The sequence below is a fragment of the Gammaproteobacteria bacterium genome (assembly GCA_034522055.1).
GTDB lineage: Bacteria > Pseudomonadota > Gammaproteobacteria > JAABTG01 > JAABTG01 > JAABTG01.
In genome coordinates, this window is sequence record JAXHLS010000006.1 from 568,578 (window position 1) to 1,299,740 (window position 731,163).

The window sequence follows — 731,163 nt, forward strand, 5'->3', positions numbered from 1 at the left end:
AAGGTGATGAGGATCTGGGGGATGGAGCCCGGCTCAGCCATTACGGCGCTCCTGGTACGCCTGACACGAGGGGGCGAAACCACACACGATGCCATGCCCCGGAGGGTGGTGCTGCAGGCTCTCCCGGTAACACGTGATGGTGGAAATGTGTGGGTATTCGCCGGGGTCGACGGTCATAGCTGGGTTCGGTTCGTGGAGAGGGGATGGCTGGATGGAAACAGTATGGCTACGTGTGGCGGCAGGGCGCCTTGAACCAGGGGCTTACGGTGACGGCCCCATGGTCTCATTTTGGCGGATCTCAATGCCACCCGCGTCCCGATCGCATCTAATGGAAACATGAATCCCCGGTTTGGGAAATACCGCAGGCGGGGCCCTTCCATACCGTTCATTACGGTAGGACGAGAAGAGGTGGAACGATGATGGCATATACGACCTGGGTCGTGAGCACGGATGGCGAGCGGGCCCGCATATTCGAACTCAAGGAGCGCTCGGATGCCCTGCGGGAGCTGGCGGCGCTGGAGGACGACCATACGCCAACAGGCGGGCCCGATGGCCAACCGCCGGCCTCGACGGGTCTCAGGGACGGGGGAGGGGGCAGGCGGGATGTGCGCATTGCCGCTGGCGGCAGGGGCCGAAGGCTGGCCGAGAGCCTCGGCAGCCACCTCGAACGTCAGCAGCGAAAGGGCGGCTACGACCGGCTGGTGATGATCGCCCCCCATGACGTGATGCCCAAGGTCATCGGCAGCCTGAGTCCCGAGGTGCGCGGGGTCATGGTGGCGGAGATGGAGGCCGACATCATCGACGGCAGCATCAACGGCATTCGAGCAATTCTGCCGTTTTGATTTTTCTGTAGGCCGGGCTTCAGCCCGACACCCAACGTTGGCGGGTGGTACCCACCCGGCGCGAGGTATGCGCGGCGGGCTTGAATGTCGGGATGAATCCCGACCTACATCCGTGCCGCTGGAACGGGCGGTGGTGGGGTTTCCGTCCGCTGCCAGGACCAGCCGACCTCCGCCTCTGTCCTTCTCCCCCCGGGGAAATGGGAAAGGGGAAATGGGAAAGGGGTAAGGGGAAAAGATTACTACCCGTGCGTCCGCTCTGCTGACGCCGAAACAGTGGATCCGCTGCGCCTTTTCAAACTGCCACTCTCTCTGACCTTCCCCCTTTTCGCGTCATTTCGTGTCTTTCGTGGTTACGCTTTTAGTAGGTCGGGCTTCAGCCCGACAGCCTGCTTCGCCCGTGATTCCCGTGGCAGCGGCATGGGCTACGGCGAGTGAGGCGGCGTCTCAGACGGGCACCAGCAGGGCGGCCGGGAAGGTGGCGAACAGTTCGGCGGCGGCCAATCCGGCTCCGTCCGGAGTCTGCCGCACCCCTATCTTCTCGCCGCTGAGCACGTTGCGGTATGCACTGACCGCCGCCTCCGGGCAGGCCACGGTGGTGTCGCGCCAGGCCCTCGTTCCCAGACAGCCCTTCTCCGTGCCGCCGTCGAGCCGTGCCAGCCAGCGCGGGACGGCCACCACCACGTGGTCGTCCTGGCGGTGGCGGGCGAAGGCGGCCAGGTGGGTGGCGGCGGTTCCCCACGTCGCCAGGCCGGCATAGCCGCCGTCGCGGAAGAGTTCGGGCAGGCCCTGGCGCAGGCGCAGGGCCTGGCGTATGACGTGGAGCTTGGCGCGCCCATCCTCGAGGGCGGCCATCAGCTCGCGCGCCAGGGCAGGGGTGGCGTCGCCCTCGGCGGAAAGAGTCTCCAGCAGCCTACGGCGTCGCTCGTAGTCCACCGGGCGGCGGTTGTCGGGGTCCACGAGGCTGAAGTTCCACAGCTCGGTGCCCTGGTAGATGTCCGGTACGCCGGGCACGGTCAGCTTGAGCAGGGTCTGGGACAGGCTGTTCAGCAGCCCGTAACGCAGGATGCTCTGCTGGAAGGGGATGAAGTCCGCCAGAAAGGGATTGCGTTCCGGGTCGTCGAGCAGTGCCGTCACGAAGGCCCGGGTGGCCTCCAGGTACTCGTCGTCGGGGTTGATCCATGAGCTGTGGGTCTTGGCCTCGTTCACCACCTTCTCCATGTACGTGGCGGTGCGCTCGCGGAAGGCAGCGAGGGCCTCGTGGGTGGAGCACTCCATCGGCCAGGCACCTGCCAGGGTCTGGTACAGAAGGTACTCGTCCTCCGGCGACGGGGCGGGTGTGTCGTGCACCTGCCGTTTCCTGATGCGGTTGAGCTGCCGCCAACGGGCGAGGTGCCGGCCCCAGGCGCGAGGGGCCTCCGACAGTACCGCGGTGCGCGCCCGCACGTCCTCACTGCGCTTGCTGTCATGGGTCGAGGTGGTTACGAGACCGTGGGGATGGTGTTCCACACGTTGCCCCATGCCGTGGTGAAAGGCCTTGACGGAGACGCCGAAGACCCGCGGATCGAAGCCCACGTCGTTGAGTGCCGTCAGGCGGTTGTAGACGTAGAAGGCGGTATCCTCCATGCCCTTGGCCATCACCGGCGCGGTGTACTGCTGGAAGCGCAGGGCGAGGCGCACCACCAGGCGGCGGGCGGCGGCGTCGCGGCGGTTCTGGTTTGCCAGGCCGAGCAGTCCTTCCAGGAAGTCGTAGACCTGGAGGTCGGCGGCGGGATTGCGGCGCTTGGCCTGGGCAATGGCCCAGCGGATATGGCGGTGGTCGGCCTCGGCGGCACGGACGGCGGTGAGGTAGGTGCGGTAGACCGGGAAGCATGCCGCGGTCTCCGCCAGGGCGTCCCGCAGGCGGTGATAGGTGAAGTCGCGGGTGTGGCGGTCGGTGCGGGCGATGGCGCTCGCCATGTTGGCCAGTACCGCCAGCTCGCTGGCCAGGACGCTGTTGATGATGAGTTTCCTGCTGTGGTAGAGGATCTCGTCGAATTGCTCACGGCGGCCGGTGAAGCCTTGGTAGAGGCGGGTCAGATCGCGCTCTGCGCTCGGATCCACCAACAGGCCGTTGATCAAGTGGGCGGTTTCGTAGCCGGTGGTGCCGGCCACCGCCCAGTCGGCCGGCAGGTGCTCGTGGTCGGCCAGCACCTTTTCCGCCAGCAGGTAGAAGCCTTCACCCGCAGCGCCGGCCGCGGCGGAGGTCAGGGTCTGAAGGTTGCCGAAGTAGCCCTGGGGGTCCCACAGGCCGTCCGGGTGATCGACGCGCAGGCCCTGGACGTGCCCATCGGCCACCAGCCGAAGCACCAGCCGGTGGGTAGCCGTGAACACATCGGCGTCTTCCACGCGGATGCCGGCGAGGTCGTTGATGTCGAAGAAGCGCCTATAGTTGATCTCGTCGGCGGCCACCAGCCAGTAAGCGAGGCGGTAGGCCTGGGCCTCCAGCAGGCGGTGGAGACGGTCGAAGCTGGCCGACTCGCCGGGGGTGCCATTGAGGGCCGTGGCGGCCGCGTGGAGGCGCTTCTCTACCGCGGGGTGATCACGGCACAGGGCGGCCAGGCGCTCCTTGCAGCCGGCGCCGGCGCGGCGGCGTTCCCGGCGCCGGGCGGCACCGGTCGCGGAGCGCCGCGGCAGGGCGCGGCAGGCCGCCGCTACGGCCTCCAGCCCGTCGCGGGCGGCGCTGTCCAGGGTGGGCTCGCCGGCGGGGTCGAGGGCGTGCCCCAGGACGGCGGGATAGCTGCGCGGATCGATGGGGAACAGGTGCTCGTAGTAGCGCACGTCGAAGGCGCCGCGCGTGGCATCGAAGCCGAGCACCAGGCCGCCGTCCTCGAGCACGGCGCCGTAGTGGTCCCCCAGGAAGGGCAGCAGCACCTTGTGGCGCAGTGCCGGGCTCGCCGGGCGCCAGTCGATGTCGAAGTAGTCGGCGTAGGGCGAGGCCTCGCCGTGCTCCAGCACATCGAGCCACCAGCCGTTGTCGCCACCTCCCACCCCCATGTGGTTGGGGACGATGTCCATCACCAGGCCCATGCCGTGGCGGTGCAGGCTGTCGGTGAAGGCGGTGAGGTCGGCCTCGTTGCCGATCTCCGGGTTGAGGGCGTCGTGATCCACGATGTCGTAGCCGTGGCTGCTGCCGGCCCGGGCCTTCAAAAAGGGTGAGGCGTAGACGTGACTGATGCCGAGTGCCTGCAAGTAGGGGACGATGCCGCGGGCGTCGGCGAAGGTGAAGTCGCGGTTGAGTTGCAGCCGGTAGGTGGCGATAGGGACGCCGTCGGCGCTCATGGCCCATGCCCCGCGCCGTCATCCAGATACCGATACCACCGACCACGGCGGCAAACGGATGGCAGCGGCTGCCGTATCCGCCGGGTGGGTGGTGTACAGCACGCGTCCCCCGGGCAGGCTGACTCCGTCGACGGGGGCCTCCCCGAGGTTGGCCGTCACTGCCAGCCGGGAACCGTCGCCGAGGGTCCATGCGGCGGTGAGGGCGGTGGCGCCGTGCAGCTGTCCGCCCCTGTCGTGCACCGGGCCGCGCAGCCGTGGCACCAGCTCGCGGTGGCGCAGGGCCAGCAGCTGGCGGTGGATGTTCAGCCAGCGCGAGTGTGCGGGACGCGCCGGGGCGTCCCAGTCCAGCACGGCGGCGGCGAAGGTGGCATCAGCCATGGGGTCGGGGATGCGTTCCCGTGCCGCGGGGTCGCGGAATTCGGGAAAGTCCGCGAATTCCTCGCGCCGCCCCGCCACCACCCGCTCCGCGAGATCGGGACCGAAATCGCAGAAAAAGGGGAAGGGGCGGGCGCAGCCCCATTCCTGGCCCATGAACAGCAGGGGCGGTTCCGGTGCCAGCAGCAGCAGGGCGGTGGCGGCATGCACCGCCTCGTCCGCGGCCAGGGCGGCGATGCGCTCGCCGAAGGCGCGGTTGCCCACCTGGTCGTGGTTCTGCAAAAAACCCACGAAGGCGGTGGGTGGCAGGTGCCCGCTGGGCTCACCAGGGGGGTGCCGCCGCGATAGGGGGAGGGTTCGCCCTGGTAGGCGAAGCCCTCCGTGAGGCAGCGCAGCAGGTGGCCGGCCGGTGCCGGCGCGTAGTCCTGGTAGTAGCCCGCCGTCTCACCGGTGAGCAGCACGTGTAATGCGTGGTGGAGATCGTCGTTCCACTGGGCGCGGTAGCCATTGGGGCGCGCCTGCCCCCGGGCGTCCAGATAGCGGGCGGCGTTGTGGTCGTTCTCCAGCACCAGGTGAACGGTGCGGCCCTCGCCGATGCGGTCCCGCACCTCGCGGGCCAGCGAGGTCAGGATGTGGGGCTCGGAGTCGTCGAGAATGGCGTGCACGGCATCGAGGCGCAGGCCGTCCAGGTGGTACTCGGTGAGCCAGTACAGGGCGTTTTCGATGAAGAAGCGACGCACCCAGGCATTGCGATGGCCGTCGAAGTTGATGCCGTCGCCCCAGGGTGTCGGATGACGGTCGGTGAAGAAGTCGGGGGCATAGAGGTGGAGATAATTGCCCTCGGGGCCGAAGTGGTTGTAGACCACGTCCAGGAATACCATCAGGCCGTGCTCGTGGGCGGCCTCCACCAGTGCCTTGAGGTCCTCGGGGCGGCCGTAGGTGCTGTCAGGGGCGAAGGGGTAGGCGCCGTCGTAGCCCCAGTTGCGGCTACCGGGAAAGTCGGCCACCGGCATCAGCTCCAGGGCGGTGATGCCGAGTCCGGCGAGGTGGTCGAGGCGCCGGCCATGGCGGCGAAGTCGCCGCCCGCGGTGAAGGTGCCTACGTGGGCCTCGTAGATGACCGCCTCCTCCCAGGGCCGGCCGGTCCAGCCGTCGTCCCGCCATTGCCAGGCCGCCGGGTCGATGACCTCGCTGGGTGCATGGACGTCGGCGGGCTGGAAGCGCGACGCCGGGTCCGGCACCGCGGTGCCGCCGTCGATGCGAAAGCGGTAGTGGCTGCCGGGGCCGGCCAGCTCGGTGGTGCAGGCGAACTCAGCCCTCCGGCTCTGCGGTCATGGGTAGGATGGCGTCCGGTGCACCGCCGCCATCCTCCGTCGCGTACAGGCACAGATCCACGCGCCCGGCCGCCGGTGCCCATAGCCGGAAGAGCACGCCGCCGCCTGCCAGTACCGTGGCGCCGAAGGGCATCACGTGGCACCGCGAGGCCCCTTCTGTCACGGCTGGCCGAGCTCGATGCGGTCGGTGGCACCGTGGAGCAGGGCCACCATCAGGGTGAGATACTCCCTCAGGTGGCGGGTGAGAAGAAAATTCTCGCGCACGAAGCGGCGTGCCTTGTCGCCCATCTCCCGCCTCCTGTCCGGCTGGTGGAGGAGATAGCGGATGCGCAGGGCCGCTCCCTCCGGGGTGCTGACCAGGAAGCCGGTGTGGTGGTTCACCACCTGCAGGCGGATGCCGCCCACGTCACCGCCGATCACCGGCTTGCCCTTCCACAGGCCTTCGGTGACGGTGAGGCCGAAGCCCTCGCGCAGGGATTTCTGCAGCACGATGTCCGCGGCCCGCTGCAGGGCGTTGATCTCCGTGTGGGCGTCGTTGGGCAGCAGTAGGGTGTGGATGTTGGGGTCGTCACCTGCGGCGGCCTCCACCTCCTGCAGTACCACCTCGCCTTCGGGGTCGTCGGTGGCCCCGCCGCCGGCCAGCACCAGTTGCAGGTGGGGTGTGAAGCGCCGCGCCAGCTGGTAGGCGCGGATGACACCGACGGGATCCTTGAAGCGATCGAAACGCGACACCTGGATGACCATGGGCAGCGCCGGGTCGAGGCCATGGTGCTCGCACACCCGGGCGATCTCCGTTTCTTGCAGTTCCATGTTCTTGTCGCTCAGGGGATCGATGCTGGGTGGCACCAGGTACTGGGGATGGGGCAGGTCCTGGGCGAAGGCCGCCAGGGAGAAGATGCTGGCGTCGTAGGGTGCCACCATGGGATAGAGATACTTCCACACCGGGCGGTAGGGGTGGCTGGCGTCGATGTGGCAGCGCCAGATCCACTTGCCCCTGCGTTCGGGGAAGTGTCCGAGCAGCGGCGCCGGCTGGGGGTCGTGGATGAATACGAAGTCGGCGTCCGCCAGCACCGGCCTCAGCTCCTCGGCCTTGGCGGCATTGGTCTCCTCGTAGACCCGCAGCAGGTGAGAGCCGAGGGCCACGCGGTTGCCCTGGAGGGCGTTGTGCATGCCCTTGGTGCACTCATAGAACTCGCTCTCGCCGGAGATGACCTCCCAGTGAGTCTCCAGCCCCAGTTCTTCCATGAAGGGCACCAGCTTGGTGAGGAGTCTGGCGACGCCGCCGCCCACCCGGGTGGAGTTGACGTGTACCACGCGGGCCCCGGCCAGGGGCGCGGCCAGCTGCCTGAGGTGGGCGATGACCTCGGGCCCGGCGACCTGGGCGTAGTCCTCCAGGGTGCTCATGGTGAAACCTCCGGGAAGTGGATGGCGAACAGCCCGGCCAGTTCGTCGCGCAGGGCATGGAGGCCGCCGAAGTAAGGGTCCACGGCCGCCAGCTGCTCCCGCAGGGGTTCCACCTCGGACCCGAAGATCGCCAGCCAGTCGCTGAAGTCGTCCCGCCCGTCGGCAGTGCGCCGGCGGGCATCCACGAAGTGGTAGAAGATACTGCCGGTGGTGAGGTCGGGGATGCTGGCGGTGAGTTCGCGGGGATGCGCCAGGCGCCGGCCGGTATCGAATACCACGATCTGAGAGCGAGCGAGTTCGAACTGGATGGTGGCCGGCGCGAAGGCGTGGTGGCCGGCCTCGTCGAGGCGCGTGTCGATGAGTTCTACCATCTCCCGGCGCAGGGCCTCCAGGTCGGGATAGTTGGTGGGGGAGAGGGCGGCCAGGCGTTCGGCCAGGGTGGGGTCGTGGACGCCATGGCGCACCCATTCGGCGAAGTCGTTATTGTACTCGCGCTCCTCGAGGCGAGGCTGGAGCAGGCTGCCCCAGAAGTGGTGGTAGATGCTGGCGGTGTCGGCGTGGCTGACTTCGCTGCGTAACTCCTGGAGCAGGCGCGCCTTGCGGCCGGTGGCCAGTACCACCAGGGCGCAATCCTTGATGCCGAATGCGGTGCTCTTTGCGTCGGCCTGCGGGACGGCATCGGCCATGGCGTGACTCCTCTGGTTTTAACGTGAAAGTCGCGAAGCACGAACTCCCCTCTTCCTTCGGGACAAATCCGTCGGGAACGGATTCGAACGCGCCTTGGCGCGGCCCGCAGGGCGAAGGGCAGGACGCCCTGGAGTATAGGGATGGGGTGAGGGAACGAACATGGCGATACGCGCTCTTCTTTCATCATCTCGGGCGGCGTGTATCGCCATGAGAGTTAGGGCCGGACCGTGTCCAACGAGATTCATAAATAGCATGGAGTTACGTCATGCCCATTGAGATACATCAATGGGACCGTGCCCGGCCGCCGGTGCCGGTGTGTTCACGGGCAAGCGCGCGCAGGGCATAATCCCGCCCACCACACCGAGGGCATCAAGCGTCACCCGGTGCCGGCTTGGGCGGCGGGTTTGGATGTCGGGATGAATCCCGACAGGGGGAGGGTGAGGCCGTGGGGAATGTTTCAGACCCCCATGTTGGACCGGGCATAATCACCGGACCGATGGGGGCCATTGTCCCCCCAGGCCGACCCATCCCACAGGCAGAAGACGTTGAATACCGAATTCCCCCAGACCTCAGGCTCAAGCTGCGCAACCTCACCGCCGGGGACATCCCCGAACTCGAGGCCCTCATGGAACGGGTCTATCCGGACATCGGGGGGGCGTGGCCGCGGGATTCCCTGCTGGCGCTGTTCAAGGACTTCCCCGAGGGGCAAATCGCCATCGAGGACAATGGCCGCGTGATCGCGGTGGCCCTGACGGTGCGTTGCAGCTACGAGCGCTTCAGCCGCGCTCATACCTATGATGACCTCATCGGCCGCCGCGAGCGCATCCGCCACGACCCCAAGGGAGATGCCCTCTACGGCATGGACCTGTTCGTGGACCCGGACTACCGCGGCCTGCGCCTGGGACGGCGCCTCTATGACGCCCGTAAGGAATTGTGTCGCAACCTCAACCTGCGCGCCATCCTGGCGGGCGGGCGCATCGTGCGCTATCACGAGTACGCCGGGGATCTGGCTCCGGAGGATTACATCGACGGGGTGCGACGCAAGGCGATCCACGACCCCATCCTTAGCTTCCAGCTCGCCAACGACTTCGAGGTCAAGCGCATCATGAAGGGCTATCTGCCCGAGGATGCCAAGTCCCGGGGCTTCGCCACCCTGCTGGAATGGAGCAACATCCTCTACGAGCCCGAGGGCATCGCGGTGGACTTGATCCGCAAGGTGGTGGTACGGGTGGGCATCGTGCAGTGGCAGATGCGACCTTCCAACTCCTTCCAGAGCTGGCTGGACCAGGTGGAGTACTTCGTGGACTCCATGGCCGACTACCAGGCCGATTTCGTCATGTTCCCCGAGTTCTTCAACGCCCCTCTGATGGGCCTGGGGGAGCAGGAGACTCAGTACGAGGCGGTGCGCTTCCTGGCCGGCTTCGCCGAACGTACCCTGGAGGCCCTGACGCATTTTGCCGTCACCTACAACATCAACATCATCGCCGGCAGCCTGCCGGTGATGGAGGGCGACGTGCTGTTCAACTACGCTTACCTGTGCCGCCGGGACGGCACGGTGGAGACTCAGCCCAAGCTCCACATCACGCCCCACGAGCGCCGCGACTGGGTGATCCAGGGTGGTGATTCTCTGCGGGTGTTCGACACCGATGCCGGGCGCATCGGCATCCTCATCTGCTACGACGTGGAGTTCCCGGAGTTGGCGCGGCTGCTGGCGGAGCAGGGCATGGACATCCTCTTCGTGCCCTTCTGGACCGACACCAAGAACGGCTTCCTGCGGGTGCAGCGCTGCGCCCAGGCGCGGGCCATCGAGAACGAATGCTACGTGGCCATCGGCGGCAGTGTGGGTAACCTGCCCCAGGTGGACAACGTGGACATCCAGTACGCCCAATCGGCAGTCTATTCACCCTCGGACTTCGCTTTTCCCCACGACGCCATCATGGCGGAGAGCACTCCGAACACGGAGATGGCGCTGATCGCCGATCTGGACCTCGACCGCCTGGCCCAGATCCGCCACGAGGGCTCCGTCACCAACCGCAAGGATCGGCGCCGGGATCTCTATACGGTGGAATGGCTCGGCGGCGATGGGGCTTGAACGGCGCCCTGTCGGTTGCTCCCGGCAATCGAACGCCGCTCAGACCTCCACCATCTCGAACATGGCCTTCTCCACCTGGCATTCGGGGCATTGCCAGTCCTCGGGGATGTCTTCCCACGGCGTGCCGGGGGGGATGCCCTCGTCGGGCAGGCCCTCGGCCTCGTCGTAGATGAATCCGCAAATGGTGCATTGCCAGGTCTTCATGGTTTACCTCGGGTATCTTGGGAAAAGCTGAACGAGCCGCCCTGGCCTTGTTCGGCCACGGCGACGCGGGTCTCGTGGGGACGCGTGGCAAGCGCGCCTCGTCCAGCGCTTGGCCTAGTGTTTGCCCACGCTTGAGCCGTCCACCCCCAGGCGCTCGTGCATGGCGGGGCTGGTGGTGGTGTATTGGAGGAACTGCTTTTTCTCCGGGTCGATGAAGTGCTGAACGGCGAAGGCGGCCAGGGCGGCCTCGTGGAAGCCGCTCAGGATGAGCTTCTTCTTGCCCGGATAGAAATTGATGTCGCCCACGGCGAAAATGCCGGGCACACTGGTCTGGAACATGGCGGTGTCCACCACGATCTGGTTCTTGTTGAGCTTGAGGCCCCATTCCTTGATGGGCCCGAGGTTGGGGGACAGGCCGTAGAACACCAGGACCTCGTCGCCTTCCACCGTGCGTACCTCGCCGTGGGCATCCTTTACCTCGAGACCGGCCAGGCGGCCGTCCCTCTCCACCAGGGCGGCGGTCTTGCCGGTGACCAGGTCCATGCGCCCCTGCTCCACCAGCTCCTTCATGTGATTGACGGAGGCGGGGGCGGCGCGGAAGCCTTCGCGCCGGTGCACCAGGGTGAGGCGGTCGGCCACGTTCACCAGGTCCAGGGTCCAGTCCAGGGCCGAGTCGCCGCCGCCCAGGATGATCAGGTGCTTGCCCGCGTACCTGTCGCGGTCCCGGACGGCGTAGTTGATGGTGTCCCCGGCGTATCTCTCCGCTCCTTCCACCCGCAGGGGGCGCGGCTGGAAGGAGCCGACGCCGCCGGCGATGATGACGGTGCGGGCATGAAACTCGGTACCCCTGGAGGTCGCCACGTGGAAGCGTCCGTCCTCCATGAGGGCGCACTGGACCACCTCCTGGGCCAGGTGAAAGGTGGGGCTGAAGGGGGCGATCTGCTTCTCCAGCCGTTCCACCAGCTCCCGAGCCCCGCACACGGGCAGGGCGGGGATGTCGTAGATGGGCTTGTCGGGATACAGATGGGTGCACTGGCCGCCGGTGTAGGGCAGGGAGTCCACCACGTTGGCATGGATGCCGAGCAGACCCAGTTCGAACACCTGGAACAGGCCGCAGGGCCCGGCGCCGACGATGACACAGTCAGTTTCAGTACTCATGGCAGAAGGTCCGTTTTTTCAACCGCTTAGTATGGTGAAGGTGGCAAGGATTAACACCCCGTCGATGAAAGTGTTTGGGAATCGTCGGCAAGGCATTGTTTTTGTTGCTCGTCGCGGTCGAGATTGCCACGCTCGTTCCCTCACCCCATCCCTGTACGCCGGGCATCCTGTCCTTCGCCCTTCGCCCTTCGCCCTTCGCCCTTCGCCCTGGGGACCGCGCCAAGGCGCGTTCGAATCCGTTCCCGACGGATTTGTCCCAGAGGGAGAGGGGGAGTTCGTGCTTCGCGACTTTCACGTTCACGAGTATCGCAGCAGGAGCCCATTGTATCGTGAATCGAGGATCTTTCAGGCCGGCATGGTGGTTGCCTTCGCCCCATCTGCAGACCCTGTGGCCGAGTTTTTTCCGGACCCGGTTGGCTCTTGAGGGCCGGTGGGAGCGAGTGGAACTGGCGGACGGGGATTTCATCGACCTGGTGTGGTATAGACAGGGGGATCGGCCCCTGGTGCTGGTCATCCATGGTCTCGAGGGCTCCCTGAGGTCCCACTACGTCACGCCTACCCTGGCCGCCCTCGACCGTCACGGCTTCGATACGGTGTTCATGCACCTGAGGGGCTGCAGCGGCGAGCCCAACCGGCTGGCCCGCGGCTATCACTCCGGCGCCACCGAGGACTTGGCGGAGGTCCTCGGACACTTGGACAGCCACGGCCGTCGCCCGGCCGCCGCCGTGGGGTTCTCACTGGGCGGCAACCTGTTACTGAAATACCTGGGGGAGGAAGGGGAAGGGGCCTTGCTTAGGGCGGCGGTGGCGGTATCGGTGCCCTTTCGCCTGTGGCGCGCGGCGGCGCGGCTGGAGCAGGGCGCGTCGCGCCTCTATGGCCGCCACCTGCTGGTTGGGCTCAAGCGCTCCTACCGCCGCAAGGCTGCCGTGGTGGAGATGCCGTTCACGGTGGACCTTCACCGGCTGACCACCCTATACGAGTTCGATGATGCCATCACCGCCCCGCTGCACGGCTTCGCCGGTGCCGACGACTACTACCATCGCTGTAGCAGTTGCCACTTTATCCCGCGGGTCGTGATACCCACCCGCATCATCCACGCCCTGGACGACCCCTTCATGTACCCCGAGGACGTGCCCGGTGAAAAGGATCTCGGGCCGGGGGTGGGGCTCGAGCTGGCCCGCCACGGCGGCCACGTGGGCTTCGTAACCGGCTCCGCATCCGGCGCCGCGCGCTACTGGCTGGACGCGGCCATTCCGCGGGCGGTGACCGACCTGCTCGCTGCCGGCGGGAACGAACCTTTCCGGTCAGGCTGATGGCCGCCTGACAACGGGCCTTGCCGATCCGGATCAGGTCTCGAAATCGTGGTTACGCATCGTTCCATCCCAACAACTACACTCCTGACCATTCACCATTCACCATTCACCATTCACCATTCACCATTCACCATTCACCATTCACCATTCACCATTCACCATGTTTGTGGATTACCGTGTTCGGGCCCGGTATTTCCCGGTCCCCCATTGGGCCACCATGGTGATATGAACGAGACCCTGAATCACTATCACGAACTTTCAAAACATCACCCCCAACGTATGGCGCCGGGACCGGGGCGCCTCGACTGGGTCAACCAGCCCGACCCCTTCCGTCACTACGAGGGCGCGCCCCGGGTGGAACTGCCGCTGCTCGCAGGCGAGCTGCCGGTGGCCTATGACGATCTGTTCCGGCCGCAGACCGTGGCGGCACGACCCTTCACCCGCGACAACCTGGCCCACCTGCTGGAGTTGGCCTTGGGCCTCGCCGACTGGAAGTCCTTCCGCGGCAACCGCTGGGCCCTGCGCTGCAATCCGTCCAGCGGCAATCTCCATCCTACGGAAGGATATCTCATCACTTCCGCCGTGGCCGGCCTGGACGCCGGGGTATACCACTATCGGCCCCACGACCATGGCCTGGAACGGCGCGCCGGTGCCCCGTTTTCCTGGCCGGATGGGGTATTGGTGGCCCTCACCGGCATCCATTGGCGCGAGGCCTGGAAGTACGGCATGCGGGCCTTCCGTTACTGCCAGCACGACTGCGGCCATGCCCTGGCCGCTCTCGGTTATGGGGCCGCCGCCCTGGGTTGGCCGACGCGCCTGCTGGACCATTGGGGAGACGAGGCCATCGCCGCTCTCACGGGTGTGGACCGGGCGGGAGATTCCCCCCCGGGGGACCACGAGACCCCTGAGGCCTTGCTGTGGATAGGAGCGGGCGAACCTCCCGCGATGGACGAGGTGCTGGGCGCTCTGGCGGGGGTGCCGTGGCAGGGCCGGGCCAACGCACTGAGCCGCGAACACCGCGAGTGGCGGGATATCCCGGCGGTGGCGGCGGCTACGGTCAAGCCTGCGGAGCGGGCCGCCACCCCGGCACCATGGCCAGCCCTGCCGCCCCTTCCGCCCGTGTCGTCCCTGGCCGTGTCCCACCTGGTGCGCCGCCGGCGCTCGGCCCAGGCCTTCGATGGCGTGAGCGGCATCGATGCTCGGGCCTTTTTCCGCATGGTGGATGCCCTGATGCCGCGGCCCGTGCCGCCCTGGACTCTCACCCGGGACGCCCCCGCGGTGCATCCGGTGTTCTTCGTGCACCGGGTGGCGGGGTTGGAGCCCGGGGTGTATGGCCTGGTGCGGGATGCCGGCGAACGTGACCGCCTCGCGGCTGCCATGGCTCCCGACTGGCAGTGGTCTGCGGTGCCCGGTTGTCCGGCCCATTTGCCCCTGTTTCTGCTGGGGCTTGGGGATACCCGCGGTTTCGCGGCCACGGTGTCCTGCCAGCAGGACATCGCCGCCGATTCCGCCTTCTCCCTGGCCATGCTGGCCCGCTTCGATGACATCCAGGGTCAGCCCTGGCGCTACCGGCGACGCTTCTGGGAGGCAGGCCTCATGGGTCAGGTCCTTTACCTCGAGGCCGAGGCCGCCGGCGTCCAGGGCACCGGCATCGGCTGCTACTTCGATGACCTGGTGCACGAGGCCCTCGGGCTCGATACGACACGCTATCAGGATCTGTACCACTTCACCGTAGGCACGGCGGTGCTGGACTCCCGGCTGGAGAGCGAGCCGCCCTATGGCCATCTCGCGGATCGGCCGCGGGTACCCGCTGTTCCCGAGGGGCCCAGGGACGCGGCGGGGATTGAAGGGGCCACGGCGCGAGACCCGGATGGCCGCCGGTGACGGGCGCATAAACCCACCGGGCCGGGTGCCTTATTAGCAAAACGTGGTGAAGTGGAGCCCACGGCGGGCCGGGTTTAGACTCCGGGGCATCCCTTGAACCCCAGCCGCCGGTCCGAACTAGCACTATAATGCGTCCTCACCATCCCCTCCTGGCCATGGCCGTGCTGCTGCTGATCCTGGTGGGCATGAAGGGCCCGATGGCCGAGGATACCGAGGCTGCCGGTGGCGCGTCCCGGGGTGAGGACCTGCCGCATATCATGGACCGCGGGCGGTTGCGCATCCTCGTGCCCCCCAACTACGAGGGCAATCGCTATCTGCCCCGGGCCGGCTCTCCAGTGGACGCGCAGGAGCGGCTCGCCGCCACCTTCGCGGCCACCCTCGGGCTGGAAGCGGAGGTGGTGCCCGTCGCCGGCATTGCCAACCTGCTGGAGGCCCTGGAGGCTGGGGAAGGCGACGTCATCGCCGCCAACCTGACGGTCACCGAGGCCCGCAAGGAGCGCATCGGCTTCTCCGTACCCGTGGACCACGTGGTGGAGCAGTTGGTGGTGAGCAGCCGCAACAACACCATCAAGGGCCCTGCCGATCTGGTGGGCCGGACCGTGCTGGTGGAGCGCGGCAGCAGCTTCTGGGACACCATGACCGCCCTCAAGGACGAATACCCGGGTATCGTCCTCACCGCCGCCCCCCAGGGTCTGCGGGACGAGGATGTCATCGACCTGGTGGCCGGCGGCCGGGTCGCCGCAACGGTGCGCGACAGCAACGTGGTACAGATGTATCTGGGCTACCGCGATGATATCCGGGCCGCCTTCGACCTCTCCGAGGAGCGTGCCATCGCCTGGGGGATCCGCAAGGATGCCGAGGAACTGCGCCGGGCGCTGGATGATTTCCTTCATACCAAGGCCCTCACCCATTTCGGCTACGACGAGTACAAGGAGGACCTGCCGGGCCTCAAGAAACGCCGCCGCATCCGCGTCCTGCTGCGTAACAATGCGGCCTCCTATTTCCTGTGGCGGGGCGAACTCGTGGGCTTCGAGTACGAGATGGCCCGAGCCTTCGCCAAGGATCTGGGAGTGCGCCTGGAGGTGGTGGTGCCGCCCTCTCACGAGGCCATGTATCGGTGGTTGAAGGAGGGGCGCGGCGACATGGCGGCGGGATTCCTGGTGCCCCAGGAACGTCATGAGCACGACGGCCTGGCCTACACGCGGCCCTACCACTACGCCCCCCTGCACGTGGTCAAGCGGGCGGACGACCCGCTGTCCGATGTGACGGGACTGGATGGCCGGACCTTCGTGGTGCGGCAATCCAGTGGCCAATGGAACCAGCTCATGGGGCTGCGCCGACTGGGCGTGGAGATCACACTGCATCCCGCTCCAGAGGACATGGAGACCGAGGAAATCATCGGCCGCGTGGCCAGTGGTGACTACGACCTCACCCTGGCCGACGCGCACCTGCTGGATATCGAGCTGGCCAACGGCGTGCACGTGGCCTCCGCCTTCACCCTCGGCCTGGAGCGCCCCCACGCGGTGGCGGTGCGGGCGGAGGACGAGGAACTGCTGGCCGCCCTCAACGCCTTCATCAAGAAATCCTTCAAGGGCGTGCTCTACAACGTCCTCTACAAGAAGTACTTCACCAACGAAAAGCAGGTCCGGCGCCTGGCCCTCGGCCGGGTGGAACTGCTGGAGCAGGGCCGGCTCTCCCCCTACGACGACTTCATCAAAAAATACGCCCGCCAGTATGGCTTCGACTGGCGGCTGGTGGTGGCCCAGATGTACCAGGAGAGCCGCTTCAGACCCGACGCCGAGTCCCTGGCGGGGGCGCGGGGGCTGATGCAGATCGTACCGCGCACCGCCGAGCAGTTGGGCTTCAAGGATCTGGATGATCCCGAGGCCTCTATCCACGCCGGTATCAAGTACCTGGACTGGCTGCGGGAACGCTTCGATGCCGAGCTGCCGGTGGCGGATCGCACCTGGTTCGCCCTGGCCTCCTACAATGCCGGTCACGGCCACGTCTATGACGCCCGCCGCCTGGCGGCGGAGAAGGGCTGGGACCCCAACCGCTGGTTCGACAACGTCGAGCAGGCCATACGCCTGCTGTCCAAGGAGAAGTATGCGGGGAAGGCCCGCCATGGCTGGGTGCGGGGCGGCGAGACCGCCCATTACGTGCGCAGCATCAAGCAGCGCTTCGAGGCCTACGTGACGGCCACCGAGGCGGGCCCGCCCGATGCGGAGACCCTGTCCCTGCTGCTGGGCGGAGCAAGCGGTTCGGCGGTGGACCGAGGCCGGGCACAGGGATTGTCCCGAAATCCCGAGGTGTTTCAGGACGTCCAAGGCGGCTAGGATCCGGCCCCATCATTGGAGCAGAGCGGCACAGGACCCGAGGACATGAAGGCATTGCTACTGGTGGCCCACGGCAGTCGGCGTAAGGCCTCCAACGAGGAGGTGACGGCCCTGGCCCGGCGCCTCGACGAGGCTCTCGGCGAGAGCTTCGATATCATCGAGACCGCCTTCCTGGAACTGACGGCGCCCTCCATTCCCGACGGCATCCGCTGCTGCATCAACCAGGGTGCGCGCTCGGTGGTGGTGGTGCCTTATTTCCTGGCCGCGGGTACCCACGTGGTGAACGACATCCCGCGGCTGGTGGAGGAGGCGGGCCGGGCCCATCCCGAGGCGGATATCAGCGTCACCCCCCACATCGGGGCCTCGCCCCTGATGGCGGACCTCATCCGCGGTTGCGCCGCGGTCTGAGGCCAGGGCGGCGGGCCAGAGCGGCGGGCCATGGCGGCCCGGCCCCAGGCCTCAGTCGCCCCGCGCCGCTTCCCGTCCCAACTCGCGGATGGCGTGCTCCCGGCGGGCGTCCTCGATGGACAGGCGCACGCCGGCGACGTCGGCCACGTGTTCATCGAAGTGGAAGCGGCCCGTGAGGATGGTCTCGGGCACCAGGGTGCCCTTTTCATAGAGGGCCCACATCTCCTCGCCGTATTGAGTGTCGCCAAGCTCCGGCGCGAAGCGGGCGAGGCTGTCGCGCAGGTTGTGGACGTCCCGTAGTAACATTTCCCGGGCCGCGTTGTTGCCCGAGGCGCTGACCATCTGGGGCAGGTCGATGATCACTGGCCCGTCGCCGCTCATCAGCACGTTGTATTCCGACAGGTCGCCGTGGATCAGCCCCAGGCATAGCATGGCCACCACATCCCGCACCAGACAATCATAAGCCGCCACGGCCTCCCCGGGGCTGAGATGGCAATCCACCAGGCGCGGTGCCGGATTGATGGTGCCCGTCTCGCCGGTGATCAGGGCCATCAGCAACACACCCTGGAAATAGCCATGGGGCTCGGGTACCCGCACCCCGGCCGCGGCCAGACGATAGAGGGCATCGGCCTCGGTGGTCTTCCACTCGGCCTCCTGCTGGCGCCGGCCGTAGCGGGTGGCGTGTTCCATGGCCCGGGCCTGGCGACTGCCGCGGGACTTGCGCCCCTCCTGGTAGCGGGACCGCGCCTGGAAGCTGCGCTGCTCCATGTCCTTGTAGACCTTGGCGCACAGCACTCGCTGGCCTGCGCGCACGGTATACACGGAGGCCTCCTTGCCGCTCTTGAGGGCACACAGCACCTCATCGATGATGCCATCCTCGATGAGGGGTAAAAGTTCCTTGGGTATCTTCATCTGTATCGTGTAGGTCAGGCCTTGGAGAATTCACTATTGTGCCTGATCCCGGCCGCCACGGCTCCCGCGGGGACCGGGCGGCTGCCGGGGATATGGGTGTTGGCGGGATGTCGGTTGCCGGGAGCAACCGACCAGCGCGCCGATCGATCCGAATAGCAGGGCAGGCCAGGTGCTCTCGGCAGCCGACGGGGCGCTTCAGCTTTATCTTCCCTCTACCGTTAAGAGAGGCAGCGATCCCGCTGCCCTCGTCATGGGGTTCGCGGCGACTCGCTGCGGCGGCCGACCGGCCGACCGGTCGTTGGCGCGACACGGCCCCTGGATCGGAGCGGACTGTCAAATAACCGACGGCCGACCCGAGCGGATAGCGTTACCTTATGATTCTTATGTGGTTTTTTTGCTGGCACATGCCTTGCTATTGATGTTCTAACTCGTTGGAGATTGCCATGGCTGAAGTACCGGAACAGGAAGAAGAACTGGAACTGGCGGAGAGCGGCGGCGGTGGCCGTAAGCGACTCGTCATCGTCATTGGCATCGTACTGGTGCTGGTGCTCGCCGGTGGTGGGGCGGGCATCTACTTCAGCGGCATGCTGTCCGGCGGTGACGAAACGGCGGCGACGGGCGAGGAGGGTGCGACGGCCAAGCCGCCCAGACCCGCCATCTACGTGACTCTCGACCCGCCGTTCACGGTGAATCTCAAGGGCGAGAGCCGGGCCAAGTACCTGCAGATCGCCATGCAGGTGTTGACCCGGGACCCGGCGGTGGAGCAGGCCATCAAGAACCATGGGCCGGTGATCCGCAACAATCTGGTGTTGTTGCTGGGGGATAAGACTTCCCAGGACCTCGCGGACCGTAAGGGCAAGGAACGCCTGCAACAGGAAATAGTGAACAGCATCCGCGGTGTGGTGGAGGAGGCCACCGGCAAGGCCGGGGTCGAAGACGTGCTCTTCACCACTTTCGTCATGCAGTAAAGGGCCGGGAGATGAGTACCACCGACATCCTGTCCCAGGCCGAGATCGACGCCCTGCTCTACGGCGTCGACGATGGCGACGTGGATACCGAAGGCGACGAGGCCGCCGAGGGGGAGGCCCAGTCCTACAACTTCACCAGCCAGGATCGCATCGTCCGGGGACGGTTGCCTACCCTGGAGATGATCAACGAGCGCTTCGCGCGCCTGTTCCGGGTGAGTCTGTTCAACTTCCTGCGCCGTTCGCCCGAGATCTCCGTGGGCACCATGCAAATGCTGAAGTTCGGCGAGTATGTCCACAGTCTGTTCATGCCCGCCCATATGAATCTGGTGAAAATCAGGCCGCTGCGGGGCACTTCACTGTTCGTGTTCGATCCCAAGCTGGTGTTCCTGCTGGTGGAGAATTTCTTCGGTGGTACGGGGCGCTTCCATACCAAGATCGAGGGACGGGATTTCACACCCACCGAGCGCCGCGTCGTGCAGATGGTGTTGGACCTGGTGTTCAAGGATCTGACCAATGCCTGGTCACCGGTGCTGGCCATCGACCTCGACTATCAGAACTCCGAGGTGAACCCGCTGTTCGCCAATATCGTTAGTCCCAGCGAAGTAGTGGTGACCTCGTCCTTTCACGTCGAGCTGGATGGTGGAGGCGGCGACCTCCATATCACCATCCCTTACTCGACCATCGAGCCCATCAAGGACCAGCTCGACACCGGCGTGCAGAGTGACCGCAGCGATCAGGATGCGCGCTGGGCCAATGCCCTGAAAGAGGAGATATTCACCGCCAATGTCGACCTCAAGGCCTCCCTGGCGGAAGCGCAACTGACTCTGCGTCAGGTGGCCGATCTCAGGAAGGGCGACATCATCCCCATCGATTTTCCCGATACGGTGCTCGCCAGCGTGGAGGACATCCCCATATTCCGTGCCCGTCCGGGGGTCCACAACGGCAGCCTGGCGTTGCAGGTGGAGACGGCCCTGCACTTGCCCAAGGAGGTCTCGTCGCCGGAGGTCTCCGCCGCCACCGCCAGAGGTAACAGACCATGAGCGAGCAGGACAAGAAAACCGACGACGAGGATCTGGCGGCCGAATGGGAGAGCGCCCTGGATGAGCAGGGCACCAATGGGGCCGGCAAGAGCAAGTCGGAGGATCTGGACCGGGCGGCGCATGCGGGATTCTCCGATCTGCAAGAGCCGGCCAAGCCCGGCCAGGCGGCGAGCGAGATCAACCTGGAGTCGGTGCTCGACATTCCGGTGACTCTGTCCATGGAGATCGGGCGCACCCGCTTGAGCATCCGCAATCTGCTGCAACTCAATCAGGGCTCGGTGGTGGAACTGGATCGCCTCGCGGGCGAGCCCATGGACGTGATGGTGAACGGTACCCTCATCGCCCATGGCGAGGTGGTGGTGGTGAACGACAAGTTCGGCGTACGGCTCACGGATGTCATGAGCGCCCAGGAACGGATCAAGAAACTGCGCTAGAGGCTGCCATGGGAATCCATCACCTGACATCATCCCGGATCATGGCCTGCGGCCTGTCCGCGTCCTGGCCGCTGCTGGCGGGCGCCGCCGAGGTCCCCCAGGCCGGGGCGGGCTTGCCCGGCCACATGGTGCAAACGGTGATGGGTCTCGCGGCCATCGTGCTGCTGATCTTCGGCCTGGCCTGGCTGTTGCGCCAGGTGTTCCGGCTGCAACCCACCATGAACGGCCGCATGAGGGTCCTCGGGGGGCTCTCCCTCGGGCCGCGGGAACGCATCGTGTTAATCAAGGTGGGAGACACCCAGCTGGTAGTGGGCACGACGCCCGGCCGCATCCAGACCCTGCACGTGCTCGACAAACCCCTGCCCGAGGACGAGGCGCCGTCCGCCCCCGGTCGGGGACCCTTTGCGCACCAACTGGCCGAGGCCCTCGGGCGCCGCAAGACACGGGAGAAGGGTGGTGTATAGCAGGCTGCTGGTGGCGGGGGTATTGCTGGCCCTACCGGTGGTGGCCGCGGCCCAGCCCGGGCTGCCCGCTCTCGCGGTGACCAGCAGCGGCGACGGCGGGCAGACCTACTCCATCAGCATCCAGATCCTGCTCTTGATGACGGTGCTGACCCTGTTGCCGGCCGCCGTCATCATGATGACGTCGTTCACCCGCATCGTCGTGGTGCTGGCCATCCTGCGCCAGGCCCTGGGTACCGCCCAGACCCCGTCCAGTCAGGTGCTGGTGGGGCTGGCCCTGTTCCTCACCCTGTTCATCATGATGCCGGTGTTCGAGGCCATCCACGACGACGCCTTCCAGCCCTACATGGCCGAGGAGATCGGGTTCCAGGAGGCAGCTCAGCGGGCCGCCGGCCCCCTGCGCCGGTTCATGCTGGCCCAGACCCGGGAGACGGATCTGAAACTGTTCGCCGACATCGCGGGCCATGAGCCACTGTTGGACCGGGACGACGTGCCTTTCTCCCTGCTCATGCCGGCTTTCGTCACCAGCGAACTCAAGACCGCGTTCCAGATCGGTTTTCTGATGTTCCTGCCGTTCCTGGTCATCGATCTGGTGGTGGCCAGTGTCCTCATGTCCATGGGCATGGTGATGCTGTCGCCCCTCATCATCTCGTTTCCGTTCAAGATCATGCTTTTCGTGCTGGTGGACGGCTGGGCCCTGGTGATGGGGACCCTGGCAACCAGTTTCTACGTATGAGTCGCCCGTGCTCAGGAGGAAGCCCATGACCCCGGAACTGGTAATGGAGGCGGGCCAGCAGACCCTGTTGGTGACCTCGGTGCTCATCCTCATCGTACTGGTGCCCTCGTTGATGGTAGGGCTGCTGATCAGCATGTTTCAGGCCGCCACCCAGATCAACGAACAGACCCTGAGCTTTCTTCCCAAGCTGCTGATAGCGCTGGCGGTAATGGCGACGGCGGGCCCGTGGATGCTGGACTATGTCATGGATTTCACCCTGCGCCAGTACCACAGCATACCCTACGTGATCGGTTGAGCGGGCAGACGACATCACGGTCGGAGAGGCGATATGCCGATGCAGTTCTCCCTCGCGGAGCTGACGCCCCTCATCATGGGTTTCATGTGGCCCCTGGTGAGGATCAGCGCCATGTTCGCCGTGATGCCGGTGATCAGCGCCGTTCATGTGCCCCCACGGGTGCGGGCGGGGCTCGCCCTGGTGCTGACCCTGCTGGTGGCGCCGCTGCTGCCGCCCCCTCCGGACGTGTCGGCCGTTTCCGCGGCGGGGCTGGTGATCACCTTTCATCAGGTGGTGGTGGGGCTCGCCATGGGTTTCGCCATCCGCCTCATATTCGTGGTGTTCGAGCTGGTGGGGCAGGTCATCGCCCAGCACATGGCACTCCACTTCGCCTCCCTGGTGGACCCCAACAGCGGGGTGCAGATGCCCATGCTGGGGCAGTTCTACATCATCCTGGCCACCCTGGTGTTCCTGGCCATCAACGGCCACCTGGTGGCCATCGAGATCCTGGTGGAGAGTTTCCGGGTGTTGCCGGTGGGGCAGCAGGGGCTGGGGGCCGACGGCCTGTGGGCCCTGGTGGCCCAGATGGGCTGGGTGTTCACTTCGGCGGTGATGTTCGCCCTGCCGGCCATCGCCGCGCTCCTGGTGGTGAATCTGTCCTTCGGCGTCATGACCCGGGCCGCCCCCCAGCTCAATATCTTCTCCGTGGGCTTTCCCATCACCCTGATGATGGGCCTGGGTGTCGTTTTCTTTACTTTGCCGCTCTTCGTGAGACAGATGGAACCCTTGATTGAGAGCGCCCTCGAGTTCCTCGATGCCCTGATTGGAGCCGGTTGATCATGGCGGAACAGGAGGACTCACAGGAAAAGACCGAAGAACCCACGCCGCGGCAATTATTAAAGGCCCGCGAGAAGGGCCAGGTGGCGCGCTCGAAGGAACTGGACACCACCGGTGTGCTGATGGCGGGGGCGGCCATGCTGTTCCTCGCCGGCGGCGGTATTGTGGAGGGGCTCGCCGATGTCATGAGTGGTGGGCTCGCCCTGGAGCGCGCCGATACCCGGGACGTGAGTCGCCTCGGCGTCTATCTGGGGGCCAGCGTGAGGGTTGCCATCGAAGTCATGGCACCCCTGATGCTGGCCGTCCTGGTGGCGGCCCTGTTGTTACCGTCCATGTTGGGCGGCATCGCCTTTTCCCTGGATCCCTTGAGCTGGAAGTGGTCGAAGATGGATCCGGCCAAGGGGCTGGCTCGCATGTTTGGCCCCAAGGGCCTCATGGAACTGGTCAAGGCCCTCGCGAAGTTCGTGGTGGTGCTGGTGGTGGCCGTCGCCCTCCTGTGGTCTGAGGTGTGGGAATTCATGGCTCTCGGCCAACTGGATGACAAAGCGGCCATGGCCGACGCGGTCGGGCTCATCGGCTGGAATCTGCTGGTGCTCAGCGCCGCCATGATCATCATCGCGGCGGTGGACGTGCCGTTCCAGATCTGGAACCACAATCGTGAACTACGCATGACCAAACAGCAGGTGAAGGACGAGAACAAGGACACGGAAGGCAAGCCCGAGATCAAGCAGAAGATCCGCCAGTTGCAGTTGGAGGCGGCCACGCGGCGCATGATGGGCGAGGTGCCCAAGGCGGACGTCATCGTCACCAATCCCACCCATTATGCAGTGGCCCTGCGCTACGACGCCGAACGTATGGCCGCCCCCCGCCTGGTAGCCAAGGGTCAGGACCTCATGGCCATGAGGATACGGGAGGTGGCCGTGGAGCACGGCATCCCGCTGGTGAGCGCGCCTTCCCTGGCCCGTGCCATCTACCACACCACGGAGCTAGAGCAGGAGATCCCGGCGCGTTTGTACAAGGCGGTGGCCCAGGTGCTGGCCTACGTCTTCCAGTTGCGCCGTTATCGAAAACAGGGCGGACCGCCGCCGGCGCCGTTGAATCCTGCGGACCTGCCGCTGCCGGATGATAACAGTGGCGGTCGCGGCGGCGCCCGCGGAAGAAGAGACTGAGGAGGACCGAGGTCCCATGAATCCGGAACAGTGGTTGGGCCAACTGCGTCATCTGCTCGGCAACGGGCTGGGTACGCCGATCCTCATCGTGGTCATGCTGTCCATGATGGTGGTGCCCCTGGCTCCCGTGATGCTGGATGCCTTGTTCACCTTCAACATCTCCCTGGCCCTGCTGGTGCTGCTGGCGGCGGTATACAACAGACGTCCCCTGGACTTCTCCTCCTTTCCCACCCTGCTGCTGGTAGCCACCCTGTTGCGGTTGTCCCTCAACGTGGCCTCCACCCGCATCGTCCTCCTCGACGGTCACACCGGCCCCGGCGCGGCGGGCACGGTCATCGAGTCCTTCGGCGGCTTCGTCATCGGCGGCAACTACGCCGTGGGCTTCGTCGTGTTCATCATCCTCATCATCATCAACTTCATGGTCGTGACCAAGGGCGCGGGGCGCGTCTCTGAGGTGAGCGCCCGTTTCACCCTGGATGCCATGCCGGGCAAGCAGATGGCCATCGACGCCGATCTCAATGCCGGCATCCTCGACCAGGAGGAGGCGCGATTACGGCGCGCCGAGGTGGCCCAGGAGGCCGATTTCTACGGTTCCATGGATGGCGCCAGCAAATTCGTCCGCGGCGACGCCATCGCGGGTATCCTGATCCTCATCATCAATCTGATCGGCGGCGTGGTCATCGGCACCATGCGCCATGACCTGTCCATTGGCGAGGCCTTCCAGGTCTATGGCCTGCTGACCATCGGCGATGGCCTGGCGGCCCAGATCCCGTCCCTGTTGTTGGCCTCGTCGGCGGCCATCATGGTTACCCGGGTCTCTACCACCCACGACGTCAGCCACCAGATCATCGAAAACCTGTTCCAGAATCCGCGGGGGCTGGCGGTCACGGCCACGGTCCTGGGGGCCATGGGCGTGGTGCCGGGCATGCCCAACGTGGCCTTCCTCAGTCTCGCCATACTCGCCGGCTACGGGGCCTGGCGTATCACCGAGCGCAACAAGGCGGCCGAACAGGCCGAGGCGGTACCGCCGGCCGCGGTGGAGGAACCCTCATCCCGGGACCTGGGCTGGGAAGACGTGGGGGCGGTGGACCCCTTGGGACTGGAGATCGGTTACCGGCTGATCCCCCTGGTGGACAAGAAGCAGGGCGGCGAATTGATGGGGCGCATCAAGGGGGTGCGCAAGAAGCTCTCGCAGGACCTCGGCTTTCTCATCCCGCCGGTGCATATCCGCGATAATCTCGACCTGGCGCCCAACGCCTACCGTATCACCCTGATGGGTGTCACCGTGGGCCAGGCCGAAGTACTGCCCGACCGCGAGATGGCCATCAATCCGGGCCAGGTGTTCGGCAGCCTGGAAGGGCAGAAGACGACGGATCCGGTGTTCGGCCTGGAGGCGGTGTGGATCACCGGGGAACAGCGGGACCAGGCCCAGACCTACGGCTATACGGTTGTGGATGCCGCCACGGTCATCGCCACCCACATCAACCAGATCCTGCTCGACCAGTCCCAGGAACTGCTGGGCTATGACGAGACCCAGCAACTGCTGGATCGACTGGCCAAAGCGGCGCCCAAGCTGGTGGAGGACCTGGTGCCCAAGACCCTGCCCCTGGGGGTGGTGGTGAAGGTGCTGAAGAACCTCCTGGCGGAGAACATCCCCATCCGCGATATCCGCACCATCGCCGAGACTCTGGCGGCCGTGGGAGCGAAGAGTCAGGATCCGGGCGAACTCACCGCCACTGTACGGCAAGCGCTCGGCAGGATGATAGTGAGTGAGATCAGTGGCATAAGCGATGAACTTGATGTCATTACTATAAATCCATCCTTGGAACAATTGTTGCAACAAGCAGTGCAGAACGCCAATCAGAACGGCGTGGGCCTGGAGCCGGGGCTGACGGAGAACCTCCAGCAGGCCATCGGCCAGGTGGTGAGCCAGCAGGAGGCCCAGGGCCGCACCCCGGTGCTGCTGGTGGCCCAGGCCCTGCGACCGCTGCTGGCGGGTTTTGCGCGCCAGATCGCGCCGGCCCTGAAGGTGCTGTCCTACAACGAGGTGCCGGATGATCGGCGGGTGAAGATCGTCGCCACCATCGGCGGTGAAGCGGCACTGACGGCCTGAGGGCGTGAGTGACCAGCAGCGGAGTCCGGGATTGATACGCCAATGAAGATTAGACGCTACTTCGCCGAGGATATGCGCCAGGCCATCCGCAAGGTGCGCGAGGCCCAGGGTCCCGATGCGGTGATCCTGTCCAACCGCAAGGTGGACGGGGGCATCGAGGTGGTGGCCGCAGTGGACTACGACGAGGCGCTGCTGTGGCACGAAGACAAGGCCCCGCGGGCGGAAGACGCCGCGGAATCGCCGTCGCTCGAGCAGGCCCCGGCACGGCAGGAATCGGCCGGGCGGGAGACGGCTGCCGCGGCCGTGGAATGGAGCCAGGACCCGTCCATATCCGCTCTGCGCGAAGAGGTGCACTCCATCCGCGACATGTTGCAGAATCAACTGGCGGCCCTGGCCTGGGGCGACCTGGGGCGGCGCCGGCCCAGCCGCGCGGCGTTGCTGCGGCGGCTGTTGCAGATGGACTTGAGCCCCGAGCTCGCGCGCCGCGTGGCGGTGGAGACCGGGGAGGAGGATGGGGACGCGTCGCGACAGTGGAAGCGCGCCCTGGCCCTCATCGCCCAGCGCATTCGTACCAGCGGCGACAGCCTCGTGGACCGCGGCGGGGTGGCCGCCCTCATCGGTCCCACCGGCGTGGGCAAGACCACCACCGTGGCCAAGCTGGCGGCCCGTTACGCGCTCGCCAACGGACCGGACCAGGTGGGCCTCATCACCATGGACACCCACCGCGTGGGGGCCGCCGAACAACTGCGCAGCTATGGGCGCCTCATGGGTATCCCGGTGCGGGTGGCGCGTAATCGGGAAGAACTGGAGACCGCCATCAACGATCTCTACGAACGCCGTCTGGTGCTCATCGACACCGCCGGCATGGGCCAGCGTGATGCCCGGGTACGGGATCAACTGGCGGCACATTTCGAGGGTCTGGGTATGGTGCAGACATTGATGGTGCTGGCCGCCAGCAGCCAGTTGGCCGCCCTCAGGGAGAGCGTGAAGGCCTTCGGCGTGGCGCACCCCGAGGCCTGTATCGTGACCAAGCTGGACGAGGCCGTGTCCCTCGGGCCGGTGATCTCGACGCTGGCGGAGTACCAGCTGCCGGTGGCCTATTTCAGCGACGGCCAGCGTGTCCCCGAGGACATCCAGCCGGCCCGGGCCCACAATCTGGTGACGCGGGCGGTGGTGAGGATGAAGCAGTCCCTGCCCGCCTTTTCCGACGAGATGGCGGAGCTGGCCATGGCCGGGGGGACCGTCGATGGACGCGCCTGAGTTGGTCGCCGGCCAAGCGGCGGGCCTCGAGGGCTTCGGTGAACGGCGGCCGGTACGGGTTATCGCCGTCACCGGCGCCAAGGGCGGTGTGGGCAAGACCAACGTGTCGGTGAACCTGGCGGTGGCCATGGCGCGGGCCGGCAAGCGGGTCATGCTCATGGATGCCGACCTCGGCCTGGCCAACGTGGATGTGCTGCTGGGTCTGCAGGTGAGGCGCAACCTGTCCCATGTGATGGACGGCGAGTGCACCCTCGAGGAGATCATGGTGGAGGGGCCGGCCGGGGTGCAGATCCTGCCGGCGGCCTCGGGGGTGAAACGGATGGTGTCCCTGTCCACCCTCGAACATGCCGGGCTCATCAACGCCTTCAGCACGCTGCCCGCGGTACCCGACGTGTTCATCGTGGATACCGCGGCCGGTATCTCCGACAGCGTCATCCGCTTCACCGTGGCCGCCCAGGATGTGCTGGTGGTGGTGTGTGACGAGCCGGCCTCCATTACCGACGCCTACGCCCTGATCAAGGTGTTGAACCGCGACCATGGCCAGGACCACTTCCATATCCTCGCCAACATGGTGCGCTCCAATCAGGAGGGCCTGCAGCTGTTCCAGAAGCTGGTGCGGGTGACGGAACGCTTTCTCGACGTGACCCTGGATTTCGCCGGCAGCGTTCCCTATGACGACAACCTGCGCCGGGCGGTACAGAAACAGCTCGCCGTGATGGAGGCCTTCCCCCGTAGCCCTGCCGCCAAGGCCTTCGAGCAGGTGGCGGGCACCGTCGAACGCTGGCGGCGGCCCCAGCGATCTCAGGGACACCTGGAATTCTTCGTGGAACGCCTCGTACAATCAGGGGGATTTTAATTCACCGAGGCGGGCGGCATGAGCGGTTTGGCTATGTACACGGAGGCCCAGGCGGGTTCCCATGATGAGCTGGTAACCAAGTACGCGCCTCTGGTGAAGCGCATCGCCTATCACCTCATGAGCCGGCTGCCGCCCAGCGTCCAGGCGGATGATCTCATCCAGGCCGGCATGATCGGCCTGCTCGAGGCCTCCCGTAATTACGATGCCACCCAGGGGGCGAGTTTCGAGACCTATGCCGGCATTCGGATCCGCGGCAGCATGCTCGACGAGATCCGCAAGAGCGACTGGACCCCCCGCTCCCTGCACCGCAAGGTGCGTCAGGTCAGCGAGGCCATTCGCAGCATCGAGGGCGAGGCGGGGCGGGACGCCCGGGACACGGAGGTAGCCGAGCGCCTCGGCATCTCCATCAGCGATTACCATCACATCCTGCAGGACGCCTCGGGCCACAAGATATTCAGCTTCGAGGATCTCACCGTGGGCGAAGAGTCCATCACCGAGGGCCTGGGGAGTCGGACCGTGGGCCCGGCGGAGTCGGTGGAAATGGACAGTTTCAAGGAATGCCTGGCGGATAACATCTCCTCCCTGCCGGAACGCGAACGCCTGGTGATGTCCATGTACTACGACGAAGAACTCAACCTGCGGGAGATCGGCGCGGTGCTGGGGGTCAGCGAATCCCGGGTGTGTCAGATCCACGGCCAGGCCCTGATGCGCCTCAAGGCCCGCATGAGCGACTGGCGGGAGGCCTGACGTCGCCGGCGGGCGGTTGGATGGTCGTGACGGGGAGGCGCCGGGGGGCCGAACCGTGTCCACCGTCCGCACCCCATCCCTGTCCTTCAGGGCCGCCTTCCCGTTCCTGGCCGCGCGCCCATACATCGGTGGCCCATGCCACTGCCAGTTAACGTGAAAGACGCGAAGCACGAACTCCCCCTCTCCCTCTGGGACAAATCCGTCGGGAACGGATTTGAACGCGCCTCGGCGCGGCCCCGAAGGGGCGAAGGGCAGGATGCCCGAAGTACAGGGATGGGGTGAGGGAACGAACATGGCGATACGCGCTCCTCTTTCATCATCTTGGGTGGCGCGTATCGCCATGAGAGTTAACCGCAGTCACAACCCTTGCCTTCAGTTTCGGCGATTGCCGCCGTTCTCCTGGTTAGCTTCGTGGTCTTGCGGGGACGGTTTTTTGACGGTCTGCGGGAACACCCCGGTGCCGGGGCGCCCCCGATCTCTCTCATCCGTGCCAAAGGCGGCGGGAAATCACCAGGTCGCTTCTGGGAAGCTTATGTGAATCAGAGGCATAGCATAAAATCGGCGGTCAAGGCGGGCGCGGCGCCGGCGCCGTGGGCGAAGGACATGAACGACACTGGCGCAGATTTTGCCCTGATTCTGCCAGTTTTCCCCTCGGGGGTGGCGGGCGTTGCATCGCGCGGCCTGCGGCGCTCCCGCCGGCGACCCGGCAAGCAGACGAAAGACAAGGGATAAGGTGGACTTTTTAAGCATATTCGGGCTGGCGCTCGGCATCGGGGCCATCATTTTCGGCCAGGCCCTGGAGGGCGGGCATCTCCATACCCTGCTCAACGGCCCCGCCCTGGTCATCGTCTTCGGCGGCACCTTCGGCGCCATCATGCTGCAGGCGCCGGCGCCCACCTTCATGCGCGCCCTCAAGATCCTGCCGTGGGTGTTCAAACCGCCGGCGGTGGCGGCCCAGGAGACCATCGAGAAGATCGTCTCCTGGAGCCAGGTGGCCAGAAAGGAGGGACTGCTCGGCCTCGAGGGCATGAGCGAGGACGAGCCGGACATCTTCGCCCGCAAGGCGCTGCAACTCATGGTGGATGGCAACGAGCCGGATACCATCCGAGCCACCATGGAGGTCGAGATGTATACCACCGAGGACCGGGATATCGCCGCCGCCAAGCTCTACGAGGGTATGGGTGGTTACAGCCCCACCATCGGCATCATCGGTGCCGTGGTGGGCCTCATTCACGTGATGGGCAATCTCGCCGATCCGAGCGCCCTGGGGTCGGGGATCGCGGCGGCCTTCGTGGCCACCATCTACGGCGTGGGGCTCGCGAATCTGCTATTTCTCCCCATCGGCAGCAAGCTCAAGAGTTACATCCAGAAACAGAGCCAATATCGCCAGATGATTATCGAGGGGGTGATCGCCATCGCCGAGGGTGAGAACCCCATGAATATCGAACTCAGGCTGCGGAGTTACATGATATGAAGGGCCGCGGACGACGCCCGGAGGAGCACGAGAACCACGAACGGTGGCTGGTCTCCTATGCGGACTTCATCACCCTGCTGTTCGCCTTCTTCGTGGTGATGTATGCCACATCGTCCGTTAACGAGGGCAAGTACCGGGTGCTGTCCGATTCCCTCATTGCAGCATTCTCCGGCGATACCCGTTCCCTGTCCCCCATCCAGATCGGTGAGGAGGTGCGGGTGCCGGTATCCGAGGGTCAGGCACCGCCCACCGCGGTGGTCAGCCTCGATGCCTCGGTCTCGAATGTCGCGGGCCACGGTCCCGCGGAGGATGGCAACGAGCGGTTCAAGCGCGATGGGGATCAGGTGGATGAGAGTGTGGATCCCCAGGGCCCCGGGGCCGAGATGGAGGCCGTGGAGGATCTAGGTGAACGCATGCGGGAGGCGTTGTCGCCCCTCATCGACGATGATCTGGTCATCGTCCGCGAGATGGACGACTGGCTTGAGTTGGAGATCAAGACCAGCATCCTGTTCGACAGCGGCAGCGCCCGTCTCAAGGGCGAGGCGGTGGACGTGCTGGGCGAGGTGGCGACCCTGCTGAAGCAGTTTCCCAATCCCATCCAGGTGGAAGGGTTCACCGACGATGTGCCCATCAACACACCGGCCTATCCTTCCAACTGGGAACTCTCGGCGGCCCGCGCCGCCAGCGTGGTGCACCTGTTCATGAAATACGACGTGAGGCCGGACCGCATGATGGCCATCGGCTATGGTGAGTATCGGCCCATCGCCGATAATGAGACCGCCGATGGACGGGCCAGGAACCGGCGCGTGGTGATCGTCATCCCCGCCGACGAGGACACCCGCAAGGCCCTCGATCTGCGGCGACTGGAGAATCTGCGCCAGGGCGGCGATGGCGGTCCGGCACCAGGCGCTCCGCCCGCCGCCCCGGGATGACGGGCAACGGGGGCTGCCGCCAAGAACCGTCGTCGCCACGAATCCCTGTCTAATGAGCCGCTCCAGTCGCTGCCCCTGGCATGTTCTATGCTTTGACCATAGGGTAAAGCGAGGGTCGCCAGAATGTTGGCGTTGCGGGAGAGGGCCAAGGGGATTGCGTGCCACGGGATGATCGTGGGGTGGGTCCGGTTGATGGCCAGGGTGCGGGCAACCGTTGCCGGCGGGACCCGTGGCTGAATCCCGGGACATCCATCCCCTGGGCACGGTTTATCCGGTGGTGCCCATCCACAAGGATACGGACCGTTCCCGCGGCGTACCGGAGGAGGGGCGGCGCCGGAGGCATCGACGCCCGCCGGCTCACCGGCAGGCACCGCCGCCCCCCGATGACGGCCATGACGATGACGGCGACAAGGGCGGTCATGTGGACGAGTACGCCTGAGGAGAGAAGACGCATGGTGATTGATCTGCCCGATGCGGTAGCACTGACAGGATTGCTGGTGATGGTCATCGCCCTGCTCGTCACCGCTCACCGCTTGCGCCGTCTGACGCGCAGGGTGGCGGAGCAGGGCCGTCATATCCGGGATCAGGAACGCACCCTGCAGGCCCTGTGTGCCGGAGCGCGGGGATTGGGGGACAGCCTGCGGGCCATGGAGCAGCGTATGAGGGGGGCCCAGCATCGCCTGGATGATCTCGACGGCGTCGAACCCCAGGGCCGGCTCTATCGCCAGGCCATCGAGAGAGCCCGTAACGGCGCGGATCAGAAGGAACTGGTCGATACCTTCGGCCTCGAGCCCGGGGAGGCGGAGCTGTTGAGGCGCCTTCACACCCCCGCGGGACGACATCTCAACTGACCCTTGATCGCGCGGCGCTGACGGCCGCCGCCCCGGCCAAGGGTCCGCCGGCTCCGGCCGTATGAAACCCCCAGAGAATAACCGCCCGCCGGCCCCGGCACCGCTGGTAGAATACGGCGGTTATGGCGAAGTCCCGGACAAAAAGACGCTCCCCTCGCAAGGGTCGGCGGCCCGCGGCCCGGCGTTTTCCCTGGATCAAGCTCACCAGCGCCGTGACGGTGCTGGTGGGCGTCGGCCTGATGCTCCAGCTGGCCTGGCTGGACAGCCGCATACGCAGTGAATTCGAGGGCCGGCGCTGGGCCCTGCCGGCGCGCATCTATGCCCAGCCGGTGGAACTCTATGCCGGCCGGGCCATGGCCCCGGCCCATATGGAGCGACTGTTGCGCGATCTGGGCTATCAGGACGTGTCCCGGGCACGGCGGCCGGGTCAGTTCGAGCGTAGCGGCAGCCGCTTCACCATCTACACCCGGGAGTTCGATTTCTGGGACGGCCGCCAGGCGCCAGGCCGCCTCACCCTGGAGCTGGACGGCGACCGTATAGCCCGCCTCACCGGCGACGGGGGGCGCCCGGTGGCGGTGGCCCGCCTCGAGCCGCGGGAGATCGGGCGTATCTATCCGGCCCATCACGAGGACCGGGTGCTGGTGCGTCTCGAGGAGGTGCCCGAGATACTGGTGGCGGGGATCCAGGCGGTGGAGGACCGCAAGTTCGCCCGCCATCACGGCATCGACCCCTTTGGCATCGCCCGCGCCCTGTGGGCCAACCTGCGTGCCGGCCGCACGGTACAGGGTGGCAGCACCCTGACCCAGCAGCTGGTGAAGAACTATTTTCTCAGCCGCGAGCGCACCCTGACGCGCAAGGTCAACGAGATGTTCATGGCCCTGTTGCTGGAGCTGCGCTACGACAAGGACGAGATCCTCGAGGCCTATTTTAACGAGGTGTTCCTGGGCCAGCAGGGGCGGCGTGCCATCCACGGCTTCGGCCTGGCGGCGCGTTTCTATTTCGGTCGTCCTCTTGAGGAACTGGAGCTGGCCCACCATGCCTTGCTCATCGGCATGGTGCGCGGGCCCAGTTACTACGACCCGCGACGCCATCCCGAGCGGGCCCGGGACAAGCGCGATCAGATCCTGGGCATCCTGGCGCGCGAGGGCGTGGTGGAGGCGACTGCTGCCGCACGGGCGGCCGCACGTCCCCTGGGGCTTGCCGATGGCAGCCGCCTCCAGGATTCGCCCCATCCCGCCTTCATCGACCTGGTGCGCCGCCAGTTGCGCCGCGACTACCGCGACGAGGACCTCAAGAGCGCGGGCCTGCGCATCTTCACGACCCTGGATACCACGGTACAGGCGCGGGCGGAGGAGGCGTTGAGCCGGGGCCTGCCGCGTCTGGAGCAGGCCTACGGGCTGGCGGACGAGGTCTTGCAGGGTGCGGTGGTGGTCACCCATCCGGGCAGCGGCGAGGTGCTGGCGATGGTGGGGGGGCGGGATCCGGAGATGGCGGCCTTCAACCGCGCCCTGGATGCCCGGCGCCCCATCGGCTCCCTGGTCAAGCCGGGCGTCTATCTCGCTGCTCTCGAGCGCAACGGCGGCTATCATGTCCTGAGCCCCCTGGACGACACGCGGGTGGAGATCACGGCCCCCCGGGGCGAGGTGTGGCAGCCTCGCAACTACGACCAGAAGGAACACGGCACCGTGGCGCTCGCCGAGGCCCTCATCCACTCTTACAACCTCGCCACCGTGAACCTGGGCATGGCCCTGGGCCTGCCCAAGGTGGCGCGGGCCCTGGAGCGCCTGGGCCTGGAGCAGGAGATCCCCCTGTACCCTTCGCTGTTGCTGGGGGCGGTGGACATGGCGCCGGTGGATGTGGCTCACCTCTACCATACCCTGGCCAGCGGCGGTTTCCGCATGCCCCTGCGGGCGATCCGAGAGATCACGGACGCCGAGGGCCGGGCCCTTAACCGTTATCGGCTGTCCGTGGAAAAGGCCTTCGAGCCGGGCCCCGTGTATATCGTGAATAGTCTCCTGGCGGCGGTGGTGGAACGCGGCACGGCCCATTCCGCCGCGGCGCGCCTCGGCCCCGGCCGGCGTCTGGTGGGCAAGACGGGAACCACCAACGACCTGCGGGACGGCTGGTTCGCCGGTTTCGGCGACGACCTCCAGGCGGTGGTGTGGGTGGGACGGGACGACAACAAGCCGGCCCGCCTCACCGGCGCCCAGGGGGCGTTGTGGATCTGGAGTGGGCTCATGGCCCGCCTGGATGCCGCCTCCTGGCCGGGGGCGACGCCGGAGGATGTGGCCTGGCACGCCGTTGACATGGACCGGCGGGTCCGGCTTCCGGCAGCGTGTGGCGGTGATGAACGCTTGCCGTTTCTCGCCGCATTGCGCCCGCCGGCCGCGCCCTGCCCGGGCGGGGAGGAGGACTCATGGTGGCCGTGAACCCTCCGATACGAACCTGGTAATTTAAATGAGATAAACGAAATAAGACCATGTATATAAAACAAAATAAAGGTTTGGTCGCAGGCCTCGGTTGCGGCATTCTGATGGCCGTGTTGGGGATGGGGGGGTGCGGCGTGACGCCTACGGCCCCCGTGCCGGTGGAGGACCGCGGCGGCGGTGGCCGTCCCTCGACAGCCACCGGCGCAGCCGAGCCCGCGCCACCGGCGGAGGTGGAGGAGCGGGGCATGCCGGCCGAGCGGACGGGCGCCGCTGGAGACCGCTTCCCCGCCCCCCAGCCGGCGGCACCCACCTCACCGGCGGTGGTCGCCCTGCTGGAGCAGGCCCGTGACGCCGAGGGTCAGGGACGGCTCGACCTGTCGGAGGCCAATCTGGAGCGCGCCGTGCGCATCGAGTCCAGGAACCCCATGATCTGGCACCGCCTGGCCCTCATCAAGCTGTTCCGCCAGCAATACCCCGAGGCGGTGGCCATGGCCCAGCGCTCCAACGCCCTGGCGGCGGGACGGCCCGGGCTGCAGCGGGACAACTGGCGCCTCATCGCCCAGGCGGAGGAGGCGCGGGGCAGGATCCCCCAGGCCGAGGAGGCCGCGGCGCGGGCCCGGCGAGTCGCGCCCTGAAACCGGGGTTTCCCGGGGAGGGCGCCATTACCTCTATGACCCCTGTCGACACTCTCGTGCCGGGAGACCACTCGGCAACGGAGCCTTCGTAGGACATTTGTAATCTGTCATAAATCAGTTACTGGCGCCGAATCGCCCCGGGTGTGAAGCACGTCAAAAGCCGGAACAGATGTACTATGCTCGGACGCACGGAAACATTGGAGCCAGCAATGCTGCAAACCATCGAAGTCGAAATCGACAGCACAGGGCATATTCAACCGGTCGAGCCGATGTCGCGCCTTCCGGTTGGGCGGGCATTGCTAACCTTGCTGACGCCTCCCACCGACGAAACGGCCTTGCTGGCCGAAGCCGCGTTGGCCGAGGATTGGCTCAAATCGGAAGAGGAAGAAGCATGGATGCATTTGCAGCCGGACAAGTAGTCGTTCTGCCATTTCCCTTTTCGGATCTCAGTCGCAGCAAATTTCGCCCGGCACTCCTGATCGCCGATGCCGTCAGTTGTCGGCACGCGGCGGCGGCTCCCGGCCCGACAGGCGATAGGCGAAGGCGATGACCTGGGCCACGGCCACATACAGCTCCCGGGGCACCTCGTCACCCAGTTCCACCTGGGCCAGGAGCAGCGTCAACTCGGGGTCCTCCTGCACGGGGACGCCGGCCTCGGCCGCCAACTCCAGGATATGCTCCGCCACCTTGCCACGGCCCTTGGCCGTGACCCGCGGCGCCGCCCGGCCGTCGTACTGAAGGGCGACGGCCGACGGCAGTCCCTTGCGCTTTTCGGTCATGCGGTGATGCTCAGCAGGCGGGCGGGGCCGTGACCGCCATCGGGGGTGGTCCCGGGAGGACGGCCGGCGAAGATGCCGAGGCGGGCCACATCCAGGCCGGCGCCTTCCAGTTCCGCCTGCAACTCGCCGAGGTGGGACTGGATGGTGCCGGCGGTGGTGGCTTCTTCCGCCCACAGGACGGCGGAGAGGCGCCCCCCCCGCAGGGTCAGGCGCGCGCTGAGGGCACCGAGTTCCTCCAGTTCGAAGCCGATCTCCACCGTCCAGGCTTCGGTGTCGCCATCATCCCCCGCTCCGGCCTGGTCGCGGCCGATGCGCAGGGAGAAGATGTCGGTGCCGTCATCACGGCGCACGGGCACTTCCATGGACCAGTTGAGGCGCGCCCCATCCTCTGCCGGCAGACTGTTCAGCTGATGGATCTGCAGCCGGTGGATGGCGCTCTCCGTCTGTTGGCGTAGCTCGCTGGTTACCCGCTCGGACGTCGAGTTCGCCGTGAGGGAGGGCTGGGCAGGGGGCTGGGGTGGCGGAGTCTGGCCTCGCATGGGAGGCGGGCCCGGATCGGTTCGGGTAGGCGTAGGGGCTGCAGTTTCCGGGCGGCCGCGCGGCGTGCCCTCGGGCCGTGGCGGCTGCGGTTCCGCCGCCGTCCGGGTGGTGGGCGGTGTGCCCTGGGCCGCCGGGCGCCCCTCCGTCCCCCCTCGGGCCGGGGGCGTTGCCGGCTGGGCGGCACGGGTGAGGATGGCCAGCAGGCGCAACAGCTGTCCCTTGAGGTCCCGCTGGGTAGCCGGTGGTACGCCCTCTGCGGCATGGCGCAGCCCGGCCTCGAAGAAGGTGCCGCTGTGTCGCAAGGCCTCCCGGACGCCCTCGGCGCTGGTCATCTGGCGCGGCCCGGGCAGGGATTGGAGTAACTGGCTGGCGGCATCGGCCACCAGGGGATTGGCCGGTGGGCGAGGGATCCCCGGTGTCGCAGTGGCCACGGTCTGAAGGTTGGCCAGCAACGGGGCCATGGCCGCTTGGCGGGGCAGCGAGCTACGTAAGGCACGGCGTTCCACCTCGGCCTGGCCCCGGGCCTCGGGCAGCACCTTGAGCACTACCGGATTGCGGGCCCGTTCCACCTGGAGTTCGATGGCCTGGCCCTGGCGCAGGGCAACGTCGGTGGCGGCCCCGAGGCGCTGGCCGTTGAGATCCAGGACGGCCCGGCCGCCACCTGCAGACACCACCATGGCCTGGAGGATCTGTCCTACCTGGAAGCGCTGGACGACCGCCCGGGCGGACGCCAGGAGGATGGCGTTGCCTCTATTGACTGGATTGGCGATATCCACCCGAGGCTAGCCCAAGATCGAGGGTTTAGGGGAAGGGTCGACCAGCGGCATAGGGGGCTCCTGCGGGGCATCCCGGGACGTTGCCGTGAAGTGCGGGCGGCGCGATGATGGAGCCCGCGCGTCGTTTACGGCCCATACTAACATTGGGAGAGAGATCACTTGGCAGTTTCATTACATACCTCAACCATTACCCTGACTACGCTATCGTCAATGCGCCCCCATGGCTGAATCGAATTCCAACCCGGCTACCCTCTGGTACGTGCGCCGCGGTACCACCGTGAAGGGACCGTTTCCCGCCTCCCAGATTGCCAAATATGTCGTGCTCGGTCGCGTCCACCCGAGCGACGAGGTAAGCCAGGACCAGCAGAAGTGGCACAAGGTGGCAGAATTTCCGAGCCTGGTGCCCCCGGCGGTGAAGGAGAGTGCCACCAGCACAGAGCAGCGCATGCTGCGCCAGCGCGAGGACGAGCGCAGCGGCCACGACCGGCGGCATATCGAAGAGTCCCTCGCCGAGGGCGTGGAGCAGCGCCGGCCCGGCCGGCCGGAGCGCCGCGGCGAGGAGCCCGAGACGGTGATCCGCCACCGGCGCCAGAAGGCCGCCCTGCTGGATACCCTGCGGTCGGGCTCGGAGATGGAGCGCAGGAGTTGGCGCTGGATCGCGCCCGCCGCCGTGATCCTGGTCGCCGGCCTGGTGGCCCTGGGCTTCCTGCTGGGCCCTGCGACCGTCAAGGATACGCCCGACTGCGGCGCGCCACCCGCACCCGGGGTCAACTGGAACAACTGCACCATGGACGGGCTCGAGGCCCGTGATGCGGAACTGGAGGGCGCCCGTATCCGCAACGCCAGGCTGCGCGACGCGGACCTCCTCAACGCGAATCTGCGGGCCGCCGATCTGGCGTACACCGATTTCGCCAAGGCCAACCTGAGTTATGCGGACCTCAGCCACGCGGATCTCAAAGGGGCTACCGTCACGGCTGCGGATCTCACCAATGCCGATCTCACGGGGGCCGATCTGAGTTATGCGAACCTCAGGGACGCACGGCTCGGCGGCGCCGTGATCACGGGCACCCTTCTGTCCGGCGCCGTATGGCCCGATGGGCGTACCTGTGGCCGGGATTCGGTGGGAGAGTGCCGTGTGGTGGCCCCCGCCGGGGAATGAGCCGTGGCCCGATATCCTGTGGTGGGGTCGTGTCAGGCCTCACGGTGGCTGCCGAAACCCTCGGTATGGTAGCGCCAGGCCTTCAGGGGGGCCGTATCGCCGTTCCGTATCCCGGCCTTGGCCTTGAGATGGGCGACGAAGTCCTGTGGTGCGGGCAGGGAAGACCACACCGAAGGCAGGAAGGTGGCCCGGCGCCCCCCCTGCTCGATGATGAGGCCGTCCACCTCCGGCTGCAGTTGCGCCACGAGATCCGCCTCGTCCCGGATGTCCATGGGCACCGGCGGGCTCAGGATGGAGATGTGATAGTCCAGACTGGCCGCCTCGTGCGGCGCCAGGGGCGGGAAGCGCGGATCCTCGAAGGCGGCGGCATAGGCGTGGCGGGCGATGTCCTCCACCAGGGGCAGGCGCGCCTCCAGGGTCCCGATGCAGCCTCGCAGGCGGCCGTCCGATTCCAGGGTGACGAAGGTGGCCCGCGGTGCCCGCAGGGCCTCCTCGAAGTCGGCAGCACTCAGCGCCAGGAGCGCGTGGTGCACCAGGCCATGGGACACCGCATCCCGGGCCACCCCCAGCAGGGTCTCCCGCTGTGCCGTTGTGAGCCCTTCAGGCGAATCCATAGGCACCATAGCCCACCACCTGGTCCCGCGGGCCGGCGGTATCCCCGGAGTTCCTGAGGTCCACGATCTCTCCCTTGAGGCCCTTCTCCCGGGCCGTGAGGATGAGGCCGTTGAGGGGCCGGCAGCCGCAGGCGTGCTCGCCGTCGATGTGGGTGGAGCCCAGCGAGGCGATGAGTTCCGAGGTCTCACCGTCCATGGCGCGGGCCGTGGCGTAGTCATGGAAATGGCTGAGGTCGGAACTCACCACGATGAGGGTCTCCGGCCCGCCCCACAGGCGTTTGAGCACCTCGGATACCTGCTCCGCCGAGGCCTCCCCCACCACCAGCGGTACCAGGGTGAAGTCCTCCAGGAGGGTCTGCAGGAAGGGCAGATGAACCTCCAGGCTGTGTTCCTGGGCGTGGGCCTCGTCGAGGACGCCCACCCAGGGCAGATCCGCGAGTTCGTCCATGGCCGCCCGGTCCAGCGCCACGGCCCCCAGGGGTGTCACGAATTCGTCGGCGCTCGACAGGGCGATGCCCCGGAAGGGCACGCGGTGGCTCGGTCCCAGCAGCACTACCCGCCGGATGGTCTTGCCCAGGGGGGCGATGCGGGCATAGATGCGGGCGGCCACGGGGCCTGAATAGACATAACCCGCGTGGGGCGCCACCAGGGCCTTGGGGGGCGTGCCGTCGGCCCCGGCCGCGGCCAGATAGCCCTCCACGGTGCGGCGCAGCTCATCGGGATCTGCGGTGTAGAAGGTGCCGGCCACGGCCGGCTGTCGTTGGATTGTCATAACGCAATTCCCATCTTGTACATGCCTACTAAAATTATAGATAGAGACAACCACTTCGCAGGAGTGTTGCGTAGGAGCAGGAAGAATGACCACAGAGGCAGCCGAGATCAGATTGAATGATCCGGGGGTGGTGCCCACCCGGTTCTGGCACGAACTCGAGGACGGGCGGATCCAGTGTGATGTCTGCCCCCGCTACTGCAAGCTGCACGAGGGCCAGCGCGGCCTGTGCTTCGTGCGCGCCCGGGTGGAGAACCAGGTGGTGCTCACCAGCTACGGGCGCTCCAGCGGCTTCTGCGTCGACCCCATCGAGAAGAAACCCCTCAATCATTTCCTGCCCGGCACGCCGGTGCTGTCCTTCGGCACCGCCGGCTGCAACCTGGCCTGCAAGTTCTGTCAGAACTGGGACATGAGCAAGTCCCGCGAGCTGGACACCCTGATGGACCAGGCAGAACCCGAGACCCTGGCCAGCGCCGCGCGGGCCCTCGGGTGTCGCAGCATCGCCTTCACCTACAACGACCCGGTGATCTTCCTCGAATACGCCGTGGATACCGCCCGGGCCTGCCATGAGGTCGGCATCAAGTCCGTGGCCGTCACCGCAGGCTACGTGGCCGAAGAGGTGCGACGGGAGTTCTTCCAGCACATGGACGCCGCCAACGTGGACCTCAAAGCCTTCACGGACCGCTTCTATCACCGGGTGTGCGGCGGCCGCCTCGAGCCGGTGCTGGACACCCTGCGCTACCTCAGGCACGACACCGACGTGTGGATGGAACTCACCACCCTGCTCATCCCGGGCGAGAACGACTCCCCGGAGGAACTCGACCAGATGACGCGCTGGGTAGTCGAGGAACTGGGGCCGGACGTGCCCATGCATTTCACCGCCTTCCATCCCGACTGGAAGATGATGGACATACCCCCGACCCCGTTGTCCACCCTGGAGCAGGCCCGCGAGATCGCCCTCGCCAACGGCGTACGCTACGCCTATACGGGTAATGTCCACGACAAGGCCGGCGAGAGCACCTATTGTCACGGCTGCGGCCAGCGTCTCATCGGCCGGGACTGGTACGAGTTGTCTGAATGGAACCTCACGGCGGACGGCCGCTGTAAGCGCTGCGGCACGCCCTGCGCCGGCGTCTTCGAGGCCGAGCCCGGCCAGTGGGGCTCCCGGCGCCAACCCGTGCGGCTGGCGGACTTCCGGCCATGAGGTCCAGCCCGGGGTGTTCTGCCATGAAATGAAAGGTTGAGCATGGTTGATGGCGAAAGTTAATCGGAGTATTCTTATGGACTTCAGGTGCGGGGTGGAGCAGTCTGGCAGCTCGTCGGGCTCATAACCCGAAGGTCGCAGGTTCAAATCCTGCCCCCGCTACCACCTTCCAAAGACGCCCCTGGGCCACGCCGGCCCAGGGGCGTTTTGCTTTGTCTCCGGGCTCAGGCTTGGCAACCCCGGCGAAGGTCGCAGGTTCAAATCCTGCCCCGGCACCCAGACCTCACGGGCAAAGTAGTGCAGCAGATCGAGATGGCGGCTGCGGGTGAGGAAAATCAGCGGGGAGGCGTCGATGATCGCGGCAGCTGCCGTCTGCGGTTCAGCCACGCGCCAGCTCGCGGTCCAAATCCTCGAAATCCACGCTGAACGAGTCCTTGCCCAAGCGTGCCAGCGCCAGCAGGAAATCGGTGCGATCCAAGCCGGCGATCTCGGCCGCTGCCTCCTGAGAGATACGGCCCTGGCTGTACCATTGCACGGCGGCCGGCGCCAGGGGCGGGGCATCGTCTCCAGGCCGCCCCAAGCTTGTGATGATCGGCCCGGCGGCGAAGCCTTGCTATATTGCGAGCCGTGGAACGCGGGTCAACTAGAGCCTGCGCCGTCACCTCGAGCCTGCCGCGACACCCTATCTGATCGAGAGGTTCGGCCTTCGCCGGGACTGCGCCCATGGGCTCGGCCTGCCGCCCACCGCCCTGGGGTGGGGCAGACCATTGCCCGCCGCGGCCGGCCTGTGGCCCGCGGCGGCGGCCCGTCGATGATGGCGTGGCGGATTCGGCCCGGCAGCTCCCCCAATCCCGTCCGGCGAGGGCTGGCCGTTTGGCGGTATGAGAATCGTTCACCCTCTAGAAGACGAATCGCCGAGGGGGCTCGGCTCCATGGATGAATCGCCGAGGGGGCTCGGTTCCTACCGGGGGGGTACGATTTGCGATGTAGGAGGCCAGCCCTCTGGCCAATCTCATCCCGGTCCTGATGGAGCGACCGGACCATGTCTATCTGGTGTGCTCGGCGGACAGGTGAGTGGTTTCTGTTGGCTCGGCCTCCCTGCGGCTTGACCCTCCCCCTAACCGGCAGCCGGCTGGCATTGGGCACCTGGCAGGGCATCTACCTGCGCGAGCACCGGGACGGGGCTGATGGCGCGCGCGTTGTGGCTACCTTGCAGGGGCAGTGGTAGTGGTTGTATTGCCGGCGGTGAACCAAGCTGGCAGGATAAGCAAAAGTAAGCGAATTTTTGCATGCGCACATAAACACTCACTAGCTTGAAAACAGTAGCTTTGTCCCCACCTAACTCTCATGGCGATACGCGCCGTCCAAGATGATGAAGGAAGAGCGCGTATCGCCTTGTTCGTTCCCTCTCCCAAAGGGAGAGGGTGAGTTCGTGCTTCGCGACTTTCACGTTAAGCGTAGTTCGATGCTTCCGCCTACGGGCCGGGCATCTCCCCTTCTTCATGCAACCACCTACGGCACAGAGCACTATGGGAATCCTTCACAAACCCTTTCAACAACGGACGTTCTGGCAGTTGACGTCGCTGATGGCGCTGGTTTTGTTACTCAGTGGCTGTGGGATCAATAACATTCCCACGTATGATGAGAGAGTCACCGCCGCCTGGGCCCAGGTGGAAAACCAATACCAGCGCCGCGCCGACCTGATTCCCAACCTGGTGGAAACCGTCAAGGGTTTCGCGGCCCAGGAGCAGGAAACCCTGACGGCGGTCATTGAGGCGCGCTCCAGGGCCACGTCGATCCAGGTGGACGAGAGCATTCTCAATAATCCCGAGAAGCTGCAGCAGTTCCAGCAGGCCCAGGGTGAGCTGAGCAGCGCCCTGAGCCGCCTGATGGCGGTGTCCGAGCGTTACCCGGACCTGAAGTCGAACCAGAACTTTCTGGTCTTGCAGTCACAGCTTGAAGGCACGGAGAACCGAATTGCCGTGGCGCGGCGGGATTTCATTCAGGCGGTGGAGCGCTACAACACCGAACTGCGTACCTTCCCGGGGAAAATCTGGCACAGCCTCCTGTATAGCGATCTAGAGCCTCGCGCCAACTTTGAAGCCACCACGGAAAATGCGGAAGACGCACCGGCAGTGCAATTCTGATGGCTGCGTTGCTCCGCCGAAGTCTGCTGCTGGCGTTACTGCTGCTGCTCCCGGCCACCGTTTGGGCCCAGTCTACACCGGAGTTTCCCGAACTGACTGGTCGCGTGGTGGACCAGGCGGAGATGCTTTCTCCGGAAGTGGAAGCGCGCCTGAGCCAGATGCTTCAGGTTCACGAGCAGGCCAGTACCGAACAGGTTGTGGTGGTCACCTTGCCGAACCTGCAGGGTTTTCCGATAGAGGATTTTGGCTATCAGCTGGGCAGGCACTGGGGTATCGGTCAGGAGGGCGAGGATAACGGCGCCCTGCTGATCGTGGCGCGGGATGAACGCGAGGTTCGCATAGAAGTGGGCTATGGCCTTGAAGGCCGGCTCACCGATGCCGACTCCTCTGTCATCATCAATCGCGTGATCACCCCGGCTTTCCGTCAGGGGGATTTTCAGGCCGGTATCGTCAACGGCGCCGCCGCCATGATCCAGGTGCTTGGCGGCAAGCCCATGGCGGTTCCCCAGGGTCAGCAGCCCCGTGCAGCCCAGGAAAAGCCCGATGCCGGCTTGGTGGGGCTGATGTTTATCGGCATGCTGGCGGTGGTGTTCTTTATTGGCAGTCGCGGTGGCCGTGGTGGGCGCGGGGGCGCTGCCCTGGTCGGCGCGGCTCTGCTTGGTGCCGCCATGGGCGGTCGTGGCGGTGGCGGCTTCGGTGGTGGTGGTTTTGGCGGCGGCGGTGGCGGCTTTGGCGGTGGCGGTGCCTCCGGTGGCTGGTAACTCCGCATTGGTATTCGCGGGCGCTGAACTCCCTTAGCTGACAATGAGAACCACAGAATCATGACATTACTAAGCAAAAGGGATCAGGAAGCCGTTACCGCTGCCATCAACGAGGTGGAACGGCAAACCGACGCCGAACTGGTCACCGTGTTGACGGCCCAGTCCGACAACTACGCCTATATCCCCTTACTCTGGGCCGGCATCCTGGCGTTGCTGATGCCGGGTATTGGCAATTACTTCGGCGGCTGGTTCGGTGCCGACATGCTGTTGCTGGTGCAGTGGGGTACTTTCATTCTGCTCAGCTTGCTGTTCCGAGTGCCCGGCATCAACACCCGCCTGATTCCCCGGCAGGTGCGTTACTGGCGGGCCTCCAACCTGGCGCGGCGGCAGTTCCTGGAGCAGAACCTGCATCATACCGATGGCGCCACCGGCATGCTGATCTTCGTCTCTGAGGCGGAGCGCTATGTGGAGATCCTGGTGGACCAGGGCATTGCTGACGTCCTGGACGACTCGGTATGGGAAGACATAGTGGCGGACTTTACTGCCAGGGTGCGCCAGGGCCAGACCCGGCAGGGATTTCTCGACTGCATTGCTGCCTGCGGCAAGCTCCTGAAAGAGCACGTACCCGCCACCCACGAACGCAACGAACTGCCCAATCACCTGGTGATCCTGCCATAACCACGACGGCGGCCAGATGGCTGCCTCGTGGTCTTTACTCGACACCCTGATAACCGATGAGTGGCTGACCCAGGCGTTTACGCACCTGGTGCTCATAAGCGCGGCGTACAATCTCAACAGAACCCTCGGGGGTTAGCTTGCGTCCGGTGGCCGACCAAACCGGAGCTGCCGCAAACATAGAGAAGAGGATCCAGCAGTAGCGAGGAGAAGAACGGCATGAAGAACTACGACGTCATTTTGATCGGAACGGGACAGGCGACGGGAACTATGCTTTCGGTCTTTCTCGAGATGGGTAAGTCCGTTGCGACCGTGGAAAAGGAGCGAGTCGGAGGCACCTGCGTCAATTGGGGATGCACACCCACGAAGACCCTTGTCGCCGGGGCCCGGGTGGCGCATATGGTTGGCCGGGCGGGAGATTTCGGCATCGAAGTTTCCGAGTTCAGAATCAACTTCGCTAAGGTGATGGAGCGGCAGAAGAAGAACCGGGAGAGTTCCAGCACCGGCTTCGAGCAGTGGCTCAGGGAGGCCACCGACTTCTACAAAGGCGAGGCGAAGTTTACGGGCGCTCATGAAGTACAGGTGGGGGACGAGACGATTTGGGGAGAGACGATCTACATCCATACCGGTGCCACCGCCCGAATTCCCCCGATCCCTGGTATCGAAAGCGTGGACTACCTCGACAACAAGGGCATTCTCAGTCTCGACGAATTGCCGGAACATCTCATCGTCGTGGGCGGCAGCTACGTGGGTCTCGAGTTCAGCCAAATCTTCCGTCGTTTCGGTAGCAAGGTTACCGTTCTCGAGCGCGGTCCCCGAATCATGTCTCGGGAGGACGAGGACGTCGCGGCGGAAGCGAGCCGGATCCTCACCGGCGAAGGGATAGAGATTCTGCACAACGTGCAGGTGGAGTCGGTTTCCCCGGAGGGCGGAGTGACGGTGAGTGCAACGGTGGGCGGCAAGAAGAGAGCAATCACCGGCTCCCATATTCTCCTTGCTACCGGGCGGGTTCCCCTAACAGAGGCGCTCAATTTACCCGCCGCCGGCGTTGAGGTAAACGAGCCGGGCTTTATCAGGGTAAACGAGTATCTCCAGACGACCACCCCCCACATTTACGCGGTGGGCGATGTCAACGGCGGTGGCGCCTTTACCCACACGTCCGTTCACGACGGGCAGATTATCGTTAAGAATCTCAAAGGAGAGAACTGGCGTCAGAGTGACCGCATCCCGGTCTACTCCATGTTTATCGATCCTCCCATGGGCCGAGTCGGCATGAGTGAAATCCAGGCGAAGCAGAGTGGCCGGGAGATACTCAAGGGTACCATGGCGATGAGCAGCATCAATCGCGCCCGGGAAAAGGACGAGACCGGCGGACTGGTTAAGGTGCTTGTGGACGCGAAGACCGGGCAACTTCTGGGAGCGACCGTCTTCGGAACCGGCGGAGACGAAGTGATCAACATGTTCGCCTCCTGGATGTACACTCACCTCCCCTACACGGAGTTTCAAAAGGCGGTTCTGGTCCATCCAACCGTCTCGGAACTGATGCCATACGTATTCGAAAACCTGGAGCCCATCGGGTAGTTAAAGTTTTTACTCTCATCCTGCGTCTAGGCGGCGACGGTCGCGCCGCGGTGGTCCACGCCGTGAACTACGAGCCCCCATGCCGGACCTAGAGGCCATTTCCAGGTCTGGCCGCTGCCGTCTGGTGCTCATCAGCCTCGGCATCTTTCCGGGCGGCTGGCGGGGTTTTTCCGCAACGAATAACAGGCTCTCGCCAAGAACGCGAAGAACGCCAAGAAAGCTTCAGCTTATCGTTTTTCGTTGTATTCGTGGCCTGTTCGCTGTTGATCAAAAAGTACTATCTCTCACGGAGGCACTTCAGGCACAGAGCACTGAGATTATGGGCCTTACCAAGCCTGTCTTGTGTCGAGGGTGCTCAATATCCCGCGGCCCCGGGGGCAAGACGAACGGCATTCAGTGTCAAGCATTCAGTGTCAAGGATGATCCTAACTTGGCGCTCTTGGCGACTTGGCGAGAGGAAATTCTCCTCTCTACACCCACGAATTCTGCTAACGAGCCAGATCAAGAACTAAGGAGGCAGCACGGTGACGTATTCACCGTCGGAGGATTTCCACCCTTCGCCGGTGGCGGTCTGCCCCACACCACTTCTGCCGGAGGCCTCGACAAGGCTGAGGCAGGCAGCTCACATCCGAACGACAATAAGCGGTTGTCTCTTTCGCGCAATTTCGGTCTTTCGCGGTTACCGGTTTTTTGCCGTATCGCCTCAGGCGTTCGCCCGCTTGGCCATGATCTCTGCCAAGGCAGGGGCACAGACCTCGGCGGTGCGGCGGATGTGTTGCTCGTTGGCCGCCAGGGCCGCCTTGGCATCTCTTTTCAGGGCGGCCTCTTTGATGGCGATGTGCTCGCCGTGGATGTCCCGCGGCACGTTATGGGCCAGCCGGGCCATGTTGCGGTAGCGCTTGTGCTGGTCATAGAGCACGTCGTAGAAGCGGCGCAGCCAGCTCGAGGTACAGGCCGAGATGAGGGCCAGGTGGAACTCGGCATTGCGGGCCTCCCAGTCGATGAGGTCCGGCTCCGGGGCCAGCTCCACCTTGGTCAGCCGGTGGAAGGCCGCCACCACGTTGGATTCCCACGCATCGTCACCCTTGATCATGCTCTGGGCGAGGGCCATGCCCTCCAGGGTGATGCGCATGTTCGTGATGTCCATGAGATCAGCCATGGAGACCTCGGTGACCCGGAAACCGCGCTGGCCCTCGGAGGTGACGAAGCCCTCGCTGGTGAGGCGGCTCAGGGCCTCCCGCAGGGGTGTCGCCCCCACCTCGTACTGCTGGCGCAGGGCTTCGATGCGCAGTTTGCTGCCGGGCTCCAGGCGGCCGTGGATGATGTCGTTCCGGAGCCGGCGATAGACGGCATCGGTGAGGGTGCGGGCCGGCGAGCGGCCGTTGACATCGGCCCGGTTTGAGACTGCTTCCATCTTCTGCGTTCCTTCCGCTAGGCGATTTAAATCGAGTATAGTAAAAAATATCGACAAAAGTATTGATTATCGAGCATTACCCGTTATGCTTGGTTTTATGACTCTGGTGCAGGGCGCAGTCCGAGGGGCGACCTGCCATCGCTCGGGAGAAGGTACACCACATGAAAGAGATTAAGAACTTCATCAACGGAGAGTATGTCGCTGCGACGTCGGGCAAGACCTTTCCCAATGTGTGCCCCGCCGACGGGCGCACCCTGTCCATGGTTCACGAGGCCGGTCGCCATGAGGTGGACGCGGCCGTGACCGCCGCCCGCGGCGCGTTGAAGGGGGAGTGGGGGCGGATGTCCGTGAACGAGCGGGTGGCCATCCTCTACAAGGTGGCCGATGGCATCAACGCCCGCTTCGACGAGTTCCTGGAGGCCGAGTGCCTGGACACCGGCAAGCCCAAGTCCCTGGCCAGCCACATCGATATCCCTCGCGGCGCCGCCAACTTCAAGATCTTCGCCGACACCATCAAGAACGCCGGCACCGAGACCTTCGTCATGGATACCCCCGACGGCACGGGTGCCATCAACTACGCCCTGCGCCAGCCCAAGGGGGTCATCGCCGTCGTATGTCCCTGGAACCTGCCCCTGCTGCTCATGACGTGGAAGGTGGGCCCGGCCCTGGCGTGCGGCGACACCGTGGTGGTGAAGCCTTCCGAGGAGACGCCTTCCACCGCCACCCTGCTGGGGGAGGTGATGAACGAGGCCGGGGTGCCGCCGGGTGTCTACAACGTGGTGAACGGCTTCGGTCCCGATTCCGCCGGCGCCTTCCTCACCAGCCACCCGGGGGTGGATGCCATTACCTTCACCGGCGAGACGGTGACGGGCGAGCACATCATGCAGGCCGCCGCCGTGGGCCTGCGGGACATCTCCCTGGAGTGCGGGGGCAAGAACGCCGGCATCGTGTTCGCCGATGCCGACCTGGACAAGGCCGTGGAGGGCACCCTGCGCTCGGCCTTCGCCAACTGCGGCCAGGTGTGCCTGGGCACCGAGCGGGTCTACGTGGAACGGCCCATCTTCGACGAGTTCGTGGCGCGCCTGAAGCGCGGTGCGGAGAACATGAGCCTCGGTGCCTGGGACGACCCCGCCACCACCATGGGCCCCCTCATCAGCGAGGAGCACCGCAACAAGGTGCTGTCGTACTACAGGAAGGCCGAGGAACTGGGCGCCACCGTGGTTACCGGGGGCGGCGTGCCCGACATGCCCGACATGCCCGACATGCCCGGCAACCTGGCCGCCGGCTGGTGGATCCAACCCACCATCTGGACCGGTCTCACCGAGGACTCGGCCATCGTCAAGGAGGAGATCTTCGGCCCCTGTTGCCATGTCGCCCCCTTCGATGACGAGGACGAGGTCATCGCCATGGCCAACGACACCCAGTACGGCCTCGCCTCGGCCCTGTGGACCGAGAACGTCACCCGCCTGCACCGCGTGGCTGCCCAAATCGACGCCGGCATCGTGTGGACCAACAGCTGGTTCCTGCGCGACCTGCGCACCCCCTTCGGTGGCATGAAGATGTCGGGGATCGGGCGCGAGGGCGGGCATTACTCCCTCGAGTTCTATACCGAACTCAAGAACGTGTGCGTGAAGCTGTAGTGAGTACCCCGACTACCGACGACCCGGAGATCGGCCGCACCGTCAGGGCCGACGGGCTGGCCACCAACTATCACGACATGGGCCAGGGTTTCCCCGCCGTGTTCATCCACGGCTCGGGACCGGGAGTGGGTGCCTGGGCCAACTGGCGGCTCAACCTGCCAGTGATTTCCAAGGGGCTGCGGGCCATCGCCCCGGACATGGCCGGCTTCGGTTTCACCGAGCGCCCGGCCGACAACGCCTACGACATGGATCTGTGGATCGGGCATCTGCTGGCTTTCCTCGATGCCCTGGACCTGCCCCGGGTGGACCTGGTGGGCAATTCCTACGGTGGCTCCCTGGCCCTGCAGTTCGCCATCCGCCATCCCCGGCGGGTGCGGCGGATGGTCCTCATGGGCGCGGTGAGCCTGCCCTTCGACCTCACCAACGGCCTGGATGCCACCTGGGGTTACGAGCCGTCCATCGAGAACATGCGCCGTCTCCTCGACCTGTTCGCCTATGACCGCTCCCTGGTCAGCGACGAGCTGGCGGAGCTGCGCTTTCGGGCGGCCTCCAGGGAGGGCGTGCAGGAGGCCTTCAGTGCCATGTTTCCGGCCCCGCGCCAGCGCTGGGTGGACCACCTGGCCAGCGCCGAGGAGGACATCCGGGCCCTGGACCACGAGATGCTCATCATCCACGGCCGGGAGGACCTCATCATCCCGGTGGGGGTCTCCCAGGCCCTGTTTGCCATCACCGATCGCTCCCAGCTTCACCTGTTCGGGCGCTGCGGCCATTGGACCCAGATCGAGCATGCGGGGCGTTTCAATCGCCTGGTAAGCGATTTCCTGACCGCGGACGAGGGGAGATAACGAGTTGGAACAGCAACGGATAAAAGAGCTGGGCGATGAACTCTACGGCGCCCTGCGGGCGCGCCGCATGGTGGAACCACTCACCGAGCGCGAGAGTGCCATCACCATCGAGGACGCCTATTACATCTCCCTGCGCCTGGTGGAGCGCCGCCAGGCCGATGGCGAGACCATCATCGGCAAGAAGATCGGCGTCACCTCCAAGGCGGTGCAGAACATGCTGAATGTGCACCAGCCCGACTTCGGTTACCTGACGGACCGCATGGTCTACAGCAATGGCGACGAGGTGCCCATCGGCTCCGAACTCATTCAGCCCCGGGCGGAGGGCGAGATCGCCTTCATCCTCAAGCGCGATCTCGCCGGCCCCGGCGTCACCAACGCCGATGTGCTGCGGGCCACGGAGGCGGTCATGCCGTGCTTCGAGATCGTGGATTCACGTATCCGCGACTGGAAGATCCGCATCCAGGACACGGTGGCGGATAACGCCTCCTGCGGGCTGTTCGTGCTGGGGGATCGGGCCGTGGATCCGCGGCGGGTGGATCTCGCCACCTGCGGCATGGTGGTGGAGAAGAACGGTGATCTCCTGTCCACCGGCGCCGGCGCGGCGGCGCTGGGCTCGCCGGTGAACTGTGTCAGCTGGCTGGCCAACACCCTGGGTCGCTTCGGCATCGCCCTGAAGGCCGGTGAGGTGATCCTGTCGGGCTCCCTGGTGCCCCTGGAGCCGGTGAAGCCCGGGGACCACATGCGGGTGGCCATCGGCGGTATCGGATCGGCCTCGGTACGCTTCACCTGACATCGGATTCGAGCGAGGAAGTTCTCATGAAAGTGAATGCAGCATTGATTGGTTCCGGCAACATCGGCACGGATCTGCTCTACAAGGCGTTGCGCAGCGACCGGGTCAATCCCGTGTGGATGGTGGGCATCGACGCGAAGTCGGATGGCCTGTCACGGGCCCGCAAGCTCGGGCTCAAGACCACCCATGAAGGGGTGGACGGCCTGGTGCCCCACATGCGTGACGACAACATCCAGATCTGCTTCGACGCCACCTCGGCCTATGTCCACAAAGACAACTCCGAAAAGGTCATCGCCCAGGGCGCCATGATGATCGACCTCACGCCTGCGGCCATTGGTCCCTACTGCGTACCGCCCGTGAACCTCAAGGAGCACGTGGGCAAGCGGGAACTCAACGTCAACATGGTGACCTGCGGCGGCCAGGCCACCATTCCCATGGTGGCGGCGGTGTCGCGGGTGCAGCCGGTGGCTTACGGGGAGATCGTGGCCACCGTGGCCTCCAAGTCCGCCGGCCCCGGCACCCGCAAGAATATCGACGAGTTCACCCAGACCACCGCGCGGGCGGTCTCCGGCGTGGGCGGTGCCGAGCGCGGCAAGGCCATCATCATCCTCAACCCCGCCGAGCCGCCCCTCATCATGCGGGACACCATCCACTGCCTGACCCAGGACGAGCCCGACCAGCAGGCCATCACCGATTCCATCCACGAGATGGTGAAGGAGGTGCAGAAGTACGTGCCGGGCTACACCCTGCGTAACGGCCCCGTGTTCGAGGGCAACCGGGTATCGGTGTTCATGGAGGTGAGCGGGTTGGGGGATTACCTGCCCAAGTACGCGGGCAACCTGGACATCATGACGGCGGCGGCCCTGCGTACCGCGGAGATGTTCGCCGAGGAAATCATCGACGGCTCGCTGGTGCTCGAGCCCCAAGTCGCCTGAGGAGCAGAGCTATGGACCTGAAGGGTAAGAAAGTAACGCTGCACGACATGAGCCTGCGCGACGGCATGCACGCCAAGCGCCACCAGTTCTCCATCGACGACATGGTGCGGGTGGCCACGGGCCTGGACGAGGCCGGCGTGCCCCTCATCGAGGTGACCCACGGTGACGGCCTCGCCGGGGCCTCCCTGAATTACGGCTTCCCCGCCCATACCGACGAGGAATACCTGCGCGCCGTCATCCCGCGGATGAAGAACGCCAGGGTATCGGCCCTGCTGTTGCCCGGTATCGGCACCGTGGAGGAACTGAAGATGGCCCGGGACTGCGGTGTGGCCACCATCCGCGTGGCCACCCACTGCACCGAGGCCGACGTGTCCGAGCAACACATCGGCTACGCCGCCAGCATGGGCATGGACACGGTGGGCTTCCTCATGATGTCCCACATGGTGGGCCCGGAGAAGATCCTGGAGCAGGCGCAACTCATGGTGGGTTACGGCGCCAACTGTGTCTACATGACGGACTCCGCCGGCTACATGCTGCCCGATGACGTCACCGCCCGCATCGGGCTGCTGCGCGCGGAAATCGATCCGGCGGTGGAGATCGGTTTCCACGGCCATCACAACCTCGCCATGGGGGTGGCCAACTCCATGGCGGCCATCGACGCCGGGGCCAGCCGCATCGACGGCTCGGTGGCAGGCATGGGGGCCGGCGCCGGCAACACGCCCCTGGAGGTGTTCGCCGCCGTGCTGGACCGCATGGGGGTGGAGCACGGTATCGATCTCTTCAAGATCATGGACGTGGCCGAAGACCTCATGGTGCCCCTCATGGAGCACCAGGTGCGGGTGGACAGGGATTCCCTGATCCTGGGCTACGCCGGGGTTTATTCATCGTTCCTGCTCCATGCCAAGCGGGCCGAGAAGCGCTACGGCATCCAGGCCCGTGACGTGCTCGTGGCCCTCGGCGAACGCGGCATGATCGGCGGCCAGGAGGACATGATTGAAGACGTGGCCCTGGAACTGTCCCGGGCCCGCAACGAGGCCATGGCCGAGGTGGAGCCGGGGGACATGGCATGACCACGGTGTCTCCGGAGGTGGTGGCGGAACTGGCGGCGTACCTGGAGAGTGCCGAGCTGGAGGCCCGGGACGTGGTGAAGATCACCGACAACTATCCGGACCTCGATTTCGAGGACGCCTACGATATCCAGTGGGCGATCCGGCGCCGCAAGCTCGAACGGGGTACCCACCTGGCGGGCCTCAAGGCCGGTCTCACCTCCCGCGCCAAGATGAAGCAGATGGGCGTCGAGACCCCCATCTACGGCTTCCTGGCGGATTATTTCGAGCGCCCCGAGGGCGGCGAGATCGCCACCTCCGATCTCATCCATCCCAAGGTGGAGGCCGAGATCGCCGTGGTGACTAAGTACGAGCTGCGGGGGCCCTGCCACATGGGGCAGGCCCTGGCCGCCATAGATTTCGTGTTGCCGGCGGTGGAGATCATCGACTCCCGCTACGAGAACTTCCGCTTCGACCTGGTGAGCGTCATCGCCGACAACGCCTCGTCGTCCCGCTTCGTGCTGGGGGGACGCATGGCGGGGCTGGGGGACGTGGACCTGCCCACCCTCGGCGTGGTGATGGAGAAGAACGGCGAGATCGTGCAGCTGGGCGCCGGGGCGGCGGTGCTCAACCATCCGGTGAACAGCGTGGTGCTGCTGGCCAACATGCTGGCCGAGCGCGACGAGGTGATCCCGGAGGGCGCCCTGATCCTGACGGGCGGCATCACCGCCGCGGTGGCGGTGGCGGCGGGGGATGCCATCAACGTCCGCTACCAGGGCCTCGGCAGCGTATCCATGCGCTTCGTTTGACGACGGGGGTCAGGCAGTGACATTCATGACGACGTTACGCAGGCGAGGAAGGCAGGGCGCCGCGCTCTTGTTGCTGGGGGCGCTGGTGCTGCTGGCCGGCTGCGAGGCCCCGCTGGAACTCGAGCGGGTCGAAGCGGAGCGCGAGCGCCCCATCCACCGTTACGACCAGTTCAAGGCTCTGGCCCGCAACGACGACGTCATCATGGCGGTTGGCGACTACGGGGTGGTGGTCACCAGCACCGATAACGGCGCCAGTTGGCGGCGCCATGTCCTGCCGGGGCGGCGCGCCATGCTGTCCGTCGGCAGCTGCCCGGACGGCAGCTTCGCCGCCCTCGACAGCCGCCGCGGGGTGTGGCTTGCCAGCGCGCGGGGCGGGGACTTCGAGCGCCGGGAGGCGGATACCCGGGAAGTGCTGTCCAGCGTCACCTGCGCCCCCGACGGCACCCTCTGGCTCACCGGCAGCTTCAGCACCCTGGTGTACAGCCGGGACCGGGGCCGGACCTGGGAATCCGTAACCCAGGACGAGGACCTGCAGTTCTCGGTGCTGCAGTTCTTCGACGAGGACAATGGCGTGGTAGTGGGTGAGTTCGGTGGCTTCATGTTCACCGAAGACGGCGGCGCCACCTGGGAGCGGGGGGCGGACATCCCCAGGGAGTTCTATCCCCTGGGCATGTATTTTCGGGACCGCGATAACGGCTGGGTGGCGGGCCTCGGTGGGGTCGTCCTGGCCACCATGGACGGCGGCGAGAGCTGGCAGGAGCAGGAGACGTCCACCCGGGTGCCCCTGTACCGCGTGGTGCCGGTCAATGGCCATGTCTACGTCCTGGGGGACAGTGGCACCCTGCTGGCCCTGGACGACGGCGGTCGCTGGGCCCCGGTGCCCGACGCCCCGCGGTTGCTCTCCTATCTCATCGACGCCGTGGTGCTGGACGACGACACCTTCGTCGTGGCCGGGGGCAACGGCATGCTGAGCGACGTGCAATACGGAACCCATTGAACGCGACCCCGGAAGCAGGGCGGAGACCATGACCAGACAGCATCGTTTCACTCACTTTCTGCACAACATCGATGATGCCGTCTTCAGGCATCCGAAGACGTTGCTGGCCGTCATTCTCGCGGTCACGGTGTTCTTCGCCCTGCAGATCCCCAAGGTGCAGATGTACTCGGACTTCGCCGATCTGCTGCCCCAGGAACATCCTTATATCCAGCTTCACAACAGCATTCGCGACACCTTCGGCGGTGCCAACAACGTGGTGATGTCCGTGGTGGTGGAGGAGGGGGATATCTTCACCAACGACACCCTGGCGCGCATCCATCGCCTCACCCAGAAGGTGGATGAGTCCCCCGGCGTCAATCACAACCTGGTGTCGAGCCTGACCCATCGCACCACCCGCAAGGTCTGGCTCACCGAGACTGGGGACATCAACTCCCAGCCCTACTACGACCCCACCGCCGACGCCCTGGACGGCCGCCAGCTCGAGGCCCTGCGCAAGGATGTCATGGCCAACCCGCGGGTCTTCGGCCTGCTGGTATCGCCGGACCTCAAGGCCGCTCTCATCAAGGCCCAGTTCAACGAGGGGCAGCTGGACTACCCGGCCATATTCGAACACCTGGAGGAGGTGAGGGCCGAGGAGGCGGCCCCGGGGCTCTCCATCTATGCCACCGGGCAGCCCATGTTGTGGGGCTGGGTCTACAGCTACCTGGACCAGATCCTGCTGATCTTCAGCACCACCCTGGCCATCATGTTCCTGTTGCTGGTGCTCTATTTCCGCCGCGCCTACGGCATCCTGCTGCCCCTGGTGGGCATCGCCATCTCCGCCACCTGGGGCCTCGGCATCGTGTCGCTGCTGGGCTATAACCTCGACCCCCTGACCCTGGTCATCCCCTTCCTCATCTCAGCCCGCGCCATGTCCCACGGCATCCAGCTGGTGGAGCGCTACTACACCGAGCTGGAGGCCGTCCATGACGCTCGCATGGCGGCCCAGGAGACCTTCGATTCCCTGTTCCGGCCGGGTTCTCTCGGCATCGTGTCCGACGCCATCGGGCTGCTGCTCATCGCCCTCGGCTCGGTACCCATCAACGTCAAGCTCGGCATCTACGCCTCCCTGTGGGCGGCCTGCGTGGTCATCACCGTCCTCGTCGCCGTGCCCCTGATGCTGTCCCTGCTGCCGAAGCCGCAGCACGGCAAGCCCCGGCGCCGTGCCGAGGACGCGGTGTTCGGGCGTTTCGCGGCGATACTGGCCAACCCACAGGGCAGTCGCCGCATGCTGTGGGCGGCCCTGGCCGTGCTCGTGGGCTCCATGTATCTCAGCTCCCATGTGGAGATCGGGGAATCGGAGCCCGGTTCACCCATCCTCTATCCCGGCCACGACTACAACGTCTCGTCCAAGATTATCAACGAGAAGTTTCCCGGCTCCGAAGAGCTGTACGTGGTGGCGCGCACGGATGAGAAGGGGGGCATGAAACGCCCGGAGGTGCTGCAGGCCATCGCCGAATTCCAGATCCACATGCTCACCGACCCGGAACTCGGCGGGGCCAAGTCCCTGCCCGACCTGGTGAAGCAGGTGAACCGCATCTTTCATCAGGACGACCCGCGCTGGGCCATCATTCCGGACACCCAGGCCTACGTCGGTGGCCTGATGTTCGCCTACATGGCCTCCAGCCCCATACCGGGGGCCCTCAAGGAGTTCGTGGATACGGATGACCAGACGGCCAACATCGTGCTGTTCTACAAGGACCACCAGGCCACCACCATCCGCCGCGCCATCCACATGGCCAAGCAGTGGATAGAGAACCCGGCCAACCAAGTGCCGGGGCTTACTTTCGAGCTGGCCGGCGGCCTCGTCGGGGTCACGGCGGCCATGAACGAGTCGGCCTTCCAGAGCAATATGCTCATCATCCCCCTGGTGCTGGCCCTTATCTTCTTCTTCGTGACGTGGTTCTACTGGTCCTTTCACGCCGGCGGCATCATGTTCCTCACCATGGCCTTCTGCACCACCGCCACCTATGCCTACATGGGCCTGGCGGGGATCGGCATCAACGTCAACACGGTGCCCATCATCGCGGTGGGCATCGGCGTGGGCATCGACTACTCCATCTACATGATGGACCGCATCCGCGAGGAGACGGCCAACGCCAACGGCGTGCTGGAGCGGGCGGTACTGCGGGCCATGTCCACCACCGGCAAGGCCGTGGGCTTCACCGCCACCTGCCTCATCGGCGGCGTCATCATGTGGGTGTTCATCTCCGACCTGCGCTTCCAGGCCGATGCGGCCCTGCTGCTGGTGGTGATGCTGATCCTCAATGCCCTGGCTGCCATGTTCCTGGTGCCGTCCTGGATCATGACCTTCAAGCCCCGCTTCATCACCCGGGTTCACTACGACGAGAACGGGGTGCTGCAAACGGACGAGGCCGACCCGATGTTGCAGAAACGCAGCGCCTGAGGCCGGGAGGCGCGGCCTCAGGCGGAAGGAGAAATGATGAAGGCTTCACGAAAACATCAACCATGATGACGAAATCATCGATATTTTTGCTGAGGGAATAGTGATAGACCGGCAGGGCGGCCAAAAAACAACATGTTGCAGCGTGGTACTTTTTTTGCAGCCGTTCACCAACCTGTGACTTGACTGTTCACATTCGTTTGGGATGTTGGGAGGAGACGAACAATGAATCATTCGCCGTTCAGGGCCCCGCTGGTCGCGTCGGCCGTCATCGCTTTACTGGGAGGGGGCTTCGGGGCGACCGGGGCCGTGGCCGCAGATGCCGAGTGGGCGGGGTTCGTGGAGAACGCCAGCTTTTATCGCCAGCGCACCGGGCTCTCCAAATCGCGCAACACCCTGCAAATGGAGATGGGTAAGGAGATCGGCCAGGTGGGGGCGTTTCGCCGCGTCTTTATCGGCGGCACCTTCCGCGGCACCTACGATGCCGTCTATGACCTCAACGACAACGACTTCGGGGACGATGCGGGTGGGGCGTTGACCTTTGAGTCAACGTTTCTACCGGGTGGTGGTAATACGCTGTGGGGACAGTCCCCGGTTTCGACGGGCGCGTTTGGCTTCGGCTTCGATACGAATAATAACCCCAATGAAGGCATGAAGCTGTTGGGCAGCGAACTCCATGGCCCTGATGGTGGTGTCGGCCTGGGCGTGCCCGTCAGGCCCTGTGACAAAGACTCCCGCGGCTGCATCGACGGTTATCTCGATTTCGACGAGAACGACCTCAGATATCCGGAATTCAACTCCCGCCTCGACTTCCTGCGCGAGCTTTACGTGGATGCCATCCTGCCCCAGGACGACGGATCCGAGTGGGCCTTCCGCCTCGGGCGCCAGCAGGTGGTGTGGGGGCGCACGGATCTGTTCCGGGTGCTGGACGTGTTGAACCCCGTGGACTTCTCCCGTCACAACATCTATGACGAGTTGGAGGACATCCGCATCCCCATGTGGATGCTTACCGCCGAGAAGCGCTGGGGGCCCACCGGCGTCTTCGGCGACCTGAACTTCCAGGTGGTGTGGAACTTCGACAAGTTTCGCCCTCACAGCCTGGGCCAGGGCGGTACCCCCTATGCCATCCTCCAGGCCGGCGACTTCTTCCGCGCCATGAACAACTGCTGGGATAACGGTTGCACGGTGTCCAACTTTGCCTTCGGTAATCTGGCCACGGACTTCCCGCGTCACACCATCGGCATCCGCAAGGCCAACCTGCCGTCGTGGTCCCTGGACAACGGCCAACTGGGCCTCAAGCTGGAGGGGACCTACGAGAGCGTCGGCTTTTCCCTCAACTACCTTCACTACCGCAGCCAGCTGCCGTCCCTTCGTGGAGGTATCCCCGCTCGAAATCCTTTTATAGCTGATAACGTAACAGGACCTGGAGGTGAAGTCGGTGGTCAGGAGTTGCCAAGGGATTACCTCATCGCCTTCGATATCGACTTCCCCCGCATCAACCTCTACGGCGGTTCCCTGGACTTCTACGTCGATGCCATCAAGTCGGTGTTCCGCGTGGAGGCGGCCTATACCAGCGGCGAGGAATTCGCCAATACCCTGGAGCCCAGGCTGTTCTCCGAGTCCGACGTGGCCCGCTGGGTGGTGGGCTGGGACCGTCCCACCTTCATCCCGTTCCTCAACAAGCGCCGTGCCTTCCTCATCTCCGCCCAGTTGTTCGGCCAGCACCTGCTGGACCACGAGCAGAAGACTCTGACGGACCCCAGCGGAAATACGTTCAAGGTGGGCATGCCCGACCACGAGGACAACTACATCATGACCCTGTTGCTGAAGGGCTGGTATAAGGCCGACACCATCAGTCCCCAGATCATCGTCGCCCACGACTTCGAGGGCCAGGCCACAACCGTGGCCCCCTCGGTGGACTGGCTCATCAGCAACAACTGGCGCCTCGTGGCGGGGGCCAACTTCAAGTTCGCCAACCAGGTGGATGACTTCGACGACTGCCGCCAGTGCAACCCTTTCCCGCCCTTCACAGGACCTGTCGGTGCCGAGGGGGACTTGGGTGTTCGCGCGGCTTCAGGTGCGATGGCCGCCAGTGGCATCGAGCCCCTGGGTCGCTTCACGTCCGGCCCCATCGGCATGGCCCGGGACGAGGACGAGTTCCAGGTCACCCTGCGCTATCGATTTTAATACGATTCAATCAGGAGGAGATTTTTCATGAAGCGCATTGCGAGAAGCATGGTATCGATGGCGGCCGTCGCCGCCTTCACCGCCGGGGGCGTGGTCCAGGCCGCGACCCTGGAGGACGTGGAGCGATCCTTCTATCCGTACAAGGACGGTGTTCCCAGCTATCCGGGGCTGCAGGTGGGGACGGTGATCAACCAGTCCAATGTGGATCAGTTCAAGGAGGTACTGGTGTCCGCGGATTATGACTTCATCAAGAAGGGCTGGACCGAGATGGAGGTGGGCGAGACCACCTCCTTCGATCTGCATCCCAACTACGTGGAGGCCACCCGCAAGTATCTCAACGAGCCCAAGCTGGGGGAGAGTCTCGGGCAGCTCGAGAATTTCATCGCCGGCCGGCCCTTCCCGGAAGAACCCGACGCCAATGACCCCCGGGCCGGCGAGAAGATGGCCTGGAACTACAAGTACGGCTACAACTGGGGCGACAACGCGGCCATCGACCCCTTCTACTGGAAGTTCAGGGACCTCAACAGCGGCAAGCTGGAGCGGACCATCATGTTCGACTTCCATTTTCTTAACTTCATGCACCGGGTCAATCAGGAGCCGCTGCCCGAGTTCGAGAACAATCCCCAGCAGGTGTTCCGGGGCATCTATGTCAACGTGAACGAGCCCTTCGATGTCAAGAACACCCAGCTCCTGATTCACCGTTACGAGGACGATCTCCGGCGCGATGACGCGTGGCTGTATCTCGGCTTCCAGCGGCGGGTGCGGCGCCTCGCCACGGGCCAGATCACCGACTCCTTCCTGGGGTCCGACCTCATGATCGAGGACTTCGAGGGCTACAACGGCCGGGTATCCGATATGAACTGGACCTACAAGGGTACGGTGAACGTGATGCTGCCCTTCTACAATCACAACGATCTGGAACTCTCCGACGAGCATCCCACGGACGATGGCTACCAGTTCGTGGCCATGGGCGGCCAGGGCGGCTGCTTCCCCCAGATCACCTGGCAGCTCCGCAAGGCCTATGTTCTCGAGTCGGACCCGGTGGACGACAACCACCCCATCAGCAAGCGGGTCCATTATATCGATGCCCAGACCTACACCATCCCGCGCACCCTGATCTACGACCGCAAGGGGGACCTGTGGAAGTCCTTCATCATCGGCCAGGCCCATCCGGACCATCATCTGGAGAAGAACAAGGGTTCCGGCGTGTCCCTGGATGACTCCTTCCACATGCTGGATGTGCAGGCGGCCCACTGCACCACCGGCCAGTTCAAGGGGCAGATAGACCCCTCCATGAACCCCGAGCGCCTGTTTACCGTGCAGCACATGCGCTCGGGCCGCTAAGTCCGGGAAACAGGCTCTCCCGGCGAGGATTGCCGGGAGAGCTTTTTTTTCTTTACGAGTTTCCTTTGCGAGCTTTGCGCCTTGACGAGAGAATGGCGCTAATCTACTCAACAACGGGGAAAATCCATGGTCGAGCCTGCCGACGTCTATTTGTACTTCAACTTCCGCAGCCCCTACTGTTACCTCGCCAGCAAGACCATGTTTGACGTGCTGGACGACTTCCACGTGAACGTCCTGTGGCGGCCCCTGGGGGGCTGGGAGGGCCGCTCGCCTCCCGATGTGGCCAAGGTGAAAGTGCCGGTGGCACGCCAGGACGTGGCACGCATAGCCCGGCGCATGGGGATTCCGGTGAACCCCCCCCCCATCACCACCGATCCCACCCTGGCGGGGGCCGCCTCCCTGCTGGCGGAGCAGCAGGGGGTCCTGCGGGAATACGTGGTGGAGATGATGCGCCGGGAATGGGCCGACGGCGCCGATATCGGTGATCTCGACGTGCTCCTGGAAGTGGGGGAGGGGGTCGGTCTTCATCGTGGAGCCCTTGAAGCCGCGGTCAAAGACGAGAACAATCTGCATCGGCTCGAGGCCAACTGGACCGAGGCCCAGGCCAAGGGCGTCATCGGCGTGCCCACCTTCGTGGTGGGGGACGAGATCTTCTGGGGTCAGGACCGCATCGATTATCTCGAGGAGCACCTGACCGAACTGAGACTGGCAAGACTTTAGAGGGATTATGATCAAACTCTACGACAAGGCGGAGTGCCCCTTCTGTTGGAAGGTGCGGCTCGCCCTGAAGCACTGTGGCGTGGAATTCGCCGCCCTGGCTTTCGACGACCCGACCAACAAGGCGGCGTGGGAGAAGCTCACCCCCTTCGGCACCGTACCCGTGATGGAGGCGGGAGACATCGTCATCGACCAGTCGGGCATCATGCTCGATTTCCTCGAGGACCGTTACCATTGCCTGCTGCCCCAGGAGGAGGCCCCGCGGGTGAGGGCCCGGACCCTGGTCTACTACTCCGACAACGTCATCGGACGGGGCACCAAGGACGTGGTGTTCGAGAAGCGCGGGAGACCGGAAGGGGAGTGGGACCTGGACGTCATCGAGAAGGGCCGGCGGCAGTGGGAGGAGGACCTGCCCTACGTGGCGGATGCCCTCGGGGACCAGCCCTACATGGCAGGGGAGTACTCCATGGCCGATTGTGCCCTGGCGGCCCGCTTCGGCATGGCCGGTGCCTACGGCCTCGCGATCCCGGAACGCCACGCCAACCTGCGGCAATGGTTCGCCCGAGTAGTGGACGGCGACCACGGTTTCCGGGAGACGGCCCCGCCGGTGGTCCTCGAGTGGCTGGCCAGGGCCTGATGGTCGAGGAAGGGGGGCGGGGCAGTCCGGCGGCGGACGACGATCCGCCGGTAACCGTCCTGGTCACCCGTTCCCCCAAGCCCGGCATGGAGAAGGAGTTCGAGGAATACCTGTCGGGCATCACCGAGGCGGCGATGCGCCAGCCCGGCCACAAGGGCACCACCATCTTCCGGCCCTCGTCGCCCGGGGATCGCAGCTACCAGATCATTTTTAAGTTCGACCGCGAGAGCCAGTTGAAGGGCTGGGAGTCCTCGGCGGAGCGCGCCCGCTGGCGCGAACTGGCGGAAAAGGTGAGCGAACCGCCCGAGCGCAAGGTGGTTACCGGCCTCGAGGGTTGGTTCAGTCTGCCCGCCCGTCCCCTCAACGTGCCGCCGCCGCGCTACAAGATGACCGTCATCATCTGGCTCGGGATCCTCGGCCTGTCCGCGGCCACCCAGTACGTCGTCGGGCCCCATATCGAGCACTTCCCCCTGATGGCCCGGGTGCTGGTGACCACCACCATCGTGGTGCCTCTCATGACCATGGTGGTGATGCCCCTGCTCACCCGCCTCTTCGCCTGGTGGTTGTACCCCCGGCGCGGGGAGGTGCCGGACTGACGCGGCCGAATGTCTGCTGCCGGCGGTGCCCGACAGGACACCGTGGGTGGCCGGCGTGCCGGGCCCCACGGCCATCATGGAACCCATCCTCCTTTTCTACTATGCCCTCATCGGGGTGGTGGCCGGCGTGGCCGCCGGCCTGCTGGGTATCGGCGGGGGCCTCATCATCATCGCGCCCCTTGCCGCCCTCTACCGCCTGCAGGGTTTTCCGGAGGAGATCCTGATGCAACTGGCCGTGGGCACATCCCTGGCCACCATCGTCGTGACCTCCCTGGCCTCGGCCCGCGCCCATCACCGGCGGGGGGCGGTGCTGTGGCCGCTGCTCGGGCGCTTCATCCCGGGCGTCATGGTCGGTTGTCTCCTGGGTGCCCTGGCGGCGGACCGGGTGTCGAGCCGGGGACTGGAGATCTTCGTGGGGAGCTTCGCCGCCGTGGCGGGCCTGCGCATGCTGGTGCGCGTCAACCCGCCGCCCCATCGGACACTGCCCGGCACGGTGGTATTGCTCATGGCCGGCGTGGTCATCGGCGCCGTATCCACCCTGGTGGGGATCGGCGGCGGCCTCATGACGGTGCCCCTGCTGGTGTGGGGCAGCGTGCCCGTGCGCCACGCCATCGGCACCTCGTCGGCCCTGGGCTTCCCTATCGCCCTGTTCGGCGCTGCCGGCATGATGGCGGTGGGCCATGGCCATCCCGACTTGCCGCCCCTGGCCACCGGCTACGTCTACTGGCCGGCGGTCCTGTCCATCGTCGCCGCCACCGTGTTGTTCGCCCCCGTGGGGGCCCATCTCACCCATGTGTTGCCCACCCGCCTGGTGGCGGTATTCTTCGCCTTCGTGCTGTTCGCGGTGGCCGCACGCCTCGTCAGCGGCGGGCAATGGCCATCCCTTTGACGGATGGCCTTTGAAGGGATGGGCTTTGACGGGCTGGCTTTTTGATGGGGTGGCGGGCCTGACCGCCCGCGTCCGCCGCGTCCCAGTGGAATCGGCAGGAGGACCGCGAGCGTTATGCAGAAACGACCGGTATTCATCGTCTCCGATCGCACCGGCATCACCGCCGAGACCCTGGGCCACAGCCTCTTGACCCAGTTCCCGAAGATCAGCTTCGAGACCACCATCCTGCCGTTCGTGGATACGGAGGAGAAGATCTTCAGTGCGGTGTTGCAGATCGACCGCGCCGCCGAGGTTTACGGGGTGAGGCCCCTGGTGTTCACCACCTTCGCCAGCCCCGAACACAACAACCGGCTGTTCGCCGCCAACGGCATCTTCTTCGACCTCTTCGATACCTTTCTCGACCGTCTCGAGAAGGAGCTGGGACAGGAGTCGGCCCACAGCGCCGGCATGTCCCACGGCATCCGCGACCACGACAGCTATACCGCCCGCATCAGCGCCGTGAATTTCTCGGTGCACTGCGACGACGGCCTCCATCCCGAGGCCTACAGCCAGGCGGAACTTATCCTTATGGGGGTGTCCCGCTCGGGCAAGACCCCCACCTCCCTATACATGGCCATGCATTTCGGCCTGTTCTGCGCCAACTACCCCCTCACCGAGGAAGACCTGGAGGCCGGTGTCATGCCCAAGGCCATGAAGCCCCATCGTGACCGTATCTTCGGGCTCACCATCGATCCTGTCCGCCTCCAGGTGATCCGCCAGGAGCGCCGCAGCCGCGGGCAGTACGCCGACCTCAAGCAGTGCCGCTTCGAGGTGCGCCAGGCCGAGGCCGTGTTCCACGACGGCAAGGTGCCCTACGTCGATACCAGCGCCGCCTCCATCGAGGAGATCGCCACCACCATCATCGCCCAGAAGCAGCTGCGCCGCGGGTATCGCTGAATCTCATCTCCACCGTCATGCCGGCGCACGCCGGTATTCGACGCTGGGTACCCGGCAAGCCGACGTTTTCGCTCCGGCCTTGGGATGTCTCGTGGACCTGGGGTCGGGTAAGCAGGGTAGAGCGGCGTTTACCGATACCAGTCTTCAAGCCGTAGGGTATCGATGCGGGCAAATTCCCGTGTGTTCCGGCTGACCAGAATGGCGCCGTGGGCCAGTGCGGTTCCGGCGATGAGGGTGTCGTAAGGGCCAATGGAGGTGCCCTGTTTTTCCAGTGTCGCACGGATATCCGCAGCAGCTTTGGCCTCCTGCTGGTGGAAGGGCAGCACCTGAACCACCGACGTCAACTCGGCAAGCTGGTTTGTCCGCTTCTCAGGCGAGGAAGACTTGGCGATGCCCACTTCCAGCTCATAGAGCACAATGGCGGGGATACCGATATCCGCGGGTGCTTTGCGGAGTAGCGATTCGGCCACCATGCCCTCGCCCTTGAAAAAGTAGATCAGGGTATTGGTGTCCAGCACCCACATTACAGGGATTCCCGTTCGACGTCTGTCTCGCCTGATGCGCGAAGCTCATCCAATGACGGGAAATCCCGCCAGCTTCCCGGTAGCTCCCGAATCGTCGCCGGCCACTCATCCACCAGTTTTTCCCGGATCAGATTGGCTATCCATTTGCTTTTCGAGAGCTTCATGGCCTTGGCATTGGCAACCATTTTCTGCTCGGTTTCATCGTCCAGATAAATCGTGACCTGGCCCATGGCATTGACCTCAAAAAAAGCATATATGTGGAAGTATATGTTAATCTATTTGAGCGTCGAGCGCTGTCCATGCAATTTCGCCCGCTTCGCTACTCACCGTTGGTCGGCTGCTCCCGGCAGCCGACGTTACACTCCGGCGCCATAACGGGCGCTGACATAACAGCTGCGGCCCATGGGGAACCAGCGGGCCTCCATGACCACGGGGCCGACGCGCAGCCGGTGCTCCGTGGATACCGGCTTGGTGACGGTCCAGGCCTCGCCGGCGGGGCCGAAGCGGGCCAGGAATGGGCGCGCGAAATCGTCCCGCAGGGTGAGGCAGGCGGCCTCGTCGGCGGCGCGGGTGGGGGTGTCCAGCATGAAGTCAATCTCTGCCAGGCTGCCCCCGTGGGCCATCCCCATCACGCTGACGGGTGACTCCCTCAGACGGGCGCGGTAACGGACTTCGTCCAGTCCGTTGCAGCCCACGCCCGCGAAGGCGGAGTCCGGTGCCACGCGCCGTGCGGCGGCCACGGCCGCTGGATAGTCGTCACCGAGGCGAAGCGGCCCGATGCCCTGGGCCGCCACGGCGACGGGATTCATTTCACCGGGCGCTTCCACCGGCCACAGGGTACCCGCCGCGAACCCCGCGGCGAGGCCTCCCAGGAGGACCAGGGGTAGCTGCGGCGTCACGGGCCTATTTTGTTATCACGCCACAGCCGATGCGGGGCCCCGCGCCGCCGATGGGCTGGGTGATGTGGTCATCGCGGTTCTGGTGGATGACGAAGGCCGCGCCGTCCTCGTCGAGGATCTGCGGCCGCCCGCCGTGGCCGCCCAGGGAGGCCAGGGCGGTGAAAAACTCGGCCTCGAAGGTGCCGTCTTCCCGCACGTAGAGGTTGGGCAGGTCGCCGCCGTCGGGGCCATCCGGGTTCATCAGGCCGTGCTTCTTACCGTCGGGATTGAGGTGCCCGGTGGAGGCCTTGAAGCCCGCCTCGGGATCATCGCAGGTACCCACGCTATGGATGTGGATGGCCTTCGGGCCCGGGGGCAGGCCGTGGAGGTCGAGATGGATCAGCACCCCGTGGGGGCTTTCGGCCAGGGTGGCGGTGCCGATGGGGTTCTTCTCCCGATCGATGAACTCGGCGCTGGCCCGCTCTGCACCGGCATGGGTCGCCTGGGCGGCCAGGGCGGTCAATGCAGCGGCGGCGAGAACGGATAGGGTGGGTGTCGTCTTCATGGCATGACTCCTTTGGGTGGTGGATTTGTCGCGGCTATACGGCGCGGACCGCGCCGGTCACACGCGGTTGTGACCGAGTATAGTTCGATCGTGGCGAAACGGGCGGGGCCAGGCAACAGCGGTATCAGGACCACGCTTCCAGGCCATCCATGGAGACCCCCGCCTGCGATGGTGCCCGGGCCGCTTGTGGCCCGCTCGCCACCGGTGCTATGAATAGGGAAACATGAAATCCTTCCCCGGGGCATTGATAAATGACCATGCGATTGATCATCGGCATGTCCGGTGCCAGCGGACTGCCCTACGGCATCCGGCTGCTGGAGATCCTGCGCGGGCTGCCGGACGTGGAGACCCACCTGGTGCTCTCCGAGGCGGCGCGGCTCAACATCACCATCGAGACGGCCTACACCGTGGAGGCGGTTAAGGAGATGGCCCATGAAGTGCACAGTGTCCGGAACATCGGCGCCAGCATCGCCAGCGGTTCCTACCGCACCGACGGCATGATCGTGGCGCCCTGCTCCATGAAGACCCTGTCGGCCATCGCCAACTCCTACGCCGACAATCTCCTCACCCGGGCGGCCGATGTGGTGCTGAAGGAGCGCCGCAGACTGGTGCTCATGCCCCGGGAGACGCCCCTGCACGCGGGTCACTGCAAGCTTATGTACGAGGCCTCCCTGATGGGGGCCATCCTGTGCCCCCCCATTCCCGCCTTCTACAACCACCCCCGCACCATCGACGATATCGTCACCGCCTCGGTGGCCCGGGTGCTCGAACTTTTCGACGTGGATACCGGCCTCATACGTCCCTGGACCGGAACCATGGAGCGTCACGGGGACTGATTCCGGCTGTCAAAAGCGATTTATCTCGCGGCGACGCAGCGGCGCAGCTGGTCCTATGGCGGGCCAGGGCGTTAGTTCGCCCGGTCGGTTACCGGAACCAGCGCCGCAGGCGTCCCGCCAGATGGTCGCTGTTGATGACCACGATGAACACCTTGCGCAGGGCGTCCTGCGGACAGTGGATCGGCTTGACGCCATGCCACGAGTTGCCCTGGCGCCGAAACAGCAGGGACTGGTTGCCGAGGGTGGGGGCCGAGTAGCTGTGGTCGAAGGCATCGAAAGCGGGCGCGCTGTTGCGGCTGAAGCGCCCGCCATCGTCGAGGATCAGGGTCTCGCCGCCCCAGCCGGGGTCCCAGTCATCCGCGGTGTTGAAGTAGAAGATGTGGGAACCGAGCTTGTGGCGGGCATCGCAGTGGGGCGATACGGAACAGCCGTTGGGGGTGTAGTGCCAGTGGTAGCCGAGGCGGAGCCTGGAGGTGCCGAACAGTCGCGCCAGCCAGTCCCGGTAGGATGGGGCCTCCAGTTCGGCGATGAACTGGTGCCAGGACGCCGCCACCGGCAGATCCCGATGGTACTCCAGCACGTAGCGGTCATGGGGCTGCTGGCCGTGGGCCCGTTTGCGCCCGAAGCTCTGGTCCATCATGGATACCGGCGGCAAATCGCTGCGTAACTGCTCGAAGGCGGCGGGCGTCAGCATGCCCTCCAGCCCCAGCCAGGGGTAGGGATGGGCATCGCAGAAGCGGGCCGTCTCCACGGCCGCCAGTCGTTGCGGGTCCAACAGCCCATGCTGCGTGGTCGCGGGCAGGGTCATCTCATGGTAATCAGGGTGCGGGCCAGCGCGAATGATAGGGGCAGAGGACGGGGAGGGTCCAATCCCGGCTGCAAGGGAGCGGGCGTTCATCGGAGAGGGCGGCGGTACGGGTTCGTGGGCATCAACCGTCGCCCCGGCGCAGGGTGAGGAGTGGCATCTCGCTCGGGCAGTTGAAGCGCAGGGGCACGCCGGAGGCGCCGGCGCCGCGGCTGGTGTAGCCGGTCATGCCGGCATGGCGCCATGGGCCCGCGGCCGTGAAGCGGGGCGCGCTGCTGTGGGTGAATACCGGGCCCACCCCCGGCAGGCAGATCTGGCCGCCGTGGGTGTGGCCGCACAGGTAGAGGCGGATGCCATGCTGCACCGCCTGGTCGTAGATCTCCGGCGAGTGGGCCAGCAGGATGCGGAACCCCGTGGCGGGGACATCCCGGCAGGCGTATTCCAGGTCGTCGCAACGATAGAAGTGAGGGTCATCCACCCCCACCACCCACAGTTCCTCGCCGTCGCGCCGGATGCACGAGGCATCGTTCACCAGCATGTGGACCCCCGCCGCCTCCAGGTCAGGCAGCATCTCGATGCAATCGTGATTGCCCAGTACTCCGAGGGTGCCGTCCGCGGTCTGCACCTGCTCCACCACCCGGCGCAGCAGGCGCACCGAAGGGGCGATAGGGCCGTAGACCTCCATGCGGATATCGCCGCCCACCAGGCAGAGGTCCACCGGCTGCCGGCGCACGCGCTCTATCAGGACATCGGTGAGGGGCTCCAGGCCATCCAGGTGCAGATCCGTGAGCAGCAGAATGCGGTAGCCATCGAAGGCCTCGGGGAGATCGGGGAACCACAGGGTGTGCTCCGGCAGTTCCACCGCCAGCACGTTGCGTACCCCCTGCTCATAACGACCGACGAGGCGGAAGAACCAGTGCAGCACCACCCGGTAGTAGACGAAGTTCTCGAAGTTGAACCAGCGGTGCCAGCGTGCCGAGGGCATATGGCAGGCCCGCCACTCGCGGATCCGGGAGGGGGCACGGATGATCCGCGGCTGTGCCTGCATGGAAGGGTGGTAGAGCAGATACTGCCAGAGGCGGGAGCCCAGGTACCCGAGCGGCACGAAGGTGGCCAGGGCCAGCGCGCCGATCCCGGCTGTCAGGCCCATGGCCGGCACCAGCAGGACCAGGGGCAGCAGGCCCTCCAGGCCGTGGTCCAGGGCGAACACGGGGCTGCCGCTGGGACGGTCCATGCGGCGCTTGACGAAGCTGGTGGCAAGGTCCCCTACCATGGCGAGGGCCGCCGCCCCCACCGCAGTGCCGAAACCGATGCCCAGTATGGGCGCCAGCACCACCCCACCGGCGAGGGCGGCGAGGATGCCGCGCAAGGTCTTGTGGGGGCCGAACAGGGGTCTGCCGTCCCGCCACCGCAGACCACCATCCACCGCCCAACGGAACCTGTCGTGGAATATAAGGTGGGCCGCCAGGGGCAGAAAGTTCACCCCGATGAGAAAGAGCACCAGGGCACCGGCCTGGGTGGACGGATTCTCCATCATGGTCGTGAGCGCTCTCCTCCGGCGGGGACGCCCCTACCTTAAACCCGTCGGCCCGAGGGCTGAAGCCAGCCGCCCGTGCGCGGGAATGCGGGCAAAAAAAAACGAGGCTTGCGCCTCGTTCTTTTCGTTCGCGTCGTCGGGATCAATCCGTCACTGCCGGCATGTGTCCCGCGATACGCTTACTGACCCTGGGTGGGAGCGGCCTGGGGGGCGACCATGCCCTGGGGCGCCATGCCGTAGGGGGCGGCGCCGTAGGGGGCACCATAGGGGGCGGCGCCGTAAGGGGCACCATAGGGCGCGTAACCGTAGTAGGGGGCGTTGTAGCCGTAACCGTTGCCGTAGGCGCGGGTGGAGGCGCTGGTGTTCATGTTGAAGCTCATGTTGCCGTCGCCGTAGCCGTCACCCAGGCCGTTGCCGAAGAAGGGGCCGCCCCAGAAGGCGTTGGCGGAGGTGGTGGCGAGGACCAGCGCGGAAGCTATGATGAATTTTTTCATGGTGTTCTCCAGGTTGTGGGTTGAGTCGATGGGTTGGAAATGTTTGCGTGAATGCCGTCCAACGAGAGGCATAGTATTAGTAGATAGGAATATTGTCAATTACTTATTTACCATGTGGCGCCCGTGGCACATGTTCTACCCCTGCGGAATGCCCCGCGTACTTTTGCCCCGATACCTCGCTCATCCTCCGTCGCCACAGCCATGGCACGTTATTTGTAACCGGCAGCCGTCATGACCGACCGAGACCCCAAGGATCTACTCCGCGTCATGCTGGTGGACGACAAGATCCACCGGCGTGAGATGCTCCATGTGGCCCTCGACGAGGTGGGATGTGTGCTGGTCAACTGCGTGGCGGGCGATGGCGATCTCCTGTCCGCCGTGGAGGCATCCAATCCGGATGTCATCCTCATAGACATCGAGACCCCGGGTCGCGATACCCTGGAGAGCCTCCAGACCGTCACCGACAAAGTGCCGCGGCCCATGGTGATGTTTTCCCAGGACGACGACAACCGCACCATAAGGCAGGCCACGGAGGTGGGGGTCAGTGCCTACGTGGTGGATGGCCTGAGGCTCGAGCGTATCCGGCCCATCATCGACGCCGCGGTGGCGCGTTTTCAGTACTTCCAGCGCCTCGAGTCGGAACTCCAGAAGGCCCGTCGCCAGTTGTCGGAACGCAAGACCGTGGAGAAGGCCAAGGGCATCGTCATGCGCGAGCGTGGCCTGTCCGAAGAGGAGGCCTATAAGGCCCTGCGTCGTTTGGCCATGGACACGAACCGCAAGTTGTCGGACGTGGCCCAGAGCATCATCGAGGCCGCCAGCATACTGTCACGCCAGTCCTTCCCTGCCATCCCTTGCCGGTGCACGTGCCTTTGCCTCGAGCGCGCCCTGTCCCCGGCGGGTTACGGCATTCCAGCGCCGCGGTGGGGGAAGGAATGGGGCGCTGCCGGCCCCGGCTGTCGAGTCGCGGACGACCTCAGACGAGGGCGCTCGCGGTGCACCAATAAGGTACAAGGATCATCATCCCTGCCCCTGATCCGCCCCCTGACGGTGCGTCGGCGGGCCTCATGGCGAGGGGGCAAGGGGGATGCCGGCGCACGCGGGTAATGTCTGCTGCGGCCATAATCACCCTCTGAACAGTCTCTTGAAGCATTTTCTCCGTCCTGGCGGTGGCATGCCGTCGCTATTGGCGCGTGGCTTGCGTTCCTTGCGGGCATTGCAACCCATCCCCGAGGGGACAGGCCCAACGGCGGGCCGAGGGTGACAGGATAGACGGGCGGCCATCGCGGGCCGCAATCGGACAACGGCGTCCATTCTCCAACGAGCCTCCAGGCTCCACGGAGGGTGGGCGTTTTTTTTGCCTGGCGGCAGCAGTTCTGCCGCCGCGACGTGGAAAGGACAGATCACATGGCTGAGGAAATGAGTAGGGGACGAGGAGTGGGGCGTGGATATATCCGCCGCTGGGCGCATGTCGCCGTGTTGGGCATCACCCTCGGCGCGGCGCCGGCGGGCGGGGCTGCCGGGCCGGGGTTCCCGGAAAAGGAGGACCTCAAGTTCGGTTTCATCAAATTGACGGACATGGCGCCGCTGGCCATCGCCTATGAGAAGGGCTATTTCGAGGACGAAGGCCTGTACGTCCAGCTCGAGGCCCAGGCCAACTGGAAGGTGCTGCTGGACGGGGTCATCAACGGCCAGTTGGACGGCGCCCACATGCTGGCGGGACAACCCCTGGCCGGCACCTTCGAGTACGAGAAGGGCGACCGCCGCGCGGTGCCGGACTTCAATGTCTTCTTTCGTCACCACGCCACCTATCCCTACTACTCCGATGCCATGTGGTACCTCACCCAGATGCGGCGCTGGGGTCAGATCGCCGATGCCAAGTCCGATGACTGGTACCGGGACACGGCCCGCGAGGTCTACCGGCCGGACATCTACCGCCGGGCGGCCGAGGCCCTCATCGCCGATAGCCTTTTCACGGCGGACGAGTTTCCCGATTTCGATGCCGAGAGCGGTTATCGCCCGCCCCAGTCCGAGTTCATCGACGGCGTGACCTTCGATGGCCGGGCGCCCAACGCCTACCTCGAAGCCTTCGACTTCGGCCTCAAGGGCGACGACCGGTTATAGGGCCCGCGAGCGACAAACCCACATGGACCCCCATGGAGGAATCGAGAATGACGAGTGGCCACTTGAGCGGTATCCGACGCACCGCGTCCCTGCAAAGCCTGGTGGCACTGCTGCCACCCATGGACCCCCGCTGGCTCGGCACCCGGGTGCTGGTGCCCCTGGCGGCCTTGCTGGTGTTCCTGCTGCTATGGAGTGCCGGGGCACGGAACGTGGAAACCTCCCTGGGGGTACTGCCGGGGCCGGCCCAGGTGTGGGAGCAGTCGGTGAGCCTGTATCAGGAGCACACCGCCGAACGCGTCCGGGCGGACGAGTTCGACCAGCGCATGGAGGAACGGGTCGTGCGCGCCGTCGCCGATGGCTGGCCCGAGGACCGCATCCAGCGTATACAGGAGCGCCGCTACAGCGGCCCGCCCACCTTCCTCGATCAGATCCTGACGAGCATCGTGACCGTGATGGCGGGCTTCATGGTGGCGTCCCTCATCGCCATCCCCGTGGGGGTCGCGTGCGGCATGAGCCCCACCCTCTACAACGCGGTGAATCCGTTGATCCAGATCTTCAGGCCCGTGTCTCCCCTGGCCTGGCTGCCCCTGGTGACCATCGTGGTATCCGCCCTTTACGTCACCGATGATCCCGCCTTCTCGAAGTCCTTCCTCACCTCGGCCATCACCGTCACCCTGTGCTGCCTGTGGCCCACCATCATCAATACCACGGTGGGCGTGGCGGCCGTGGACCAGGACCTCATCAACGTCAGCCGGGTGCTGCGCCTCAATGCCTTCACCAAGACCATGAAGGTCATCCTGCCCTCGGCGGTGCCCATGATCTTCACCGGCCTGCGCCTGTCCCTCGGCATCGGCTGGATGGTGCTCATCGCGGCGGAGATGCTGGCCCAGAATCCGGGGCTGGGGAAGTTCGTGTGGGATGAATTCCAGAACGGCAGCTCCGACTCCCTGGCCCGCATCATGGTGGCGGTGCTGGTGATCGGCTTCATCGGTTTTCTTCTGGACCGCGCCATGCTGGTGTTGCAGCGCGCCTTCAGTTGGGACAAGGACGCGGTCCTGCGCTAGGTCCGCCGGGGCGGGGCCATCGTCCACCAAGCACCGCTCCGGAGCACCGGGGCACACAGGGATTAAATATGAACAGTTATCTCGACATCGATCACATCGGCATCACCTTCCCCTCGGACCAGGGACCCATCAGGGTGCTCGAAGACTTCGACCTGCGGGTGGCCGAGGGCGAGTTCGTCTCCCTCATCGGCCATTCGGGATGCGGCAAGTCCACCGTGCTCAATATCGTGGCAGGCCTGCTCAAGGCCACGGAGGGCGGGGTGTTGCTGCAGAACCGGGAGGTGGACGAGCCCGGCCCCGACCGTGCCGTGGTGTTCCAGCACCATGCCCTGATGCCCTGGCTCACGGTTTACGGCAACGTGCGCCTCGCCGTGGACCGAGTGTTCAGGCGCACCAAGACCCGCGCGGAGCGCCATCTCTGGACCCTCCAGAACCTGGAGCTGGTACATATGGATCACGCCCTGGATCGCAAGCCGGGGGAGATCTCCGGGGGCATGAAGCAGCGCGTGGGGATCGCTCGCGCCCTGGCCATGGAGCCCAAGGTACTGCTGATGGACGAGCCCTTCGGGGCCCGGGATTCGTTGACCCGCAGCCACATGCAGGATTCCCTCATCGAGATCCAGGGTCGGCTGCAGAACACCATCATCATGATCACCCATGACGTGGACGAGGCGGTGTTGCTGTCCGATCGCATCGTCATGATGACCAATGGCCCGGCGGCCACCATCGGCGAGATCCTCGAGGTGGACCTGCCGAAGCCCCGCAGCCGCCTGGCCCTGGCCGAGAATCCCGTCTACAACCACTATCGCGCCGAGGTGGTGCGTTTTCTCCATCGCAACCATCAGGCCCCGGCGCGGTCCGGCGACGGTGCCAGCGTGGTGGACTTGTCGGCCTGGATCCGCTCCACCCAGGCGGCCGGTGTGCGGCGCCTGGAGCGGCCGGAGCTGCGGCTGGGTTTCGTTCCCCTGACGGACTGCGCGCCCCTGGTGGTGGCCAAGGAGAAGGGTTTCTTCCTGGAACAGGGCCTGAACGTGGAATTGTCCCGGGAGAACTCCTGGGCCAACATCCGGGACAAGGTCGCGGTGGGTCTGCTGGACGGTGCCCAGATGCTGGCGGCCATGCCGCTGGCCAGCAACCTGGGTCTGGCGGGCTCGACACCCACGGTGGCCGCCATGAGCCTCGATCTCAACGGCAACGGCATCACCGTGTCCAGCTCGCTCTACAAGCGCATGGCGGCCACCGGGGAGCCGGCCCTGGATACGCCCCTCGGCAGCGGGCGCGCCCTCAGGCGAGTCATCGACGCGCGCCGCGAGGCGGGCGAGGGGCCTCTCACCTTCGCCATGGTGTTTCCCTATTCCTCCCACAATTACCTGCTGCGTTACTGGCTCGCCGCCGCCGGCATCGATCCGGATCGTGATCTGGAAATCATCGTGGTGCCGCCACCCCAGATGGTGAGTCACCTGGAAGCGGGCCTGATCTCCGGTTTTTCCGTGGGAGAACCCTGGAACACCATGGCGGTGTGCAACGGCCTCGGCCGCATCCTCGCCACCAGCCATGACATCTGGAACAACCATCCGGAGAAGGTGTTCGGTGTCTCCAGCGCCTGGGCCGCCGCCAACCCCAACACCCTGCGGGCTGTGGTCACGGCGCTGGCGCGGGCCTGCGCGTGGATCGACGAGACGGAGAACCGCCCCGAGGTCTGCCAGCTCCTGGCCAAGGGGCGGTACGTCAATGCGCCCCGCGAGGTCCTCGAGAATTCGCTCCTCGGCACCTTCCGCTTCGCCCACGACGAGGCCCCCGTGGCCCGTCCGGACTTCAACGTCTTCAGCCGCCATGCCGCCACCTTTCCCTGGCGTTCCCACGCGGTGTGGTTTCTCACTCAGATGGTGCGCTGGGGCCAGGTGGATCGGCCCGTGGATCTTCACCGGGTGGCGGCCATGGCCTACCGCCCCGAGTTCTACCGCCTGGCGGCACAGGATGGAGATATGTTGGTGCCGGAGGCGGACGTCAAGGACGAGGGCGTCCATGACGGACCCTGGGCCATGGAGGTACCCGGCGGTGTCCTGGACATGGGCCCGGACCGGTTCTTCGACGGCATGAGCTTCCACCCGGGTGACCCCGTGGGTTATCTGGAGGCGATGCCGATCAGACATCTGGCCATGGGCATGGCGGAACTGGCGGCCCTCAACCCGCCGCGGGACTTCGCCGCCCGGGCCATGGAGGCGCAAACACGGGTCAAAGGGGGGGCAAGACAATGACGAGGCAGAAGCTGGTGGTGGTGGGTAATGGCATGGCGGGGATCCGTACCCTGGAGGAGATGTTGAAGCTGGCCCCGGCGATGTATGACATCACCGTCATCGGTGCCGAGCCCCATCCCAACTACAATCGCATCCTGCTCTCGCCGGTGCTGTCGGGAGACAAAGGGCTGGAAGATATCGTCCTCAACGGCCGCGAGTGGTACGAGGACCATGGCATCCGGCTCCTGACCGGCGATCCCGTGGTGGCCATCGATCGGGGGTCGCGCTACGTCGTTACCGCATCGGGGCACCGGGAACCCTATGATCGACTGTTGCTGGCCACCGGCTCCAAACCCTTCATGGTGCCCGTGCCGGGGGTCGAGCTGCCCGGGGTCATGGGTTTTCGCGATATCGCGGACGTGGCGGCCATGCTGGCCGCCGCCCGCAGCGGCGGCCGCGCCGTCGTCATCGGCGGCGGCCTGCTTGGCCTGGAGGCGGAGGCCGACCTGGTGGTGATGGCGGTGGGGATCCGTCCCAGCATCGAACTCGCCCGGGAGGCGGGCCTGTACTGCGACCGGGGCATCGTGGTCCATGACACCCTGCAGACCTTCGATCCGCGCATCTATGCCGTCGGGGAGTGCGTCCAGCATCGCGGCACCTGTTATGGCCTCGTGGCCCCCCTGTTCGAGCAGGCGCGGGTGTGCGCCAGTCACCTGGCCCGTCTCGGCCACCAGCGTTACGAGGGCTCCGTCACCTCCACCAAGCTCAAGGTGACGGGCATCGATCTGTTCTCCGCCGGTGAGTTCAACGAGGAGGAGGGAGACGAGACCCTGGTGCTCCAGGACCCGGCCCAGGGCGTTTACAAGAAGCTCGTGCTGCGGGACAACCAGGTCAAGGGCGCGGTGCTGTTCGGCGACACCCTGGACGGCAGCTGGTATTTCCAGTTACTGCGGGAGGGCACCGATGTCTCCGGTTTCCGCGGCACCCTGCTGTTCGGCCGCCACGACCTCGGCGATGCGGGCCACGGCGACGAGACACGGGTGGCGGCGCTGCCGGATGACGCAGAGATATGCGGCTGCAACGGCGTATGCAAGGGGGCGATCACCACCGCCATCGCCGCCAAGGGCCTGTTCACCGTGGACGACGTGCGCGCCCATACCAAGGCCTCCAGCTCCTGTGGCTCTTGCACCGGCCTGGTGGAGGCCCTGCTGGCCGCCACCGTGGGCCAGGGCTACGATCCGGCCCCCAGCCGCAAGCCCCTGTGCAAGTGCACCGAGCACAGCCACGACGACGTGATCCGTACCATCCGCGAGCACGGGCTGAAGACCATGCCGGCGGTGTTTGACTTCATGGAGTGGCAGACCCCCGACGGCTGCCACGTGTGCCGGCCGGCCCTCAACTACTATCTGCTGGCCGCCTGGCCGGGCGAGTACGTGGACGACGCCCAGTCGCGCTTCATCAACGAGCGGGCCCACGGCAACATCCAGAAGGACGGCAGCTATTCCGTGGTGCCCCGCTTCTTCGGCGGCCTCGTCAGGCCCGACGAGCTGCGGGCCATCGCCGATGTGGCGGAGAAGTTCAAGGCCCGGGAGGTGAAGGTCACGGGCGGCCAGCGCATCGACCTCTTCGGCATCGCCAAGGAGGACCTGCCCGCGGTATGGGCGGACCTGGGCCAGGCGGGCCTGGTCTCCGGCCATGCCTATGGCAAGGCCCTGCGCACCTGCAAGACCTGCGTCGGTTCCGAGTGGTGCCGCTTCGGCACCCAGGACTCCACTGCCCTGGGGGTGAGGCTGGAGGAGATGACGTGGGGTTCGTGGATGCCCCACAAGTTCAAGATGGCCGTCTCCGGCTGTCCGCGCAACTGCGCCGAGGCCACCATCAAGGACTTCGCCGTGGTGTGCGTGGAGTCGGGTTACGAGCTACACATCGGTGGCAACGGCGGCATCAAGGTGCGCACCACGGACATCCTGTGCAAGGTGGACAGCGAGGAAAAGGTGCTGGAGTACTGTGCCGCCTTCATCCAGCTCTACCGCGAGGAGGCCCATTATCTGGAGCGCACGGCGCCGTGGGTGGAGCGGGTGGGGCTCGCCTATGTGAAGCAGCGGGTCCTGGAGGACACGGCGGGACGCTCGGCCCTGGTGGAGCGTTTCACCCTCAGCCAGCGCCATGCCCAGGTGGACCCCTGGGCGGAGCGGGTCCGCGGCGCCGCGGCCGGCGAGTTCACCCCCTGCGCATCGCCAACTGATGGCCGTAGCGCCATGGGCCGCGCGGCCATCAACCCGGAGTTTAAAACCATGAACGACTGGATCGTCATCGCCCGGCTGGAGGATATCCCACGCCTGGGGTCCCGCACCGTGGTCACCGACACCCTGGCCATCGCCCTGTTCCGCACCCGCGACGACCGGGTCTTCGCCCTGCGGGACAGCTGTCCCCATCGCGGCGGCCCCCTGTCCCAGGGCATCGTCCACGGCACCACCGTCACCTGTCCGCTGCACAACTGGCAGATCGACCTCGCCAGCGGCCAGGTGCTGGGGCCGGACGAGGGCTGCGTCCACGCCTACGGAGTGAAGGTGGAAGAGGGGCTGGTGCACCTCAGCCTGACGGCCGGCCGGACGGCCGCCTGACGGCCCACGGCCCATGGCCAACGTACGCACCACCTGCCCGTACTGCGGCGTCGGCTGTGGCCTGCTGGTGTCCCGCGATGGCACGGCGGGCTGGCAGGTCAGGGGCGACCCGGACCATCCCTCCAATCGCGGCCGGCTGTGCTCCAAAGGAGCGGCCCTCGCCCAGACCGTGGGGGACGACGGGCGCCTGAATACGCCGCAGGTGGCGGGCGTCCCGGTGTCCTGGGAACGCGCCCTCGATACCGTGGCGGATGGTTTCCGGCGCGTCATTGATACCCATGGCCCCGATGCCGTGGCCTTCTACGTCTCGGGGCAGTTGCTCACCGAGGACTACTACGTCGCCAACAAGCTCATGAAGGGCTTCATGGGCTCCGCCAACATCGACACCAACTCGCGGCTGTGCATGGCCTCCTCGGTGGCCGGCCACCGCCGGGCCTTCGGCAGCGACACCGTGCCCGGCTGTTACGAGGACTTCGAGCAGGCGGAACTCATCGTGCTGGTGGGCTCCAACACCGCGTGGTGCCATCCGGTGCTCTACCGGCGCATCGTGGCCGCGAAGCAGGACAATCCCGACCTGCGGGTGGTGGTGGTGGACCCCCGGACCACCGCCACCTGCGAGGCCGCCGATCTGCACCTGGCCCTGCGGTCCGGTACGGACGGCATCCTGTTCAGTGGCCTCCTTGCCTGGCTGCATGGCGCAGGGTGCATGGACGGTGCCTTCGTGGAGAACCATACTGAAGGGCTGGACCAGGCCCTGCAGCAGGCCCGCTGGTATGCCCCCTCCATCACCGCCGTGGCGACTCACTGCGGTCTCGACGAGGCCGATGTGGAGCGCCTCACGCACCATTTCCCGCCAGCGCCCCTTCCTGGAACACAAGGGTGCCGGCCGGCCCGATTGGTGGATCCTGTGCCAGGTGGCCGGGCGGCTGGGTTACGAGGGCTTCGATTACGGCCATCCGCGGGAGATCTTCGCCGAGCACGCCCGCCTGTCGGGCCTCAACAACGAGGGTACCCGGGGCTTCGATATCTCCGGCCTGGCCGCCCTGGAAGAACACCAATACGACGGCCTCGAGCCCGTGCAATGGTCGGTGCCGGCGGGGCGTCGCGACGGCACCCGCCGCGTGTTCGGCGACGGCCGCTTTCATACTCCCAGCGGGCGTGCCTGCTTCGTCGCCGTGACGCCCCGCCCGCCGGGGCACGGGGTGAGCGCGGCCTATCCCCTGGTACTCAACACCGGGCGCCTGCGGGACCAATGGCACACCATGACCCGCACCGGCATGGCGCCCCGCCTGTGGGCTCACCACCCCGAACCCTTCCTCGCCATCCATCCCGACGATGCCGCGGCCCGGGGAGTGGAGGAGGGCGGCCTGGTGCGGGTGGCGAGCGCCTGGGGCGAGGCGGTGGTGCGCTGCCGCCCGACCCGGGAGCAGCGCCCAGGCGAGGTCTTCATGCCCATGCACTGGAACCGGCAGTTCGCCAGTGCCGCCGGCGCCGGGGCGCTGGTGAATCCGGTCACGGATCCCGTGTCGGGCCAGCCGGAGTTCAAGCATACGCCCGTCGCCGTGGCCCCCTACCGGCCGGCGTGGCATGGATTCCTCTTGACCCGGGAGGCCGTCGCGGCACCCGCGGGCGCCAGTTACTGGAGCCGGGCACGGCGGGAAGGTCTGTGGCATTACGAGCTGGCGGGGGATGACCATGGGGACGACTGGTCTGAGGTGGCACGCTGCCTGGACCGCGGCCGGGAGGGGCAGTGGGCGGAGCTGATGGACCGCGCGGGGGGCCACTACCGGGGAGTCAGCGTCGTCGCCGACCGCCTCCAGATGTGTCTCTTCATCGGCCCCGATCACCGCCTGCCGGCCCGCGACTGGCTGGTGGGCCTGTTCACCCGCGATACCCTCGGCGCCCGGGAGCGCATGGACCTGCTGGCCGGGGTGCCCCGCGATGCCGCGGCCGATGCCGGCGCCGTCGTCTGCGCCTGTTTCGGAGTGGGCGCCCGCACCCTGGAGAAGGCCATCCGGCAAGACGGCATGACCACCCCCGAGGCCATCGGTCACGCCCTGGGTGCCGGCACCAACTGCGGTTCCTGCCTGGCGGAGATCGGCGCGCTAATCGCCCGCCACCACGGCCACGCCGGCGTGGGCGACCAGGCGCAGGTAGTCGATGAAATGATCTGATGACTATGCCAGTGTACGCGTCATGCCGGGCTTGCCCCGGCATCCAGGGACCAGCGCCACCGGGGCCCGATTCCGCGCATCGACCTCCTTACCGTCGTGCCGGGCTTGCCCCGGCATCCAGGGAAGGCGGTACCACGGCCAGCCCCACCCGCGAGCCCCGCCGTGCCATCAGCCCGGAATCACACACTGCATTCACTATATGCCCCCCGTAAACGTTCGGACCACTACGCCCCCAGGCAGCACCACTTGCAAATCCCGACCCAATGCGCAGGCCATTTGCACCGCCCCCCTGGGGCGCTATTTTTAACCGACATTGCCCTGGGAAGACCCACCATGCAGGCATCCGCCCCCACCGTTTCAATGACCTGCTGCTTTGCCACAATGACGTCAAGACCACGCTGATCCCTACCCATGTCCTCAACCGAAAGCCGGTTAGTTAGCTTGAATGAGGTAAACATGGATGAATTAACAAAGCTTGTTAGCATCTATTCAGGCGGGGCATGGTTCGGGGTCAGGCCGTCAGGGTGGGAGTCTCGGGGGTGCGAAAGCGCAGCATGGACTTATGGCCGGCGCCCAGGGCGGCGAGGCTCTCGTGGTTGAGGGGCGCGATGTCCTTGCCATCAAGGTTCCAGCTTACGCGCTGCCAGTCCACCCGGGGCCAGTGGGGATGGCCGGCGTAGGCAGGGGACAGAGCGTCGTCCCGGAACTCGCCGAAGGGGGTGTTCGGTGACACCTGGAGGGTGCCCGGGGCGCCGTAGAGCAAGTCGCCGTCCCACAACACGTAGAGCAGTATATTGCCATTGAAGTTGACCACGGCATCCACCACCTCGCCGTGGTGGCCGTCGTAGATTGCCTTGACGGTCATCTTGCGTCCCCTCCCATCATCGGTCGAGCTTTGCATGTCCTGGGTGTCATTCAGGCCGCCTCTCCATCCTTCTTACCGCCCCCCGTCCATTCGTTCCAGTGGCGCTGGTCCTCGGAGCCCTCGTAATCCATGCCGTCCCGCTGGCCGTCGATGTGGTACCAGGCCAGCACCTCGTCGATGGTGGTGCCGCCACAGTGGCCCATGTTGACCTGGTGGGTGGGCATCCAGGCCTGGACGTATTTCTCGGGCTCGTGGTCGAAAATGTCCTTGCAGCCATCGGAGCAGAAGGTGTAGCGCTCGTCGCGGTAGAGGCTGGTGCGCACGCAGATGGTGGTGGGATCACCGGGCTCGGTGAAGATGGTGAAGATCATGGGCACCTGGCAGATCTGGCACAGGGTGAACAGCACCGGGTTGATGAAGCGCTTGCCCTGCTCGAAGCACATCTCCCAGGCCTCGGTCCAGGACATCACCCGCTTGGGTAGCATGTAATCCATCATGGCCGCCACCAGGGTCAGGACCCGGTAGCCGCGCCAGAACCACTTGTCGATCCAGCCCTGGATGATGGGCACGTTGTCCGGGTGCTGCTCCAGCAGGAACTTGATGACCTCGAGGCCCAGGGTCATGTGGCGGGCCTCGTCCGACTGGGCGGAGAAGCCGAAAGTGACGGTGGCCATGTCGCCGTTGTAGGCGGCGCGCGACATGAAGGGCATGAGAATGAGGTTGGTGAGGACGTATTCGAAGGAGAAGCAGATGGCCACCACGTACTCGAAGGGCCCGGCGCTGAGGACGTCCTGGAAGAAGGATTTGGGCACCGACAGGTACCAGATGCGCTCGTTGCTGAAGGCGGCGCCGGCGGCCGCCATCATGGCCGGAGCATGGTCGGCGAAGGCGGCTGCGGTCAAGGGGCGAGGGCGTCGTGGCAGCGAGGATGCCAGTGGTCGAGCCAGCTACCGATGAGGGTCGCATTATCGGGGGACTCCGCCACGGGGCCCTCTTCATGACCGCACCGGTCCAGCGGCCGTGCTCCTGGGCCCATTGCCGCATGAAGGCGGTGAGCAGGGTGAGAACCGGACCGCTGGCGGGGGCCAGGCGGTGGTCGAACTCGCGGTAGACCAGGGGATACATGAGGCCGTCCAGCACCACGTCCTGGGCCACGAACAGCTCGAACCAGTCCTTCACCACTCTGGCGGACCGCGACGGCCTGATCCACCGCGGCGCCTGTTCCCCGCCACCGACATCTCCCTGCCCCTGCACTTCCCGGCGGCGGGCCGGGAGCCCCGGGACACCGAGGGCCTGGTGGCGGAACTGCTGGATGCCGGCGAGGGCTTCGAGGCCGTGGAAGCGGCCATGTTCCGGGAGGCCGTACGCCGCTGCGGCGGCAACCACAGCGAAGCCGCCAAACGCCTTGGCCTGACCCGGGACACCCTCTGATCCCTCTGCCGTCCGATCCCTCTGCCGTCTGGCACCTCCGTCTCTGCACCCTCCACCGTCATGCCGGGCTTGAACCGGCATCCTCGGAAGGCGGCACCACGGCCAGCCTCACCCGAGAGTCCCGCCGTGCCGTCTGCCCGGAATTGCTCGCTGTACTCGCTACACGCTCCCCCGCGGGCGTTCGATGCGCTACACGCTCAACTTGTACTTCCTCCGAATCGAGAACCCGCCGCGGGCCATTTGCACCGTCACCGCCAGGACGCTATTTTCAGCCGATATTGTCCAGGGAAGACCCCCTATGCAGGCATTTGCGACCGCTGCTTCAACGAACCACGCTTCGCAACGGGCAGTGACTGCGGCAGTATTGTCGATGCGGTAGTTTCGATCGCTGCGAGGAAGCTCTTCGGGGCGGGCTCACCGTGGTATCGGATTGCATTGGAAGGCGAGTGAAGTGCGGCGACCGTCAAACAACCGGCTGAACCCCCCGGTCGATCCCGTCACCGCCGTTGCAAGGGACGCAACGGCCACACCGGTCTCGCTCGCGGGTTTGCCGGGCGTTATGATTCATGAAAATCGGAGGTAAAGACAATGAGCACGAAGGAGCTGTTAGATGAGGCAATGAAACTGAAACCAGAGGAGCGGTTCACCTTGGTTGAAGGTCTGATAAAGAGCCTAGATGAACCGGACAAAAGGCTCGATGAAATATGGGCTGAAGAAGTGGAAAAGAGACTCAAGGCTTATCGGGAAGGAAAGCTCAAAGGTGTCCCGATGGAGGAAATATTTAACGAAAAATGATGCGCGTCATATTCACCAGGATAGCGAGGCAGGAGCTGGAAGATGCGACCCGTTACTATGAGCTCGAATATTCAGGGCTTGGGCGCAGATTCAAGGAAGAAGTGAGAAAGGCCGCATTACGAATTGCCGAGTATCCTAAAGCGTGGTCCATAGAGCGGGGTGAAGCACGGAAGTGCCTCCTGCACAAGTTTCCGTATAAATTGATGTACTCCGTGGAAGAAGACCATATTCTTGTTATCGCGGTAGCCCACCAGCACCGGAAGCCGGACTACTGGGTTGGTCGAGATGAAACATAGCGAATAAGGATAGATCGCGCGTAGCCGCGATCTTATCCCGGTGTTGTCGGCCACCCACTTTGCGGGCAGCCGCGTCGGGATTGGCAGGGCCTCGGCATTGATGGCAGCGAGAAAGCGGGCCCGGAATACCCAGGCCAGGGCGAATTCATTGAACAGGCAGTTGCCCTTGAGCTTTTTCCACTGTTTGCGCCTGCGGTCGATGGCGCCGCCGGGCACGACGACATGGCAGTGGGGGTGATAGTCGAGCTTTCGTGAGTGGTTTGCCCAGTGTGATGCAAAAGCGTGGAGCCAGAAACTGGAACAAGATGTTGAGGCCGGCAAATTGGACGCGCTTGCCGAATGTGGACTACGTGATCACAAGGCAGGAAAAAGCCACGAACTATGAAACACTTTGCTTCGCCGCAGTTAAAGCAAACCAGTACACGAGGAGGATGTGCAATGAACTATTCAACGCAGGACGCCCGTGAAGAACGGCACATGCCTTACGTTGTCGATGGCATTCGATTGGACATTGTCGTTACTAAGATGGGAAACGACGAATGGTCTCTAGCAGTCTTTAATGAACGAGGAATCTTCTCGACGTGGTGTGAATATTTTCAAAGCCCAGACATCGCCATAAGAACGGCGATCAAAGCGATGCGCGAAGAAGGCATTGAAGAGTTTACAAGTATCGAGGGCTTCGAGTATCTGGAGGAAAATCACGAAGACGTATGGCGAGATAAGTACTGAGGAACTTAGCAACAAGCTACTCCAACCCGTTAAAGAAATGTTTTCGGCTTACGCAAAGCATTTTAATTGGAATGTATGCTTGCGCAAATTCGCGGCAATGTATTCGCAGGAAACGCCGAGTGTTGGACCATCGGCCAACTGGTGGAAAGCATCGTCCATCCCTTTGAAGTATTGCTTACGCTGTTCCCGTCCCCATCGTTCTTCCGTAAACCTTGCGATATTTTTCAAGTCAGCCTTGGCGGCGTTCGATACCGAAAAAGAAGCCCCTAGCCAAACTCTTTGTCCAGTTCCGCCATGAAGTTCTCATAGCTGTACTCGGCTGTCCCGCTCTTGCGGCCTTCGTCAATCAATCTGCGCAACGCGTCCAATTTCACTTCTTCGGTTTCGAGCAAACGCAAGCCGGCGCGCACTACCTCGGTAGCAGAGCCATATCGCCCTTTTTCAAGCTGGGCGGCAATAAACTGATCGAAGTGCTCACCCAAGCTTACGCTGGTGTTCTTGGCCATAAGGAAAACCTCGTCTGCACTAATAAATACCAAATTATGGTAGCGGCACATAACCAAGGACTCAAGGGGACGCTGGTAAATCCGCGCCGCGCAAAACACCCCACACCTGGCGGTGCGAGGGTCCCTCTCAGGTAAGGGTTGCCCAACCCGGGCGTTTACCGGGTCGGGTGGCGCGGTTTAATCGTCGATCCGGGGCGGGATGGATTAAACCGGTGTTTCCGCGGGGAGCCGCCTGTTCAGGCGCTGGCGGCCTGCTGCTCCGGCCGGGACGCGGCCGGCGCGGCGGGACGTACGCGGATGGCGCAGTATTTGAACTCGGGGATCTTGCCGTAGGGGTCGAGGGCCTCGTTGGTCAGGAGATTGGCGGCAGCCTCGTGGTAGCAGAACGGCATGAACACCGAGCGCCGGGCCATGCCGCGGTCGGCGCGCGCGGTGGCCGTGATCTCGCCGCGCCGTGAGGTGATGGTCACCCGCTCGCCGGGGCGGATCCCCAGTTCCTGCATGTCCTGGGGGTGGAGGCTGGCCACCGCCTCGGGCTCTATGGCGTCCAGCACCGTGGCATGGCGGGTCATGCTGCCGGTGTGCCAGTGCTCCAACTGGCGGCCGGTGGTGAACACGAAGGGATAGTCGGTGTCCGGCACCTCGTCGGCATGGATGTGCTGGGCGGGGACGAAGCGGGCGCGGCCGCTGGCGGTGGGGAAGCCCTGCTGGAAGATGATGGGTTCGCCGGGGTCGCCTTCGTGGGTCAGGGGATAGGTGAGGGTGTCTTCCGCACTGAGGCGCTCCCAGGTCATGCCCGCGAGGCTGGGGGTCGCGTGGCGCATCTCCTCGAACACGTCGCTCACGGACTCATAGGACCACTGCAGCCCCAGACCCTTGGCCATCTGCTGGATGATCCACAGGTCCTGGCGGGCGTCGCCGGGGGGATCGATGGCCTGGCGGCCGAGCTGGACGCGGCGGTCGGTGTTGGTGAAGGTGCCGGTCTTCTCGGGGAAGGCGGAGGCGGGCAGGATGACATCGGCGAAGCCCGCGGTCTCGGTGAAGAAGATGTCCTGCACCACCAGGTGATCGAGGCGCGCCAGGGCCTCCCGGGCGTGGTTCAGGTTGGGGTCCGACATGGCGGGGTTCTCCCCCATGATGTACATGCCGTGGAGCCGGTCCTCGTGGATGGCGTTCATGATCTCCACCACCGTGAGCCCCGGCTTGGGGTCCAGGGGTGTGTCCCACAGCTGCTCGAACTTCTTCTGGATCACCGGGTCGTCCACCCGCTGGTAGTCGGGGTAGACCATAGGGATGAGGCCCACGTCCGAGGCCCCCTGGACGTTGTTCTGGCCGCGCAGGGGATGCAGGCCGGTGCCGGGGCGGCCGATCTGGCCCGTGAGCAGAGCCAGGGCGATGAGACAGCGGGCGTTGTCGGTGCCGTGGATGTGCTGGGAGATCCCCATGCCCCAGAAGATCATGGCCCCCTTGGCGGTGGCATAGAGACGGGCCACCTCGCGGATGGTCTGGGCCGGGATGCCGGTGATGGCCGCCACCTGCTCCGGCGGGTAGTCCATGACGTTCTGCTTCAGGGCCTCGTAACCCTCGGTATGGTCGCGGATGTAGGCGTCGTTCTGCAGGCCCTCCTCGATGATGGTGTACATCATGGCGTTCAACAGGGGTACGTCGGTGTCGGCGTTGAACTGCAGGGAATAGCTGGCATGGCGGGCCAACTCGGAGCGGTAGGGGTCCATGAGGACGAGCTTCTTGCCGCTCTTGGCCGCGTTCTTCATGAAGGTGGCGGCCACCGGGTGATTCACCGTGGGCCGGGCGCCGATGATGATGATGACCTCGGCCTCGGCCACGTCGGCCACCTGGTTGGAGACGGAGCCCGAGCCGATGGTCTCCAGCATGGCGGCCACGGAGGAGGCGTGGCACAGACGGGTGCAGTGGTCGACGTTGTTGGTATGGAAGCCGGTGCGCACCAGCTTCTGGAACAGGTAGGCCTCCTCGTTGCTGCCTTTGGCGGAGCCGAAGCCGGCCAGGGCCTGGCCGCCCTTGTCGTCACGGATGCGCGTGAGGCCACCCGTGGCCACCGCCAGGGCCTCTTCCCAACTCGCCTCGCGGAAATACTCGTGCAGCCGGTCATGCCCCAGTATCTCGGGGGTCTTGGGCATGCCTTCGCGGCGGATGAGGGGGGTGGTCAGGCGGTTGGCGTGATGGACATAGTCGAAGCCGTAGCGGCCCTTGACGCACAGGCGGCTGTGGTTGGAGGGGCCGTCGCGGCCGTTCGTATAGAGAATTGTGTCGTCCTTCACATGATAGGTGAGCAGGCAGCCCACGCCACAGTAGGGGCACACGGACTTCACCTGCCTGTCCGACGCCACTTGGCCCACCTCATGGGCGGGCATCAGGGCACCCGTGGGGCAGGCCTGGACGCACTCGCCGCAGGTGACGCAGGTGCTGTCTCCCATGGGGTCATCGAGGTCGAAGACGATCTTGGAATGCTCGCCGCGGAAGGCATAGCCGATGACATCGTTGACCTGTTCCTCACGGCAGGCGCGCACGCAACGGGTACACTGGATACAGGTATCCAGGTTCACGGCGATGGCGGCGTTGCTGAGGTCGGGGGTGGGCTGGGGGCGCTGCCCGAAGCGGGGCCGGCCCACGCCGAGCTTGCCGGCCCAGTGGTCGAGCTCGGAGTTCGGTGTATGGGGAGAGGTCGTCTGTTCGGGCATGTCCGCCAGCAGCAGTTCGAGCACCATGCGCTGGGACAGCCGGGCGCGATCGCTGTCGCTGCGCACGGTCATGCCGTCCCTGGGCGCCCGGCAGCAGGAAGGTGCCAGGACCCGCTCGCCGTCGATCTCCACCATGCAGGAGCGGCAGTTGCCGACCTCGCGATAGCCCTCCTTGAAGCACAGGCTGGGGATCTCGACGCCGATGCGCCGGGCGGCCTGGAGGATGGTCTCGCCCTCCAGGGCCTCCACGGGCTGGCCGTTGAGGTCGAATCGGATGGTGCTCGCGGCGACGGTTTGGGGGTTGGCAGCCATTAGCGGTCGAACTCCTGGGGAAAATATTTGAGGGCACAGCGCAGCGGGTTCGGGGCCGCCTGACCCAGGCCGCAGATGGAGGCGTCTACCATGGCGGTGGACAGCTCCTCGAGCAACGCCTCGTCCCAGGTCTCCTGCTCCATCAGGGCCACGGCCTTGACCGTCCCCACGCGGCACGGTGTGCACTGTCCGCAGGATTCGTGGGCGAAGAAGCGCATGGCATTGAGGGCGGCCTGGCGGGCGCTGTCGTGGTCGGACAGCACGATGATGGCGGCCGAACCGATGAAGCAGCTGGAATCCACCTCCTGGAGGGTGTCGAAGTCCAGGGGCACGTCGGCCTTGGATGCGGGGAGGATGCCGCCGGAGGCGCCGCCGGGGAAATAACCGTACAGGGTGTGGCCGTCCAGCATGCCGCCACAGTACTCATCGATGAGTTCCCGCAGGGTGATACCGGCGGGGGCCAGGTGGACGCCCGGACGTTTCACCCGGCCGCTGACGGAGAAGGAGCGCAGGCCGTGGCGGCCGTGGCGACCCTGGCCGGCGAACCACTCCGGGCCCTTTTCCAGGACATCCCGCACCCAGTACATGGTCTCCAGGTTTTGTTCCAGGGTGGGTCGCCCGAAGACGCCCACCTGGGCCACCAGGGGCGGGCGCAGGCGGGGCATGCCGCGTTTGCCTTCGATGGACTCCACCATGGCCGATTCTTCGCCACAGATATAGGCGCCGGCGCCCCGCCGGATATGGACCCGGGGCAGGGGACAGGGCGGATTAGCTTCCAGGTCTGCCACCGCCTGGTGGAGGATACCCTCGGCGGTGGCGTATTCGTCCCGCAGGTAGAGATAGACATCGGGGGCGTTGACGGCCCAGGCGCCGATGAGGCTGCCCTCCAGGAAACGGTGGGGGTCACGCTCCAGATAATGGCCATCCTTGAAGGTCCCGGGCTCGCCCTCGTCGATGTTGATGGTGACATAGCGGGGCTCGGGCTCGTCGCGCAATGCACGCCACTTGCGCCCTGCCGGAAAGCCGGCGCCCCCCAGGCCCCGCAGCTTGGCGTTCTCCAGGGTGGTGATGATGTCCTCCACGTCGCGCCGGCCCGCCACACACTCGGCCAGCAACTCATAGCCCCCCTCCTGGCGGTAGGCGGCGTAATGGGTGACTCCCGCGGGCGCCGGAGGCTTCACCGACCCGGCATCGACGGCGGCGGCCACCGTCTCCGGCGTGGCGTGGCCGATGGGGTTGCGCCCCAGCACGACCACGGGGGCCTCGTGGCAGCGGCCCACGCAGGGCACGGGCTGGATGCGCACGCCGGGTCCCAGCTTCGCTTTCAGGGTGGCCATGAGTTCGTCGCAACCGTACATCTCACAGGTCACGGAGTCGCACACGCGCACGGTCAGCGGCGGCGGCGGGGTGTCCCCCGGTTTGATGACATCGAAATGATGATAGAAGGTGGCGACCTCGTAGACCTCGGTCATGGCGAGGCCGAGTTCGTGGGCCAGGGCCACCATGTGGGCGGCGGAGATATGCCTGTAGCCGTCCTGGATGAGGTGCAGGTACTCGATGAGCAGGTCGCGGCGGCGGGGGCCGTCCCCCAGCAAGACCCTTACTTCGGCCAGGGCCTGTTCTTGCGGCTGCCGGCCTTTCAGATGTCCGCGTTTCTTGCCACTTCCTTTGCGAGGAAGAGTCTTCGATTGAGCGACGTTCGTCATGTGCGGTGCTGCGACCTCCACCATGGTACGGACGCAGGGGTACGTCCGATGCTTCGTACTGCCCAGCAAAGGGTATGCCAGAGGAGCCGATAGCGGGGCGTGTGTGCGCTCTCCCTTGGCGCCAACCGACCCCACGGTATCGGCAAAACAACGACAGCGCCCCGGGTTAGGGTCGGCCATGGCCAAGGCCAAGGCGGCGCAAGGGCGGCATGGCTTCCCGTCGCGCGTGGACCCGGTGTGACGCCCGTGGAGCGACCCCGTGGCTATTGTGCCACCACCGTTACATGCTTCTGCGCCATTGGCTCGTGGCGTGGCCGCCTGGTCGGAATCCGCAGCCCTTATGGGCCGTGCCCCGAGCCTCGGGGGTACTCGGCGCCGGGAAGCGAGCGCCTGTCCGGAACCCGTCTTGACGCGCGTGTTCCCTCAGGAACAGGCGTGGCCATCCTCGGTGGCGTCTTCACGCGCACGTTCCAGGGAGGCCTCGTAGGTGTCCCTGGAGAGGTCCAGGCGTGCCAGATAGCGGCCTACGGTGGTCTCGGGTTCGAGGCGGTCGGCATGGAAGCGCGCCGCAAGGGCCTCGTTGTCGTTGAGATAGGCCGCCACCGCGGCGAAGCTCAGGCCCAGGCGAAAGTCGAAATTGCGGAATGCGTTGCTGTCCGGGTCCGGCGCCGGCATGGCGGCCGCCATTTCCTCGAAGGTCTGCGCGAAGCTCAGAAGGTGCTGGCGGGTGGCCGCCTCCAGGTCGTACTCCGCCACGATCTGGCGCAACATGGCGGCCACTTCGAGTCGGGTGTGGTTGTACGCATCGAGGTGTTGCTCCAGGGATTGCCTGCGGGTGAGCCATGAACCCTTGTCACACTCGCCGGCCAGCCGGTGGCTGGGGTAATCGGCGGGGAGTCTGGGGGCCACATCGGCCCATACGAGGCCGGTGGTCGCTCCGGCCAGCAGAGCGGCCAGCAGGGTATGTGCATATCTCATATCACGGAGTTCCCGTTGTTTGGCGTCGGTGAGTTTTCCAGGAAGAAGGCCATGGAATCATGTCGCGGGCGCCGGGGCGCCTGCAATCATGAGTCCATGGCTCCATTCATTCCTCGATGGTCAGGGCGCCCGACGGACACATGGCCACGACTTCGCGCAGGCGCCCTTCATCGGCGGCCTCCGGATAGATGGCCAGGGTATCGTTCTCGATCTTGAATACCTCGGGCAGGTTGCCCACGCACTTGCCGGCGTGAATACAGACATTGGAATCCCAATTGACTTTCATGGTGTGGTTGCTCCTCTAGGGTGATGTCGACCCGGCACGGTTGAGTGCGTGGTCGAGGGTGTTGACCAGGACCTCGGAAGGCAGGCCGTCGGGAATCATGCGCATCAGCCGTCCATCGGTCCCGATGACGTAGATGCTGCTGCCATGGTCGACGGTGTAGTCCTCTGACGCGCCCGTGTCGTTGACGCTGAATTGCACCCGATACTGACGGGCCACCTGCAGGAGGGCCTCGGGTGAGCCCGTCAGGCCCTTGATGGCGGGGTGGAACCAGCGGACATACTCCCGCAGCCGCTCGGGGGTGTCACGGGCCGGGTCGACGGACACGAACACGGGTACCACCTGCTCCGCCCGCGGCCCCAGGGCCCTGAGGGCCTCGGCCATCCTGGCCAGCATCATGGGGCAGACGTCGGGACAGTGGGTGTAACCGAAGGCCATCACGACTACCTTGCCTCGGGCGTCCTCCAGCGCGAAGGTGGTACCGTCATGGGCTGTCAGGCGGAAGTCTCCGCCCAGGGCCCAACCTGTGGTGGCGGGCCCGATGACGAGCCAGAAAGCCAGAAGTATCGAGCGCATGGACAATCTTGTTAGCACTATTCGTTCCAGGCTGCCCTGATCCTCCATGACGGGCCCAACGGCGTGCAGTTCGGCGCCTGGATGCAGGGGGATGTTCCTTCAATACGTGCCGCACGTTGCACATCTTGAGAGGACTGTGTCACTGCCGCGGCACACTCGAATCACCAAGGCGACTGACGAGCGTAGTGAAATCGCGGGGTAGCCGTTGCGCCAATGATTGGCACCCTAGTTGCACGCAATTTCCAGTGAATCTGCCGATCCCTGGCTGGTATGGCAGATACCTTTTTGCATTTGCACCCTTAAGAAATCGGCCGATGGTGGAATGCCAGCCGATTCAAAGATGTACCAAAAGCACAATTGGAGGAGTCTATGAAAACACCTATCACCCCACGGCATGGCCTGCGTCGGTCTCTTACCGCGCTCGCCCTGGCGACCTCTTCGGCCCTGGCTATCGGGATGCTCCCGGTTACGGCCAGCGCCGACGAGACGTGCGTCTCACCTTATTCGCCGAAGATCACGGGCCAGGAGCAGTTTGTGCACGTCTGGACCCTGGGCGTGAAGGGCGTAGGCGATGAGCAGGACAAGCTCGTGACCATCGATACGGATCCCAAGTCGGACACCTTCGGCGAGGTCATCCATACCGTCTCGGTGGGCGGGCGCAACGAGGCCCATCACTCGGGCTACAGCGATGATCGGCGCTACCTGTGGGCCGGCACCCTGGATACCAACAAGATCTTCATCTTCGACGTCCATACGGATCCGAGCAAACCGAAACTGCACAAGGTCATAGACGACTTCGTCAAGGCCAGCGGTGGCGTGGTGGGCCCCCACAGCTTCTTCGCCCTGCCCGGGCGCATGATGATCAGCGCCCTGTCCAACAACAAGGACCACGGCGGCCGCACGGCGATGGTGGAATACACCAACGAAGGCGAGTTCGTGGAAACCTACTGGATGCCCACGGACGACAACCTGCGGGGTGCCGAGAAGACCGGCAAGTACGCCGATGGCTACGGCTACGACGTACGCTTCCTGCCGGCCAAGAACATCATGGTGACCAGTTCCTTCACCGGCTGGTCCAACTACATGATGGACTTCGGCAAGATGCTGAACGATCCCGAGGCCATGAAGCGCTTCGGCAACACCGCCATGGTATGGGACCTTCACAAGCGCAAGCCCCTGAAGGTCTTCGACATCCCCGGTGCCCCCCTGGAGATCCGCTGTGCCTGGGGCAGCAACTACTGCTTCACCACCACGGCCCTGACCTCCAAGATCTGGCTGATCTATGAGGACAAGGAAAAGGGCTGGACCACCAAGGAGATCGGGACCATCGGCGACCCCTCCAAGGTGCCGCTGCCCGTGGCCTTCTCCATCACGGCAGACGACAGCCAACTGTGGGTCAATACCTTCATGGATGGCACGACCCGGCGGTTCGATGTCTCGGATCCATTCAATGCCAAGCTGATGAGCGAGCACAAGATCGGTTCCCAGGTGAACATGGTCTCCCAGAGTTGGGACGGTGAGCGCCTGTACTTCACGTCTTCCCTGCTGGGTAACTGGGACAAGAAGGGCGAAGCCGACGAGCAATACCTCAAGATGTACAACTGGGACGGGGAAAACCTGACCAAGGTGTTCGAGGTGGACTTCTACAAGGAAAAGCTGGGGCGTGCCCATCTCATGACCTTCAACTCCAATGAGCTGTTCGAGACCAATATCGCCGAAAAGCAGGAGCTGAAAGATAAGCTGGGTGATGCCGTGGCTGCGGTGGATCCGGCCGACTGAGATCGTTGGCCGTGTCGTAACAGACACCAACGGGACTGAAGTGTCCCTGGCAGGATGACCGCCCGGCCACAGTGTGGTCGGGCGGTTTCTGTTTACAGCCCGTGACCGGGCGTGCCGGCCGAGGAGTCCGATACTTTAATGTTTTTGAGCAAACCCAGTTATCCAACCGCGTTCGCCTTCCTCTTGAGTTGCGCCTTGGGTCCCATCTCATCCGCCCCGGCGGTCGAGACCAAGAGTGAGATAAAGGGCGCCATCGATCGTCCTCAGGTCCTGGCGCCGGGGTATACGGCCCTGCGTTTCGATCCACCGGATGCCGGCACCTACCGCCTGCCCCCCATCGCCAAGGCGCCCGATGGGACCGTCCTCAAGACCGACGGCACCGAGGGTCGTCTCCATGATTTGTTCGATGGCAAATACGTGGTGCTGAGCTTCATTTACAGCACCTGCGACGACGTCAATGGCTGTCCCCTGGCGACCTATGTCCTGTATCGCCTGTACCAGACCATGCAGAAGAATCCCGAGTTGGCAGAGAACATGCGCCTGCTCAGCCTCAGTTTCGATCCGCAGAATGACACCCCGGAGGTGATGCGCCTGTATGCCGAGAACTTCAGCGGCAAGGGGGCGGACTGGCTGTTCCTCACCGCCGAATCCAACGATGTCCTCGACCCCATCCTCGCGGACTACGGCCAGGGCGTGAACAGGGTCTATAACGAAAAAGGCGAAAATACCGGGCAGATCTCCCACGTGCTGCGGGTGTTCCTCATCGATCCCGAGCGCCGGATTCGCAACATCTACAGCGTTTCCTTCCTGCACCCCGATCTCGTGCTGGCGGACGTGCGCACCCTGATGCAGGAGGCCGCAGCCGGCGGCTGGCAGGCGGCGGCCGCGAAGGCGAAGCCGCCCCTGCGGACCCGGGAACTGGTGGCCCAGGCCAGCCACAGCCCCCTGGGGCTGCCGCCCATGGCGGTGCCCGAGGGGCAGGAGATCACCGCGGCCCGGGTGGACCTGGGGCGCAAACTGTTCTTCGACCGGCGCCTGTCGGGCAACGAGACCCTGTCTTGCGCCATGTGTCACATCCCGGACCAGGGTTTCACCAACAACGCCATGTCCAGGGCCGTGGGCATGGAGGGCCAATCCCTGCGGCGTAACGCCGCAAGCCTCTATAACCTGGCCTGGACGGATCCCCTGTTCGTGGATGGCCGTGAGCGCCATCTCCATACCCTCACCTGGAGTGAGTTGCTGGATCTCAAGCGCATGGGCAACCGTGCCGTGGGGGTCGTGCTGGACAAGCTGCGTGGCCTGCCAGACTACGAAGGCCTCTTCGAGGAGGCCTTCGATGGCCGGGGTGCAGACATGATGACCACGGGTACGGCCATGGCCAGCTATCTGCGTACCCTCGTATCCGGCAATTCTACCTTCGATCGCTGGCGCTTCGGCGGCGAGGAAGGGGCCATGACCCCGGCCGCCGCCCGCGGCTTCGAATTGTTCACCGGCCGCGCCGGCTGTGCCTCGTGCCATGAGGTGAACGAGGACCATGCCCTGTTCACCGACAACGAACCGCACGACACGGGCATCGGCTGGCATCATTCCATGGGCAAGGCGCCCGACCAGCGGATCATGGACCTGGGTGGCGGCATCCGCATCGAGCTCGACATGGCCGCGGTGGCGGATACCGCCGAACGCGCCTACAACGATCTGGGATTGTACGAGGCCACCCAGGATCCGGCGGACCGCTGGAAATTCCGCACCCCCGGCCTGCGCAACGTGACCAAGACGGCGCCCTATATGCATGACGGTTCCCTGCCTACGTTGGAAACGGTGGTGGACTTCTACGACCAGGGTGGATTCGAGCATCCGGAGCAGGACGAGCGCATACGCCCCCTCGGCCTCTCCGATGGCGACAAGGCGGATCTGGTGGCCTTCCTGCGGTCTCTGACGGGTGACAATCTGGACCTTTTCGAGGCGGATGCCGAGGCGGCCCCCGTCGGCGTGCCGGCGGGGGACGGATCATGAAAATTCGGAATTTCTCGTGCCGGGATGCACACCGGATGGCTCGCGCCTGCGGGGGGAGCCTGACGCTCATTTTCGGCCTTGCAGTGGGGGCGGCCGAACCGGTGACGGATGGTCCCGGGGACTACAAGGGTAATTACGATAGCCCGGACTACGTCACCCGCTCCGTCTCCCTGGAGGCGCGGGTGGGCCGGAAGGCCGATCTGCTGGCCATCGCCCGCCATCCCCCCCTCGGCCTGCCTCCGCAGCCGGTACCGGAGGACAACCCCTTGACGCGGGAGAAGGTGGAGCTGGGACGCAAGCTGTTCTTCGACCGCCGCCTGTCCCTCAACGGCACCCAGTCCTGCGCCATGTGCCATATACCCGAGCAGGGCTTCACCAACAACGAACTGGCCACGGCCGTGGGGCTTGAGGGCAGGGACGTGGGACGCAACGCGCCCACCCTCTACAACGTGGGCTACAAGACCCGCATGTTCCACGACGCCCGGGAATCCAGCCTGGAGCAGCAGGCGTGGCAGCCCATAGTCAATCCCCTGGAAATGGCCAGCCCGTCCATCGGCTGGACGTTGGAACGGATCCGCAATCTGAAGGATTATGACGGCCTGTTCGAAGCCGCCTTCGATGGCAGCGGCCCCGATATGAACACGGTTGCCGATGCCCTGGCCAGTTATCAGCGCACCCTGCTGGCGGCCGATTCCCCCTTCGACCGCTGGTATTACGGTGACGAAGAGAACGCCCTCGATGCTTCGGCGCAGCGGGGTTTCGAGTTGTTCACCGGCCGCGGAAACTGCAGCAGTTGCCATCTCATCGGTGAGGACCATGCCCTGTTCACCGACGACGTCGTTCACAACACCGGGACCGGCTATAGGCGGGCCATGGAAGCGGCACCCGGGCCGCGGCGGGTGGCCCTGGCTCCGGGTGTCTTCGTGGATGTGGCCCCGGAAATCGTAGCGGGGGTATCCGGCCCCGGCGCGGGCAACGACCTGGGGCGTTACGAGGTGACCGGGGACCCCGCAGACCGCTGGCACTACAAGACCCCCACCCTGCGCAACGTGGCCCTCACTGCGCCCTACATGCATGACGGGTCGTTGCTCACCCTGGCGGACGTGGTGGACTTTTACGATCGGGGAGGCGTACCCAATCCGCTGCTAGATCCACGCATTCGTCCCCTCGGTCTCAGTGAGAGGGAAAGAGCCGATCTCCTGGCCTTCCTCGAGGCCCTGACGGGCGACTATCGCCCCCTGGTACTCGACGCCTTCGTGGCCCCGGTAGGGGACGTGGGCAGCCGCTATGAAGACACCACCTCACCCTGAAACAGGAGTTCCCATGATTCCATTGAAGACCGCATTACCCGGCGCGCTCCTGGCGTGCCTCCTCCTGGTAACGGCCCAGGCCACGGCGGCCGAGCGCACCATGGACCCTGAATCCGGACGCCCAATGGCCGGCGACTTCGTCCTCGGGAGCGTGAGCGGAGATGACTATCGCCTCGAGGATCTACGGGGACAGTGGGTGCTGGTGAGCTTCTGGGCCACCTGGTGCTCGCCCTGCCTGAAGGAGATGCCCACCATGGAGCGGTTGTACCAGGATATGGCCGATGAGGGCCTGGAGATCCTGGCGGTACACGCCGGTCCCGGCGGTGCCAAGGTGGGAGAATTCCTGGAACAGGTCCCCGTCAGTTTTCCTATCCTGCTGGACGAGGACCTGTCCCTCGGTGGCTGGGAGGTCATGGCCCTGCCCACCGCCGTCCTCGTGGACCCCACCGGCCGCCAGGTGTATCGGGCCGTGGGTCCGCGGGATTGGGACACTCCGGCCATGAAGGCCTTCCTGCGCGACCTGATGGCCGCCCCTGACGCCGGCTGATGCCGTCCATCCGGGGCCTCCTTCCCGAAGGAGGCCCGACGCCCAGTCCCCAGGACACCCATAATCTTGCCATTCACCATTCACCATTCACCATTCACCATTCACCATTCACTATGTGCATGGAGCCGTGACGCCGATATCCACGCGGGTGACTCGATTCATTTTTTCACCTGTGGAGCAAACCGAGTCTTTCGGGAATCAGTAGTTTTACAAACCCACTCCGTAGTCCTGCGAATATTCGCACAGCTCACATCGATCTATTGTCTGGCTCGGTGGCGTACGCCGAAGCCCTGCAGGAGGCCGCGGAAAACGCCCTCGGGCAGGCTCTACACAACCCACGTACCCAACAGGAGGGCAGGCATGAGCCAGCCATCAGCATGTAGGTTTCATGAGAACCATCTGTGGTGTAGGCCACGGGGCGACGGGGCCTTCGTCGTCGGCATGAGCGATTACTCTCAGGAGAACCTCGGCGACATCATGTGCTTCGAACTTCCGGGGCCCGGGACCTCCATCACCACCGGCGAATCCTTCGGTACGGTGGAATCGGTCAAGGTGGTCAATGATCTGATCGCGCCTTTGGGGGGCGAAGTGGTGGAGACCAATCCGGCCATTGAAGACGATCCGACACTGGCCAACACCGACCCCTACGGTGACGGCTGGCTCCTGGTGGTTCGCGCCGACAGCGACCAGCCCGATGGATTGATGGATGAAGACGCCTACAGAGACTACCTCCAGCGCGAGGCATGATTACTCTTTCTCTCTCGTCATTGCGGCGCAGGCCGTACAAAAGCGCAGCGTTGAACACCCGCAGGGCGGCCCGAAGGGCGAGCGCAGCGAGTAATCCAGGGCCGCAGGAGCCACCTGGACCAGGGGCACCGTCCCGGCCGCCACGCTTGCCGCCCTGGATACCGGGTCAGGCCCGGCATGACGGTGGAACACCGGTGGATGCATGCTGTAATCCTCGTGTAACACTCTGGGATCTGGCTGAAGAAGGCTGATCAATAAATTCAATGATCTGAGATCCAGCGCATCGGCTGGCATGGCAATTGCCGTATATCTAGGGTGACCCTCCAGAGGTGAAGACAGGTCCGGCGAGTCGGCGGTTTTTTGTTTTCCCGCCCCGCGAGGGGCGGGCTTTTTTTGGCTTGTCAGCAGAATTCGTGAGTGTAGATGAGGAGAATCTCCTCTCGCCAAGTCGCCAAGAACGCCAAGTTAGCCCGGGTTAGAAAACATCCTTGGTACCCCCTCAATCAGGGTAGACGCCGTTCGTCCTGCCCCCCGGGGCCACGGGATATTGAACAGGGCACGAATACATCGAAAAACATAAGCTGAAGCTTTCCTGGCGTTCTTCGCGTTCTTGGCGAGAGCCTGTTGTTCGTTTTTTATCCATATACATCACTGCTTGGCGCTAGCCGCGAGCGAGCCATTCACTCACCGATTCTGCGGACGGGCCTTCTTTTCTAACATTCCACCCGTTCGTCAATGGCGAGCCATCCGGTGTCGCCGAACATGCCGGCATCGCGCCATCCTTCTGCGGCACGGTGGCCGCCCCTAGCCGGGCATCATAGCGGGTGTATCGTGAGGCGCCGTTAAGCCGGCGCGGGGGGAGGCAGGGGGCCGCCTGCGGGCGCCGGCAGGGGACAGCCCATGCCGGTGCCACACAGGCGGGGTTTACATCAGGTCACTTGAAATTCCAGGTGAGGGCGGCGCCCAGGTGCTTGGACCAGGTGTCGGCTTCGGTGTGGCCACCGAAGGTCCGGCTCTCCGCGAATTCCCAGCCGAGGCCGACATCCACGTCCAGACCGGGCATCAGGAAGTTCCGGTAGCCGAAGCCGAGACCGGCCCGCCACTCGTAGATGATGACGGTCTGCGTGGCCTGCAGGAACGGTACGGTGACCGTATTGATGGGTACGACATTGGCCAGAAGTGGGTTACCGCCGCCGGCAGGCCCCGCCACCACCTGGGTCAGATCGCCGAGCTTACTGGCGTCGCTGCGGTTCGGGTCCTCCGCGAAACCCACGCCGGCCCGCCACACCCAGTTGCGCTTGCCCGGGTTCCACTGCAGGCCAAGGCTGAATACATCCTGGTCCTCCCACACATCCTGCCAGAAGGCGGCGTCGCCGTAGGCCTTGTGGATGTAATCGAAGGCCACGAGCAGGTCCCCGTTCAGGAGGTCGGAATTGGCGATGCTGATGCCGACGTTCCAGGGCTGCTCGATCTTCTGATTGGAAAAGGTGGGAAATCCATCACCATCAACGCCGGTCTGGAACAGGTTGTCGAAATTATGCTTCTGTTCTGTCTGCCCCCACAGGCCGATGGTGGTGTTGCCGATGTCGTAGGTGAGCCCGGCGGTCAGGCGTAGGCCGAGGTCATGGGTCTCCTTGGAGGTGGAGGACAGGCCGGCATCGATCTGAGCGAAGCTGATGGTGGCCATGGCCCCCAGGGAGAGATTCTCGGTGATGGGAAAACCCGCGCCGGCGTTGACACCGAAGACGATGAACTCTGCCCCCGCGCCGAGGGACTTCGGATCGTCGACGAATGTCGCGCCCACGCCGGAGGTGGCCGTGACCCCCAGTCCCAGCACCGCCGGTATACCCAGCCCCTGCAGGTCCTGGGCGACGCCCACGATGGGCACCGGAAAGACGTCGGTGCCCGATTTCTCACGGAAGGGAAAGCCACCATTAACCGTGCCATCATGATCAATCACCACCTGGGGCATGTAGAAGGACGCACCGAAGGTGAAGCGGGTGCCGCCGTCATACTGGGTCAGGGTGGCCGGATTGCCGAAGATGGCCGACGGCAGGTCCTGGGGCCGGGCATGGCTGGTGCCCGCCATGGCCTGGGAGGCCGGCATGATGGTGTTGTGCAGGTCAAAACCGTGGGGCCCCGCCCAGGCGTTGGATGTCACCGACATCGCACTGATCATGGCTAACACCAGTGGTTGTTTTTTCATTACGTATCCCCCTTTGTCGGGCCGCTCAGGCCGCGTTCTTGTCGAGTGTGACGAGTTGCTTCCCATTGGCCCTGGCGGTGCCCGTGACCTGTTGCGCGGTACTCAGGATATCGAGGACGGGGCAATGGCTCTCCACCATCTCGATTAACTTCGTCAACTCTTCGTCGCTCGCCGGACTCTGGATCTCGGTCTCGAACTTGATGCGCTTGTAGCCTGCGGGGATGCTGTCATCCATGCCGAGAAGGCCCTTCAGATCCAGGTAGCCGCGGACATTCACCTTCACCGCATCGAGCTTGATGCCCATCACGGATGCATAGGCGGCATACATGATCTCCTGGCAGGTGCCCAGGGCCACCAACACCAGTTCCACGGGATTGACGGCCGCATCCTGGCCTCCCAACTCCGGCGGCTCATCGATGGTCATGGGGGCGAAATTCCGCACCGTGGCACTGCATCGCACGTCTTCGACCCACTGAGTCTCGGCGCGGAATACCACGCTCGAGCTGGCGGGGTTTTGCTTGATTGAATCGATGGTCGTTACCAGAGCCGCTTGGACGCTTTCCTGGGACATGTTTCACTCCTTTTCTCTTTGGTGGTAGGTCGTATGGCGGGCGATCTGTGCCGCCCTGCGCTTCCTGAACAATAGGCAGATGTGGAGTGAACGAGTATTCGCGAGACTACGGCGTGGTTACGTAAAACTACCGATGTTTTGAGTGATTCATGTCATATCCGGGAGGGACATGAGCGTTCTGGCGAGGGCCACGGCCGATGTGACCTCCATCTTGCGCAGGACATTGGCGCGATGGGCCTCCACGGTGCGTGGGCTGATCTTGAGCCGGGCGGCGATGACCTTGTTGGGCTCACCCTCAGCCAGCATTGCCGCGATCTCTTTCTCCCGAGTCGTCAGTTCGGCATAACGTTCGCGGATGGCCGCGTGGGCATGGTGGCGGGCGCGCCACTCGGCATCGATCTCGAGGGCTTCACGAACGAGCCGAAGCATCACATGGTTACGGAAGGGTTTCTCGAGAAAATCCAGGGCCCCCTCCCGGACCATGTGCACGGACATTGGGATATCCCCATGGCCGGATATGACGATGATGGGCAGGGTTGAATTCCTTTCCTTCAGTATCCGTTGCAGGGCCATGCCGTCGATTCCCGCCAGACAGACGTCGGTTATCAGGCAACCGGGCTGGTCTTTGTCGTAGGCGGCGAGAAAGGCATCGGCGGATTCGAAACCCCGGGAATGAAGATTCATGGAGCTTAGCAGTACCGCGAGTGCATCCCGCACCGCCGGGTCGTCATCCACGATGAAGACACAGGGCTCGGTACTCATGCCTTTGATGCGGGCAGGTGGAAATAGAAACAGGCCCCGCCATCGGGTGCATCCCGGTAGCCGATGATGCCGCCATGGGCCTCGATGATCGAGCGACTGATGGCCAGGCCCATTCCCATGCCTCGTTCCTTGGTGGTGAAGAACGGCAGGAAAAGGCCCTGGACGACATGGGCGGGGATTGGCTCGCCGTGATTACATAATGAGAACTCTACGGTCTTGCCGGGGATTTTGGAGACGGCGAGTGAGAGCCGGCGTTGGTCATAAGGCAGGTTTCCCATGGCCTGTATGGCATTGGTGACGAGATTGACCAGGACCTGTTCGATCTGGATGCGATCGGCCAGCAACTGGGGCAGGTCATCTTCGAGCCATAAATCGAGTTCGATGTGCTGGTGGCGCCGTTCCGCCTCCACCAGCTGCATGGTCTCTTCCACCAGGGTGGCGGGTGCCGTGGGCTGTGGCCGTGGTCCCTGCTTGCGGACGAATTCCCTTGCGCGATGAATGATCTGGCTGGCACGCTCCGACTGGAAGACGATCTTGTCCAGCAGCCCCCGGAGTTCCAGATGCTCTTCGCCGCATAACAACTGTGCTGATTCGGCATAACTGGAGATGGCACAAAGGGGTTGATTGAGCTCGTGGGCAAGGCCCGAAGCCATTTCCCCCATGGTGCTCAAACGACAGACATGCGCCAGTTCCGTCTGTTGCCGGCGTAATTGTTCCTCGTAATGCTTGCGTTCATTGATGTCGCGGGTGACCGCCAGCAGCGCCGACACCCCGCCTTCGCTGTCGAGAAGCGGAGCGGCGTGGGTCTCCAGCCAACGCCGTTCCCCGTGAAGGCTCAATACCTCGAATTCCATCGTGGCCCGTTGTCCACGGAAGACCTGGTCACTCAGGGCACGATAGCCATCCTGGTATTCAGGAATGAGAAAGTCGTAGATCGTTCTGCCGATCACCTCACCCGGTGCGGAGGCATCCAGCAGGTTCAGACCGGCGGGATTCATCTCCAGGATGACGCCGTCGCGATCCTGGAGTTTCACGCATTCGGGCTCGGATTCGATAATCGTACGCAGGCGGTTGTGCTGTTGCTCTATGAGCCGGCCGTATTTTCCCTTTGCCGCCGCCATTTCCGCGATCCACCGGGCCCGGTTGAAGCGGGCCACCGTCCAACCCACTCCGAGGCCCAACAACAGACCGAGAACGAGATAAATGCCGAATAACGGATGGGTCATGTACCTTCCATTCAGACCGCTATCAACACCTCCCCCATCCCTTCTTCCGCCAGGTCGCCGAGGAAGCGACTGAAGGGGTCGGCGTCGTTAGCCATGAGGGGAGCCCATGCGCTACCGAGCAGGGGGCGAAAGAGGGCAAGGAAGCCGGGGGGACGGGGGCCGTTGGCGTTGAAGGTGGCGGGCATGGATGCGGGTTGCCGGGCCAGGATCAGAGTGCCCCGGCGCATCCCCGAGCCGCACCAGGTGCCGGCGCGTCCGGCCACCGCGATGGTGCCGGCGATCATGTTCGCCCCGAGATAATCTCCGGCATCGCCGTCGATGACCACGAGCCCGCGGCGCAGGCGCTCGCCGGCGCGGTGGCCGGCGCTGCCGCCTACCCGGATCATGCCACCGGCCATGCCGTGGGTAGTGCCGATGAGGGGGCCGCCCAGGCAATCACCGCAGCTCCCCGTGATCTCGAGGTTGCCGGCGACCATGCCGGCGCCGGCACGACCGCCGGCGTCGCCCTGGACCCGGACATGGCCGCCGGCCAGGCCGCTGGCCGCCAGGGCTCCCGCATCGCCCTCCACCAGGAGTCGACCCCGGGTCATGCCGGCGCCGAGCTTGTCCAGGTTGGCGGCCGCCGGCACGATGGTCAGGGTCTCGCCTGGGTTACCCTCCAGGCGGAACAGCTCTCCCGCCTCCACCCTCCGATTGCCCACCGCCAGGGGATACGGGCGATGTCCCCCGGAGTCATGCCCGCCAGCCGTTCGGGGGTGAAAGGGGTCATGTCGAGGCGCTGGCGGGTGGGGGCCAGCTGGGTGAGAACCAGGTCGCTCATGCCATGATCTCGTGGAGGTGGAAATGGAACTCGCCGAGATTGCCGCCGTAGTTGCCGGCGGAGATGCGCAGGATGTCGTCGCCATAGTCGATCACGGCCTCGATGCCCGCACGCATGGCGCCGCTCACATCCTCCGGCGTCAGGCCGTTGACCACGATTTCCATTACCGCACGCACCTCCGGACCGAGCTGCGAATCCACCAGCCCCCGCAGGGTGGGGCAATAGGCATCGTTGGTGGACGCCATCAGGGCCTTGTACTTGGAGCCCACCTTGGAGCCGGAACGGACGATGCCGCCGGGGAAAGGCATGATGACGTTGGGCAGCCGGCGCATGGCGGTCACGGCCGCCTCGCAGGCCCGCAGGGCGGCCTCCTGGGAACGGGCCAGCACCAGGAAGTTGCCGCCGCCCACCGCCTTGCATCGGCCGGTGGTTTCCTCGGCGATGAACTCGCCGTCCATCACCGGCACCCGCCAGTAGCGTCTGTCCGCCACCACCTTGGAGATCTGCCAGCCGTCTCCGAAGTAGCGCAGATTCTTGCCCAGCGCCAGTTGTTCGTCGCCGTCCATGCCCGCGAACACGGCGGTAGTGGGGCAGGTGAGGATACATTGACCCACGCGCCTCTCCAGTTGTTTGGCCAGTTCGGTGCCCGACACGCCAAACAACAGAATGGCCACGCCGGGGCGCCCATCGGGGGTCTCATGGGGCGCCATGTCCCGCTCCACTCCCGCCTCCACGCCGCAACCGATCACCGAAGTGGCGAAGCCGGTCATGGTCGCGCCGGCGCGGCGCGCCCAGTGTTCGTCCAGGGCCGTGACGATGATCCGCGTGGCCTTCATACCGAAGGCCTCCGCGAAGGTATCGTCGATGGCAATATGATTCGTTTCCTTGACCATGGGGTCGCCGCGGTTCTCCGTAAGTGATTTCTGGCCCTTCCGACTCGTATTGCGGTCTGCAGAGGGCCATTGAGGGATGTTAGAAACACCCAAGCAATAGCTGTGCCGTTCACGTTTCCCCCGGACTTTACGTCTTGTCCCGGACCGGCTGTCATTCGCGTGATGCCTCAAAGTGACACAGTGCGTCATCACCCGCCCATGGACGCCGGGTAATCACTCCTCGCACCCTGAAATTGCGAGTGTTTTGCAGGGCCTTGGGCCTTCCGGCACGCGAGTTGCAACCGCTCGCTGCATGACGCGAGACCGATACAGCAATGATGAAAACCTGGCGGTCACCGTGGAGGCGGGCGCGCGGCTGCATCTCGGCTTTCTCGACCTCAACGGTGGCCTGGGCCGCCGTTTCGGCAGCATGGGTCTGGCCATCGATGGCTTCCAGACGCGACTCACCGCCACCCTGGCGGACACCGTAGGCGCCAGCGGGCCCTCGGCCCATCGCGCCCGGGGCCATGCCATCCAAGTGGTGAATGCCCTCGGTTTGGAATCCGGGGTCCATATCGCGGTCCATGAGGCCATTCCCGGGCACCTGGGACTGGGGTCGGGGACGCAACTCGGCCTCGCGGTGGGCATCGCCGTCACTCGGCTCCATGGCGTGGAGCTGGCACCCGCCACCGTCGCCGGCATCGCCGACCGTGGGGCCCGTTCGGGTATCGGCATCGGCAGTTTCGATCAGGGTGGCTTCATCCTCGACGGCGGGCGCGGGCCCGACGACGGCACCCCGCCGGTGATCTCGCGCTTGCCCTATCCGGAGGACTGGCGCGTGGTGCTGGTGCTCGATGCCAGGGGCGAGGGCATCCACGGCAGCGAGGAAAAGGCCGCGTTCCATCGCCTGCCGCCTTTTCCCGGCGACCACGCGGCCCACCTGTGCCGGCTCGCCCTCATGCAGATCCTGCCGGCCGTGGCCGAAGGCCGGCTGGAGCCCTTCGCCCGCGGCGTGGCGGAAGTACAGCGCGTGGTGGGGGACCATTTCGCCGCCGCCCAGGGCGGGCGCTACACCAGTCCCGCGGTGTCCGATGTCCTGACTTGGGCCGAGGCCCAGGGCTTCGCGGGGGTGGGGCAGAGTTCCTGGGGGCCCACGGGCTTCGTGCTCACCGCCACGCCCGCCGCCGCCGATGACTTGGTGCGGGCGGCCCGGTGGCGCTTCGGCGACCTCTCGGCGGTGCGTTTTTGCGTCGTTCGGGGATGCAACCACGGCAGTCGCATCTCCATCACATCTCCCATGCAAACCCTTAAGCGAGCCCCATGAGCACATCCAAGACCACCATTCTTCACCTGTTCACACCGGCGCCGAATCTGAGTCCCTTCGACGTCAACATGGCCATCGATGCCGGTTGGGATCACTGCATCCCGTACACGGGGATCTCCGCGGACGACGTGGAGGCTCTGACCCAGGACGCCATCTTCTCCCGCGGTCCCACGGGCGTGAAGGCCACCGGCATATTCATCGGCGGCAGGGATATCTATATGGCCATGGACATGCTCGCCCTGGCCCGGAAATCCATGGTGCCTCCCTTCGAGGTCGCGGTGTTCGCCGATCCCAGCGGGGCCTTCACCACCGCCGCCGCCATGGTGGCTTGTGCGGAGAAAGAGCTGGTGGATCGCCATGCTGGTGGCCTCGAGGGGCGCCGGGTCCTGGTCTTCGGCGGCACGGGACCGGTGGGTGCCACCTGTGCCGTGCTGGCGGCCCGCGCCGGCGCCCGTACCGTCATCGTCAGCCATACGGGCAAGGACACGGCCGACGAGACGGTCACGGCTTGTGGCGCACGTTTTACCGTGGACCTCGAGGGTGCCGACGGCAGCAGCGACAGCGCCATAAAGGCCCTCCTGGAGGACGCTGAGGTGGTGTTCGGGGCGGCCAAGGCCGGCGTGCAGGTGCTGAATGCGGACCACCTGGCGAAGGCCCGCAGACTCTTGGTGGCCTGCGATGTCAACGCCGTGCCGCCCGAAGGTATCGAGGGGGTGGACGTGGGGGCCAAGGGCACCGCCCTGGAGAGCGCATCGGGGGAGGCCGTGGGCATCGGGGCCATGGCCGTGGGCAACGTCAAGTACAAGGTCCAGCATGCCCTGTTGAAGGAAATGGTGGAGGCCCCCGAAGCCCGTTACCTGGATTTCGCCGATGCCTGGCGCTTGGCCCGTGACCTTGCCTGAGCGTCCCTACATGGTGGTGGCGGGTACCGGCGTCCGTGCCCTCGCCGAGTTTGGCGTCCGCGCCGGCTTCAGGATGGGGGCGGCGGACTGCTTCGGCGACGACGACACCCGGGCCGCCGCACGGATGGTGGCCCTGGCATCCATGAATGAAGGCTCCACCCTGGCCGCCGCCGCCTTCTCCCTGCACCCGTGGAGCACCCGGCAGCCACGCCTGGTGTGGGGGGCGGGTTTCGAAGGGGGCGGCTATATGTTGCGCAAATTGCAACGCAGCTTCCGCCTGTGTGGCAACACCCCCTTCGTGATGGACCTGGCCGGCGAGCCCCGTCGTTTCTTCGAGTTGCTGGATACCTTGGATATACCCTATCCCGAGGTCAGTTTCGTTCCCGTAAGCGAACCCCGTGGCTGGCTGCTGAAGCACGGTGCAGGTTACGGGGGCATGCGGGTCTTCGACGCCGCGTATCCGCGCAGCGGCACGCAGCGCGCCGATGCCTACTGGCAACGACGCATAGCGGGTGAGGCCTTCTCCGTGACCTTCGCCGCGGATGGTGGGAAGGCCTCGGTGATGGGCTTCAATACCCAGTTGAACCGGCGCCACGGACCGCGTCCCTGTGTCTACCATGGTGCCATCACCGGTTGTGACCTGGATGGGCGGCAGCGGGGGCTGGTGGAGGATTACGTCGCCCGGCTGACTCGCAGCCTGGGCCTGCGCGGCATAAACGGCATGGATTTCATCATGAACGATGGCGACCCCCTGTTCCTGGAACTCAACGCACGGCCACCAGCCACCCTGGAACTCTACGACCCGGACCTCCCCGACGGTGGCGCCATGGCGCTTCATCTGGAGGCCTGTGAGGGACGCCTGGTCCTGGCGGGGCCGGTAGGTGGGGCCATGAGTCGCGGCCATCGTATCCTCTATGCCGAGGAAGATATGGCGGTGCCTGCCGTCCATTGGCCGGCATGGGTCAAGGATCGACCTGCGCCCGGCACGCGGGTGGCGGCCGGTGAGCCCATCTGTTCCATTCATGGGGAGGGGACGTCAAAGGCGGCGGTGGCAGATGTGCTGGCACGGCGGACCCGCGAGTGGGCGGTCCTGCTGGACGCCACCCGGAGGAACGCCGCATGAGCCAAGGAACCATGACCACGGGGATGGGACTCAATGCCACGGGGATGGGACTCAATGATCGGGCCGCCGGGCTGGTGGAGGCCCTGGAGCGGGATGCGGCGGCGCTGCGGCTCGAGTGCACCCGTCTTACCAATCGGGTACGCATCATCGATGCCGGCATCGACGCCGAAGGGGGCCTCGAAGCGGGGCGACGTATCGCCGAGATCTGCCTGGCGGGTCTCGGCACCGTCGGCTTGTCCGGGGCAGGGCCCGTGGCCGGTTGGCCCCTGGCGGTCCACGTCCATACCGAAAACCCCGTGCTCGCCTGCCTGGGCAGTCAGTACGCCGGATGGAGCCTCGCCCACGGCGAGGGCAAGGGTGCCTTCCATGCCCTGGGGTCCGGTCCCGGGCGGGTGCTTGCGCAGAAAGAGCCGCTGCTGCGGGAAATGGGCCTCGCCGACCATGCCGACCGCACCTGCCTGGTGCTGGAGGTGGATGGCCAACCGCCCCTGGAACTGACCGCCCGGATCGCCGCCGACTGTGGAGTCGATCCCGCTGGCCTCACCCTGATCCTGACCCCCACCCGGAGCCTCGCCGGCACGGTGCAGATCGTGGCGCGGGTGCTGGAAGTGGCCATGCACAAGGCCCACGAGCTGGGCTTCCCCCTCGAGCATCTGGTGGACGGCCTGGGCAGCGCGCCGTTGCCACCCCCGGCCCCCGATTTCCTCACGGCCATGGGTCGCACCAATGATGCCATTTTGTTCGGAGGCCAGGTCCAACTCTTCGTCAAGGGCACCGACGAGGCGGCCGAGGATCTGTGCCGGCGCCTGCCCAGCAGTGCCTCCGGCGACTACGGTCGCCCCTTCGCCGAGGTGTTCAAGGCCAGTGGCTACGATTTCTTCAAGATCGATCCCATGCTCTTCAGCCCGGCCCGGGTGGTGGTGTCGTGCCTGGATTCCGGCGCCACCTTCACCGCCGGTGCCGTGGACCTCGGTCCCCTGGCGGATTCCTTCGGTACTCCGTTGTCATGACAGGGGGTGGCATGACGGCGGTAGCCATTTTCACCGACGATCCCGGCTGGCACGGGGCGCACCTGCGCGCCGCATTCGCGGGGCATGGCTGCGAATCCCGCTTCGTGACCCTGAACGACTGCAGCATCGTGCTCCGGACCGGCATGCCCGAGGTGCGTATACCGGGGTTCCGTGGCGCGCCTGCCGCTGCCTTCGTGCGTGGGGTGGCCGGGGGCACCCTCGAGGAGGTGGTGTTCCGTCTCAATGTGCTCCACGCCCTCAAGGCCGCCGGGACACGGGTCTACAACGACGGCCGGGCCATCGAGCGCTCCGTGGATAAGGGGCTGACCAGTTTCCTGCTGGCCGGGGCGGGGATCCCCACACCCCATACTCGAGTGACCGCGGATCCCGCGACCGCCACCGCCTTCGTGGAGGACGAACTCCGCGCCGGCCACACCGTGGTATCCAAGCCCCTGTTCGGTTCCCAGGGCAAGGGCGTGGTGCGCATCGGCCGGGTGGCGGACCTGCCGGACGCCGAAGCCGCCAATGGTGTGTGGTATCTACAGCGCTTCGTGGCCAGCGCCGGGCCCGAACCGGAGGACTGGCGCCTGTTCATCATCGGCGGGCGTACCGTGGCCGCCATGCGCCGCAGCAGTGGCAGTTGGCCCACCAATGTGGCCTGCGGCGCCCAATGTCATGCCGCCGTGCCGGCGGTCGAGGCGGCGGAGCTTGCGGAAAGGGCCACCCGTGTCCTGGACATGGACTACGCCGGGGTGGACCTGCTACGGGATCGAAGGGGTGCGTGGTGGCTGATCGAGGTCAACAGCATCCCCGCCTGGCGCGGCCTGGAGGAGGCCACCGGCATCGACGTGGCCGGCCTGCTGGCCGCCGATCTCCTCGACCGCATCCGGCAGCAGCAACGACCGCTGGAGGTGGTATGACGACCTCGTGGAACGCCCCGGACGAGATCCAGCGGGCCTATCGCGCGGCGTGCTGGCTGGAGGTTTCGGCCCTCAAGCCGGGTAACGTCTCCGAGACCTCGCCGGGCCACGGCATGACCGCCGCCGATTTCCATCTCAGCGCGTCCGTCACCGCCGGGATCCTGACCCAGCCGGGGTTGAGTCTGGGGGAGGCCATATGTCGTGCGGTGGCCATGACCAGGCGGCGGGTGGGATTCAACACCAACCTCGGGATCGTCCTGCTGTGCGCGCCACTGGCCCGTGCCGCCGCGGCCTGTGACGAGCCGCGGGAACTTCATGAGCGGCTGAAACAGGTGCTCGCAGAAACCTCCCGGGGCGACAGCGCCCGGGTCTTCGAGGCCATTCGGCTGGCCAATCCGGGCGGGCTGGGCAGCAGTGACAAGTACGACGTCCACAGCCCGCCCCGCGTGGGACTGCGACGGGTCATGGCCGCGGCCGCTCATCGCGACCTCATCGCCCGCCAGTATGTTACTGATTTCGAGGATGTGTTCGCCATCGCGTTGCCGCGTTTCCGGGCCCTGCGGACGAGCCGCAAGACCGAATGCTGCGCCGTGACGGAATTGTTCCTGTATCTGCTGGCGCAATACCCAGACAGTCACATCACCCGCAAACATGGGCCGAAAAAGGCGGCCGAAGTGACGCGGCGGGCCGTCGAGGCCCACGCATTACTCGCGACCTGTTCCGGGGTGCGGGCGAGACGGCATCTCGAGCAACTGGATGCCCGTCTCAAGGCCGAGGATATCAATCCCGGCACCACGGCAGACCTTACCGTCGCCACCCTGTTCCTGGACCGGCTGCTCAAGCAGCAGGATGTGGACATGGCGGCACGGTCTGTCCGGCGAGCGGATACCGAACGGATGCCCGTTCGGGAGGCCGCGTTCATTAGTTCCGAAAACGACGAAAGGAGTTACCAAAGATGGCAGTGATAAACAAAACGATGGTGGGCGAATCCCTGGTGGGCGATGGCAACGAGGTCGCGCACATCGACCTGATCATGGGGCCGCGCGGTTCTGCCGCCGAGACGGCGTTCTGCAATGCCCTGACCAACAACAAGGACGGCTTCACGAGCCTGCTGGCAGTGGTGGCTCCCAACCTGCCCACCAAGCCCAATACCATGATGTTCAACAAGGTGACCATCAAGGGTGCCAAGCAGGCCGTCCAGATGTTCGGTCCGGCCCAGCGGGGCGTGGCCATGGCGGTGGCGGATTGCGTGGAGAACGGCACCATCCCGGCCGATGAGGCCGATGATGTGTTCATCTGCGTGGGCGTCTTCATCCACTGGGAAGCAGAGGACGACAACAAGATCCAGGACTACAACTACCAGGCCACCAAGGAGTCCATCGAGCGTGCCGTTGCCGGCACACCGACGGCCGCCGAGGTGGTGGCAGGCAAGAAAGAGCAGGCTCATCCGTTCGCGGCCCATACCTGATCCGGAGGTCGGGGCTTCCACCACGGGTGGAAGCCCCAATACTCCCCGAGCCGAGGGGGAGACACAGACATGCGATGCGAAGAATGCACACAACAGGTGGAGATGCTGACCAACGAGCATCTGCGGGCGTGCAGTGGGCTGACGGTTCACGAGTACGCCATCCGGCACCATCTGCCCCTGGAGACGCTGCTGGCGCCCGGGCAGATCAACGCCGTGGACGATACGATTTATCCCCAGGCGACGGGGTTGCCGGGAGAGCAGGCGCGGGCGGTTTTACTGGGCCTGCGATGGGCGGGGCTGGTGCGGGAACGGGGCACCCTGGTAGAGGTGCCGGGAGAGATCAGACGTCTCGATTTGCTTTTTTGGCTCGAACAGCGGTTGCAGGATTACGGGTTTCGGTTCCGCCAGGAATACCGCTACGCCGACGCCACTCACCGCGTGGTGGCCAGCAACTGCCTGCGCGCGCGGGCGGCGAACCTGGGGCGGGCTCTGGGGACGCCCGTGGCAGTGGAGCCGCCTCCGGATTTTCTCCAGGCCCTGGCCGTGTTCGTCGCCCACGTGGCGGAATACCAGGCCGGCTACATCTTCATGCCCTTCGCCCGGGCGCTCGACGGTCGTGAAACGGCGTCCCGTCTGCGGCGGGAGTACGGCATCAACTGCGTGGAACTGGATGCCGCCGACACCCCCGAGGGGGGGCTGTTGCGCACCGACACCCTCGCCGACGCCCAGGCCCTGCTGCATCTCCTGGACGCCTCCCTGGGCACCATGCCGGGGGCATGGGAGCGTTTCGCTGCCTCCATGCCGGAGGCCACGGTATCCAAGGAACTGGTGTTCGATGCTGCCCATTTCATCACCGATCATCCCGCCAAGTGCTCCAACCTCCATGGCGGTCGCTACCTGCTCCACGTCCAGGTGTCGGGTCGTGTCGACCCGGTGACCGGCTGCGTGGTGGACTACGGCTATCTAAAGCGGGTAGTGAACCGCCTGGTGGTGGAGCGTTTCGATCACCACACCCTCAACTATGCCGCGCCGGAGTTGGCGTGGCGGTCCAGCACCGAGATGATCTGCGTCCACGTGTGGGAGTGTCTGGTGGACTATCTGCCGGGTCTTTCGGCCCTGCGGCTATACGAGACCAGCCAGTCATGGTGCGATTACCGTGGTCCTGGCCTCGCGGAGTACCAGGCCCGCGGCACCAGTCCCCTGCTCGATCATTTTCGACGCCTCGAGCGCCCGCGCAGCCGGGTGGCTGGCAGCGCAGTGCCGGAGCGTCCCCTGCGGGCGGTGGCCACCGGCTAAGCGGGTGGGCGGTGGTCACGCGGGCTGATGGTGCCGGCATGGAGGGCACTGGCCACCAGCACGCCGGCGGCGCCGGCAGCCTTCAGAGCGGCCAAGTCCCCGGGGTCGCGTACGCCTCCGGCGCTGTGGAAGCGGACATGGGGGGCACGCCGGCGGAAGGTTCGCAGGCGTTCCACGTCGGGACCGCGCTGGCTGCCCACGCGCGACAGGGACATGAGAATCACGTCCGGGGGCCAGGAGGCAGGCGCCCGCGCCATCTCCCGGGGACCCCGCAGTTGGGCACCATGGAAGTCCAGGGACAGGACGGCGCCACGGGCCTCGGGCCGGTGGAGCAGGGCGGGGTCCGTGAGGCTCTCCGAACCCAGTACGGGACGGCCGGCGCTCCGGTCGGTGAAGCGGCATAGGTCATCGGCGTCTGCGATGCCCGCATCGACCCACAGGGTCACCCCGTCGAGGCCCGCCGCGATGGCGGCGATGACGGCCTGATTGTGGCCCTGGCCCATGATGGCATCGAGATCCGCCACATAGAGGATGCGCACGGCAAAGGTGTCCACGTAGCGATGTGCGAGCCCGACTGGATCACCTGTGGGGCACAGGCGACTGCTGAGGGGGTGATAGTTGGCGCGGTCCCCCCGGCGGGCATGCACCGCGCGTCCATGCAGCAGATCGATGACCGGTATCAGGTGCAAGGCAAGGCTATGCGGATCTTCGCTTTCGAATACATTTCTGGGGGAGGTTTGGCCGGGCAGCCGATGATAGCCGGATTGGCGGAAGAGGGCGATATGATGCTGCGCGCCCTGGTCCGCGATCTGGTGCAGGTGCCGGGGGTGGAGGTGGTGATCACCCGAGACGCGCGGCTCGGCGATCCGGGCCTGCCGGTCATCACCCACATGGTGTGGAGTGCCGGCGACCTGGCGCGTTGCTGGGCCCGTTGTGTCCAGGAGGTGGAATGGGTGTGGCCCATCGCGCCGGAGACCGATGGGATCCTGGAATACCTGTCCGGGGCCGTGCTGGATGCCGGTCGCGGGCTCCTCAACAGCCGCCCCGAGGCGGTGCGGGTGGCCGCCAGCAAGGTGGATACGGCGGCCTGCCTGAAGGCCGCCGGGCTGCCTGCGATCGAGACCTGGCGGGCGGATGCGTTACCCTTGCTGGACGGCGGTGGCTGGGTGCTCAAGCCGGAACGGGGCGTGGGCTGTCAGGAGGCCCGCCTGTTCTGCGATAGGGCCGCCCTGGCAGCCGCCATCGCGGACAAGGAGCAGGGCGCCGGCGCGTGGGCGGTACAACCCTTCACCCCGGGGAGGCCGCCAGCCTGTCCCTGCTGGTGGCAGACGACAAGGTGACCCTGCTCGGCTGCAACCGCCAGCGGGTGGCCGTGGCGGATGATGGTTTCGTGTTGCTGGGCTGTGAGGTGAACGCGTTGGAGGGTGACCGCGGGCGTTACGAGGAGATTGCCCGGGGTGTGGTGGCGGCCATGCCCGGACTGTGGGGCTATGTGGGGGTGGACTTGATGATCACGGACGAGGGCCCGATGATCCTCGAGGTCAATCCCCGCCTCACTACGTCCTACGTGGGCCTCAGCCGCTCCCTGGAGGCCAACGTGGCCCATATGGTGTTGACCCTGGCGGGGCACGGCGCGCCGCCGGTGGGCGCGAGTTTCCCCGGACGCCGGGTGGAAGTGGATCTGGAGATGAATCATGTGGCCTGAGTCGTACAGCGTCGGTTGGGACGTGGGCGGTGCCCATCTCAAGATGGCGTGGGTGGATGATGCCGGACGGGTACGGGACGTGGCCCAGTTCACTACCCCGCTATGGCGCGGGCTGGACTGCCTGCGGGCCGCCATGGGCCGTGCCGTGGAGCGGCTGCCGCCGGCCGGCGGCCGCCACGGCATCACCATGACCGGAGAACTGGTGGACCTGTTCGGCAGCCGTCGCGAAGGGGTGGCGGCCCTCGCCGCCCTCATGGGAGGTGCCCTGTCCTCCCCACCCCTCCGTTTCTATGCCGGACCGCGGGGATTCGTCGCCGCCGAGGCCGCGGTCTCCCTCCACCCCTGGGTCGCGTCCGCCAACTGGCATGCCACCGCCGCCCTGGCCGCGGAATGCCTGGAGGCGGGGCTGCTGGTGGACGTGGGCAGCACCACGGCGGATGTGGTGCCCTTTGCGGCGGGACGCGTGACGGCGCGCGGTTACAGCGACGGCGAGCGCCTGGCCTTGGAAGAGTTGCTGTACACCGGCGTGTCCCGTACCCCCCTCATGGCCCTGGGAGAGGCGGTGCCGTTCAAAGGGGAGTGGGTAGGCGTGGTGGCTGAGCAGTTCGCCCACACGGCGGACGTCTACCGCCTGCTGGGCCGGCTGCCCGCCCTTGCCGACGTGGATGATACCGCCGACGGCCGCGGCCGGACGAGGGACGAGACCATGGCGCGCATCGCCCGCATGGTGGGCATGGATGTCGGAGAGGCCCCGCCCCAGGCATGGCACGGACTGGCCGCCTATTTCGCCGGCCGCCAGCTCGACCGCCTGCAACGGGCCTGCGCGCGCCACCTGTCCGCCGGCCTGCCGGCCCATGCGCCCCTGGTGGGGGCGGGCGTGGGCCGTTTCCTGGTGCGCGACCTGGCGGCGCTCCTCGACCGCCCCTTCGTCGACATCGCGGAACTCATGGAGCACACGGGCGCCGGCGCCGAGGCCGCCGACTGTGCGTCGGCGGTGGCCGTCGCCATGCTGATGGCGCGGGAGCCGGTAGCGTGTCCCGCCTGACCGAAATCCCCTACCGGGAGGACAGCGCGCCGCTGTTCGAGGCCCTCGTGGACCGCGCCTGGCCGGTGTTTCTGGACAGCGGGCGGCCCCGCATCACCAGCGGCCGCTACGATGTGCTGGCGGCCGATCCCTACGCCACCCTGGTGACCCGGGGCGGCGTCACCGAGATCCGGGACGCCGACGGGGTGACCCTGTCGCCGGCGGATCCCTTCGAGTTGCTGGCCCAACATCTGGCTCCCTCCGGGGACTCCGTGGGTGGGTTGCCTTTCTCCGGCGGTGCCCTGGGCTGGTTCGCCTATGATCTCGGCCGGCGCATCGAGACCCTGCCCAGCCGGGCCGTCGACGGAGAGCATATCCCCGACATGGCCGTGGGCCTATACGACTGGGCCCTGGTAGTGGACCACCAGGAGCGGCGCAGCTGGCTGGTGGGGCAGGGCCGGGATCCGCGCACCGCCGCATCCTGGAGCGACCTCAGTGCCATGTTCCGCGTCCCGCCCGTCGCCGCTCGGCGCCCGGACCTGCGATTGACCGGCCCCCTGGCGAGCAACATGAGCCGCCATCAGTACGGGACCGCCTTCGCGCGCATCCAGGACTATATCCGGGCCGGAGACTGCTACCAGGTGAACCTGGCCCAGCGTTTCGCCGCTCCGGCGCGGGGCCACGCCTGGCCCGCCTACCGCCGCCTGCGGGCCCTCAATCCGGCACCTTTCGCCGCCTACATGGGCACGCCCTATGGGGAGGTCTTGAGTTCATCTCCCGAACGGTTCCTGAGTCTTCGGGAGGGCCGCGTGGAGAGCCGCCCCATCAAGGGTACGCGGCCGCGGGGCGGTGGCCCGGAGGCGGATGCGGCCCTGGCCCGGGAACTGGCCATCAGCCCCAAGGACCGGGCCGAGAACCTGATGATCGTGGATCTGCTGCGCAACGATCTGGGGCGGGTGTGCCGGCCCGGCTCGGTCCGCGTGCCCGGCCTGTTCGAGGTGGAGAGCTACGCCACCGTGCATCATCTGGTGAGCACCGTGACGGGAGAGCTGGCCGCCGGTCATGATGCCACCACCCTGCTGCGGGCCTGCTTCCCGGGGGGCTCCATCACCGGTGCCCCCAAGATCAGGGCCATGGAGATCATCGAGGAACTGGAGCCCCAGCGCCGCGGCGTCTATTGCGGATCCGTGGGTTACATCGGTTTCGACGGCGCCATGGATACCAATATCGCCATCCGCACCCTGGTCTACAACCGCGATACCATCCGCCTGTGGGCGGGTGGCGGCATCGTCCATGATTCCACCATGGCCGCGGAGTACCAGGAAACCCTGGACAAGGCGGCCGCCCTGCTGCGGCTGCTGGAACCCGACGAGATGGCCCATGTGGGTGGTTAAGCTGGGCGGCAGCCTGTGGCGGGGCGGCTGGCTGGCTCCCTGGTGCCACGTACTGGCGGACCTCCCGGGGCCCCTGCTGGTGGTGCCGGGAGGGGGCTTCTTCGCAGATCGGGTACGGGCGGCCCAGGGTCGCCAGGGCTTCTCCGACCTCACCGCCCATCGTCTGGCCCTCAAGGCCATGGACCGCATGGCGGCCCTGCTGTGCCGCCTGGAACCGCGCCTCCAGCCGACCCGCAGTCTCCATGGGACGGAGGCGCCCCATCGCGTATGGATGCCATTCGCCGACCTCTCGCGGGATACCTCCGTGACCGCCGACTGGACCGTCACCTCCGACAGCCTGGCGGCTCTGGCGGCCCGCCGTACCGGGGCCCGGGGCCTGGTGGTGGTCAAGTCGGCACGCCTCAAGGGGCGCACGGCCGAGGCATCGCGGCTGGCGGCGGCGGGGGTGGTGGATGCCGCCTTTCCGAGCCTGGCTGCCGATTGCGGCTGTCCGGTGTGGCTGGTCCATCGCAGCCAGGGGCGGGCCATGGCCGGCCTGGCCCGCGGTGGCCCGGAAGACGGCCTGCGGCTATGCTTTCCCCATACCCCCTGACGGCCCGCCCCGGCGGCGGCGTCGAGGCAGCGTTGGGTAGTTCTACGTATTTACAACTGTTTAGTGGCGTCGCTAACTGGGGCCTATCCGCGGGCATGATCACCGTGGGACGGGGCCGGAGGAGTGGATGGAAGAGCCGAATCAACGGAATCATGAGGAACTGGTACTGACTGCGGTGAATGGCGGTGCCACGTCCTGTCGTATCGAACCCTGCGTGCTGGAGTCCTGGCGGCGTTGCGTGGACGCCTTCGAGCTGGATCCGGAGGCCCGGCGCGAGCCCACCTTCGTGGAGCGGGCGGATCTGGAACTGCGCCGGGAGAAGTACTGCAACCTGACCAAGATCGCCAAGCTGGAGATGACCAATCTGTTCCAGCAGATCGCCGGCTCCGGCTGCTCCATCCTCCTCACGGACGACGATGGCGTGGTGCTCAATTACGTAGGGGATCCGTTGTTCACCACCGCCGCCGCCAGCACCGGACTCAATCCCGGGGCGGTATGGTCGGAGGAGACCCAGGGTACCAACGGCATGGGTACCTGCCTGGTGGAGAAGCGGCCCCTGGTGATCCACCGCAATGAGCATTTCCTCACCAAGAACATCGGACTGACCTGTTCCGCGGCCCCCATATTCGATCCCTCCGGCCGCGTGGCGGGCGTGTTGGATGCCTCCAGCGAATCCCGGATGGCCCAGCAGCACACCATGGTGCTGGTGAACATGTCGGCCCAACTCATCGAGAACCGGCTGTTCGTGTGCGAGATGCGGGACCAGTTCCTGCTGCGTTTCCACAGTCGCCCGGAATTCGTCAGCACCCTGGGGGAGGGGGTCATCGCCTTCTCACCCTCCGGGGAGATCAAGGCCGCCAATCGCAGCGCCCTGTTCCAACTGGGCTTCGATGATCTTGAGGCGGTACGGGGCCGCACCCTCGAGGATCTCTTCAATGTCCGCCTCGACGAGGCCCTGAACCAGGCCCGCACCACCGGTGGACATCCCCAGACCCTGCACGAGACCCGCCATCGCCGGCGATTCTACGGCACCTTCCAGACCCCCATGGACGAGGCCGGGCGCACCGTTCACACGCCGTCTATCGTCGCCCGCACGACTCAGGGATCGCCCCTGGAGCAGCTCGAATTCGGCGATGCGCGCATGCGCCGCAATATCCACCGCGCCACCAAGCTCCTGGAACGGGACATCCCGCTGCTCATCCTGGGAGAGACGGGTACCGGCAAGGACGTGTTCGCCAAGGCCGCCCACCAAGCCAGCAGCCGCCGCCACAAGCCCTACGTGGCGGTGAACTGTGCCTCCATACCCGAGACGCTTATCGAAAGCGAACTCTTCGGCTACCAGCCCGGCGCCTTCACGGGTGCCAGCCGTGAGGGCAGCCGCGGCAAGATCGCGCAGGCCCATGGCGGCACCCTGTTCCTGGACGAGATCGGCGACATGCCCCTGCAGTTACAGGCGCGGCTGTTGCGGGTGCTGGAGGAACGGGAGGTAATCCCCCTGGGGGGCGAGACCCCGGTGAGCGTGGACATCCGGCTCATCAGCGCCACCCATCAGGACCTCCAGACTCGGGTTGCCGAGGGCAGCTTCAGGGAGGACCTCTTCTACCGACTTCATGGCATCAGCCTGGTGATGCCGCCGTTACGCGAACGGGAGGACCGCCTGCCCCTCATACATCATCTGCTGGAAGAGGAAGCCGGTGGCCCGGGGCGGGTGCGGGTGGATGATGACGCCCTGGCGCTCCTGGACCGCTTCGAATGGCCGGGCAACATCCGTCAACTGCGCAACGTGCTGCGTACCCTGGTGGGCCTGTCGGAGAATGGTGTCATCGGTCTGGGCGACCTGCCCGATGAGATGTTCAGCGCAGAAGGGGCCGAGCCGGGTGAGGCCACTCGGCCCAGCAGTCCTTTGGATATCGCCGAGCGCGACGCCATCATCAGAGAGATGGAGGCGGCCCACTGGAACGTGACACGGGTTGCGTCAAAACTGGATATCAGCCGCAACACCCTGTACCGCAAGATGAAACGCTTCGGGATACGCCCGCCGCGTTAGGGACATGCTGATTGTTGGCCATCCCCGGCCAAAATCAGCCTGGTATGGCGAAACGCCGATTCCGTCTTCCTGGCGCGGCTTTTGCTTCGTACCCCACGTGAACGCCCCCGTCAGGAACCATCCCAGGATCACCCCAGGATCACCCCCAGGATCACCCCCAGGATCACCCCCATGATCACCCATGAACGTTTCGCCGTCCGGGTGAGCCCGGGCGAGCTGCATTTCAATGCCGCCCATTTCATCACCTTCGACGGCACCTGCGAGAACCTCCACGGCCACAATTTCCACGTCCTGCTGGAGGCCCGGGGCGACAACGCGCCCGATGCCTACGTCATCGATTTCGTACGTCTCACCCGCATGGCGGTGGCCATCTGCCGGGAACTCCATGACGGTGTGCTGTTGCCCGGCGCCAGCAGCGAGGTCCACCTCCGGGAGGAGGAGTGCATGGTGCACGTCACGAGCTATGACAAGCGCTTCGCCCTGCCGGCGGCCAGCTGCATCATCCTGCCCCTGCCCAATACCACGGCCGAGATGCTGGCGGCCCACGTGGCCAATCGCCTGCTGCAGGAACTGGCCGCCGCCGGTGCCCTGGCCAACCTGCACACCCTCGAGGTGGCGGTGGAGGAGGCCGACGACCAATGGGGGGTGTGTATCCGCGAGCTGAGGGGCAACGACTGAGGCGGTGCCCCAAAGGCAAAGGCATGTCAGCCGGGACCCCGCCCTCGCGCTGTGGTGTGATGACTCGGCCGGCCGGCGTTTTCGCATACACTCTGGGGTCGACCCCGTGGAGGATCCGAGCGGCGCCCCGGGCCCGTTGACGACATGGCCGAACATATCCTGTTTCTAACCGGCAGCCTCGCCGAGCAGAGCCTGAGACGCGTCCTCGAGGGGCTGGACCTGCCGGACGCCACCTGGGAGGTGCGCTCCCTGGGTCTCAAGGTGGCCGGCCTCATGACCGCCGACATGGTGGCGCGCCGCCTCAAGGACACGGGCGGCGCCCAGCGGGTGATGCTTCCCGGGCGCTGCCGGGGCGAACTCGGCCCCCTCGAGGCACACTTCGGGATCCCCTTCGAGCGGGGGCCGGAAGAGTTACGGGACCTGCCCGAGTTCTTCGGCCGCCACGGCGGCCCCCCGGACCTTTCCCGCCACGCCGTGACCCTGTTCGCGGAGTTGGTGGATGCCCCCCACCTGTCCCTGGAGGCCATCCTCGAACGCGCCACGGCCTACCGGGACGACGGCGCGGATGTCATCGACCTCGGTTGCCTGCCCGACGTGCCCTTCCCCCACCTGGGCGAGGCGGTGCGGGCCCTCAAGGCGGCCGGCCATCGGGTCAGCGTGGATTCCCTGCGCCCGCAGGACCTGCTGGAAGGGGGCCGGGCGGGGGCCGATTTCCTCCTCAGCCTGACCCGGGAAACCCTGTGGATCGCGGATGAGGTGGCGGCGACCCCTGTCGTCATCCCCGCCGACCACGGCGACCTCGATGCCCTGGTAGAGGCCGCCGCGCTCCTGGAGGCGCGCGGGCGGGCCTGTATCCTCGACCCGGTCCTCGATCCCATCCACTTCGGCTTCACCGACGCCCTGGTACGCTACCACACCCTGCGTCGCCTGCTGCCGGAGGCGGAGATCATGATGGGGATCGGCAACCTGTCGGAACTCACGGAGGCCGATACCACCGGCATCAACGGCTTGCTCATGGGGGTGGTGTCGGAACTGGGGATCGGCCATGTCCTCACCACCCAGGTGAGCCCCCACTGTCGCAGCGTGGTGAGGGAGGTGGACCTGGCGCGGCGCCTGATGTTCAGGGCCCGGGAAGATGGGTCTTTGCCCAAGCTCATCCACGGCGGCCTGTCGCCGCTGCACGAACGCCGGCCCTTTCCCTATACGGCGGCGGAGGTCCACGAGATGGCGGGGGCCGTGCGCGATCCCAGCTACCGTATCCAGGTGAGCGCCGAGGGCATTCATATCTACAATCGTGACGGCTTCCACAGCGCCGCCGACCCCTTCGACCTCTACCCGGCATTGGATGTGGCCGGGGATGGTGGACACGCTTTCTATCTGGGGGTGGAACTGGGGCGCGCCCAGATCGCCCACCAACTGGGCAAGCGCTACACCCAGGACCAGCCCCTGACCTGGGGCTGCGCGGTGGCGCCTGCGGCGGACGAGGACGATTCGGACTACGCGACCCCCGGCACCACCCTTCGTCCCCGCCGCAGCGCAAACCACAAAAAAAACAGATGAAATGCAACCACGAAATACGCGAAAGACACGAAAGAGAAAGCTGTAGGTCGGGCTTCAGCCCGACAGCCTGGTGGTGGTACCGACCCGGCCCGAGGTGTGCGCGGCGGGGTCTGGGTGTCGGGATGAATCCCGACCTACATTCGTGCCGCCGGAACAGGCGGTGTCTTGTCTTCGTGGGTCGGGCTGTAGGTCGGGTTGTTGGTCGGGCTGTAGGTCGGGCTTCAGCCCGACAGCCTGCGGGTGGTACCGACCCGGCCCGTGGCATGCGCGGCGGGCTCTAATGTCGGGATGAATCCCGACCTACATTCGTGCCGCCGGAACAGGCGGGGTCTTGTATTCGTGGGTCGGGCTGTAGGTCGGGCTTCAGCCCGACAGCCTGCGGGTGATCCCGGCCTGAGAGTCAGGGCCTGGTGGGCAGTTGGTCCGCGAATTGCTGTGCACTGGGACATGACCCAACAACCCTGCGGTGAAACCCCCATCTCATGACACAACAGGCTATGGCAACCAATGACGCTGCGGTCCCCTGTCCATTCTGCGGGCTGGGCTGTGACGATCTGTCACTCACCGGGGGCAGTGACTCACCCCGTTTGGAGGCCGCGGGATGTCCCAAGGCGGAGGAAGGGTTCAGCCTCGCCCTCGGGGCTCCGGCGGCGACCCCGGCCATCGCCGGGCGGCGCTGCACCCTGGATGAGGCCGTGGAGCACGCGGGCCGCCTGCTGGCGGAGGCCCGCCTGCCCCTGTTCGCTGGGCTGGCCGGCGACCTTCTGGATATCCAGGCCGCCCTGCGTCTCGCCGAGGCCGCGGGTGGGGTGGTGGACCACCGCAACGGCGCCGGTCTGACCGCCGCGGCGGCGGCACTGCAGGCCGGCGGTCTCATGACCACCAGTCTCGGGGATGCCCGCAACCGGGCGGATCTGTGGTTGCTGGTGGGGGATGTGCCCCGGCGTTTCCCCCGCATCACTGAGCGCCTGCTGGAGCCGCGGGAACGCCTCCACATGGATGACATGCCAGAGGCCCTGGTGATTGGCGAGGCGCCGCCTGCGGGAACCTCGGGCGGCGCCTTCGAGCACCTGCCCGTGCCTGCGGGAGGCCTCCATGACTTCATCCAGGTGCTGCGGGCACGCCTGGCGGGCCGTCACCTTGATGGCGAACCTGATGCCGGCATCGAGGCCCTGGTGCAGCGACTCGGGAACGCCCGCTTCCCGGTCATCGTCTATGCCCCCGCCGCCCTGGGCGACCACGGGGACCTGGTGATCCGGGCCCTGGGCGGCCTGGTGCGCACCCTCAACGACAGCGGCCGGGCGGCCCTGCTGCCCCTGGGGGGCGGCGACGGCGATGTCTCTGCCCATCAGGCGGCCGCCTGGCACAGTGGCTTCGGCATGGGCACCAGTTTCCACAGCGGCGTCCCCGAGTACGATCCGGCCCTGTGGTCCACGGGGCGCCTGCTGGCCTCGGGGGAGGCCGACCTGCTGGTGTGGGTGAGCTCCCTCGATGCCGCGCCGCCGCCCGCGACTGCCGTCCCCACCCTGGTATTCGGTCATCCGGCCAGCCGTTTCGACGCGACCCCGGAGCTGTTCGTGCCCCTGGCCGTGCCCGGCGTCCATCGTCACGGCGTCGTCCATCGCGGCGACGGTCCGGCCCTGCTGCCCCTCAAGGCCCTCACGGCCAGCGAGCTGCCGGCCGGGGCAGAGGTCTTCGAACGCCTGGCGGCCGGGCTGGGGACGGAGGTGCAATCATGACGACGGTACGGCTGACCGGCGGGCGGGTCTACGACCCGGCCCATGGCGTGAAAGGCGAGGTGCGTGATCTGTGGATGCGCGACGGCCACATCATCGCCCCTCCCGCGGAGCCGGGCGAGGCCCAGACGGTGGACGTGTCCGGCAAGGTGGTGATGGCCGGCGCCATCGACATCCACAGCCACATCGCCGGCGGCAACGTGAACACCGCGCGGGTCCTGATGCCCGAGCAGCACCTGGCGGAACAGGCCCGCTATCCCCACTACCCGTTCTCGGGGGCCAAGTGGTCGGCCTTCGACACCGGTTATCGTTACGCCGAGATGGGCTTCACCACGGTGGTGGAGCCGGCGGTGCTGCCCCTCAACGCGGTGCAGGCCCACGCCGAGCTGGCCGCCATTCCCATCATCGATACCGCCGGCCTCGCCATCCTCGGCAACGACGATTTCCTGCTGCGCCTGTTGCGGGACGGCGCCGAGCAGCAGACCGTCAACGACTACGTGGCCTGGACCCTGCGCGCCACCCGCTGCCTGGGCCTCAAGGTGATCAACGCCGGCGGCGCCACCGCCTTCAAGCACAATGCCCGCAGCTTCGGCCTGGACGACGTGGTGCCCATGTACGGCGTCACCTCCCGCGAGATCCTGCAGAAATTGCAACGGGCGGTGGTGGAACTGGGCATCGGCCACCCGGTGCACGTGCACTGCAACAACCTCGGGGTGGCGGGCAACGTGGAGACCGCCCTGGCCACCATCGAGGCGGCGGGGGGCATGCCCATGCATCTGGCCCACATCCAGTTCTACGGCTACGGCGACGAGGGGCGGCGCCACTTCTCCAGCGGCGCGGCGCGCCTCACCGACGCCATCAACCGTAATCCCAACATCACGGTGGACGTGGGGCAGGTGCTGTTCGGCCAGACCGTCACCATCTCGGGGGACGTACTGCGTCAGTTCGATGCCCGGAGCATTGCCAGCCCTAAGAAGTGGGCGGTATGGGAGGCCGAGGACGGCGGCGGCGGCATCGTGCCCTTTAAGTATCGCGAGAACAACTACGTCAACGCCCTGCAGTGGGCCATCGGCCTGGAGATATTCCTCCTGGTGGACGATCCCTGGCGGGTGTTCTTCACTACCGACCATCCCAACGGCGCCCCCTTCACCCGCTATCCGGAGCTGTTCCACCTACTCATGGATCGCGATTACCGGAATTCCTGGCTGGCGCGCATCCACGCCGGCGCCGCCGATGCCTCCCTGCTGCGCCACCTGGATCGGGAATACGGCCTCGACGACATCGCCGTCATGACGCGCGCGGCGCCCGCCCGTCTGCTCGGCCTGCCGGATCGCGGTCACCTCGGACCGGGAGCGGTGGCCGACGTGGCGGTTTATTCCGAGCAGGAGGACAAGGCGGCCATGTTCCGGCGCGCCCATCTGGTGTACAAGGATGGCCGGAAGGTGGTGGAGGAGGGCCGGGTGGTGAACGTGGTGAAGGGACGCACCCACGCGGTGGCCCCCGCCTTCGATCCCGGCATCGCCGATCCCCTGGGAGATTATTTCCATCGCTACCACCTGGTGCGCATGGAAAACTATGCCCTGTTGCCGGAGTGGCTGCCCCGCACCCTAGGCAGCGAGCTGGTGGTTCACTGACGGAGACCCCATGAGCGAGTATATCCGCGAAGTCATTCTCACCACCCGCCGGGCCGACGGCAGCCCCCACATCGCCCCCATGGGGGTGCGGGATCGGGATGGCGAGGTGCTCATCGCGCCCTTCAAGCCCTCGGGTACCCTGGACAACCTGCTGCGAGAGGGCCGTGCCGTCATCAACCTCACGGACGACGTGCGCGTCTACGCGGGCTGTCTGACGGGCCACCACGGATGGCCGGTGACGGCGGCGGAGCACATCGACGGCATACGCCTCGCCGGGGCCCTGGCCCACGAGGAACTGGTGGTGGAACGGGTTGAGGAGGACGAGGTGCGCCCGCGCCTGTATTGCCGGGTGGCCCACCGCGGCATCCACGGGCCCTTCCGCGGCTTCAATCGCGCCCAGGCGGCGGTGCTGGAACTGGCCATCCTGGTGAGCCGGCTGCACATGCTGCCCCGTTCCCGAGTCGAGGGGGAGATGGAATACCTGCGTAACGCCCTGGACAAGACGGCAGGGGAACGCGAACGCACGGCCTGGGAATGGTTGGAGGAACGTGTGGAGCAGCACCGGCGGCAGTGCGCATGACCCACATGCTGGCCAGCGTGACCCATCCCGCGGAGGCCCTGCTGGCCCTGGCGGGCGGTGCGGACATTATCGACTGCAAGGACCCCGGCAACGGCGCCCTGGGGGCCCTGCCGGCCGCCACGGTGGAGGCCATCATCGCCGCGGTGGCGGGACGTGTGCCGGTGAGTGCCACGGTCGGGGATCTGCCGGGGCGGCCCGAACTCCTGGCCCCGGCCATCCGCTACATGGGGGCCACCGGCGTTGACCTGGTCAAGGTGGGGCTGTTCAAGACCCGGGGCATCGATTCCCTGTTGAACGCCCTCGCACCCTTGGCCCGGCGTCACGCCCTGGTGGCGGTGCTGTTCGCCGACTGCCGTCCCCAGCTCAAGGTGATCCCGACTCTGGCGCGGGCCGGCTTCGAAGGGGTGATGCTGGATACCGCGGACAAGGCGTCCGGGGGGCTGCTGGAAGCCTCCGGCATGGGCCTGCTGGAAGCCTTCGTGGCCGCGGCCCGGGAGGCAGAGCTGCGCTGTGGTCTGGCGGGCGGCATCGGCGCCGGCGCCATTGCGGGGCTGTTGCCCCTGGGGGTGGACTACCTGGGCTTCCGCGGCGCCCTGTGCGAAGAGGGGCGCACCACCCGTCTCTCCGCCGCCGCCGTGAAGCGGGTGCGCAGTCGCATCCCGCGGTGGGTGGCGCCATCGTCCATGACGCCGCCCGCGGAGCCCGCGCCCATCCGTCCATGAGCGCCCCCCTGCTGTGCCCGGAGATCCTGCGCCAGCGCCTGATCATCGAGGGGCTGTACCGTATACCTCCCCCCGACCCCGCTTTCATCCGCGCCTTCCTGCTGGACCTCGGTGCGGCCCTGGGCATGCATCCCTTGTGCGACGTACTGGTGTTCTCTCCCGACGAGGTGAGCGAACTCCACCACGGCATCGCCGGATTTCTGCCCTGGGCGGAGTCGGGCTGCTCCCTCTACACCTGGTCCGAGCGGCGTTTCTTCGTGGTGGAGGTCTTCTCCTGCAAGGCCTTCGATGCCGATGCCTGCCGTGATTACGCGGCTGGACGCTTCGCCACCGACACCATAGAGATGCGGTTGGTCTGAAGAAAGCTCGTCAGCAGAATTCGTGGATGTAAAGAGAAGAATTTCCTCTCGCCAAGCCGCCAAGAACACCAAGTTAGGGATCATCCCTGGTACTGGATGCCGTACTCCATGGCACCTCTTCTCGGCCACTCCATTGAGCCGGCGCAAAAAGAACACGGGCCGCCGAACGGGTGATTTATACTGCCTGTAGGCCAACATCCGCGACGACGGCGACCATGAAGAAGAACGCGAAACGAATCCTGCCGCTCTTGGTGGTGGTGGCCGTGGCGGGCGCTGCGGGGGCGGTCTGGTACGGCCTCTCGAAACAGGACGCCGAATCATCGCTGCAGGGCTCGGCGAAGCAGCCCAAGCCGTTGCAGGTGGAAGTCCAGCCGGTGCGACGGGGCGAGATCGTCCAGCGGTTGAAGCTCAGTGGCGAAGTGGTGGCCACCGACTCGGTGGTGATTGCCGCGACCAAGGAAGGGCCGATCGAATATTGTCCCTGGCGGGAAGGCGACAGCGTAAGCGGCGGCGAGAAACTCGTCGAGATCGACCGCGAGGTCCATCGCGCCGAAGTCCAGACGGCAGAGGCGACCCTGGCGGTCGCCCGCGCGCGGCTGGCCGACCTGAAGGCCGGCACCCGGCCCGAGGAGATAGACAAGGCCGAAGCCAACGTCCGGCGGTGGGAGGCGACGCTCGCCGAGGCGCGCAGGAGCCACGCGCGTCAGCAGCGACTGATCGCCGACGACTCCACCTCTCAGCAGAGCGTCGACCAGGCCCGCGAGCAAATGGAAGTCGCCGAGGCCGAGTTCGCCGCCGCCCGGGGGGAACTTCGCATGCTCGAGGCCGGGCCCACCGCGACCGAGATCGCCGTGCAGGAGGCGTCCGTGACAGAGGCCGCCGCTCGCCTGGCCCTGGCAAAGGCGCACCTGTCGGAATGTATCGTCAGGGCACCATTCGCTGGCGTGATTACCGCCGTCCATGCACGACCCGGCGACCTGGCGACCCCACGAGCCCCCCTATTGGAAATGTATGACCGGGACTCGCTGGTCATCCGCTTCGCCGTGGCCGAGGCGCAGGCCGCCGCCGTCCGGCCGGGCCTTCGGCTCGACGTGTCGCTCGACGCCCTGAGTGGCCGGTCATTCGACGCCGAGATCACGCGCGTCTATCCCCAACTGGACGCGGCCATGCGCACGCGCACCGTCGAGGCCAAGCTGACCGAACCGGCCGAGATCGTTCCCCACATGTTCGCCCGGCTGAAGCTCGAGCTGAGACGCGCCGCTGAGGCCCTGCTCGTGCCCGCCGCAGCCGTCCTGACCGCGCCGACGGGCGAGCGATATGTCTTCGTGGTCAACCAGGGCAAGGCGCACCGGCAGGTGGTGGACGTCGGTATTGAGCAGGACAAGACGATCCAGGCCCTCAGCGGACTGGAACCGGGCCAGCGCGTGGTGGTGGCCGGTCAGGCGGCGCTGCGCCACGGCCAGGGCGTCCGCGTGCTCGGCGAGCAAACCCAGGGCGGTGGTGGTGGAGTCCCCGACGGCAACCGACAAGCGACCGATGGTCCGCGTCCGGATGCGGGGCATGACCAATGAAAATCACGCAATACGCCGTCCATCGTCGTCTGGCCACCGGCGCCATCGCGCTGGCGGCGGTCGTGCTCGGGCTCTATGGCCTATGGCGACTGCCGGTGGATTACCTGCCCGAGGTGACCTATCCGTTGGTCAAAGTCCAAATCCGCTGGCCCGGTGCGACGGCCGAGGAGATCGACAAGGACATCGCCGACCCGGTCGAACGACTGATGGCCACGGTGGACTACCTCGATGACCTGGAATCCACCAGCCGCGAGGGCGTCTATGCGCTGGATGTGAACTTCGAATACGGGGCCGACGTGGATGTGGCATTTCAGGACGTGCTGGCCGCGCTGACCCGCGCCGAGCAGGATCTGCCGGAGGACATCGAACCGCCGTATGTCTTCAAGGCAGACCCGTCACAATTGCCGGTGATGCAACTGACCATCCGCTCGGACCGTTGGGGGCCGGTCGATCTGCGGGAATGGACCGACAACTGGTTGCAGGACCGCATCCTGGCCGTGCGTGGCGTGGCCGGCACGGAGATCGTGGGAGGACTGGAGCGAGAGATCCGCATCCTGCTCGACCCCTTGCTGATGGAGAAGCACGGGGTGCCGCTGCAGACGGTCATGGACCGGCTGGCCCAGGAGAACGTGGACCAGACCGGCGGGCGCGTCACCGTCGGCCAGCGCGAGATCATCGCCCGCACCATGGGTGAGTTCGACGACCTGGAGCAGATCCGCTCGGTTGTCATCGAGCGGCGCGGCGGCAATAAGCTCTACCTGAGGGATGTCGCCCGGGTCGTCGATTCCCACGAGGACGTGCGGGTCATCACGCGATTCAACGGCCATCCCGCCGTGAAGCTCTCGGTCCTCAAGGAAGCCGAGGCCAACACCGTCGTGGTCGCCCGCGCGGTCCAGGCCCAACTGGACGAGCTGCGAGGGGCGCTTCCGGAGGGGATCGAACTCGGCTTCGTCGAGAACCAGGCCGAGTATGTGGACCGGGCGCTGGCGGGCGTCCGCGACGCGGCCATCGGGGCGTTCATCCTGCTGGTGGTCGTGGTCTACCTGTTTCTCGGCAGCATGCGCCAGGTACTCGTGATGGCCGCAGTCCTGCCGCTGACGCTGATCATCAACTTCGGCCTGATGAAGGTTGCCGGGTTCTCGCTGAACATCTTCTCCCTCGGCGGCCTGGTGGTCGCCATCGGCGTGGTGCTGGACAACTCCATCGTCGTGGTCGAGAACATCAGCCGACTGCGGCACGAGCAGCCCGACGAGGCCCTCGACGAGCAGGCCGTGGTCGGCACGGCCGAGGTCGGTCCGGCCATCGTCGCCGCCACCGTATCCTTCCTGGCCCTGTTTCTGCCATTCCTGCTGGTGTCTGGCCTGACCAGCCTGCTGTTCCGCGAACTGATCCTCGTCATCGCGGGCATCGTGATCGTCAGTCTCGTGGCGGCGATCACCATGACCCCGATGTTGACAACGCTCCTGTTCGGCAAGCAGGCTCGGCGCCGTCCGCCCACTCGCTTCGAGCGGTTCTTTGACCGGATGACCGCAGGATACGGCTGGCTGCTCCAACACGCCCTGCGGGCTCCCTGGGCCGTGGCCGGGGCGTTCGCCGCCATCCTGGGCGTGGCCGTCTGGATGGCGGGCAGCGTCGGGGGAGAGTTCTTTCCCCCCGTCGATGACGGGCGCATCATGGTCAAGGTTCGCATGCCCACGGGCACCTCGGTTCAGGAAACCGACCGCGTTCTGCGGCAGATCGAACAACGCATCGCCGACGATCCGCTCATCGACAGTACCTTCGTGTTGGCCGGCGGTCAGGTCCGCGGGCTCACCACCTACGAGGTCGCCAACGAGGGCGAGGTCGATATCCAACTCATCCCCAAGGCGAGCCGGGATATCAGCACCACCGAATACGTTGCGCGGCTCCAGCCGGTGGTCGGTCGAGTCCCGGCCGCCGGCGGCCGGATCATGGCCCGCCAGATGCCCATCAAGGGCGTCAAGGGACTGCGCGCGGCCGACGTGATCGTCGAGGTGCGCGGCCACGATATGGACGTCCTCGACGATCTGGCCCAGCGCACCGCCGAGAAGATGGCAGGGCTGGGACCGTTCCGTAACATCTCCGTGTCAATGGATATCACCAAGCCCGAATACCAGGTGCGGGTGGACCGCGTCAAAGCCGCCGAGTTGGGAATCTCCGTGGCCGACGTCTCCGGTACGCTGCGTTCGCTGATCACCGGCGCGGTGGTCAGCCGCTACCGCGAGGCCGGCGAGTACTACGCTATGCGCGTGCTCGTGCCCGAGGCCGGTATCACCTCCCGCGCCGATGTCGCGAACCTCGTCATCTCCGGCAGCGGCGGCGACGCCATTCGTGTTCGTGACCTGGCCCATGTCCGTGAAGCGGTCGGGCCGGTGGAGATCGTCCGCCGAAACCAGGTCAAGCAAATCAAGGTGGAGGCCAGCACCGCCGGTGTCGATCTGGCCGCCGCCATGGCCGCGCTGCGCCCGGCACTCGGCAGCATCGAGCGCCCGGCGGGCTACGAGTTCGGCTTCAGCGGGCAGGCCGAGCTGATGGATGACATGGGCCAGGCCGTCATGGCCGTCGTCGCCTTCGCGGTGTTCTTCTCCTTCATCGTGCTGACGGTGCAGTTCAACAGCGTCCAGCTCCCGGCCCTGATCCTGGGCAGCGCGCCGTTCTGCCTCACCGGCCTGGTGTTCGGACTGTACCTCTCCGGCCTGGCCTTCGGGGCAACGGTCCTGATCGGCATCCTGGTGGTCATCGCGCTGACCGTCAACGACGGCGTGCTGCTGATGACCTTCGCCGAGCAGCTCCGCGCGCAACAGGGTTTGGCCGGCCGCGATGCCGTCTTGCAGGCGGCGAAGATTCGCCTGCGGCCCCGGTTGATGACCACGATCACCACCATGGTCGGCTTCACCCCCTTGGCCCTGAACCTCGGAGAAGGCGCGGACATGCTCCAGCCGATGGCCATCGGCGCCATCGGTGGCCTGGCCACCGAGGCCGTTGTCGCACTGTTCTTCATGCCGGCCCTCTACGCGCTGGTGACACGGTGAGCTTTTAGCGCCTTCTTGCCATATCGCGCATAAATTATTGAGCCCGCCTCACCCAAGGCGGTGCGCCCCTGATACGGCGTCTCTGTAGGTCGGGCTTCAGCCCGACAGCCTGTGGGTGGTTCCGGCCCAACCTGTGGTATGCGCGGCGGGGTTTGGATGTCGGGATGAATCCCGACCTACATCCGAGCCCCGGGAACGAGCGGTGGTGGTGTATCTGGCCGGGATGTCGGGATGAATCCCGACCTACATTCGTGCCGCAGGAAGATGCGGTGTCTTGTCTTTGTAGGTCGGGCTTCAGCCCGACAGGCGGGGCCTATAGTTGGGGTGAGCTTGCGAACCCCGACGAGTTGATGAACTTGCACCGCACTGTCAACCATCGGCCTCCCCATCGCGTCTTCCGTCATCCCCCCCCATCCCTTGTTCTTGGCGAGAGCCTATGGTTCGTTGCGGAAAAACCAACCCGAAGGTGTGCCGCGCCGCCACCCTTTGTCTATGCAGATCATAGAGTTGGCGCTCGTCGCGAGCGAGACATTCACCCACGGATCCGCGGCCGAGCCTAAAGGGTGAAGGTCATGCCGTTCACGAGGGCGCCCGGCAGCAGGTGACTGTGGCTGGAGCGCCCGCCGTAGGTGCCGGCGTCCAGCAGCAGTTCGCGCTCCCGGGTGAGCCCCTCCAGCCGCGGCCCCAGGAGGTCGAACAGGGTGTCGTCGAAACGCATGACGTTGAGGGGCGCCTGGCTCCGCCCGTCCTCCACCCAGAAGCAGGCGAAGCGGGTCATGCCCGTGACCCGCGCCCGACTGCGGTCCGAGAAATTGAGATACCACAGGTCATTGAGATAGAGACCGGTGCCCAAGGTAGCCAGCACGTCGGCCGCTGGCAGCTCGCCCGCCGCCATGTCCAGGGAGCCGGGAAACTCCGCGGCGGCGTTGACGGGCAGGCCGTATTCCATGGCGCTGCGCGGTCCCACCAGGCTCTCGCCGTACCGGCCGCCGTCGATGAGGGGTACCCGGGGTGGGATGGCGAAGCCCTCGGGGGAGAAGGGCGGTTCGAGGCCCCGCCCGTTGTGCTCCGCCAGGTGGACCGTGGAGGCGAAACGGGCCCCTGCCGCGCTCATGGGCAGCAGGGGGCTCTGGCCCGTGCGCTGGCTCTTAAGGCCGAAGCCGCCCCAGGCCATCATGGACAACAGCTCCCGCATCGCCCGGGGCGCCAGATAGGCGCGGTAGCGCCCGGGCTCGATGGTGCGGGGCGGGCCCGCCATGAGCCCGAGTTCCCGGCGCGCGGTGGCCATGCGCGCCTCCAGCATCGCCGGGTTCCACTCCAGCCCGGCATAGTTGGCCTTCACGGCCTTGTCGGCCGTGTGGTGGCAGCTCCAGTCGAGGTTGAAGCTGGCCCGGGTGTGCCAGTTGCGCTGGCCCAGGGAGCTGGCGAAGCCGCTGTGGAGGGTGCCGGCGGCCCAGATTCCCGCCAGGTCCAGGCCCGCCGCGGCGCCGCGGATGGCCTCCAGGGCTTCCCCCCGCGGTGGCAGGGCCGCGGCCACCTCATGGTCCCCCGAGGGGCCGCCGGTGGCGTAGTGGATATAAGGGTCTTCCGGCAGATGGTGGCGCTGGTGGCGCAGTTCGGCCAGCAGCCCCATCAGCAGGGGCTGGTCCTGGGCGGCATCGCCGGACAGCTCCACGCGCCCGCCGGCGTGGCGCGCGCCTTCTATCAGGTCGATCTCGAGGCTGCGACGGACGACGCTGCCCGCCTGGCGGACTCGGGCCTGATTGAAGCGTACGAAATCCGACTCCTCGCCGTCGAAGGCCAGCAGCAGCACCTCCCCGTCCTCCAGGCCCGCCGTGAGGACATCACCCAGGTGATAGAAATAATCCTTCATCAGCCAGCGCCTCCGAACACCTCGACGTCCCTGAACACACAGGGGGGCGAGGCATGGCCGACGTGGATCATCTGGTTGGGTTCTCCCTTGCCGCAGTTGTTTACGCCGTGCACCTCGAGGCCGCTGCCCACGGCGGCGAGGTTGCGCCAGAAGGTGGCGGAGATGCCGCGATAGTTGGGGTTGCGCACCACCCCGCCGAGGGCGCCGTCTTCTATGAGGCGACCGTACTCGCAGCCGAACTGGAACTTGTTGCGGCTGTCGTCGATGGACCAGGAGCGGTTGGTGTCCATCAGCACGCCCCGTTCCACCCCGGCCATGAGGTCGGCCAGGGCGCCATGGCCCGGCTCCACGTTGAGATTGGCCATGCGGTCGATGGGCGGCCGGTCCCAGGAGCAGGCACGGGCGTTGGCGGTGCCCGGCAGGCCGGCGCGGGCCTGGGATGTGGCGCCGCCGAGGGGGCGCTCGAGGATCCCCTCCCGGATGAGATGCACCCGCTCGGCAGGCAGGCCCTCGTCATCGAAGGCGTAGGCGGCGGACTCGCCGGCCACCGTGGGGTCGAAGGTGACGTTGAGCAGCGGCGAGCCGTAGCGGTAATGGCCGAACATGTCCGGGGTGACGAAGCTGGTGCCCGCGTAGTTGCGCTCGTCACCGAGGATGCGGTCCAGCTCCAGGGGATGGCCGATGCTCTCGTGGATCTGCAGGGTCATCTGGCTCGGCATGAGCAGGATGTCGGTGGGCCCGGAGGGGCACTCGGGGGCCGCCAGCAGCGCCAGGGCCTCCTCCGCCACCCGCGGGGCGGCGGCGGGGAAATCCAGCAGTTCCAGTTGCTCCAGGCCGCCCTGGCGGGAGCCCCGGGCGCCGCCGCCGGTGCGCACCTGGGTCAGGGCGCCGGCATGGGCTACCGCCCGCAGACCCGGGTCGATGAAATGGAAGCGCTGCAGAATATGGGCACCGTCGCCGCTCACCAGCAGGGTGCTCACCTGGCGGCCCACCAGCCAGGCCAGCCAGTCGACGATGCGTTCATCGACCTTGAGGGCGCGGCTGGCGTCCTGGAGCAGGGCGATCCGCGCGTCCTGGGAGAGGTCGTCCCAGGGCCGCGCCACGGTCGTCTCGTAGCGCCCCCGGTGGGCGCTGCGGGCCTGCTCCGCCGGCGCCACCAGGCCGTGGCCGGCGGTGAGATCCGCCCATGTCCGGGCATCGGCCGCCGCCGCCGCGAGCCCCGCCGGGCTCAAGTCACTGGTGGCGGCGTAACCCGTGCCACCGGATCGGGTCAGGGTGACGAAGGCCCCCGTGGTGACGGCGGTGGAGGGCGGCAGCACCACGTCCTGGCGCACCGCCAGGGCGCTGCGGCGTTCCGCCACCAGGCGCAGGGACCAGTAGTCGGCGGCGGGCGCCAGGTTGGCAAAGCGCCGGGCGCTCTCTTCGAGCAGGGCTTCCATGGATGGTCGTCGTCTCGGGGTGAGGGTATGGGGTAACGATAGGGATTCGACGCCGCGTGAGGTGGAAGGTTTCCCCTCAGTCGTCGTTCTTCAGCCGGCGTTTTTTGGGCACCCCTTTAGTGGCGGCATCCACCGCCAGGGCCCGCATCAGGCCCGCCATGGCGACCAGCAGCAACAGGGACATGGGCAGGCCGACAGTGAGGGACGCGGCGCGCAGGGCCTGCAGGCCGCCGAAGGTCAGCAGCACGGCAGCCACCATGCCCTCGGACACGGCCCAGAATACCCGCTGGGCCCTGGGGGGGTTGGGGTGGCCGCCCGAGGTCACCATGTCGTCCACCAGGGAGCCGGAATCCGAGGAAGTCACGAAATAGGTGAGGATCAGCAGGGTGACCAATACCGAGAGGATGCTGGTCAGGGGCAGTTGCTCCAGGAGGGCATAGAAGGCCAGGGCGCTGTCGTTCGCGGCCGTGTCGGCCAGCGCCTTGTGGCCTTGCTCGTAGAGCCGTATGGCCGTGCCGCCCATGACCGAGAACCAGAAGAAGACCACCACCGTGGGCACCAGCATGGCGGCGGCGATGAACTCCCGGATGGTACGGCCCTTGGAGATGCGCGAGATGAAGACCCCCACGAAGGGGGACCAGGAGATCCACCAGCTCCAGTAGAACAGGGTCCAGTCGGTCTGCCAGCCGCCCTGCTCGCCGGGCTCGACCCACAGGCTGGTCAGGGGTAGCTTCTGCAGGTAATAGCCGATGCTGGTGACGAAGAAATCGAGTATGTACAGGGTCGGGCCCGCCACGAAGACGAATGTCAGGATCAGCAGGGACAGGCCCACGTTGAACTCGCTGAGGAAGCGCATACCCAGATGGAGCCCGCTCACCACGGATACCGTGGCCACGGCGGTGATGCCGAGGATGAGGGCGATCTGCACCGACTGGCTCTGCTCCACGCCAGCGATGTGATGGAGCCCGGCATTGATCTGCAGGGCCCCCAGGCCGAGGGAGGTGGCCACCCCGAACAGGGTGCCCACGGTGCAGAGGATATCCACCCCATGACCTATGGGCCCGTGGATGCGCTCGCCGATGAGGGGATAGAGCAGGGAACGCGGTGCCAGGGGCAGGTCGTGGCGAAAATGGAAATAGGCCAGGGGTAGGGCGATGGCGCAGTAGATGGCCCAGGGGTGGAGCCCCCAGTGGAAGAAGGTGAAGCGCATGGCCTCGCGCCGCGCGGCATCGGTGGCGCCTTCGCCCATGGGGGGTGACACGAAGTGCTGCAGGGGTTCGGCCACGCCGAAGAAGACGATGCCGATGCCCATGCCCGCCGAGAGCATCATGGAAAACCAGGTCAGGTAACCGAACTCGGGCCTGGAGTCCTCGCCGCCGAGACGGATGCGCCCGTAGGGCCCCACCATCAGCCACAGCACCGCCACCAGCAGGGTGCTGGCGGTCAGCACGTAGAACCAGCCGAAGCGTTCCACGATGAATCCCTGCATCGAGTGGAACAGGTCCGAGGCGGTTTCGGGCCACAGGCTACCGAAGGTGACGAAGCTCACCACGGCGAGGGCTGAGCCGATGAAGACCGCCGGCTCCATGGCCTCGAGGATGCGGGCAACGAAGGGCATCGTCAGGATATCGGGAAGGGCGGGTTACTCGAGGCGGAAGCCGATGTTCAAGCGCACCTGGTAGTGGCCCACCTTGCCGTCCATGATGTGCCCGCGGGTCTCCTTCACCTCGAACCACTCGAGATTCTTGAGGGTGGAAGCCGCCCGCGCGATGGCCTGCTGGATGGCGTCGTCGGTGCCGATCGTGGATGAACCGACGATCTCGATGATCTTGTATACGTTGTCGCTCATGTTGGTCTCTCCTCCGTCGTTATACGCGTGGGGTGGGCTGCGCCGGAAAGGCGTGGCGCCCACGAGAAAGTTATCACCGCTACGCCCGGATTGTTACCGTCCGCCTTCTCGACTCGGCCGGCATTGACGGATGTTGCTGCGGCGACGGCAGAAACGGCCGGTTCATGAGGACCGGTTACCCATCAGGGAACCAGTTTGCTGAGCAGCCGGGTGAGTTCCCGGATCTCGGCGCCATCGAGGGGCGCCAGAAAGCGTTCCTCGTGGGCGATGACATCATCCAGGGCCTCCTGCAGGAAACGCTCGCCCTGGGGGCTCAGCCGCACCAGCCGGCTGCGCCGGTCGGTGGGGTTGGGCGGGCGGGTCACCAACTCCCTCGCCTCGAGGCGATGCAGGATCTTGGTGAGGCCACCGGAACTCAGGAGCAGGGAGCGATAAAGCACCGTGGGTGTCAGGGTGCGGGGAGGGGGCTGGGTGCGCAGGGCGGCGAGGACGTCGAAGTCCGCCGGCAGCAGATCGAAGGGGGCGAGGACGGTGGCGAGGTCGTCGTAAAGATAATCCCGGGCCCGATACAGCCACAGCACAACGGGATGGACACGCCGCGCCGCGTCGGGCCATTCGCTGGCGAGGCCGGCGAGCATCTGGGCGATGGAGGTCTTGTCGGTCACCGTTGCAACCATAGCAGAACTGCTATCTTGCCAGAAAGATATCGCGCGATATCCGGCTCGTCCGGTTTCTCGGCGCGATTGGCCGGTGACACCCCGTGCCCGTCATTGAGCAAGGTCATTTTTCGGTGGCCGGCGTGCGGTTATAAAATGGGAGCCTGCGGTCTGGAAGGATCATTGCGCCACGTGCCCCTGGAATGGACCACACATCGGTAACCCGCACCATCCTCGACTCCCCGGTCGTCGGCCGGCGACTGGGCCACCTGCTCGCCGTGGTCTTCCTGCTGTTTGGCCTGCTGGCCGTCAATGGCGCGTACCTGGGGGGGATCACGGCGCTGGAGGCCGCCACGGAAAAGGTCTACCAGGACCGACTGTACCTCTTCATGTTCCTTGCCCATCTGGTGCTCGGGCTGGCTCTGCTGCCGCCGTTCCTGGTCTTCGGCGCGCTCCACTTCCGCCGCGCCCGCCACCGCCCCAACCGTTACGCCATCGGCGCAGGCACGTTGTTGTTCCTCACGGGGCTGGTACTGCTGGGGTCGGGACTGGTGCTCACCCGCTTCGGCTTCTTCGAGGTCAACGACCCGGCGCTACGGAGCACGGCCTACTGGGTGCACGTGGTGACGCCCGTCGCTGCGATATGGCTGTTCGTGGTCCACCGTCTGGCGGGACCGCCGCTGCGCTGGCGGGCGGGCGCCGCATGGGCCGTTGCCGGTCTGGCCGCCGCGGCGATCCTCGCCGGGGGACAGGCGGCCAGCCGCTCCCAGCCGCCGGTCATGACGGCGGCCCACGAGCCGGCCCTGGTGCGTACCGCCGGGGCCCGAATCCCGGCCCGGCACCTCATGCAGGACGCGGTGTGCGCCGAATGCCACGCAGACATCGCCAAGCGGGCCGCCATGGGCATGCATCGCTTCAGCTCCTTCAACAATCCGGCCTACCGTTTCAGCGTCGACCTCACCCGCGAGGAACTCATGGCCCGGGATGGCGATGTGGAGGGCGCGCGGTTGTGCGCAGTCTGCCACGACCAGGTGCCGCTGTTCTCGGGGCGTTTCGACAATCCGGACTATGACCCGGACGCCGATCCGGGGGCCGCGGTGGGGATCGGCTGCCTCGGCTGTCATGCCATCACGGCGGTGAACAGTCCGCGGGGCAACGGCGCCTACGACTTCGCCGATCCGCCCCGTTATCCGTTCGCCGCCAGCGACAATCCGCTGCTCCAGGCCGTCAACCGCCAACTCATCAAGGCCAAGCCGGCCTTTCACAAGGCGACGCTCCTCAAGCCGGCCCACCGCACGGCGGAGTTCTGCTCCACCTGCCACAAGGTGCACCTGCCCTACGCTCTCAACCACTACAAGTGGTTGCGCGGCCAGAACCACTACGACAGCTTTCTGCTCTCCGGCGTCTCGGGCCACCGCGTGGACAGTTTCTACTACCCCGAGCAGGCGGTGCCCAATTGCGCCCATTGCCACATGCGGCCGCTGCCCTCCGACGACCCCGCCGCCCGGGACTTCGCGGGTGACGGTCGCCGCACGGTTCACGACCACCTGTTCGGCGCCGCCAACACCGGCGTGCCGCACATGCTCGGCCATCCCGAGTGGACGCTGGAGGCGCGACGGCAGTTCCTGGAGGGGGTGGCGCGCCTCGACCTGTTCGGGATCCGCGACGACGGCGACATCGACGGCGAACTCCACGCCCCGCTGCGCCCGCGCCTGCCCGTACTCGAGCCCGGCCGGCGCTATCTGCTCGAGGCGGTGGTGCGGACCCTCGCCATCGGCCACCAGCTCACTCAGGGCACCACCGACTCCAATGAGTTGTGGCTCGACGTGACCGTCAGCAGCGGCGGCCGCGTCATCGGGCGCAGCGGCGCCCTCGACCCGCAGGGTGAGGTGGACCCATGGTCCTACTTCATCAACAGCTATCTGGTGGACCGCCACGGCAACCGGATAGAGCGCCGCGATGCCCACAACATCTTCGCCGCCCTCTATGACCATCAGGTCCCACCCGGCGCGGCGGCCACGGTGCATTACGGCTTCGAGGTGCCGCCCGACGTCAGCGCGCCCGTCACCATCGAGGCGCGGCTCCGGTACCGCAAGTTCGACAGCCGTTTCATGGGTCACATGGACGGAGAGGGGATCACGGGCAACCCCTTGCCCATCACCACCCTGGCCACCGACCGAGTGACCCTGCCGATGGCCGGCGTCGCCCCCGGGGTCCCCGAGCAGTCCCGTGAGGTGGCGGCCTGGGAACGCTGGAACGACTACGGTATCGGCCTGCTGAGCAAGGGGCGCCGCGAACTGCGCCAGGCCGAGGCGGCCTTCCGCGAGGTGGAGGCCCTGGACCCCGCTCACGGGGCCACCAACCTGGCGCGGGTCCACTATCGCGAGGGCCGCCTGGAGGAGGCTGCCGCCGATCTCGGGCACGCCGCCGCGGCCGGGGCGCCGCCGTGGGTGGTGGCGTGGCTGTCGGCCCGCGTGGAACGGGAGTTCGGCGATCTGGATAGTGCCATAGCCCGCCTCGAGGCGCTGGTGGCGACCCGCTTCGAGGAGGCCCGCCGGCGCGGCTTCGACTTCTCCCGCGACTACCGCGTGTGGAACGAGTTGGGACGCACCCTGTTCGAGCGGGCCCGCCGGGAACGGGGTGCCGAGCATCGGACACGGCGTGCCGCCTTCCTGGCGCGGGCACGGGACGCCCTGGAACAGGCCCTCGCCATGGAGCCGGAGAACGCCGGCACCCACCACAACCTCGCTTTGGTGTACAGCGCCCTGGACGACTCCGCGACGGCCGCCCGCCACCGCGAGCTGCACGACCGCTATCGCCCGAACGACCACGCCGTTGCGGCGGCGGTGGCCGCCCATCGTCGCCGCAACCCCGCCGCCGACCACGCCGCGGAGGCGACCGCCGTCTATGATCTGCAGCGTCCCGGGGCGCACGGGCTGGCCGCCCCCGCCCGCCTGGCGCGCCGTGCGGAGTGATCGGATGGTGACGGAGCGCAGACGGGGCAGCGGGCCTACGGTGGCCGAGAGGAAGGTCCGCAACGCGCTGCTGGTATCGCTGCTGGCGGCGGCGGTCATCGCGGGGCTGGTGGCGACGGCGGTGCTGTGGCAGCGCATGCGGGCACCCGCACCGGAGCCGGTGATAGAGGCCGAGGTCGCTCCCCCCGAGGCGCCCCCGGCGCCCGTCACCGGCGAGGTGCCGGCCATTCCCTTCACCGACGTCACCGAGGCCGCCGGCATCGCCTTCCACCACGTCAACGGCGCCTACGGCGAGCGCCTGATGCCCGAGACCATCGGCAGCGGCGTGGCCTTCCTGGACTACGACGGCGACGGCGATCAGGACCTCCTGCTGGTGAACTCGCGCCACTGGCCGGACCGCCCGGCGCAGGGCACCCCGCGCCATGCCCTCTACGCCAACGACGGTCACGGACGCTTCACCGACGTCACCGAGGAGGCCGGACTGGCCTTCTCCGACTATGGCATGGGCGTCGCGGTGGGGGATTACGACGGCGACGGCCGGCCGGATATCTACATCACCTGCCTCGGCCCCAATCGTCTCCTGCGTAATCGTGGTGACGGCACCTTCGAGGACGTGACCGGCGCCGCCGGCGTCGCGGGAGGCGAGAGCGAGTGGGGCACCAGCGCCGTCTTCTTCGACTACGATGGCGACGGCGACCTCGACCTCTTTGTCAACAACTACGTGCGCTGGTCGCGGGCCGACGATCTCGCCATCGGCTTCCGGCTCACCGGGCTGGGGCGGGCCTACGGTGCCCCTAACCACTTTGTGGGCGCCGACAACCGTCTGTTCCGTAACGAGGGTGACGGGACCTTTCGGGATGTGTCCCGGGAAGCCGGCATCGAGGTGAAGGATCGGGTTTCAGGCACCCCGGTGGGCAAGGGCCTGGGGGTGGTGGTGGTGGACTACGACGGTGACGGCCGGCCGGACCTGGCGGTGGCCAACGACACCGTGCGCAATTTTCTCTACCGCAACCGCGGCGACGGTACCTTCGAGGAGGTGGGCGAGTTCGAGGGCATCGCCTATGACCGTAACGGCCGCTCCACCGGTGCCATGGGAATCGATGCCGCGCATTTCCGTAACGACGGCGAGCTGGGGATCGTCATCGGCAACTTCGCCAACGAGATGAGTTCCCTGTTCGTCACCGCGGACGGTCGCGCACCCTTCGCCGACGAGGCCATGCTGGAGGGGCTGGGAGCGGATACCCGGCTGGCACTCACCTTCGGGGTGTTTTTCTTCGATGCCGATCTCGACGGCCGCCTGGATCTGTTCCAGGCCAACGGCCACCTGGAGCACGAGATCAACAAGGTCCAGCCGAGCCAGCACTACGCCCAACCGCCCCAGCTGTTCTGGAACTGCGGCGCGGCCTGCGACAACCGCTTTCGGCCAGTGGCCGAGGCCGGTGACCTGGCGCGGCCCCTGGTAGGGCGCGGGGCCGCCTACGGCGATATCGATGGCGATGGCGACCTGGACCTGGTGGTGGTCCAGAACGGCCGCGCGGCCCGCCTGTTCCGCAATGTTCAGGACCGCGGTCATCACTGGCTGCGGGTGCGGCTGGAGGATGGCGGCGCCAACCGCGCCGCCATCGGCGCCCGCCTGGAACTCACCACGGCCGGCACTACCCAGTACCGCCGGGTGACGCGCACCCGCAGCTTCATGTCCCAGGTGGAGTTACCCGTCACCTTCGGCCTCGGCACCAGCCGGCAGGTGGACCGCCTGGTGGTGATCTGGCCCGACGGCGCTCGCCAGGAGGTGTCCGTACCGGCAGTGGATACCACCCTGGTGGTCCGGCGCCGCTCGGATCCCGGCGGCGCGGTCGCCGCCCAGCCACGGTCGGAGGCCGACTAGGTTGGCCGCCGGGCGCACCTTTGGGAACGACCGACGGGTGGCCGCCGTCGCCGGCAGGGGCCTGCCGCCGTGGCAGGCCATGCTCCTGCTGTGCTGGCTGCCCATGGCGGCCCTCGCCGACGCCCTGTCGGAACTGCCGTCCCCCTGGGGTGAGCGCCTGGAACCAGTGGCCGAGAGCGATCTCTCGGGGGCCGAGCCCACGGCCCGCGAGGCCATGGACAACCAGCGCGAGGCGACGGCCCGCCTGCTGGATGACGCGAACGCCGCGGCCCATGCCCTGGGGGAGGCCTATGGCCGCCTCGGGGCCCTCTACCACGTCCACGGCCTCACCACCACGGCGGAGGCCTGCTACGGGAACGCCATGACCCTCGAGCCCGAGCGCTTCCGCTGGGCCTACTACGCGGCCCGCCTGGCGGCGACCGCAGGCCGTCATGCCACGGCATTGGAGCGCCTGGAAAAGGCCCGCGCGCTGCGCCCCGACTATCCGCCCCTGAGTCTGCGTCGCGGCGAGAGCCTGCTGGAGCTGGGCCGCCTCGATGAGGCGGCGGCCGCCCTGGAGCGCGCGGGGGCTGTGGAAGGGCTGCGGCCCCGGGCCCTCCTCCACCTGGCTCAGATCGACCTCCTGCGGCGCCGCCCCGAGGTCGCCATACCGCGGTTGCGAGAGGTGCTGGAGCTGGCACCGGAGGCCGACGCGGCCCACTACCCCCTGGCCCGCGCCCTGCGGGCGACGGGCGCGGATGCGGCGGCACGCGCTCACATGGCCCGCCGGGGCGGGCACCTGCCGCCGGCCGAGGACCCCCTGGCAGAACAACTGGCGGCCCTCGATCAGGGTGCGCGACGCCACTTCGCGGAGGGCCTGCGGGCCGGCCGGGAGCGGGATTTCACGGCCGCGGCCGCGGCCTTCGCCCGGGGCCTCGAGATCCAGCCGGACAACATCGATGCCCGCGTGAGCCATGCCCGGGCGCTGTTCCTTGCCGGCGATCCGGATAGTGCTCGGGCCCAGCTGGAGAGCGCACTCACCGCCGCCCCTGACCATACCCTGGCGTTATTCCTCAGCGCGCTGGTGCGCGAGCATGGCGGCGAGACGGAACGGGCGGTCGCGCGCTACCGGCGGGTGCTGGCACTCGATCCCGCCCATTACGGTGCCCACTTCTGTCTCGCGAACCGGCTCTATACCGCCGGCGACTACGCGGCCGCCGCCCGCCACTACGCCGCCGCCCTGGAGGCCAACCCCGACATCCCGCCCGCCCGGCTCTACGGGCTGCTGGCCCGCAAGCGTGCCGGCATGATCGACGCCGCGGCCCTGGCCCGGCTGGAGGCCATGGTGGATGCCCATCCCGAGGACCAGGCCCTGCGCTATGCCCTCATCCGCCTGCTGGTGCTCGCCGAGCCCCCCACGCTGCGGGACTCGGAGCGGGCGCGCCGCCTGGTCAACGCGCTGGTGCAGGAGGCCTTCGTTCCACCCCACGTGGAACTCCAGGCCCTGGTGGCTGCCGCGGTGGGCGCCTTTGCGCAGGCGCTGGAGTTGCAGGAGCAGGCGTTGCCCGCCCTGCTGTGGACGGCCCCGTCCCTGGCCGGGCCGGTCGAGGCGGCACGGGAGGCATACCGGCAGGAGCGTCTGCCCGCGGCCAGCTGGTACGACGAGACGGCGGTGCTGCAACCGCCCCGTACCGACGTGAGGCTGATGATGATGGAATACCCGGCGCCGGTGCCCTATTAGTCACCCGACCCTGGTCATGGGTGGGAGAGCCACCTCTCCCGCGCGGGTAAGACGGCGGGCATAAAAACGGCGGCACGAGGCCGCCGTCTTATCGCCTTGGACCCTACGGCTTACTTCTGGGCTTACTTCTGGGATTCCGTGGCCTGCTGCTGCGGCTGCACCACGGTGGGCGCGTAGCCATAGGGAGCGCCCCAGGCCGGGTAGCCCCCGCCTCCATAGGGATGGCCCCATCCCCCATAGGGGTAGCCATAGCCACCGTGGGGATAGCCGTAGCCACCATAGGGATAGCCGTAACCATGGTAGGGATAACCGTACCAGGGCCCACCGCCCCACGGGCCGCCCCAACCATTGCCCCACCATGCGCTGGCGGGGGCTGCGGTCAAGGCCAGCGCGGCGGCGAGGGCGATTCCACTTAGTATGCCTGCAAACTTCTTCATGACGATTACCTCCCTTTTCGAGTGATCTCGAGGGCAGGCCCGCGCGCCCGCTATGCCTGCCGCGGGCCGCGACCCGGCACTGGGTCATGCCCGAGCGTGCCCTCCCTGTTCATTCGAGACGCCGGGTATCGGCGTCACGCCATCATGTTGAGCATCGAGGGCGCCCCAGACATTGAGTTCCGTCAACATGCCAAAGCCGCCTGCCCATGCTCAGGCACCGCTTCACTACGGTCCTAGCTTAACCCCTTTGCATAGTCGGGTTAATATTCGCTCATTGAGTTGGATCAATAACATTGCAGTCACGCCCGCCCCGCCATACGCACCGACCAGGGGCCCCATATTGCAATCACTGATGGGGCGTCATCGGTTGCTTCGTGAAGCGGTGCAATATCCGCGTAATGCCACGATCTTACTATCTTGCTAGAAAGATAGAATGTTGCTAGCGTGGAGAAATCATCCCGGTCCATAGGGCGACGCCGGCACGTGGCGCTGGCAATTGGAGCCGCAGGACATGGACCGTCAGGAGACGGAAATCAACGGCCCGTCGCCGGTCGGCGGCGTCCTCTCTCAAGGTGTAACCCATGTTCGTTCGTTTGTTGCTGGTCCTCGCACTCCTCGCTGCGATATTCGGAGGCATCTTCGGTTGGAAGCATTACCAGCAGCAGCAGGCTGCGGCCCAGCAACAGGGCCCGCCCCCCGCTACTGTGGCCGTGCACACCGTGGGACGCTCCCCATGGCAGCCGGAGCTGAACGCCATCGGCACCCTGGTGTCCGCCAACGGCATCGACGTCACCGCGGAGTTGGCGGGGGTGGTGCGCGACATCGCCTTCGAATCCGGTGAGGCGGTGGAGGAGGGCGACGTGCTCCTGACCCAGGACGATAGCGTCGAGCGAGCGGAGCTCGAGGGCCTGTTGGCCGAGCAGCGGCTGTCTCGCATTCGCTACCGGCGCGTCAGCCGTCTGGTGACGGACCAGTCCGTGTCCGAGGCCGATGTGGACGAGGCCAAGGCGGAGCTGGACAACACCACCGCCCAGGTGGCGGTCAAGCGCGCCCAGATCGCCAAGAAGCAGGTGCGGGCGCCCTTTTCCGGCCGCCTCGGCATCCGTCTGGTGGATGTGGGCCAGTTCCTGGAACCGGGGGTCGCCATCGTGCCCTTGGAAGACTTCGACCCGATCTACGTGGACTTCGCCCTGCCCGAGCGGCATCTGGGCCTGGTCGCGGTGGGCCGGCAAGTGGCGGTGACCGCCGAGGCCCTGGGGGGAGAGCGCTTTGTCGGGCAGATCAGTGCCATCAATCCGGGCGTGGACGTGGCCACCCGCACCCTGCGGTTGCGAGCCACCGTGGACAACCCCGAGGGACGCCTGCGCTCCGGCATGTTCGTCCAGACTGCCGTGCTGCTGGAGGCGCGGCCGGACGTGGTCACCATTCCCCGGGGCGCGGTGAGTTACGCCCCCTATGGCGATTCGGTGTTCGTGGTCGAGGAACAGGACAGCCAGCTCACGGCCGAGCGCCGCCAGATCACCACGGGGGCGGTGCGGCCCAAGGAGGTGGAGGTGGTGGAGGGCCTGGAGGCCGGAGAGCGCATCGTGGTGGCCGGCCACGTCAAGCTGCGTAACGGCCAGGCCGTGGAGATAGACAACGAGGTGATGCCGGGCGGGGAGCCCCTGGGCAAATGAGATTCACCGATCTGTTCATCCACCGTCCGGTGCTCGCCAGCGTCCTGAGCCTGCTCATCCTGGTGCTCGGGCTGCGCTCCCTGACCATGCTGGAGATCCGCCAGTATCCGGAGACCAGCGACACCGTCATCACCGTCACCACCGCCTATCCCGGCGCCGACGGCGCCCTGGTCAAGGGCTTCGTGACCACGCCCCTGCAACAGGCCATCGCCGAGGCCGACGGCATCGACTACCTGTCGGCCACCAGCGTCCAGGGGCGCTCCACCATCGAGGCCCAGATGCGCCTCAATTACGACCCCAACGCCGCGGTGGCGGAGATCCAGGCCAAGGTGGCGAGCCAGCTCAACACCCTGCCGGCGGAGGCCGAGGACCCGGTGATCGACGTCTCCACCGGCGATCCGACGGCCCTGATGTACATGGCCTTCTACAGCGAGACCATGACCCTGTCCCAGATCACCGATTATCTGTTGCGGGTGGCCCAGCCCAAACTCCAGGCCCTGCAGGGGGTGGCCAAGGCGGAACTCATCGGCAACAAGACCTTCGCCATGCGGGTGTGGCTGGACCCCGAGCGCATGGCGGCCCTGAATGTCAGCGGCCCCGAGGTGGCCGAGGTGCTGCGCAGCAATAACTTCCTGGCCGCGGTGGGCAAGGTCAAGGACTACAACGTGGCCATCGACCTGTCGGCTACCACCGACGTGGGCAACGTCGAGGACTTCCAGAACCTGGTGGTGGCCACCCGCGGCGACACCCTGGTGCGGTTGCGGGACATCGCCGAGGTGGAGCTGGGGGCCGAGGACTACGACACCACCACCATGTACAAGGGCATCCCGGCCATCTTCCTGGGCATCGAGCAGGCCCCGGGGGCCAATCCCCTGAACGTGGCCGACCGGGTGCGGGGCCTGCTGCCGGACCTCAGGAGCCAGCTCCCCACGGGCCTCGAGGTGCATATCCCGTACGACGCCAGCGTCTTCATCAGCGACTCCATCAAGGAGGTGTTCAAGACCCTGGGCGAGGCGGTGCTCATCGTGCTGGCGGTGATCTTCCTGTCCCTCGGCACCGTGCGGGCGGCCATCATCCCGGCGGTGGCGGTGCCCCTGTCCCTCATCGGCGCCGCCTTTCTCATGTTGATGCTGGGGTACTCCATCAACCTGCTGACCCTGCTGGCACTGGTGCTCGCCATCGGTCTGGTGGTGGATGATGCCATCGTGGTGGTGGAGAACGTCCATCGCCACATCGAGGAGGGCCGCAGCGGCTTCGATGCCGCCATCATGGGCGCGCGGGAACTCGCCCTGCCCATCATCGCCATGACCACCACCCTGGTGGCGGTGTACGCGCCCATCGGCTTCATGGGTGGCCTGGTGGGTACCCTGTTCAGCGAGTTCGCCTTCAGCCTCGCCGGGGCGGTGCTCATCTCCGGCGTGGTGGCCCTGACCCTGTCGCCCATGCTGAGCTCCATGACCCTCAAGGCCCACGGCAACGCCGGGCGCTTCGAGAGGTTGGTGGAACGTTTCTTCACCTGGCTGGCGGACCGCTATCAGGGCGCCCTCCACAGTGCCCTGGAGACCCCGTCGGTGATCCTGCTGTTCGGTGCCGTGGTGCTGGTGAGCATTTATTTCATGTTCGTCACCACCCCCAACGAGCTGGCCCCCACGGAGGATCAGAGCATCCTGTTCTTCCAGGCCGTGGCGCCCCAGACCGCCACCACCGAGTACAACGCGGTCTATGCCCGGGAGACCCTGAAGCTCTTCGAGTCCGTGCCCGAGTACCACGAGAGCTTCCTGCTGGTGGGCTTCGGCGGCGATCCCACGGTGACCTTCGGCGGCTTCAAGATGGAGCAGCCCTCCAAGCGCGAGCGCTCCCAGATGGAGGTGCAGCCGGAGATCCAGGGCAAGCTGCAATCGGTGGCGGGCTTCCAGATGGCGGTGTTCCCACGCCCCAGCCTGCCGGGAGCGGGACGGGGGCTGCCGTTCCAGTTCGTGCTGGTGTCCGACGCCGACTACGAGGAGTTGCAGGGCTTGGCGGACCAGCTCATCGGCCGCGGCATGGGCAGCGGCAACTTCATCTTCCTCAAGAAGAGCATCGAGTTGAGCCGCCCCCGCACCACCCTGGTGGTGGACCGCGACCGCGCCGGGGCCCTGGGCATCGATATGGCGCATATAGGGCAGGCCCTGTCCACCATGGTGGGGGATGGCTATATCAACCGCTTCAGCCTGGCGGAGCGCAGCTACAAGGTCATACCCCAGGTGGCCCGCGAAGAGCGCCTGACCCCCCAGCAGCTGGATGACTACTACGTGCGCTCGGCCGCCGGGGAACTGGTGTCCCTGGGTAACATCGTCTCCCTGAAGCACACGGTGGAGCCCAGCAAGCGCACCCAGTTCCAGCAGCTCAACTCCATCATCGTGGAGGGCGTGATGGCGCCGGGGGTATCCATGGGCGATGCCCTTGGCTACCTGGAGGGCGAGGCCCGCCAGATCCTGCCCCCCAATGTGACCTGGGACTACACCGGCCAGTCCCGCCAGTACACCCAGCAGGGCAGCGCCCTCGTCGTCACCTTCTTCATGTCCCTGCTGGTGATCTACCTGGTGCTCGCCGCCCAGTTCGAGAGCTGGCGTGACCCCTTCATCATCCTGGTGTCGGTGCCCATGTCCATTGCGGGGGCCATGGCCTTCCTGACGCTCGGCTTCGCCACCATCAACATCTATACCCAGGTGGGGATGATTACCCTCATCGGCGTCATCGCCAAGAACGGTATTCTTATCGTGGAGTTCGCCAACCAGTTGCAGTTGAAGGAGAATCTGGACCGGCGTGCGGCGGTGGAGCGGGCCGCGGCCATCCGCTTGCGTCCCATCCTCATGACCACCGCGGCCCTGGTAATGGCCATGGTGCCCCTGCTGCTGGCCTCGGGCCCGGGGGCGGTGAGTCGCTTTCACATCGGTCTCGTGATTGCCACGGGCCTCAGCATCGGCACCCTGTTCACCCTGTTCGTCGTGCCTGCCGTCTATGTGAAGCTGGCGCGGGTGCGTAACGCCGACGCCGGAGGGGACGAGTCCGTGGCAGACGCCGCACCCCAGGAGGCCCGTTGATGCCCATGGCACTCAAGTCTGTGCTGCTGGCCCTTGGGGTGCTGCTGCTCGGTGGATGCGTGGATGTAGACACCCTGATCCAGGTGCGGACCGACGGCTCCGGCACCGTGACCCAGAAAGTCATGGTGAGCGAGCGCCTCGTCGCGCCCCTGCGGGCCCTCACCGAGGGGCTGGGGGGCGATGGAAAACGGCGTAGTCTCGTGATGCCCGATGAGGAGGATATGGCGGCGCGGGCCGAGGCCATGGGCCCGGGGGTGCGGCTGGTGGACATGCAGGAGCGGCGCCGGGACGATGCCGAAGGCTACGTGGCCCGTTACGCCTTCGATGATGTGAGGGCCCTGCGCATCAACCAGAATCCCGGCAATCTGGCTCCCGGAGCCGGCGCCGGCACGCGAAGGCTGAGCGGCGCCGAGCACATCACCTTCGACTTCTCGCCGGGCCCGCCGGCGGAGTTGACGGTGATGTTCCCGGATCGCGGCGGCAGGGAAGTCGAGCCCCGGCCGCCCGAAGACAGGCCCGGTGGCCCCGGTCCCGAGGCCCTGCGGGCCGAGTTAGGGGAGCTGTTCAAGGGGCTGCGGGTGGCCATGGCGGTGCAGGTGGAGGGCACGGTACTGGAGACCGACGCCACCCACCGGGACGGCCCCCGCATCACCCTCATGGCCATCGACTTCGAGGAACTGCTGGCGGCCCCCGAGTATCTCGATGAGCTGGCGGAACGCCGGCCCCGTTCCCTGGAAGAGGCCAAGGAGCTGCTGCGGGACTTCCCGGGCATCAAGTTGGAGCTGGCACCCGCCATTCACATCCGTTTCGTGGACTACGGCCTGCGGGCCATCTGAGGCCCTTTAACGTGAAAGTCGCGAAGCACGAACTCCCCCTCTCCCTCTGGGACAAATCCGTCGGGAACGGATTTGAACGCGCCTTGGCGCGGCCCGCAGGGCGAAGGGCAGGATGCCCGGAGTACAGGGATGGGGTGAGGGAACGAACATGGCGATACGCGCTCCTCTTTCATCATCTCGGGCGGCGCGTATCGCCATGAGAGTCAACGGGGCGAGCTCACTTCGAGCCGCGCCGGCGGTTGCCCCGGCGCGGGCGCCCCTTGATGCGGTCCAGCAGGGGGATGCGGTAGGGCTCCATGGCGCCGAGGAAGGCGGGGAAGTCGAGCCCCAGTTGTTCCTTTAGGCCGGCGGCCCGCCGGGCGGCTTCGGGGGCCGTGGGATCCAGGGTGGCCCGGGTGGTGGCGATGACGATCTCGTTGCCCTTATCGCGTACCGGCAGGCGCAGCACATCGCCGCCGAAGGTTTCCCGTATGGCCCTGAGGCTGCCCCGCAGGAGGGGGCGTTGCAGTTGTGACAGATTGCCCGCCAGGATGCCGTGCGCGGACATGCGGCCAACCAAATGGCCGAGGAAGGTCCGGTCCTCCACCAGGGGGACGATGCCCCGGTCGTCGTAGATATCCATCAATACCAGGTCGTAGTCTCCGTAGCCGGCCTCGGCGTCGGCGAGGAAGCGTGCACAGTCGTCGTGGTGCACGGTGATGCGGGGCGAGTCGGGCAGGCCGAAGAAACGCCGGGCGGCCACGATGACATCGTCCCGCAGTTCCACCACGTCCATGATGACCGCAGGGAACCGATGAGCGAAGAAGCGGGGCAGGGAGGCGCCCCCCAGGCCCAGCAGCAGCACCCGGCGTGGTTGGGGGTCGAAGAGCAGGGTCGCCAGCATGTACTGAGTATAGGGCAGCACCAGCACCGCGGGGTGGGCATGCAGCATGCTGCTCTGGCGCGTGGGATCGCCGAAGTGCAGGGAACGAATGAGCTGCTCGTCCACGATCTCCAGGAGACCGTGGGGACCATCAGTCCTGAAGACCACCTCGCCGCCGTATTTCATCATGGCCCGGCTACCATCCCGTACCGCCCTGGAGAGGGCAGGGTGATCCCGGTATAGTCCCGTCCCCTCATCCACACCGCCCATGGGTACTCAGACATCGTGGTTCCCGCCCTCAAACTCGCCGGACTGAAGAAGATCTACCGCAACCGCGTGGAGGCGGTGCGGGGTATCGATCTGGAAGTGGCCGAGGGCGACTTCTTCGCCCTGTTGGGCCCCAACGGGGCGGGCAAGTCCACGGCCATCGGCATCATCTGCTCCCTGGTCAACAGGACATCGGGTACGGTGGAGGTCTTCGGTCACGATATCGAGAAGGAATGGGCGGCGGCGCGGGCCTGCATCGGGCTGGTGCCCCAGGAGTTCAATTTTAATGTGTGGGAGCCGGTAGAGGAAATCCTCATCAATCAGGCGGGCTACTACGGTATCCCCCGGCGCGAGGCGCGGGCACGAGCGGAGGAGGCCCTGGTGGAACTCGGCCTGTGGGACAAGCGGCGCGCGGTGGCGCGCACCCTGTCCGGTGGCATGAAGCGCCGGCTCATGATCGCGCGGTCCCTGGTCCATCGACCGCGGCTGCTCATCCTCGACGAGCCCACCGCCGGCGTGGATATCGAGATCCGGCGATCCATGTGGCGCTTCATGCGCGAGACTAATCGCCAGGGCGCCACCATCATCCTCACCACCCACTATCTGGAAGAGGCGGAGAACCTGTGCCGGCGCGTCGCCATCATCGACAACGGCGTGATCATCGAGCACGGTGACATGGCGACCCTGCTGCGCAAGCTGCACCGGGAGACCTTCGTCCTCAGCGTGGATCAGGCCCTGGGCATGGCTCCTGAGCTGGAGGGCTATGCCACGCGCCTGGTGGATACCCACACCCTGGAGGTGGACGTGGAAAACGAACGCGATATCAACGGTGTGTTCCGCGGCCTGGACGCCATGGGGATCCGGGTGCAGACCCTGCGCAACAAGGCCAACCGCCTGGAAGAGCTGTTCATGGGGCTGGTGGGAAAATAGCCATGGCGCACCGGCGTTCACTCCTGCCCATGGATACCGAAGTGGTCGCCTTCAGGACCATCTTCATCAAGGAGATCGTCCGCTTCATGCGCATCTGGATCCAGACCCTGGTGCCCCCGGCCATCACCATGGGCCTGTATTTCATCATCTTCGGCGAGTTGCTGGGCAAGAACCTGCCTCCGGTGAACGGGATCTCCTTCATGGACTACATCGTCCCCGGCATCATCCTCATGGCGGTGATCACCAACGCCTACGGCAACGTGGTGGCCTCCTTCTTCAGCACCAAGCACCAGCATTACGTGGAAGAGATGATCATCGCCCCCATCCGGCCGTGGATCATCGTCGCCGGCTACGTGAGCGGCGGCATCGCGCGGGGCATCGTCGTGGCCTTCATCGTCGGCGCGGTAGCCATGGCCTTCACCGAGGTGCGGGTGGAGCAACCCTGGCTGGCCGCCCTGGTGCTGCTGCTCACCGCCAGCCTGTTCTCCCTCGGCGGGTTTATCAACGCGGTGTTCTCCAAGACCTTCGACGACATCTCCATCATCCCCACCTTCGTCCTCACACCCCTGACCTACCTGGGGGGCGTGTTCTACTCGGTGGAGATCCTGCCGGCGTTGTGGCGGGACGTGTCCGCCCTGAACCCCATCCTCTATATGGTGAACGCCTTCCGTTACGCGCTGTTGGGTACGAGCGACGTGGATGTGGGTTTTTCCCTGGCCGTCATCATCGCCTTCAACGGGGTGTTCGCCTTCATCGCGGTGTGGCTGTTGCGCAGGGGGGTGGGCATCAAGGCCTGAAGCGGGCTCAGGATCCGGCCCGTTTGCCATGGGCGGCGAAGGCGAAGACGATCCAGCCGGCCAGGAAGGCGACACCGCCCACCGGCGTCACCATGCCCAGTTGGCGCACGCCCGAAACGGCCAGCACATAGAGACTGCCGGAGAACACCACGATGCCGGCGAGGAACAAGGCCCCTGCCCAGCGTGCCGCACTCGAGGGGGTGTGGCGCTGGAGCAGACCCACGGCCACCAGGCCGAGGCTGTGGAACATGTGGTAATCGACGGCGGTGTGGTAGACCTCCAGCAGATCCGCGTCGATGCGTTGGGACAAGCCGTGGGCGCCGAAGGCGCCCAGGGCCACGGCCAGGAAGGCGCAGATGGCGCCGGCCAGCAGATGGTTCATGGCCGGCGCCTTCAGGCGGCGTGGTATTCCGGCTCGTTGCCGGCCCGCCACTTGATGTTGCAGCCCATGCTGGGGATCTGTCCTTCGGGTACCGGCCGGCCCGCCAATACGGCGTCGGCGGCGGCCCGCAGGTCGGCCCCGGTCACGGGACGGCCGTTGCCGGGGCGACTGTCGTCGAACTGGCCGCGGTACACCAGGCGGTGATCGCCGTCGAACAGGAAGAAGTCGGGGGTGCAGGCGGCGTGATAGGCCTGAGCCACGGCCTGGGTCTCGTCATAGAGATAGGGAAAGGTGTAGCCGGCGGCGGCGGCCTCTTCCGCCATTTTCTCTGGACTGTCGTCCGGGTGAGTGGTGATATCATTGGCGGAGATGGCCACGATGCCCAGGCCTTTCTCCTGATATTCCCGGCCGAAAGCCGCGAGCCCGTCCCGCAGATGCTTCACGTAGGGGCAGTGGTTGCAGATGAACATCACCAGCAGCGCCGGACGATCCGCGAAGTCGGCCAAGGATACGGTATCGCCCCTGGTGTCGGGCAGCTTGAAATCCGGGGCGGGAGTGCCCAATTCCAGCATTGTGGAATACGTACGTGCCATGTCGTTCTCCGGTATTGGATAATGACGCTATTCTAATGGCAGCGAGCGGGGCGCGAAAGAAAGGGCCCCGGAGAATGAGTCACACTGACGCTGCCACCCCATGAACCCAATCCGATGGACTTTCTATGGTTGACGACAACGGCGCACCCCGCAGGCCGGTACTGCTGATCATTCTGGACGGCTTCGGCGTCAACCCGTCCAAGACCAACAACGCGGTGGCGGAGGCCAATACGCCTCGCTTCGACGAGTATTTCTGCCGCTATCCCCACACCCTGTTGCAGGCGTCGGGGCGCGCGGCCGGGCTGCCCGACGGCCAGATGGGGAACTCCGAGGTGGGCCACATGGCCATCGGCTCGGGCATGGTGATCCGCCAGGACCTGGTGCGCATCGACGACGCCATCGCCGACGGCTCATTCCATGGCAACCCCGTGCTGGTGGAGCCCATGAAGCGTGCCGCCGCCGCCGGGCGTCCCCTGCATCTCGTCGGCATGGTGTCGGATGGCGGGGTCCACAGCCATGTGCGCCATCTCACCACCCTCATCGACATGTGTAATCGCTACGGCGTGCGGCCGGTGGTGCACATGATCACCGACGGCCGCGACACGCCCCCCAAGGCCGCCCTGGAATACCTCGAGTCGGTGGACAAGGCCCTCGAGGTGTGCGGCGGCAGCATCGCCACGGTGAGCGGGCGCTATTACGCCATGGACCGTGACCATCGCTGGGAGCGCACGGCCCTGGCGTGGCGGGCCATCGTACGCGGCGAGGGCGGCGCCGCCGGATCGGCCCGGGAGGCCATCGAACAGTCCTACGAGTCGGGTGTGAACGATGAATTCATCTCGCCGGCGGTCATCGACGGCGGCTCCCCCTTCACCGGGGACGACGAGGTCATACTCTTCAACTTCCGCAAGGACCGCCCGCGGCAGTTGGTCTCCGCCCTGTTCGATCCGAAGTTCGGGGAATTCCCGCGGGGAGCTTACGAGCCCGTGCCGGTGACCTGCATGACCGAATACGACAAGTGGTTCGGCTTGCCTTATGCCTTCGAGCAGGAGAAACCCGCCGTCACCCTGGGGCAGATCATCAGCGGTACCGGTCTCAAGCAGTTCCATTGTGCAGAGACGGAGAAATACGCCCATGTGACCTATTTCTTCAACGGTGGGCGCGGCGATCCCTACCCCGGGGAGGACCGTCTCATCGTCCCTTCACCCAAGGTATCCACCTATGATCTGGCCCCCGACATGAGCGCCCGCGAGGTCGCGGACGCGGTCATCGAGGCCATCCGTGAGGACGAATATGCCTTCCTGGTGGTGAACTTCGCCAACGGCGACATGGTAGGTCATACGGCGGTGCGCAGTGCCATCCTGCAGGCAGTGGAGACCATGGACCGCGAGGTGGGCCGGCTCATGGACGTGGCGCGGGAGCACGGCTACTCCATCATCCTGACGGCCGATCATGGCAACTGCGACGAGATGGTGGACCCCATCAGCGGCGAGCCCCAGACCCAGCATTCCGTCTATCCCGTGCCCTGCCTCATCGTGGACGAGGTGGCGTGGCGACTGGCCATCGGCTGTGGCCTCGCCAACATCACCCCGACGATTCTGCACCTCATGGGCCTGCCCCGGCCCTCGGAGATCAAGGCCAAGTCGCTGCTCCTCGGTCCCATCCGCAGCTGATACGGCGCCCTCAACCGTCCCGTCCCATGGCCTCCAGGCGCGCCGCCTCGTCCCGGGACAGGCGGCGCCAGGGGCGCGGCACCAGGCCCGGCACCCGGCGCATGAACTCCTCGTAGGCCCGTCCGTGGTAGACCCGCAGTTTGCGCTCCTCCAGCCGCGAGCCCACCACGAAATAGGCGGTGATGACGACCGCGCCGAGGAGCATGGCGGCGTCCATGTCCCGGGTCCACAGGATCACCAGACCCAGGGTATACCAGGGATGGCGCACGTAGCGGTGCAGAGGGGAGATCTTCAAGGACTCCTGGTCCTCGATCCCTTCGGCCCCGTCTCGCAGCTGGCGGGTGCCCAGGAACTCGGCACCATCGTAGTAACGCAGGGACCACAGGAACAGGCCGGCGGCGGCGGCGGCGAGACCGTTGGCCCCATAGAAGGCCCAGCCCTCCCAGCGCCACAGCCAGGGTCCCGGCCAGGTCAGGGTCAGCCATAACGGCGGCAGCAGCAACAGCACCGCCACGACGTTGAAGCCCAGCCTGTAGATGCCCATGGCGCGAGGCCAGCGGGTGGCCACCCCCCCCTTCATCCACAGGGAGGCGAGGAGGGAATGGATGGCGAAGTAGACGAGCCATGACAGGGCCAGCAGGATGAGTTGATAAGGGTGTTCCATGGACCTTGGCAAAGTGGAAAGCGGCTCTTGGGTTGTGTGCTAGTATCTGCCCGATGCTGAGTTCACCCACCAAGATCAAACTGACGGGCTGCCAGCCGCGCACCCTGGCCAGCCTGCTCGATCTTCAGGAAACGAGCTATCTGCGGCTGCAGCGGCTGGTGCCTGATCTGGATGGTCTGCCGGACCATGCCGTGTCTTCGGTGGCCGGGGCCCTGGACCTTCATCTACATGTGGAGCATCGCCACCGTTTCACCACGGACCTGGTATTGACCTACGCCTTGGCGGACGAGGAGGGCGCTCCCCTCTACGAGCCCAATCTCCATATTCGTCTCTATCGGGATGCAAGGGTCGCGGAGGCCACCAGCGGGCGTCTGCGGCGTCATGTGCATCACCGGTGCTGGCGTCGCCCGGATCCCAGCCCCCTCGAGGTCAAATGGGAACTCAACCGGTTTTTGCAGCGTTGGTTGGGCTATTGCCTGCATCAGGGGCATCTCTTCCTGCCCTTGGAGCGTTAAGCGCCGCGCCGTTCCCCCGGGTCGCCGAACCCCCGGCAACGATACAGGGCCACGAGGGTCTTGGCATCCCGGATCTCACCACTGTCGGCGAGGGCCAAGGCCTGGTCCAGCCCCATCCAGTGGGTCTCGATGTACTCGTCGTCCTCGGTGTCGGCAGCCACCAGGGTCAGGTCCCGGGCCAGGTAGAGATGGAGCACCTCATCGCAAAAACCGGGGGCCGTGACGACCTCGCCCAGCTTGCGCCACGACCGCGCTACCAGGCCCGCTTCTTCCGCTAGTTCCCGGCGCGCGGTGTCCTCGGGAGACTCGCCGGGATCGAGCTTGCCGGCGGGCAGTTCCCACAGCCAGGTGCCGATGCAGGGACGGTACTGCCGGAGCAGAAGAACACGGCCGCCATCGTCCCCGCCATCATCAAAGGGCAGGGCGACGGCGCCTCCCGGATGCCGCACCACCTCGGTGGCGACGAGGCGGCCATCGGGGACTTCGAGCCATTCACGGGCGAGCCTGACGACTCCACCCTCGAAGAGTATTTCCGGGGCGGATGTCATGGACATGCTGCGCCAGGCACGAACAGCTGTAAAGACCGGTCCGGCTCTCGGCTGACGGGGTTGCTCAGGCGTCGTTGCTGGCAGCCTGCTGCTTCGCGATCTCCTCCCGCACCTGATCCATGTCCAGATCCTTGGCCTTCTGGATGATCTCATCCAGGGCCGCTGCCGGCAGCATGCCGGGCTGGGAGAAGATGACGATCTGGTCGCGAAAAATCATGAGGGTAGGAATGGAACGCACCTGAAACATAGCCGCGAGCTGCTGCTGCTCTTCGGTATTGACCTTGCCGAAGACCACGTCGGTATACTTGTCCGAGGCCTCTTCGAAGATGGGCTCGAACATCTTGCAGGGACCACACCACGATGCCCAGAAATCGACCAGGACGATGCCATTGTTATCGATGGTGTCCCTGAAATTCTCTTCTGTAAGTGCAACAGTTGCCACGTTTTCACTCCTGATGGCCCGGCACGTTGGGGATAGTGGGTATCCCTGAATCAGAAATTTATCAGGAACAACGTATTCCCCGGCTTGACCGGGACGGTGGATGGGGGATTGATGAGACTGGCTTTCAAGAGGCTATAAGGATCCGCCCAAGCGGTCAAGTAATCACTAATAAACCAGTGGGATTATGGTCGCACCCCGGCGCGTACCCTAGCCTCGAAGGCTTGACCGCACGGGCGGCCGGAGGCGTGGCTGCCATTGCATTCACCGCCCCGACCCTCATATCACGAGACACGGACCGGTCCCGGGGGAAGGCTGTTGCGCTCCGGACCTGCAACACACCAAGACACCAGGAAGCCACCCATGAATGACGACGTCGAAGTGATCCCGGAAGAAGAGGAAGCCACCCAGCACCCGCCATCCCGCTCGGAGCTGGCGGTGGCCACCGAGATCCTTCCCGAAACCCTTATCATCCTGCCCCTGTCGGACCGCCCCTTCTTTCCACCCCAGACCCTGCCCATCATCCTCGATGCCGAGCCTTGGCTCGAGAGCATGCGTCGGGTAGGCGACACCGCGCACCACCTGGCGGGGCTGGTGATGGGGGATCGCAACGAGAACAAGCACCACGACCCGCAGGAATTCGCCGAGGTGGGCACCGCGGTGCGGGTTCATGAACCCATGCAGCACGGTGGGCAGCTGCAGTTCGTGGCGGAAGGCATCAAGCGCTATCGCATCGTCGAATGGTTGTCCCGGGAACGGCCCTACGTGGCCCGCGTGGAGTATCTCGATGACGAGGAGAGTGGGAACAAGGACGAGATGCGGGCCTATGGTATGGCCATCATCAACACCATCAAGGAGTTGTTGCCCCTGAATCCCCTCTACAGCGAGGAACTCAAGTTCTTCCTGAACCGCTTCAAGCCCACCGACTCTTCGCCCCTGACGGATTTCGCGGCGACCCTGACCACCGCCTCCCGCGACGAGTTGCAGGACGTGCTGGAGACCCGCAACCTGCACCGGCGCATGGAAAAGGTACTCCTGCTCTTGAAAAAAGAGGTGGAGGTGGCCCGGGTGCAGACGGAGATCCGCGAACAGGTGGAGGAGAAGGTGTCCCGCCAGCAGCGGGAGTTCTTCCTGCGCGAACAGCTCAAGGCCATCCAACAGGAACTCGGCATGGCCAAGGACGACAAGACGGCCGAACTCGACCGTTTCCGCGAGCGCCTTGAGGAGTTGGATATACCCGCCCCGGTGGAGGAACGGATCACGGAGGAGATGAACAAGCTGTCCGTGCTGGAGGCCGGCTCGCCGGAGTACGGCGTGACCCGCAACTACCTGGACAGTCTGACCAGCCTGCCCTGGGGCGTTTACACCAAGGATCGCGTCGATCTCAAGCGGGCCCGGGGGATCCTGGACCGTGACCATGATGGTCTTAGCGATGTGAAGGATCGCATCATCGAGTTCCTGGCGGTGGGCGTGCTGAAGGGCACCGTGGCGGGCTCCATCCTGCTGCTGGTGGGGCCGCCGGGTGTGGGCAAGACCTCCATCGGGCATTCCATCGCCGATGCCCTGGGCCGCAAGTTCTATCGCTTCTCCGTCGGCGGCATGCGCGACGAGGCGGAGATCAAAGGTCACCGGCGCACCTACATCGGTGCCATGCCGGGCAAGGTCATCCAGGCCCTCAAGGAGACGCGGACCAGCAATCCGGTGATCATGCTGGACGAGATTGACAAGATCGGCGCCTCCTTCCAGGGGGACCCGGCATCGGCCCTCCTGGAGGTGCTGGATCCGGAGCAGAACGACAACTTCCTGGACCACTACCTGGACGTGCGCTATGACCTGTCCAAGGTGCTGTTCATCTGTACCGCCAACCAGCTGGACACCATCCCCAAGGCTTTGCTGGATCGTATGGAGACCATCCGCCTGTCGGGCTACATCACCGCGGAGAAGCTGGACATCGCCAAACATCATCTGTGGCCCCGCCAGCTGGAGCGGGTGGGCCTGAAACGCGCCCAATTGAAGATCACCGATGCCGCCATCCGCCGGGTCATCGAGGGCTACGCCCGCGAAGCGGGGGTGCGGGGGCTGGAGAAACAACTGGGCCGCATCGTGCGTAAGGCGGTGGTGAAACTGGTGGACAGCCGCGGCAAGGCCAAGGTGAAGGCGCTCAGCGTGAGCGAGCGGGACATCCCCGATTATCTCGGGCAGCCGGTGTTCCAGAAGGAGGAGGCCATGTATGGGGTGGGCGTCATCACCGGCCTGGCCTGGACCCCCATGGGGGGCGCCACCCTCAACGTGGAGGCGACCCGGGTGCACTCCAAGAACCGCGCCTTCAAGCTCACGGGCCAGTTGGGGGACGTGATGCGGGAGTCGGCGGAGATCGCCTACAGTTACGTGGCCTCCCATGTAAAGGCCTTCGGCGGTCAGGAGACCTTCTTCGATGACGCCTTCATTCACCTCCACGTGCCCGAGGGCGCGACGCCCAAGGACGGACCCAGCGCCGGCATCACCATGGCCAGCGCCCTGTTGTCCCTGGCCCTCGGCCGCCGTCCCCGGCGTTCCCTGGCCATGACCGGCGAACTCACCCTCACCGGCAAGGTGCTGCCTGTGGGGGGGATCCGGGAGAAGGTCATCGCGGCCCGCCGCTCTGGTACCAAACATCTCATTCTGCCCAAGGCGAATGAAAGTGATTTCAATGAATTACCGGATTATCTTAAAGTCGGGCTGACGGTTAATTTCGCGGCCCATTACCGTGACGTCGCGGCCTTGGTGTTCGTCTGAGATCCGTTCACTGTGACAGCGGGGGCTATCCTATGCGTTCTGTCGGTGGTGGGTATCAGCGCGCCGTCCCGGACGGTGGCACCGGGGGCATGCGGGCGCTCAGGCGCGTGGGGGTGGCATCCAGAAAGGTCTGGTAGATGGCGGTGTAGCTGAAGACCCGCTTGACGTATTTACGGGTCTCGTAGAAGGGGATGTCCTCCACCCAGATGTCGGCCGCCAACGGCTGTGCCTCGGGCAGCCAGGACCGGACCCGATGGGGGCCCGCGTTGTATGCCGCCGTGGCCAGTACGGCATGGTCGTCGAAGCGTTCCATCAGACCGCGCAGGTAGGCCGCGCCCAGGGCGATGTTGTTGTCCACGTCGAAGAGGTCACGGCTGCTCGCCCGGCTCTTCAGGTCTCGGGCCACGCTGCGGGCGGTGCCGGGCAGCAGTTGCATGAGGCCGAGGGCCCCCTTGGGGGAACGGGCCTCGGGCGCGAAGGCACTCTCCTGGCGCGCCACGGCAAAGACCCACGCCGGATCGAGCCCCTGGGCCTCGGCCCTGGCCATCACCACGTCGCGATGGGGCAGGGGAAAGCGCACGTCCAGGTAATCCCAGGACTCGCTGCGGCCGAGGGCGAGAATGGCGTGAAAATGGCGCCCCTGCTCGTGGGCCACCGCCGCCAGGGCCTCCAGTTCATCCCGGTCGAGATGGGTGCGCAGATGGTGCCACTCCCGCCGGGCATCAAGATCCCGGCCGAGGGCATAGAGTTCGCGGATACGGGCCAGGGCCGGCAGGGCACGCACGCGGGCGGCGGTTGCCGCGGCGGGCTCGAGTCCACGATGGTTGAGGCGGTATGGTTGCTCCAGCCGGTCGGCGGCCAGAAAACCATAAAAACTGCGCAGTCGGGCGATCTCGCTATAGAGTTCGCGAGCGGCCTCGCCATTCCCCGTGGCCTCGAGGGCTCGGGCCCGCCAGTAGCGCCAGCGACCGCTGGCCTCCTCGCCGGGGCCGCGGGCGTCCAGCCACTCGAGGACGCCTTGCCAGTCATCCAGTTTGGCGTGGCCCATGGTGCGGGCCCGGTGCACCTGCTCGTCGGCGGTCTCCTCCGTCACCCGCGCCAGCCATTCCATGGCCTCATGGGGATGTCGGCGATAGAGATACAGACCCAGGGTCCTCGCTACCGCCGACCCCTGGGCCGGGGAAAACGCATGCCGGTCACGGATCTGTAACCAGGCCCGTGCCGCCGCCGAGGGGGAGCGCCGGACCCAACGGCCGATTCCATAGACGACGATCTCGCGGGCCTGTTCATGATCGGCGTGGAGTCGGCGGTCCTCGAGGATGGTCTCCGGCCGCCGCCGGACCGCGATCCACAGGTCCACCCAGGGCTGATCCGCCGCGGGCAGGAAACGTTTCAGATAGGTGGCCAGGCTCGGTCTTCCCGCCTCCATGGCGAGGCCGATACGCCGCCACACCAGTTCAGGGGTGAGGTGTCCGCGGCCTTCCATCAGGGCGAACACCGGGTCGCATTCGTCCGGCTGGGACTGCCCCGCCAACCATACCTCGGGGGCCCGGGCCAGGGCCGCGTCCTCGTCACCACTCTCCGCCAGGGCGTGGAGGTGGCGACAGGCCATGGCCGTATAACCGGTGGGTTCGAAGAACTCGAGAAAGGTCTCCCACGCCCCGCGCCGATAGAGCCATCTCAACCACTGCGAGCGCAGCCTCGAGGCCAGGGGCGTGTCGGCATGGTCCGCAAGGAAGGTTGCCACCGCGGGGGCATCGGCGAGCCGCGGGCGTCGCGTCAGTGCCTCGTATACCAGATAGGGATAGAGGGGATGGTCCCGCAGGGATTCCACCTCTTGGGTAGTAGCCACGCCCATTTTTACCCTGGCCTCCACCTCCTCGAAGGCCTGACGGCGCCCCGCCTCATCACTGCTCGCCCCCGCGCCCCACGTCCCGAGGAGGAGGGCGATGACGACCACCATAACCATTCCCAGACGGTTTGGGATATCGCGCCTCCCCAAGTTCCACATGCCGTTTTTCATCAAAAGTCTGGGGTCGAAGGCCCCGGGGCGATGCATTATCCTCGACGTGTTTTCGCTTTGAAACCACCTTGGCCGACACCGGCTGACGCCGCCCTGCAGGCCGCGCAACCACGAGGAGAGGAATGGAAAGACCACAGATAAACACGGCGCTTCCCGAACGGCGTTATCACATCGGCACCTTTCAGGCCGTCATCCTGGGGGACATCGAGAGCCCCGATGAGAACAGCTATTTCTTCATTCTCGCCCTCGTCCCGGAGGGTGTGGAGGACCCGGTACTCTATGTCATCTCTGAAGAGGTGGTCACCGAGGACGATATGAAGGCCACTGTCATCACCGTCAGGTCGGAGGACGGGGAAAAGGTTCTCGGCCCCAACCCCGAGTGGCGGGATATCGAGGGGTTCGCCCGTGACGCGTTGGCCATCGTCCAGCGCGTCATGAGGCTCACCGATGAAGCCCCCAACAGGTTGATGTAGGGATGAGCAAGGGTGACGGCCGGACGGTGAACCCGCCCGAGATGTCGGTCAGGAGCGCAACAGGGTCGCCTCAGGGGCTCATGGGTGCCGCGGCGGGGGTGACGTCCTCGTAGTCGTAGTCGTAGTCGTTCTGTTCGGGCGGGTCGCCGTCGTAAATGAGGAATTGGCGCCGTTGCAGGTAGGCGTCACGAATGAAGGCATACTGGTCCAGGGCCGCGGTCTCCACGATATTGGTGGTGCGCATCAGGTCGGCGCGCATGTCGACGAGTTCCAGTGCAAGCAGTGCCCGGCGGGTATCCCGGTCCTTGAACTCCCAATAGTCGTCCACCTCGAAACCGACATACCATCCTACGGCGTCCCGGACCGTGTGAGGACCGAGGAAGGGCAGGACCACATAAGGCCCGGGCTCTATACCCCACACGCCGAAGGTCTGGCCGAAATCCTCGTTGTGGGCCTCGAGGCCCACGCTGCTCGCCACGTCGATGAACCCCAGGATGCCGAACGTGGTATTCATCAGTACCCGCCCGCCGTCCGAGGCCGCGTCTCCCGGCTTGCCCTGGAGGAGGTTGTTTATCAGAACCAGCAGGTCGCCGATGTTGCCGAAGAAGTTGGTGACCGCCGTGTCAACGGGCTCGGGGGTCACGAGCTTGTAGGTCTCGGCCAGAGGCTTGCCGATGCCGCGGTCGAAGTCGGTGTTGAAGGCGTGTACCGAGCGGTTGAACCCTTCCCAGGGATCACGGGGGTCGACGTGTTCCGGGGCGGTGGCGCATCCCGTGACCAGGAGGGCCAACAGGGCGGTGCCGAGCAGGGCGCCGACGTCCGACAGGGATCTGGGAATGGCCCTCATGAGATGAAATCCTTATGTGCTGATGGCAATGCGGGCAAGGCAGGCCTGCCGCGAGATTGAATGATTATAGCGGGCGGCTTGAGCAACATGAATTACAACTGTAACCTAGAGGGATGACAACGACAAGGAAATCAGCGCCTTTCCGAATTTGTTTAATCGCAGACTCATCAGCACCCGGCTGATACCCCCTGGCGTGCCGGCGTCTTTGTGGGAGACCCTTCGCGCTTCGACGCTCAACGAACGAAAAACTCTTGCTATGCATGTGATTCGAGCCCAAAGCTCAAGCCCTTAAACTATTTTTCGCACCAGACGCTAAGGTTAGGAAAGGGATTCCATTTCGCCGGCGCCATCAGGGTCATGGTCTCGATTCCCTGCGTGGCGTACCACTCACACGATTGACGGTACTTTTTGGTGATGACAGCGGTCGATGACAGTGAGCTGCAGCGCTTTCCGGCCCTCCGAAGTCTCTCGGCGGAGGCATTGCACGAACTCAAACGTAACGCGACGGTGATCACCGGAGCCGCACGGGGCAAGCCGCTGTTCACCCTGCGCGATACGCGACCGGAGACCTTCTTCCTGCTCGCCGGCTCCCTGCGCTTGGAACGTCCCGACGGCACCGGCTTCAACCTGCGGGCCGGCGAAGCCGCCGCCCTGCAACCATTGGGCGCCGGCCACCCCGGCAGGCTCTCGGCGACGTCGTTGTCGCCCGTACGCTGCCTCAAGGTGGATGCGGACCTCCTGAGCGTGCTCCAGCGCGCCGATGAACCGGAGGATTACGCCATAGACGAACTCCACGCGGATGACGAGGAGCCGGATAACCGCCTGTTGTTCCGCATCTATCAGGATTACATCGACGACAAACTGGATATCCCTCAGATCCCCGAGATCAGCCTGCGTGTGCGCAAGGCCGTGGAGCAGCCCGAGGTGGATATTCCCATGGTGGCGCGCATCATCCAGGCGGATCCTGCGCTCGTAGCGCGCCTGGTACGGGTGGCCAACAGCGCCCTCTATGCCGGAGCCTCACCGGTGGGCAATATTCGGGATGCCCTGGTGCGCCTCGGCCTCAGTGTGACACGGGATCTGGTCACCAGCTTCACCCTTCAGCATCTGTTCAATACCGAGCACGCCATGGTCAAGCAGCGCATCCTCAAGGTGTGGCAGCACAGCACCATGGTGGCCGCCGTGAGTTTCATCCTCGCGCGCCTGACCCGGCTCTACGAGCCGGAACACGCGCTGCTCGCGGGCCTGCTGCATGACATCGGCACCGCGACTCTCCTGCAACAGGCGGATACCTGCGAGGCCCTGGCCGGGAACGCCAAGGGGCTGGAGGAGGTGGTGGTGAAGCTGAGGGGGCAGGTGGGGGCCATGGTGCTGGAGAAGTGGGGCTTCAGTACCGACCTGGTGAACGTCGCCCGCGAGGCCTATGTCTGGTACCGGGACGACAGCCCCGAACATGACTTGTGCGACCTCGTGATCGTGGCGAACCTGCACTGCATGGGCGGCGATGCCGAGGCCCTCGGGGCGCCACCCATGGAACTGGTCCCAGCCTACAGGAAACTGAGCCTCGGTGACCTCACCGAGAGTCAGCAGCTCAAGATCCTCGAGGATGCCAAGAAGGAGATCAGCGAGATGCGGCGCCTGCTGCTGGGATGACTCCGGGTGAGTCCGTGAGCCCATGTCCAGGGCACATGGTCAGGGCAACATAGAGGGGCGCGATAGGAACTGCCGCAGCTTGCGGCAAGCTGGAACCCATGGCGGAACCCATGGCCGCGGGAGTACGCTGGAATGGCTATTATTTAACATAATATACATTATGCGCAATAAAGTAAGGGGCGCGGTCGGCCGCTGTAAGTGGTTTCCGGGTGCCGGGAATGTCCTGGCCCCTTCCATGTCGGGGATCCGCCCTTGAAAGAATTCGACGAGCACGTGGGACGCGCCCTGTTGCAGGCCATGCACGGCATGTCCAAGGCCATCGCCTTTCGTGACGCCTATACGGCCAATCACCAGGCCCATGTCTCGGCCCTGGCGCGCAGCATCGGCCAGCAGATCGGGTTGTCCAGTCACGAACTCGAGGGGATCCGGGTGGCGGGCAACCTCCATGACATCGGCAAGATCGGCATCCCAGGCTCCATCCTCAACAAGACCTCGGCCCTCAGCGACGAGGAATACGAGCTCATAAAAACTCACGCGAGGATCGGTGCGCAAATACTTGATGATATTGAGTTTCCATGGCCCGTTCGGGATATGGTCTTTCAGCATCACGAACGCATCGATGGCTCCGGTTATCCCCAGGGACTGCGCGGTGACGCCATCGCCCTGGGGGCCCAGATCCTGGGCATCGCGGATACCCTGAACGCCATCGTATCTCACAGGCCCTATTGTCCGGCACGCTCCCTGGAATCCGCCCTCGCCATCATCAGCGATGCCCGGGGCGTGCTCTTCGATGACCGTCTGGTGGTCGCCTGTATCGAGGTGGCCCCGCGCTTCCGCGACCAGCGCCCCTGAGAGACCGCGGTGCGGTTCTTGGTTCCGGGCTTTGCGTCCCCCGGGTCCACCCTGATAGTTTGCCCCCGAAACGCTGTCCAACCCCCAGGAGCCGCCGGTGTGGCATGACCAGTTTCCCCTTCGTCCCGGCCTCGTTCATCTGAACCACGCCGGTGTCTCCCCGTGGCCCCGGTGCGCCCATGACGCGGTGGTGGATTTCGCCGCGGAGAATCTGAGCCAGGGCTCTCGCGACTATCCCCGCTGGCTGCAGACGGAGACCCACCTGCGCGAGTCTCTGGCCCGGCTCATCAACGCCGGCTCGGCGGACGACATCGCCCTGGTGAAGAGCACCTCCGAGGCCCTCTCCTTCGTGGCCTACGGGTACCCCTGGCGGGCCGGCGACAACGTGGTCCATCCCCTGCACGAGTTCCCGTCCAATCGAGTCGTCTGGGGATCCCTGGTATCCCGCGGCGTGGAGGCCCGGGCCGTGGATATCCGGCGCGCCGAGGATGCGGAAGGTGCCCTGATCGAGGCCTGCGATGACCACACTCGCATCCTCGCCGTCAGCGCGGTGCAGTATGCCGATGGGTTCCGGATGGATCTGCCCCGTCTGGCGGCGGCCTGCCGCCGGCGCCAGATCCTGCTGTGCGTGGATGCCATCCAGCAACTCGGTGCCCTGCCCCTGGATGTGCGGGACATGGGGCTGGATTTCCTCGCCGCCGACGGCCACAAGTGGCTGCTCGGCCCCGAGGGCCTGGGGGTCTTCTATTGCCGCCCCGAGTTGCGGGAACGCCTGGACCTGACCCAGTTCGGCTGGCACATGTTGGAGGATATGGGTGACTTCGACCGTCTCGACTGGCGGCCAGCCACCACGGCCCGACGCTTCGAGTGTGGCAGCCCCAACATGACGGCGGTGCACGCCCTGGCGGCGAGCGTGGACCTGATCCTGGAGACCGGGCTTGCCGTCATTTCCGAGAACATTTCGAGAAAGGTTAATTATCTGATTGAAAAAATTAATGAAATCCCAGGAGGATTCCTGGTGACGCGAACGGATCCCGGGCGCCTCGCCGGTATCGTGACCTTCGGCATCGCGGCCGTGGACGCCCCCTGTCTGTACCGGCGCCTCATGGCCGCCGACGTGTTGTGTGCCCAACGCGCCGGGGGCGTGCGCTTGTCACCCCATTTCTACACCCCGGAGAGTGCCATGGAGGAGGCCATGGAACGGGTGGCCCGCTTGTCCCGCGACTGTGGCGCCCGATGAACGCCAAAGCATTTATCTCTCACGGAGGCACGGAGGCACGGAGAACCAAGACAAGAGCGTATTGCTTTCCGTATGGTGATGCGGAACGGGGGTCTCTCGCCGAGGCCGCCATTCAGGCCCAGGCATCTGTCTTTCTCAGTGCCTCCGTGCCTCCGTGAGAGACTATATTGCAGATCTAATTAAGATCCGGTGTGGTCCAGGGGGCAAGAGGATGGCTTTCTCAGGGTTTTGGGAAGAGCCGGAAGAAGTTGTCCGTGGTGGCCGCCGCGAGTTCGTCCAGCCCGATGCCCCGCAGGGACGCCACCGTTTCCGCGACGTGGCGGGTATAGGCGGGCTGGTTGGTCTTGCCGCGATGGGGCGTGGGAGCGAGCCACGGCGAATCCGTTTCCACCAGCATGGCGTCGAGGGGCACCTCTTGGGCGACCGCCTGCAGTTCCCGGGCATTCTTGAAGGTGACGATGCCCGAGAAGGATATCATGAAGCCCAGGTCCATGGACTGCTTCGCAGTATCCAAATCCTCGGCAAAACAATGCATTACGCCGCCTACCTCATAAGCATTTTCTTCTTTGAGCAGGCGCAGGGTGTCCGCGGCCGCCTGGCGGCAGTGGATGATCAGGGGCTTGCCCGTCTCCCGGGCCGCGCGGATATGGCGGCGGAAGCGGTCACGCTGCCATTCCAGGTCACCTTCGCTGCGGAAGTAATCCAGCCCCGTCTCACCGATGGCCACCACCTCCGGGTGGTCCGCCCAGGCCAGGAGATCATCCACGGACACGTCATCGGGACCGCTCTCTTCGTTGGGATGGATGCCGGCACTGGCGGATACCTGGGGATAGCGTTCGGCGATAGCGCGCACGGTGGCCACGTTGCCGCGGTTGACCGAGATACACAGCAAGTGTTCGATGCCGGCCGCGCTGGCGTTTTCCAGCACGGCGTCCAGGGAACCGCCGCACTGTTCCAGGTCCAGCAGGTCGAGATGACAGTGGGAATCTACCAGCATTTAACCTTCACATGGTGTGGGTCTGGCGGTCGGACTTGAGGGCCGCGGCGAGGTGATTCTCGATCTTGTTCTTGGTGGCGCCGTTGTCAAGTTCGCTGAATTGCACGCCGATGCCCGAAGTACGATTACCCTGGGCCCCGCGAGGTGTCACCCACACGATACGGCCCGCCACCGGCAGTTTGTCCTTCTCGTCCATGAGGGTGAGCAGCATGAACACCTCGTCGCCGATGTGATAGGCCTTGCTGGTGGGGATGAAAAGGCCGCCGTTCTTGATGAAGGGCATGTAGGCGGCGTAGAGCGCGCTTTTGTCCTTGATGGTGAGGGACAGGATCCCCTGTTTTGGTCCGGCCACTGGCTACCTCCTCCCGATCTGAATTACCACGGCTCATTTACCACGGCCGCCCGCCTGGTAGAGCGGAATGGCGATCTGCTCCGCGAGACTGTTGTGGCTGAGGCTGTGACGCTGGGCCAGGGCCTCGGCGAGGCGGTTCAGGCGGGCGTCGATGGCGAATAATAGCGCCAATTCATGGCCCAACGACAGGTGGGCGGGGCTCTCGTCCGTCACGACGTGGCGCAGGCTCGCCCCGGAGGGATCGCAGGCTCCACGTATGGCGTCCTGGATGAGGCCCTGCAGCCACGGCAGCACCACCTCCAGTCCGATCTTGGACCAGCGTTGCGCCACCGTCACGGGGTCCGCCCGGCCGTGGGCGAGGTCCCGGACCTCGGCGGCCACCCTGCCCCCCTCTTCCAGCGCCCCCTCCCCCGCCAGGGCCAGGGCGCGCAAAGGGGTGCCACCCGTGATGCCCAGCAGGTTGGTGGCGGCCGCCTCATCGAGGCCTTGGGCCTGCAGCCAGCCGCTGGCCGGCTCGCCATAACAGGGGGCAAGCCTGACGGCCTGACAGCGACTGCGGATGGTGGCCGACAACTGGCTCGCGCGATGACTGACCAGCAGCAGCACCGTCAGGGGCGGCGGTTCCTCCAGCGTCTTCAGGAGGCTGTCCGCCGCGGCGGGCGTCATGGCATCCGCCGGATTGACCACACAGACCTTGTAGGGCCCGCGGCTGCGGGTCAGAAAGATGGTTTGATTCATCTCCCGGATCTGGTGGATCTTGAGGGCCACCGCGTCCTCCTCGGGCTCCCACAGGCCGTAATCCGGATGGGCGCCGCCGGCGAACTGAAGACAGCCCGGGCAGCGGCCGCACGCGGCGCCTGCGCTTTCCTCACACAACAGGGCGCCGGCCAGGGCCGCCGCGAAGGCCCTCTTGCCAATGCCGGCGGGGCCACCGATGAGCAGGGCGTGGGGGAAGCGTCCCGCGGCCTTGCGTGCCATCAGCTGGCGCCAGGGTTCCTGCTGCCAGGGCAGCACTCGATCCATCCCCAGGGCCATCAGGGCAGGGCCTCCAACACGGCGGTCAGGCGCGCCTGCACGGTGGCCAGGTCGGCCCCGCCATCGATGACGCGGTAGCGCCCCGGGTGGCGGGCGGCGCGCTCCAGATAGGCCTCTCTGATACGCTCGAAGAATTCGGTTCCCTCGCGCTCGATGCGGTCCTGGTGGCCGCGCGGGCCTATTCGCGCCATCCCGGTGGCCGGCGATACATCGAGTATGAGGGTCAGGTCCGGCCTCAGATCACCCTGCACCCAGTCCTCCAGGGCCTCGATACGCGCCGCCTCGATACCCCGGCCGCCGCCTTGATAGGCGAAGGTGGCATCGGTGAAGCGATCGCACAGCACCCAGGAGCCGGCATCCAGGGCCGGCCTGATGACCCGCCCCACATGCTCGGCGCGGGCGGCGAACATCAAAAGCAGTTCCGTATCCACCGCCATGCCCTCTGCCGTGGGCTGGAGCAGAAGCTCCCGGATGCGCTCGCCCACGGGCGTGCCTCCGGGTTCGCGGGTCATCAGCACGCGATGGCCGCGGGCCTCGAGAACGCGCCGGATCGCGGGCATGTGGGTGGACTTGCCCGCGCCCTCGATGCCTTCCACGGTGATGAATCGCCCGCGCCCGGTCACGGCGACCGCCTCCCGCGCTGGTACTCGTTGACGGCGTTCTGGTGTTCCCGCAGGGTCGCGGAGAAGTGGTGGGTGCCGTCCCCGCGGGATACGAAATACAGGGCCTCACCGCCGGCCGGATGGAGGGTGGCGTGGATGGCGGCGCGGCCGGGCATGGCGATGGGGGTGGGAGGCAGGCCGTGGCGGGTATAGGTGTTATACGGTGTGTCCGTGCGCAGATCCACCCGCCTCAGGTTGCCGTCGAAGTCCGCCCCGAGGCCGTAGATCAGCGTGGGGTCCGTCTGCAGGCGCATGCCGCGGCGCAAACGGCGCACGAATACGCCGGCCACCTCGGATCGCTCGCCGGCCTGGCCCGTCTCTTTCTCCACGATGGACGCCATGATGAGCGCCTCGTAGGGCGTCTCATAGGGGAGATCCACCTCCCGCTGCGACCATTCCTCCGCCAGCACCCGTTCCATGGCCCGGTAGGCCTGGGCGAGGAAGGCCACGTCGGTGGTGCCCTTGGGGAAATGATAGGTCTCGGGGAGAAAGCGGCCTTCCGGATGCTCGCCCGCGCGTCCCAGGGCCGCCATCACGGCCTCGGGATCGGACTCCGAGAGGCGTGCCTGTAGTTTGTCATGGCCGGCCACCGCGGCCATCATCTCGGGGAACGTCCATCCTTCCACCAGGGTCAGGGTGTGCTGGATGACCTCTCCCCGCACCAACTCATCGAGCAACTGGCGGTGGGTCAGCCCCGGATTCAGCAGGTATTCACCGGCCTTGATGCGGCCGGCATCGCCGCTGTAACGAGCCTCGACGCGCAGATAGAATGGCTTTGCGACAATCCCCCGGCGGGCCAGGTCCTGCATGATGGTCCTGAAACTCACGCCCTGCGGGATCTCGTAGATCAGGCCTTCGTCCGGCACCCGGATGGGGGTCTCCATGGCAGCCTTCCAGCCGTACCACAGGACCCCCACCGCGAGGCTGGAAGAGAGCACCAGCAGGCCCGCGAGGCGAAACAACACCCGGGCCAGCCAGCCGCCGCCTCCGGAGGCAGGGTTGCCGCCGTCTCCGTGCGCACCGGGACTGCTGGGTCGGATCATGGGTCTCAGGCCTCCAGCGGGTAGGCCAATGCGTCTTTTGCCGCCAGGATCCCCTGCAACCTGCGGGTCAGGGGGCCCTGTGGCATGGCGGTACCATCGAACCAGACGACGGGCCAGATCCCGGCCACGCTGTTGCAGACGAAGACCTCGGAGGCCTGCTTGAGCTGTGCCACGGGAATGGCCGTCACGGCCACCGGGATGCCGGCCTCCGCCGCCCCTTCCAGGAGTACCTCGCGGACGATCCCCGCCACGCCGCTCCGTTCCAAGGACGGCGTATAGAGCATATCGTCCTTCACCATGAAGACGTTGGAAGCGGTGCCCTCCACTACCTCGCCTTCCAGATTCAGCATCAGGCCTTCGGCAGGATCGTCGGCGGACCATTCGGCACGGGCCAGGACGTTCTCCAGCCGCGAGGTGTGCTTGATGCGCGCCAGAGCCGGGTTGGCCGACGACGGGGTGATGCAGCGCCTTACGCTGATACCCCGGCGCGCCCGTTCCTCCACCTGTTGCGGCCAGGGATGGATGCTGACGATGCGCAGGGGCTCCGCCTTGGCCGGAGGCCGGTAACCGCGCCCGCCGGATCCTCGTGTCAGCAGCACCTTCACTACGGCCTGCTGTTGATCCCGGCACAGCGCCGTGACCTCGTCGTCGAGGGTCGCCGCGGCGGGTGGGGGGATCCTGAGTTGGCGACAGCCGCGGTGGAGACGTTCCCGATGGCGCTCCCACAGCAAGGGCCGACCATCCCTCACGGCACAGGTCTCGAACAGGCCATCGCCGTAATTGAGACCACGGTCGTCAGGAGACACCGTTCCCTGGGGTGTACCGTTGATCATGAGCACGGGAGGCGAACCCGGAAACCAGGCGGCTGTGAATCAGGTGACGTGTTTGAAAATCAGGGTGCCGTTGGTGCCGCCGAAGCCGAAGGAGTTGGACATGGCCACGTCCAGCTTCATCTGTCGGGCCTCCTTGGGGACATAATCCAGGTCGCACTGGGGATCCGGCTCTTCCAGGTTGATGGTGGGTGGCGCCACCTGGTCACGCAGGGCGAGGATGCAGAACACCGCCTCGACGCCGCCGGCGGCCCCCAGCAGATGACCGATCATGGACTTGGTGGAACTCACGGCCACCTTGTATGCGTGGTCGCCGAAGGTATGCTTGATGGCATCGGTCTCGGCGATGTCACCTGCCGGGGTGGAGGTGCCGTGGGCGTTGATGTAATCCACCGCCTCCGGCGTCATACCGGCATCGGCGAGGGCAATCTCCATGCAGCGGCTGGCGCCCTCGCCGCCGGGGGACGGCGCGGTCATGTGGTAGGCGTCGCTGCTCATACCGAAGCCCGCCAGTTCACAGTAGATGCGGGCGCCCCTCGCCTTTGCATGCTCGTATTCCTCCAGCACCACGACACCGGCGCCGTCCGCCAGCACGAAGCCGTCCCGGCCCACGTCCCAGGGACGGCTCGCGCGCTCCGGCTCGTCGTTGCGGGTGGACAGAGCCCGGGCAGATGCGAAACCGGCCACCCCGAGGGGGCATGTGGCCATCTCGGCGCCGCCGGCCACCATGACATCCACGTCGCCCCGCTCGATCATGCGTCCGGCGTCACCGATGTTGTGGGTGCCCGTGGAACAGGCCGTGACGATGCCGTAGTTGGGCCCCTTGATGCCGTACTCGATGGACAGGTTGCCGGCGATCATGTTGATGATGTTGCTGGGCACGAAGAAGGGTGAGACCTTGCGCGCGCCTCCCCGGACCAGGGCATCACAACCTTTTTCGATGCCCGGCAGACCACCGATGCCTGATCCGATGGCAATGCCGATGCGCTCGGCATTGGCCTCGGTGACCGCTATACCCGAATCCTGTATGGCCTGCATCCCGGCGGCGATGCCGTAGTGGATGAAGGGGTCCATCTTCTTGGCCTCTTTGGGCTTGATGTACTGCGAGACGTCGAAGTCCTTCACCGTAGCCGCGAAGCGCACGCTGAAGTCCGAGACATCGAAGTGGGTAATGGGGGCCATACCACTCTTGCCGGCAACGATGTTCCGCCAGGTATCTTCGACCGTATTCCCCACGGGCGACACCATGCCCAGGCCCGTTACGACAACCCGTCTTCTCAACTCTTCATCCTCCAAGGCCCTCCACGGAACCACGTCATGCCCGGAACACGGTGCAAAAAACGCCAAGGGCCGCCACCGTAGCGACTACGGTCGGCGGCCCTTGGCATCACGCCGGACGACGAATCAGTCCAGGTGCTGATTGACGTAATCGACGGCCTGCTTGACCGTGGTGATCTTCTCCGCCTCTTCGTCCGGAATCTCACAGTTGAACTCTTCCTCGAGGGCCATCACCAGTTCAACGGTGTCCAGGGAATCCGCGCCGAGATCATCCACGAATGAGGCTTCACCATTGACCTCATCTTCTTTTACGCCGAGCTGTTCCACGACAATCTTCTTGACGCGTTCTTCAATGCTGCTCATAAGCTGATAACCCTCCCGGTAAACTGGCCGCGCTAAGCGCGCCGGCATAGTTTAGTTTAAACAATTCAACATGCAATAACGGGTAGATCCCCCGCCTCCCCCGGAAACGGCATCCGCCGTCGCCAAAAAATTTCGTCAAGACATATACATACCGCCGTTCACGTGGAGCGTCTCGCCGGTGATGTAGGCCCCCGCCGGGGAGGCCAGAAAGACCACGGCCTGCGCCACGTCCTCCGCCGAACCCAGTCGGCCCAGGGGGATCTGGTCCTTCAGGGTCTCGCGGTGCTCTGCGGACAGCCCCCGGGTCATGTCCGTCTCGATGAAACCCGGTGCAACCGCGTTCACCGTGATGCCCCTGGGGGCAAGTTCCCGAGCCAATGCCCGGGTCATGCCCTCGACGCCGGATTTGGCGGCACAGTAATTGACTTGCCCGGCGTTGCCAAGCCTTGCAACCACCGAAGAAATGTTGATGATGCGGCCGCGGCGGGCCTTCATCATGCCCTTGGTGACGCCCTTGGTGACCCGGTAGACACCGGTCAGGTTAGTGCCCACCACATCGTCCCACTCGTCTTCTTTCATGCGCAGCACGAGATTGTCGCGGGTGATGCCGGCGTTGTTCACGAGGATGGATGGTGCGCCAAAACGGGTCTCGATGTCTCCCAACACCGCCATGACGGCCCCACCGTCGGTGACATCGAGGCAGAAGCCCCGCCCCATGACACCCTGTTCAGCCAGCATTCGGGTGATCATCTCCGCCCCGTCTTCCGTGGTGGCGGTGCCGCAGACCGTGGCACCCTCGGCCCCCAGGGTCAGGGCCACGGCCCGGCCGATACCCCGGCTCGCCCCCGTCACCACTGCGATCTCGTTTTCAAGCCGCACCTGTTTCTCCTATGGCTCGACGGCTGAGAGCGCCTTGTCGAGGCTCTCGGCGTCATGGATGGGCAGACACGGCATGTCGCGTTCGATGCGTTTGTTAAGCCCTGCGAGCACCTTGCCCGGACCGCATTCCACCGCGCTCCCGACACCCTCCCGGTACAGCCTGCGTATGGTGTCCACCCATCTTACGGGATGGTGCAGTTGGGCGGCGAGGGCCTGCCTGATGTCATCGGCAACGTCGTGGGTCGCCACGTCTACATTGTGAATGACGGGGATGGCCGGGGGGTCAATGGTCACTTCGGAAAGACGTAAGTGGAGCCTTTCTGCCGCCGGTTTCATTAGGCTGCAGTGTGAGGGAACACTGACCGGCAGGGTAAGCGCCCGCTTCGCGCCCCGCTCCTTGGCCGATGCCACGGCGCGATGAACGGCTGCGGCATGGCCGGCGATCACCACCTGCCCCGGGGCATTGTAGTTCACCGGCGCCACCACCTGGTCGCCGGCCACGCCCTCGCACACCGCGGCCACCGTGTCGTCATCCAGGCCCAGAATGGCCGCCATGGCGCCGCTGCCTTCGGCTACGGCCTCCTGCATGAAGCGCCCTCGATCGGCCACCAGGGCCACGGTGGCAGCGAAATCGAGGGCGCCGGCGCACACCAGGGCGGTGTATTCGCCGAGGCTATGGCCCGCCATGGACTGGGGCACCGGCCCGCCGGCGGCCCGCCACAGCCGCCATACGGCGACGCCGGCGGTCAACATCAGGGGTTGGGTGCGATCGGTACGGTTGAGTTCGGACTCGGGGCCCTCCTGGGCGAGCCGCCACAGATCGAGACCCAATACATCGCCCGCCTCCTCGAAGGTCTCCCGGACGGCCGCCTGATGGCTGCCGAAGGCAGACATCATCTTCAGGGACTGGGAGCCCTGGCCTGGAAAGATACATGCCATCGTCATTGGAGATACCGCCTGATCAATACCTGATGAGGGCCGAGCCCCACGTGAAGCCACCACCGAAGGCCTCCAGCAACAGTAGCTCGCCGCGCTTGATGCGACCGTCCTTGACCGCGGTATCCAGGGCCAGGGGAACGGAGGCCCCGGAGGTATTGCCGTGGGTATCCACGGTGACTACCACGTTGTCCATGGACATCTTCAGCTTGCGTGCGGTGGCGGCGATGATACGGATATTGGCCTGGTGAGGTACCAGCCAGTCCACGTCGCTCTTCGCCAGCCCGTTGGCCTCCAGGGTCTCGTCCACGATCCTGCCCAGGGTATTCACCGCCACCCGGAACACCTCGTTGCCCTGCATGCGCAGATAGGCCTTGCCCTCGGCCGTGTGGTCGTAGCCCTCGGAAATCCCGCCGTCCACCGTCAGCAAATGCTCATACGCGCCGTCGGCGTGGATATGGGTGGACATGATTCCGGGCTCTTCGCTCGCCTCCAGCACCACCGCCCCCGCGCCGTCGGCGAACAGCACGCAGGTGCCCCGATCCGTCCAGTCGATGATGCGGGACATGGTCTCCGCCCCCACCACCAGGGCGTTCCTGACGTGACCGGAGCGTATGAACTGATCGGCTACCGACAATGCATAGATGAATCCCGTGCACACCGCCTGGACGTCGAAGGCCGGGCAGCCGCTGATGCCGAGTCGGCCCTGGAGCAGACACGCGGTACTGGGGAACACCTTGTCCGCCGTGGTGGTGGCAACGATGATGAGTTCCACCGCGTCGAGATTCAGCCCACTGTGATCCAGGGCCCGGCGCGCCGCCCGCTCGGCCAGATCGCAGGTGGTTTCGCCGTCACGGGCGATACGGCGCTCACGGATCCCCGTGCGCTCCACGATCCAGCTGTCGCTGGTGTCCACCATCTTCTCGAGATCGGCGTTCGTCAGCACCTTCTCGGGCAGATAACTGCCGGTACCCATGATGCGGGAATGGGTCACGATGCGGCCCTGGCCTCCAGGCGCTGCTGCATATGGTTCCGGATACGGGCGGGTACGTCGTTGGCCACCTCGTTCACCGCCTCGTCGATGGCGTGGGTGAAGGCGAGCCGATCCGCCCCACCGTGACTCTTGATGACGATGCCCTGGAGGCCGAGCAGGCTGGCGCCGTTGTAGCGGCGTGGATCGAGGCGCAGTTTCAGGGATCGCAATACGGGCAGAGCCACCAGCCCCGCCATGCGGGTGACGAGGTTGCGGCCGAATTCGAGTTTCAGATAATGGCTGATCATCTTGGCCACGCCCTCCGAGGTCTTGAGGGCGACGTTGCCCACGAAACCGTCACACACCACCACATCCGCCTCACCCGTGAAGATGCCGTCTCCCTCCACGTAGCCGATATAGTTGAGTCCGGTATCGGCCATCAGGGCCGAGGCCTGTTTGACGGTCTCGTTGCCCTTGATGGCTTCGGCCCCGATGTTGAGCAGCGCCACCCGTGGCGCGGCCTTGTGCTCCACCGCGCTGGTGAGATCGGACCCCATGATGGCGAACTGCACCAGCTGTGCCGGGGTGACGTCCACATTGGCCCCCAGGTCGAGCACATGCACGTGCCCTTTCATGGTAGGGAGCGCCGTGGCGATGGCCGGCCTGTCGATGCCCGGCAGGGTGTGCAGCACGAACTTCGCCATGGCCATCAACGCCCCCGTGTTGCCCGCACTGACACAGGCCGCCGCGGTACCCTGTTTCACCAGGTCGATGGCCACCCGCATGGACGAGTCGCGCTTCCCGCGCAGAGCCGCCGCGGGGGATTCATCCATGCCGACCATCTGGCTGGCGTGGCGGATGGTCAGCCGGTGGCGCGCCTCCTCGCCCGCCGAGGCCGCCAGGGGAGCCAGGATCTGCTCGTTCCCCACCAGCACGAGCCGCAGCCCGGGATGTCGATCGAGGGCGTCGATGGCGGCAGGAACCACCACCTCGGGGCCGTGATCACCCCCCATGGCGTCGAGGGCGATGGCAAAGGATTCCAAGCCTTATTCTTCCGGGGTGGTGTATACCTTGCGACCACGGTAATAGCCGTCGGGCGTGATGTGGTGCCGCAGATGGACCTCGCCGGTGGTCGGGTCGGTAGACAGTGCGGGGCTCGACAGCTTGTCATGGGCGCGCCGCATGCCGCGTTTGGAAGGTGTCTTTCTGTTTTTCTGAACAGCCATTGCTAGAGTTTCTCCAAGTAACTGAATCTATTGGGGCGAATGCGTGCCCCTGCATCCACCAGACCACCATGGGATGGATGCCCGGTGCCTGTGGCCAGTGTCTAGCCCAGTACCCAGCCCATTGCCCAGCCCAGTGGCTAGGGAAAAGGGCTCTCACCGAACCGCGCGGTGTACATTACACGCCGCTAACCAGCCCGGAAAGCGCGGCTTCCGAACTCCTTGCGGGCAGCGTCCGGAGACCGCTGCCGCGCTTACCGCCGCGCCTCCGGCGGGGCGCTAATCCCCTTTGTCGAGCAGCTTTCTGAGGTCCCGGAACGGCTGGCGCGCGCCTCGCGTCGGCGCTTCCGAATCCGCCGCCGGCACTTCCCTGCAGGACCGGGCATGACGCGCCACGATGGGGAGCGCAAGCAGTATTTCGTCTTCCACCAGTTTCCGAATACTCAACGGGGCGTCCCCCACTATCAGCGGCTCGAGTTCCTCCGGGAGCCTCTCGGCTTCCGCCTCCGAGGAGCAGAGACCGAGGTGCGGCCTGATCTCCAGTTTGACGGCCATGGGCTCGAGGCAGCGCTGGCACTGCAGGGTCACCGTACCAACCAGGTGCCCCCCGATCACGGCGTGATTCGCGGCGTCACGACCGAATTCGAGCCGGACCGCGAACTCTCCACTGCTGTCGATGACGGCGGACAGGACGCGCGCAAGCGCGGCGACGGCGTAGGAATCCTCCATAACCGCTCGCCTTTCAACGAGTTGAAACGGCTCTATCAGTTCTGGGAGGCGGCCCGGCATAAACGAGGAATGGTACAAAACAGCCCGCCGACAAGTCAAAGTAATTCGCGCCATCCCGGTTCAGGGCGAATCGTCGCGGGATAGGCCCAAGACTGATCTACTGCCACCGCCCGTTCTTGCGGTACGGCTGTCGGGATTCATCCCGACAGTCAGACCCCACCCACGCGCACCCGCCGCTATAGATGTTCCAACTATTCCCACGCCAGTGCTGGCCACGACGTCGCCGGGGAGCAGCCATTTCGTGTCATCTTGGCGAACCGTTTAAAACTCATTCATACTCCCGCCCCTTCAACGGGATCCGCCCCGCCACGCCGCCGCCTCGAGACAACCTCGCATAGGGATGAACACCCACGGACAAGAAGGCCCCGAAGTGCTGCTTGCAGCCCGCGATCTGGCCTGCGAAAGGGACGACCGACTGCTGTTTTCCGGCCTCGATTTTCAACTCGCGGCCCGGGAGATCCTTCAAGTCGAGGGCCGCAATGGCAGCGGCAAGACCAGTCTCCTGCGCATCATCTGCGGACTGGCGCTGGCCAGCGCAGGCGGGATCTACTGGCGGAACCAACCGGTGGAACGGGTGCGCCCGGATTATCTCAGCCAAATCAATTATCTGGGCCATCATGCCGGGGTCAAGGCCGAGCTGACTCCGCTGGAAAACCTGCGTTTCGCCCAGGCCCTCGCTACCCCGCGTGGCGATGTCGACCTCTACGGGGTGTTGGACCGCCTGTCTCTGCGCGGCTTCGAGGACGTGCCCTGCCGGATGCTGTCGGCGGGCCAGAACCGGCGGGTCGGGCTGGCACGCCTGCTGGTCAGCGATGCCTTGCTATGGGTGCTCGACGAGCCCTTCACCGCCCTCGACCGCAGGGGGATAGCCGATGTCGAGGCCATCTTGCTGGAGCATGTTCGAAGCGGAGGCATCGTGGTGCTCACCACTCACCACACCACCCGCCTCGACGGCTGCACGGTCAAGGTCATCGACCTCAGCGCCGGGGTATCCGATTCGTGACGGAGGCGGATGGACGAATGGGCCACGTCTTCGTCAGGGTCCTGATGCGGGACCTGACCCTGGCGTTCCGGCACCGCGGCGAACTGGCCAATCCCCTGGTGTTTTTCGTCATGGTGGTCAGCCTGTTCCCTCTGGGTATAGGTCCGGCGCCTTCCACCCTGGCGGAGATCGCGCCGGGGATCATCTGGGTGGCCGCGCTGCTGGCTTCCATGCTCGCCCTGGATGCCATGTTCCGTACGGATTTCGAGGACGGCTCCCTTGAACAGATGGCCTTGAGCCACCACCCCCTGTCGGTGATCGTCCTGGCCAAGGTACTGGCCCATTGGCTGATCACCGGCCTGCCCCTGATTATCATCGCGCCGTTGTTGGGGGTGCTGCTGTATCTGCCGGGTGACGCCATGTGGGTGCTGGTGGCCAGCCTCGCCCTCGGCACCCCCGTACTGAGTCTCATCGGTGCCATCGGCACGGGGCTCACGGTGGGGCTGAAGCGCGGTGGCGTGCTGTTGTCCCTGCTGGTGCTCCCCCTCTATGTGCCGGTGCTGATCTTCGGCGCCCTGGCCGTCAACGATGCCACCGCCGGGCTCAGCGTAGCGGGTCATCTCTATCTCATGGGGGCGTTGCTGGTCCTCTCCATCGCCCTATCCCCTCTGGCAACCGCTGCCGCCATCCGGGTCAGCATCGGCTAGAATCCCATTCCCATGCGTATACCACGATTCCTTCACCGTTTCTCCTCGCCCCGCATTTACTACGGCATCGCCGGCTGGCTGTCCCAATGGACCCTGGCAGTGGCCCTCGGCCTGATGGTAGTCGGCCTCTATATCGGCCTGGTGCTGGCGCCCACCCATTCCGAGCAGGGGGAGAGTTACCGCATCATCTTCATCCACGTGCCGGCCGCTTCCAATTCCATGATGGTGTATGTGGTCATGGCGGTGGCGAGCCTCATCTTTTTAGTTTGGCGCATCAAGCTGGCGGACGTAGTGGCGGCCGCCAGCGCGCCCATCGGGGCCTCTTTCACCTTTCTGGCTCTCGTGACCGGCTCCATCTGGGGCAAGCCCACTTGGGGGACCTGGTGGCAATGGGATGCGCGGCTGACCTCGGAACTGATCCTGCTGTTCCTGTATCTCGGTTACATGGCCCTGCGGGCGGCCATCGAGAATCGCCAGAATGCGGGACGGGCCGCCGCGGTGCTGGCCCTCGTGGGGGTCATCAACATCCCCATCATCCACTACTCGGTGCAGTGGTGGAACACCCTCCATCAGGGCGCCACCATCAGCAAGTTCTCCCAGCCCTCCATCCAGGGCACCATGCTCGCGGCGCTGCTGCTGATGATGGCCATGTTCGTATTCTTCTACGCCACTGCCTTGCTGGTGCGGGGGCGCTGCATGGTGTTGCAGAACGAGGTCCGGGCATCCTGGGTCCGGGAGCCGCCCGTGACCCGGCCGCAATACGTCGCCTGGACCATCCCGTTGATCGCGATCATATTCACGGCATGGTTGCACCTGTCATCGGAGCGTGAAGCCGTTTACAGTCCCGGTGAACTGGCACAGGTCTCCGCAGTCGAACACGAGGCGATCACCGTGCAGGGGGTCGTGCGGGACGTCGAGGACCACGGGGCCATCAAGCGTTTTCGTCTGGCAGTGGACGACGCGGCCGTGGATATACGCTTCCCGGGCAATCTCCCGGCACAGTTCAGGGCCGGCTGGGGTGCCCGGGTGACCGGCACGTACGCCGCGGAGACGGGGCGCATCGAGGCCCGTTCCGTGGCCGCCCTCAATGTACGGGACCACAGCAGTTACGTCATAATCGCCTACCTGATTGCCCTGGTGACGCTGCTGATCAACGCGCTGGCGCCTTATCGTTGTCTGGCAACGAGCAAGGCCGTCATTGCGCGCAGACACAGGCGCGAGGAACTCGATAGATGAATCCGAAAAGAAAACAACGACTGGCGCTGATCGGCGCCTTGGTGACCCTGGTGGCCGTCGCCGTGGGTCTGATGCTCATGGCCCTCAACGAGAACATTAATCTGTTTTTCAGCCCCACCCAGGTGGCGGCGGGCGAGGTCCCGGACAACCATGTATTCCGCCTCGGCGGCCTGGTGGAGAACGGCAGCGTCAAGCGCCGTCAGGACTCCCTGGAGGTGGAATTCAAGGTCACCGATACCGCGCACAACATACCCGTGGTTTATACCGGCATCCTGCCCGATCTGTTCCGTGAGGGTCAGGGGATCATCGCCCTCGGGCGGCTGAACGGCAACGGCCAGTTCGTGGCCGACGAGGTACTGGCCAAGCACGACGAGAACTACATGCCGCCGGAGGTGGCCGAGGCCCTGAAGGCGGTGGAAACCAGTCCGGGCAACAACCCGCTCTCCCACCCCGGGCAAGGCTCATGATCCCCGAAATCGGGCATTTCGCCCTCATCATCGCCCTGTCCATCGCGATCATCCAGGGTACTCTGCCATTGCTGGGGGTGTGGCTGGACCGACCCGCATGGATAGGTGTGGCGGTTCCTGCGGCCCGGGCCCAGGTGCTGTTCCTGGCCATCTCCTTCATCTGTCTGACCTATGCCTTCCTGGTGGATGATTTCTCGGTGGCCTACGTCGCCACCAACTCAAACACCGCCCAGCCCCTGATGTACAAGATCTCCGCCGTGTGGGGGGCCCACGAGGGCTCGCTGTTGCTTTGGGTGCTGATGCTGGGGATCTGGGGCCTGGCCATCACCCTGTTCAGCCGCTCCGTGCCGGAGGTCTTCACGGCGCGGGTGCTGGCGGTCATCGGTCTGGTGGGTGTGGGCTTCCTGCTGTTCACCCTGGGCACCTCCAACCCCTTCGAACGCCTGTTCCCGGCACCGCTGCAGGGGCGCGAGCTGAACCCGTTGCTCCAGGACCCCGGGCTCGCCATCCACCCGCCCATGTTGTACCTGGGTTATGTGGGCATGGTAGTGCCCTTCGCCTTTGCCATCGCCGCCCTGCTGGAGGGCCGACTGGATTCCGCATGGGTGCGCTGGACGCGGCCCTGGACCAACGTGGCCTGGATGTTCCTGACCTTCGGCATCGCCCTCGGTAGCTGGTGGGCCTACTATGAACTGGGTTGGGGCGGCTGGTGGTTCTGGGACCCGGTGGAGAACGCCTCGTTCATGCCGTGGCTGGTGGCCACCGCCCTCATCCACTCCCTCGCCGTCACCGAGAAGCGGGGCTCCTTTCGCAGCTGGACGGTCCTGCTGTCCATCTTCGCCTTCTCCCTCAGTCTGTTGGGGACCTTCCTGGTGCGTTCCGGGGTGCTGGTATCCGTCCACGCCTTCGCCACCGATCCGGCGCGCGGGATGTACATACTCATCTTCCTGTGCGTGGTCATCGGCTCTTCCCTGCTGCTGTTCGCCTGGCGTGCCGCCGCGGTGAGTGCCAGCGCCAGGTTCGAGTGGGTATCCAAGGATACCTTTCTGCTGCTGAACAACATCCTGCTCACGGTGGCCGCGGCCAGTGTGCTCATCGGCACCCTCTACCCGCTGTTTCTGGACGCCCTGGGGCTCGGCAAGATCTCGGTGGGACCACCCTACTTCAACACGGTTTTCGTGCCCCTCATGCTGCCCCTGCTGTTGCTCATGGGCATCGGCCCGCTGGCGCGCTGGAAGAAGGACACGCCGGCGCGGCTCGCGCGGCTGAACCGCTTCACCCTGCCCGCGGCCATCGTGCTCGCCTCGGTGACCCTCGGACTGGTGGGTAAGCTGTCGGACATCATGGTATGGCTGGGTCTGTTCGCGGCCTTCTGGATCGTGGTCACGGCCCTCTATGGCGTCCGCCGCCAGATGGGTGGCAAGGGCATGCGGGGCCTGTCTCTCGGCTTCGGCGGCATGACCGTCGCCCACACGGGTATGGCGGTGTTCGTGGTCGGGGTGACCCTCACCTCGGCCTACAGCATCGAGCAGGACGTGCGCATGGCCCCCGGCGACAGCCTCGAAGTGAAGGATTATCGCTTCCAGTTCGAGGGTGTGGCGCCCCATCGGGGGGCCAATTACCGTTCCACCATGGGGACCATGGATGTCTATGAGGGTGGTGAACGCGTTACCACGCTCTATCCCGAGAAACGATACTATGCCTCCCAGGAGAACCCCATGACCGAGGCCGCCATCGACGCCGGGGTGACCCGGGACCTCTACGTCGCCCTCGGTGAGCCGGTGGGCAGTGGTGCCTGGGCGGTGCGCGTCTACCACAAGCCCTTCATACAGTGGATCTGGTTCGGTTGCCTGATGATGGGCATAGGCGGCCTCTTGGCCTCCTTCGACCGGCGCTACCGTCTGGCTCGCCGGGTGGTGAGGGCGGGTGGTGCCGGCGCGACGCCACGGCCGATGGCCGGCATAGCAGAGGGTGCCGGGGGATGATGCGACTGCTGATTCCCTTCGGAATCTTCATCGTCCTGATCGTTTTCCTGGGTATCGGGCTCGGCCTTAACCCCCGCGAGGTACCCTCCCCTCTCATCAACAAGGCGGCTCCGGCGTTCGAGTTGCCCACCCTGGCGGATGCCGAAAGGTCCATCGGTCTGGAAGACCTCAAGGCCGATGGTGTCGTGTTGTTCAATGTGTGGGCGAGCTGGTGCGTGGCCTGTCGTCACGAACATCCCTTGCTGGTGTCCCTCGCGCGCCAGAACGTCATCCCCATCTATGGTCTGAACTACAAGGATGAACGACCGGCGGCGCTGCAGTGGCTGCGACAACTCGGCAACCCCTACAAGGCGAGCGTCTATGACGAGGATGGTCGGGTCGGTATCGACTGGGGGGTCTACGGCGTCCCCGAAACCTTCGTGGTGGATGGTGATGGCATCATTCGCCACAAACACACCGGACCACTGACGGTAGAGGCCTGGGAGACGGAAGTGCTGCCGCGGATCCGGCGGCTACAGGAGGGCGAAGGATGAAAATGACGCGGCTGCTGCTGATTCTCCTGGCCTGCGGTCTGGCCGCCGGTGCCTGGGGATCGGTGGAACCACTGTCCTTCTCCTCCCCCGAGGCGGAGAGACGCTACAAGAACCTCATCGAGGAACTCCGCTGCCTGGTGTGTCAGAACCAGAACCTCGCCGCCTCCGATGCCGATCTGGCGAAGGATCTGCGACGTGAGACCTACAACATGGTGGAGGAAGGCAAGACCGAGGGTGAGGTCATCGACTTCATGGTGGACCGCTACGGCGATTTCGTCCTCTACCGGCCACCCGTCAAGAGTACCACCCTGCTATTGTGGCTGACGCCGCTGCTTCTGGCACTGGCCGGCCTGACGGTTCTGTTCCTGCAGATCAGGAAACGCAAGGCAGCCAGTGCATCCAGCGACGAGGCCCTGAGCGCCGAGGAACAGGCTCGCCTCGACAATCTGCTCGACCATTCTCCCTCCGACTCCCGGGATAACTGATGCTTTTCTGGATACTCGCCACCCTCATGGTGCTGGCCGCGCTCGCCATGCTCCTGCCCAGTCTGTTCGGTTGGCGTCGCGGCAGTGCCGTGGACCGTGCCTCCCTCAACATGGAAATCTTCAATGATCGCCTCGCCCAACTCGACCAGGACAAGGCCGACGGGGTCATGAGCGCGGAGGATTATGCCGCCGCCCGCCACGAACTGGAGCGGGAGCTGCTACGTGATGCCGGTGGTGAACAACCCCAGACCGGGACGACGGGTACAGTCACGGCCAGTCGCGGGAGCGCCCTCGTCGTCGGGCTGTTCGTTCCGTTGCTCACCCTTGGTCTCTATTTCAGCATCGGCGAGCGGGAACTGGCGACCAATGCCATTCAGACGGCCGGCCAAAGCGGCGGCCAGAGCGGCGGCCAGGGCGGCCGGCAACCCTCCATAGCTGAGATGGTGGACGGGCTGGCCAGCAAAATGGAAAAGGAGCCCCGCAACCTGGAGGGGTGGACCATGCTGGGCCGTTCCTATCAGATGCTCGAGCGCTACGATGAGGCCCTCGCGGCCTTCGCCCATGCCCGGGAGCTGGCGCCCCAGGATCCGGACCTCCTGGTGTTCCACGGGGAGACCCTGGCCCTGGCACGGGGCGGCAATCTGGAAGGAGAGCCGGCGCGTTTCGTGTCCCGGGCCCTGGCCATCGAGCCGAACCACCCTAACGGCCTGTGGCTGAAGGGGGTCGCCGCCCGCCAGCAGGGTGACGCCGGTACCGCGTTGGCAAGCTGGCGGCGGCTGCGCGGGCTCCTCGAAGAAGATGAGCGGGCGATGCTGGATGAACATATCGCCGATCTCGAAGCCGATAGGGGGAACGAGACGCCAACATCCGCCGGCGCGGCCGTGACGGCCGCCGAGCCCACGCCGTCACCGGCAACCCTCGATGAGGCGGCGGAGATCAAGGTGAAGGTGAGCCTGGATAGCGTTACGGCAGCCGAGGCCCGCGACTCCGATACCGTGTTCGTCTTCGCCCGCGCCGCCGCCGGGCCTCGCATGCCCCTGGCCATCGTGCGCAAGACCGTCGCCGATCTGCCCTTCGAGGTGGTTCTGGACGACGATATGGCCATGACGCCGGCCTTCCGCCTGTCGAACTTCGACGAGGTGGTCATCGGCGCACGCATCTCTCGCAGCGGCAATGCCATGCCCCAGGCCGGCGATCTCCAGGGGCTCAGCAAACCCGTGCCGTGGCGTCGCGCGCCGGCGGTGGACGTGGTCATCGACAGCCGCGTCGAGGGCTGATCCGCCCGCCCCGCCGGACCCACGGCTGGACAAGCACGCCGCCAAGTAACAATAATGCGGCGCTTCCGGGCCTTCGGGTGGCAGGCCCGGCAGATCATCGGTCCGCTCACGCCCGGCGTTCGCTCGCGCTGGAAATCCTCTATTTTTTACAACGAGTTACCGGATGATTAGAAAGATCCTCATCGCCAATCGTGGTGAAATCGCGGTCCGTATCGTGCGCGCCTGCAATGAGATGGGGATCACCGCGGTGGCGGTGTACACGGACGCGGACCGCCATGCCCTGCACGTCAAGAAGGCGGATGAGGCCTATAACATCGGCCCCGAGTCGGTAGCCGGCTATCTCAACGTCCACCGACTGGTGAATCTCGCCGTCGCCACGGGCTGTGACGCCCTGCACCCGGGCTATGGCTTCCTGTCGGAGAATCCCACCCTGGCGGAGATCTGTCGGGCCCGGGGCGTGAAGTTCATCGGCCCCACCGCCCATGTCATCCGCCGCATGGGGGACAAGATCAGGGCCCGCGAGGCCATGATCGAGGCCGGCATACCGGTGGTCCCGGGCAGCGACGGCAATCTCGATTCCCTGGACGACGCCCGCCGTGTGGCCGGAAAAATAGGCTATCCGGTGATGCTCAAGGCCACTTCCGGCGGCGGCGGCCGGGGCATCAGGCGCTGCGACTCCGAGCGTGAACTCGAGAACAACTTCGCCCGTGTCACCTCCGAGGCCATCAAGGCCTTCGGCAGCGCCAACGTGTTCCTGGAGAAGGCCATCGTCAACCCCCGGCACATCGAGGTGCAGATACTGGCGGACGAACACGGCAACGTTATCCACCTGTTCGAGCGCGACTGCTCCATCCAGCGCCGCCACCAGAAGCTCATCGAGATCGCGCCGTCGCCGCAACTGGACGAGGGGCTGCGCGAAACCATCGGTGAGTATGCCGCCCGGGCCGCCGATGCCGTGGGCTACACCAACGCCGGCACGGTGGAGTTCCTGCTGGCGGATGACGGCAACGTGTACTTCATGGAAATGAACACCCGGCTACAGGTGGAACATACGGTCACCGAGCAGATCACCGGCATCGACATCGTCAAGCGGCAGATCCATATCGCCAACGGCGAGCCCCTGGGCATCACCCAGGAAGACGTGAGTCGCCGGGGGTTCGCCATGCAGTTCCGCATCAATGCCGAGGACCCCAAGAACGACTTCCTGCCGAGTTTCGGCGTGGTCACGCGCTACTATGCCCCTGGCGGTCCCGGGGTGCGTACCGATGGGGCCATCTACACGGGATACGAGATCCCCCCCTATTACGACTCCCTGTGCGTCAAGCTGACTGTGTGGGCCCTGACCTGGCCGGAGGTGCTGGATCGGGCGGCGCGGGCCTTGAGTGATATCGGCGTCTACGGGGTGCGCACCACCATCCCCTATTATCGGCAGATCCTGACCACCGAGGAGTTCCGCAGTGGCAACTTCAACACCGGGTTCGTGGAGTCCCATCCCGAGCTTCTCGAGTACTCCAGCAAGCGCCGGCCCCAGGAACTCAGCGCCGCCATCGCCGCCGCCATCGCCGGTCATCTGGGCTTCTGAAGGGGCCCGGGGTTCGGGATCCGTGTACCGCACATCTAACTGAGGAACGTCAACTATGTCCCGGGTTTCCATCACAGACACCATTCTGCGAGACGCGCATCAGTGCCTGATCGCCACGCGGATGCGTACCGAGGACATGTTGCCCATCTGCCCGAAGCTGGACACGGTGGGCTTCTGGTCCCTCGAGGTATGGGGTGGAGCCACCTTCGACACCTGCATGCGGTTCCTCAAGGAGGACCCCTGGGAGCGGCTGAAGGCACTGCGCAAGGCCCTGCCCAACACGCCCCTGCAGATGCTGTTGCGTGGCCAGAATCTCTTGGGATACCGCCACTACTCCGACGACGTGGTGCGGGCCTTCATCCATCTGGCCGCCGTCAACGGCGTCGATATCTTCCGTATCTTCGACGCCCTCAACGATACCCGCAACCTGGAGACGGCCATAGCCGCGGTACGCAAGGAGGGCAAGCATGCCCAGGGGGCCATCTCCTACACCGTGAGCCCGGTGCATTCCATCCCCCGTTTCGTGGAAATGGCGGAAAAGCTGGAGACCATGGGCTGCGACTCCGTGGCCATCAAGGACATGGCAGGCCTGCTCACGCCCCTGACCACCCATGATCTGGTATCCCGGCTCAAAGAGGCCGTGAGCATCCCCATTCATGTCCACTCCCACGCCACCTCCGGGTTATCGGAGATGTGCATGCTCAAGGCGGTGGAGGCCGGGTGCGACAACATCAACACCGCCATCTCCGCGTTCTCCGGGGGGGCCAGTCACCCGCCCACGGAGAGTATGGTGGCGGCCTTCAAGGACACTCCCTACGACACCGGCCTCGACCTGGAACTGCTCCAGGAGATCGGCTTCTATTTCTATGGCGTGCGCAAGAAGTACCATCACTTCGAGAGCGAGTACACCGGTCTGGATACCCGGGTCCAGGTGTCCCAGGTGCCGGGGGGGATGGTGTCGAACCTGGTCAACCAGCTCCGGGAGCAGGGTGCCCTGGACAAGATGAGCGCGGTGATGGCCGAGATCCCCAAGGTACGGCAGGACCTGGGCTACCCGCCCCTGGTGACTCCCACCTCCCAGATCGTGGGCACCCAGGCGGTGATCAACGTGTTGAACGGTGAGCGTTACAAGACCGTGACCAACGAGGTGAAGCTCTATCTCAAGGGACGCTATGGCCAGCCCCTCGGCGAGGTGAACTCGGTGGTGCGCAAGCTGGCCATCGGCGACGACGAGGTCATCACCTGTCGCCCTGCCGATCTGCTGCCCGATGAGATGGACGAATTGCGCCACAACGTGGGCGACCTGGCCGAGTCCGAGGAGGACGTGCTCTCCTATGCCATGTTCCCCGAGGTGGCGAAGGACTTCCTGGAGGACCGCAAGGCGGGCACCCTGGTGCCCGAGCCCCTCGAGCCCATCGATCCGAGCCAGTCCTCCCGCGGCCCCGCACCGACGGAGTTCAACCTCACGGTGCATGGCGAGACCTATCACATCCAGCTCAAGGGTACGGGCCACAAGACCCAGGAGAAGCGCCCCTTCTATCTCACCGTCGACGGCATGCCCGAGGAGGTGATGGTGGAATCCCTCCACGAGATCCCCCTGGATCCCGGTGGTTCCCAGAGCACCATCCACAAGGGCAGCCGGCGCCCACCGGCCCGCGACAAGGGGGACGTCACCACGTCGATGCCCGGCACCATCGTGGAGATCCTGGTGAAGGAAGGCGACCGGGTATCGGCGGGTGACCCCGTCATCGTGACGGAGGCCATGAAGATGGAGACGGAGATCCAGGCTCCCATCACGGGCACGGTCAAGGTCGTCCATGTGAACAAGGGCGATACGGTCAATCCGGACGAGGCCCTCATCGAGATCCGCGCCGACTGAAGGCCCATGCCCTCCTCCCCTCTTCCGCAGCTCGTCCTCGCCTCCACCTCACCCTACCGCCGTGCGCTGCTGGAGCGCCTCGGCGTGCCTTTCGAGACCACGGATCCGGCGGTAGACGAGAGCCCCCTGCCTCATGAGGCACCCGAGGCACTGGTACGGCGTCTTTCCGAGGCCAAGGCGCGCCAGGGCGGCCGCGGGCGTGACCATGCCCTGGTGGTCGGCTCCGATCAGATGGCGATGGTGGATGGTGAATTGCTGGGCAAGCCCGGCGATCACGACCATGCTGTCAGGCAACTGGAACGTTCCAGCGACCGGATGGTGACCTTCCTCACCGGCCTGTGCGTCCTCGACACCCGCAGCGGCCGGGCCGCCACCGACATGGTGCCCTTCCGGGTGGTATTCCGCCCCTTGAGCCGCGCCCAGATCGAGAGCTATCTGGCCCGCGAGCGGCCCTATAATGCTGCCGGCAGCTTCAAGTCGGAGGGCCTGGGCGTGGCCTTATTCCAACGCATGGAGGGGGACGATCCCACGGCCCTGGTGGGGTTGCCCCTCATTCGCCTCGTGGAACTGCTGCGCGAGGGCGGCCTGGATGTGCTGGACGTTCGCGCACCAGAGGCATCCTGAGGAAATGCGATGGCATATCGCGCCCCTCTCTTCTCAGGGGCCCCGTAACAGCCCGCGAGTGCCCAGGGTATCCGTGAACTGGCGTCCCAGCATCACGGCGAAGCGGTCGGCCAAGCGCTCCAGATAAGCCGGGCGGCGGGTGAAATCGACCACTTCCTCCTCCCCTATCACCTCGCGAGCCACATAACCGGGGCTGCCGAGGCCGTCCACCAGACCGAGATTGAGACTCTCCTCCCCCGTCCATATGAGGCCCGAGAAGAGCTTCTCATTTTCTACCAGGCGCTCGCCCCGCCCGTCCCGCACCGCGGCGATGAACTGCTGGTGGATCCGCTCCAGCAGGCCTTCGATATGAGCCACCTCCGTGTCTTCCAGGGGTGAGAAGGGGTCCATCAGGGCCTTGTGCTCACCCGCCGTCAGCAGGCGCCGCTCCACCCCCAGCTTGTCCATCGCATCCACGAAGCCGAAACTCCCCATCAGCACGCCGATGGAGCCCACCAGACTGGCCTTGTTCACGTATATCTTGTCGGCGGCGGCGGCCACATAGTAGCCGCCGGAGGCACACAGGTCCGTGACCACCGCATAGAGGGGTATATCCTCGTGCTTGGCCCGCAGGCGCTTGATCTCATCGTGGATATAGGCCGACTGCACGGCACTGCCGCCCGGGCTGTTGATGCGCAGTACGATGCCCTTGGTGTTCTCATCCTCGAAGGCCTTCCGCAGGCCGCTGATGACGGAGTCGGCGCTGGCCTCCGAGGCATCCGAGATGACACCGTCCAGGTCCACCAGGGCGGTATGGGAGCCGCCGTTCAGCCCCATGAGTTCCAGATCCGTGGGCAGGTAGAGCACCAGCAGCAGTGCCAGGTAGACGGCCAGCAGGAGCTTGAAGAAGATTCCCCAGCGCCGGGCCCGCCGCTGCTCCCGCAGGGCCGCCACCGAGAGTTCGCGTACCAGCTTGCGTTCCCAGGACTCCGGCTGGTCGTTCAGCCCATCCAGTTTCATATCGTCTAGGTCTGACATCGATCTGTTGTTCTCAGCTTACGGATAAGGATTCGACCACACGGCGCTGGCTACTTACAACGGCGCATTCCAGGGTCGGTAGTCAGAAGTTCAGGTCCCGCAGTACGCCCGGCAGGGCCGGGAATTCCTCGATCAGGGCCCAGGGAGACAGGTGCTGCAGGCGATCCCGATGCTGCACGCCGTAGGTGACGCCGATTGCGCCGATGCCGGCGTTGGCCGCCATGTTCAGATCGAACTCCGTGTCGCCCACCATCACCGCCGCGGCGGGCTCCACGCCGGTGAACTCCAGGATCTCCTCCACCATCCGGGGATGGGGCTTGGAACAGCTCTCGTCGGCGCAACGGCTGGTGACGAATAGGGGACCGAGACCGGTGTCCCGCAGGGCCCGATCGAGGCCGGCGCGTCCCTTGCCCGTGGCCACCGCCAGCAGATACCCGGACTCCGAGAGCGCCGCCAGGGTGGTGTCCACACCGGGAAACAGGGGCATGGGGTCGCCATCCTCAGCCAGGAAGTGGCTGCGGTAACGCTCGATGAAACTCAGGCAAAACGCCTCCGGCTCCTCGGGGAACAGGGTACGCACCGCCTCCATGAGTCCCAGACCGATGATGTCCCGCACCCGGTGTTGCTCCAGATCCGGCCGCTCAAGATCCTGGGCCGCGGCCATGGCCGAGGCCACGATGCGGGCCTCCGAATCCATCAACGTACCGTCCCAATCCAGAATGATGAGGCGGGTCATGACAGGGCACACTCGAGTTCGAGGACCTTCAGGATCTCCGTCAGATCCGCGGGCAGGGGTGCCGTCACCTCGACCTCGCCGCCGAGGCGGGTAGGGATCCGCAGGCGCCAGGCGTGGAGAAACAACCGCTTGAGGCCGTGCTCCCGAATCATCTCGTTGAAGGCATGGTCACCGTATTTTTCATCCCCGGCCAGGGGATGGCCGAGATGCGCCCCATGGACGCGGATCTGGTGGGTGCGGCCGGTAAGCAGGGTGACACGCACCAGGGAGGCGGCGGAGCCGGCTGCGAGACCCTCGAACACGCTCCTGGATGCCTTGCCCGCCGCATCCACTCGCACCATGCGCTCACCGGAGCGCAGCTGATTCTTGAGCAGAGGCGCATCCACCATCGTACGGCCGGGCGCAAAGCGGCCCTTCACCAGGGCCACATAGGTCTTGTCCATGCCCCCGGCACGCAGGGTGTCATGGAGGAACTTCAGGGCACTGCGGCGTTTGGCCAGGATCAGGCAGCCCGAGGTATCCCTGTCCAGGCGATGGACCAGCTCCAGGTAGGGAAGTTCCGGTCGCATCATGCGCGCCGACTCGATGACGCCGAGGCTCTGTCCACTGCCGCCATGCACCGCCATGCCCGCCGGCTTGTCCAGCACCCAGATATCGTCGTCCTCCAACAGGGTGCGGGTGGCCAGGCGACGCCCGTGAGCACGTCCGAGGCCCTCGTCCTTTTCGCTGGGTGTCGCCTGGCGGACGGGGGGAATGCGGATCACATCGCCGGCCTGGAGGCGGTAATCGGGTTTGATGCGGCCGCGATTGACCCTGACCTCACCCTTGCGCAGGATGCGGTAGATGCGGCTCTTGGGAACGCCCTTCAGTTCGTTACGCAGGAAGTTATCCACACGCTGCCCCGCGAAGGCCGGATCCACCACCACTTCCCGCACCGCCGGCCGGGGTGTCGGCTGATTCTGGTTCATGGCCGGCATGATAACAGGACGGGTCCATAAAAATGCTTTTTAAACTAATCACCTAAGTGGGCAACAGTCCTTTACCGGGGGTGCCCAAGATTGTTATATTTCATCTTCCCAAAAAGGGTGGTGCGGTCGACGTGCTTCCGGCGGGCGCCAGAGTCTGCGCCGCAAGGATCGGGCCGTACCAGGTACTAGAACTGATGATTTTCACCGTCGTGTTGACTGGCGGTATGGGCGGCCGGTTTGATTCATCCGGCTGTCGCAAGGGTAAAGATATCCGGCACGGGACGGCGGCCTATCGGTCATGCCGTCGCCCTGCCCGATGTGGATTTAGTGCTGCACGGTCGGCGTCCCCCAACGGGTGTGCCAGGCCGCCCGAACCGGCGACGGAGCCCGGCTGCGGGACAGCCCGGTGATCCCTGATTGTTTTTGATTGCAATGAGTTAGGGGTTGTTTCTGACGCTGATGCCAAAGCGCGCGGCGACGTGCGCCAAGCCTAACCCTCCCCGCCCTGACATACCTGCTGCCCAGCCGAGTGATGGTGACTGTCGTTCTTCCTTCGAAGAGCGCCAAGCCAAGGGGCAGAACCTGAAATGAAACGTATGCTTTTTAATGCGACTCAGCCGGAAGAGTTGCGCGTGGCCATGGTGGACGGCCAACGTCTCTACGATCTCGATATAGAGACGCCCTCGCGCGAGAAGCGCAAATCCAACATCTATAAGGGGCGTATCACCCGCGTCGAGCCCAGCCTGGAGGCCGCGTTCATAGACTATGGTGCGGAACGCCACGGCTTCCTGCCTTTGAAGGACGTCGCCCGCAGCTACTTTCGCGACACCGGCAAGAAGGAAGGTGGCAAGGTCACCATCTCGGAGGCCCTGAAGGAAGGCCAGGAACTCCTGGTCCAGGTGGAAAAGGAGGAGCGCGGCAACAAGGGGGCGGCGCTGACCACCTTCATCAGCCTCGCCGGCCGCTACCTGGTGCTCATGCCCAACAATCCCCGGGCGGGTGGAGTCTCCCGCCGTGTCGAGGGCGATGACCGAGCCGAGCTGCGGGAAACCCTGAGCGCCCTCGCCCTCCCCGAGGGCATGGGGCTCATCGTGCGCACCGCGGGCGTCGGCCGCAATCAGGAAGAACTCCAATGGGACCTGGATTACCTGCTCCACCTGTGGTCGGCCATCGAGGCGGCCGCCAGCGATCGCAAGGCGCCGATGCTGGTGCATCAGGAAAGCAACATCATCATCCGTGCCATCCGGGACTACTTCCGCCAGGAGATCCACGAAATCCTCATCGACAGTGAGGATGTGTTCCGTCAGGCCACCAATTTCGTCACGCAGGTCATGCCGGGCGAACTGGGCAAGTTGAAGTTCTACGACGACCCGGTGCCCCTGTTCAGCCGTTATCAGATCGAGAGCCAGATCGAAACGGCCTTCCAGCGCGAGGTGCGCCTGCCCTCCGGCGGCGCCCTGGTCATCGACCATACCGAGGCCCTGGTGTCGATAGACATCAACTCCGCCCGCGCCACCAAGGGCCAGGACATCGAGGAAACGGCCTTCAACACCAACCTGGAGGCCGCGGACGAGGTGGCCCGACAGCTACGGCTACGCGACCTCGGGGGGCTGATCGTCATCGATTTCATCGACATGACCCCGACCCGCCACCAGCGAGAGGTGGAAAACCGCCTGCGCGAGGCCCTCAAGCTAGACCGCGCCCGGGTGCAGATCGGTCGCATATCCCGCTTCGGCTTGCTGGAGATGTCCCGCCAGCGCCTGCGCCCCTCCCTGGGTGAATCCAGTCAGGTGGTGTGCCCCCGCTGCAAGGGCCACGGCACCATCCTGAGTCCGGAATCCCTCGCCCTGCGTACCCTGCGGCTGGTGGAAGAGGAGGCCATGAAGGAGAAGACAGGCAAGGTGGTGGCCCAACTTCCCGTGAACGTCGCCACCTTCCTGCTCAACGAGAAGCGCCACATGATCCAGGCCTTCGAGAGTCGCGAAGGCGTGCAGATCATCCTCGTGCCCAACCCCGACTTCGAGACCCCCCACTACGATATCCAGCGGGTTCGCGAAGACGAACTGACCCACGATGCCTTCCAGAAGAACAGCTCTGATCTGGCCACCAAACCCTCCTTGGATGAGGAAATCGTACAGTTGACGCCGCCGGCCCGGACCGAAGAGCCGGCAGTGAAGCCCATACCGCCCGCGGCACCGGCGCCTGCCGCCCCGGCGCAGGCGAAGCCCGAGGAGCGCGGCAATGCCGGTGATGCCGGCCTCATCCGGCGGCTGTGGGGCAGCCTCTTCGGCGGCACGGAAAACGCTATGGAGGCGCCGGCCAAGGGTCAGCAGAAGGAGGAGGAGGCGACCGCTGCGCCCCCGGCAACGGATGGGAACGGTGCGTCCAGGGAGTCATCCCGGCGCCGCCCCGCGCGACGCTCCACCAGCCAGAACAAGGCATCCGAGGCGGGTGAAGACCAGGCTGCGAGCACCCAGCAAGGGAATGAGGCAGCCTCCGGCACCTCGGAACGTGGTGCCGAGCCGGGTGCGAACCGGAGCCGCGGCGAGCAAGGCTCGCGGCGCGGTGGGCGCCGGCGCGGAGGACGTCGCAGCCGCTCCAGTGGCGACTCCCAGGCGGCGGACGCCAGCCAACGCAAGTCGGAGGACGCGGCGGCGGAAGGCGAACAGCCCACCGCGGCCGTAACCGAGGGCTCGCCCCCAGCAGCTGATGCCTCGCCGCCGCCCCCGGCAGCCGCCAAGAAGAGCAGCAGGCGGCGCCGGCGGTCACCCCGCAAACCGGCCCCCGGCGGCGATGGGACCACCACCGAGGAACAGCGGGCGGAGGCCCGGAGTGATAACCCCGCTGGCAACCCATCGCCATCGGCCTCAGAGGGCGTGGCCCCCAGGTCTCCCGTCCCTCCTCCCCCACCGGCACCCGGCGTCCCAGCCTCAGGCCCCCCATCGGGGGGTGAGGGAGGCCCTACGGCGGCGCCCCTGCCCGCAAAGGCCGACAGTTCCACAACGCCGGTACCGCCTCCCGAGCCGCGGCCAGCGACGGCAGATAAATCCCCCCCAGTGGTGACGGCGACGCCGGCCGAGGTCGACAAGCCCAGGACCGATAAGTCCCAGGGTGAAAAGCCCCAGGCCGAGAAGCCCCAGGGTGAGAAGTCCCAGAGTGAGAAGTCCCAGAGTGAGAAGCTCCAGGGTGAGAAGCCCCTGGTGGAGAAGCCCCAGGCCGAGAAGCCCCAGACCGAGAAGCCCCAAGCCAAGAAGTCCGAGGTGGAAAAGCCCCAGTCCGAGAAGACGAAGAGCAGTGATGGGGGGACGAGTCAGGTGGTGGAGGCGACCACGAAGCCGGAGAGCGACAGCCCTGGGGTGGCCGGCAAGGACAAGGAGCAAGCGCGGGAAAAGACGGGCAGCACCAGCGGCGCGAGAGCGGACGCCGACAAGCGCCCTGACCGGGAGCCCTCGACGAGCGACTGAGTACAGGTCTATGTCGCGCTTGGTCGCCGCCCCGGCCGGGCTTGCGCGAACCAGGCCCTACGACAAGGTTCGTGGATCCAGGAGATCGGTGCCGTTTCCCTTCGTAAGCGCGTCGCATCCAGGGATGGGCTAGAACCCGGGGATCGCTTAAGAGGGGCTGTTCAGGTGGCGGCCTCGAGCACCACCACGGCGGCCGCGAATTGACGCTCATCGGTGATGCTGAGGTGGGCGGCGACAATACCCCGTCGCCGGAGCAGGGCCAGGGCCTCGCCATGGAACTCGAGCAATGGTTTCCCCAGGTGGTCGTGACCGACGGAGATGGAGCGAAAGGACACGCCGTCCCGCATGCCGGTACCGAGGGCCTTGCTGGCCGCTTCCTTGGCGGCGAAACGCCGTGCCAGCAGGCGATCCGGTTGGGGGTGGCATTGCCACTCGGGCAGTTCGATATCCGTCAGCAGGCGCAGTGCGAAACGCAGCCCCCAGCGGTCATGAGCCGTGGTGATTCTGGCCACCTCCACCAGGTCCATCCCTACCCCATAGATCACCCGCCTCGGGCCTCCGCCATGAGACGTTTCATCTCCCGTACCGCTTCTTCGATACCGCCGAACAGGGCCCGCGCGATGATGGCATGACCAATGTTGAGTTCCCGCACCTGGGGGATGCGCGCCACGGCCCCCACGTTCTGATAATTGAGGCCATGGCCGGCATTGACCTGCAGGCCCAGTCCGGCACCCAGGTCCACCGCCGCTTCGATACGCCGAAGTTCCTCCATGCGTGTGGCATTATCTGGGGCGTCGGCGTAGCGGCCGGTATGCAATTCCACCACGGGCGCCCCGGCCGTGCGGGCCGCCTCCACCTGGCGTGGCTCCGGATCGATGAACAGCGACACCCGGATCCCGGCCGCCGCGAGACGCGCGCAGGCCCCGGCGATACGCTCCGGATCACCAGCCACGTCCAGGCCACCCTCGGTAGTGAGTTCCGCGCGGCGTTCGGGCACGAGGCAGCAATCTTCGGGACGGATACGCTCGGCCACCCCCATCACCCCCTCATCGACGGCCATCTCCAGATTCATGCGTGTCAGCAGCGTCTGCCTGATGATCTCCACATCCCTCTCCTGGATGTGCCGGCGGTCTTCCCGCAGATGCAGGGTGATGGCATCGGCGCCACCGTGCTCGGCCAGGTGGGTAGCCATGACCGGATCGGGGTAACGGGTTCCCCGGGCCTCACGCAGGGTGGCTACGTGGTCGATGTTGACGCCGAGGAGGATGGGGTGGGTCTGTGTGCTCAAGCTGACTCCTGCATGTGGTTAGATGGGTTCTGGATACAAGCCGTGAACCTCGTACTCGTCGAAGTTGTCAGAGTCTATTGCTTCGGGGCCGGTGGTTCATCCCATGGAGCGGAACAGCTGCCGTGTCTCCAAAGGACGACCTTCGAGATGGGCGTTGACCACGAAGCGCATCAACCGTTTCGCCTCACGGAGTTCCGGGGCGGCCGTCAGTTCCTCGCGGTGGAGGGCGAGCAGGGTGCGGCCGGTCACTTTCGGTTCGTCCAGGGCCGCCGTGCCCGTCGTGCCCGTCGTGCGCACCGGTCCGTGATCGAGGCGATAGTGATAATCCGTATCGGACTCGATGGCAGTATCACTGTTCGCTTCATGGGTCAGGATGAGTCCGTATCCCAGGGCCTCGAGGAGGCGTTTCTCGAACACGCGGAACAGGGCCTCCGTGCCCGTGGGCGCGGCGAGGCGCTCGAGGGCCTCGCCATAGGCTGCGTAGATTTCGGGATGGGGATCGCTGCGATGGAGCAGTCGTAGGATCAGTTCATTGAGATAGAGGGCCCCGGCGATCCGGGGACCCCGAAAAATGAAGGGTGCACCGGCCGCCTCCACGCCGGTCACCGTCGGCAACTCGCCGGCACCCGACCATGACACCAGCAAAGGCTGAAAGGGCTGGAACGGCCGCCCGCGCTTGCCGCCTCCCCGGCTACCGCGGGCCACTACGCCGAGACGTCCGTGGTCCCGGGTGAGCAGTTCCAGTATCTGGCTGGTCTCACGAAACGGCCGGCCATGGAGTACGAAGCAAGGTGCCAGAACCACGCGGGCCATGGTCACGCCCCGTCGTAACCCATGCGCCGCAGCAGGCGTTCATCGTCGCTCCAGTTCTCTTTCACCTTGACCCAAGTGCGCAGGAACACCTTGCCCTCCAGCATGGACTCCAGGTCCCGCCTGGCATCGGCGCCCGCCTTTTTCAATATTCGTCCCCCATGGCCGATGACCATCCCCTTCTGACTCTCCCTTTCCACCCAGATCACCGCGTCGATGTGGAACACGCCATTTCGGGTCTTGAAGCGTTCGATCTCCACCGTGAGACGGTAGGGCAGTTCTTCACCCAGGGCGCGAGTGAGCTTCTCGCGAACCAGTTCGGCAGCCAGGAATCGCTCACTGCGATCGGTCACTTGTTCCTCGGGGAACAGGGGAGGGCCGACGGGCAGACGGGCGGCGATCTGCAGTTCCAACACCTCGATGTTCTCGCCGTGGGTGGCCGAGACAGGGATGATCTCGCCACCGGGAAGATGTTGCTGCACGGTGGCGAGGAAGGGTAGTAGTTGGTCCTTTTGCTTGACACGGTCCACCTGGCTTACCAGGAGCAGCACCGGTTTGGAGATGGCGGCGATCCGCTGCAGCACCAGGTCATCCTCATCCGTCCATTGCAGGGCGCGGACCATGAACAGCACGACATCCACCTGCTCCAGGGCCCCGTCGGCGGCCCGATTCATGTAGCGATTGATGGCCCGCCGCGCATGGCGGTGAATGCCCGGGGTGTCGAGATACACCACTTGGTGACGGGCGGTGGTCTGGATGCCCAGCACCTGGTGACGCGTGGTCTGGGGTTTGCGGCTGGTGATGCTGACCTTCTGGCCCACCAGACGATTGAGCAGCGTGGACTTGCCCACGTTGGGTCGGCCCACGATGGCCGCGTAGCCACAACGGAACTCGTCAGGGACACCCTCGTCTTGGTCGAAATCCGCGGGCATCATGGGTCGCCCAACTCCGCCAGGGCGCGCGCCGCGGCCACCTGTTCGGCCTTGCGTCGCGACCCCGCGGAACCGCGGGTGGCGAGACCGAGTTCCTTCAATTCGCACAGGACATGAAAAGACTGATCGTGCCCCTCGCCCTCGATATCGGTCACGGCATAGTCGGGCAAGGGCAGTTGGCGGGCCTGGAGGTGCTCCTGAAGCCTGGTCTTGGCGTCCTTGGCGGCATCGCGCGGGTCCATGGCGTCCAGGCGTTTCCCCAGCAGCTCCGCGATGAGGGCACGTGTGGCCGCCATGCCGGCATCCAGGTAGACCGCCCCGAGGAGGGCCTCGAGACAGTCCGCGAGGATGGACTTACGGTTCCTTCCTCCGCTCTTGAGTTCGCCCTCCCCCAGCACCAGGCTGGGGCCGAGGTCCAGCTCCCGGGCGATCTCCGCCAGGGTTTCGCGCCTCACCAGGGCCGCCCGCATCCGTGTCAATTCGCCTTCGGTGGCGGTGGGGAAACGCTGATAGAGCAATTCGGCGGTCACGAAGCCGAGTACGGCGTCGCCCAGAAATTCCAGGCGCTCGTTGTTGTTGCGCCCGGAACTGCGGTGGGTCAGGGCCTGGCGCAGCAGGGCCTCATCGGCAAACTCGTGATCCAGGCGCCCGACCGTTGCGGCCATGGGGTTAAATGCTGTATTCCTTGTGCCAGTCCGCGAGGATGGACAGGTTGCCCACCAGTTCGCGCTGGGCCTGGTACTTGACGGTTATGGTCACGGAGCCATCCTCTCCACGCTTGATCTTCAGGGCATCTTTGAGATTCTTTTGGTTGAATCTGCGGATGCCATTGATCTCCATGTGACGCAGAAACTTGTCGTGTATCTCGTGGTTCGAGAGCTTGCGGGCATCCGGCTGGCTGGCGATGTTCTTGAGTGCCGTATCCACCTGGAAGGATTCCAGATACAAGGGCGTCACCTTGAGCCCGAACAGTATGAGGCTCCCCGCGACGGCCAGGACGATCAACAATCCGAAAAAACCCAGACCGCGTTGTTGGTTGATTCCCCTCATGATTAACCCCCCGTATACAAGCTAGTCAATTGAATCGCCGAGACGGCCCCAGGCGATGCCGCCACTGCTCCAGTCCCAATTCATCCAGATGAAGAAGGCCTTGCCGATGAGGTTCTCATCGGGCACGGTGCCCCAGTAGCGACTGTCGCGGCTGTTGTCCCGGTTGTCGCCCAGCACGAAATAATGGCCCTCGGGCACGGTCATTTCACCGGAGCGCGACGGCGCCTGTTGCTGGATCAGAATGGTATGCTCCGTGCCGTTCAAGGTCTCCACCCGGATATCAGCGCCCGTCATGTCGCTGCCCGCCCCGGTGTCGCTGTAGGTGCCGACGCTGCGCTGGGGGATCGGCCTGCCATTGATATGCAGAACCTTGTCGTAGTAGCCGACGCGATCCCCCGGGAGTCCCACCACCCGCTTGATGAAGGGGATGGAGGGATCCTCAGGGTAACGGAACACCACCACGTCACCCCGTTCGGGATCCCTGATATCGATGACTTCCGTGTTCAGCACCGGCAGGCGGATCCCGTATACGAACTTGTTGACGAGGATGAAATCTCCCACCAGCAGGGTGGGCATCATGGAGCCCGACGGGATCCGAAAAGGCTCCACCAGAAACGAACGGAGTATCAGGACGATGAGAAATATGGGGAACAGGGAGCGGGCGAACTCCACCAGCTTGGGCTGGGGTGGGGACTCCACCTGGGCCCCCTCCACGCCGTTGCCGCTCGTGCCGCCACGGCGTTTCGGTGCCAGCACCAGGGAATCGAAGGCCCAGATCCCACCGCTGACCACCACCAGCAACACCATGAAGGCGGAGAAGTCCATGTTCATTACTTCTTACCCACCTGCAGGACCGCCAGGAAGGCCTCCTGCGGTATCTCGATCTTGCCAAACTGTTTCATGCGTTTTTTTCCAGCCTTCTGTTTTTCGAGCAGCTTCCGCTTGCGGGTGATGTCGCCGCCGTAGCATTTCGCGGTTACGTTCTTGCGCAGCGCCTTGACCGTCTGGCGCGAGACGATATGGTTACCGATGGCGGCCTGAATGGCCACATCGTACATCTGGCGGGGAATGAGCTCACGCATGTTCTCGCACAGATCCCGGCCGCGGCTGAAACTCTGGTCCCGGTGCACGATGATGGACAGGGCATCCACCCGCTCGCCGTTGATGAGGATATCCAGCTTCACCAGATCGGCCGCCTGAAACCTGGAGATATGGTATTCCAGGGAGGCGTAACCGCGGCTCACGGATTTCAGCCGGTCGAAGAAGTCCAGCACCACCTCGCTCAGGGGCAGGTCGTAGGCCAGAGAGACCTGCTTGCCCAGGTACTGCATGTGCTTTTGCATGCCCCGTTTCTCCTCGCACAGGCCGATGACCGTGCCGAGGTATTCCTGGGGCAGCAGGATGGTGGCGCTGATGATGGGTTCCCTTATCTCGGCGATGGTGTTCGGTGATGGCAGGGCCACCGGATTGTCCACCTCGATGATCTGACCATCCGTCTTCAGGACCTCGTAGATCACCGTAGGGGCAGTGGTGATGAGTTCCAGTCCGTATTCCCGTTCCAGCCGCTCCTGGACGATCTCCATGTGCAACATGCCGAGGAAGCCGCAGCGGAAGCCGAAACCGAGGGCCTGGGATGTCTCAGGCTCGTAATGCAGGGATGAATCATTGAGACGCAGCTTGCCGAGGGCGTCGCGGAAGGACTCGTAATCCGACGTATCCACCGGGTAGACGCCGGCGAAGACCTGGGGCTTGACCTCCTGGAAACCGGGCAGCCGGCTTGCCGCGGGATTACGTGCATCGGTGATGGTGTCACCCACGGGCGCGGCGTCTATGTCCTTGATACCCGCCACCAGGTAGCCCACCTCACCCGTGTTGAGGCCGCCGGTCTTGCGGCGCTTGGGGGTGAATATACCCACCTCATCCGCATCCACCACCACCTGGGTGGACATGATGGTGAGCCGCTGCCCCTGCTTGAGGGTGCCGTCCATGATGCGTATGAGGGACACCACGCCCAGGTAGTTGTCGAACCAGGAATCCACGATCAGGGCCTTAAGGGGCGCGTCGGGATCGCCCTGGGGAGGGGGAATGCGTCTGACCAGCATCTCCAGCAGTTCGTCGACCCCCTGGCCCGTCTTGGCGCTGATGAGACAGGCGTCATGGGCATCGATGCCGATGATCTCCTCTATCTCGTCCACCACCGCCTCCGGATCCGCCGATGGCAGGTCTATCTTGTTGAGTACCGGCACCACCTCGAGTCCCTGCTCGATGGCTGTATAGCAGTTGGCCACGCTCTGGGCCTCCACGCCCTGGGCGGCATCCACCACCAGGAGTGCGCCCTCACAGGCGGCGAGGGAGCGGGACACCTCGTAGGAAAAATCCACATGCCCGGGGGTGTCGATGAAGTTGAGCTGATAGCGTTGGCCGTCCCGGGCATGGTAGTCCAGGGTGACGCTCTGGGCCTTGATGGTGATGCCCCGTTCCCGTTCCAGATCCATGGAATCGAGGACCTGTTCGGCCATCTCGCGGTCGCTGAGTCCCCCGCAGCGATGAATGAAGCGGTCCGCCAGGGTGGACTTGCCGTGATCGATGTGAGCGATGATCGAAAAATTACGTATATATTTCATGGGCATGAAAAAGGGGCGTTGTTTACGCCCCTGTCAGGACCCCGACGGGGGGGCCGGCGAACAATGGAGTAGTTTAATCGAACATCCCTGTCCGGTGCATGCCCGTGTTGGCGCCCCGAGCCGGTGATTATTCCTCTGTACGTAGGGCCAGGAACAGCGGACTGCCCTGGCGGTGTATCAACAGCGGCACGGTCTTTCCTGCGGGGAGCCCGTCGACCATGTCCTTCAAGGCCTTGGCATCGGACACCTGGAGATTGTTCATCATGAGAATGACGTCCCCCTGTCGGATACCGGCGCGGGATGCCGGCCCATCCTCCACCTCCGTGACGAGTACGCCGTTCTCGGGTACCTGAAGTTCTTCCCGCTGTTCCGGGGAGAGTTCTTCGATGGTCAGACCGATGCGCTCTATCCTCCGGCCATCCTGCAACTGCCCCGATGCCTTCTGCAGGGTCTCGTCATCGGGGAGCTCGTCGATGGTCACCTTCAGGGCCTGAACACGACCATCCCGCAACACCTCCACCGCCACCTTACTGCCGGCCCGGGTGCGTCCCACGATGGGCGGTAGATCAGAGGAGTGCTCGACGTTCTCGCCATCGAAGCCGAGGATGACGTCCCCCACCCTGATGCCGGCTTCCGCCGCCGGGCTGTCCGGCAGTACCTGGGCCACCAGGGCACCGCGTGGCCGATCCATGCCGAAGGACTCGGCCAGTTCCTGGCTGACGTCCTGGATCAGTACCCCGAGCCAGCCCCGTGACACCCGGCCGGAGGTTTTGATCTGCTCCACCACATCCATGGCCATATCGATAGGTATGGCGAATGACAGGCCCATGAAACCACCGGTGCGGCTGTAGATCTGGGAATTCACTCCCACGACCTCGCCGTCGAGATTGAACAGAGGACCCCCGGAGTTGCCCGGATTGATGGCTACATCGGTCTGGATGAAGGGCACATAGTTGTCCGATGGCAGACTGCGGCCCTTGGCGCTGACGATACCCGCGGTGGCGGAATGCTCGAAACCGAAGGGGGAACCGATGGCCAGCACCCATTCACCTACCTTGAGGTCCTCCGAGCGGCCGATACGCACCACCGGGAGGTTGGCTGCCTCGATCCTGAGCAGGGCCAGATCGCTGCGGGGGTCGCTGCCCACCACCTCGGCCACGAATTCGCGCCGGTCACTGAGGCGCACGATGACCTTGTCGGCGTCCTGGATCACGTGATGGTTGGTGACGACGTAGCCGTCTCCGGAGATGATGAGGCCTGAACCGAGAGACTCGCTGCGATATTCCTCCGGCAACTGTTGCTGAGGTATCTCACCCTTCTCCCCGAAGAAACGCTCGAAGAATTCGTAGAACGGACTGTCCTTCGGAATGTCCGGGATCTGCAGGCCGTGGGGCATGGCAGATCCCTTGCCGCGCTTTTGGGTCGTGCTGATGTTCACGACTGCCGGCCCATACTGTTCCACCAATCTGGTGAAGTCCGGCAGGCCTTTGGCGGCCTGCGTCACAGGGGCGAGGCCAAACAAGACCAAAGCGCAAATGGCGAGAAGGGAAAATGGACTGCGGGTTCGGGAATTCGTCATATATAACTTTCCAAAGATCGGTTTCTTGAACTGGCTTGAGAAGGACTTCCCGGCTGCCGTGCCGGATCAGGTCGGAGGTGGTGGGACGGCGATGCTCCCGGGCGTCGTCCGTTGCAGGACCACCGGCCGGAACGCGGGGTCACTGTCCCGAGTGCGGGTGTGGGCCGCCGCCCAGACGAAGCCAGCGAGACCGCCCAGGATGGCGCCCACAACCGCCAGCAGTTCGCCGCCTCCGGTATTGATGGCCACCGTGCGCCCCACCAGGCTGCCGGCGATGAACAACAGCAGGGGCACGAGGTAGAGCCAAAGCGAGCCCAGCAACAGGGCATCCTCCGGCACGCCGATGACTACTTCGTCCCCGGGTTGCACGGCCATGTCGGCCGTCACCTCGATGCGGCTGGAGCGATTGCCGAAGAGACGGCCCAGCACCCCGATACCACAGCCACCACCCGAGGCACAGGTGCCGCAGGCGGTGGCCCGTTGGGATTCCACCGTGATATGGCCTTGGTTCACCGTCACGACGGTGGCTGCTTGTTCAATCATGGGGTTCAATCATGGCTTGCCTCTGCTCATGGGGCGGAAACCGAATCTCCCACCCGGGTCACCGTCGCAGTGGGCACCTCCCCCACCACCACGAGTTGATTGATACCCGCCACGCGGCCGAAGGCGCTCAACCCACCCATGGTCGACAGACCCTCGTAGGGTTCAGTCCCCGGGGCGAGGGGTTCGACATAGACGGAAAACGTGGCGATGCCGTCGGAATACAAATGATGTTCACTCCACCCTTCCGTTTGCTCGGTGGCGATCACCTGATGGCTCTTGAAACCCTCGGGAACCCACTGAATCCGCCACTGGGGCTCCCGCCTGATCCCGGGCCTCGCCGCGCCGTCGCCGACCGGCTCATGCACCGTATAACCATCCGTCAGCAGAGGGCTGTCCAGCAGATGATCGGGTATCGCGTCCGCGAAGCGCAGCTGCGTGTAGAGCATCTGCTCCAACACTTCCCCATCTTCTCCCATCAAGTCTGAGCGTAACAGGAGCCCACTTTCCTGGTCTATCCACAGGGCGTAGCCATAGCGGAATACGTCCCGGGGGGTGATCACCAGCCGCGTGGTCTTGCGTCCCGCCACCCGTTCACCGGGACCGACCGAGAACTGGTAATGATCATCGATATCCTGATGTGCGGAAATGGATAGTCCGCTCAACGGCGGCTGCAGCGGGAGTGCCTCCACAAATACGGAACGGCGCCTGGAGTTGACGCAGGTGACATGGATATCCGTGCGCACCACCTCCCTGGGGGCCCCGGTAAGGGAGATCAAACGTTCTCTTTCACCCCGTTCGTCGGCCCGATGGATGATGCGTACGGTCTCGATGTCGTCACCCTGACGGTAGATGAAAACGCCGTCGTAGGTGAGTTTGCGAGCGGACTCCCCGATGCCCTCCAACAGTTTCATGGCCTCCGACTGCTGGTCGGCAAGGCAATCGGCCAGCGGTATCCAGCAGGAAAGGAGGACCGCGCTGACCCAGGCATACTTCATATGGTTATGGGCCGGCACTGGTTGCCTAGGGCGCGCCATGATAGCTGATGACGCGGGCATAGGGGCGTATCGGGCTCATGCTGTCTGCGTAGGTGCTGTGGCTCACGAGAAAGCCGTTGAGCCGTGTCTCGACACCGGGTTCCACTCGATCCCAGTGCATCCCCGTCCCCGCCACCATCGATCGCGGCTCGCCGGGGGGGGCGCCAACCGCGGATGCGCTGTTCTCTGTGGTGATCCGGGCCACCGTCGTTCCCGCACCGAAGCCATCACCGCCCTTCAGCCACTGGCCACCGATTACCGCGACCCCCACCAGGGAGGCCGCCAGGCCGACCCCGGCAGCCATCCGGCCCACTCGCGTCCAGGGACGCCGCTGGGCGCCAAGGTAATGAGGCTCGCCGTCTATCGCTGCCCGCACCCGGGCCTGGAGCTCACGCCCCAGGTAGGGGGTCAAATGGTTGCTCAGGGTATCGCTGATGAGGTGATAGCGTTCCCATTGTCTGATCATTGCCGCATCCCGGCCTAACCTGCTCAGCGCCTCCCGGGCCTCGTCGCCCTCGAGTGCATCGTCCATCAGTTCGGATACGTAGTGTTTCTTCATATGCGCCACAGTCTAATGTTGTATTGGATCGTCTTCAGGACAGGAGCGGTTCGAGCCGCTGATTGATGGCTTCGCGGGCCCGAAAGATGCGGGAACGAACCGTGCCGATGGGGCAATCCATGGCCTGGGCAATGTCCTCGTAGCTCATTCCTTCCAACTCCCGGAGTGTGATGGCGGTACGAAGTTCCTCGGGCAACTGTTCTATGGCCTCTATCACCGTCTGCTCTATCTCGTCCCGCAATAACAGCCGCTCCGGCGTCGCCTGATCCTTGAGTTCCGACTCGCCAAAGTACTGCTCGGCGTCGCCCGAGTCGATATCGTCACCCGGCGGCCGCCGTCCCTGGGCCACCAGATGGTTCTTCGCCGTGTTGATGGCTATCCGATAGAGCCACGTGTAGAACGCACTGTCGCCCCGGAATCGGGGTAGCGCCCTGTACGCCTTCAGGAAGGACTCCTGGGCCACGTCGAGGACCTCGGAGGGGTCCTTGATGTAGCGGGATATCAGCTTTATCAACTTGTGCTGATACTTCAATACCAGCACATCGAAAGCCGCCTTGTCGCCCTGCTGAACACGCTCTACAAGCGCCTTGTCAACGCTATGCTCGACCACCCGGGCCACCTGTCTCCCCGGGAGTCCATCCGCGATTAATCACCTAGACCCCTCCTCCCTCTATAAGTTCGCGCCACAACCTCGTGTATGATTATATTCCACTTGGACGTTTCATCCGACCGCCCAGAGTTTTAGACGGCGCCAATCTTGCTTCTCCCAGGGACTTATGCCCGACCAGAACAGTTGCGATGTGCTCATCATCGGCAGTGGCGCCGCCGGTCTGACCACCGCCTTGCGCCTGTCGCCACGCCTCAAAGTCCACCTAATATCCAAGGGACGGCTGTTTGAAGGCAGCACCCGCTATGCCCAGGGAGGCGTGTCGGCGGTGTTGGACCCCCGGGACTCCACCGCATCCCATGCCGAGGACACCATCAAGGCGGGCGCCGGCCTGTGCGACCCGGAGGTCGTACGGATGACGGTGGAACGGGCGCCCGAGGCCATCCAGTGGCTCATCGATGAGGGCGTCCAGTTTACCCGTGATGACGTCCAAAAGAGTAGTTCGGGTTACCACCTCACGCGTGAGGGTGGACATTCCCATCGCCGCGTCATTCATGCCGCCGATGCCACCGGGCGTGCCATCGAGGACACCCTCATCGCCCGTCTCGAGGAAACCCGCCGCATCGAGTTCTTCGAGGACCACTTGGCCCTCGACATCATTCGGGAATCCGACAAGCCCAATGGCAGGTGTGTAGGCGCCTACGTCTTCGACCGCCGCGAGCACCGGGTCAAGGTCTTTCGTGCCAAGGTGGTGGTGCTCGCCACCGGTGGTGCCGGCAAGGTGTATCTGTACACGAGCAATCCCGACGTGTCTACGGGCGACGGCATCGCCATGGCCTGGCGGGCCGGGTGCCGGGTGGGCAATATGGAGTTCATCCAGTTCCACCCCACCTGCCTCTACCACCCCAAGGCCAAGTCGTTCCTCATCACCGAGGCCGTGCGCGGCGAGGGCGGCCGGCTGCTGCTGCCCGACGGTTCCCGTTTCATGCACGATTTCGACGCCCGCGGCGAACTCGCCCCCAGGGATATCGTGGCCCGCGCCATCGATCACGAGATGAAGCGCCTGGGCGCCGAATGCGTCTACCTGGATATCAGCTACAAATCCCCGGATTTCATACGCCAGCACTTCCCCACCGTGTACGAACGCTGTCTGGAGTTCGGTTACGACATGACCAGGGAGCCCATTCCGGTGGTGCCCGCGGTGCACTACCTCTGTGGTGGTGTGGTCACGGACACCTCGGCACGCACCGATGTGGAGGGCCTCTATGCCGTGGGCGAGATGGCCTTCACCGGCCTCCATGGGGCAAACCGCATGGCCAGCAACTCGCTGCTCGAATGCCTGGTGTTCGGAGAGGCGGCGGTCGACCACATCAACGCCACCATCGACGGGATCCCCCCCCCACCGGAACTCGCGGAGTGGGACGAGAGCCGCGTCACGGATTCCGACGAGGAGGTGGTGGTCGCCCATAACTGGGACGAACTGCGGCGCTTCATGTGGGATTACGTGGGCATCGTCCGCACCACCAAACGCTTGCAGCGGGCCCAGCACCGGGTGGAATTGCTGCAACGGGAGATAAGCGAGTACTACAGCAACTTCCGGGTTACCAACGACCTCATCGAATTGCGCAACCTGGTGCTGGTGGCGGCTCTCATCATCGAGTCCGCCCTGAGCCGCAAGGAGAGCCGCGGGCTGCATTTCACCACCGACTATCCCGAGCCCGACACCGGCCACCCGCCGCGCAACACCATCCTCGGCCACGCACCGGACGGCGACTGGCCCGCGGGCGCGGCGCTGCGTCAGGCCCGTTCGTAAGGAAAGGCCAGGACGCGGCGGATATCCGACTCGCCGCTGCGCAGCATCACCAGCCGATCGAAGCCCAGGGCCACGCCGGCGCACTCGGGCAATCCCGCTTCGAGGGCGGCGAGCAGGCGTTCGTCCGGCGCGCAGTCGGGGAGCCCGAGGACGCGGCGGCGCGAGCGATCCAGTTTCATGCGCATGCGCTGTTCGCCCGGGTCGGCCAGTTCATGGTAGCCGTTGGCCAGTTCAAGGCCTTCGTGGAACAGCTCGAAACGCTCGGCGACCGGCCCGCTGCCATCATCGACGATGCGGGCCAGGGCCGCCTGAGTCGGGGGATAGCGGTCCACGACATCCAGCCGGTCATGACCCAACCGGGGCTGCACCGCGGTGCTGAAGAGAAAATCCAGCAGCTCATCCCGGTCCATGTCTGCCCGCGTGGACGGATGCAGACCCAGTTCCACCGCCCGGGCCCCGAGCTCGATGAGGGAGGCTCCACGGGGATCCAGGCCGGCGAACTCATGAAGCACCTCGTCGTAGCCCCGGCGTGCCCAGGAGAGGGGCCGCTGCAGCAACATCGCCACCACTTCGGCCACCTCCGCCATGAGCCTCAGGTGATCGAAACCCGTGCGGTACCACTCCACCAGGGTGAACTCGGGATTATGGCGGCTCCCCGCCTCGCCACGGCGAAAGGCCTTGCAGATCTGGTAGATGTCGCCGCTGCCCGCCGCCAGGAGGCGCTTCATGGCGAACTCCGGCGATGTCTGCAGGTGACGCACCGCAGTGGCCCCGGGGGTGTCATGGTCCACCGGCACGAGGTAGCTGGCGATATGGGGGTCGGTGACGGTGTGGCGGCCGAGCAACGGGGTCTCCACCTCCAACACGTCCCGCGCGGCGAAGAAGCCGCGGATGTCGGCGAGCATTCGGGCCCGCAGTCTCAGCAGCGGGTGACCCGCAGCCGGGCGCCAGTCATGCCCGGGCCGCCCCCTCATGAGTACCGCAGCTGGTGCTCAGTCCTTGACGCGACCGACGTATTCCCCGGTACGGGTGTCCACCCGGATGATCTCCTCCTGCTCCAGGAACAAGGGTACCTTGACCGTGGCACCGGTCTCCAACGCCGCCGGCTTGGTGCCACCGCTGGCGGTATCGCCCCGCACGCCCGGATCCGTCTCCACTACCCGGAGTTCGACGAAATTGGGGGGGGTCACCATCAGGGGCGTGCCGTTCCACAGGGTGACGGTGCACATGTCCTGCTCCTTGAGCCACTGGGCCGCATCCCCCACGGCCGCCCCATCCGCGCCCACCTGCTCATAGGAGGACGGGTCCATGAAATAGAAGTGCTCGCCGTCGTTGTAGAGATACTGCATCTCCGTATCCACCACGTCCGCCTCCTGGGCCGAGTCACTGGCCTTGAAAGTGCGCTCCAGGACCCGGCCGGTCTTGAAATTGCGGTACTTGATACGAGTGAACGCCTGCCCCTTGCCCGGTTTCACCAGATCGGCCTCCACCACCACACAGGGATCGTTGTCGAGCAGGATCTTGGAGCCTACCCGGATGTCATTCATGCCTAAACTCGCCATTATCGACCTCTTGTATAAACTATGCCCCTCCGCAATGACGTCGGGCTATATGCCGAGATCGGAGGAAGTGCGATTGAGCCAGAGTGCGGACGGATGTTGAGACGACGGCCCGACTTTGCGCGTAGCCCATTATGATAACCGTAGATGAGCCCCACTGGCAGTCGGAATTGGCGGCGGCCTATACCGATCCCCAGCGCCTGCTGGCGCGCCTCGGCATCGCGGCGGCAGCCGTTCCATTGGCCGCGGCACCCAGCCCGTTCCCCATGCGCGTGCCGGAGAGCTTCGTCAGGCGCATGCGCGTGGGCGATCCCTCCGATCCCCTGCTGCTGCAGGTGCTCCACAGCCCCCTGGAGGATCTGCCGGCGCCTGGTTATGGTACCGATCCCGTGGGTGATCTACAGGCCCGGGCCAGCGGGAGCACCCTGCACAAATACCATGGGCGTATCCTGGTCATCGCCACCGGCGCCTGCGCCATTCATTGTCGCTACTGTTTTCGGCGCCACTTCCCCTACGGCGACTTCGCCCTCAGACAGCCCGGCCTGGAGGACATCCTCGCCTACCTGTCCAGCCATCCCGACATCGACGAGGTCATCCTCAGCGGCGGCGACCCCCTGAGCCTCAGCGATGAACGCCTAGCTCCCCTGCTGGAGACCCTGGGGGCCATGCCCCAGGTGCGGCGCCTGCGCCTGCATACCCGCCTGCCGGTGGTGGTGGGCCAACGGGTGACGGGCGCCCTGCTGGGTCTTATCCGCCGGGTGGATGCCGCCGTGGTGGTGGTGATCCATGCCAACCATCCCAACGAGTTGGATGGGGGCATCGTGACCCACCTGCGGCGTCTGGCCGGCGCCACGGCGCTGCTGCTCAACCAGAGCGTGCTGCTGCGTGGGGTCAACGACAGCACTGGCGCCCTCACGGAACTCAGTCATCGGTTGTTCGAGGCCCGCGTCATGCCCTATTACCTGCATCAACTCGACCCCGTGGCCGGCGCCGCCCATTTTCAGGTGGACGACGCGACTGCCCTGCGACTCATGGAGGCGCTGCGTGCGCGCCTGCCGGGCTATCTCGTGCCCCGCCTGGTGCGGGAACGGCCGGGGGCACCATTCAAGATTCCGCTGGAGGAGTCGATCCGTGATTGATAGGGCTCCATCGCTCAATCCGGGCCGCCAGCGCCGGGTGTCGGGCTGAAGCCCGACCTACAGCCCGACCTACACAACACCCACAGCGCCCATTCCTTCGGCATGGATGTAGGTCGGGATTCATCCCGACATTCAAGCTCACGACAGCAGGTGGGACACCAGTCCGTCGGCGAGCTTGGGCTCGAACCAAGTCGACTTGGGCGGCATCACCTGCTCCGCATCGGCCACCGCCATGAGGTCGTCGAGGCCGGTGGGGTGGAGGCTGAAGGCCACCTTCATGTCGCCGCTGTCCACTCGTTGCTCGAGGGCTCCGAGGCCACGGATCCCACCCACGAAATCGATGCGCCGGTCGCGCCTCGGATCCGTGATACCGAGCACGGGCTCGATGAGGTTGGCGGCCAGCAGGCTCACGTCCAGCCTGCCCACGGGGTCGCTCTGGGGGATGTGTTCGGCGCCCAGGGCCAGGTGGTACCACTGCCCGTCCAGATACATGCCGAAGGTGGCGGGTGCCCCGGGACGCGCCGGCCCATCTGCAGGCGTCACTTCGAAGCGCTCCTCCAGCCGTCGCATGAACTCCGCCGCCGACAGCCCGTTGAGATCCTTCACCACCCGATTGTAGTCCAGGATCTTCATCTGATCGTCGGGGAAAATGACCGCCAGGAAGTAGTTATAGGGCTCCGTCCCCGTGTGCTCCGGATTGGCCTCCCGGCGCATGGCCGCCACCCGCGAGGCGGCGGCCGAGCGGTGATGGCCGTCGGCGATGTAAAGGTTATCAAGGGCATCGAAGGCCGCAGTGAGGGCGTCCCGCAAAGCGCCGTCGGCGACAGACCACAGGCGGTGGATGACACCATCGTCGGCGGTCACGTCCACCTCCGGCGCGCCCGCCATGGCCCGCGCCATCAGTCCGTCGATGGTGTCGTTGTGGCGGAAAGTGAGGAATACGGGGCCGGTCTGGGCGTTCAGGGCATCCACCTGACGCACCCGGTCATCCTCCTTGTCGGGGCGCGTGAATTCATGCTTGCGAATGCGATTGGAGTCGTAGTCCGCCACCGAGGCCACCGCCACCAGCCCGCTCTGGGTGTGGTCACCCATGGTGAGGCTGTAGAGGTAATAGCGGTCTTCGGGGTCCACCGCCAACACGCCTTCGGCCATCATGTGGCGCAGATTCTCGGCCCCCTTCTCGTAGACCTCGGGGGCGTAGGCGTCCGTATCCTTCGGCAGGTCGATCTCCGGTTTGGAGATATGCAGGAAGCTGAAGGGGCGCCCCTCGGCGCGGTGCCGTGCCTCGGTGGTATTGAGGACGTCGTAGGGGGGCGCGATGACATCGGCGGCGCGCCCGGCGACCGGCCGCAGGCCGGGGAAGGGTCGTATCAGGGACATGGCTGGTTATCCGGTTGGGGCAGCGTCGGGCCGCCGGTGGGGGGCGGGGCGGCACGCGGCCGCCAGGCCCGGCAAAGCCCCATATGATAACAAGCCCGGCTCAGCCCATCGACCGCAGGGCCGCGATGCGCTCATCCAGGGGCGGATGGGACATGAACAGCCTGGACAGGCCCTGGCCGATGCGCCCGGACACCCCGAAGGCCGCCAACTGGTCCGGCAGATGGGGTTGCCCGGCGGTGCTCTTGAGGCGCTCCAGGGCCGCCGCCATGCGTCCCGGACTGGTGAGGCGGGCACCCCCGGCGTCGGCACGGAATTCCCGCCGGCGGCTGAACCACATGACGATGGTGCTGGCCAGTACCCCCAGCACCAGTTCCGCGATGATGGCGGTGATCCAGAAGGCCGGGCCGTGGCCCCGTTCCACCTTGAATACCAGACGGTCCACCAGATGACCGATGACCCGGGACAGGAAGATCACGAACGTGTTCACCACGCCCTGGATCAGTGCCAGGGTCACCATGTCGCCGTTGGACACGTGGGTCACCTCATGGGCCAGCACCGCCTCCACCTCGTCCCGGGACATGCCCCGCAGCAGCCCCGTGCTGACTGCCACCAGGGCCTTGTTGCGGTTCATGCCGGTGGCGAAGGCGTTGAGGTCGGGGGCGTCGTAGATGGCCACCTCCGGCATGCCGATGCCGGCGGCCCGGGCCTGGCGGGTCACGGTGTCCACCAGCCAGCGCTCCGCTTCCGAGGAGGGACTCTCGATCACCCGAGCCCCCGTGAGTCGCTTGGCGGTCCATTTCGAGATGGCCAGGGAGATGAAGGCCCCGCCCATGCCGAACACCGCGGAGAACAGGGCCAGGGCGTTGATGTCCAGACCGACGCCCTGCTCGTCTAGGATGCGCTCGAAACCGAGCAGGCGCAGGGTAATACTGAGCACCACCACGATGGCGAGGTTGGTGGCCAGGAACAGGAATACTCTTTTCATTCTCTTTGTGCCTCAGTGGGGTAATCGAGCATCACGTTTGGCAGATAGGGTCCGCGCCCACCAATTCAAGGTTCGTCAGCGGAATTCGTGGGTGTAGCAAGAAGAATTGTAGGTCAGGCTGTAGGTCGGGCTGTAGGTCGGGCTTCAGCCCGACACCTAACACTGGCGGATGGTACCGACCCGGCGCGGGGTATGCGCGGCGGGTTCGAATGTCGGGATGAATCCCGACCTACATCCTTGCCAGAGGAATGGGCGGTGAAGGTGTTGTGTAGGTCGGGCTGTAGGTCGGGCTGTAGGTCGGGCTTCAGCCCGACAGCCTGCGGATGGTACCGACCCGGCGCAAGGATGTTCCACCCGGGGCGGTGGCATCAGCCCCGCGGGAGGCGGAAACCTCGGGGCATCCCTCCAGAGGGTTACCCGGACCGGCCCCGGGGCATGGTGTCGGAGGGTTAAAGTTTTGCACCGGCCGTCCGAATATGAATCATGAACGGAGACCCCTTCCTCCTGATTTCCGTTCCCCTGTACCGGGGCCTCGTGCCCCGGTTTTTTTTGCTCGTCAGCGGAATTCGTGGGCGTAGCGAGAAGAATTTGCTCTCGCCAAGAACGCCAAGAACGCCAAGTTTGGGATCATCCTTGGTACGAGATGCGCTCGTCTTGCCCCGGGGCCACGGGATATTGAACAAGCCTGCAATATAGTCTCTCACAGAGGCACGGAGGCACGGAGAAAGACAGATGGCTGGACCCGTATGGCGGCCTTGGTGAGAGATCCTCGTTCCGCATAAGCCTACGGAAAGCAATACGCTCTTATCTTGGTTCTCCGTGCCTCCGTGAGCGATGAATGTTTTTCTTCCACCTTCTGCCTTCTGCCTTCAGCCCCCATCGGTTTCCAGGCTGTCCACCCGCTGGAAGCCCCGGGGCAGCTTGAAGCCGCGCTTGCCGCGGTTCTGCAGGAAATTTTCCAGGTCCGAGACCCGCAGGTTGAGGTGGCGCTTGCCCGAGTACACCTTGAGACCCGCACCCGTCGGCAGGATCACCACGTCCTGGATGAACTCCTCGCGGCTGTCCAGCTTGGCCTTGGGGACGTTGAACATCTTCACACCCTTGCCCTTGGGCAGGTGCGGCAGTTCCGCCAGGGGGTGCACCAGCAGGCGGCCGGTGTTGGTGGCCAGGGCCACTCGGTCGCTGTCGTAATCGCTCACCCGTCTGGGTTTCAACACCCGGGCACCCGGCGGCACCGTCAGGATCAGCTTGCCCGCCCGGTTCTTGCTCACCAGGTCGCCGAAACGCGTCACGAAACCATACCCGGCATCCGTGGACAGCAGATACAGGCTGTCCTCGCCATCCACCAGCACCGAACGGAAATGGGCACCATCCGGCGGGGCGAGACGTCCCGTGAGAGGCTCGCCGTGCCCTCGCGCCGAAGGCAGGGTGTGGGCCGGCAGGGCATAGGCCCGGCCGGTGGAGTCGATAAATACCGCCGATTGATTGGTGCGCCCCCGGGCCGCCGCCTCGAAGGCGTCCCCGGAACGATAGGCGATGCCCGCGGCGTCCACGTCATGGCCCTTGGCGGCGCGCACCCAGCCCTTCTGGGAGAGGATGACTGTGGTGGGCTCGGCCGGCGTCAGCTCGGTCTCCACCAGGGCCTGGGCCTGTTCCCGCCGCACGATGGGCGAGCGGCGTTCGTCGCCATATTTTTCGGCGTCGGCCCGCAGCTCCTTCTTGATGAGGCTGCGGATGCGTCGCGTGGAGCCCAGGGTCTTTTCCAGGTCGTCGCGTTCCGCCGCCAGTTCCGCCTGCTCGGCGCGGATCTTCACCTCTTCCAGGCGCGCCAGCTGGCGCAGCTTGGTGTCCAGCACGTATTCGGCCTGGACGTCGCTCAAGGCGAAGGTGGCGATGAGCACCGGCTTGGGCTCGTCCTCGGTGCGGATGATGCGGATCACCTCGTCGATATTGAGGAAGGCGATGAGCAGGCCTTCCAACAGGTGCAGGCGGTCGCGCACCTTGGCCAGGCGGTGTTCGAGGCGCCGGATGACGGTGCGTTCGCGGAACGTCAGCCACTCCTGTAGCAGGGTCTTGAGGTCCATCACCCGCGGGCGGCCGTCCAGCGCGATGACGTTCATGTTCACCCGGTAGCCGCGCTCCAGATCGGTGGAGGCAAAGAGGTGGGACATGAGGCGCTCCACATCCACCCGCCGGGAGCGCGGCACCACCACGATGCGTACCGGGTTCTCGTGGTCCGACTCGTCCCGCAGGTCCTCCACCATGGGCAGCTTCTTGGCCTGCATCTGGGCGGCGATCTGTTCCTGGATGCGGCTGTTTGAGACTTGGTAGGGCAGTGCGTGGATGGCAATCACGCCTTCCTCCTGCTCATATTCATAACGCGCCCGGGCGCGCACGCTGCCCATGCCCAGTTGGTATAGATTGAGCAGATCTTCCCGGGACGAGACGATCTCCGCCTGGGTGGGGAAGTCGGGGCCCTTGATGAACTCCATCAAGGTGCCGATGCCGGCCTCCGGATGATCCAGCAGGTGGATGCAGGCTTCCACCACCTCCCGCAGGTTGTGGGGTGGCACGTCCGTGGCCATGCCCACGGCGATGCCGGAGGCGCCGTTGAGCAGCACGTTGGGCACCCGGGCCGGCAGCAGCCGGGGTTCTTCCAGGGTGCCGTCGAAATTGGGTACCCAGTCGGCGGTGCCCTGCCCCAGTTCCTCCAGCAGCAGCTGGGCGTAGGGTGCCAGGCGGGCCTCGGTGTAGCGCATGGCGGCGAAGGACTTGGGGTCGTCCATGGAGCCCCAGTTGCCCTGGCCGTCCACCAGGGTGTAACGGTAGGAGAAGGGCTGGGCCATGAGCACCATGGCCTCGTAGCAGGCGGAATCGCCATGGGGATGATACTTGCCCAGGACGTCGCCCACGGTGCGCGCCGACTTCTTGTATTTGGCCCCGGCGCGCAGCCCCAACTCGGACATGGCGTAGACGATGCGCCGTTGCACCGGCTTGAGTCCGTCCTCCACGTGGGGCAGTGCCCGGTCGAGGATGACGTACATGGAGTAGTCCAGGTAGGCGCGCTCGGTGAAGGCCTTGAGGGGCAGGCGTTCCACGCCCTCGTAGTCGATGGTGTCGTCATCGCTCATGGCTGTTTCTTCGGATTCATCAAAGCCGCTTCACAGGGTGGCCATGTCGCCCTTGGCCTCCAGCCACTCCCGCCGCTCCCGGGCCCGTTTCTTGGCCAGCAGCTTGTCCATGAGGTCCAGGGTATCGTCGCCGTCGTCCACCGTCAGTTGCAGCAGGCGGCGGGTTTCGGGCGCCATGGTGGTCTCCCGCAACTGCAGGGGGTTCATCTCACCCAGGCCCTTGAACCGCTGGACGTTGATCTTGCCCTTTTTTTTCTCCGCCGTGACGCGGTCCACCACCCCCTTCTTCTCATGCTCGTCCAGGGCATAGAACACCTCCTTGCCCACGTCGATGCGATACAGGGGCGGCATGGCCACGTAGACATGGCCGTGGGTCACCAGGGGCCGGAAATGGCGCAGAAACAGGGCGCACAGCAGGGTGGCGATATGAGCGCCATCGGAGTCGGCATCCGCCAGGACACAGACCTTGCCATAGCGCAGGCCGCCGAGGTCCTCGGTGCCTGGGTCCACGCCGAGGGCCACGGCGATGTCGTGGACCTCCTGGGAACCCAGCACCTGGGCGGGGTCCACCTCCCAGGTATTGAGGATCTTGCCGCGCAGGGGCATCACGGCCTGGAATTCACGGTCCCGAGCCTGCTTGGCCGAGCCACCGGCGGAGTCGCCTTCCACCAGGAAGAGTTCTGAGCGTTCCGGGTCCTGGGTGCTGCAGTCCGCCAGTTTGCCGGGCAGCGCGGGACCGGCGGAGATCTTCTTGCGTACCACCTTCTTGGCGGCCCGCAGGCGCTTCTGGGCATTGGTGATGGCCAGTTCGGCGATCTGCTCACCGGCCTCCGGATGCTGATTGAGCCACAGGCTGAAGGCATCCTTGACTACCCCGGAGACGAAGGGTGCGCACTCCCGGGAGGACAGCCGTTCCTTGGTCTGGCCCGAGAACTGGGGATCCGCGAGCTTGACGGACAGCACATAGGTGAGGCGGTCCCATACATCGTCGGGGGTCAGCTTGACACCCCGGGGCAGCAGGTTGCGAAACTCGCAGAACTCACGCATGGCCTCCAGCAGACCCGCCCGCAGGCCGTTCACGTGGGTGCCCCCCAGGGGCGTGGGAATGAGGTTGACGTAACTCTCCTGGAGGGCCTCGCCGCCGTCGGGCAGCCACGCGAGGGCCCATTGGGCCGCCTCGGTGTTGCCCGCCAACTCGCCGGTGAACAGCCCCGCCGGCAGCAGCTCCCGGTCCTGGCACTCGTGCTGCAGGTAGGCCGCCACCCCATCCTCATAGCACCACTCGTCGCGCTGGCCGGACTGTTCATCCTCCAGCACCACCTGCAGCCCCGGGCACAGCACCGCCTTGGCCTTGAGGGCATGGCGCAGCCGCGCGAGGGAGAACTTCACGGAGTCGAAGAACTGGGGGTCGGGCCAGAAACGCAGCGTCGTGCCGGTGTTGCGGCGCCCCACCTGGCCCACCTCTTCGAGGTCGGAGACCTTGACGCCGCTCTGGAAAGCCATGTTGTACTCGATGCCGTTGCGGCGCACCCAGATCTCGAGGTGACTCGACAGGGCATTCACCACCGACACGCCCACGCCGTGGAGGCCGCCGGAGAACTGATAATTCTTGTTGGAGAACTTGCCGCCGGCGTGGAGCCGGGTGAGGATGACCTCCACCCCCGGCAGGCCCTCGTCGGGATGAATGTCCACCGGCATGCCCCGGCCGTCGTCCACCACCGCCACCGAGCCGTCGCCGTGGACGGTGACCGAAATGCGGCTGGCATGGCCGGCGATGGCCTCATCCACGCTGTTGTCCACCACCTCCAGGGCCAGATGATTGGGACGGGTGGTGTCGGTGTACATACCCGGGCGCTTGCGCACGGGGTCGAGGCCGGTCAGGACCTCGATGGAGGCCGCATCGTAATTGCTCATGGGTGAAGGGGGCTCATGGCTGGAATGGTTCGTGTCTCGAACTATAAATCCAGCGTGAAGTCGCCGCGCAGGTGGCGGATGATCTCGTGCCGTGGCCGTACGTTCCCGAAACGATCACAGAACTGTGAGCGCCGGAGATCGTCCCGGAATGCCTGACTGCCACGACGGGGTATGGGTTGCCACTGCGGATCCTGACGCCTCCTGAAGGAGTCGCCCCCGTGACCATAGGCGTAGATCTTGTAAGTACGTTCGCTACACCTTAGGCCCTCGAAAAACACGCTGCGCGCCCCGGAAGACGAGGAGACGACCACCGTGTAGCGGACCACACCATCATCCCCAACCGATAGGTTCTCGGCGTCGATGGCATAGCGAAGGCGACCGCTCACCTGGGGCACGTTCAACTCCATCAGGTGACGCGTCTGAGGGAAGGGCGGCAAAGAGGTTTCTTCCTCCCGCCACGGCTCCCTGGAGTAATCACGGTGATCCTCCGGTCCCTGCAGGAAGTCGTCACCGACTGCCGCAAGCGATAGGCTAAGTAATAGTCCGAGTGACAGGCCGCGGATCAGGGTTCGAGGGGTGCAGAAGGCTTTCACGGCCCGTAGTGTAACCGTGCGACGCTGCGGCACAAGCACCCTGATTCCTGAGAAAGCGCTTCAAGATTAGGTCAATGCCTGACTATCTTCAATCGGTTAATGGCGCTTTCTATTGTTAATAATTAAGAGTGCGACTGTTCTTTGCAGCCGGGAAACACCCAAAAAAGAGGCCGGTCCACAGACCGGCCTCCTGGGAGTACCCGCCCTGGGCGGGTACCGTCGGGTCCTGAGCGCGACTCAGGCGTCCAGGGTGTCCAGGGCCTTCTTGAAGCGGTTGGCGTGGGAGCGCTCCGCCTTGGCCAGGGTCTCGAACCAGTCGGCGATCTCGTCGAAGCCCTCGTCCCGGGCAGCCTTGGCCATGCCGGGGTACATGTCGGTGTACTCGTGGGTCTCGCCGGCGATGGCCGCCTTCAGGTTGAGATCGGTGCCGCCGATGGGCTCGCCGGTAGCCGGGTCACCCACGGCCTCCAGGTATTCCAGATGCCCGTGGGCATGGCCGGTCTCGCCCTCGGCGGTGGAACGGAACACCGCGGCCACGTCATTGTAGCCTTCCACGTCCGCCTTGGCGGCGAAGTACAGGTAGCGGCGGTTGGCCTGGGATTCCCCGGAAAATGCGTCTTTGAGATTGTTCTCGGTCTTGCTGCCTTTGAGTTCCATGCTGATTGTCCTCCTGAGTGATTTAACGGATCCGGCCCGCACCGGCGACGCCATGGTGCCCGCCGGTGATACCCGGGCACCCGCCGCCATCGGTCGGCCGGCTACAAATTTAGACTAGGTCTAAAAACATATCGAGAAGTTAGTTCACCCTTCAGGGCTTGTCAACAGCCCGCCACGGGTCAAATCCTACACCGCCACCATTTGACCCGTATGGGAGGGTGGTTTAGTTTACTTCGTTTGCCCCGAATGGAAGAAACAGTGCCCAAAGGTCGCGCCAAGCCGGGCTTCGAAGCCGCGTTACGGGAGTTCGAACAGCTGGTGGAACGCATGGAGAGCGGCGAACTCCCCCTGGAGGAATCCCTGAAACTCTACGCTCGCGGCATGGAACTCAGCCGTACCTGCCGCGAGGCCCTGGATGACGCCGAGCGGCGCGTGGAGGTCCTTTCCGGTCAAGGTACCATCCAGGCCCTCGACATCCCCACCGACGATCATGACTCCGACTGATTTCGGCGCCCTCGAGGCCTATGCCACCGAGTGCCGTAGCCGCGTGGAAGCACGCCTGGACGCCCTGCTGCCCGCCTCCACCCTCCTGCCCACGCGCCTCCACGAGGCCATGCGCTACGCGGTGCTGGGGGCGGGCAAGCGGGTGCGGCCGCTGCTGGTATACGCCACCGGCCATGCCCTGGGGGTGCCGATGGATACCCTGGATGCCGGGGCCTGTGCGGTGGAACTCATCCATGCCTATTCGCTGGTCCACGACGATCTCCCCGCCATGGACGATGACGACCTGCGACGCGGCCGGCCCACCTGCCACAAGGCCTTCGACGAAGGCACGGCGGTACTCGTGGGCGACGCGCTTCAGTCCCTCGCCTTCCAGATACTGGCCGGTAACGGCAACGGCCAGGCCGCCCTGCCCTCCCAGACGCGCCTGGAAATGGTATCCCGTCTCGCCATCGCCGCCGGTTCCCGCGGCATGGCCGGAGGCCAGGCCATCGACCTCGATGCGGTGGGTCAAGACCTGAATCTCGCCGAGCTGGAGATCATGCACATCCACAAAACGGGAGCACTGATTCGCACCGCGGTGCTGCTCGGTGCCCTGGCGGCGGGGGACGGGGCCGATGCCGCCCTCGAGGACAGGCTGGATCATTACGGCAAGTGTATCGGTCTCGCCTTTCAGATCCGGGATGACATCCTCGACGTAGAACTCAGTACCGAGGATCTCGGCAAGCCCCAGGGCGCGGACGTCCAGCGCAACAAGCCCACCTATCCCGCCATCGTGGGACTGTCGGAGGCGAAGCGCATCGCCGAGGAACTGCACGAGGCCGCATTGGAGAGCCTTTCCGGCCTGGACGAGCGCGCGGATCACCTGCGGGGCCTGTCGGCCTTCATCGTCCGCCGCGGCAACTGAGGCGCCTGCCGGGGGCGGTTGCCCTTATACTTCGTTGTTTATCCTGACCCATTCCTGACGAATCCGCCGATGCCCACTCCCTCGCCCTTTCCATTGTTGGAATCCATCGATGTCCCGGCGGATCTGCGAACCCTTGCCGAAGGCGATCTGCCGCGTCTGGCCGGCGAGTTGCGGGAGTTCCTCATCGAGTCCGTGGGCAGGACGGGGGGGCACCTCGCCGCCGGCCTCGGCACGGTGGAACTATCCATCGCGCTGCACTATGTCTTCGATACTCCCGAAGACCGCCTGGTGTGGGACGTGGGGCACCAGAGCTACCCCCACAAGATCCTCACGGGCCGGCGCAGGCGTATGGACACCATGCGCCTCAAGGACGGCCTGTCGGGCTTTCCGCGGCGTGCCGAGAGCCCCTATGACACCTTCGGTGTGGGGCATTCCAGCACCTCCGTGAGCGCCGCCCTGGGCATGGCCCTGGCCGCCCGCCAGGCCGGCAGCGACCGCCGGGTAGTGGCCATCATCGGCGACGGCGCCCTCACTGCGGGCATGGCCTTCGAGGGCCTCAATCACGCCGGCAGCCTCGATGTGGACATGCTGGTCATCCTCAACGACAACGAAATGTCCATCTCTCCCAACGTGGGGGGGATGTCGAACTATCTGGCCCGGGTGCTCTCCGGCCCCATATTCTCCACCTTCCGCGAGGGCAGCAAGAAGGCCCTGCGCAACATGCCTTCGGTATGGGAACTGGCGCGGCGGGCGGAAGAACACATGAAGGGCATGATCGTCCCCGGCACCCTGTTCGAGGAACTCGGGTTCAACTACATCGGCCCCGTGGACGGGCACGACCTGCCCAACCTGGTGAAGACCCTGCGCAACCTGCGCGCCCTGCCCGGCCCCCAGTTCCTGCACATCGTGACCCGCAAGGGCAAGGGCTTCGCGCCGGCGGAAGATCAGCCCGTGGCCTACCATGGCGTATCGGCCTTCGACCCCCAGACCGGCGAGTTCAAGAAGGCAGAGGCCAAAGGTGGGCCCACCTATACCCAGGTGTTCAGCGACTGGCTGTGCGACGCCGCGGCGCGGGAACCCCGGCTGGTGGGTATCACCCCGGCGATGCGGGAGGGTTCCGGTCTAGTGCGTTTCGCCGAGCGCTTTCCGGACCGCTATTACGACGTGGGCATCGCCGAGCAGCATGCCGTGACCCTGGGTGCGGGGCTCGCCTGCGAGGGTCTGGCACCGGTGGTGGCCATCTATTCGACTTTCCTGCAACGGGGCTACGACCAGCTCATCCACGATGTGGCGATCCAGAACCTGCCGGTGATGTTCGCCATCGACCGCGCGGGCCTGGTGGGGGCGGATGGCGCCACCCATGCCGGCAGCTTCGACCTGTCCTACCTGAGATGCCTGCCGAACCTGCTGGTGATGGCCCCGGCCGACGAGAACGAATGCCGACGCATGCTCGACACGGCCCTGATCCACGACGGCCCCGCGGCCGTAAGGTATCCCCGGGGTTCGGGACCCGGCGTGGTTGTAAGCCAGGCCGTGGCGCCCCTGGACATCGGGATCGCCGAGTTGCGTCGAAGGGGGCGGGATGTCGCCATACTCGCCTTCGGCAGCATGGTGGCACCGGCCCTGGAGGCTGCCGAGGACCTGAACGCCACGGTGGTCAACATGCGCTTCGTCAAGCCCCTGGACGAGGCCCTGATTCTCGACATGGCGGGGCGCCACAGGCTGCTGGTCACCGTCGAGGAGAACGTCGTGGCCGGGGGTGCCGGCAGCGGCGTCGGCGAGGTGCTGGCGCGGGCCGGCGTGGCGTGTCCCTTGCTGCATCTGGGCTTGCCGGACCGCTTCGTGGAGCATGGCAAACCGTCTGAACTGTTGGCGGAATGCGGGCTCGACGCGACGGGGATCGGGAACGCCATAGCGGCGCGTCTGGCCGTCCGGGAACAGACGGCCGGCCGTAGCATCGCCGGCAATACTTGAGTATTATTGTCAATTAATGGCACGCTATGCACTCAAGGTTCTGACCGAGTTTGCCTCGGCCCACACCCTCCGGGGCTATCCCGGAGCGTGCAGTCGGATGCATGGTCACAACTGGAAGCTCGAGGTGGAGGTGGATGCCGAACACCTGGATGACGTGGGCATGGCCCTGGATTTCAAGGTCATTCGCACCAAGGCCAAGGAAATAGCCGGCGTATTGGACCACCGCTATCTAAACGAGATCGCGCCTTTTGACGAGGTCAATCCCACTGCGGAAAACATCGCAGCCTATCTGTTCGACAGACTTGCCACGGCATTGAACGACGGCAACGTGGCGGTAAAGGCCGTCACCCTGTGGGAGACCGACCGGGCCTGCGTACGATATACCGAGGAACACTATCCATGAATCAAGCCGTAGAGAGCATCGCCGATATCCAGAGCAGCGCGGATACCCGCCGCATCCCCATCGACAAGGTGGGGATCAAGGACATCAAGCACCCGGTGGTGGTGAAGGATCGGCGTGGAGGCGTGCAACACACCATCGCCAATTTCAACATGTACGTGAGTCTGCCCCAGGATTTTAAGGGCACCCACATGTCACGCTTCGTGGAGATCCTCAATCATCACGAGTACGAGATCTCCGTGGAGTCCTTCAAGGTGATGCTGGGCGAGATGACCGAACTCCTGGGGGCCCCGACGGGCCACATCGAGATGTCTTTCCCCTACTTCGTCAACAAGAAGGCCCCCATCAGCGGCGTCATGAGTCTCATCGACTACCAGGTGACGTTCATCGGCGAGATCGAGAACGAGGCCCCGTGCATGATGCTCAAGGTGATCGTGCCCGTCACCAGCCTGTGTCCCTGTTCCAAGCAGATCTCGGAGCGTGGCGCCCACAACCAGCGCTCCCATGTGACGGTCACGGTGCGCACCAGCGGCTTCGTCTGGATCGAGGACATCATCGACCTGGTGGAAGGGCAGGCCTCCAGCCAGCTCTACGGGCTGCTCAAACGCCCCGACGAGAAGTTCGTCACCGAGCACGCCTACGACAACCCCAAGTTCGTGGAAGACATGGTGCGGGACGTGGCCAGCGCCCTCAACCGCGACGACCGCATCTCCGCCTACGTGGTGGAGTCGGAAAACTTCGAGTCCATTCACAACCACTCGGCCTACGCCCTGGTCAAGAAGGACAAGAAGGACGCCATCAGCGATTCCCGCTTCACCTGAGACCCGCCGCCCACCCCCGCGGTATCGCGGATTCGAGGCCGTATACAAGGCCGCCCTTCAGAGTTGGCTGGCAAGGTTCTCCAGGAGCCGGTCCCGGTCCCGCAAGGCGTCGGAGACCCGCCGGGCGTCCGCCATAAGGGCCTCTATCCCGCCCACGGAGTAGACCCCCAGGGGGTGACGGTCTTCCAGAGGGACGAGGGCAACGACCTGCCTCGATTCACCCTCCCCCTCGGCCTCTTGTTCTCCTCCCCGCCACAACCGCAATGGCACGGCCCGGGCATGGGGCGGAGCCAGCTCGGCCACGGTGGAGACGTGGATGGTGCCTCGCCCATCGCGCCAGCGATAAAGGTGGACTGCCGCTGCTGGAACCGTTGCCCGCGGCCCCTGCCCCAGGGCCTTCCCGGGCATGGGGGCTGGCCGTTCCGCGGGGTAGGGGCTGCCTGCCAGGGCGCGCCCGCCGGCCTCATGGTGACCGAGACCCGCCATCATCAGCAGGATACTGCTGGCGCTAACGGACAGGGCCAGGCGTGCGAAAGGAATGGTCACAGGGAGGCATCCTCCTTCGTTGTATGCCCCTTCTCGGCGAGATAACGCTCGGCGCGGTCCTGCCAGAATTCCTTGAGGGTCTCATCCACCCTGTTGTCGCCGCCTATCTCGAGACGTCGATACTCCGCCATGCGCCGACGATTCCCGTTCCAGGTCATCAGCAGATCGAGTAGGGCACAGGTCGTCGCGGCCCCCAAGCCGGCGGGGAGCAGGCCGACCTGGAAACGATACCCCGCCGCCAGTTCAGCCACCGTGGGCAGACCGCCACCTTGGCTCAGCAGGCCCGCCAGAGGCCACGCCAAAACCACCAGGACGGCCGCCACCAGCCAGCGCAGCACGGCCGCGAAGCGCCGGTCCACGCGGGCCGGGAAAGGCCCCAGCAGGACGCCGACCACGGCCCCCAACAGGGCGTGACGATGAAGCTCCATGACCTCCAGCACGAGGCTCGCCGGATCCAGACCGAGGGGATCGGCGCCGGCCTCGCGCAGCAGCAGCAACTGCACGACGAAGGCCGTGAGGGCGGCCCCGCAGGCGCCCGCAAAGGCCAGCAGCAGTACGCGAATGATTACCATCGAATCCTTGGCTCCAGTCGGTCCATGAGCCCATGCGCCGGCTCATCCCGGGCCGTGCCCATCGGCGACTTTAGTTTAGATCGCGGTGGCCAATCACGCTACACGCCCGTCATCCGCGGTTATGATGGCAGTCCGACCCACAAGAGCCCCTTTCATGGCCGATCCAGCCCCCTATACCTTCATCGATACTGCCGCCACCCTCGCCGAGTATGCCCCGGAACTGGCTGCGGCAGATCCCATCGCCCTCGATACGGAATTCCTGCGGGAACGCACCTACTATCCCAAGCTTTGTCTGCTCCAATTCGCCACCGCCTCCGGTATCGCCCTGGTCGACACCATCGCCCTCGAGACCCTCGGGCCGATCATGGACCTTCTCTACGCGGACCAGCGGGTCAAGGTGCTCCATTCCGGCAGCCAGGACCTCGAACTCTTCGTGCACATGCGCGGCGCCACCCCATCCAGCCTGTTCGACACCCAGATCGCGGCGGCCTATCTCGGATATCCGGATCAGATCGGCTACGCCGGCCTGGTGGAGAAGGTGCTGGGCGTGACCCTGGACAAGAGCCATACGCGTTCCGACTGGAGCCGCCGTCCCCTGTCCGCCGCCCAACTGGGTTATGCCGTCGATGACGTCCGCTATCTGCTGGTGATGTATCCCCTGCTCTACCAGGGACTGGAACAGGCGGGGCGCCTGACCTGGGCCCTCGAGGACATGGTGCGCCTGGAGGACCCGGAGCGTTATCGTGTCAGTCCGGCCCTGGCGTGGATGAAGATCAAGGGCGGCCAGCGACTTTCCGGCCGGGCATTCACCGCGCTGCAGCACCTGGCCGCCTGGCGCGAGGAGGAGGCTCAGCGCCGTGACCTGCCGCGCGGCTGGGTGGTGCCCAATGACACCTTGCTGGTCCTCGCCGAGCAACGACCCGCCTCGCCCGCGGCGCTGGCGGCCCTCGAGGGACAGGGCACCACGGTGCCGAAGACCTTCGCGGAACCCGTTCTCACCGCCATCGCCGCCGCCGGACAGGATCCGGGCGACGCGCAGGCGGGCGACGGCCCCCTGACGGACGTACAGAAGGGCCTGTTGAAGACCCTCGGCGCGCACGTCACCCGGCGGGCCGGAGAATTGGGGCTATCCACCGCACTCATGGCCACCCGGGCCGAACTCGAGGCCATCGTGCGTGGCGGCCACGACGCACGGGTATTGACAGGGTGGCGCCGGGAGGCGGTCGGTCGGGAACTGCTGACCCTGCGGGACGCCGGCTGAGGGCGCAAGGACTGCCCTCTGGAGCCTGCATCGCGAGGCGGCGCAGGGCATCCCCCGAACATGGGTGGCGCTGGGTCAAACCTGGGTTGGGCGCCCTTTCAGCGTATGTTCTCGTCCAGATTGGCGTGGCACAGCACTTGGCGCATGTTGCCTATGAGCAGTAGCAACTGGTCATTGCGTATGCGGTAATAGACCCGGTTGGCCTCCTTCCTGGAGGTCACGATGTTCTTGTCCCGCAATTGCTCCAGGTGCTGGGAGATATTGCTCTGGGAGGTGCCGATCCTGTCGACGATCTCCCCCACCGACAGCTCGGTGTCGCCGAGGGTGCAGATGATGCGCCAGCGCAGCGGGTGGGCCATGGCCTTCAGGGCATTGGCCGTGAGGACGGCATCCTCCCCCGGGGATCCTGTCTGAGGCGTGTCGTCGTCTGCCATCGGCTACTCCAAAGCGTGCATGAGGCCGGCTGTGCCAGCGGTCCGGCAACGGCGCCGCTGATGGGGCACGGCCATGATCTTCATCGTGCTGCCGCCTGAACCATCTTACTCCGGCTCTTCGTCCACCCGCACGTAGCCGCTCATGTCTTTTGCGATACAGATGATATCGGTCACGTTTTCGTCGCCGTCCGTCATGGCCGTTCGGGAAAACAGGATGGGCACCCGCCGCTCATCCCGGGCGATGAAGCGGGCCTCGATGTTTTGAATGGTTCCCACCCGGATGAGGGCCTCCAGCCACGTGCCCATGAAGGCCCGCGCCTGCTCTTCACCTTCCTCCTCGAAGACGTCGCCGATCCCCATGTCCACGAGTTCGTCCTCGCCGTAGCCCAGCATGCGACAGGCCGCCGGATTGACGCGCCGGATGGTGCCGTCGGGCGCCAGCACCAGCAGGGCCTCACCCATGGTCTTGAAGATGTTCTCCATATACTGGCGGGCCTGTTCCAGTTCGGCGGTACGCTCGGCCACCTTCTGCTCCAGCACCTGATTGAGTTCCCGTTCCTTCTGGATGAGACGGAAATAGGTGCTGATCTTGTTGATGAGCAGGTTGTCGTCGATGGGCTTGAGCAGATAGTCCACCGCGCCGATGGCATAGCCTTTCTGCTGGAACTCGTCGGTCTTGTAGGCGGCGGTGAGGAATATGATGGGAATATCCCGGGTCTTCTTGCGCTTCTTCAGCATGTTGGCGGTCTGAAAGCCATCCATCTCCGGCATCTGGACATCGAGGATGATGAGATCGATGTCGCTCTCCACCATGGTGATCTCCAGGGCCTCCTTGCCGGACAGGGCCTGGCGGATGCCGACGTCCATGTGTTGTTCGATGAGTGTCCTCAGGGTAAAGAGGTTGTTCTCGTTGTCATCGACAATCAGCAGTTTGAAGCCGGCATACAAGGTCATTACTTCATCCCGGTTGACAGTCGTCGGCCACGGCCTGACGCCGCGGCCCTTGGTGCAGGGTGCCTACAGGCCCCATTATAGGGCCTCGACCGCCGTGGTGGGGCGGGGTGGGACATCATTCCCAGCACCCGCGCAGGAGTTGCTCCAGGCGAACGGGATCCACGGGGTGGCCGGTGAACTCCATCAGGCGTCCGCGTTCCCCCTCCAGCGCATCCCCCGACGCATCCCCCACCACCAGCACCCCGAGCCCCGCGGGCAGCAGGCCCTCCCCGAGCAGAGCACGCAGTCTGCCCCGCCCCCCATCCAGCACCCGGGGGTTGATGATCATCAGGTCGAAGGCGGTGGACTCGTCCAGTTCCTCCAGCAGTTCCTCCTCGCTGCCCGCGGCGGTGACGTCCACGTTCCACGATTCCAGCACCGGGGTCAGGGCGAGCAGCGTCTGCACCTCGTGATCCGCGAGCAACACCCGCCGGCCCGAGAAATCCGCTCGCACCGGAGGTTCCGCCTCCGGCCCGTTATCCGCGGTGACCACACGCTCCACCTGGATCTCCTCTCCCGGTTCGAAGTCCAGGGGTAGCACCAGACTGAATTCCGCGCCCTGCCCCGCCGCGCTCTCGAGGGCGATGCGACCACCGAGGAGGCCGGCCAGCTCGTTGCTGATGGTCAACCCCAGGCCGGTACCGCCATAGCGCCGGCTGGTGGAGCCGTCGGCCTGTTTGAAGGCCTCGAAGATGACGGCGTGCTTGTGGGCGGGAATGCCGATACCCGTGTCGCGCACGCCGATGCGCACCGGCCGCTGGTGGCGGTCATCGTCGTCATTGGCCGCCAGAATCAGTTCCACACCGCCACTGTGGGTGAATTTGATGGCATTGGCGATGAAATTCTTGATAATGCGCCGGATCATCTCCGTGTCACTGACGATGCGGTGGGGCACGCCCTCTTCCACTTTCAGGGAGAGGGCGAGGCCCTTCTGCTGCGCCTGGGCGTGGACCAGTTCGATGAGTTCCTCCAGCAACCCAGGCAGATCCACGTCGCCCAGTTGCAGCACCGTCTGGCGCGCCTCGATGCGACTGAGGTCGAGAATATCGTCGATGAGGTTGCGCAGATCCGTCCCCGCGGAGTTGATGACCTTGGCCTGCTTGCGATGGGCCGCGGAGAATTCGCCATCGTCGGCATTGGCGAGCAGCTTGGACAGCAGCAGAATGGAATTCAGGGGCGTGCGCAATTCGTGGCTGACGTTGGCCAGGAACTCCGACTTGTGGGTGTTGAGGGACTCCAACTCCCTGGCGTGCTGGCGCAGGGCCGAGATGTTCTGCACGTGGCCCTCCGACAGGCGATTGAGCTTGTCGGCGAGTTCTCTCACCTCTCTGGGACCCTTCCAATCGAAGACCACTCCCTGTTCCTGGGCCAGGATCTGCCCCAGCCCCTCGGTGAGGCGCTCGCGGAAAAGCTCCATGCGCCCGGCCAGCCAGTGGGCGATGACGAGCACCATCGCGATGAGCAGCAGCACCACGACCCCGATGCGCCAGCGCAGCTCGCTCATGATGCGGAAGATGGGCGATGGGTCCACCTCGCGACCGGCCCACAGGGGGCCGTCCCGCTCGGTGGCCAGTAACGGCACCCAGATGATCTGCTCGCCGCGCCGGCCCTTCCACAGGCTGAGTTCGCCCTCGGAGAAGATCTCGTGCAAGCCCGGGAAGTCCTCCAATGCGGAGCCCTCCCGTCCGATGTAGCGGCCATCCGCCTGGGCCCAGTAGGTATTGCGATAGGCGCGGGCCAGGCCGCCGATGTCGAGACTCACCATCACCGCCCCCACCGCGTCCCCCGGCGCCGGCGACCGGCCATCGAACACCGGGCTCACCAACTGCAGGATGAGATAGCGGGACGGCAGCCCGATATCCGCCTCCGGGTTGATGCGCACCGGCCCGGTGACGACCCCTCCGGGCCCCAAAGTCAGGGCGGTGGATACCTGCTTTTCCAGAGGCTGCATGGCGAGGCTATCCCTGCGTTCCAGCTCCCTGGTGAAGAAATCCCGTTCGAAGGAGGCCACGGGTTCACCGAGGCGGTCCAGGAACATCACGCTGATGATATCCACCTGGTCCCGCAGGATGCTCCCCAGCCAATGCCCGTCGGCCCCCACGACGGCGGGCTCCGCGCCCTTTCCCGCGTTCACCAGGTTGCGGGTGGTGGCCAGCTTGGCCAGCAGTCGTACCGTTTCGTGGCGACTGGCCAGGTGCTGATCGAGATCGCGAAAGTCCGCCCGCAGGTTCAGCAGGTGGGCGCGATGGTAGAACCCTTCGAGCTTCTCGAAGATGAAAGGCACGGTGCTGGCCACTGCCACCAGCAGTGGCGCCATACCGAACAGCAACAGGACGATGAGGATCTGGGTTCTGAGCCGCACCGGCGTTACACGGCCATGATGAGGAGCACCACGAAGGCGGCCACCAGGGCGATGGGGATCAACGCCCCGGCCCAGTCCTTGTTCTCGGCCTCGCGGGATTTCTGCATCGCGGCCTTGAGACCCGGCATGAACAGAAAGAGGGCCAAAATGGCCACCGCCCCCCACATCAGTTGTCCGAAGATGCCCATTTCCATATCACTTGCCCCTCATTTCCCAGCACTGATGGATCCGGGGACGGCGTTTGAAGTCCTCGGGCAGGCTGGCCTTGGTGAATTCCCGGCAGACCATATCCCGGGTCAGGGAAGGACTCAATCGGAAACGCCGCGCGTTGGTGCTGAATACGAGAACGCCGGCAGGGCTCAACAGCCCCGCGGCGAGACGCAGCAGCGCCTCATGATCGCGCTGGACGTCCCAGTGACCCGCCATCTTCTTGGAATTGGAGAAGGTGGGCGGGTCCACGTAGATGACATCGTAGCGCGCGCCTTCCTCACGGGCCTGTTCCAGCCAAGCCCCACAGTCCGCCGCCACGAAGCGGTGGCGGTCATCCCAGAAACCGTTCAGTTCCATGTTGTGCCGCGCCCACTCCAGGTAGCGGGTGGACAGATCCACGCTGGTGGTCTCCACGGCCCCATTGCCTGCGGCATAGACGGTGGCCGAGCCGGTGTAGGCGAACAGATTGAGAAAACGCCCGCCCGCCGCCAGTGCCCCCACCCGCGCCCGCACCAGGCGGTGGTCCAGGAACAACCCGGTGTCCAGGTAGTCGGTGAAATTGACCAGGAAACGGTAGCCGCCCTCCCAGACCTCGTGGAGCCGCTCCTGGCGATCCAGACGGCCGTACTGGTCGCGGCCCTTCTGGCGCTCGCGGAACTTGAAAAAGACGTGATCGCGGGGAAATTCCAGCACCTCGGCGATGACCTGTCCGGCCTCCCGCCGGCGACGCCGGGCCTGGTTGGCGTCCACCGACTCCGGCGGCAGATATTCCTGTACGTGGGCCCAGCGCTCGCGGCCCCCATAGATATCCACCGCGAAGGCATACTCCGGCAGGTCACCGTCATAGACGCGATAGCAGTGGATGTCGTTGCGGGCCGCCCACCTCGCGAGATGGCGGGCATTCTTGCGCAGGCGATTGGCGAACATGGTGGCGCCCTCGCCCAGGGTCTCGGGTGGCGCGGCCGCGACGGGCCCACAACTGCGGAGCCGGCATGGCAGGGCACCGTTGTACACGGGCCAGTCGCGGCAGCGGCGGCCGAGTTCCAGGGTGGCCGGCACCTCATCGGGGTACAGCACCGCCAGCCGCCAGTCGGCGAAGCGTTGTCCCAGGCGGCGTTCCAGTTCACCGTAGACGGCCCGCGCATCGCCCCCATGGAGACGGTGCCCGTAGGGCGGATTGGTCACCAGCAGGCCCGGTCCGACACCGGCGGGTGCGAAGTCCGCCACGGCCACGGTGCTCACGGAAATATCATCCCCAAACCCGGCCCGCCCGGCGTTGATCCGGGTCGCTTCCACCGCTGCGGCGTCGCTGTCCCCGCCATGGAGCCCGGGAACCCGCCCGGCCCCCGCGGCGCGCCTGTCCGCCGCCTCCGCGCACAGCCGCGACCAGACCTCCGGGTCATGTCCGAGCCAGCCCTCGAAGCCGAAGCGCTCCCGGCCCAGGCCGGGCGCCACGTCTGCCGCCATCATGGCGCCCTCAATGAGGAAGGTGCCGGAGCCGCACATGGGGTCCGCCAGGGGCGCGCCCTCGGCAGCCAGGCGCGGCCAGTCCGCCAGCAGCAGCAGGGCGGCCGCCAGATTCTCCTTGAGGGGGGCCGGCACCAGGCGTTCCCGGTAGCCCCGCCGGTGCAGGGGCCGGCCCACCAGATCGAGGCCGATGGACAGGCGCTCCCCTTTGAGCACCGCGCTCAACTGCACGTCGGGCCGCTCCAGATCCACCGTGGGCCGGGCACCCGTCAGTTCCCGCAGGTGGTCCACCACGCCGTCCTTGACCCGCTGGGCCCCGAAATGGGTATGCCGGATGCCGCTCCCCATGCCCTTGAAGCTCACCGCCAGGGTGCCTTCGGCACGCAGATGGTCCTGCCACGGCATGCTCTTCACCGCTTCGTATATCTCATCAGCGTCCCGTACCCGGAAGTCCTCCAGGTTGAGATAGACCCGGCTGGCCACCCGGGACCACAAACACACACGATAGGCGGTGGACAGATCCCCCGTGAACAGAGCCCCGGCGGCGACCCGCCTGGCCCCCACCACTCCCAACTGCTCCAGTTCCCGCATCACAGCGGGCTCCACCCCCTTCGGCGTGGAAACAAAGAGACTAAACTTGCTCATGTCCGCACCGCGGATGGGAGACACCCACCACCGTCGCAACAGGCTATCCCACTACCCCATCCAAGATGCCCGAATGACACACTCCACCCTCCACTGTTGGATATACAAAGGCCATCGCCATGACGGTGCCTACCTGTACCTCGGGCGCGAGTCCGATTTCGCCGCCGTGCCGGAGGCCTTGTTGCATACCCTGGGTACACTTCGACTGGTGATGGAACTGGAATTGTCCGCCGAACGCAGGCTCGCCCGCGAAGACGTGGGCCTGGTGATGCATAACCTGCGGGCCCAGGGCTACCACCTGCAACTGCCCCCGGATTGGCGCCCCCGTTTCTATGCCGCCGAGGACGGACAATCACGGCACGGAACCGACCCCGACTGATGGGCCCCCTGCCGGAAGGAAGCGTGGCGGCCCCATGGGTACCGGTTAACGGGGGGGATCCCACTCTCCCGAGGGCTCCACTCCGGTATCGCCCGTGGTCTCTTCGAGTCCCGGATCGAGGAACAGAGGTCCGGGACCCGCCGCAGCCCCATGGGTTGGTTCCGGCACGGCTTCGGGCTCGGGGTCCGGCGCCCCGCTGGCTGCATCCCCGGACTCGTCCTGAAACCATGGATCCCAGGGAATGAGGCCGCCCCGGCCATCGCCTGCCGTGCCTTGGCGCCCAGGACCCGGGCCATCCGGCGCCCGGGTGCGCGGTGCGGTACCCCGGCCCGGCGTGGTCTCGCGCGGGAATCTCAGGGGGGGCGCATCGAAGCCCTGTCCGGCACGCCCCCAGCCCGGGGCGGCCTGCTCCCAGGGGGCGCCGGGGGCGTCCATCATTCTCCCGCGACCCCATTGCATATAGTCCGACCCCCAGGGCATATAGTCCGACCCCCAGGGCATATAGTCCGACCCCCAGGGATAGCCCGCTTCAGTACGCCACGGACTGCCTTCACCCGGTAGTCCCGCGGGCGCCGCCGGCACACGGAGGCCGCCCCCCGTATAGGGCGAAAGGTAGACCGCATCGGGCCGCCCATGTCTCCCCACGCCGGAGGCCCGGGGGGCGCCGCGGGTCCAGCCCTCCGATGGGGGCGGCCAACCCGGCGCGCAGGCGCCCTTGCTCAATTGATAGCCGTAACTGGCGCACTCATAATATGGATCTCCGTCCATCACGGGAGAGATGTCCCTGACGGCCGGAGGTTGAGACGAGAAACCCTCTCCGCCCGCCACCGGCGCGGCGACGGCGCAGACGAGTATGATGGTTGCAAGAACTGGAAACCGCTTCATATGTCCACCGCAGCCGTTGATGTCGCCCTGAGTGAGTGCCGGGCCGGCATGACGGCCCTCCTTGCCGGACCATGCCGCAGGCCCGGTATTTTACCCTCAACACGCGAACAACCATACATGAATACATCTTCCGTTCCGCAGCGTGGCCTCCTCGCCAGCATCGGCTTCCTGCGCACCATGCTGGGTCTCGTCGTCCTGGTCATCGCGGCCCTGTCATGGTTCGCCGGCAGCGAGCCCACGGGGTGGTACGTGCTGCCGGTGTATGTCGCGCCGGTACTCGCCATCCTTCTGCTGTGGGGGCTGATCCTCGACCTCATCATGACCCGGGTATACATGTCCGAGCCCGCCACCGAAGACGGGCCCTCCTACGGTCTGGTGATGCGCTTCGACCTGGCGCTGTTCGCCATTCTGCTGGTCTCCTGGGGACCGTTCTTCTACAAGCTCGTCGCTTGAACAGCCCTTTCGAATCCTTCGACATGCATTGTCGCAGGTGACCGGAAGGTGGCCCGGGGCGGGCATTCTACCCGCGACGGAGGCGCCGTGGCGCGACGCGGGCACCGTTCAGCCTGGGTTCAGCTCGTATCTCCTATGCTCTCATCACAAGGCCGGAAAGTGTGTTCCGCGCCTGTTGGTCGTTGAACATGAAATCGACAGGAGAGCAGCGATGACGAACAGACTTCGAATAATGGTGGCCCTCGCGCTCGGTGTGAGCCTGGCCTGCCCGGTGGCGGCCTACGACGAGCGCTCCGAGGGGGCATACTATGATTACGCGAAGGTGATGCGGGTGGAGCCCGTCAGCCGCATCGTCAGGGTATCCGAGCCGCGTCGTGACTGCTGGGAAGAGCCCGTGACGCGCTATCGGCGGCATGCCGGTCACGGCGGTGACTCCTATACACCCTCCATTCTGGGTGGCATCCTCGGCGGCGTGGTGGGCAACCAGTTCGGGTCCGGCTCGGGGCGTGACGTGATGACCGTGGCGGGTACGGTGCTCGGTGCCTCCATCGGCCGTGACACCCAGCGTGCCGGGCGCTATCGCAGCGAGTCCTACACCACCACGGAAGTCCATTGCGAGACACGAAATGACTATCGAGAAGTGGAGCGGCCCGACGGCTATCGGGTCACCTATCGCTACCGCGACGAGGTGTTCGTTCGCCACATGGACCATGACCCGGGGGAGCGGATACGGGTGCGTATCTCGGTCCAACCCGCGGATTACTGATCCGCTGCGCCGCGCCTGTCTCAAGGTATTATCGGTGGTGGTATTGACGGTCGTCCTCGCCCCCGCAGCCGTCGCCCTGGACGCGGATCGCGACCGCAACGGTCCCAGGCAGACCATGGACAGGGACGCGGCGGCGGCCGCCGCCCGTCACGCCACCGGGGGACGGGTACTGGGGGTGGAACGTCGCCGCGGCAATGGCGATGAGTACCGGGTGCGGGTCCTCACCCCGGACGGCACCGTCCGCACCCTGGAGATCGATGAGCGTTCGGGCCGCCCCCGGCGCTGATGGGTCGTCATGAGGATCCTCGTCATCGAAGACGAACCCTTGCTGCGCCGGCGCCTCGAGGGCGAACTGCGCGCGGCGGGCCATGTGGTGGATGGCGCGGACAGCGGTGAGGAGGGCCTGTTCCTCGGTGGCGAGTACCCCGTCGACGTGGCCGTCGTGGACCTCGGACTGCCCGATGTGGACGGCGTGGAGGTGATCCGGCGCTGGCGGCGGGACGGCTTGGCTTTCCCCATCATCATCCTCACCGCCCGGGGTCGGTGGCAGGACAAAGTGGCAGGACTCGAGGCGGGTGCCGACGACTACGTGGTCAAGCCCTTCCAGATGGAGGAGTTGATGGCGCGCCTGAAGGCCCTGGCGCGGCGGGCGTCCGGTTGGACCGAGGCGCGCTTGCGTTGCGGGCCCATCGAGGTGGATACCGCATCCCAGGGGGTCTCCGTCCACGGTGCGCCGGTCGGTCTCACCGCCTATGAATACCGCCTGCTGGAATATATCGTCCTCCATGCCGGCGAGGTGTTGTCCAAGAGCGTCCTCACGGAGCACTTGTACGCCGAGGACGACGACCGCGACAGCAATGTGCTCGAGGTATTGGTGGGCCGGTTGCGCCGCAAGCTGGACCCGGACGGCAGTCTGGCCCCCATCGAGACCCTGCGAGGCCGCGGCTACCGCCTGCGCCTGACGCGGGACACGGCCGGCGGAGGCTGAAGGCATGGGCCATCGGCCCGGGTCTCTGATCACCCGGCTGGTGATCTCCACCGCCGTCATGCTCACCGTGGCCCTGGGGCTGGCGGGTCTCAGCCTGGACCGGGGCTTCCGGGACTCGGCGCGGACCGCGCTGCAGGACCGCCTGGAGGCCCACCTGTACGGCCTCATGGGGTTGGTGCAGATCGACGAGCAGGGTGCCATCTCGGTCCCCGACAGTCTCGCCGAACCGGGCCTCACAGGAAGCGAGAGCGACCTCTATGCCGCCATCTGGAATGGCGACGGCCGACTCCTGTGGCAATCCCCTTCCGCCTCGGCGCGGGATCTGCCACGGCCGGCGGCGACGTCTCGACCCGCTTACAAGGACTTCGGCCATGATGCCGTCCACGGCACTTATAGTACCTCCCTGACCGTACGCTGGGAAATGGCGCCGGACGAACATCGCCTGCTCACCTTCACCGTGGTCGAGGCGGAGACCCGTTTCAAGGACGAAATCGCCGCCTTCCGTCGCTCGCTGTGGGGCGGTTTGGCGGCCTCGGCGCTCTTTCTCGTGGCGGCCCACCTCGCGCTGTTGCGCCTCAGCATGAAACCCCTGCTGCGTCTCATTCGGGAAGTGAAGGCGATCGAGGCCGGCCACGAGGAACGCTTTACCCCCGACTATCCGGTGGAAATCCTGCCCCTGACCCGGAACATGAACGCCCTGCTCGATCAGGATCGAGCCCGCCTCGCCCGTTACCGCGACAGCCTCGCCGATCTGGCCCACAGCCTGAAGACCCCCTTGAGCATCCTTCATGGCATCAAGGAAGACCTCGAACCCGGGGGCGCCGCCCGCCGCCAGATGGACGAGCAACTGGAACGCATGCAGGGCGCGGTGGACTATCATCTCCAGCGCGCCGCCGTGGCGGGCCGGGTACCCCTGTCGGGCACGGTGGAGATGGCCCCGCTGGTGGCGGAATTGCGACGCAGCCTCGACAAGGTCTACGACGACAGACGGGTCGAGTTCACCGCCGACCTCCAGGCAGGACTCCGTTTCCGCGGCGACCGCGGCGACCTCATGGAGATCCTGGGCAATCTCATGGACAACGCCTGGAAATGGTGCCGTGGCCGGGTGCGCCTGACACTGCGGAGGACCGCCGGCCCGGACGATGCCTTATTGGTACGGGTGGAGGACGACGGTCCCGGCGTCGCCGACATCCATTGGGGGCGCCTGGGGGAACGGGGTTTCCGGCCCTGCCCGGGCGTCCCCGGGCACGGCATCGGCCTGGCCGTGGTCAGGGATCTGGCGGCGGAATACGGCGGTGTGCCCGAATTCGGACGGAGCCCCCTGGGCGGGCTCCAGGTGAGCCTGCGGCTGGCGCCGTGACGGCGCGGTCCGGCACCCCCCGGTTCTTCAAGTTTTACCCGACTTCAGCCGCAACAGTTTGAGTTGTTCATCCCAGGGGACCATGGCGACGCCATCCCGAGCCTGCGCGACGGTACCGGTACCGGCCCGTGCCCGGGTCAGATGACATAGCCTGCGGCGTGCCCCCGGGATGGCCCGGAAATCCACGCCCTCGGGTCCACGGAGACTGCCGTTGCACCGATGCATCGCCCAACAGGCCTTTATCTTTCCTCATGCGGGGACATGCCGTGCATAGGCTGCTCAGCGCACAACTGGAGGACCTCGGGCTCGCTACGGTAACACCGCCCGACGCCGCCGGCTGGCGGCGCCTGCTCGCTGCCGTGGACGCCGTCTATGGCACCATTCATGACCACGCTGCCGCCGGCGGTAGCGCGTCGCTGCTGCTGCGGGACGTGACGGAGAAACGCCGGGCCGAGGAGCGGGCCTTGCTCCTCGACTCGGTGTTCAAGGCCGCCGCCGAAGGCGTGCTGGTGATGGACCGCGATCGCCGGCCGTTGTTCGGCAACCCGGCCTTTCACGACATCACCGGGCTACAGCTGGACGCGCCCCTCGGCGACGTGCTCGGCTTCCTCTCCCTCGACCACCGCAGTCCCATTCAGGCCTCCATATGGGACCATCTGGAACGCTATAGCGCGTGGCAGGGCGAGTTCAGCGGCCGCCGTGCCGACGGCACCGTGCTGCCCCTGTGGCTGACCCTGAATACCGTTCGTGATGCCGCGGGTGACATCACCCACTACGTGATGGTGTTTGCCGACATCTCCCAGCTGAAGAAGTCCCAGGGTGAGTTGGAATACATCGCCACCCACGATGCCCTGACCCAGTTGCCGAATCGCATGCTCTTCCAGGACCGTCTCGTTCAGGCCATCCGGCGGGCCGAGCGCCGCGGTACCTCGGGGGCCGTGATGTTTCTGGATCTCGATCGGTTCAAGGTGATCAACGACAGCCTAGGCCACCACGCCGGCGACGAGCTGCTACGCCAGGTGGCCGAGCGCCTGCAGGGGGTCTGCCGGGCCCAGGACACCTTCGCCCGACTGGGCGGCGACGAGTTCACCCTCATCGCCGAGGATATCGACAACGCCACCAACGCCATGCGTACCGCCGACAAACTCATCCACGAGCTGCATCGGGGCTTCGTGGTCAACGGGCAACCACTCATGGTGACGGGAAGCATCGGCATCAGCATGTTTCCGGATGACGGCACCGATATCGAAATGCTGCTCCGGCAGGCCGACACCGCCATGTACCTGGCCAAAGAAAGGGGGCGCAACAACTACCAGCTGTTCAACAAGGAGTTCAGTTCCATAACCCTGGAGCGATTCTCCCTCGAACTGGAACTGCGCAGCGCCCTGGAGCGGGACGAATTCTTCCTCGAATACCAGCCCCAGTACGACATCTTGAAGGGTACCATGCCCGCCGCCGAGGCCCTCATTCGCTGGAACCACCCCCTGAAGGGCCTGGTGTCACCCGGCAGCTTCATACCGGTGGCGGAGATCTCGGGGCTCATCGAGGCCATCGGCTACTGGGTCATCCGCACGGCGTGCCGCCAGCTGCGGGCCTGGGACGAGATGGGCATTCCCCCCTTCGTGGTGGCCGTCAACGTGTCCCGCCGTCAACTCGTCACGCCGTGGTTCAAGGACCATGTGCGCGAGATCCTGCTGGAAGAGGGCGTGGCGGGCAGCCGCCTGGAGGTGGAGATCACGGAGAGTGCCATCCTGGACCAGGAGGAGATCGCCCAGCGCAACATCTATGCCCTCCACGAGATGGGCATCCAGTTGGCCATCGACGACTTCGGCACCGGCCACTCGTCCCTGGTGAATCTCAAGCGCTATCCCCTGGACCGCCTCAAGATCGACCGCACCTTCGTCCAGGACGTGGAACATGACACCGATGATCTGGCCATCGTCAAGGCCACCCTGGCGCTGGCGCACAACCTGGACTTGAAGGTCATCGCAGAAGGCGTGGAGACCCAGTCCCAGTTGGATATCCTGTGTGCCGAGGGCTGTACCGAGGTCCAGGGCTTTCTGCTCAGCCGTCCCGTATCGGCGCAGCGCCTGATGGAACGGCTGCGACCCGCTGCCGCATCCCATGTCGCGAGTCAACAATAGGCCGCGGAAAAGGCCTCCACGAAACGATCGTATTCCTCTTCTGCCAGATGGTTGATGCCGGCGGCCGCCTCGCGCCCGCCGCCGCTGGCGAACTGCCGGCACAGGGTATCGGCACCGCTCCGCTTCGCCAGCGGGGCCCGCACACTCACGACGTACCCTCCCCCGTCGAGCTGCGTCAGTAAGGCGTGGGCCCGTTCCGGGGCGCCGCTGGCCAACTGGTTGGCCAGTACCCCCGAGACCCGCCGCGCCCATGGTGCGGCCGGTAACACGTAGAGGGCGCAGGCCCCGCCGTCCAGGGCCGGCGAGAGATCGGCGGCGCGCGCCATATCGTTGCGATAGCCGCTCTCCAGACGCTTGAAGGCCTCGTCCCGCTCGATGAATTCCAGCGGATCGGCGTAAGGCCGCATCCTGAGAAACAGCGCGTCGGGTGGGATATGAAGGTCTGTCACGGCGGCGCCATAGCCGTTGTAATTGAGGTAGACACCCAGCCACCGCAGCCGCTCCAGGTCTTCACTCGACAGATGGAGGGCCTGCCCCGCCTTCCGGGCCTGGTCGTCGAAGTTATCCCCGAAGGTACCCACCACGGCCCAGGCCCGGAAGCGCCCCCCCAGGTAATCGTCCACGATGAGACTGGTTCCCCTGTCCGACGTAACATCGAGATGGGTTTCCAGATGGGGGTGTCGGGGAATCTCCCCATGGTAATGGTGGTCAAAGTACTGAACATGGGCACCGGCCTCCAGCAGGTTCAGAAGGCCGGCACGGTTCTTGTCCAGGGATACATCGAGGACCGTTACGCGGGTGCCGGCGGTGCAGGATACTCGTTCCAGGAGGGCAATATCCCGTTTGACACCCGTTATGAGGGTCGAGTCGACAGGATGGGCCAGTCTGAGCTGCTGTAGGGCACAAAGGCCGTCCGCATCACCGTTGAAAACGTCTATATAAGTCACTTTTATGGGCTTCCTGTCGGAATTTCGTGATCCAGAGGGTATTCATGCGCGTATTTAACCTCAGATTGGCCCGGAACCACAAAGCGCACTTGACTTACCGGTGGCCACTCTGCCAAACTCAATTCCCGAGTAAGGCACTAGGTTTTTTAGCCCCAAGATTTCTGGCTATAAACGTAACGGAGAAAATTTCATGAGAATTTCCGCGAAAAGCCGTCATGCTGTTGCCGCGATGATCGACCTGGGCCTCAAGTCCCAGCAGCGTCCGGTGGCGCTGGTGGATGTCCTGGATGACCACGACATATCCCTGTCCTACCTGGAGCAGATCTTCAGCCGTTTGAAGGAGAGTAAACTGGTCGAGGGCATACGGGGACCGCGCGGAGGTTACCGGCTCGCCCGGCCGGCGGAGGAGATCACCGTTGCGGATATCATCGGCGCCGTGGAGGACACCAGCGCGCGGGGCCGCAAGGGCCGCGTGACCGGCCGGCAGTCCGTGGCCCACGAGTTGTGGGATGACCTCAGCCAGCAGATCAACGATTTCCTCGACGGCATCAAGTTGTCGGAGATGCTGGGGCGTACCAACATTACCGAGTTTGCGCGTCGCCATCCCCGGCACTTTCAGACAGACAAGAGGCGTGCCGCCTGACAGACGCTCCGCCCCGACGGCATCGCGGAAGGCGCCGGGGCAACAGAACCATGAGAATTGAGCCGCCCTCAAGGGCGGCCCTTTTTTAAACACCTGCCCGCCGGTTCCGGTATCATCCCTTACCGTGCTTCGAATCGGCCCTGTCTAACCATGATTCCACACGCCGTGGGCATCCCCCGGGACCCGCAGGGCGTCAGCCTGGGCGACCAGTCCCCGGGGCGCCGTCTCAAGGTGCTCAGCTACAACATCCAGACCGGCATTGCCACCACCCGTTATCGGGACTACGTTACCCACGGCTGGCGCCATCTCGTCCCCCATACGCGTCGCTGGCAAAACCTGGACCTGATGGTGGAATCGGGCCTGCGCGCCTTCGATATCGTAGGCCTGCAGGAGATGGACGGCGGCAGCATGCGCACCGGTTACGTCAACCAGGCCCGCTATCTGGCGGAACGCGCCGATTTCCCGTTCTGGTACAACCAGGTCAATCGGCGCATGGGCCGGCTCGCCCGCCACAGCAACGGGCTGTTGTCGCGTATCGAGCCCACCGAGACCTTCGATTACAAGCTCCCCGGGCTGCCGGGGCGCGGGGCGCTGCTGTCACGCTTCGGACATCATCCCCACTGGATCACGGTGATCGTCGTCCACCTGGCCCTGAGCCAGCGGGCGCGCAGCCGCCAGATGCTGTTCCTGAGCCAACTGGTCAACGCCCATCCCCATGCCGTGGTGATGGGCGATTTCAACTGCGACAGTAACGCACCGGAGGTCAAGCTGCTGTTGGACTCCACGGATCTGGTACTGCCCGACACCGAGGAGAACACCTTTCCCACCTGGCGCCCAAGCCGGCGCATCGACCATATCCTGGTGACCCGTGAGATCGTGGTGGAAAAGGCCTACGTACCTCAGTGGGCCTACTCGGATCACCTGCCGGTGGCCCTGGAACTGCGGATCCCGCCGGACGTGTTGCCCTGAACCGAGGCAGCACATGGGACGGGTCCGGAGCACCTTGCCCGCTTCCCCGGAAACGGTTACTTTTCGCTCGCACTCGCTCCCGATTCGACGGAGCGGACACCGCGATACCAGAACCGGGGCCCGCCATGCCGACCATCCTGCTCGTCGAAGATTCGCCCACCGAGGCCTACGTCATCGCCGATATCCTGGCCCGCCATGGCTATCAGACCCTGACCGCCGCCACCGGCGAGGAGGGCATCGACATGGCCCGCAACCACAGGCCCGATCTCATTCTGATGGACGTGGTCATGCCGGGGCTGAACGGCTTCCAGACCACCCGCAAGCTGGCCAAGGATGAGCAGACCGCCCATATACCGGTCATCGTGGTGTCCTCCAAGGATCAGGATACGGACCGCATCTGGGCCATCCGCCAGGGGGCCCGGGATTACATCGTCAAGCCGGTCAAGGAAGACCTGCTCATCGACCGCGTCCAGGCCCATCTTGCCCAGATCTAGAAGCCTGTCCGGCTTGACACTGTTCAACCGCGGAGAATCCGGACCCGGCCCACGATGTAATACTTCCCCATGACCCTCACCGAACTCAGGTATATCGTGGCCGTAGGGCGGGAGCGTCACTTCGGGCGGGCGGCGGAGAGCTGCTTCGTCAGCCAACCCACCCTGAGCGTGGCCATCCGCAAGGTCGAAGAGGAGCTGGGCGTCGTCCTGTTCGAACGGGGCCGGGGCGAGGTGCTGGTGACCGCCACAGGCGAGACCATCATCACCCGGGCCGAGCAGGTGCTGCGGGAGGTCGAGGGGATCCGGGAGGCCGCGGCGCATCACGAGGGGGATCTGGCCATGCCCCTGCGCCTGGGGGCCATCTTCACCGTCGCCCCCTATCTGTTGCCGGAGATCATCCCGCTCCTGCGGGACAGCGCACCCGACATGCCCCTGCTCATCGAGGAAAACTATACTCACGTCCTGAGCGAACATCTGCGCAAGGGTGAGCTGGACGTCATCGTCATCTCCCTGCCCTTTCATGAGCCGGGCATCGAGACGGAACCCCTCTACGAAGAGCCCTTCGTGATCCTCATGCCGGCCTCCCATCCCTGGACCCAGCAGGACACCATTCCGGCCGCCCAGATGGCGGACGAGAACATCCTGCTCCTGGGGCCGGGACACTGTTTTCGCGACCAAGTGGTGGAGGCATGTCCGGAATGCGTTCAGCCCGGCGGCAGCAATGCCCTGCGCGGCATGGTAGGCAGCTCCCTGGAGACCATCCGCCACATGGTGGCCTCGGGTCTCGGCGTCACCGTGCTGCCCTGCTCCTCGGCGGGGGCGGAGAAGTACTCACGGCGTCTGGTGGCCATCCGGCGTTTCGTCGATCCGGAGCCCCAACGCGTGGTGGCCCTGGCCTGGCGTCGCGGCTTCACCCGTCCCGGGGCCGTAGATGCCGTCAAGCAGGCGATCCGGCATTCCGGTCTCACCTGCGTACGCATGCTCGGTGATGCCGGCTGAGACAGGGGGCCGTCACAGGAGCACGACGGCGCCGCCCGCCACGGCCGCCAGGACCAACACCCCGCCCACGTAACGCCCCATGGCCATGCCGCCGATGGCGCCCGCCATCCCGGCCTTCACCAGGGTGTTGCTGATGGCGGCGATGGTCACCGTGGTAGCCGCGACGGCGGTCGCCACGTCCCCGGCACGGCTCATGGTGGCGGTGGAGAGATTGATGGCGTCCACATCGTTCAAGCCCGACACCGCCGCCAGCACGTAGAGGCCTGCATCCCCCAGCCATTCCCGCAGGCCATGGGCAAACAGCAGGATGACCACCAGCAGCAGTCCGAACTGCAATGCGGTACGCAGATCGAAGGGGTTCTTCAGCCCCTGGGGCTCCTCTTCCTGGGCGTCGTCGCCGCTGCGGCGCCACAGCCACAGCGCGCCACCGTAGGTCACGGCCCCCATGACGGCCATGGCCGGCACCAGGGCCATGCCCATCGGTGGATGGAGCAACCACGCCAGCAGCAGGACGCGGGGAAACATGGTGCCGGAGGCCAGCAGGATCCCCGCCGACAGTAACCGCCGCAGGGACGGGCTGGAACGCCCCAGGCGGGAGAAGTTGAGGGTCACCGCGGTGGAGGCGGCGAGGCCCCCGAAAAGGGCCGTGGCACCCAGGCCGAGGCGTGGACCGATGAGCTTGACGGCGAAGTAGCCGACGAAGGAGATGCCACCGATGAGTACCACCATCCACCAGATGGCATAGGGATTGAGGGCATTCCATGGCCCGTAGCCCTCGTTCGGTAGCACCGGCAGCACCACCACCGTGATGAGCAGGAGCTTGAAGATGGCGTAGAGTTCCTGTTGCTCGAGCCTCGCCACCGCCTCGCGAAACATGGGCTTGGTGCCCAGCAGCACCATGGTGACCACGCCCAGGGCCGCCGACACCGCCAGGTAACCGTGCATCACGGTCGCCCCCAGGCCGAAGGTCACGAGGCCCGCAACCGCGGTGGTGATACCGGGGTCACCGTCCTTGGCCGCCTCGACGCGGTGGGCGAAGAACAGCACGAGGGCCATCGCCGCGAACACCATGCCCAGCAGCAGCCCGCCATAGGCCTGCGCCAGCAGTCCCGACAGGGCACCCAGGAGTGCGGTGAGGGCGAAAGTACGGGTGCCGGCCACGGCCCCGAACTCCCGTCCCCGCTTGTGCCAGCCCCGCTCCAGGCCCACCAGCAGGCCGATGGCCAGGGCGAGACCGAAGCGGGTGAACAGTTCAACAGCGCCGAGTTCCGTCATGGCCGTGGCTCCCCATGCCTGCAACGCCTCGACGGGCGTCGCTTACAGGGACCTTCCCGGCCCCGCTCGTGGTCCCAGGCAGACGTAAATTTTTCTTTCCTGATCATTTGGTTACTCTTATCATCTCATTCCAAGTCTAGCACCGGAGTCGAGCCCGGGCCCCAGCCCTGGATTGCCCATTCCCAACGAGTTCATACATCATCCCGGTCATGGCCCGAAACATCCCCCCCTTGAGGTTGCTGGTGGCTGCCGGCCTCAGCCTGGCGCTGGCCCTGCTGCTGCTGGTGCTGCTCTACATCACGGACATGGCCCTGACGGTGTGGCAGAAGCTGGTGCAGGCGCCGCCGGTCTTCGTCATAGGTTACGCCTTGTTTTTGGTGGCGGTGGCGGCCGGCGGCACCTACATCATCTGGCGTCTCGCGCGCCCGCGGCGGACTATTCCTGATACCGTCGCTGCCCCGCCGCCGCCCACCGAGGATGAAGTCCGCAGGGAGGTGGCCTCGGCCCAGGAACGGGGCGTGGATGCCTCCGCTTCGGTGGCCGAGATCTCCGATCTGGAGCAACGCCGGGCCTCCGGCGAGGTCCACGTCGCCCTGTTCGGTGAGGTAAGCACCGGCAAGAGCGCGCTGGTCAACGCCCTAGTCCCCGCCGCCTCGACCCGGGTCGATCCCCGGTCGGGCACCACGCGGCGCATCGAGCGCCATACCTGGCAGAGCCCCGCCGGGGATCGCCTGGTGTTGGTGGACATGCCTGGAGTCAACGAGCCCGATGGTACCCTGACGGAACTCTCCACCGATGAGGCCCTGCGGGCCCACGTGGTGGTCTATGTGTGCGACGGCGACCTGAGCCGGGACCAATACGGAGAACTGCGAAATCTCGCCGCCTTCGGCAAGCCCCTCATCGTCGCCCTGAACAAGGTGGACCGCTACAGCCCCGAGGACCTCGAGCGCATCACCGCACGCATCCGTGAACGCACCGGCAGCCATGCCGGTGTAGAAGTGGTACAGGTGAGCGCGGGCTCCGAGCAGGAAGTGACGGTGGTGCATGCCGATGGCCGCGAGGAAATCCGGCGCCGCCGCCTGCCCGCCAACGTGGATACCCTGCGGGACGCCCTGCAACGGCGTATCGATCACGATGGGGAGGTCCTGGACGAACTGCGGGACGCCGCGGTGTTCGTGCTCGCCAAACGCAAGCTGGACCAGACCCTCAAGACCCACCGGGACGAGGCCTCACGCCGGGTGGTGACCAGCTATACCCGCAAGGCGGTGGTGGGCGCCATGGCCGCGGTGAGTCCCGGCATGGACATCATAATCCAGGGTTACCTCGGCGTCGGCATGGTCAAGGAGCTGTGCAAGATATACGACGTGCCGGTGCGCGAGGTGGAGATCGACCGGGTACTGAAGAACGCCACCGGCCGCGCCGGCAAGGCCCTGCCGGTGGCCCTGGCCATCGCCGGCAATTCCCTCAAGGCCTTCCCCGGCGCGGGTACGCTGGCAGGCGGCGTGACCCATGCCGTAGCCTATGGCCTCATGTTCGACAGTCTGGGGCAGGCCATCTCCCGCACCCTCGAAACCCGGGGCGCGTTGCCACCGGCCGTGGTCAGCCGAACCCTGGAGGAAGTGCTTGGTGAAGAACTGGAAACCCGTGCGCGACGCCTGGCAAAGGTTGCGCTTCAGAAGACCGAGAGAACAGACAAGGCCGCCGGCAACGGCTGATCGAGGAGGCCAGGGGCATCTGGACGATGCCCGCCTTTCCCTCACCGCTCTGCTGGAGGACAGCCATATCCCGCCCCAGGTACGGGCGGGCCTGGCGGGAGAGATGGAGCAGGTCCAGGAGATGCTGGATAAGCTCGAGCAGGGCCATCTCCATATCGCCGTCTTCGGGCGCGTGGGCGTCGGCAAGTCCGCCCTCCTCAACGCCCTGCTGGGCGAACGCCGTTTCAGTTGCAGCCCCCTCCATGGCGAGACCACCACCACCGCCATGGCGCCGTGGCGGGAGGTCGAGAAGGACGGCGTATTTCTCGTAGACACCCCCGGCATCAACGAGGTGGACGGCGAGACCCGGGAGCGCATGGCCCACGAGGTGGCCGGGCGCTCGGATCTGGTGCTTTTCGTGGTGGAGGGTGACATCTCGGATACCGAACTGGCGGCCCTGCGCACCCTGCTGGAGGCCTCCCGCCCCATCATCCTGGTGTTCAACAAGATCGACCACTATCGCGGTGAGGACCGGGAGGTGGTCCTGGCGTCCCTGCGCAACCGCACCCGCGATCTCATTCCGGAGCGCAACATCGTGGGCGTCAGCGCCGATCCGGCGGAGCGTGTCTACATCCAGGTGGCCGAGGACGGCAGCGAGCAGGAGACCGTGCGCCGGCCCGCTCCCGAGGTCCAGCAACTGGTGGACCGATTATGGCAGATCCTGGAACGTGAAGGTAAATCCCTCATGGCCCTCAACGCCACCCTGTTCGCCGGTCGCCTGTCGGACGACCTCGCGCGACGGGTGGTGGAACTCAAGACGGAACTGGCCCAACGTCTGGTACGCAACTACTGCATCACCAAGGGCGTGCTGGTGGGGGTGAACCCCGTGCCGGTGGCGGATCTCGCCGCGGCTGCCGCGGTGGACGTCAGCCTGGTGGTCCACCTGTCCCGCGTCTACGGCCTGCCCCTGACCCGGTCGGAGGCGGGCGGGCTGATCCGCACCATATTTGCCCAGATGGCGGTGCTCATGGGCACCGTATGGGCCATCCACCTCCTGTCCTCCGCCCTCAAGGTGGGCACCCTGGGTTTGTCCACCGCACTGACGGCGGCGGCCCAGGGCGCGGTGGCCTACTACGCCACCTACATCGTCGGTGAGGCGGCGCGGGAGTACCTGCAGATGGGCAAGTCATGGGGTAGCGCCGGTCCCAAGCGGGTGGTACGCGACATCCTCGACTCGGTGGATCGCGACTCCCTGCTGGCCGGCGCACGAGAGGAGATCCTGGGCCGCATCAAGACGGGCTGACGGCACCCGTGGACGGAAGCCTCCGATGCCCGCTGATATAATCGGTGCCGACCAACTCCCGCGGCATTACGCGCCACCCGAGAAGACGAAAACCGTGCTTCGCGACTCTTACGTTAATTTCCCACACAGGAACCCCCGCCATGGCCGACGACAACCTTTACGCCCCGCCCACCGCCGATCTCAACCGCCCGGCGGATGACGAGGACTTCGCCATCACCGGTCCTCATGTGCGCAGCGCGGGAGACGGCGCGCGGTGGCTGACCCAGGCCTTCGCCTTCTTTCGCGACGGTTGGCTGCAATGGCTGGCGGCCACCGTCATCCTGCTGGTGATCTACGTGGTGGTGCAACTGATCCCCTTCATCGGCGCCATCGCCATGATGTTCCTCGGACCGGTGTTTTCCGGAGGGCTGATGATAGGGGCGAGGGCCCAGGAACAGGGGGAGGATTTCCAGGTGGGCCACTTGTTCGCGGGGTTCTCCACCAACTCCGGCGGCCTGCTGACCCTGGGCGCGCTGTATCTGGCCCTGCAGATCGTCGCCTGGGCGGTGGGGCTCGGCATCATGTTCCTGTTCATGGGCAGTGCCGGCATGTTCGGCGCCATGGTGTCCGGCGACCCAGGTGCCGCGGCCGCGGTATCCCCGCTGGCGGCCACCCTCGGCGTGCTCGTCATCATGGCGGTGCTGATCCCCACCGCGGCCGCCATCTGGCTCGCCCCGCCCCTGGTGGCCCTCCACGGCATGCCCGCCCTTCAGGCCATGAAGATGAGCCTGGTGGGTTGCCTGAAGAACATCCTCGCCTTCCTGATCTACGGCCTCCTCGGTCTGGTGCTGGCCGTCCTTGCCACCCTCCCGCTGATGCTGGGCTGGCTGATATTGGTGCCCGTGATCATCATCAGCGTGTACACGGCCTATCGGGATATCTTCTCCGATACCCCGGCGACCCTGGGACGCTGATGACTGGTACGGGAGGGGGCATGGAGAGGCGGTGGCCGGGGCGCTTCGCTCCACGCTGACGCGCCACGACGGCCAGGAAGATTTCAGCATCACCACCCAGGACCAGATGCTGGAAGTGCTGGGTTCTATCCTCGGGATCCTGACCCTCGCGGTGGGCGCCCCGGGATCAGCCCTCCGGCTTGGCGCCCTGCTCCTCATCCCCCTCCTGCGAAGAGGCATCCTTGGCCTGGGCCTGATCCTGATCCTGGGCCTGGGCCTGGGCCTGGGCCTGACGGGCAGTGTACTCCCGGCGCTGCTCCGCTATGCGCTGCTGGATGGCGTTGCGCTGGGCCTCATAGGCCTGGCGCCAGGCCTCCCTGTCCTGTTCGAACAGCCTGCGCCGCCTCTCGCGCTCGGCCTCCAGTTCGGCACGACGGCGCTCGCGTTGCGCCGCCAGCTCCTGCCAGCGGGCCTCGTTGTACTGCCGGGCCTCGGCCTTGCGGGCCTCGTGAGCCGCCCGGGCGGATGGTTCGGCTGCCGTGGCAGCCGCGAAGCCCCAGAAGAGGCAGAACAGGAGAACTAAATCTTTTGCTTTCATGGATGGACCTTGGCTTTATCGAGTTCCATTCGGGGTGCGCAATCGCGCAGGACAACAACGAACCCATGCGATACACACACAAGCCCTCTGTTCCTCGGGAAACGGGGGCGTCGGGGACACGTCAGGCCATGACTTTAACATAGGCTGGCCGCAGGCCGTCCATGGGCCCGATCCCGAGCATCACGCCATGCCCGCCTATGGCTTCGCGGCCGTCACCAGGAACACCGGATAATCGCGGGCATCACCCTTCACCGTATGGGCCGTGGTGAAATGCACGCCATCGAATCCCACCTCCTCCAGCAGTTCCGCCAGGAGGGCGCGCTCGAATCCGTGGTGGAAAACGCCTTCGGCATCCGCCGGGTGAAAGGTGCCATCCTCCTTGTCCAGGTCCGCCAGGGCGATCCGGGCACCCGGCTTCAGATGTTCCGCGAAGCGCAGCAGCAGGGTACGGGTATCCGGCACGTGGTGCAGGGCCATGGCGCTCATGATGAGGTCGAAGCGCTCACGGATAGGCTCGGTAGTGATATCCCGGCACACGGGTTTCACCTTGCCCGCGAGTTCCGGTTTGGCCATCAGGTGCTCCAGCATGGCTTCCGAGGTGTCCACTGCCACGATGCGTTCCACCAGCGGGGCCACCTGACTGGTGATGAGGCCCGTGCCGGCACCGAAGTCCATGACCTCCATGCCCTCTTGGAAATCGATACTCCTCAGGATGGCCGCGCCGATGTCCCGGGATAAGGCCTTGACCCGCTCCCGCTTGTCCCAATCCCCGGCCTTGTCCGCGAACAAATCCGCCATGTCTGTCTCCTGCCGAAGGCAAATGCCCGGGCAATTCAGGTTTCAATTCACCGGCGCCACCGCCTGGCGCGCCACCCGTCGTTCCGTGAGAAACACATACAGCCCGGAGGCAATGATGATAAGCGCCCCGAGCGCGGTAATCCTGTCCGGGAGATCACCGAACACGGCCCAGCCGAGGGCAGTGGCACTGATGATCTCTAGATACTGGAAGGGTGCCATGACGCTGGCGTCGGCCCGCTTGAGGGCCGCCGCGATCATGACATGAATGACGGCCGATAACAGGCCGATGGCCACCACCAGGGCGACCCCCGTCCCATCGGGACGGGAGAAGCTGAATACGGGCAGGCCCACATGCCAGCCGGCGGCCATCAACACGCTGAGGATCCCCGCAGCCACCAAGCCGGTCCAGAACTGCAACAGAATGATGTCCTCGTGGACCGCCCGAGTCCGCGTGAGGGCCATATAGATGGCGTAGCAGGTGCCCGCGAGAAACGGAAATATCGTCGCCACGCCGTAGGCCGCCCAGTTGGGTCGAATGACCACCAGGGCCCCCACCAACCCGACCAATACCGCCAGCCAGCGGCTCCAGCCGATACGTTCCCCCAAAAACACCCCCGAGATGGCGGTCAGTATCAGCGGTTGCACGAAGAAAATGGCGGTGTTGTTGGCGATGGGCAGGTGATGAAGCCCCCACACCAGGAATATTACCGCGCCGGCCAGCACCACCCCCATCCAGAAGTGGCGCGCCGCCAGAGTGCCGGCGATGGGCGTGCCACGTACCAGCAGCAACGGCAGCAATACCAGGCACTGGACCATAAACCGTCCCCACGCGATCTGCCCCACGGCCTGGGACATGGACGCCCACTTCGCCAGGGCATCGATTACCGGCACCGACAGCATGGCGGCGGAGATGATGAGAATACCCACTTCGGTGGCTGATATAGGGATTCTGGTGCGGGGCAAGGGAGATCCTTTGCGGGGGGCTTGGTGAGATCTTAACGCGATATGGTCCGGCCTTCAGGCTCGCGTTTCACCGCATCGCCGCAGACGGTATTGGCGCCGTCCATTCCTGCCCCGTCCCTGGAAGGGATAGGACCGCACGAATGAATCAAAGGCGGGGACCATCGGGAATAGATTGAACCTACTATCGTATATACATTCATTTTGTTTTGATGCATTATTTTTATGCTTCGATTTATCGGGGAGCGAAGATTAAACCACACGCCCCTGACAGCACTAAACCAATAAACGGGAATAAGCAATGGCAAAAGTACCGAATGTTTCCAATCTGACACTCGAACAGATCCAAAAACTGAAAACCGATCTGAATAAGGAAGAAACAAGAAAAAAACGCTCCCAGAAATCCCGCCTGGTGACCCAACTGGCCGGAGAGATCCGGAAAAGCGGCTTCACGGTCGAAGAGATAGCCAATGACCTGCTTCAAAAGAAAAGCAAGGCCCCGGTTGCCAAGCGCGCCGGCACCAGGCGGGGGTCAGTCAATGTGGCCTATATCGATCCGGAGGACCCGAACAATACCTGGACCTTCAAGGGGCGGGCGCCGAAATGGGTCGAGGAGCGCATGCAGGCGGCAGGCCTCGACATCAAGAACCGCGAGCACAAGGAACAATTCAGGAAAAAGCTGAAGAAGGCCTGATCCGGTCCGGCGGCGGGCTCAAGGGACGGTAAGGACCCCCTGTCGCTCCTTCCCCTGGCAGCCGTGACGCCAAGCGGTGCCTCCGCGCAACTGACGGGTCTTTTCCACCATGCGATAGGTGGAGCGATTGTTGTTGAATCTGGACACGGCGGATAACGGAATCCACAGGATGTCATGGGATTCGTCGTTGCCCGGGATGGGAACGACGTTGTCTATCTCGACCAGAAAACGGATATCGAAATGTTCGTGCCGCGGACCGCGCGCACTGGCCGGTATGGTGTGCACGTCGACGTCGAACAGGTCCTGATCCACCAGATGGATATGGGAGGCGTCCAGCCCGGTCTCCTCCGCAGTCTCACGTAACGCGACGCGGAGGATATCGGCATCCCCATCGGCGTGTCCGCCGGGCTGGAACCATTGATCATGCTTGCGGTGATGAAGCATCAGCACATGGTCCCGGCACGGGCTCACCACCCAGGCGGAGCCCGTGACATGGCCGGGCCACAGGTCGCAATGGAAGCAATCCTCGTGGGCCTCGACGAAGGCCCGGGCACGCTGCACGTGGGCGGCCTCATCCATGAACCGGGTGCGATGGCGGGCCAGCAGTCTCAGCAACTCCCGGCGATGCACGGTCCCTGCCCTTCATGGGGTGGTCGCAATGAAACGTTGATGCCCCCATCCGGCGCGCTGCCCGAGGGCACCGAGGTGGCGATACGCAGTAAACCGGGTTCCGTGGGATTCATGCGGGCAGCCACCAGCGGTTCACGTGCCGGAGGGGCGTCCGATGGCCGCGATAGCCGCGCCCGCCGCCTCGTCCACATTGCCCTCGCTTCCCGACAGCACGAGGCGGCCATAGGCGCCCACGGCCCGCACGTCCACCAGCGTGATGGTGGCGGCCTTCTCCGCCTGATTGGCGGCGTAGATCACGTAGCCCGCGGGCTCCGTCTCCAGAATGAACATACTCTCGCCGGCCAGGATCATGGAACCCCTGCGGTTCTGGCGATTGATGAGCACCGTGTGGTCCGGCGTCATGCCGCGGATGGTCTCCTGCCAGGTGATGCGGGGTAGCTGGCGATCGTCGAGCCGCGCGCCCATGTTGCCAAGCACCAGCTCTCCCGCCTGGCGCACGTCGCTCTGATCCCGCTGATGGAGCACCATGGAACCGAACTCCCGTTCTACCACCTGCTGGGACAGATGCACCCGGGTGGCTTTCAGGGCCATGTCCGTGAGGCGGTGGACGGCCATGCCCGGCGACACCTCCACCCACAGGCAGGCGTCCCCCGGCACCGGCAGGAAACCCTGGGACACGGTAGCGATATACTCGGCGAGTTGGGGCTGCAACGAGTCGATATAGACGTAGGTCCGCAGGGATATCATCGCCGTGCCGGGACATGACAAAGTTGCCGCGGCGCAGTGGCCGGAGATGTGCTGGAATGGGGCTTCACGACGGGGCCTGTCAGTTTTGGCAATGGCAAGATGATTTCCCTGCAGAATTGTCCCGAATCGACAAACCATAAATCAAATAGCATATTTAACGCCGACTCATAGAGTCACAGTTATGTATGCACCCCTCGGTCATCGTCCCGCCCGACTATTTGCGCAGCCCTCCCGATCATGATAATCAATACCTTGCAAAGTAAAACAAAAGCGGTAGCTACGAAAGACGCTAATTACGAGGGGCGGGGAGGGCGAAGGCACGATAGACCCCGGGACGTTGGACATCCACCTCGGCGCTCCTGAGATCGCCGCTTTGACTTTCGCGCCTTTCGCGTGTTTCGTGGTTACACTTCGAAGTATCTCTTGCGAGGATCGTCGACCATGAAGCCTCTCATTTACGCGCTGCTCGGGAGTTTCACTCTGTCCGCGGCGGCAGACAGCATAGACGGGACCATCCGCATCCCCGTAGGTCAACAGGAAGGGACGGTGCAGTCCGCTGCCCTCCCCGTGCGCGGCATGAACCGCGACCGGGTGCTGGCGCGATACGGGCGGCCCGGGGCCCAGACGGTGCCCGTGGGGGACCCACCCATCAGCCGCTGGCATTACGACGGCTTCACGGTTTACTTCGAAGGCGATGTGGTGCTGCATAGCGTCGTGGCCCACGTCCCCAGGCACCCCCTGTCTCCATCGCCGGGACCTTAGCAGCATCACGGCGCGAGACGTCGTTGAGGCAGGGCCAAGGCGTGGTGCGCCCTGTACAGGGCCTCCTCGTTCGTGTTGGCCTGATTTGGTATGCTTTTGCTTTAAGCGTTTTCTGTAACCGTAGAGGCCGTATGCTCCCGGGCGAGCGGAGAATCGACGGCGCTATCGCAGATCGGATGGGCCCTCGAGGTCGCGGCGCACAGACTCGGCAAAGGGTCGTTCATTCATTGATAATAATGCCGTGATACGCGGCACCAGTCGAACCACCACCAAAGACGACGAGGTCAGTAATGTTTATCACTAAATCAGAACTCTGTACCGGCCGTCCGAAGCGCGGACAAATCTCCGTCACCGTAATGGCCGTCGCAGCGGCGCTGTGGGTCTTGTCCCCGACCCAGGCCATGGCTGAGGCCGGTGAACCGGCCGATACGGCAGCCGCGGATACCCCCACCAAGACCGATGAAGGGCATGGCGAAGCCGAGAGGGAGACGGCAGATCTCAAGGCTCAATTGGAACTCGTCCGGGCCCGGGCGGATGTCCTCGCCGATCAGAAAAGCACCCTGGAGCGCCAACTGGCCAGTACGGAGGAAACCGTGGCCGGACTGAAGGCCCGGTCAGCGGTGTTCGAGCAGACGGAAAAGGCCATGACGGAGCAACTGGCCGCGGCCCGGGCCGCTCATGAGAAGCTCGAGCAACGCAACGACGCCCTTGCCGATGACCTGGCTGCCACCAAGGCGCACGCCGCCGATCGTATCGCGACCCTGGAGTCGGACGTGGAGCGCCTGCGGGCCGCGGGCACCGCCGCGGAACAACGCGTGGAGAAACTGAACCAGGAATTGGCTGCCAATAGCGAGGCCCTGGATACGGCCACCAAACGCATGACTCGGCTGCAATCCGCCCTGGATGCGGTCACGGTGAAGAGCAACGCGTTGCAGCTGAAAAAGGCCGCCATGGCCGATGAACTGATGGCCGGACGCCAAGCCTATGAGGCGGCCCAGGCCGAGATCAAGGAACTGCATGGCGCCCTGGAGGCCGCCAAGGCCCAAGTCGCGAAGCTCGAAGGCGCCGTGGACACTGTCACCGCTTCAAGAAATGAGCTGAAAGAGCAGAACAAGAACCTGGTGGCCGATTTGGCAGTGCGCGAGAAGGCCCTGAAGCAGGCCGAGGCTCATGGGGCGGAGCTTAGCTCGCAGCTGGAGGCCGCCAGCGCCCAGCGCCGGGAGCTCGAGGTCAGGAATGCCGCGCTGGCGGCCGCTGTGGCGAGTGGCGAGGAGGCCCTGAAGGAGGCCAAGGCCCGTGGGGCGGAGCTTAGCTCGAAGCTGGAGGCCACCACCGCCCAGCGCCGGGAACTCGAGGCCAGGAATGCCTCGCTGGCGGCCGCTGTGGCGACTGGCGAGGAGGCGCTGACGGAGGCCAAGGCCCATGGGGCGGAGATTGCTGCCGCCCTGGAGGCCACCACCGCCGAACGAGACCACGCTCGCCAGCGCGCGGCGGAGCTGGAATCGACACTGGAAGCCAGCCGTGCGTCCCTCGCCACGGCAGAGGACAAGTCGGCCGAGTTGACCGCCGACCTCGAGCAGGCCATCGCCGACAAGGCGCGCCTGAATGAGCACGTGGCGGCCCTGGAGGGTGAACTGGCCGCCAGGAGCGACGCCCTGGCGGCGGCTGAGGCCCGGGCGGCCGAGACGCAAGCCCGGCTGGAAGAGACCATCGTCGCCCGGGATGAGTTGAAGAAGGACAAGGCCGCCACCGAGGCCCTGCTGGCGGAGGCGGGTGAAGAACTTGCGGCCACCCGTGAGATCCTTACCAAGGCGCGGCAGGCCAACAACAGGCTGGCGGCCAAGCTGGTGGAGGCTGATGGTGGCACTGCCACCCTGGACAGCACGCGCCGCGCCGCCGAATATGCCAGTGATGACTTCCGCACCGCCCTCCTCGAATCCTATGGTGCGACCGAGAATGGCGAGGCCCGGGTGGCGCTGCATGAGGCATCCGTGGCCTTGCGCGACGAACAGTTCATGGTGGCACGGGCACTGGATGCGCGGGGGCTGTATATGGTACGCCCGGGTGATTCCCTGGCCCGCATCGCCAGTTTCTTCTATGGTGATGGCAACCTGTGGGCTGCCCTCTACGATGCCAACAGCCACGTCCTGCCGGATCCCAATGATCTGCAGCCCGGCATGACCCTGGTGGTGCCCTAGGGATCCTCCCCATCGGGCCAGGGATGGCCTATGATGCGCGCGGTCTTTACAACAGCCCTCCCATGGAGACCGCAGCCTTTTGAGGCTGGTTACGTACCGCCACTCCACGACCTGGACGCAGAGGCCTTTAAGATTGGGCGCCAACCCGTTCGCTACGGGCCGATGCCTAAACCATGAATGATCACGACGACAAGATCCGACGTCTCGACCCTTCCCGTCTTTCCGACCTGTTTCACCGGGCCATCTGGAACGTGGACATGGCGAGCTTGCCGTGGTGGCGCGCGGTGCTCACCCGCGCCGTACGCACCCTATATGCCGTAGGCAGGGACCTGACCCAGGGCCAGCTTAACCTCCAGGCCATGAGCCTGGTCTACACCACCCTGCTGTCCCTGGTGCCCCTGCTGGCGGTGAGTTTCTCCGTGCTCAAGGGCTTCGGAGTGCACAACCAGGTGGAGCCGGTGTTGCTGAGCGTACTCGAGCCCCTGGGTGAAAAGGGCGAGGAGATCGCCCGTCAGGTCATCGGTTTCGTGGAGAACGTGCGTATCGGCGTACTCGGTGCCCTGGGCCTCGGCCTGCTGCTGTACACGGTGATCTCCCTCATCCAGAAGGTGGAACGCGCCTTCAACTTCACCTGGCGGGTGGAGCACCATCGCCGCTTCGCCCAGCGCTTCAGCGATTACCTGAGCGTCATTCTCATCGGCCCGGTGCTGGTGTTCTCGGCCCTCGGGGCCACCGCCTCCATCATGAGCACCTCCATCGTCCAATCCCTGTCGGCCATCGAACCCTTCGGTAGCCTCATCGAGTTTGGCGCCCGGCTGATACCCTATTTCTTCATCATCGCCGCCTTCAGCTTCGTCTATATCTTCGTGCCCAACACTCGGGTGCGCGTGTCCTCCGCCCTCACGGGAGCCCTGGTGGCCGGTGTCCTGTGGCAGACCGTAGGCTGGGCATTCGCCGCCTTCGTGGTGACCTCCACCAAGTACACGGCCATCTATTCGGGCTTCGCCATCCTCATCCTGTTCATGATCTGGCTGTATCTGGCGTGGCTGATCCTGCTGGTGGGGGCGAGCATCGCCTTCTACCATCAACATCCGGAATACCTCAGCTCCCGCCATCGCGTCCTGCAACTCAGTGGCCGCCTGCGTGAACGCCTGGCCCTGTTGGGTACGGCCCTCATCGGCAAGGCCCACTATGGGGGTGAGCGAACCCCGAGCGTCGAGGGGTTGGCCCGGCGCCTTCGCGTACCCACTCAGGCCATGCAGGAGGTGCTCGCGCCCCTGGAGGATGAAGGCCTGCTCACTGTCGCCGCCGCCGAACGCCTGACTTACGTACCTGCCAAGGCGCCGGAGACGGTGCCGGTGAAGAGCCTGCTCGATGCCGTACGCTGTGCCGGCGAGGACCCCTATCTGAACCTGCGGCGCCTGCCCCTGCACACCGTGGTGGAGGCCGCCATGGGCGCCGCGGATGATGCCACCGAGCAGGCTCTGGGGCACCTTAGCTGGAAAGACCTGGCCCTCGGGGAAACGAGCCCTGCGCCGAGCCCGGAGCCAGGGACGACCGCGGGCACAGAAGGAGAAATCCCTGAGGAAGATGGAGAGCCGGCCCTCCCCGCGAGGGGCGATGAGCCCAACGGGTAGGTCTAGCCGTGCCTGTCGGGGATCCCCGAGGCACCACCCGAGGGGCACACTGATGACATTTGTTCCGGTTCCGATCAGGCCATACGGGATACCCCGAAGGAGATGAAAAAATGAGCAGTTCCCTGCAGGACCAGTTACTGAAGACCGGCGTGGCCAACGAACAGCAAGCGAAGAAGGCGCACAAGGCCAAGGTCGAGCGCCGCAAGCACCAGGAGAAGGCACGCAAGGGGGCGCCGCCCGCCAGCGCAGAGGAACGGGAACAGCTGCGCCGGGCCCAAACTGAAAAGGCGGCGCGGGACCGCACCCTAAACCTGCAACGTCAGGAGGCGGCGGCGCGCCGGGCCCGGGTGGCCGAGATCCGCCAGCTCGTCGAGGCCCACCGCCAGCCCCGGGAAGGCGGAGACGTCCCTTATCATTTCGTGGACGACACCGTGGTGCGCAGGATCCATGTGACGAAGGCCATGCACGAGCGGCTCGGCCGCGACCAACTGGCCGTCGTCAGGTACGGTGACGGTTACGAGGTGGTGCCCGTGGCGGTGGCGGAGAAGATAAAGACGCGGGATCCCGCAGCGGTGATCCCACCGAATCTATCGGACAAGCCCCTTGAAGAAGACGACCCCTATGCCGGCTACGAGGTGCCGGACGATCTCATGTGGTGACCGGATCCATGGGGCCCCGCCCCGAGGGACCGCTCCGGACCGACACAGGCATCGCCGTCGTGGGCCGCACCCACCCGGAAGACGCGGTCTGAATATGCGTAGGGGGCCTCCAGGGTGAGGCCATCCCCGCCCTGCCATGCCATCCCGGTGAGCCTGCCATAGGCGCGTAGCACCGGGCTCGGGGGACTCGCCAGACGGGCATCCTCCCACACCAGAATGATGCCGCAACGCCCGGCGAGCAGATGGTCGGGGGCCGGCCGGTCACGGTTCGCGTCCACGACCACGGTACCGGGAAGATGGAGTTGCAGGGTCCCGGCCAGATAATTCTCGTCCGTGATCAACACGCCCCCGTTCCAGCCCCGTAGGCTCAGCTGCGCCGCGATGTCCGCAACCGGCGCATTGATCTCATCCGGGGCGTCCAGGATATCGTAGAGCAGAATACGTGCGGGCATGGCCACCAGGACCAGGAGGGCGAACCCTGCGGCGATACGCGCAAAGGCCTCGAGACGATGGGGCGTGAGACGCTGGTGCAACAGCAGCAGGAATACGATGGGCGCGAGATAGGCGTAGGGCAGCATCCAGCGGGTCTTGAAGTAGGCGCTCTCCGTGAAAAGTATCAGCAGCGTCATGCCCAGCAGGACGAGCAGCCCGTAGCGCACCATGAGCCGCCGCCAGAGGTCGTCCGGCGGGGGCGCGCATCCGGCCCCCCGGGGACGCCGCCACAGCACCAGACCGTAGACCAGCCACAGGGGGGTCAGGAACTGGAACAGGGCCCACAGCAGGCTGCCCCACCCCACGCCCAGACGCATGGGCACCGACAGTGGCTCCTTGCCGTCCAGATCATGGATCACCGAGAGAGTGACTTCGTCCAGGTGGTGCAGCAACCAGAGGGAATGGGGCAGCACCACCGCAGCCGCGATGGCAACGGTAATACCGAGACTCGGGCGCAACAGCCGGGCACGGGTCTCCGGAAGCCAGGCCGCGGCCCCCAGCAGGGCCACGGCATACAACGCGAAGCTGTACTTCGCCACGAGGCCGGCACCCAGGAACAGGCCGAGGGCGGCGAAGGCGCCTGGGCGGCCGTCGCGGATGGTCTTCACCAGAGCATACAGCAGGCCGGCGGCACAGGCGGTCACCAGCACCGAGTGGGACAGATCACGCTGGGCCTCCCAGGCCACCTGATGCAGAAACAACAACGATGCGGCTGCCACCAGGGCCATGTCCCGCCGCCCCAGCATGGTGCGTGCGGCGGCGTAGGTGAAAGCATAGGTCGCAGCCAGCAACAGGTTCTTGAGCAGGGCCAGGCCGAAGATGGTCGGTCCCGTGAAACGGAAAACGAACCACTGCAACCAGGTGTAGAGGGGGGGCTGGACGCCATAGCCCGCTTCCAACTCCCGGGCAAACAGCAACTGCTCGGCCTCGTCGAGGCCGAGGGTGGACGTGACCAGCATCCGCGTCACCACATGGATACCGAAATAAGCGGCGAGCAGCAGGCCCCCATGGCGAAGGAGAAGCCCCAGTGCAGGAAGTTCATTCTTGGGCATGGTGCGGTGGGAAGGTTGGGTTCGGCGGGTTGAACGGGCGCACGCATGATACCCCAATCCCCCGTCAGGCGAGGGCTCCGAATGGCAGCCCCCGCCCACCCCTTAATCACTATCCAAGCCCCGATCGTTCCGCTTCAAACTCCGACGGCGATATCGCGGCCATTAAGGGGCGATCCCGGCCTATACTTGGGAACAACCAGACGAACCGGAGAATACCCCCATGTTTGATGCCGCCGAGGTGGGCCGTCGCATCGACAAGAAGGACTTCAAGGCGCGGGAGCCCGAGTTGCGCACCCGTCTCCTGGACGCCCAGCGGCGCCTGAGGAACGCGGACTTCCCGGTCATCGTCGTAGTATCCGGTGTGGAGGGGGCCGGCAAAAGCGAAGTGGTGAACCGCCTCCACGAGTGGCTGGATACGCGCGGCCTGCAGACCATCGCCTTCTGGGACGAGACCGACGAGGAGCGCCAGCGACCGCGATGGTGGCGCTTCTGGCGGGCCCTGCCACCCAACGGGAACATCGGCGTGCTGTTCGGCTCCTGGTATACGACTCCCATCGTGCGCCGGGCCACCGGCGAGACCACCGAGGCGGAACTGGACGAGGAACTGGCTCACATCGCCGAGTTCGAGCGCATGCTCACGGACGACGGCGCCCTCATCGTGAAATTCTGGTTCCATCTGTCCGAGGAGGCCCAGGCCAAGCGTTTCAAGGCCATGAAGAAGGGTGACCGGCGCCGTAAGCTGGCGCCCAAGCAGAAGGAGTTCGCCAAGCTCTACAAGCAGTTCATCGAGGTGAGCGAGGGTGCCCTGCGGGCCACCGACAGTGGCGTCGCCCCCTGGTATGTCATCGAGGCCGCGGATCCCCGCTATCGCGACTTTACCGCCGGTGAGACCCTGCTGGCGGCCCTCGAACGACGTCTCGCCCTGGCCGCAGCACCGCCCTCCGAGGTCGCCGCCGTCCTCCCCGAACCCATGTCCATCGACACCCCCGAGGCCCAGATCACCATTCTCGACCACGTGGACCTCTCCCCCGCCCTGGAGCGCACGGACTACAAGAGCCAGTTGAAGAAATACCAGAGCCGCTTGAACACCTTGTCCTGGGCGGCATGGAACGCCAAGGTATCCACCGTGGCGGTATTCGAGGGCTGGGACGCCGCCGGCAAGGGTGGTGCCATCCGCCGCGTCACCGGCGCCATGGACGCCCGGCTCTACCGGGTCATCCCCATCGCCGCGCCCACCGATGAGGAACGCGCTCATCACTATCTATGGCGGTTCTGGCGCCATATACCGCGGGCAGGCTACTTGGCCCTGTTCGACCGCTCCTGGTATGGCCGGGTGCTGGTGGAGCGGGTGGAAGGCTTCGCCGCCCAGGCCGAGTGGATGCGGGCCTTCGGTGAGATCAACGTCTTCGAGGAGCAACTCGCCGAGGCCGGTATCGCCATGGCCAAGTTCTGGATCCACATCAGCAAGGAAGAGCAGCTTGCCCGCTTCGAGGCCCGCGTCGAGGTGCCCTACAAGGAGCACAAGATCACCGACGAGGACTGGCGTAACCGCGAGCGCTGGGACGCCTACAAGGACGCCGTCAACGACATGGTGGCACGCACCTCCACCGCCCACGCACCGTGGACGGTGGTGGCGGGCAATGACAAGTTGTATGGACGCATCGAAGTGCTCAGAACCTTCTGCGACACCCTGGAACGGGCCCTGGATCGCGTCTGAGCCCGTCCCGCGCGTCGCTTGCTCCCGGCGACGGAAACCCGGCCCCGCACCCCACCGGCTGCCGGATCAGCCGATGCTCACTTCAAACCGCGAGTCGAAATTCATCCTGCCTATCATCTCCACCATGGCATCCCATTCCGTTGTCTCTATGCCGGAAATATCCACCTCATAACGCCGCCTCGAGGTAGTAATGCGAGCCACCTCCCTGTCGACGCTTATGGCCATGAGCATATCATCTTCTTCATCCGCATCCCCCTCCATGGACACCCTGACGCCACGTGCCTCCTCCTCAAGCAGCATCTCGAACGCCGGTGTCCTTATGAGCCCCAGGGTTTTTATGTCCATCTCCCCGTCGTCCAGGGCGAAGGACAACACCAGGTCCGGGCCTTCGTCATAGATGCCTAAGAATTGTGCCGTATCCATTGCCCTTCGAACGTCATAGTCGAATCCCCTTGGCTGCCGTCCAAACCACCCCTTCATTACAGAATAGTTCATGGATACGACGCCGCCACCCGGCAGAACCGGAATCGCACTCGATGCCGGCGCTGTTGCCGGGGCGACGCCGGAAGGGACTTTGGCGCCCGGGGACGAGCCTGCGGATGGCCCCTCGGGATCAGTAGCCCTTGGGATCAGTAGATGTTGGCCTGACGTTGCAGCCAGCGAACGTAGCTGATGATCTCGCCCACCTGTTCCCGATTGACGTGGGGTAGCGGAGGCATGTCGCCGTAGTCCCACAGGTGCTGTTGGGCGCCGTTGGCCACGGCGTTATAGAAGTAGTCGTCGCCGTGGAGGTTGGGGTCATAGTAGGGGTGGAGCAGGGGCGGGGCGTTATCGCTGCCCGTACCGCGGTCGCCGTGGCAGGACTCGCAGTGGGCCTGATAGAGATTCCTGCCGGGGTGATACTTCTCAGGCGCCGGATACACGGGTGGATCGATGCGCAGGTGGCTGAGGTCGGTATGCCGGCCGGCCTTCATCTTCGCCACATGCCTGGAATGGTCCTCCGGGGCGGACTCGCCGCCGCCAGGCGCCGTGTCGTGATCGTGTTCGATGCCTTCCTTATGCTGGTGTTGGTGGCGTTCCCGTGGTGCGGCGGGGACGCCGTCGTCCATGGAGGCGGCGAGCCTCGCGGTTAAGGACGGCGGCGGGCTCTGGGTTTCCCCGGCGCCGCGCATGATGCGCCGGGTCACGGGGGAACCGTCGTCCAGGCTGGAGGCCAGCAGCGGGCCGCCGCCGGTGGAGCGCCGGCTCTGCTCTGTGGCGGTCCCGGCCTTATCCTGCGGCGGGATGGCACGGTCCGCACGTACGGTCTCGAGGGTGGCGCCCTCGTTCACCCCACCGGTGGGTACGGATGGGCGCGCAGGGGCAACCGCCCGGGCAGGTGGTCCCTTGAGGCAGGGGTTGGCTCCCCGGGTGGGGGGCGACACCCTCGCCGATTCCCCTGGAGGCGCCGGGGTCGCTTCGTCTGCCCGCGGGGCCGGGGTGTGGAGCGGTGCCGTGGCGGTATGGGCGACCGGTGGACCCTTGGCACCGGGGTTGGTCAACCTGGCGTAGGGCATCACGCTCACCGATTCCTTGGGCGCCGTTCGGGTGTCTGCCGGGACCTCGAGCGCGCGGGATTGCCTGGGCCTGGCAGGGGCCACCGGCTCCCTCTCGCCGGCCTCATCAGACGGCGCCGGGGAAGGTGCCACGGGGGAAGATGCCACGGGCGTGGGGCTCTGCCTGATGCGGGGGCTGCCCCCCGTTTTATAGGGCATTACGCTCACGGATCTTTTGGGCGTCGCTGGAGTCTTTGCCGGGGCCTCGGCCACCCGGGGCTGCCCGGCCGTAGCCGCCTCCGGCGAACTCTTATCGCCGGCCTGCTCCGCAGGCGCCGGGACAGATGCCACGGGCGTGGGGCTCTGCTTGATGCATGGCTTGCTCCCCTTGGCGTAGTGCCTCCCGCCTGCGGATCCTTTGAGCATCGCGCGGGTTTCTGCAGGTGCCACGGTCGCCGGGGGGGGGGCGGCCGTAGCAGGGGCCGCCGGTTCCCTCTCGCCGGCCTCCTCAGCCGGCGTGGGGAACGATGCCATGGGCGCGGGGGCGGGACTCTGCTTGATGCACGGGTTGAACCGGATGGCAGCCTTGGTCTTCTGCGGTGCGAGTTCCGGAGCGGCGGCAGACGGTTCCACCGGGGCCGCCAGGGGAGCCTCCGGGATCCGTTCTTCGGCGGGCAACTCCGACTCGTGGTCGCCATCGCAGCCGCGGGCGACGAGGGTCAGGACCAGGGCGATGAGGACGATGAGGGCGATATGTACGGCGGGGTGTCTCATCATGGCTGGTAGGCCTCCTCCAGCAGGCGATCCTCACTCTTCAGGGCGTCCCGGTCACGCTGCCCCATGAGGTGGAACCAGGCGGGCACCACCACCAGGTTGAGCAGTGTGGATGTGGTCAGCCCGCCCAGCAACACCCAGGCCAGGGGCTGCTCCATCTCCTTGCCGACGGGGGAGCCGAACAGCAGGGGCAGCACCGCCAGGGCCGCGGTGCCGGCGGTCATGAGGATGGGCGCCATGCGTTCCACGGCGCCGTCGGTGACTATCCTGTCCATGGCCATGTCGGGGTGTTCTCTCAGCATGCGCTGGTAGCGCGATACCAACAGGATACCGTTACGGGTGGCGATACCGAACAGGGCGATGAAGCCCACCATGGAGGAAACGTTCAGGTCCACCCGCGCCAGCGCCAGGACCAGCACCCCGCCGATGAGGGCGAGGGGCAGGTTGCTGAACACCATGAGGGCCAGGGGCAGGCTGCGGAACACCTGCACCAGCAGGGCGAACACCAGCATCACCGCGAGCCCACCGAACAGCAGCAGGGTGCGGGAGGAGCGCTGTTGGCCCTCGTATTCCCCGCCCAGCTGCCAGGTGTAGCCCGTGGGCATGTCGAGATCGGCGAGGGCCCGCTGGACGTCCGTGGCCACGCCATCGAGGTCCCGGCCCTCCACATTCCAGGCCACGGTGGCCCGGCGGTTGCCGCCCTCACGCTCCACGAAGAAGGGTTGCTGCACCTGGACCACCGCCGCAACGTCCGCCAGCCGCACCCGGGCACCATCGGGGGTGCGCAGGGGCAGGTCCTCGAGATCCGCCACGTGGTCACGGCTGTACTCGTCCATGCGCACCAGGATATCGAAGCTGCGCCCACCCTCCTCCAGTACCTGGCCTACCACCACGCCGTTGATGGCGTTCTCCACGTAGCGTGAGATGTCCGCCGGCTTGAGGCCGTGGCGGGCGGCGGCGGCGCGATCCACGCGGATGTCGATGCCGGGCACGGTCACCCGCTGCTCCGTCTGCAGATCCACCACCCCCGCCACCCCATCGATGCGCCCCCGCACCTCCCGGGCCAGTTCCAGCAGGGTGTCCAGATCGCTGCCGTAGATCTTGACCGCAAGCTGGGAGCGTACGCCCGAGAGCAGTTCGTACATGCGGTGGGCGATGAACTGACCCACGTTCACCGTGATGCCGGGCACCGAGGCGAGGTCCTCCCGCAGGGCGGCCATGAACTCGGGACTGTTCTCGTGACCCGGTTTCAGGGTGATGTCGAACTCGCTGAAGTTCACCGGCATGGCGTCCTCGTCCAGGCGCGAGCGGCCGGCCCGTTGCACCACGGTGCGGATCTGCGGGTGGCGTTCCCGCAGCATGGCCTGGATGTAGTCGCCGGTGCGCACGTTCTCCTTCAGGGAGGTGCCCGGCAGGTGGGTCACGGCGATGACGATGTTGCCCTCGTGGAAGGCCGGCAGGAAGGAGCGCCCGAGGAAGGGCAGCACCACCAGGGCCAGGACCAGCAACCCGCCGGCCCCCATGAATACGACACGGGGCCGGGCGAGGGCCTTCCCGAGCAGCGGCCGGTAATGGCGCTCCAGCCACACCAGTACGGGGCTCGGATCCAGGGCGATGCGATTGGCCTTGCAGCACAGCAGCAGATAGCACAGCACCGGCGTCACGGTCACCGCCACCACCAGGGAGGAGACGATGGCGGCGATGTAGGCCCCGGCCAGGGGGGCGAATATGCGCCCCTCGATACCCTGGAGGAAGAACACCGGCAGGAACACCACCACGATGATGAGGGTGGCGTAGACCACGGCCGAGCGGATCTCGATGGACGCGGCCATCACCACTTTGAACTGGGCCAGGGGCTGGCCGGCGAGGATATTCTCCCGCAGCCGGCGGTAGACGTTCTCCACGTCGATGACGGCGTCGTCCACCACCTCGCCGATGGCGATCACCAGCCCCCCCAGCACCAGGGCGTTGAGCCCCACGCCGAACAGCCACAGCACCACGATGGCGGCGAGCAGGGACAACGGGATGGCGATGAAGCTGATGATGGTGGGGGTCCAGCGGAACAGGAACAGCAGCAGCACCGTGGCCACCACCGCCGCCGCCTGCATCATGGCATCGCTCATGTTGCCGATGGCGGCATGGATGAAGCTGGCCTGGCTGAAGGTGTCGGGCACCAGCCGCGCCCCCTCCGGCAACGCCTGGCGCAGGTTGGCGAGAGTCTCTTCCACGCCCTCGGTGGTACGCACGGTATCGGCGCCGTAGAGCTTGGACACCGTGCCCACCACCGCCGGCCGGCCATTGAAACGGGCATCGCCGCGCTTGATGGCGGGACCCACCTTCACCTTGGCCACGTCCCCCACGGTGATGGGGGTGCCGTCCCGCAGGGTCACGGGGACCTGGGCGATGTCCGTGGTGTCATCCACCTGGGCGTCGCCGCGCACCGTGAGTTCCTGCTGGCCCCCCGGATAGATGAAGGCGCCGGGCCGGATGTCGCTGGCACCGGCGGCCGCCGCCACCACATCCGTCAGTGCGACGTCGAACTGGTTCAGCTTCAGGGGATCCACCAGCACCTGATACTGCTTCACGTCGCCGCCCTGGCTCACCACCGAGGCCACCCCCTCCTGGGCCAGCAGGCGATAGCGGAACACCCAGTCCGCCAAGGTGCGCAGTTCGAGGCCGCGGAAGTCAGGCCGGCCGTCGATGAGGGCGAACTTCTGGAGCCAGGAGATGGCCGAGGTGGCGGGCATGGCCTCGGGGGCCTGGACCCCCGGCGGCAGGCGGTCCTGGATGAGGGCGAGGCGCTGGCCCACGATCTGGCGGGCGTCGTAGATGTCGGTGCCCCACTGAAACACCACGATGACGCGGGACAGGCCGATGGAGGATTCGGAGCGCACGGCATCGATGCCGGGGGCACCCAGCACCAGGCTCTCGATGGGCACCGTCACCAGCTGCTCCACGTCCTCGGGGGAGAAGCCGGGGGCCTCGGTCTGGATCACCACCTGGGTGGGGGCGAACTCCGGGAACACGTCCAGGGCCATGCGACTGGCCGCAAACAGCGCCAGTCCCGTCACCACCAGGGCGGCCACCATGACCGTGACACGGTTGTTCAGGGACCAGCGGATGATCGCGTTAACCATCGAATACCTCGTTATTTGTTATTCGTCCCTGGTCATTTGTTCCCGGTACGGCGCTCATGGGGCTCCTGCATTCAACAAACAACTAAAGAACGAAAAACCAACAACCAGAGATCAGTGATGATCGTCCCCACCGCCCGGGCCGCCCGGGCCGCCCCCAAGGAGGCGCTTGCCTTCCAGCAACTGGGAGCCCCCGGTGACCACGGCCTCACCGGCCGCCACACCCTCCCTCACCTGCACCCAGCCCTGGTCCCGGGCCCCCAGGTCCACGTAGCGGCGTTCGTATATATCGACATCCTTCTGGACGTAGACGTAGTGGGCACCGTCCACGGTGATGACGGCCTCGCCCGGCACCCACACCCCATCCGCCTCCGGGGTCTCCACCAGCATCTCCAGGGGGGCGCCGAGGCCGTAGGCGGGAGGGAAGTGGTCCAATGTGACATAGAACCGGCCCCGCCCATCGTCGGGGTCCACCATGGGGTCCACCAGCACCACCTCGCCGCCGTACCACCTGATGGTCCTGCCCACCCGCATGCGGACCTTCTGGCCCACGGTGATCTCATGGAGGCGTTCGGGGGCGACCCGTCCCTCGGCCCACAGGCCGTCATCGAGCACCACCCGGGCCACCGGCGCGCCGGTGATGACGAAGGTGCTCATGCCGCGATCGCCGGCATTGATGAGGGCACCGGGCTCCACCAGCACCGCCGTGACGATGCCCGAGATGGGAGTCGTGGCCGTGAGGGTCTCCTTCACCGTGCCATCCTCCACCAGGGCCTCCACCTCGCCTTCCGTCATGCCCCACCACAGCAGGTTCTCCCGCGCGTCCTCCAGGTAGTCCGGCAGATTGCCCAAGGTGCGGATCTGCTCCAGGCGCACTTCATCCTCCATCATGGCCAGATAGCCCCGCTGGGTGAGCATGAAGTCGGGGCTGAAGACCCTCACCATGGGCTCTCCTTCCGCCACCCGCTGGCCGCGGCGGATGAACACCTCGCGCACGGCGCCGCCGGTGTTGATGGTCACCTCCTGTTCACGATCGGGGCGCGCCGCCACCCGGCCGTCGGTGCGCAGGGTGGTGATACGATCCTGGGCGATGGCCTGCTCGGTGGTGATGAGACCGGGGTGGCCTGCCATGGCCTGGGGCAGGCCCACGTGGATGGTGCGGCGGCCCTCGCCTCCCTCGCTGCCGAAGGCACTGAGTTCGCCGTGGCCGTGGGCGGCACCGGCGACCAACAGTGCGACGACGGCCGCCAGTTGGGGGACGATGGAATGATGGATGAATTTCTTCATGGCCTGATGGATACGGGGCATAGGCGTGTCGCCGTCAGTGGTGGTGTCCGGCATGGTCATCCTCCCGGGTGGACGCGGGCAGCGGCCGGGAGGGGGTATCCCCCGGCAGGCGCACCAGCACGCGCATGCCGGGATGCAGGCCGGCTCGGTCCACCGGCCGCACCACCACCCGCTGGCGGGGCACGCCGGCGTCCGCCAGGGGCAGCACCTGTTCCACCTGGCCATCCAGCCTCCCCGCCCGGGTTTCTATGACGAGGGGCATGCCGGCGCGAAAATGCACGGCGTCGGCGGGGGGCACCCGGGCCTCCACGAGCATCCGCCGATCATCGGCGATGCGCAGCACCGGCACCCCCACGGCGGCGAACTGGCCACTCTGCACCCCCGCGTTCACCACCTGGCCGACGCGGATGTCCACGCGGGTGATGACGCCGTCGACCGGGGCCTTCACGGGTACCGCATCCAGGGGCTCGGCGGTCTCCTCGATGCGTTCGATATCCTCTTCGCTCATGCCCCGCCACAACAGGGCCAGCTTGTTCTGGGTGACGTTCTCCTTCACCCGCGGCGTGATATCGCCGATATCCCCCAGGTTGCGATGGGTGGTGAGATAGCTCTTCTGCAGGGTGCGCAGTTCGGCACTCTCGAAGGTGAACAGGGTGTCCCCCGCCGCCACCCGGCGCCCGGGATTGAGGTCCTCCATGTCCACGATGCGGGCGTTGGTGCGCAGGGTGACGGTGTGGATGGCCCGCGGGTCCACCACCACCTCGGCGGGGTATCGGCCCGGCTCGGCGCCGGCGCCGGCAGTGACGAGCAGCAGCCCGATCGCCAACAGCAGGCCCAGGTTGCGTCGAACATCAGGGATCTTCATGGGTCGCTCCTGGCTGCACCGGGGCCGCGCCCAGACGCCTCTGTTCGATCCAGCTGTATACCGCCGGGATGATCAGCAGCACCAGCACCAGGGAACTGGCCACGCCCCCCACCATGGGGGCGGCGATGCGCCGCATCACGTCGGCTCCCACCCCATCGGACAGCATGAGGGGCATGAGGGACAGGCCGATGGTGGCCACGGTCATGATCTTGGGCCGCAGGCGCAGCACCGCCCCTTCGTGGATGGCGTCGAACAGGTCCTGCCTGGTCCTCAGCGTGCCCTCCTGCCGGCGCCGTTTCACCGCCGTCTCGAGGTAGATGATCATCACCACCGCGGTCTCCGCCGCCACTCCCAGGAGGGCCAGCAAGCCCACCACCACCGCCACGCTCAGGTGATAATCCAGCAGGGCCAGCAGCCACACGGCGCCGATGAGGGAGAAGGGAATGGCCACCATCACCAGCAGGGCCTTGGTCAGGCTCTGGAACACCAGATAATAGAGCACCAGGATCACCAGCAGGGTGAGGGGGATGACGTAGGCGAAGGTGTCCCATGCCCGTTCCAGGTTTCGGTAGCTGCCGCTCCATTCGTAGTAGACCCCCTCCGGCAGCGCCACCCCATCCGAGATGGCGGCCTCGGCCGCCGCCACATAGCTGCCGGCATCCCGGCCGGCGAGGTCGATGTAGACGTAGTTCACCAGCAGGCCGTTCTCGCTCTTAACCTCGGTGGCCGCCTGGGTGACGCGGATGTCCGTCACCACCCCCAGGGGGATGTAGTCGCCGTCGCCGAAGGGCACCATCACTTCGCGCCGCAGGGCGTCGATATCGTCCCGGTGGTCGGCCTGGTAACGCACGTTGATGGGGTAGCGCTCCCTGCCCTCCACCGTCCAGCCCAGATTCGCCCCGCCCACGGCGGTGCGCAGCACCTCCTGCACGTCCGCCACGTTGAGGCCGTAGCGGGCGGCCTGCCGGCGGTCTACGGTCACGTCCACGTAGTAGCCCCGGGTGGTGCGGTCGGCGTAGACATTCTCGCTGCCGGGCAGGTTCGCCAGAACCCCCTCCATCTGGCCGGCCACACGGTCCAGCACCTCCAGGTCGCTGCCGTACACCTTGATGCCCAGGGGCGTGCGAATACCGGTGGTGAGCATGTCAATGCGCCCGCGGATGGGCATGGTCCAGCCGCTCACCAGGCCCGGGATGCTCACCGCGGCGTCCATCTCCCGCACCAGTTCGTTCGCCGTGAGGCCGGGGCGCCACTGGTCCCGGGGCTTCAGGGTGATGACGGTCTCGATCATGGACAGGGGCGCCGGGTCGGTGGCGGAATCGGCACGCCCGGCCTTCCCGAACACCGTCTCCACCTCGGGGATCCTCTTGAGTTCCCGGTCCTGGTTCTGCATCACCCGGCCGATCTCGCTCACGGACACCCCGGGCAGGGTGGTGGGCATGTACATCAACGAGCCCTCGTAGAGTGGCGGCATGAACTCCTTGCCGAGGCCGTTGAACACCGGCACCGTCACCAGCCCGAGGGCCACGAAGAGGCCCACCGTGGCCAGCCGCAGGCGCAGGGTAACCTCGAGGATGGGCCGGTAGAGGCCGATGAGCGCGGTGCTGACGGGGTTGGACTGTTCGTTGAAGATGCGGCCACGGACGAAGTACATCATCAGGGCCGGTATGAGGGTGATGGACAGCAGGGCCGCCGCACCCATGGCGAAGGTCTTGGTCCACACCAGAGGCGTGAACAGGCGGCCCTCCTCCCCCGTCAGCATGAGCAGGGGCAGGAAGGACAGGGTGAGCACCACCAGGGAGACGAAGATAGGGGTGGCCACCTCCTTCATGCCGGCCATCACCGCCGCCGCGTGCTCGGCGGGGTCCGGGTCCCGGCCCAGGCGCTCCACATGCTTGTGGGCGTTCTCCACCATGACGATGGCGGCGTCCACCATGGCCCCGATGGCGATGGCGATGCCACCCAGGGACATGATGTTCATGGTGATGCCCATCCAGCGGGTGAAGATGAAGGCGATGAGGATGGCCACCGGCAGGGTGAGGATGATCACCAGGGTGCTGCGCAGATGCCACAGGAACAGCAGCACGATGGCCGCCACCACCAGGGATTCGTACCACAGGGCATGGACCAGGGTGGCGACGCTGGCGTCGATGAGGGGTGCGCGGTCGTAGACGGGCACCACCCCCACCCCCGCCGGCAGCCCCTTCTTCGCCTCGCCGAGAGCCGCCTTGACGTCCCGGATGACCCGGGAGGCGTTGGCGCCGTGCTGCATCACCACGATGCCGCCCGCCACCTGGCCCTCGCCGTTCAGTTCCGCGATGCCTCGCCGCACGTCGGTGCCGAAGTGGACGCGCCCGAGTTGACCGATGGTCACCGGCACCCCCTGTTCCCCCATCTTCACCGGCACCTGCTCCAGGTCGGCCACGCTGGTGACGTAGCCGAGACCGCGGATCAGGTATTCGGCGCCGCTGTGCTCGATGAGCCGGCCACCCTCGTCGCGGTTGCTGCGCTCCACCGCCGCCACCACGTCATCGAAGGGGATGCGGTAGGCCCGTAGTCGGGCGGGGTCCACCTCCACCTGGTACTGGCGCACGTATCCCCCCACGGAGGCCACCTCGGACACCCCCGGCACGGCCTCCAGGGCGTAGCGCAGATACCAGTCCTGGAGGCTGCGCAGTTCCGCCAGGTCATGGCGCGCCGAGCGCAGGGCATACTGATACACCCAGCCGACACCGGTGGCGTCCGGCCCCAGGCTGACGTCTGCCGCCGCCGGCAGCTTGCCGCGCACCTGGTCCAGGTATTCCAGCACCCGGCTGCGAGCCCAATAGATATCCGTGCCCTCCTCGAACAGGACGTAGATGAGGGAATAGCCGAAGGCGGAGTAGCCCCGAACATCGGCGGCCCCGGGCACGTGGAGCATGGTGGTCAGCAGGGGATAGGTGATCTGGTCCTCGATGACCCGGGGCGACTGGCCGTCCCACTTGGAATAGATGATCACCTGGGTGTCCGAGACGTCGGGCACCGCATCCAGGGCCGTGTGCTTGACCGACCAGTAGCCCGCGCCCGCCAGCACCAGGGCCACCAGGATCACCAGCACGCGCTGGCGGGCACAGTATTCGAGGATGGCATTCATCAGTGGTCATGCCCCCCTCGGGCGCCGCCACCGCGGCTGGTGCGCAGGGCCACCTCGGCCTGGAGGAAGAACTGCCCCTGCACCACCACCTCCTCGCCCGGATGCAGGCCGCCGTAGACCGGCACCTCGCGGCCTGCCGGGGCCCCCAACTCCACCGGCCGCGCGGTATAGGCATCATCCGCCGACTTCACGAACACGAACTGGCCATCGCCGTCGTCGATGACGGCGCTGGCCGGGATGGCCAGCACCGTGTCCACCTGCGGGGCGCCTCCGCCACCCGTCTCATCGCCGTCCCCCGCATCGAGGGTCCCCACCAGGTCGCGGTGGGGTGGTGCCGGCGTACCGGGCACCGGCAGCATGAAGATCACGTCGGCATACATGCCCGGCACCATGGCCAGGTCCTCGTTGGGCAGCACGATGCGGGCGATGCGGGTGCGACGCCCCTCGTCCACCACCGGGTAGACGAAACTCACCGGGGCCTCGAACATCCGGGCCGGTCGGCCGTGGACGCGCACGCGGGCCATGTCCCCGACTTTCACCCGGTCCAGGTCCGGGCCCAGCAGCTCCGCCTGCACCCACACCGTGGACAGCTCGGCCACCTTGACGATGGTCTCGCCGATGGCCGTGAACTGACCGCCTTGCACCCCGGCGTTCACCAGGGTGCCATGGTTGACGTTCTGCTCCACCACCAGGCCGCTCACCGGGGTGCGGATGGCGAAGTGCTTCATGAGTTCGCCGCTGCTGGCGACGCGCTTGATATCGTCTTCGCCGAGGCCGCGCCACAGCAGGGTCACGGTGGAGGTGGCATTGATGTGGGGCATGTCGCTGCCCAGGCGCTCCACCCAGCCCTGGGACCGCATGGCCTGTGCATAGTCCTGCACCACTCGCATGAGTTCGGGGCTCTTGAGGTCGATGAGCACGTCCCCCGCCTCCACCAGGTCACCCTCGAAGAAGTGGTAGTAGTTCTCCACTTCGCCGTTGACCCGGGCGGTCACCTCCACCAGATTGCGCTCGTCGTAGGTAATCTCCGCCACCGTCTTGAGGCGCCACAGCAGTGGCTTCTCCCGGGCCGTCACGGTACGCACGTCCAGCACTCGCTGCTGCTGGGGCGAGAGCCTGACACGTCCCGCCTCGCCCACGTGGCGCTCCATGGGGATAAGGCCCATGCCGCAGATGGGACAGTTGCCGGGCTTGTCGCTGCGCACGTGGGGGTGCATGGGACAGGTGTAGGTGGGGTCCATGTGTTTGCGGGCATGCTCCAGGGCGCTCTCCGCCCAGGCCCCGGGCACCGTCAGGACGAGAATCGCCAGCAGCCAGGCCACCGCGCCTGCGGCCACGTGCATCCTGTGGGCCACGAGGATCATTGGTCACCTCCGGCCTCGGCCCACAGCAGTTCACGATCCGGATCCACCATCATGCGGGCGCGCTCCACCACCCGGTCGCCGGCGGCGAGGCCCGCCAGCACGGCCACCCGGCCATGGGCGCGCGCCCCCGTCACCACCCGGGTCAGCCGATAGCTCCCGGCACCGGCCTCCACCAGCACATAGCTGTGGCCCTCGGCATACAGCAGGGCGGAACGGGGTACCCGCAGCATCTCCGGCAGCGCCACGGTGAGGGACAGGGCGGCGTACATGCCGGGCAGCAGCCGCAGGTCCGGGTTGTCCAGCACCACCCGCAGCCGCGCGCGCCGGGTATCAGGACGGATCTGCGCGAACACATGGTCCACCCGCCCCACGAAGCGCGGATCCCCTGCCAGTTCGCGGATCACCACCTCTACCGGCTGTCCCTTCTCCAGGGCACCGAAGGGCAAGAGAAAGGGCACCTCCTCCAGGGGCAGTTCCACCGTCACCCACACCCGGGACAGGTCCGCCACCCGCGCCACCGTCTCCCCCACCAGGGCCCAGTTCTCCATCTCCCGGGCCCCGGCGTTGATGAGGGAGCCGCGGTCGGCACGCCGCGCCAGCACGTAGCCACTGCGGGGGGCGGTAATGACGTAGTCGTCCAGTACCACCTTCGACCGTTCCAGCAGTTCGATATCGTCCGCGTCCATGCCCCACCAACGCAGATTGGATCGGCTGTCCTCCATGAACTGGCCCGGCGCGAAAGAATAGGTGAGGCGGTCCTCGTTGCTGATGTTGGCGAGATGGTTGAACTGGGCCAGCAGGCGCTCCGGGGCGAACATGTTCATGAGGGGCTGGCCTTTCTCGATGATCATGCCCTCGAAGAAATAGAGGTCCCGCACGAGACCGCTGGCGGTGATGTTCACGTCATGGACCGCGGTGGGGTCGTAGTCCACGGTGCCCACCCCCTCCAGCACGACGTTGCCCCCCGCCGCTTCGACGGTGACGGTGGGCGTGCCCCCGTGGTGGCGGATGACGAGGCGCTCGGCGGACTCCGCCGCCAGCAGGTCCGCGGGCGCCAGCAGCCGCGTGCGGTCGGCCACGTAATCGGGGTCCCGCTCCCGGGAGCGGGCCTGATCCACGCGCTCGGCCCGTGCCTCCAGGCGAGCCTTGATCTCCGGAGAAAGCTCTTCGCTGACCGTAGGGTCCACCACCGCCGTGGATGTGGGGGAGCGCACCGCCGGCTTATCCGCCCGGGCATAGGGCTCCGGGCCCTGTTCTGCCGGGACAGCCGCGGCGTGATGGAGCGGTTCGTCGCCAGCGGCTTCACCGGAGGAGGTAATCGCGGCCGCTTTCGGTTCGGCGCGGGTGACGGCCGCTCCGCCATCCGGCGGGAGCGGCCGCCGCGGGCGCCCATCAGCCACGGCTGATGAGGGGCGGCGCTCCATGGCCGCCGAGTCATGGCCCGGCACCAGGATGGTGGGAGGGACGTTGAGCCGGATGGTCCCGCGATCCGCGCGACGACCATCTCCTGCGGGGCGGAACGTCTCTATGGGATCGGTACCCGTATCCGAACCGTCCGCAGCCGGCGTCGTGGGCGCTACGGCGGCAGGCGGGTCCATCCTCGCGGGACCTTGGTCGTCGCGCCCGCACAAGGTCAACAACGCGGCCACGGAGACCACGACGATGAGAGGAAAGATGAACCCGCGCATGGTCTGTAGGATGTGAGCGGCTCCCTGGGATCGTGATGGCTTGTGATAGTCCGTGAGTCACGGCTCACGGAGGGGCGTCCCTGAACGAGGGGGCCGCCGGCGCACCGGCGGTCCGCCATGTCAATGCCCCGATATCACACCGAAATGGAGCGACTCGCCTTGGCCATCTGCCAGTCGGCGGGTATGACCACGTGGTCGTGATGGCCGTTGGGCGACGGCATACGGGCCACGATCTCCAGGGAGTCCGCGTTGATGATCACCAGGCCGGACTGGCCGCCCTGGTGCCCGCTGTACACCGCGGAGATGTGCTCGTCGTCATGGAGCACGTCGACGGTATGGGGATCGGGGCCGATGTCAATCTTGGCATCCAGGGTCCAGTTGCCGGGGGTGCAGCGCACGATATAGCCGCGGTTGGGACGGCGCGCCCAGGCGGTGAAGAAGATGTAACGGGAGTCCTGCATGTTGCCGGTGTGGAACGGCAGGTGGGTCCGTCCGAAGCCCTCGATGTAGGCGATCTTCTTCCACCTCCTGGGGTCGTGGTGGGAACTGTCCACCACGCCCACGTTGTTCTGCAGCACGTTGTTGCAGCAGAACAGGTACTTGCCGTTGGTGAGGAAGCCGGCCTCGTGCATGGGCGACAGCACGCTCGGCACCGAGAAGGCCCAGGTGTAGCCCGTCTGGCGCACCAGGGGGAAATGGTCCGGGGCACCCTTGGGCGTGGCGATGACGGTGATGGGCTCCCATGTCTCGGTATCCACGATGACCACCAGGCCGAGGCGGCGGATGAGAATGGTGGCCAGGGGCAACTCGGGATGCCACACCAGGGTATCGATGAAGCAGGCGGTGGGATCGGCGGGCATGAGCTCTTCCCCCATGAGGGCTTCATGGGTGATCTTCATGCCCCGCAGGCCCTGGTAGTCGAACTTGCCGGTAGCCGGGTCCGGGAAGACGCGGCTGCAGTTCAGGGTCTTGGCCACCGGGTCGTAATCGAACTTGTAGGACACGACGATCTTCGGCTGGTCGTCGGTGGTGGTCACCAGCACCAGGTCCTTCTGGCCGTCGGCGAAGGACACCAGACCCTGGTTGGGCCCGACTCCCAGGGCGGCGTGGACCCCCAGCCCCATGCCCGTGGTGTCGGCGATGTCGTTCACCAGGATGATGCGGTTCTGCTCGCCGCGCCCGTCGTAGCGTGCCTTCCACATGCCCATGTGGCCGCGCTCGCGCCACTCGGGGGAGTTCTCGTTGATGTACGGCGACCCCGGGCGCTGCATGGTGAAGAAGAAATCGAAGGTCTGCCGGGGGTTCTTCGACGGCATCGCGCAGATGTGATGGGGTATCGGGGCGTCGATACCCGTGAGCATCATGGGCAGCCACGCCAGGGTCTCGGAGGTCCCCAGGTCCACCACCTGCACCAGGCCGGAATACTTGCCGGGTTTCACTACCACGTTGCCGGCGAAGCGCGCGAGATTGGAATTGTTATAGGATTCGGCGGGGGCCAGATTGGCCGCCGATACGTGGCGGGGCACGGCCCCCATGCCGGCCATGGAGGCGGCACCCGCCATGCCGGCCGCGCCCGCGCCCTTCAGGAACCTGCGTCGATCGATGTTCATCATTTCACTCCCCGGGTATCTGTGTTTTATGAGTCAGTCCACCGCCGCGAAGGGTTACTTCGATTCCTCGATGATCTCCTGGATATCCCGCAACCGCTCCTGGGATGTCCATAACTGAGGCCCCGCGTAGACCCGTTTCACCACCCCTCTCTTGTCCAGCAAGAAGGTGGTGGGGGCGTTGCGCAGCCCGAAGGTCTGGACGGTGTAACTGTGGGTATCCGAGTAGATGGGATAGTTGGCACCGGCCTCCCGGGCCACCAGCCGCAGATTGCGCAGCACGTCGGACTCCGCACTTTCCGGGTTGAGCTTGCCACCGACGTTGCCGATATTGATGCCTATGACCTGCACGTTGGCATTGGTCTTGGACAGTTCCTGCAGGCTCTTCATCTCGTCCACCGAGCGGGGGCTGAACAACAGAAAAAAATTGAGGACCACCGGACGGTCGCCATCGAGGATGCGGCCGGTAGTAGTGGGCTTGCCATCCAGGGTCTCGATGGGGATATCCTTGGGGATCATCGCGCCCTTGCCCAGGGGGGCGATGAACACGTCGCCTCCCACCTCGTCCGCGGTGGGGAACTCCCCTCCTTTTTTTTCGTGGGGCGCGGAATAGCCGCCCCCCCCTTGGCCGGAGGCAGGGCGTTCCTTCAGGCAGGGATTCTGGGCGCCAAGGGCCGTGCCCGCGAGACCGAATACCGCAACCGCAGCCACGACCACGGAAAGAGGCTTATAGCTCCACATCTCGACATTCCTCCTGTAGAAAATCAGTAATTATTAAAATTAACTGGCCACCGGGATGGTCTCGAACCAGTGGTCACCCCCGTGCATGCGCACCGGGTAAGAATTTCGTCAAATCCGCACGTATCACCGGCCGCAGGGTTGATCCCCCACGTTATGTTTTTAGCAGGCACGCCCGCGAAAACCGGCAAACGTCTCCTGAATATACGGTTTAAAATCAGCGCGAAACAAGCAGACCCACCGTGGTGCGGGCTCCGATGTGGATGCACCGCCCCGACTCCGCGTGGGCGGGCGCAGACTGTGGAGCGTGCCGGTGATGATGGGCACGGTGCCGTGCGCTGAACTCTCTGTTCACTGAAGCCTTGTAATGGCGGCTTCTTGCTCAAAAGACTATCCCGGATTGCATTCCGAACTCAATGCTTTTTGCCGGCGAAACAGAGCCGGGAAAAGATTACCACCCGTGCGTCCGCTCTGCTGAAGCCGAAACGGTGGATCCGCTGCGCCTTTTCGAACTGCCACTCCTCCCTGACCTTCTCCCTTTTCGCGTCACTCGCGTCTTTCGCGGTTACGCTTTTTGTAGGGCGGGATTCATCCCGACATCCTCCCCGCCCCGCGCACCCGCGCCGGGCCGGGCCGGGCCGGAATCGGAGTGGTCTCAGACGAGCACTCCGGACAACCACACGTCGTGCTCGTTGCACATACTGAGGGCATAGAGGGGACCGCCGTATTCGGTCACCTTAAAATCCGAGACCGGCGCCTCGTCCCGCTCGGGATCGAACATGTGCTCGTCCATGACCTCGAAGGCCCAGTTGAGCAACTGGTGTTTGATGATGTAATGCTCGTATCCCCGCATCTCATGGGCCGTCAGCACCCGCACGTCGAAATCGTTGCCGTTCGTGCGACGGACATCGATCATGGGCACATGCCCACCGGCCTTATCGGGGAAACGCCCCGGCGATTCCCGGGTGAGATACACACCGCCCGCCATGCGGGATTGCAGATTGACCGTACAGGGATCGGCGGCTCTGGCGAGCCTTGGCGCCACGAGCCCGGCCGGCAGGGCAAACCCCGCCAGGCGCACCAGATCACGTCGTTTCATCGTTCTTCTCCGGATTCAAGGGCAAAAATGCAACCACGAAACACGCGAAAGGTGCGAAAAGAAAGCAGCGACGTACTATCGGGCCTACGCGGTTGCAACTTTCAGGCCTGTCGCGTTTTTCATGGTTCAAAAAAGAAAATGCAACCGCGAAAGACGCGAAATACGCGAAGAGAATCACCGGGGATCCCTTGAATCTGTTTGGTTGCAATTTTCGCGCATTTCGCGTCTTTCGTAGTTTAAAAAAATAAAATGCAACCGCGAAAGACGCGAAATACGCGAAAAGAGAATCACCGGAGATCCCCCCGAACCGGCCTGGTTTAAGCTTTAGCGACTCTCGCATTTTTCGTGGTTTAAGAAAAAAATCTAACCGCGAAAAACGCGAAATGCGCGAAAAATGAAATAACCGGGGCTTCCCTGAACCTAACTGGTTGAAACTTTCCCGTATTTCGCGTCTTTCAGGGTAAGAAAATAACAATATAACCGCGAAAGTTGCAAAGAGGGAACTGCCCACTAAACCCCCAAGTGTTTCCTGAAAGTTTCGCGCATTTCGCGTCTTTCGTAGTTAATATGCTCTTTCACCCCTCGAATAATTCCCCCGGGCGGTTATCCCACGATCCGGGGCACGGCGGCTGGCAGGTATTCTGTCGTGTCTCAGTCTCCCGCCACCACGTCCACCGCCCCCAGCCTTGCGAAGTGTGCGCCCCTCGCCTGCTCGCCCTTGAGCCCGACGGCACCCGTGGCGAGATAGCCTCCGGGCACGCGATACTCGGTGGTCAGCGCCAGGGCACCGTTGATGGAAAGGCTGTGGAAGGGATTCACGTGGCGCAGATAGACATAGAGCCACTCGCCGGAGGGCAGGACGACTTCCTCCGTCGCCAGTACCTCCCGCATACCGTCCTTCACCTTCACCAGGGATACGCTGCCCGCAGCGGGGTCCATCTCCATGCACAGGTAATCCCCCTTCTTCGACGCGCGGTACACGAGGCCGGCCACGCCGGTACCGAGGCGCACGCTGGAGGCCGCCACGACGTTGGCGAAGCGCTGTCCGCTGAAGCGCAACACGCACCCGGACTCGGGCTCGCCGCGATCCCCGGGAGGATCGATAGCGGATGCCCCACCCTCGTCGACGGCTCCAGCCATGGAACCATCTCCGGAGTCGTAGACCGCGCCGCCCAGGGCCTGTTCGGCATCCATATCCTTTCCGTCCATATCTTCTGGCACCGGCTCGATATTCAGGGTCAGGGCCACGACGTCGTCCGTACACGCCTCGATACACCACGCGCCACCGCCGAGGGGCGTGGCGAGAGCGGCCAGCCTCTCGTCATCGAGCAGGGCGAACTCGCATTCGATACGCGCCCACTGGATACCCCCGGTGTCGGCATCCGCCTGGGGAGACATATCCACCGTCACTTGCGGGAACTCGGTCCGTTCAGGGGCACGCCGTTACTCATGAAGGTCATGAAGTATTCCAGATTACGGAAGGTCTCGGACTGCTCGTCGAGTACCCGTCCACGCAACATCTCCAGGCACCCGGCGAAACGCCGGTGCAGCGTGCCCATCTCTCCCCAGTCGCCGCGGTAGACCGGCCAGTGGCTCGTGTGGCCCAGGCCGGGACTCAGGACATCGGTTCGCAGCTTCGAACCCGTATAAGCCTTGTGGCAATGGGCGCAGGAGAACTGATACTGGCCCTGGCGCTTATACCAGTATTCCTTGCCCGCTTCGTAGGCAGCGAGGGCATTCGGGTCGCATGTAGGCGATACGACATCGGTCAGCTCGCCCCGGGATTCGAAGGCCATATAGGCCATGATGTGAGTGATCTCACCCTTGCCGTAGGGCAGCGCGGGTTCACCGATCTTCGCCCGGCATTCGTTGATGGCCAGGGGCAGGGTGATTACCATTTTCTTGTCGGTGTCGTAATAGGGGAAGTACTGCACCACGCCCGGGTTGCCGTCGAAACAGTCGGCGTAGGTGTTGCCATTGGCGAAGGGGGTATTCCACGCCTCCCTGCCCTCGTCGACCATGGGCTCATAGGGTGGGAACTCCTCGGTGGCCAGCCAGTTCTCGCGCATGTCGTCGTTGATGGCATAGGCGCCGTTGCCGAACTCCGCCATGGACACATCGGGAAAACGACTCTTGAAGAAGGCCTGGAACTCCTTCAGATCCTCCTGGGGGCCCGCCAGCGCAGGACCCGCGGCCGCCATCGATGCGGCCAGGAAAAGAAACCTGATACGGTCGGTGAGGTCACTCATGTCTAATCTCCAATGGCGATCTGGTCCAATGGCGAGCTGGTCCAATGGCGAGCCGGCGTGGTACGCGTCCGGGCTCGCGGATGCGCCGTGGACCTTGGGCCTCGTCATTCGGCGTGTCCCGTGGTCCAGGGATGTACCGTCATTTCCGGCCACATAAGTGGCTGATGAGGAAGCAAAGCGGATTCACATCTTTCGCTCCGCGTGCGTTGAGAGAGCCGGGGTGGCTATGTCAGCGCCTGCTTAAAGGGACCAGATGAATTCGGTGACCTTGTCTATCTCGCTCTCCTGGAGCAGGTAGGTGCGGCCATAGGGGGGCATGATGGAGTCCGGGTTCTTCTCGTGGGCGTCCCAGATCTGGGCGCGGAGTTCGGACTTGTCGGGATAGCGGGCCTGCATCATCACCAGGGGTGGCCCGATGTTGCCGGGGCTCTCGCCCCCTTCGATTACGTGGCAGGCCAGGCAGTTGCCCTTTGACCTTTCGAAGGAGAGTTGCTTGCCCTGTTCCAGGACGACGGCGCGGTCTTGGGCCACTGCGGGCAGGGCCGGCAGCAACGGCAGAAGTGCGACCGGTCCCACGACCAGTCTGGTGAGGTATCTGAATTTCATAAACTCCTCTCTGGAAGTGTCATTACGGTGTGGACCACCGTTTATCAACCGTCGGTCTCGACCCGCTGCGGGCCGGACCCCTGACTTATGGTTATTATTGGTTATGACATATCGGGTTATGGCATATGGGGCTATGGCATCCGGAAACCGTTCCTGGCCCATCCGCTATCGCTGCCGCCATAATCGGTGAGAACCTTCGGCCTCGAGGCCCTCTCATCAATCCGCCGGGCGCCCGCCCGACACGGAGCCGGAGTCCCTTCACCGGCTCCCCGTGGCCGGCGAATCCTCCGATCCCGTGACATCAACTATGACAATACCGCCGTCCCCTGGCAAGCGCCTCCTGGCGGGCCCGCCATGGCATGGGCGCTACTACCATTCCCTATTCACCATTCACTATTCACTATTCACCGATCCCATCGCCGCCACCCCGCCCCCCTCAGCGTTCCACGATGAGGTAGAACTCCTCGCCTTTCCTGATCATGCCGAGATCATAGCGGGCCCTTTCCTCGATGGCGGCGTTGCCTTCCTTGAGATCCTCCACCTCCGCCGCCAGTTCCGCGTTGCGTCGCCTCAGTTGGGCATTCTCTGCCTCTTGCATGGCGATGGCGGCCTCCAGACGCCACACATCCCGGATTCCGCCATCGCCCAGCCACAAGCGCCCCTGCAATGCCACCGTGCCCACCACCAATACGGAGAGCAGCAGGTGATACATGTCTCAAGCCAGGTTGTAGAAGGCCTTACGACCCGGATAGATCACGTCCTCTCCGGCCAGAGTGAGTTCCTCTTCGATACGCAGTAGGCGATTGTACTTGGCGATGCGATCGGAACGGGACAGGGAACCGGTCTTGATCTGGCCGGTGCCCATGGCCACGGCGAGATCGGCGATGGTGGTGTCCTCGGTCTCGCCCGAGCGATGGGAGACCACGGCGGTATAGCCGGCATCTTTAGCCATGCGGATGGCGTTCAGGGTCTCGCTCAGGGTACCGATCTGGTTGACCTTGATGAGAATGGAATTGGCGATGCCCTTGTCTATACCCTCCTGAAAAATACGGGCATTGGTGACAAAGACATCGTCACCCACCAGCTGGATACGCCTGCCCAGGCTGTCGGTATGGAGCTTCCAGCCCGCCCAGTCATCCTCCGCCATGCCGTCCTCCATGGAGAGGAGAGGGTAGTTGTCCACCCAGCCGGCCAGGTAATCGACGAACTCCGCGGAATCCAGACTGCGCTGCTCCGACGCCAGTTCATAACGCCCCTCGCGATAGAATTCCGAACTCGCCACGTCCACCGCCAGGAAGATATCCTCACCGGCCCGATAGCCCGCCTTCTCCACCGCCTCGAGCACGACCTCGATGGCGGCCTGGTTGGAGGGCAAATCCGGCGCAAAACCGCCCTCGTCGCCCACCGCAGTATTGAGGCCGCGGTCATGCAATACCTTCTTGAGGGCATGAAAGACCTCGGCGCCGTAGCGCAGGGCCTCCCGGAAGGTGGGGGCGCCCACCGGCATCACCATGAATTCCTGGACGTCCACGTTGTTGTCCGCGTGGGCACCACCGTTGAGGATGTTCATCATGGGCACGGGCAGGCTGTAGGGACCCTGGGGGTTGATGTGACGAAACAGAGACGTACCCTGCTCCACCGCCATGGCCTTGGCCGCCGCGAGGGATACCGCCAGTATCGCGTTGGCCCCCAACCGACCCTTGTTGTCGGTGCCGTCGAGGTCGATGAGAATGCGGTCCACCGCCTCCTGATCGTCGGCGCCATGCCCCTTGAGGGCCTCAAGGATCTCGCCGTTGATGTTGGCCACCGCCTTGAGCACGCCCTTGCCCGAGTAGCGTGCCGGATCGTTGTCCCGCAGTTCCACGGCCTCCCGCGCGCCGGTCGAGGCTCCCGAGGGCACGGTGGCCGTGCCGATGGCGGTGGATTCCAGCATGACATCGGCCTCCACCGTGGGATTGCCGCGGGAGTCGATGACCTCGCGCCCCCGTATCCCGATGATTCTAGACATGGTCTCTCCTTAAACTCGTTGCAAAGAAAAAGCTCGTTCGGGTCCACCGGTAAACCGCTACGCGGTGGGGCCCTTGAACCGTCGACGCCCGTCGCCTATTGAGGCGTAGCGGGAAGATCTCAGGGCATGACCAAAGGCCACCCCGGCCCGGGACTGCTACTCCTCCACCAAAGCACCCGACTTCACCTGCTCGTCGATACGGGCCAGCACCCCCAGCAGGGGTTCCAGCCGCTGCAGGGGCCACGCATTGGGGCCGTCGCTCAAGGCGTGGTCCGGGTCCGGATGGGTCTCCATGAAGAGCCCTGCGATCCCGGCCGCGACGGCGGCACGCGCCAGTACCGGCACGAACTGGCGCTGGCCGCCGGATCGGCCGCCCTCGCCTCCCGGCATCTGCACCGAGTGGGTGGCATCGAACACCACGGGGCATTGGGTCTCGCGCATGATGACCAGGGCGCGCATGTCTGATATCAGATAGTTATAGCCGAAGGATACGCCGCGCTCGCACACCATGATCCGATCATTGCCCACCGTCCGGGCCTTCTCCACTACGTTGCTCATGTCGCCGGGGGCCATGAACTGGCCCTTCTTGATGTTGACGGGCCGCCCCTGGCGGGCCACCGCCTGGATGAAATTGGTCTGGCGGCACAGGAAGGCCGGGGTCTGGAGCACATCCACCACCCCGGCAACTGTCTCCAGTGGGGTGTCCTCGTGGACGTCCGTGAGCACGGGCACGCCGGTCTCGGCCTTGACATCCTGGAGGATCCGCAGCCCCTCTTCGAGGCCGGGGCCGCGGTAGCTCTCATGGGAGGTGCGGTTGGCCTTGTCGAAGGACGACTTGTAGATGAAGGGGATGCCGAGCCGGTTGGTGATGTCCCGCAGGGCCCCGGCGGTGCTCAGGGCCATGTCCCGGGATTCGATGACACAGGGCCCGGCAATGAGAAAAAACGGCTGATCCAGACCCGCCTCGAAGCCGCACAGCTTCACTGGGAACGCGCCGTGTGGTAGCCGAGGGCGGCGCCTATGAAGCCCTCGAAAAGAGGATGCCCGTAGCGCGGCGTGGAAGTGAACTCGGGGTGAAACTGGCAGCCGATGAACCACGGATGGCCCGGCAGTTCCACCATTTCCACCAGGCTGTCGTCCCTGGAACGCCCCGCCACCACCAGCCCGGCATCCTGCAGGCGATTGAGGTAGTTGTTGTTGAACTCGAAACGATGGCGATGGCGCTCGGCGATGATGGGCTGGCCGTAGATACGCCGGCACAGGGTGCCCGGCACCAGGCGGCAGTCCTGGGCCCCGAGGCGCATGGTACCCCCCTTGTCGGAGGTCTCGTTACGGGTCTGTACGGTACCGCCGACACCCACCCACTCGGTGATGAGGGCGATCACCGGATGGGGCGTGGCGGGGTCGAACTCCGTGCTGTGGGCCCCTTCCAACCCCGCCACGTTGCGGGCGTATTCGATGACGGCCACCTGCATGCCGAGACAAATACCGAGGAAGGGCACGCCCTGCTCGCGGGCATGATTGACGGCCATCAGCTTGCCCTCGATGCCGCGGTTGCCGAAACCGCCGGGGATGAGTATGGCATCCACGTCGGCGAGACAGCCGGTGCCCTCCTTCTCGATGACCTCGGAATCCACGTAGCTGATGTTGACGCGGCTCCGGGTGCGGATGCCGGCGTGGATCAGGGCCTCCGTGAGGGATTTGTAGGACTCGGTGAGATCCACGTATTTGCCCACCATGGCCACGCTGACCTCGCCCACGGGGTGCTCGAGACCCTCCACCACCTTGTCCCATTCGGAGAGGTCCGCGGGCCCGGCATCGAGGCCGAGCTTCCTCGCCACGTAGTCATCCAGGCCCTGCTCGGTGAAGCCGCGGGGGATCTTATAGATGCTGTCCACGTCCACCGCGGAGATCACCGCTTGCTCCTCCACGTTGGTGAACAGGGCGATCTTGCGGCGCTCGTTGGGGGGCAGGGGTCGATCCGCCCGGCACAGCAGCACGTCCGGCTGAATGCCGATGGAGCGCAGTTCCTTGACCGAGTGCTGGGTGGGCTTGGTCTTGATCTCCCCCGCGGACGGGATGTAGGGCACCAGGGTGAGGTGGATGAACAGGGCGCGGTCGTGGCCTTCCTCGATACCCATCTGGCGGATGGCCTCCAGGAAGGGCAGGGATTCGATGTCGCCCACGGTACCGCCGATCTCCACCATCAGCACGTCTACACCCTCCCCCGCACCCTTGATGCACTCCTTGATGGCGTCGGTGATATGGGGAATGACCTGCACCGTGGCGCCGAGGTAGTCGCCTCGGCGCTCGCGGCGGATCACGTCCTCGTAGATCTGCCCCGTGGTGTAGTTGTTCCTGCGCCCCATGGTGGTGGAGACAAAGCGCTCGTAGTGCCCGAGGTCCAGATCCGTCTCGGTACCGTCCGCGGTGACGAATACCTCGCCGTGCTGGAAGGGGCTCATGGTCCCGGGATCGACGTTGATGTAGGGGTCGAGCTTGATGAGCGAGACCTTGGCCCCCCGCGATTCCAGCAGGGCGCCCAGAGACGCCGCGGCGATGCCTTTGCCCAGAGAGGACACCACGCCACCGGTAACGAATATGTATCGAGTCATGCTTCCCGATCGGTATCACCGCCTACCCCAAGCCACGGCAGGCGATCGGTAAATGGGTGCACGCCACGCGGCGGGACGGCAGGGCGCCTTCCCCCGTGAAACGTGCGGACGGGTCCTGGTGGTGAACGGTGGACTGAATCGACGCGTGCCGTCCCTCTCAAGACGGGGTTGCAGATTACCAGAGCGCCCCCCGCGGCTCAACGCGCAGTGACGGCCGAGCCGTGGCCGGGCGTGTCCCAGACTCCATCGCCCCGGATGCTTGTATTTACCCATCGGCTGCGCGTAGCTTCGTGGATGGCTGTTCCGAATCCTGGGTAACCCGCCCCGAGACCCGCGGCGATCTGCAGTCGGAACAGCGACTTGGCCCCATCCTAACCATGACGATCCCGAGCCCCGCAATGACCGACAGGAAACAGAACTCTCCCCGCCTCATCAGGCGCGTCGACTACACCCCACCCGCTTTCCTCGTAGAACGCGTGGACCTGCGCTTCGAACTGGACCCCGACGAGACCCGGGTCTCCAATGTCCTGCGCATGGCCCGCAATCCCGCGGCGGAGTCCCGGGACGGCCCCCTGACGCTGGACGGCCAGGATCTGACCCTGGACGGCCTGGTGCTGGACGGCGAGGAACTGGGGGCCGGGGATTTCGACGTCGTGGACGACACCCTCACCATCCAGCGGGTCCCCGATCGCTTCTCCCTGGAGGTGAGCAACCGCATCTCACCCCGTGCCAACACCGCCCTCGAAGGGCTCTACCTGTCCAACGACATGCTGTGCACCCAGTGCGAGGCCGAGGGCTTCCGCCGCATCACCTATTACCCCGATCGCCCCGATGTCATGGCGGTGTTCACCACCACCCTGGTGGCCGACCCGGCCCGCTTTCCCGTGCTGCTGTCCAACGGCAACCGCGACGAGGCGGGCACCCTGGACGACGGCCGCCACTGGGTGCGCTGGCACGACCCCCATCCCAAACCCAGCTACCTGTTCGCCCTGGTGGCAGGCGATCTGCGGGCGGTGACGGATCGTTTCGTCACCCGCGGCGGCCGCGACGTCAAGATCAGCTTCTACGTGGAGCCCGGCGAGGAGGATAAATGCGGCCATGCCGTCCAGTCCCTCAAGGAGGCCATGGCCTGGGACGAGACCCGGTTCGGCCTGGAGTGCGACCTGGACGACTACATGGTGGTGGCCGTCAGCCACTTCAACATGGGCGCCATGGAGAACAAGGGTCTCAACATATTCAATTCCAAGTACGTCCTCGCCCGTCCCGACACCGCCACGGACGACGATTACCTGAACATCCAGGCCGTCATCGGCCACGAGTATTTTCACAACTGGACCGGCAACCGGGTCACCTGCCGCGACTGGTTCCAGCTCTCCCTGAAAGAGGGGCTGACGGTATTCCGCGACCAGGAGTTCACCTCCGACCTCAACTCCAGGGGAGTCAAGCGTATCCAGGACGTGCGCTACCTGCGCACCGCCCAGTTCGCCGAAGACGCCGGACCCATGGCCCACCCCGTGCGTCCCGACAGCTACATGGAGATCAACAACTTCTACACCCTGACGGTGTACGAGAAGGGGGCGGAGGTGATTCGCATGCTGCATACCCTGCTGGGGGAGGCGGGTTTCCAGCGCGGCATGGCCACCTATTTCGAGCGCCACGACGGCCAGGCCGTCACCTGCGACGATTTCGTCGCCGCCATGGAGGACGCCAACGGCGTGGACCTCCGGCAGTTCCGCCTGTGGTACGGCCAGGCGGGCACCCCCGTGGTGGAGGCGGAAGACGACTTCGACGCCGGCGCCGGGGTCTACACCCTGCGCTTGCGCCAGTCCTGCCCCCCCACTCCGGACCAGCCCGAGAAGGCCCCTCAGCACATCCCGATGGCCCTGGGCCTGTTGGACCCGCGGGGTCATGACCTGCCCCTGGTGCTGGAGGACGAGGATCCCGCGGCGGCCCCGACCGAACGCGTCCTGGAACTGCGGCAAGAGTCCGCCACATTTCGCTTCACCGGGCTTCGCGAGCGCCCGATACCCTCCCTGCTGCGGGGCTTCTCCGCCCCCGTGAAGCTCGAGGCCCGGCAGGATGACGCGGAACTGGCCTTTCTCATGGCCCATGACAGCGACCCCTTCAACCGCTGGGACGCCGGCTACCGCCTGGCCACCAATGGCCTGCTGGCGGCCATCGCCGCCCATACCCAGGGCATCGAATCGCCACCGCCCGACGCCCTCATGAACGCCATGGAGCGGGTGCTGGAACGGGCCCTGGAGGATCCGGCCTTCACCGGCGAGGTGATCGCCCTGCCCACCGAGGGTTATCTCTCTGAACAGGTGGAGGAACTGGACGTGGACGCGGTCCACGGGGCCCGGGGTCGGATCAAGGCCACCCTGGCGGAGGCCCTCGAGGCGCCCATGCTGGACCTCTACGAGGCCCTCGCCGCCCGGTCTTCGCCGAGCCGCGACCCCGAGGCCGTGGGCCGGCGGCGGCTGAAGAACACCCTCCTGGACTACCTCACTGCCCTGCCCGGCGGGACGCACCACGACAGGGCCCTTGCACAATATCAGGGCGCGCGGGACATGACGGACGCCATGGGTGCCCTCAATGCCCTGAATCACACCGCATCGCCCCAGCGGGAGGCGGCCATGGATGATTTCCTCGCGCGCTGGCGCGGCGATCCACTGGTGCTGGACAAGTGGTTCGGGCTCCAGGCCTCATCCACCGTGGGCGACAGCCTCGCCCGGGTCACCGCGCTGCTGGAACACCCCGACTTCGACCGCCGCAACCCCAACCGGGTGCGTGCCCTCATCGGCGTCTTCTGCCATGGCAACGCCGTGGGTTTCCACCGCGCCGACGGCGCCGGATACCGCTTCCTGGCGGAGCAGATCCGGCAGTTGGATCCACGCAACCCCCAACTCACGGCCCGTCTGACCACGGTATTCCGGCGCTGGCGTCACCACGAGCCGCGGCGCCGCGCCCTCATGGAAGCCACCCTGAGGGAACTCGCCGAGACCCCCGCCCTGTCCCCCGATCTCTACGAGGTGATCTCGAGGAGTCTCGCGTGAAAAGCCGATGTAAAACTAGAAGTTTCCATTCTAAGGTACTAAATTTACTAAGCGAGTAAATATTGAGAAGTCACATGAAGTCGTGACAATTCCCAGGCCCGGGGCAACCCGGATCCGGACGTGACATCGATGGCCCGTTTTTTGCATACCGAGACTACAATCCTAACCACGCCGGATGGACCATCAGGATCTCGCCCATGGGGGAACACAGCATGCCAGCCAGCCACCCGGTCGCGGCCAGAACCTGGCGCGGCCGGTTTCTTTTGCCCGTCATCGCCGCCGCGCCATTGCTCCTCGGCGGCTGTGCCGGCCTCATTCAGTTGGCGTCCCATCCCGTGATGACCGGCATGGGCCTGGTGTCCGTGGCGGTCTCCGGCAAGGGCCTCGCCGACCACGCCCTGGACATGGTGACCCGCCGCGATTGCCGGCTCCTCGAGGGGCTCGTCAAGGAGGAACGGGCGCTATGCGAGGAACCCGGGTCCCTTGCCACCCTCGATGATTTCCGCGGTCTCGGCTGGTTCGCGCGTGACGGAGGCGGCCGCGATATCGCCCTGGCTTTGGATACCCGCCTCGACGGTAGCAATGGACCACCCTCGTTTACCACCAGCGGGCGCGAGGCTCCCGACGCCGGGATACGGCTCGCCCTCAGCATGACGCCGATCCGCGGAACGGAAATCCGCCCCGCCCAGCGCCCGGCCGGCGCGCCCGCGCCCGAAGACGTGGCATTACTACAGTAGTCATGCCTCACCCGACGCTGGTTCTGGATTTTTCGGCCACCACAGCCTGAGAGTTTGAGGGTCCCGGGGAGAGCATATTCGTCGCTTCGCCCTTCCTGTGGCGAGGGCGGATCATAGGCTTCGAGACGGTATGGCTCGGGGCGTGGTGGACCTGACATATGCGCGGGTCGGTGTGGCGGTGCGCTATGTGCGGGACATCCGCGATCGCTACCAGGCCTGCGCCCGCCTCACGGATCCCCGCGCGCCGCTGCCCATCAGGCAGCAGAGGATCCTGGCGAAACGCTTCATGCCTGGGAGACCCTAAAGCCTGCTTGCAGGGTATGGCGACGGCGGGGCTTGGGATGACCGGCCATGGCCTCATGCCGGGGATCGGAAGGCAAATGGGGCAGACCCATTGTTGCGCAAAAGCGACGCAACTTACATGGATTATAGCGAAAATATAACAACAATTCTTTTTAACATCCTGTTTTTTTGAGCTATTTTCTTGATCTTCCCGGGGTCCATGGTTTAAGTTAGAAGACGAGGATTAGGGGTATTCACGCATATCCGGCATTGCATGGGCCCTCGTGGAGAGCCGTTGGTGGCACTCTGAACGCCCACCCGGCACCCATCGTCCGAGGCGATGGTGGGAAACCGGGGCGCCGGGCGGCGGCTTCTCGGGGCTTATTTCCGAGATACCGCGACCCTTGATGTCCAAGTATCAATCAAGAAGAGTCCCGTTGCGCCGGCTCTCCGGTTCAGGCGCGAAAAGGACCGATAAAACCAAGCGGGGAATTTATGCGAAAAATCGATCTCGATGCCGCCGAACGTGAATGGCGTTCCCGCCGGATGTTCGGTCGAGAAGAGAGAAAGACCGCCGGTTGGGGAACCTTCGTGTTGGCCCTGGCAGCGGTCGTTACCATCACCTTCGTGGCCATGGAACTCGGCAACCTTGACGTCTGGGCCCTGGTGACGCGCTAGCCCAGCGGGCTCACTATTGTCCAGGTTCACGACCGCCCCTCCTTTTCCACGGAGGCCAGGCGGTGAGCGGCCCGTGTGGTCTCCGGCAAGCGAAAGCGTGTAGTGCATGACATCACCAGAGCCACTGCGGTCTCCAGGGAAACGCGATGACCGATGGAGACGTAGACAGGCTTGACGCCCTGACGGGTGCGTAGCACCGCGCCGATGACCTGGCCATCGTCCTCGAGGGAACACCACCCGCCACGTTCCTGCGGCACCGGCCCGTGGCTGCCCACCAAGCGCTTCTTGGCCACGCCCACGGCTGGAAGATCCGTGAGGACCCCCAAGTGAGCGGCAAGGCCGAAACGGCGCGGATGGGCGATACCCTGGCCGTCGCAGAGCAGCACCTGGGGTGGCGTGGTGAGACCGTCCAGGGCCGCGAGGATGGCGGGGATCTCCCGGAACGACAACAGGCCGGGGACATAGGGAAAGGCGGTCGGACGCCGCACCAACGACCGCTCCACCACTTCCAAGGTGTCGCTATCCAGCACCACCACGGCCGCCCGGGTCACGGCGCCCGCCTCCTCGAACCCCACGTCCACCCCGGCCAGGCGCTCGGTGCCGGCAAGCCGGTCACGGGTCACCACACGCTCCCGCAGCCGCTCCTGAATGGCCCGTGCCTCGCGGGGGCCGACTCCCCAGGGGTGATGAAGATCATCGGACTCGGGCATGGCTCAGCCTCATCGAAGCCCCCCCCCCAGGCAGGGGGGTGCATAGCAACGCCGTCTCTCGCCAAGGCCAAGCAGGCTGTCGGGCTGAAGCCCGACCTACAGCCCGACCTACAGATACATCGCCACCGCCCGTTCCGGCGGCACGGATGTAGGTCGGGATTCATCCCGACATTAAAGCCCGCCGCGCACGCCACAGGCCGGGCCGGAATCACCACCGTCGGGTGTCGGGCTGAAGCCCGACCTACAGCCCGACCTATAGCCCAACTTACAATCTGTTTGAGAACCGAGTCATTGTCGAACTGTTCCCTTGGCGTTCCTGGCGTCTTGGCGAGAGGAAATTCTTCTCCCTACACCCACGAATTCTGCTGACGAGCCAGAATCCTTTTCTCCGTGTCTTGGTATCTCTGTGAGAGGGGCTCTGTTTCTGCCTTTTTGTCTCTCACGGAGGCACGGAGTCGCCGGGAGCATCGCTTGCAAGCCCCTCAATAGGCCCGCATCTGGCCCACCAGGACCCCCTGGACGCGCACACTGGCGGCCGGGTACTCCATGGAACTCATGGCGGAGTTGGCCGGATGCAGCACCACCCGGTCACCCCGGTGCTCCAAGCGCTTCAGGGTGGCCTCGCCGTCGTCGATGAGGGCCACTACGATGTCGCCGTTGCGGGCCTGGTCCCGGCGCTCGATGACCACCCAGTCGCCGTCCAGGATCCCCTCGTCCACCATGGAATCACCCCTTACCTGCAGGACATAGGTCTCGCCCCGGCCCCGCAGGAACTGTGGCACCTCCATGGGCTCGGGATTGGGGATGGCCTCGATGGGACGGCCGGCGGCGATATAGCCCAGGAACGGCACCTCGTCTTCGTCAAGAAGGCCCTCACAGGCCCCTTCGTTGACCCGCACCCCCCGCTGCTTGCGGTCCATCGGTTCCACCAGACCCGCTACCACCAGGGCCTGGATATGCTTGTGCAGCGAACCCCGGGAACTCAGATGCAATGCCGTGCACAGCTCATCGAGGGTGGGGGGATGGGCAAACTGGCAGCGGTGACGACACAGGAATTCATGGATCGCCTGTTGCTTGCGGGTAAGGGGCTCCGGCATGGTGGGCCTCCACGGTATGGGGATGCCTGTAGTCTAGGAAACAAATAGAGAACATACAAGACGAATTCGGACCCACGACCCCCACCGCCGCGGACCCCTTCACGGCGCCAGGATCACCTCCGGCAGCCGTCCATCCAGGAACCAGCGCCGGGCATCGGCGTCATACCACCAGCGCTGGCTATCCTCCACCGCGGTGATGCGGCCCGTCTGATTCGACATGTACTCCAGGCGGGCCTCGACCTGGACGTGGGTCTCGTCCACCGGCGCCTGACTCAGGACCTTGTAGGCCGTGACCCGGATATCGTCGCGAAAGGCCTCGGCTCCCGCCAGCGGCGTGCCGTCCGGCGCCCGCCGGTAGCTGTTGGCGGTGTTGATGTGGCCCCAGCGCATGGCCGACGCATACTGGAACAACGCATCGTTGAGCAACAGCGCCCGATCCTTCGACTTCATGGAGGTGCAGCCACCCAGCAACACGGCACCCAACGCCATCACCATACATCTGCGGGCGAGCCGGCTATTCATCCGTCACGCAGCCTTCGGAGGCGTTCTTCACCACCTTGATGTACTTGAACAGGGTGCCGCGCTCGGCCTTGTAGGGTGGCATGCGCCACGCCTCGCGCCGCCGCGCCATCTCCTCGTCATCTACATCCACGGCCAACAGCCGGCTCTCGGCGTCGATGGTGATCACGTCGCCGTCCCGCACCAGGGCGAGGGGCCCACCCTCCTGGGCCTCGGGCACGATATGGCCGATGATGAAGCCGTGAGACCCCCCCGAGAACCGGCCGTCCGTGAGCAGGGCCACGCTGTCCCCCAGCCCGGCCCCCATGATGGCGGAGGTGGGCGTGAGCATCTCCGGCATCCCCGGGCCGCCCTTCGGGCCCTCATAGCGGATCACCACCACGTCCCCTCTGCCGATGCCGCCCGCCTCCAGGGCCGCCAGCATGTCTTCCTCGGAGTCGAAGACCCGGGCCGGGCCGGTGAAACGTAGTCCCTCCTTGCCGGTGATCTTGGCCACCGAGCCGCCGGGGGCGAGATTGCCTTTGAGGATCTGGATATGCCCCGTGGCCTTGATGGGGGCGTCCATGTCGTGAATAACATCCTGCCCCGCCTGCAGGCCGGGCAGGCCCTCCAGGTTCTCGGCCACCGTCCGGCCCGTCACCGTGAGGCAGTCCCCCGTGAGCAGCCCCTGTTCCAGCAGGTATTTCATTACCGCCGGGGTGCCGCCGACGTTGTGCAGATCCTCCATGACGTAACGGCCACTGGGTTTCAGATCCGCGAGAAAGGGCACCCGGTCGCTGATGGCCTGGACGTCGTCGATGGTGAAGGGCACTCCCACCGAGCGGGCCATGGCAATGAGGTGGAGCACCGCGTTGGTGGAGCCTCCCAGGGCCACCACCATCACCATGGCATTCTCGAAGGCGGCCCGGGTCATGATGTCCCGGGGTCTGATGTCCCGCTCCAGCAGATGGCGCACAGCCGCCCCCGCCTGCCGGCACTCCTCGAGCTTGCCGGGGTCCACCGCAGGGGTGGAAGAGCTGTAGGGCAGGGACATGCCCATGGCCTCGATGGCCGAGGCCATGGTGTTGGCGGTATACATGCCGCCGCAGGCCCCGGCCCCGGGGCAGGCGTGACGAACGATGTCCCGGCGCTCCTCCTCGTCGATGACATGGGCCAGGTACTGGCCGTAGCTCTGGAAGGCGGAGACGATGTCAATGGACTCGTGACCGTGGTCGGTATAGCCGGGCTTGATGGTGCCGCCATAGACCATGAGGGACGGCCGGTTGACCCGCCCCATGGCCATCAGCACCCCCGGCATGTTCTTGTCACAGCCGGGCAGAGAGATGTTGGCATCATACCACTGGGCCCGCATGACCGTCTCCACCGAATCGGCGATGAGGTCCCGCGACTGCAGGGAATAGCTCATGCCATCGGTGCCCATGGAGATGCCGTCCGACACGCCGATGGTATTGAAACGCATGCCCACCAGGCCCGCCTCCTCCACCCCCGCCTTCACCTGGGTGGCGAGATCCATGAGGTGCATGTTGCAGGTGTTACCGTCGTACCACACACTGGAGATCCCCACCTGCGCCTTGGCCATATCCTTGTCCGTGAGGCCGGTGCCGTAGAGCATGGCCTGGGAGGCGCCCTGGGCCTTGGGCTCGGTGATGCGGGCACTGACCCGGTTCAGCTTGTCGGTCATCCGGTTCTCCGTGGGTGGTTGCATGAGGGAAACCCGGTGATTGTACGCGGCCCGCCGCCCCCGCCAAAGCCCGGGCTGCAGGTCGTGGTTTCGAACGCGAACGAGGGGGGCAGAGATGCGGGAAACGGTGACGCGGGGCTCCGCGAACAGCGAGTACTGGTTCCACGAGGGTTGCCACATCCTGGAGTTCTCCAACCGACCGGAGGATCCGGCGGTCTCCATCACCCGCGCCCGCGTGGCACCCGGCGGGACCACCCGCTGGCATCGCCTCCACGGCATCACCGAACGCTACCTGGTACTGGAGGGCGCGGGCCTGGTGGAGGTGGGTGAGGGGCTGAGGGAGGCCGTGGGCCCCGGGGACACGGTCCATATCCCGCCCCTGGTACGCCAGCGCATCACCAACACCGGTGATACCGATCTGGTGTTCCTGGCCATCTGCACGCCCCGTTTCGAGGAGACCGCCTACGAGGCCTTGTGAATCGCTGGCCGGCTGCCGGGAGCAACCGACCTGCGGGCAGGTCGCCGCCGCAAGCCACTTGCGGTCGGCCGCGCCCTGTCCGCAGAATGCGGCAATGAACACCCTTCTTCCCCCCTTCAGGGAGCTGCTGGAACGGCTCATCGCCCTGCCCTCGGTGAGCAGTGCCGACGGGCGCCTGGACATGTCCAACCGGCGGGTGATCCACTTGCTGGCGGGGTGGCTGGGGGACCTGGGCTTCCGGGTGGAGGAGAAAGCCCTGGCGGGAGACAAGGCGAACTTGGTGGCGGTACTGGGCGGCGGCCCCGGTGGGCTGGTGCTGGCGGGTCATACGGACACCGTGCCCTGGGACGATGCCCTGTGGACCAGCGACCCCTTTCGTCTGGCCGAACGCAATGGGCGTTTCTATGGCCTCGGCACCAGCGACATGAAGGCCTTCTTCGCGGTGGCGCTGGAGGCGCTGCGGGATGTGCGGGAGCAGGACCTCACCCACCCCGTCATCGTGCTGGCCACTGCCGACGAGGAGACCTCCATGGCGGGGGCCAAGGCCCTGACCGGCTATCCGCTGCTTCATAACCGCGCGGCGGTGATCGGAGAGCCTACGGCCTTGAAACCGGTGCGCATGCACAAGGGCATGATGATGGAGGCCATCCGGGTCGTCGGCCGCTCCGGCCACTCCAGCGACCCAGCCCTGGGCAACAATGCCCTGGAGGGCATGCAGCGGGTGATGGGAGCCCTGCTGCGGTGGCGTGGCGAACTCCAGGCCGCCCATCGTGAGCCCCTGTTCAAGGTGCCCCACCCCACATTGAACCTCGGGCACATCCATGGCGGTGACAACCCCAACCGCATCTGCGGCCAGTGCGAACTGCACATCGACCTGCGTCCCACCCCCGGCCTGGGGGTGGACGCGCTGCGCCGGGAGATGCAGCAGCGGGTAGCGGACGCGCTGGCGGGCAGCGGCCTGGAGCTGGTCTTCGAGCCCCTGTTCGATGGCATCCCCGCCTTTGCCACCGACGGCGCCGCGGCTATCGTCAAGGCCGCCGAGGAATTCAGCAGGGCCCCCGCCGAGGCGGCGGCCTTCGCCACCGAGGCGCCCTACCTGAGCGCCCTCGGCACCCCTACCGTGGTCCTCGGACCCGGCGACATCCGTCAGGCCCACCAGCCCGACGAGTACCTGGCGATGGAGAACGTCACCCCCATGGTGGACATCCTGCGCGGTCTCGTACGCTGCTTCTGCATGACCTGACCACCCCCTCATGACACGATGATATGCTTCGTTCAGCGTGACTAGTCGACCATGACGAACAACGGTACGGGACCCTCATGACGGATCAGTTCACAGCGTGGTTCAGGGGCGCATCCCCCTACATCAATGCCCACCGCGGCCGCATCATCGTCCTCCACGTCGGTGGCGAGTTGGTGGAGCACGCGGGCTTCCCCCATCTCATTCACGACATCTCCCTGCTCAACAGTCTCGGCATCCGCCTGGTGCTGGTGCACGGCATCCGCCCCCAGGTGGAGCGGCGCACCACCGAACTCGGTATCGCGACGCGGCTGCACAAGGGCCTGCGGGTCACCGGCGACGCGGAGCTGGCGGTGGTCAAGGAGGCGGCAGGCGCCGTGCGGGTGGAGATCGAGGCCCTGCTCTCGATGGGGCTGGCCAACTCGCCGATGGCGGGGGCGCGCATCCGCGTCACCTCGGGCAACTTCATCGTGGCCCGCCCTCTGGGCGTCATCGAGGGGGTGGACTTTCGCCATACCGGCGAGATCCGCCGGGTGGATGTGGGGGGTATCCAGGACCAGCTGAACCAGGGGGCCGTGGTGGTGGTCTCGCCCATCGGCTACTCGCCCACGGGTGAGGCCTTCAACCTGTCCGGCGAGGCCGTGGCCACCGCCCTCTCCCTGTGCCTGGGGGCTGCCAAGCTGATGCTCCTGGGTAGCGGCGAGGCCCTGACGGACGGCATCGGCCGGCCCCTGCGGCAACTCAGCCTGGAGCAGGCGCGGGCCCTGCTGGACGCCGACATCCCCGGCCTCGGGCCCACGGAGCGCCACCACCTGGAAAACGCCATCCATGCCGGCGAATTCGGTGTGGAACGGGTGCATCTGCTGGATGGCAGGACCGACGGCGCACTGTTGAAGGAGCTGTTCACCCGCGACGGTGTGGGCACCCTGGTGAGCGCGGACCGTTACGAATCCCTGCGCCCGGCCACCATCGAGGACATCGGCGGACTGCTGGAGCTGCTGGAACCCCTGGAACAGGACGGCACCCTGGTGCGGCGCCCGCGGGAGAAGCTGGAACAGGAGATCGACCACTTCGTGGTCATGGAGCGGGACGGCACCATCATCGGCTGTGCCGCCCGTTATCCCAGCGACAGCGTGGAGGCCCAGGAGCTGGCCTGCCTGGTAGTCCATCCGGACTACCGCCGCGGCGGCCTGGGGGAGACCCTGCTGGATCGGGTGGAGTCCGACGCCGCGGCGGCGGGGGCCGGCCGCATGTTCGTGCTCACCACCCGCACCGCCCACTGGTTTAGGGAACGGGGCTACGAGAGCGGCGAGGTGGACGACCTGCCGCTGGCCCGCCGTCAGGGCTATAACCAGCAGCGGAATTCGAAGGTGCTGATCAAAGCGCTGGGTTAGGCCCCGCCGCCGGCGGTAGGACAGGGCACCGTGGTTCCAACAAGCGCCGGTGGGATCAGTGAATAGGGAATGGTGAATAGTGAATAGTGAATAGTGAATAGTTAAGAGCAAAACCGGCTCGGTTGGTCAGTGCGCTTCTAACTGGGCGCTTTTACCATTCACTATTCACTATTCACCATTCACTCATTTTTCCTATTCCCTGATCACTATTCACTTTCTTTTCCACCCATCTCCCCCTCAATCGCCGCCAGGGCCGCCATGGGATCCCGGGCGGCCGTTATCGGCCGGCCGATCACCAGGTAGGAACTGCCGGCGGCCATGGCCTCGGACGGCGTCATGACCCGGTGCTGATCGTCATGGGCGGTAGCGGCCGGACGGATCCCGGGGGTTACGAGTTGGAAATCCCGGCCCCGCTCCCGGCGCAGCTCGGCGAGTTCCCGGGGTGAGCACACCACACCGTCGAGGCCCGCCGCCTCGGCCAGCGCCGCCAGCCGCAGCACCATATCGCCGGGCGAATCCATCATGCCCAGATCCACCAGATCCTCGGTGCCCAGGCTGGTGAGTACCGTGACCGCCACGAGCGTGGGACCCCGATCCCCCACGGCCTCGCGGGCGGCCTCCATCATGCGCCGCCCGCCCTGGGCGTGAACATTCAGCATCCACACCCCGAGGTCCATGGCGGCGCGACAGGCGCTGGCCACGGTGTTCGGTATATCGTGGAACTTGAGGTCCAGAAACACCTCGAAGCCGCGCTCCAGCAGGGTGGTCACCGCCGCCGGGCCACTGCGGGTGAACAGCTGCTTGCCCACCTTGAGGCGGCAGCGTGCCGGATCGATGCGGTCCACCAACCCGAGGGCCTCATCGAGGCCGTCATAATCCAGCGCCACGATGATGCGCGTCTCACTCACCTTCCACCCCCTGGATGGGCTTGACGGCGCCCCAGGCCTTGCAGCTCGGACACTGCCAATGCAGGGTCTTGCCGCTGAATCCACAATGATGACATTTATACACGGGCCTGTCCTCCAGGAGATTGCCGGTGAGGTCCTTGAGTATGGACAGATACTCCTCGGCCTGACCGTCCACATGCTGGCGTGCCAGCGCGATGAGATGGTCGAGGCCGCGCACCGAGGGGCGGCGGCGCATCTGCTCCGTAAGAAAGTCGATGGCGGCTACATCGCCCTCCTCCCGTGCCTTGAGATTCGCCAGGGTCAGGGTCGCCGTTATGCCGCCATAGCGCTCCAGGACGTATTCCAAATAGGCGCTCATCTCCGCCGGCTGATCCAGGGCCTTGAAGCATTCGTTCATGGGCCCGATGACCTCGGGGAGATAATCGGCGCATTGGCGTTCCACCCGTTTGTAGGCCCGTAAGGCGGCCTTCGGATCTCCCTTCTCGCAGTAGATGCGGCCCTCTACCAGGCTCGCACGCACACACTGGCTGCTGATGTCTACGGCCCGGCCGATGCATTCGAGGGCATCATCCAGGGCACCGCGACGTGCCGCCTCCTCGGCCTTCTCGCAAAAATAGTGGGCAATAACGTGATTGTAGGAACGTCCGGTGGCCAACTCCAGCTCGCGGGTGGATTCCACGGCGCGGTCCCAGTCCTTTTCCTGCTGGTAGATCTCCGTCAGACGCTGGAGGGCGCGTTCCCGCACGGGGAATTCCTGGATGAGTTCCCGGAACAGTGCCTCCGCCCGATCGAGGAGTCCGGCGCGCATGTAGTCATCGCCGAGTTCCAGCAGGGCCTCACCGCGCTCCTGCGGTGACAGGCCGTCGCGGGCCACCACATTCTGATGAATACGAATGGCGCGGTCCACTTCCCCCCGGCGGCGGAACAGACTGCCGAGTGCCATATGGGTCTCGACGGTGTCCGAATCCACCTCCAGCATCTCAACGAAGACCTCTATGGCCTTGTCCGGCTGCTCGTTGAGAAGAAGATTCAGCCCTCGGAAATATTCCGCCCGCGAGAGGTTGCCATCATCCTCATCCGCGAGCCTGTTGCGGGCGCTACGACTGGCAGCGAGCCATCCAGAGGCGGCCGCTACCGGCAGTAACAACCATACCAACTCATAGAACATCGGCATTCACCCCACGGGTCGCCATGTTCATTTCCTCACCCCATCCCTGTACTCCGGGCATCCTACCCCTCGCCCTGCGGGCCGCGCCAAGGCGCGTTCAAATCCGTTCCCGACGGATTTGTCCCAGAGGGAGAGGGGGAGTTCGTGCTTCGCGACTTTCACGTTAACGTGAGTCCCTGACGGCATCCTCGCCATTTCAATAAGGGACCGCCGCCTCCGGGCTGGGGCTCAGTCCTCGTCGGCCGATGTCCCGGCGACGCGTTCACTGTCCACGCGCTCCCGCAGCTGCTTGCCCGGCTTGAAGTGGGGCACGTACTTCCCAGGCAGGGATACCGGCTCGCCGGTCTTGGGGTTGCGACCCACGCGGGCCGGCCGGTGGTGCAGGGAAAAGCTCCCGAAGCCCCTGATCTCGATGCGTTTCCCGGTGGCGAGTGTGAGCGCCATCTGCTCGAGAATACTCTTAACGGCCAGTTCCACGTCCTTATAAGCAAGCTGGGACTGCCGTTGGGCAATCCGCTCGATGAGTTCAGACTTGGTGACCGTTCCCTTCTTTTCAGAGGACGACATGGTGACAGTTCACCCCCCAACCGTCAGCATCGTAATTGAATGTACCCTGGCACGACGAACCATCGACGTCTCCTGCCAGAGCACCCCATCAAGGCCTGAACGACGCGGGTCGTCCATCGACGCACGGCTAAAACCCGCGGCCTGCCACCGCCCCGGGGGGCGGCATCTATCCATATATCCCCGCCGGGGAGACACCAACCCGCGAAGGGCTTCTCCCAACGGCCCATGAAAGGGCCGCCGCATCGACCATCCGAAGGGTCGAGATGCGAGACCCCGGCCGGCTGCAACGGACTGGATGTCGACGATTCGAGCCGTTGAAGACCTGTGGCAACCGTTCCCTAGTTATTCTCGTTATCCAGTTGCTCCTTCAGCAGATCACCCAGCGTGGTGCCGCCCGATGTAGAGGTGGCACTGTAATCCTGCAGCACCGCCGCCTCCTCGTCGGACTCCTTCGCCTTGATAGAGAGAGAGATCACGCGCTTCTTGCGGTCCACGCCGACGAACTTGGCCTCCATCTCGTCCCCGACGTTGATCACTGTGCGGGCGTCGTCGACACGGTCCCGGGCGATCTCCGATGCCCGCAGGTAACCTTCCACGCCATCCTCGGTGAGTTCCAGCACGGCGCCCTTGGCATCCACCTCGACCACCTTGCCCTGCACCAGGCTGCCCTTGGAATACTCGGCGAGGAAGCGCGAAAAAGGATCGTCCGCCAGTTGCTTCAGGCCCAGGGAGATGCGCTCACGCTCGGCATCCACCGCCAGTACGACGGCCTCGATTTCCTCACCCTTGGAGAATTCCCGCAGGGCTTCTTCGCCGGCGGCGCTCCAGGAGATATCGGATAGATGAATGAGACCATCGATACCGCCGTCCAAGCCGATGAAGACGCCGAAATCGGTGATGGACTTGATGGCACCAACCACCTTGTCACCCTTGTTGTGGGTGGCGGCGAACTCCTCCCACGGATTGGGTACGCACTGCTTGATGCCCAGGGAGATGCGGCGGCGGTCCTCGTCGATGTCGAGCACCATGACCTCCACCTCATCCCCCACCTGGACCACCTTGCTGGGATGCACGTTCTTGTTGGTCCAATCCATCTCGGACACGTGAACGAGGCCTTCGACGCCCTCCTCGATCTCCACGAAGCAACCGTAATCGGTGAGGTTGGAGACCTTGCCGAATAGTCGGGTACTCACCGGATAGCGGCGGCTGATGTCCACCCACGGGTCCTCGCCCAACTGTTTGAGGCCGAGGGAGACACGGTTGCGTTCGCGATCGAAGCGCAGCACCTTGACCTCGATCTCGTCGCCCACGTTCACCACTTCGCTGGGATGCTTGACGCGCTTCCAGGCCATGTCCGTGATGTGCAGCAGGCCGTCGATGCCGCCGAGATCCACGAAGGCCCCATAATCCGTGAGGTTCTTGACCACGCCCTTGAGGACGACGCCTTCCTGGAGTGACTCCAGCAGGGCCTCCCGTTCGGCGCTGGTCTCCGCCTCCACCACCGCACGCCGGGACACCACCACGTTGTTGCGCCGCTGATCGAGCTTGATGACGGCGAATTCGAGGGGCTTGCCTTCCAGGTAGGTGGTATCGCGCACGGGGCGCACATCCACCAGGGAGCCGGGGAGAAAGGCGCGGATGTCGTTCAGATCCACGGTGAAGCCGCCCTTGACCTTGCCGTTGATGATGCCGGTCACGTGGCGCTTCTCTTCGTAGGCCTTTTCCAGTTCCGTCCACACCTGGGCGCGCTTCGCCTTCTCGCGGGAGAGGATGGTCTCGCCATACCCGTCCTCGAAGGCGTCCAGTGCCACATCCACTTCGTCACCGACATTGACCTCGATATCGCCGCTCTCGCCCCTGAACTGGGACGAGGGGATCATGCCTTCGGACTTCAATCCGGCATTGACCACCACGAAATCGGGCCTGACCTCCAGTACGGTGCCCTTGACAATGGAGCCGGGACGCATGTTCAGTGCGGCCTGGCTCTCCTCAAACATTTCAGCAAAGCTTTCGCCCATCATTCGGTTACCTTGCCCCGGCCGTCGCCGGGACCCCAAAAATAAAAAGCACGCCCTACGATCACGCTGCGCGCCATCATGTGTATGTATGGTCCCCACCGACCCTGCGGTGTCGGACCCCCAAGTTGTCCGGGGAAAGGCCCCTGGCTTCCTCTCCCCGATCCCGCCCTGGGGCGGGCCCTGCTCTATGTCGCATCGTCCGTGACGCCTTTCGCCGCCATCAGGGATACCACCTTTTCCAGTACCTCGCCGATGCTCATGCGGGTGGAATCCAGCCGGTAGGCATCGGCGGCCGGTACCAGTGGGGAGGCGGCCCGATTGCGATCGCGCTCGTCCCTGGCTTCGATTTCTGCCACGAGGGCCGGAAGGCTAGCACCAATTCCTTTTTCCCTCAACTGCTTATGACGCCTTTGGGCCCTTTCTTCCGGCGCGGCATCGAGAAAGATCTTCAACGTGGCATCGGGGAAGACCGTGGTACCCATATCCCGGCCGTCCGCCACCAGTCCCGGGGGGCGGCGAAAACTCCGTTGCATGTCCAACAAGGCCGCCCGGACCTCGGGCAGGGCGGCCACCCGGGACGCCGCCGCGGCGCAGTCTTCCGTCCGGAGGTCCATCGAGACGTCCTCACCGTCCAGCAGGGTCACCACCTCCGCGCGTCGCGGATGAAGCCGGAAATCCACATCCATCGAGCCCACCAGGGCGGCCACGGCGGCCTCGTCCGCGAGATCCGTGTCGGCACGCAGCGCGGCCAGGGCCGCCAGCCGGTAGAGGGCGCCGGAATCCAGCAGGTGCCAGCCCAGGCGCTCCATGATCAGCCGGCTGATGGTGCCCTTGCCGGAACCGCTGGGGCCGTCGATGGTAAGCACCGGTGCCGGGTTGGTGTCCTGTGCCATGAGCTAGGTTACCTCCGCGATGGCCAGTCCCGCCCTCGCGGCGAGGCCGACGAAGCCAGGAAAGGATGTCGCCACGTTGGCGACGTCATGAACGGTGATGGCCTCCCGCGCCCGCAATGCGGCCATGGCGAAGGCCATGGCGATACGATGATCGCCGTGGCTCTCCACCACGCCCCCGCCAGGCTCGCCACCCTCGATGACCATGCCGTCCGCCGTCGCCTCGGCGGTGATGCCCAGCACCGCCAGGCCGTCGGCCATCACCTGGATGCGGTCGCTCTCCTTGACCCGCAACTCCGCGGCCCCGGTGAGCACCGTGGTGCCCCGGGCACAGGCGGCGGCGATGAACAACGCGGGAAACTCGTCGATGGCCAGGGGTACCTGATCGGCGGGGATGACGATACCGTGGAGGGGGCGGTATCTGACGCGCACCGCACCCACCGGCTCGCCACCCACCAGTCGCGGCTCACCGGTCTCGATATCCGCCCCCATGGCGCGCAGGATATTGATGACGCCGGTGCGGGTGGGATTCAGGCCCACATGCTCGAGGGTCACGTCCGAACCGGGGGCAATGGCCGCCCCCACCAGGAAGAAGGCGGCGGAGGAGATGTCACCGGGCACCTCCACCGGGCAGGCCCGCAGCCGGCCGCCGCCCCGCAGGCAACGGCGACCGCCCTCCTGACGCACCGCGTAGCCGAAACCCACCAGCATACGCTCGGTGTGGTCCCGGGTGGGCGCAGGCTCGGTCACACAGGTCTCACCCTCGGCCCACAGACCGGCCAGCAGCAGCGCGGACTTCACCTGGGCCGAGGCCACGGGCATGTCGTAGTAAATGCCGGTGAGGGTTCCGGCGGGATGGATGCGCAGGGGCGCGGTGCCCTCGGGCGATGCCTCGATACGGCCCCCCATGGCGGCGAGCGGATCCATGACGCGCCTCATGGGGCGGCCCGACAGGGAGACGTCTCCGGTGAGGGTCGCCTCCACCCCCGCGCCGGCCAGGAGTCCCGCCAACAGGCGCATGGAGGTGCCGGAATTGCCGACATACAGGGGCCCGTCGGGCGACTCGAGACCGTCCACGCCGACCCCGTTCACTACCACCCGCCCCTCCTCCGGTCCCGCGATATGCACCCCCATGCGCCGGAAGGCCGCCAGGGTGGCCAGGCTGTCCTCGCCCTCGAGGAAACCGCTGATGCGGGTCACGCCGTCGGCCAGCGCCCCCAGCATGATGGCCCGATGGGATATGGATTTATCCCCCGGCACTCGCAGGCATCCTGTCAGGGCGCCGCCGGGATCGATGCGAAACGATGGGCGGGGTGAGGTCATGGGGTGCGTGGATGATCCATGGCGGGATACAACGACCGGTCACTCGGGCCTGTTCGGGATGCCGCTTACATAATGGTCACGGGCCTTCTTGGCGCGCTGGAATATGGCGAGCAGCCGTTCACCGTCACCCCGGCGGATCACCTCGGCCAGGGCCACCATCTCCGAGGAAAAACGCTCCAGCATGGTCACCAGGGCATCCTGGTTGGCGATGCAGATATCCCGCCACATCTCGGGATTGCTGGAGGCAATGCGGGTGAAGTCCCGGAAGCCCCCCGCGGCGTAACGAAACACCTCGTTGTTGTCCTTCATGGCGGCCAGCATGTCCACCAGACCGAAGGCCAGCATGTGGGGCAGGTGACTGGTGGCCGCCAGCACCTCGTCGTGGTGGGCCACGGACATATAAGACACCTCGGCACCGCACAATCGCCACATGGCCTCCGTTCGCGCGGTGGCCGCGGGATCCGTGTCTCGGCCGGGGGTGAGAATGACACGGCGATCCCGATACAGGGTGGCGAAGGAGGCCTCCACGCCGCTGTGTTCCGTGCCGGCGATGGGATGCCCTGGTACGAAGCCGGCAGGTGGGGTGCCGAAGGCCGCCGCGCAATCGGCCACCACACTGGCCTTGGCACTGCCGGCGTCGGTGATCACCGCATCATCGGCGAGGCGCCCCCGGATGGCCTCGAAGGTGCCCCGCATCGCCCCCAGGGGCACGGCCAGGAACACCATGTCGGCTCCCGTCACCGCGGCGCCTGCATTCAGGGTGCCTCGATCGATGACCCCCAACTCCATGGCCTTGTCCAGATTCGTCTGAGAGCGGGCGCAACCCACCACCTCTTCCACGCCATGGGCGGCACGCAAGGCCCGGGCCAGGGAGCCGCCGATGAGTCCGACGCCGATCACCGCAAGACGCCTGATCATTCCGTGCCGCCCCCGTAGAGCACCTTCTCGAGGCCCTTGAGAAAACGCCGGTTCTCCCGCTCCCGTCCCACCGTCACCCGCAGGTGGCGGGGCAGACCATAGCCCGCCACCGGCCGCACGATGATGCCTTCCTTCAGCAACGCCGCGTAGACACCGGCGGCCGGCCGGCCCACGTCGATGGTGACGAAGTTGGCCACCGACGGGATATACTCCAACCCGAACTGCTCGATACCGAGGATGAGCTGACGCAGTCCGTGGTCGTTGATCTCCACGGAGCGGCGGATGTGCTCCTCATCGCGCAACGCGGCCTCGGCGGCCGCCAGCGCTAGGCTGTTGATATTGAAGGGCTGGCGTACCCGGTTCAGCAACTCCGCCACATCCGGTTGGGATACCCCGTAGCCCATGCGCACGCCGGCCAGACCATGGGCCTTGGAGAACGTGCGGGTGACCACCAGGTTGGGAAAGTCCGCCAGCCACGTGGTGCAATCCGGATAGTCCGGCAGCCCCACGTACTCGAAGTAGGCCTCGTCCACCACCACCAGCACCTGGGCCGGCAGTGCTGCGATGAAGGACCGCAGACGCTTGGCATTGAGCCAGGTGCCCGTGGGATTGTTGGGATTGGCGATGAATACCATCCGGGTACGGTCCGTCACCGCCGCCGCCATGGCATCGAGGTCGTGGCCATGATTCCTCGCCTTCGCCACTACCGCCGTAGCCCCCACCGCCTGGGTGACGATGGGGTAGACGATGAAGGCATGTTCGGAGAACACCACCTCGTCCTCCGGGGTCACGAAGGTGCGCGCCAGCAGTTCGAGCACGTCATTGGAGCCGTTGCCCAGAGTGAGTTGGGATGGGGCGACGGCCAGCCGCTCCGCCAGCACGGCCTTGAGGTGATAGCCCCCGCCATCGGGATAGCGGCCGAGGCCTGCCACCGCGCCGATGATGGCATCCCGGGCCCCGGCACAGGGGCCCAGAGGATTCTCGTTGGATGCCAGCTTGACCGCGCCGCTGATGCCGAGTTCGCGTTCCAGTTCCTCCACCGGCTTGCCGGGCTCGTAGGGGGTCAGGCCCGCCACCCCGGGCGCCGTCCGCTGAGTCCAGGCCGACAGTTTACTGTCCCCGCGCCGCATCACATCACCGCTCGCGGATAGGAGCCCAGCACCTTCAAGAAGCTGGCCTGGCCACCGATCTCATCGAGGGCCGCATGCAGGTTGGCGTCGTGCTGGTGACCCATGAGGTCGATGAAGAACACGTAGTCCCAGATGGCGCGCCGGGACGGCCTCGATTCGATACGGGTCATGCTGACGTTCTGCCGGGAAAGGGGTTGCAGCAGGGTGGCGAGGGCACCCGCACGGTTCACAGTGGATAGAATCACGGTGGTCTTGTCGTTACCGGTGGGGGATACCTCGCGGTTGCCCACCACCAGAAAGCGGGTGGTGTTATTGGGCTCGTCCTCGATATTGGCTGCCACCGCCCGCAGGCCGTAGATTTCTCCCGCCACCTCACCCGCCACCGCCGCCGCACCCGGCTCGGCCGCGGCCCGACGCGCGGCGTCGGCGTTGCTGCCGACGCCCATGCGCACTACGTTGGGCAGATTGTCGTCCAGCCAGCGCCGGCACTGGGCCAGGGACTGCTGGTGGGAATAGATAACGGAGATATCCTCCTGGCGGCCATCCATGGACCACAGATAATGATGGATCCGCACGCTCACCTCGCCGCAGATCTTGAGGGGCGAACTGAGAAAGGAATCCAGGGTATGGGTGACCACGCCCTCGGTAGAGTTCTCCACCGGCACCACGCCATAGTGAGCCTCTTCCGCCTCCACTTCCCGGAACACCTGGTCGATAGTATCGAGGGCCACGGTCGACACGGAATGACCGAAGTGCTTCAGGGCGGCCGCCTGGGTGAAGGTGCCGGCGGGCCCGAGGTAGGCAATCCGCAGGGGACGCTGGAAGGCCAGACAGGCGGACATGATCTCTCTGAACAGGCGGGCCATCTCCTCATCGGGCAGGGGACCCTCGTTGCGCTCGATGACCTTCTGCAGTACCGCCGCCTCCCTCTCCGGGCGATAAAAGTCGGCGATCTCACCATTTGCGAACTTGGCCCCGGCGATGGCCTTGGCGAGGCGGGCGCGCTTGTTCAACAGGTCCTGGATAGCCTGGTCCACGCCATCGATCTCGGCGCGCAACCCCGCCAACGTGGACTCCGCGTCACCTTTGCTGTCGCTCATGTCGTCGTGTCACTTGCCAAGGGTGGCGGAACCCGATGTTCGCGGTCGGTGCGGCTTGGGGTCACAGCGCCCGCACACCCAGTACCCCTTCGATACCCGCGATCTCCTGGATCACGGCGTCGGTGATGGGTTGTTCCACATCGGCGATGGTATAGGCGATCTCGCCCTTGGACTTATTCACCATGTCGATGATGTTGAGTCCCGCCTGCGCCAGATCGGTAGAGATCTGGCCCAGCATGTTCGGTACGTTGGCATTGACCACCGTCAGACGGTGCCCTCCGTTGCGGGGCATCTCCACCGCAGGAAAATTCACCGAATTGACAATGGTGCCCTGCTCCAGGTAATCCCGCACTTGGTCCACCACCATGACCGCGCAGTTTTCCTCCGCCTCGATCGTGGAGGCGCCGATATGGGGCAGGGTGATGACCCTTTGGTGCTGCTTCAGCAGGTTCGAAGGGAAGTCGCAGACGTAGGCCCGTACCTTGCCGGCGTCGATAGCGGCACATACTGCCTCGTCGTCCACGATGCCGTCGCGGGCGAAGTTCAGGATCACTACGCCGTCCCGCATGTAGCGCAGGCGCTCGGCATTGATCATGTGGCGGGTGGCATCCACCAGCGGAACGTGGAAGGTGACGAAGTCGGCCCGTGCCAGCAAGTCGTCGGCGCTGGTGGCCTTCTGCACGTCGGCCGAGAGCTGCCAGGCGCGGCCTACGGTAATTTGCGGATCGAAGCCCACCACGTTCATGCCCAGGGCCTTGGCGGCGTTGGCCACCTGCACACCGATGGCGCCGAGGCCAATGACCCCCAGCGTCTTGCCGGGGAGTTCCGTACCCACGAAGTTCTTCTTGCCGCTCTCAACCTGAGTGTTGATCCCGGCGTCGTCACCCGTCAGGGTGCGGGCGAAGTCCCAGGCCTTGCAGATGTTGCGTGCCCCCAGCAGCATCCCCGCCAACACCAGTTCCTTGACGGCGTTGGCGTTGGCCCCGGGGGCGTTGAACACGGGGATCCCGGCGGCGCTCATGCGCTCCACCGGGATGTTGTTGACACCCGCCCCGGCCCGGCCCACGGCCTTCAGGCTCTTGGGGATCACCATGTCGTGCATCTTGTGGGAGCGCAGGAGGATGGCATCGGGAGCGCTGAACTCTGAGGCGATCTCGTAGTGGTCCCGCGGCAGACGTTCCAGGCCGGCCAGGGAGATGTTATTGAGGGTAAGGATTCTGTACATGGGGAAACCTGTTTCTCCTGTTGGCGGAACAGCGATGGCATCAGCCGTTGATGCGCTGGAATTCATGCATGAGATCGATGAGCGCGTCCACGCCCGCCTCCGGCATCGCATTGTAGATACTGGCGCGCATGCCGCCCACCGAACGGTGGCCCTTCAGGGTATGCAGGCCGGCCGCGGCCGCCTCTTCGAGGAAGCGCTTGTCCAGGCTATCATCGGCCAGGGTAAAGGGCACATTCATCCACGAACGGGCCGCCACCTCGACGGGGTTGCTGTAGAAGCCGCTGGCGTCGATGAAGTCGTACAGTTTCGCCGCCTTGCGGCCGTTGATGTCCGCCATGGCCGCGAGCCCACCGAGGTCCTTGAGCCACTTGAACACCAGCCCCGCCAGGTACCAGGCGTAGGTGGGAGGGGTGTTGTACATGGAATCGGCTTCGGCATGAACGGCGTAATTGAACATGGCGGGCACCGCATCGCCGGCCCCCCCCATCAGATCCTTGCGCACGATGACCAGGGTGAGCCCGGCCGGACCGATATTCTTCTGGGCACCGGCGTAGATGACGCCGTACCGGGACACGTCCACGGGGCGCGACAGGATGGTGGAGGACATATCCGCCACCAGGGGTACGTCCCCGGTGTCCGGGATCCACTGGAACTCCACCCCGCCGATGGTCTCGTTGGGGGTGTAGTGCACATAGGCGGCGTCCGCCGAACGCTGCCATTCCGCCTGCGGGGGCACCCGAGTGAAGCCGCCCTCGGCGGTGTCCGCGGCCACGTTGACCTCACAGAAGCGCCGGGCCTCGGCGATGGCCTTCTTGGACCACTGGCCGGTATTGACGTAATCGGCGGTCCCGCGACCCCGTAGCAGGTTCAGGGGCACCATGGCGAACTGGCTGGTGGCGCCGCCCTGCAGGAACAGCACGGCGTAGTCATCCGGTATCGCCATCAGTTCCCGGAGGTCCGCCTCCGCCTCCTCGGCGATGGAGATGAATTCTTTGCCGCGATGGGACATCTCCATCACCGACATACCGGTGCCCCGCCAGTCCAGCATCTCCTCACGGGCCTGCTGCAGAACGGGTTCCGGAAGCATCGCCGGACCGGCGCTGAAATTGAAGACTCTAGCCATGATTATCCTTTGGTTTGGGTTTTGATGGATTCATTCAGGGGTCACGTCCGCGCCGGCCGCGGGGTCCACCTCGGCCTCATCCACCACGCGCTCCGCCGCCACCAGCTTCTCGCCCTTGGCCATGCTCATGACCCTGACGCCCTGAGTAATGCGACCGAGACGGGAGATCTCGCCGGCACGGATACGTACCAGGGTGCCGGCGTTGGAGATGAGCATGATCTCGTCGTCCTCGCCCACCTGGATGGCCGACACCAGGGCGCCGTTGCGGGGGCTGGACTTGATGGCGATGAGGCCCTGGCCGCCGCGCCCCTGGGCCCTGAACTCCTCGAGGGCCGAGCGCTTGCCGTAGCCATGCTCGGTGACGGTGAGGATATCACCCTCTTCGGGGATGATGATGGCGATGATGCGCTGGCCGGCGGGCAGGCGCATGCCCCGCACGCCGCGGGACACGCGGCCCATGGAACGCACTTGGCCCTCGCCGAAGCGGATGGCCATGCCGTCGCTGCTGAACAACATGATGTCCTGCTCGCCGTCCGTGATGCGGGCTCCCACCAGGGCATCGTCGTCCATCAGCTCGATGCCGATGATGCCGGAGCTGCGGGGACGGGAATAGTCCTTCAGGGGGGTCTTCTTGACGATACCCTTGGCGGTGGCCAGCAGCACGTAGCCGGGCCTGTCGAAATCGGTCACCGGCAGCACGGTCTGGATGCGCTCGCCCTGCTCCAGCTGCAGCAGGTTGACGATGGGCATACCACGGGCGGAACGCCCGGCCTGGGGGAACTCGTAGACCTTGAGCCAGTACACGCGGCCGGAGCTGGAAAAGCACAATACAGTGTCGTGGCTGTTGGCGACGAACATCTTGTCGACGAAGTCCGCCTCCTTCACCGAGGTGGCGATCTTGCCCTTGCCACCGCGGCGCTGGGCGGAATAGACACCGGCGGGCTGGGCCTTGACGTAGCCGGCGTGGGACAGGGTCACCACCACCTCCTCCTCCGTGATGAGATCTTCGAGGCTGAGGCGCAGGTGGGTGTCGATGATCTCGGTGCGACGCTTGTTGCCGTACTCGTCCCTTACCCGCTCCAATTCCTCTCGAATCACCTGGGTCATGCGATCGGGGTTCTGGAGGATCTCGAGCAGATCGACGATCTGGCCGATGATGCCACGGTACTCCTCGAACAGTTTGTCCTGCTCCAGGGCCGTCAACTGATGGAGGCGCAACTCCAGGATGGCCTGGGCCTGGTTGATCGACAGCCGGTAGCCGGCCTCGCCGAAACCCATGCCCTCCGCCAGGCCGTCGGGCCGCGTGGACTCGGCATCGGCGCGCTCCAGCAGGGCCGCCACCTCACCGGGGGCCCACACCGTGGACACCAGGCGTTCCCTGGCCTCGTCCCGCGACCTGGAGGTGCGGATGAGTTCGATGACATCGTCGATGTTGGCCAGGGCCACCGCCAGCCCTTCCAGGATGTGGGCCCGGTCCCGGGCCTTGCGCAGCTCGAAGACACTGCGCCGCGTCACCACCTCGCGGCGGTGGCGGAGGAAGGCGTCCAGCAGGGCCCGCAGATCGAGCAGGCGGGGCTGGCCGTCCACCAGGGCCACCATGTTGATGCCGAACACCACCTGCAACTGGGAGTGCTGATAGAGATTGTTGAGCACCACCTCCGCCATCTCGCCCCGGCGCAGCTCGAATACCACCCGCATGCCGTCCTTGTCCGATTCATCGCGGATCTCGGTGATGCCCTCGAGCTTCTTCTCCTTCACCAGCTCGGCGACGCGTTCCTGGAGGCGGGCCTTGTTAACCTGGTATGGGATCTCCGTAGTGACGATGCGCTGGCGCCCGGATTCGGGAACCTCCTCGATGTGGCAACGCGCCCGCACGTAGATGCGGCCACGCCCGGTCTCGTAGGCCTCGCGAATGCCATCGGCGCCGTTGATGAAGCCCGCGGTGGGAAAATCCGGCCCCGGGATGTATTCCATGAGCTCGGCCACGGAGATCTGCGGGTTGTCCAGCATGGCCAGCACACCGTCCACCGTTTCGGCGAGGTTGTGGGGCGGGATGTTGGTCGCCATGCCCACGGCGATGCCCGTGGCGCCGTTCACCAGCAGGTTGGGGAACCGATTCGGCAGGACCGTCGGTTCCTTCTCTTTCTCGTCGTAGTTGGGCACGAACTCCACGGTCTCCTTCTCGATGTCCTCGAGGAGGGCCGTGCTGAGTTTGGTCATGCGACATTCGGTGTACCGGTAGGCCGCCGGGGGATCGCCATCCACGGAGCCGAAGTTGCCCTGGCCGTCGATGAGGGGGTTGCGCATGGCGAAATCCTGGGCCATGCGCACCAGGGCATCGTAGGTGGCGGTGTCACCGTGGGGGTGGTATTTGCCCAGCACGTCACCCACCACGCGGGCGCATTTCACGTAGGGCCGATTCCAGCTGTTGTTGTTCTCGTGCATGGAGAACAGGATGCGCCGGTGCACCGGTTTGAGGCCGTCGCGCACATCCGGCAGGGCCCGGCCCACGATTACGCTCATGGCGTAATCCAGGTAGGACTGGCGCATCTCCTCCTCGATGTTGATCTGGAGGACTTCTTTGGCAAAATCGACCATGGTTCTGGGGGGCTCCGGCGACAAATCTATGCAGCAATAAAGCCGCGAAATATATCACATTTCGCCTTGTCTGAGCATACTTCAGGCGGTCTGGGCGCCGCCTTCCCTTCAGGGAACACCCCAACCATTGGCTGTTTCCCGGCCCCCCCGGGCGGACCACCCCATCGATCACGCAAGTGGTTGAAATCCGTGGGTGCCGGGCCAGGCAGGGGACGGAATCACCGGCCCCTGAACGGCCCGGCGAGAGGCCGCCGGGCGGCGGCAGAGGGATCAGGAACGGCCGTAGACGGGGATCGCAGCGCCGTTGATGGCGCGGCTCTCCTCGGCCGCCAGGAACAGGATGACATCCGCCAGGGCAGACGGTGTCACCCAGGCGGCGAAATCGGCATCGGGCATGGATTCCCGATTGGGCGGGGTGTCGATGGTGCCCGGCAGGATGCAGTTGACGTTGACCGGAGAGTCCCAGTTCTCCCGGGCCAGGCTCTCGGTGAGGGTGATGACACCCGCCTTGGACGCACAGTAGGGTCCCATCTTACCCTTGCCCTCCCGGGCGGCTCGGGCGGAGACATTGATGATGCGCCCGAAACCCGCCTCCAGCATGTGGGGCACCACCGCACGGCAGGTGTTGAACACGGATCGCAGGTTGAGATCGAACATGCGTTGCCAGGTGGCATCGTCCGTGTCCTGGAGCAGCGGCCCCATGGCGAAGCCGCCGGCGATGTTGGCCAGGATATCCACCCGGCCCATGTCATTCAGGATCCGTTCCATGGCTTCCTTGACCACCCCCGCGTCGGTGATGTCGAGGACATAGGGACGGGCGCCGTCGAGCCCTCCCGCCACCTCTCGCAACCCCGCCTCGTCGAGATCCAGCAGGGCCAGGCGGGCGCCGGCGTCGTGGAAGGCCCGGGCCGTGGCCCGCCCCAGAGTTCCGGCGGCACCGGTGACCATCACGTTCCTGCCCTCGAACCCGAAGTTGCTGCGCTCAGCCATGGACCTGCCTCTCTCGCGTCATAAGCCAGGGCGCAGGTTACCAGAGGGCGCGGGGATATCGGAACCGACGTCAGGGCGCGACCGTGACCCGGTTGCGGCCGGTCTCCTTGGAACGGTAGAGGGCAGCATCTGCGCGGCCGATGAGGTCGAGGGCGGACTCGTGGCCATTGTGGCAAGCCACGCCGATGGAGATGGTGACATTGCCGATGGAGCCACCGGTATCCAGACGCTTTATCTTGCCGCGACCAATGGCCAGCCGCATGGTCTCGGCCAGACTCTCGGCACCAGCGAGATGGGTCCCCTGCAGCAACACGGCGAACTCCTCACCGCCATAGCGGGCGGCGGTATCTTTGCCCTTGATATTATCCGCGATGGTCTTGGCCACCATGCGAATGACCTTGTCACCGAACAGGTGACCGTAGTTGTCGTTGACGTCCTTGAATTCATCGATATCGAGCATCAGCAGGCAGATGGGCTGAGGGCTTCCGTCGGAACAGGCGGCGAGAGCCTGGTCCAGGGCGTCCGCAAGCCCTTTGCGGTTGATGAGGCCGGTGAGGGGATCCGTGAGAGCCTCCATGCGGGCCTTGTCGAGTTCCTGGCGCAGATCCTCCACCTCCCGCATGGTGGCCGACAACTGGCTCTGGAGCATTTCATTGGCCATCTTCACCGAATGGGTATCGCTGGCCAGGCCATCCACCACCGTGCGCAACTCGTCCATGGTGATATTGGGCGCCAGACGCTCGCGGCAGTTGCTGATGGAGCTGTTGAGGAAAGAGGCCTGATTGTTGGCCTCCCGCACCGATTCAGTGACGTCCGTGAGGACCGCCCCCATCTGGTCCTCCACGGACTGGATGTGGTCGATGTTGCAGGGTGACACATGGCACAGGTAAAGCTGCTCCATGGCATCGTCGTCCAGTTCGTCCTTGGACAGCAGGTCGTCGAAAGCCTGTTTCAGCTTCGGGTTGATGCCCGTGACGTACTCATAGCAGACGGTGTAATTGACGGGGTTCGCCGCCAGACCGTTGCGCGAGATGATGGGCAGGACCAAGCGCAGACACTCGGCACTGAGGTCCCGTGATTCCTTGTACAACATATGAAGTGCCGCCTCCGCTCCTCGTCACCGTTGCCACCGCCGCCCCCCCCGGCGTCGCAGTGGCATCCCCATTCGGGGCACATTGCCTGCCCTTCCGTTCCCGGGAACGACCAATAACTAAGAGTGTGTCGGAAGCATTGGGAAAAACTTGACACGTTTCACGCCCGGTATGGGACATCCGCCGCAAAACCTTTTGGCTCGTCAGCAGAATTCGTGGGTGTAGTGAGAAGAATTTCTTCTCGCCAAGACGCCAGGAACGCCAAGAAATCAGCAGGTTGAATGTCGGGATGAATCCCGACCTACAAAAAGCGTAACCGCGAAAGACGCGAAATGACGCGAAAAGGGAGAAGGACAGAGGCGTAGGTCGGTTGCCGAGAGCAACCTACCTACAGACTGTTTGACAGGAAACGGAGTATCTACATCCGTGCCAAAGGAATGGGCGGTGGGGTGTGTTGCGTAGGTCGGGCTTCAGCCCGACAAAGGAAGCGCCTTCACTGGCAGGGGTGGCAACTCAACGGGGCAGATAAAGCCTGCAAACACGCCGTGCCATGGCACTTCCCTGTGCATGTGCAATGGTCCGGAGGCTATGTGAGCGGAATCAGAACTCGCCGTTGGCGCCTGCGTACATGATGGCCTTCAAGGTATCGTTCACGCTCTCCGCCACTTCCATGACATCGGGTGGGAGAGGCGCGGCGTTGATAAGCATGTCGAGGTTCATCATCATCAGCCACATCCGGCCGTCACCATCCTCCACCAGGGCGATGCGACACGGCATGTAGGCGGCGAAGATGATGTTATGGGTCACCATCTTGTGGGCGTCGCTGGGGTTGCAGAACTGGAAGATCTCGAGACGTCCCGAGTCGACGCCGCGGGCCTCGAGTTCCTTGGACAGGGGTTGGTGGGCGACGAACTTCATATTCAGGGCGATGGCCTTGGATTGCAGGGCATCGATGGCATCGTCCGCGGACACGTCCTCCGCCAGGGGCACCTTGAGCACCGTCTGGTTGATATCGAAGGCCTGCATGCCCTCCGGCATGCCCTGGGCCGATCCGCTATCGGCGGCTACTGGACCCGCGGATGCGAGTGCCATCATAAAGACCATAGACAATAATCTTTTCATAGAATGCTTGCTCCTCTGGTGATTCAAAGATTGCCCTGTACCCAGGGCGCGCGGCGGGCGGTCATTAGAACATAGGGCCCGCAGGGTGCAAAGCTATTGACTTTCCATCCATGGGTTTTATTTCCCACATCGAAAGGGAGACACTAAAACCCTGTCTTCCATCGGGAATTCGGGGTGGCGGCAGTGCTATCCGCAGGCCATCACGGGCCGCCGGCCATGTGCTGCGGTGGCCGTTTCCTGACCATGAGTGAGAACCAAACCATGCCCTACTACATCTACCAACAACGCCCCGGCAAAGACTTCGATCGGGTGGCCGAATTCGCCGCCTATCGTCCGGCCCGGGAAGAAGTCCGCAGGCTTCGTGCCGCACTGCCCGCGGATGCCGATTACACCCTGCGCATCATCCATGCCCGCAACACCGACGAGGCCGTGGGCCTGATGTCCGAGACCCGGGAGCCGCGGCCCCTGGGAGAAGACGCCTGAGCCCCGGGGCCGGCCACCATGGCTGAAGACATGCAGCAAGTTGTCGCCCTGCTCACCCGCGCGGCGGAACAGGGCAATACCCAGGCCCAGTTCCGGCTCGGCGTCATGTATGCCAACGCCGACGAAGTAGCCCTGGACTACATCGAGGCGGCCCGCTGGCTGGGCCGCGCCGCCGCCCAGGGACTGGCGGAGGCCCAGTCTCTTATGGGCTGGCTGTGCGCCAACGGCTACGGCGTGCCCCAGGATGACGCCGAGGCTGGGCGCTGGTACCTGCGGGCGGCAGAGGCCGGCCGGGCTCGGGATCAATACACCGTGGGCGCCATGTATCGCTGGGGACGATACGGGGTAGCGGCGGATCCGGTCCGCATGCTGGACGGGTACCAGCGCAGCGCCCAGCAACAATTCGGGCCGGCGCAACTCGCCCTGGGGCAGTTGCTCATGAAGGACGAGTATGGCATCGAAAAGGACTACGTCCTGGCCTACCAATGGCTGTCTCTGGCGGTGGTCAACGGCGCCGAGAACGCCGGCCAGGTATTGGAGTCCCTGACCCGGGAGATGTCGCCCGAGCAATTGGCTGAGGCCCAGCGCGCCATGCTGAGTGACGCCGCGCCCGATGCGACGGGCCCGTCCACCGGCGGCATGGGACACGCCCTGTGAATGCGGGTTAAACTCCCGCCCCGATGACAACGCCTCGCTGGGCCGTTGCCGCCCGGGCCATTCGATGATAAAAAGCTTTAGAATTAATCGGGTTGCAAGCCAGTTAATTCTTATGGCGATACGGGCTCATGGCGATACGCGCCGCCCGAGATGATGAAAGAGGAGCGCGTATCGCCATGCTCGTTCCCTCACCCCATCCCTCTCCCAGAGGGAGAGGGGAGTTCGTGCTTCGCGACTTTCACGTTTTAAAGATCAGGTTGACACCAACGGAGAGCAGGACCGCATGGCCACCATCAAACGAATCACGGCCCTCTGGGTCGCCGGGGTCCTGGCCGTGGGCAGCCAGCAGGCTTGCGCTGCGGGCTTCATGTTGTTCGAATACAGCGTCAGTGGCTTGGGCAATGCCCTGGCCGGCGGTGCCGCCAGTGCCGAGGATGCCTCCACCATCTACGCCAACCCGGCCGGCATGACGCGCCTCGGCAATTCCCAGTTTCTGGGCGGCGCCCATGTCATCCTGCCCTCCACGAAGTTCAAGGACAGCAATTCCCAAACCGCCGGTGGAGCGTCGCTTGAGGGCGGCGATGGCGGCGACGGTGGTGTGAACGCGGTGGTGCCCAATCTCTTCTACTCCCACGCCATCGATGATCGCTGGACCGCGGGTCTCGGCATCACGGTGCCCTTCGGGCTGTCCACCGACTACGACGACGGCTGGCAGGGCCGCTACCACGCCCTGGAAAGCGACCTGCGCACCGTGAACATCAACCCCTCGGTGGCCTTCCAGGTGACACCGCGCTGGTCGGTGGGGCTGGGAGTCAGCGCCCTGCACGGGGACCTCAAGGAGTTCTCCAACGCCATCGACAACTTCGGGGTGTGCGGCGGCCTGCTCCAGCAAGGCGTCTCTGGCGTGACCTCTGGCACCTGCGGTGCGCTGGGCGGGCCGGCCAACGCGACGGTGGACAGCCGCGTCAAGCTTGAGGGCGACGACTGGGGCTACGGCTTCAACGTCGGCGTGCTGTTCCAGCCTGACTCACGGACCCGTATCGGCCTCTCCTACCGCTCCAAGGTGGAACTGGAACTGGATGGCTCTGCCGACTACCGGCTGCCCGACGCGGCCGCCGCCGCAAGCTTCCGTAACGCCGTGAACGCCCTTCCCACCGTGCTCTCGGACAGTGGGGCCAGCGCCGACCTCACTCTGCCGGAGATCGTATCCATCTCCAGCTTCCAGCAACTGAGCGACCGCTGGTCCCTCATGGGGGACATCACCTGGACCCGCTGGAGCCGTTTCGACAGCCTGGTGGTGGAATTCGATAACGGCGCCCCGAATCTGGTGATAGAAGAGGACTGGGACAATTCCTTCCGCGTCGCCCTGGGCATGACCTACACCCCCTCACCCACGTGGACATGGCGCTTCGGTGTCGCCTACGACCAGGCGGCGGCCAAACGCAATGACCGGGTGAGCCCGCGCATCCCGGACGAGGACCGCACCTGGGTGACCGCCGGCTTCAGCTTCGCGGCCACCCCGTCCATCAACCTGGACGTGGGCTACGCCCATCTGTTCATGCCGGATCGCAAGATCCGGCTGACGAACGCCACCACGGGCCACGTGCTAGAGGGCGAGTTCGAGTCGGAAGTGGATATCCTGAGCGCCCAGCTCAACTGGACCTTCTGATTCAGCGCCCCACCGCCCCCTCTTCGTAGACCTCCTCGACTTCATCCGCGAAACGCTCCAGCACGAGATTCCGCTTGACCTTCATGGTGGGCGTGAGCAGTCCCGAATCGATGGTCCAGGGCTCCAGGGTCAGGAGCACCTTGCGGACCCGGGCATAGGCGGGGAAGTCCTTCAACTGCGCCGCGACCCGTTTCACTACCAATTGATGGGCCTTGGGATCCTCGACGGCCTTGGGGTCGTCCGTCGCAAAACCGTGCGCGGCCGCGAATTCACGCCAGGCATCCGGATTGAGCACCACGATGGCGCTGAGGAAGGGCCGGCCTTCGCCGATGATGATCGCCTGGTCGAAGAGTTCATCCAGGCAGATGGCACTCTCCATGTCCCCAGGCGGCACCTTTTCGCCGTTGGACAGGACCAGGATGTCTTTGATTCTACCAGTGATATAGATGTGGCCGTTCTCGATGCGCGCCTGATCGCCGGTGTGGAGCCAACCGTCTTCGTCGATCATCTCACGGGTCCATTGATCGTTGTTCCAATAACCCAACATGACACCCGGGCCGCGCACTATCAACTCATCACTGTCGCCGACGCGCACCTGGATCCCTGGCAGCGTCACCCCGACACTGCGCGGCTCGTTATCCTCCAGGGCATTCACGCTGATCACGGGGCTGGTCTCGGTCAGACCGTAGCCTTGGAGGATGGGGACGCCGAGGGAGATGAACATCCGGGCCACCGTATCATTCAGCGGCGCCCCACCGCTCACGGCCAGCCGCAGGCGCCCGCCCAGCTTACCCGTCACCTTGCCGGCCACCAGCTTCTCCAACAGCGGCCATGCCAACAGGGACGGGGTCCATCCCTGTCGTCCCTGCTGGTAGCAAAAACGCCGCCAGCCCACGGCCACGGTGAGGTCGAACAGGCGGCGGGCCAGCGTACCTTTGTCCTTCATCTGCTGCTGAATGCGGCCATAGACCCGCTCGAAGATCCGCGGCACCGCGATCATCAAGGTTGGCCGTATCTGCTGCAGGTCGGTGGCCAGCTGGGCGATGGAACGGGAGTAGGCTACGCAGGACCCCGCCATCATGGGCAGATAATAGCCGCCGGTCCGTTCCAGGGTATGGGACAGGGGCAGGAAGGACAGGAACAGGTCCTCGGTATCCACATCCACCAATTGTAATCCGCCGTAGGCCACGGACATCATGTTCATATGACTGAGCATGACCCCCTTGGGTCTGCCGGTCGTGCCGGAGGTATAAACGATGGAGGCCAGCTCATTGCCGTCCGCCGACTCTGAGGTCCAGGCATCGGCCTCGCCGGGCAGCCACTCCTGCACCGACCGGACCCTCGAATCCTCTTCTGCTCCGCTGTCCTGACCTCCCTGCTGCAGCAACACCCGCTGCAGCGGCGAATCCCCATGCACGGCAGGCGCCAGGCGCGTCCAGAATTTGGCGTCCTGGATCAGCAATACTCTGCTCTGAGCATCCTCAAGGATATATGCCGTATTCTCCGGGCGGTCATCCGTGTAGAGCGGCACGACCACCAGGCCGAGGCTGAGGGCCGCGATATCGAAGTACACCCAGTCTGGACAGTTACGCAGGGCCACCGCCACGCGATCGCCGCGGTTCAGGCCCTCTGCCGCGAGCGCCGCGCGCCAGCGGCACACCTCGTCGAAGGCCCCGCGCCAAGTGATCTGTTGCCATTGGCCGGTCGATTTCTGGAAATAGCGGTAGGCCGCCCCGGCAGGGCTACGCCGGACCCGCTCGAGGAACAACCGCTCGAGGGTGAGCACTTCCTGAGGATCGATCACGTCCTTCATTGGGCACTGGTCTCGTCAGGGTTGTCAGAACGGCTTCGCCAGGTTCGGACGGAACGCCGGCCGTTGGGGCCACGGACGGCGGCAGTCGAATACCGCCCGAAGTATCCCACGGGCGTTGCCCTATTGCACTTCCGTGAAGCCTAGACGACCCGGCATGTCGTGCTCATCAGGGCGCAGTCGAGGGTACTCAGGGGTTGGCACAGACATGGCGGAGTTCTCCCGGCGCCCGATATCCGCATCGAAAAACTGCTATCCTGATGCTCCCCGTGCGGGTGCTCCTCTCATGCCCCTGCTGACCGCGAGAGATTATCGATCATGCGTTTCCTTTTTTCCCTCCTGCTGGTTGCGGCCCTGGCCTATGGCGCCTGGCCCTACCTCCACGTCTACCGGCTGGACACCGCCGTGGCAGAGGATAATACGGGCACCATCCGCGCCCTGGTGGACTTGGAGGCGGTGCAGCGCCATCGCACGGCGCAGTTGGAATGGCACCTGGAGAATCGCATCGACAACACGGTCGGGCAGGAGGGGACCCTGTCGGACATGGTCAAACGGGGCGCCCGCTGGGTCCGGGACAGAGGCGGCAGCGGGGATATCGACCCCGTCTGGGTGCGCCAGCGCCTGCTGGAGGCCCGGGTCAACGACGTGAGCGGCCTGCTCCAGAGCATCGATTTCGCCTTCTTCGAGGGACCCAACCAGTTCCTGGTGCGTCTGGGCGAGTTGGGTGAGGGACCCACCCACCTGCGTTTCGAACGGCGGGAGTGGCGCTGGTACCTGACCGGGATCTACGACTGAGCTTTAATGTCGGGATGAATCCCGACCTACATCCGTGCCGCTGGAACGGGCGGTGGTGCTATCTCTGTAGGTCGGGCTGTAGGTCGGGCTTCAGCCCGACAGCCTGCGGTGCATTCCCACCCGGCCCGTGGTGCGTGCGGCAGGGTTTAATGTCGGGATGAATCCCGACCTCCAGGCTGACCCCTGGCGCTTCTGTCCTTCTCCCCAGGGGAAATGGGAAAGGAGAAAAGATTACCACCCGTGCGTCTGCTCTGCTGACGCCGAAACGGTGGATCCGCTGCGCCTTTTCAAACTGCCACTCCTCCCTGACCTTCTCCCTTTTCGCGTCATTTCGCGTCTTTCGCGGTTACGCTTTTACGCTTTTAGTAGGTCGGGCTTCAGCCCGACAGCCCCAGCTCCAGTTCGTCCAGGCGCCTTTCCAGCTTCTTGATGGACACCGGCACGCTGGTCTTCAACTCCTGGGCATACAGGGATACTCGCAGTTCCTCCAGCAGCCAGCGCGTTTCGGCGACATCCGCACCATGGCCCGGGGTCGTCGCCTCGCGCTCACGCAGGGCCAGGTAACGAGACTCCAGGGGAGTCAGGCGGGCGCCGAGTCGGCTATCGCGGTCCGGCTGTTGCAGCAGCCGCTGGGTCCGTACTTTCATGGCATGCAGGAAACGGGGCAGATGCCCCAGCCAACGGGCCGAGGTATGAAGCAGGAAACCGGGATACACCAGGCCCTCCAACTGGCCCCGGAGGTCTCGCCGCGCGTCTTCCATGGCGGAGCGGGGCATGTCGTCGATGGCTAGTGCCACCTCGCGCGCGAGGCGCAGGATCTCCACTACCATCGCCCCGGTATCCTCGAGATGCTTGACCAGCCGCCCCTGACCGGCGCTCGCCCGGCGCTCGAACTCGGCCTGGCTGCGCACCGCCGTCCCCTCCGCCATGAAGGTGCGCTCCACCGCCGCCAGCACCAGGGCCGTGCGCAACTCGTCGCAATCGGCGGCGTGGCGGGTGGTACCCAGGGCCGCGTACAGCAGGCACATCTGTTCCCGGTCCCCGATGCGCCGCGCCGCCTGCTTGAGCTGGGGCGCGAAGCGCAGGGCGAAGAGCCGCCGCAGCCCGCGGCGGTGTTCCTGATGGGCGGTCGCCGCGCGGTCGAACAGCCGCAGGGCCACGCGGTCACCGCGATCCACCAGGGCGGGATAGCCCCTTAGGGTCAGGGAGCCCCGTACCTCCTCCACTACCTCCGGGAGGTCGCCGAAATCCCAGTGGGTGATGTCCTCCCGCCCCCAGCCCGCCGGCCCCCGGCCACCGAAGGCCGCCGAGGCCCGGTCGGCCCAGCGGGCCTTGAGGACGGCGAGGTCGCGCCCCGTATCCAGCGTCCCGCCGTCTTCGTCCACCAGCTTGAAACGCATGCGCAGGTGGTCCGGCAGGCCGTCCCAACGCCATTCCTCTTCGGGCACCTCGGTACCGGTCATGCGTTTGAGCTCCGCGGCCAGGGCCGGGCCCAGGGGTCCCTGGCCCCAGGGCAGGGCATCCGCCGCGGCGCGGGCGAAATCCGGCACCGGCACGAAACGCTTGCGATAGTGCTTGGGCAGGGCCCGCAGCAGCTGCTCCAGGAGTTCCCGGAACAGCCCCGGCACCAGCCAGCGCACCCCCTCGGTATCGACCCGGTTGAGCAGGGGCAGGGGCAGTTCCAGGGTCACTCCGTCCTCCTCGGCGCCGGGCGCGTGGCGGTAGGTCAGGGGCAGACGCTGGCCATCCACCTCGAGGTATTCCGGGAAACGCCGGGCATCCACTCCCTCCGGCATGGCTTCGACCAGGTCCTCGCGGGAGAGGTGAAGGGCCCGGGAACCGCCGCCGTTCTTTGTCCCGAGCCAGCGGTCCAGGGCACGGTTGCTGGCCACGTCGGCCGGCACCCGGGCGTCGAAGAACTCGAACAGACGCTCCGGCGTGACCACGATATCCCGGCGCCTGGACTTGTGCTCCAGCTCTTCCAGCTCCGTCACCAGCAGCCGGTTGTGGGCCGCGAAGGCGCCCCGTCCCCGGTAGCCCCCCGCCACCAGGGCCTCGCGGATATAGATGGCGCGGGCCTCGGGCGAATCGATGGACTGGTAGTCCACCCGCCGCCCGCTGGCCAGCGGCAGGCCGAAGAGGGTGACCCGTTCGAAGGCCATCACGCGGCCGGCACGGGGCTCGAAGTGGGGGTCGTGGTAACGGCGGCGCACCTCGTGGGCCCCCGCCGCCTCGATCCAGGGGGGCTCCACCTGGGCCACCACCCGGGCGTAGATGCGATTGGTCTCCACCAGCTCCCCCGCCACCACCCACTTGGGCCGGCGTTTGCCCAGCAGGGTGCCGGGATGGATCTGGAAAGTGGTGTTGCGGGCACCCTGGTAGCGTTCGTCCCGCTCCTTGAAGCCGATGTTGCCCAGCAGGCCCGTGAGCACGGCCCGGTGGACGGTCTCATAGTCCGCCTCCGCCGCCTCCACCTGCACCCCCTGATCGTGGAGCAGGCCCAGCACCTGTTGATGGACATCGTGCCACTCACGCATGCGCGAGGCGTTCAGATAACGTTCCCGGCACAGGGCCCGCAGCTTGTTGCGGGACAGGTGGCGGGCCTGTTCGTGGTAGAAGTCCCACAGGCCCACGTAGGACAGGAACTCGGAGCGCGGATCGGCCGACTCCCGGTGCAGGGCATCGGCGGCGGCACGCTTATCCCGGGGACGCTCCCGGGGATCCTGCACCGACAGGGCGCTGGTGATGATGAGCAGCTCCCGCAGGCCGCCACCCTCCTGGGCCGCCAGGATCATGCGCCCCAGCTTGGGATCCAGGGGCAGGCGCGCCAGGCGCCGGCCGAGGGCGGTGAGACCCTTGGCGCGATCCATGGCCTGGAGCTGCTCCAGCAGCCGGTAGCCGTCGCGGATGTAACGGCCATCGGGCGGGTCCACGAAGGGAAAGTCCTCCACCCGCCCCAGGCCCAGGGCCGCCATCTGGAGGATCACGGCGGCCAGGTTCGTGCGCTGGATCTCGGGCTCGGTGTGCTCCCGACGCGCCTCGTAATCAGCCGCGTCGTAGAGCCGGATGCAGATCCCCGGTCCGAGGCGCCCGCAGCGCCCCTTGCGCTGGTCGGCCGAGGCCCTGGACACCGCTTCCACCGGCAGCCGCTGCACTTTGCTGCGATGGCTGTAACGGCTGACGCGGGCGCGGCCCTCGTCCACCACGTAGCGGATCCCCGGTACCGTGAGGGAGGTCTCGGCCACGTTGGTGGCGAGCACGATGCGCCGCTTGCGGCCGATGGCGAAGACGCGGGCCTGCTCGGCGACGGACAGGCGGGCATACAGGGGCAGGATCTCCACCCCCGCGGGATGGTGCTTGCGCAGGGCTTCCTCGGCATCCCGGATCTGGCGCTCGCCGGGCAGGAATACCAGCACGTCCCCCGGGCCCTCCCGGGACAACTCGTCCACCGCCTCCACCACCCCCTGGGTGTAGTCCCGACCTTCATCCTCCCCGTCACTGCGTCCCAGGGGCCGGTAACGCACCTCCACGGGATGGCTGCGCCCCTCCACCTGGACTACGGGGGCGTCGTCGAAGTGCCGGGACAGGCGATCGGGATCGATGGTGGCAGAGGTGATGATCACCTTGAGGTCCCGGCGGCGCGCCAGCAGCCCCTTGAGGTAACCGAGGAGGAAATCGATGTTGAGGCTGCGCTCGTGGGCCTCGTCCAGGATGAGGGCCTCGTACTGCAGCAGGTCGGGGTCGCCCTGGGTCTCGGCCAGCAGGATGCCGTCGGTCATAAGCTTGATATGGCCATCCGCCCCCACGCGGTCGTGGAAGCGCACCTTGAACCCCACCCCCTCCCCCACCCGGGTATCGAGTTCCTCGGCGATGCGCAACGCCAGGCTGCGGGCGGCGATGCGCCGGGGCTGGGTATGGCCCACCAGGCCCCGCACCCCGAGTCCGGCCTCCAGACACAGCTTGGGCAACTGGGTGGACTTGCCGGACCCGGTGTCGCCACACACCACCACCACCGGGTGAGCGCGGATGGCCGCCACCAGTTCCGCGCGTGCGGCGGAGACCGGCAGATCCTCGGGATAGCGCAGAGGCGGCAGGGCGGCGCGCCGGCGGGCCACCGCTGCGCTGGAACGCGCCATATCGGCCCGGAGGGCGGCCAGGCCGCGGTCCCAGGGCCGGCCCTGGCGTCGGCGGCGTCGCAGCCCCTGGATGCGCCTGTCGAAGGCGGGCACGTCCCGCAACAGGCACCCTGCGATGGCGTCATCCAGGCCGGCCCAGTCGGGGTCCTCCGGGTCCACCGCCCGCGCTTCTGCCCTGTCGTCGCCCGTCACGTCGCGCCAGCGGAGACCCTCAGGTCTCGATGAGAGGGATGGTGTATTCCAGCAGGGTGCGCACCCGTCCCATGCCCTGGTTCAGGTTCTCTTCGATCTCCGCCATGGTGATGGTATCACCGCCCCGCCCCGCGGCGGCATTGGCCACCACGTTGCACGAGGCGTAACACAACCCCAGCTCCCGGGCCAGAGCGGCCTCGGGCATGCCGGTCATACCCACCACGTCGCAGCCGTCCCGCTCCAGGCGGTCCACCTCCGCCGCCGTCTCCAGCCGCGGTCCCTGGGTGGCGCCATAGGTGGCACCGTCTGCCGCCGGCACCCCGCCGGCGCGGCCGCCCGCCAGCAGGGCGCGGCGCAGGGCGGCGCAGTAGGGATGGGTGAAGTCCACGTGGACCACGTGGTTCAGGCCTTCCTCGAAAAACGTATGCTTGCGTGAGAAGGTGTAGTCGATGATCTGATCCGGGATTACCAGGCCGCCGGGAGCCAGGTCCGCGCGGATCCCTCCCACCGCATTCACCGCCACCACGTTGCCGACGCCGCAGTGGTGCAGGGCCCACAGGTTGGCACGGTAGTTGACCCGGTGGGGCGGGATGGTGCTGCCATAGCCGTGGCGGGCCAGGAACACCACCCGGCGATCGCTCATCAGGCCGTGGACGAGGGGCCCCGAGGGCTCGCCGAAGGGGGTGTTGACGGCCTCGCGGCGAGTCAGCTTCAGGCCCTTGAGGCTGGTGAGGCCGGTGCCGCCGATGATGGCCAGCAGGGGTGTGTCGTTCATAGGCCCCTCACCGCGTAGATGCCCCGGGCGTTGCGCAGATAGCCGCGATAATCCATGCCGAAGCCGAAGACATAGCGATCGGGTGCCTCCAGGCCCGTGAAGTCCGCCCGCGGGATACCGTCCTTGCGGTCATGGCGCTTGTCCACCAGCACCGCCGAGCGCACGCTGGCGGCCCCCTCGTCGCGGCAGTAGCGCAGGATCCCGGCCAGGGTCAGGCCTTCATCGAGAATATCGTCCACTACCACCACGTGGCGTCCCGCCAGGGACTTGGCGGGGCGGGCGCGCCAGTGGAGTTCGCCGCCCTTGACGTCGTCGCGGTAGCGGGTGGCGTGGATGTAATCCATCTCCAGGGGAAAGCCGAGGCGCAGGGTGAGTTCGGCGAAGGGCACCACGCCGCCGATCATCACCGCCAGCATGAGGGGGTTGTCCTCGGCCAACTCCGCCGTGACCTCCCGGGCCATGCGGTCCAGAGCCAGGGCCACGTCGTCCGCGGAATGGATGAGTTCGGCATCCACCTCCACCCGCATGATGTGCTCGGGGGTGGGACGGGCGGGGTCGTCAGTCATGGGGCGATTCCTCCATAGGGGGTGCTCCGGGCCCCTCCAGGCCATGGTGGCCCACCCAGTCGCGGGCGAACTGCTGGGCGGCGCGGCCGCTGCGGGATCCCCGCCCGAGGGCCCAGCGCAGGGCCTCCCGGCGGGTGAGTTCGGGATTCGGGTCCTCGAAACCCAGGGTCTCGAGCCAGCCCGCCACGATCCCGAGGTAGGTGTCCTGGTCGAAGGGATAGAAGGACAACCACAGGCCGAAGCGCTCCGCCAGGGAGATCTTCTCCTCCACCGCCTCACCATGGTGGATCTCGCCATCCACGTTGCGGGCCTGGTCGTTCTCCGCGAAATATTCCGGCACCAGGTGACGGCGGTTGGAGGTGGCATAGATGAGCACGTTCGACGGCACCGCCGCGACGGAACCATCCAGGATCCCCTTCAGGGCCTTGAAGCTGGCGTCGCCCTGCTCGAAGGAGAGGTCGTCGCTGAAGATGATGAAGCGCTCGGGCCGGCCCTGGAGCAGGTCGATGATCTCCGGCAGATCCGCCAGTTCCTCCCGGTCCACCTCCACCACCCGCAGGCCCGCATTGCCGTAGGCGTTGAGCAGCGCCTTCACCAGGGAGGACTTGCCGGTGCCGCGGGCACCCCACAGCAGGGCGTTGTTGGCCGGCAGGCCGGCCAGGAACTGGCGAGTGTTGCGCTCCAGCAGGATCTTCTGGCGTTCAACGCCATGGAGCTCGGCGAGGCCGATGTCATGGAGATGGCGCACGACCCTGAGACCGCCGATGCCGCCCTGGCGACGCCAGCGCCACGCCCACACATCCTCCTCCAGGACGCCGTCAGGGGCGGCCGGCAACAGGACCTCGGCCCTGTCCAGCAGCCGCTCCAGCCTCTTCAGCACGGCGCGCCGGCGCTTGTGACCATCGCCCATCAACGCGCCCTCATTCGGCGCACCGGATGCACCGGGTGGCCGTGGGATTCACCTCCAGGCGGCCCGCGGCAATGGGTTCGTCACACACCACGCACACGCCATAGTCGCCGTCGTCGATGCGTTTCAGGGCCGCCGCAATGCGCTGCAGCTCCCCGCCCCGGCGCTGGTTGGTGGCCTTGGCCATGGCCTGCTGCTGCATGGCATCCATGCGTGACAGCCGCCCCTGGCGGGTCTGATCCAGCTCCACCGTATCGGCGGCGGCCGCGGCCCCTTCGCTATCCCGCAATAATTCCTCCCGGCGCGCCTCCAACAGCGCCCGGAAGTGTCCGAGGTCCAGTTCGTTACCCATGACCACACCCTGCGGGCAACCCCACGCGGTGGGTTGAAAGGCGTTTTCTCTCACGCAGCCACGGAGGCACAGAGAATGCGTAGGGACTGTTCCTCTCCATGGCAGCGTCAGCGGTCGATGGCCTTGTAGCGGATGCGGTGGGGTTGCACGGACTCCTCGCCGAGGCGGCGTTTCTTGTCCTCTTCGTAGTCGGCGAAGTTGCCCTCGAACCATTCCACCCGGCTGTCGCCCTCGAAGGACAGGATATGGGTGGCGATGCGGTCCAGGAACCAGCGATCATGGGAGATGACCACGGCACAGCCGGGGAAGGTCAACAGCGCCTCCTCGAGGGCGCGCAGAGTCTCCACATCCAGGTCGTTGGTGGGCTCGTCCAGCAGCAGCAGGTTGCCGCCCTCCCGCAGCACCTTGGCCAGGTGCACGCGATTGCGCTCGCCCCCCGACAGATCCCCCACCCGCTTCTGCTGGTCCGGGCCCTTGAAATTGAAGCGGCCGAGGTAGGCCCGGGACTGCACCTCGTAGCTGCCCACGGTGATGATGTCCTGGCCCTCGGAGATCTCTTCCCACACCGTCTTGGCGCCATCCAGGGCGTCCCGGCTCTGATCCACGTAGGCGGGTTTCACCGTGTCGCCGATGCGCAGCTCACCGCTGTCCGGCTGCTCCTGGCCGGTGATGATGCGGAACAGGGTGGTCTTGCCCGCGCCATTGGGGCCGATGACCCCGACGATGCCGCCGGGGGGCAGGTCGAAGGAGAGGTCGTCGTAGAGCAGGCGCTCGCCATAACGCTTGGACAGGCCCTCGGCCTCGACCACGACATCGCCGAGGCGCGGGCCCGGCGGGATGTAGATCTCGTTGGTCTCGTTGCGCTTCTGGAAATCCTGGGACTGGAGTTCGTCGAAGCGGGCCAGGCGCGCCTTGCTCTTGGCGTGGCGACCCTTGGGGTTGGAACGCACCCATTCCAGCTCGTGCTTCATGGTGCGCACCCGGGCGCTCTCCTGTTTCGCCTCCTGCTCCAGGCGCTTCTCCTTCTGTTCCAGCCACGAGGAATAGTTGCCCTGCCAGGGGATCCCATGGCCCCGATCCAGTTCCAGGATCCAGCCCGCCACGTTGTCCAGAAAATAGCGATCATGGGTCACCGCCACCACGGTCCCCGGGTAGTCGTGGAGGAACTGCTCCAGCCACGCCACGGACTCGGCGTCCAGGTGGTTGGTAGGCTCGTCCAGCAGCAGCATGTCCGGCGCCGACAGCAGCAGCCGGCACAGCGCCACCCGCCGGCGTTCGCCGCCCGACAGCCTGGTGACGTCCGCCTCCCAGGGGGGCAGGCGCAGGGCGTCGGCGGCTACTTCGAGCTTGCGGTCCAGATTATGGGCATCTGCCGCCTGAATCACATTCTCCAGGCGTGCCTGCTCCGCGGCCAGGGCATCGAAATCGGCATCGGGCTCGGCGTAGGCCGCGTAGACCTCGTCCAGCCGCGTCATGGCATCCTTGACCTCCCGCAGACCATCCTCCACGTTGCCCCGCACGTCCTTGGCCGGGTCGAGGTCGGGCTCCTGGGACAGATAGCCGATGTTGATCCCCGGCTGCGGCCGGGCCTCGCCCTCGATATCGGTGTCGATGCCGGCCATGATGCGCAGCAGGGTGGACTTGCCGGAGCCGTTCAGGCCCAGCACCCCGATCTTGGCGCCGGGGAAAAAGGACAGGGAGATGTCTTTCAATATCTCACGTTTCGGGGGCACCACCTTGCCCACACGGTTCATGGTGTAAACGTATTGCGCCATGGTTATCTTTCGGACCTGGTTTGAATCGAACCCGGCATTATACTGGTTCGGCCATGAATGAATGCACCCGCGAGAAATAACACATGAACACCGTCCACGTCACCGCGGGCCCCGCCCTCGCCCGTTACGGCTTCGGCGAGTCGCATCCCTTCAGCAATGGCTTGAGCGGCGCCCCCGGGGATCACCGGGGGCGGGGGGCTCCACCGCGCCGCGCAAAATCACCCGCAGGGGCCAAGTACATACCATGGGGTGCATCTGATAATATGCATGGTTTAAGTTTGCGCGCCAGATAAAGGTCAAATAATTCGGCCTTACCTGATGGCCCATGACTGGGCCAGCGCATCAATCGACCAGGACATTCATATCCCATGTTTGACAAGAATATGACCATCGCCGGCTACGACGACGAGTTGGCCCACGCCATTCGCGACGAAGAGCGTCGTCAGGAAGAACACATCGAACTCATCGCCTCGGAGAACTACGCCAGCCCGCGGGTCATGGAGGCCCAGGGCACGGTGCTTACCAATAAATACGCCGAAGGCTACCCCCACAAGCGCTACTACGGTGGCTGCGAATACGTGGACGTGGCCGAGGACCTGGCGGTGCAGCGGGCCAAGGAGCTGTTCGGCGCCGACTACGCCAACGTGCAGCCCCACTCCGGCTCCCAGGCCAATGCCGCCGTGTTCATGGCCTTGTGCCAACCCGGCGACACCGTGCTCGGCATGAGCCTGGCGGACGGCGGCCATCTCACCCACGGCGCCAAGCCCAACTTCTCCGGCAAAATCTACAACGCCGTGCAGTACGGCCTGGTGGCCGCCACCGGCGAGATCGACTACGAGCAGGTCGAGCGACTGGCCCGCGAGCACCGGCCCAAGATGATCATCGCCGGCTTCTCCGCCTATTCCCGGGTGGTCGACTGGCAGCGCTTCCGTGACATCGCCGACGAGGTGGGCGCCTGGCTGCTGGTGGACATGGCCCACGTGGCCGGCCTCGTGGCGGCCGGCGTCTACCCCAGCCCGGTGGCCATCGCGGATGTCACCACCTCCACCACCCACAAGACCCTGCGTGGTCCCCGCGGCGGCATCATCCTCGCCCGTGCCAACCCCGACCTGGAGAAGAAGCTGAACTCCCTGGTGTTTCCCGGTACCCAGGGCGGCCCGCTGATGCATGTCATCGCCGCCAAGGCGGTGGCCTTCAAGGAGGCCATGGACCCGGAGTTCAAGGCCTATCAGCAGCAGGTGGTGGAGAATGCCCGCCAGATGGCTGCGGTGTTCATGGAACGCGGCCATGACGTGGTGTCGAAGGGCACCGACAACCACCTGTTCCTGGTGAGCTTCATCGACAGCGGTCTCACCGGCAAGGACGTGGATGCCTGGCTCGACGCGGCTCACATCACGGTGAACAAGAACGCCGTGCCCAACGATCCCCAGTCCCCCTTCGTCACATCGGGGATCCGCGTGGGCACTCCGGCCATCACCACTCGCGGCTTCGGTGCCGAGGAGAGTCGCACCCTGGCCGCCTGGATGTGCGACGTCATCGACGCGCGGGGCGACGAGGCCGCCATCGCAACGGTGAGGGAGCAGGTGCAGGCCCTGTGCCGGCGCTTCCCTGTCTACGGCTCCTGACGCGCCGGCCCACGCCCCATGCGCTGCCCCTTTTGCGGCACGGACGAGACCCGGGTAGTGGATTCGCGCCTGGTGGGTGAGGGCGACCAGGTGCGCCGGCGTCGCGAGTGCACCAGCTGCCGGGAACGCTTCACCACCTACGAGACGGTGGAGTTCAGCCTCCCCAAGGTGATCAAGCAGAGCGGCGATCGCGAGGCCTTCAACGAGGACAAGCTGCGAGCGGGTATCGAGCGTGCCCTGGAGAAACGGCCGGTGGAGAGTGAAGACGTGGAACTGGCCCTGAGCCACATCAAGCGCCGCCTCATCGCCCATGGCGAGCGGGAGGTCCCGTCCCGCCGCCTCGGCGAATGGGTGATGCAGGAACTGCGCGCCCTCGACCAAGTGGCCTATGTACGCTTCGCCTCGGTCTACCGCAGCTTCCAGGATGTGCAGGAGTTCCGCGACGAGATCGAACGCCTGGAGGGCCAGGTGCCACCGGAATCCCGCCGCCACCAGATCCCCCTCATCCCCGACGACAACTGACAGCGGCCCCACGGAGTTCGAAGCAGAAAGACCCATGGCAGCCTCTCATGACTACCAGTACATGGCCCGCGCCTTGCAATTGGCGCGGCGCGGCCTCTATACCACCGACCCCAACCCCCGGGTGGGTTGCGTGCTGGTGAACGGCGGCGACGTGGTGGGCGAAGGCTGGCACGAGCGGGCCGGCGAGCCCCACGCCGAGATCCACGCCCTCGGCCAGGCGGGCGAGCGGGCCCGCGGAGCCACCGCCTACGTCACTCTCGAGCCCTGCGCGCACCATGGCCGCACGCCGCCCTGCGTCAACGCCCTGGTGGACGCCGGCGTGGCGCGGGTAGTGACCACCATGGAAGACCCCAACGCCCTGGTCGCGGGCAGCGGCAACAAGTACCTGCGGGAACAGGGGATCCAGGTGGACTGCGGCATCATGGCCCACGAGGCGGTGGCCCTTAATCCCGGTTTCATCAAACGCATGAAGACCGGCCTGCCCTACGTGCGGTGCAAGATGGGCGCCAGCCTGGACGGCCGCAGCGCCATGGCCTCGGGGGAAAGCAAGTGGATCACCGGTCCCGACGCGCGCCAAGACGTGCAACGATTGCGAGCCCGCAGCTCGGCGGTCATGACGGGCATCGGCACGGTGCTGGCGGATGACCCCTCCCTCAACGTGCGTGCCGGTGATATCGGTGAGCCGGAACCCGCGGGGGGCTGGCGCCAGCCCCTGCGGGTGATCGTGGATCCGCGTCTCAGCACGCCGGTGGACGCGCGCATCCTCGCCCAGCCGGGTGAGACCCTCATCGCCACCACCGCCGACGACGAGGACATCATGGAGATCCTCACCAAGGCCGGTGCCCAGGTCATCCGCTTCCCCGGCAGTCCGGACCACGTGGACCTGCCCGCGGTGTTACGCCACCTCGCCAAGCTGGAGGTCAACGAGGTGCTGCTGGAGACGGGCGCCATCCTCAGCGGCGCCATGGTATGCGCCGGGCTGGTGGACGAACTGGTGGTCTATATGGCGCCGGTACTCATGGGCGACAAGGCCCGCGGCCTGTTCCGCACCCCGGAGATGGACCGCATGGAGGACAGCATCCGCCTGGATATCACCGACCTGCGGGCGGTGGGCGACGACTGGCGCATCACGGCGATCCCGGTGAACCGGGACCCCCGATAGCAGGCCGCCGCGTGTTCACCGGCATCGTCCAGGACATCGGCCGCGTGGCGGCCCTCGAACGGCGGGGGGGCGACGCGCGCCTGCACATCCGCACCCACAAGCTGCCCCTGGGGCGCCTCGCCATCGGCGACAGCATCGCCACCGGTGGGGTGTGCCTCACGGCGGTGGCCCTGCCGGGGGACGGTTTCGTGGCCGATGTCTCCGGCGAGACCCTGGCGAAGACCACCATGGGCGGCCTGCGCCCCGGCGATGAGGTGAACCTGGAACTGGCCCTGACCCCGGACACGCCCCTGGGCGGGCACTTGGTGAGTGGTCACGTGGACGGCGTAGGCGAACTCAAGGAACGCCGGCAAGATGGCCGCTCCGTGCGTATGACCGTCGGCGCCCCCGCCCCCCTCGCCCGCTACATCGCCACCAAGGGCTCCATTTGCGTCGATGGCGTCAGCCTCACGGTCAACGCCGTGGCGGGGGCCGCCTTCGAACTCAACATCGTGCCCCACACCCTGGCCCAGACCACCCTCGGCGGCCTGCGAACGGGGGACCCGGTGAACCTGGAGGTGGACGTCATCGCCCGCTATCTCGAGCGCCTGCTGCTGGGCGACGAGGCGGCCGATCCCGCCACCGCTTTGACCCGGGAGTTCCTTGCCCGCCACGGCTTCGGCCGCTAACCGAAAGAGTCCCATGCCCCTCAATAGCGCAGAAGAGATCATCGAAGACATCCGCCGCGGCCGCATGGTCATCCTCATTGACGACGAGGACCGGGAAAACGAGGGAGATCTCATCATGGCTGCCTCGGCGGTGCGCCCCGAAGATATCAACTTCATGGCTACCCACGGCCGCGGGCTCATCTGCCTGACCCTCACCCGCGAACGCTGCGAGCAATTGCAACTGCCCCTCATGGTACGGGACAACGCCGCCCCCCATGGCACCGCCTTCACCGTCTCCATCGAGGCGGCCACGGGGGTCACCACCGGCATCTCCGCCGCCGATCGCGCCACCACCATCCGCGCGGCGGTGGCCCCCAACGCGCGGCCCTCGGACCTGGTGCAGCCGGGTCACATCTTCCCCCTCATGGCGCAGCCCGGCGGCGTCCTCACCCGCGCCGGCCACACCGAGGCCGGCTGCGACCTGGCGCGCCTCGCCGGCGGCGAGCCGGCGGCGGTCATCGTCGAGGTGTTGAAGGAGGACGGCACCATGGCGAGGCGCCCGGACCTGGAGGTCTTCGCCGAGCAGCACGGCCTCAAGATCGGCACCATCGCCGATCTGATCCATTATCGCACCCTGAACGAGAAGACCGTGGAGCGGGTGGGGTCCTGCGAGTTGCCCACCCGTCACGGGGATTTCACGCTCCACGCCTACCAGGATTCCATCGACGACGTCACCCATCTGGCCCTGGTGATGGGGGACATCGCCGCCGACGAGGCGGTGCTGGTACGAGTCCATGTCCAGGACACCCTGTGCGACCTCACCCTGAGCCGCCGCTCCGACTGCGGCTGGCCCCTGGACGACGTCATGGGCCGCATCGCCCGGGAGGGCAAGGGCGTGCTGGTGGTGCTGCGCCATCAGGAATCCCCGGCCGAGATCATCAACCGGGTGCGCCGTTACGAAGCGGATGACCGGGGCGAGGAACATCCTGTCCACGAGAAGAAGACCACGGATCTGCGTACCTACGGCATCGGCGCCCAGATCCTCGCCGACGCAGGGGTACGCCGCATGCGGGTCCTGTCGGCGCCGCGCCACATGCGCGCCATCTCCGGCTTCGGCCTCGAGGTGGTGGAATACGTCACGGAATAGACCCGCCGACAAAGAAGCAATTGATGGCAGAGGCTCCGCCTCTGTCGGCATAGATCCGATCCATAGCGCATCTGGTATGCCTTCTATCATCTTCTTCGATTAGCCCCCCTGCGACCCCCCGCCTAAACTGGTTCTCCTTAGACCAGCCATACGCGAGGAAGACCCTGCGTCGGCCGTACCGTGCCATCCCGGGGGAGCCTTACCCCATGAATACTCTTCATAACCTGCTGCCATTCCTGCGCTGGTTTCCCGTAACGCGGGATACCCTGCGGGCCGATCTGGTGGCCGGTATAACGGTGGCCCTGGTACTCGTGCCCCAAAGTATGGCCTATGCCCAATTGGCCGGCCTGCCGGTGGTGTATGGGCTCTATGCGTCTTTCGTGCCCGTCATCATCGCCTCCCTGTGGGGGTCGTCCAGTCAACTGCATACCGGGCCGGTGGCCATGCTCTCCCTCATGTCGGCCGCCGCCCTGATCCCCTTTGCCAACCCGGGTAGCGAGGCCTTCATAGAGCTTGCCGTGATGCTGGCCCTGATGGTGGGGGTGCTGCGCCTGGCCCTGGGCCTTTTCAGGCTCGGCGCCATCGTCAACCTGTTGTCCAGCCCCGTGATCGTGGGCTTCACCAACGCCGCCGCCCTGATTATCGGTCTGTCCCAGCTGAGCAAAATCATCGGCGTCCCCTTCCCGCGCTCCGATTCCTACTTGGCGGACCTGTGGGGGGTCGTATCACAGCTGGGATCCGTTCATTGGCCGACGCTCCTGTTCGCCCTCGGCGCCTACGGACTCATGGTCGGCCTGAAGCGGATCTCACCCTCCGTTCCCGGTGTGCTCATCGCGGTACTCGCCACCACCGTCATCTCCGCCTTGATCGGCTACGAGCACAAGATCACCATCCCGATGGAACGGATACACTATGAGCGTGCCGTGGAGGCCATAGCCGCCCACGCCCGGACCACGAACCGCATCGACCAGCTAGCGACCGAGATCGCCGAAAGAAATCGCGAACTGTCCGCCACCGAAAGCGCAGCCGATCAGGCCGCCGTAGCCCAAGCCGCCGAGATCGAGGCCTCCTTGAGATTGCTGGAGTATGAACTCACCAACGCGAAGGCCCGCAACAACGCACTGCGTATCGATCTGCATGGCATGCGTCTGGAGGGCACTACCGATGCCAAGGGCGAAACAGCCTTCTTCCCCAAGGGCAAGGTGCCGTCGGAATTGACTCCCGATGACCGGACATGGCGTTTCGAGTCCGTGAGCGATGACGGCATCAGCCTGGCCTCGGGGGGCGCCGTAGTGGGCGACATCCCCCAGGGTCTGCCTCGGTTCGCCATGCCCAGTATCCAATGGGACCTCGTGCTCGCCCTGTTCCCCGCGGCCATCGTCATGGCCCTCATCGGTTTCATGGAAGCCACCTCGATTTCCAAGGCCATTGCCACCACCACCGGAGAGCGCATCGATGCCAGCAAGGAACTGGTGGGCCAGGGCCTGGCGAACATCGTCGGCAGTTTTTTCAGCTCCTATACCGTGAGCGGCTCCTTTTCCCGCTCGGCGGTGGCCGCCAAGACGGGGGCAAAAACCGGCCTGTTCGCCATCATCAGCGCCGTGGCGGTGATGATGGTGCTCCTGTTCTTCACCCCCTACCTCTACGGCCTGCCCCAGTCGGTGTTGGCGGTCATCGTGATGATGGCGGTTTTCGGCCTGGTGCGGGTGGCCCCCCTCGTCCGTGCCTGGAGGGTGGATCGCATCAGCGCCATCATAGGCATCATCACCTTCGCCTCCACCCTGCTGATGGCACCCGCCATCGCCAACGGCATTCTCATCGGTATCACCCTTACCATCCTGGCCTACCTGGTCAAGAGCATGCGCCCGCGGGCAGAGATCGTGGCGCGCAAGCCCGACGGCACCCTGGGAGGCATTCAGTCCCACCACCTCGCCCCCATCAGTAGGACCGTAGTACCGGTGCGTTTCGACGGCTCCCTGACCTTCTCCACCGTGGCCTATTTCGAGGACATCATCCTCGAGGCCATCGCCGACTTCCCCGATGCGCAGGTCATCCTCATCATCGGCAGTGGCATCAACGAGATGGATGCCTCGGGGGAGGAGAAGGTCCGTGAGGTGGCGAAACAGCTGCGCGCCGCCGGCATCGACCTGACCTTCAGCGGGCTCAAGCACCAGGTGATGTCCATATTCCTGCGCACCGGGCTTGTGGATGAGTTCGGGCGCGACCGATTCTTTACCAGCAAAGAGAGCGCGCTGGCTTCACTCCTGGAGCGTTACGACACTCCGCCTGGCTCCCAGCCGGCCTCCACCAACGATGACTCGTCCGGCCAGTCCGGCGCGCCTAAAGTAAAGTCCTTCCAAGCCGATCAGCCTTTCTGACCCGGCAATCCGCCGGGACCGTGCCCGTGCGGCACGAAACCATCCGGCGGAACGTATCCGGCGGTGCGCGGCACCAGACCAATCTGTTGGCCCTCAACGCCGCCGTGGAAGCGGCGCGGGCTGCAGAGGCCGGCAAGAGTCCGAGAAGAGCCCCGGCCCCGCCTCGGACCGTCACCTCAACTGGCTGTCCTTGCTGCCCCGCCGGTTGAACAGGGCCAGGCCCGCGTCTCCTGATTCCCGCCCGGACTGACAGCCCACACACAGGCGCACCCCCGGGATGGCCCGGCGCCGGGCCTCGGGGATAGGCTCGTCGCAATCCTCGCAACGGTCGAGCCCTTCTCCTTCCGGCAACAGACGGCGCGCGTGGGTGATGGCATCCTCCACGCTCGCGTCGATCTGTTCCTGCACGGCACCGTCACGGGTCCAGCCACCGGCCATGTCGGGGTCCTCACGAATCGGGGAAGCCGTCTCGAACGCGGCTTCCGCCAGGATGCAACGAAGCGCCGGCCCTGAAGGCAGGTACGCGATGCCGGGGCCTACTCCCCCTCCTCCTCCATCCACTTCATCAAACCCATCTCGTGGGGATGGGCCAACAGTTCATGGTAGGGAAAGGCGCGGATGCGGTAGGTCATCTTGCCGCACCAGTCGGGCTGCAGGTCGATGCGGTAACGATGCACGCCGCCCTTGGCCTGCCCCTTCACCGGCACGAAGCGCAGGGCCACCGTGATGGTGTCTCCCTCGCTCTGCACCAGTTGCTTTTCCAGGGAACCCTCGCCGTCCATGATGCCCGCCGCGATGAAGGTGCTCTCGAAGGCCCCCTCCCGGGTCAGCAGCAACTCCACCGCCACGTCCGTGGCCTCCAGGCCATCCAGCTTCATCTCCACTTCCATCACTGCGCTGTCACCGAAAGCGACCCGCTGGGGGTAGTCGCTGATGGCGGTAAACCTCACCGTCGGCCATGCGGCCCGCACCCGTGCCTTCCAGTCCGCCAGCAGCCCTGCGGCCCGATGGTTGTCCGCCGTCAGGATACGGCCCTGCTCACTCGCCGGCAGATAGAACTTGCGTCCGTATTCCGCCAGCATGCGGCAGGTATTGAACCGCGGGATGATGGACATCATGGAGCGTTTGCAACGTTTCACCCAGTCCGGCGAATAGCCATGCTTGTTGCGGTCATAATAGGTGGGCACCACGTCGTCCTGCAGGATCTCGTAGAGGGTGCGCGCATCCTCGTAGTCCCGCCGATGCTCGTCATCGTCATGCGGGGAGGGCTTGATACCCCAGCCATTGGCGCCGTCGAAACCCTCCGCCCACCAGCCGTCCAGCACCGACAGATTGAGGCTGCCGTTGATGGCGGCCTTCATGCCGGAAGTGCCACTGGCCTCCAACGGATAGACGGGATTGTTGAGCCACACGTCCACGCCGGAGACCAGACGCCGGGCCAGGGCCAGATCGTAACCCTCCACCATCAACACCCGCCCCACGAAATCGGGATCGGATGCCAGGTTGTTGATCTGGCGCAGCAGTTCCTGGCCGGGATGATCGGCGGGATGGGCCTTGCCGGCGAAGACGAAGATGACGGGACGCTCCTCGTTGGTGACGATCTCCCGCAGCACCTCGAGATTGTTCATGAACAGGGGTGCGCGCTTGTAGGTGGCGAAGCGCCGGGCGAAGCCGATGGTCAGGAAATTCGGCTCCCGGGGTTTGATATAGCGGGTGAGTCGCTCCAGATGGGCCTCGCTCACCTGGTTGCGCTGGGACTGGTAACTGAGAGCCCCCCGCAGGGCATAGAACATCTGCGACTTGATGGACTGGCTGGTGCTCCAGAACAGGTGATCGGGGATCTCGTCCAGGCGCTGCCAGTAATGGGTATCCGTCAGATGATTGCGCCATGCCGCCCCCAGGAAGCGGTCGAACATGTCGATCCAGGGCTGGGCCAGGAAACTGGGCAGATGGACGCCGTTGGTGACATAGGAAATGGGGTTCTCGTGGGGCGGGATGTCCGACCATGAATTGTGGCAGATCTCGGACGACACCTTGCCATGGATCTGGCTGACGCCATTCTGGCGCTTGGACAGGGTTGTGGCGAGAGTGGTCATGTTGAATACGTCACCCTGATCGCCGTTGCGTCCGAGTTCGAACAGTTGCTCCACGGAGATTCCCAGTTCACCGGCGTAACCCTCGAAATAGTTGACCACCAGTTCATGGGGAAACACGTCGTGCCCCGCCGGCACCGGCGTATGGGTGGTGAACACCGTCTTGGCCGCCACCAGTTCGGTCCCCGTGGCATAGGGCACGCCGGAGGCCACCAGCTCCCGGATGCGCTCCAGGGGCATGAATGCTGCGTGTCCCTCGTTGCAGTGCCAAACGGAAGGCTTTATGCCCAGGGCCCGCAGGGCCCGCACGCCGCCGATACCGAGGACGATCTCCTGGCGCATGCGTGTACCCTTGCCACCACCATAGAGCTTATGAGTGATTTCCCGATCCTCGGGCGAGTTGGTGTCGAGGTTAGTGTCCAGCAGGTAGATGGTGACGTGCCCCACTTGGCACTGCCACACTTTGATATCCACCTCACGCCCGGGCATGTCCACCGCCACGAGGATTTCCCGCCCTTCGCCATCCAGGGCCGGGCGCACCGCCAGGTCCTCGAGGTCGTTGTCGCGGTAGATGGCGTGCTGGGTGCCCTCGGCGTCGATATGCTGGGAGAAATAGCCCTGGCGATAGAGCAGACCGACACCCACGAAGGGCATGCGCATATCGCTGGCGGTCTTGCAGTGATCGCCGGCCAGGATCCCGAGGCCCCCGGAGTAGATGGGCATGCTCTCGTGGATGCCGTATTCGGCACAGAAATAGGCCACCAGATCCTCGGGGCCGTACTCCGGTCCCGACTGGCAGCGCGCACCGGAGGACATGTAGCTGTCGTAGGCCGAAATGGCCTGATGGTACTTGGCGAGGAATACCGGATTATGAGCCGCCTCCAGTAGCGTACTCTCGTCCACGCTGCGCAGGAACAGCTTGGGATTGTGGCCCGTGCGACGCCACAGCTTGGGGTTCAGCAGGCGGAACAGGGAACGCGCGGGGCGATTCCAGCTGTACCATAGATCATCGGCGAGTTCGGGCAGGCGTGCCAGTTGTTCCGGGACTCGCGGGTTGACCTCTAGTTTGAATTCTTTACCGGGCATAGGATCCCCTTCCCCTTATTATTTATCACCCCGGGACGGGCCGGAATGGTGTCATGGTAATTTCTTAAGAATTGCTTATTTTGCGCCCGATTCGGAATCCATGAAATACTTGCAAAGATGAAGTCGCGCCGGCCAGCCCGGGAGCTGCAAGCCTTGCGGCTTCGTCGCGACCCCTGTCCCCGCGTATGTCTCGGGACCACGCCGCCGACGGCTCACGGCCCCGCATCCGGCCCTTACCGGCCGTCCTTCAAGCTGATGGGAGAGCATCTATGAGCACGGAACCCTCAAGCCCCATGATCCGGGTGGCGACCGATACCGAGGCCACGGTGGCCGCCACCGCAGCCCGCATCGCCGATATCCTGACTCTGGCCGCACGGCAACGAGGCCGCGCCACCATGGCCCTGGCCGGTGGCAATACGCCCCGCCGACTCTATGAAGTGCTTGCCGGGCCACCCTATGCCACCGCCATCCCCTGGCCGGCGGTGCATCTGTTCCTGGGGGACGAGCGCTGCGTGCCGCCGGACCATGCCGACAGCAACCAGCGTATGGTGCGGGAGTCCCTGTTGGCCGCCTTGCCCGAAGCGCCGGTGTTTCACCCCATGCCGGCGGAGTGGACGGACCTCGAAGCCGCGGCCGCAGAATATGCCCGGGTGCTGAGCCGAGAGGCCCCCGGACCCGACGCGGGGCTGCCACAACTCGACATCGCCCTGCTGGGCATGGGCCCCGACGGCCACACCGCCTCACTGTTTCCCGGCACGCCCATCCTGGATGAGACCCGCCCGGTGGCGGCCGTCCATGTGCCACGCCTGGATGCCTGGCGCCTCAGCCTCACCCTGCCGGTCTTCAATGCCACCCGCCACGTGCTGTTCCTGGTCACCGGCGCGGGCAAGGCCGAGATGCTGGCCCGGATCCTCGACGAAGGACCGGACTCGAGGTGGCCGGCATCCCTGGTGGCCCCCGCTGCCGGCGAGGTGGAATGGCACGTCGACAGCGAGGCGGCCGCCCTGCTCGGCGATATCAGGTCTCGCAGCAGGTAAGTTCAGCCGTGGGGCGCCACTCGTCGATCTCTTTCTCGAACAGGTGGCGGCTCTCGGGAGGACCCCAGGTGCCGGCAGGATAGGTGTGGATGAAGTCCCGTTCCACCGACCACAGGTTGAGAACGGGCTCCACGATGCGCCACGCATATTCCACCTCGTCATAACGCAGGAACAGGGAACGATCACCACCCATGATATCCATCAAAAGCCCCTCATAGGCATCGGTGGGCGCGTCGTCCGGGCCGCGGAACCCGGCGTCCATACTCACCTGGCGGGTCTTCATCGCCAGCCCCGGCTGCTTGGAGGTGAGCTGCAGGCGCAGCATCTCGCAGGGCTGGACGCCGATGACCAGCCAGTTGCGTTCCACGTTGGCCACCTGGGTGCCCCGGAACAGCTGCTGGGGGGGCTGGCGGAAGCGGATCATGATATTGGAGACGCTCTCCGGCATGCGCTTCCCCGTACGCAGATAGAAGGGCACACCGCGCCAGCGCCAGTTGTCCACGTATAGTTTGAGGGCCGCGAAGGTCTCGGTGGCACTGTCGGCGGGCACCCCTTCCTCCTCCAGATAGCCCCTGACCTTCTCACCCTTGACCATTCCCGCCGCGTATTGGGCACGGAAGGCCTGGGAGTGCACCGCCCGCGGCGTAATGGGACGTACCGACTTCAGTACCTTGACCTTTTCGTCCCGCAGATCCTCGGCCGCCAGGGACACCGGCGGCTCCATGGCCACCAGGGTCAGGAGCTGCATCAGATGGCTCTGGATCATGTCACGCAATGCCCCGGCGCTATCGTAATAGGGCGCCCGGGTCCCCACCCCCAGGGTCTCCGCCTGGGTGATCTGCACGTGGTCGATAAAATTACGGTTCCACAGGGGCTCCAACATCAGGTTGGCGAAGCGGAACACCAGCAGGTTGCGCACCATTTCCTTGCCGAGATAGTGGTCGATGCGATAGACCTGTTTCTCCTCGAGGAACTGGCGCAGGCGTTTCTGCAGGATCGTGGCGCTGTCGATGTCGTAGCCGAAGGGCTTCTCGATGATCACCCGGCGCCAGCCGTGCTCCTCGTTCAGCAGCCCGGCGTGGCCCAGATTCTCCGTCACCACGCCGAACTCCGAGGGACTGATGGCCAGGTAGATGGCCAGGTTGGCGGGCAGATCGCTGCGCCCGCTCACGAAGGCCGCCAACTCCTCGTACATGGCGGGGTCGCCGATGTCACCACGGAAGTATTCCTGGCGGGCCTCGAAGCGCTCGAGTACCACCGGGTCGATCTCGCCGCGGACCTTGCCCTCCAGCATGGCGCGGCTCTCCTCGAGCCAGCGATCACGGTCCCAGGGCCGGCGCCCGGTGGCCACGATACGGCATTGCTCCGGCAGCTTGCCCGCCGCATCCAGGTGGTAGAGGGCCGGCATGAGCTTGACCCGGGACAGATCGCCGGTGGAACCGAAGATCACGAAGGTGCAGGGATTCAGGGGGGCATCCATGGCTCAGACCTCGTAGGTGGAGGAAGCGACTTTGCCGCCGCGCCCGGTCCAGTCGGTGTGGAAGAAGGTACCGCGCTCGCCGTCCACTCGCTCGTAGGTATGAGCGCCGAAATAGTCGCGCTGGGCCTGCAGCAGATTGGCGGGCAGGCGTTCGCTGCGATAGCCATCGAAATAGGCCAGGGCCGCCGCGAAGGCGGGGGTGGGCACGGCATGCTCGACCGCCAGGGCCACGGCACGACGCCAACCGGCCTCGGCGCCCTTCAGGGCCTCGGCGAAGAAATCGTCCAGCACCAGGTTGTCCAGATCGTGGTTCTTCTCGTAGGCCGCCTTGATGTCCCCCAGGAACTTGCTGCGAATGATACAGCCACCGCGCCACATGAGGGCGACGCCGCCGTAGTTGAGGTCCCATCCCTGCTCCCGGGCGGCCTCCCGCATGAGCATGAAGCCCTGGGCATAGGAGATGATCTTGGAGGCATAGAGGGCATCGCGCAGCGCATCCAGATAATCCTCCTTCGCCACCGCGGCCGGGCGCGCGGGCGCGCCCAGGATGGCCGCGGCACGCACCCGTTCGTCCTTCAATGACGACAGCACGCGGGCGAACACCGCCTCGCCGATGAGGGTCAGAGGCACCCCCAGGTCGAGGGCGCTGATGGCGGTCCACTTGCCTGTGCCCTTCTGGCCCGCGGTATCGAGGATCCGAGTCACCAGCGGAGCACCGTCCTCCTCCCGTTTGGCGAGGATATCGGCGGTGATCTCGATGAGGTAGGAGTCCAGCACGCCCCGGTTCCATTCCTCAAACACCCCGGCCATGGTGTCATGGTCCAATCCCAGGGCATGCTCCATGAGAGAGTAGGCCTCGCTGATGAGCTGCATGTCGCCGTACTCGATGCCGTTGTGCACCATCTTGACGAAATGGCCGGCGCCATCGGGCCCCACCCACTGGCAGCAGGGCTCGCCGTCCACATGGGCGGATATGGACTGGAAGATCTCGCGCACCAGGGGCCAGGCCTCCGGGTCGCCGCCGGGCATGATGGACGGCCCGTGACGGGCCCCCTCCTCACCGCCGGAGATCCCCGTGCCGATGAAACGCAGCCCCTTTTCACGTAACGCCGCGGTACGCCGGGTGGAATCCGGGTAGTGGGAGTTGCCGCCGTCGATGATCACGTCGCCGGGCTCCAGCAGGGGCGCCACCATGTCGATGAAACGGTCCACCACCTCACCGGCCTTCACCATGAGCATCACCTTGCGCGGTGGCGCCAGGGCCGCCACCAGTTCCTCCGGGCTGTGACAGCCGATGATGGACTTGCCCTCCGCCGGCCCTTCCATGAACTCGTCCACCTTGCTGGTGGTGCGGTTGTACACCGCGACGGTGTAGCCGTGATCCGCCATGTTGAGCACCAGATTCTGGCCCATGACGGCCAGCCCGATGAGTCCGATATCTGCCTGTGCCATATTATTCTCCTCCCTCCTTTGGTCCCTGTTAGCGGAGCCGGACGGTCCGTGCGACTAAGCACCGAACCGTCCGACTCCCGTTGATGAATTCCAAAACCACAATGATAGCTTGGTTGGCGCAGCCTGTCTCGGAGGTTGGCAGAGACGACTCACGCCCTGGAGTCACCAGCGAATCAGACAACGATGGCGTGGAGACGGAACTCGATACCCGAAGTGCGGGCCCTCAAGCCCGGCCCATGAACTCCCCGCTGCCCGTGTTCACCCTGATGCGCTCGCCTTCGGCGATATACTCCGGCACCTGCACCACCAGGCCGGTGGTCAGGGTGGCGGGTTTGGTGCGCGCGGAGCTGGACGCCGCCTTCATGGCGGGGGCGCATTCCGTCACTACCAGTTCCACCGCGGCCGGCAACTCCAGCCCCGCCGGAGCGCCTTCCACCAACAGCAGTTGCAGGCCGCTCATGTCGTCGGTGATGAAGGGCAACTCGGCCTCGATGGCCTCGTGGTCCAGCGCATACTGATTGTAGTCCTCGGTATCCATCACCGTGATGGCCTCGCCCTCGGCATAGAGGAACTGCACCGCGCGGCGTACCAACTCCGCGGCAGGGATGATGTCATCCCCCTTGTAGCTCCCTTCCACCTTCTGGCGCGACAGCACATCCCTGAACACCACCTTGTAAAGAGTGTTGCCGCCCCGCGAGGACGGCGACTTGGCCTGCACGTCCCGCACCATGCAGATACGCCCGTCCACACTGACTACCTGGCCCCGCTTCAACTCGTTCGCCTTCACTATGCCTCCAACCTGTGCCGCCCATGTGTATCGGATCACCCGCCATGGCACACTACGGCGCCTCGCCCTGGCCGACCCTTAAGGATAACCGGTGTGAATGATATCGAAGAAGCCATGGCCGCGCTGGGCCGTATCACCGCGGCCATCGATGGCGTCATGGAGGGCCAGCAACGAGCCATCCGCTGGCTGGTGGCGGCCTTCGCCAGCGGTGGCCATGTGTTGCTGGAGGACGTGCCGGGCACCGGCAAGACCACCCTGGCCAAGGCCCTGGCCAGGGTGGTGGGGGCAAAGTTCCAACGGGTTCAATTCACCCCCGACCTCCTGCCCACAGACATCCTCGGGGCCTCGGTATTCGAGCCCGACACCCGCCGCTTCCGCTTCCATCCCGGACCGGTGTTCACCAACATCCTGCTGGGGGACGAGATCAATCGCGCCTCGCCCCGCACCCAATCCGCCCTGCTGGAGGCCATGGCGGAGGGTCAGGTGAGCCTGGAGGGCAGGACCCGCCCTCTGCCGCCCCTGTTCTTCGTCATGGCTACCCAGAACCCCGTCGAGTTCCACGGCACCTATCCCCTGCCCGAGGCCCAGATGGACCGATTCGCCATGCGCTTCCGCCTCGGTTACGTGGATGAGGCCCAGGAGATCGGTATCCTCAGCCACCAGCGTGCCGGCCATCCCCTGGATGCCCTATCGGCCTGCGTGACCCTGGATGAGGCGGAACGCCTGCTGGTCCAGGCCCGCCAGGTGCGGGTGGCCCCCGAGCTCGAGACCTACATCGTGCGCCTGGTGCGAGCCAGTCGGGGTATCAAAGGAGTGGCCCTGGGTGCCAGCCCGCGCGCCGCTTTGGCCCTCATGAAGACCGCCCAGGGCCTGGCCCTTTGCGACGGCCTCGATTACGTGACTCCGGACCAAATTCAGGAACTGGCCGATCCCGTGCTCTCCCACCGCCTGGCCCTCGACCCCCAGGCCCGTTACGCCGGGGCCACGGCCGCCGCCGTGGTGGATGAGGTGCTGGAGCGGGTGCCCGTGCCCATCTGACGGAGTGGCCACCATTGCCGCCCCCGGGCGACGACATTGATCGCGAATCGGGACAGCGGTTCTTTCTCATGGGCGGATCTGCTATAAAAAGAGAAATAAAAATCGACGGCCATGGAAACCCGGCCGCAGATATCGCCACCAACCGCGCCATACATCATCTATCCGGCGCAACGAGGAATGGAATGAATCAGACCGAACCCCGTTCTCCGCCCCCCCGAGAGGACTTTATCGACCCATTCGGCCGCACCATCGAGTACGTGCGGCTGTCGGTGACGGACAAGTGCAACCTGCGGTGTTTCTACTGCCTGCCCGAAGGCCACAAGGACTTCGAAGAGGCGGGCAACCGGCTGTCCTTCGACGAGATCGAGACAGTGATGGCGGCCTTCGGCGAACTGGGGGTGCGGCGGGTACGTATCACCGGCGGCGAGCCGCTGCTGCGCAAGGATCTGCCGGTGCTGGTGGGGCGGCTGGCGGCCCTGCCGGGCATCGAGGATCTGTCGGTGAGCACCAACGCCTACCTGCTGGAGCGGGACGCGCGGGCCCTCAAAGAGGCCGGCGTGGGGCGCATCAACGTCAGCCTGGACAGCCTGCGGGCGGACCGCTTCCGGGACATCACCCGCGGCGCCGAGCTGGACCGGGTGCTCGGGGGTCTGCGGGCAGCCCGCGAGGCGGGCCTCGACCCCGTCAAGATCAACATGGTGGCCATGAAGGGCATCAATGACGACGAAGTGGAGGACATGGTGGAGTTCTGCATCGAGCAGGGCTTTACCCTGCGCTTCATCGAGACCATGCCCCTGGGGACGTCGGGCAGCGAGGCGAGCAAACATTATCTGGACCTGCAGCAGGTGAAGGCGCGGCTGGCGGAACGTTACGAGCTGACGCCGAGCATGATGCCGGGGGGCGGACCGGCGCGCTACTATCGCATCGGGGGCTCGGAGCTTAAGATCGGCTTCATCACCCCCATCTCCCAGCATTTCTGCGAGACCTGCAACCGCGTGCGCATGTCGGTGGACGGCACCCTGTACATGTGCCTGGGCCAGGAACACAACTACCCGCTGCGCCCGCTATTGCGGGACGGGGTGCGGGGGGGGGAGCTAAAAGAACATCTGTTGCGGGCCATCGCCATGAAGCCGGAGCGTCATGAGTTCCGGGAGAAACCCCATCAGATCGTGCGTTTCATGTCCGCCACCGGCGGCTGAGCCGGCGCCCGATTCTCTGACCCCGATCCTCTGACTGTAAGGAGCAATACACCATGGGTCACGCCGCCCAACGGGAATTCATCGCCGTGGACATCGCGGTGGCGACCATCTCCGATTCCCGCACGGAGGAGACGGACACCGCGGGCCGGGGTCTGGTGGAGCAGTTGCAGGGCACGGGCCACCGGCTGGTGGAGAAACAGATCATCCCGGACGACATCTACCGCATGCGGGCGCTGTTCAGCCGCTGGATAGCGGATGAGCAGGTTCAGGTGATCATCTCCACCGGCGGCACGGGCCTGACGGGCCGGGACAGCACGCCGGAGGCGGTACGGCCGCTGTTCGACAAGGAGGTGGAGGGTTTCGGCGAAGCCTTCCGGTGGCTGTCGTTTCAGGAGATCCAGACCTCGACGGTGCAGTCCCGCGCCGTCGCGGGGCTGGCCAACGGCACCATTATCTTCTGTCTGCCGGGCTCGCCGGGGGCGTGCCGGCTGGCGTGGGAGGGCCTCATCGTGCATCAGCTGGACGTGCGCAACCGGCCGTGCAACATGGTGGAGTTGATGCCGCGTTTTCTCGAAAAGTAGCCGTTCCGTTCATTACCCGTGACCTCCATGCCTGATTGCGATTGCGACCGCCCGCAGGCCGACATGCTGTCGGTGGAATCGGCGCGGGAGCGCCTGCTGGCGGGTGCGCGGGTGGTGGGGGACATCCAGGGGGTGCCCCTGGTGGAAGGCCATGGCCGGGTACTGGCCGAGGCCCTGGTCTCCGCCGTGGACGTACCCCCCCACGACAACAGCGCCATGGATGGCTACGCGGTGCACAGCGCGGACCTCGGGGCAGAGGCGGAGGTCCGCCAGCCCGTGGTGCAGACCATATCCGCCGGTGCGGTGGGGGCGGCCCTGGCGGCCGGGTGCGCGGCGCGGATCTTCACGGGGGCTCCCATCCCGCCGGGTGCGGATGCGGTGGTGATGCAGGAGCGCTGCCGAGTGGACGGCGACGGGGTGATCATCCGCGGTCCCGTGAGGGCGGGAGCGCACATCCGGCGGGCCGCCGAGGATATTGCGGTGGGCCAGACCATCCTGGCACCGGGGCGGCGGCTGCGTGCCCAGGAGCTGGGTCTCGCGGCCTCGGTGGGATGCGGGACCCTGCCCGTGTACCGGCGCCCGCGAGTGGCTATGTTCTTCACCGGCGACGAGTTGGTGGAGCCGGGCACGACCCCGCGGCCGGGGCAGATCTACGATTCCAACCGCTACACACTGGCGGGCCTGCTGGACGGCCTGGGCTGCGAGGTGGTGGATCTGGGCGTGGTGGCGGATACCCTGGAGGCGACCCGGGCGACCCTGCAGGCAGCGGCGCTGGAGGCTGACATGGTGGTGTCCACGGGGGGCGTGTCGGTAGGGGAGAAGGACTACGTGCGACTGGCCCTGACGGAACTGGGAAAGCTGGATTTATGGCGCATCCGGGTGAAGCCGGGCAAGCCCCTGGCCTTCGGGCGAGTGGGGGAAACGCCCTTCATCGGGCTGCCGGGCAACCCGGTATCCATGTTTGCGACCTTCTGCCTGTTCGTGGCGCCGTTTCTGAAGCGTATGTCTGGAATCGAGCAGGTGCTGTCGCGGCCGCAACGGGTGGCGGCGGGCTTCGAGTGGCCGCAGGCCGGCGGGCGCCGGGAGTTTCTGCGGGCGCGCCTGGCGCATGGCGAAAACGGTGCCGTGGAGGCCGAGATCCATCCCCACCAGGGCTCCGGCGTCCTGACCTCCACGGTGTGGGCTGACGGTTTCGTGGAAGTACCCGAAGGGACCGTGGTCAAGCACGGCGATAGGGTGGATTACCACCCCTTCGAGGGCCTGTTATAGGCCCCCCGGAAGCGCTGTCGGGTTCACCCTATGAGCTACTCACTCGCATTGTGGGCCAGGCGCTCCACGCCCCCCATATAAGGCCGCAATGCCTCCGGCACCGTGACCGAACCATCAGCCTCCTGGTAGTTCTCCATCACCGCCACCAGGGCCCGACCCACGGCGACGCCCGAACCGTTCAGGGTATGCAGCGGCTCGGGCCGGCCGGTTTCCGGGTTGCGCCAGCGCGCCTTCATGCGCCGGGCCTGAAAGTCCAAAAAATTGCTGCAGGACGAGATCTCACGGTAGCGCCCCTGGCCCGGCAGCCACACCTCGATGTCGTAGGTCTTGGTAGCCGAGAAGCCGGTGTCGCCGGCGCACAGGGTCACCACCCGGTAGGGCAGGCCCAGGCCCTGGAGCACCGCCTCGGCGTGGCCCGTGAGTTCCTCCAGGGCCTGGGCGGACTCCGCCGGGCGCCGCAGTTGCACCAGCTCCACCTTCTCGAACTGGTGCTGACGGATCATGCCCCGCGTGTCCTTGCCGTAGGACCCCGCCTCGCTGCGGAAACAGGGGGTGTGGGCGGCGAAGCGCCGGGGCAGGTCGGCATCCTCCAGGATGGTGTCCCGCACCATGTTAGTCACGGGCACCTCGGCGGTGGGGATGAGGTAATAGTCCTGCTCCGGGATATGGAACAGGTCCGCCGCGAACTTGGGCAACTGGCCGGTACCGAACAGGCTGTCCGCGTTCACCAGATAGGGTACGTAGAGCTCCTCGTAGCCGTGGTGGCCGGTATGCAGGTCCAGCATGTACTGGATGAGGGCCCGGTGCATGCGCGCCAGTCCCCGGTTCATGAGGGTGAAGCGGCTGCCGGCGATCTTCGCCGCGGTCTCCATGTCGAGCATGCCGAGGCCCCCACCGATATCCACGTGGTCCAGGGGCTCGAAGGCGAACTCCCGGGGCGTGCCCCAGCGCCGCTGCTCCACGTTGTCCGCCTCGTCACGGCCGTCGGGCACGCTGGGGTCCAGCAGGTTGGGGATCCCCAGCAGGATGTCGTCCAGTTCGTCCTGGAGCACCCCCAGCCGGGCCTCCCCAGCCTTCAGCTCGTCGCCGAGCCGCGCCACCTCCAGCCGTAGCGGCTCGATGTCCTCCCCGGCGGCCTTCGCCTTGCCGATGGCCTTGGAACGGCTGTTGCGCTCGTTCTGCAGTTCCTGGGTGCGTACCTGCACCGCCTTGCGCTCCTCCTCCAACGCCGCCAGGCGCTCGCGGTCGAGGGGCACGCCGCGCCGCGCCAGGTTGGCGGCGACGGTATCGAGATCGTTTCTGATCAGACGTGGATCCAGCACTTCATTCCCCGCTATTCATGGCGGCCGGCCAGGTCAGTATATGCCCCGGCTCGACCCGTTGATTGAGATATTCCAGGATCCCCGCCACCTTGTCCGGGCTATCGAAGAACTCGATCACCACCGGCAGATCCAGGGACATGTCCAGCAGGGTCGCCGAGTGTACCTTACCGCTGCGCCCGAAGCCGCTGATACCGCGGAAGACGGTGACCCCCTGGACCCGCGCCTCGTCGTGGAGATAACGGAAGATCTCCCGGTAGCCGCCCTTGGCCTCGTGGGAATAGATACGCACCACCCGGACGTCTCGTGTCTTCATCATCGCCTCATTTCAACCATGGTCATCAACTACGAAATGATTAACTACGAAGTGATTAACTACGAAATACGCGAAAGGCGCGAAAGTAAAAACAGCAACATTTAAGCGCCCAGGTCAACTTCCGACCCTCGGGATCCATCGCGCCTTCTCCCTTTCATCTCGTGATAATTATCTTTTCTCTTTTTTCGCGTCTTTCGTAGTTATCGCTTCCGTTTTTTCTTTATTAACTACGAAAAACGCGAAAGGCGCGAAAGAAAAAACAGCTACATCTAAAGCGCCCAGATCCACCTCCAACCTTCGGGCTCCATCGTACCTTCCCTCTTCCAGCATCTCGTGATAATTATCTTTTCGCTTTTTTCGCGTCTTTCGCGCCTTTCGTAGTTACCTCTTTTGTTTTTTCGCATTTTTCGTGTCTTTCGTGGTTACCGCTTTTGATTTTCGATGTTGTCATCCAGTCTAAGCCGCAATCCGGACCCGGCCGTCACCACTGGCGGCCCAGCACCAAGCCGACCCAGGCGGCGGTTAGGCAAAGCACCACGCTCGCAATGACGTTGACCAGGGCCTCCGCGCCCTTGCCCTGCTCAATCAGGGCCAGGGTCTCCATGGAAAACGTAGAAAAGGTGGTGAAGGAGCCCAGCAGCCCCACCAGCAGGGCGGCCCGCCACACCGCGTCCACGTCCATGCGCTCCACCAGCAGCACAAACAGCAGCCCCATGACCGCGGAGCCCCCCACGTTCACCACCAGAGTGCCATAGGGGAAGCCCCGCCCGGCGAGGGCGTAGACCGCCGTGGACACGCCGTAGCGCATCACCGCCCCCAGGGCGCCGCCTGCGGCGATGGCCACCAGTTGTTTCATCATGGCGGCCGTCTCAATCGTCTTCACCAGAGGCCCGGGCCTCGCGGTTCAGGCGGCGCAGGTGTTCCAGCTTCTCGCCGATGCGCATCTCAAGGCCCCGGGGCACGGGCCGATAATAGCGCCGTGCTTCGACGCCCTCGGGGAAATAGGTCTCGCCGGCGGCGAAGGCCTCCGGCTCGTCGTGGGCGTAGCGGTACTCGCGGCCGTAGCCCAGCTCCTTCATCAGCCGCGTGGGAGCATTGCGCAGGTGCACGGGCACCTCGGCGGAGGCTCCTTCGCGCACGTCGGCCATGGCGGCGTTGAAGGCCTTGTAGACGGCGTTGCTCTTGGGGGCGCAGGCGAGATACACCAGGGCCTGGGCCACCGCCAGCTCGCCCTCGGGGCTGCCCAGACGTTCCTGTACGTCCCAGGCGTTGAGGGCCAGCTCGAGGCCCCGGGGATCGGCGTTGCCGATGTCCTCCGAGGCCATGCGCACCACCCGTCGGGCGATATACAGGGGGTCACAGCCGCCGTCCAGCATGCGGGCGAACCAGTACAGGGTGGCATCGGGGTCCGAGCCCCGCACCGACTTGTGCAGCGCCGATATCTGGTCGTAGAAGGCATCCCCCTGCTTGTCGAAGCGTCGCAGCACGCCGCCAGCCACCACCTCGCGGATACGCTCGGGGGTGATGGCAGCCCCCTCCCCTTCCATGGCCCCGGCCACCCCCGCCGCCAGCTCCAGCAGGTTGAGGGCCCGCCGCGCATCGCCGTCCGCCAGCTCCGCCAGCAGGTCCCGGGCGGCATCCTCCATCACCACGCCCTGGCCCCCCAGGCCGCGTTCGCCGTCGGCCAGGGCGGCATCGATGACTTGCCGGATGTCGGCCTCGTCGAGGCCGCGCAGCACGTACACCCGGGCCCGCGACAACAGGGCGCTGTTGAGTTCGAAGGAGGGGTTCTCGGTGGTGGCCCCCACGAACACCAGGGTGCCGTCTTCCACGTAGGGCAGGAAGGCATCCTGCTGAGCCTTGTTGAAGCGGTGCACCTCGTCCACGAACAGCACCGTGCCGAGGTTGGTGCGACGACGGTGCTCCTGGGCCTTGGCCACCGCCTCGCGGATGTCTTTGACCCCCGCGAGCACCGCCGACACGGTGAGGAACCGGGCCTCGGAACGGTGGGCCACCATGCGCGCCAGAGTGGTCTTGCCGGTGCCCGGCGGGCCCCACAGCACCATGGAATGGGGGGTGCCCGATTCCAGGGCCCGACGCAGGGGTTTGCCCTCTCCCAGCAGGTGTTCCTGGCCCACGAAGTCGTTCAGGGTGGCCGGGCGCATGCGGTCGGCCAGGGGCGCGAACTCGTTGCCGGCGGGGGCGCCGGTGGGCGGGGTGTCGGGGAAGAGGGGCTCAGTCCCGTTCACGGATGACGTCCACGCCGGCGGGCGGCGTGAAGCGGAAGGTCTCGGGCGCCAGGGCGGGGTTCTCTTCCACCGCCTCGAAGGTGAGCTGGGTGTTCTGGCCGAAGTTGTCCTGGAGTTCCATGCGGCGCAGGGTGGCACCGTCGAAGCCGATGCGCAGGGCGGAGAAGGTGGATTCGGCGTCCCGCGGCCGCAGTTCCACCCAGTGGAGGCCGTCCTGGTCGCCCAGCTCGCGGATCTCGAAGGCCTCGCCGACGGGCGCCTCGGAACTCAGCAGGCGCGCCGGGCTGCTGCCCAGGGCGTCGTCCAGGCCCCGCACCGTGACCTGCTCCAACTCGCCGTCGTACATCCATACCCGGCTGCCGTCGGCCACGATCTCCTGGGCGTAGGGTTCGTGGTAGCTCCAGCGGAACCGATCGGGGCGGGCCAGGTAGAAGCGTCCCGCCGAGGATTCGATGGGCCGCCCCTGCTCGTCGAAGAGGCGCTGGCTGAATTCCGCCTGGAGGGTCTCCACACGCCCCAGGAAGGCCTCGAGGCGGGCCTGGGTACCGGCGGCACCGGCGCCGGCGGATACCCAGAGCAGCAGGGCCAGCCACGCGACGCGTTGGAAGAAGCAGGTCATGAGTCTCAGTCCTCGGGTGGGGGCGGGGCCAGCACATCGCGGCTGCCGTTGGATTCCAGGGGCCCCACGATACCCGCCTGCTCCATCTGCTCGATCATGCGGGCGGCCCGGTTATAGCCAATCTTGAGGCGCCGCTGCACCCCGGAGATGGAGGCCCGCCGGGTCTCGGTGACGATACGCACGGCGTCGTCGTAGAGGGGATCGTCCTCGGCATCGCCAGCGGGCTCCAGGCCCGGTATGCCGCCATTGTCGTCGCCGCCGCCCGCCAACACCTCTTCAACGTAGTCGGGCATACCCATCTTGCGCAGGCGCTCCACCACACGGTGCACCTCCTGGTCCGAGACGAAGGCGCCGTGGACGCGGATGGGATCGCCACTGCCGGGTGGCAGGTAGAGCATGTCGCCATGCCCCAGCAGCTGCTCCGCCCCACCCTGATCGAGGATGGTACGGGAATCGATCTTGGACGACACCTGGAAGGCGATGCGGGTGGGGATATTGGCCTTGATGAGGCCCGTGAGCACATCCACCGAGGGCCGCTGGGTGGCCAGGATGAGATGGATTCCGGCGGCCCGGGCCTTCTGGGCGAGGCGGGCGATGAGTTCCTCCACCTTCTTGCCCACCACCATCATCATGTCGGCCAGCTCGTCGATGACCACCACGATGAAGGGCAGATGCTCCAGCCGCGGCACCTCCTGGCCCTCCCCCACCGGCTCCACCAGCGGATCTGCCAGGGGCTGGCCGGCGGCCGCGGCATCGGCCACCTTGCGGTTGTAACCGCTGATGTTGCGCACCCCGAGGGCCGACATCAGACGATAGCGACGCTCCATCTCCGCCACGCACCAGCGCAGGGCATTGGCAGCCTCCTTCATGTCCGTGACCACCGGCGCCAGCAGGTGGCCGATGCCCTGGTACACCGACAGTTCCAGCATCTTGGGGTCCACCATGATGAGGCGCACATCGTGGGGGGTGGCCTTGAAGATGATGCTGAGGATCATGGCGTTCACCGCCACCGACTTGCCCGAGCCCGTGGTGCCCGCCACCAGCAGATGGGGCATGCGGGCCAGGTCCACCACCGACGGGTTACCGCCGATGTCCTTGCCGAGCGCCAGGGCCAGGGGCGACTTGAGTTCGTCGTAGGCCTGGGACTTCAGGATCTCCGACAGCACCACCAACTCCCGGTGCTCGTTGGGTAGTTCCAGTCCCACCACCGACTTGCCGGGGATCACCTCGACGATGCGCACGCTGGTGACGGACAGGGAGCGGGCCAGGTCCTTGGCCAGGTTGGTGATGCGGTTCACCTTGAAGCCCGGCGCGGGGTCGAGTTCGAAACGTGTCACCACCGGGCCCGGGTGGACTGCCACCACCTCCACCTCGATGCCGAACTCCCGCAGCTTGAGTTCCACCTGCCGTGACATGGCTTCGAGGCTCTCCCGGGACACCTTGTGGTTGGTGGTGGGCTTGCCGTCGAGCAGGGACAACGCCGGCAGGGTCTCCTGGGGCGGCGGCTCGAACAGGGAGGCCTGTTTTTCCTTCTCCACCCGCACACTGGGGCCGATGGCGATGGTGGGCTCGATGCGGGGCGGCTTGCGCTTGACCTCCCTGGCCTTGGCGCTGGCCACCTGCTCCTGGCGCTGTTTCTTCTGCTCTCGGCCCGCGCGGGCCTCGCGGATCTGGTTGACATAACCCTGCATCCGGGCCAGCCCCAGCAGGGTCAGGCGGCCGGTCTCGTCCATGAGGGTGAGCCAGGAGAAACCGAGGAGCAGGCTCACGCCGGTGAGAAAAAACGCCAGCAGGATGAGGGTGCTGCCCATGGGGCTCACCAGGGAGGCCAGGCCGAGGCCCACCACGTTGCCGAGGATGCCGCCGGCATCCAGCGGCAGGCCGGGGCCATGGAAATGCAGCGAACCGAGGCCGCAACCTGCCGCCAGGGTGAGCAGGAAACCGGCGCCATGGCTAGCCACCGGATACCAGGCCGACTGGTCCAGGCGATCGCCCTTGTAGGCCACCCAGCCGGCGAAGGCCACCGCCAGGGGAAAGAGGTAGGCCAGATAGCCGAACAGGTAGAGGGTGATATCCGCCACCCATGCCCCCACCACGCCGCCGCGGTTGGCGATGGGGCCCATCTCGCCGCTGTAAGACCAGCCGGGATCCGCCGGGTCGTAGGTGACCAGGGATAACAACAGGTAGACGGCGAGTGCCAGGGCCAGGAACAGCATGCCCTCGCGGAGACCGCGCCCGAGGTGGAGGGGCCAGTTGGACACGGTCCGGGCCTTCTTGGTGGTTGCCTGCGCCAAGACTTTAATAAACCATCACAGAAATGCAGCGTAAGCTATTGATTGGGTGCATTTTATCATCGCCATACCACGTCCCGCAATGCGGGCAGCACGATCTCGCCACCGCGCACGTTAACGGCGTCGGCGAGGGCCGGACGGCGGCCCTCCCAGCCGGGTGCAGCCAGTTCCCCCACGTAACGTGCCAAGGCCGCAGAGAGGGCCTCGGAGGCCGTGCGTGGCACCGCCCCCGGCATGTTGGTAACACCGAAGTGCACCACGCCCTCCTCCACGTAGGTGGGGGCGCCGTAATCCGTGGGCCGGATGGTCTCCACGCAGCCCCCCTGATCCACCGACACGTCGACGATGACACTGCCCCGCCCCATGGATGCCACGGCGGCGCGGTCGATGAGATGGGGAGTGCGGGCGCCGGGGATCAGCACCGCCCCCACCAGCAGATCGGCCCGCGCCACCTCCTCAGCCACCTCGTCGGGGAAGGGATACAGGGCCGTGACGTTGGCCCCCACGCCGCGGGCCGCACCGAGGCGCAACGGCAGCTTGTCGAACACCGTCACCTCGGCCCCCAGGGCCGCCGCCGAGCGCGCCGCCGCCTCGCCTACCACCCCGAAGCCCAGCACCACGACGCGACCGCGGCGGGCCGCCGGCATGCCCCCCAGCAACAGTCCCTTGCCGCCGGCGGGTCCGTGGAGCAGATGGGCCCCAACCTGGGCGGCGATGTGGCCGGCCACCTCGCTCATGGGCTGGAGGATGGGCAGATGGCCGTTCTCCGCCACGGTCTCGAAGGCCACCGCGGTGAGTCCCTTGTCCCGCAATACCGCCATCAACTCCGGCTGGGCCGCCAGATGCAGGAAGCAGAACAGCAGGTGGTCCGAGCGCAGGCGCGGAAACTCCGCGGCCACCGGCTCCTTCACCTTCACTACCATTTCGGCCTCGCCATAGAGGGTGTCCGCGTCGGCCACGATGGTGACCCCGCGGCTCTCGTAGTCGGCATCGCTGAAGCCGCTGTTGTCACCGGCACCGCTCTCCACCAGCACCTCGTGGCCGTCACGCACCAGCTCCGTACAGGCCGCCGGAATGAGGGCGACGCGCCCCTCGAAGGGCTTGATCTCCTGTGGAATTCCGATTTTCATGTCAGCCTCTCATCTCCCCGCCGCACTGCCGCAGGAACCGCACCCGCGGCGCCGTTCGGCTTTAGCCCGCCGCTTTAAATGACGTACCATGCGCACCATGTTAACCATCTCTTATGCACCGTCATACCCCGTTGACAGAGGAAGGAAGATTTCATGACTGAGCCCCGCCATTGCAAGCTGCTGATCCTCGGTTCCGGCCCCGCCGGTTACACCGCGGCGGTCTATGCCGCCCGCGCCAATCTGAACCCGGTCCTCATCACCGGGATGGAACAGGGCGGCCAGTTGACCACCACCACCGACGTGGACAACTGGCCCGGCGACGACGAAGGCGTGCAGGGACCCGAACTCATGGAGCGCATGCGCCGCCATGCGGAGCGCTTCGGCACGGAAATGATCTTCGACCACATCAAGGAGGCCCATCTCGCCGAGAAACCCGCGCGGCTGGTGGGTGATACCGGCGAGTTCACCTGCGACGCCCTCGTCATCGCCACCGGCGCCTCGGCCATGTACCTCGGCCTGCCCTCCGAGGAGACCTTCAAGGGCAAGGGGGTGTCGGCCTGCGCCACCTGCGACGGCTTCTTCTATCGCAATCAGAAGGTGGCGGTCATCGGCGGCGGCAACACCGCCGTGGAAGAGGCCCTGTATCTGTCCAACATCGCCTCGGAGGTGGTGCTGGTGCATCGCCGCGACGCCCTGCGGGCGGAGAAGATCCTCCAGGACCGGCTGTTCGAGCGCGAGAAGAACGGCAACGTCACCATCGAGTGGAATCACGTCCTCGACGAGGTGCTGGGGGACAACAGCGGGGTGACGGGGATCCGTATCCGCAACGTCAGCGACGACTCCACCCGGGACATCGAACTCATGGGCGTGTTCGTGGCCATCGGCCACCGTCCCAACACCGAGCTGTTCAAGGGCCAGCTGGACATGGCCGGCGGTTATATCAAGGTCACCGGCGGCACCGCCGGCGATGCCACCGCCACCAGCGTGCCCGGGGTGTTCGCCGCCGGCGATGTGATGGACCATGTCTACCGCCAGGCGGTCACCTCCGCCGGTACCGGCTGCATGGCGGCCCTGGATGCGGAGCGCTACCTCGATGCCCTGGAGGGTATCCCGACCCGCTAGCGCAACCCGGGCCCGGAGCCCAGCCCCCATGGTCATGCGCTGCACCACCGTCCATACCATCGACGACATTCCCCGCCGGGACTGGAACGTCCTGGCGGGAAGCGCCAATCCGTTTACCCGCCACGAGTTCCTCGCCGCCCTCGAGGGCAACGGCTGTCTGGGGGAGCGCTGGGGCTGGTTGCCCCACCACATCACGGTCCACGAGAACGACCGTCTGGTGGGCGCCTGTCCCGTCTACCTCAAGACCAACTCCTACGGCGAGTTCGTATTCGACATGGCGTGGGCCGACGCCTACCAGCGCTACGGCCACCGCTATTTCCCCAAGTTCGTCTCCGCCGTCCCCTATACCCCGGTGACCGGCCCCCGCATCATGGTGGCCCCGGAGGCCTCACGGGCCGCGGTGGTGGAGGCCATCACCCGTAAAGCCCTGGAGCTGGTGGAGGAATACGACGGCTCGGGCATGCACTGGCTCTTTACCGACGCCGCGGCCACCGATGAGCTGGAGGCCGCGGGTTTCATGCGCCGGGTCGGCGTACAGTACCACTGGGCCAACCGCGGCTACCGGGATTTCGAGGATTTCCTCTCCACCCTCACCTCGCGGCGCCGCAAGGACATACGCCGCGAACGCCGGCTGGCGCGGGACAGCGGCGCCGAGTTCGAGGTGCTGAACGGCCACGACGCGACGGACGAGCACTGGGCCGTCTACCATGCCTGCTACACCGCCACCTTCGACCGCAAATGGGGCTATGCCACCCTGAGCGAGGCTTTCTTCCGGGAACTGGCGGCCACCATGCCGGACAACGTGGTGCTGGTGATGGTGCGCCATAGGGGCGAATACGTGGCCGGCGCCTTCAATCTGGCAGGGGACGACGGCCTGTTCGGCCGCCACTGGGGCACTCTGAAGCCGTTGGACTATGTCCACTTCGAGGCCTGTTATTACCAGGCCATCGACTACGCCATCGCCCGCGGCCTGTCGCGCTTCGAGGCCGGGGCCCAGGGAGAGCACAAGATCCAGCGCGGCTTCCTGCCCCGGGCGACCTATTCCGCTCATTACATCCGCGAGTCCGCCTTTCGTACCCCCATCGCCGACTTTCTGCAGCGGGAACGCCGGGAGATGGCCGCCGTGATCGCCCAGCTCGAAGGCGGCTCGCCCTACCGGCAGACGGATTGACCAGCCCTGCTTCCATGGCCGCCGCCAACCTTAGTCTGCCCGCCGAGGGGCCCTTCGCCCCATGCTGACCCTGCCCTACTGGATCCCCCGGGGCGCGCCGCCGGAGACCTTTCCCGACGCCGAACTGGCCCTGCGGGAGCCCAATGGCCTGCTGGCGGCGGGGGGCGACCTGTCGCCCCAACGGCTGGTGGCGGCCTACCGGCGGGGCATCTTCCCCTGGTACGGCGATGACCAGCCCATCCTGTGGTGGACCCCCGATCCACGCACCGTGCTGCTGCCGGGGACCTTGCGCATCTCCCGCAGCCTGCGCAAGACCCTCAACAGGGGCATCTTCGAGGTCACCTTGGACACCGCCTTCGAACAGGTCATCGCCGCCTGCGCCGCCCCCCGGGGGGACGACGACGGCACCTGGATAACCCGGGAAATGTTCTATGCATACAACCGCTTGCATCGCCTCGGCTGGGCCCATTCGGTGGAATGCCGGCAGTATGGGCAACTGGTGGGCGGACTCTACGGAGTAGGCATCGGGCGGGTATTCTTCGGCGAGTCCATGTTCAGCCGGGTGAGCGATGCCTCCAAGGTGGCACTGGTACATTTGTGCCGTATGAACTATGAGTTAATCGACTGCCAGATAGAAAGCGACCACCTGTTCCGCCTCGGTGCCCAGACCATGCCCAGAGCCCAGTTTCTCCGCCAGTTGAACATGTTCGCCGGGGACGAGGCCGCAGCGCCACCCACCGGGGGGCAGTACCCGTGACCGCGCCGGAAGACTCCCGTCTCTTGAGCTTTTTCTCCACGCCGGTCCACCCCTGCAGCTATCTGGAGCAACGGGACGCGGTGACCGTGTTTGCCGATCCCCGCTTTCCCAAGTCCACGGAACTCTACTCGGTGCTCTCCCGCCACGGCTTCCGGCGCAGCGGCACCCATATCTACCGGCCCCAATGCCCCGGCTGCTCCGCCTGCATCCCGGTGCGCATCCCGGTCCGCGAGTTCGTGCCCCGCCGCCGCCAGCGCCGGGTCTGGAGCCGCAACGCGGACATGGTGGTCACCGGAAGGCCGGCGGAGTTTCGCGAGGACCATTTCGACCTCTACCGCGCCTATCTGGCGACGCGCCACCGCGGAGGTGGCATGGACAATCCCACTCCGGCGCAGTATGCGGATTTCCTCATCGGCAACTGGTGCGATACGGCATTCTACGAATTCCGCCACCGTGGCCGACTGCTGGCGGTGGCGGTGGCGGACCGCCTGGACGACGGCCTGTCGGCGGTCTACACCTTCTTCGACCCAACGGCGTCCAGACGCTCCCTCGGCACCCACGCGATCCTGTGGGAAATCGAGGAATGCCGGCGACTGGGTTTGGAATGGCTTTATCTGGGCTATTGGATACCCGGCTGCGCCAAGATGAGCTACAAGCAGGAATTCCAGCCTTCCGAGTTTTTCGTGGACGGGGCCTGGACCCGCCATGGCCCGGCCCCTTGAATGGTGTGTCAGACCACTCGCCGCAGACACGAGTCACTTCCACCAAGCCTCGCCTTCTGGCAGAATAATGCAGTTTTTTCAAGCAGAAGGTTAATATGGCAAAAGAAGATTCCATCGAGATGGAAGGCAAGGTGGTCGAGACCCTGCCCAATACCACGTTCCGCGTGGAACTCGAAAACGGACACGTGGTGACCGCCCACATCTCTGGCAAGATGCGCAAGCATTACATCCGCATCCTCACCGGGGATTCGGTGACGGTACAGCTCACCCCCTACGACCTCAGTAAGGGGCGTATCACCTACCGCGCCCGCTAGTCCGTCGCCGGCATGCCGGCGACGCACCGTCTCACACCACGCGATCCGTCCGGATATAATATTCCTGGTGGGCCCGCGGATGGATCTCCACCAGGGTGAGGCGTGCCCCCGCATAGTTCTCATGCACGTACACCGCCGCGGTGTCGATGAAATGCACGTTGCCCACGGTGACGGGCTCGCGCACCGGCGTATGGCCGCAATAGACACGGTCCACCTTGCCGGCCACCGGCTCCGCCAGGACCTGGCCGTGTACCCTGCCCCGGGAGTAGAGGGCATACACCGAGGCCTCGGCGACACCGCCTTCCAACAATTCGGCGAACTCGTCCCAACTGACATCCGCGGGCACGTCCGCGTGGACGATGCCCACCAATCCACTATGGGTTTCCACCTCCAGGGCCAGGGGCAGGTTGTCGAAGGTGCGGCGGAAGCGGGCCTGTTCCGTCTCGTCCAGTTCCAACCACCACTCGCCACCGTTGTAGCGCACCCAGAAATCCAGGTCCTTGCCGTTCTCGGAGTCGATGGCAAACTGTTCGTGGTTACCGCGACAGGCGTAAAACCAGGGTTGTGCGAGCCAGTCCAGGGCAGCGTTGGACTCCGGCCCCCGATCCACGAGATCGCCCACGGAGAACACGCGATCCCTGCCGGAGTCGAACTCCACTTCTTCCAGCAGGACGGACAGGTGAGCGAACATGCCATGGATATCGCCCACGACGAAATCCCGTCCCTCGGAGTTGAGGGGAAAGCGATGGACAGCGGCATATTCCTCCGGCCCGTCGCCGTTGCCCCATAGTTGAGACACCATGGCGTTGATGTGTCTTAGCATGTGATGGATCGCCCTTGCGCGGCAGTGCGCATCACCGCACGGTAATCCTCGCCGGCTGAGGGTGCAAGGAACGTCGAACGCCCTCAGAGGTGGGTCTTGCGGACATGTTCCAGCAATCCTCGTGCCCCCGCCTCCACCAGATCCAGCACCTTCTCGAAGCCCTTGTCGCCGCCGAAGTACGGGTCAGGCACCTCGCCGGCGCGGCGTGAGTTGGCATACTCCAGGAACAGCCCCACCTTGGCGCGCTGGCTCTCGGGACACATGTAGCGCAGATGGGAAAGGTTGTCCCTGTCCATGGCCAGGACGTAGTCGAATCTCTCGAAGTCCTCTGCGCTCACCTGACGGGCCCGCAGATCCGAGAACTCTACGCCGCGGCGGGCCGCCGCCGCCTGAGAACGGGCATCCGGGGGTTCCCCCACATGGTAGGCATGGGTGCCCGCAGAATCGATACGGATGCGGTCGGTGAGCCCCGCCTCCTCCACGAGCCGGCGGAACACGCCGTGGGCGGTGGGCGAGCGGCAGATATTGCCCATGCACACGAAGAGTATTTTAACCGACTGATCTTCTTCCATAACTCTCTGTTTCCACTAGTTTTGTGTGCGTGCTAGACTCTAGTTGAATTCTGTTGAATTCCGTTACGTCTGGTGAAAGGTGCACACAGGAGTGCACACAAAAGGTGGCAGATATGGGACTGACAGATGCAGCATGCAGGGCGAAGTGGGACGGGAAAGATCGCATGATGGGTGATGGTGGGGGCCTTTACCTGAATGTCCGCAGGAAGTCGAAAACATGGATTGTACGGAGGACGCGAGCAGGCGCCAAGCGAGTAATGACCCTTGGCCACCACCCCGACATGAGTCTGGCTGAGGCCCGCCGAGAAGCCGCCAAGCTGGACCCACGCAAGCATGGCAGCACACGCACGGTTTCAGACCTGGTGAAGGACTACCGGGGCATCATCGAGCGGGACAACAAACGGCCTCACCTGACAACCGGATATCTTGATCGGGGGATCCCCCTCCACCTGCGCGACATGCGGATCGCCGATGTGGCCCGGGCCGACCTGGTGGCCGCAATCCGCGAGTATAAGATCCGAATCAATGGCCGTAGCGGAGAGCGGGCCCGGGACGCCTTCCGGGGGATCCTCCGCCAGATGTTCGGCCTGGCCGTTGAACAGGGTGACATCGATATAAACCCGGCGGCAGGCATCACGGCCCGGATCACCGGGTACACGCCGAAAGACCGGGCACGGGTGCTGAATGACGATGAGATCCGATTACTGTGGCGCCAGGTGTAGATGGCTGTAAAAACCCGCGCATATCTGGCGAAGGATTGATTGGTAGGCCAATCAGTCGCTGAGCCGGCTGGCGGGCGGCCGCGAGCAACCGGTGACAAGAGTGCCGGAATCGGGTAGATGAAGAGGGGCCGTTGAGACAGGTGCGATACCGGGTCTAATTGACTTGGCGGTCGATCCCGGTATCGCACCCCGGGCCGTGCAGAGCACGAGCCCAAACACTATTTCTCGTTTTCCCCTGACAATCAAGTCCTCATCGGCCTGGATCGCCGATGGAGAACTCTGCACGCCTGTACAACTGCGCCCGTTGTCATCGTCAGGTGATGATCTGCAGCGGCTGTGACCGCGGCAACATCTATTGCCCTGAGGGGTGTGCGCAGGCGGCACGAAGCGCGTCTCTGCGGGCCGCCGGCTGGCGCTACCAGCAGAGCCGCCAGGGCCGGCACAAGCATGCCGAGCGGCAACGCCGCTACCGGGCGAGAAGGCAGAAAGTGACGCATCAGGGTTCCCCGGCCCCGCCCCTCATGATCCACTACCCCCCGTTCCGGCGAGGCCGGCTGGCCGCCGCGGTGCGGATGGCGCGCCGATGATGGCGCCCATTCGCTGCCACTTCTGCGGCCGTGAGTGCGGACCTTTCCTGCGTACCGGCCCGCTTCATCGCGCCACCGCCGCTGCTGCGCTTGGAACAGTCACCCGACAGGGGCCACCAGGCGCCCGGGCTCAGCCCCCTTGAGCCGGCCGGCCACGAGATGAGGAGAAACGCATTGGCCATCAGCAAAGAACAAGAGGCGCAGATCCTGCGCTATCACTACGTCGAGAAGTGGCGGGTGGGCACCATTGCCAGCCAGTTGGGCGTACACCACAACGTCGTCAATCGGGTGCTCTCCCAGGCCGGCATGCCGAAGGTCGAGCGGGCTGCGCAGCCGTCGATGATCGATCCTTATCTGCCGTTCATCACCGACACCCTGGCCCAGTTCCCCACGCTCACCGCCAGCCGCCTCTACGGCATGGTGCGTGAACGGGGCTACCCCGGCGGCCCCGACCACTTCCGCCATCAGCTCGCCTGTTACCGGCCACGCCCCCGGCCCGAGGCCTTTCTGCGCCTGAAGACCCTGCCCGGCGACCAGGGACAGATCGACTGGGGCCATTTCGGCAAGCTCACCATCGGCCGCGCAACCCATGCCCTGATGGCCTTTGTCATGGTGCTCAGCTACTCCCGGCGCATTTTTTTGCGCTTCTTCCTCGATGCCAAGATGGCCAACTTCCTGCGGGGCCATGAGGCGGCCTTCACCGCCTCGAACGGCCTGCCCAAGGTCCTGCTCTACGACAACCTGAAAAGCGCCGTGCTGGAGCGCCAGGGTGAGGCCATCCGCTTCCATCCCACCTTGCTCGAGTTCGCCGCCCACTACCGCTTTGAGCCCCGTCCGGTGGCGGTGGCCCGGGGCAACGAGAAGGGCGGGTGGAGCGCGCCATCCGCACGATACGCGATAATTTCTGGCCGGCCCGCCAATGGACCGACATCGATGATCTCAACGCCCAGGCCGAGGCCTGGTGCAACGGCTGGGCCATGGACCGGCCCTGCCCGGAGGACCGTGCCCTCTCGGTGCGCCAGGCCTTCGAGCAGGAGCCCCTGCTGGCGCTGCCCGATAACCCCTATCCCACCGACGAGCGGGTCGAGGTCCACATCGGCAAGACCCCTTACGCGCGCTTCGAGGGCAACGACTACAGCGTGCCCCACACCCATGTGCGCCGCACCCTCACCGTCTCGGCCTCACCCACCGAGGTGCGGATCCTCGACGGCGGAGACGTCATCGCCCGCCACCCGCGCAGCTACGACAAGGGCCGGCAGATCGAACAGCCGGAACACATCGAGGCACTGGTCCAGATCAAACGCCAGGCCCGGCATCATCGCGGCCAGGACCACCTGGCCCAGGCCGCACCGGCCAGCCGGCAGTTACTCATACAGGCCGCTGAGCGTGGCGACAACCTCGGCGCCATCACCGCCGCCCTGCTGCGCCTCCTCGATGCCTACGGCGCCCCCGAGCTGGAAGCGGCCATCCAGGAGAGCCTGGCCCACGGGGTCGCTCACCCCAACGGCGTGCGCATCGCCCTGCAGCGGAGGCGCGAGGCGAGAAACCAGCCGCCCCGGGTGGGAGTGCGCATCGACCACGCGCGCGCCAGGGGGCTGGTGGTACGCACCCATGATCTGGGCGGCTACGACGCCTTGCAGTCCACCCCGCCCGAAGCCGAAGACGACGCCCAGGAGGAGCCCCAATGATCCCTAACCCATCCCTGAAAGAACGGGCCACGGCCCTCAAGCTCCATGGCCTGCTGAGCCATTGGGAGGAGCACGCCGACGCTGGCTGGGTCGAGTCCCTGATCCAGTGGGAAGAGGAAGAACGTGCCGACCGCAGCCTCGAGCGGCGCATGAAAGGGGCGCGGCTGGGCCGCTTCAAACCCCTGGCCGACTTCGACTGGGGCTGGCCCAGCCGTTGCGACCGGGAACTGGTCAGTGAGCTGATGCGCCTCGACTTCCTTACCGAGGCGGTCAATATCATCCTGGTGGGACCCAACGGGGTCGGCAAATCCACCCTGGCCCGCAACATCGCCCATCAAGCGGTGCTGGCCGGCCACAGCGTCCTCTTTACCAGCGCCGGCCAGATGCTCAATGACTTGGCCGCCCAGGATGGCGACAGCGCCCTCAAGCGGCGCCTCGCCCGCTACGCCCGCCCTCAACTGCTAGCGGTCGACGAGGTGGGGTATCTCGCCTACTCCAATCGCCATGCCGATCTGCTGTTCGAGATCGTCTCCCGCCGCTACGAGGAGAAATCCACCCTGGTCACCACCAACCGACCCTTCGCCGAATGGGGTGAAGTCTTTCCCAACGCCTCCTGCGTGGTCTCCCTCGTGGACCGGCTGGTACACCGCTCCGAGATCCTCACTATCGAAGGTGAATCCTACCGGCTCAAGGAGGCCAAGGAGCGACAGCAGCAACAGGCGCAGCGGCGCCAATCCGCAGCCAAATCCAACAAAGGAGCCCAACCATGACCCATCCCCCGATACCGGACGACTGGACACCAGAGCAGGCATTGGCGATCTATGACTTTATCGACGAACTCCGCGATGCCATCTGGAGCCGATACGATCGGCAGCTGGTCGAACTCATGCAACAAGACCGCATAACGACCTTTGAAGTCGACGACGATGACTTGATCTTCTGAGCCGACTCTTAAGCCCACCCCGGCGGCGTGACCTGGCTTGAGTCGAGGCGACCTATCCGCGCTGAGGCCGAGTCACGCCGCCTGAACCTGCGACTGCGACCTTCGCCATTTATGCGCGGATTTACTCAGCCGCTAACACCAGGAGGGCGACAACGCGCGCCTGCTGCGATTCCTGCTGCTAACGGGTGCCCGTATCGGGGAGGCACAGAAGGCGGCGCCATGGGAAGCCAAGGGACGTGAATGGACCATTCCCGGCGATCTCTCGAAGAACGGCGATGCCCATTGGGTATATCTGACGGACACCGCTGCCGCGCAGGCCGCGCACCCTTTCCGTATGTCCCCCACGGCAACACAAGCCTGGTTACGCCGCTGGTGCGCCAAGCACGGCATTGATCCCGCCTTCACGCCGCACGACGCCAGAAGAACATTCAGCACCCGCCTGAACGATGCAGGCGTGGAGCCCTACGTGGTGGAGAAATGCCTTAACCACCGGATGAACGGGGTGATGGCCGTCTACAACCGGGCCGCATACCGCGAGCAACGGATCGAGGCCTACCGCACCATGGAACGCCTGGTGATGGAGGTGGTGGGCAATGGCTGATCTCATCTTCCTACTGGTGATGCGGGCCAAGGATGGCGATAAAAGCGCCGCCCGAGACTTGGCCACCATAGCCGCCGAGCGCCTACGCGATGGACGTCCCATGCCGGAACCCGTCCGGGACTGGCTGGCGTCTGCTCTGGAGTCTGCCGCCAGTGGCGAGGATGCGGGGCGGGCCCTGCTGCTGGCCGGACGGCGTGGGAGACGTCAACACGACTTCCGCTCGAAGTGGATAGACGTGGCCATGACCGTGGAGCATTTGGAGGGCGACATGGATCTCAATGACGCCATACAGGCCGCCGCCGACCACCATCACGTCGATGCCGGAACGGCGGCCAAGTACCACAAGCGATACCTGAAGCACAAGGACTGAAACCCGCCGATATGCGTCTTTGAAGGCCGTCCATGCGGCTGAGTAATCTCGTTCTCGTCCAGCTGATTCTAACTGGCAACGGATTCTCACCGAGGGCGACACCATGAACGACACCACCCCCGCCGGCTTGACGCCGATCTCATACAGCGTCGATCAGGCCTCCGCCGCTACCGGCATTCCGAAGTCCACCATGTGGAAACTGATATAGGATGGAGCCCTCCGCACGTCAAAGGTGGGCCGCCGCCGCTTGATCCCTCGTGGCGAGTTGGAGCGCCTGGTGGGGGTGGGCAGATGACACCGCCAAAATGGAAGCGCCCCGCCGGACGAGGACCGAGCGGGGCGCGGGAGGACAGCCGCCAGGACAGCGACCAGATCAAGTCTAGCGCGGTGCTGTATGGATATATGGGGTATCCCTTTAGCTCCACAGGATTCAATTCTCGGCTTTCTGGGACGTTTCTACGATTTTCCCGTAGGGCACCGGCTTCGTAATCACCGCCTGCTGGAGCAGGCGATAGAAGAGCAGCCCCCGAGATCGCGAAGTTCGGCGATTGAATCGAAATACGAATTCGTCCAGATAGTAGTCCAGCTGGCTCGGTTGGACAGCTCCATGGTGGGTGCCCATCATCCAGCGTTGCAGCAATGCGGCGACCCGGTGAACGCCCGGCATCGATTCATGAGCGGCCGTTTCGGACCCTATATGGACTGTGCGGCGGTGTTTATATCCGGCATCGTCCAGTTTCCGATAGGCGGCAGATCCATCACTGTGAATGGTCGCGCCCGAACGAACAGACTCCTGGATAAAGGGTAGCAGGTGCTCGTAGTCGCCTTGCGCGATTTGCTGAATCCGAATTCTTCCGAACCCTTTGGGTTGAAGCATCTCGACGGCGATGGCAACAAGTGCCTTTGTGGTGCGGCTCTTGCGGCCGAGCGCAGAAACTGGCGTTTTCCGGTCGGTCAGGGCAAGGTAGGTCTCATCGACTTCCACTTCTCCGTCAAGCAATTCCCTGCCGGGGCGCACCATGGCGCGTCGCAGTCTGTGCAGCATCGTCCAGGCTGTTTCGTAGCTCCCCAGCCCAAGCACACGCTGCAATCCCAACGCGCTTACGCCGTGCTTCTGATTGGTGATATACCAAATAGCAGCGAACCAGACCCGAAGCTCAGTGCGTGTCTTGTCGAAAATAGTGCCCGCCGTTACGCTGGTCTGGTGCCGGCATGCCGGACAAATCACTCTGCCACGACTGATTCGCTTGGCTTCGCTTGATGCGCCGCACCTCGGGCAGATCAGGCCATCGGGCCACCGCAGCTTTTCCAAGTAATCGCGACAAGCTTGCTCAGAATGGAACCAGTCAAGGAATTGAACCCAGGTTGTTGGATAGTCCGTACCCGCGATCGGTGGTAGCTTTGGCGCGTCCATGAGCCAATTCTGCCATCTGTGGAGCTAAAGGGATACCCCATATGGATATCCAGTATCCCGAGCGGCGGCGTCATGATGGCCGGGAATATCGAGGCCGCCCTGGGCCACCCCTTCGACGCCCGGGCCTACGCCGATCCGCCCGCCCTGGCCGCGGCCCTGGAACTGGCCGAGGCGGGTAAACCCGTGTTCCCGGCGAATCCTGCCGATAAGAGCCCCAGGATTCTCCGCGGCCTGCTGGCTGCCAGCACCGACCCCGATACCCTGCGGGCCTGGGGTGCGCGGTGGCAGGGTGCCGCCGTGGGCATGCGGACGGGTGCGGCCTCCGGGGTGTGGGTATTGGACGTGGACAAGAAGCGCGGCCTGGACGGCGACGAGGCTTTGTTCGCACTCCAAGCGGAGCACGGCCCATTGCCCGAGCCCTTTGAGGTGCTGACCCCGAGCGGTGGCCGCCACCTCTACTTCCAGCACCCAGGGCACACCGTGCGGACATGCTCAGGACTGCGCCCCGGGCTCGACGTGCGCGGTGACAAGGGTTATGTCCTCGTGCCGCCATCCCCTGGCTATGAGTATGAGGGAAGCAACCCGCCAGTCCCGCCGGTAGCGCCCGAGTGGCTGCTGGAGTTGGTACGAGAGGACGAGGCCCGGCCGACGGCGCCCGCCCTGGCCCCCAGCGACCCCATACCCGATGGCCGCCGCAATGACGCTCTGACGCGCCTGGCGGGCCGCTACCGAGCCGATGGCATGAGCCCGGCGGTGTTGGAGGCCCTGTTGCTCACCATCAACACCGAGCGATGCAGGCCGCCGCTACCGGATGCCGAGGTGAGGCAGATCGCCGCCAGCGTCGGACGGTACACGCTCGAGAGGGATGTGGTGGGAGAATCATCGGTGGATTTCTCGGGGCTGCTGATGAGCGCCATGGGGGTGCCCGTCACCACCTGGCCCGCGCCGCTCGACATGCGCGAGCTGGCCCTCGTGGAGCCGACGCCGCCGGAGTTCTTCGTCGCCGACTGGATGCCGAAGGGTTACGCGACCCTGCTGGCCGGGCATGGTGGCGTGGGAAAGTCGGGAATCGCGTTGCACCTGGCCTGCTGCCTGGCACTCGGGCGCGACTGGTGGGGCCTGCCCACTGAGCCGGCCCGGGTGCTGTATTTGTCATGCGAGGACCGGGAGGCGGTTCTTCATTGGCGCCTGGCCCGCATCGCCTACCACCTCGGCGTAACCTTGGACGCCCTACACGGGCGCCTCCTGGCCCTGGATTTGGTAGGCCACGACGTGACCCTCTGGCGCGAGCGAGGTGGCCCTACGCCCGCCCTCGGATCGTTACGCGACAACATGCGCGAGGCGGACGTGCTGATCGTGGATGGCATATCGGACACGTACTCCGGCAACGAGAACGATCGCGCCAGCGTCAAGAGCTACGTGAACGCCCTGCTCTCTACTGTGCGCGACGATGGCGCCGTCTTGCTGCTGGGGCACGTCAACCGGACCACGGCCGCGGGCGGGGGCACGTCCGAGGGCTACAGCGGCTCCACCGGCTGGAACAACGCAGTCCGGGCCCGCTGGTACCTCTACCCCGAGACACAAGCCGTGGACGGCGAGCACGAAGCCTCCGGCGACCTTCTACTCGATCACCAGAAGTCAAACCTCGGCACCACGGGCGCGCAGGTGAGATTCAGGTGGGACGACGACGCCCACCTCTTCCTCGGCCAGGCCGTGACGCCCGCCGGGGCCGCGGACAAGGCCGCCCGGGACCGGCGCGAACTCGACGGAATCGAAGAGGCGATCCGGGCAGTTATCGAGCGTGGCGACTACGTGCCGGCGACGCGTCAGGGGCCGGATACCGGCTTCAAAAAACTGCTGGACGAGCCCGCCATGCCCTCCTCTTTACGGGCCGATAATCGGGCGACGCGGGCCCGTTTTTGGCGCCACGTCGAACTCAGCGAGGTGCGATTGCACGGCACCACTGTCAGCCTGCCCGAGCATGGCGTGGTAGTGCCCCTGGTGGAGGGGGTCTATCGGGTGGTGTCCACCACGAACTCGGACGGGGTGATGCTGGTGGGATTCCTGCGGGAGTGAGATTCACAGCTATGGGTATACGCTTCGGCAGTGCATGTTAGTGAACACTCACGCCAGAGGTCTCACGCTTATGCGCTTTAGGTACTTCCAGGGGCGCGTGAAACATGGGTAATTGGAACCCTGGTTGTCGATTATTTTTCCGATCTGCATGTTGATTGTTTCCATTTCTTCTTCTGTTAATCCCGCCTGGAGGGCACGACATGAACACCGAGTTTGAAGGCACTGAAATGACTGCACGCGAGTTAGCAAGCGTCTTGGGCGTGACTCAACGCATGGTGGACCAGTTCGTCCAGGCGGGTATGCCATACATCCCGCCACCACCGGAAAAGAAACGCGGGCGTACATTCGACAGCGCGATGGCGATCCGGTGGCTCATTAACCGCCGGGTGTACCAAGCCACGCGCTGGTAACGGACTCGACAGTGACAGCACCCGCCCCCCGTCTCAGTCGGCAGGCCATCGACGCCGCTGCCACCGCCGCATCACTGCCGGCACGGGATAGCGCCCTATATGCACTCGTGGCCCTGCTGGACCCCCACGGCATATCAAGCACATGGGCCAGGGCGGGCCTGGTAGCCGTGGCCAATGAGCGCGAAGAAGCCGAGCACCGGGAAAGGGCACAAACCTGAGCCATGGATCGCATCGCCGAGACCGCCCTGCTGCGCGAGGCCCTTGAGGGTCTGGAGGACCGGCCCGAGGCGTGGGCCGGATTCTTGCGCGAGCGCGTGGTGGGCTCACTGGTGAGCGGTGCTCCCGTGGTGGCCCGGCCCCGCAGGGAGATGCAGCGGCTCGCCCTGCGTGATGCATTCATTGCGGATGCCCTGGCCCTCTTGCCCGCGGATATGACCAGTCGCGCCCGTGCCCTGGAGCTTGAGCGGCTATCCCGTGCGCTGCCCCGAGTACGGCATCCGGCGCCCATCCACCGCGCCCTCCGGCGGGCGGCCGCACTCGCCCCACTGCCTGGGTTCTGGCAACTCTACCGTGTGGCACGAGCGACCGCCCCAATGCCACACGAGACCGGCGAAACTATCTCCATCGACATCGAACACCCGAAAGGAGATCAAACCGATGGGAACATTTAGCGCATTACGCCGGGTCCTTGCCGGCACCCCTGCCGAGCTTACGGCCCAGCGGTTGACGGCCGCCAACTCCGAACTGCTGACTGCCCGCAAGATCCGCGACCGGGCGCAGTCGGTCCACCACCAGGCGGTGAAGGATGCCCGGGACGCCCGTGCTGCGGCTACTGCTGCAGCCGACCGGCTGGGGGCCACGCCAGAAGATAACGCCAACCACCGCATGCTCGCCGAACAGGCCGACCGCCTGGAGACGGCCGCACAGGAAGCCGAGGCAGCGCGTGATCGTGCCGTGGCGAAGCTGACCGATGCCGCCCGGACTTTCGAGCATTGGCAAGGTGAGGCCGAGACGGCGGAGTCGACGGTGCCGACTTTGGCCGACGTCAAAGCGCTGCAAGAGAAAGTCGCGAAGACCGAAGCCGAAGCCGCCGCAGTCTTGGAGCACATCGAGGCGGTGGAGGAGCGCGCGGCCGCCTTGGCGGAGCAGGCGCCCGACCTCGAGGAACTGCGCAGTGACGTGGCGGAGCTGGCAGCCGCGGAGATCATGGGCGCCAAGGCCGAGGGGTTGGCCGCCGCCCGCAAGAAGTTGGCGACGGCCGAAAAGGATGCGGGAGAGACCACGGCGGCAGTTGCCGATCTTGAACTCACGCTCAGCGGCTTGCGGACCCGGCATGCTCAGGCCGCCGAGGCCGCGGCGCAGTCCAGGGAGCTACTGCCAGGTGTTGTTGAGCGCGCCCTGCTGGCCCTGGCGGATCAGTACCACGCCAAATATCTGAAGGCGGAGGCCGCGGCCCGGGAGGCCTATGCGCCCCTGCTGGGTCTCGATGTTGCCTTGCACCAGCTGGGTCGCGTGCAGAGCATCACCCGGCACGGCGATCACAAGCCGGTCGCGAGCGTCGATCCGAATCGCCCGGATCCCGATCTGCTATCGAAGGGCGTCAAATTGGTGGATGCCGAAACGGCAAAGGCCGGCGTCACCCTTGACGGTATTACCCAGTAGGAGGCCACAGCATGAGCGAAGCGACTTCTATCCAGAATGCCTATTTCGTGTCCTTGGTGCGCCACGGCATTGCGCAGGGCATGAGCCGCCGCGAGGCTGAGCAGGCCGCCGGCCAGGAGGCCCCGGAGGCCCATGCCGCGCACCTGCTGCACCAGGCGCCGCAACTTCGTCAGCGGAGAGCACTACGAGCCGGGCACGGGCGTGGGCTTCTTCATCCAGGAGATCAGCCGCCCCTATATCGAGCGCGGTCTGGATCGTCACGCCGCAGCCGTGCAAGCGCTCGCCGATCATTCGAACGTGCGGGCCGCGGTGGCCCGGGCGGTAGCGGCGGGCCGTGCTTGAACGCCTACGCGTGATTGTGTGCGATGAGCTGCGCCGCTCCCAAGATCCAGAGCAGGCGGCCGATCGCATCTGTGATCGGGTGCGGCATGAGTTTGGCGGCACTCGTACCTGGGTCCCGGCTCGAGTGTCGCAGGAGCGCATCGTGGATGCCTTGGGGGAGGGCGTTAAGCCGGCCGAAGTTGCCAAGCGTTTGGGCGTCAACGTGTCCACAGTCTACCGCGCCTATACCCGCCAGCGGCGGGTGCGAAGTTCCGGCATCGAGTGAGTGCCATGGCAAGGCCCAGCGGGCGGTGGCCTTAAACACCCGCAGGCGGCGGCGCCCCTCCTCTGGCTATCCAACAGGGCGCAGAGCTGCCCCGGTTCCCCTCACCGGTATGGGGCCGTCCCCGAGGGGTGGGTGGGGCGGCAGATTGTCATGATGAATAACTGAAGGAGGCCCCATGGCTGACAGCACAGCAAAAATCTGTCGCCTTCATGTCGACACCGGAAAACATCGAAGCTGTTCGAGTAGTCTCTCGGGAGTTACTGCAGCGGGGACGGTTAGAGGCGGATCACATTGACGTGTTGATCGAGCTTGCCGACGGCCGTGTCTCTTACAACGAATATGCTCGGTGGATGAGCATGGCCGGAATAAAGCCCGTGCAAGTTATCGCTGTCGATGAGCCCCGACCGGAGCCCACAGTCATGCAAGTGACCGCGATCGATGTACAGCGCGAGTAGCGCCCCCCTGCCCCTATTGAGCCCGGCCCCGTGCCGGGCTTTTTTTTGCCCCTTCCCGGGTGACCACGAGTCAATAATTATTGACGTGCCCGACCTGCCCGCGGGTAAGCGCGCCGCGAAGCTGGCCGAGCTGGATACGGCCATCGCCGCGAAGGAATCCGAATTGGTGCAACTCCATGAACTGGCTGACGCCTCCGGGATCGTCCTGAAGTCTGACCCCGCCCTGCCGAAGTCCGCCGCCACCCGCCGCCGCGACGGCAATCTGGTAGATCCTGACGCATAACTGCGAGTGACGGAACTGGCCGACTGGCCATCTGGAGGCCGTGGGCCTGGAGTCTGAAGCCAAGCTTGCAGCCCTCTTTCAGGCCCTGGTAGCCGCCGAGGGCAGTGGCAATGCTTTCCTGCGGTGGCCGGCTGCCCGCATGCTGGCACATTTCGAAGCGGGTCGCTGCTCTGGTGCCGGGCTAGCGGCGCAGCGCCTACAGGAAGCGCCTCCATCTTCGACAAGCCGCGGCGGCCCTGGCCCCCGACGCTGGCCGCTGGCCGCTGGCAATAGGCGCGCGGGCGGCTGAGCTGCAGCATCAAGATTTGCCGGTGCCGGACATTCTTCCCATGCTCGGAGTCAAGCGACACCTGCTTCAGCGAAAACGCGCGTTAAATCAGTCAGAGAAAATCGATCATGATAGGTCCTTTAGGCCTACATTCTTGGCGATCTTGACGGCAACACGCTTGAAATCCTTGTACGCATCGCTCACTGCGTAAGTATGTGCGCCGAGGGCGCCATCAGCGGGCTTCAGGAAGAACATTGGTTTGCGAGCCTCCTGAGCGAGAGGCATAAGGCTGCGATAGTCCTTGAGCTTGGCGATACAGTTGGGGTCGGTATCGATTTTGATCTGTTGGTCAGGTTCCTGGTTAAGTACAGCCCTCATGTAGGTGGATGGGATGCGAGCAATCCAGCGCTCGAAAGCCTTAACGGGTCGGTCAAGCCGAGTGGAGTGTCGCAGCACCATGTAGCCAATGGGCTCGATATTGCCCCCTGGTAGGCTAAGGTCTGCTGGCGGATTTTCACCCAGTCGCTTAGTCCACCCTTCACGCCACCTACGTACGGCGGGACCTAGATTTTGCAGACCTTGAAGTGAAAACAGATCCGGCCCCAATGGGATAGCCACAAAGTCCGATGCAATCAGCGAAGCACGGTTGATCGCACCAAGGTTTGGGCCCAAATCAATCATGATGGCATCAGCGCCGTGTTTTTCCCCAGCTTTCTGTGTCACGCGCCAAAACGCTGACATTATACGGAATGCACGAGCGTCTCCCCCAAGACACTTCGGCCACACCTCGGACAAATCATCTTCAAAGGTAGATAGCGCCATGTCTCCAAGAATTAGCCCCAATCGATCAGAAATAATTTCAACGTGGGGATCAAGGATATCTCCCGTGCCATCTTTGAGTGGCTTGACAGCACCAAAGATCGTTTGCGGATCTCCGTGATTCAACATGACGGCTTCGAGCCGGTCCTCATCAAGAAAAGCTGCCGTAAGATTACTTTGGGGATCGAGGTCGGCTGCGATCACGCGTAGGCCATTGTCGGCCAACATCCACGACAAGTGATAGACCATGGATGTCTTTCCAACGCCGCCCTTGTTGTTGAAAAACGCGATGACAGGGATGCTCATGGACGCCTCCTTAAAATGACGGCGATGTGGTTATCTTCGACTTGGAACTCGGGCAACGGACTGCCATTCTTCTCCATCTCTCTCCGAGCCAACGCAATGCCATAGCCGAAGCGTTGCACATAACCCAGTTCTTTCATCACGCCGGCCAAGTTCGGGTTGCGGTAGTCATTTGCACCGGGCTGACCAAAGTCCTCTTTAGTGACTTGCCCGAAGGGGCCGCCTGGGTTCTGAATCTCAACGCGATCATTGAACCAGTAAACGCGGACTGGCGCATTGGTGTTTTCGTAGGTCCTGTGGAGTACCGCATTGCGGACAAGCTGCTGAAGCGCCACTACAGGATAATCAGGTGTTCGTACTTCCGTGACGCCACTTGTGAAGTCAGCAGATGACTGGATGTTGTTTTTAATCAGGTCCTCGACTTCCTCGAGAAGATCGGGGAGCGGCCCACGGACCTCACGTTGATTCCTCACGGGGTCGCCGAGATGTTCTCCGTCGATGCGAACGAACTGTATGTAGGCGCATGCAATCCAGTCCGCCGGAGACTTGCCCACAGTCAGCAATCCGAGCATCGTCGAACAGAGGGGCGGACCGGGATGAGCAAATTTTGCCGCGGCGAGTTGATCTTCTAGGGACCGCTGGTTCTGCTCAATGACCTCAGTCGAAACGGAGTTCGGAAGATAGGTACGCCTGAAAAGAAAATCGTCAAGTTGATCCAGTCCAGCATCTTGAAAGGGCCGAATATCTGCTGGGAGATCACGATACCTCCTCTTTTCGTTGAGTCGGCGTTCATCATCCGCGTTTGCAATTCCCTTACGGGGGCCCGAACGAATCCACACCGATCCCTTGAATCGTACTGGAGGAGACGACGAGGGGTGCACGATTACAACCGCCATGTCATAACCTTTGAGATTTAGTTTCTGGACGTCCAGAGACGGAAACGGAACGATGTTTCCGTCGCCCCGCATCGCAGCAAGGTTCAGTAGCAATTGGTCAGTGATCTCTAGCCCTGTCGGTTGTCCATTGTCGCCAACGCCAACGAATAACACCCCAGGTTGTTGATGATCAGGAAGATCATTGGCAAAGGCGCATACCGCTTGGCGAAACTTGTCGCCATTGTTTGAGGATTGCGTTCGCTCCGCGCGGTCAGACTCGATCTCGTCCAGCAGAGCTTCAAGCTGTTCTTTTGTCATGGCGTGCGTTCAGTTCTCGTTGACGCTGCAAGCATGTGCTGCGGGCTAATCAGCACACTGCCCTTGGCTTTGGTTAGAAGGTTGACGCATGGATCCTGAATGCACAGAAGGCCCGGACTGCCGGCCGCTGGCGAAGCGGCACAAGCTGAAGCGGCCAGAGTAGGCGAGGCGTAAGCGACTAGGCCGCCTCCCGTAACACATCGGCGAACTCGTCCGGCCTAGACCAGCGCGACACAGTGGACAGGCTCTCCACTAGGCTGAAGTCTTCGTCAGACCAGATGTCGGCAGTGTCGTCAAAGAGTGAGACGAAGTGTAAGGCCTCCGGGCCAGCCGCCAGGTGATTCAAATCGAACCATGCTGCTGTGACGTGCTCGACCACAGCCCGGGCCCTTGAGCGATTTGCGGTGCTCAGCACGTAGACCAGGGAGCTGCGGGCCGGCACTCGCACGTGGAAGTCAACCGTCCAGCCTCTACCGGAGTTACCGGCCAGCTTTTCCCGCGGCTGGAAGTGGAACTGGTGCTCTGATAGGTAATCTGCGACCTCATCGACAATGGACTCCACTGCCCGGGTTCTGAAGGTAAACCAGATGTCCGAAACCCGCAGCGACGCTTGGGCAACACGGATGACCACCGCCGCCAAGGAGTCCCCGGGGCGGCAGCGGGCGAGTAGCATGCCACGGTAGAATTCCACGCCATGGGTCAAACAGGCGTCTTCGATAAGCTTAAGCTGCTTAGGCGAACGGCGCAGGCTGACAGATTGCATGCGCAGCCATCGTGTGGTTTCTCCCAGATCAGTGACCGTTATGAGGTCATCCTCGATCTTGCAGAAGAGGTCGATGTTGTCGCCATCTGGGAATAGGTAAGGCGTACGAATGCGCTGATAGCCCCCCTGCTCCGAACAAGTGAATAGCTCACTGAGATTGGCCTTAAATTCCTGGCATATCATGTGCACGCTCATAAGAGCAGTTCCTCTTGAACCGCTGGCGGTTGGGCAAGCCGGCCGCCGACATGTTTAATTTTAGCCTCTGCGCAGAACTGCTCCCAGACAGCTACCGGCTCGGTCGCGAGCGTCGTGATGTCCTCGGGCACATATGCTTCCTTATCCCGGAATTGCTCCGTCCAGCTGTGCTTGTGTTTTTCCCCTACCTGCGTGCACTCGGGATTATGATGGTCCTTCCCCATATCCAGCCCGTAAATGCGTCCATCTGTCTTTAGAATCAGCATATAAGAGAGCGTGCCCGCATAACGATTGTAGCTGCCCCGCACAAATAGCGGCCATCCGACGTCCGAATGTATCTCCACCCGGAACTCAACCGCGGGGGAGTGATCCTCGTCCTCCGTCCACTCGATACCGCCGTTTATCTCCTTGGAATTATCCTCCAGGATTGAGGCGAATTCTGCATTCGTCAGTGCCATTATCTCTCCTGCTATCGTTTTGGGCACCTTGGCGCGTACCCACACCTCTTCAGCTAGCTCCGCGGTGATATCGGTTCGATAAGACCGACAGATTCCCCCTGTAGTGAAGGACGAACCGCTTCTGAGGACGAAACACCGACAGTCTCTACGACCGCTGGAGCGTTCCGCCGGACCTTGAGCCCGCTCCCGGAAGGGGGTCAACGGACACCGGCAACGCCGAGCAGCTATGGAGCTACGGCGCTCCCTGGGCCGCCAGGGCGACGACCCACGGGATAGCGGCGATGGTGCCGCGGGAGGGCATGCTGGCGTCCGTGCTGACTCAAGGGCAGCCCATAACGCGCTGCTGACGGATTGCGTTGTTGGCGCGCCTGCCGTGGCCGTAGATGGTCTCAATGCGGGCAAACTCTTGGCACTGGCGGCGCTTGTCCTGCTCCTCACGGAGGGCGCGATAGTCGTCTCGCACCTGTTCGCGCTCTTGGGCGCGGCGCTCGTAGGCCTCGCGCTGCTCGATCTGGCGGTGACGTTCCTCCTCCTTCGACCGCAGGTTAGTTCGGCGATCACCCTCGATAGCGTTGTCGAATATCTGGACCTCCTCGGTACGAGCGTGATCCGGCGGGGCGTCGCCGTAGTGGACTTGCCCCTCCTCGTCCACCCACTTCTTGATGCTGCCAGCCGTCGCGGGCAAGGCGATGGTCAGGGCGATGATGGCAATAACCGTGCTGCGCATGGGGTCCCTCCGTCTGGTTCGCTATCCCGGGCAGAGAGCATACCACTGACGGCCGGAGTAGGCGCCAGGGTGGCCCCGCTACTACGTAGGTGCACCTTGTGTGCACTTTAGGACGTGCTGAAAAACTGAAAAACAGACCCAAAATCGGTGCACACACGGCGCACACAGTATGGGGTTATCTATTTGTTTTCATTGGAGTTTACAAATGATGCCCATGCACACGAAGAGTATGTGCACCTTGGAATCGTCAGTCATAAGTCGCTGTCATGGGATGGGTCAAGCCGTTGGCATTGTAGGGCGCTGCCGTCACCGGCACCAGGGTTGTCCCGGCAATCTATGCCCGGGGCCCGGATGTGGATCGGGATGTATCCCGACATCCGGCCTATCAACCGAAGCCCTGGCGGGCCATGGAGCGGCGCAGGAAGGCGATCTGGGCCTGTAGGGGCAGGTCCTTGGGGCAGACGTCCTGGCAGCCGAGGAGCGCCATGCAGCCGAACACCCCCTGGTCGTCGCCGATGAGTTCGTAGAAATCCCCGTCGCCACGCCCATCCCGTGGGTCCAGGCGGAAGCGGGCGATACGGTTCAGCCCCACCGCCCCGACGAAGTCCGCGCGCATGCGCGCGGTGCCGCAGGCCGCCACGCAGCAGCCGCACTCGATGCAACGGTCGAGTTCGTAGATCTCATCGGCCAGGTCCGGATCCATGGCCGCCTCCACGCGATCCACATCAGCCGCGGACCCATCATGGAGCCAGGACTGCAGGCGCTCCCCCATGGCCCGCATCCACTTGCCGGTGTTCACCGACAGGTCGCCGATGAGTTCGAACACCGGCAACGGCGCGAGACGGATGTGGGCGTCCAGATCCTGGGTGAGAGTGCGGCAGGCCAGCCCCGGCCGGCCGTTGATGAGCATGCCACAACTGCCGCAGATCCCGGCCCGGCACACGAAGTCGAACTGCAGGGAGGGATCCTGGGTCTCACGGATCTCGTTGAGGGCGATGAACAGGGTCATGCCCGGGGCCTCGGCCAGATCATAGCCCTGGAGCCGCGGCCGGCTCGCGGAATCGGCCGGATTGTGGCGCAACACCTCGATGCGCAGCCCTCGCGGTCGGTCGGGATCCCGGGTACTCAAGACATGCCCTCGGCGAGGCGTTCGTTGGGGCCGCGGTAGCGTTCCGGCAACAGGTGACGGAAGGGCATCAGGGCCTCCTGGAGGGCGAAGCGGTCGGCGCCCGCCTGCTCGACCTTCACATGATCGATGTCGGCCTGGCGCAGTTGTGCATCGGGATGCGCGATATGGTCCCTGGCACCATAACCGCGCCAACCCGGAGGCAGCTCCATAGAGCTGATGTCGAGGGCCTCGTAATCCAGGGTCGGCAGGGTATCGGCGGGATCCGGCCACAAGGCCAGGGTGCGTTGCAGCCACGCCTCGTCGTTGCGGCGCGGGTAGTCGTCTCGATAATGGGCGCCGCGGCTCTCGGTACGGGCGAGGGCGCCGGCGGCGGTGCACAGGGCGAGCCGGAGCATGAGCTGTAGCCGGTAGGCCACCACCAGTTCCGGGTTGGCCCCCGCGGCCTTGTAGCCCACCCCCAGGTGGCGGCTGCGTTCCACCAGCTGCTGGAGTTCCTCCACCGCCGCCGCCAGGGCCTCGCCATGGCGGAATATGCCCACCTTGTCGGTCATGACTTTCTGCATGGCGGCCTTGAGGGCGTTGGCATTCTCCCCGCCGCCCCCTTTCAGCAAGCCGTCCAGCCGCACCTGCTCGCGCCCCAGGAAGTCTCGCGCCAACCCCGTGGAGACCACCGCATCGTTGGCGCTGCGGTCGCAGAAGTCGGCGATGGATTCCCCCACGATCATGCCCGCCACCACCGTCTCCGCCACCGAATTGCCCCCGAGCCGATTGAAGCCATGCATGTCCCAGCAGGCCACTTCCCCCGCGGCGAACAGGCCCTTCAGGGTGGGGCTCTCGCCCGTATGATCGGTGCGGATTCCGCCCATCGTGTAGTGCTGGGCCGGGCGCACCGGGATGGGCTCCGTCACCGGATCGATGCCGAGGAAGTTGCGGCAGATCTCCTGCACCTCCCTGAGATTGCGCTCGATGTGCTCGCGCCCCAGCAGGGTGATGTCGAGCCACAGGTGCTCGCCGAAGCGTGAGCGCGCGCCCTTGCCTGCCGCGATGTGCTGCTCCATGCGCCGGGACACCACGTCCCGGGAGGCCAGCTCCCGCTTCTCCGGCTCGTAGTCGGGCATGAAACGGTGGCCGTCGCCGTCCAGCAACAGGCCGCCGTCGCCCCGGCAGCCCTCGGTCACCAGGATGCCGGCGGGGAAGATGCCGGTGGGATGGAACTGCACCGCTTCCATGTTGCCCAGGGCCGCCACCCCGGTATCCAGGGCGATGGCCTGCCCCATGCCTTCGCAGATAACGGCGTTGGTGGTGACGCGGTACAAGCGCCCCGCCCCACCGGTGGCCAGGGCGGAGGCCTTGGCCACGTAGGCCGTTAGTTCGCCCGTCATCAGGTTGCGTACCACGGCGCCGTGACAGCGCCCGGCGTCGTGGATGAGGGCGATGGCTTCCATGCGCTCGTGCACCGGGATGGCGGCGGCTATGGCCAGATCGGACACCGTGTAGAGCATGGCATGGCCGGTGCCGTCGGAAGCATAACAGGTGCGCCACTTCCTGGTGCCGCCGAACTGGCGCTGGGCCACCAGGCCGTGGGCGGCATCCCGCTCCGTGACGCCGACCCGCTCGCCGTTGATGACCACCTCGCGCTCGCCCTTGCGCACCCGGCTCCAGGGCACGCCCCAGGCCGCCAGCTCGCGCACCGCCTTGGGGGCGGTATGCACGAACATGCGCACCACCTCCTGGTCGGCGCCCCAGTCGCTGCCCCGCACCGTGTCCTCGAAATGCACGTCCTCGTTATCGCCCTGGCCCTGGATGACGTTGGCCAGGCTGGCCTGCATGCCCCCCTGGGCCGCCGCGGAATGAGAGCGCTTGGGCGGCACCAGCGACAGGATCACCGCCTCGTGACCGCGGCGGCGGACGGCGATGGCCATGCGCAGACCCGCCAGCCCGCCCCCCACCACCAGCACATCGGTATAGCGGATCTTCACCGCCCCGCCTCCAGGCCCGGCACGTAGGGTTCGCCGTAGCGGTCCGCGTGCGCCATGCCGATCTGCGCGTAGGCGGCGAGGGTGACGAGGCCGAGGGTCACGAAGAAGCCGGTCAGTCCCCACTTGAGGGCCTTCAGGCGCTGCCTCGCCTCCTTCCCGCCGCCGCCCGGCCAGCCCCATTTCACGGCCAGACGATAGAGCCCGATGCCGCCGTGGAGTTCCACCGCCAGCAGCAACAGCAGGTACAGGCCCCACATGCCGTCGCTCCACACCCGGTCCGCCGAGCCGTAGGGACCGATGGAGCTGGGCTGGGTGAGCATGATGTAGAGATGGGGCGAGGCGAGAAAGAAGAGGGCGAAGCCCGTGACCACCTGCCACCACCACAGAGTGGTGTCACCATGGTGCATGGCCTTCATATGGTCCCGCAGGACCCGGTACTGGCGGTAGTCCGCCGGAAACTTGCGCAGGGCCAGGGCGGCATGGACCACGAACAGGGCGATGACGCCGGCCACCGCCAGAGACACCAGCCAGTGATGGGGCTCGCCGAAGATATAGTAGCCCTCGAAGAAACGCGTGACCGTCCACATGGCATCCTCGCCGAGGAGGATGGAGGCCACGAAGAACATGTGGCCCCACATGAACAGCGCGAGAACGAGGCCGCTGATGCTCTGGGTCACATCCAGGCGGGCGGGCCAGGGGCTTTTGGGGATCCCCATGGTCGGGGCCACGCGGGCCTCAGTCATGGCGCCACTGCCAAAGGATCCCGTCCGCGCTGGCGGCGGCAGCTGGCGGCGTCCCGCTTATGGACCCTCATGCCTGCATGTGTCCTGCCCCCCTCCGGAAAGCGATCCAACGTGCGAAGTTCCGGAGTGTACGCACCTTTGCCGCGGGTTCAATGATCCAGGCCACGGCCGCGCCACGCTCGAATCGACATCCCCTCTTTCACCATGCGGGCTCGTCCCGCGATCTCCCTTTGGTCATGCCGGGCTTCGACCCGGCATCCAGGGACTGTGGCAGAGGCGCCGGGGATCCCAAGACCACGTGGCCCTTCGTTTCTCTGCTCGAGGGCGGTACAGTGGCACACTGAATTTCACCCCATCCCCAAGGCCATGGACAGCGACACGAACACCGATTGCGAGGAGCGGATCCTCAAGCGGCTGGCGGCAGCGGGCGCCGACGGCCTGACCACTACGGATCTCAAGCTCCCGGGCGCCGGCACCATCAAGGGCAAGGCCTGCCGCGCCGTGCTGAGGCGGCTGCTGAAGGACAGCGCGGTGGGCAACCTGGGTTCACCCCAGCGGCCCCGCTACGTGGTGCCGGAGCACTTCAAGCCCCTGGAACTGACCTACGATCACCTCGAGTCCCGCAGCCGCGAGTCGGGGGTGCGCCTGCTTTCCAAGAGCGCCCTGGCCAAAGGGTTGAAGGGGGCAGGCCTGAAGAAGGTGGACGAGGCCCTGAAGCTGCTGGTGGCGGAGGGCGTCCTGCTGCGCCTCAAGTGGGCCAACAGCACCTTATATCTCCACGCGTCCACCCTGCCCGCCGCCCCATCGGCGCCGCGGGCCGCGGACAAGCCGGATCCGGCCGCCATCCACCGCGCCTACCGCGAGGCGGTGAACGCCTTCGGCTACCCGGATGTGTTGATCCACGAGGTGTATCTACGCCTCGGCGGCGAGCTGGAGGCCCTCAAGGGGGCCCTGCTGGAGGCCTGCCGCAGCGGCCGCGCCGTGGCCAGCATGGGCGACTGGTCCCTGTCCTCACCCGAGGAACGAGCCGCCGCCCTCTACATCGACGGCCATCCCCATCTGCGGATCCGGCTCATGGATTGATCGCGGGTGACGGACCTCCAGGAGCCCTTCATCGACCCCTTCGCGGACGATATCGTCAACGATCCGCGGGGGGTGGACTATTCGGTGCCCGGCCTCAATGAGGCCGCGGCCAATAGCGTCATTGCTGCCATCGATGCCCTGCGCCATGACCCGCGCCCGCGCATTCATACCCGCTCGCCCAAGGCCCTGCTGGTGCTCTCCCCGCGCGCCGGCTTCGGCAAGTCCCACCTCATCGGCACCCTGTTCAAGCGCCTGAGCGGCCGCGCCACCCTGGTGAACATCCGGCCCTTCGAGGACACCGACACGCGCTGGAAGTCCATCCTCATGCGCCTGGTGCAGGAGCTGACCTTTCCCGACCGCCATACCGCCGCCGGCGACGCCACCGGGGCCGATCAACTGGAACTCTTCGCCCACGGCGCCCTGAGCCAGGTGGTGGCCGATATGCTCGAGGCCATCGGCGGCAACGCCCGGACCATCGCCGTCCTGCGCCGCCCGGCCTCGGAGCTCGTCGCCCTCCGGGACCATGGGCCCTGGCTCGGCTATCTGCGCCGGAACATGGACAACCGCGGCTGGCTCGGCCAGGTGGCGCAACGCCTCGCCCGCAGCGGAATGCGCCTCAACGCCGCCCCGGTGACCTGGCTCAGGGTGTTGTACCGCTATGCCTACGGCGACGACTGGGAGCTCCGGCAGGCCTGCCTGGACTGGCTCCAGTGCGAGCCCATCGACGAGGAACTGGCCGACGCTATCGGCATCAAGGCCGCGGACCGGGGACGCGTGGATGCAAGCGCCGGCCACTTGAACGATAGGGCCAAGGCGCGGGTCCTGGACCTGTGCCGGCTGGCGGGTTTCTATCGCCCCTTCCTCATCTGCTTCGACCAGACCGAGACCTACGGCAAGTCGCCGGAGCTGGCGCGGGCCCTGGGCACGGTGATAACGGACCTCACCGACGAGGCCGTCAACCAGCTCACCCTGCTCACCGCCAACGTGGACCCCTGGGAGAAGCGCCTCCGCTTGCACTGGGAGGAAGCGAGCCGCGACCGCCTCGCCATGCCTTACCTGTTCCTGGAGGGCGTCACCATCCCCCAGGCGCGGGAGCTGGCGGCCCACCGCCTCGCCGTCTTCGACCTGCCCGAGGCGAGGCGCCGGGCCTTCTGGGGCGACGGCCGATGGCTCGAAGGCCTGTCCCGCGACAACCCCCAGATGAGCGTGCGCATGTTCCTCAACGCCTGCTCCCGGCGCTGGCACCACGGGGCCGATGCCGCCGCGCCGGACCCGGATGCCGGCCGGGTGCCGCTGCAGACCCTATTCGAACGCTACGTGGACGAGGTGTCCGCCAAGCCCAGACGCCTGGTGTACGACCGCGACGCCTTCTATTGGCTGGTGAACGAGCTGGCCCGTGGAGTGGCGGGGATAAGCGTGGACAGGGTGAGGGCAAAATCCGGCGAGCAGCTGCCACGCTGGCGCCATGACGAGACCCGGTTCGTGTTCGGCTTCGAGTCCGGCAACCACTGGAAACGCTGGCACACCATCGCCCGCACGGCCATGGCGGGCGCCGGCCGACACCGCGTGCTGGTGTACCCGCGCACGCCGGAACTGCCACGGATCCCCAAGCCTACCTGGAAGGTGGCGCAGGCCGACATCGAGCAGGCCAGGCGCTCGTCACTCCTGATACTGGAGCTGGATCGCCGCGTGCTGGTGCGTCTCTATGCCGCCCACGAGTTCCACGCCGATGCCCTGCAGGGTGACATCGAATGGTCTCCCGAAGAGGTGGCCGACTTCCTGCGCCACGCCCTGGATGATTTCTGGCAGTCCATCCTCGGCTGGCCACGGCAGGCGCCTGGGGAGGCGCCGCAACCGGAGTCCCCGCCACCGCCCACCGGCGAGCTGCAGCGCGCGCTGGTGAACATCATGCGGGCGAAGAAGTTCCTCAGTCTCGAAGAGGTCATCGAACGCCTGCCCGGTGCCCCGGACCGCGAGGCGGTGCTGGGGATCTGCGGCGAGACCGCCCGCATCAAGGTCCACACCCATCCCAACATGACGGTGCTGCAATGGCAGAGCGCAGGCTGACTGTCACCCAGCTCAAGCACGCCGTACTGGACCCCCAATGGCGGGCCCGCTGGCTGGCCGGCGGCCAACCACCCACCCTGACCTTCCCGCCCCCCGGCAGCGGCCCGCCGGTGAAGGGCGCCCTGTTCCACCGCTTGGCGGAGGACTTCACCCACTGGCTGTGCCACGGGCGCGCCCGCAAGACGGCCCAGGGACTCGCCACCGCCGAGGCCCTGTGGCACGAGTTCTACCGCCGTTTCGCCGAGGCGCGCCTCGGCGAGCTGGCGGAGGCGGGCCAGGTGGAATCCGCCCATCACCTGAGCGCCTGCCTGCGGGTCTTCTGCACCCGCCTGGCCGAACTGCGCGCCACCATCGAGGGCTTCTCCCACTGGCAGGACCTGTTCCTCGGCGAGGAGCTGGCAGTGGACTGCACGGACATCGCCGGCACCGGCCTGTGCGTCTCCGGCCGGGTGGATGCCGTGCGCCGCGACCCCAGCCACGGCGTGGTGGTGGTGGACTACAAGCTCTCCAGAGGTGCCGAGACCAAGCACGACCTGGTGCAACTGGCCATCTATGGCCACCTGCTGGAGGCCAGCCGGCCGGGGCTCGATTTCACCGGCCTGCTGGAATACTACGAGCCCGAGCTTACGGTGCTGGAGGTGAGCCCCGCCGATCTGCGGGACCTGTTCGGCCAGATGGTGCTGCCGGTGGCCGCCGAGCTGGGACGCCCGCCTCCCGGTCACTCTCCCGCCCCGGAGCCCGCACCCGCCACCCCCGTGCCCGATACCCCTGTGCCCGATACCCCTGCAGCGGATGCCGCGGGTGGCGAGACGGACCACTCGGCCCGCATCGCCGAGACCTTCGCCGCCTTCAGACTGGCGGTGGATGTCATGGGCCGTACCAGCGCGCCGCAACTGGTGCGCTACCGGGTGCGCCCCGCCGCGGGCGTCAAGGTGGTGTCCCTGGCCAACCGTGCCGAGGACCTGCAGGTGAGCCTCGCCCTGCCCAGCCCGCCGCGTATCGAACCCGCCCGCGGCTACGTCACCATCGACGTGCCCAAGGCCGTGCCGGACACCGTGCTGTGGCGGGACATCCAGGCCGCCCCCGAGCTGGCGGACCACCCCAGCCGGGTGGCCTTCCCCATCGGCCTCGGCGTCGAGGGCACGCCCCTCATGGCCGACTTCGCCGATCCCAAGACCTGCCACATGCTGGTGGCCGGCACCTCGGGCAGCGGCAAGAGCGAGTTCCTGCGGTCCATGGCCGCCTCCCTGCTGCAACGCAACGCGCCGGCCTCCCTGAACCTCACCCTCATCGACCCCAAGATCCTCTCCTTCCGCGACCTCGAAGGCTGCCCCCATCTCACCGGCCCCGTCATCAGCAACCCGGGCGACGCCGTCGCCGGCCTGGAGCAGGCGGTGAAGGACATGGACCAGCGTTACCGCCGCCTCGCCGACGAAGGCTACAGCAACCTGGGGGAACGCATCGCCACCGGACACACGGACCTGCCCTTCCATGTCATGGTGTTCGACGAGTTCGCCGATCTGATCCTGGCCGGGCGCCAGGAGAAGGCCGTATTCGAGAGCCTGGTGGCCCGCCTGGCCGCCAAGGGTCGCGCCGCCGGCATCCACCTGGTGCTGGCCACCCAGCGCCCCGACAAGGGCATCGTCACCGGCACCATCAAGGCCAACCTGCCCCTGCGCGTCTGCCTCAAGGTCACCAGCGCCGTCAACTCCCAGATCATCCTCGACGAGCCCGGCGGCGAGGCCCTGGTGGGCCGCGGCGACCTGCTGTGCGACCGCGGCCACGGCATCGAGCGCGCCCAGTCGGCCTTCCTCCCCGCAGCAGACATGAGACGCCTCGTGGCCACCCTGCAGGCCTGAAACCAACCCCCGCCGCCCCGTCATGCCAGGCCCCATCGAGAATCTGCCTAACCATGTCCTGCCCGATTTGACCCGGCATCCACCCCTTCATCGTCATGCCGGGCTTGACCCGATATCCAGGGCGGCGGGCTCAAGAGCCGGGACGGTGCCTCTGGCTCACGCGGGTGCGTCAGCCCTGGATTACTCGCTACGCTCGCCCTTCGGGCCGCCCTGCGGGCCGCCCTGCGGGCGTTCAACGCTGCGCTTTTGTCTGGCGTTCGCCAGAATGACGGGTTGGGGTCGGAATGACGGGTTGGGGTCGGAATGACGCAGTGGTAGCGCAGATCAGTACAAGCGGAACTGCGCCGCACCCAGGGACAGGTACTCCCGGGGACGGCAGGTGAGGATGAGCACCTGGTGGCGGCGGGCGGAGCGGGACAGCAGGGCCTTCATGGTCTCGAAACGGGTCTCGTCGGCGTAGACCAGGGCGTCGTCGAGGATGACGGGGGGTGACTCGCCCTCCTCCGCCAGCAGGTCCGCGAAGGCCAGGCGGGTGAGGATGGCGAGTTGTTCCCGGGCGCCGATGCTGAGTTGCTCGAACCCCTCCTCGTAATCGCGGGCCAGCCCCGCCATCTCGAGGGCGTCGCCCATCACCGGCCGGGCGCCCGGGAACACTGCGTCCAGATAGGGCTGGAGGTGGCCCAGCAGGGGCTGGAGATAAACCTCCCGGGCATTGAGGGCGGCCTCTTCCAGGGCCTCCGCCACCAGCCGCACCGCGGTGGCCTCGCGCTCGAGGGCGCGGTGGCGGCGTTCGGCCTCGGCGGCCTGGCGCTCCAGCTCCGCCGCCTGCTCCGCCAGCCCCTGCTGGCCGAGGGCGCGCAGGGCGGCACGCAACTGGCCCTGGCGGCCCTCGAGTTCCCGCAACTGTTTTTCCGTCTCTTCCACCGCCCGCCGGGCATCCTCCAGCCCCCGCTGCACCGCCCCGGGATCCAGGGCGGCCACCGCGCCGCGGGCCTGCTCCAGGGCCTCGCCGGCGGCGTCCCGGGCGGCGCGCTGTTCCGTGACCCGCCGTGCCAGCTCCGCGTCCGCCACCTGGCCGCGCTCGCCGGCCAGGCGTTTGTCTGCCCGCTCGGCCTGGGCGTTCAGTTCCCTGAGGCGGCCGCGGATCCCGGTGAGTTCGTCCCGCACCCCCTGGACCCGCCGGGCCTGCTCGCCATGGCGGCCCTCGGCGGCGGCGGCGGCCTGCTCCGCCTCTTCCAAGGCGAGGCGCGCGGCCTCGCGGGCGCGACGCAGGTCGTCGAGCCCGCCGTCCGGGTCCTCCATCACGGCCGGCAGGCCCTCGAGGGCCGCCATCACATCGGCGAGGCGTGACTCCAGGGCCTCCACGCCCTCCGGGGCATGGACCGCCACCAGCCGCTCCTGGTAGGCGACGGTGTTGCGCAGCTCCGCCTTGCGGGCCAACTCGCCTTCGGCGGTATAGAGATCCGCCACCCCCAGGGTCTCCAGCAGGCCGGCGCGCAGCTCGCGGGCCTGGGCCAGGGCTTGCTCCAGGGCCGGCAGATCGGAGCCGCCGGCACGGATGCCGATATACCCCACGCCTTCGAGTTCCAGCCCCGCCTGCCCGGTGACCCGGTACCCCTTCTCCAGGGGCACCGCATCGCCTCTGAGGCGGAACGGCACCGCCACGTCCACCGTCACCTCGGTGGCGGCGGCGGACAGCCGTTCCCCGGCCCGGGAGACGGCCTGCTCCGCCTCCCTCAGGGCGGCCAGGGTACCGGCATCGACGACGATGGAAGCGGCCTCACGGCGCGCCGCGGCGGCCGCCTGCCGGGCCTCCGCGGCACGCTCGCGCTGCTCCGCGAGCCGCCGCCGTTCTTCCTCGAGTTCCCGGCGCTGCACCAGCAGGCCGCGGCGCCGCTCCTCGCCGCGGGCCTCATCCCGCCGCTTCCTGGCCCCGTCGAGGGCGGCGCCGATCTCCGCCAGGGTGGTCTCCAGGGTGTGGAGTTCCGCCGCCATGGCCTCCTCCCGGCGCGCCAGCTCCGCGGCGTTGGCGCGGGCCTCCCGGGCCTCGGCCTCCAGGGCTTGGCGGGCGTCCCACCGGCCCTCCGCCTCCCGCAGGTGCAGGGCCGTGGTCTCCAGGCGGGTCTCGGCCTCCCGCAGCGCCTGCTGCAGCCTATCCAGCTCCCTGGCCCTGTCCTCGGCGGCGGCCAGCCGGCGCTGCATCTCCGCCAGGCGCTGCTCTTCCTGGAAGCCTTCCAGTTCCCGGGTCGTGCGTTCGAGCTGCAGGAGCTGATCGTCATAGCGGGCGAGCTGCTCCCGCACCATGGCCAACGCGTCCGCTCGCTCCTGGCTGGCCTCTGCGGCCTTCTTGAGTTCCTGGACCGGCTTGCCGCTGCGGCCCCAGTAACGGTCCCGCCAGTCGCCGAAGTGCTTCAGCAACTGCTGGCCGACGGCGCCCCCCAGCACCTCCCCCACGTCCTCCTCCAGCACCTCGCCCAAAGCGTGGCGGGCCCCCTCCGAGGGCGCCACCGGCGCGAAGGTGGTGCCCTGAGAGACCCACAACAGCCCCCACAGGCCATGGTGAGGGGTATCGCTGGCGCCCCGCCCAGGGCGCTCGAAGCCCAGCAGTTCCTGGAGGGCATCCTCGGCCGCCTCGTCCTCCAGCACCCGGCCGGGCCCCTCCAGGCGCGCCGCGGGCTTGAGGCAGAAGCGTTTCTTCAGCCGGTAGTCGTGCCCGCCGAGGTGAAAATCCACCTCGATCTCCGGCGCCACCTTGTGGCCCAGGGGCTGCATGGCGGCGGCCGCCTGGCCACTGAGGCCGTGGCGATCGAAGAAGGCGCTGCGCAGGGCCTGCAGCAGAGTGGACTTGCCCTCCTCGTTGTCGCCACCGATGACCGCCATGCCGGGGGGCAGCCCGACGATCTCCAGCGGCGCCACCAGCTTCCTGAAATTCTCCACCCGGAGGCGCTGGATATGCACCGTCAGCCCCCCTGGCGCCGCCGATACTCGGCGAACAGCATCTGCAGGGCATCGCCCGCGGTGGCCTCGCCGGCGTCACGGCGCCGGCGCAGGATGGCCGCGGCAGCGGCCACGAAGCCGCTGTCCTGGAGGGCCGCCAGGTCCGCCTCGGTGGCCGCCGTGGTGAGGGCCGCATCGTCCACGTCCAGGAAATGAAAGCGCGCCCGCCAGCGCTCCACGACCTCTTCGATGGCCACCCGCTCCGCCAGGCCCACCACGCCGGACAACAGCAGGGCCACGACGTGGCGATCAAAGGGCTCCCCCAGGACCTGCAGGCGATCCTCCAGCACCGCCAGGTCACCGCCATCGCCCAGGCGATGCTCCAGGGTGTGCCAGTGGAAGCGAGTGGTGGCCACCGTCTCCACCCGCGGCTCAACCCCCGGGGCATCCAGGTCCACCACCAGGGCATGGCCCGGGGCGCGGCTGCGGAAGCGATCCGTCTCCGGGGTGCCGGCGTACCAGGTGCGCCCATCCACCCGCAGGGTGCCGTGCCAGTCCCCCAGGGCCAGGTAGTCCAGCCCCGCCGTGCCGGCACGGGTGCGCTCGATGGGGTTGTGGCGTGCCGCCTCGGCCGGCAGGAAGTCCGTGACGCTGCCGTGGGCCAGGCCCACCCGGACGATCTCCGGCGGGGTCTCGGCCGCGGCGAACCAGGCCGTGAGATCCGCCGGTTCGTGACGGCGCTGGAGAGGGGCCGGCAGGATGGCCAGCGCCATGCCGGGCAGGTGGAGGGGTTCGGGCGTGAGGGCGAAATGCACGTTGGCAGGGCGCGCGCCCAGGGCCTCCAGGCGCGTCCACACGCTCTCTGCCAGGGTGGCGTCGTGGTTGCCCGGCAGCAGCACCCAGGGGCCGGCGAAGCCCCGCAGCCGCTCCATCACCCGGCGCAGGGTCTCGTCCGACACCGTCTGGGCATCGAACACATCGCCGGCCACCAGCACCGCGTCCACGGCCAGCTCGGTGGCCAGGGCCGCCAGCCGGCCCACGGTCTCCAGGCGCTGGTTGCGCAGGGCCGCCCCCTTGTCCCCGGGCACGGTGCCGAAGCCCTTGCCGATCTGCCAGTCGGCGGTATGGAGGAGCCTCACGCCCATGAAAAGGGCCCCCGGCGCCGGCACGGCCGCGTCATCCCTGCGCCGCCGTTGCCGGGGCCTTGTATAGTGACTTCTACCATGGACTCATACTCGCAGGCTGGGCGCCGTTCATCTAGGCTTAGGGCCATCAACCCGTCGCCGGAACCGCCCATGACCTCGTCCGCCGAGCGCACCGCCAGCTACCAAGACATCATCGCCCTGCCCGAGAACCTGGTGGGCGAGATCCTCCACGGCCAGCTGCACACCCATCCCCGTCCCGCGCCACGACACAGCCGGGCCTACTCGGCATTGGGGTACACCCTCGGCAGCCCATTCGATGGTGGACACGGAGGCCCGGGGGGCTGGTGGATCCTCGACGAGCCGGAGCTGCACCTGGGCCCAGACGTGGTGGTCCCGGACCTGGCGGGCTGGCGCCGCGCGCGTATGCCGGAACTCCCCACCACCGCCTGGTTCGAACTCGCACCCGACTGGGCCTGCGAGATCCTCTCCCCCTCCACGGCCCGCATCGACCGCGCCGTGAAGATGCCCCTGTATGCCCGCGAGGGCGTACAACACCTGTGGCTGGTGGACCCGGACGCCCGCACCCTGGAGGTCTACCGGCTCCAGCCCGACGGCCACTGGCTGCTGCATCGCACCCTCACCCAGGACGATGCGGTGAGCGAGCCGCCCTTCGAGGCCATCACCTTCGGGCTCGACGTGCTGTGGGCGTGATGGCGGCGGGCCCGGCCGATCCCGGCCGGCGCCCGATCATCGGCGCCTCAACCCGCCCCATCCAGGGCCCCGTCGGCCTGCGCCAGGAGTTGTTCGCCGCGGTCCAACAGCCCCCCGGCCTCTGCCCCTTCGGCCATGCCCCCGGCCTCCCGCAGGCGGGCCACCACGGCAGGGGTATCGGCGGCCAGCAGGCCCGTGGCCACCAGCGCCGACTCCACGACGGCGAGGCCGGGCGCACCATCGGCGTCGTGACCCTGCCAGTGGAGCAAGGCCCCGAGGGCGCCCTCCACGGCCTCGGCCATGGGCGCGACGGCCTCGACGGTAAAGCCCCCCTGATGGAGCAGCTGCGCCATCTCCCGTGGTCGCCGGCTGCGGGCCATGCGTTCGCGGGCCTCCCCGAGGCGGCGTGACGCCACCCTCTCGGGGGCCTCTTCCGGCGCGGCCTGGTAGAGGGGGGTGGCGTCGCCGGTGAGCTGCAGCACCCCCGCCTCCACCAGCCGTTCCACCGCCGCCAGGGTATCCCTGTCCAGCACCTGAATCTGGCGGGTGTCATCGGGCAGCTGTTCCTGGAGGCGGCGCTCCAGGGCGGCTTGGAGTTCATGGTCGCGGTCCCGGGTCACCACCAGCACGGTGCGGCGGCCCGCCTGATCATGGACATCCATGCGCTCCACGCCGTCACCGGCCGCGGCCAGCACCGTCTCCCGCAGCCGCTCCATGGGATCGGCGCTGGCGAGGGCGGGCGCTCCCCCATCTCCCGCCATCAGGGCATCGAGGCGTTCCAGAAAGGCGGCACGACCCGACGGCAGCGCCATCTCCCGTTCGCCCCGGCCGTCCACCACGCCGGCGGCGAGGGCGCGCTTCTGTTCCAGCAGGCCGAGCATACGGTGCTCGATGGTATGCTCGGACACCAGGTTGATCACCTGCACCGGGCGCTTCTGATGCTTGCGCCAGGCGCGGGCGATGCGCTGCTCCAGCTTCGCCGGATTCCACGGCAGGTCCAGGTTGATGACCACGTCGGCGGCCTGCAGATTGAGTCCCACGGAGCCGGAATCGGTGGACAGGAACAGCCGGCACTCCGGGTCCTCCTTGAAGCGGCGGATCTCGGCTCGCCGGCGCGGCTGGGGCACCTTGCCCGTATGCCAGGCGTGGCCCAGGCCCCGGGCGGCGGCGTGCTCCCGCACCAGTTCCAGCATGCGCTCCCATTCCGAGAACACCAGGACCTTGTGATCGCCGTCCGCCATGAGGTCCCCGAGGATGGCCTCGAGTTCCTTCAGCTTAGGGGAGACGCGGGTCTCACGGTCGAGGATATAGGGCGTGTCGCACAGCATCCGCATGCACGCCAGGTACCCTTGCAGGCGTTCCATCTCCTCCTTCTTGAGGGGCCGCTTGCGGGCCGCGGCGGACAGGCGGGCCACCTTGGCCTGGTACTCCTCGTAGGGCCCGGTCTGTTCCTCGTGCATGGGGACGAAGTAGTGCCTGCACGAGAAACTCAAAAGAGTTTATTGATCAACGGCATAAGCTAATAATCGCGACGCGAAGAATGCGACGGTTCCGTTTGCTGGATTGCAAGATAAATCTGTAACGCATTGATCTGCATTGATATAATGGCGGCGTAACCGGTGAGGGCCGGACGGTACAGGCGCACAAGGCCCTTGAGAGACGCAATCTTCGCCAGGATGAAATTCGTATGCGCAAGGTGATCGAGCCGCAAATGCAGATCGGCGAGCAGGACATCGGCGCGATTTGGCTCGATCCCAAATCGCGCGATGACATCCCGCAGCTCCTGCGGGGACTGCAGCACATCTACACCACGCCCGCGTTGCGCGAGCGGGTTTTCGCGATCCTTGAAGAGGTGCGCCCGGTACGTGATAGCGAGGCAGAAAATGTCCTGGTGGCCCCTAACGCCGGTCGGCCGGGGATGTCGCAGTGGAAGATCCTGGTGCTTGGCGTACTGCGCCTGGGGCTCAGTGCCGACTACGACAGGGTCCGGGAACTGGCCAACGAGCACAACACGATCCGCCAGTTCCTCGGGCACGGCGACTGGACCGACACCTATCTCTACCCGATGCAGACGCTACGGGATAATCTGCGCCTGTTCACCCCGGAGCTCCTGGACCGGATCAATCAAGAGGTGGTGCGTGCGGGGCACAAGGCGCTAAAAAAAAACCTAGAAGAAGGGCTCGTCGGGCGCTGTGACTCGTTCGTGGTGGAGACCGATGTGCATTTCCCCACCGACATCAACTTGCTGCTCGACGCCATCCGTAAGGTCATCGATTTGAGCACCGAACTGGCCGAACTCCACGCGCTGCCCGGTTGGCGTCAGCATGCCCACCATCAGCGCCAGTTTAAGCGCCAGTACCGAATCGTCCAGCGGCTCAAACACTCCACCTCCAAGGACGAAGACAAGCGTCAAGCCAAACTGCAGGATATCGCCGAGGCCCACGGCACCTACCTGGAACTGGCCGAGGACCACCTGACCCGTGCCGAGCAGATCCGCCAGAAAGTGCCGGCCTCCTGTGCGCTGAGCGAGGGGCTGCTGCGCGAGCTTGATGAATTCATGACCCACGCCAATCGGCAGATCGATCAGATCCGCCGCCGCGTGCTCCAGGGCGAGCGCATCCCCCACAATGAGAAGGTCTTCTCGTTGTTCGAGCCCCACACCGAGTGGATCAGCAAGGGCAAGGCCGGGGTGCCGGTGGAGTTGGGGTTGCGGGTGTGCGTGATGGAGGACAGCGACCGTTTCATCCTGCACCACCAGGTGATGCAGATGTGCACCGATGATCAGGTGGCCGTACCGATGGTTGAGGAGACGAAGGAGCGATTTGCGCCACTGCGCGCTGTTAGCATGGACAAGGGCTTCCACAGTCCAGCCAACCAGGCGGCCTTGGCTGAGCGTCTGGAGCGGGTGGTCCTGCCGAAGAAGGGTCGTCTCTCTCAGGCCGACAAGGTGCGCGAGAGTGATGAGGAATTTCTGCGCCTGCGCCATCGCCATTCGGCGGTGGAGTCGGCCATCAATGCCCTGGAGGTTCATGGTCTGGACAAGTGTCCGGACCACGGCATCGAGGGCTTCAAGCGCTATGTGGCGCTGGCCGTGCTCGCACGCAACATTCACCGCCTTGGCGCGCTGCTGCGTCAGCAAGAACAAGAGCGGGAGCGGCGAAGGCGCGGCCCCTACCGAAAGGCTGCCTGAGCAGCGCTCCGAAGCCGATACCGCGCCACGCGGACAGGAGAGGAGCGTCTGCACATCACCATCAATGCGAAGCATTCGCATTGGATGACGCCACGCATCTCAAAACAGTCGCCAAGGTGGAACACCGGCCATCAGTACCTGAGTGTCACGCTGGGAATTTGCCGGGAAATACGGGTTTTCGTGCAGGCACGAAGTAGGTGTTGATAGTGCGTCCCGGCAACTGCCCCTCCACCTCGTCCTTGCGCCGGCGCAGCATGACGGGGCGCAGCCGCTCGTGAAGTTGGTCGAGGTTTTGGTAGCCGATGGCCCGCCCCTTGTCGTCCAACTGATAGAAGTCGCGGTTGAAGCGGAACAGCGGGCCGAAGATGTGGGGATCGAGAAACTCCGCGATGGAATAGATCTCGTCGATACGGTTCTCCACCGGGGTGCCGGTGAGGACGAAGGCATAGGGACTCTGCAGGCTCTTCACCGCCGCCGCGGTGCGCGTCTGCCAGTTCTTGATGCGCTGGGCCTCGTCGAGGATGACCACATCCGGGGCCAGGATGGTGTTGATGGCCGTCACGTCGGGGCGGATCTGCTCGTAGTTGGCGAGGTAGAAGAATGCCGGGGCCGCGTACTCGCGCTCCCGCTCGGCCCGCGGCCCGTGGATGATGCGCGAAGGCAGGGTCGTGAACTTGGCGATCTGCTCCTCCCATTCGCCCTTCAGGGAGGCCGGCGACACCACCAGCACCCGCCGGATCCCGGCGCTGCGGCGCAACAGCTCGCAGGCCGCCACCGCCTGCACCGTCTTGCCCAGACCCATCTCGTCCGCCAGCAGGGCGCGGCCGGTGAGGGCCAGGTGCAGCATGCCCTCCTGCTGGTAGGGATAGAGGGCATGGTGCACCAGGTTGAGGTCGAGCCTGCCCGCCGCGATCTCCGCCTCCACGTGTTGGCGGTGGCGGCGCCGCTCCTCGCACCGATCCTGCTCTTCGAGCCAGGCGCGCAGGGCCGGCGAGATGCGGATGCGGCGGCGAGTCGCCGGATGGGCAGCGTCCACCGCCCGCAGCAGGGCGGGCAGGGTATCGAGGGGGTTGCCGGCGAGGATACCGTCCCCGCCATCGTACCCGGCAAGCAAGGCGCCGGCCCGGGAGCGGCCCTTGTCATGGGGTGCTTCCAGATGCACCCGTTGGTCCCGCCGGTCGAGGTATACCTCGAACCACGGGCTCCCCGCGGCGGCGGCCCGGACGAAGGCGCGACGCTGGCGGCTGCCAAGCCACTGCAGCACGGCCTCCACATGCTTGCAGGTACCGAGCCCGTTGACGCGGTGATCGGCGCAGTCGCAACTGTTGACCAGTGCCCCCAGGGAGCGGATCTCCACCCGATAGGCCTTGGCCCCCGATTGGACCCGGAAGTCCCCAAAGAAGGGATCGGCGCCGTCCACCGGCTCGATGGCCATGGGCTCCTGCTCGGCCCGCAGGCGCCGCCGCTCCACCTCGTCGGCGTCGGTGGTCAGCCATCCCGTGGGCCGGGGGCGTGCGCGCGGAGTCTTCGACTTCCTGGTCGTCCTGGGCCTGGTCTTGGGCGTAGTCCTGGGCATGACGTTAGACGTCCTCGTCCTGTGCGATACGGGGCATGGCCATGGGGTGTCCACGATGGCCGGGGCCGAAAAGCGCGGGCAACGCTAGCACGCCCCCCCGACGCGGGCAAATAGCCCGCGCATACCTGCTCAAGTTGCAGCTCTGCAAGACCCAGACGTACCAGCCCCACGACCGCGAGCAACGTCAGCGCGTAGGTTGGGGTGAGGAACGAACCCCAACATGACCATGAATTCGACCAAAAATCGTTGGGGTTCGCAAGCTCACCCCAACCTACCATGCTCCTGGCAGCCGACGGGATCCCGGCGGGTGGCGGGCGGGATGTCGGTTGCCAGGAGCAACCGACCTACATCCGTGCCCCGGGAACGGGCGGTGGGCGTACCTACGGGCCGGGATGTCGGGATGAATCCCGACCTACAAAAGCGCACCGAAATACGCGAGTGACGCGAAAAGGGAAAAGGTCAGGGAGGAGTGGCCGTTCGAAAAGGCGCAGCGGATCCACCGTTTCGGCGTCAGCAGAGCGGACGCACGGGTGGTAATCTTTTCCCATTTCCCATTTCCCATTTCCCATTTCCCATTTCCCATTCCCCCTGGGGAGAAGGACAGAGGCGTAGGTCGGCTGCTCTTGGCAGCCGACGGAAACTCGGCGCTTTGCGGGCGCGGATGTCGGTTGCCAGGAGCAACCGACCTACATTCGTGCCGAAGGAACGGGCGGTGAGCGTATCTACGGGCCAGGATGTCGGGATGAATCCCGACCTACATTCGTGCCGAAGGAACGGGCGGTGGGCGTATCTACGGGCCGGGATGTCGGGATGAATCCGGACCTACATCCGTGCCAAAGGAATGGGCAGCGTATGCAGCCTCGCTCATACGTAGGCATCCACCAGCCCCCGTGACGGGCCGGCGGTGGGCGGGGAGAGGCCGGGACCCTCATCGGCGCCGCCCGCCCCATGCCGGCCTCCGGTCCCTGCCCCACCGCCACCGCGTTCCTGATTCGCCGCAGCGTCACCGCCCGGATCGTCCCGCCCACCCGACACCGTGGCTTCGGCCAGTTGAATGCCATTCGCACCGAGCATGTCACGCAACCGGGGCATGGCCTGCTCCAGGGCCTCCCGCGTCGAGGCATGATTGGCATTGAAGAAGACACTCACCTCCTCGTTGCGCACCACCACCTTGACCTCCAGGGGACCGAGCTGGGGCGGGTTGAGTCTGATCTCGGCGTGCTGGGTACCCTGACCTGCAGTCATCCACAGCACCCGCTGACCCAGCTCATTGCCCCATTCGGGGCGGCCGACGGGGGTCTGGATGGTGGCTGCCGGCAGGTTCTGAAGCGGGGGTTCCGCGGCCCGCGTCACCGGCAACCCGGCCTGCTCGGGCCCCTTGGTAGCGCTTTGGCCCTGGGACGCGGCGGACTCCAGGGCGGCGAGGATATCTCCTCCCCCACTCGCCAATCTGAGGCCTTCACCACCGGCGGCCGGCTGGAGGGACGTGATGGCAGACTTGTCGGGGCCACCCGCCGCCGGCAACGCAGTTTCCCTGCCTCCATCTGCCACCGTGTCCCCACCGCCCCGAGCAAACAATGCCGCCGGAACCATCTCCGCCTGGTCTTGCCCAACAGGCGGTGGTCCCTGTCCCGGGACACCTGCTACCTTTCCCTCCGGTGCGCCGGGCGAGGGGGATGGCAGGGACGGCTGGGCACCGAGGAAAGCCAGGATGGCCTCCAGATCCGCCGCGGGGTCGCCACCGGGCGACCCGCTGCCGTCCTGCAGCGGCAACGTCTGTGGCGGTAATGTCTCCAGCGGCAACGTATTGCCATCGCCGCCGGCAAGGAGTGGCAGCAATACTTGGGGCACATCTGCGTTGCGCAGGTCCTCCAGGGTCAGATCCCCGCCGGCCAGCAGCTGGGACAGCAGGTCCTGGAAACCGTGATTTTCCGCCGCCTCGCCCGTGACCTGCCTGGCGGGCAACAAGCCCCCAAGCAGGGCCATCAGGCCCTGGGGTACCGGCAAAGCCCCGTTGTCCATGCCCGCTGCCTCTCAGATGAAATGGTGACACCATCGGGAATGCAAATTGCGCGCCAACCACACCACCGTAGGACGCCCGTCATCCCTCGAGGGCGCCCCGCCGGCTACTTCTTGCGCAGATTGCGCTCGTCGGTCTCCCGATCCTCCCGCAGCAGCTGGTCCAGGTCTTCGGCCCGGCGCAGGCCGTCGATGGCGCCGTCCAGGGCCTTGGTGCGGGCGCGTTTGGCCAGCCACAGGGTGCGGTCGCGCTCCATCTGCCTGTGCTCGCCCGCCACCAGGCCTTCCAACTGCCCGATGGTCTCGTCCAACTTCGCCACGAAGTCCTGAAAGCGTTTGATCTCGTCGCCGCGCAGCCCCTGGCGGCCGCGTTCGCCGAAGCCGTCGAGGTACTCGGCCCGGTAGCGCCGCATCTCGTCCAGCTTGGCCTGATAGAGGCCGAGGCGCTCCCTGCTCTGCTCGAAACGCCCCGCGGCATCCTGTTGCCGGTGCTCGGCGATGCGGGCCAGGGGCTCCAGGCGTTTGGAGCGGGCCACCTAGCACCCCGTCCCGGCATCGCGGCCGGCCGGGCCCGGCGGTGGCGAATGACCGCCGCGCGCCGTGCCCATCCCGCCCTGCGGCATGGTGGCAGTCATGGCCCGGTGGCTCCTCATCGTCATGCGTGCTGTGCCGTGGACTGCCGGTCCTGGCCGAGCCCCGTGGAGGTCCGCTCCAGCACCGTGTCCAGGTCGTGCAGGCTGTCCTTCAGGGACACCCGCTGATCCATATCCTGGGCCAGGAAGGACATGAAGGCGGGGTAGGCGGCGATGGCATGGTCCACTCGGGGCTCGGTGCCGGGGCTATAGGCCCCCACGTTGATGAGGTCTTCGTTGCGCCGGTACAGGGAATAGACCTGCTTGAAGCGCCGTGCCTTCTCCAGGTGGTCCTTGGCGGTGATGGCGGTCATGGCACGGCTGATGGACGACTCGATGTCGATGGCCGGGTAGTGGCCGGCATCGGCCAGATCCCGGGACATCCGGATATGGCCGTCGAGAATGGCCCGCGCCGCATCGGCGATGGGGTCCGCCTGCTCGTCCACCTCCGTCAGCACGGTGTAGAACGCGGTGATGGAACCACCCCCCTGCTCGCCGTTGCCGGCCCGCTCCACCAGTTGGGGCACGCGGGCGAAGACCGAAGGCGGGTAACCGCGGGTGGCGGGCGGTTCGCCGATGGCGAGGGCGATCTCGCGCTGGGCCTGGGCGAACCGGGTGAGGGAATCCATCAGCAACAGTACCTGGTGACCCTGGTCACGGAAATACTCGGCGATGGTAGTGGCCAGCACGGCCCCGTGGACCCGCATCAGCGGCGGGTCGTCGGCGGGGGACGCCACCACCACGGCACGGGCCATGCCCTGGGCCCCCAGGATCTGCTCGATGAACTCCTTCACCTCGCGGCCGCGCTCACCGATGAGCCCCACCACCACCACGTCCGCGGTGGTGAAGCGGGTCATCATACCCAGCAGCACGCTCTTGCCCACGCCGCTGCCCGCGAACAGCCCCATGCGCTGGCCCCGCCCCACGGTGACCAGGGCATTGATGGAGCGCACCCCGACGTCCAGGGGCTGATGGATGGGATGGCGGGCCAGGGGATTGATGACCCGCCCCCTCAGAGACACCTTGTGGCCCGACTTGACCACGCCCTTGCCGTCGAGGGGGCGCCCGGTGCCGCCCAGCACCCGGCCCAGCAGTTCATCGCCCACGAACACCTCGCCGCCCCGGCCTACTGGAACCACCCGGGCATTGGGCTCCATGCCGCGAATGTCGCCAATGGGCATGAGGTAGAGCCGATCACCCGCGAAGCCCACCACCTCGGCCTCCACCTCGCCGGTGGGCCCGGCGATGCGACAGCGGTCGCCGATGGCGGCTTTGCACCCCTCCGCCTCCAGGGTGAGGCCCACCATGCGTGTCAGGCGCCCCGCCACCGTCAGGGGCGGCGGCGTGGTCGCCCGTTCCACGAAGGGCTGCAGCCGCTCCAGCACCTGGTCGCTACGCTTCGATTCCGCCACCCTGCCGTCCCCGTTCTTCGCCCATGATGTGGGCCACCGCCTCGGCCACCCGGCGCTCGATGGTGGCATCCACCTGGGAGGACTCGCTGGCGACCCGGCATCCGCCACGGGTGATCATGGGTTTCTCCACCACGGTCCATGCCGACTCCCCGTCGCCCACGCCCACGGTCTCGCGCACCAGCGCGGCATCCTCCGGATGGAGGTGGATCTCCACCCGGGGCGTCACCTCGGGCAGGGCGGCCACCGCCTCCCGCACCACGGCGATCACCTGCTCGGGGTCGGTGCGCAGTTCCCGCCGAATGATGTGACGAGCCACGCTCACGGCCAGTTCCACCAGGGTCTCCACCACACGCTCGTCCAATTCGGCGTAGGGCTGGGACATGCCGTCGAGGAGGGCCTTCAAACGTTTGGTCACATCGGCGTTGCGTTGCTCGGCACGGCGCAGGCCCTCCTGGCGTCCCTGGGCCTCGCCCTCGGCATGGCCCTGGCGGAAGGCCTCCTCGCGCACCTGCTTTTCGAGTTGCTCGATGTCCCCCGCGGTTGGGGGACGCGGGCGATTGCCCCCGCCGCCCGCCTTCGCCTTGCCGGCCCCGCCCACCTCGGGCAGCTCCCAGGACCGAAAGCGACCCGCGCCGTCGGATATGACACGTCCGCCGCTCGCCATGGGCCGTCTCTAGACGAATTCGTCGCCGCCGGCACCGCCGAGGGCGATGGTGCCCTCGTCGGCCATGCGGCGGGCGATGCCCAGGATTTCCTTCTGGGCCGCCTCGACCTCGCTGAGGCGCACCGGGCCCTTGGCTTCGAGGTCGTCCCGCAGCATCTCCGATGCACGCTTGGACATGTTCTTGAAGAACTTCTCGCGCAGTGACTCGTCCGTGCCCTTGAGGGCGATGAGCAGGGTGTCCGAGGAGATCTCCCGCAACAGGGCCTGGACGCCGGTATCGTCCACATCCATCAGGTTCTCGAACACGAACATCAGGTCCTCGATCTGCTGGCTGAGGTCCGCATCAACCTCCTTGACGTGTTCCATGATCTCCTGTTCCGAGGCGGTCTCCACGAAGTTGAGGATCTCGGCTGCGGCACGCGCACCGCCCACCGAGGAGGCCTTGACGTTGGAACCCGAGACCTGGGCCTCAAGGATCTGGTTGAGTTCATTGAGGGCCTGGGGCTGCACCGTATCCAGGGTGGCGACGCGCAGCATCAGATCCGGACGGGTGCGTTCGGGCAGGTACGACATCACCTCCGCCGACTGGTCGGCGTCGAGGAAGGCGAGCACGATGGCAATGATCTGGGGATGCTCGTTGCGGACCATGTCCGCGATGCCCCGCGGGTCCATCCATTTCAGGGTATCGAGACCGTTGGCCGAACCGCCGACGAGGATCCGATCCATGAGGCCGCTGGCCTTCTCGTCGCCCACCGCCCGCACCAGCATGTTGCGGATATAGCTCTCCTGGTCGACGCCGAGGGAGGTATGGGTGCCCAGGGCATCCACGAACTCCTGCATCACCCGCTTCACCTGGGCCTGGGTGATGCCCGCCACCTCCGACATGGCGGAACCCACCTTCTGCACGTCCTTCGGGCCCAGATGCCGCAGCACCTCGGCGGCCCCTTCCTCGCCGATGCTGAGCAGCAGCACGGCAGCCTGCTGGGGGCCGGTGAGGCCCTTTTCCGTGATATTATTGTTCTCAGCCATCGGCATTCACCCAATCTCTGACCACCTGCGCCACCCGTTTCGGATCGTCCTGGACCAGCTTCCTCACCACCTCCAGACGGCGCTCGTGGGTGGCCGTATCCGGTAACTGTAGCACCTCGTCGTCGCCCTCCACCTGTCGTACGACGCCATCGTCATCCTGGCGCTGCCCGTGACCCCGCTGCGTCATGGTGGCCTCCAGCTTGGCTTGCATGTCACGCAGCTCCGCATCCGCGCCCGTGAGACGGCGCATGGCCGGACGCAGCACCCCGAGGATCAGGAACAACACCAGCAGCACACCCAGTACCTGCTTGGACAAGGTGAGGACCCAGGATTGTTCCCACAGCGGCTGTGCCTCCACGGGTGGGGCGGGCAGGGGCTCGGTGAAGGAGACGTTGGTCACCTGCACCCTATCGCCCCGTGCCTGGGTGAAACCGATGGCCTCCTTCACCAGGGTCTCGATGCGGGCCGTCTCCTCGGGCGTCAGGGCCTGCCGCTGCACGGTGCCGTCGGCGGCCGCCGTGCGATGGTCATCCACCACCACCGCCACCGACAGCCGCCGCAGCACGGCGCTCGGCATCACCGTGTGACGGATGGTCTTGTCGAGTTCGAAGTTCCGCGTGGAGCGGCGCCGCGACGACTCGCCGGCGCCCCCCGCGGCACCCTCGACGCCCGCCGCCTGCTCGGGGGCCGCGCCGGCGCCGGGCGGCTGATTGGCGAGAGCCCCCGGGATCCCGGCCGCCCCCGCCGCGCCCTGCTCCTCCAGCACCTGCTCGCTGCGCAGGGCCGGCAGATCCGGATTGTAGATCTCGCGCGTCTGCTCGGTGCGGGTGAAATCGACATCCGCCGACACCTGGGCCTCGAGGCCGTCCAGCCCCACCACGGGCCTGAGGATATCCTGGATGCGACGCACGTAGCCCTGCTCGAGCTTGTTGACGTAGTCCAGCTGATCGGAACTCATGGCGAGGGCGGAATCCGCCTCGGGCCGGGTCAGCAGGCGACCCCGCTGGTCCACCACCTTGACGTTGCCGGGTTCCATCCGCGGCACCGCCGCCGCCACCATGTGGGCGACGGCACTCACCTGCCCCTCCCCCAGTTTGCCCATGCCGGTCAGGGTCAGGAGCACGGAGGCCGTAGGCGGCCTGCGCTCCCGCACGAAGGCGGACTCGCGGGGCTGGGCCAGGTGGACCCGGGCGCTGCGCACCCCGTTGACGGTGCTGATGGAACGCCCCAGTTCCACCTCCAGGGCGCGCTGGAAGCGCGCCCGCTCCACGAACTGGCTGGTGCCGAAGCTCTGCTCCTCTTGAAGGATCTCGAAGCCCATGTCCCCGCCGCCGGGCAGATTCTGGGCCGCCAGGCGGAAGCGCACGTCGTAGACCTTGTCGGCCGGCACCATGATGGAGTTATTGCGCTCATCCAGACGGTAGGGCACGCCGGTGGCATCCAGGGCCTCCAGCACCTCGCTGGCCGCCCCCGGTGACAAGCCCCCGTAGAGCAGGGCGTAATCGGCCTTGGCGGTCCACAGGGCGATGGAGACCCCGAGGGCGATGGTGGCCGCCAGGGCCACCAACAGGCCCATCTGACGCAGCGCCGAGAGCCCCAGCAGACCCCGCCAGGCATTGGGGTTGCCCACCGGCGACGGCAATGCCTGGGTACCTTGAACCTCCGCCATATCAATGTCTCCGGCGATGTCGCGCGTTCATGGTCATCAGATGCGCATGTTGCTGATGTCCTGGTAGGCCTGCACCAGGCGGTTTCTCACCTGGAGCAGGCCCTGGAAGGAGATGCTGGACTTCTGCACGGCGATCATGACCTCCGCCAGCTCGACGTTGGGATCCCCCTGCTCGAACGCGGCGGTCAACGCCTTGGCCTCCTGGGCCCGCCCGTTGACGCTGTCGAGCGACTGCTTGAGCAGCGCATTGAAATCCGCGCCTCCGGCCTTGTCGCCAGACTCGCCGGCGGCGGGCGCCTGGGCCTGCGCGGCCATCGCCCGCATCTGGGCCAGCACGTTGTCGATCCCGCTGGTATCCACTTTCATGTCCCATACCTCTTCATCGTTTCAAAGGTGGGTCCGCTGCGCTCGACCCACCCTACGTAAGCTGAGCGCTGGCGCGAAACCCCGCGTAGGGTGGAACAAGCGCAGCGGTTCCACCGCTCCGGGCCCCGGGCATCGCCCCGGCGGCCGCGATGGGTCCGCTGCGCTTGATCCGCCCTACGTAACCCGGACTGCGGCGCGCGACCCAGCGTCGGGTGAAACGAGCGCCTCGCTTCCACCGGCTACTCCGCCACCGCCATGCCGGCCTCACGGAGCTTCTGCAGCTTGTAGCGCAGAGTCCTGGGGCTGATGCCGAGCAGCTTCGCGGCATTCTTCTTGCTGCCGTTACCGCGCTGCAAAGCGTCCATGATCAACTCCCGCTCCTTGTCCCGCAGATCCATCCCCAGGGGGGTCTCGGCGTCCTGCTCCATGGCCGGCGCCAGGGCTGCCGGGTGCTGCGGCCGGGGCGCCTGAAAATGCAGATCATGGAGGTCGATATCGCCACTGCCGTTGAGGATCAGGGCGCGTTGGATGACGTTGGCCAGCTCCCGCACGTTACCCGGCCAGTGATAGGCCACCAGGGCATCCCGGGCCGCCTCGCCGAGGCGAGGCGTCTCGCCCGTCCCGCCATGGAGCCGCAGCAGATGCGCAGCGAGGGCGACGATATCCCCCGGGCGCTCGCGCAGGGGCGGGATGTGCAGGGGAAAGACATTGAGGCGATAGTAGAGGTCCTCGCGGAACGTACCCTCGCGCACCAGCTCCGCCATATCACGATTGGAGGTAGCCAGCACCCGCACGTCCAGGGGGATCATGCGCTGGCTGCCCAGGCGCTCCACCTCCCGTTCCTGAAGCACCCGCAGCAGCTTGGCCTGCAGGCCCAGCGGCATCTCAGAGACCTCGTCCAGCAACAACGTACCGCCGTGGGCCTGCTCGAACTTGCCGGGCGCCGCCTTGTAGGCCCCGGTGAAGGCCCCTTTCTCGTAGCCGAACAGCACCGCCTCCAGCATGTTCTCGGGGATGGCCGCGCAGTTGATGGCCACGAAGGGGCCGCCGGCTCGGGGCGAGTGGGCATGGAGGTAACGGGCATAGACCTCCTTGCCGGTACCGCTCTCGCCGCTGATCATCACCGTCGCCTCGCTGCCCCCCACGCGGGCGGCGAGAGCCAGGAGATCGCGGGACACGGGGTCCTCCGCCACGGGGTCGCCGGTGGCCGCGGTCTCCGCCGGCAGGTGGCTCACCACCTTGCTCACCAGCACCTCGCCCTCGAAGGGCTTCACCAGATAATCCACCGCGCCCATCTTCATGGCCTCCACCGCCTGCTGGACCGTGGCATAGGCCGTCATCAGCAGTACTGGGGTATCGGGGGCGGCGGCGCGCACCGCCTTCAGAAAGGCCATGCCGTCCATGGGACGCATCTGGATGTCGCTCACCACCAGGCGCGGGCGCTCCTCCCTCAGCACCGCCAGGGCCTCCTCCCCGTCGCCCGCGGTGACCACGTCCAGTCCGGCCAGCCCCAGGGTCTCGGCGAGGGCGTCGCGCAGGGGTACGTCGTCCTCCACGATGAGCACGTGGGCCTCCACCTTAGCCTCCCCCACCGGCGGCCGCGGGCGGTGCCTCGCGGCGGCTCACCGGCAGCGCGAGGGTGAAGCGCGCGCCCTGACCGGGCGCGGTGGCGAGGTCGATGCGCCCGCCATGGGCCTGAACCACCGCGTGGGCCACCGCCAGCCCCAGACCGGTGCCGCCGGAACGCGCGCTCACGAAGGGCTCGAAGACCCGCCGCGCCTGCTCCTCATCCATGCCCGGACCGTCATCCCCGACTTCGATGAGCAACTCGTCGCCCTCGCCCCGCAGCCGCAGCTGGATCCCGACCTCCGGACCGCCGGCCTCGACGGCGTTGTTCACCAGGTTCTGAACCACCGTGCAAAGGGCATCGGTATTGCCCTGCACGTACAGCCCGGGGGCCTCGCACCGGCAGCCGAAGCGGCCGCCCCGCTGGGCGCAGATGGCGGCGCCGGCATGCTCCAGGGCCGCGCACAGGGTCTCCGGCTCCAGTTCCACCACCTCGAACGCGCCGGTGTGGGCGAAGTCGAGCATGTCCTTGACCAGGCGCTCCATGTAACGAAGCACATCCCGCAACCTGCCGCCCAGCTGCTCGCGGCGCTCCCCGCTGACGCCGCCGCCGCTGAGGTTGCCGGCATGGAGCAGCGCGGTGGCGATGGGGGTGCGGATCTGATGAGCCAGGGATGCGGCCATGCGGCCGATGTCCGACAACCGCCGCAAGTGGGCGATCCGGGTCTGCAACTCGCGGGTCTCGGTGACATCGTTGAACAGCAGGATCTGACCGGGTTCGCTGCCCAGGGAACAGGTGGAGATGCTGACGCGCCGGCCGTTGGCCAGGCTCACGTCATGGCCGTCGTCGGGCTGAGGCCGGAAGCCCCGCTGTACCACCTCCAGCCAGGACTGCCCGGTGAGGGCCTCCCCGAACAACGCCCGTGCCGCCGGGTTGCACTCCGCCACCCGCCCGTCGCGGTCCACCACCACCACGCCGGCGGGCAGGGACTCGATGAGCAGGGTGAGGCGGTGTGCCAGCCGTTCCTTCTCGTCCAGGTCACGGGCCCGGGCATCCCGGGCCCGAGCGAGTTCGTCGCTAAGGCTACGAACCTGGGCCTGCAAGGCCTCGTAGGCCTCCACCAGAGTACTGGAGTTCTCGTTGAACTCCTCGAAGGCCTTTGCCAGATCCACGGGTGAGGTACCGGAGGTCATCACCGACCCGTCACCCGTGGCGGCACGCGTGCTGGGCGCGTGCCGCGGCCCCGGTCTCGCGCCCCCGACTGATCCGCCGCTTCGACTCCACTGACATGCCCCCCCCGGGTCCAGGAAATACCGGTCTGTTATGGCGCGGCCTCGAGCCGCACTACAGGGAGCGAATGCAATACCCATGCCCGAGCCTAGGGACATTTAAATTCATAGACTTATGGAAGACCCGGTGGTGCCCCGGGGATAAGGCGTCAGAAGTCCGTCACGTCTTCCGGGCGCCTGATGCCGTGCTTGCGCATCTTTTCCACCAGGGTGGTGCGCCCCAGGCCGAGACGTTTGGCCGCCCGCGCCACCACGCCATCCACCTCGTCCAGGGCCTGCTTGATGAGGGTATATTCCAGCTGATTGATGTATTCCTTGAGGTCCAGGCCATCCGCCGGCAGGTGATGTCCAACGCCTGCCGCCACCCCCATCGCCGCCGTGCCGGCCTCGGACTCCGGCAGATCCGGGATGTCCTCTCCGAGGTGGGCCCGGAAGCGCTCGGGAAGCTCCGGCACATCCACCACACCGTAGGGATGGAGGATGGCCAGCCGCTCGATGAGGTTGGCCAGTTCGCGCACGTTGCCCGGCCAGCCGTAGCCCATCAGCGCCCGCACCGCGCGCTCGTGCAGGCGCACCGAGCCGCGCCCCTCGGCCTCGATACGTTCCGCGAGGGTGGTGATGAGGTGGGGCAGGTCCTCGGTGCGTTCCCGCAGCGGCGGCATGTTCATGGGAAACACATTGAGCCGGTAATAAAGATCCTCGCGGAAACGGCCCGCCGCGATGCCCTGCTCCAGGTCGTTGTGGGTGGCGGCGATGATGCGCACGTCTGCCCGCAGACTCTTGTTGCTGCCCACCCGCTCGTAACTGCGTTCCTGTAACACCCGCAACAGCTTGACCTGCATCGCCAGAGGCATATCGCCGATCTCATCCAGAAACAGGGTGCCCCCTTCGGCGATCTCGAAGCGCCCCCGCCGGGCACTGATGGCCCCGGTGAACGCCCCCTTCTCATGGCCGAAGAGTTCGCTTTCCAGCAGTTCGGCGGGAATGGCGCCGCAGTTGACCGGCACGAAGGGCCGGTGGCGGCGCGGCGACAGGGCATGGATGGTGCGCGCCGCCACCTCCTTGCCCGTACCCGACTCCCCCAGCACCAGCACCGTGGCCTCGGACCCCGCCACCTGCTCGATCATGCGGCGGACCCCCATCATGCTGCGGCCTTCCCCCACCAGCCCGCCGCCGTCGCGGGCCTGGCCCCCTGCGGCCCGTGGCGCCTCCCGCTGGCCGCCAAGGGCCTCCTTGAGGTGTTCGAGCTTGAGGGGGAACGGCACCACCGCCACATCCGGCGAGCCCGCCGGGGCTTCCTCGACTCCGGTCACGATCACCCTGGCATCCGGAAACAAGGCCGCCAACTCCGCGAGCCCGCCTTCCCCACCCGCCACCAGGGCCCCGGGCCCGACAAGCACCACCCCCGGCGCGGCGTCGCCCTCCACCACGACGCGCACCTCGTCGGCGCCGGGGCGCGCGCAGACCAGTACCCGGTAATCCATGAACCCGAACACCGCTTCGATGCGCGCGCGGCACTCATCGTCCGGCTCGATCACGAGAACTGTGGGCATATGCACCCTGTTTTATGGCTTTATGGTCGGAACACCCCATCCCGGGATACGAGGGCCGCCGCATCACAGCAACGGAACGAAGAGCTTAGACCACATGCCACCAAGAGGGAACACGCAACGTCAAGAATCTGGCGCGCCGCACCCCCGCCCTACGGGCCACCAGCGAAAAGCGTAACCACGAAAGACGCGAAAAGGGAAAGGGGAAAAGGCCGGGGGGGTCGATTACCCGCAGGAGCGACGCCCCCGTCGTGATTTTCCGGCTGCGCCGGTCCCCCTCACCCTGGCACGCAAGAAACCATCGAAGTAGGGGCCGTTCCCATCAAGCAGCCCATTGGGGGAGGCGACCAAGGGTAAAAGACAGCCCCACCCCCGTCATGCCGAGGGCAAGAGACACCCCACCTCGTCATGCCGGGCTTGACCCGGTATCCAGGGCGGCGAGTGCCGTGGCCGGGGTGGTGCCTCTGACCCACGCGGCTGTGGCGGCCCTGGATTACGCCTTACGTCTCTGCGCTGACCCGGATCTGGAAAGGATCGGCTAATCGTCCCACGGGTTGATCACGTCCATCGGCAGCGAGTAGAAATCCCGGAAGTTGCGCGTGGCCAGGCGCCCCCTGTTCACGATAGTGATGGCCGCGATCCTCCCGTCGGGCACGGCGAGGGCGGTTCCGCTTCGCGATGCCTCCCCCATGAGCTCACCGTAGACCAGTGCTGCCTGCTCGGTGAAGGCGAAGATTCGGTCCGAGAAGCGCCCACGCCAGGCGTCGAGGCCTTGCCGCAGCAACTCGGAGCGCTGGTCGGAGTGGATCTTGGCGATGCCAAACACGATTTCGCAATCGTGACAGTGAACATGGCCAGTTCCTGGTCATGGGCGGCCAGCCAGCTGAGCACCCGCCGGCTCGGCTCTTTGCGCAGACTTTCGGAGATGACGTTGGTATCGAGGAAGATCAGACGAGAAGTCCCATCAAAAGGAATAAACGAGGAGGTTTGCGGGTCTCTAGGCCCATCATGCGTTCAATCAATCCCACGAGAGGCACATCCATGACCCACCGTATCCACGGGAGTCTGCTGTTCGTACTGCTGTTCTTCGGCGTCGCCGTCCACGGCCAGCCGGCCGGGGTGGACCTCGAAGGCAATCCGGCGGATCTGTCCCGACACACGGGCCAGGGCAAGTGGCTGCTGGTGAAGTTCTGGGCCTCGGACTGTCACGTGTGCGCCCAGGAGGCGCCATCGGTCACTGCATTTCACGAGCGCCACCGCGAAGACGACGCCGAGGTGCCGGCCGAGGTATTGGGCATCGCCCTGGACGGGCCGGACAATATGGCCGCGGTGCAGGCCTTCCGTGAACGTCACGGGGCCCGCTTCCCCAGCCTGGTCATGGAACCGGAGGCCGGCTGGCGACTGTTCCAGCAGCTCACCGGCCAGCCCTGGCTCGGCACCCCCTCCTACCTCATCTACGGGCCGGATGGGCAACTGCTGGCCCAGCAGGTGGGCGCGGTACCGATGGCGATGGTGGAAGACTTCATCAGTCGCAAGCCCTGACAGCAGCCACGCCATCAGTCGGCGGTCGCTACCGCCACGATGGCGTAGCCGTCGCGCCGGTACTGCGCCAGCGCCCCCACCGCCTCCGCCACGGGGGTCACTAGGGGAGTGAAACGGCGGCTGTCGTAACCGGACATCACCGCGTAACCGCCACACACCTGGATCACGACATCGTCACGATGCAGGGCCTCGACGATGGAGCGTAACTGGGGACGCCGGTTCAGATGGCCCTGCATGAAGCCGAACTGTTCCTCGCCATGGGACATCACCACCACCGGCAGGTTGGGACGCCGGGCGCGCACCCGTGCCACCAGGGCCTCGATGCGCGGCATCACCGCCTGAAGCTGGTCGATATCCCATTCCACCACCTCGAATACGATGCCCCGGGGCTCAGGGCCCGCCAACAATTCATCCACCCGCGCCTCCGGCGACGCGGCCATGGCGGTCGCCACCCACAGCAGGGTGACGGACAACAGTGCCCATACCATGGGGAACCGCCACGCGCCGGCCCCATGTTTCGCCGCATCACCGGCGGGCATCACTCTACCCTCAGGGCCAGTGACTTCAGCAGGGCCATGGCCGCGCCGCCGCTGGGGGGCTCGTCAACCCATGCGAGGCGACTGCTGGAGGAGTCGGGGGTGGTATCCACCAGGCGCTGGCTGTCCATGTGGTAGGCCTTCACCACGCTGGCCTGCCCGCCATTGGCCGACAACACCAGCACCTGAAAGCGCTGGCGCGCCCGGCCGCCGTCGAAGAGACTAAAGGCCCAGCGCGGGCCGCCGCCGGCTTCGTCCCGCTCCAGGCGCCCCGCCTCGCCGTCGTAACGGGCATCGATCCAGCCGGTGCGCAGCATGTGCTGCCCCGGGTCCTGGCGCTCCACCGGGATCCCCTGGCGCTGCAGGGCCTGCAACAGGGCATCCCAGGTGGCTGCCGGCGGGGCGTAAACCAGGAGGCCGTCGGTGGACAGGGACGCTGTGGTTGCAGGCGGTGCCAGGCGGGGTTCCCGTAGCGGCGCGGGCGCCGAGCGCCCGGCGAAAGGTAGCGGCGTCGCGTTGGGAGCATTGGCGGCCACCCGCGGGGCGTCCTGGACCTGTGGACGAGGCCGCCGTGGGACCGGGGCCGAAACAGGCGTCTGGCCGTCGCCCACGGTGCGTGAAGCCTGTGGCGCCGGCCGTGGAGACTCGGCCCGCAGAGACTCGCGTCGAGCGGCAGCGACCGGCGCCGCGGCCGGTGCCGGGGCATCCAGGGTCACCCCCGGCGTCTCTGCGTCCATCACCACCGCCTCCCGGGTAGTCCCGGCGCCGGGATCCACCACTACCAGGCGGGAGGACATGGCCGCCTCCAGGGTGCCCTGGATGCGGCGCAGGAAGGCCTCCAGGGTGGCGCGGTCGGTGGGTGCCGGCGCCCACTCGAACCACGAAGTGGTGCTGTCAGGCGCCATCTCCCGTTCCACCTGGCGCTGGCGATCGGCAATGCGAATCAGGGAGGTCCCGGGGCCCTGCCCCGGCATCACCTCGAAGGCGAAGCGATGGCGCTCCCGCAGGAGATTACCGAACAGGCCGGTCTTCTGCAGCGAGGCACTGAGGCCCCGCCCCTCCCCGGCGTCCAGGCGCCACAGCACCCAATCCGTGACCAGGGTGTTGCCTTCTCCGGCAGAAGCTTTGGTCGCAATGGCCAGGCGGTCCAGGGTATCCATCAGCAGGTCCCGGGCCGCCGCCGGGGCCAGGGGCACTGCCAGGGCGGGAGCGCCATCATGGCTGACGATGCGGGTACGCGTCGTCCCGGATACCTGGTACTGGCCCTGGTCCGGCAACACCGCCATGGTTTCCCGAGCCTCGCCCCCAGCCGGCAGGGTCCCGCCGGCGGCCAGCAGCAGGAGGGCAGTCAACCATGGGCCGCTTGATCTGCGGGCCGTGTCCTTGTCTTTGTCCGTGTCTCTGGGCATGTCTGGGTCCCATCGCTAAAGGCGCGTCGGCGGCCTCCAGGCCGTGCCGGCACACCGGTTTTGAATTCGTCGGGTTCGCCCCCCCAGGCCAAAAACACCAAGGGCAAAAAGCCAGGGCAAAAAAACCGCCGCCCCGGCCTTGGAGGATGCCGGGACGGCGGTGTCGGAGGTTACCCCGAAGGAACAGCGGCGGGCCACCAAGGCACGTCACGCCCGCCATGGTTCACGTCCCTGTCAGCGCAGGAGCACATTCTTGAATATGAAGGTCACCTGGACACCGATGCGATGGTCGATGCCATCGAGGATCTCATTGCCCACCGCCCTGGGTCCGGCTATATCGCGGTCGTTGGCATCGAAATCCCGCGCCTGGTAGGTGAAGGCCAGACGTGCCTTTTTATGGAAGAAGTACTCGCCGGTGAGGGACAGGGTATCGAACTGCACGGCGCGGGCCGGGTCGTCCTTGTTGCGGCGCAGGCGATCATAGCGGGCGTTGATAGTGGTGCGGTTCTTGAGTCCCAAGTGCTGGTGGATGTCATAGCCGAGGTCCACATACCAGCCATCGCTCTCGCCGTCCACGTTGTAGCGCACGCCATCGAGCCGCCTGAACCGGGTGGCCGAGGGAGAGATTGACGTCATCGTTGAACTCGCGATCGCCATTCTGGTAGAAGCCATAAATCATGGCATCGTGGCGCCGCGCCCCGCGGGTGCTGTCGAAGAGCTTGGCGAAAGACAGCCAGGCATAGGTGCGCAGGTTGTCGTCACGGTTCTGGCCGCCGATGGTGTCGCCGTTGCCCAGAGCAGCCGAGTAGGTGAACTCGTAAGGGGCCGCCGGATCACCCCACTCCACCCAGTCGAAGACCTCGATGCCGATGTCCCGGGCCCCGTTCACCGAGACATCACCGGGGAAGTTGTCGTTGGCGTTGTCGAAGGTGGGCCGGTTCAAGGCGAAGGCCAGGGTGGCCTCGGGCATGAAGATATGTACCCGGCGCCCCGGCGTGGAGTGGGACAGGGCCTCGGAGGTCTGGGAGAACAGGAACTGGCCTACCCGCAAGCGCGCCCCCAGGTTGGCCAGGCCATCGTCGTCCACCCCGCGGGAGAGCTGGTTGAAGGTCACCGAGGCATCCAGCAGATGGGCGGCGCCGCCACCGCGGGTGATGCCATTCTCGCCCCATTCCGTGAGGAAGAAGTAGTCGATGTCGTTGCTGATGGGAATCATGGTGCCGCGGATACCGAAGCGGGCACGCCGCATGAAGAAGCTCTCGTCCGAGCCGCGATCCGGCGGGATGGTCCCCGGTGTTATGTCTTCGCCGTTGAGGCCCTGCAACGGCGGCGGCCCCACACCCACGGGGATGTCGATGGTATCCGAAAAATCCTTGGCATAGGTGGGCTGCAGGAAGCCCCACATCTGCAGGGTGTGAGCGATCCCGCGCCATCCCGTCTAGATAAAAGACATATCGATAAAAGGCCCGCCGGCAACGTACCGGCAGGGACCATCACGGGAGGAGAATCAATCGATGAGTGGACTGCTGAAGTTCGGCCGCCGCGCGGCCCTGGAGAAGGCGGTGGAGGAGATCCGGCAACCCCTGTACGTGACGGCCTACTCCTGGTGCCAGGACGCAGCCCTGGCGGACGACATCACCCACGAGACGGTGTTGAAGGCTCTGGAGCGCCTGAACAAGCTCAAGAATCCAGACGCCTTCCGGCCGTGGATTTATAAGATTCTGCTAAACTGTTTCCGAGACCACTGGCGCAGCACGCGCCCGTCGGTGGAATACGACGAGAACCTGGGCCGGGACCCGGGCGAGTCGGTGGAAGACAACCGCTATCGGGCGGAACTGCGCCGCAAGCTCAACCGGGGCCTCGCCAGGTTGCCCCTCGGCCAGCGCCAGGTGCTCATCCTGGTGGATCTCCAGGGGCTGTCCTATGCCGAGACCGGCGAGGTGCTGGAGATACCCATCGGCACCGTCATGAGCCGGCTCTCAAGGGCCCGCCATACCATGAAGGGTCATCTGGCCGGCGATATGGTGGCGGGCGAAACGGTCAATGGACGAATGAAGGACGCGAGCCCGGGGAATGTCAGGAGATTTAAGTGACTGCCAGCGACGACAAAGAGAAGATCTTCTGCGACATGGAAGCGAGTCTGACGGGCGACCTCGCCCCGGAAGACCAAGTGCGTCTGCTGGAGATCCTCAGTCGCGACCCGGAGCTGGCGCGGGAGTATTGTGCCCAACGCTATGCCCGCGAGGCCCTCAAGCTGGTGTACGGCACCCCGCCGTCCCCACCCTTCGATCACCATAACGGCAAGCACGGGCAACAGAAGGCGCGCTCCCGAGGCGCCTTGTTTTCCCTGGCCACCGCCGCCGGCCTGACGCTCCTGGTGGCGGGCGGCTTCATGGGGGCATGGCTGGAATCCGCGCGCACCGGCTTCTCACCCGCCTCCTTCGAGACCGCGATGGACGAGGCCCAGCCGCGGCTGATGAACACCGTCCTCAATATCTCCACTGACGACGAGGCGGAAGTGCATGAGTTGTTGCTACGGGTGGACGATCTCATGGGTCGCTCCACGGAGGCCGGGGTGCCGGTGAAGGTGGAGATCGTATTCCACGGCAGCGGCCTGAATCTGGTGCGAAAGGATCATCCCGACCAGGCCCGGCCCCTGCTCGCCATGATGCGCAACCATCCCAACCTGAAGCTCTACGCCTGCAACCGCACCCGCGCCCGCATGGAGCGAAACCAGGGCAGCATCGAACTCATATCACCGGTGCAGGTGGTGAGCCCGGGGGCCCTGGAGTTCGTCATGAAACGGGTCCAGGCCGGCTGGCAGCACTTCAGCACCTGAAGCGTACAGCCCTTCAGACCTTAGAAAAAGGAGAAAAAGGGACGGAGGAATTAACCTCCGTTCGGCTAGCCCCCGGGGCCACGGAGTATTGAACAGGCCACCTATACAACGAAAAACAATAAGCTGAAGCTTTCTTGGCGTTCTTCGAGAGAGCCTGTTGTTCGTCGCGGCAAAACCAAACCGCAAAGTATCAGGGACGAAGGCCGAGGTCACGCTTCAGTTGTATCTCCACCGTTTCCCAGATGAGGGAGCGGCCGTGGCAGGCACGGCAGATCTCCAGGGTGGGTTCCCTGGCCATGAAGGACGTGCCCGCCGCAGGTTTCTGATCGTGGACCACGTGGCATTCGGTGCAGCCGATCACCCGGTCCATCACTTGCATCTCACCATGCCCCCACGATGAGTGAAAGGACTGGAACGGCGCCTTTTTGGCCACATCGGCGTGGCAGCGGTTGCAGAAATGATCGGGAATGGGCACCCGCATCTCGTCCGGTTCGCGGAAGTCGCCGAAAAAGTACTGGAAGGTATTGCGGGCGGCGTGGCTCATGATGATCAACCGTTCCCGCCAATCGGCACCATGGTGGCAATCCGGGCAGCGCAGCCGCTCCTCCTCCGGCTGGTGATAATGAAGCCCAGCCAGGCTCTGGGGCGGCTCGGCCACCGTGGTGGCCATCTTGGGTCCGTGCAAGGGCCCGCCGTCGGGCAGGTGACAGGAATGACAGAAGCCCTCGCCATGGATGCGGTGGTCGAGGGCCCAACCACCACCGAGGGTCCCGACAACCGCCACCATCAGGATCAGGGCCACGAGTCCCGTTCCCCTGCTCATCAGCAACTCGGTACTGGACGGTCAGAGCGTATCATTACACCAGTCCACGGGTCCTCCTCAGCAACAGCGGCATGGTCGGCGCCTGCACGAACAGGGTGAACAGCACCACGCCGTAGGCTATGGCCTGGACGGTGTACCACCACGGGTGCTCCAGGGGAATGGACAGGGCCAGGGCAATGGTGATCGCGCCGCGCAACCCACCCCAGTAGAGGATGGGCCGGAAGGCGGCGGGCACCGGCTCCACACCGGGCAGCAGGTTCGCCAGCGGGATCCCGGCGAACACCACCGCGCCACGGGCCACCAGGGCGGCGCCGATGCCCATGAGCATGGCCAGCCAGCGGTCGCTGAACATGGCCACCGTGATGGTGGCCCCCATGAGCAGGAACACGGCGCCGTTGGCCAGGTACGCCATGACCTCCCAGCTCTGATGGGCCAGCCGCGACACCTCGCGCCGGGCGTTCAGACCCACCGCGGCGCAGAGCCCCGCGGCCAGCACCGCCATCACCCCCGACAAATGCAACACTCCCTCCGCCAGGGCGAAGGCCAGGAATGCCCCGGAGACCGTTAGCCCGACCCGTGCCGGCGGCTCCTCCGTGACCCTGAACAACACCACCAGCAGCCCCCCCACCAGCGCCCCCACCGCCAGTCCGCCTGCGAACACCCGCAGGAATTCCAGGGTCGCAGCCGCCACCGACACCGGGGCCCCAGCGCCGGCCGCGATCCCAAGCAACAGGGCCGCCAGCACGATGGCCGTGGCGTCATTGAACAGGCTCTCGCCATCCATCAGTACGGCGAGCCGCGGCGACACCCCCATCTTGCGAAACAGGGCGAGCACCGCCACCGGATCGGTGGCGGACAGGATGGCGCCGGCAAACAGGGCCGCCATCCAGGGAAAGCCGGGACCGATGGCGCTCCGCAACAGCAGGGCGATGACGGCGGTGGAGACCAGCAACAGCGGCACCGCCAGCACCAGGATCATGGGCAGATGGCGTTTCAGCTGCCCGACATCGAGGTTGAGTGCGGCCTCGAACACCAGGACCGGCAGGAGCACGAAGAACACGATGTCATGAACCGCATCCCAGCGCAGGCCGATGTCTCCGCCCAGGCCCGTAACCACTTCCGAGGCCACGAAGCCCACCACCACCAGACCCGCGCTCCAGGGGATGCGCAGGCGCGCGAACACGCCCTCCAGGGCGATGCCCATGACCAGGGTCGCCGTGATGAAGAGCAGCAGATTCATTGGCGAATCGGACCCGTCAGTAAGGCACGACCGCGGTCAGGTCCGCGAGCCGGTCCCGGGCCACCGCCCGCCGTCGCTCGTACTCCAGGGTCTCGGCCTCGAGTTCGCCGAGCTGACGTTGGAGATCTTTGATCTCCTCCAGCAGCGTCCGCCGGTCGTCCTTGGAGGTCCCGTCCCCCACCAGTCGCCGCTCCCGGCTGGAAACCTCTTCATGGACGCGCTCCATCCGGCGCTCGTTGGCACGAATGGCGGAGCCGAGACGGCTGACCTCACGCTGGTGCTCGTGGACCCGCCGGCCGAGGTCATAGCCATCCAGAAAGGCCCCCTCCAGCCGCGGGGGACAGACCCCTTCGTAGTCCCTGCCGCGGCGGCCCACCTCGTAACCCCTGGCGGGCGTACAGAACTGGGCCAGCCCCTCCCGGTGTCCCCGGCGATAGGCGGCCAGATCGGGGGTGATACCGAACTCCGCGCAGGCGGAGCGATGGCTGCCCACCTGGGATGGCGGTTCGCCCGCGGCGCCGTCCTCAAGGCCGATGATATGCCAGTCCGCGAAGCGGCATTCGGATTCGTCGAGGGTGGCACAGCCGGCCAGGACAACGACGGCCAGCAGGGCCCACAACCTGAGCGCGGGCGGGCGGGGAAAAATCGGATCGGGGCGCGGCGTGGTCATGGGGGGAAGGATAATGCATATGGGGCGGGTTGTCGGACTGAAGTCCGACCTACAGTCCGACCTACAGCCCGACCTACAGAGACACCACCACCGTCTGTTCCTGCGGCACCCGTGTAGGTCGGGATTCATCCCGACATCAAACCCCACCGCATGCACCACGGGCCGGATCGGAACCCCTATCCTTAGGTGTCGGGATAAATCCCGACCTACATCCGTACCAGAGGAATGGGTGGTTGGGGGGTATTTGTAGATCGGGCTTCAGCCCGACAGCTTGCCATCAGGGCCGCCATGGCCCCGGCATCCGGGTTCCAGACTACGCCGCGCTCGGTGACGATGGCATCGATGAGGGCCGCGGGGGTGATGTCGAAGGCGGGATTGCGGGCACCGGCACCGGCGGGGGCGATGGGCTGTCCCGCCATGGCCAGCACCTCGCCGGCCGGGCGTTCCTCGATGGGGATATCGTCCCCCGTGGCGATGGCCATGTCCACCGTGGAGGTGGGGGCCACCACCATGAAACGCACGCCGTGGTAGCGGGCGTTCACCGCCAGGCCGTAGGTGCCGATCTTGTTGGCCACGTCGCCGTTGGCGGCGATGCGGTCGGAGCCGGTGATGGCCCAGGTGATACCGCCGCCCTTCATGATGTGGGCGGCCGCGCCGTCGGCGATGAGTTCCACGGGAATGCGGTCCTTCACCAGCTCCCATGCCGTGAGGCGCGCCCCCTGAAGCCAGGGCCGGGTCTCATCGGCATACACCGAGGTGATGCGCCCGGCCGCGAAACCGCTGCGGATGACGCCCAGCGCCGTGCCGTAGCCCCCGGTGGCCAGGGAGCCCGTGTTGCAGTGGGTGATGACCCTGCCGGTGGTGTCCATGAGGGCCGCCCCCAGTTCCCCCATGGCCCGGTTGGCGGCGATGTCCTCCTCGTGGATGGCCCGGGCCTCGGCCTCCAGGGCCGGCTCCGGGTCTCCTTCAATGGCGGCCATAGCGGCACGCATGCGGCGCACCGCCCAGGCCAGGTTCACCGCCGTGGGCCGGGCCGTCTCCAGGCGCTCGAGGTCGGCCTCCATCTCCCGTCGCCAGTCCGTGGGCCTGACCGCAAAGGCGCGGCAGGCCGCCAACACCACGCCGTAGGCCGCGGTGATGCCGATGGCGGGCGCGCCCCGTACTACCATGGTGCGGATGGCCTCGGCCACCTCGTCGGCCTCGCTGTACTGAATGATGATCTCTTCAGCAGGCAGTCGCCGCTGGTCGAGCAGGTAGAGGAGGCCGTCGCGCCAGATGATGGCGCGCACGGAGTCGGCGCCGGGGTCATGGGTGATGGGATCAGGGGCCATGGGATCAGGCACGGCTCAGGGGCGGGTGCCGCGAGGCTCGTGGTAGGAGAACTCCCGCACCACCCCATGCTTGTCGAAGGACAGCACTTGGTAGGCCTCGGGGTTCGGCCCCTCCATGCCGGGCGAACCGATGGGCATGCCCGGCACGGCGAGGCCCCTGACGTCGGGCCGTTCCTCGAGCAGCCGCATCACGTCGGCGGCGGGGACGTGGCCCTCGATGAGATAGCCATCCACCACGGCGGTGTGGCAGGCCTCCAGTTGTCGGGGGATGTTGAAGCGATCGAATCCGTGTTCCATGTCCAGCACCTTCTCCGCCTGCACCTCGAAGCCGTTGGCCTTGAGGTGCCGCATCCACAGGGAACAGCAGCCGCAGCTGGGGTGGCGGTAAACGGTGATGGGCGGCAGGGCCTCCGCCGACTGCAGGTCGCTGCAGCCGGGGGTGGCGATGACGGCCAGGACCAGAAGCAGGAGGGGAGTCAGGAATCGTGGGAGCATCGATGGAGACCTCGGTGGCGCGGTGGAGATGGATGATGAGCATAGAGTGAATAGTGAATAGTGAATGGTGAATAGTCGAGCCTCGCTCAGTGGTTGCTTTTACCATTCACTATTCACTATTCACTATTCACTGAATTGCACTATTCACTGCATTTCACCATTCACTGAATTGCACCATTCACTAACGCCCCCTACTCCCCCCCCTTTCCATACCCCAATCGCCGGGCCGCGGCCTCTATGCCGCCCAGTTCGCCATCCAGGTCCGTGTCGTCGCAGGCGCAGTCCGGGCCGAGGGGGATGCCGGGCTCGGGGGCCATGTCCAGCTTCTCCTCCACGGGCATGAGGTCGAACATGAACTCGTTGGGATCGATGAAGCCGCAGGCTCGCAGGTCGCCGAGGGTGCGGGCGTGGCGCAGGGAATCGAGGAACAGGGCCCGATCGGCAGCGGCTGCGTGGCGGCCGTAGGCGGCGAACCGGGTCCAGCTGAACCACAGCAGCCCCGCGCCCGCCAGTCCGGCGGCCAGCACCGGAACCAGGCCGCCGGCGCCAGCCGCGAACGCCATGCCGCCGCCGCCCACCAACAGGCCGCCCGCCGCCAGGCCGGCAACCGCCTGCCATCGCGCCTGCCGCACGGCCGCCGCGCGGCGCCCATGCTCGGGCGAGCGGCGGATATCCGCCATCACTGCATCGAAATCCCGCACATCAACCCCCTCTGAACCAGTAACGTGAAAGTTGCGAAGCACGATCTGCCCCTCTCCCTCTGGGACAAATCCGTCGGGAACGGATTTGAACGCGCCCTGGCGCGGCCTGCAAGGCGAAGGGCAGGATGCCCGGAGTACAGGGATGGGGTGAGGGAACGAACATGGCGATACGCATTCCTCTTTCATCATTTCGGGCGGCGCGTATCGCCATGAGAGTTAATTCCTCATGTTTGCACCAGTATCCGCCAGGCCACCAGCCCCAGGGCCACCATCACCAGCACCACCACCAGGGGCAGCCACAGCCGCCATACCAGGCGCCGCTTTGCCCGCTCGTCCCGTTCGTGCTCCTCCACCAGTTCGCCGAGTTCCCGCAGGGCGCGACGCCCCACCGCCTTGCGGATGCCGCGTCGCTTGATGGCCTCCACCTCGGCCGCGCTCTGGGGCCGGTCCGGGGAGGCCTGGGAATGCCCGCCGTTCATGGTTTCTTATGACACTTCCACCGCCGTTTTGCTTCATCCATACTGCATCGATGCCCGAAATGACCGCCGATACCGCCATCCTGGCACCCTGGATCATCCCGGTGGAGCCGGACGACCGCGTGCTGGAGGACCATGCCCTGCTGATCCGCGACGGCCGTATCGTCGACCTGGTGGCACGCTCCCGCCTCGACGGCTATACGGTACACGAGCGCGTGGAGCTTGCCGACCATGCCCTCATCCCCGGGCTGGTGAACGCCCACGGCCACGCCGCCATGACCCTGTTCCGCGGCCTCGCCGACGACCTGCCCATGATGCACTGGCTCACGGAGCACATCTGGCCCGCCGAGGGGCGCTGGATAGACGAGGCCTTCGTGCGTGACGGCACCCGGCTGGCCGTAGCCGAGATGTTGCGGGGCGGCACCACCTGCTTCAACGACATGTACTTCTTCCCCGATGCCACCGCCGCGGTAGCGGCGGAGGCGGGCATGCGGGCGGTGGTGGGGCTCATCATGGTGGATATGCCCACCGCCTGGGCGCGCGACGCCGACGAGTACCTGTCCAAGGGCACCGCGCTGCACGACCGGCTGCGGGACGAGCCCTTGGTGCATACCGCCTTCTCCCCCCACGCCCCGTACTCCGTCTCCGACGGTCCCCTGGAGCGCATCCGCGTCCTCGCCGAGGAACTGGACATCCCCATCCACATGCATGTCCACGAGTCCCCCGAGGAACTGGCCCACAGCCTCAAACACTACGGCTGCCGCCCCCTGGAGCGCCTGGAACGCCTGGGACTGCTCACGCCGCGCCTGATGGCGGTACACATGACCCACCTGGAGCCCGACGAGATCGCCCGCGTCGCCAACTGCGGGGCCAGCGTGGTGCACTGCCCCGAGTCCAACCTCAAGCTGGCCAGCGGCTTCTGCCCGGTGCACGCCCTGGCCGCGGCCGGGGTGAACCTGGCGCTCGGCACCGACGGCGCCGCCAGCAACAACGATCTGGACATGTTCGCCGAGATGCGCACCGCCGCCCTGCTGGCCAAGGGCGTGGCCGGGGATCCCACCGCCCTGCCCGCCCATGCCGCCCTGCGCATGGCCACCCTGGCGGGCGCCCGGGCCCTCGGCCTGGAGGACATCACCGGCTCCCTCATAGCGGGCAAGGCGGCGGACGTGACGGCGGTCCACCTCGGCGCCGTGGAGACCCAACCGGTCTACTCTCCCGTATCCCAACTGGTCTACGCCGCGGGCCGCCACCAGGTCAGCGACGTGTGGGTGGCGGGAAGACGGGTGTTGAAGGACCGCCTCCTCACCACCCTCGACACCCGGGACGCCATCGTGAAGGCCGCAGCCTGGCGCGATAAGATCCACACATTCGATGCCAAGGAGCCTCAGTCAGCCTGACCGCCATGAACGACTATCACCACAACGCCGATCCCGTCGAGTTGGAGAAGTTCTCCGCCCTCGCCTCCCGCTGGTGGGACCCCACCAGCGAGTTCAAGACCCTCCATGACATCAACCCGTTGCGCCTCGGCTACGTGGAGCGCTTCGCCCCCCTGGCGGGCAGCACCGTGGTGGACGTGGGCTGCGGCGGCGGCGTGCTGGCGGAGGCCATGGCCCGAGTCGGGGCCACCGTCACCGGCATCGACCTGGCCGCCCCCAGCCTCGACGTGGCCCGGCTGCACGCCATGGAGTCGGACCTGGAACTGGAATACCTGCACACCTCCGCCGAGGCCCTGGCCGACGAGCGGCCCGGCACCTTCGACGTGGTCACCTGCATGGAGATGCTGGAGCACGTACCGGACCCCGCCAGCACCGTGGCCGCGTGCGCGCGGCTGGTGAAACTCGGGGGCCATGTGATCCTGTCCACCCTCAACCGCAACCCCAAGAGCTACCTGTTCGCGGTGGTGGGCGCCGAGTACCTGCTGCAGATGCTGCCCCGGGGCACCCATGACTACGCCCGCTTTATCCGGCCCTCGGAGCTGGAGGCCTGGACGCGGGCCGCCGGCCTCACCCTGGACGACCTCACCGGCCTCAGCTACAACCCCCTGACGAAGCAGTACCGGCTGGGGCGGGACATCTCGGTAAACTACCTGGCCCACGCCCGGCGTGACTGAACCCGTGGGCACGGTGCTGTTCGATCTGGACGGCACCCTGCTCGACACCGCCCCGGACCTCGGCGCCGCCCTGAACCGCCTGCTGGCGGACATGGGCCGGGCGCCCCTGCCCCTGGAGCAGATCCGGCCCCACGTCTCCCATGGCGCCAGGGCCCTGCTGCGCCTCGGCCTGGGGCTGGAGCCGGGTGACCCCGGCTATGATGACCACCGGGCCCGGCTCCTGGACCATTACGTCAACGATATCGCCACCCACAGCCGCCTGTTTCCCGGCATGGAGCAGGTGCTGGAGCACATGGCCGCCCACGGCATAACCTGGGGGGTGGTGACCAACAAGCCGGGCTGGCTCACCGGGCCCCTGATGGACGCCCTGGACCTCACGCGCCACGCCGCCTGCATCGTCAGCGGCGACACCACGGCACACCCCAAGCCCCATCCCGCCCCCCTGCTCCACGCCTGCCGGACGGCCGGCACGCCCCCCGCACGCTGCCTGTTCGTGGGGGACGCCGAGCGCGACCTGGTGGCCGGGCGGGCCGCCGGCATCCCCACCCTGGTAGCCCTGTTCGGCTACATAGACGCCGGGGAATCCCCCCATACCTGGGGCGCCGACGGCTACCTGGAAGGCCCCCTGGACCTGCTGCGGTGGCTGTAGGGGGACCCGCGGGCGACGCGGAAGGCGACCTGCGCCACTGCGAGGCCATGGCCCGCAGCCACTACGAGAACTTCCCCGTGGCCTCCCTGGCCCTGCCGCGGCGCATCCGCCGCCCGGTGGCGGTGATCTACGCCTACTCCCGCACCGTGGACGACCTCGCCGACGAGGGTGACCTCGGGGACACCGAGCGCCTCGACCGCCTGGCGGCCACGGCGGACGACCTGGAGCGCGCCCTGGCCGGGGAGCCGGTAACCAGCCCCGTGCTGCGGGCCACGGCCCGGGTGATCCGGGATTTCCACCTGCCCACCCGTCCCTTTCATCACCTCGTCAGCGCCTTCACCCAGGACGTGGTGAAGAAACGCTACGAGGACTTCCCCGAACTCATGGACTACTGCCGACGCTCCGCCAATCCCGTGGGCCGCCTGTTGCTCCATCTCACGGCCAACGACAGCCTTCGCAATCTGATCGACTCGGACCACATCTGCAGTGCCCTGCAGCTCATCAACTTCCTCCAGGACCTGGAGCAGGACCTCCACGAGCTCGGGCGCATCTACCTGCCACGGGACGAGATGGAGTCCTTCGGGGTCACGGAGGGCCACCTGTGGAACCGTATCAGCGACGAGGCCATGGTGGACCTCTACCGCTTCCAGGTGCGCCGCGCGCGGGACCTGCTGCTGGAAGGCGCACCCCTGGGCGCGCGCCTCGGCGGCATGTTCGGGGTGGAGATTAGGACCATCGTGACCGGCGGCCTCGCCGTGCTGGACCGCATGGAGACCCTGGAAAACGACGTCTTCGCGCGGCCCCGCCTGAGCCGCGGCGACCGCCTGCGCATCCTGTGGCGCGGAATCAGCGGCACCCGCGGCCGCGGCCGCGCCACCATGCCCGGGACGTGACGCCGGCGGCATTCTGGTAACCTGGGGCCCTACCCCGCCACCGTGGTCCCGCCATGTCCCGCCTCGCCGCCTACCTCGCCCTCTGGCCCGTGCTCGCCGTCATCGGCGTCGCCAACGGCATCCTGCGCGAGGCCACCTTCGGGCCGCACCTCACGGAGATCCATGCCCACCAGCTCTCCACCCTGCTGCTGATGGCCCTGTGCGCCATCGCGGTGTGGCTGTTCGCGCGCCGGGAGGCCCCGCTATCGTTCGAGGAGGCCCTGACCGTCGGCCTCGCCTGGCTGGTCCTCACCGTGGCCTTCGAGTTCACCTTCGGGCGCCTGGTGGCCGGCCATTCCTGGCACCACCTGTTGCAGAACTACGACCTCGCCAACGGCCGCCTATGGCCCCTGTTCCTGGGGTGGCTGGCCCTCCTGCCCTGGCTGATGGGCCGCTGATGGCCGGCGCCTGTCCATCGCGGGCGGCATCCGGCATCATAGGCGCAGCCCCCGCCACCCCTTGCCCATGACCCCCGACCAGTACTGCCAGCAGAAGGCCGCCCGCAGCGGCTCCAGCTTCTACTACAGCTTCCTGTTCCTACCGCCCGAGCGCCGGCGCGCCATCATCGCCCTCTACGCCTTCTGCCGCGAAGTGGACGACGTGGTGGACGAGTGCAGCGACGCCGCCCTGGCCCGCACCAAGCTGGCCTGGTGGCGGCAGGAGGTAGAACGGATCTTCGCAGGCGGGGCCCAGCACCCCGTGGCCGTGGCCCTGGCCCATACCGTGGAGCACTTCGACATCACCGCCGGCCAGCTCCACGAGGTCATCGACGGCATGGAGATGGACCTGGAACAGTCCCACTACGAGACCTTCGGCGAACTCGCCCTCTACTGTCACCGGGTGGCCGGCGTGGTCGGCCTGATGTCGGCGGAGCTGTTCGGCTACCGCAATCACCAGACCCAGAAGTACGCCCACAACCTGGGCCTCGCCTTTCAGCTCACCAATATCCTGCGGGACGTGCGGGAGGACGCCATGCGGGGCCGGGTCTACCTGCCGGCCGAGGAGCTGGCCCGCTTCGACGTGAACCCCGACGGCCTGCGCCGCGGCCAGGCCGGCCCCGGGGCCATCGAACTCTTCCGCTTCCAGGCGGACCGCGCCGAAAGCTACTACACAAGGGCCCTGGAGCTGTTGCCGGAGGAGGACCGTTACGCCCAGCGCAGCGGCATCATCATGGCGGCCATCTACCGTGCCACCCTGGAGGAGATCCGCCGCGACGGCTTCGCCCTCCTGGACCATCGGGTCTCCCTCACCCCCCTGCGCAAGCTGTGGATCGCCTGGCGTACCGCCAACGCCGAGAGGCGCCGCCAGCGCCGCTACCTGCGGGGCCGGCCCCAGGTGGAGTCCCGCTGACCCAGGAAGCGCGAGATGGACTGCCGGCCCGCGGCAACGGACTGATGCCGCTGCTAGTGGTGGGTGCCGGCTGGGCCGGGCTGTCCTGTGCCGTGGAACTCGCGCGCATTGGCCACGAGGTGACGGTGCTGGAGGCCGCCGCCGAGGTGGGCGGCCGGGCGCGCCGGCTGGAGGTCAATGGCATGCCCCTGGACAACGGCCAGCACCTGCTGCTGGGGGCCTACGCCCATACCCTGGCCATGATGGAGACCGTGGGCGTCGACCCGGCCGAGGCCTTCCTGCGCCTGCCCCTGGGGTTGCGGGTGCTGGAGCGCGACGGCCCCGTCGTGGCCCTGCGCGCGGGCCCCCTGCCGGCCCCCCTCCACCTCGCCTGGGGCCTGGCCACCTGTGAAGGTCTGTCCATCAAGGAGCGGCTCGGTGCCCTGGGCCTGGCGGTGCGCGGCTTCTCGAGGCCGCCGACCGCCGCCCGCGACTGTACCGTGGCCCAGTGGCTCGACGGCCAGCCGCCGCGGGTGCGCCGCACCCTGTGGGAGCCTATGTGCCTGGCCGCCCTCAACACCCCGGTGGAGCAGGCCTCCGCGGCGGTGTTCCTGCGGGTCCTGGCAGACGCCTTCCACCACCGGCGGCGGGATGCGGACCTGCTCATCCCCCGCGGGGATCTTGGCGGCCTGCTGCCACGACCGGCCCGGGCCTTCATCGACGCCCACGGCGGCCAGGTTCTCACGGGCCGCCGGGTCACGGGGCTGGTGCAGGAGGCGGGCCGTATCGCCGGCGTCGCCACCAGCGCGGGCGTGCTGCGCGCCCGCCACGTGGTGGTGGCCACCGCCCACCATGGCGCGGCGCGGCTGCTGGCACCCCTGCCCGGCGGCGCCGCGCTGGCGGCGGACCTGCGGCGCCTGGGCCACCAGCCCATCTGCACCGTCTACCTCCAGTACCACCCCGCCACCCGCCTGGGCTTCCCCATGGTGGGCCTGGCCGGGGGCATCGCCCAGTGGGTGTTCGACCGCGCCGCCGACGGGCGCCGGGGGCTGATGGCGGTGGTGGTCTCCGCCGCGGGCCCCCACATGGCCCTGGATCGGGACACCCTGGCGGCGCGGGTCCAGGCCGAGCTGGCCCACCATTTCCCGGCCTGGCCGCCCCCCCTCTGGAGCCGGGTGATCCGGGAACGCCGCGCCACCTTCGCCTGCCGCGCGGGGGAACAGGACCTGCGCCCGCCGCACCGCGGCCCCCTGCCGGGGCTGTGGCTGGCGGGGGACTATACCCGCACGCCCTATCCCGCCACCCTCGAAGGGGCGGTGATGAGCGGGCTACAATGCGCGCGGGAAATCCATCACCACACCGAGGCCCCCCCTTGAACAACCAAGACCCACGGCGCTACCAGGCGCCGCCGCACCTGCTGGCGGATCGTGTCATCCTGGTCACCGGTGCCGGTGGCGGCATCGGCCGGGAGGCCGCCCTCGCCTACGCCCGCCACGGCGCCAGCGTGGTCCTGCTGGACCGCTCCGTGCCCGGGCTGGAAGGGGCCTACGACGACATCGAGGCCGCCGGCGGACCCCAACCGGCCATCTACCCCATGGATCTCCTGGGGGCCACGCCCGACGACTACGCCGACCTGGCCGCCAATCTGACGTCCAACTTCGGTCGCCTCGACGGCCTGTTGTCCAACGCCGCCGTCCTCGGCGACCTCACCCCCATCGACCACTATCCCCCCGAGACCTGGGCCCAGGTGCTCCATATCAACCTCAATGCCCCCTTCCTGCTCATTCAAGCCCTGCTGCCCCTGCTGCGCCGGGCCCCGGACGCCGCCATCCTCCTCACCACCGCCGCAGTGGGCGCCCGGGGCCGCGCCTACTGGGGTGCCTACGCGGCGGCCAACGCCGGGCTCGAGAACCTGGGCCAGGTGCTCGCCCATGAGTTGGAGGACACCACCGTGCGGGTCAACGCCATCGACCCCGGCCCCGTACGCACGGCCCTGCGCAAGCGCGCCTACCCGGGCGAGAACCCGGCCCACCTGGCCCTGCCCGCGGACATCATGCCCGCATACCTGTTCCTCATGGGGGCGGATAGCATGGGCATCACAGGACTACGCCACCTCGCCCAGGACGCCTGAATGGCGTACCTCCCCGAGGGTCGATGAGCGGGACCACCACTCCTACCGACCGCCGCCCCCGCGAGTCGGGGCCAACCACCCGTCATACCGGGCCCGACCCGGTATCCAGGGGCCGGTGGCAGCACGAACGACCCCGCCCCCCAAAGCGCACCGCGTCACCACCCGCCGCAGGAACGGTGGCGGCAGTTTGCTGCCGCCCGGCGGCAATCGAGGAACGTCAAAACTTTGACCATCGCGCCCCGCGCAACGAAGAACAGAGTTTAACTTATTGTAAATAAAGGATTATCACCATCCTCTTTGGTTGGCACGCTATTCGCTAGGAGTACCGCGAGGCTTGCAGAAGCCTCCGACTTTTCTCCATTGCCTTCTGACCATGGACGTCCTTTTTTTTCGCGCGGTCACGCGCCGGCAATAGCGTGCTCACGAGCCAGCAAGAGGCGGTATCATGCAACTGAACGCGATATGGGATGTGATGGATGATGGCGGCGCCATGACAAACGATGTCCCCGAGGTGCCGGAGTCGCCCCGGCGGGCCGTGGTGGGCAACGACGACCTGCTGCGCCTGACCCAAACCCTGCAGACCACGCTCAATGTTCAGCGGCTGCTGGAGCTCTTCACCCAGGAATGCGCGAAGGTGATCCCCTTCGATGGCCTCGGCTTCGTCAACGAGGCCGACGGCATGCAACTCCTCATCGGCACCACTGCACGCCACTCCTGCGGCTACCGCCTGTCCCTGGAGACGGAATGCCTGGGCGAGATCACCTTCAGCCGCGCCATCCCCTTCACCACACGGGAGACCATGGCTCTCGACTTCCTCGGCAGCCACCTGCTCTACCCCCTGCGCAACGCCCAACTGTATCAGCGGGCGCTGCTGGTGGCGGCCAAGGATCCCCTCACGGGGGCCTTCAACCGCGCCACCCTGGAGCAGAGTCTGCACCGTGATACCAGCCTGGCGAAACGCCACGGCACCCCCTTCTCCGTGATCATGCTGGACCTGGACCACTTCAAGGATATCAACGACCGCCATGGCCACATGACCGGCGATTGCGTGCTGAAGTCGGCGGCCCGCCTGTTCCAGGAATGCGTGCGCGATAGCGACACCCTGTTCCGCTTCGGCGGCGAGGAGTTCACCATCCTCCTCAGCAACAGCGACCGCGAGGGGGCCCGCCAACTGGCGGAGCGCATACGGGGCTTGCTGGCCGGGCGCACCATCCACTGCGACGGCCATGACATCCAGATCACGGTGAGCGCCGGGGTGGCCCAATGGTCCGGCGACGAATCCCCGGACCGGGTGCTGCTGCGGGCCGACCAGGCCCTGTACGCAGCCAAAGACCAGAGCCGCAACCGGGTGGCCCTGGCGCCCTGAATGCGTCCCGGGGCGCCAATGGACCGCGGTGGCCCCGGTCCTACATCAGCAGGACCATCAGCCCCACCACCACCAGGATCACCACGATAACCACCCCCTTGGCGATGATGAGGTTGCGCAGGAAGGCCTTGTCCGCCGGCCCCGGGTCGGTATTTCGCGTCTCTTCATGCTCGTTTTCCATATCTCCGCACCTCAGGTCCGCGTTGCATCAACCCGATAGTTGATTCATCAATTCGGCCTCGTCGATGACCTTTACCCCGAGGGCCTCCGCCCTGGCCAGCTTGGAACCCGCCTCGCGGCCCGCCACCACGTAGTCCGTCTTCTTCGACACGCTGCCCGTCACCTTGGCGCCCCGGGCCTGCAACCGCTCCTTGGCCTCTTCCCGGGTCAGGGCATCCAGGGTCCCCGTGAGCACGTAGGTGAGGCCCGCCAGGGAGCGCGCGGCGGCGGGCGGCGGGCGGGGCGTCTCCCAGCGGATGCGGGCCCGCCGCCGCAGCTTGACGATGACCTCGCGGTTATGGCGCTCGCCGAAGAAGGCGACGATGTGGCGGGACACCACCGGCCCGATACCCTCCACCAGGGCCCGCTCCTGGTAATGGATATCCTCGGGCGCCGCCTGGCGCAGGGCCACCAGGTCCGGGAAGGCCGCGGCCAGGCGCCCCGTGTTGCCGGCATTAAGCCCCCGTATCGGCAGGGCCGCGAGCCACGCCGCCCAGTCGCCGCTCGCCTGTGCCCTGGGATGAGCCGCCAGGTGAGCCACCAGGTTCTCGGCCGTGGTCGGGCCGATGCCCTTGACGCCCGTGCGCTGGATGAAATCCCCCTCCCGCGCCTTCATGAGGCGATGGAGCCGCGGGAAGCCCGCCGCCAGGGCCTGGGCGGTGGCCTCCCCGACCTCGCGGATACCGAGGGCGTAGAGGAAGCGGGGGAAGGTAGTGTGTCTGCTCTTCTCCAGGGCCTCCAGCAGATTGCGGGCCGACTTCTCGGCCATGCGCTCCAGGCCCTCGAGCTGCTCCAGGGTCAGCTCGTAGAGATCGGCCGGGTCGTGCACCAGCCCGCGCTCCACCAGCTGTTCCACCAGCTTGTCCCCCAGGCCCTCGATGTCCAGCGCCCGGCGGCTGGCGAAGTGGCGGATGGCCTCCCGACGCTGGGCGCCGCAGAACAGGCCGCCGGTGCAGCGCGCCACCACCTCGCCCTCCACCCGCACCACGTCCGAACCGCACACCGGACAGGTGGCGGGCAGCACGGGCTTCGGCGGGTCGCCCTTACGACGCTCGGTGATCACCTTCACCACCTCGGGGATGACGTCGCCGGCCCGGCGCACCACCACCGTGTCGCCCTCGCGGATGTCCTTGCGCGCCACCTCGTCCATGTTGTGCAGGGTGGCGTTGCTCACGGTGACGCCGCCCACGAACACGGGCTCCAGCCGCGCCACCGGGGTGACGGCGCCGGTGCGGCCGACGCTGAACCAGATCTCCCGCACCGTGGTGAGTTCCTCCTGGGCAGGAAACTTGTGGGCCAGGGCCCAGCGCGGGGCACGGGCCACGAAGCCCAAGGTCTCGCGCTGGGCGAGGTCGTTCACCTTGTACACCACGCCGTCGATCTCGTAGGGCAGCTCGTGGCGGCGCTCGCCGATGTCGCGGTAGTAATCCAGGCAGCCGGCGAGACCATGGACGATGCGCACCTCCGGCGACAGGGGCAGGCCCCATGCCCGCAGGCGCTCGAGGATGGCGTAGTGGGTGCCGGGCAGCTCCCCGTCTTCCACCAGGCCGGTGCCGTAGCAGAAAAAGTCGAGGGGGCGGCGGGCGGTGATGCGGGGATCGAGCTGGCGCAGGCTGCCGGCGGCGGCGTTTCTGGGGTTGGCGAAGGTCTTGCCGACTTCCTCGGCCTCCCGGGCGTTGAGGCGCTCCAGGCCATCCAGGGTCATGAACACCTCGCCCCGCACCTCCATCAGGCGTGGCCAGCCTTCGCCCCGCAGTTGCAGAGGGATGGCGCGGATGGTGCGGACGTTATGGGTCACGTCCTCGCCTCGGGTGCCGTCGCCCCGGGTGGCGCCCCGCTCGAGGCGGCCGTCCCGATAGGTGAGGCTCACGGCCAGGCCGTCCAGCTTGGTCTCGGCCACATATTCCACCTCCTCGACGCCCAACTCCTTGCGCACGCGGCGATCGAAGTCCGCCACCTCCTCCTCTTCAAAGGCGTTGCCCAGGGACAACATGGGCAGGCCGTGCACCGCCTCCTCGAAGGCGGATATGGGCTGGGCCCCCACCCGCTGGGTGGGCGACTCGGGGGTCACCAGCTCAGGGTACTCGGCCTCCAGGTCCTCGAGTTCCCGCATCAGGCGGTCGTACTCGGCGTCCGGGACCTCCGGATCGTCCAGCACGTAGTAGCGATAGTTGTGGTAGTCGATGGCCTCGCGCAGCTCGGCGGCACGCCGTTCGGCCTTCACGGGCACGCTCATGGGCCTAACTCTCATGGCGGTACGCGCCGCCCGAGATATGAAAGAGGAGCGCGTATCACCATGCTCGTTCCCTCACCCCATCCCTGTACTCCGGGCATCCTGCCCTTCGCCCTGCGGGCCGCGCCAGGGCGCGTTCAAATCCGTTCCCGACGGATTTGTCCCAGAGGGAGAGGGGGAGAGCATGCTTCGCGACTTTCACGTTAGTCTGACAGGTAGTATTCCACCGTGGACACCACCCGCACCTTCTTGATGTGGGGGTTGTTGCGGTCCCGCGGGCTGATGGAGAACTGGCCCTGGGAGGCGCGGCGGATCTTGCCCAGCCGGCTCGCGGAGTCGGCGGCGAACTTCTCCGCCACCTCGCGGGCCTTGGTGGTGGCCTCCTCGATCATCTCGGGCTTGACCTCGTTCAGGCGCGTGAACAAATATTCGGGCTGGGTGTCGTAGTTGCCGCCCGAGAACACGATGCCCTGGCGGCCGAGATCGGACAGGCCCTTCATCATATCGCGCACCTCCCTCACCCTGCCGGAGTACACGGTGACGCTCTGCTGGGCGCTGTAACGGAACTCCGCCCGCGGCCCGCCGCCATACTGCTGGGCCGACTTGTCGTTGATCACCGGCGGCGTGACCGACACCTCGCTGTCCTCCAGGCCGCGGGCCGCCAGGAAGGCGCGGATCTTGCTCGAACTCTCGTCCAGGGAGGTATACAGGGCCTGCAGGTCGTTGCCGGCGTCGGTGTACTGGATGGGCCAGATGACGACGTCGGCCGGATACTCCCGTTCCGACAGGCCCTTGACGGTGACGCTGCGCTCCAACAGCTTGACGTCGACGGCCGCGCGGCCGGCCTGCCAGCCCAGCACGGCCAGGCCCAGGAACAGGAAGGCCCCGAGGACGAAGGCGCTACCGACGTTTCGCTTTTCCACCTTAGAATCTCCCGGCCACTGCGGCCAACGGTTAATGTACCCCACGCCCGACGCCCGGGGACAGGCGGGCCCGACGGATCCTAAACGGGGTCGGGATGGAGCGCCACGCGCCGGCCCCCACCACTCAGGGAACACGACCATGGACACCACGAAGATAGTCATCGGCGGCTCGAACAGCGGCCAGGTGATGCTGGCCATCTCCGAGTTCGGTGTGGGCGAGGCCATCGCCAAGTTCGTGGCCCGCGGCGTCGGCTCGAGTATCGGCCGCCAGATCGGCGCCCGGCTGGTGCGCGGGCTCCTCGGCTCCCTCCTGGGCGGGCGGCGCTGAGGACAGCATGGTGGAGCCATGCCCCGCCCCCGCCGGCCCCAGAAACCCCGCCTGCCCCTGACATGACCGGCCTCGAACTCCTGCCCGTCTTCCTCGCGGCCCTCAACGTCGCCATGGTGTTGATAGGCGTCTACAACGTCCTGTACCACCCGCGGGAGCCGCGGGCCATGCTGGCGTGGATACTGCTGTTCCTGCTGCTACCCGTGGTCGGCGTGGTGCTGTTCTTCCTCATGAGCGACCCCAAGCGCCGGCGCAACCGCCGCCGCCTGGCGCGCCATCGCCAGCGCCTCAACCCCACCCTGTGGCGGGTGCTCCACGAGGCCCAGCGGGACTTCTCTCCCCAGGCCGGCCCCCATGAGCTGCCTTCGGCCCTCATCAAGTTCGTGCGCCTCGCCACCCGCATCAACGACCGCGAGCCCCCCACCATCGGCAACGCGGTGGAGATCTATCACGACCGTGCCGCCGACTCCTGGCGTGCCCTCCTGAACGCCGTAGCCGGGGCCCGCCACCACGTCCACGTGGAATATTTCATCTTTCGCGCCGACACCACGGGCCGGAAGCTGGCGGCGCTGCTCCTGGAGAAGGCCCGGGAGGGCGTGAAATGCCGGCTGCTGCTCGACTTCATGGGCTCCTGGCGTTTTCCCGCCGGCCTAGCCCGGGAGCTGCGCGCCGGCGGCGTGGAGGTGGTGTACTACATGCCGCCCCTGCCGTGGCTGGGCAAGCGCTGGCGGCTGCGGGTCAACCTGCGCAATCATCGCAAGATCGCCGTCATCGACGGCCGCGTCGCCTTCACGGGCAGCCAGAACATCGGCGACGAGTACCTCGATGCCAGCCACCCCCTGGGGACCCGCATCGACACCCAGCTGCGCATCACCGGCCCGGCAGTCTACAAGTTCCAGGAGGTGTTCATCGAGGACTGGCATCTGTCCACCGGCGAGGACCTGTTCGCCGAGGCCTACTTCCCGCCACCCGCCACCGCCGATGGGCCGGGGGAGATCGTGCAGGTGATCCCCTCGGGCCCCGATTACGACACCCGCATCATGCATCATCTGCTCATCGCCGCCATCGCCGCCGCCGAGGACTCGGTGTGCATCGCCACCCCCTATTTCGTGCCCGACACCACCATGGTCCTGACCCTCGAGGCCGCCGCCTTCCGCGGCGTCAGGATCCGCATCCTGGTACCGGCACATTCCGACCATGTCATCGCCCTGTGGGCGGGCCGCAGCTACTACGAGGAGATGGTGAATGCCGGAGTCGGGATCTACGAGCACGTCGGCAGCTTTCTCCACTCCAAGGTGGCGATCATCGACGAGCACTGGGCCATGGTGGGCTCCGCCAACATGGACGAGCGCAGCTTCCGCCTCAATTTCGAGATCACCACCGTGCTCTACTCCACCGGCGCCGTGACCGAACTGCAGCAGGCCTTCGAGGGTCTGTTCGCTACTGCCAGCCCGCTGCAAAACCCGGCGCCAAGAACCCGTCTCGAGCGCCTCAGGCTCGGCCTCGCCCGGCTGTTCGGGCCCATCTATTGATGGTCGGCGCCCGCCGGGACGTTGCACCGGCCCGGCCCCCATGTTCTACCCTGAAGGTGAGGACCAACGGACAACGAGGAGGCCCACCATGACCCTCACCCTGCACTCCCCGGCCTTCGGCCACGAAGACGAAATCCCGCGCCGTTACACCTGCGAAGGCGAGGACATCTCCCCGGCCCTGGAGTGGACGGGCGTGCCCGGCGGGGCCCGTAGCCTCGCCCTCATCGTGGACGACCCGGACGCCCCGGACCCCGCGGCGCCGCGCATGACCTTCGTCCACTGGGTGCTCTACAACCTGCCCCCCGACAGCCAGAGCCTGCCCGAGGCCTGTACCGCCGCCCTGCTGCCACCCGGCACGGGAGATGGCCTGAACGACTGGCAGCGCAGCGGCTACGGCGGCCCCTGCCCACCTATCGGGCGGCACCGCTATTTCTTCAAGCTCTACGCCCTGGATCGGCGCCTGGAAGGCCTCGAAGCGCCCACCAAGGAGGAGTTGCTGCGGGCCATGGAGGGCGCGGTGCTCGCCCGGGGCGAACTCATGGCCACCTACGAAAAGGGAGATTAAGGCCCGGTAAAATCCGGGGCCGCGCCCTCAGGCGTCGAGGAGTTCCCGCACCCGCCGCGCCAGGTCCGCCATCATGTAGCGCTTGTTCAAGATCTCGTCGCCGTCGGGGTGCAAACCGGCGGAGTGGGACAGGGCGTCGAAGGAGTATCCCGAGGTATACAGGACCCGCATCCCGGGCTTGAGGGCCCGGGCCTCGCGGCCGACGTCGAAGCCGGTCATCCCCCCCGGCATGATGACGTCGGTGAACACCAGGTTCACGGGGGAGCGGGCCAGGACCCGCAGGGCCGAGGCGCCATCCACGGCCTCGAGTATTTCATACCCCAGGTCCCGCAGATAGCAGGCCACGGTGTCCCGCAGGTTGTCGTCGTCCTCCACCACCAGGATGGTCTCGCCACCACCGCTGACGGCACCCTCGGCGGGAGCGGTCTCCCGGGCCTCCGTCTCGCCCCTGAAGCGCGGAAAGTAGAGCTTGAGGGTGGTGCCGAGGCCGACCTCGCTGTAGATATTGACGCCCCCGCCGGACTGCTTGACGAAGCCGTAGACCTGGCTGAGACCGAGGCCCGTACCCTTGCCCGTGTCCTTGGTGGTGAAGAAGGGTTCGAAGGCCCGGGCCTGCTCCGTCTCGGTCATGCCCTTGCCGTCGTCGCTCACCGTGACCGCCACGTAGTCCCCCGGCTCCATGCCCTCGTAGGAGCGGGTGTAATTGTCATCGAGATGTACGTTGGCCGTCTCGATGACCAGGGAACCACCATCGGCCATGGCGTCGCTGGCATTGACCGCCAGATTGATGAGGGCATTCTCGGCCTGGCCAGGGTCGATGGAGACGGGCCACAGGTCCTCCGCGGGCTCGAGCCGGAGGTCGATGGACTCGCTCAGGGTGCGTTTAAGAAGCTCCCAGGTACCCGTCACCAGCGCGTTGAAATCCGTAACCTCCGGCTCCAGGTGCTGGCGGCTGGCGACGGCCAGCAGCCGGCGGGTCAGCTCGGAGCCCCGCCGCACGGCGTCGATGGCGACCCGCAGGCGGGAGAGCACCTGCTCCTGCAGCGGCGATTTGTCGCGCTCCAGATAGCGCTCCGCCAGTTGCAGATTGCCCAGCATCACGCTCAACAGGTTGTTGAAATCGTGGGCCACCCCTCCCGTGAGCTGGCCCAGAGCCTGGATGCGTTCCACCTGGCGCTTCCGATCCTCCACGGCCTTGAGCTCCGTGACCTCCCGCAATACGCCGGTGACGGCCATGGGTCTGGCCTCGCGATCCACGCTGAGGGCAATGCGCACGTCGAACCACCGGTAATCCGCCTCCCCCCGGGGCCGCAGCCGGCCCTCCACCCATGCGGGACCGCCGTGGTCGATGGCCTGCCGGAAGGTCGCCAGGATCCCTTCCAGGTCCTCCGGGTGGACCAGGGACTGCCACAGGGCCGGGTCGTTCACCAGCTCGTCCGGCCCGTAGTGCAGGATGGGTTCCACTACCGGGCTGACGTAGGTGATGGCGAAGGTCGCCGGGTCCAGGCTGAAGAGCACGTCGGGGATGGCCGCCACCAGGCCCTGGAGGGTGGCCTCCTGGGCCTCCAGGCGGCGCTGGCTCTCCGCCACCTCGAGATACTTCTTGTAGAGCTTGTCGGACAGCCGCGCGCCGGTGCGGCGGTCCAGATCGTCCTCGTCCAGGCCGCCGCCGGGCACGTGGGCCGGGGCCGGGCCCTCGGCCAGGACCTCGTCCAGGGCCTCCAGCAACTCGTCCGGCGGCATGGGCTTCAGCAGGAAACGGGAGGCCCCCAGGTCCATGGCCAGCCTGGCGTCCTCGCCATCCACGAAGGTCCCGGTGTAGAAGACGAAGGGGATGTCCCGCAGCCGCGGGTCCCGGTTCAGGGCGCGCCGCAGGCCGAAGCCGTCCATGTTGGGCATGAGGATGTCGGAGATGATGAGGTCGGGCAGCCAGTCGCCGGCCTTCCCGAGGGCCTCGACCCCGTCCCTGACCACGGCCACATCGTGGCCGCGGGCGGTCAGGGCCGCCTCGACTATCAGCCGGGAACTCTCGTCGTCGTCGGCACAGAGTATCTACATCCGTGCCGTAGGAACGGGCGGAGGGATGTCTCTGTAGGTCGGGATTCATCCCGACATTACCGCTCCGATTCTGTCGGCTGCCAAGAGCAGCCGACCTACGCCTCTGTCCTTCTCCCCAGGGAAAATGGGAAAGGGGAACGGGGAAAAGATTACCACCCGTGCGTCCGCTCTGCTGACGCCGAAACGGTGGATTAGCTGCGCCTTTTCGAACTGCCACTCCTCCCTGACCTTCTTCCTTTTCGCGCCTTTCGCGACTTTCGTAGTTACCGCTTTTGTTTTTTTAATAACCCTGACCTTCTCCCTTTTCGCGTCTTTCGCGGTTACGCTTTTAGTAGGTCGGGATTCATCCCGACATCCCAAGCCCAGCCGGGATCACCAATCCAGTTTCATCTGCACGCCCACGGCCGGAGCGGGCTCCAGGGAGCCATCGTCATCGAAGAGGGCGTCGCCTTTGCCTCCATGGCGCCATCCCCGGCCACGCCCCAACTCGCTGGGTCGGCCATAGTGCATGCGCCAGGACATCCCCTCGCCCGTCACAAGCTCTGAATGCAGATGTTCGGTGATGCCCCGCAGTGGGCTGCCAAGGAATTGCAGCAGCGGATCCGGGCCGTCAGCGGCGCTCGCATCCGGGTCCGTCAGAAGCTGCGGATCCGTGGCCACGGCGGCATCGGACTCGAATACCACCGGGGCCAGGGTCCGATACCAGGGGCCGCTACCAGCCCCAGGGGTCACATCCGACCCTTTGATGGCCTCGGCCAGCAACCGCGACAGGCTGGCGAGGGCGGGGCGCGGATCCCACGGCGCCGGGGCTGCGTGCGCTTCGGCCACTCCCCCGGGGGCCTTGAGTTCCGCTCGCGTGCCGGCCTCGGCGTTGGCCACCCTCACGCCACCATCCAGACCCAGGAACAAGCCGTCCTCCACCCCGTGGTCGGGGTCGCCGTCAGCCGCGACCGCCCCTGGGGATACGGCCACCACCAACAGCATCAGAGTCCACGCCAAGCCGAGGGACAGGCGCCAGTTGAGCGATCGGAAGGGCAACATGGCCGTAAGAATAGCACCGGATCTCGGAAATGCCGCCCCTGTCACACTCCAAGCACAGGCCGTTCTGGACCTTCGCGGCGGCAAGGGCTATCCGCCCCGGAGTGCTCCCGCCACGGGCAGGAACACGACCGGGGCATATACCCTCGTTTCCCTGCCCCCGGCCCTCGTCTCCCTGACCCCGGCGTCAGGAGGCGCGCACCGCGGCTAGGGCGGTCATGTTCAGCAGGCCGCGCACGGTAATGGACGACGTGACGATATGGGCGGATCGCGCAGTGCCGAGGAGCAGCGGCCCGATGGCAATGCCCTCCCCTACCTGCTTCAACAGGTTGAAGGCAATGTTGGCGGCGTCCTGGTTGGGCATCACCAGCAGGTTGGCGCGGCCCGTGAGGCGCGAGCCCGGGAAGCGCGCCAGGCGCATGGCCTCGGACAGGGCCAGATCGCCGTGCATTTCCCCCTCCACCTCCAACTCCGGCTGCTCCGCCCGTACCATGGCCAGGGCTTCGCGCATCTTGCGGGCGCTGGCCGAATCATGGCTACCGAAATTGGAGTGGGACAGCAACGCCACCTTGGGTTCCAGACCGAACCAGCGTACGCCCTCGGCGGCCAGCCGGGTGATGGCGGCCACCTCCCGGGCATCGGGTTCCTCCAACACCCGGGTATCGGCGATGAAGATGACGCCGGAGGGCATCACCAGGGCATTCATGGCAGCCAGACAGGGGGCCTCCGCGGCCCGCCCGATAACCTCCCGAATGGCCTCCAGATGCTGCAGATACCGGCTCACGGGCCCGCACACCAGGGCATCGGCGTCGCCCTCGGCCACCATCATGGCGGCCAGGGTGGTGGGGCTGTCCCGCAACTGGTCCCGGGCCTCGCCAGGGGAATAACCGCGGCGGGCCACGCGTTCATAATAGGCATCGCCGTAGACCGCGTGGTCAGCCAACAGGTGGGGCTCGGCGACCTCCACGTCGTCGTCGAGACGAATCGACAGGCCGATATCGGCGATGCGTTCCTCGATCACCCCGCGCCGCCCCACCAGCACCGGCCGTGCGATGCCCTGGTCCACCGCCTGCTGGGCCGCTTCCAGCACGCGCTGATCCTCGCCTTCCGAGTACACCACCCGCCGTACCTGGGCCTGAGCGCGCTCGAACACCGGCCGCATGGTGAGACCGGTGACAAACACCTTGTCCTGCAGGCTGTTGCGGTAGGCCTCCAGATTGGCCAGGGGGCGGCTCGCCACCCCCGAGTCCATAGCCGCCCGGGCCACCGCCAGGGGCACGTATTCCATGAGGCGCGGGTCGAAGGGCGTCGGCAGCAGGAAGTCCGGTCCGAAACGTGGCGTCCGGCCGCCGTAGGCGCGACGCACCACGTCCGAGGGCTCGGCGCGGGCCAGGGCGGCGATGGCCTCCACACAGGCCAGCTTCATGGCCATGTTGATGTCCGTCGCCCCCACGTCCAGGGCACCCCGGAACAGGAAGGGGAAGCACAGGACGTTGTTCACCTGGTTCGGGAAGTCCGAGCGCCCGGTGGCCAGCAGGGCATCGGGGCGCACCGCCCGTGCCAGGTCGGGCATGATCTCGGGCACCGGGTTGGCCAAGGCCAGGATGATGGGGTGTTCCGCCATGGTCTCCAGCCAGAGGGACTGAAGGACTCCGCCCGCGGACAGGCCGAGGAAGATATCGGCCCCTTCCAGGGCCTCCGCCAGGGTACGGCACGCGGTGGCCCGGGCGTAGCGGGCCTTGTAGGGGTCCATCTGCTCGCTACGGCCCTCGTGGACCACCCCGGCGATATCCGTTACCAGGATATTGCCCGGATTGAGGCCCAGGGCCACCAGCAGGTCCAGGCAGGCCAGGGCGGCGGCACCCGCCCCCGCGGTCACCAGGCGCACCTCGCCGATGTCCTTGCCCACCACCGTCAGGGCGTTCCTCACCGCCGCCGCCACCACGATGGCGGTACCGTGCTGGTCGTCGTGGAACACCGGGATCCCCATGCGTTCCCGCAGGCCCTGCTCGATGATGAAGCACTCGGGGGCCTTGATGTCCTCCAGGTTGATGCCGCCGAAGGTGGGCTCCAGGCGGGCCACCGTGTCGATGAAGGCTTCCGGGTCGGTCTCGTCCACCTCGATGTCGAAGACGTCGATGCCGGCGAACTGCTTGAACAGTACCGCCTTGCCCTCCATCACCGGCTTGGCCGCGAGGCCGCCGATGGCCCCCAGGCCGAGTACTGCCGTGCCGTTGGAGACGACCGCCACCAGGTTGCCGCGGGCCGTATAGTCGGCGGCGCTGGTGGGCTCGGCCTGGATGGCTTCGCAGGCCGCCGCCACCCCCGGCGAATAGGCCAGTGCCAAGTCACGCTGGGTGGCCAGCGGCTTGGTGGCGCGGATCTCCAGCTTGCCCGGTCGCGGTTGGCGATGGTAGTCCAGCGCCGCCTGGCGCAGATCTTCTGCCATAGGATCGGTGCTCCCGTGGGTTGTGATGACGGCCGTGACCCGGGGCTCAGCCGGCGATGGCGGTGGGAATCCAAGGGGTCTGCTCGCTGAAATCCCCCAGGAAGGCGTTCTCCAGTTCCTCGTCCGGGCAATAACCGAGACCGGCCACCGCCCCGATATGCATATGTCCCGCCCGGGCATCCAGAGCCTCGCCCACGTCCCCCGCCAGCCAGTTGTCCGTCACCAGGCCGTGGACGCCCGCACCGGGCAGGGCGGCCGCCAGATGCAGGGCGCCACGGGTTCCCACGACGCTCTCGATGGCGGAGGTGATCACCGCCTCCTTACCCTCGCCGTAGGCCTTACGGGCGAGGGCCAGACAGCGCCGGGGCCCGCCGTGGGCGATGGGTTTCAAGACCAGCCGGCGCACCGGGCAGCGCTCCAACAGGTCCTCGGCGTTGCGCCCCGACAGGGATTCGTCGAGGGCGATGGGAAAATCCACCAGGCCCTGGAGGCGGCTCAGCATCTCCGGGCTGCAGGCATCGAGGGGCTCCTCCAGGGACTCCACCGCCAGCTTGTTCAGCGCCGTGAGCACCCGGACCGCGGTCTCGCCGTCCCACATGCCGTTGGCATCCAGGCGCAAACGGATACCGGGCTCGAGATGGGCCGTCAGGTCCTCGAGACGTTCGATGGCATCCCCCGGCGGCACGGTGATCTTGATCTTGAGCACCGTGAAGCCCTGGCGGGTCGCGGCCAGGGCGCGGGACTCCAGGCCTTCGTCCATGGGTCCGAGACGGGCGCTCACCGCCACCGATGGGGCGGCGTCAGGATCCAGCAGCCGAGCCAGCGGCACGCCGGCCCGCTTGGCCGTCAGGTCCAGCACCGCCGTCTCCACGGCGTTGCGGGCCGCCGGCGTCTCCCGCCATTGAGCGCCCAGGTGATCGACCAGGGCCAGAAGATCCGCCGCCTGACGGCCGGCACAGCCGAGGATGAACTGCTCGAGCTGGCGGCGCGCCACCATGGCGGTCTCGGTGCCGAACTCCGGCCATGGGGCACAATCGCCGTAACCCGTCACACCCGCCGCATCCTCGAGGCGCAACAGTAGGCCGCAACGTCCCACCCAGCGTCCCCGCGAGGTCACCCAGGGCGCCAACAGGGGCAGCCGGTAGGGCAGGAGTCGGGCACAGCGCAATGGCGGTTCGGCCATGGTCGATAGTCTGGTTACGGTTGCGGGCGGTCCATGTGCCACATCAATGGAACAATCGAGGGATATACTGCCAGGGAGAAGATAAATGTCTGCGTTTGTCCGCCCTGTGTCAACGACCGCACCCCGACTGCCCGGATTTGAGCTATGCTGTGGCCGCGCCGCCAGCATAGCTGGTGCGGACGCTGAAATGTCCATGATGGGCCCTTCCGGAATGTTAGTCGACAGGTCACGATAGATGTATCGCGAGTCCCTCATCACCCCTTCACCAGAGCAGTCCATGTACAGACAGTCCCGACTCCCCAGGCGATTGCGCCGTGTCACCGGTTTCACCCTCATCGAGGTGATGGTGGTGGTGGTCATCCTGGGCGTGCTGGCCGCCATCGTGGTGCCCAAGATCATGGACCGGCCCGATGCCGCCCGCATCACCAAGGCCCAGCACGACATCCGTGCCCTGGGCAGCGCGTTGAACCTCTACAAACTGGACAACTTCCATTACCCCAGCACGGACCAGGGCCTCGAGGCCCTGGTGACCCAACCCGGTGGCTCGCCGGAGGCCCGCAACTGGAAATCCGGCGGCTACATGGACAACGTGCCCAAGGACCCCTGGGGCAATGAGTACCTGTACCTGAGCCCGGGCGAGCACGGGGACTTCGACCTCTACACCCTGGGGGCGGACAACCGCCCCGGGGGCGAGGGCGTAAATGCCGACATCGGCAACTGGAACATCGGCGGCTGAGATCCCGCCAATGTCGGCCAACCCCGAGCTCACCCTCGTCGGCGACACACCGCCCGCAGTGGCGCCGGTGCCCGACGACGGCCCGCCTGCCGGCACCTTCCGGCGTCCGAGCTTTTCCTTCGCCAAGCGTCACGGCGTACTGGTGACGGCATTGCGCGACGGCCGCGCCCACGTCATATACCGGCCGGGCCTCAGGCTCGCCATCGTCTCGGAGCTGCGCCGTTTCATGGACTGTCCCCTGACCCTGGAAGCGGTGAGTGAGGAACATTTTCAGCGCCTCCTCACCGAGGCCTACGAGCAGGGCTCCGACGAGGCCATGCACTCCATGGAGGGCCTGGACGAGGAATTGGACCTGTCCACGGTGGCCCAGCAACTCGCCGAGCCCGAGGACCTGCTGGACGCCCAGGACGACGCGCCCATCATCCGCCTCATCAATGCCATCCTGTCGGAGGCCATCAAGCAGGGGGCATCGGATGTCCACATCGAGCCCCAGGAGGGGCGCCTCATGGTGCGTTTCCGCATCGACGGCGTGCTGCGGGAAGTGCTGGACCCCGCCAGCGGCCTGGCTCCCCTGGTGGCCTCCCGCATCAAGGTGATGGCCAAGCTCGACATCGCCGAGAAGCGCCTGCCCCAGGACGGGCGCATCTCCCTGCGCCTCGCGGGTCGGGCGGTGGATGTGCGGGTGTCCAGCCTGCCCTCGGCCCACGGCGAGCGCATCGTGCTGCGGCTGCTGGACAAGAACGCCGGGCGCCTGGACCTCGAGCACCTGGGGATGCCGCCGGACACCCTGGCCCATGTCAACACCCTGATCCACCGTCCCCACGGCATCGTGCTGGTGACCGGCCCCACGGGCTCCGGCAAGACCACCACCCTGTACGCCGCCCTGGAACGCATCAACGACAAGCGCCGCAACATCATGACGGTGGAGGACCCCATCGAGTACTACCTCCCCAACATCGGCCAGACCCAGGTCAACACGCGGGTGGACATGACCTTCGCCCGCGGCCTGCGGGCCATCCTGCGCCAGGATCCGGACGTGGTGATGGTGGGGGAGATCCGCGACCTGGACACGGTGCAGATCGCCGTCCAGGCCAGCCTCACCGGCCATATGGTGCTCTCCACCCTGCATACCAATACCGCCGTGGGGGCCATCACCCGGCTGCGGGACATGGGCGTGGAGCCCTTCCTGCTCTCATCCAGCCTCATGGGGGTGCTGGCCCAGCGCCTGGTGCGCATGCTGTGCCCCCACTGCAAGACCCCCTATCAGCCCAACGAGACGGACCGCACAAAGCTCGGCGTGGCCCCTGATGCCGTCACCACCCTCTACCACCCGGCGGGCTGCACGCGCTGCCGTAACACCGGGTATCAGGGCCGCAAGGGAATCTACGAACTGGTGCTGGTGGACGAGACCATGCGCACCCTCATCCACGATGGCGCCGGCGAGGGCGAGCTGTTCCGCCATGCCCGCACCCTCACACCGGGGATCTGGAGCCACGGCAAGGCGCGGGTGCTGGCCGGCGAGACCTCCCTGGAAGAGGTGCTGCGGGTCAGTGAGGCGGATTAGCCCGATGCTTCGGGCCGCGATCCCTGCGGGCGCTGGCGGCGAGACCTGAACCGTGGGTGCCTACGAATACTCCGCCCTCGACCCCCGCGGGCGCACCCGCAAGGGCGTGATGGAGGGCCAGACGGCCCGCCAGGTGCGGGCCCGGCTGCGCGAGAGCGACCTCCATCCCCTGGATGTCGTCGAGGTGGAGCGCCACAGCACCCGCAAACCTCGCAGCGGCCTGATCCTGGGCGGCCTGGGGGCCAACGAACTCGCGCTCGTCACCCGCCAGCTCGCCACCCTCACCCGCGCCGCCCTGCCCCTGGAGGAATCCCTGCGGGTAGTGGCGGAACAATCGGAGAAGGCCCGCACCCGCAAGATCATGCTGGCGGTACGGGCTCAGGTGCTGGAGGGGCATACCCTGGCCAGCGGCCTCGACGAGTTCCCCGCCAGCTTCTCGGAGCTGTTCCGCGCCACGGTGGCGGCCGGCGAGCAGTCGGGACGCCTCGATATCGTTCTCGAACGCCTGGCGGACTACACCGAGCAGCGCCAGCAGATGACCCAGAAGGTGCGCCTCGCCCTCTTCTATCCGGCCCTGCTGACCCTCATGGCGGTGCTGGTGACGGGCGGCCTGATGGGCTTCGTGGTGCCCGAGGTGGTGAAGGTGTTCGACACCATGGGCCAGCAGTTGCCGGCTCTCACGGTGGGGCTCATCGCCGTGAGCGACTTCCTGCGCGACTACGGCCTGGTACTGGTGGGGGCCGTGGCTCTGGCGGCCATCGCCCTGCGCTACCTGCTGCGCCTGCCCGGCCCGCGCTTCGCCTTCCACCGCCTGCTGCTGCGCCTGCCCCTGATCGCCAGGCTGGTGCGCGGCATCAATGCGGGGCGCTTCGCCCGCACCCTCAGCATCCTCACCGCCAGCGGCGTGGATGTATTGAGTGCCCTGCGCATCTCCGGCCAGGTGCTCACCAACCAGCCCATGCGGCGCACCGTGGAACAGGCATCCCGGCGGGTGCGCGAGGGCACCAGCCTCAGCGTGGCCCTCAAGGCAGGCAACCTGTTCCCACCCATGATGGTCCAGCTCATCGCCAGCGGCGAGGCCACGGGGGAGCTGGAGGCCATGCTGGGGCGGGCCGCGGACCATCAGGACCGCGAAGTGGAGGGTCTCATCGCCACCTTCCTGGGGCTGTTCGAGCCCCTGCTGATCCTGGTGATGGGTGCGGTGGTGCTGGTGATCGTCCTGGCCATCCTGCTGCCCATCTTCGACCTGAACCAGCTGGTGAAATAGCCCGGCATTCGGGAAGAGCGAAAAGCGTAACCGCGAAAGACTCGAAATTACGCGAAATGGGACAAGGTCGGGGGCGGTTACAGTGAAAACGGTGTCAGGAACCGTTTCCACGCTCGGAAACGGTTCCTGACACCGTTTTCACGCTACAGGGGGCATTCCCGGACGCCGATAGGGAGCGCGCTTGCGCGCGAACCCGGGGCCCGGCACAGGCCACGGTGGGTCGTTCGCGCCCAAGGGCGCTCCTGCAGGGGATTATTCCCCGGCGCCGGCCAGATCTGCCAGGGTCTGCTCGGCCAGGGCCTTTTCGCGGAACTGTACCTCCTGGGCCAGGGCCTTCTCCAGATGCTGCCGGGCGCCGGCCTGGTCGCCGGTCTCCAGCAACGCCATGGCGAGGTGAAAGTTCATCTCCGCCGAATCGGGGGCCTTGTCCACCGCCGCGCGTAGATGCTCCAGGGCGGCTTCGTGGTCCCCCTGCTTGTGGCGCACCCAGCCCAGGGTGTCCAGATAGGCCGCCTCGCTGGCCCCCTCCAGCACCGACACCAGCTCGCCGGCCCGCGCCAGGCCTTCGTCATCCGCCTGGTAGGTCACCAGCAGCATGGCCAGATTGTTGGCCGCGGCCCTGGAATCCGGGCTGTTTTCGACGGCCCTCTCGTAGACCGCGATGGCCTCGTCGGTGCGCCCCATCCCCTCGTAGAGACCTGCCAACCCCACCTGCAGCAACGCCGAGTCCGTGCCCTCGATGCCTGCCTTGAAGGCCTCCACCGCGCCCTCCCGATCCCCCTGGGCGAAACGCGCCAAGGCCAGGTTGCGGTGGGCGGACACCATGTCCGGCTTGCGCTCCAGGGCGCCGGCGAAGGCCTCCGCCGCGGCGCCATATTGCTGCTGCAGCAACAGCACCTCGCCCTTCAGATTACGGGGCGTGGCATTGTCGGGGTCCTCATCGATGGCGGTGTCGAGGCGTGCCAGAGCCTCGTCGTATTGCTGCTGCACGATGTAGGCCTTGATCACCGCCGCCAGGGGCTGGGAGGCAGTGGGCCCGCGCTCCAGGGACGCCTCGAAGGAGGCGATGCCCGCGTCCATGTCGCCCTGGGCCTGTTGGATCAGGCCCAGGAAGTAGTGGCCCTGGGGGCGGTCCGGATAGGCCTGAAGATAGCGATCCGCATACTGGCGGGCCCGGTCCAGCTCGTTGCGGGACATGTGGAGCTTGACCAGGCCCTCCAGGGCCCGGGCATCGGTGGGCGCGGTAGCCAACACCTTCTCCAGCTGCTCCCGGGCACCGTCCACGTCGCCCTGGCGCAACAGGGTCTCGGCGTAGGAGAAGCGCGTCTGCACGTCGTCAGGCGCGGCGGCCACCGCCTTGGCCATGGCCTCCTCCGCCAGGTCGTCTTCGCCGTTCATGCGATGGGCGGAGGCCAGGGCCCGCAACACCTTGGCGTTGTCAGGCGCGCTACGCAGCACCGCGCGATAGTCGGCGATGGCCGATGATGCGTCACCCTGGAGCATGGCCAGATCGCCCCGCAGGGCCAGGGCGTCCGCGTCCTTGGGATTCTCCTCTAGCACCTCCTCCGCCAGGCGGGCCGCCTGCTCCAGGTCCTTTTCACCCAGGGCCAGGCGCGCCAGTTGGTTGCGGGCCTTGAGACCGGACACCCCCAGGCCGTCGGCCGCGATGATCTTGCGATAGGCGGCCTTGGCGTCGTCATGGCGATCGACGCGGGTGTAGAGCTGGCCCAGGGTGAGCCGCAGCTCATGGTTGTCCGGGGACGCCGCCACGAAGTCCTCCATCACGCCGATACCCGCCGGCGTCCCTTCCGTCTTGGCCACCAGTTCCACCACGGCCAGCTTGGGTGTCATTTCGTCGGGATGCTCCGCCACCGCCCGATCCAGGATTTCCCGGGCCTTGGCGGTGTCGCCGGTCGTGGCGAAGAAGGACGCCAGCCTCACCTTGGCTCCCAGATCCTCCGGCTGCAGGGCCACCATCTCCTCCAGTACCCGGCCGGCCTCTTCCACGCGACCGCTATTGGCGTAGACATTGGCCAGGGTGAGGCGCAGGGCGGTGTTTTCGGGATGGGCCCCGATGCCCCGCTGCAGCAGGGCCTCGGCCTCGCCGGCAGCGCCGTCCCGCAGATGCAGGGAGGCCATGAGGGAGATGGCCTGGGCATGGTTCGGATCCGTGGCCAGGGCGGCCTCCGTGCTCTGCCGGGCCCCCGCCATGTCCCCTTCCTTGGCCAGCACGCCTGCCTTGATCACATGGGCATCGGCATTGGCCGGGTCGCCGGCCAGCACCTCTTCCACCAGTTCCAAGGCCTGGTCCGGCGCGTTGCCCACCAAATAGAGCTTGGCCAGGGCGTTACGCGCCTCCAGGTGCGCCGGGTCCTGCTCCACCACGGCCTTGTAATGCCCCACCGCGCCCCGCCACTGCTGCAGCTTCTCCAGGGTCTGGGCCAGTCCGAAGCGTCCCTCGATGTCTTTCGGGTCGATCTGCAGGACGTTCTTGAATTCGAGACGCGCCTTCTCGTAGTTCTCCGCCGCGAACAGGGTGCGCCCCTTCTCCAGATACTCCGCCTTGCGGTCCTCGGAACCGCCGCAGGCCGCCAGGGTTACCGCCATGGCCAGGGTGGCTATCAACTTCGTTGCGTATTTCATTGAAATTCCGGTCGTTATCCAGGGTTGAACGTGCGGGGATTATAACCCCTTTGGGCCGGCGGGCACGGCCATGCTGGCGACCATCTCGCGGGCCGCATCACAACCCGCCACCAGGCTTCCGTTCCCGTGGCACGGATGTCGGGAGTCATCCCGACATTCAACCCGGCCGCACACACCATGAGTCGGGCAGGAAATCCCGCCGGCGGGCTGTCGGGCTGTCGGGCTGAAGCCCGACCTACAGCCGACCTACAGTGTTGTATCTCAAATTATTCCACCAGTAATTTCCCGGTTTATTCCGAGCGAGTAGGCTGCAGTTTTCTCGGTTTGAGCGCTCCGGTGGAAGAGCGCGGGCAGGATAGGATGAGAAGAAGCTGGAGGTCTGGCGAGATGGGCGCCGCTTGTGGCGGCGGTTGCGGTTGGGAAAGACTGGGATTCAGTCCCAGAGGTCGGGCTGTCTGGGATTGGTGTTCTGGTAGTAGCGCGTGATCTCGGCGAAGTAGCGGTTTTCGAGGGTCTGGGCGATGGCGTAGAGGAGGTCAACCATCTGAGCGGCGGCCTCGTCGGAGAGGTGGTCGGGCAGGGTCTGATCGTCGTCGTTCATGGTGGTGTGGTGTCTCACGGTTGCAGCTCGTCGAGCGCTGTCTGGAGGTGGGTCTCGGTGACGTGGTGTTGGTTGTCCAGCGCGGCGGCAGTGAGGGCGTAGTGGGCGATGCGGTTGACCTTGCGCGGAAGCCCGCGCGAGGCCTGGAACAGGGCCTCGGTTGCGGGTGGGGTGAAGATGGGGGCCTCGGCGCCGGCGAGGCGCAGGCGGTGAATGAGATAGTCATCGAGTTCGTCGCGCGAGAGGCCGGGGAGGTGGTGGCGCACCACCAGTCGCTGGCTCAACGACTCGTGCACGGCCATGGCGAGGCGTCGGCGCAGCTCGGTGAGCCCGACCAGCAGCAGGCACAGGCGGTTGTCGGCATCCATGGCGTAGCTGGTCAAGAGGCGCAGATCCTCGAGCACGTCATTGCGTAGGTGCTGCGCCTCGTCGACGATCAACACGGGCAGCTGCTTGGCCTCCTGCACCAGGCGGGTGATCTCGACGCGGATGGCGCGGTAGGCGGTAGCGCGGGACCGCTCCGTGGGCAGGCCGAGTTCCCAGGCGATGGACTTGTACATATCGAGCACGTTGCCGGTGGACAGGGAGACGTAATAGACGCGGTACAGGCCGGGATGGAGTCCGGCGGTGACGTGCCGGCAGACGGTGGTTTTGCCGGAGCCGACCTCGCCGGTCAGCAGGCCGATGCCGCGCAGATCGATGAGGTGCGTGAGCCGGGCCTCGGCCTCGCGGCGGGCGGTGGAGGCATAGAGTTCATCGGCCTCGAGGGTATTCTCGAAGGGGAAGCGAGTGAACGCGAAGTGGCGCAGATACATTAGTCGTTCTCCTCATTGTGCGGGTTGTCGAAGGCCCCGAGGGTGAGACGCGACGGGGGCGGTTCGGAGGCTGGGGTATCGGTGTCGAGGCGCCAGGAGGGCCGGTCGCGGCGCACGGTGGTGTTGGCATAGGCATCGAGCGGCGTGGCCTGTCCTGCCGGCTGGCCTTTATGGACCACGGTCAGGGGCCGGGTGGGCGGCACGGCGGGGTCGTACTGTAAGGTCACGGTCTCGCCGACGAGCACGGCGTCGACCTCATAGACGTGGCCGTTCAGGCTCACGGTGCGGTCGTTCATGACCCGGCGCTTGGTCTCGCAGAGGAACAGCGCATCGAGGCCGGGATCGGGGAAGCGGATCTGATCGCCGACCAGGGCCCACTGTTCGAGGGGCGTTTTGCCGTCGAGGCCGCGGTGCGGGGTGTGGTGATACTCGCCCTCGATGAAGGCCCACAGGCGTCGGTTGAGGGCCTCGAGGCTCACCGTATCCTCAGCGGTGAGCTGGGTGAGCAGCTGTGCTCGGACGGTGCGGAACCAGCGTTCGATTTTGCCCTTCCCCTGAGGTTGATGGGGTCGGGCGTGGATCAGCGCCGTGCCGAGCCTGGCGCAGACGAGGGCGAGTTGGCGGGAGCGGTAGTTGGCGCCGTTGTCGACGTAAAGGCGCTGGGGGATCCCGCGGCGGATGAGAGCCTGCTTGAACACCGGCAGGAAGGCGCCGGTGTTTTCGGCGAAGGCGAAGGCCGCATAGGGGATGACGCGGGTGGCGTCATCGATGAAGGCGATGAGATAGGTCTTTCTGCGCCGGCCCCGCCCATCAGCGGCGGTGATGCCATGCATCACATCGCTCATCCACAGCTCGTCGGCGTACTGGAAGGCGAAGCGCCGCCGATCGGTGCCGATGGGTGCATCGGTCTTCTTGACCATGAGCCCTTCGCGGGTGAACAGACGGTGCACGGTGGAGGCGGGCAACGGCTGCTCGGCCGGGACCAGGCCCTGCTCGCGTGCGTGTTTGATCACTGCGCGCACTGACAGCTTCGGATGCCCCTCTTTGATGGCGCACAGCGCTTCGGCCACGGAGTCGGGCAGTCGCCGGGGCTGCCCCCGATCGGCCCGTGGCTTGGGCAACAGCGCGTCGAAGCCGCCGCGCCGATAGTGCTTGAGCCAGTCGCGGATCGTCTCGGCGGCCACGCGGGAGCGACGGCTGCCGGGGATCACATAGTCCTTGTCTGCCTTGGCGCGCAGCCGCTCGGTGATGCCGGCACTGCCCGGGGGCCAGTGTACGAGGTCGGCGATCAGGCCGTAGCGGAACAGGGCCACCGCCTGGCGGTGGTCATCATCAGGATCAGTCATCGGATCTTCTCTCGGTTATGAGCCCTTGGGCCCGGGAGAGGAGACGTTACGGCGGAGAACGCGGCGGATCAGGCCCCAGGGGTTGTTGGGTGGCCAAATTGGGATCACCGTGGGCGGTTGCCCGGGGACAAAACCCCACCGGCGTCGGCAGTTGAGGCAGCTGCCGGGCCGCCGAAGCACGCAGCGCCATCAGCACGGTCTCATGGCCGAGATGGCCACGAAGGTGAGTGACGGTCGCGAGGCAGCCGGCCAGTTGGTCAGGCAGAAGAGCGATGACGATGAGCAAGAAACGGTGCACCAAGACAATGCGCCGGCGTATCCAGCGCAGCGCCCCCGGCAGCTCGATATCCAGGCGCAAGGTGCTTGCCGCCGCTTCCATGCTCGGCGCCTGCTCGGCGACGGCCACCACGTGTTCCAGCTCGTTGAGCGTACCGGGCAGCCGTGCCGCCAGATGGTCCGGCAACAGACTGAAGGTGGTGTGACTCTCAGGGCAGTACCAGCGGGCGATTCGTGTCCCCGCCGGCGTCTTGCGCTCGTAGGTGCCGTGGCGGGCCAACGAGCAACCACCACGAGGATGGTTTGGGCAGCGAGAGAACTTGCCTCCCGCCAGGCTTGGCGGTTAACGTAATCCTCGCTGGTGTGCCCCGTTTGGAATCGAAGCTGCACCGGCCACGGCCCGGCGGCTGTCACCGCGCGGGCCTTTTCCTTTCTTCTCACTTATCGGTAAGTAGAGATTACCGGCTCTGCCCCGATCAGCGAAAGCCTCAACATCCACCGGCGACACCCCTGCCCGACGACTTCCCGGAATACTCTCTCTGACCAGAGGCTTCACCAGCGGGACAAACCGAGAAGATCCGACTGGTATCCAACGCTTTAATCTGCGAAACAACATACAGTCTGTAGGTCGGTTGCTCTCGGCAACCGACATCCGCGCCCGCAAAGCGCCGAGTTTCCGTCGGCTGCCAAGAGCAGCCGACCTACGCCTTTGTCCTTCTCCCCAGGGGAAATGGGAAAGGGGAAACGGGAAATGGGAAAAGATTACCATCCGTGCGTCCGCTCTGCTGACGCCGAAACGGTGGATTCGCTGCGCCTTTTCAAACGGCCACTCCTCCCTGACCTTCTCCCTTTTCGCGTCATTTCGCGTCTTTCGCGGTTACGCTTTTAGCCTGTAGGTCGGGATTCATCCCGACATTCAACCCCCGCGCTTCAACAGGATGTTGGCTTTCATTATGATTGCTTCCATCCGACTACGATCACGCGGGACGGGGTAATGGACGAGAATGAACCGGGGCAACCCTATGGCCCGGCCGCGGCCGCGGCGGCTCCTCCGCCCGACGCCGCAACCCTGCGTGCCAGGCTCAACCTGGAGACGGCCGTCATCGCCTGGGAGGAGCTGGCCCGCCACTTCGCGCGGGGCGCCGTCCTCACCGTGGATCGCGAGCTGGACCTCATCGAGGCAGCAGCCGCCGTCGCCGAGGACGACCGCCAACGAGTGGGGGCCTGGCTGGAGGAGAACAGGCTGCACCCCACCACCATCGCCGAGGCCCGGGAGTGGACCGAAGGCAGGGCCGACGTATGGTCCGTGGTGGTAGCTCCCTGGGTGCTGGTGCAGGCTATTGCCTGATCACCATCGGGGCCGGGGGCTGCCGATCCCATGTCGGTAGTTTTTACACTTGCGCTTGAGTCCGACTCAGAAATACCCCGTAACGCATTGTTATGAATAGACGTTAGTAATTAGCACGATTATTGCATTAAGTCCCCGAGGTCGGATAGATTGAGCCGATTCGTGTGGCCGGCTCAATATCCGTTTCATCCCTCCTAAGGATCCGTCGTAAAGGAAAGCGCGTGCCGCCCATCGATTCAAAGTGCTCCAACGAATCCATGGGAATGGCTCCAATCGCATGGGTCGCCGTGTGCTCGCGAGTCTCCGGGGGCGGGCATCGTTTACGGCGGAGAGCCGCCACTCACCTCGTACTGATGGCCCTGCTGGCCGTCGCCGTCGGGTGCAACGACCAGGAGGCCCGTAGCGGGCAGGACCTCATCCAGCACGTGCAGGACCTGCAGATCTCCGGTCGATTCGAGGAGAGCATGGATCCCCTCCGCGACCTGCTGTTGGACGAACCGGCCCATATCGACGCCCGCCTCATGCTTGCTCGGGCCTACCTCGAACTCCAGGATGGCGCCACGGCGGATTCCCATATCAGACGGGCAGTGAAGCTGGGGGCGACTCCCGACTCCGTAAGGGCCATGCGGGTGCATGCCCTGGTTCTGAAGAAGGCCTATGGCGAGGCCATCGCGCTGTTGAGGCCGGGTGATACCGAGAACGGGGACATCAATCTGCTTTTGCCCGCAGCCCAGGCCCACCTGGGGCACCGCCAGCTGGTTCAGGCGCGGGCTCTGTTCCGGATAGTACTGCAGGCCGGCTCCCATGATGCCGCGGCCCACACCGGGCTGTTCGAGATCGCCATGATCGAGGGTGATTACGAGGCTGCCGAGACCCAACTGGCGGCTCTGGCGAAGAACCTGGATTCCACACGTCATCTCGAGGGCCGAATCGCCCTTGCCCGCAATCAACCGCAGCGGGCTGCCGAGGCCTACCAACGACTGATTGCCCGCAACCCCGCGGATACCACCGCCTCCGTAGGCCTGGTTCAGGCCAGACTGGCTCTGGGAGAACAGGCGGCGGCCCGCAGGGTCCTCGAGCAACTGCTCGCGGACGATCCGGAATCTGCCGATGCCCACTATCTGCTGGCCGTTGCCGAATATCTCGACGGCAACACCAAGGCGTCCCTCGACCAGGTGCGGGAAACCCTGAGCCATGCCCCCCACTATGGACCCGCGCTGCGTCTGTTCGGGATGCTCAACCTGAGGCTCGGCTACTCCGAACAGGCGGTAGAGGCCCTCAAACGTTATCTGTCCGGCGCGCAGGAGGACCTGGAGACCCGCAAACTGTTGGTGGCGGTGCTGCTACAGTTGAAACATACCTACGAGGCGGATGACCTGCTTCGCGAGGTCAGCGAACTCAGGGATGACCCCACCCTGGTTACCCTGAGAGGCCTCAGCCATCTGCAACATGGCGACTACGTGACCGCCATCGAATTGCTCAAACAGGTCGCCGCCGTCCATGCGGAACCGGACGCGCCAGCGGCGGTGGCCGGCGATCTGTATGCCGAGGCCGGTATCACCGCCGACCCTTGGAGACCGGACGCGGCCGCGGCATTGATATCGGAACGGACCGGTCTGGAAGGCACGGAGCGCCTGTCGCAACTCATAACCATCGATAGCGGGCTCACAGGCGATGAAGAAACCGGGTTGGTCCTGCGGCTGGTCGAAGATCACGAGGCGACGAAAGACTATCTGGCCCTCGCCAAACACGCGGCCGAACAGGGCGATTTGGTAGAGGCCTGCGCCCTCTACGCGCGGATGCTGACCCGCGCCGAACATGACGAGGCACGGCAGCGCTTCCGTGCCCTCGAATGCGAGGAGAAATACGGCAGCATCGAGACGCAACAGGCCCGGGCACCCGGCGATACCCGCTTTGAACCCTCCTCCGGACCCCTCGCCCCCCCACCACAGAAGGCACAGATGAGCCGCCTCGTTCATCGATTGCGGGCATCCCTGGATAAAGTGCCCGCTGCAGGGTCCGAGGAAACGCGCCCTCCCGGCGACACCTCTCCTCCTCGGTCCCGTGCCAACGCGGAACTCCTGGCATCGAGCCTGTCCACCGAACTTCTCGCCCACATGGTCTCCACGCAGATCGCCGTCGTGGGTCACACCGCGCTATCCGGTGTCCAATCGACCTACCCTTTACATCTCATCCCGCCGGACCTGAAGGAACAACTCAAGGAAATGCGCGACCGCCTGCCGACCTGGGTCCGTGCCCTCGATGACGGTCCCGAGGGCACTGCCGCCGGTCCTTCGGGTGGCGATCCCGCCGCTGGCGGCGGCTCCCAATTCGTCGCCGATACGATCACCACGATCACACCGGAATCAGGAGAGACCACGGGAGGGTTCCGTTGGCTGGTGGCCGTTTTCGATGGCGGCAGCGAACTCATCGGCTGGCTGGGAGACACCATGCGTAATAACGAGGCCCTACTGTTCATCTTCGCCATCCCCGTGATACTCGCCCTGTTTCTACGCGATGTGCTCGGCAATCGCCGGCGCGGCGGCGCCCGCCGCAGCCACCGCAGCCACCGCCACCGCGTGCAAGCAGACCCTGCTCCCCAGCCACCCAAGGCCGAGACCAAGAAGAAGTCCACCAGCCACAGACATCGACGGCGACGTTATTCCACTCCCCGGACCTGACCACCATCCGGCCACTTTAATCTGAGAACCTGGATTAGTGCTGCGCTGCCTGAGCAGCTGCCTGAGCATACGGGCCCGCTCTGGTATGCTTGGCCAATGGCAGGGACACGGCGAATGTGGAACATGATCAAGACGTCCGTACTGCATGGGACGCCGGCATGGGCAGCAATTATATTGTTGTGGTGGCCGACCATCACTTGGACGGCGGTAAACGGTGACTATTGGCGCCTACCCCTGGTGGAGCCGGTCACGGCCGGCGCCATGGGGGGCGAGGACGGCCCCCACACCTCCCTGAGGTCCGAAGACTGCGGCCTGTGCCACGCCGAGCAGTTCGATCAATGGCGGGAGTCATTTCATGGCAAGGCGGTGTCGCCCGGCCTCCTGGGCCAGTTCGAGGCCTTCGACGCCGGCACCCGCGATATGTGTCTCGATTGCCATGCCCCCCGCGACGCCCAGCGCGAGGCCATCGCAGAATTGGGCCTCGATGCCCTGGGGAGCGTCGATGGCGTGGACTGCGCCGCCTGTCACGTGCGCGCCGACGGCCGCTTCGGTCCCCGCAGCGTGGCGGCGACGCCCCACGGGCCGGTGATGGAAGAGCCGCTGTTCCGCTCCGCCGACTTCTGCGCCCCCTGCCACCAGTTCACCGCCGAGGACGTGGCCGTGAATGGCAAGCCCCTCGAGAACACCCATGAAGAGTGGCGGGATTCGAACTACGCCCGGGACGGCATCACCTGCCAGTCCTGCCACATGGCCGAGGGCAGCCACCGCTTCGGCGGCATCCACGATCCCGATGTCCTGCGTCAGGGCCTGGGCCTCGCGGTGACCCGCACGGAACGGGGTGTGACGGTCACGCTGAGCAACCGCGCTGCGGGCCACGCCCTGCCTACCTATGTGACCCCCCTCATCCGCGTCGTCATCGAAGGCACCACAGGGGCATCCCGCAGCGAGCACATCATCCAGCGGCGCATGAGCTGGAGCCGGGAACAAGGCTGGGGCGAGGTCTTCGACACCCGCCTCCGGCCCCATGAATCCCGCCGCCTGGAACTGCCCCTCGACGCCGCGGAAGGGGCACGGGCTCAGGTCATCGTGGAGCCGGACGCGGATTATCACGACCGGGTCTATCCTTTTTTGATGGAGCACCTCGCGCAGGACCTGGGAGCCGAGTCGATGGCGGCCCTGGAGACCGCCCGCGCCGCCGCCGGGGCCAGCATCTACACCGCCTACGACGTGAGTTGCGGGCCGTGGCAGGGCGAACCGGTCAGCTGCGCCGAGCCATGAGCCCGCTCGGCCGCCTGTTCGCCCCCCTGCTGATGGCCTTGGTCCTGGCGGTAACGGGCTGCGACGGTAACGACCGCGCCTCCGATGTCCCGGCATCGACACCGGCGCCGGCGCCGGCCGCCCTGTCCTTCATCGTCCATCCCTATGACAATCCGAGCCGCCTGGTGGAACGCTTCCAGCCCCTGTGCGACTTTCTGGCGGAGCGCCTGCAAACGCCGGTGCGCCTGGACATCGCCCGTTCCTACGTCGACCAGATGCGCCGCATCACCAGCGGCCAGGCGGACCTCAGCTACATCGGCCCCACGCCCTTCCTGCGCGCCCAGAACTCCTATCTCCGCGGCACCGAGGCCAAGCTAGTGCCCCTGGCGGCCGAGGTAATGGGAGGAAAGCCGTCCTATCACAGTGTCATCGTCACCCGCGCCGACTCCGACATCCAATCCCTCGCCGACCTCCACGGCAAACTCATGGCCTTCGGCGCCCCGCACTCATACAGCAGCCATTACGTGCCCCAGGTCATGCTCCTCAAGGCCGGCGTGGACCTCGGCGACCTCAAGGACTACGCCTTCCTCAATCGCCACGAACGGGTGGCCCTGGCGGTACTGCACGGAGACTTCGATGCCGGGGGCCTGCGCGCCGAGATGGTCACCGAGTACATGCACCGCGAACCGGGCCTCAGGGTCATCGCCACCTCGCCCCCCCTGTCGCCCCACTTAATCGTCGCCAGGCCGGGGCTGCCCGAGGCCCAGCGAGAGCTGATTCAGCACAGCCTGCTGGAGTTCTCCGATCCCCGCCACCATCTGGGTACGAGACCGGTCTACTACCAGTCCCCGGACCGCAATGACCTCGCCACGGTGCGCCGGGTGGTGGAGATCGTCGAGACCCGCCCGCCGCCGGCGCAGTGGCCATGGTAAGCAGACCCCTCACCCTGTCGGCGCAGCTCACCCTGACCCTCGGCGCCGGGCTGCTCGCCGTCGGCCTGATCATCGGGGTCGCCGTGCACCAGGGGATCTCCCGCATGCTGGATTCGGCGATCCACGACAAGGCCCAGAGCCTGGCGCGCCAACTGAGCATCGTGGTCACGGACGCGCTGCTGATCTACGACTACGGCACCCTGGAGCGTTACGCCGAGGGCCTGGTGGGCACGCCGTCCCTGGAATATCTGGAGTTGCGGGACAGCCGCGGCGAACTCCTGGCCCGGGCGGGACAACCGCGGGCCCGGAGCAGCGCCGACGTGGTACGCATCCACCAACCCATCGAGGCCGCCACCAGCGTACTCGGCGAGATCATCCTGGAATATGATCGCAGCGACATCCCGCGCCAGCTCGAGCGCCTGGCCCTGATGCTGACTGCGGCCCTGTTCCTCATCATGGGTATGCTGTTCTGGCTCCTCAAACGCGCCATGCACCACCGCGTCGTGAGGCCCATCCAGGCCCTGGCCGAGTCCTACAATCCGTTGCGCCAGAATTGCTGCCCGGAAGACCATGACCTGCCCGAGGAACTGGCCCAACTGTCCATCACCTTTTTCGGGCTGTGCCAGGAGATACAGGAACACATGGCGGCCCGCGACCACGCCCAGAAAACGGCTGCATCGGCACTGGAGCGCCTGCTGCACGAGCAGCGGCTGGCCACCCTGGGACAGATGGCGGCCGGGCTGGCCCATGCCCTCAACACCCCCTTGGGCAATATCCTCGGTTACGCCCAGATGGCCGGGCAGGAAACCGACGACCGCACCCGCCAGCGGCTCGCGGTGATCGAGGACCAGGCCCGGCTGTGCGACGGCATCGTGCGTAATCTCCTCACGGCGGCGCGACCGCCGGCACCGCAGTTGACCACCGTGGAACTCCCCGCCCTGGTGGCCGCCACCGTGGAACTCACCGAGCCGGTCTTGCGTAACGACGGGCTCGAAGGGGTGGAAACCCGGTTCGACGACCCCTGCCGGATCGAGGGCGATCCCGCCGGGGTAGAGCAGATCCTGTTCAACCTCATGACCAACGCCACCGAGGCCGGGGCGAGCAAGCTGATCATCACCGGCGAGGAACACCGGGACAGGGTGGAACTGGCCGTGGCCGATGACGGCCCCGGCATCCCGGAGGACCTGCGCGAGCGTCTGTTCGAACCCTTCGTCACCTCCAAGGCCCCCGGCCGGGGAACGGGACTGGGACTACACCTGTCGCGCACCCTGGCGCGAGAGATGGGTGGCGACCTGACAATAGCGGACAGCTCGTCCCGCGGCACCCGCCTCGTGGTGACCCTGCGGGCCGCCACCGGCGAGGATTCGTGATGAAGTGGGACCTGCTGGTGGTGGAAGACGACACCGCCATGGCCGGCCTGTTGGCCGAACTGGCGGAAAAGGCGGGCTTCACCGTCCGCACGGCACCGTGTCATGCCACGGCCGCAGCCATGCTCGCCGAGCGCCCACCGGATGCCCTGTTCACGGATCTGCGGCTACCGGACGGCGACGGCATCGACATCATCCGCCGGGCGGTGGGCGCCCTTCCAGACCTGCCCGCGGTGCTCATCACCGGTTACGCCTCGGTACCGGACGTGGCGGCGGCGTTTCGCGGTGGCGCCATGGATCTGGTGACCAAACCCTTCGAGACCCGCCAGGTGGAGCAGGTGCTGGCCCGCATCGAGGCGCGCCTGCAAGACGACCGGCGGGTGGCCGGCCTGACCAAGAAGCTGGCCATCCTCGAAGGTATCGACGACCCGCCCGTGGCCGTGAGCCCGCAGATGCAGGAGGTGGCTCACCTGGCCCGCCAGGTGAGCACCATGGATGTCCCGGTGCTCCTGACCGGGGAGACCGGTACGGGCAAGGGCGTGGTGGCCCGCCTGGTCCACGAGTTCGGCGGCCGCAGCGGACGGCCCTGGTTCGTGGTGAACTGCGGGTCGGTATCCGCCAGCCTGGCCGAAAGCGAGCTGTTCGGGCATGAAAAGGGGGCCTTCACCGGCGCCGTCAGGCGCAAGCTCGGGCTGCTCGAGCTGGCGGACGGCGGCACCCTGTTTCTGGACGAGATCAACAGCGCCCCGCCGGAGATCCAAAGCCGGCTGCTGAACTTCGTCCAGGAACGCAGCCTGCTGCGGGTGGGCGGCCAGCAAGCGGTGACGGTGAACGTGCGCCTGATCGCCGCCGCCAACGAGCCGCTCCAGGCAATGGTTGAGGCAGGCCGGTTCCGCCAGGACCTGTTCTTCCGGCTGAACGTCTTTCCCATCCACATCCCGCCCCTGCGCGAGCGTCCCGACGATATCCTGCCCCTGGCCCAACAAATGCTGACCCACAGCGCCCAGCGCCTGAATCGGCCGGCCCGCCATCTGGATGAGGGTTGCCACCGGCTACTCCTCGATTACCCCTGGCCGGGCAACGTCCGCGAACTGGAGAACGTCCTCCAGCGGGCCGTGATCCTGTGCCCGGGGGAGACCATCCTGCCCTGCCACCTGCCGGCCGAGCTGACCGTCACCCCCGATCCGCCGACGGGTGTGGCCGAGATCCCCCGCGAGGCGACCCTCGCGGAGCTGGAACGCTACTGGATCGAGACCGTGCTCGAGCGTTGCCAGGGTAACAAGACCGAGGCCGCCCGGCGCCTGGGCATCGATCCCTCCACCCTGCACCGCAAGCTCCGGCCCTGAATCGAGCACCCACCTAATTTCAATCATGTTTTTTGAGGCGTCGGATCGTCACGCTAGAAGGGCTGTTTCCTATTCAAACAACTGGCCTATTCAAACAACTGGAGGTTGGAATGAAAAAAACCCTATATGTCGCAGTAATCGGCTGGCTCGCCATGGCCGCGTCGGGGGCCTCTGCCCTCACCAGCATCGACACCGAGGCATCCATCGAGAACATCGCCATCAATCTCGCCAACCAGACCGTGCAAGGCGGTTACAAGCTCATCACCATGGCCGAGGTGAAGGAGATGCTGGACGCCGGGGAGGACTTCGTGCTGGTGGATGCCCATCCCCGCTGGGAGTTCGAGATGGGTTACATCGATGGCGCCCGGCACTTCGGCTTCAAGTCCAAGCGCGTGGGCAAGTGGGAGGAAGACGTGGATATGGCGGGCAGCCCCAGCCAGGACGATTACCGCAAGGTGCTGGGTCCGGACCTGAACAAGAAGATCGTCATCTACTGCGGCTTCACCAAGTGTGGCCGTTCCCACAATGCTTCCATGTGGGCCAGGGAACTCGGCTATACCAATGTCTACCGTGCGCCCGGTGGTATCACCTCGTGGAAGGACCACGGCTATCCCTACAAGGTGGTCCCCAACGACGCCAACACCTATCCGAACAAGTAAGGGAACAGCCTCCCTTACCCCGTCGCTACCGTTGCAGAATGCCAGACCCTGGCATTCTGCAATCACCCAAAATCCAAGCGGTTTTGGCAACTATCTGATTTAACGTGAATTAAAAAGTGGCATGGATCTGGCTATAAGCTGGACTCAACCGCAATAACGACAGGAGGAGTACATAGATGAAACTCTTTGCAACGAAGGGGCTGGCCCTGGCGGCCGGCGTATGGGCGACCCAGGCTTGGGCCTTGCAGGTACCGGGTCCCCTGGTGGATACGGCATGGCTGGCCAAGAATCAGGACGACGTGGTGGTGCTGGACGTGCGCCGGGACAAGCAGAGCTTCATCCGCAAGATGGGCGGCAGCGGTGAGGTGGCCGGCGTCCAGGCCTGCGGCGCCAAGGGCGGCGGTGGCGGCGTGTCCGGCCACATCCCGGACTCGGCCCTGATCGAATGGAAGGAAATCGCCGTCAAGGACAAGGCCAATGGCGTGGAACTCCACGACATGGTGCCTTCCAAGGGTGATTTCGAGAAGCTGATGCAGAAGAGCGGCGTCGACCAGGGCAGCGCGGTGGTGATCGCCACGCCCGGCGACGGCATGCCGTCCATCGCCGACGGCACCCGGCTGTATTGGACCCTGAAGTACTTCGGCCATGACAATGTCGCCCTGCTGGATGGCGGCGTGGCCAAGTGGGGGGCCGAGAAGCGCAAGATCGAGTACGGCCGTACCCGGCCCAGCAATGGTAACTGGAGCGCCACGACGGAGCGCCGCGACATGCTCGCCACCCTGGAAGACGTCCAGCAGGGCATGCGGGATGGCGTCCAGCTCGTGGACATCCGCACCCCCGACTATTACCTCGGGTTGAAGCATAAGGCGAAGAAGGTGAAGGGCAAGGGCCACATCCCGGGCGCCAAGAATATGCCCTTCATGGTCATCGGCAAGGAGAGCCCGGAGGGCACCACCCTCTATTCCACCGACGAGCTGCGGCGGATCTCCACCGAACTGGGCCTCGACCCCGGCAAGCCGATCATCACCCACTGCAACACCGGTCACCTGGCCAGTTCCGGCTGGTTCGTCATGCACGAACTGCTCGGCAACAAGGATGCCCGGCTCTACGTGGGCTCCATGAACGAGTGGTCCGCCGACCCGGCGCGCCCGGTCAGCAACCGCTCCGAGTAGGCCAGACCCGAGGGCTCCCTTGGGGGTCGCCGCGGGCATCCCGCCACGGCGACCGCCCGCCGGATGCCATCTTCGTGATGGCAGCCGGTCCCCGGGGCGGCCCTCCCCTTCTTTCCCTCATGTGATTCGCAATCCTCGAATGGGACTGCGACAGGAGATTCGCCATGTTGAATTCTGACACCCTGATCGACGACGGTGCGTCGCCGACGGAGAGCCTGGGCAAGCGGCTGCTGCGCCGCCAATGGCCCTTCTGGCTCGGCGGGCTGGTGGTAGGCCTGGCCGAGATCGTTTTCTATTTTCACACCGACATGTTCATCGTCGTGACCACCGGACTGGCCCAGATGTTCGCGGTCAGCGAGGAAATGGTGGGTATCGACTGGGTGGCCCGGGTCTACGAGCCCGGCATCCATTGGACCATCATCGCCGCCCTGTTGGGCGCCCGCCTGGTGGCGGTCGTTGAAGGCGAGTCCCGGGGTTGGGTCAAGTACAACTGGCGCATCCTGAGCCTGGCATTCATCGGCGGCCTGCTGTTCTCGTTCGGCACCCGCCTCGCGGCCGGCTGCACCACCCACCATTTCATGGGTGGACTGCCCGCCATGAGCATCGCCTCCTGGGTAGTGCTGTTGACCGGGATCCCCTTCGCCTTCATCGCATTCAAGATCGCCCTGTGGGCCGGCGTGGGTGGTTACTTCAAGCACCAGGAGACCCGGGAGACCGCTCGCCGCCATAAAGACGATCCGGCCAATCCTCAGCCCGGTTACGATGCCAATTATAACCACTGGCTTAATCCCATGCGCTGGGTCTTCAACGCCTTCCTGCTGATCACCATCTTCGCGCTGCCCCTCTATTACGGACTCACCGGCTGGATCTCCGGCTCGGTGAACCAGATCGGCTGGTCGGAAGTGATCTGGATGGCCATCCCCGGCGTGTTGCTCGGATTCGGCATCGCCAAGACGGGTTTCGGCACCGAGTGCTCGGTGATGGCCCCGGAGGCCACCTTCACCAAGGAGGAGTTCTACCGCAAGGGCGGCGTGCCGCGCTGCACCTATCATATGTTCCGCGGCATGCTGCCCCTGCAGGGCTTCATGGTGGCCATCGTGGTCTTCAACCTGTTCATCCTCGCCTGGTGGATGCTCGGCAAAGGCAGCATCCCCAATGCCTCGGGCTATGCGGGGCTGTACTGGGGCCATATCCTCGGAGGGCCCCTGCTGGCCATGGGCGCGGTGTTCATGATCGGCTGCGAGGTGCGCACCTACGCGCGCCTGGGGCTGGGCTACTCCACGGCGCTGGTGGCCCTGCCGGGCTTTTACATCGGTTACCTGCCCTACACCCTGTTCCAGGAGCAGATCGATCCGGTGGTCTTCGGTGCCGGCTTGACCGATTTCATCACCATCCCGGAGTGGGCCGCCTATGCCATCGGGGGCAGCCAGGAGGCCTGGGCCATCGCCTACAGCCTGGTGCTGATCGGGCTGCTGGCCATGTCCTTCCAGGCCTCGCGTTCCTTCCTGGGGCTCAAGCTGAAACAGATCCTGTACTACAACACCGACGAGATCGTGTACGGGTCTGCCCGGGCCGCCCAGCCCGCAACGACAGGAAAGCCTGCCTTAGAACCGGCAGGCTGAGCCCGGCATCTGCCGGCTCCGGCCAGGGACGGCCATCACACCCAATGATCATCTACGACACCAAAGGACGGAAATCATGAAATACCCACAACCCATAACCCGCCTCGCCGCCGCCCTGCTGACCGCCGGCGCCGTATCCACTGCGCTCGCCAGCAACTACACCATCGGCGGCCCCAATCAGAGCCATTTCGTCGTACCCAACTGGGGCAAGAATGGCCACACCGTGACCTTCATCCCCTCCCTGGAGAACATGCGGACGGTGACCGCCGGCCCGCCCGGCACCAAGCCCGCCCACATGGTCCCGGACCCGCAGGGGGACTACCTGTTCGCCATCAACCATGGCGGCAATACCCTGACGGTCTTCGATGCCCGCAGCGGTGAATTCATCAAGCAGATCGTCACCGGATCGGAGCAATCCAAGAAGGGCCAGGGACATCAGTACTACTGGAGCCCCGATGGCAATTATCTGTATGTCACCGAACTCGACGACGACGCCGTGGTGGAGATCGACGCCCGCAACCTGGTGGTGAGCCGCCGCGCCGAGAACGTGGCCGACTTCCCCTTCGGGATGGTGCCGGCGTGGGACGAGGGATACCTGTACGTCATCGCCGAGGGCCCCGGTCCCGTGGAGGTGGAACGGCCGGGTAACTCCGTCACCCAGCTCGACCTCGCCACCTTCAAGCCCCTCAAGCAGATCACCGTAGGCAAGGCCCCCCACGCCGCTGCCTATACCAACGGCAAGGTCTACGTGGGCAACATCGCCAAGGGCCATCGTTCGGTGTCGGTCATCGATGCGGCCAAGGGCGAGGTGGTCAAGACCATCGACGTGGACTACGAGAATCCTCATTTCCTGGAAGAGCCGGCCAACAACAATCACATGCTCCTGGTGGCCTCCAAGGAGGTGCCGGAACTCGTGCTCATCGACGTCCGCAGCGACGAGGTGGTGGGACACTTCAAGGCCACCGAACCGGGCATCGGCATCAACAAGATCCGCCATCCCATCTGGCATCCTTCCGGGGCAAGCCTGTATTTCCCCATCGGCTTCGAGGACGGGACCTCCCGCATCTACCACATATCGGTACCGGACCTGAAGGTGCTTCACATCTCGCAACCGGCACCCACGGTGGTCCACATGCTGCAATGGAACAAGACCCGCGACCGCATGTATGCCGCCACGGAAGGCAACCAGAAGAAGGGCATACCGCCGGGGGTCTCGGTCTACAAGGCCGCGGGGGACGGCTCATTGAAAAAGCTCGCCGACATGTTCGCCGACCTGCCCGAGGGCGAGGCCATCAAGGGGCATCACGGCAGCCTGAATTAACTCCCATGGCGATACGCGCCGCCCGAGATGATGAAAGAGGAGTGCGTATCGCCATGCTCGTTCCCTCACCCCATCCCTGTACTCCGGGCATCCTGCCCTTCGCCCTGCGGGCCGCGCCAAGGCGCGTTCAAATCCGTTCCCGACGGATTTGTCCCAGAGGGAGAGGGGGAGTTCGTGCTTCGCGACTTTCACGTTAACCGATGATGATGAAAAGCAAGGGGCCCGGTCGATGACGGCCGGCGCCCTCCCCGAGTGTCTGCCGCCGGCCCTGGTGGAACGGTCCGATACCGTGCCCGTGGCCGGCGGCGAGCGCTTGTTTTCCTTCGGCGCACCCGTCACCCATGTCTATTTCGTCCTCGAAGGGGAAATGAAGGCGGTGCGCTATCTGCCCGATGGCCGCGAGGTCATCATGCTGCGTGCCGGCGCGGGCGAGTTCTTCGGCGAATCGGCGCTGGCGGTGGAGACCTTCGTTTGCGACGCCTTCGCCACCCGCCCCTCACGGGTGGTGGCCCTCCCGGCCGCCACCTTCCGGGCCCAGTTGCAGCAGGACCCGGCGTTCGCCCATGCCTTCTCCATGCTCATGGCCAAGGCAGCCCGCCGCCAGTGTTCCCGCTATGAGCGCCTGCGCCTGTCCAAGGCCCGGGACCGGGTGCTGCATCTGCTCGGCTGCGAGGCCGACGGCAACGGCCGCTACACCCTCGCGGGCACCCTCGCGGACCTCGCCGGGGAGCTGGGCCTCGAGCCCGAGACCCTGTATCGTATGCTCGCGGAACTGAAGCGCGAGGGACACATCGCCAGGGACCGCAAGGCCCTTCATCTGCTCAGACACGACTGAGGCCGCGGGTCGCCCCTATGTCGGGTAACCTAATTTCAATCATGTCCATCACCATTTGGACCCGTTAGGGTCCGCTGTTCGGGGACATCCACACACATGAGGGAGAGAATAATGCAGTCAATGAAAAGAACCACTCTGCTCACCGCCGCCATCGCCGCCGCCCTCGGTACCACGCCGGCCCTGGCGGGCGATGCCGAGACCCTGCGGGCCATGAAGGCCCAGATGGCCGAGATGCAGCGCCAAATCGAGGCCATGGAGGCCCGCCTCGAGGAGCAGGAGACGAAGCAGGACAAGGTGGCCACCCAGGTGGCTCAACAGGAGAAGAAGTATCCCGGCCTCGGCAAGGCGGTACAGGTCTACGGCCAGGCCCGCGTCAGTGCCGACTTCACGGATAACGATGTCGGCAGCGACGGCGAGGAGATCGTGAGCAACGCCTCGCGCATCGGCGTGCAGGGGGAGATGGATACGACGATTGCAGGCACTGCGGTGTTCTACCGCGCCGAGCTGCGCTACGAGACCACGGACGAGGTCAACGGCGACGATACGAACTTCGCAGACATTGACGGCGACGGAGACCTGGACCCAGTGGGCGAAGACGGCGGCGACAGCAAGGAGCTGGAGTTCCGCGAGGGCTTCGCCGGCCTCAAGGGCGGCTGGGGCAAGCTGCGGGTCGGCCGCCTGAGCACCGAGTACAAGAAGACCGGCACCACGATCGACCCCTGGACCGATAACGCCCCCCAGGGCCGCGGCGGCGGCCGCCAGGGCATGTCCGAGATGCACTCCAGCTACTTCAATAACGCCATCGACTACGTGACACCCAAGTTCGCCGGCGGCTTCACCGCCAACGCCTGGTACTCCACCCGTTTCGATAACTCCTCCAAGAACCTGCACAATGCCGGGGCCTTGACCAATTTCAAGGGCGGCGACGCGGGGGGTATCGGTGTCAAGTACGCGTCCGGCCCCCTATTCGTAGGCGTGGACTGGGTCGATATCGACGCCGACAGCATCGCCGGTGGCGGTGTAAGCAACGACAGTGCATGGCAGATCGGAGCCCGTTACAAGGTCATGGACAACCTCTCCTTCGCCGCCCTGTACGAGGACAGCGAGGACCTCGGGTTGGGCGAGAACTGGTACGTCAACGGCATCTACCGCGTCGGCAACACCCGCCTCATCGCCGCCTATGGCCAGAGCAACGACCGGGTGGCCAACGGCAACAATGACTGGGACAACTGGAGCATCGGCGCCAAATACGACCTCACCAAGAAGTCGGAGCTGCTGGTGGCCTGGAACCGCCGCCAGGACGACACCAACGACAACGATTTCGACACCCTCACGGTGGGCATCAACGCCAAGTTCGGCTACTGAGCCCAAGACGGCCAGCGCCGGGGGCGGGTACTGCCCGCCCCTTTTTTATGCGGCTAAGGTGAATTTCCTCTCGCCAAGGCGCCAAGAGCGCCAAGAACAGCAAATATTCCTCTCACGGAGGCACGGAGGCACAGAGATTTTTTTTGCTCGTCAGCAGAATTCGTGAGTATAGATGAGAAGAATTTCCTCTCGCCAAGCCCCCAAGAGCGCCAAGAACAGCAGATATTCCTCTCACGGAGGCACTTTAGGCACGGAGGATTCTGTGTTGAATGCGCCCGGCGAACCTGCCCGGCGAATGGAGCCCTTCCAGGGGACGGGGAGCCGTCACGGAAGCCGCGAGGGTTGCGGAACCATGGTTGTTCTCGCCTTTCTCCGTGCCTAAAGTGCCTCCGTGAGAGATTAAGCTTTTGATCAACAGCGAACAGGCCACGAATAAAGCGAAAATCGGCAAGCTGAATTGACAGGGAGATGGATCTGACCGCCAACCGACACAGGCCGTGGCACCAGACCCGCTCTTGAGGTATTTTCAACCATCGATGCGCCCACGGCCGGCGGCGCTTCGACACCGATCCCAGCCGGCCGCCCCCGACCCAATGACGGAGACCCAGAGAACCCGATGAACACAACGACCTGCTTGCATACCCTCCGCGCCGGGCTGCTGTCGGCCCTGCTCCTGGTCCTGCCCGCCGCCGCCTGGGCGGCACCGGACTTCCTGGTGGACGCCGACTGGCTGGCGGACCGCATCGACGACGACGATGTGGTGGTGCTGGAGGTGCGTTATCACCCCCACCGCTACCTCACCATCGGCCACATTCCCGGCGCGGTGCAGATCCAGCGCTTCAAGGACCTCGGCGCCAACCACGCCACCCCGCCCATGCGCTTTCCCTCCCACGAGGTGTTCCAGCAGCGCCTGCGTTCCTGGGGGGTCAACGACGATTCCACCATCGTCATCTACGACGACTCCCGCACCGCCCTGGCCTCGCGGCTCTACTTCATGCTGGACCTCTACGGCTTCGACATGGACCGCGTGAAGGTGCTGAACGGCGGCACCATCGAATGGACCGTGTTCAACGAGCTCGAGAAGGAGCCGGCCGCGCCGGCACCGGGCAACGTCACCCTGAAGCCGGCCCATCCCGGCCTGCTGGTGGAATGGACGGCCGTCTACGACGACGTTATATCCCGCCGCGACCCGCAGGTGGTGCTGCTAGACGCCCGCCCCGGGGACATGTACACGGGTGAGGTGATCCGCCATTCCATCCAGGGCGGCCACGTCCCCGGCGCCATCAACATCGTGAGCCTCGACGGCACCGATGGCCAGAGCCAGAAATGGAAGGACGACGAGGCCCTGGCGGCCATGTACAGCGCCATTCCCAAGGACAAGACCATTTATATCTACTGCCACGACGGCTTCCGCCAGAGCCTCGCCTACATGCAATTGAAGCATCTCGGCTACGAGGACGTGCGCCTCTACAACGGCGGCTGGTCCCACTGGGGCAACGAGCTGACCCTGCCGGTGGTGGAGGGCCCAGAGCCCTACGACGAGGCCTACGCCCTGTAACCCGCCTCGCCCCGGGGGCGCCAACGCCCCCGGGCCGCGCACCATCAAACCCACCTGAAAGCGTAGGGTGGAACAAGCGTAGCGGTTCCACCAAGAAGGTGATGAGCATCGTCCCATCCCCGTCCGGCAGGTCCGCTGCGCTTGACCTGCCCTACGGGGCTGTGAGTGATTCCGGCCCGGCCTGTGGTATGCGCGGCGGGTTTGAATGTCGGGATGAATCCCGACCTACATCCGTGCCAAAGGAATGGGCGGTGGTGGGGGGTGTTGTGTAGATCGGGCTGTAGGTCGGGCTTCAGCCCGACACCCAACGTTGGCGGGTGGCGCGAGCGCAACATTCATCCACAGATTCTGCAGGCGAGCCTAAAGACATATCCGTTGTATGGATCGACGTCAAAGGCCATGAGGTAGTCCTAATTAATATATGGTTGTTGTTATATATGAAGAATCGTATATTTCGCCCATGACCTTCGACGCCGACAGATTCTTCGCCGCCCTCGCCCATCCGTTGCGGCTGCGGGCGGTGGTGCTGCTGCATCACGAGGGCGCGTTGTGCGTGTGCGAGCTGACCCATGCCCTGGAGGTCTCCCAGCCCATGATCTCGCGCCACCTGGCCCTGCTGCGGGAGGCCGGCGTGGTGCAGGACCGGCGCGACGGGCTGTGGGTCCACTACCGGCTCCACCCGCAACTCCCGGATTGGGCGGCACAGGTGGTGGCGAGGGCCGGCACCGGCCTCGCGGGCCAGCCGCCCTATCGCCGGGACCGCGAGGCCCTGGCGGCCATGCCGGACCGCCCGCCCATCCGCTGCTGTGCCTGAACCCCACACCACCCTCGCCCAAGCCCACCCCTAAGGAGTAGACCCCATGAACCTGCTGTTCCTGTGCACCGGCAACTCCTGCCGCTCCCAGATGGCCGAGGGCTGGGCCCGGCACTTGGGCCGGCCATGGCTCCAGGTGGACTCGGCCGGCATCGAGGCCCACGGCCAGAACCCCCGGGCCATCGCGGTGATGGCCGAGGCGGGCGTCGACATCTCCGGCCAGGCCTCCAGCCGGGTCACCCCGGAGATGCTTGCCACCGCCGACTTGGTGGTGACGGTGTGCGGCCATGCCGACGAACACTGCCCGGTGCTGCCGCCAGGCACCCGCAAGGAGCATTGGCCCCTGGAGGACCCGTCAAAGGCCACCGGCACCGAAGAAGAGATCATGGCCGTATTCCGGGCCAGCCGCGACGAGGTGCGGCGCCGCGTCGAGGCATTGATCGAAACGCTGGAATCCGAGCGAGGTAAGACACCATGAGCACCCAATGCGAGACCACCGCCAAGCACGCCGCCGGCGCGGAGATGGGCTTCTTCGAGCGCTATCTCACCGCCTGGGTGTTCCTGTGCATTCTGGCGGGGATCGGTCTGGGTCATTTCTTCAACGGCGCCTTCCAGGTGGTGGGCGCGCTGGAGGTGGCCCAGGTCAACCTGCCGGTGGCGGTGCTCATCTGGCTGATGATCATCCCCATGCTGCTGAAGATCGACCTGCGGGCCCTGGCCGGTGTGCGCCAGCACATGCGCGGGGTGGGGGTGACCCTGTTCATCAACTGGGGGGTCAAGCCGTTTTCCATGGCCCTGCTGGCCTGGTTCTTCATCGGCTGGCTGTTCCGCGACTGGCTGCCGGCGGAACAGATCGACTCCTACATCGCCGGCCTCATCATCCTGGCGGCGGCGCCCTGCACCGCCATGGTGTTCGTATGGAGCCATCTGGCCCGCGGCGAACCCCATTTCACCCTCACCCAGGTGGCCCTGAACGACGTCATCATGATCTTCGCCTTCGCCCCCGTGGTCGGCCTGCTGCTGGGGCTGTCGGCCATCACCGTGCCGTGGGAGACCCTGCTGCTGTCGGTGGTGCTCTACATCGTGGTGCCCCTCATCATCGCCAACCTGTGGCGGCGCTGGCTGCTGCGGGGCGAGCACGGCTACCTGCGCCTGCAGCGGGTGCTCGATACCATGCATCCGGTATCCCTGGTGGCACTGCTGGCCACCCTGCTGCTGCTATTCGGCTTCCAGGGTGAGCAAATCATCACCCAACCGCTGATCATCGCCCTGCTGGCGGTGCCCATCCTCATCCAGGTGTTCTTCAACTCGGGGCTCGCCTATGTGTTGAACCGCGCCGTGCGCTCGCCCCACTGCGTGGCCGGCCCGTCGGCCCTCATCGGCGCCAGCAACTTCTTCGAGCTGGCGGTGGCCACCGCCATCGTGCTGTTCGGCTTCGAATCCGGCGCGGCGCTGGCCACCGTGGTGGGGGTGCTCATCGAGGTGCCGGTGATGCTGCTGGTGGTACGCCTGGTGAATCGCACCCAGGACTGGTACGAGCGCCGCGAGGGGGTGCCGCCTTACGAGGAGTGCTGCCCGACGGCGCTTCATGTGCATGGCCAGTAGGCTCACGGCCGGCTACCGGCCTGTCTGGCGACACGGTCATTGAATGTTTTTAATGACAGCCCCCTGCGGTGCGCCGAGAATCCCTTTGCCGGCCCGTGAGCCGCCGCGGCGGAACTCAGGCACGGATCGGGGCGCCCACGGTGGCATCCCAAACCACTACTCACAAAAGGAGCATTCCATGACAAAACCACGCCTCTACACCCTGTTGCTCTGTACTTTAGCCCTCGCCCTGCCAGGCATCGCCACAGCCTATGACGCCGATCTGGCGACGCGCCTGCATGAGGGACTCACCGGCAAGATGGACCGCCAGAACCTCGCCGAGGCACCGCCCAAGATCGATGCCCCGGAGTTGGTGAAGGCGCTCGCCAAGGGCGAGGGCCCCGTCCTGCTCGACATCCGCACCCCGGCAGAACACGCCATGGTGGCCCTCAGCCATCCCCGGGCCCTGTGGATCCCGCTGGATGAACTGTTCAAACCCGAGAACCTGGACCGCCTGCCGGCAGACACCCCCGTCGCGGTGGTCTGTCTATCCGGTTACCGCGCCGCCTTCGCCACCGCCCTGCTCCGGGCCGTGGGCTTCGAGGACGCGGTGTTCGTCAAGGGCGGCCTGGCCGGCCTGGTGAAGGAACTCAAACCGTCGGTATTGGGCCCCGTGAAGTCCCGTTAAATCGGCGATGACCCAAATCGGGATAGCCCATCGAGTAGCCCCCATGTCCGCTTCCATGCCCACCCACTGCCGCGACAACCACCGCCGCCGGGCCGTGCCCTGGCCCGGTGTACTCGTGGCGGTGCTCCTGGCCGGCTTCAACACCGCCGCCCCGGGCTTCACCCTGGAAGTGGAGCGTGTCACCGACCGGGCCTACGCCCTGGTGGGCGATATCGGCCCCCGCAGCGTGGAAAACCACGCCCTCAACAATACCCTGGGCTTCGTGGTGACGGATGATGGCGTGATCCTGGTGGGCTCCGGCGCCAGTCCCGCGGGCGCCGCGCTTATCGAACGGACGGTGGCCGGCGTCACGCCCCAACCCATCCGCTGGGTGGTGAACATCGGCGCCCAGGACCACCACTGGCTGGGCAACGATTATTTCGCCGCGAAGGGTGCCGAGATCATCGCCCTGGAACGCACGGTGGCGGCCCAGCAGACCCATGTGGATGCCCACCTGGCGCGCCTGCGGGGGCTGCTGGGCGACGTAGTAGAGGACATCGGGCCGGCCTACGCCCCGGCCCCTATCGACGCCGATCGGGCCTCCCTGCAGCTGGGCGGCCTGGACCTTGAACTCATGTGGCCCGGTAACGGCCATTTCCCCGGCGACGCGGTGCTGTGGCTGCCCCGCCAGCGCGTCGTGTTCACCGGGGACTTCGTCTTCCATGACCGCATGCTGGGCATCCATCCCTTCACGTCCGTGGTGGCCTGGCGGGACGCCTTCGATGCCATCGCGGCCCTCGAACCCGCACATGTCGTGCCGGGCCACGGCCGGCCCGGCGACATGGCGAAGGCCACGGCGGACACCGGCGACTATCTCCACTCGCTGGCGGACCGGGTAGGGGGCGCACTGGAGGACTGGATGGAGATTGGCGCCACCATCGAGGCCCTGGCCGAAGCACCGGCCTTCCGCCATCTGCGCTTCTACGATGACTGGCACCGCCGCAACCTGCACCGGACCTATCTGCAACTGGAATCCGCCCTTTAGCAACCATGGACCCACATCCGTTCAATCGTTTCCCGCACCCGGCGCGGCTGCCGGATAACTCCGGCCCGCCCTTGCAGCGCCCCGCAGGGGCCGGACCGGCCGCATCCTCAACCCTCTAGGGATGGATAAGAATATGGAGTCACCAATGAAGGCATCACTCAAACCTCGTATCCTCCCCGGCGCGGCCCTGGGGCTGTTGCTGGCGCTCCTGCTGCCCTGGTCGGCTGCGGCCGCGCCCCGGGACGGCCTCGACAACGCCATCGTCACCTATCTCGCCGCCGGGCCCATCGAGAACTTCCTGCTGCAACCGGAGGCCCTGCCCGATGATCCGGGCGATGAGTTCTACCTGGTGTTCGATGTGCGCAGCCCTGCCGAGGTGGAGGAAGGCGGCCTCCTGCCCGGCGCCGTCCACGTGCCCTATACCGATATCGACCCGCTGCTGGATGCCCTGGCCGGCGACCATAGCCAGCCGGTGCTGGTGTATTGCCAGACCATGCTGCGCAGCACCCAGGTAGTCATGGCCCTGCGCCTGCTCGGTTACGAGAACGCCTGGTACCTGGCCGGTGGCATCGACCGCTGGCGCGCGGCCGGCAAACCGCTGGAATGAACCTGCCCTGCCCTCACCGGAGAAAGGCTGATACCCATGTTCGATAGCCTCGCCGACTTGGTGGTCTACCAGTGGCTGGGACTGGACCCCGCCACCCATGGCGGTGCCGCCCTTCATTTCTTCGTCATGGACACGGCGAAGATCTTCGCCCTGCTGGTGGTGATCATCTACGTGATGGGACTGTTCCGGGCCCTGCTGTCACCGGAAAAGGTGCGCGCCTACGTGCGCGGCAAACCCAAGTGGCTGGCGCGCTCCTCGGCGGTGAGTCTGGGCGCGGTGACACCCTTCTGCTCCTGCTCGTCGGTGCCGCTGTTCATCGGCTTCGTGGAGGCCGGCATCCCCCTCGGGGTCACCTTCTCCTTCCTCATCGCCAGCCCCATGATCAACGAGGTGGCGGTGGTGATCCTCATCGGCATCCTGGGCTGGGAGCTGACCCTGATGTACGTGGCCGCCGGCCTCACCGTGGCCTATGTGGGCGGCGTGGTGATGGAGCGCTTCCGCGTCGAGCGCTGGGTGGAGGACTACGTGTGGAAGATCCACATGGGCGAGGCGACCATGGCCCGGCCCGACACCTCCCTGGCCGGCCGCCATCGCTACGCCTGGGGCGAGGTGCGGGAGATCGTCGGCCGGCTATGGAAGTGGGTGGTGGCGGGGATCGCCGTGGGCGCCCTGTTCCATGGCTACGTGCCCGAGGACTGGGTCACAGAGCACCTGGGTGGCGAGGGCAACTGGCTGGCGGTACCCGGCGCCGTGCTGCTGGGAGTGCCCCTGTACTCCAACGCCACCGGTGTCATCCCGGTGGCCGAGGCCATGCTCGGCAAGGGTGTGGCCATCGGCACCACGCTGGCCTTCATGATGAGCATCGCCGCCCTGTCGCTGCCGGAGATGATCATCCTGCGCAAGGTGATCCGCTGGCCGGCCCTCGCCCTCTATGCGGGCGTCCTCGCCATCGCCTTCATGCTGGTGGGCTGGGGCTTCAACCTCCTTGGAGCGTCGGTACCGGTCTGAATGAACACATCGAGGACACGCCGAAGAATTCGGCGTGTCCTACGCGCGGCAGGATGCCACGTGCTTGTGCGATGGCATGGGCCATCGACAATGAAGGAAGGCGAAAACCGTGTTTTCACCTTCCGCGCTGACTTGGCCATGGGAGGCCAATCCGCAGCATATCCTTACAGGAGCAAGCTCATGAAGACATTGACTGTGGTACTGATGTTTCTCTCCCTGTGCACCGCGGCGCTGGCCGATGAAGCGCTGGCCGATGAGGCGCTGGCCACTGACCGGGGGCTGGAGCAATACATCACGAACTTCGACTACGCCGCGCGCAAGGACATGAAAATGGACAGCCAAGGCCTCATCCAGCTGTTGAAGGAAGGCAATGCACAGTTGATCGATATCCGTTTTCCGGAGGAGTTCGCGGCCTGGAAGGTCAGCCCGGCCACGAACATCCCCTTGCCGGAATTGCCCGCCCGGCTCGACGAACTGGATACCAGCAAGGTCATCGTCACCGCCTGCCCGCACACACCCCGCGCCGTCATCGCCATGCTCTATCTGCGCTCCCGGGGGATCCCGGCCAAATTCCTCAAGGATGGCCTCATAGGCCTCGCCGACAACCTGCGGGGAGACGACGCCCGCGACTTCATTCAACAACTTCCCAAGTAACATGCCAGATGCCATGAACGAACCTGATCAGAACTCCATTCGCGATGCCGTGCGCGAGACCTACGGCGACGCGGCCCGCGGCGGCGGTTGTTGCGGATCAACACCCGTAAGCATCGACTCGGCACGGCTCGGCTACTCGGATGCAGACCTCGGCGCCATCCCCGAGGGCGCCGATCTGGGCCTGGGTTGCGGCAACCCCCAGGCCATCGCGGGCCTGAAACCGGGGGAGACGGTGCTGGACCTGGGCAGCGGGGCGGGCTTCGATTGTTTCCTCGCCGCCCGCGCCGTGGGTGACGGCGGTCACATCATCGGCGTGGACATGACACCGGAGATGCTGGCCAAGGCCAGGGAGAATGCCCGGCGGGGGGATTACCGCAACGTGGAGTTCCGCCTCGGCGAGATCGAGCACCTGCCCGTGGCGGATGCCAGCATCGACGTGATCATCTCCAACTGTGTGATCAACCTCTCGCCCCACAAGGAACAGGTATTCCACGAGGCCTTCCGCGTGCTCAGGCCTGGTGGCCGCCTCGCCGTCAGCGACGTGGTGGCGAGTGCGGAAATCCCGGAGCAGACACGCCGCGACTTGGCCCTCCATACCAGCTGCATCGCCGGCGCCCGCCCCGTGGACGAGTTGGAGACCATGTTGAGGGACGCGGGCTTCGATGCCATTCGCATCGCGCCCCAGGACAAGAGCCGGGAATTCATCCGCGACTGGGCGCCCGGACATGAGGCCGAGGCCTATGTCGTTTCCGCCTCCATGGAGGCCATCAAACCAGAGGTAGTGACACCATGATGAACATCAAGGTACTCGGCACGGGTTGTGCCAACTGCAAACGCACCCAGGCCCTCATCGAGGAGGCCGCCAAGGCCGGCAATGTCGACATCGAGATCGAGAAGGTGGAAGACATCGCCGCCATCATGGGCTACGGCGTCATGTCCACCCCCGGCGTCGTCATCGATGGCACCGTGGTCCATGCCGGCGGCGTGCCGGATCGCAAGGCCGTGGAGGGCTGGCTCGCCGGCCACAGCTGATCGTCGTCGCAGACAACCGGAGCGACCACGACAGGTCCTCCTACCACCATGAAGAACCGGCTGATAGCAAAACCATCCCGGCAGTCCCTTGCTTAATTTCGGCGAGGCGCTCATGAAGCATAGCATTACCCGCATCGCCAATCGGCTGGAAGAGACTGCTGATCCCTTGGCGTTCTTTGCGTCTTGGCGAGAGACTATTGTTTCTTGGTTTGTGCTTGTCTCGACTATAACCCCGGTATACTCCTACTGAGTATTACCTTGAGGGTCATATTATGGAAACCACCTCGGTCACCAGCAAGGGCCAGGTAACGATTCCCCAGGCGATCAGGCGAAAGTTGGGCATCCGCAAGGGCAGCAAGGTGGAATTCACTATTGTGGGAGACCACGTGCAGTTGCACTTGGTGAGCACCCCTGCGGAGGTCGAGGAAAGCGGCTTCGGTATGCTCAAGAGTAAGAAAGCTGCCGTCGCCACCGATCTCGATCCGTCGACACTGCTGAAAAGGGGATCGTCCGGTCCGTGAATGGATTGGACACCAACATCCTGGCTCGCTACTACATCCAAGACCGCGCCGATACCGAGGCATCGAAGCAGCACGAGGCGGCGCGCAAGCTCATCGAGGCGGGTGATCCGCTCATGGTCTGCAAGACCGTGCTGCTCGAGTTCGAGTGGGTGATGCGCGGGTACTACGGCTTCGAAAGGGAAGAGATCCTCCCCGTATTCCGGCACCTTTCCCCCCTCGCCCACATAAGAATCGAAGATCGGTCGGAGGTCGAGCAACCTGCCACAGGTCGTATTTCATCTGCTGGCCGAGCCACATCTCGGCACGCCCGCCGTGCTCAGGTCCCAACCATTTAAGGTGCAAGCCGCGAAGCACGCTCTCCCCCTCTCCCTCTGGGACAAATCCGTCGGGAACGGATTTGAACGCGCCTTGGGCGGCCCGCAGGGCGAAGGGCAGGATGCCCGGAGTACAGGGATGGGGTGAGGGAACGAGCATGGCGATACGCGCTTCTCTTTTATCATTCCGGGCGGCGCGTATCGCCATGGGAGTTAAACACAAAAACTGGCGCCACACTTGCATAACAGTAATTAGTGTCAGACCGCGGAGATAATTGGTCTCTGCTTTAATGCAAGTATGCAAGCCTGACCCGAACACTGGAGACCCCATGAAACTAATCCCTCTATTCGCCACCGTGGCGATCGTCTGCTCCGCCCCATCCGCGACGGCCCAGTTCATGGCCCAGTTCGATACGTCCCGCGACAGCCGCCACCAGCACCCGCACCACTCGCGTCCCATGATGGATGACCGGCATCATCGCCCCCGGCACGACCGGTCGGCCGAGGAGCACCAACGCCATGAGTCCAGGCCACGGCAGGATGCCCCCTTCAACACCGCACCCCGGAAGAGAGAGCACCGCTATCACGAGCATTACCCGGAATTCCAGCCGGGACCACCCCTGTGGCAACAGCGGCGGAACGACATGTCCCGAGGCGGCTACCGGGACGGCCCGCCCATGTGGCAGCAACACCGCGGACAACCCTATCAGCGACCCTCATGGCGCGAGTAACACGGTGGGGCTCCCAGAGTGATGCTCACAAGGGACCTGACCCGCGCCATCCGCGCCGTGGGCCGGGTGACCTACGGCGAGACGCGCCTGGCCGACGTCGCACTCAAGTTCGATGCCTGGATCGGCGAGCTGCACGTGGATTACGTCGGCGCCCCGGTCGAGAAAGGCCAGAAGTTGTTCACCGTCAACGGACCGGAGTTGCTGGCCGCACAACAGGAGTACCTGGAGCTCGGGGACCGTCCGTTGGTGTTCGAAGACCTTGGCGCCGGGCGGCGTGCCCGTCACCATCAGCGACGTGGGCACGGTGGCCCTGGGGCCGGCCATGCAGCGCGGTCAGGGTAAACTCGACGACCAGGGCGTGACCGTGGGTGGCATCGTGGTGATGCGCTATGGCGAGAATGCCCTGGCTACGCGTCGCGCCCTTCGCCGGGATCAAGGCGCCCACGGGCGAGATGACGACTGTGATTCCCATGGCCGGCTGCCGGCCAGTGTGCAGGCGGGCTCCGGATCGTGGGACTATTTCGGCGGCATCGTCATGACCCACCAGACCCTGAGATACCAGATGGATAGGCAGATCACTTATCGGGAGAACACCGTGGCCGACGACTTCGAGGCCGGGGATGTCTGGCGCCTGGATGGGTCTTTGGAATATCGCTTGAATCCGTTGGAGATTGCCGGTGGCGTACCGGCCTTCATCTACGGCGCCCTGGAGGTCAACCTGATCCATGAGGGCAGGAACCGCATCGATGGCCGCAGGGACCCCGACTCCGGCGGCACACGGCTCTTTCTCACGCCGGGGCCTCAATACGTGGGCCGGCGGTGGATCCTGGAGGGGGCGCTGCAGGTGCCGGTGGTACAGGACCTCAACGGCGGCGCCCTGGAGACCGACTACATCCTTCGCGCCGACGCCAGGCTCAATTTCTGAGCACCGGGATCTGTACGTGAAGGACGCGGGCATGGCACGGGAAAGAGCATTTCGTGGGGTTCGCAAGCTCACCCCAGCTATTGGCTCCGCCTGGCGGGATGTCGGGCTGAAGCCCGACCTACAGCCCGACACGACACCCCCACCGCCCATTCCTTCGGCACGAATGTAGATACTCCGTTTCCTGTCAAGCAGTCTGTAGGTCGCTTGCTCTCGGCAACCGACATCCGCGCCCGCAAAGCGCCGAGTTTCCGTCGGCTGCCAAGAGCAGCCGACCTACGCCTCTGTCTTTCTCCCCAGGGGAAATGGGAAAGGGGAAAAGGTTTATTACCCGTGCGTCCGCTATGCTGAAGCCGAAACGGTGGATCCGCTGCGCCTTTTCAAACGGCCACTCCTCCCTGACCTTCTCCCTTTTCGCGTCACTCGCGTCTTTTGCGGTTACGCTTTTTGTAGGTCGGGATTCATCCCGACATTCAAACCCGCCGCGCATGCCTCGCGCCGGGGCGTTTCTCCCGCAACAGGCCCCTCAGGTCCGCTACCGGCGCTCCTGAAGGCTCAACACGAACACCGTCAGGGCGGGCAGCATGGTGAGGGTGACGATGGCCGCGCCGAGGATGCCGAACAGCACGATGGCGCCCACGCCGCGGTAGAGCTCGGCGCCGGCGCCGGGCAGGAACACCAGGGGCGACAGCCCGGCGATGGTGGTGATGGCCGACATGGCGATGGGCCGCAGGCGGGCATCCACCGCCTCGCGCACGGCATCCAGCGCCGCCATGCCCTCGTGGCGCACGTTGTCCATGGCACGATGGACGATGAGGATGGGGTTGTTCACCACCGTGCCCATGAGGATGAGAAAGCCCAGCATGGAGATCATGTCGAAGGGCTGATGCACGGCCTGCAGGCCCGCCAGGGGCAGCAGGGCCCCACCCTGGTTGAGCAGCCACAGGCCGGCGATGCCACCGGCCACGCCCAGGGGAATGGCCACCATGATGAGCAGGGGATAGCCCCAGTGGGAGAAAATGGCCACCAGCACCAGGTAGACGATCACCAGCGCCACCGCGAAGTTAGTCCGCAGGGCCTCCTGGGTGGCCTGGAGCTGGTCGCTGGCCCCGGAGATGTCGATGGTGATGCCGCTGGGGATGGCGCCGGTCTCGCGCAGGTGGCCCAGCACCTCCTGCCGCACCACCTCCACGCCGGTCTCCAGGGCCACCGTCTCGGGAGGGATGATGTTGAGGGTCACGGCACGGCGGCCCTCCACCCGCCGAATGGTGCTGGTATCCACCGTCTGCACCACGGAGGCCAGGGCCGACAGGGGCAACACCGCGCCCTGGGGGGTATAGATGGGCAGCCGCTCCAGCTCGCCCACCCCGACCCCGGGACCGGCGCCGCTGTACAGGTAGATATCGATCTTGTCGTCGGCCAGGAAGAACTCGTCCACGAAGGCGCCGTCGGTGAGGGCGGCCACGGTGAAACCCAGGTCCCCGGCGCTCATGCCCACCTCGCTGGCCCGGTCCCAGTCAGGGCGTACCTCGATGAGGGGCTGGGCCAGGGACAGGGTGGACGGGTTGGCCTGGATGCGCGGCCCGTCGAACACCTCCTCCGCACGCCGGTAGGCGGCCAGGGCGACATCGTAGATGGGCCCGAGCCGCGGCCCCGTGATGTCCAGATTGACGCTGCGGGTACCGCCCTCGTTGCTGGTATGGAGTCCTCGACGTAGGTCACGTCGTCGGCGGTGAGGGCCATCTCCATGCCGGCGGGCCGCAGCATCTCCTCGTTGATGGCCGCCACCTGGTCCATCATGGCGTACTTGATGTCGATGACGTTGGAGCCGGTGATGCGCCGCACGGACAGGCTGATGACGGGCTGGCGATTGACGAAGGAGGCATCCCGGACCTCCTGATGGTCGAGCACCACCCGGGCCACGTCGGCGAGGCGGATCACCGCGTCGCCGCGGCGGGCGATGATGAGGGTGTCCATGTCCTCCACTTCGTCGAAGCGCCCCACGGTGCGCAGCAGGTAGCGGCGCTTGCCGCTCTCCAGCTCACCCCCGGAGACGTCACGGTTGCGCGCGGTGATGGCTTCGCGCACGTCCAGCACCGTGAGGTCCCGCTGGGCCAGGGCCTCCGGATCAAGCAGCACCCGCACCTGGCGCTCGGCGCCGCCGCCCACGCCCACCCGGGACACGCCCGGCACGCCGGACATGCGCGGGCGCACGTGGTCCTCCACGAAATCCCGCATCATGTCCATGTCGAGGCCCCGGGGATTACCCTCCAACGGGGCGATGCGGAAATACATGAAGGAGTTCTGGGAGAACGACGTCGCGTAGACCCGGGGCTCGTCCACGTTCAGCGGATAGGACGCACCTGGTTGAGGGCGTTGTTCACCCGGATCAGGGTCTCGGTGATGTCCACGCCGAAGGGGAACTCCATCTCGATCTCGGCCTGACCGCTGGAGGCGCGGGAGATGATGCGGCGCAGGGCCGGAATGGTGCGCAGGTACTCCTCCTGCTCGATGAGGATCTCCTTCTCCACATCCTGGGGCGTGGCGCCGGGCCAGGAGGTCTGTACCGTCACCGTGCGCACCTCCAGGTCCGGGATCATCTGAACCGGGATCCGCAGGGCCGCCAGGACCCCTAGCACCCCCAGGATGAGGACGATGACGGTCATCAGCACCCCGCGGCGGATGATGGCCTCGAACATGGCGCCCCTCAGTCGCCGCCGCGCACACGGACGGCCTGGCCGTCCCGCAGGGCCTCATTGCCCTCCACCACTACCGTCGCACCACTCGCCAGGCCGTCCCGGATCTCCACCTCGTCACCGAAGGCGAGGCCCAGCCGGATCTGGTGCTCCCGCGCCCGGGGGGTGGTTGCGGAGCGCTCCACCACCCACACCGACACGCGGCCGTCGGGATAACGCAGCAGGGCGTCACGGGGCACCACCACCCCCCTGCGTCCCGTTTCCAGGCGCAGGATGCCCCGTACGGACATGCCCGGGGTCATGGTGGGATGGGCGTCCTCGGCCGGCAACACCCGCAGCAGGAAGGTACGCGCGGAGGGGTCACTCACCGGCACCGCAGCGTGGATACGCCCGGCGATGGGTCGTCCGGGGAGGGCGTCGAGGAACACCTCGACGGCGGTATCCTCGTTCAGGCGGGGATAGAGTTCCTGGGGGGCGCGGAAGTCGAAGCGCAGGCCGGTGGTGGCCACCAGTTCCACCACCGTGTCACCGGGGGAGACCCACTCCCCCACCTCCGCCACCCGGCGGCTGATGACCCCGTCATAGGGGGCGGTGATGCGGTGCCGCGCCACCACGGCCCGCTGGTGCCGGACCTCCGCGGCCGCCCCCGCCATCTCGGCCTCGGCCACCGCCACGGCCGTGGCCCGGGCCTCCAGCTCGCTGGCCGATATGGTCTGATCCCGCTCCAGGGCGCGCCGCTCCCGCAGGCGCCGGCGGGCATCCGCCAGCTCCGCCCGCGCCCGCCGGGCCGCGGCATCGAAGAGTTCCAGTTTCAGATCCGCCAACTCGTGGTCGAGTTCCACCAGCAACCCGCCCGCCGCCACGCGGTCGCCGGCATCCACCGGCAACGCCGCCACCATGCCGCCCACCTGGGTGGACAGGGACGAGGTGCGGGGTGAAGTGACGGTGCCGGTGACCCGCTCCTCCCGGACGATGGGGATGGTCTCGGAACGGGCCACGGCCACGGGTGCGACATCCGTGGTGGCTGCCATCGCCGGGCACATCATCAGCAGCCCCATCACGGCCAACCCGCCCGTCGCCGGGAGGCGGAACCTTCCAGGGATGAATTTAATGCGCATTAAAATGCGACAACACGCGCTCCCGGGACGTTCCCTGCGGGCGGCCACGAACCGGGTCCATCGCCCCCCCGCGGGGGGCGGGGTTAGCGGGGACGGGCCCTGGCGAGTTCTTCCATGAGCATGCCCTTGAAGAGGGGCACCTTGTAGGCGTTGTGGGTCATGGGCACGGCGTCGGCCATGGCGACGTCGGCGGCCTCGCGGATGTGGGCCTCGTCCAGGGGATTGCCGCGCAGCGCCTCCTCGGCGGCCGTGGCGCGCCACGGTACCGGCGCGGCGGCGGCCAGCACCACCCGGGCCTGCCCCACCGTATCGTCCTCCAGGGTCAGGGCCAGGGCGCAGCCGGCGATGGCGAAGTCCCACGAGCGCCGGGTGCGGATCTTGCGATAGCTGTTGTAGAGGCCGGGGGGCGGCGCCGGGATGCGCACCTCGGTGATGATCTCGCCGGCCTCCAGCACCGTCTCGCGGGTGGGATCGTCCGCGGGGGCGACGTGGAGTTCCGCCACCGGGACCCGCCGGGTGCCGTCGGGACCGTCGATGATCACCGCGGCATCGAGGGCCATGAGGGCCGGTGCCAAATCCGAGGGATGGACGATGAAGCACTGGGCCCCGCCCAGGATGGCATGGTGCTGGTTCTCGCCGTTCACGGCGAAGCACCTGTAGCCGCCCTTGCGCAGGCAGGGGAAGTCGCCGCGGTAGTACCAGCAGCGGGGCTTCTGGCACAGGTTGCCGCCCACGGTGCCCTGATGGCGCAGCTGGGGGCTGGCCACGGCCGCGGCGGCCTGGGCGAGGCCCGGGTAGCGTCCGGCCACCATGGGGTTCTCGGCCAGGGCGGTGATGGTGGTCATGGCACCGATGGCGAGGCCGCCGTCCTTCCCCTCCCGCACTCCCGCGAGGCCCTCGATATCCGCCAGGCTCACCACCGTGTCCACGGCGTAGACGCCGTCCCGCAGGCAGCCCAGCAGATCGGTGCCGCCGGCATGGACAGCCGCCCCGTCGGCTGCGGCGCTGGAGATGGCAGCGGCCACGGAGCGCGGCCGCACGTAGGCGAATGGCGCAGTCATGGCTGGCCCTCCTGGTGATGGATACGGGCGACGAGGGTCTCGGGGTTGATGGGCGTGTCGGACATGCGCACCCCCACGGCGTCGTACACCGCGTTGGCGATGGCCGCACCGGTGGGGATGGTGACCGGCTCGCCGAGGCCCTTGGCCCCCACGATGTTGGCCTCCCGGTCGTTCAGCATCACCGGCGCCGACACCACCTCGTCAGGCACGTCCAGGGCGGTGGGCAGCTTGTAGTCGTGCCAGCTCTTGTTGCACAGCTTGCCGGTGGGCCCGTCCAGCACCCGTGATTCCGTCTGGGCGAAGCCGACCCCCATGGTGATTCCCCCCACCACCTGGCCGTCCCAGGTGAGGCGGTTGATGACCCGCCCGCTCTCGTTGGTGCCGAGCATGCGCAGCAGGCGCACCTCGCCGGTGCGGGTATTGACCTCCACCTCGCAGAACTGGGCCGCGAAGGGGGTGATGCTGACGTCGTCGCGGTTGGGCCGGCGTTCCCCTACCCCTACCACCACCTTCTGATTCTTCAGGGCATCGAGGTCGGTGATGGCCACGGCCTCAAGGCCGTCGGTGGTCTCCAGGCGGTCGCCGGCGAAGCGGATCTCCTCGCGCGAGCGTCCCAACTGGGCGGCGGCCATGTCCATGAGCTGGTCCTTCACCGCCAGGCAGGCGCGGCGTACGGTGGGGGCCTCGGTGGGCACCGTCTTGCTGCCCCCGGAGGGGGTGGCGAACTGGGTGGTGGCGGTATCGGCGTGCTCCACCTGAATGGCGTCGGGGCCCATGCCGAACTCCTCCGCCACTACCATGGCCATCACCGTCTTGGTACCGGTGCCGATGTCCGAGGCCCCCATGTTGAGGTTGGCGGTGCCATCGACGTAGAGGCGCAGGATCACCGTGGCCGGCGGGCCGCCATCGCCCACGAACCAGTTGGCGGCGGCCATGCCCACGCCGCGCCGCACATGGCCCTCGCCGTTTCCGGAAGCCTTGGCCTGCTGCCAGCCGAAGGCCGCGGCCCCCTCCTCGATGCAGCGCCGCAGGCCGTCGGTGGTGTAGGGCTTGTCACCGCGGGCCTGGGAACCGCCGGGGATGTTCTTCAGCCGCAGGGCCACCGGGTCCATGGCGAGCTCGGTCGCCAGCTCGTCCATCATCTGGTCCATGGCCCACGAGCACTGGACGTAGCCGGGGGCGCGGAAGGGACGGGCCGGCTGGGCGTTGATATAGACGTCCTTCAGGTGCGTGCGCACGTTGGGGCAGCGATAGAGGTCCTTGGCGATCCAGTCCAGCAGGGCGGTGCCGCCGGCCCGGTAGGCACCGCTGGCCCCCGTACCCTCGAAGTGGATGGCGGTCAGGGTGCCGTCCTTCTTCGCCCCCACCCTGAGGGTCATGAGGGTGGGCGGCCGGTTGCCCTGGGTGAGCAGGGTCTGCTCCCGGGTCAGGAACAGTTTCACCGGCCGATTGATGCGTTGGGCCATCAGGGCCGCCGCCACGGCGTACTTGTCGGTGCGCAGCTTGGAGCCGAAGGCCCCACCCACGTAGTGGCCGATGACCCGCACCCGGGCCAGGGGCAGGCCCAGCACCTCGGCCAGCTCGCCCTGGATGGCGAACACCCCCTGGGTGGACTCCCACACCGTAAGCCGATCGCCGTCCCAGCGGGCCACGCAGCCATGGGGCTCGAGGGGCGTCTGCATCTGACTCTCCACGCGGTAGCTGCGCTCCAGCACCACGTCGGCCGCGGCGAAGCCCTGCTCCACGTCGCCCCGGGCATCGTCGGACTCGCCCGCCAGATTGCCGTCGGGATGGACGCCGGGGGCGTCGTCATCCAGGGCACGGGCCACGTCCGACACGAAGGGCAGCTCCTCGTACTCCACGGCGATGGCGCGCAGGGCGTCGGCCGCCCGGTAGGGGGAGTCGGCGGCCACCGCCGCCACCGCCTCGCCCTCGAAGCGGCAGTGGTCCTCGAACAGCCGGCCCTGATGGCCGTCGCCGTACGACCAGGCGGGATTGGCGTCGCCGGTGTTGCGGCTGATCACCGCGTAGACGCCGGGCATGGCCGCGGCGGCGGCGGTGTCGATGGACTTCACCCGGGCGTTGGCGTGGGGGCTGCCGAGCATGGCCCCGTAGACCATGCCGGGGAGCACCACGTCCGAGGGGAATACGGCCGCCCCGCTCACCCGCTCATAGCCATCCACCCGGGGGCGGCGCTGCCCCACCACCCGGGTGCGCTCCCCCCAGGGCTCGGCCTCGCCTGCGGCGCCCGCGTCGGGGGCCTGAGTAAAGGGGATTTGGCCTTCGATGCCTTTTCCTTCCTCTGCCATGGCTCACCTCTTCCTGTGGCGGGCGGCGTCGGCCACCGCGTTGAAGATATGGGCGTAGGCGCCGCAGCGGCACAGGTTGCCGCTCATGGCATGGCGGATCTCCTCCCGCCCCGGGGACGGATTCCTGCGCAGCAGCCCCTCCGCCGCCATCACCTGGCCGGGCGTGCAGTAGCCGCACTGCAGGCCGTCCTCCTTGACGAAGCTGGCCTGCACCTGGCCCAGGGTCTCGCCGTCCATGAGCCCTTCGGCGGTCTCGATGCGCCGGTCCACGGCCTCCACCGCCAGGGTCAGGCAGGCGTAGCGCGGGACGTCGTCCACGAGCACGGTACAGGAGCCGCATTCGCCCCGCTCGCAGCCCATCTTGGCGGCCGTGAGCCCGAGGCGTTCCCGCAACACGAACAGCAGGCTCCAGCGCGGCTCCACCAGCAGGCGCTCGCTGCGGCCGTTGATATCGAGGGTGATGGGCACCGTCTCGCCCGCCTCGAGACGGGTCTCCGAGCCCTCTTCCGCACCGGCCTGCCCGGCGGCGTAGGCACCGGGGCCCATGGCGAAGGCGACGGTGCCCATACTCGAGGACTTGATGAAGGCCCGGCGGCTCAACTTCTGCCCGCCCCGGCGGCCGCTACCGCCGGCCCTGTCTCTGATGTCATCCGCCATGAAGCATCCTCCCGTCTGATTCCAGACAACCCTGGTGGGCCGGATGGCGCAGGACCGGATGGCCCACCAGACCGTTAATCTGACATAAGCCGCCCGGCGCGCAATTGAGGTCCGTCAATCCCCCCAGCGGCGCTCCCAGGCCTGCTGGTTGCGGCGGGCGTCGCGAATGAAGGGAGACCAGCGGATGAGGGCGAGCACCAGGCGGTTGAGGGCGGAGGCGGGAAAGGCCAGGGGCCGGCGCACGTCCAGGAACAGCACCACCCGGGTGCCGTCGGTGTCGTTCTGCACCGCATGCTTGTAGGTGTCGTCGAACACCAGGCAGCGGCCCTCCTCCCAATGGGCCTCCTCGTCCCCCACCTGGATGCGGCAGCGCTCCCGGGGCTCCGGCACCATGAGGGCGAGGTGACAGCGCACCACACCCTTGTAGGGCCCGCGGTGGCGGGGGATGTGCTTGCCCGGGGCGAGGATGGAGAAGAAGGCCGTCATCATGCCGGGCACGGATTCCACCAGGCGGGTGGTCTCGGGACAGCGGGCGCAGTTGCCGGGCATCTTGTAGCCGTAGCCGTAGAGGAAAAAGGTCTTCCAGCGGTCATCCTGGGTCAGGTTGGTCTGGTCCCTGGAGATCTCCTGGAAGCTGGGCAGGCGCTCGGGATCCTGCATCACCCCTTCGAGTTCTTGCCGCACCACCCGCCAGCGTGCCTCCAGCTCGCGGGTCCAGGGGAAGTCCCGGTTGTCCAGGAAGGGCGCCGTGCCCACCAGGGACTGGCGCTCCAGGAAGCGCTCGATACGCTTGATGACCCACAGGCCCACCCGCACGCTGGCTGGGGCGGTGACGTTTTTTCTGCGGTGGATTCGCCGTCTGTTCCATGATTACCATGATCCTCCGCGTTCGTGGGCGCTGTCCAACCCCAATCTCAATGCAGCACCCGGGCCCGCAGCAGCCGCCACACCGTGCGCAGGCCAAACACCACCGGGTGGCGCCGCATGGCGGCCGTGACCGGCACCGCCATGCCGGTATGGCGCTCTACCTTCCAGGCGGCGTAGTCCACCCCGCCCTGGAAGGTGAAGGCCGCCTTGATCAGGCGGGCCAGGGACAGCAACCGGCCCTGCCAGCGCCGCAGCCACCAGCGGCGGCGACAGCCACGCCGGCTCAGGGTCGTTCCCGGCCCCTGGCGATATACCCCCTCTCCCACCGCCACGAGGAGCGGCGCGGGCCCCGCGGCCGCGGCGGCCGTGCGGGCCGCGCAGGCCGCCGCCTCCAGCTCCGCCAGGCGCGCGGCGCGACCCCGGTCCTCGGGCCGCAGTTCCGCCGCGTAGCTTAGTTCCAGCCCGACCCGCCACAGGGTGCCGGCCTCGAAGGGAGACTCCACACAGGGCGCCGTGTGGGTGATGAAGGTGCGCACCGCCGTGGTCAACGCGTTCTCCAGACGGGCGTGGGCGGCCCCATCCCGGGCGTTGGCCAGACGCACGGGCTGGGCGAAGCGGCCCCACAGGTAGGAGTGGAACCAGCGGCCCACGCCGCGTTCCAGATCCGCCAGGGACAGCACCCCATACTTGACCCGGATGGGCCCCTGGGGGGTGGCACACTCCATATAGAACACGTTGGGGGGCAGCCAGGCGTTGACCCACCGCAGCCATGGCTTGTCGTAAGCCGCGGCGTAGCCATCCACCACCGCGTAGGCATCCACAAGACCATCCCGCGGATCACCGCTGCGCAGGCAGGAGCCGTAGAACAGCACCCCCGCCAGGTTGGCGCCGAAACGCCCCCGGAGGGCGGCTGTCACGTGGTGCAGATCCTCAGAAAAGGGGGCGGCCGCCTGGGCCGCCACCACCGCCCGCAGGGGGTCCGGGGCCCCCGCCGTATCCTCAGCTCCTGCCACCATCATCGCCCAGGCGGGTGAAGGTGCGCACCGCCAGGTCCCGGGGCCCGCGGCCCGGCCCCACCCGGCTCAGCCACGAGTCCAGGGGGGCCCGCCGGCGCACCACCAGGGCCATGGCCAGGCGCAGCGCCAGCACCCCCGTGGACAGCACATGCCAGGCCATCACCGCCCACAACCCCAGGTCCGGCCGCCCCGCCGCCCAGCCCACGGTCAACAGGATCAGGTTGGGATTGCGCCGCGCGGTGATGAGACGATTGAAGGAGTCGAAAGGCCGCCACACGAACATGGAAAAGGGGGCCAGCCCCGGATGGAAGGCGCCCTCGCACAGGCGCCCCCCCAGATAGGCGGCGAAGATCAGTACCAGGGTGGCTTGAAGCCCCGGGGTCAGGTCCCAGGAGGCGGCGAGCCCGAGGCCCCAGGCCAGGTACCACAGGGGTGGATGGATCAGGTCGAGCCCGTGGTCCAGGATGTCGCCCAGGCGGCTGGAGGTGACGGTCACCCGCGCCAGCTTGCCGTCCACCGTATCCAGGAAGGTCATGACCCAGCCCGCCAGCAGTCCCACGCCGAAGGCACCTTGATAGAAGGCGATCCCCGCCACCACCGCCAGCACCAGGCTGAGGACGGTGACATGGTTGGGCTGGATGCCGAGAGCCACACACCAGCGGGTGACGGCCCGTGCCGGGGCCGGCCACAACCACTTGGTGACCCCATCCGTGACGCCCTTGTAGGCGCCGGCAAACAGTTCCCGCTCCAGCCACGGGGCGTTGGTGGCGGAGATGGATTGCACCCGGGGCGGGCTGTGGCTCAGCAGCTTCGCGTCGTAGCCCCCCACCAGATCCCTGGACCCCACCACGGGGATATCTGCAAACGCCGGGGTATGGCCTTGCTGCAACGCGGAACGCAAGGTCGACAGTTGCCCGGCCGGGCCCCGGGCGGCCACCGGAACACCATCTTCGCCCGCCAACAGCAGGGGCGTATCACCCGCCGCCAGGGCCTGCACCACCCGGGGATCGAAGTGATGATCCCCCCGCAGGACCAGGGCCGTCCCGGGCTCAGGGACCGACCCGCCGGCATCCGCAAGACGCACCTCTGGAAACGCCGCCAGGGTGCGCCGCAGGCGCTCCTGGCCGCCGAGGCCCCATAACCGCACCTCGCTGTCTCCGATGATGTCGACGATCATATTCTCAGGAACCTTCCTAAGGACCTGGGGATGTCCGAACGACGACCCCTCGAGGGCGGCGAGTATAATCACTCCATGGCCCCCCGCATAACCGAAGCCCCTGGCGGCGAAACCTTCACTCTCGCTCATCTGTCGGATCCCCACCTCACGACCCTGGACGGTGTGCGGTGGCCGGAGTTGCTCGGCAAGCGGCTTTTGGGCTACCTGTCCTGGCATCGGCACCGGCGACACATCCACCTGCCGGAGGTCCTGGAACGCCTCACGGCGGATATCCACCGCCAGGCACCGGATCACCTGGTCATCACCGGCGACCTCACCCAGATCGGCACCCCTGGCGAGTACCGCCAGGCCCGGGAATGGCTGGGCCGCTGCGGCGAGCCCGCGGCGGTGACCGTCACCCCCGGCAACCACGATACCTACGCGCCCGCCCCCCGGCTGGCCACCCTCGGATTGTGGCAGGCCTACATGACGGGAGACGACGGCTCCATCACCTTTCCTTTTTTGCGCCGGCGCGGTCCCGTGGCGGTGATCGCCCTCTCCAGCGCCCTGCCCACGGCACCCCTGCTGGCCAGCGGGCGCCTGGGTCCCGGCCAGCTGGCGGCCCTGGACCACATACTGGAGGCCGCCGGCCGCGAGGGCCTGTCCCGGGTGGTCCTTATTCACCACCCCCCCATGGCCGGCGTGGTGAGCCGCCGCTGCGGTCTGGACGATGCCGGCGCCTTCGCCGACGTGCTGGCCCGCCGGGGCGCCGAACTGGTGCTCCATGGCCACACTCACCGCAGCACACGGGGTTACCTGCCCGGGCCCGCCGGTGCCATCCCCGTCATCGGCGTGCCCTCGGCATCGGCGCAGGATGCACGGGACGGGCGCGCTGCCGCCTATCACCTCTACCGCCTGAGCCGCATGGCGGGTGGCTGGCGTATCGACGTGCGCTGCCGGACCCTCGACGCGGCCTCCGCCACCCCGCGCGACGGTCCATCCTGGCAGTTCGAGGTCGCCGCACCAGCGGTTTCCGCCAATTCCTGAGGCCCTCAGCCCGGCCCCTGGCGGCGCAGCACCAGGAGTGCGACAGCGAGCATCGCAAGGGCCGGACCCAGGGTCACCAGCGCCGGCGCCAAACCCACCACCAGCCCTGCCTGCCCACCCAGCTGGGCCAGGAGGAAGAACGAGATGCCGGTGACGGCCCCCAGCAACAGGCGCGCGCCCAGGCCACTGCGCGGGGTGCCGAACACGAAACCGAGGGCCAGAAGCGCCATGGCCAGGGTATTGATGGCCGCCGCCAGCTTCTGCCACAGCACCAGGGCGTACTGACCCGACGGGCGCCCTGCGGCCTCCAGGTAGGCGATGTAGCGAAACAGTTCCAGGGGAGCGAGGCTCTCTGCCGCCAGTTGCAGGCGGGTGATGCGGCCGATGCCGGTGGGGGGACGCCATTCCAGGGTATGCTGGTGACGGGGCTCGGCGCCGGCAGAGAACGTCTTGACGGTCACATCGCGCAACAGCCAGAGGTCCTCGGCGATGATGTCCGCATGCCCGGCGTGGACGAAGCGCGCCAGGGCCATATCGGGGGCGAGCTCCATCAACTCGAGGTCCGCGGGCACCCGCCCGTGGCGCATGTCGCCGATGCGCAGGATCACGTGGCCGTCCCGCAACCACCAGTCACGTCCCGTCTCGCCACTGTCCCCCATGGCCCGATTGCGCGCCTCCAGGGCGGTGTAATCGAGGGTCGGGGCAATAAACTGCTCCAGGGCCACCAGGATCACCACCAGCACCACGGCGGCCTCGACCACCGTTACCGCCAGACGACGCACCGACAACCCGGCCGCCCGCATGGCCACCAGCTCCTGGTGGTTGGCCAGTCCGCCGAGGGCGGCGATACCGCCCATGAGGGCCGCGAAGGGCAGCAGTTGGGCGAGGCGGCGGGGCATGGCCAACAGGGTCTGCCAGGCCGCGTCCAGGGTGCCGAAACTGCCGTCCCCCACGTCCTCCAGCTGCTCCACCAGATCCATGAACCCGAACAGGCCGAGCAACACCGCCGCGGCCAACCCCGTGCCCATGAGCAGAGCACCCACCAGATAGCGATCCAGCAGCGTCATGGGCGCCCCCTGCGCGGCCGGTAGACCACCGCCAGGACCAGCGCCAGCAAGGCGTGAGGCCACCACAGGCCGGGCAGCGGCGGCACTGCGCCCTGCTCGACCCAGGTACGGGCCACGCTGCCCAGGTTGTAGTACACGCCGTAGGCCACCACGGCGAGGAAAACCCGCCCGTAGCGCCCGCGCCGCGGCGCCGAACGGCTCAGGGGCACGGCCAGCAATGCCAGCAGCACGGTGGCGGCGGGGCGGGACAGGCGCCACTGGTACTCGGCCACATCATGGGGCGAATCGGAGTCCGCGAGTTCGGCCGTGGGCGCCGCCTTGCGCTTGTAACCCAGCACGGTTTCCGTCTCTTCGAGATGCAGGGTCAGGCGCTTGAAACGCAACACCAGGCGGGTGCGCCCCGTGGCCTCGAAGCGATAGGCGCTGCCCTGCTCGAGGACGAGAGTGGAAGGCCTGCCCGGGACCGGCTGCGGCTGCTCGGCGCTGCGGGCGAGAAAGATGTCCCGGTGCTCGCCGTCACGCCGGTAGATATAGACCTCCTCGAGGCGGCGCGCGGCGGCGTCCACCCGCCGGGCATGGATCACCCGCTCACCGTCCCCGTCGCTCTCGAAACGATCGGCACGCACACGGTCCACCAGGGATTCGGCCTCCTCCCGGGCCTCCAGGACGTAACTCATGTCATAGGCCCACGGACGGACCTCCAGGGCCAAGGCCCCCGCGGCCATCCCCAGGGGTACCGCGAGCCAGGCCACCGCCACCAGCAACCGACCCTCGCCGACCCCCACGGCCTGCAGGGCCACCAGTTCCGAGTCGCTGTGCAGGCGCCCGAGGCCCATCACTACGGCCAGGTAGAGGGCCAGGGGCAGCAGTACCTCGAGGGCGATCAGGGTACGCAGACCCACGAGCTGGAACACCGCCTCCAGACTCAGGGTCTCGCTGGCCGCCTCGGCCATGAAGCGCATGGAGCTGAAGCTCGCGAACAGGATCGTGAGCACCACGGCCACGGCGAACCAGACGACGGCGATCTCGCGAATGACGTAACGATCGATCAGGCGGGGCATGGCAGAGGGCGAAGGGAAGGGGTCGCAGACGGCGGGCGCGCCGCCCCGGACCGCGCGGAGAATAGTACTCGTGGGCTCACCGTATTAAGAACCGTATTAAGATATGATATTTTGTTTGCGGACAATACCGACAACCCCAGGCGCGGCCTTCCGGCGTCGCGCCGTAACGCATCCCGACGACAAGGTCCCATGAATCGATTCATCTCCTCCACGGTCCGCCGCGTAGTCATACTGAGCGCAGGCCAGGGCAAACGTCTGCGGCCCCTGACCGACGGCTGCCCCAAGTGTGCCCTCGATATCGGCGGCAAGACCGTCATCGAACGGCAGATCGATGCCCTGCTGAACGCCGGACTGGAGGAGATCCATCCGGTGCTCGGCTACGGCGCCGCCGAGGTGGAAACCTTGCTGGCCCGGCGCTACGGCAGCGAGCGGGTACGACCCGTATTCAATCCCTTCTTCGAAGTGGCGGACAATCTCGGCAGCTGCTGGATGGCCCGCGACAAGATGACCGAGGATTTCCTGCTGCTGAACGGCGACACCCTGTTCGAACCCGGCGTCCTGACCCGCGTGCTCAATTCCCCCCGGGCCGACATCATCCTGGCGGTGGACCACAAAGCCCATTACGACGACGATGACATGAAGGTACAACTGGACGGCGACCGCCTCCAGGCCGTCGGCAAGGACCTCACGCCCTCCCAGGCCAACGGCGAATCCATCGGCATGGTGTTGTTTCGCGACGCCGGTCCCGCCATCTTCGCCAATGCCCTGGAAGATGCGGTGCGGGACCCCACGGGACTGCGGCGCTGGTACCTGTGGGTCATCAATTCCCTCGCCCGCTCGGGCGCGGTGGGTACCTGCTCCATCGCCGGCCTGCGCTGGGCCGAGCTGGACTTCCCCAAGGATCTGGCGGACATGGAGGCCCTGGTGGGTGCCGAAAGCGATATGAGCGCCGGCGCCGCGGGCTGAACATTGTTCGATTGTTCAATTTGTTCGACTGGCCTTCTTCGGACTTGGCGAGAGATCCGTTCCGCATAGCCCTGCGAAATTTAGAACGACTTTGCCCTGGACACCTCCCTGCGCCACTCGACAGGCTGAATTTCTCAGCGTTTTCTCAGGTCCCCCGCGCCCGTACGGCTTCGTCGCTGATCTGTTGCGGAGACGCGTCGTGCCCGCCCGCCGGGGCAACGCCGCGACGCGCCAGCGTGGCCTCCACCTGGTGCAGATCCGCCACCGTGTCCACATCCAGGCCGGCCTCCGGCGCCGTCAACTCCACCGCCCTCACCCGCACCTCGAGATGGCGTGACAGGCGCGCCATGGCCCGTTCCACCGACAACCATCCGAGGCCATACTGCATCAGGGCGAGAGGCCCCAGGGCCGCGGCGATGAGGCGCCACGGGCGCTTGCGCCGGGACTCCACACCCTGCCAGTAGCCCACCACCCGACGCCCGGCAGGGGTGGGAAAGGCGAACAGGTTGGTGCCGCAAAAGCCGCCATCGCGAAACCGGGTCACCGTACGGCGCGTGTCCGGAAAGGCCGCCCGGACCCGCTCGTGTCTCACCAGGCCCACCACCGCATCGCCCCCCGACGCCGCCGCCAGGCGCAGAAAGTCATCCACCAGCGCGGGTCCCAGCAGGGCATGATCGGCGGTGGTGATGAGTACCGGATCTGCCCCACCGATCAGGCCCAGACCGGCCATCGCGCTGGCGCTCGGGCCCGTACCCGGCGGCACCCAGTCCACCACCCCGGGCCGGATACGCCCCTGCAAGGCAGCAGATCCCATGACGGCGTCCCGGGTCGGGCCGCACAGCACCACCCGCCCCACGCCGTCACTGCGAGCCAGGGCGTCGAGCACCCGCAGCACCATCGGCACCCCGGCCACTGGGGCCAGGGCCTTGCACGGCGTGCCGGCCGCCCCCGCCACGGCATCCCCCGGACCGCGATCGCCGGCCAGGACCAGGGCCGCAAAGGGCGTCACGCCGTCACCGGACCGCCCGGTCCCGGCCCGGGAAGATGCCGTTGGTAGAGCCGATAGCGCTTGTAGATCCGACCGCCAAAGGATTCGAGGATGGTGCGCACGCCGGTGTTGTGCTCCAGGATCCAGGACAGTTCCACCCCCCTGATGCCGCGCCGCACCAGGGCCGCCTGCACCGCCGCGATCACCCCCATGGCCAGGGCCGCCCCCAGGGGCCCGTGCTGATGTTCTCGCCGCACCCCCATGAGGGGAACCCGGCCCTGGCGGGGACGATTACCCCCGAGGCGCCACAGCAGCCGCGCCCATCCCAGGGGCAGCAGGCGACCGTTCAGGTCACGGATGGCGTGGTTGAGGTCCGGCATGGCGACGACGAATGCCGCGGGCTCGCCGTCCAGTTCGGCGATCTGGATGAGATCGTCAGGCAACAGGAGCTTGAGGGTCTGGCCCAGGTCGTCGAATTCCGCCTCGGTAAAGGGCACGAAGCCCCAGTTGTCCGCCCAGGCATCGTTGAACAACTCCCGTAACGTAGCCAGTTCCATCTTGAACTCGCGGCGCCGCAGGGTGCGGACGCGAACCCGCCGGGAGAAACGCCGCAACACCGCCTCCATGGCCCGGGGATGGACGAAATCCGTATGGATCCAGTAGGCCAGCAGGTCCACCGCACCCTCATAGCCCCGATCTTCGAGATGGCGGTCGTACCACGCCCCGTTATGGGGCATCATCACCACCGGCGGATGCTCGAAGCCCTCCACCAGCACCCCGCACTCCTGGTTGATGGAGAAACTAAAGGGCCCCGTGACCCGCCGGGTGCCGCGGGCCGCCAGCCAGGACTCGGCGGCCTGCAACAGGGCCGCGAAGACCTGCGGGTCGTCCACGCCGTCCAGGAAACCGAAGTGTCCCGTATCCTCGCCATGGTGCTGGCGATGGAGGCGGTCCACCTGGGCGCTGATACGCCCCACCGGGCGACCGTCACGCACGGCCAGCCAGCCTTGCCACTCGGCGTGGCGAAAATAGGGATTGCGCGCACTCATATGAAGGCGGCGTTCCAGGTGCAGGGGCGTAATCCAGGCCGGATCGTCGCCATGGATGTATTGAGGCACCCGCAGGAACGCCCGCAGGTCCCTGGCACGGGCCAGGGGAAGGACTTCCAGGACTCCGCCCGGCATCTTGTGATTCATTATCGTGGTTTTGAAACCTTATTGCCCGCCGGACGGTCGCTATGGGGACAGGATCCTCACGGGAGCCTGAGTAAAAACTAAGGAAAATCGTCGCCGAATATGGCAACATTATGAACTTATGGCGACATGATAATAAAATTAGGTGTAAGGGAGGTCCGGATCGCGCCCATGACATACGCAAGCAAGGCTTTGCGTACTGACGACTTAAACGCCCTCGCAACGACCGTGAGTGCATCGATTATATCGATTATTCGGTGCGCCGCGGCGTGGTGTATGGCTGGCAATCCCTTCAGTGGCCGGCGGCCGCCGCAGATTTCAAAGCTTGGCATTTATTTTGCCAGGTAATCCAGCATTGACCAGGAGGACAGAACCTTTGATGGCATCCCCCACGCCCACTGAAGACGGCCTCATGCCGCGTCCAGACGGGTCCGCGACCCTCGTGGAGGCCTTGAACCATGCCGCCGGCGGCGACAAGGGCTACAACTTCTACGATGCGCGCGGCCGGCTGCGGGAGGTCCTGCCCTATGGTGAACTCAAGCAGCTGGCCGAGACCACGGCGCGGCGCCTGCGCACCCTCGGTCTCGTGCCCGGCGACCGCGTGGCCATCGCCCTGGATACGGAGGCGGCCTTTCCGATCATCTTCTTCGGTTGCCGCTATGCGGGTCTGGTACCGGTGGCCCTGCCCATGCCGGCGCACCTGGGCAGCCACCGCGCCTACGTGGAGCAGTTGCGGGGCCTGGTGCGGGCCTGCGACGCCGCCCTGGTGGTGGCGGGCTCCGGGGTCGAGGGCTTCGTGGCAGAGGCCCTGGCGGAACTGCCGGACGTCGCCAGCTACAGCCCCGCGGAGCTGGCGACCGTGGCGGAGGACCCGGGTCCCCTGCCGGCGCAGGGACCGGACGACGTGGCCTACATGCAGTTCACCTCCGGCAGCACCCGCTTTTCCCAGGGTGCTGTGATCACCGAGCGTGCGGTGTTGAGCAATCTGCGGGGTACCATCGAGCATGGCCTGCGCATCACCCCCAGCGACCGTTGTGCCTCATGGCTGCCCTTCTACCATGACATGGGGCTCGTGGGCTTCCTGCTGACGCCGGTGGTGGCCCTCATGTCGGTGGATTTCCTGAAGCCCCGGGACTTCGGTGTCAGGCCCCTGCAATGGCTCAAGATCATCAGCGCCAACCGCTGCACCATCGCCTTCGGCCCGCCCTTCGGCTATGACCTGTGCCGCCGCCGCGTGCGCGGCTCCCAACTGGAAGGCCTGGACCTCTCCTGCTGGCGAGTCGCGGGCGTGGGGGCGGAGATGATCCGGCCGGCGGTGCTGGCGGAGTTCGCCGCCCAGCTCGCGCCGGCGGGTTTCGACGCCCGCGCCTTCGTGGCGGCCTACGGCCTCGCCGAGGCCTCCCTGGCGGTCGCCTTCGCACCCCTGGGCCACGGCATCGAGGCCATGACGGTGGACGCGGATGCCCTCACCGATGAGGCCATGGTGGTATCACCCCGCAAGGCCGGCGCGCGGACCCTGGAACTGGTGGACTGCGGGCACGTGCTCCATGAGCACGAGGTGGTCATTCGGGACGACGACGACCAACCCATGCCGGACCACCACATCGGGCGGGTCACCGTCAGCGGACCCAGCCTGATGCAGGGCTATTTCCGCGCCCCTGAGGCCACCCGTGAAGCCCTCCACCCCGACGGCTGGCTGGATACCGGGGACCTGGGATGCATGGTGAAGGGGCATTTGGTCATCACCGGCCGGCGCAAGGATCTGATCATCGTGAACGGCCGCAACATCCTGCCCCAGGATCTGGAATACCTGATGGAGACCCGCCTCGAGACCCGCTCCGGTGACGCCTCCGCCTTCGCCGTGCCCGGACCCGATGGCGGCGACCAGGTGGTATTGGTGCTGCAGTGCCGCACCCAGGCCCCCGACGAACGGGCCGCCCTGGTAAAGCGCATTCAGCATTTGGTCTACGAGCACAGCGGCGTGCACTGCGAGGTGGATCTCGTCCCCCCCCAGACCCTGCCGCGCACCTCCTCCGGCAAGCTGTCCCGATCCGCCGCGCGCAAGGATTATCTGCAACGGGTGCAGCGCGGCGATGCCCCCACCAGCATCCTGCCCCAGACGGTTGAATCCGCCGCCGGCGCCGCCTGAAGCGGGGATGTCACGCACCATCGCCATCACAGGAACCACCGGGTTCATCGGCTCCCATCTGATGACTGCCCTGCTGGAGGACGGCTGGTCGGTGCGGGCGTTGATCCGCCACCCCCCACCACCCGGGGACCATGGGGTGGAGTGGGTGACGGGGGATCTGGACGATCGTGACGCGTTGCACGACTTGGTGCAGGGCGCTCAGGCGGTGGTGCACTGTGCCGGGCGGGTGCGTGGCCGCACTGCCGCCCAGTTCGACCACGTCAACGCCGAAGGCACCGAGAATCTCGTGAGCGCGGCGACCGAGCAACCCACCTGGCCGCGGTTCCTGTTGCTGTCGTCCCTGGCGGCACGCCAGCCCAAGCTGTCCTGGTATGCCGCCAGCAAGCGCCGGGCCGAGGAACTGCTGCTGCTCCACGGCGACGCCATGCCCTGGACCATCCTGCGTCCCACGGCGGTCTACGGCCCCGGCGATCGGGAGATGCTCGGCCTATTCAAGGCCATGCGCCGCGGCCTGCTCCCCGTACCGGGAGATCCGGCGGCCCGCATCACCCTGATCCATGTAAAAGACCTGGTGGAGGCCATCCTGTGCTGGGCGCGGGCGGACACGCCGCCCCGAGGGCGCTTCGAGCTCCACGACGGCACCCCCGATGGTTACGGCTGGGCCGATCTGACGGCCATCGCCGCCACCGCCTGGCGCCGGCCGGTGCGCCGCCTGCCCATTCCGTCAGGGCTGCTGCGCGGCGCCGCATGGGTCAACCTGGGTCTGGCACGGCTGCTGGGCTACGACCCCATGCTCACGCCCGGCAAGGTACGGGAGTTGCGCCATCCCGACTGGCGCTGCGACAACACGCACCTCACCCAGGCCGTGGGCTGGTCCCCGCGCATCACCCTGTTGGACAGTCTGCGCGGCGACATGGCCGCCCTCACCTGAGCCATGGAAGCACATCCCCAGCTCAAGACGCGCCTGACGGCCCTGTTGCGACAGCTGGCGGACCATGACGTGGCCATCGACGAGGATACGGATCTCATCGATGAGCTGCGCCTGGACTCCGTCAAGGTCCTGGACCTGGTGCTGGAGATAGAAGACGAGTTCGATGTCTCCATCCCCCTGAACAGCCTCGCCGACGTACGCACCATGGGGGATCTGGCACGACTCATCGTGCACTACGGTGAGACAGACTGAATGGCCCTGCTCACCAAACTGGGGCGTGTCGCCGCCGAGCGTGACCGCCTGGCGGCCACCGGCATCGATCCCTTCGCTACCGCCATCGAGGAACTCTACTCGCCCACGGAGGCCCGCATCCAGGGCCGGCGAGTGATCCTGGCGGGTACCAACAATTACCTGGGCATCACCTTCGACGACGCGTGCATCGCCGCGGCCCGGGAGGCCCTGGAACGTGACGGCACCGGCACCACCGGCTCGCGCATGGCCAACGGCAGCTATACGGGTCACAAGGCCCTGGAGCTGGAATTGGCGGCGTTCTACGAAATGCGCTCCGCCATCGTCTTCTCCACCGGCTACCAGGCCAACCTGGGCATGATCTCCGGCCTCGCCGGTCCCGGCGATGTGGTGCTGCTGGACGCCGACTGCCATGCCAGCATCTACGACGGCTGCCGCCTGTCGGGGGCCGACGTCATGCGTTTCCGTCACAACGATGTGGCGGGCCTGGACCGGCGCCTGGAACGGCTCGGTAAGCGCCGCGAGCAGACCCTGGTGGTGGTGGAGGGGCTCTACAGCATGCTCGGCGACCGGGCCCCTTTGGGGGAGATCGCTGCCGTCAAGCGCGCCCACGGCGTGATGCTCATGGTGGACGAGGCCCATTCCCTCGGCGTACTCGGGGCCCGCGGACGGGGTGCGGTGGAGGCGGCGGGTGTGATGGCGGACACCGACTTCGTGGTGGGCACTTTCAGCAAGTCCCTGGGCAGCATCGGCGGCTTCTGCGCCAGCGACCACGCCGAGCTCGACCTCATCCGTTATGTCAGCCGCCCCTATATATTCACCGCCTCCCCCGCACCCGCCGTCATCGGTGCCGTGCGGGCCGCCCTGGCGGTCCTGCAGACCCGCCCGGAACTGCGGCGGCGCCTGTGGGACAACGCCGGGCGCCTGTATGACCGGCTCGAAGCCCTGGGCTATGCCGTAGGCCCCGAGCCCGGCCCGGTGGTGGCGGTGACCCTGGACGACACGGCCCAGGCCCTCTCTCTGTGGCAAGGGCTGCTGGCCCACGGCGTCTACGTCAATCTGATGCTGCCGCCGGCGACGCCCGGGACCCAACCCCTGGTGCGTTGCAGCGTCAGCGCCGCCCACACCACGGCCCAGATCGACGCCATCGGCGATGCCTTCGCGACCCTGGGTCAGGTGCTCGAGGGGGCCGCGACCACCACTCATCCATGACCGCCTGGCGGCGTCACGGTGACCAGGACCCCGCCCTCGCGCGGCGGATGATGGAGGGGTCGCCGGAGTCACTCCCGGCCCGCGCCTTACCGGCATCCGCCCGAGGCCGTCGGGCATAGTCCTGAGTTGGCGAGCGGCCACCCCCGTTTTGCGACGCCGTCATTCCACCCCCACCTCTACGGAGCCCGAACGGCCATGGGCATGATGATCGACCTCGTCCGCGCCCATCCGCGCCGCAGCCTGCTGATACTACTGGCCATGCTGCTCGCCGGCGTGGCCGAGGGTCTCGGCCTGTCCACCCTGCTGCCCCTGCTCGGAACGGCGGTGGACCAGGACGCCGCCCCCAGTGGCATCGCCCTGTACGTCACCGATACCCTCACGGCCCTGGGTATCACCCCCACCATCGGTGCCATGCTCATGGTCATCGTACTGGGTATGGTGATCAAGAGCCTGCTGTTGCTCATCGCCAACCGCCAGGTGGGCTACACGGTGGCCCAGGTGGCCACGGATCTGCGCCTCGAACTCATCGACGCCCTGCTGGCCAGCCGCTGGTCCTATTTCATCCAGCAGTCCGGCGGTGCCCTCGCCAACTCCCTGGCCACCGAGGCCTATCGCGCCGCCACCGGCTTCCAGTACGGCGCCACGGTCTTCGCTCTCGCCATCCAGGTGATGGTCTACGTGGCCCTGGCCTTGATGGTGTCCTGGCAGGCCACCGTGGCATCCCTGGTGCTAGGGTTATTCATGGTGACGGTGCTCTACCGCCTGGTGCGGGCGGCCCGGCGCGCCGGCCACAGCCAGACCCTGCTGCTGCGCTCCCTGCTAGGCTATCTCACGGACGTCCTGGGCGGCATCAAACCCTTGAAGGCCATGGGCCGCGACCACGCCGCCGACGCCCTGCTGCGCCGGGACACCGCCCAGCTCAATCGCGCCATGCGCCGGGAGGTCATCAGCAAGGAGGGCCTGCGGGCGCTGCAGGAGCCCATGCTGGCGGCGTTCGTGGCCCTCGGCCTCTATGTCGCCCTGGAACACCTGGGTCTCACCCTGCCGGCGGTGATGATGCTGGCCTTCGTGCTGGTGCGGATCCTGACCCTGGTGAACCGCATGCAGCGCCGCTATCAGCAGTATGTGATCCAGGTCAGTGCCTATCACGCCCTGCAGGACACCATTGCCCAGGCCCGCGCCGCCGCGGAGGGGGTCACCGGTACCACTCCCCCGCGACTGTGCCGGGACATCCACCTCGACGATGTGTGGTTCGGCTACGGCGAGGAAACGGTATTGCGAGGTCTGGACATGGTGTTCCCCGCCGGCAGCTTCACCACCCTCACCGGCCCCTCGGGGGCCGGCAAGAGCACCCTGCTCAATCTCCTGTGCGCCCTCGCCGAGCCGCAACGAGGCGTCATCCGGGTGGACGGCATCCCCCTGGTCGAGTTGGACCGCAGGGCGTGGCGGCACCTCATCGGCTACGTGCCCCAGGACACGGTGTTGTTTCACGAGACCGTGTATCACAACATCACCGTGGGTCACCCTCATCTGACCCGGGATGATGCGGAGTGGGCGTTGCGCCAGGCCGGGGCCTGGGATTTCGTCTCGGCCCTGCCCGAGGGACTGGACACGGTGGTGGGAGAACGCGGTGATCGCATGTCCGGCGGCCAGCGCCAGCGTATCGCCATCGCCCGGGCCCTGGTGCACCGGCCGCGACTGCTGATCCTCGACGAGGCCACCAGCGCCCTCGATGCCGACAGCGAGGCCCGCATCTGCCATGCCCTCAGCCACCTGCAGGGCGAGCTCACCATCGTCGCCGTGACCCACCGTCCTGCCCTCGTGGCGGCGGCCGATCGAGGCTACCGGCTCTCCCAGGGCACTGCCGTTCCTGAGCCCGTCGCCATGGAGGCATAAGCGACCCGCCGCGGGCCATTGCCCTTGCTCGCTGCCGTGAGGCTCCCTACCATGGGACGGGAGCGTTGCCGGGCCGCAGTTTTTTCCCACCGCACATGATGGCGCGGCAACGTACACCCACCAACAAAGAGGAATATCCATGAAACTGACTTCACTGCTGGCCATCGGTGCCCTGACCTGTTCCGCCATGACCGCCGTCGCCGAGGAAGCGGTCCAGGACGCCGCGGCCGAGTCCGAAAGCGCAGCGTCCATGAGCGTGGCACCCGAGAGCAAGGCCCCGGAGAACATGGCCCCGGAGAACATGGCCAGGTCGGGCAAGAAATGCGACCACAAGAAGAAGATGCATGGCATGAAGCCGGGCGACAGGCGCCAGATGTCAGGCCCCGGTATGGGCCCCATGGGGGGCCAGGGCAGGTATCCGGGGCCCATGTACGGCCAGTACCCGGGCCGCCCGGGGCCCATGATGTATGGCCGCCAGGGTCCCATGGGAGACATGACCGGTCCCCAGGACTCACCCTATGAGACCACCATGTCCCCGCCCCGCGGCATGATGGGCCACGGCCCCCGCCCGATGATGGGCCGCGGTCAGGGTGACGGCCCCATGATGGGACGGGGCATGGGCCAGGGTATGGGCCAGGGCATGGGCCCCCAGGCCATGGAAAAACGCCTGGAGGCCATGGAAGACCATCTCGCCAACATCGAGAAACTGCTCCAGAAGATGGTGGACCTGCAGCAGAAGCAGTAGCCGCCCGAGCACCGGCCCCGGCATGACCCGCCACCCCGGGGTCCGGTGCTCCCGGCCGCCTCACCCCGCTCCCACTCTCTCCCGACCCGCGAGGCCATGTCCTGGACGCCACGGCAGCCCTAGCCGCCCAGGCCGTTCCCGGACTGCAGTCCCTGGCGGGCATCATCATCCTGCCTTTGATGGCGTGGGCCGCGAGCGAGCGCCGCGACGCCTTCGTGTGGCGTGTCCCCGCCGCCGGCCTGGCCGTGCAATTCGTCCTGGCCCTGGTGTTGTTGAAGGTCCCCTTACTGCAGGGCCTGTTCGTCGCCCTCAACGAACTCATGCTGGCCCTCCAGGCCGCGACCCGGGACGGCACCGCCTTCGTGTTCGGCTACCTCGGCGGCGGTGAACCGCCCTTCGAGGAGCGGCCCGGCGCCAGCAGCTTCATCCTCGCCTTCCAGGCCCTGCCCCTGGTGCTGGTGCTGTCGGCCCTGTCGGCCCTGCTGTTCCACTGGCGCATCCTGCCGGCGCTGGTGAGCCTGTTCGCCTTTGCCCTGCGGCGTACCCTCAACGTGGGCGGTGCCCTGGGTGTGGGGGCCGCCGCCAACGTGTTCGTCGGCATGGTGGAGGCCCCCCTGCTGGTGCGTCCGTACATCGCCCGCTTGACCCGAGCCGAGCTGTTCGCCCTCATGACCTGCGGCATGGCCACCATCGCGGGTACCGTGATGGTGCTCTACGCCTCGGTGCTCGCACCCATCCTGCCGGATGCCATGGCCCACATCCTCACGGCCTCCATCATCTCGGCCCCTGCCGCCATTACCGTGGCCCGCCTCATGGTGCCCGACGCCGGTACCGCCACTCCCGGCGACATGGCGGACCCCGATCCCGCCGCAGGCCCCATGGACGCCATCACCCGGGGCACCCTGGCGGGACTGGAACTGCTGCTCAACATCGTCGCCATGCTGATAGTGCTGGTGGCCCTGGTGAGCCTGGTGAACCTGTTGCTCGGCGGGCTGAGCCTCCCGAGCCTGCAGGCGCTGCTGGGATTCCTGATGGCCCCGGTGGTGTGGCTCATGGGCATACCCTGGAACGAGGCCGTCACCGCAGGCAGCCTCATGGGCATCAAGACCGTCCTCAACGAGCTGTTGGCCTACGCCGCCCTGGCGGAACTGCCCGCCGGCGCCCTCGGCGAACGCAGCACCCTCATCATGACCTATGCCCTGTGCGGCTTCGCCAACTTCGGCAGCCTCGGCATCATGATCGGCGGCCTCGCCACCATGGCGCCGCAACGCCGCACCGAGATCGTCGGCCTGGGTTTCAAGGCCGTGGTGGCGGGCACCCTGGCCACCTGTCTCACCGGCGCGGTGGTGGGCGTGGTGACCCTGATATGAATAAAAAATCTCCGTGCCTCTGTGCCTCCGTGAGAGGAATATTTGCTGTTCTTGGCGCTCTTGGCGAGAGGCAATTTTCCTTCTCTACACCCACGAATTCTGCTGACGAGCCATGCGGAAATGCCGGTTTTCTCCGGCGCCTCCTGCGGGCCCCGCCGGCGGCGGTAGCGCTCAGCGCGCCACGCGACGCACGTCGAGGACGTTGGACACCCGGGCCAGGCGCCCCAGCACCCGCTCCAGGTCCTTCACGCCCCCGATCTCCAGGGTCAGGCCGATGTAGGCGCGGTGCGCCTCTCGATCGCTGCGGGAGTTCACGCCCAGGACGTTGACGCGGGCGTCGGCGAGGACGCGGGTAACATCGTGCAGCAGCTCCCGCCGGTCCAGGGCGACCAGCTCCACGTCCACCGGGTGGGTCTCGGCCTCCTCCGGGCCCCACTCCACCTCCACCACCCGTTCGAAACGGCTCGCCGCGAAGCGCCGCAGGTTCGGGCAGTCCCGGCGGTGGATGGTGACGCCCTGGCCGCGGGTGATGTAGCCCGCGATGGCGTCGCCGGGCAGGGGCATGCAGCAGCTCGCCAAGCGGGTCAACAGGTTGCCGACCCCCTGGATCCGAAGGCCGCGCCCGCGGGGCTCCGGCACCTCGCGGCGGCGCGGCGCGGTAGTCGGGGGCTCGGCGGGCTGCAGTCGCCCCGCCAGTTGGGTGGCCTTGAGATCGCCGGCACCGAGGGCGGCGAGGAAATCATCCACCTGCGCATAACCGCAGAGTCGTGCCAGGGCATCGTAAGCCATCCTGGTTTGGCCCAGGCGCTGGAGTTCACGCTCCAGAATGGAGCGCCCTGCGGCCAGGTTCTTGTCGAAGTCCTGCTGCTTGAACCAGCGCTGGATGTGGCCGCGGGCGCGTCGCGTATGGACGTAGCCGAGGTGGGGGCTGAGCCAGTCACGGCTCGGCCCACCGTGGCGGGCGGTGAGGATCTCCACCTGCTGGCCGCTCTCAAGCGGCCGGGTCAGGGGCACCATGCGACCGTCCACTTTGGCGCCGCGGCAGTGGTGGCCCACCTCGCTGTGGACGGCGTAGGCGAAGTCCACCGGCGTCGCGCCCCGGGGCAGGTCCACCACCCGTCCCGCCGGTGTGAACACGTAGACGCGGTCCTCGAAGACCTCGTCGTGGAAACGGTCCAGCAGATCCGTGGCATCCGCCGCCTCGTCCTTCCACTCCAACAATTGACGCAACCACAGGATCCGGGCCTCCATGCCCAGATCGGCCCGCACTCCCTCCTTGTAGCGCCAGTGGGCGGCCACCCCGAACTCGTTGTGCCGGTGCATCTCCCGGGTCCGGATCTGCACCTCCACCACCTTGCCGGCGGGCCCGATGACGGCGGTGTGGATGGACCGGTAACCGTTCTTCTTGGGGGTGGCGACATAGTCGTCGAACTCCCCGGGGATGTGGGGCCACAGGCCGTGCACGACCCCCAGGGCGCGGTAGCAGTCCGCGATATCATCCACCAGGATACGCGCCGCCCGCACATCCAGGATCCGTTCGAAATCAACATCTTTATCCCGCATCTTCTTCCAGATGCTGAAGATGTGCTTCGGCCTGCCGCTGACCTCCGCCGCGATGCCGTCGCGGGCCAGGGCCACCTCCAGGGTGGCGGTGAAATCGGCCAGGTAGCCCTCGCGGTCGACCCGCCGCTCCTTCAGGCGCGCCGCGATATCGCGGTAGGCCTCGGGCTCCAGCACCCGTAGCGACAGGTCCTCCAGCTCCCACTTCAGCTGCCAGATACCGAGGCGATTGGCCAGCGGCGCGAACAGATCCATGGTCTGGCGGGCGAAGGCCACCTGTTCCGCGGGCGGCCGCTCGCGCAGGGTACGCAGGCTGTGGACGCGGTCCGCCAGCTTGATGACCACCACGCGTACGTCTTCGACCATGGCCAGCAGCATCTTGCGCAGGCCCTCCGCCTGCAGGCCGTCGCGATGCCCGGCATCGTCCGCCACGGGCTGCTCCGGCAGCACGTCCATGCGCCCGAGGCCGGTCAGCAGGCGTACCACGCCGTCGCCGAAGCGCTCCCGCAGTAGTTCGTCATCCGGCCACCCGGCGGCGCCGGTCCCGGCGTGCAGCACGGTGGCCACGACGGCGTCGCCATCGAGGCCGAGGTCGTGGACCATGCGCGCCACCGCCAGGGCTCGCTCAAGGCCCGCGCCCGGATGGTTGGCCTCCACCAGCGCCACGGCCTGCCGCAGCCGGGTGGGCTGCGCGTCGGGCGGCTCCGCCATCACGCCCAGCCAGGCCTCCAGCCGGGGCTCGGGGGCGGGCCGCGTCATGTCATCAGCGGTCGGAATGACCGAGATCGCGCTCGGGCCACACCCGGTCGCGCACCAGTTGCTTGAGTTCCTTGCTGTCGGGAAAGCGCCCCTGGGCCTTCTTGGACCACAGGAGGTCATCCCCCAGATGCACCTCGAAGATGCCGCCGCCGGCGGGGATGAGGGCCACCTCGCCGAGGTCCTCGCCGAAGGTCATGAGCAGTTCCTGGGTCAGCCACGTGGCCCGCAGGACGAAGCGGCACTGGGCACAGTAGGTGATGGCGATGCGGGGTTTGGACATTTCGGGGGTCCGTCGATGGTGGGTCCGAGGCCATAAGCTAGCGCCCGGGACGGCGGGATGGAAGGCATTGACGGAGACTATCTCCCATGTTTTATTGAAAAATCCATGGGAGGCGTCGCCCCCTGCCCGCGACCATGAACCCCCAATGACTACACTGCCATCAGGAGGCCGCCGCCATGACGACAACCATACCCGCGGGCCCGACACCGCGACCTATACCGCGCCGGGAACGCCCCACCCCCCACCGGCTCCGCCCCTGGCCCCACCTGGCGCGACTGGGGCTCGTGCTCATGGCCCTGGGGCTGCCGTGGGACGGTCCGCGGGCGGATCCCCTGCCCATCTTCGACGTCCACCTCCATTACGATGCCGACCACCAGACCGTGGTGCCACCCGAGACCGCCTTGGGGATCCTCGACCGCGGTGGCATCGCCGCGGCCGTCGTGACGAGCCGGCCACCCGACACGGCGCTGGCCCTGCACGAGGCGGCGCCCGAACTTATAGTCCCCTTCCTCGGTATCTATCAGGACCGCGACGACAAGGAGAACTGGCACCAGGACGAGGACCTCCCCGGCCGCGTCGAAAAGCGACTGGATGACGGCCCGTGGGCCGGCATCGGCGAACTCCACATATTCGCGGAGCATCGCCGCAGCCCGGTATTCGGGCGCATCGTGGACATGGCCGCCGAGCGAGGGCTGGTGCTGCAGATGCACTGCGACCCCGCGGTCATCGATGCCCTGTTCTCGCGCCAGCCCGACGCCACGGTGATCTGGGCCCACGCCGGGCGCTACCCCTACCCGCCGTTGCTGAAGGACTACCTGGAACGCTATCCCGGCCTTCACATCGACCTCTCCACCCGCGACGACCGCCTGGGCGCCCAGGGCGGCATGGGCACCGCGTGGCAGGTGTTGCTGCTGGAGTATGAGGACCGCTTCATGGTGGGCGTGGACACCTACAGCGTGGGGCGCTGGGAGAGCTTCGGGAGTATCGTCGAAAAGACCCGATCCTGGCTCGATGACCTCCCCCGGGGCGCGGCGAAGGCCATCGCCTGCGACAACGCCGCCCGCCTGTTCGACCTGCCGGTGTGCGACACCGGGAGCTAGCCGAGGAACCCCTCGCGACTCAATCCACCCCGCGGCCCAGCAGCATGTCGACGAAGCGCTGGCGATCGGCCGCGCTCATGGCTCGATAGACCTCGTAGTCGGCATGACGATGGGGGGCCTCCGGGTCGAGCCGGATCCCCCACAGGGGATCGAGCCGGTCGGGCAGCATGGCGTAGCGCGCATCCCCCACCCCATGGGCACGCGTGGGGTCCAGAAAGAGGTAACCCTCGGAGAAGCGGGCGAAGCGCCGGATGTCTTCGCCCTGGACGGAATCGGGCGGCACCAGCGTCGCGTCCGTGCCGGGCGTGAATACGGCGACGCTCTCCCCCTCATAGATACGCGTACCCGTCACCCCCACCCGCACCGCATCCACATGGAAACGACCGGCGGCCTCATATACCGAGCGCCACAGCACCAGGTTCCCCAGGGTGGGCTTGACCAGCCCCCGCTCCACCTCATGGCCGCGGGTGGCCGCCAGCTCCGCCGCCGCGGCGGCGGCCCGTTCGTGCTGTACCACCCCGAGCAGCAGGTAGCCGGCCGCCAGGACCAGCCCCAACCGCGCGGCCCGCACCGCGTACCGGCGCAGGGCCAGCACCAGGGCCGTGATGAGGATCAGGGAGAACACGGGATCCACGATGGAGATGATGTTGAGGGCCAGGCGCCGCTCCACCAGGGGCCACAGCCAGTGGGTACCGTAGCTGGTACAGACATCCAGGAACCCCGCCAGGGCGAAACCCAGGAGGGCAAACAGATACAGGCGCGCGAAGGCCAGGCGGCGACGCAACAGGGGCCACAACACGACGGCGGCCACCAGGGCACCGGCGGGCACGAAGAACAGGGAGTGGGTGAAGTGGCGGTGATACTCGAGATAGAGCAGCGGGTCCGACGAGGAGCGGATGAGGGCGTCCGCATCCGCCAGCAGGGCGGCGCCGAAGCCCACCCCCGCCGCCACCCGCACCTCCTCGCGGCGCGCCCCGGCCTGGGCGCTGACGGCCCCCAGCAGGCCCTGGGTGAGAATATCCACGGCGCGTGTCGCGCAGGGGTTCGGGGCGGCGGCTCAGTGCACCGGCGACAGATCGGCCAGACGGTCCTCCATCTGGGCGAGCCGCTGCCAGGCCGCCGGGAACAGGTCGTAGTTGGGATCCCGCGCCACCAGCAGACGCCGCCCATCGGTGGAGAGCTGGGCCACCTGGACGGCGTCGAACACGTTGAGGGCGGCGTCCAGGGCCTCGGCACTCTCGCTCAACAGGGTGGGCAGCAGCTCGCGGGAACGGATCACCGTATCCGGGTGCAGCAGATCCGCCACGATGGGAAACTCCAGCAGCCCGTAATGGACCCGGCGTGCCGCCTCCTCCTGGTCCAGCTCCTGGGTGGCGGTAGCATCCCCCGCGGCGGCATTGCGGATGGTGCGGGTGATGACATCCACCAGCCGCCGCACCGCCGCCTTGTTGGCCTGCTGGTCCCCGGCCAGGCCCGCGGCGGTCTCGTACAGGCGCTCGAGACGCTGCTTGAGGTCGAGGATGGTATCGCTGTCCACATTGGCGTCGAGATCCACCGCCTCCTGGACGGCGGCCTGGAGTTCTTTCTGAAAGGCCGCCCGCTCCTCCTGATCCCGGCGCTGGGCCTCCCGCAACTCGTCGTGGGCATCCGCCGCCACGGGCTCGTCGAACAGGGCGTTGCCCATCCTGCGACGCAGGTGGCGTTCGTGTCTTCCGGGTTTGTCGCTCAACGTTGGCTGCATGACTCTATGACGGTTGGGGGGCCGGGGGCCGGTGAGAAACTAGCACAGGAGGTCCCCGGAGTTCCAAGGGCTTATCGCCCTGTAATGGCCCTGACTCTCCACCGCGTCACCCCTCCGGGTCTCGCCGGACCGCAGCCACCGGACTCACGAAGAACAGCTCACCACGATCTCCGGCGCCCCCTGCGGCGGCGGCTCCGCCCAGGCCGACCGGGCCGGGTGCTCATCGAAGGGACTGTGCAGCACCTCCACCAGGTCCTCGAGAAAACCATGGTCGCCCGCCTCGGCCCGTTCGATGGCCTGCTGGGCCAGGTGGTTGCGCAGGATGTATTCAGGATTCACCCGGTTCATGGCAGTACGGCGGGCGGCCGGATCCACGCCCTCGGCGGCCATCCGCGCGTCATAGTCCGCCGCCCAGGCATCGAAGGCGGCGCGGTCGTGGAAGCGATCCCGCAACCGGGGCGCGCCACCGTCTACGCCATCCCCGGGGGCCAGGTCGCGGAAGCAGCGGGTATAGTCCACGCGGCTCCCGGCCATCAGCTCCAGCAGGCGATCCACCAACTCGTTGTCGCCTTCGCGCGCCTCGAAGAGCCCGAGCTTGGAACGCATACCGGCGGCATAGGCCGTGGCCAGTTCGGGCTCGAAGGCCGCCAGGGACTCGCGGGCCATGGCTGCCGCGGCCTCGCCGTCCCGGGGCTCCAGCAGGGGCAGCAAGGCCTGGGCGAAACAGCTCAGGTTCCACAGGGCCACCCGGGGCTGGCGGTTGAAGGCGTAGCGACCGCGGTGGTCCGAGTGGTTGCAGATGAAATCGGGATCGTAAGCGTCCAAGAAACCGAAGGGGCCGTAGTCCATGGTGAGTCCCAGCACCGACATGTTGTCGGTATTCATGACGCCGTGGGCGAAACCCACCTGCTGCCACCGGGCCACCAGCCGGGCGGTGCGCGCCACCACCTCGTCGAGGAAGGCGAGATAGGGATGAGCGGCCTCCTGCAGGGCGGGAAAATGATCCGCCATGACGTGGTCCGCCAGCACCTTCAGATCATCGAAGCGGTTGCCGTAGTAGAGCACCTCGAAGGAGCCGAAGCGCACGTGGCTGGGGGCGAGGCGCAACAGCATGGCACCCTTCTCCACGCGCTCCCGGTACACCTCCTCGTCGCTGCCCACCATGCACAGGGCGCGGGTGGTGGGGATCCCCAGACCGTGCATGGCCTCGCTGCACAGGTACTCCCGCACCGTCGAGCGCAGCACCGCTCGCCCGTCGCCGTCCCGGGAGTAGGCGGTAAGCCCGGCGCCCTTCAGGTGCAGGTCCCAGGATTCGCCGCGGCGGTTGCGCACCTGCCCCAGCAGGATGGCGCGGCCGTCGCCGAGGCGGGGCACGTAGTGTCCGAACTGATGGCCCGAGTAGAGCATGGCCACGGGCGCGGACCCGGGCAGCGGACGGGCACCGGCAAAGTAATCCACGAACTCGGGGCGGGCCGCCTCGGCGGGGTCCAGATCGATGAGTTCCGCGGCCCGCCGATTGAAGGCCACCAGATAAGGGTTGGCCAGGGGGGTGGGCTCCACCCGGGAATAGAATGACTCCGCCAGGCGTGCGTAGCCGTTGTCGAACACCAACTCCTCGAGACTTTTCATGACCCGAGCATGGAAGCACCCGCCACGGCCATCAACCTGACAGGCCTGCGGTTATAACCTCGAGGTCCTGGACATCCGCGAGGCCGGCGGCGGCCTCAGCCTGTCGGTCCGCCGCAGCGCCGTCGGCGGCCAAAAGCAGCCGACCTACCTGCTCAGATTATGGCTTTGGAGGCTTCTCGATTCCCATGCGCTTCATGCGTGAGGCCAGGGTGGTGGGCTTGACGCCCAGGAGTTCGGCGGCGCCGCCGGCGCCGAACACCTTGCCGCCGGTCTTCTCCAAGGCCCGCAGGATCATCTCGCGGTCGCGGCGGCGGCGCTCGGTCTCGCCCATGAGGTCGGGCTCGGCGGGGGTTGTGATCGGTGTTGCGGCGGCGATGGCGGGCCCGTTGGCTGTGGCGGGCTCGTCCGGCAGGTGGAGGGTGAGACGGCCCGCCACGGAGGCGATCACGCCGCGCTCCATCACGTTCTCCAGCTCGCGCACGTTGCCGGGCCAGGAGTAAGCCTGAAGCCGCGCGATGTCATCCCCGGTCAGGCGCACGTGGGGCACGTTGAGGCGCCGGCTGGCTCGCAGCAGGAAATGGCTGGCCAGCAGGGGGATGTCCTCGGGCCGTTCACGCAATGGAATGGACTCGATGGGGAAGACGTTCAGGCGGTAGTACAGGTCCTCCCGAAACTCCCGAGCCGCCACCGCCTCCTGCAGATTGCGGTTGGTGGCGGCCACCACCCGCACGTCCACGGCCCGGGTGGCGCCCTCCCCCACGCGCTCGAACTCACCGGCCTGAAGCACCCGCAGCAGCTTGCCCTGCATCTCCAGGGGGATCTCCCCCACCTCGTCCAGAAACAGGGTGCCGCCGTGGGCCAACTCGAAGCGCCCGACGCGGTCCTTCACGGCGCCGGTGTAGGCGCCTCTGACGTGGCCGAAGAACTCGCTCTCGAAGAGGTCCCGGGGCACGGCGGCACAGTTGACCCGCACCAGCGGCCCGTCACGGCGCTCGCCGGCCCGGTGGATGGCGTGCGCGATGAGTTCCTTGCCGGTGCCCGACTCGCCGCTGATGAGCACCGTGGCCCCGGTGGGGGCCACCAGTTCCACCTGCTTGAGGACATGATGCACGGCCGCGCTGGTGCCGACGATGTCGTGGAAATCGCCCCCGGCGCCGCTGGGCGTCCCCGCCGCGGACCGCCCGCGTTGGGGACGGTCCACCTCGTCCAGGCGCAGCCGCAGCAGGCTGCGCGGACCCTGCTTGAAGACCACGGCAGCGTATGCGAACAGCCGGAAACCGGCCTCCCCTACGCCGGCACCGGGGGGCGCTCCGGCCGCACCTCGGGAAGGCGGGGTCGCGATGCACAGCCGCGCCTTGCCGGCCTCACCGTTCATCCAGCTCACCCGCAGCCCCGTGATGTCCTCCGCCCCCCAGTCCAGCCACTGCCGCGCCGCCCCGTTGGCCTCGATCACCCGGTCGTCCACCGGATCCACCACTATCTCCGGCCCGCCTGCGAGCGCCGTCCCGGCTCCCCCATACCGGTCCGCAGGGTCCGCCTCGGTCAGGCATAGGGCGGACGTCATCCGCGCGCCCCGGGGGCCACGGGGATGGCCATTGGTTTACCGTCACGAACCTTCGTAGGCGATGCTACGAAGGTTCGTGGATCACGATATTCCCGACTCTCCACCATTCTTGCTCCTGCAGCCATTTCATTCGTATTTTCAATGTGTTAGAGAGATCACGCCCAATTGGCACGGATACTGCTCTGGCCTTTGACAAAAGCGGCGCCATGAGGCCGCCGCCGCAATGTCGCTCCAGTCGAGGCGTTGCACCGCCGGAGTGCGCCGGGCGCCCAGATTGGGGCGCCCACGGCGTCGGCGAGCACCGTAAATGGGGCTACGGCGGCCACCCGCGGTGGTATCGCAGGATACGTGCCAGAAATGGCGGCCGGCGGTTTCGGACTTCCATCTCAGCAGGCCATCACAGCAGGCCACCACAGCAGGAGAGAGACGACCCATGTCCTACAAGAGCCTAGGCAACCCCTACGACGAGAACTCCGACCTGACCCACGGGCCGGGCTGCAACTGCCCCATCTGCGTGTTTCAGCGCGAGCAGGCCGAGGCCCGCTACGAATGCAGTGAGACGGAGCTCACCGAACGCCTGGAGCGGGCGGTGTTCGAGGGCACCATCGCCACCGGCACCCAGGCAGCCATGCCCGCCCCCGTCCGCGGCGACCAGCTGGAGTCGGCTGATGACGTCATGGACCGCGCCATCGAGAGCGCCATCGTGCGCGGCGTATTCGGCCACGACGACATGAGCCGGCGCGGCTTCCTCAGCACCGTGGGCGGTGGCACCCTGGCCGCTATCCTCGGCACCATGCTGCCCATGGACAAGGTGAAGGCGGCGGTCAAGGAGAGCATGGGCAAGCCCGAGAAGACCAAGCTCAAGGTGGGCTTCGTGCCCATCACCTGCGCCACGCCCATCATCATGGCCAAGCCCATGGGCTTCTACGAGAAATACGGCCTGGACGTGGATGTCATCAAGACCGCCGGCTGGGCGGTGGCCCGGGACAAGTCCCTGAACAAGGAATACGACGCCAGCCACATGCTCACCCCTATGCCGCTCGCCATCTCCATGGGCGCCGGCTCCACCGCCGAGCCCTTCATCATGCCGGCGGTGGAGAACATCAACGGCCAGGCCATCGTGCTGCACGTCAAGCACAAGGACAAGCGGGACCCCAAGCAGTGGAAGGGCTTCAAGTTCGGCGTACCCTTCGACTATTCCATGCACAACTTCCTGTTGCGCTACTACGTGGCCGAGCATGGCATCGACCCGGACCAGGACATCCAGATCCGCGTGGTGCCGCCGCCGGAGATGGTGGCCAACCTGCGGGCCGGCAACCTGGACGGCTACCTCAGCCCGGACCCCTTCAACCAACGCGCGGTGTGGGAGAAGGTGGGCTTCATCCACATCCTCACCAAGGACATCTGGGCCGGCCACCCCTGCTGCGCCTTCGCCTGCTCCAAGGAGTTCGCCACCACCCTGCCGAACACCTACGCGGCCCTGCTGAAGTCCATCGTGGATGCCACGGCCTATTCCTCCAAGCACGAGAATCGCAAGGAGATCTCCGCCGCCATCGCGCCCAAGAATTTCCTCAACCAGCCGGTGCCGGTCATCGAGCAGGTGCTCACGGGGCGTTACGCCGACGGCCTTGGCAACGTCAAGAACGACCCCGACCGCATCGACTTCGACCCCTTCCCCTGGCACTCCATGGCGGTGTGGATCCTCACCCAGATGAAACGCTGGGGCTATGTGGAAGGCGACATCGACTACCGCAAGATCGCCGAGGAGGTCTATCTGGCGGCGGATGCCGGCAAGATGATGAAGGAGCTGGGTTACCCGGTGCCGGACAAGACTTACGAGTCGTACACCATCATGGGCAAGACCTTCGATCCCGCCACCCCCGAGGACTACGTGAACAGCTTTGCCATCAAAAGGGGCTGATTCGGCAGCCGGTGCACCAAACTGGGTCGATGACCCGAGGGGGGATTGACGCAATCCCCCCTTTTTTTCGCCTGCCCAAAGCCCGGCATGGAAATTGCTCGACTCCCTGTGACGTCTGAACCAAACGCATTCAAACCCGTCAGGAGCGATTCATGCTGAAGTCCCTCAACCTGCGCGCCGCCCTGCTGTCGGTGGTGCTGCTGGCCATTTTGCTCGGCATATGGGAGCTGGCCAACCAGCCGCCCGACGCCGAAAAGGCCCTCACGGAATACGAGCTGCTCATGGGCGGCGCCGATCAGGAGGCCCGGGTGCCACCGCCATCCGCCGTCATCGAACGGGCCTACGAGGAGTTGTCCAACCCCTTCTACGACAAGGGTCCCAACGACAAGGGGATCGGCATCCAGCTCGGCTATTCCATCTACCGGGTGCTAGCGGGTTTCCTGCTGGCGGCCCTCATCGCCATCCCCGTGGGCTTCCTCATCGGCATGTCGCCCATGATGCACAAGGCGCTGAACCCCTACATCCAGGTGCTGCGCCCCATCTCGCCCCTGGCATGGATGCCCCTGGCCCTGTTCATCATCAAGGACTCGGAGGCCTCGTCCATCTTCGTCATCTTCATCTGCTCCATCTGGCCCATGCTCATCAACACCGCCTTCGGCGTGGCTAACGTGCGCCAAGACTGGCTCAACGTCGCGCGCACCCACGAACTCTCGCCCCTGCGCACCGCCTTCACCGTCATCCTGCCCGCCGCCGCGCCCACCATCCTCACCGGCATGCGCATCTCCATCGGCATCGCCTGGCTGGTCATCGTGGCGGCGGAGATGCTGGTGGGGGGCACCGGTATCGGCTACTACGTGTGGAACGAGTGGAACAACCTGGACCTCACCAGCGTGATCTTCTCCATCCTCATGATCGGTATCGTGGGGATGGTCCTGGACCTCGCCCTGTCCACTGCCACTCGTTTCGTGGAATACGAGGAGTAACCCCATGACCCGTCATCACTTCGTGGAGGTCGAGAACCTCAGCAAGCGCTTCGGCAGCGGCGCCAACCAGCTCACCGTCTTCGAGCAGGCCAACTTCGGCATCGAGAAGGGGGAGTACGTCTGCATCATCGGCCATTCCGGCTGCGGCAAGTCCACCATCATGAACATCCTGGCCGGCCTCGACTCTGCCACCGACGGCTTCGTCTACATGGAGGGCAAAGAGGTCAAAGGGCCGGCCCTGGACCGCGGCGTGGTGTTCCAGAACTACTCCCTGATGCCGTGGATGTCCGCCCTGCGCAACATCCAGTTCGCGGTGCGTGCGCGCTGGCCCGGCTGGTCGTCGGAGCAGATCCGGGCCCACTGCTACAAGTACCTGGAGATGGTGGGGCTCACCGGCGGCACCGAGCTGCGCAAGCCCTCGGAGCTGTCGGGCGGCATGCGCCAGCGGGTATCCATCGCCCGGGCCTTCGCCATCGAGCCCAAGCTGCTGCTGCTGGACGAACCCTTCGGCGCCCTGGATGCCCTCACCCGGGGCAACATCCAGGAGGAACTCATCAAGATCTGGAGCGAAACCCACCAGACCGTGTTCATGATCACCCACGACGTGGACGAGGCCATCCTGCTGTCGGACCGTATCCTCCTCATGACCAACGGGCCCTACGCCCGCATCGCGGAATCGGTGCAGGTGGACATCGCCCGGCCCCGGGAACGCGCCTCCATCATCCACGACCCCGGTTACTACCGCATCAGGAACCACTTGGTGGACTTCCTGGTGGCCCGCTCCAAGGGGTTGGCCGGTGGTCCGGATGCCGCCCCCCAGACCACCGCCGATGAAGAAGGCTACAACCGTCCCTTCCCGCCGCAGGTGAACCCGGCCCGGGACGGCAAGGATGTGGCCCCGCCGCCGGCCGCCGCGCGGCAACGGCAAGACCCCAGAAAAGAGGAGCGCGTGGCATGAGCACCTGCCTGAACGAGACCTGCGACGAACCGCCGGAGGCCGCCCCCACCGAGGACCTGGACCAGCGGGTGCCGGTCACCGTGCTCACCGGCTTCCTGGGATCAGGCAAGACCACCCTCTTGAACCGCATCCTCACGGAGCAGCACGGCAAGCGTATCGCCGTCATCGAGAACGAGTACGGCGAGATCGGCATCGACCACGAGCTGGTGGTGAACACCGACGAAGAGGTGTTCGAGATGAACAACGGCTGCATATGCTGCACCGTGCGCGGGGACCTCATCCGCATTCTCGGGCGCCTCATGCGCCGCAAGCACAGCTTCGACCACATTCTTATCGAGACCACCGGCATGGCCGATCCCGGCCCGGTGGCCCAGACCTTCTTCATGGACGAGGAGATGAAGGACAAGCTGCGCCTCGACGCCATCGTCACGGTGGCGGACGCCCGCCATCTCGGCGAGCACCTGGGCGACTCGCGGGAATGCGATGCCCAGATCGCCTTCGGCGACGTGGTGCTGTTGAACAAGGCGGACCTGGTGGATGACGCCACGCTGGAAGGGATCCGCCGCGACATCAGCGCCCGCAACCCCATGGCCACCATCCACACCACCCGCTACGGCGCCATCGACCTGGACCGGGTGCTCGGGATCCGCGCCTTCGACCTGGCGGCGAAGACCCGGGACATGCCCGATTTTCTCACCGAGGAGCTGCCCTTCGAATGGGCGGGCACCTTCACCCTGGAGGCCGGCGAGTACATCCTGCGCTTCCAGCCCGGGCCCGATCCCACCATCGACATCGTCGTGGGGGCCGTCACGCCGGAACAGCCATTCGAGCACTGGAAGCAGGCCGGGATCCGGCTCTATGCGCATACCCCCGCCGGCTACGGCCAAGAGCCCCTGGTGCCCGGCGAGGCCCTGCAGCGCCTCGCCATCGCCGAGGCCCGCGAGACCACTTACCGGCTGGCCATCGATGTCCCGGGCAACTACGTGCTCCTCACCCAACACCTGCCCGAGGAGTTCTCCATGACCCTCGAGGATGCCGGGGGGTCCCTGGCACCCCAGACGGAGCACCGCTACGCCAGCCCCCACGAGCACGACGACAGCGTGGGCTCGGTGGGCCTGCGCCTGCCCGGCGACCTGGACCCCCAGCGCTTCGAGCGCTGGATCGTCAACCTGCTGCGCACCAAGGGCCCGGACATCTTCCGTATGAAGGGGATCCTGGCCCTGGCGGGCGATTCCAAGCGCTTCGTGTTCCAGGGCGTACACATGCTCTTCGACGGCCAGCCGGGCCGGGAATGGGAGCCCGACAGCCGCCGCGAGAACCAGATGATCGTCATCGGCCGCAACCTCGACCGGGCCTTCCTCGAGGCCGGCTTCGCCAGTTGTCGCGCCTGATGAACGAACCGGCCCACACCACCGCCATGGCGATCGGCGACACCCCGATGGAACTGGCATGGGCGACGGTGATGGCGGAGAGCATCGCCGGCCTCGCCTGGTCCGCGGACGGCGCCACCCTCTATGCCGGCAGCGCCGACGGCCAGCTGGTGGGGCTGCAGGGGGACGGCGACTGGCGTTTCCGCTGCCAGGCCCACGACGAGGGCATCACCCGGGTGTGCGCCCAACCCGGCAGCACCACCCTGGCCACGGCCGGCGAAGACGGCCGCGTCAAGTTATGGCAGGGCGACACCGGCGACGCCCTGGCCACGCCGGTGGCCGACCGGCAATGGATAGAACACCTGGCCTGGTCCCCCGACGGCACCCTGCTGGCGGCCGCCGCCGGACCGCGCCTCCACGTCACCGACCACGACGGCGCCAGCCATACCTGGGAAGGCCATCCGGGCAACATCGGCGCCATCCGCTGGGCCCCCTCGGGCAAGCGCCTCGCCAGCGGCGCCAACAAGGGCGTCCACCTGTGGAACGTGGGCAGTTGGGAACCCGTCAAGGTGATGGACTTCCCGGGCGCCAGCGTCGCCCTGGCCTGGAGTGCCGACGGCAAGGCCCTGTCCACCGGCACCCAGGACGGCTTCCTCTATGTGCGTCTCCACGGCCCCGGCACCACCCCGCGCCTGCTCACCATGAGCGGCTACCCCGGCAAGGTCAGTGCCCTGGCCTGGCAGCCCCATCCCCGCCCCGGCCAACTCCTCGTCGCCAGTTGCGGCGGCAGTGACGTGGTGTTGTGGCGCCTCGACCCGCGGGACAGCAAACGCGAGGCCAGCCCCCTGCGCCACCACGACCATACCGTCACCGCGCTGGCCTGGTGCGGCGATGGCCGTTTCCTGGGCAGCGGTGACCGCAACGGCAGGCTGTGCCTGTGGACGCCCCGGGGCGCCCTGCTGCACGACCTGGCGCTGGGCAGCGAGATCACCCTCCTTAGCTGGCACCCCCGGAACAACCATCTGGCCGTCGGCAGCGTGGACGGCACCCTGCGCCTGTTCCACCTCTCCGACAACGCGGGTTCCCGGGGCACAGATGTAGGTCGGGATTCATCCCGACATCCCAGCCCGTAGATACGCCCACCACCTGTTCCTTCGGCACGAATGTAGGTCGGGATTCATCCCGACATCCGGCCGCGCCCCATGCTCCCACGCCGGGTTGGAATCCCCATGCGCGAGCTGTCGGGCTGAAGCCCGACCTACAAACACCTCCCACCGTCCGTTCCTTTGGCACGAATGTAGGTCCGGATTCATCCCGACATCCGGCCGCGCCCCATGCTCCCACGCTGGGTTGGAATCCCCATCCGCGAGCTGTCGGGCTGTCGGGCTGTCGGGCTGTCGGGCTGTCGGGCTGTCGGGCTAAAGCATGGTAGGTTGGGGTGAGCTTGCGAACCCCAACGATTGTTGGTCGAATCCATGGTCATGTTGGGGTTCGTTCCTCACCCCAACCTACGCGCTTTTCCCATTTCCCTTTTCCCGTTTCCCCCTTTTCCCCCGTACCCCGCCGGAGCGACTAAACTGCGTTATACTTCGCGGCTCTACGCCGCCGCCCGCCTCTCCGGGTACGGACAACACCAGCATTCAGGAACCCCCATGGCCACAATCAAGACCATAGAAGGCGACTTTACCGCGCCCACGGCCCGTTTCGGCATCGTCGCCAGCCGCTTCAACGGCTTCATCGTGGAGAGCCTGCTCAATGGCGTCATCGACACCCTGACCCGCCACGGTGTGGCGCCGGATCAAATGACGGTGGTAAAGGCCCCCGGGGCCTACGAGTTGCCCCTGGTGGCGAGCCGCATGGCCGCCTCGGACAACTACGACGCCCTCATCGCCGTGGGCGCGGTGATCCGCGGCGGCACGCCTCACTTCGACTACGTGGCCGGCGAGTGCACCAAGGGCCTCGCCCAGGTGACCATGAAGTACGACCTGCCCGTGGCCTTCGGCGTGCTCACGGTGGATACCATCGAACAGGCCATCGAGCGGGCCGGCACCAAGGCGGGCAACAAAGGTGAGGAGGCCGCCCTGTCGGCCCTGGAGATGGTGAGCCTGCTGCGCCACCTCGCGGAATGACCGCCGCCCAGGAGCATCATGCCCGCACCCGCGCACGCCGTGCGGCGCTGCAGGCCCTCTACCAGTGGTACATGGGGGGCCAGGACGTCACCGAAATCGAGGTGCAGTTCTTTCAGGAGCAGGACATGGCGCGCACGGACCACGCCTATTTCAGAGAACTGCTCCATGGCATCACGGCGCGGGCCGGGGCCCTCGATGATGGCATCGCCCGGACCCTGCAGCGGCCCATCGGGCAGGTGGACCCGGTGGAGCGCACGGCCCTGCGTATCGGTGCCTACGAGTTGGAGTTCCGCCCCGAGATCCCCTACGAAGTGGTGATCAACGAGGCCGTGGAGCTGGCGAAACGCTTCGGCGGCGCCGAGGGTCATCGTTTCGTCAACGCCGCCATGGATCGCCTCGCCACCGCGTTGCGGCCGGTGGAGGTGAACGCGCGGCGCAACAGCCGTACCGCCTGACCCGACCCCTCTTGCCCCCCCTCCCCGGCACCACCGTCGACGCCGCCACCCGCACCCTGCGCGACGCCCTGGGGGCCTCGCCTCACGCCATGCCGCGACCGGCCGCGGGCGAGCACCTGGCGCTGTGCGTCGACGCCATGGTGGAAGGGGTTCATTTCTTCCCGGAGGTGGCGCCGCGGGACCTCGGCTACAAGTGCCTGGCGGTGAATCTCAGCGATCTGGCCGCCATGGGCGCCCGCCCCCTGGCGGCCACGGTACAGCTCAGCCGGCCCGTGGATGATCCGGCCTGGCTCATCGAATTCACCCGCGGTTTCCATGCCCTGGCCACGGCCTGGGGCATGGTGGTCACCGCGGCCGAGGTGGTGGAAGGACCCCTGTCCGTCACCGTGGAGGTGACGGGCGGCGTCCCGCTCCGTGGTGCCCTGCGCCGCGACGGCGCCCGGCCCGGCGACCTCATTCACGTCACGGGCAGCCTCGGCGACGCGGCCCTGGCCCTGGCGGTGATGGAAGGTCGCATCACCCTGCCACCGGGCCACATGGAGCCCCTCGCCCGGCGCTTCCATCTGCCGGAACCGCGCCTGGAGGTGGGGCAGGCCCTCGCGGGCGTGGCGAGTGCCGCCATCGACCTGTCCGACGGCCTGGTGGGAGACCTCGGCCATATCCTCGATGCCAGCGGCGCCGGCGCTACCGTGGACATCACCACTCTGCCCCTGTCCTCCCAGTTGCGGGCCCTGGCGGGGGATGGCGCGTTGCCCTACGCCGTGACCGGAGGTGACGATTACGAACTGTGCTTCACGGTGCCGGCGGCCCAGGCCGAGGCAGTGGAGCGCCTGGGCCTCGACTGTGGCGTCGCCATCACCCGCATCGGTACCATCGAAAAGGAGCCGGGATTGCGCCTCCTGCCCGCCGACAAGGTGGCCGCCCTCCCCGCCGCGGCCTACCGCCACTTCGCCTGAAGCCATGGGCCCCACCGAATACCGATGACGCCATGAACCCCCGCGACCCCACCCCGGCCGATCTGCGCCACCCCCTCATGCTGCTCGCCCTCGGCTTCGGCACCGGCCTCGCCCCCAAGGCCCCCGGCACCTTCGGCACCCTGGCGGGGGTCGCCCTGTTCATCCCCCTCGGCCATCTGCCCGTGGCGGCCTATGTGGCCACCGTGGCGGTGCTGCTGGTGGCCGGCATCACCATCTGCGGAGCCGCCGCGGCACGTCTGGGCACCCATGATCATCCCGCCATCGTGTGGGACGAGGTGGTGGGTTATCTGGTGACCATGATCGCCCTGCCACCGTCGTGGCTGTGGATGGCCGCCGGCTTCGTCGCCTTCCGCTTTTTCGACATCCTCAAACCGTGGCCCATCGGCCTGCTGGACCGCCGCGTCCACGGCGGCCTCGGCATCATGCTCGACGACGTGCTGGCCGGCGTCTTTGCCCTGGGGGTGTTGTACCTGGCACGGGTCTACCTGGGCCTCTGAGGGATTCCGTCGGCTGCCAGGAGCAGCCAACCTACGCCTCTGGACGGGGAAAAGGGAAATGGGAAAGGGTTAGCTTCGAGCCGGAGCGGCGGAACCGCTGCGCTTGGTTTAACCTCCACATCTCCCTGATCTCCTCCCTTTTCGCGTCATTTCGCGTTTTTCGTGGTTACGCCTTTCTCTTTTCCCATTTCCCATTTCCCTTTTCCCTTTTCCCATTTCCCTATTCGCCGTTCAGTCGCGTAGGGTGGATCAAGTGGAACGGACCCACCCATTAAACGATGGGGCAATCCCCGACTCCTGGATGGTGGAACCGCTGCGCTTGTTCCACCCTACACGAACCTCTGGCATTCTCCTTTTTCGCGTCATTTCGCGTCTTTCGCGGTCACGCTTTTCTCTTTTCCCATTTCCCTATTCCCTGTCCTTTATCCGCCGCCCGCCGGCATGTCGACGTAGGCGGAGAGATAGGCGCGGGCGCTCTTTTCCCAACTGAAGTCGCGGGCCATGCCCTGGCGGCACAGGGCCTCGAAGGAGGACTTGTCGCGCCACAGGATTAAGGCCCGCATCAGCGCCTCCTGGAGGGCCTCGGCGCTGGCGTTCACGAACACGAAGCCGGTGGCGGTGCCGTCCTGGAGGGTGCGGAAGGTGGTATCCACCACCGAGTCCGCTAGGCCGCCGGTGTGGCGCACCACCGGCGGCGTGCCATAGCGCATGCTGTACATCTGGTTGAGCCCGCAGGGCTCGAAGCGCGACGGCATGAGAAACAGATCCGCGCCGGCCTCCACCAGATGAGCCAGGGGCTCGCTGTACCCCACATGTACACCGATGCGCCCCGGGTATTCGCTGGCCAGCGCCTGCAGGCGTTCTTCGTAACGGGCTTCGCCGCTCCCCACCACGACGAGGCGCGCGCCCTGGTCCAGCAGCTGCGGCAGGGCCTCCAGCGCCAGATCGATGCCCTTCTGCCAGGTGAGCCGGGTCACCATCCCCAACAACGGCGTGTCGGTATGGGTCTCGAGGCCGAAATACTGCTCCAGGGCGCGCCGGTTGGTGTCCTTGCCTGCCAGGTCCATGGCGTCGTAGGCGGCGGGGACGTGTTCGTCGGCCGCCGGGTTCCAATAGTCGGTATCGATGCCGTTGAGAATGCCGGACAGCACCGCGCTACGGGCCGCCAACAGTCCCTCCATGCCGAAACCGAACTCCGCCGTCTGGATCTCGCGGGCGTAGGTGGGGCTGACGGTGATGATGCGGTCGGCGTAATAGATCCCCGCCTTCAGATAGGACAAGTTGCCGTAGAACTCACTGCCATGGACCTGATACGAGGACGGCGGCAGGTCCACCAGGGGCAGCACGGCGGGCGGGAAATTGCCCTGGAAGGCCAGGTTGTGGATTCCCATCACGGTGCGCGCCACCGGGCCCTCGGCATGGGCGAGATAGGCCGGCGTGAGGCCCGTCTGCCAGTCGTTGCAATGGACGATATCCGCTCGCCAGCCCTCCACGCCGTCGTACTGCCCGTAGAGGGCGGCGGCCCGCGCCAGCAACGCGAAACGCAGGGCATTGTCGGGCCATTCCAGCCCGCCGGCGGAGGCATAGGGTCCGCCGTCGCGGTCGTAGAGGCCGGCGGCCTCCACCAGGTACAGGGGCACGTCGCTGCCCGGCAGGGTGCCCCGCAACAGGCGGGCGGGCGGTGCGCCGGTGAGCAGGCCCATCTCGCCCGTGATGGCCGCCGCCCCCGCCGCCTCCGCCACCCCGCGGTAGGCGGGCATGATGAGGCGGGCGTCCTCGCCCAGGCGCCGCAGGGCAGCCGGCAGGGCACCCGCCACGTCGGCGAGCCCGCCGGTCTTGACCAAGGGGTGGGCCTCCGAAGCCGCGAACAGGATGTTCATGCCGGTGCCGGCGATGACCGGCGTTGTTTTTGCCAGGGCGACATCGGCTTCATGCGGCCGGACGCAGCACCACGGCACCGAGCGGCGGCAGGGTGATGTTGAGGGAGTAGGGCCGTCCCATCCACGGCGTCTCCTCCGCCACCAGGTCACCGCCGTTGCCCACGTCGCTGCCGCCGTAGTAGCGGGAATCGGAGTTCAGCACCTCGTGGTAGACGCCGGGGACCGGCACGCCGATGCGATAGCCCTGGCGGGGCACGGGGGTGAAGTTCAGCACCACCACCTGGACGGTATCGCCGCCGCGACGCAGGTAGGAGATGGTGGATTGGGGGGCGTCGTGACAGTCCACCCACTCGAAGCCACCGTGCTCGAACTCCCGCTCGTGCAGGGCCGGCGATTCCCGATACAACTGGTTGAGGTCCCGCACCAGGGTCTGCATCCCAGCATGAGCGGGGTAATCCAGCAGGTACCAGTCCAATTGCTCGTCGGCCCGCCATTCCCGGCCCTGGGCGAACTCGCTGCCCATGAACAGCAGCTTCTTGCCCGGATAGGTCCACATGTAGGCATAAAGCAGGCGCAGGTTGGCGAAACGCTGCCAGTCGTCTCCCGGCATCTTCTCGAACATGGAGCCCTTCATGTGCACCACCTCGTCGTGGGAGAAGGGCAGCACGAAGTTCTCGGTGAAGGCGTAGAGCAGACCGAAGGTGAGTTGATCGTGGTGAAAATGACGGTGGATGGGGTCCTTGGTGATGTACTCCAGGGTGTCGTGCATCCAGCCCATGTTCCATTTCATGGAAAAGCCGAGGCCGCCGACCCACACCGGGCGGGTCACCTGGGGCCAGGCCGTGGACTCCTCCGCCACCATGAGGGTGCCCGGATGCTCGCCGTGGGTGGCCTCGTTGAGTTCCCTCAGGAACTCGATGGCTTCCAGGTTCTCGTTACCACCGTACTTGTTGGGCACCCAGTCGTCGTCCTCGCGGGAATAGTCCAAGTACAGCATGGAGGCCACCGCATCCACTCTCAGACCGTCGATGTGGAACTCCTCCAGCCAGTAGATGGCACTGGACAGCAGGAAATTCTTCACCTCGTTGCGCCCGTAGTTGAATATCAGGGTGCCCCAGTCCCGATGCTCGCCGCGGCGCGGATCGGAATGCTCGTAGAGGGCGGTGCCGTCGAAGGTGGCGAGGGCGAACTGGTCCCGCGGAAAGTGGGCGGGTGCCCAGTCCATGAGCACGCCGATTCCGTTCTGGTGGCAGTGGTCCACGAAGAAGCGGAAATCGTCGGGCTCGCCGAAGCGGCTGGTGGGGGCGTAGTACCCGGTGGTCTGATAGCCCCAGGAGGCATCCAGAGGATGCTCGGTGACCGGCAGCAATTCGATATGGGTGAAACCCAGGGCCTTGACGTGGTCCACCAGGGATATGGCCAGTTCACGGTAGTTGGTGAAGGCGCCGCCGCTGCCGTGGCGCCAGGAACCCAGGTGCACCTCATAGATGGACATGGGCGTATGCTGCCAGTCGCGACCACCCCGGGCCTCCAGCCAGCCGCCATCACCCCAGCCATACTCACCGGCGCCGGTGACCACGGCGGCGGTGGCGGGGCGGCGTTCGAAGAACTGGCCATAGGGGTCCGTCTTCAGGAACACCTGTCCGGTATCGCGGTTCCTGATCTCGAACTTGTAGATGGTGCCGGCGCCGAGGCCGGGCACGAAGAGTTCCCAGATACCGCCACCGCCCCGCACGCGCATGGCGTGCTGACGGCCATCCCAGTGGTTGAAGTCACCCACCACGCTGACCCGCGCGGCACCGGGGGCCCAGACGGCGAACAGGGTGCCGGCCACGTCATCCACCGTGACCTCGTGGGCACCCAGGAAGCGATAGGCGTGACGGTGGCGGCCCTCACCGAAGAGGTGGAGGTCCAGGTCCCCGAGTTGGGGAGGGAAACAGTAGGGATCGTGGCGCTCGCATACCTGGCCCTCCCGATCCGTCCAGCGCAGCCGGTAACGGCCCGGCAGGGTGCCGCGAGCCCCCCCCCAGTAGAAGAGGTCGGTGTCGGGGACACGCTGCATGGCCCCGTCCGCATCCACCAGGTGGGCGTCCGTGGCCCCCGGCAGATAGGCCAGCACCTCCTCCCGGTCGCCCTTGGCATGACAGCCGAGTACCGCGGCCGGATCGTGGTGGCGGGCATCCAGGACCGACTTGAGGTCTGGGGCGAAATCGCTAACCTTGAGATTTTTTTTGAAAGTGGTCACGGGATAGTAAATATAACTGCCATGTTGAGAGTGGAGCATGGACCGGCGGCGCCGGCATGGTGAAGTCGCGGTCGATCCGTCGCGACATCTACGGCGTGAATGGTATCATCGCCAGCGTGGGAATCGGAAACCACCTCCTCGCTCGCCACCGACATTAATCTAGATTAGGAATGATCGTCCCGGATATGAAAAAACCCACCAGCGAACGTTTCGTCAGCCGCATCACCCGCAATACTTTGGCCCTGATCCTGGCCGGTGGCCGAGGTTCGAGACTGATGCATCTCACCCGCTGGCGCTCCAAGCCGGCGACACCCTTCGGCGGCAAGTTCCGCATCATCGACTTTCCACTGTCCAATTGCATGAACTCCGGCATTCGTCGCATCGGCGTGCTGACCCAGTACAAGGCCCATTCCCTGCTGCTGCACATCCAGCGCGGCTGGGGCTTCCTGCGCGGCGAGTTCGGCGAATTCGTGGAACTCCTGCCGGCCCAGCAACGCATCGAGTCGAGCTGGTACCAGGGTACCGCCGATGCCGTGTACCAGAACATCGACATCATCCGTGGCCATGATCCGGCCTATGTGCTGCTGCTGGCCGGCGACCATATCTACAAGATGGACTACGGCCCCATGATCGCGGCCCACGTGGAGAGCGAGGCCGACATGACCGTGGGCTGCATGGAGGTCCCCCTGGACCAGGCCAAGGACTTCGGCGTCATGACCGTGGACGCCAACGGCAAGGTCATCGACTTCAAGGAGAAACCGGCACAACCGGAGCCCATGCCGGGGCGGGACGACGTGGCCCTGGCCTCCATGGGGATCTATGTGTTCAACACCGTGTTTCTGTTCGAGCAACTCATTCGGGATGCCGACTCCCCCAACTCGAGCCACGACTTCGGCAAGGACCTCATCCCCGAGGTGATCAGACGTTACCGCGTCTCCTCTTATCCTTTCAGGGATGTGCAGACCGGGGCGCTGGGCTACTGGCGTGACGTGGGCACCGTGGACGCCTTCTGGGAGGCCAACCTCGAATTGGTGAAGGTGAGCCCCGAACTCAACCTCTATGACGAGGAGTGGCCCATCTGGACCTACCAGGAGCAACTCCCCCCGGCCAAGTTCGTATTCGACGACGAAGGCCGGCGTGGCATGGCGGTGGACTCCATGGTGTCGGGCGGCTGCATCATCTCCGGCGCACTGGTGAAGCACTCCCTGCTGTTCTCGGGGGTGACGGTGAACTCCTACGCCAGCGTCCACGACTCGGTGGTGCTGCCCAACGTCGACGTCGGTCGTCACTGTCGCATCACCAAGACGGTCATCGACAGGGGCTGCATCATCCCGCCGGGCACCATCATCGGCGAGGATCCGGAGGCGGACGCCGAGCGCTTCTACGTCACCGAGGGTGGCGTCACCCTGGTGACACCCGACATGCTTGGACAGGAGTTGCACCATGTCCGTTAAATCACCGGCTAAATCATCGGCCGCCACGCCTGAATCATCCCCCGCGACGCCGCTGCGCGTGGTGCTGTGCTGGCACATGCACCAGCCCCACTACCAGGACCTCATCGAGGGCAGCTACCGGCTGCCCTGGACCTATCTCCATGCCATCAAGGACTACGTTGACATGGCGGCCCATCTGGAGGCGGTGCCCGGTGCCCGTGCGGTGGTCAACTTCGCCCCCACCCTGCTGGAGCAGATCGCGGACTACAGTCACCAGGTCGATGGCTTTCTCAACGACTCCCAGCCCATCCGCGACCCCCTGCTCGCGGCCCTGGACATGGCGGCCCTGCCCGCGGATCACGAGCACCGGGTGAGCCTGGTGAAGTCCTGCCTGAAGGTCAACGAAGAGCGGGTCATCAACCGCTTTCCCGTATTCAAGGAACTGGTGGAGATGGCCAACTGGTTCCTGGAATATCCGGAAAAGCATATCTACCTGTCGGACCAGTTCCTCGCCGATCTGGTGGTGTGGTATCACATCGGCTGGCTGGCCGAGACGGTGCGGCGGCGGGACGAACGGGTGGAGCAGCTCACGAAGGTGGCCCGCAACTTCCGCCTCCGGCACCGGCGCCTGCTGCTGGAGATCATCAACGACCAGCTCCAGGGCCTGATTCCCCGCTACCGTGCGTTGGCCGAGGCCGGCAAGGTGGAACTGGCCATGTCGCCCTATGCCCACCCCATCATCCCTCTGCTGCTGGACCTGGGCAGCGCCCGCCAGGCGGTACCCGACGCCCTGCTGCCGGAGGTGGATGCCTACCCGGACGGCGAGGCCCGGGCCCGCCGCCACATCGCCTGGGGCCTCGAGGTCTTCGAGGAACACTTCGGACGGCGTCCCCGGGGTTGCTGGCCCTCCGAGGGAGCGGTGTGCGACGCTACCCTCGCCCTGCTCGGGGAGACGGGCTTCGAGTGGGCGGCCAGCGGCGAGAGCGTGTTACATCACTCCCTGGCCAAGGCACCCGTCACACCGGATCGCTGGGCCAACCAGGCTCACTGCCGCCCCTACCGGCTGGACAAGGATGGCCCCGCCTGCTTCTTCCGTGACGACGGCCTGTCGGATCTCATCGGCTTCACCTATTCCGACTGGCACGCCGACGACGCCGTGGCCAACCTGATCCACCACCTGCAGAACCTGGAAGCCGCCGGCCGGGGCCACGGTCCGCGCTGCGTATCCATCGTCCTCGATGGCGAAAACGCCTGGGAGTATTATCCGGAGAACGGCTATTACTTCCTCAGTGCCCTCTATGAGAAGCTGGCCGCGCACCCGGACATCGAACTCACCACTTTCAGCGAGGCCCTCGATGCCGGCGCCGTGAAACCGGGTATGCTGCCCGGCCTGGTGGCCGGCAGCTGGGTCTACGGCAGTCTCTCCACCTGGATCGGCGAACCCGGCAAGAACCGCGGCTGGGAGATGCTGGTGGACGCCAAGAACGCCTACGACAAGGTCGTGGCGGCGGGTACCCTGGATGCCGGGCAGCTGGCCGTCGCCGAGAAACAGCTCGCCGTATGCGAAGGCTCCGATTGGTTCTGGTGGTTCGGCGACTACAACCCGGCCGAAGCGGTCAGCGATTTCGAATATCTGTATCGCATGCACCTGGCCAACCTCTACCAGCTCATGGGGATGTCGCCGCCCGATTACCTGTCCCATAGCTTCACCAAGGGGCATGGCGCGCCCGACCGTGGCGGCGTCATGCGCCCCGGCCAGCAGGACAATTGAAACCATTCCACCAGTGGCCCCACCACCGCCGAGAGCCTGCAGGACACGCCATGATGAGGGACGGCACACCATGGACATCACCCGTGACTGAGACCGACTCCTGGCGCAATCCCATCATGGAACGCCGCCGTGGCGGCGTGCTGCTCCACCCCACATCCCTGCCCGGTGACGGCCCCAACGGCGTCCTCGGCCCCCATGCCTTCCGCTTCGTGGACATGCTCGCCGACTGCGGTTTCACGGTCTGGCAGACCCTGCCCCTCGGGCCCGTCCATGACGACCTGTCGCCCTACGCCTGCCAGTCGGTCCACGCCGGCAACGCGGACCTCATCAGCCTGCAACGGCTGCACGAGGCCGGCTGGCTGGGGGAGGACCTCACCGCGAGGCCGGGGGAGGACCCCCGCGCCTGCCGCCGGCGACTGTTGCGGGCGGCCTACGAGGCCTTCGCCCGGGACGACACGCCACACCATGTGGCGGCCTTTCAGGCCTTCGTCGCCGAACACCAGGCCTGGCTCGAGGACTACGCGTTATTCAGGACCATTCGCGAACTCCAAGACCAGCGGCCGTGGTGGCAATGGCCCGCAAAGCTGCGGGACCGGGCGCCGGCGGTGCTCGACGCCATCAAGACGCGCCATGCCGCGGCCCTGGGGCTACAGCGCTTCCTGCAGTATGTCTTCTACCAGCAATGGCGGGAACTGCGGGCCTATGGGGCGGAGCGGGATGTCCTGATGTTCGGGGACCTGCCCCTGTTCGTGGCCGAGGACAGCGCCGATGTGTGGGCCCACCGGGAGTGTTTCCGCCTCAACGGCGACGGCCGCCCGGAGGTGGTGGCGGGGGTGCCGCCGGATTATTTCTCGGCCACCGGCCAGCGCTGGGGCAACCCTCACTATGACTGGGACCACATGCGCTCCACCGGCTTCGACTGGTGGGTGCGCCGCATGGCCTCCCAGCTGGAGCTTTTCGACATCGTGCGCGTGGACCATTTCCGCGGCCTTCAGGCCTCCTGGGAGATCCCGGCCGACGAGGACACCGCCATCAACGGCCGCTGGGTGGAGGCTCCCGGTGGGGAACTGCTGGACACCTTCCAGCGCACCTTCCACCGGCTGCCCCTGGTGGCCGAGGATCTCGGCACCATCACCGACGAGGTGGATGCCCTGCGGGCGCGTTTCGATCTGCCCGGCATGCGGATCCTCCAGTTCGCCTTCGGCGGTGGCGCCGACAATCCCTACCTGCCCCACAACTACGTCCCCGCCACCGTGGCCTACACCGGCACTCACGACAACGACACCTCCCTGGGCTGGTTCGAGGCGCTGGGCGATGGCGAACGCCGGCATGTGCTGGACTACCTGGGGTGCACCGCTGAGGCCATGCCGGGGGCCCTGGCCCGGGCCGCCCTCGCCTCGGTGGCCCACCTCGCCATCGTGCCCATGCAGGACATCCTGGGTCTCGGCGGCGACAGCCGTATGAACTCGCCAGGGCTGTCCCATGGCACCAACTGGCGGTGGCGCTTCTCCTGGGAGCAGCTGGAAGACGGCATGCTGGAACACTATCGTCAGCTGCTGGGGCTCTATGGTCGCGTTTAATTGCGGGCCGCACCGCGACGGCACCGATACGTGCGCAAACATCATGGACGGGGCAAACGGGTCGGAAGGGACATGAGCAAACGGATCGGAATGGATCTTGGCGGGACCAATCTCAGGGTCGGCGTGGTGGAACGCACCACCGTGGTCTGGGAGCACAAGGTCAATGTCAGGTTCTCCGAACGCTGCCGGGCGGATGACCCCCGGCAGGCCACGGAACTCGTGCTGCGGGAGGTGGGCGAGGCCCTCCGGTATTCCCTGCAGCGACACCCGGACGTCACCGCCCTGGGCATCGCCCTGCCCGGCATCGTGGACCCCGACAGTGGTCACCTGCGGGAGGCCCCCAACATCCCCGGGATTCGGGATCTGGACCTGGCCGGCAGCCTGTCCCGGCAGTTCCACCTCCCCGTCATGGTGGAGAACGACGCCCTGGCCGCCGCCTGGGGTGCCTATCAGACCCACCCCGAGCGCCCCCACAGCCTCATCTTCCTGGGGCTCGGCACCGGCATCGGCGGCGGCCTGATCCTCAATGGCGTGCCGTACCGCGGTGAGCGTGGCTTCGCCATGGAGGTGGGCCACCTGCGGGTGGTGCCCCAGGGACGTCTGTGCGGTTGCGGGGCCCGCGGCTGCCTGGAACGCTATGCCTCCGCCAGCGGCGTGGCCCTCGACTACCAGGAGGCCACCGGCGAGCTGCTGGACAGCGCGGCGGTGGCCCGGCGCGCGCACCTTGGGGACTCCCACGCCCGGACGGCCTTCACCCGGGCGGGCGGTCATCTGGGTTCCGCCTGCGCCGGCCTCATGAAGGTGCTGGATATCCCCCACCTGGCGGTGGGTGGCGGCCTGGCGGCCTCCTGGGCCCTCATGGATGAGGCCTTTCGGGAGGCCGTCGCGGCGGAGTCCATGGCCTCCCTGCGGGACCGCTATACCCTCAGGATCATGAACGACAACGACCACTTGGGCATGCTGGGCGCCGCCCTCCTTGCCAAACCACTCGAACAATCCAAGGATGCTTCACCATGAACGACCAACGCCCCATCGACACCGCCGCCTGGCAACAGCTGGATCGCCATTTGGAGACCTTCTCCAAGACCCATCTGCGGGAGCTGTTTGCCGGCGACCCCGAACGTTTCACGCGCTTCAGCACCGAGGCCTGCGGCCTGTTCCTCGACTATTCCAAGCATCGCGTCGATACCGAAACATTGGAACTGCTGCGGGCGCTGGCTGAAGAGCGTCACCTGGGGGCGGCGGTGGAGGCCATGTTCCACGGCGAGCATATCAACAACACCGAGGACCGGGCGGTGCTCCACGTGGCTCTGCGGGCGGCCCGGGACACCCGCATCGAGGTGAACGGCGAGGACGTCGTGCCCGCGGTACACGCCGAACTGGAACGCATGGGCCGCTTCACCGACACAGTGCGGGAGGGCCACTGGAAGGGTCACAGTGGCCGTGCCATCGAAGCGGTGGTCAACATCGGCATCGGCGGCTCGGACCTCGGCCCGGCCATGGCGAGCGCCGCCCTGCGCCAGTACGGTCATCCGCGGCTGCGTGTCCACTTCGCCTCCAACCTGGACTACGAGTTGCTGGGCACCATCCTCGCCGATCTCGACCCCGAGACCACCCTGTTCGTGGTGGAGTCCAAGACCTTCACCACCCAGGAGACCCTCACCAACGCCCTGTCGGCCCGCCAGTGGCTGCTGGACCACTACGGCGGTGACATGGCCGCAGTGGCCCGTCACTTCGTGGCGGTGTCCACCAACCGCGAGGAAGTGGAGCACTTCGGCATCGACGCCGACCACATGTTCGGCTTCTGGGACTGGGTGGGCGGACGCTACTCCCTGTGGTCGGCCATCGGCCTGCCCATCATGATCTACGTGGGCCGCGAGGCCTTCGGGGAGATGCTCGCCGGGGCCCGGGACATGGACCGCCACTTCCGCGATACCCCCTGGGAGGACAACCTGCCGGTGATCATGGGGCTGCTGGGGGTGTGGTACATCAACTTCTTCGGCGCCGCCACTCACGCCGTGCTGCCCTATGACTACGCCCTGCGGCTGCTGCCCGCCTACCTGCAGCAGTTGGACATGGAGAGCAACGGCAAACGGGTGATGAAAAACGGTGCCCCCGTGGCCTGGGACACCGGCCCCGTGTTGTGGGGCGCCCCGGGCAACAACGGCCAGCATGCGTTCTACCAGTTGCTGCATCAGGGCACCCGCCTCGTCCCCGCCGACATCCTGATTCCCACCAGCGGCCACTGGGGACGCAGCGACCACGAGCACAAGCTGCTGGCCAATGCCCTGGCCCAGGCCGAGGCCCTGATGCACGGGCGCACCGCGGAGGAGGCGCAGGCGGAGATGGAACGCGCCGGGGCGTCGCCGGAGCGCGCCCAGGCTCTCGCCCCCCACCGCACCCTGCCGGGCAACCAGCCCACCAGCGTGCTGCTCTACGAACGCCTCACGCCACGGCTGCTGGGGGCCATCATCGCCCTGTACGAGCACAAGGTGTTCGTACAGAGCGTGGTGTGGGGCAACAACGCCTTCGACCAGTGGGGCGTCGAGCTGGGCAAGCAACTGGCCCAGGCCATCCTCCCCGAGCTGGGAGGCGAGCCCGGTGGCGGTCACGACACCTCCACCGCGGGGCTCATCGCCCGCGTGCGACGCATGCGCGGGGAGGCGACAAAAGATTCCTGACACCGTTTTCGCGTCCTGCGGCCCTGCGGACCACCGCGCCCGGGGCAGGGACGCATACAGCACCAGAACACGGGGTTCCCAACCGGGGGCTTCACGCAATCACGAGCAACACCTGTTCGGAGGAACAAAATTATGACAAAGAAATGGGTATTCGATTTTTCTGAAGGCGACGGCAAGAACAAGCACCTGCTGGGCGGCAAGGGCGCCAACCTGTGCGAGATGACCCAGATCGGTCTCAACGTCCCACCGGGCTTCGTCATCTCCACCGCGGCGTGCCTGGACTACCTCGCCAGTACCGACGACGAACTGCCCGCCAGCCTCATGGACGAGGTACGCGGGCATCTGCAGCGGGTGGAGGACCAGACGGGCAAGATATTCGGCGGCACCGACGACCCGCTGCTGGTATCCGTACGCTCAGGCTCGGCCATGTCCATGCCCGGCATGATGGACACCATCCTCAACCTCGGCCTCAACACCGAGACCCTGCGGGGCCTCATCAAGCAGAGCGGCGACGAGCGCTTCGGCTTCGATGCCTACCGCCGCTTCATCCAGCTCTTCGGCAAGGTGGCCCTGGGGGTCTCCGACGAGGCCTTCGACGAGGAGTTCGAGGCCGTCAAGCAACGGGCCGGCGTCAAGACAGACGTGGGCCTGTCGGCCCGCGACCTCAAGGAGATCTCCGACCGCTTCCTCGACGTGGTGGAACGGGAGACCGGCCATCCCTTCCCCGAGGATCCGCTGCAACAGCTGGAGATCGCCATCAAGGCGGTGTTCCGCTCCTGGAGCGGGCGCCGCGCCGTGGACTACCGGCGCGAGTTCCACATCACCCCGGACATGGCCAACGGCACCGCCGTGAACGTGGTGACCATGGTGTTCGGCAACCTCGGCAACGACTCGGCCACCGGCGTCGGCTTCACCCGCTACCCGGATACCGGGGAGAACCGCATGTACGGCGAATACCTCGTGAACGCCCAGGGCGAGGATGTGGTGGCGGGGATCCGCACGCCGAAGCCGATCGATGCCCTGCACGAGGAGATGCCCGAACTCTACCGCCAGCTGGTGGAGCTGCGTAACCGCCTGGAAAGCCATTACAGGGAGGTCCAGGACTTCGAATTCACCATCGAGAAGGGCCAGCTCTACTGCCTCCAGACCCGTAACGGCAAGATGAACGCCGTGGCCCTGGTGCGCACCTCCGTAGAGATGGTGCGTGACGGCCTGCTCACCAAGTCCGAGGCCCTCATGCGCATCCCGCCCGATGCCCTGGAGCAGCTGCTGTTCCCGCAGCTCGACCCCACCGCCAAGGTGAAGGCCATCGCCCGCGGCCTGCCCGCCTCCCCCGGCGCCGCGGTGGGTCGTGCGGTGTTCGATGCCGACCGCGCCGAGCAGCTGGGCAAGACCGGCCATCGCGTCATCCTGGTGCGCGAGGAGACCAAGCCCGAGGACATCCACGGCTTCTTCGCCTCCAAGGGGATCCTCACCTCCCGTGGCGGCAAGACCAGCCACGCCGCCGTGGTGGCCCGCGGCATGGGCAAACCCTGCGTCGCCGGCGCCGAGGGCATCCGGGTGGACGTCGCCATGCGCGAGGCCTTCATCGGTGACACCACCATCAGCGAGGGCGACCTCATCACCATCGACGGCACCAGTGGCGATGTCTTCCTGGGCGAGGTGCCCATGAAGGAGGCCGAGTTCTCCCGCGAGCTGGAGACCCTGCTGGAGTGGGCCGACGAGACCGCCACCCTCAAGGTGATGGCCAACGCCGACACCCCCGAGGATGCCATCAAGGCCCTGGAATACGGTGCCATGGGCATCGGCCTGTGCCGCACCGAACGCATGTTCAACGCCTCCGAGCGCCTGCCCATCGTGGTGGAGATGATCGTCGCCGACACCCGGGAGGATCGCCAGCGCGCCCTCGACAAGCTGCTGCCCATCCAGCGTGCCGACTTCAAGGGCCTGTTCTCCACCATGGCCCCGCGCCCGGTCACCATTCGCCTGCTGGACCCGCCCATCCACGAGTTCCTGCCCTCGGAGAACCAGCTCGTGCACGAGCTGGAGCAACTCCATCACCTCAAGGAGACCCTGCTGGGCATGAATATTCTGGCGGACGCCGTGGACTTCATGTACCGCACCACCAGCGAGCATCCCAACGTCACCAAGCTGGCCGATCCGCGCCTGGTGGACGAGGCCATCGACCGCAAGGAGACCATGTTACGCAAGGTGCGCACCCTGTCCGAGGTGAACCCCATGCTGGGCCATCGCGGCGTGCGCCTGGGGCTCACCTTCCCCGAGATCTACGGCATGCAGATCCGCGCCGTGCTGGAGGCCGCCGCCGAGTGCACCCAGGAAGGGCTGGAGGTCTATCCCGAGATCATGGTGCCCCAGGTCTGCACGGCCCAGGAACTCATGCGGGTGCGGGAGTCCGTGGACGGCATCCGCAAGGCCGTGGAGACCCACTACGGCGTCACCCTCAACTTCAAGTTCGGCACCATGATCGAGGTGGTGCGGGCCTGCATGCGCGCGGACAACCTGGCGGAGCACGCCGATTTCTTCTCCTTCGGCACCAACGACCTCACCCAGGCCGCCTTCTCCTTCTCCCGGGAGGACGCCGAGAACAAGTTCCTGCCCATGTACAACGAGAAGCAGGTGCTCCAGGACAACCCCTTCGAGGTGCTGGACGTGAAGGGCGTGGGCCGCCTGATGGAACTCGCCGTGGGCTGGGGCCGCAGCACCCGACCCGACATGAAGGTGGGGATCTGCGGCGAGCACGGCGGCCATCCGGCTTCCATCCGCTTCTGCCACGACATCGGCCTCACCTACGTGTCCTGTTCCGGCCCCCGGGTCCCCATCGCCCGCCTGGCGGCCGCCCAGGCCGCCATCACCAGCGGCGACACCACCGCAGCGGCCGACAAGGCCGCGTGACACCGCGCCCTCAGGCCCCGGCCGATGGGCCGGGGCCGAACGGCGAAAAGCGAAAAGCGAAAAGCGAAAAGCGAAAAGCGTAACCACGAAAAACGCGAAGTAACGCGAAAAGGAAGAAGGCAAGAGGGCGTGAAGGGTGTGGAGGGCGTGAAGGGCGTGGAGGGCAGAGCGTAGGTCGGTTGCTCCTGGCAACCGACATTCGCGCCCGCAAACCACCGGGGGCCCGTCGGCTGCCAGGAGCAGCCGACCTACCCCACCATTCACTATTCACTATTCCCCATTCACCATTCACCATTCACTATTAACTATTCCCCACCCCCGCATTAGAATCGGGAATCCCCGATCGGCGCCATCCGTCCGCAGCCATCAAACGAGGTCCGGCATAAGGACCGCTGCAGGACCAAGGCACCGGCATTCTCCCGCCTCTGGATGATGTCGCGAGAACACCGGCCTGTCCGTTCCGGGTTCAGAGTATTGCGCGTACCTATAACCCATCACAGAGGTCGACTGGCATGTGGACACAATTCCTTCTCTCCGGCTTCGGGCTCGCCCTGGTTCTGGGCGCCGTCGCCCACAAGACCAATTTCTGCACCATGGGGGCCGTCTCCGACTGGGTGAACATGGGTGACACCGGGCGCATGAGGGCCTGGCTGCTGGCCATATTCACCGCCATGCTCGGGGTCATGGTGCTGGAGGCCACCATGGCCGTGGACATGACCATGACGGCGAATAACGCCGAGTCCTTCCCTCCCGTGCGCACCGGTAATTTCGTGTGGCTGCGCCATCTGCTGGGAGGCCTCATCTTCGGCGTGGGCATGACCCTGGCCAGCGGTTGCGGCAACAAGACCCTGGTGCGCATCGGCGGCGGCAACCTGAAGTCCGGGGTGGTGTTCCTCGCCATAGCCTTTTCCGCCTATATCATGGTCTACACCAACTTCGATTACGTCGTTTTCCTGCAGTGGATGGAGCCCCTGGGCATCGACCTCACCCGTCACGGCGGCGGCAGCCAGGAACTCGGTTCCATCATCGCCGGCATGTTCGGGGCGAGCAGCGGTTTCGGCATGCACCTGCTGCTCGGCGGCATCATCGTCACCCTGGTGCTGCCCCGCATCTTCACGCGGGAGTTCCTGGCCACCCCGGACAACGTCATCGCCGGCATCGTCATCGGTCTGCTGGTGGTGAGCGGCTGGTACGTGAGCGCCGGCCCCCTGGGGCAGGCCCTGCTCGAAGAGGCCGCCTTCATGGATCAGAGGCCCCAGGCCCTGGGTGCCCAGTCCTTCACCTTCGTGGCCCCCGCCTCCCATTTTCTCCACTATCTGGGCAGCGGCTTCGAGACCCGTCTCCTCACCTTCGCCCTGATGGTGGGCCTGGGAGTGGCGGTGGGCTCCTTCGCCTATGCCATGGTCCAGCGCAGCTTCCGCTTCGAGTGGTTCGCCGACTGGCGCGACTTCGCCGCCCACCTCGCCGGTGGGCTGCTCATGGGGGTGGGCGGCGTACTCGGCCTCGGCTGCACCTTCGGCCAGGCCATCACCGGCACCTCCACCCTGGCAGTGGGCTCCTTCGTCACCTTCGGGGGCATCGTCTACGGCGCGGCCCTGACCATGAAGATCCAGTACTACGCCATGCTCTACGAGGATGCCCCCTTCAAAGAGGTCGCCCTCACCGCCCTGGTGGAGATGCGAACCCTGCCGCGCAAGTACCGGCGGCTGGAGGCGCTGTAGCCAGAAAACATTATCTCTCACAGAGGCACGGAGGCGCAGAGAAACAAGACTAGAGCGCATTGCTTTCCGTTGGTTATGCGGAATAGGGATCTCTCGCCACGGCCGCCATTCAGACCCAGCCACCTGTCTTTCTCCGTGCCTCCGTGAGAGACTAAATATTGCAGGCCTGTTCAATATCCCGCGCCCCCGGGGACAAGACGAACGGCATCTGGTACCAGGGTTGATCCTGACTTGGCGCGCTTGGCGATCTTGGCGAGAGAAACAATCCCATCACAATGCCGTAGACAAGGGCGACGTAGTGCCACCCCTCATCACCTCTTCAAACAAGGCCCCATAGCGCGACGCCAGCCGCGACAATCGCCAGGCTTCCGGGGCCGCTGCCTGCTCCCCGGCCCGCAGCATGCCCATCAAGCACGCGGCCGCCGCCTCGGCCTCCCGCTGCGGGTCGTGGGGGTGGCTCTCGTAGAGCTGGGCCGCCGGCACGTATTCCGGATAGGCGAGACGATGCGGCGCCAGGGCCAGGCAGCCGGCGGCCATGGCCTCCAGCATGGACAGCCCCTGGAAGTCATGCAGGGCAGTGGATAGCACCACATCGGCACGGGCCAGCAAGGCATCGTAGTCGCTCCGGCGTTCCATGAAGCCCCAGTGCACCAGGCGCCGGCCATGACGTTCGCGAATGGCGGCGAAGGCCGGTGGCCGGGACCGAAACTGTTCACCCACGACGCTCAACCTGAAATCCAGCCCCCGGTTCTCCAGGGCCTCCAGCAGACTCAGCAGCCGTTCCGGACCCTTGTCGTACTCCCAGCGGTGATTCCACAGCAGATGCGGCCGTGCCGTGTCCAAGGGACTCTCACGGGTCATGAACAGGTGGTCTTCCACCGGCACCGGCAGCACCTGGCTCTTGTTCCGGAGGTCGTCCAGCAGGCCCCGGGGCACGGCGTCCGGCATCCGGTCGAGGAATTCATTCACGCCGTCGAGGAAGCTCTCGAGGTTCCATGCACTGTTGAACAACACGACATCGGCGGCCACCGCGGCCGACAGGTTCACCATGCGCGGCTCGGCGCTGGTATGCTGGCGATGGGTTGTCGGATAGGCGAACTGGTTCTCGTGCATATAGAGCACACTGGGGGTAGAGGCCAGGCCGGGGAAGAACCCCTTGATGACCGCCAGGTCCACCATGGAGGTGGCAACCACCAGGTCCCAGCGCCCGGACATGGCGGGTTCCTCCAGCCAGGACAACGCATTACCGCGGATCCGCCAGCGGAAATGCCGGGGTGGCAGGGCCAGGACCTGCCAGTGGTACGCGGACAGGGTGGCGGTCAACTGTTCACGCCAGCGACGATGGCTGGCCGCATCATAGGCGGAGAGCAGGAGAATGCGGGATGGCTTCGCGGGATCCATGGGGAGGCCTTCGAGGGGCGCTGTCGGTGCCCGGAGAACGGTCAGGTCAGTTTCCGGCTCGGTGCGATTGCAAGACATGGAGTGGGTGAACCCGCCACCAGGTTGTCAAATCGGTTGCGGTGGTTACAATCTTAACTCTCATGGCGATACGCGCCACCCGAAATGATGAAAGAGGAGCGCGTATCGCCATGTTCGTTCCCTCACCCCATCCCTGTACTCCGGGCATCCTGCCCTTCGCCCTGCGGGCCGCGCCGAGGCGCGTTCAAATCCGTTCCCGACGGATTTGTCCCAGAGGGAGAGGGGGAGTTCGTGCTTCGCGACTTTCACCTTAACAATCACATTAATGTTTAATCCTCCAGGGACGATATTACAAGCCATGAAGATGCCCCAGGATTTTCGCGAACTGACCTGTGCCGAGTGCGCGGGAGGCGCCGGCCTAGACTTCCATTTCACCATGGCCTTTCAGCCCATCGTGGACGTCTCCAACCGGGAGGTCTTCGCCTACGAGGCCCTGGTGCGCGGCCCCGGCAACGAGCCGGCCGGGGACGTATTCAGCAACGTCAACGACGCCAACCGCTACCGCTTCGACCAGGCCTGCCGCATCAAGGCCATTCGCCTCGCCGCCGAACTCGCCATACCGTGTCTCCTCAGCATCAACTTCATGCCCAACGCCGTCTACCGCCCGGAACTCTGCATCCGCACCACCCTGGCGGCGGCCACCACCTACGGCTTTCCCATCGAACGCATCATCTTCGAGGTCACCGAAGGCGAGCGGGTGACCGACCACGAGCACCTGCGGGGCATCATCCAGCACTACCAGCAGCGGGGATTCCTCACCGCCATCGACGACTTCGGTGCCGGTCATTCCGGACTCAATCTGCTGGCGGATTTCCAGCCCGACATCGTCAAGCTGGACATGGCCCTCATCCGCGGTATCGACGCCGATAGAATCCGTCAGGCCATCACCCGGGGCATCGTGCAGTTCTGTAAGGAAATGTCCATTCGTATCATCGCCGAAGGTGTCGAGACCCGCGAGGAGTTGGCCTGCCTCGAAGACGCCGGCATCACCCTGTTCCAGGGCTTTCACTTCGCCAGACCGGCATTTCAGGCCCTGCCGCCGATACCCCCCGACGCCTTCGGCAATGCTTAGGTGTCGGGCTGAAGCCCGACCTACAAATACACCACCACCGCCGGTTCCCGCGGCACGGATGTAGGTCGGTTGCTCCTGGCAACCGACATCCCGCCCGCCACCCGCCGGGATCCCGTCGGCTGCCAGGAGCATGGTAGGTTGGGGTGAGCTCGCGAACCCCAACGATTGTTGTCGAATTCATGGTCATGTTGGGGTTCGTTCCTCACCCCAGCCTACGCGCTCCCCCACCGCCCGTTCCTTCGGCACGGATGTAGGTCGGAATTCATCCCGACATCCGGCCGCACACCATGCTCCCACGCCGGGTTGGAATCCCCATCGGCGGACTCCTCCCTGACCTTCTCCCTTTTCGCGTCATTTCGCGTCTTTCGCGGTTACGCTTTTTCGCGGTTACGCTTTTAGTAGGTCGGGATTCATCCCGACATCCAGACGCATGGGGTAACATGGTGGCCATGAATCATCCCCCTACCCACCCATCGCATCCCGACTCCCTTCATCACACCGTGAGCGACATCCTGCACCGTTGGGGCCTGTCCCGCAGCGAGTGCGACGCCCTCCTCAGTGGTGGCGATCGACGCAGCCGGCGGCGCGCCAGGAAAGCTGGCGACTCCTGCGTGTTGACGGAAACCCAGCGCATGGAGCGCATCCAGCACATCATCGCCATCGACCGCACGGTGTCCCAAACCTTTCCCCAATCTCCCCTCCTTGCAGACCTCTGGATCACCACACCCAATCCCATGCTGGGAGACATGACGCCCCTCCAGGTGATCCTGGAACACGGCATCGAAGGCATGATCTCGATCAGGCGGATGCTCGACGGCAACGGCTGCTGGGGTGGTATTTAAGCAAAATACGGTAAATAATCCGTACAAGAGACAGCATAAAAAGTACGTGTATTTAAACATATATTTATATACTAAATAACCGCCTATCCAGGGCGCACGGACAACATAACCGAGGACCGCACGGTGGGGGACCGCCGGCCTTGGAACGAGGGGTAATGGAGTATGGAGGAAGGTATGAGTACGGTTTTTCCTGCGGTCGATCTGGATGCCCTCATCGCATCCCTGGCCAGCAACGACCGGGAACTGGAACGCACCGCCGCGGCCATCAAGGCCATGGCTCATCCCTTGAGGCTGAAGCTGCTCTGTCTGCTGGGTCAGGGCGAGATGTCCGTACAGAGCCTCACGGCCCATTTCACCAACACGTCCCAGAGCAACATTTCCCAGCATCTGTCCCAATTGCTGGAGCGCTCCGTGCTGGTGAATCGCAAGGCCGGCAATCAGGTCTTCTACCGCGTGCGGGATCAGAGCATCCTGGGCCTCATCCAGGCCATCAAGTCGAGTTTCTGCGACGAAGTGACTTATAACTGACGGCGACCATGCGCTGGCGTCGCGGGCGGCGGGGCGTATAAGCTCTGCGCCATGTCCCTCGGCGAGTTCTCCATCATCGATGAATTCTTCACCCGCGTCGGAGCCCCGCGCAGCGACGTGGTGCTGGGCGTGGGGGATGACGGGGCATTGCTGGTGCCCCTCGATGATCACCGCCTGGTCACCGCCACCCGCACACTGCACCTGTCCGGCCCTTCCCTGCCGGATCCGTCCGTCCTCGCCCGAAGCCTGGTGGCCGGCGCCGCCATGGAGGTGGCCCTGCAGGGTGCCCGCCCGGCCTGGCTGACCCTGGTGCTGACCCTGCCCGAGGCCGACGCCTCCTGGCTGGCGGGTTTTCGGCAGGGGCTGGACGGGATTACCGAGCACCTGGACCTTGCCCTGGTGGGTGGCGACACCACCCGGGGCCCTTGGCGCATCACGGTCATCGCCCATGGCCAGCGTCCCGATGCCCTGCCCGTCCCACCTGCCCCGACGGCCGGCGACATGGTGTACGTCACGGGGCACCTGGGCGCCCACGGCTTGGCCCTGCTGGACCGGCACGGCGAGATCCAGCTGCCCCGGGCGGCGCGGGAGCAGGCATACGCCGCCCTGGAAGATGAGCAACCGCCCGTGGAAGGCGCCCTGGCCCTTGCCGCCACCGCGAGCACCGTGGCCACCCTGGAGGACGGTCTCACCAACGCCCTTCATATCCTTCTGGCCCCCCGCGACCTGGGTGTCACCATCTATTCGGACAACCTGCCCATGGCCCCGGAGTTGGCGCCCTACCTGGACTGGGTGGGCGGCCGGGAATTCCTGCTCCAGGCCAGCTCCGGTCTCGGTCTCGTCATCGTCGCGCCGGCCCCGCAACAGGCGCAGGTGGAGGCCCGGATGGCGGCCCACGGACTGGCCGCCACCTGGGTGGGCCTGGTGGAACGCCAGACGGGGGTGCGCCGGGGTGACTGAGGCCACCGCCCCCACGGCCCCGCCCGCCAGCGAGACCGAGTTGCTGGCGCGTGCCCACGCCATCGCCGGTCTCAGCCTCGCGGAACTCGCCAACCGTTACGACACTCCCCTCCCCGCCGATACCCGCAGCGGCAAGGGCTGGTCGGGACAGCTGCTGGAGCGGGTGTTGGGGGCCACCGCAGGCGCCCTCGCGGAACCGGACTTCCAGGCTCTGGGGGTGGAGATGAAGACCCTGCCCCTGGCCGCCTCGGGACGACCGCGGGAATCCACCTACGTGTGCACCGTACCCCTGGACGGCGGCGCCGAGCCCGGCTGGGAGGCCTCCTGGGTGCACCGCAAGCTGGCCCGGGTGCTGTGGCTGCCGGTGGAGGGCGACCCCGCCATTCCCCTGCCCCGCCGCCGTGTCGGCACCGCCCTCCTGTGGAGCCCCGAGGCCGACCTCGAGGCGGCCCTGCGCACGGACTGGGAAGAACTCATGGAGCGGGTGGTGATGGGCGAGGTGGACCAACTGAGCGCCCACCTCGGCACCTACCTGCAGATCCGCCCCAAGGGCGCCGACGGCCGTGCCCTGACCCGCGCCGTAGGGACCGACGGGGCGCCGGTGCTCACCCTGCCCCGCGGCTTCTATCTGCGCACCGCCTTCACCAACGAGATCCTGCGGCGTCACTACCTGTGAGGGTCGGCCCTGACATCCCGCGCCGCGCGGTAATCCTCGCGGCCCTGCTGCTGGCGGCGGTCGGCGCGAACGGCACCGCGGTCGCCGCGCCGTCGCGGGTGGCCTCCATGAACCTGTGCACCGACGTGCTGCTCTACGAACTGGCCGCGGCGGCGCAAATCGCCTCCCTCAGTCACCTCGCCGTGGATCCCCTGGTGTCCTACTACGAAGCGAGTATGCGGGACTTTCCCATCAATCACGGCCACGCCGAGGAACTGCTCGCCCTCGCGCCCGACCTGGTGCTCGCCAGCGGCTTCTCTCCCTCCCCCAGCCTGCGCCTGCTGGAGCGCCAGGGGATCCCGGTGGCGGTCATCGCCTCACCCCAAAGCCTCGCGGCGCTGCCGGACCTGTACCGGGACACGGCCCGGCTGCTGGGCCGGCCGCAACAGGGCGAGGCCTACGCCCGGCGCCTCGCCGCCCTCGCCGCCGCCGCCCGGGCGCCCGCCGCCGGTCCCCGCGCCGTGGTGTTCCAAGCCAACGGGCTCACCTACGGCGCCGACACCCTGGCGGACGACGTGCTGCGGGCCGCGGGCCTGCGCAACCTCGCCGCCGAGCAGGGCCTGGAAGGCGCCGGCTACCTGTCCCTGGAGGAATTGCTCCACGGCCGTCCCGAAGTAGTGGTGCTGGGCGCCCATCAGGGCTGGCCCAGTCGCGGCCAGGCCCTGTTGGAGCACCCGGTGTTCCGCCGTTACGTGAAGACCGCCACGGCACCGCGGCTGGTGAACCTGCCCGAACGCTTCTGGGCCTGTCCGGGTCACTACCTGGTGGAAGCGGTGGAGCGCCTGCAGCGCGCGGCATCGCCCCCATGAGCCCCGGTACCGGCCGCACCGCGGCCCTCTACATCAGCCTGGTGGCGGTCGTGGTGATACTGGCCCTGGCCTCTCTGGGAGCGGGCCGGGCACCCATCCCGTGGCTGGATATCGCGCCTGCCCTGTGGTCGCGGGAGGACTCCCTGGCCGCCCTCATCGTCCAGGAGCTGCGCCTGCCGCGCACCCTCCTGGCCGTGCTGGTAGGGGCCACCCTCGGCCTCGCCGGGGCCGCCCTCCAGGGGCTGCTGCGCAACCCCCTGGCGGAGCCCGGGGTCATCGGCATCTCCAGTTGTGCCGCCCTCGGGGCGGTGGCGGTGTTCTACAGCGGCCTCAGCCAAGCCTTCCCCCTGGCCCTGCCCCTGGGGGGTGTGACGGGGGCCCTGGCGGCGGTGTCCCTACTTTATATGCTGGCCGGGCGCGGCGAGAGCCTGCTGGCCCTGGTGCTGGCCGGCGTGGCCCTGAACAGCCTGGCCGGCGCCCTCACCGCCCTGGCGTTGAACCTGTCCCCCAACCCTTTCGCCGCCTACGAGGTGTTCTTCTGGCTCCTCGGCTCCCTGGGGGATCGCAGCATGGAACATGTCCGTCTCGCCCTGCCCCTGATGCTGCCCGGCTGGCTGCTGCTCCTCAGCACCGGCCGCGCCCTGGATGCCCTCACCCTGGGGGAGGACGCCGCTGCCAGCCTGGGTTTCGGCATCGCCTCGGTGCGCAACCGGGTGGTGCTGGGCAGCGCCCTGAGCGTCGGCGCCGCGGTGGCGGTGAGCGGCGTGGTGGGCTTCGTCGGCCTGGTGGTGCCCCATCTGCTGCGCCCCCTGGTGGCCCACCGCCCCGGCGCCCTGCTGCCCGCCAGCGCCCTGGGGGGTGCGGTGCTGGTGTTGGCGGCGGACCTGGTGGTGCGCCTGCTGGAGGGCGGTCAGGAGCTCAAACTGGGGGTGGTCACCGCCCTGGTGGGGGCGCCGTTCTTCCTCTACCTGGTGCTCCACTACCGCCGGCGCATGTTGTGATGGAACTCCAGGGTCATGACATCCGGGTCAGCTTCGGTGCCTTCGAGGCCTTGCAGGGGGTCTCCCTGGCCCTCAGGCCCCATGAACTGGTGGGGCTCATCGGACCCAACGGCTCGGGCAAGAGCACCCTGGTGCGGGCCCTGCTGGGTCTCCAGGCCACGGATGCCGGCCATGTCACCCTGGACGGCCGGCCGCTCCACACCATGGACCGGCGCCGCGTGGCCCGCCGAGTGGCCTACCTGCCCCAGACCGGCGCCGCCCAGTGGCCGCTGCGGGTCTACGACGTGGTGGCCCTGGGCCGCCTGCCCCACCGGGCGCCGTGGCGCGGCCCCGCCACCGCCGACCATGAGGCGGTGCAGCGAGCCCTGGAGCAGACCGGCACCAACCATCTGGCCGAACGTCATGTGGATACCCTGTCCGGCGGTGAGCGCCTGCGGGTCCACCTGGCCCGCGTGTTGGCGGGGGAGCCCGACATCCTGCTGGCCGACGAGCCGGTGGCGGCACTGGACCCCTACCATCAGCTGTCCGCCATGAGCCTGCTGCGGGGCCATGCCGCCGCCGGCCATGGGGTGCTGGTGGTGCTCCACGACCTGACCCTCGCCGCGCGCTTCTGCCACCGCCTGGTGCTGCTGGATCACGGCCGCGTGGTGGCCGAGGGACCGCCCACCACGGTGCTGACCGCCGCCCACCTCGGGACCACCTACCATATCGGCGTCCACAGCGGTGACCATGGGGGCGAGCACTACGTCATCCCGTGGTCCATCTGCCGGGAGGATCCCCCGGGTGGTTGAAACAACGGGCGCCGGCGGCCGGTCTTTCGATATTGGTACCGGGACACCGCACCGTCAAAGACTCCCGTACCCTGTTATTCCAGCTTAATGGACCCGTGACTTGATCCCATTCCTCAACAGCCTGCGCTTCCAGATCGTCGCGGTATTGCTGCTGCTGGTGATGCTGTGCGGCCTGCTCGCCCTGCTGGCCCTTAAGCACATCGCCCAGCACCGCGATGACAACGCCGCGTTGCAACTGGCCGGCCGGCTCGAGACGGCGGCCCACCAGCTCGCCTTCCAGGGCATGAACTACAAGGAAAACGCGCCCCGGGACTACGCTACCTACTACCGGGACGTGCGCCTCTATTACCAGGACCTCATGGCCCAGGTACGGGCCTTCGACACCATCATGGCGGGCTTCGGCGCCGGGCGGCTGTCGCCCGAACTCACGGGCCTCGAACATCCGGTCATGCCCATGTTGGACGATCGGGGCCAGGACGCCCTCGAGCGCCTGGCGGAGGTGTGGCAACGTTACCGCTCCGGCCTCAAGGAAAAACTCGGCGATGACCCCGACGAGCCGCGCCTGGAATGGGCCTCGGAGTTCATCATCGACCACCGCGAGGAGCTGGATGCCGCCACCACCGCCATGGTGTCGGAGACCCAGCGGGTGGTGGGGGAGCGTCTCGAACGCATCAATCAGGCCAACCGTATCGGGCTGGTGGCCATGGTCGCCATTACCCTGGTCACCATCCTGTGGTTCGTGTTGCGGGTCATGCGCCCCCTGCGCATCGCCCTGAGGGGCTTCCGGCAGGTGGCGCGGGGGGACTTCGGCCATCAGATCAGAGTGGGCGGCGTCACCGAGCTGCGGGAGATGACGGACGCCTTCAACCGTCTCTCCGCCCGTCTCCATCGCCTGTTCCGCCTCATCGACTGCATCCAGCAGGGCAGCGACCTCACCGAGACCCTGTTGTTCGTGCGCGAGGAGTTCAGCCCCCTGCTGCCCCTGGATTGGGTGGGGGCGCTGTTCAGCACCCGCGACGGCACCGGCCTCAGCCTGGACCAGGAGTGCGACCGTAGCGTGGCGCCCCGTCACCTGCGACGCACCTTCCCCCTGCAGGACCCCGTGCTGGTGCGCGCCCTCGAGACGTCAGAGACGGTCCACGTGGACGACATCGCCCGCGCCGTCGCCGCGGAAGACACCCCGTCGCCGTTTCTGGACTATCTGGCCGGCATGGGCCTCGGCAGCGCCATCATCCTGCCCTTCACGGACCAGGACACCCTGCGCGGCATGCTGGTGTTCGCCACCCGCCAGCCCTCCGCCTATACGCCGGCCCACCTGGAACTCCTGGGCAACGTGGGCCAGCTCATCACCCATTCCTTCGGCAAGACCGTCAAGCTGGCGGAGCAGACCCGCCTGGCCGCCATCGGCGAGTTCACCTCCGGTATCGTCCACGAGGTCCGCAACCCCCTGGCCACCATCTCCATGGCCCTGCAGTATTTCCAGAACGTCGAACTGCCCGACAAGGCGCGCAAGCGCGCCGACCTCGCCGCCCAGGAGACCCGCCGGGTGGAACGCCTGCTGGAGGAGATCCTGCTCTATTCCAAGCCCGTCGCCCTGCACCTGGACACTATCCCCCTGCCGGCCAAGGTGCAGGACTTCCTGGACACCTACCGGGGCCTCGCAGAGGAGAAGGGTCAGACGTTCGAACTCTCGAGTGAAGCGGTGGAAATCCAGGGCGACTGGAACCGCCTCACCCAGGTGTTGCTCAACCTCGCGAGGAATGCCGTGGAGGCCGCCCCTCCCGGCACCCCCATCCGCTGGACCATCACCCGGGCCCCGGATTCCCTCTACGTGGCCTTGAGCGTCCACAACCTCGGCGACCCCATCCCCGCCACCAATCTGGAGCGCCTGACGGACCCGTTCTTCACCACCAAGCCCGGCGGCACCGGCCTCGGCCTCGGCATCGTCAAGCGCCTGGTGGAGGCCCACGGCGGAGAACTGCGGATCACCTCGAACACCGACCAAGGCACCACCGTCACCCTGCTCCTGCCTGCCGCAGAGCCCACCCCACGCCTGTCGGGCTGAAGCCCGACCTATACCTGTCGGGCTGAAGCCCGACCTACACGTACCCCCCGCTCGTTCCCGCGGCACGGATGTCGGGATCCATCCCGACATCCCGGCCCCATGGCGAGCCTCAATCCGCGCGGATTTCCGCTTCCCGCCGGCCCTCGCGCCGGATGAGCTTGGACAGGTCCGACAGCTCGCCGGCCAGGAACTCCAGCAGATCGTCCATGCTGAGCACGCCCGCGAGGTAATGGTCCACGTCGTCCACGACGGGCAGGCGCCGCACCCCCATGGCCCGCATGCGCAGGATGGTCTCCCAGATGCCATCGGATTCCCGGGCGATGAGCAGCTCGGGGCTGGTGAGGTCCCCCACCACCCCATCCAGGGGCAGGTCCTTGGCCAGTACCTCCACCACCAGGTCGCGATCCGTCACCACGCCGAGGGGCTTCGCCTTGTCCTCCTCGCCTTCCACGATGATGAGGCAGCCCACGTGATGCCTGCGCATGAGCTTGCTCGCCTCGGCGATGGATGTCTCCATCCCCGTCGTCACCACATCGCGGTTGCAGATTTCCCCTACGGACATTTCACTCCCCCTGGACGTTTGCAGAATGTTGATCGGGCGGGCCCGATGCTGAATGCGGCGTGCATTCTACTGTTTTGCCCCCCCACCCACCATACGGGTGGGTAACATCGATGCCAAAGGAACCCTGCCGCCGGGGCCGCGGTCCCTGATACCATTGAGCAATACTCTCCGGAACCCCGTAAAGCGATCATGTCCGGCAACAAACACGGCTCCCTCGAGCCCCGCGCATCCAACGCCGAGGTGGATGCCTTCCTCGACCAGGTGGCGTCCATGCCCAAACCCGCGGCGGCGGGCAAGACAGGCCGCCTCGTCTTCGCCATGGACGCCACCGCGAGCCGGGAACCAGCGTGGGATCGCGCCACCCACATCCAGGCCGAGATGTTCCAGGCGGCGGGGGCGGCCGGCAGCCTGCGGATCCAATTGTGCTGGTACCGGGGCTTCATGGAATTCCACGCCAGCCCCTGGAGCCATGACGCCGCGGCCCTGCTGAAGGAGATTACCCGGGTCCGCTGCGCGGCCGGCCAGACCCAGATCGGGCGCGTCCTCAAACACACCATCGACGAAGCCCGCACGGGCCGCATCAATGCCCTGGTGTTCGTGGGCGACTGCATGGAAGAGGACCCCGCCGCCCTGGAAAGCCTGGCCGGCGAACTCGCCCTCCTCGGCATACCCGCCTTCATGTTCCAGGACGGGCACGACCCCCGGGCGGAGCCGGTGTTCCGTGCCGTGGCCCGCCTCACCCGCGGCGCCTACTGTCGCCTGGATGCCGGCAGCGCGGAGCAGCTGAAGGAACTGCTGCGCGCCGTAGCCGCCTATGCCGCCGGCGGCATCCCGGCGCTCGAGCGCCTGGCCCGCAACGGCGGGCGGGTGGTCAGGGAACTCACCCACCAGATGAAACGCTGACATGCTGGGGCGCCTCATCATCCTCATCGCCGTGGGCGTGGGCGTCTACCTGCTGCTGCGCTGGTTCGCCCGCACGCCGCCCCACAAAGTGGCCCGTGGCATGCGTCAGGGGCTCATCTACGGGGGCATCGGCCTGCTCGTGGTGCTGGCCGCCACCGGCCGGCTGCACTGGATCTTCGTGGCCCTGGGCGCCATGGTGCCGCTGGTGCAACGGGGTTTCATGCTGGTGCGTTTTTTGCCCCTGGTACAGCAGGTACTGCGCATGGTGGGGATTTCCGTCCCGGGAGTGGCGGGCGCCGGCGGCGGTAGCAACCCGGGAGGCCGGGTCTCCACCATTCGCACGCGCTTTCTCACCATGACCCTCGAGCACGCCAGCGGTGAGATGGACGGCGAGATCATCGACGGCCCCCACCAGGGTACCCGCCTGTCACAGTTGCCCCTCGAGACCCTGGTGGAGTTGGTGGGGGAATACCGGCGCCAGGATCAGCAATCCGCCGCCGTGCTGGAGGCCTACCTGGACCGCCACCACGGCCAGGAGTGGCGCGAGGACAGCGGCCACGAGAAGCGCGCCGGCGCGGGTGGCCAAGGGGACGGCGGTGGCCCCATGAGCCACGAAGAGGCCCTCGCCATCCTCGGCCTCCAGGCCGGCGCCGACAACAAGGCCATCCGCGAAGCGCACCGGCGCCTGATGCAGAAACTCCACCCCGACCGCGGCGGCAGCGACTGGCTCGCCTCCCGCATCAACCTCGCGAAGGACACCCTGCTCGGAAACTGAGGGCGGCGTGGAGCCCGGGCGCTCTCGCGCCGGCAGGGACGTCGCGAGTTGGGTTCTCGCGGATGACATGTTATAAAAACGTCAAACGAGTTCACCGCGGCCCCTGATCGGGAAGATCACGGTACCGCAGGGGGACGGGCAGGACCCGGGGCAACGCGCACCGCGCCGCTCCACTCTAAACTAGAATAATTTAATGTGAAAGTCGCGAAGCACGAACCCCCCTCTCCCTCTGGGAGAGGGGTGGGGTGAGGGAACTCTCATGGCGATATGCGCTCCTCTTGCATCATCTTGGGCGGCGCGTATCGCCATGAGAGTTATCGGCGTACGGTCCGTCGGATGACGATGTCGGCCCGACGCAGTCCGGGGAGTAGTAGTGCAATGAAGATCTTTGACTGGCTCAAGTCGGGGCTGGTGGCCATCGGCCGGGCCAGCGAATTTTTCACCCTGCGGGATTTCTATGTGGGCCTGCCCCTGCCGGCGCGCGTGATCTTCTGGGTACCCACCCTCATTTTCATGATGCTGTTGACGGAAGTGGTGGGTGACATCATACCCGTCCTGATCTTTCTCGCCGTCTTCATCCACTTCAATCGCTACCTGCTGCGACAGCTCAGGCAGAAATAGGCACCCCATGGCCAAGCGGAATCGGGGCACTCACATGGAAGGAGCAATGGCGTGGCACTGAAGTTCCTTACCCAAGAGGGGCGAGAAGAGATGCGCACTCGCTGGCAGGAGCGGCTGTCCAACCGCAAGGGCAAGTCCCGGCTGGCGCTGTGGTCCCTCGGCGGCATACTGGCAGCCTACACCCTCATCTGCACGGTGCTGGGCGTGTGGTGGAGCATCGAGCCGGACACCTTCGCCCCCCGCGGCACCGCCCTGCACCATGCCCAGACCCGGGGACATCAGGATGCCGTGGGTTACACCACCACGTTCACACTGATGAGGATGGGGGAGACGCTGCTGGAAAAATCCGGCGGCTTCATCACCAACGACGTCATGCCCCCCGGTGCGTTCCTGGATAACATCGGCAACTGGGAGTTCGGCGTCCTCACCCAGATCCGCGACATGAGCCGCGCCATGCGCCTGGACTTCAGCCGTTCCCAGAGCCAGTCCGCCGAGGACCTGGACCTCGCCAAGGCCGAGAGCATGTTCTTCTCCGATACCACCCACTGGGTCCTGCCCGCCGCCGAGGATGAGTACGGCGTGGGCATCAGGCATCTGAACAGCTATCTGGAACGTCTCGGCGGCAAGGGCGAGCCCCCCGCCTATTTCTATCCCCGTGCCGACAACCTGCGCGACTGGCTGGTGGGCGTGGCCAACCGCCTCGGCAGCATCTCCCAGCGCCTCAGTGCCAGCGTGGGCAAGCGGGCACTGTTCAGCGACGCAGAACCCGAAGGTCAAGCCGGGCCCGACATGACCTTCGTCAAGACCCCTTGGAACAAGATCGACGACGTCTTCTTCGAGGCCCGCGGCCACTGCTGGGCTCTCATCCATCTCCTGGAAGCCGTGGACCACGACTTCCGTGACGTACTGGAAAATAAGAACGCACGGGTCAGCCTGCAGCAGGTGATACGCGAGCTGGAGCCCACCACCCGCACCGTCTGGAGCCCCATCATCCTCAACGCCGACGGCTTCGGCGTGTTCGCCAACCACTCCCTGGTGATGGCCTCCTACATCTCCCGCGCCAACGCCGCCATCACCGACCTGCGGCTGCTGCTGGAGCAGGGCTGACGCAAACAGCTTTCCATTTTCCCCAGTCCAGTTCGACCCGTAACGCCCTCGGCTTGCACCAACTCAAGGCGCAAATGGACGCCTGCGTTCAACTGTGAAGCAGCGCACCGTGGGAACAGCATTCCGGTCGCCCATAGCCCGGCCAGCGGCCTTCCCCGACCCCGCCGCAGGTGTCGGTATTTCTTACATCGGGGATATTCCCATGCGCCCGGCTAAGCATCTGTTTAATAGATAGATAATCCGCCGCCGTGGCGAAAACGGCCTGCCCCTGACCTTTTATCCGCCTCCCGGCTGTCGGGAATTCTTACAATTCTTCCGCAAGGATAAATTCAAGGGATTGATTTCAATAGAGTGGCGCGACTCTTGCAATAACTTACCCGGTCGGGTGCCGAAAGGGGGTTGATACCAATTTGGCGGGCGAGAGGCTCGGTCCCGGTAAGTCCTTTCAGGTTCGAAATGAACAGGGCGCTTATGCGAGAAATGCATAGTCGGTCACATTACGGATGTGACATCGAAGACATCTTGGTAGACACTGGGGGCCAAAGAGGCAGAAGGGACTGCCCACCACACGCAAGTAATCAGCACGTAAGCGGGCACAGAAGGGCTAGCTGGACACCCGGCGACTCCTTCCCATGGCTTGAAAGGCAGGAAATTGATTTGCAGTTCGAGACGAATCTCAACACTTGGGAGCGATTAGCATGATTAAAGATCTGAATTTTAAGAAGGCCTCGATGAGGAAGCTAATCATCGGAGCCGCATTAGCACTACCGTTGCTGGGCTTTTCTTCGGCACAGGCGGCGACCGTAGAGTTTGAAACGGTCAGCTTCCTCTCGTCTGAGAGCAACATATTCAACGACACCTTTACCGTGTCTGCAGACGGCGTGTACACCGCCACGCTGACCGACTTTGAGTTCCCCACGGAATTCAATCTGCTGATCATGTCCGTGGCCAGTGCCACCGAATCGAAGGTCCAGTTGTTTGCGCCTGGCCAGTCGAACTTCAGTGCAGAGGCCGGCACCACATATTTCATCAACGTAGCGGGTGATCCCGGCAACTTTGGTTCCCTGAACCTCGGTCAGTTTGGTGCCGAGATCGCGGCAGTGCCGGTTCCGGCCGCGGTCTGGCTGCTGGGCTCCGCGTTGGTGGGCCTGGTTTCGGTCAGCCGGGCCCGTGCCCACCACGCCTGAGCCGAATCGCTCAACAACGTGATCGACGAAGCCCCGCCCCGGCGGGGCTTTTTTCGTTGATGAGGAAAGACCCTGGACACGGAAAGCAGGCTGTCGGGCTGAAGCCCGACCTACAAACACCCCCACCGTCCGTTTCCGGGGCACGTATGTAGGTCGGGATTCATCCCGACATCCGGCCCCATAGATATGCCCACCGACCGTTCCAGCAGCACGAATGTAAGTCGGGATTCATCCCGACATCCAACCCCATAGATATGCCCACCGACCGTTCCAGCAGCACGAATGTAGGTCGGGATTCATCCCGACATCCGACCCCATAGATATGCCCACCGACCGTTCCAGCAGCACGAATGTAGGTCGGGATTCATCCCGACATCCAACCCCATAGATATGCCCACCGACCGTTCCAGCAGCACGAATGTAGGTCGGGATTCATCCCGACATTCAGTCTGTAGGTCGGTTGCTCTCGGCAACCGACATCCGCGCCCGCAAAGCGCGGAGTTTCCGTCGGCTGCCAAGAGCAGGCGACCTACGCCTCTGTCCTTCTCCCCCGGGGCAATGGGAAAGGGGAAAGGGGAAAGGGGAAAAGATTACCACCCGTGCGTTCGCTCTGCTGACGCCGAAACGGTGGCTCCGCTGCGCCTTTTCAAACTGCTACTCCACCGAAAGACGCGAAAGAACAAAGAGATGACGGTGGAAGCGCCACCTGTGGAGCGGCGCCCCGCCGCGAAGGGGCCGGAAAATCGCGACGAGGGCGTCGCTCCACAGGGGTAATCGAAGCCCCCGGCCTTCTTCCCTTTCGCGCCTTTCGCGACTTTCGTAGTTACCGCTTTGAGTCTAAACATACTGCATGATGTTTTTGCCGCGTACTTTAATCACATTCGCTGAGGGTTCAGGTTCTCAGCCCCTCATGTAAACCGCTCAGTTCGTATCCTTGCTAGCGTTTTTCAGACGCTCAATGTCCGCATAGAACGGCTGTCGGCTCTCAGGGTCGAAGTCCTCTGGATGCGCATCCATCCAGTCGATGGTGCGCTGGCAATACTCGATGGCCAGATCGGTCTCGCCGCGTGCCTCGCAGACCATGGCTTTTCGCATGAGCCAGTCGTGCACTTCAGGGTATTCGGTGCGCAATTGCTCGCACACGGAATCCGCCTCATCGAGCCTTCCCGCATTGACAAGGGTGATAACGCTGTTGGATAACCGGTCGAGTTCCATGTCGTCGAAGAGGTCATCGTGTTGCAGGGTGAGCAGGTCACTGTGATCTGATGTCGCCGGTGTGGTGGTGGGTGGGATGCTGCGGTCCTGCTCCCAGCAGCAGCGCTTGTATTTCTTGCCACTGCCGCAAGGGCAGGGCTGATTTCTTCCTATCTTTGCCATCGCTGTCTCCTCATCCACAATGGCTTGACCCCCAATCTCGGAGAGCGCGCCATGGGCGATGAACTGTTTGCCGATCCACGATTGTACGACCACTTGCTTCGGCTTGACCGCGATTTATGTGAGCGGGCACGACGCGCAGGCTGCCCTCAGTGTGCCGGCGTCCTGCACAGTGCCACCTATCAGCGCAAGCCACGCGGGATTCCACCGGGCTCTACCGATGCATTGCACACCCGTCGCCTGAGCTTGTGCTGCGCCCGTTGCCGCCAGCGGGTGACACCGCCTTCGGTGCGTTTCCTCGGACGCCGGGTATACACCGGCGCTGTGCTGGTACTGGCCTGCGTACGCACACTCACCGCTGCGCGGATTCGCGAGCTGCAGGCGCTGTTGGGGGTAGACCGGCGTACGCTGCGGCGCTGGTGCCGTTGGTGGCGTGAGTCCCTGGTGCGCTCGCCCTGGTGGCGTGCAGCGCGGACGCGCTTCCTGCCGCCGCTTGAGGACCAGCAACTGCCGGGTGCCCTGCTTGCGCGCTTCGAGGAACCGGATCCGCTGCGCAGGATGGCCGAGGTGTTGGCATTTCTCGCGCCGCTGTCCGTCGCCGCCGGGCACGTTGGCTGAGGGGGATCGCGCACCCGCAGAAGTTGCACCTTCCATAACCTGTGCCAAGGCACTTAGCCTCACAAGACGGACCGATGACGAGGCGATGTACCGATGGGCGACGACAACAGATTGAGCGCGCACGAACGCTGGGCACGGCTGCGCTTCGCCGTGATCGGTTCGCTATTGGCGGCACCGCCAGAGAGCGGTGAGCTGCACACAGCCATTACGGCGCTGGCCGCCAGGACCTGGCGTCATCCGGTCACTGGCGAGGCGGTACGCTTCGGGTTCTCCACCATAGAGCGCTGGTACTACCTGGCGCTTCGTGCCGGCGCTGACCCAGTCCGTGCGCTGCGTTCACGCCGACGCGCCGATGCGGGACGTCACCGCCGCCTGAGTGACCTGCTGCGCACCGAGCTGCATGCGCTCTACCAAGCGCATTCGGGCTGGAGCGTGCAGCTGCATGTCGATAACCTTGCAGTTCTGGCTGCCAAGGATCCGTCTCTTGGCGCGATGCCCTCGTATGCCACCGTGCGGCGGTATCTACAGGCGAACGGCATGCGCAAGCGCAGCGGGCGCGTGCGGCGCGATACCCCCGGTACTGAAGCCGCCGAGCGCCACCTGGCCACGCGCGAGGTGCGCAGCTATGAACTCGCCCACGTCAATGCGTTATGGCACGCCGACTTCCACGTCGGCTCGCGTCGTGTCGTCGACACGCGCGGGCGCTGGCAAACGGTACAGATGCTCGGCATTCTCGATGACTGCTCAAGGATCTGTTGTCACGCCCAGTGGTATCTCACCGAGGACGCCGAACGCTTCGTGCACGGCCTGTCGCAGGCGCTGCAGAAGCGCGGCCTGCCCCGTGCCCTGCTGACCGACAACGGCAGTGCCGAGACCGCGACCGAGGTCACCGAGGGCCTGGCGCGCCTGGGGATCGTGCATGAGACGACATTGCCGTACTCGGCCTACCAGAATGCCAAGCAGGAGAACTGGTGGTCGGTCGTTGAGGGTCGCCTGCTCGCCATGCTCGAGGGCGTCGAGCAGCTGACACTGGAGAGTCTCAACCGCGCAACACTCGCCTGGGTCGAGGGCGAGTATCAGCGTCGCCGCCACCACGAGCTCGGCTGCGCGCCCATTGAGCGCTATCGGCAGGGCCCCGACGTTGCCCGCGAGTGCCCCGATGCCGAGATGCTACGCCGCAGCTTCCGCGCACAGACCACGCGTGTCCAGCGTCGCTCCGATGGCACCTGCACCGTACTGGGCACCCGCTTCGAGGTGCCCTCGCGGTTCCGCCACCTCCACCGGTTGCAGCTGCGCTACGCACGCTGGGATCTTGCGAGTATTGATCTGCTCGATCCCCACACCGAACAGCCCGTCGCCGTGCTCTATCCACTCGACAAGCAGCGTAATGCCGAGCATGGACGACGGGCCCTCGCGCCGGTGGATGACAGCACGTCGGTCGATGCCCTGCCGGCCAACGCTAACACGCGCGCCGGTATGGCGCCGTTGCTTGACCAACTCATGGCCGAGTATGCCGCCACCGGCATACCGCCGGCCTATCTGCCCTTCGATCCCGAGGATACTGACCCATGAACAAATCCCTGCTCGCACTCTACGGCCTCAAGTGGAATCCATTCTCGCCGGAACTGCCCACCGAGGCATTGATGGCAACGCCTGCGCTGGAAGACTTCGCCTGGCGTATTGAGCACACCCATGTCCGCGAAGGCGGCTTTGCCCTCATTACCGGCGCGCCCGGCACCGGCAAGAGCGTCGCATTGCGCATCCTCGCCGCCCGCCTCGGGCGCCTGCCCGACCTGACCATCGCCGCGTTGACCCATCCGAGTGCCAACCTCGCGGACTTCTACCGCGAGCTGGGAGACCTGTTCGGCGTCGATCTCAAGCCGCACAATCGCTGGATGGGCTTCAAGGGGCTGCGCACCCACTGGTTGGCGCATCTCGACGCCTCACTTATGCGCCCCGTGCTGCTGATCGATGAAGCCCAGGAGATCGCGCCTGTGGTACTGAATGAGTTGCGCTTGCTCGCCTCGTCCCAGTTCGACTCACGCACCTTGCTGAGCGTGGTCCTCGCCGGCGATCAACGCCTGACCGACCTGCTCCGGCGTGACGATCTGCTCCCGCTCGGCTCGCGCATCCGGGCCCGCCTGGCGCTTGAGCACGCCTCACGCGACCATCTCCTCGCCTGTCTGGAGCATCTTTGCACAAGCGCCGGCAACCCCGGTCTGTTCAGCGAACAGCTGGCACAGGCGCTGGCCGATCATGCCATGGGCAACTACCGTGTGCTGACCAATATGGCCGCCGAAATCCTCGCCCATGCCAGCCGCCACGAACTCACCCAGCTCGATGAAAAGCTCTTCTTCGATGTCTTCCACACCGAGCGCAAGCCATCACCGCGGCGCGCTCGCAGCGCTGCCTGAGCACTGGCGCCGAACCCGACCGCTGGCCGTCCACAAATCCTACGCACCTGACGCAGGCCAACCCAGCCTCACGACCCAGGAGACCACATCATGAGCATGAAAGTCTTGCGGCTGTACACGCACTGGCAGGCGGAAGACGCCTACAGTGTGCTCACCTTCATCGACGAGCTGCGCGAGCAGATCATCAATGAATATGGCGAGGAGATCGTGCAGATGCTGCAAGAGGCCCGTGCCGTCGGCGAAGAACAGCAGCTGGAACTGCCATTCGCTGACGTCGCACAGTTCTGATCGAGAAACCTGCGTGCAGGATCAGTGAGGAATGAACGCGGGCAGGAAACCCTCACGAAAAGTGAAAATGGTACCCTCGAAGACTGTGCTTACACTCACCGCTTTTTTTTTAATAACCCTGACCTTCTCCCTTTTCGCGTGATTTCGCGTCTTTCGCGGTTACGCTTTTTGTAGGTCGGGAACCATCCCGATATCCAGACACGAGACCGCGTGGGTTCAGGCCAGCAACCCCCGATAGGCCAGGATCCCCAGGGCCGTGACCGTCGCTGCACTGAGAATGTTCCAGTTACTGCGCGAGCGATGAAGGACCAGTTCGCAGCCGTACAACAGGATGATCGACTTCACCAGCACATCACTGATGATGCGTTTCTCCGGATTGCCGCTGAGGGCCAGGGCGAACATCACGGTGGCGAAGACGATGAGGTAATCCATGGGCGATGTATTGAAGTTCAAATCCTCCACGCAGCGCACACTCAAGGCCACGAGCAGCGCTATCAGGCCGTAAACGATGATTTCCCAGTAGCCGTTCAGGCCGAGGAACGCCGGTGTATAGTTCGACCACAGATAGGCCACGAATACCCCCGTGGAGTAGATGACGGCTCGGGCGGACACCGGCTTTTCCTGCTTGCGGTAGAGGAAGGTCAGCACCATGACCGCGAACAGGGCCAGGGACATGAGCCCGAAGTCCCGCGGCACCTCGGAGACGAAGGCGCCGGTGAGCACGAACACCAGGGCGATGACGATGCCCGCAAGGGTGACGGGCATGCGGGTACAGAAGGCGCTGGTGGCAGCCCAGTTGATGACCTTGTCGAACCTGCGGGTGGCACCGCCTTTGCGATTGGCGTGCCAGCCCACCCGCCGGGCATACAGCAGAACGGCGAACAGCAGGCCGTGGGCCAGCAGGTACAGCCCGATGATGAGCCAGTCCCAGGAATAGCACAGGAATACTCCGAAGAGCACCAGGAAGGCCTGGAAGGAATAGATGACCACCACCGACTGGTAATGGCTGAAGCCGAGATCCAACAACCGGTGATGGACATGGTTCTTGGAGGCCTTGAACCAGTTCATGCCGTGGTAGATGCGCTGGCCCAGCACCGTGATGATGTCCACCACCGGCAGTCCCAGCAGCAGCGCCGGGATGGCGGGACTGAGGGCAGGATTAGTCTGCTGGGTCAGCAACACCACCATGAAACCAAGGGTGAAGCCCAGGAACTGGCTGCCCGAATCCCCCATGAACAGATGCGCCGGATGGGTGTTGTAGCGCAGGAACCCCAGCACCCCGCCCACCACCGCAGCGCCGATAAAGACGATGGGGCCACCGTTGGCCTGATAGCCCAGCAACAGGATGGCGATGAGGGACAGCAGGGCCTCGCCACCCGCCAGGCCGTCCAGGCCATCCGAGTGGTTGAGGGCATTGATGACCCCGATGATGGCCACCACGGTGAAGGGCTTGCCGAACCATGCCGGCACCGGTTCGAGCCCCATGAAAGGGAACTGCGCCACCCACAGGTCGCCGTAGTAGACCACCGGGATGACCGCCAGGAACTGGCCCAGGAACTTCGGGTAATGGCCCACCTCCCGGGAGTCGTCCCAGGTGCCGAAGGCCAACAGCACCACGGCCCCGAACAGGTAGCTCTGGATCAGCGGATCCCCCAGGGGCAGCCAGATGAAGAGCGGCACCAGGGCGCCCAGCACGATGCCCCACCCCCCCACCCGCGCCATCGGCACTTGATGCACCTTGCGGGCACTGGGGCGGTCCACCAGCCCCAGTTGAGGAGCCAATCTGAGCATGACAGGGATCACCATCATGCTGATGGCGAGCGCGGTGATGGTGACGAGGATGACGACCATGTCCGTCTCCAGACCGGGGAGTGACTCTAAAAAACGGGTAGTGTAGCTGGACTAGCCGCTTCAGTCCGGGACGTAGTCGTCTATTCTGCCGGGCAGATGGCCGGCGAACTCCATCAGCCGTTGGTCTGCACGTGACCAGTCCTCGCCCGGCTCCAGCAAGGTGGTCAATCGTATGAGGGCACCATCGGTGCGGTTACGCGTGAGGGCATCCCAGAACAAGAACCACTTGACGAGGTATTCGCTGGTGAGGCGGCGGTCACGCTGCTTGAACCAGTAGTACACCAGCTGCTTGTACTCTCCCTTCTCGATCTGCAGGCGGTTCACTTCCAGGGGTTTGCCATCGACACGGACGTTCTCCAGGCGTTGCCGCTTGAGGTCGCTGATCTCCCAGCCACCGCCGGGGATGCAGGAACGTGGCGAGTGAGCCGCCGCCCCCGAGCGCTGGGACGGATAGTAGGCGACATAGAAGTTCACCCACTCGGATCCCTTGCGGTAATCGGCGATGATGTAGTCCGGGTGGTCCAGGGCCTCGAGATAGATGTCCTCCAGGGTATCGCGCCGCCCCTCCCATTCCCCCAGGGTCATGGCGAACCCGTCGAGTTCGGCGCGCTCGGGTATGATCTCGGAGCGCTCCTCCAGGAACAGGGAGCCCGCCGCCGTCGCTAACACCAGTGCCACCCCCACACCGAAGGGCCGGGACAGCCGCCGCGGCAGCGCGGACCCACCCTCGGCCGGCGCCTCCGGAATATCCAGGCCGAAGACCTCCCGGAACGGACGTTTCTCCCCCGACAACCGCATCAGCACCAGCATCTCCAGCAACAGGATGCCGACGCAGGCCATGAAGATGATCCAGCCCTCGAACATGTGCAGAAAGCCTTCCGCGTGCTCGATGCCGAAGTTGTCCACCAGCACACCGATGACGCCGATGCGGAAGCTGTTCATGAGCACGGTGATGGGCATGGTGGACAGGAACACCACCGCGCGCTGCCACAGCGGGGCATTGAACATGTAGGCGGCGAGGAAACCGAAGCTCATGAGGGGGAACAGATAACGCAGGCCGTCGCAGGCCTCCACCACCTGCAGCTTGTATACGCCCAGGTCGATGACGTTGCCTTCCAGGAACACGCTGATGCCGAACAGCCGGATGACCAGCACCCCGAGTTCCGAGGAGATGAGCTGCAAGTGCTGGGACAGATTGTTATAAAGGAAGGGCGGCAGCGGCACCATGAAGATGAGGAAGGCGATGGGGATCCACAGGAACCTCATGGCCCGGGTCCCGGCAACGGCCCATGCCAACCCGAACAACACCACCACGAAGGCGTAGTGCTCGATGACGTACAGGGTGCCGAGGTCGCCCATGACATACATCACCAGGCCGAACAACAACACCGCGGCGCCGAGCCAGGAGCCCGTCAGCTCGGTGCGGGCCAGGTCATAACGGTTCTGCCAGATCAGGAACAGGCTGATGAAGGGAATCAGGTAACCGTGGCTGTATTCCTCACGGTTGCTCCACAGGCGTTCCAGTTCCACCAGCGGATCGGCAAACAGCAGGGCCAACCCCGCCACCGCCACCGCCAGCGCGATGAGGACCCCCGCGGAAACACCCGACCTCGGCGATCCACCGTTACCCACGCCACCGTTCGCCGTCGCCATCGCCGTCATCGTTTCCGCCACCGCCCACCACCTCTGATTGCCATTTCTGTATTCAACCGCAAGCCTTTGCGTCCTGATATCGACCGGATATTACCCCACGCGTTCCCCGCAGAGGAATCCCGTTCCGGGCAAAACACATACTAATAGCGCAAGAAATGTGACAGCCGCCATCATGGCGTCCCATCGGGCGTCGTCCCATACGCCGGCCCAACATCCCCTCATCCTGTCCTTCTCCCCAAGGGAGAAGGGACCTTCCAATGACGTCGAAGCGCGCAGCAACGTAGGGTGGGTCAAGCGCACCGGACCCACCAGCCCGCCTCGTTATCGGGATGTAGGTCGGGATTCATCCCGACATCCCGGCCGGCATACTGCCGGCGATTACCTGGCACCGGCCGCAACCTCTAGAATGGGCTACGCCGCCGGCCCGCTATCCCTCCCAGGGGCCTTAACGTGAAAGTCGCGAAGCACGATCTCCCCCTCTCCCCCTGGGAGATGGATGGGGTGAGGGAACGAACATGGCGATACGCGCTCCTCTTTCATCATCTTGGGCGGCGCTTATCGCCATGAGAGTTAACGCGGCTGACATTTGCGACATGATAGAGAGATCCCATTCCCCGAACTTCAATCCGGTTTACCATGGCAGGCCATTCCCATGTATTTGAAACGCTATCTGCTCAGCGGTGTCATCACGGTCATTCCCCTGTGGGTGACCTGGGTGGTGTTCAACTTCGTGTTCAACCAACTCAGCAAGTTCGGCACCCCGTGGGTCCGGGCCCTGTCCCGCAATATCCAGGAGGATAGCCCGGCCCTGGCGCGCTGGCTCCTCGCGCCCTGGCTCCAGGATGTGCTTGCCGCGTTCCTCACGCTGATCGCGCTCTATCTCCTCGGCTGGGCGGTGACCCGGGTAGTAGGGCGGCGCGCCTTTACCCTCATGGAAGATACCCTCGGACGACTGCCCCTGGTGACCCGGGTCTACGGCGCAGCGAAGAAGTTGGTCACCGTCCTCCAGCAGGAGCCGGAAGGCGTGCGGCGTGTGGTGTTGATACCCTTCCCGACCCCGGAGATGAAAACCGTGGGCTTCGTGACCCGCACCCTCAAGGATGCCACCACCGGCGAGGAACTGGCCGCCGTATATGTGCCGACCACACCGAACCCCACCTCCGGCTACCTGGAGATCGTCCCGGTGCGGGTCCTTGTGGCCACGGACTGGAGCGCCGAGACGGCCATGAACTTCATCATCTCCGGCGGCGCCGTGGCGCCCCCCCATATCCATTACCATCAACCGCACATGCAGGCATCCCACGAGGATGGCTCATCGCATCACGGTACAACGCCGGACAAAGGCGCGCCATGATTGAGACGTCACCCGAGAAGAACCCCACCTATAGGCCTTACCTGTCGGGCTGAAGCCCGACCTACAACACCCCCCCACCACCTGTTCCTTCGGCACGGACAAGGTCGGGATTCATCCCGACATCTGTCACATGCTCCCGCCCAGCATCCCCTCATCCTGTCCTTCTCCCCAAGGGAGAAGGGACCTTCCCATGACGCCAAAGCGCGCAGCAACGTAGGGTGGGTCAAGCGCAGCGGACCCGCCGGCTGCCGGCTCAGCTCCGGTAATCCCCCTGGTGCTCTAGGAACCACTCATAGGTGGCCCGTACCCCCCACCGATCAATCGGCCAGAGGGCTGGCCTCCTACACCGCGAATCAAACCCACCCGATAGGGGTCGGGAAGGAGTGACCCTCCCCGCCCTCCGAACCGTGCATGCGGTTCTCCCGCACACGGCTCTCCAGTCGGTGGTTACCTCATCGGGATTGGCTCGCCAACGTCCGGGCTTCGGTCATGGTGAAAAGCCCAGCCGCAGCGAAGAACGCGTTCGGCCAGCGGAGATGGTCGGACTGACAATGACCCGCTCCCGGGCACTTCTGCTGCTTGCGCAACAGCGCCCGTAATCGACGTCGGACAAAACCGTCCACGCGAGGAAAGGTCCACGGGTGCGCGTGCTGGAAATACACGAACCAGCCACGCAGCATCGGGTTCAGGTCGGCCACAATCCGCGCCAGCGAATCCCCACGACTGCGCCGGGTTTTGGCCCGGATCCGGTCGTAAAGGGCCTTGCGGCTCTTCTTGCGTACCCACCGCCGTCCCGCTTCAAACCGGTACCCGAGAAACTCAAAGCCTTCCCCGGGCTGCCGGCAATCCCCCACACGGGTCTTCTCCGGGTGCAGTTGCAGACCATTGGCCTCCACCCAGTGCCGCAACTCCTGCAGCGCCTCCTGGGCTTCGTCCGGACTGGCACACAGGATCACGAGGTCGTCAGCATACCGAACCATCCGATAGCCGCGCTGGGTCATGTGTACATCCAGCCCGTGCAGGTACAGATTCGCGAGTAACGGACTGATCACCGCCCCTTGGGGCGAGCCCCGGGTCGGCGTCCAGCGCGCTATCTCCGCCGCCACGTCCTGGCGCAACCAGGCGCGCAGCAGGTCGAGGATCCGACCATCGCTGATCCGGTCCTCGACCCGGGCCATCAACGCTTCGTGCGGGATGGTGTCGAAGTACTGGGCCAGGTCGGCATCCACCACATGGGTGTAGCCCTCCCGAACCAGCCCATCCACTTCCCGCAGCGCATCCTTGCACCCGCGACCCGGGCGAAACCCGTAACTCATCGGCAAAAACTGGTGCTCGAAAATCGGCTCGAGCACCCGCTTCATCGCCGCCTGCACAATCCGGTCCTTCACCGTCGGAATGCCCAGGGGACGCGTCCCTGTCCCCTTCGGAATCTCCACCCGACGCACCGCATCCGGTCGGTACCGTCCAATTCCCAGCGCCTCTCCCAGCTCCGCCAGATACCGCTCGGCCTGGGCCTCAAAACGCTGCACACTCTGGCCATCCACCCCCGCTGAACCCCGGTTGGCCCGCACATCCTGCCACGCCCGTTCCAGGGTCTGGGGGCGATGCACCTTGTCGATCAGACTGAACCACTTCGTCCCTTGGACGCCGTTACCCAGCGCCGCCAACATGCGCTCCGTCCAGATCGTGCGGTCCACCCACGGCCATTCCACCGGGTTGGACGAGTCTGGCTTAGCCTCTTGCGAGACACTCTCGACCCTTTGCATACGCGCTCACCTCCTCCAGACTTCACCCATCCACCTTCCTGCCTCCCTTCCCTCGGCGCGATTTCTGTTCTTCGCGCTTTCCCGGCACCACCCACGGTTTTAGGCGGAGGACGCCCTCCAGCTCTTGGGTCCGCGTTTCCGCAGCACCTCGCCATGACCGCAGCAGAACCGTTCAGTACTACGAAGGCTCTGACTCCTGCCCACCGTCACCACGGCGGTCAGGTCTCCCCGCTTCTCTCGCATTTCCTTCCCAGCGTTCCGTCTCCAACCACGGAGGGGACCCGAATGTCGCTTTCCACGCCAATCCCAGCGCATCCGATGATTTTCAGGCTTCACCTTCTCCTAGCGGGCTCGCCGTCCCGTACCGCCGAATCGAGTTCGTCATCCTACGGACCGCCAGTTCGCCTCCGGTTGCTCTCCACCCCGCCTCGCGACGACGCAGTTACCTTCGACTACGGGGCCTTGGCTTACCCCGACACGGACTCTCACCGTGCAGAAAATGCGCCTCCACGGACGCACTAGGAGCCGAGCCCCCTCGGCGATTAACCCTCGACGATCGCGCCCCCCCACCGACCAATCGGCCAGAGGGCTGGCCTCCTACACCGCAAATCGAACCCACCCTATGAGCGGATTGGGCCGGGGTGAGGGGAAAAGCCACCCCCTCACTCGTGATAATTAAACGCCCCATACCCCGCCTTTTTCACCAGCGCACCCCGCTTGGCCAGTTGCAGGTCGTCTTCCATCATCTCCGTCACCATCGCCTCCAAGATGAGGCGCAACGTCCACCCCAGCTTCTACCGCGCCTGGTCGGCCGCTCTTGGGGGACACGGACGTGTTTCTCTCACCCCTCTCTGGAAGCTCTAACCCCGTCGACAATATTTTGGGTACTGGCAGACGTCTCGACGCCCGCCACATCGAAGGGGGATACGCGTCTCGCGATTTTCGCCTTGAGCGAAAATACCGATCCGTCTTTCCTGCGTATCTCGACCTCCTCACTCTGAGCAAGCTTCAGGAGCTTGGAGAGATTCTGCCTCGCTTCCGAATAGGTGAACACCTTCATGGGCTCTCACTCCATCGTCTCGATGCCCAAAGCATCGGCTACCTTTTCAGCCCTCTTTCTGCTTACGGATTCGCCGGTAGGTTTCCTCGTAGATGTTGCGGCGCGGACCGACGGAGACGATGTCGACGTTACCGTCGTTCGCCAGCCGATAGACAATGCGCAGGCGGCCGAGACGATAGCTGCGCAGTCCCGCAAGCTCCTCCTTAAGGGGCTTGCCGGCGCACGGATCGTCGAGCACGGTCTGCAAAGCCCTTCGCACCTTGCGCTTGATATCCGGATGAAGGCCGCGTACCCGCCGCGCCACCTCTTCCGGCACCCTCAGCCTGCGCGCCTCCATGCCCGGGCTGCCTTCTCAGTCCTCTAAGAGTTCTTCCAGGGTATACAGCGAGGCTTCGCCCTTGCGCAAGGCCGCCAGCCCCTCCCGGATCTCGGCCATGCCTTCGTCGTCCAGGCGTATGGCCAGGGTCTCCCGCCAGCTCTCGAACTCGTCCGGGCTTACAAGGACAGCGGCGGGCAGGCCGTTGCGGGTGATGATAACCTCCTCGTCTGTGGCATTGAGGTCGTCGATGAGAGCGCTCAGCTTCATCTTCGCTTCAGAGAGGGAAAGGGTCTTCATAGTCTGAATTCTGGTTGACCTGAATAACGGGCACTATAGGACCGGGCGCCATAACCGGCAAGCCCTGGCCCCCTCGGCCACACGGCAAATTTGTTCTCACCCTGCCACCCGAGCCGAACCGAGTGAGTTGGCGGTCAGGCGCAGGTAGTCGAAGACCCTTCGAGAGCTGGAGGCGAGTTGGCGCATCATTTGCGCGATCGACTGGCGGGGTTTCTGGAACGACTTCAAGATCCCCACCGCGAAACGGCGCAGGCGCGTGACGTTCTCCGGGCCGTAGCCGGTGCGTATGCGGCTGCGATCCTCGTCGTAATTCCAGCTCGTAGGTTGGGGTGAGGAACGAACCCCAACATGACCAGAGCACTAATGTAGGTCGGGATTCATCCCGACATTTCCGCCCCGACCCCCGTCGGCTGCCAAGAGCAGCCGACCTACAGCCCTGGTTTTCTGTGTCCCTGGTTTTCGACGATCGCGCGCCCCCACCGACCAATCGGCCAGAGGGCTGGCCTCCTACATCGCAAATCGAACCCACCCGATAGGGGTCGGGAAGGAGTGACCCTCCCCGCCCTCCGAACCGTGCATACGGTTCTCCCGCACACGGCTCTCCAGTCGGTGGTTACCTCATCGGGATTGGCTCGCCAACGTCCGGGCTTCGGTCATGGTGAAAAGCCCAGCCGCAGCGAAGAACGCGTTCGGCCAGCGGAGATGGTCGGACTGACAATGACCCGCTCCCGGGCGCTTCTGCTGCTTGCGCAACAGCGCCCGTAATCGACGTCGGACAAAACCGTCCACGCGAGGAAAGGTCCACGGGTGCGCGTGCTGGAAATACACGAACCAGCCACGCAGCATCGGGTTCAGGTCGGCCACAATCCGCGCCAGCGAATCCCCACGACTGCGCCGGGTTTTGGCCCGGATCCGGTCGTAAAGGGCCTTGCGGCTCTTCTTGCGTACCCACCGCCGTCCCGCTTCAAACCGGTACCCGAGAAACTCAAAGCCTTCCCCGGGCTGCCGGCAATCCCCCACACGGGTCTTCTCCGGGTGCAGTTGCAGACCATTGGCCTCCACCCAGTGCCGCAACTCCTGCAGCGCCTCCTGGGCTTCGTCCGGACTGGCACACAGGATCACGAGGTCGTCAGCATACCGAACCATCCGATAGCCGCGCTGGGTCATGTGTACATCCAGCCCGTGCAGGTACAGATTCGCGAGTAACGGACTGATCACCGCCCCTTGGGGCGAGCCCCGGGTCGGCGTCCAGCGCGCTATCTCCGCCACCACGTCCTGGCGCAACCAGGCGCGCAGCAGGTCGAGGATCCGACCATCGCTGATCCGGTCCTCGACCCGGGCCATCAACGCTTCGTGCGGGATGGTGTCGAAGTACTGGGCCAGGTCGGCATCCACCACATGGGTGTAGCCCTCCCGAACCAGCCCATCCACTTCCCGCAGCGCATCCTTGCACCCGCGACCCGGGCGAAACCCGTAACTCATCGGCAAAAACTGGTGCTCGAAAATCGGCTCGAGCACCCGCTTCATCGCCGCCTGCACAATCCGGTCCTTCACCGTCGGAATGCCCAGGGGACGCGTCCCTGTCCCCTTCGGAATCTCCACCCGACGCACCGCATCCGGTCGGTACCGTCCAATTCCCAGCGCCTCTCCCAACTCCGCCAGATACCGCTCGGCATGGGCCTCAAAACGCTGCACACTCTGGCCATCCACCCCCGCTGAACCCCGGTTGGCCCGCACATCCTGCCACGCCCGTTCCAGGGTCTGGGGGCGATGCACCTTGTCGATCAGACTGAACCACTTCGTCCCTTGGACGCCGTTACCCAGCGCCGCCAACATGCGCTCCGTCCAGATCGTGCGGTCCACCCACGGCCATTCCACCGGGTTGGACGAGTCTGGCTTAGCCTCTTGCGAGACACTCTCGACCCTTTGCATACGCGCTCACCTCCTCCAGACTTCACCCATCCACCTTCCTGCCTCCCTTCCCTCGGCGCGATTTCTGTTCTTCGCGCTTTCCCGGCACCACCCACGGTTTTAGGCGGAGGACGCCCTCCAACTCTTGGGTCCGCGTTTCCGCAGCACCTCGCCATGACCGCAGCAGAACCGTTCAGTACTACGAAGGCTCTGACTCCTGCCCACCGTCACCACGGCGGTCAGGTCTCCCCGCTTCTCTCGCATTTCCTTCCCAGCGTTCCGTCTCCAACCACGGAGGGGACCCGAATGTCGCTTTCCACGCCAATCCCAGCGCATCCGATGATTTTCAGGCTTCACCTTCTCCTAGCGGGCTCGCCGTCCCGTACCGCCGAATCGAGTTCGTCATCCTACGGACCGCCAGTTCGCCTCCGGTTGCTCTCCACCCCGCCTCGCGACGACGCAGTTACCTTCGACTACGGGGCCTTGGCTTACCCCGACACGGACTCTCACCGTGCAGAAAATGCGCCTCCACGGACGCACTAAGAGCCGAGTCCCCTCGGCGATTCATCCATGTGGGAGTTCAGTTACAACCGCATGTCGTCGTCCACCATAGGCCGAAAGGGCTTCAGCTGGTGGTCGATAAAGGCGTTGTACTCCGTCACGAAACGCACGTACTCATCCGGCGTGAGCGTCCGTGCGGCGCGCCCCGCCCGCACCAGGGCCATGTCCCGACGCAGATCCGCCGAGGCGGCGGCGGCCAGCAGCTCTCTCTTGACGGCTTCAGGAATGGTCACAAGCCTGCCGCCTTCCTCAGCTCCGCGAGCAGGTCCAGTCGCTCGAACAGGGCGAAATAGCCTTCGATGCGCGTCCAGTCCATAGAGTTCCCATGGCGGTCCATGAGGGCGATGATGTCGTCTCGATCCCGCGAACGGGACGGATCATTGACGAAGGCCTGGACCTTCAGACCGATGAGGTCTTCCGGCAGTAGCACCGGGATTTCCAACACCCCGCCGAACAGCGGCTTGGTGGCGGCGCGCGCCAGCATGTGGGTAGTGGCCTCCCTGAAGGCATGCAGATAATCCACCTCGCCGAACACCCGCAGGTCTGAAACGTACTGGGATACGTTCTCGGACTGGTGGAGGAGGTGATAATTCATCCCCGTCATGATGGCATGGACCCGGGGCAGGTCGGCCTTACGGACCAAGAAATCCAGGTCCACCGTGGCCCGCTGCACCCCCCAAAGGCCGAGCGCAAACCCGCCCATCATGGCGTAGGCCACGTCCTCCCGGTCGAAACCGTGGACCAGGCTCTTCAGTACACTGTGGAAGTCCATGGGGCATAATCATAGCCCGCTACCAGTGTAGCCACCCACCACCCGTTCCCAGGGCTCGCAGTGGGCCGGGATTCATCCCGACAGTCGGACTCGTAGGCCGGTTGCTTCCCTAACGCCGTCTCAACAACATCCTTGGTGCTCGAAACGTATTAACTTTCATAACGATACGCGCCGCCCGAAATGATGAAAGAGGAGCGCGTATCGCCCTGTTCGTTCCCTCACCCCATCCCTGTACCCCGGGCATCCTGCCCTTCGCCCTACGGGCCGCGCCGAGGCGCGTTCAAATCCGTTTCCTACGGATTTGTCCCAGAGGAAGAGGGGGAGTTCGTGCTTCGCGACTTTCACGTTAATGCTCGCCACGTCGAAGGGGGATAAGCAGCTCACTAATCCCGACCCGCTCACCCCAGTGTTTCCACATCGCAGGACACCTCGGATGGCGAGAGCAGCCGACCTACTCCGCTGTCCGCGGAACCTTGCAGCGCCGGGCGGACTAGACTAAGTTTATTAAACTTAGTCCATCGGCAGAGGAACGAAGCGATGCGCATCGTCAACGTCCACGAGGCCAAGACCCATCTATCACGGCTGTTGGATCAAGCCGCCAAGGGCGAGCCCTTCATCATCGCCAAAGCGGGCAAACCCCTGGTCAAGGTGATGGCCGTCGATGCCCCCGAGCCACAAGACGTTCGGCGACTGGGTTTCCTGGCCGGCCAAATCGCCGTCTAGGATGACTTCGATACCATGGGCGGTGATGCCATCGAGCGCCTGTTCACCGGCGAATAGTGAATCTGCTGCTGGACACCCACCTGCTATTGTAGAATCGTTTCAGCGCACTGGTTGACAGGGCGCTCAAGAGTGACCCCCAACGGGTGACCCGACGAGGCAAACCGGCTGTGGTGGGGCATCGCCGCCGATCAGTACGAGCGACTGCGGCGGCAGGGAAAAACCACAGCGCCCACCTTCGGCGAACTACTGCTCACCATGCCCCAGGACGACCTCGACTTCGATCGCATCCCCTTGCGACCCCGCGCCATCGAACTCTGATGCACCTTCTGGACACCGTGGTCCTGTCGGAACTACGCAAGCAGCACCGAAACCCGCATCTGGTGGCGTGGATCGCGAATCAACGGACCCCGGACCTCTTCCTCAGCGTGGTCAGAATTTGCGGATCAGCTTAACCGGGGTACGCCATCTCCGTGCGGGAGGCAGGGCCGCCTTCACGCTCCACTTAACCGTGGTCGGAGAGTAAGCCGGTTCCTTGCCGACGGTTAGGCCGAAGTTTGTGTTCTCTGTTTGCCGCCTGGTTTCCCGGCGGTGCCACAATATCTCGGCCATGCGTCGGTTCGTCCCCGGCTCCTCGCAGAACCGGACTTGGAGAGTTACACCATCCGGCTCCCAGCTTGAGTCTTCCACTTCGGCACGGGGTAGAGGATGTGGACGATGCAGGCGGTCGGCAGCCACGGACTGATGGCCTCGCCGAAGCGTTTCCAGGTCAGCGAGCGTCGCTGGCTACGGCGGTTCAGCCACTTGAACAGGTAGCCGGAGGCGAGGTAGACATAGCTCGCCACGCTCCGGCTGTTGCCGCTGACGCCGTAATACTGGATATGGCCCCGTAGGTGCCGCCGCAGGAAGGCAATCATCGCCGTCCCTCCTTTGCTGCGCATGGCCTTCAGCTTGGCATTGAGCGCCTTGAGCTTCTTGCGCTGTCGCTTGCCGTCGGTCTTGCGACCAACGACAAACCGGCCCTTCCGGCTGCGACCCACGTAGTGGGTGAAGCCGAGAAAGCTGAAGGTCTTCGGCTCTCCCTCCCGCGCAGGGATACGCAGGGCGGTGCTGCCGAAGCGCAGGATGGCCGTCTTGCTGGGCTCGACTTCCAGGTCGAATGCGCTCAAGCGCGCTTTCATCGCTTGATGAAAGCCCTTGGCGTCCTCTTCGTACTGGAAGCAGGCAATATAGTCGTCCGCATAGCGGATGAGGTACGCCTTGCCCTGACACTGCCGGGCATAGCGCGCCTCGAACCACAGGTCCAGTACATAGTGGAGGTAGATGTTCGCCAGCACGGGGGACACCAGCCCGCCTTGCGGGGTGCCTTCGTCGCTGGCTGTGAACACCCCATCTTCCATGATCCCTGCCTTGAGAAATCGGCGGATGATCCGCAGAAAATTCGGATCGCCTATCCGGTGGGCCAGAAACCGCATCAGGTGGTCGTGGCTGACGTGGTCAAAGAAGCCTTTGATGTCGGCCTCCACCACCCTTTGCGTCTGCTCGTTCGTGATGACTTCCGCCACCCGGCGCAGGGCGTCGTGGGCACTTCGACCCGGACGAAAGCCGTAAGAGCAGTCGCGGAATTCCGGTTCCCAGATGGCTTGCAGGATTTAGCTCAGCCGGTCCTGCACCAACCGATCCTCGAAGCTGGGGACACCCAGCGGGCGGTAGCGACCGGCCCCTTTGGGGATGTAGGTTCGCCGGGCCGGTTTGGGCCGGTAGCCCAGCCGGCGCAGGCGGGCCGACAGGTCCGCCATCCGCTCGTCCAGTCCCTGTAAATACGTCTCCTTCCTTACCCCATCCACTCCGGGCGCCTTACTTCCGTCCTGGCGCTCGAAGCTGGCGTGCAGCCCCTCGGGATCGAACAGCATCCCCATCAGGGACGTGAACCGCAACTGCGGCTCGGCACGCGCCTTTTGTGTGAAACGTTCGAGTCGTGTGCTCACGGGCATAGTCCTCTCAGCGTAGGGCCGTGTTGCCCCTCTCCCGTTATCTCAAGCCGACACCCCTTGGCTCCTCCCGGATTACCGGGACTCCTCGCTACTATGGGTGCCTCCGACTTCCCATCAACACCGCCCGCTTCCTCGCTTGTTATCGCTTGTCCACGGGTGCGCGCCTCCTGCACACCGATGATGGGATCTCCTTGGTTACCGCACATTCGCAATGTCAGGCTCGATACGGCCTCGGACTCCGGGGAGTGCCCGTCATGCTTGCCAGGGCGCATGACGGCTGTTGCCTGCTGGTGGGACAAACCCATCGGCACTCACCGACGAACTTTTCGGAGCTCCACACCTTCAAGGTCGGCTTCACCCGTTACCCTTGCACCTCGCCTGCTTTCGTACCTACGCATCAACCAGCCCGTCACCGGACTGACTGCAAGGCTCGATACCGGGCCCGTGGCTAGCGGTTACCCGGGCGGGATTCCCACCCGCTAGAATGTGCGGCATTGCCAAGCCGCTGCTGTCCCCGGTCTTCCCCCAGCTTCTCCCTGGCCTTGGAAGGGTCCCCCAGCGGGGTCTCCACCTCCGTGGGGCGGAAGTAGCGCGGGTCCACCGCCACGATGCACGCCGGTCTTGGCGTGCCGTAAGCGAATTAAGTAAACTGTCCGTATGCCGTAACAGGCTGATTAACTAGCGGGTTAGAGTCCCGCCAAAGGAGTTGCTCGTACACCTTTGTAGTGTCGCGGAGCGGCGTCCGGGTAACCGGGGGTCGTAAGTTACGTAGATGCAAAACCGCAGGCCGCAGCGCAAGCGAACCGATATGGGTGCAGATCTTATAGAACGAGTTGATCGGCCAATAGAAACAAGTAGTTGCATATTTCATGGAGAAAATACAGGGTGTAACCAACGGGGAGACAAGCAGTTTGAGGCCAACTCCCCCCCCATTGGAGACACCCTGTGCAAAAAGCATATACGAAAGTCGAGCCGACCACATTCGATGAATTCACCGCAACGAGGGATCAGCTAGAGCGAGTGATCAGCCGTTTGCGGTCGCCTGAAGCGTCCAATCAGCGCCATGACGAACTGGAAAGCATGATCCACCAGGAAGGGCAGGAGCTGTGCCGGCTGCTGTATCAGGCGGGGCTTGATGTGCGCTCGAATGAAGAGGTGAAGCGGGAAGCCGTGACGGGCCATGACAACGTCGTGCGCACCTATTACCGGGAAGGCTGCGAGCGCCAGATAGAGAGTATGTTTGGCGAAGTCATCTATCGCAGAAAGGGTTACAGCCACCCCCAGGGTGAGTGTCTTTTTCCGCTGGATGAAGCCCTCAATATGCCGAAGAGGAAGTACACCTACGGTCTGAGGGCATGTATCAGTCTGGCCGTGTGTCAGAACGCATTCGATGCCTCGCTTGAAGGACTGTCCACTTTGATAGAGGGCAAGATACCGAAGCGTCAGGCACAAGAGCTGGTGTCGGAGGTGAGCACGGATTTCGAGGCATTCTACGCCCAGCGCGCCATCACGCCGGTACAGTTGCCGGGCACCGTGCTGGTGATGAGCCAGGATGGCAAGGGGATCGCGCTACGTCATGAGGATCTGCGCGAGGCCACACGCAAAGCGGCACAGCAGGAGCACCATACGCTGTGTACGCGTCTGAGCACGGGGGAGAAACGCAACCGCAAGCGCATGGCGACGGTAGCCACGGTCTATGATGTGGCGCCCCACGTTCGCTCAGCGGTGGACGTGATAGGGAGACAGGGGGAGGACGGTAAGCCTTCACGCAAGGACGCGCCGAAGGCGCAGAACAAGCGAGTATGGGCCTCGATCGAAGCAGACATGGAGCGGGTCACGGAGCAAATTGTGGAGGAATCCCTGCGCCGGGATCCGAAACGCGAGCGGCCTTGGGTGATGCTGGTTGACGGGCACAAGGACCAAATCAAGGTAATCAAGCGGGTGTTCAAGCGACACGCCATTAAGGTCCCGCTGATCCTGGACTTCATCCATGTCCTGGAATACCTGTGGCGCGCGACCTGGTGCTTCTTTGACAGCAAAGATAAGGAGCAGGCGCAGGCGGCCGAGCACTGGGTGTTGGAGAAGGCGCAAGCCATCCTTGAAGGACGTTCCGGCCCAGTGGCGGCCGGGATAAGGATCAAGGCCAAGCGCTGCGCGCTGTCAGCGAAGAAGCAAGAGGTCATCGCGACAGTGGCGAATTACTTGACCAACCATACTGCGATGTTGCGTTACGACCAGTTCATGCAACAGGGTTACCCGATAGCAACCGGCGTGATCGAAGGCGCGTGCCGCCATCTGATTGCTGATCGGTTCGAAATAACGGGGGCGCGTTGGTCGCTAAAAACCGCGGAGGGCATCCTTCGGCTTCGTGCGATCCGCGCCAGTGGCGACTGGGATAGGTATCAGGCATTCCACAAGAAGCAGGAGTGGAAAAGAAACCACCTTCAGCGCTTCCACGGGCCGGTGTTAGCGGCTGAGTAAATCCGCGCATAAATGGCGAAGGTCGCAGTCGCGGGTTCAGGCGGCGTGACTCGGCCTCAGCGCGGATAGGTCGCCTCGACTCAAGCCAGGTCACGCCGCCGGGGTGGGTTTAAGGGTCGGATCAGAAGATCAAGTCATCGTCGTCGACTTCAAAGGTCGTTATGCGGTCTTGTTGCATGAGTTCGACCAGCTGCCGATCGTATCGGCTCCAGATGGCATCGCGGAGTTCGTCGATAAAGTCATAGATCGCCAATGCCTGCTCTGGCGTCCAGTCGTCCGGTATCGCGGGATGGGTCATGGTTAGGCTCCTTTGTTGGATTTGGCTGCGGATTGGCGCCGCTGCGCCTGTTGCTGCTGTCGCTCCTTGGCCTCCTTGAGCCGGTAGGATTCACCTTCGATAGTGAGGATCTCGGAGCGGTGTACCAGCCGGTCCACGAGGGAGACCACGCAGGAGGCGTTGGGAAAGACTTCACCCCATTCGGCGAAGGGTCGGTTGGTGGTGACCAGGGTGGATTTCTCCTCGTAGCGGCGGGAGACGATCTCGAACAGCAGATCGGCATGGCGATTGGAGTAGGCGAGATACCCCACCTCGTCGACCGCTAGCAGTTGAGGGCGGGCGTAGCGGGCGAGGCGCCGCTTGAGGGCGCTGTCGCCATCCTGGGCGGCCAAGTCATTGAGCATCTGGCCGGCGCTGGTAAAGAGGACGCTGTGGCCGGCCAGCACCGCTTGATGGGCGATGTTGCGGGCCAGGGTGGATTTGCCGACCCCGTTGGGTCCCACCAGGATGATATTGACCGCCTCGGTGAGGAAGTCGAGGCGCATCAGCTCACTGACCAGTTCCCGGTCGCAGCGGCTGGGCCAGCCCCAGTCGAAGTCGGCCAGGGGTTTGAAGCGGCCCAGCCGCGCCCCTTTCATGCGCCGCTCGAGGCTGCGGTGGGCGCGTTCCTCCTCTTCCCACTGGATCAGGGACTCGACCCAGCCAGCGTCGGCGCTCTCCTCCCAATGGCTCAGCAGGCCATGGAGCTTGAGGGCCGTGGCCCGTTCTTTCAGGGATGCGTTAGGGATCATTGGGGCTCCTCCTGGGCGTCGTCTTCGGTTTCGGGCGGGGTGGACTGCAAGGCGTCGTAGCCGCCCAGATCATGGGTGCGTACCACCAGCCCCCTGGCGCGCGCGTGGTCGATGCGCACTCCCACCCGGGGCGGCTGGTTTCTCGCCTCGCGCCTCCGCTGCAGGGCGATGCGCACGCCGTTGGGGTGAGCGACCCCGTGGGCCAGGCTCTCCTGGATGGCCGCTTCCAGCTCGGGGGCGCCGTAGGCATCGAGGAGGCGCAGCAGGGCGGCGGTGATGGCGCCGAGGTTGTCGCCACGCTCAGCGGCCTGTATGAGTAACTGCCGGCTGGCCGGTGCGGCCTGGGCCAGGTGGTCCTGGCCGCGATGATGCCGGGCCTGGCGTTTGATCTGGACCAGTGCCTCGATGTGTTCCGGCTGTTCGATCTGCCGGCCCTTGTCGTAGCTGCGCGGGTGGCGGGCGATGACATCTCCGCCGTCGAGGATCCGCACCTCGGTGGGTGAGGCCGAGACGGTGAGGGTGCGCCGCACATGGGTGTGGGGCACGCTGTAGTCGTTGCCCTCGAAGCGCGCGTAAGGGGTCTTGCCGATGTGGACCTCGACCCGCTCGTCGGTGGGATAGGGGTTATCGGGCAGCGCCAGCAGGGGCTCCTGCTCGAAGGCCTGGCGCACCGAGAGGGCACGGTCCTCCGGGCAGGGCCGGTCCATGGCCCAGCCGTTGCACCAGGCCTCGGCCTGGGCATTGAGGTCATCGATGTCGGTCCATTGGCGGGCCGGCCAGAAATTATCGCGTATCGTGCGGATGGCGCGTTCCACCCGCCCCTTCTCGTTGCCCCGGGCCACCGCCACCGGACGGGGCTCGAAGCGGTAGTGGGCGGCGAACTCGAGCAAGGTGGGATGGAAGCGGATGGCCTCACCCTGGCGCTCCAGCACGGCGCTTTTGAGGTTGTCGTAGAGCAGGACCTTGGGCAGGCCGTTCCAGGCAGTGAAGGCCGCCTCATGGCCCCGCAGGAAGTTGGCCATCTTGGCATCGAGGAAGAAGCGCAAAAAAATGCGCCGGGAGTAGCTGAGCACCATGACAAAGGCCATCAGGGCATGGGTTGCGCGGCCGATGGTGAGCTTGCCGAAATGGCCCCAGTCGATCTGTCCCTGGTCGCCGGGCAGGGTCTTCAGGCGCAGAAAGGCCTCGGGCCGGGGGCGTGGCCGGTAACAGGCGAGCTGATGGCGGAAGTGGTCGGGGCCGCCGGGGTAGCCCCGTTCACGCACCATGCCGTAGAGGCGGCTGGCGGTGAGCGTGGGGAACTGCGCCAGGGTGTCGGTGATGAACGGCAGATAAGGATCGATCATCGACGGCTGCGCAGCCCGCTCGACCTTCGGCATGCCGGCCTGGGAAAGCACCCGATTGACGACGTTGTGGTGTACGCCCAACTGGCTGGCAATGGTGCCCACCCGCCACTTCTCGACGTAGTGATAGCGCAGGATCTGCGCCTCTTGTTCTTTGCTGATGGCCAATGCGTTTCTCCTCATCTCGTGGCCGGCCGGCTCAAGGGGGCTGAGCCCGGGCGCCTGGTGGCCCCTGTCGGGTGACTGTTCCAAGCGCAGCAGCGGCGGTGGCGCGATGAAGCGGGCCGGTACGCAGGAAAGGTCCGCACTCACGGCCGCAGAAGTGGCAGCGAATGGGCGCCATCATCGGCGCGCCATCCGCACCGCGGCGGCCAGCCGGCCTCGCCGGAACGGGGGGTAGTGGATCATGAGGGGGCGGGGCCGGGGAACCCTGATGCGTCACTTTCTGCCTTCTCGCCCGGTAGCGGCGTTGCCGCTCGGCATGCTTGTGCCGGCCCTGGCGGCTCTGCTGGTAGCGCCAGCCGGCGGCCCGCAGAGACGCGCTTCGTGCCGCCTGCGCACACCCCTCAGGGCAATAGATGTTGCCGCGGTCACAGCCACTGCAAATCATCACCTGACGATGACAACGGGCGCAGTTGTACAGGCGTGCAGGGTTCTCCATCGGCGATCCAGGCCGATGAGGACTTGATTGTCAGGGGAAAACGAGAAATAGTGTGCGGGCACGTGCTCTGCACGGCCCGGGGTGCGATACCGGGATCGACCGCCAAGTCAATTAGACCCGGTATCGCACCTGTCTCAACGGCCCCGCTTCATCTACCCGATTCCGGCACTCTTGTCACCGGTTGCTCGCGGCCGCCCGCCAGCCGGCTCAGCGACTGGTTGGCCTGGCAATCAATCCTTCGCCAGATATGCGCGGGTTTTTATAGCCATCTACAGCCGGAAACACAAGCCATGGTTTGGGCGGAATGAGTCGTTCTAAAAGAGCCGCATCCTTTCGCTTCTACGCCTTGTATGACAAGGTCTATCGGGCAGACACTCTCGGTCACGCCTATGATCGTGTCAGGTCCAATCGGGGCGCGCCAGGAATCGATGGTGTGACCTGTGAGGCCATCGAGGCGGGGGTCGGAAGAGACGCCTACTTGGCGGAATTGCAACGGGAACTGGAGCAGAAGACGTACGGCGCGGACGGCGTGCGTCGGGTCTGGATACCCAAGCCGGATGGCAGTGAGCGCCCATTGGGGATCCCCACAATCCGGGATCGGATCGTACAGATGGCGCTCAAGCTGGTGGTGGAGCCGATCTTCGAGGCTGATTTCTGCGAGCACTCCTATGGATTTCGCCCGCAGCGTTCGGCCCATGATGCGGTGAAGGCCGTCACCGACGGTCTGTTTCAGGGAAAGACCCAAATCATCGATGCGGATCTATCGAAGTATTTCGATACGATCCCGCACGCCAAGCTCATGGCCGTGGTTGCCGAGCGCCTTGCCGATGGGGGCGTCCTCGCCCTCATTCAGCAATGGCTCAAGGCCCCGGTCATCGAAGAGGATGGGCGAGGCAAGCAACGCCCGAGTGGCGGTAAAGGGAATCGGAAAGGGACGCCGCAAGGCGGGGTTGTTTCCCCGCTGCTGGCCAATCTTTATCTACATCTGCTGGACCGGATTTGGGAACGGCACGACTTGGAACGGCGGTTAGGGGCGCGCCTCGTGCGTTACGCTGACGATGCCGTGATTCTGTGTCGTGGGGACACCGCGCCGGCCATGGCGGTGCTTGAGACGGTGCTGACACGCCTGGAGTTGACGCTCAACCGGGAGAAAACCCACGTGGTGGATGCCCGCCGACAGGCGTTCGACTTTCTTGGCTTCAGCATCAAATGGGCACGCAGCCGACGAACCGGCAACGGCTACCCTCACGTTGAGCCGAGCCGCCGCGCCGAACGAAGGATCAAGGCGCGCATCAAGGAACTCACCGCGCGGCGCCGCACCCCGGTGCCGATGCCGCGTATGATCACGGAAGTCAACCAAGTGCTACGCGACTGGTCGGGCTACTTCCACTACGGCAACTGCACCAAGGCTTTCGGACGCGTCCGGTGGTTCACTGAGGAACGCGTGCGTACCCAACTGCGGCGGCGTCACAAAGTGCGCACTCGCACGCGCGGTTACGAACGCTTTCCCTACGCCCACCTCCACGACGCCCTTGGATTACTCAAGCTATCCCATAAAGCAGGCTGGCGCTCAGCGCATGCCTTGGCGTGAAGCACATCGGAAAGCCGTGTACGGGAGAACCGTATGCACGGTTTGATGAGGGAGGGCTGGCCCTGGTGGCTACGGCCCGGCTATTTAGGCACCGCCAAACGAAAGGGGCGGGAACCGCTAAGCCGGACCTACGGGCGTTAGGGCCTGCTCTCTACTCTACCCCCCCGTGCCCCCCCCGTGACCCGGAAGCCACCACATCTATGCCAGGACCGGCAACATCGCCCGCATTTCCGTACCTGTTCACGGTAACTCGCCGCTAAAGGCTGGCCTGCAACGACACCTGATGAAGATCGCGGGTATCGAGGAATCTGACCTCTAGGCCGGATAGACAGCAGACAAGGTTGGGTTGAGGAACGAACCCCAACATGACCAGGGCACGGATGTAGGTCGGGATTCATCCCGACATCTGTCACATGCTCCCGCCCAGCATCCCCTCATCCTGTCCTTCTCCCCAAGGGAGAAGGGACCTTCCCATGACGCCAAAGCGCGCAGCAACGTAGGGTGGGTCAAGCGCAGCGGACCCGCCGGCAGCCCCCTCAGCCCCTGTAATCCCCCTGGTGCTCCAGAAACCACTGGTAGGTGGCCCGCACCCGGAGGAGCGCCCCTGGGCGCGAACCGATCCGGCCATTGCGCAGCCCGGCCCCCTCACTCATGGTAATCAAACGCCCGATACCCCGCCTCCTTCACCAGCGCATCGCGCTTGGCCAGTTGCAGGTCGTTCTCCATCATCTCCGTCACCATCTCGTCGAAGGTGATGCGCGGCGTCCACCCCAGCTTCTCCTTGGCCTTGGTGGGCTCCCCCAGCAGGATCTCCACCTCCGTGGGGCGGAAATAGCGCGGGTCCACCGCCACCATGCAGGCCCCCGTCTTGGCGTGCCGTACAGCGAATTAAGTAAACTGCCCCCGGAGCATGCCTGTCCCCGGAGCGTGCAATTCAGCGCTCGAACGGGTTCAGCACGTCCACGTCCAAGTCGGCCACGTCCGCCCCGTTGCGCGTCACCAGTGGCAGGCCGTTGACCTTTGCCGTCGCTGCCAGCAACGCATCGATGACCGCCACCGGGCGGATCGCGTTCATTCGTCCCCACTCCTCGGCTACAGCCGTGTCGACCGGCAGTACCCGGTCGCCGAAGCCCGCAATCACGTTGCCGAGCCATGCCTCGAGCGCGCCGGCCTTCCTCCTCACGGCTGAAGACCAAGGCGCCGACCTGGCGGGTGATCCGTCGTTTCTTCGAGGGCATCAACCTCAGCACGATCCTTCAGGACGGCAGCCCCATCCGCTCCACCCTCAAGGGGCTCACACCCTTGCACGAGCAGGTCCTGCAACTATTGGGGATCCCCGATAACGTCTATCGACAACTCCGCGACGGATGGTGGAACTTCGCTCCCTCATAACTCCCGGTACATCGATTACGCCAACGCTTCTTTAAAAATCCGTCCGAAATCCGAAATACGCAAACTCCTGAAATAACCGCGCGAAATGTAAGTTCTAACCCGGTCAACGTTCAATTAACGGAGGGGGGGCGAAGGAACAAGCCCGTTTCCACCAACCCAAAACGCTGCCGTGCCCTGCCCTGTGGATGACAGCATTCTGGGTTGAACCAGGGAAACGTCAGGCAAACTGACCGGCTGTTTCCCGCGCTGAGGGCAACAGGCTCAGCGGTTCCAGGACGGCCTTGTCATTAAGGTGGGAGAGGATCTTCTTGGGTAAATGGGGCCTGACCCTGAGCGGTTTGACCCTGAGCGGTTGCGCAAGGCGCGGATATCACCACTCGCAGGGCGTGAAGAACCCGTCGTCGCCCAAGGCTTGCCGGCATTGCCCCGTGGCGGGGGTGGGCGCGTCAGGATTCAGGGCGCCGCGCCGCTCCCGGGTCTCGGTCTCCAGGAGCTGGCGGGCGGGGCCGCAGGCCTCGCGCTGCGCGCATTGGCCCTCGGACCCGCAGACCTTGTCGGCCAGGCGCTGGCAGGCCGTGGGCCGGTTCCCGCGCTGCTCACGCTCGCAGGGGACGAAGAAACTGCGGTCCTCCAGGGCCTGACGGCACTGGACGTCGGCGGGGAGATAGCCCTCGCCGAAGGCTCGCTCGTGGGAGATCCCGCGGCGCTCCTCCTCGTAGATCTCGAGCAGCTGCCGGGCGGGGCCGCAGGCCGGGCTGTCGGCGCACTCGCCGTGCAGGCCGCAGGTCTTGCGTATCAGCTGCCTGCAGGCCATGGGCCCCTCGCTGATGAAGGCCTGAGGGGGATGGCGTCGCTCCCGCTTGAACTCCTGGAACGCCATGTTTGGCACCATCACGCCGGAGCGCACGGTGATGCTGGAGCCGTCCTCGAGCCGGTGCACCCCGTCCCAGAGCTGCCTTTTACCGCCCGCGCTCTGCACCGTCACCCGGTTGGTCCGGGGATCGACATGGATGCTGCGCCCACTCTGCAGAGTGGCGGACCATGGCTCCTGCCCGAGCGCGGGACCCGGCAGGAAAGACATCAGCAGGACGAGCAGCAGGACGCGTGGCATGTGGTAATTGGGGTCTGGGTAATTGGGGTCAGAGTAAAAACTAGGTAATTGGGGTCAAAGTAAAAACTACGTGAATACTTCGATTCTGTTGGAAGTTCAGCTTATTGTTTTTCGTTGCAACGGTGTCCGGACTAATTCTGGCCCGGAGTCAATAAAGTGACCGCGAGGGGGGCATATGAAGCTGCGCAGGTCGCTATTCACGATGTTTTCTGAAAAATACGCCCTCGGCAATTCGATGGCGCTATGGTGCCTGATATTGGGTCGGGAAAATAATTTCGAAAAAATGTCAAAAAGTACTTGACAAAGGTTCTCCAGGGTGTTCGCGATATGTGTTGTAGAAACAACAACTTATCGGAGAACTTCATGCGTAGTGAGCGAATGAAATCCTTAATGAACCATATCCTGAACGAGACCGTCCTGGGCGAACTGCTGATCCCCGTTTCCGAGGCGTTGGCGCGCCTGCGCAACGCCAATGCCAATACGAGCGTGCTGGACATGTACACCTTTATCAGCCTGGGCGTACTGCGTCATCTGCAGGGCATGCCCTCGCTGCGCGAGCAGGTGCAGTCGTTGCTGCATCTGGACCCGACCCATAGCCCGCAGGCACCCCTGGCCCGCTCTACCTGGTCCGATGCCCTGGCGTCGCGGCGTCGCCGCGACGTGGTCAGTGCCATGATAGGGCCGTTGCGGAGCGAGGCCCGGGCGGTACTGCCCGACCGCTTGGCCGGGTTTGCCGAGCTGGCGGGGCGCCCCGTGTACGCGACCGACGGCACCTATCAGCACGAGAGCGCCCACTACGGGCGCCGCACGCCCCGCCAGGGCGGTGAGGACAACCCCAAGGGCCATGCGCTGCTGAGGCCTCTGTCGGAAATTAACTTGCCAAGTAGAGGGATCTGTGATCTCCTACGGGGATGAAACGAAACCTCGTACTGGAAGCCGCAATCGTTGAGAAATACATCGCCGTTTCGCCGGAACTCAACGAACGTGGCCGCCGGTTGTGGGCGGCGGCGGAATCGCGCAGCATCGGCTGGGGTGGCGATGCGCTGGTGTCGTCGGCCACCGGGCTTGCCCGCGAAACCATTCGCAAGGGGCGGAGTGAGATCGAGTCCGGCGTGCAGCCGAGTGCGCGGGTACGCCGCCCGGGTGCCGGTCGTCCCGGAATTGAGGCGAGCCAACCGGGACTCCTGGAGGCGCTGGAGCGATTGGTGGACCCGCTGACGCGCGGCGACCCGGAGTCGCCACTGCGCTGGACCTGCAAAAGCCGCGCGAAACTCGCGGCAGCGCTGACGGCGCAAGGCTGGAAGGTGAGTTCGACCACAGTTGGACGGTTGCTCAACGAAGCGGGCTACCGGTTGCAGTCGGTGCGCAAGAGTCGCGAAGGGGTCTCGCATCCCGAGCGCCACGCGCAGTTCGAGTACCTCAACGCGACGGCCGAGGGCCTGCTCGGCGCGGGCCAGCCGGTCATCTCGGTGGACACGAAGAAGAAGGAGCTGGTGGGCGATTTTCGCAATGGGGGGCGGGAATGGCAGCCCAAGGGCGCCCCGGAGAAGGCACTGGTGCACGACTTCCCCAGCGATGGGCTGGGCAAGGCGATCCCCTACGGGATTTACGACATGGGGCGCAACGAGGCCTGGGTCAACGTCGGGCGTGACCACGACACCCCTGCCTTTGCGGTGGCCTCCATTCGCCAGTGGTGGCAGGAGATGGGCCGCGCGGCCTATCCGAAGGCCGAGGAGCTGTTCATCACGGCTGATGCGGGGGGATCGAACGGCTACCGTTCGAGGGTGTGGAAACATGAGTTGCAAGGATTCGCCGACGAAACGGGCCTGCGTATCCGCGTGAGCCACTTTCCGCCGGGCACGAGCAAGTGGAACAAGATAGAGCACCGCCAGTTCTGCCATATCACGCAGAACTGGCGAGGCAAGCCGCTGCGTACCTTCGAGACCATCGTCGACCTCATCGGCCATACGCGTACTGCCAAGGGGCTTCGCGTCAAGGCGAAGCTGGACGAGCGCAACTACCCCACCGGTGCGAAAATCACCAATGCTCAGATGAAGGCCATTGCGCTCACGCGCAACGACTTCCAAGGCGACTGGAACTATGAGATCCATCCGCGTATCGAGTAACGCCAACTTGGCAAGTTAATATCGATCACTCTCCTGAGCTTCTACGACGTGCGCCTGGGGTGCCCCGCGGATGTCTACGTCGATACCCGCAATCGCCACGAGACCACCTTGCTGCGGGACTATGACGCCAACGAACAAGCCATGACCCGGCACAGGAAGGCCCTGTGGCTCGTCGACCGCGCCTTCATCGACGCCCGCTTCTGGGACCAGAAGAAGAAGGGCCTGGGCGTGACGCGGGTGACCCGCATGAAAAAGAACCTGCGCATCGATTCCACCGAGACCCTGCCGGTGGCCGACATCGCCGTCAACGAAGGCATCGTGAAGGACTTGCGTATCACCCTGGGCAGTTCCCAGGCCTTCTGGCGGCTGGTCACCTTCCGCTCCCGGCGCGGCCGCCTCGTGGAGTTCCTCACCAACGACTTCGACCTCGAGCCCGGCCTCGTCGCCTTCCTGTATTCCCGCCGCTGGGAAGAGGAGAAGTGCTTCGATACCTGGAAGAACGACTTCAGCCAGGCCAAGGCCTGGGGCGCCAGTGTCGTGGCCATCGACAACCAGGTGCGTCTGGCCATCATCACCTCCCTCCTCGTGGCCATGCTGGTGCACCGCACCATGGGTCAGCACGGCGTCGAGGACGAGAAAGCCCTGCGCAAACAGGACCGCCGGCAGACCGCGGCAACAGACGGGACCGACCGCCCCGACTGGAGCACCCCGGTGTTCCGCTATACCTCCAAAGTGAGCCGCCAAGTGCTGAGGTTCTTCAAACACTGTTCTCACAAGCCCGCCTCCCTGGCGCTCTATGAGAGCCAGCTACGCCCCATGTTGATGGCGTACCTGTGAGGCAGGGCGGACACCGTTGTTTTCGTTGTATTCATGGCCTGTTCCCTGTTGTCCCGGACTGCGGCCGCAACCGGCGGCCCGGCCGGTCAGTCGCCGCGTTGTCCGGTGCGCTCCTCCAGGGTCTGGAGGACCCCAGCGACGAACTTTTCCGAATAGCCGGAGATGAAGCACCACACCAGCAACTTGCCGAAATCCTGCACCGATTCTGGTCTTAGCTGCAGGATGATCGGCACCGAGAGGGTCCCTCCCTCCACCGAGGGCGCGGTAAAATTGGGAAACAGATTGCTCGTGAACAAACCGTTTCCGCCCTCCCCGGTGAGAATGCCGGACATGAAGAACAGATAGGCGATGGCCGCCATCAAGCCCCCGTAAAGCATCGGCATGAGGGACGACACCCACGAGTCCGCAAACTCATCGATGACCGCCTGGCGCTCGGCCCTCAGGCGTCGCAGCAGGGAGATACTGCCCCCCAGCGCGCCGGTCAGGAAGGCGAAGGGAAAGGAGCCGAGGTGCTGGGTAAAGAGCACACCCACGAGCACCATGGCGCCCACCGCCGCCAGGAGGCCCAGCTGGGCCACGAAAAGACGCCGAATGACCTTCTGCGTGCGTGGATTGCGCGTATCACTCATGGGTCGCAAACGAAACCGGGGTGGATGGGATACGTGAATGATTCTGCCATAATTCCCACTATGGTGCGGCAGCCATGCTCCGGAAAGTCCACGATGGTTCGATGCAGACCTCCCTGGAAGGGCGACGGCAACCCCGGCCCTCTTCCTGCGCCCAGGGTCCCTGGTCCAGGGTGAATAGTCGTAGCGCCGGCCCCCGTACCCTGTTCATACTCGAGGGCATCACCCTGGCCGGTCCGAGGCATAAGACGGCCGGACGGCCGCGAGACCTTTCCCCCGCCCGGCGGACAGTCCGGCCATCAACCCGCAAGGAGATGTTCGATGTGGCTACATGCGTCATGCTCGCTGGAATTTGAATTACCGGAAGCCACCCCCTTTATCTTCATGCTGCGCCCGCGCAGTGGCTCGCAGCAGTGGGTGGCGCGCGAGCAGTACATCTTCCGCCCGAGCGTCGCCGCAGCCGAGTTCACGGACGGCTTCGGCAATCTGTGCCAGCGCCTCGTGGCGCCGGCGGGCGCCTTCGCCGTCCACACGGCCGCGGACATCCTGGCCGAGGACGCCTGTGACGCGGCACCGGGGGCTGCCTTCGTGCCCGTCGATCAACTCCCCGAGGACACCCTGCCCTTCCTGCTTCCGAGCCGCTACTGCGAGTCGGACCGATTCACGGACATGGCCTGGTCCCTCGCTGCCGAGTGCGCTCCGGGCTATGACCAGTGCAGCGCCATCGTCGACTACATCCGGCGCACCCTGGCCTACACGCCGGGCGCCGGGCCGTACAACGTCAGTGCCTGCGAGATCAACGGTGCATCGACAGCGGTGTGCCGCGACATGGCCCACCTCGGCATCGCCCTGTGTCGCGCCCTGTCCATACCGGCTCGCATGGTGGTGGGCTACCTCGAAGGGCTCGAGCCGATGGATCTCCATGCCTGGTTCGAGGCCTACGTGGGGGGACGCTGGTTTACCTTCGACCCCACCAGCGCACACCTCAAGGGTGGACGCGTCGCCCTTGCCTACGGCCGGGATGCCGCGGACGTCGCCGTCTATACCCAATTCGGATCCCCCGTGCCCCTGGTGGGGATGCATGTGAACCTCGTGCACCGGCCGGCGCCCCCTGCCTTACTCTACCCGTGATGCGCCGGCGCCAGAGGATAACGGACGCAGGGGCCATCACCCCCCTCTGGCAGGCCCGATCCGCCTGTGGCCCGTAATGCCCAATCGGATTATGTTCAACCTTTGACCATCCAACGGACCCCGACCCCACCATGACCGGACTGACACGCATCCTGCTGGCGGCGGCCTTCGTCGCCCTGGCGTCCACCAGCCACGCCCAAGGGGGTGCTGCAACGCCGCCGCCCGCCGCGCAGCCCCGTCACCCGGAGCACATCCGCGCCGTGCTCGAGGTGCTCGCCGAGCCTGAGAGCATCGCCAACCTCGCGTCCTTCACCAAGGGCTACTACGAGGCCCTGCTGGCGGCTGGGTTCACCCAGGACCAGGCCGTGCGCATCGTCGTGGGCACGGGGGTCCCGGGGCTCGACTGAAGGCCCTGGCCCTTCCGGGGCCGTGGTTCCGATGCAGACCGCCAAGGCACCCCCTGGCGGTACCCGCCACGGCAACACTACTTCCGGTTCCGGGCCCGGGGGGACGCTACACTTGCCGGGGGCTCCAACCAGGCGCAGCGCCATGGCACGACCATCCCTATGGGGTCTCCGGGGTCCCTGGAACTGGGCTCCAATGGAAGCCCGCCTTCACAGCCGCCTGGACTGGCCGCCTCCGCGGACGGGCCGACATCGACGGGCCCAGCAAGCCGCCGTGAAGAGCGTATTTTGCTAAGATCACAGTATACGCTTATCCGCCATCGATCATCCGTCAGGCTCCTAAACCTTGAGCCACTCTGAGGAACCACTCTCCACCCGCGATCGCCGCTCGATCGCCTTCCACGCCATCGTGCGCGACCGATTGCTGGCCGAGCCGGATGCGGTCCTTGGCAAGGCACGGAGCAATCTCGTTCGCTGGGGGTCCCGATACCGGGATCCACCACCCTGCATGAAAGCGTGGGACGCGATCCTCCAACAGGATCTGGAAAACATCGTGGCCGTGCTCGAAGGGCTGGATGAACAATCCATCCTGCTCCGATCGTCGAGCCCGTTTGCAGGACTCGTCACACCCGCGGAACGATGGAGGATCCTCCGTGAAGAGAAACAACCTTGAGCATCCAATCCGCGCGGCCGGGGCGATCACCCAATCCCAAACCATTATCGTTCTGGGCAGCCAGTCAATTCTCGGGAAATACCCCGATGCGCCGAACACCGTGCTTATGTCCATGGAAGCCGATCTCATACCTGCCGAACATCCTGATCGATGGAACCTCCTCGATGGCACCATCGGCGAGATGTCGCCTTTCCACGAGTCCTTCGGCTATTACGCCGACGGCGTGGAGGAATCCACAGCGGTCCTTCCCGCCAAATGGCCACGTGTCCCATCCGCTGCGGTCGCAGCCTCGAAGCCACCAGACGTCAGCCCACCGGCAGGGGCGGCACCGCGTTCAGACGCCAGATCTCCGCGTTCTACTCAGCCATGGTGCGGTCGGTGGTCCGTTCGAGGAACACCCCTTAATACTTGATCTCCAACAGCGGCACGACACAAAACGAGCGACAAACAATCAGTATCGACCTTCCTGAATTGTTTCGCTTCTGGGAAAAGCGAGCGTAACGTCTCACAACAGAAGCGCGGTACTGTTTGCCGCGTCCCAGCCGCGTAGCGGTGAGCTGGTTGTGATTGTCATGCAGCTATACATCCACCACCTCAACAACAATCTCTGCCGGAAGCGGGCCATAATCTTGGGCTACAAGTATTATCTCGCGATCTCCGGGTATGGCCGGTTTAGTAGCATACGTTGATACTTCATGGGCGGTCACCCCATGCACAGAAAGTAGCGCCGTATCTATTTTGTATACAATCCCATTTGGATATTTGCCACCATGCGTAGCGTACCTTTTTGCGTTTTCTCGCACTGGTGTCGTTGAGACGCCTGACGTAGGATTTTTCGAACTATTGCGTTGATGTTTAATCACAGCATTAGTCTCAGATGCACCATAAGTAGACCCGTCTCCGTAGTATGAGTCCTTTTCCGGATCTCCAGTACTGCCATAATAGATTGGCTTCTTGAACTCTTCCCCGGGGGATCTAGGTATAAGCCTCCCATTGGACGCTTCATGCATCTCAGGATTAACTCCTCGGTAAAGATATGCCGGCATGTTCATCTGTGCTGCATAACATTTGCCTAAGCCGCCGCTTTAGCCAGCTGTCAAAAGCGCCCTGCAATTCACTCGCCACAGAACTCTTTAAGTCTTCCGCGAGCAATTATGGCGGCGGGCGCGTGCCAGTCTTCCGGATTCGCCCGGAGGTAGCTTTCAAAGATCGCTCTAAGTTGCCGAAATTCGTGCTCCCGTATACATGTAGCAAGCCATGGCCCCGTTTCACCGCTGCCAGGCAACGACTCCGCGATCGTTCCATCCAAGACACCCATCAACCAGACTCCTTTTTTTTCGTTATCACTCATGTCCACGTAGTCGCTGCCAGTCACGTACCCCAGAGCTACACTGGCTGCGTTGCACCATACGAACATCAGACAGACCAGAACCGCTAATCTCATGTTGTTCCTTGGGGGCCTTTTTACCGGTTGGCTACGCCGCTCAAGGTCACGAGCGTCGGCTTGAGCCTCTGGTTATGCGAAATCTTGGAAACCGATGTACGCATCGACGGCTCCCCAGATAAAAGTGCCATATGCCGCAAGCCCCAAGATGATACACGCAATGTTGAGCACCCATCCGGTCTTTCGAGACCACGGTTTGTCTGAGGCATAGAACCACTGGCTAAGGTACGTAAACCCTGATGTTAACCCTGCAAGGAAAACTCCGACGGTGAAAATCATTAGTGACCCAGAGAATGCGGATAGCTTCCCGGGGTTTTCTGTTGTCAACTTACCGAGGAACGCCAAAAGCGCCACGATAGCTCCACCGTTCATCAGTAACGCGGTCCGCAGGGCATTCTGACCGGCCGTAATCACGGATCGGAACATCTCGAGATTCGACGCCTGAATCGCTTTACGCTCCTCGAGTGAAGACTGCCATTGCGCCCGAATTTGTTCCCTATGAAAAGGCTCGACCTCTTCGTCCGGGGAGTTCAGAACTTGATCCAGATAGGCAATCAAATCATCGCATTTTATTGCGTCCTTACCCTGTTGCTCCTGCAAGTGCACGACTTCGTCACGTAGGTTTTTGGCTAGACTTTTGGCCGACATGAATGTCCTTGTATTGCATAACTCATAAGCATTTATCCGCCGTGCGCAGCATGGCGGATAAATGTCTGTTGGACTAAGCCGCCCATCAGACCGGCACGGACTGATCTATAGGGAAATGTATTACGCGGGGTGGGTGCGATGCGCCGGCGGTGGCGCAGATCGGGGCGGTGGTCGTGGCCGGCGAGGTCTTTTCGTCCATGTCTTCGGGCCCTGCAACGTGCGATAGGTGGTCATTCTCTCGCCATTTCTGCGCAAAATCCAATGTCCGGACGAGCGCAACCGCGGCCCCGCTGCGGGACCGTCCCACCTCGGTCAAGACCGCAGGCCTTTATCCTGTTCTACGGCCTCAGTGTCGCGTGTCGGGCGGTCTCCAGGATGCTCGACTGGGCGCAATCTGCGCGGTGATGTACAGCCGCCCGGTCCGGCACTGCGGGCAGGGATAGTCGACGCTGTCGTGGTGTGCGGTGCCGTCGTCCTTCTCCGGTGGGACGGGGACGGCCAGGGCCTCACGGATCCGGGCGAGCTTCTCCCGGCGGCCGCGGTTGGCCAGGAAGCCGAAGTGACGAATGCGCATCAGCCCTTTCGGCAGGACATGCATCAGGAAGCGGCGCACGAACTCTTCGCCCTCCAGGGACAATGTCTTATGTCGGTCACGGTCGCGGTAGTCCTTGTACCGAATGGTCACCCGTTCGTCGTCGACCGCGAGGATCCGCGCTGGGGTGATCGCGATGCGGTGGGTGTAACGGGCCAGGTAGTCGACGACGGTGGCGGTATGGTCGAGACAGTGTTTGGTGTAGACCACCCAGTCAACGGCCATCAAGGCGTCGAGTACGGCATCGACCTCGCCGTCGCGCGTGACACGGTGCAGGTCGCCCTGGGTCGCGGCCTGGCGCAGCCGGGTCACCATCCGCCCCGGAAGTGCCGCGAGAGCGCCTTGACCGGAAACAGGTAGGTGCTCTTCGCCGCCCGCCACTGGCCGTCACCGCCCAGCGCCCCGCCCGGTACCAGGCAGTGCAGGTGCACATGGCGGCTCAGGTTCTGGCCCCAGGTGTGCAGCACCGCGCTCATGCCCATCTCACCGCCCAGACGCTTGGGATCCTGGCCGAACGCCTTGAGGGTGGACCAGGCCGCCTGAAAGAGCAGGCGGTAGATCACCTCCGGGTGCAGTGCCACCCAGCCGTTGAGGGTATGTGGCAGGGTGAAGACCAGATGGTAATAGGTCACCGGCAGGATGTGCCCCTGCTGACGCGCGGCCCATTGGCGGGTCGCCCGTCCCTGGCACTGCGGGCAGTGCCGGTCGCGGCAACCGTGATACCAAACCTCTTCGTCACCGCAGGCGCCGCAGCGCAGCCGCACCCCGCCCATCGCCTCGGTTCGGCAGGCCTGCAGATGGCCACAGACCTTGCGCCGCTGGTAATCCAGCGTGTCAGCGCGCAGGAAGCGGTTCAGAATCCCTTGCACAGTGGCCGCCTCAGTCATGACCCACCCCCAGTCCCGCGATCAGATCGGACACCCCCTGCGCAGCGCCGCGCTGCTCGGGTACCCAATGCACGTAGCGCATCGTCGATTGCAGGTTGCCGTGGCCGAGCAGGCGTTGCAGCCGGTGGACCGGCAGGCCGCTCTCCAGTTGATGGGTCGCATAGGCGTGACGCAGGCTGTGGATGCCGCCGATCTTCTCCACTCTGGCCCGGTTCTTGGCGCGACCGAACACCCGCTGGGCGCTGGCGATACTGAGAGGGGTCGTCGTATCGCTTCCGCTGGGAAAGAGCCACGTGGGGGGGCGGTAAACCGCCCAGTAACGGCGCAGCGCGTGAAGCAGGCCGGGCGAAAGGGTGACCAGCCGGTCCTTCGCCCCCTTGCCCTGCTCGATGCGCAGCAGCCCGCGTTCGCCATCGATATCACGCACCCGCACTCGCACCACCTCGCTCACCCGCAGGCCGCAGCCGTAGCAGGTCTGAAGCAGCATGCGGTGCTTGGGGTTGGTACACGCCACCAGAATGCGCCCCACCTCATCGCGGGTCAGCAACTCGGGGATCCGTTGGGCCCGCTTCGGCATCACGAAGGACACATCGAACGACGGCCACTTCAGCACCTGCACATAGAGGAAGCGCACCGCACCGTGGTGAACCCGGCAGGTCGAACCGGATAGCGAACGCTCGACGGCCAGATACCTGAACCAGGCCTCCAGCTCTTCGAGGCTCAACTGACTCGGCGAACGCCCGTAGTACCGCGCCAGGGCGGTAACCGCTGCCAGGTAACTCTGATGGGTACGCACTGAAAAGCCACGCTGGCGCATGGCATCAATCATCTGCTGACGCAAGGGTGTCATCGTCGTCTCTCCTCTCAGTCAGACCCACATCGGGTCAACTGAGAGTGTTGACGACGGAAGAACCGCCGGCGTTTATCGAAGGGGAGCTACCGCGGAGCGGTTTAGTTCAACAGGTGAGTATGTGGACGACACAAATATCGTGCATTGTCGCTGCTACCGATACTGGGATAGGGAGCGAAGGTTTTAGCGAAATGTTGCATTTAGAAATTGCCAGGACCCCTCCTAATTATAAATTTTAGCTCAACACGCTAGGTGGAACGGGTTTCGCTCGTAGAAGAAGCGAGCGCTTTTAGGAACACTTTTCCTTCAGCATTCCATGAACTGCTGAAATAGTTCACTCCTGGGAAAAGCGAGCCAACGCCAGCCATAACCGGCGCATTTGTAGTGAGCACAGCGAACGAAAAATGCGTCCGAGCTTGCGGCCTTGTTATGTGTCATACGGTTGGGTAGCGCTCTACCATCGACGCACGGGTGGCCTCCCGCTCAGCGATAGCCACGAATCAATAGCCGCCTTACCTCACGACTGTCGCTCGCCACCGTCATCACGGTCACGACATACCGTTCCAGCCAGGCTGTTCTGGCAATGTCGAGTATCGCCGCCTCTCTGCTGAAGAACCTCAGGTGCGCACCACCATAAGTCTCGACCGTGAATCCCTCGAAGTCCCCGAAGTGGTCGAACAGCAGCCCAGATACCTTGCCCGAATGCCTGCCCGACCCAGCCTTGCCTGGTGGTTCGAGGCCTGAAGTTTTATCTAGCCACTCGTCATCGCCAGGCTCCAGGAACGGATTCATATCAATTGTATCTCCCCCGGTATCTCCAACGTCCTGGTCATCTGCACCCCCGCTGCCATCGTCGTCATCACCAAGTCCCGGGATGGCCGGATTGGGCGACGGATCAATCGAAAACGGATCGATGCCGAATGCGCGGACCTTTTCGGTCATGAGTTCGACGTAACGTCCGAACGTTGCATACCAGCGACTCGTGGGCTTCACGAGACCCGCACGCCAGCGCAGCAGCGCCAGCAGCCGCAGCAACTCCACACGCATCGTCTGTCTATCAGAGACCGGAATGCCCATCTGGAAGGCCCCGATCGTCTCTCGCCATCGCCCCGACGTGCTTGCGAACGTTTTGAGGTCTTCCTTGCTTGGGAGTCTCATCAACAGAGGTTTGTCGGATTTCATGTCGAACACTGACGTGTCGGTCAACAGCACATCTCTATCGCCGATGCGGAACGCACCCCGTGGCAATCCTTCCTGGAATTCGCCATCGACGTCATTCCGATCGAGCAGGCGCAAGGCCTCCGCACGCGAAATCTGGCGCCCTTCGTACTTTGGCGGCCTGCCCCGTCGCTCACGGTAGGTGACCTGGCGGATCGAAACGTCATAGCGTTCCCCTTTCCTGATGCCCGGCGGAAAGTGGGTGCTGACGACACCGGTTTGCCGGACGTGGTGCCTCGGGATCGGCACGTAGCAAACCCCGCCCGCCGGCACTGCCACGGTGTGCTTATCCAGTACGTACAACGCGTGCCGGGCGTAGAAACGATCGGCCAGTTCGATGACCTGTTGCGCGTCCCACGTCGGTATAAACAAAGCGGCAAACGTGCCGTCCGGTGCACCCCGATGCCAGTCGACCAGCAGCTCGTCAGGCCAGTAGTTATCGGCGATCGGCGCCGGCGTCGCCTCTATCTCGAAAGTGTGCAAGGCCATCCGCGAGGCTTCCAGCCCAGGATTGGCGATCTCGCTCATGGCGATATTCCGTTGTGCGAGTTTGTCAGAAGTCGACGGCTTGGCGAAATCGGGAATCGCCGTGCCCTGGTGTTCGATCTGCGCAACGATGCATTGATGCGCACCCATCAGTAGCGATGAACGACCCACGGGCGCAGCAGCCGATCCCGGTTCTGGCGGCAGATACGGAGTATTGAGGTTGGTATCGATCAATGCGCCGAAGAATGTGGATATCTCCTCGCCCGGTACAGGCGCGATCGATACTTCAACGTTGTTCGGGTCGGTCTGCGCGCTGGGAGTGGCCGCGCGCGCAGATGCGAACATCGGAAACGACAGCCATTCGTCACCCGCGGCATTCTCGCCCGGCAGCGCGATGGGATTGGCGCCGGCCGTCTGCAGGTATCCCGCCATGGGCGTGCCATCGATCGGCGTCGCCCCACCGGTGCGCCGGAACGTCAATGCCGCCGTCGTCTGCGTCGTGAAGATCCTAAAGAAGACGCGCACGTTGTTCGCAGCGACCGCCTGGCCGTTCAGGCGTACGCGGGCAATCGCAAAGTTATAGACGGGCTTGCCGCTGGCAGTGGTCGTCGGCAAAGGGCTCAGGGCCGATTCCGCCTGGGTCATCGGGATCCCTTCAAACCCGCCGATCGCCAGCGTACCAAGTACGTTCTGTAGCCAGGTCCGGGCCTGAGCAGGCGTCGCATCCTCGACCAGCGTATGACCGAGATACGGCGTACCTGCCACGACCTTGAATACCCGAACGTCGGAGCTGAGCCAGTGCGTATCGTTACCGTTGGCAAGATCGACCATGAAGGGATTGGCCGCCTTGACGAGTACGATCCACGCCCGGTCAGTAAGCGGATCGGTGACGCCCGTGGGATCGAGCAAGCCATCGATATACAGCGCACGATTCTCGCCGCCGAAGCCGAACGCCGCCATCGGATCGACGGTCACCTCGTACGTGAACGTGAAGCGCTGCAGTCGGTCCAGCAGACCCGGATCGTCGCTGTCAACGTCTGATGCCCGAATGGTGATTCCGTCATCGTCTTCGAGCGTGAGTCCGGGTGCCCACGCGTCCAGTTGTGCCTGCGATGGGCTCAGGGTCGTGATGCCGCCGCCCGGGAACTGGCTGGGCTTGAGTCCGTCGACCGTAACGAGGAAAGCTGCACTGAAAGTACCGCCGGCCGTTGCCTCGTCCTGGCTGAACGTGCTGCGCTCGAGGATAATCTGAATTGCGGGCCTCGGCCGCGCAAGCCACTTAGTGATGTTCAGGTAGACGGCTTTGATATCAGCGAAGGTCGCTTCGGCGCCGGCGTAGCCAAAGCCCTGGCCCTTGGCCGCATCCGGACCAGCCAGGGCAAATTCTGTCGACGTATTGATGTCGGTATCGCCGGTCAGGTTGATGTCGATGTAGTGGTGGAAGGTCGCGCCGGTGACGATTCGCCCGACACCAACGGCTCGGCCGTCGTATGTGCTCAGGGTGTTGACGGTCTTGGGGGTAGGCAACACGTTACTGAGGAAGTCTCCGCCGAACCCGCCGGCCGCGAACTTGGAGAGCTGCGCAAAGGATTGGCCGGTCGCGATGATCTCCGGCAATTCACGGTGACCATCGAGCAACGGAAAATCCGTCAGGGTGCCACCGTCGATGAACGGCTGCAGTTCGGCGCTTCCCAGCGTGTTGCCTTCGTGCATGTGATCCGGGAACACAGTGATATCAGTGCCGTTACGCCGCAGAATGGTATGCGCTGGGGAACTCGTCGGCGTGATCTGCTGCGGAATGGAATCCGATTGGTTCTCGAAGAAGGTGAATTCCTCCGTTTCTCCGCTGTAGTCACTCTGGGGATTCTTCTGTACCGTGTCGGCTTGAAACGAACCCACGACATCATGGTTGAGCGGAAAACCGGCGGGTAGCGTATCGGCCTGCGTGTCGTTCATGCCGAACCAGGTCCGCATCGCCCTGACGCGCTTGATGTGGCCACCGGTATCGGCGCCGATGCTGTCATGGTCACCAGTGGCAAAAACGCCGCCACCCGCATCCATGAAGGCCTCAATCGCCGCGTGTTCGGCGGCGGACAGCAGATGATCGCCGCTTGATCCACCCGTACCAGGCGGGAAGGCGTTCCGCCCATGGTAGCCAAACAACCAGATCACGTCGTAGACAAGCAGATCGTGGCTGGAAAAGTCGAAACCGTTCTCATCGGCCGTGACGTCGGCATCGGGATCGCGATGAGCCTTGTAGACAGTCATGCCCGCGTTTTCGAGTGTCTGCACGAGTGTAGTGAACGTGAAGTCTTGGGCACCCGTATGCGGTTCCGGTGCAGGGGCCTGGTCGAAGCGGTATTCGCCGTCAAGAACCATGAGTACCGAGATAGGCATGTTACAACCCTCCGTAGTTGAGTACAGAAAGAAGAAAAACGAGATTCGCCTCGGACCAAGAGTTTTTTAACCGCGCGGGAAAGCCACCTAGCAGAAGTGCCAGCGACTTTCCGTGTTTAATCACAGAAGATATCCTCGACGCAACGTCCGACCATTGGATACCGCATGTCACCGATATCGCTAGAGGCACCAAACGGATTCATGCTGTGGGTGCCAGCGACTTGCGGATGGTGACAGCTACGAGGCGCAGGACGGGGGCAGAGAGTGGTGGAAGACTTCCATGCGATCCCTGAAACAAGAAGGGCTTGAGAGGGCGAGATGTACCGGGGGATGTCCATGGCGGTCACCATCATTGGTGGGGCCTTGTGCAGATTCTAGTCGCCACCACATCTAGTGCCAACTTGTCCGTCCCCGGATGGCCAAGCACCAAGAGCTTTCGCTAATAGAAGAAGCGAGCGTCTGGGAACGCTGCTCCTTCAGCATTTCATGAACTGCTGAAATATTTCGCTCTTGGGAAAAGTGAGCATCGCCGGGGAGATCGAGGTGCCGCCGGGCCGGATCCTGTTCCTGTCGGAGTGCGCGAGGAACTGGACGCTGCCCGCCGCGCCGGCTGGCAGACCGTGTGGCTCACCCGCGCCGCCTACCCCCCGCTGGCGGCCGCCCACCGGCGGGCGACCCGTTTCGACCAGATACCCCTCTGAGCATGGCACGGGAGGGCATATCCGCCCGGCCTGTGCCGCACCTATCCGCCGGGGATCAAAAGGTCACGGTCACCGTGCTCGAGCAGGTGCTGGTGCCTGCCTCGCAGACCTGGTACGTATAGGAGCCGCCGCCCCGCTGGCGGGTATCGTCGGTATACCCGCCGTCGTTGCGGGTGGTGGTGAGCAAATTGCCATCCCGGGAGATGTCAACATCGGTTAACGTAGCACCGTCCCAGGTCAGGTCCACGTGGTGCACGCCCTTCACCTTGTAGCCCGATGCGCTAAGCGAGATCCCTTCCGTGGTGCTGCTGCTCACCGTAACGTCCTGTTGCTCGGAGCCGGTGGCGCCGTCGTCGTCAGTGACGGTCAGCGTGACCGTGTAAGTACCTTCCGCGCCGTAGGTATGGGAGACGCTCTGGCCGCTCGCCGTGGAGCCGTCCCCGAAATCCCAGGCGTAGACAGAGATTGAGCCGTCGCTGTCTGAGGAATCTGCGCCGTCGAAATCGCAGGCGAGGTCCTTGCAGGTGTAGGAGATGACCGCCGTGGGAGCGGCATTGGTCTCCGTGGCGCCATCCTCGCCCGAGACCAGTAGCGGCGCGTAGATCTCGGAGTTGCTCACGTCGAGAAGCGGCTCTTGGACGCCGTCGCCCGAGTCGTCCGTCCAATTGAGGTTGCCACTTTCCTCCAGTTTTGCCCGGATATCGGCCGGCAGATAGCCCTGGCTGGCCAGGATGGCCGCCGCGCCCGCCGCGTGTGGCGCCGCCATGGAGGTGCCGCTCAGAGTCTCGTACTCGCCTTGCTCGATGGGCATGGTCGAGAGGATGCATACGCCCGGCGCGGCCAGGTCCACCACCGTTCCCCAGTTGCTGAAGTCAGCCAGGGTGTCGTCCTGGTCCGAGCGGCAGGTAGGCGACGCGCCGCCGCCGGCAGCGCCGTCGAAATCGGCCAGCGCCGAGATAGTGATGGCCGCGGGCGAATTGGCAGGGGTGTAGTTCTTGGCGTCGTCGTTGCTGTTGCCCGCGGAGACCACCACCGTGACACCGTTATCCACCGCGTTCTGCACCGCGTCGTTCATGGCCGAGCTGCTGCCCTGGCCGCCGAGGCTCATGTTGATGACCTCGATGTTGCCCTGCGCCACCACCCAGTCGATGCCCTTGATGATGGCCGACAGGGCACCCGAGCCCTCGTAGTCCAGCACCTTGACCGCCCACAGCCGCACCCCGGGCGCCACGCCCACCACGCCGATGCCGTTGTCGAGGGCCCCGACGGTGCCCGCCACGTGGGTGCCGTGGTAGTTGTCGTCGTCGCCGCTCTGGGTATCGTCGCAGACGTATTGCGGCGCCCACGGCGGTCCACCCGAAGTCTCCAGGCAATTGGCGCCGCCCGCCACGTTGAGGTCCGGGTGCTCCACGTCGATGCCCGTATCCAGCACCGCCACGTCCGCCTCCACGCGGTAGTCGTCGACCCCGTCAATGGAGATGGACCCGTTGTCGTCGGCGAACACCCGGTCGATGCCGGTGGGGAGTGTCTGGAAAGCCGTCACCGGGATGTCTTCCTCCACCGATGCGACGCGGGGGTCGTTCTCTAGGCCCCGGAGCGCCGCCCGGGGGATAGTGATGGAGAAGCCCCGGAGCGCGGTCTCGTAGACGTAGCCCACGCGGCCCCCGGTGCCCAACGCCACGTCGGCCGCCACGTTCGCTGGCACGCCGGCGTCGGAGTGGAGCACCACGATGTAGCGGTCCTGAAGCTGGCCGGGCTGCGCCACGACGGGGCCGGACCCGATGGCCGCGGCGAGAAGAATGGAAATGGCGAGAAGAAGTCTCATTGCAGGTTCCCCGGTTGCATGGTGTGGTCACAGTGGCGCCCTCGGCAGCTCACCTGCCGTGGGACTCGCCCTTGAAAAGGGTGTCGTGGGAGTGTAACGACTGCCCTAACCGGAACCGTAGCCCTGACTCGACGCTCCTTCACGACAATGTGACAAGGTTCCCACGGTGGGCACCGGAAGCTTCCCGTTGACTGGCCGCTCAGGGTCGGCAACGGACAGCTATTGGGAGGGCTCGGCCCCGAGCGGTCACCGAAGGACTTCTTACGAGTGACCGGTTGCCTACCCGGTACGGTCATCAAGGGAGCCTGCAAACACCTGTCGCATCGTCACACCATTGGCGGCAGGAATACGGGGAACCCATATGTTTCGCCTTGTATCCACTACGGAATTCCAGTATATTTTCCGCCATGGAAGACAGATTCGATCCCGCGAAGGATGCGGTCAATCAGATCAAGCACCAGCTTTCTCTAGCTTTTGGCGACCGCATTTTCGAGGACGACGATCACCTGATCCTCCCCTCTATCCGCGAGATCGACGGGGAGGAGCGATTCAAGGTGGTCGGTCTGGTGGGGGACAAGCTGTTTACCGGCGTTTTCGTCTGGCGGGACGACCTGCCCCGTTTCATTTCCGTGCGAAGGAGCAACACAGGTGAAGAAAGAGCCTATCATTCTGGCTGCTGATCCGGCGGACCCAGAGGATTTCAATGTAACGCCCGAGGCGTTGGACCGCGGCCAGCGTGCGCGGCTGATCCGCAAGACACGCAGCGGGCTTGGCCTCTCGCAAGCCGAGTTCGCGCGCCGGTTTCGTGTTCCGGTCGGCACCTTGCGGGATTGGGAGCAAGCACGCGTCACGGCTCCGGATTTCGCCGTGGCCTATGTGCGCGTCATCGGGCAGTACCCGGATATCGTGGCGCAGGCCGCCGCCTCCTGAAGCAGGCCGTTACCGCCGGCATGGCGCTGCCGGTCGGGGCAGTCCACCGCCCTCAGGCGCAATGCGAAATTACGCACCGGCCTCGCGGTCCGCAGGACATCCCGTTGCGGACCCTCAGGCGGTAAGGGTGGCCGGTTTGGGTCGAATGCAGACACACTCATCCTGATACAAGGGGTTCGGAAATAGAAGAAGCGAGCGCATCTAGGAACACCCTTCTTTCAGCATTTCATGAACTGCTAAAATATTTCGCTCTTGGGAGAAGCGGACCAAACGGCAGTAAATTCTGGCGCCACTAAAGGGCGCCTAGCAGCCTGTCGGACTTAAGCTTGCGACATGTCTCCTACGTGAAAAGTTGAGCGTTCACGGAAATTGAGTGCCAAAGATTTCGCGGAGCGATGCGCAAATTGTGCAAAAAATGACCAATTCCGGCCGGTGAGACGAAAGTCCGACAGGCTGTTAGGGCACCAAACCCTCAAACGGAACCGTCACTGTCCGCCATCTCGCCCCTACCATTTTGCATGCGTTCCGCTTCCGCCGGGTTAAAGCGCAGTTCGATGAAACGCCAGTGAGGCGCGTCCACGAATTCGCCTATAAGCGATTCACTGGCCGCGCATCGGGCCATCAAGTCCTCGAGAAACGTGAGGGCCTCGGAGTCCAACACCGTGCCGGTCAAACCCTCCGTATCGCGCAGGAACTCCGCGTCGTCCCCCCCGTGCCAATATGAGTTGCGACACCTACCCCCGAGAGATCAGTGAGTAAAGAGGTAGGTATGAAGATCAACCAGCAGTCGAAGGTGCCCATGCACGCAGAGAATGTTTCTTCCGATCCGGGCGCATCGCAAGGAGCCCGTAGGGCGACTGAAGATGCGCCCGGATCGGCGCCGCCCCGATCCCGCCCGGCAGCGATTCCGAGGTGGTGCCGCGTGCGCGTCGCCGCACCTTCACCAACGCCGACAAGCGCCGCATTCTACAGGCCGCTGACCGATGCACCCAGCCCGGAGAAATCGGCGCGCTGATGCGCCGCGAGGGCGTGTACTCATCGTCCCTGAGCACCTGGCGGCGCCAACGTGAAGCCGCAGACCTCGCGGCACTGGCGCCGCAAAAGCGCGGTCCCAAGGTGGATGCTGGCGCGCGCATCGATGCACAGCAGATTGCCCAGCTCACCCGCGAGCGCGACAAGCTGCGCGTCGAACTCGACAAGGCGCAGTTGGTCATCGAGGTCCAAAAAAAAGTTACTGCGCTGCTGGATCTGCTGGCGGCCACCGACAAGCGCGGGAACACTTGATGGCCGCCGCCTTGGAACTCGCCCCCCTCGCTCGGCATCGGCGCAGCATGTCGCGCCATGGACCTGGGGCGTGGCGAGCCTGCACGCCAGAAGGCCCGCGTGCATCGCCGCGCAGTCATGGGGCCGCCTCGGCCACGGGCACCTCGGCCTTGCCCGCCCCTGGCCCTGGATGCCAACGAACGGCAGACGGTCCTGGACACCCTGAACAGCGAACGCTTCGCCGACACCGCGCCGGCGGCTGTGCATGCCACGCTGCTCGACGAGGGCATCTACCTCGCCTCGGTGCGCACTATGTACCGGCTACTGGCGGCCAATGGCGCCAGCCGCGAGCGGCGTAACCAACTCACCCACCCGGCCTATACCAAACCCGAACTGCTGGCCACGGCGCCCAACCAAGTTTGGTCATGGGATATCACGAAACTCAAGGGGCCCGCGAAGTGGACCTGCTTCCATCTCTACGTGATCCTGGATATCTTCAGCCGCTTCGTCGTGGGCTGGCTCATCGCCCCGCGGGAGTCCTCCGAGCTCGCCCAGCAACTCATCGCCGACACGGTGTCCCGGCACAACATCGAGCCCGGCAGGCTGACCCTGCATGCCGACCGGGGTGCGGCCATGCGCTCCAAGCCGGTCGCCAGCCTGCTGGTCGACCTGGATGTCGCCAAGAGCCACAGCCGACCCCATGTCTCGGACGACAACCCGTACTCCGAATCGCAGTTCAAGACCATGAAGTACCGGCCCGCATTCCCCCAGCGCTTCGGCTGCATCGAGGATGCGCGAGCCCACTGTCAAGACTTCTTTGCCTGGTACAACGCCGAGCACTGCCATAGCAGCATCGGCTATATGACACCGCACAGCGTCCACTACGGCTTGGCCGCCGACCTGCGGATCATCCGCCAGGACACTCTGGATGCCGCATTCTTGGCCAACCCCAACCGTTTCAAAAACAAGCGACCCCAACTGCCGTCAATGCCGGCCGCCGTGTGGATCAATCCACCACCCGAGGAGAAAACACCCATCAGTGAACCCATCGCCCGCACACTAAATTAACGTCTACGGGTGTCGCAACTCATATTGGCACGGGGGGGGTCGTGGGCGTCGGCCCTGGAGGTGGGCGACCTGTTTAACGCTCTTACACCCCACCCCGGTGGATTAAACAGTTTTGACGAAGACGACAGCAGTTGGGCCCCTGAATTTTTCGACGACACCGGGTTCGAGCCTACCTTTACTGGCACCAACTTCCGATTTGCTACTGGACTTACGTCCTCACGCCCACCCAACAGCTCGTCTGCGCGCCAGGCCACCCTTAGAGACGCATTTGGCGATAATGACCCGGCGGTCGACCGCGCGATAAACACAGCAACCGCTGCCATTGACAGCTCTTCAGCCCAAATTGGCGGTTGGTTCTACAGATCTCACGCGACAGTCGCCATACCAGAACCTGTTTCACTCAGCTTGCTGGGATTGGGCCTGGCAGGACTGGGTTGGCAAAAGCGCCGCCGCCGATAAGCCCGCACGCCATCGCGGAAATGGGTGTTCGTGCCTATTACTGCGGGAACGGTAGTCGTTCCAACCCACGAAGTCAGGCCATCGGCAAGGGTGGCACGGGATCCAGGCGCCAGATCTCGGCGTTGTACTCAGCCATGGTGCGGTCGGTGGAGAAGCGCCCGCTGAACGCCGTGTTCAAGATGCTCATGCGGGTCCAGTGTTCCCGGTCGCGGTAGGCGGCCGCCGCCTGGGCCTGGGCATCCACGTAGCTGCGGAAGTCGGCGGCGACCATCCACGGGTCATGGGGACTCCTGATGGCCTGCACGAGGGGGTCGTACAACCCGGGCTGGGCCGGATTGAACAGCCCGGATTCCAGCATCTCCATGACCCGGGCCAGGTCCTCGTCGTGGCTTATGATGGCCGCCGGATCGTAGGCCGCGCGGCCCGCCTCCACCTCCTCGGCGGTCAGCCCGAACAGGAAGAAGTTCTGCTCGCCGACCGCTTCCCGGATCTCGATGTTCGCCCCGTCCAGGGTGCCGATGGTGACGGCCCCGTTCATCATGAACTTCATGTTGCCGGTACCCGAGGCCTCCTTGCCGGCGGTGGAGATCTGCTCGGACAGATCCGTGCCGGGGCAGATACGCTCCATGGCGGTGACCCGGTAGTTGGGCACGAAGGCCAGCCGCAGTCGCTCGCCCACGTCCGGATCGGCGTTGACCACGGTGGCCACGTCGTTGACCAGCTTGATGATGCGCTTGGCCATGAAGTAGCCGGGGGCGGCCTTGCCTCCGATGAGCACGCAACGCGGCGTCCACCCGGCGGTGTCGCCGCGCTTGATGCGGTCGTACAGATGGATGACATGCAGCACGTTAAGGAGCTGGCGCTTGTACTCGTGGATGCGCTTGACCTGGACGTCGAACAGGGCCTCAGGATTGAAGCGCACGCCACAATCGGCCTGGACCATCTTTGCCAGGCGGGCCTTGTTGGCCTGTTTCACCGTCTGCCAGCGCTCCCGGAAGGCGGGATCATCGGCATGGGGCACCAGCTCCCGCAGCCGCTCCAGATCCGCGGTCCAGTCCTCGCCGATGGTCTGGCTGATGAGTTCGGCCAGGGCGGGGTTGCAGGCGGCAAGCCAGCGCCGCTGGGTCACGCCATTGGTCTTGTTGTTGAACTTCTCGGGCCAGAGGTCGTGGAAATCCCGGAACAGACCCTGTTGCAGCAGGCGCGAGTGCAGCGCGGCCACGCCGTTGACGGAGAAACTGCCCACGATGGCCAGGTAGGCCATGCGCACCTGGGGCTCGTCGCCCTCCTCGATGAGGGACATGCGGCGAACGCGCCCGACGTCTCCCGGCCAGCGCTCGGCCACCTGTTCGAGGAAGCGGGCGTTGATCTCGTAGATGATCTCCAGCAGCCGGGGCAGGAGCTGGCCGAACAGGCGCACCGGCCACTTTTCCAGGGCCTCGGGAAGCAGCGTGTGGTTGGTATAGGCCATGGTGCGCGAGGTGATGTCCCAGGCCTGATCCCAACCCATGCCGTGCTCGTCCATCAGCAGGCGCATCAGCTCGGGGACCGCACATGAGGGGTGGGTATCGTTGAGCTGGAAGCAGTTCTTATCGGCGAAGGTGCTGAAGTCGTCTCCGTGCCACCGACACCAGTGGGCGAGGATGTCCTGAAGGCTGGCCGAGGCCAGGAAGTATTGCTGGCGCAGCCGCAGCTCCTTGCCGTTCTCGCTGGCGTCGTTGGGATAGAGCACCATGGTGATGTGCTCGGCGGCGTTCTTGGCCGCCACCGACTCGGGGTAGCTGCCGGCGTTGAACTCCCCCAGATCGAACTCGTCGGTGGCCGCCGCCGACCACAGGCGCAGGGTGTTCACGGTACCGTTGCGATAGCCGGGCACGGGTATGTCGTAGGGCACCGCGAGCACGTCGTGGGTGTCCACCCAGCGGGCCTGTTGGGCGCCCTCCGCGGTGAGGTAGAACTCGGAGCGCCCGCCGCTCTTGACGCGGCGGGTGTATTCGGGGCGTTCCAGTTCCCAGGGATTGCCGTCCCGTAGCCAGTGATCGGGCTCCTCGACCTGCTCGCCGTCCTCGATGTGCTGGCGGAACATGCCGTATTCGTAACGGATCCCGTAGCCCTGCACCGGCAGCTGCAGGGTGGCGCAGCTGTCCAGGAAGCAGGCCGCCAGCCGGCCCAGGCCGCCGTTGCCGAGGCCCGCGTCATGCTCGATCTCACGGATCTCCTCCAGCACCAGTCCCAGGTCTGCCAGGGCACGGGTGGCCGCGTCCGTGATCCCCAGATTGAGCATGGCGTTGCCGAGCGTCCGCCCCATGAGGAACTCCAGGGACAGATAGTAGGCCCGCCGGCAGCTCTGCTGCTCGCAGGCATAGCGGGTGTTCTTCCAGCGCTCCATGAGACGGTCCCGCACCATCAGGGCCAGGGCCTCGTAGGCGTAGTGGCCGGACCTGCAGTGCTTGTCCCGCCCCAGGGTGTGGCTGTAGTGGCGACGATAGTCGTGGGAGAGGTCCGCGGGCGCCATGCCCAGGGCAGGCAACTCGGTGAGCTGCGGGCTGGGCGTGCTCTCGCGCATGGGTTTGGAACGGGGAGGAGACATGGTGTGGTCCTTGAACGTGGGCTGCCGGGGAAGGCTATTGCCGATGACGGATTATATCCTATTGACGAAATGACCTATTGACGAAATAGCCTATGGACGTGGCGGCCTATCTAGGTTATGCACTGTAAGAACGCATCAATCGGGAGCACGGGCAATCACCCGTCACAGCGGTGAGCGGCGGCTCCGCCACGAGTCCCAGCGGGAGAGCGAGCACGCCGCCGGCGATGTCGGTGTAGAAAAGCTGGGTGGCGCCGTGCAGGAAGCGCGCCGGGCATGGCAACGGCTAAAAAAGAGTATCAAGGTCAGCACGCAGGGTGGAAGCAGGGCAGCGGTTCCACCGTTCAGGCTGTTCGACTCCGTCCTAGGCGGCAACCATTCATCACCGTGCTTCTCGACATATAATGCGGGCATGAGAGGCAAACCCATGGAAAATTGGAACGGCAGAGAATGCCTTCACCCAAAGAGCAGGTGGACATGGAGATGATCAAATGGTTGATCCCGTTGATCCTGCTGTTGATGCTGGCCGGCTGGTACTTGTGGACGCCGGATCGCCCAATAGACCATCTGGAACGGCATTATCTGCGCTCCGCCGACGATTACGTGCATCTCCCGGACATCACGCTGCATGTGCGTGATGACGGGCTTAAAGATGCGCCGGTACTGGTTCTCTTGCATGGTCTGGGCTCCAGTCTCCATACCTGGGAGCACTGGACCGAATCACTTAAGCAGCAATACCGGGTGATCGCGCTGGATCTGCCGGGATTCGGCCTGACCGGTCCCGACCCCACCGGGGATTACGGCGACGAGCGATCCATACGGCTGCTACTGGCGCTGTTGGAGCGGCTGGAGATTAAACGCGCCACATTGATCGGCAACTCGCTGGGTGGCCGTATCGCATGGCGATTTGCTGCCGCCCACCCGGAACGGGTCGACAAACTAGTGCTGATTTCACCGGATGGCTTCGCCAGTCCCGGATTTGATTACCAGCGTAAGCCCGATATACCCGCCGTCATGCAGTTGATGCAATTTGTACTGCCGAAATTTCTGCTGCGCATGAACCTTTCGCCCGCCTATGCCGATGCCAGGACGGTCAGCGATGAACTGGTGACGCGTTATCACGACCTGCTGTTATATCCCGGCAATCGCGCGGCGGTAGTGCAGCGCTTACAACAGGTCTATTTGCTGCAACCCCAACCGCTGCTGCAGCAGATCCGCGCCCCGGTACTGCTGCTGTGGGGCGAGCAGGATGCAGTGATTCCGATCAGCAATGCCGACGATTACATGGCCGCCCTGGCCTACAGCCATGTGCACAGGCTGCCTAGTGTCGGCCATTTGCCCCATGAAGAAGCACCGCAACAGTCACTATTACCCGTGTTGGAATTTTTGCAGAGCAAAGATCCCCGTAGTCCGGTCGGGCGGCCATTAGATCAGTCCTCAAGTACCGTGAAAGTTCGGGATTCGAGCGAATAGCGCACGCGGTTGAATCATGGATGCCGCGGCCACCGTTCCGGCTTATGGGCCACCTCAGCGGGCTGGGGTCACGGTTGTTGGGGGCGCCGCTGGAAACCATTCGTGGCAACGGAACACTTAACTTTCTTCGGTCTTCCGCGCCACAGATGCCATCGGGTTCATTCGTCAAAGGCCAACTCGCCCTGTGCTCAGGACCCTGCATTCGCGGCCGTATCCTCCCTCGACACCAACGCGCTCACGCGCACGCCCAGCAGAGGCCGTCCGGCTTGTCGAACTCCGAGGCCATCTTCGCCAGCCGCTTGTTCGGGGCGACTCCGATGGAGCAGGTCAGTCCCGTCGCGGTGCGTACCGCTTCCTTGAGCCTTCGATCGATACCGGCCGGATCCAACCCCGGATCCACCTCATTCCGGGAACATATCCACCTGCACACCGGGGCCGCGGGGGGGCGGGCGGCGCAGCGGCCTCCTCCTGGCGCAGCCGCTCCTCGTCGTCGAAGCCTCGCAGCATGGCCCCGAGTTCGTCGATGGCCTGCTGGTAAAGCTCATTCGAAGACCAGCCGGACTGCGCCCACTTGGTATCGTCCTCAAGCTCCACGCCGAGACGCTCGGGGGAGAGCACCTGGTAGATGCGCTGCCAGCGGCCTTCGATGCGCAGGGCGAGCCCCGGGTTGAGCACATAGCTACCCCGGCGCACGCGCCTGAACAGCTTACGGTTGTATGGACCTTCCCGATTCACCTCGTTCTTCGCCAGGATGGACGAGATATACGGGCGCCGCTTGCGCCGCTGGGGCACGACGGAGTCGTGGAAGTCCGCGAGGACTTCCTCGAAGTCCACCGCCGTCAGAAGCATCCGCCGCTTCGCCCAGCTGGTGCCGAGACGCTGGTAGAACAGCACCATGGCGAGGCAGAGCATTAGGTACTCCATCTGGCTGCGGTCGAGCTTGACCAGGCGCCCGTCCACCTGCACGTCGAGACTCGCCGGCGCCAGGCGCTCAAAGATGGGCGGCAGCCGGGTGCGCGCGAAGCGCTCGTCGGTGCATGCCCGGTCGAGGGCGATCTGAAAGGCGTTGAGGCCGTTGCCGTCCACCAGGGTGGTGTCGGCGTCCCGGTCCAGCAGCATCTCCGCGAGTTCCGCATTGCCCATGCGACTCGCGATCATGAGCGGCGTCTGGCCGAACACGTTGCGGAAGTCGACCCCGTACTTTTCGGTGTCCCGCAGCACCTTGGCGGGTGTCTTGAGCCCGTAGGGCAGGTAGTATTTCTTCTCGATCAGGTCGAGGGCCTTCGCCGGGTTCTTGACGGCCTTGACGCCCGCCTGCTCGAGGGCGTTGAGGCGACGCTGGTCACGATAGACCAAGGCGTACTCCATCAGCGCGATGCCGGCCTTCTTCTCCCGGCCCTCGAGGGCCTTGTGCTCCAGCTCGGCGAGAGCGTCGCCGCGCAGCACGCTCCAGGGCACTCCCCGTTCTTTCAGGATGTGGCTGCGGATCTCCGCCGCCTGCTCGTCCTTGCCCTGGAGTTCGAGACGGTGGGCCTCGTGGCGCCACTCTTCCAGGCTCGAGCGCTGCTCGTCCATCCCTTCCACGTCCTCGTAGACCTGGCCCAGGCCGAGCAGCTCCAGCACCTGCTGGCGCGGCTGGGGCTCGAGCAGATAGAGGTTCTTCACCGCCCGGGTGACCGCCACGTACAGGGCGTTGATGTAGAACTTGTAGATCTCGAGGGACTTGTCCCCCTTGTCCCGGCCCCGGGCATAGGTGAGTTCGCCTGCCAGGCTCGCCTCGTCGAGGCCCGCGGCGATGTCCCGGAAGAGCCGAGCCCCTCGGCGATTTATCCATGATAGGGGTCGGGAAGGAGTGACCCTCCCCGCCCTCCGAACCGTGCATGCGGTTCTCCCGCACACGGCTCTCCAGTCGGTGGTTACCTCATCGGGATTGGCTCGCCAACGTCCGGGCTTCGGTCATGGTGAAAAGCCCAGCCGCAGCGAAGAACGCGTTCGGCCAGCGGAGATGGTCGGACTGACAATGACCCGCTCCCGGGCGCTTCTGCTGCTTGCGCAACAGCGCCCGTAATCGACGTCGGACAAAACCGTCCACGCGAGGAAAGGTCCACGGGTGCGCGTGCTGGAAATACACGAACCAGCCACGCAGCATCGGGTTCAGGTCGGCCACAATCCGCGCCAGCAAATCCCCACGACTGCGCCGGGTTTTGGCCCGGACCCGGTCGTAAAGGGCCTTGCGGCTCTTCTTGCGTACCCACCGCCGTCCCGCTTCAAACCGGTACCCGAGAAACTCAAAGCCTTCCCCGGGCTGCCGGCAATCCCCCACACGGGTCTTCTCCGGGTGCAGTTGCAGACCATTGGCCTCCACCCAGTGCCGCAACTCCTGCAGCGCCTCCTGGGCTTCGTCCGGACTGGCACACAGGATCACGAGGTCGTCAGCATACCGAACCATCCGATAGCCGCGCTGGGTCATGTGTACATCCAGCCCGTGCAGGTACAGATTCGCGAGTAACGGACTGATCACCGCCCCTTGGGGCGAGCCCCGGGTCGGCGTCCAGCGCGCTATCTCCGCCACCACGTCCTGGCGCAACCAGGCGCGCAGCAGGTCGAGGATCCGACCATCGCTGATCCGGTCCTCGACCCGGGCCATCAACGCTTCGTGCGGGATGGTGTCGAAGTACTGGGCCAGGTCGGCATCCACCACATGGGTGTAGCCCTCCCGAACCAGCCCATCCACTTCCCGCAGCGCATCCTTGCACCCGCGACCCGGGCGAAACCCGTAACTCATCGGCAAAAACTGGTGCTCGAAAATCGGCTCGAGCACCCGCTTCATCGCCGCCTGCACAATCCGGTCCTTCACCGTCGGAATGCCCAGGGGACGCGTCCCTGTCCCCTTCGGAATCTCCACCCGACGCACCGCATCCGGTCGGTACCGTCCAATTCCCAGCGCCTCTCCCAGCTCCGCCAGATACCGCTCGGCATGGGCCTCAAAACGCTGCACACTCTGGCCATCCACCCCCGCTGAACCCCGGTTGGCCCGCACATCCTGCCACGCCCGTTCCAGGGTCTGGGGGCGATGCACCTTGTCGATCAGACTGAACCACTTCGTCCCTTGGACGCCGTTACCCAGCGCCGCCAACATGCGCTCCGTCCAGATCGTGCGGTCCACCCACGGCCATTCCACCGGGTTGGACGAGTCTGGCTTAGCCTCTTGCGAGACACTCTCGACCCTTTGCATACGCGCTCACCTCCTCCGGACTTCACCCATCCACCTTCCTGCCTCCCTTCCCTCGGCGCGATTTCTGTTCTTCGCGCTTTCCCGGCACCACCCACGGTTTTAGGCGGAGGACGCCCTCCAGCTCTTGGGTCCGCGTTTCCGCAGCACCTCGCCATGACCGCAGCAGAACCGTTCAGTACTACGAAGGCTCTGACTCCTGCCCACCGTCACCACGGCGGTCAGGTCTCCCCGCTTCTCTCGCATTTCCTTCCCAGCGTTCCGTCTCCAACCACGGAGGGGACCCGAATGTCGCTTTCCACGCCAGTCCCAGCGCATCCGATGAGTTTCAGGCTTCACCTTCTCCTAGCGGGCTCGCCGTCCCGTACCGCCGAATCGAGTTCGTCATCCTACGGACCGCCAGTTCGCCTCCGGTTGCTCTCCACCCCGCCTCGCGACGACGCAGTTACCTTCGACTACGGGGCCTTGGCTTACCCCGACACGGACTCTCACCGTGCAGAAAATGCGCCTCCACGGACGCACTGGGAGCCGAGCCCCCTCGGCGATTAACCCTCGACGATCGCACCCCCACCACCCAATCGGCCAAAGGGCTGGCCTCCTACACCTACATCGCTCATCGAACCCGCCTGATAGGGGTCGGGAAGGAGTGACCCTCCCCGCCCTCCGAACCGTGCATGCGGTTCTCCCGCACACGGCTCTCCAGTCGGTGGTTACCTCATCGGGATTGGCTCGCCAACGTCCGGGCTTCGGTCATGGTGAAAAGCCCAGCCGCAGCGAAGAACGCGTTCGGCCAGCGGAGATGGTCGGACTGACAATGACCCGCTCCCGGGCGCTTCTGCTGCTTGCGCAACAGCGCCCGTAATCGACGTCGGACAAAACCGTCCACGCGAGGAAAGGTCCACGGGTGCGCGTGCTGGAAATACACGAACCAGCCACGCAGCATCGGGTTCAGGTCGGCCACAATCCGCGCCAGCGAATCCCCACGACTGCGCCGGGTTTTGGCCCGGACCCGGTCGTAAAGGGCCTTGCGGCTCTTCTTGCGTACCCACCGCCGTCCCGCTTCAAACCGGTACCCGAGAAACTCAAAGCCTTCCCCGGGCTGCCGGCAATCCCCCACACGGGTCTTCTCCGGGTGCAGTTGCAGACCATTGGCCTCCACCCAGTGCCGCAACTCCTGCAGCGCCTCCTGGGCTTCGTCCGGACTGGCACACAGGATCACGAGGTCGTCAGCATACCGAACCATCCGATAGCCGCGCTGGGTCATGTGTACATCCAGCCCGTGCAGGTACAGATTCGCGAGTAACGGACTGATCACCGCCCCTTGGGGCGAGCCCCGGGTCGGCGTCCAGCGCGCTATCTCCGCCACCACGTCCTGGCGCAACCAGGCGCGCAGCAGGTCGAGGATCCGACCATCGCTGATCCGGTCCTCGACCCGGGCCATCAACGCTTCGTGCGGGATGGTGTCGAAGTACTGGGCCAGGTCGGCATCCACCACATGGGTGTAGCCCTCCCGAACCAGCCCATCCACTTCCCGCAGCGCATCCTTGCACCCGCGACCCGGGCGAAACCCGTAACTCATCGGCAAAAACTGGTGCTCGAAAATCGGCTCGAGCACCCGCTTCATCGCCGCCTGCACAATCCGGTCCTTCACCGTCGGAATGCCCAGGGGACGCGTCCCTGTCCCCTTCGGAATCTCCACCCGACGCACCGCATCCGGTCGGTACCGTCCAATTCCCAGCGCCTCTCCCAACTCCGCCAGATACCGCTCGGCATGGGCCTCAAAACGCTGCACACTCTGGCCATCCACCCCCGCTGAACCCCGGTTGGCCCGCACATCCTGCCACGCCCGTTCCAGGGTCTGGGGGCGATGCACCTTGTCGATCAGACTGAACCACTTCGTCCCTTGGACGCCGTTACCCAGCGCCGCCAACATGCGCTCCGTCCAGATCGTGCGGTCCACCCACGGCCATTCCACCGGGTTGGACGAGTCTGGCTTAGCCTCTTGCGAGACACTCTCGACCCTTTGCATACGCGCTCACCTCCTCCGGACTTCACCCATCCACCTTCCTGCCTCCCTTCCCTCGGCGCGATTTCTGTTCTTCGCGCTTTCCCGGCACCACCCACGGTTTTAGGCGGAGGACGCCCTCCAGCTCTTGGGTCCGCGTTTCCGCAGCACCTCGCCATGACCGCAGCAGAACCGTTCAGTACTACGAAGGCTCTGACTCCTGCCCACCGTCACCACGGCGGTCAGGTCTCCCCGCTTCTCTCGCATTTCCTTCCCAGCGTTCCGTCTCCAACCACGGAGGGGACCCGAATGTCGCTTTCCACGCCAATCCCAGCGCATCCGATGATTTTCAGGCTTCACCTTCTCCTAGCGGGCTCGCCGTCCCGTACCGCCGAATCGAGTTCGTCATCCTACGGACCGCCAGTTCGCCTCCGGTTGCTCTCCACCCCGCCTCGCGACGACGCAGTTACCTTCGACTACGGGGCCTTGGCTTACCCCGACACGGACTCTCACCGTGCAGAAAATGCGCCTCCACGGACGCACTAGGAGCCGAGCCCCCTCGGCGATTTATCCATATGTGGAAAAAAAAGGGGGGGAAGGGGACGGAGGGAATAGATATTAATCCCTCCGTCCCCTTTTCACCGTCCCCTTTTTTCGCGTCCCCTTTTCAGTGTCAGCTGGCGCGACTCTCCAGGGGGACGATGCCCGCTAGGCGATCGGGGTCCCGCTGGATCTCCCACAGGTCGGGGGCCCTTGCATGCGCAGCCAGGATTCTGGGGTGGTGCGGGTGAAAAGGCCGATGCGAACCGCCATCTCCGGCGACAGGGCCCGCTTCTCGTGGAGGAACTGGGAGACGGTCAGGCGCAATACCTCGAAACGCTGGGCGAACTCGGTCTGGGTCATCTCCAGGCCCGGCAGCACGTCCTCCCGCAGGATGGCGCCCGGGTGGGCCGGCCTGCGGTTGGGGTCACGCAGGGACTTGGTCATCAGTGGTAATCCTCCAGGTCAACGTCGGTGGCGTCCTCCCCCTCGAAGCGGAAGGTGAAGCGCCAGTTGCCCGAGACGGATACGGCGTAAGTGCCCTTCCTGGTCCCCTTGAGGGGGTGGAAGTGGTAGCCCGTCCAGGAAATTGGCTCAAGCTTGTATCATGAGCCGCCGTTCATCCAGGTGCTGAGCAAAGGTTGCCCCCAGAATGTCAATGGATGGAGCTGGACTCTATCGGACGCCAGTTGGACAGAATGTCCATCATTTACCGCGGCGGACAACTCTGGACACTGCAGGAGGGAAAAATGGAGGCTGGGGTCGGAATCGAACCGGCGTCCACGGCTTTGCAGGCCGCTGCATAACCACTCTGCCACCCAGCCTGGGGACTACCGGCAGCGCTGTTACTGCTGCCGGGGAAGAGAATGAATTGGAGCGGGAAACGAGATTCGAACTCGCGACCCCAACCTTGGCAAGGTTGTGCTCTACCAGCTGAGCTATTCCCGCTCGGAAAGAGCGCGGATTATTGCCACCACTCGAATGGTTGTCAAGTCAGCACCAGGGCCCGAAAAAGGGTGTCAGGCCGGAAACCGGTGTCAGGAACCTTTACCCCCCAACACACAGGTGGCGCCAGCCTCGTGATGGAAAAGGTTCCCGACACCGTTTTAGCCGCCGGGCTTCGGCCACAGGCTCGGCCAGGCGGCCTTGAGGTAGGCCACCATGGACCACAGGGTGAGGACGGCGGCGACGTAGAGCAGTACATGGCCGATGAGGGTGATGGGCAGGCCGAGGAGGGGATCGGCGTAGAGCATGAGGATGATGGCGGCCATCTGGGCGGTGGTCTTGATCTTGCCGATGTAGGCCACCTTGACGGTTGTGCTCTTGCCGATCTCAGCCATCCATTCCCGCAGGGCCGAGATGGTGATCTCGCGGCCGATGATGACGGCCGCGGGGATCGCAAGCCAGATGCGGGGGTCGGCCTGCACCAGCAGCACCAGGGCCACGGCCACCATGAGCTTGTCCGCCACCGGGTCGAGGAAGGCGCCGAAGGCGGAGGTCTGGTTGAGCTGGCGGGCCAGGTAGCCGTCCAGCCAGTCGGTCCCCGCGGCCAGGGCGAAAATGGCGGTGGCGGCCTCGTTGGCCCAGCCGAAGGGCAGGTAGAACACCAGCACGAACACCGGGATCAGCAGGATGCGCAGCAGGGTGAGGGAGTTGGGTATGTTCATCCTTGGCTGTGAAAGGCATCGTAGATGGTGCGGGCCAGTTGCTTGCTGATACCGGGGACCCGGGCGAGATCTTCCACGCCCGCCCGGGCGATGCCCTGGAGTCCGCCGAACTGTTGCAGCAGGCGCTGGCGGCGCTTGGCCCCAACCCCGGGCAGCCCTTCCAGGGAGGAGGTGTTGCGTGCCTTGCCCCGGCGCCCGCGGTGGCCGGTGATGGCAAAGCGGTGGGCCTCGTCCCTGATGTGTTGGATCAGATGCAGTGCCGGGGAGTCGGCACGCAGTATAAGAGGCGCCTTCCCCCCGGGCAACACGAGGGTCTCCATGCCGGGGCGGCGCTCGGGGCCCTTGGCCACGCCCACCAGCAGCACCCCCACCAGCTGTAGTTCCTCGATGATGGTGGCAGCGCTGCTCACCTGGCCCTTGCCGCCGTCGATAAGCAGCACGTCGGGCAGCCGGCCCTCCTCCCGCTTGACGCGCCCGTAACGCCGCTCCAGGGCCTGGCGCATGGCGCCGTAGTCGTCGCCGGGGGTGATGTCCTGGATGTTGAAATGGCGGTAGTGGGCCTTCTCCGGCCCCTCGGGGCCGAACACCACGCAGGAGGCCACGGTGAGTTCGCCGCCGGTATGGCTGATGTCGAAACACTCGATGCGCTGGGGCACGTCGGGCAGGCTCAGTACCTGGGCCAGGGCCGCCAGCCGGCCGCCCACCTGGTCGGACCGGGCGAGACGCTGGCCGAGGGCCACCACGGCGTTCTCCCGGGCCATGTCCAGCCAGCGCGAGCGGTCGGTGCGCACCCGGGACTTGAGGAGCACGCGGTGACCGGCCTGGGCCGACAGCAGCTCCTCGAGGGCCGCCACGTCCCCGATGTCTTCGCTCAGGAGGATTTCCCGGGGGATGGTGCGGTCGGCGCGGTTGTGGAGATAGTACTGGGGCAGGAAGGCCTCCAGCACCGCGGCGGCGGGCTCGTCCTGGACCTGGACGGGGAAATAGGCGCGATTGCCCAGATTCTGGCCGCCACGGATGGTGAACACCTGGACGCAGGCGGTGCCCTCCCGCACCGCCGCCGCCACCACGTCCAGGTCGCCGCCGGCGGTGTCCACGTACTGGCGCTCCATGACCTTGCGCAGGCTGGCGATCTGGTCGCGGTAGCGGGCCGCCTGTTCGAACTCGAGGGCCTGGGCGGCCTCTTCCATGCGCCGCGCCAGGTCGTCGATGACGGCACCGCTGCGGCCCTCGAGGAACATCACGGCGTGGCGCACGTCCTCGGCGTAGCGCTCGGGCTCCACGAGGCCGACGCAGGGGCCGGTGCAGCGCTTGATCTGGTATTGCAGGCAGGGCCGGCTGCGGTTGCTGAAGAAACTGTCCTCGCATTGGCGCACCAGGAACAGCTTCTGCAGCAGGTTGAGGGTCTGGCGCACCGCGCCGGCGCTGGGATAGGGACCGAAGAACAGGCCCTTCTTGCGGCGCCCGCCGCGGTGAAAGGCCAGGCGCGGGTACTCCTGGTGGCTGGTGACGTGTATGTAGGGGTAGCTCTTGTCGTCCCGCAGCAGGATGTTGTAGCGCGGCGCCAACTCCTTGATGAGGTTGCTCTCCAGCAGTAACGCCTCGCCCTCGGTGTGGGTGGTGGTGATGTCCACCCGCGCCATGTGGCGCATCATGGTGCGCACCTTGGGCGGCAACTGCCCCGGGTCGCGGAAATAGCTGGCCACGCGCTTCTTGAGATCGCGGGCCTTGCCCACGTACAGGGGGCGGTCCTCGGCGTCGGTCATGCGATACACGCCGGGGCGCCCGGGCAGGCTGCGCAGGAAGGACTCGGCGTCGAAGTCTTGGTCGGTTCGGCTCATGGCACGGGGCGGCGCGATAGCGCCTGGATCAGCCGCCGAGCCGGCGCCCGGCGGCGCGAAACACGGCGTGGAACATCTCCGGCGTCAGCCGGCGCGTATTGGTGTTGTAGCGGCTGCAGTGGTAGGAATCAATCAGCCAGCGGTCGCGACTGAGGGCGTGCTCACTGCCGTGGCCGAAGGCAAAGGCGGACAGCCGTTGCCCCTCGGCCCTGAGCACGGCGCGGTGGGCCACCAGCCCCAGGGCGATGACCACGGCGCCGGCCGGCAGCCGGGCCAACTCGGCCGCGAGATAGGCGTTGCAGGTATCGACCTCGGCGGTGGTGGGCTTGTTCTGGGGTGGCACGCACTTGACCGCGTTGGTGATGCGGCAGTCCGTCAGGCGCAGGCCGTCGGCGGCGTGCTCGGAGACGGGGCGGGAGCCATAGCCGAAGGCATGGAGGGTGCTGTAGAGCAGCTCGCCAGCGTAATCGCCGGTAAAGGGGCGGCCGGTGCGGTTGGCCCCGTGCATGCCCGGGGCCAGCCCCACCACGAGCAGGCGCGCCTCCGGGTCGCCGAAGGGGGGCACGGGGGCGGCATGATAGGCGGGCTCACGCTCGCGCACCGCCGCCAGGAAGGTGGCGAGACGCGGACACAGGGCGCAGTCGGCGCGGAACCCGTCGCGGTGGATGGCCTGCCCCCTACTCCAGCTCGCCACGCTCGACGATGCCATGGCGCATGGCGAGGTGGGCCAGTTCGACGTCGTTGCGGATGCCGAGCTTACTGTGGATGCGGCTGCGGTAGGTGCTCACCGTCTTGATGCTCACGTGCAGGCTGTTGGCGATCTCGTTGGTGCTCTTGCCCTTGGCCAGCAGGCGCACCACGGAGAGTTCGCGGTGGGACAGCTCGGTCATGGGATCGGTGTTGTCGCTCAGGGAGTTCAGGGCGATGTTCTGGGCCGCCGCCTGGCCGATGTACTTGCTGCCGTCGCGCACGGTGCGGATGGCGGTGAGGAACTCCCGTTCCGTGCATCCCTTGCTGAGGTAGCCATGCCCCCCCAGTTCGATGACCCGCTGGGGATAGGCGCCATCCACGTGGACGCTGACGCCGATAATCTTGATGCCCTCATCCTGGCCGATGATGCGCCGCACCGTCTCGATACCCCCCATGCCCGGCATGTTCATGTCCAGCAGCACGAGGTCGACATCCCTGTTGCGAATGATCTCGAGAGCCGCCTCGCCGCTGGCGCACTCCCCCACCACCTCCATGTCCGGCTGGTCATCGACGATACGGCGAAAGCCGGTACGGACCAAGTCATGGTCGTCAACCAATAGGATCCTTAGCACTGTTCTCTCTGGTATGGTCAATACGGTCGGATAACCCGTGGCTCCCGACTTTTATGATAGTTGCCATCCACGCCGGATGCCCGCCGCAGTGGTTTGCCGGGCACACATCCCCGTGCCCCGCGGGAAGCGACGTCCACGCACGCCCCGCATCGGGGCAATCTGCCCGATCTCCGCGCCCAAGGCAAGGGCATGGCGCACCGCGCTGGTGCGGCCCGGGGTCGCACCGCCCCGGCTGTCGAGCCCGATGCGGGGGCACGGCTGCGAGGGGTCGTGAGCACCGTGGGCCCGAGTGTTTGACTCACCGCACGCGGCGCAGTAACCATGGCGGCTTACTCAACCGTGGCGGAGTCCTCTATGCGTTCGTGCTTCCTTTGCAACGCCCTCCTGCTGGCCCTGGCGGTGCTGGCGCCCCCTCTCCAGGCGGCGGCGCCTGCCCATGGCATCGCCATGCACGGCGACCTCAAGTACGGCCCGGATTTCGCTCACTTCGAATACGCCAATCCCGACGCCCCCAAGGGCGGGGACGTGAAGCAGGCCGCTATCGGCACCTACGACAGCTTCCACCCCTTCGTGCTCAAGGGCATGACCCCCAGCGGCATCGGTCTGCTGTTCGAGACCCTGATGGTGGGCTCCGACGACGAGGCCTTCTCCCAGTACGGCCTCATCGCCGAGTCCGTGGAGGTCCCCGAGGACCGCTCCTGGGCCATCTTCAACCTGCGGGAGGAGGCCCGTTTCCACGATGGGACGCCCATCACGGCGAAGGACGTGGTGTTCTCCCTGGATGCCCTCAAGAAAGACGGCCACCCCTTCTATCGCAGCTATTACAAGAACGTGGACGGGGGCGAGGCCCTGGATACCCACCGCGTCAGGTTCACCTTCTCCGGGGGCGACAATCGCGAGCTGCCCCTCATCGTGGGCCAGCTGCCGGTGCTTCCCGCCCACTACTGGTCCGACCGGGACTTCTCCAAGACCACCCTGGAGCCCCCGCTGGGCAGCGGCCCCTACCGCATCAAGGACTTCGAGCAGGGGCGCTCGGTCACCTACGAACGGGTTCCCGACTACTGGGGCGCCGATCTGCCGGTGAACCGCGGCCAGTACAACTTCGACACCCTGCGCTACGACTACTACCGGGACACCACGGTGGCGCTGCAGGCCTTCAAGGCCGGCGCCTACGACTTCCGCCAGGAGAACACCGCCAAGGACTGGGCCACGGGCTACGACTTCCCGGCGGTGCGGGACGGCCGCGTGATCAAGGAGGAGATCCCCCACCAGCAGCCCCAGGGCATGCAGGCCTACGCCTTCAACACCCGCCGGGCCATGTTCGCCGATCCCCGGGTGCGCCAGGCCCTGGGCTACGCCTTCGACTTCGAGTGGACCAATCAGAACCTCTTCAACGGCGCCTATACCCGCACCCGCAGCTACTACTCCAACTCCGAGCTGGCCTCCCGCGGCATGCCCTCTCCCGCCGAGCTGGCCCTGCTGGAGCCCCACCGCGACCAGGTACCGGCGGAGGTCTTCGAGGGCCCCTACGAGCCGCCCCGCACCGACGGCAGCGGGCGCCTGCGCGACAACCTGCGCAAGGCCGTGGGCCTGCTCAGGGAGGCCGGGTGGACGGTACAGGACGGCAGGCTGACCCACACCGCCACGGGCGAGCCCATGGCGTTCGAGGTGCTGCTGGTGCAGCCACTGTTCGAACGCGTCACCCTGCCCTTCGCCCGCAACCTCAAACGCCTCGGTATCGACGCCCGGGTACGTACCGTGGATGCCACCCAGTACCAGAACCGCCTGGACCACTTCGATTTCGACATGGTGGTGGCCTCCTTCCGCCAGTCCCTGTCGCCGGGCAACGAGCAACGGGACTTCTGGGGCTCGGAGCAGGCCGACATCCCGGGCAGCCGCAACATCATCGGCATCGAGGACCCGGTGGTGGACCACCTCGTCGATCAGATCATCGCCGCCCCGGATCGCGCCAGCCTGGTGGCCCGCACCCGCGCCCTCGACCGGGTGCTGCTGTGGAGCCACTACGTCATCCCCCACTGGCACATCACCCATTTCCGGGTGGCCTATTGGAACAAGTTCGCGCGCCCGGCGGTCTCTCCCAAGTACGACCTCGGATTCAACACCTGGTGGATCGATCCGTCAACGACGCCAAAGACCGGCGCCGCCACCGACTGAAGACCCGGCGCCCCGGGGCGGGCGGCGGCCGACCATCCATAACACGGAGAATTCATGCATGAGTGACGACAGGCTGTTCTCGGCCTTCCAGATCAAGGGACATACCCTCAGGAACCGCATCGGCGTGGCCCCCATGACCCGCACCTCATCGATACGGGACAGCGTGCCCCGGGACGACGTGCTGGAGTTCCTGGTGCGGCGTGCCAGGAACGGCGCCGCCGTGGTCTATACCGAGGCCATCGTCACGGACTACGAGAGCGCCCAGGGCTATCCCCGCCAGGCGCGGCTGGTGACCCAGCGCCAGATCGACGCCTGGAAACCGGTGGTGGCCGCCATCCAGGAGGCCGGGGCCCTGGCCGTCATGCAGATGTTCCACTGCGGCCGCATGGCCTGGGAGGAAGTCAATCCGGCGGGCCGGGTCATCGCCCCGAGCCGCCTCGCGCCGCGGGACGACAACCCCCTCACGGGCCGGCCCTATCCCCAGCCTGACGCCATGTCCCTGTTCGACATCGAGCACGTCATCGACGGCTTCGTCCAGACCGCCCGCGGCGCCGTGGCGGCCGGCTTCGACGGCATCGAGATCCACGGCGCCCACGGCTATCTCATCAGCCAGTTCCTCTCTTCCTATGCCAATCAACGGGACGACCACTATGGCGGCCCCCTGGAGCAGCGTTTCCGCTTCGCCCGGGAGATCATCCGCGCGGTCCATGACGTGGTACCCAACGACCGCCTGCTCGCCTTTCGCATCTCCAACTGGGGAGTGGCGGACATGGATGTGTCCCTGTTCGCCGGCGCGGCCGAATGGCGGGATCTCATCACCCTGCTGAATGCCGAACCCCTGGACGTGCTGTCGGTGTCCACCTACGACCACGCCCTGCCGGCCTGGGACAGCGGCAAGACCATGGCCGGCCTGACCCGGGAGGTCACGGACAAGCCCCTGTTCATCGGTGGCAAGATCCACGACCGCGCCAGCGCCGAGGCCGCCCTGGCCGATGCCGATGTGGTGTTGTTTGCCAAGTCCATGCTGCTGAACCCGAACCTGGTGGAGGACCTGCGGGCCGGCACCCCCCTGCCCGCCTATGCGTCGGCGGACGCCAACGTGGCCTACGGCGAGGAACCCCTGCCCTAGAGTCCCGCTCATGAGCGCGTACATCCTCCGCCGTCTGCTGCTGATGGTGCCCACCCTGTTCGGCATCATGGTGCTCAACTACGTCATCGTACAGGCCGCGCCCGGCGGCCCCGTCGAGCGTCTGGTGGCCGAACTCAAGGGGCACGGCGTGGCGGCCACGGCGCGCATGGGGGGCAGTGCCGCGGGCGATGCCGGCATGGCGGCGGCCGGCGGCGGCCGGGACTACACCGGCACCAAGGGCATCGATCCCGAGTTGCTGGCGGACATCGAGCGCCTCTACGGCTTCGACAAGCCGGCCCACGAGCGCTTCTTCCAGATGATGGGCCAGTACCTGCGCTTCGAGTTCGGTGACAGCTTCTACCAGGACCGCAGTGTGGTGGACCTGGTGATCGACAAGCTGCCGGTGTCCATCTCCCTGGGGCTGTGGACCACCCTGCTGGTCTATGTCATCTCCATACCGTTGGGGATCGCCAAGGCGGTGCGCGATGGCAGCCGCTTCGACATGTGGACCAGCGCCGTGGTCATCGTGGGCTACGCCATCCCCGGCTTCATGTTCGCCCTGCTGCTGGTGGTGCTGTTCGCCGGCGGCAGCTTCCTGGACTGGTTTCCCCTGCGCGGCCTCGTCTCGGAGAACTGGGAGGAGCTGTCCTGGCCGGCCCGCATCGCCGACTACTTCTGGCACATCACCCTGCCGGTGACGGCCATGGTCATCGGCGGCTTCGCCGGCCTCACCATGCTCACCAAGAACTCCTTCCTGGACGAGATCAACAAGCAGTACGTCATGACCGCCCGCGCCAAGGGTCTCACCGAGAACCGGGTGCTCTACGGCCACGTGTTCCGCAACGCCATGCTCATCGTGGTGGCCGGCTTCCCCAGCGCCTTCGTGGGGATCCTGTTCACCGGGGCCCTGCTCATCGAGGTGATCTTCTCCCTCGACGGCCTGGGGCTGCTGGGCTTCGAGGCGGCCATCAACCGCGACTATCCCGTCATGTTCGGCACCCTGTTCTTTTTTACCCTGCTGGGGCTGGTGCTGAACCTCGCGGGCGACCTCATGTACGTGGCCATCGACCCCCGCATCGACTTCGAGAGCCGGGAGAACTGATGAGCCCCCTGAACCGGCGCCGCTTCGCCAATTTCCGCGCCAACCGCCGGGGCTGGTGGTCCCTGTGGATCTTCCTGGTGCTGTTCGTCCTGAGCCTGGGGGCCGAGTTGGTGGCCAACGACAAACCCCTGGTGGTGAGCTTCCAGGGCGACTGGTACTTTCCGATATTCAAGGCCTACCCGGAGACTACCTTCGGCGGCGACTTCGAGACCGAGGCGGCCTACCGCGACCCCTATGTCCGGGAGCTCATCGCGGCCGACGGCTGGATGGTGTGGCCGCCGGTGCCCTACAGCTACGACACCATCAACTACGACCTGCCCGTGCCCGCCCCGGCCCCGCCATCGGCGGAGAACTGGCTGGGCACCGACGACCAGGGCCGGGACGTCACCGCGCGCCTCATCTACGGCTTCCGCATCTCGGTGCTGTTCGGTCTCACCCTCACCCTGGCCAGCTCCGTCATCGGCGTGGTGGCCGGTGCGGTGCAGGGCTACTTCGGCGGGCGCATCGATCTCTTCTTCCAGCGCATCATCGAGATCTGGTCGGGGCTGCCGGTGCTTTACCTGCTCATCATCCTGGCCAGCGTGGTGGAGCCCAACTTCTGGTGGCTGCTGCTGCTGATGCTGCTGTTCTCGTGGATGTCCCTGGTGGGAGTGGTGCGGGCGGAGTTCCTGCGGGCGCGCAATTTCGACTACATCCGCGCGGCCCGGGCCCTGGGGGTGACGGACCTGGTGATCATCTTCCGCCACACCCTGCCCAATGCCATGGTGGCCACCCTCACCTTCCTGCCCTTCATATTGAACGGCTCCATCACCACCCTCACCTCCCTGGATTTCCTCGGCTTCGGCCTGCCCCCCGGCTCCGCCTCCCTGGGAGAACTGCTGGCCCAGGGCAAGGCCAACCTCCAGGCCCCGTGGCTCGGCATCACCGCCTTCATGGTGCTGGCGGTGATGCTGTCCCTGCTCATCTTCATCGGCGAGGCGGCCCGCGACGCCTTCGACCCCCGCAAGACCTTCAACTGAGATGATGAATCCTGCCAGAACGCCGTTGGATACTCTCGCCAAGACGTATATGGTCTCCTCCCGTTTTGCAAGGCTCTGTGGTCGGTTCTGACAGGGACAGGATTGCGGTCGTATATCCGGCCTGTTGATGAAGGCATGGCTGCCTTCTGGCCTCGATGAAGTTCGCGCGTATCGTCCTTATCGCTAAGGCGGCCTCTGAAGAGGGCCCGCGGCTTGGTCAGGTTTTCGATACGCCGGTCTGACCTGTTTGTCATCTTCGCTCACATAGCCGTCGCAATCGTCGGCAGGATTAACCTCCAAAAATCATCTTCGATGTGCTCTACGCTTGCCCTAGCCTCAGGCGGGCTGATAGACCGTGTTGTGGCGCAACACCGCCCAACCAATGCGCGCCAGCTTGTTGGCCAGCGCCACCGTGGCTTTGTTCACGCCCCGCTCGGCCACCAGGCGCTGCACCCAGCGGCTCAGGCGGTCCTCTTTGCCGGGGGCCCGGCGCACCACCGAGCGGGCCCCATGCACCAGCAGGCTGCGCAGATACCTGTCGCCGCGCTTGGTGATCCCCAGCAGCACCGCCTTGCCACCGCTGGAGTGCTGGCGTGGCACCATCCCCAACGCGGCCGAGACATCGCGCCCCCGGCGATAGCCTCGACCATCACCCACGGTGGCATAAAACGCACCTGCCACCACCGGCCCAAACCCCGGGATCGTGCACAGACGCCGCTCGGCCTCACGCTCGCGCGCACCCTGCTTGATCAGTCCACTGTAGTACTTGATATGCCCATCGAGTTCACACAACTGCTGATAGCCACGCTCCAGCAGCTGCCGGAACAGGGCGTTGAGCCCATTCTCGCCATCCTCGAGCAACTCCGGGATGCGACGGCGCAGGCGCCCCACGCCTTGGGGCACCACAATCCCGTACTCGGCCAGCAGCCCGCGTAACTGGTTGCACAACGCCGTACGGTCGTCCACCACCCCTGAACGCAGCCGGTGCAGGGCCTGGATATCCTGCTGAGCCTGGCTCTTGGGCGGCACAAAACGCATCCCCGGGCGCCCGAGCGCTTCGGCAATCGCTCGGGCATCGTTGTAGTCGTTCTTCTGACCCCGCACATAGGCCTTGACGTGCTGGGCCGGGATCAGCCGCACCTCGTGCCCCAGTGCCTGCAGCTCACGGGCCCAGTAGTGGGACCCGGCACAAGCCTCCATACCCACCAGGCAGGGGGGCAGATTAGCAAACCATCCAAGCACTTGGTTGCGGCGGAGCATTTTCTTGCTTACCTCCCGCCCATGGCGATCCAGGTACACGACATGAAACACGTTCTTTGCCAGATCCAGACCCACAGTAGTAATCTCAGACATGGTCTTCTCCTTCTTCATCTCGATGGTTGTTAACGTTTCCATCGTGGCACATCAGATGCCGAACAGATTATAGAGGGAGGAGACCATCTCATCGCCAAGGGCGCCAAGAAGATTTTTCTCACAGAGGCACAGAGGCACTGAGTTCATGAGGATTTTTATCTCTTTGTGCCTCTGTGCCTCCGTGAGAGAACCCGCTTTTCACGGCGTCGGCCACGGCTACAGGCGTCGTCCGCACGCAAGGGCCTCTGCAAGCCAGCCACATTCCCCAGACAAGCAGTATCTTGGCGCCCTTGGCGCCCTTGGCGAGAGCAACCGCTTTCCAAATGAATAAGCCTTTACTCGAGATCGAGGATCTGGCCGTGCGGTTTACCAGCCGTGAGGGGGTGGTCGACGCGGTGAAAAGGGTGTCCTTCACCGTGGATCGGGGCGAGACCGTGGCCCTGGTGGGGGAGAGCGGTTCCGGCAAGTCCGTCACCGCCTTGTCCATCCTCCAGCTCCTGCCCTACCCCTTGGCGAGCCACCCTGCGGGCAGTATCCGGCTGCTGGGGGACGAGGTGGTGGGGGCGCCCGAGCCGCGGCTGCGGGCCATCCGTGGCGACCGCGTGGGGATGATCTTCCAGGAGCCCATGACCTCCCTGAACCCACTGCACACCATCGAGAAACAGATCGGCGAGACCCTGAAGATCCATCGCGGCATGGGGCCGGCGGCGGCCCGGGACCGCATCCGCGAGCTGCTTGATCTGGTGGGCCTGCCCGACGCCCGCGAGCGCCTGAGTGCCTATCCCCATCAGCTCTCCGGCGGTCAGCGCCAGCGGGTCATGATCGCCATGGCGCTGGCCAACGAGCCCGACCTGCTCATTGCCGACGAGCCCACCACCGCCCTGGATGTCACCATCCAGTCCCAGATCCTCGACCTCCTCGCCGACCTCCAGGCCCGTCTCGACATGGCGGTGCTGCTCATCACCCACGACCTCAACATCGTGCGCCGGGTGGCCCACCGGGTGTGCGTCATGCAGGACGGCGAACTGTGCGAGCAGGGCACCCTCGAGCGGGTATTCCACAGCCCCGAACACTCCTATACCCGCAAGCTGCTGGACGCCGAGCCGGAGGGGACCCCCGGCCCCGTACCCATCAAGGCCGAGACGGTGATGCAGTGCGAGGAGCTGCGGGTGTGGTTCCCCATCCAGAAGGGCTTCCTGCGCCGTACCGTGGACCACGTTCGGGCGGTGGACGGCGTCTCCCTGGCGGTGCGCGGGGGCGAGACCGTGGGCATCGTGGGGGAGAGCGGCTCCGGCAAGACCACCCTGGGCCTCGCCCTACTGCGCCTCCAGAGCAGTCGCGGCCCCATCCTGTTCAGGGGCCGCGACATCCAGGGCTGGTCCAACCGCCGGGTGCGGCCCCTGCGCCGGGAGATGCAGGTGGTCTTCCAGGATCCCTTCGGCAGCCTCAGCCCGCGCATGTCCGTGGCCCAGATCGTGGAGGAGGGGCTGCGGGTGCACGGCCTCGGCGCCACCACCGTAGAGCGCGAGGAACTCATCGTGGAGGCCCTGGAGGAGGTGGGCCTCGATCCCGCCGCCCGCCACCGCTACCCCCACGAGTTCTCCGGCGGCCAGCGCCAGCGCATCGCCATCGCCCGGGCCATGGTGCTGAAGCCGCGGCTGGTGGTGCTGGACGAACCCACCTCGGCCCTGGACCGTACGGTGCAGAAGCAGATCATCGAACTCCTGCGCACCCTCCAGCGCCGCCACGGCATCGCCTACCTGTTCATCAGCCACGACCTGGCCGTGGTGCGGGCCCTGGCCCACCAGCTCATCGTCATGCGCCGGGGGGAGGTGGTAGAGGCCGGCGATACCCGCCAGGTGTTCGATGAGCCCCGCGCCGACTACACCCGGGCCCTCATGGCCGCCGCCTTTGCGCATCGCCCTTTGGACCGGGACGGGCCCTGATTTAGACTGGCCCGCTGTTCAACCCTCAGCCGGGAGTTCCCATGGAGCTGTCCTCACTCACCGCCGTATCCCCCATCGATGGCCGCTACGGCGCCAAGACCGCCGATCTGCGGCCCCTGTTCAGCGAGTTCGGCCTCATCCGCCATCGCGTGCTGGTGGAGGTGGAGTGGCTGAAGGCCTTGGCGGCCCACCCCGGCATCACCGAGGTCGTCCCCTTCAGTGACCATGCCCGCAACGTGCTGGATGGCCTCGTGGCGCGCTTCTCCGAGGAGGATGCCCAGCGCGTCAAGAACATCGAGCGCACCACCAACCACGACGTCAAGGCGGTGGAATACTTTCTCAAGGAGAAGATCACCGGCAACACGGAACTGGCGGCCGCCAGTGAGTTCATCCACTTCGCCTGCACCTCCGAGGACATCAACAACCTGGCCTACGCCCTCATCCTCAGGGAGGCACGGACCCAGGCCCTGCTGCCCCTGATGGACGAGCTGGTGGACCTCACCGGCACCATGGGGCGGGAGCTGGCGGACCAGGCCATGCTGTCCCGCACCCACGGCCAGCCCGCCACCCCCACCACCATGGGCAAGGAGCTGGCCAACGTGGCCCACCGCCTGGGACGCCAGCGCGACCAGCTGGCGGCGGTGCCGGTGATGGGCAAGATCAACGGCGCCGTGGGCAACTACAACGCTCACCTGGTCACCTACCCGGAGGTGGACTGGCCCGCCCTCGCCGAGGGCTTCGTCGCGAACCTCGGCCTCGCCTGGAACCCCTACACCACCCAAATCGAGCCCCATGACTTCGTAGCCGAGCTGTTCCACGTCCTGGTGCGCTTCAACAACGTGCTCCTGGACCTGTGCCGGGACGCCTGGTCCTACATCTCCCTGGGTTATTTCAAGCAGAAGACGGTGGCCGGCGAGGTGGGCTCCTCCACCATGCCCCACAAGGTCAACCCCATCGATTTCGAGAACGCCGAGGGCAACCTGGGGCTGGCCAACGCCCTGCTGGAGCACTTGGCGGGCAAGCTGGCGGTCTCCCGCTGGCAGCGGGACCTGTCGGACTCCACGGTACTGCGCAATCTCGGCGTGGCCGTTGGCCACTCGCTGCTGGCCTACCAGTCGGCCCTGCGGGGCCTCGGCAAGCTGGAGATCAACGCCGAGCGCCTCGCCGCCGATCTCAGCCAGAACTGGGAGGTGCTGGCGGAACCGGTGCAGACGGTTATGCGCCGCTACGGCGTGGATCGGCCCTACGAGCGTCTCAAGGAACTGACCCGCGGGCGCTCCATCACCCGCGACGCGCTCCACGGTTTCATCCGCGGCCTGCCCATCCCGGAGCAGGCCAAGCAGGGCCTGCTGGAGCTCACCCCCGCCAGCTACATCGGCAACGCCCCGGAAGCCGCCCGCCGCCAAGGGCGGGAAGCAGGGTCGTGACGGGGACCGCGGCGCGCCTCCACGCCCGGGCTTCGGCCGAGGGCTTGAAATGCCGTTCATCTTGCCCCCGGGGCCACGGGATATTGAACAGGGCACGAACACAACGAAAAACAAATTGTAGATCGGGCTTCAGCCCGACACCGCCCCCCCTGGCAGGTAGTCCCGACCCGGCGCGAGGTATGCGCGGCGGGTTTGATTGTCGGGATGAATCCCGACCTACATCCGTGCCAAAGGAGCAGGCGGTGGTTGTGTATCTATATATTCTATAATGTAATTTGAACCTCAGCAGGGACGGCGCACCCCATGACCATCGACCCATGACTATCGACATTGGCCATCACGTCCTCGGTAAGAGTGCCGGGACCATCGGCGTCGGCACCAGCGAGGAGGTATGCCGGGTGGCCACGGCCCTGGTGTCCCAGGCCCGCTTCGGCGTGGACATCGTCACCCGCGACCTGGACCCCGCCGTCTACGATGACGCCGATTTCCTCGCGGCCCTCAAGGCCTTCGTCCTGGAACGCCGCCGGGTGGAGGTGCGCATCCTGGTGCGCGACCCCATGCCCGCGGTGCGTCGCGGCCATCGCCTCATCCCCCTGGCCCAGCAGCTCTCCACCTTCTTCGCCATCCGCGTGCCGGCCCGCCATCACCGGGATTTCAATCAGGCCTTCCTCGTGGTGGACGGCACCGGCTATGTCCATCGCGAGTTGGCGGAGCGCTACGACGGCACGGCGGACTTCAACGATCGCCTGCAGGCCAAGGGGCTGCAGCGCCTGTTCGAGGAGATGTGGGAAGCGGCGGTTCCGAGCCCCGAACTGCGACGTATGCCTATCTGACTCTCATGTTAGCCATGAAACACCCGACCCTGAACCGCCATGACGCCTTTTCCTGGAGAACAGTCCTGAGGGGGCTCATGGGTCTGCTCGCCGGCTTGCTCCTGGCCAACCCCGCCCACGGCGCGGGACTGGCGACGGAGGTATTCAGCCTCGGCTTTCGCACCGTGGACGAGGTGGCGCCCATGCTCGCCCCTCTGACACCCCCGCCCGGCGCGGTCACCGGCCTGGGCAACCGTCTCGTGGTACGTACCACGCCGGACAACATGGCCGAGGTGCGCGACGTCCTTGCGGCCATCGACCGGCCACCCAGGTCCCTGCTGGTAAGCATCAAACGGGATACCCTCGAGCGCACCCAAGACCGGGGCGCCGAAGCCCGTCTCGAAGCGACCCGCGGCGACGCTCGTGTTTCTGCCGGCGGCGGCCCCCGCGCCAGCGGCGGCGGACGCGTCATCATCGACGACGGCGCCGGCCGGCGCATGGAAAGCCGGGTCTACGCCACAGACCGCTTGGCCGAGGACCGCGGCGTCCAGAGCATCCGCACCCTCGAGGGCCGGGATGCCTTCATCTCCGCGGGCGTGGAAATCCCAGTCCATGGCCGTCGTTACGGGCTGGCCCACCGCGGCGCCATCAGCACCGAGGACACCCGCTATCGCCACGTCGCCCGCGGTTTTTACGTGCGGCCCCTGGTCCATGGTGATCGGGTGTTGGTGGAGATACGCAGTATCGATACGCGGCTGGCCGCAGGCGCGGGAGGGCTGGTACGCCGCCACGACGCCGATACCGTGGTATCGGGCCGGGTGGGAGAGTGGTTGGTGGTGGGAAGCGAGGACCAGGAGGAGACCCGGGCCCGCAAGGGGTTCGACTACGGGGCCGGAGCCCGAACGCTGGGAAAATACACCCTGCTGCTCAAGATCGAGGTACTGCCGCCCTAACTCTCGACTTTCACGTTAACTCTCATGGCGCTACGCGCCACCCGAAGTAATGAAAGAGGAGCACGTATCGCCATGTTCGTTCCCTCACCCCATCCCTGTACTGCGGGCATCCTGCCCTTCGCCCTGCGGGCCGCGCCAGGGCGCGTTCAAATCCGTTCCCGACGGATTTGTCCCAGAGGGAGAGGGGGAGAGCGGGCTTCGCGACTTTCACGTTAACGTAGACCCCCCCCGTGGATAGCGAGGAAACGGCCCGGTTCACCAGCCGTTTCCCGTTGTCAGCGCCGCTCCGGCCTGGCTAGATGCCGTCCTCGCTCATGGCGTCACCCTCCATGCTCTCTTCAGAGGCATCGGGACTGGAGGCGACGATCACCAGCAGCCAGATCACGAGCAACGGCCCCCACAGGGCCAGCGCGGCCCATAGCTTACCCCGGGGTTTGGATGTGGCGACCTGTACCTCGGGCGCAGGCGTTCCGGCAGGCTCGGGCTCCGGCTTGGTCTCAGGCTTGTCAGGCTTCGTGGGTTCCATCTTGGCGGGTTCCGTTGTGGTGGACTCTTCCCTGGCGGGAGCGGGGGTGGTGGCGGTACCTTTCTTGGCCGGCGCGGCCTTCTTGGCTACCGGGGCAGACTTCTTACTCACCGCGGCCTTCTTGGCAACGGCCTTTTTCTTCGGTGCGGCCTCCTTCTTGGCAGCGGCCTTCTTCTTGGCGGCGGCCTTCTTTTTCACCGCCGCCTTCCTGGTGGCGGCGGCCTTGGTTGCAGGGGCGGCGGATTCCGTCTTCGCGGGGGCCGCCTCGCCCGCCGGGGTATCGCCCGCGGCCGCGCCGGTGCCCTCTTCGCCCTCCGGTTTATCTACGTCTGCCATTCATATACTCCCCAGATTGGATGGAAAAAGTAAAGAAGGAAAGGTCCCTCAAAGCCATGCGCGTCGCACCGTGGCTGCGCGCCATGCCATCACACCCATCATGGCCGCAGGCCCGTGGTGTCATCCACGGCCATGGTGCCGTCCGGCTGCGTTTTATCGTTATGGCGCAAATTTAAATCAAACCGTGCGCGGATGCCACAGGGGACGCTCCAAGAGGTGGGGATACCGCCCTCGCCAGCCCGGGCGTCTCGTTCGACTGCCGCCGTTGCATTATCATGCCCTCTTCCAACCACCGTCCCGGACCCGGCCACTCCATGTATCTCATCGGCACGCCCGCATATTCCACCTTCCGCCTCGACAAGATTCTCGATGCCGTGCGTAACCCCTGTCCGGAGGTGACAGGCATCGACGCCCGCACCCTCTATTTCGTCGATGCTCCGGTCTTCGATCAGGGCTTGGTCGACAGGCTGCGGGTGCTGCTGGAGGCCCCGGAGGATACCTCCGGATTCCACATCAGCATGGTGACGGTGCCTCGGCCCGGCACCATCTCGCCGTGGTCCACCAAGGCCACGGACATCGCCCGCGTGTGCGGCCTCGACGGCGTGGAGCGCATCGAGCATGGCGTGGCCTGGCAACTGCGTGATGCCCGGGGCCCGTTGGCCGCGGCGACCGCCCACGGGGCCGCCGGGGCCCTCCACGACCGCATGACCGAGGCGGTGATGGCCGATCCCGGGGGCGCCATGACCCGCCTGTTTCGTCATCCCGAGCCCCGCCCCGTTACCGCGGTGGATATCCTCGGTGGCGGGCGGGCGGCCCTGGAGGAGGCCAACCGCGGGCTCGGCCTCGCCCTCAGTGCCGACGAGATGGACTATCTCATGGCGGCCTTCGAGGGCCTCGGCCGCAATCCCAACGACATCGAGTTGATGATGTTCGCCCAGGCCAACTCCGAGCACTGCCGCCACAAGGTGTTCAACGCTTCCTGGACCGTCGACGGCGAGGCCCGTACCCACACCTTGTTCCAGATGATCCGCAACACCCACGAATGTCATCCCGGCGACGTGCTGTCCGCCTACAACGACAACTCGGCGGTGATCCGCGGCGCCTCCGGCCACCGCCTGATGACCGCGCCCGACGGCGCCTATGTCTACCACGAGGAGCCGGTGCACCTGCTGATGAAGGTGGAGACCCATAATCATCCCACCGCCATCTCCCCCTTCCCCGGGGCGGCCACCGGCTCCGGGGGCGAGATCCGCGACGAGGCGGCCACCGGTCGGGGTTCGCGCACCAAGGCCGGCCTGACGGGCTTCTCCGTGTCCAACCTGCGCCTGCCCACCCTGCCCCAGCCCTGGGAGGTGGACCACGGCCGCCCGGCACGCATCGTGTCCCCCTTGGATATCATGATCGAAGGCCCCATCGGCGCCGCCGCCTTCAACAACGAGTTCGGCCGCCCCAACCTGGCCGGCTATTTCCGCACCTACGAGCAGGCCCTGGCTGGCCCCGACGGTACCGAGGTGCGGGGCTATCACAAGCCCATCATGCTGGCGGGCGGCATGGGCAACATCCGCGACGATCATGTCCACAAGGAGCCCATCCCCGCCACCGCCCCCATCGTGGTGCTCGGCGGCCCCGCCATGCTCATCGGGCTCGGCGGCGGTGCCGCGTCGTCCATGGCCCAGGGCCGGAGCGAGCAGGCGCTGGACTTCGCGTCGGTGCAACGGGGCAACCCCGAGATGCAGCGCCGCTGCCAGGAGGTCATCGACCGCTGCTGGGCCCTGGGGGAAGACAACCCCATCCTCTCCATCCACGACGTGGGCGCCGGCGGTCTCTCCAACGCCCTGCCGGAGCTGGTGCACGACAGCCGCCGCGGCGGGCGCTTCGAACTACGGCAGATCCCCAACGACGACCGCGGCATGTCGCCCATGGAGATCTGGTGCAACGAGGCCCAGGAGCGCTACGTGCTGGCCCTGCGGCCCGAGGGCCTCGCCACCTTCAAGGCCCTGTGCGAGCGCGAGCGCTGCCCCCATGCCGTGGTGGGCGAGGCCCGGGCGGAGGAGCATCTCAGCCTGACCGACGGACACTTCGGCGATGCCCCCATCGACCTGCCCCTCGAGGTGCTGTTCGGCAAGCCCCCGCGCATGCATCGCGATGCCACCAGCCGGCCGGTGCCGCGGGACGAGGCCCCCCTGGCCGACGTGCCCCTGGCCGAGGCGGCACGGCGGGTGCTGCAGCTGCCGGCGGTGGCGGACAAATCCTTCCTCATCACCATCGGCGACCGCACCATCAGCGGGCTGGTGGCCCGCGACCAGATGGTGGGGCCATGGCAGGTGCCGGTAGCGGACTGCGCGGTCACCGCGACCGGCTTTCGCAGCCTCACGGGCGAAGCCATGGCCATGGGCGAACGGACACCCTTGGCCCTCCTGGACGGGCCCGCCTCGGGCCGCATGGCGGTGGGCGAGGCCCTCACCAACCTGGCGGCGGCGGCCCTCACCCGCCTGGAGGACGTGGTGCTGTCCGCCAACTGGATGGCGGCGGTGGGCCATCCCGGGGAGGACGCCGCCCTCTACGAGACGGTGCGGGCGGTGGGCATGGAACTGTGCCCTGCCCTCGGTATCGCCATCCCCGTGGGCAAGGATTCCATGTCCATGAAGACCGTATGGACCGAGGATGGCGAGGAGCGCGCCGTCACGGCACCCCTGTCCCTCATCGTCTCCGCCTTCGCCCCGGTGCGGGACGTGCGCCGTACCCTGACCCCCGCCCTGCGCAGCGACTGCGGCGACACCGATCTCATGGTGGTGGACCTGGGCCGGGGCCGCTGCCGCCTGGGCGCCTCGGCCCTGGTCCAGGTCTACGGTCGTCTGGGTGCGGAATGCCCCGACCTGGACGCCCCCGAGGATCTGCGCGCCTTCATCGACACCCTGCAGCGGCTCAACGCCGAGGGCCGGATCCTGGCCTATCACGACCGCTCCGACGGCGGCCTGTTCACCACCCTGTGCGAGATGGCGTTCGCCGGCGGCTGCGGCCTCAACCTGGTGCTGGACACCCTGGAGGGCGAACCCCTGCCCCTGCTGTTCAACGAGGAACTGGGTGCGGTGCTGCAGGTGCGCGCCGACGACAGCCGCGAGGTCCTGGCCCGGCTACGGGCCTGCGGCGGGCTGGCCGACCACGTCCACTGTCTCGGCAAGCCCGAGGCCGACGAGCGCATCCGCATCCGCCGCTTCGGCGAGACCCTGTTCGACGCATCCCGCACCGAGCTGCGGCGCCTGTGGTCCGCCACCTCACACCACGTCCAGGCCCTGCGGGACAACCCGGAGTGCGCCCGCCAGGAGTATGACCGCCTGCTGGACGCGGCGGACCCGGGCCTCGGCGTGGCCGCCACCTTCGATGTGGAGGAGGACATCACGGCGCCCTGGGTCCATCTCGCCCGGCCCCGGGTGGCCATCCTCCGGGAGCAGGGTGTCAACGGCCAGCTGGAGATGGCGGCCGCCTTCCACCGTGCCGGCTTCGACGCCCTGGATGTCCACATGAGCGACCTCCTGGCGGGGCGCCTAACTCTGGACGACTTCCGGGGCCTGGCGGCCTGCGGCGGCTTCTCCTATGGCGACGTCCTGGGGGCCGGCAGCGGCTGGGCCCGTTCCATCCTCATGAACCCGCGGGCCCGCGACCAGTTCGCGGCCTGGTTCGAGCGCCCGGACACCTTCAGCCTCGGGGTGTGCAACGGCTGTCAGATGCTGGCCCAGCTGCGGGATCTGATGCCGGGTGCCGAAGGCTGGCCTCTGTTCTGCCGCAACACCTCGGAACAGTTCGAGGCCCGCCTGGTGATGGTGGAGGTGGCCGACACCCCGTCCCTGTTCTTCACCGGCATGGCGGGCTCACGCCTGCCCGTGGCCGTGGCCCACGGCGAGGGACGCGCCGAGTTCGCCGCTGGCCAGGGCCCCGCGGACCTCGCCGCCGCGGGCCTGGTGGCTCTGCGCTACGTGGACAATCGCGGTCACGTCACCGAGGCCTACCCCGCCAACCCCAACGGTTCCCCGGCAGGCATCACCGGCCTGACCACCACCGACGGCCGCGTCACCGCCCTGATGCCCCATCCGGAGCGCCTGTTTCGCGCCGTCCAGTACTCCTGGCGGCCCGACGGCTGGGACGAGGACGGACCATGGCTGCGCATGTTCCGCAACGCGCGGGTATGGGTGGGGTGAGGCGGCATGCCGGCCGGGATTGGCGGCGGATGGAATGGGGAAATGGGAAATGGGAAATGGGCGAAGATCAGGGAGGAGTGGAGGTTTGGACAAGCGCCGCGAACCCACCCGCCACCGCCTGTTCCCGGGACACGGATGTAGGTCGGGATTCATCCCGACATTAACGCCCGCCGCCCACACCACGGGCCGGGCCGGAACCACCCGCAGGCTGTCGGGCTGAAGCCCGACCTACAGCTCGACCCACAGAGACACCACCGCCGCCTGTTCCTGTGGCATGGATGTAGGTCGGGATTCATCCCGACATTAACGCCCGCCGCCCACACCACGGGCCGGGCCGGAACCACCCGCAAGCTGTCGGGCTGCAGCCCGACCTACCACCCGACCGACAGCCCGACCTACAGATACACAACCATCGTCCCTTCCTGCGGCACGGATGTAGGTCGGGATTCATCCCGACATAAAAAGCCCGCCCGGCCGGTCTGATCGTCTTGGGTACTGAACCCGCGGCACTGGCGAGGGCGTCGGTGCCACCGAACCGGACGGGTGTTTTGTGCGTAGAATCGGTAATAGGTCTGGATGCATCCCGACTCGGAGCCCTGGAGACATAACATGCTCATCAAAAGACCACCGGACGTAAGATCCTCGGAGATCACGCCCCGGGACCTCTACATAAAACGGCGCCTGTTCCTGAAGGCGGGCGCGGCGGGCCTCGCGGCGGCGAGCCCCGTTGCCGGGGCTTTCTTCGGGGCCGGTGACAGCGAGGCGGAACGGGTGGGGCCCGGGCCCAAGCCCTACGCGGACGCCCCGCGCCATCCCGCGAGCACCGGCGAGGAGCCCACCACCTACAAGGACGCCACCACTTACAACAACTTCTACGAGTTCGGCACCGGCAAGGAAGACCCCGCCAGGAACAGCGATGCCTTCGAGCCGCGGCCCTGGTCCGTCAAGGTGGATGGTGAGTGCCACAAGCCGGCCACCTTGGATCTCGACGATCTGCTGCGTCCCCATACCCTGGAGGAGCGCATCTACCGCCTGCGCTGCGTGGAGGCCTGGTCCATGGTGATACCGTGGATAGGGTTTCCCCTGGGGGACCTGCTGGCCCGCTTCGAGCCCACCTCGGCGGCCCGCTTCGTGGAGTTCACCACCCTGCTGGACCCCGAGCAGATGCCGGGCCAGCGTTCCCGGGTGCTGGACTGGCCCTATCGCGAGGGCCTGCGCCTCGACGAGGCCATGCATCCCCTCACCATCCTTTCCGTCGGTCTCTACGGCGAGGTGTTGCCCAAGCAGAACGGCGCCCCCCTGCGCCTGGTGGTGCCCTGGAAATACGGCTTCAAGAGCATCAAATCCATCGTGCGCATACGCTTCGTGCGGGAGCAGCCCACCACCGCCTGGAACACCTCGGCGCCCCAGGAATACGGCTTCTATTCCAACGTAAACCCCCGGGTGAGCCACCCGCGCTGGAGCCAGGCCAAGGAGCGCCGCATCGGCGACGGTCTTCTTACCCCCAAGCGCGAAACCCTCATGTTCAACGGCTATGGGGACCAGGTGGCCGGCCTGTATGCAGGCATGGACCTGACGAGAGACTTTTAGGGCCCCAAGAAAGGTGTCAGGAACCTTTTCCTGCAGGCTGTCGGGCTGAAGCCCGACCTACAGAGACACCACCTCCGCCCGTTCCAGCGGCGCGGATGGTGGTCGGGATTCATCCCGACATGAGCCAATCGGAGATGACACGGCTCTGAGGGCGGGTGCGGTTGGCAGGGGTTGGTGTCGGGTTGAGGCCCACAGCATCGCCAACAGCGCGCTTACAGTCGTGGCCACCGGAACGAACTTTGATCTCTCAGCGCCATCTCAAACCCGTGGTCTTCCTGCTGTGCCTGGTGCCCCTGGCGGTCCTCATCTGGCGGGGTTTCGCCGATGGCCTGGGGGCCAACCCGGTGGAGGCCATCACCCACCATACTGGGCTGTGGGCCCTGCGGCTGCTCATGGCGACCCTGGCCCTGACACCCCTGCGGCTCCTCACGGGCTGGAGTGGCGCCCTGCGCTACCGGCGCATGGTGGGACTGTTTGCCTTCTTCTATGCCCTGCTGCACTTCGTGACCTATCTATGGCTCGACCAACACTTCGCCTGGGAAGACATCACGGCGGATATCCTCAAGCGCCCTTACATCACGGTGGGCTTTAGCGCCCTGGTGATCCTGGTACCCCTGGCCGCCACCTCCACCAACGCCATGGTGCGGCGCCTCGGGGCGCGGCGCTGGCTGCGCCTGCATAAGCTCGTCTACGTGAGCGGGCTGCTGGGGGCCCTGCACTTCCTGTGGCTGGTGAAGGCGGACATCCGGGAGCCCGTGCTTTATCTGGCCCTGTTCGTCATGCTCATGGCTCTGCGCACCCCCACCCTGCGGCGGATTCTGCCCGGATCCGCCGCCACGGGCCGCGCGATGCGATCCTGAGGCGGCTTGTCGGGCTGGAGCCGGACTCGCTGTCAGGGGATGGGCCATGCCTGGCGGCCCGATCGCAGGTCGGGATCCATCCCGACATGGCGCAGGCGGGCTTCGGCGGCGGGTTGCAATCTACAGCCCGGGCATGGGAGAACGGATCGCGCGGGGGCGCCGAAGCGAAACTCCCGACGCGGTGCAGGGTCGGATTGCAAATGAGCGGGCAAATGGGCGGATGCTTAAAGTCATGACTGAGAAAGACGACCCAACTGTCGAAGAGACAAGCATATTCCGCCAGGAGATGGCAGACGTTCGGCGACTGCGTCAAGACCGTGCGCACCACCGTGGGGCCCGCCCTCCGCCCCGTCCTCTCCAGACCCTCCAGGAGCAGCGAGAGGTGTTGCGGGACATGATGTCCGACTACCACGACCCCGCCGAACTGGAGACCGGCGAAGAGTTGTCCTTCGCGCGCCCGGGGGTGCCCCGCAACACCCTGCGGCGCCTGCGGCGGGGTCAGTTCAGTGTCGAGATGGAGTTGGACCTGCATGGCATGACAGTGGCGGAGGCGCGGGAGGCCCTCGCCCGCTTCCTGCAGGAGGCCCGGGAGCGCCATTGTGGCTGCCTGCGAGTGATCCACGGCAAGGGCCGGGGCTCCCGGGGCGGCCAGCCCATCCTCAAGGTGAAGGTGAACCACTGGTTGCGCCAGCGGGACGAGGTGCTAGCCTTCTCCACCGCCCGCGCGATGGACGGCGGCACGGGGGCCGTCTACGTGCTCGTCAAGCGACGCTGATGAGTTCCCGCAGCACCGTGGTGGCGAAGGCCCCGCTGCGCAACTCAAAGCCGAGGACCAGGCTGCCCTCCGGCCCCTCTTCCAGGGTCAGCCCTTCCACATTGAGCCGCAGGGCCCGGCGATCCATGTCCAGGCCAAAGCCCTCCAGGGCGTCGCACCACCATCCCAGGTCCGCCAGGGCCGCTCGTTCGTGTTCTGCCGCCGCTCCCCCGGCCACCATGCCACCGCGCCCCCACAGCGGGCCCGTGGGATGGATCTCCCCGGCACGGCTGCGCTCACCTATCTCTTCATCCACCTCGACCACGGTGAACATGCCGTGGCGTCCGTCCAGGTTCATGACGTCCCCCGCCAGGGGCCGGTCCCATGCCTCCGCTTCCACCCGCCGCGCCAGCACGCGGTTGAACAGGTGGGAACGGGCCGCCGACAGGTAGATCCCCCGGAGCCGCCGGTCCCGCACCCGGATCTCCCCCGCCAGCAGCCGCCGCGCCTCCTCCAGGTTGCCGCCATCCCGCCCGAAGCGTTGCGCGCCGAAGTAGTTGGGCACGCCCGCGGCGGCCACCCGCGCCACCCGCGCTTCCAGGTCCGAGGCGTCACCGGCGAACTCCCGCAACACCAGCCTGAAACGGTTGCGGCGATGGACCCCGCGGCGCAGCTTGCGGCCGTGGTGGGTGACCGCTAGCACCTCGATGCCCGCTTCGGCGAAGGCATCCCAGGACGGATCCCCTTGCTTCGGAGCGGGCAGGGAGAACCACTGGGTGGTGACGGCATCCCGATCCTTGAGGCCCGACAACCCCACGTCCCGCACCGCCACCCCGGCGAACCGCGCCAGGCGCCGGGCCACCTCGTGGCTGTCGAGGCCGGTCTTGCGGACCTCGAGAAAGATATGCCCCCCCGCGCCCGCCGGCTCGAAGCCCAGGACCTCGTCCACCTGGAAATCCGCCGGCCGGCTGCGGATACGGGCCCTGCAGGCGGGATCGCCCCAGGCCCGGGGGAGTTCCTCAGGCGCCATGGATCAGGGCCACGGCATAGGCGGCGATGCCCTCCTCCCGGCCCGTGAAGCCCATGCGTTCCGTGGTGGTGGCCTTGACGTTGACCCGTTCCACGGCGAGGCCCAGATCGGCGGCGATGTGGGCCACCATGGCCGGAATGTACGGGGCCAGCCGTGGCGCCTGGGCCACCAGGGTGCAGTCCACGTTGCCGGCGACGTAGCCCTGTTCCTCCAGCAGGGTCACCACCCGGCGCAGCAACACCCGGCTGTCGATGCCGGCGAACTCGGGCGACCGGTCCGGGAAGTGGCGCCCGATGTCCCCCAGGGCCGCAGCCCCCAGCAGGGCATCGCACAGGGCATGGATCAGCACGTCGCCGTCGGAGTGGGCGGCGAGGCCGTGGCTGTGGGGGATGGTCACACCCCCCAGCACCAGGCGCTCCCCGGCGGCGAAACGATGGGCGTCGTAGCCCTGGCCGATGCGCAGGCTTGCGATGTTCATGTCCTGTCCCTCTGCTGTCCTGCCAGATACAGGGCGGCGAGGCGCAGATCGGCGGGGTGGGTCACCTTGATGTTGTCGGGGCTACCCTCCACCAGGCGCGGTGTGTGACCCGCCAGTTCCATGGCCTCGGCCTCGTCCGTCACCGTAGCGCCGGCGGCCACCACCGTCTCGAGGGCCGCCTGCAACGGACCCAGGCGGAACATCTGGGGCGTGAGGGCATGCCACAGGCCCTCGCGGCTCACCGTCTCCCGCAACTGCCCGTCGGCACCTGCGCGCTTCATGGTATCCCTGACGGGCAGGCCCAGCAGCCCCCCCACGGGGTGGCCGGAGAGTTCATCCATCAGGCGGGTGATGTCGGCCTCCCTCAGGCAGGGGCGCGCGGCATCGTGCACCAGCACCCAGTCGCCACCGGCGGCACCGGCGGCCGCCAGCGCATGGAGCCCGTTGATGACCGAATGGCAGCGCTCCGCGCCGCCAATCGCAGACATCAGGGAAGGGCCCCCGGCCACCCCCAGGGCAGGCCAGCGGGTGTCCGCAGCCCCCACCACCACCATCACGCCCGCCATGCGGGGGTGGCTCAGGAGTGCCTCCAGGGCGTAGGTCATGAGAGGCCGCCCCGCCAGTTCCAGATATTGCTTGGGGACACCACCGCCCATGCGCGTACCCACGCCGGCGGCGGGCACCAGGCCCCAGTAGCGCTCAGCGACGACGGGCAAAGGGAATCACGACCGTGGCAGGTATTGGGTATTCCGAGCTGCTCATGGGATCATGCGGGAATGAGATTAAAGGAATCGATGGCCTTCTTAGTAACCGCCATGCTGGCGAACGGACCGGCCATGGCGGCGGACCACTGCATTATCCTCCAGTACCATCATTTCAGTACAGCCACCCCGCCCGCCACCAGTGTCGCGCCGGAGCGCTTCGAGGCCCACCTGGAGCACCTGGAGGAACACGCCTTCCGGGTGATGCCCCTGAACGAGGTGGTGACGGCCCTGGGCGCCGGCACGCCCTTGCCGGAGCGTTGCGTGGCCATCACCGTGGACGATGCCTACGAGACCGTTTACTCGCAGGCCTATCCCCGCCTGCGCGCCCGGGGCTGGCCCTTCACCCTGTTCGTCAACACCGACGCCGTGGATGCCGGGCTCCGGCCCTACCTGGACTGGGACACCCTGCGGGAGATGGCCGGCAACGGCGTGGCCATGGAGAACCACAGCGCCAGCCACGACCATCTGATACGGCGCCGGCCCGGCGAGGATGACGAGACCTGGCGGGCCCGGGTGCGCGGGGACATCGCCCGAGCCGGGCGGCGCATCCACGAGGAGATCGGCACCCGCCCCCGCCTCTTCGCCTACCCCTACGGCGAGTTCGACCTGGCCCTCGAGGCCCTGGTGCGCGACCTCGGTCTCACGGGCTTCGGCCAGCACTCCGGCCCGGCGTGGTCCGGCGGTGACCCCGTCGCCCTGCCCCGTTTCCCCATGTCCGGTCCCTACGGCAACCTCGAGAGCTTCGCCACCAAGCTCCGCACCCTGCCCCTGCCCGTGGCCCGCGCCGAGCCCGCCGAGCCTGTGGTCGCCCTGGACGCGTGGCGGCCCCTGCTGCGGCTGGTGATGCACCCCGGCGACCACCCCTGGCAGGCCCTGCGCTGCTATGCCAACGGCAGCCCCGAGGTCACGATACGCTGGATCAGCCAGGATCCGCGCACGGCGGAGGTCCGGGCCGAGGAGCGCCTGCTGGTGGGGCGCAACCGCTACAACTGCACCATGCCCGCGGGCGACGGGGCCTTCCACTGGTACAGCCACAACTGGTTCCGGCGCCACGCCGACGGTCGCTGGTACGCGGAGCCCTGAACTGCATCGACTAGCCCATTGAAGTGAATGGTCATTAATATTAGAATATTCATATATTCTACTTTATTGGTTACAACTCATGTCGGCACCACGAATCATCGGAACCATCGGGGTCATGGCCCTTCTCGCCACCACCACGGGGGCGACTGCCTACGGGCCCGGCTATTACGCCCCGGCGTCCTACAACCCCCATTACGCCAATCATTACGGCGCCCCCGTGCCCGCCGCCTACTGGCAGGGCCGGCACGTGAATGTCCATCCCGCCAGCCCGTACCGTTACCGTTCGGCACCACGAGCCGACACCCGCACACCGGCCCCGGAGCCGGCAGAGGCGGCATCACCACCCTCCGATCACTCCCCCCAGGCGCTGCCGGAACAGGCGACCGCCGCGGTGGCCGGCCCCTGGCCCGCGGCCGCCGCAACCGCTACGGATGGCGGTGCTGAAGGCATCGTCGTCGAGCCCATGGTGGTGGAGCGCATCCCAGACGACCTCGATGGGGATGTGCCGGCCGCGGAGCGCAAGCAGCGCTTCCTGGATATCCTCACGCCCCTGGTGCTGCTGGAGAACGAGCGCCTGGCCGCGCTGCGGCAAGAGGCGGCCGGCCTGGTGAAACGGCTGGAGGACGGCATCCCCCTGACCGCGGCCGATGAACGGCGCCTGACCGACCTCGCGGGACGCTACCGCGTGGACGGCGATCCCCTGGACGACCCGGCGGCCCGCACCGACCTGCTGGCGCGCATCGACACCATCCCCGTCTCCCTGGCCCTGGCCCAGGCCGCCAACGAGAGCGCCTGGGGCAGCTCCCGCTTCGCCCGCGAGGCCCGCAACCTGTTCGGCATCTGGACCTACGACGAATCCAAGGGCATCATCCCCAAGCGCCGCGGCGCCGGCAAGAAGCACCTGGTGCGACGCTTCGACAGCCTGAGCGACTCGGTGGGTTATTACATGCACACCCTCAACAGCCACCCCGCCTACGCCGAGTTGCGGGAACGGCGGGCGCGCCTGCGCGCCCAAGGCATGGAGCCCTCGGGCATGGCTCTGAGCGAGGGGCTGGAGAAGTATTCCGCCAAGGGCCGGGAATACGTGCGCATGATCCAGGACATGATCGAGGACAACCGCCTGAGCGCCCTGGAGGACGCCCGCCTGGCCGGCTGATGGCCAACGCCGGGGTGCTGCCCCCCTGACGGCGGAGCCGCTTCGCTTGTTCCACCCTACGCACCGGCCAGCATGGCGGGCGCCTCAACTCAACATTCAAAATTCAGAATTCAAAATTGCATGGGCGGGGCAATACCTGACGCGCTTCGTCGACTGCGTTATGATGAACTCCGCCCAAAAACAACTACAGGGACGGAGCCCCTCAAGCCCCCATGGCCCCTAAAGAGCCCATCTACATCGCCCTTATCAGCATTCACGGTCTCATCAGAGGCCATGATCTGGAACTGGGTCGGGATGCCGACACCGGCGGCCAGACCAAATACGTGGTAGAACTCGCCAGCGCCCTGGCGGCGCGGGAAGAGGTGGGCCGGGTGGACCTCTTCACCCGCCGCGTGGTGGACCCCGGGGTCAGCAGCGACTACGCCGAACCCACCGAGACCCTGGCCCCCAAGGCCCGCATCGTGCGCATCGAGGCGGGTCCGCCGGGCTATATCCACAAGGAGGCCCTGTGGGGCCATCTCGATGCCTTCGCCGACAACATGCTGGAGTACCTGCGCCACCAGGAAGGCCAGCCCCACATTATCCATAGCCACTACGCCGACGCCGGTTACGTCGGTATCCGGGTGGCCAACCATCTCGGTATCCCCCTGATCCATACCGGCCACTCCCTGGGCCGGGTGAAACGGCGCCGCCTCATCGCCAGTGGTCTCAAGGGCTCGGACATCGACCGGCGCTACAGCATGTCCACTCGCATCGAGGCCGAGGAAGAGACCCTGGCCAACGCGGAGCTGGTGATCGCCAGCACCCGCAACGAGATCGAGGACCAGTACGGCCGCTACGACCACTACCAGCCCGAGCAGATGGTGGTGAACGCCCCGGGCACCGATCTCACCCGCTTCATGCCACCCTCGGGGCGGGAGTGGGACCACGACGTCTTCGCCAGCATCCGCCCGTTCCTGCGCAGCCCGCGCAAGCCCATCATCCTGGCCCTGTCCCGCGCCGACGAGCGCAAGAACCTGGCCACCCTGGTGAAGGTCTACGGCGAGACCCGCAAACTGCGGGACAAGGCAAATCTGGTCATCGTGGCCGGCAACCGCGACGACATCCGGGATATGGAGGCCAGCACCCAGCGGGTGCTCACCGACCTGCTGCTGCTCATCGACTACTACGACCTCTACGGCAAGGTGGCCTACCCCAAGCACCACAAATCCGATGACGTGCCGGCCTTCTACCGCCTGGCGGCAGCCAGCGGCGGGGTGTTCATCAACCCGGCCCTGACCGAGCCCTTCGGGCTAACTCTCATCGAGGCGGCGGCCAGCCGCCTGCCCATCGTGGCCACGGAGGATGGCGGCCCCCGGGACATCATCGCCCATTGCCGCAATGGGCTGCTCATCGATCCCCTCAACATCCGCGCCATCTCCGAGGCCCTGCTGGAGTTGCTCAACGACCGCCAGCGCTGGCAGCGCTTCGCCGAAAACGGGTTGGAAGGCGCTCACCGCCATTATTCCTGGGAGGCCCACGCCGAGCGTTACCTGAAGGCCATCACACCGATCGTGGACCGCACCGGCATGCGCGTGCGCCCGCGCCTCACCCGCAAGCGCACCCAGCACCACGACCGCGCCATCTTCACCGATCTCGACCAGAACCTGCTGGGGGATCGCGCCGCCCTCAAGGACTTCCTGGAATTCGTGCGCCACAACCGCAAGTGCGCGGGCTTCGGCATCGCCACCGGGCGCAGCCTGGAATCGGCCCTGAAGGTCATGCGCCGTTACGGCATCCCCGAACCGGACGTCCTCATCACCAGCGTGGGCACCGAGATACATTACGCACCGGAACTCACCGCCGACAGCAGCTGGGCCAAGCACATCGACCACCTGTGGAAGCCCAAGCGGGTGCGGGAGGTGCTGGACGAGATCCCCGGCGTCTATCCCCAAAAGCAGACCGAGCAGACCCGCTTCAAGGTGAGCTACTTCATCGACCCCGCCAAGGCGCCGCCCATCGAGGAGATCCAGCGCCTGATCCACCAGGCCGACCTGACGGTGCACGTGTTCCTCTCATTCGGGCAATTCCTCGACGTGATCCCGGTGCGAGCCTCCAAGGGTTCCGCTCTGCGCTACTTCGCCGACCAGTTCGACATACCCCTGGAGCATATCCTGGCGGCCGGCGGCTCGGGCACCGATGCCGACATGATGCGGGGCAACACCCTGGCGGTGGTGGTGGCCAACCGGCACGACGAAGAGCTGTCCCATCTGGTGGACACGGACAACATCTACTTCGCCCATACCAGTCATGCCCGCGGCATCCTCGAGGCCATCGACCACTACGATTTCTACGGCGAGTGCCGGATACCCGTCGCCGACGAGGCAGGGACCGAAACCTCCCAGTGACGGAACCGCCGGTACGCCTGGCCAAACCCCGACGCGCTGGGGATGACTCCTTGCATTCACGGGCCGGCAACTGATACACCTGCCGGCCACCCAATACGGCTGAAGGACCACGACCCATGACAGGCAAACCCATCGTTTTCGGCGAGGTGTTGTTCGACCATTTCCCCGACGGCAGCCGGGTGCTGGGCGGTGCGCCCTTCAATGTGGCCTGGCACCTGCAGGCCCTCGGCCTCGACCCCCTCTTCATCAGCCGCGTGGGCGACGATGCCCTGGGCAACGAGATCCGCGCCGCCATGAAGGGCTGGGGCATGACCACAGCGGGCCTCCAACAGGACAGCAGCCATCCCACGGGCACCGTGGAGGTGAGCCTGGAAGACGGCGAGCCCGCCTACGACATCGTCCCCCAACGTGCCTATGATTACATCAGTTCCGGCGCCTTTCCGCCGGCCGCCAGCGCGGCGGGGATCATCTATCATGGCACCCTCGCCACCCGCGATGACGTCTCACAGTCCGCCCTGGACGACCTGCTCGCCCACGGTGAGGCACCGGTGTTTCTCGATGTGAACCTGCGCGACCCGTGGTGGCAACGGGACCCCGTGCTGGCCCGCATCCACCGTGCCGACCATCTCAAGCTCAATGAGGACGAGCTGGACGCCCTGCTGCCCGATGCGATGCCTCTGGCGCAGCGCGTCCGCGGAATCATGGACGCGTTTGACCTCACCACGGTGGTGGTCACCCGCGGCAGCGCGGGGGCCGAGGGTTTCTCCCGCGACGGCGGCACTGCCATGGCCGCGCCCAAGGCGGTGGTGGACGTGGTAGACACGGTGGGTGCGGGGGACTCCTTCGCCGCGGTGCTCATCACCGGCCTGCTCCAGGGCTGGCCCCTCCAGGACACCCTGGACAGGGCCCAGGACATGGCGTCGGCCATCGTCGGCCGGCGCGGGGCCACCGTCGACGACGACGCCTTCTACCACACCTTGCGCAGGCAATGGAGTCTCTAAGCCGATGAACCGCCAAGCCCCCCTCGTCGCCGCCCTCGGTTTTCTCGAAGACCATCCCTCCCTGGTACATGGTTTCATTCATCACCTGCAGTCCCTGGGGCGTAATCTGCTGGTCCGCAGCGAACTCCTCGATGCCTTCGACGCGGTATGCGCCGAAGAGGCCTGCGCGCAACTGAAAGAGAGCCCCTTCGCCACCGTCATAAGCTGGTGCCAGGAGGCGGCCATGGAGGGGGCCTGGATCTACTTCGCCCTGCGCCCGCGGGTGGCCAAGTGGGAGTACCTGCGTCTGCATATGGACTCGGTGGAGGGGGCTGTGGTGCCCGTCAGCGAGTTCCTGGAGTTCAAGGAGCGGCTGATAATGGGGCCGCGCGCCGATGGCTGGACCCTGGAAGTGGACCTCGCTCCCTTCTCGCGGGACTTCCAGAAGCTCCACGAGTCGGACTCCATCGGGCGTGGCGTGGAGTTCCTCAACCGCCGCCTGTCCAGCCGCTTGTTCGAGGAACTGGGCAAGGGCGATCAACGGCTCCTGGCCTTTCTCCGGGTCCACAAGTACCGCGACCAGCAACTGATGTTGAACGACGCCGTGGAGGACGTGGCCGAGTTGCGCAGCGCCCTGCGCCAGGCCGACAGGCGGCTGCGTGACGAACCGCCCGACCAATCCTGGAACGCCGTGAGTCATGACCTGCGCCGGCTGGGCTTCGAGGTGGGCTGGGGCCGCGACGTGGCGCGCATCCGTGACACCATGCGGCTGCTGCTGGATATTCTCGAGGCGCCCTCACCGCGTAATCTGGAGGTCTTCCTGGGTCGCGTTCCGATGATCTTTTCCATCGCCATCGTCTCGCCCCATGGCTACTTCGGCCAGTCCAATGTACTGGGACGCCCCGACACCGGCGGCCAGGTAGTCTACATCCTGGACCAGGTACGGGCCCTGGAGAACGAGATGCACGAGCGCCTGCACACCCAGGGTCTCGACTTCGAACCCTCCATCGTGGTGCTGACGCGGCTCCTGCCCGAGGCCGACGGCACCAGCTGCGACCAGCGCCTCGAACCCATCGCCGGCACCCGCAACGCCCGCATCCTGCGCACCCCGTTCCGGGATGAACAGGACGAGGTGGTGCCCCACTGGATCTCACGCTTCGAGGTCTGGCCCTACCTCGAGCGTTTCGCCGCGGATGCCGAGCGGGAGCTGCGGGCCGAGCTGGATGGCCGCCCCGACCTCATCATCGGCAACTACTCCGACGGCAACCTGGTGGCCTCCCTGATGTCGCAACATCTGGGGGTCACCCAGTGCAACATCGCCCACGCCCTGGAGAAGACCAAGTATCTGTATTCGGACCTCTACTGGCAGGACAACGAACACAACTACCATTTCTCCTGCCAGTTCACCGCCGACCTCATCGCCATGAACACGGCGGACTTCATCATCACCAGCACCTACCAGGAGATCGCCGGCACCGACGACAGCCTCGGCCAGTACGAGAGCTACATGTCCTTCTCCATGCCGGGCCTCTACCGGGTGGTGCAGGGCATCGATGTCTACGATCCCAAGTTCAACATCGTGTCACCGGGCGCCGATCCCCGTATCTATTTCCCGCCCGGCGAGTCCGAACGCCGCCTCCGGCACCTGTCGGCCGATATCGAGGAACTGTTGCTGGGCACGGAGACCGGGCCCGATCGCCGCGGCGGCCTCGCCGACCCCGACAAACCCATCATCTTCACCATGGCCCGCATGGACCGCATCAAGAACATCACCGGCCTGGCGCGCTGGTTCGCCGAGAGCGAGGCCCTGCGGGAGCGGGCCAACCTGGTGATGGTGGCGGGCCACGTGGATCCCAACCGTTCCCACGACGTGGAGGAGCGGGAGCAGATCCATTTCATGCACGGTCTCATGGACAGCCACGGCCTCGACGGCCAGGTGAGATGGCTCGGCGTGCATCTGGAGAAGAGCCTGGCGGGTGAGATCTACCGCTTCATCGCCGAGCGCCGCGGCGTGTTCGTGCAGCCCGCCCTGTTCGAGGCCTTCGGTCTCACGGTGGTGGAGGCCATGACCACCGGTCTGCCCACCTTCGCCACCCGCTTCGGCGGTCCCCTGGAGATCATCGAGGACGGCGTCTCCGGCTTTCACATCGACCCCAACCACGGCGACACGGCCGCCGCGCGGCTGGTGGAGTTCTTCCAACGTTGCGAGGAGGACCCAGGCTACTGGGACACCCTCTCGCGCGGGGCCCTCGAACGCGTGGCCGCACGCTACACCTGGGCCAACTACGCCGAGCGCATGATGACCCTGTCGCGGGTCTATGGCTTCTGGAAATATGTCACCGATCTGGAGCGCACCGAGACCCGGCGCTACCTGGAAATGTTCTACGGCCTGCTGCTGCGGCCCCGCGCGCGGGAGATCGCGGGGGGGTGATCGATGTCGGGCTAACACCCCGCAGATACACCACCACCGCGTGTTCCCGGGGCATGGATGTGGACCGGGATTCATCCCGACAGCCGGCGCTGCTCCAGGCACCAGCGCCGGTCTGGAACCCGCCGAGGGATGTCGGACTGAAGTCCGACCTACAGTCCGACCTACAGTCCGACCTATAGTCAGACCTATAAGGACATCACTACCTCGCGTTCCCGGAGGCAGAATCGAAGGTCGGGATTCATCCCGACATCAGGACGCCCGGACGAAGCCGATTCAGGAGTTCAGGACCAGGGCTGAGCCGGTCCATTTTCCATAGGAGTGGGGCATGTTCGAAAGCGTTTTTTTCCAGATAGGCGCGCTCCTCGGACTGGCGGCCGTCGGCGGCGCCTTGGCCCAGTTGTTACGTCAACCCCTCATCGTCGCTTTCATCGCGGTCGGTATCCTGGCCGGGCCCTCGGCCTTCGGCATGGTCTCCCACAGCAGCGAGATCGAGCTGTTCGCGCGCCTGGGCATCGCGCTGCTGCTGTTCGTGGTGGGCCTGAAGCTGGACCTGCACATCATCCGCACCGTCGGGCCGGTGGCCCTGGCCTCGGGACTCGGACAGGTGATCTTCACGTCCGTGGTGGGTTACCTCATCGCCCTGCTGCTGGGCATGTCCCACGTCGTCGCCATCTACGTGGCGGTGGCCCTGACCTTCTCCAGCACCATCATCATCGTCAAGTTGCTGTCGGACAAGCGCGAGGTGGATTCCCTGCACGGGCGCATCGCGGTGGGCTTTCTCATCGTCCAGGACATCGTGGTGGTGCTGGTGATGATCGGCCTCACGGCCTTCGGCCAGGCCGGTTCCGGGGAGGTTCACATGGGGTGGGAGGCCCTGAAGATCCTGTTGAAGGGGGCCCTGATGCTGATGACGGTGGCCCTCCTGATGCGCTACGTGCTACCCGGCCTGATGCGACGCCTGGCCCATTCATCGGAACTGCTGATGCTGTTCGCCATCGCCTGGGCGGTGCTGGGGGCCTCGGCCGGCGACGCCCTCGGCTTCAGCAAGGAGGTGGGGGCCTTCCTCGCCGGCATCTCCATCGCCTCGACGCCCTACCGCGAGCAGGTGGCGGCGCGACTCGTGAGCCTGCGGGACTTCCTCTTGGTCTTCTTCTTCATCGAACTCGGCGCCAGCCTCGAACTCGGCCTGCTGGGGGATCAGGTGGGGGCGGCCATCGTCTTCTCCCTGTTCGTGCTCATCGGCAATCCCCTCATCGTCATGGTGATCATGGGCTACATGGGCTATCGCAAGCGCACCGGCTTCCTGGCCGGACTGACGGTGGCCCAGATCAGCGAGTTCTCCCTCATCCTCGCGGCCCTGGGTCTCAGCCTGGGTCACCTGGACCAGGAGACCGTGGGCCTCATCACCCTGGTGGGACTGATCACCATCAGCGCCTCCACCTATATGATCCTCTACTCGCACCCCCTCTACGAACGCCTGGCCCCCTACCTCTCCGCCTTCGAGCGCAAGGTGGCCCACCGGGAGCTGGACAGCCCGGTGGAAGGCAATGACAACATCGATATCCTCCTCATCGGCCTCGGGCGCTTCGGCGCCACCATGGCGGAGTGCCTGCGCACCCGTGGCTGCCGCCTGTTGGCGGTGGACTTCGACCCCGAGGCCGTGGCCCGCCATACTCGCGAGGGCTATGCCGTCCACTACGGCGACGCGGAAGACCCCGAATTCGTCGCCTCCCTGCCCCTGGGCCGCGCCCAATGGGTGGTCAGCACCGTGCGCGACCGGGGCATCAACCGCATGCTGCTCCATGGCCTGCGCCAGCAGAACTATCAGGGCAAGGTGGCCGTCTCCACCGCCAGCCGCTACGACGCCCAAGCCTTCGAGCAGGAAGGGGTGGACATGGTGCTGATACCCTACGCCGATGCCGCCAGGGAGGCTGCGGAACGCCTCATGCTCCATTGCCGGTTGCAGGGGGAGCCGGAAAAAGGGTCAGCCGACACACCAACCATGCCAAGGACATCCTCCGGGTAAGCGCCCGCGCCTCGGCCGGGACCCCGTCGCCCGAAACATAACGGTATCGGTCAGAGGTCGGGCCAGATCCCCCGGGGCCGGGAACCCAGGCGCTCGTCGAGGAAGGCTATGAAGCGTGACCAGGACTTGCGATCGGCACTCTCCTGGTAGCGCTCCTAGCCGGTGCCATTTCTTCGATTTTGATCCGGCGGCCCACGGGTTACTGAAAGGCCATGCTGCGAAGCGGGTCCTGAGATACCGACTCCTGCACACTCTCAGGACACCTTCGTCCGCCAACGTCCTTCACGAAACGCACGCAACAACTCCTTCGCGCGTCCCTGGTCCAGCGCCGTGTAGCTCCTGCCTGCGGAGAAGAAATCATTGAGACCCTCTATGCCACGAAGAGCATCGCGACTCACTTTGGCGTATCCCATGCTCCACTCACCGAAGTTCCGTTTCTCAATAGGCTCCTCGATGATTTTCACCGTGTTGCCATGGCGGGGATCCGCGGCGATCCGGTCGAACAGCTTAGCCACCACTTCGTGCTCGCCCTCGAGGACCTGGAAGAAGTCCCCGTTTACCGACCCAGGCGCCGGTGCCACTCCGCCAGGGACTCGTCGGGATAGGCGTCGAAGGTGCTGTCGCCCGTCGCACTGCATACCTCCACCCATGGGGCCTTCGAGCCCAGCATCATGTGGACATGCTGCGGCGGCACCGGTAGGGCCGTATCCACCGCCGAGGCATGGGGATGGACCAGTTCGGGCCAGCGCGGATCCCATGCCCACAGGGCGCTGCCGCAGTGGCGACAGAAGGCACGCTTGCCCGGCGCCGGCGCCCGCTCGCCGCTGTCGGGATCGGTCATCAGGGGATGGTACTCACTGACATGCTCGCTGCCCGTCACTTGCAAGGTGCCGTTATCGGCGCCCAGGTTGATGGCGTAGCCCCCACCGCCCGCCGTCTTGCGGCAGATGGAACAATAGCACCGCAGATAGGGATGGGGATGGGGACAATCCACCGAGAACCGTACCCGCCCGCAGTGACAGGAACCCTCTATGCGCATGGTCGCTCTCTCTGGTTGGGTCGGGCTCGAGCCCGACGTCTGAAGAAACCCTGGCTCGTACCGGTTGCAGGCCGGCCCTGTTCCATACGGCGCCTCCGTGCGCCGCTATGAATTTCTGGCGAGAAACCGGTCGAGGCTGTTGGCGAAGGCCTGGCGATCGGCCTGCCCCAGCGCCGGCGGGCCGCCGGTGTCCACGCCGCTGGAGCGCAGGGCATCCATGAAGTCCCGCATGCTGAGACGCGCCTTGATGTTGTCGGTGGTGTAGAGCTCGCCCCGGGGATTGAGGGCGTGGCCGCCCTGGGCGATGACCTCCGCCGCCAGGGGGATGTCGGCGGTGATCACCAGATCACCCTTCTCCAGTCGTTTGACGATCTCGTTGTCCGCCACGTCGAAGCCGGACCCCACCTGGAGGGCATCCACGAACGGCGACGGCGGCACCCGCAACGGCTGGTTGGCCACCAAGGTCACCTGCACGCCGGTACGGTCCGCGGCGCGGAACAGGATCTCCTTGACCACGCCCGGGCAGGCGTCGGCATCCACCCAGATCCTCATGGCCAGATCCTCATGGCCGGATCCTCATGGTTTGGCCCCGCCGTCACCCGACCCCGCCGCCAGGGCTCCGTCCTTCACCTCGCGCACCCGCCGGGCCAACTGGTAGGCGACGTAGTACTTCTGGATGTTGGCCACGTAGTCCACCGTCTCCCGTCCCACGATGCGCCCGGCCGCCACCTCCACGTTACCGAACCACACATCCGGGTCGAGCCCCAACTCCGCGGTGAGTTCCCGCATGCGCCGCACCTTGGCCGGACCGGCGTTGTAGGCCGCCCAGGTGAGGGCGCGGCGATCGGCCTCGCCGATGCCCGGATCGGAGAAATAGCGGTCCCGCAGGAAAGCCAGATATTTGGCGCCGGCGTGGATGTTGTCCTCCACGTCAGTGATATCCGGGATCCCCACGTTGGGGTCGGCCGCCGTACTGGGCAGGAGCTGCATGATGCCCACGGCGCCGCGGTGGCTCCTGCGGTCGTGGCGCAGGCCCGATTCCTGGAAGGCCAGGGCCGCCAGGACCAGCTCGTCGAAGCCATAGCGCTGCCCATACTTGCGAAACAGGGCGAAATAGCGGTCCACCCGCCGACCCTCGCCCTCGGTGGGGTCTTCGATCCATTCCGTGCTCTCGAAGTACTTGCGGAACAGGATGTTGCCGATGAGGCTGCCCTTACCCTTGGCGGCGATGAAGCTGTCCAGCTCCGCCTTGAGGCGCGGGTTCGTCTGGCGCACCGCCCAACCCACGGGGTTTTCCTCGGCGATGCGCAGGTCATGGTGCAACACCAGGTCTGGCAGCACCCGCGCCCACAGTTCGGCGCGGTAGCTGTCCACCACCGTGATGTCCACGATGCCGGCGTTCACCATCTCGAGGATATCCTCGCTGAGGAGGTGGGGGTCAGCCTCCATCACCGTGACCGGCGCCAGGCCGCGCTCCCGGAAATCCTCATTGAGGCCTCGCAGGTGTTCCGCGTAGCTGCTGTCACGCAGCACGTAGACCTCGTGGCCCGCCAGATCCTCGAGCCCCTCCGGCGCCGCTACCGCCCCATGGGTGACCACGATCTCGTCCACTACCATGCGCCGGCTGGCGGCGAAATCCACCATCTCGAGGCGCTCGGGCGTTACGGTCAGGAAGGCTGCCGCCACATCCCCCAGGCCGGCGTTAAGGGCCGGGATGAGCCGGTCGAAGGCCACGGGCAGGAAGTGGACCCGGATGCGCCGGGTGGGGTCTTCGATGCCGGCATTCAGCTGTTTTTCGAACTCCCTCAGGAATTCCGCCTGGATACCGCGGATACGGCCACGGTCCAGGAAGAAATCGGTGCGGCTGTAGGTCACCAGGGCCCGCAGCACGCCCCGTTCGCGCATGGCATCGAGGTCGCCGAAACGGGCCTCGCCGACGGACTCGATGAGGTCGAGCAGCTCGTCCTCCGCCGCCGCCGACGCCGGCGCCGCCACGTCCTCCTCCCCCGACCCGCAACTGCCGAGGAGGACCAGAGGCAGGAGGAACAGCAGGGTCAGGAAAAGCGGGGCTTGCCGTCGATAACGCATGGGCTTCGTCACGATGCCGGAATTACAGGGATCAGGCAAGATGACCCCGCCGCTGTCAAGTCAACCGGGAGCCATGGCCCGCAGTCGGTCCGCCATGCCGCATACATCGAAGGTCTCCACCAGATCCACGCCCCGATCCATGAGTGTCGTGGCGCGCCCGGCGTCCACCGTTTCATAGACCACCAGACGCCTGTCGGGCAGGGCCAGGGGGCCATCCTCAGGCAGCAGCTCGGCGTTGCAGAAGTAGTACTCGGGCTCCAGGGCTGCTACTTCGGCGCTGTGATGATGGTCCCAGCGGTCATGCACCAGACCCACGGGCCCGTAAACATGGGCCTGCTCCAGCACCGCCCCATCGAAGGAGATGAACACCACGCGCTCCCGGAAGGCCGCCACCTCCCGGAGCACGGCGTCCAACACGGCCCGGCGCCCGTGGTGGGCCAGGCTCTGGGGCTTCAACTCCACGAACAGCAGAGCCGCGGACGCCTCCTGGAACACAGGCGCCAGATCCGCCAGCAAGGGTACCGGATGGGACGGCGTCCCGGCGTCCGGCTTTGTAGCATGGCGCCGGCACAGGGCCGCCAGATCCTCATGGTCCGTGTCGAAGATGGCGCGGGGCGAATCACACAGGCGCCGCAGATCGGCATCGTGGAGCAGCACCGGCACGCCATTCCGGGTGAGCTGGATATCCACCTCTACGAAGCGGGCGCCACAGGCCAGCGCCGCCGCGACGCCCGCCACGCTGTTCTCCGGAAACCGGGCGGGAAAGCCACGATGGGCCACCAGCCGATGTTCCAAGGGTTCCTTCATGCCTACATCTCCCCGCCGTCTCCACGCGGTCCCCAAAGGGGGCCCTCTGGAGGGGCCAGCACCCATTCAAAGTACTCGATGCCGCTGGGTGGTTCCTCGGCTTCTCTCTCGTCTCGTTCGCGTCTTTCGCGTGTTTCGCGGTTTAGTAGGTCGGGCGATCACGCCTTACAGTCAACCTTCAAAGGCCTTGTCGAGCCGGTCGAGAACATCCAGTCCTCTGGCAATATCACCGTTGGCAGCCATCGCACGAAATCGAGTTTCCGCATCGAACTCTGCAATGGCCTGGGTCGAAAGTTCTTCCATCAGCTTATTCACGCTAATGTGTTTACGTTTGGCCAATGCTTTTAAGCGCATGTGTTTGTCATCGGGAAGCCGAACAGTCAAAGTCGCCATCTCAATCCTCCGTCAAAATCTGCTCGGGTGTCAGTATCTGAATGTCCGGAAACCGAAGCTCAGCTTTGGCAAAATCGCGAATATTGTTTGTTGCGATCCACCGTGCGTTGCCGGCGGTCGCGACTTCGAGCACGTGGTTATCACCCTCGTCGACCAGGTTCGGGCGCCAGAGGTAGAAGATCTGTACCCACTCCGCGACCGAACAAAAAGCCTCAAGGAGGTTTCGAATATCCTCCCGGCTCACTGGACAGAGTTCGATAATCGATTCCCTTGCGCTCACATCTTCGTATTCGGAAAACAATGCATTGCTTAACAGGGGCTTATACCTGCCGAGCAGACATCGCCGCAGGATTTCACGATTTGGCCCCTGCGGACCGATTAGGGCCGCTGTCAATACGCTTGTGTCCACCACAATGCGAGGCTTCATGCCAGAATGATGGCGTATGTGCTATCAAAATGAAAGGGCAACCCTCTACAGGGGCCATGCCCTTTTAAGTACTCGATACCGCCGGGTGGTTCCTCGGCTTCTCTCTCGTCTCGTTCGCGTCTTTCGCGTATTTCGCGGTTTAGTGTTCTTGGCACGAAGGCCCCGGGGGCGGATGTGTTACCCTAACCCGCGTTCTTGGGGTCCCAACTGACGGCCCCCCCGAACCCGCGGCCCCCTCCCCGCGGCGTGCGATCGGCGGCGGCCACCCTGCCGGTGGTCCGTACCGAGTGCACCGGCACTGCCGTACCCCCAGCCCATCCAGGTGAACCATGAATAGCGACACGGTGTCCCCGTTCGGCCAGCTTAACCTCAAGGAAGCCCTCCTCGAGGCCCTGGACGACGTGGGTTACGAAACCCCCTCCCCCATCCAGGCCAGCACCATCCCGCTGCTGCTGGAGGGCCGGGACCTCCTCGGTCAGGCCCAGACCGGCACCGGCAAGACCGCGGCCTTCGCCCTGCCCCTGCTGTCCAACCTCGACCTGGCCGCCGCCGGGCCCCAGGTGCTGGTGCTGGCGCCCACCCGGGAACTCGCCCTGCAGGTGGCGGAGGCCTTCCAGAAGTATGCCTCCCACATGAAGGGCTTCCACGTTCTGCCCGTCTACGGTGGCCAGGACTACCGCGCCCAGATCCGCGCCCTGGAGCGCGGCGTCCATGTAGTGGTGGGTACCCCGGGCCGGGTCACGGACCACATGCGCCGCGGCACCCTCAAGCTGGACCACCTGCGCACCCTGGTGCTGGACGAGGCCGACGAGATGCTGCGCATGGGCTTCATCGACGAGGTGGAGTGGATCCTGGAGCAGACCCCGCCCCAGCGCCAGACCGCCCTCTTCTCGGCCACCCTGCCGGCGCGCATCCGGGGGATCGCCGCCAAACACCTGCGCGAGCCCGCCGAGGTCACCATCAAGGTCAACACGGGCTCGGCCGAGACCATCCGCCAGCGCTACTGGCCGGTGAGCGGCCTGCACAAGCTCGACGCCCTGACCCGGATCCTCGAGGCCGAGCCCTTCGATGCCACGCTGATCTTCGTGCGCACCAAGATCGCCACCGCCGAGCTGTCGGAGAAACTGGAGGCCCGGGGCTATGCCTCGGCGCCCTTGAACGGCGACATCCCCCAGAACCTGCGAGAACGCACCGTGGCCCAGCTCAAGAACGGTCAACTGGACATCATTGTGGCCACCGACGTGGCGGCCCGGGGCCTGGACGTGGAACGCATCAGCCACGTCATCAACTACGATATCCCTTACGACACCGAGGCCTACATCCACCGCATCGGCCGCACCGGCCGCGCCGGCCGTCAGGGCGATGCCATCCTGTTCGTGGCGCCGCGGGAGAAACGCCTGCTGTACGCCATCGAGAAGGCCACCAAGCGCAAGATCGAGCTCATGGAGCTGCCCTCCACGGAACTCATCAACGACAAACGCATCGCCCGCTTCAAACAACGCATCACAGATACCCTGGGCACCGACGACCTGGAGCTGTTCCACGAGTTGATCGCCCAGTACGAACAGGAGCACAACGTCCCCGCCCAGGAGATCGCCGCCGCTCTCGCCTACCTGTTACAGGGCGAGACCCCCCTGCTCATAACCCACCGCGAAGACGCCCGGAGCCCGGCGCCGCGCAGCCCCGCCCCCGCTGCGGAGAGCCGCGAGAGACGCCCGGCCAGGGGACCCGGCAAGGACTCGGAGAAGAGGCCCCACAAGGGCGCGGACAAGCCCGGGGAACGGCAACGCCCCCTGCGTGAGGGCCTGGTGCGCTATCGCGTGGAGGTGGGCCACCAGCACAAGGTCAAGCCCGCCAACATCGTCGGCGCCATCGCCAACGAGGCCGGCATGGAGGGCCGCTACATCGGCAACATCGACATCCGCGACGACCACAGCCTCGTGGACCTGCCCGAAGGCATGCCCAAGGAGATCTTCAATGACCTGAAAAAGGTATGGGTGGCGGGCCAGCGCCTGAACATCTCCCGGGTGACCGAGGATGGCAGCCCCATCAAGACGGCCGAGCGCCCCGCCTCAAGGCCCAAGCGCCCGGCCAAGGTGGAAAAGCCCGCCAGGAAACCCAAGAAGAAACTCACCCTGGCACGCAAGAAGCCATCGAAGTAGGGGCCGTTCCCATCAAGCATCCCATAGGAGGGGGCGTTCAAGGGTAAGAGACACCCCACCTCGTCATGCCGGGCTTGACCCGGTATCCAGGGCGGCGAGTACCATGGCCGGGATGGCGCCTCTGGCCCACGTGCCTGTGGCGGCCCTGGATTACGGCTTTCGCCGCAATGACAAAATGGGCGGCTTCATGCCGGGGAAAAGGGGACGGAGGGATTAACCTCTTAATAAATCATGCCGCGATCGAAACTGCTGGCGACGGCACGTATTCCCGATACCGACACCGAACTCAAGCTGCACGCGCACGCTGACCGGTTCGCGATTTCGATTCCGGGCCGCGGCGAGTTGATGAACAGCCGTGTGCATCGCTCCGAGATCGCGCTGGCCGAAATGACCTGCACGCGCGTGGCCGGCCGGGCCGGCCTGCGCGTGCTGGTCGGCGGGCTGGGCATGGGCTTCACGCTGGCCGCCACGCTTGACGCGGTCGGGCCGGATGCCCGGATCGTGGTCGCGGAACTAGTGCCGGAGGTCGTTGACTGGAACCGCGAGATCATCGGTGCCCCGGCCGGCCATCCGCTCGACGACCCGAGAGCGGAGGTTTTCGTCGGCGACGTCGCGCAACTGGTGCGTGAACAGCGCGGAGGTCTCGATGCCATCATGATGGACGTCGACAACGGTCCGGAGGCGCTGATCCGGCCTGAAAACGACTGGTTGTATTCTCCGGCCGGCCTGGCGGCCACGCGCCGGGCGCTGAAGCTGAACGGGGTGTTGGCGGTCTGGTCGGCATCTTCCGATCGCCGGTTCACCAAGCGGCTGGAACAAGCCGGCTTCGACGTCGAGCTTGAGATAGTGCGTCCGCACCGGGCCGGCAAGGGCGCGCGCCATGTCATATGGTTTGCTTCGCGCAGGGATTGACCGGTGGCGCATCAATTGTCGGCCTAAAATCCGGCGGATCACAGGCCCTGCGCTCGGCACCCTCTCAAGTTGACAGTGCCTGAGTATGGCCATACCTTTCTCGTATGACAGCATCGACCATCAAATCTACCTATTCACTTGACCCGCAGACGGTTCGAGACCTCGAGCGGCTGGCGCGCCGGTTCGGAACGTCGAAATCTGAAGTCTTGCGCCGGGCGGTGCAATCGTTGGCGAACCGGGAGACGCAACTGGAATCAAACGGCCTGCAGGCGTTGGATGAACTGCAGAAAAGCGTCTCTTTGACCACAGGCCGCGCCGAAGATTGGGCAGCGCAAGTCCGGCGCGAGCGCGCTACGATCGGGCGCAGCGAGATGGATGGCTGAAACTTCCATTCATGTGGACACCTGCCTCCTGATCCGAGCGCTGGTTCCGGGTACGGAAGCGGACAGTCGCTTGCGGGAATAGAATAATAGGGGACAGCAGCGGCTTGGCAATGCCGCACATTCGCAATGTCAGGCTCGACACGGCCTCGGACCCCGGAGAGTGCCCGTCATGCTTTTGCCAAGGCGCATGACGGCTGTTGCCTGCTGGTGGGGCAAACCCATCGGCACTCACCAACGAATTTTTCGGAGCTCTACACCTTCAAGGTCGGCTTCACCCATTACCGCGGCCCCGCCGGCTGCGGCTGGGTATGGAACTGACCATCGATGATCTCCCCGGTCCACACCCTCCGGCAGGGCTTCCAGGGCGCCATAGATGTCGTGCTGCAGGGCCGAATGGGGCATCGTAGGTTCCTTCCGCGTCACGTTTACCATGTTTCGGATACTACACGACACGAAAGGCCCTCCGCGATTCATCCAGGTAGGCGCCGAGCCCCTTCGGCAATTCATCTTCGACGATGGCACCCCCACCGCCCAATCGGCCAGAGGGCTGGCCTCCTACACCTACATCGCAAATCGCCCCTCGGTAGGAGCCGAACCCCCTCGGCGATTCATCTTCGACGATGGCACCCCCACCGCCCAATCGGCCAGAGGGCTGGCCTCCTAGTGCGTCCGTGGAGGCGCATTTTCTGCACGGTGAGAGTCCGTGTCGGGGTAAGCCAAGGCCCCGTAGTCGAAGGTAACTGCGTCGTCGCGAGGCGGGGTGGAGAGCAACCGGAGGCGAACTGGCGGTCCGTAGGATGACGAACTCGATTCGGCGGTACGGGACGGCGAGCCCGCTAGGAGAAGGTGAAGCCTGAAAATCATCGGATGCGCTGGGATTGGCGTGGAAAGCGACATTCGGGTCCCCTCCGTGGTTGGAGACGGAACGCTGGGAAGGAAATGCGAGAGAAGCGGGGAGACCTGACCGCCGTGGTGACGGTGGGCAGGAGTCAGAGCCTTCGTAGTACTGAACGGTTCTGCTGCGGTCATGGCGAGGTGCTGCGGAAACGCGGACCCAAGAGTTGGAGGGCGTCCTCCGCCTAAAACCGTGGGTGGTGCCGGGAAAGCGCGAAGAACAGAAATCGCGCCGAGGGAAGGGAGGCAGGAAGGTGGATGGGTGAAGTCTGGAGGAGGTGAGCGCGTATGCAAAGGGTCGAGAGTGTCTCGCAAGAGGCTAAGCCAGACTCGTCCAACCCGGTGGAATGGCCGTGGGTGGACCGCACGATCTGGACGGAGCGCATGTTGGCGGCGCTGGGTAACGGCGTCCAAGGGACGAAGTGGTTCAGTCTGATCGACAAGGTGCATCGCCCCCAGACCCTGGAACGGGCGTGGCAGGATGTGCGGGCCAACCGGGGTTCAGCGGGGGTGGATGGCCAGAGTGTGCAGCGTTTTGAGGCCCATGCCGAGCGGTATCTGGCGGAGTTGGGAGAGGCGCTGGGAATTGGACGGTACCGACCGGATGCGGTGCGTCGGGTGGAGATTCCGAAGGGGACAGGGACGCGTCCCCTGGGCATTCCGACGGTGAAGGACCGGATTGTGCAGGCGGCGATGAAGCGGGTGCTCGAGCCGATTTTCGAGCACCAGTTTTTGCCGATGAGTTACGGGTTTCGCCCGGGTCGCGGGTGCAAGGATGCGCTGCGGGAAGTGGATGGGCTGGTTCGGGAGGGCTACACCCATGTGGTGGATGCCGACCTGGCCCAGTACTTCGACACCATCCCGCACGAAGCGTTGATGGCCCGGGTCGAGGACCGGATCAGCGATGGTCGGATCCTCGACCTGCTGCGCGCCTGGTTGCGCCAGGACGTGGTGGCGGAGATAGCGCGCTGGACGCCGACCCGGGCTCGCCCCAAGGGGCGGTGATCAGTCCGTTACTCGCGAATCTGTACCTGCACGGGCTGGATGTACACATGACCCAGCGCGGCTATCGGATGGTTCGGTATGCTGACGACCTCGTGATCCCGTGTGCCAGTCCGGACGAAGCCCAGGAGGCGCTGCAGGAGTTGCGGCACTGGGTGGAGGCCAATGGTCTGCAACTGCACCCGGCGAAGACCCGTGTGGGGGATTGCCGGCAGCCCGGGGAAGGCTTTGAGTTTCTCGGGTACCGGTTTGAAGCGGGACGGCGGTGGGTACGCAAGAAGAGCCGCAAGGCCCTTTACGACCGGGTCCGGGCCAAAACCCGGCGCAGTCGTGGGGATTCGCTGGCGCGGATTGTGGCCGACCTGAACCCGATGCTTCGTGGCTGGTTCGTGTATTTCCAGCACGCGCACCCGTGGACCTTTCCTCGCGTGGACGGTTTTGTCCGACGTCGATTACGGGCGCTGTTGCGCAAGCAGCAGAAGCGCCCGGGAGCGGGTCATTGTCAGTCCGACCATCTCCGCTGGCCGAACGCGTTCTTCGCTGCGGCTGGGCTTTTCACCATGACCGAAGCCCGGACGTTGGCGAGCCAATCCCGATGAGGTAACCACCGACTGGAGAGCCGTGTGCGGGAGAACCGCATGCACGGTTCGGAGGGCGGGGAGGGTCACTCCTTCCCGACCCCTATCGGGTGGGATCTAGTCGCCCTCGCAATCAATCCTTCGCCAGATATGCGCGGGGTTGGACCGCCATCGATACGGAAATTGAGGCCGGGAAATCACGACGAGGGCGTCGCTCCACAAGAGTAATCGAAGCCCCCGGCCTTATCCCTTTTCGCGCCTTTCGTAGTTAGTGCCTGCACGAGAAACTCAAAAGAGTTTATTGATCAACGGCATAAGCTAATAATCGCGACGCGAAGAATGCGACGGTTCCGTTTGCTGGATTGCAAGATAAATCTGTAACGCATTGATCTGCATTGATATAATGGCGGTGTAACCGGTGAGGGCCGGACGGTACAGGCGCACAAGGCCCTTGAGAGACGCAATCTTCGCCAGGATGAAATTCGTATGCGCAAGGTGATCGAGCCGCAAATGCAGATCGGCGAGCAGGACATCGGCGCGATTTGGCTCGATCCCAAATCGCGCGATGACATCCCGCAGCTCCTGCGGGGACTGCAGCACATCTACACCACGCCCGCGTTGCGCGAGCGGGTTTTCGCGATCCTTGAAGAGGTGCGCCCGGTACGTGATAGCGAGGCAGAAAATGTCCTGGTGGCCCCTGACGCCGGTCGGCCGGGGATGTCGCAGTGGAAGATCCTGGTGCTTGGCGTACTGCGCCTGGGGCTCAGTGCCGACTACGACAGGGTCCGGGAACTGGCCAACGAGCACAACACGATCCGCCAGTTCCTCGGGCACGGCGACTGGACCGACACCTATCTCTACCCGATGCAGACGCTACGGGATAATCTGCGCCTGTTCACCCCGGAGCTCCTGGACCGGATCAATCAAGAGGTGGTGCGTGCGGGGCACAAGGCGCTAAAAAAACCTAGAAGAAGGGCTCGTCGGGCGCTGTGACTCGTTCGTGGTGGAGACCGATGTGCATTTCCCCACCGACATCAACTTGCTGCTCGACGCCATCCGTAAGGTCATCGATTTGAGCACCGAACTGGCCGAACTCCACGCGCTGCCCGGTTGGCGTCAGCATGCCCACCATCAGCGCCAGTTTAAGCGCCAGTACCGAATCGTCCAGCGGCTCAAACACTCCACCTCCAAGGACGAAGACAAGCGTCAAGCCAAACTGCAGGATATCGCCGAGGCCCACGGCACCTACCTGGAACTGGCCGAGGACCACCTGACCCGTGCCGAGCAGATCCGCCAGAAAGTGCCGGCCTCCTGTGCGCTGAGCGAGGGGCTGCTGCGCGAGCTTGATGAATTCATGACCCACGCCAATCGGCAGATCGATCAGATCCGCCGCCGCGTGCTCCAGGGCGAGCGCATCCCCCACAATGAGAAGGTCTTCTCGTTGTTCGAGCCCCACACCGAGTGGATCAGCAAGGGCAAGGCCGGGGTGCCGGTGGAGTTGGGGTTGCGGGTGTGCGTGATGGAGGACAGCGACCGTTTCATCCTGCACCACCAGGTGATGCAGATGTGCACCGATGATCAGGTGGCCGTACCGATGGTTGAGGAGACGAAGGAGCGATTTGCGCCACTGCGCGCTGTTAGCATGGACAAGGGCTTCCACAGTCCAGCCAACCAGGCGGCCTTGGCTGAGCGTCTGGAGCGGGTGGTCCTGCCGAAGAAGGGTCGTCTCTCTCAGGCCGACAAGGTGCGCGAGAGTGATGAGGAATTTCTGCGCCTGCGCCATCGCCATTCGGCGGTGGAGTCGGCCATCAATGCCCTGGAGGTTCATGGTCTGGACAAGTGTCCGGACCACGGCATCGAGGGCTTCAAGCGCTATGTGGCGCTGGCCGTGCTCGCACGCAACATTCACCGCCTTGGCGCGCTGCTGCGTCAGCAAGAACAAGAGCGGGAGCGGCGAAGGCGCGGCCCCTACCGAAAGGCTGCCTGAGCAGCGCTCCGAAGCCGATACCGCGCCACGCGGACAGGAGAGGAGCGTCTGCACATCACCATCAATGCGAAGCATTCGCATTGGATGACGCCACGCATCTCAAAACAGTCGCCAAGGTGGAACACCGGCCATCAGTACCTGAGTGTCACGCTGGGAATTTGCCGGGAAATACGGGTTTTCGTACAGGCACTAGTTAACAGGTTTTTCGCTGTAGACCTCCAGCACCCGCTCCCGCCACGCCATAGGCGCATGGCATGGAGACCACTGCGGGCAGGAATCTGGCGCTCGTCGGTCAGGGATGACTGGTTAAAGGGGTCTGGTTATGGCACGCTTCCCTGTGATGTGGCATGAGATGGGAAAGATGGCAGAAAACCACAATGAGATTCAGGTAGGCGCCCAGGGGCGACTGGTGATTCCCGCTGCCCTGCGTAAGGCCCTGCACTTGAAGCCGGGGGACCGGCTGGTGGCGCGGCAGGTGGGGGATGCCCTTGTCCTGGAGCGGCGCGAGGCCGTGGTCAAGCGGCTGCGCGGTGCCTTCGCCCATATTCCTCCGAACAGAAGCCTGGTAGACGAACTTATCGCCGAGCGCCGGGCGGAGGCCGCCAGGGAAGTGGAAGAGTAGTGGCCATGGTCCTGGATGCATCGGCGCTGCTGACGCTGATGCACGATGAGCCTGGCGCCGATAGGGTAGAGGCTGCGTTGGTCGGGGCACGGGTCTCTGCCGTCAACTGGGCGGAGGTAGTGCAGAAGGCATTATGGCTGGAAGTGGATTCGACGTGGTTGCGTGAAGGAATCATTGATGTTGGCGTGGTGGTCGAGCCGTTCACCGTGGATCAGGCGGAAGCGGCGGCTCACCTGTGGCGGCGCACGCGTTCCCACGGACTGTCACTGGCGGACCGCGCTTGTCTGGCGCTGGCCCAGGATTACCAGTGCCCCGTCCTGACCGCCGATCGGGCCTGGCATGCGCTTGATGTGGGATTGGAAATCGAACTGCTGCGCTGATGTAGGTGTGGCGCCCCGCCGCGATGAGGGCAGGCGAATCGCGACGAGGGCGTCGCTTCTGGGGTAATCGAAGCACCGGCCTTCTCCCTTGTCGCGTCTTTCGTGGTTAAGCTCTTTTCTTTTTTCTTTTCCCTTTTCCCATTTCCCTTGTCCCCACTCTCCAGGCTCATAGCCCGCAACACCTAAGTATCGGACCGGCGCTACGGGTTGGAACGGCCGGTGTAGGCGGCGTGCATCTTGCGGCCGTGTTTCATGCGGCTTAGGGACGACAGGAGATTGCCGCGGGCGGCAAGGGTCTGCCGTTCGAGTTCGGCATTGAGGCCCTGCAGGCGTTCGAGGCGGGGGCGATGGGCGGGGTCAAGGGGCGCCAGGTCGGCGAGCATCTCGGCCAGCACGCGGCGGCGCGGCGCGGTGGCCATAAGGGCGTCCCAGGACTGTGCCTCGGCCTGCTGCAGCATGGTCCGGTAGACGGTGGTCAGCTCGTCGAGCACGGCCGCCGTCGGGTCGCCGGGGTGTGGGTGAGTGGGATTCATCAGGGGCTCAGGGGCTCACAGCCTTATCGGCGCCGGCGACGCGTCCGTTCTCGCTGCCGAGCTTACCCGGGATCTGGTCCCAGGCGCCCTTGATCTCGGCCAGCAGGCCGCGGACCTCCTGGAGCTTGGCGGCGTCGTTCTCGATGTTGGCCTCGGTGAGACGGCGGGTCATGTAGTCGTACAGGCGGTCGAGGTTGGTGGCGATGTCGCCGCCCTTTTCCAGGTCCAGGCTACCCTGGAGGCCGCCGATGATGGAGATGGCCTGGCCGATGGCGGCGCCCTTGAGGGCCACCTCCCGGCGCTCGATGTGGCCGGCGGCGGCGGCGATGCGTGACAGGGCACCGTCCATCAGCATCTGCACCAGGCGATGGGGAGTGGCCTCCTCCACGGCGGACTTCGCGCCCACGTTCTGATACTGCTTGAGCGCCTTCTGGTTGAGCATGCTCTTATCCTCTTTGGTTGGATGGCGCCGCCGGGCGGGGCTCCTGGGGCGGGCACGGGTTAGCGGTTTGTCCTGCCGGGCACCGGTATGTTCTCGAGCTGCTGGGTCAGGAAGTTGCCGGTATTTTGCAATTGCGATACCAGCTGGTCCATGGCCGTGAACTGGGCCAGCAGGCGCGACTCCAGGGCGTCGATGCGCCGATCCAGGTTCAGGCGCCGGTCGCCGATGTCCTCGATGCGGCCGTTGAGGCCATCGATGCGGTTGTCCAACAGACCGTTATTCTGCAGGAAGCCGTCCAGCATGCCGCCGGCGCGGGCCACCAGCCCGGTCTCGCCACCGAACAGGGCCGCCACCGCCGCGGGATTGTCGTCGAGGGCCGCGGTGAGGGTCGCATTATTCACCGTGAGGCGGCCGTCGTCGCCGGTGGTGATGCCCAGGGCGGCGAGGCTGTTGACCTCCCCCGCGGCCCCGACCCGATCGAACAGGGTGCTACGCAGCCTCGAATCGAGAATGCGCAGGGTGGAATCGCCCAGCAACGGCCCCCCGCGGCGGGTGTCGGGGTCGAAGCCAGTGAGGCTGTCCCGCAGCTCCGCGAAACCATTGAATGCCGTCACGAAGGCGTTTACGGCCGTGCCGGCCGCACCGGTGTCCTCGCCGATGGTGAGGGTGGCGGGGTTACCCGGATCGGCGCTCAAGAGTTCCAGGGTGACGCCGTCGATGAGGTCGTCCACAGTATTGGCCGAGCGGGTGGCCGCCTGGCCGTCTATGCGGATGAGGGCATCTTCGGCGGGGTCCAGCTCGATGAGCTGGGTGGCCCCCGAGCCCTGGGGGTCATACACCAGGCGGGACAGGCCGGTGGCGTCGGTACTGTCGCCGTCGCCGTCGCTGGTGGTCACGGTGAGGGCGTTGGCGCTGCCCGGCTCGCGGGCGGTAAGCACCAAGCGGCTCTCGGTACCGCCCGTGCCGTCGTCCACGTTGACGATACCGGCACTGACCAGGGTGTTGTCGGCGGCCTCGTTGATGGCGTCGCGTATCGCCCCCAGGCTGCCGTCACCGGCATCCACGGTGAAGCTGCTGTCGCCGCCGGCGATGGTCAGGGTGCCGGTGCCGACGATGGCGTCGGGCCCACTGAAGCCCGTGGAGCGCAGCTTCTGGGCGCTGGCCAGGCGTTCAACCTCGATGGCGAAACTGCCGGTGGCGGCACCGCCTTGGGCCGTCGCCGTGAATTGCTCGGGTGCTGCGGAAGTGACGCTGCGGCCCTGGAACAGCCCGTCCCCACCCAGGCCGTCCAGGGCACTTTGGAGGTCGGCGAGGGCCGATTTCAGCAGGCTGAAGCCGGACAGCTCGGCCTGAAGCCCGGCCTCGCGGCGGTCCAGGCGCTGCACCGTGGGCTGGCGCTCGGAAGCCACCAGTTGGTTCACCAGGCTGTTGATATCGATGCCCGAACCCACTCCGCTGACGGAAATACCTGCCATAACCTCGACTCCTCAGAAAACCGTTGCGGGGAAATATGCAAGAAAAGATGCAAACCCTATGCCTTTTCCTGCAGCAGCCCGCTGTCAAACTCCTTGAGTTGGCGGAGCACGTTCAGCACCTGCTCCGGGGGGATCTGGCGGATGAGTTCCTCGGTGTTGGCGTCGTAGACCTCGATGACGGGCCGACCGCTGGCATCGTCGACGCTGAACTTGAGTTCCCTGCGAATGCTCTGGGCCAGGTCGTTGAGTTCGCCCACCGCCGCGTCGATTTCCTGCGGGCTCAGGTTGCCCGTCGCCTGCTCGCGGCCGGCTGCGGCGGCGGGACCGGCGCGTGCCTGCTGGGCCGCGGCGCTCTCGCCGGCGGCACCCGACCGGGGCACTCCCTCACTCAGGGCCCGCTGACCCTGGGAGGCAGGGTCCGGAGCGGGCCGCGCGCTACTTTGCGCCAGCCCAACCTGCCGAAGCAGACCGACATTCAAATCGATAGTCATGTCGTTACCCTCCGGGGACGGGACCCGTTGCGGGCCCCGCCCCACCGGCTAGGTTACTGGAGCAGCGCCAGCACGTTCTGCGGCTGGACGTTGGCCTGGGACAGCACCGAGATGCCGGCCTGCTGCAGGATCTGGGCGCGGGTCAGGGCCGCCGTCTCGGCGGCGAAGTCCGCGTCCAGGATCCGCGAGCGGGCGGCCGACAGGTTCTCCGTCGCACTGGCCAGGTTGGCGATGGTGGACTCGAAGCGGTTCTGGATGGCACCGAAGGTGCTGCGCAGATCCGACACCGAGGTCAGGGCCGCGTCGACCGAAAAGATGGCCGCGTTGGAACCGTCCACCGTCGCCACGCTGGCCTCGGCGAGGGTACCCGTGGGGGCGAAGGCCGTGTCCGTGAACACTGTGCCGGCCTGGGTACCACCGATGGTGATGGCCTCACCCGAGGTGATGCTCAGCACGTTGTCGCTGTCCAGGGTGGCCGAGCCGTTGCTGCCGAGGGCCTCGTTCACCGCGTCCGCAAAGGCCTGGACCGTGGAGAACATCCCGTCCTCCACTGCCAGCGCGGCGTTGTCGCCGAACTGGATGGTCAGGTTGTCTGTTTCGTCGAGGGTCAGGGTGGAGGCCGGAACGGCGGCCTCGTCGGCGACGCCGGCCGTGCTGGTTCCGGTGACGGCAGTGCCATCCAGGGTGACCGAGAAGCTGCCGGCGATGTTGGCATCATCCGTAATGGTTATGGTGCCGCTATCCTCAGTAGCGGTTGCTGCGGTACCGAGTTCGCTATTGATGGCATTAAGCAGCGTCGTGATGTCGGCTGCATCCCCGTTCGAAAGATCCTGGGTGAGCGGGACGGTGAAGTCTGTTGTTCCATCAGTGTCGGTGATGACCAGATTGGCGTTGGCGTTTTCTTCATCCAGACCATCGGCAGAAGTCACCCCGGTAATCCCAGTCAAGGAGGAGTCAGTGCCATTGCCATCCGCGTTAGCGTTGAAGCTGTCTATGGATACCGTTGTTCCTGTCCCCGTTGTCTGGTTGGTGATAACGATATCCGTGCCGTCTACGGAAGCGACGAAGTGGCCATCAAATCCCAGACCATCAGTATTATCGTTTAGTGCAGTTGCAACATCAGCGAGCGATGCTCCACTTAAATCTGTATTCAAAGTAACCGTCGACGTCTCTGTACCATCGGTAACATCAAAACTCACAGTATCAGTAGTGAAATTCACTTGAAGCTGAGCAGCCGCGAAGGTCGCGGTTCCACCAGTCGCTGCCTGCGTAACCTCGCTATAATCCGTTCCAACGACCTCTGTCGCGTCGAACGCGAAGGTGGCCGCAGAGCCGGGGACGGCATCGCTGCCCTCGGCGATGAGGTCGGACAGATCCACAGAGGTGGCGGTGGCCACGGCGCCCACGTCGGCGGTGCGGGTGCTGGTGCCGAGGTCGAGGCCGATGGTCTGGCCCACGTTGGCGCCCACCTGGAACTGGGCGGTGCCGAAGGTGCCGTCCAGCACGTTGCGGCCGTTGAAGGAGGTCTGGCTGGCGATGCGGTCGATCTCCGACAGGCGCTGCTGCACTTCCTGGTTGAGGGTGGCGCGGTCGCTGTCGGAGTTGGTGGCATTGACCGACTGCACCGCCAGTTCGCGGATGCGCTGCAGATTCTGAGTCACCTCGCCCAGCGCCGCCTCCGCCGTCTGGGCCAGGGAAATGCCGTCATTGGCGTTGCGGCTGGCCTGGTTGAGGCCGTTGATCTGGGTGGTGAAGCGCTCGGAGATGGCCAACCCCGCCGCGTCGTCGGCGGCGTTGTTGATGCGCAGGCCCGAGGACAGGCGCTCCAAAGAAGTGGCCAGGGCGTTCTGGGAGGTATTCAGATTGCGCTGGGCGTTGAGGGACAGGATATTGGTGTTGATGACTTGTGCCATTGTCGGTCTCCTTTGGCCCCGGGGCTGCGGCAAGGCCGCGCCGGCACGGGGCTGCAGGTTGATATTTGACGGATGTTCCCATCGAGTGGGCTCTTACCGCCTCCGGTAATGACAGCGGCCTCCCGCAGGGAAACTTTATGCCCGCCGGCCAAAAAAATTCCCCGCGTGACGCCCGTCACAAACCGGCGTTGTGCCCCGATTTTTCAACCGCTTGCATAACAAGGAGTTAACGCCGAAGGTTAATGCCCATCATCAAGGTTGCTCAACCGTCGCGCCCACCCCAATTGCGGGCCCGCCCCCGGCTCCCGCCGGTGGGTCCGCTGCGCTTGACCCACCCTACGGCGCTACGACTCCGGCAAATGGTGGGTCCGCTGCGCTTGACCCACCCTACGCTGCTACGACCCCGGCAAATGGTGGGTCCGCTGCGCTTGACCCACCCTACCCTGCCACGACCCCGCAAAACGTAGGGTGGAACAAGCGCAGCGGTTCCACCGTTCCAAGCCCCGCACATCGCCCCACCGCCCGCCGTGGGTCCGCTGCGCTTGACCCACCCTACGATGCTACGACTCCGGCAAATGGTGGGTCCGCTGCGCTTGACCCACCCTACCCTGCCACGCCCCCGCAAAACGTAGGGTGGAACAAGCGCAGCGGTTCCACCATAATCTCCACTCTCAACTTCCACGGACGGAAACGCCATGAGCCGCTATCGACGCGCCCACATTCCGGGCGGCTGTTTCTTCTTTACGGTGGTCACCCACGACCGCGTGCCCCTGTTCCGCGATGAGTCGGCGGTGGCACGGCTACGCAATGCCCTGCGTCGGGTAACGGCAAAACGCCCATTCACCATAGATGCCATCGTGGTCCTGCCGGATCATATCCATGCACTGTGGCACCTGCCGGAGGGGGACGGGGATTTCTCCGAGCGCTGGCGGCTCATAAAACATTACTTCACGGCCAATATCAGAGCCGCAAACCCTGCCTTGTGCGCCACCCCCATCTGGCAACGTCGATTCTGGGAGCACGCCATCCGCGACGAGTCAGACTGGAGGAACCATCTGGATTACATCCATTACAACCCGGTTCACCATGGCTATGTGCGAAGCCCCGCCGATTGGCCGTATGGGTCATTTCATCGAGCCGTGGAGGCCGGCTGGTACGCGCCGGATTGGGGGGAGACGCGGCCCCACGATATTGCCGGCATGGCGCCGGAGTGATTCGTATGGTCAACACGGGACATTGCCCCCGCCCCCGCCGGTGGGTCCGCTGCGCTTGACCCATCCTACGGCGCCACGACCTTGGCAAGTGGTGGGTCCGCTGCGCTTGACCCACCCTACGCTGCTACGACCCCGGCAAATGGTGGGTCCGCTGCGCTTGACCCACCCTACCCTGCCACGACCCCGCAAAACGTAGGGTGGAACAAGCGCAGCGGTTCCACCGTTCCAAGCCCCGCACATCGCCCCACCGCCCGCCGTGGGTCCGCTGCGCTTGACCCACCCTACGGCGCTACGACTCCGGCAAATGGTGGGTCCGCTGCGCTTGACCCACCCTACGGCGGGGATCTTTTCCCTTTTCGCGCAATTTCGCGTCTTTCGCGGTTACGCTTTTCGCTTTTCGCCGTTCAGGCTCGGCTCGCCAGTCGGTCAGGCGGGTCAGGCGCTACAGGAAATTGAACAGGGACAGGCCCTGGATGCGGGTGAAGGCCTGCTGGGCGGCCTGAAGGGCGGTGAGTTGAAGGTTGAAGTCGCTGGCGGCCTTGGCGAAATCCAGGTCTTCGAGTTCGGACAGGGTGGTCTCGGTGAACAGGTTCACGTCCTGGCGGATATTGTCCTCGTCCTCGATGGTGGCGAGGCGTGCCCCCACCTGGGCGCGGATGTCGAGGATGTTCTCCAGGGCCTGGTCCAGGTCCGCCAGGCTGCGGCCGATGGCGTTGTTGAAACCGCCGTCCGGGTTGGCGGTGGCGACGTTGCCGCGCAGGGCGTCGATGGTATTCTGGACGGTGGTGAACAGGTCCTGGCTGGTGCTGGCGGTCACAGCGAAGGCGTCGCCGGCGGCGGGCCGGCCCTGGATGCGTACCTGGATGCCCTGAAAGGCGATGGTGTCGCCGGGCTGGAAGGTGCCGCCGGCCACCACGACTTCGGTGGCGTCGTTCACCACCTGGAAGACGTCGGACGCGGTGAAGTCGATGGTGTAGTCGGCGGCGTCGAAGGCCCCGGGATCCACCACCGAGCCACCGCCGGCCACCCCGCTGCCGGTGTTGCCGGGGGCATCGGTGATGCGGAAGGTGCCGTTGCCGTTGGGGATGCGCTGGAACACCTCGACGCCGTCATCACCCACGGGCATGCGCCGGCCGGGGCCGATGAGGAGTTCGCGCTGATCCTGGTCGCCGTTGTAGGTGACCGCATTGCCCGGGCCGCGGGCGAAGGGTTCGGTGAGGGTGCGGTTGCCGGCGAATATGTACTCGCCGTTGGCGTCCCGGGTATTGGAAAGGGCGAGCAAGGCGTCCAGGGACTGCTCCACGTCCGCGGCCACGAAGCGCCGATCGGCGGCACTCAGGGAGGCATTGGCGCCCTGCACGGCACGGTCGCGGATCCCCTGCAGGATATCGGTGACGTTGGCGAGCACGGTCTCTTCCAACTGCAGGCGGTTCGTGGCCCGGTTGGCGTTGCGGGCAAACTGGGCGTTGCCGTTGAGCTGTTCCTTGAGGGTCAGGATACGCTCGGCCGCGGCGGGGTCATCGGCCGGGGTCAGCACGCGGCGACCGCTGGCGAGCCTGGACTGGGTGGTGGCCAGCTCTACCTGGCGGTCGTTGATGGCGGCGACGGCCTGGCGCTGGATCTCCAGGGTGGATATTCTCATGGTCAACCCCTCGTGACGGAAAGCAGTTCCTGGAAGATAGTATCGGCCGTGGAGATGATTCGTGCAGCGGCCTGGTAGGACTGCTGGAACAGCAGCAGGTCGGCGGCCTCCTCGTCCAGGTTGACGCCCGACACCGCGGAGCGCGCCGCCTGGGTATTGTCCAGCAGGGTGCGCTGGGCCGACAGGTTGATGCCCGCCTCACGGGTGGTGCCGCCGATCTGCACCACCAGCTCGCCGTAGGCATCCTGGAAGTTGGCGGTGCCGCCGTTGAGTACGGTGGCGATCTGGAGATCCGCCAGGGCCAGGGCGTTGCGGTTGTCGCCCACGCCGAAGGTGTTGGGCGTGACGGTGAAGACGTCGCCGTTGACGGGTTCCCCCTCGACGGCGACGCGAATGCCACTGAACTCGATGGGCGCCCCGGAGCTATAGGCATCGCTGGCGATGGCGTTGGCGCCGCCGTCCAGGACCACGTAGCTGTCGGCGGCGGCGGAGAAGGTGAGCTCACTGGTATCGGCCGCACCGCTCAGGGCACCGCCGAAATAGCCGGTGATGGTGTCGCCGGCATCCGACGCCCCCGTGAGCGTCTCCCTCACCACGATGTCGCCGGTGGTGGCCGGGTCCCGGGTGAGGAACAGGCTGCCCCCCTCCACCAGGGCCCGCACCCCGGTGGTAACCGTGTCGTCGTTGATCTCCGCGGCGATGGCCGCGGCGTCGGCCAAGGGGATATCCGCTACATTCTGGCGGTAGACGATGACCCCGTCGATGCTGAGGTCGTAACCCAGAGTCAGGGTGTCGTCGATCCCGGTATCGCTGAAGGTACCCCGGCCGCCCCCCGCCGCGCCCGTGGCATCCGCCAGGACGATCTCATAATCGTCCGGCGCATAGGCCACCGGGTCCACGACCGCCGCCGGCGACACCGCCCCGAGGCCGGCGTTGTCCACCGCGGCGGCGCTGGCCGCGGGCGATCCGGCTGCGATGTTGAGGGGGTTTGATATCTCCGTGGCCAGGTCTCGGGCGGCGAAGCGCGTGGGCCGGATGAGAAAACCATCACCCTCGTCCACCGTGCCCGTCACCGTCAGCTCGATGCCATCCACCGTGGTGGTGGCGGCCGCCGGCAGGCCTGTGAAGTCAGCGGATACGTTGGTTACCACGCCATCGGACAGGCGCGTGAGGCTGAAGGTGGAGCCGTTGCGCTCCAAGCGGTAATCGCTGGTGGTGAGTTGGCCGATGTCGGTGATGACCGCCTCTACGGCGGCGGTACCGGTGTTGCGGCTGCTGGCGGATACCGCCGCGCTGGTATCCGCCAAGTCATTGAAGAAGGCCCCACCCAGATTGCCCTGCAGATCGAGGCCCTGGCGGTGCTGCGCGTTCACCGTGTCGGCGAGGCCCACCGCGATGCGCCCGAAGATGTTGCGAGCCGGGTCGATGAGTGTCTCCCTGACTTCCAGCAGCCCCCCCAACTCGCCACCCCTGATGAACTGGGAAATCACGGGATTGCCGGGCACGTTGGCCAGAGCCACCTCGCTCCGGGTGGGGTCGAATTCGTTGCCGGTCACCGCCAGCCGGTTGGCGAAGGTATCCACCACGATAGGCTGGCCACTGCCGATAGATACGTTCACCGTCCGATCCGCCTGTTCCAACACAGCCACATCCACCAGCTCCGACAGCTGGCGCAGCAACTCGTCGCGCTGGTCCAGCAGATCGTTGGGCTGGGAGTTGGTGGAGACCGACACGGCGCGGCGGATATCGCCATTCAGGGTGGCAAGGTTCTCGGCGAAACCATTGATGAGGCTTACCGCTTGGCCGACGCGGCTGTTGATGGAGGACTCGATGCTGGCGAACTGGCCGTCGAGGCCGGCGAAGCGCTCCACGAGGGCATCCGCCTGGGACAGCAGCACGCTGCGGGGGGCCGTGGACACCGGGTCGTTGGCCACGTCCTGCACGGCGGAGAAGAAGGCGTCGATGGCCGGCGACAGGCCGGCATCCGGAGAGGCCACCAGGTTGTCCAGCCGAGACGCCAGGTCGTTCACGGTATTGAGACGCTCGAGGTTTGCCGTGCCGGAGCGGATGTCCGCGACCAGGAACTGGTTCACCGAGCGGCGGATATCGCTGACCTGAACACCGGTGCCCTTGAAGCCGCCGTCGATGAACTGGGGCGCCCTGGCGGTGATGTCGTTGCGCTGGCGGCTGAAGGCGGGGTTGTTCACGTTGGCGATGTTGTGGCTCACCGTGCTCAGGGCCCGCTGGGAAGTCTGCAGTGCGGATACGCCGATGCCGAAGAGGGAATTGCCCATGGCTCATATGCTCCAGTTCAGGTCGCGCTGCCAGATGGCCAGCACTTTGTCGGCATAGCGGGGATCGGTGGCGTAGCCGGCCTCGTGGAGGCCTCGCATGAAGCCGGAGGCATCGGGCGCGCGCTCCAGGGCTTCGGTATAACGGGCGCCCGACTGCAGGAAAGCCACGTAGTCCTGGAAACTGGCGGCGTAGGAATCATAGGCACGGAACGCCGCCTGCTCGCGTTGGGCCACGCCGTCCCGGAACTCCACCGTGGACAGGCTCACCCGCGGGCCGTCCCAGCGCCCGTCCGCCTTGATGCCGAAGAGGTTGTGGGAGCTGGAGCCGTCGGGGTGGCGCGGTACCGCCCGACCCCAGCCCGTCTCCAGGGCCACCTGGGCCAGCAGCAGGCCGGCGGGCACCCCCAGGCGGCGGGCCGCCTCCTCGGCTGCCGGCCGCAACGCGTCGATGAAGGCCTGGCGGTCCGGGAAGTCCGCGCCATGCACCGCGGCCGGCGCCACCGCCGCCGGCGGCCTGCGTGAGGCGAAGGTGCGCAGCGGTGGCGCCAGTTCGCCCGCGGTCCCGCGGGTCCCGTCTGCACCCTCCCCGGCTCCCGGGCCGTTCACCAGGGGTGTGAGCTGGCGCTTGAGCATGTCGGCGATACCGAGGCTGCCGTTGCGGGACAGCTCCACGCTCAACTGGTCATCCAGCATGCCCTGGTAGAACTCCACCTCGCGACTGCCGGTGAGGGGATCGCCGAAACCGGCCTCGCGCATGGACTTCAGCATCATCTGCATGAACATGGATTCGAACTGCCGGGCCACCTCGTCGAGGGTGGCGCCGGCATCCCGGCGCGCGTCGGTACGCAGGCGCGCGAGGGCGGCAAAATCGGTGTAGCTCCCGGCTGCAGGACTCTGGACGCTATGGCTGGCGGGTAGCATGGTCGGGCCTCAGATGATGATAAGGTCGGCATGCAGGGCGCCGGCCTCCTTCAGGGCCTCGAGGATGGCCACGAGGTCGCTGGGGGCCGCGCCCACCTGGTTGATGGCCCGCACCAGTTCGTCCAGGGACACCCCGGGCTCGAACACGAAGGCGCGGTTGTTTTCCTCGGTCACCTGGATCTGGGTCTGTTGGGTGACCACCGTCTCGCCCGCCGCGAGGGGCGCCGGCTGACTCACCCGGGGTGCCGTGCTGATGCTCACCGACAGGCGCCCGTGGGCCACCGCGGCGGCGCTCACTCGCACGTGACGGCCGATGACCACGGTGCCGGTGCGGGAGTTGACGATGACCTTGGCGGGACCGTCGGCCGGGGTGATCTCGATGTTCTCGATGACCGAAATGAAGCCCACGCGCTGGGCGGCATCCAGGGGCGCCGCCACCCGCACCGAGGTGTGGTCCATGGGGTGCGCCGTACCCTCCCCCACCAGGTCGTTGATGCTGTCGGCCACTCGCTGAGCGGTGGTGAAATCGCTGCGCTGGAGGTTGAGCACGATGGAGGCCTCCTCACCCATGGAGGTGGGGGCCGCGCGCTCCACCGTGGCGCCATTGGGGATGCGCCCGGCGGTGGGTACGTTGACGCTGATGCTGTTGCCGTCCTCGGTGGCGGCGCCAAAACCGCCCACCACCATGTTGCCCTGGGCGAGGGCATAGATCTGGCCGTCGGCCCCCTGCAGCGGCGTCATGAGCAAAGTGCCACCGCGGATGCTCTTGGCATTGCCGATGGTGGACACCGTGACGTCCAGGTTCTGGCCGGTCTTGGCGAAGGGCGGCAGGGTGGCATTCACCGTCACCGCCGCCACGTTCTTGAGCTGGGGATTGACGTCGGGGGGCACGCGGATGCCGAAGCGGTTCAACATCGCCTTGAGGCTCTGCACCGTGAACGGCGTCTGCCCCGTCTGGTCGCCGGTGCCGTCCAGCCCCACCACCAGGCCGTAGCCGATGAGCTGGTTGTCCCGCACCCCCGCCACCTCGGCCAGGTCCTTGATGCGTTCCGCCAGCGCCGCCGGCGCTGCAAGCAGCGCGCAGACCGCCACGGCGACGATTGTCCTGAATACCCTGGTCATAGCGACTGTTCTTCTCATGGATGCTTTCCCTCTGCCGTGTTCCTGCACAGCCCATGCCAGAACCATCCGGCATGGAGAAAAACCCATGAATGGTCGATAAGTTATTGTTTTAAATGGACGCCTTTACGGGCCCTGGAAGCCGCCCGGCATCTCGCCAGGACAGCCGGCCGCGGCAATGGCTTGCCGCCCGGGGGAAACCTTGCCGCCGCCGGGCGCCGAAGAGAGAAAAGAGAAAAGAGAAAAGAGAAAAGAGAAAAAAGCTTAACCGCGAAAGACGCGAAAGGACGCGAAATGGGGAATGCCGGGGGGCTTCGATTACCCCAGGCAGGAGCGACACCCTCGTCGCAATTTCCGACGCCAATCGCGGCGAGGCACCGCTCCTACAGGTGGCGCTTCCACCGTCATCTCTTTGTTCTTTCGCGTATTTCGTGTCTTTCGTCGTTATTCCCTATTCACCATTCTCCCCTTCAGCGTCGACGACGCTCCGCTTTCCGAATCCTTGCGAAAACGCAGAAAATACTGAGTCTCCATGAAGCCCCTCTCCTCCTCCAGCACGAAACCGGCGGACTCGATCTCCCGGATGAAGACCTCTTTGCCGGCCCGCACGTGGCCCAGCACCCAGGGGTTGCTGACCCCGGGGATGCGCTTGAAGTCGATGACCACCACCTCGCTCCCAGGCTTGAGGGCGCGGTGCAGGGATCTCATGGTGCTGATGGGGTACTCGAAATGATGGTAGGTATCGGAGATGAAGGCGAGATCCACGGCGGCCTCCGGCAGCAGCACGTCCCGCGGCGTGTTGATGATACCCGTGACATTGTCGTGCCCCTGCTCTTGCGCCCGGCGCACCACGTTGTCCACGAAAGTAGGGGTGATATCCACCGCATACACCCGCCCCTCCGGGCCCACCTCGCGGGCGAACAGACGGGTGAAGAAGCCCGTGCCGGCGCCGATGTCCGCCACCGTGGAGCCCCGCTCGATGGCGAGGGCCTCGAGGATGTCGTGGCGACGGTCATAGACCTCCCGCCCATCCCGCTCGAAGATGTCCACCCAGCGCTGCCACTGGGAATCGGCATAGGACGCATTGATGCCCGGATTGACACTGCGCTCCTGTTCGGCCCACGAAGATCCGAAGGCCCCCAGGAGGACCAGGGCGAGGAGTAAGGTGAGGGTTCGCGACGGTGTTGGGCTCATGGCGTCTCGGGAAGGTGGAATCGTGCTGGGCCAGACAGGATCGAACCATATACGGAACAAGGGCAGGGGTTCCACCGTCTCGGCTGGTGGACCGAAGCCAAACAGCGAAACGCGTAACCGCGAAAGACGCAAAATTGCGCGAACAGAGAGAACGACGGGGGGCGTGCAGGAACGAGCCGGGCGGTTCTACCGTTCCAGGGCCGGAGGATTGCCCCGGCGTGGGGCCGGTGTATTTGAACTTTGGGGTGCAGGGCGTTACTAATAGGGCATCAACATCTCGCCACCACGGATGCCCATGGGCCTGCGCACTTCAAAGACCACCCGACTCATGGTCCTCTGGATCGCCCTCGCGGTGCTGGTGGTACCCATGCGCGTGGTGGCCGGCGAGCTGATGCACCATGGCGTGGACGACAGCGACTCGGCCGTGAACGGAACCACACACGGGACCATGAACGAGGCCATGCACGCCGCCATGGACACCAGCGGCATGGACTGCCCGGGCCACCAGGACGACAGTTGCTGCGAGGACGCCTCCTGTGGATGCCTCGCCCATGTCACCGCCCTCACCCCGCCGGCCGGACTTCCCACGGCCGTCACCTTCGGCATCCCCCCCGGTCGGGCCTTGGCCCTGCCGGAACTGCCCTCCTTCACCGCCGCCATCTACCGGCCACCCCGGGCCTAAGCCTTCCTGAGGTCCGCCCCGCGCGGGAAAGCCCTCTCATCCGGGGCTTCCCGGGGGCGCCATCCGACGTCATTCGTTCGTCCCGCGCCGCCCGCCGTGGCCGCGGGGAACCGTCCGGAACACCAGAGGAAATCACCATGTCCCGTATCTCCATGCCCCATCCCGGGGCCTTCTCGCCCTCCCGGCGCCGCTTCGTCACCGGGCTCGCCGCCGGCGGCGCCCTGCTCGGCCTCGGCATCAACCCGGCCACCGGCCGTGCCGCCGCCACCCCGCCCGGCCGCCAGCAGGCGCTCTCGGGCACCCGTTTCGACCTCACCTACAGCCCCACCCCCATCAACCTCACGGGCGCTGAGCGCCAGGCCACCGCCATCAACGGCACGGTGCCCGCCCCCGTGCTGCGCTGGCGCGAGGGCGACACGGTGACGCTGAAGGTCACCAACCACCTCGCCGAGGACACCTCCATCCACTGGCACGGCCTCATCCTGCCGAGCGCCCAGGACGGGGTGCCCCACATCAGCGACGGCTTCAAGGGCATTCCCCCGGGGGAGTCCTTCACCTACCGATTCCCGGTGAAGCAATCGGGCACCTACTGGTATCACAGCCACTCCGGCTTCCAGGAGCAGACCGGGGCCTACGGCGCCATCATCATCGACCCCGCGGGCCCCGAACCCTTCGCCTACGACCGCGACTACGCCCTGGTGCTGTCGGACTGGAGCGACGAGGATCCCAACCACATCTACGCCACCCTCAAGAAGCTCTCCCACTACTACAACTTCCGCGAGCGCACCATCTTCGATGCCCTGGCGGAGATCCGTGACAAGGGCTGGGCCGGTTACCGCGCCGAGCGCGACATGTGGGACACCATGCGCATGTCCGACCGCGACATCTCCGATGTCACCGGCTACACCTATACCTTCCTCATGAACGGCGTCACCCCCGCCGAGGGCTGGAAGGGCCTGTTCCGCCGGGGCGAACGGGTGCGCCTGCGCATCATCAATGCCGCCGCCATGACCTTCTTCGACCTGCGGATCCCGGGCCTCGACATGACGGTGGTGGCGGCCGACGGCCAGAACATCGAGCCCGTGACGGTGGACGAGCTGCGCCTCGGCGTGGCCGAGACCTATGACGTCATCGTCAGACCGCAGGACGACCGGCCCTATACCGTGTTCGCCCAGGCCATCGACCGCTCGGGCTACGCCCGCGGCACCCTCACGCCGGACCTGGCCCTGGCGGGCGAGGTGCCGGAGATGGACCCGGCACCCATCCTCACCCATGGCGACATGGGCATGGACATGGCGGCCATGGGCCATGCCGGCCACGATATGGGTGGGATGGACCACTCGGGCCATGACATGGGCGGCATGGACCACTCGGGCCATGACATGGGCGGCATGGAAGCCAGGCCCACCATCGGCTCGGGCACGGCCGGCTACGGCAGCAGCCGCCCCGTGGTCCACGCCGATACCGAGCACGGCCCCCACATCGACATGCGCGCCGACGCCCCCCAATACCGGCTGGACGACCCCGGCGTAGGCCTGCGGGACAACGGCCGCCGGGTGCTCACCTACGCCGACCTGTTCAATATCGGCGCCACCCCCGACCCCCGGGGGCCGGGGCGGGAGATCGACCTCCACCTCACGGGCAACATGAGCCGCTACATGTGGTCCATGAACGGCATCAAGTTCGCCGATGCCGAACCCCTGGGGCTCAAATTCGGCGAGCGGGTGCGCATCAACCTCATCAACGACACCATGATGAACCATCCCATGCATCTGCACGGCATGTGGAGCGACCTGGAGACGGGGCCCCGGGCGCATCCCCCGCAAGCACACCGTCATCGTCCAGCCCGGCGCGCGCATCAGCTACCTCGTCACCGCCGACGCCATGGGCGGCTGGGCCTATCACTGCCACCTGCTCTACCACATGCCGGGGATGTTCCGGAAAGTGGTGGTGAGCTGAGGAGAATGGATATGAAAAGAACCCTGATTGCCCTTGGCACCCTCGTCCTGGCCACCAACGTCTCCGCCGCCGGCGGCGACGACCCCGTGCTGGCCAAGGTCATGATCGACCGCTTCGAGAAGCAGTACACCGGCGGCGACGACCCCCTGATGCTCGAGGCCGATGTGTGGATCGGTCGCGACCTCCACAAGCTGTGGTTCAAGACCGAGGTGGAACGGGTGGGCGGCGAGACCGAGGAGGCCGAGATCCAAGCCCTCTACAGCCGCGCCATCGCCCCCTACTGGGACCTCCAGGTGGGCTGGCGCCACGACGCCATGCCCAAGCCCGAGCGGGACTGGCTGGCCATAGGCTTCAACGGCCTGGCCCCCTACTGGTTCGAGGTCGACGCCGCCGCCTTCATCGGTGGGAATGGCCAGGTGGCGGCCCGCCTGGAAGCGGAATACGAGTGGCTGTTCACCCAGAAGCTGGTGCTGTCGCCGGAGCTGGAGGTGAACCTCCACGGTAAGGACGACCGCGCCACGGGCGTCGGCTCAGGTCTTTCCGATCTGGAACTCGGCCTGCGCCTGCGCTACGAGATCGTGCGGGAATTCGCCCCCTACATCGGCGTCAACTGGACCAAGAAGTTCGGCGACACCGCCGACTTCGCCCGCAACCACGGCGAAGACACCAGCGACGCCCAGGTGGTGGTGGGCTTCCGGGCCTGGTTCTGAGGAGGCATGTCGTGAGACCCATAACACCCCTGGCACTGGCCGCCATATCCGCCGGCCTCGCCCTAACCTTGCGCCACACCACGGCCGCCGAGGTGGTGGTCTACAAGAACTCCACCTGCGGCGGCTGCAGCAAGTGAGCGGAGCAGCTTGGGGCCAACGGCTTTTCCGTCGACATCCTGGGCCGGAATGGCGGACTTAAGGTATACGCGCGGCGCTGAAGACGTACCCGCACTGGGCTAGTGCCATAAGGCCGCGCAGCGGATTGGCGGTCACCCGACGCGGCTTGTCAGGCTTTACTTTTTCGGGAGCTTGCCACGAGCAGCAAGAACAGAACGGCAAAGCAACTGTTCGCCGCGCATGACATAAAGCATATAGACGCGCGAATCCTCTTCCCGATAAAAGATGCGGCATGGCGGCTCGACGATTTGTCTGTAACGCCATCCCTTGAGTTCCTGGGGCTTGGAGCCGCTCTTGGGATGATCGGCAAGCTGATCCACATGGCGAAAGACGCTTTGAACCAAAGTTCTTGCTGCGTCTGGGTTATCCAGAGCAATATAGTCCGCAATGGCATCCAGATCGCTAAGTGCGGGCTCGGTCCAAATTATTTCAGCCATCGATTCATGCGCTTCCTTGCCTGCGCATGAGTGAGGGTTCGTCCATCCTCGATGGCTTTCTCCCCTCGTGCTATCCCCTCAAGCAGTCTCATCCTGTGTTGCAAAGCTTCGTATGTTTCGACATCCACCAGGTAGGCGCTCGGAACGCCATGCTGCGTGATAAGAATGGGCTCCCTGCTCCTTTCGAGCTCGGAAAGCAGTTCGGTGGCCTGACGCTTTAGAGTTGTGACGAGTTCAGTTCTCATGAAAGTGATACTATAGTGGCACTTTCTGTTCGGCAAGCCCTGATTCAGCTTTGCGCGGGGACGGCGGCTACCCGGCGCCCTCCGGTGAATACAAAGACCGGGCGGGACCTCCAGGTTCTGCGCCACCTTCCGTCTTGGCGAGAGACTATTGTTTCTTGGTTTGTGCTTGTCTCGACTATAACCCCGGTATACTCCTACTGAGTATTACCTTGAGGGTCATATTATGGAAACCACCTCGGTCACCAGCAAGGGCCAGGTAACGATTCCCCAGGCGATCAGGCGAAAGTTGGGCATCCGCAAGGGCAGTAAGGTGGAATTCACTATTGTGGGAGACCACGTGCGGTTGCACTTGGTGAGCACCCCTGCGGAGGTCGAGGAAAGCGGCTTCGGTATGCTCAAGAGTAAGAAGGCTGCCGTCGCTGCCGATCTCGATCCGGCCACACTGCTGAAAAGGGGATCGTCCGGTCCGTGAATGGATTGGACACCAACATCCTGGCTCGCTACTACATCCAAGACCGCGCCGATACCGAGGCATCGAAGCAGCACCAGGCGGCGCGCGGGCTCATCGAGGCGGGTGATCCGCTCATGGTCTGCAAGACCGTGCTGCTCGAGTTCGAGTGGGTGATGCGCGGGTACTACGGCTTCGAAAGGGAAGAGATCCTCCCCGTATTCCGGCACCTTCTCTCCCTCGCTCACATAAGAATCGAAGATCGGTCGGAGGTCGAACAAGCGGTGGACAACTATGCCATCGGCTTCGACCTGGCGGATGCACTGCACCATGCGAGCTATGGGTCCTGCGCGAAGATGGCCAGCTTCGATGACAGAAAGTTTGCCAAAAGGGCACAACGCAACGGATTGACACCACCCGTTTTTATTCCCAGGTGACACGGTACTGCAAACCCATCCACACCCTCATCGAGGAGGCCGCCAGGGCCGGCAATATCGATATCGAGAAGGTGGAGGACATCGCCGCCATCATGGGCTACGGCGTCATGTCCACCCCCGGCGTCGTCATCGATGGCACCGTGGTCCATGCCGGTGGTGTGCCGAATCGCAAGGCCGTGGAAGGCTGGCTCGCCGGCCACAGCGGCGGTCACAACTGACCGTCGCAGCAAACAACGAGGGGCGGTATCCTGCTCCCATGACAAGAGCCACAGGCAAGACGGCGCCCCGCCTGCGCATCCTGTTGGGTGAGGCCATCGCCATCGGACCCGGCAAGGCGCAGTTGCTGGAGGCCATCGCCGAGACCGGCTCCATCTCGGCGGCGGCACGGCGTATGGGGATGTCCTACCGCCGTGCCTGGCTGCTGGTGGACACCATGAACCAGTGTTTTCATGCGCCGCTGGTGGCAACCACCCAGGGGGGCAAAGGCGGTGGCGGGGCGCAGATCACCGAGCTGGGACAGGAGGTACTGCGTCGTTACCGGGCCATGGAGCACACCGCCACCGAGGCGGTCGCCGTCCAGATGGCGGAACTGAGCCAACTGCTCGCCCCGCACCCGCCTGATGATCCCCATTGACGCGCAATCACTTCCCGCGTTAGTCTGCCGTACGCTATATCGAGTCGGATATATCGATCTTGTCGGTATGGCGACAATCGCGGCTGTTCACGCTTGGGCCGACGTGCGGGAACACGGGGCCGCCAGAGCGACCCCGATCGCTGGTGCACGCCCTACTTTAGCCCTCGTTATATCGAGCGACGCATATCGAAGGAGTTACCATTGAAGCCACTTGTCCGTCTGTTCCCCCTGGCCCTGCTGCCCCTGCTGGCACTGCTGCTGGCACGTCCGGCCTTGGCCGAGATCCTCACCGTGGCCGCGGCCTCCGATCTCAAGTTCGCCATGGCCGAGGTGGTGGAGCAGTTTCGCACCGACCGGCCGAAAGATAGGATCGACGTGATCTATGGCTCAAGCGGCAAGTTCTTTACCCAGATCGCCAACGGTGCCCCCTTCGACATGTACTTCTCGGCGGACATCGCCTACCCGCGCCAGCTGGAGAAGCAGGGGCTGACATCAGGCACGGTCCGTCCCTATGCCTTCGGCCGCATCGTACTGTGGAGCCTCGACCCCGAGTTGGCCGCAACGCCCATGAAGGAGCTGCCGTGGGCGCCGCTGCGCCGCTTCGCCATCGCCAATCCGCGCCACGCCCCTTACGGCATGCGCGCCCAGGAGGCGCTGGAAGATCAAGGCGTTTGGGCCGCCCTGCAGCCGCGACTGGTACTGGGCGAGAATATCGCCCATACCGCGCAGTTCATCGACTCCGGCGCGGCCGAGGCCGGTATCGTCGCCCTGGCGCTGGTGCTCTCGCCAACCCTCAAGGACAAGGGGGCGTGGACCCTGATCCCCGCCGGGTGGCACGCACCGCTGGAACAGGGTTTCGTGATCACCGCCCGCGCCGCCGACAATGCCCTGGCCGCGGCCTTCGCCGACTACATGACCAGTGAAGCGGCACGGGTCATCATGCGCCGCTATGGCTTCGTGCTGCCTGGCGAAGAGAAGTAGCGGGCGATGTCCGGCGCTGACTGGCTCGCGCTGATCACCACCCTCCAGCTCTCGGCGGTAACCACCGTGGTGTTGCTGCTCCTCGGCACCCCACTGGCCTGGTGGCTGGCGCGCACCCGCCGACGCCTGGCGGTGGCGGTGGAGGCGGTGGTGGCGCTGCCCCTGGTGCTGCCGCCCACGGTACTGGGCTTCTATATGCTGGTCGCCCTGGGGCCGCACGGCCCCATAGGCGGCGTGCTGCAGGCCCTGGGACTGCATCATCTTGCCTTCACCTTCACCGGTCTGGTGTTGGCCTCCACCCTCTACTCGCTACCCTTCATGGTGCAGCCGCTCAAAGACGCCTTCGCCGCCGTCGGCCCGCGCATGCTCGACGCCGCCGCCACCCTGCGCGCCGGTCCCTGGGACCGCTTTTTCCACGTCGTGGTGCCGCTCGCACGGCGCGGTTTTCTCACCGCCATCACCCTCACCTTCGCCCACACCGTCGGCGAGTTCGGCGTGGTGCTGATGGTGGGCGGCAATATCCCGGGCGAGACCCGCGTGCTGTCGATCGCCATCTATGACCACGCCGAGGCGATGGACTACGCCAGCGCCCACCTGTTGGCCGGCGGCCTTTTGGTCGCCTCCTTCCTGATGCTATTCACCGTCTATTTGCTGAACCGACGCTACGCGCTGGTGCATGTATGAGCGGCGCCTCCATCGAGGCGCGATTTCGCCTGCCCTACCCCGACTTCACCCTGGAAGTGGACCTGGAGCTGCCCGGTCGTGGCATCACCGCCCTGTTCGGCCACTCCGGTTCGGGCAAGACCACGCTGCTGCGCTGTATCGCCGGGTTGGATCGCCCACCCGCCGGGCGCCTGGTCGTTCAGGACGAGGTGTGGCAGGACGAGGTCACCTTCGTGCCCACCCACCGGCGCCCGCTGGGCTATGTGTTTCAGGAGGGCAGCCTGTTTCCCCACCTCACCGCCCTCGGTAACATCGAGTTCGGCCTGAAGCGGGCCGCCGATGTCTTGCCACCCGCCGCCCTGCGGCACATCATCGACCTGCTCGGGATCGGCCCGTTGCTCGCGCGCCGGCCCGATCAACTCTCCGGCGGCGAGCGCCAGCGGGTCGCCATCGCGCGCGCGCTCGCCCTCAAGCCGCAGTTGCTGCTGATGGACGAGCCCCTGTCGGCCCTCGATCTCAAACGCAAGCGGGAGATCCTGCCCTACCTGGAGCGACTGCATGGCGAGCTGGCAATCCCCATCCTCTACGTCACCCACGCGCCGGACGAGGTGGCGCGGCTGGCCGATCATCTTGTCGTGCTGGAAGCGGGCCGCGCCCTGGCCAGCGGACCGCTCACCGAGACCCTGGCACGGCTCGATCTGCCGATCCACGGCGAGGAGGACGCCGGCGTGGTGCTGGAGGCGAGCGTGGCCGAGCGCGACGAGGCCTGGCACCTGGCCCGTGCCGAATTTCCCGGCGGCAGCCTGTGGGTGCGCGATGACGGCATTGCTGTCGGCAAGCGCCTGCGCCTGCGCGTGCTGGCGCGGGATGTGAGCCTGACCACCGCGCGCCCGGAGCGGACCAGCATCCTGAACCTGTTGCCGGCCACCGTGGTCGCCTTGGCCGCCGACGGTCATCCCTCTCAGCGCACGGCCCGGGTGCAGGTGGGGGAGACCCCCCTGCTCGCCCGCATCACGGCCCGCTCGGTCGCTGCGCTACAGCTGGTCCCGGGCACGCCGGTGTGGGTGCAGGTGAAGTCCGTGGCGGTGCTGGAGTAGAGGTGATGGCCACGGGGCGCAAACGCCCCGCTCACCACCCGCCGCTCTGGTGACAGCGGCGGCATGAGGCCGCATAAACACCATGAGTGTGGCGTCGATGCGCGGGTCTCATGCTTCGCCCAGCATGGATTCGCCGCGTTCGATACCCAGCCGGTTCATGCGCTCCCACAGGTTCTTGCGCGAGATGCCCAGCATGCGCGCCGCCTCGGCCACCCTGCCGCCACAGTGCCCCAAGGCCAGGCGCAGATACCACTGCTCGCACTCCGACAAGTGGTCCCGCAGGCACTTGGCGCCGTCTTCGGCCGGAGGTTCCAGCCCGGCCGCGCCGATGCCTTCGAAGCTCTCCGCCTCGAGTATTCCGGTCTCGTTGAAGATGGCGGCGCGTTCCACTGTCTGGCGTAACTCCCTCACGTTGCCCGGCCAGGATTGGGCCTCGAGATAGCTGACGGCACTCGGTGCCAGGAGGCAACGGTGGCCGCTGTCCCGGGCGAAGGCGTCGAGAAACTGCCGGGCGAACCAGGCGATATCACCAGAACGCCGGCGCAGCGGCGGGATCTCGAGCCTGACGGTGCTGATGCGAAAATACAGGTCCTCGCGGAAGGCGCCCTCCGCCACCAGTGCGGACAGATCCTTGTTGGTGGCCCACACCAGGTTCGCCGCCGCCGGGATATCCCGCGTACCCCCCACCCGGCGCACCGTCTTCTCCTGGGTGGCCCGCAACAACTTGGCCTGCATGGACAGCGGCATGTCTCCCACCTCGTCGAGGAACAGGGTGCCGTTACCGGCCTGCTCGAAATAACCGGGACGATCACCGATTGCCCCGGTATAGGCCCCTCGATCCACGCCGAAGAGTTCCGCCTCCATGAGGTCCCGCGGTATCGCGGCACAGTTGAGGGCCACGAAGGGCAACCGGCCCTCGGGGTCCCGCAGGCGGTGGAGTTCGCGGGCGGCATACTCCTTGCCCACCCCCGACTCGCCGGTAATCAGCACGGGCACGTCGTGGCCGGCGATCCGTCTCAAGACACGCTCGACCTCACCCATGGCCATGGATACACCCAACCGTCTGCCGCCCGCACCTTGCCCCCCCGGCTGAAACAGGCCGGGACAGCTCCGTCTCAACTTGGAAACCAGCTCCTCGGGCTCGAAGGGCTTGGTGATGTAATCCCGTGCACCCGCCTTCAGCAGATCCACGGCCTGGTCGATGGTCCCGTAGCCGGTGATGAAAACGGTGGGCGGCAACGGGCTATCGCCCTCGAGCAACTCACGATACAAGTCGCCGCCATCGCCGTCGGGCAGCCGAATGTCGCTGACCAGGGCGCAGTAGTCCCGCTCCTGCAGCGCCGCACGCGCCTCGGCGGCCGTGCGATACCAGTCACAGGGAAGCTGCTCCAGCTCGAAATACTGGGCCAGGGATTCGCCCATGAAGACATCATCTTCGACCAGGCAGATCCCACTCGTTTGTGTTTGCACTCATCTCCTCCTTATGGTTATTGATTGCGTACAGCAGACACCCGCAACCCCTGGCCCATCTCTTCAGGGGGCCATCGCTGCCTGCGCTCCCGGCTCATCGGGCACCTCCATACCGACGGGGATCCAGACCTGAAAGACGGTCTCTACCGGACCGCTCTCCACCTGGATGCGACCGTGGAGTCGGGTGACTATGCCGTGGGTAATCCACAGGCCGAGTCCGTTACCGTCCCATTGACTCTCCGTGAACGGCTCGAACAGGCGTTCGAGCCGATATTCCGGGATCGGCGGGCCCGTGTTGGCCACCTGCAGCCTCAGGCCATCCCCACTGCCGGTCACAGACACGCGCACGGCGCCGCCTGTCGGCGTCGCCTGGATGGCGTTGATGAGCAGATTCAACATCACCTGACGGATCGGTCCGCCGGGAACCGGCACCGTGGCACCGAGGGTATTTTCCCACGCCAGTTCCAGTTCCTTGTCCCGCGCCCGCGGGGCCACCAGATCGCGAACATCCTCCATGTCCCGGGGCGTGAGATGGCGGGTTTCGGAGCGCACCTCCACCAGTAATGCCGCCACGATATGGCGGATCTGCTCCAGACCGCGTTCCAGGAGATCCACGGTGCGACGCGCCACCGCGGGGTCATCGCCGTGGCGCTTGAGGGTGGCCAGGGCAGTTAACATGCCACCCAGTGGATTGTTGATCTCGTGGGCGACGCCGGCCGCCAGACGGCCAAGCGCGGCCTGGCGCTCGTTGCGGACCACCTGGCGTTCCAGGCTGCGCTTCTCTGCCAGGGCGATTGCCACCGACTCGATTCGGGCGCGCAGGCGTCCTATCTCACCGTCACCATGGCACCGCTCGACCGGGCAGGCCGGCGGGGTCTCGTCCGCGTCGCCGAGACGGGCCACGCAGTCCTCGAGCTCCCGCAGGGGACGGGCGATGCGCCACCCCAGCCACCACCCCAGGGGCACGATGAAGACGAGGCTCGCCACCGTAGCCACCAGCACCTGGAGGGAGGACTGATAGAAACGCGGCATCAGCCGGCCTTCGGAAGCCCCCAATACCAGGGTGCCCAGGCGCCGGTCACCGTCGAGGACCGGCACCAGCCGGTACCATTGTTCGCCGTCACGATGGGTGATGCCGCCCACGGGCAGGGTGGGCGCCAGGCGGCGCACGGTGGCCAGGGCGCCACCCAGGGACACCGCCGGGCGGGCAAGGGGAAAGCGTTGCGCATCCGATGCAATGAGCGTGGTGCCCGCGGCATCCACCACCACCGCAAAGGCGGGCATCAGCCAGCTTTCCCGATCCACCGCAAAGGCCGAGCGCAGGGTCCGGTAGGCCTGCCAGGTATCCTCCACGGCGAGTTCATGGGCCACCGCGCGAGCCAGCAGATGCCCCATCTGGGTCCCGGTGTGGGCGGCGTCGGCGCGCAGCACGCGGTAGTCGTGCCACATCACCGTGGCGGCGATGGCGACTCCCAGCCCCAGGGCGATGGCGGCCACCTGGATCGGGACCCGGTGGCTGAAACTGAGCCCATGCATCCCTTTCATTTGCTGATCTGGAGCACCCGTTCCATCATCGCCGGGATGTTGTCGTAGATATCCTCTCTTGGTTCGACGAAGCGATCCAGATACAACACGTCCAGCAGGGCCTGGCCTGCCGGGTCCCGATGCATGTTCATGAGGATGGATCGCAGGTCCAGCATGACATCGTCATCCAGGAAAACCCCCGCCACCACGGGTGGAAACCCGAACTGTATCGACCGCTCCACCACGCGGGTGCGGGCCGTCAGTTGCGGATCGCGCCGCGCCATCACCTCCCAGATGTAACCATCCACCGCCCCGGCATCGGCGACGCCCTCCGCCACCGCCGTGACCACCTCCGGATGGGACCATGTGAAAAAGGTCTGGCGAAAGAACTCCTGGGGCTCCCGTCCCAGACCCGTGATCACGAAGCGCGGATAGAGATAGCCGGTATTCGAGCGGGGCTCCACGTAGGCGAACACCGCCCCTTCGAGATCCCCGTAGCCGCGGCTCGTCTGGTCGCGTGCCGGCACGATGAGATAGGAACGGTAATAGGGTTCACCCTGAAACTCGGGGATGGCCACCAGTCGCAGGCTGGCGCGGTTGAACACGTAGGGGAAGGTACACAGCCACGCCGCATCCAGCTGCCCTGACAGCAACATGTCGGAGATCTCGGCGTAACTCTTGCGCCGCACGAAGCGCACGGGGCGGTCAAGGCGGGCGGACAGATACTCTTTCCAGCCTTCCAGGAAGGCCGCCTGATCCACCAGGAACACCGGCGTGATCCCGAAGTTGAACACCGCCGGATCGCCGCCGTCGTCCGCGGCCAGGGACAGGGGTGAGAACAGCATCAGGGCCAGCACCATCCACGCGGCCCACCGGACGACGATGGGTGAGCCACCGCCCTTCCCGTCTCGATCCCACGATCCCTGCATGCCAGCCATGGTTACCAATCGGTTACCTCCTGCCCGCCGCAATTCGCCGCCATATTACCCAACGGTAACTCCTTCCTGACCTTGTGTTCGTGTCTGCATGTCCCGCGGGCGGGTCTGGAACCGTTCTCCGCCCACGCATCCGCTGCGTTGGGGCCCATCCCGGGCGCCCTTCGAGGCATTAGGCACGATAGTTGTAAGTGAATGGCCGAGCCCCGGAAACGACCCTTGTCTCGGCGTCTCCGAAGATGAAGTGATGTCGCTTTTACACACGTTAAATCGCGCCGTCCATTACTCAGATTAAGGAGGAGTGATCCCGCCATGTATATATCCCGACGAAGCTTTCTGAAAGGCAGCGGTGCTTTGCTGGGTGTAGCCGGCGCCAGTGTGCAGCTTCCGGCCATCGCCAATGCCGCGGCCAAGGCGGCCTCGACCGGCGACGGCGCAGGCGGTATCAAGTACGTCAACACCATCTGCGTGCATTGCGTTAACTTCTGCGGCCAGCGCATCAAGATGGAAGATGGCGTGATGCGGGTGGTCTATCCAAACCCCGACATCGCCGAATACTACAACAAGGGCATCTGCCCCAAGGGTGGCGCGGGCCCGTTCAACACCTATAACCCCTACCGCATCAAGGCCCCCCTCAAGCGCACCAATCCGAAGAAAGGCCCCCACGAGGACCCGGGCTGGGTGGAGATCTCCTGGCAGGAGGCACTGAATGAGATCGCCGGGCGTCTGGAAAAGATCAGGGCCGACGACCCGCGCAAACTCGTATGGCACCACGGCCACGGCAAGTATCTCATGCAGGACAAGTTTCCCAAGGCGTGGGCCAAGGCCTTCGGCACCCCGAACGTCGTGCATCGCACCACCACCTGTGAGGCCGCCCGCCACGTGGCCGACGAACTCACCTGGGGCTACCACAACTTCCTGCCGGACGTGGAACACACCAAGCTGCTGCTGAACTTCGGTGCCAACTACTTCGAGGCCGAGCAGTGGGCCCGCTGGCTGGACCACGCGGTGACCGACGCCAAGGAACGGGGCCTCGAACTGGTCTCCATCGAGCCGCGGTTCTCCAACACCAGCGCCAAGGCGGACCGCTGGCTACCCATTCGCCCCGGTACCGACGTGGCGATGCTGCTCGCCATGGCCGGAGTACTCATCGACAACGGCTACGTCGACGAGGAGTTCCTGGTCACCACCACCAACGCGCCCCAACTGGTGGGAGAGGATGGCCTCATCCTGCAGAGCGCCGAGGGTGAACCGCTGGTCTGGGACGAGGCCTCCGGCAGCGCCAGGCCCTACACCGAGGGTGTCAAACCCGCCCTCGCGGGCACCTACGAGGTCGCCGGCAAGCCGGCCCGCACCGCCTTCCAGGTGCTGGCCGACAGCCTCAAGGAGGTCACTCCAGAGCACGCGGAGGCCATCACCGGCGTCCCCGCGGAGACCATCAGGGAACTCGCCCTGCACTTCGGCAAGACGGCCATGATCGGCGCCACCGTGCTGGTGGACGGCCACCGGGTGCGTTACCGGCCGGTGGCGGTGCACTCCTTCCGCGGCTTGGCCGCCAAGGAGTTCGGCACCCAGAACTGGCGCGCCGCCCAGATCGTGATGATGCTGGTGGGCGCCCAGGATGCGGTGGGTGGCCTGCATCTGCACGGGGTCTACAAGGAACCCAAGTACTTTGAGGCCTCCAAGTGCGAGTACCCGCCGACTCGGGTCGACCTCCAGGAGAGCGTCTACTTCCCCCACGCCACCCATAACGTGTGCCAGCAGGTGGCCCACACCCTTCTGGACCCCAAGGCCTACGGCCTGCCCTACGTGCCGGAGATGCAGATCTTCTATGCCACCAACCGGGTCATGTCCACCGCGGATGCCCTCAAGCAGTTCGAGGGTTATGCCAAGACCTGGAACGTGGTCATCGACCTGGTACTCACCGAGACCGCCAGCCTCGCGGACATCGTCCTGCCGGACCTGTCCTACCTGGAATCATGGCACTTCGCCCCCACCCGCTGGACCCCCGACAGCAAGCACACGGCCATTCGCCAGCCCCTGGTGAACGCCTACAACATCCCGCTGGATACCTGGGGGATCATGTGGGAACTGGCCAAGCGCCTGAAATTCACCGATGCCTACGTAGAGAACATCAACGACAACTTCAAGCTCAAGAAGAACCCCATGCAGAAGGGACGCGACTATACCCCCAAGGAGGCGGTGGCCCTGTTGTGGAAGGAGGCCACGGGCAAGCCCTTCGACTATGCCATCGAGCATGGCTTCACGGGCAAGCACGTCGACGCCCGACATCGTTATCTGGACGGTGTCGAGAAACAGTTCAAGGGGCCGGGCAGACCCAAGATGAAGCTCTATGCCGACCAACTGGTGAGCTCGTACGCCAAGGTCAAGGACACCGTCAATGACGAAAAGATCAAGAACCTCGACCTCGACAAGTACCGCATTGCCCTGTCTCCGATTCCCCTCAAGGCCCACGCCGCCCCCACGCCCCACCGGGAGGCGGACGACTATCCCATCTACCTCATGACCTTCAAGCGCATGTATCGCAACCAGATGGGCAACACCGCCCTCAACCCCATCCTCAACGCCCTCGGGGATAGCGACGAGAACGCCATCCTCATGAACCCGGTGCTGGCGACGGAGCTGGGCCTGATGGATGGCGAGCAGGCGCGCATCGAGACCCGGGTGGGCAGCGCCTCCGGCAAGGTACGGATCACCCAGGGTATCCGTCCCGATGTGGTGGGCGTGTCCTACCACTATGGCCATATCAGCCCGAACTTCCCCGACCATGCCAAGAAGGGCACGTGGATCAACCAGGCCCTGGAACTCCACCCCGACGTGGTCAGCGGCATGAATTCCTTCAACGACACCAAGTGCAAGGTCGTCAAGGCCTGAGGTTAGGAGAAAGACACCATGGCGAAATTCGTAAGAGTCATCGATACCCAACGCTGCATGGGCTGCCGTTCCTGCCTGGTGGCCTGTCATATGGAGAACTACCTTACGCCGGACTCCCCCTGGAACGTGATGATGGAATGGGAGACGGGAGCCTATCCCAACGTGGGACGCAGCTTCGTCACCATGAACTGCATGCACTGCGAAGACCCACCCTGTCAGGCCGCCTGCGACAGCGTGGGTGCCCGCGCCATCACCAAGAACGAGTACGGCGTCGTACTCATCGACTATGACCGCTGCATCGGCTGCCAGTACTGCAAGGTCGTCTGCCCCTACGGGGTGCCCCAGTTCAACGAGGAGGTGGCCACCCTCTACCCCGAAGGCGGCAAGACACCACCCGAGGCCCGCGCCGATGCCGACCGTCATCCATTGCATCGCAAGCAGGCAAACGTGATGGAGAAATGCACCTTCTGCTGGCACAAGCTCGAGGAGGCCATCGCCAACGACGAGGCCCATCTCATCGGCAAACTGCCCCAATACACCCCGAGCTGCGATCTGGTGTGCCCGGTGGAGGCCAGGGTCTTCGGCGACATCGAGGACCCGACCAGCAAACCGGCCCAGTGGGTGGGCAGAAAAAAAGCGGCCCAGCTCAAGAAGGAGTTCGGGACCCGGCCGCAGGTCTATTACGTACTCGAAGGGGGAGACTACTGATGCGCCGTATAGCAACGACTATGACAGGGGTGATGGTCCTGGGGCTGCTCACGGCAACCGCCATGGCCGCAGACTCGCGCCAGGCCGCCATCGACGCCTACCCGGGCCTGACCGAACACGCCAAGATGATTCGCCGCGGCAAGCTCGAAACCGGCAAGCGCTATTCCATGCACGATGAAGAGGGCCGCTTCCACGTCATTCACGTGGACGAGATCGACATGGAGTGTTCGAGTTGTCACGTGGGCGCCCGCTATGCCAAGGACTACCTGCTACTCGGCAGGGACCAGGCCGAGCGCAAGGCCGCCGGCACAGGAAAGGGCGAAACCGCCGAGGTAACCGACCGGGCGGTGTGCCTGGGCTGTCACAAGCAGGGCGGCATCGCCCAGCCCTGGTACCGCACGGCCAGCGAGCGATGAGCACGGTATCCCGACATAACCCGGACGCCGCCGAGCGGGCCAAGGGGTGGTGGTTTCTGGCCCGCTTCTACGACACCCGGCCGGACAATGCCTTTATCGCGGAGCTGCGCTCCGCCTTCGTGGGCGCCGGCGAGGCGCTAGGTGCGGACGAACTCGCGTTGTGGCGCTGCATCGACGCCGGTAACCCGGCGCCCGAGGACGACCTGCTGCCGGAATACACGCGGCTGTTCCGCGGCATCGCCGAACACTACGGCCCCCCGCCGCCCTACGAGTCCCTCTACCGGGGCGCCACCGCCATGGGCGATGTGGCCATGGCGGTGGCCAAGTCCTACGCCGCATCGGGTCTCGACGGCCTCGCCGGCGACAACGGGCCGCCCGACCACCTGGCCACGGAATTGCGTTTTCTGTCCCTGCTGAGCCATCGCGAAATGGCGGCCTGGGATGCCGGCGATGACGATGGCGCACGGCAGGCGCTGCGGCAACAGCGGGCATTCCTCGACCATCACCTCCTCACCTGGCTGCCCGACTATGCAGACACCATCGCCGGTGCCGCCCGCAGCCCGTTCTACCCGGCCGTCGTGCGTCTCACCGCAGGCTTGGCCACGGACATGCGCGAGACCATGAACACTGGTGCCGCGCCCATGGAGGCAACCTGACATGCACGCGGTGGCTCATGCCGAGGATTGGACGGATGAGGGCGACGGGGCGACGGTGGAATACCGGTGCCGGGGCAGCCTGCTGCTGTGCGGCCCCCCCGAGGCGGTCAGGCCGCTGCTGTCACGGCTGCCGGCGGGGCTGCGCACGGTGGCCGTGGCACCGGGGTTGGGTGGCCTCGGCAGGCCGCCCGCTCTCAAGACCCTCGGGGCGCGGGTGAGCCGCATCGAAGGGCATCTGGGGCGGTTTCGTGCCTATGGGCAGGGCTCCGACGGCGAACTCGACCTGGGTCCCTTGAGCACCAACAGGGACGGTCTGTTCGATCTGGTGATGGATCTCGGCGACCCACCCCTGGATCCTCGCGAGGTGCCCCCCCTGGGCTATGTCCGATCCGCGGGCTCGCTGGCCGAGGCGGTAGAACGACTGGAGCAGCTGGCCCGCCTCGAGGGCACGGTGCACAAGCCACGCTATTTCGATTTCGACGCCGGGCTGTGTGCCCACACCCGCCAGGGCCGCACGGGCTGCCGGCGCTGTCTCGATGCCTGTGCCGCCGGCGCCATTGACTCTCCTGGGGGACGAATCACCATCGACCCCTACCTGTGCCAGGGCTGCGGCGGCTGTGCCCTGGTGTGTCCCACCGGCGCCGTCAGCCACCGGCGTAGCGCCGCCGCCCCCACCCTGGCGGCCATCGCGCGGGCCCTCGACACGGCCCCGGTTCATCCCACCCTGGTGATCCATGCCGACGCTCACCCGCCTACCGCGGCCGCGGGCGACATGGTCTCCCTGCCCACCGCCGCCGTCGCGGCTATCGGCGCCGACACGTGGCTGGGTAGTCTCGCCCTCGGTGCCGCCCGCGTGGTGGTGATGACACCGGCCGATCTGCCCCTGTCCAGCCGCCAGGCCCTCGCCACCGAAGTGGCAGCGGCACGCTGCCTGCTGGAGGGCATCGGCTGCGACCCGAACACTATTCATCTCCAGAATAAAGATGACGACACCCCGCCGGTGAGCGCGGGTGCAACCGTGACGCCGCGGCCGTCCCTGGATGTGAGCACCCTGAGCTCGGCCGGCGGCAAACGTGACCGCCTGCTGGTCGCCCTCGGTCATCTCGCCCACCATGCCCCAACACCCGCCCGCAGCGTCGGGCTGCCGGCTGGCGCGCCCTACGGCCGCCTGGGGATGGCGGTGGAGCGCTGCACCCTGTGCCTTGCCTGTACGGTCCTCTGCCCCACCCGCGCCCTCGGCGCCGAGCAGGGCGCGCTGGTTCTGGACGATGGCGCCTGTATCCAGTGCGGCCTGTGTAGCGATGCATGTCCGGAGCAGGCCTTGTCCCTGCTGGCCGATTTCGACGGTCGCTGCCTGGCGAGCGGTGCGGCGGGCCGCCGCACCCTTAAGGCGGCCTCCGAGCCCTATCCCTGTGCCGCGTGCGGGCGGCCGTTCGCCTCCCGGGCCCTGGTCATGCGCGGCATGGAGCACGTCCGGGACCACCCCATGTTCCAGGGCAAAGGACGACAGCTGCTGGAGATGTGCCCGGAATGCCGCCAGGCGGCGGCCACCGGCCTCGCCGGCAGTCCCAGATGAACGGGCTCGACCCGCTCCGGAATTGAAGTGAAATCCAAAGGATGACCCATGAACGACTGCACCACATGGGCTAAACCACCAGCGAAAGACAGGAGGGTATCCGTCATGAGAAACACCACCCTATGGGCGGCGGCGATGCTGCTGGCGACCACGTCTCTGCCGGCCGGCGCGGCCGACGCAACCAAGCCTGACATCAGCAGAGCCAGCATGACCGCCCATAGCTGCGCCGGTTGTCATGGCGTCGACGGCTCCAGCGTGGGGCCCTCCATCCCGAGCATCGCGGCGATGGAGGAGGACCGGTTCATCGATGCTATGCTCGACTATCGCAGGGGAATACGCCATTCCACCATCATGACCCGCATCGCCAAGGGCTACAGCGATGCCGAGATCCGGGGCATGGCCCGCTTTTTCGCCGACCAGGAACTGGTCCGCCGGTCCCAGAAACACGATCCCATCGAGGCCAAGCTCGGCGCCCGCATCCACATGGAAAGCTGCAATCAGTGCCATCAGCGGGGCGGACAATCACCGGGACGGGGCGGCTACCTCGCCGGACAGTGGATGCCCTATCTCGCCTTCACCCTCGAGGATTACCTGTCAGGCCAACGGCCGGTGCGCAAGAAGATGATGCGCAAGCTGCATTCCGTGATCGCCGAGTATGGCGAGGACGGCGTCGAGGCCCTGATTCACTTCTATGGCAGCCAGAACTGAAGGAAAAGGAGCAACCCATGAGCAACATCAAGCGCCGAGATTTCATTCGCATCACCGGTACGGCGGCCCTCGCGGGCGTCGCGGCGGGTTTTCCCTCCCTGGTGCTGGGGGCCGGTCGTCAGGTCGTCGTGGTGGGCGGCGGCGTGGGTGGCTGTACCGCAGCCAAATACCTGCGCAAGCTGGACCCGAGCATCAAGGTCATCCTGGTGGAGGCCGAGCCCAAATACCACTCCTGTTTCCTCAGCAACGAGTATGTCAGCGGTGAGCGCACCATGGAGTCCCTCACCTTCGGTTACGACGGCCTGGCGAAACACGGGGTGACCGTGGTGAATGACCGGGTGACCGCCATCGAGCCGGACAAAAAACAGGTGCGCACGGCAGGAGGGCACCGTTTCTCCTACGATGCCTGCATCGTCTCCCCCGGGGTGGACTTCAAGTGGGAGGCCATCGACGGCTATTCCGAGAAGGTGGCCGACACCATTCCCCACGCCTGGTACGGCGGCCCCCAGACTGAGATCCTGCGCAGGCAGGTACGCGCCATGCCCGATGGCGGCGTGGTCGCCATCGTGGCCCCACCCAACCCCTTCAAGTGCCCTCCCGGCCCCTACGAGCGGGCATCCCAGATCGCCATGTACTGCAAGCGCGAGAAGCCGCGCTCCAAGATCATGATCCTCGACTACAAGGATGCCTTCACCAAGCAGGACCTGTTCATCCAGGGCTGGAGCCGCCTCTATGGCTACGGCACCAACTACAGCATGATCGAGTGGGTATCCGCCGCCGCCGGCGGCAAGGTCGAAGCCGTAGACCCCAAGGCCGGCACCCTCATAGGGCTGGTGGATGAATTCAAGGCCGACGTCATCAACATCATCCCGCCCCAGAAGGCGGGCCAGATCGCCTTCCAGGCCGATCTCGTCGACGGCGACTGGTGCCCGGTGGACAAGAAGACCTTCGAGTCCACGCGCCATGCAGACATCTACGTGCTCGGTGATGCCAGCGATGCCGCCCACATGCCCAAGTCGGCCTATGCCGCCAATTCCCAGGCCAAGGTCTGCATCGCGGCCATCATCGCCAGGCTCAACGGCATGACCATCCCTGCCGACCCGTCCTACGTCAACACCTGCTACAGCATTCTAGGCGAGGATTACGGCATCTCCGTGGCCGGCGTCTACCGTCTCGACGAGGAACGCAACATGATCGTGGGGATCGAGGGCGCGGGCGGCCTCACGCCCATGGACACCGCGCCCCAGTTCCTGGCCCGGGAGGTCACCTACGCCCACAGCTGGTTCGAGAATCTCATCCACGACATGATGGGCTAACGGGCCGCCAGCGCCCGGGGGAAGGGCCGATGCATCAGTGCTTCCCCGGGCACCGGCGGCGCTGTTTGCACGCACTTGATCACGACTTGAAGCTACGCCGCCGCATCTCGCTGCCGCGCCTGCCACAGGTCGTATTTCATCTGCTGGCCGAGCCACACCTCGGCGCGCCCGCCGTGCTCAGGTCCCAACCATTTTTCCAGCCGCAATGCCATCTCCGGGGAGACCGCGGCTCGGCCATTCAATACCCGCGACAAGGTCACCCGGCTGACCCCAAGCAGCTCGGCGGCCTCCTTCACGGTCAGGCCGAATGCCGGCAGAACATCCTCGCGCAGCGTCTCGCCGGGATGTGGTGGGCTGAACATACGCATCATCTTATCCTCAGTGAGGGAAATGGGGTCAAACACGAATGGCGCTGATTTAAGAAACCTCTGATTAACCTGACAGTTGCATAAAAATTCACCACATACACGTGAAGGCCTGTATTTTCCGGCCAATCTGTATGTCAGCCCCATGGCTGGAATTCACCCAAAGAGCAGTCCAACCGGGAATGCAATCCGCTGTTCGGCCTGGGTCCCGACGAGTTTCACGAGCCCGATCATGAATTCGAATGGGATCGCGCCCGGTTTCGCCGCTGATCGCAGGGCGTGGCCCGACGCAATGGCTACCGCGTCGTGCTGGGCGGGATCGGCGAGGAAGATCCGGAATTCGGCCCCCCGACCCAGACCGCGTATTTCACCCGCCTCGATTGCCCGGCGTCGCTCAGCAGCGCCAGCGAATTCCTCCACCAGCCCACGCCGGCCTCGATCGCCGCATAGGCCAGGGTGATGCCCACGGCTAATACAGGCGACGGCTGCCGGGCGGTGCGTGATCATGCCCGCCGTGCGTCACGCGCGCCCCCCTGCGCGGCGCAGTGTGCCGCTGAGTTCCGTGCCCGGCGCCACCGTGTTATAGACCGTTCCGTATTTGCGGATGTTCTCGTGCATCAGCTCCAGCCTGCGGTCATTCTCGTCGGTGTCGATTTCGATTATATAGTCGATGTGGCTCATCTTCGGCGGCGTGTCCTGGCGCACGCCATGTATCCTGACACTAACGCCACGGTAATCGAAATGAATCATGGGTGCGATGCGCTCCATGTTTTTCAAAATGCAGGCGGCGACGGCCGCCAGCAGCAATTCGGCGGGGTTCAAGGCATCCGCCCTGCCCTTCAGATCGGTATCGATGACCAGCTCTGCGTCCTTACAGTGCACCATGCTGCCGTGGGCATCGGTACGTGTGGCGGTGATTTCGTATTCCAGCATAAGCCCCTCATATTCGTTGATTAAGTAATCGTACGCGCCGACTCACGTCGTCACAGCCCATGATCATTGCTCACCGTCCGGGCCAGGGGCGGCGTACCCCGCAGATCGGGAATGCTGGAGCACTGCCTGGTGTTGTGGCGCTCCGGCTAATTCACTAACGGACAAGCGATACCGGCCAGGCTCATCCCGTCGCCCCGAACAGCAGCCCCACCCCGGCCGTGATCGCCATCGCCAGTACGCCCCAGAACGTCACGCGCCAAATACCTTTGAGCACGTCGGCACCACCGGTATAGGCGGCCAGACCGCCAAGCAGCATCAGAAACAGCAGCGATGTGGCGCCGACCACCAGCGCCACACGAGTCATGGCTCCCTGTATGCCAGCACGACAGGCATCGTGAGCGCTGGTGAAGCACGGTGTCCTGTCCGCCCAGTGGTTGTCCGGCCGCTCAAGCCTGCTTGACCAGCCGGCGCGTGATATAGAACGGCTCGACCGGGCCAACCACCACGGCCGCTCCGACCGGCGCGGCAGCCGCCTTGAAGCGCGGGTCGAGATGGGAATTCTCATGATCCCACACCGATTCCCACACGCCATGCATGAGATAGGCACGCAGGTCGCCGTCGGCGTGTACATTGCGCAGTATCTCGGTGCTCAAGGCCTTGCGATAATGCCGGTTGTCACGGGCACCGGGCCGGCCGTTGCCATCGACCGCGTCGGCCGGCTGATAGGTCTCCTGCGCCACCTTGAGCAACGCCATGACCTGGGACTCGAGGGTCAGATGGCCGGCGTCTGCGACCATGACGTGATTCTCGACGGACACCGTCTCGCGCTCAGGGGCATCCACCGGACGGCGCAGAAAGGTGCGGATCGCCTCCGGAGTCGTGTAAACCCCTTGGCGGTCACCGGCAGCGACCGTGGTGAACAAGCCGCGATAGATCGCCATCGGCCGGGTCGCCGAAGACGCGCCCTGCATGGTCAGGTGCGGCAGCACCCGGGCGTCGAAGGCCTGCGCCGTCCCGGAAGCCTGCAGCGTAGCGGCGTCGTTGAAGCGGATGAACAGAGCATAGAAATACGGCTGGGTGTGGGCTTGCACGCCGTCCAGATACGCCGTCGCCAGGACACCCTTGTAGCGCTCGGGATAATTCTTGACCATCGTCGAGTCACCGCTCATCTGCTTGAGCGCCAGGCCGAGAAAACCCGGCCTGGCACGCAGCTCGTCGGCCAGCGCATCGATCGCGGACAGCGCCTGTGCATTCTGCGGCGGCATCACGCGGAATTCGGTATACAACGTCAATGCGCCCTCGACCGCGACAGGTTCGCGCAGTCCCTGGGCGGAAAAGGCACCGGGGGCAAAGCCGCTGGCCGCCAGCGCACCGCTCGTGGCCAAGCTGGATTGCAGAAACGCGCGACGGTTCATGTTCATATAGACCTCCTTGAGTAAAGGTTGAGTAAAGAGAATGATTGATGAGCGTTCCGCACTCGGATTACGCGACGGTTGCCCCGTTGTTTCCGCTCACCCTTGCGCCATTCCGCCGAAGCACGCCGCCACCGCAGCGGGTCGGTGGATTGTGCGCCAGCCCTCAGCGCAGCAGGTCGAAACCCAGCTTCACGGCAACCCCAAGCAGCACGACACCGTAGGCTGCGCGCACCCATTGGGGTTTGCTGCGGCACGCCATGTACCAGGCACCCAGTTGGGAGCCCGCCACCACGGCCAGCACGACCAGCAGCAGCAGTTGTCCGCCCGGCAGACCGACGAAGGCGTGGCCCAGAAAACCGGAGAAGGAGGAGAAGGTCACCACGTAGGCCGTGGTGGCCGCCGCCGCCTTCGGCTCATAGCCCAGTTCCATCATGACCGGCGCGATAATGAAACCGCCCCCGAGTCCCAGCATGCCGCCGACAAATCCGGCGAGGCCGCCGCTCGCCAGACCGACCAGCATTCGGCTGCGGGCTGACAAATTGCGCCGGGGGCCGGCAGCGGGACCGGTGAGGCTGCGCAGCGCCGCCACCAGGACACCAACGGCGAACAAACCTAGCAGCACGCGAGTCGGCAGCAGATGGGCGCTCCAGGCCCCCAGCGGCGCTAGCACCAGCGCGGCGGCCGCGGCGGGCGTGCCGCCGCGGAAATCCACCAGCCCCTCCCGCCAGTAGCGCAGAAAAGCCAGCAGGGTATTGAGTCCGTTCAGCAACAGGCCCAGCGGGATGGCGGCGGTCTTCAACGGCAGGCCCAGCCAGGTGAGGACCGGAACGTAGAGCATGCCGCCGCCGAGGCCGAGCGCGGCAAAGACGGCCGAAATACCGAAGATCAGCAGCGCCGCTGCCAACGCCAGCGTCAGTGTGGGTTCCATGCGGGATGCGGCTCAGGCCTGCCGCCCCAGCGCCTTCTGCTGACAGGGGATGCAGACCTTCTCGTTGCCCAGGATGCGGCCGTAGGACTGCACCGTCATCTCACCGCAGTGGTCACAGACGAAGGAGTCGAAGTCGTGCGGATGGTCCTGCCAGATCTGGTCGCGGGGGCCTTCGATCTGGAACAGTTGCTCCGTCGGCGTCTCGAGCACCCGGGCCATCAGCGGCTCCACCACCTCGGCCGGAACCGCCGAGGCCGGGACGCCTTGCATGCGGTATTCGGTAAAAAAAGCGGTCTGCTTATTGGCCGCCATGACCTCGGCACGGGGCGTGACCCGCACCGCACGGGCGTTCTTCTTGTCGATGAGCGTAAGTCCGAACTTACCATAGCCGAGCTTGCGGATGTTGCCCTTGCCGAAGGTGCAGCCGGTGGCCATCTGCACCCCGTCGGCGAAACAGGTGGCGCAGTGCTCGTCGCCGAGGTCCACCAGGGCCATGAGCTGGCCATCATGGGCCCGTTCGGCGCCCAGCGCCTCCAGCGCCGCGAGCCCGGCGCGCAATCCCATGGGCATGGCGGGGCATTTGTGGCCATGCAGCATGAGCCCGGCATCGAGCAGGTCGGCGGGAACGGGGGAGTTGGCGGTCAGATCATTCATCAGGGTTCTCCTTACGAGTGTGGGATCGCCGTTGCGCAGGCGCGACTCGGCGATCCATGGATTTCTAGTAGGGAGACGAACATCCCTGCAAAAGGATGCAACCAAACCAACTATAGGGCAGAGCCCGTCGGTTTGCGCGGCACATAGCAACACACCTTGCCGGTCTCGTCGAGGCGCACTTGGCAGGCCTCAGTGAGGTGCGCGCGCAGGCGCTTACGCGCCCGCTGCACGCGGGACTTGGCGCCGGGCAGGCTGAGCCCCTTGCGCCGGGCATAGGCTTCCTGAGTCAATCCCTCCAAGTCACATAGGGTGAGCGTCTCGCGATCCTCCGCGGAGAGTTCCGCCATTACCCGCGGCAGGCATGCGGCGAGGGTCTCCACCGGCTCTGGTCTGTTACTGTCGGCGACCAGGTTAGCAGGCAGTTCCACCTGTGTTTTCTTCAGACGCAGGCGATCGGCCAGGGCGTTGCGTGCCACCTGGAACAGCCAGGCGCGGGCATTGTCGATGGCGCAGAAGCGCCGATTCTGGCGCATGGCCTTGAGGAACAGCTCCTGCAACAGGTCATCCGCGTCGTGGGGGTCGGCCAACCGCCCGCGCAACCAGGCGCGCAGCTCGCGCTCGTGTTGCTGCCAGGCCCTCATGAGACAGCTTACCGCCGCGCCATCCCTTGGGCCTTCCCGGTTATTAGAAATGTCAACCATGCTCCACGGGAAATGGGGTCAGACACGATTACATTCGACATGGTGGACTGACAGACCGCCGGCGCCGGGGGAAGGGCCAACCGCCTCGCGCTTCCCCGGGCACCGGCGGTGCTGTTTGCACGCACTTGATCACGACATGAACCTACGCCGCCGCATCTCACTGCCGCGCCTGCCACAGGTCGTATTTCATCTGCTGGCCGAGCCACACCTCGGCGCGCCCACCGTGCTCAGGTCCCAACCATTTTTCCAGCCGTAATGCCATCTCCGGGGAGACCGCGGCACGGCCATTCAATACCCGCGACAAGGTCACCCGGCTGACCCCAAGCAGCTCGGCGGCCTCCTTCACGGTCAGGCCGAATGCCGGCAGAACATCCTCGCGCAGCGTCTCGCCGGGATGTGGTGGGCTGAACATACGCATTATCTTATCCTCCCTTCACAAGGGATCCTACGGCTTGCGGATATCGTAGGCCTTCATCTTCTGCCACAGGCTCTTGCGGCTGATGCCCAGCACCTCGGCCGAGGCGGTGATCCGCCATTGGGTGTCTTCCAGCACCGCCAGGATCCGTTCGCGCTCGGCCCGGGACACCGCCGTCGCCAGGCGGCCCTTGGTCTCAATCCCCGCCGCCCCATCCGGCGGCAGGACGTCGTGGGCTTCGATCACCGGCGAGCCCCCGAGGATGCAGGCTCGTTCGATGGCGTGGCGCAGCTCGCGCACGTTGCCCGGCCAGCCGTGAGCGGTGAGGGCCTTGCAGGCGCCTTCCGCGAGGGTCTTGCGCCGCTCCGGGAAGCGACGGTTGAATTCGTCCAGGAAATGCCCCGCCAGCCACAGGATATCCTCGGGCCGCTCGCGCAGCGGCGGCACATGCAGGTTGACCACGTTGATGCGGTAGTAGAGGTCCTCCCGGAAGCGGCCGGCGGCCACCTCGGTGCGCAGGTCCCGATGGGTCGCCAGCACCAGACGGGCATCCACCGTGATGATGTAATCGCCGCCCACCCGGGTGATGGCGCGCTCCTGGAGCACGCGCAACAGCTTGGCCTGCATGGCGGGCGGCATGTCACCGATCTCGTCGAGGAACAGGGTCCCTCCCTCGGCCTGTTCGAAGATCCCCTTGCGGGTGCGCCCGGCCCCGGTGAAGGCGCCCTTCTCGTGGCCGAAGAGTTCCGCCTCGATGAGGTGCTCGGGGACGGCCGCGCAATTGAGGGCCACGAAGCGCCCCGGCGGATCGTCCAGGGTGTGGAGGCGGCGCGCCAGCACCTCCTTGCCGCAACCCGACTCGCCGGTCACCAGCACCGGGGTCTGGCGATGGTGGCTGAGGGCGTGGAGCTGTCCCTCGAGGGCCCCGAGGGCGGGTGACATTCCCAGGGCATCGGCGGCGGGGAAGCTGCACGCGGCGCGCAGCTTGTCCACCAGGAGGTCCGGATCGAGGGGCTTGGTGACATAGTCCACCGCCCCCTCCTTCAGGGCCTGCACCGCCTCGTCGATGGTGCCGTAGGCGGTGATGAACAGGGTCGGTGGCGGGCCCTTTCCCGGTCGTTCCAGCAAGGTCCGGTAGATGTCGAGGCCGCCCACATCGGGCAGGCGGATATCCGACACCACCCCATGGAAATCGTGGGCCTGCAACCGCGCCAGGGCCTCCTGGCCGCCCTGACACCATACGCAGTCGAAGCCCTCCATCACCAGCCGGTCACGCAGGGTCTCGCCCAGAATGGGGTCGTCCTCGATGAGGCAGATCTCAGGCCGCATCGGCCGCCTCCAGCCGCTCCCGCCGCGGCAGGGTCACCCGGAACAGGGTTTCGTCATCGTTGCTGGTGACGTGGATCTCCCCGCCGAGACGCTGGATGATCTGGTAGCTCACCCACAGCCCCAGGCCGCTGCCGTCGGCCCGGGTGGAGAAGAAGGGCTCGAAGAGGTGCTCCAGTTGCTCCCTGGGGATGGCACGCCCGCTGTTGCGCACCTCCATCACCAGGACGTCGCCGGCGTACGCCAGCCGGCAGCGCACCCAGCCCCCGGGTGCCGCCGCTTCGGCGCCGTTGAGCAGCAGGTTGAGCAGCACCTGGCGTACCGGCGCCGAGGGCAGGCCGAGGATCTCCGTGGCCCCCGCCTCCAACTCGTTGTGGCAATCCAGCCGTACCTTTTCCTTTCTGCAGCGGCTCGCCGCCAGCATGCGGACATCCTCGATGTCACCGTGGCCGAGGGGACGGCTCGATTGCGCGGCCTCCACCAGCAATGCCGATACGGTCTCGTGGATATGGTGCAGACCGCGCTCGATGAGGTCGAGGGTGCGGGCGGTCTGAGGATCGGCGTCGCCCCGGCGCTTGATGTTGTTCACCGCCATCAGCATGCCGGCCAGGGGGTTGTTGATCTCATGGGCCACCCCGGCGGCCAGCCGCCCCACCGCCGCCAGGCGCTCCGAAACCACCATCTCCCGTTCCAGCTCTTCCTTGCTGCGCAGATCCTCCAGCATCTCGCGGAAGCCTTGTTCCAGACGCCCGATCTCGTCGTCGCCGCCGCTGAGATAACATTGCAGATCGCGAAAAGGCTGGCGCCCCACCCGACCCATGCAGGAGGCCAGGCGGGCCAGGGGGCGTGCCATGCGGTCACCCCAGTACCAGCCAACGACCGCGATGACGGCCATCACCACCGCCATGGAGAGGGCGCCGCTGCCGGCGATCTCCCAGAAACGGGGCCAGAAGATGTCATCCGAGTAGCTCATGAGCAGCGCCCCCACCGGCACACCCTCCGACAGCAGGGGGATGGCCAGCACCACCCCGTCGGGATGCACCTCCCGGTAGACCCGATGCTCCCCGGGCAGGCCGGCGCGCAGCCGCTCCGCCAGGGGCCCGTAGTCGGGGGCCACCGCCGCCAGTTCCATGGCGGCCGGATAGCTGCGAGGCTGATTGGCGGCAAAGATCTGGAGCCCCGCATCCACCACGATGAGTACCGGGCGCGGCCCCGGGATGTCCTCCCGCGCACCGCGCAATACCGTGTAGGCCAGCCACACGTCATCGTGCTTGAGCGCCGATTGGAGGGTGCTGGCCATGGCCACCCCGAGACGCAGGCCGTTGGTCACCAGGTCCTGTTCGAGGTTGCGGTAGGTATGCAGGGCGATGACCAACCCCAGCACCAGGGCCGTGACCGCCGAGGTGGCCGTCAGGCTCAAGGGGATGCGCAGGCGATAGCCGCCCCTATCGAGCCACATCGAGGGGCGGCTCCAGTTGGGTCATCATGTGCGCGATGCCGTCGAACAACGCCGGGTCGCCGGCGGTGAAGCCGTCCAGGTTGAGGGCTTGCAGCAACCGGCGTCCCGCGTCGTCGCCATCCATGGCCTCCAACACCTCGGCCAGCCGCCGGCGCTCCTCGACCCGCGGCGCGAGCCCCGCCACCAGCGGTGGAAAACCGAACTCCGGCGAGCGGTGCACCACCCGGGTGGCGGCGGTCAGGGCCGGGCGGTCGCGGGCCAGGGTGTCCCATACATAACCATCCACCGCCCCCGCGTCGGCCAGGCCCACGGCCACCGCCTCGATGACGTTGCGATGCCCCCAGGCGAAGAACGCGCCCCGCAACAGGCGGGCGGGATCGATACCCTGCTGCGCCATGGCATAGCGGGGATAGAGATAGCCGGAGTTGGAATCGGGATCCGAGTAGGCAAAATATCGCCCCCCCAGGTCCTCCCACCCCTGGATGGAGCGATCCCCGGCGCCGGTGATCAGATAGGAGCGGTAGCGGGGCGCGCCCTCGTACACGGGCACCGCCACCAGCCGAAAGGCCGGCCGGTGGCGCACATAGGGGAATCCGCAGACCCAGCCGAAATCGAGTTCACCGCGCAGCAGCAGGTCCGAGATTTCCTTGTACGAGGTGCGCTGAATGAACGCCACGGGACGCTCGAGGCGGGCCTCCAGATAGGCCTGCCAGTCCTTGAGGAAAGTGACCTGGTCGTCCAGGAACACCGGCGTGAGGCCGATACGCAACGCCTCGGCTCCCAGGGCGTGAGACACCACGAGCCACAGCAGGGCGGCCCCCAGCCAACCCCTCAGCCACGCCGACGGGCCGCTGTCCGCGACCGGCGCCGGGGGGATGCGAGTCCTGGCGGCCACGACAAGGCCCCGTCTAACTCTCATGGCGATACGCGCCGCCCGAGATGATAAAAGAGGAGCGCGTATCGCCAAGCTCGTTCCCTCACCCCATCCCTGTACTTCGGGCATCCTGCCCTTCGCCCTGCGGGCCGCGCCAAGGCGCGTTCAAATCCGTTCCCGACGGATTTGTCCCAGAGGGAGAGGGGGAGATCGTGCTTCGCGACTTTCAGTTTAATCATTACCCTCGGCCATATGCCCTCCCTCCACGGATGCCAACAAAGCCCCCTGGATATTCGGTAAGCAAGAATCGTACAAGACCGGGCCCGATGACCGGCCGCCTTGCCGCGCCGTTTCCAGGTGGCCTGAGGTTACCACGCGGTAACACGGTAACGCTTGCCGTTACCGGAGGGAAACGCCTGGCGGGCTACCGGCATAGCGGCGGCACATCTCGAGCCCTCCGCGCCGTCCTTTCTGGCACCGCTCTTGCGCTGTCCGCGACACGGTAAGGCGCCCAAGTAACTGCACGGATCTTAGGGATTTACGGACTCGCGGGGCCGGGAACCGGGACTCCGTTCATCCCCGCCCCGGGACCGGCAGGGCCGCAAATGGCCGTCCCGACCCGCCCACTCCGCCAGCTGGCATGGAATTCGCTCTTATGTCCTCAACCCGGGGGAGGTGTCGCCTTGGCACGCCCCCGGGGCCGGCCCGGGCCCCACCGGATATCCGGCCCGGCCGAAAATAAATCGAAATCTTGGAACCGCTCGGTTCAACCATGCAATGGAGGGAGACGTAAAATGAAGACTCACAACGGGTATGCCAGTGTTCTGGCCATGACCATCGGCGGCATGCTGGCAGCCTCGCCGGCCCATGCCTTCGAATTCAACATCTACGGCGTCGGCCACCTGTCCGCCGACAGCGTGGACGACGGCAGCTCCACCGACGAAGGCGTGGCCAGCAACTCCTCGCGGCTCGGCTTCAAGGGGAACCACGACCTCGGCGGCGGTATGAAGGCCCTGTTCCAGGCCGAGGCCGGGATCGATCTCACCGGCCAGGGGGGTAACGACGGCAACGGCGGCAGCCCCGACGACGGCGATGTCTTCACCAACGCGCGGGACAGCTATGTGGGTCTGGCGGGCGACTGGGGCACCCTGCTGGCCGGCAAGCTGGGCGGCCTCAACCAGTGGGTCTACGACTACAACCTGTTCGCCGACCAGGTGGGTGACCTCGGCAACATCTGGGGTGGCAGCGGCCTGCCGGGGCGTGTCACCAGCACCCTGCACTACCGCACCCCCGACTTCAGCGGCCTCAGCGTCGGCTTTTCCTATATCCCCGACGAGGACAACATCGCTGCCGCCCCCAATATCACCCCCGCCGCAAGCGCCCCCCTTCCCAGCGACCCCAGCCCACCCAACGTGAACTCGGACGACATCTGGCTGGTCAAGGCCGATTATGCCAGCGGCGGGCTCAAGCTCGGCGGGGCCTATACCAACATCGATCTCAGAGCCAACGATTGGGAGGTATGGGCCATCACCGGCAGCTATGATTTCGGCCGCTTCACGGTGGGCGGCGGCTGGCAGAACGAGTCGGACATGGGCGGCGCCGCCGGCAATGATCGAGACAGCTATACTTTAGGTGCCAGTGCCAAGGTGGGAACCAGCGGCACCGTCAAGGCCCAGGTGGCCCACAGCGACGGCGACGCCTCGAACAGCGATGCCACCCAGTGGGCCGTGGGTTACGACCACGCCCTCAACAAGTACGTCACGGTCTACGGGGCCTATGCCGCCACCGACAACGACTCTGCCGCCGCGTTCTCGGCCAACAACTACGGCAAGGGCGATGCGGTGACGCCAGCCCTGGGCGACGACCCCGGGGCCTTCTCCATCGGCCTGGTAGTCACCTTCGACGCCCAGGTATGGCCCCGCTGAGGGGTCGACGTCAGGGCCCGCGACCCAGGACGCGGGCCGGCCGCCCGCCCACCGGCGCCCGGCCGTTCAATCGATAATGCCTATCCAGGAGGACACACCATCATGAGCGATCTCTCGCGACGTGGTTTCTTGAAAATCACCGGCACCGGCGTGGCCGCCGGCACCGCCAGCCTTACCGGGGCCCATGCCCTGGCCGCCGACAGCCCGGCCGCCCCCGGGAGCACCACCCTGCCCTACCCCCACCACGCGGTGGCCAAGGCCGGCGACCTCGAGGTCAACAAGCCGGTGAGCTTCAGCTATCCCGACGATTCCTCGCCCTGCGCCCTCATCAAGACCGGCCAGGCGGTACCGGGCGGGGTGGGGCCGGACGGCGACATCGTGGCCTACAGCACCCTGTGCACCCACATGGGCTGCCCCGTCATCTACGACGAGGCTGCCCGCACCTTCAAATGCCCCTGCCACTTCAGCATCTTCGACCCCGAGATGGAGGGCCAGATGGTGGATGGCCAGGCCACCGTCGACCTGCCGCGGATCCTCCTCGACTACGACGCCAAGAGCGGCACCGTGAACGCGGTGGCCGTGGACGGCCTCATCTACGGCCGCCAGGCCAACATCCTTTGACCCCGAGGGCCATATCATGAGCTTATTCAAGGACCGCATCCCGCTCCCTCCCAAGGGGGCCCAAAAGACCAACATGACCTGTCACTTCTGCATCGTCGGCTGCGGCTACCACGTGTACAAGTGGCCCGCCGACCAGGAAGGCGGCCGGGCGCCGGACCAGAACGCCCTGGGGCTGGACTTCCGCCGCCAGGTACCCACCATGCAGGCCACCCTGACCACCTCCATGGTCAATCGCATCAAGGACAAGGACGGCCGTGCCTACAACATCATGGTCGTGCCGGACAAGGAGTGCACCGTGAACCAGGGGCTGTCCTCGACCCGCGGCGGCCAGATGGCGAGCATCATGTATGCCGACCACACCCCGGTGGGCGACCGGCGCCTCAAGTACCCCATGCTGTTCACCGGTGATGACTGGGTGGAGACCAACTGGGACCAGGCGCTGGCCGTCTATGCCGGCGTCACCAAGCGCATCCTCGACGAGTTCGGGCCGGACCAGGTCTTCTGCAACCTCTTCGACCACGGCGGTGCCGGCGGCGGCTTCGAGAACACCTGGGGCAGCGGCAAGCTGATGTTCTCCGGCATCGGCACCCAGATGGTGCGCATGCACAACCGCCCGGCCTACAACTCCGAGTGCCACGCCACCCGGGACATGGGGATCGGCGAGCTCAACAATTCCTACGAGGACGCCGAGCTGGCGGACTGCCTGTTCTCGGTGGGGGCCAACGCCTACGAGACCCAGACCAACTACTTCCTGGCCCACTGGGTACCCAACCTCAGCGGCGCCAGCACTTCCAAGAAGAAAAAGTGGTTCCCGGGCGAAACGGCGGGCCGCGGCCGTGTCATCTTCGTGGACCCGCGGCGCTCCCTCACCGTGTCGGTGACCGAACAAAGCGCCGGCAAGGAGAACGTGCTCCATCTCGCCATCAACCCGGGCACCGACACCGCCCTGTTCAACGGCCTGCTCACCTACGTGGTGGACCAGGGCTGGCACGACGAGGACTTCATCGCCGCCCATACCAGCGGCTTCGACGAGGCCCTGAAGGCCAACCGCCTCCGCCTCGAGGAGTGCGCCCGCATCACCGGTGTGGCGGCGGCCGATATCCGCAAGGCGGCCGAATGGGCCTACAAGCCCAAGGCCTCCGGCCACCGCCCCCGCACCATGCACGGCTACGAGAAGGGCATCATCTGGGGCAACGACAACTACCGCACCCAGTCGGCGCTGGTGGACCTGGTGCTCGCCACCCACAACGTGGGTCGTCGCGGCACCGGCGTGGTACGCATGGGCGGGCACCAGGAGGGCTACGTCCGTCCGCCCTACCCCGGCCCCCGGCCCGCGCCCTTCATCGACGAGGAGATCATCAAGGGCAACGGCAAGATGCTCACGGTGTGGGGCTGCAACGCCTTCCAGACCACCCTCAACAACGAGGCCTATCGCGAGGCGGTCTATCACCGCGCCGGCATCGTGCGCGAGGCCATGGCCAAGGCCAAAGGGGCCTCCAGCGCCGACATGGTGGACCTCATCTACGATGCGGTGCGGACCAAGGGCGGCTTGTTCGTGTCGGTGATCGACCTCTACCGCATCAAGTTCGCCGACGCCGCCCACATGCTCCTGCCCGCCACCCATCCGGGGGAGATGAACCTCACCGCCATGAACGGCGAGCGGCGCCTGCGGCTGTCGGAGCGTTTCATGGACCCGCCGGGACTGGCCAAGCCCGACTGCCTCATCGCCGCCGGCATCGCCAACACCCTGAAGGGGCTGTACGAGAAGGAAGGCGACGCCAAGATGGCGGCGCGCTTCGCCGGCTTCGACTGGCAGACCGAGGAGGACGCCTTCAACGACGGCTTCCGCATGGCCCACGAAAAGGAGATCGACAGCCAGGGCGGGGCCACCGGCCATCTGGCCACCTATGCCCGCCTGCGCGAGGCCGGCAACAACGGCGTCCAGTTGCCCATCAAGGAGTACGCCAACGGCAAGCTGGTGGGCACCGAGATGATCTACACCGACGCCAAGTTCGATACCGACGATGGCAAGGCGCACTTCCTGCCCGCCCCCTGGACCGGCCTGCCGGCGACGGTGGAGCGCCAACGCGAGCGGCACGCCTTCTGGATCAACAACGGCCGCACCAACCACATCTGGCAGACGGCATACCATGACCAGCACGTGCCCTTCCGCCGCCAGCGCTTCCCCATGTCGCCGGTGGAGATGAACCCCGACGACGCCAAGGGTCTGGGCATCAACGCCGGGGACATCGTGGAGATCCATAACGACTACGGCTCCACCTTCGCCATGGCCTATCCCGAGCCCGACATCAAACCCGGACACGTGTTCATGATGTTCGGCTACGACAACGGCGTGGTGGGCGACGTGGTCACCGACTGGACCGACCGCAACGTGATCCCCTACTACAAGGGCACCTGGGCGGACATCCGGCGCGTGGGCGACATGGAGACCTACAAGCGCACGGTGTCCTTCAAGCGCCGGCGTTACAGCTAGGCCCTCAACCCCTCCTCCCCTCCTGGGGACCCTGACCGCGTCGGGGAGCGCTGAAGGAACCGGCGCCCCCGCCGCGGTTTTTTTTGGTCAGGTCCCGGGGCCTTTAATGGGCAGCAGACGATGGCCCCGCACGTACGCCGGGGCATGGGCGACGAGCCCGGAGATGACGATGACCAGCACGAACAGCTCGCCGCGCCATGACGGCCACACCATGGCCGCGGCGAGGAGGCCCAGCTTGAGAATGACCACCAACCCCTTGACCTGGAACAACCAGGCGGCGGTGGACCACAGATAGAGCAGGCTGAGCAGCACGCCGCTGGCCACCGTGAGGTGCCAGTATGCCAGCCACCGGGCCTCGGCCAGATCGAACAGGAAACCACCGCCTATCCCGGCGATGCCTACCAGGTGGGCGCTGCGCAGACCGATGTTGAGCCAATGCTCGATGGGCGAGCGGCGCGGCGGTTGGGGAAAGAGCACACGTTTCAGTTGCATCCGCCATTCTCCTTTTCGACCGTCGATTCCCGAATCCATGATCCGTCGTTACCTACAATGGTCGCCCCGGCATGGCCCGGGATTATGCCATCGTGGCGTGTCGCCAACCGCCATGGTTGACAGGCCATGACTGATACCGTCATAACACTCGTCTAATCAGCTGTTCTGGATTCTGCGACCGTCAGGTTCGCCGGTGACCGCTACGCACTGGAGGCCCCTCGGATTAAAGGCGGCACCCACAACCCAAACCCGCCCAAGGAAATGCCATGAGTCGGACCTCCGCCTGCCCCGTAACCCTGAAACCCCTGTCCACGGATCACCTGCCTTCTCGGGACACCATAGAGTACCGCTCGCGGGGTGCGGTGCTCGTGGTGGGGGACGGACCGGCGGTGTTGGTTACGGCGCGGGCGTTGACCGGCGGCCACCGCGTGGTGGCGGTACTGTCTCATGGCGACGGTGCGGCAGAGCCGGGCGAGACCCTGACGGTCATCCAGGGGCGGGTGACGAGCCTGGAGGGTTGGCTCGGTTCCTACCGCGCCGACATCGACACGCCCCACGCCGACCGTGCATGTCCCAACGAAGATGGTCGCTACGACATCGTGGTGGACCTGTCCGAACAACCCCTCATCCCCCATGCGGTGGCGCCTCCCGGGTATCTGCGCCCACACCCGGAAACGCCGCATGAAGACATCGCACGCCTCGCCCAGGGCCTGGTGGGCGGGTTCGAGAAACCCCGCTATTTCAACTACGAATCCACGCTGTGTGCTCACCACGCCTTCGGCACCACCGGCTGCACCCGCTGCATCGAGGCCTGCGACACCGGCGCCATCTCCTCGGCAGGTAGTCGCATCTACGTGGAGCCCCATCTCTGTCAGGGATGTGCCGCCTGCACCCTGGCCTGTCCCACGGGCGCGCTGACTTACCGCCTCGGGGATCGGGCGACCCTGCTGGCGCGGATGACGGAGACCCTGGCCGCGGCATCCACCCCCCACCCGGTACTGGTGGTCCATAGCGTCGATGAGGAGCAAGCGGGCGCCCCCTCACCCGGCTGTGTCCTGCTGGCGGTGGAAGCCCTGGCCGCCTTCGGCGAGGATCTGTGGCTGGCCGCCCTGGCTCATGGCGCGAGGCGGGTGGTACTGGTGGTGCCGCGGGAGATGCCGCGACAGACCCGGGATCTGCTGGAACGGCGGGTCGCCATCTTCAGGGCCGTGGGCGAGGCCCTGTGGGACGATCCCCAACGGGTGACCATGGCCGATGACATGGGGGTCGTCCACGGCTTGTCTGGGCCGGACATGGCGCCGGCCATAGCAAGTGCCAGTACGCCCTCGCCGCAGGAGACCAAGCGCCCTTTCCTCAGCCATACCCTGGCATCCCTGGAACCGGAGGAGGATTTCGCGCCGGTGCGCCTGGCGGCGGATGCGCCCTACGGCACCATCATCGTGAACGTGGATCGCTGTACCCTGTGTTCCACCTGCGCGCGCGTGTGTCCCACGGGGGCCATCCGCTATGATGAATCATCCCGTGCCGAATTGCGGTTCCTGGAGGCCGCCTGCGTGCAATGCGGGATCTGTGACCGCACCTGCCCCGAAGGGGCCATCACCCGCGTGCAACGCCTCGCCCCCGCACAGCTGCGCCAGGGCTGGCGCATCGTGAACGATGGTGACATGGCACGCTGTAGCGCCTGCGGCACGGCCTTCGCTCCGGAGAAGCTCCAGGCCTCACTGATCCGCAAGACCATCGCGGCGGCGAGCGTGACGGAAGCAGGCGCCGAGCAGCTGCAACGCTGCCCGGCGTGCCGCCATATGCGCCACGAATGAACCGCCTGAACCCTGACCGGCTATGTCAGGGTGCGGCCCGCTCCGAGATGGGTGTTCTGAAGCCGGCAGAAATCACCGGCCAGCCGGCCTAGGTGGCCATAGAAGGTACCTTCGCCATGGGTCACCAGGGCGTCGGCGAAGCGGGGCAACCACTGCCCGAGATGTTCCCGCCAGAAGCGTTGCTGGCGTTCCAGCCATAGCGCCTCACCCGTAGTGGCCTCCTGGAAGGCGAGGTAGTACATGAATTCCAGTTCGTGGGTGATGTGATCGGGCGCCTCCACGGGCCCTTCACGGGGGCCGAGGCCGGCCTCGGCATAGGACCGGGCGGCATACTGACTGTAAGGCCCCATGAGAGTCCCTTCCGGGTCCAGATAAGAGGACGCCCACGGCGCCACCTTGACCTCGAAAGGACCGATGAACAGCCGCGCATGAGCCACTGCCGGGGACTCGCCGTCCGCCGCCAGGGCCGCCCGCGCGGCCGCCACCTCATCCGTAAGGGACGCACCCAGGGGCGAGAACGCCCCCTCCAGCAACTCGTCCAAGTCGGGTGGCCAGGTGTCGGGGCGGGCGAGGGCCCGCGCCAGCGTATACCACACGTTGGCGCGAACCTCGGCCGCCCCCGGCTCCCCCGGGGGCATTACAGACTCGACGGCACCTGCCATGGTCAAAAGTCACGCACGTAGAACACCCGCGGCCGCGTACCCTTCTCCTTCTTCAGTACCTTGGGTGCGTACTTGGCCAGGTGCTTGCTGGGCGGGCTGTCGGGGTCATTGATGTCGCCGAAGATGCGCGCTTCCGTCGGGCAGGATTCCACGCACCACGGCAATTGCCCCTTGGCGAGCCGATGGTCGCAGAAGGTGCACTTCTCCACGATGCCCTTCTGCCTGACACCCTGATGGGTGGACGCGCGAGCCGGGTTGTAATAGGGGATGGGCACCCCGGTGCGCTCCGCCACCTCGGGACCCGTGGAGGTGCAGCCGGGAATGGCCGGCTCCTCCGCCTCGCGCCAGTAGGCGTGGGGTTCCTCCTTGTTCATATAGATGACGCCATAGGGGCAGGCCAACTGGCACAACCGGCAGCCGATGCACTTGTCGGGGTCGTGCATGGTGAGGCCCTCCGGCGTCTTGTGCATCGCCGTGGTGGGGCAGTTGGTCACGCAGGGTGCATTCTCGCAGTGATTGCACAGGGTGGGGATATAGCGATAACGCACATCCGGGAACTTACCCGTGGTCTCGAGAATATGGTTCGACCAGTGGAAGTTGTGGGGGACGTTGTTCTCGCTCTTGCACGCGATGTCACAGGCCGCACAGCCCACGCATCTGTGGAGGTCGATTACCATTGCATATCTTTTGGCCATGTCTTTATCTCCGTTTGCGGGGCCTGGTTCAGGCGCGGACCACTTTTACCCGGGCGCAACCACCATGCCGGGCGGTGGAACCGCTGAGGCGGTCGTATTCGGCGGGCAGGATGGTGTTGTTGTTGCCGCCGCGGGGCACCCTGTTCTGAAAGTCCAGGGCCGCCACCCGGCCATAGGCCCAATGGCCCTGACCGTAGCACTTGGCCACCGTGCCGGGACGCAACCCTTCCCACAGCTTGAGGCGCACGGTCATCTCTCCCGTCTCCGACACCACCCGGACCATCTCCCTGTCCTTGAGCCCGAAGCGGTCTGCATCCACGGGGTTCATCTTCAATACATCGTCCCAGTTCTCATCACCCGGGTCGCAGTTCTTGTGGGCCTGATACCAGGTGCAGTTGGCCGAGCGTCCTTCCCGGTTCAGGCGGCTGCGATGCTCGAAGAACACCAGGGGAAACTCCGCCTCGCTGCCCCAGCGCCGCGCGGGCTCGAAATGGGGCACGAAGGCCTGCTCCCCCGAAGCGGTGTAGTTGGTCTTCGCCAGCACCTCGTCCACGCTGACACCATGCTTCTCGGCATGTTTTTCCAGGGCCTCCTTCAACGTTTCACTGTAGAACTCGAACTTGTGGGTCTTGGTCTTGAAGTTGCCCCACTTGGTCTTATAGGTGTACCGGTGGGCGTTCCACACCCCCTTATCCACATAGTCCTGCCAGCCCTTGAGCTTATCACCGTACTTGCCGTAGTCCGGGTGACTGCTGTCCCACATCGCCCGGGTCATCATCTTCAGGGCCGCCATGGTGAATTCCTCGCCGTCCCTGGGATGGGCTCCCGTTTCCGGATCCACGAAGGCCTCCTTGTAGTAACGGTGCAGGTTATCGAAGCCCCGCGCGGCCAGTTTCTCGGCCAGCATCCACGGGATCTCGCTCTCGTCCTGGCGCACGTCCCACAGGGGCTCGATGACCCGCTGGGTGAGACTGGCATAGCTGTGGAGGTTCTGTTTACTCTTCAGGAAGCTCCACTTCTCGTACAACTGCTGGGCCGCGGGCAACACCACGTCCGCGAAGTTGGTCAACTCCGAGGCATTGACCGTGATGTGCACCAGGAAGGGCAGCTTGGTCAGGGCCCGTTCCCAACGCTCGGCATCGGAGCAGGAGAAGGCGAAGTTGGCCCAGTAGGCGATGGCCACCTTGATCTCATAGGGATCCTCGTTGAGCATGGCATCGGCGGTGTTGTTGGTCACCACCCCGCCGCCGCTCTTGCCCTTCTTGAGGGACGGGAACTCCAGGGTGCCCCGCTGATCGATCTTGGGCTTCTTGGAGAGCTTCTTGGCCAGCTCGTCCTGGTAGTCCGAATAGGACGGGATCTTGCCGGCCGGGATCTTGGTGGACTGGACCACGCCCCCCTTGTTATCGGTGGAACCTACCAAACCGTTGAGGGCATGGGCCGCCATGGCCGCGTAGCCACCGCGGGCCTGCATGGCGGTCCCCGGCGACACCCAACTGATGGAGGCCGGTGCGGCACGCGCGAAACCAATGGCCACACGCCGGATCTGATCCGCCGGGATGCCGCAGTGCCCCTCCGCCCACTCCGGGGTGCGGTCCTTGAGTTCGATGTTCCACCAGCGCACCAGGCCATGGGTATGAACTTCGGAGAACAACTCCTCCGCCACGTCCACTCCGGCACGGAAACGGTTCTCGCCGTCCGCGAAATCGCCGACGAACTCCCGGCTCCACAAGCCCTCGGTGAGGATGACATGGGCCATGGCCACGGCCAGGGCGGCATCCTCGCCCGGGATCACCGGCAACCACTCATTGGCCTTCGCGGCGGTGGCCGAAAGCCGCGGATCCACCACGGCGATCTGCGCCTGGTCCCTGACCTGGCCCCATATGTTCATGGCGTGGGGCACCTGACGGTTGGATGACACCGGATCGGCGCCCCAGCACAGCACGTAGCGGGTGTGCTCCAAGTCGTAATCGCGGTAGTCCCAGAACCCCTCGGTGTAATAGGCCCCGAACTTCTCGCCCTCGGCGCAGATGGCCGAATGGCTGATACCGTTGGGCGAACCGAAGACCTTGGGCAGGGCAGAATAGATGATGTCCCGCAGATAGCTGTAACGGCCGCGGAGCACCATGAACTTATGGGTCTCCTCAGCGGCCCGCAGCTCCATCATGCGGTCGGCGACCATATCCAGGGCCTCGTCCCAGGAGATGGGCACGAAGCCCGGATCCTCGTCGCGACCCTTGTTGGGATTGGTGCGCTTCATGGGCACCTTGATGCGGTCCGGATCATAGACCTGCTGCAAAGACAGATGGGGCCGCGGACAGATGTTGCCATGGTTAGCCTTGGAATGGGGATTGCCCTGGATCTTGATGGCACGGCCATCCGTCACGTTTACCTGCACCGGGCACCAACTGGTGCACCCCTGGCAGGTGGAGGCCAACCAGCGCTCGGTGCTATCGCCGCTCGCTGCCTCCGCATCACGGGCGAGGAAACTGAGCATGGGGCCGCCACCGGCGGCGGCAATCATACCCAGGCCGACGCTTCCGGCCGAACCCTTGAGGAAGTCGCGCCGGGACGGGTTCGCGGGGGCGGACACCTCTCGCGTTTCGATATCTTGTGTCATGACCTCTACCTCTTCAGGAAAGCGTTGCGATGGGCAGGGCGACTTGTCCGCCCAGGACCACGGAATAACGAATGACGAAACCGCCCACCAGTACCAGGAGGCTGGCGACACCCATCAGAGAGAGTGCGGCACCGGGGCTGCCGGCGCGGACGCGACTGTACCAGAGGGCCACCAGGGCCAGGGGCAGGACGACGCCGATGCCGAGGCCCACGAGGATGAACAGGGTTCCGTGGACACCCATGGCGGCATCCAGGGCCTGGCGGCTCTGGAGGGAGCCGAAGGCCAGGTCCACCCACCAGGCAAAGAAGTTGAGCAACATCAGCACCAGCACCGCAGCCAGGAAACCGGCTACCGGCTTCAGGCCCCGTACGTAGACGTCCAGCTCATCCTCTTCGTCTGCACGGCCCGCGAACATCATTCGCAACTGATGCGCCAGCACACCACCCGCCACACCGGTAGAAGCGAAGGCGAGCACCGCCAGCAGCACCATGGAGCCCGAGGCCCACACGGGATGGGAGGTCAGTACCGCCAGCAACATGCCGTGGTAGATACCCACCAGGATGGCGAAGAAGGCCGCCACCAAGCCCACGCCGCTGCGGCCCGGGTTGGCCTCGGGCTTGAGCCACATCCATGCGTAGAGGAGCCCGAAGGCCACCAGCGCGGATTGGATGAGAAATCCCCACCACATGAGGGATGTGGGCGCGAGATTGATACCCATCTGATAGACATTGAACTTGTTGCCCACTTTCCAGAACAGGAACAGCAGACCGAGCATCACCAGAAACGGGGCGATGACTCCCGCCGTCTGGGCAAGCCGGCGATAGCGCGCATCGCCGTAACGTGACAGCGCGACTGAAAACAACAAGGCACCGACTCCGACGCCGCCGGCGAATAGATCGACCGCAACGCGCCAGTCCCAGATCGTTCCTGATTGAATGTTATATACAAGGGTGGGGTCCATGGGTCACCTCCTTCAGGGTGCTCGGGCGCCGTTAAAAAATAAATGCAGATTGAATCGGGGAGTACGTTCCACTGCCCGAGCGGCATCGTAATTGATCCGGGTCACGATGTGTCCCCGGCACACCAGAAAAAAGCAGTTAAAACCCAATATTTATTCGAAAACTGATATATCTCAATTAGGGAATAACGCATTACTAAAAAGGCCTTGATCTGTATTAACAGGCAAATCACGCATTGCTGATACAGGTCCGCGTTTGTGGCCTTCTTGCCATGCAGCCAACCCCGGGACCTTTGGATAAAGCGATTTTCTCAACGCATCCGCCGCCATCAATCCAGGGTCCACACCAACGGCAGCAGCAGGGTCACGAACAGGGTGATCACCGCCATGCCCACGAGGTTCATCCACACCCCGGCGCGGGCCATCTCCGGGATGGAGAACTGGCGGCTGGAGAAGGCGATGGCGTTGGGCGGGGTGGCCACCGGCAGCATGAAGGCGAAGGACGCCGACAGGGCCGCCGCCACCATGAGGAACATGGGATGGATGTTCATGGCCATGGCGAAGCCCGCCAGCACCGGCAGCAGCAGGGAGGCGGTGGCGGTGTTGGAGGTGACCTCGGTGAGAAAGATCACCAGGGTCACCGCGGCCAGCACCGTGACCCACAGGGGCGTGCCCTCCAGGAAGGCGAGCTGGGCGCCCATCCATTCCGTCAGACCGCTGGCGGCGAAGCCCGCCGCCAGGGCGAAGCCGCCGCCGAACAGGATGATGATGTCCCACGGGATGCGCACGGCGCTGGCCCAGTCCAGCAGCGGCTCGCCCCCTCCGCGGCCGGAAGGGATGATGAACAGCAGCACCGCACCGGTGATGGCCACGCTGGAATCGGTGATGAAACGCAGAGGCGCGTAGTCGATGGCTCCCCGGGTCAGCCACGCCGCCACCACCGCGCCGAATACCACCAGCACCCGCCGTTCCTGCACCGTCATGGGCCCCAGAGCAGCCAGTTCCCGATGGAGAACCTCACGCCCGAAGAAGGCATCGGCGCTCACCTCGCCCTTGACGAAACGGGTGAGGTAGAACCAGGCCACCGCCAGCATCAGCAGGGACAGGGGCACGCCGAAGGCCATCCAGTGGGCGAACCCGATCTCGATGCCATAACGCTGCTCCACCACTCCCGCCAGGATGGCGTTGGGCGGCGTGCCGATAAGGGTAGCGACGCCGCCGATGGAGGCGGCGTAGGCGATACCGAGCATGAGGGTGGCGCCGAAACGGGTGGGCTTAAGGTCATCGCCCTCGGCCACTCCGGACACCTGGCGCAACACCGCCAGGGCGATGGTCACCATGATCATGGCGGTGGCGGTGTTGCTGATCCACGCCGACAGGAAGGCGGTGGCCAGCATGAACCCCAGCACCACCCGGTCGGGCGTGGTGCCCACCACCCGCACCGTATGCAGGGCGATACGCCTGTGGAGCTGCCAGCGCTCGATGGCCATGGCGATGAAGAAGCCGCCGAGAAAGAGATAGATGAGATGGTTGCCGTAGGCCGCCGTGACCTTGGCGGTGGGCAACACCGCCAGCAGAGGAAAGAGGGCGATGGGGAACAGGGCGGTGGCGGGGATGGGGATGGCCTCGGTGATCCAGAAGGTGGCCATGAGCACCGTCACCGCCGCCACCTTCATGGCCTCGGGCGACATGCCCTCGGGCACCGGCAGCACCAGTAGGAGCACGAACAGCACCGGCCCCAGCACCAGCCCCACGTGCCGGCGTCTTTTTCCGGTATCCACCGTCTCGCCTGTCATGGTCGCTTCCCCTCCCCGCGGCCTCTCATCGGCCTTGTCGAGACATCACGCCGGGACATCACGCACATTCCTATGCTGACAGCTTGACTCCGGCAAACCTGGTCCCAGAACGCGATGCACCTCAATCGCACAACCGATGACCTTGCCGGTGAATGGATCTTTTTCCATCAATCTCTGTGCTCCCTGTGTTCTCTGTGGTGAATCTTCCGGCTGCGAACATAGGATAAAGAGGCGGGATCAAACTCTCCGGCGGCGGCGCAGCCGCTGCCACACCCAGCCCTCGGGGCCGACGGCGCCGTGGAGTATGAAGTTGAGGGTTCCGAAGTGGCCGAGGCTCCAACCCAGGCGGGTGAAAGCGGCAGCGCTACCACATAACAGCAGCCGATCACCGACGTGCAGGGCGGTATCGTTGTCGGGCAACGTGGTGTACTCCTCCTCGCCCCGCTCCAGCATCAACGCGATGATGGGCAGCGGCTCCTTGCGCTCCCAGGGGTCCCGCAACAGCTGGCCCAGGGTGACGCGGTGGCCTTCCTCGATGAGGCAGTGCAGGGGCGGCGCCTGCTCCGGCGTGATGTCGATGGTGCGCACCAGGGGCACCCGGTCGTCCACCAGGGCGGAGATGCGGCTCACCAGTTGGCAGGCCCAGGCATCGTTGCGCATCAGGGCCCGCTCGGTGAACTCGTGGACCAGGGGGATGTCCAGCAGCACCCGGATGCGATCGGCGATGATGGTGCTGGGATGCATCACCATGTCCGCGTCCACCTTGTCGAACAGGGTCTTGTTGTCTTCCAGGTTCTGGCGCACGGTGACGAACAGCCGCGGATTGAGGTCCTTGGCGGTCATCACGATGGACAGGTTGTTGGCGTCGTTGTCCGTGCCCGCCACCAGGCCCACGGCCTCGGTGATGCGCGCCGCCCGCAAGGTATCGGCCTCGGTACCCCAGCCCTCTATGAGTTCGCAGTCGGGCCGGCCCGTGCGCTCCGGGGTGGCCTCCACCATCACGCAGGTGATGCCCTGCTGCTTCAGCTTCTGGTGGACGGCCTTGCCGAAGCGCCCGTAGCCGCAGATCACCCAATGACCGTCCCTCGGAGGATAGACGGGCTCCGCCACCTTGCTGTTCTCGACCCCCGTCAGCCAGCCGTTCAGCAGATAGGTACAGGGGGCATGCAGGGCCGTGGCCAGGTGGGCCGCGAAGGTGTCGAAGGGGTCGATGATGTGGTCGGTGCCGAAGGAGGCCATGTTGGCCTCCACCTCGTGGGAGTCGGCCCGGCAGATGGCCTTGACGCTGGGACGCAACAGTTTCACCCCGAGGGCGATCTGCAGGTTCACGGCATTGGAGTTGGTCAAGGCCACCACCCCCTCGCAGCGGTGATGGCCAAGCCCGGCATCGATGAGGGTCTGGGGCCGGCTGGCATCGGCGTGGAGTGTCGGCACATACTCCCGCAGGTCCTCGAGCTTCAACAGGTTGGTACGGGCCTCGTCCATATCCACCACCACCGCGTGATGGCCGTGCTCGGTGAGGGCGCTCACCAGGGCACTGCCGGTCTCGCCATAGCCGCACACCAGATAGAAGGGCGCCGTCATTCTCCTGACACGGAGCTCGAAGCGCTGGTTGCGGATGGCCTCCTGGAAGGTCCGCTCCTGGAGCAGGGACAGGATGGTGCCGAGGGCATAGATCCAGGCCACCACGGTGCCATAGATGACGATGGTCACCCACAGTCGCTGGGCATCCGTGAAGGGAAAGGGAATCTCACCGAAGCCGATGGTGGTAGAGGTGTAGCTCACCACGTAGAAGGCCTGAAAGATCCCCATGTGCCGGACGTTACCGCCGGCATCCTGTCCCGGGATCAACACCAGCCCCACCACCGCCACGGTGTAGGCCAGCACCAGGATCACCAGCGGCTGGCGCATGCGCCGCATGACCAGGAACACGATATTGTTCATGGGCTATGGGTTCATGGGCTATGGGTGCAGGGGCTATGGGGCCATGGCCGTGGCTGCATCCCCCGCTAGCGCCGCATCATCATGGTTTCCATCAACAGCAGCACCACCGACACCACGTTGGCCAGCATCGCGCCGCCGGCCAGGGAGACGATGCTCGCCATCGCCCGCGGCGTGAGTTCGCCGTCGCCGGTATAGACGGCGAGGGTCCACACCAGGGCCGCCGCCATGAGCTGCAGCACGGCCACCAGGGAGGAGGCCAGCATGACCGCCCCCATCTGGCTGCGATCGCCGAACTTCAACAGGGTGGCGATGATGTTCACCACCACGGCGGCGAAGAGCTCGTAGACGTCGTGATGATCAGGGTTGTCGATATCCCCCACGTAGAAACCGAAATTCAAGGTCAGGGCCAGCATGATGAAGAAGCCGAAGAGGACCTTTTCTGGATTCATGGATGATCTCCGCCCGTCGGGTGGCTATGGTTCTAGTGATTTGGACGAGTTCTCCGGACCACGATCCGGAGATCCGGCAACTGACAGTCTCCCAGGTGATCAATGATAGAACGCATCAATGACCGGAGCATCCCGAATCTGCCATGGCGGGCTCTGCTGCTCCTCTGCGCCTTCACGGCCACGGCGGCGGCGGCGGATTTCTCCCGCGAGCGGGAGCGACTCATGGAAGAGGTCCGTCGTGACATCGCCCAACTGCCGGAGATGCTGGACAGGCCGCGGCTGGACCCGGCGGTGGATGCCGCCATGGCCCGGGTGCCGCGCCACGAGTTCGTGCCGGCCGAGGCCAGGCGTCGCGCCTACGCCAACCGGCCCCTGCCTATCGGCCACGGCCAGACCATCTCCCAGCCCCTCATCGTCGCCCTCATGACGGACCTGCTGGATATCGACCGGGACTCCCGGGTGTTCGAGCTCGGCACCGGCTCGGGCTACCAGGCGGCGGTGCTGGCGGAGATCGTGGACCACGTGTACACGGTGGAGATCATTCCCGAGCTGGGTGAACGGGCCCGCGCCACGTTACGTGAGACGGGCTACGACAACGTCACCGTGAAGGTGGGCGACGGCTATCACGGCTGGCCCGAACACGCCCCCTTCGATGCCATCATCGTCACCGCCGCCGGCGACCACATCCCGCCACCCCTCATCGAGCAGCTCAAGCCCGGTGGGCGCATGGTGATCCCGGTGGGTAACCGCTACGCCACCCAGCAGCTCATGGTGGTCACCAAGGAGGAGAATGGCTCGGTGCGCACCCGCTCGGTGCTGCCGGTGCGCTTCGTCCCCCTGACGGGCGACCACTGAGCCCCGCCCGCGGGGAGGCGGGATGACCAGCTCGGAGCCAGCGCGCATACCCTGGGTCGCGGTGGGCCTCATATCGGCGGCCGCCCTGGCCTTCGAACTCCTGCTCACCCGCATCTTCTCCATCGTCCACTGGCATCACCTGGTGGGCATGATCGTCAGCCTCGCCCTGCTGGGCTATGGCGCCAGCGGCACCTTCCTGACCCTGCTGGGGGAGCGCGTGCGGCGATATTTCGCGCCCCTGTTCGTGGCCAACGCCCTGCTCTTCACCGTGGGCGCGACAGGCGCGGTGTGGGTGATCGCTTGGGTGCCCCTGAATCCCCTGGAACTGCCGTGGGACCGCCGCCAGCCCTTCTACCTCATGGCGGTATACGCCGCCGCCGCGGTGCCCTTCCTGGGAGCCGCCAACTGCATCGGCATGGCCCTGTCGGTGTTCGCCCGCCAAGGCCACCGCATCTATGCCGTGGATCTCGCGTGCGCCGGCCTGGGGGTAGCCGTGGTCACCGCGGCCCTCTGGCTATGGCACCCGGCCCACGTGCTGTGGCCGCTGGGCGCCAGCGGCCTCGCCGCCGCCTTCATCGGGGGATTGGAGACGGGCCTGGGACGGGGCCGGCTGGCGTTGGTCACCGCCATCGCCAGCCTCGTCACGGCGATGCTGCTGTGGCCCCTGGAGGTGGACCATGCTCCCTACAAGGTCCTGCCCCAGGCCACCGCCACTCTGGGGGCCTCGGTGGAATTGGAGAGGCCCGGCCCCATGGGCGTCCTCACGGTAGTGGCCAACGAACGGGTGCCTTTTCGTCATGCCCCCGGCCTCAGTCTCACCCACCGCGGGCCGGCGGCGGACCAGCGGGCCTTGTTCGTGGATGGCGAGGCCGCCGGCACCCTCACGCCCCTGGAAGACGGCCGGCCACCCGGATTTCTGAACCACCTGGTGTCCACCCTGCCCTACCGGCTGGTGGACCAGCCGCGGGTGCTGCTGCTCGGACTGGCGGGCAACCACGGCCTGCTCCAGGCCCTCGCCCATGGCGCCCGCACCCTGACCGCCGTGGACCCCAATCCGGCCATCGCCGACTTGCTGATCGGCGCCTACGGTGCCTACACCGGCGATCTGTTCGCGCGACCAGGCCCCAACAAGCTGGTGGTGACCGAACCCCGCAGCTACGCCCAGAGTTCTGGTCAGAGCTATGACCAGAGCCATGACCAGAGCCATGACCAGGGTGGCCGAGACTCCTACGACTTGGTGGTGATGGACCTCGGCAACGTCGGCAACGTGGGCGGGCTGCAATCCCAGGCCACCAGCTTTCGTCTCACCACCGAGGCCTTCGGGGCCTATTTGCGCCGGCTCTCGCCTGGCGGCCTGTTCGCCGTCTCCGGCAGCCTCCAGCAACCACCCCGCGAGACCCTGAAGCTGGCGGCCACCGCTCGGGAGGCCCTCCTCGCCGCGGGCCACACCGAGCCCGCCGGCCATCTCGCCATGGTCCGCAACTGGCAGCGCTTCGTCATGGTGGTGGGTGCCCGACCCCTGTCCGCCGGGATCCGCCAGGCGGTGCGGCGCTTCAGCGCCGGCCACGGCTTCGACCTGGTGGCCCTGCCCGGCATGACCCGCGACGAGGCCAACCAATACCACGTGCTGGACGGTCCCCGCTATCACGACGGCGTCGGCCGCCTGCTGGCCCCGGGGGCCGGGGCCTTCATGGAGGCCTATCCCTTCGCCATCGCCCCGGCCACGGACGATCGGCCCTTCTTCTACCGCTTCTCGCGCTGGGACAACGCGGCCGACCTGCTCCGGCTGCCGGCGGGCACGGGCTACGCCCACATGGACTGGGCCTACTGGATGGCAGTGGCCGCGCTCGTGCAGGCCCTGGTGCTGGCCCTGGTGCTGATACTCCTGCCCCTGCTGGTACTGCGCCGCAGCCGCGCGGGAGCGGGCCTCAAGCTTCGCACCGCCGCCTACTTCGCCGGCGTGGGTCTGGCCTTCCTGTTCGTGGAGATCGCCTTCATCCAGCATCTGCAGCTGCTGCTGGGGCACCCGGTCCATGCCTTCGCCGTGGTGCTGGTGAGTTTCCTGGTGTGGGCGGGGCTCGGCAGCTACCTGTCGCGCCAGCCCCTGGGCCGGCGCCGGGGGGCGTCCCTGCGCCTCCGTCTGGCCGTGGCCGTGGCGGTCATCGCCGTGCTGGCGGTGGCCTATATCCTGTGGATGCCGGCACTGGTGGAGGCGGTGCTGGGGGAGCCCTTCGCCGTGCGACTGGGTGTCGTCATGGCCCTCATCGCCCCCCTCGCCCTCGCCATGGGCATGCCCTTTCCCCTCGGGCTCGCCTTGGTGGAGGAACGCTCCGCGGATCTGCTACCCTGGGCCTGGGGCATCAACGGCTGCGCCTCGGTGGTGAGCGCCATCGCCGCCACCCTGCTGGCCATGGAGATCGGTTTCAGCGGCCTGGTGATGCTGGCTGCGGCCCTCTATCTACCCTTGCCGTGGATATTCCGGCGCTCCCCCGCACGACCGCCCCCCTGAGCCGGCGGACCCGCAGGAGGCTGGCGGCGGGCATACTCCCGGGCGATGCGTCCTGCGGCCCGCATCAGGCCGCCCGAACCTCCACGAAGCGGCGTCGCCCTCCCCACTGGTAGACTATGACGCGGTAACCCAACCACAGCACCAGCAGCGGGATGAGGAATACCTCCATCACGAACACCGCGATCTGCACCACCACTTGTTCGGGCAGTTCCTCGGCCATGCGCTGGAAACGCTCCAGCCGCTGGCCCATGTCCAGCTTGTCGAGATAGTGGCTGGCAGCCGCCTCCATTTCCATGCGCCGCTCATCGAAGAAGCGCGGCAGCCTCTCGCCGAAGAAGCGCTTGGTGTCCTGCCACGGGGTGGCCTCGGCCCCATCGGCAGCCCTCTCTTCTTCCCCATCGGCGGCGCGGGCGGGCTCCGCCCCGGGTGGAGGTGCGGCCTCGGCCAGCCCCTTCACCTCGTGGGTGGCCGTGGTGAGGGCCTCCCGGGAGGTCTCGAAATTGTGGTTCACCCGATCGAGGCCATGGAACAGATTGGCCGCCAGGGGCATCAGAGTGATGGCCAGGAAGGCCAGCGCCACCACGGAGGTGAGCCGGAACAGCCCGTCCCCGACCCGGGCCAGCCAGGGGATGCGGGGCCACAGCAGAATCAGGGAGAGGGCCATCAGGGCCGCCAGCACCAGCAGGGCCTCGGCACCCAGCATCAGCTCGCTCAGCAGCTTGACCATGAAGGCCGCGATGGAAGTGACCAGCATGACCCAGGAGAAACGCTCCACCAGGTCGTTCACCGGGTCCAGCACCTGCCCCGGCTTGACCCCGGCCCCGACGCCAACCCCGAAGCGCACCTCGGACTCCTGCAGCACCGACACGGCGGCGTTGATGCCGCGGGCTATGCCGAAGGCCACCAGGGCGCGCTGAAAGGTCTGTTCGGCGTAGGCCACCGCCGCCGGCTCGTCCCAGGCCATCCCCTGCAGCACCAGGGCCCCGACAGCCAGCAAGCCCACCACCAGCCGTCGCACCCCGGGCACGCCAGAGTACCGGCGGCGTCGCGCCCCGGACCCCATTGATTCCTTCTCTGCGTCATTCATCCGCGAATTGTACGTTCGGGCCCACCAATCCGCCACGTGCACCCCAGATCCCGCCCGCAGGCTCCAACGGCAGGCTTCCTGCACGTCACCCCGGCCTACTCCTCCTCAGCTACGCCGCCCATTCCCCATTTTCTATTCCCTATTCACCATTCACTATTCACTATTCCCCATCCGCTATCCCCCATTCCCCATTTCCCATTTCCCTTTTCCCCTTTTCCCAGCCCCCATTCCCTTC

At 65.8% G+C, this 731,163-nt stretch carries 654 protein-coding genes, 3 tRNA genes and 18 pseudogenes (1 of these 675 cut by a window edge); 352 read left to right on the top strand and 323 right to left on the bottom strand.

Going from position 1 to position 731,163, the window contains the following annotated elements:
- Window positions 1–41 carry the 5' portion of a cation:proton antiporter gene (locus U5S82_21395; GenBank protein MDZ7754121.1) on the bottom strand. It extends 1,153 nt beyond the left edge of the window, so 41 of the gene's 1,194 nt are visible here — the first part of the coding sequence; it begins with the start codon at window positions 39–41; its stop codon lies off the left edge, out of view.
- A gap of 375 nt (window positions 42–416) precedes the next feature.
- Here U5S82_21395 and U5S82_21400 point away from each other — a divergent pair, with 375 nt between their 5' ends.
- The gene (locus U5S82_21400) at window positions 417–842 is read left to right on the top strand and encodes a host attachment protein (GenBank protein ID MDZ7754122.1); all 426 of its coding nucleotides are present in this window, start codon (window positions 417–419) and stop codon (window positions 840–842) included.
- A 444-nt stretch (window positions 843–1,286) separates the two neighbouring features.
- On the opposite strand, the gene treY is transcribed toward U5S82_21400, so the two are convergent.
- The 6 genes and pseudogenes from treY to U5S82_21430 all read right to left on the bottom strand — a co-directional run bounded on the left by treY (window position 1,287) and on the right by U5S82_21430 (window position 7,958).
- Window positions 1,287–4,160: a malto-oligosyltrehalose synthase gene (gene treY, locus U5S82_21405; protein MDZ7754123.1), complete on the bottom strand. Its 2,874-nt coding sequence runs from the start codon at window positions 4,158–4,160 to the stop codon at window positions 1,287–1,289.
- An 18-nt stretch (window positions 4,161–4,178) separates the two neighbouring features.
- A complete protein-coding gene (locus U5S82_21410) occupies window positions 4,179–4,817 on the bottom strand; it encodes a DUF3459 domain-containing protein (protein ID MDZ7754124.1) in 639 nt (212 codons plus the stop codon).
- A gap of 608 nt (window positions 4,818–5,425) precedes the next feature.
- A pseudogene (locus tag U5S82_21415) lies at window positions 5,426–5,698 on the bottom strand (alpha-amylase family glycosyl hydrolase).
- Window positions 5,699–5,845: 147 nt separating this feature from the next.
- Window positions 5,846–6,031: a hypothetical protein gene (locus tag U5S82_21420; GenBank protein MDZ7754125.1), complete on the bottom strand. Its 186-nt coding sequence runs from the start codon at window positions 6,029–6,031 to the stop codon at window positions 5,846–5,848.
- Entirely contained in the window at window positions 6,028–7,272 is a 1,245-nt protein-coding gene (locus U5S82_21425; GenBank protein MDZ7754126.1) for a glycosyltransferase, read from the bottom strand. The genes U5S82_21420 and U5S82_21425 overlap by 4 nt, the downstream gene beginning before the upstream one ends.
- Window positions 7,269–7,958, bottom strand: a complete 690-nt coding sequence (locus tag U5S82_21430) for a DUF5752 family protein (protein ID MDZ7754127.1) — start codon at window positions 7,956–7,958, stop codon at window positions 7,269–7,271. Before U5S82_21430 ends, U5S82_21425 begins: the two co-directional genes overlap by 4 nt.
- 497 nt (window positions 7,959–8,455) lie before the next feature.
- Between U5S82_21430 and U5S82_21435 the strand changes: the two genes are divergently transcribed.
- A complete protein-coding gene (locus U5S82_21435) occupies window positions 8,456–10,051 on the top strand; it encodes a bifunctional GNAT family N-acetyltransferase/carbon-nitrogen hydrolase family protein (protein ID MDZ7754128.1) in 1,596 nt (531 codons plus the stop codon).
- A 39-nt stretch (window positions 10,052–10,090) separates the two neighbouring features.
- Here U5S82_21435 and U5S82_21440 read toward each other — a convergent pair whose 3' ends face one another.
- Both U5S82_21440 and U5S82_21445 read right to left on the bottom strand, forming a co-directional pair.
- Complete coding sequence (locus U5S82_21440) at window positions 10,091–10,255, bottom strand: rubredoxin (GenBank protein ID MDZ7754129.1); 165 nt, start codon at window positions 10,253–10,255, stop codon at window positions 10,091–10,093.
- A 114-nt stretch (window positions 10,256–10,369) separates the two neighbouring features.
- Window positions 10,370–11,413 (bottom strand): NAD(P)/FAD-dependent oxidoreductase, encoded by a 1,044-nt coding sequence (locus U5S82_21445; protein MDZ7754130.1) that lies wholly within the window; start codon window positions 11,411–11,413, stop codon window positions 10,370–10,372.
- A gap of 329 nt (window positions 11,414–11,742) precedes the next feature.
- Here U5S82_21445 and U5S82_21450 point away from each other — a divergent pair, with 329 nt between their 5' ends.
- The 4 genes from U5S82_21450 (at window position 11,743) to U5S82_21465 (ending at window position 17,354) form a co-directional block, all read left to right on the top strand.
- On the top strand, window positions 11,743–12,726 hold the full coding sequence (locus U5S82_21450) for a hydrolase (protein MDZ7754131.1): 984 nt from the start codon (window positions 11,743–11,745) through the stop codon (window positions 12,724–12,726).
- Window positions 12,727–12,951: 225 nt separating this feature from the next.
- The gene (locus tag U5S82_21455; protein MDZ7754132.1) at window positions 12,952–14,610 is read left to right on the top strand and encodes a SagB/ThcOx family dehydrogenase; all 1,659 of its coding nucleotides are present in this window, start codon (window positions 12,952–12,954) and stop codon (window positions 14,608–14,610) included.
- Window positions 14,611–14,738: 128 nt separating this feature from the next.
- Window positions 14,739–16,946: a transporter substrate-binding domain-containing protein gene (locus tag U5S82_21460; protein ID MDZ7754133.1), complete on the top strand. Its 2,208-nt coding sequence runs from the start codon at window positions 14,739–14,741 to the stop codon at window positions 16,944–16,946.
- Between the two features lie 45 nt (window positions 16,947–16,991).
- Window positions 16,992–17,354 carry a CbiX/SirB N-terminal domain-containing protein gene (locus tag U5S82_21465; GenBank protein MDZ7754134.1) on the top strand — a complete coding sequence of 121 codons (363 nt, stop codon included), beginning with the start codon at window positions 16,992–16,994 and terminating at the stop codon, window positions 17,352–17,354.
- 51 nt (window positions 17,355–17,405) lie between these two features.
- Here the strand turns inward: U5S82_21465 and U5S82_21470 are convergent, their stop codons facing one another.
- Window positions 17,406–18,266, bottom strand: a complete 861-nt coding sequence (locus U5S82_21470; protein ID MDZ7754135.1) for a PA4780 family RIO1-like protein kinase — start codon at window positions 18,264–18,266, stop codon at window positions 17,406–17,408.
- A gap of 443 nt (window positions 18,267–18,709) precedes the next feature.
- Here U5S82_21470 and U5S82_21475 point away from each other — a divergent pair, with 443 nt between their 5' ends.
- The 20 genes and pseudogenes from U5S82_21475 to U5S82_21570 all read left to right on the top strand — a co-directional run bounded on the left by U5S82_21475 (window position 18,710) and on the right by U5S82_21570 (window position 35,969).
- A complete protein-coding gene (locus U5S82_21475) occupies window positions 18,710–19,234 on the top strand; it encodes a flagellar basal body-associated FliL family protein (protein MDZ7754136.1) in 525 nt (174 codons plus the stop codon).
- An 11-nt stretch (window positions 19,235–19,245) separates the two neighbouring features.
- On the top strand, window positions 19,246–20,274 hold the full coding sequence (gene fliM, locus U5S82_21480; protein MDZ7754137.1) for a flagellar motor switch protein FliM: 1,029 nt from the start codon (window positions 19,246–19,248) through the stop codon (window positions 20,272–20,274).
- On the top strand, window positions 20,271–20,708 hold the full coding sequence (gene fliN, locus U5S82_21485; GenBank protein MDZ7754138.1) for a flagellar motor switch protein FliN: 438 nt from the start codon (window positions 20,271–20,273) through the stop codon (window positions 20,706–20,708). Before fliM ends, fliN begins: the two co-directional genes overlap by 4 nt.
- 8 nt (window positions 20,709–20,716) lie before the next feature.
- Window positions 20,717–21,172 (top strand): flagellar biosynthetic protein FliO, encoded by a 456-nt coding sequence (gene fliO / locus U5S82_21490; protein ID MDZ7754139.1) that lies wholly within the window; start codon window positions 20,717–20,719, stop codon window positions 21,170–21,172.
- Window positions 21,165–21,905 carry a flagellar type III secretion system pore protein FliP gene (gene fliP, locus U5S82_21495; protein MDZ7754140.1) on the top strand — a complete coding sequence of 247 codons (741 nt, stop codon included), beginning with the start codon at window positions 21,165–21,167 and terminating at the stop codon, window positions 21,903–21,905. Before fliO ends, fliP begins: the two co-directional genes overlap by 8 nt.
- 25 nt (window positions 21,906–21,930) lie before the next feature.
- Entirely contained in the window at window positions 21,931–22,200 is a 270-nt protein-coding gene (locus U5S82_21500) for a flagellar biosynthetic protein FliQ (protein MDZ7754141.1), read from the top strand.
- A 33-nt stretch (window positions 22,201–22,233) separates the two neighbouring features.
- The gene (gene fliR, locus U5S82_21505; protein MDZ7754142.1) at window positions 22,234–23,016 is read left to right on the top strand and encodes a flagellar biosynthetic protein FliR; all 783 of its coding nucleotides are present in this window, start codon (window positions 22,234–22,236) and stop codon (window positions 23,014–23,016) included.
- Between the two features lie 2 nt (window positions 23,017–23,018).
- Window positions 23,019–24,185 (top strand): flagellar biosynthesis protein FlhB, encoded by a 1,167-nt coding sequence (gene flhB / locus U5S82_21510; GenBank protein ID MDZ7754143.1) that lies wholly within the window; start codon window positions 23,019–23,021, stop codon window positions 24,183–24,185.
- Window positions 24,186–24,201: 16 nt separating this feature from the next.
- Window positions 24,202–26,298 carry a flagellar biosynthesis protein FlhA gene (gene flhA, locus U5S82_21515; protein ID MDZ7754144.1) on the top strand — a complete coding sequence of 699 codons (2,097 nt, stop codon included), beginning with the start codon at window positions 24,202–24,204 and terminating at the stop codon, window positions 26,296–26,298.
- 42 nt (window positions 26,299–26,340) lie between these two features.
- The gene (gene flhF, locus U5S82_21520) at window positions 26,341–27,558 is read left to right on the top strand and encodes a flagellar biosynthesis protein FlhF (GenBank protein MDZ7754145.1); all 1,218 of its coding nucleotides are present in this window, start codon (window positions 26,341–26,343) and stop codon (window positions 27,556–27,558) included.
- Window positions 27,545–28,414, top strand: coding sequence for a MinD/ParA family protein (locus tag U5S82_21525; protein ID MDZ7754146.1), 870 nt, complete (start codon window positions 27,545–27,547; stop codon window positions 28,412–28,414). The genes flhF and U5S82_21525 overlap by 14 nt, the downstream gene beginning before the upstream one ends.
- A gap of 18 nt (window positions 28,415–28,432) precedes the next feature.
- Window positions 28,433–29,161 carry an RNA polymerase sigma factor FliA gene (locus U5S82_21530; GenBank protein ID MDZ7754147.1) on the top strand — a complete coding sequence of 243 codons (729 nt, stop codon included), beginning with the start codon at window positions 28,433–28,435 and terminating at the stop codon, window positions 29,159–29,161.
- 733 nt (window positions 29,162–29,894) lie between these two features.
- A complete protein-coding gene (locus tag U5S82_21535; protein MDZ7754148.1) occupies window positions 29,895–30,635 on the top strand; it encodes a flagellar motor protein in 741 nt (246 codons plus the stop codon).
- Window positions 30,632–31,567: a flagellar motor protein MotD gene (motD, locus tag U5S82_21540; protein ID MDZ7754149.1), complete on the top strand. Its 936-nt coding sequence runs from the start codon at window positions 30,632–30,634 to the stop codon at window positions 31,565–31,567. Before U5S82_21535 ends, motD begins: the two co-directional genes overlap by 4 nt.
- 229 nt (window positions 31,568–31,796) lie before the next feature.
- Complete coding sequence (locus U5S82_21545; GenBank protein ID MDZ7754150.1) at window positions 31,797–32,006, top strand: hypothetical protein; 210 nt, start codon at window positions 31,797–31,799, stop codon at window positions 32,004–32,006.
- 13 nt (window positions 32,007–32,019) lie between these two features.
- The gene (locus U5S82_21550; GenBank protein ID MDZ7754151.1) at window positions 32,020–32,418 is read left to right on the top strand and encodes a DUF2802 domain-containing protein; all 399 of its coding nucleotides are present in this window, start codon (window positions 32,020–32,022) and stop codon (window positions 32,416–32,418) included.
- Window positions 32,419–32,540: 122 nt separating this feature from the next.
- Window positions 32,541–34,847, top strand: coding sequence for a penicillin-binding protein 1B (gene mrcB, locus U5S82_21555; protein ID MDZ7754152.1), 2,307 nt, complete (start codon window positions 32,541–32,543; stop codon window positions 34,845–34,847).
- A gap of 134 nt (window positions 34,848–34,981) precedes the next feature.
- Window positions 34,982–35,482, top strand: a complete 501-nt coding sequence (locus tag U5S82_21560; GenBank protein MDZ7754153.1) for a hypothetical protein — start codon at window positions 34,982–34,984, stop codon at window positions 35,480–35,482.
- A gap of 209 nt (window positions 35,483–35,691) precedes the next feature.
- The gene (locus U5S82_21565) at window positions 35,692–35,901 is read left to right on the top strand and encodes a hypothetical protein (protein MDZ7754154.1); all 210 of its coding nucleotides are present in this window, start codon (window positions 35,692–35,694) and stop codon (window positions 35,899–35,901) included.
- A pseudogene (locus U5S82_21570) lies at window positions 35,874–35,969 on the top strand (MazF family transcriptional regulator). The gene U5S82_21565 and the pseudogene U5S82_21570 overlap by 28 nt, the downstream one beginning before the upstream one ends.
- 4 nt (window positions 35,970–35,973) lie before the next feature.
- Here U5S82_21570 and U5S82_21575 read toward each other — a convergent pair.
- Both U5S82_21575 and U5S82_21580 read right to left on the bottom strand, forming a co-directional pair.
- Entirely contained in the window at window positions 35,974–36,261 is a 288-nt protein-coding gene (locus U5S82_21575; protein ID MDZ7754155.1) for an EscU/YscU/HrcU family type III secretion system export apparatus switch protein, read from the bottom strand.
- Complete coding sequence (locus tag U5S82_21580) at window positions 36,258–37,577, bottom strand: flagellar hook-length control protein FliK (protein ID MDZ7754156.1); 1,320 nt, start codon at window positions 37,575–37,577, stop codon at window positions 36,258–36,260. The genes U5S82_21575 and U5S82_21580 overlap by 4 nt, the downstream gene beginning before the upstream one ends.
- Window positions 37,578–37,797: 220 nt before the next feature.
- Between U5S82_21580 and U5S82_21585 the strand changes: the two genes are divergently transcribed.
- Window positions 37,798–38,736, top strand: a complete 939-nt coding sequence (locus tag U5S82_21585; protein MDZ7754157.1) for a pentapeptide repeat-containing protein — start codon at window positions 37,798–37,800, stop codon at window positions 38,734–38,736.
- A gap of 32 nt (window positions 38,737–38,768) precedes the next feature.
- On the opposite strand, the gene amrA is transcribed toward U5S82_21585, so the two are convergent.
- Both amrA and amrB read right to left on the bottom strand, forming a co-directional pair.
- Window positions 38,769–39,359: an AmmeMemoRadiSam system protein A gene (gene amrA, locus U5S82_21590; GenBank protein MDZ7754158.1), complete on the bottom strand. Its 591-nt coding sequence runs from the start codon at window positions 39,357–39,359 to the stop codon at window positions 38,769–38,771.
- On the bottom strand, window positions 39,337–40,122 hold the full coding sequence (amrB, locus tag U5S82_21595; GenBank protein MDZ7754159.1) for an AmmeMemoRadiSam system protein B: 786 nt from the start codon (window positions 40,120–40,122) through the stop codon (window positions 39,337–39,339). Before amrB ends, amrA begins: the two co-directional genes overlap by 23 nt.
- 85 nt (window positions 40,123–40,207) lie before the next feature.
- Here amrB and amrS point away from each other — a divergent pair, with 85 nt between their 5' ends.
- Both amrS and U5S82_21605 read left to right on the top strand, forming a co-directional pair.
- Window positions 40,208–41,323, top strand: coding sequence for an AmmeMemoRadiSam system radical SAM enzyme (amrS, locus tag U5S82_21600; protein MDZ7754160.1), 1,116 nt, complete (start codon window positions 40,208–40,210; stop codon window positions 41,321–41,323).
- Between the two features lie 88 nt (window positions 41,324–41,411).
- Window positions 41,412–41,488 (top strand) — tRNA-Met (locus U5S82_21605).
- Between the two features lie 214 nt (window positions 41,489–41,702).
- On the opposite strand, the gene U5S82_21610 is transcribed toward U5S82_21605, so the two are convergent.
- On the bottom strand, window positions 41,703–41,903 hold the full coding sequence (locus U5S82_21610; GenBank protein ID MDZ7754161.1) for a UPF0175 family protein: 201 nt from the start codon (window positions 41,901–41,903) through the stop codon (window positions 41,703–41,705).
- 519 nt (window positions 41,904–42,422) lie between these two features.
- Between U5S82_21610 and U5S82_21615 the strand changes: the two are divergent.
- The 5 genes and pseudogenes from U5S82_21615 to U5S82_21635 all read left to right on the top strand — a co-directional run bounded on the left by U5S82_21615 (window position 42,423) and on the right by U5S82_21635 (window position 46,487).
- Window positions 42,423–42,551, top strand: a pseudogene (locus U5S82_21615) (YjbQ family protein).
- A gap of 301 nt (window positions 42,552–42,852) precedes the next feature.
- Complete coding sequence (locus tag U5S82_21620; protein ID MDZ7754162.1) at window positions 42,853–43,470, top strand: LemA family protein; 618 nt, start codon at window positions 42,853–42,855, stop codon at window positions 43,468–43,470.
- A complete protein-coding gene (locus U5S82_21625; GenBank protein MDZ7754163.1) occupies window positions 43,470–44,231 on the top strand; it encodes a TPM domain-containing protein in 762 nt (253 codons plus the stop codon). Before U5S82_21620 ends, U5S82_21625 begins: the two co-directional genes overlap by 1 nt.
- 60 nt (window positions 44,232–44,291) lie before the next feature.
- Window positions 44,292–44,909 (top strand): TPM domain-containing protein, encoded by a 618-nt coding sequence (locus U5S82_21630; protein MDZ7754164.1) that lies wholly within the window; start codon window positions 44,292–44,294, stop codon window positions 44,907–44,909.
- Between the two features lie 216 nt (window positions 44,910–45,125).
- Window positions 45,126–46,487: a mercuric reductase gene (locus U5S82_21635; protein ID MDZ7754165.1), complete on the top strand. Its 1,362-nt coding sequence runs from the start codon at window positions 45,126–45,128 to the stop codon at window positions 46,485–46,487.
- A gap of 703 nt (window positions 46,488–47,190) precedes the next feature.
- Here the strand turns inward: U5S82_21635 and U5S82_21640 are convergent.
- Window positions 47,191–47,901 carry a GntR family transcriptional regulator gene (locus U5S82_21640; protein ID MDZ7754166.1) on the bottom strand — a complete coding sequence of 237 codons (711 nt, stop codon included), beginning with the start codon at window positions 47,899–47,901 and terminating at the stop codon, window positions 47,191–47,193.
- 161 nt (window positions 47,902–48,062) lie between these two features.
- On the opposite strand from U5S82_21640, the gene U5S82_21645 reads away from it, so the two are divergent.
- The 15 genes from U5S82_21645 to U5S82_21715 all read left to right on the top strand — a co-directional run bounded on the left by U5S82_21645 (window position 48,063) and on the right by U5S82_21715 (window position 64,712).
- On the top strand, window positions 48,063–49,541 hold the full coding sequence (locus tag U5S82_21645) for a 2-hydroxymuconic semialdehyde dehydrogenase (GenBank protein MDZ7754167.1): 1,479 nt from the start codon (window positions 48,063–48,065) through the stop codon (window positions 49,539–49,541).
- Window positions 49,541–50,386, top strand: a complete 846-nt coding sequence (locus U5S82_21650; protein ID MDZ7754168.1) for an alpha/beta fold hydrolase — start codon at window positions 49,541–49,543, stop codon at window positions 50,384–50,386. Before U5S82_21645 ends, U5S82_21650 begins: the two co-directional genes overlap by 1 nt.
- Window positions 50,387–50,390: 4 nt before the next feature.
- Window positions 50,391–51,176 (top strand): 2-oxopent-4-enoate hydratase, encoded by a 786-nt coding sequence (dmpE, locus tag U5S82_21655; GenBank protein MDZ7754169.1) that lies wholly within the window; start codon window positions 50,391–50,393, stop codon window positions 51,174–51,176.
- A 26-nt stretch (window positions 51,177–51,202) separates the two neighbouring features.
- Entirely contained in the window at window positions 51,203–52,111 is a 909-nt protein-coding gene (locus tag U5S82_21660) for an acetaldehyde dehydrogenase (acetylating) (GenBank protein ID MDZ7754170.1), read from the top strand.
- 11 nt (window positions 52,112–52,122) lie between these two features.
- Window positions 52,123–53,181, top strand: a complete 1,059-nt coding sequence (gene dmpG, locus U5S82_21665; GenBank protein ID MDZ7754171.1) for a 4-hydroxy-2-oxovalerate aldolase — start codon at window positions 52,123–52,125, stop codon at window positions 53,179–53,181.
- On the top strand, window positions 53,178–53,966 hold the full coding sequence (gene dmpH, locus U5S82_21670) for a 2-oxo-3-hexenedioate decarboxylase (protein ID MDZ7754172.1): 789 nt from the start codon (window positions 53,178–53,180) through the stop codon (window positions 53,964–53,966). Before dmpG ends, dmpH begins: the two co-directional genes overlap by 4 nt.
- Window positions 53,967–53,991: 25 nt before the next feature.
- The gene (locus U5S82_21675; protein ID MDZ7754173.1) at window positions 53,992–54,963 is read left to right on the top strand and encodes a YCF48-related protein; all 972 of its coding nucleotides are present in this window, start codon (window positions 53,992–53,994) and stop codon (window positions 54,961–54,963) included.
- 28 nt (window positions 54,964–54,991) lie between these two features.
- A complete protein-coding gene (locus tag U5S82_21680) occupies window positions 54,992–57,409 on the top strand; it encodes an MMPL family transporter (GenBank protein ID MDZ7754174.1) in 2,418 nt (805 codons plus the stop codon).
- A 222-nt stretch (window positions 57,410–57,631) separates the two neighbouring features.
- Entirely contained in the window at window positions 57,632–59,593 is a 1,962-nt protein-coding gene (locus U5S82_21685) for a DUF1302 family protein (GenBank protein MDZ7754175.1), read from the top strand.
- A gap of 27 nt (window positions 59,594–59,620) precedes the next feature.
- On the top strand, window positions 59,621–60,937 hold the full coding sequence (locus U5S82_21690; GenBank protein ID MDZ7754176.1) for a DUF1329 domain-containing protein: 1,317 nt from the start codon (window positions 59,621–59,623) through the stop codon (window positions 60,935–60,937).
- 126 nt (window positions 60,938–61,063) lie between these two features.
- Window positions 61,064–61,657 (top strand): 2-hydroxychromene-2-carboxylate isomerase, encoded by a 594-nt coding sequence (locus tag U5S82_21695; GenBank protein ID MDZ7754177.1) that lies wholly within the window; start codon window positions 61,064–61,066, stop codon window positions 61,655–61,657.
- Between the two features lie 7 nt (window positions 61,658–61,664).
- Entirely contained in the window at window positions 61,665–62,291 is a 627-nt protein-coding gene (locus U5S82_21700; GenBank protein ID MDZ7754178.1) for a glutathione S-transferase family protein, read from the top strand.
- Window positions 62,273–62,887, top strand: a complete 615-nt coding sequence (locus tag U5S82_21705) for an antibiotic biosynthesis monooxygenase (protein MDZ7754179.1) — start codon at window positions 62,273–62,275, stop codon at window positions 62,885–62,887. The genes U5S82_21700 and U5S82_21705 overlap by 19 nt, the downstream gene beginning before the upstream one ends.
- A 46-nt stretch (window positions 62,888–62,933) precedes the next feature.
- Complete coding sequence (locus tag U5S82_21710) at window positions 62,934–63,776, top strand: sulfite exporter TauE/SafE family protein (protein MDZ7754180.1); 843 nt, start codon at window positions 62,934–62,936, stop codon at window positions 63,774–63,776.
- A 114-nt stretch (window positions 63,777–63,890) separates the two neighbouring features.
- A complete protein-coding gene (locus U5S82_21715) occupies window positions 63,891–64,712 on the top strand; it encodes a pyruvate, water dikinase regulatory protein (protein MDZ7754181.1) in 822 nt (273 codons plus the stop codon).
- 128 nt (window positions 64,713–64,840) lie between these two features.
- On the opposite strand, the gene U5S82_21720 is transcribed toward U5S82_21715, so the two are convergent.
- From U5S82_21720 to U5S82_21735, 4 genes are all read right to left on the bottom strand, one after another.
- The gene (locus U5S82_21720; protein ID MDZ7754182.1) at window positions 64,841–65,236 is read right to left on the bottom strand and encodes a type II toxin-antitoxin system VapC family toxin; all 396 of its coding nucleotides are present in this window, start codon (window positions 65,234–65,236) and stop codon (window positions 64,841–64,843) included.
- Window positions 65,236–65,466: a CopG family transcriptional regulator gene (locus U5S82_21725; protein ID MDZ7754183.1), complete on the bottom strand. Its 231-nt coding sequence runs from the start codon at window positions 65,464–65,466 to the stop codon at window positions 65,236–65,238. Before U5S82_21725 ends, U5S82_21720 begins: the two co-directional genes overlap by 1 nt.
- A gap of 126 nt (window positions 65,467–65,592) precedes the next feature.
- Window positions 65,593–66,135, bottom strand: coding sequence for a hypothetical protein (locus U5S82_21730; GenBank protein MDZ7754184.1), 543 nt, complete (start codon window positions 66,133–66,135; stop codon window positions 65,593–65,595).
- Window positions 66,136–66,139: 4 nt separating this feature from the next.
- The gene (locus U5S82_21735; GenBank protein MDZ7754185.1) at window positions 66,140–66,679 is read right to left on the bottom strand and encodes a superoxide dismutase family protein; all 540 of its coding nucleotides are present in this window, start codon (window positions 66,677–66,679) and stop codon (window positions 66,140–66,142) included.
- Between the two features lie 257 nt (window positions 66,680–66,936).
- On the opposite strand from U5S82_21735, the gene U5S82_21740 reads away from it, so the two are divergent.
- Complete coding sequence (locus U5S82_21740; GenBank protein MDZ7754186.1) at window positions 66,937–67,515, top strand: UbiX family flavin prenyltransferase; 579 nt, start codon at window positions 66,937–66,939, stop codon at window positions 67,513–67,515.
- A gap of 88 nt (window positions 67,516–67,603) precedes the next feature.
- Here the strand turns inward: U5S82_21740 and U5S82_21745 are convergent, their stop codons facing one another.
- The 3 genes from U5S82_21745 to U5S82_21755 all read right to left on the bottom strand — a co-directional run bounded on the left by U5S82_21745 (window position 67,604) and on the right by U5S82_21755 (window position 70,351).
- Window positions 67,604–68,323: a hypothetical protein gene (locus U5S82_21745; GenBank protein MDZ7754187.1), complete on the bottom strand. Its 720-nt coding sequence runs from the start codon at window positions 68,321–68,323 to the stop codon at window positions 67,604–67,606.
- A gap of 121 nt (window positions 68,324–68,444) precedes the next feature.
- Window positions 68,445–69,857, bottom strand: coding sequence for a CDP-archaeol synthase (locus U5S82_21750; GenBank protein ID MDZ7754188.1), 1,413 nt, complete (start codon window positions 69,855–69,857; stop codon window positions 68,445–68,447).
- 179 nt (window positions 69,858–70,036) lie between these two features.
- The gene (locus tag U5S82_21755; GenBank protein ID MDZ7754189.1) at window positions 70,037–70,351 is read right to left on the bottom strand and encodes a sulfur globule family protein; all 315 of its coding nucleotides are present in this window, start codon (window positions 70,349–70,351) and stop codon (window positions 70,037–70,039) included.
- A gap of 231 nt (window positions 70,352–70,582) precedes the next feature.
- Between U5S82_21755 and U5S82_21760 the strand changes: the two genes are divergently transcribed.
- From U5S82_21760 to U5S82_21785, 6 genes and pseudogenes are all read left to right on the top strand, one after another.
- A complete protein-coding gene (locus tag U5S82_21760) occupies window positions 70,583–71,455 on the top strand; it encodes an ANTAR domain-containing protein (protein MDZ7754190.1) in 873 nt (290 codons plus the stop codon).
- 330 nt (window positions 71,456–71,785) lie between these two features.
- Window positions 71,786–72,472 carry an ABC transporter substrate-binding protein gene (locus U5S82_21765; protein ID MDZ7754191.1) on the top strand — a complete coding sequence of 229 codons (687 nt, stop codon included), beginning with the start codon at window positions 71,786–71,788 and terminating at the stop codon, window positions 72,470–72,472.
- 119 nt (window positions 72,473–72,591) lie between these two features.
- Window positions 72,592–73,536 (top strand): ABC transporter permease, encoded by a 945-nt coding sequence (locus tag U5S82_21770; GenBank protein ID MDZ7754192.1) that lies wholly within the window; start codon window positions 72,592–72,594, stop codon window positions 73,534–73,536.
- A 68-nt stretch (window positions 73,537–73,604) separates the two neighbouring features.
- A complete protein-coding gene (locus U5S82_21775) occupies window positions 73,605–75,794 on the top strand; it encodes a nitrate ABC transporter ATP-binding protein (GenBank protein MDZ7754193.1) in 2,190 nt (729 codons plus the stop codon).
- Window positions 75,791–78,397, top strand: coding sequence for a nitrite reductase large subunit NirB (nirB, locus tag U5S82_21780; GenBank protein MDZ7754194.1), 2,607 nt, complete (start codon window positions 75,791–75,793; stop codon window positions 78,395–78,397). The genes U5S82_21775 and nirB overlap by 4 nt, the downstream gene beginning before the upstream one ends.
- A 13-nt stretch (window positions 78,398–78,410) precedes the next feature.
- Window positions 78,411–80,571 (top strand): annotated as a pseudogene (locus U5S82_21785) (molybdopterin-dependent oxidoreductase).
- Between the two features lie 511 nt (window positions 80,572–81,082).
- Here the strand turns inward: U5S82_21785 and U5S82_21790 are convergent.
- The 3 genes and pseudogenes from U5S82_21790 to U5S82_21800 all read right to left on the bottom strand — a co-directional run bounded on the left by U5S82_21790 (window position 81,083) and on the right by U5S82_21800 (window position 82,561).
- The gene (locus U5S82_21790) at window positions 81,083–81,436 is read right to left on the bottom strand and encodes a phenol hydroxylase subunit P4 (protein ID MDZ7754195.1); all 354 of its coding nucleotides are present in this window, start codon (window positions 81,434–81,436) and stop codon (window positions 81,083–81,085) included.
- A 50-nt stretch (window positions 81,437–81,486) separates the two neighbouring features.
- Window positions 81,487–82,272 (bottom strand): annotated as a pseudogene (locus tag U5S82_21795) (YHS domain-containing protein).
- Between the two features lie 217 nt (window positions 82,273–82,489).
- Window positions 82,490–82,561 (bottom strand): annotated as a pseudogene (locus U5S82_21800) (hypothetical protein).
- Here U5S82_21800 and U5S82_21805 point away from each other — a divergent pair.
- The 3 genes from U5S82_21805 (at window position 82,529) to U5S82_21815 (ending at window position 83,958) form a co-directional block, all read left to right on the top strand.
- Entirely contained in the window at window positions 82,529–82,867 is a 339-nt protein-coding gene (locus U5S82_21805; protein ID MDZ7754196.1) for a helix-turn-helix domain-containing protein, read from the top strand. The pseudogene U5S82_21800 and the gene U5S82_21805 sit on opposite strands and share 33 nt — an antisense overlap.
- A gap of 588 nt (window positions 82,868–83,455) precedes the next feature.
- A complete protein-coding gene (locus tag U5S82_21810; protein ID MDZ7754197.1) occupies window positions 83,456–83,662 on the top strand; it encodes an addiction module protein in 207 nt (68 codons plus the stop codon).
- Window positions 83,662–83,958, top strand: a complete 297-nt coding sequence (locus tag U5S82_21815) for a type II toxin-antitoxin system RelE/ParE family toxin (GenBank protein MDZ7754198.1) — start codon at window positions 83,662–83,664, stop codon at window positions 83,956–83,958. The genes U5S82_21810 and U5S82_21815 overlap by 1 nt, the downstream gene beginning before the upstream one ends.
- A gap of 150 nt (window positions 83,959–84,108) precedes the next feature.
- Here U5S82_21815 and U5S82_21820 read toward each other — a convergent pair.
- Window positions 84,109–84,174 (bottom strand): annotated as a pseudogene (locus U5S82_21820) (hypothetical protein).
- Window positions 84,175–84,396: 222 nt separating this feature from the next.
- Here U5S82_21820 and U5S82_21825 point away from each other — a divergent pair.
- Window positions 84,397–84,687 carry a hypothetical protein gene (locus U5S82_21825; protein MDZ7754199.1) on the top strand — a complete coding sequence of 97 codons (291 nt, stop codon included), beginning with the start codon at window positions 84,397–84,399 and terminating at the stop codon, window positions 84,685–84,687.
- Between the two features lie 266 nt (window positions 84,688–84,953).
- Here U5S82_21825 and U5S82_21830 read toward each other — a convergent pair whose 3' ends face one another.
- The 6 genes from U5S82_21830 to U5S82_21855 form a co-directional block, all read right to left on the bottom strand.
- Window positions 84,954–85,193 carry a type II toxin-antitoxin system ParD family antitoxin gene (locus U5S82_21830; protein ID MDZ7754200.1) on the bottom strand — a complete coding sequence of 80 codons (240 nt, stop codon included), beginning with the start codon at window positions 85,191–85,193 and terminating at the stop codon, window positions 84,954–84,956.
- Window positions 85,194–85,429: 236 nt separating this feature from the next.
- Entirely contained in the window at window positions 85,430–88,222 is a 2,793-nt protein-coding gene (gene fdhF, locus U5S82_21835) for a formate dehydrogenase subunit alpha (GenBank protein MDZ7754201.1), read from the bottom strand.
- Window positions 88,222–89,928, bottom strand: coding sequence for an NAD(P)H-dependent oxidoreductase subunit E (locus U5S82_21840; protein MDZ7754202.1), 1,707 nt, complete (start codon window positions 89,926–89,928; stop codon window positions 88,222–88,224). Before U5S82_21840 ends, fdhF begins: the two co-directional genes overlap by 1 nt.
- A 423-nt stretch (window positions 89,929–90,351) precedes the next feature.
- The gene (locus tag U5S82_21845; GenBank protein MDZ7754203.1) at window positions 90,352–90,906 is read right to left on the bottom strand and encodes a hypothetical protein; all 555 of its coding nucleotides are present in this window, start codon (window positions 90,904–90,906) and stop codon (window positions 90,352–90,354) included.
- 106 nt (window positions 90,907–91,012) lie between these two features.
- Window positions 91,013–91,192, bottom strand: coding sequence for a (4Fe-4S)-binding protein (locus U5S82_21850; protein ID MDZ7754204.1), 180 nt, complete (start codon window positions 91,190–91,192; stop codon window positions 91,013–91,015).
- A gap of 15 nt (window positions 91,193–91,207) precedes the next feature.
- The gene (locus U5S82_21855) at window positions 91,208–91,765 is read right to left on the bottom strand and encodes an SCO family protein (protein MDZ7754205.1); all 558 of its coding nucleotides are present in this window, start codon (window positions 91,763–91,765) and stop codon (window positions 91,208–91,210) included.
- 456 nt (window positions 91,766–92,221) lie between these two features.
- Between U5S82_21855 and U5S82_21860 the strand changes: the two genes are divergently transcribed.
- The 5 genes from U5S82_21860 (at window position 92,222) to gcvH (ending at window position 98,161) form a co-directional block, all read left to right on the top strand.
- Window positions 92,222–93,544, top strand: a complete 1,323-nt coding sequence (locus U5S82_21860; GenBank protein MDZ7754206.1) for a selenium-binding protein SBP56-related protein — start codon at window positions 92,222–92,224, stop codon at window positions 93,542–93,544.
- A gap of 195 nt (window positions 93,545–93,739) precedes the next feature.
- A complete protein-coding gene (locus tag U5S82_21865; GenBank protein ID MDZ7754207.1) occupies window positions 93,740–95,557 on the top strand; it encodes a cytochrome c peroxidase in 1,818 nt (605 codons plus the stop codon).
- Between the two features lie 35 nt (window positions 95,558–95,592).
- Window positions 95,593–96,867 carry a cytochrome c peroxidase gene (locus tag U5S82_21870; GenBank protein ID MDZ7754208.1) on the top strand — a complete coding sequence of 425 codons (1,275 nt, stop codon included), beginning with the start codon at window positions 95,593–95,595 and terminating at the stop codon, window positions 96,865–96,867.
- Window positions 96,868–96,880: 13 nt separating this feature from the next.
- Complete coding sequence (locus U5S82_21875; GenBank protein MDZ7754209.1) at window positions 96,881–97,414, top strand: TlpA disulfide reductase family protein; 534 nt, start codon at window positions 96,881–96,883, stop codon at window positions 97,412–97,414.
- Window positions 97,415–97,774: 360 nt separating this feature from the next.
- Entirely contained in the window at window positions 97,775–98,161 is a 387-nt protein-coding gene (gcvH, locus tag U5S82_21880; protein ID MDZ7754210.1) for a glycine cleavage system protein GcvH, read from the top strand.
- A gap of 934 nt (window positions 98,162–99,095) precedes the next feature.
- Here the strand turns inward: gcvH and U5S82_21885 are convergent.
- The 6 genes from U5S82_21885 to fhcD form a co-directional block, all read right to left on the bottom strand.
- A complete protein-coding gene (locus U5S82_21885) occupies window positions 99,096–100,367 on the bottom strand; it encodes a hypothetical protein (GenBank protein ID MDZ7754211.1) in 1,272 nt (423 codons plus the stop codon).
- 25 nt (window positions 100,368–100,392) lie between these two features.
- A complete protein-coding gene (locus U5S82_21890; GenBank protein MDZ7754212.1) occupies window positions 100,393–100,938 on the bottom strand; it encodes an OsmC family protein in 546 nt (181 codons plus the stop codon).
- A gap of 147 nt (window positions 100,939–101,085) precedes the next feature.
- Window positions 101,086–101,700 carry a response regulator gene (locus U5S82_21895; protein ID MDZ7754213.1) on the bottom strand — a complete coding sequence of 205 codons (615 nt, stop codon included), beginning with the start codon at window positions 101,698–101,700 and terminating at the stop codon, window positions 101,086–101,088.
- On the bottom strand, window positions 101,697–102,857 hold the full coding sequence (locus tag U5S82_21900) for a PAS domain S-box protein (protein MDZ7754214.1): 1,161 nt from the start codon (window positions 102,855–102,857) through the stop codon (window positions 101,697–101,699). Before U5S82_21900 ends, U5S82_21895 begins: the two co-directional genes overlap by 4 nt.
- Before the next feature lie 80 nt (window positions 102,858–102,937).
- Complete coding sequence (locus tag U5S82_21905; protein MDZ7754215.1) at window positions 102,938–103,612, bottom strand: formylmethanofuran dehydrogenase subunit C; 675 nt, start codon at window positions 103,610–103,612, stop codon at window positions 102,938–102,940.
- Between the two features lie 130 nt (window positions 103,613–103,742).
- The gene (fhcD, locus tag U5S82_21910) at window positions 103,743–104,639 is read right to left on the bottom strand and encodes a formylmethanofuran--tetrahydromethanopterin N-formyltransferase (protein ID MDZ7754216.1); all 897 of its coding nucleotides are present in this window, start codon (window positions 104,637–104,639) and stop codon (window positions 103,743–103,745) included.
- A gap of 292 nt (window positions 104,640–104,931) precedes the next feature.
- Between fhcD and U5S82_21915 the strand changes: the two genes are divergently transcribed.
- The 8 genes from U5S82_21915 (at window position 104,932) to U5S82_21950 (ending at window position 112,661) form a co-directional block, all read left to right on the top strand.
- On the top strand, window positions 104,932–105,942 hold the full coding sequence (locus U5S82_21915; GenBank protein ID MDZ7754217.1) for a beta-ribofuranosylaminobenzene 5'-phosphate synthase family protein: 1,011 nt from the start codon (window positions 104,932–104,934) through the stop codon (window positions 105,940–105,942).
- Window positions 105,939–106,844, top strand: coding sequence for an NAD(P)-dependent methylenetetrahydromethanopterin dehydrogenase (locus U5S82_21920; protein ID MDZ7754218.1), 906 nt, complete (start codon window positions 105,939–105,941; stop codon window positions 106,842–106,844). Before U5S82_21915 ends, U5S82_21920 begins: the two co-directional genes overlap by 4 nt.
- Window positions 106,831–107,967 (top strand): ATP-grasp domain-containing protein, encoded by a 1,137-nt coding sequence (locus tag U5S82_21925; GenBank protein MDZ7754219.1) that lies wholly within the window; start codon window positions 106,831–106,833, stop codon window positions 107,965–107,967. Before U5S82_21920 ends, U5S82_21925 begins: the two co-directional genes overlap by 14 nt.
- A 23-nt stretch (window positions 107,968–107,990) precedes the next feature.
- Window positions 107,991–108,977, top strand: coding sequence for a methenyltetrahydromethanopterin cyclohydrolase (gene mch, locus U5S82_21930; protein ID MDZ7754220.1), 987 nt, complete (start codon window positions 107,991–107,993; stop codon window positions 108,975–108,977).
- Window positions 108,978–108,988: 11 nt separating this feature from the next.
- Window positions 108,989–109,897: a RimK family alpha-L-glutamate ligase gene (locus tag U5S82_21935; GenBank protein MDZ7754221.1), complete on the top strand. Its 909-nt coding sequence runs from the start codon at window positions 108,989–108,991 to the stop codon at window positions 109,895–109,897.
- Window positions 109,894–110,862, top strand: coding sequence for a triphosphoribosyl-dephospho-CoA synthase (locus U5S82_21940; protein MDZ7754222.1), 969 nt, complete (start codon window positions 109,894–109,896; stop codon window positions 110,860–110,862). Before U5S82_21935 ends, U5S82_21940 begins: the two co-directional genes overlap by 4 nt.
- On the top strand, window positions 110,853–111,365 hold the full coding sequence (gene fae / locus U5S82_21945) for a formaldehyde-activating enzyme (protein ID MDZ7754223.1): 513 nt from the start codon (window positions 110,853–110,855) through the stop codon (window positions 111,363–111,365). The genes U5S82_21940 and fae overlap by 10 nt, the downstream gene beginning before the upstream one ends.
- Before the next feature lie 69 nt (window positions 111,366–111,434).
- The gene (locus U5S82_21950; GenBank protein MDZ7754224.1) at window positions 111,435–112,661 is read left to right on the top strand and encodes a 6-carboxytetrahydropterin synthase; all 1,227 of its coding nucleotides are present in this window, start codon (window positions 111,435–111,437) and stop codon (window positions 112,659–112,661) included.
- On the opposite strand, the gene U5S82_21955 is transcribed toward U5S82_21950, so the two are convergent.
- Complete coding sequence (locus U5S82_21955; GenBank protein ID MDZ7754225.1) at window positions 112,658–113,350, bottom strand: HisA/HisF-related TIM barrel protein; 693 nt, start codon at window positions 113,348–113,350, stop codon at window positions 112,658–112,660. The genes U5S82_21950 and U5S82_21955 overlap by 4 nt on opposite strands.
- Window positions 113,351–113,425: 75 nt before the next feature.
- Between U5S82_21955 and U5S82_21960 the strand changes: the two genes are divergently transcribed.
- The 15 genes from U5S82_21960 (at window position 113,426) to U5S82_22030 (ending at window position 131,313) form a co-directional block, all read left to right on the top strand.
- Window positions 113,426–114,001: a hypothetical protein gene (locus tag U5S82_21960; GenBank protein MDZ7754226.1), complete on the top strand. Its 576-nt coding sequence runs from the start codon at window positions 113,426–113,428 to the stop codon at window positions 113,999–114,001.
- Window positions 113,932–114,366 (top strand): ATP-grasp domain-containing protein, encoded by a 435-nt coding sequence (locus U5S82_21965; protein MDZ7754227.1) that lies wholly within the window; start codon window positions 113,932–113,934, stop codon window positions 114,364–114,366. Before U5S82_21960 ends, U5S82_21965 begins: the two co-directional genes overlap by 70 nt.
- Window positions 114,356–115,411: a hydantoinase/oxoprolinase family protein gene (locus U5S82_21970; protein MDZ7754228.1), complete on the top strand. Its 1,056-nt coding sequence runs from the start codon at window positions 114,356–114,358 to the stop codon at window positions 115,409–115,411. The genes U5S82_21965 and U5S82_21970 overlap by 11 nt, the downstream gene beginning before the upstream one ends.
- Window positions 115,399–116,784 carry an aminodeoxychorismate synthase component I gene (gene pabB / locus U5S82_21975; GenBank protein MDZ7754229.1) on the top strand — a complete coding sequence of 462 codons (1,386 nt, stop codon included), beginning with the start codon at window positions 115,399–115,401 and terminating at the stop codon, window positions 116,782–116,784. The genes U5S82_21970 and pabB overlap by 13 nt, the downstream gene beginning before the upstream one ends.
- Entirely contained in the window at window positions 116,771–117,376 is a 606-nt protein-coding gene (locus U5S82_21980; GenBank protein MDZ7754230.1) for an aspartate/glutamate/uridylate kinase, read from the top strand. The genes pabB and U5S82_21980 overlap by 14 nt, the downstream gene beginning before the upstream one ends.
- Before the next feature lie 127 nt (window positions 117,377–117,503).
- A complete protein-coding gene (locus tag U5S82_21985) occupies window positions 117,504–119,423 on the top strand; it encodes a sigma-54-dependent Fis family transcriptional regulator (protein ID MDZ7754231.1) in 1,920 nt (639 codons plus the stop codon).
- A 171-nt stretch (window positions 119,424–119,594) separates the two neighbouring features.
- Window positions 119,595–120,101 (top strand): 6-carboxytetrahydropterin synthase, encoded by a 507-nt coding sequence (locus U5S82_21990; protein ID MDZ7754232.1) that lies wholly within the window; start codon window positions 119,595–119,597, stop codon window positions 120,099–120,101.
- A gap of 144 nt (window positions 120,102–120,245) precedes the next feature.
- Entirely contained in the window at window positions 120,246–121,661 is a 1,416-nt protein-coding gene (locus tag U5S82_21995; GenBank protein MDZ7754233.1) for a DUF6513 domain-containing protein, read from the top strand.
- A gap of 497 nt (window positions 121,662–122,158) precedes the next feature.
- Complete coding sequence (locus U5S82_22000; GenBank protein MDZ7754234.1) at window positions 122,159–123,400, top strand: hypothetical protein; 1,242 nt, start codon at window positions 122,159–122,161, stop codon at window positions 123,398–123,400.
- Window positions 123,397–125,031, top strand: a complete 1,635-nt coding sequence (locus U5S82_22005) for a formylmethanofuran dehydrogenase subunit A (GenBank protein MDZ7754235.1) — start codon at window positions 123,397–123,399, stop codon at window positions 125,029–125,031. Before U5S82_22000 ends, U5S82_22005 begins: the two co-directional genes overlap by 4 nt.
- A gap of 10 nt (window positions 125,032–125,041) precedes the next feature.
- The gene (locus U5S82_22010) at window positions 125,042–125,611 is read left to right on the top strand and encodes a DUF447 family protein (protein ID MDZ7754236.1); all 570 of its coding nucleotides are present in this window, start codon (window positions 125,042–125,044) and stop codon (window positions 125,609–125,611) included.
- Window positions 125,608–126,333, top strand: a complete 726-nt coding sequence (locus U5S82_22015; protein ID MDZ7754237.1) for a (5-formylfuran-3-yl)methyl phosphate synthase — start codon at window positions 125,608–125,610, stop codon at window positions 126,331–126,333. The genes U5S82_22010 and U5S82_22015 overlap by 4 nt, the downstream gene beginning before the upstream one ends.
- Window positions 126,330–126,692: an S-adenosylmethionine decarboxylase gene (locus tag U5S82_22020; GenBank protein ID MDZ7754238.1), complete on the top strand. Its 363-nt coding sequence runs from the start codon at window positions 126,330–126,332 to the stop codon at window positions 126,690–126,692. Before U5S82_22015 ends, U5S82_22020 begins: the two co-directional genes overlap by 4 nt.
- A 215-nt stretch (window positions 126,693–126,907) precedes the next feature.
- A complete protein-coding gene (locus U5S82_22025) occupies window positions 126,908–128,263 on the top strand; it encodes an efflux RND transporter periplasmic adaptor subunit (GenBank protein MDZ7754239.1) in 1,356 nt (451 codons plus the stop codon).
- The gene (locus U5S82_22030; GenBank protein MDZ7754240.1) at window positions 128,260–131,313 is read left to right on the top strand and encodes an efflux RND transporter permease subunit; all 3,054 of its coding nucleotides are present in this window, start codon (window positions 128,260–128,262) and stop codon (window positions 131,311–131,313) included. The genes U5S82_22025 and U5S82_22030 overlap by 4 nt, the downstream gene beginning before the upstream one ends.
- A 556-nt stretch (window positions 131,314–131,869) precedes the next feature.
- Here the strand turns inward: U5S82_22030 and U5S82_22035 are convergent.
- From U5S82_22035 to U5S82_22055, 5 genes are all read right to left on the bottom strand, one after another.
- Entirely contained in the window at window positions 131,870–133,186 is a 1,317-nt protein-coding gene (locus U5S82_22035) for a metallopeptidase TldD-related protein (GenBank protein MDZ7754241.1), read from the bottom strand.
- Window positions 133,186–134,625, bottom strand: a complete 1,440-nt coding sequence (locus tag U5S82_22040; protein ID MDZ7754242.1) for a TldD/PmbA family protein — start codon at window positions 134,623–134,625, stop codon at window positions 133,186–133,188. Before U5S82_22040 ends, U5S82_22035 begins: the two co-directional genes overlap by 1 nt.
- A 76-nt stretch (window positions 134,626–134,701) precedes the next feature.
- A complete protein-coding gene (locus U5S82_22045) occupies window positions 134,702–136,243 on the bottom strand; it encodes a BCCT family transporter (protein ID MDZ7754243.1) in 1,542 nt (513 codons plus the stop codon).
- 24 nt (window positions 136,244–136,267) lie between these two features.
- Window positions 136,268–136,474, bottom strand: a complete 207-nt coding sequence (locus U5S82_22050; protein MDZ7754244.1) for a dodecin — start codon at window positions 136,472–136,474, stop codon at window positions 136,268–136,270.
- 182 nt (window positions 136,475–136,656) lie between these two features.
- Window positions 136,657–137,151 carry a MarR family transcriptional regulator gene (locus U5S82_22055; GenBank protein MDZ7754245.1) on the bottom strand — a complete coding sequence of 165 codons (495 nt, stop codon included), beginning with the start codon at window positions 137,149–137,151 and terminating at the stop codon, window positions 136,657–136,659.
- A gap of 182 nt (window positions 137,152–137,333) precedes the next feature.
- On the opposite strand from U5S82_22055, the gene U5S82_22060 reads away from it, so the two are divergent.
- From U5S82_22060 to U5S82_22070, 3 genes are read left to right on the top strand one after another with little or no spacing between them, the layout of a single operon-like run.
- Entirely contained in the window at window positions 137,334–140,105 is a 2,772-nt protein-coding gene (locus U5S82_22060) for an aspartate phosphatase (protein MDZ7754246.1), read from the top strand.
- A 4-nt stretch (window positions 140,106–140,109) separates the two neighbouring features.
- A complete protein-coding gene (locus U5S82_22065) occupies window positions 140,110–141,990 on the top strand; it encodes a CRTAC1 family protein (GenBank protein MDZ7754247.1) in 1,881 nt (626 codons plus the stop codon).
- 37 nt (window positions 141,991–142,027) lie between these two features.
- Window positions 142,028–143,710, top strand: a complete 1,683-nt coding sequence (locus U5S82_22070; protein MDZ7754248.1) for a tetratricopeptide repeat protein — start codon at window positions 142,028–142,030, stop codon at window positions 143,708–143,710.
- A gap of 122 nt (window positions 143,711–143,832) precedes the next feature.
- Here U5S82_22070 and U5S82_22075 read toward each other — a convergent pair whose 3' ends face one another.
- Complete coding sequence (locus tag U5S82_22075) at window positions 143,833–144,147, bottom strand: hypothetical protein (GenBank protein ID MDZ7754249.1); 315 nt, start codon at window positions 144,145–144,147, stop codon at window positions 143,833–143,835.
- Between the two features lie 581 nt (window positions 144,148–144,728).
- Between U5S82_22075 and U5S82_22080 the strand changes: the two genes are divergently transcribed.
- From U5S82_22080 to U5S82_22090, 3 genes are read left to right on the top strand one after another with little or no spacing between them, the layout of a single operon-like run.
- The gene (locus U5S82_22080; GenBank protein MDZ7754250.1) at window positions 144,729–145,823 is read left to right on the top strand and encodes an efflux RND transporter periplasmic adaptor subunit; all 1,095 of its coding nucleotides are present in this window, start codon (window positions 144,729–144,731) and stop codon (window positions 145,821–145,823) included.
- Window positions 145,820–148,906, top strand: a complete 3,087-nt coding sequence (locus U5S82_22085; GenBank protein MDZ7754251.1) for an efflux RND transporter permease subunit — start codon at window positions 145,820–145,822, stop codon at window positions 148,904–148,906. The genes U5S82_22080 and U5S82_22085 overlap by 4 nt, the downstream gene beginning before the upstream one ends.
- Before the next feature lie 5 nt (window positions 148,907–148,911).
- Window positions 148,912–149,742 (top strand): hypothetical protein, encoded by an 831-nt coding sequence (locus U5S82_22090; GenBank protein MDZ7754252.1) that lies wholly within the window; start codon window positions 148,912–148,914, stop codon window positions 149,740–149,742.
- Between the two features lie 217 nt (window positions 149,743–149,959).
- Here the strand turns inward: U5S82_22090 and U5S82_22095 are convergent, their stop codons facing one another.
- Window positions 149,960–150,793, bottom strand: coding sequence for a spermidine synthase (locus tag U5S82_22095; protein ID MDZ7754253.1), 834 nt, complete (start codon window positions 150,791–150,793; stop codon window positions 149,960–149,962).
- A 96-nt stretch (window positions 150,794–150,889) separates the two neighbouring features.
- Here U5S82_22095 and U5S82_22100 point away from each other — a divergent pair, with 96 nt between their 5' ends.
- Together U5S82_22100 and U5S82_22105 are read left to right on the top strand one after the other, a co-directional pair.
- Window positions 150,890–151,801 (top strand): ABC transporter ATP-binding protein, encoded by a 912-nt coding sequence (locus tag U5S82_22100; GenBank protein MDZ7754254.1) that lies wholly within the window; start codon window positions 150,890–150,892, stop codon window positions 151,799–151,801.
- A gap of 2 nt (window positions 151,802–151,803) precedes the next feature.
- Window positions 151,804–152,598 carry an ABC transporter permease gene (locus tag U5S82_22105; protein MDZ7754255.1) on the top strand — a complete coding sequence of 265 codons (795 nt, stop codon included), beginning with the start codon at window positions 151,804–151,806 and terminating at the stop codon, window positions 152,596–152,598.
- A 7-nt stretch (window positions 152,599–152,605) separates the two neighbouring features.
- Here U5S82_22105 and U5S82_22110 read toward each other — a convergent pair whose 3' ends face one another.
- Window positions 152,606–152,980, bottom strand: a complete 375-nt coding sequence (locus tag U5S82_22110; GenBank protein MDZ7754256.1) for a DUF423 domain-containing protein — start codon at window positions 152,978–152,980, stop codon at window positions 152,606–152,608.
- Window positions 152,981–152,991: 11 nt separating this feature from the next.
- Window positions 152,992–153,573, bottom strand: coding sequence for a thioredoxin family protein (locus tag U5S82_22115; protein ID MDZ7754257.1), 582 nt, complete (start codon window positions 153,571–153,573; stop codon window positions 152,992–152,994).
- 125 nt (window positions 153,574–153,698) lie between these two features.
- On the opposite strand from U5S82_22115, the gene gpmI reads away from it, so the two are divergent.
- Window positions 153,699–155,243, top strand: a complete 1,545-nt coding sequence (gene gpmI / locus U5S82_22120) for a 2,3-bisphosphoglycerate-independent phosphoglycerate mutase (protein MDZ7754258.1) — start codon at window positions 153,699–153,701, stop codon at window positions 155,241–155,243.
- 10 nt (window positions 155,244–155,253) lie between these two features.
- On the opposite strand, the gene U5S82_22125 is transcribed toward gpmI, so the two are convergent.
- Complete coding sequence (locus tag U5S82_22125; GenBank protein MDZ7754259.1) at window positions 155,254–155,907, bottom strand: hypothetical protein; 654 nt, start codon at window positions 155,905–155,907, stop codon at window positions 155,254–155,256.
- A 53-nt stretch (window positions 155,908–155,960) separates the two neighbouring features.
- Between U5S82_22125 and U5S82_22130 the strand changes: the two genes are divergently transcribed.
- On the top strand, window positions 155,961–156,422 hold the full coding sequence (locus U5S82_22130) for a DUF1249 domain-containing protein (GenBank protein ID MDZ7754260.1): 462 nt from the start codon (window positions 155,961–155,963) through the stop codon (window positions 156,420–156,422).
- On the opposite strand, the gene U5S82_22135 is transcribed toward U5S82_22130, so the two are convergent.
- Both U5S82_22135 and trxA read right to left on the bottom strand, forming a co-directional pair.
- Window positions 156,419–156,970, bottom strand: coding sequence for an NUDIX hydrolase (locus tag U5S82_22135; protein ID MDZ7754261.1), 552 nt, complete (start codon window positions 156,968–156,970; stop codon window positions 156,419–156,421). The two genes, U5S82_22130 and U5S82_22135, sit on opposite strands and share 4 nt — an antisense overlap.
- 64 nt (window positions 156,971–157,034) lie before the next feature.
- A complete protein-coding gene (gene trxA / locus U5S82_22140) occupies window positions 157,035–157,412 on the bottom strand; it encodes a thioredoxin (GenBank protein ID MDZ7754262.1) in 378 nt (125 codons plus the stop codon).
- A 360-nt stretch (window positions 157,413–157,772) separates the two neighbouring features.
- Here trxA and lon point away from each other — a divergent pair, with 360 nt between their 5' ends.
- Entirely contained in the window at window positions 157,773–160,184 is a 2,412-nt protein-coding gene (gene lon, locus U5S82_22145) for an endopeptidase La (protein ID MDZ7754263.1), read from the top strand.
- A 55-nt stretch (window positions 160,185–160,239) separates the two neighbouring features.
- Here lon and U5S82_22150 read toward each other — a convergent pair whose 3' ends face one another.
- Window positions 160,240–162,147, bottom strand: a complete 1,908-nt coding sequence (locus tag U5S82_22150; protein ID MDZ7754264.1) for a transglycosylase SLT domain-containing protein — start codon at window positions 162,145–162,147, stop codon at window positions 160,240–160,242.
- Window positions 162,148–162,329: 182 nt separating this feature from the next.
- On the opposite strand from U5S82_22150, the gene U5S82_22155 reads away from it, so the two are divergent.
- Window positions 162,330–162,680, top strand: coding sequence for a hypothetical protein (locus U5S82_22155; GenBank protein ID MDZ7754265.1), 351 nt, complete (start codon window positions 162,330–162,332; stop codon window positions 162,678–162,680).
- 70 nt (window positions 162,681–162,750) lie between these two features.
- Here the strand turns inward: U5S82_22155 and U5S82_22160 are convergent, their stop codons facing one another.
- The gene (locus tag U5S82_22160; GenBank protein MDZ7754266.1) at window positions 162,751–163,527 is read right to left on the bottom strand and encodes a VacJ family lipoprotein; all 777 of its coding nucleotides are present in this window, start codon (window positions 163,525–163,527) and stop codon (window positions 162,751–162,753) included.
- A 414-nt stretch (window positions 163,528–163,941) separates the two neighbouring features.
- Here U5S82_22160 and U5S82_22165 point away from each other — a divergent pair, with 414 nt between their 5' ends.
- The 3 genes from U5S82_22165 to U5S82_22175 all read left to right on the top strand — a co-directional run bounded on the left by U5S82_22165 (window position 163,942) and on the right by U5S82_22175 (window position 167,272).
- On the top strand, window positions 163,942–165,180 hold the full coding sequence (locus U5S82_22165) for an HDOD domain-containing protein (GenBank protein MDZ7754267.1): 1,239 nt from the start codon (window positions 163,942–163,944) through the stop codon (window positions 165,178–165,180).
- A gap of 252 nt (window positions 165,181–165,432) precedes the next feature.
- The gene (locus U5S82_22170) at window positions 165,433–166,032 is read left to right on the top strand and encodes an HD domain-containing phosphohydrolase (GenBank protein MDZ7754268.1); all 600 of its coding nucleotides are present in this window, start codon (window positions 165,433–165,435) and stop codon (window positions 166,030–166,032) included.
- A gap of 97 nt (window positions 166,033–166,129) precedes the next feature.
- Window positions 166,130–167,272 (top strand): aminotransferase class V-fold PLP-dependent enzyme, encoded by a 1,143-nt coding sequence (locus tag U5S82_22175; protein MDZ7754269.1) that lies wholly within the window; start codon window positions 166,130–166,132, stop codon window positions 167,270–167,272.
- Window positions 167,273–167,492: 220 nt separating this feature from the next.
- On the opposite strand, the gene U5S82_22180 is transcribed toward U5S82_22175, so the two are convergent.
- From U5S82_22180 to U5S82_22245, 14 genes are all read right to left on the bottom strand, one after another.
- Window positions 167,493–168,269, bottom strand: a complete 777-nt coding sequence (locus U5S82_22180; GenBank protein ID MDZ7754270.1) for a TatD family hydrolase — start codon at window positions 168,267–168,269, stop codon at window positions 167,493–167,495.
- 7 nt (window positions 168,270–168,276) lie between these two features.
- The gene (locus tag U5S82_22185; GenBank protein MDZ7754271.1) at window positions 168,277–168,621 is read right to left on the bottom strand and encodes a PilZ domain-containing protein; all 345 of its coding nucleotides are present in this window, start codon (window positions 168,619–168,621) and stop codon (window positions 168,277–168,279) included.
- A 33-nt stretch (window positions 168,622–168,654) separates the two neighbouring features.
- On the bottom strand, window positions 168,655–169,656 hold the full coding sequence (holB, locus tag U5S82_22190) for a DNA polymerase III subunit delta' (GenBank protein ID MDZ7754272.1): 1,002 nt from the start codon (window positions 169,654–169,656) through the stop codon (window positions 168,655–168,657).
- Window positions 169,656–170,279, bottom strand: coding sequence for a dTMP kinase (tmk, locus tag U5S82_22195; GenBank protein MDZ7754273.1), 624 nt, complete (start codon window positions 170,277–170,279; stop codon window positions 169,656–169,658). Before tmk ends, holB begins: the two co-directional genes overlap by 1 nt.
- On the bottom strand, window positions 170,276–171,361 hold the full coding sequence (gene mltG, locus U5S82_22200) for an endolytic transglycosylase MltG (protein ID MDZ7754274.1): 1,086 nt from the start codon (window positions 171,359–171,361) through the stop codon (window positions 170,276–170,278). Before mltG ends, tmk begins: the two co-directional genes overlap by 4 nt.
- 5 nt (window positions 171,362–171,366) lie before the next feature.
- Window positions 171,367–172,194: an aminodeoxychorismate lyase gene (gene pabC, locus U5S82_22205; protein MDZ7754275.1), complete on the bottom strand. Its 828-nt coding sequence runs from the start codon at window positions 172,192–172,194 to the stop codon at window positions 171,367–171,369.
- A gap of 39 nt (window positions 172,195–172,233) precedes the next feature.
- The gene (gene fabF, locus U5S82_22210) at window positions 172,234–173,472 is read right to left on the bottom strand and encodes a beta-ketoacyl-ACP synthase II (GenBank protein ID MDZ7754276.1); all 1,239 of its coding nucleotides are present in this window, start codon (window positions 173,470–173,472) and stop codon (window positions 172,234–172,236) included.
- Between the two features lie 123 nt (window positions 173,473–173,595).
- Window positions 173,596–173,832: an acyl carrier protein gene (acpP, locus tag U5S82_22215; protein ID MDZ7754277.1), complete on the bottom strand. Its 237-nt coding sequence runs from the start codon at window positions 173,830–173,832 to the stop codon at window positions 173,596–173,598.
- A 135-nt stretch (window positions 173,833–173,967) separates the two neighbouring features.
- The gene (gene fabG / locus U5S82_22220; GenBank protein MDZ7754278.1) at window positions 173,968–174,711 is read right to left on the bottom strand and encodes a 3-oxoacyl-ACP reductase FabG; all 744 of its coding nucleotides are present in this window, start codon (window positions 174,709–174,711) and stop codon (window positions 173,968–173,970) included.
- A gap of 9 nt (window positions 174,712–174,720) precedes the next feature.
- On the bottom strand, window positions 174,721–175,656 hold the full coding sequence (gene fabD, locus U5S82_22225) for an ACP S-malonyltransferase (protein ID MDZ7754279.1): 936 nt from the start codon (window positions 175,654–175,656) through the stop codon (window positions 174,721–174,723).
- Between the two features lie 16 nt (window positions 175,657–175,672).
- A complete protein-coding gene (locus tag U5S82_22230; GenBank protein MDZ7754280.1) occupies window positions 175,673–176,641 on the bottom strand; it encodes a beta-ketoacyl-ACP synthase III in 969 nt (322 codons plus the stop codon).
- The gene (plsX, locus tag U5S82_22235) at window positions 176,638–177,663 is read right to left on the bottom strand and encodes a phosphate acyltransferase PlsX (GenBank protein ID MDZ7754281.1); all 1,026 of its coding nucleotides are present in this window, start codon (window positions 177,661–177,663) and stop codon (window positions 176,638–176,640) included. The genes U5S82_22230 and plsX overlap by 4 nt, the downstream gene beginning before the upstream one ends.
- Before the next feature lie 3 nt (window positions 177,664–177,666).
- Window positions 177,667–177,846 carry a 50S ribosomal protein L32 gene (gene rpmF, locus U5S82_22240; GenBank protein MDZ7754282.1) on the bottom strand — a complete coding sequence of 60 codons (180 nt, stop codon included), beginning with the start codon at window positions 177,844–177,846 and terminating at the stop codon, window positions 177,667–177,669.
- A 276-nt stretch (window positions 177,847–178,122) separates the two neighbouring features.
- Entirely contained in the window at window positions 178,123–178,572 is a 450-nt protein-coding gene (locus U5S82_22245; protein MDZ7754283.1) for a YceD family protein, read from the bottom strand.
- 430 nt (window positions 178,573–179,002) lie between these two features.
- On the opposite strand from U5S82_22245, the gene ccmA reads away from it, so the two are divergent.
- The 11 genes from ccmA (at window position 179,003) to U5S82_22300 (ending at window position 190,389) form a co-directional block, all read left to right on the top strand.
- On the top strand, window positions 179,003–179,635 hold the full coding sequence (gene ccmA / locus U5S82_22250; protein MDZ7754284.1) for a cytochrome c biogenesis heme-transporting ATPase CcmA: 633 nt from the start codon (window positions 179,003–179,005) through the stop codon (window positions 179,633–179,635).
- Between the two features lie 17 nt (window positions 179,636–179,652).
- Window positions 179,653–180,321 (top strand): heme exporter protein CcmB, encoded by a 669-nt coding sequence (ccmB, locus tag U5S82_22255; GenBank protein MDZ7754285.1) that lies wholly within the window; start codon window positions 179,653–179,655, stop codon window positions 180,319–180,321.
- A gap of 12 nt (window positions 180,322–180,333) precedes the next feature.
- Window positions 180,334–181,557 (top strand): cytochrome c maturation protein CcmE, encoded by a 1,224-nt coding sequence (locus U5S82_22260; protein MDZ7754286.1) that lies wholly within the window; start codon window positions 180,334–180,336, stop codon window positions 181,555–181,557.
- Window positions 181,554–182,024 carry a cytochrome c maturation protein CcmE gene (gene ccmE / locus U5S82_22265; GenBank protein ID MDZ7754287.1) on the top strand — a complete coding sequence of 157 codons (471 nt, stop codon included), beginning with the start codon at window positions 181,554–181,556 and terminating at the stop codon, window positions 182,022–182,024. The genes U5S82_22260 and ccmE overlap by 4 nt, the downstream gene beginning before the upstream one ends.
- On the top strand, window positions 182,021–184,009 hold the full coding sequence (locus tag U5S82_22270) for a heme lyase CcmF/NrfE family subunit (GenBank protein MDZ7754288.1): 1,989 nt from the start codon (window positions 182,021–182,023) through the stop codon (window positions 184,007–184,009). Before ccmE ends, U5S82_22270 begins: the two co-directional genes overlap by 4 nt.
- On the top strand, window positions 184,006–184,542 hold the full coding sequence (locus tag U5S82_22275; GenBank protein MDZ7754289.1) for a DsbE family thiol:disulfide interchange protein: 537 nt from the start codon (window positions 184,006–184,008) through the stop codon (window positions 184,540–184,542). The genes U5S82_22270 and U5S82_22275 overlap by 4 nt, the downstream gene beginning before the upstream one ends.
- Window positions 184,539–185,027: a cytochrome c-type biogenesis protein gene (locus tag U5S82_22280; protein MDZ7754290.1), complete on the top strand. Its 489-nt coding sequence runs from the start codon at window positions 184,539–184,541 to the stop codon at window positions 185,025–185,027. Before U5S82_22275 ends, U5S82_22280 begins: the two co-directional genes overlap by 4 nt.
- Window positions 185,027–186,304: a c-type cytochrome biogenesis protein CcmI gene (gene ccmI, locus U5S82_22285; protein MDZ7754291.1), complete on the top strand. Its 1,278-nt coding sequence runs from the start codon at window positions 185,027–185,029 to the stop codon at window positions 186,302–186,304. Before U5S82_22280 ends, ccmI begins: the two co-directional genes overlap by 1 nt.
- Window positions 186,305–186,467: 163 nt before the next feature.
- Entirely contained in the window at window positions 186,468–187,886 is a 1,419-nt protein-coding gene (locus U5S82_22290) for an acetyl-CoA carboxylase biotin carboxylase subunit (protein MDZ7754292.1), read from the top strand.
- Window positions 187,887–187,941: 55 nt separating this feature from the next.
- Window positions 187,942–189,765, top strand: a complete 1,824-nt coding sequence (oadA, locus tag U5S82_22295) for a sodium-extruding oxaloacetate decarboxylase subunit alpha (GenBank protein ID MDZ7754293.1) — start codon at window positions 187,942–187,944, stop codon at window positions 189,763–189,765.
- A gap of 6 nt (window positions 189,766–189,771) precedes the next feature.
- Window positions 189,772–190,389: a Maf family nucleotide pyrophosphatase gene (locus tag U5S82_22300; GenBank protein MDZ7754294.1), complete on the top strand. Its 618-nt coding sequence runs from the start codon at window positions 189,772–189,774 to the stop codon at window positions 190,387–190,389.
- A 33-nt stretch (window positions 190,390–190,422) separates the two neighbouring features.
- On the opposite strand, the gene U5S82_22305 is transcribed toward U5S82_22300, so the two are convergent.
- The 3 genes from U5S82_22305 to U5S82_22315 all read right to left on the bottom strand — a co-directional run bounded on the left by U5S82_22305 (window position 190,423) and on the right by U5S82_22315 (window position 193,110).
- A complete protein-coding gene (locus U5S82_22305; GenBank protein MDZ7754295.1) occupies window positions 190,423–191,406 on the bottom strand; it encodes a S49 family peptidase in 984 nt (327 codons plus the stop codon).
- Between the two features lie 82 nt (window positions 191,407–191,488).
- Window positions 191,489–192,142 carry an HAD-IA family hydrolase gene (locus U5S82_22310; GenBank protein MDZ7754296.1) on the bottom strand — a complete coding sequence of 218 codons (654 nt, stop codon included), beginning with the start codon at window positions 192,140–192,142 and terminating at the stop codon, window positions 191,489–191,491.
- Window positions 192,139–193,110 (bottom strand): RluA family pseudouridine synthase, encoded by a 972-nt coding sequence (locus tag U5S82_22315; protein ID MDZ7754297.1) that lies wholly within the window; start codon window positions 193,108–193,110, stop codon window positions 192,139–192,141. Before U5S82_22315 ends, U5S82_22310 begins: the two co-directional genes overlap by 4 nt.
- 596 nt (window positions 193,111–193,706) lie before the next feature.
- Here U5S82_22315 and rne point away from each other — a divergent pair.
- Window positions 193,707–196,574, top strand: coding sequence for a ribonuclease E (gene rne, locus U5S82_22320; GenBank protein ID MDZ7754298.1), 2,868 nt, complete (start codon window positions 193,707–193,709; stop codon window positions 196,572–196,574).
- Window positions 196,575–196,735: 161 nt separating this feature from the next.
- Here rne and acpS read toward each other — a convergent pair whose 3' ends face one another.
- The 13 genes from acpS to rpoE form a co-directional block, all read right to left on the bottom strand.
- Window positions 196,736–197,119, bottom strand: a complete 384-nt coding sequence (acpS, locus tag U5S82_22325) for a holo-ACP synthase (protein ID MDZ7754299.1) — start codon at window positions 197,117–197,119, stop codon at window positions 196,736–196,738.
- A complete protein-coding gene (gene pdxJ, locus U5S82_22330; protein ID MDZ7754300.1) occupies window positions 197,116–197,862 on the bottom strand; it encodes a pyridoxine 5'-phosphate synthase in 747 nt (248 codons plus the stop codon). Before pdxJ ends, acpS begins: the two co-directional genes overlap by 4 nt.
- A gap of 96 nt (window positions 197,863–197,958) precedes the next feature.
- Complete coding sequence (recO, locus tag U5S82_22335) at window positions 197,959–198,675, bottom strand: DNA repair protein RecO (protein ID MDZ7754301.1); 717 nt, start codon at window positions 198,673–198,675, stop codon at window positions 197,959–197,961.
- A 2-nt stretch (window positions 198,676–198,677) separates the two neighbouring features.
- The gene (gene era / locus U5S82_22340) at window positions 198,678–199,604 is read right to left on the bottom strand and encodes a GTPase Era (GenBank protein MDZ7754302.1); all 927 of its coding nucleotides are present in this window, start codon (window positions 199,602–199,604) and stop codon (window positions 198,678–198,680) included.
- Window positions 199,604–200,269 carry a ribonuclease III gene (gene rnc / locus U5S82_22345; protein ID MDZ7754303.1) on the bottom strand — a complete coding sequence of 222 codons (666 nt, stop codon included), beginning with the start codon at window positions 200,267–200,269 and terminating at the stop codon, window positions 199,604–199,606. Before rnc ends, era begins: the two co-directional genes overlap by 1 nt.
- 4 nt (window positions 200,270–200,273) lie before the next feature.
- Window positions 200,274–200,654: a DUF4845 domain-containing protein gene (locus U5S82_22350; protein ID MDZ7754304.1), complete on the bottom strand. Its 381-nt coding sequence runs from the start codon at window positions 200,652–200,654 to the stop codon at window positions 200,274–200,276.
- A gap of 21 nt (window positions 200,655–200,675) precedes the next feature.
- Entirely contained in the window at window positions 200,676–201,485 is an 810-nt protein-coding gene (lepB, locus tag U5S82_22355; protein ID MDZ7754305.1) for a signal peptidase I, read from the bottom strand.
- On the bottom strand, window positions 201,485–203,278 hold the full coding sequence (lepA, locus tag U5S82_22360; GenBank protein ID MDZ7754306.1) for a translation elongation factor 4: 1,794 nt from the start codon (window positions 203,276–203,278) through the stop codon (window positions 201,485–201,487). Before lepA ends, lepB begins: the two co-directional genes overlap by 1 nt.
- Window positions 203,279–203,405: 127 nt before the next feature.
- Window positions 203,406–204,857 (bottom strand): DegQ family serine endoprotease, encoded by a 1,452-nt coding sequence (locus U5S82_22365; protein ID MDZ7754307.1) that lies wholly within the window; start codon window positions 204,855–204,857, stop codon window positions 203,406–203,408.
- Window positions 204,858–204,923: 66 nt separating this feature from the next.
- Complete coding sequence (locus U5S82_22370) at window positions 204,924–205,400, bottom strand: SoxR reducing system RseC family protein (protein ID MDZ7754308.1); 477 nt, start codon at window positions 205,398–205,400, stop codon at window positions 204,924–204,926.
- Window positions 205,401–205,426: 26 nt separating this feature from the next.
- A complete protein-coding gene (locus U5S82_22375; protein MDZ7754309.1) occupies window positions 205,427–206,311 on the bottom strand; it encodes a MucB/RseB C-terminal domain-containing protein in 885 nt (294 codons plus the stop codon).
- A 109-nt stretch (window positions 206,312–206,420) separates the two neighbouring features.
- Window positions 206,421–206,993 carry an RseA family anti-sigma factor gene (locus U5S82_22380; protein ID MDZ7754310.1) on the bottom strand — a complete coding sequence of 191 codons (573 nt, stop codon included), beginning with the start codon at window positions 206,991–206,993 and terminating at the stop codon, window positions 206,421–206,423.
- 34 nt (window positions 206,994–207,027) lie between these two features.
- Window positions 207,028–207,603, bottom strand: coding sequence for an RNA polymerase sigma factor RpoE (gene rpoE / locus U5S82_22385; protein MDZ7754311.1), 576 nt, complete (start codon window positions 207,601–207,603; stop codon window positions 207,028–207,030).
- A 166-nt stretch (window positions 207,604–207,769) separates the two neighbouring features.
- Here rpoE and nadB point away from each other — a divergent pair, with 166 nt between their 5' ends.
- Window positions 207,770–209,413, top strand: a complete 1,644-nt coding sequence (nadB, locus tag U5S82_22390) for an L-aspartate oxidase (GenBank protein ID MDZ7754312.1) — start codon at window positions 207,770–207,772, stop codon at window positions 209,411–209,413.
- Here nadB and epmA read toward each other — a convergent pair.
- A complete protein-coding gene (epmA, locus tag U5S82_22395; GenBank protein MDZ7754313.1) occupies window positions 209,398–210,387 on the bottom strand; it encodes an EF-P lysine aminoacylase EpmA in 990 nt (329 codons plus the stop codon). The two genes, nadB and epmA, sit on opposite strands and share 16 nt — an antisense overlap.
- Window positions 210,388–210,405: 18 nt before the next feature.
- Window positions 210,406–210,975 (bottom strand): elongation factor P, encoded by a 570-nt coding sequence (gene efp / locus U5S82_22400; GenBank protein ID MDZ7754314.1) that lies wholly within the window; start codon window positions 210,973–210,975, stop codon window positions 210,406–210,408.
- Between the two features lie 131 nt (window positions 210,976–211,106).
- Here efp and epmB point away from each other — a divergent pair, with 131 nt between their 5' ends.
- A complete protein-coding gene (gene epmB, locus U5S82_22405; protein ID MDZ7754315.1) occupies window positions 211,107–212,111 on the top strand; it encodes an EF-P beta-lysylation protein EpmB in 1,005 nt (334 codons plus the stop codon).
- 138 nt (window positions 212,112–212,249) lie between these two features.
- On the opposite strand, the gene U5S82_22410 is transcribed toward epmB, so the two are convergent.
- The 6 genes from U5S82_22410 to U5S82_22435 form a co-directional block, all read right to left on the bottom strand.
- Window positions 212,250–213,491, bottom strand: a complete 1,242-nt coding sequence (locus U5S82_22410) for a DUF1015 family protein (GenBank protein ID MDZ7754316.1) — start codon at window positions 213,489–213,491, stop codon at window positions 212,250–212,252.
- A gap of 100 nt (window positions 213,492–213,591) precedes the next feature.
- Complete coding sequence (htpX, locus tag U5S82_22415) at window positions 213,592–214,476, bottom strand: protease HtpX (protein MDZ7754317.1); 885 nt, start codon at window positions 214,474–214,476, stop codon at window positions 213,592–213,594.
- Between the two features lie 869 nt (window positions 214,477–215,345).
- Window positions 215,346–217,607: a DNA topoisomerase IV subunit A gene (parC, locus tag U5S82_22420; protein MDZ7754318.1), complete on the bottom strand. Its 2,262-nt coding sequence runs from the start codon at window positions 217,605–217,607 to the stop codon at window positions 215,346–215,348.
- A gap of 30 nt (window positions 217,608–217,637) precedes the next feature.
- Window positions 217,638–219,521: a DNA topoisomerase IV subunit B gene (gene parE, locus U5S82_22425; protein ID MDZ7754319.1), complete on the bottom strand. Its 1,884-nt coding sequence runs from the start codon at window positions 219,519–219,521 to the stop codon at window positions 217,638–217,640.
- Window positions 219,522–219,562: 41 nt separating this feature from the next.
- The gene (locus tag U5S82_22430; GenBank protein ID MDZ7754320.1) at window positions 219,563–220,114 is read right to left on the bottom strand and encodes a CNP1-like family protein; all 552 of its coding nucleotides are present in this window, start codon (window positions 220,112–220,114) and stop codon (window positions 219,563–219,565) included.
- A 237-nt stretch (window positions 220,115–220,351) separates the two neighbouring features.
- Window positions 220,352–220,771, bottom strand: coding sequence for a rubrerythrin family protein (locus U5S82_22435; GenBank protein ID MDZ7754321.1), 420 nt, complete (start codon window positions 220,769–220,771; stop codon window positions 220,352–220,354).
- Between the two features lie 258 nt (window positions 220,772–221,029).
- On the opposite strand from U5S82_22435, the gene xseB reads away from it, so the two are divergent.
- The 5 genes from xseB (at window position 221,030) to folE2 (ending at window position 225,374) form a co-directional block, all read left to right on the top strand.
- Window positions 221,030–221,275 (top strand): exodeoxyribonuclease VII small subunit, encoded by a 246-nt coding sequence (gene xseB, locus U5S82_22440; protein ID MDZ7754322.1) that lies wholly within the window; start codon window positions 221,030–221,032, stop codon window positions 221,273–221,275.
- A complete protein-coding gene (locus U5S82_22445) occupies window positions 221,262–222,179 on the top strand; it encodes a farnesyl diphosphate synthase (protein MDZ7754323.1) in 918 nt (305 codons plus the stop codon). The genes xseB and U5S82_22445 overlap by 14 nt, the downstream gene beginning before the upstream one ends.
- 69 nt (window positions 222,180–222,248) lie before the next feature.
- The gene (gene dxs, locus U5S82_22450) at window positions 222,249–224,153 is read left to right on the top strand and encodes a 1-deoxy-D-xylulose-5-phosphate synthase (protein MDZ7754324.1); all 1,905 of its coding nucleotides are present in this window, start codon (window positions 222,249–222,251) and stop codon (window positions 224,151–224,153) included.
- Between the two features lie 16 nt (window positions 224,154–224,169).
- Window positions 224,170–224,556, top strand: a complete 387-nt coding sequence (gene queD / locus U5S82_22455; protein ID MDZ7754325.1) for a 6-carboxytetrahydropterin synthase QueD — start codon at window positions 224,170–224,172, stop codon at window positions 224,554–224,556.
- The gene (folE2, locus tag U5S82_22460; GenBank protein ID MDZ7754326.1) at window positions 224,553–225,374 is read left to right on the top strand and encodes a GTP cyclohydrolase FolE2; all 822 of its coding nucleotides are present in this window, start codon (window positions 224,553–224,555) and stop codon (window positions 225,372–225,374) included. The genes queD and folE2 overlap by 4 nt, the downstream gene beginning before the upstream one ends.
- 57 nt (window positions 225,375–225,431) lie before the next feature.
- Here folE2 and U5S82_22465 read toward each other — a convergent pair whose 3' ends face one another.
- Together U5S82_22465 and U5S82_22470 are read right to left on the bottom strand one after the other, a co-directional pair.
- Window positions 225,432–225,920, bottom strand: coding sequence for a hypothetical protein (locus U5S82_22465; protein MDZ7754327.1), 489 nt, complete (start codon window positions 225,918–225,920; stop codon window positions 225,432–225,434).
- The gene (locus U5S82_22470) at window positions 225,917–226,492 is read right to left on the bottom strand and encodes a hypothetical protein (protein MDZ7754328.1); all 576 of its coding nucleotides are present in this window, start codon (window positions 226,490–226,492) and stop codon (window positions 225,917–225,919) included. Before U5S82_22470 ends, U5S82_22465 begins: the two co-directional genes overlap by 4 nt.
- A 154-nt stretch (window positions 226,493–226,646) precedes the next feature.
- Between U5S82_22470 and rnd the strand changes: the two genes are divergently transcribed.
- Window positions 226,647–227,753: a ribonuclease D gene (rnd, locus tag U5S82_22475; protein ID MDZ7754329.1), complete on the top strand. Its 1,107-nt coding sequence runs from the start codon at window positions 226,647–226,649 to the stop codon at window positions 227,751–227,753.
- 98 nt (window positions 227,754–227,851) lie between these two features.
- On the opposite strand, the gene U5S82_22480 is transcribed toward rnd, so the two are convergent.
- From U5S82_22480 to rlmKL, 5 genes are all read right to left on the bottom strand, one after another.
- Window positions 227,852–228,187 (bottom strand): metalloregulator ArsR/SmtB family transcription factor, encoded by a 336-nt coding sequence (locus tag U5S82_22480; protein ID MDZ7754330.1) that lies wholly within the window; start codon window positions 228,185–228,187, stop codon window positions 227,852–227,854.
- Window positions 228,188–228,292: 105 nt separating this feature from the next.
- Window positions 228,293–229,141, bottom strand: coding sequence for a response regulator (locus U5S82_22485; protein ID MDZ7754331.1), 849 nt, complete (start codon window positions 229,139–229,141; stop codon window positions 228,293–228,295).
- A 115-nt stretch (window positions 229,142–229,256) separates the two neighbouring features.
- Window positions 229,257–231,542 carry an ATP-binding protein gene (locus U5S82_22490; protein ID MDZ7754332.1) on the bottom strand — a complete coding sequence of 762 codons (2,286 nt, stop codon included), beginning with the start codon at window positions 231,540–231,542 and terminating at the stop codon, window positions 229,257–229,259.
- A gap of 5 nt (window positions 231,543–231,547) precedes the next feature.
- Window positions 231,548–231,736, bottom strand: a complete 189-nt coding sequence (locus U5S82_22495; GenBank protein MDZ7754333.1) for a hypothetical protein — start codon at window positions 231,734–231,736, stop codon at window positions 231,548–231,550.
- A 1-nt stretch (window position 231,737) separates the two neighbouring features.
- Entirely contained in the window at window positions 231,738–233,864 is a 2,127-nt protein-coding gene (gene rlmKL, locus U5S82_22500) for a bifunctional 23S rRNA (guanine(2069)-N(7))-methyltransferase RlmK/23S rRNA (guanine(2445)-N(2))-methyltransferase RlmL (protein MDZ7754334.1), read from the bottom strand.
- A gap of 73 nt (window positions 233,865–233,937) precedes the next feature.
- Between rlmKL and U5S82_22505 the strand changes: the two genes are divergently transcribed.
- Complete coding sequence (locus U5S82_22505) at window positions 233,938–234,243, top strand: YcgL domain-containing protein (GenBank protein ID MDZ7754335.1); 306 nt, start codon at window positions 233,938–233,940, stop codon at window positions 234,241–234,243.
- 45 nt (window positions 234,244–234,288) lie between these two features.
- Here the strand turns inward: U5S82_22505 and U5S82_22510 are convergent, their stop codons facing one another.
- A complete protein-coding gene (locus U5S82_22510; protein ID MDZ7754336.1) occupies window positions 234,289–234,681 on the bottom strand; it encodes a hypothetical protein in 393 nt (130 codons plus the stop codon).
- 564 nt (window positions 234,682–235,245) lie between these two features.
- Here U5S82_22510 and U5S82_22515 point away from each other — a divergent pair.
- From U5S82_22515 to U5S82_22540, 6 genes are all read left to right on the top strand, one after another.
- On the top strand, window positions 235,246–235,581 hold the full coding sequence (locus tag U5S82_22515; protein ID MDZ7754337.1) for a hypothetical protein: 336 nt from the start codon (window positions 235,246–235,248) through the stop codon (window positions 235,579–235,581).
- A 211-nt stretch (window positions 235,582–235,792) separates the two neighbouring features.
- A complete protein-coding gene (locus U5S82_22520; GenBank protein ID MDZ7754338.1) occupies window positions 235,793–236,347 on the top strand; it encodes a glycine zipper 2TM domain-containing protein in 555 nt (184 codons plus the stop codon).
- A gap of 34 nt (window positions 236,348–236,381) precedes the next feature.
- Window positions 236,382–236,633 (top strand): peptidase M4, encoded by a 252-nt coding sequence (locus U5S82_22525; GenBank protein ID MDZ7754339.1) that lies wholly within the window; start codon window positions 236,382–236,384, stop codon window positions 236,631–236,633.
- Window positions 236,634–236,642: 9 nt separating this feature from the next.
- Entirely contained in the window at window positions 236,643–237,335 is a 693-nt protein-coding gene (locus U5S82_22530; GenBank protein MDZ7754340.1) for a response regulator transcription factor, read from the top strand.
- A 4-nt stretch (window positions 237,336–237,339) separates the two neighbouring features.
- The gene (locus tag U5S82_22535; protein MDZ7754341.1) at window positions 237,340–238,695 is read left to right on the top strand and encodes an ATP-binding protein; all 1,356 of its coding nucleotides are present in this window, start codon (window positions 237,340–237,342) and stop codon (window positions 238,693–238,695) included.
- Window positions 238,696–238,961: 266 nt separating this feature from the next.
- On the top strand, window positions 238,962–240,839 hold the full coding sequence (locus U5S82_22540; protein MDZ7754342.1) for an EAL domain-containing protein: 1,878 nt from the start codon (window positions 238,962–238,964) through the stop codon (window positions 240,837–240,839).
- Here U5S82_22540 and U5S82_22545 read toward each other — a convergent pair.
- Window positions 240,830–241,786, bottom strand: a complete 957-nt coding sequence (locus tag U5S82_22545; GenBank protein ID MDZ7754343.1) for an acetyltransferase — start codon at window positions 241,784–241,786, stop codon at window positions 240,830–240,832. The genes U5S82_22540 and U5S82_22545 overlap by 10 nt on opposite strands.
- Window positions 241,787–241,976: 190 nt before the next feature.
- On the opposite strand from U5S82_22545, the gene U5S82_22550 reads away from it, so the two are divergent.
- From U5S82_22550 to U5S82_22565, 4 genes are all read left to right on the top strand, one after another.
- On the top strand, window positions 241,977–242,429 hold the full coding sequence (locus U5S82_22550; GenBank protein MDZ7754344.1) for an Rrf2 family transcriptional regulator: 453 nt from the start codon (window positions 241,977–241,979) through the stop codon (window positions 242,427–242,429).
- 150 nt (window positions 242,430–242,579) lie between these two features.
- Entirely contained in the window at window positions 242,580–243,398 is an 819-nt protein-coding gene (locus U5S82_22555) for an endonuclease/exonuclease/phosphatase family protein (GenBank protein ID MDZ7754345.1), read from the top strand.
- 125 nt (window positions 243,399–243,523) lie between these two features.
- Window positions 243,524–243,892: a response regulator gene (locus tag U5S82_22560; protein ID MDZ7754346.1), complete on the top strand. Its 369-nt coding sequence runs from the start codon at window positions 243,524–243,526 to the stop codon at window positions 243,890–243,892.
- 69 nt (window positions 243,893–243,961) lie between these two features.
- Complete coding sequence (locus U5S82_22565) at window positions 243,962–244,891, top strand: LysR substrate-binding domain-containing protein (GenBank protein MDZ7754347.1); 930 nt, start codon at window positions 243,962–243,964, stop codon at window positions 244,889–244,891.
- A 12-nt stretch (window positions 244,892–244,903) separates the two neighbouring features.
- On the opposite strand, the gene U5S82_22570 is transcribed toward U5S82_22565, so the two are convergent.
- Window positions 244,904–246,166 carry an MgtC/SapB family protein gene (locus U5S82_22570; protein ID MDZ7754348.1) on the bottom strand — a complete coding sequence of 421 codons (1,263 nt, stop codon included), beginning with the start codon at window positions 246,164–246,166 and terminating at the stop codon, window positions 244,904–244,906.
- Between the two features lie 209 nt (window positions 246,167–246,375).
- Between U5S82_22570 and U5S82_22575 the strand changes: the two genes are divergently transcribed.
- The 3 genes from U5S82_22575 to U5S82_22585 all read left to right on the top strand — a co-directional run bounded on the left by U5S82_22575 (window position 246,376) and on the right by U5S82_22585 (window position 250,116).
- Window positions 246,376–247,881: a GTPase gene (locus tag U5S82_22575; protein MDZ7754349.1), complete on the top strand. Its 1,506-nt coding sequence runs from the start codon at window positions 246,376–246,378 to the stop codon at window positions 247,879–247,881.
- Window positions 247,793–249,163, top strand: coding sequence for a GTP-binding protein (locus tag U5S82_22580; GenBank protein ID MDZ7754350.1), 1,371 nt, complete (start codon window positions 247,793–247,795; stop codon window positions 249,161–249,163). The genes U5S82_22575 and U5S82_22580 overlap by 89 nt, the downstream gene beginning before the upstream one ends.
- A 140-nt stretch (window positions 249,164–249,303) precedes the next feature.
- Window positions 249,304–250,116: a BPSS1780 family membrane protein gene (locus tag U5S82_22585; protein ID MDZ7754351.1), complete on the top strand. Its 813-nt coding sequence runs from the start codon at window positions 249,304–249,306 to the stop codon at window positions 250,114–250,116.
- A gap of 166 nt (window positions 250,117–250,282) precedes the next feature.
- On the opposite strand, the gene U5S82_22590 is transcribed toward U5S82_22585, so the two are convergent.
- The 3 genes from U5S82_22590 to U5S82_22600 all read right to left on the bottom strand — a co-directional run bounded on the left by U5S82_22590 (window position 250,283) and on the right by U5S82_22600 (window position 252,454).
- Window positions 250,283–250,693 carry a hypothetical protein gene (locus U5S82_22590; protein MDZ7754352.1) on the bottom strand — a complete coding sequence of 137 codons (411 nt, stop codon included), beginning with the start codon at window positions 250,691–250,693 and terminating at the stop codon, window positions 250,283–250,285.
- Between the two features lie 195 nt (window positions 250,694–250,888).
- Window positions 250,889–251,491 carry a class I SAM-dependent methyltransferase gene (locus tag U5S82_22595; protein ID MDZ7754353.1) on the bottom strand — a complete coding sequence of 201 codons (603 nt, stop codon included), beginning with the start codon at window positions 251,489–251,491 and terminating at the stop codon, window positions 250,889–250,891.
- Between the two features lie 42 nt (window positions 251,492–251,533).
- Complete coding sequence (locus tag U5S82_22600; GenBank protein MDZ7754354.1) at window positions 251,534–252,454, bottom strand: DMT family transporter; 921 nt, start codon at window positions 252,452–252,454, stop codon at window positions 251,534–251,536.
- A gap of 298 nt (window positions 252,455–252,752) precedes the next feature.
- Between U5S82_22600 and U5S82_22605 the strand changes: the two genes are divergently transcribed.
- Entirely contained in the window at window positions 252,753–253,145 is a 393-nt protein-coding gene (locus tag U5S82_22605; protein MDZ7754355.1) for an H-NS histone family protein, read from the top strand.
- Between the two features lie 18 nt (window positions 253,146–253,163).
- Here the strand turns inward: U5S82_22605 and U5S82_22610 are convergent, their stop codons facing one another.
- Window positions 253,164–253,775 (bottom strand): NUDIX hydrolase, encoded by a 612-nt coding sequence (locus U5S82_22610; GenBank protein MDZ7754356.1) that lies wholly within the window; start codon window positions 253,773–253,775, stop codon window positions 253,164–253,166.
- A gap of 132 nt (window positions 253,776–253,907) precedes the next feature.
- A complete protein-coding gene (locus tag U5S82_22615; protein MDZ7754357.1) occupies window positions 253,908–254,522 on the bottom strand; it encodes a BMC domain-containing protein in 615 nt (204 codons plus the stop codon).
- Window positions 254,523–254,963: 441 nt separating this feature from the next.
- On the opposite strand from U5S82_22615, the gene U5S82_22620 reads away from it, so the two are divergent.
- Window positions 254,964–255,284 (top strand): phosphodiesterase, encoded by a 321-nt coding sequence (locus U5S82_22620; protein ID MDZ7754358.1) that lies wholly within the window; start codon window positions 254,964–254,966, stop codon window positions 255,282–255,284.
- 220 nt (window positions 255,285–255,504) lie between these two features.
- On the opposite strand, the gene U5S82_22625 is transcribed toward U5S82_22620, so the two are convergent.
- On the bottom strand, window positions 255,505–255,687 hold the full coding sequence (locus U5S82_22625; GenBank protein ID MDZ7754359.1) for a hypothetical protein: 183 nt from the start codon (window positions 255,685–255,687) through the stop codon (window positions 255,505–255,507).
- Here U5S82_22625 and U5S82_22630 point away from each other — a divergent pair.
- The 3 genes from U5S82_22630 (at window position 255,686) to U5S82_22640 (ending at window position 259,778) form a co-directional block, all read left to right on the top strand.
- Window positions 255,686–257,482, top strand: coding sequence for a LysM peptidoglycan-binding domain-containing protein (locus tag U5S82_22630; protein ID MDZ7754360.1), 1,797 nt, complete (start codon window positions 255,686–255,688; stop codon window positions 257,480–257,482). The genes U5S82_22625 and U5S82_22630 overlap by 2 nt on opposite strands.
- Window positions 257,483–257,655: 173 nt before the next feature.
- Window positions 257,656–259,119 (top strand): YihY/virulence factor BrkB family protein, encoded by a 1,464-nt coding sequence (locus tag U5S82_22635; protein ID MDZ7754361.1) that lies wholly within the window; start codon window positions 257,656–257,658, stop codon window positions 259,117–259,119.
- 110 nt (window positions 259,120–259,229) lie between these two features.
- The gene (locus U5S82_22640; protein MDZ7754362.1) at window positions 259,230–259,778 is read left to right on the top strand and encodes a DUF2058 domain-containing protein; all 549 of its coding nucleotides are present in this window, start codon (window positions 259,230–259,232) and stop codon (window positions 259,776–259,778) included.
- On the opposite strand, the gene U5S82_22645 is transcribed toward U5S82_22640, so the two are convergent.
- A complete protein-coding gene (locus U5S82_22645; protein MDZ7754363.1) occupies window positions 259,748–261,322 on the bottom strand; it encodes a glycosyltransferase family 39 protein in 1,575 nt (524 codons plus the stop codon). The two genes, U5S82_22640 and U5S82_22645, sit on opposite strands and share 31 nt — an antisense overlap.
- Window positions 261,323–261,542: 220 nt before the next feature.
- Here U5S82_22645 and pap point away from each other — a divergent pair, with 220 nt between their 5' ends.
- Window positions 261,543–263,039 (top strand): polyphosphate:AMP phosphotransferase, encoded by a 1,497-nt coding sequence (gene pap, locus U5S82_22650; GenBank protein MDZ7754364.1) that lies wholly within the window; start codon window positions 261,543–261,545, stop codon window positions 263,037–263,039.
- A 66-nt stretch (window positions 263,040–263,105) separates the two neighbouring features.
- On the opposite strand, the gene U5S82_22655 is transcribed toward pap, so the two are convergent.
- The 18 genes from U5S82_22655 to U5S82_22740 all read right to left on the bottom strand — a co-directional run bounded on the left by U5S82_22655 (window position 263,106) and on the right by U5S82_22740 (window position 287,741).
- Entirely contained in the window at window positions 263,106–263,534 is a 429-nt protein-coding gene (locus tag U5S82_22655; GenBank protein ID MDZ7754365.1) for a hypothetical protein, read from the bottom strand.
- 134 nt (window positions 263,535–263,668) lie between these two features.
- A complete protein-coding gene (locus U5S82_22660; protein ID MDZ7754366.1) occupies window positions 263,669–265,351 on the bottom strand; it encodes a c-type cytochrome in 1,683 nt (560 codons plus the stop codon).
- Window positions 265,348–268,485, bottom strand: coding sequence for an efflux RND transporter permease subunit (locus U5S82_22665; protein ID MDZ7754367.1), 3,138 nt, complete (start codon window positions 268,483–268,485; stop codon window positions 265,348–265,350). The genes U5S82_22660 and U5S82_22665 overlap by 4 nt, the downstream gene beginning before the upstream one ends.
- Before the next feature lie 111 nt (window positions 268,486–268,596).
- The gene (locus tag U5S82_22670; protein MDZ7754368.1) at window positions 268,597–269,823 is read right to left on the bottom strand and encodes an efflux RND transporter periplasmic adaptor subunit; all 1,227 of its coding nucleotides are present in this window, start codon (window positions 269,821–269,823) and stop codon (window positions 268,597–268,599) included.
- Entirely contained in the window at window positions 269,804–270,634 is an 831-nt protein-coding gene (locus U5S82_22675; protein ID MDZ7754369.1) for an efflux RND transporter periplasmic adaptor subunit, read from the bottom strand. The genes U5S82_22670 and U5S82_22675 overlap by 20 nt, the downstream gene beginning before the upstream one ends.
- Window positions 270,621–273,767 carry a CusA/CzcA family heavy metal efflux RND transporter gene (locus tag U5S82_22680; GenBank protein ID MDZ7754370.1) on the bottom strand — a complete coding sequence of 1,049 codons (3,147 nt, stop codon included), beginning with the start codon at window positions 273,765–273,767 and terminating at the stop codon, window positions 270,621–270,623. Before U5S82_22680 ends, U5S82_22675 begins: the two co-directional genes overlap by 14 nt.
- Window positions 273,767–275,131, bottom strand: coding sequence for an efflux RND transporter periplasmic adaptor subunit (locus U5S82_22685; GenBank protein MDZ7754371.1), 1,365 nt, complete (start codon window positions 275,129–275,131; stop codon window positions 273,767–273,769). The genes U5S82_22680 and U5S82_22685 overlap by 1 nt, the downstream gene beginning before the upstream one ends.
- Window positions 275,128–276,819 carry an efflux RND transporter periplasmic adaptor subunit gene (locus U5S82_22690; protein ID MDZ7754372.1) on the bottom strand — a complete coding sequence of 564 codons (1,692 nt, stop codon included), beginning with the start codon at window positions 276,817–276,819 and terminating at the stop codon, window positions 275,128–275,130. The genes U5S82_22685 and U5S82_22690 overlap by 4 nt, the downstream gene beginning before the upstream one ends.
- A gap of 134 nt (window positions 276,820–276,953) precedes the next feature.
- On the bottom strand, window positions 276,954–278,432 hold the full coding sequence (locus U5S82_22695; protein MDZ7754373.1) for a twin-arginine translocation signal domain-containing protein: 1,479 nt from the start codon (window positions 278,430–278,432) through the stop codon (window positions 276,954–276,956).
- A 51-nt stretch (window positions 278,433–278,483) separates the two neighbouring features.
- On the bottom strand, window positions 278,484–279,167 hold the full coding sequence (locus tag U5S82_22700; GenBank protein MDZ7754374.1) for a TlpA disulfide reductase family protein: 684 nt from the start codon (window positions 279,165–279,167) through the stop codon (window positions 278,484–278,486).
- A gap of 652 nt (window positions 279,168–279,819) precedes the next feature.
- The gene (locus tag U5S82_22705) at window positions 279,820–280,263 is read right to left on the bottom strand and encodes a desulfoferrodoxin family protein (protein MDZ7754375.1); all 444 of its coding nucleotides are present in this window, start codon (window positions 280,261–280,263) and stop codon (window positions 279,820–279,822) included.
- 651 nt (window positions 280,264–280,914) lie between these two features.
- Window positions 280,915–281,673: a hypothetical protein gene (locus U5S82_22710; protein ID MDZ7754376.1), complete on the bottom strand. Its 759-nt coding sequence runs from the start codon at window positions 281,671–281,673 to the stop codon at window positions 280,915–280,917.
- A complete protein-coding gene (gene soxA, locus U5S82_22715) occupies window positions 281,670–282,512 on the bottom strand; it encodes a sulfur oxidation c-type cytochrome SoxA (protein MDZ7754377.1) in 843 nt (280 codons plus the stop codon). Before soxA ends, U5S82_22710 begins: the two co-directional genes overlap by 4 nt.
- A 240-nt stretch (window positions 282,513–282,752) precedes the next feature.
- On the bottom strand, window positions 282,753–283,118 hold the full coding sequence (soxX, locus tag U5S82_22720; GenBank protein MDZ7754378.1) for a sulfur oxidation c-type cytochrome SoxX: 366 nt from the start codon (window positions 283,116–283,118) through the stop codon (window positions 282,753–282,755).
- A gap of 436 nt (window positions 283,119–283,554) precedes the next feature.
- Window positions 283,555–283,830, bottom strand: a complete 276-nt coding sequence (gene ftsB, locus U5S82_22725; GenBank protein ID MDZ7754379.1) for a cell division protein FtsB — start codon at window positions 283,828–283,830, stop codon at window positions 283,555–283,557.
- A 3-nt stretch (window positions 283,831–283,833) separates the two neighbouring features.
- Window positions 283,834–285,126: a phosphopyruvate hydratase gene (gene eno, locus U5S82_22730; protein ID MDZ7754380.1), complete on the bottom strand. Its 1,293-nt coding sequence runs from the start codon at window positions 285,124–285,126 to the stop codon at window positions 283,834–283,836.
- Window positions 285,127–285,282: 156 nt separating this feature from the next.
- Window positions 285,283–286,110: a 3-deoxy-8-phosphooctulonate synthase gene (kdsA, locus tag U5S82_22735; GenBank protein MDZ7754381.1), complete on the bottom strand. Its 828-nt coding sequence runs from the start codon at window positions 286,108–286,110 to the stop codon at window positions 285,283–285,285.
- Window positions 286,107–287,741, bottom strand: a complete 1,635-nt coding sequence (locus U5S82_22740) for a CTP synthase (GenBank protein ID MDZ7754382.1) — start codon at window positions 287,739–287,741, stop codon at window positions 286,107–286,109. Before U5S82_22740 ends, kdsA begins: the two co-directional genes overlap by 4 nt.
- A 398-nt stretch (window positions 287,742–288,139) precedes the next feature.
- Between U5S82_22740 and pepN the strand changes: the two genes are divergently transcribed.
- From pepN to U5S82_22760, 4 genes are all read left to right on the top strand, one after another.
- Window positions 288,140–290,797: an aminopeptidase N gene (pepN, locus tag U5S82_22745; protein MDZ7754383.1), complete on the top strand. Its 2,658-nt coding sequence runs from the start codon at window positions 288,140–288,142 to the stop codon at window positions 290,795–290,797.
- A 197-nt stretch (window positions 290,798–290,994) separates the two neighbouring features.
- Entirely contained in the window at window positions 290,995–291,534 is a 540-nt protein-coding gene (locus tag U5S82_22750; protein MDZ7754384.1) for a hypothetical protein, read from the top strand.
- Between the two features lie 142 nt (window positions 291,535–291,676).
- Window positions 291,677–291,838 carry a hypothetical protein gene (locus U5S82_22755; protein MDZ7754385.1) on the top strand — a complete coding sequence of 54 codons (162 nt, stop codon included), beginning with the start codon at window positions 291,677–291,679 and terminating at the stop codon, window positions 291,836–291,838.
- A gap of 473 nt (window positions 291,839–292,311) precedes the next feature.
- Window positions 292,312–292,494, top strand: a complete 183-nt coding sequence (locus U5S82_22760) for a hypothetical protein (GenBank protein MDZ7754386.1) — start codon at window positions 292,312–292,314, stop codon at window positions 292,492–292,494.
- A gap of 26 nt (window positions 292,495–292,520) precedes the next feature.
- Here the strand turns inward: U5S82_22760 and nfi are convergent, their stop codons facing one another.
- The 4 genes from nfi to ilvD all read right to left on the bottom strand — a co-directional run bounded on the left by nfi (window position 292,521) and on the right by ilvD (window position 296,501).
- Window positions 292,521–293,204: a deoxyribonuclease V gene (gene nfi, locus U5S82_22765; protein MDZ7754387.1), complete on the bottom strand. Its 684-nt coding sequence runs from the start codon at window positions 293,202–293,204 to the stop codon at window positions 292,521–292,523.
- Window positions 293,205–293,686: 482 nt separating this feature from the next.
- The gene (lexA, locus tag U5S82_22770) at window positions 293,687–294,301 is read right to left on the bottom strand and encodes a transcriptional repressor LexA (protein MDZ7754388.1); all 615 of its coding nucleotides are present in this window, start codon (window positions 294,299–294,301) and stop codon (window positions 293,687–293,689) included.
- A 99-nt stretch (window positions 294,302–294,400) separates the two neighbouring features.
- Window positions 294,401–294,823, bottom strand: coding sequence for a hypothetical protein (locus tag U5S82_22775; protein ID MDZ7754389.1), 423 nt, complete (start codon window positions 294,821–294,823; stop codon window positions 294,401–294,403).
- Window positions 294,816–296,501, bottom strand: a complete 1,686-nt coding sequence (gene ilvD, locus U5S82_22780) for a dihydroxy-acid dehydratase (protein MDZ7754390.1) — start codon at window positions 296,499–296,501, stop codon at window positions 294,816–294,818. Before ilvD ends, U5S82_22775 begins: the two co-directional genes overlap by 8 nt.
- Window positions 296,502–296,616: 115 nt before the next feature.
- Between ilvD and U5S82_22785 the strand changes: the two genes are divergently transcribed.
- From U5S82_22785 to argA, 3 genes are all read left to right on the top strand, one after another.
- Window positions 296,617–296,979, top strand: a complete 363-nt coding sequence (locus U5S82_22785; GenBank protein ID MDZ7754391.1) for a cupin domain-containing protein — start codon at window positions 296,617–296,619, stop codon at window positions 296,977–296,979.
- A 94-nt stretch (window positions 296,980–297,073) separates the two neighbouring features.
- Entirely contained in the window at window positions 297,074–298,222 is a 1,149-nt protein-coding gene (gene argE, locus U5S82_22790) for an acetylornithine deacetylase (GenBank protein MDZ7754392.1), read from the top strand.
- A 77-nt stretch (window positions 298,223–298,299) separates the two neighbouring features.
- Window positions 298,300–299,613 (top strand): amino-acid N-acetyltransferase, encoded by a 1,314-nt coding sequence (argA, locus tag U5S82_22795; protein ID MDZ7754393.1) that lies wholly within the window; start codon window positions 298,300–298,302, stop codon window positions 299,611–299,613.
- Between the two features lie 206 nt (window positions 299,614–299,819).
- On the opposite strand, the gene pyrF is transcribed toward argA, so the two are convergent.
- From pyrF to U5S82_22870, 15 genes are all read right to left on the bottom strand, one after another.
- Window positions 299,820–300,521 (bottom strand): orotidine-5'-phosphate decarboxylase, encoded by a 702-nt coding sequence (gene pyrF / locus U5S82_22800; GenBank protein MDZ7754394.1) that lies wholly within the window; start codon window positions 300,519–300,521, stop codon window positions 299,820–299,822.
- On the bottom strand, window positions 300,514–301,695 hold the full coding sequence (gene lapB, locus U5S82_22805) for a lipopolysaccharide assembly protein LapB (GenBank protein MDZ7754395.1): 1,182 nt from the start codon (window positions 301,693–301,695) through the stop codon (window positions 300,514–300,516). Before lapB ends, pyrF begins: the two co-directional genes overlap by 8 nt.
- A 222-nt stretch (window positions 301,696–301,917) precedes the next feature.
- Complete coding sequence (locus U5S82_22810) at window positions 301,918–302,256, bottom strand: integration host factor subunit beta (protein MDZ7754396.1); 339 nt, start codon at window positions 302,254–302,256, stop codon at window positions 301,918–301,920.
- Window positions 302,257–302,594: 338 nt separating this feature from the next.
- Complete coding sequence (rpsA, locus tag U5S82_22815) at window positions 302,595–304,274, bottom strand: 30S ribosomal protein S1 (protein ID MDZ7754397.1); 1,680 nt, start codon at window positions 304,272–304,274, stop codon at window positions 302,595–302,597.
- Window positions 304,275–304,459: 185 nt separating this feature from the next.
- Complete coding sequence (gene cmk / locus U5S82_22820; protein MDZ7754398.1) at window positions 304,460–305,167, bottom strand: (d)CMP kinase; 708 nt, start codon at window positions 305,165–305,167, stop codon at window positions 304,460–304,462.
- A 3-nt stretch (window positions 305,168–305,170) separates the two neighbouring features.
- On the bottom strand, window positions 305,171–306,487 hold the full coding sequence (gene aroA / locus U5S82_22825) for a 3-phosphoshikimate 1-carboxyvinyltransferase (GenBank protein ID MDZ7754399.1): 1,317 nt from the start codon (window positions 306,485–306,487) through the stop codon (window positions 305,171–305,173).
- Window positions 306,488–306,526: 39 nt separating this feature from the next.
- Window positions 306,527–307,405, bottom strand: a complete 879-nt coding sequence (locus tag U5S82_22830; GenBank protein ID MDZ7754400.1) for a prephenate dehydrogenase/arogenate dehydrogenase family protein — start codon at window positions 307,403–307,405, stop codon at window positions 306,527–306,529.
- Complete coding sequence (gene hisC / locus U5S82_22835; GenBank protein MDZ7754401.1) at window positions 307,402–308,535, bottom strand: histidinol-phosphate transaminase; 1,134 nt, start codon at window positions 308,533–308,535, stop codon at window positions 307,402–307,404. The genes U5S82_22830 and hisC overlap by 4 nt, the downstream gene beginning before the upstream one ends.
- Complete coding sequence (gene pheA / locus U5S82_22840) at window positions 308,535–309,635, bottom strand: prephenate dehydratase (protein MDZ7754402.1); 1,101 nt, start codon at window positions 309,633–309,635, stop codon at window positions 308,535–308,537. Before pheA ends, hisC begins: the two co-directional genes overlap by 1 nt.
- Before the next feature lie 61 nt (window positions 309,636–309,696).
- Window positions 309,697–310,860, bottom strand: coding sequence for a phosphoglycerate dehydrogenase (locus U5S82_22845; GenBank protein ID MDZ7754403.1), 1,164 nt, complete (start codon window positions 310,858–310,860; stop codon window positions 309,697–309,699).
- A 40-nt stretch (window positions 310,861–310,900) separates the two neighbouring features.
- On the bottom strand, window positions 310,901–311,983 hold the full coding sequence (serC, locus tag U5S82_22850; GenBank protein ID MDZ7754404.1) for a 3-phosphoserine/phosphohydroxythreonine transaminase: 1,083 nt from the start codon (window positions 311,981–311,983) through the stop codon (window positions 310,901–310,903).
- A 30-nt stretch (window positions 311,984–312,013) separates the two neighbouring features.
- Window positions 312,014–314,581, bottom strand: a complete 2,568-nt coding sequence (gene gyrA / locus U5S82_22855) for a DNA gyrase subunit A (GenBank protein MDZ7754405.1) — start codon at window positions 314,579–314,581, stop codon at window positions 312,014–312,016.
- A gap of 270 nt (window positions 314,582–314,851) precedes the next feature.
- Entirely contained in the window at window positions 314,852–315,571 is a 720-nt protein-coding gene (locus U5S82_22860; GenBank protein MDZ7754406.1) for an SDR family NAD(P)-dependent oxidoreductase, read from the bottom strand.
- 70 nt (window positions 315,572–315,641) lie between these two features.
- Complete coding sequence (locus U5S82_22865; protein ID MDZ7754407.1) at window positions 315,642–316,664, bottom strand: GGDEF domain-containing protein; 1,023 nt, start codon at window positions 316,662–316,664, stop codon at window positions 315,642–315,644.
- Window positions 316,665–317,262: 598 nt separating this feature from the next.
- Window positions 317,263–317,766, bottom strand: a complete 504-nt coding sequence (locus tag U5S82_22870; GenBank protein ID MDZ7754408.1) for a DUF302 domain-containing protein — start codon at window positions 317,764–317,766, stop codon at window positions 317,263–317,265.
- 261 nt (window positions 317,767–318,027) lie between these two features.
- Here U5S82_22870 and U5S82_22875 point away from each other — a divergent pair, with 261 nt between their 5' ends.
- The 3 genes from U5S82_22875 to U5S82_22885 all read left to right on the top strand — a co-directional run bounded on the left by U5S82_22875 (window position 318,028) and on the right by U5S82_22885 (window position 320,593).
- Window positions 318,028–318,267, top strand: coding sequence for a hypothetical protein (locus tag U5S82_22875; GenBank protein MDZ7754409.1), 240 nt, complete (start codon window positions 318,028–318,030; stop codon window positions 318,265–318,267).
- Between the two features lie 18 nt (window positions 318,268–318,285).
- Entirely contained in the window at window positions 318,286–318,924 is a 639-nt protein-coding gene (locus U5S82_22880; protein MDZ7754410.1) for a tetratricopeptide repeat protein, read from the top strand.
- 283 nt (window positions 318,925–319,207) lie between these two features.
- Window positions 319,208–320,593: an outer membrane protein transport protein gene (locus U5S82_22885; protein ID MDZ7754411.1), complete on the top strand. Its 1,386-nt coding sequence runs from the start codon at window positions 319,208–319,210 to the stop codon at window positions 320,591–320,593.
- A gap of 1 nt (window position 320,594) precedes the next feature.
- Here the strand turns inward: U5S82_22885 and U5S82_22890 are convergent, their stop codons facing one another.
- Window positions 320,595–322,406 (bottom strand): AMP-dependent synthetase/ligase, encoded by a 1,812-nt coding sequence (locus tag U5S82_22890; GenBank protein ID MDZ7754412.1) that lies wholly within the window; start codon window positions 322,404–322,406, stop codon window positions 320,595–320,597.
- Between the two features lie 315 nt (window positions 322,407–322,721).
- Between U5S82_22890 and U5S82_22895 the strand changes: the two genes are divergently transcribed.
- On the top strand, window positions 322,722–323,198 hold the full coding sequence (locus U5S82_22895) for a DUF2939 domain-containing protein (GenBank protein ID MDZ7754413.1): 477 nt from the start codon (window positions 322,722–322,724) through the stop codon (window positions 323,196–323,198).
- Window positions 323,199–323,575: 377 nt separating this feature from the next.
- On the opposite strand, the gene hrpA is transcribed toward U5S82_22895, so the two are convergent.
- The 6 genes from hrpA to ettA all read right to left on the bottom strand — a co-directional run bounded on the left by hrpA (window position 323,576) and on the right by ettA (window position 331,901).
- A complete protein-coding gene (hrpA, locus tag U5S82_22900) occupies window positions 323,576–327,526 on the bottom strand; it encodes an ATP-dependent RNA helicase HrpA (GenBank protein MDZ7754414.1) in 3,951 nt (1,316 codons plus the stop codon).
- A 19-nt stretch (window positions 327,527–327,545) separates the two neighbouring features.
- Entirely contained in the window at window positions 327,546–328,301 is a 756-nt protein-coding gene (locus U5S82_22905) for an S-methyl-5'-thioinosine phosphorylase (protein MDZ7754415.1), read from the bottom strand.
- Window positions 328,298–328,867 carry a hypoxanthine-guanine phosphoribosyltransferase gene (locus tag U5S82_22910; GenBank protein ID MDZ7754416.1) on the bottom strand — a complete coding sequence of 190 codons (570 nt, stop codon included), beginning with the start codon at window positions 328,865–328,867 and terminating at the stop codon, window positions 328,298–328,300. The genes U5S82_22905 and U5S82_22910 overlap by 4 nt, the downstream gene beginning before the upstream one ends.
- Window positions 328,860–329,777 carry an ATP-binding protein gene (locus U5S82_22915; protein MDZ7754417.1) on the bottom strand — a complete coding sequence of 306 codons (918 nt, stop codon included), beginning with the start codon at window positions 329,775–329,777 and terminating at the stop codon, window positions 328,860–328,862. Before U5S82_22915 ends, U5S82_22910 begins: the two co-directional genes overlap by 8 nt.
- A 10-nt stretch (window positions 329,778–329,787) precedes the next feature.
- Complete coding sequence (locus tag U5S82_22920; protein MDZ7754418.1) at window positions 329,788–330,126, bottom strand: TraR/DksA family transcriptional regulator; 339 nt, start codon at window positions 330,124–330,126, stop codon at window positions 329,788–329,790.
- A gap of 107 nt (window positions 330,127–330,233) precedes the next feature.
- Window positions 330,234–331,901 carry an energy-dependent translational throttle protein EttA gene (gene ettA, locus U5S82_22925; protein ID MDZ7754419.1) on the bottom strand — a complete coding sequence of 556 codons (1,668 nt, stop codon included), beginning with the start codon at window positions 331,899–331,901 and terminating at the stop codon, window positions 330,234–330,236.
- Window positions 331,902–332,269: 368 nt separating this feature from the next.
- Between ettA and glyA the strand changes: the two genes are divergently transcribed.
- The 7 genes from glyA (at window position 332,270) to U5S82_22960 (ending at window position 339,591) form a co-directional block, all read left to right on the top strand.
- Window positions 332,270–333,526: a serine hydroxymethyltransferase gene (gene glyA, locus U5S82_22930; protein MDZ7754420.1), complete on the top strand. Its 1,257-nt coding sequence runs from the start codon at window positions 332,270–332,272 to the stop codon at window positions 333,524–333,526.
- Window positions 333,527–333,544: 18 nt separating this feature from the next.
- The gene (gene nrdR, locus U5S82_22935; protein ID MDZ7754421.1) at window positions 333,545–334,048 is read left to right on the top strand and encodes a transcriptional regulator NrdR; all 504 of its coding nucleotides are present in this window, start codon (window positions 333,545–333,547) and stop codon (window positions 334,046–334,048) included.
- 34 nt (window positions 334,049–334,082) lie between these two features.
- Window positions 334,083–335,210 (top strand): bifunctional diaminohydroxyphosphoribosylaminopyrimidine deaminase/5-amino-6-(5-phosphoribosylamino)uracil reductase RibD, encoded by a 1,128-nt coding sequence (gene ribD / locus U5S82_22940; protein MDZ7754422.1) that lies wholly within the window; start codon window positions 334,083–334,085, stop codon window positions 335,208–335,210.
- Window positions 335,211–335,221: 11 nt separating this feature from the next.
- Entirely contained in the window at window positions 335,222–335,878 is a 657-nt protein-coding gene (locus tag U5S82_22945; protein ID MDZ7754423.1) for a riboflavin synthase, read from the top strand.
- A 13-nt stretch (window positions 335,879–335,891) separates the two neighbouring features.
- Window positions 335,892–337,004, top strand: a complete 1,113-nt coding sequence (gene ribBA, locus U5S82_22950) for a bifunctional 3,4-dihydroxy-2-butanone-4-phosphate synthase/GTP cyclohydrolase II (GenBank protein MDZ7754424.1) — start codon at window positions 335,892–335,894, stop codon at window positions 337,002–337,004.
- A gap of 206 nt (window positions 337,005–337,210) precedes the next feature.
- A complete protein-coding gene (locus U5S82_22955; GenBank protein ID MDZ7754425.1) occupies window positions 337,211–339,382 on the top strand; it encodes a SulP family inorganic anion transporter in 2,172 nt (723 codons plus the stop codon).
- A 26-nt stretch (window positions 339,383–339,408) separates the two neighbouring features.
- Window positions 339,409–339,591: a hypothetical protein gene (locus tag U5S82_22960; GenBank protein ID MDZ7754426.1), complete on the top strand. Its 183-nt coding sequence runs from the start codon at window positions 339,409–339,411 to the stop codon at window positions 339,589–339,591.
- Here U5S82_22960 and U5S82_22965 read toward each other — a convergent pair.
- Window positions 339,554–339,820 carry a DksA/TraR family C4-type zinc finger protein gene (locus U5S82_22965; protein MDZ7754427.1) on the bottom strand — a complete coding sequence of 89 codons (267 nt, stop codon included), beginning with the start codon at window positions 339,818–339,820 and terminating at the stop codon, window positions 339,554–339,556. The genes U5S82_22960 and U5S82_22965 overlap by 38 nt on opposite strands.
- Before the next feature lie 98 nt (window positions 339,821–339,918).
- On the bottom strand, window positions 339,919–342,561 hold the full coding sequence (glgP, locus tag U5S82_22970; protein ID MDZ7754428.1) for an alpha-glucan family phosphorylase: 2,643 nt from the start codon (window positions 342,559–342,561) through the stop codon (window positions 339,919–339,921).
- Window positions 342,562–342,830: 269 nt separating this feature from the next.
- Here glgP and pgl point away from each other — a divergent pair, with 269 nt between their 5' ends.
- Window positions 342,831–343,598, top strand: coding sequence for a 6-phosphogluconolactonase (gene pgl / locus U5S82_22975; protein ID MDZ7754429.1), 768 nt, complete (start codon window positions 342,831–342,833; stop codon window positions 343,596–343,598).
- Here pgl and zwf read toward each other — a convergent pair.
- The 3 genes from zwf to yeiP form a co-directional block, all read right to left on the bottom strand.
- Entirely contained in the window at window positions 343,579–345,078 is a 1,500-nt protein-coding gene (gene zwf, locus U5S82_22980) for a glucose-6-phosphate dehydrogenase (GenBank protein ID MDZ7754430.1), read from the bottom strand. The two genes, pgl and zwf, sit on opposite strands and share 20 nt — an antisense overlap.
- A gap of 3 nt (window positions 345,079–345,081) precedes the next feature.
- Entirely contained in the window at window positions 345,082–346,530 is a 1,449-nt protein-coding gene (gnd, locus tag U5S82_22985; protein MDZ7754431.1) for a decarboxylating NADP(+)-dependent phosphogluconate dehydrogenase, read from the bottom strand.
- 223 nt (window positions 346,531–346,753) lie between these two features.
- Window positions 346,754–347,317: an elongation factor P-like protein YeiP gene (gene yeiP, locus U5S82_22990; GenBank protein MDZ7754432.1), complete on the bottom strand. Its 564-nt coding sequence runs from the start codon at window positions 347,315–347,317 to the stop codon at window positions 346,754–346,756.
- Between the two features lie 93 nt (window positions 347,318–347,410).
- On the opposite strand from yeiP, the gene U5S82_22995 reads away from it, so the two are divergent.
- The 4 genes from U5S82_22995 (at window position 347,411) to glp (ending at window position 351,404) form a co-directional block, all read left to right on the top strand.
- Window positions 347,411–348,355 carry a MoxR family ATPase gene (locus U5S82_22995; protein MDZ7754433.1) on the top strand — a complete coding sequence of 315 codons (945 nt, stop codon included), beginning with the start codon at window positions 347,411–347,413 and terminating at the stop codon, window positions 348,353–348,355.
- A 182-nt stretch (window positions 348,356–348,537) separates the two neighbouring features.
- Complete coding sequence (moaA, locus tag U5S82_23000) at window positions 348,538–349,554, top strand: GTP 3',8-cyclase MoaA (protein MDZ7754434.1); 1,017 nt, start codon at window positions 348,538–348,540, stop codon at window positions 349,552–349,554.
- Window positions 349,555–349,607: 53 nt separating this feature from the next.
- Complete coding sequence (gene moaB, locus U5S82_23005; GenBank protein MDZ7754435.1) at window positions 349,608–350,135, top strand: molybdenum cofactor biosynthesis protein B; 528 nt, start codon at window positions 349,608–349,610, stop codon at window positions 350,133–350,135.
- 27 nt (window positions 350,136–350,162) lie between these two features.
- Window positions 350,163–351,404, top strand: coding sequence for a gephyrin-like molybdotransferase Glp (glp, locus tag U5S82_23010; GenBank protein MDZ7754436.1), 1,242 nt, complete (start codon window positions 350,163–350,165; stop codon window positions 351,402–351,404).
- Window positions 351,405–351,439: 35 nt separating this feature from the next.
- Here the strand turns inward: glp and serS are convergent, their stop codons facing one another.
- The 7 genes from serS to ald all read right to left on the bottom strand — a co-directional run bounded on the left by serS (window position 351,440) and on the right by ald (window position 359,328).
- Window positions 351,440–352,726 (bottom strand): serine--tRNA ligase, encoded by a 1,287-nt coding sequence (serS, locus tag U5S82_23015; GenBank protein MDZ7754437.1) that lies wholly within the window; start codon window positions 352,724–352,726, stop codon window positions 351,440–351,442.
- Between the two features lies 1 nt (window position 352,727).
- On the bottom strand, window positions 352,728–353,042 hold the full coding sequence (locus tag U5S82_23020) for a DUF190 domain-containing protein (GenBank protein MDZ7754438.1): 315 nt from the start codon (window positions 353,040–353,042) through the stop codon (window positions 352,728–352,730).
- Between the two features lie 478 nt (window positions 353,043–353,520).
- On the bottom strand, window positions 353,521–353,895 hold the full coding sequence (gene crcB, locus U5S82_23025) for a fluoride efflux transporter CrcB (protein MDZ7754439.1): 375 nt from the start codon (window positions 353,893–353,895) through the stop codon (window positions 353,521–353,523).
- Between the two features lie 13 nt (window positions 353,896–353,908).
- Complete coding sequence (locus tag U5S82_23030) at window positions 353,909–355,204, bottom strand: replication-associated recombination protein A (GenBank protein ID MDZ7754440.1); 1,296 nt, start codon at window positions 355,202–355,204, stop codon at window positions 353,909–353,911.
- A 70-nt stretch (window positions 355,205–355,274) separates the two neighbouring features.
- Window positions 355,275–355,907 (bottom strand): outer membrane lipoprotein chaperone LolA, encoded by a 633-nt coding sequence (lolA, locus tag U5S82_23035; GenBank protein ID MDZ7754441.1) that lies wholly within the window; start codon window positions 355,905–355,907, stop codon window positions 355,275–355,277.
- 5 nt (window positions 355,908–355,912) lie between these two features.
- A complete protein-coding gene (locus tag U5S82_23040) occupies window positions 355,913–358,168 on the bottom strand; it encodes a DNA translocase FtsK 4TM domain-containing protein (protein ID MDZ7754442.1) in 2,256 nt (751 codons plus the stop codon).
- 89 nt (window positions 358,169–358,257) lie between these two features.
- Window positions 358,258–359,328, bottom strand: a complete 1,071-nt coding sequence (ald, locus tag U5S82_23045) for an alanine dehydrogenase (protein ID MDZ7754443.1) — start codon at window positions 359,326–359,328, stop codon at window positions 358,258–358,260.
- A gap of 153 nt (window positions 359,329–359,481) precedes the next feature.
- On the opposite strand from ald, the gene trxB reads away from it, so the two are divergent.
- The 5 genes from trxB to infA all read left to right on the top strand — a co-directional run bounded on the left by trxB (window position 359,482) and on the right by infA (window position 363,414).
- Entirely contained in the window at window positions 359,482–360,450 is a 969-nt protein-coding gene (gene trxB / locus U5S82_23050) for a thioredoxin-disulfide reductase (protein MDZ7754444.1), read from the top strand.
- A 28-nt stretch (window positions 360,451–360,478) separates the two neighbouring features.
- A complete protein-coding gene (locus tag U5S82_23055) occupies window positions 360,479–361,621 on the top strand; it encodes a GNAT family N-acetyltransferase (GenBank protein ID MDZ7754445.1) in 1,143 nt (380 codons plus the stop codon).
- Between the two features lie 61 nt (window positions 361,622–361,682).
- The gene (gene aat / locus U5S82_23060) at window positions 361,683–362,378 is read left to right on the top strand and encodes a leucyl/phenylalanyl-tRNA--protein transferase (GenBank protein ID MDZ7754446.1); all 696 of its coding nucleotides are present in this window, start codon (window positions 361,683–361,685) and stop codon (window positions 362,376–362,378) included.
- The gene (locus U5S82_23065; protein ID MDZ7754447.1) at window positions 362,375–363,100 is read left to right on the top strand and encodes an arginyltransferase; all 726 of its coding nucleotides are present in this window, start codon (window positions 362,375–362,377) and stop codon (window positions 363,098–363,100) included. Before aat ends, U5S82_23065 begins: the two co-directional genes overlap by 4 nt.
- 95 nt (window positions 363,101–363,195) lie before the next feature.
- Window positions 363,196–363,414 (top strand): translation initiation factor IF-1, encoded by a 219-nt coding sequence (gene infA, locus U5S82_23070; GenBank protein MDZ7754448.1) that lies wholly within the window; start codon window positions 363,196–363,198, stop codon window positions 363,412–363,414.
- 31 nt (window positions 363,415–363,445) lie between these two features.
- Here the strand turns inward: infA and U5S82_23075 are convergent, their stop codons facing one another.
- Window positions 363,446–364,237 carry a metallophosphoesterase gene (locus U5S82_23075; GenBank protein ID MDZ7754449.1) on the bottom strand — a complete coding sequence of 264 codons (792 nt, stop codon included), beginning with the start codon at window positions 364,235–364,237 and terminating at the stop codon, window positions 363,446–363,448.
- 83 nt (window positions 364,238–364,320) lie between these two features.
- Window positions 364,321–364,809, bottom strand: a complete 489-nt coding sequence (locus tag U5S82_23080; protein ID MDZ7754450.1) for a low molecular weight protein-tyrosine-phosphatase — start codon at window positions 364,807–364,809, stop codon at window positions 364,321–364,323.
- A gap of 113 nt (window positions 364,810–364,922) precedes the next feature.
- On the opposite strand from U5S82_23080, the gene U5S82_23085 reads away from it, so the two are divergent.
- From U5S82_23085 to U5S82_23115, 7 genes and pseudogenes are all read left to right on the top strand, one after another.
- Window positions 364,923–365,531, top strand: a complete 609-nt coding sequence (locus U5S82_23085) for an Arm DNA-binding domain-containing protein (GenBank protein MDZ7754451.1) — start codon at window positions 364,923–364,925, stop codon at window positions 365,529–365,531.
- A gap of 269 nt (window positions 365,532–365,800) precedes the next feature.
- Window positions 365,801–366,118 (top strand): hypothetical protein, encoded by a 318-nt coding sequence (locus U5S82_23090; GenBank protein ID MDZ7754452.1) that lies wholly within the window; start codon window positions 365,801–365,803, stop codon window positions 366,116–366,118.
- 159 nt (window positions 366,119–366,277) lie between these two features.
- A pseudogene (gene istA, locus U5S82_23095) lies at window positions 366,278–367,806 on the top strand (IS21 family transposase).
- Window positions 367,803–368,576, top strand: a complete 774-nt coding sequence (istB, locus tag U5S82_23100) for an IS21-like element helper ATPase IstB (GenBank protein MDZ7754453.1) — start codon at window positions 367,803–367,805, stop codon at window positions 368,574–368,576. Before istA (U5S82_23095) ends, istB (U5S82_23100) begins: the two are co-directional and overlap by 4 nt.
- Window positions 368,573–368,749 carry a hypothetical protein gene (locus tag U5S82_23105; GenBank protein ID MDZ7754454.1) on the top strand — a complete coding sequence of 59 codons (177 nt, stop codon included), beginning with the start codon at window positions 368,573–368,575 and terminating at the stop codon, window positions 368,747–368,749. Before istB (U5S82_23100) ends, U5S82_23105 begins: the two co-directional genes overlap by 4 nt.
- 334 nt (window positions 368,750–369,083) lie before the next feature.
- A complete protein-coding gene (locus U5S82_23110; GenBank protein MDZ7754455.1) occupies window positions 369,084–369,350 on the top strand; it encodes a tyrosine-type recombinase/integrase in 267 nt (88 codons plus the stop codon).
- The gene (locus U5S82_23115; GenBank protein MDZ7754456.1) at window positions 369,343–369,720 is read left to right on the top strand and encodes a hypothetical protein; all 378 of its coding nucleotides are present in this window, start codon (window positions 369,343–369,345) and stop codon (window positions 369,718–369,720) included. The genes U5S82_23110 and U5S82_23115 overlap by 8 nt, the downstream gene beginning before the upstream one ends.
- Window positions 369,721–370,150: 430 nt before the next feature.
- Here the strand turns inward: U5S82_23115 and U5S82_23120 are convergent, their stop codons facing one another.
- The gene (locus U5S82_23120; protein MDZ7754457.1) at window positions 370,151–371,134 is read right to left on the bottom strand and encodes an IS1595 family transposase; all 984 of its coding nucleotides are present in this window, start codon (window positions 371,132–371,134) and stop codon (window positions 370,151–370,153) included.
- Between the two features lie 72 nt (window positions 371,135–371,206).
- On the opposite strand from U5S82_23120, the gene U5S82_23125 reads away from it, so the two are divergent.
- The 8 genes from U5S82_23125 (at window position 371,207) to U5S82_23160 (ending at window position 376,627) form a co-directional block, all read left to right on the top strand.
- Window positions 371,207–373,210, top strand: coding sequence for an AAA family ATPase (locus U5S82_23125; protein ID MDZ7754458.1), 2,004 nt, complete (start codon window positions 371,207–371,209; stop codon window positions 373,208–373,210).
- A gap of 200 nt (window positions 373,211–373,410) precedes the next feature.
- The gene (locus U5S82_23130; GenBank protein ID MDZ7754459.1) at window positions 373,411–373,620 is read left to right on the top strand and encodes a hypothetical protein; all 210 of its coding nucleotides are present in this window, start codon (window positions 373,411–373,413) and stop codon (window positions 373,618–373,620) included.
- Between the two features lie 11 nt (window positions 373,621–373,631).
- The gene (locus U5S82_23135) at window positions 373,632–373,838 is read left to right on the top strand and encodes a hypothetical protein (GenBank protein MDZ7754460.1); all 207 of its coding nucleotides are present in this window, start codon (window positions 373,632–373,634) and stop codon (window positions 373,836–373,838) included.
- A 3-nt stretch (window positions 373,839–373,841) separates the two neighbouring features.
- Window positions 373,842–374,291 (top strand): hypothetical protein, encoded by a 450-nt coding sequence (locus U5S82_23140; protein ID MDZ7754461.1) that lies wholly within the window; start codon window positions 373,842–373,844, stop codon window positions 374,289–374,291.
- Window positions 374,278–375,282, top strand: coding sequence for a hypothetical protein (locus U5S82_23145; protein ID MDZ7754462.1), 1,005 nt, complete (start codon window positions 374,278–374,280; stop codon window positions 375,280–375,282). The genes U5S82_23140 and U5S82_23145 overlap by 14 nt, the downstream gene beginning before the upstream one ends.
- A gap of 132 nt (window positions 375,283–375,414) precedes the next feature.
- Window positions 375,415–375,624 carry a hypothetical protein gene (locus U5S82_23150; protein MDZ7754463.1) on the top strand — a complete coding sequence of 70 codons (210 nt, stop codon included), beginning with the start codon at window positions 375,415–375,417 and terminating at the stop codon, window positions 375,622–375,624.
- The gene (locus U5S82_23155) at window positions 375,617–375,889 is read left to right on the top strand and encodes a hypothetical protein (protein MDZ7754464.1); all 273 of its coding nucleotides are present in this window, start codon (window positions 375,617–375,619) and stop codon (window positions 375,887–375,889) included. Before U5S82_23150 ends, U5S82_23155 begins: the two co-directional genes overlap by 8 nt.
- Before the next feature lie 540 nt (window positions 375,890–376,429).
- Window positions 376,430–376,627, top strand: coding sequence for a hypothetical protein (locus tag U5S82_23160; GenBank protein MDZ7754465.1), 198 nt, complete (start codon window positions 376,430–376,432; stop codon window positions 376,625–376,627).
- Between the two features lie 394 nt (window positions 376,628–377,021).
- Here U5S82_23160 and U5S82_23165 read toward each other — a convergent pair whose 3' ends face one another.
- The 8 genes from U5S82_23165 to U5S82_23200 form a co-directional block, all read right to left on the bottom strand.
- The gene (locus U5S82_23165) at window positions 377,022–378,020 is read right to left on the bottom strand and encodes an AAA family ATPase (protein ID MDZ7754466.1); all 999 of its coding nucleotides are present in this window, start codon (window positions 378,018–378,020) and stop codon (window positions 377,022–377,024) included.
- Window positions 378,017–379,210: an ATP-binding protein gene (locus U5S82_23170; protein MDZ7754467.1), complete on the bottom strand. Its 1,194-nt coding sequence runs from the start codon at window positions 379,208–379,210 to the stop codon at window positions 378,017–378,019. Before U5S82_23170 ends, U5S82_23165 begins: the two co-directional genes overlap by 4 nt.
- A 178-nt stretch (window positions 379,211–379,388) precedes the next feature.
- Complete coding sequence (locus tag U5S82_23175; GenBank protein ID MDZ7754468.1) at window positions 379,389–380,168, bottom strand: DUF1828 domain-containing protein; 780 nt, start codon at window positions 380,166–380,168, stop codon at window positions 379,389–379,391.
- Window positions 380,165–380,626, bottom strand: coding sequence for a hypothetical protein (locus tag U5S82_23180; protein MDZ7754469.1), 462 nt, complete (start codon window positions 380,624–380,626; stop codon window positions 380,165–380,167). The genes U5S82_23175 and U5S82_23180 overlap by 4 nt, the downstream gene beginning before the upstream one ends.
- Before the next feature lie 319 nt (window positions 380,627–380,945).
- Window positions 380,946–381,353 carry a DUF4124 domain-containing protein gene (locus U5S82_23185; protein MDZ7754470.1) on the bottom strand — a complete coding sequence of 136 codons (408 nt, stop codon included), beginning with the start codon at window positions 381,351–381,353 and terminating at the stop codon, window positions 380,946–380,948.
- Between the two features lie 385 nt (window positions 381,354–381,738).
- Window positions 381,739–382,482, bottom strand: a complete 744-nt coding sequence (locus U5S82_23190; GenBank protein MDZ7754471.1) for a fumarate reductase iron-sulfur subunit — start codon at window positions 382,480–382,482, stop codon at window positions 381,739–381,741.
- On the bottom strand, window positions 382,479–384,461 hold the full coding sequence (locus U5S82_23195; protein ID MDZ7754472.1) for a fumarate reductase flavoprotein subunit: 1,983 nt from the start codon (window positions 384,459–384,461) through the stop codon (window positions 382,479–382,481). The genes U5S82_23190 and U5S82_23195 overlap by 4 nt, the downstream gene beginning before the upstream one ends.
- On the bottom strand, window positions 384,458–385,204 hold the full coding sequence (locus tag U5S82_23200) for a fumarate reductase cytochrome b subunit (protein ID MDZ7754473.1): 747 nt from the start codon (window positions 385,202–385,204) through the stop codon (window positions 384,458–384,460). Before U5S82_23200 ends, U5S82_23195 begins: the two co-directional genes overlap by 4 nt.
- Window positions 385,205–385,570: 366 nt before the next feature.
- On the opposite strand from U5S82_23200, the gene U5S82_23205 reads away from it, so the two are divergent.
- From U5S82_23205 to U5S82_23215, 3 genes are read left to right on the top strand one after another with little or no spacing between them, the layout of a single operon-like run.
- Window positions 385,571–386,287: a hypothetical protein gene (locus U5S82_23205; protein MDZ7754474.1), complete on the top strand. Its 717-nt coding sequence runs from the start codon at window positions 385,571–385,573 to the stop codon at window positions 386,285–386,287.
- A 6-nt stretch (window positions 386,288–386,293) separates the two neighbouring features.
- A complete protein-coding gene (locus U5S82_23210) occupies window positions 386,294–388,354 on the top strand; it encodes a hypothetical protein (GenBank protein ID MDZ7754475.1) in 2,061 nt (686 codons plus the stop codon).
- On the top strand, window positions 388,336–390,213 hold the full coding sequence (locus U5S82_23215; GenBank protein MDZ7754476.1) for a DNA translocase FtsK: 1,878 nt from the start codon (window positions 388,336–388,338) through the stop codon (window positions 390,211–390,213). The genes U5S82_23210 and U5S82_23215 overlap by 19 nt, the downstream gene beginning before the upstream one ends.
- A gap of 324 nt (window positions 390,214–390,537) precedes the next feature.
- Here U5S82_23215 and U5S82_23220 read toward each other — a convergent pair whose 3' ends face one another.
- Window positions 390,538–393,171 (bottom strand): AAA family ATPase, encoded by a 2,634-nt coding sequence (locus U5S82_23220; GenBank protein ID MDZ7754477.1) that lies wholly within the window; start codon window positions 393,169–393,171, stop codon window positions 390,538–390,540.
- A gap of 2 nt (window positions 393,172–393,173) precedes the next feature.
- Window positions 393,174–394,295 carry a DNA repair exonuclease gene (locus tag U5S82_23225; GenBank protein MDZ7754478.1) on the bottom strand — a complete coding sequence of 374 codons (1,122 nt, stop codon included), beginning with the start codon at window positions 394,293–394,295 and terminating at the stop codon, window positions 393,174–393,176.
- Window positions 394,296–394,445: 150 nt separating this feature from the next.
- Here U5S82_23225 and U5S82_23230 point away from each other — a divergent pair, with 150 nt between their 5' ends.
- Complete coding sequence (locus tag U5S82_23230) at window positions 394,446–395,006, top strand: Uma2 family endonuclease (protein ID MDZ7754479.1); 561 nt, start codon at window positions 394,446–394,448, stop codon at window positions 395,004–395,006.
- A gap of 47 nt (window positions 395,007–395,053) precedes the next feature.
- Here U5S82_23230 and U5S82_23235 read toward each other — a convergent pair whose 3' ends face one another.
- On the bottom strand, window positions 395,054–396,466 hold the full coding sequence (locus U5S82_23235) for a C-terminal helicase domain-containing protein (GenBank protein ID MDZ7754480.1): 1,413 nt from the start codon (window positions 396,464–396,466) through the stop codon (window positions 395,054–395,056).
- Between the two features lie 227 nt (window positions 396,467–396,693).
- On the opposite strand from U5S82_23235, the gene U5S82_23240 reads away from it, so the two are divergent.
- The gene (locus U5S82_23240) at window positions 396,694–398,196 is read left to right on the top strand and encodes an ISNCY family transposase (protein MDZ7754481.1); all 1,503 of its coding nucleotides are present in this window, start codon (window positions 396,694–396,696) and stop codon (window positions 398,194–398,196) included.
- 145 nt (window positions 398,197–398,341) lie between these two features.
- Here the strand turns inward: U5S82_23240 and U5S82_23245 are convergent, their stop codons facing one another.
- The 12 genes and pseudogenes from U5S82_23245 to U5S82_23300 form a co-directional block, all read right to left on the bottom strand.
- Window positions 398,342–399,772 carry an SNF2-related protein gene (locus U5S82_23245; protein ID MDZ7754482.1) on the bottom strand — a complete coding sequence of 477 codons (1,431 nt, stop codon included), beginning with the start codon at window positions 399,770–399,772 and terminating at the stop codon, window positions 398,342–398,344.
- A gap of 864 nt (window positions 399,773–400,636) precedes the next feature.
- Window positions 400,637–401,794 carry a flagellar hook-length control protein FliK gene (locus U5S82_23250; protein MDZ7754483.1) on the bottom strand — a complete coding sequence of 386 codons (1,158 nt, stop codon included), beginning with the start codon at window positions 401,792–401,794 and terminating at the stop codon, window positions 400,637–400,639.
- Window positions 401,795–401,898: 104 nt separating this feature from the next.
- Window positions 401,899–402,327, bottom strand: coding sequence for a flagellar export protein FliJ (fliJ, locus tag U5S82_23255; protein MDZ7754484.1), 429 nt, complete (start codon window positions 402,325–402,327; stop codon window positions 401,899–401,901).
- A gap of 119 nt (window positions 402,328–402,446) precedes the next feature.
- The gene (fliI, locus tag U5S82_23260) at window positions 402,447–403,805 is read right to left on the bottom strand and encodes a flagellar protein export ATPase FliI (GenBank protein ID MDZ7754485.1); all 1,359 of its coding nucleotides are present in this window, start codon (window positions 403,803–403,805) and stop codon (window positions 402,447–402,449) included.
- Between the two features lie 10 nt (window positions 403,806–403,815).
- Complete coding sequence (locus U5S82_23265; protein ID MDZ7754486.1) at window positions 403,816–404,499, bottom strand: flagellar assembly protein FliH; 684 nt, start codon at window positions 404,497–404,499, stop codon at window positions 403,816–403,818.
- A 9-nt stretch (window positions 404,500–404,508) separates the two neighbouring features.
- Complete coding sequence (gene fliG, locus U5S82_23270; GenBank protein ID MDZ7754487.1) at window positions 404,509–405,528, bottom strand: flagellar motor switch protein FliG; 1,020 nt, start codon at window positions 405,526–405,528, stop codon at window positions 404,509–404,511.
- On the bottom strand, window positions 405,521–407,197 hold the full coding sequence (gene fliF, locus U5S82_23275) for a flagellar basal-body MS-ring/collar protein FliF (GenBank protein ID MDZ7754488.1): 1,677 nt from the start codon (window positions 407,195–407,197) through the stop codon (window positions 405,521–405,523). The genes fliG and fliF overlap by 8 nt, the downstream gene beginning before the upstream one ends.
- Before the next feature lie 36 nt (window positions 407,198–407,233).
- Window positions 407,234–407,563, bottom strand: coding sequence for a flagellar hook-basal body complex protein FliE (fliE, locus tag U5S82_23280; protein ID MDZ7754489.1), 330 nt, complete (start codon window positions 407,561–407,563; stop codon window positions 407,234–407,236).
- A 239-nt stretch (window positions 407,564–407,802) separates the two neighbouring features.
- Window positions 407,803–409,140 carry a sigma-54 dependent transcriptional regulator gene (locus tag U5S82_23285; GenBank protein MDZ7754490.1) on the bottom strand — a complete coding sequence of 446 codons (1,338 nt, stop codon included), beginning with the start codon at window positions 409,138–409,140 and terminating at the stop codon, window positions 407,803–407,805.
- Window position 409,141: 1 nt separating this feature from the next.
- Complete coding sequence (locus U5S82_23290) at window positions 409,142–410,323, bottom strand: HAMP domain-containing sensor histidine kinase (GenBank protein ID MDZ7754491.1); 1,182 nt, start codon at window positions 410,321–410,323, stop codon at window positions 409,142–409,144.
- Between the two features lie 245 nt (window positions 410,324–410,568).
- Window positions 410,569–411,972, bottom strand: coding sequence for a sigma-54 dependent transcriptional regulator (locus tag U5S82_23295; protein MDZ7754492.1), 1,404 nt, complete (start codon window positions 411,970–411,972; stop codon window positions 410,569–410,571).
- A gap of 535 nt (window positions 411,973–412,507) precedes the next feature.
- A pseudogene (locus U5S82_23300) lies at window positions 412,508–412,920 on the bottom strand (PIN domain-containing protein).
- 90 nt (window positions 412,921–413,010) lie between these two features.
- On the opposite strand from U5S82_23300, the gene U5S82_23305 reads away from it, so the two are divergent.
- Window positions 413,011–413,511, top strand: a complete 501-nt coding sequence (locus U5S82_23305; protein ID MDZ7754493.1) for a TlpA disulfide reductase family protein — start codon at window positions 413,011–413,013, stop codon at window positions 413,509–413,511.
- A gap of 14 nt (window positions 413,512–413,525) precedes the next feature.
- Here U5S82_23305 and U5S82_23310 read toward each other — a convergent pair whose 3' ends face one another.
- The 4 genes from U5S82_23310 to U5S82_23325 all read right to left on the bottom strand — a co-directional run bounded on the left by U5S82_23310 (window position 413,526) and on the right by U5S82_23325 (window position 416,861).
- Window positions 413,526–413,999 (bottom strand): hypothetical protein, encoded by a 474-nt coding sequence (locus U5S82_23310; GenBank protein MDZ7754494.1) that lies wholly within the window; start codon window positions 413,997–413,999, stop codon window positions 413,526–413,528.
- Window positions 414,000–414,049: 50 nt separating this feature from the next.
- The gene (locus U5S82_23315) at window positions 414,050–415,456 is read right to left on the bottom strand and encodes a hypothetical protein (GenBank protein MDZ7754495.1); all 1,407 of its coding nucleotides are present in this window, start codon (window positions 415,454–415,456) and stop codon (window positions 414,050–414,052) included.
- A 234-nt stretch (window positions 415,457–415,690) separates the two neighbouring features.
- Window positions 415,691–416,044, bottom strand: coding sequence for a hypothetical protein (locus tag U5S82_23320; GenBank protein MDZ7754496.1), 354 nt, complete (start codon window positions 416,042–416,044; stop codon window positions 415,691–415,693).
- Complete coding sequence (locus tag U5S82_23325; protein MDZ7754497.1) at window positions 415,989–416,861, bottom strand: hypothetical protein; 873 nt, start codon at window positions 416,859–416,861, stop codon at window positions 415,989–415,991. Before U5S82_23325 ends, U5S82_23320 begins: the two co-directional genes overlap by 56 nt.
- Window positions 416,862–416,970: 109 nt before the next feature.
- On the opposite strand from U5S82_23325, the gene U5S82_23330 reads away from it, so the two are divergent.
- Together U5S82_23330 and U5S82_23335 are read left to right on the top strand one after the other, a co-directional pair.
- On the top strand, window positions 416,971–417,549 hold the full coding sequence (locus U5S82_23330) for an RNA polymerase sigma factor (protein ID MDZ7754498.1): 579 nt from the start codon (window positions 416,971–416,973) through the stop codon (window positions 417,547–417,549).
- Window positions 417,546–418,295 carry a hypothetical protein gene (locus U5S82_23335; GenBank protein MDZ7754499.1) on the top strand — a complete coding sequence of 250 codons (750 nt, stop codon included), beginning with the start codon at window positions 417,546–417,548 and terminating at the stop codon, window positions 418,293–418,295. The genes U5S82_23330 and U5S82_23335 overlap by 4 nt, the downstream gene beginning before the upstream one ends.
- Window positions 418,296–418,485: 190 nt before the next feature.
- Here the strand turns inward: U5S82_23335 and U5S82_23340 are convergent, their stop codons facing one another.
- From U5S82_23340 to U5S82_23370, 7 genes are all read right to left on the bottom strand, one after another.
- Window positions 418,486–419,118: a cytochrome c3 family protein gene (locus tag U5S82_23340; protein ID MDZ7754500.1), complete on the bottom strand. Its 633-nt coding sequence runs from the start codon at window positions 419,116–419,118 to the stop codon at window positions 418,486–418,488.
- A 34-nt stretch (window positions 419,119–419,152) separates the two neighbouring features.
- Window positions 419,153–420,358: a sodium:proton antiporter gene (locus U5S82_23345; protein MDZ7754501.1), complete on the bottom strand. Its 1,206-nt coding sequence runs from the start codon at window positions 420,356–420,358 to the stop codon at window positions 419,153–419,155.
- Between the two features lie 16 nt (window positions 420,359–420,374).
- Window positions 420,375–421,028 carry a DUF2799 domain-containing protein gene (locus tag U5S82_23350; protein MDZ7754502.1) on the bottom strand — a complete coding sequence of 218 codons (654 nt, stop codon included), beginning with the start codon at window positions 421,026–421,028 and terminating at the stop codon, window positions 420,375–420,377.
- 206 nt (window positions 421,029–421,234) lie between these two features.
- Entirely contained in the window at window positions 421,235–422,359 is a 1,125-nt protein-coding gene (mtnA, locus tag U5S82_23355) for an S-methyl-5-thioribose-1-phosphate isomerase (protein ID MDZ7754503.1), read from the bottom strand.
- Window positions 422,360–422,374: 15 nt separating this feature from the next.
- A complete protein-coding gene (locus U5S82_23360; protein ID MDZ7754504.1) occupies window positions 422,375–422,854 on the bottom strand; it encodes a DUF411 domain-containing protein in 480 nt (159 codons plus the stop codon).
- Window positions 422,855–423,045: 191 nt separating this feature from the next.
- Entirely contained in the window at window positions 423,046–423,555 is a 510-nt protein-coding gene (locus U5S82_23365; GenBank protein ID MDZ7754505.1) for a hypothetical protein, read from the bottom strand.
- 224 nt (window positions 423,556–423,779) lie between these two features.
- Window positions 423,780–424,034 carry a hypothetical protein gene (locus U5S82_23370; GenBank protein ID MDZ7754506.1) on the bottom strand — a complete coding sequence of 85 codons (255 nt, stop codon included), beginning with the start codon at window positions 424,032–424,034 and terminating at the stop codon, window positions 423,780–423,782.
- Window positions 424,035–424,093: 59 nt separating this feature from the next.
- Between U5S82_23370 and U5S82_23375 the strand changes: the two genes are divergently transcribed.
- The 9 genes from U5S82_23375 (at window position 424,094) to U5S82_23415 (ending at window position 432,548) form a co-directional block, all read left to right on the top strand.
- Window positions 424,094–425,428: a TRZ/ATZ family hydrolase gene (locus U5S82_23375; GenBank protein MDZ7754507.1), complete on the top strand. Its 1,335-nt coding sequence runs from the start codon at window positions 424,094–424,096 to the stop codon at window positions 425,426–425,428.
- A gap of 5 nt (window positions 425,429–425,433) precedes the next feature.
- Window positions 425,434–426,141: a bifunctional 2-polyprenyl-6-hydroxyphenol methylase/3-demethylubiquinol 3-O-methyltransferase UbiG gene (ubiG, locus tag U5S82_23380; protein ID MDZ7754508.1), complete on the top strand. Its 708-nt coding sequence runs from the start codon at window positions 425,434–425,436 to the stop codon at window positions 426,139–426,141.
- The gene (gph, locus tag U5S82_23385; protein MDZ7754509.1) at window positions 426,134–426,790 is read left to right on the top strand and encodes a phosphoglycolate phosphatase; all 657 of its coding nucleotides are present in this window, start codon (window positions 426,134–426,136) and stop codon (window positions 426,788–426,790) included. The genes ubiG and gph overlap by 8 nt, the downstream gene beginning before the upstream one ends.
- Window positions 426,781–427,683 (top strand): squalene synthase HpnC, encoded by a 903-nt coding sequence (gene hpnC / locus U5S82_23390; GenBank protein ID MDZ7754510.1) that lies wholly within the window; start codon window positions 426,781–426,783, stop codon window positions 427,681–427,683. The genes gph and hpnC overlap by 10 nt, the downstream gene beginning before the upstream one ends.
- Window positions 427,684–427,736: 53 nt before the next feature.
- Window positions 427,737–428,120 (top strand): hypothetical protein, encoded by a 384-nt coding sequence (locus tag U5S82_23395; protein MDZ7754511.1) that lies wholly within the window; start codon window positions 427,737–427,739, stop codon window positions 428,118–428,120.
- Between the two features lie 67 nt (window positions 428,121–428,187).
- The gene (hpnD, locus tag U5S82_23400; GenBank protein ID MDZ7754512.1) at window positions 428,188–429,072 is read left to right on the top strand and encodes a presqualene diphosphate synthase HpnD; all 885 of its coding nucleotides are present in this window, start codon (window positions 428,188–428,190) and stop codon (window positions 429,070–429,072) included.
- A 44-nt stretch (window positions 429,073–429,116) separates the two neighbouring features.
- The gene (gene hpnE, locus U5S82_23405) at window positions 429,117–430,427 is read left to right on the top strand and encodes a hydroxysqualene dehydroxylase HpnE (protein ID MDZ7754513.1); all 1,311 of its coding nucleotides are present in this window, start codon (window positions 429,117–429,119) and stop codon (window positions 430,425–430,427) included.
- Window positions 430,424–431,182, top strand: a complete 759-nt coding sequence (locus U5S82_23410) for a YciK family oxidoreductase (GenBank protein MDZ7754514.1) — start codon at window positions 430,424–430,426, stop codon at window positions 431,180–431,182. The genes hpnE and U5S82_23410 overlap by 4 nt, the downstream gene beginning before the upstream one ends.
- 445 nt (window positions 431,183–431,627) lie before the next feature.
- Window positions 431,628–432,548: a GGDEF domain-containing protein gene (locus U5S82_23415; protein ID MDZ7754515.1), complete on the top strand. Its 921-nt coding sequence runs from the start codon at window positions 431,628–431,630 to the stop codon at window positions 432,546–432,548.
- Window positions 432,549–432,588: 40 nt separating this feature from the next.
- Here U5S82_23415 and U5S82_23420 read toward each other — a convergent pair whose 3' ends face one another.
- From U5S82_23420 to U5S82_23430, 3 genes are all read right to left on the bottom strand, one after another.
- The gene (locus U5S82_23420; protein ID MDZ7754516.1) at window positions 432,589–432,729 is read right to left on the bottom strand and encodes a hypothetical protein; all 141 of its coding nucleotides are present in this window, start codon (window positions 432,727–432,729) and stop codon (window positions 432,589–432,591) included.
- A 27-nt stretch (window positions 432,730–432,756) separates the two neighbouring features.
- On the bottom strand, window positions 432,757–435,003 hold the full coding sequence (gene ligA, locus U5S82_23425; GenBank protein ID MDZ7754517.1) for an NAD-dependent DNA ligase LigA: 2,247 nt from the start codon (window positions 435,001–435,003) through the stop codon (window positions 432,757–432,759).
- 200 nt (window positions 435,004–435,203) lie between these two features.
- Window positions 435,204–435,923, bottom strand: a complete 720-nt coding sequence (locus U5S82_23430) for an SIMPL domain-containing protein (GenBank protein MDZ7754518.1) — start codon at window positions 435,921–435,923, stop codon at window positions 435,204–435,206.
- 139 nt (window positions 435,924–436,062) lie between these two features.
- Here U5S82_23430 and U5S82_23435 point away from each other — a divergent pair, with 139 nt between their 5' ends.
- The 3 genes from U5S82_23435 to U5S82_23445 all read left to right on the top strand — a co-directional run bounded on the left by U5S82_23435 (window position 436,063) and on the right by U5S82_23445 (window position 438,348).
- Complete coding sequence (locus U5S82_23435; GenBank protein MDZ7754519.1) at window positions 436,063–436,251, top strand: hypothetical protein; 189 nt, start codon at window positions 436,063–436,065, stop codon at window positions 436,249–436,251.
- A 62-nt stretch (window positions 436,252–436,313) separates the two neighbouring features.
- Window positions 436,314–437,783 (top strand): cardiolipin synthase, encoded by a 1,470-nt coding sequence (gene cls / locus U5S82_23440; protein ID MDZ7754520.1) that lies wholly within the window; start codon window positions 436,314–436,316, stop codon window positions 437,781–437,783.
- Window positions 437,784–437,871: 88 nt separating this feature from the next.
- On the top strand, window positions 437,872–438,348 hold the full coding sequence (locus tag U5S82_23445; GenBank protein MDZ7754521.1) for a YbhB/YbcL family Raf kinase inhibitor-like protein: 477 nt from the start codon (window positions 437,872–437,874) through the stop codon (window positions 438,346–438,348).
- Between the two features lie 27 nt (window positions 438,349–438,375).
- Here U5S82_23445 and U5S82_23450 read toward each other — a convergent pair whose 3' ends face one another.
- From U5S82_23450 to U5S82_23465, 4 genes are all read right to left on the bottom strand, one after another.
- Window positions 438,376–440,400 carry a response regulator gene (locus tag U5S82_23450; GenBank protein ID MDZ7754522.1) on the bottom strand — a complete coding sequence of 675 codons (2,025 nt, stop codon included), beginning with the start codon at window positions 440,398–440,400 and terminating at the stop codon, window positions 438,376–438,378.
- 378 nt (window positions 440,401–440,778) lie between these two features.
- Window positions 440,779–441,447 carry a hypothetical protein gene (locus tag U5S82_23455; GenBank protein MDZ7754523.1) on the bottom strand — a complete coding sequence of 223 codons (669 nt, stop codon included), beginning with the start codon at window positions 441,445–441,447 and terminating at the stop codon, window positions 440,779–440,781.
- Between the two features lie 184 nt (window positions 441,448–441,631).
- Window positions 441,632–443,893, bottom strand: a complete 2,262-nt coding sequence (locus tag U5S82_23460; protein ID MDZ7754524.1) for an NADP-dependent malic enzyme — start codon at window positions 443,891–443,893, stop codon at window positions 441,632–441,634.
- 46 nt (window positions 443,894–443,939) lie between these two features.
- The gene (locus U5S82_23465) at window positions 443,940–445,076 is read right to left on the bottom strand and encodes an o-succinylbenzoate synthase (GenBank protein MDZ7754525.1); all 1,137 of its coding nucleotides are present in this window, start codon (window positions 445,074–445,076) and stop codon (window positions 443,940–443,942) included.
- Window positions 445,077–445,353: 277 nt separating this feature from the next.
- Between U5S82_23465 and gspG the strand changes: the two genes are divergently transcribed.
- Genes gspG through gspF form a run of 3 tightly spaced genes read left to right on the top strand, consistent with a single transcriptional unit; the run spans window position 445,354 to window position 448,643 of the window.
- On the top strand, window positions 445,354–445,812 hold the full coding sequence (gspG, locus tag U5S82_23470; GenBank protein ID MDZ7754526.1) for a type II secretion system major pseudopilin GspG: 459 nt from the start codon (window positions 445,354–445,356) through the stop codon (window positions 445,810–445,812).
- Window positions 445,813–445,822: 10 nt separating this feature from the next.
- Window positions 445,823–447,376 carry a type II secretion system ATPase GspE gene (gspE, locus tag U5S82_23475; GenBank protein ID MDZ7754527.1) on the top strand — a complete coding sequence of 518 codons (1,554 nt, stop codon included), beginning with the start codon at window positions 445,823–445,825 and terminating at the stop codon, window positions 447,374–447,376.
- 52 nt (window positions 447,377–447,428) lie between these two features.
- Window positions 447,429–448,643, top strand: coding sequence for a type II secretion system inner membrane protein GspF (gspF, locus tag U5S82_23480; GenBank protein MDZ7754528.1), 1,215 nt, complete (start codon window positions 447,429–447,431; stop codon window positions 448,641–448,643).
- Window positions 448,644–448,895: 252 nt separating this feature from the next.
- Here gspF and U5S82_23485 read toward each other — a convergent pair whose 3' ends face one another.
- The 5 genes from U5S82_23485 to U5S82_23505 form a co-directional block, all read right to left on the bottom strand.
- Entirely contained in the window at window positions 448,896–451,286 is a 2,391-nt protein-coding gene (locus U5S82_23485) for a tetratricopeptide repeat protein (protein MDZ7754529.1), read from the bottom strand.
- 433 nt (window positions 451,287–451,719) lie between these two features.
- The gene (locus U5S82_23490; protein MDZ7754530.1) at window positions 451,720–451,905 is read right to left on the bottom strand and encodes a hypothetical protein; all 186 of its coding nucleotides are present in this window, start codon (window positions 451,903–451,905) and stop codon (window positions 451,720–451,722) included.
- Entirely contained in the window at window positions 451,902–452,702 is an 801-nt protein-coding gene (locus U5S82_23495) for an AAA family ATPase (protein MDZ7754531.1), read from the bottom strand. Before U5S82_23495 ends, U5S82_23490 begins: the two co-directional genes overlap by 4 nt.
- Window positions 452,702–454,048 (bottom strand): DDE-type integrase/transposase/recombinase, encoded by a 1,347-nt coding sequence (locus U5S82_23500; protein ID MDZ7754532.1) that lies wholly within the window; start codon window positions 454,046–454,048, stop codon window positions 452,702–452,704. Before U5S82_23500 ends, U5S82_23495 begins: the two co-directional genes overlap by 1 nt.
- Before the next feature lie 46 nt (window positions 454,049–454,094).
- On the bottom strand, window positions 454,095–454,604 hold the full coding sequence (locus U5S82_23505) for a hypothetical protein (GenBank protein ID MDZ7754533.1): 510 nt from the start codon (window positions 454,602–454,604) through the stop codon (window positions 454,095–454,097).
- 714 nt (window positions 454,605–455,318) lie between these two features.
- Between U5S82_23505 and U5S82_23510 the strand changes: the two genes are divergently transcribed.
- From U5S82_23510 to U5S82_23645, 28 genes are all read left to right on the top strand, one after another.
- Window positions 455,319–455,672, top strand: a complete 354-nt coding sequence (locus tag U5S82_23510; GenBank protein ID MDZ7754534.1) for a DUF2288 domain-containing protein — start codon at window positions 455,319–455,321, stop codon at window positions 455,670–455,672.
- 263 nt (window positions 455,673–455,935) lie between these two features.
- On the top strand, window positions 455,936–458,353 hold the full coding sequence (locus tag U5S82_23515; protein ID MDZ7754535.1) for a tetratricopeptide repeat protein: 2,418 nt from the start codon (window positions 455,936–455,938) through the stop codon (window positions 458,351–458,353).
- Window positions 458,354–458,476: 123 nt separating this feature from the next.
- On the top strand, window positions 458,477–459,631 hold the full coding sequence (locus U5S82_23520; protein ID MDZ7754536.1) for a multiheme c-type cytochrome: 1,155 nt from the start codon (window positions 458,477–458,479) through the stop codon (window positions 459,629–459,631).
- Window positions 459,628–460,542, top strand: coding sequence for a phosphate/phosphite/phosphonate ABC transporter substrate-binding protein (phnD, locus tag U5S82_23525; protein MDZ7754537.1), 915 nt, complete (start codon window positions 459,628–459,630; stop codon window positions 460,540–460,542). The genes U5S82_23520 and phnD overlap by 4 nt, the downstream gene beginning before the upstream one ends.
- A complete protein-coding gene (locus U5S82_23530) occupies window positions 460,536–461,912 on the top strand; it encodes an ATP-binding protein (protein MDZ7754538.1) in 1,377 nt (458 codons plus the stop codon). The genes phnD and U5S82_23530 overlap by 7 nt, the downstream gene beginning before the upstream one ends.
- On the top strand, window positions 461,912–463,255 hold the full coding sequence (locus U5S82_23535) for a sigma-54 dependent transcriptional regulator (GenBank protein ID MDZ7754539.1): 1,344 nt from the start codon (window positions 461,912–461,914) through the stop codon (window positions 463,253–463,255). Before U5S82_23530 ends, U5S82_23535 begins: the two co-directional genes overlap by 1 nt.
- A 110-nt stretch (window positions 463,256–463,365) precedes the next feature.
- Window positions 463,366–463,914, top strand: a complete 549-nt coding sequence (locus tag U5S82_23540; protein MDZ7754540.1) for a rhodanese-like domain-containing protein — start codon at window positions 463,366–463,368, stop codon at window positions 463,912–463,914.
- A 176-nt stretch (window positions 463,915–464,090) separates the two neighbouring features.
- Entirely contained in the window at window positions 464,091–465,086 is a 996-nt protein-coding gene (locus U5S82_23545; GenBank protein MDZ7754541.1) for a rhodanese-like domain-containing protein, read from the top strand.
- 164 nt (window positions 465,087–465,250) lie between these two features.
- On the top strand, window positions 465,251–466,708 hold the full coding sequence (locus U5S82_23550; GenBank protein ID MDZ7754542.1) for a YeeE/YedE thiosulfate transporter family protein: 1,458 nt from the start codon (window positions 465,251–465,253) through the stop codon (window positions 466,706–466,708).
- Between the two features lie 76 nt (window positions 466,709–466,784).
- Complete coding sequence (locus U5S82_23555) at window positions 466,785–468,029, top strand: YncE family protein (GenBank protein ID MDZ7754543.1); 1,245 nt, start codon at window positions 466,785–466,787, stop codon at window positions 468,027–468,029.
- Window positions 468,030–468,258: 229 nt separating this feature from the next.
- Complete coding sequence (locus tag U5S82_23560; protein ID MDZ7754544.1) at window positions 468,259–468,864, top strand: Crp/Fnr family transcriptional regulator; 606 nt, start codon at window positions 468,259–468,261, stop codon at window positions 468,862–468,864.
- Between the two features lie 120 nt (window positions 468,865–468,984).
- Window positions 468,985–470,229 carry a porin gene (locus U5S82_23565; protein MDZ7754545.1) on the top strand — a complete coding sequence of 415 codons (1,245 nt, stop codon included), beginning with the start codon at window positions 468,985–468,987 and terminating at the stop codon, window positions 470,227–470,229.
- A 616-nt stretch (window positions 470,230–470,845) separates the two neighbouring features.
- Entirely contained in the window at window positions 470,846–471,787 is a 942-nt protein-coding gene (locus U5S82_23570; protein ID MDZ7754546.1) for a rhodanese-like domain-containing protein, read from the top strand.
- A gap of 460 nt (window positions 471,788–472,247) precedes the next feature.
- A complete protein-coding gene (locus U5S82_23575) occupies window positions 472,248–472,601 on the top strand; it encodes a metalloregulator ArsR/SmtB family transcription factor (GenBank protein ID MDZ7754547.1) in 354 nt (117 codons plus the stop codon).
- A 46-nt stretch (window positions 472,602–472,647) separates the two neighbouring features.
- Entirely contained in the window at window positions 472,648–473,079 is a 432-nt protein-coding gene (gene arsC / locus U5S82_23580) for an arsenate reductase (thioredoxin) (protein ID MDZ7754548.1), read from the top strand.
- A gap of 44 nt (window positions 473,080–473,123) precedes the next feature.
- Window positions 473,124–474,206, top strand: coding sequence for an ACR3 family arsenite efflux transporter (gene arsB, locus U5S82_23585; GenBank protein ID MDZ7754549.1), 1,083 nt, complete (start codon window positions 473,124–473,126; stop codon window positions 474,204–474,206).
- 178 nt (window positions 474,207–474,384) lie between these two features.
- On the top strand, window positions 474,385–474,873 hold the full coding sequence (locus U5S82_23590) for a rhodanese-like domain-containing protein (GenBank protein ID MDZ7754550.1): 489 nt from the start codon (window positions 474,385–474,387) through the stop codon (window positions 474,871–474,873).
- 43 nt (window positions 474,874–474,916) lie between these two features.
- Complete coding sequence (locus U5S82_23595) at window positions 474,917–475,897, top strand: MBL fold metallo-hydrolase (protein MDZ7754551.1); 981 nt, start codon at window positions 474,917–474,919, stop codon at window positions 475,895–475,897.
- Window positions 475,898–476,042: 145 nt separating this feature from the next.
- Complete coding sequence (locus U5S82_23600; protein ID MDZ7754552.1) at window positions 476,043–476,504, top strand: rhodanese-like domain-containing protein; 462 nt, start codon at window positions 476,043–476,045, stop codon at window positions 476,502–476,504.
- 36 nt (window positions 476,505–476,540) lie between these two features.
- On the top strand, window positions 476,541–477,512 hold the full coding sequence (locus tag U5S82_23605) for a permease (protein MDZ7754553.1): 972 nt from the start codon (window positions 476,541–476,543) through the stop codon (window positions 477,510–477,512).
- Between the two features lie 180 nt (window positions 477,513–477,692).
- Complete coding sequence (locus tag U5S82_23610) at window positions 477,693–478,166, top strand: rhodanese-like domain-containing protein (GenBank protein ID MDZ7754554.1); 474 nt, start codon at window positions 477,693–477,695, stop codon at window positions 478,164–478,166.
- A 13-nt stretch (window positions 478,167–478,179) separates the two neighbouring features.
- A complete protein-coding gene (locus U5S82_23615) occupies window positions 478,180–478,959 on the top strand; it encodes an arsenite methyltransferase (protein MDZ7754555.1) in 780 nt (259 codons plus the stop codon).
- Window positions 478,956–479,198: a thioredoxin family protein gene (locus tag U5S82_23620; GenBank protein MDZ7754556.1), complete on the top strand. Its 243-nt coding sequence runs from the start codon at window positions 478,956–478,958 to the stop codon at window positions 479,196–479,198. Before U5S82_23615 ends, U5S82_23620 begins: the two co-directional genes overlap by 4 nt.
- Window positions 479,199–479,470: 272 nt before the next feature.
- The gene (locus tag U5S82_23625; protein ID MDZ7754557.1) at window positions 479,471–479,719 is read left to right on the top strand and encodes an AbrB/MazE/SpoVT family DNA-binding domain-containing protein; all 249 of its coding nucleotides are present in this window, start codon (window positions 479,471–479,473) and stop codon (window positions 479,717–479,719) included.
- A 5-nt stretch (window positions 479,720–479,724) separates the two neighbouring features.
- Window positions 479,725–480,054, top strand: a complete 330-nt coding sequence (locus tag U5S82_23630; GenBank protein ID MDZ7754558.1) for a PIN domain-containing protein — start codon at window positions 479,725–479,727, stop codon at window positions 480,052–480,054.
- Between the two features lie 308 nt (window positions 480,055–480,362).
- Complete coding sequence (locus tag U5S82_23635) at window positions 480,363–480,764, top strand: hypothetical protein (protein ID MDZ7754559.1); 402 nt, start codon at window positions 480,363–480,365, stop codon at window positions 480,762–480,764.
- 21 nt (window positions 480,765–480,785) lie between these two features.
- Window positions 480,786–481,106, top strand: coding sequence for an efflux RND transporter periplasmic adaptor subunit (locus tag U5S82_23640; GenBank protein MDZ7754560.1), 321 nt, complete (start codon window positions 480,786–480,788; stop codon window positions 481,104–481,106).
- A complete protein-coding gene (locus U5S82_23645; protein MDZ7754561.1) occupies window positions 481,039–481,689 on the top strand; it encodes a hypothetical protein in 651 nt (216 codons plus the stop codon). Before U5S82_23640 ends, U5S82_23645 begins: the two co-directional genes overlap by 68 nt.
- A 532-nt stretch (window positions 481,690–482,221) precedes the next feature.
- Here the strand turns inward: U5S82_23645 and U5S82_23650 are convergent.
- From U5S82_23650 to U5S82_23685, 8 genes and pseudogenes are all read right to left on the bottom strand, one after another.
- Window positions 482,222–484,385: pseudogene (locus U5S82_23650) on the bottom strand (efflux RND transporter permease subunit).
- Window positions 484,386–484,393: 8 nt separating this feature from the next.
- On the bottom strand, window positions 484,394–485,413 hold the full coding sequence (locus tag U5S82_23655; protein MDZ7754562.1) for an efflux RND transporter periplasmic adaptor subunit: 1,020 nt from the start codon (window positions 485,411–485,413) through the stop codon (window positions 484,394–484,396).
- A gap of 170 nt (window positions 485,414–485,583) precedes the next feature.
- A complete protein-coding gene (locus U5S82_23660; protein ID MDZ7754563.1) occupies window positions 485,584–486,561 on the bottom strand; it encodes an FAD binding domain-containing protein in 978 nt (325 codons plus the stop codon).
- Window positions 486,558–488,870, bottom strand: a complete 2,313-nt coding sequence (locus U5S82_23665) for a xanthine dehydrogenase family protein molybdopterin-binding subunit (GenBank protein MDZ7754564.1) — start codon at window positions 488,868–488,870, stop codon at window positions 486,558–486,560. Before U5S82_23665 ends, U5S82_23660 begins: the two co-directional genes overlap by 4 nt.
- Before the next feature lie 3 nt (window positions 488,871–488,873).
- On the bottom strand, window positions 488,874–489,527 hold the full coding sequence (locus tag U5S82_23670; GenBank protein MDZ7754565.1) for a (2Fe-2S)-binding protein: 654 nt from the start codon (window positions 489,525–489,527) through the stop codon (window positions 488,874–488,876).
- Between the two features lie 114 nt (window positions 489,528–489,641).
- Complete coding sequence (locus U5S82_23675; GenBank protein MDZ7754566.1) at window positions 489,642–490,343, bottom strand: aspartyl/asparaginyl beta-hydroxylase domain-containing protein; 702 nt, start codon at window positions 490,341–490,343, stop codon at window positions 489,642–489,644.
- 98 nt (window positions 490,344–490,441) lie between these two features.
- Window positions 490,442–491,407 carry a hypothetical protein gene (locus U5S82_23680; GenBank protein ID MDZ7754567.1) on the bottom strand — a complete coding sequence of 322 codons (966 nt, stop codon included), beginning with the start codon at window positions 491,405–491,407 and terminating at the stop codon, window positions 490,442–490,444.
- Window positions 491,394–492,587, bottom strand: coding sequence for a CDP-alcohol phosphatidyltransferase family protein (locus tag U5S82_23685; protein MDZ7754568.1), 1,194 nt, complete (start codon window positions 492,585–492,587; stop codon window positions 491,394–491,396). The genes U5S82_23680 and U5S82_23685 overlap by 14 nt, the downstream gene beginning before the upstream one ends.
- A gap of 30 nt (window positions 492,588–492,617) precedes the next feature.
- Between U5S82_23685 and U5S82_23690 the strand changes: the two genes are divergently transcribed.
- Window positions 492,618–493,613, top strand: a complete 996-nt coding sequence (locus tag U5S82_23690) for a metallophosphoesterase (GenBank protein ID MDZ7754569.1) — start codon at window positions 492,618–492,620, stop codon at window positions 493,611–493,613.
- A gap of 5 nt (window positions 493,614–493,618) precedes the next feature.
- On the opposite strand, the gene lptG is transcribed toward U5S82_23690, so the two are convergent.
- Together lptG and lptF are read right to left on the bottom strand one after the other, a co-directional pair.
- Window positions 493,619–494,680 carry an LPS export ABC transporter permease LptG gene (gene lptG / locus U5S82_23695; GenBank protein MDZ7754570.1) on the bottom strand — a complete coding sequence of 354 codons (1,062 nt, stop codon included), beginning with the start codon at window positions 494,678–494,680 and terminating at the stop codon, window positions 493,619–493,621.
- The gene (lptF, locus tag U5S82_23700; GenBank protein ID MDZ7754571.1) at window positions 494,677–495,741 is read right to left on the bottom strand and encodes an LPS export ABC transporter permease LptF; all 1,065 of its coding nucleotides are present in this window, start codon (window positions 495,739–495,741) and stop codon (window positions 494,677–494,679) included. Before lptF ends, lptG begins: the two co-directional genes overlap by 4 nt.
- Before the next feature lie 189 nt (window positions 495,742–495,930).
- Between lptF and U5S82_23705 the strand changes: the two genes are divergently transcribed.
- Window positions 495,931–496,707: a phosphocholine cytidylyltransferase family protein gene (locus U5S82_23705; GenBank protein MDZ7754572.1), complete on the top strand. Its 777-nt coding sequence runs from the start codon at window positions 495,931–495,933 to the stop codon at window positions 496,705–496,707.
- Window positions 496,708–496,852: 145 nt separating this feature from the next.
- Here U5S82_23705 and U5S82_23710 read toward each other — a convergent pair whose 3' ends face one another.
- Window positions 496,853–497,716, bottom strand: coding sequence for a nucleotidyltransferase family protein (locus tag U5S82_23710; GenBank protein MDZ7754573.1), 864 nt, complete (start codon window positions 497,714–497,716; stop codon window positions 496,853–496,855).
- Entirely contained in the window at window positions 497,713–498,879 is a 1,167-nt protein-coding gene (locus tag U5S82_23715; protein MDZ7754574.1) for an N-acetyltransferase, read from the bottom strand. Before U5S82_23715 ends, U5S82_23710 begins: the two co-directional genes overlap by 4 nt.
- 388 nt (window positions 498,880–499,267) lie before the next feature.
- Between U5S82_23715 and U5S82_23720 the strand changes: the two genes are divergently transcribed.
- From U5S82_23720 to U5S82_23750, 7 genes are all read left to right on the top strand, one after another.
- Entirely contained in the window at window positions 499,268–501,037 is a 1,770-nt protein-coding gene (locus tag U5S82_23720) for a fatty acyl-AMP ligase (protein ID MDZ7754575.1), read from the top strand.
- Window positions 501,038–501,044: 7 nt separating this feature from the next.
- Complete coding sequence (locus U5S82_23725; protein MDZ7754576.1) at window positions 501,045–501,968, top strand: NAD-dependent epimerase/dehydratase family protein; 924 nt, start codon at window positions 501,045–501,047, stop codon at window positions 501,966–501,968.
- Between the two features lie 3 nt (window positions 501,969–501,971).
- Complete coding sequence (locus tag U5S82_23730; protein ID MDZ7754577.1) at window positions 501,972–502,220, top strand: acyl carrier protein; 249 nt, start codon at window positions 501,972–501,974, stop codon at window positions 502,218–502,220.
- Window positions 502,221–503,429: an aminotransferase class I/II-fold pyridoxal phosphate-dependent enzyme gene (locus U5S82_23735; protein ID MDZ7754578.1), complete on the top strand. Its 1,209-nt coding sequence runs from the start codon at window positions 502,221–502,223 to the stop codon at window positions 503,427–503,429.
- Window positions 503,430–503,624: 195 nt separating this feature from the next.
- Window positions 503,625–505,325, top strand: a complete 1,701-nt coding sequence (locus U5S82_23740) for an ABC transporter ATP-binding protein (GenBank protein ID MDZ7754579.1) — start codon at window positions 503,625–503,627, stop codon at window positions 505,323–505,325.
- A 139-nt stretch (window positions 505,326–505,464) separates the two neighbouring features.
- Window positions 505,465–506,070, top strand: coding sequence for a hypothetical protein (locus U5S82_23745; protein ID MDZ7754580.1), 606 nt, complete (start codon window positions 505,465–505,467; stop codon window positions 506,068–506,070).
- A 101-nt stretch (window positions 506,071–506,171) separates the two neighbouring features.
- Window positions 506,172–507,440, top strand: a complete 1,269-nt coding sequence (locus tag U5S82_23750) for a nucleoside transporter C-terminal domain-containing protein (protein ID MDZ7754581.1) — start codon at window positions 506,172–506,174, stop codon at window positions 507,438–507,440.
- A 171-nt stretch (window positions 507,441–507,611) separates the two neighbouring features.
- On the opposite strand, the gene U5S82_23755 is transcribed toward U5S82_23750, so the two are convergent.
- A complete protein-coding gene (locus U5S82_23755) occupies window positions 507,612–509,759 on the bottom strand; it encodes a bifunctional (p)ppGpp synthetase/guanosine-3',5'-bis(diphosphate) 3'-pyrophosphohydrolase (protein ID MDZ7754582.1) in 2,148 nt (715 codons plus the stop codon).
- 4 nt (window positions 509,760–509,763) lie between these two features.
- Window positions 509,764–510,039: a SelT/SelW/SelH family protein gene (locus U5S82_23760; protein ID MDZ7754583.1), complete on the bottom strand. Its 276-nt coding sequence runs from the start codon at window positions 510,037–510,039 to the stop codon at window positions 509,764–509,766.
- A gap of 176 nt (window positions 510,040–510,215) precedes the next feature.
- On the opposite strand from U5S82_23760, the gene U5S82_23765 reads away from it, so the two are divergent.
- The gene (locus tag U5S82_23765) at window positions 510,216–511,139 is read left to right on the top strand and encodes an amidohydrolase family protein (protein ID MDZ7754584.1); all 924 of its coding nucleotides are present in this window, start codon (window positions 510,216–510,218) and stop codon (window positions 511,137–511,139) included.
- A gap of 19 nt (window positions 511,140–511,158) precedes the next feature.
- Here the strand turns inward: U5S82_23765 and U5S82_23770 are convergent, their stop codons facing one another.
- From U5S82_23770 to U5S82_23785, 4 genes and pseudogenes are all read right to left on the bottom strand, one after another.
- Window positions 511,159–512,163: a metal-dependent hydrolase gene (locus U5S82_23770; protein MDZ7754585.1), complete on the bottom strand. Its 1,005-nt coding sequence runs from the start codon at window positions 512,161–512,163 to the stop codon at window positions 511,159–511,161.
- A gap of 33 nt (window positions 512,164–512,196) precedes the next feature.
- Window positions 512,197–512,868, bottom strand: coding sequence for a hypothetical protein (locus U5S82_23775; GenBank protein ID MDZ7754586.1), 672 nt, complete (start codon window positions 512,866–512,868; stop codon window positions 512,197–512,199).
- A 156-nt stretch (window positions 512,869–513,024) separates the two neighbouring features.
- Window positions 513,025–514,509, bottom strand: a complete 1,485-nt coding sequence (locus tag U5S82_23780) for a YdiU family protein (protein MDZ7754587.1) — start codon at window positions 514,507–514,509, stop codon at window positions 513,025–513,027.
- Between the two features lie 157 nt (window positions 514,510–514,666).
- Window positions 514,667–515,641, bottom strand: a pseudogene (locus U5S82_23785) (sigma 54-interacting transcriptional regulator).
- 865 nt (window positions 515,642–516,506) lie between these two features.
- Here U5S82_23785 and U5S82_23790 point away from each other — a divergent pair.
- The 9 genes from U5S82_23790 to U5S82_23830 all read left to right on the top strand — a co-directional run bounded on the left by U5S82_23790 (window position 516,507) and on the right by U5S82_23830 (window position 525,363).
- The gene (locus U5S82_23790; GenBank protein ID MDZ7754588.1) at window positions 516,507–517,994 is read left to right on the top strand and encodes a CmpA/NrtA family ABC transporter substrate-binding protein; all 1,488 of its coding nucleotides are present in this window, start codon (window positions 516,507–516,509) and stop codon (window positions 517,992–517,994) included.
- A 155-nt stretch (window positions 517,995–518,149) separates the two neighbouring features.
- Window positions 518,150–518,977 carry a nitrate ABC transporter permease gene (ntrB, locus tag U5S82_23795; GenBank protein ID MDZ7754589.1) on the top strand — a complete coding sequence of 276 codons (828 nt, stop codon included), beginning with the start codon at window positions 518,150–518,152 and terminating at the stop codon, window positions 518,975–518,977.
- 4 nt (window positions 518,978–518,981) lie between these two features.
- A complete protein-coding gene (locus U5S82_23800) occupies window positions 518,982–519,935 on the top strand; it encodes an ABC transporter ATP-binding protein (protein MDZ7754590.1) in 954 nt (317 codons plus the stop codon).
- A complete protein-coding gene (locus U5S82_23805) occupies window positions 519,932–521,326 on the top strand; it encodes a GTP-binding protein (protein ID MDZ7754591.1) in 1,395 nt (464 codons plus the stop codon). Before U5S82_23800 ends, U5S82_23805 begins: the two co-directional genes overlap by 4 nt.
- A complete protein-coding gene (locus U5S82_23810) occupies window positions 521,326–522,438 on the top strand; it encodes a hypothetical protein (GenBank protein MDZ7754592.1) in 1,113 nt (370 codons plus the stop codon). The genes U5S82_23805 and U5S82_23810 overlap by 1 nt, the downstream gene beginning before the upstream one ends.
- A gap of 519 nt (window positions 522,439–522,957) precedes the next feature.
- Window positions 522,958–523,434, top strand: coding sequence for a 6,7-dimethyl-8-ribityllumazine synthase (gene ribE / locus U5S82_23815; GenBank protein MDZ7754593.1), 477 nt, complete (start codon window positions 522,958–522,960; stop codon window positions 523,432–523,434).
- On the top strand, window positions 523,431–523,889 hold the full coding sequence (nusB, locus tag U5S82_23820; protein MDZ7754594.1) for a transcription antitermination factor NusB: 459 nt from the start codon (window positions 523,431–523,433) through the stop codon (window positions 523,887–523,889). The genes ribE and nusB overlap by 4 nt, the downstream gene beginning before the upstream one ends.
- Before the next feature lie 11 nt (window positions 523,890–523,900).
- Window positions 523,901–524,845: a thiamine-phosphate kinase gene (gene thiL, locus U5S82_23825; GenBank protein MDZ7754595.1), complete on the top strand. Its 945-nt coding sequence runs from the start codon at window positions 523,901–523,903 to the stop codon at window positions 524,843–524,845.
- Window positions 524,846–524,877: 32 nt separating this feature from the next.
- Entirely contained in the window at window positions 524,878–525,363 is a 486-nt protein-coding gene (locus U5S82_23830; GenBank protein MDZ7754596.1) for a phosphatidylglycerophosphatase A, read from the top strand.
- A 422-nt stretch (window positions 525,364–525,785) separates the two neighbouring features.
- On the opposite strand, the gene glgA is transcribed toward U5S82_23830, so the two are convergent.
- A complete protein-coding gene (gene glgA, locus U5S82_23835) occupies window positions 525,786–527,243 on the bottom strand; it encodes a glycogen synthase GlgA (protein MDZ7754597.1) in 1,458 nt (485 codons plus the stop codon).
- Between the two features lie 49 nt (window positions 527,244–527,292).
- Window positions 527,293–529,488 carry a 1,4-alpha-glucan branching protein GlgB gene (gene glgB / locus U5S82_23840; GenBank protein ID MDZ7754598.1) on the bottom strand — a complete coding sequence of 732 codons (2,196 nt, stop codon included), beginning with the start codon at window positions 529,486–529,488 and terminating at the stop codon, window positions 527,293–527,295.
- A 185-nt stretch (window positions 529,489–529,673) separates the two neighbouring features.
- On the opposite strand from glgB, the gene glgC reads away from it, so the two are divergent.
- The 7 genes from glgC to U5S82_23875 all read left to right on the top strand — a co-directional run bounded on the left by glgC (window position 529,674) and on the right by U5S82_23875 (window position 541,587).
- Complete coding sequence (gene glgC, locus U5S82_23845) at window positions 529,674–530,942, top strand: glucose-1-phosphate adenylyltransferase (protein ID MDZ7754599.1); 1,269 nt, start codon at window positions 529,674–529,676, stop codon at window positions 530,940–530,942.
- Complete coding sequence (locus U5S82_23850; protein MDZ7754600.1) at window positions 530,932–532,692, top strand: glycoside hydrolase family 57 protein; 1,761 nt, start codon at window positions 530,932–530,934, stop codon at window positions 532,690–532,692. The genes glgC and U5S82_23850 overlap by 11 nt, the downstream gene beginning before the upstream one ends.
- 116 nt (window positions 532,693–532,808) lie before the next feature.
- Window positions 532,809–534,272 (top strand): 4-alpha-glucanotransferase, encoded by a 1,464-nt coding sequence (gene malQ / locus U5S82_23855; protein MDZ7754601.1) that lies wholly within the window; start codon window positions 532,809–532,811, stop codon window positions 534,270–534,272.
- Window positions 534,273–534,344: 72 nt separating this feature from the next.
- Window positions 534,345–535,289 carry an ROK family protein gene (locus U5S82_23860; GenBank protein MDZ7754602.1) on the top strand — a complete coding sequence of 315 codons (945 nt, stop codon included), beginning with the start codon at window positions 534,345–534,347 and terminating at the stop codon, window positions 535,287–535,289.
- Entirely contained in the window at window positions 535,286–536,953 is a 1,668-nt protein-coding gene (gene pgi / locus U5S82_23865) for a glucose-6-phosphate isomerase (protein ID MDZ7754603.1), read from the top strand. Before U5S82_23860 ends, pgi begins: the two co-directional genes overlap by 4 nt.
- Window positions 536,954–537,085: 132 nt before the next feature.
- Window positions 537,086–539,866: a pyruvate, phosphate dikinase gene (ppdK, locus tag U5S82_23870; protein MDZ7754604.1), complete on the top strand. Its 2,781-nt coding sequence runs from the start codon at window positions 537,086–537,088 to the stop codon at window positions 539,864–539,866.
- Window positions 539,867–540,378: 512 nt separating this feature from the next.
- The gene (locus U5S82_23875) at window positions 540,379–541,587 is read left to right on the top strand and encodes a YeeE/YedE family protein (GenBank protein MDZ7754605.1); all 1,209 of its coding nucleotides are present in this window, start codon (window positions 540,379–540,381) and stop codon (window positions 541,585–541,587) included.
- Window positions 541,588–541,857: 270 nt separating this feature from the next.
- Here the strand turns inward: U5S82_23875 and U5S82_23880 are convergent, their stop codons facing one another.
- On the bottom strand, window positions 541,858–542,988 hold the full coding sequence (locus U5S82_23880; protein ID MDZ7754606.1) for a DUF3524 domain-containing protein: 1,131 nt from the start codon (window positions 542,986–542,988) through the stop codon (window positions 541,858–541,860).
- Between the two features lie 376 nt (window positions 542,989–543,364).
- On the opposite strand from U5S82_23880, the gene U5S82_23885 reads away from it, so the two are divergent.
- The 9 genes from U5S82_23885 (at window position 543,365) to U5S82_23925 (ending at window position 551,849) form a co-directional block, all read left to right on the top strand.
- Window positions 543,365–544,138 (top strand): EAL domain-containing protein, encoded by a 774-nt coding sequence (locus U5S82_23885; GenBank protein MDZ7754607.1) that lies wholly within the window; start codon window positions 543,365–543,367, stop codon window positions 544,136–544,138.
- 449 nt (window positions 544,139–544,587) lie between these two features.
- Window positions 544,588–544,980 (top strand): MbcA/ParS/Xre antitoxin family protein, encoded by a 393-nt coding sequence (locus U5S82_23890; protein ID MDZ7754608.1) that lies wholly within the window; start codon window positions 544,588–544,590, stop codon window positions 544,978–544,980.
- Window positions 544,981–545,154: 174 nt separating this feature from the next.
- The gene (locus U5S82_23895; protein ID MDZ7754609.1) at window positions 545,155–545,508 is read left to right on the top strand and encodes a metalloregulator ArsR/SmtB family transcription factor; all 354 of its coding nucleotides are present in this window, start codon (window positions 545,155–545,157) and stop codon (window positions 545,506–545,508) included.
- Between the two features lie 51 nt (window positions 545,509–545,559).
- Window positions 545,560–546,468 (top strand): AIR synthase related protein, encoded by a 909-nt coding sequence (locus U5S82_23900; GenBank protein ID MDZ7754610.1) that lies wholly within the window; start codon window positions 545,560–545,562, stop codon window positions 546,466–546,468.
- Entirely contained in the window at window positions 546,461–547,144 is a 684-nt protein-coding gene (mutH, locus tag U5S82_23905; GenBank protein MDZ7754611.1) for a DNA mismatch repair endonuclease MutH, read from the top strand. The genes U5S82_23900 and mutH overlap by 8 nt, the downstream gene beginning before the upstream one ends.
- On the top strand, window positions 547,141–547,992 hold the full coding sequence (locus U5S82_23910; GenBank protein MDZ7754612.1) for an ABC transporter substrate-binding protein: 852 nt from the start codon (window positions 547,141–547,143) through the stop codon (window positions 547,990–547,992). Before mutH ends, U5S82_23910 begins: the two co-directional genes overlap by 4 nt.
- Window positions 547,989–548,993, top strand: a complete 1,005-nt coding sequence (locus tag U5S82_23915; GenBank protein MDZ7754613.1) for an iron ABC transporter permease — start codon at window positions 547,989–547,991, stop codon at window positions 548,991–548,993. Before U5S82_23910 ends, U5S82_23915 begins: the two co-directional genes overlap by 4 nt.
- Window positions 548,993–549,784 (top strand): ABC transporter ATP-binding protein, encoded by a 792-nt coding sequence (locus U5S82_23920; protein MDZ7754614.1) that lies wholly within the window; start codon window positions 548,993–548,995, stop codon window positions 549,782–549,784. Before U5S82_23915 ends, U5S82_23920 begins: the two co-directional genes overlap by 1 nt.
- 100 nt (window positions 549,785–549,884) lie before the next feature.
- Window positions 549,885–551,849: an ATP-binding protein gene (locus tag U5S82_23925; GenBank protein MDZ7754615.1), complete on the top strand. Its 1,965-nt coding sequence runs from the start codon at window positions 549,885–549,887 to the stop codon at window positions 551,847–551,849.
- Window positions 551,850–551,958: 109 nt separating this feature from the next.
- Here U5S82_23925 and U5S82_23930 read toward each other — a convergent pair whose 3' ends face one another.
- Complete coding sequence (locus tag U5S82_23930) at window positions 551,959–552,411, bottom strand: CBS domain-containing protein (GenBank protein ID MDZ7754616.1); 453 nt, start codon at window positions 552,409–552,411, stop codon at window positions 551,959–551,961.
- A gap of 189 nt (window positions 552,412–552,600) precedes the next feature.
- On the opposite strand from U5S82_23930, the gene U5S82_23935 reads away from it, so the two are divergent.
- The 5 genes from U5S82_23935 to U5S82_23955 all read left to right on the top strand — a co-directional run bounded on the left by U5S82_23935 (window position 552,601) and on the right by U5S82_23955 (window position 557,004).
- Window positions 552,601–553,314: a VWA domain-containing protein gene (locus U5S82_23935; GenBank protein MDZ7754617.1), complete on the top strand. Its 714-nt coding sequence runs from the start codon at window positions 552,601–552,603 to the stop codon at window positions 553,312–553,314.
- Window position 553,315: 1 nt separating this feature from the next.
- The gene (locus tag U5S82_23940) at window positions 553,316–554,089 is read left to right on the top strand and encodes a molecular chaperone DnaJ (GenBank protein MDZ7754618.1); all 774 of its coding nucleotides are present in this window, start codon (window positions 553,316–553,318) and stop codon (window positions 554,087–554,089) included.
- A gap of 378 nt (window positions 554,090–554,467) precedes the next feature.
- The gene (locus tag U5S82_23945; protein ID MDZ7754619.1) at window positions 554,468–554,710 is read left to right on the top strand and encodes a hypothetical protein; all 243 of its coding nucleotides are present in this window, start codon (window positions 554,468–554,470) and stop codon (window positions 554,708–554,710) included.
- Window positions 554,711–554,761: 51 nt separating this feature from the next.
- A complete protein-coding gene (locus U5S82_23950; GenBank protein MDZ7754620.1) occupies window positions 554,762–555,817 on the top strand; it encodes a DUF2333 family protein in 1,056 nt (351 codons plus the stop codon).
- A gap of 698 nt (window positions 555,818–556,515) precedes the next feature.
- Window positions 556,516–557,004: a hypothetical protein gene (locus tag U5S82_23955; GenBank protein MDZ7754621.1), complete on the top strand. Its 489-nt coding sequence runs from the start codon at window positions 556,516–556,518 to the stop codon at window positions 557,002–557,004.
- Between the two features lie 921 nt (window positions 557,005–557,925).
- Here U5S82_23955 and U5S82_23960 read toward each other — a convergent pair.
- Window positions 557,926–558,474, bottom strand: a complete 549-nt coding sequence (locus U5S82_23960) for an SEC-C metal-binding domain-containing protein (GenBank protein MDZ7754622.1) — start codon at window positions 558,472–558,474, stop codon at window positions 557,926–557,928.
- Between the two features lie 177 nt (window positions 558,475–558,651).
- Between U5S82_23960 and U5S82_23965 the strand changes: the two genes are divergently transcribed.
- From U5S82_23965 to U5S82_23980, 4 genes are all read left to right on the top strand, one after another.
- Window positions 558,652–558,996, top strand: a complete 345-nt coding sequence (locus U5S82_23965) for a hypothetical protein (GenBank protein MDZ7754623.1) — start codon at window positions 558,652–558,654, stop codon at window positions 558,994–558,996.
- A gap of 93 nt (window positions 558,997–559,089) precedes the next feature.
- The gene (locus tag U5S82_23970) at window positions 559,090–560,568 is read left to right on the top strand and encodes a DDE-type integrase/transposase/recombinase (GenBank protein ID MDZ7754624.1); all 1,479 of its coding nucleotides are present in this window, start codon (window positions 559,090–559,092) and stop codon (window positions 560,566–560,568) included.
- Entirely contained in the window at window positions 560,565–561,410 is an 846-nt protein-coding gene (locus U5S82_23975) for an ATP-binding protein (protein MDZ7754625.1), read from the top strand. The genes U5S82_23970 and U5S82_23975 overlap by 4 nt, the downstream gene beginning before the upstream one ends.
- Window positions 561,411–561,500: 90 nt before the next feature.
- Entirely contained in the window at window positions 561,501–561,698 is a 198-nt protein-coding gene (locus U5S82_23980) for a hypothetical protein (protein ID MDZ7754626.1), read from the top strand.
- 216 nt (window positions 561,699–561,914) lie between these two features.
- Here U5S82_23980 and U5S82_23985 read toward each other — a convergent pair whose 3' ends face one another.
- The gene (locus tag U5S82_23985; GenBank protein MDZ7754627.1) at window positions 561,915–563,549 is read right to left on the bottom strand and encodes an MraY family glycosyltransferase; all 1,635 of its coding nucleotides are present in this window, start codon (window positions 563,547–563,549) and stop codon (window positions 561,915–561,917) included.
- A gap of 60 nt (window positions 563,550–563,609) precedes the next feature.
- Window positions 563,610–565,202, bottom strand: coding sequence for a VPLPA-CTERM-specific exosortase XrtD (gene xrtD, locus U5S82_23990; GenBank protein ID MDZ7754628.1), 1,593 nt, complete (start codon window positions 565,200–565,202; stop codon window positions 563,610–563,612).
- 652 nt (window positions 565,203–565,854) lie between these two features.
- Between xrtD and U5S82_23995 the strand changes: the two genes are divergently transcribed.
- Window positions 565,855–566,556: a DUF502 domain-containing protein gene (locus U5S82_23995; protein ID MDZ7754629.1), complete on the top strand. Its 702-nt coding sequence runs from the start codon at window positions 565,855–565,857 to the stop codon at window positions 566,554–566,556.
- Window positions 566,557–567,008: 452 nt separating this feature from the next.
- On the opposite strand, the gene ltrA (U5S82_24000) is transcribed toward U5S82_23995, so the two are convergent.
- From ltrA (U5S82_24000) to U5S82_24030, 7 genes are all read right to left on the bottom strand, one after another.
- On the bottom strand, window positions 567,009–568,322 hold the full coding sequence (gene ltrA / locus U5S82_24000) for a group II intron reverse transcriptase/maturase (protein MDZ7754630.1): 1,314 nt from the start codon (window positions 568,320–568,322) through the stop codon (window positions 567,009–567,011).
- Window positions 568,323–569,163: 841 nt separating this feature from the next.
- Window positions 569,164–569,382 (bottom strand): prevent-host-death protein, encoded by a 219-nt coding sequence (locus U5S82_24005; protein MDZ7754631.1) that lies wholly within the window; start codon window positions 569,380–569,382, stop codon window positions 569,164–569,166.
- A gap of 46 nt (window positions 569,383–569,428) precedes the next feature.
- Window positions 569,429–569,719 carry a type II toxin-antitoxin system RelE/ParE family toxin gene (locus U5S82_24010; protein ID MDZ7754632.1) on the bottom strand — a complete coding sequence of 97 codons (291 nt, stop codon included), beginning with the start codon at window positions 569,717–569,719 and terminating at the stop codon, window positions 569,429–569,431.
- A gap of 15 nt (window positions 569,720–569,734) precedes the next feature.
- Window positions 569,735–569,998: a type II toxin-antitoxin system Phd/YefM family antitoxin gene (locus tag U5S82_24015; protein ID MDZ7754633.1), complete on the bottom strand. Its 264-nt coding sequence runs from the start codon at window positions 569,996–569,998 to the stop codon at window positions 569,735–569,737.
- A gap of 618 nt (window positions 569,999–570,616) precedes the next feature.
- Entirely contained in the window at window positions 570,617–571,930 is a 1,314-nt protein-coding gene (gene ltrA / locus U5S82_24020) for a group II intron reverse transcriptase/maturase (GenBank protein MDZ7754634.1), read from the bottom strand.
- Window positions 571,931–572,493: 563 nt separating this feature from the next.
- Complete coding sequence (locus U5S82_24025) at window positions 572,494–572,703, bottom strand: hypothetical protein (GenBank protein ID MDZ7754635.1); 210 nt, start codon at window positions 572,701–572,703, stop codon at window positions 572,494–572,496.
- Window positions 572,700–573,242, bottom strand: coding sequence for a hypothetical protein (locus U5S82_24030; protein ID MDZ7754636.1), 543 nt, complete (start codon window positions 573,240–573,242; stop codon window positions 572,700–572,702). Before U5S82_24030 ends, U5S82_24025 begins: the two co-directional genes overlap by 4 nt.
- 537 nt (window positions 573,243–573,779) lie before the next feature.
- Here U5S82_24030 and U5S82_24035 point away from each other — a divergent pair.
- A complete protein-coding gene (locus U5S82_24035; GenBank protein ID MDZ7754637.1) occupies window positions 573,780–573,965 on the top strand; it encodes a type II toxin-antitoxin system Phd/YefM family antitoxin in 186 nt (61 codons plus the stop codon).
- Between the two features lie 653 nt (window positions 573,966–574,618).
- Here U5S82_24035 and U5S82_24040 read toward each other — a convergent pair.
- A complete protein-coding gene (locus tag U5S82_24040; GenBank protein MDZ7754638.1) occupies window positions 574,619–575,614 on the bottom strand; it encodes a reverse transcriptase domain-containing protein in 996 nt (331 codons plus the stop codon).
- Window positions 575,615–575,950 (bottom strand): RNA-directed DNA polymerase, encoded by a 336-nt coding sequence (locus tag U5S82_24045; GenBank protein ID MDZ7754639.1) that lies wholly within the window; start codon window positions 575,948–575,950, stop codon window positions 575,615–575,617.
- Between the two features lie 951 nt (window positions 575,951–576,901).
- Between U5S82_24045 and U5S82_24050 the strand changes: the two genes are divergently transcribed.
- Window positions 576,902–578,437 carry an ISKra4 family transposase gene (locus U5S82_24050; GenBank protein ID MDZ7754640.1) on the top strand — a complete coding sequence of 512 codons (1,536 nt, stop codon included), beginning with the start codon at window positions 576,902–576,904 and terminating at the stop codon, window positions 578,435–578,437.
- A 121-nt stretch (window positions 578,438–578,558) separates the two neighbouring features.
- Here the strand turns inward: U5S82_24050 and U5S82_24055 are convergent, their stop codons facing one another.
- From U5S82_24055 to istA (U5S82_24065), 3 genes are read right to left on the bottom strand one after another with little or no spacing between them, the layout of a single operon-like run.
- Window positions 578,559–578,735: a hypothetical protein gene (locus U5S82_24055; protein MDZ7754641.1), complete on the bottom strand. Its 177-nt coding sequence runs from the start codon at window positions 578,733–578,735 to the stop codon at window positions 578,559–578,561.
- Window positions 578,736–578,737: 2 nt separating this feature from the next.
- The gene (gene istB, locus U5S82_24060) at window positions 578,738–579,505 is read right to left on the bottom strand and encodes an IS21-like element helper ATPase IstB (protein MDZ7754642.1); all 768 of its coding nucleotides are present in this window, start codon (window positions 579,503–579,505) and stop codon (window positions 578,738–578,740) included.
- Window positions 579,502–581,016 (bottom strand): IS21 family transposase, encoded by a 1,515-nt coding sequence (istA, locus tag U5S82_24065; protein MDZ7754643.1) that lies wholly within the window; start codon window positions 581,014–581,016, stop codon window positions 579,502–579,504. Before istA (U5S82_24065) ends, istB (U5S82_24060) begins: the two co-directional genes overlap by 4 nt.
- Window positions 581,017–581,813: 797 nt before the next feature.
- Between istA (U5S82_24065) and ltrA (U5S82_24070) the strand changes: the two genes are divergently transcribed.
- The gene (gene ltrA, locus U5S82_24070; protein ID MDZ7754644.1) at window positions 581,814–583,100 is read left to right on the top strand and encodes a group II intron reverse transcriptase/maturase; all 1,287 of its coding nucleotides are present in this window, start codon (window positions 581,814–581,816) and stop codon (window positions 583,098–583,100) included.
- A gap of 196 nt (window positions 583,101–583,296) precedes the next feature.
- Entirely contained in the window at window positions 583,297–583,419 is a 123-nt protein-coding gene (locus tag U5S82_24075) for a type II toxin-antitoxin system HicA family toxin (protein MDZ7754645.1), read from the top strand.
- A gap of 326 nt (window positions 583,420–583,745) precedes the next feature.
- Here the strand turns inward: U5S82_24075 and U5S82_24080 are convergent.
- Window positions 583,746–583,967, bottom strand: a pseudogene (locus tag U5S82_24080) (GDP-mannose 4,6-dehydratase).
- A gap of 67 nt (window positions 583,968–584,034) precedes the next feature.
- Window positions 584,035–584,283, bottom strand: coding sequence for a PIN domain-containing protein (locus tag U5S82_24085; protein ID MDZ7754646.1), 249 nt, complete (start codon window positions 584,281–584,283; stop codon window positions 584,035–584,037).
- 29 nt (window positions 584,284–584,312) lie between these two features.
- Here U5S82_24085 and U5S82_24090 point away from each other — a divergent pair, with 29 nt between their 5' ends.
- Window positions 584,313–584,492, top strand: a complete 180-nt coding sequence (locus U5S82_24090) for a hypothetical protein (GenBank protein MDZ7754647.1) — start codon at window positions 584,313–584,315, stop codon at window positions 584,490–584,492.
- Between the two features lie 370 nt (window positions 584,493–584,862).
- Here U5S82_24090 and U5S82_24095 read toward each other — a convergent pair whose 3' ends face one another.
- Window positions 584,863–585,603, bottom strand: a complete 741-nt coding sequence (locus U5S82_24095; GenBank protein ID MDZ7754648.1) for a hypothetical protein — start codon at window positions 585,601–585,603, stop codon at window positions 584,863–584,865.
- A 390-nt stretch (window positions 585,604–585,993) separates the two neighbouring features.
- On the opposite strand from U5S82_24095, the gene U5S82_24100 reads away from it, so the two are divergent.
- The 3 genes from U5S82_24100 to U5S82_24110 are packed head-to-tail and all read left to right on the top strand — an operon-like array spanning window position 585,994 to window position 588,566.
- Window positions 585,994–586,518: a hypothetical protein gene (locus U5S82_24100; GenBank protein ID MDZ7754649.1), complete on the top strand. Its 525-nt coding sequence runs from the start codon at window positions 585,994–585,996 to the stop codon at window positions 586,516–586,518.
- Window positions 586,515–587,729: an ISAzo13 family transposase gene (locus tag U5S82_24105; GenBank protein ID MDZ7754650.1), complete on the top strand. Its 1,215-nt coding sequence runs from the start codon at window positions 586,515–586,517 to the stop codon at window positions 587,727–587,729. Before U5S82_24100 ends, U5S82_24105 begins: the two co-directional genes overlap by 4 nt.
- A 48-nt stretch (window positions 587,730–587,777) precedes the next feature.
- Window positions 587,778–588,566: a transposase gene (locus tag U5S82_24110; GenBank protein MDZ7754651.1), complete on the top strand. Its 789-nt coding sequence runs from the start codon at window positions 587,778–587,780 to the stop codon at window positions 588,564–588,566.
- Between the two features lie 86 nt (window positions 588,567–588,652).
- On the opposite strand, the gene U5S82_24115 is transcribed toward U5S82_24110, so the two are convergent.
- A complete protein-coding gene (locus U5S82_24115; protein MDZ7754652.1) occupies window positions 588,653–589,195 on the bottom strand; it encodes a hypothetical protein in 543 nt (180 codons plus the stop codon).
- Between the two features lie 318 nt (window positions 589,196–589,513).
- On the opposite strand from U5S82_24115, the gene U5S82_24120 reads away from it, so the two are divergent.
- From U5S82_24120 to U5S82_24135, 4 genes are all read left to right on the top strand, one after another.
- Window positions 589,514–590,323, top strand: a complete 810-nt coding sequence (locus tag U5S82_24120; GenBank protein MDZ7754653.1) for a transglutaminase family protein — start codon at window positions 589,514–589,516, stop codon at window positions 590,321–590,323.
- A gap of 131 nt (window positions 590,324–590,454) precedes the next feature.
- Window positions 590,455–590,730 carry a hypothetical protein gene (locus tag U5S82_24125; protein MDZ7754654.1) on the top strand — a complete coding sequence of 92 codons (276 nt, stop codon included), beginning with the start codon at window positions 590,455–590,457 and terminating at the stop codon, window positions 590,728–590,730.
- 343 nt (window positions 590,731–591,073) lie between these two features.
- Window positions 591,074–591,400: a hypothetical protein gene (locus U5S82_24130; GenBank protein MDZ7754655.1), complete on the top strand. Its 327-nt coding sequence runs from the start codon at window positions 591,074–591,076 to the stop codon at window positions 591,398–591,400.
- Window positions 591,381–591,812: a hypothetical protein gene (locus U5S82_24135; protein MDZ7754656.1), complete on the top strand. Its 432-nt coding sequence runs from the start codon at window positions 591,381–591,383 to the stop codon at window positions 591,810–591,812. Before U5S82_24130 ends, U5S82_24135 begins: the two co-directional genes overlap by 20 nt.
- 166 nt (window positions 591,813–591,978) lie before the next feature.
- Here the strand turns inward: U5S82_24135 and U5S82_24140 are convergent, their stop codons facing one another.
- From U5S82_24140 to U5S82_24165, 6 genes are all read right to left on the bottom strand, one after another.
- Window positions 591,979–592,452 (bottom strand): hypothetical protein, encoded by a 474-nt coding sequence (locus tag U5S82_24140; GenBank protein MDZ7754657.1) that lies wholly within the window; start codon window positions 592,450–592,452, stop codon window positions 591,979–591,981.
- A 464-nt stretch (window positions 592,453–592,916) separates the two neighbouring features.
- Window positions 592,917–593,492 carry a hypothetical protein gene (locus U5S82_24145; GenBank protein MDZ7754658.1) on the bottom strand — a complete coding sequence of 192 codons (576 nt, stop codon included), beginning with the start codon at window positions 593,490–593,492 and terminating at the stop codon, window positions 592,917–592,919.
- Window positions 593,493–593,838: 346 nt separating this feature from the next.
- On the bottom strand, window positions 593,839–594,399 hold the full coding sequence (locus U5S82_24150; protein MDZ7754659.1) for a transposase: 561 nt from the start codon (window positions 594,397–594,399) through the stop codon (window positions 593,839–593,841).
- Window positions 594,393–594,953: a transposase zinc-binding domain-containing protein gene (locus U5S82_24155; GenBank protein MDZ7754660.1), complete on the bottom strand. Its 561-nt coding sequence runs from the start codon at window positions 594,951–594,953 to the stop codon at window positions 594,393–594,395. Before U5S82_24155 ends, U5S82_24150 begins: the two co-directional genes overlap by 7 nt.
- Window positions 594,954–594,963: 10 nt before the next feature.
- Window positions 594,964–595,821, bottom strand: coding sequence for a site-specific integrase (locus U5S82_24160; protein MDZ7754661.1), 858 nt, complete (start codon window positions 595,819–595,821; stop codon window positions 594,964–594,966).
- 483 nt (window positions 595,822–596,304) lie between these two features.
- On the bottom strand, window positions 596,305–599,922 hold the full coding sequence (locus U5S82_24165) for a hypothetical protein (protein MDZ7754662.1): 3,618 nt from the start codon (window positions 599,920–599,922) through the stop codon (window positions 596,305–596,307).
- A 575-nt stretch (window positions 599,923–600,497) separates the two neighbouring features.
- On the opposite strand from U5S82_24165, the gene U5S82_24170 reads away from it, so the two are divergent.
- The gene (locus U5S82_24170) at window positions 600,498–600,623 is read left to right on the top strand and encodes a hypothetical protein (protein ID MDZ7754663.1); all 126 of its coding nucleotides are present in this window, start codon (window positions 600,498–600,500) and stop codon (window positions 600,621–600,623) included.
- 55 nt (window positions 600,624–600,678) lie between these two features.
- Here U5S82_24170 and U5S82_24175 read toward each other — a convergent pair whose 3' ends face one another.
- Window positions 600,679–602,448, bottom strand: coding sequence for a S8 family serine peptidase (locus tag U5S82_24175; GenBank protein ID MDZ7754664.1), 1,770 nt, complete (start codon window positions 602,446–602,448; stop codon window positions 600,679–600,681).
- Between the two features lie 407 nt (window positions 602,449–602,855).
- On the opposite strand from U5S82_24175, the gene U5S82_24180 reads away from it, so the two are divergent.
- The 4 genes and pseudogenes from U5S82_24180 (at window position 602,856) to U5S82_24195 (ending at window position 606,168) form a co-directional block, all read left to right on the top strand.
- Entirely contained in the window at window positions 602,856–603,128 is a 273-nt protein-coding gene (locus tag U5S82_24180; GenBank protein MDZ7754665.1) for a BrnT family toxin, read from the top strand.
- The gene (locus U5S82_24185; GenBank protein MDZ7754666.1) at window positions 603,097–603,378 is read left to right on the top strand and encodes a helix-turn-helix domain-containing protein; all 282 of its coding nucleotides are present in this window, start codon (window positions 603,097–603,099) and stop codon (window positions 603,376–603,378) included. Before U5S82_24180 ends, U5S82_24185 begins: the two co-directional genes overlap by 32 nt.
- 873 nt (window positions 603,379–604,251) lie before the next feature.
- A pseudogene (locus U5S82_24190) lies at window positions 604,252–605,709 on the top strand (IS3 family transposase).
- 60 nt (window positions 605,710–605,769) lie between these two features.
- Entirely contained in the window at window positions 605,770–606,168 is a 399-nt protein-coding gene (locus U5S82_24195; protein MDZ7754667.1) for a PEP-CTERM sorting domain-containing protein, read from the top strand.
- Between the two features lie 73 nt (window positions 606,169–606,241).
- Here U5S82_24195 and U5S82_24200 read toward each other — a convergent pair whose 3' ends face one another.
- Window positions 606,242–608,758, bottom strand: a complete 2,517-nt coding sequence (locus U5S82_24200) for a glycogen/starch/alpha-glucan phosphorylase (GenBank protein ID MDZ7754668.1) — start codon at window positions 608,756–608,758, stop codon at window positions 606,242–606,244.
- Window positions 608,759–609,232: 474 nt separating this feature from the next.
- Between U5S82_24200 and U5S82_24205 the strand changes: the two genes are divergently transcribed.
- Window positions 609,233–610,228 carry an alpha/beta hydrolase gene (locus U5S82_24205; GenBank protein MDZ7754669.1) on the top strand — a complete coding sequence of 332 codons (996 nt, stop codon included), beginning with the start codon at window positions 609,233–609,235 and terminating at the stop codon, window positions 610,226–610,228.
- A gap of 253 nt (window positions 610,229–610,481) precedes the next feature.
- Here U5S82_24205 and U5S82_24210 read toward each other — a convergent pair.
- The 12 genes and pseudogenes from U5S82_24210 to U5S82_24265 form a co-directional block, all read right to left on the bottom strand.
- Window positions 610,482–610,610 (bottom strand): annotated as a pseudogene (locus U5S82_24210) (DNA polymerase IV).
- Window positions 610,556–611,803, bottom strand: a complete 1,248-nt coding sequence (locus U5S82_24215) for an ankyrin repeat domain-containing protein (protein ID MDZ7754670.1) — start codon at window positions 611,801–611,803, stop codon at window positions 610,556–610,558. Before U5S82_24215 ends, U5S82_24210 begins: the two are co-directional and overlap by 55 nt.
- Before the next feature lie 346 nt (window positions 611,804–612,149).
- The gene (gene ltrA / locus U5S82_24220) at window positions 612,150–613,463 is read right to left on the bottom strand and encodes a group II intron reverse transcriptase/maturase (protein ID MDZ7754671.1); all 1,314 of its coding nucleotides are present in this window, start codon (window positions 613,461–613,463) and stop codon (window positions 612,150–612,152) included.
- Between the two features lie 712 nt (window positions 613,464–614,175).
- Window positions 614,176–615,489, bottom strand: a complete 1,314-nt coding sequence (gene ltrA / locus U5S82_24225) for a group II intron reverse transcriptase/maturase (GenBank protein ID MDZ7754672.1) — start codon at window positions 615,487–615,489, stop codon at window positions 614,176–614,178.
- A gap of 684 nt (window positions 615,490–616,173) precedes the next feature.
- Window positions 616,174–616,452, bottom strand: a complete 279-nt coding sequence (locus U5S82_24230) for a HigA family addiction module antitoxin (protein MDZ7754673.1) — start codon at window positions 616,450–616,452, stop codon at window positions 616,174–616,176.
- Window positions 616,452–616,595, bottom strand: coding sequence for a type II toxin-antitoxin system RelE/ParE family toxin (locus U5S82_24235; protein ID MDZ7754674.1), 144 nt, complete (start codon window positions 616,593–616,595; stop codon window positions 616,452–616,454). Before U5S82_24235 ends, U5S82_24230 begins: the two co-directional genes overlap by 1 nt.
- A gap of 160 nt (window positions 616,596–616,755) precedes the next feature.
- Window positions 616,756–616,829 (bottom strand) — tRNA-Cys (locus U5S82_24240).
- Window positions 616,830–616,877: 48 nt separating this feature from the next.
- Window positions 616,878–616,953: transfer RNA gene (locus U5S82_24245), tRNA-Gly, on the bottom strand.
- A 158-nt stretch (window positions 616,954–617,111) separates the two neighbouring features.
- Complete coding sequence (gene pgsA, locus U5S82_24250) at window positions 617,112–617,672, bottom strand: CDP-diacylglycerol--glycerol-3-phosphate 3-phosphatidyltransferase (protein ID MDZ7754675.1); 561 nt, start codon at window positions 617,670–617,672, stop codon at window positions 617,112–617,114.
- A complete protein-coding gene (uvrC, locus tag U5S82_24255) occupies window positions 617,669–619,513 on the bottom strand; it encodes an excinuclease ABC subunit UvrC (protein ID MDZ7754676.1) in 1,845 nt (614 codons plus the stop codon). The genes pgsA and uvrC overlap by 4 nt, the downstream gene beginning before the upstream one ends.
- Window positions 619,514–619,541: 28 nt before the next feature.
- Window positions 619,542–620,222 (bottom strand): uracil-DNA glycosylase, encoded by a 681-nt coding sequence (locus tag U5S82_24260; protein ID MDZ7754677.1) that lies wholly within the window; start codon window positions 620,220–620,222, stop codon window positions 619,542–619,544.
- Window positions 620,191–620,820, bottom strand: coding sequence for a response regulator (locus tag U5S82_24265; protein MDZ7754678.1), 630 nt, complete (start codon window positions 620,818–620,820; stop codon window positions 620,191–620,193). The genes U5S82_24260 and U5S82_24265 overlap by 32 nt, the downstream gene beginning before the upstream one ends.
- A gap of 369 nt (window positions 620,821–621,189) precedes the next feature.
- Here U5S82_24265 and U5S82_24270 point away from each other — a divergent pair, with 369 nt between their 5' ends.
- The 4 genes from U5S82_24270 to U5S82_24285 are packed head-to-tail and all read left to right on the top strand — an operon-like array spanning window position 621,190 to window position 626,260.
- On the top strand, window positions 621,190–623,010 hold the full coding sequence (locus tag U5S82_24270; protein ID MDZ7754679.1) for an extracellular solute-binding protein: 1,821 nt from the start codon (window positions 621,190–621,192) through the stop codon (window positions 623,008–623,010).
- A gap of 58 nt (window positions 623,011–623,068) precedes the next feature.
- On the top strand, window positions 623,069–624,139 hold the full coding sequence (locus U5S82_24275) for an NADH-dependent flavin oxidoreductase (protein MDZ7754680.1): 1,071 nt from the start codon (window positions 623,069–623,071) through the stop codon (window positions 624,137–624,139).
- A gap of 10 nt (window positions 624,140–624,149) precedes the next feature.
- Window positions 624,150–625,241 carry a microcin C ABC transporter permease YejB gene (locus U5S82_24280; GenBank protein ID MDZ7754681.1) on the top strand — a complete coding sequence of 364 codons (1,092 nt, stop codon included), beginning with the start codon at window positions 624,150–624,152 and terminating at the stop codon, window positions 625,239–625,241.
- On the top strand, window positions 625,241–626,260 hold the full coding sequence (locus U5S82_24285; GenBank protein MDZ7754682.1) for an ABC transporter permease: 1,020 nt from the start codon (window positions 625,241–625,243) through the stop codon (window positions 626,258–626,260). Before U5S82_24280 ends, U5S82_24285 begins: the two co-directional genes overlap by 1 nt.
- 336 nt (window positions 626,261–626,596) lie before the next feature.
- Here the strand turns inward: U5S82_24285 and U5S82_24290 are convergent, their stop codons facing one another.
- Window positions 626,597–627,613 carry an IS110 family transposase gene (locus U5S82_24290; protein ID MDZ7754683.1) on the bottom strand — a complete coding sequence of 339 codons (1,017 nt, stop codon included), beginning with the start codon at window positions 627,611–627,613 and terminating at the stop codon, window positions 626,597–626,599.
- A gap of 323 nt (window positions 627,614–627,936) precedes the next feature.
- Between U5S82_24290 and U5S82_24295 the strand changes: the two genes are divergently transcribed.
- The 4 genes from U5S82_24295 (at window position 627,937) to U5S82_24310 (ending at window position 632,751) form a co-directional block, all read left to right on the top strand.
- The gene (locus U5S82_24295; GenBank protein MDZ7754684.1) at window positions 627,937–629,559 is read left to right on the top strand and encodes an ABC transporter ATP-binding protein; all 1,623 of its coding nucleotides are present in this window, start codon (window positions 627,937–627,939) and stop codon (window positions 629,557–629,559) included.
- A gap of 41 nt (window positions 629,560–629,600) precedes the next feature.
- On the top strand, window positions 629,601–630,986 hold the full coding sequence (gene purB / locus U5S82_24300) for an adenylosuccinate lyase (GenBank protein MDZ7754685.1): 1,386 nt from the start codon (window positions 629,601–629,603) through the stop codon (window positions 630,984–630,986).
- A 317-nt stretch (window positions 630,987–631,303) separates the two neighbouring features.
- Complete coding sequence (locus U5S82_24305; protein ID MDZ7754686.1) at window positions 631,304–631,819, top strand: hypothetical protein; 516 nt, start codon at window positions 631,304–631,306, stop codon at window positions 631,817–631,819.
- A gap of 77 nt (window positions 631,820–631,896) precedes the next feature.
- Entirely contained in the window at window positions 631,897–632,751 is an 855-nt protein-coding gene (locus U5S82_24310) for a hypothetical protein (GenBank protein ID MDZ7754687.1), read from the top strand.
- Window positions 632,752–633,046: 295 nt separating this feature from the next.
- Here the strand turns inward: U5S82_24310 and U5S82_24315 are convergent, their stop codons facing one another.
- Window positions 633,047–633,613, bottom strand: a complete 567-nt coding sequence (locus U5S82_24315; protein MDZ7754688.1) for a hypothetical protein — start codon at window positions 633,611–633,613, stop codon at window positions 633,047–633,049.
- Between the two features lie 314 nt (window positions 633,614–633,927).
- On the opposite strand from U5S82_24315, the gene purL reads away from it, so the two are divergent.
- The 4 genes from purL to U5S82_24335 all read left to right on the top strand — a co-directional run bounded on the left by purL (window position 633,928) and on the right by U5S82_24335 (window position 641,034).
- Window positions 633,928–637,809 carry a phosphoribosylformylglycinamidine synthase gene (gene purL / locus U5S82_24320; GenBank protein ID MDZ7754689.1) on the top strand — a complete coding sequence of 1,294 codons (3,882 nt, stop codon included), beginning with the start codon at window positions 633,928–633,930 and terminating at the stop codon, window positions 637,807–637,809.
- A 609-nt stretch (window positions 637,810–638,418) separates the two neighbouring features.
- A complete protein-coding gene (msrP, locus tag U5S82_24325) occupies window positions 638,419–639,399 on the top strand; it encodes a protein-methionine-sulfoxide reductase catalytic subunit MsrP (GenBank protein ID MDZ7754690.1) in 981 nt (326 codons plus the stop codon).
- A gap of 239 nt (window positions 639,400–639,638) precedes the next feature.
- Entirely contained in the window at window positions 639,639–640,259 is a 621-nt protein-coding gene (locus tag U5S82_24330) for a protein-methionine-sulfoxide reductase heme-binding subunit MsrQ (GenBank protein MDZ7754691.1), read from the top strand.
- 232 nt (window positions 640,260–640,491) lie between these two features.
- A complete protein-coding gene (locus U5S82_24335; protein MDZ7754692.1) occupies window positions 640,492–641,034 on the top strand; it encodes a Smr/MutS family protein in 543 nt (180 codons plus the stop codon).
- Here U5S82_24335 and truD read toward each other — a convergent pair.
- Genes truD through ispD form a run of 3 tightly spaced genes read right to left on the bottom strand, consistent with a single transcriptional unit; the run spans window position 641,021 to window position 643,237 of the window.
- On the bottom strand, window positions 641,021–642,043 hold the full coding sequence (gene truD / locus U5S82_24340; GenBank protein MDZ7754693.1) for a tRNA pseudouridine(13) synthase TruD: 1,023 nt from the start codon (window positions 642,041–642,043) through the stop codon (window positions 641,021–641,023). The genes U5S82_24335 and truD overlap by 14 nt on opposite strands.
- Window positions 642,033–642,506: a 2-C-methyl-D-erythritol 2,4-cyclodiphosphate synthase gene (ispF, locus tag U5S82_24345; protein ID MDZ7754694.1), complete on the bottom strand. Its 474-nt coding sequence runs from the start codon at window positions 642,504–642,506 to the stop codon at window positions 642,033–642,035. Before ispF ends, truD begins: the two co-directional genes overlap by 11 nt.
- Before the next feature lie 11 nt (window positions 642,507–642,517).
- Window positions 642,518–643,237, bottom strand: a complete 720-nt coding sequence (ispD, locus tag U5S82_24350; protein MDZ7754695.1) for a 2-C-methyl-D-erythritol 4-phosphate cytidylyltransferase — start codon at window positions 643,235–643,237, stop codon at window positions 642,518–642,520.
- A gap of 78 nt (window positions 643,238–643,315) precedes the next feature.
- Between ispD and U5S82_24355 the strand changes: the two genes are divergently transcribed.
- The 6 genes from U5S82_24355 to U5S82_24380 all read left to right on the top strand — a co-directional run bounded on the left by U5S82_24355 (window position 643,316) and on the right by U5S82_24380 (window position 653,348).
- On the top strand, window positions 643,316–644,368 hold the full coding sequence (locus U5S82_24355) for a polysaccharide deacetylase family protein (GenBank protein MDZ7754696.1): 1,053 nt from the start codon (window positions 643,316–643,318) through the stop codon (window positions 644,366–644,368).
- Window positions 644,369–644,447: 79 nt separating this feature from the next.
- Window positions 644,448–645,524 (top strand): glucosaminidase domain-containing protein, encoded by a 1,077-nt coding sequence (locus U5S82_24360; protein ID MDZ7754697.1) that lies wholly within the window; start codon window positions 644,448–644,450, stop codon window positions 645,522–645,524.
- Between the two features lie 212 nt (window positions 645,525–645,736).
- A complete protein-coding gene (locus U5S82_24365) occupies window positions 645,737–647,911 on the top strand; it encodes an HAD-IIB family hydrolase (protein ID MDZ7754698.1) in 2,175 nt (724 codons plus the stop codon).
- A gap of 116 nt (window positions 647,912–648,027) precedes the next feature.
- Complete coding sequence (locus U5S82_24370) at window positions 648,028–648,912, top strand: carbohydrate kinase (GenBank protein ID MDZ7754699.1); 885 nt, start codon at window positions 648,028–648,030, stop codon at window positions 648,910–648,912.
- Between the two features lie 4 nt (window positions 648,913–648,916).
- Window positions 648,917–651,322: a sucrose synthase gene (locus U5S82_24375; protein ID MDZ7754700.1), complete on the top strand. Its 2,406-nt coding sequence runs from the start codon at window positions 648,917–648,919 to the stop codon at window positions 651,320–651,322.
- 325 nt (window positions 651,323–651,647) lie between these two features.
- Window positions 651,648–653,348, top strand: a complete 1,701-nt coding sequence (locus U5S82_24380) for a cation:proton antiporter family protein (GenBank protein MDZ7754701.1) — start codon at window positions 651,648–651,650, stop codon at window positions 653,346–653,348.
- Between the two features lie 254 nt (window positions 653,349–653,602).
- Here U5S82_24380 and U5S82_24385 read toward each other — a convergent pair whose 3' ends face one another.
- From U5S82_24385 to U5S82_24415, 7 genes are all read right to left on the bottom strand, one after another.
- A complete protein-coding gene (locus U5S82_24385; protein ID MDZ7754702.1) occupies window positions 653,603–653,998 on the bottom strand; it encodes a BLUF domain-containing protein in 396 nt (131 codons plus the stop codon).
- Entirely contained in the window at window positions 653,905–654,387 is a 483-nt protein-coding gene (locus U5S82_24390) for a GFA family protein (GenBank protein MDZ7754703.1), read from the bottom strand. The genes U5S82_24385 and U5S82_24390 overlap by 94 nt, the downstream gene beginning before the upstream one ends.
- A 105-nt stretch (window positions 654,388–654,492) precedes the next feature.
- Window positions 654,493–654,939, bottom strand: a complete 447-nt coding sequence (locus U5S82_24395; GenBank protein MDZ7754704.1) for a YaiI/YqxD family protein — start codon at window positions 654,937–654,939, stop codon at window positions 654,493–654,495.
- Between the two features lie 24 nt (window positions 654,940–654,963).
- Window positions 654,964–656,475 (bottom strand): transporter substrate-binding domain-containing protein, encoded by a 1,512-nt coding sequence (locus U5S82_24400; protein MDZ7754705.1) that lies wholly within the window; start codon window positions 656,473–656,475, stop codon window positions 654,964–654,966.
- 60 nt (window positions 656,476–656,535) lie between these two features.
- Window positions 656,536–657,282 carry a glycerophosphodiester phosphodiesterase family protein gene (locus tag U5S82_24405; GenBank protein MDZ7754706.1) on the bottom strand — a complete coding sequence of 249 codons (747 nt, stop codon included), beginning with the start codon at window positions 657,280–657,282 and terminating at the stop codon, window positions 656,536–656,538.
- Between the two features lie 171 nt (window positions 657,283–657,453).
- On the bottom strand, window positions 657,454–657,675 hold the full coding sequence (locus U5S82_24410; GenBank protein ID MDZ7754707.1) for a toxin-antitoxin system HicB family antitoxin: 222 nt from the start codon (window positions 657,673–657,675) through the stop codon (window positions 657,454–657,456).
- Between the two features lies 1 nt (window position 657,676).
- On the bottom strand, window positions 657,677–658,102 hold the full coding sequence (locus tag U5S82_24415) for a putative toxin-antitoxin system toxin component, PIN family (GenBank protein ID MDZ7754708.1): 426 nt from the start codon (window positions 658,100–658,102) through the stop codon (window positions 657,677–657,679).
- A 329-nt stretch (window positions 658,103–658,431) separates the two neighbouring features.
- Between U5S82_24415 and U5S82_24420 the strand changes: the two genes are divergently transcribed.
- The 8 genes and pseudogenes from U5S82_24420 to U5S82_24455 all read left to right on the top strand — a co-directional run bounded on the left by U5S82_24420 (window position 658,432) and on the right by U5S82_24455 (window position 667,022).
- Entirely contained in the window at window positions 658,432–660,264 is a 1,833-nt protein-coding gene (locus U5S82_24420) for a DEAD/DEAH box helicase (protein ID MDZ7754709.1), read from the top strand.
- A gap of 231 nt (window positions 660,265–660,495) precedes the next feature.
- Window positions 660,496–661,176 (top strand): hypothetical protein, encoded by a 681-nt coding sequence (locus U5S82_24425; protein MDZ7754710.1) that lies wholly within the window; start codon window positions 660,496–660,498, stop codon window positions 661,174–661,176.
- 104 nt (window positions 661,177–661,280) lie between these two features.
- On the top strand, window positions 661,281–661,559 hold the full coding sequence (locus U5S82_24430; GenBank protein MDZ7754711.1) for a ribbon-helix-helix protein, CopG family: 279 nt from the start codon (window positions 661,281–661,283) through the stop codon (window positions 661,557–661,559).
- 1,278 nt (window positions 661,560–662,837) lie between these two features.
- Window positions 662,838–663,646, top strand: a pseudogene (ltrA, locus tag U5S82_24435) (group II intron reverse transcriptase/maturase).
- Window positions 663,647–663,652: 6 nt separating this feature from the next.
- On the top strand, window positions 663,653–664,054 hold the full coding sequence (locus U5S82_24440; protein MDZ7754712.1) for a group II intron maturase-specific domain-containing protein: 402 nt from the start codon (window positions 663,653–663,655) through the stop codon (window positions 664,052–664,054).
- Between the two features lie 465 nt (window positions 664,055–664,519).
- Window positions 664,520–666,020, top strand: a protein-coding gene (locus tag U5S82_24445) for an ISNCY family transposase (GenBank protein MDZ7754713.1) whose coding sequence is annotated in 2 segments (ribosomal slippage) — window positions 664,520–665,001 and window positions 665,000–666,020 — 1,503 coding nt in all. Because the reading frame shifts where the segments join, the coding sequence is not laid out codon by codon here.
- Window positions 666,021–666,381: 361 nt separating this feature from the next.
- Window positions 666,382–666,642, top strand: a complete 261-nt coding sequence (locus tag U5S82_24450; GenBank protein MDZ7754714.1) for an AbrB/MazE/SpoVT family DNA-binding domain-containing protein — start codon at window positions 666,382–666,384, stop codon at window positions 666,640–666,642.
- The gene (locus tag U5S82_24455; GenBank protein ID MDZ7754715.1) at window positions 666,642–667,022 is read left to right on the top strand and encodes a type II toxin-antitoxin system VapC family toxin; all 381 of its coding nucleotides are present in this window, start codon (window positions 666,642–666,644) and stop codon (window positions 667,020–667,022) included. Before U5S82_24450 ends, U5S82_24455 begins: the two co-directional genes overlap by 1 nt.
- Window positions 667,023–667,222: 200 nt before the next feature.
- Here the strand turns inward: U5S82_24455 and U5S82_24460 are convergent, their stop codons facing one another.
- The 5 genes from U5S82_24460 to U5S82_24480 are packed head-to-tail and all read right to left on the bottom strand — an operon-like array spanning window position 667,223 to window position 671,876.
- Window positions 667,223–667,555: a flagellar protein FliT gene (locus U5S82_24460; protein ID MDZ7754716.1), complete on the bottom strand. Its 333-nt coding sequence runs from the start codon at window positions 667,553–667,555 to the stop codon at window positions 667,223–667,225.
- 7 nt (window positions 667,556–667,562) lie between these two features.
- The gene (gene fliS / locus U5S82_24465; GenBank protein ID MDZ7754717.1) at window positions 667,563–667,997 is read right to left on the bottom strand and encodes a flagellar export chaperone FliS; all 435 of its coding nucleotides are present in this window, start codon (window positions 667,995–667,997) and stop codon (window positions 667,563–667,565) included.
- A gap of 59 nt (window positions 667,998–668,056) precedes the next feature.
- Window positions 668,057–669,472, bottom strand: a complete 1,416-nt coding sequence (fliD, locus tag U5S82_24470; protein ID MDZ7754718.1) for a flagellar filament capping protein FliD — start codon at window positions 669,470–669,472, stop codon at window positions 668,057–668,059.
- A 56-nt stretch (window positions 669,473–669,528) separates the two neighbouring features.
- On the bottom strand, window positions 669,529–669,963 hold the full coding sequence (locus tag U5S82_24475) for a flagellar protein FlaG (GenBank protein MDZ7754719.1): 435 nt from the start codon (window positions 669,961–669,963) through the stop codon (window positions 669,529–669,531).
- Between the two features lie 53 nt (window positions 669,964–670,016).
- Complete coding sequence (locus tag U5S82_24480) at window positions 670,017–671,876, bottom strand: flagellin (GenBank protein ID MDZ7754720.1); 1,860 nt, start codon at window positions 671,874–671,876, stop codon at window positions 670,017–670,019.
- A gap of 695 nt (window positions 671,877–672,571) precedes the next feature.
- Between U5S82_24480 and U5S82_24485 the strand changes: the two genes are divergently transcribed.
- On the top strand, window positions 672,572–673,090 hold the full coding sequence (locus U5S82_24485) for a transposase (GenBank protein ID MDZ7754721.1): 519 nt from the start codon (window positions 672,572–672,574) through the stop codon (window positions 673,088–673,090).
- Between the two features lie 442 nt (window positions 673,091–673,532).
- Here the strand turns inward: U5S82_24485 and flgL are convergent, their stop codons facing one another.
- The 5 genes from flgL to U5S82_24510 form a co-directional block, all read right to left on the bottom strand.
- Complete coding sequence (gene flgL / locus U5S82_24490) at window positions 673,533–674,732, bottom strand: flagellar hook-associated protein FlgL (protein ID MDZ7754722.1); 1,200 nt, start codon at window positions 674,730–674,732, stop codon at window positions 673,533–673,535.
- Window positions 674,733–674,734: 2 nt separating this feature from the next.
- Window positions 674,735–677,026 carry a flagellar hook-associated protein FlgK gene (gene flgK / locus U5S82_24495; protein ID MDZ7754723.1) on the bottom strand — a complete coding sequence of 764 codons (2,292 nt, stop codon included), beginning with the start codon at window positions 677,024–677,026 and terminating at the stop codon, window positions 674,735–674,737.
- A gap of 3 nt (window positions 677,027–677,029) precedes the next feature.
- Complete coding sequence (flgJ, locus tag U5S82_24500; GenBank protein ID MDZ7754724.1) at window positions 677,030–677,947, bottom strand: flagellar assembly peptidoglycan hydrolase FlgJ; 918 nt, start codon at window positions 677,945–677,947, stop codon at window positions 677,030–677,032.
- A 9-nt stretch (window positions 677,948–677,956) separates the two neighbouring features.
- Window positions 677,957–679,069 carry a flagellar basal body P-ring protein FlgI gene (locus U5S82_24505; protein ID MDZ7754725.1) on the bottom strand — a complete coding sequence of 371 codons (1,113 nt, stop codon included), beginning with the start codon at window positions 679,067–679,069 and terminating at the stop codon, window positions 677,957–677,959.
- Between the two features lie 441 nt (window positions 679,070–679,510).
- On the bottom strand, window positions 679,511–680,260 hold the full coding sequence (locus U5S82_24510; protein ID MDZ7754726.1) for a class I SAM-dependent methyltransferase: 750 nt from the start codon (window positions 680,258–680,260) through the stop codon (window positions 679,511–679,513).
- A gap of 295 nt (window positions 680,261–680,555) precedes the next feature.
- On the opposite strand from U5S82_24510, the gene U5S82_24515 reads away from it, so the two are divergent.
- From U5S82_24515 to U5S82_24530, 4 genes and pseudogenes are all read left to right on the top strand, one after another.
- Window positions 680,556–680,942 carry a hypothetical protein gene (locus U5S82_24515; GenBank protein ID MDZ7754727.1) on the top strand — a complete coding sequence of 129 codons (387 nt, stop codon included), beginning with the start codon at window positions 680,556–680,558 and terminating at the stop codon, window positions 680,940–680,942.
- 137 nt (window positions 680,943–681,079) lie between these two features.
- Window positions 681,080–682,901 (top strand): annotated as a pseudogene (locus tag U5S82_24520) (copper resistance system multicopper oxidase).
- Between the two features lie 101 nt (window positions 682,902–683,002).
- On the top strand, window positions 683,003–683,611 hold the full coding sequence (locus U5S82_24525) for a copper resistance protein B (GenBank protein ID MDZ7754728.1): 609 nt from the start codon (window positions 683,003–683,005) through the stop codon (window positions 683,609–683,611).
- 11 nt (window positions 683,612–683,622) lie between these two features.
- Window positions 683,623–683,748, top strand: coding sequence for a hypothetical protein (locus tag U5S82_24530; GenBank protein MDZ7754729.1), 126 nt, complete (start codon window positions 683,623–683,625; stop codon window positions 683,746–683,748).
- Between the two features lie 156 nt (window positions 683,749–683,904).
- On the opposite strand, the gene U5S82_24535 is transcribed toward U5S82_24530, so the two are convergent.
- Complete coding sequence (locus U5S82_24535; protein ID MDZ7754730.1) at window positions 683,905–684,225, bottom strand: type II toxin-antitoxin system RelE/ParE family toxin; 321 nt, start codon at window positions 684,223–684,225, stop codon at window positions 683,905–683,907.
- Window positions 684,213–684,470, bottom strand: a complete 258-nt coding sequence (locus U5S82_24540; GenBank protein ID MDZ7754731.1) for a type II toxin-antitoxin system Phd/YefM family antitoxin — start codon at window positions 684,468–684,470, stop codon at window positions 684,213–684,215. The genes U5S82_24535 and U5S82_24540 overlap by 13 nt, the downstream gene beginning before the upstream one ends.
- Window positions 684,471–684,693: 223 nt before the next feature.
- Between U5S82_24540 and U5S82_24545 the strand changes: the two genes are divergently transcribed.
- The 7 genes from U5S82_24545 to modC all read left to right on the top strand — a co-directional run bounded on the left by U5S82_24545 (window position 684,694) and on the right by modC (window position 688,730).
- Window positions 684,694–684,942 carry an AbrB/MazE/SpoVT family DNA-binding domain-containing protein gene (locus tag U5S82_24545; GenBank protein ID MDZ7754732.1) on the top strand — a complete coding sequence of 83 codons (249 nt, stop codon included), beginning with the start codon at window positions 684,694–684,696 and terminating at the stop codon, window positions 684,940–684,942.
- Window positions 684,943–684,947: 5 nt separating this feature from the next.
- Window positions 684,948–685,355, top strand: coding sequence for a type II toxin-antitoxin system VapC family toxin (locus U5S82_24550; protein ID MDZ7754733.1), 408 nt, complete (start codon window positions 684,948–684,950; stop codon window positions 685,353–685,355).
- Entirely contained in the window at window positions 685,352–685,573 is a 222-nt protein-coding gene (locus U5S82_24555) for a thioredoxin family protein (GenBank protein ID MDZ7754734.1), read from the top strand. Before U5S82_24550 ends, U5S82_24555 begins: the two co-directional genes overlap by 4 nt.
- 38 nt (window positions 685,574–685,611) lie before the next feature.
- Entirely contained in the window at window positions 685,612–685,989 is a 378-nt protein-coding gene (locus U5S82_24560; GenBank protein MDZ7754735.1) for a LysR family transcriptional regulator, read from the top strand.
- A gap of 201 nt (window positions 685,990–686,190) precedes the next feature.
- On the top strand, window positions 686,191–686,970 hold the full coding sequence (gene modA / locus U5S82_24565) for a molybdate ABC transporter substrate-binding protein (protein MDZ7754736.1): 780 nt from the start codon (window positions 686,191–686,193) through the stop codon (window positions 686,968–686,970).
- Window positions 686,971–686,976: 6 nt separating this feature from the next.
- Window positions 686,977–687,654, top strand: a complete 678-nt coding sequence (modB, locus tag U5S82_24570) for a molybdate ABC transporter permease subunit (GenBank protein MDZ7754737.1) — start codon at window positions 686,977–686,979, stop codon at window positions 687,652–687,654.
- Window positions 687,651–688,730, top strand: coding sequence for a molybdenum ABC transporter ATP-binding protein (modC, locus tag U5S82_24575; protein MDZ7754738.1), 1,080 nt, complete (start codon window positions 687,651–687,653; stop codon window positions 688,728–688,730). The genes modB and modC overlap by 4 nt, the downstream gene beginning before the upstream one ends.
- 108 nt (window positions 688,731–688,838) lie before the next feature.
- Here the strand turns inward: modC and U5S82_24580 are convergent, their stop codons facing one another.
- The 3 genes from U5S82_24580 to U5S82_24590 form a co-directional block, all read right to left on the bottom strand.
- On the bottom strand, window positions 688,839–690,200 hold the full coding sequence (locus tag U5S82_24580; protein ID MDZ7754739.1) for a sigma-54 dependent transcriptional regulator: 1,362 nt from the start codon (window positions 690,198–690,200) through the stop codon (window positions 688,839–688,841).
- A gap of 63 nt (window positions 690,201–690,263) precedes the next feature.
- Window positions 690,264–691,745, bottom strand: coding sequence for a HAMP domain-containing sensor histidine kinase (locus U5S82_24585; protein MDZ7754740.1), 1,482 nt, complete (start codon window positions 691,743–691,745; stop codon window positions 690,264–690,266).
- On the bottom strand, window positions 691,742–692,584 hold the full coding sequence (locus U5S82_24590; protein MDZ7754741.1) for a PhnD/SsuA/transferrin family substrate-binding protein: 843 nt from the start codon (window positions 692,582–692,584) through the stop codon (window positions 691,742–691,744). The genes U5S82_24585 and U5S82_24590 overlap by 4 nt, the downstream gene beginning before the upstream one ends.
- 387 nt (window positions 692,585–692,971) lie before the next feature.
- On the opposite strand from U5S82_24590, the gene U5S82_24595 reads away from it, so the two are divergent.
- From U5S82_24595 to U5S82_24625, 7 genes are all read left to right on the top strand, one after another.
- On the top strand, window positions 692,972–695,554 hold the full coding sequence (locus U5S82_24595; protein MDZ7754742.1) for a molybdopterin-dependent oxidoreductase: 2,583 nt from the start codon (window positions 692,972–692,974) through the stop codon (window positions 695,552–695,554).
- 18 nt (window positions 695,555–695,572) lie between these two features.
- Window positions 695,573–696,262, top strand: a complete 690-nt coding sequence (locus tag U5S82_24600; GenBank protein ID MDZ7754743.1) for a 4Fe-4S dicluster domain-containing protein — start codon at window positions 695,573–695,575, stop codon at window positions 696,260–696,262.
- Window positions 696,262–696,678, top strand: a complete 417-nt coding sequence (locus U5S82_24605) for a hypothetical protein (GenBank protein ID MDZ7754744.1) — start codon at window positions 696,262–696,264, stop codon at window positions 696,676–696,678. Before U5S82_24600 ends, U5S82_24605 begins: the two co-directional genes overlap by 1 nt.
- Window positions 696,675–697,334: a molecular chaperone TorD family protein gene (locus tag U5S82_24610; GenBank protein MDZ7754745.1), complete on the top strand. Its 660-nt coding sequence runs from the start codon at window positions 696,675–696,677 to the stop codon at window positions 697,332–697,334. Before U5S82_24605 ends, U5S82_24610 begins: the two co-directional genes overlap by 4 nt.
- A 1-nt stretch (window position 697,335) precedes the next feature.
- Window positions 697,336–698,910 (top strand): 4Fe-4S binding protein, encoded by a 1,575-nt coding sequence (locus U5S82_24615; GenBank protein MDZ7754746.1) that lies wholly within the window; start codon window positions 697,336–697,338, stop codon window positions 698,908–698,910.
- Between the two features lie 105 nt (window positions 698,911–699,015).
- Window positions 699,016–699,618 (top strand): c-type cytochrome, encoded by a 603-nt coding sequence (locus U5S82_24620; GenBank protein ID MDZ7754747.1) that lies wholly within the window; start codon window positions 699,016–699,018, stop codon window positions 699,616–699,618.
- A gap of 17 nt (window positions 699,619–699,635) precedes the next feature.
- Entirely contained in the window at window positions 699,636–700,934 is a 1,299-nt protein-coding gene (locus U5S82_24625; GenBank protein ID MDZ7754748.1) for an FCSD flavin-binding domain-containing protein, read from the top strand.
- Window positions 700,935–701,026: 92 nt separating this feature from the next.
- On the opposite strand, the gene U5S82_24630 is transcribed toward U5S82_24625, so the two are convergent.
- The gene (locus U5S82_24630; GenBank protein MDZ7754749.1) at window positions 701,027–701,305 is read right to left on the bottom strand and encodes a HigA family addiction module antitoxin; all 279 of its coding nucleotides are present in this window, start codon (window positions 701,303–701,305) and stop codon (window positions 701,027–701,029) included.
- Between the two features lie 273 nt (window positions 701,306–701,578).
- On the opposite strand from U5S82_24630, the gene U5S82_24635 reads away from it, so the two are divergent.
- Window positions 701,579–701,749 (top strand): hypothetical protein, encoded by a 171-nt coding sequence (locus U5S82_24635; GenBank protein ID MDZ7754750.1) that lies wholly within the window; start codon window positions 701,579–701,581, stop codon window positions 701,747–701,749.
- 69 nt (window positions 701,750–701,818) lie between these two features.
- On the opposite strand, the gene U5S82_24640 is transcribed toward U5S82_24635, so the two are convergent.
- The 10 genes and pseudogenes from U5S82_24640 to U5S82_24685 form a co-directional block, all read right to left on the bottom strand.
- Window positions 701,819–702,232, bottom strand: coding sequence for an OsmC family protein (locus U5S82_24640; GenBank protein ID MDZ7754751.1), 414 nt, complete (start codon window positions 702,230–702,232; stop codon window positions 701,819–701,821).
- A gap of 181 nt (window positions 702,233–702,413) precedes the next feature.
- Window positions 702,414–702,566, bottom strand: a pseudogene (locus U5S82_24645) (VIT family protein).
- 112 nt (window positions 702,567–702,678) lie between these two features.
- Window positions 702,679–703,653: a hypothetical protein gene (locus U5S82_24650; GenBank protein ID MDZ7754752.1), complete on the bottom strand. Its 975-nt coding sequence runs from the start codon at window positions 703,651–703,653 to the stop codon at window positions 702,679–702,681.
- A gap of 157 nt (window positions 703,654–703,810) precedes the next feature.
- The gene (locus tag U5S82_24655) at window positions 703,811–704,575 is read right to left on the bottom strand and encodes a sulfite exporter TauE/SafE family protein (GenBank protein MDZ7754753.1); all 765 of its coding nucleotides are present in this window, start codon (window positions 704,573–704,575) and stop codon (window positions 703,811–703,813) included.
- A gap of 12 nt (window positions 704,576–704,587) precedes the next feature.
- Window positions 704,588–705,229, bottom strand: coding sequence for an FmdE family protein (locus tag U5S82_24660; GenBank protein MDZ7754754.1), 642 nt, complete (start codon window positions 705,227–705,229; stop codon window positions 704,588–704,590).
- Between the two features lie 110 nt (window positions 705,230–705,339).
- Entirely contained in the window at window positions 705,340–705,870 is a 531-nt protein-coding gene (gene sigZ / locus U5S82_24665) for an RNA polymerase sigma factor SigZ (GenBank protein ID MDZ7754755.1), read from the bottom strand.
- Between the two features lie 217 nt (window positions 705,871–706,087).
- Window positions 706,088–706,351, bottom strand: a complete 264-nt coding sequence (locus tag U5S82_24670) for a HigA family addiction module antitoxin (protein MDZ7754756.1) — start codon at window positions 706,349–706,351, stop codon at window positions 706,088–706,090.
- A gap of 24 nt (window positions 706,352–706,375) precedes the next feature.
- Window positions 706,376–707,674 carry a sigma-54 dependent transcriptional regulator gene (locus U5S82_24675; GenBank protein MDZ7754757.1) on the bottom strand — a complete coding sequence of 433 codons (1,299 nt, stop codon included), beginning with the start codon at window positions 707,672–707,674 and terminating at the stop codon, window positions 706,376–706,378.
- Window positions 707,664–709,130, bottom strand: a complete 1,467-nt coding sequence (locus U5S82_24680) for an ATP-binding protein (protein MDZ7754758.1) — start codon at window positions 709,128–709,130, stop codon at window positions 707,664–707,666. Before U5S82_24680 ends, U5S82_24675 begins: the two co-directional genes overlap by 11 nt.
- Complete coding sequence (locus U5S82_24685) at window positions 709,117–710,025, bottom strand: PhnD/SsuA/transferrin family substrate-binding protein (protein ID MDZ7754759.1); 909 nt, start codon at window positions 710,023–710,025, stop codon at window positions 709,117–709,119. The genes U5S82_24680 and U5S82_24685 overlap by 14 nt, the downstream gene beginning before the upstream one ends.
- A 773-nt stretch (window positions 710,026–710,798) precedes the next feature.
- On the opposite strand from U5S82_24685, the gene U5S82_24690 reads away from it, so the two are divergent.
- From U5S82_24690 to U5S82_24700, 3 genes are all read left to right on the top strand, one after another.
- On the top strand, window positions 710,799–711,929 hold the full coding sequence (locus U5S82_24690; protein MDZ7754760.1) for a porin: 1,131 nt from the start codon (window positions 710,799–710,801) through the stop codon (window positions 711,927–711,929).
- Between the two features lie 102 nt (window positions 711,930–712,031).
- Window positions 712,032–712,550, top strand: coding sequence for an arsenate reductase (azurin) small subunit (locus tag U5S82_24695; protein ID MDZ7754761.1), 519 nt, complete (start codon window positions 712,032–712,034; stop codon window positions 712,548–712,550).
- Between the two features lie 16 nt (window positions 712,551–712,566).
- On the top strand, window positions 712,567–715,044 hold the full coding sequence (locus tag U5S82_24700; protein MDZ7754762.1) for an arsenate reductase (azurin) large subunit: 2,478 nt from the start codon (window positions 712,567–712,569) through the stop codon (window positions 715,042–715,044).
- Between the two features lie 87 nt (window positions 715,045–715,131).
- Here the strand turns inward: U5S82_24700 and U5S82_24705 are convergent, their stop codons facing one another.
- On the bottom strand, window positions 715,132–715,536 hold the full coding sequence (locus U5S82_24705; GenBank protein ID MDZ7754763.1) for a hypothetical protein: 405 nt from the start codon (window positions 715,534–715,536) through the stop codon (window positions 715,132–715,134).
- 266 nt (window positions 715,537–715,802) lie between these two features.
- Between U5S82_24705 and U5S82_24710 the strand changes: the two genes are divergently transcribed.
- The gene (locus U5S82_24710) at window positions 715,803–717,353 is read left to right on the top strand and encodes a 4Fe-4S binding protein (protein ID MDZ7754764.1); all 1,551 of its coding nucleotides are present in this window, start codon (window positions 715,803–715,805) and stop codon (window positions 717,351–717,353) included.
- 20 nt (window positions 717,354–717,373) lie between these two features.
- Here U5S82_24710 and U5S82_24715 read toward each other — a convergent pair whose 3' ends face one another.
- The 8 genes and pseudogenes from U5S82_24715 to U5S82_24750 form a co-directional block, all read right to left on the bottom strand.
- Window positions 717,374–717,991, bottom strand: a complete 618-nt coding sequence (locus U5S82_24715) for a molecular chaperone TorD family protein (protein MDZ7754765.1) — start codon at window positions 717,989–717,991, stop codon at window positions 717,374–717,376.
- 26 nt (window positions 717,992–718,017) lie between these two features.
- Window positions 718,018–718,710 carry a 4Fe-4S dicluster domain-containing protein gene (locus tag U5S82_24720; protein MDZ7754766.1) on the bottom strand — a complete coding sequence of 231 codons (693 nt, stop codon included), beginning with the start codon at window positions 718,708–718,710 and terminating at the stop codon, window positions 718,018–718,020.
- Window positions 718,711–718,738: 28 nt separating this feature from the next.
- Complete coding sequence (locus tag U5S82_24725) at window positions 718,739–721,330, bottom strand: molybdopterin-dependent oxidoreductase (protein ID MDZ7754767.1); 2,592 nt, start codon at window positions 721,328–721,330, stop codon at window positions 718,739–718,741.
- Between the two features lie 13 nt (window positions 721,331–721,343).
- On the bottom strand, window positions 721,344–722,291 hold the full coding sequence (gene nrfD / locus U5S82_24730) for an NrfD/PsrC family molybdoenzyme membrane anchor subunit (protein MDZ7754768.1): 948 nt from the start codon (window positions 722,289–722,291) through the stop codon (window positions 721,344–721,346).
- A 326-nt stretch (window positions 722,292–722,617) separates the two neighbouring features.
- On the bottom strand, window positions 722,618–724,084 hold the full coding sequence (locus U5S82_24735) for a DASS family sodium-coupled anion symporter (protein MDZ7754769.1): 1,467 nt from the start codon (window positions 724,082–724,084) through the stop codon (window positions 722,618–722,620).
- 75 nt (window positions 724,085–724,159) lie between these two features.
- A pseudogene (locus U5S82_24740) lies at window positions 724,160–724,252 on the bottom strand (GxxExxY protein).
- Between the two features lie 69 nt (window positions 724,253–724,321).
- A complete protein-coding gene (locus tag U5S82_24745) occupies window positions 724,322–726,028 on the bottom strand; it encodes an NAD-binding protein (protein ID MDZ7754770.1) in 1,707 nt (568 codons plus the stop codon).
- A gap of 65 nt (window positions 726,029–726,093) precedes the next feature.
- Window positions 726,094–726,477: a DUF6394 family protein gene (locus U5S82_24750; protein MDZ7754771.1), complete on the bottom strand. Its 384-nt coding sequence runs from the start codon at window positions 726,475–726,477 to the stop codon at window positions 726,094–726,096.
- Between the two features lie 102 nt (window positions 726,478–726,579).
- Here U5S82_24750 and U5S82_24755 point away from each other — a divergent pair, with 102 nt between their 5' ends.
- Both U5S82_24755 and U5S82_24760 read left to right on the top strand, forming a co-directional pair.
- Window positions 726,580–727,332, top strand: coding sequence for a protein-L-isoaspartate(D-aspartate) O-methyltransferase (locus U5S82_24755; protein ID MDZ7754772.1), 753 nt, complete (start codon window positions 726,580–726,582; stop codon window positions 727,330–727,332).
- Window positions 727,333–727,354: 22 nt separating this feature from the next.
- Entirely contained in the window at window positions 727,355–729,841 is a 2,487-nt protein-coding gene (locus U5S82_24760) for a spermidine synthase (GenBank protein ID MDZ7754773.1), read from the top strand.
- Window positions 729,842–729,905: 64 nt separating this feature from the next.
- On the opposite strand, the gene U5S82_24765 is transcribed toward U5S82_24760, so the two are convergent.
- Entirely contained in the window at window positions 729,906–730,868 is a 963-nt protein-coding gene (locus tag U5S82_24765; GenBank protein ID MDZ7754774.1) for a hypothetical protein, read from the bottom strand.
- Between the last annotated feature and the right edge of the window lie 295 nt (window positions 730,869–731,163).

Coding starts and splice junctions, on each gene's coding strand:
- U5S82_21400 (MDZ7754122.1), top strand. CDS start 417: ATGATGGCATATACGACCTGGGTCGTGAGCACGGATGGCGAGCGGGCC.
- treY (MDZ7754123.1), bottom strand. CDS start 4,160: ATGAGCGCCGACGGCGTCCCTATCGCCACCTACCGGCTGCAACTCAAC.
- U5S82_21425 (MDZ7754126.1), bottom strand. CDS start 7,272: ATGAGCACCCTGGAGGACTACGCCCAGGTCGCCGGGCCCGAGGTCATC.
- U5S82_21430 (MDZ7754127.1), bottom strand. CDS start 7,958: ATGGCCGATGCCGTCCCGCAGGCCGACGCAAAGAGCACCGCATTCGGC.
- U5S82_21435 (MDZ7754128.1), top strand. CDS start 8,456: ATGGGGGCCATTGTCCCCCCAGGCCGACCCATCCCACAGGCAGAAGAC.
- U5S82_21440 (MDZ7754129.1), bottom strand. CDS start 10,255: ATGAAGACCTGGCAATGCACCATTTGCGGATTCATCTACGACGAGGCC.
- U5S82_21445 (MDZ7754130.1), bottom strand. CDS start 11,413: ATGAGTACTGAAACTGACTGTGTCATCGTCGGCGCCGGGCCCTGCGGC.
- U5S82_21455 (MDZ7754132.1), top strand. CDS start 12,952: ATGAACGAGACCCTGAATCACTATCACGAACTTTCAAAACATCACCCC.
- U5S82_21460 (MDZ7754133.1), top strand. CDS start 14,739: ATGCGTCCTCACCATCCCCTCCTGGCCATGGCCGTGCTGCTGCTGATC.
- U5S82_21465 (MDZ7754134.1), top strand. CDS start 16,992: ATGAAGGCATTGCTACTGGTGGCCCACGGCAGTCGGCGTAAGGCCTCC.
- U5S82_21470 (MDZ7754135.1), bottom strand. CDS start 18,266: ATGAAGATACCCAAGGAACTTTTACCCCTCATCGAGGATGGCATCATC.
- U5S82_21475 (MDZ7754136.1), top strand. CDS start 18,710: ATGGCTGAAGTACCGGAACAGGAAGAAGAACTGGAACTGGCGGAGAGC.
- fliM (MDZ7754137.1), top strand. CDS start 19,246: ATGAGTACCACCGACATCCTGTCCCAGGCCGAGATCGACGCCCTGCTC.
- fliN (MDZ7754138.1), top strand. CDS start 20,271: ATGAGCGAGCAGGACAAGAAAACCGACGACGAGGATCTGGCGGCCGAA.
- fliO (MDZ7754139.1), top strand. CDS start 20,717: ATGGGAATCCATCACCTGACATCATCCCGGATCATGGCCTGCGGCCTG.
- U5S82_21500 (MDZ7754141.1), top strand. CDS start 21,931: ATGACCCCGGAACTGGTAATGGAGGCGGGCCAGCAGACCCTGTTGGTG.
- fliR (MDZ7754142.1), top strand. CDS start 22,234: ATGCCGATGCAGTTCTCCCTCGCGGAGCTGACGCCCCTCATCATGGGT.
- flhB (MDZ7754143.1), top strand. CDS start 23,019: ATGGCGGAACAGGAGGACTCACAGGAAAAGACCGAAGAACCCACGCCG.
- flhA (MDZ7754144.1), top strand. CDS start 24,202: ATGAATCCGGAACAGTGGTTGGGCCAACTGCGTCATCTGCTCGGCAAC.
- flhF (MDZ7754145.1), top strand. CDS start 26,341: ATGAAGATTAGACGCTACTTCGCCGAGGATATGCGCCAGGCCATCCGC.
- U5S82_21525 (MDZ7754146.1), top strand. CDS start 27,545: ATGGACGCGCCTGAGTTGGTCGCCGGCCAAGCGGCGGGCCTCGAGGGC.
- U5S82_21530 (MDZ7754147.1), top strand. CDS start 28,433: ATGAGCGGTTTGGCTATGTACACGGAGGCCCAGGCGGGTTCCCATGAT.
- motD (MDZ7754149.1), top strand. CDS start 30,632: ATGAAGGGCCGCGGACGACGCCCGGAGGAGCACGAGAACCACGAACGG.
- U5S82_21550 (MDZ7754151.1), top strand. CDS start 32,020: ATGGTGATTGATCTGCCCGATGCGGTAGCACTGACAGGATTGCTGGTG.
- mrcB (MDZ7754152.1), top strand. CDS start 32,541: ATGGCGAAGTCCCGGACAAAAAGACGCTCCCCTCGCAAGGGTCGGCGG.
- U5S82_21565 (MDZ7754154.1), top strand. CDS start 35,692: ATGCTGCAAACCATCGAAGTCGAAATCGACAGCACAGGGCATATTCAA.
- U5S82_21575 (MDZ7754155.1), bottom strand. CDS start 36,261: ATGACCGAAAAGCGCAAGGGACTGCCGTCGGCCGTCGCCCTTCAGTAC.
- U5S82_21585 (MDZ7754157.1), top strand. CDS start 37,798: ATGGCTGAATCGAATTCCAACCCGGCTACCCTCTGGTACGTGCGCCGC.
- amrA (MDZ7754158.1), bottom strand. CDS start 39,359: ATGGTGCCTATGGATTCGCCTGAAGGGCTCACAACGGCACAGCGGGAG.
- amrB (MDZ7754159.1), bottom strand. CDS start 40,122: ATGACAATCCAACGACAGCCGGCCGTGGCCGGCACCTTCTACACCGCA.
- amrS (MDZ7754160.1), top strand. CDS start 40,208: ATGACCACAGAGGCAGCCGAGATCAGATTGAATGATCCGGGGGTGGTG.
- U5S82_21620 (MDZ7754162.1), top strand. CDS start 42,853: ATGGGAATCCTTCACAAACCCTTTCAACAACGGACGTTCTGGCAGTTG.
- U5S82_21625 (MDZ7754163.1), top strand. CDS start 43,470: ATGGCTGCGTTGCTCCGCCGAAGTCTGCTGCTGGCGTTACTGCTGCTG.
- U5S82_21630 (MDZ7754164.1), top strand. CDS start 44,292: ATGACATTACTAAGCAAAAGGGATCAGGAAGCCGTTACCGCTGCCATC.
- U5S82_21635 (MDZ7754165.1), top strand. CDS start 45,126: ATGAAGAACTACGACGTCATTTTGATCGGAACGGGACAGGCGACGGGA.
- U5S82_21640 (MDZ7754166.1), bottom strand. CDS start 47,901: ATGGAAGCAGTCTCAAACCGGGCCGATGTCAACGGCCGCTCGCCGGCC.
- U5S82_21645 (MDZ7754167.1), top strand. CDS start 48,063: ATGAAAGAGATTAAGAACTTCATCAACGGAGAGTATGTCGCTGCGACG.
- U5S82_21660 (MDZ7754170.1), top strand. CDS start 51,203: ATGAAAGTGAATGCAGCATTGATTGGTTCCGGCAACATCGGCACGGAT.
- dmpG (MDZ7754171.1), top strand. CDS start 52,123: ATGGACCTGAAGGGTAAGAAAGTAACGCTGCACGACATGAGCCTGCGC.
- dmpH (MDZ7754172.1), top strand. CDS start 53,178: ATGACCACGGTGTCTCCGGAGGTGGTGGCGGAACTGGCGGCGTACCTG.
- U5S82_21675 (MDZ7754173.1), top strand. CDS start 53,992: ATGACGACGTTACGCAGGCGAGGAAGGCAGGGCGCCGCGCTCTTGTTG.
- U5S82_21680 (MDZ7754174.1), top strand. CDS start 54,992: ATGACCAGACAGCATCGTTTCACTCACTTTCTGCACAACATCGATGAT.
- U5S82_21685 (MDZ7754175.1), top strand. CDS start 57,632: ATGAATCATTCGCCGTTCAGGGCCCCGCTGGTCGCGTCGGCCGTCATC.
- U5S82_21690 (MDZ7754176.1), top strand. CDS start 59,621: ATGAAGCGCATTGCGAGAAGCATGGTATCGATGGCGGCCGTCGCCGCC.
- U5S82_21695 (MDZ7754177.1), top strand. CDS start 61,064: ATGGTCGAGCCTGCCGACGTCTATTTGTACTTCAACTTCCGCAGCCCC.
- U5S82_21700 (MDZ7754178.1), top strand. CDS start 61,665: ATGATCAAACTCTACGACAAGGCGGAGTGCCCCTTCTGTTGGAAGGTG.
- U5S82_21715 (MDZ7754181.1), top strand. CDS start 63,891: ATGCAGAAACGACCGGTATTCATCGTCTCCGATCGCACCGGCATCACC.
- U5S82_21720 (MDZ7754182.1), bottom strand. CDS start 65,236: ATGTGGGTGCTGGACACCAATACCCTGATCTACTTTTTCAAGGGCGAG.
- U5S82_21725 (MDZ7754183.1), bottom strand. CDS start 65,466: ATGGGCCAGGTCACGATTTATCTGGACGATGAAACCGAGCAGAAAATG.
- U5S82_21735 (MDZ7754185.1), bottom strand. CDS start 66,679: ATGAAGACGACACCCACCCTATCCGTTCTCGCCGCCGCTGCATTGACC.
- U5S82_21740 (MDZ7754186.1), top strand. CDS start 66,937: ATGCGATTGATCATCGGCATGTCCGGTGCCAGCGGACTGCCCTACGGC.
- U5S82_21745 (MDZ7754187.1), bottom strand. CDS start 68,323: ATGACCCTGCCCGCGACCACGCAGCATGGGCTGTTGGACCCGCAACGA.
- U5S82_21750 (MDZ7754188.1), bottom strand. CDS start 69,857: ATGATGGAGAATCCGTCCACCCAGGCCGGTGCCCTGGTGCTCTTTCTC.
- U5S82_21755 (MDZ7754189.1), bottom strand. CDS start 70,351: ATGAAAAAATTCATCATAGCTTCCGCGCTGGTCCTCGCCACCACCTCC.
- U5S82_21760 (MDZ7754190.1), top strand. CDS start 70,583: ATGACCGACCGAGACCCCAAGGATCTACTCCGCGTCATGCTGGTGGAC.
- U5S82_21770 (MDZ7754192.1), top strand. CDS start 72,592: ATGGACCCCCGCTGGCTCGGCACCCGGGTGCTGGTGCCCCTGGCGGCC.
- U5S82_21775 (MDZ7754193.1), top strand. CDS start 73,605: ATGAACAGTTATCTCGACATCGATCACATCGGCATCACCTTCCCCTCG.
- nirB (MDZ7754194.1), top strand. CDS start 75,791: ATGACGAGGCAGAAGCTGGTGGTGGTGGGTAATGGCATGGCGGGGATC.
- U5S82_21790 (MDZ7754195.1), bottom strand. CDS start 81,436: ATGACCGTCAAGGCAATCTACGACGGCCACCACGGCGAGGTGGTGGAT.
- U5S82_21810 (MDZ7754197.1), top strand. CDS start 83,456: ATGAGCACGAAGGAGCTGTTAGATGAGGCAATGAAACTGAAACCAGAG.
- U5S82_21815 (MDZ7754198.1), top strand. CDS start 83,662: ATGCGCGTCATATTCACCAGGATAGCGAGGCAGGAGCTGGAAGATGCG.
- U5S82_21825 (MDZ7754199.1), top strand. CDS start 84,397: ATGAACTATTCAACGCAGGACGCCCGTGAAGAACGGCACATGCCTTAC.
- U5S82_21830 (MDZ7754200.1), bottom strand. CDS start 85,193: ATGGCCAAGAACACCAGCGTAAGCTTGGGTGAGCACTTCGATCAGTTT.
- fdhF (MDZ7754201.1), bottom strand. CDS start 88,222: ATGGCTGCCAACCCCCAAACCGTCGCCGCGAGCACCATCCGATTCGAC.
- U5S82_21840 (MDZ7754202.1), bottom strand. CDS start 89,928: ATGACGAACGTCGCTCAATCGAAGACTCTTCCTCGCAAAGGAAGTGGC.
- U5S82_21845 (MDZ7754203.1), bottom strand. CDS start 90,906: ATGAGATATGCACATACCCTGCTGGCCGCTCTGCTGGCCGGAGCGACC.
- U5S82_21850 (MDZ7754204.1), bottom strand. CDS start 91,192: ATGAAAGTCAATTGGGATTCCAATGTCTGTATTCACGCCGGCAAGTGC.
- U5S82_21855 (MDZ7754205.1), bottom strand. CDS start 91,765: ATGCGCTCGATACTTCTGGCTTTCTGGCTCGTCATCGGGCCCGCCACC.
- U5S82_21860 (MDZ7754206.1), top strand. CDS start 92,222: ATGCTCCCGGTTACGGCCAGCGCCGACGAGACGTGCGTCTCACCTTAT.
- U5S82_21870 (MDZ7754208.1), top strand. CDS start 95,593: ATGGCTCGCGCCTGCGGGGGGAGCCTGACGCTCATTTTCGGCCTTGCA.
- U5S82_21875 (MDZ7754209.1), top strand. CDS start 96,881: ATGATTCCATTGAAGACCGCATTACCCGGCGCGCTCCTGGCGTGCCTC.
- gcvH (MDZ7754210.1), top strand. CDS start 97,775: ATGAGCCAGCCATCAGCATGTAGGTTTCATGAGAACCATCTGTGGTGT.
- U5S82_21885 (MDZ7754211.1), bottom strand. CDS start 100,367: ATGAAAAAACAACCACTGGTGTTAGCCATGATCAGTGCGATGTCGGTG.
- U5S82_21890 (MDZ7754212.1), bottom strand. CDS start 100,938: ATGTCCCAGGAAAGCGTCCAAGCGGCTCTGGTAACGACCATCGATTCA.
- U5S82_21895 (MDZ7754213.1), bottom strand. CDS start 101,700: ATGAGTACCGAGCCCTGTGTCTTCATCGTGGATGACGACCCGGCGGTG.
- fhcD (MDZ7754216.1), bottom strand. CDS start 104,639: ATGGTCAAGGAAACGAATCATATTGCCATCGACGATACCTTCGCGGAG.
- U5S82_21915 (MDZ7754217.1), top strand. CDS start 104,932: ATGACGCGAGACCGATACAGCAATGATGAAAACCTGGCGGTCACCGTG.
- U5S82_21920 (MDZ7754218.1), top strand. CDS start 105,939: ATGAGCACATCCAAGACCACCATTCTTCACCTGTTCACACCGGCGCCG.
- mch (MDZ7754220.1), top strand. CDS start 107,991: ATGGGACTCAATGCCACGGGGATGGGACTCAATGATCGGGCCGCCGGG.
- U5S82_21935 (MDZ7754221.1), top strand. CDS start 108,989: ATGACGGCGGTAGCCATTTTCACCGACGATCCCGGCTGGCACGGGGCG.
- U5S82_21940 (MDZ7754222.1), top strand. CDS start 109,894: ATGACGACCTCGTGGAACGCCCCGGACGAGATCCAGCGGGCCTATCGC.
- fae (MDZ7754223.1), top strand. CDS start 110,853: ATGGCAGTGATAAACAAAACGATGGTGGGCGAATCCCTGGTGGGCGAT.
- U5S82_21950 (MDZ7754224.1), top strand. CDS start 111,435: ATGCGATGCGAAGAATGCACACAACAGGTGGAGATGCTGACCAACGAG.
- U5S82_21970 (MDZ7754228.1), top strand. CDS start 114,356: ATGTGGCCTGAGTCGTACAGCGTCGGTTGGGACGTGGGCGGTGCCCAT.
- U5S82_21980 (MDZ7754230.1), top strand. CDS start 116,771: ATGTGGGTGGTTAAGCTGGGCGGCAGCCTGTGGCGGGGCGGCTGGCTG.
- U5S82_21985 (MDZ7754231.1), top strand. CDS start 117,504: ATGGAAGAGCCGAATCAACGGAATCATGAGGAACTGGTACTGACTGCG.
- U5S82_21990 (MDZ7754232.1), top strand. CDS start 119,595: ATGATCACCCATGAACGTTTCGCCGTCCGGGTGAGCCCGGGCGAGCTG.
- U5S82_21995 (MDZ7754233.1), top strand. CDS start 120,246: ATGGCCGAACATATCCTGTTTCTAACCGGCAGCCTCGCCGAGCAGAGC.
- U5S82_22000 (MDZ7754234.1), top strand. CDS start 122,159: ATGGCAACCAATGACGCTGCGGTCCCCTGTCCATTCTGCGGGCTGGGC.
- U5S82_22005 (MDZ7754235.1), top strand. CDS start 123,397: ATGACGACGGTACGGCTGACCGGCGGGCGGGTCTACGACCCGGCCCAT.
- U5S82_22010 (MDZ7754236.1), top strand. CDS start 125,042: ATGAGCGAGTATATCCGCGAAGTCATTCTCACCACCCGCCGGGCCGAC.
- U5S82_22015 (MDZ7754237.1), top strand. CDS start 125,608: ATGACCCACATGCTGGCCAGCGTGACCCATCCCGCGGAGGCCCTGCTG.
- U5S82_22020 (MDZ7754238.1), top strand. CDS start 126,330: ATGAGCGCCCCCCTGCTGTGCCCGGAGATCCTGCGCCAGCGCCTGATC.
- U5S82_22025 (MDZ7754239.1), top strand. CDS start 126,908: ATGAAGAAGAACGCGAAACGAATCCTGCCGCTCTTGGTGGTGGTGGCC.
- U5S82_22030 (MDZ7754240.1), top strand. CDS start 128,260: ATGAAAATCACGCAATACGCCGTCCATCGTCGTCTGGCCACCGGCGCC.
- U5S82_22035 (MDZ7754241.1), bottom strand. CDS start 133,186: ATGAAGGATTATTTCTATCACCTGGGTGATGTCCTCACGGCGGGCCTG.
- U5S82_22040 (MDZ7754242.1), bottom strand. CDS start 134,625: ATGGAAGCCCTGCTCGAAGAGAGCGCCCGGCGCTTTGCCAACCTGGCG.
- U5S82_22045 (MDZ7754243.1), bottom strand. CDS start 136,243: ATGCCCTTCGTTGCCCGCATCCTCGAGGCCATGGAGCCGGCGGTCTTC.
- U5S82_22050 (MDZ7754244.1), bottom strand. CDS start 136,474: ATGAGCGACAACGTATACAAGATCATCGAGATCGTCGGTTCATCCACG.
- U5S82_22055 (MDZ7754245.1), bottom strand. CDS start 137,151: ATGGTTGCAACGGTGACCGACAAGACCTCCATCGCCCAGATGCTCGCC.
- U5S82_22060 (MDZ7754246.1), top strand. CDS start 137,334: ATGGACCACACATCGGTAACCCGCACCATCCTCGACTCCCCGGTCGTC.
- U5S82_22065 (MDZ7754247.1), top strand. CDS start 140,110: ATGGTGACGGAGCGCAGACGGGGCAGCGGGCCTACGGTGGCCGAGAGG.
- U5S82_22075 (MDZ7754249.1), bottom strand. CDS start 144,147: ATGAAGAAGTTTGCAGGCATACTAAGTGGAATCGCCCTCGCCGCCGCG.
- U5S82_22080 (MDZ7754250.1), top strand. CDS start 144,729: ATGTTCGTTCGTTTGTTGCTGGTCCTCGCACTCCTCGCTGCGATATTC.
- U5S82_22085 (MDZ7754251.1), top strand. CDS start 145,820: ATGAGATTCACCGATCTGTTCATCCACCGTCCGGTGCTCGCCAGCGTC.
- U5S82_22090 (MDZ7754252.1), top strand. CDS start 148,912: ATGGCACTCAAGTCTGTGCTGCTGGCCCTTGGGGTGCTGCTGCTCGGT.
- U5S82_22095 (MDZ7754253.1), bottom strand. CDS start 150,793: ATGATGAAATACGGCGGCGAGGTGGTCTTCAGGACTGATGGTCCCCAC.
- U5S82_22105 (MDZ7754255.1), top strand. CDS start 151,804: ATGGCGCACCGGCGTTCACTCCTGCCCATGGATACCGAAGTGGTCGCC.
- U5S82_22110 (MDZ7754256.1), bottom strand. CDS start 152,980: ATGAACCATCTGCTGGCCGGCGCCATCTGCGCCTTCCTGGCCGTGGCC.
- U5S82_22115 (MDZ7754257.1), bottom strand. CDS start 153,573: ATGGCACGTACGTATTCCACAATGCTGGAATTGGGCACTCCCGCCCCG.
- gpmI (MDZ7754258.1), top strand. CDS start 153,699: ATGGTTGACGACAACGGCGCACCCCGCAGGCCGGTACTGCTGATCATT.
- U5S82_22125 (MDZ7754259.1), bottom strand. CDS start 155,907: ATGGAACACCCTTATCAACTCATCCTGCTGGCCCTGTCATGGCTCGTC.
- U5S82_22130 (MDZ7754260.1), top strand. CDS start 155,961: ATGCTGAGTTCACCCACCAAGATCAAACTGACGGGCTGCCAGCCGCGC.
- U5S82_22135 (MDZ7754261.1), bottom strand. CDS start 156,970: ATGACATCCGCCCCGGAAATACTCTTCGAGGGTGGAGTCGTCAGGCTC.
- lon (MDZ7754263.1), top strand. CDS start 157,773: ATGAATGACGACGTCGAAGTGATCCCGGAAGAAGAGGAAGCCACCCAG.
- U5S82_22150 (MDZ7754264.1), bottom strand. CDS start 162,147: ATGGTGGTCGTCATCGCCCTCCTCCTCGGGACGTGGGGCGCGGGGGCG.
- U5S82_22155 (MDZ7754265.1), top strand. CDS start 162,330: ATGGAAAGACCACAGATAAACACGGCGCTTCCCGAACGGCGTTATCAC.
- U5S82_22160 (MDZ7754266.1), bottom strand. CDS start 163,527: ATGAGGGCCATTCCCAGATCCCTGTCGGACGTCGGCGCCCTGCTCGGC.
- U5S82_22165 (MDZ7754267.1), top strand. CDS start 163,942: ATGACAGCGGTCGATGACAGTGAGCTGCAGCGCTTTCCGGCCCTCCGA.
- U5S82_22180 (MDZ7754270.1), bottom strand. CDS start 168,269: ATGCTGGTAGATTCCCACTGTCATCTCGACCTGCTGGACCTGGAACAG.
- holB (MDZ7754272.1), bottom strand. CDS start 169,656: ATGGCCCTGGGGATGGATCGAGTGCTGCCCTGGCAGCAGGAACCCTGG.
- mltG (MDZ7754274.1), bottom strand. CDS start 171,361: ATGATCCGACCCAGCAGTCCCGGTGCGCACGGAGACGGCGGCAACCCT.
- pabC (MDZ7754275.1), bottom strand. CDS start 172,194: ATGATCAACGGTACACCCCAGGGAACGGTGTCTCCTGACGACCGTGGT.
- acpP (MDZ7754277.1), bottom strand. CDS start 173,832: ATGAGCAGCATTGAAGAACGCGTCAAGAAGATTGTCGTGGAACAGCTC.
- fabD (MDZ7754279.1), bottom strand. CDS start 175,656: ATGACGATGGCATGTATCTTTCCAGGCCAGGGCTCCCAGTCCCTGAAG.
- rpmF (MDZ7754282.1), bottom strand. CDS start 177,846: ATGGCTGTTCAGAAAAACAGAAAGACACCTTCCAAACGCGGCATGCGG.
- U5S82_22245 (MDZ7754283.1), bottom strand. CDS start 178,572: ATGGAGGATTCCTACGCCGTCGCCGCGCTTGCGCGCGTCCTGTCCGCC.
- ccmB (MDZ7754285.1), top strand. CDS start 179,653: ATGGGCCACGTCTTCGTCAGGGTCCTGATGCGGGACCTGACCCTGGCG.
- U5S82_22260 (MDZ7754286.1), top strand. CDS start 180,334: ATGCGTATACCACGATTCCTTCACCGTTTCTCCTCGCCCCGCATTTAC.
- ccmE (MDZ7754287.1), top strand. CDS start 181,554: ATGAATCCGAAAAGAAAACAACGACTGGCGCTGATCGGCGCCTTGGTG.
- U5S82_22270 (MDZ7754288.1), top strand. CDS start 182,021: ATGATCCCCGAAATCGGGCATTTCGCCCTCATCATCGCCCTGTCCATC.
- U5S82_22275 (MDZ7754289.1), top strand. CDS start 184,006: ATGATGCGACTGCTGATTCCCTTCGGAATCTTCATCGTCCTGATCGTT.
- U5S82_22280 (MDZ7754290.1), top strand. CDS start 184,539: ATGAAAATGACGCGGCTGCTGCTGATTCTCCTGGCCTGCGGTCTGGCC.
- ccmI (MDZ7754291.1), top strand. CDS start 185,027: ATGCTTTTCTGGATACTCGCCACCCTCATGGTGCTGGCCGCGCTCGCC.
- U5S82_22290 (MDZ7754292.1), top strand. CDS start 186,468: ATGATTAGAAAGATCCTCATCGCCAATCGTGGTGAAATCGCGGTCCGT.
- oadA (MDZ7754293.1), top strand. CDS start 187,942: ATGTCCCGGGTTTCCATCACAGACACCATTCTGCGAGACGCGCATCAG.
- U5S82_22300 (MDZ7754294.1), top strand. CDS start 189,772: ATGCCCTCCTCCCCTCTTCCGCAGCTCGTCCTCGCCTCCACCTCACCC.
- U5S82_22305 (MDZ7754295.1), bottom strand. CDS start 191,406: ATGTCAGACCTAGACGATATGAAACTGGATGGGCTGAACGACCAGCCG.
- U5S82_22310 (MDZ7754296.1), bottom strand. CDS start 192,142: ATGACCCGCCTCATCATTCTGGATTGGGACGGTACGTTGATGGATTCG.
- U5S82_22315 (MDZ7754297.1), bottom strand. CDS start 193,110: ATGAACCAGAATCAGCCGACACCCCGGCCGGCGGTGCGGGAAGTGGTG.
- rne (MDZ7754298.1), top strand. CDS start 193,707: ATGCTTTTTAATGCGACTCAGCCGGAAGAGTTGCGCGTGGCCATGGTG.
- recO (MDZ7754301.1), bottom strand. CDS start 198,675: ATGGCCCGCGTGGTTCTGGCACCTTGCTTCGTACTCCATGGCCGGCCG.
- era (MDZ7754302.1), bottom strand. CDS start 199,604: ATGCCCGCGGATTTCGACCAAGACGAGGGTGTCCCTGACGAGTTCCGT.
- rnc (MDZ7754303.1), bottom strand. CDS start 200,269: ATGGCCGCAACGGTCGGGCGCCTGGATCACGAGTTTGCCGATGAGGCC.
- U5S82_22350 (MDZ7754304.1), bottom strand. CDS start 200,654: ATGAGGGGAATCAACCAACAACGCGGTCTGGGTTTTTTCGGATTGTTG.
- lepB (MDZ7754305.1), bottom strand. CDS start 201,485: ATGAACATGGACTTCTCCGCCTTCATGGTGTTGCTGGTGGTGGTCAGC.
- lepA (MDZ7754306.1), bottom strand. CDS start 203,278: ATGAAATATATACGTAATTTTTCGATCATCGCTCACATCGATCACGGC.
- U5S82_22365 (MDZ7754307.1), bottom strand. CDS start 204,857: ATGACGAATTCCCGAACCCGCAGTCCATTTTCCCTTCTCGCCATTTGC.
- U5S82_22370 (MDZ7754308.1), bottom strand. CDS start 205,400: ATGATTGAACAAGCAGCCACCGTCGTGACGGTGAACCAAGGCCATATC.
- U5S82_22375 (MDZ7754309.1), bottom strand. CDS start 206,311: ATGAAACTGTTGGAGGGCATCGGGGAGTCCGCTCGCAAACTCACCTAC.
- U5S82_22380 (MDZ7754310.1), bottom strand. CDS start 206,993: ATGAAGAAACACTACGTATCCGAACTGATGGACGATGCACTCGAGGGC.
- nadB (MDZ7754312.1), top strand. CDS start 207,770: ATGCCCGACCAGAACAGTTGCGATGTGCTCATCATCGGCAGTGGCGCC.
- epmA (MDZ7754313.1), bottom strand. CDS start 210,387: ATGAGGGGGCGGCCCGGGCATGACTGGCGCCCGGCTGCGGGTCACCCG.
- efp (MDZ7754314.1), bottom strand. CDS start 210,975: ATGGCGAGTTTAGGCATGAATGACATCCGGGTAGGCTCCAAGATCCTG.
- epmB (MDZ7754315.1), top strand. CDS start 211,107: ATGATAACCGTAGATGAGCCCCACTGGCAGTCGGAATTGGCGGCGGCC.
- U5S82_22410 (MDZ7754316.1), bottom strand. CDS start 213,491: ATGTCCCTGATACGACCCTTCCCCGGCCTGCGGCCGGTCGCCGGGCGC.
- htpX (MDZ7754317.1), bottom strand. CDS start 214,476: ATGAAAAGAGTATTCCTGTTCCTGGCCACCAACCTCGCCATCGTGGTG.
- parC (MDZ7754318.1), bottom strand. CDS start 217,607: ATGAGCGATGACGACACCATCGACTACGAGGGCGTGGAACGCCTGCCC.
- parE (MDZ7754319.1), bottom strand. CDS start 219,521: ATGAGCAATTACGATGCGGCCTCCATCGAGGTCCTGACCGGCCTCGAC.
- U5S82_22435 (MDZ7754321.1), bottom strand. CDS start 220,771: ATGGAACTCAAAGGCAGCAAGACCGAGAACAATCTCAAAGACGCATTT.
- U5S82_22445 (MDZ7754323.1), top strand. CDS start 221,262: ATGACTCCGACTGATTTCGGCGCCCTCGAGGCCTATGCCACCGAGTGC.
- dxs (MDZ7754324.1), top strand. CDS start 222,249: ATGCCCACTCCCTCGCCCTTTCCATTGTTGGAATCCATCGATGTCCCG.
- queD (MDZ7754325.1), top strand. CDS start 224,170: ATGGCACGCTATGCACTCAAGGTTCTGACCGAGTTTGCCTCGGCCCAC.
- folE2 (MDZ7754326.1), top strand. CDS start 224,553: ATGAATCAAGCCGTAGAGAGCATCGCCGATATCCAGAGCAGCGCGGAT.
- U5S82_22470 (MDZ7754328.1), bottom strand. CDS start 226,492: ATGGTAATCATTCGCGTACTGCTGCTGGCCTTTGCGGGCGCCTGCGGG.
- rnd (MDZ7754329.1), top strand. CDS start 226,647: ATGGCCGATCCAGCCCCCTATACCTTCATCGATACTGCCGCCACCCTC.
- U5S82_22480 (MDZ7754330.1), bottom strand. CDS start 228,187: ATGGCAGACGACGACACGCCTCAGACAGGATCCCCGGGGGAGGATGCC.
- U5S82_22485 (MDZ7754331.1), bottom strand. CDS start 229,141: ATGACCTTGTATGCCGGCTTCAAACTGCTGATTGTCGATGACAACGAG.
- U5S82_22495 (MDZ7754333.1), bottom strand. CDS start 231,736: ATGGAAATGGGCATCTTCGGACAACTGATGTGGGGGGCGGTGGCCATT.
- rlmKL (MDZ7754334.1), bottom strand. CDS start 233,864: ATGAGCAAGTTTAGTCTCTTTGTTTCCACGCCGAAGGGGGTGGAGCCC.
- U5S82_22505 (MDZ7754335.1), top strand. CDS start 233,938: ATGACACACTCCACCCTCCACTGTTGGATATACAAAGGCCATCGCCAT.
- U5S82_22510 (MDZ7754336.1), bottom strand. CDS start 234,681: ATGATGGACGCCCCCGGCGCCCCCTGGGAGCAGGCCGCCCCGGGCTGG.
- U5S82_22515 (MDZ7754337.1), top strand. CDS start 235,246: ATGAATACATCTTCCGTTCCGCAGCGTGGCCTCCTCGCCAGCATCGGC.
- U5S82_22520 (MDZ7754338.1), top strand. CDS start 235,793: ATGACGAACAGACTTCGAATAATGGTGGCCCTCGCGCTCGGTGTGAGC.
- U5S82_22530 (MDZ7754340.1), top strand. CDS start 236,643: ATGAGGATCCTCGTCATCGAAGACGAACCCTTGCTGCGCCGGCGCCTC.
- U5S82_22535 (MDZ7754341.1), top strand. CDS start 237,340: ATGGGCCATCGGCCCGGGTCTCTGATCACCCGGCTGGTGATCTCCACC.
- U5S82_22550 (MDZ7754344.1), top strand. CDS start 241,977: ATGAGAATTTCCGCGAAAAGCCGTCATGCTGTTGCCGCGATGATCGAC.
- U5S82_22555 (MDZ7754345.1), top strand. CDS start 242,580: ATGATTCCACACGCCGTGGGCATCCCCCGGGACCCGCAGGGCGTCAGC.
- U5S82_22560 (MDZ7754346.1), top strand. CDS start 243,524: ATGCCGACCATCCTGCTCGTCGAAGATTCGCCCACCGAGGCCTACGTC.
- U5S82_22565 (MDZ7754347.1), top strand. CDS start 243,962: ATGACCCTCACCGAACTCAGGTATATCGTGGCCGTAGGGCGGGAGCGT.
- U5S82_22570 (MDZ7754348.1), bottom strand. CDS start 246,166: ATGACGGAACTCGGCGCTGTTGAACTGTTCACCCGCTTCGGTCTCGCC.
- U5S82_22575 (MDZ7754349.1), top strand. CDS start 246,376: ATGGCCCGAAACATCCCCCCCTTGAGGTTGCTGGTGGCTGCCGGCCTC.
- U5S82_22585 (MDZ7754351.1), top strand. CDS start 249,304: ATGGCCGACGACAACCTTTACGCCCCGCCCACCGCCGATCTCAACCGC.
- U5S82_22590 (MDZ7754352.1), bottom strand. CDS start 250,693: ATGAAAGCAAAAGATTTAGTTCTCCTGTTCTGCCTCTTCTGGGGCTTC.
- U5S82_22595 (MDZ7754353.1), bottom strand. CDS start 251,491: ATGGCGGATTTGTTCGCGGACAAGGCCGGGGATTGGGACAAGCGGGAG.
- U5S82_22605 (MDZ7754355.1), top strand. CDS start 252,753: ATGGCAAAAGTACCGAATGTTTCCAATCTGACACTCGAACAGATCCAA.
- U5S82_22615 (MDZ7754357.1), bottom strand. CDS start 254,522: ATGATATCCCTGCGGACCTACGTCTATATCGACTCGTTGCAGCCCCAA.
- U5S82_22620 (MDZ7754358.1), top strand. CDS start 254,964: ATGAAGCCTCTCATTTACGCGCTGCTCGGGAGTTTCACTCTGTCCGCG.
- U5S82_22630 (MDZ7754360.1), top strand. CDS start 255,686: ATGGCTGAGGCCGGTGAACCGGCCGATACGGCAGCCGCGGATACCCCC.
- U5S82_22625 (MDZ7754359.1), bottom strand. CDS start 255,687: ATGGCCTGGGTCGGGGACAAGACCCACAGCGCCGCTGCGACGGCCATT.
- U5S82_22635 (MDZ7754361.1), top strand. CDS start 257,656: ATGAATGATCACGACGACAAGATCCGACGTCTCGACCCTTCCCGTCTT.
- U5S82_22640 (MDZ7754362.1), top strand. CDS start 259,230: ATGAGCAGTTCCCTGCAGGACCAGTTACTGAAGACCGGCGTGGCCAAC.
- U5S82_22645 (MDZ7754363.1), bottom strand. CDS start 261,322: ATGCCCAAGAATGAACTTCCTGCACTGGGGCTTCTCCTTCGCCATGGG.
- pap (MDZ7754364.1), top strand. CDS start 261,543: ATGTTTGATGCCGCCGAGGTGGGCCGTCGCATCGACAAGAAGGACTTC.
- U5S82_22655 (MDZ7754365.1), bottom strand. CDS start 263,534: ATGAACTATTCTGTAATGAAGGGGTGGTTTGGACGGCAGCCAAGGGGA.
- U5S82_22660 (MDZ7754366.1), bottom strand. CDS start 265,351: ATGATGAGACACCCCGCCGTACATATCGCCCTCATCGTCCTCATCGCC.
- U5S82_22665 (MDZ7754367.1), bottom strand. CDS start 268,485: ATGGTTAACGCGATCATCCGCTGGTCCCTGAACAACCGTGTCACGGTC.
- U5S82_22670 (MDZ7754368.1), bottom strand. CDS start 269,823: ATGCCGGACACCACCACTGACGGCGACACGCCTATGCCCCGTATCCAT.
- U5S82_22675 (MDZ7754369.1), bottom strand. CDS start 270,634: ATGAAGATCCCTGATGTTCGACGCAACCTGGGCCTGCTGTTGGCGATC.
- U5S82_22680 (MDZ7754370.1), bottom strand. CDS start 273,767: ATGAATGCCATCCTCGAATACTGTGCCCGCCAGCGCGTGCTGGTGATC.
- U5S82_22685 (MDZ7754371.1), bottom strand. CDS start 275,131: ATGATCCTCGTGGCCCACAGGATGCACGTGGCCGCAGGCGCGGTGGCC.
- U5S82_22690 (MDZ7754372.1), bottom strand. CDS start 276,819: ATGCGCGGGTTCATCTTTCCTCTCATCGTCGTGGTCTCCGTGGCCGCG.
- U5S82_22695 (MDZ7754373.1), bottom strand. CDS start 278,432: ATGATGAACATCGATCGACGCAGGTTCCTGAAGGGCGCGGGCGCGGCC.
- U5S82_22700 (MDZ7754374.1), bottom strand. CDS start 279,167: ATGTGGAGCTATAAGCCTCTTTCCGTGGTCGTGGCTGCGGTTGCGGTA.
- U5S82_22705 (MDZ7754375.1), bottom strand. CDS start 280,263: ATGAAACGACGTGATCTGGTGCGCCTGGCGGGGTTTGCCCTGCCGGCC.
- soxA (MDZ7754377.1), bottom strand. CDS start 282,512: ATGAGTGACCTCACCGACCGTATCAGGTTTCTTTTCCTGGCCGCATCG.
- soxX (MDZ7754378.1), bottom strand. CDS start 283,118: ATGAAATTCAGATACCTCACCAGACTGGTCGTGGGACCGGTCGCACTT.
- ftsB (MDZ7754379.1), bottom strand. CDS start 283,830: ATGTATCACCTGCTGCTCTCCGTATTGGTGGTGGGCACGGTGGCATTG.
- eno (MDZ7754380.1), bottom strand. CDS start 285,126: ATGTCTAGAATCATCGGGATACGGGGGCGCGAGGTCATCGACTCCCGC.
- U5S82_22740 (MDZ7754382.1), bottom strand. CDS start 287,741: ATGACTCGATACATATTCGTTACCGGTGGCGTGGTGTCCTCTCTGGGC.
- pepN (MDZ7754383.1), top strand. CDS start 288,140: ATGACCGACAGGAAACAGAACTCTCCCCGCCTCATCAGGCGCGTCGAC.
- U5S82_22750 (MDZ7754384.1), top strand. CDS start 290,995: ATGGGGGAACACAGCATGCCAGCCAGCCACCCGGTCGCGGCCAGAACC.
- U5S82_22760 (MDZ7754386.1), top strand. CDS start 292,312: ATGCGAAAAATCGATCTCGATGCCGCCGAACGTGAATGGCGTTCCCGC.
- nfi (MDZ7754387.1), bottom strand. CDS start 293,204: ATGCCCGAGTCCGATGATCTTCATCACCCCTGGGGAGTCGGCCCCCGC.
- lexA (MDZ7754388.1), bottom strand. CDS start 294,301: ATGCCGGAGCCCCTTACCCGCAAGCAACAGGCGATCCATGAATTCCTG.
- U5S82_22775 (MDZ7754389.1), bottom strand. CDS start 294,823: ATGAATAGCCGGCTCGCCCGCAGATGTATGGTGATGGCGTTGGGTGCC.
- ilvD (MDZ7754390.1), bottom strand. CDS start 296,501: ATGACCGACAAGCTGAACCGGGTCAGTGCCCGCATCACCGAGCCCAAG.
- U5S82_22785 (MDZ7754391.1), top strand. CDS start 296,617: ATGCGGGAAACGGTGACGCGGGGCTCCGCGAACAGCGAGTACTGGTTC.
- argE (MDZ7754392.1), top strand. CDS start 297,074: ATGAACACCCTTCTTCCCCCCTTCAGGGAGCTGCTGGAACGGCTCATC.
- argA (MDZ7754393.1), top strand. CDS start 298,300: ATGACGGATCAGTTCACAGCGTGGTTCAGGGGCGCATCCCCCTACATC.
- lapB (MDZ7754395.1), bottom strand. CDS start 301,695: ATGCCGATGTTCTATGAGTTGGTATGGTTGTTACTGCCGGTAGCGGCC.
- U5S82_22810 (MDZ7754396.1), bottom strand. CDS start 302,256: ATGTCGTCCTCTGAAAAGAAGGGAACGGTCACCAAGTCTGAACTCATC.
- rpsA (MDZ7754397.1), bottom strand. CDS start 304,274: ATGGGCGAAAGCTTTGCTGAAATGTTTGAGGAGAGCCAGGCCGCACTG.
- cmk (MDZ7754398.1), bottom strand. CDS start 305,167: ATGGCACAGGACACCAACCCGGCACCGGTGCTTACCATCGACGGCCCC.
- aroA (MDZ7754399.1), bottom strand. CDS start 306,487: ATGACCTCACCCCGCCCATCGTTTCGCATCGATCCCGGCGGCGCCCTG.
- U5S82_22830 (MDZ7754400.1), bottom strand. CDS start 307,405: ATGATCAGGCGTCTTGCGGTGATCGGCGTCGGACTCATCGGCGGCTCC.
- hisC (MDZ7754401.1), bottom strand. CDS start 308,535: ATGCGGCGCGGGGACAGTAAACTGTCGGCCTGGACTCAGCGGACGGCG.
- pheA (MDZ7754402.1), bottom strand. CDS start 309,635: ATGAGCGACAGCAAAGGTGACGCGGAGTCCACGTTGGCGGGGTTGCGC.
- U5S82_22845 (MDZ7754403.1), bottom strand. CDS start 310,860: ATGTACAGAATCCTTACCCTCAATAACATCTCCCTGGCCGGCCTGGAA.
- serC (MDZ7754404.1), bottom strand. CDS start 311,983: ATGGCTAGAGTCTTCAATTTCAGCGCCGGTCCGGCGATGCTTCCGGAA.
- gyrA (MDZ7754405.1), bottom strand. CDS start 314,581: ATGGTCGATTTTGCCAAAGAAGTCCTCCAGATCAACATCGAGGAGGAG.
- U5S82_22860 (MDZ7754406.1), bottom strand. CDS start 315,571: ATGGCTGAGCGCAGCAACTTCGGGTTCGAGGGCAGGAACGTGATGGTC.
- U5S82_22865 (MDZ7754407.1), bottom strand. CDS start 316,664: ATGTTGTACAAGGAATCACGGGACCTCAGTGCCGAGTGTCTGCGCTTG.
- U5S82_22870 (MDZ7754408.1), bottom strand. CDS start 317,766: ATGGTCTTTATGATGGCACTCGCATCCGCGGGTCCAGTAGCCGCCGAT.
- U5S82_22875 (MDZ7754409.1), top strand. CDS start 318,028: ATGAGTGAGAACCAAACCATGCCCTACTACATCTACCAACAACGCCCC.
- U5S82_22880 (MDZ7754410.1), top strand. CDS start 318,286: ATGGCTGAAGACATGCAGCAAGTTGTCGCCCTGCTCACCCGCGCGGCG.
- U5S82_22885 (MDZ7754411.1), top strand. CDS start 319,208: ATGGCCACCATCAAACGAATCACGGCCCTCTGGGTCGCCGGGGTCCTG.
- U5S82_22890 (MDZ7754412.1), bottom strand. CDS start 322,406: ATGAAGGACGTGATCGATCCTCAGGAAGTGCTCACCCTCGAGCGGTTG.
- U5S82_22895 (MDZ7754413.1), top strand. CDS start 322,722: ATGCGTTTCCTTTTTTCCCTCCTGCTGGTTGCGGCCCTGGCCTATGGC.
- U5S82_22905 (MDZ7754415.1), bottom strand. CDS start 328,301: ATGAACGACACACCCCTGCTGGCCATCATCGGCGGCACCGGCCTCACC.
- U5S82_22910 (MDZ7754416.1), bottom strand. CDS start 328,867: ATGACTGACGACCCCGCCCGTCCCACCCCCGAGCACATCATGCGGGTG.
- U5S82_22915 (MDZ7754417.1), bottom strand. CDS start 329,777: ATGGGCGATGGTCACAAGCGCCGGCGCGCCGTGCTGAAGAGGCTGGAG.
- U5S82_22920 (MDZ7754418.1), bottom strand. CDS start 330,126: ATGGGTAACGAACTGGACCTCGGACACTTCCGGGCGCTGTTGGAGGCG.
- ettA (MDZ7754419.1), bottom strand. CDS start 331,901: ATGGCGCAATACGTTTACACCATGAACCGTGTGGGCAAGGTGGTGCCC.
- glyA (MDZ7754420.1), top strand. CDS start 332,270: ATGTTTGACAAGAATATGACCATCGCCGGCTACGACGACGAGTTGGCC.
- nrdR (MDZ7754421.1), top strand. CDS start 333,545: ATGCGCTGCCCCTTTTGCGGCACGGACGAGACCCGGGTAGTGGATTCG.
- ribD (MDZ7754422.1), top strand. CDS start 334,083: ATGGCAGCCTCTCATGACTACCAGTACATGGCCCGCGCCTTGCAATTG.
- ribBA (MDZ7754424.1), top strand. CDS start 335,892: ATGCCCCTCAATAGCGCAGAAGAGATCATCGAAGACATCCGCCGCGGC.
- U5S82_22955 (MDZ7754425.1), top strand. CDS start 337,211: ATGAATACTCTTCATAACCTGCTGCCATTCCTGCGCTGGTTTCCCGTA.
- U5S82_22965 (MDZ7754427.1), bottom strand. CDS start 339,820: ATGGCCGGTGGCTGGACCCGTGACGGTGCCGTGCAGGAACAGATCGAC.
- glgP (MDZ7754428.1), bottom strand. CDS start 342,561: ATGCCCGGTAAAGAATTCAAACTAGAGGTCAACCCGCGAGTCCCGGAA.
- pgl (MDZ7754429.1), top strand. CDS start 342,831: ATGAGCACGGAACCCTCAAGCCCCATGATCCGGGTGGCGACCGATACC.
- zwf (MDZ7754430.1), bottom strand. CDS start 345,078: ATGGATGCCCCCCTGAATCCCTGCACCTTCGTGATCTTCGGTTCCACC.
- gnd (MDZ7754431.1), bottom strand. CDS start 346,530: ATGGCACAGGCAGATATCGGACTCATCGGGCTGGCCGTCATGGGCCAG.
- moaA (MDZ7754434.1), top strand. CDS start 348,538: ATGAATCAGACCGAACCCCGTTCTCCGCCCCCCCGAGAGGACTTTATC.
- moaB (MDZ7754435.1), top strand. CDS start 349,608: ATGGGTCACGCCGCCCAACGGGAATTCATCGCCGTGGACATCGCGGTG.
- glp (MDZ7754436.1), top strand. CDS start 350,163: ATGCCTGATTGCGATTGCGACCGCCCGCAGGCCGACATGCTGTCGGTG.
- U5S82_23020 (MDZ7754438.1), bottom strand. CDS start 353,042: ATGATGAAGACACGAGACGTCCGGGTGGTGCGTATCTATTCCCACGAG.
- crcB (MDZ7754439.1), bottom strand. CDS start 353,895: ATGAAACAACTGGTGGCCATCGCCGCAGGCGGCGCCCTGGGGGCGGTG.
- U5S82_23030 (MDZ7754440.1), bottom strand. CDS start 355,204: ATGCGCCCGGCCACCCTGAACGACTTCGTGGGCCAGGAACACCTGCTG.
- lolA (MDZ7754441.1), bottom strand. CDS start 355,907: ATGACCTGCTTCTTCCAACGCGTCGCGTGGCTGGCCCTGCTGCTCTGG.
- ald (MDZ7754443.1), bottom strand. CDS start 359,328: ATGAAAATCGGAATTCCACAGGAGATCAAGCCCTTCGAGGGGCGCGTC.
- trxB (MDZ7754444.1), top strand. CDS start 359,482: ATGACTGAGCCCCGCCATTGCAAGCTGCTGATCCTCGGTTCCGGCCCC.
- U5S82_23055 (MDZ7754445.1), top strand. CDS start 360,479: ATGGTCATGCGCTGCACCACCGTCCATACCATCGACGACATTCCCCGC.
- aat (MDZ7754446.1), top strand. CDS start 361,683: ATGCTGACCCTGCCCTACTGGATCCCCCGGGGCGCGCCGCCGGAGACC.
- infA (MDZ7754448.1), top strand. CDS start 363,196: ATGGCAAAAGAAGATTCCATCGAGATGGAAGGCAAGGTGGTCGAGACC.
- U5S82_23075 (MDZ7754449.1), bottom strand. CDS start 364,237: ATGCTAAGACACATCAACGCCATGGTGTCTCAACTATGGGGCAACGGC.
- U5S82_23080 (MDZ7754450.1), bottom strand. CDS start 364,809: ATGGAAGAAGATCAGTCGGTTAAAATACTCTTCGTGTGCATGGGCAAT.
- U5S82_23085 (MDZ7754451.1), top strand. CDS start 364,923: ATGGGACTGACAGATGCAGCATGCAGGGCGAAGTGGGACGGGAAAGAT.
- U5S82_23090 (MDZ7754452.1), top strand. CDS start 365,801: ATGGAGAACTCTGCACGCCTGTACAACTGCGCCCGTTGTCATCGTCAG.
- istB (MDZ7754453.1), top strand. CDS start 367,803: ATGATCCCTAACCCATCCCTGAAAGAACGGGCCACGGCCCTCAAGCTC.
- U5S82_23105 (MDZ7754454.1), top strand. CDS start 368,573: ATGACCCATCCCCCGATACCGGACGACTGGACACCAGAGCAGGCATTG.
- U5S82_23110 (MDZ7754455.1), top strand. CDS start 369,084: ATGTCCCCCACGGCAACACAAGCCTGGTTACGCCGCTGGTGCGCCAAG.
- U5S82_23115 (MDZ7754456.1), top strand. CDS start 369,343: ATGGCTGATCTCATCTTCCTACTGGTGATGCGGGCCAAGGATGGCGAT.
- U5S82_23120 (MDZ7754457.1), bottom strand. CDS start 371,134: ATGGACGCGCCAAAGCTACCACCGATCGCGGGTACGGACTATCCAACA.
- U5S82_23125 (MDZ7754458.1), top strand. CDS start 371,207: ATGATGGCCGGGAATATCGAGGCCGCCCTGGGCCACCCCTTCGACGCC.
- U5S82_23130 (MDZ7754459.1), top strand. CDS start 373,411: ATGAACACCGAGTTTGAAGGCACTGAAATGACTGCACGCGAGTTAGCA.
- U5S82_23140 (MDZ7754461.1), top strand. CDS start 373,842: ATGGATCGCATCGCCGAGACCGCCCTGCTGCGCGAGGCCCTTGAGGGT.
- U5S82_23145 (MDZ7754462.1), top strand. CDS start 374,278: ATGGGAACATTTAGCGCATTACGCCGGGTCCTTGCCGGCACCCCTGCC.
- U5S82_23150 (MDZ7754463.1), top strand. CDS start 375,415: ATGCCGCGCACCTGCTGCACCAGGCGCCGCAACTTCGTCAGCGGAGAG.
- U5S82_23165 (MDZ7754466.1), bottom strand. CDS start 378,020: ATGAGCATCCCTGTCATCGCGTTTTTCAACAACAAGGGCGGCGTTGGA.
- U5S82_23170 (MDZ7754467.1), bottom strand. CDS start 379,210: ATGACAAAAGAACAGCTTGAAGCTCTGCTGGACGAGATCGAGTCTGAC.
- U5S82_23175 (MDZ7754468.1), bottom strand. CDS start 380,168: ATGAGCGTGCACATGATATGCCAGGAATTTAAGGCCAATCTCAGTGAG.
- U5S82_23180 (MDZ7754469.1), bottom strand. CDS start 380,626: ATGGCACTGACGAATGCAGAATTCGCCTCAATCCTGGAGGATAATTCC.
- U5S82_23185 (MDZ7754470.1), bottom strand. CDS start 381,353: ATGCGCAGCACGGTTATTGCCATCATCGCCCTGACCATCGCCTTGCCC.
- U5S82_23200 (MDZ7754473.1), bottom strand. CDS start 385,204: ATGACTGAGGCCCGCGTGGCCCCGACCATGGGGATCCCCAAAAGCCCC.
- U5S82_23205 (MDZ7754474.1), top strand. CDS start 385,571: ATGGACAGCGACACGAACACCGATTGCGAGGAGCGGATCCTCAAGCGG.
- U5S82_23215 (MDZ7754476.1), top strand. CDS start 388,336: ATGGCAGAGCGCAGGCTGACTGTCACCCAGCTCAAGCACGCCGTACTG.
- U5S82_23225 (MDZ7754478.1), bottom strand. CDS start 394,295: ATGGGCGTGAGGCTCCTCCATACCGCCGACTGGCAGATCGGCAAGGGC.
- U5S82_23230 (MDZ7754479.1), top strand. CDS start 394,446: ATGACCTCGTCCGCCGAGCGCACCGCCAGCTACCAAGACATCATCGCC.
- U5S82_23235 (MDZ7754480.1), bottom strand. CDS start 396,466: ATGCACGAGGAACAGACCGGGCCCTACGAGGAGTACCAGGCCAAGGTG.
- U5S82_23240 (MDZ7754481.1), top strand. CDS start 396,694: ATGCGCAAGGTGATCGAGCCGCAAATGCAGATCGGCGAGCAGGACATC.
- U5S82_23245 (MDZ7754482.1), bottom strand. CDS start 399,772: ATGCCCAGGACTACGCCCAAGACCAGGCCCAGGACGACCAGGAAGTCG.
- U5S82_23250 (MDZ7754483.1), bottom strand. CDS start 401,794: ATGGACAACGGGGCTTTGCCGGTACCCCAGGGCCTGATGGCCCTGCTT.
- U5S82_23265 (MDZ7754486.1), bottom strand. CDS start 404,499: ATGGCGAGCGGCGGACGTGTCATATCCGACGGCGCGGGTCGCTTTCGG.
- fliG (MDZ7754487.1), bottom strand. CDS start 405,528: ATGGCTGAGAACAATAATATCACGGAAAAGGGCCTCACCGGCCCCCAG.
- fliF (MDZ7754488.1), bottom strand. CDS start 407,197: ATGGCGGAGGTTCAAGGTACCCAGGCATTGCCGTCGCCGGTGGGCAAC.
- fliE (MDZ7754489.1), bottom strand. CDS start 407,563: ATGAAAGTGGATACCAGCGGGATCGACAACGTGCTGGCCCAGATGCGG.
- U5S82_23290 (MDZ7754491.1), bottom strand. CDS start 410,323: ATGACCTCCGGTACCTCACCCGTGGATCTGGCAAAGGCCTTCGAGGAG.
- U5S82_23295 (MDZ7754492.1), bottom strand. CDS start 411,972: ATGCCCACAGTTCTCGTGATCGAGCCGGACGATGAGTGCCGCGCGCGC.
- U5S82_23305 (MDZ7754493.1), top strand. CDS start 413,011: ATGACCCACCGTATCCACGGGAGTCTGCTGTTCGTACTGCTGTTCTTC.
- U5S82_23310 (MDZ7754494.1), bottom strand. CDS start 413,999: ATGGTATGGGCACTGTTGTCCGTCACCCTGCTGTGGGTGGCGACCGCC.
- U5S82_23315 (MDZ7754495.1), bottom strand. CDS start 415,456: ATGCCCAGAGACACGGACAAAGACAAGGACACGGCCCGCAGATCAAGC.
- U5S82_23325 (MDZ7754497.1), bottom strand. CDS start 416,861: ATGTGGGGCTTCCTGCAGCCCACCTATGCCAAGGATTTTTCGGATACC.
- U5S82_23330 (MDZ7754498.1), top strand. CDS start 416,971: ATGAGTGGACTGCTGAAGTTCGGCCGCCGCGCGGCCCTGGAGAAGGCG.
- U5S82_23340 (MDZ7754500.1), bottom strand. CDS start 419,118: ATGAGCAGGGGAACGGGACTCGTGGCCCTGATCCTGATGGTGGCGGTT.
- U5S82_23345 (MDZ7754501.1), bottom strand. CDS start 420,358: ATGAATCTGCTGCTCTTCATCACGGCGACCCTGGTCATGGGCATCGCC.
- U5S82_23350 (MDZ7754502.1), bottom strand. CDS start 421,028: ATGACCACGCCGCGCCCCGATCCGATTTTTCCCCGCCCGCCCGCGCTC.
- mtnA (MDZ7754503.1), bottom strand. CDS start 422,359: ATGGCCCCTGATCCCATCACCCATGACCCCGGCGCCGACTCCGTGCGC.
- U5S82_23360 (MDZ7754504.1), bottom strand. CDS start 422,854: ATGCTCCCACGATTCCTGACTCCCCTCCTGCTTCTGGTCCTGGCCGTC.
- U5S82_23370 (MDZ7754506.1), bottom strand. CDS start 424,034: ATGAACGGCGGGCATTCCCAGGCCTCCCCGGACCGGCCCCAGAGCGCG.
- U5S82_23375 (MDZ7754507.1), top strand. CDS start 424,094: ATGACCGCCGATACCGCCATCCTGGCACCCTGGATCATCCCGGTGGAG.
- ubiG (MDZ7754508.1), top strand. CDS start 425,434: ATGAACGACTATCACCACAACGCCGATCCCGTCGAGTTGGAGAAGTTC.
- U5S82_23395 (MDZ7754511.1), top strand. CDS start 427,737: ATGTCCCGCCTCGCCGCCTACCTCGCCCTCTGGCCCGTGCTCGCCGTC.
- hpnD (MDZ7754512.1), top strand. CDS start 428,188: ATGACCCCCGACCAGTACTGCCAGCAGAAGGCCGCCCGCAGCGGCTCC.
- hpnE (MDZ7754513.1), top strand. CDS start 429,117: ATGCCGCTGCTAGTGGTGGGTGCCGGCTGGGCCGGGCTGTCCTGTGCC.
- U5S82_23415 (MDZ7754515.1), top strand. CDS start 431,628: ATGCAACTGAACGCGATATGGGATGTGATGGATGATGGCGGCGCCATG.
- U5S82_23420 (MDZ7754516.1), bottom strand. CDS start 432,729: ATGGAAAACGAGCATGAAGAGACGCGAAATACCGACCCGGGGCCGGCG.
- ligA (MDZ7754517.1), bottom strand. CDS start 435,003: ATGAGCGTGCCCGTGAAGGCCGAACGGCGTGCCGCCGAGCTGCGCGAG.
- U5S82_23435 (MDZ7754519.1), top strand. CDS start 436,063: ATGGACACCACGAAGATAGTCATCGGCGGCTCGAACAGCGGCCAGGTG.
- cls (MDZ7754520.1), top strand. CDS start 436,314: ATGACCGGCCTCGAACTCCTGCCCGTCTTCCTCGCGGCCCTCAACGTC.
- U5S82_23445 (MDZ7754521.1), top strand. CDS start 437,872: ATGACCCTCACCCTGCACTCCCCGGCCTTCGGCCACGAAGACGAAATC.
- U5S82_23455 (MDZ7754523.1), bottom strand. CDS start 441,447: ATGTTGCCCTTCCGATCGCTCAACTGGCGCCTGTCCCTCGGCTTGGCG.
- U5S82_23460 (MDZ7754524.1), bottom strand. CDS start 443,893: ATGGCAGAAGATCTGCGCCAGGCGGCGCTGGACTACCATCGCCAACCG.
- U5S82_23465 (MDZ7754525.1), bottom strand. CDS start 445,076: ATGGCCGAACCGCCATTGCGCTGTGCCCGACTCCTGCCCTACCGGCTG.
- gspG (MDZ7754526.1), top strand. CDS start 445,354: ATGTACAGACAGTCCCGACTCCCCAGGCGATTGCGCCGTGTCACCGGT.
- gspE (MDZ7754527.1), top strand. CDS start 445,823: ATGTCGGCCAACCCCGAGCTCACCCTCGTCGGCGACACACCGCCCGCA.
- U5S82_23485 (MDZ7754529.1), bottom strand. CDS start 451,286: ATGAAATACGCAACGAAGTTGATAGCCACCCTGGCCATGGCGGTAACC.
- U5S82_23495 (MDZ7754531.1), bottom strand. CDS start 452,702: ATGTATCTGCGCCACTTCGCGTTCACTCGCTTCCCCTTCGAGAATACC.
- U5S82_23500 (MDZ7754532.1), bottom strand. CDS start 454,048: ATGACTGATCCTGATGATGACCACCGCCAGGCGGTGGCCCTGTTCCGC.
- U5S82_23510 (MDZ7754534.1), top strand. CDS start 455,319: ATGGACGAGAATGAACCGGGGCAACCCTATGGCCCGGCCGCGGCCGCG.
- U5S82_23515 (MDZ7754535.1), top strand. CDS start 455,936: ATGGCTCCAATCGCATGGGTCGCCGTGTGCTCGCGAGTCTCCGGGGGC.
- U5S82_23520 (MDZ7754536.1), top strand. CDS start 458,477: ATGATCAAGACGTCCGTACTGCATGGGACGCCGGCATGGGCAGCAATT.
- phnD (MDZ7754537.1), top strand. CDS start 459,628: ATGAGCCCGCTCGGCCGCCTGTTCGCCCCCCTGCTGATGGCCTTGGTC.
- U5S82_23530 (MDZ7754538.1), top strand. CDS start 460,536: ATGGTAAGCAGACCCCTCACCCTGTCGGCGCAGCTCACCCTGACCCTC.
- U5S82_23535 (MDZ7754539.1), top strand. CDS start 461,912: ATGAAGTGGGACCTGCTGGTGGTGGAAGACGACACCGCCATGGCCGGC.
- U5S82_23540 (MDZ7754540.1), top strand. CDS start 463,366: ATGAAAAAAACCCTATATGTCGCAGTAATCGGCTGGCTCGCCATGGCC.
- U5S82_23545 (MDZ7754541.1), top strand. CDS start 464,091: ATGAAACTCTTTGCAACGAAGGGGCTGGCCCTGGCGGCCGGCGTATGG.
- U5S82_23550 (MDZ7754542.1), top strand. CDS start 465,251: ATGTTGAATTCTGACACCCTGATCGACGACGGTGCGTCGCCGACGGAG.
- U5S82_23555 (MDZ7754543.1), top strand. CDS start 466,785: ATGAAATACCCACAACCCATAACCCGCCTCGCCGCCGCCCTGCTGACC.
- U5S82_23560 (MDZ7754544.1), top strand. CDS start 468,259: ATGACGGCCGGCGCCCTCCCCGAGTGTCTGCCGCCGGCCCTGGTGGAA.
- U5S82_23565 (MDZ7754545.1), top strand. CDS start 468,985: ATGAAAAGAACCACTCTGCTCACCGCCGCCATCGCCGCCGCCCTCGGT.
- U5S82_23570 (MDZ7754546.1), top strand. CDS start 470,846: ATGAACACAACGACCTGCTTGCATACCCTCCGCGCCGGGCTGCTGTCG.
- U5S82_23575 (MDZ7754547.1), top strand. CDS start 472,248: ATGACCTTCGACGCCGACAGATTCTTCGCCGCCCTCGCCCATCCGTTG.
- arsC (MDZ7754548.1), top strand. CDS start 472,648: ATGAACCTGCTGTTCCTGTGCACCGGCAACTCCTGCCGCTCCCAGATG.
- arsB (MDZ7754549.1), top strand. CDS start 473,124: ATGGGCTTCTTCGAGCGCTATCTCACCGCCTGGGTGTTCCTGTGCATT.
- U5S82_23590 (MDZ7754550.1), top strand. CDS start 474,385: ATGACAAAACCACGCCTCTACACCCTGTTGCTCTGTACTTTAGCCCTC.
- U5S82_23595 (MDZ7754551.1), top strand. CDS start 474,917: ATGTCCGCTTCCATGCCCACCCACTGCCGCGACAACCACCGCCGCCGG.
- U5S82_23600 (MDZ7754552.1), top strand. CDS start 476,043: ATGAAGGCATCACTCAAACCTCGTATCCTCCCCGGCGCGGCCCTGGGG.
- U5S82_23605 (MDZ7754553.1), top strand. CDS start 476,541: ATGTTCGATAGCCTCGCCGACTTGGTGGTCTACCAGTGGCTGGGACTG.
- U5S82_23610 (MDZ7754554.1), top strand. CDS start 477,693: ATGAAGACATTGACTGTGGTACTGATGTTTCTCTCCCTGTGCACCGCG.
- U5S82_23615 (MDZ7754555.1), top strand. CDS start 478,180: ATGAACGAACCTGATCAGAACTCCATTCGCGATGCCGTGCGCGAGACC.
- U5S82_23620 (MDZ7754556.1), top strand. CDS start 478,956: ATGATGAACATCAAGGTACTCGGCACGGGTTGTGCCAACTGCAAACGC.
- U5S82_23625 (MDZ7754557.1), top strand. CDS start 479,471: ATGGAAACCACCTCGGTCACCAGCAAGGGCCAGGTAACGATTCCCCAG.
- U5S82_23635 (MDZ7754559.1), top strand. CDS start 480,363: ATGAAACTAATCCCTCTATTCGCCACCGTGGCGATCGTCTGCTCCGCC.
- U5S82_23640 (MDZ7754560.1), top strand. CDS start 480,786: ATGCTCACAAGGGACCTGACCCGCGCCATCCGCGCCGTGGGCCGGGTG.
- U5S82_23655 (MDZ7754562.1), bottom strand. CDS start 485,413: ATGGCAGCCACCACGGATGTCGCACCCGTGGCCGTGGCCCGTTCCGAG.
- U5S82_23660 (MDZ7754563.1), bottom strand. CDS start 486,561: ATGACTGCGCCATTCGCCTACGTGCGGCCGCGCTCCGTGGCCGCTGCC.
- U5S82_23665 (MDZ7754564.1), bottom strand. CDS start 488,870: ATGGCAGAGGAAGGAAAAGGCATCGAAGGCCAAATCCCCTTTACTCAG.
- U5S82_23670 (MDZ7754565.1), bottom strand. CDS start 489,527: ATGGCGGATGACATCAGAGACAGGGCCGGCGGTAGCGGCCGCCGGGGC.
- U5S82_23685 (MDZ7754568.1), bottom strand. CDS start 492,587: ATGATCGTCGACATCATCGGAGACAGCGAGGTGCGGTTATGGGGCCTC.
- U5S82_23690 (MDZ7754569.1), top strand. CDS start 492,618: ATGTCCGAACGACGACCCCTCGAGGGCGGCGAGTATAATCACTCCATG.
- lptG (MDZ7754570.1), bottom strand. CDS start 494,680: ATGACGCTGCTGGATCGCTATCTGGTGGGTGCTCTGCTCATGGGCACG.
- lptF (MDZ7754571.1), bottom strand. CDS start 495,741: ATGCCCCGCCTGATCGATCGTTACGTCATTCGCGAGATCGCCGTCGTC.
- U5S82_23705 (MDZ7754572.1), top strand. CDS start 495,931: ATGAATCGATTCATCTCCTCCACGGTCCGCCGCGTAGTCATACTGAGC.
- U5S82_23715 (MDZ7754574.1), bottom strand. CDS start 498,879: ATGCCGGGCGGAGTCCTGGAAGTCCTTCCCCTGGCCCGTGCCAGGGAC.
- U5S82_23720 (MDZ7754575.1), top strand. CDS start 499,268: ATGGCATCCCCCACGCCCACTGAAGACGGCCTCATGCCGCGTCCAGAC.
- U5S82_23725 (MDZ7754576.1), top strand. CDS start 501,045: ATGTCACGCACCATCGCCATCACAGGAACCACCGGGTTCATCGGCTCC.
- U5S82_23730 (MDZ7754577.1), top strand. CDS start 501,972: ATGGAAGCACATCCCCAGCTCAAGACGCGCCTGACGGCCCTGTTGCGA.
- U5S82_23735 (MDZ7754578.1), top strand. CDS start 502,221: ATGGCCCTGCTCACCAAACTGGGGCGTGTCGCCGCCGAGCGTGACCGC.
- U5S82_23740 (MDZ7754579.1), top strand. CDS start 503,625: ATGGGCATGATGATCGACCTCGTCCGCGCCCATCCGCGCCGCAGCCTG.
- U5S82_23745 (MDZ7754580.1), top strand. CDS start 505,465: ATGAAACTGACTTCACTGCTGGCCATCGGTGCCCTGACCTGTTCCGCC.
- U5S82_23755 (MDZ7754582.1), bottom strand. CDS start 509,759: ATGACGCGGCCCGCCCCCGAGCCCCGGCTGGAGGCCTGGCTGGGCGTG.
- U5S82_23760 (MDZ7754583.1), bottom strand. CDS start 510,039: ATGTCCAAACCCCGCATCGCCATCACCTACTGTGCCCAGTGCCGCTTC.
- U5S82_23765 (MDZ7754584.1), top strand. CDS start 510,216: ATGACGACAACCATACCCGCGGGCCCGACACCGCGACCTATACCGCGC.
- U5S82_23780 (MDZ7754587.1), bottom strand. CDS start 514,509: ATGAAAAGTCTCGAGGAGTTGGTGTTCGACAACGGCTACGCACGCCTG.
- U5S82_23790 (MDZ7754588.1), top strand. CDS start 516,507: ATGTCCTACAAGAGCCTAGGCAACCCCTACGACGAGAACTCCGACCTG.
- U5S82_23800 (MDZ7754590.1), top strand. CDS start 518,982: ATGACCCGTCATCACTTCGTGGAGGTCGAGAACCTCAGCAAGCGCTTC.
- U5S82_23805 (MDZ7754591.1), top strand. CDS start 519,932: ATGAGCACCTGCCTGAACGAGACCTGCGACGAACCGCCGGAGGCCGCC.
- U5S82_23810 (MDZ7754592.1), top strand. CDS start 521,326: ATGAACGAACCGGCCCACACCACCGCCATGGCGATCGGCGACACCCCG.
- ribE (MDZ7754593.1), top strand. CDS start 522,958: ATGGCCACAATCAAGACCATAGAAGGCGACTTTACCGCGCCCACGGCC.
- nusB (MDZ7754594.1), top strand. CDS start 523,431: ATGACCGCCGCCCAGGAGCATCATGCCCGCACCCGCGCACGCCGTGCG.
- U5S82_23830 (MDZ7754596.1), top strand. CDS start 524,878: ATGAACCCCCGCGACCCCACCCCGGCCGATCTGCGCCACCCCCTCATG.
- glgA (MDZ7754597.1), bottom strand. CDS start 527,243: ATGAACATCCTGTTCGCGGCTTCGGAGGCCCACCCCTTGGTCAAGACC.
- glgC (MDZ7754599.1), top strand. CDS start 529,674: ATGAAAAAACCCACCAGCGAACGTTTCGTCAGCCGCATCACCCGCAAT.
- U5S82_23850 (MDZ7754600.1), top strand. CDS start 530,932: ATGTCCGTTAAATCACCGGCTAAATCATCGGCCGCCACGCCTGAATCA.
- malQ (MDZ7754601.1), top strand. CDS start 532,809: ATGGAACGCCGCCGTGGCGGCGTGCTGCTCCACCCCACATCCCTGCCC.
- U5S82_23860 (MDZ7754602.1), top strand. CDS start 534,345: ATGAGCAAACGGATCGGAATGGATCTTGGCGGGACCAATCTCAGGGTC.
- pgi (MDZ7754603.1), top strand. CDS start 535,286: ATGAACGACCAACGCCCCATCGACACCGCCGCCTGGCAACAGCTGGAT.
- ppdK (MDZ7754604.1), top strand. CDS start 537,086: ATGACAAAGAAATGGGTATTCGATTTTTCTGAAGGCGACGGCAAGAAC.
- U5S82_23875 (MDZ7754605.1), top strand. CDS start 540,379: ATGTGGACACAATTCCTTCTCTCCGGCTTCGGGCTCGCCCTGGTTCTG.
- U5S82_23880 (MDZ7754606.1), bottom strand. CDS start 542,988: ATGGATCCCGCGAAGCCATCCCGCATTCTCCTGCTCTCCGCCTATGAT.
- U5S82_23885 (MDZ7754607.1), top strand. CDS start 543,365: ATGAAGATGCCCCAGGATTTTCGCGAACTGACCTGTGCCGAGTGCGCG.
- U5S82_23890 (MDZ7754608.1), top strand. CDS start 544,588: ATGAATCATCCCCCTACCCACCCATCGCATCCCGACTCCCTTCATCAC.
- U5S82_23895 (MDZ7754609.1), top strand. CDS start 545,155: ATGAGTACGGTTTTTCCTGCGGTCGATCTGGATGCCCTCATCGCATCC.
- U5S82_23900 (MDZ7754610.1), top strand. CDS start 545,560: ATGTCCCTCGGCGAGTTCTCCATCATCGATGAATTCTTCACCCGCGTC.
- U5S82_23915 (MDZ7754613.1), top strand. CDS start 547,989: ATGAGCCCCGGTACCGGCCGCACCGCGGCCCTCTACATCAGCCTGGTG.
- U5S82_23920 (MDZ7754614.1), top strand. CDS start 548,993: ATGGAACTCCAGGGTCATGACATCCGGGTCAGCTTCGGTGCCTTCGAG.
- U5S82_23930 (MDZ7754616.1), bottom strand. CDS start 552,411: ATGTCCGTAGGGGAAATCTGCAACCGCGATGTGGTGACGACGGGGATG.
- U5S82_23935 (MDZ7754617.1), top strand. CDS start 552,601: ATGTCCGGCAACAAACACGGCTCCCTCGAGCCCCGCGCATCCAACGCC.
- U5S82_23940 (MDZ7754618.1), top strand. CDS start 553,316: ATGCTGGGGCGCCTCATCATCCTCATCGCCGTGGGCGTGGGCGTCTAC.
- U5S82_23945 (MDZ7754619.1), top strand. CDS start 554,468: ATGAAGATCTTTGACTGGCTCAAGTCGGGGCTGGTGGCCATCGGCCGG.
- U5S82_23955 (MDZ7754621.1), top strand. CDS start 556,516: ATGATTAAAGATCTGAATTTTAAGAAGGCCTCGATGAGGAAGCTAATC.
- U5S82_23970 (MDZ7754624.1), top strand. CDS start 559,090: ATGGGCGACGACAACAGATTGAGCGCGCACGAACGCTGGGCACGGCTG.
- U5S82_23975 (MDZ7754625.1), top strand. CDS start 560,565: ATGAACAAATCCCTGCTCGCACTCTACGGCCTCAAGTGGAATCCATTC.
- U5S82_23980 (MDZ7754626.1), top strand. CDS start 561,501: ATGAGCATGAAAGTCTTGCGGCTGTACACGCACTGGCAGGCGGAAGAC.
- U5S82_23985 (MDZ7754627.1), bottom strand. CDS start 563,549: ATGGTCGTCATCCTCGTCACCATCACCGCGCTCGCCATCAGCATGATG.
- xrtD (MDZ7754628.1), bottom strand. CDS start 565,202: ATGGCGACGGCGAACGGTGGCGTGGGTAACGGTGGATCGCCGAGGTCG.
- U5S82_23995 (MDZ7754629.1), top strand. CDS start 565,855: ATGTATTTGAAACGCTATCTGCTCAGCGGTGTCATCACGGTCATTCCC.
- ltrA (MDZ7754630.1), bottom strand. CDS start 568,322: ATGCAAAGGGTCGAGAGTGTCTCGCAAGAGGCTAAGCCAGACTCGTCC.
- U5S82_24005 (MDZ7754631.1), bottom strand. CDS start 569,382: ATGAAGGTGTTCACCTATTCGGAAGCGAGGCAGAATCTCTCCAAGCTC.
- U5S82_24010 (MDZ7754632.1), bottom strand. CDS start 569,719: ATGGAGGCGCGCAGGCTGAGGGTGCCGGAAGAGGTGGCGCGGCGGGTA.
- U5S82_24015 (MDZ7754633.1), bottom strand. CDS start 569,998: ATGAAGACCCTTTCCCTCTCTGAAGCGAAGATGAAGCTGAGCGCTCTC.
- ltrA (MDZ7754634.1), bottom strand. CDS start 571,930: ATGCAAAGGGTCGAGAGTGTCTCGCAAGAGGCTAAGCCAGACTCGTCC.
- U5S82_24030 (MDZ7754636.1), bottom strand. CDS start 573,242: ATGGACTTCCACAGTGTACTGAAGAGCCTGGTCCACGGTTTCGACCGG.
- U5S82_24035 (MDZ7754637.1), top strand. CDS start 573,780: ATGCGCATCGTCAACGTCCACGAGGCCAAGACCCATCTATCACGGCTG.
- U5S82_24055 (MDZ7754641.1), bottom strand. CDS start 578,735: ATGACCCATCCCGCGATACCGGACGACTGGACGCCAGAGCAGGCATTG.
- istB (MDZ7754642.1), bottom strand. CDS start 579,505: ATGATCCCTAACGCATCCCTGAAAGAACGGGCCACGGCCCTCAAGCTC.
- ltrA (MDZ7754644.1), top strand. CDS start 581,814: ATGAGTCGTTCTAAAAGAGCCGCATCCTTTCGCTTCTACGCCTTGTAT.
- U5S82_24095 (MDZ7754648.1), bottom strand. CDS start 585,603: ATGCCACGCGTCCTGCTGCTCGTCCTGCTGATGTCTTTCCTGCCGGGT.
- U5S82_24100 (MDZ7754649.1), top strand. CDS start 585,994: ATGAACCATATCCTGAACGAGACCGTCCTGGGCGAACTGCTGATCCCC.
- U5S82_24105 (MDZ7754650.1), top strand. CDS start 586,515: ATGAAACGAAACCTCGTACTGGAAGCCGCAATCGTTGAGAAATACATC.
- U5S82_24115 (MDZ7754652.1), bottom strand. CDS start 589,195: ATGAGTGATACGCGCAATCCACGCACGCAGAAGGTCATTCGGCGTCTT.
- U5S82_24120 (MDZ7754653.1), top strand. CDS start 589,514: ATGTGGCTACATGCGTCATGCTCGCTGGAATTTGAATTACCGGAAGCC.
- U5S82_24125 (MDZ7754654.1), top strand. CDS start 590,455: ATGACCGGACTGACACGCATCCTGCTGGCGGCGGCCTTCGTCGCCCTG.
- U5S82_24140 (MDZ7754657.1), bottom strand. CDS start 592,452: ATGAACATGCCGGCATATCTTTACCGAGGAGTTAATCCTGAGATGCAT.
- U5S82_24145 (MDZ7754658.1), bottom strand. CDS start 593,492: ATGTCGGCCAAAAGTCTAGCCAAAAACCTACGTGACGAAGTCGTGCAC.
- U5S82_24150 (MDZ7754659.1), bottom strand. CDS start 594,399: ATGGTGACCCGGCTGCGCCAGGCCGCGACCCAGGGCGACCTGCACCGT.
- U5S82_24160 (MDZ7754661.1), bottom strand. CDS start 595,821: ATGACACCCTTGCGTCAGCAGATGATTGATGCCATGCGCCAGCGTGGC.
- U5S82_24165 (MDZ7754662.1), bottom strand. CDS start 599,922: ATGCCTATCTCGGTACTCATGGTTCTTGACGGCGAATACCGCTTCGAC.
- U5S82_24175 (MDZ7754664.1), bottom strand. CDS start 602,448: ATGAGACTTCTTCTCGCCATTTCCATTCTTCTCGCCGCGGCCATCGGG.
- U5S82_24180 (MDZ7754665.1), top strand. CDS start 602,856: ATGGAAGACAGATTCGATCCCGCGAAGGATGCGGTCAATCAGATCAAG.
- U5S82_24200 (MDZ7754668.1), bottom strand. CDS start 608,758: ATGTCTCCTCCCCGTTCCAAACCCATGCGCGAGAGCACGCCCAGCCCG.
- U5S82_24205 (MDZ7754669.1), top strand. CDS start 609,233: ATGGAGATGATCAAATGGTTGATCCCGTTGATCCTGCTGTTGATGCTG.
- U5S82_24215 (MDZ7754670.1), bottom strand. CDS start 611,803: ATGGACGAGCAGCGCTCGAGCCTGGAAGAGTGGCGCCACGAGGCCCAC.
- ltrA (MDZ7754671.1), bottom strand. CDS start 613,463: ATGCAAAGGGTCGAGAGTGTCTCGCAAGAGGCTAAGCCAGACTCGTCC.
- ltrA (MDZ7754672.1), bottom strand. CDS start 615,489: ATGCAAAGGGTCGAGAGTGTCTCGCAAGAGGCTAAGCCAGACTCGTCC.
- U5S82_24230 (MDZ7754673.1), bottom strand. CDS start 616,452: ATGACCAAGTCCCTGCGTGACCCCAACCGCAGGCCGGCCCACCCGGGC.
- pgsA (MDZ7754675.1), bottom strand. CDS start 617,672: ATGAACATACCCAACTCCCTCACCCTGCTGCGCATCCTGCTGATCCCG.
- uvrC (MDZ7754676.1), bottom strand. CDS start 619,513: ATGAGCCGAACCGACCAAGACTTCGACGCCGAGTCCTTCCTGCGCAGC.
- U5S82_24260 (MDZ7754677.1), bottom strand. CDS start 620,222: ATGGCATCGTCGAGCGTGGCGAGCTGGAGTAGGGGGCAGGCCATCCAC.
- U5S82_24270 (MDZ7754679.1), top strand. CDS start 621,190: ATGCGTTCGTGCTTCCTTTGCAACGCCCTCCTGCTGGCCCTGGCGGTG.
- U5S82_24275 (MDZ7754680.1), top strand. CDS start 623,069: ATGAGTGACGACAGGCTGTTCTCGGCCTTCCAGATCAAGGGACATACC.
- U5S82_24280 (MDZ7754681.1), top strand. CDS start 624,150: ATGAGCGCGTACATCCTCCGCCGTCTGCTGCTGATGGTGCCCACCCTG.
- U5S82_24285 (MDZ7754682.1), top strand. CDS start 625,241: ATGAGCCCCCTGAACCGGCGCCGCTTCGCCAATTTCCGCGCCAACCGC.
- U5S82_24290 (MDZ7754683.1), bottom strand. CDS start 627,613: ATGTCTGAGATTACTACTGTGGGTCTGGATCTGGCAAAGAACGTGTTT.
- U5S82_24295 (MDZ7754684.1), top strand. CDS start 627,937: ATGAATAAGCCTTTACTCGAGATCGAGGATCTGGCCGTGCGGTTTACC.
- purB (MDZ7754685.1), top strand. CDS start 629,601: ATGGAGCTGTCCTCACTCACCGCCGTATCCCCCATCGATGGCCGCTAC.
- U5S82_24305 (MDZ7754686.1), top strand. CDS start 631,304: ATGACTATCGACATTGGCCATCACGTCCTCGGTAAGAGTGCCGGGACC.
- U5S82_24310 (MDZ7754687.1), top strand. CDS start 631,897: ATGGGTCTGCTCGCCGGCTTGCTCCTGGCCAACCCCGCCCACGGCGCG.
- U5S82_24315 (MDZ7754688.1), bottom strand. CDS start 633,613: ATGGCAGACGTAGATAAACCGGAGGGCGAAGAGGGCACCGGCGCGGCC.
- purL (MDZ7754689.1), top strand. CDS start 633,928: ATGTATCTCATCGGCACGCCCGCATATTCCACCTTCCGCCTCGACAAG.
- msrP (MDZ7754690.1), top strand. CDS start 638,419: ATGCTCATCAAAAGACCACCGGACGTAAGATCCTCGGAGATCACGCCC.
- U5S82_24335 (MDZ7754692.1), top strand. CDS start 640,492: ATGACTGAGAAAGACGACCCAACTGTCGAAGAGACAAGCATATTCCGC.
- truD (MDZ7754693.1), bottom strand. CDS start 642,043: ATGGCGCCTGAGGAACTCCCCCGGGCCTGGGGCGATCCCGCCTGCAGG.
- U5S82_24355 (MDZ7754696.1), top strand. CDS start 643,316: ATGGCCTTCTTAGTAACCGCCATGCTGGCGAACGGACCGGCCATGGCG.
- U5S82_24360 (MDZ7754697.1), top strand. CDS start 644,448: ATGTCGGCACCACGAATCATCGGAACCATCGGGGTCATGGCCCTTCTC.
- U5S82_24365 (MDZ7754698.1), top strand. CDS start 645,737: ATGGCCCCTAAAGAGCCCATCTACATCGCCCTTATCAGCATTCACGGT.
- U5S82_24370 (MDZ7754699.1), top strand. CDS start 648,028: ATGACAGGCAAACCCATCGTTTTCGGCGAGGTGTTGTTCGACCATTTC.
- U5S82_24375 (MDZ7754700.1), top strand. CDS start 648,917: ATGAACCGCCAAGCCCCCCTCGTCGCCGCCCTCGGTTTTCTCGAAGAC.
- U5S82_24380 (MDZ7754701.1), top strand. CDS start 651,648: ATGTTCGAAAGCGTTTTTTTCCAGATAGGCGCGCTCCTCGGACTGGCG.
- U5S82_24385 (MDZ7754702.1), bottom strand. CDS start 653,998: ATGGGTGGAGGTATGCAGTGCGACGGGCGACAGCACCTTCGACGCCTA.
- U5S82_24390 (MDZ7754703.1), bottom strand. CDS start 654,387: ATGCGCATAGAGGGTTCCTGTCACTGCGGGCGGGTACGGTTCTCGGTG.
- U5S82_24395 (MDZ7754704.1), bottom strand. CDS start 654,939: ATGAGGATCTGGGTGGATGCCGACGCCTGCCCGGGCGTGGTCAAGGAG.
- U5S82_24400 (MDZ7754705.1), bottom strand. CDS start 656,475: ATGCGTTATCGACGGCAAGCCCCGCTTTTCCTGACCCTGCTGTTCCTC.
- U5S82_24405 (MDZ7754706.1), bottom strand. CDS start 657,282: ATGAAGGAACCCTTGGAACATCGGCTGGTGGCCCATCGTGGCTTTCCC.
- U5S82_24410 (MDZ7754707.1), bottom strand. CDS start 657,675: ATGGCGACTTTGACTGTTCGGCTTCCCGATGACAAACACATGCGCTTA.
- U5S82_24415 (MDZ7754708.1), bottom strand. CDS start 658,102: ATGAAGCCTCGCATTGTGGTGGACACAAGCGTATTGACAGCGGCCCTA.
- U5S82_24420 (MDZ7754709.1), top strand. CDS start 658,432: ATGAATAGCGACACGGTGTCCCCGTTCGGCCAGCTTAACCTCAAGGAA.
- U5S82_24425 (MDZ7754710.1), top strand. CDS start 660,496: ATGCCGCGATCGAAACTGCTGGCGACGGCACGTATTCCCGATACCGAC.
- U5S82_24430 (MDZ7754711.1), top strand. CDS start 661,281: ATGACAGCATCGACCATCAAATCTACCTATTCACTTGACCCGCAGACG.
- U5S82_24450 (MDZ7754714.1), top strand. CDS start 666,382: ATGGCAGAAAACCACAATGAGATTCAGGTAGGCGCCCAGGGGCGACTG.
- U5S82_24460 (MDZ7754716.1), bottom strand. CDS start 667,555: ATGAATCCCACTCACCCACACCCCGGCGACCCGACGGCGGCCGTGCTC.
- fliS (MDZ7754717.1), bottom strand. CDS start 667,997: ATGCTCAACCAGAAGGCGCTCAAGCAGTATCAGAACGTGGGCGCGAAG.
- fliD (MDZ7754718.1), bottom strand. CDS start 669,472: ATGGCAGGTATTTCCGTCAGCGGAGTGGGTTCGGGCATCGATATCAAC.
- U5S82_24475 (MDZ7754719.1), bottom strand. CDS start 669,963: ATGACTATCGATTTGAATGTCGGTCTGCTTCGGCAGGTTGGGCTGGCG.
- U5S82_24480 (MDZ7754720.1), bottom strand. CDS start 671,876: ATGGCACAAGTCATCAACACCAATATCCTGTCCCTCAACGCCCAGCGC.
- U5S82_24485 (MDZ7754721.1), top strand. CDS start 672,572: ATGAGCCGCTATCGACGCGCCCACATTCCGGGCGGCTGTTTCTTCTTT.
- flgL (MDZ7754722.1), bottom strand. CDS start 674,732: ATGAGAATATCCACCCTGGAGATCCAGCGCCAGGCCGTCGCCGCCATC.
- flgK (MDZ7754723.1), bottom strand. CDS start 677,026: ATGGGCAATTCCCTCTTCGGCATCGGCGTATCCGCACTGCAGACTTCC.
- flgJ (MDZ7754724.1), bottom strand. CDS start 677,947: ATGCTACCCGCCAGCCATAGCGTCCAGAGTCCTGCAGCCGGGAGCTAC.
- U5S82_24505 (MDZ7754725.1), bottom strand. CDS start 679,069: ATGACCAGGGTATTCAGGACAATCGTCGCCGTGGCGGTCTGCGCGCTG.
- U5S82_24510 (MDZ7754726.1), bottom strand. CDS start 680,260: ATGAGCCCAACACCGTCGCGAACCCTCACCTTACTCCTCGCCCTGGTC.
- U5S82_24515 (MDZ7754727.1), top strand. CDS start 680,556: ATGGGCCTGCGCACTTCAAAGACCACCCGACTCATGGTCCTCTGGATC.
- U5S82_24525 (MDZ7754728.1), top strand. CDS start 683,003: ATGATCGACCGCTTCGAGAAGCAGTACACCGGCGGCGACGACCCCCTG.
- U5S82_24535 (MDZ7754730.1), bottom strand. CDS start 684,225: ATGGCTGAAATAATTTGGACCGAGCCCGCACTTAGCGATCTGGATGCC.
- U5S82_24540 (MDZ7754731.1), bottom strand. CDS start 684,470: ATGAGAACTGAACTCGTCACAACTCTAAAGCGTCAGGCCACCGAACTG.
- U5S82_24545 (MDZ7754732.1), top strand. CDS start 684,694: ATGGAAACCACCTCGGTCACCAGCAAGGGCCAGGTAACGATTCCCCAG.
- U5S82_24560 (MDZ7754735.1), top strand. CDS start 685,612: ATGACAAGAGCCACAGGCAAGACGGCGCCCCGCCTGCGCATCCTGTTG.
- modB (MDZ7754737.1), top strand. CDS start 686,977: ATGTCCGGCGCTGACTGGCTCGCGCTGATCACCACCCTCCAGCTCTCG.
- modC (MDZ7754738.1), top strand. CDS start 687,651: ATGAGCGGCGCCTCCATCGAGGCGCGATTTCGCCTGCCCTACCCCGAC.
- U5S82_24585 (MDZ7754740.1), bottom strand. CDS start 691,745: ATGAAAGGGATGCATGGGCTCAGTTTCAGCCACCGGGTCCCGATCCAG.
- U5S82_24590 (MDZ7754741.1), bottom strand. CDS start 692,584: ATGGTGCTGGCCCTGATGCTGTTCTCACCCCTGTCCCTGGCCGCGGAC.
- U5S82_24595 (MDZ7754742.1), top strand. CDS start 692,972: ATGTATATATCCCGACGAAGCTTTCTGAAAGGCAGCGGTGCTTTGCTG.
- U5S82_24600 (MDZ7754743.1), top strand. CDS start 695,573: ATGGCGAAATTCGTAAGAGTCATCGATACCCAACGCTGCATGGGCTGC.
- U5S82_24605 (MDZ7754744.1), top strand. CDS start 696,262: ATGCGCCGTATAGCAACGACTATGACAGGGGTGATGGTCCTGGGGCTG.
- U5S82_24610 (MDZ7754745.1), top strand. CDS start 696,675: ATGAGCACGGTATCCCGACATAACCCGGACGCCGCCGAGCGGGCCAAG.
- U5S82_24615 (MDZ7754746.1), top strand. CDS start 697,336: ATGCACGCGGTGGCTCATGCCGAGGATTGGACGGATGAGGGCGACGGG.
- U5S82_24620 (MDZ7754747.1), top strand. CDS start 699,016: ATGAGAAACACCACCCTATGGGCGGCGGCGATGCTGCTGGCGACCACG.
- U5S82_24625 (MDZ7754748.1), top strand. CDS start 699,636: ATGAGCAACATCAAGCGCCGAGATTTCATTCGCATCACCGGTACGGCG.
- U5S82_24630 (MDZ7754749.1), bottom strand. CDS start 701,305: ATGATGCGTATGTTCAGCCCACCACATCCCGGCGAGACGCTGCGCGAG.
- U5S82_24640 (MDZ7754751.1), bottom strand. CDS start 702,232: ATGCTGGAATACGAAATCACCGCCACACGTACCGATGCCCACGGCAGC.
- U5S82_24650 (MDZ7754752.1), bottom strand. CDS start 703,653: ATGAACATGAACCGTCGCGCGTTTCTGCAATCCAGCTTGGCCACGAGC.
- U5S82_24655 (MDZ7754753.1), bottom strand. CDS start 704,575: ATGGAACCCACACTGACGCTGGCGTTGGCAGCGGCGCTGCTGATCTTC.
- U5S82_24660 (MDZ7754754.1), bottom strand. CDS start 705,229: ATGAATGATCTGACCGCCAACTCCCCCGTTCCCGCCGACCTGCTCGAT.
- sigZ (MDZ7754755.1), bottom strand. CDS start 705,870: ATGAGGGCCTGGCAGCAACACGAGCGCGAGCTGCGCGCCTGGTTGCGC.
- U5S82_24675 (MDZ7754757.1), bottom strand. CDS start 707,674: ATGCGGCCTGAGATCTGCCTCATCGAGGACGACCCCATTCTGGGCGAG.
- U5S82_24680 (MDZ7754758.1), bottom strand. CDS start 709,130: ATGTGGCTCGATAGGGGCGGCTATCGCCTGCGCATCCCCTTGAGCCTG.
- U5S82_24690 (MDZ7754760.1), top strand. CDS start 710,799: ATGAAGACTCACAACGGGTATGCCAGTGTTCTGGCCATGACCATCGGC.
- U5S82_24695 (MDZ7754761.1), top strand. CDS start 712,032: ATGAGCGATCTCTCGCGACGTGGTTTCTTGAAAATCACCGGCACCGGC.
- U5S82_24700 (MDZ7754762.1), top strand. CDS start 712,567: ATGAGCTTATTCAAGGACCGCATCCCGCTCCCTCCCAAGGGGGCCCAA.
- U5S82_24705 (MDZ7754763.1), bottom strand. CDS start 715,536: ATGCAACTGAAACGTGTGCTCTTTCCCCAACCGCCGCGCCGCTCGCCC.
- U5S82_24710 (MDZ7754764.1), top strand. CDS start 715,803: ATGAGTCGGACCTCCGCCTGCCCCGTAACCCTGAAACCCCTGTCCACG.
- U5S82_24715 (MDZ7754765.1), bottom strand. CDS start 717,991: ATGCCCCCGGGGGAGCCGGGGGCGGCCGAGGTTCGCGCCAACGTGTGG.
- U5S82_24720 (MDZ7754766.1), bottom strand. CDS start 718,710: ATGGCCAAAAGATATGCAATGGTAATCGACCTCCACAGATGCGTGGGC.
- U5S82_24725 (MDZ7754767.1), bottom strand. CDS start 721,330: ATGACACAAGATATCGAAACGCGAGAGGTGTCCGCCCCCGCGAACCCG.
- nrfD (MDZ7754768.1), bottom strand. CDS start 722,291: ATGGACCCCACCCTTGTATATAACATTCAATCAGGAACGATCTGGGAC.
- U5S82_24735 (MDZ7754769.1), bottom strand. CDS start 724,084: ATGACAGGCGAGACGGTGGATACCGGAAAAAGACGCCGGCACGTGGGG.
- U5S82_24745 (MDZ7754770.1), bottom strand. CDS start 726,028: ATGAACAATATCGTGTTCCTGGTCATGCGGCGCATGCGCCAGCCGCTG.
- U5S82_24750 (MDZ7754771.1), bottom strand. CDS start 726,477: ATGAATCCAGAAAAGGTCCTCTTCGGCTTCTTCATCATGCTGGCCCTG.
- U5S82_24755 (MDZ7754772.1), top strand. CDS start 726,580: ATGATAGAACGCATCAATGACCGGAGCATCCCGAATCTGCCATGGCGG.
- U5S82_24760 (MDZ7754773.1), top strand. CDS start 727,355: ATGACCAGCTCGGAGCCAGCGCGCATACCCTGGGTCGCGGTGGGCCTC.